A 922,746-nucleotide genomic window follows, 5' to 3' on the forward strand; every position below is an offset into this window, starting at 1 on the left:
AGTCGCCCACCACCAGGGTGTCAGCATCAATATAGATCACCCGATCGCTGTAGCTCGCCACGGTTTCCGGGATCAGGAAACGGTAGTGGATACTTTTGGGATAGCGTCCGACCGCAGGCAGCTGATCAACCCAGGCACGGTTAAAGATATGCAGCGTGATCGCCAGACGATGGCCCGTGGCCAGTGAACGCAGTTTTTCCACATCCTCTTCGCAAAGCGAGTCTGAAAAAACATGGGCGTGGAAAGCGGTATCAGGATGATGGCTGAGAAGTGAAAACAACGTAATGCCCAGGCCACGCGCGTAGGCGTAGTTGATGCCAAACGCAACATGAACCGGATTATCATCCGTGTCAGCAAGCGTGTTAACCAGCAGCTGACTTTGCTGAACGGCCTCAGCAAGAGGGGTAATTGCCATTACGCTTCACTATTCCAGATTATGAGTAATAAACGTTTGTATTCTAGTCAGTTTATCGTGATCCAGCCCGAATAATTTTTCAGCAGGCTGATCAAACTGAAAACGGGTGGCAAAAACGAACGTCGACGCAGCAATATTATCCGGTCCGATAAATAAAACGTTATTGACCGGACGCTGTTCCCGGACTTCACACGGGCCATAAAGCATGATCACCGGTATCTGCTGCGCATCCGCAATATAAGCATTGCCAGAGTCAGAGGAGATGTAGAAATCCATCTGTGCAATGGCCCACGGAACCTCTTCCAGTTTTAGCTCACCAATCAGACTGACGATATTGTCTTTCGGGCCGGTCAGGCTCAGTAACTCATCCAGCCACGGCTGCTCAGCCGGTGGGCCAAACACATAAAAGGTGCAGGGCAGGTCAGCCAGCGACGCCATCAGCTGCTGCCAGATGCTGGCAGGAATGGTTTTAGCCCGGTTACCGGCAGAAATACTGATGCCAATTTTAATACCGCTGCGCGGATTAAGCAGCGCGGCGGGCGGCGCAGGCGGCTGCCAGAGCGGTGAGGTCGCATGCTTAGGGAAATCGGTGTAGCGGTAGTCACGATTAATCAGCTTCAGGTAGCTGTCGAGCGTTAAATCCGTTTTGGTGTGGTCGACAATACCGCTGGCGCTGCGATAGAAGGTCTTATGGTAGGACTTACGCACATAGGTGCGCAGAAACTGCTTGTTCGGTGCGTTGCAGAGCGCGGCGAAAAACAGGTTCACGCTGTTTGGCTGCACCAGATAGACGTTGTCATAGCGGTTCATCAGAGTGAACGCGAGCTTCAGTTTGGCAAAAAAGCTGCGCTTCGCCTCTTCAATCAGGAAATAGCGGCTGACCGTGTCATCGTGACGCGCCAGCGGCTCCACCGCTTTGCTGATCAGCAACTCAGACTGACCCAGTGCGCGCAGCATCGGGGTGATATTAATAAAATCACCAATCTTTGCCGTCTGGATGATCAGGCTGCGTCCGGTTGGCCGGTAAAACAGCCGCATTATGGCCCGGAAAGGCAGCAGAAGCAGGTAGATCAGCACATAGTTCATGGCATGTTTTCCGTAATAACGGCCCGCAGTTTCTCTGCCACCGTGTCAGCAGTCAGCTCCGCCAGATTATGATTCGGGGCGCTCAGTGCCTGTTGGTTCTGCCCGTAACCGCCAATCAGTCCAGGATCGGTCGGACCATACAGCGTGAGGTTGGGGCGATCCAGTGCCGCCGTCAGATGGCTCAATCCGGTATCCACTGAGACCACCGCCCGTGCGCCCGCCAGCTGTTGTGCTATCGCTTCCAGCGTCAGCTTAGGCAGTACATCGACATGCTCAAATCCTTCTGCAAGGCGCTGCGCACGCTGATGCTCATGTTCAGCACCCCAGGGCAATTTCACCCGCAACCCGCTGGGCTGCATCTGCTCAATCAGCTGTCGCCAGTGTGATTCCGGCCAATGCTTGTTGTCACGCGTTGTGGCATGCAGAAAGACCAGGTAATGATGTGCGTCAGCGGGCAGATGATGCAGAAAGTGTCCGGCAATCGCGTAGTCACCCTGACTTTGCGGTTTTTCATAGCCCAGGCTTTTGGCGAACAGTTCGCGCGTCCGCTCAACCGCGTGCTGTCGCTTACTGACCTCATGGCGGATGTCATACCACCAACTGGCGAACGGCTCACGCGCGCTGCGGCTGTCCTGCCCATGTTTCACCCCTTTCGATAAGCGGGTGACCAGCGCGGCACTTTTGATCAGGCCCTGTGCATCAATCACGATATCGTACTCACGTGACTGTAACGCGCGCTTAAACAGCACGCGCTCTTCACGCTGCTGACTGCCAAACCAGTGTTTGCGCCAGCGGCGAATCGCAACCGGTAACACCTTATCTACTGCGGGATGCCAGCCAGGGATCTGTGCGAAATTCTCTTCCACTACCCAGTCGAAACGGATGCCGGGAATGGCATGCATTGCATCGGTCAGTGCCGGGAGCGAATGCAGCACATCGCCCATTGATGAGGTTTTAACAATCAGGACGTGCATGGCACCTCCTGTGGCGCGAGCAGTTCGCTCAGCGTCTGATGTACACGTTCAGGCTGAATATCGATCAGGCTCTGGTGATAGCCCTGTTCGGCATCGCCTTTGCGCACTTTGTGATAGCCGGTAATCAGGCGAATAATTCGCGCCTGCTTTGCCAGCGGCGGCGTAAAGTCAGGGCTGCTTGGTCCATAGAGTGCCACCAGTGGACGATCCAGCGCCGCGGCGATATGCATCAGGCCGGAGTCGTTGCTGACCACGGCACGGCATTGCGCCAGCAAAATCACCGCCTGTTCCAGCTGGGTTTCACCCGCCAGATTACGGCAGTGGCCGCGAGCCTCTTCGGGCAGCGCCGCGATAATCTCTTCGCCGGTCGGGCGATCTTTGGCGGAGCCAAACAGCACGATCTGAAAGCCTTCAGCAATCAACTGGCGGGCCAGCGTGGCGTAGTGATAGTGCGGCCAGCGTTTGGCCGGACCAAATTCAGCGCCCGGACAAAAACCGATGACCGGACGGGTCGCGGCGAGCTGAAACTGTGCGGCCGTTTCAATTTTTTCCTGCTCTTCAACCTGCAGTTTTGGCCACAACAGCGGCTGAGGCAGCTGCGCCGCCGACGCAACAGGTGTGTCGTAGCCCAGCGCAACGTAGCGCTCAACCATCAGTGGAAATGCGGCTTTATCCAGCACGCGCAAATCATTCAGCAGGCCATAGCGCATTTCACCGCGCCAGCCGACGCGGCGTTTTATTCCGGCAAAGAAGGGGACCAGCGCCGACTTGAAGGAGTTAGGCAGCACATAAGCACGGTCGTAGTGACTGGCGCGCAGCACTTTGCCCAACCGGCGACGCTCACCGATTTCCAGCGCGCCATGCCCAAGTGGCATCGCCAGCGCCTGATTCACCTCCGGCATGCGTGACAACAACGGACGGCACCATGCAGGTGCCATCACGTCAATCACCGCATCGGGATGTTCGGCCTTGAGGGTGCGATAGAGACTTTGCGACATCATCATATCGCCGACCCACGACGGGCCGATTACCAGAATTTTCATCGCCGGAGCAGCTTCCTTTATGCGTTACGGTTCAGCCAGACCATATAGTCAGCGACGCCCTGCGCCACCGTTTTAAATGGCTTGTCGTAGCCGGCCGCACGCAGCTTAGTGAGATCGGCCTGAGTATAGGCCTGGTACCGTCCTTTGAGTTTTTCCGGGAACGGGATGTACTCGATCTGACCTTTCTGGTGGAACTTCAGTACTGCGTCAGCCACTTCCTGGAAGGACTCGGCGCGGCCTGTGCCACAGTTGTAAATCCCGGAGACGCCATTTTCCCAGCACCACAGGTTCACTTCCGCAACATCATCAACGTGGATGAAATCACGTTTAAAGCCGTCGCTGCCTTCAAACAGTTTTGGATTTTCATCGTTGCTGATCTGCGTGTTCAGATGGAAGGCCACGCTTGCCATGCTGCCCTTGTGGCCTTCACGCGGTCCATAGACGTTGAAATAGCGGAAGCCGCATACCGGCGAGTTCGCTTCCGGCAGCATCTGACGGACGTAATGGTCGAACAGCATCTTAGAGTAGCCATAAACATTAAGCGGCTGCTCATACTGACGCTCTTCAATGAAATTCTCGTTGCGTCCGCCGTAGGTCGCTGCGGAAGAGGCGTAGAGGAACGGGATCTCGCGCTCAAGACAGAAGTGCAGCAGCTCTTTGGAGTACTGATAGTTGTTCTCCATCATGTACTTGCCATCCCACTCGGTGGTGGAGGAGCAGGCGCCCTGATGGAACACCGCTTCGATCGGGCCTAAATCATCGCCCGCCATCACGCTCATCAGGAACTCTTCTTTGTCCATGTAATCGACGATATCCAGGTCGACTAAATTGGCAAACTTGGTGCCATCCTTCAGATTATCCACCACCAGAATGTCGGTGTGACCGCGATCGTTCAGCGCTTTGACGATGTTGCTGCCAATCATTCCTGCGCCGCCAGTTACGATAATCATGTTGTTACCTTCAACGTTGTGGGGTGAAACAGGAGGTTTCACACACGAATACCTCACATCATAACATTTCATCAGGGTGCAGACAGCCAGATGACTCTGTAACGCTTTGTGCGTACATCCTTGTGGCGTGAACTATGCTGCAAAAATGACATTCTGTTGGGCGATTTATCGTGAAGAAGCGGCCTGTTCAGTAAGATATGCCAGATTTTTGCCATCTGAGGAGAGCAATGATGCCTGCGCAATTTTATCAACAACTTCGTCAGCAACTTGATGATGCACGTCAGGAAGGACTGTTTAAACAGGAGCGGATCATCACCTCTGCCCAGCAGACGGAGATCGCGGTTGGCGATAACCCGGCGGTGATTAACTTCTGTGCCAATAACTACTTAGGTTTAGCGAACCATCCGGCGCTGATTCAGGCGGCGAAAGAGGGGATGGATTCGCATGGTTTTGGTATGGCGTCGGTGCGCTTTATTTGCGGCACGCAGGATAGTCATAAGCAGCTGGAAAAGCGGCTGGCAGACTTTCTCGGCATGGAGGATGCCATTCTTTACTCCTCCTGTTTCGATGCCAATGGCGGTCTGTTTGAAACCCTGCTCGATGCGCAGGATGCCGTCATCTCTGATGCACTGAACCACGCTTCCATTATCGATGGCGTCCGGCTGTGCAAAGCGCAGCGTTACCGCTATGCCAATAACGATATGGCGCAGCTGCGCGCCTGCTTGCAGGAAGCGCGCGATAAAGGCGCGCGTCATATTCTGATCGCCACCGATGGGGTCTTCTCAATGGATGGGGTGATTGCGAATCTGCCCGCTATCTGCGATCTGGCCGACGAGTTCTCTGCGCTGGTGATGGTGGATGATTCCCATGCGGTGGGCTTTGTCGGGAACGCCGGACGCGGAACCCATGAATATTGCGATGTGATGGGCCGGGTCGACATCATTACCGGCACGCTGGGTAAAGCGCTGGGTGGCGCCTCCGGTGGCTACACCGCCGCAAAAGCAGAAGTGGTGGAGTGGCTGCGCCAGCGTTCCCGTCCCTATCTGTTCTCTAACTCGCTGGCCCCGGCCATTGTTGCCGCCTCGCTGCGGGTGCTTGATCTGCTCAGTGAAGGCGACGGGCTGCGTCAGCGTCTGTGGGACAACGCCCGTTACTTCCGGGAGCAGATGACGGCGGCGGGCTTTACGCTGGCGGGAGCCGATCACGCCATTATCCCGGTGATGCTGGGTGAAGCCAGCGTCGCCCAGGAGTTCGCCCGCCTGCTGCAACAGGAAGGCATCTACGTTACCGGCTTCTTCTATCCGGTGGTGCCAAAAGGTCAGGCACGCATTCGCACCCAAATCTCTGCGGCGCATACCCAGCAACAGCTGGAACGTGCGGTGGCGGCCTTTACCCGTATCGGCAAACAACTGGGCGTTATCGCCTGAGGAGTCCGTCATGAAAGCACTCGCCAAACTGAAGAAGGAAACGGGCATCTGGATGGTGACCGATGCGCCAGTTCCGGAGCCGGGCCACAACGATTTGCTGATTAAGATTCGCAAAACCGCTATCTGCGGTACCGATGTCCATATCTACAACTGGGATGACTGGTCGCGCAAAACCATTCCGGTACCGATGATTGTCGGTCATGAATATGTGGGGGAAGTGGTTGCGATAGGACAGGAAGTGAAAGGCTTTACGATTGGCGATCGGGTCTCGGGCGAAGGGCACATCACCTGCGGACATTGCCGTAATTGCCGTGCCGGGCGAACGCATTTATGCCGTAACACAATGGGTGTAGGCGTTAACCGCCAGGGCTGCTTTGCGGAGTATCTGGTTATCCCGGCCTTCAATGCGTTCAAAATTCCCGACAACATTTCCGATGAGCTGGCGGCAATCTTTGATCCATTTGGCAACGCCGTGCATACCGCGCTATCGTTCGATCTGGTGGGTGAGGATGTACTGATCTCCGGCGCGGGTCCTATCGGCATCATGGCCGCCGCGGTCTGTCGCCATGTCGGCGCACGTAACGTGGTGATCACGGACATCAATGAGTATCGTCTGTCACTGGCGCGCAAAATGGGCGTCACGCGCGCGGTCAATGTGGCGAATGAGGATCTGCGAGACGTGATGCACTCGCTGGGCATGACAGAAGGATTCGATGTCGGGCTGGAGATGTCTGGTGCACCGCCTGCCTTCCGTTCATTGCTGGATGTAATGAATCACGGAGGGCGGATTGCACTGCTGGGCATCCCGCCGGGTGAAATGGCGATCGACTGGAACCAGGTGATCTTCAAAGGGCTTTTTATCAAGGGCATTTATGGCCGGGAGATGTTTGAAACCTGGTATAAAATGGCGGCGCTGATCCAGTCCGGGCTTGATTTAACGCCGGTTATTACCCATCGCTATGGAATCGACGATTTCCAGCAGGGCTTTGATGAGATGCGTTCAGGACGCTCGGGAAAAGTGATACTGAGCTGGGATTAAAACAACGGCCGCCAGGGCGGCCGCATGATTAGCTTTGTTTTTTCTCTTCATCGGTCAGGTAGCGCACTTTGCGCGTGTAGTCCTGACCTTTAAAGTTCAGCGGCTGTTGCGGATCGGCGAGGTATTTTTGCCATTCCGACAGCGGAAAGCCGCCATGTGCACCTACCACTTCAGGCGGGATCACCGCCGACTGACCGCCAATTTTCTTTGAGACCGGCCAGTTAGCCCATTCGCCCAGATTGACGGTTTTAATATCCAGCATGTCCAGCAACACCGCGAGCGGCAGCTGGTCAGTAGGCGGCTGGCTGTCGTTCATTAAATTCCAGGTATCATTAAACAGCGTCAGCCACAGCGGCGAAATGCGCTGCCAGACTTCACGGGTGGCAGCCAGGTAAGCCCCATTCACGTGATCCACCAGCCAGGGCCGGATACTGTGCGGGTAGTAGGCGGGGATCGCCTCTTCCGGCGCATCAGCCAGCTTGGCAATCATTTTCCCCTGACGAAAACTGGAATAGAGATGGCCGGGCTTCATCATGATCTCCGGCATCTTAAGCAGATTGAGGTCGGAATCGATCATCAGAATGCCGTCGCCTTTAGACTGTAAGGGCGCCTGCAATTTAATCAAACGACTGCGATAGATCTGCTTGTAGCGATAACTCTCTTCCCGATGCGGGACATCCAGCGTAGCGACACGGGTTTTTACTGGCAGGCTGCCAAAGGCGTGAGCCGGCTGATCGCTGACAATTACGATCTCTTCAGCCCCTGTCGCAAAGCGCGCTGCAAAATCGGCACTGAGCAGGGCTTCTTCAATATAGTCGACGCCGGTGCAGGGGATCACGACAGAAGTGACCGGTACAGTGCCCTGAACCTCTTTCTGCGAATAAGGCAGGTTATGACTCGCCCTGATATGGCGATAACGGGGATTTAAAAAATTAAGCATGAGGTTTCTTTTTCACGACGCTTTGCAAAATATTCTCGACGCCGCTGATATAAGTTTCAATAGCGTACTGTTCACGTACGCGTTTCGCTGCCGCATTGATCAGGCGTTGACGTAAATCCGCATCCTGCCACAGCGCGGTCAGATGCTGGGTCAGTTGCACCACGTTGCCATAGTCAAACAGCAGCCCGGTTTCGTCATGACTGATCAATTCGGCAGTACCGACCACGCGGGATCCCACTACGGCGGTATTCACCAGCATCGCCTCCAGCACAACCCTTGGTAATCCCTCACTGCGTGAGGCAAGAATAAACGCATCAAAGGCAGTGAGGTAATCCAGCGCGTTGTTCTGAAAGCCGGTAAAGACCACGTGCTGCTGGATGTTCTCTGCAGTAGCGAGTTGCAGCAGATGCTGAAGTTCCGGACCCGCTCCGACCACCACCATCTTCCAGTCGGCATCGGGATTAGCGCGTTTAAAACGGCCCAGCGCCTGCAGAATATGGTGATTAGATTTACGCAATATCAGCGAGCCAATCGTGCCGAACACAAAGGTCGAAGGGGAGAGTTTAAAGCGCTGGCGTACTTCAAGGCGGTCGGGCAGAGGCTGGTGGATGTCGATAGCGTTATTGACGGTAAAACAGCGTTCCGCGTCAACACCGTGGCTGCGCAGGGTGTTATTCACGCCCTGCGACACCGCAATGATCGCCTGGCAATCCTGATTAACCATGCTGACCAGCCGCGGTTCCAGAACCGGATCGATACGGCAGTGTTGCACTACCGCAACATCCAGGCTGCGCGCCGCCAGATAACCTTCCACATTGGTGCTGGGCTGGTTATTCATATAGAGCGTGTCAAACTTCCCCAGCTGCAGCAGTGAATTGATTTTGCTGGCATTGGGCATAATGCGCCAGTGTGTATCAATCTGATCGATGGCGCGCTTCTTGAGCTTTTTATTAAAAAACAGCAGTGCCCGCGCGACTTCTTTAACAAACTTTGCCCAGCGTGGCTGCCTGATTTGCGGAATAAAAAAAGACCGGGATAGCCAGCGCATTCAGCGTGGCCTCAATGGTTTCGTCGTTGCCACGGCTGTAGTTGTGATAGAAGCAGCAGGTGATATCAAACTTTTGACGATCGATACGCTTCAACAGCTCCAGCATACTGTTGGTGCCGCCGCCCCACTCTCTGCCGTTATCCAGCAGCAGGATTTTTTGTTTAATAATCGTCATCCCTATCACTGTTCCCGCACAGCACGTTATCGCCCGACCCAGGATTATAGTAATTTCTGCGTATAAATGAACGCTAAGCTGAACACTTAGCATTCATAGCAAATTCAGAACAGATTTTTTAGCGTGTTAAACAGCGGACTGTTATTCACGCTTTCCGCTATTACCGCTAAGGCTCGGGTGGCAGGAACCGGCGCCAGCGGCTGTTTCGGTTTACACAGGTCTGCAGGCTGGAAGCGCGGTGTCGCCGGTTTTGCCGGCGACACAGGCGGCCGTGAGTTGCTGTGCAGTGATTCGTTCAGCAACTGACTGGGGCGAACCAGCGTAACGTCGGCTGGCAATGTGGGTAACATCTGCTGCAGCACCCGCACGGTGTTAGGGTGGGGATGACCAATGGCAATGGCGTAACCGTCGCGCTGCGCCAGTTTCACCGCCCGACTGAACTGCTGGCGGATGGCATTAATATCCTGGCTGTCATCCAGAAATACCCGGCGTTTTAATACCCTGACCTGGGTGCCCTGTGCGGCAGGAACAGCCTGACTGTTAGCGATGGTCATGCTATCCAGAAAGTAGAGATTGTAGTGGTTCAGCGCCTGCATCACTTTCTGCATGCCGGGCAGGCTGGAGGTCATCCTGCTGCCCATATGGTTGTTCAGACCTACGGCATAAGGCACGTTGTTAACCGCATTGCGCATGATGCGGGTAACTTCTTCGCTGCTCATCTCCGGCGTTAAGGTATCTTTTTCCAGCGGCTGCTTGCTCAGCGGCGCCATGGGCAGATGGATCAACACTTCGTGACCACTCTGGTGCGCTTTGGTGGCCATTTCACGGGCATGTGGCGCGTTGGGCAAAACCGCCACTGAAATGGCCTGCGGCATCTGCAGGACCTTGTTCTCTTCGGCAGGGCGATAGCCTACGTCATCGATGACAATGGCCAGTTTGCCCGCCTGCGCAGCGTAGCTGAACAGCAGGGCGCTCAACAGAACGGGGATTTTTCGAAGTTGCAGCAAAACCTATTTTCCTAACCACGGGAGTGGATTGACGGCCTGTCCCTGACGTCGGATTTCAAAATAGAGCGACGGGGTACCGCGGCCACCACTGGTGCCCACCAGTGCGATAGGCTGTCCTGCCTTCACCTGCGTACCCACGCTCACCAGCGCACTTTGGTTGTAGCCATACAGGCTCATATCGCCTTTACCATGTTCCAGCACGACCACCAGGCCGTAGCCCTGTAACCAGTCGGCCATCAGCACGCGGCCATCGGCGATAGCTTTCACCTCGGTACCTTCGCGCGCATCAATCACCAGTCCTTTCCAGCGCAGTTCACCCTGCAGCTGTTCACCAAAGCGATGTTCAATGCGTCCGCGTACCGGCCACAAGGCCTGCCCGCCGGCGCGACCGAGTCCACCGGTGCGCGCCACCAGTTCGCGTTCGCTCTGAGTCGGCTGATAGCTGGAGCCTTTGGCTTTCGCCTGCGCCTGACGCTGACGCACTTTTTCCGCCTCACGCGCTTCACGGGCGGCGCGCTCGCGCGCCTCGCGTTCCGCACGGGCGATCTTATCCTGCAGACGGCTTTCGTTCTGACGCATCTCGACCAGATCGGCCTGATCTTTTTCCAGCGCGCTTTCCAGTGTCGTCAGGGTTTTTTTCCGCGCTTCGCTCGCCTGTTGCAGCTTCTGCTGCTGGCCCTGCTGCTGCGCTAATAAGCCTTTCTGCTGCTGTTGCTTCTGCTCCAGCGTGGCGCGTTGCTGAGCCAAATCCTGACGCGTCTGTTGCAGCGATTCGATACTTTTCTGGCGCGCCGCATTCAGATAGCCGAAATAGGCCAGAATACGCTCGCTGCGCTGACTCTCTTCACCGCCCATCAACAGCTGTACACCGTTGTGCTTACCCTGACGAAACGCCGCATCAAGCTGCTCTGAAAGCAGGTTTTCCTGTTGGGTTTGCTGTTTTTCAAGGCGGGCGATGGAGGTGGCAAGCTGTTTGATTTCATCATTCAGGGCGTTGAGGCTATTGCGGGTGTCACGCAACTGACGGCTCGCCTGAGCGATGATTTTTTCCTGGCTCTGCAACTGATCCAGTAATTTGCTGCGCTGAAGCTTTTGCGCTTTAACGCTTTTCTCTTTTTCAGCGATGTTTTGCTGAATAGATTGCAGCTGAGATTTGCTGTCTTCTGCACTAACGGCGGCGGCAGGCAATAACAGTGCCCCCCGCACAAAGCAGGCTAAGGGAGAGGCTGGACAAGTGTGTGAACAACGGCAGGTTATCGCCGTTGGGACGGGTCCTTGTGTGCGAAACGGTTGTTTTTCCCTTCATAGGCCAATGATTATTCCACGATGAACCGCCGCTTACCAGTGCTCCCCACTGGCATTTGCTTTTCCAGTTATGTCCACTTTCACAATGACATGGATTAAGCCTTACGCCATTTTTGCTATTCAGCCACTTTTTTTTGGAAAATGAAGCACAAATCGATACTCTGGCCGCATAGCATCTGTACATGCGAAGTGGCGCAGGTATACTCAGAACCCTTGTTTTAGCTTATTAGCCCGGTCTGGAGTCGTTACCCCTCATGCAAGAAATTATGCAGTTTGCAAGCAATCACCCCATCCTGAGTCTGGCATGGGTCGTTTTACTCGTTCTGGTGATTGTGACTACCGTTAAAGGAATGTTCTCTAAGGTAAAAACGATCAGCCGCGGTGAAGCAACCCGCCTGATTAACAAAGAGGACGCGGTAGTTGTAGACGTGCGTTCGCGCGACGATTTCCGCAGAGGCCATATTTCAGGTGCGCTGAATGTCGCAGCCGCTGAGATTAAAAAAAGGCAACATCGACGAACTGGCAAAGCATAAAGCGCAGCCCATAATTGTGGTGTGTGCAACCGGACAAAGCGCGGGTGATTCTGCTGCGCATCTCAGCGCGGCCGGCTTTGAGCGGGTTTCAGTGCTGAAAGATGGTATCAGTGGCTGGAGCGGCGAAAATCTGCCGTTAGTTCGCGGCAAATAATCTTACAGAGGTGCTGATCATGGCAAATGTTGAAGTGTATACCAAGGCGACCTGTCCTTACTGCCATCGGGCGAAGGCGCTGTTAACGCAAAAAGGCGTATCGTTTCAGGAGATCCCCATTGATGGAGACATGGCGAAACGCGAAGAGATGATCAAGCGTAGCGGCCGCACCACCGTGCCTCAGATTTTTATTGATGCGCAGCACATTGGTGGCTGCGACGACTTATTCGCACTCGATAATCGCGAAGGTTTAGATCCCTTACTGCAGGCGTAATTTTACGCCGGACAATCTCATACATAGGATTTGGTCACATGTCAGAACATAACACCAACGAAATGCAATTCCAGATTCAGCGCGTATTCACCAAAGACATCTCTTTTGAAGCGCCAAATGCACCACAGGTTTTCCAGAAAGAGTGGGAACCGGACGTTAAACTGGATCTGGACACTGCATCTTCTCAGCTGGCTGACGAAGTTTACGAAGTGGTACTTCGTGTGACTGTAACCGCCACCGTGGGCGAAGAGACCGCTTTCCTGTGTGAAGTTCAGCAGGCCGGTATTTTCACCATCAGCGGTATTGAAGGAACGCAGATGGCACATTGCCTGGGCGCATACTGCCCGAACATCCTGTTCCCGTACGCACGCGAATGCATTACCAGCCTGGTATCACGTGGTACCTTCCCGCAGCTGAACCTGGCACCGGTTAACTTTGATGCGCTGTTCATGAACTACCTGCAGCAGCAGCAAGGTGAAGAAGGTGCTGAACCACATCAGGATGCCTGATGACAACTCACGCTTCGATTAGCGTCATCGGTGCCGGTTCATACGGCACCGCTTTGGCGATTACGCTGGCCCGCAACGGCCATCCGGTGCTGTTGTGGGGACATAACCCGGCGCATCTGGCGCAGCTTCAGAGTGACCGTTGCAACACCGCTTTCCTGCCTGATGTCCCGTTCCCCGACCATCTTTCTCTTGAACCTGATCTGACCAAAGCTATTGCTGCCAGCCGCGATTTATTGATCGTGGTGCCGAGTCATGTGTTTGGCGAGGTGCTGCAGCAGATCAAGCCTCATCTGCGATCCGACTCGCGTATTGTCTGGGCGACCAAAGGGCTGGAAAAAGAGACCGGACGTCTGCTGCAGGATGTGGCGCGGGAAATTGTCGGCGATGACATTCCGCTGGCTGTAATCTCCGGACCGACCTTTGCGAAAGAGCTGGCAGCCGGATTACCGACGGCTATCGCGCTGGCCGCAACGGATGCGCAGTTTGCTGAGGATCTGCAGCAGAAGCTGCACTGCGGTAAGAGCTTCCGCGTTTATAACAACCCTGACTTCATCGGCGTACAGCTGGGCGGCGCGGTAAAAAAACGTGATTGCTATCGGTGCCGGGATCTCTGACGGGATTGGTTTTGGCGCGAATGCGCGTACCGCACTGATCACCCGTGGTCTGGCTGAAATGAGCCGGCTGGGCGCCGCGCTGGGTGCCGATCCCACCACCTTTATGGGGATGGCGGGTCTGGGCGATCTGGTGCTGACCTGTACCGATAATCAGTCGCGTAACCGTCGTTTTGGCATGATGCTGGGCCAGGGCGAGGATGCAGATAGCGCGCAACGCATTATCGGACAAGTTGTAGAAGGCTACAGAAACACCAAAGAAGTCAAAGCATTGGCTGCCCGTTTTGGTGTGGAAATGCCGATCACCGAGCAGATTTATCAGGTGCTGTATTGCGAAAAACCGGCGAGAGATGCAGCATTGAGTCTGCTGGGACGAACAAGGAAGGACGAAAACAGCACTGGCTAACGCAGGACGCGTAGCATCATCACCTGCAGCGCCCATTCAGGCGCTTTTTTTATCGGGAGAAAACAGCAATGTCGTCTGATGAGTTAGAACTGGTCTGGAATAATATCAAAGCAGAAGCGCGCGCCCTGGCTGATTGTGAGCCGATGCTGGCCAGCTTCTTCCACGCGACATTGCTCAAGCATGAAAATCTCGGTAGTGCACTGAGTTATATGCTGGCCAACAAAGCTGGCTAACCCGATTATGCCCGCCATCGCCATTCGTGAAATCGTTGAAGAAGCCTACCGTGAAGATCCGTCGATGATTATGTCAGCGGCGTACGATATTCAGGCGGTGCGCCAGCGTGACCCGGCAGTCGATAAATACTCCACGCCGCTGCTCTACCTCAAAGGTTTTCACGCCTTACAGGCCTACCGCATTGGTCACTGGCTGTGGAATGAAGGCCGGCGCGCGCTGGCGGTTTATCTGCAGAATGAAATTTCCGTCTCCTTTGCCGTCGATATTCATCCCGCCGCCAACATCGGCCACGGCATCATGCTCGACCATGCCACAGGCATTGTGATTGGTGAAACCGCCGTGGTTGAGAATGATGTCTCGATCCTGCAATCGGTTACGCTGGGCGGAACCGGCAAAACCAGCGGCGATCGTCACCCGAAAATCCGTGAAGGGGTGATGATTGGTGCCGGTGCGAAAGTCCTGGGCAATATTGAAGTTGGCAAGGGAGCCAAAATCGGTGCCGGATCCGTAGTGTTACAGCCCGTGCCGCCGCACACCACTGCAGCAGGCGTACCCGCGCGAATCGTTGGTAAGCCAGGCAGTGAAAAGCCGTCGATGGATATGGATCAGCACTTTAATGGCAGCCTGGCGGGTTTTCAGTTTGGCGACGGCATCTAGTCTTTAATCAGCGCGCCCGCATAATCAAGCTGGCGCCACGCTTCATAGACCACCACCGAGACGGCGTTCGACAAATTCATACTGCGGCTTTCCGCTTTCATCGGGATACGGATTTTCTGCTGAGCCGGTAACGCCGCTAAGATCTCAGCCGGAAGTCCACGGCTCTCCGGGCCAAACAGCAGATAATCGCCAGCCTGGTACGCTACGGCACTGTGTGCGGGCGTACCTTTGGTCGTCAGCGCAAACAGACGCTCAGGCGACTCTGAGGCGATAAACGCCTGATAGTCGGCGTGGAATTTAATGGCAGTAAATTCGTGGTAATCCAGCCCGGCGCGGCGTAAACGCTTGTCATCCCAGGCAAAACCAAGCGGCTGAATCAGATGAAGCTGAAAGCCAGTATTGGCACACAGGCGGATGATATTGCCGGTATTCGGCGGAATTTCTGGTTCAAACAAGACAATGTTAAGCATAAGGCCCCCGATGACAGGGGCCGAAGCATAACAAATTATTGACGAGCGGAGGAGTAGAGCGGCAACCAGAGGGTCAGACGCAGGCCGCCCAATGGGCTGTCATCCGCTTTAACCCAGCCGCGATGTTGCTGCACTGCCGTTTCAACAATCGCCAGGCCAAGACCGGTGCCGCCTGATTCGCGATCGCGTGCTTCATCGGTACGGTAGAAAGGCCGGAAAATCTGTTCACGATCTTCCGGACTCACGCCTGGACCATCGTCATCAACGTGTACCGTGATGCCGGAAATATCGACGGAGAAGCTGACGCTGATATGGGTGTGGGAATAGCGCAGCGCATTGCGTACGATATTTTCCAGCGCACTCTCCAGCGCATGGGGGTTACCATAAAGCGGCCACGGGCCAGGCGGATAGGGGATATCCATCTTCTTGCCCATCTGCTCCGCTTCGAAACGGGCATCTTCCAGCACCCCATTCCACAACTGATTCGCCTTCATCGCTTCGCTGACCAGCGCATTTTTATGCTGGGTGCGCGACAGCACCAGCAGATCGTTAATCATGCCATCAAGACGCTGTGCTTCCATCTCAATGCGGCCCAGCTCTTTGCCTTCACCCTGGCGCCGACGCAGCAGCGCGGTAGCCAGTTGCAAGCGGGTGAGCGGGGTACGAAGCTCATGGCTGATATCTGATAACAGACGTTGCTGACCGGTCATCATCCGCTCCAGCGCACTGACCATCTGGTTAAAGCTGGAACCCGCCGCCAGAAACTCCTGTGGGCCCGATTCCAGTTCCGGATGCTGACGCAGGTTTCCACTTGCGACTTCGTCGGCAGCATATTTCAGCTTACGTGCCGGACGTGCCAGGCTCCAGGCGAGCCAGAGCAGCAGCGGTGAGCTGATGAGCATGGTGACGATAAGCAGTAATAGGGGACGGTCAAACAGCAGATTCACGAAATCGAGCTGGGAACTGTTGGCGGGACGAATCATGTAAAGCTGGTAGTTATCTTCGCCATCCCGAACGGCGAAAGGCCCTACCAGCTCAACACGACCATATTTCTTCTTCTGCGGATGATCGGCATTGTCAGACTGGCCGATAAAATTGCGGATAACCTGCATTTCGTTATGTTGCGCGCCGATCACCCGACCTTCACTCGTCACTAACAGCAGCCGCTGACCCGGCGGTGCCCACTTTTCCACTGCCCGAAACAGACGACGCCACCACATCAGATCGTTAGGGGGGATCCTGTGACAGCTCTGCTTCGACGTGTTGCTCAATCATGATGCCCTGCCGCTGTTCACTCTCCAGCAGCGAGGTCATCTGTCGTGAATCGAGCTTGGGCACCATTAGCACCAGCATCAACACCAGCGCCAGCGTCAACCAGAAGATGGCGAAGATACGGGTGGTCAGACTTCCAATCATGATGCCGAAACCATCAGATAGCCGCGGCCACGTAAGGTTTTGAACCAGGGATGGCCGTCACGGCGTTCAGGCAGCTTGCGACGCAGATTGGAGATATGCATATCAATAGCGCGGTCAAAAGGCGTCAGGCGTTTGCCCAGCACTTCCTGACTCAGGTGCTCACGCGACACCACCTGGCCCAGATGCTGCGCCAGCAGATAGAGCAGGGTGAACTCCGTGCCGGTCAAATCCAGCGTCACATCATCAAAACTGGCCTCCTGACGGCCGGGATTGAGACGCAGGCAGTCCACTTCCAGCGTGGGCGAGCTATTATCGTGTTGCTGCTGCTGTTCACTCCAGTTTGAGCGCCGCAGAATAGCGCGGATACGCGCCACCAGTTCACGATCGTTAAACGGTTTAGGCAGATAGTCATCTGCGCCCAGTTCGAGGCCCAGTACGCGATCCAGCTCGCTGCCGCGCGCCGTTAGCATGATGACGGGAGTTTGATGTTGCTGACGCAGTTCTTTCAGGGTGTCGATACCGTTTTTCTTCGGCATCATGACATCCAGTAAAAGCAGATCAATTGAGTTATCGAGCAGGTTCAGCGCTTGTTCACCATCGCTGGCTACCACCACTTCAAACCCTTCCATTTCTAACAGTTCTTTTAAAAGCGAAGTTAATTCGCGATCGTCATCTACCAACAGGATTTTATTCATTTTTGTAGCCCTCCGCAGGCAAAATACCGTGTTCCTGGCGCACCTATCCATCGCTTTACGTAGTTTTACACCCCCTGACGGATGTTTGCAGCTGTCGCCGTACACTGGCTCTCGTTGAATCGCAAAACGGAACGAACTGGAGTACACGATGCGCAAATTAACCGCCGTCGTCCTTGCCTCAGCGATGGCTCTGAGTGTCGCCAGCGCAGGTGCTAAAGATGCGACGACGATTGACGAGATGCATCATGGCGGATTGCCGACAGGCAGTATGACGCAAAATCCGCAAAGCCACATGTTCGATGGCATCGAACTGACTGAAGAGCAACGTCAGCAGATGCGAGACCTGATGCAACAGGCCCGACATGAGCGCCCGGTCGTCCATATTGACGATATCGCAGCACTACATGAGTTAGTGACTGCAGACCAGTTTAACGAAGCGGCCATCCGCGAGAAGGCGGAAGTGATCGCCAGAGTTCAGGTTGAACAGCAGGTCGAGATGGCGCGTGTACAGAATCAAATGTTCCAGCTGCTAACGCCAGCCCAGCAGTCGGCGTTACAGCAGAATTACCAGCGGCGACTTAATGAGCTGCGACAGTTTTCGAATTTGCAGTCAGCGTCATCGCTGCAGGCAGTGAGTAGTACCAGCAGTAACCAGTAACATAGTATCCCTGTTTTCCTTGCCATAGACACATCCCTGTCTTCCCCCGCCATGATGGTGGGGGTTTTTTTTTATCTTTTTTTTCACTTTTTTTTATTTTGACTGGAATCATCACCACGCAATAAAACCCCTGTTTGATTAGCGCTTGTTGAGCTTTAATGGATAAGTCTCACCGATTTCTTACTATTCAGGTCATGACTTAAATTTAAGCGTACCGGTAAGGGTTTTACCGCCTGTTAAATATTATAACTCACTGAAAGTGAATGAATTACAGGCAGGTATAGAAAGATTTAATTATATTTTTCAATGAGATAAATCCCCCCGCGTTACGCTTGCCGGTTCAGGCACACCCTCTACACTTAATCCTGTCACTGCAGGGAAGTTAAGTGTCTTTGCGAAGTCTCAGGGAGCAGCAACCACATTATGTAGTCCTGAATGAATCTATTAACGGAGTAAGTTATGGCAGAGCATCGTGGTGGTTCAGGTAATTTCGCAGATAATCCGCAAAAAGCGTCTGAAGCCGGTAAGAAAGGCGGCCAGAGTAGCGGCGGCGGAAATTTCAAAAACGATCGTGAAAAAGCATCAGAAGCCGGGAAAAAAGGCGGCAAAAAGTAGTCGCCGCCCCTTTCTCAGCCCAGACCTGGGCCTGAATGTGGCCTGGTACTGATGTGTATGACACTTTGCCCCGACCTCCCACAGAGGTCGGGGCTTGTTTTTTTGTACCTGTCGCGCCTTCCCAAAAAAGCCTGATCCGTTGATCGACCCGCTAAGCAGTGCCCGCCTCCCGATGTTAAACTTGAGCCATTCATTCATTTTGGTGCGCATCATCACTGATGCCGCACAGGGAACCTGGCATGCAACCCTCTTATGGCCGACTGGTAAAGCGTGCTGCGCTCGGCGCGACCATTCTTGCGTCTGTGCTGTTGCTCGTGAAAATTTTTGCCTGGTGGTACACCGGTTCGGTGAGTTTACTGGCCTCTCTGGTGGATTCACTGGTGGATATCGCCGCCTCGCTGACCAATCTGCTGGTGGTGCGTTATGCACTGCAGCCCGCTGACGAAGATCATACTTTCGGGCACGGCAAAGCGGAGTCGCTGGCAGCGCTGGCGCAAAGTATGTTTATTTCCGGGTCGGCGCTGTTTCTGTTTCTGACCGGCCTGCAGCATCTGGCGACGCCCAATGAGTTGCGGGCGCCCGGCGTCGGTATTGTAGTGACCGTGGTGGCGCTGAGCTCAACGCTGGTGCTGGTGGCCTTTCAGCGCTGGGTGGTTCGTAAAACCCGCAGCCAGGCGATCCGGGCTGACATGCTGCACTATCAGTCCGACGTCATCATGAATGGCGCTATTTTGATTGCGCTGGTGCTGAGCAGCTATGGCTTTGCCCGGGCGGATGCCTTGTTTGCGCTGGGCATTGGTATTTTTATTCTCTACAGCGCACTGCGTATGGGCTACGAGGCAGTTCAGTCATTGCTGGATCGCGCGTTACCGGAAGAGGAACGGCAGCAAATCCTGACGCTTGCGACAAACTGGCCGCAGGTGCAGGGCGTTCACGATCTGCGAACCCGTCAGTCCGGGCCGACCAAATTTATTCAGCTGCATCTGGAACTGGAAGATCAGCTGCCACTGGTGCAGGCGCATCGGGTAGCCGATCAGGTTGAGAAGGCGTTACGCAAAGAATTTCCCGGGTCAGACGTAATTATCCATCAGGATCCCTGTTCTGTGGTACCGTTCGAGAGAGAGGATTCTTTAGGTTTTTAACTTAAATGAATCAAATCGATACGGCAGGGATGACGTAACGCTAACATTGCTGCAAAAAATAGTGAAAAGTTGTCTGACCTGAATCAATTCAGCAGCAAGCCTTTGATATACTATCTGCCATCACGTGTCGCGCGAGTCGTAAAATGAGCTTCAGCAGCGATCGACAGGCAGGATTAACCCTTAGTTTTGAACAATCCAGAGGTTGTCATGATCAAAAAAATTGGTGTATTAACCAGCGGCGGTGACGCCCCAGGCATGAACGCAGCTATTCGTGGCGTGGTGCGTTCCGCGCTGAGTGAAGGACTGGAAGTTTTTGGGATCTATGACGGTTACCTGGGATTGTACGAAGATCGCATGATCAATCTTGATCGCTACAGCGTTTCCGACATGATTAACCGCGGCGGCACTTTCCTGGGCTCAGCACGCTTCCCTGAATTCCGTAATGAAGATGTGCGTCAGGTTGCCATTGAGAACATGAAAAAGCGCGGCATTGATGCGCTGGTTGTTATTGGTGGTGACGGTTCCTACATGGGGGCTAAGCGCCTGACTGAAATGGGCTTCCCGTGCATTGGTCTGCCAGGCACCATCGATAACGACGTTGCCGGAACGGATTACACTATCGGTTATTTCACTGCACTGGAAACCGTGGTTGAAGCGATTGACCGCCTGCGTGATACCTCTTCATCGCATCAGCGTATTTCGATTGTGGAAGTGATGGGTCGCTACTGTGGCGATCTGACACTGGCGGCCGCCATTGCGGGTGGCTGTGAGTTCATCGTACTGCCGGAGTTCCCGTATACCCGTGAAGAGCTGGTAGCGGAAATCAAAGCGGGCATCGCCAAAGGTAAAAAAGCACGCTATCGTGGCGATTACCGAGCACATCTGCGATATCGACGATCTGGCGCGTTTCATCGAAACAGAAACCAAGCGTGAAACCCGTTCTACCGTTCTGGGCCACATTCAGCGTGGCGGTGCACCTTGTGCGTATGACCGTATTCTGGCCTCACGCATGGGTGCCTACTCCATTGAACTGCTGATGCAGGGTTACGGCGGCCGTTGCGTCGGTATTCAGAACGAGAAGATGGTGCATCACGACATCGTCGACGCCATTGAAAATATGAAGCGTCCGTTCAAACGCGACTGGCTCGACACCGCGAAAAAACTCTATTAATTCCTCTTCGGGGTGTGCGACCTGGCGCGCCCCGGCATCACGTCTCTATATTCCCCATGGTTATAACAGCTTATTTTTAATTCTTTTAGCTCTGTATTGGTTTATGTCACGCTTAGCCCATAACGACATTGGGAGAGTGCGTAATGAACAAGTGGAGTATCGGCGTTACCCTGTTGCTGGCCTCAACCAGCGTTCTGGCGAAAGACATTCAGCTGTTAAACGTTTCCTACGATCCAACCCGTGAGCTGTACGAACAGTACAATAAAGCGTTCAGTGCACACTACAAACAGGAAACCGGCGATAATGTCGTGGTCCGTCAGTCGCATGGCGGTTCCGGTAAGCAGGCGACCTCCGTGATTAACGGCATTCGGGCGGATGTGGTCACACTGGCGTTGCAATCAGATGTTGATGCCATTGCAGAACGCGGTCGTATTGATAAAAACTGGATTCAGCGTCTGCCGGACAACTCTGCGCCCTACACCTCGACCATTGTCTTCCTGGTTCGTAAAGATAACCCTAAAGGCATCCATGACTGGAGCGACCTGACGAAGCCAGGCGTATCTGTTATCACCCCTAACCCGAAAACGTCCGGCGGCGCACGCTGGAACTATCTGGCGGCCTGGGGCTGGGCGCTGGATCATAACAACGGCGATCAGGCTAAAGCGCTGGCTTACGTCAGAGCGCTGTTTAAAAACGTTGAAGTGCAGGATTCCGGCGCACGCGGCGCAACCAACACCTTCGTTGAGCGCGGGATTGGTGATGTGCTGATCGCCTGGGAAAACGAAGCCTATCTGGCGGTTAACAAGCTGGGCAAAGACAAGTTCGAGATTGTCACTCCGAGCGAATCGATTCTGGCGGAACCGACCGTGTCGGTGGTCGATAAAGTGGTAGAAGAAAAGGGGACGCGTAAAGTCGCCGACGCTTATCTGAAATACCTCTACTCGCCAGAAGGCCAGACTATCGCTGCACAGAACTACTACCGTCCGCGTGATGCTGAAGTCGCGAAGAAATTCGCCAGCACCTTTGCGCCAGTGAAGCTGTTTACCATTCAGGACAAGTTTGGTGGCTGGACACAGGCTCAGAAAGCCCACTTCGCCGATGGCGGCAGCTATGACCAGGTCATGAAACCGTAATGCGCTGCGGTCAGCGCATCCCTGCGCTGACCGCTTATCCTCCACAACCACGCCTTTTCTCCTTCTCCGCCCAGCCGCTGGGTTATCTGCCAGAATTCCCCGTGACATTTTTTTCTCGCCAGGCGAGGATGCAGGCTGCTAAGCCATTCAGGAAGCGTTGTTATGCCGACACATCGTCGTGCAACCCGCCTGGTTGCGGTTCTGCTGGTACTGGTCATTGCGGGGGGTGCTGGCTGCCGCACTGCATTTCAAAAAGAACAGTGATGCGTTGTGGCAGATCGTCAGCGAGAAATGTCTGCCTCACCAGCAGAGTGGTGGAGAACCTGCGCCCTGTCAGCGCGTCGATCAGCGGCATCGCTATGCCATGCTGAAAGATATGCACGGGCCGTTGCAGTATCTGCTGATCCCGCTCGACAGGATCACCGGCATCGAAAGCCCGCGGTTACTGCAATCCGCTACGCCCAACTACTTTGCCCTTGCATGGGATGAGCGGACTCTGCTTGCGCAGCGACGCGGCTCACCTATTGATGATCGGGTTCTGTCACTGGCTATCAATTCACAGTATGGCCGCACGCAGAATCAGCTCCATATTCATATCTCCTGCCTGCGACCCGATGTGCGTCAGCAGCTTGATCAGCTGACGCCGCAGCTTAGCGGGCGGTGGCAGAGCATCACGCTGCGTAAGCACCGCTACTGGCTGCGTGCATTGACCCCGGACGAGCTGACCCGGCAGAGTGCGTTTATCCGACTGGCCAATGAGCGGCCAGAGGCGCGCAGCGAGATGGGGAAATATGGGCTGGCACTGGCTGAATTAAGTGATGGACGACTGGTGCTGATGGCGATAGAGCGAAACTGGCTGCTGCTGAACAGCGGTTCGGCGGAGGAGGTACAGGATCACGCCTGTCAGCTGATAGCGCCCATAAAAAAGGCGGCTTAAGCCGCCTTTAATCGGTACGTTTACTGCTTAGGCGCTTTTTGCAGCCGCTGCAGCTTTAACGATCACAGCGAAAGCGTCCGCTTTCAGTGAGGCACCGCCAACCAGCGCGCCATCGATGTCAGGCTGGGTGAAAAGCTCAGCCGCATTTTTATCGTTAACTGAGCCGCCGTACTGAATGATGACCTGTTCTGCGATAGCCGCATCTTTCTTCGCGATATGGTCACGAATGAATTTGTGAACGGCCTGAGCCTGAGCAGGGGTGGCAGATTTGCCGGTACCGATGGCCCAGACTGGCTCATACGCGATGACCGCATCTTTAAACGCTTCGGCGCCCTGAGTTTCCAGAACGGCATCCAGCTGACGAGCGCAGACTTCTTCGGTTTTACCCGCTTCGTTTTCCGCTTCGGTTTCACCAATGCACAGCACCGGTACCAGGCCCACTGACTTCAGCACCGCGTATTTCTTCGCGATGAATTCGTCGCTCTCTTTGTGGTAAGTGCGGCGCTCTGAGTGACCGATAATGATATATTTCGCGCCGATATCTTTCAGCATCTCTGCGGAAACTTCACCGGTAAACGCACCAGACAGGTTAACGTCTACGTTCTGCGCACCCAGTGCGATGTGGCTACCGGAGATGGCGTGTTTTGCCTGCTCGAGATAGAGAGCTGGCGGTGCAATGGCGACGCCACAACCCTCAACGCCAGACAGTTCCTTGCGCAGACCGGCGATCAGTTCAGCTGTGATCTGCTTGCTGCCATTCAACTTCCAGTTACCCATAACCAGTGGATGTCGCATTCTATCCTCCGCATAAAGCGATACATGAAAAATCGCTGCCAGCTGGCAGCGTTGTCTGCCAGACAGTATAGAGATCAAATGTAGCGATGGCTTTGCTTTTCGTCATTTTCGGCCTCATCATCAGGGGCTGGCGAGCGCCAGTTTGACCGGCTCAACGGCGAAGGTCAGCCCCTTGTCGCCGTTGTCAGCCACCACAAAACGCAACGCGCCCTCGACCTGCGCAAAGTAGGGTAAATCCTTACCTTGCTTCAGCAAACCCTCCAGCTTTTTACGTCCCTCATCGGCGCTCAGTCCCGGTACAAAGAAGCGCAACATGGCGGTCATGTAGGCCAGCGCTTTTTGCTGTGAGGCGTTCTGATCCGGACCTGGCAACGGTAGCCAGGTAATCTGCAGCGTCTTAATTTTGCCGGTACCGGGCTCCAGCGCGGTAGACGCATAGAGGGTCTCGTTGATTTTGCTGGCGGCGCGCGTCAGGGTGCTTTTGTCGCCCCGATTATCAATGGCGCGATATTCCGGCAGCATCAGCGCCCCGTTGGCCTGATTATACTTTTCGCGGAACTGGCCGATAGTCATATCAAAGGTGGGGGCGCCCGCCAGCAGATAGGGGGGCGGTGGGCAACGCATCGGTCCGTTCCTGCGGTGGCGGATCGGCGGCAAAGACCGGAACCGTCAGCGCAAACGATAACAGCAGTGCGCCAGGCAAATTCTTCATTTTGTCGATCCTAACCCGTAAACTCAGGCGCAAATTAAAACGGTTTTTATCCGCGAGGTCAAAACCGCAGCGGTTCTCTTCTCTCTGGATGATAATGCATGACGTTACAACAATGGTGTTTTTCCTGGCGCGGCCGGCTGGGACGACGTGATTTCTGGATCTGGCAGGCGGTCTGGTTGCTGACAACAACCCTGTTATTCGCGTTAGCGGCTAACGACTGGCTTGATACTCAGATGGCGGCCTTTGGCGTGGTCTGCCTGCTGTGGCCCGCCAGCGCGGTTATCGTTAAACGGTTGCACGATCGTAATCGCCGTGGCTACTGGGGATTTCTGGTGATTGTTGCCTGGCTGCTGGTGGCAGGGAACTGGAGCATGCTGGACGGCATACTGCCCTGGCTGTTGGGTCGCGCCATTCCGTTTGTGTTACTGGCTGGCCTGCTGCTCGATCTCGGTCTCTTTCGCGGTACCCCCGGCGCTAACCGGTTTGGTACCGCGACTCAACCGGTGAGATACCGGCAAACGGCTCACCAGTAATGTTCGCTGGTGATATGGCCCGGCTTACGCTTCAGGTGCTTGCGCATCTCGCGCGTCTCTTTCAGTAATTGCTGGGTATCACGCACCATCTGCGGGTTGCCGCACAGCATCACATGGCTGCTGTCGGCATCCAGGCTTAACCCGGTGGCGCGCTCCAGCTCACCGTTTTCGATCAACGCCGGGACCCGGCCAGTCAGCGAACCGGCGATCTCTTCGCGACTCACCACCGTCTGGATGTGCAGCTTGCCTTGATAATGTTGTTGCAGCTGCTGCATCAGCGGCAAAAAGCTCAGGTCGGCCGCATAGCGGGCAGCATGGACCAGCACGATGTTTTCAAAGCGATCCAGCCCTTCGCCCTGCTGTAGCATCGACAGGTAGGGGCCAATAGCGGTGCCGGTTGCCAGCATCCATAAGGTTTTGCACTCAGGGACTTCATCCAGCACAAAGAATCCTGCCGCTTCTTTGGTGACCATCACCTGATCGCCAGGCCGAAGTGCCTGCAGATGCGGACTCAGTTTGCCCTCTGGCACGGTGACCAGGTAGAACTCCAGCAGATCATCTTTCGGCGCATTGACGTAAGAGTAAGCGCGCTGTACCCGCTCACCGTCGATTTCCAGTGCCAGCTTGGCAAATTGCCCGGCGATAAAGGGATCGATGGGCGCTTTTACCCGGAGACTGAACAGCGCATCCGTCCAGTTTTTCACTTCCTTTACTTCAGCATTGACCCACTCAGCCATAATCACTCCCTGGTTGTTGATTATTCAGGCAGGTCACTATTTTCGCGGCTGCCCGGTGAGATTGCCAGCCTGCGCCGGGGCAAAGGCTCTAATCGACAAACTGTTACTTTGTCTTTACAGGCTGGCCCATAAACTTGACAGGCGCAAGCCGGGACCTTTTCGCTTACCTCTCGCTTTGTCATCTAATCCTGATATTTTGCCCGCCATAACAAGATGACTGGCGGGTGAACCGCTGTTTTAACCTCTTTTCACAGAAAGAAATTTTGCATAATCATGATGACTAAACTCGAAAATCGCCCGCTGCTGGTGATGCTCATTGTGCTGGTGGCAGTAGGGCAGATGGCACAGACTATCTACGTCCCGGCGATGTCGGTGATGGCGGATGCTCTGAATGTGCGGGATGGCGCGCTGCAGCGTGTGATGGCGGCCTATCTGATGACCTATGGCGGATCCCAGCTGATCTATGGCCCGCTGTCAGACAGCATCGGTCGTCGTCCGGTGATCCTGGCGGGCATGATGATCTTTATGATCGGCGCAATTACGGCACTGATGGCGACGTCGCTCGATATGCTGGTGTTCGGCAGCGCTGTTCAGGGACTGGGCACCGGCGTAGCTGGCGTGATGGCCCGCACCATGCCGCGCGATCTCTACGAGGGGCACGCACTGCGCCGCGCTAACAGCCTGCTTAATATGGGCATTCTGGTCAGCCCGCTGCTGGCGCCGGTGATTGGTGCACTGCTGACGCAGCTCTTTGGCTGGCACGCCTGCTTTGCCTTTCTGCTGCTGCTTTGTCTGGCGGTAACCGTCTCAATGGCACGCTGGCTACCGGAGACCCGACCGCAGAGCGCGGAAGTGACCCCTTTCTTTAAACGCTACGCCCGCCTGCTCAGCGACGCGAATTTCGTTCGCTACATTGTGCTGCTGATTGGCGCGCTGGCCGGGATTGCGGTATTTGAGTCGAGCTGTGGCGTTCTGCTGGGCGGCGTGCTCGGCCTGCATAGCCTGACCGTCAGCATCCTGTTCATCCTGCCGATTCCGGCAGCGTTTTTTGGTGCCTGGTTTGCCGGTCGCGAGCAGGGTTCATGGCACAGTCTGATGTGGTGGGGCGTAAATAGCTGCCTGCTGGCGGGCATCCTGATGTGGATCCCGGCATGGTTCGGCGTGATGAATATCTGGACGCTGCTGGTTCCGGCTGCGCTGTTCTTCTTTGGGGCTGGCATGCTGTTCCCGCTGGCGACTTCAGGCGCGATGGAACCTTATGCCTGGCTGGCGGGTAGCGCGGGCGCGCTGATTGGCGGGATGCAGAACCTGGGATCGGGCCTGGTGGCGTGGCTGTCAGCCATGATGCCGCAGCGCGATCAGTTCAGCCTTGGCATGCTGATGTTCTTCACGGCGCTGGTGATGCTGCTCTGCTGGTTGCCGCTCTCACGTCAGCCGGAGCGCGGCAACCAGCCGGTTACAGGATAAAGGGATGGAGCGCCGGATCTTTACGGTCGAGATAGTGAATCGACTGAATACGGCGGATGGTGCGTGATTTACCGCGAATCAGCAGGGTCTCGCTGGTGGCGATATTGCCCTGACGCGTAATGCCTTTCAGTAGTTCGCCACTGGTAATGCCGGTGGCGGCAAACACCACATTGTCATTGCGAGCCATCTCGTTCAGCGTCAGCTTTTTGCCCGCTTCAATCCCCATCTCTGCACAGCGCTGCAGCTCCTGCTCACCCAGCAGACGGTTTTCCGCGCTGTCGCCTTTCACGTGGTGACGCGCCAGTAACCGGCCCTGCATATCCCCATCCAGCGCGCGGATCACCGCCGCAGAGACCACGCCTTCCGGTGCGCCGCCGATGCCATACATCACATCCACTTCGCTGTCCGGCATGCAGGTCAGAATGGAGGCGGCGACATCGCCATCCGGGAAGGTAAACACCCGCACGCCCAGTTGCTGCAACTGACTGATCACTGCGTCATGACGTGGCTTTGCCAGAATCGATACGGTTAGCTGTGATAGCGGCTTATTCATCGCGATGGCGATGTTACGCAGGTTGGTTTCCAGCGGCAGGTCGAGATCGATCTCTCCACGCGCTGCGGGGCCAACAATCAGCTTCTCCATGTACATGTCGGGTGCGTGCAGAAAGCTGCCCTTATCGCCTACAGCCATCACCGCCAGCGCATTAGCCTGGCCAAGCGCCGTCATGCGGGTGCCTTCAATCGGATCGACCGCAATGTCGACCGCATCGCCGCGGCCGGTACCGACTTTTTCACCGATATAGAGCATCGGAGCTTCGTCGATTTCGCCTTCACCGATCACAATCTGACCGTCGATTTCAATGGAGTTCAGGACATGACGCATGGCATGGACAGCCGCGCCGTCAGCCGCATTTTTGTCGCCGCGTCCTAACCAGTGATAGCCTGCCAGGGCGGCAGCTTCGGTTACGCGGGAAAATTCAATGGCAAGTTCTCGTTTCATGGCATCTACCTGACAAAAAACAGGCAGGCAGTGTAACACAGCGGGGCAGTGGAGCGGGGAAAAAGGCCCGCGACAGCAAGGGTCGCGGGCATTGATATTACTCTTGTTCTTCCCACGCCTGGGCGCGGGCTACAGCTTTTTTCCAGCCAGCATAACGGAAGTTACGCTCGGTGGTTTCCAGGCTTGGACGGAATTCACGCTCAATAACTGCTTTAGAGCGGACTTCATCCAGATCCTGCCAGAAGCCGACAGCCAGACCTGCCAGATAAGCAGAACCCAGCGCGGTGACTTCACGCACTTCCGGACGCTCAACACGGGTGCCGAGGATGTCAGACTGGAACTGCATCAGGAAGTTGTTGGAAACCGCGCCACCATCGACACGCAGCGCCTGCAGGCGGGTGTTGGCATCGTTCTGCATCGCTTCCAGCACGTCGCGCGTCTGATAAGCGATAGACTCCAGCGTCGCACGGATGATGTGGTTAGCATTAGCACCACGGGTCAGGCCGAAGATAGCACCACGGGCATACGGGTCCCAGTAAGGAGCGCCCAGGCCGGTGAAAGCAGGCACCATGTAAACGCCGTTGGTGTCTTTCACTTTCATCGCAAAGTATTCAGAGTCAGCAGCTTCACTGATCAGCTTCATCTCATCGCGCAGCCACTGAATAGAGGCGCCACCGATAAACACAGCCCCTTCCAGTGCATAGTTCACTTCACCGCGCGGGCCACAGGCGATAGTGGTCAGCAGGCCGTGCGTCGAGGTTACCGCTTCAGTACCGGTGTTCATCAGCATAAAGCAGCCGGTGCCGTAGGTGTTTTTCGCCATGCCAGGCTGAACACAGAGCTGGCCATACAGCGCAGCCTGCTGGTCACCGGCAATACCGGCGATTGGAATACGTGTACCGCCTTTACCACCGATGTTGGTCTGACCATAGACTTCAGAAGAGGACTTCACTTCTGGCAGCATTTCACGCGGGATATCCAGGATATCCAGCATACGCTGATCCCACTCCAGCTTATGGATGTTAAACATCATGGTACGGGAGGCGTTGGTATAGTCGGTGATATGCACCCGGCCCTGGGTCATTTTCCAGACCAGCCAGGTATCGACGGTACCAAACAGCAGCTCGCCACGTTTTGCACGCTCACGAGAGCCTTCAACGTGATCCAGGATCCACTTCACTTTGGTTCCGGAGAAGTAAGGGTTAATCACCAGACCGGTGGTGTGTTGGATATACTCTTCCAGACCCTCTTTCTTCAGTTTGTGACAGTAGTCGGCGGTGCGGGGATCCTGCCAGACGATGGCGTTGTAGATCGGCTTACCGGTCTCTTTTTCCCAGACGATAGCGGTTTCGCGCTGGTTGGTGATACCAATTGCCGCAATCTCATCAGAGCGGATGTCGGCATGGGCCAGCACTTCAACCAGCGTTGAGCTTTGTGAAGCCCAGATATCCATTGGATCATGTTCAACCCAGCCCGCTTTCGGGTAGATCTGGGTGAATTCGCGCTGCGATACCGCGACGATATTAGAGTCGTGGTCGAGAATGACGGCGCGGGAGCTGGTTGTGCCCTGATCGAGCGCGACAATATATTTTTTATCTGTGGTAGTCATAAATTCTGTCCTGATGATAAAAGGTGAAACTTACGCTTTACGCTGCTGAGCGCGTGCAACCGGTTTGTCTGCTGGAACGCTTGCAGGTTCCTGGGCGGTACCTGGCAGGTAGCGACCAATCAGTGTGCGATAACCTACTGCACCCAGGCAGGCACCGACCAGCGGGCCAAAAATCGGCACGAGGAAGTAAGGGATGTCACGACCACCGGTAAAGGCAACGTTACCCCAGCCTGCCAGCCATGCGAAGATCTTCGGTCCGAAATCACGAGCCGGGTTAAGGGCGAAGCCGGTCAGAGGACCCATTGAGCCACCGATAACCGCAACCAGCAGGCCAATCAGCAGTGGAGCCAGTGGGCCACGTGGAATGCCGTTGCCGTCATCCGTCAGACCCATAATGACCGCCATTAATACTGCAGTGATGACCATCTCAACCAGGAAGGCCTGGCCGACACCGATATGTGGATTAGGGTAGGTTGAGAAGATGCCTGCCAGGTCGAGACTTTCAACCGTGCCGCGCACCATCTGGTGGCTCTGCTCATAATCAAAAAACAGGCTGTAGTAGAGACCGTATACCAGCGCCGCGGCACAAAAGGCACCGGCAATCTGCGATACGATATAAGGCAGAACTTTACGTCCTTCAAAATTAGCAAACAGGCAGAGTGCAACGGTGATTGCCGGGTTCAGGTGCGCGCCCGAAATGCCTGCGGTAAGGTAGGCGGCCATGGAAACGCCAAGACCCCAGATGATGCAGATTTCCCACTGACCGAAGGCGGCACCGGCGAGTTTCAGTGCAGCCACACAGCCTGCGCCAAAGAAAATAATCAAGCCTGTCCCCAGAAATTCGGCAATACACTGACCTTTGAGCGTGTTAGTTGTCTGACTCATAATAGTGGTTCCTGAAGCGAGGTTAAATTTTATCAGTTTTTGTTCTCATTCCATGAGGCACCCAGCTTTAATGTAGGGCTGGTGTGAATTTATCGTTAACGAACATAAACGAGAAATAGCGAAATCGTTTTTTGTGTACTGCGTCATAAAAATGCGCGTTTTCGCGTATTCTGGCTTTCCTTAGCCAATATTCGCGCCAGATGACGGGGATAACGCACCCGTACCAGAAAGCCGTCGCAGTCAGCGCAGCGTAAATTCAGGGATTGGCTGAAAAGTGTTACAGACTACGCCCGCAGCGGCCGCGTTGCTGGACTTGCGGGGTGAGGCTACATACAATCGGGACAACGTTGCTGGCTTAAGCTGGCATCATCAACGCCTTGCAGGAATTTAGGAGAGGTCAGAAAGATGTCATTTGAAGTGTTTGAGAAACTGGAAGCGAAAGTACAGCAGGCGATTGATACCATCACCCTGTTGCAGATGGAAATCGAAGAGCTGAAAGAGCAGAACAACTCACTGCGTAACGATGCGCAACAAGTCGCGGGCAACCACGATGCGCTGATGCGTGAAAATCAGCACCTGAAAGAAGAGCAACACGTGTGGCAGGAACGTCTGCGTGCATTGCTGGGAAAAATGGAAGAGGTTTGAAGCCTCAGCTGATGTGAAAAACGGGTGCTCAGGCACCCGTTTTCATGTCTGGCCTATTCGAGGTCCAGCGCATCCTCTGACAGAATGATACCGGTGTTGTCTGCATAGAGATGGTCGCCGGAGAAGAAGGTGACGCCGCCGAAATTAACGCGCACATCGCTTTCGCCAATCCCTTCACCCGCAGCGCCTGCCGGAATCGCGGCAATCGCCTGAATGCCAATCTCCAGCTCTTCCAGCTCATCAACCTGGCGTACCGAACCGTAAATCACCAGACCTTCCCACTCGTTGGTTGCCGCCAGACGTGCCAGCTGCGCATCCACCAGTGCACGGCGCACTGAGCCGCCGCCATCAATCACCAGTACCCGACCCCGGCCATTCTCTTCCAGCAGATCGTAAAGTAAGCCGTTGTCTTCAAAGCATTTCACTGTGGTAATCTGACCACCGAATGAAGTGCGCCCACCAAAATTTGAAAAAAGCGGTTCAACAACATTCACTTCTTCATGGTAGATATCGCAGAGTTCAGATGTATCGTATTTCATAAGGGTTTCGTCTGTTTGCCACAGGAAGGGTAAGTATATCGCTATATGCAGATTGTTGGCAAAATCATCAGTATGAAAAAAGCATCGTTCGATCAAGAACATGCATAAAAAAAGCCCAGCCGGGTGGGCTGGGCTTCTGAAAAGCGCTGAATCAGTGGATCAGAGAATGAAGCGGCTAAGGTCTTCGTCAGCCACCAGTTCATCCAGATGTTTACCGACATAATCAGCATCGATGGTAACGGATTCACCATGACGATCGCTGGCGTCATACGAAATATCTTCCATCAGACGCTCCAGCACAGTATGCAGACGGCGCGCACCGATGTTTTCGGTGGTTTCGTTGACCTGCCATGCGGCTTCAGCGATCCGGCGAATACCCTCTTCGGTGAACTCAATGTTCACGCCCTCGGTATTCATCAGGGCTTTGTACTGCACGGTAATCGAGGCATTCGGCTCGGTCAGGATGCGCTGGAAATCGTTCACGGTCAGCGCCTGCAGCTCAACACGGATGGGCAGACGACCCTGCAGTTCCGGGATTAGATCGGAAGGGCTGGCAACCTGGAACGCGCCTGAGGCGATAAACAGAATGTGGTCCGTTTTCACCATACCATGCTTGGTGGAGACGGTGCAGCCTTCCACCAGCGGCAGCAGGTCGCGCTGAACGCCTTCGCGTGAGACATCCGGGCCGCCGGCATTCTGGCCGCCGCGCTTACAGATTTTGTCGATCTCATCGATAAACACGATACCGTGCTGCTCAACGGCATCAATCGCGTCCTGCTTAAGCTCTTCCGGGTTAACCAGTTTGGCCGCTTCTTCTTCGATCAGCAGCTTCATCGCTTCTTTGATCTTCAGCTTGCGGGCTTTCTGCTTCTGGCCGCCGAGGTTCTGGAACATCGACTGCAGCTGGCTGGTCATCTCTTCCATGCCCGGAGGGGCCATGATTTCGACGCCAGGGCTGCTGGCGGCCAGGTCGATCTCAATCTCTTTATCGTCCAGCTGGCCTTCGCGCAGCTTCTTGCGGAACGACTGGCGTGCTGCAGAGGGTTCAGCGCTCTGCTCTGACTGGCCCCAGTTGTTTTTTGCTGGTGGAATCAGTACATCAAGAATGCGCTCTTCCGCCATCTCTTCGGCACGATATTTGTTCTTTTCAATCGCCTGACTGCGCACCATCTTAATGGCCGAATCGGTCAGGTCACGAATGATAGAGTCCACTTCCTTACCGACATAACCGACTTCGGTAAATTTGGTCGCCTCTACTTTGATAAACGGCGCATTGGCCAGCTTAGCCAGACGACGCGCGATCTCGGTTTTACCGACACCGGTCGGACCGATCATCAGGATATTTTTAGGGGTCACTTCATGGCGCAGCTCTTCGTCGAGCTGCATGCGGCGCCAGCGGTTACGCAGTGCAATAGCCACGGCGCGCTTAGCGCTCTCCTGGCCGATGATAAAGCGGTTCAGTTCGCTGACGATTTCGCGAGGAGTCATCTCAGACATATTTATACCCTTACGACTTAGACGTTAATTCTTCGAAATTAACGTTGTGGTTAGTGTAGATGCAGATATCACCCGCGATATTCAGCGACTTTTCGACGATGTCGCGTGCGCCCATCTCGGTATTCTCCAGCAGCGCACGTGCCGCTGCCTGGGCGAAAGGCCCACCGGAGCCGATGGCGATCAGATCGTTTTCAGGCTGGATGACGTCACCGTTACCGCTGATGATCAGTGAAGCTGATTCATCCGCGACGGCCAGTAAGGCTTCAAGGCGACGCAGCATACGGTCAGTACGCCAGTCTTTAGCCAGTTCCACCGCAGCTTTCACCAGATGGCCCTGATGCATTTCCAGTTTACGTTCGAAAAGTTCAAACAGGGTGAAGGCGTCTGCGGTGCCGCCAGCAAATCCGGCAATCACTTTATCGTTGTATAAACGACGCACTTTTTTAACGTTGCCTTTCATCACGGTATTGCCGAGCGTAGCCTGGCCATCACCGCCAATCACTACCTGGCCGTTGCGTCGTACACTTACTATTGTTGTCACGGGCAGACCCCTTGTTGCAGTCGGAAAAGGACTCCGCGCACCGGGCGCGGAGTATCATGCAACAGATATGGGGCGGGTTTGACGGGTTTCAACCCCCGACGGAGAGCGGAATACAGCTGGAGTGTCCGGAACTGCGCAGGCGCTTCAGGGTGCTGTCAGCGGATGCGCGGTCTTTATAAGGACCGATAACCACACGATTCCAGCCGCCACCGGTGGTAATACGGCTTTCAAATCCTTCAAAGGCTAAGCCTGCGCGCACCGATTCAGCCTGGTCAGTGCCCTTAAACGAACCACACTGCACCATCCAGCGCTGCGAAGAGGCTTTCTCCGCCGGTTTCGCTTTCGCGGTCTCCTGCGGTTTTGGCTGCACTTCCGGTTCACGCGTAACAGGTGCTGGCTGCGTCTGGCGCTGTACGTTTTGCTGCTGCTGCTGCTGCTGCTGACGTTGCTGTTGTTGTAATTGCTGCTGTTGCTGGCGCTGTTGTTGTTGCTGCAACTGCTGCTGGCGTTGCTGTTGCTGCTGAGCCTGCAACTGCTGACGTTGCTGCTGAACCTGTTGCTGCTGCTGTTGTTGCTGAACCTGCTGCTGCTGACGTTGCAGTTGTTGCAACTGCTGCTGATGCTGCAGTGTCTGCTGACGTTGCGCCGGCGTCTGTTCGTTCCACGGCACTTCGTTGAGCTGCGTCGGCTGCTGACGCATATCCGCCTGCATCTGCTCCAGCAACTGCCGCTGCTCGTCGGTCAGCTGTGTCTGCGACTTCACTTCGCCACCCGAAGAGGGTTCGATAGGTGTCGGCACAGTGACCTGACGGTTCTCCAGCTCTTTAATATATTTCCAGCGCTCTTCTGGCTTCGGCGGCAGGCCATTGCCGTTGGCTTTATGATCCGTAATGACCGGCACGTCCTCTTTTTTGTGATGCGCCAGGAACCATAAACCACCGGCAAAGGTCACCAACACTGCGACCGCCAGTACAATCATCAGTTTAGATGTTCCCGAACCGCCTTTGCTCTTCTTGCCACGGCTGGGGCTTTTTTTTGCGACGCGTCCCTGTTGAACGCCCGCGGCCTACGTAATCTTTTTGTGCCACTCTCGTTCTTATACCCTTCAAAAATAGTGCCAGATGGGCGAAATGATGATTTTTACGCGCCCGGCAAGGAGTCCGCCATGTTACTTAAGGGTCGGAACTTTGACCAGCAGTGTTCGCCTTAAGAATCTACTGAAAAAATCAGACAAATACGCTTATTTTTCACGCTTTTTTGCTCGCGCCGTGCTGCCACGAATGGTTAAACCGGCATCCAGCAGCCGCGATCCGCTGATGACCCGTTTGCCATTTAACTCATCCAGCAGCAGAAGCATCGCTTCCCGGCCTATCTGGTAACGTGGCTGCGTGACCGTGGTCAGCGGCGGCTCGCAGTAACGTGATAGCTCAATGTCATCGAATCCGACCACAGAGAGATCCTCCGGTATCCGCAGTCCGCAGCGCCGGGCCTGATTCATCGCCCCAAGTGCCATAATATCGCTGTGGCAGAAGAGCGCGCGCGGCGGTTGCGGCAGGGTCATCAGCTGATTCATGGCGGCAACGCCCGCTTCAAATGTGAAGTCACCGCGCACAATATAGGTAGGATCGACCGTCAGCCCGCTGCGACGCATCGCCTGGACATACCCCTGCAAACGATACTGGCAGAGCGGCATCTCTTCCGGCCCGGCGATACAGGCGATATGTGTGTGACCCAACTGCAGTAAATGATTTACCGCTTCAAATGCGGCGGTCAGGTTATCGATGTGGACAGTGGGCAGTGACATTTCCGGCGCAAACTCATTCGCCATTACCATAGGCGGCAAGTTGCGTTGCTCATCAATGCTGGCATCAAAAGGCAACTTTGAGCCGAGCAGCACCATGCCATCGATCTGTCGCGTCACCATCAGGTTGAGAAAAGTTCTCTCCTGCTGATTCTGATGCGCGCAGTCACCAATCAGCACCAGATAGCCCTCTTCGGCTGCCGTAACTTCAACGCCTCGGATGATTTCACTAAAGAAGGGATCGCAGATGTCAGGGACAATGACCAGGATGGTACGCGTCTCATTACGACGGGCGTTGCGCGTGGGGCCATGTGCCGCGTAGCCGACGGCGGCAACCGCCTGCTCGACTTTCTGGCGGGTGGCCGCAGAAACCTTCTCCGGATTCATCAGCGCACGCGATACGGTGGCGGTTGAGACGCCCGCATGTTCCGCAACATCTTTCATCGTGGCGGCGGGCGGTTGTTGATTCTGCTCCAACACATGCTCCTGACGCGTTATGGCGCGTTCAATTCTGTTTCTGCCTGACCTGAAGGCAAACCGGGCAACATTGTTAACGATTGCCCGGCTGGTTGTTACTTAATTTGCATAAAAATTGTGACTTATGCGACATTTTTCGATCTGGCTCGCAGTGTCAGCTTAAATCAGCTCTCGGTAGGGTCGATATCCAGCGTCCATTTCACTTTGCGCGCCGCGGGCAGTGTTGAAACCAACGGCAACGAACTGCTCAGCAACTGTTGCAGACGCTGCCGGGAAGGATGCTGCAGCAGCAGTTGCCAGCGCCAGCGTCCACTGCGTTTTGGCTGCAGTGCAGGCAACGGACCCATAAACCACATCGCCTTATCGTTCAGCGGGCTTGCCTCCAGCAAATTACGGAGTTGTTGCAGGAATTCCGCCGCCTGCTGGTTATCCATATCTTCAGCGCGGAACAGCGCATGGCGGCTCCAGGGCGGCAGATGGACTGCCTGTCGCTCCAGTAAGGCCTGCTGGGCGAACGCCGAATAGCCCTGGTGCAACAGCGTCTGCAGCAGCGGATGTTCCGGATGGTGAGTCTGCAGCAACACCTCGCCCTGTTTGCCGGCACGGCCAGCACGACCGGCGACCTGGGTGTAGAGCTGAGCGAAGCGTTCCGCCGCACGAAAATCGGCTGAGAACAGCGCACCATCGACATCCAGCAGCGACACCAGCGTAACATCGGGGAAGTGGTGGCCTTTGGCCAGCATCTGGGTGCCGACAAGGATTCGTGCACCGCCGCGATGAACGTCAGCCAGATGCTGCTCCAGCGCACCTTTGCGGCTGGTGGTATCACGATCGATTCGCGACACCGGCACGCCAGGGAAAAGTGTGCCGAGCTGCTGCTCCAGTTGCTCAGTCCCGACGCCTACCGGCAGCAAATGGGTTGAACCACACTGCGGGCATTGATTAGGCAGCGGACGCTGGCTGTCGCAATGGTGGCAGCGTAGCTGGCGATGGTGCTGATGCAGCGTGTAGTAGCGGTCACAGCGGGTACACTCAGCAATCCAGCCGCAATCATGACAGAGCAGGGCGGGCGAAAAGCCGCGGCGGTTAAGAAACAGCAGCACCTGATTATCGGCCTGCAGATGCTGGCGCATTTTACCAATCAGGCCCGGTGCCAGACCGCCGATCAGCTGCACACCTTTTAAGTCGATAAGCTGTTGCAGTGCCGGTCTGGCATTGCCGGCGCGTTTTGTCAGGTCGAGCTGGCGATACTTGCCGCTGCGGACATTGTGCAGTGTCTCCAGAGCGGGGGGTCGCCGATCCCATAACAATCGGGATATCCTCTTCATGTGCGCGGAAGACGGCCAGATCGCGCGCCTGATAGCGCCAGCCTTCCTGCTGTTTATAGGAGCTGTCATGCTCTTCATCGATAATAATTACGCCAGGACGGGCCAGTGGCGTAAACAGCGCCGATCGGGTGCCAATCACAATCGCCGTTTCGCCGCGCCGCGCACGTAACCAGACCGCCAGCCGCTCACTGTCATTTAATGCGGAGTGCAGCACATCAATGGGCGCATCAAAACGTTCGCGAAAACGGGCGATAGTTTGCGGGGTCAGGCCAATCTCCGGTACCAGCACCAGCGCCTGTTTACCGCGTGCCAGCACATTTTCCAGCACGCTGAGATAAACCTCGGTTTTGCCTGAACCCGTGATGCCCGCCAGCAGCCAGGCTGCATAATGTTCATCATCTGCCCGAATCGCACCCACGGCCATCGCCTGATCGGTATTCAGCCGCAGACGTTCGCCTTTTACGGCATAAGTGGTACGCCAGTCGTGCATCTGCGGCTGATGCTCATGCAGTTCGCATAACCCTTTGGCGCGTAGCGCCTGCAGCGTCGCATCCGTGAGGTCATGTTCACTGACCTGATGACGATAGAGCGGTTGCTGCCGCAGTGCAGCCAGCGCCTGCTGCTGTTTCGGTGCCCGCTTTAAACTTTCTGGCGCAGTCGCCCGACCCTGCTCGGTGATTTCCCAGCGCCATAAGGGATTGTCCTGCGCCGCTTTGCCCTGACGCAGCAGTACCGGAATAGCGTGACTCAGTACCTCTCCCTGCGGCGAATGATAATAGCTGGCGGCCCAGTTAAGGATGCGCCACAGCGACGCTGGATAGAGGGATTCACTATCCAGCACCTCAATCACGCGCTTGAGTTGTGCTTCCGGCAGATCGCTACTCTCACGAAAGGCGACCACAATCCCGATCATCCTGCGATTGCCAAAGGGCACACTCACGCGACCACCAATGACCGGCTGCGCGCCCTGTGGCGGCAGATAATCAAACAGGCGGGGCAAGGGGACGGGCAGGGCGACCTGGACTACGGACATAACTCTCTCTTTCCGGCTCAATGATCGGGGAAGCTAGTGTACACGCTGACCCTGATGGCGGGTATCTCAGCAGATATTTGCAGCAATCGAAACTTACCTGTATAATATGCCGCCTTCGGTGAGAAATATCTGGCCGGAGTACACCCTATAATGTTCAATCGCGTGTGGTGCTGTGCAGGTTAAAGCCTGGCACGGAGAGCGACACGGCCTTCAATGAGGTTTCCCATGAAACAAGGTATTCACCCGAAATACGAAGCAGTTACTATCAAATGTACCTGCGGCAACGAGATCCACACCCGTTCAACACTGACTCACGAACTGAACCTGGACGTTTGTGGCAAATGCCACCCGTTCTATACCGGTAAGCAGCGTGAAGTGGCAACTGGTGGCCGTGTTGACCGCTTTAACAAGCGTTTCAGCGTGCCAGGCGCTAAAAAATAAGATTAAAAGGCACCTGAACCTGCGGGTTCGGCGGCAAGAAAAAACCCAGCTTCGGCTGGGTTTTTTTTATGGCTGAAAGATCAATACTCCCAGGTATCCGGATCGACACCCATCTGGCGCATGATTGCTTTTGCTTCTTCCGGAATCTCATCACTACGCTCTTTGCGCAGGTCGACGTCATCCGGCAGCGGTTGGCCCGTAAAGGCATGTAAAAAAGGCTTCGCAAAGCAGCTCGCTGTTGGTGGCGTGACGCAGGTTGTTCACCTGACGACGGGTACGCTCATCCGTTAAAATCTTCAGCACGCTCAATGGGATAGATACTGTGATCTTCTTGACCTGCTCGCTCTTCTTACCGTGCTCAGCGTACGGGCTGATATATTCGCCGTTCCATTCAGCCATGGGTTACCTTAATTAATAAACGTTAAATGTTAGGAAATCAGCGGATTATGCCTGATTTTTTCCTGCCTGACCCCTGATATGGCGGGTTTTATTCGCTCACTGCCTCTGTCTCACAGAGGGGAACGCCAGGCGATGACGCATAATTTTAGCGGTTATTGCGGTTTTGCTCAATCTATACGCAAAGACATTTAGATGTCCAGATGTATTGACGTCTAATTAGAGGGTGATATCCTGTGGCCTACATTTTATTCACTCTTCAGGAACAATTCGCTCATGACGCGTAAACCGGCAACCATCGCAGTGCGCAGCGGTTTGAATGATGACGAGCAATATGGCTGCGTTGTCCCGCCAATCCACCTCTCTACCACCTATAACTTCCTGGATTTCAATGAGCCTCGTGCGCATGACTACTCCCGTCGTGGCAACCCCACTCGTGATGTCGTACAGCGTACGCTGGCAGAACTGGAAGGGGGGAGCGGGCGCGGTATTAACCAATACCGGGATGTCGGCGATTCACCTGGTCACGACGGTGTTTCTGAAGCCTGGCGATCTGCTGGTCGCGCCACATGACTGTTATGGCGGCAGCTATCGGCTGTTTGACAGCCTGAGCAAGCGCGGCGCCTATCGGGTGAAATTTGTCGATCAGGGTGATCCGGTAGCGCTGCAGGCCGCTCTGGATGAAAACCCAAAACTGGTGCTGATTGAAAGCCCCAGCAATCCGCTGCTGCGCGTGGTAGATATCAGCGCGATTTGCGCCGCTGCGCGTGCTGCGGGTGCCATCAGCGTGGTGGACAACACCTTTATGAGTCCGGCGCTGCAGAATCCTCTGGCGCTGGGTGCGGACCTGGTGATCCACTCCTGTACCAAATACCTCAATGGCCACTCCGATGTCGTGGCGGGCGCGGTCATCGCCAAAGATCCGCAACTCGCTACCGACCTGGCCTGGTGGGCAAATAACATTGGTGTGACCGGTGCAGCGTTTGACAGTTATCTGCTGCTGCGCGGGATTCGTACGCTTTCACCGCGGATTGCAGCCGCACAACGCAACGCACTCGCGATTGTAGAGTATCTGAAGCAGCAGAAACTGGTGAAAAAGTTGTATCATCCTTCGCTGCCGGAAAACGCCGGACACGAACATGCCGTACGTCAGCAGCGCGGCTTTGGCGCGATGCTGAGTTTCGAGGTCGACGGTGATGAGGCGCTGCTGCGTCGCTTCCTGAAAGCACTGCAGCTATTTACGCTGGCGGAATCGCTGGGCGGAGTAGAGAGTCTGATCTCCCATACCGCCACCATGACGCACGCGGGGATGTCGGCAGAAGCACGCGCGGCAGCGGGCATTTCCGATACGCTGCTGCGGGTTTCTGTCGGTATTGAAGATCACGAAGATTTAATTGCCGATCTGGATAATGCATTCCGGGTCGCAGCCGAGGGTTAAGCATGACGATTTCAGCAGGCGCGGGAACGCCGAACATCAGGCAGTTGCATAAGTTTGGCGGCAGCAGCCTGGCCGATGCGCGCTGCTATCAGCGCGTTGCCGGTATTATGGCGGACTACAGCCAGCCGGGCGACCTGATGGTGGTCTCTGCGGCAGGCTCAACCACCAACCAGCTGATTAGCTGGCTGAAGCTGAGCCAGAGCGATCGGCTCTCTGCGCATCAGGTGCAACAGGCCTTACGGCGCTACCAGAGCGAACTGATCAGTGCGCTGCTGCCTGCTGAGGTCGCAGAACCTTTAATCACCGCGTTTATCCGCGACCTGGAAAAGCTGGCCGCACTGCTGGATGCGCCGATTACCGATGCGGTCTATGCCGAAGTGGTCGGTCATGGTGAAGTCTGGTCGGCACGCCTGATGTCAGCGGTACTGAGCCAGCGTGACCTTCAGGCCTGCTGGCTGGATGCGCGTGAGTTTCTGCGCGCTGAACGTGCGGCACAACCGCAGGTAGATGAAGGGAAGTCCTGGCCACTGCTACAGACTCTACTGGCGCAGCATCCGCATAAGCGCATCGTGGTGACCGGATTTATCAGCCGCAACGACGCCGGTGAAACCGTCCTGCTTGGCCGCAACGGCTCCGACTATTCTGCCACGCAGATTGGCGCACTGGCGGGTGTCGGGCGGGTGACCATCTGGAGCGATGTGGCGGGTGTCTACAGTGCCGACCCCCGCAAAGTCTCTGATGCCTGTCTGCTGCCGCTGTTAAGGCTGGATGAAGCCAGCGAGCTGGCGCGCCTGGCGGCACCGGTTCTCCACACCCGTACTCTGCAGCCGGTTTCAGGCAGCGATATCGACCTGCAACTGCGCTGCAGTTATCAGCCGGAGCAGGGCTCAACCCGCATTGAGCGCGTGCTGGCCTCCGGGACGGGCGCGCGTATCGTCACCAGCCATGATGATGTTTGCCTGATTGAGATTCAGCTGCCAGAGCAGCATGACTTCGCCATCCTGCACAAAGAGATAGACCTGTTGCTGAAGCGCGCGCAGCTGCGTCCGCTGGCGTTTGGCGTTCATCCCGATCGTCAATTGCTGCAGCTCTGTTACACCGCCGAAGTGGTAAACAGCGCCTTTACGCTGCTACAGGATGCCGGTTTACCGGGCCATCTGCAGCTGCGCGACGGCCTGGCGCTGGTGGCGCTGGTTGGCGCAGGCGTTACCCGCAATCCGCTGCATACCCATCGCTTCTGGCAGCAGTTAAAGGATCAGCCAATTGAGTTCATCTGGCAGTCAGAAGAGCACATCAGCGTGGTCGCAGTGCTGCGTGTCGGCCCGACTCAGCATCTGATTCAGGGATTGCATCAGTCGCTGTTCCGGGCAGAAAAGCGCATCGGTCTGATGCTGTTTGGCAAAGGCAATATCGGTTCACGCTGGCTGGAGCTGTTTGCCCGCGATCAGGAAACGCTGTCAGCGCGGACCGGCTTTGAATTTGTGCTAGCGGGCGTCGCGGACAGCCGTCGCAGCCTGCTGAGCTATGACGGGCTGGAAGCCAGCCGGGCACTCGCCTTCTTTGATGATGAAGCGGTAGAGCGCGATGAAGAGTCGCTGTTCCTATGGATGCGTGCTCACCCGTTTGATGACCTGGTGGTGCTGGATGTCACTGCCAGCACACCGCTGGCGCAGCAGTATCTCGACTTCGCCAGTCACGGTTTTCACGTTATCAGCGCCAATAAAGTCGCGGGAGCGTCTGACAGTCAGACCTGGCGCCAGATCCGCGATGCCTTTACCAAAACCGGACGTCACTGGCTCTATAACGCCACCGTTGGCGCAGGTTTGCCGATCAACTACACGGTGCGCGATCTGCGCGACAGCGGGGATACCATCCTGGCGATCAGCGGGATCTTCTCCGGCACGCTGTCGTGGCTGTTCCTGCAGTTTGATGGCACGGTGCCCTTTACCGAGCTGGTGGATCAGGCCTGGCAGCAGGGTTTAACCGAGCCCGACCCGCGCGCCGATCTCTCGGGTCAGGATGTGATGCGCAAGCTGGTTATCCTGGCGCGTGAGGCAGGCTACAACATCGAGCCGGATCAGGTGCGGGTGGAATCGCTGGTGCCCAGTAACTGTCAGCAGGGATCTGTCGACCACTTCTTTGAAAATGGCGAAGAGCTGAATGAGCAGATGCTGCAGCGGCTCGAAGCGGCGCAGGAGATGGACCTGGTGCTGCGTTACGTTGCCCGGTTTGATGCTAACGGCAAGGCGCGCGTGGGTGTTGAAGCGGTGCGTCCGGAACATCCGCTGGCCTCACTGCTGCCGTGCGACAACGTCTTTGCGATTGAGAGCCGCTGGTACCGCGATAATCCGCTGGTGATCCGCGGACCGGGCGCAGGCCGGGATGTCACCGCAGGCGCTATCCAGTCAGATATTAATCGCCTCGCACAACTGCTGTAACTCCTCCTCCTCAGGCGCTTCGGCGCCTGTTTTCAATGCGTTATCGCTCCCCTGTTGAATCGCCTTCATGTTGATTGAAAATTGATCACGACTGTTGACCATTTTTAAGTTGACGGCACAGTCAGATTACGTCATTTTGAACATCTGGACGTCTAAACGTGTAGATGTTCGCAGGCCGATTGTTAATCGATGAGGGTGCAGGATGAGTTTCTTTCATGCCAATCAGCGCGAAGCGCTAAACCAGAGCCTGGCTGAGCTGAACGGGCAAATTAATGTTTCATTTGAGTTCTTCCCGCCTCGTACCAGCGACATGGAAGAGACCCTGTGGACCTCTATCGATCGCCTGAGCAGTCTGAAACCGAAATTCGTTTCTGTGACCTACGGTGCGAACTCAGGTGAGCGTGATCGCACCCATAGCATTATCAAAGGCATTAAAGATCGCACCGGTCTGGAAGCCGCACCCCATCTGACCTGTGTCGATGCCACGCGCGATGAACTGCGCACCATCGCTCAGGATTACTGGAACAACGGCATCCGTCACATTGTGGCGCTGCGCGGCGATCTGCCTCCTGGCAGCGGTAAGCCAGAAATGTACGGCAGCGATCTGGTTTCGCTGCTGAAAGAGGTGGGTGATTTTGATATTTCGGTTGCGGCCTATCCGGAAGTCCATCCCGAAGCGAAAAGCGCCCAGGCCGATCTGATTAACCTGAAGCGAAAAATCGATGCAGGTGCCAACCGGGCTATTACCCAGTTTTTCTTCGACGTTGAAAGTTATCTGCGTTTCCGCGATCGCTGTGTCGCGACCGGCATTGACGTGGAAATTGTGCCGGGCATTCTGCCGGTCTCTAACTTTAAACAGCTGCAACGCTTTGCCACGCTGACCAATGTGCGCGTGCCGGGCTGGATGAGCGCGATGTTCGCCGGTCTGGATGATGATCCGGAAACGCGGAAAATGGTGGGAGCCAATATCGCGATGGATATGGTGAAAATCCTGTCACGCGAAGGGGTGAAGGATTTCCATTTCTACACGCTGAACCGTGCCGAAATGAGTTATGCCATTTGTCACACCCTGGGCGTGCGTCCTGCTGCTGCTGCGGCTTAACCGCTCTGCTTCAGCCAATAAAAAAGTCGGGAGAGTCCCGACTTTTTTTGTTTTTACTGCACCACCGTTAACCGGTATTGCGCATGCCTGCCGCGACACCGGCAATGGTCACCATCAGCGCCTGCTCAACGCGGGCATCCGGTTCATCGCCATTCGCTTCCCGCGCGCGCGAACGATGCAGCAGTTCGGCCTGGAGTACGTTGAGCGGATCGGTATAGACGTTACGCAGTGCAATTGACTCGGCAATCCACGGCTGATCGGCCATCAGGTGTGAGTCATTGGCAATGGTCAGTACCGCTTTGATATCCGCATCAAGCTGATCGCGCAGCTGTTTGCCCAGCGGCCAGAGTGATTTCTCGACCAGACGCTGATCGTAATATTCCGCCAGCCACAGGTCCGCTTTTGAGAATACCATCTCCAGCATACCCAGACGGGTAGAGAAGAATGGCCAGTCGCGGCACATCGCTTCCAGCTGATCCTGATGACCGGCGGCCATCGCCTGTTGCAGGGCCGCACCGGCACCCAGCCACGCAGGCAGCATCAGACGGTTCTGCGTCCAGGCGAAAATCCATGGAATCGCACGCAGCGACTCTACGCCGCCGGTAGGTCGGCGCTTGGCGGGACGTGAGCCCAGCGGTAATTTGCCCAGCTCCTGCTCTGGTGTCGCTGAGCGGAAATAGGGCACGAAGTCAGCATTTTCACGCACATAACCGCGATACATCGCACAGGAGTCGGCGGAGAGCTGATCCATAATGTCGCGCCATTCGCGTTTTGGCTCCGGCGGCGGCATCAGGTTCGCTTCCAGAATTGCGCCGGTGTAGAGCGACAGGCTGGCGATGGTGACGGCGGGTAAACCATATTTAAAGCGGATCATCTCGCCCTGTTCGGTCACGCGCAGACCGCCGCGCAGGCTGCCTGGTGGTTGCGACAGCAGCGCTGCATGGGCGGGTGCGCCGCCACGGCCAATGCTGCCGCCGCGTCCGTGGAACAGCGTCAGTGAAATCCCGGCCTTCTCACACGTTTTAATCAGGGCATCCTGTGCCTGATATTGCGCCCAGCTGGCGGCCATCACACCGGCGTCTTTCGCCGAGTCAGAATAGCCAATCATCACCATCTGTTTGCCCTGAATTAAGCCGCGATACCAGTCGATGCTCAGCAGCTGGCTCATCACGTCATTGGCGTTATTCAGGTCATCAAGCGTTTCAAACAGCGGTGCAACCGGCATGGCATAGCCGATGCCTGCTTCTTTCAGCAGCAGATGCACGGCCAGCACGTCAGAAGGGGTTTTCGCCATGGAAATAACATAGGCGGCGATAGAACCCTGTGGCGCTTCAGCCGCGACGCGACAAGTCTCCAGCACTTCACGCGTTTCATCGCTGGGTTCCCAGCTGCGAGGCAGCAGCGGACGCTTGGAGTTCAGTTCGCGGATCAGGAAGGCCTGCTTGTCCGCTTCGGACCAGCTTTCATAATCGCCGAGGCCCAGATAGCGGGTCACTTCAGCAATCGCTTCGGTGTGACGGGTACTCTCCTGACGCAGATCGATACGCACCAGCGGCACGCCGAAACATTTCACGCGGCGCAGCGTATCAAGCAACTGACCGTTGGCGATAATGCCCATGCCGCACTTTTGCAGTGACTGATAGATGGTAAACAGCGGATCCCACAGCTGATCGTTGGAGACCAGCAGATCGGCCGGGCGCGGCAGACGTTCACCTTTCAGGCGGCGTTCCAGGAATGACTGGGTAGTCATTAACTGGCTGCGCAGGCGTTTCAGGATCATACGATAAGGTTCAAGTGCTTCCGGATCGCCGCTGAGTTCCCGGATCTCTTCAGTGCACTCTGACATCGACAACTCAGAGATCAGTACGCCGATATCGCGCAGGAACAGGTCAGTGGCTTTCCAGCGACTCAGCTGCATAACGTGGCGGGTAATCGCCGCCGTAACGTTAGGGTTACCGTCGCGGTCGCCACCCATCCATGAGGTGAACTGAACCGGCACGAAATCGACCGGCAGCTTAATGCCGAACGCCTCTTCTACCTGCTCGTTCAGCTCACGCAGGAAAGCGGGTACGCCTTCCCACAGGCTGTTCTCCACCACGGCAAAGCCCCATTTGGCTTCGTCGATAGGGGTCGGACGATATTTGCGGATCTCATCGGTGTGCCACGCCTGTGCCACCAGCTGACGCAGACGGCGCATAATCTGGTTACGTTCGTAGTCGGAGACGTCGCTGTGATCGAGCTGTTTCAGGCAGCTGTTAACTTCGACCAGCTTGTGAATCAGCGTACGGCGGGTGATTTCAGTCGGGTGAGCCGTCAGCACCAGTTCCAGCGACAGCGATTCAATGGCCGCAAGGATGTCGCTTTCGCTGATATCTTTCTGCTGCTTCAGGGTATCAAAGGTCTTTTTCAGCAGTTCGGGATGGTTCTCACCCTCGCCACTTTGCGAGATGGTCTGATACTGCTCAGCCACGTTGGTGAGGTTCAGAAACTGGCTAAAAGCGCGTGCAACCGGCAGAAGCTCCTCGTTGGAGAGGTTCTGCAGCGTATTGAGCAGTTCTTTACGATGAGTGTCATTTCCTGCACGGGATGACTTGGAGAGCTTACGGATGGTTTCCACCTGGTCGAGGATGTTCTCTCCCAGTGCATCCTTAATCGTATCCCCGAGCAGTTTGCCGAGCATACTGACATTACTTCGCATTGCGGAATATTGTTCGTTCATTGGACCCTGACACCCTTATCGTCTTGAAAAACTTCTACACCCGACCTTTCAGGCAGCAGAAAAATCAGCAACGCCATGTTCCCCCCTAATCTACAGGGAACCGGCTCCGTTGCCGCCTGTCCACATTCTGAAACGCTCTGGATAATCACCCGGTGGGCATAACATCGTCTTTTATCTAGCCACGTAATGTTGCGTTCGTCAAATGCGTTAAAGTGCGCTGAAGGTGTGGCTAAATAACGGAAATTCGTAGAATTTATCGGGAACAAAGCGGGATAAGTTATTCTTATTGTTAAATCCCGCAGAATGAAGGGGCATTTTACTGTTAATGCAGTGAAATGCCCCATTTGCTGTTAATCAGTGGCAAAAATGCTGCACAACCTGAGTGATAAGCGCCCTTGTCGGCTTAATAAATGCAGTATCAATAAATTCGTCTGGCTGATGTGCCTGCTCAATCGACCCCGGGCCCAGTACCAGCGTTGGGCAGAGCTGCTGAATAAAAGGCGCTTCGGTGCAGTAGTTCACCACCTCAGTGGGTATACCCAGCAATTTCTCGACCACACTGACCAGTTCATGATCTGCCGGACATTCGTAGCCAGGAATCGGCGGATGCAGTTCAGCCACCGTGACACGGCCCGGCCAGCGCGCACTGACCGGTGCCAGCGCCTCGTTCAGTAGCCCATCGAGATCGTTCAGCGACAGACCCGGCAGCGGACGGATATCCATATGCAGTTCACAGCAGGCGCAGATACGGTTAGCGGCGTCACCGCCATGAATATGGCCGAAATTCATGGTGGGATAGGGGATGGCAAAGCCGTCATGGTGATAACGCTCCTGCAGCGTATTGCGCAGTTGCATCAGATGGGTGATCGACTCATGCATCAGTTCAATGGCGTTAACGCCACGCGCGGGATCGCTGGAGTGGCCCGATTTTCCCTCGATACGGATCACATTCGACAGGTGACCTTTGTGCGCACGTACCGGTTTAAGTGAGGTTGGTTCACCGATGATGGCGCAGTCGGGACGCAGCTGCGTCGATTCAGAAAAATATTTGGCGCCAGCCATGGTGGTCTCTTCATCGGCCGTAGCGAGGATATAGAGCGGCTTGCTCAGCGTGCTGACATCCACATCGCGCAGCGTATCGAGAATAAAGGCGAAGAAGCCTTTCATGTCTGCCGTGCCCAGGCCATAGAGCTTGTTGTCGTGCTCGGTCAGGGTAAAGGGATCGCGTGTCCAGCGGCCATCGTCAAAAGGAACGGTATCGGTATGACCTGCTAGCAGCAGGCCGCCCGCACCGCTTCCGGTACGTGCCAGCATATTAAATTTATTGCGGGTGCCGGGCACCGGCTGCACTTCAACGCTGAAGCCGAGGTCGCGGAACCAGCCGGCCAGCAAATTGATTAAAGTTTCATTACTCTGATCCAGTGCGGCATCGGTTGCGCTGATCGACGGTGTGGCGATTAACTGGCGGTACAGTTCAATAAAAGGCGGTAATTTTGTCTTCACTGTTGGCGGTCCTTGGGTTAGGATGTATCCATATTCATGCAGTAATAGTGAATAAAAATACATTAACGTCCTCTGCAAGGGAACCTTAAATCACTGCAGATGACAGGGCGGGTAACGGGGCAAGGCCGCGACCCGGAACGTGCGACTGTAAAAAAGGGTTACAGCCTGATGTTGAATACGCTGATCGTTGGTGCCAGTGGTTATGCTGGTACAGAGCTTGCCACCTTCCTGAATCGCCATCCACATATCAACATAACCGCTTTGGCGGTTTCGGCGCAAAGCCCTGATGCCGGCAAGCGCCTCTCCGATCTCCATCCGCAGCTGAAAGGTGTGGTGGATTTGCCGCTGCAGCCGCTGAGCAGCGCGGCCGAGTGGGCAGACAAGGTGGATGTGGTGTTCCTGGCGACGGCCCACGAAGTCAGCCACGATCTGGCGCCGGAATTTCTCAAGGCTGGCTGTGTGGTGTTCGACCTGTCGGGTGCGTTCCGCGTGAATGACGCTGATTTTTATACCCGCTTTTATGGCTTCACCCATCAGCATGGCGACTGGCTGGACAAAGCCGTTTACGGCCTTGCCGAATATCAGCATGAGAAAATCCAGCAGGCGCAGCTGGTGGCTGTGCCAGGTTGCTATCCGACCGCTGCGCAGCTGGCGCTGAAGCCCCTTGTGGATGCCGGACTGTTAAACGAGGCGCAGTGGCCGGTAATCAACGCCACCAGCGGCGTGAGCGGTGCCGGACGTAAAGCCAATGTCGGCACCAGCTTCTGCGAAGTGAGCCTGCAGCCTTACGGCCTGTTCAATCATCGTCATCACCCGGAAATCGTCGCGCACCTTGGTACGCCGGTGATCTTCACTCCGCATCTGGGTAACTTCCCGCGCGGTATCCTGGCGACGATTACCTGCCGTCTGAAAGCAGGTGTCAGCCGTGAAGATATCGCCGCAGTTTTCCATCGCGCCTATGACAACAAGCCACTGGTGCGGCTCTACGAGCAGGGCGTACCGGCGCTGAAAGCCGTTGTGGGTCTGCCTTACTGCGATATCGGTTTTGAAGTGCAGGGCGAGCATCTGATTGTCGTGGCAGCCGAAGATAATCTGCTGAAAGGCGCGGCATCGCAGGCGGTACAGTGCCTGAACATCCGGTTCGGCTTCCCTGAAACGCAGTCACTGATTTAACGGACAAATATACCATGACCAATCCATTGATTATCAAGCTGGGCGGTGTGTTGTTAGACAGCGAAGAAGCGCTGGCCCGCCTGTTTGAAGCGCTGCTGACCTACCGCAGCGCCCATCAGCGTCCGCTGATTATTGTCCACGGCGGCGGTTGCCTGGTGGATGAACTGATGAAAAAGCTGGCGCTGCCGGTGAAGAAGAAAAATGGCCTGCGTGTCACGCCAGCCGATCAGATCGACATTATTACCGGTGCGCTGGCGGGAACCGCGAATAAAACGCTGCTGGCCTGGGCAAAAAAATCGGGCATCAACACGGTAGGCCTCTGCCTGGGCGATGCGGGCATCGTGAATGTCACACCGTTTGATGAAGAACTCGGCCACGTTGGCCACGCAATGCCGGGCGATCCGGCATTGCTGAACACCCTGCTGGCGGCCGGCTATATGCCGGTGGTGAGCTCAATTGGTATAACTGACAGCGGCGACCTGATGAACGTCAACGCTGACCAGGCGGCGACCGCACTGGCCTCGACGCTGGGCGCTGATCTGGTCCTGTTATCAGACGTCAGTGGTATTCTCGACGGCAAAGGTCAGCGCATCGAAGAGATGACCGCCGACAAAGCTGAGCAGCTGATTACCCAGGGCATTATTACCGACGGCATGATTGTGAAAGTGCACGCTGCGCTTGATGCAGCGCGTACCCTGGGCCGCCCGGTGGATATTGCCAGCTGGCGTCACGCTGAGCGGCTGCCTGACCTGTTTAACGGCGTGTCGATTGGCACCCGGATTCTCGCTTAACGACTCTGATTCAAGGATTACGAAATGCAAACGCAAAACATCAAAAAAATCGTTCTGGCTTACTCCGGTGGTCTTGATACTTCGGCCATCATTCCATGGCTGAAAGAGAACTACGGCGGCTGTGAAGTCGTCGCTTTTGTCGCAGATATCGGTCAGGAGCGCGGCGATCTGGAAGGTGTAGAGAAGAAAGCCCTGCAGTCCGGCGCATCTGAATGCCACGTGGTTGACCTGCGTGAAGAGTTCATCAGCGACTATGTCTATCCGGTGCTGCAGACTGGCGCCCTCTATGAAGGCACTTATCTGCTGGGCACTTCAATGGCGCGTCCTATCATCGCTAAAGCACAGGTTGAGCTGGCGCTGAAAGTGGGTGCGGATGCGCTGTGTCACGGCGCTACCGGTAAAGGGAATGACCAGGTGCGTTTCGAAACCACCTACACCGCGCTGGCACCGCAGCTGAAAGTGGTGGCTCCGTGGCGTGAATGGAACCTGCGTTCACGTGAAGCGCTGCTGGACTACCTGAAAGAGCGCAACATTCCGACCACCGCGTCACTGGAGAAAATCTACAGCCGCGACGAAAACGCCTGGCACATCTCCACCGAAGGTGGCGTGCTGGAAAGCCCGGCCAATGCACCGAATAAAGATTGCTGGGTCTGGACTGTCGATCCGCTGGAAGCCCCTGACCAGCCTGAAGAAGTGACCGTAACCGTGGAAAAAGGTCGGGTCGTGGCGGTTAACGGCGAAAAACTGAGTCCGTTCCAGTGCCTGGAAAAACTTAACGTGCTGGGCGCAAAACATGGCGTCGGCCGTATTGATATCGTTGAAAACCGTCTGGTAGGGATTAAATCGCGCGGCTGCTACGAAACCCCTGGCGGCACCATCATGGTCAATGCGCTGCGTGCGGTTGAGCAGCTGGTGCTGGATCGCGATAGCTTCAAATGGCGTGAGCAGCTCGGCCACGAGATGTCCTATGTGGTTTATGACGGTCGCTGGTTCGCCCCGCTGCGTAAGTCGATTCAGGCCGCTGCCGAATCGCTGGCGGAAGAGGTTAACGGTGAAGTGGTGCTGCAGCTCTACAAAGGCCAGGCGACAGCCACCCAGAAGCGTTCCGCGAACAGCCTCTACTCGGAAGAGTTCGCCACCTTCGGTGAAGATGAAGTGTACGATCACCGTCATGCGGGCGGCTTTATCCGTCTGTTCTCGCTCTCTTCGCGTATCCGCGCCCTGAACGAGCAGAAGAAGTAATTTTCAGGCGAGGTGCGCCTCGCCTAACAGTTTCATTTCAGGGGCGGCATTTATGCCGCCCCTTGTTTAACGATTCAGAGGAGTTTTCACATGGCACTTTGGGGTGGACGGTTTACTCAGGCAGCGGATCAACGTTTTAAACAGTTCAATGACTCGCTGCGCTTCGATTACCGCCTGGCAGAGCAGGACATTATTGGCTCTGTTGCCTGGTCCAAAGCGCTGGTGACGGTAAATGTCCTGACTCAGGATGAGCAGCAGCAGCTGGAAGCGGCCCTGAATACGTTACTGGATGAAGTCCGTGAGGATCCTGAGCAGATTCTGCAGAGCGACGCCGAAGATATCCACAGCTGGGTTGAAGGCCAGCTGATCGACAAGGTGGGCGCGCTGGGCAAAAAACTGCACACCGGACGTAGCCGTAACGATCAGGTCGCGACCGATCTTAAGCTGTGGTGCAAGGTGCAGATTGAAGCGCTGCTGGGTGCCACCCGTGATCTGCAGCAGGCGCTGGTGGTCACCGCCGAAGCCAATCAGGATGCGGTGATGCCGGGCTACACGCATCTGCAGCGTGCGCAGCCGGTGACGTTTGCGCACTGGTGCCTGGCCTACGTTGAAATGCTGGCGCGTGACGAGAGCCGTCTGCAGGATACGCTGAAGCGGCTCGATGTCAGCCCGCTGGGCTGTGGCGCACTGGCCGGTACCGCGTATGAGATCGATCGTCAGCAGCTGGCTGGCTGGCTGGGCTTTGCTTCTGCCACGCGCAACAGTCTGGATACCGTATCAGACCGCGATCACGTGCTGGAGCTGCTTTCTGACGCTGCCATCGGCATGGTGCATCTGTCGCGCTTCGCCGAAGATATGATCTTCTTCAACACCGGTGAAGCGGGCTTTATCGAACTGTCAGATAAAGTGACCTCCGGCTCATCGCTGATGCCGCAGAAGAAAAACCCGGATGCGCTGGAGCTGATTCGCGGCAAGTGTGGCCGGGTGCAGGGCGCGCTGACCGGCATGATGATGACGCTGAAAGGTCTGCCGCTGGCGTACAACAAAGATATGCAGGAAGACAAAGAGGGGCTGTTTGACGCGCTCGACACCTGGCTCGACTGTCTGCACATGTCAGTTCTGGTGCTGGATGGCCTGCAGGTTAAACGCCCGCGCTGCCAGGAAGCGGCTGAACAGGGTTACGCAAACTCCACTGAACTGGCTGACTATCTGGTCGCCAAAGGCGTGCCGTTCCGTGAAGCACACCATATCGTCGGGGAAGTAGTGGTTGCCGCCATCGGGCAGGGCGTGGCGCTGGAAGCGCTGTCGCTGGCACAGCTGCAGCAGTTCAGTGCGGTGATTGGCGAGGATGTCTATCCGATTCTGGCGCTGCAATCCTGTCTGGATAAGCGTAATGCGCAGGGCGGCGTCTCGCCACAGCAGGTTGCGCGTGCCATCGGTGACGCAAAGCAGCGTCTGGCGTAATTAACAGGTAAAAAAAAGCGGGCACATTAAATGCCCGCCAACCTCTAGCTTCAGAATTACTCATTTTTATAGGCACATCATCAAAGCGCCTGCTCTCCCGGCCGACGCTCAGATTCTCTTACGCTGACAGCAAATATTGCTGTAGATCCTCACTGCCGCCAATGTGACGCCCTCCCATGAAGATCTGCGGTACCGTCGCCCGGCCTGAAACGGCGCGCAGACTCACGGTTGTTGCATCCTGTCCCAGCACGATCTCTTCGTACTGAATACCATGATCCATCAGCATCTGTTTTGCCTGGGTGCAGAAGGTACAGCCAGGTTTGGTGAAGATTGAGACCGACTCCTGAGCTTTACACTCGGGCGCCAGATAGCGCAGCATGGTGTCGGCATCGGAGACCTCAAATGGGTCGCCTGGCTTGTTTGGCTCAACAAACATTTTCTCTACCACGCCGTTACGCACCAGCATCGAGTAGCGCCATGAACGTGGGCCAAAGCCGAGATCGGCTTTCTCAACCAGCATTTCCATGCCACGGGTAAACTCGCCGTTGCCATCAGGGATAAAGGTAATGTTGTCTGCGCGCTGTTCTGCTTTCCAGGCGTTCATCACAAACGTGTCATTCACCGAGACGCACAGAATGCTGTCCACACCCTGCTGGGCAAACAGACCCGCTAATTCGTTGTAACGCGGCAGATGGCTGGAGGAGCAGGTCGGTGTGAATGCACCCGGCAGTGAAAAAACGATGACCGTTTTGTCTTTAAACAGCGCTTCAGTGGTGACATCGACCCAGCGATCGCCCTGACGTGTGTGAAAAGTCACTGACGGAATAGCTTTACCTTCCTGACTTGCAAACATTTTTTTCTCCTGACATACCGCGTTCCATTTGATGTGCGCATTATTCCCAACCACCCTTGATAGGGCCAATCGTTCATTGCTATTCTATCTATCGCCACGGGCTATCGTGGCTTGGAGGGTAATAATGAATATTCGTGATCTTGAATATCTGGTTTCGCTTGCTGAACACCGTCATTTCCGCCGTGCTGCGGATGCGTGTCATGTCAGTCAGCCGACGTTAAGCGGGCAGATCCGTAAGCTGGAAGATGAGCTGGGTGTGATGCTGCTGGAGCGCACCAGCCGTAAAGTGCTGTTCACCCAGGCAGGTTTGCTGCTGGTGGATCAGGCGCGTACGGTGCTGCGTGAAGTGAAAGTGCTGAAAGAGATGGCCAGTCAGCAAGGGGAAGCGATGTCAGGTCCGCTGCATATCGGCCTCATCCCGACTACCGCGCCCTACTTATTGCCACAGATTATCCCGACGCTGCACCAGACATTCCCGAAACTGGAGATGTATCTGCACGAAGCGCAGACGCAGCAACTGCTGGCACAGCTCGATAGCGGCAAGCTGGACTGCGCGATTATCGCGCTGGTCAAAGAGAGCCAGGCCTTTATCGAAGTGCCGTTGTTTGATGAGCCGATGAAGCTGGCAGTCTATGCCGATCATCCCTGGTGCGATCGCGACCGGGTACCTATGTCCGATCTGGCAGGCGAGAAATTGCTGATGCTGGAAGATGGGCACTGTCTGCGTGACCAGGCGATGGGGTTCTGCTTTGAGGCGGGCGCCGATGAAGATACCCATTTCCGCGCGACCAGTCTTGAAACGCTGCGCAATATGGTGGCGGCAGGCAGCGGGATTACGCTGTTACCGGCGCTGGCAGTCCCACCGGAGCGTATCCGCGACGGCGTCTGCTATCTCACCTGCTACAAACCGGTGCCACAGCGTACAATTGCGCTGGTCTATCGACCGGGTTCACCACTGCGCAGCCGTTATGAACAGCTGGCAGAGGCGATTAAAACCCACATGCAGCACTATTTCGACGCTGCGTTAAAACAGGCGGTTTAAGCCGTTTAACGCCGCAACGCGATAGGCTTCGGCCATGGTCGGATAGTTAAAGGTGGTATTCACGAAGTACTCAATCGTGTTGCCACCGTTTTTCTGCTCCATGATCGCCTGACCGATGTGAATAATCTCGGCGGCACGTTCACCAAAGCAGTGAATTCCCAGAATCTCTTTGGTTTCCCGATGGAACAGAATCTTCAGGCTGCCAACGTTCATGCCAACGATCTGCGCTCGCGCCAGATGTTTGAACTGCGCGCGGCCCACTTCGTAAGGCACCTTCATTGCCGTCAGCTGCTGCTCGGTTTTACCCACGGAGCTGATTTCCGGAATGGTGTAAATCCCGGTTGGGATATCTTCAATCAGGTGCGCTGACGCTTCCCCTTTGATAATCGCCTGAGCGGCAATACGGCCCTGATCGTAGGCGGCTGAGGCCAGGCTTGGATAGCCAATCACGTCTCCGACGGCATAAATGTGCGGCTGAGCCGTCTGATACATGCTGTTCACTTTCAGCAGGCCACGACCATCCGCTTCCAGACCCACATTTTCCAGCGACAGCGAATCGGTGTTGCCGGTACGGCCGTTAGCGTAAAGCAGACAGTCGGCTTTCACTTTCTTACCCGACTTCAGATGCATGATGACGCCATCTTCCACCCCTTCGATCTTCTCAAACTCTTCGTTGTGACGAATCACCACGCCGCTGTTCCAGAAGTGGTAAGAGAGAGAGTCAGACATCTCCTGATCAAGAAACGCCAGCAGGCGATCGCGGGTGTTAATCAGGTCAACTTTGACGTTCAGTCCACGGAAAATCGACGCATATTCACAGCCAATCACGCCCGCGCCATAAATAATAACGTGGCCCGGTTCGTGGTGCAGATTGAGAATAGAGTCGGAGTCATAAACGCGTGGATGAGTAAAGTCGACATTGTCAGGATGGTAAGGTCGTGAACCACATGCGATAACAAACTTCTCTGCCGTCAGCGTCTCACGCGTGCCATCCGGTTGCTCAATCTCAATGGTGTTGGCATCAACGAAATGCGCATCGCCCTGATAAAGTTCACAACGGTTACGCTCGTAGAAGCCCTGACGCATGGCTGTCTGCTGGCTGATCACGTTTTCAGTGTGATTGAGAATGTCGGCAAAAGAGGAGCGAAGCAGTCGGGTATGATCGCTGTAGAGCGGATTTTGGTTGAATTCAATAATGCGACTGACGGCGTGGCGAAGGGCTTTAGAAGGGATGGTGCCCCAGTGCGTACAACCGCCGCCGATGTTGTGGTAGCGTTCAATCACGGCGATGCGCGCTCCCTGTTTTACCAGCCCCATCGCCGCCCCTTCACCGCCGGGCCCTGAGCCAATCACAATGGCATCGTAATCGTAAGACTTTTGCATACCGATACGTCCTATTATTTATACATTTTTACAACGAGATTCTAACATCTCGTCGCGCACTTCTGAATTCTATCAGCGATTTTCATCACATTTTGACAAAGAGTGAGGTTCACAGGCGGTGACAAAGATTGCCAATCTGTACGCTGAAAATTTTGATATAGTGCCTGCTTAACACCGCTAAAGGCAGAGAGAATGGGCGTCAGAGCGCAACAAAAAAGAACGTACACGACGTACACTGATTGAAGCCGCCTTCAGTCAGCTCAGCGCCGAGCGCAGTTTTGCCAGTCTGAGTTTGCGGGAGGTTGCCCGTGAAGCAGGGATTGCACCTACCTCCTTTTATCGTCATTTCAAGGATGTTGATGAGCTTGGCCTGACGATGGTAGATGAAAGCGGGCTGATGTTGCGACAGCTGATGCGCCAGGCGCGCCAGCGTATTGCCAAAGGCGGCAGCATCATTAAAACGTCGGTGTCGACCTTTATGGAGTTTATCGGCAACAATCCCAACGCTTTCCGCCTGTTACTGCGTGAACGTTCCGGCACCTCTGCCGCTTTTCGTGCCGCCGTGGCGCGTGAAATTCAGCACTTTATCGCTGAACTGGCCGATTATCTTGAGGTCGAAAATCGCATGCCGCGCAGTTTTACCGAAGCGCAGGCTGAAGCGATGGTGACCATTGTTTTCAGCGCCGGTGCAGAAGCACTGGATGTTGATGCTGAGCAGCGACGTAAGCTTGAGGATCGGCTGGTGTTACAGCTGCGTATGATCGCCAAAGGCGCTTATTACTGGTACCGCCGGGAGCAAGAGCGACTGGCGGCCACCCTGGAAAAACCCGAAGAGCAATGAGTAAGGATCAGTCCATGACCCACCCAGGTACTCGCGATAAAAGCACACTGGTACTGGCTTTTATTACCGGCTTAGCAATTAACGGCTCGTTTTCTGTGCTGTTCAGCGCCTTTGTTCCATTTTCGATTTTTCCGCTGATTGCGCTGGGTCTGGCGGCCTGGTGTCTGCATCAGCGTTACCTCAACACCAATATGCCGGACGGCATGCCAGGACTGGCAGCGGCGTTTTTCCTGCTGGGGATTCTGGTTTATAGCGCGCTGGTGCGGGCAGAATACCCGGATATTGGCTCCAACTTCGTTCCCACCGTTCTGATGGTAGCGCTGGTGTTCTGGATTGCGACGCGTTTTAAGCGCAAGCGTAATCAGTAGTGATAAAAAAAACGGGAACCTCAGGGTTCCCGTTTTTGTTTACGCTTTACGTGTCAGCAGGACACCGCATTCCATATGGTGGGTATAGGGGAACTGATCAAACAGCGCCAGCCGCGTCACATCGTGCGTTTCCGCCAGCGTCTGCAGATTGTCGCTGAGGGTCTGCGGATTGCAGGAGATATAAAGGATGCGCGGATACGCCTGCACCATTTTCACCGTCTCTTCATCCAGTCCGCTGCGCGGCGGATCGACAAAAATCGTCTCGCATTCGTAGCTGGTCAGGTCAATTCCTTCCAGACGATTAAAGCTGCGCACGCCATTCATCGCCTGGGTAAACTCTTCCGCCGCCATACGAATGATCTGCACGTTATCAATCTGGTTCACGGCAATATTGTATTGTGCTGACGCAACAGAGGGCTTGGCGATCTCAGTCGCCAGAACGCGGCGGAAATTGCGTGCCAGCGCCAGCGAGAAGTTGCCATTACCGCAGTAGAGTTCCAGCAGGTCGCCCTGTGAATCCTGCGTCACATCCAGCGCCCACTCCAGCATCTGAATATTCATCGCCGCATTAGGCTGGGTAAAACTGTTTTCGACCTGACGATAGATAATCTCGCGACCCGCTACCGGCAGACACTCATCAACGTAGTCGCGATCCAGACAGATTTTGGTTTTGGTGGCGCGACCAATCAACTGCACATCCAGCCCTTCCGCGCGAAGCTGGTCACGCAGCGCCACGGCTGCCTGCTGCCACTCATCATCCAGTTTGCGGTGATAGAGCAGTGAAATCACAATCTGATTGCTCAGGGTCGACAGATAGTCGATCTGGAACAGTTTATGACGCAGGGTACGGTTATCACGGATCGCGGCGATCATCTTTGGCATCAGCTGATTGATCAGCTGGCTGGCCGCCGGGAACTGATCAACACGGATCCGCTCGCGTGTCTGCTGATCAAAGATGATGTGATAGATATCATCGCCGTCGTGCCACAGGCGGAATTCGGCGCGCATCCGATAGTGGCTGACCGGTGAACGGAACACCTCCACGTCGGGCGCAGCAAACGGTGTCATCATCGTCTCTAAACGACTGACTTTTTCCGCCAGCTGTGCGTCATAGTCTTCAATGGGGAGATGTTCGGGTGTCATGAGCAATCCTGATTAATAGCTTACCAGCGGGCGATTGTAGGCATTCACTTGCTGATGTCCAGTCCTGCGGCGAGAAGATGTTTGGCAGTCTGGACTTCCGTATCTCCACTCCGTAGACTGCAGACGCCGGCCTCAAGCCCGAGTTAATAGGGAATCCAGTGTGAATCTGGAGCTGACGCGCAGCGGTAAGGAATGTCGTGATGAGTGCAATTGCAGACACTGTCCTGTGGGATGGGAAGTCATCATCACTTATGGTTCCCAGCCCGAAGACCTGCCGGTGTAACGTCGCTACTCGTACAATCATCGCGTGCTATTGATTGTCGGCCTGCGGCATCCTGCTTCGTCTTATGGATGCGATAAAAATGACAAAAAAAACTGCTTCGCTGTTCGCTCTGAGCGCAACGGCGATTTCTCTCTGGGCGCAATACGGTTTTGCTCAGGGGAATGATGATACGCAAATAGTCACCGCCAACCGTTTTGCTGAACCTGTTTCAGGTGTGCTGGCTCCCACCACCGTCGTCACACGTGATGAGATTGATCGCTGGCAGGCCAAAAGCCTGACCGATGTGATGCGCCGCCTGCCGGGTGTCGATGTCGCGCAAAGTGGCGGGTTAGGGCAGCAGAGTTCGCTGTTTATTCGGGGCACCGAATCGAGACATGTACTGATCCTGATTGATGGTATCCGGCTTAATCAGGCGGGCATCACCGGTTCGTCTGACCTCAGCCAGATCCCGCTGTCACTGGTGCAGCGCATCGAATATATTCGCGGTGCGCGTTCTGCAGTCTACGGTTCCGATGCGATTGGCGGCGTGGTGAATATCATTACGGGCCGATCGCAACCGGGCACCACGCTGACGGCGGGCGTCGGGTCCAACGGCTATCAATCCTACGACGGCTCAACCCAGCAGATGCTGGGCGATGCGACAAAGCTCACTCTGGCAGGCAACTACACCTATACCAAAGGGTATGACGTGGTGGCGGGTTATCCCAATGACTATGGCCCGGCGCAGCACGATCGCGACGGCTTCATGAGCAAAACCCTGTATGGCAACCTTGAGCATCAGTTCAGCGATGAGCTCAGTGGTTTTGTGCGCGGCTACGGGTTTGATAACCGCACCGCCTACGACGGTTCATATACCTACGATAATAATTTCAATATTATTGGGCTGGCGGATACCCGCCAGCTCTACAGCCAGACCTGGGACACCGGGTTACGCTTCAATCGTGACTTCTACTCTACCCAGCTCATCGCCAGTTATGGCCATACCAAAGACATCAACTACGATCCGCGCAATGGTCGCTACGGTGCCGCGTCCACCTTTGATGATGTCACCCAGTACAATCTGCAGTGGGGCAACACCGTGCAGGTGGGGCAGGGGGCGATCAGCGCGGGTGTCGACTGGCAGAAAGAGACGACCGAGCCGGGCACGGACTATTTGTCAGATGGCTATGAGCAGCGTAATACCGGTCTCTACCTGACCGGCCAGCAGCAGTTTGGCAGCGTCACCCTTGAAGGTGCGGTACGCGGTGACGACAACAATCAGTTTGGCTGGCATAACACCTGGCAGACGGCGGCCTCATGGGAGTTTATCTCTGGCTATCGCGCGTTCGCCTCTTATGGCACCGCTTTTAAAGCGCCCAATCTGTCGCAGGTTTACAGCCCGTTTTATGGCAACCGTGACCTCGATCCTGAAAAAAGTAAGCAGTGGGAAGGCGGCTTTGAAGGGCTGAGCGGACCGGTGAACTGGCGTGTTTCAGGCTATCGCAACGACATCGATAATCTGATTGATAGTGATCCGGCGACTTTCCGTTACTACAACATTAAGCAGGCTCGCATTAAAGGCGTTGAAGCGACCGCAGGATTCGACACCGGGCCGCTGGCGCATCAGCTCTCTTATGATTATGTCGACGCACGGGATGGCAGCACCGATCAGCCGCTCGTACGCCGGGCTAAGCAGCAGGTGAAATACCAGCTCGACTGGACGCTGTATGAGTTTGACTGGTCAGTCACCTACCATTATCTGGGTGACCGTTATGATACTGACTTTAACAGCTCTCCCAGCCGTCGCGTGAAGTTAGGGGGCGTCAGCCTGTGGGATCTCGCCGTCTCATATCCTGTCACTTCACAACTCACGGTTCGTGGTAGAATTGCCAACCTGTTCGATAAAGATTACGAGACAGTGTATGGCTATCAGACACCAGGACGAGAGTATTACCTCAGCGGCAGCTACAACTTCTGATTTGCGTCCCACCGTGCTGGTGTTTGATTCCGGCGTCGGTGGGCTTTCTGTCTATGATGAGGTCCGTCAGCTGTTGCCGGATCTTCATTATCTCTACGCCTTCGATAACGCTGGCTTCCCTTACGGTGAGAAAAGCGAGACTTTCATTGTGGATCGGGTGGTCGCTATCGTTGAGGCCATTACCCGCAGCTATCCTCTCTCGTTAGTCATCATCGCCTGTAATACGGCCAGCACCGTTTCATTGCCCGCTTTACGTGAACGTTTTGCCTTTCCTGTCGTGGGGGTGGTTCCGGCGATTAAACCGGCCGCGCGCCTGACGCGAAATGGCGTAGTGGGCTTGCTGGCGACGCGTGCCACGGTGCGCCGTCCTTATACCCATGAGCTGGTGTCGCAGTTTGCCGGTTCCTGCAAGATAGAGATGCTGGGATCAGCGGAGCTGGTTGAACTGGCAGAAGCGAAGCTCCATGGTGCGGAAGTTGCTCTGGATGAAGTGCGCCGTATTGTTCAGCCGTGGCTGCGGATGGCGGAGCCACCGGATACGGTCGTTTTAGGCTGTACGCACTTTCCTTTACTGCGCGAAGAGTTGCAGCAAGTGTTACCGGAAGGGACGCGTCTGATTGATTCCGGTGCGGCAATTGCACGACGCACAGCCTGGCTGCTGGAGCATGAAGCACCTGAAGTGCATTCATCGCAGCAGAACGTTGCATTTTGTACGGAGCTGGATGGCGAAGCGGTACAATTATCACCCGTTTTACGGCGTTATGGCTTCCCGTTGCTGGAAAAACTGGCGCTTTAGCGGCTTTTAGCTGAAAAAATCAGCACTCGGAATTTTATTTGAAATTAGCACTTGTCACCCTCCGAGAACTCCCTATAATGCGCCTCCACTGACACGGCACAACGGCTTACGAAGCGCCGGGTTGAGTAGGTTCGAAATCATACGAACCAGTGAGTTAAGCGAAAATAAATGCTTGACTGACAATGCGGAAAGCGTAATATACGCAGCCCGCGCCGCAGTAAATCGCGGCATGCTCTTTAACAATTTATCAGACAATCTGTGTGGGCACTCGCAGGATTGATATCAGCGTCTCCGGACGTAAAAAAATATCAAGCCTCACGAGTGAACACATAATGAAATTCATTATGACGTTTTACAGATGAGCACCGCTTAACTTGTTTAAGCAAATCAAACTTAAATTGAAGAGTTTGATCATGGCTCAGATTGAACGCTGGCGGCAGGCCTAACACATGCAAGTCGGACGGTAGCACAGAGAGCTTGCTCTTGGGTGACGAGTGGCGGACGGGTGAGTAATGTCTGGGGATCTGCCCGATAGAGGGGGGATAACCACTGGAAACGGTGGCTAATACCGCATAACGTCGCAAGACCAAAGAGGGGGACCTTCGGGCCTCTCACTATCGGATGAACCCAGATGGGATTAGCTAGTAGGCGGGGTAATGGCCCACCTAGGCGACGATCCCTAGCTGGTCTGAGAGGATGACCAGCCACACTGGAACTGAGACACGGTCCAGACTCCTACGGGAGGCAGCAGTGGGGAATATTGCACAATGGGCGCAAGCCTGATGCAGCCATGCCGCGTGTATGAAGAAGGCCTTCGGGTTGTAAAGTACTTTCAGCGGGGAGGAAGGCGACGGGGTTAATAACCCTGTCGATTGACGTTACCCGCAGAAGAAGCACCGGCTAACTCCGTGCCAGCAGCCGCGGTAATACGGAGGGTGCAAGCGTTAATCGGAATTACTGGGCGTAAAGCGCACGCAGGCGGTCTGTTAAGTCAGATGTGAAATCCCCGGGCTTAACCTGGGAACTGCATTTGAAACTGGCAGGCTTGAGTCTTGTAGAGGGGGGGTAGAATTCCAGGTGTAGCGGTGAAATGCGTAGAGATCTGGAGGAATACCGGTGGCGAAGGCGGCCCCCCTGGACAAAGACTGACGCTCAGGTGCGAAAGCGTGGGGAGCAAACAGGATTAGATACCCTGGTAGTCCACGCCGTAAACGATGTCGACTTGGAGGTTGTTCCCTTGAGGAGTGGCTTCCGGAGCTAACGCGTTAAGTCGACCGCCTGGGGAGTACGGCCGCAAGGTTAAAACTCAAATGAATTGACGGGGGCCCGCACAAGCGGTGGAGCATGTGGTTTAATTCGATGCAACGCGAAGAACCTTACCTACTCTTGACATCCACGGAATTTGGCAGAGATGCCTTAGTGCCTTCGGGAACCGTGAGACAGGTGCTGCATGGCTGTCGTCAGCTCGTGTTGTGAAATGTTGGGTTAAGTCCCGCAACGAGCGCAACCCTTATCCTTTGTTGCCAGCGATTCGGTCGGGAACTCAAAGGAGACTGCCGGTGATAAACCGGAGGAAGGTGGGGATGACGTCAAGTCATCATGGCCCTTACGAGTAGGGCTACACACGTGCTACAATGGCGCATACAAAGAGAAGCGACCTCGCGAGAGCAAGCGGACCTCACAAAGTGCGTCGTAGTCCGGATCGGAGTCTGCAACTCGACTCCGTGAAGTCGGAATCGCTAGTAATCGTGGATCAGAATGCCACGGTGAATACGTTCCCGGGCCTTGTACACACCGCCCGTCACACCATGGGAGTGGGTTGCAAAAGAAGTAGGTAGCTTAACCTTCGGGAGGGCGCTTACCACTTTGTGATTCATGACTGGGGTGAAGTCGTAACAAGGTAACCGTAGGGGAACCTGCGGTTGGATCACCTCCTTACCTGAAGATACCTTCCCGCGCAGTGTCCACACAGATTGTCTGATAAAAAGTAACGAGCAGAAAAAACCTCTACAGGCTTGTAGCTCAGGTGGTTAGAGCGCACCCCTGATAAGGGTGAGGTCGGTGGTTCAAGTCCACTCAGGCCTACCAAATTTCTTCTCATGCTGCGTTATGCGCGCGGTCGTTTACCTGAGTAAACTTCCCTTCCGCATGCCTTGCCTGAAAAGAAATTGCATCCTTCTCCTGAAGAATGTAACTCGGTTGAGTGGTAGTAGTGGTCTCTGCAGTAACTGTATGGGGCTATAGCTCAGCTGGGAGAGCGCCTGCCTTGCACGCAGGAGGTCAGCGGTTCGATCCCGCTTAGCTCCACCATACCGTTTATCTGTTTTTTTCTGAAATACCTCAGAGCATACCGGCGACGGTGTGCTGCGACGTATTATGCTCTTTAACAATCCGGAACAAGCTGAAAATTGAAACGACGCAGCGCGTCATTCCTCCGTAATTAAGGGATGACAAAGCGATGCGTTCGAGTCTCTCAAATGCTTGCAATTCGCAGCGTTGTAAAACGCCTGTGGGTTGTGAGGTTAAGCGACTAAGCGTACACGGTGGATGCCCAGGCAGTCAGAGGCGATGAAGGACGTGCTAATCTGCGTAAAGCGACGGTAAGGTGATATGAACCGCTACAGCCGTCGATGTCCGAATGGGGAAACCCGGTGCACTCTGTGCATCATTGCAGCATGAATACATAGTGCTGCAAGGCGAACCGGGGGGAACTGAAACATCTAAGTACCCCGAGGAAAAGAAATCAACCGAGATTCCCCCCAGTAGCGGCGAGCGAACGGGGAGCAGCCCAGAGCCTGAATCAGTTTGTGTGTTAGTGGAAGCGTCTGGAAAGTCGCAGGGTACAGGGTGATACTCCCGTACACAAAAGCACACAAGCTGTGAGCTCGATGAGTAAGGCGGGACACGTGGTATCCTGTCTGAATATGGGGGGGACCATCCTCCAAGGCTAAATACTCCTGACTGACCGATAGTGAACCAGTACCGTGAGGGAAAGGCGAAAAGAACCCCGGCGAGGGGAGTGAAACAGAACCTGAAACCGTGTACGTACAAGCAGTGGGAGCCTTGATTTATCAGGGTGACTGCGTACCTTTTGTATAATGGGTCAGCGACTTATATTCTGTAGCAAGGTTAACCGTATAGGGGGAGCCGCAGGGAAACCGAGTCTTAACTGGGCGTTAAGTTGCAGGGTATAGACCCGAAACCCGGTGATCTAGCCATGGGCAGGTTGAAGGTTGGGTAACACTAACTGGAGGACCGAACCGACTAATGTTGAAAAATTAGCGGATGACCTGTGGCTGGGGGTGAAAGGCCAATCAAACCGGGAGATAGCTGGTTCTCCCCGAAAGCTATTTAGGTAGCGCCTCGTGAACTCATCTTCGGGGGGTAGAGCACTGTTTCGGCTAGGGGGGCCATCCCGGCTTACCAACCCGATGCAAACTGCGAATACCGAAGAATGTTATCACGGGAGACACACGGCGGGTGCTAACGTCCGTCGTGAAGAGGGAAACAACCCAGACCGCCAGCTAAGGTCCCAAAGTCATGGTTAAGTGGGAAACGATGTGGGAAGGCACAGACAGCCAGGATGTTGGCTTAGAAGCAGCCATCATTTAAAGAAAGCGTAATAGCTCACTGGTCGAGTCGGCCTGCGCGGAAGATGTAACGGGGCTAAACCATGCACCGAAGCTGCGGCAGCGACGCTTAGGCGTTGTTGGGTAGGGGAGCGTTCTGTAAGCCGTCGAAGGTGTGCTGTGAGGCATGCTGGAGGTATCAGAAGTGCGAATGCTGACATAAGTAACGATAAAGCGGGTGAAAAGCCCGCTCGCCGGAAGACCAAGGGTTCCTGTTCAACGTTAATCGGAGCAGGGTGAGTCGACCCCTAAGGCGAGGCCGAAAGGCGTAGTCGATGGGAAACAGGTTAATATTCCTGTACTCGGTGTTACTGCGAAGGGGGGGACGGAGAAGGCTATATCAGCCGGGCGACGGTTGTCCCGGTTTAAGCGTGTAGGCGGAGTGTCCAGGTAAATCCGGACGCTTGTTAACGCTGAGGCGTGACGACGAGGCACTACGGTGCTGAAGTGATAAATGCCCAGCTTCCAGGAAAAGCCTCTAAGCATCAGGTAACACAGAATCGTACCCCAAACCGACACAGGTGGTCAGGTAGAGAATACCAAGGCGCTTGAGAGAACTCGGGTGAAGGAACTAGGCAAAATGGTGCCGTAACTTCGGGAGAAGGCACGCTGGCGCGTAGGTGGAGGGACCTGCTCCCCGAGCCGAAGCCAGTCGAAGATACCAGCTGGCTGCAACTGTTTATTAAAAACACAGCACTGTGCAAACACGAAAGTGGACGTATACGGTGTGACGCCTGCCCGGTGCCGGAAGGTTAATTGATGGGGTTATCCGTAAGGAGAAGCTCTTGATCGAAGCCCCGGTAAACGGCGGCCGTAACTATAACGGTCCTAAGGTAGCGAAATTCCTTGTCGGGTAAGTTCCGACCTGCACGAATGGCGTAATGATGGCCAGGCTGTCTCCACCCGAGACTCAGTGAAATTGAACTCGCTGTGAAGATGCAGTGTACCCGCGGCAAGACGGAAAGACCCCGTGAACCTTTACTACAGCTTGACACTGAACATTGAGCCTTGATGTGTAGGATAGGTGGGAGGCTTTGAAGCGCGGACGCCAGTTCGCGTGGAGCCAACCTTGAAATACCACCCTTTAATGTTTGATGTTCTAACGTAGGCCCGTAATCCGGGCTGCGGACAGTGTCTGGTGGGTAGTTTGACTGGGGCGGTCTCCTCCTAAAGAGTAACGGAGGAGCACGAAGGTCAGCTAATCACGGTCGGACATCGTGAGGTTAGTGCAATGGCATAAGCTGGCTTGACTGCGAGAGTGACGGCTCGAGCAGGTGCGAAAGCAGGTCATAGTGATCCGGTGGTTCTGAATGGAAGGGCCATCGCTCAACGGATAAAAGGTACTCCGGGGATAACAGGCTGATACCGCCCAAGAGTTCATATCGACGGCGGTGTTTGGCACCTCGATGTCGGCTCATCACATCCTGGGGCTGAAGTAGGTCCCAAGGGTACGGCTGTTCGCCGTTTAAAGTGGTACGCGAGCTGGGTTTAGAACGTCGTGAGACAGTTCGGTCCCTATCTGCCGTGGGCGCTGGAGAATTGAGGGGGGGGTTGCTCCTAGTACGAGAGGACCGGAGTGAACGCACCACTGGTGTTCGGGTTGTCATGCCAATGGCATTGCCCGGTAGCTAAGTGCGGAAAAGATAAGTGCTGAAAGCATCTAAGCACGAAACTTGCCCCGAGATGAGTTCTCCCTGACTCCTTGAGAGTCCTGAAGGGACGTTGAAGACTACGACGTTGATAGGCCGGGTGTGTAAGCGCAGCGATGCGTTGAGCTAACCGGTACTAATGACCCGTGAGGCTTAACCTTACAACGCCAGAGGCGTTTTTGAGAGACAGGTTTTCAGCTTGTTCCCGGATACAGTTGTGTCCTGCGGACTGAAGTCCGAAGGATTTTGCGCTGAGGCAAGGCGGCAACCGAGCGATACGAAGGAGCATACTGAAGTATGTGACGGAGTAGCGCGAGGGCGGCCAACGCAGCATCAGCACAAAAGACACAGGACAGAGCACAAAGAATTTGCCTGGCGGCTTTAGCGCGGTGGTCCCACCTGACCCCATGCCGAACTCAGAAGTGAAACGCCGTAGCGCCGATGGTAGTGTGGGGTCTCCCCATGCGAGAGTAGGGAACTGCCAGGCATTAAATAAGTGAAGAAGCCCCGCACGAAAGTGCGGGGCTTTTTTTACGTCTGCACTTTGCCACGTTAAGCTGAAACATTTTCATTTTCTGCATCAAACCTCGACATCTTACAACGATCAGGCTAATGTTGGGCATCCAGATGTCTAAACGTTTATATGGTTGTAAGAGGTGAGCAGGTTATGCCAATCAGGGTTCCCGACGAATTACCGGCAGTGAATTTTTTGCGTGACGAAAATGTCTTTGTGATGACATCGTCGCGCGCCAGTGTTCAGGAGATCCGCCCGCTTAAAGTGCTCATACTGAATCTGATGCCGAAAAAGATCGAAACGGAGAATCAGTTTCTGCGTCTGCTTTCCAACTCGCCCTTACAGATCGATATTCAGCTGCTGCGCATCGACAGCCGCGAGTCACGCAATACGCCCACTGAGCACCTCAACAACTTCTACTGCAATTTTGAAGATATCCAGCATGATAACTACGATGGCTTAATCGTGACAGGTGCACCACTCGGGCTGGTTGATTTTAATGATGTCGCTTACTGGCCACAGATTCAGCGCGTTCTGCACTGGGCAAATGAGCATGTCACCTCAACCCTGTTTGTCTGTTGGGCGGTTCAGGCTGCGCTTAACATTCTGTATGGCATTCCCAAGCAAACCCGGCATAACAAACTGTCTGGTGTCTATGAGCATCAGATACTGCATCCCCATGCGTTACTGACCCGTGGTTTTGATGATAATTTCCTCGCACCGCACTCACGCTATGCTGATTTCCCCACCCATTTGATTACGGATTACACCGATCTTGAGCTGTTTGCTGAATCGGAACAAACCGGTGCCTATCTGATGGCGAGTAAAGACAAACGTCTGGTGTTTGTTACCGGTCACCCGGAATATGATGCCCTGACGTTGTCTGGTGAGTATCATCGCGATTATGAAGCGGGGGGTGAATCCGGAAGTCCCTTATAACTATTTCCCGCAGGATAATCCGGTATTGCCACCCCGCGCCACCTGGCGCAGTCACGGCAATCTGTTGTTCTCGAACTGGCTCAACTACTACGTTTACCAGATCACGCCGTTCGATCTGCGTCACATGAACCCAACGCTGGAATAGTCCTGTCTGAAGATCAACTGAACCGTGTTAGCCGATGGCAACACGGTTTTTTTTCGCCTTTAAAACGTTAAATGAAAGCAATTCCTTTAATGGATTAAAGTTTTATTGCAGATAAAACATAAGGATAGGTTAATTTATATTTAAAAATGGAAATAGTTTTTGATTTAAAAAAAATAACTGCTTATGCTCTGATCCTGTAGCTCACAAAATAAACACCGTGTGGATCCGCTGCTTTCGATCCTTTGAATACAGGAGAACGCCAGCATGACAGACTCAGTGATCAGACATACCCTGATTTTCGGCCAGCCCTTTAGCCATGCAGAACAGCAACTGTTAACGCCCGAGGCTGTTTCTTTTTTAGAGTCTCTGGTCGCACGCTTTGCACCGCAACGCGAAGTGCTGTTATCGGCTCGCCAGCAGCGTCAGCAGCAATATGACCAGGGCTATCTGCCAGACTTCGATATGGAAACGGCTTCCATAAGGGCCAGTGAATGGCGTATTCAATCTATTCCGGCAGATTTAGAAGATCGTCGGGTCGAGATCACCGGCCCACCCGATCGGAAAATGGTGATTAACGCCCTGAACTCAAACGTTAAAGTCTTTATGGTCGACTTTGAGGATTCGCTGTCTCCGGAGTGGTCAAAGTTGATTGAAGGGCAGCTGACACTACGCGAAGCAGTACAGGGCACCCTGAGTTATACCAGCGACAAAGGCAAAATTTATCAGCTCGGCGCTACCCCTGCGGTACTGATGTGCCGGGTGCGCGGTCTGCATCTGTCAGAAAAACATGTCAGCTGGCAGGGAAAGGCAATTCCGGGCGGGCTGTTTGATTTCGCGCTCTATTTCTTCCACAACGTCCGGCCATTACTGGCCAAAGGCAGCGGGCCTTATTTCTATCTGCCGAAAACCGAGAGCTGGCAGGAGATCGCCTGGTGGCGTGAGATCTTCAGTTTCAGCGAGGATCAGTTCGATCTGCCGCGTGGCACGATCAAAGCCACTGTCCTGATCGAAACCTTACCCGCCGTGTTTCAGATGGATGAGATCCTGTGGAATCTGCGCGATCACATTGTTGGCCTCAACTGTGGCCGCTGGGATTACATCTTCAGCTATATCAAAACCCTGAAACAGCATGCGGATCGCGTGCTGCCGGATCGCCAGTCCGTCACCATGTCTCAGCCGTTCCTGGACGCTTATTCGCGACTGCTGATTAAAACCTGTCATCGGCGGGGGGGCTTTTGCGATGGGCGGGATGTCAGCGCTCATCCCCGCTAAAGATCCCACGCGCAATGCCTGGGTACTGCAGCGCGTGACGGAAGATAAGCAGCGGGAGGCAGGTAACGGGCATGACGGCACCTGGATTGCTCATCCTGGTCTGGCAGAGACCGCGATGGCGGTCTTCAACGCTGCGCTGGGCGACCGGCCAAACCAGCTGCAGGTCATGCGGGAAGAGGATGCGACGATCACAGCGGAGCAGCTGCTGGCGCCCTGTCAGGGTGAGCGCACCGAAGCCGGTATGCGCGCCAACATCCGTGTTGCGCTGCAATACCTTGAGGCGTGGATCAGCGGTAACGGCTGTGTCCCGATTGACGGACTGATGGAGGATGCCGCCACCGCTGAGATCGCACGCACCTCAATCTGGCAATGGATTCATCATCAGCAAATACTGAACAACGGCCAGCAGGTCACAGCTGAACTGTTTCTGCGCTGGCTTAACGAAGAGCTGCATCTGCTGCAAAACGCGCTGGGCGAAGCCCACTTCAGCGCCGGTCGCTATGACGACGCGGCGCAGTTGATGGCTCAGATCACCACCGAGCGCGAGCTGGTTTCCTTTCTTACCCTGCCAGGCTATCGCCTGATCCCCTGAACAGAGGAGCTATTGCCATGACACGTACTCAACAAATCGATCAACTGGAACAACTCTGGCAGACCGCACGCTGGCAGGGCATTACCCGCCCTTACAGCGCAGCAGAGGTCGTCAATCTGCGCGGCTCGGTCTTGCCCGCCTGTACACTGGCAGAGCGCGGTGCGGAAAAATTATGGGCGTTGCTGAATGGCGAGGCGAAGAAAGGGTATATCAATAGCCTGGGTGCGCTGAGCGGCGGGCAGGCACTGCAGCAGGCCAAAGCGGGCATCGAAGCGATCTACCTTTCTGGCTGGCAGGTAGCGGCGGATGCCAACGTGGCGGGCCAGATGTATCCCGATCAGTCGCTCTACCCGGTGAACTCGGTGCCGGAAGTGGTGACGCGCATTAATCAGACCTTTCAGCGCGCCGATCAGATTCAGTGGTCCAGCGGCATTGAAGCGGGGGACAGCCGCCACACCGATTTCTTCCTGCCAATTGTGGCCGATGCTGAAGCCGGTTTTGGCGGTGTGCTGAATGCGTATGAGCTGATGAAGGCGATGATTCAGGCGGGCGCGGCGGCGGTCCACTTCGAAGATCAGCTGGCGGCGGTAAAAAAATGCGGTCACATGGGCGGCAAAGTTCTGGTACCGACTCAGGAAGCCATTCAGAAACTGGTGGCGGCACGGCTGGCTGCCGATGTGATGGGCGTGCCAACCGTGCTGCTGGCACGAACTGATGCCGACGCCGCCGATCTGATTACCTCAGACTGCGATGAATACGATCGTCCCTTTATCCAGGGCGACCGGACGGCAGAAGGCTTCTTCCGCACCCACGCCGGCATTGAACAGGCGATCAGTCGCGGGCTGGCCTATGCACCTTATGCTGACATCCTGTGGTGTGAAACCTCAACGCCGGATCTGGCGATGGCGCAGCGCTTTGCCGACGCCATTCATGCGCGTTTCCCCGGCAAGCTGCTGGCCTACAACTGTTCACCGTCGTTCAACTGGAAGAAGAACCTCGACGATCGCACCATCGCGAAGTTTCAGCAGGCGCTCAGCGACATGGGCTATCGCTTCCAGTTCATCACGCTGGCGGGCATCCACAGCATGTGGTTCAACATGTTTGATCTGGCCCACGCCTACGCCCAGGGCGAAGGGATGCGTCACTATGTTGAAAAGGTTCAGCAGCCTGAGTTCGCTGCCCGCGATCGCGGTTACAGCTTCTCTTCGCATCAGCAAGAGGTGGGCACCGGCTATTTTGATCAGGTAACCAATATCATTCAGGGCGGTAAGTCCTCGGTCACCGCGCTCACCGGTTCGACCGAAGAGCATCAGTTCTGACCCTTTTCCTCTGACTGATTCCCCGTCCGCAAACCGCGGGCGGGCGTTTACCGGAGCTGATTATGCCGCCACGCGAATCATTGATCGCCCACACTATCCTGCAGGGTTTTGATGCACAGTATGGTCGCTTTCTCGACATCACTGCTGGCGCACAGCAGCGGTTTGAGCAGGCGGAATGGCAGGCGGTGCAACATGCCATGAAGGCCCGTATTCATCTCTATGACCATCACGTCAGCCTGGTTGCCGATCAACTGCGGGTGTTGAACGGTGCGGCCAGCTGGGATGAGATGTTCTGGCTGCGGGTTAAGGACCACTATCAAAGCCTGCTGCCCGGCTATCCACGGCATGAAATTGCCGAAAGCTTCTTTAATTCTGTCTACTGCCGGTTACATGGACATGCCGATCTGCAGCCTGACCGGCTGTTTATCTTCAGCTCTCAATCCCTGACCGCACCGGTCACACCTTTGCGCCCGTTATCGCGCCGTTATCAGCCGGAGCGGGGCTGGCTGGCACTGGTGGATCAGGTGTTGAGCGATTTACCGCTGACGTTGCCGTGGCAGCAGCGCGCTCGCGACGTCGGCTGGATTGTCCGCCACCTGCAGTCGCATTTTCCCCGGCTGAACCAGGGCTGGCTCGAGGTTAACAGTGAACTCTTCTATCGTAACAAAACCGCCTGGCTGGTGGCGCGGCTGCATCTGCCGGAAGGCATCTTGCCCTGTCTGCTGCCGATCCAGCGCAGTGAAACGGGCGAACTGTGGATCGACACCTGTCTGACCGATGTGAATGACGCCAGCATTGTCTTTGGTTTTGCCCGCGCCTATTTCATGGTTTATGCGCCGGTGCCTGCGGCGCTGGTCGCCTGGCTGCAACCGATTCTGCCTGGCAAAACCCTGGCGGAGCGCTATATGGCGATTGGCTGCCAGAAGCACGGTAAAACCGAGAGCTATCGCGAGTATCTTCAGGCGCTGGCAGAGAATGAGACGGCCTTTGAGATCGCACCCGGCGTGCGCGGCATGGTGATGCTGGTCTTCACGCTGCCGGGCTTTGACTGGGTGTTCAAGGTCATCAGGGATCGCTTCGCGCCGCAAAAAGAGGTGACGGAAGCGCAGGTCCGCGCCTGTTATCAGCAGGTCAAAGAGCACGATCGCGTGGGACGTATGGCAGATACGCAGGAGTTCGAGCAGTTTGCGCTGCCGCTGTCGCGCATCTCACCGGCGCTGCTGGCAGAACTCCACGCCTGCGTGGCTGAGAAGCTGCATATCGAAGGCGATCGCCTGATTATTCGTCACCTGTGGCTGGAGCGCCGTATGCAGCCGCTTAATCTCTACCTGGCCCAGGCGAATGCCGCAGAGCGACGTCACGCGATTGAAGAGTATGGCAATGCCATCCGACAGCTGGCGGCGGCCAATATCTTTCCCGGAGACATGCTGTTTAAAAACTTCGGCATCACGCGCCATGGCCGGGTGATTTTTTACGATTACGATGAGATTCGCCCGATGCAGGAGCTGCACTTCCGGGATGTGCCCGCGGCGCGCTATGAGGAGGATGAACTCAGCGCCGAGCCCTGGTACAGCGTCGGGCCGGACGATGTCTTCCCGGAAACCTTCCGCTATGCGTTATGCAGTGAAGCCGCTACCGGCGCATTGCTGTTGCAACTGCATCCGGAGATATTCGACGCCCGCTGGTGGCGCGCGCAGCAGCAGCGCATCGCCCAGGGTCATGTGGAAGAGGTGATCGCCTGGCGGCAGACGCAGCGTTTCAGCGTCTGCTACGGCGCAGATAAAGTTAACGACCGCTGTACGCCAGCGTAACCTGGCGCGCTTCGCGGATGACCAGTGCACCTAATTCAGTAATCCGATCGTCAGTCATGCGGGCGATGGGGCCGGAGATGGAGAGCGCGGCAAACGCCTCGCCATGTTCGTCATAGATTGGCGCGGCGACACAGCGTAGTCCAAGCGCATGCTCTTCATCATCAAATGAGAAGCCCGCTTTGCGCACCAGCGCCAGATTCTCTTTCAGACTCTGCGGCGACATCAGGGTTTTCGGCGTGTAGTAATGCAATCCTTTCTGATGCAGCAGGGCGGTGACCTGCTCATCGCCCAGATGGGCCAGAAACGCTTTGCCTGCGCCAGACGCATGCATCGGCAGCTTGCCGCCAATCGGCGCGGACATTCGCATCAGCTGGGTACACTGCACCTGATCAATGATCACCGCCTGGTGATCGCTGAGATCCAGCACCGCCAGATTCACCGTTTCACCGGACTGCTCCATCAGGCTACGCAGCACCGGGTGTACCAGCGCCAGCAGGTTACGGCTCTGCAGGAAACTGCTGCCGACCACGAAGGCGTGTGCGCCGATCGTCCACAGCCCGAGATCGCCCACCTGCCGGACAAAACCCTGCTGCTGCATGGTGCTGAGCAGGCGATGCGTGGTGGAGTTAGGCAAACCCGCCTGCTGAGCCAGCTCGGTCAGCGCTACGCTGCCATGTGAGTCAGCAATCAGCTCCAGCAGCGTCAGGCCGCGGGTCAGCGATTGCACCTGACCTCCCGCGGGTGCGGCGACAGGGGTGCCACGGGGTTTCTTGCCGCGCTTAACAGGAACCGGCGTTGCCATCATTGTTTCTCCTTTTGCATTGTGGAAATCATTTTCGTTTTAATCACGCGCATTGCAAACGCTGGTTTTCTGGTCAGACCTGTACAGCCGTGACCTGAAAATCTCTCAGTCGAGGTTACTTTGTCGCCTGACCAGCTTGTGCCAGAATGAAAAACGGGCTTTTCCGCCAGCAGACTGACGTGAATGGGGCAACAGTGAGCAATAAAATCGACGCGTTAAAACAGCAGCTCGCACAACGCATTATGGTGCTGGATGGGGGGGATGGGCACCATGATCCAGAGCTATAAGCTGGAAGAAGAGGATTATCGCGGCAGCCGTTTTGCTGACTGGCCTTGCGATCTCAAAGGCAATAACGATCTGCTGGTGCTGAGTAAACCGGCGGTGATCCGCGAGATCCACGACGCCTATCTGGCGGCGGGTGCGGATATCCTCGAAACCAACACCTTTAACGCCACGTCGATTGCGATGGCGGACTACCAGATGGAACGTTTATCGGCGGAGATCAATTTTGAAGCGGCCCGCCTGGCGCGAGCCTGCGCCGATGCGTGGACGGCGAAAACGCCGGATCGTCCGCGTTATGTTGCGGGTGTGCTCGGCCCGACCAACCGCACCTGCTCGATCTCACCCGACGTCAACGATCCTGCCTACCGTAACGTCACTTTTAATCAGCTGGTGGAGGCGTACCGCGAATCGACCCGCGCGCTGGTGGAGGGCGGGTCCGACATCATCATGATTGAAACGGTGTTCGATACGCTGAATGCCAAAGCAGCCGTCTATGCGGTGCAGACCGAGATGGAAGCGCTTGGCGTGGCGCTGCCGCTGATGATTTCCGGCACTATCACCGACGCCTCCGGCCGAACGCTCTCCGGCCAGACAACCGAAGCTTTTTACAACTCGCTGCGTCACGCCGAACCGCTCTCTTTTGGCCTGAACTGCGCGCTGGGACCCGACGAACTTCGTCAGTATGTGGCGGAACTGTCGCGCATCGCTGAAGGCTACGTGACCGCCCATCCCAACGCCGGTCTGCCCAATGCCTTTGGCGAATACGATCTGGATGCGGAACTGATGGCGCAGCAGATTGGTGAATGGGCCACCGCCGGATTCCTGAACATTATCGGCGGCTGCTGTGGCACCACACCGCAACATATCGCTGCCATGGTGGCGGCGGTTGAAGGCGTTGCACCGCGTCAGTTGCCGACGATCCCGGTGGCCTGCCGTCTCTCCGGTCTGGAGCCGCTTAACATCACCGCAGAGTCACTGTTTGTTAACGTCGGTGAGCGCACCAACGTCACCGGCTCGGCAAAATTTAAACGGCTGATCAAAGAAGAGAAGTATAACGAAGCGCTGGAAGTGGCGCTGCAGCAGGTGCAGAGCGGCGCGCAGATCATCGATATCAACATGGATGAAGGCATGCTCGACGCCGAGGCGGCGATGGTACGCTTTCTGAATCTGATTGCTGGCGAACCCGATATTGCCCGCGTGCCGATCATGATCGACTCCTCAAAATGGGAGGTGATTGAGAAAGGGTTGCAGTGCATTCAGGGCAAAGGGATCGTGAACTCAATTTCGATGAAAGAGGGTGAAGCGGCCTTTATTCATCATGCGCGTCAGGTCCGGCGTTACGGCGCGGCGATGGTGGTCATGGCGTTTGACGAAGTGGGTCAGGCGGATACCCGCGCCCGAAAAATTGAGATCTGCCGCCGTGCTTACCGGATCCTCACCGAACAGGTCGGCTTCCCGCCGGAAGATATTATCTTCGACCCCAACATCTTTGCGGTCGCCACCGGCATCGACGAACACAACAACTACGCCATGGATTTCATTGGTGCCTGCGAAGATATCAAGCGCGAGCTGCCCCATGCGATGATCTCCGGCGGCGTCTCCAACGTATCGTTTTCATTCCGTGGCAACGATCCGGTGCGTGAAGCGATACATGCCGTCTTTCTCTATTACGCCATCCGTAAAGGCATGGATATGGGCATCGTCAACGCAGGCCAGCTGGCGATTTATGATGATTTGCCGGCAGAACTGCGCGAGGCGGTAGAGGATGTGATTCTTAACCGGCGGGATGATGGCACCGAGCGGCTGCTGGCGCTGGCGGAGAAATACCGTGGCGGCAAAAGCGATGGCTCGCAGGAAAAACAGCTCGCGGAATGGCGCAGCTGGGACGTGGTGAAACGGCTGGAGTATTCGCTGGTCAAGGGGATCACCGAGTTTATTGAGCAGGATACCGAAGAGGCGCGCCAGCAGGTACCACGGCCGATAGAGGTGATTGAAGGCCCGCTGATGTCCGGCATGAACGTGGTCGGTGACCTGTTCGGTGAGGGCAAGATGTTCCTGCCGCAGGTGGTGAAATCGGCGCGCGTGATGAAGCAGGCGGTGGCGTATCTGGAACCCTTTATCGAAGCCAGCAAAGAGGCGGGGCGCAGCAACGGTAAAATCGTGCTGGCCACGGTCAAAGGCGACGTGCACGACATCGGGAAAAATATTGTCGGCGTGGTGCTGCAGTGTAATAACTACGAAATCATTGACCTTGGCGTGATGGTGCCGGGCGAAAAAATTCTCAAAACGGCGCGCGAAGTGAATGCGGACATCATCGGCTTATCAGGCCTGATTACGCCGTCGCTGGATGAGATGGTCAACATGGCGAAAGAGATGGAGCGTCAGGGCTTTACCTTACCGCTGCTGATTGGCGGCGCGACCACCTCGAAGGCGCATACCGCTGTCAAAATTGAGCAGCATTACAGCGGCCCGACGGTCTACGTGCAGAACGCCTCACGTACCGTTGGCGTGGTGTCGTCGCTGCTCTCCGCCACCTTAAAAGAGGATTTCGTCGCCCGAACCCGCAAAGAGTACGAGACCGTGCGCATTCAGCATGCACGCAAAAAGCCGCGCACGCCGCCGGTCTCGCTGCAGGCGGCGCGCGATAACGCCACCTCAATTGACTGGGAGAGTTACACGCCACCCGTGCCGCATCGTCCCGGGGTCAGCCAGGTGGAGGCCAGCATTGAAACGCTGCGCAACTACATCGACTGGACGCCATTCTTTATGACCTGGTCGCTGGCGGGTAAATATCCCCGCATCATGGAGGATGAGGTGGTGGGTGAAGAGGCGCAGCGTCTGTTTGCCGATGCCAATGCGATGCTCGACAAATTAAGCCAGCAGTCGCTGCTGAAGCCACGTGGCGTGGTCGGTATTTTTCCGGCTAACCGTGTCGGCGATGATATTCATCTCTACAGTGATGAGCGGCGTGATGAGATTTTGTGTGTGAGTCATCACTTACGCCAGCAGACCGAAAAAATCGACTTCGCCAACTACTGTCTGGCGGATTTTGTGGCCCCGAAATCGAGCGGCAAAGCGGACTATCTCGGTGCCTTCGCGGTGACCGGCGGGCTGGAAGAGGATGCGCTGGCGGAGGCGTACGATCGTCAGCATGACGACTACAACAAGATCATGGTGAAAGCGCTGGCTGACCGTCTGGCGGAAGCCTTTGCCGAATACCTGCACGAGCGGGTACGTAAGGTGATCTGGGGCTTCGCGCCCAACGAAAATCTCAGCAATGAAGAGCTGATTCGGGAAAATTATCAGGGGATACGTCCGGCGCCAGGCTATCCGGCCTGCCCGGAGCACACTGAGAAAGCCGCCATCTGGCGTCTGCTGGCGGTGGAAGAACAGACCGGCATGAAGCTCACCGAATCCTTTGCCATGTGGCCGGGCGCGTCAGTCTCTGGCTGGTACTTCAGCCATCCTGACAGCCGCTATTTCGCCGTAGCGCAGATCCAGCGTGACCAGGTGGAAGATTATGCGGTACGCAAAGGGATGTCGTTAACGGAAGTTGAGCGCTGGCTGGCGCCGAATCTCGGCTACGACGCGGACTAAATAAAAAAGCGGCCTGAGGGCCGCTTCAGACTGCTGACAAATCCAGCTCCGGTTAAATCTGGCAGCAATGAAGAAACTCAACGCGCAGGGAACCCGGTCAGAGGAGGAAAGCGTCCCGCGCCAGGGACGGCGCGGGCCGAGCGGCCAGGGATGGCATTAGCGCCTTTCCGATCTGACCGGGTTCCCTGAGCAGGCGCGATCTCATTGCTATGCTTTGCTTCAGGTGTATGCTCCCTGAGCCTGCTTTCTGTTAACCGCATGAAACGGCCCTGAGGCCGCCATCTGCTTAGTTAAAGCGCGCGTCGCGATCGGACGTCAGATCATACAGCTGGTACTTGCGACCCAGCATCTGACCGCCATCACGCGTCAGCGGCACCCAGTTCACCTGCGCGCGACCGCGCGTTGGCGTCACGGTGAACAGATCCATTGGGATGGAGATATAGAAGCCTTTGGTGAAGTCGCCTTCGCCATACTCTTCAGACGAGACGTTGGTTTTGGTGGCATAGACACCCACCATCACGCCGCTGTCGAAGCGCTTCGACACATCGACCGTCACACCTTTATCTTTCGCCAGATACTGACCGACGCTGGTTTTCACCAGTACATCCTGCATGAACCATGGACGCCAGTAACCCGTCAGGTTGCCGGTTGAGGCTTTGTAGCGATTGAACTGCATCATGTTGTCCCAGTCACGCTGACGGACATAGTTGGCATCGACGCCCACCGCCCAGTTCGCATCGACCGGACGATAGAGCAGCTCGCCGCCCACGCCGCCGTACATCGTCTCCAGGTACCCGCCGTAAACCTGACCATAGAAGCCGTTACCGAGGTGGCCCATATAGTTTGCCTGCAGATCGTTGACGTAGACGTTGTTCTCAACGTAGTCGCGGATATGGGTACGCACGCGCGGCAGCGAAGAATCCGCCGGTGCGCCGTTGTAGTTGAACTTGTCGTAGTTGTTGGCGAGGTTACCAAACAGACTACCGCCCACCAGCAGGTGATCCGTCAGCCAGTAATCAGCGTTAGCCATTACGCCGACCTGATACATATAGAAGCTTTCCGGGCCGCCCACCGACTGATTCAGCACCGGCGACAGACTGTAGTTCAGGCGATCCTGACGGATAAACATCCCCTGCTCAGTGGTACCCGGATCGACCGGTTCTTTGCGGGTCTGTTGCAGTGGCTGCTCATGGCCCAGCGGATAGCCTTCCAGATTGTTACGCAGGCTGGCGACCTGCGTCTCAGTCGTCACCTGTGGCATGTTAAAGCGCGACTCGGTGACATTGATGGTGTCGATGCCGTCAGGCAGGTGGTTCATGATGATGCGGTTCGCACGATCCACCCCTTCACGGGTATCGCGATACTTCGTCTGCTCGCCTGACACATAGATCGTGTGACCCTGAGTCTGAATACGCGGACCATCAAGACCGGCATTGTATTTCAGATCGGTCAGCTGAGTGCCCACCACCGTCGGCTCCAGCAACTTAGGTTGCGGCTGCGGATTGTAGGAAGGCTTCTCGCTGTCGATGTGCGCCTGACGCAGATCGTTGAAGTTGGTGCGAATGGTGACACCAAACATAAAGGTGTTACCGCGTTCGTAGCTGGCGTTGATGTCAGCCCAGTCGGTTACGCGATAAATCGCGCCGACGTTGAGCTTGCTGCGCTGCTCAAGGCGGCCAGCAAAGTCATTCTGGTAGTCGTTGCCCTCATACTCCATTTTAAGGCGCAGCGGCTGCCAGGGCGTCTGATACTCCACGCCGCCAAACAGCGCCGTCGGACCGTGGAACATCTGCGAGCCGTTGATTGAACCCGCTTCGCCCACCTGCGGACGCTGGCAATAGCTGTCGCTGTATGAGCAGAACGGGTTCTTCACGGTGCCGCTATTGCCGAGATAGCCCCAGCCAAGCCCCAGGGTAAAGTCGAACGGTCCCCATGCTTTGGTCGCCACCAGGTATTCACTGTCGAACAGACCGGTACCGCCCAGATCGCGCGTTCCCACCGCCACTTCCGGCAGCCAGAAGCCCTCCTGCCACAGACGGAGTTTCAGGTCGAAGGCTTTATCTTTATAGCTCTGCGTGCCGCTGAATTCTGAGACCGCACTGTACTGACGGGTGCGCACGTCGGTATACCGCACAGTGGTCTCCAGCCAGGGAAAGAGCTGCAGTGACGCGGAGTAGTATCGGTACTGATCGTTGTCGCGCGCGTTGAGGCTGAACTCGCCCTCTTTGGCCATGCGCGCCGTCGGCACCTGCATCAGACCCACGCCGCCGAAATCGGATTGTGAAGGGCCCACCGGCTCGGGCCAGGTGTCAGCCTGCGCCTGACAGGCTGCCGCCACGGAAACAGCCAACAGGCTGAAGAGATAACGTTTTTTCATCAGTCTGGTATCCGGTGAGTCAGTACGGAAAGGATGCGTTCATTAAGATCTTCATAGCTGCCTGGCAGGCTCCATGACGAAAAGCCGAGCCAGATAATGCTGCCTGGCTCCACTTCCGCGTGGCGATGATTCCAGTAGGCAACCGGCACCTGCTGTGTGGCGCCTGAAGGTGCAATCACGGTGACAAAATTGCGTTCTGCCCCGGAGAGTGCGTCATGACCATCCAGATAGTCGCGTACTGATTTACCCGGCTGCCAGCTCACTTTGCCTGCGCCGCTCAGCGCGCCGAGCAGCAGTACAGAATCTGAGGGGGGCCTGCAGATAGAGGTCATAGCTGCCTTCCAGCCGACGGTTGTCAGCCGGATGCAGACGGATCCAGTCCGGGTCGAGCGACGTGAACTGGCGACCTGCTACTTTGATGGCGCTCAGCTGGCGGATCACCTCATCAATGGCCGCCGCCCGATCGCCGCTGCTGTCGGCACGCCAGGCACGTAACGCGCCCAGCGTCTGTTGATAGTGCTGCTGTGCCACCGCGCTGGCGCCGCGCTCGGCAATAAAGGTCGCACGCCAGTCAGTGTTGACCTGCAGTGGAGGCAGAGTCACCAGCTGGGACAGATCCGCGACCTGGCTCAGCTCAGCCTGACCGCCGTTGTGCGGTGCATGAACGATAACCTGCGCGGTTGCCTGCGCTTCTGCGGCGCTGAACAGGCTCAGCCCGGCCAGCAAAAAAGTGATTTTTTTCATGATTTCGCCGGCTTCAGAATAGTGATATCTACAGGGAAGGCGTCTGCCGCCAGCATCTGATGGGCCTGCACCACATCGCCGCTGCTGTTATCGATCCAGAAGGTGTTTTCCCACTCGCGGTTACTACTGTCGATGCTCACCTGCTCATGCCAGACGCGGCACGGAATGCGGTTGCCCGCCACGGTCAGGACTTCGTCGGTGCCGCGCTGGAAGGTTGAACGCACAGTCGCGCCGCGAACCTTGCCCTGTTCGGTCCACTGCACGATGCGGGTCCAGCCTGCGCCGTTGCTGATATGCAGGCTGTCAGCGAGCGGATCCTGTTGCAGATTGCTGACGCTCAGCAGGTTATCCGGCAAGCCCAGGGTTTTAACCAGGCGGCCATGCTGTGTCACCAGCATCGCCTGATCCTGTGTCACCCATTTCTGCTGACCTTTCTCGTTGTAGCCGAGCACTACAAAAATGCGCGGACCTTCATTCAGGCGAGCATAGAGACTGGCATACGGAAGATTGTTGACCTGTTGATCGGTAACGGTCACGTCGTCCGGACCGTTAACCGCAAGCAGCAGAGTCTGTTCAAGACCTTTTTTGCGTTTGTGTACAGGCCTGCAGCAGCAGGCAAGCGAGCAGCAGAGGAAGTTGGCGCACTGTGTGTCCCTGATAAGTCATGCCAAAGTAAAAAATAACCACACAGGCGTGTGGTTATGTTTAAAGGTGCTCTGCCCGTCCCGTTCCGGCTGCAGAAATACAGGTTACGTGGCTCAGCGTCCTCACTCACCGAAGTCAGTGGTTCAGCCTCTGCCCGTTTGCTGCAGATCAGCAATCAGACGGGGGTCGGGCATCCATCAACGAGTGGTGCTCGTCGTGGTCGTGGTTGTTGTACCGGTATTTGCACCGTCACCACCGCCAGAAGCGGCAATGCCGAGCCCGACCAGCGCGCCAAGCGCACCGATACCCACAGCGGTCGACGTGCCAGCAGAGATTGCTCCCGCCTGCGCGCCAGCTGCGGTACCAGCTTCTTCCGGCGCAGCAAATGCGCTGGAAGAGACGGCAACGAAGATCAAGGCTGCACCGGCAACCATAGTTTTTTTCATAACAGCGTTTCCTGCATTGAGTGAATGAAGGATCTCTGTCCGCTGAGGTTGCAACGCAGTCAGACTGCGGCAAAATCGACGGACAGTCCCATTGCGGGCGCGTTCAGTATAGGGCAACAAAATACCAGAGTTCAGCACCGGAAAAACCAGGGTGAATAGCGGGGTGGGCGCGTGATTTAATTAGCTGGATTGGGGATAACTACTTTTTTATATCGGAATATTTCGGGCTGATGCCAGATATTTCGCTGCTGGCGAATCAATTGCAAAGCGTAATGTTCTTTTTTTATTAATATCTGGTACGGAATAAGAATAATCAGAATTTACTCAGGATTGCTGAAACTGAATATGATTATGAATCAATAGCTAACAATAGAGATTACCCGATTTCAGGACCATTTTATACTTTATGCTGGCCCGTTCAGCGCATCGATGTTCAGAATTATCTTAGGTTATTTTAAGACTTTTCCCTGACAACCCATGCTCTCCAACGATATAAACAGCCCATTCAGATGTAAAAACAGTCAAAAAAAAGGGCGGCAAAGTGGCCGCCCGATGAAATTAACGCCGATTAACGCCAGGATTTATAGCGGTTAATTAAGGCATTAGTGGAGCTGTCGTGAGTGGTAACTTCGTCCTCGTTTTCCAGTTCCGGCAGAATACGGTTCGCCAGCTGCTTACCTAATTCCACACCCCACTGATCGAAAGTGAAGATATTCAGGATGGCACCCTGAGTGAAGATTTTGTGCTCATACAGGGCAATCAGCGCGCCCAGGCTGTAAGGGGTAATCTCACGCAGCAGGATGGAGTTAGTCGGGCGGTTACCTTCAAACACCTTGAACGGCACGATATGGGCTACAGACTCTGCAGATTTACCGGCATCGGTAAACTCTTTCTCTACGACGTCGCGTGACTTACCAAACGCCAGCGCTTCAGTCTGGGCAAAGAAGTTAGAGAGCAGCTTCGGATGGTGATCCGCGAGCGCATTATGGGTAATGGCCGGCGCAATAAAGTCACATGGAATCAGCTTGGTACCCTGGTGGATCAGCTGATAAAACGCGTGCTGACCGTTGGTGCCAGGTTCGCCCCAGATGATTGGGCCAGTCTGGTAGTCCACCGGATGACCGGCACGATCCACATACTTGCCGTTTGACTCCATATTGCCCTGCTGGAAATAGGCGGCAAAGCGGTGCATGTACTGGTCGTAAGGCAGAATCGCTTCGGTTTCAGCACCAAAGAAATTGTTGTACCAGATGCCAATCAGTGCCAGCAGCACCGGCAGGTTCTGCTCAGCCGGCGCAGAGGCGAAGTGCTGGTCCATGGCATGTGCGCCGCTCAGCAGCTGCTCGAAGTTATCGAAACCAATCGAGAGAATGATCGACAGGCCGATCGCTGACCACAGTGAATAGCGGCCGCCAACCCAGTCCCAGAATTCAAACATGTTGTTGGTGTCGATACCAAATTCGCCCACCGCTTTGGCGTTGGTCGACAGCGCAGCAAAGTGTTTCGCTACGTGCTGCTGGTCGCCTGCCGTTTTCAGGAACCAGTCGCGCGCGCTGTGGGCGTTGGTCATGGTTTCCTGGGTGGTGAAGGTTTTCGATGCCACCAGGAACAGGGTGGTTTCCGGGCTGAGGTCTTTCAGCGTTTCGGCGATGTGGGTGCCGTCAACGTTAGAGACAAAATGCATGTTCAGATGGTTTTTGTACGGGCGCAGCGCTTCAGTCACCATAAACGGGCCGAGGTCAGAGCCGCCAATACCGATATTCACCACGTCGGTGATCGCTTTACCGGTATAGCCTTTCCATTCGCCGCTGATGATGCGCTCAGAGAAGCCTTTCATCTTATCCAGCACCGCGTTGACCTCTGGCATCACATCTTTGCCATCCACCAGAATCGGCGTGTTACTCCGGTTACGCAGCGCGACGTGCAGCACCGCACGATCTTCGGTGCGGTTAATCTTCTCACCCGAGAACATAGACTTAATGGCACCGCTCAGGTCGGTCTCTTTGGCCAGCGCCTGTAACTTATCGAGGGTTTCCTGGGTGATGCGGTTTTTGGAGAAATCCACCAGCATCTGATCATCAAAGGTGGCAGAGAATTTGGCAAAACGATCGGCATCCTGGGCGAACAGATCGGCAATTTCTACCGACTTCATCTGCTCAAAATGCTGTTGCAGCGCTTTCCAGGCTGCGGTTTGTGTCGGATTGATATTTTTCATGGCAACACTCTTGTTGATATTAAGAACCGTCATTCCATCGGAGGCACATCATGCCCGTTTAGCGTTTCAGTATGACCACAGTTGTAACTGAAAGGAAAAATTTTGTCAGCGCGCGCCGGACAGGCGATCTGAACGCCGCTGTTTATCGCCAGCATTCACTGGCGCGAACAGCCAGCGGACCGCAGAGGCAACGCGCGGTAAAGTGTGACGCGAAAGTCTGCGCAAAACGTTGTGCCGTATCAGGGATTGCTGCATGGGCTGAACCCATTAAGCACTGTAGCCGCTGCGACGCAGAGTCATTTGTTTTCTGATGCGGCGCTCCGGGCATCGCTGACATTGACAGCAGGTCCAGAAAAGGCTAGATCTATGCGCCTACTTGCGCACCTGTGCGCAAGCCAGAAGAGGCGCGTCGCCCAGGCAGTGTGTTGGAGGAACCGTATCCGGTGAAAACACATGATGGGGAGCGACGCCGAGGTGGGTCAGCACGCGGTGTGCTGCCTGTCGGCTACAGGGGCTGAATCCTCTGGGTTGTCACCAGAAACGTCTGCAGTCGACGTTTCGCAAGGTGGGGCGCTTCTGGGTGACTCGTCTATCCGATCTTGTCCGCCCGTTTCTGCTCTTTCCTTGTGCCTGGCTGAAAGAATGTTTCTCGACCCTTTCATCGGCGAGAACAAGATAACCTGACACGAGGTCCTACATGTCTCAAACACTGATAGTGGCAAAATTCGGCGGCACCAGCGTAGCCGATTTTGAAGCGATGAACCGCAGCGCCGATGTGGTGTTGCAGGACGCCAGCACGCGTCTGGTGGTGCTCTCTGCTTCGGCGGGCATTACTAATCTGCTGGTTGCGCTGGCTGAAGGCCAGCAGGCTCCCCAGCGCGCTGTGCTGCTTGATGATATCCGCCGTATCCAGTACGCCATTGTTGATCGCCTGCAGCGTCCGGAAGTGATCCGCGATGAAATCGATCGGATGATCGACAATATCAGCATGCTTTCCGAAGCCGCCTCACTGGCCACCTCGAATGCCCTGACCGATGAACTGGTCAGCCACGGTGAGCTGATGTCATCACTGCTGTTTGTGGAAATTCTGCGTGAACGCCAGGTTAATGCGGAGTGGTTCGATGTCCGCAAGGTAATGCGTACCGACGATCATTTTGGCCGGGCAGTACCGGATGTACAGGTGCTGGCGGAGCAGGCGACGGCGCAGTTACAGCCGCGCATTGAGCAGGCATTGGTCATTACTCAGGGGTTCATCGGCAGTGAAAGCGAAGGGCGCACCACCACCCTGGGTCGCGGCGGCAGTGATTACACCGCCGCGCTGCTGGGCGAAGCGCTGAATGCGGCGCGTGTGGATATCTGGACGGATGTGCCGGGCATCTACACCACCGATCCGCGCGTGGTGCCGACGGCGAAGCGTATTGATGAAATTACTTTTGAAGAAGCCGCTGAAATGGCGACGTTCGGTGCGAAAGTGCTGCACCCGGCGACGCTGCTTCCCGCCGTACGCCGGGGTATTCCGGTATTCGTCGGTTCCAGCAAGGATCCGGCAGCCGGTGGGACCCGCGTCTGCAATGAAACCCGCAACCCGCCGCTGTTTCGGGCGCTGGCGCTACGCCGTAAGCAGACGCTGTTAACGCTGCACAGCCTTAACATGCTGCATACGTTTGGTTTTCTTGCTGAACTCTTCAATATTCTGGCGCGTCATAACGTCTCGGTTGACCTGATCACCACCTCTGAAGTGAGCGTGGCGCTTACGCTCGACACCACCGGATCGACCTCAACCAGTGCCAGCCTGCTGACCCAGGCTTTACTGACTGAACTCTCGTCGCTGTGCCGGGTTGAAGTGGAAGAAGATCTGGCGCTGGTGGCGATTATCGGCAACCAGCTGTCAAAAGCGTGCGGCGTCGGCAAAGAGGTGTTTGGTGTGCTCGACCCGTTCAACCTGCGGATGATTTGCTACGGTGCCAGCAGCTACAATCTCTGCTTCCTGGTGCCGGGCAACGATGCGGAAAGCGTGGTACGTACGCTGCATCGCAATCTGTTCGAGTAGGCTTCTGTGGCATTCAGGCCGCGTCAGCGCGGCCTGAAAAGCGGCAAAAAAAGGTTCATATCTCCCTCATTACTCCCCGGCACGCGACTTCCGATAAATCCCATTAATACAGAAAGTTACAGCCTGTTATTGCCAAATGGCAATCCCTTTCTCTGCGCATTTCGTGCACCTGCATTGCGCTCCCTTTCCGCAGATTTATAATCCCGCCGCTGAATCAATTCACCCAAATTTAGGAAATATCATGAAAAGGTTAGTCGCAGAGGCGCTGGGTACCTTCGTACTGGTGGCCGGCGGTTGTGGTAGTGCCGTGCTGTCAGCTGCGTTTCCGGAGCTGGGCATTGGCTTCATGGGCGTGGCGCTGGCTTTCGGGCTGAGCGTGCTGGTCATGGCGTATGCGGTCGGTCACATCTCAGGCGGGCACTTTAACCCGGCGGTGACCCTGGGATTAGTGGCAGGCGGACGTTTTCCCGCGTCTCAGGCTATCCCTTACATCATCGCGCAACTGGCTGGCGGCATTGTCGCTGGCGCGGTGCTCTATCTGATCGCCAGCGGTAAAGGCGACTTCAGTGCAGCGGCCAGCGGCTTTGCGGCAAATGGCTACGGCGAACACTCGCCGGGCGGCTTCAGCCTGCAGTCAGGTATGATCGCCGAAGGAGTGATGACCGCTATCTTCCTGATTGTGATCATGGGTGCCACCAGCGAGCGCGCGCCGAAAGGCTTTGCACCTATTGCGATTGGCCTGGCGTTAACCCTGATTCATCTGATCAGCATTCCGGTGACGAATACCTCGGTTAACCCGGCACGCAGCACCGCGGCAGCCCTGTTCCAGGGGGGAGTGGGCGATCTCTCAGCTGTGGATGTTCTGGTTAATGCCGATTATCGGTGCCGTGATTGGTGGTTTGATCTACCGCGGTTTAGAGGAAAAAGCAGCGTAATTTCGTCAATAATCAGCGGATCGGCAGCAGTCGATCCGCATTTTCCCGCCTCGACCTATCTTCGCCTTACGCCATGATAATGAAATGTTATGATCCGGCCTTCATCACGGCAGTCGTTCCTGCATGATGACTCTCTATGGCAAATCTGCATAAAACATAACATTCTTATAAGGAAGTCTGGCTATGCTCGCCACGTTAACCCGCCTGTTCCCGCTCTGGGCCGTGCTGTTGTCTGTCGCCGCTTATTACTCTCCAGGTACGTTTCTCGGCATCGGACCCTGGGTCACTTATCTGCTGATGCTGATTATGTTCGGCATGGGTGTGACCCTGAATATCGACGATTTTAAACGGGTCCTGACCCGACCTGCGCCGGTGATTGCCGGAACCTTTCTGCACTATCTGGTGATGCCGTTAGCCGCCTGGGGACTGGCAAAACTGTTTCATATGCCGCCCGATCTGGCTGCCGGTATGATTCTGGTCGGCTCAGTTGCCAGCGGCACCGCCAGCAACGTCATGATCTATCTGGCGAAGGGGGATGTGGCGCTGTCGGTGACGATCTCGTCAGTCTCTGCGCTGGTGGGTGTATTCGCCACGCCGCTGTTAACCCGCTTTTATGTTGATACCCACATTCAGGTTGATGTGGCTGGCATGCTGCTGAGCATCGTGAAGATCGTCGTGATCCCCATCTCCCTGGGACTGATCATTCATCACAGCATGAACAGCGTGGTTCGCCGGGTGGAACCCTGGCTGCCTGCGTTTTCGATGGTCTGTATTCTGCTGATCATCAGTGCGGTGGTGGCGGGCAGTCAGGCCTTTATTGGATCGGTGGGTCTGATGGTGATCGCGGCGGTGATCCTGCATAACGCGATTGGCCTGCTTGGCGGCTACTGGGGCGGTAAGCTGTTTGGCTTCGATGAGTCAACCTGCCGTACCCTGGCGCTGGAGGTCGGCATGCAAAATTCCGGTCTGGCGGCGACGCTGGGCAAACTCTACTTCTCACCGCTGGCGGCATTGCCAGGCGCGCTGTTCTCGGTTTGGCACAACCTGTCAGGTTCACTGCTGGCGGGTTACTGGTCAGGAAAGCCGATTAAGAAGAAGTAACAGTGGCGGCGCATTATTGCACTGCGCCGCATCTCACTGCTGCCGCGCCGGACGATCGCCGCTCCGGCGCGGCAGGTTATTCACTCCGCTCAGTTTTATTCATAGTCACGTTCATCGTCGGGCTGTTCCAGCACCGTGTAGGCCACACTACAAAACAGTGAATTCAGGCGCTTCATGTCGCCCAGTAAACCGAGATGCAGCGAACTGGTCTCAATACTCTGCACGTTCTTCTGGTGCAGGCGGTCAACATGCGCATGAGAGTAGCGGCGGATCATCAGACGGAAGCGATGTTTAGCGCGGCGCAGACGTTTAGCACTGGTGATATCGTGTGACAGAAACACCGACAGGCTCATTCTGAGGTTAGCGATCAGCAGCTCATGCAGCTCCTGCAGCTCTTTTAATCCCTCGGCAGAGAACGCGCGGCCCGCTGCCAGCGATTTGTCAGCGACATCGCCGCTCATCCGCTCGATGATGTCCCCGGCCTGCTCCAGATTAAGCGACATTTCAATGATTTCGCCCCAGCGACGCGAGTCCTCTTCGGGGAGGTCCTCTTTTGGCATCCGCGCCAGATAGAGTTTGATGGCGGTATAGAGCACATCGACATCATCATCCAGTCTGCGCACCGTGCGTTCCTCGCGGGATTCGCCATGCACCACTTTATTAAACGCCTCCAGCATCTGCTCCAGCACGTCACCCATGCGCAACGCTTCGCGGGCGGCATTCACCAGCGCCAGCGCCGGCGTATCCAGCGCGCTGCGATCGAGGTGCTTCGGCTTGAGGTGCAGCGCGTTATCCACGTCGTCGGCAATCATACGGCGACAGAGGCGCGCCATCAGGTCAGCAAACGGCACCATCGCCACGCAGCGGATCAGGTTGTAAAACACATGGAAGAAAATCACTAACTCTTCATCGTTGACCGGCAGCTTATCCAGCCACTCCGCCACAATATCGACAAACGGCAGGATGAACACACAGCCGATCAGCTTGAACAGCAGGCTGCCGAGCGCCACGCGCTTGCCCGCAGCATTCGAGCCGCTGGCGTTGATCATCGCCAGCAGGCCGCTACCGAGATTGGCACCAATCACCAGACAGAGCGCCACCTTAAACGAAATCACGCCGGTGGCGGTGAGCGTCGCGGTGATCAGCACCGCGGCCAGGCTGGAGTAACTGATGATGGCGAACACCGCACCCAGCAGCGCATCGAGCATCACGTCGCCGGTCAGGCTGGAGAAAAGCACCTGGACACCGGCGGCCTGGGTAATCGGGCGAGCCGCTTCGACAATCAGCTGCAGCGCCAGCAATATCAGGCCCAGGCCGATACTGGCCCGGCCTAACTGACCCACACGGGTCTGCTTGCGGCTGAGGAAGAACACCACGCCAAAGAAGATAAACAGCGGTGAGAGCCAGGAGAGATCAAATGTCAGGATACGCGCCATAATCGCGGTGCCGACATCCGCGCCAAGAATCACCACCAGCGCGGGCGTCAGGCTGACCAGATTCTGCGCCACAAAAGAGGTTACCAGCAGCGTGGTGGCGTTGCTGCTCTGCACCAGCGTGGTCACGCCAATGCCCGCCAGAAACGCCATCGGTTTTTTTCTATGCTGCGACTCAGGACGCGGCGCAGATCGGCACCGTAGACCCGCATGATGCCGGTTCGTACGATATGCGTGCCCCAGACCAGCAGGGCCACCGCAGAGAGTAAATTAAGCAGGGTTAACACGTGGTGTCGCTCCTCGAATGTCAGGCTTAAAGCACAGACTGCCAGCCTGACGGAAGAGAGCAATCTGTGAAGGGGATTGCCGTGCTATGCGTGATTTTTTCCTGTGTTTTAAGCCACCTGGCGCAAAGTCGACATCTCCAATTGTAGACCAATCTTCCTGCCAGCGGGATGCAAATCCGCCGCCGATCGGTTAAGCACATCAACCGAAAGTTCCACATCATGCGCCCGGATACGATAGCGGATCACGTTGCCCAGCAGGCTGTGGCTGAGGATTTCCGCAGGAATGCCCTGGCCCGGCGCGGTGAACAGCATTGATTCCGGGCGAATGGCCACCTGGCTGTGGAAAGGCTGACCGGTCAGTCGCGTCGCCTGCTCAGCGCTCAGCAGGTTATAGTTGCCAATAAATCCGGCGGCGAAGAGATCGACCGGTTGGGTATAGAGCGCTTCGGCATCGCCGTTCTGCACGATTTTTCCCCGGTTCATCAGCACGATACGATCGGAGAGCGTCAGCGCCTCCTCCTGATCGTGGGTGACGAACAGGGTAGTGAGATTCAGCTCGCGCTGGATGCGCCGGATTTGATCGCGCAGATGGCGGCGAATACGCGCATCCAGCGCCGACAGCGGTTCATCCAGCAGCAGCAGACGCGGACGCGTCACCAGCGAACGAGCCAGTGCCACGCGCTGACACTGCCCGCCTGACAACTGGTGCGGATAACGGCGCGCATAATCATTGAGTTCAACCAGCTCCAGCACCTCCAGCACCCGCTGGCGAATCTGCGCTTCGGGCAGTTTCTGCATCTTCAGGCCAAATGCGACGTTCTTCTCTACCGTCATGTTGGGAAACAGCGCATAGCTCTGAAACACCATACCGATGGCGCGCTTCTGCGGGGCCAGCGGCACGATATCTTTGCCCTCCAGCCTGATTTCACCGCTGTCGACGCCGGTTAATCCCGCCAGACAACGCAGCAGCGTCGATTTACCGCAGCCGCTGGGGCCGAGCAGGGTGACAAATTCCCCTTCAGCGGCGCTGAAATCGATCTGCTCAAAAATGGGCGTGGGTCCATAGGACTTGTTCAGCTCTCTGACCTCAAGGTAACTCATATTCAGCCTCGTTCGGGATTCAGGGCGTTGGCCAGCCAGGTAACCAGCAGCACCACAAAGAAGTAGGAGATCACCAGCGCGCTGGTGAAGTGACCGCTGCCGTTACGCATGTTGAAGAGGTAAACCTGCAGGGTTTCATAGCGGTTGCCGACCAGCAGGTTAGCGAAGACAAATTCGCCAATCAGGAAGGAGAAAGAGAGCAGCACGGCAATCAGCATCCCTTTGCGCAGGTTGGGCAGCACGACCCACAGCGCCGCCTGCCAGGTGCTGGCACCCAGCAACTGCGCGGCATCAATCAGCTCTTTGAGGTTGATCGCCTGCATATTGTTCGCCAGCGCCCGGTAGATAAAGGGTAACGCGATAGTGAAATAACAGCCGATTAAGATCCACGGCGTGCCGGTCAGCATCAGCGGTGACGAAGAGTAGAGTTGCAGTAATCCCACTGACGACACCACCGGCGGCACGGCGAAAGGCATCAGGATCAGGACGTTCATCACCGCATCCAGTCGAGGAAAATAGTAAGCGATTACAAACATGGCAGGCAGCACCAGCACCAGCGAGAACAGAAGCGCACCCAGGCAAATCAGCAGCGAATGGCTCAGCGCCGTCAGAAATCGCGGGTCGCTCCAGAGCTGGATGAACCACTTCAGGCTATAGCCCTGTGGCAGAATGGTGTTACTCCAGTCGGACGACAGTGCATAAAGCAGTGTGGCCAGTAAAGGCAGTGCCAGCAGGGTAAAGAGTAACCCGACCATTATCCGGTGATAGAGGTGCTCAGCACGTGACATGGCGGCTCCTTTCATGGCTGTTTCGCATTGAGATAGCTACGGCGCACCAGATATTGCTGCACCAGGGTGATCAGCGCCATAATCGCCACCAGCAGCATCGCCAGCGTACTACCGGTGTTGGGATCCAGCGAGATATCGCCGGAGACCAGCGCGGCAATGCGCACCGGCACCACGTTGAAATTACCCGTGGTCAGGGCATAAATCGTGGCGTAAGCGCCCAGCGCATTTGCCAGCAGGATCACAAAGGTCCCGAGCAGCGCCGGAAACAGAATCGGCAGGCCGATGTGCCACCAGTAGTGCCAGCGGCTGGCACCCAGCAGCGCAGCGGACTCCTGCCACTCTTTCTTCAGCCCGTCGAACGCCGGGTAGAGCAGCAGCACGCCCAGCGGGATCTGGAACCAGGTGTAGACCAGCACCATGCCGTTGCGCGAGAAGAGTCTGAAGCTCTCAATCAGACCATAATGGCGCAACAGCAATGTCAGGCAGCCGTTCAGCCCCAGCAGAATCACAAAGGCAAACGCCAGCGGGACACCGGCAAAGTTGCTGGTCATATTGGTAAAAGCGATGAGAAAGCGCTGCAGTCGCCCGCCGCCGAGCTGATGCAGTGAATAGCCGGTGACCAGTGCAATCAGTAAGCCGTAGACGCTTGACCAGAGTGAGATATCCAGCGAAAAACGAAACGCCTGCTGGTAGAAGGGCGAGGTGAGAATGTCCTGATAGTTATCCCAGCCCCACTGGCTGTTCATCTCACTCCAGAAGCTGTTAATGGCGATCCACAACAGCGGTGCCAGCTGAAAGGCGACCCAGAACAGGGTGAACGGTAACAGCAGCAGCAGCGCGACTCCTTTTCCTCTCATCTCTTCGACTCCGCCAGCAGCCCGCGACAGACCGGCTTGTCATGCGCCACCTCAAGCAGTTCACACAGCGTGCCGCACAGATCGGTCTGCTGCGGTGCCAGGTCAGGCTGCAGCGAGAAAGCCCGGCCAAAGACAAACAGCGGCACTGTGGTCTCTTCCGGCAGAATGCCGCCGTGGGAGCGATCGTCATTCATGCCGTGATCGGCGGTCACCATCACCTGATAGCCCTCAGCCAGCCACAAGGGCATCCACTGCGACAGCAGGCCGTCGGCGATGCGTGCCCGGTTGCGGTACTGTGGCGAGGAGAGGCCCGATTTATGACCGGCATCGTCGATGTTCATCGGGTGGATTAGCAGAAAATCGGGATCGTGACGCAGCCGCAGGCTCTCTGCATCTTCAAACAGATGCGAGTCGGGATAGCTATCATCAGAATAAAAATGGCCATACTGAATGGGCAGGTCCGGCGCGTCAGTGTGACGATCGCGCGCCGGAACGAACGGCGTTCGGTTATAAAGCTCACTCACCCAGTGGTAGGCCGCCGCCGCAGTCGTCAGTCCCGCCGCTCGCGCAAAGTGGAAGACGCTGCGCTCGCGGCTTAACCGGCTGACGCCATTATGAATAATCCCGCTTCTGACCGGCGGAACACCGGTCAGAATGCACTCATAAAGCGGGCGTGACAGCGAGGGTAATTCACAGGTCATACGGTAATAAAACCCGTTGCCCTGCGAACATTCGGCATGCAGGTAACCCATTGCATGTTGTGCGACCTGATTGCTCAGGCCGTCCAGCACTACCAGGATGGTCTTCATTCCGTTCTCCCTGCCGCGAATTACTGCTGCATGTTGATGATGACGTTTTCCTGCCACAGGCGCGGCAGCATTTTCGACGATTTATCCCAGGCAGCCTGATCCTTAACCGGACGGGCATTTTTATATTCTGATTGCGGCAGCAGGCGAGCCTGAACGTCCGCTGGCAGCGTCAGATGTTCAGCACGGATCGGACGGGCATAGCCCTTCGCCAGATTGATCTGTCCCTGGTCTGAGAAGATATATTCGCGCGTCAGTTTTGCGGCGTTAGGGTGTTTCGCATATTTGTTGATGACGGTGGTGTAGCCGGAGGTCACGGAGCCATCAGACGGGATAACCACTTCGTAGCGGTTTTTGTCGATCTGGTCCCGGTAGTTCAGGGCGTTAAAGTCCCACACCACCGCCATCTGCACTTCGCCTTTTTCGATATTGGCAGTCACCGGATCGGTAACGCCAAGACGACCCTGTTTAGCCAGATCGGCAAAGAAAGCCAGCGCCGGTTTCAGGTTCTTCTCATCGCCGCCTAAGGCGTAGTTTGCCGCCAGTACGCCGTTGGCCGCCTGAGCTGCCACGCCGACGTCACCGATAGTAACCACATACTTACCTTTTTTCAGATCGGCCCAGCTATGGGGGATATCTTTAACCTGCTGCTTGTCGATCAGAAAGGCGATGGTGCCGGTATAGGCCAGCGCCCAGTGGCCATCTTTATCTTTAGCCCAGGCCGGAATCTGATCCCAGTGAGTGGGTTTATAGGGCTGGGTCACACCTTTAGCGACAGCGATCGGGCCAAAGGCGGCACCCACGTCACCGATGTCAGCGCTGGCGTTCTCTTTTTCTGCATCGAATTTCGCCAGCTCCTGCGCCGATGACATATCGGTATCGCTGTGCTTAAGGCCATATTTGCTGCTGATGTCGTTCCAGGTATCTTTCCAGTTAGCCCAGCTATCCGGCATCCCGACGCTGTTGACCTGGCCTTCACTGCGTGCCGCTTTTTCCAGTGCGGCAAGGTCGTTATCGGCGGCCTGCGCAACGGGCAGGGTGAGCACTACAGCACTGGCTACTACAGAGGCGATAAACGCTTTCATCTCAGTTGCTCCGGGTGTAAGTTGATGGGCCTGGCTGGTCTAGTCCAGCAAGAACCGAGCCAATGTAGCCCCTGTATATGAACGATTTATGACAGGGCGGCGCTGTGCGGGGGATGGGCGATGAAAGATGTGACCCGTTCGCCTGTCACAGGCGCGTTTACCTGAACAGTAAGAGTGCGGAGTCGCACCAAAATGAGGCTACTGTTGTGGAGTCGATAGCACTCAAAACGGCGGATGCGATCGCCAGCGTCCTGCTGACGCGTATTCAGGCCGGAGAGTTCAGCGCCGGGCGACTGCCGGCGGAGCGTGCCTTAAGCGAAGCGTTCAGCACGACCCGGATTACCCTTCGGGAAGCATTGGGCAAGCTGGAAGCCCAGGGGATGATCTACCGGGAACTGCGTCGCGGCTGGTTTATCGCACCGCCGCGGCTGATCTATAACCCGCTGCATCACAGCCACTTTCATGCCATGGCAATGGAGCAGGGACGGCAGGCGGCTACCGAGGTCATCGCCGCCGAACAGGTCGCGGCACACGACAGCGTGGCGACAGCGCTGCGGCTGGCCTCCGGTTCGTCGGTTTACTGCATCCGCCGCCTGCGGCGCATCGACGGGCGCGCGGTGCTCTATGTTGAACACTACCTCAATCCGCGTTTTTTCCCTGGTCTGCTTGATGAAGATTTGACCCGCTCACTGACCGATCTCTATGACCAGCGCTACGGCATTCGTTACGGCGGCGCGCGCTTCACCATCCTGCCCGGCCCGCTGCCGGAGGTCGCCGCACCCATGCTGAATGTGGCACCGGGCAGCCCCGGTTTGTTGATCACCCGCATCAATCGCAACCAGCAAAAAGAGGTGATTGATTGCGACTGTGAATACTGGCGTTACGATGCGCTCTGTGTTGATGTGGAGGCCTGAGGAGTTATTGTGATTTGCGTCACACTCGCGCATGATACCGCGCGCTAACAACTCCTTTTTTTAAGGCGCAACATGAGTGACAAAAATCCTTTGGCCCGCCACCTTGCAACGGTACTGCAATGGGTGCTGAATCTGGGTCTGCTGAGTCTGGCGATCATCCTGATCGTCTTTTTAGGCAAAGAAACTATCCATCTGGCAAACGTGCTGTTTAACACCAGCGAGCAGTCATCCTCCTATCTGTTGATTGAGGGGATTGTCATTTATTTCCTCTACTTCGAATTTATTGCGTTGATTGTTAAGTACTTTCAGTCGGGATATCACTTTCCGCTGCGCTATTTTGTCTATATCGGTATCACGGCAATTATCCGCCTGATTATCGTCGACCATAAAAATCCCTTCGATACGCTCTGTTACTCTGCGGCGATTCTGATTCTGGTAATCACTCTGTGGCTGGCAAACAGCAACCGCCTGAAACGCGAGTAATCTCCCTGCCGTCTGTCATGACGGCAGGTGTTCGCATCGCGTCTCTGCGCTAAACTAGCGTCCTGAAAATTATTGGGAGTGGTGCTATGTCGCAAGACGCGCTCAGCTTATTACGTGCGCTCAACTGGCTTTCTCCGTCGCAGGCAACCCTTGCGCCGCCATTGCTCGACTGGCTGATGGAGGAGGATTCAATGACGCGCCGTTTTGAACAACATTGTCAGCGGGTCACGGTTCAGCCGCTGCGTGAAGGCTTTATCGACGCCAGCGAGTTGGGTGATGAAAAGGGCTTGTTGCCAGACGATCAACGCTTCTGGCTGCGTGAAGTGTTGCTGTTCGGCGACGATCAGCCCTGGCTGGCTGGCCGTACGCTGGTGCCGGAAAGCACCCTTAACGGGCCAGAAGCGATGCTGCAGCAGCTGGGCACCCGGCCGCTGGGTCGCTATCTCTTCTCCTCTTCAACGCTGACCCGCGATTTTATTGAGCCGGGGCAGGTGGAGGGATTGTGGGGACGACGTTCACGCCTGCGTCTCTCCGGCAAACCGCTGCTGCTGACTGAACTATTTTTACCGGCATCGCCGCTCTATCGCGATCTGGTCTGAGGATCCTGTGGTGCAAAATAGCTTAAGTATAAATAAATGGCGGGCCTACACGCGCCTGATGCGTATCGATAAGCCGATCGGTACGCTGCTGCTGATGTGGCCAACGCTCTGGGCATTATGGCTGGCTGACATGGCGATTCCGCCGCTGCCGGTGCTGGCGGTGTTTGTTGCCGGGGTCATCGTGATGCGTGCAGCCGGTTGTGTGATCAATGACTATGCCGATCGCAAAGTAGACGGTCATGTCGAACGCACGAAACATCGGCCACTGGCCAGCGGCGCGGTGAGTGCAAAAGAGGCTAAGCTGCTGTTCGTGATACTGGCTCTGGCGGCTTTTGCGCTGGTGCTGACTATGAACATGATGACGATTATGCTCTCCGTGGTAGGGCTGGCGCTGGCCTGGGTCTATCCCTTTATGAAGCGCTATACCCACCTGCCGCAGGTAGTGCTGGGTGCCGCCTTTGGCTGGGCCATTCCCATGGCATGGTCCGCAGTTAGTGAGTCCTTACCTCTGGTCTGCTGGCTGGTATTCATCGCCAACATCTGCTGGACGGTCGCCTATGACACTCAGTATGCGATGGTGGATCGGGATGATGACCTGAAGATTGGCGTGAAGTCGACCGCGATTCTCTTTGGCCGTTTCGACAAGCTAATCATTGGTCTGCTGCAACTGGCGACGCTGTTGCTGATGGCGCTGGTTGGCCTCATGCTGCATCTGAACAGCGCCTTCTACTGGACGCTATTACTGGCCGCCGCGCTGTTTGTTTATCAGCAGAAGTTGATCGCCGGACGCGAGCGGCAACCCTGTTTCCAGGCTTTTCTCAATAATAACTATGTCGGGATGGTGCTGTTCCTCGGTGTACTGATGAACACCCCGCCGTTCAGCCAGCTGTTCTGACAGAGAGTTTCCAGACATAAAAAAGGCGATCCGGGAGGTCGCGAAACCTGATGAGGATGAATCTGGCAGCAATGGATGAGCTCAACGCGCAGGGAACATGGGCAGAAGAGGAAAGCGTCCCGCGGCAGGGACGGCGCGGGCCGAGCAGTCAGGGATGACGCTTTTGCGTCTTTCCGATCTGACCATGTTCCCTGAGCAGGCACCGTCTTACAGCGAATCGGACCAGACCTGGCCTATAAAAAAAGGCGACCTCATGAGGTCGCCTTTTTTACTATGCGCGCTGGGGTCAGTCGTGCGCCACAGCGGTTTCAATCGTCATGCGGACATCGCTGGTGACCAGGTCTGCCAGCATATGCCAGGTCGCCAGGGTCTGCGCAACATCGGCATCACCGCTGTCGCTGATATAACCTTCATCGCGCAGGGTCAGGACCAGTGAGGTAAAGACCGCTTTGTCGAAGAATTCCGGGGCATTGATACCGTGCAGCACCGACAGACGCTGTGCCAGCGTCCGGCTCTCTTTCTCCAGCGTGCCGCGGTTAATCGTCGGCTTGGCGCTGAGAATGGAGAACGTAATGGCATAACGCTGCAGCGTTTCACGCACACCGGCGGCCAGCAGTTGTAGCGTGCGATAGCGCGCTGAGGAAAAGCGTAATTCACCGGCTTCGAACGTAATCAGGCCCTGACGCGCCAGCTCCTGACTCAGTTCGGTCAGCAGTTGCGGCAGTTCATCGGTCTGCCAGCGCAGGAACAGCTCACTCTTCAGCATCGGGTAGATCAGGCTCACCTGACGCAGCAGTTCTTCTTCGCTCAGCGTCTGGTGCTGCTGAACAATGGCGGCAATCAGCGACGGCATCACCAGCATGTGATGAATATTGTTGCGATAGTAGGTCATCAGCACCGCCTGCTCACGCGGCAGAATGATGATGTCGCCAATGCTGTCCTTTTCACTCTCAAACTTATTCATACCCATGGCGTGATCCAGCAGTGCTTCCGCTGAAAGATCGGGTACGGTCGCATTTGGCGAGTAAGGCACGTTGCGCAGCAACTGGGTGTAGCACTCCAGTTGTTCAATCAGCTGTTCACGGGTTAGTGAGCGCTGACGTGACGCCAGCAGGGCGGTGACACAGAGGTTCATGGCGTTAGCCGCGCCCGCTTCATTGATACGCACCATCAGGCTGGCAGCAATATCGTTGACGGTTGGGGTTAACCAGCTGGGACGCTGTGGCTCAATCGGATCGATGGCATCGCGCCATTCCGGCACCCGCTTATTGAGATAGTTGACCAGCGGCAGGGGTTCGCCAAAGTTCACGTAACCCTGACCGAGATTGCGCAGCTTGCGTAAGCCGCGCACCATCTGCATGAAGCCCTCTTTCTCTTTCGCCGCGCCGCGCAGCTCTTTAGCGTAAGTGCCCACTTCCATCACGTGCTCATAGCCGATATAGATCGGCACCAGCGTGATGGGGCGATTTCCGCCGCGCAGCATCGCCTGCAGCGTCATGGCTAAGGTGCCCGTTTTAGGGTCCAGCAGGCGACCGGTTCGTGAACGGCCTCCTTCGACAAAGTACTCAACCGAATAGCCGCGGGTGAATAGCTCGCCGAGATATTCGCGGAATACCGTGGCGTAGAGCTTGTTGCCTTTAAAGGTACGACGAATAAAGAAAGCGCCCAGGCGACGGAAAATCGGGCCGGCTGGCCAGAAGTTGAGATTGATACCGGCTGCGATGTGCGGCGGCACCAGACCCTGATGATAGAGCACATAGGAGAGCAGCAGATAATCCATGTGGCTGCGATGGCACGGCACATAGACAATCTCGTGGCCATCCTGCGCCAGCTGGCGAACTTTTTCGCCGCCATTGACGTTGATGCCCTGATAGAGCCGACTCCAGAGCCAGCCCATCACGCGGTCAGTTACGCGGATGGCTTCATAGGAGAAGTTTGCCGCAATCTCCTCCATCATCTCGACGGCATTCTGCTGCGCTTTCTCATGGGAGATTTTTTTGCTGCGAGCTTCATCTTCTACTGCTTTTTCAATCGCTTTGGATTGCAGCAGACGAGTAAACAGATCCTGACGCGCCGGCAAGCGCGGGCCAATCGCCGCCAGCCGCTGGCGGGCAAAATGAATGCGCGCCACGCGAGCCAGCTTCTGGGCGATCGACTGATCCGTACCGTGTTCAGTTGCCATGCGGCGCAGCGACACCGTCGGCGAGAAGCGGACAAAACTGTCGCGCCCGTGCCAGATCACCGCAAAGAACTTCTGCACCCCGTTCAGCACCCGCAGGTGTGGCGTTGCTTCGCCCTGGACTTCACGTCCTGGTGCGCGGCCAAACATCACCGTGACCGGCAGCATCTGAATATCCAGCTTAGGGTTATTGCGATGCAGGTCCAGGTAATCGTGAAAGATTTTCACGGATTCAACGCTGGGCACAAAATAGGGGAAGACGCGTGGGCCATTGTGGATAAAGACGTGGCGCGGCAGCAGAGAACCATCAATCTCCAGCGGAGTGAGCGGGTCGGGCAGATGATGCCGCAGACACTGTGCGCGTAAAGTCAGTAAGTCGGCCTTCGAATCGTAAGGCAAAACATACATAATAGGTCGGGTCGGATCCAGACCATGTTCAGACACGGGATCGGCCGGAATGGCCTTACTTTTTACCAAAAACGACAGTGGTAAATTAAGCAGTTTGTAATAGAGTTTACGCCAACCTGACATAGACAACATGAAGCCTCTTGTTAGCAAAGCGCCGCAAGCATACCAGAAAGCGCAGCGAAGATCTGTGGTGGTGCCAATTGCACGCAGCCCAGACATTGACGTCAATCCGATGAAAGGGTTCCCACATCATGGCAAATAATGCCACCGGACTTATCAGAATAGTAAAAGCTGCAGGTTACTCATGGCAGGGGCTTCGTGCCGCCTGGCAACATGAAGCGGCGTTTCGGCAGGAAGCGCTGGCTGCGCTGGCCGCTATTGTTATCGCGTGCTGGCTGGATGTCGATGTGGTCTCCCGCATCCTCATGATTGGGGCGGTGGTGCTGGTGGTCATTGTTGAAATCCTCAATAGCGCCATTGAAGCAGTGGTCGACCGCATCGGTCAGGAGCATCATCCGCTGGCGGGCCGGGCAAAAGACATGGGCTCGGCGGCAGTGCTGATCAGCATCTTACTGGCACTCTTCGTCTGGATCGCGCTGCTCTGGACACATTTGCGATAAGCCTTCCATAACGCGTCTGAGGGCGCGTTTTCCCTGACAATCGGTTTCCATTTCACCAATACCTGTATATACTCACAGCGACTGTATAAACAACCAGGGGGCGGGATGAAAGCATTAACCAGCAGGCAGCAGCAGGTCTATGACCTGATTCGCGACCATATTTCTTCAACGGGCATGCCGCCTACGCGTGCCGAGATCGCCGCGCAGCTGGGCTTCCGTTCGCCGAACGCGGCAGAAGAGCATCTGAAAGCGCTGGCGCGCAAAGGCGTCATCGAGATCGTTTCCGGTGCATCGCGCGGCATTCGACTGTTAATGGAAGAAGAAGCCTCAGAAGGGCTACCGCTGATTGGCCGGGTTGCTGCCGGTGAGCCGATCATGGCGCAGGAACATATCGAAACCCACTACAAGGTCGATCCGGGCCTGTTTAAGCCGTCTGCTGACTTCCTGCTGCGCGTCAGCGGAATGTCGATGAAAGATATCGGGATTATGGATGGCGACCTGCTCGCGGTGCATAAAACCCAGGATGTGCGTAACGGCCAGGTTGTGGTTGCCCGCATTGATGATGAAGTCACCGTTAAGCGCTGGAAAAAGCAGGGTGCTATCGTGCATCTGCTGCCGGAAAACAGCGATTTTGACCCGATTGTTGTCGATACCCGTGCGCAGTCACTGACCATAGAAGGTCTGGCTGTTGGCGTGGTGCGCAACGGCGAGTGGCTCTGATTCTTCTGCCAGCGTGCATTCGCCTTCTCTGATGCTATTCTGTCTGCCCTAATTTTGCCGCTGCCTCTTTTGCGCAGCGACACTGAGCACGGAACGGCGAATGCGCTTTATTACGGCAACCGATAAAAATCTCTGGCGGCTTGCGCTGCCGATGATCCTTTCAAATATCACCGTTCCCTTACTGGGAGTGGTCGATACTGCAGTAATTGGTCATCTCGACAGCCCTGTCTATCTTGGCGGGGTTGCGGTCGGGACTACAGTGACCAGCTTCCTCTTTATGCTGCTGCTTTTCCTTCGAATGAGTACCACTGGCCTTACGGCGCAGGCATTTGGCGCTGGCGATAAAATGGCGCTGGCACGCGCGCTGACTCAGCCGCTGATCATTGCGCTGCTGGCGGGCGTACTGTTCATCGCTTTGCGTTATCCGATTATTCAGCTGTCGACCCATCTGGTTGGCGGCAATCCCGATGTACTCGAACAGGCGGCACTGTTTATTCAGATTCGCTGGCTCAGTGCGCCTGCCACGCTGGCAAACCTGGTCATTCTGGGCTGGCTGCTGGGCGTGCAGTATGCACGCGCGCCGGTGATCCTGCTGGTGGTGGGCAACCTGGTTAACATCGTGCTCGATCTCTGGCTGGTGATGGGGCTGCACTGGGGTGTCGCGGGGGCGGCAACCGCCACGGCGCTGGCGGAATACATTACGCTTGTTGTCGGCAGCATCATGGTCTGGCGGGTGTTAAAACTGCGCGGAATTACGCTTAGCCTGCTGAAGCAGAGCTGGCGCGGTGACAGCGGCCGGCTGCTGCGACTGAACCGGGACATCATGCTGCGCTCTCTGATGCTGCAGCTCTGTTTCGCCTCGCTGACCGTACTGGGTGCCCGGCTGGGTCCGGATGTGGTGGCGGTTAACGCAGTATTACTGATGTTCATCACTTTTACGGCTTACGCGCTGGATGGCTTTGCCTATGCGGTTGAAGCTTTTGCGGGTGAGGCGCATGGTGCAAAAGATGGCAGCAAGCTCCTGCGCGTCTGGCACTCTGCCTGTCGGCAGGCGGTGGTGGTGGCGCTGTTCTTCTCGCTGATCTATGCCATTTTTGGCCCGCAGATCGTTACCCTGCTGACCTCTCTTCAGTCACTCCAGCAGACAGCGGACCGCTATCTGGTCTGGCAGATGATAATGCCGCTGATCGGCGTCTGGTGTTATCTGCTGGATGGCATGTTCATCGGGGCGACGCGCGGGCGCGAGATGCGTAACAGCATGGTAGTAGCCGCAGCCGGCTATTTTCTGACGCTGCTTAGCGTACCGGTGTTAGGTAACCATGGTCTGTGGCTGGCGGTCACGGTTTTCCTGGCGCTGCGCGGCCTGTCGCTGTGGCTCATCTGGCGTAAGCACTGGCGTCAGAACAGCTGGTTTGATGCCTGAGTCAGCCGTGGCTGCACGCAAGCCGATACGGATTATTCTGTATTATTCCACGGTTAATAAATTGGCTACTACAATTAACTCTATGTAGCGCAGTTAACCAGCGCTTTGTATCGTTATTTTGTTAAGTAGCAAGATAATCATTAAAACCCGAGGATTGGAGGTCTGCCATGAATAAAGACGAAGCAAGCGGCAACTGGAAGCAGTTCAAAGGCAAAATGAAAGAGAAATGGGGCAAGCTGACCGACGATGATATGCAGGTTATCGAAGGTAAACGCGATCAGCTGGTCGGCAAAATCCAGGAGCGTTACGGCTTTACGAAAGATGAAGCCGAGCGCGAAGTAACCGCTTGGGAAGGTCAGAACAAAGATCACCGCTGGTAATCAGACAATAGCTTGATAATCAGCTGAATGCGTTCCGGTGGGCCCTCACCGGAACCGCACAAGGATGTGCCGATTACCCGCGTTTCCCCCCGCTTTTTTACCCTCATCCTGATGGTCATGCTCGCAGCTTTCATGGTGCGTACAGGCTTCAACCGCAGCACAATTTTCACATAAACCATGCGCTTCAATCACGCTGTGGCGTAATGCAAACTGCGCTTCACCTGCCAGACCAGCAATAATCTTCTCTACGCCCTGCGCCTGCTTCTCTGTAACGGCGGCACAGCGGTCACAGACCAGCATCACCGATGTATGTGCTGGTGCCTCAAAATGGTGACACATGACGTAGCTGTTGTTGGATTCCACCCGATGAATGAAACCCTGCTCCAGCAGGAAATCGAGCGCCCGGTAAACCGTGGGTGGCTTGGCCTGCGGCTCGCTGACCCGGAGTTGATCCAGCAGATCGTAGGCGCTGATCGAGCCAGGCTGCTCGGCCATCAGGCGCAACACTTCAGCACGCTGCGAAGTCAGACGCACACCGCGCTGCAGGCACATCTTTTCGGCCTGAATCAAAATTTGCTGCGACGTCATGTTTGTCATGAAAATTCTCCGCTGGATAAGTGATGTTATTTTATCACACATAGTTTCGCGGCGCTGAGGTTGGTTTTCGTCTGAAAAAACAGCATCATTTGCCTGATAAAGCAGCATATTCAGAATTTAAGCCGTCTTCTATCTCAAATGTGACGACAAATCAGATCCATTCCAAATCAACCTGAAGCGGAATTTGTTGGCATTTTGCTTTGCATCTCACTGAGTTAAGAAGTAATGTTCAGAAAGACTTAAGAAAAGTCTGGCATTATTTGAAATATCCCAATGCAGTTTGAACAATTACAACGGTTTTTTGATTGGAAAATGTCCAATCCTTTGAATTAAGACACTGTTTCCTTTGAATTCACAGCAATAACGCGTTAGCCAGGGTTCACAATAGGGCTAACAAACTATTCAGTCATTGAATGTTTCAATGGCAATTTCTCAGGTGATGGCAGGCAAATGGTGAAAAAATCCGCTCAACGTTCAGCGCTGATCTACACGGCTGCAACGACCGCGCTTTTCCTTTCTTCTTCCGCCATGGCGGCAGGGACCTGGTATGATGCACGTAATGACGCCATGGGCGGAACCGGCGTAGCATCTTCTCTTTATGGCTCCGCAGTGCTGGCGAACCCGGCATTAATGACGCGCGCCAAACCCGACGATAGCGTCAGCATTATTTTCCCTTCAGCCGGTATTCAGGTCACCGACAAAGATAAGCTGATCGATAAAGTCGATGATATTACGGACACCGTGGATCGTTACCGCGACGTTGTTGGCAACCTCACTCTTGCAGATTTTTTCCGTGGTAACTCTGAACTGCGCGCTGCCTCAGGTGATGTTGCTGATAAGCTAAGCGATTTGCGCGGTAACAAAGCAGACGGTTCTGCCGGCGCGGCCGTGGCCGTTACGATCCCCAACGACACTCTGCCTTTCGCCTTTATCACCAAAGCCTACGGTACAGCGCACGTCCGCGCTAACGTGGTACAGAGTGATATTGACTACCTGCGCAGTATAGAAAACGGGGCGTTTCCTCGTCCTGGCGATCAAAATAACCTGCGCTCCAGCGCGAATGGCTTAGCGGCGCTGGTCACCGATTATGGTGTTGCGGTGGCGCATGAGTTCACCATCGCTGGTCAGCCAGTATCGGTAGGCGTTACACCGAAAGTGCAGAAAACCTGGCTCTATAACTACACCGCCAGTATTTACAACTACGACAAAAGTGACATCAATAACAGCCAGTATCGCAGCACCGACACCGGCTTTAACGTTGATGCCGGTCTGGCGACCACCTTTGCTGAAAACTGGACGCTGGGTGTAACCGGACAGAACCTGGTTTCACGCGATCTGCAGACCAAAGAGGTCAATGGTTTCCGCGACACCTACCAGATCCGCCCGCTGGTCACCACCGGTCTGGCCTGGGATAAAGGTCCGTTTACCGTGACGGGCGATGTGGATCTGACTGAAACCAAACGCTTCAAAACTCAGGATAACAGCCAGTATGCGGCAGTGGGCGCGGAATACCGCGTACTTGACTGGCTGCAGCTGCGTGCAGGTTATCGTGCGGACATGCGTTCTAACGACGAAAATGTCGCTACGGCCGGTTTTGGTCTGTCACCGTTTAACAAAGCCGTCCATCTGGATCTGGCGGGCTCTGTAGGTGCTAACAACACCTGGGGCGCGATGATGCAGCTGGGCTTTAACTTCTAAGCGCGTTATTCAGACTGTTCGGGGGGCGGGCGATGCACTATCGCCCGCCCTTGTGTTATCCTTGCACAGAATTCCATCACCCCTTAATTACCGGATTGCCTGCGCTTCATGCCTAATTTCTCTTCGCAACGTTTCTCTATCGCCCCTATGCTCGACTGGACCGATCGTCACTGTCGCTATTTTCATCGCCAGCTGACCGGTGACACGCTGCTCTACACCGAAATGGTGACCACGGGCGCAATCATTCATGGCAAAGGGGATTACCTGGCTTACAGTGAGGCTGAGCATCCGGTCGCGTTGCAGCTTGGCGGTAGCGATCCGGCGGCACTGGCGCAGTGCGCGAAGCTGGCAGAGCAGCGCGGCTACGATGAAGTGAATCTTAATGTCGGCTGTCCCTCTGATCGGGTGCAGAATGGCCGTTTCGGCGCCTGCCTGATGGCCGAGGCGAATCTGGTCGCAGATGCCGTTAAAGCGATGCGCGACGTGGTTTCAATTCCGGTCACGGTGAAAACCCGCATTGGTATCGATGAGCTGGACAGCTATGAATTCCTGACCGATTTTATCGGCACGGTGGCGGGACGCGGTGAGTGTGAGACATTTATCATTCATGCGCGTAAAGCCTGGCTCTCCGGCCTCAGCCCGAAAGAGAACCGCGAGATTCCACCGCTGGACTATCCCCGCGTCTATCAGCTGAAACGCGATTTTCCGCAACTGACTATCGCCCTCAATGGCGGCGTGAAAACCCTGGAAGAGGCACAGATCCATCTGCAACACCTTGACGGCGTGATGATGGGACGTGAAGCCTACCAAAACCCCGGCATTCTGGCGCAGGTCGATCAGACATTGTTTGGTCGCCAGCATCCGGCGGCTAACCCGGTTGAAGTGGTGCGCGCCATGTATCCCTATATTGAAGCGGAACTGGCGAAGGGGACGTATCTGGGACATGTCACGCGCCATATGCTGGGTCTGTTCCAGGGGATCCCGGGCGCCCGCCAGTGGCGACGCCACCTGAGTGAAAATGCCCACAAACCCGGTGCCGATGTCCGTGTGCTGGAAGCGGCGCTGGCGCTGGTCGCCGATAAAATCCCGCAGGAAGCCTGACGCCTCATCTGAACCCGAAAAAACCAGCTCTGAAGGCTGGTTTTTTTTACGCCACTATGTGGTTTTTCTCACCAGGTTGCGCTCTTCTGTTTATCTCTTATCAGCAGAAAATCAATGAGTTAATTGTTGGCACGTTTTTTGTAATAACTATAATAATCGGAATCAAAAAAGGAGCGCTGACGTGGAAATTTTATTCGTATTAGGTTTTTTCCTGATGCTGTTGCTGACCGGCGTTTCGCTGTTAGGCGTGCTGGCGGCACTGGTGGTCGCAACCATCGTGATGTTTGTCGGTGGACTGTTTGCAATTGTTATTAAAGTGTTGCCGTGGCTGGTGCTGGCGGTGATTGCGGTCTGGCTGCATCGTGCCTTTTTTGGCGACAGCGATGAGCGAGCACGTCGCAAGCTGCGGCGTAAGATCAACAGGTTAGACCGCAAAGGCTGGCGCTAAATGCGGTGAAGATCACAGTGTGAGAGATTGGTCGGGGCTGATCTGCAATTAAACATATTTTTTACTTATGTTTTCTGGCAGGATGCCTGTCGTCAAATCGATGTGCCATCGACTCGACACGAATTCATCGCCGCTGTCCCTACACCAGCGCGAACAAAAAATAAAAAAAGAGAAGGGCTTCCCGCGGGAGGCCCTTTTTTGTTGCTCACTACTATGGAATTAAGAGACAGGATCCCTGCGTGGCGCGGCTCTCCAGCATCTGGTGCGCTTTACTGGCCTCTTTCAGCGCAAACTTCTGCTGCTCCGGCACATCAACTTTAATTGCGCCACTCGCCAGCAGCGAGAAAAGCTCGGCACTGGCGGTTTCCAGCTCCTGGCGGTTGGTGATATAGCCAAACAGTGAAGGGCGGGTCACAAACAGCGAGCCTTTCTTATTCAGAATGCCGAGATCTATCCCGGTCACCGGACCCGAAGCATTGCCAAAACTGACCATCAGCCCATGACGGCGCAATGAGTCCAGCGATGCTTCCCAGGTATCTTTGCCCACGGAGTCATAAACTACGCCCACTTTTTTCCCGTCGGTCAGTTCGCTGACGCGTTGCGCAATATTCTCTTCGCGGTAGTTAATCGTCGCCCAGGCGCCGGCCTTTTTCGCCATCGCTGCCTTTTCTGCTGATCCGACTGTGCCAATCAAATGGGCACCCAGCGCTTTTGCCCACTGACAGGCAATTAACCCGACGCCGCCCGCTGCGGCATGAAACAGGAAGGTCTCACCGGCGCTGATTTTATAGGTCTGGCGCAGCAGATATTGTGTGGTCAGCCCTTTCAGGTAGCTGGCTGCGCCCTGCTCAAAGCTGATCGCCTCCGGGAGATGCATCAGGCGATCTTCCGCCACGTTGTGCACTTCGCTATAGGCTCCCATCGACGCCAGACAGTAGACCACGCGATCGCCGGGCTTAAATAATGTCACGCCACGTCCAACCCGCGACACCACGCCTGCGGCTTCTGTACCCAGGCCAGAGGGAAAAGCGGCGACCGGATAAAGCCCGCTGCGAACATAGGTATCGATGTAATTAATCCCGATAGCGCGATGTTCTACCTGCACTTCATGTTCGGCCGGGTCAGCAGGTTCAAAATCTGTCCATTCTAAAACGTCCGGGCCGCCATGTGCGCTGAACTGAATACGCTTTGCCATTCTGACTCCTGTGATTGTTTCATCATGAGGGTGAGGCACGCACCCCAACTAAGGTATACTTGCGCGTCCCCACAGAAGATCGGTAATGCATTCACTATGGCAGGAAATAAACCCACCAACAAATCGAACGAAACGCAGGATCGCCAGCTCGCAGGCGTGAAAATGCCCCCGCATTCGCTGGAAGCGGAGCAGTCGGTGCTCGGTGGGTTAATGCTGGATAACGAGCGCTGGGACAATGTCTCTGAGCGCGTCGTCGCGAATGATTTTTTCAACCGCTCGCATCGGCTGATTTTTTCAGAGATGCAGCGGCTGCTGGAAAACAGCAAACCTATTGACCTGATTACGCTCTCCGAATCGCTGGAAACCCGTGGCGAGCTGGAGATGGCGGGCGGCTTCGCCTATCTGGCGGAACTGGCGAAAAACACCCCGAGCGCGGCGAACATCGGCGCCTATGCTGACATCGTGCGTGAACGTGCGGTGGTGCGCGAGATGATCGCCGTCGCTAACCAGATTGCCGATGCCGGTTATGATCCGCAGGGGCGTAACAGCGAAGAGCTGCTCGACTTCGCGGAGTCGAACGTCTTTAAAATTGCGGAAGCGCGCGCGGATAAGGATGCTGGTCCGAAAAACATCGAGCAGATTCTGGAATCGACCGTCTCCCGTATCGAATCGCTCTATCAGACACCGCACGATGGCGTCACCGGCGTCGATACCGGCTATCAGGATCTGAATAAAAAAGACCGCGGGCCTGCAGGGTTCTGATCTGATTATTGTCGCCGCACGTCCTTCGATGGGTAAAACCACCTTTGCGATGAACCTGTGCGAAAACGCCGCCATGCTGCAGGAAAAACCGGTGCTGATCTTCAGTCTGGAGATGCCCAGCGAGCAGATCATGATGCGTATGCTGGCGTCACTCTCCCGCGTCGATCAGACCCGCATCCGTACCGGGCAGCTGGATGATGAGGACTGGGCGCGTATTTCCGGCACCATGGGCATCCTGCTGGAGAAGAAGAACATGTACATTGATGACTCTTCCGGCCTGACGCCCACCGAAGTGCGTTCGCGCGCCCGGCGTATCTACCGTGAAAACGGTGGATTAAGCATGATCATGATCGACTATTTGCAGCTGATGCGCGTGCCGTCGCTGTCGGACAACCGTACGCTGGAAATTGCTGAGATCTCCCGCTCGCTGAAAGCGCTGGCCAAAGAGCTGAACGTGCCGGTTGTGGCGCTGTCGCAGCTTAACCGCTCGCTGGAGCAGCGAGCCGATAAGCGTCCGGTCAACTCGGATCTGCGTGAATCGGGCTCGATCGAGCAGGATGCGGATTTGATCATGTTTATCTATCGCGATGAGGTTTACCACGAAAACAGCGATCTTAAAGGGATCGCGGAGATCATTCTGGGTAAACAGCGTAACGGCCCGATCGGTACGGTACGCCTGACCTTTAACGGTCAGTGGTCACGCTTCGACAACTACGCTGGCCCGCAATACGACGACGAATAATCCCCGGTTTGTGCTGTCATGCACGATCTGTGCATGACAGCCCCCATCATCACAAAATAGTGTTGGACAACCTCTCGGGTTATCGGGTTATCTGTAACAAAGCGACGCCCATCACGCTGTGGAAACGGAATGACTCACGTAGACGATTACGACCTTAAAATCCTGACTTTATTACAATCCAACGGCCGTCTGACCAATCAGGAACTCAGCGATCTGGTCGGCCTTTCCGCCTCACAATGTTCCCGCCGTCGTATCAATCTGGAACAGGCTAATCTGATCCTGGGTTATCATGCCCGGCTGTCGCCCGATGCCATCGGGCTTGGTATGGTGGGATTGATTGAGGTGCGCTTAATTAACCACACCGCAGAATATGTCGAGAGCTTTCACCGGATGGTGGAGCAGGAGCAGGCGATCGTGGATGCCTATAAAACCACCGGCGATGCGGACTATCTGCTTAAAGTGGCGGTGGCCGATCTCAATTCCCTTAGTGCGTTAATCAGCCAGTTAGTCGCGGGCCACCAGAGCGTTTCTCATGTGAAAACCTCGGTAGTGCTGGGACGCATGAAAGAGAACGGGCTGATGATGCTGCCTGAGCAGAAGACGCGCTAAAAAGGTGCGCGCTGTGCGCTTTTGGTGCACACTTGCGGCAATTAATGCGAAGAGCGCGCATAGAGTCGGACTTTAACGCATAGGTTGACGGTATCAGCCGGCATTTATGCACAAAGTTCTGTTTTAAAGCGCCTTAGATATCAATGGGATATCGCTGGCACCCGGTTTACAGCAGTTCAGTGCTGTGGCGATGGTGCGTTTTTTGCATCGAAACCGCATCCTTTGCACTGAGAAAACCCCATGGATAACATCGCAGAACCCTCCCGCGTCCCGCATTCGCGCATTGAAGATGCGCTGGCGATGGTGCTTGGCACCCTGATGGTCTCGTTCGGCGTCATTATGCTGAAACAGGCGGGAGCGCTGACCGGCAGCACCGCAGGCATCGCCTTTCTGATCAGCTACCTGTCGCCGCTTTCGTTCGGCAGCGCGTTCTTCCTGATCAACATCCCTTTTTTACTGGCTGGCGGTAAAACGCATGGGCTGGGAATTTACGCTGAAAACCTTCTGCGCCGTCGGTCTGGTATCGCTGTTCACCCAGCTGCACCCGCTGTTCGTCCACTTTTCTGACCTTAACCCCTTCTATGCGACACTGTTCGGTAACGTCATCATGGGAATCGGGTTTATAGTGTTATTTCGTCATAAGGCGAGCCTGGGCGGCGTCAATATTCTGGCGCTGTGGCTACAGGATCGCTTTGGGATCCGTGCGGGGAAACTGCAAATGGCAGTCGATACCTGCGTCGTGCTGGCGTCACTGTTTGTGGTGAGTGGCCCCATCCTGCTCGCGTCGATTGCGGGTGCGGTGATCCTGAATCTGATTATTGCAATGAACCACCGTCCGGGACGCTATCGGGTTTAATCCGCATCTTCCCTCTGGACCAATCATGGAGACCTACACCGTGTTTCAAAACGTTGATGCCTATGCTGGCGATCCGATTCTGTCGTTGATGGAAGCCTTCAAACAAGACCCACGCGAACACAAAGTTAACCTGAGTATCGGCCTCTATTACGACGAAAAGGGCATCATCCCGCAGCTGAAGGCTGTAGCCGCTGCCGAAGAGCAGATCTATGCTGAGCCGCATCAGGCATCGCTCTATCTGCCAATGGAAGGACTGAACAGCTACCGTAGTGCGATTGCACCGCTGCTGTTTGGTGCCGATCATCCGGTGTTAAACGCGGGCCGTATCGCCTCTATTCAGACGCTGGGCGGTTCTGGCGCGCTGAAAGTGGGCGCGGATTTCCTTAAGCGCTACTTCCCGCAGTCTGCGGTCTGGGTCAGCGATCCGACCTGGGAAAACCACGTCGCGATTTTTAATGGTGCAGGTTTTGAGGTAAATACCTATCCCTGGTATGACGCAGAGACCCACGGCGTGCGGTTTGATGCCTTTATCAGCACCCTGAAAACCCTGCCAGCGCAGAGCGTCGTGCTGCTGCATCCCTGCTGTCATAACCCGACCGGTGCTGACCTGACCGATGCGCAGTGGGATCAGACCGTTGAGGTGCTGAAAGCACAGCAGCTGATTCCTTTCCTGGATATCGCCTATCAGGGCTTTGGTGCCGGCATGCAGCAGGATGCCTATGCGCTGCGTGCAGTCGCGGCGGCGGGCCTGCCAGCCCTGGTGAGCAACTCCTTCTCCAAAATTTTCTCGCTCTATGGCGAGCGCGTGGGCGGTCTCTCTATCGTCTGTGACAGCGCCGAAGAGTCAGCGCGTGTGCTGGGCCAGTTAAAAGCCACGGTTCGCCGCAACTACTCCAGCCCGCCGAATTTCGGTGCGCAGGTTGTCGCGCGCGTACTCAACGATGACGAGTTGAAAGCCAGCTGGCTGGCTGAAGTGGAAGCGATGCGCTTACGCATTCTGGACATGCGTCAGTCGCTGGTGGACGTGCTGAGCACTGCACTGCCAGGTAAAAACTTCGACTACCTGCTGAAGCAGCGTGGCATGTTCAGCTACACCGGCCTGAGTGCGCAGCAGGTCGATCGTCTGCGCAACGAATTTGGCATCTATCTGGTGGGCAGCGGCCGCATGTGTGTGGCCGGTCTGAACAGCAAAAATGTGCATCAGGTGGCTGAAGCGTTTGCCGCCGTGATGTAACGGCCGCCAGGCTGTAAAAAAAACCGTCAGGGTGCTCTCTGGCGGTTTTTTTATGGGTCAGGGTTTACCTTTCGGCGACATGCTGCACACTTAAACGGGGTAACCGTTTCAGGAATAAGCTATGTGGCATCAACAAACTATTACGCTGAGCGCGAAGCCGCGCGGGTTTCATCTGGTCACCGATGAGATCGTGAACTCGCTCTCCGGACTGCGTGATATCAAAACCGGTCTGCTGCATCTGCTGTTGCAGCACACCTCGGCGTCGTTAACCTTAAATGAGAATTGCGACCCGACGGTGCGCAGCGACATGGAGCAGCATTTCATGCGGCACGTGCCGGAGAATGCGCCTTATCTGCACGACTACGAAGGGCGTGATGATATGCCGGCGCACATCAAATCGTCGATCTTAGGGGTTTCGTTGTTATTACCGGTTCAGCGGGGACGTCTGGTGCTGGGCACCTGGCAGGGTATCTGGCTGGGCGAGCATCGCATTGAGGGCGGTGCCAGGCGGATTGTCGCCACTTTACAAGGGGAATCGTAATGAATAACTCAGACTTACTGACCTATTGCATGAGCAAGCCGGGCGCGGAGCAGAGCGTCCACAGTGACTGGAAGGCCACGCAGATTAAAAGCAACGGCGTGCTGTTTGCGATGGTACATGAGGCGAAAGGGCGGCCAGCGGTCTCGCTGAAATCGACGCCTGCGCTGGCCGAATTACTGCGCGAAGAGCATAGCGATATTATTCCCAGCGAGCATCTGAACAAGTCACACTGGAGCACGCTGTTCCTGGACGGTTCGCTGAAAGATTCGCAGATCTACTATCTGGTCGATGCCTCATTCCAGCAGGTTGCAACGGCCCGCTAAACGGCAATAAAAAAACCCTCTTACCTGAGCAAGAGGGTTTCAGAGACAGCGGGTTAAGCGGCAGGCTGCTCGCGCAGGGTATTAATGTCGATAACGAAGCGGTATTTCACATCGCTTTTCAGCATGCGCTCATAGGCTTCATTGATCTGGTCCATCGCGATCAGTTCAATGTCTGACGTAATGCCGTGCTCACCACAGAAATCGAGCATCTCCTGGGTCTCTGCGATGCCGCCAATCAGTGAACCGGCGATGCTGCGACGCTTGAAGATCAGGTTAAATACCTGCGGTGCCGGGTGATCGTGCTCCGGTGCACCCACCAGCGTCATGTTGCCATCCAGCTTCAGCAGGGTGATGAAGGGGTTGAGATCGTGCTGAGCCGCCACGGTATTCAGAATGAAGTCGAAGCTGTTGGCGTGCTGCGCCATCTGCTCCGCATCTTTGGAGATCACGACTTCATCGGCACCCAGACGTTTGCCATCTTCAATTTTGGAAGGCGAGGTGGTGAACAGCACCACATGTGCGCCCATGGCATGGGCAATTTTCACGCCCATATGGCCCAGGCCGCCTAAGCCTACGATACCCACTTTCTTGCCCGGGCCGACATTCCAGTGGCGCAGCGGCGAGTAAGTGGTGATACCGGCACACAGCAGCGGTGCCACGCCCGCCAGCTCCAGGTTCTCGGGAATGCGCAGCACAAAGCTCTCATCAACCACCATCGACGTTGAGTAACCGCCGTAGGTAATGGCGCCGGTTTCACGATCTTCACCGTTATAGGTGCCAACAAAGCCGTTTTCACAATACTGCTCCAGACCCTGCTGACAGCTCGGACAGCTGCGGCACGAATCGACCATGCAGCCTACGCCGACCAGATCGCCGACTTTGTATTTCTGCGTCTGCGGGCCAACGGCCGTGACGCGACCGACAATTTCATGGCCCGGAACCACGGGAAAAATGGTGTTTTTCCACTCATTACGGGCCTGATGCAGGTCTGAGTGGCAAACGCCACAGAACAGCACCTCAAGCTGAACGTCATGGGCGCGCAGCTCACGCGGCTTAAAATCGAACGGTGCCAGTTTGGATTTTGCATCCTGAGCAGCATACGCATGCGTAATATTCATGGTGTCTCCAGTTTCGATGTGTCGTGAGTGTTATTCGATGAAGTGCAGCAGCGTTGATGTGCTGCGAAAACAGGGCGACGCCAGGGGCGTGCCAAAGAGGAACCGCTTAAGGATAGTCAGCGTGGGGAAAAGCGTATATGCCTATACATGTCTGAATCTTGCCTGATTCTGCAATTTTCTGGCTGAATCGACAGGGGAGAGTAAAAAGGCCCGCACGCGGCGGGCCTGACAGAATTACTTCTGTAACAATGGCTTCAGGAAGCGCGCGGTATGTGATTTCTCACACTCCGCCACGGTTTCTGGCGTACCAGCCACCAGGATTTCACCGCCGCCGCTGCCGCCTTCCGGACCCAGGTCGACAATCCAGTCTGCAGTTTTGACCACATCCAGGTTGTGCTCAATCACCACGATGGTGTTGCCCTGATCGCGCAGCTTATGCAGCACTTCCAGCAGCTGCTGGATATCGGCAAAGTGCAGGCCGGTGGTCGGCTCATCCAGAATGTAGAGTGTCTGACCGGTGCCACGCTTCGACAGCTCACGCGCCAGCTTCACGCGCTGGGCTTCACCGCCGGAAAGAGTGGTCGCGGACTGACCGAGGCGGATGTAGGTGAGACCCACATCGATCAGCGTCTGCAACTTACGCGCCAGCGCCGGCACCGCATCGAAGAACTCACGTGCCTCTTCGATGGTCATCTCCAGCACTTCGTGAATGCTCTTGCCTTTGTACTTCACTTCCAGCGTTTCACGGTTATAGCGTTTGCCTTTGCACTGATCGCACGGCACATAAATGTCCGGCAGGAAGTGCATTTCGACTTTCAGCACGCCATCGCCCTGACAGGCTTCACAGCGTCCGCCACGCACGTTAAAGCTGAAGCGGCCCGGATTATAGCCGCGCGAACGCGCTTCCGGCACGCCCGCAAAGAGTTCACGCACCGGGGTGAAGATGCCGGTGTAGGTGGCCGGGTTGGAGCGCGGTGTACGACCAATCGGACTCTGGTCGATGTCGATCACTTTGTCGAAGTGCTCCAGTCCCGCCACGTCACGGTAAGGTGCCGGTTCGGCGATGGTCGCGCCGTTCAGTGCCCGCTGGGCAATCGGGAAGAGCGTATCGTTGATCAGGGTCGATTTACCCGAGCCGGAAACACCGGTAATACAGGTGAACAGCCCGACCGGCAGCGTCAGCGTGACATCCTTGAGGTTGTTGCCGCGTGCGCCAGTAATCTTCAGTACTTTGGCCGGGTCGCCTTTGACGCGCTCCTCTGGCACTGCAATGCCACGCTTGCCGCTCAGGAACTGGCCGGTCAGTGACGCTTCCTGCGCCATGATCTGATCAACAGTGCCTTCAGCCACCACCTGGCCGCCATGTACGCCCGCACCCGGACCGATATCGATCACATGGTCAGCCGCACGAATCGCATCTTCATCATGCTCAACCACGATCACCGTGTTACCGAGGTCGCGCAGATGAATCAGGGTGCCGAGCAGACGTTCGTTGTCGCGCTGGTGCAGGCCGATTGAAGGCTCATCCAGCACATACATCACGCCGACCAGACCGGCACCGATCTGGCTGGCCAGACGGATACGCTGTGCTTCACCACCGGACAAGGTCTCGGCGGAACGCGACATCGAAAGATAGTTCAGGCCGACGTTGACCAGGAAGCTCAGGCGATCGCCAATCTCTTTCAAAATTTTCTCGGCGATCTGCGCACGCTGGCCGCTGAGTTTCATATTTTCAAAGAAGGACATCGCATGGCCGATGCTCATCTCAGAGATGGTCGGCAGCGTGGTGTTCTCCACGAAGACATGACGCGCTTCACGACGCAGACGGGTTCCTTCACAGCTGGCACAGGCGCGGTTGCTGATAAATTTCGCCAGCTCTTCGCGTACCGCTGAGGACTCTGTCTCTTTGTAGCGGCGCTCCATGTTATTGAGCACCCCTTCAAACGGATGACGGCGCACCGAGGTGTCGCCGCGATCGTTGATGTACTTGAATTCGATGCTCTCTTTGCCTGATCCGTACAGAATCACTTTCTGTACGTTTTCTGGCAGGCTGCCGAACGACGCTTCGATATCAAAATCGAGGTGTTCCGCCAGCGAACGCAGCATCTGGAAGTAGTAGAAATTGCGGCGATCCCAGCCGCGGATTGCACCGCCCGCCAGCGAGAGTTCAGGATTCTGCACCACGCGGTCAGGATCAAAATATTGCTGTACGCCAAGGCCGTCACAGGTCGGACAGGCGCCCGCCGGGTTGTTAAACGAGAATAGGCGCGGCTCCAGCTCGCTCATGCTGTAACCACAGATCGGGCAGGCGAAGTTAGCCGAGAAGAGCAGCTCTTCTGCGGCGCTGTCATCCATGTCCGCCACGATGGCTGTCCCGCCGGAGAGCTCCAGCGTGGTCTCAAACGATTCCGCCAGGCGGGTTGCGAGATCTTCACGTACTTTAAAGCGGTCAATCACCACTTCAATGGTGTGCTTCTTCTGCAGCTCGAGTTTTGGCGGATCGGAGAGGTCACACACTTCGCCATCAATACGCGCACGGATATAACCTTGCGTCGCCAGATTCTCCAGCGTTTTGGTGTGCTCACCCTTACGATCTTTCACCACCGGCGCCAGCAGCATCAGGCGACGGCCTTCCGGCTGGGAGAGCACCTGATCGACCATCTGGCTGACGGTCTGCGCCGCCAGCGGCACATCATGATCCGGGCAGCGCGGTTCGCCAACGCGGGCAAACAGCAGACGCAGGTAATCATGGATCTCGGTGATGGTTCCCACGGTCGAGCGTGGGTTGTGTGAGGTGGATTTCTGTTCAATGGAAATGGCGGGCGACAAACCTTCGATATGATCGACGTCCGGCTTCTCCATTAACGAAAGAAACTGGCGCGCATACGCAGAGAGCGACTCCACATAGCGGCGCTGACCTTCCGCATACAGCGTATCAAACGCCAGTGAGGATTTACCGGAACCTGACAGGCCGGTTACCACAATGAGTTTGTCGCGTGGGATGGTCAGGTTGATGTTTTTCAAATTATGGGTGCGGGCACCACGAACTTCGATCTTATCCATTCACCTTTCCCGGATTAGCAGCACTCACCGCGCCTTGCCGACACGGCCAGAATAAACGTGTCATTATGGCACAAAAAATAGACTGAATAAATATCCAGTACTCTCAGCCTCCGGCGCGCAGCGGATTAAAACTGGAACCCCGCTCGAAAGTGGGAAACAGACCGCAGGACGTGTTAGAATTGATAGATTAGACTGTATGCATTAACTCATCGGGAGACAGCAACATGGCCAGTCGTGGCGTTAACAAAGTGATTCTTGTCGGGAATCTGGGTCAGGATCCGGAAGTACGTTATATGCCAAATGGTGGCGCTGTTGCCAACATTACGCTGGCTACGTCGGAAAGCTGGCGCGACAAGCAGACCGGTGAAAACAAAGAGATCACTGAGTGGCACCGTGTGGTGCTGTTTGGCAAACTGGCTGAAGTCGCGGGTGAATACCTGAAAAAAGGATCGCAGGTCTATATCGAAGGCCAGCTGCGCACCCGTAAATGGCAGGATCAGGGTGGCCAGGAGCGTTACACCACCGAAGTCGTGGTTAACGTTGGTGGTACCATGCAGATGCTGGGTGGCCGTCAGCAGGGCGGTAATGCCGGTGCAGGCGCTCCAGCCAGTGGTGGCGCGCAGGGTGGTGGCAACAACAATGGCTGGGGTCAGCCGCAGCAGCCGCAGGGCAACAATAACCAGTTCAGTGGTGGCGCGCAGTCCCGTCCGCAGCCGCAGCCACAGAGCGCGCCGGCCAGCAATAACAACGAACCACCAATGGATTTCGACGACGATATTCCGTTCTGATTCCGTTGGCCAGAGAGTACAAAAAAAGCCCGCTTTGCGGGCTTTTTTTATGCGCGGCGTCTGGCGGCCAGCTACGACCATTCCGCCAGAATCGCCTCCGTGCTCAGCACACGTGGCACGTTGCCGGGGATCAGCAGTGAGGCCCACACATCATTGTGCTGGTTAATCAGTGCTTCGGCGCTGACCCAGCGGCGATCTGCCGTGGTGTGCGCATCGGCGGCAACGGTAATCGCATAGCCCGCACTGGCACCGACTTTTATCGTGGTATCCAGGCAGTAGTCAGTGGCACAACCGCACACCACAAATTCTTCTACCGCCAGCCTCTTTAACAGCGCGGCCAGGTCGGTGTGCCAGAAGCTGTCGCAGGCAGTTTTAGTCACATAGTGTGCGCCAGCAGGCTGAGCGATTTCCGGCAGCAGCTCGAAAGCCGCATTACCCTCGCACATCTCGCCTTCGCGGTGCTGGATAAATATTGTGATATCGGCGCGTTCGGTCAGCCGGTTAATCTGTGCAATCCTTCCCGCTGTGTCGAAGCGTGGCGTGCTGAAGACGCCATTCTGCATATCAATGACCACGACTACCCGCTGTGCCATGCTTGATCCCATCTGGTTTGAAAAAAGCAGTGTTACCTGAGGCATTGTGGAAAGCAATCTTTTGCATTTTCCCCTCTGTCACAGGCATGCTAAACCGACTGGTTAAATAAGGAGAGAGAAGTGGAAGGTGTTCCGGCGAGTTTTCCCTGTGAGAAAGACCGCGCCCGGTTTCAGCAACTCGCCGAGCTGCCCGGTGTGGAACTCTATCAGGCCCACATCTCCCGCTACGCATTTGAACCCCATACCCATGAAGCCTTTGGTATCGGCACCATTGAAGCGGGCGCGCAACGCTTTCGCTACCGCGGCACCGAATATACTGCGCCGGAGAACTCGCTGGTCATGATGAATCCGGATGAGCTGCATACCGGTGAGTCAGCGTGTGAAGAGGGCTGGCGCTACCAGATGATCTACATTCAGCCGCAGCTGATGGATGAACTGACCGGCGATCGCGGCTGGTGGTTCAACGAGGCGCTGTTGACCGATCCGCGCGTGGCGCGGCCGCTCTCCCGCACGCTGGCGACACTCTGGCAGGCGGAATCACCACTGGCGCGCCAGAGCCTGCTGGCTGAACTGCTGTTGCAGATTCGTCCGCTGGCACGCATGTCCTCACAGGGCAGACCGGATGCACGGCATCGTTTTGATCAGGTAAGAGATTTTCTGCGCGCAAACCTCGCAGAACCGGTGCGGCTGGATGAGCTGGCGGCGCTGGCCTCGCTTTCGCCGTGGCACTTCTTACGCGCCTTTCGTCAGCACTATCACGTTACGCCGCATCAGATGCTGATGGCTTTCCGGCTTTACGACGCCAAGCAAAGGCTGGCACAGGGTGAAGCGGCTGCCAGCGTTGCGGCGGCGGTGGGATTAACCGATCAGGCCCATCTGACCCGCGCCTTTGCAAACCGTTATGGCATCACGCCGGGCCGCTATCAAAAGCAGGTGCGCCAGCCCTGATACCACCGCAATCTGCTACAAGCATTCCCCGCCCGAACCCGCCACACTGAACGAAAAAGCTATATAAGGAAGAAATTATGTTTGCTGGTGTCATGTTTGCCGTCACCGCCGGACTGCTGTGGGGGGCTGATCTTTGTCGGGCCGCTGCTGGTGCCTGACTATCCTGGCGCGCTGCAATCGGCGGGACGTTATGTGGCGTTTGGGCTGATTGCGCTGCCGCTGGCCTGGCACGGTCGTCATCGCCTGCGCAAGCTGGCCCGGGCTGACTGGCGTGAAGCGGTAAAGCTCTCGCTGGTGGGAAACCTCTTCTACTATGCGTTTCTGGCGAACGCCATTCAGCGCACTGGCGGGCCGGTCTCCACCATGATTATCGGCACGCTGCCGGTGGTGATCGCTGTGACGGCCAATCTCTGTTACGGCCATCTTGAAGGACGCCTGCCGTGGCGGCGGCTGTTTCCGGCACTGGTCATGATGGCGGCCGGATTACTCTGCGTGAATGCGGCGGAGCTACAGAGTCAGGGCCACACGCTTGATCTCAGCCGTTATCTGACCGGTATCGCGCTGGCGCTGCTGGCTGTGGTCTGCTGGACCTGGTATCCGCTGCGCAATGCCCGCTGGCTGCGTACACATCCCGAACTGCGGCCCTCGACCTGGGCAACAGCGCAGGGAGTCGTGACGCTGCCGATGGCGCTAATCATGTACGCGCTGGTCAGCGCGCAGCTTGCCTGGCAACAGCCGGCTTTTGCACTGCCGTTTGGGCCGCGTCCTGCAGTGTTTATCTCCCTGATGCTGGCGATTGGTCTGCTCTGTTCCTGGCTCGGGACCTTATGCTGGAACGCTGCCAGCCAGCGTCTTCCCACCGTACTGATGGGGCCACTGATTGTTTTTGAGATCCTTTTCGGCCTGTTGTGGACTTTTCTCTGGTATCAAAGCTGGCCACCCCTGCTCACCGTGACGGGGATTATTTGTCTGATGGCTGGTGTCCTGTGGGCAATGCGCATTAAACCGCAGCCTCTCGTCGTCGCGGTTAAAGAGTAAACCGCGAAGATTGCCAAAAAGACCTCTGCCACGCGGATAACACGCCGCGCGGCTTTTTAAGATTAAACCCTACCCCGATTTGCTCGCTCTCCGGCAGATTTGTGCCGCGAAATCGATTTCATGCCTCTGCGTAATCGTGCCTTTACCCCCGAAAGCCTCTTTCATCCCCTGTTTGTCAGTGAAAAAACGGGACTGATGGTCTCCTGAACATAGCCATGTTTAGCGTTGCCAGGGAGGAACTGTTCAGATATCGGTCATTAATCAGGAAAAATCGCGCAGCATTATGGACGTTATGCTTTTATCAGCGGCTTTTTATTGCGGTATGGTCCTGAGAAAGGGAGGCTGAAAACCACTATTAACTTCACTCAGTGATGAATGAGTAAGAAAACTCCGCCGCTGCGTTAATAATTAAAGATTAATCTCTGGCATCAATGATGCGCAATGAAGAGAGCGAAAAGATAGACACATAACGTTAGTGATAAGGAGCAATAAACTATTTATCCTGGATTAATCCTGGAGAAAGTATATGCCATTAACCCATTCCCCGGAATTAAACGCAGCCGCAAAAATTTGAGTCAGGTCCAGCATTAACTCAAATGCATGGTGATTATTTTTTGCGCGATGTTTAAATTGGCTTAATGATATTGAGACGATTTAGTTCCGACGATTAGCTGGGCTTACGTAAGAAAGGGAGGGCCCAATCCCGCGTAAACGAGATTGGGAAGGGAAGAGTAGCCGTAGAATGCGAGACGTTTGCTGTTGTGAATCAATTTTACCGCAAAAAAAGAAGCTTAGCCGTGAAGCCATTCATTAGTTATAAATGGAGCGGAAAAGGGTGCCGCAATTGTCCTGTTAAATGATCTTCATCTCTTCTGGTAAGAACAAATCTCAGCGTTAAGTCTAAAAAGCGCGGTAGCATTGGGGTTTAGCGGTTCTCCGTGCCTGACGGATAATGGTATACGCTGCGACTGATATCTAATAAGCGGCAGCTGCGACGGGTGCCGATGTCAAAGGTGGCCTGCAGGAAATCCACAGCCTGACGTTTTTCATTAGTGGTAAAGAAGTGCTTCAGAACACTCTGCAGCATCTCTTTGTCCGAGTTGAGCGTCTGCAGTTCACGCGTGATGTTCTGCAGTTTTTCTTCCAGCTCTTTGATTTTTCTGCCTTCTTCCGAAGACAACCCAGAAAACTTCTTCTTCCAGCTGTAGAACGTGGCTTCAGAGATGCCTAACTCTTCACAAATCTCTCTGACTTTCACGCCCGATTCAGAAGCTTTAATGGCATTTGTGATTTGATCTTCGCTGTATCGTGACTTTCTCATAAATGCTCTTACCTTTCTTATCGATTAATGGATGAGAATGACTTTAATAATTTCTGGCACTGTAAGATTCTATTAAGGCAGTATTAAAGTGCGCGAATTGAATTGCGAAGCCTAAATTAAGATATTTAGAATAAATATCATCATGGGATAAATCTTATTTTATTCTTATCCGGTGGGCGTGCCTTCCTGGAGGGGGGATTTTTGTTATAAATTCATCGCATCCAAAATACGAAAAAATTCTACGTACATTGGATATTTAGCCTGACCGACTTGATTAATATGGCGGGAAGGGCTCTTAAAGGTTGTTTTATTTTCAGCCTGAAATCGTTTCCATCTGAAGTGATTCGCGCCATTTATAATAAGAATTATCCTGAATTAACACTCCGGATCATGATTTACATCTCAATTTTCGGACCAGCTTGGTCTGAAGTCTTACATTTTCGCCAGGCCCACTGAGCGCTTATTAATTCGTTACAGGGATGTTGTACCGAAGCGGTTGTAGTTGAGTAATACTAAGGAAGAGTCGATGAAATTGAGCGTAATGTCTAATGCCGCCTGGATGATGTCTGAGAAGATCATCTCCGTTTTTGGCGTCATTTTTGTGACGTCTTACGTGGCGAAATCCTTTGGCCCAACGGTGTTTGGCCAGATGGCGTTTTCTACTTCACTATTTGCGATGGTGCAAACCGTTGCAATCTTTGGCACCGAAACCATTCTGTTTAAACGCGTCAGCAAAAATGCGTCAAAAAGGCCTGCGCCTGATGACCATCGCCCGTACGATGAGAATGGTGCTGTTGCTGGTCACTTCGGTGCCAGTCTTAATCTGGGTCTGGTACAACATGCAGGAAAATTTCCTGGCGTTTGCACTGGCCTCATTTGTTGCCTCGGTTTTTGTCACCCTGGACACCTTCAGCGTTTATAACAACGCGCGTCTTGCCTCGCGTCTTAACACCATCGCCAACGCCGTGGGCATGCTGCTGAGTTTCGGCATCAGCTTCACCGTCGCCTGGCTGCGTCTTAATCCGCTCTGGCTGACGCTGTCGATTGTCGCAGTGACTCTGGTGCCTTACCTGATTAAGCGTCACAACTTCTATCAGGACCATCAGGATCAGATGCCACCACGCGAAAAGCGCACTGCCTATCTGCGTTATCTGATGTATGCCGGTCTGCCACTGGCGATCTCCAGCATCTTTATCTCTGTGCAGGTAAAAGCGGCGCAGATGTTCCTGGCAGGCACGGCACCCGCGCGCGACCTCGGGCTGTTTGCGGCGGCGAATACCATTTCCGCCTCATGGATTTTTATCCCGGTGGCGCTCATCACCTCCTGCTTCACTGAAATCTTCAGGGAGCGCGGCGAGGTCGCCATTAAGCTGGCTGCGCGGCTCAATGGCTATGTTATGGCGGTTTCATTGCTGATGCTGCTGATCATTTCGCTTTACGGCGAGCGGATCATCATTGCGTTGTACGGCCCGGAATTCACACAGTCAGGAAGTCTCATTACGTTGCTGTCGATAGCGACCAGCTTTTCGGCAATGGGGACCGTAGCGTATCGCTACATGGTCAAAGAGGGAGGATTTAACTACTTGCTGAGGAAAATCATCTGCCTGATGGTCATCAGTTTGCCGCTCTCCTGGTGGTTGATCCAGGGTCACGGCATCATGGGGGCCGCGTGGAGCGTTTTCCTTTCAGAACTTTTGTCCCTGACCGTAATGAATTACTTCTTTAAAAACGGCGTCATTCAAAAGATTCAGGTTTCCTCACTCAACTACAAAACATACAAATGAGGTCAGATATGCTCAAGTTGAAAGAAGAACTCAGAAGAAGTGTGCAGTATTTTATTAAGAAGATGCCCTGGGCTTATCAGGACCGCATCTACTACTTCCATAAGTTCAGAAAGCTGCCCAATCTGCGTCAGCCAAAAGTGTTCAACGAGAAGGTGTTGTACCGTAAGTTTATCTTCGGCGATTACCAAAGCTATGGTCGTCTGTCAGATAAGTACTCGGTGCGCGAATTCATTGCTGAAAAAATCGGTAATGAATACCTGATCCCGCTGGTACACGAAACGACTGACCCGACCACGCTGAACAGCTTACCCTGCTGGAAGGGGACGGTGATCAAGCCGAACCACGCCTCCAACATGGTAGAGATTCTGCTGGAGGAGCCAGACGCACTGCGCAAGCAGCAGATCATTCATGACTGCTATCGCTGGCTGAAGACCGACTTCGCCAACGAAGCGCGTGAGATTCACTATCGCTACATCAAGCCACGTATCCTGGTTGAGAAGTACATTGGTGATGGCAAAAGTGCGCCGATTGATTACAAGTTTCATATGTTCAACAAGCGTGATGGCAAGTTCGAATATGTGCTGCAGGTGATCTACAACCGCTGCCAGCCGCTGCTGTCGATGAATTTCTACGTGAATAACCTCAATGAGGCCTATCACAAGATTCGCGATACCGGTCTGGATGTCTCACCGATTATGCCGTCACTGGAACATGCGCTCGAACTGAGCAAGAAGCTGGCCAGTGATTTCGACTACGTGCGTGTGGACTGGTATATCCATGACGAGCGCATCTACTTTGGCGAACTGACCTTCACCCCAGGTGCAGGACTGGTCACCGGATTAGATCGTGGTTTAAATCAGATGATGGGAGATATGTGGATTCAGGACCGCCGCGGAACGCAGAGCCCGGGCGTTACAGTGCAGGATGTTAATATTCCTGCCATGTTGAAGAAAATTTAAGCACACACAGCAATATAAAAAACCCCGCTTAGCGGGGTTTTTTTATGCGCAAAAATCAGGGCATCGGCCAGTCAGCAGGCGCCTGGCTCATCACATCGATAAAGGCATGCTTTGAGATTTCCAGAAAGTTATGCACGTTATCCATACTCAGGGTAATGCCCATCAGACCGGTAACAAACCAGCAGGTCATGCCTAAACCAATCCCGCCACACATAAATGCCATCACGTGACGGCTATCCTGACGAAGTTTGGTTTTCAGGGTGCTGGCAAAAAACATCATGATTGCGCTCAGCAATTCCCAACGCATAACAAGTAAACTGGCGGTTAACGTAGCCATCGGCCGGACCTCAATATCAGTAAGTATTCCTGACAATCTGCGGACATCACCGGCGGCGGAAAAGTGTGTCAGGGGGTGCTTTTTCGCCGTCAACCCAGGTTCAAAGTGTGATTTGGGTCACATTATATCACCCGATTTTAAATTTTGAACAAAATTTGACTCTGGTATGGTAGCGGCGTGAGGGAATAGTGAGCAGTAGAAGAAGAACGGCGGGGAAATCAGTCAGATGCGCCCGGGCGGGCGCATCTGAGGGGTCAACGAACCGGACAGCACTCGCCGGTCGTGCGCTGGGTGAAGCTACTGATACCGTCATTGCAGCCAAAACTCAGCAGGCGAGGGCGCTGAATCGCCTGGCGGCGCATGGTATGGCGGTAAGCGGTAGGCGTCTGTGAAAACTGACGACGAAACACGCGGGAGAAGGTCTGCTGCGAGTCATAGCCATACTGCATCGCGATATCAAAAACCGGCCGCTGTGTCTGTGACAGCGCTTCCGCTGCCAGCGTCAGACGGCGCTCGCGAATATAGCCACCCAGCGTCTGTTTCGTTACCGAACGGAACATACGCTGCAGATGCCATTTCGAATAGCCCGATTTTGCGGCAACCTCATCGATCGACAGGCTCTTATCCAGGTTCTGGTCAATCCAGTGCGTCAGGGAATGAATGATCTCTTCTTGCATCATGGTCTCATCCTTCTGGTGCTTAATAAGCGGTAATGGGAGTTTAGTGGTTTTGATGGAGAGCGAGTATAATTCCTCAAGTTAACTTGAGGTAAAGAGCCTGATGAAAAAAGAACGCAACTATCCGAAACCGGTCTTAACACCGGGTGAAGTGGCGCGCCGCAGCGGTGTGGCGGTTTCGGCGCTGCACTTTTATGAGACAAAAGGACTTATTTTCAGCACCCGCAACAGCGGCAATCAGCGGCGATATAGCCGTGACGTGCTGCGACGCGTCGCGATTATCAAGATTGCGCAGCGTATCGGCATTCCGCTGGCAACGGTCAGTGACAGCCTGGATCACATTCCGCCTGACAAGCGCATGTCGACACCGGAGTGGGATGCGCTGACGCAGCACTGGCGCGAAGAGCTGGATAAGCGCATTGAAACCCTGACCCGCCTGCGTAATGACCTGGATGGCTGTATCGGCTGCGGCTGTTTGTCGATGCGCGACTGCCCGCTGCGCAATCCCGGCGACCGGCTGGGTCAGCAGGGCTCGGGTGCGGTGCTGCTTGACCCGGAACAGGATGATAAACATCCGGATGTGGAGTGACGTCTATACTTGGTGAAGGTCAAAACACAGGGAATCATGATGATCACCGTTCACCATCTTGAGAAATCGCGCTCGCATCGGGTGCTGTGGCTGCTGGAAGAGCTGGAAGTGCCGTACCAGATTAAACGCTATCAACGCGAACCGACCATGCTGGCCCCGGAGGCGCTGAAAAAAGTGCATCCGCTGGGAAAATCACCGGTGATTACCGACGGGAACCAGGTAGTGGCAGAGTCAGGTGCCATTCTCGAATATCTTGAAGAGAAATATGATCACGAGTTCCGGCTCAAAGTGAGTGATGAGGCGTCGCGGCTGCAGTGCCGCTACTGGCTGCACTATGCCGAAGGCTCGCTGATGCCGCTGCTGGTGATGAAGCTGATCTTCGGTCAGATGGGTAAAGCACCGGTGCCGTGGCTGCTGCGCCCGGTCGGGGCGGCATTCGGTAAAGGCGTGCAGAAGGCGTTTCTGGATAAACAGCTTAAGCCACACATGCAGATGATCGAACAGCATCTGGCTGCAAATCCCTGGTTCGCCGGTCAGCGCTTCAGTATCGCTGATATCCAGATGAGCTTTCCGCTGCTGGCGCTTGCGCGACGTGCCGGACTGGAGCAGATGCCCGCCAGCCAGAAATGGCTGCAGACTGTGCAACAGCGTGCCGCCTGGCAGCGCGCGATCGATCAGGGCGGCGAGCTTTCGCTGCCAGGTTAATTCCCCTCTTCCACTGGCGGGTCGTGTCTCATCACGGCTGCGCCAGTGCGCATCCCCCCTGAAAATCGCGTTAACTTCAGGGCGTCAGCGTTTGACGTCGGCCTGGGCCACGTGGCTGCTGGCGACTTAAGCCTGATCTTTATGCTGAAGAATCTCCCTCTGACAGTTGAAAATGTGCCGCTAAACGCCGGATAATCGCATGCCTTTTTATCTGGCCGCTTCTGGCGGCCAACTATCTGCGGCAAGGTAAACGTTTGCCTGCCGGGTAAACCCGACAGTGACGCCGTCTACCCGCTTATTCCAGGGACAGCGATGGTCGCAGAGCGATCCACACAACAAAAATTTTTGAGGCTCAACTATGTCAACTGAATCACGCCCGGCCAGTGGAAAACTGGACGCCTGGTTCTCGATCTCGGCGCGCGGCAGCAGCGTGCGCCAGGAAATTCTGGCCGGACTTACCACCTTCCTGGCGATGGTCTACTCCGTTATCGTGGTGCCAGGAATGCTGGGCAAGGCCGGTTTTCCCCCTACTGCCGTGTTTGTCGCCACCTGCCTGGTTGCCAGCTTTGGTTCCATCATTATGGGACTGTGGGCCAATCTGCCGATGGCGATTGGCTGTGCAATCTCCTTAACCGCCTTTACCGCTTTCAGCCTCGTGCTGGGCCAGCACATCAGCGTGCCGGTCGCGCTGGGCGCGGTGTTCCTGATGGGCCTGCTGTTTACCCTGATCTCAGTGACCGGCATTCGGGCCTGGATCCTGCGTAACCTGCCGATGGGCGTGGCGCACGGCACCGGCGTCGGAATTGGCCTGTTTTTGCTGCTGATTGCGGCTGACGGTGTAGGCCTGGTAGTGAAAAACCCGGCACCGGGCCTGCCGGTGGCGCTGGGGCACTTCACAACCTTTCCGGTAATGATGACGCTGCTGGGACTGGCAGCAATTATTGGACTGGAGAAGCGCCGGATGCCCGGCGGTATTCTCATGACAATTATCGCCATTTCGCTGCTGGGGCTGATCTTCGATCCGGCGGTGAGCTACAAAGGATTGTTTGCGCTGCCGAGCCTGCGTGATGCCAGCGGTGAGTCGCTGCTGTTCAGCCTCGACATTATGGGCGCGATGCAGCCGGTCGTGCTGCCAAGCGTGCTGGCACTGGTGATGACGGCGGTCTTTGACGCGACCGGCACCATTCGCGCGGTCGCGGGTCAGGCAAATCTGCTGGATAAACAGGGCCAGATTATCAATGGTGGTCGTGCGCTGACTAGCGACTCCGTCAGCAGCCTGTTCGCGGGTCTGGTGGGCGCGTCACCGGCTGCGGTTTATATCGAATCGGCGGCAGGAACGGCGGCGGGGGGTAAAACCGGTCTTACCGCGATTGTGGTCGGCCTGCTGTTCCTTGCCATTCTGTTTATGTCACCGCTGGCGTATCTGGTGCCGGCTTACGCCACCGCCCCCGCGCTGATGTATGTGGGTCTGCTGATGCTGAGCAACGTGGCGAAAGTCGACTTCAATGATTTTGTCGATGCGATGTCGGGCCTGTTAACGGCGGTGATTATCGTGCTCACCTGTAACATCGTAACCGGTATTATGATCGGCTTCGCCAGCCTGGTCGTGGGGCGTCTCTTCGCGGGGGGAATGGCGCAAGCTCAACGTCGGCACCGTCATTATTGCTATCGCGCTGGTGGCGTTTTACGCCGGTGGCTGGGCGATCTGACTGTACAACCGGGCGTGCGGCTGCACGTCCGGAATTTTTCACTATTTTCCCGCCCGGCGCACGCGTAGCTGACAATCTTCACCGCAGTTTGTTTTACACTTTAGCGCTTAACCAATGATTGAAAGAAACGACGCCTAAGGAAAGCATGGAAATCTTTTTTTACAATTCTCATCATGACGCTGGTCGTGTCGCTCTCTGGCGTCGCGGCCCGCATTCTCCCTTTTCAGATCCCGTTGCCGCTGGTTCAGATCGCTGTTGGTGCGATGCTGGCCTGGCCAACTTTTGGTCTGCATGTCGACTTTGATCCGGAGCTGTTTCTGGTGCTGTTCATTCCGCCGCTGCTCTTCGCGGATGGCTGGAAGACGCCGATCAGTGAGTTCCTGCATCATGGTCGCGAGATAATTGGCTTAGCACTGGCGCTGGTCCTGATTACCGTGATCGGCATCGGCTATCTGATCTACTGGCTGGTACCGGGTATCCCGCTGATCCCTGCCTTTGCGCTGGCGGCGGTGCTGTCACCGACCGATGCCGTGGCGCTCTCAGGCATTGTCGGTGAAGGCCGTATTCCCAAGAAGATTATGTCGATCGTGCAGGGCGAAGCCCTGATGAATGACGCTTCGGGCCTGGTATCGCTGAAATTTGCCGTGGCAGTCGCCATGGGCACCATGGTGTTTACCTGGGGCGGTGCCAGCGTTGAGTTCCTGAAAGTGGCGGTGGGTGGTCTGATTGCGGGTGTCGCGATCTGCTGGCTCTACGGTAAGTCACTGCGCCTGCTCAGCCGCTGGAGCGGTGACGATCCGGCTACCCAGACCGTGCTGCTGCTGCTGCTGCCGTTCGCTTCTTACCTGATTGCTGAACATCTGGGTGTCTCAGGCATCCTGGCGGCCGTGGCGGCCGGTATGACCATCACCCGTTCCGGTATTATTCGTCAGGCACCGCTGGCGATGCGCCTGCGTGCCAACAGCGTCTGGCAGATGCTGGAGTTCGTCTTTAACGGCATGGTCTTCCTGATGCTGGGCCTGCAGTTGCCGGATATTCTGCAGACCTCTGTCGATCAGGCGCAGGCCGATCCGAACGTCGAGCTCTGGATGCTGTTTGCCGATATCGGGCTGGTCTATGCCGCGCTGATGATCGTGCGTTTTGGCTGGCTGTGGATTATGCAGCGCTTCAGCAAACGCCTGCTGAAGAAGAAGCCGCTGGAGTTCTCCAACTACTCGTTGCGTGAACTGCTGATCGCTTCCTTTGCGGGTGTGCGCGGCGCGATTACCCTGGCCGGTGTCCTGTCGATTCCGCTGTTCCTGACCAACGGCGAGCCTTTCCCGGCGCGTTATGAACTGGTCTTTATCGCCACCGGCGTGATTCTCTTCTCGCTATTGGTAGGGGTAGTGATTCTGCCGATTCTGCTGCGCGGCATTGATACCATTGATAAAGGCGCACACCGTCGCGAGCTGCAGAATGCGCGTGCGGTAATGGCAGGCGCAGCCATTGAGAGCCTGCACAAGATGGAAGAGCGGCTGGAGAATGAGTCGGAAGAGAACATCGATCCGGAGCTGCTTAAAGAGGTGAGTCTGCGGGTGATTGGCAACTTACGTCGTCGCGCTGAAGGGAAGAATGACCTTGAACACGCGCTGTTCGCCGAGAACCTGGAGCGTCGCTTCCGCCTGACCGGACTGCGTGCCGAACGTGCTGAGGTCTATCATCTGCGCGCCACCCAGCAAATCTCCAATGAGACGATGCAAAAGTTACTGCACGACCTGGATCTGCTGGAAGCGCTGCTGATCGAAAAAGAGGAGTAAGTCCTGACTGGCACGCCTGCGCGTTAATGCGGCGTGCCAGCCTTTCACACCGACAGGCGCGGCGGCTCATCCGGCCAATGCTCGCGACAACAGGCTATCCACGCCTGCGCACTGCGCGACAGATAACTCCCTTCCCGCCAGATCAATCCCAGACTCCACTTCAGCTCCGATTCCAGCGGCAGCCACAGCAGCGACTGCTTATCCAGCCGCTGACAGATCGGCTCCGGCAGAATCGCCAGCCCCATCTCCGCCTGCACCATCGCCGCCAGAAAATCCCACTGTCCGCTGCGAACCGCCACCGTTGGCGTCAGGTTGAGCCGCTGAAACGCCTGCATCAGCTGACGATTCAGCGAGAACTCCTCATTAAAAATCAGCAGTGGATGCTCTGCCAGTTCTGCCAGTCCAATCTGCTGGCGGCTGAGCCACTCCGGGCGACGCGGCAGCAGTACGCAGAGCGGATGATGCATCAGGGGCAGGGTGTTCAGCGGCAGCTCGGCATCGACCGGTAGCGCGGTCAGGGCGATATCCAGACTGCCCGCCAGCACCGCCTGCTGGACGGTCAGACCGCCGAATTCAGAGATTTTCAGCTTCACACCGGGATAGCGGCGGCGAAACGCGGAAATCGAACCGGCGATCTGCATACCGACCATCGGCGGAATACCCAGTCGCAGCTCACCGGTTTTAAGCTGGTTGATGTCACCAATCTCCGCTTCCAGCTGATGAAACTCCTGCAGGATCGCCAGGCCGCGTTGATAGACCGCCTGGCCGCTGTCGGTGAGGTGCAGACGACGACCATCGCGCAGGATCAGCGTGCAGCCCAGCTCCTCCTCCAGCTGGCGCAGCATTTTGCTGATGGTCGGTTGTGTCACAAACAGCTTCTGCGCCGCACGGGTAAAGCTCTGCTGGCGTACGACTTCAGTAAAGTAACGCAGGGCGCGGACATCCATAACTATTCCTTTCAGGCATGATTTCGATAATTTTAATTCATTTTTTTCACCTTCTGTTGACGATTTATACTGGTGACATCAATTTAATCGGGGAGACAAGGTGATGGCGTTAGCGCTCACTTTACGCAGCAACCGCGCAGTGCAATGGCTCAGCCTGCCGCTCCAGCTGGGTTTCTATATCGGCCTGTTTATCGCCTGCGACCGGCTGGTGAGCTGGCTGCATCTGCCGCTGCCCGCCAATATCGTCGGGATGCTGCTGCTGCTGGCGTTAATCGTGACGCGGATTGTGCCGCTGAACTGGGTTAAAGCCGGATCACGCTGGCTGCTGGCCGAGATGCTGCTGTTCTTTATTCCGGCGGTGGTGGCGGTGGTGAACTATGGCGATCTGCTGCGGGTTGATGGCTGGCGCATCTGTGTGGTGATCGGCGTCAGTACGCTGCTGGTGCTGGCCTCGACTGCCTGGGTGGTGGACCGGCTTTATCAGTATGAAGTCGCGCGCGCCGCGCGTAAGCAGGATCCGCATGCGTGATTTTCTTCTCAGCCTGCTGTGTGTAGCCGTTACGCTGCTGGTTTATGCGCTGAATAAACGGCTTTACCGCCGCTGGCGGACGCTGCTGCTGATGCCACTGGTGATGACGCCGCTGGTGCTGGTGGCATTGCTGCTGCTGACGCATATCAGCTGGCAGGATTACATCGCCGAAAACCACTGGCTGCTCTGGCTGCTGGGGCCGGCGACGCTGGCGTTTGCGGTGCCGGTCTATGAGAACGTGGAAATTATTAAGCGCCACTGGCTGTCGCTGAGCGCGGGCGTAGTGACCGCGACGCTGGTCGCCGTCTGCAGTTCCGTCTGGCTGGCGCGGCTGTTAACCCTGCCGGAGTCGATTCAGCGCAGCCTGGCCGTGCGCTCTATCACCACGCCGTTTGCGCTGGCTGCGGCGGGTCCGATTGGCGGGCAGCCCGATCTGGTGGCGCTGTTCGTGGTGATTACAGGCGTGTTTGGCATGGCAATCGGCGACGTGCTGTTTCTGCGGCTCGCCATTAAGCAGGGCGTGGCGAAAGGCGCGGGATTCGGTGCGGCGTCACACGGTGCCGGCACGGCACGCGCCTATCAGATTGGCGAGCAGGAGGGCGTGGTCGCCAGCCTGGTGATGATGCTCTCTGGCGTGGTGACCGTGGTGCTGGCCCCGCTGATTGGGCACCTGATGTGGACAATATAGGCTACACTCCGTCGCACAGGGACTGGTCTGCGCTGAGACACGTATTTTTACGTAAAGTTTTCCAGATTTTGTTGTCTCCCCATTTCAGGCTGTTAACCTTGCGGCCGAATTAATTGTCCTTTCACGGAGTGGAATCATGTTTAAGCAACTTGTTGCCGGGAGCGCCCTCGGGCTGGTTTTAATGAGCGGTGCCGCTCAGGCGATTGAAGGCAGTGTTGATGTCAGCGAACATAACACCAACCTGAATGTGGGTCTGGGCACCACAACACCCGGTCTGTTTCTGAAAGGTAACTGGCTGCGTAGCGACCATGACGGCAGCACCTACGGTGCCGGTCTGGGTTACAACGTTGATTTCGGGCCGCTGCGTCTGGCGCCGACCGCAAAAGCGATCTTCACCCATCCTGAAGATGGAAAAGATGGATTTGCGGTGGCGCTGGGTGGTGCAGCACACTACAGCTTCAACAGCATGTGGGGCCTGTATGGCGAATATTATTACGCGCCAGAGTCTTTCACCGATCAGCTCGACAGCTATCAGGAAGCCGGTGGCGGCCTGAGCTTCACGCCGGTTTCACTGCTTAACCTGCGTGTAGGTTATCAGTACATCGAACTGAACAACAAAGATGGACGCAAAGATAACGTGCTGGTCGATGGCCCGTACGTGGGTGCATCGCTGCGCTTCTGATTCTGCTGCGCAAAAGAAGAGGGCGACTACTTCGGTAGCCGCCCTTTTTTTATTGCCTGCTCGTTATGAACGAAAAGCCACGATCAGTGCGCTTTGCCCTGTTCGATGCCGGTGCCGGTCTGCGAGCGGATAAACTGTGCACGGAAGCGTGAACGTTCTTCTGCGCCCTGCTGCGAATGGTCGGTAATCGAGAAGAGCCAGATGCCCACAAAAGCCACCGCCATGGAGAACAGCGCCGGATACTCATAGGGGAAAATCGCCTTCGCGTTGCCCAGCACCTGTACCCACACCGTCGGGCCGAGGATCATCAGGATAACGGCGGTCAGCAGACCGAGCCAGCCGCCCACCATCGCGCCGCGCGTCGTGAGTTTTGACCAGTACATCGACAGCAGGATGATCGGGAAGTTACAGCTGGCCGCAATCGAGAAGGCCAGCCCGACCATAAAGGCGATGTTCTGTTTCTCAAACAGAATACCCAGCGCAATCGCCACCACGCCCAGCGCCAGCACGGTAATTTTTGAAACCCGCAGCTCATCTTTCTCGCTCGCCTGACCTTTACGATACACGCTGGCATAGAGGTCGTGAGACACCGCCGACGCACCCGCCAGGGTTAAGCCTGCGACAACGGCCAGAATCGTGGCGAAGGCAACCGCAGAGATAAAGCCCAGGAAGGTGCTGCCGCCCACGGCGTTCGCCAGATGCACCGCCGCCATATTGGTGCCGCCAATCAGCGCGCCGCTGGCATCTTTAAAGGCCGGGTTAGCCCCCACCAGCAGGATGGCACCGAAGCCGATAATAAAGGTCAGGAAGTAGAAGTAACCCATAAAACCGGTGGCCCAGAAGACGCTTTTACGTGCCTCTTTAGCATCCGCTACGGTGAAGAAGCGCATCAGGATATGCGGCAATCCGGCCGTACCAAACATCAGCCCCAGCCCCAGAGACAGCGCCGAGATAGGATCTTTAACCAGTCCGCCAGGCTGCATAATCGCGATGCCTTTTGGATGGACCGCCATCGCTTCGGTGAACAGCGTATTAAAACTGAAACCGGTCGCCTTCATTACCATGACCGCCATGAAGGTGGCACCAAACAGCAGCAGCACGGCTTTGATGATCTGCACCCAGGTGGTGGCCAGCATGCCGCCAAACAGCACATACATCACCATCAGAATGCCGACCAGGACTACCGCAACATGGTAGTTAAGGCCAAACAGCAGCTGGATCAGTTTACCGGCCCCGACCATCTGCGCGATCAGGTAGAGCGCCACGACCACCAGCGAGCCGCAGGCTGACAGGGTGCGGATCGGCATCTGCTTCAGACGATATGAGGCGACATCGGCAAACGTATAGCGACCCAGGTTACGCAGTCGCTCAGCGATTAAAAACAGAATCATCGGCCAGCCGACCAGGAAGCCGAGCGAGTAGATCAGCCCGTCATAACCAGAGGTGTAAACCAGCGCCGAAATGCCCAGGAACGAGGCGGCCGACATGAAGTCACCCGCCATCGCCAGGCCATTCTGGAAGCCAGTGATATTGCCGCCCGCGGTGTAGTAGTCATTACGTGATCGGGTGCGCTTTGAGGCCCAGTAAGTAATTCCCAGCGTGGCCCCGACGAAAATCGTAAACATGATAATCGCCTGGTAGTTGGTCGCCTGGCGCTGCACGGCACCGGTTATCGCATCGGCAGCCAGCGCTGAAAACGGCAGCATTAAGGCCAGCAGCCATAAGGTGAGACGAGTCATGATTTCACCTCGCTGAGGATCGCTTTCGTTAAACGGTCAAACTCACCGTTGGCACGCCAGACATAGACGCCGGTCAGCACAAACGACATCACAATGAGCCCGACCCCAATCGGGATACCGCGCGTGACGTTGGTGCCGGCATGCAGCGGCGTACCGAGCCAGCCGGGGGCAAATGCGATCAGCAGGATAAAGCCGACATAGAGCACCAGCATGATCAGCGACAGCAGCGTCGCGAACGCCTGGCGCTTACGGACTAATTCATGAAAAAGGGGATTACGCTCAATCTGTTGATTGATGGCATCCTGATTCGAAAGGGCGTCATTCATCACATTTTCTCCAGAGGGCTTGCAGGCGAGAACCTCGCGACAGGGCGCGGATTCAGCTGGTTATAATATTTGTGACTACCGAAACAGACTGCGTAGGGCGGGTGTGGCGGGAAGCGATCTTCCCGCCGGACAGCGTGCGCTTAAGGCATTTTGATCGACTGTTTCTCCTCAAGCAGTTTTTCTACTACGCCAGGATCGGCGAGCGTAGAAGTATCACCAAGATTACTGGTATCCCCGGTGGCAATTTTGCGCAGAATACGCCGCATGATTTTGCCGGAGCGGGTTTTCGGCAGTGAGTCGGTCCAGTGCAGTACATCCGGTGTGGCTATCGGGCCAATCTCTTTACGGACCCACTGGCGCACTTCGGTGTACAACTCCGGCGACGGCTCTTCGCCATGATTCAGCGTGATATAGGCATAAATCGCCTGGCCTTTGATGCTGTGCGGAATCCCCACTACCGCCGCTTCGGCAATTTTAGGGTGCGAGACCAGCGCCGATTCAATTTCGGCGGTGCCGAGTCGGTGACCGGAAACATTGAGTACGTCATCGACGCGTCCGGTGATCCAGTAGTAGCCATCTTCATCACGACGGGCACCATCACCACTGAAGTAGACATTTTTAAAGGTAGAGAAGTAGGTCTGCTCGAAACGGTCGTGATCGCCATAGAGGGTACGCGCCTGACCCGGCCACGACTCGGTGATCACCAGATTGCCTTCACAGGCGCCTTCCTGTGGCTGACCTTCGTTATCCACCAGCGCGGGCTGCACGCCAAAGAACGGTCGGGTGGCGGAACCCGCTTTCAGCTCGGTCGCACCCGGCAGCGGCGTGATCATGAAGCCGCCGGTTTCGGTCTGCCACCAGGTATCAACAATCGGGCAGCGGCTGTTGCCGATTTTCTTGTAGTACCACTCCCAGGCTTCCGGGTTAATTGGCTCACCGACCGATCCCATAATGCGCAGGCTGCTGCGGTCGGTGCCGGCAATCGCCTTATCACCTTCCGCCATCAGCGCACGGATGGCAGTGGGCGCGGTGTAGAGCAGCGTGACTTTATGTTTATCGACCACTTCCGCCATACGGCTCGGCGTTGGCCAGTTCGGCACCCCTTCAAACATCAGTGTAGTGGCGCCACAGGCCAGCGGGCCATAAACCAGATAGCTGTGGCCCGTCACCCAGCCAACATCAGCGGTGCACCAGTAGATATCATCCTGATGGTAATCAAAGACGAACTTAAAGGTGGTCGCGGCATAGACCAGATACCCGCCGGTGGAGTGCAACACGCCTTTGGGTTTGCCGGTTGAACCGGAGGTATAAAGGATAAACAGCGGATCTTCCGCGCCGACTTCTGCGGCAGCGTGGTTGGTGCTCGCGTTCAGCATCAGGTCATGCCACCACTGATCGCGGCTCTCAACCCAGCCCACATCTTTACCGGTGCGCTGGAACACCACCACATTTTTCACGCTGGTGACATTAGGATTTTTTAACGCGTCATCGACATTTTTCTTCAGCGGAATGCTGCGACCGGCGCGGATCCCTTCATCGGCTGTGATCACCAGCGAGGCGCTGGAATCGACGATGCGGCCCGCGACCGCCTCCGGTGAGAAACCGCCAAAGATCACCGAGTGAACGGCACCGATACGCGCACAGGCCAGCATCGCTACTGCGGCTTCCGGCACCATCGGCATATAGATCGCCACCACGTCGCCTTTTTTCACTTCCAGCAGTTCCAGCACGTTGGCGAAGCGACAGACTTCGGCATGCAGCTGGCGGAAAGTCAGGGTTTTGCTTTCGCTGGCGTCGTCGCCTTCCCAGATAATCGCCGGGTGATCGCCGCGCGTGGCTAAATGACGGTCAAGGCAGTTTGCCGCCAGGTTGAGCGTGCCATCTTCGTACCAGCGAATGTTAATGTTACCTGGTGCAAACGAGCAGTTTTTCACTTTGCTGTAAGGCTTGATCCAGTCAAGGATTTTGCCCTGTTCGCCCCAGAAACTGTCTGGATCGTCGACAGATTGCTGATACATCGCCTGATACTGTTCTGCAGTAATCAGGGTGTTTGCTGCAATATTCTCTGGAACGGGATGTTTGTGTATTTGGCTCATGGCGGATCTCCTTGAAGATGTTAATGATATGTCAATCAATGGTTAATTAAAGCCTGCACCAAAGCTTTGTTTCTTTTTTTGCGCCACAGATCACGTGATACACATCCCCCCCGAGAAGCGTTAAGCCATTCTGATCTATCAGGTTAACGCTCTGGCGGCGCTGGAGAAGTCAGGCATCGCTTTTACGCTTTTATCCTGAATAAAAAAGCGAGCAAACGCGCCGGATCAGTTTTTAATCGTTTCTGCATAGCTATGCGTAAATTCATCGAAGTAATACTTTTCATAACAGCAGGTTAGGGTTTTTCAGCTCCAGCAGCACTTTATGCTGCTTAGATGGTGAACTTTTAATCGGATCCGCCAGGGGTTGCATTTACCACAGTGAAAATGGTACTTATCTCGCCCCTGTTCTGCAGGTATCAACTCAGACCGCGTCTGAAAATGGGTATGGGAATCATCAGATTTTCATACGAGGCGCTGTTTCAAGACACCCTCTAATTTACCGGGCTTTTTGCTCACTCCCTGTGTGTATTGTCTTCTGCACCTTCGCAGTAGAGAGAAACGGGTTTTGACTGAGGAAATTACACGTTATGAAAGGTTTTAAAATCAGCCTGGCCTGGCAGATTCTGACAGCCCTGGTGCTTGGCATCGTTGTGGGTGCTGTGTTGCATAATCAGCCAGACAATCGTGAATGGTTAGTCACCAACATTCTCAGCCCGGCAGGCGATATCTTTATTCATCTTATCAAGATGATTGTGGTACCGATTGTGATTTCATCCCTGATTGTCGGCATCGCTGGCGTGGGTGATGCAAAGAAGCTGGGACGCATCGGCGTCAAAACGATTCTCTACTTTGAAGTGATCACCACCATTGCCATTGTGGTCGGTATTACGCTGGCCAACGTATTTCAACCCGGCACCGGCATTGATATGTCAACGCTGGCAACGGTGGACATCTCTAAATATGAAGCGACAACGGCAGAGGTACAGGGCGGTCCGCACAGCCTGGTGACCACCATTCTGTCGCTGATCCCGCAGAATATTTTCGCCTCAATGGCGAAGGGCGACATGCTGCCGATTATCTTTTTCTCGGTGCTGTTTGGTTTAGGCCTGTCGTCACTGCCGTCAGAACAGCGCGATCCGCTGGTGAACCTGTTCCGTGGCATTTCTGAAGCGATGTTTAAAGTGACGCACATGATCATGCGCTATGCCCCGGTGGGTGTGTTTGCGTTGATTGCGGTGACGATTGCTAACTTCGGCTTTGCCTCGCTCTGGCCGCTGGCTAAGCTGGTGCTGCTGGTTTATGCGGCGATTCTGTTCTTCGCCTTTGTGGTGCTGGGCGGAGTGGCGCGCTTCTGTAAGCTGCGGATTACCACGCTGATGCGTATCCTGAAGGATGAGCTGATTCTCTCTTACTCTACTTCCAGCTCGGAAACGGTGCTGCCGCGCATCATGGAGAAGATGGAAGCCTACGGCGCGCCGAAAGCGATCACCAGCTTCGTAGTGCCGACCGGTTACTCGTTTAATCTGGATGGTTCAACGCTTTATCAGAGTATCGCCGCGATCTTTATTGCGCAGCTGTATGGCATTGACCTGTCGCTGACCGACGAGATTGTGCTGGTAATAACGCTGATGGTGACCTCGAAAGGTATCGCTGGCGTGCCAGGCGTCTCCTTCGTGGTGCTGCTGGCCACGCTGGGCAGCGTCGGCATTCCTCTGGAAGGTCTGGCGTTTATCGCCGGTGTTGACCGCATCATGGATATGGCGCGTACCGCGCTGAACGTGGTCGGTAATGCGCTGGCGGTGCTGGTGATTGCCCGCTGGGAAAACCAGTTCGACGTCGAAAAGGCGAAAGAGTATGAGCTGGAGCTGCGGACACAGACCGCAAGCTGAACACGGCATTAACGTAAGAATGGGCTCAACGAAAGTTGGGCCTTTTTTTTATGAGATTTTTAATGGCAGATATACAGGTTGACTGAAAATTAAAGGGTTATATTTTTATAACTAAAATCCACGGTTATACGACAGTTATATTGTAATTATGATTGATTATAGTTATATTTCATTGCGGTGAGTTGACTGTGTTCTTTGACAACATGGAGTGTTGACGAATGCCAGAAATTAACTGGACGAAAAAGGCATTGAAACAGCTTTATGGGCTGCCTCAGAAAGAGGGTAACGCTATTGAAGATGCTGTAGAGGCGCTGGCTAAATGGCCGGATATTCCCCATCTGAAAGTCGAAAAGCTGACTGATGATAAACAGAAGCGAATGAAGCTGGTAGTAGGTTACTACCGCGTACTCTGGAAGATAGAGAAAGGTCAGCCAGTAGTGATAGATATACTTGAAGTCGTAAGAAGAACATCGACCACGTACAAAAAGCGCTAGCAGTGTGGCAGGAGCAATGTGCGTCATCAATAAGTTCTGTGCAGCCGGGTTTAGCGTTCCGCTGCACAGGCATACGATCAGACAGTGTTGCCTGCCGTACCAGTAAGGAGTGATTACCCATGAATGCTATACAGTTTCTGACGGACGAGCGCGGGAACCGCACTGGTGCTGTCATCCCTATAGAGCTGTTTAATAAGCTCATGGCTGAACGTCATTTAGATGATGTGTTTGAGTCTGTCCCTTATGAAGTGGGTCCAGACGATGATGAAACGATTCCTCACGATGTAATGAAAATCAGCCGACGGCAATCTGTTCCTTTGCATGTTGCCTGGCGTTTGCATCGTCACCTGTCACAGGAAGAGGTGGCGAATAAACTGGGCATCACGCAGGCTGGCGTGTCGAAGTTAGAGTCGAGAAAAAAACCTCAAAAACAAACGCTTGAGAAGCTGGCTGCTTTATATGACTGCAGAACGTCACAACTTTATATTGATTAAATGGATGCGCTTTTAACCTGCGATTGGTGGGTTTTAATTGTCTTTTGGATGAGTGACATAGGATGGGAGGCGAGGTCTTTGCAGGGAAAACAGTGCTCCGTTCAGTCGGATACCAGCAGTGACTGCGTAAAGTCGTCGTAAACCCATCCCTGGGGCCTCGGCCGCCGGTTCACTCACCTCATGGATGAGGTGCGTAATCGCGTGGGCCGAGCGTCATGGATGACGAATGCGTCTTTACGATCAGGTGAACCTTTTCTGACCGGCACCGGTCTCCCAGCGATTGCACTCACATGTACCGCACCCAGGCCGTAATACGCATCAATTAAGCATGTCTCAATACTCGATTGCGCTTCCTCGCCGAGCAGGCGAATCTTTTCTGACCGGCACCGGTCTCCCAGCGATTGCACTCACATGCACCGAACCCAGGTCGTAATGCTTATACTCATCACTCAACCAATCTGATCCCCCCGCAACATGACTCACCCCACATCCATCGAAAAAAGATCTCACCCAATGAATTAATCATTCGTTATGATGGTTAGTAATTTGAATAATTTATTCCTTTGCGGAGCCCGCCATGAAACTCGACCTCAGCCAGATGATCACCGAAGGCCGCAACCCGGCCAGCCAGAATATTGACGAACTCTCCACCGAAGCGATGCTTCGCGTCATCAATGATGAAGATAAAAAAGGTGGCGCTGGCGGTTGAGGCCATCGTGCCGCAGATTGCCGCCGCCGTTGACGCCATCTGCGCCGCATTCCAGGCCGGTGGACGACTGATCTATTGCGGCGCAGGCACCTCCGGTCGACTTGGCATACTGGATGCCAGCGAGTGCCCACCTACCTTTGGCACACCCCGCGAGCAGGTTATCGGCCTGATTGCAGGAGGCCATACCGCCATACTCCAGGCGGTAGAAAACGCGGAAGACAACCGGGAGCAGGGCGCGCAGGATCTGAAAGATATCCACTTCAGCCGCCACGATGTGCTGGTTGGCATCGCCGCCAGCGGTCGCACACCCTACGTACTGGGCGCGCTGGCATACGCGAACGAACTTGGCGCAACCACTGTATCGCTCACCTGTAATCCAGGCAGCGCCATGTCGCAGGTTGCCGCGATTGCGCTCACGCCGGTGGTCGGCCCCGAAGTGGTCACCGGGTCTTCCCGTATGAAAGCGGGCACGGCGCAAAAACTGGTACTCAACATGCTCACTACCGGGTCGATGATCCGCAGCGGAAAAGTGTACGGCAACCTAATGGTCGATGTGGAAGCCACCAATCAGAAACTGGTACAGCGTCAGGTTAACATCGTCATGCAGGCCACTGACTGTGATGAGGCGACGGCCAGCGCCGCGCTCACCGCCTGTGGCGGACACTGCAAAACCGCCATTCTGATGGTGCTGGCTGACCTGGCTGCCGATGAGGCGAAAGCGCTGCTCAGTCAGCATCAGGGCTTTATCCGTCAGGCTTTACAGGCAGCGGGAGCACGCTAATGGCCAGAATCACCGAGGCACTGTTGCGCGACATCCTGCAGGCGGTCGGTGGCGCGCAAAATATCGCGGCCTGTGGTCACTGCATGACGCGGCTCCGCCTGACGCTCAATCAGCCGGGAGAGAGTGATCTGGCACGGTTAAAAAAGCCTGCCGGGTGTCTTAGGCGTTATCGACAGCGAGGCACAGTTGCAGATTGTGCTGGGGCCTGGCAAGGCGCAAACCGCCGCCGAGGGGATGCAGAACCTGCTGGCTCAGGGTGATACCGCGCTGGCACCGCAGGGCGAAACAGCGGAACTTCGCGTGCTGGCGCAGCAGCAGAAGCAGCAGCTAAAGGCGAAACAGACCAGCGGCGTGCATCAGTTCCTGTCGCGCTTCGCCACCATCTTCACTCCGCTGATTCCGGGCTTTATCGGCGCGGGGCTGCTGCTGGGATTTGCCACGCTGATTGAACAGAGTCTCCACCTCAATGCACCCGGTGACCACGCGCCCTGGCTGCTGCATACCGTGGCGTATATGAAAGTCTTCGGTAAAGGGCTGTTCACCTTTCTCAGCATCCTGATTGGCTACAACGCGCAAAAAGCGTTTGGCGGCAGCGGCGTCAATGGCGCAATCATCGCCTCGCTGTTTGTGCTCGGCTATGTGCCCACGGCCACCACCGGCTACTACAGCGGCATGGAAAACTTCTTTGGCCTGACAATCGACCCGCGCGGCAACATTATTGGCGTGCTGATGGCGGCGATTATCGGGGCCTGGATTGAAAAACAGCTGCGCAAAATCATTCCCGACAATCTCGATATGATCCTCACCTCGCTGTTTACGCTGTTGATCACCGGCGCCATCACCTATCTGTTGATCATGCCGCTGGGCGGCGAACTGTTTAAAGGGATGTCGTGGCTGTTTATCCATCTCAATAACAATCCCTTTGGCTGTGCGCTGCTGGCCGGGCTGTTCCTGATCGCGGTGATGTTCGGCATCCATCAGGGCTTTATTCCGGTCTACTTTGCGCTGATGGAAACCCAGGGGTTTAACTCGCTCTTCCCGATTCTGGCGATGGCGGGAGCAGGCCAGGTCGGCGCATCACTGGCATTGTGGTGCAAAGCAGAAAAAGGGGCGCTGCTGCGGGCGCAGATCAAAGGCGCAATCGTGCCGGGGCTGCTTGGCGTCGGTGAACCGCTGATCTACGGCGTCACTTTGCCGCGCCTCAAGCCCTTTATCACCGCCTGCGGCGGTGGTGCGCTGGGCGGGTTCTTTATCGGGCTGGTGGCGTGGCTGGGTTTGCCGGTCGGGATGAACACGGTATTCGGACCCTCCGGCCTGGTCACGCTGCCACTGATGACCTCCAGCCAGGGGATCTTCGCTGGCATGGCGGTCTATCTGGCCGGGCTGATGGTGGCCTGGATCGGCGGATTCCTGCTCACCTGGTGGTTTGGCACCCGTAATGTCGACCTCAGCTGACCCGCTGCCGGAATTATCCAGTCCGGCTAACGGATGGATAATCAACCAAAATGTGAAAGCCGCTACAAAGCGGCTTTATTATTGCCACTAATTTAACTTAAACGCTAAAGAGTAGGCAGAGGCATGCCGAAAACATAAAAAAAAGGTAATCGTTATCTCTCAGCCCACAGTTTTCATGCCGACACTCAGACCGTCGCGTGCAGGACGTCGGGTCTCCAAGGACTTTTGATGCGTAACAACCAGCCTGTCTCTCAGCGTGAATATCTGTTCGACGATAATGCGACACTGATGTCGACCACCGATCTTAACAGCCACATCACCTACGCTAACGACGCGTTTATCGAGGCGAGCGGATTCACCGCCGACGAGATCAACGGCCAGCCGCATAACATGGTACGTCACCCCGATATGCCATCAGAAGCGTTTGCCGACATGTGGGCGACGCTGAAACAGGGTGAACCCTGGACGGCACTGGTCAAGAACCGCCGTAAAAATGGCGATCACTACTGGGTGCGGGCCAACGCCATTCCGGTAGTCCGCGACGGTAAAGTGCAGGGCTACATGTCGGTGCGCACCAAACCCACGGCAGAGGAAGTGCGTCAGACTGAGGTGCTCTATCAGGATTTTCGTGAAGGCCGCGCCAGAGGGCGACGTTTTCACAAAGGCCTGCTGGTTCGCAGCGGCTGGCGTCGTCCCGCCTCAATCCTGAAGACGCTGCCCCTTCGCTGGCGGATCCGCACAACGTTGCTGACGTTACTGCCCCTCTCGGTGGCAGGCGTCTGGGCGCTGGGCATGACGCCCGCGGCACTGGCAGGCTTTACCGCGGGAATGGCTGCGCTGCTTCTGCTCTGCAGCCTGTGGCTGGAGCAGCAGATTTCACGCCCTATTGAGCGGATGTGCAAACAGGCGCTGAGCGTGGCAACCGGTGCCAGCCATAAAGTGGAGCAGATGGACCGCGTTGATGAGGTGGGTGTGACGCTGCGCGCCATCGGTCAGCTCGGATTGATGTTCCGCTGGCTGGTGGATGATGTCAGCGGCCAGGCAATCAATGTGCTGAGCGCCAGCGACGCCATCGCCCGCAGCAACAACGAACTCAGCCGCCGTACCGAGCAGGCGGCTGCCAATGTGCAGCAGACTGCGGCCACCATGAACGAAATGACCGCCACGGTGAAGAGCAACACTGAAACTGCGCATGAGGCGAATACCCTCTCAGCCGGCACCAGCCACGCTGCCAGCAAAGGCGGCGAGGTGATGACCGAAATGATGGGCATGATGGGCGAAATTGCTGACAGTTCAAAGCGGATTGCCAATATTACCAGCGTTATCGACGGGATTGCGTTCCAGACCAATATCCTGGCACTGAACGCCGCCGTGGAAGCGGCGCGGGCCGGTGAGCAGGGCAAAGGCTTTGCGGTGGTCGCCGGAGAAGTGCGCAGCCTGGCGCAGCGCAGCGCCAAAGCCGCGAGCGAAATCAAAATGCTGGTTGAAACCAGCGCCAGCCGGGTCAACTCGGGCAATGAGCACGCCAGCGCGGCAGGCCGCACGATGCAGGATATCGTGTCGCAGGTGCAGAATGTCACCGCACTGATCGCCCAGATCAGCGCCGCCACGGCCGAACAGGCGACCGCGCTCAGCGAAGTCAGTTCAGCGGTGGAAGATCTTGATGATATCACCCACCAGAATGCCGCCCGCGTGACAGAAAGCGCCGAGGCTTCAGGTCGTATGACTCATCAGGCTAACCGTCTGGTCGAAGCGATCAGCGTCTTTCGTTAAGAGAAGAGATTAAGCGGCCCGGTTAAGAGGCCAGCGCCTGCGTGCCGTCGCGTCCGGCACGCAGTGCGCCTGGTGACTGACCGACAATCCGTTTAAAGGCGCGACTGAATGCCGCAATCGAGCCGTAGCCGAGATGATAAGCCACGGCTTCCACCGCTTCACCGTTGTTCACAATCCGCTGCACCGCCAGCCGCATCCGCAACTCCGTCAGATAGCGCAGCGGCGTCATGCCGGTGGCATTGAGAAACCGTCCGGCAAACACTGAGCGCGAACAGCCTGCCACGCTGGCCAGCCGCGCCACCGTCCAGTTTTCGCCTGGCTCCCGATGCATCGCAGCAATCGCCTGACTCAGACGTGGATCGCGCATTGCCTGCACCAGCCCACTGCGCTCGCCGCAGCCGTTCTCTACCCAGCCGCGCACAATCAGCGCGGCAACCACGTCTGCCAGACGCGACAGAATCCCGGCGAATCCCGCCTGGCGGGTGAGCGACTCCCGCTCCATCGCCGCCAGAATCGGCTGAATCTCCGGGTATTGCGACAGCAGAGTACTCACCAGCATCACATCGGGCATGGTGTTGATCAGCGGCTGCATGCCGCCGAGCTCAAACGCCATGCAGGCGCTGAACAACAGCACGCTGTGCTCGTCATCACAGGCATCTTCCGGGACTGCAATGGCGCAGACGCTGTCGCAGAGCGGCTTGCTCGCCATGTTCTTAATACACTGGCAGCTCGCCTCCTCACTGGAGATCAGGCTGTGGGGTTTGCCGTGCGGCACCAGCAGCGCATCGCCGCTGTTGAGCTGAAACACCTCGCCGGAGGCGCTGCGCACCATCAGTGAGCCGCGTCCGACAAAGTGGAACTGCGCCCGGCCCGGCGCGTGATCATAACGCAGCCCAAACGGCGCGCTCACTGCGATACGCTGATAGTTCACGCCATAGAGGCGCATCCCCATCAGCAGCTCACTGGTCAGATCTCCATAGTGGCTCATGTGATTCCAGACGAATTATCAAAAATGAAGGTGTAAGCATCATAGATCGTCCTGACACGGCGTTCTATGCTCACACTCACTTTTTTTATCTTCCGGAGAAGCAGCATGAGTCTGACAACCGAAGTGGCTGATGAGGTTTCCTCGCCGACCCGTCCCGCGTGGGGCGCGGTATTTGCTATGGCATTTGGGGTGTTCAGCCTCATCACCGCCGAATTTTTACCCGTGAGTCTGCTGACGCCGATGGCCCACAGCCTCGGCGTATCAGAAGGGCAGGCGGGACAGACCGTCACCATCACCGCGCTGGTGGCGCTGTTTACCAGTCTGGTCACCGGCAGCGTCACGCGGCGCATCGACCGTCGCATCGTCATGCTGGTGTTTTCGCTGTTGCTGATCGCGTCGGCACTGATGGTGGCGTTTGCGGCTGACCTGACGGTGATCCTGCTGGCGCGGGTGCTGCTGGGTATGGCCATTGGCGGCTTCTGGACACTCTCAACCGCCATCACCATGCGCCTGGTTCCCACCGAACAGGTGCCGCGTGCGCTCTCTATCGTCTTCAGCGGTATCTCGCTGGCGACGATTATCGCTACGCCACTGGGCAGCTATCTCGGCGGACTGGTGGGCTGGCGCAACATCTTTATGCTGACTGCCGGACTGGGTACGGTGGCGCTGCTGTGGCAGTTCTTTACCCTGCCCGCCATGCCGGCAGAGAACAAAGCCCGCAACGGCGGGGTGCTGGCGCTGCTGCGTATTGGTGTGATGCGCTGGGGAATGCTGGCGGTAATCATGATGTTTACCGGTCACTTCGCCTTCTTCACCTATCTGCGTCCATTTCTGGAAAGCGTTGCGCAGCTCAACCTTAATCAGCTGTCGCTGGTGCTGCTGGCCTTTGGTGTGGCGAACTTCTTTGGCACCTCGCTGGCCGGTTTCCTGGTCACCCGCAGCGTATCACTGACCCTGAGTGGCATGGCGCTGTTGATGAGTGTCACCGCACTGCTGCTGGTGAGCTTTGGCGATGTCAGCTGGATGGTGGGCGCAGGCGTGGCGATCTGGGGGATGGCGTTCGGTTCGATGCCAACCGGCTGGTCAACCTGGATTTCGCGCGCGGTGCCGGATGATGCGGAGTCGGGCGGCGGTTTACTGGTTGCCACCATCCAGCTGGCGATTACTGTCGGCGCGGCGGCGGGCGGCTGGATGTTTGACCTGCGCGGCGCAGGCGGTGTGTTCGTTGCCAGCGGAGTTCTGATGCTGCTGGCCGCGCTGACCATCTTCACCCGGGTACGGCATCACGGTTAAATTCTCAAGGGCAGCAATATATGCTGCCTTTTTTTAATGGGCGTAGATTATTAACCTTTTGAGTGATAACTGTGCGAAATGTGCTTTTTATCATCAATTTTACTGAACGAGTTAAGCAAAACCCTCCGCTTTTTACTGATCAACTTCCGGACTAATATATCTATCAACAAGGCAGCACGCCTTACCTGATAAAAATTAACCGAGGAATTGACCATGAAATCTATCAAAACTTTTGCAGCTGTTATCGCGCTTTCTGTTCTGCCATTCGCCAGCTTCGCCCAATCTGTGACCGCCATCGACTCTACGCTGGATGGTGCTGAAGCGAAAATCGCTGCGCAGGCTCAGGAAGCTGGTGCTTCATATAAAATCACTGAAGCTTACACCAACAACGGCGTTCACATGACCGCTGAGCTGCTGAAATAAGTTAAGTTTTACCCTCTTGTGCTGACAGGACGCCTTTGGGCGTCCTGGCGGCGTTTATCCGCTAATAATCCTGTCCCTTTTCCCCCGAAATAATTATTATTCTCAAAAAAAATTCTGCATCTGACTGCTGGTCAGCTGTTTCTGGTTGCAATGTCGGACTTTCTTTTCACTGCGTCTGCAGTGGATTAACTATGGAGAAGTTATGAAAGCGATTACCAATACGTGCCGGACCCTGCGTCCGCTGTTACTGGCTACGGCCCTGTTCTCTGCCTCAGGATGGCTGGCGGTGCAGGCTGAAGATCTCAATCAGGCCGTGGGTAAAGGCGTCTATGAACTGGCAGTCAGCCCGAAAGATAACGCGCTGTTCGTGGCGACAGCGCAGAACAGCAGCGGTGACGGCGGCACAGTTTTCCGTCTCGACCCGGCTACGCTGGCGGTACAGCAGTCGATCAACACGGAGCTGAAATCGTTCGGCGCGGCGATCAACCCGAAAACCAACGTGCTCTACATCGGCAACACCGTAAACGGCTCGGTTACGGCCATTGACGCCAGCAGCGGCAAAGTGCTCAACACGCTGGTGCTGGATAGCCGTAAGCGCAGTGAGACAGTGCGCCCATTGCAGCCGCGTCAGGTGGCGGTTGATGCTAAAACTAACCGGGTTTATATCACCGGCCTGGGACCGCAAAGCGTGGTCTGGGTGGTGGATGGCAGCACGCTGAAACTTGTCAGTACCATCCCGAATACCGGTAAAATGGGCACCGGCCTGGCGGTAGATTCAGACGCGCAGAAGGTCTACGTCACCAACGGTGATGGTGAACTGGTGACGATTAATGCGCGCACCAATGCCATTGAGAAAAAGCAGAAGATTGACGGCGATAAAGAGCACTTCTTTCTGAACATCGCGCTGGATACGCGCGGTCAGCGTGCCTTCCTGACGGATTCAAAGCAGGCGCAGGTGCTGGTGGTTGATCTGCGTAATCAGCAGGTGATTCAGCGGATTGATGTGCCGGAATCGCTGGCGGTGCTGTTTAATGGTGATCGCGATGAGCTTTATGTTACTCATCGCAAAGCGGGTGAAGTCAGCATCATCGACGCCAGCAGCTATAAGGTGAAGCGCACGGTGAAAACCCCGGCATTGCCTAACAGTCTGGCACTCTCGGCAGACGGCAAGGTGCTTTATGTCAGCGTGAAACAACCTGGCTCGCGTAAGGCGCCGCCAAAAAATCCTGACAGCGTGATGCGTATTGCACTGTAAGGCGTGACGTCCCGGGCACTGCTGTGTTGAAGCTGTTTTACATCCGGTCTTTGTAAACGAGAAAGCCACTCTGACGAGTGGCTTTTTTTTATTTTCAAAGCCGTTTTGTAGTCTGGGATATCCTTTTGCCCTGGCGGCCCGCGAGACACTTGCCTTTATAGCGAACAGGCTATAGCATCATTTATAGCTTATTCGCTATAAGGATGTTGCGATGTGGGATGTGGATACAACCAAAAGATTTGATGAGTGGTTTAAGGCTCAGAGTGAGGAACTGAAGGAGGATATGCTCGCCGCGATAGTTATCCTGTCTGAGTATGGGCCGCATTTAGCGAGGCCGTTTGCTGATACCGTAGACGGCTCTGATTTTCCGAATATGAAAGAATTAAGAGTGCAGCATCAAGGCAAACCGATACGGGCCTTCTTTGCTTTTGATCCTTCTCGCCGCGGCATTGTGTTGTGTGCAGGCGATAAAACCGGGGTTAAGGAAAAGAAATTCTATAAAGACATGATCAAATCGGCAGATGCTGAATTCCGCAAATATTTGAATGGAGGGGATAATGGCTAATTTAAAAGAGCTGATGGCAAATCAAAGTCCGGAGAGTCGCGAACGCATTGCCAAAAAAAGTCGATGCAATGCGGCAGGTTATCGCGCTACACATGTTGCGCGAAGAACTTAACCTGTCACAGACAGAGATGGCGCACGCAATGGGTGTGAAACAGCCAACTATCGCCAGAATGGAACAGGCTGATAATGATCCCCGCCTTTCTACGCTGAAGCGTTACGTTACGGCTCTGGGAGGCGAGATAAGTATCGATGTCAAATTGCCGACAGGCAAAAGAATAGCTTTTGATCTGTGATTAGAAGAGAGAAGCCACATTATCGTGGCTTCTCTCTTTCCAACCCGTTACACCTCTTCCGACGCTTCGCGCATCATCTCATCGTGCGGAACATCATCCAGAATCTGTTCAAAGCTGCGCAGACGCTTATAGATCGACATCAGTTCGATCAGCGTCGACCAGGAGGCGATCAGATACTGGAACGAGCCGCGCACCTGATCAAACACGTTGGTGATCTGGTTGAGTAAGCCCAGCGTGATGGTGCCCGCCACAATGGATGGAAAAAGCAGAAACAGACCAAACACGTTATCAACCTGCAGATAGAGAATGCGGGTGATGTTGAAGTAGAGATAGTGAAAGTAGAGACGGAAGTAGTTAACCCGCACCCGACTGAACAACTCCTGAACCGTCTGCGGTGTGGCACGATCGGCATTGTCTTCGCCGTAGACCAGTTCTTTACGGTAGGCGGCTTCAACCCGCTGATTGCGGAACTCCAGCCCCGGCAGCTTAATCCCTACCAGCGCCAGCAAACCGGTACCAAACACTGACCAGAGCACAGCGGCAATCACCAGTGCGTAAGGAATATTGCCGAGGATGGGAATATCTTTCACGTGATGGGAGAGCGCGACCAGCACCGGTAAAAACGCCACCAGCGTCATAATTGCCTGAATAAAACTGACACCCCAGTTTTCCAGCGTGGTCGCAAACCGCATGGTGTCTTCCTGCACACGCTGTGCGGCACCTTCGACATGACGCAGACGCTGCCAGTTGTGCATGTAGTAGTTATTCATGGCGCTACGCCAGCGGAAAACCCAGTGGCTGATAAAGAAGGAGTTGAGTACGCCAATCACCACCGCGATTAATGCGATGCCGAGAAAAGAGAAAACCTCATGGTAAAACTCCGCAATCTGCACCGATCCCGCTTTGGTTAACGCTTTCTGAATCAGATCATAAAACGGTCCATACCAGGCGTTAATGGCCACTCCGACCTGCACGCCAAACCAGGTCACAAAGATGATCAGCGCGGAGCCCCAGACTGACCAGCGTTGCCATGGATGCGCATCAATCAACCGCCAGACCCCGGCAAAAATGGCTACCATGATCCAGTAATAGAGGTAGAACCAGAGCTGACTCACGGCGATAAAACGCGCTGCCGTCGTCGGCAGGGGCTGTTTCATTGCTGTTTCAAAGGTGGGCCAGATGCCGGGCAGATGCGCGGCAAAGCCGAACCAGGCAAAAATCGCTACTAAGCTCCAGACAGCCGCAGAGCTGAAAAACAGCGCTGGCCGCGGAAAAAAAGACTTAAACATAGGCACTCCGCTGTTGTGTGTTGCCTGTTATAACGTTTTTGACGGGTCGCTGTCTGTAGTCTGTTGTTTCTGCTAATGACAGGAGGGGGGATAGATGTTAATGAAATTGTGCGGTTTTGTTTCCTGGAACTAAATCTTTGTGAATGGCAGTGTTACAATAGGTTGTTTGTTACCGGTAACAAACAGGCTCCTGGCCTGTATCTGCTGATAAAAACCATTACAACGCAACCACCTATTTTTTTCATACCGCCGGTCAGCGCGGGAATGAGGCAATGTCATGTCAGAACAAAAAAAGGGTCATTCACGCAGGGATTTTTTGCTGAAGACAATCACCCTGGCGCCTGCAATGGCGGTAGGTTCCACAGCGATGGGTGCTCTCTCCCTGCCGCTGGCCACACAGGCGGCTGAAACCCCGGCCACGCCACAGCAGGCGCGCGACTACCAGCCGAACTGGTTCACCGCCGAAGAGTTTGCTTTTATTACCGCCGCCGTGGCACGGCTTATCCCCAGCGATGAACGCGGGCCTGGTGCGCTGGAAGCGGGCGTACCTGAGTTTATCGATCGTCAGATGAATACGCCGTATGCCACGGGGTCGAACTGGTATATGCAGGGGCCGTTTAATCCCGACCTGCCGAAAGAGCTGGGCTATCAGCTGCCGCTGGTGCCACAGCAGATCTACCGCCTCGGTCTGGCCGATGCCGATAATTACAGCAAAAAGCAGCACGGCAAGGTGTTCGCCCAGCTCAGTGGCGAGCAGCAGGATGCCTTACTGCAGGCGATGGAAAATGGCAGTGCTGAATTCAGCCAGCTGCCGGCAAAAGTTTTCTTTAGTTTCCTGTTGCAGAATACCCGTGAAGGCTTCTTCAGCGATCCTATACACGGCGGGAATCAGGGCATGGTCGGCTGGAAGCTGATTAACTTCCCTGGCGCACGCGCCGACTTTATGGACTGGGTAGAGCGCGGCGAACGTTATCCGTTCCCGTCAGTGTCGATTCGCGGGGAGAGAAGCTAAGCATGGCAAACGAAATGAAAAAAGTGGATGCGGTGATTGTCGGCTTCGGCTGGGCGGGTGCCATTATGGCGAAAGAGCTGACCGAAGCGGGCCTGAACGTGCTGGCGCTGGAGCGCGGACCGCATCGCGATACCTATCCTGATGGCTCCTATCCGCAGTCCATTGATGAGCTGACCTATAACGTCCGCAAAAAAGCTTTTCCAGGATCTCTCCAAAAGCACCGTGACCATTCGTCATGATGCGTCGCAGACCGCAGTGCCCTATCGTCAGCTGGCGGCGTTTCTGCCCGGCACCGGCACCGGTGGCGCGGGTCTTCACTGGTCCGGCGTCCATTTCCGTGTCGATCCGGTTGAGTTGCGGATGCGCAGCCATTACGAAGAGCGCTACGGCAAGAACTTCATCCCGGAAGGCATGACGATTCAGGATTTTGGCGTCAGCTACGATGAGCTGGAGCCGTTCTTCGACAAAGCGGAAAAGGTTTTTGGCACCTCAGGCAGCGCCTGGAGTATCAAAGGCAAAGTGGTCGGCAAAGATACAGGCGGCAACCCGTTTGCACCCGATCGCTCAGATAACTTCCCGCTGCCCGCGCAGAAGCGCACTTACTCGGCGCAGCTGTTTGCTCAGGCGGCAGAGTCGGTCGGCTATCACCCTTACGATCTGCCGTCCGCCAATACCTCGGGTCCGTATACCAACACCTACGGCGCACAGATGGGGCCGTGCAACTTCTGCGGTTACTGCAGCGGCTACGCCTGCTACATGTATTCCAAGGCGTCGCCTAACGTCAATATCCTGCCTGCGCTGCGTCAGGAGCCTAAGTTTGAGCTGCGCAATAACTCTTATGTGCTGCGGGTCAATCTCAGCGATGACAAAACGCGTGCGACCGGCGTGACCTATGTGGATGGGCAGGGCCGCGAGCAGATTCAGCCCGCTGACCTGGTGATCCTCTCCGCCTTCCAGTTCCACAATGTTCACCTGATGCTGCTGTCGGGCATCGGCAAACCCTACAACCCGATTACCAACGAAGGGACCGTGGGCCGTAACTTCGCCTATCAGAACCTCTCTACGCTGAAGGCGCTGTTTGATAAGAACACCACCACTAATCCGTTTATCGGTGCGGGTGGCGCAGGCGTTGCGGTTGATGATTTCAACGCGGATAACTTCGACCACGGGCCGCTGGGCTTTGTTGGTGGTTCGCCATTCTGGGTTAACCAGGCGGGCACCAAACCGATCTCCGGCCTGCCGGTGCCGGCGGGTACGCCCAACTGGGGCAGCAAATGGAAAGCGGCGGTGGCGGATACCTACACCCATCATCTGTCGATGGATGCGCACGGCGCCCACCAGTCTTATCGCGCCAACTACCTTGATCTCGATCCCAACTACAAAGATGCCTATGGACAGCCGCTGCTGCGCATGACCTTTGACTGGCAGGAGAACGACATCAAAATGGCGCAGTTCATGGTCGGCAAGATGCGCAATATCGCGGAAGCGATGAATCCGAAGATGATCATCGGCGGCGCGAAAAAGCCTGGCACCCATTTCGACTCCACGGTTTATCAGACTACCCACATCAGTGGCGGGGCGATCATGGGCGACGATCCAAAAACCAGTGCGGTTAACCGTTATCTGCAAAGCTGGGATGTGCCGAATGTGTTTGTACCGGGCGCATCGGCTTTCCCGCAGGGACTGGGCTACAACCCGACCGGCATGGTGGCGGCGCTGACCTACTGGTCAGCTAAAGCGATTCGCGAACACTACCTGAAAAACCCAGGCCCACTGGTGCAGGCATAAGGACATGGCGATGAAAAATGGCATTCTGGCTCTGATTCTTGGCTCCCTGACGTTCGCCGCCCTGGCGGAGAGCAGCCAGGACGATCTGGTTAAACGGGGTGAGTATCTGGCGCGAGCCGGTGACTGTGTGGCCTGCCACACCAGCAAAGGCGGCGCGGCCTTTGCCGGTGGGCTGCCGATGGCAACACCGATTGGCACCATCTACTCCACCAACATTACGCCCGATCCCGCGACTGGCATTGGCGAATACAGCTACGACGACTTCCAGAAAGCGGTGCGTCAGGGCGTGGCGAAAAATGGCGATACGCTCTATCCGGCGATGCCATATCCCTCTTACGCAGTGGTCAGCGATGAAGACATGAAGGCGCTTTACGCCTACTTCATGCATGGCGTCGCGCCGGTCGGGCAGCCAAACCGGGAGAGCGACATTCCCTGGCCGCTGTCGATGCGCTGGCCGCTGGCGATCTGGCGCGGGATTTTTGCGCCCGACGTGAAAGCGTTCCAGCCTGCAGCCCAGGAAGATCCGGTGCTGGCACGTGGTCGCTATCTGGTAGAAGGACTGGGTCACTGCGGGGCCTGTCACACGCCGCGCAGCATCACGATGCAGGAGAAGGCGCTGACCAACAATGAGGGCAGCGACTATCTGGCGGGCAGCAGCGCACCGATTGATGGCTGGACCGCCAGCAATCTGCGTGGCGACAACCGCGATGGACTGGGTCGCTGGAGCGAAGAGGACCTGCGTCAGTTCCTGCGTTATGGCCGCAACGATCAGACCGCCGCTTTTGGTGGCATGACCGACGTGGTGGAACACAGCCTGCAGCACCTGAGCGAGTCCGATATCACGGCGATTGCGCGCTATCTGAAGTCGCTGGGCGCGAAAGATCCTAATCAGGCAGCCTTCAGCGTCGATGACGCCACCGCCAAAGCGTTGTGGAAAGGTGACGACAGTGCGACGGGGGGCAGCCACCTACGTCGACAGCTGTGCGGCGTGCCATAAAACCGATGGCAGCGGCTATAAACGTTTCTATCCGGCGCTGCGCGGTAATCCGGTGGTGCTGGCGGACGATCCGACCTCACTGATTCATATCGTGCTGGTGGGCGGACAGTTGCCTGGCGTTAATGGCGCGCCGTCGACGATTACCATGCCAGCATTTGGCTGGCGTCTTGACGATCAGCAGGTGGCGGACGTGGTGAACTTCGTGCGTAACAGCTGGGGCAACAAGGCGTCGGAGCCGGTCAGCGCGAAACAGGTCGCTGAGCTGCGTAAAGATGAGAAAGATCGGCTGGGCAGTGCAGATATCCGGGTACTGGAAGGCAAATAATCAGCAGTAAAAAAAGCCGTCATCATCAGGATGACGGCCTTTTCTTTTAGATATTCTCCAGATCGATACCGCGCGTTTTCGGCCCATAAATCCCTACCGACAGCATCACCATCACCATGCTCAGCACGATAAAGGTAATCACACCTGGCGTACCGGCGTACTGCAGGATCACCCCAATCAAAATACTGCTGAATACCGTAGAGAGGCGACTGAAGGAGTAGCAGAAGCCGACCGCTCGCGCCCGAATATGGGTCGGGAAAATCTCGGTCTGATAGGCGTGGAAGCTGAAGGTCAGCCAGGCGTTGGACCAGGTGATCAGGAAGCCGCAGAGAATCAGCAATACCGGCTGCGTCTGGAAGGCGAACAGCGTGCCGAACACCACCGTCATCAGCGACGACAGGACAATCTGCCACTTATTCTCCAGCTTATCGGCGTAGCGGCTACAGATCAGCGATCCCAGCGGATAGGCCAGCGTGATGAAGAAGGCATAAAGCAAACTGTGCGTCACCGTGGCACCGCGGCCTGACAGCAGCGCAGGCAGCCAGTTACCAAAGCCGAAAAAGCCGATCGCCTGGAAAAAATTCATCACCACCAGCATCAGGGTGCGCTTGCGGTAAGCGGGTGACCAGATCTCGCTGAAGCGTCCCCGTTTTGGCAGCTGCGCCGCGGCGTCATCGGCTGAAAAAGCGGGTCCGGCCGGGATGCCGCAGCGTTGCTCCATCGTGGACAACACCTGATGCGCCTCCTGATGACGACCCTGCTGCGCCAGCCAGCGCGCCGACTCCGGCAGGTTCCTGCGCACCAGCCAGATCACCAGCGAACAGACCGCGCCCGCAATGACCACCCAGCGCCAGCCTTCAAGGCTGAACAGCGTTTGCGGAATCATCCACCACGACATCAGCGCCACGGCCGGCACCGATAAAAACTGCACGAAAAAGGAGAAGGCAAAGGCGCGGCTGCGCAGATGGGTCGGCACCCATTCCGACAGATAGGTGTCGATGGTCACCAGCTCGACGCCCAGCCCGATCCCTACCAGAAAGCGGAACAGAATAATCATCTCCGCGCTCTGCTGGAACGCCATCAGCAGCGAAAACAGCCCGTACCACAGCAGCGCACACATAAAGGTGAGACGGCGACCAAAGCGATCAGCGTAGGGTGCCAGCAGGCTGGCACCAAAAAACAGACCGAGAAAAGTGGCTGAGGCGAAGGCCGCCTGATCGGAGAAGCCCAGCACGCCTGCCGCACCCGTGTGAAATACGCCCGCCGACAGCAGGCCGGTACTGATATAGCCGGTTTCAAACAGGTCATAAAGCTCAAAAAAAGCCGCCCAGCGCCAGCAGCGTAATAAAGCGCCACAATCCGGCGGAGGAGGGCAGCGCATCAACCCGAGCGGCTAAGCTGTTACGGGCCGCCGATGAAGCGTGCATCGGCGGCAGGCTGGTGGAGGAGGTGGTCATGTCAGCGTGAACCTCAGGCAGTGTAGAGACGACTCGCAGCCGGTCGGAGGCTTATTAAAATAGTTAACCGTTAGCAAGCGAAGAAATAGCAGAATAGTCAATTCATCCGCCGTTGCCGAGAGGGGCGTTGCTGACTATTTAGCAACGTACGTTGCAGGTTTTGCCATCCGTGGCAGGCGCACTCCGGCAGCGGCGACCAAGCCAGAATCTGATTGCAGCGAACTCCGGACTGTCTCTCAGTCCGGTAACGCGGGGGCAGGAGCGCATGGATGCAAATGGCGTCCTTGCGTTATCATAGCCTTGCTTTATGACACCTTTTCACGGACGCGGAAAAAGCTGAGCTGTAGAAGCTGACACAATTACTGAAAGATGAGGTGTAACGTGAGTTTTTTTGACGAGCTGAAAGCATCGCTGGAAGAGGCTGTGGAGATCAAAAACGGTATCAGGGAGCCCGGTCGTGTTACCCGTTACGCGGTTGCCGACGTGAAGGCTATCCGGGCACAGCTTAACGTCTCACAGAGTGAGATGGCGACGGCATTGGGAACCAGCCTCGATACCATAAAGAGCTGGGAAGCCGGACGGCGTAACCCGACCGGGCTGGCAGCTAAAGTACTGGTCACTATCCAGAAAAACCCGGAATTTTTTAAGGAGCTGGCGGCGCAATGAGCCGTTGTTCCCTGCACGCCGTTTAACAAAAAATAAAACGTGCCACCGATGAAACATTCATCGGTGGCACTGTGCTTTAAGGCAGTTTCGGCCAGACGCTTGGCCCGATCGGCAGACCCAGCAGATACCACACCAGCAGCAGCGCTATCCAGCTGATAAAGAACACCAGCGGATAGGGGAAGATCAGCACGTAATAGGTGCCGAGCTGCGCATCTTTCTGGTAACGCTGCAAAAAGGCGAGAAACAATGGCAGAAACGGCGACATCGGTGCCAGTGGCAGCACGGCGGAGTCGGCGATGCGGAAAATCATCTGGGCAAAGGCGGGATGGAAGCCGAGCAGCATAAACATCGGCACAAAGACCGGCGCCAGAATCGACCAGATGGCTGAACCGCTGGCGATAAACATGCAGAGAAACGCCGACAGGAACATCAGGCCGAGAAAAGCGGGCGCGCCGCTGACGCCTGCGCTCTCCAGCACATCAGTCAGCCCGATCGCCATGAATTTGCCCATGTTGCTCCAGTTGAAGAACGCCACGAACTGCGACAGCGGAAACACCATCACGATAAAACCCGCCATGCCCTTCATCGGATCGACCAGCAACTGCGGGATATCATCCGGACGGCGGATCTGTCGGGTGACCACGCCATAAGCAATCGCCACCACAAAGAAGAACAGAATGATGATTGGCACAATGCCCTGAATAAAAGGCGAGGGAATAATGGCGCCGGTGGCGGGATTGCGCAGCGGTGCATTTTCCGGCACCACCAGCAGCGCCATCAGGGCGATAAACAGCAGCGCGGCGATCCCGGCAGCCCGCAGACCGCGGTTTTCAAGCGGCGTCAGCGCCGCCAGCTTCTCGCCGTTGCCCTGCCACTTTGGCAGTCGCGGCTCGACAAATTTATCGGTCAGCAGCGCGCCCACAATCGTCAGCACAATCACCGACGTGGCCATAAAGAACCAGTTATCGATGACGCTGACATGCACCGTGTCGCTGACCGCTTTAGCCGCTTCAGTGCTGATGCCCGAGAGCAGCACATCGGTGGTGACAATCAGCAGGTTGGCGGTAAAGCCGGAGGCCACACCGGCAATGGCGGCCAGCAGGCCCGCCACCGGATGACGGCCCACCGCCAGAAAGATCAGTGCGCCCAGCGGCGGCATCACTACCAGCGCGGCATCCGAGGAGATATGGCTGAAAAAGGCGATAAACAGCACCATGTAGCTGGCATAACGGCGGCTGACGCGTGACGCCATCTTCACCATCAGCGACTGCAGCAGGCCGACCTTTTCCGCCAGTCCAGCACCAATCACCAGCGCCAGAATCGATCCCAGCGGGGTAAAGCTGCTGAAGTTTTTGATGATATTTGGCAGGATCCACTGAATGCCTGCGACGCTCAGCAGGTTATTCACCCGCACGATTTCGCCGTTGCTCGGGTTCTTCACCGCCAGATCCAGCGCGCTGATAATGGCGGTCGCCACCATCAGCACCACGATCAGATAGACAAACAGTAAAAACGGGTTGGGGACTTTATTCCCCACGCGCTCGATCCAGCTGAAGAGCCGGCCAGGACTGCGGTTCTCGGATGTTGCTTCCATGGTATTGGTTCTCGTCTTGTGTCCCTTTTATCGGCGGTAGCAAGGCCTGACGCCGGTCGCGTTGTGCGACAGGCGGTGAGTTCAGTTCCGGCACCGCTGAATCGGGGAAGTGTTTGCAATATTTTTTTATAGTGGTCCGTGTCAGAGACACGGCCGTTGGCTCATTCGGCCAGTTTTGTTGGTGTGATCCCCGCCGGGATCGGGCAGTGATAGGGCTGCGCGGCGCGTACCCGATCAAACTCGGCCCTGCAGCCAGCCAGCGCCTGCCGATCCGTTAACAGCGTTAACACTGTGGCCGCCATCACTTTGCCCGCCAGAAACATCCCCTTATGCCCGATACTGGTGCGTCCCTGCGCCACCAGTTGCCAGGTGTGCAGCGGCGTGCCGAAGGTAAAGCAGGGCGCAAAACACTGTGCAGTCGGCGTCACCCAGCTGACATCGCCGACGTCGGTGGAGCCATAAAGCAGTTCACGTGTGACCGCATAGGGCGCGACCTCATCCATAAACAGCTTGTCGCCCAGTTTTTCAGCCCAGGCGTGACCGGCTTCACCACCGGTTCGTGCGGCATTGAGCCGGGCATTGCGCAGATCGTCATCAGTGAGCGTGGCACGCAGTTCAGCCGCAAACGCGCGTTCTTCGTCGCTGTAGTCGGGCAAACCAAACTGATGCAAATAACGCTCCATGACCGCTTCCAGCGCGCGATTCGGCACGTAATCCGAGCAGGCTTTATCAAAACGTACGGTCAGCGTGGTGTCGGTCATCAGCGCTGCACCCCTGGCGATATTGATCACCCGTTCATAGATCGCCTGCGCCTGTGGCAGTTCCGGGGCGCGGATCAGGTAGAGCACCTCCGCATCGGCCTGCACCACGTTTGGCGAAACACCGCCGCTGTTGGTGATGGCGTAGTGCAGACGTGCCTCCTGAACAATATGCTCGCGCAGAAAATTGGCCCCGGTATTCATCAGCGTGACGGCATCCAGGGCGCTTCGGCCCAGATGGGGAGAATTGGCCGCGTGCGCCGCAACCCCTTTGAAGCTGAACGCCGCCTGAATATTGGCGAGGGTGCGCAGATTGAACATGCCGCTGAACCCCTCCGGATGCCAGGTCACGGCGGCATCAACGTCGTCAAACAGCCCTTCGCGCACCATAAAAGTCTTGCCCGAACCGCCTTCTTCGCCAGGGCAGCCGTAAAAGCGAACCGTGCCGCCCGTGTGATGCTGTTCCATCCAGGCTTTCACGGCGCAGGCCGCCGCAACACCTGCCGTGCCGAGCAGGTTGTGACCGCAGCCGTGTCCGTTGCCGTTGGCTTCCAGAGGTTGTGGCCGGGCGCAGCCCGCCTGCTGACTCAGGCCCGCCAGCGCATCGAACTCGCCAAGGATGGCAATCACCGGCTTACCGCTGCCCGCACTGGCGATAAACGCCGTATCGATGCCACCCACGCCGCGTTCCACTCTGAATCCCTCTTCTGCCAGCGCATCAGAAAGCAGGGCTGACGAGCGGGTTTCGGCAAAGCGGGTCTCCGGTGTGTCCCAGATGGCGTCACTGAGCGTGCTGAAACGAAGCTGATGACGAGCGATATAGTCGGCAATAAAGTCTTCCATCATCGTGAGCCCCCATACTGCGCCTGGTTCAGCGCCAGCGTCGCCAGCAGCCTGATGGCGTCCGGCATCACCCGCTCATCAAAGTCGAATTTCGCATTGTGGTGACCCGCCGCCAGCTCACAGCCAAAAATGACGTAAGAGGCCTGACCGCCGCGCTGCTTTACCCGTTCCATCATGTAGGTCGCATCTTCCGAACCCGCCGCCTGCGCTTTACGATCGACCACGGAGTTGAAGATACCGAGCGCGTCCGCCTGCTGATGGATGAAATCAACCCATGGCTGCGTCGGGGTACAGCTGCGCGCGGCCCCCCATCAGCGAGACCTGCTGCTCAACGCCATACATCGCCGCCGCACCGGCAATCACCCGCAGCGCCTGCTGATAGATGTCGTCGTTGACCTGATTGGTCACGCCACGGGTTTCGACTTTCAGCAGGGCGCAGTCGGCTACCACGTTGCGGCCGGTTCCCGCCTGCAGCACGCCCACGTTGACCCGTGCCACGCCGCCGCTGTGCTGGGTTAAACCATGCAGCGCCAGCGTTGCCTGTGCGGCGGCCAGCAGGGCATTGCGCCCCTCTTCAGGACGACCGCCCGCATGGGCACCGACGCCGGTAAAGTGAACATCCAGCTTGGTAGTGGCGAGGAAGCTGTCGCTGCCGCACACCACTTCGCCTGCCGGCACGCCGGTGCCGATATGAATGGCGGTGAAGCGATCAACGTCATCGACCACGCCCGCCGCCACCATCGCTTTTGCGCCGCGCACACCCTCTTCGGCGGGCTGGAAGATCAGTTTAATCGTGCCGCTGAGCTGATCTTTCATCGCCATCAGCACCGAGGCGAGACCCAGCCCGATGGTGGTGTGGCCGTCATGTCCGCAGGCGTGCATCATGCCTGCGTTGCAGGAGGCGAACCCTTCACGCTGCGGCAGATGATCGTCAGCCTGGCTCTCGTTGAGATCCAGGGCATCCATATCGACGCGGAAGCCCATCACCGGGCCAGGAAGGCCGGTCTCAAGCGTTGCCACGATGCCGCAGAATCCGCCGGAGAAGTGGCTGATCCACTGCGGCAGCGCGCCCTGTTGCAGCGCGCGCGCTTCCTGCTGCTTCAGCACCGCCTCGTCGGGCAAGCCCATCCGCGCGTCGGCGTCGATGACCTCACGGCCCAGCTTCAGTTGATAACCGAGCTTATGCAGCTCTTCAGCGACGAAGGTGGCGGTGCGGAACTCCAGCCAGCCCGATTCGGCATAGTGATGGAAGTCGCGACGCCACTGTTGCAGCTGTGGCAGCCGGGCGCTGACGTGGTCTGAAAGGGGGTTCATCGGCTCTCTCCTCGTTGTTGATTTTTTATGCACTGTTCCGAATCTACACAATGGTATTGACCGGCATAAGATGCGAATATCTTGTGACTGATAAACAACGGTTATCGCAAAATTATGTCTGCCAATCTCAAGCTCCATCAGCTGCGCGCCTTCGTTGACGTGGCGCGACAGGGCAGTATCCGGGCGGCAAGCCGTCTTTCCGGGCTGTCACAACCGGCGTTAACCAAAGCGATTCAGGAACTGGAGCGCGAGCTGGGGGCAAAGCTGTTTATCCGCCGTCAGCAGGGCGTGGTGTTAACCGATATCGGTGATAACTTTTTTCGGCATGCCAGCCTGGTGCTGGCAGAGCTGCGGGTCGCCGAAGAGGATATTCAGCAGCGGCTGGGACTGGGTGGCGGTCAGGTGAATATCGGCGTCGGTGGCAGCGTGGCGCGCACCATTATGCCGCAGGTGATTAACCAGTTTCATCGCGAATACCCGCTGGTGAAGGTGCGCATCGTCGAAGGCCAACTGGTGTCGATGGTGCATGAATTGCGCCAGGGCGCGCTCGATTTCACCATTAATACCTACGATCAGAGCCATCTCGATCAGGAGCTGATGTATGAGCGGATGATGGAGCGCGAGTACAAGGTAGTGGTGCGCAAAGGCCATCCGCTGGAAAAGGCGCGTTCTCTGGCGGAGTTACAGCAGGCGGACTGGACGATGCCAACGCCTAAAGGCAGTTACTACCGCTTGTTGCACGATCTGTTTGGTGAACGCGGCATGGCACCCAAAATCGTGGTGACCTGTGAAACCTTTATGGCCTGCACCAGCCTTGTGGCGCAAAGCGATTTCATCAGTATTCTGTCGGTCGACGTCATTGACGACCCGATTCTGGGCCGGTCGCTGGTGGCGCTGACGCTCGACGAACCCCTGCCGAAAGCGATCTTCTATCTGATCCAGCGCAAAGACACGACGCTGACCCCAATGAGCAGTTATATGGCACAACTTTTCCGCCGTTATTGCCAGTAAAATCAGTGAGTAAAGTCGATCGTCTACACTGTTAAGGTACTGAAAAAAATCCACCCGACAAATATAGAGGTTACGATGCAAGTCAGTCCTTATCTGTTTCTCTATGGCCGTTGCGAAGAGGCTATCGACTTTTACCTGCAGGCGACCGGGGGGAGAGTTGCTCTCTAAAATGAAATTCGGTGATATGCCGGATCAGGGTGAGCAGGTCGGCGATCAGTCTGCCGCGCCGCAGCCGCCAGAAAAGATCATGCATGCCCAGCTGCGTATTGGTGACGGTGAGCTGATGCTGAGCGATGGCAACACCGATCAGCCGCCAGCGTCTGAGCATGCCGGTTACGCGGTCAGTCTCTCAACTACCGATGTCGAAAAGGGTAAAGCCTGGTTTGAGAAACTGTCGGCAGGCGGCAAGGTGACAACTGAGTGGCAGGAGACGTTCTGGTCGAACGGATTCGCGATGTTCATTGATAAGTTCAACATTCCATGGCGCATCAACGTCGAGAAGCCGCAGGAATAATCGGGCCAGCCGGCGTCGTAATTTGCGGCGCCGTATTAATTAATGGCAACTGCCCGGATTAATGCGCGGCGGCGCTATTCAGGCCGCCGCACGTAATCAGAAGTTATAACCCGCCACCAGGTAGTAACCCCAGCCAGTCGATTTCACTTCAAACGGCCCGTTGCCGAAATTCAGCTCCTGACCATCCGCCCACTGTCCGCCGTTGTGGAAGTAACGCGCCACCGCAGAGAAGTGCCAGTGATCGTAACCCAGTGACAGAATATGGCTGGAGGCGATGGAGTTGCTGGTGCGTGATGAACCGCCTTTATCGCGGAGATCGGAACCCCAGTCGAAGTTGGTGAAGCCCACATAGCCCAGATTACCGCCCCACAGCGTGGTGATTGGCACAAAGTATTTCACTTTGAAGCGATAGCCATCCCAGCTGTTTTCATTCGCCGCACCGTAGTTTTCCCACTGATATTTTGCGTAGACGTTCAGCGACAGGCCGACATCGCTGTGCGTATCGATATCGGTGCCCAGACCCATATACCAGGTGTTCTGGCGGCTATCGCTGTTGCGGCCCATGTCGTAGATGTAGTTGTTAGCGAAATACCACTCTTTGAACGGACCAAACGCCAGGCTGGTGCCGGTCAGTTTGTCGATAGAGAAGCGCGGCTCAATCTCCATAAACATCGGTGAACCGTGATCAAAAATGCCGTTGGCGTTGCTGTTGCCTGCGCCGAAGAAGTTGGTCAGATCGAGGTAGCCATAAAAATCGAACCAGTCCTTCTTCGCAAACGCTTCATATTCCAGATAAACGTCGTTGTTAAACTGCGGTCCGAAACGGGTGTGGTAGCTGCCTACCACGTTAACGCTCTGATGCCACCAGTCGGAGACATACTGCGGATCGCTTTCAGCGGCCTGCGCAGCACCACTCAATGAACATGCCAGCACGGCACCTGCTATCAACGTTTTAAATTTCATTATTATCAGCCACATGCTTTTGACCGCCGCACAGCAGACGCAGTCAGAGAGAAATCGGTCCCTTGATGGGAATGAGGGTTTCACAGCAAATAACAGCCAGTTCTTCAGCCCGCGTAGCGTGCCTGTAACAGATCGATAGAAAATAGATTTTGCTCACGTTTGTCAAAAAGTGTTGCATTACAATTCAGCTAAAATGTGATGCGCTTCACAATAATGACCAGGATCGAACGGAACCAGGCAACCGTTTACGTTGTCTGGTTCGTGATCAAACGGGCGGGATCAGGGAAGGGTGACGCGAACCTGCAAACCACAAATGGCACCCTGTGGCGTCAGGCAATTGGAAAGGGCGACGTGAATCTGATGCTTCTGTGCGACGTTGCGCACAATGGATAATCCCAGTCCGCTGCCCTGGGCTTTAACGTCAGGCGAACGGGTAAAACGGTCAAACGCGCGTTCGATAAAGGATTCCGGCATGCCTGGCCCGTTATCGACAATATCGACCACTGTTTTACCTGCGACCCGATGCAGCAGCACATCGACCAGGCTGCCCTCCGGCGTGTGCAACATGGCGTTACCAATCAGGTTATCGAACAGGCTGCGCAGCTCGGAACGGCTGGCCTGCAGACGATACTGCGTGGAGCCATTAAAGCCGATATCGATGCCGCGTTTATCTGCCACCACCATCAGCTGCTCAATGCTCTCTTTCAGCAGATCGTCCAGTTCGATATGCTCGACGCTGGCGACCACGCTCTGGTCATCCTGACGCGAGACATTAAGTAACTGCGTGACCAGATGACGGGTGCGTGTGACGCCCGCTTCCAGCTGGCTGAACTGCCGGCTCGCTTCGCCTGGCTGGATATGCTGACGCAGGTTTTCCAGCTGCAAGGTCACCGCTGTTACCGGCGTGCGCAGCTCATGCGCCGCATCTTCCAGGAACTGACGCTGCGACGACCAGGCCTCACGCAGCTTACTCAGCAGCGAGTTGTAGGCGGCCACCAGCGGCAGGATCTCATCCGGCAAGCCTTCGGGTGAGACATTGTGCGGATGGTGCGTCTCCTGCGCGGCAATCTGACGCGAAGCGACCTGCAGATCCCGGGTGATCTTGCGCACCACCAGCCAGATCACCAGCAGTGACAGCGGCATCATCAGGATCAATGGAATGATCGCTGACAGCGCCCGTTTGACCATCAATGCCTTCATGTAGCTGAGGTTGTGCATCACCTGGATGGTTTTGATCTCGCTGCCAGGTAAGCCGGGCCGGGTATAGATGCGCCATTCGCAGTCGTCGCACTGACCCACATGCACGTCGCGATAGCCGCGTTGATTTTGCAGCGGAGCCTGCAGCTCCGGCCATGAGCTGGCCCGTAACTGACCCCGATCGTCCCACAGTTGCACCACAAAGGCGCTCTTCGCCTTGTCAGGCGCAATAAGCATCGGCATCAGGGCGGGCATCTGTTTATTAGTGGACCAGGCATCAGCGATTTTTGCCAGCTGATCGTCCTTCATGGTGCCGACCATATCGCCGTAGCAGCTGAAGAAATACCAGGTGACGCCGCCGATCATCAGCAGATGAATAATCAGCAGCGTAGAGAGTAATTTGTTGCGTAATGAACGCATAAAGGTGAAGGGTTTCATATTGCCGGTACCCGCCAGCCCAGTCCGCGCACATTGCGGATCACGTCGTTATCCAGCTTGCGGCGCATCCCGTGGATCAGGACATCCACCGCGTTGCTGCTGACTTCATCGCCCCAGCCATAGATGCGATTTTCCAGCTGCTCGCGCGACAGAATAGCGCCTGGCCGCTCCAGCAGGGCGTAGAGCAGGGCATATTCGCGCGCCGTAAGCTGCTCGCGCTGTCCTTTGTAGAGCACTTCGCGGGTCATCATATCCAGCTGCACATCGCCGCTGCCCAGCACCGAGTCTGCTGCGCCGTGACTACGTCGGGTAATCGCGCGCATCCGGGCCATGACTTCCTGTAAATCGAACGGTTTAAGCAGGTAGTCGTCAGCGCCGCTGTCGAGTCCCTGAATCCGCTGCGCCACCGTGTCGCGTGCGGTAAGAATCAGTACCGGCGTGGCGTCGCCGCGCCCGCGCGCCCGGCGCAGTACCTGCAGGCCATCATCGCGCGGTAAGCCGAGATCGAGCAGCACGCAGCTGTAGCCGCCTTCGCTCCAGGCATTCTGGGCATAGATGCCATCACGCACCCAGTCCACCGACCAGCCCGCGCCCTCCAGTGCCTGCTGCAGGTTCGCGCCGATCATTTCATCATCTTCAACCAGTAACACGCGCATGGCTGATCTCCTTCAGAAAGATGAGGGGAGTTTACTCACCAATTGTTAGGCCAGAATTATCCGCCGTCATACTTCGCGCTGTAGCGGCGTTGGCTGCTTTTGCTCACCCCAGTCACTGACTTATGTCAGCTCCTGGGGACTCGCGCAGTTGCCGCCTTGCCACAGCACGAATTATTTTGGCGGACTACTGCCGTCATACTTCGCACTGTAGCGGCGTTGGCTGCTTTTGCTCACCCCAGTCACTGACTTATGTCAGCTCCTGGGGACTCGCGCATTTGCCGCCTTGCCACAGCACGGATTATTTTGGCGGACTACTGCCGTCATACTTCGCGCTGTGGCGGCGTTGGCTGCTTTTGCTCACCCCAGTCACTGACTTATGTCAGCTCCTGGGGACTCACGCAGTTGCCGCCTTGCCACAGCACGAATTATTTCGCGGACCGCCGTCACCGGTATTTTATGGAGGAGTCAGGTGGCCTGATGTCCCCATCCATATCCATTGAGATGCCAGCGATTGCAAGCGTAAATGGGGTGACGTATATTTGAGCAACAGATTAATGCCAGACATTTCAGCGGTGAATAGTATGTCAGCCCAGGAAGCAAAAATCAGACATCAGCGCGAGTATCAGGATCGTGTTGAAGCCGTCCGAAATGGTCAGGCTCCGGGCCGCGTGCTTGAAAAACGTCCTCAGGGTATTGTGCCTGCAAAAAAGTGGACGCAGCCTCGCATTTTTCTGATGTCACGCCGTGCTGAAATCAGCCAGGTAGTAAAATAAGCTCATCATGCAGGTGGGCTTTTTTTATGACATTGCACGCTATTCCTCCAGAAGAACAGATCCTTAAACTCAACCGTTATCTTATTGATAACGCCGGACAACTTCCGTCACCGGTTATTACTGTAGGCGGTCAGGCTGTTATGTACTGGTATCTGACCTACCTGCATCTTTATCCTGATCAGCCTGATGTAACATCCATAACCTCAATTGATGTTGATTATGTCACCCGAAAGGAAGGCGTTGATTTTCTGGCTCAGGAATATCAGCGATATCTCAAACATGTTGACGCCTGACAGGGCTGAATGCCCCCGTCACTTATGATGCAGAAATAAATTTGTCTGACTCAGCGTTTTTATCTTCTGCCTTTTTTCAGCAGCAATCTCTTCACGAACTTTCACACTAAAGCCCCGCTGGCCGCGCGATTCCGCCTCCGTTTCCGCCGTTGCTAATTCTGCGCTAATTTTCTGCTAATTAAGGGATAAATTTTAGCAGGTAGAGTGGCTCCACTGCACATCAGCATCAACAGGAGGAACCATGAATCAGCGCGAGTTTATTCGGAGTTTGCTGGACTGGATTGAGAACAACTTAGGACACGATCTGCATCTGGATGAGGTGGCGCGCCGCTCGGGCTATTCGCGCTGGCATCTGCAACGGCTGTTTCGCCAGCATACCGGCTTTTCACTGGCAGAATATATCCGTCAGCGCCGTTTAACCGAGTCTGCGCTCACGTTGCTGAGCAGCAACGAAGCGATACTGCAGGTGGCGATGAACTATGGCTTTGATACCCAGCAGGCCTATACCCGCACGTTTAAAAACTACTTTATGGTGACGCCTGGCCAGTTGCGCCGTCAGCGTCGCGTCGAGCCGGATCGGCTGCTATTCCCTCTGGCGATGGCCAGCTGATGCCTGATAAGACCTTCCCGTCACAGCCTGCGGACGGGAAGGTCGGCCCGCGCTTTGCGCTTCTCTCCACTTGTTCTTCGCCTCGCCTTTTTTTTACCCATCAGCCACAGTGACCCCGCCCGAACGTGTTAGTTTGTTGCCAGCATCCCTTTACTGTCGGAGTCGGGAAACATGGAAAACGGCGCGAATTTAACCGCCATGTTGGTATTTGCACGGGTTGTGGAATTACAGAGTTTCAGTGAGGCGGCACGCGCACTCGGCTTGTCCAAATCCCATGTCAGCCGGGAGATCGCCCGTCTGGAGCTGCGGCTCGGTATCCGGCTGCTGCAACGCACCACCCGGCGGCTGGCGCTGACCGAGCTGGGCCAGGCGTACTATCCCTACTGTGTGCGGATGCTGGCCGAAGTGCAGCGCGCCGAAGCCTTTGTGCAGCAGGTGCATCAGCAGCCCGCCGGCCATGTCAGGCTGCAGGCACCCGTTACGTTTGGCTGCCAGTGCGTAGTCCCGGTCCTTAACCGCTTTCTGCGTCGGCATCTGCATATCAATGTCGATCTTGATCTGACCGATCGCAGTCACGATCGGCTGGATGATCAGGCGGATCTGGCGATTGTGATCCGATCCCAATCGCCACAGCAGGGCAATTTTCGGGTACTGAGCGAAATCGAGTGGGGGCTCTATGCCGCGCCTGCCTACCTGGCGCAGCGACCCGCTATCACACATCCTGAGATGCTGCCACGGCACGACCTGCTGCTGTTTCATGGTCCGGCGCACACCGCCGCACTGCCGTTCCGCCGTGATAAACAGCGGCTGGCACTGGATGTACGCAGCCGTTTTCGCGCCAATAACAGTATGGCGCTGCTCAATGCGGCACTGGCGGGGAGCGGCATCGCCTATCTGCCCTCCTACATGGCCCAGGAGGCGATGGCGCGCGGTGATATTCAGCAACTGCTGCCGGAGTGGCAGATGGATCGTCTGCAAAGTTATCTGCTGCTGCACGACACGCCTGAACCGGCCTCGCCCGTGACGCTGCTGTGTGATGCCCTGGTTGCGGCGCTGAACACAGGCTGATTGTTGCCTGCTGACAACAATCAGCGCCACAGAGTAACTATCCCGCTGCGACTGTTGTTACTCCGCTACGCCGGTTAGCCTGTATCCCTGATCACTCACCGGATATCATCATGCAACAGTCATCCGAAACTGCAGAGTTTCAGCACTGGCGACGTAACTTAGGGGTCTGCGTCGTCGGCTCTTTTACCACTATCGTGGCGATGACGCTGCTGCTGCCGTTCCTGCCGCTCTATGTGCAGCAACTCGGCGTTGAGCAGCCTGCCGCTATCGCCCGCTGGTCCGGCCTTGCCTACGGCGCGACCTTTTTCAGCGCCGCACTGACTGCGCCGTTGTGGGGCAGGCTGGCTGACCGCTATGGTCGTAAGCTGATGCTGATTCGGGCCAGTCTCGGGATGGCGATTGCGATGTCGCTGATTGGCATGGCGACCGCGCCCTGGCAACTGGTGGCGCTGCGCCTGCTGGCGGGGCTGCTGGGCGGTTACGCATCGGGATCGACCATTCTGGTGGCGGCACAAACGCCGAAAGCGCAGACCGGCTGGGCGCTGGGGGGTATTGTCTTCCGGTATTATGGCCGGTAACGTGGTCGGACCGCTGCTGGGCGGTGTATTACCGCCACTGATCGGGATTCGTCAGACTTTCTGGCTGACCGGCGCCGTGATTTTTCTCGCCTTCCTCGCCACTACCTTTTTACTCAAAGAGCAGCCACGTGCTCCCGCTACATCGCGCGCCAGCCAGCAACCGCATCCTGAAGCCGGGCCGGTTAATCACAGCCTGATACGGCTGATGTGGCTCTCTGGCATGTTGCTGATCTTCGCCAGCATGTCGATTGAGCCGATTATTACGCTTTACGTGGGCGAGTTTGTGCAGGGCGACCACCAGATCACCCTGATAGCCGGACTGGTGATGTCCGCGGCGGCGCTGGGCACGGTCCTGGCGGCACCACGACTGGGTCGGCTGGCCGATCGGGTAGGGCACTGGCGGGTGCTGACCGGCGGTTTAGTCGTTAGCGGGCTGCTGCTGATACCCCAGGCATTTATCACGGCGGCCTGGCAACTGGTGCTGCTGCGTTTTCTGATGGGGATGGCGCTGGGCGGGTTGATGCCGTGCATCACGGCGATCATTCGTCATAACGTGCCGGGTTCTCAGGTTGGGCGGATGCTGGGATATTCGACATCGGCACAATATATCGGCCAGGTCAGCGGCCCGCTGTTTGGTGGGCTGGTGGGCGGTGCATTCGGGATGCGGCCGGTGTTTCTGGCAACCTGCGTGGTGATGCTGTTTTGCGCCTGGCTCAACTGGCGTGGCATGAAAAAGTAGTGCGATCAAAAAAGGCGGACCGGAGTCCGCCTTAGTTTATTCACAGCTGCGTGAATTACTTCTGGTCTGGCAGCGCGTAGGCAATCACATAATCGCCCAGCCTGGTACCAAACGAGCCGTGACCCCCCTGCCGCGATGACAACGTACTGCTTGCCATCCACTTCATAGGTCATTGGTGTCGCCTGGCCGCCTGCTGGCAGACGTGCCTGCCATAACAGTTCGCCGGTATCAGTGCTGAAAGCACGCAGGTAGTTATCTGCAGTCGCACCAATGAAGAACACCTTACCTGCGGTGGTGATAGGACCACCCAGCATCGGCATACCCATTTTGAACGGCAGCGGAACCGGTGCGCTATCGCGAACGGTACCGATACGCTGTTTCCACACCACGTTGTTGGTCTTCAGATCCACCGCGGAGATGTAACCCCAGGCAGGCTGTTTGCATGGCAGACCAAACGGTGACAGGAACGGGTTCAGCTCGACGCCATACGGCACGCCATACTGAGGCTGAATACCGGTTTCGGTACCTGAACCACCTTCAGCGCCTTTCGGCGGCTCAATCGGGTTGCCTGGGCCACGTGGAATCAGCTTAGAGACAAACGGCAGCGCCATTGGGTTAGCAATCGCGATCTGACGATGAGGATCGACTGCGATGCCGCCCCATTCGAACATACCGAGGTTACCCGGGAACACCAGCGTACCCTGCTCAGATGGCGGGGTGAACGGACCTTCATAGCGCAGGCGCTTGAAGATCACGCGGCACACCAGTTGGTCAAACATCGTTGCGCCCCACATATCCTTGTCCGTGAGATTCTGTTTCGGACGGAAGGTCAGCTCAGAGTAGGGCTGAGTGGCGGCAACGTGATCGCCTTTAGCAGCACCCTGTGGCACTGGCGTTTCTGGCGCAGGCACGACTGGCTTGCCGGTACGGCGATCCAGTACAAAGATGTTGCCGGTTTTCGCTGGCGCGTAGACAACCGGTACGGTGTTGCCATCTTTGTCGGTGATGTCAGCCAGCGTAGGCTGCGACGGCAGATCCATATCCCACAGATCGTGATGCACAGTCTGATAAGACCAGACCAGCTTACCGGTGGTGGCGTTCAGGGCCAGCACGCTGCTCGCATAACGCTCCTGCTCTGGTGTGCGGTTACCGCCCCAGATATCCGGTGTGCTCACGCCCATTGGCAGATAAACGGTATCCAGTTTCGGATCGTAAACTGCCGGTGCCCATGAGTTCGGAGAGTTCATGGTGAAGGTGTGTTCATCAGCCGGAATGGCATTAGGATCTTTTGCGCCTGGATCAAACACCCACAGCAGTTTGCCGGTATTCACATCAAAACCACGAATCACGCCTGACGGCTCGCGGGTTGAGTAGTTATCGGTAACCGCACCCGCCATCACGATGGTGGTGTTAGTAATCACCGGCGGTGAGGTCGGCTCATACTGACCCGCAGTGGTGACAGGCTGTTTGTGTTGCAGATCCAGCTCGCCGTTGACGCCAAATGCCGGGCAGCGTTCGCCGGTCTCTGCGTCCAGTGCAAACAGACGACCATCGTTGACCGGCAGATAGATACGACGTGAACACAGCGCAGGCTGAGTGTTCGCTGCATCGGCGGCTGCCGGCACTTCGTGGTAAGAAACACCGCGACAGGTCACGTGCTGGAAGGTCGGGTTGACCTTCATGCCCGGATCAAATTTCCACTTCTGCTTACCGGTGGCCGCATCCAGTGCAAACAGGATCTGGTGTGGCGAACAGAGATAAAGCGTGTCGCGGATTTTAATCGGCGTGACTTCGTCGGTAATTTCACCCGGATCGTTAGGGGTTTTCATGTCGCCAGTCTGGAACTGCCAGGCAACCTGCAACTCTTTCACGTTCTGATGATTAATCTGCTTCAGCGGAGAGAAACGGGTTCCCTGCTGATCACGCGCATAAGCGGGCCAGTCAGCGTCCGGGATGTTGCTCAGCGGCGCAGCCTGCGGGGCGTTGTCAGCGGTTTCTGGTACTGACCCGTTGATGACCTGCGGATCGTTGAATACCGCATAGGCCAGCACAATGGCACTGGCAATCAGCGCCACAGCCATGGTACCCAGCGCGGCTTTGCTGCCCGCGTTGAAGCTGCGATAAACAAACGGCAGGATCAGCCAGACACCGAAGATCACCAGCACATCGGTGCGTGGTGCCAGTGCCCAGAAGTCGGTGCCCACTTCCCATACACCCCAGATTAGGGTGCCGATCAGCAGCAGCGCATAGAGAACCAGCGCAGTGCTTTTACGACGGGAAAGCAGATAAGCGGTGATAAGCATCACCACACCGCCAAAAACGTAATACCAGGAACCACCAATGGCGGCTAACCAGCCACCGCCAATCAGCATAAACGCGCCCGTCAGCACTGCGAACAGCACCGTCAGGAAACGAATTACGCCAAAAGATGAGGAGTTTTTCCCCATAATATCGACCTCGTTTCGTTGCCATAAAACACACGAAAACAACCAGATAGGCCGTTTCCAGTTATCAAGTACAAATGATTAGGGTGTTCTGAAGTATCTCTTCCGTTAAGACAGACGATCCCTTTGTGTTAAATGTTATAGCAAAATCAGATCGAGGTTTGATTTTTTTTGGCTTAAACCGCTTAACAACGGGAATAAAACGACATTTTATGGGGGGATTAAAGGACGTTAAGCGCACCGCCGTGTGCCCTTAACGCCGGAAGGCAGGATTTGTGAATCAGCAGCTAATAAGATCGCCGTCCGAGCGTTGCTGTTGCCAGCCGCTGATATTTATCTCAGCAAACTGCTCAGCGGTTAAGGGCGGCGTATGACTTCGTACGATTACCTCTGCCCCTTTTTCACGAAACGTCGCCATAAAAAAGGGAAAGGTAAATTTCTCATAATTATCATTAAAGAAAGATTCGGTTAAAACAATTCCTGAAAAAGGAAATGATTCCAGTAGTCGCCAGTCTGCACCCGGTGGCGCAAAATCATAAAGCCAGAAATCAAATTTCTTTGTTAATTCAAGCAGTGACGTACTATGTGCTGCCAGACTGGAATAATTAATTCCAATCCGGACACGCGCATTTTGTAAATGCGTATAGGCATCCGGAACCGCGATCATTCCCCGTAATCGAATATCTTCCACCGGAACAACCATTAATGCTGCTTCAGTAGCAATTTGATTGTGTAATGAAATAATGTTGTTTGTATTAAGTATATTGCCGCTATCCTGGTTTAGCTGAAGATAAGGCACGCTATAGCAAATGCCAGTGACATTACGCTTAACGTGATGGATTGGTTCAGTAACATAGGGGTTATATAAACTGTTTTTCATTATCTCTATGAAATTCAATAGAAAGGATTTTTTGTTAATTAAGCATATAAAAAGTCGCATTTTTCTAAACGCGTGAATAAATATAGATCACATGCTTAATCCAAATCATCCTTTTGTTGCCTGAGAAAGTAAATAAACCTGTTAGCAAAGAAACGATAATTCCTTTGGCGTCTGATGATGTGCTGGAATATATTCAATAGTCGGGACCAATAGGCTGGTAATAATCATGAGGGGTCTGACGCGCCTCGGCCGGACAGGGACGCTGCTTATCGCGCAGGGAGGCTGCGCTGGAGCCGCAGGCCTTCTGCTCGCATCCGGTCTGCTATCGTGAAGCCGACAATCACCACACCAATAACACCGCGCAACGACGCGGGTTTCCTCACCTGATTTGGGATAAGACATGGGATTTATGGCATCGGCAGCGGAAGAGTCGCTGTGGCGACATCGGACATTTGTCGCCTTCTGGGTGGCGCGTACCTGCTCATCATTTGGTTTTCAGATGTTCTCGGTCGCAATCAGCTGGCAGATCTATGCGCTGACCAACAGCGCGATGGCGTTAGGGATGATTGGCTTAATGCAGTTTCTGCCGTCGGTGTTGCTGGCGCTGCCAGCGGGCCATCTGGCGGATCAATATGACCGGCGGCGGATCGTGCTGTTGGGTCAGCTGGTGGAATTTGCCGCACTGCTGGCATTAGTGGTGCTTACCTTATTCCATACCCCCGATAAGACCGCGTTGTGGGGGCTGGTGTTTATGATTGCGGTGGCGAAAGCGCTGGAGTGGCCTGCGATGTCTTCAATGCTGCCGTCGCTGGTGCCGCCTTCGATTCTGGCGCGTGCGATGGCGATGAACTCCGTGGGCGGTCAGGCAGCGGTTATCGTTGGGCCGACGATTGGCGGGCTGCTTTATGTCGCCGGGCCGCATGTGGTGTATGGCGTTTCCGGGCTATTTTATCTGGTTTCGCTGACGCTGGTGAGTCTGCTGCGTTATGAGCGTCCGGTGCAGGCTCGTCTGCCGATGAATATGAAGAATCTGTTTGCCGGGATTCACTTTATCCGTGAGCGCAAAGATGTGCTTGGGGTAATTTCGCTCGATCTGTTTGCGGTGCTTTTGGGCGGTGCAACGGCGCTGCTGCCGATTTTTGCCAAAGATATTCTGCATACCGGGCCCTGGGGGTTGGGGATGTTGCGCGGCGCGCCGTCGGTGGGAGCATTGCTGGTGGGCATCTGGCTGAGCCGTCACAAGCTGGAGAAGCATGTCGGGATGATTATGTTTGGCTCGGTGGCGGGCTTTGGCGTTGCGACGCTGGTGTTCGCGCTTTCCACGCAGTTATGGCTGTCGCTGGTGGCGCTCTGTGCATTGGGTGGCTTTGATATGGTGAGTATGGTGATCCGGGGTGCGCTGGTGCAGCTGGATACGCCGGATACCATGCGCGGACGGGTGAATGCGGTTAACGCGATTTTTATTAATACGTCGAATCAGCTGGGCGAGTTTGAGTCGGGGTTGCTGGCGGCCTGGATGGGTGCGGCACCGGCGGCGGCGATTGGCGGCATCGGTACGCTGGTAGTGGTGGCGCTGTGGATGAAGTTGTTTCCACATCTGCGGCGTCGTCAGAAGCTGGAGAATGAGGTGGATCCGGTTTGAACAACCGAGGTTGGTGAGGCAGATGCGGTTGTAGAATTGAGTGCAGTCTCAGGGAGCCTATGCCTTGCGCAAAGACGCAAAAGCGCCATCCATTCGCTGTGAGTATGTAAGTTGCCTCTGACTGAGACGCAAACCGGACGAACGCAAAGCTCCGGAACGCCTTTCAAAACGTTCCTGATTTACACGAAAACGCGTTCCTTGCTATAACTTATCTCTCATCGGCAGGCCTGTGGCCTCCTCAGTCAGCTTAAGCGCTTATAGAGGGTACCGTTATGAATCAGACTCACTCCATTCCGGAAATTTATAATCCTGATGTGCCGTATTCAGTAAAGTGCGAGATCGTGGCGCAGCTGTGCCGGGCGCTGGCTTCCCATAAAAACATCCCGGTTAGCGCCCTGAGAAAATATCTTCTGGAAAAAACTCACGTTGATTTCGAAAATCTGGAGGATAACCCGGTAGGAATGCTGCTGCTGTATGAGTACCTTCACTGCCAGCGCCCCTCGGTCTGCGCCCGGAATGAAAAAAACCTTCATTAAGCGCTGCCTTCAGCTTAATCAAATACGCCTTCGGAGAAGAGGGCTGGAGAAGGGGCGGTTGAGTTGTCGCTGGCAACGGTTTCCCGAGCCAGCTCAACCTCAATATTGTCACTGGCCCGAAGGCCAGTACAGGAAGTTACCAGTCATACTGCCATTAAAATCCTGGGGTCAGAGGGGGGAGGCCGACCCGCAGGCTGGGGCCATCAGGCCCCGGTTTTTCCCAGGTTGGCGTCAAATGTTAGCCAGCTTTCACGCATGTCCACTACGCTGCGGGTTTTACGGGCCTCATCGATTTTTATTGCCGTGAGGCCCGCTTCCAGCGCGTCCACTACTGAAACTTTCAGCGGTGTTCCCTGTTTAATATGTTTAACGATCTCTTCAGCCATCAGCGCATCTGCGCCGTAATGGCCATCATACGCATTGCCGCTGTAGGCGGTATCGACCTCTTTCTCGCCGCTGCGTGCGTTGTGTACGCGGAAGTAGTTGCGCACGAAGTCGCCTTCCGCCATGCCGTCGGTGCCCATGACACAGAAACGGCGGAACTCATCCGGCACATTCAGATTGGCGTGGAAGGCCAGCGTCGCGCCGCCTTCGTACTCAATCAGGGCAGTCTGGTAGTCGACAATATCGGCATCGCTGTCGAACACCGCATCGGTGCTCGACCAGCCGCTGGGCTTCACGTGATAAAGTTCTGAGTCAGCGGTGATAGCTCCCTGCGGCGCATGAGCGGGAGTAAAGGATTTCCGGCCACCAAAGCTGGCGACGCGGATCGGGCGCTCCTGCAACAGCCCCTGATAGAGATCGATGTCGTGACAGCATTTTTCCAGAATGTACGGACCGGCATATTTCTCCAGACGGCGCCAGTCGCGCTGAAAGAATGCGCCGTGATAAGGCTTGATATGTTCTGTCGCCTCAATCGAGGTGATCTCACCCAACTGACCCGCATCGCGTGCCGCCAGCAGATCGTGATAGAGCGGGGAGTAGCGCAATACCAGGCCGACCAGAATGCGCGCTTCGCCATACTGACGCACCAGCTTCGCCATCTCCATGGTCTGCTCTTCATTGATCACCACCGGCTTTTCGGTAAACACCGTATAACCCGCTGCCAGCGCCTGACCCACATGCTCCAGATGCAGAAAGTTGGGAGAGCCAACCAGCACGACATCCATTCCGCCATGTTCCAGCAGAGCATCGATTGACGCAAAGGCCTGGCCGGGCGCGATACCAAAGCTGTGCAGATTAGGCAGTCCGGCGGGTGCCGGATCGTAATAACCCACTACCGAAAAGGCGTCGTCGGCTTTGCTGAACTCTTTGATCACGTGGGACAGTCGAAAGCCGAGACCGATAATGCCTACTTTCATGTTAAACCCCTGCTCCTGAAATCGCATGATGCATAGCCCGCCTGTGATCGGGCGCGCCTGTTGATAATCTGACCACCAACTTATTACGACAGAAAAACTAATGTCAATAACGCACTGCGCGTTTTGCGAGAAGGTTTTTGTTATGATGATGTAAAATAAGAAGAAAATTCAGATATGATTTTGCTATATTTATTTGTTATTGCGATTTAAGTTTTTTTATCCTATCGTTCGCTCATTATGGCTATAACCCTTAATCAGGGAAGGAAGCGCGTGCAACCACACTATCTTCTGGGCATTGATGGCGGCGGTACACAGTGTCGCGCGCGGTTAACCGACCTGCAGGGTCGCATTCTGGCTGAAGCCACCGGCGGGCCTGCCAACGTCTGGTCAGACTATGACGCGGCACTGACCTGCGTCGGGCAGCTGATCGAACGGGTATTGTCACAGGCGGGATTAGCCCCGGAGGCGCTGACGCAAACTGCGCTGGTGGCCGGATTAGCCGGTGCGAACGTCACCTCGGTACAGGCGCGGCTCGCCAGCTGGCAACCTGCCTGCGCGGCGTTACAGGTGGTCAGCGATGTGGAGATCGCCTGTGCGGGCGCCCATGGCGGCGCACCTGGCGCCGTCTTTATTATCGGCACCGGCAGTCAGGGAGCCGCGTGGGATGGCGATCAGTTTACGCTGCTTGGCGGCTGGGGCTTTGCCTTGTCTGACCAGGGATCGGGCGCTGAGCTGGGCCGTCGTGCGCTGCGGCTGGCGCTGCTGGCCCATGAAGCGATTATTACCCAGAGCGCTCTTACCCGGCAGCTGATGGCGCAGTTCGACCACATTCCGGAAACCATGCTGCTCTGGACGCGCTCAGCGACGCCTGCAGACTGGGCCCGCGTGGTGCCACAGATTTTTGCGGCCGCCGACGCGGGCGATGGTCATGCACAGGATCTGCTGGATCAGACCGCAGCCGATATCGGCCTGATGGTCCGCCGTCTGACTGCCCTGAGCAGCGGACCCGTGGCGCTGATGGGGGGGACTGGCCACGCCGATTCAGCGCTGGCTGGATGACGATATTCAGGCCCGGCTGGTGACGCCGCAGGGCGATGCCCTGAGCGGGGCGCTGATACTGGCGCAGCAGCTGACGCCTGCCCGATTACCGATCTGAAGCTGGCTGAGCATCCTCAGCCAGATAACCCGAGGAATTTATGACCGCTCCCAACGTAACCGCGCGCATTCTGCGGTTGATTGTTGAAAATGCGCCGATCAGCCAGTCAGACCTGAAAGTTCGTAGCGGACTGAGCATGTCGACCGTGTCGCAGGCGACTAACCGCCTGCTGGCGCAGGAAATCGTGCAGGAGCTGGGGCTGCGTCGCGTGTCGATGGGGCGGCCAAAAACGCTGCTTGGGCTCAATCCCGATCGCGCCAGCGTGATTGGCATTCAGCTCAATGCGGAACGCAACCTGATCGTCATGACCGATCTCAGCGGCAATCTGCTGGGCGAACAGCAGATGCCGAAAGGCACGCTGACACCGCGCCAGCTCGGCGATGCACTGGCGAAATTCCTGCGCGGCGTTGAGGAGAAGCGGGTGGGCGCCATTGGCCTGGCCCTGTCGGGACTGGTCGATGCCGAAAACGGCTACTGTATCCGCTCCAAAGTGCTCGACTGGGACAACGTCCCGATTGCGCGCCTGCTGGAAGAGCGTTTCTCGCTGCCGGTGTTTATCGAGAATGACGCCAACGCCATGGCAATGGCGGCGCTGGTATTTGGTCAGCTCGGCAACGCGCAGTCGGCGGTGATCGCCACCTACGGCAAAGGGATCGGGGCGGGCATCATTCTGAATCGTCAGCTCTATCGCGGTCGTCACGGCAAGGCGGGGGAGATTGGCAACGGGCTGGTAGGCGACGGATCACTGCGTCTGCTGGAAGATGTCGCCTCATCGCGTGCCATTCTGCAACGGCTTGCTGACCAGGAACCGGTGGAAGGCCTCACCTTGCAGGCGCTGGATCAGCGGCCAACACCCGAGGTGCTGGCGGTGCTGGAAGAGGCAGGACGCGAGCTGGGAATTTCACTGGCGAACCTGTCGGTGGCTTACGATCCGGATGTGGTTTATCTGGCGATGGAGCCGCACATGGCGTCACGCATTCTGCTCGATCACATCACCCAGAGCTTCCAGGCCTACCGGCTTAAACTGACGCCGCACATGACACCGCTGCAGTTCCTGACTGAATCGAACCGCATGTGGGCGCTGGGCGCGGCGGGTTTTGCCGTCAACCGGCTGCTTGATCTGCTGGCGGCGCAGGCCGATGAAGAGCCGGTCACCTGAGTTATCCCTCGAATAAAAACGGGCGCCGCGGCGCCCGTTTTTGTTTCCGCGCTTCCCTTAGCGCAGGCGCATCCCCTGTTCATCAAACAGCAGGCAGTGCGCGGCAGAAAAGCCCAGTTCAACCTGGGTTCCCAGATCGCGCGTGGTTGCTTCGCGCTCTTCCACCACCAGCATCTCTTCACGCCCGATGTCCAGGTAGAGGTAGTTGGTGTGGCCCAGCATCTCGCCATAGGCCAGCTCGCCGTGAAAGCGCAATGCCTCCGGCGTCTGCGCGGCAGGCTGAAAATGCTCGGGACGAATCCCCAGCGTCACGGTTTGCCCCTCGCGGCAGTCGGCGGCGATTTTCAGCACCAGCCCCTCAATCTTCAGTTCCGGCACCCGCAGCTGCACTTCACCCTCGCCCGTGGCGCTGATTTCCGCCCGCAGGAAGTTCATTTTTGGCGAGCCGATAAAACCGGCGACAAACAGGTTATCCGGATCGTGATAGAGCGTCAGCGGTGCGCCGACCTGCTCAATGCGGCCCTGACGCAGCACGACGATGCGGTCAGCCAGCGTCATCGCCTCCAGCTGATCGTGGGTGACATAAATCATGGTGTTGCCGAGCGAGGCGTGCAGCCGCGCAATCTCAATCCGCATCTGCAAACGCAGCTCGGCATCGAGGTTAGAGAGCGGCTCATCGAACAGGAAAATACGCGGATGACGGATAATTGCCCGGCCAATCGCCACGCGCTGCCGTTGTCCGCCAGAGAGCGCGCGCGGCAGGCGGTCGAGCAGTTCGGTGAGATGCAGGCGGGCGGCCGTCCGGGCAATCGCCTCATTGATCTCCGCCTTAGACTTCTTCATTACCTCCAGCGGATAGGCCAGGTTGCCGCGCACCGTCATGTTGGGGTAGAGCGCATAAGACTGAAACACCATAGCAATGCCGCGCTCGGTGGCGGGCTGCTGCGTCATGTCCTGCTCCTCAATCAGCAACTGACCGCTGCTGATCTCCTCCAGCCCGGCGATCATCCGCAGCAGCGTCGATTTACCGCAGCCGGATGGCCCGACAAACACCACAAATTCGCCGCTGTTGATCGTCAGATCGATGCCATGAATGACATTAACGTGTTCATAAGACTTCTTCACATTCTGCAAGCGCAGGCTGGTCATCGGCTACCTCACTCAGAGTAACTGGCCCATGTAGATGGCATTGCTGCGCAGGATTGGGGTGAACCCCATGCGCTGATAAAAGGCACAGACCTGCTCATTCTGCAGGCTGACGCCAAGATGGACACCGCTGACACCGGCAGCGCGCAGCGCCGCCAGCTCATGCTCAATCATCCGGCGACCCCAGCCGCCTTTCTGTGCCGCCGGCAGCAGGTTGATATGCAGATGAGCGGGCCACTGCGTCACCAGCGTGTCAGCGGCCTGGTCAGGATGGCGTATTGAGTCGAGCACTTTGCTGTCGAGCGGCGCGCTGGCGCTGCGATCACGATATTTCTCCTGCAGCTGCGGCCACCATGCGGCCTGTAGCTGCGCTTCAAACGCGCGGGTATCGGACGCGGCGACCACATAACCCTGCACCTCACCGTCCCGCTCCAGCACAAAAGCAAAGTCAGGCGCGAAACGCGCATAAGGCACAGCAAAACGCTGGCCGGGATAGTCAGGATCGGAATAGAGCGCGCGGGCATCGCCACCTGCATCGGCTGTTTCCAGGCAGATGCGGTAGAGCGCCGGGTAGTCCGCCGGGGTGGCCGGACGAATGACACCTTGATTCGCCATGGTGAATTCTCGTGAGTGAGTGAATCGGTCAGGGATTGAACAGATCCGCAGATAAAAGTTACGTTAATGAAAGTGGACTTAGTTTTCAAGATAGAATAATTACCTTATCTCACTAACACGGGCGCTTCGGCAATGTTTACCGGCATCGGGATGCACAACTGTGATCGCCAACACGCCCGGATCGTGGCGGCTGGCAGCAGATTCACGGCCAGTGAAAGGGGGGAAAGTGTGAGCGTGATAGGATTTTCGTATGTTTTATCAGGACGTTATTTTGCAATGATTGCACTGGCATCTCCTGCTGCAGAAAAAGTAGCTGGCGACGCACCGCCACGGTTAATCGCGTAAATGCCAGCGCAGTGTGCTGAATTTCACGCCATGCCGCTGTTTATTTGCGCGTGCTCACAGCGTTGTAATTCCCCGCGCAGGCTGTTTGACTTTATTTTTTTATTAAAGTAAGTATGAGTGAGTGCGTTTGTGTGCGGCTGCAGCCTGCAGGATGTCAGGCGGTGAGATGAAAGGATGCCGATCCTGGTCTGAAGAAGGTGAGCATAATGTCTGTTTCCTCCGTTCGTTCGTTCCGAATTCGCAATGTGGGTCGGCTGCTGGCAGCGGGCCTGCTGGCGGGCAGCGTCTCGCATGCCGCCCACGCCGCCGTTACCCTGAATGAGTGGGATATCTACAACTACCCGGAGCAGACTGCCGCGGTAGATGAAGGGATTAAAGAGTTTTCCCAGCAGAATCCCGGCATTGTGATTAACCGCTCGGTTCACTCCTTTGAAGATACCCGTATTCCCCTGAAGCTGGCGCTGACCGCCGGTGATGGCCCGCAGATCGCTCAGGTCAACCAGGGCGGCGGCGATATGGGCTCGCTGGTTAAAGATAAGCTGCTGCTGCCGCTCGACAGCTACGCCGCCAGCAACGGCTGGACCACACGCTTCCCGGACTCGATTCTGAAACGTAACCGCTGGTCAGACAGCGGCGAGTTTGGCAGCGGCAAACTCTATGGCGTCGCCAGCCTGGGCGAGATGGTCGGGCTCTATTACAACAAAGCGCTGCTGGATAAAGCAGGTATTGCCGTGCCGAAAACGCTGGCTGAGCTGGAAAGCGCGATGGCGAAACTGAAGCAGCAGGGCACCGCGCCGATGATGCTCGGTCTGCTGGATGGCAACATGGGCCAGCAGCTGCTCAGCACCCTGTGGCAGGCGCAGATTGAGAGCCACGACCGCAAGACGCTGGATAATCTGATTTACGATGTGGGCGGCACCTTCAAAGACAGCAAGCTGGTCAATGCCGCCTCTATGATGAAGAGCTGGACCGACAAAGGGTACTTCTTCCCTGGCTTCCAGGGCATCGGTCACGACGATGCGGCGACGCTGTTCCAGAACGGCCAGGCTGCGTTCCTGGTCAGCGGCACCTGGTATCTCGGCCAGTTTAAAGACAACAAAGATATTCACTTTGCCGCGATGCCTGCCGGTGAAGGCGTGAAGCAACCGCTGATGGTGGGCGGTACCGATCTGGCGTTCTCCATCACCAGCACTGCCAAAGGCAAAGACCAGCAGGAAGGTGCGGCGAAGTTCATCAACTATATGGTCTCTGATGCCATGGCGAACCGCTGGCTGAAGGTGGGCTTCCTGCCTGCCAGCACCAACAAAGCGGCGAAAATGCCAGCGGACAATCCGCTGCTGGCCGAGGCGTATCAGGTCTGGCTGACGCTCAATGATTACGACGGTTTAGGTCACTACGTGGACTGGGCGACACCCACCATGAACGCCGAGCTGAATCAGAACGTTCAACTGCTGCTGGCAGGCCGTCAGACACCTGATCAGATGGTAGTTAATTTTGATAACAACTATCAGCGTTACCTGAAAACACTGAAGCATTAAGCCGGAGGCCCGGCGAACAGCCGGGCCTGAGCCTCGTTCTGAACCACGAGTAGAGTTATGTTGAATTTAAGTGGCTGGCGTAATTTTCTCTATGTTCTGCCTGCGGTGCTGGTCTATGCGGTGTTTCTGCTGTTCCCGCTACTGGCCTCGCTGGGCATCAGTTTTACCGAATGGGACGGCACCTCGCTGCCGGTGTTTAGCGGCGTCAGCAACTATCTGCGGATGTTCAGCGATCCGGTGTTCTGGATTGCACTGGGCAATAACGCCATCCTGATGCTGTTCTATACCCTGTTGCCGATTGGCGTCGGCCTGCTGCTCTGCAGCTTTCTGTATGACACGCGCAACAACAGCGAACGCAGCGTGCTGCGCATTCTCTTTTTCCTGCCCTACATCATGCCGATGGCGGTGCTGGGCGTGGTGTGGCGCTGGCTCTATAACCCGGCGTTTGGTCCGATCGACCAGATATTACGCGCAATCGGATTGCCCCAGCTGGCACTCTCCTGGCTGGGTGATTTTACCTGGGCGCTGCCCGCCGTGGGTCTGGTCGCCACCTGGTACTTCTTCGGCTTCTGTCTGGTTCTGTTTATGGCGGGCCTGCAGCGCATGGATCCCTCACTGCTGGAAGCGGCCGATCTCGATGGCTCGTCGCGTCGCCAGAAGTTTATGCGCATTACGCTGCCAGGCCTGCGACCCGAGCTGCGGATTGCCCTGCTGCTGACGGTGATCGCCAGCCTGAAAGCCTTTGACCTGGTCTATGTGATGACGCAGGGCGGCCCGGGCACCTCCACCATGGTGACCAACATCTTTATGTATAAGCAGGGCTTTGATCTGCACTACTTTGGCTACGCCTCGTCGGTGGCGGTGTTCAGCATGGTCATTGTTTTAGGGATTAACTATCTGATCCATCTGGCCTTAAAGGAGCGTTACTGATGCGAAGCACGCCGGTGATTTCACGCGCGCTGATCTGGATCGTGGCGCTGATGACGATTCTGCCGTTCCTGATGGCGCTGATGACGTCGTTCAAAACCCAGATGGAGCTGTTTCAGGGGGTCTTCACGCTGCCCGCCTCGCTGAATTTCAAAAACTACCTGACCGCGTGGCAACAGGGCCACTTCAACGTCTACTTCCTCAACTCGGTGCTGGTGGTGATTCCGGTGGTGCTGTTCAGCGCGCTGCTGGGCATTCTGGCCGGGTTCGGTTTCGCGTGGCTGAAAATCCCTGGTAAAAAAAGTCATCGGAGCGATGCTGGCGCTAGGGATGGTATTGCCGAGTGAAGCCTTTATCATTCCGCTCTATCACGAGCTGCGCTGGATGGGGCTGACCAACACCTATCTGGCGCTGATCCTGCCGCAAATTGCCCTGTCGCTGCCCTTTACCACGCTGATGATCGCCAGTGCTTTCCAGCAGGTGCCGAAAGAACTGGTGGAAGCGGCGGTAATGGATGGGGCATCGCGGGTCAAAATTCTGTGGGGCATTCTGGTGCCCGCTATCTGGCCGACCCTCTCAACGCTGGGGCTGCTGCTGTTTATCTGGACCTGGAATGAGTTCCTGATCCCGCTGATTCTGGTCAACAAGGATGAGTTACGCACACTGCCAATTGGCATGATGTTTTTCCAGAACAAAAATACCATCGACATTCCGGTGCTGATGGCGGGCGCGATGATTGTGATTATGCCGCTGATCGTGGTGTTCCTGATTTTCCAGCGCAAGTTCATCAGCGGCGTCACCGAAGGGGCCGTGAAGTAATCTGTGATAGCCCGCACGAAACGGCGCACTGGCGGCCAGACAAAGGTTTGCCGCGCCGTATCGTGCTGCAATTCCTCCTCCTCAATCCTGCGGGAGACGCATGATGCACCTTTCCCTTGCTGATTTTCACCCTGTCGCCGATGGCGAAACCCCGGACACGGCCGTGCTGCAACGCGCTATGGATCAGATTGCGGCGGCGGGCGGTGGCCGTCTGACCCTGCCTGCCGGGCGTTATCGCAGCGGCTGCCTGAATCTGCCCTCTGATTTTGAACTCTATCTTGAAGCGGGCGCGGTGCTGATCGCCAGTCAGCGGCTGGCTGATTACCAGGCGGTACAGGCGCTGAGCTGTGCTGAGAAGTCCCACAATGTGCTGCTCTATGCGCTGGGCCAGCGCAATATCACCATCAGCGGCACCGGCCGTATAGACGGTGACGGTGAAGCCTGGTTTGCCGCTGAGCGTGACGAGCAGGGCTATCGCCTGCCGCGTGCGGACCGGCCGCGGATCATTGTGTTTGAAGATTGTGAGCAGGTAACGCTGACCGCTTTTACCATCGTGCAGGCGCCGATGTGGACGGTGCATCTTGTGAGCTGTCGCCATGTGCATATCGACCACCTCACCATCGACAATGCCATGACCATGCCGAATACCGATGCGCTCGATATCGACAGCTGCGAAGCGGTGTTTGTCAGCAATAGCTATCTCAGTGCCGCCGATGATGCCATCTGCATCAAAACCACCTACAAACCGGCCGCGCTGCGGCGTCCGGCGCGGCAGATTATGATCACCAACTGCCTGCTGCGTAGCTACAGCTGCGCCTTTAAAATCGGCACTGAAACCTGGGATGATGTGGAAGATGTCACGGTGACCGGCTGCACCATTTTTGATTCCAACCGTGGCATTGGTATTCTGTCGCGTGACGGCGGCGCGATGCGGCGTCTGCTGTTCAGTAATCTGACTTTTGCCTGTCACCATGCGCCGCCCTGTCACTGGGGAAAAGCCGATCCGCTGCATATTTCGGTGCGCAGGCGCGATCCCGCCATTACGCCCGGCATCGTAGAGCAGGTGCAGTTCAGTAACGTTACGGGCGTGGCGGAAGGGGCGATTAACCTGCATGCGGCAGAACCGGGCTGGATACGCGATGTGGTCATCAGCCAGCTGCAGATGCGGCAGACCGTGGCACCGGTTGCACAGGGACACTATGATGTACGGCCGCCCTGTAATCCGGACTCCCCGACCGGCATGGGGCTGGATAACGCCTACAAACTTGACCCGAAAACCGGCGAAGCTTTTGGCGTAGAGCGCTATCCCGGCGGGCTGCCGGGCCTGTTTGCACGCGGGGTGGAGAACCTGCAACTGCACAGCCTGGCGATAGTACGGCCGGAACCGTTACCGCCAGGCTGGCACCCCGAGTGCGTGGTGCAGTTGCCGGACTAAATCACAGCGCGGCGGCGATGGCCATACCGAGCTGTTCGGTGCTGGCGCTGCCGCCGAGATCGCGCGTCAGGTGCTCACCCGCTGCCAGCGTGCGTTCAATCGCGTCTAACACCGCATCACCTGCCGCTTTGTAGCCGAGGTGCTCCAGCATCATCGCGCCACACCAGATCTGTCCGATGGGATTGGCGACACCTTTACCGGCGATATCGGGCGCAGAACCGTGAACCGGTTCAAACAGGCTGGGGAACAGGCCTTCCGGGTTGATATTGGCCGAAGGGGCGATGCCGATGGTGCCGGTACAGGCCGGGCCGAGATCGGAGAGGATATCGCCAAACAGATTGCTGGCGACCACCACATCAAACCAGTCCGGATGCAGCACGAAGTTAGCGGTGAGAATATCGATGTGATACTTATCGACGCGAACATCGGGGAACTGACCGGCCATGGCTTCAACGCGGCTATCCCAGTAGGGCATGGTGATGGCAATGCCGTTCGATTTGGTGGCGGAGGTCAGGTGTTTCTTCGGCCGACTCTGCGCCAGCTGATAGGCAAACTTCAGGATGCGATCGACGCCGGTGCGCGTCATCACCGTCTCCTGGATCACCACTTCACGTTCGGTGCCGGGGAACATGGTGCCGCCGACGCTGGAGTATTCACCCTCCGTGTTTTCGCGTACCACATAGAAGTCGATATCGCCGGGCTGACGGTTCGCCAGCGGCGCTTTGACGCCTGGCATCAGTCGCACCGGACGCAGATTCACATATTGATCGAACTCCCGGCGGAACTGCAGCAGCGAGCCCCACAGTGAAACGTGGTCGGGCACCACATCGGGCCAGCCGACTGCGCCAAAATAGATTGCATCAAAGGCTTTCAGCTGTGGAAACCAGTCGTCAGGCAACATTTTGCCATGCTGCTGCCAGTAGTCGGCACTGGCGTAATCGAACCACTCCCAGCGCAGCGGAATGTTAAATTTCTCTGCGGCCGCATTCATTACACGGACGCCTTCCGGCATCACTTCTTTGCCGATGCCGTCGCCAGGGATCACGGCAACAGAGTGAATTTTGTCAGTCACAGGGTACCTTTCCGGTTGATGTTCGAATTGTGTACGCAGTATAACTGTCGCTTCCGGGGAAATAATGAGCCTGAAAGGCAATCCAGTGTTGAATAAAAGTAGAGAATCCCGCACCTCCACCGATGATTTAGCCTTCTTTGTTCGCCTGGCTGCGCTGGATAGCCTGACTGCGGCGGCGCGCGAACTGGGACTGTCGCTGGCGGCGGTCAGCAAACGTCTGAGCCAGCTGGAACAGCGGCTTGGTGTGCAACTCCTGCGCCGCACCACGCGACGACTGGAGCTGACGCCGGAAGGGCGCCGATATCTGGCGGGTGCGCGTCCGTTGCTGGATCAGCTGGCGGCGCTGGAAGAGGCGGTCAGCGGCGAAACCGCCCAGTTGCGCGGCACACTTAACATCAACGCCTCATTTGGCTTTGGCCGTCGGCATATTGCGCCCTGCGTCTCGGCTTTTGCCGCGCTGCACCCGGAACTCTCGCTGTCGCTGCAGCTCAGCAGCCAGCCACTTAATTTTCTTGATGCCCACATGGATATTGATATCCGCGTCGGAGAACCGCCCGACTCACGGCTGGTGGCGCGCAAACTGCGTACCAATCCGCGCATTCTCTGCTGCTCACCCGCCTATGCCGCCCGGCACGGTCTGCCGGAGACAGTGCGCGATCTGGCACAACACAATTGCATTTTACTGCGTCAGCACGACAGCGATTTTACCCTGTGGCGACTGACCAGCGGCGAACAGAGCATCAATCAGAAAGTGCGCGGCAGTCTTATCACCAACGATGGCGAAGTGGCGATGCGACTGGCGATGGATGGGCATGGCATCTTGCTGCGTTCCTGGTGGGACGCGCAGCACAGTCTGGCGACGGGCGAACTGCTGCCGGTGTTACCCGACTGGCAGGCACCGGATGGCGATATTTTTGCGGTCTGGCAGGCGCAGCGTCAGCTTCCGGCGCGTATTACCGCATTTGTGGCGTTTCTGCAGAGCAATCTGCAATCGGTTGATTAGCCAGGCTTTTAAAGGCAGTTTCTGGCGCGGCCAGACGCCTGCGGACAATAAACATACCGCATTAAGCTGATTCGGTTGCGTCAGCGTGCCGCTGCGTTTACAGCGTTTTAGCGGCTGCGTATGATTCTTATTCTTTTTTATTTCCAGCCTGTCCTCTGCGTTGTGGCCAGCCGGGAGCAGCAGGCAGATAGGGGGAGTTAAGTATGAAAGCGTTGTTCAGTCCGCGTACAGCGGCACTTACACTGGCGATGGTGACCACCTTCAGCCTGACGGCGTGCCAGATGCCGGCGAAAAAAGTGGATGCCAGCGCGCCGGTGGTGATGCAGCCCTCCAGCCCGGATAACCTGATTCAGCGCGAGCTGGGTGAAGGTTTGTATGAGATGGCCTATCTGCCAGCAAAAAATGCCCTCTATGTCGCCAGCGCGCAGGGATTTAAAGATATCAGCGGCGGCATGATCTATCGTCTTGATGCTTCCACGCTGCAGAGCACCGGCGCGGGACACTTCGACCTGAAAAACTTTGGTCTGATCAGCGCGCCTGACGGCAGCGCACTCTACGCCACCAACACGCTGGATGGCGGTATCTCTAAGATCGATCCTGATAACGGTAAGGTGCTGAAGCGCCTGATGTTTGACGAGAAAAACGAGAAAGGCATGCCCTATTGCACGCGTGAAATCTTTCTGCATGACGGGCTGCTCTATGTCGGCGGCGTGGGCGATCCGGGCGTGATCTGGGTGGTTGATGCCAAAACCCTGACGCTGAAAACCCGGATAAAAAATGCCGGGAAGTGGGTCACAGGCATCATCTTCTCGCCGGTCAGCGACCGGATTTATGCGGCGAACGGCAGCGGGGAAATCCTGGTGATCAATCCGCGCAATAACAAAATCGAGCAGCGCCTGACGGCGGGTGACGGGCAGGAGTATCTGTTCCTGAATATGGCCGAGGATCCGGCAACCGGTCGCCTGTTTGTTACGGATAATTCAAAAGCGAAAAATACGCTGGTGTTTGATGAGCGCAGCGGCAAGGTCATTAAGCGTCTGAATCCGGGCGACTCACTGGGGATTAAGTTTAATGGCAAGCGCAATGAGATTTATATCAGCCAGCGCGAATCGAAGAAGGTGCTGCAGCTGGATGGCACCACCTATGAGGTGAAAAACAGCTGGTCATTTGATAGCCACCCCAACAGTCTGCTGGTCTCACCGGACGGGCAGACCCTGTTCGTCACCCTGAAGCAGGGCTTCAATGACGATCACAGCAGTCAGGGGCTGGATGGCGTGGCGCGTATCACACTGCAATAAAAAAAGGCGGCATCGCTGCCGCCTGAATCTTTACTTAGCCACACCTTCTACCAGCACCACGCGATAGTTCGCGCCTTTCAGACGGTGCGCTTTGGCAGCCTGATATTCCGGGCTGTCATACCAGGCATGTGCGGCTTCGCGGCTCGCGAATTCCAGAATCACCACGCCTTCTGCTTCCTGTCCTTCCAGCGTTTCAAGTTCGCCATAAAAGGCGAGAGGATTGATCTGATGATCGCCGCGAGCCTCGCCCGCTTTCTCGGCATAGATCGCCATTTCGTCCTGGTTCAGGGTGTTATCACGAATAAATACAACATATGCACTCACAGGTCTCTCCTTAAGCTTTTTTATCCTGGGTTTTGGTATCGAAGTCAGCGGCATCATGACGCTCGTGCAGCTGATCGGCCGGGTCGCCCATGACACGGTTGACCTTGCGGCCACGAATCACAGCAGGTCGCAGCGCGATCTCTTTCGCCCAGCGCACCACATTTTTATAGGAGTGCACATCCAGGAATTCGGCACCGCCATACTGGTCATTCAGCACCATGTTGCCGTACCACGGCCAGGTGGCGATATCAGCGATGGTGTAGTCATCACCGGCCAGATAGCGGTTATCTGCCAGCTGACGATCCAGCACGTCGAGCTGACGCTTCGCTTCCAGCGTGAAGCGGTTAATGGCGTACTCAATTTTTTCTGGCGCGTAGTGATAGAAATGACCGAAACCACCGCCCAGGTAAGGCGCTGAGCCCTGTAACCAGAAGAGCCAGTTCAGGGTTTCGGTGCGGCCAGCGATATCTTTCGGCAGGAAGTAGCCATACTTCTCCGCAAGATAGAGCAGGATGTTGCCCGATTCAAATACCCGAATCGGCGGCGTTGCTGAGTGGTCGCTCAGCGCCGGGATTTTCGAGTTCGGGTTTACGTCGACAAAACCGCTGGAGAACTGATCGCCTTCGCCGATACGGATCAGCCAGGCATCATATTCCGCATCGTTGACGTTAAGCGCCAGCAGCTCTTCCAGCAGGATGGTCACTTTCTGGCCGTTAGGCGTGCCAAGCGAATAGAGCTGTAAAGGATGCTTGCCGACCGGCAACGCTTTTTCATGGGTGGGACCAGCGAACGGACGATTAGTTTTAGCGCCGTTACCTTTGGCTTCAGGGTCCCAGGTCCAGACTTTTGCGGGCTGATATGCATTTTCCGACATAATGAAAGTTCGCCTTATGGTGTGGTATTGGTCTGGAGTGTAGCAGGTGCTGCGAAGGGGGTTTAACTCTGCTGGCTGCGCAAGGCCGTGCTGCAGGGGGCTGATGTCAGGCGGGCAGCGGCACTGGAGAAAAGTGAATAAAAGTGTGTCAGGCAGGTGGTTCGTTATCCTGAGCGGAGGTGGCCGTGCAGTCAGCAGCGACTGCACGGCAGGCAGGGTTACAGCAGTTCACGCTCAATCAGTTCGCGGGTTTCTACCGCCTGAACCTTCATCTTTTCCGGGTAGCCAAACAGAGACGCCGCGATGATCGGTTCACCGCCGACTTTATAACTGCGGGTGGCAAAGCCGGTGTCGCGCAGCGTTTTAAACAGGGTGTCGAAGTCCACTTCGCCTTCGCCCACGCCGACATGCTGGTGAATGGTGGCATCCACCCCTGGCGGGTTAACGATGTAGCGACAGTGTTTTGTATGGTTCATGGTGTCGGCGATCAGCATGTGTGACAGATCGTCACCGGCATACTCCAGCATCGGTTTCACATCACCTTTGCCTTTGTCATAAAAGAAAGTGTGTGGCGCGCTGTAGATATACTTCACATTATCGCTGCGGAACGACTTCACGATATCCACGGTTTCGTTGTTCTCTTCGCAGAAATCCCACGGATGGGCCTGGATTTCGACGCGGATGCCTTCACGTTCGATGATCGGCAGCAGCTCTTCCATGGAGCGATAGAACATCTCTTCACAGATTTCCGGCTCGTTAGGCGTGCCGGAGAGCTCGGTGTTGATCACCTGCACACCCATCTCAACCGCGATCTCAATCATCCGCTTCCAGTTCTTCACCGCCGCCTGACGACGCAGCTCATCCGGGCCGGACCAGCGATAGACCACGATAAACGAGGAGATCTCCAGCCCGGTGGCGCTTAACGCATTCTTATACTCGGTGATGATTTCACGGCTGGCTTTAGGATGTTTATAAAACGGGTTGATCTGCGGATGCGGCGACTGTTCGATATATTTGTATCCCCAGTCGGCCACCTGATGAACCATACGGGTGATGCCTAAATCTTTAATCACATCCACATCAAAAGCGATTTTCATCTTTCTGCTCCGGGCACATTAAGGTTGCTGTTCTTCATTGAAGGTCACGCCAATCTGCTGCCTGACGTTGTCCATCGTGGCCAGGGTGGTAATCGCCTGGTCAAGCGAATGGATGGGTGAATCGATCCGGTTCTGACCGATACACCAGGCGAAATGGTTAATTTCATGACAGAGCTGTTCATAGCGGCTGGCAGGCTCCTGCCACTGCAGGCGATGACGCCGATCGCTGGAGGTCAGGGTGAAGTTACCGGGCGCATAGAACTGGCCTGAAAGTTCCAGCGTGGCCTCGCGTCCGGCGATCACCGCGCCGCCTGGCGTGTTGCTGAACAGGGTGGTATTCAGCACCGAATGCATGCCGTGCTGATGGGTAAACAGCATCGACGTCTGACCGTTTACACGCCCAGCCGGGACGGGCTGGCCCCGGGCGATGATCGTGTCAGGCGCACCGCCGCCAACAAACACGCTAAGCGCCACCAGATAGCTGCCCAGATCCAGCATCGGGCCGCCCGCCAGATCGGCGTTGAAGATGCGATGGTCCGGGGTGAAAAACTCGCCATGATCGGCAATCAGGGTGTGAACATCGCCGAGCACGCCATCCTCCAGCAGCTGACGGATAACGTCATATTTCGGTGTGAAGTTGCACCACATCGCCTCCATACAGAGCAGGTTCGCGGCAGCGGCGGCCAGTTTAAGCTGTGTCGCCTGCTGAGCATTCAGCGCCAGCGGCTTTTCAATCAGCAGATGCTTTCCGGCGGCAATCGCGCGCAGACCATCGGGAAAATGGTGGTTGTGGGGCGTAGCGATATAGACCGCATCAACATCCTCCCGCGCCAGCAGCACGTCGATACTGCCCGTGGCATGGCTGATTGACCATTTGTCGGCAAAGGCCTGTGCTTTTGCCGGGTCACGCGCAGCCACCGCCGTGATCTGCTGATGGGTATGCTTGCGCAGTGCATGGGCAAAATGGTCGGCGATCCAGCCCGGCCCGATAATGCCCCAGCGCAACTGTGGTACCTGGCTGGCAGCGGTCAGGCGTGGAACCGGAAGCGTTGAAGGGAACATAACTTTTCCTTTTATACGTGCAGGCAGGTGCTGCTCAGGGCTCCACTATAGAAAGCCCGCCGTCGTCGCTCTAACCTTTTAATGATGTGATCCCATCAACCCGATCGGCGCAGGATTTTTATCCGTTTTAGCAAATGGGCGTTTTAAAGAGAATGCAGAAAGAAATGAATGTTTCATTTTGCGAGGACGATCAAGATTAACGCTGATTTTCTATCAAATAAATGAGAGGAAATGGCTGTGCCGCGATAGAGTGTTGATGTCTCAGACAACAGAATATATAGGCGTAGCCGTCAGCCAGCGCTACAGAGAGCAGAAGCAGGGAGAAGGATGATGTCAAAAGTGACGATGACCGCTATTGCGCAGGCGGCGGGCGTGGGCGTGGCCACCGTGGATCGGGTGCTGAATGGACGCGCGCCGGTGCGCAGCGTGACCGAGCAGAAAGTGCTGGCTGCGGCCCGCGAGCTGGGCTATCACCTGACGCAGGCACACATCCGGACAACATCGCCGCTCGCTGCGGCAACAGTTCGCGTGAGCTTTATCCTGCTGCCTGCCCGTTATTCGTTTTATCAGCAGCTGGGCGAGGTGCTGAAACAGCAGCTTAAGGTGCATCAGCCACAGGGCAGCGAACCTGAATTTTGCTGGCATGATATTCATGAAGTGGAGGCGGTGGCGCACTCGCTGCGTCTGCTGGCACAGCGCAGTGATGTGATTGCGCTGGTGGCGCTGGATCATCCGCTGATTCGTCACGCGATTCAGGATGTGTCCCGACTGGGCGTGCGGGTTTACGCGCTGTTTTCTGATTTCTCGCCCTGTGAGCATGCGGGGTTTATCGGCATTGATAATCAGAAAGCGGGACGTACGGCGGCCTGGATGGCACAGCATCTGCTGCGTCAGCCGGGATGCGTTGGGGTGCTGCTGGGCGATCACCGCTTTACCTGCCAGGAGAGCAGCGAGATCAGTTTCCGCTCTTACCTGCGCGAGTCAGGCATCAGCCAGCGGGTACTGGAACCGTTAAAAACGCATGAGTCGGGTGAAGGGGGCTATCAGGCGACCCGGCAGTTGCTGGACACCCATGATGATCTGGTGATGATTTATGCGCCCTGCGGCGGCATAGAGGGTGTGGTGCGGGCGCTGCGTGACAGCGGGCGCAGACAGATCGATCTGCTGTGCCACGGTCCGCTGCCCGGCGATGAGCTGGCGCTGATTGATGGCACCATTACGCTGATGTTGCGCCATCGTATTGATGCCATGGCTGCGGCGGTGATCGCCACCTGCCTCAACAGCCGGATGGAACAGCGCGACCATTTTGCGCAGGTGACCGTACCCTTTGAAATCGTGACGCGTGAAAACCTGTAGAAAGAGCAGGTTAGCGGATATTTGATAGAAACCTATCATATAAAGAAATATTTAAACGCGATCTCTATCAAAAAATGAAACTTTCATTGTTGTCTGAGATGAAATTTTCATTTGATACTGCCAGCAGTTCTCACTGCACAGGCAGATATCATGACCTTTCACATTGCTAATGCGCCCTGTAGCTGGGGCGTGGACGATCCCGCTAATCCCTGGCTGCCGCCATGGCAGAAAGTCCTGACTGAAGCCGTTCTGGCTGGCTATCCCAGTATTGAACTCGGCCCCTGGGGCTATCTGCCAGCGGATGCAGCCGAACTGACCCGGCAGCTTAATGCGCATCAGCTTTCGCTGGTGGCGGGTACGATTTTTGATGATTTGGTCAGTGAAGCGCATTTCCCTGAACTGGTGACGCTGACCCACAACCTGTGCCGTACCCTGGCCAGTGTGCCAACCGCCGTCAAAACGCCCGGCGCCAGCGCGCCTTATCTGGTGATCATCGACTTCGGGAATCCGGAGCGGGCGAAATATGCCGGTCAGTCAGAAAAAGCGCCACGGCTCTCCGCTGACGACTGGCAGCGCATGATGCGACACATCACCATTCTCAGTGAGATTGCCTGGCAGGAGTATGGCGTGCGACCGGTGATCCATCCGCATGCGGGCGGCTGCATTGAGTTTGCCGATGAGCTTGCGCGGCTGGTCAGTGATATTCCGCATCAGGTGGCTGGTTTATGCCTGGATACCGGCCATCTCTATTACGCCGGGATGGATCCGGTCGCTTCGCTGCAACAGTACTGGACCCGCATCGATTACCTCCACTTCAAAGACGTTAACCAGCGGGTCTGGCGAGACGCCCTCTCTCACGGACTCGACTTTTTCACTGCCTGCGCGCAGGGGGTGATGTGTCCGCTGGGGCAGGGCGCAATTGACTATCCGGCGGTGCGCACGCTGCTGACTGAGCGTAACTATCAGGGCTGGATCACCATCGAACAGGAGCGTGATCCGCGCCATGCCGACACCAGTCTGCGGGATGTTAAAGCCAGCCTGGACTATCTCCGATCAACAGGATTCTGAGGACAACAGCATGATTAACGGTAAAAAAAGCGGCTAATCGCTCGCTGCGCTGGGGCATGATCGGCGGCGGCGGCACCAGCCAGATTGGGTATATCCATCGCTCTGCAGCACAGCGTGACGGAAACTTTGTGCTGCTGGCGGGGGGCGTTTGATATTGATGCCGCACGCGGGCGTGAGTTTGGTCAGGCGCTGGGTGTGGTACCGGACCGCTGTTATCCCGATTATGCCAGCCTGTTCGCCGGGGAAGCCGCGCGTGAAGATGGCATTGAGGCGGTGTCTGTCGCCACGCCTAATAATACTCACTTCGCCATTTGCCGCGCGGCGCTTAATGCCGGGCTGCATGTGGTGTGCGAGAAGCCCCTCTGTTTTACGGTCGAAGAGGCGGATGAGCTGGAGCAGCTGAGCCGGGAGAAGCAGAAGGTTGTTGGCGTCACCTACGGTTACGCCGGGCATCAGCTGGTTCATCAGGCCAGGGAGATGATCGCCGAAGGGGCTCTGGGTGAGATCCGCATCGTTAACATGCAGTTTGCTCACGGCTTCCATAATGAGGCGGTGGAGTTGCAGAGTGAAAGCACCCGCTGGCGGGTTGATCCGCGCTTTGTCGGCCCGAGTTACGTGTTAGGCGACCTGGCGACGCATCCGTTATTTATCGCAGAAACGATGTTGCCACAGCTGAAAGTGACACGTCTGCTCTGTTCGCGTCAGAGCTTTTGTCGCGTCGCGTGCGCCGCTGGAGGACAACGCCTTTGTGATGATGGAGTATGACAACGGCGCAGTCGGCACGTTATGGGCGTCGGCGGTGAATGCCGGATCGATGCACGGGCAGAAGATTCGGGTCGTCGGATCGAAAGCCAGTCTGGAATGGTGGGATGAGCAGCCGAACCAGTTGCGCTATGAAGTGCAGGGCGAGCCAGTGCGCATTCTGGAGCGCGGCATGGGCTATCTTAATCCGCGCGCGCTGGAAGAGGACCGCATTGGCGGAGGGCATACCGAGGGGTTATTTGAAGCCTGGTCCAATCTTTATCGTCGCTTCGCGCTGGCGATGGATGCCACCGATCGCCGTGACACCGACTTCCTGCAGGATTTCTGGTATCCCGACGTGCATGCCGGATTAATGGGCGTGCGCTGGGTCGCGCAGTGCGTGAAATCGGCGGATGCCGGTGCGGTGTGGGTGGCGTGCTGAAGCAGAGGGTGAGCCACAGGATGTGGCGAGTGTATCGAACCTTCGATAACGGGTTCGTTCCACAAAAGCAAAAACCCGCCAGAGGCGGGTTCTTTAAATTTTGGTGCCCGAACCCGGACAAAAATGCCGGGAGCATTTTTGCATCGCGCGGCTTCGCGCGACCCGAAGGGTGAGCCACAGGATGTGGCGAGTGTATCGAACCTTCGATAACGGGTTCGATACACAAAAGCAAAAACCCGCCAGAGGCGGGTTCTTTAAATATGGTGCCCGAACCCGGAATCGAACCAGGGACACGGGGATTTTCAATCCCCTGCTCTACCGACTGAGCTATTCGGGCAACGGGGCGCATTAAACCGTAAAGGCCGCGGGTCGTCAACGGCTTTCACCAAAAAACCCCCCTGGAAACGTGACTGATTGCCTGATTTTCAGTCAAAGCGGGTAAAACCTCAGGCCAGCGCGCCATTTTTACGGCACAGAGCGATGCTGTAAACATCCTCCGCCAGCCGCTGTGCGGTGGCGACATCCTGCACATTGCGCTTCACCAGCAGCTTGCTGAGGCAGCCTTCAAGAATCAGCTCCATCTGATCGGCCACCATGCTGGGGTTGTCCAGCGCCTGCTCCACCAGAATGTCGTGGGTGAACTGCCATGAGCCGCGTTTCTGCTGTTCGGCCAGTTGATGGATGGGCTGATCGGGCTGCGGGTAGAAGCTACAGGCGGCAATAAACAGGCAGCCAGGAAAGCGTCCTTTGCTGACCTGCTCACTCAGGACCTCATAGCGTGCCATCAGCTTCTGGTCGGGCGACAGCGATTCATCCAGCAGGATCTGGCGTCGCCAGGTATCAATCTGCTGCCCGTGATAGCGCAGCGCATCGTAGAGCAGGGCGTCACGATCGGGCCAGAACTGCTGAAGCTGGTCATGGGTTAATTCGGATCCCGCCAGGGTTTCCAATGAGAGGGTGGCGGCGAGGCCGTTCTGTTCAAGCACATTCAATGCATGCTCGAGTATCTGTTCACGCTGCAAGTGACTCTCCTCTGGTATGCAGGCCCGGTAAGGCACCGGGCAATGACCTGACTCCAGTGTTGTTTACGGGGTAAGTTTCTGCAAATGCGCCCGGAACTCGGCGGCATTGAGAAACCCGGTGATGCGCGATCCGGCGATTTCGCGGCCCTGCGCATCAAAGAACAAAATCGTCGGTAAGCCCAGCACCTGAAGGTGCTGCAACAGCGCGTTATCACTGGCGTTGTTGGCGGTGACGTTGGCCTGGAGCAACTGTACCTGACTCAGGCTATCGCGCACGGCGCTGTCACTAAAGGTATATTTTTCAAACTCTTTGCAGGCGACGCACCAGTCAGCGTAGAGATCGACCATGGTGATGCGGCCACGGGCCTGCTGCAGCGCGCTATCGAGCTGCTGCGGCGTCTGGATAGTATGGAACGGCAGCGGTGCCACAGCCTGCTGCTGCGCCGGTCCGTCAAAGGCCCAGTCCTGCAACGGGCGTGCGCTGATCAACGCAGCGGCCAGCATGATAATCTGCACTACGCGCCACTTACCGCTGCTGGTGCGCAGGCTGACGCTGAACGCCCAGCCAAAGAACGCCACGCCGAGCAGGCTCCAGAGCCGCAATCCCCACACATCGCCCAGCACCCGCTCCAGCAGGAAGACCGGCAGCGCCAGGATGACAAAACCAAAGCCCTCTTTAACGGTTTGCATCCACGGGCCGCTTTTCGGCAGCAGCCGGTTACCAAACAGGGTCACGGCGATCAGCGGTAATCCCATTCCGACCGCATAGAGCCACAGCGTCCCGGCACCGGCCCACAGATTTCCGCTCTGCGCGATGTAAAGCAGAATGGCGCTGAGCGGGGCCGTGGTGCAGGGCGAGCAGATCAAACCCGCTAGTGCCCCCCATCAGGAAGACGCCGGGCAGCGAGCCACCCTGCTGACGATTACTCCACAGGGTCAGGCGGGTTTGCAGGCTGGCGGGCAGTTGCAGCGTAAACAGGCCGAACATCGACAGCGCCAGCACGATAAACAGCAGTGAGAGCGTGAACAGCACATAAGGATGCTGCAACGCGGCCTGGAAGCGCAGGCCCGCTGCCGCGACGACCACTCCCAGCAGCGTGTAGGTCAGCGCCATCCCCTGCACATAGACCATCGCCAGCGCGAACAGCCGGCCCAGCGAATAGTGGCGCTGTCCGCCAAGGATAATGCCGGAGATCAGCGGATACATCGGCAGTACGCAGGGCGTAAACGCGACACCGATACCAATCAGTAGCGCCCAGAGCGGCGAGAAAGGCAGCGGGCTGGCGGGCGCAGGCTGAGCGCTGACCGGCGGCGGTGCGCTGCTGGCGGTCACCGCACTTACCGGAACGCTGCGCGTTTCTGGCGGATAACAGAATCCGGCGGCGGCACAGCCCTGATAAGTCACACTGAGCGTGGCGCCGCTGGCCGCCTGTTGCAGCGTCACCGGCAGCGTCAGATCCTGCGGATAGATTTCACTTTTGCCGAAGAATTCATCTTCATGCGGCTGACCAGCCGGCAGCGTTAACGGCGCGATGGTCGCGTTCTGCGGTGTGATGTGGATCTGCTGGCGATAGAGGTAATAACCCGATTTCACTTTCCAGTGCAGGTTGAGCTGCGCGCCCTGCTGGTCGAAGTCAAAAGTAAAGGCCTGATCAACCGGCACAAAGCGACTGGTCGTCGGATTTGAAAAGAGTGAAGCGTGCGCCTGCAGGCCGATAAACAGCGTCAGCAGAAGCGTAATTAAGCGAGAGATGCGTGCAGCCATGACAAGTATTCACTGTCTCCATATTGAACCGGCAGCGCCAGCAGTTCGGGCACATCGTAAGGGTGAGCGTCTTTGAGCAGATCACACAGCGCCTGCTGATGATCGCTGTCGCATTTCAGCAGCATCTGGACTTCGCTGCTCTGCTCCATTTTTCCCTGCCAGAGATACCAGGAGGTGGCGCCCGGCAGCAGTGTGACACAGGCCGCCAGCCTGGCTTCCAGCGCTAGGCCAGCAAGGTGCTCCGCCGTGGCCTGATCGGGCGTGGTGCAGAGGATAACGACAGCATTCATCCTGTGACTCCTGTTTTAAAGAGCGCCGATGATAGCATGCTCCATCCGTAACACGAGGAGTGTGCTTATAGCAGCAATCCGCCAAAGACGAAGCCAGAGAGCACCGACAGCGCAATGGCGATCACGCCGGGAATGATAAAGGCATGGTTAAACACATACTTGCCAATACGGGTCGAGCCGGTGTCATCCATCTCAACGGCGGCCAGCAGGGTCGGGTAGGTCGGCAGCACAAACAGCGCTGAAACCGCCGCAAAGGAAGCGATGGCAGTAAGCGGCGTAACGCCCAGCAGCAGCGCGGCGGGCATCAGCGCTTTGGTGGTCGCAGCCTGCGAGTAGAGCAGCATCGAGGCGAAGAACAGCACCAGCGCCAGCATCCACGGATAGGTTTTCAGCGTGTCGCCCGCCAGCATCTGAATCTCCGCCAGATGTGCCTTCACAAAGGTATCGCCCAGCCAGGCGACGCCCATTACGCAGATACAGGCGCTCATGCCGGACTTAAAGGTGCTGGCGCTGAGGATTTCGCTGGTGTCGAGTTTGCAGGTCAGGCTGATCAGCGTGGCGATGGTCAGCATAAACACCACAATCGCTTCATTGCGTGGCAGTGGCGGATTGACGATCAGCCCGACGCTGGCGCTGGTCGCAGTGGCATAAAGCACCACGGCCACGATGCCCGTCAGAAACAGCAGCACCGATTTTTTCGCGCCCGGTTTTGCCTGGTAGAGGCTGGCGCCGCGCAGCGTGACTTCGCCTTTGGCGAGACGCGCCTGATAAACCTCATCATCCTTTAGCTCACGGCCTAAGAAGTTAGTCACCAGAGCCGCCAGGAAGAGGCCCACCATGGTTGAGGGGATGGCAATCGCCAGCAGCGTGATATAGCTGACGCCGCGCGGCTCAAGCAAAGTGGCGAAGAAAACCACTGCGGCTGAAATGGGTGATGCGGTAATCGCGATCTGCGAAGCCACTACCGCAATCGACAGCGGCCGGGAAGGGCGAACGCCTTGCTCTTTCGCCACTTCGGCAATCACCGGTAATGTTGAGAACGCGGTATGTCCGGTACCGGCCAGTAGCGTCATCAGGTAGGTCACTAGTGGGGCCAGCAGCGTAACGTGGCGTGGATGGCGGCGCAGCAGGCGTTCCGCCAGACTCACCAGATAATCCATCCCGCCTGCCACCTGCATGGCGGCTATCGCGGCGATCACCGCCATGATGATTTCAATCACATCGAACGGAATAGCGCCGGGTGCCATGCCAAATCCCAGCGTCAGGATCAGCACGCCCATTCCGCCTGCGAACCCGATACCAATGCCGCCAAGACGTGCGCCCAACCAGATCGCCATCAAGACGATAAGCAGCTCAACCACAAACATGAATGACTCCTGAAAGATAAACCGGTAATAGCCGGGTGTGCTGTTTAACAAAAAAAAGGCACACCGTGTTGATCGCGGTGTGCCTTTGGTTAACCAGCGTCGGTTAAACCTTACTGTTCGTTTTCATCAGTATAACGTTTGGCTTTATAAACCGGGTACATCAGGTTCTGCACCGAGAAGATATCGTCCAGCTCACTTTCCGTCAGCAGGCCGCGCTCCAGCACCACCTCACGTACGCTTTTACCGGTTTCCGCACAGATTTTACCGACGATGTCGCCGTTGTGGTGGCCGATGTAAGGGTTGAGGTAAGTCACGATACCAATCGAGTTGAAGACATAGGCTTCGCACACTGCGCGGTTGGCGGTAATGCCGTTGATGCACTTCTCCAGCAGGTTATAGCAGGCGTTAGTCAGAATGCTGATCGACTCAAACAGCGCCTGGCCAATCACCGGCTCCATCACGTTGAGCTGCAGCTGGCCCGCTTCAGAGGCCATCGTCACGGTGATGTCGTTGCCAATCACTTTGAAGCAGACCTGGTTTACCACCTCCGGTACAACCGGATTGACCTTGGCGGGCATGATAGAGGAACCCGCCTGCAGCTCTGGCAGATTGATTTCATTCAGGCCTGCACGCGGGCCAGAGGAGAGCAGGCGCAGGTCGTTACAGATTTTAGAGAGCTTCACCGCCAGACGTTTCAGCGATGAATGGACCATCACATAGGCGCCGCAGTCGGAGGTTGCTTCAATCAGATCTTCCGCCGGCACCACCGGCAGGTTGCTGACTTCCGCCAGACGCTGTACCGCCAGGTGCTGATAGCCTTCCGGCGTGTTGAGGCGGGTGCCGATGGCGGTCGCGCCCAGGTTCACTTCCAGCAGCAGTTCCGCGGTGCGCAGAATGCTTTTGGTCTCTTCGTTCAGCAGTACGCTGAAGGCGTGAAATTCCTGCCCGAGGGTCATCGGCACGGCATCCTGCAACTGGGTACGGCCCATTTTCAGGATGGTCTGGAATTCATCGGCTTTGTGCTGGAAGCCTTCGGCCAGCTGACTGATGCCATCAAGCAGTTTCAGTAGCGAGCTGTAGACCGCGATGCGGAAACCGGTTGGGTAAGCGTCGTTGGTGGACTGGCATTTGTTCACATGATCGTTGGGGTTGAGGTACTGATATTCCCCTTTCTGGTGGCCCATCAGCTCAAGGCCGATGTTCGCCAGTACTTCATTGGTGTTCATGTTGACCGAGGTCCCGGCACCGCCCTGATAAACATCCACGGGGAACTGGTCCATACAGCGGCCGTTGTTGAGCACTTCGTCGCAGGCCTTAATGATGGTATCGGCAATATTGCGCGGGATGGTCTGCAGCTCTTTGTTGGCCATCGCCGCCGCTTTTTTTACCATCACCATGCCGCGGACAAATTCAGGTATGTCGCTGATTTTGCTGTTGCTGATATAAAAATTCTCAATCGCACGCAGAGTATGAACGCCATAATAGGCATCCGCCGGAACTTCGCGCATACCTAACAGGTCTTCTTCGATACGAATGTTGTTCGCCATGATAACCTTCTTGTTGTTGCCGCTAACCATCACAAAGGATGTGTTTATTTTGTCGTGGTGTACCCGTGCCGACATATTATCCGTCTTCATAGGGGCGTGTGCGATCATATTCTGATGCATATGAAAAGCACGCATGCAGATCACTTAATGCTGCAGCCTGGTTAACGATATGTGAAGTTGGTTACAAAATTAACCCCGCAGGATAAATTTGACAGGATCGGTTGAAAATGGCGGCGCGGGTGCCCATCTCTTTTCTTATCATCCTCAGGATGAACGCTTTCTGCTGACCGGCACGCTGCCGTTCAGCCCCTACTTACAGGAGAGTACGGTGCGCTGGATACCGTTATTAGTCTTTTTCGTTCTGGCCTGGATTGAGATTTCCCTCTTCATTCAGGTTGCACACGTCATGGGCGTGCTGCTTACCATGCTGTTGGTGGTCTTCACCTCGTGCATCGGCGTCTCGCTGGTCAAAAATCAGGGCATGAAAAACTTTATTCTGATGCAGGAGAAGCTGGCACGTAATGAAAGCCCGGCCAATGAGATGATCAAAAGCGTGTCGCTGATCATCGCCGGTTTCCTGCTGCTGCTGCCTGGTTTCTTTACCGACCTGCTGGGCCTGCTGCTGTTGCTGCCACCGGTGCAGAAACATCTGACGCTGAAGCTGATGCCTCATCTGCGCGTCTGGCGGGGACCGGGAGCCGGTCCAGACAGCGGCTACACCATGGATGGCGAGTTCGAGCGTAAAGACAGCGATCGCCTTGAGCATCATGACGATCACAAGGATCGTTAACCGCAGCTGTCACCTCTGAAAGCGCAACCTTAGGGTTGCGTTTTTTTATTTGCCCCATCATCTGTTCAAAAAGCCATCACTTATCACTCACAGGTAAAAAATTTGTTGTCCGCCCCCCTTGAAAGTGGGTGGCAGCGGCCCTATCTCTCTGGTCACGAGGCCGGAAGCCATGCAGCCCGGTGTTCAACCCCAAAACTGAATGATTGGACTTCTCAAAGGAGAGCTATCAAATGAAAATTCGTCCATTGCACGATCGCGTTATCGTCAAGCGTAAAGAAGTTGAAGCTAAATCAGCTGGCGGCATCGTGCTGACCGGTTCCGCAGCCGGTAAATCCACCCGTGGTGAAGTACTGGCTGTCGGCAATGGCCGCATCCTTGAGAGTGGCGACGTTAAGCCGCTGGACGTGAAGGTTGGCGACATCGTGATCTTCAGCGAAGGTTACGGCGCGAAAACCGAGAAAATCGACAACGAAGAGGTGCTTATCATCTCTGAGAGCGACATTCTGGCCGTTGTTGAAGCGTAATTTTTACGCGTAATTCACTGAACGAAACGAATTTAAGGGATATTTAAAGATGGCAGCTAAAGACGTAAAATTCGGTAATGACGCACGCGTAAAAATGCTGCGTGGCGTGAACGTACTGGCAGATGCAGTAAAAGTTACCCTGGGTCCTAAAGGCCGTAACGTAGTCCTGGATAAATCTTTTGGTGCACCGACCATCACTAAAGATGGTGTTTCTGTTGCACGTGAAATCGAGCTGGAAGACAAGTTCGAGAACATGGGCGCGCAGATGGTGAAAGAAGTTGCCTCTAAAGCGAACGACGCTGCGGGCGACGGTACCACCACTGCAACCGTACTGGCACAGTCTATCATCACCGAAGGCCTGAAAGCGGTCGCAGCGGGTATGAACCCGATGGACCTGAAGCGCGGTATTGACCAGGCTGTTATCGCTGCGGTTGAGAAACTGAAAGCGCTGTCTGTTCCTTGCTCTGACTCTAAAGCGATTGCGCAGGTAGGTACTATCTCTGCTAACTCCGATGAAACCGTGGGCCAGTTGATTGCTCAGGCGATGGAGAAAGTGGGTAAAGAAGGCGTGATCACCGTTGAAGAAGGCACCGGCCTGCAGGATGAGCTGGATGTGGTTGAAGGTATGCAGTTTGATCGCGGCTACCTGTCACCTTACTTCATCAACAAGCCAGAAACCGGTGCGATTGAACTGGAATCTCCGTTCATCCTGCTGGCTGACAAGAAAATCTCTAACATCCGTGAAATGCTGCCAGTGCTGGAAGCCGTTGCGAAAGCCGGCAAACCACTGCTGATCATCGCGGAAGATGTTGAAGGCGAAGCGCTGGCAACACTGGTGGTTAACACCATGCGCGGCATCGTGAAAGTGGCTGCGGTTAAAGCACCAGGCTTCGGCGACCGTCGTAAAGCTATGCTGCAGGATATCGCTATCCTGACCGGTGGTACCGTAATCTCTGAAGAGATCGGTATGGAACTGGAGAAAGCGGCTCTGGAAGATCTGGGCCAGGCAAAACGCGTTGTGATCAACAAAGACACCACCACCATCATCGATGGTGTGGGTGAAGAAGCGACAATTCAGGGCCGTGTAACCCAGATTCGTCAGCAGATCGAAGAAGCAACGTCTGACTACGACAAAGAAAAACTGCAGGAACGCGTAGCGAAACTGGCAGGCGGCGTAGCCGTTCTGAAAGTAGGCGCAGCAACTGAAGTTGAAATGAAAGAGAAGAAAGCCCGCGTTGAAGATGCGCTGCACGCAACCCGTGCTGCTGTAGAAGAAGGTGTGGTTGCTGGTGGTGGTGTGGCGCTGGTTCGCGTGGCAGCACAGCTGGTTGATCTGCGTGGTCAGAACGAAGATCAGAACGTCGGTATCAAAGTTGCGCTGCGCGCGATGGAATCTCCACTGCGTCAGATCGTTTCTAACGCCGGTGAAGAGCCATCTGTTGTCGCTAACAACGTGAAAGCGGGCGACGGTAACTACGGTTACAACGCGCAGACTGAAGAGTACGGCAACATGATCGACTTCGGTATCCTGGACCCAACCAAAGTGACCCGTTCTGCTCTGCAGTACGCGGCCTCTGTTGCGGGTCTGATGATCACGACCGAATGTATGGTCACTGACCTGCCAAAAAGGCGACGCACCTGATTTAGGCGGCGGCGCTGGCGGTATGGGTGGCATGGGCGGTATGGGCGGCATGATGTAATTGCCGTTGACTGCTTAAGTCATCAAAGAACCCCCGATCGGAAACGGTCGGGGGGTTTTTCTTTTTCAGCGTCTGAATGCTGGCAGCAGCAGGAAAAACCCATTAACTTTTTTTATGTTCTGCATCATGGTTTAGTCAGGGCGGGATGCTCTAACGTGGATCCCGGCGCAAAATAGCGCGCTCTGAAAGGGATAAACAACAGATTAAGGAAAATTAAAATGCACGATAAATGGGAATTTTATAAGGACGAAGCACACAAGTGGCGCTGGAGAAGAACGGCGCCCAACGGCAATATTACCGGCGCCGCCAGTCAGGGCTACGTTAACAAAGCCGATTGCATCGAAAATGCACGACGTAATGGCTACACCGGTTAAGGGCGTCACGCTCTGACATCACCCCCGATCGGAAACGGTCGGGGGGTTTTTCTTTTGGGTGGGAAAATAGTATAAGTAAGGCGCAATCGTTCGTCTTTCCTCTTGATATGTCACGCTGTCTGCGGCTGCGCCGACTGATCGACTGGCTTCATTTTATTCACCAGCATCGGCACGCTTGCCAGCCTGCAAGCGGCGTGAAATATTGAGACGATATAACGGGATAAGGGCAATGAATGTGCAGAAAGAAAAATCCTTTTTCTGCTACGCTGCCACCCGACTCTGATGATAATAAATGGGGATTACAATGCGGATTAACCTCTTGCTCGGACTGACGGCTGGCGCGTTATTGCTGGCGGGCTGCAGCAGCTCTACGCAACTCTCTTCAGCAGGACAGCGCGTGACGTTCACCGATCAGCAGCCTGGCAATACCTGTCAGCTTCTGGGCAATATTACCGGCTCTCAGAGCAACTGGCTGAGCGGTGCAGGCGGGGAAACCAGCGCACTGCGTGGCGCAGCAAACGACCTGCGCAATCGCGCAGCGGAGATGGGTGGTAACGTGATTTATGGAGCAACCAGTCCGACGCAGAACCTGTTGTCCGCGTTCGCGCCACTCGACAGCAAAATGACCGGCCAGGTCTACAAGTGCCCATAATGTGAATCAGGCAGTCTGCCAAATTGAACCGGCCAGCCTTTTACTGGCCGTTTTTATTCCTGACGTAACTGTAAATCTAACGGTGTTTTACTTGGCTCTCCGCCAATTTCACGCGCCAGCTTTGGCACCAGATAGCCGGAGACCTGTGAAAGAAGTGCACGCACCAGCTGGCGGGCCTCGTCATCTGACACAAAGAAATGCGCCGCACCCTGTACCTTATCCAGCACGTGCAGATAGTAGGGCAGAATGCCGGCATCAAATAGTGCATTGCTCAGGGTGGCCAGCGTCTGCGCATTATCGTTGATGCCACGCAACAGCACGCTCTGATTCAGCAGGGTGACACCGGCACGTTTTAGGCTGCTCATCGCCTCACGCAGCTCATCATCAATCTCCTGCGCATGGTTGATGTGCGTCACCATCACCACCTGCAGTCGCGTCTCGCTTAACATCTGACAGAGCTGATCGGTAATGCGCGCCGGTATCACCACCGGTAAACGGCTGTGGATGCGCAGACGTTTCAGATGCGGGATCTGTTCCAGCGCGGCGATAAGCCAGGCGAGCTCATGATCTTTCGCCATCAGCGGATCGCCGCCGGAGAAAATGATCTCATCCAGCTCGGGATGATTGGCGATATAGTCCAGTGCAGCCTGCCAGCTACGCTTATTGCCGGGATTATCCTGATAGGGGAAATGACGACGGAAGCAGTAGCGACAGTTGACGGCGCAGCCGCCTTTTACCAACAATAAAGCCCGGTTTCGGTATTTATGCAGCAATCCAGGTACAACGTTGCTTTGTTCATCGAGCGGATCGGTGCTATAACCTGGCGCATCAGTGAATTCCTGGCGGCGGGTCAGTACCTGAAGCAGCAGCGGGTCGTGCGCATCGCCTTTTTTCATCCGGCGGATGAACGCATGCGGTACACGTAAGGCGAAAAGACGCCGCGCATCCGCACCTTCAGCCAGCTCAGTGTGCTGATCAAGGGCTAAAATCCGCAGTAATTCATCAGGTTCGGTGACAACATCCGCAAGTTGCTGCAACCAATCTTCTCTGGAAGGTGTTTTTAGGGTTACAATGTGTGCCATTTTTTTGGCTTAGTACCAGTGTCAATTTTCGTAGAGGGCCTTCATGGCGACTTATTCTAGCAACGATTTCCGTCCCGGTCTTAAAATCATGTTCGAAGGCGAGCCGTATGCCATCGAATCCAGTGAGTTCGTTAAACCGGGTAAAGGTCAGGCATTCGCGCGCGTTAAAATGCGTCGCCTGCTGACGGGTTCTCGCGTTGAGAAAACTTTTAAATCTACCGACTCCGCCGAAGGCGCTGACGTAGTAGATACCAACCTGAACTACCTGTACAACGACGGTGAGTTCTACCACTTCATGCATCCGGAAAGCTTTGAGCAGTTCCAGGTTGAAGAGAAGACGGTAAGCGATGCAGCGAAATGGCTGCAGGATAACGCTGAATGTATCGTTACGCTGTGGAACGGTCGTCCGATCGCCGTTCAGCCGCCGAACTTTATCGAAGCTGAAGTTATCGAAACCGATCCAGGCCTGAAAGGTGATACCGCAGGGACTGGCGGCAAGCCAGCTAAACTCTCTACCGGTGCCGTGGTGAAAGTGCCACTGTTCGTGCAAGAGGGCGAAGTGGTGAAAGTTGACACCCGCTCTGGCGAATACGTGTCACGCGTGAAATAAGATTCGCAGGCGCATCTTCTGGTGCGCCTTTTTCTTGTCTGAGAGAAAAAAATGATCAAGCTGGCAAAATTAATCGCATTCGCGTTGCTGGTCTCCTCTGCGTTAAGCGCCTGCAACACATTCCACGGTTTTGGCGAAGATGTCTCTCACTTAGGTGGTGCCATTTCGCGTGCAGCAAAATGACCTTAACTGATTGTCCTTTTTAAAGTCTCGCCAGCAGCAACTGCCGGAAATCCGGCTATGCTTAAAGCGCTGTACTTTACATCCATCAAAAAGGACATTGTTATGTTAAAGAAAAGTATTGCTGCAATCTTCTCTGTACTGGTGCTCTCTTCCCTGCTCACAGCTTGTAATACAACGCGTGGCGTAGGTGAAGATGTCGAAGCGGGCGGCCAGGCGATTCAGAACAGCACGAAGTAACCTGTTATTCCAACCGGTACGAAATGCTTTTCGTACCGGCTTGTCAGATTCTGCACTATTTCTGTTTTACCCAGATTAACTCTTCAACCGGGAAACCATCCCGACGCGCCTGATCAACCAGTTTCTCTTTTACGCCCGGCTCCAGTTGGGGTGTGCGTGACAGTATCCAGAGATAGTGGCGATTCGGTCCACATACCAGCGCATAGCGGTAGTCAGGATCGAGAGCAATCACGTTATAGCCGCCATAGAAGGGGCCGAAGAAAGAGACTTTCAGAGAAGCCCGCGTGGGTTCACCGGTGAAGTAGGCTTTGCCGACGCTCTCCTGCCAGCGCTGCTTTTTGACGTTATAGCCACGGTTGATTACCTTCAGGCCGCCATCTTCACGCGGGCTGTAGTTTGCCGTTACCTGTTCAAGGCCGCGCTCAAAAGGGTGGTTAAGGCGGGCAATCTCATACCACTGACCGAGATAGCGCTGGCTGTCAAAGTTATCTACGACCGTGACGTTCTTTGGCGGCGTAGTGCTGCAGGCGACAGAGAGAAAAGCACTCAGGCTGGCAACAACTGTTTTCCATGGAGACATAGTGGGATTCCTTTGTGATTTAACCGCTTAAGTATAGAAGCCGAAACGCTGTTTTTGGCAGTACGGGCACGAGATTGTTTGCCGCAGGCATTGCAGGTAGACTTCCCCCCCTAATTTGTATCAGGAGTCATCACCATGAGCGAAACGGCAAGCTGGCAACCAAGCGCATCCATCGCCAATTTGTTAAAACGCGCCGCTATTTTAGCAGAAGTGCGTCGTTTCTTTGCCGATCGCGGCGTGCTGGAAGTGGATACGCCGGCGATGAGCCAGGCCACCATTACCGATATCCATCTGGTGCCATTCCAGACGCGTTTTGTCGGGCCTGGCGCTGCGCAGGGGCGCGATCTCTGGCTGATGACCAGCCCGGAATATCATATGAAACGCCTGCTGGCGGCGGGCAGTGGCCCGATCTATCAGATGGCGCGCAGCTTCCGCAATGAAGAGGCGGGACGTCACCACAACCCGGAATTCACCATGCTGGAGTGGTACCGGCCGCATTACGATATGTACCGTCTGATGAACGAAGTCGACGATCTGATGCAGCAGGTGCTGGAGTGTGACAGCGCTGAGTCGCTCTCCTATCAGCAGGCGTTTATCCGTCATCTTGAGCTGGATCCGCTGTCAGCGGATAAAGCGCAGTTGCGTGAAGCGGCAGAGAAACTGGGTGAAGGCGAGCTGGCGCGTGCAGAAGAGGATCGCGATACCTTACTGATGCTGCTGTTTATGCTGGGTGTGGAACCGAAGATTGGTCAGGATAAACCCTGCTTCGTTTATCATTTCCCTGCCAGCCAGGCAGCCCTGGCGGAGATCAGCACCGAAGATCACCGCGTGGCCGAACGCTTTGAGGTCTATTACAAAGGCATTGAGCTGGCGAACGGTTTCCGCGAGCTGACCGACAGCCGTGAGCAGCGTCAGCGTTTTGAGCAGGATAACCGTCGCCGTGCGGCACGCGGCCTGCCTGTGCATCCTATTGATACATATCTGCTGGATGCGCTGGCGCATGGCATGCCAGCCTGTTCCGGGGTCGCACTGGGTATTGATCGCCTGATCATGCTGGCGTTGAAAGCGGAGTCATTGAGTGATGTGATCGCGTTTCCGGTGGATCGCTGCTAATCGGTTAATCACAAACGATGGCGGATTAGAGGGGAAGGGTTGGCCCGGATGAAGAGCAAAGCGTCCGAGCCAGGATGGCGAGGCCGACCGCCATGGATGGCGGCCTTCTTTGCGATCAGCCGGGCCATCCCTGACCTGGCACAGGTTTCAGCTAACTGCTGCTGTCAGGAAACTCCTGAATGGTGACCGGCAGCGTCAGTTTCTGATCGTTTCGCAGTACCTGCACATCAATCACTGAACCCGGGCGAATTTCTGCCACCTGATCCATGGTCTCCTGCGCGGATATGGCCGGCTTGCCATTAACGCTGAGCAGCACATCGTTGGCCTGAATCCCGGCTTTATCCGCTGGCCCATCTGGTGTGACCACGCTGACAATAATGCCCTGAACCCGATCCAGATTGCTGCCCTGTCCATGCAGCGGCGGCAGCTCACGCCCGGTAATGCCAATATAGCCGCGGATCACCCGACCATCACGAATCAGCTTATCCATGATCTTCGAGGCTAAAACGGTTGGAATGGCGAAACCAATCCCTTCCGGGGTTTCACCATCACTACTTTTATCAAAGGTCAGGGTGTTAATGCCCATCAGCTCGCCTAGCGAGTTAATCAGCGCGCCGCCGGAGTTACCCTGATTGATTGACGCATCGGTCTGCAGGAAGTTCTGTCGGCCTGATGAGCTTAAGCCAACCCGGCCCGTGGCGCTGATAATGCCCTGCGTGACCGTCTGACCAAGGTTATAGGGGTTGCCGATAGCCATCACCACATCCCCGATATGCGCCTGGCGATTTGGATTGATGGGGATAACGGGCAGGCCGGAGGCCGTAATTTTCAGTACCGCCAGATCGGTCATGCCATCGGAACCCACCAGCGTCGCTTCAAAGAAGCGGCCATCCTGCAGCGCCACGATAATTTGATCGGCATTATTGATCACATGCTTATTGGTAAGGATGTAGCCTTTTGCATTCATGATCACCCCTGAACCCAGGGTCGTGATGCCACGATTGTTGTTGCCGTGGGCGCTACGATTGTAAACGTTCACAACGGCAGGCACGGCGCGGCGCACCCCTTGATTGAAGCTAAAGGGCGTTTCGTCTGTAATATTTTCGTGGTTATAGAGGGCGTCGCTGCCCATACGCAGTGCAGGCAGTGCTGCGAGCAAAATACCCGCCACAATCAGGCCCAGCACCACGGCACGCAAAAGTTTAAGAAACATGGTGTTAAATTACGCCAGGGGAGATCGCAGGGGAGAATAGCATGAGAGCGGCGGACACACACGCGCTTGTGTCCGCCGTAATGCGAGGTTTATCTCAACAACAGATAGATACTTTCATCGCCGCGCACCACATTCAGTGCCAGTACCGGCGGTTTCCCTTCCAGTATTTTACGCATTTCAGCAATGGTCTGAACCCGGTTGCGGTTAACGCCGATAATCACATCATCTTTCTGCAGACCAACCTGTTCAGCCGGTGTGCCTTTTTCGATGGTATCGACCTTCACGCCTTTATCACCGGTTTTAGTCTGTCCATCACTCAGGGTTGCGCCCTGAAGCGCGGGTGACATCAGCTGTGCGCTGGCGGTGCTCTGTGCGCTCTGCTCCAGCGTAACGGTAACCGTTAATGGCTTACCTTCACGCAGCAGGCCAAGTTTAACCTGTTCACCTGGCGGCGTGGTTCCTACTTTCACGCGCAACTCAGCGAAGCTGGTAATCGGCTTGTCGTTGATCGACGTAATGATATCGCCTGACTTCACGCCCGCTTTCTGCGCAGCAGATTGCGGTAAGACTTCAGAGACAAAGGCGCCGCGCTGCGCATCGACATTGAATGCTTTAGCCATATCGGCTGTCATTTCAGTGCCTTTGATGCCGAGCTGACCGCGCTTCACTTCACCAAATTTAATCAGCTGCTGCGCGAGGTTCATCGCCATATCACTCGGGATAGCAAAGCCGATACCGATGTTACCGCCGCTGGAGGCGAGAATCGCAGTGTTGATACCGATCAGTTCGCCGTTAAGGTTGACCAGCGCACCGCCTGAGTTGCCACGGTTGATCGCGGCATCGGTCTGAATAAAGTTTTCCAGTCCTTCCAGGTTCAGGCCGCTGCGGCCCAGTGCGGAGATAATACCGGAGGTGGCCGTCTGTCCCAGCCCGAATGGGTTACCGATCGCCACCGCGAAATCACCCACTTTCAGCTGGTCAGAGTCCGCGACTTTCACCTGCGTGAGGTTTTTTGCGCCCTGAATCTGAATCAGCGCGATATCGGTCTGCTCATCATGACCAATGAGTTTGGCTTCATATTCACTGCCGTCGCCAAGCTGTACGTTGATTTTATCCGCACCGTTGACCACGTGATTGTTGGTGAGCACGTAGCCTTTCGCGGCATCGATGATCACGCCAGAACCTAAACCTTCAAACGGCTGTGGCTGACTATTTCCGCCAGGCATCTGACCAAAAAAACGCTTCAGCGGTTCAGGAATATCCTGAGCCTGTGCACCCGAATCAGTGCCTTCCACATGCACACTGACCACGGCAGGTAACACTTTCTCCAGCATCGGTGCCAGACTCGGCAGCGGCTGGCCCGCAATTTGTGCTGGCAGCGTTGCCATCGCGTCTGGCGCGGCGGCAAGGCTCATCCCAATACTCAGGGCTAATGCGCTAAACAGGCGTGCTTGTTTTTTCATTGCTACAACGCTCTCGCTGCAAAAGGTGGGAGGAATTAATAAGTGTGACAGTCGTTTGCGGTCAGGGTTCGCAAAAACAGCGGGCGCAGACAGGCTGCGCCCCAAAAAGATTAGTCGCGGGCAGGGCGCTCGCCACGCAGTAAACCGGATGCGCCTTCAGAATAGTCGCGCGGCATCTGCACCGGCACCTGATCGTTGTCCGCTTCGGCTTCAGTCAGCTGATAGGCAAACGGATTTTTCTGGCCAGGCAGATTCGGCAGCAGGTCATTTGAGCCTTTTGCCATGTGCTGATAGAGCTGACGATAATCACGCGCCATGTTGTCCAGCAGCTCCGCGCTCTGCGCGAAGTGATTGGTCAGCTCTTCGCGATAATCCGCCAGCTCCGCTTTCGATTTTTCCAGCTCGTACTGCATGCTGCGCTGCTCACGCAGCTTTTTGTTGCCAAAACGCATGGCGACTGCGCCGACAATAATACCAACCACTAAACCAATTAGCCCGTATTCCCAGGTCATAATGACTCCCGTGTTATTTCCATTGTTCCGTAGGGCATTGCACCATTTCAATAATAGTCACTATACCCGTTAATCTTATGGATGTGGAACTCTGGAGCAGCATGGCTTAGTGTAGAACGGCCTTTTTTTCAGCAACCGTGGTATGAATCAGACACCATTCAGGGACTTTGAAACAACAATGCAAACCTCAACTCCGCTTGCACGCTATGAACAGGCGCTGTCGCAGGGCGAATTCAGGCCCGATGACGTACAACGTGAAGCGATTACCCGTTTAGACGCGCTGCAGCAGGCGCTGGTTGCCCGGCAACAATCCGCCGCGCCTGCCACATCCGGCCTGCTGGGTCGCCTGTCAAAATTGATCGGTAAAGAGAAAAACGAGACGCCACAACCGGTACGTGGACTCTATATGTGGGGCGGTGTCGGTCGCGGTAAGACCTGGGTCATGGATCTCTTTTTTCAGTCTATTCCTGGCGATCGCAAACTGCGTCTGCACTTCCACCGCTTTATGCTGCGGGTGCATGAAGAGCTGACGCAGCTTCAGGGGCAGAGCGATCCGTTACTGATTATTGCGGACAGATTCAAAGCGGAAACGGACATCCTCTGTTTTGATGAATTTTTTGTCTCCGATATCACAGATGCGATGCTGCTGGGCACGCTGATGGAAGCGCTGTTTGAACGCGGCATTGCGCTGGTGGCCACCTCGAACATTCCGCCTGATGATCTCTATCGCAATGGTCTGCAGCGCGCGCGCTTCCTGCCTGCCATCGAGCAGATCAAACGTCATTGTGATGTGATGAATGTGGATGCCGGTATCGACTACCGGTTACGCACGCTGACCTCCGCGCACCTATGGAACTCTCCGCTGAACAAAGAGACGCACGCTGAAATGGCGCGGATGTTTAAAGCGCTGTCGGGCAGCCAGCCTGAAGATGCGCCGGTTCTGGAAATTAATCACCGCCAGATGCCGACGCTGGGCGTTAGCGAGGGCGTGCTGGCGATTAATTTCACCACCCTGTGTGGCGAAGGGCGCAGCCAACATGACTATATTGCGCTGTCGCGCCGTTTTCACAGTGTGCTGCTGTATGACGTGCCGGTAATGATCTACAAAACCGAAGATCAGGCACGGCGTTTCCTCGCACTGGTCGATGAGTTCTATGAACGGCATGTGAAGCTGGTGGTCGCGGCAGAAACGTCACTGACCGAGATTTATCAGGGCACGCGGCTGAAGTTTGAATACCAGCGCTGTTTATCCCGACTTCAGGAGATGCAGAGCGAAGAGTATCTGCGTTTACCGCACCTGCCGTGAGAATAATCGGGATAAATACCGAAATAGGGTTCGATTTTTGTAACCGACTTCTCTATAATCTTGCGACCCCACGTTACAGCAAAGGATTTTTTTCCCAAATCCTCTGTGTTCCAGTAACTCTATCCGAAGGGGTGGCTTGCTGGTCAAAATGGTCGTGTGAGCCTCATTCGTTTACTTAAGCGTTTGGGATTTCACCAACGTGTAACTTAATTTGGGTAAGCTTTTCGATGAAAACTTTTACAGCTAAACCAGAAACCGTCCAACGTGACTGGTTTGTAGTTGACGCAACGGGCAAAACTTTGGGTCGCCTGGCGACTGAACTGGCGCGCCGTCTGCGTGGTAAGCATAAAGCGGAATACACTCCGCACGTTGATACGGGTGATTACATCATCGTTCTGAACGCAGAAAAAGTTGCTGTAACCGGCAACAAGCGTACTGACAAGATCTACTATCACCACACTGGCCACATCGGTGGTATCAAACAGGCGACCTTTGAAGAGATGATTGCTCGCCGTCCTGAGCGTGTGATTGAGATCGCGGTTAAAGGCATGCTGCCGAAGGGCCCGCTGGGTCGTGCTATGTACCGTAAACTGAAAGTTTACGCAGGCAACGAGCACACCCATGCGGCACAGCAACCGCAAGTTCTTGACATTTAATCGGGATTAAAGGCAATGGCTGAAACTCAAAACTACGGCACTGGTCGCCGCAAAAGCTCTACCGCTCGCGTATTCATTAAGCCGGGTAGCGGTAACATCGTAATTAACCAACGTTCTCTGGAACAGTACTTCGGTCGCGAAACTGCCCGCATGGTAGTTCGTCAGCCGCTTGAGCTGCTGGACCTGGTTGGTAAATTCGATCTCTATGTCACTGTTAAAGGTGGCGGTATTTCTGGTCAGGCTGGTGCGATCCGTCACGGTATCACCCGCGCTCTGATGGAATACGACGAATCACTGCGTGGCGAGCTGCGTAAAGCTGGCTTCGTAACGCGTGATGCGCGTCAGGTTGAACGTAAGAAAGTCGGCCTGCGTAAAGCACGTCGTCGTCCTCAGTTCTCCAAGCGTTAATTGTTTGCAGCTCCGGCTGCGGCAATTGGCTCAAAAAACCCGCTTCGGCGGGTTTTTTTATTTTCTGCCTTCCCATAAACTGTCCGCGAAAACCGTAACGCCGCGCTCAATTTACCTGCAAAGATTCATTCCACGCCCACAAGCAGCCTAAAATCTGGTAAACTCTGTGTCACTTTGCGCCCGCAGGCCGGTGCGTTATGCGCCTCCCCACTGTCGGGGCGTCAGTATCTGTGACGCAGCTAACCAGGTTGCGTGCGAGTTCGATAAGCAAGTGAGTCGCCGTGTGGTTGGCTATTCGCAGTATCTTTTTTGTGAACAAACTTGGAGGTTTTCATGGCTGTCGCTGCCAACAAACGTTCGGTAATGACGCTGTTTTCTGGTCCTACTGACATTTTCAGCCATCAGGTACGTATCGTCCTGGCGGAGAAGGGTGTCAGCGTAGAGATCGAGCAGGTCGAAATGGATAACCTGCCGCAGGATCTGATTGACCTCAATCCGTATCGCACGGTACCGACGCTGGTAGATCGTGAGCTGACGCTGTATGAATCACGCATCATCATGGAATATTTAGATGAGCGCTTCCCGCATCCGCCACTGATGCCGGTTTATCCGGTTGCCCGTGGTGATAGCCGCCTGATGATGCACCGCATCGAGCAGGACTGGTATAGCCTGATGAGGAAAGTAGAGAACAGCAGCGGTCAGGAAGCGGAAGCGGCACGCAAGCAACTGCGTGAAGAGCTGCTGGCTATCGCGCCACTGTTTGGCCGTACGCCTTATTTCATGAGCGAAGAGTTCAGCCTGGTTGATTGCTATCTGGCTCCGCTGTTATGGCGTCTGCCGTCAATGGGTATCGATTTGATCGGCTCAGGTTCAAAAGAGCTGAAAGGTTACATGAATCGCGTATTTGAGCGTGACTCCTTCCTCGCTTCATTAACTGAAGCTGAACGTGAAATGCGGCTGCAAGCCCGGGCTTAACGTATGGAAATGTCGCAACTTACTGCACGTCGTCCCTATCTGCTGCGCGCTTTTTATGACTGGTTGCTCGACAACCAGCTGACGCCGCATCTGGTGGTCGACATTAATCTGCCGGGTGTGCAGGTGCCGCTGGAGTATGCGCGCGATGGTCAGATAGTCCTGAACATTGCGCCACGTGCTGTCGGTAACCTCGATCTGGCAAACGATCAGGTGTCGTTCAACGCCCGCTTTGGTGGCGTTCCTCGCCAGGTTAACGTGCCGATGGCGGCGATTCTGGCAATCTATGCGCGTGAAAATGGCGCCGGGACGATGTTTGAACCGGAACCGGCTTACGAGCTGGGCACGCATGAGGCGTCAGAGGGTCAGGAAGAGACTATGATGTCGGTGATTGATGGTGATCGTCCTGACGATGCCAGCGATGACGAGACACCGCCTGATGACGATCCACCGCCACGTGGTGGACGACCTTCACTGCGCGTAGTGAAATAGCAGTGACATAACAGCGAATACCCGTCCATCCGACGGGTATTTTTTTGCCTGTCGGCCATAAAAAAATCCGGCTGCCTGCGCAAGCCGGATTTTTTCAGCAGACCATCGCGATCAATAGACGTCGCGCAGGTAGCGCTTCTCTTTCTTCAGCTGATCGACATAGTCAGCAGCGCGCTCGGTGGAGAGACCACCAAACTGGCGAACCACTTCATACAGCGCATTATCCACATCCTTCGCCATACGCGATGCATCGCCACAGACATAGAAATAAGCCCCTTCCTGCAGCCAGGCATACAACTCAGCGCCCTGTTCAAGCATCCGGCTCTGCACATAGATCTTCTTCTCCTGATCGCGTGAGAACGCCAGATCCAGACGCGTCAGCAAGCCATTATCGCGCCAGGCAAGTAATTCATCCTGATAGATAAAGTCATGTTCCTGATGCTGATCGCCGAAGAACAGCCAGTTTTTCCCCTGCGCGCCGGTTGCCTGGCGCTCCTGCAGGAAAGCACGGAATGGTGCGATACCGGTACCTGGTCCCACCATGATCAGCGGTGCGCTGTTGTTGGCAGGCACGCGGAACGATTTATTGGGTGAGATAAAGATGGCGGGCTTTTCACCGCGACGCACACGCTCGGCCAGGTAGGTTGAGCAGACGCCACCGCGATTACGGCCACCACTGTGATAGCGTACCGAGGCAACGGTCAGATGCACCTGGTCAGGATGGGCTTTAGAGCTGGATGAAATGGAGTAAGCGCGATGCTGCAGCGGACGCAGCAGCGCGACAAACTCGGGTACCGCCAGCGTGCGCGTCAGCTCAAGCTGCAGCAGGTCAAGGGTATCTTTGCCCCACAGCCACACGCCCAGCGCATCCTTATCATCATGCTGTAACACATGACGCAGCTCCTGGTTGGTGGTGTTTTGCCCGACCCATTCGATTAACTTGCGTGACGGCTCTGAGATCTCAAACTGATAGGTCAGCAGGTCGCCAAGGCTGCGATCAAAGCCGGGCACCGGCGTCTCGTAGTCCGCGTTAAGCTGGGTCAGCAGCAGGCTGACCAGCGACGGCTCGTTGACCGGAATTACGCCCAGCGCATCGCCCGCTTCATACTTCAGGCCGCTGTCAGACAGGTCGAACTCGAAATGACGAATATCTTTGGCTGACTGCTCGCCTGACAAACGCTTGTTGGTGATCAGCGCGGCGGCGTAAGGATTGGATTTGTTGCTGCCTGGAATGACTGGCGCTTCAGGCGCGCTTTCCAGCACGGTGCCGCTGCTGCCCGCGCTGGCGGCAAACTGTGGCATTGAGCTGTTCAGCCACTCGCTGGAAGGCTCCTCAAAATCGATATCACAATCGATACGATCAACCACGCGTTTCGCGCCCAGCTGCTCAAGACGCATATCAATGAATTTACCCGCCTGACAGAAGCCATCGTAGCCGGTATCGCCAATCGCCAGCACGGCGAAATGCATCTGCTCCAGACGCGGTGCGGTACTGGCAGAGATCGCGTCCCAGAACAGCTGCGCGTTGTCCGGCATTTCACCTTCGCCATAGGTCGAGGTGACGATCAGTACATGGCGCATGGTGGCAAATACGTCGAGATCGACATCGCCCAGCGCCTGAACCACCGGCACCAGACCTTTAGCGCGCGCAGATTTCGCTGCGGTCTGCGCCAGTGCTTCAGCATTGCCGGTCTGTGAGCCATAAAGAATGTGCAGTTGCGTCGTCGCGGCTGCGCCTGTGCCCGCGGCGGGTTGCTGCTTGTCTTCTAATACCAGCAAACGGGAGTGCAGACCCGCAAGAAAGCCAGCCAGCCAGTACTTCTGATCGCCATTAAAAGGTGCATCTTCTGGAATATAAGGAATTTTCATGGGTACTTTTACTCAATCCCGTTCTCGCCCGTCATCAGTGGCATTGTCCGGTGTGAAAGCGGTTCCGCTTTCCCGCGCCGCATCATGTGCGACAGGGGAGAGCGGTGCTGCATCTGTCCGGTACAACGATTAATCCGGGCAATGATCAATTAATAATATTCAGTTCAGCCTGATCAGTATCACTGTCAGGAGAGTTTACCCACCGCAGCGGCGATTTCCGGCAATGCCGCACGTGCAAACAGCTCTTCAAAGTCAGGCAGGTGGCCCAGCACTTCCCGGTTACAGGCATCCTGGTACATGATCCAGCCATAGGTTGCCAGACTGTCCATGGAGCGGATGTTACGTTGCGTTAGCGCCGCTTTGTAATCTGACATGCGTTTGGTACCAATCAGACTCGCCAGTTCATCATCGCTGTAGCTCTCGATAGCGGAACGGGCATGACGCTGCAGCTTGCTTATCAGCGAAAAGTCTTCCGTCATCAACAGATTACGGACCGCTTTTTCAACTGCCGCATCTTCAACCGGGGTGCCTTTCGGTAATTTGCCCAGCGCCAGCTGCTGGGCAAAACTCAGCACGGTGTAGTTGTTCAGCAGGACAAACATCTCCAGCGTATCGGTCGCGCCATAAGCCGGTACGGCACCGTTGGCGATGGTTTTACCCTGACGCCATGCGGCTTTAAACTTCGCCACCTGATGGCCTGCCAGCGCCGTCGACAGCTCTTCGAGCAGATCTTTGCGGCTCTTGGCTTTCAGAATCTCGCCGCCATCCTGATAGAGCAGCAGCGAGCGCGGCATCACGTAAACAAAGTGGTGACACTCCGTTTCCCAGTTCTCCAGCAGCCAGGCGGCACGCGGTGATTTGGTCGCCTCCAGATGCCAGTTCAGCATGGTCAGCACCGCCTGCTTGTGCACCTGGGCCATCTCATCCTGATCGGCAATCGAGCCGAACTGCACTGAATCACCGGCAGCATGGCTGGCCAGCGATCCATAGGGGTCGTACTGGTAGGCGAAGCCGCCGCTCATGCCGTTGCCAAATCCTTTACCGAAGGTGCCCAGATTAAGGATGGCGCCGTTGGTCATATATTCGCAGCAGAAGTCACCGACGCCTTCAACCACGGCGGTGGCACCGGAGTTACGCACCGCGAAACGGTCACCGGCCTGGCCCTGCACGAACAGACGTCCGCCTGTCGCGCCAAACAGCGCAAAGTTACCAATCAGCACGTTGCCATCGGCATCCTGCGCGCCGCCACCAGGCGACATCACGATCAGTTCGCCGCCACACTGTCCTTTGCCGACACCGTCGTTACAGGTGCCGTAATGGGTCAGCTGCATGCCATCGTTGCAGAAGGCGCCAAACGACTGGCCGGCAGAACCGGTGGTGGAAATTTTTACGCTCTCAGGAGCCAGATAGCGACGACCGCGATCGTCAGTCATTACGGCAGGCATCGCCTGCAGCTGCTCAGAACTCAGCTGATGGTTCAGCATCCGCTCAATATCGATGGCCAGCTGGCCGCCGACACTTTTGTTTCGGTTATTCAGCACGATGTTGTTGCCCAGAATGACGTCAGGATTTCCCTGATCCACCAGCGACAGCTTCAGTTGCTCAATCCAGACATCATCCAGCTCAAAATCTTTTTCCAGATAAACCGGCTTGTCGATTTTCAGCTCAGGCACCACGGTAAGCATGGCGCGTAAGTCTAGCTTGCCCACTTCCAGCGGGTGATCCATCAGGTGCAACAGGTCAGAGCGACCGCGTGCCTCACGCAGGGAACGCAGGCCCATACGCGCCAGGATTTCACGCACTTCATGCGCCACGTTGAGGAAATACTGCGCCAGCTGACGCGGATCGCCATCAAACGCTTCGGCATTCGTGGTTAAGCCAGCCGGGCACTTAACGTTACAGTTCTTCGCCATCACGCATTTCAGCATCATCAGCGCCGTCGTACCGAACTCAAAGCTGTCGCCGCCCAGCAGCGCAGATTTCACCACGTCGCTGCCGGTCTGCTGGGCGCCAGAGCAGCGCAGCAGCACTTTCTCACGCAGGCCGTTGGCGCACAGCGCCTGGTGGACTTCAGCGATGCCGATTTCAGCCACGCGTCCGGTATATTTCAGGCTGGTCACCGACGCAGCGCCGGTACCGCCGGTGTTACCCGCAACGTTAATCACGTCTGCACCCGCTTTGGCCACGCCAACCGCGATGGTGCCGATCCCTTCAGACGAGACCAGCTTGACGATAACGCGCACCCGCGCGGCTTTACAGTCGTGGATCAACTGCGCCAGATCTTCGATGGAATAGGTGTCGTGATGGGGCGGCGGTGAGACCAGCTCGACGCCAGGCGTACCGCCACGCGCGGCAGCAATCTCGACGGTAACTTTGGCCGCCGGTAGCTGGCCGCCTTCGCCAGGTTTCGCACCCTGACCAATTTTGATCTCCAGCTCTTCCAGCATCGGATCCGCCAGATAGGCAGCCCAGACGCCGAAACGGCCCGAAGCCAGCTGTTTGATGCGTGAGGCACGAATGGTGCCGTGACGGGAGTAATGCTCGCCGCCTTCACCGCAGTTACTCATGCCGCCGACCATATTGGTACCGTGCGCGACCGCTTCATGAGCGGGAGCCACCAGCGCACCGTGGCTCATCGCCCCGGAGGCAAAGGTACGGGTAATTTCACAGGCTGGCTGCACTTCGCTCAGCGGCAGTGAGGGCAGGGTGGTGAAGATACGTGACAGATAATCGGCCGCTTTACCGTAAGCGGTCACTTTCAGACCGCCAGTCACCACTTCGCTGCTTTCAATATCGTCGCCGAAGCGGGATTTCAGGGCGCGAGACAGGTTCTGCAGGCGTTCGCTCTCAGGCTTCAGTCCTTCAATCGCATCGGTCAGACGCAGCATAAAGTGATTCAGGCTGCCATCTACCGCTTCACACTCCATGCCACGAATGGCAAAGCCGTTGTTGGTCAGCGAGTAGCGTCCCAGCTTGCGGCGGAACTCCGCTTCGCTGTCGATGTGGGTCAGGTCAGCCGGGAATGTCAGGATGTCGCGCAGGGCCGCCGGGCGACGTTTACGCTCTTCATACATCAGGCTTGAGAACTGACGGTAATCAGCAGTAATCGCGAAATTATTGATCACCTCATCCGGGATGCGCTCAAAGCTGCTGTCTTTAAAGGTCTCTGGCTTGATGCCAAACGCATTATCCAGTTTAGCCAGCGTCATCAGGCGGATGAAGTTGTCCTCTTCGCGCGCTTTATCGGCAAAGCGAATCGGCTCTTCGGTCATATCGATAAAGGTCCGCACGGCGATGGTGCCGTAGGAGTGACCTGCGCCTTCTGCACGCTCTTTAAACAGGCCCAGCAACGGAACTTCAGATTCGCCCTGAATCTTCAGTGCACTCTGGTGCCAGTCAACGGCCATCTGCGCGATTGTCGCGAAGCCTGCACCGCCCACCGGCGTTTTGATATTCGGGAAATATTTTTTCAGCACCGGATCATCGGTGTTGAGGAAGTTAGGCTCAAAGAACTCGCCGCTGCTGTAGCTCTCAACGGTACAGAGGCCCACTTTGCCCATGGTTTTCATCAGTGCTTTTTCAGCCGCTTTGGCATAGCGCTTAAAGGCTTTGTTACCTTCTTCACCTTCACCAAATTTCTCCTCTGCGCGCATCTGTACGCCCAGCGGATAGATAGCTGACGCCCCAAAGCCAAGTGTGGCGGCAATGTGGTGCGAGGAGATGCTCTGGCCGCTTTCAACCACCAGAGAAACATCCAGACGCAACCCTTCCTTTATCAGGCGCTGGTTGATGGCGGAAACCACCAGCAGCATCGGGATCGCGGCGTGCTTTGAAGAGATATGGCGATCGGTAAGTACGGCGATGCCACCCTGGGTACGGGCAAAATCAACCACCTGTTGCGCCAGGTCATCAATCGCCTTTTCCAGGGCATTCGCGTTCGCGGTGGTGCTCAGCAGATCTTTGCCGATCACCGGCTCATAGAGCATCTCAAAGCGGGCATAAGGTGCGATGGTCTGCTCGCGTAAACGCAGCATATCGAGGTGGCTGAGAATCGGGGTCGGCACTACAATCTGACGGCCTTTGCTGCGGCCCAGATGGGGTTTTGCCCCCAGCGCGACACGCAACGTCATGCCATCCACTTCGCGGATAGAGTCCAGCGGCGGGTTGGTGACCTGCGCAAAGCGCTGAGAGAAGTAGTGCGCCATGCCGCCTTCATGATCGGATAAGCCGTTGATGGCGTTGCCGTAACCCATCGCGGAGATCTTCTCTGCGCCGGTATTCAGCATCGGATCCATCATGAACTTGAAGCTTTCCTGGTTGTAGTAGTAGGCAACAAAGCGCTGATACGTTTTCAGATCGCCACGATAACGCAGCGGTGAACCCTGTTGTTCTGCCGGGATCTCGGGCAGATCGTCAAGACCGACGCGCGCTTCACGCAGCAACGCCGAATAATCTTTCTCTGCGGCCAGTCTTTCCAGCGCCTGCAGCGTGGTATAGCTGCGTTTTTCACGGTGATCGAAATAGAGCATACCGCCCGCTTCGATACGCCCACGACGCAACACGCTTTCAGGTGGGAAGGCGATCTGGCCGGCTTCCGACATCGCACCGATATAGTCAGCGGTTTCTACTGAACGCAGGGGACGCAGACCCAGACGATCAAGACGGGCGCCAATTACTTCGCCATTACCAAAGATTAAGGCAGCAGGGCCGTCGTTCTTCTCTTCATACAGCGAGAAGTACTCCAGCATGTCACGCACTTCTGGCGACAGCGCGCTGTCGTTTTCCCAGGCGGGCGGCATCATCGACACCACGGCGGTGATCAGATCGAGGTCATCTTCCATCAGACGGCTGTGGATGCTCTGATCCAGGCGCGAACTGTCGGACTGGCCTTTAGGCCGCACGATTGTCTTGCCACGGGCCAGTGCCAGCGCGGACTCAGCGATGCGGTTTTTACGGTCAGTGTTCAGCTCGCCGTTGTGCGCCATCAGGCGGAACGGCTGCGCCATCGTGGTATGGGGATCGGTGTTAGTGGAGAAGCGGGTGTGGAAAAACAGCCCGCGCACCTGATGATCGGGATCGGTCAGATCTTTGAAGTAAGGGATCACTTCATTGGAATTCAGACGGGCTTTGAACACCTGCGTGCGTGACGACAGCGACAGCGGATAAAGGCCGCCAAATTCGCTTTCGGTAAAGGCACGGGCTTCAATGGTTAACAGGGCGCGGTAGATGCGTTTTTCGAAGTCGTTCTGATCAACTACATCCTGTGGCGCAGTGAAAATCCACTGCAGAATCGGTAACTGGAACTGCGCGGCTGCCGGGCGCGTCACGCTGCTGTCGAGCGGCATGTCACGCTTCATGAGTACCGGCAGACCAAAGCTGCTGAGGGTTTCATCCACCAGACGTTCGGCATTCGCGCGCAGCTCAGCATCTTTCGGCACAAAGAAGTTACCGACACCAAAGCGTCCCGCCTCCAGCGGCTGGCCGGTAATTTTGCGGAAGAACTGCAGCGAAAGATCAACGTTGACCCCCGCGCCGTCGCCAACGCCTTCCGCTGACATGCCGCCGCGGTGAGGCACCGTACACAGGGCGCTGTGCGCCATCTGCAGAATCTCGTGGGTCTGCTCGCCGTCCTTACGCGTAATGAAACCTACACCACAGCTGTCACTGCCTGCTGTCGGATCATACAAGCCATAGGATTGAGGTTTTTTAGTGGACATTGAGGGTCTCCTTAAACTGCTTTGACATTACCTGCACTGTTTCAGGGTCTGAGCGCAACGGGGGCGCTATCATTTTCATCGCCATGCTCTGTCGAGCGCGCGTCATAGCCCTGAGCATTTCTCTCCAGACATCGGTAAAACGTCCTTAATTGAGCTGCTCTCTGATTTCCGGTCTCTTAAAGGAGATGACTTAAACCACGCGGGAGTCTTCTTGTTGCATAGATATGCCGAGACAATGGCCCGTCTGGAAAGCTTTCAGCGGATTTCCAACTTATCGGGAAAGCGTAATCAGGTCAAATAGGGCGGTCAGACGGGATTATCATGCGTTTTATCTGTTTAAGTGTATGAATTTAATAATTTTTCAGGTTTAAAATGTATCACTCTGGTGCCTGGCGACAGGCCGATAAATGTGAACTGACTCACTGTAGTGCAGGCGTCAGATCTCTGCACCATGCTGGTGACAGGGTGTTAAGCAGCATTAAATGCTGTTCAGCACCCATGATGCATAGCATGTATCTGTTTTTCTTATGTCCGGCTATTTGAATGAAACCGCGGTTGGTTATAAGAAAAATTAATCAGCATGGGCATGCTTAAAACAGCATTAAAGATGAATGGCTATGCATATGAAAGGGTGTGCCTGTGCAACAGGACGCTGCCAGGATATTGAAAAAAGGCCGTACAGAGAAATCGGTGATTCGCTGGCGGCCTTACAGATTATTCATTTGGCACAGTCAGTCAAGGGTTTTAACCGCTTTGTCCTTAACGTCGCCGATCGGCGAGGCTGCTGCACCATAAAAGCGCATTTGATCCCTTATCTCCACGCGACGTGCTGCGACGGCAGCGGGTTAACTGCGCTATTATGAGGCTGTTTCTCTTCCAGGGAGTTGTTATGAAACAAATTCGTCTGTTGGCGCAGTACTACGTTGATTTAATGGTGAAGCTTGGACTGGTGAGGTTCTCGCTGCTGCTGGCGTCTGCGCTGGTGGTGCTGGCGATGATTGTCCAGATGGCGGTCACGATGGTACTGCGGGGCCATGTCGAGAGTATTGACGTGGTGCGTTCGGTCTTCTTCGGGCTGCTGATCACGCCCTGGGCGGTCTATTTCCTCTCGGTGGTGGTCGATCAGCTGGAGGAGTCACGGCAACGCCTGGCACGGCTGGTGGATAAGCTGGAAGAGATGCGTACCCGCGATCTGGAACTCAATCAGCAGATGAAAGAGACCATTACGCAGCTGAATCAGGAGATCAGCGATCGTAAAAAAGGCGGAACTGGCACGCGAACAGGTGATGGATAAGCTGCGTGAAGAGGTAACGCGTCGTGAGCAGGCACAGATTGAGCTGGAACAGCAATCCTCCTTCCTGCGCTCCTTCCTGGATGCCTCGCCTGACCTGGTGTTCTATCGCAACATCGATAAACAGTTCTCCGGCTGCAACCGTGCAATGGAGCTGCTGACCGGCAAAAGCGAAAAGCAGCTGATTGGCCTGACGCCGCGCGATATCTATGATGATGAAGCGGCAACTAAAGTGCTGGAAACGGACGAGAAGGTGTTCCGCCACAACGTCTCGCTGACCTATGAACAGTGGCTGCAATATCCCGACGGACGCAAAGCCTGCTTCGAGATCCGTAAAGTGCCTTACTACGACCGCGTGGGTAAGCGCAGCGGATTGATGGGCTTTGGCCGCGATATAACCGAACGTAAGCGCTACCAGGACGCGTTAGAGAACGCCAGCCGGGAGAAGACCACCTTTATCTCTACGATCAGCCACGAGCTTCGTACGCCGCTTAATGGCATTGTCGGCCTGAGCCGCATCCTGCTGGACACCGACCTTAATCAGGAACAGCTGAAATATCTCAAAACCATCCACGTCTCCGCCATCACGCTGGGCAATATCTTCAATGATGTGATTGAGGTGGACAAAATCGAGCGCCGTAAAGTGCAGCTGGATAATCAGCCGCTCGACTTCACCGGTTTCCTGGCCGATTTAGAAAACCTCTCTGGTTTGCTGGCACAGCCGAAAGGGCTGAAGTTTGTGCTCGCGCCGCAACTGCCCCTGCCGCATATGATCTCGACAGATGGAACGCGTCTGCGCCAGATTCTGTGGAACCTGATTGGTAACGCCGTGAAGTTCACCCAGCAGGGCGAGATCGTGGTGCGGGTAACCTATGAGCAGGACGAGACGCTGCGCTTTGAGGTGCAGGACTCCGGCATGGGTATCCGTCAGGAGGAGCAGGACAAGATCTTCGCTATGTATTATCAGGTCAAAGATCAGCATGGCGGTAAACCGGCTACCGGTACCGGCATCGGGCTGGCGGTATCACGCCGCCTGGCGCAGGCGATGGGCGGTGATATCCGCGTGCACAGTGCGCCGGGACAGGGGTCATGCTTCACCGTAGAGATCAAAGCGCCACGCATTGCTGAAGAGGTGGAGGATGAAGGCGTGGACGATAGCCTGCCACTGCCTGCGCTGCACGTGCTGCTGGTTGAAGATATTGAGCTTAATGTGATTGTGGCGCGCTCGGTACTGGAGAAGCTGGGCTGCAGTGTGGAGGTCGCCATGACCGGCAGCGAGGCGCTGGCGATGTTTGACCCGCTGGAGTTTGACCTGGTGCTGCTGGACATTCAGCTGCCCGATATGACCGGGCTGGATGTCTCACGTGCGATTCGCCAGCAGTACCAGGGAACGCATCTGCCCCCGCTGGTTGCTCTTACCGCCAATGTCCTCAAAGACAAAAAAGAGTACTTCGACGCGGGAATGGATGACGTGCTCAGCAAACCGCTGGCAGTGCCGGCACTCACTGCGATGATTAAAAAGTACTGGGATTATCAGACAGAACCGGAAGAGGAGATCGCTGATGTCAGCGATGACAAAACCCGAATGCTGCTGGATGTCGCGATGCTCGAACAGTATATCGAGCTGGTTGGTCCCAGCCTGATTACCCAAAGCCTGACGATGTTTGAAAAGATGATGCCGGACTACCTTGCGGTGCTGGAGTCGAATCTGATGGCGCGCGATCAGAAAGGCATTGCTGAAGAGGGACACAAAATCAAAGGGGCGGCGGGTTCGGTCGGGCTGCAGCGTTTGCAGATGCTGGCGAAACAGATTCAGAGTCCGGAGTTACCGGCGTGGTGGGACAATGTAGGTGAATGGATTGATGAGCTGAAGCATGAATGGCGACACGATGTGCAGGTATTACGCGACTGGGTGGCAGAGCAGGATAAGTGATACCCCGGAAAAAAATGACCCCAGCCGAGGCCGGGGTGCGCGAAATACTGCGCCAACACCAGGGAAATCATTGCGGCCGCTATGATTTGAATAATTAATGCAGCCGCAGGGTATTGGTTAACACTGTCATCACCTTAGCAAATTCATCTTCTCATGCGACAAGATTCATTAAAATTTGTGATATTGAGCAGCGTTTAAATACAGAAAACATTAATTTGGCAACACAGTCAAGTAAGGAATTAATTTCTGTGCTGTGTTGCTGCTATTTTAATCAGTTTTACGCTTTTTCGTGTAGTTTTAATGCTGCCGGACAGGGAAACTGAAGCTGAGCAGCACCAAAGTGAGCTGCCGTTAACATTTGCCTTTTGAATGAGGCTAACGCGCTGATATTGCAAGCGCGCTGCCTGAAATGACACGAATTATCCAAAACGATTTGGAATGATAAAAAAAGAATCTAAAAGTTTGTCCTTCTGTCGTTCTGCTATCAGGGTTATTACTGGAAGGAAATAGTGCCATTCTGGCAACCCGTGACGCCATTAAGCGCTGCTTATTTATCCGTTATAACGATAATTCTGATTAACCTTTGGGCGCGGCAGGATTAAGAAAATAATAACAGTTAAGCATGGTAAATGATTCATGCGGGCGCTTATTACTCATTATTAAGTGTTTATCTGGAAAGATGCTAAGCAATGGCAATGAATGGAACCGATTCCTTTTTTTGCGGAAGTACTTGAACTATTTCGAACTGTTGCAGCATGTTGATGCAAAATGATTGAATAAAGTCTGGAAACAGCCTGTCAGTTTTCAGCGATAATCGTAAAAAAGGCTGCTTTTTTTAGCAGTGATTACATGAGTGATTGATTAACGTCTGAAACAAGTGTGGGAAGATTGCATGAACAAGCATAAAGGAAGCGTCGGACAGCGTATCAGACGTATTGTTGGTCGTATCGTACTGGTGTGGCTGGGAATATGGCTGGCGGGCATTTTACTCTTTTCGTTCTTACCCGTGCCGTTCTCAGCGGTGATGGCTGAACGACAGATTGGAGCCTGGTTACGCGGTGATTTTAGTTATGTCGCCCATTCAGACTGGGTCGGCCATGACGAGATTTCGCCCTGGATAGGGCTGGCCGTTATCGCCTCAGAAGATCAAAAGTTTCCCACCCATTGGGGCTTTGATGTGGCGGCGATTGAGTCTGTACTGGATAACAGCGATAGCCGGATGCGTGGGGCGTCCACGCTGTCTCAACAGACGGCGAAGAATCTGTTCCTCTGGGATGGTCGCAGCTGGGTGCGTAAAGGTCTGGAAGCGGGTCTGACGGTAGGAATTGAAACGGTCTGGACGAAGCGGCGTATTTTAACCGTCTATCTCAATATTGCGGAGTTCGGGCCGGGCATCTTTGGCGTTGAGGCGGCTTCTCAGCGTTACTTCCATAAGCCTGCCAGCCGGCTGACCGCAGCAGATGCCGCCTTACTGGCAGCGGTGCTGCCTAATCCGATACGTTATCGTGCTGCTGCACCTTCAGGCTACGTCAGAGAGCGGCAGCAGTGGATACTGCGTCAGATGCGCCAGCTTGGCGGGGAAGGCTTCCTGCAGCGTAATCAGCTCGATTAAGCGTTAATCTTCATCGAAACCCGCTTCAAATAACTCAATGACCGCTGCCAGCGCCGGGATCTCCTCCGGGCCGCTGGCTTCAATCTCAATGTGGCCGCCTTTTGCCGAGTCGAGCATCAGCAGCGCAATCACGCTGCTGGCTTCGGCTTCAGTGCCCGCTTCATTACGCAGTAATACTTCGGCATCAAAGCTCTGCACCAGCTCAAATAACTTCATCGCCGGACGTGCATGCATGCCCAGCTTATTTTTGATTTCTACAGTTTGTCTGACGGTCATGATTTGCGCTTTTCCAGCGTACGATGGCGTGACTGCACATTCTTACCCCGTGAACGGAAGTAATCTGCCAGCTGTTCTGCAATATAGACTGAGCGGTGTTTACCGCCGGTGCAGCCAATCGCCACGGTAAGATAGCTACGGTTATTGGTCTCCAGCATCGGCAGCCAGAGTTCAAGGTAGCTGCGCGTCTGGTAGATAAAATTATGCACTTCAGTGTGGCGATCAAGGAAGGCCGCCACAGGACGATCGAGGCCGGTCATCGGGCGCAGTTTGGGATCCCAGTGGGGGTTGGGCAGAAAGCGCACGTCAAATACATAGTCAGCGTCAATCGGAATGCCATGCTTGAAGCCAAACGACTCAAACACCATGGTCAGCTCACGTTCACGCTTGCCCAGCAGGCGGGTACGCAGCATCTCTGCCAGCTCATGCACCGACATCTCTGAGGTGTCGATGATCAGATCGGCACGTGAACGAAGTGGCTCCAGCAGATCGCTCTCTTCATCAATCGCGCTCTCCAGCGAGAGGTTTTTGCTGGAGAGGGGATGCAGACGGCGCGTATCGCTGTAACGACGAATCAGGGTGTTGCGATCGGCGTCGAGAAACAGCAGCTGAGGGGAAAATGTATCAGGCAGATTATTCAGTGCGGTTTCAAAAATTTCCGGGGATTCGGGCATATTACGCACGTCGATGCTGACCGCCGCCGAAATATTGCGCTCAGCCAGCGAGTTAGCTAACTCAGGCAGCAGCACGACCGGCAGGTTATCAACGCAGTAGAACCCCATATCTTCCAGCGCACGGAGCGCCACTGACTTCCCCGAGCCTGAACGACCGCTAACGATCATCAGCACCATGACCTTCTCTCCCGTTTTAAAACCGGCACCGGGCCGGTAAAGACGCGTTACTGCTCCGACTGGACTTCCGTAATAATGGCATAGAGCTCTTCATCACTCTGCGCTGCGCGCAGACGACGGCAAACCGTTTTATCTGCCAGACGCTTTGCCACCAGTGACAGGGTGTGCAGATGTGTTTTGCACTGGTCAGCCGGGACCAGTAAGGCAAACAACAGATCGACCGGCTGGTTGTCGACGGCATCAAACGCAATCGGCTGTTCGAGGCTGATAAACACCCCAACCGCGCGCAGCGTATCCTCTTCCAGCTTGCCGTGCGGGATGGCTATCCCGTTACCAATACCGGTACTGCCCATGCGTTCGCGGGTCAGGATCGCTTCGAAAAGCGTCTGGTGCGGCAGGTTGAGCTGCTTAGCGGCCAGTTCGCTGATGATTTCCAGCGCACGTTTTTTGCTCTGGCAGTGGACGCCGCTGCGGGTGCAGTCTGGCGAAAGCACTGTGCTCAATTCCAGTGTGAGATCGTTGTTCATTATCGTTTCACTTGCGTGTTCACCAGGCCATTCACCGCCAGCGCGTATTGACGCGTGTGACAAACGGCGCCTGCTCAGATGACAAAACGGGGCGGATTATCCGCCCCATCCTGTCGGCTCTGCGCGCCAGGGGCGCGTCGCTAGCGTGAAGGTTAGTGTTTTTTCAGTTTATCTTTGTGTTTGGTCAGCTGACGGGTGAGCTTATCGATCAGTCCGTCAATGGCCGCATACATATCTTCCGCTTCGGATGTGGCGTGCAGCTCGCCACCATTCACGTGTAGTGTTGCGTCAGCCACCTGCGTGACTTTCTCAACCTTCAGGACAATATAGACCTGATTGATATGTTCAAAATAGTGTTCCAGTTTGGCAAATTTACCGTTGACGAATTCACGCAGAGGTGGAGTGATTTCAACGTGTTGCCCGGTCAGGTTCAGCTGCATAGGTCTTCCTTCTCATTTCTTTCAAACCAGTTGTTTACGCTGGTTCGATGGCGGGATGGATAAAGACTCACGATATTTGGCGACGGTACGCCGTGCCACCATGATCCCCTGATCAGATAACATGGAGGTCAGTTTACTGTCGCTCAAGGGTTTGGCTGGATTTTCCGCCGAAATTAATTTTTTCACCAGGGCACGAATCGCGGTAGAGGAGGCTTCACCGCCACCTTCCGTATTGACGTGACTGGAGAAAAAGTACTTCAGTTCAAAAATGCCACGCGGGCTGTGCAGATACTTCTGCGTGGTAACGCGGGAGATGGTCGATTCGTGCATCTCAACGGCCTGGGCGATATCCGCCAGCACCATCGGGCGCATAAATTCTTCACCCTGCTCGAAAAAGGCCTGCTGTTGCTCAACAATACAGCGCGTCACTTTCAGCAGGGTATCATTGCGGCTTTCCAGGCTCTTAATCAGCCAGCGGGCTTCCTGCAGATTACTGCGAATGAACTGGCTGTCGCTGTCGTTCCGCGTCGCGCCGCTCATTGCCGCATAGTGCTGATTGATCTTCAGACGTGGCACGCTATCGGCATTGAGTTCAACCGTCCAGCGGCTGCCGATCTTACGCACCAGCACATCGGGAATGACATATTCAGGTTCGCCGGTGTTGATCGACTGACCCGGACGCGGGTCCAGCGACTGAATCAGCAGCATCGCCTCTTTCAGCACCTCTTCTTTGAGGCGTGTGACCCGCATCAGGCTGCGGAAGTCGTGGTTTGCCAGCAGATCGAGATGTTCGCTGACGATCAGACGCGCCTCTGCCAGCATCGGCGTTTCGGGCGCATATTGTGAAAGCTGCACCAGCAGGCAGTCACGCAGGTCGCGCGCGCCAACACCAATCGGGTCAAAGCGCTGGATGCGTTTCAGCACCGCTTCAACTTCATCCGCTTCGAGCTCATCATCGCCGATGCTGTCGAGGATCTCCTCAAGCGAAACGGTGAGATACCCGGTGTCATCAATAGCATCGACAATAGAGGTGGCAATGGCGCGATCGGTATCGCTGAACGGCGTCAGTCCGACCTGCCACATCAGATAATCCTGCAGCGACTGGGTCGTTTCGCCCTGATAAACCGGTAACTCATCATCCTGGTAATCGGTGCCGGTGCCGGAAGGCGTACCCGCGGTGTAGATCTCATCCCAGGTCGCATCCAGCGGCAGTTCATCAGGCATCTCTTTCTGCTCAAGCGCTTCGCGTGTATCCAGCGCCTCGGCCTCTGAAGACTCCCGTGAATCGATCTCTTCATGCAGGTCAGTCTGCTCAAGCAGCGGATTACTTTCCAGCGCAAGCTGAAGCTCCTGCTGGAGTTCAAGCGTAGAGAGTTGCAGCAGGCGAATCGCCTGTTGCAATTGCGGAGTCATTGCCAGCTGTTGGCTGAACCTGAGTTGTAAACCTTGCTTCATAGACAGGATGATCGTTCCCAGGTAAACATCGGTATTAACGACACCTTATCAGAGTCTGAACTCTTCACCCAAATAAACCCGCTTAACCTGCTCATCCGCAAGAATTTCATTCGGTGTGCCGTGTGCGATCAGGTGCCCCTGGCTGACGATATAAGCCCGCTCACAGACCGCTAACGTTTCACGTACGTTATGGTCGGTAATCAGCACACCGAGGCCGCTGTCACGCAGATGCTCAATGATCTTCTTAATGTCGATAACGGAGATGGGGTCAACACCGGCAAAAGGTTCATCCAGCAGGATAAATTTAGGATTAGCCGCCAGCGCCCGTGCAATCTCAACACGACGTCGCTCACCACCCGAAAGTGCCTGGCCCATGCTGTCGCGCAGGTGCTCAATGTGAAACTCTTCCATCAGCTCACGGGCACGATCCTGGCGTTGCTCTTCGGTCAGATCGTCACGGATCTGCAAGACCGCCATCAGGTTATCGTAGACGCTGAGGCGACGGAAGATCGATGCCTCCTGCGGCAGATAGCCGATGCCACGACGCGCACGGGCATGCAGCGGCAGGATACTGATATCTTCATCATCAATAATAATGCGGCCAGCGTCACGCGGCACAATGCCCACTACCATGTAAAAGGTGGTGGTTTTACCGGCACCGTTCGGGCCCAGCAGGCCGACAATCTCGCCGGATTTTACCTGCAGGCTGACATCTTCTACCACGCGACGGCCTTTATATGCCTTCGCCAGGTTTTCTGCGATTAATGTGGCCATAGCTATCAGTTACTCTTCTTTCCGCTGTTGGACGAACCTTTGTCCTGAAGTTGCGACGGCACCAGTACAGTCGTGACGCGCTTGTTCTGGCCCTGACTGAAAGCCTGCATTTTCTGCTCTTTCACCAGGTAGGTAATACGATCGCCTTTGATGTTGCTGTCCTGCTGCTCAATGAACGCATTGCCGGTCAGTTCAACGAAATCGTTAGCCAGTTCATAGTGCAGTTTTGCGGCATGGCCCTGCACCGGCTTACCGCTGTCCTGCATCTGATAGAAGGTGGCGGGATTACCGTAGGCGTCAACGATGGTTTTCTTGCTGTCGCCGCCCGGACGGGTCACCACGACTTTATCTGCCGTGATTTTAATTGAGCCCTGCGTCACGATGACATTGCCGGTAAAGGTCGCGACATTGCCTTGCAAATCCAGCGCCTGATTCTGCGAGTCAATATTGACGGGCTTGTCCGAGTCACCGGTCAGAGCCAGCGCCGGAACGCTGGATGCCAGCAGCATGCTGGCCAGTAAAAGCTTCAGGCTATTTTTGTTCATTTTGAATTTCATAAGAGGTTTTGACCTTCTCGATTAACTCGGCGTTTTTTGTCCGTAAATTGCCGCGCATTTTCATGCCGGTGGAGTTAAAACTGCGGCCATACAATGTCACCTGGTCATCAGAGGTAACGTCCTGAGTGACAAGATTAATCTGGGCGTTATCGGTTTTGATCCGCTCAAGCTGAGAATCCTGCGTCAGCGTATTCAGCTCAACATGGCCATACAGGTAAAGCATACGATCTTTGGTGAGCTTTGCTTTATCCGCGCGTAACGTCCATGTAGGGATTTTGTTCTCATCAAAGGTGGTCATGACCGGATTGTCGAACCAGCTCAGTTCATCATCCGAGAAATAGGTCACTTTGTCAGAGACCAGTTTATATGACAGCGCGCCCTGCGGGTTATAAACCACAGTGTGTGAATCAGCACTGGTGTAGGTCGGTGACTGACTGTCCGTGCCGACTGGCGTGCCATCGTCATCCTGGTTAGTAAGATTCCAGCCGATCAAAACCAGTGCAATCAAGGTCAGAATCAGCGTTATCCAACGCCTGCTTTTACTCATACTGATTGCCCTTTGGCATCCTCAAATTTGTTCTGCGCCATTAAGATCAGGTCACATACTTCGCGAACTGCACCGCGTCCACCGGCAATCCGCGTGACATAATGCGCGCGCGGCAACAGGATCGGATGTGCATCCGCCACCGCCACGCTTAAACCCACTTTCGCCATAACCGGCCAGTCGATCAGATCGTCACCGATGTAGGCGACCTGGTCGTCGGAAAGAGACAGTTTATCCAGAAGTTCACGATAGGCCAAAAGCTTATCCGATTGTCCCTGATAAAGATGACGGATGCCGAGCGTTTTGCAGCGATCTTCCATCAGACGGGCATTGCGGCCGGTAATAATAGCCACTTCCACATCGGAGGTCAGCAAACAGCGAACGCCGTAACCGTCCCGCACGTTGAATGCCTTCAGCTCTTCGCCATTATTCCCCATGTAGATCACTCCGTCGGACATCACGCCATCGACATCGCAGATCAGCAGACGAATCCTGCTGGCGCGCGCCATAACGTCAGCGCTGACCGGGCCGTAGCAGGTTTCAATCGGGTGGGTTGCCTGTTGCATTTTCTCTTCCTGTTCAGACTACGCCAGCGCGCAGCATGTCATGCATATGTACCACACCGAGCAGATGGTCGTCATCGGCCACCAGAATCGAGGTAATGTTTTTGGTCTGCATCAGGTTCAGGGCTTCCACCGCCAGCATATTAGGCCGGACGCGGATGCCACCTGGCGTCATCACTTCCCCGATGGTGGCGCGCTGGAAATCGATGCCCATATCAAAGATGCGGCGCAGGTCACCATCGGTAAAGATACCTTCAATTTTCATCAGATCGTCGACGATCACCGTCAGCCCCAGATTTTTGCGGGTAATCTCCAGCAGCGCATCGCGCAGCGAGGCGTCCCGTGTGACGTGCGGCAGCTCATCGCCACTGTGCATGATATCAGCCACATGCAGCAGCAGTTTACGACCCAGCGCACCGCCAGGATGGGACAAAGCAAAGTCTTCGGCGGTGAAGCCGCGCGCTTCCAGCAGCGAAACCGCCAGCGCGTCACCCATCACCAGCGTGGCCGTGGTGCTGGTGGTCGGTGCCAGACCCAGCGGGCAGGCTTCCTGCGGAACATGGACACACAGATGCACATCGGCAACCCGGCCCATCGCACTGTCAGGCCTTCCGGTCATGCAGATCAGCGTAATGTGCTGACGCTTTAAAACCGGAATCAGCGCGAGGATTTCGTTCGACTCACCGCTGTTGGAGATGGCGATGACCACATCATTTTTGCTCACCATGCCCAGATCGCCATGGCTAGCTTCGGCCGGATGAACAAAAAAAGCGGGCGTGCCGGTACTGGCAAAGGTCGCCGCCATTTTTTTGCCGATATGGCCAGACTTGCCCATGCCCATCACCACCACTTTACCCTGACAGGCGTAGATCAGGGCGCAGGCGCGGGCGAAATCGTCGTTAATATATTGATCGAGTTGTTCCAGACCTTCGCGCTCAATGCGCAGTACGGTTTTCCCCGCCTGCTGGAAATCAAATGCTGTTGGTTGCTGATTTGACATAGTGAGTCTGTCCTTGTTAGCCGTCCATGAATGCCGGCTGCATCCACAGCAGCGTCACCCAGACGAAGAAACCACAGAGTAAAAATAAGCCTGCCGTACGGCCAACGCGGCGGCGACGTAGCAGGCAGAGCAGGGCAAACAGCACGCTGACTCCCAGCATCACCCAGTAATCACGGGCGAAGGCGTGATAATCGACACTGCCAGGGTGAATCAGCGCCGGCAGACCCAGCACAATGGCAATATTATAAATGTTGGCGCCGATCAGATTGCCGATCGCGATATCATCTTCGCCTTTCAGCGCACCGGCAATAACCGTTGCCAGCTCGGGCAGGCTGGTGCCCACGGCGATCAGCGTCAGGCCCATCACCAGTTCGCTGACGCCAAAATAGTCGGCAAACGCCGTGGCATTGTCGATCACCATTCGTGTCGACATCGGCAGGATAATCAGCGCGACGGCCAGCCAGAGAAAGGCCACCGTATTTCCGCTCTCTTCGCGTGGCAGCTCGGCCAGCTGCTCGCGGGTCAGGGTGTCGTTGTTATCCCGTTCTGCTTTACGCGCAATGCGAATCACCACCATCAGATAAATCGCGGCAATGGCGATCAGGCCTATTCCATCCAGTCGACTAAGCTGATTGTCAAACAGCATGAAACCGCTGAGCAGGGTAACCAGCAACATTAACGGCAGTTCACGGCGTATCAGATTAGAATGGACGCTGAGCGGGTGCATAAGCGCAGCGGCACCCAGGATGAGTAAAATATTGGTAATATTCGAGCCGAGCGCGGTGCCAACAGCAAGATCCATCTGGCCATGCTGCGCGGCGGAAAAGGAGAGGATCATCTCTGGCAGCGAGGTGCCGATGCTGACAACGGTCATGCCAATAATCAGTGGCGGGATGCCAAATGATCGACACAGTATAGAGGCGCTAAACACCAGACGATCGGCACCATATGCCAGTAAAAGCAAACCGATAATCAGCAGTGCAGAAGCTACGAACATGAAAAATCCTTGCGTAAAAACCCAGGCCGGCAATGCCTTTCCCGACCGGTTTAAGGTTCTGTTTGGCGAGACAGGCGCTGATTTTGACCGTCCGGACGGCAAAAGTAAATTTAATGACCATTTTCGCCAAATCTTAGCGGTAAGTTTCTGTAAAGCTATCGTGAATCAGGACCGAACAGGCTACCATCGTACCCCATGTTTACGCCCGATCCTTACAAGAGGTTATAATGATCCAGCAGCAATCGAATCTGGTTGAGGTTCGTGGCGTGAGTTTTTCGCGCGGAGATCGCACCATCTTCGATGACATTTCGCTGACCGTGCCAAAAGGCAAAGTGACGGCGATAATGGGGCCGTCGGGGATAGGAAAAACCACGCTGCTACGCTTGATTGGGGGGCAACTTCAGCCGACCAGCGGTGAAATCTTTTTCCGTGGTGAAAACATTCCGTCATTGTCTCGCACTAAATTGTACGAAGCGCGCAAAAAAATGAGCATGCTGTTCCAGTCTGGCGCGCTGTTTACTGACCTGACGGTCTATGAAAATGTTGCCTGGCCGCTGCGTGAACATACCCGTCTGCCTCCTCCGTTGCTGCACAGCACAGTGCTGATGAAGCTGGAAGCGGTGGGTCTGCGTGGCGCGGCCCAGCTGAAGCCCGCGGAGCTGTCGGGCGGAATGGCGCGTCGTGTGGCACTGGCGCGCGCTATCGCGCTGGAGCCGGAACTGATCATGTTTGATGAGCCTTTCGTCGGTCAGGATCCGATCACGATGGGCGTGCTGGTAAAACTCATTGATGAACTGAACCATGCTCTGGGCCTGACCTGTATTGTGGTCTCGCACGACGTACCGGAAGTACTGAGTATTGCGGACTATGCCTATATCGTGGCCGGACAAAAAATTATCGCACACGGCACCACGCCGGAGTTGCGAGCGAACAATGACCCGCGCGTTCGCCAGTTTATTGATGGCGATGCGGATGGTCCGGTTCCCTTCCGTTTTCCTGCCGGCGACTATCTCGCTGATTTAACCGGCTCAGGGAGTAACTAAACTGATGGTGTTGAAGGCGCTGGCGACATTTGGACGTCAGGGAATTGAAACGTGCGCCAGTTTTGGACGCGCAGGACTCATGCTCTTTCATGCGCTGGTGGGCAAGCCAGCGTTCCGCAGACACACGCCGCTACTGATTAAACAACTTTATAGCGTCGGCGTGCTGTCGCTGCTGATCATCGTGGTTTCCGGTCTGTTTATCGGCATGGTGCTTGGCCTTCAGGGTTATCTGGTCTTAAACACCTATGGCGCGGAAACCAGCCTCGGTATGCTGGTGGCGCTGTCATTGCTGCGCGAACTGGGGCCGGTTGTGACCGCGCTGCTGTTCGCCGGACGGGCAGGGTCTGCGCTGACCGCCGAAATCGGCCTGATGAAGGCCACCGAACAGCTCTCCAGTATGGAGATGATGGCGGTTGACCCGTTGCGCCGGGTGGTCTCGCCGCGCTTCTGGGCCGGTTTTATCAGTATGCCGTTACTGACGCTGATTTTTACCGCGGTAGGGATTGCCGGTGGGGCGCTGGTCGGGGTGAGCTGGAAAGGGATTGATCCTGGTTTCTTCTGGTCGGCGATGCAGAATGCCGTCGATTTTCGTGCCGATGTGGTTAACTGCCTGATTAAAAGTGCGGTATTTGCCATTACCGTGACGTGGATTGCGCTGTTTAACGGCTATGATGCGATTCCAACCTCTGAAGGGATCAGTCGCGCGACGACGCGCACTGTGGTGCACGCGTCACTGGCGGTGCTCGGATTGGATTTTGTGCTGACAGCACTGATGTTTGGGAATTGATGCAATGCAAAGCAAAAAAAGCGAAATCTGGGTTGGCATATTTATGATTATGGCGTTGCTGGCGGCGCTGTTTCTCGCGCTGCGCGTCGCCGATTTAAAGTCAATGGGCACCGAGCCGACGTGGAAGCTCTACGCCACCTTTGACAATATTGGTGGTCTCAAAGCCAGTTCGCCGGTCAAGATTGGTGGGGTGGTGATTGGCCGGGTGACCGACATTGAGTTAGAGCCGAAAACGCTGCTGCCGCGTGTCACCATGGACATCAGCGATCAGTATGCGAATAAAATTTCAGACACCAGCTCGCTGGCGGTTCGCACTCAGGGACTACTGGGTGAGCAATTCCTGGCACTCAATTTAGGATTTGACGATCCTGAACTGGGTTCGGCGATGCTGAAAGATGGCGATACGCTGCGCGATACGAAATCCGCCATGGTGCTCGAAGACCTGATCGGTCAGTTCCTTTATAAGAGCGGCGATAATAAACAAAACAGTGAAAACAAGGATGCGCAGGAAGGCGACAGTGCTGCGCCTGCGGCACCGGCTCAACCTTAAAGAAGAGGGTATACCATGTTTAAACGTTTACTGATGATTGCCATGCTGGTGGTTGCGGTACCGCTGACGGCAACCGCAGCCGATCAGAGCAACCCCTACAAACTGATGAATGAAGCGGCGCAAAAGACGTTCACCCGTCTGAAAAACGAGCAGCCGAAAATCAAGCAGGACCCTAACTACCTGCGTCAGATTGTGCGTCAGGAGCTGCTGCCTTATGTACAGATCAAATATGCGGGCGCGTTAGTGCTGGGCCGCTACTATCGTGATTCGACGCCCGCTCAGCGTGAAGCCTACTTCAGCGCCTTTGGTGACTATCTGGCGCAGGCTTATGGTCAGGCACTGGCACTGTACAACGGACAGAGCTACCAGATTCAGCCTGAGCAGCCGTTAGGCGATGCCCAGATTGTCGCTATTCGCGTTTCCATTATCGATCCAAATGGCCGTCCACCGGTTCGCCTCGACTTCCAGTGGCGTAAAAACAGCCAGAGCGGTAACTGGCAGGCGTATGACATGATCGCTGAAGGCGTCAGCATGATCACCACCAAACAAAATGAGTGGAGCGATCTGTTACGTACCAAAGGTATCGATGGTCTGACGGCGCAGCTGAAATCTTCTGCGGCACAGCCAATCACGCTGGATAAACAACAATAATGCACGAATCGTTACGCTGGGAGCGGGAAGCCAGCACGCTATTACTGAAAGGCGAACTGGATCGCGACACGCTGATGAGCCTGTGGCAGCAACGTGAAACACTGATTAAAGATGTCGATACCATCGACGTCGCGGCGCTGGAGCGTGTGGACTCTTCCGGGCTTGCCCTGCTGGTGCATCTGCGGGAAATCGCGCGGGCACAGGGTATTACCCCTCGCTTTACGGGCATCAGCGACAAACTGCATTCGCTGATTACGCTTTACAATCTGCAACAGATTATTGTTTCTGCGGATAAAAGCGCCTGATATCCGGTTGTTATGCTAAGCCCCTGTTTTCAACAGGGGCTTTTGCGTATTTAAGAGTCAGCCGCTTTCCTCTACTATGTCAGCCTTATTATTATTAAGTGAAGTTAAGCCCAATGGAAAACAGTGAAATTCAGGCCGTGCTGATGGCAGCATTGCCTTTAGATGAAGTGCATGTGATGAGCAATGATGGCAGCCATTTTCAGGTGATCGCCGTAGGCGAACTGTTTGGCGAACTGAGCCGCGTGAAAAAGCAGCAGGCTGTCTACGCGCCGCTGATGGAATTTATCGCGGATAACCGCATTCATGCTGTCTCTATCAAAACCTATACTCCCGCTGAATGGGCGCGTGACCGTAAACTCAACGGTTTCTGATCCCCAGCGTGGTGAACTCGTCGCTGGCGAGTCCAATCTTTAGCTAGTTAATTGAGAGCCGTGTTAATGGACAAATTTCGTGTGCAAGGCCCCACCCGCTTAAGTGGTGAAGTAACCATTTCCGGGGCAAAGAACGCCGCGCTTCCTATTCTGTTTGCTGCGCTGCTGGCTGAAGAGCCGGTCGAGATCCAGAATGTGCCAAAGCTGCGCGACATTGATACCACAATGAAGCTGCTGAGCCAGCTGGGTGCGAAGGTGGAACGCAACGGTTCTGTGCATGTCGATGCCAGCGCGGTAGATGTATTTTGTGCGCCTTACGATCTGGTCAAAACCATGCGTGCCTCAATCTGGGCGCTGGGCCCGCTGGTGGCGCGTTTTGGTCAGGGTCAGGTTTCCCTGCCGGGTGGCTGCGCTATCGGCGCGCGTCCGGTTGATCTGCACATTACCGGTCTTGAACAGCTGGGTGCCGAGATCAAGCTGGAAGAGGGCTACGTGAAAGCGTCAGTCAATGGCCGCCTGAAGGGCGCACTGATTGTCATGGACAAAATCAGCGTCGGCGCGACCGTGACCATCATGAGTGCTGCGACGCTGGCGACTGGTACCACCGTGATTGAGAATGCGGCGCGTGAGCCGGAAATTGTCGATACCGCCAACTTCCTTAACACCCTGGGCGCCAGAATCAGTGGTGCAGGCAGCGATAAAATCACCATCGAAGGCGTAGAGCGTCTGGGTGGCGGTGTTTATCGTGTCCTGCCGGATCGTATCGAAACCGGTACCTTCCTGGTGGCTGCGGCCATTTCAGGTGGCAAAGTGATGTGTCACAAAACCCAGCCGGATACGCTGGATGCTGTGCTGGCCAAGCTGCGTGATGCGGGGGGCCGATATCGAAACCGGCGAAGACTGGATCAGTCTGGATATGCACGGCAAGCGGCCAAAAGCGGTCAACGTGCGCACTGCACCGCATCCAGGTTTCCCGACCGATATGCAGGCGCAGTTCACACTGTTAAACATGGTCGCGGAAGGCACGGGCGTAATTACCGAAACCATCTTCGAAAACCGTTTCATGCATATCCCGGAACTGATTCGTATGGGCGGACATGCTGAGATTGAGAGCAACACGGCGATCTGTCATGGGGTTGAAACCCTGTCAGGTGCGCAGGTGATGGCGACCGATTTGCGTGCGTCTGCCAGCCTGGTTCTGGCCGGTTGTATTGCGGAAGGAACGACGTTTGTTGATCGCATTTATCACATCGATCGTGGCTATGAGCACATCGAAGATAAGCTGAAAGCCATGGGCGCAAACATCGAGCGCGTCAGCGAAGAATAATCCCGCAGATGCTCTGAAAGAGCCAGCCCCCTTTGGGGGCTGGTTTTTTTTCGCCTGAGGATCGCCTGAGTTTTCAGGCGGTATCGGAATGATCGACAGGCGCCCGGATACGTTTTCTGCGATCCAGCAGGCAGTGGGTCTCGGGATCGTAATAGCGGCTGGGCCAGATCTCACAAGGATGAACCTTGATCGCGTCAGCGATCAACCATTCGCCCTTGGGCCATGGACGCGTGAGCGCATTAGCCAGCGTTGATGAACTGAGACCTGCTGCGCGTGATAGCGCCGCGAGTGTCATTCCACGCTTATGCAGCGCCGCGATAATGTCAGCCGGGTGCCAGTCTTCCATCCTTTTTTGCATATCCTGTTCTCCTTTTCCCTGTCATTGCGTCGTCCCGCAGGACGTGAGCTTTCCTTTTTTACCGTTATCTGGAAAGATTGAGGTTTTTATAGCAAATAGTTCCCATTAGTTTCCAGTAATATTTGGATCCAGCATCTGATCTGTGGGGTGGCATGCAAAAGGAGTGCAACAGCTAAGAGGTAACAAAAAGAAGTGAGAGCAGGGATGTAAAAACGGAGCCTGTCAGGCTCCGTGAGGGATCAGAAATCGCGCTGAACTGACATGTGCGCCAGCGACTCCAGCGCACTGCGCCACGGCGATTCGGGCAGAATACGCAAGGCTTCAATGGCTTTATCCGCTTCCTGTTCGGCGCGGCTGCGCGTCCATTCGAGTGAACCACACTGATTCATCGCTTCCAGTACCGGTTCCAGCAGATGGCGGCCATTTCCCTGCTCAATGGCTTCACGGATCATCTTCGCCTGCTCAGGTGAGCCGTGCTGCATAGCATGCAGCAGTGGCAGCGTGGGTTTGCCTTCACTCAGATCGTCGCCGGTATTTTTGCCCAGCGTCTCGCCGTCAGCACTGTAATCCAGTAAGTCGTCAATTAACTGGAAAGCGGTGCCCAGATAGCGCCCATAATCCTGTAGCGCTTTTTCCTCTTCAGGTGTGGCTTCAGCCAGTATCGCCGAGGCCTGCGAGGCCGCTTCAAACAGACGCGCGGTCTTGCTGTAAATCACGCGCATGTAACTCTCTTCGGTGATGTCGGGATCGTTGACGTTCATCAGCTGCAGGACTTCGCCCTCAGCAATCACGTTTACCGCTTCTGACATCAGCGCCAGGATACGCAGCGAACCCATGCTGGTCATCATCTGGAAGGCGCGGGTGTAAATAAAATCACCGACCAGCACGCTTGCCGCATTGCCAAACGCCGCGTTCGCGGTCGCTTTGCCACGACGCATATCGGATTCATCCACGACATCGTCATGCAGCAGCGTGGCGGTGTGGATAAATTCGATCAGCGCCGCATTGGTCACGTGCAGATCGCCCTTGTAGCCCATGGCACGTGCGGATAGCACGGCAATCATGGGACGGATACGCTTGCCCCCACCACTGATGATGTAGTAGCCCAACTGGTTGATGAGCGAGACATCTGAATTCAGCTGGTCGAGGATGGTCTGGTTAACGGCAGCCATATCCTGTGCGGTTAATTCATTAATCTGTTCTAAGTTCATTCGTCTTTTCAGCTATGACTCGTTATCTCTGCCATGGTAAGTGCTTTTACCCAGCCAGCGTTCAGGTAATCTGTTACTGATTGTACTTGAATTTTCTGCCTGAGAAACGGTTGCATTCAGCCTGTGTTTTTTTTCTGCAAGAGTGTGCAAAGTGCTCTTGTCTTCTTCTGGAGTTTTGCGTAGAATTCGCGCCCTATTGTGAATATTTAGCGCGCCGCCTGATGAACTAAAAGGCAAGCGCAGAAGCGGAGTTTTATATGTACGCGGTTTTCCAAAGTGGTGGTAAACAACACCGAGTAAGCGAAGGTCAGACCGTTCGCCTGGAAAAGCTGGACATCGCAACCGGTGAAACGATTGAGTTTGACCAGGTTCTGATGATTGCTAATGGCGAAGACGTGAAAATCGGCGCGCCACTGGTTTCAGGCGGAATGATCAAGGCAGAAGTTGTTGCTCACGGTCGTGGCGAGAAAATTAAGATCGTTAAGTTTCGTCGTCGTAAGCACTACCGTAAGCAAGCAGGCCATCGCCAGTGGTTCACTGATGTGAAAATCACTGGTATCACGGCATAAGAGGAGATCTGACAAATGGCACATAAAAAGGCTGGTGGTTCGACTCGAAATGGTCGTGACTCCAATGCAAAACGTCTGGGTGTAAAACGTTTCGGTGGCGAATCTGTTCTGGCAGGTAGCATCATCGTTCGTCAGCGTGGCACCAAATTCCACGCCGGTACCAATGTAGGTTGTGGTCGTGACCACACCCTGTTTGCTACCGCAGACGGTAAAGTACAGTTCGAAGTTAAAGGTCCGAACAACCGTAAATACATCAGCATCGTTGCTGAGTAAGGTTGTCGTGACGCAGACGTTTAACGTCTGAACGCACGAATTGAAGGCCCCGCAGCTCCTGCGGGGCTTTTTTACATTCTGCGGTCTGTTGCGGTAAAAGCGACGCATCACAAAAGTTTGCTGTACACTTTATGTACGCACTGGCGAAAGCCAATCCTGACTTATCCGCCGCTGGTCAGCGCAGAAGACCCTGGCGGACCCGTCTGCAGAGTGCTGCAGGCGATTGTGTGACGGAGATAGAAAATGAAGTTTGTAGATGAAGCGACAATTTTGGTCGTCGCCGGTGATGGCGGTAATGGTTGCGTAAGCTTCCGCCGCGAAAAATATATCCCGAGAGGCGGCCCTGATGGGGGTGATGGCGGTGACGGCGGTGACGTTTATCTGATCGCTGATGAAAACCTCAACACCCTTATCGATTATCGTTTCGAAAAATCTTTCCGCGCCGAGCGTGGGCAGAACGGCCAGAGCCGCGACTGTACTGGCAAACGCGGTAAAGATATCGAAGTTAAAGTGCCGGTCGGCACCCGGGTTATCGATCAGGGTACCGGCGAGACACTGGGCGACATGACGCGTCACGGCCAGAAACTGATGGTCGGCAAAGGCGGCTGGCATGGCCTGGGTAACACCCGCTTTAAATCATCTGTAAACCGCAGTCCGCGCCAGAAAACCATGGGTACCCCAGGTGAAAAGCGCGATCTGCAGCTGGAGCTGATGCTGCTGGCAGATGTCGGGATGCTGGGCTTACCGAATGCCGGTAAATCGACCTTTATCCGTGCCGTATCGGCAGCGAAGCCAAAAGTGGCGGACTATCCGTTTACCACGCTGGTGCCGAGTCTGGGCGTGGTTCGTATGGACAGCGAGCAGAGCTTCGTCGTGGCCGATATCCCTGGCCTGATTGAAGGCGCAGCCGATGGCGCAGGCCTCGGCATTCGCTTCCTGAAGCACCTTGAGCGCTGCCGCGTGTTGCTGCACCTGATCGACATCGACCCCATCGATGAAAGCGATCCGGTTGAAAATGCCCGCATCATTCTCGGCGAGCTGGAAAAGTACAGCGAGAAGCTGTTCAACAAGCCACGCTGGCTGGTCTTCAACAAAATTGATCTGATCAGTGAAGAAGAAGCGCAGTCACGGGCTAAAGCGGTGGCTGAAGCACTGGGCTGGGAAGATAAGTATTACCTGATTTCTGCCGCAAGCCGTACCGGTGTCAACGAACTCTGCTGGGACGTGATGAGCTTCATCAACGCTAATCCGAAAGAAGCGGAGCTTGAAGAGAAGCAGCCGGAGAAAGTGGAGTTCATGTGGGACGATTACCACAAAGAAACCATTGAAAACACGGTTGAAGTGGAAGATGAAGAGTGGGATGACGACTGGGATGATGAAGACGACGAAGGCGTTGAAATTATCTATCAGCGTTAACCGATCGCCTGCTACAGCGTGATATGCAATGCCCCCTTTCAGGCCTGAAAGGGGGCATTGTTCTTTCTGCAGCTAGCTCATCACCGCCACACTCAGTCGCGCACTGCAGCACAGCTGATCCCGACCGTTCCGAATCTCAATCTGCCAGCTCTGACTGCGTTTACCCAGATGCAGTGGACGGCAAATTCCCCGCACCAGACCGGCAGAAACCGCACGATGATGGCTGGCATTCACTTCTACGCCAACCACGCTGCTGCCTTCCTCAACCGCCAGATATCCGGCAATTGAGCCCATCGACTCCGCCAGCACCACGGACGCACCGCCATGCAGCAGCCCGAACGGCTGTTGCGTACGGGCATCGACCGGCATCGTCGCTTCCAGATAATCATCACCTATCAGGGTAAAAACGATACCCAGATGGGCCACCAGAGAGTTCTCACCCAGCGCATTCAGGGCGGGAAGATCAATGGATCGCTTCCAGATCGCTGTCATTATCAGGCTCCCAGGGTTGCGCCACCATCAACCACAATATCCTGCAGCGTCACATGGCTGGCAAGATCCGACGCGAGAAACAGTACGGTGGCTGCAATTTCCTGCGGCTGCGCGATCTTACCCAGCGGGATACCCAGCTTGAACTGATCCGGGAAGCCGGCAATCATCTCCTGCTCACCCGTCGGTGTGTGCCACAGGCTGCGTTGCATATCGGTGTCGGTGGAACCCGGTGAAACGATGTTGCAACGGACGCCATAGGGCGCCATCTCCAGACCCACGGTCTGACAGAGACTGCGCAGCGCCGCTTTTGAAGCACCATAAGCGGACATGCCGATACGCGGGGCGTGAGCCGAATTAGACGCGACGGTGACGATGGCACCGGCGCGCTGTTCGCGAAAGCGTGGCAATGTCTGCTGGAACAGATTAAACGCGCCGCCCGCATTGACGTTAAGACACGCCTGCCAGTCGGCAAACGACAGCTCATCGGTGGCCCCAATCCGTAAAATACCGGCTGCGTTGACCAGCACATCAATGCGCGGTTGCACGGCCAATACGCGCTGGCAGATCGTTTTGACCTGCGCCGGATCGGCTACATCTATCGTGTGGCAGGGAAACGGATAATCATGGCCCTTAAAACGTTGATCAAAGGCCTCAACCTGTGCGCCAGCCTGATGAAAGGCTAACGCAGTATGATAGCCGATGCCCTGGCCGGCACCGGTTACCCAGACAATTTTACCGCTGAAGTCGAATGTGTGGCTCATTTCGCCGGCTTCCGCGCCAGTAGCGCCCACCAGCCATCAATGCTCGGATTTTTCGCCAGGCTGACGAAATCGATATCACGATGTACCTGACGCCAGCGTGCCGCCAGCGCCATCACGCGTACTGAGTCCAGACCGTAATCAATCAGGTTTTCATCATCTTCCGGCACCTCATCATCTTCCAGCAGCGGCAGGATCAACGCGCGCAAATCATCTTTGCTGAGTGGCACAGGCATCAGATCGGCGGTCATCACCACTTTTCCGCTACGGCCCGCGGTGTAGGTCAGCGCCATCATATGTTCCTCACGGCTGAAGTCAGCCAGCGCATCGGCCACCATGAACGGCTGAATATTGCGCATAAACGCATCGGTGGCGGTGGTCAGGCAGCCAATATGGGCATAGACGCCGGTGATAATCAGCTGATCGCGACCCATCTCCTGCAGGATCGACTCCAGCGGCGAGCGGTGAAATGCACTGTAGCGCCATTTGGTCAGGACCTGATCGTCCTCATCCGGTGCCAGCGCATCCACGATCTTCTGCTGATCGGGATGTTTATTCAGGCCCGGTCCCCACATGTCGTTGAGCAGCGCACGATCTTCATCGCTCTGCGCGTTTGGCTGAGCGGTGTAAAACACCGGAATACCCTGCGCTTTGCAGTAGCGACGCAGGCGGGCAATATTGTCGACTACCTGCTCAACCAGCGGGCTATTTTCGCCCCAGAAGTTGAGAAAATAGCGCTGCATATCGTGGATCAGCAGGGCGGCACGGTCCGGCTCCAGCATCCATTTCACTTTGTTGTTGGGCAACTCGGTGGCGGCTGGCAGCGGATAAGAGGTCAGTTGTGGAATAGCCATTGAAAATCTCCGGACAGATCAGGCTTGCGCTTGTTGATCGGCAAGTTGTTGGCGCAGACGTTTTTTGTCCACCTTTCCGACCGCGGTCAGCGGCAGGGCATCTACGCAGGTAATACGGTCGGGCAGCTTAAATTCTGCCACGCCAAGTTCACGCAGGTGACGACGCAGCGCCACCGGTTTAACCGGCTGACGGGTGACGATAAAGGCACAACTCTTTTCACCCATCAGCTCGTCGCTCATGGAGACCAGTGCAGCGTGGATCACATCCGCATGGCGCTGCAGCAGGTTTTCGATCTCTTCGGCTGCGATCTTTTCGCCGCCCCGGTTGATCTGATCTTTCTCCCGGCCCTGCACGATGATGTTGCCAGAGGGCGTGATCTCAATCAGATCGCCAGAGCAGTAAAAGCCCTGGTCATCGAAGCTGGCGGCGTTATGTTCCGGGCTGTTGTAGTAGCCGCGGAAGGTATAAGGACCACGCGTCATCAGGCGACCGATGGAGCCTGCTGGCAATGGGTTACCCTGATCGTCGGCGACCCATACCTCGTCATCCGGGGAGATCGGGCGTCCCTGCGTGGTGAGAATGGTCTGCTCATCGTCATCCAGTCGGGTGTAGTTCACCAGACCTTCCGCCATACCAAATACTTGCTGCAGGGTGCAGCCGATCTCGTTCTGGATGCGCGCGGCCAGCGTTTCACCCAGCTTTGCGCCACCGACCTGAATGCGTTGCAGCGAGGCCAGCGCAGCATTGCTGCCCCATTCCTGAATCGCCTGCAGCCAGAGACTGGCGGCGGGCGGAACCAGGCCGGTATCGGTGACCTGATGCTTTTCAATCAGCGGGAAGCAGAGCGTTGCGCTGGGATCGGCGGCTAAGATCACCTGTCCGCCCGCGTAAAAAACGCCCAGCGCGCCCGGCGAACTCATCGGGAAGTTATGCGCGGCGGGCAGGGCGATCAGGTAGCGGGTGTCGGCGGTAACATCGCAGATAACGTCACTCTCACGGATGCTGTAGTAGTAATCATTATGGGTACGTGGGATCAGTTTCGGTGTACCGGTACTGCCACCCGACAGCTGGAAAAAGGCGACTTCATCGCCTGCGGTCGGGGTTGCGATGAAGTTGCCCGCGGGTTCAGCCAGCAGGGCATCGAGGCTGTTTTCCGTCTGAGCGTCATTACGCAGGATCACCTGTTGGAGTGAAGGCTGATCGCGGCGAAGTTGCGTAATAAACGCATCATCGGCGAACAGTGCGTGGCTGCGATCGGCAATTAACAGGCTCGGCGAAATCTGACTGGCATAGGCGGCCAGTTCGGTGCGCTGATGGCTGAACAGGGCGTTAACCGGGGCAACGCCGGTTTTGAACAGGGCAAACAGCGTCAGGTAAAATTCCGCCACGTTGCCAAGTTGCACCAGCGCCGTATCGCCTGACTTCAGGCCGCGACGCTGCAATGCCGCGGCCAGGTTGTCACTCAGCGCCGCCAGCTGGCGATAAGTAAATTGCCGTTCACCATCAATCACCGCCACGCTCTCGCTGTCGCGATGAAGTTCCAGGATATCGGTCATCGGCAGATCGAGCCAGTAGCCTTTTTCACGGTAACGTGCGGCCAGATCGTCCGGCCAGCGGCTGTAGGAAATCGTCATACAGGTTCCTTTATTGCAGTCCAAAAGCGCGAAGCATGGTGTCGAGTTTGACGCCGGTTTCACGCCATTCTGATTCAGGTTGTGAGTCCGCTACGATGCCTGCGCCCGCAAACAGCCGCACCCGTGGGCCATTCACCGTACCGCAACGAATGGTGACGACCCATTCGCCATTGCCCTGATCGTCACACCAGCCGACGATGCCGCCAAACAGCTGACGTTCAAATGGCTCCAGTCGCTGAATCAGCGTCTGAGCACGCTGATGCGGGAAGCCGCTGAGGGCCGGTGTCGGATGCAGCAGACAGGCCAGTGACAGCGCATTTTCGCGATCGTCCAGCACGTCACCCTGAATCTGCGTAGCGAGATGCCACAATGTTGCGGTGGTCAGCAGTGAAGGTGTCTCGGGGACCGACAGCAGGCGGCTGCGCGGCTGCAGTGTCGCGCGCATCGCATCCGTGACCAGCTTATGCTCATGACGATCTTTTGCTGAGTGCATCAGGCTGTCGCCAGAGGCCTGGTCACGCTGCGGATCGCGATGACGCGGCGCTGAACCGGCCAGCGGACAGGAGCTGAACTGGCGGCCCTGCTTACGAATCATCAGTTCCGGGCTGGCGCCAACCAGCGCGCCACCATCGGGCAGCGGCAGATGAAAGTGATAGCTGTTAGGGTTCTGCGCCACGATGCGCTGCATCAGGGCGGCCGTATCAACCGGCTGTTCCGCCACGATATCCATCAGCCGCGACAACACCACTTTATCCAGATCGCCGCGCTGCGTAGCCGCCACTGCCTGCGCAACCATGTCGATGAAAATGTCATGGTCCGGCACCGCCGTGCGGCGACGTACCTGCGGCAGTTCAGCCTCAGCGTGAGAGGCACTGGCGTTGAGATCGTCACGGTTAAAGGTCTGATACGACTCAGGGATAAACAGCGCAGCGGGCTGATCCACGTCGAAGGGGATTGCACCCACCAGAATGGGATGGGCAATGCCCTGTTTTCTGGCTGAAGCAAAATGGTGCTGTAGTTGCTGCTGAAACTCCCCTGTCAGCTGCTCACCCTGCCTTACCGGCGAGGTAAGGGTAGTAAAACAGCCCTGTGTGGTCAGGCTTTGCCAGGGAGAGGTAAACAGAAAGCCACGGCAGAGTGCCGGGAAATCCTGCAACAAGGGATGTTCAAACGCCAGCGATTCCACAATAATTTCCACCTATAAATGATAAGATAACTAATAATGATTATCATTTGTATTGTGGGCCAGTAACCTACGTTGATTAGCCGAAAGTGTCAATAATTACGCGGCGATTCAGCTGGTATGGCCGGTTAAATCAGCACAAATGGTCTCTCTCTTTTTCCGGGTAAAAGTGGACGAAAATCTATGAGTAAACATGGTGTCACATCGGCGATAGCGCTGTTTTTCCTGAGCATCAGCCTGTTCAGTGTTACCGCTGCTGCCCAGACCGGCTGGCCGCGAACTGTCGCCGGGGCAACAGGCAATATCACGCTGACCCAGGCACCGATGCGCATTGTCTCGACCAGCGTTACCCTGACCGGCTCGCTGCTGGCGATTGATGCGCCGGTCGTCGCCAGTGGCGCAACCGCACCCGGCAGTCGGCTGGCTGATAAGCAGGGATTCTTCCGTCAGTGGGGCGAAGTGGCCAAACAGCGCGGCGTAAAACGTCTCTACATTGGTGAGCCCAGTGCAGAAGCGATTGCTGCTGAAGCGCCAGACCTGATTGTGGTCAGCGCCACCGGGAATGATTCGGCGATCAAACTGGTCGATCAGCTTGCGGCGATTGCGCCGGTGCTGGTGGTGAATTACGACGATAAAAGCTGGCAGCAACTGGTGACGTTGCTGGGTGAGGCGACCGGGCATGAAGCGGAAGCTGCCGCCCGGAAAGCTGATTTTGATGCGCGAGAAAAGGCTCTGAAAGCGAAGCTGACCCTGCCGCCGCAGCCGGTTTCAGCGATGGTGTGGAACGGGGATGGCCGGGCAGTCAATCTGTGGACGGATGCGTCGGCGCAGGGGAAATTACTGCAGCAACTGGGCTTCACCCTGGCGACGCCGCCGGCCACTCTTCAGGCTGGTCACAGCATGGGACAGCGTAAAGATATCCTGCAACTGTCAGGAGAAAATCTGGCGGCAGGCCTTAATGGTCAATCATATCTGCTGTTTGCCGCCGAAGAGCCCACCGCCGCACAGGTGATGAGCAACCCTTTCCTGGCGCAGACCCCAGCGGTGCGCGCAAAAGCGGTCTATGCGCTGGGGCTGGATAGCTTCCGGCTCGACTACTACAGCGCCAGCAATTTGCTGACGCGGCTGGAGACGCTGTTCGTTAAATCATGATCCCGTTTCCGCCGGTGCAGGCGGTTGATAGCGACGCAGACGCGCCATCAGCAGCCACATGATGATGCCCAGCACGGTGGCTGCCAGACCAGCCAGGCTGGCCGCCTGCTGCGGCAACAGCAGTGAACCCATCGCGCCAATCATCGCTGCACCTATCGCATCGCCGGTGACATTCTGCGCTGTCCAGAGGCTGTTGATCCTGCCGAGCAGCGCATCAGGCGTCAGCGTCTGGATCAGCGCGTACTGCACCAGGCTGTTGATGGCACTGAAATAGCCAAAGGCCGCGAGGCAGACCAGACTCGCGCTGAACCACGGCATGAGGCTGAACAGAGCCAGCGCGACGAAAGCAGCAATAGCACTCGCCAGAATCAGGCGGCCCGGCTGCGGTGACTGTGCCAGCCGTCCGCTGGTGAGCGCACCTGTGGCAGCACCCAGCGGAACGGCGGCATACATCAGCCCTAACTCCGTCACACCGACCTGCCAGTGTGGCGCCAGCGCCGGATAGAGCACGCGCACCGCGCTGGCTAACGTCACCAGCGCGCCGACCAGCGCCGCCATGCCAACGATCGGGCTGGCAAACAGGAATTGCACGCCGCTGGCCAGTGCTTTCAGCGGATGTTCACGCGGCTGCGGCGGTGGCGGAAGCCGCGGCAACCGCAGCAGGGTTAGCACCGTCAGCAACGTGCCGAACGCCGCCAGTCCGTAGTTCCACGCCACACCGCCCTGCGCGATGACCAGTCCGGCAATGGCGGGGGGAGAGAATCGCGCCAAAGCGCACCGTCAGCATGGTAATCGCACCTGCTTTCATCAGGTTTTCACGCCCGACCAGCGCCGGAGTCGCCGCCAGCAGCGCGGTGACGCCTATCGCGCCGAAAAAACCATCCCACAGTCCCAGCACAAAGACGGCGATCACCGACGGCGAAGGGAGCAGGGCATTGATGCATAAGGCGACAAAGCCCAGGCCACAGGTGGATCGGGCAAACAGGATCAGACGTCGGCGCTCATAGCGATCCGCCAGCACACCGCCGGTCAGCAGGCCGATAAACATGCCGGCACCGGCCAGCGTCACCGCCAGCCCCACCAGCAGCGGCGACTGCGTTAGCTGCTGAATCTGAACCGGTACCGCCACCGCCAGCATGCCGAGGGCGACGATGGAGATAAAGCGGGCGATAAAAATGGCGCGAAAGGCGGGGTGGGTTCTCAGCAGGCTGAGATCGATAAAGTGGGAGGGTTTGTTCATAACGTCGCTTTTTTTGCACCCATTTTCCTCATCATTGAGTCCGGGAGTCATGGTAACATACAAAAAATCACTAATAACGATAACAAGTATCATTATCATAATGACTCGTGCTGCGATCTCAATGAATCGGTGAAGGTTTAAACGTTATGCGTCAACTTCGTGCAATAGCAGGTTCAGGGATGCTGCTGTTGTTGCTTCTCGCGCTCAGCCTGATGCTGGGTGCCAAATCTATCCCCTTTCATGATGTCACGCAGGCCTTATTCAGCGACTGTAACCGCGTCGATTGTGTCATCGTGCGCGATGCCCGACTGCCGCGCACCCTGGCGGGTCTGCTGGCCGGGATCAGTTTAGGTCTGGCGGGCGCGCTGATGCAGAGCCTGACGCGCAATCCGCTGGCCGATCCCGGCATTCTCGGTATCAACGCCGGTGCGGGCTTTGCGGTGGTGCTGGGCATCGCCCTGTCTGGCGCTGACTCCCCCCGCGGACTGGCTTGGCTTTGCCTTTACGGGCGCACTGCTGGCCTCCCTGCTGGTGGCGCTGACCGGTGCGCTGGGCGGTGGCCGCGTTAATCCGGTGCGTCTGACGCTGGCAGGCGTGGCGCTGGGCGCGGTGCTGGAGGGGTTAACCTCTGGTTTATCGCTGCTCAATCCTGACATCTACGATCATCTGCGTTTCTGGCACAGTGGCTCGCTGGATATCCGCAATTTTGCCATTCTGCGCACCACCTTTCCGGCGGTAGTCGCCGGTAGCCTGCTGGCGCTGCTGCTGGCGCGTTCGCTCAACAGCCTGAGTATGGGCGGTGATATGGCGACCGCGCTGGGTACCCGGGTGATGCGTACCCAGCTGGTGGGATTACTGGCTATTGCTCTGCTGAGTGGGGCGGCGACAGCCTCTGTCGGTCCCATCGCTTTTGTCGGCTTAATGACGCCACATCTGGCCCGCTGGCTGCTGGGTAACGATCATCGCTGGATGCTGCCCGGAACCCTTCTTATCACCCCCTGTTTGCTGCTGGCCGCCGATATTCTGGGACGGCTGCTGGTACCGGGCGAACTGCGCGTGTCGATTGTCACGGCCATACTGGGCGCGCCGATGCTGATTGTGCTGGTGCGCCGCAAGTCGGGAAGAGGGCAGATATGAAACGGGTGATGGTTAATGCGCTGATGCTGCTGGTGGCCTGCGGGGTGCTGGCCTTTCTGAGCATTACGCGCGGCACCTTACCGATCTCCGCCAGCCAGTTGTGGGCCCTTATCAACGGCGAGGCGGCGCGTAACATACAGTTGATTGTACTGGAGTGGCGACTGCCGCGCGTCATGATGGCGCTGCTGATTGGTGCGGCACTGGGCGTCAGCGGGGCAATTTTTCAGTCGCTGCTGCGCAACCCGCTGGGCAGCCCCGATATTCTGGGTTTCAATACCGGCGCTTACAGCGGCGTCCTGGTGGCACTGGTGCTGTTCCAGCAAAACATGGAGGGCATGACGCTGGCGGCACTGCTTGGCGGACTGCTCACGGCGGGCGTGGTCTGGCTGTTCAGCTGGCGCAACGGCGTGGAGACCTTTCGTCTGATCATTGTGGGCATCAGCGTGCGGGCGCTGCTGATGGCGCTGAACAGCTGGCTGATTATCAGCGCCTCACTGGAGGCGGCACTGAGCGCCGGGCTCTGGAGCGCCGGTTCACTCAACGGCATTACCTGGGCGAAAACGACGCCGGTGATTACCGTGCTTCTGCTGGCGCTGCTGGCGACAAGCATGCTGGCCCGGCGCATGCGTCTGCTGGAGATGGGTGACGACACTGCCTGCGCGCTGGGCGTACCGGTTGAACGCAGCCGCGTTTTGCTGATGCTGACGGGCGTGATCCTCACCGCCGCCTCTACCGCGCTGGTCGGTCCTATCTCCTTTATTGCGCTGCTGGCACCGCAGATTGCTCGTCGGCTATGTGGCGGTATCAAAGGCGCGCTGCCGCTGGCTGCCTTGTGCGGCGCGCTGCTGTTAACCGCCGCGGATTACGCCGCGCAGCACTTTTTCCTGCCTTATCAGCTGCCGGTTGGCGTCATCACGGTTAGCCTGGGCGGACTCTATCTGATTGCTTTACTGGTACGGGAGGCGCGACGCCAATGACAGTGAAAACACGTTTGCAGGGCGACGCGCTGACGCTGGGGTATGACAAAAAAATCGTGGCGGAGAATCTCACCGTCGCGATCCCCGACGGTGAACTGACCGTTATTATTGGCCCAAATGCCTGTGGAAAGTCGACGCTGCTGCGTACCTTATGCCGCCTGGTCTCGCCCCTGAAAGGCCAGGTGCTGCTGGATGGCAATGCGATTGCTCACTACGCTACCAAAGAGGTGGCGCGTCGGCTGGGTCTGCTACCGCAAAGCTCGAATGCACCAGCGGGCATCAGCGTCAGCGAACTGGTCGCGCGCGGGCGTTATCCGCACCAGTCGTTGTTTGGTCGCTGGCGACAGGAAGATGAGACGGCTGTTCAGCAGGCAATGCAGGCTACCGGCGTGGCAGACTTAGCGCAGCAGCAGGTTGATACGCTCTCTGGCGGCCAGCGGCAGCGGGTGTGGATTGCGATGGTGCTGGCTCAGCAGACGCCACTGTTGCTGCTGGATGAACCGACCACCTGGCTCGACATCGCCCATCAGATTGAGTTGCTGGAATTAATGCAGGATCTCAATCAGCAGCATGGCCGTACGCTGGTGGTGGTGCTGCACGATCTCAATCAGGCGTGCCGCTATGCCAGCCACCTGATTGCGATGCGAGACGGGAAAATCATTGCCGAAGGGAAACCGGCGGAGATCGTCACGCCGGAACTGATAGAAGCGATCTACGGCCTGCGCTGCATCATCATTAACGATCCGGTGGCCGGTACGCCGATGATTGTGCCGCTGGGAAGAGGCTGACCTGCGCTTTCTTCAGGTGGAGAAAGCGCAAAGTCAGAACGACTCAGGGATTCAGCGACGCCAGGCACTGCTGCAGTCGTGGCCCAATCTGTTCGAACATGCGCGGTGAGATGATCTCGACGTGCGCACAGTCCAGCGGCCAGATAGTCAGCTCGCCGACATAGGGCGCCCAGGCGCGGCGCGCATCCTGACCGGGCTGCTGCGTCTGTTCCGCCAGGAACAGGGTTGCGTGTCCGGTGAAGCGGGCACTGCGCGCTGTTGCCAGCAGGCGCACTGAACTGGCGTAGTTGGCTTCAATGGTGGTAAACAGTGCCGCCATTCCTTCACCGGCCTGCTGCCGTTGCGCAGCGATAAACTGCTCGCGCTCACGATTAACTTCTTCCAGCACCGCCGGATCCAGCACGTTTTCACCGCGCCGTTCATCCCAGTTCTGCGTCTCCGGCGGCCAGGTATCCAGCAGTCCGAGGAAGGCAACGGTTTCACCTTCGGCCTCCAGCCGCGCGGCGATACCCTGCGCCAGCGTGCCGCCCAGCGAGTAGCCCAGGAAATAGTAAGGCCCCTGTGGCTGCTGCTGACGCACCGTCGCCAGATGCGCCTCACACACCGCGTCAAGGTGCTGCGCCTGGTTCAGCGGGCTGGTGATGTCGGGTGACTGAATGCCGAGTAGCGACCAGCGTGCATCCAGATAGCGCTGCAACACGCTGAACTGCCAGGCAAAACCGGAGGCGGGATGGAAGCAGAACAGCGTCGGGCCAGTGCCGCGCCGCAAGGGTAATACCGCTTCAAATCCGGCACGAGCCACATCCGCTGGCTCGCTGCTGAGCAGTGTCGCCAGCTTTTCTACCGTGGATGCCACCATGATCTGGCCCACTGACACCGGCTGATTCAGCGTCCGGCGCAGCTGTGCTGCCAGCCGCATCGCCAGCAGCGAGTGGCCGCCCAGCGAGAAGAAATCATCCTGGGCGCTCACCGGTTCGCACTCCAGCAGCCTGGCAAACGCCTGTGCCAGTGTCGTTTCGAGTCCGGGATGCGGCGCGCGACCAGCCAGCGCTGCCTGCGTTTGCGGCAGCGGCAGCGCTTTGCGATCCAGTTTACCGTTGCTGCTGAGCGGTAACGCCGCCAGCTGAACAATCGCCACCGGCACCATATGCGCCGGTAACTGTGTGGCCAGAGTCTGACGCATTGCGTCGGTATCGATCGGGCCATCAGCCACCACATAGCCGACCAGCTGGCGGGCATCGCCCTGCTGATCGCTGCTGCTCCCCAGCACCACCGCATGTGTGACGGCCTGCTCAATGCCAGGTAGCGCAGCCATGGCGTGGTCGATCTCGTTCAGCTCGATACGCTGTCCGCGAATTTTAAGCTGATCGTCGCTGCGGCCCAGATACTCCACCGCACCATCCGGCAGCCAGCGCGCCACATCACCGGTGCGGTACATCCGGGAGCCGTGACCCCACGGATCGGCGACAAACCGGCTGGCAGTAAGGTCGGGACGATCAAGATAGCCATGCGCCAGCTGCACGCCGGTCAGATAGAGATCGCCAGCCACGCCCGGTGGTACCGGCTGCAGACGTGCATCCAGAATCCGTAAGCCGGTGTTCCAGACCGGGAAGCCAATCGGCACGCTGGCCCCTTCGACGGCCGCCAGCTCCGGGCCAAAGGCCGGATAGTAGCTGACATCAACCGCCGCTTCGGTCGGGCCATAAAGATTATGCAAGGGCACCCGGGTCAGCGCCTGCCACTGGCGCGATAACTCTGCGGGCAGCGCTTCGCCGCTACAGAAAACCCGGCGCAGGGTGGCGCAGCGCGCTATCGCGTCACCTTCCTGCAGCGAGGCAATAAAAGCAGCCAGCATCGACGGAACAAAATGGGTGGTGGTCACGCGGTAGCGGGCAAACAGTTGCTGCAGCGCGTCCGGGTCGCGATGAGCATCGGGCGGAGCCATCACCAGCTGTGCGCCGACGATGAGCGGCCAGAAGAACTCCCATACCGAAACATCAAAGCTGCTCGGGGTTTTCTGCAACACCACATCATCGCTGCCGAGCGGATAGCGATCCTGCATCCATAACAGACGGTTGACGATCGCCTCATGACTGACCAGCACCCCTTTTGGCCGACCGGTCGAGCCGGAGGTATAGATGATGTATGCGCCATCCTGTGGACGCGGGACCTGCATCAGCACGCTATCAACGGGTGTTAACAGCGCGTCGTAAAACAGCGGCGCGACGGGTGAGAGTGCCGCCAGCCGCTCGGCCAGTTCACGACAGGTGATCAGCGTTTTCGGCGCGGCATCTTCCAGCATCATCTGTAACCGATCGTCCGGGTAGCCGGTATCAAGCGGCAGCCAGGTTGCCCCCACGCTGACGATCGCCTGCAGCGCCAGCGATAAAAAGACCGAACGCGGCAGCGCTACGGCGACGATATCACCCGGCGTCACTCCCTGCGCAATCAACTGTTGCCCCAGCGCGGCGACCTGCTGCTGCATCTGTTGATAGTCAAGCTGATGCCCCTCATCTGCCAGTGCCGGAGCGCGCGGCGAACGCTGTGCCTGACGGAGCAGCAGGCTGCTCAGGGTTTCTGCGGGCAGCATTACGGCAGTCTGGTTGATCGCCGCGAGCTGCTGATGCTCTTCCGGCATCAGCATATCCAGCTCGCCACAGGCACTGGCTGGCCGGACGGCAAGCTGCTGAAGCAGCAGGCCAAAGCGGCTGGCGTGTTGTTTCAGCGTTGTGTCGCTGTAGCGCTGTGCATTAGCCAGTAGCTCCAGCGTCAGGTCGCCCTGTTCGCTGAGGTAGATAGCAATTTCCAGATCGCGTACCGGTCCTGACGCCAGCTGATGGGTTACGCCTTTGATGCCAGCGAAATCGAGCTGGTAATCAAACATCTTCAGATTGATTACCGGCCCATAGAGCGGATCGCTGTCGCCGGAGCGACCCAGATCGCGCTGCACCTGTTCAGCGTCGTAACGCTGATGGCGACGCATTTTTTTGACTTCGCCCGCCAGACGCCCGGCCAGTGCCGTCAGCGGCTGTGCCGGATCGTAATGCACCGCCAATGGCAGCACGTTAATCACCGGACCGGTGGCGCAGAGCGCGGCCGAGCCGATGCGGCGCATAAAGATGAAACCGGCGGCGAACGCATGCTGGCCGGTGAGGCGCGCCAGCCATAACGCCACCAGCGCAAAGGCGGTATCTGCGGCGCTGAGGTTGTGCTGCCCGGTGTGCGTCAGCAAAGCCTGAAACGTGTCGCGATCCACGGCAAACGTATGGCGCAGCAGGTCGGTACTGGCGCTCTGACCGGCCAGCGGCAGAGCGGACAACGAGGCGGGCGCAGGTAGCTGCGCCCCTTTCTCCAGCCAGAACTGGCGATCGCGCTGCCAGCCCGAAGATTGCTGATAGCGCTGATATTCATCAACGACGTCGCTGAACGGCACGAACGGGCTTGGCTCCGGCGTGTCGCCGCGCTGCCAGGCGCTGTAAAGATTGGCGATACGGCGGGTCAGGGCGGTGAAACTAAAACCATCGACCACCAGATGATGGTATCGCTGATACCAGTACCAATGATCCTCATCCAGCCGAAGCAGGCTGTGATGGTAGAGCGGCGCGCCGCTCAGCACCCGCAGATCGCCGGTCATATCCTGCTGCATCAGCGCACGTGCTTCGGCCTCCGGATCGGCGGCGTCGCGCAGATCGATCACCTCAGGCTCGCGGAAAGCCTGGGGTTCAGGCCACTGTAGCGGTTCACCCTCCTGCTCGCCAAAGGCCATATTCAGTGTGTCCGCTTCCTGCATGCCAGCAATTATGGCCCGTGACAGCAGCGCGCTGTTCAGCGCACCGCGCAGTTCGACAAAATGCGCCACGGCGTAAGCATTGGAATAGGGCGATAGCTGGTCAGCGATCCAGATTCCGGGCTGAGCGGCCACCAGTGGCAGCGTTTTTTGTTCTGTCTGCGGGTTGAGGGTGATCTCAGACATTTTCGCCTCTGTCCTGCGTCATAACCGGACGGATATCGTGCCAGTTTTCATTCAGCCAGCTCAGACAGTCAGCCTGTGGCCCGGGGCCAAACACCGGCTGCCATCCTGCCGGAACCGCACAAAAGGCGGGCCATAAGCTGTACTGCTGCTGATCGTTCTTCAGCACCTGACAATCCTGTTGCGGATCGTCGAAAGGGTTAAGTTGTTGCATGTCGGTCTCCTGTCCGCAGTCACCGGGCGCGCTAACGCCGCTGTCCTGCATAGATATCTTTCAGTGGCGCGCAGAAGGCGGAATATAAGCGGGTTAGGGCTATTGCCACATGGCTTTAAGGCCTGCCAGCAGTCCACCGCGCCAGCACAGCGCATCGTGACCGCCTTCGACCGGGTGATAGCTGACCTGATGTCCGGCAGCGTTCAGATCGTGCTGAAACTGCTGGTTTGCTGCCAGAATCAGCCGTTCGCGTCGTCCCGCTTCCAGGTAGAAGCGGCGAGGGGGTGCCTGCAGCAAACCCTGTTGTAACTGCTGTGGCAGCCAGCCATTGGGGTCGCCGCGCGCGGGCCACCAGAACGACCCGGAGAGGCTGATCGCCCCAGCAAAGGTTTCCGGCCAGGTCAGGGTGGCGTAAGCGGCAGAAAGGCCGCCAAAACTCTGTCCCGCTACCAGCGTGCTGTCGGCACGAAACGGCGCCCAGCGCTGAACCTGCGGCAACAGCTCGTGCTGAATCGCCAGCCAGAAGTCAGGGTTACAGGTCAGCTCACGCGTGCGGTGTTCGCGGTCGATGATGTCGATCATGACATAGACCGCAGGGGGCAGTTCGCCCGCCTCTGTCAGTTGCTGAAGCGGGCCGGCAACCGGCATGGTCTGTGCCCAGAACTGACCATCCAGCAGCAGTACCAGCGGACGATCGCCTGCACTGGCGTCTCCGGTAACAGAGATCCAGATCTGACGCTGGTTCCCCAGCCGTTCGCTGCGCCACAAATAGTGTTGCAGCGGAATATCGGCGGCACGGCCCTCATCAACCGCACGCCACACCAGCTGATCCGGCGCGTGTGGCAGGTGCAGTGGCGAGACCCTCATTCCGCGTCCACCCGCCCAGCTTCGCAAAGGATTCAGCGGGTCGCTTTGCGCCTGCGGGAATTTCTGACTCCACCACTGGCGCACTGCCTGCATATCGGCCTGCCCGGTAAAAGTCTCTTCCTGACTATCAGGAATCAGGCAGTAGCTGCCGCGCCAGTCAGCGGGCAGGGCGGTTTGCCACCACCAGACATCGGTATCGGGAACAGGCGTTAATGAGGAGGGGACCGCTGAATGATGATGATCGGTTACGCCGGTAATATTGATCCAGACGCGCCGGGTATCGGAGTGCTGCGTGTCACCCTGGGGATCGCGCCAGAAAAAGGTGACCTGACAGGTTCCCTTTTCGCCAGCTTCAACCAGAGGAATGCCCCGTTGCTGCTGCTGTTGCCACCAGCGTTCACTGCCGGTTTCTTCACTTAACCACGTCATACGCGCCATCTTTCGATCACCCTTGATTAGGGTCATACATGTTATGAATAATAGTATTGATAATTATTTGCATTTGCAATAGGGTGTTTCCGCCCGACAGGGAGCGCGCGCATCCTCTCTGCCGCACCGGCTTTCAGACTGATGCAAAGCAGTTCTGACGCTGGCCCGGCGACAAGGGGAAAACGTTGCAGGCAAGGTTATTACTTTTTTTACCGGCACGCCGGCAGTGGCATCCTCGCCGGCACTCCAGGAACAGAAAAATGAAAAAGTTATCCCGGCTTTCGTTAGCCATTATGATTGAACTGGGTTTCACCGCCTCTCTCATTTCTGCCGGTGCCGTGGCTGCTGAAGCCACCCGCGAACCGGCTATCGACAGCAGCACCTCCGATACCCTCCACGACGACACCATGATGGTGACCGCCGCCGAGCAGACGTTGCAGGCACCTGGCGTGTCGACCATCACCGCCGACGAAATTAAAAAACATCCACCCGCACGCGATGTCGCCGAAATTATTCGCACCATGCCTGGCGTCAATCTGACCGGTAACTCCACCAGCGGCCAGCGCGGAAACAATCGCCAGATCGATATCCGCGGCATGGGGCCGGAAAATACCCTGATTCTGATCGATGGATTGCCGGTGACCAGCCGCAACGCGGTTCGGCTTGGCTGGCGTGGCGAGCGTGATACGCGCGGCGACACTAACTGGGTGCCGCCAGAGATCATTGAGCGCATTGAGGTGATCCGCGGTCCGGCAGCGGCCCGTTACGGTAACGGCGCAGCGGGCGGCGTGGTGAACATCATCACCAAAAAAAGAGATGGATAATCAGTGGCACGGCTCATGGAGCGCCTATTACAACGTGCCGGAACACAAGGAGGAGGGCGCGACCCGTCGCACCAACTTCAGCCTTGAAGGGCCACTGGGCGATGATGTCAGTTTCCGGCTCTATGGCGGACTGGCAAAAACGCAGGCTGATGCTTACGACATTAATGAAGGGCACGCCGCAGACCGCACCGGCAGTTACGCCGGATCGTACCCGGCGGGCCGGGAAGGCTCGATCAACAAAGATATTCATGGCCTGCTGCGCTGGGCATTTGCGCCGATGCAGACGCTGGAAGTGGGGGCCGGTTACAGTCGTCAGGGCAACCTCTATGCCGGGGACACGCAGAACACCAATACCAATGCCCTGGTGAAAAGCAAATATGGTGAAGAGACCAACCGGCTCTATCGGCAGAACTTTTCTGTTAAGTGGACCGGTGCCTGGGATAATGGCATCAGCACCAATACCTACGCGCAATATGAGAATACCCGCAACGCGCGTCTGAATGAGGGGCTGGCGGGCGGCACCGAAGGCATCTTCGCCAACAGCAACTTCAATACCATCCAGCTGGATGATGTGTTGTTGCACAGTGAGATCAGTGTGCCGTTTGAATGGCTGGTGAACCAGACCGCGACTTTCGGGACGGAATGGAATCAGCAGCGGATGAAGGATCCTTCATCGACGACTCAGGCCGCCAGCTACGGGTCGATTCCCGGTATCGCTACGACCGGCCGCACACCCTATTCACAGGCGGAAATCTTCTCGCTGTTTGCCGAAGACAATATTGAGCTGACCGATAGCACCATGCTGACGCCGGGCCTGCGCTTCGATCACCATTCGATTGTCGGCGATAACTGGAGCCCGTCGCTCAACCTGTCACAGGGATTAGGCGATGAGTTCACACTGAAAATGGGCATTGCGCGCGCCTATAAAGCCCCGAGCCTCTATCAGACCAACCCGAACTATCTGCTCTACAGCAATGGTCAGGGCTGCGCCGCCAGTGCCGGTGCCTGTTATCTGATGGGTAATGACGATCTGAAAGCGGAAAACAGCATCAATAAAGAGATTGGGGTCGAATGGAAGCGCGACGGCTACCAGGCGGGCCTGACCTGGTTCCGCAACGACTACCGTAACAAGATCGAGGCTGGCACGGCGCCAACCGGCACCGCATCTAACGGCAAAACCGACATCTACAAATGGGAAAATGTGCCCAAAGCGGTCGTCGAGGGGCTGGAAGGCACGGTCAATGTCCCATTCTCCGACAGCGTGACGTGGAACAATAACTTCACTTACATGTTGCAGAGTAAGAATAAAGAGACCGGCGATCGTCTGTCGATTATTCCGGAATATACGCTCAATTCGACGCTGAGCTGGCAGGCGATGCAGGACCTCTCCCTGCAAACGACCCTGACCTGGTACGGTAAACAGGTACCGAAGAAATATGACTATAAAGGTAACGCCGTTACCGGTAGCGCCACCGATCAGGTGAGCCCCTATTCGGTTGTGGGCATGAGCGGCACCTATGACGTTAATAAATATGCCAGCGTCACCGTGGGTATCGACAACCTGTTCGACAAGCGCCATTTCCGTCAGGGCAACGCGCAGACCACCGGCAATGCCACCACCGGAGCGTGGCTCTATGGCGCAGGGGCCAATACCTTTAACGAGTCGGGCCGCACCTGGTATATGAGCGTGAATACCCGCTTCTGATGGACGGGCAATAAAAAGCGCAGCGGTTGATCTGACCGCTGCGCTTTTTTTATGACTGAATAATCAGTTGTTCTGATTGATATCGCGGTAGAGACGGCTCTCAAATCGCACCAGCGGAATACGGCGGGTACGCTGATCTTCCGGCGGGACCGCATAACCGGAAAGGAACTGAACGAATGCCACCCGCGCACCACTGGAGGTGGTGATAAAGCCCGCCAGGTTATAGACGCCCTGCAGTGAGCCGGTTTTCGCCGAGACTTTGCCATCCAGCCCCGCCTCATGCAGCCCGCCGCGATACTGCAGCGTGCCGTCGTAACCTGCCAGCGGCAGCATCGAAATATAATCCAGCGTGTTGTCATTCTTCGCAATGAACTGCAATACCTGCATCATGGTTTGCGGCGAAATCAGGTCATGGCGGGAGAGACCTGAACCATCCACCTGAATGCTATTACCCATGTCGACATTGGCTTTGGCTTTCAGGATGCGGCGAACGGCATCCTGTCCGGCGCGGAACGTGCCGGGCACATTGAAGTAGTGATGACCAATGGTGCGAAACACCGTGTCGGCAATCATGTTGTCTGACTTCTTCAGCATGGTGTGCAGCAGCGTATGCAGCGGCGCGGACTGGGTCGATGCCAGCACGGTACCCGGTTCGGTGACCTGCGTCTGTCGCACCAGATGCCCGCTGTAATCAATCTCAGACGACCGCAGTTCCGCCTTGAGGATTTCGCCAGCCCAGGCCGCGCCATCCTGCACCGCAAATGCCAGCGGCAGCGGTTCCGCGCGCTGGCGCATACAGCCCGTGAGGGTGTAGCGGTTCAGCTCGCCCGGCACCACATCCAGCTCGCAATATTGCCCTTCGCCGCTGTTGCGGCCAATGGTGCGCACCTGGCTGTACATATGCGCCGGATAATAGGAGGCGATACGTACAAAGGCATTCTCACCCGGCGTATTAGCACTGTAGAGCGACACCGAGAAGCAGTTTTTATCAACGATTGCCGCACCCGGCGGAGCACTGAAGCACTGGGTCATATCGTTCCACGGCCAGCCCGGCGCCATATCGTGACTGGCAAAAACGGAGGTGTCGATAACCAGATTGCCTTTGATATGGTTAATGCCCTGCTTCTTTATCGCCGCCACCATGTTGCGCAGATCCTGACGGCTTAAGGTGGGATCACCGCCGAAACGTGCAACTAAATCGCCGTTCAGGGTGCCATCGATAATGGCGCCGCGAGTCTCAAAAGTGGTCTGAAAACGGAAGTCGCCACCCAGCTCCAGCAATGCTGCCAGCGCCGTCACCACTTTCATGGTACTGGCGGGCAGGGCCATCTGTTTTCCGTGATAATCAATAATCGGTGTTGATGCGCCTACTTTTTGTACCATCAGCGCCAGATTGGCGCCGTCTGGCAGGTACTGCATGTATTCATCAACTGGCGCTGCGTGTGCCTGCAGCATAAATGCGCAGCTTAATCCGGTAACAAGTCGTGAAAATCGCATAATCTCGCGGTAACTGGCAGGTGAGGGCGTCAATACTACGTCGCTGGACGGTGCAAAGTAAACGATGACCCGCAGGGAACTCTGGGGTAAAATACGTATCAAATTGCAAAACTCTTTTCTGGCCTGGAAGCATCTCCGGGTCAGGATTCTTTTTATTTGCAAAAACGGGCTAATGCGCCGCAGAACGCTTTTTTCTGCAGTCACCGGTCAGGATGACATCGTTAAACAGGAAAGATGGCGAGGAGCTTAAATGAATCAGATTCCGATGACGTTAAGAGGCGCTGAAAGATTGCGCGAAGAGCTGAACGAGCTGAAAACCGTGAAGCGCCCGCGCATTATCGCCTCTATCGCTGATGCACGCGAACATGGCGATTTAAAAGAGAACGCGGAATATCACGCTGCGCGTGAAGAGCAGGGTTTTTGCGAAGGCCGTATTCAGGAGATTGAAGCCAAACTCTCCAATGCGCAGGTTATCGACGTCACTCAGATGCCGAAAACCGGACGCGTGATTTTCGGTGCAACCGTCACCGTGCTGAACGTCGAAACCGACGAAGAAGCCACGTATCGCATTGTGGGCGATGACGAAGCGGACTTTAAGCAAAATCTGATTTCGGTCAATTCGCCGATGGCGCGTGGCCTGGTGGGTAAAGAGGCCGATGACGTGGCTATTGTGAAAACCCCGGGCGGCGACGTTGAGTATGAAATCCTGAAGGTGGAATACCTTTAAGATGTTGCTACGCTTTGAAAAGCGTTAAAGCACAATGTAAAGAAAGGAAAAAGGCCGCATTGCGGCCTTTTATCTGAGGTAAGAGCATGTCACTTTCTTTGCCCATTTAGCGTGGCAGAGAAATTTTGCTCTCTTTAGAGGGGCGATACAGCACCAGCGTTTTGCCGATCACCTGTACGTTGCTGGCACCGGTCTCACGCACGATAGCCTCAACGATCAGCTGCTTCGTTTCACGATCTTCCGAGGCGATTTTTACCTTGATCAGTTCGTGATGCGACAGAGCCTGCTCGATTTCGGCCAGCACGCCTTCAGTCAGGCCATTGCCACCCAGCATAACCACTGGCTTGAGCGGATGGGCGAGGCCCTTGAGGTGCTGTTTTTGTTTGGTACTTAGATTCATCGTAGTTTTTTACTTACTCAGGGATTGAAAACGGTTCATTCTACCGCCATCTCGGGTATATCACCAAATCGACGCAACCCATTGCGTGCAGGTTTATCGCTACGATGACGATTTAGTTGGAAATATTATGACGGGTAAAAAGCGTTCGGCCAGCTCCGGCCGCTGGCTTCAGGAACACTTTAGCGATAAATATGTGCTCCAGGCGCATAAAAAAAGGGTTGCGTTCGCGCGCCTGGTTTAAACTTGATGAAATACAACAGGGTGACAAGCTTTTCAAACCCGGCATGACCGTGGTAGATCTGGGTGCTGCACCCGGAGGCTGGTCGCAATATGTGGTACAGCAAATTGGGAACAAAGGGCGAGTCATTGCCTGTGATATCCTGCCAATGGATCCGATAGTCGGTGTCGATTTCCTTCAGGGCGATTTTCGTGAAGAATCGGTGGTCAATGCGCTGCTTGAACGCGTTGGCGATCAAAAAAGTTCAGGTTGTCATGTCCGATATGGCGCCGAATATGAGTGGTACACCTGCCGTAGATATTCCCCGGTCGATGTATTTAGTCGAGCTGGCGCTGGAGATGTGTCGGGATATCCTGGCACCTGGCGGCAGTTTTGTAGTGAAAGTGTTTCAGGGAGATGGCTTCGATGAATACCTGCGGGAAATTCGCTCCCTGTTTACGAAAGTGAAAATTCGTAAGCCGGACGCTTCACGTTCACGTTCACGTGAAGTGTATATTGTGGCGACTGGGCGCAAACTATAACCAAATTGCTGGAGAAGTCCGCAGTTTTGCTGCGATTCCATGTATGCGGGATCTATAGTACCCTACGCTATCTGTTAACACCGTTGTAATATGAGGTTAATCCCTTGAGTGACATGGCGAAAAACCTGATTCTCTGGTTAGTCATCGCGGTCGTGCTGATGTCAGTATTCCAGAGCTTTGGGCCCAGCGAGTCGAATGGCCGTCGGGTTGATTATTCAACCTTCCTGTCGGAAGTGAACCAGGATCAGGTCCGCGAGGCACGTATTAACGGGCGTGAAATTAACGTCGTTAAAAAAAGACAGCAATAAATACACGACCTACATTCCTGTCAACGATCCCAAGTTGCTCGATAACCTCTTGACCAAAAACGTCAAAGTGGTTGGCGAACCGCCGGAAGAACCAAGCCTGCTGGCTTCAATCTTCATTTCGTGGTTCCCGATGTTGCTGCTGATCGGTGTGTGGATCTTCTTTATGCGTCAGATGCAGGGCGGCGGCGGTAAGGGCGCGATGTCCTTCGGCAAGAGCAAAGCCCGCATGTTGACGGAAGACCAGATTAAAACCACTTTCGCCGACGTAGCAGGTTGTGACGAAGCGAAAGATGAAGTTGCTGAGCTGGTGGAATATCTGCGTGAGCCAAGCCGTTTCCAGAAGCTGGGCGGTAAGATTCCAAAAGGCGTTCTGATGGTGGGGCCACCGGGTACCGGTAAAACCTTGCTGGCAAAAGCGATTGCCGGTGAAGCGAAGGTGCCTTTCTTTACCATCTCCGGTTCTGACTTTGTGGAAATGTTTGTCGGTGTCGGTGCATCCCGTGTGCGTGACATGTTCGAACAGGCCAAAAAAAGCGGCTCCGTGCATCATCTTTATCGATGAGATCGACGCAGTCGGTCGTCAGCGTGGCGCCGGTTTAGGCGGTGGACATGACGAACGTGAGCAGACGCTGAACCAGATGCTGGTTGAGATGGATGGTTTCGAAGGTAACGAAGGTATTATTGTTATCGCCGCAACTAACCGTCCTGACGTACTGGATCCTGCGCTGCTGCGTCCAGGTCGCTTTGACCGTCAGGTTGTAGTTGGCCTGCCAGATGTTCGCGGTCGTGAGCAGATCCTGAAAGTGCATATGCGTCGTGTGCCGCTGGCAACTGATGTTGATGCAGCAATCATTGCACGTGGTACGCCAGGTTTCTCGGGTGCCGATCTGGCCAACCTTGTTAACGAAGCAGCGCTGTTCGCGGCCCGTTCAAACAAGCGTGTGGTTTCGATGGTAGAGTTCGAGAAAGCGAAAGACAAAATCATGATGGGTGCGGAACGTCGCTCCATGGTGATGACGGAATCGCAGAAAGAGTCAACTGCCTACCACGAAGCAGGCCACGCCATTATTGGTCGCCTGGTGCCAGAGCATGACCCGGTTCATAAAGTAACGATTATCCCGCGCGGTCGCGCACTGGGTGTGACCTTCTTCCTGCCTGAAGGCGACGCGATCAGCGCCAGCCGTCAGAAACTGGAAAGCCAGATCTCAACGCTTTACGGCGGTCGTCTGGCAGAAGAGATCATCTACGGTGCAGAACGTGTTTCTACCGGTGCGTCCAACGATATTAAAGTTGCGACCAATCTGGCGCGTAACATGGTGACGCAGTGGGGCTTCTCTGAAAAACTGGGTCCGTTGCTCTATGCAGAAGAAGAGGGTGAAGTGTTCCTCGGACGTTCTGTCGCGAAAGCGAAACATATGTCTGATGAAACGGCCCGCATCATCGACCAGGAAGTTAAGCACCTGATCGACAGCAACTACCAGCGTGCTCGTCAGATTCTGGGTGAGAACATGGACATCCTTCACGCGATGAAAGACGCGCTGATGAAGTATGAAACCATTGATGCACCGCAGATCGACGACCTGATGGCGCGCCGCGAAGTGCGTCCGCCAGCGGGCTGGGAAGATCCAGGCAGCAACTCAGACAGCAACGGTACGCCAAAGGCGCCACGCCCGGTTGATGAACCGCGTACGCCAAACCCAGGCAATACCATGTCAGAGCAGTACAACAAATAAGACGCAACATCGTCAGACAAAACCCCGGCTGGTCCGGGGTTTTTTTACATCCAGATATTGATCAGCAAGGAGTTTCCGCCATGAAGTTGTTCGCCCGTGATTCCCATCTCGATTTATCTTTTCCACATGTGATGGGCATTCTTAACGTCACGCCGGACTCCTTTTCAGATGGTGGAAAGCATAACGCGCTGGTTGATGCGCTGACGCATACCAATGAGATGGTCAATGCAGGCGCAACCATCATCGATGTGGGTGGGGAATCAACCCGTCCTGGCGCGGATGAAGTGAGTGTGGAGGAGGAGCTGGAGCGGGTGATTCCGGTCATCGATGCCATTGCCCAGCGTTTCGAAGTCTGGATTTCAGTGGACACCTCTAAAGCTGACGTCATCCGGGAAGCCGCGCGAGTAGGTGCTCACATCATAAACGACGTGCGTTCGCTTTCTGAACCCGGAGCACTGGAAGCCGCCGCCTCGACCGGGCTGCCCGTCTGTTTAATGCATATGCAGGGCGAACCGCGCACCATGCAGCAGGCACCGGTTTACGAAAATATTTTAAGCGAAGTGGACACTTACTTCGCTCAGCAGATAGCGCGCTGCGAAGCGGCGGGCATTAAAAAAGAGCGTCTGATACTCGACCCGGGCTTCGGTTTCGGTAAAAATCTCAGCCACAATTATGAACTGCTGGCTCATCTTGGCGATTTTCACCACTTCGGCCTGCCGCTGTTAGTGGGGATGTCGCGTAAATCGATGATTGGCCAGCTGTTAAACGTCGGCCCGTCACAGCGTTTAACCGGCAGCCTGAGTTGCGCGGTGATTGCTGCTATGCAGGGCGCGCAGATTATTCGCGCCCATGATGTAAAAGAGACGGCTGAAGCGATGCGCGTGGTCGAAGCGACCCGAAGAGCAAAAGGAGTATCATGAGTAATCGTAAATATTTCGGTACAGACGGCATTCGTGGCAAAGTCGGTGAAGCACCCATCACCCCCGATTTCGTCCTGAAGCTGGGCTGGGCCGCAGGTAAAGTGCTGGCGCGCCACGGTTCAAAGAAGATCATCATCGGTAAAGATACCCGTATCTCTGGTTATATGCTGGAGTCCGCGCTGGAAGCCGGTCTCGCCGCAGCAGGCCTGACGGCCGCCTTTACCGGCCCGATGCCGACACCAGCCATCGCCTATCTGACCCGTACCTTCCGCGCAGAGGCAGGCATTGTGATTTCAGCGTCACATAACCCGTTTGACGACAACGGGATTAAATTCTTCTCGTCCGAGGGCACCAAACTGCCCGACGACGTTGAAGAGGCGATTGAGCTGGAGATGGAAAAGCCGATTACCTGCGTTGAATCAGCGCAGTTAGGCCGCGCCAGCCGCATCGTCGATGCAGCAGGGCGTTACATTGAGTTCTGCAAAGGGACGTTCCCCAGCGAACTGAATCTGAATGGCCTGAAAATTGTGGTCGACTGCGCCAATGGCGCCACCTACCACATTGCGCCGAATGTATTGCGTGAACTGGGCGCGACGGTGATTGCTATCGGTGTCCAGCCAGACGGCATGAACATCAACAAAGAGTGCGGTGCCACCGACCTCAAACTGCTGCAGCAGCGCGTGCTGGCAGAGAAGGCTGATATCGGCCTGGCCTACGACGGTGACGGCGATCGCATCATGATGATTGACCATCTGGGTGACAAAGTTGATGGCGACCAGATCCTCTACATCATTGCGCGTGAAGCCCTGCGTCAGGGACAGTTACGCGGCGGCGTGGTGGGTACGCTGATGAGTAACATGGGGCTGGAGTTAGCGCTGAAACAGCTTGGCATTCCGTTTACCCGTGCCAAAGTCGGTGACCGTTATGTACTGGAAAAGATGCAGGAGAAGGGCTGGCGTCTCGGTGCAGAGAACTCCGGTCATGTGATCCTGCTGGATAAAACCACAACCGGTGACGGTATCGTTGCAAGTTTGCAAGTGCTCACTGCGATGGTGCGTAACCATATGAGCCTGCACGATCTCTGTAGTGGCATGAAGATGCTGCCGCAGGTCCTGGTTAACGTACGCTTTGCGGGCGAACATGATCCGCTTCAGAGTGACGCGGTAAAAGCTGTCACGGCTGAAGTAGAAAAAGCGCTGACGGGTCGCGGACGCGTTCTGCTGCGTAAATCAGGTACTGAGCCACTGATTCGTGTCATGGTCGAAGGCGAAAATGAGGCGCAGGTCACCGAACTGGCGAATCGCATCGCCGACCAGGTCAAGGCCGTTTAAAACCGTAACAGGCGGTCTGCAGGGTGCTGAACTGCCTGTAAAATCACCGGGATGGCGTTTTTTTTCTGCAAACAGTATGGGTAGTAAAAATTGCACTTGCAGAGATATGCGCCTTTGGTTAGTATTCACACCCGCTTCTGATGGGTGATGACGAGACTCCCCATCAATACTGGTTGAAGCTTTAACTGTACGATTACCGTGCAAGGAACAGGATGATATGTACCAAGCTCTTTTAGTAGTTTTCCTTATTGTAGCTATCGCCCTCGTGGGTATGATCATGCTGCAGCAAGGCAAAGGCGCTGATATGGGAGCCTCATTCGGTGCAGGCGCATCCGGTACGGTGTTTGGTTCTTCGGGCTCAGGTAATTTCATGACTCGTACTACTGGCATCTTAGCAGCGCTGTTTTTCATCATCAGCCTGGTTCTGGGTAATCTGAACAGCAATAAAGCGTCTAAAGGAAGCGAGTGGGAAAATCTTTCTGCGCCGGCGCAGTCTTCTCAACAGACTGAAAAGCCAGCTCAACCGGTAACGCCGGGCAGCGATATTCCTAAGTAAGGTCGTCAGCACAACGAATCGTTGTGGTCAGTGCAGTGCCGTGGTGGTGGAATTGGTAGACACGCTACCTTGAGGTGGTAGTGCCCGATTGGGCTTACGGGTTCAAGTCCCGTCCTCGGTACCAAATAGCAGTATCCCTTGCATTTTATGCAGGTCTGGCGTATTATTCGCCACGTTTTCGGACGCGGGGTGGAGCAGCCTGGTAGCTCGTCGGGCTCATAACCCGAAGGTCGTCGGTTCAAATCCGGCCCCCCGCAACCAATTTTCCCTTTGAGTTCTTTTTCAAATATACTGTATGCATCGACGGACGCATTCACGGTTATTTTTTGAAAGAAAATTCTTTGGATGGAGTCCGGGCCGCATTGCGGCATACAGGGTCCAGTGATTAAAAGCCCCGAATATTCGGGGTTTTTTGTTATTAGCGAATCGTAATACTGGGCTATAGGCCCTTTTTTTTATGTCTTGGGGGGTGGGCTTGTCCACATTAGAGCAAAAATTGACAGAGTTGGTATCGGCTCCCGTAGAAGCGCTGGGTTACGAACTGGTTGGAATTGAATTCGTTCGTAGTCGCACATCTATCCTGCGCATCTATATTGATAGTGAAGATGGCATCAATGTCGATGATTGCGCCGATGTCAGCCACCAGGTAAGTGCGGTAATGGATGTTGAAGATCCCATTACGGTCCCTTACAACCTAGAAGTCTCTTCACCGGGACTCGATCGTCCTCTGTTCACTGCAGAACACTACACCCGCTTTATGGGTGAAGAAGTGAGTCTGGTGTTGCGTATGGCCGTTCAGAACCGCCGTAAATGGCAGGGAACCATTAAGTCAGTTGATGGCGAGATGATCACGGTGCACGTTGAGGGTAGCGATGAAGTGTTCGCGCTGAGTAATATTCAGAAAGCGAACCTGGTCCCCCACTTTTAAAAGTCCGGATTGAGGCTAACCAGGATGAACAAAGAGATCTTAGCTGTTGTAGAAGCCGTTTCTAACGAAAAAGCCCTGCCGCGTGAGAAAATCTTCGAAGCGCTGGAGAGCGCGCTGGCGACTGCGACCAAGAAAAAGTACGAGCAGGAAATTGAGGTACGCGTCAGCATTGATCGCCGCAGTGGCGATTTCGATACTTTCCGCCGCTGGGAAATCGTAGAAGAGGTGACACAGCCGACGCGCGAGATCACGCTGGATGCGGCCCGCTTCGAAGATGAAGCATTCAATCTGGGCGAATATGTCGAAGATCAGATTGAATCGGTCACCTTTGACCGTATCACCACCCAGACCGCTAAGCAGGTTATCGTGCAAAAAGTGCGCGAAGCTGAGCGCGCAATGGTGGTTGATCAGTTCCGTGAGCAGGAAGGCGAAATTATCACGGGCGTGGTGAAGAAAGTTAACCGCGACAATATCTCCCTCGACTTAGGCAGCAATGCCGAAGCGGTGATTCTGCGCGAAGATATGCTGCCGCGTGAAAACTTCCGTCCAGGCGACCGTATTCGTGGCGTACTCTACTCTGTACGTCCGGAAGCGCGTGGCGCGCAGCTGTTCGTGACGCGTTCTAAACCAGAAATGCTGATTGAACTGTTCCGCATCGAGGTGCCAGAAATTGGCGAAGAACTGATTGAAATTAAAGCCGCTGCTCGTGATCCGGGTTCGCGCGCTAAAATTGCAGTCAAAACCAACGACAAACGTATTGATCCGGTGGGTGCCTGTGTGGGCATGCGCGGCGCGCGTGTTCAGGCAGTTTCCAGTGAACTGGGCGGCGAGCGTATCGATATCGTGCTGTGGGACGATAACCCGGCGCAGTTTGTTATTAACGCCATGGCTCCGGCCGATGTGGCGTCAATCGTGGTTGATGAAGATAACCACACCATGGATATCGCCGTAGAAGCTGGCAATCTGGCTCAGGCGATCGGCCGTAACGGCCAAAACGTGCGTCTCGCTTCACAGCTGAGTGGCTGGGAGCTGAACGTGATGACCGTCGATGATCTGCAGGCTAAGCATCAGGCTGAAGCACATGCAGCGATCGATATGTTCACTAAACATCTCGACATCGACGAAGAGTTCGCCACCGTACTGGTGGAAGAGGGCTTCTCCTCGCTGGAAGAGCTGGCATACGTGCCAATCAACGAGCTGCTGGAAGTCGACGGCCTCGACGAAGAGACCATTGAAGCCCTGCGTGAACGAGCAAAAAATGCGTTAACCACCCTGGCACTGGCGAAAGAAGAGAGTCTTGGAAATCAGGAGCCCGCTGAGGATCTTCTGAATCTTGAAGGCCTCGATCGTGCGCTGGCGTTCCGCCTGGCGTCGAAAGGCGTTTGCACGCTGGAAGATCTCGCTGAGCAAGGTGTTGACGATCTGACGGATATTGAAGGCATGTCTGATGAACAAGCCGGCGCGCTGATTATGGCCGCACGTAATATCTGCTGGTTCGGCGATGACGCGTAATAACAGGAAGGAACAGCATGACAGATGTAACCGTAAAATCGCTGGCCGCAGAAATTCAGACTCCGGTCGATCGCCTGGTACAGCAATTTGCTGATGCGGGGATCCCTAAGTCTGAAAATGACGCGGTGACCCAGCAAGAGAAAGAAACCTTACTATCTCATCTGAACCGTGAACACGGTCAGGTCGGTTCAGCTAAGCTGACGCTGCAGCGTAAAACGCGCAGCACCTTGAATATTCCAGGCACCGGGGGTAAAAGTAAGTCGGTGCAAATTGAAGTCCGCAAAAAGCGTACCTATGTGAAGGGTGATGCAGAGGCTGAGCAAGCTCAGGCAGAAGCTGAAGCCGAGGCGCAGCGTGAAGCGGAAGAGCAGGCGCAACGCGAGGCTGAAGAAAAAGCCCGTCGCGAAGCTGAACAGAAAGCGCAACGTGAAGCCGAAGATAAAGCCAGGCGCGAAGCCGCTGACAAGGCCAAACGTGCAGCAGCGGAAAATGAAAAAGTGACAAATCAACCTACCGACGAAGTGACCAGGGCTGCGCAATCAGACAAAGCCCGTCGCGAAGCTGAAGCTGCCGAACTGAAGCGTAAAGCTGAAGAAGAAGCCCGCCGTAAGCTTGAAGAGGCTGCCCGCCTCGTAGCAGAAGAAGCCCGCCGTCTGGCTGAAGAGAAATCAGCTGAATGGGAAAAACCGGAAGAAGAGGATAAAGGCGACTATCACGTCACCACTTCGACCCATGCCCGTCAGGCGGAAGACGAAAACGACCGTCAGGTTGAAGCAGGTCGTGCGCGTGCGCGTACTACGGCTAAAGCTGCGCGTCCGGCGAAAAAAGGCAACAAACACTCTGAAGCCAAAACTGACCGTGAAGAAGCGCGTGCGCAGGTTCGTGGTGGTAAAGGCGGCAAGCATCGCAAACCTAGCGCACTGCAGCAGGGCTTCAACAAGCCAGCGCAGGCCGTTAACCGCGATGTTGTGATTGGCGAAACTATCACCGTAGCCGAACTGGCTAACAAAATGGCGGTGAAAGGTTCTCTGGTCATTAAAGCGATGATGAGAATGGGCGCCATGGCGACCATCAACCAGGTCATCGACCAGGAAACTGCACAGCTCGTTGCCGAAGAAATGGGCCACAAAGTGACCCTGCGTCGTGAGAACGAGCTGGAAGAAGCGGTAATGGACGATCGTGATACTGATGCTGCGCAGGAGTCTCGTGCTCCGGTTGTCACCATCATGGGCCACGTCGACCACGGTAAAACGTCCCTGCTGGACTATATTCGTTCCACTAAAATCGCCTCTGGCGAAGCGGGCGGTATTACTCAGCACATCGGTGCTTACCACGTTGAAACCGACAACGGTATGGTTACCTTCCTGGATACCCCGGGCCACGCCGCGTTTACCGCGATGCGTGCACGTGGTGCGCAGGCGACCGATATCGTTATCCTGGTGGTTGCAGCAGACGATGGCGTGATGCCACAGACTGTCGAAGCTATTCAGCACGCCAAAGCCGCTAAAGTGCCGGTTGTGGTTGCAGTGAACAAGTGCGATAAGCCAGAAGCGGATCCGGATCGTGTTAAAAACGAACTGACTCAGTACGGTATCATTCCGGAAGAGTGGGGCGGCGAAAACATGTTCGTTAATGTCTCTGCGAAAGCGGGTACCGGCATTGATGACCTGTTAAACGCTATCCTGCTGCAGGCGGAAGTGCTGGAGCTGACCGCTATCCGTGAAGGTATGGCGAGCGGCGTGGTGATCGAATCGTTCCTCGACAAAGGTCGTGGTCCGGTTGCCACCGTGCTGGTACGTGAAGGTACGCTGAACAAAGGCGACATCGTTCTTTGTGGTTTCGAATATGGCCGCGTTCGTGCAATGCGTGACGAACTGGGTCGCGAAGTCATGGAAGCGGGTCCATCTATCCCGGTTGAGATTCTGGGCCTGTCCGGCGTGCCGGCTGCGGGTGATGAAGCGACCGTGGTACGTGACGAGAAGAAAGCACGTGAAGTTGCGCTCTATCGTCAGGGCAAATTCCGCGAAGTTAAACTGGCTCGCCAGCAGAAATCTAAGCTCGAGAACATGTTTGCTAACATGACCGAAGGCGAAGTGTCTGAACTGAACATCGTTCTGAAAGCTGACGTTCAGGGTTCTGTGGAAGCAATCTCCGACTCCCTGCAGAAACTCTCCACCGACGAAGTGAAGGTGAAGATTGTGGGTTCAGGCGTGGGCGGGATTACCGAAACCGATGCGACCCTGGCTGCTGCCTCTAACGCCATCCTCCTTGGCTTCAACGTTCGTGCCGATGCCTCTGCGCGTCGCGTCATTGACGCAGAAAGCCTGGATCTGCGCTACTACTCTGTCATCTATAACCTGATTGACGAAGTTAAAGCGGCGATGAGCGGCATGCTGGCACCAGAGTACAAACAGCAGATCATCGGTCTGGCTGCGGTGCGCGATGTGTTCAAATCACCGAAGTTTGGCGCGATTGCCGGTTGTATGGTGACGGAAGGTAACATCAAGCGTCACAATCCAATCCGTGTCCTGCGCGACAACGTGGTAATTTACGAAGGCGAGCTGGAATCTCTGCGTCGCTTTAAAGATGACGTCAACGAAGTGCGTAATGGCATGGAATGCGGTATCGGCGTGAAGAACTACAACGACGTTCGCGTTGGCGATATGATCGAAGTGTTTGAAATCATCGAAATTAAACGCACCATCGAGTAATAGACTGCTGATGTGTTGCAATTTGGGAGGCCTCTGGCCTCCCGAATTATTTGGGAGAAATAATGATGGCGAAAGAATTTGGTCGCCCGCAGCGCGTTTCACAAGAGCTGCAAAAAGAGATTGCGATGATCCTGCAGCGTGAGATCAAAGATCCACGTCTTGGCATGATGGTCACCGTATCAGGCGTTGAAGTCTCACGCGATCTCGCTTACGCAAAAGTGTTCGTGACTTTCCTCAACGACAAAGATGAAGAAGCGATTAAACATGGCCTGAAAGCGCTGAAAGAAGCGTCAGGTTATATCCGCATTCTGCTGGGCAAAGCGATGCGTCTGCGTATCGTGCCTGAGCTGACTTTCTTCTACGACAACTCGTTAGTCGAAGGGATGCGCATGTCCAATCTCGTCACCAGCGTCGTGAAGAACGATACTGAACGCCGTGGTCCGGACGCCACTGGCGATGACGAGGAGGCGTAATGAGTCGTCCGCGTCGTCGCGGTCGCGACGTCCATGGCGTGTTGTTGCTGGATAAGCCACAAGGCGTCTCGTCGAATGATGTCCTGCAGAAAGTGAAGCGTATCTTTAACGCGAATCGCGCAGGACATACCGGCGCGCTGGATCCTCTGGCTACCGGCATGTTGCCGATCTGCCTGGGTGAAGCGACTAAGTTTTCGCAGTATCTGCTCGATTCCGATAAACGCTATCGCGTGATTGCCCGACTGGGCGAGCGGACCGACACGTCAGACGCCGATGGCAACATCGTGCAGACGCGTCCGGTCAGCTTCAGTCAGGCCGATCTGGACAGTGCTCTGGAGAGCTTCCGCGGCGAAACGCTGCAGGTGCCTTCGATGTTTTCGGCACTAAAGCATCAGGGACGCCCGCTGTATGAATATGCGCGTCAGGGCATTGAGATTGCGCGTGAACCGCGTCCGATCTCTGTCTATGAACTGCAATTTATTCGCTGGCAGGATAACGAGCTGGAGCTGGAAATTCACTGCTCCAAAGGCACCTATATCCGCACCATCATCGATGACCTGGGCGAAAAGCTGGGATGCGGTGCGCACGTGATTATGCTGCGTCGCGTTCAGGTTGCCCGTTATCCGTATGAAAGGATGGTGACGCTGGAACAGCTCAACACCCTGCTGGCGGAAGCCACAGAAGCCGGCATTCCACTGGAAACGCAGCTCGATCCGCTGTTATTGCCGATGGACAGCCCCGCCTCTGATTTCCCTGAAGTGAATATCCCGCCTGCCGTGGCAGATTTCTTCCGCCAGGGACAGCCGGTACAGGCCAGTAATGCGCCTGCCCAGGGGCTGGTAAGGGTATCGGAAGGCGAAGCGCGTAAGTTTATCGGTATGGCAGAAATTGCCGACGATGGCCGGCTTGCGCCACGTCGTTTAGTGGTTGAGTATCAGGATTGAGCCAGGCGTTCACTTTTCGCTGATGGGGCATTTGCGTTGCTATCGGGCGCAGAGTAGAATAGCGCGGCTTTAAAGCGGGATGCTGAATTAGAGATCGGCACCCATACATTCATTTATTACTGGAGTTTATTATGTCTCTAAGCGTAGAAGCTAAAGCAGAGATCGTTGCTAAATATGGCCGTGGTGCTAACGACAGCGGTTCAACTGAAGTTCAGGTTGCCCTGTTGACCGCGCAGATTACCCATCTGCAGGGTCACTTCTCTGAGCACAAAAAAGACCACCACAGCCGCCGCGGTCTGCTGCGCATGGTATCTCAGCGTCGTAAGCTGCTGGACTACCTGAAGCGTAAAGACGTTGCACGCTACAGCAGCCTGATCGAAAGTCTCGGTCTGCGTCGCTAAGTCTGAAGAATCTGATCGTCGGGGCATTATGCGGGCTTTTGCACTCTGTGCAGCTTACGATCAGATTTGTGCGAGTTTCGTGAAGAGGGGGCCTTTATGGCCCCTTTTTTCGAGCAATCGGCAGCAATCCGGACCAAACTGATGTATTGTTGCTTAGTGTGATCTTTAGTTTGCAGAATTTCGCGCGGCTAATGAGAGGCTTTACCGCAGGGGCGGTCGAGGGTTGTCATTAGTCGCGAGGATGCAACTGAAGATTGGTAATCAATGGCGGGCTACAGATAGCCATGCCCCGAAGTTAAGGACTTTGATTTTGCTGAATCCGATCGTACGCAAATTCCAATATGGTCAACATACCGTCACGCTGGAAACCGGCATGATGGCTCGCCAGGCGACAGCCGCTGTTATGGTGAGCATGGACGATACTGCAGTATTCGTCACTGTAGTAGGTCAGAAAAAATCTAAACCAGGTCAGGATTTCTTCCCACTGACTGTGAACTATCAGGAGCGTACTTACGCTGCTGGTCGTATCCCAGGCAGCTTCTTCCGTCGTGAAGGCCGTCCAAGCGAAGGCGAAACCCTGATTTCGCGTCTGATTGACCGCCCGATTCGTCCGCTGTTCCCGGAAGGTTTTGTTAACGAAGTTCAGGTTATCGCCACTGTTGTCTCTGTGAACCCACAGGTTCACCCGGACATCGTTGCCATGATCGGTGCTTCTGCTGCACTGGCGCTTTCTGGTCTGCCGTTCAATGGCCCAATTGGTTCTGCGCGTGTTGGTTACATCAACGATCAATATGTCCTGAACCCAACCGCAGATGAGCTGAAACAGTCCCGTCTGGATCTGGTGGTTGCCGGTACGCAGAATGCCGTTCTGATGGTTGAATCTGAAGCTGAGATCCTGTCAGAAGAGCAGATGCTGGGCGCCGTGGTCTTTGGTCACGACCAGCAGCAGATCGTTATCGAAAACATTAATGCTCTGGTTGCTGAAGCGGGCAAACCACGCTGGGACTGGCAGCCAGAAGCGGCCAATACCGCACTGATTTCTCGCGTTGCTGCCTTGGCAGAAGCGCGCATCAGCGATGCTTACCGCATCACTGACAAGCAGGAGCGTTACACCCAGGTTGGCGTCATTAAAGACGAAACCATCGCTGCGCTGCTGGCTGAAGATGAAACGCTGGATGGTTCAGAAATCGGCGACATCGTGCATAGCCTTGAAAAAACCGTCGTTCGTACTCGCATCCTGAATGGCGAGCCACGCATCGATGGTCGTGAAAAAAGATATGATCCGTGGTCTGGACGTACGTACTGGCGTATTGCCACGTACACACGGTTCATCGCTGTTCACCCGTGGTGAGACGCAGGCACTGGTTACTGCAACGCTGGGTACGACCCGCGATGCGCAGAACCTTGATGAGCTGATGGGTGAACGTACCGACAGCTTCCTGTTCCATTACAACTTCCCTCCATACTCTGTCGGCGAAACCGGCATGGTAGGTTCGCCGAAGCGTCGTGAGATTGGTCACGGTCGTCTGGCGAAGCGCGGCGTGTTAGCGGTAATGCCTAAAGCGGAAGATTTCCCTTACACCATTCGTGTTGTTTCTGAAATCACCGAATCTAACGGCTCTTCTTCAATGGCCTCTGTCTGCGGTGCCTCACTGGCGCTGATGGATGCAGGTGTGCCAATCAAAGCCGCCGTTGCCGGTATCGCAATGGGTCTGGTGAAAGAAGATGAGAAGTTTGTTGTTCTGTCTGACATCCTGGGCGATGAAGATCACCTGGGCGACATGGACTTCAAAGTAGCCGGTAGCCGTGAAGGTATCACCGCGCTGCAGATGGACATCAAAATCGAAGGCATCACGCGTGAAATCATGCAGGAAGCGCTGAACCAGGCCCGGGGTGCACGTCTGCACATTCTGGGCGTTATGGAACAGGCTATCAGCACGCCGCGTACTGAGATTTCTGAATTCGCACCACGCATTTACACCATCAAAATCAGCTCTGACAAGATCAAAGATGTGATCGGTAAAGGCGGCTCAGTGATTCGTGCACTGACCGAAGAGACCGGCACAACGATTGAAATTGAAGATGACGGCACCGTGAAAATCGCTGCAACCGATGGTCTGAAAGCGAAAGAAGCGATTCGTCGTATCGAAGAGATTACCGCAGAGATCGAAGTGGGCCGCGTTTACAGTGGTAAAGTGACCCGTATCGTTGACTTCGGCGCTTTCGTTGCAATCGGCGGCGGTAAAGAAGGTCTGGTTCACATTTCACAAATCGCTGATAAGCGCGTTGAGAAAGTGACCGACTATCTGCAGATGGGTCAGGAAGTACCGGTTAAGGTGATGGAAGTTGATCGCCAGGGCCGTGTACGTCTGAGCATCAAAGAAGCGACAGAATCTAAGCCGCAGGCTGAAGAAGCTGTCGCGGTGACCACGCCTGACGCTGCTGAATAAGTCGTTGCTGATTTGCCCCTCTCTGCCTGGCAGAGAGGGGCGTTTGTATCATCGCGAGGGCGGGAATCCTTGTGCACAGCAGGCGGATGACAGGATGGTTATCCCAATGTTTGTATTCGGGAGTGGGAAATGAAGCCTTTTCTGCGCTGGTGTTTTGTTGCGACAGCTTTGACGCTGGCAGGATGCAGCAACTCCAATTGGCGTAAGAACGAAGTTCTTGCAGTGCCTTTACAGCCCACACTGCAGCAGGAAGTGATACTGGCGCGCATGGAACAAATTCTTGCCAGTCGCGCTCTCACCGATGATGAACGCGCACAGCTGTTATATGAGCGCGGAGTGTTGTATGATAGTTTAGGTCTGCGGGCATTAGCGCGGAACGATTTTTCGCAAGCGCTGTCTATAAGACCAGATATGCCCGAAGTGTTTAACTACTTAGGCATATATTTAACGCAGGCGGGCAACTTTGATGCCGCCTATGAAGCGTTTGATTCTGTACTTGAGCTTGATCCAACTTACAACTATGCGCATTTAAACCGTGGTATCGCCCTCTATTACGGCGGTCGATACAAGTTAGCGCAAGATGATCTGCTGGCGTTTTATCAAGACGATCCTAACGATCCTTTCCGCAGTTTGTGGCTCTATCTCGTTGAACGTGAGATGGATGTCGACAAGGCAAAAGTCGCGCTTCAACAGCGTCACGACAAAGCGGTCAGAGATCAATGGGGATGGAATATTGTCGAGTTCTACCTTGGAGATATCAACGAGAAAACGTTGATGGAAAGTCTCAAGGCGGACGCAACGGATAACACCTCGCTCGCTGAACATCTCAGTGAAACCAACTTCTATTTAGGTAAGTACTACCTAAGTCTGGGGGGAGAAGGACGACGCGAAAGCGTTGTTCAAACTGGCGGTGGCCAACAACGTCAATAACTTTGTTGAACACCGATACGCATTGTTGGAACTGGCGCAACTCGGCCAGGCACAAGACGATTTATCAGAATCTGACCAGCAATAGCTGACGAACTTAATTTGCCTGTAAAACCTGTTAAGTCATCATCTTAAAGGATGAAGGCTTTTCTGTTCGTCAAAACTTTTAATTTGAGCCGGTTCACACTTTTTGATGAAAATGACTGAAAGTTTTCACGACGAGTTATGTAGACTGGCCGCCGCAATCTAAGAGGCACGTGTACTACATGACTGATATTCAAACCACTTTTGCTGACCTTGGCCTGAACGCCGACATCCTTGAATCACTGAATGGCATGGGCTACGTAAAGCCATCCCCAATCCAGGCTGAGTGTATTCCTCACCTGCTGGCGGGCCGTGACGTGTTAGGCATGGCGCAGACCGGGAGTGGTAAAACCGCGGCGTTCTCTCTGCCGCTGTTACATAACATTGATCCTACTGTTAAAGCGCCACAAATCCTGGTGCTGGCACCTACCCGCGAACTGGCGGTACAGGTTGCTGAAGCAGTTACCGAATTCTCTAAACACATGCGTGGCCTGAACGTGGTTGCCCTTTACGGCGGCCAGCGTTATGACGTGCAGCTGCGCGCACTGCGTCAGGGACCACAGGTTGTTGTGGGTACGCCTGGCCGTCTGCTTGACCACCTGAAACGCGGCACGTTAGACCTTTCTAACCTGCGTGGCCTGGTGCTGGATGAAGCAGACGAAATGCTGCGCATGGGCTTCATCGAAGACGTTGAAACTATCATGGCGCAAATTCCAGCCGATCATCAGACCGCGCTGTTCTCTGCAACCATGCCGGAAGCGATTCGTCGTATCACCAAACGCTTCATGAAAGATCCACAGGAAGTGCGTATTCAGTCAAGCCTGACCACGCGTCCTGATATCAGCCAGAGCTACTGGACCGCTTACGGTCGTAAAACAGACGCACTGGTTCGCTTCCTGGAAGCAGAAGACTTTGATGCTGCCATCATCTTCGTGCGTACCAAAAACGCAACCATGGAAGTGGCAGAAGCGCTGGAACGTAGTGGCTATAACAGCGCCGCGCTGAACGGTGATATGAACCAGGCTCTGCGTGAGCAGACGCTTGAGCGCCTGAAAGATGGTCGTCTCGACATTCTGATTGCAACCGACGTTGCGGCTCGTGGCCTGGACGTTGAGCGCATCAGCCTGGTTGTTAACTACGACATCCCGATGGACTCAGAATCTTACGTTCACCGTATCGGCCGTACCGGTCGTGCTGGCCGTGCTGGCCGTGCGCTGCTGTTCGTTGAGAACCGCGAACGCCGTCTGCTGCGTAACATCGAACGTACCATGAAGCTGACTATTCCTGAGGTAGAACTGCCTAACGCAGAACTGCTGGGTGAGCGTCGTCTGGCTAAGTTCGCTGCTAAAGTTCAGCAGCAGCTGGAAAGCAGCGATCTGGATCAGTACCGTGCTCTGCTGGCTAAAATGCAGCCAGAAGAGGAAATGGATCTGGAAACACTGGCAGCTGCACTGCTGAAGATGGCACAGGGCGAACGTCCTCTGATTCTGCCACCAGAAGCACCGCGTCCGGCACGTCGCGAATACCGCGATCGTGACGAGCGTGATGGCCGTCGTGACAGCCGTGAAGCGCGTGGCGATTCTCGTGCTCCGCGTGAAAACCGCGAAAGCCGTGATGGCGATCGTCCACGTCGCGAACGTCGTGACGTTGGCGAAATGCAGCTGTACCGCATCGAAGTAGGCCGCGATGATGGTGTTGAAGTTCGTCACATCGTTGGCGCTATCGCTAACGAAGGCGACATCAGCAGCCGTTACATCGGTAACATCAAGCTGTTCGGTACCCACTCGACTATCGAGCTGCCGAAAGGCATGCCAGGCGATGTGCTGCAGCACTTTACCCGTACCCGTATTCTGAACAAGCCGATGAATATGCAGTTACTGGGTGATGCACAGCCGAACGAAGGCCGTGGTGACCGTCGTCCAGCTGGTGCTGGCGGTGAGCGTCGCAGCGGTCCAGGTGCAGGCGGTCCGGGCGCAGCTAACCGTGAAGGTGGTCGTCGCTTCTCTTCTGAACGCCGTGAAGGTGGTCGTGAAGGCGGCGGACGTACTTTCAACCGTGAAGGTAGCCGTGGTCCACGTCGTGAAGAGGGCGCAGCCGCCGCTCCACGTCGTCGTGATGCATAACGACTTAGCGTCGTAACAAAAAGGGAAGCCAATGGCTTCCCTTTTTTTATGCCTGTCAGGCACCGCCGCTGATCATCACGCGCTCGCCGCTGACCCAGGCGGACTCTTCAGAGGCCAGAAACAGCGCAACCTGCGCCACATCTTCCGGCAGACCAAAGCGTCCCAGCGGCGTGGCTGCCAGCAGTTGCGCTTTGAGCTGTGGGCTCATCCTCTTCGCGGCCAGTAATCCCTCCGTCAGAATCATGCCTGGTGCCAGGGCGTTAACCCGGATGTTCTTTGCGCCCAGCTCGCGCGCCAGTCCCTGGGTCAGGGTATCCACTGCGCCTTTGGTTGCCGCCCAGAGCACGGAACCCGGCGTACTGTTTTTACTGTTCAGGGCGCTGAGATTAATAATGCTGCCGCCGTGCGCCGGGAAGTGATGAATCGCCTGCTGACAGACCATCAGCGTACCCAGCAGGTTAACGTTAATCTGCTGCTGCATCTCCTCCAGCGTCAGCGCCGCAAACTCGCCGTGATGAAAGCTGCCCGCATTGTTCACCACAATGTCGGGCGCGCCGAAGCACTCTGCGGTGGTGGCGAAGAGCCGTTCCACATCCCGCAGGAGAGAGATATCTGCCTGTACCGCCACGGCTTCACTGCCCAGGTTGACGATATCGCTGACCACGTCAGCCGCTCCCACTTCATCCTGACGATAATTAACCACGACGCGGGCGCCAGCCGCGGCAAAAGCGATGGCAATCGCCGCACCAATGCCTTTTGAGGCGCCTGTTACCAGCGCGATTTTATTCTGCAGTGCCTTCATTATGTTGTTCTCCGCCGTAATGATTGCGTCGAAAGACTATGCGCGCTGGTGCCGAAAAGCGGGTAGTGCAATCCTGCAAGCTTCTTGCACGATCCTGCAAAAGTAACGCAACGGGCCAGGTATTCCGCTCAGCGTCAGGTAATATCAGCACAGATAGCGGGAGGGGAGAACACAGTGACAGAGAGTGAGAAGTGGCAGGGGCTGGCGCAGTTAATTGCCCGTCATGCTCCGGAGGATGGGCGGCATTCAAGCGCCATAGATTGCCTTTTTTTTGGCCGGGTTTCAGCACCGACTGAGCCAATGCACTTTGCTCAATGGGCCAGTTTTGCCCTGGTGGCACAGGGCGGTAAGGCGCTGCATATCGGTGATGAGGTGCTGCACTATGGTCCGGGCGATCTGCTGCTGGTGACGCTGGATATGCCGGTGCGCGCCTGCGTCACCGTCGCCACGCCGGAAAAACCCAATCTGGGGATTGGTATTGCCATCAATGAATCCCGGCTGATGCGCTACCTCGAACAGTTTCCCCCGACGCTGCCGCTGGTGACACCAGACAGTGAACGCGGCGTCACCGTGCATAAGGTCTCACCTTTGCTGGTGGATGCGGTTATCCGGCTGGTACGCCTGCTTGACCATCCTGAGGACATTGAGGCGCTGGCCCCGCTCATTGAGCAGGAGATTTTCTACCGGCTGCTGACCGGGCCGGAAGGTTCGCGCATCCTGAATATGGCGCTGGCTGAGCGGCCGGGCAACCGGGTCGCGCAGGCTGCCCGCTGGCTGCGGGAAAATTTTCATCAGCCGCTGAAGATGGATCGGCTCGCCAGTAGTGTCGGCATGAGCATCTCTTCGCTGCATCATCACTTCAAAGCCGTGACGGCCATGACGCCGATGCAATACCAGAAACAACTGCGGCTGAATGAGGCGCGACGTTTGATGATGGTGGAAAAGCTGGATGCCGGTACGGCAGGCTATCGGGTGGGGTATCAGAGCGCGTCACAGTTCAGCCGGGAGTATCGCCGCCTGTATGGGCAATCTCCGGCCAGGGATAGTCGTCAGCTGGCGGTGAGCCCGGAGAGATTGCGCCCACCGCAGAACTGATTACAGGCTGTTAGCCGCTTCCATCGCAATGGCGAAGGAGCGCAGGCGCGCTTCGGAATCAAAAATCTGGCCATTGACCATAATTTCATCCGCCTGGGTTTCACGCATCAGTGAGGCCAGCCCATGACGCACTTTGTCCGTATCGCCGACCAGCGACATGCTGAGCGCCTGCTGTACGCCATACTGTTCTGATGGCGACCAGAGGTTATCCATGTTTTCAACCGGTGCCGGTAACGGGCCCGGTTTGCCGCGGCGCAGGTTGATAAACTGCTGCTGCTGCGAGGTAAACAGGAAGCGCGCATCACGCTCACTGTCTGCGGCGATCACGTTAATGCAGACCATGGCATAAGGCTTGTCGAGACGCGCCGATGGCTGGAAGTTTTCACGGTAGACGTGCAGCGCCTGGAACAGTTGGTCAGGGGCAAAATGGGAGGCAAACGCAAACGGCAGGCCCATTTTCGCTGAAAGCTGTGCGCTATAGAGACTGGAGCCGAGCAGCCAGACCGGAATCTGCAGGCCCAGACCGGGTACCGGCTGCACTGGCGGCTGCGCATCCGCTTCGGCATCGAACCAGCTAATCAGTTCAGCCACATCCTCGGGGAACGTGTCGATGTGCATGTTGGCCTGATGACGGCGCAGTGCCATCATGGTGCGCTGGTCAGAACCTGGCGCGCGACCTAAGCCGAGATCGATACGGCCAGGATAGAGAGAGGCCAGCGTACCAAACTGCTCGGCGATCACCAGCGGCGCATGGTTAGGCAACATAATGCCGCCGGAGCCCAGCTTCAGAGTCTCGGTATTCGCCGCCAGATAGCCAATCAGCACGGAGGTGGCTGCGCTGGCAATCCCCGTCATGTTGTGATGTTCAGCCAGCCAGTAGCGTTGATAGCCCAGTTTTTCAGCCTGACGCGCCAGCGCCAGCGAATTATGGAACGCATCCCGAGCGGTCGCGCCCTGTGGAATCGGCGCGAGATCCAGCACGGACAGGCGAAGAGGTTTTTTATCAGACATGACTACTCCCGTTGTATGGCGCAGGCGTTAAGTTAAGGCCTGCACCATTTAGTATTACGCATCATTCCTTATATTAAAACTGCTAACCTCAGCAGGAATATAGCCGGTATGTGCTTTTATTCAGGATGCCAGCGTCATGCCCGCCAGTTTGCGCCAGTAACCGTTACAATCACTGCCTTTTGCGACCATTAGCGGAGCCTGACCGTTTTCATTGGCGCGGAAACGGTCCATCTCTGCCAGCGTCGTCACATCCTGCGGCGAGAGCCGTATGCAATCGACCTGGCCGTGCATACCAGCCAGATCGTTACCCAGGTTATAGCAGTAGCCGCTCATGGTCTGAATGCCATTGAGGACGAACACCTGCTGCCCCTCCTGGGAGTTGACGCGCCGGCCTGTCGGATAGTTGATACAGCAGGTTTCGCAGTCATCTTTCGCGCGGTTTTCCGAGCGGGCGGTGAAGCAGCGCGCTGAGAGCGCCAGCGGCAGATGACCGTAGCCCAGCACCTCCACCTCAAACTGCTGCCGGATACCCCGCGTCTCGCACTGCTCCAGCAGCTGTAGCAGCCAGTCACGTGACATCTCCACCGGCATACACCAGCGCGTCATGCCCTCTTTGACCAGCAGCTGCAGCGTGTCGGCGTTATAAACATTGAGCGTCGGACCCGCGACAAAGGGCAGATGACGCTCAGCGGCCATGTTAACCGTGCCGATATCATTGGCTTCAATCAGGAACTCACCGTTCTCTACGTAACGCTGCAGCTCTTTCAGCTCAGAGGGCGATTGCAGCAGCGCCAGCGTGCTCAGCACCACCTGTTTGCCGCTGGCCGCGAGTTCACGGGCCAGCGCTATCCAGCGGGCATAGGGCGTGGCGCGACGTTTACTGCACACCGCTTCGCCAAGGTAGATAATATCCGCGCTACTGCGGGCAGCCTGCTGGTAAAAATCTTCCAGCGTATCGGTCGGCCAGTACCAGAGCACCGGCCCAAGGGCATATTGCATCATGACTCCTTATTGCCATTCACGGTGATAAGCACCCAGCGTGGTTTGCGAACCTTCTGAGAGATCGCCCAGCGTCTGCATCCACTGTGGTGCGACTTCAAACTGTTCCGGCTGCGCCTTGCAGCGATCAATTGCCTGACGCCAGACGCGCGCCACGTCAGCGACATAGGCAGGGCTGCGCTGACGGCCTTCGATTTTCACCGAGGCGATGCCTGCCCGCAGCAGTTCCGGCAGCAGCTCCAGCGTGTTCAGACTGGTGGGCTCCTCGAGCACGTGATAACGCTTGTCGTTAACCATATAGCGTCCTTTGCAAAGTGTCGGATAACCCGCGCTTTCGTCCGGGGCGTAGCGATCGATCAACACTTCATTAAGACGTGACTCCATGCCCTGCGGCGTCTGCTGCCAGCGCACAAACTTCGCCGGAGAGCAGGCACCGGCGCTGTTAGGTGATTCACCGGTCAGCCAGGAAGAGAGGTAGCAGCGGCCTTCCGCCATGATGCACAGGCTGCCAAAGGCGAATACCTCCAGCGGCACCGGTGTGCTGCGCGCCAGCTGTTTAACCTGGTGAATCGACAGGACGCGCGGCAGCACCACACGCTGCAGATTGAAGTGGCGATGGTAAAAGCGAATCGCCTCCAGATTGGTCGCCGAAGCCTGTACAGAAAGATGACGTTCAACCTGTGGATAGCGCGTCGCGGCATACTCCAGCGTGGCGATATCCGCCAGGATCAGCGCGTCGGCTCCGTTTTGCGCCGCCACATCAATCGCCCGTTGCCAGCGATCCATGCCATCCGGATGGGCAAAGGTGTTAATCGCGACATGCAGTTTGCGGCGATGCTGATGAAGATAGCGCGCGGCTTCAGCCAGTTTTTTATCGGTGAAATTCAGACCCGCAAAATGACGGGCATTGGTATCATCTTTCAGCCCCACATACACCGCATCAGCGCCATTCTCTACAGCGGTGCGCACTGCGGGTAAGTTTCCTGCCGGGCAGAGCAGTTCCATAGATATTCCTCTCAACATGCAGATGGGCGTCGAGTCTAGGCATCTGGTCCGGGCAGCGTGTTGATTTGGGGCAGTGAAATTCAAATTCATCCGCCCGGCGGCGCTTTTTTTACCTGCATGGCAGCGGTTTTTATTGATCTCAGAGGAGGCGCGCAGAAAAGGATATGGCAATATACGTAAAATTTTCTGAAGGGAGTGACGAAAGTGTTAGAGCGGATACATGCCCATTGTGTGAAAAACGGTCCTAAAATCTTAGGGTTACCCGCTGCGTTCACCCCATTCCCGGTCAAAAAAGTTGCTTCTGCAACAACTCTTAAACTGGCAATTTCGTCATGCTTTGGCTGAAGGTGAGTTAGACTTTCTGGATGGTCGCCTGCTGGGTATTGAAATTGCCGATCTCAATCTGCAATGGATAACCACGCTGCAGGACGGCCGACTGGCGGTATTGCAACAGTCCGAAGCGGATGTCTGGTTTCGGGGCAATGCCAATGATCTGTTGCTGGTGGCAGCACGTAAAGCAGATCCCGACATGCTGTTCTTTCAACGCCGGCTGGTGATTGAAGGTGACACTGAACTGGGACTTGAGGTGAAGAACGTAATGGATGCTATTGAACCCGAGGCTATGCCCACCGCGTTACGCACGGCAATTGAGCAGATGGCGGCATTTGTCGACGCCGGCATGAAACAGGACGCGAAGGCCGCTCAGGCGCGCGCAGGTGCTGCATGTTGATTCGTAGTGAAATTGGCGTGGATGCCGCAGGCATCGACGCGCTGCTCAGACGCTGCTTCAGTACCTCAGCAGAGGCGGAACTGACTCAGGCGCTGCGTGAAGATGGCTTGCTGACCTTAGGCGTGGTCGCGACGGATGACGAGGGACAGGTGCTGGGTTATGCCGCATTCAGTCCGGTCAGCGTTCAGGGTGAAGATCGCGGCTGGGTTGGGCTGGCACCGCTGGCCGTCGATGAGACGCTGCGCGGTCAGGGAATTGCCAGCAAGCTGATCTATGAGGGGCTGGATACGCTCAATGAATTTGGCTACAGCGCGGTAGTGGTGCTGGGCGATCCGGCGCTGTTCAACCGTTTTGGTTTTGAACCGGCGGCACGCCACGGCCTGCGCAGCCGCTGGCCGGGTACAGAGGCAACGTTCCAGGTCTACCGTCTGGCCGATAATGCGTATGACGGGGCGGAAGGGCAGATCGACTACGCCGAACCCTTTAATCGCCAGCCGTAATACCCAGCCAGCTCTCCAGACAGCCGGGCTGGCCCGCCACCAGCAGTAATTTCTGCTGGCGGGTCAGTTGCTTGACCTGATACTCCAGCCTGGAGGCGCTGGCGCGATCGCCCGCGTCACAGTGAAACACCAGGTCCAGCGGCCCTTTGCCGCGCAGCGCGCGGGCGCCGCGTCCGCTCTGGTGCTGAGCGACCCGGCGCACCACATCCGTGGTGATACCGGTGTACAGGCTCCCTTTCGCCGTACGGACGATGTAGAGTTGCCACTGCTGACTCATCGCAATCATTTCCCAAAAAAAGGTGCCGGGCAGTGTAGCGCGCTTCACTCTCCGGTGCACCGCCAGGAGTTTATCTTGTCCGATCACGCCCATCTGGTTCGCTATCTGAGAAAGCAGCATGTGCTTTCACTCTGCTGTACCGCCGACGATCAACTGTGGTGCGCTAACTGCTACTACGTCTTTGACGAGACGCGCATGGCCTTCTGGATCATGACGGAACCCGATACCCGCCACGGTGAGTTAATGGTGCAGAATCCGCAGGTTGCGGGCACCGTCAATGGCCAGCCCAGAAGTGTGCTGCTGATTAAAGGGGTGCAGTATCGTGGCCATGTCAAACGGCTGGAGGAGACAACAGAGCAGATCGCCAGAGCCGCTTACCAGAAACGTTTTCCGGTCTCACGCAAAGTGTCGGCACCGCTGTGGGAGATTGTGCTGGATGAAGTGAAGATGACGGATAATGCGCTGGGATTCGGCAAGAAAATTGCCTGGCAGCGGGAGAAATAGGAACGCCCTTTTCAGCAGAAAAGGGCGTCGCGGCTTACAGCGCTTCGAGGATCCGCAGGGATTCACGATTAAAGGCCGGTAAATCGGCCGGGGTGCGGCTGGTGACCAGCTTATCGTCGTCTACTACCACTTCCTTATCATGGAAGTCGGCACCGGCATTGATCAGGTCAATGGCAACGGCTTTAACGGTAGTCATCTTGCGACCGCGCACGCCGTTAGCGCTAATCAGCAGCTGTGGCCCGTGGCAGATGGCAAAGATTGGCTTGCCGCTGGCGACAAACTCTTTGGTAAAAGCAACAAAACGATCGTCGCCGCGCAGGGCATCGGGCGAGTGACCGCCAGGCAGGAGCAGAGCGTCAAATTCAGCCGGGCTGACGTCATCAATGCTGCGATCGATGGTCACTTCCGCTTCGCCTTTCTTGCCTTTAACGACATTACCGGCTTGTTTCTCAATGGTAACCACCTCAAAACCAGCGCGTTTGTAAACTTCCGCAGGTGAGGTAAATTCTGAGTCTTCAAATTCATCGGTAATTAAAACCGCCACTTTCTTGCTCATTTTTTTCCTCCTTCAGCATGTGGAGCGCGAGACGCGCTTTCCGGATAACGCTATAAGCCTGGTCGCTGAGAGTGAGAACGCAAGCCAGCCCGTTAAGTTCAGCTATCTTTTAACCAGTCAGCAGTGAAATAAGGATGAATCTGAGATGAATCGCGTATTACTGACCGGTGCCACCGGCTTAGTCGGGTCGCATCTGCTGCGCTTACTGATTGAGGATCCACGCGTCGATGAGATCATCGCGCCAACCCGTCGGCCACTGCCCGCGATGAACAAGGTGGTGAATCCGGTTGAGGCCGATCTCACCGATGTCCTCGGGCCGCTGCAAAGTTCGCTGGACACGGTGTTCTGCTGCCTGGGCACCACGCGTAAGCAGGCGGGCAGTAAACAGGCTTTTATCCACGTTGATTACAGCCTGGTGGTGGACAGCGGGTTAAGCGGATTACGTCTGGGGGGCGAAGCAGATGCTGGTGGTCAGCGCGCACGGGGCCAGTCGTCACTCACCATTTTTATATAATCGCGTCAAAGGCGAAATGGAGAATGCGCTGCGCCATCAGGGCTGGCCGCGCCTGACGCTGGTGCGGCCTTCATTGCTGCTTGGGGATCGCGCGCAGAAGCGCCGGGGTGAAAGCCTGGCGGGACCGCTGTTTTCGCTGCTGCCGGGCAACTGGCGGGCGGTCAGCGCGCACGACGTGGCACGCTGTCTGCACCAGCAGGCTTTTACGCCGGGGAGTGAGAGCGTCAATATCATTGAGTCTGGCGAAATCCCGCGCCACTCAGCGTAACTGCCAGATAATCTGATTACGGCTGCCGCGCCATTGCAGCGTGGCATCCTTCTCCTCTTCGACAAAACGGCCATCGATCAGCACGTCGAGATAGACCAGCACAGCGCGCTGCGCCGCATTCAGCTCCTGCATCCGGTAACCGGTCCAGAGCCAGATATCTTTACCGGGACACGTCTGTCGCACCCGTTTCACCAGACGGCGAATGTGCGGCACGTTATGCGGATGCAGCGGATCGCCGCCGCTCAGCGACAATCCCTGGCGCGGAATGCGGGTGTCCTGCAAATCCGCCAGCAGTTGCTCCTCCATCTCAAGCGTAAAGGGCACGCCGGAGTCGAGCCGCCAGGTGCTCTGGTTATAGCAGCCGCGGCACTGATGTTCGCAACCGGCGACAAACAGCGTGCAGCGGGTGCCAGGTCCATTAACGATATCCACATCATAGTAGCGATGGATGTGCATCATCCCAGCGGTCCTTCAGACAGATGCTTCACCCGACGCTGCACTTCCTGCTGTTTACCGGCATTAAAGGGCCGCGCATCCGGGCTGCCCAGATAGCCGCAGACCCGCCGGGTAACGGAGACGCGTGCCGGATCGTGGTTGCCGCAATTCGGACAGGTGAAGCCGCGGCTGGTACAGGTGAACTCGCCGTTGAAGCCGCACTCGTAACACTCATCAATCGGGGTATTGGTGCCGTAATAGGGCACGCGGTCATAGCTGTAATCCCAGACATCCTCCAGCGCCTTGAGGTTGTGCTGCACATTCGGGTATTCGCCGTAACAGATGAATCCGCCATTCGCCAGCGGCGGATAGGGCGCTTCAAAGTCGATTTTGTCGTAAGGATTGACCTTCTTCTCAACGTCAAGATGGAAGCTGTTGGTGTAGTAGCCCTTGTCGGTAACGCCTGGCACCAGACCAAACTGCGCCGCATCAAGACGGCAGAAGCGGTCGCACAGATTCTCGCTTGGCGTGCTGTAAAGGCTGAACCCATAGCCTGTTTCTGCTTTCCAGCGCTCGGTGGCATCGCGCATGTAAGCAATGATCTCTACCCCTTTGGCGCGCAGGGCCGCGTCATCGTAAGGATGCTGATGACCGCCGCTGAGCGCATTCAGGGTTTCATGCAGGCCGATATAACCCAGCGACAGCGACGCGCGGCCATTACGGAAAATAGGACCGACTTCATCATCCGCATTCAGCCGAACGCCACAGGCGCCTTCCATATAGAGGATGGGCGCCACGCGCGCTTTGGTCTTCTCCAGCCGCGCCACCCGCGTCATCAGCGCCCGCTTAGCCAGCAGCAGTCGCGCATCAAGCAGCGTCCAGAAGCGCGCTTCATCCCCGCCCGCTTCCAGTGCGATGCGCGGCAGGTTCAGGCTGATTACCCCGATATTGTTGCGGCCCTCATGAATCTGCTCGCCGTTCTCTTCATAAACGCCAAGGAAACTACGGCAGCCCATTGGGGTTTTAAACGAGCCGGTGACTTTAACCACCTGATCGTAATTGAGGATGTCGGGATACATCCGCTTGCTGGCGCACTCCAGCGCCAGTTGTTTGATATCGTAATTAACGTCGCCCGCCCGGCGGTTGACGCCTTCGCGAATGCTGAACACCAGTTTAGGGAACACCGCCGTCTTGCGATTTTTACCCAGTCCGGCCAGCCGGTTAAGCAGAATTGACTGCTGAATCAGCCGGGCCGCCCAGTCCGTCCCCAGACCAAAACCAAAGGTGACAAACGGCGTCTGGCCGTTGGCGGTGTGCAGAGTATTCACCTCATACTCCAGCGACTGAAAGGCGTCGTAGCACTCTTTCTCCGTACGCTGGCGCGCATACTGCTCGGCCTGCGGGATCTGCCACTGCTCAGCAATCGCCAGATGCCGGGCATAGCTCTGCTCAACAAACGGGGCCAGCACTTCATCAATACGGTTAATGGTAGTGCCGCCGTAAATATGGCTGGCGACCTGCGCGATGATCTGCGCCGTCACGGCGGTGGCGGTGGCGATCGATTTTGGCGGCTCGATTTCAGCATTGCCCATTTTGAAACCGTTGGTCAGCATGCCTTTCAGATCGATCAGCATGCAGTTGAACATCGGGAAGAAAGGGGAGTAGTCGAGATCGTGATAGTGGATCTCGCCGCGCTCGTGCGCCAGCACCACATCGCGCGGCAGGATCTGCTGCTGTGCGTAGTGTTTTGCCACGATCCCGGCCAGCAGATCGCGCTGCGTCGGGATCACTTTGCTGTCTTTGTTGGCATTCTCGTTCAGCAGCGCCGCATTGGTCTGATCGACCAGCCCGCGGATGGCGTGATGTAACTGGCTCTGACGATCGCGGGCGACATCGCGATCGTGGCGGTATTCAATGTAGGCGCGGGCCAGTTGAGGGTAAGGACCCGCCATCAGCGTCTCTTCAACCGCACACTGAATTTCACGGATATCCACTTCCGGACAATCGGCCAGCCGCAATGCCACGCGCTCAGCGACCTGCGCGCACCAGGCCGCGTCTTCTACTTCGGCTGCCCGTGCCGCCGCCGCCACGGCCTGCTCAATACGCTGCGCATCAAAGCCTGTCCGGCATCCATCACGCTTGATTACCACCGTCGCCATTTCTCTCTCCATAAACTACATATAGGGGTCGAAAGGATTCTATTATCTACATGTAGTGATTGCTGAGAATTATTGCGATCAGATTTGACCTGAAACAAGGAAGCCTCAACCCGCTGGAAAACTCTGGCTGATGTAAAAAATCGGGTGCTGGTTCAGGTTTCCTGCAGGATCCACTGGCGGATTGGCGAGCAGCAACTTTAATCAACGTTCTGCCCTGTCAAAACGTTGACGTTACAAGGATGCCCGCCAATGTGGTTACCCCGTTCTTTGCTCCTGCTCTCAGCCCTCAGCCCAATCGCCCTGGCCAGTCCGCTGCCGCTGATGCCCTGGCCGCAACAGGTGGAACAGCCCGCCAGCGGCGGCACGCTTATCCTGACGCCGCAGCTGACGCTGCAAATCGCCGGCGATCATCTGGCGGGTGCCGAAGCGCGCTGGCTGGAGCGCATCAGCAATCAGACCGGCTGGCCGCTGTTGCCCGCCACCCAGCCGGTGGCAGCACCGACTATCCGCATCGTCATTGCGAAGGCGGTGGATCCGCAGCCGCTGCCTGATAGCGATGAGAGCTATCAGTTGCAGGTCGATGGCGACGGCGTCCTGTTAACCGCGCCCAGCCGTTTTGGCGCGATGCGCGGCATGGAAACCCTGCTGCAGCTGATACAAAACGGCGCACAGGGGACAACCATTCCTTACGTCACCATCCACGATCATCCGCGCTTTCCGTGGCGCGGCGTGCTGATCGACACGGCGCGTCACTTTATGCCGGTGGAGACGCTTAAACGTCAGATCGACGGCATCGCCGCCGCGCGCATGAACGTCTTTCACTGGCATCTTACTGACGATCAGGGCTGGCGCTTCGCCTCCAGCCACTATCCCCAGCTGCAGCAGAAAGCCAGCGATGGCAACTATTACAGCCAGCAGCAGATGCGGGAGATCGTGAAATATGCCACCGATCGCGGGGTGCGTGTGGTGCCCGAGCTGGATATGCCGGGACATGCGTCCGCGCTGGCGGTGGCGATGCCAGAGCTGATTAGCGCACCCGGCCCCTGGCAGATGGAGCGCGGCTGGGGCGTCTTTAAACCGCTGCTCGATCCCAGCAACGAACAGGTTTATCAGGTGATCGATACGCTGGTGGGTGAGATGGCGGCGATCTTCCCCGATCCCTGGCTGCACATTGGCGGCGATGAGGTGGATCCGACACAGTGGAACGACTCGCCCACTATCCAGCAGTTTATGCGCGATCACGATCTGAAAGATGCCCATGCGCTTCAGGCATATTTCAATCAGCGGGTAGAGAAGATCCTGGAAGCCTATCACCGTCAGATGGTGGGCTGGGATGAGATTGCCCATCCCGACTTGCCGCGCAGCATTCTGATCCAGTCGTGGCAGGGCCAGGATGCGCTGAGCGCGCTGGCAAAAGAGAACTACCGCGGCATCCTCTCCACCGGTTTCTACCTCGATCAGCCTCAGCCTGCCAGCTATCACTACCGCAATGAGGTCACGCCACAGGGCCTCAACGGCCAGGATCGTCTGCGGCCAGGCGATCAGGCGCAGAGCTGGTCATTCACCATGCCGCGGCTGAAAGGCAGCCCGGTGAAGGGCAGCTTTACGCTGATACAGGGAGAACCAGGCTGGCACGGTTTTATCGACTTCGATGGCAAAGCCCGCCGGATGGTCGGTCAGATCAACTGGCTCTCGACTCAGCAGGTGCGGTTTAGCGTGGATAGCTGGATGGGGCCGTTCCAGCCGGTGTTCACGCTGCAACAGAACGCCCTCAAAGGTTATGCAGAGGTAGGCAACGTGCGTTATCCCACCACCGGCCAACGGCTGGCTCAGACGCCTGCGGGCATCGCGCCCGCGCTGCCCACACCTGAGCAGGTGCAGCAAAATCTGCTGGGTGGCGAGGCGGCGCTGTGGGCGGAAAACATCAACAGCCAGATTATTGATACCAAACTGTGGCCGCGCGCCTTTGTGGTGGCCGAGCGGTTATGGTCGGCACAGGATGTCACCAATACCGACTCGATGTATTCGCGGCTGGCGGCGATGGATCGCTGGAGCAGCGTGTCGGTCGGAACGCTGCAACACGCGCAGACGGAGCAGCAGATGATGCGGCTGGCCAGTGGGCATGACATCGCCCCACTGCGGGTACTGGCCGAGGTGCTGGAACCGGCGCAATACTACACGCGCCAGCATCTCAAGTTTCAGGCGGGCCATTACGACTACCATGAACCCCTGAACCGGCTGGCAGATGTACTGCCCGCTGAGAGTGAGGCGGTACGTCAGCTGGAGCAGCAGGTCGCCGTGTTAATCGCCAATCGTAATAATCCGGCTGCCGCCTCTGCGGTTCGCGCGCCGCTGCAGCGCTGGCAGGCTAACACCAGCGCGGTGCTGCCGATCATTAACGCGAGTGCAACGCTGAAGCCGCTGGCACAGAGCGTGCAGCAGATCGAGGCGCTGAGCGCCATGGGCCTCGCGCTGGTTAATGCTTACGTTCGCAATCAGGCGTTTGGTGCCAGTGAAGTGGCGGAGATGCGTGCGACACTGGATGCCGCCGCAGAGGTACAGGATGAAACAGTGATTGCGCTGGTCAGGCCGCTGGAGACGCTGCTGCGCGCCTTTCAGTAAACGCTGCGGCCGGATAAACCGGCCATAGCGTCCTCAGGCCGGGCCGCTGACCGAGTGGCGGCGCACCAGGGTCGGGCTGAACATGTGGGTCACTTCCGGCAGCGGCTGATTGTTAGCCAGCGCCAGCGCCAGCTGGGCCGCCTGCTGCGCCATGGTGACAATCGGATAGCGGATGGTGGTGAGGCGCGGTCGCACATAGCGCGAAACCAGCACATCATCGAAGCCGATCAGCGACATCTCTTCCGGCACCCGAACACCGTTATCGCTCAGCACCGCCAGCGCGCCGGCGGCCATTGAGTCGTTGTAGCAGGCGACGGCGGTGAAATTCTTGCCGCGACCCAGCAGTTCCGTCATCGCCTGCTCACCGCCCACTTCATCCGGTTCACCCCAGGTGACCAGCCGATCGCTGCACGGCAGGCCATGTTCTTTCAGCGCATCGTAGTAACCCTGCAGGCGATCTTCTGCATCGGAGATAGTGTGGGTCGAGCAGATAAAGGCGATATTCTGGTGGCCAAGCTGGATCAGATGACGGGTCGCCAGCCAGGCGCCGTAACGGTCGTCGAGCGCGATACAGCGTTTTTCAAAGCCTTTTATCAGCCGGTTCAGCAGCACCATGCCAGGCACCTGCTTCATCAGCACTTCCAGTTCTGCATCCGGGATTTTCTTAGCGTGAACCACCAGCGCCGCGCAGCGGTGACGCATCAGTTGTTCAATCGCCTGCCGCTCTTTTTGCTCATTATGGTAACCGTTACCAATCAGCAAAAAGTTACCGGTGTCACCTGCCACCTCATCCACGGCTTTTACCATTGCGCCAAAAAAAGGGATCGGAGACGTCACCGACAATCAGGCCGAGCGTTTCGGTCGATTGCTGCGCCAGTGCGCGTGCGTTGGCGTTCGGGTGATACTGAAGCTGCTCCATCGCCTGACCTACGGCCTGTCGGGAGCTGTCGCTGGCTTTGGGAGAATTATTGATTACACGGGAGACTGTGGCGACAGAAACGCCAGCCAGTCGCGCAACATCCTTTATGGTAGCCATGCGTTGACCTGCTTTGGGGAAAACGTTTACACATCGCATCAGTGTTACGGAAAAGGGCGGACACATCAACCCGACAGAATGCCAGCGTCGTCGCAAAAAGGGGTAAAAACGGTCGTTCCTGCACGTCTTCTGCTGAGGCGTCGCACCATGCTATGCTCAATCTCCCACCTGGCTACCGTGAAAAACAACGATGAAAACCAAAGTGCCACATCTGGCGCACTGGGGCGCCTTTACCGCCGTCACTGAAAACGATCGCCTGATTGGCTGCGAACCTTTCTTCGCCGATGCCGATCCGTCACCGATGATCCACACCATTCCTGAACTGGTCTATTCCGACAAACGCATTCGTCAGCCGATGGTGCGGCGCTCGTGGCTGAAGTCACGCGAAAAGAGCGACCGTACGCTGCGTGGCCGGGAGGATTTTGTTGCCGTCGACTGGGAAACCGCGCTGGATCTGGTGGCGGAAGAGAATCGCCGCATTCGCGAGCGCTATGGCGCATCGGGCATTTTCAACGGCTCCTACGGCTGGTCATCGGCCGGTCGCGTCAACCACGCCCGCACTCTGGTTCGTCGCTTCTACTTTCAGGGCGGCGGCGGCGTTGATCAGCAGGGTAACTACAGCTGGGGCGCCGCGCAGTTCTTCCTGCCCTATGTGATTGGCACCTACATGCCGCTGACCGGGCGCGTCACCGAATGGCCGCAGGTGGTGGAACATGCCGAAATTTTTGTCGCCTTTGGTGGGCTGGCGCTGAAAAACGCCCAGGTCGCCTCGGGGGGGCGCAGGGCAGCACAGCCTGAAACCGGCGCTGATGCAACTGGCGGCCAAAGGCACGCCGGTGATCAACATCAGCCCGATGCGTGATGACTGCCCGGAATTTGTTAACGCCGAGTGGATTCCGATTCGCCCCAACACCGACGTGGCGCTGATGCTGGCGCTGGGACATGAGATCACCCAGCGCGGCGCGGTTGACGAAGCGTTTCTCGCCAGCCACTGCACCGGCTGGCCGCAGCTGCGCGCCTATCTGCTGGGCGAAACCGACGGCGTGGCGAAAACCGCCGGCTGGGCCAGTCGTATCACCGGCATCCCGGCCGATCGCATTGTGCATCTGGCGCAGCAGCTTCACCGGCAAGCGCAGCTTTATTACCTGCTCCTATTCCGTTCAGCGCGCCCATCGCGGCGAGCAGCCTTACTGGATGATGATTGCGCTGTCGTCGATGCTCGGCCAGCCAGGCCTGCCGGGCGCCGGTTTCTCTTTTGGTCACGGTTCGATGAACAGCGTCGGCAACCCGCGCCAGGAAGGTCCGGCTCCGATGATGAGCACCGGCCCCAATCCTTCCGGGCTGTCGATTCCGGTGGCGCGGATCAGCGATATGCTGCTCAATCCCGGCCAGCCTTACCGCTTTCAGGGCGAAACCCTGCACTATCCCGACATTCACATGGTGCACTGGGCGGGCGGCAATCCTTTCCATCATCATCAGCAGCTCAACCGGCTGGTGGAGGGCTGGCAGCGGCCCGATACGGTCGTGGTGCAGGATATCGTCTGGACGCCCGCCGCGCAGATGGCGGACATTGTGCTGCCTGCGACCACCACGCTGGAGCGCAATGACATCGGCGGCTCCTCACGCGACCGCTTTGTGCTGGCGATGCATCAGGCGATTAAACCGCAGCATCAGGCGCGCAACGACTTCGATATTTTTGCTGACCTGGCGGAGCGCCTCGGCTACCGCGATACCTTCACCGAAGGGCGCAACGAGATGCAGTGGATCGCCCATCTTTATCAGCAGTGTGCGACCGCGCATCAGCGTAAAGGCATCGATTTCCCGGCGTTTGAGGAGTTCTGGCAGCGCGGCTTTGTGGAGATCCCCGAAGGGGGCAAACCCTATCAGTTTATGGATGATTTCCGTGCCGATCCGCAGGCCAATCCGATTAAAACCGCCAGCGGCAAAATCGAACTCTTCAGCCAGACCATTGCGGACTACCAGCTGGACGATTTCGCCGGCCATCCGGAATGGCGTGAACCGCAGGAGTGGCTCGGTTCGCCGGTCAGCCGCGACTATCCGCTGCACATGATCTCGATTCAGCCTTCCGACCGGTTACACAGTCAGCTGGATGCTACAGAAACGGTGCAGGGCAATAAAACCGCCGGACACGAAACGCTTTACATGCATCCGCAGGATGCGGCCGCGCGCGGGCTGGTGGAGGGCGACGAGATAGAGGTCAGCAACGCACGCGGCGTGATGCTGGCGGGCGTGCGGATCACCGATGGCGTGACGCAGGGCGTAGTGATTATCGCCACCGGCGCCTGGTTTGATCCCGGCTTTGGCAAGGCGTGGCAGCCGCACGATCGCGCGGGTAACCCCAACGTGCTGACGCTCGACATCGGCACCTCGTCGCTGACGCAGGGGCCAAACGCCATGAGCTGCCTGGTGGAAATCAAAAAACATCAGGATTGCACAATAGCGTAAGGATCTCATGGCTGGTTACATTTTGCCGGTAACTGTTGCGTTTGAGAGATGGCAGCCGATCGATCCCTCTTGCTACATTCAGGGTCCCAGAGGTATTGATGGGTGAACATCAATAGATTTTCTTGATTACACCAACCTGCGCAGATGCGCAGGTTTTTTTTTGCCAGAAATCGGCCGTCGATAACGAACTGATACACAGTTTTCCTGTTATACGGCCAGCGCTTTCTTTATAACTGCTGGCACCAGCCCCTTTCTCTTTATTTTGCGCAGCGGAATGCCATGCCCCGGATTAAAAAACTACTGGGAAAAGACCAGATAAAAGCGCCGTTTAACCCTTTTCGTTTCCGACTTATCTGCCTGGGTGTCACGACCTGTCTGGTGGTGCTGCTGGCGCGCGTCGCGGACCTGCAGTTCCTGAATCAGCCGATGCTGGAGCACGAAGCGGATCAGCGATCGCTGCGTACCGTGACGCTGCCTACCAGTCGCGGCACGCTGCTGGATCGTAACGGTGAAGCGCTGGCGCTCAGCGTCCCGTCGCGCGACGTGATTGCCGATCCGCAGCGTGTGCTGGAGAGCAACCCCGATTTTACCAGTGCCAAATGGGCCTATCTGGCGGCGGCGCTTAACACCCGTCCCGAAGAGCTGGCGGCGCAGATCACCGCCAACTCGAAACGTCGCTTCCTCTATCTGGGGCGTAAAGTCGAGCTGGGCATCGCCAAAGATATTAAAGAGCTGAAGCTGAAAGGCATCAGCGAAGTCTATGACGACAGCCGTTTCTATCCGATGAGCGAGGCCTCTGCGCCGCTGATCGGTATCGTCGGGGCGGATAACGTCGGCCTGAATGGACTGGAAAAGGGCTTTGATAAAGTATTGCAGGGCGAGCCGGGCAAAGAGGTCTATCGGCAGGATGCCGCGGGCAATATCATCGCGATGATCAACTATCAGCCGCCGACCCAACCGCCGACGGTACAGCTCAGCATCGACAAATATGACCAGTACACGCTCTACAGCAAACTGCGCGACGGCGTACTGATCAACAAGGCGGACTCGGGTGCGGCCGTGCTGGTGAAAATCGACACCGGCGAGATTCTGGCGATGGCTTCCTATCCGTCGTTCAACCCCAACAACTATGAAGGGGCAACGCCCGCGCAGATGCGTAACTCTGCCATCAATGACAGCTACGAACCGGGATCGACCGTCAAACCGTTAGTGGTGATGGAAGCGCTGGAGCGCCACCTGGTGCGCCCGGATTCGGTGATCGACACCACGCCTTACAGCGTTAACGGCCACCTGATCCGCGACGTCGGCCACTGGCCGCGCCTGACCATGACCGGCATTCTGCAAAAATCGAGCGACATCGGCGTGTCACACCTCGCGCTGGCGATGCCCGCCGAAGCGCTGGTCAACACCTATCATGCGTTCGGCCTTGGCAAACCGACCGGCTTAGGGCTGACCGGCGAAAGCGTCGGCTACTTTCCGTTGCACCGCACCCGCTGGGCAGATATCGAGCGGGCCACCTTCTCCTTTGGCTATGGCCTGCGTGTGACGCCGTTGCAGATTGCCCGCGAATACGCCACGCTCGGCTCCTATGGCATTTACCGTCCGCTCTCGATCACCCGCGTTACGCCACCGGTCATGGGACGCCAGGTCGCCAACCCGGAAACGGTGAAAGAGGTGGTGCACATGCTGGAGAGTGACGTCCTGCCGGGCGGAACCGGGCTGAAAGCTGCGGTCCCGGGCTACCGTCTGGCAACCAAAACCGGTACGGCGGAAAAAATGGGCACCAGCGGCAAGTATGATGGCGGCTACGTCAACTACACTGCCGGTCTCGCTCCCGCCAGCCATCCTGAAGTGGCGCTGGTGGTGATGATCAACCATCCGACGGCGGGCGATCACTTCGGTGGCTCGGTTGCTGCACCGGTGTTCGGCAATATCATGGGGCCGGTACTGAAACACATGAATATTGCACCGGATGCCATCTACACCAAACCGGCGGCCACTCCTTCAGATAAATCTTAGACAAATCAGAGTGTAAGCGAGGCGTGAAGGATATTCACACCTCGTTGCACTTCCCCGAATTCGGTTGCGTTTTCCTGCTGTCTCCGCGCGGTCAATCAGTGCGAGGATAGCAGTCCCAGAGGTATTGATGGGTGTGAAAACAACACTGCTTCGGCAGTGAGACCCTGTTATTACACCAACCCACGCAGATGCGTGGGTTTTTTTTGCCTGCTTGCCTGAGCCTGCCGTTACCGCTGTAAAAACCCCCCCGCTAAATCAACATCGTTCTTAACGAAACCCTGACAGTTTGCCGATAGAAAGGCGCATCGCCTTTCACTGATAATGGCCGCCGTGAAGCCTGGCGGTTTTTTGCCCGCCGCCGCTCACTGCCGCATTCCGCACGTTCCGGGATTTCTTTTTCTGCTTATCTGAAGAGTTCGACGATGACTCACCTTTCTCGCCCCGCGCGTTCCTTTGGGCTTAAATGGCTGCTCCTGTTGCTGGTGGCGGCGATTGTCGCTGGGGTTATCTGGCGTCTGCTGGCGGCGGGTCACGGGCCTGGCGAGGGGATGCCGTCGGGCAGACCGGGTGCGCATGGCATGATGGGCGGAGGGGCAACGCTGGTACACAGCGGTGTCGCCAGCACGGCGGATGTGCCGGTGTGGCTGAATGCACTCGGCACGGTCATCCCCAACGCCAGCGTCACGGTGACCAGCCGCGTTGACGGCCAGCTGGAGCAGGTTTTCTTTACTGAGGGGCAGAAAGTCAGCGCCGGGCAGCTGCTGGCGCAGATCGATCCGCGCAGCTTTCAGGCCACGCTGAACCAGTATCAGGGCGAACTCAGCGAAAACCAGGCGCTGCTGAAAAGTGCGGAGCTGACGCTGGCGCGCTACCGCAAACTGGCGGCGCAGGATGCACTGGCGCGTCAGGATCTGGACAGCCAGATTGCCACTGTCGGGCAGTATCGCGGTGCCGTCGCCGCCGATCAGGCGCAGATCGCCAGTGCCAGACTCAGCATTGAATATGCCCGGATCACCGCCCCGATCAGCGGGCGCGTCGGCCTGCGTCAGGTCGATCCCGGCAACATGGTTCAGAGTGCCAGCAGCACCGGCCTAGTGACCATCACCCAGATGCAGCCCGCCGCCGTGACCTTTAGCGTGCCGCAAAGCGAAATTCCGACGCTGGTCAGCGTGCTGCATCAGGGACAGAGCCTGCCCGCCACGCTGTATGATCAGGACAACCAGCATCAGCTCGGCAGCGGCGAAGTGAAGTTCATCAGCAACCAGATCGACACCGCCACCGGCACCGTGGCGCTGAAAGCGGTGTTCGCCAACCAGGATGAGTCGCTGTTTGCCAATCAGTTTGTGAATCTGCGGTTGCAGACCCGGGTGCTGAAAGGCGCGACGGTGATCCCGGCCCAGGCGCTGCAGCTGAGCAGCGACGGCAGCTTTGTCTTTGTGATCAATCAGGATCACAGCGTTACGCGCAAAGCGGTCACCACCGGTCCCGCTTTCGGAGACGATCAGCAGGCGATCCTCAGCGGCGTTTCGCCGGGCGATCGGCTGGTGACGGAAGGGATCGATCGTCTGACCAGCGGCAGCAAAGTGTCGCTGGCTGATGAGACGCCCGCCGCTGCGGGTGCTGTGTCGAAATGAACCCATCGCGCCTGTTTATTCTGCGTCCGGTCGCCACCATTCTGCTGATGGTCGGCGTGCTGATCGCCGGCATTTTTGCCTGGAAATTCCTCTCAACCTCGGCGCTGCCGCAGGTCGACTATCCGATCATTCAGGTCACCACGCTCTATCCGGGTGCCAGCCCGGATGTGATGGCGTCGTCGGTCACCTCACCGCTGGAGCGCCAGTTAGGGCAGATGGCGGGGCTGAGCCAGATGAGCTCCACCAGCGCCAGCGGCTCGTCGATCATTACCCTGAAGTTCAGCCTCGATCTGTCGCTGGATGTCGCCGAACAGGAGGTGCAGGCGGCGATCAATGCGGCGAATAACCTGCTGCCCGACGACCTGCCCAATCCGCCGACCTACAAAAAGGTTAATCCGGCGGACAGCGCGGTGGTGACGCTGGCGGCCAGTTCCAGCACGCTGCCGTTGACCGCGGTGCAGGATCTGGTCAATACCCGGGTGGCGCTGAAGCTGTCGCAGATCTCCGGCGTCGGGATGGTGACGCTGGCGGGCGGCCACCAGCCGGCGATTCGGGTGCAGATGAATCCTCAGGCGCTGGCGGCGCATCATCTGACGCTGGAGGCGGTAAATACGCTGATTGGCAACAGCAATGTCAATGGCTCCAAAGGCGGCTTTGACGGTAAATATCATTCGGTGACCATTGACGCCAACGACCAGCTGCGCACCGCAACCGAGTACGGGAACCTGATCCTCAGCTATGAGAATGGCGCGGCGCTGCGCCTGAAAGATATCGCCCACATTGAACAGGGTCCGGAAAACAGCTTCCAGTCGGCGTGGGCCAACAACCAGCCCGCGATTGTGATCAGCGTGCAGCGCCAGCCGGGCGCGAACGTCATCCAGGTGGTGGACAACATCAAGGCGCAGCTCCCCGCGCTGCAGGCGGCACTGCCGGACGGGGTGAAGATGACCATTCTCTCCGATCGCACCCAGACCATCCGCGCCTCGATCAGCGACGTCCAGTTTGAGCTGATGCTGTCGATTGCGCTGGTGGTGATGGTGACTTTCCTGTTTCTGCGCAACGTTGCTGCCACGCTGATCCCGAGCGTGGCGGTGCCACTGTCGCTGGTCGGCACCTTTGGTGTGATGTATCTGGCGGGCTTCAGCCTGAATAATCTGTCGCTGATGGCGCTGACTATCGCCACCGGTTTTGTCATTGATGACGCCATCGTGGTGGTCGAGAACATCTCCCGGCGGCTGGAGCAGGGCGAGTCACCGATGGAGGCGGCGCTGAAAGGCTCACTGCAGATTGGCTTCACCATCATCTCGCTGACCTTTTCGCTGATTGCGGTGCTGATCCCGCTGCTGTTTATGGGCGATGTGGTCGGGCGACTGTTCCGGGAGTTCGCGATTACGCTGGCGGTGGCGATTCTGGTGTCAATGCTGGTGTCGCTGACCCTGACACCGATGCTGTGTGCATATCTGCTGCGCCATATTCCGCCAGAACAGCAGTCGACGTTTGCCCGCAAGGGCGGCGAACTGTTTGATGCCCTGGTGCGCGGCTATGACCGGCTGCTGACCGTGGTACTGAACCATCAGAAACTGACGCTGCTGGTGGCGCTGGCCACCTTCGGGCTGACGGCGCTGCTCTACATGATGGTGCCGAAAGGCTTCTTCCCGACCCAGGATACCGGGCTGATTCAGGGCATTACCGTCGCCTCACAGGATGTCTCGTTTAACGCCATGGCAACGCGGCAGCAGGCGTTGTCGGCGCGGATCCTGAAAAACCCGGCGGTGGAGAGCGTCTCATCGACGATCGGCATCGACGGCACCAACACCAGCCTTAACAGCGGGCGGTTACAGATCAACCTGAAGCCGTTTGGCTCGCGTGATCTCAGCGCCAGCGAGGTGATCAGCCAGCTGAAACAGGCGACTGCCGATGTGGCGGGCATCCGGCTCTATCTGCAACCGGCGCAGGATCTCACCGTCAACGATCAGGTCTCGCCGAGTCAGTATCAGTTCACCCTCGATGATGCCGACAGTGAAAATCTGGTCAGCGAGTCGCCGAAACTGGTGGCGGCATTGCAGCAGCGGCCCGAGTTTAATGGCGTGGTGAGTAACCTGCAGGATCAGGGGCGCGTCTCTTACGTTGAGCTGAACCGCGATAAAGCGGCGCGCTTCGGCATTACTGCCTCGGACGTGGACACCGCGCTCTATAACGCCTTTGGTCAGCGGCTGGTCTCGACCATCTTCACCCAGTCGAATCAGTATCGGGTGGTGCTGGAAGTGGCTCCGGCATACCAGCAGGGTCCGGCGTCGTTTGATGATGTCTGGCTGCAATCGTCCGGCAGCAGCAGTTCGGCGTCGTCATCCACCAGCACGACTTCATCAACGTCAACGTCTTCGTCAACATCTACGTCTTCGTCGACGTCCACTTCAGCCTCTGACACCAGCGCCAGCACCACCAGCAGCGGCATGGTCAAACTCACCTCTATCGCCACTATCCACCAGCGCACCGGTTCGCTGATGCACATGCGGCTGAATCAGTTTCCGGCGGTGATGATCTCCTTCAACCTTAATCCGGGCTATTCGCTGGAGGATGGACAGCGGGCGATCGCGGACGTGCAGCAGCTGCAGCTGCCGGAGAGCACCACGCTGCGTTATCAGGGGGAAACCTCGGCGTTTCAGAGCGCCACCGGCAACACGCTGTGGCTGATTCTGGCGGCGCTAATCACCATGTATGTGGTGCTCGGCATCCTCTACGAAAGCTTTATCCATCCGGTGACCATCCTCTCTACGCTGCCGTCGGCGGCGGTGGGCGCGTTGCTGACGCTGCTGCTGGCGGGCACCGAATTCAGCCTGATTGCGCTGATTGGGGTGATACTGCTGATCGGCATCGTGAAAAAGAACGCCATCATGATGATCGACTTCGCGCTGGAGGCGGAACACCATCAGCAACTCAGCGCGCGCGATGCGATTCATCAGGCCTGCCTGCTGCGCTTCCGCCCGATTCTGATGACGACGATGGCGGCGCTGCTGGGTGCGCTGCCACTGATGCTGGCCTCCGGCTCCGGGGCAGAGCTGCGTCAGCCGCTGGGGCTGGTGATTGTCGGCGGGCTGATTGTCAGTCAGGTGCTGACGCTCTTCTCCACGCCGGTCATTTACCTCCTGTTTGATGGGCTGGCGCAGCGCGGTAACGCCTGGGTGAAACGCCGTCAGCAGCGGGCGCGGAGCGGGCAATGAATCTGACACGGCTGTTTATCTTTCGTCCGGTGGCGACGCTGCTGCTGACGCTGGCGATCCTGCTGCTGGGCGCGCTGGGCTACCGGCTGCTGCCGGTAGCACCGCTGCCGCAGGTCGATTTTCCTACCATCATGGTCAGCGCCAGCCTGGCAGGCGCCAGCCCGGAAACCATGGCGGCGACGGTCGCTACGCCGCTGGAACGTTCGCTGGGGCAGATTGCCGGTATCAGTGAGATGACCTCCAGCAGCTCGCAGGGCTCCAGCAGCATCATCCTGCAGTTTGAACTGGACCGCGATATCAATGGCGCGGCGCGCGACGTGCAGGCGGCAATCAACGCGGCGCGCAGCCTGCTGCCCAGCGCAATGGCCTCGCTGCCAACCTATCGCAAAGCCAACCCGTCAGACGCGCCAATAGTGATGCTGGCGCTGACCTCTGCCACCCGCACGCCAGGCGAGCTCTACGATCTGGCGGAGAGCAAAATCGAACAGGCGATGGGGCAGGTACAGGGCGTCGGCGAAGTGTCGCTGATGGGCAGCGCCTTACCGGCGGTGCGGATTGATCTGCAGCCGCTGAAGCTGACCCATTACGGCATCTCGCTGGAGACGGTGCGTGCCGCCGTCGCCAACAGCACCACTAATCTGCCTAAAGGGATCTTACAGGGCAGTGACCAGTCGTGGCTGGTGGACAGCAACGGCCAGCTGGAGAAGGCGGCCAGCTACCGCGATCTGATCATCACTTATCAGCAGGGCAACGCGGTGCGACTGCGCGACGTCGCCACGGTCTATGACTCGGTGGAAGATCGCTATCAGGCGGGGTTTCTGAATGCCACACCGGCGGTGATGATCGGTATCAAACGTCAGGCGGGTGCCAACATGCTGGAAACCATCGACGCGATAAAAGCGCAGTTGCCACAGCTGGAAAAGAGCCTGCCCGCTGACAGCCAGCTGAACGTGGTGGTTGACCGTTCGCCTGGCGTGCGCGCCTCGCTGTATGACACCGAAGAGACGCTGCTGATCGCGGTGCTGCTGGTGATTGCGGTGGTGTTTGTTTTTCTGCGCAATCTGCAGGCGGTGATCATTCCGGCGCTGGCACTGCCGGTGTCGCTGATCGGCACCTGCGCGGTGATGTATCTGCTGGGATACAGCCTGGATAACCTGTCGCTGATGGCGCTGATTATCGCCACCGGCTTCGTGGTGGATGATGCGATTGTGGTGCTGGAAAACATCACCCGTCACATTGAGCGCGGGCTGAGCCCGTTGCGGGCGGCGCTGCGCGGGGCGCAGGAGGTGAGCTTCACCGTGCTGTCGATGACCGTGTCGCTGATTGCGGTGTTCATCCCGATCCTGCTGATGGGCAGCATTGTCGGGCGGCTGTTCCGCGAATTTGCCGTGACGCTCACCGTATCGCTGCTGATCTCGCTGTTTGTTTCGCTGAGCCTGACGCCGATGCTCTGCGCCCGCCTGCTGAAACCAAAGCCGCCCGTCAGCCAGCGGCCGCATCCGCTTTATCAGTTGATTGAAAACCAGCTGAATCGCCTGCTGGCCGCCTATGGGCGCGGGCTGGCCTGGGTGATGCGCCATCAGAAACTGACGCTGCTCAGCCTGCTGCTGACCGTACTACTGAATGTTTTTCTCTTCGTCGTGGTGCAGAAGGGCTTCTTCCCCAATCAGGATACCGGGCTGCTGATGGGTGCGCTGCGCGCCGATCAGAACATCTCGTTCCAGGCGATGAAGCCGAAAATGCTGATGTTCACGCAGATCATTCAGCAAGACCCGGCGGTAGAGAGTGTGATGTCGTCGATGGGCAGCGGGATGTTTGGCTCCCGTAACAGCGCCAACTTCTTTGTGCGGCTTAAAGATTTTGATCAGCGCGATGCGACCGCCACCGAGGTGGCCAACCGGCTGACGCGCAAAACCAGTCACATCGCCGGGGCGCAGATGTTCCTGATGGCGGCGCAGGACCTGCACATTGGCGGACGCAGCGCCAACGCCACATATCAGTACAGCCTGCAGGCGGACGATCTCGATCTGCTGCGCACCTGGACGCCGAAAGTGCAGGCGGCGCTGGCGGCGATCCCTGAGCTTAACAGCGTGGACTCCGATTCGCAGACCGGCGGCCAGGAGTTGGAGCTGAACATCGATCGTGATCGCGCCACCCGTCTGGGCGTCAACGTGAACATGCTGGATACGCTGCTGAACAATGCGTTCAGCCAGCGGCAGATCGCCACGCTCTATCACACCCTGAATCAGTATCACGTGGTGATGTCACTGCAGGATAGCGACACCGCCAATCCTGAGACGCTGCAGCAGCTTTATGTGATTAACGACAGCGGTGACCGCGTGCCGCTCTCCGCCTTTGCCCGCTTCAGCGGCGGCAACGCGCCGCTGTCGGTGGCGCATCAGGGCCAGGCCGCGACCAGCACCCTGGCGTTTAATCTCAACGAGGGGGTGTCACTGGAACAGGCGCAGGAACTGATAAAACAGGCGATGGCGAAGCTGGGCCTGCCGTCGACCCTTCATGCCGGTTTTGCCGGCACCGCCGCCGCCTTTTCTCAGCTGACCGCGACCATGCCGTGGCTGATTCTGGCGGCGCTGGCGGCGGTCTATCTCGTGCTCGGCTTGCTCTATGAGAGCTACATCCATCCACTGACCATTCTTTCGACCCTGCCGTCAGCGGGCGTCGGCGCGCTGTTACTGCTGCTGCTGACCGGCACGCAGCTCACGGTGATCGCGCTGATTGGCATCATCCTGCTGATCGGCATCGTGAAAAAGAACGCCATCATGATGATCGATTTCGCCATCGACGCGGAACGGCAGCAGGGCATGTCGCCACAGCAGGCGATCACCCAGGCGTGCCTGATGCGCTTCCGGCCCATCATGATGACCACGCTGGCCGCCTTTTTCGGCGCGTTGCCGCTGGCGCTGGGCAGCGGCGGTGATGCCGATCTGCGCAGCCCGCTGGGCATCGCTATTGCGGGCGGACTGGCGCTCAGCCAGCTGCTCACGCTGTTTACCACGCCGGTTGTTTATCTTTGGCTCGATCGTCTGGGCCGTGCCACTCAACGTCAATGGCGTCGTCTGCGCCCTACGGAATCCTGATCCATGAAACCGCTTATCCCCTTTGTTGTGATGCTGCTGCTGGGCGGCTGTAGCGTCGGTCCCGACTATCAGCGCCCCGCGATGGTGATGCCGGTCCACTATAAAGAGGCCAGAGGCTGGCAGCAGGCGACGCCGCTTGATGCGCAAAGCAGAGGCGAATGGTGGGCGGTTTATCACGACGCCACCCTGAGCGGCCTGCTGAACCAGGTGAGCATCTCGAACCAGAACGTGGCGAATTATGCCGCGCAGTACCGGCAGGCACAGGCGCTGGCGAGTGAGTCACGCGCGGCGCTGTTTCCCTCGCTGGGCTATGACGGCAGCGCGACACGCAGCGGCAGCCACGCGACTGACAGCAGCGTTCGCACCACCAGCAGCAGCCATCAGGCGGAGCTGAGTGCCAGCTGGGAGCCTGATCTGTGGGGCAAACTGCGACGCACGCTGGAGGAGAACCGCGCCAGCGCCTCGGCCAGCGCGGCGGAACTGGCCAATATTACCCTGAGCGCCCAGTCTGAACTGGCGCAGGACTATTTCCAGCTGCGCATCATGGATCAGAAAATCGCGCTCTATCAGCAGAGCGTTGATGCTTATCAGCGCTATCTGAAAGTGATTACCAGCCAGTATCAGGCGGGCACCGCGTCGCGTGCGACCCTGGCCCAGGCGCAGCTGCAGCTGGAGAGCGCCAGCGCCTCGGCGCAGGATTATCAGTGGCAGCGCGCGCAGATGGAGCACGCCATTGCGCTGCTGATCGGCAAAGCACCCGCTGAATTCAGCCTGACCGCCGCGCCGCTGACGGCCACGCTGCCCGCGATTCCGGCAGCCCTGCCGGGCGAGCTGTTGCAGCGCCGTCCCGACATTGCTTACGCCGAACGTAACATGGCCGCGGCCAATGCTGCGGTGGGCGTGGCGGTGGCCGGTTACTATCCCGACCTGACCCTGAGCGCCAGCGGTGGCGTCAGTTCTTCCGTGCTGCATTCGCTCTTCTCGCTGCCGAACCGCGTCTGGTCGCTGGGGCCGGAGCTGAGCGGCACGCTGCTGGATTTTGGTGCGACCGCAGCACAGGTCGATCAGGCACAAGCGGGCTGGGATGCCAGCGTCGCGACCTATCGTCAGACGGTGCTGACCGCAATGCAGGAGGTGGAAGATAAGCTGGTGGAGCTGAACACGCTGCAGGGTGAGATCGCCGCGCAGCAGCGCGCCACCGAAGCAGCGCAGACCTCTGCGCGGGTGACGCGTTTGCAATATGAGGCGGGCATGATTACGTATCTGGATGTGGCGACCACCGAAAACAGCCGCCTGAGCGCGCAGCAGAGTTTGCTGACGCTGCAGAGCACACAGTGGGTCAGCAGTGTGGCGCTGATTGCGGCACTGGGCGGTGGCTGGCAGGCACCCTGAAGGCGGCGTCAGGTTACCGATAATTCTGTTGTCGAACCGCCTCAAATCCTGCATCGTGAGGGGCTATTTTCACGATGCTAAGGAGCCGGCATGGTTTTCACACTATTGCGCCTGATATTTCGCCTGTTATGGCGGGTCGAACTGCGTGGCGACGTCGCCGAACTGCATAAGCAGAAGGTATTGATCACGCCGAACCATATGTCGTTTCTCGACGGCATATTGCTGGCGCTATTTTTGCCGATTAAGCCGGTCTATGCGGTCTATTCGACCATCAGCGAAAGCTGGTTTATGCGGCTGGTTAAACCCTTTATCGACTATGTGCCGCTCGATCCCACCAAACCCATGGCGCTCAAACAGCTGGTCAGGCTGATCGACAGTGGCCGTCCGGTGGTGATCTTCCCGGAAGGACGTATTACCGTCACCGGCTCGCTGATGAAGATCTACAGCGGGGCGGGTTTTGTCGCGGCGCGTTCGGGCGCGAATGTGGTGCCGATGCGCATTGAAGGCGCAGAGTACACGCCGTTTGGCCGTCTGGCGGGCGTGTTTAAACGTCGCCTGTTCCCGCGCATCACCCTGACGATTCTGCCCGCCACCCGCATTCCGATGCCGGAGGCGAAACGGGCGCGCGATCGGCGCGTGCTGGCCGGTGAGCATCTGCATCATGTGATGATGGAAGCGCGCATGGCGGTGCGTCCGCGTGAAACCCTGTTTGAGGCGTTTCTGGCGGCGCGTACGCGTTATGGCGCGTTTAAGCGCTGCATCGAAGATGTCAATTTCAAACCCGACAGCTACAACGGACTGTTGAAGAAGGCGCTGGGCGTGGGCCGTATTCTGGAGCGCTACAGCCAGCCGCGCGAAGTGGTAGGACTGCTGCTGCCCAATACCACCGTCACGGCGGCGGCGATTTTCGGGGCATCCCTGCGCGGACGCGTTCCGGCGATGCTCAACTATACGGCGGGCGTAAACGGCATGCGGGCGGCACTGACCGCCGCGCAGATCAAAACGGTCTTCACGTCGCGCCAGTTCCTGGACAAAGGCAACCTGTGGCATCTGCCACAGGGGCTCGATGATGTGCAGTGGATCTATCTGGAAGATCTGAAAGATACCGTGACCAGTAAGGACAAACTGTGGATCGTCGCCCATCTGCTGATGCCGCATCGCGCACAGCTGCCCCAGCAGCCGGAAGACGCCGCGATGGTACTGTTTACCTCCGGCTCGGAAGGCAACCCCAAAGGGGTGGTGCATTCGCATAAAAGCCTGCTGGCAAACGTTGAACAGATCCGCACCATCGCCGACTTCACCCCGCGCGACCGCTTTATGTCGGCGCTGCCGCTGTTCCATGCCTTTGGTCTGACCGTCGGGCTGTTTACGCCGCTGATGACCGGCGCGCAGGTGTTCCTCTATCCCAGCCCGCTGCACTATCGCATCGTGCCGGAGCTGGTTTATGACCGTAACTGCACCGTGCTGTTTGGCACCTCGACCTTCCTCGGCAACTACGCGCGCTTTGCCGCGCCCTATGATTTTGCCCGCCTGCGCTATGTGGTGGCGGGGGGCGGAGAAGCTGCAGGAGAACACCCGTCAGCTCTACATGGAGAAGTATGGCATTCGCATTCTTGAAGGCTACGGCGTAACCGAATGCGCGCCAGTGGTCGCGATTAACGTGCCGATGGCGGCGAAGGCGCACACCGTCGGACGCATTCTGCCGGGCATGGATTCGCGGCTGATGTCGGTGCCGGGCATTGAGCAGGGCGGACGGCTGCAGCTGCGCGGGCCGAACGTGATGAAAGGGTATCTGCGGGTTGAGAATCCAGGCGTGCTGGAAGTGCCGGTCGCCGACGATGGTGAAGGCAATCAGGAAGCGGGCTGGTATGACACGGGTGATATCGTCAGCTTTGATGACGGCGGTTTCTGCCAGATTCAGGGGCGCGCCAAACGCTTCGCGAAGATTGCCGGTGAGATGGTGTCGCTGGAGATCGTCGAGCAGATCGCCCTGAAAGCGTCGCCGGACAAACAGCATGCCGCCTCGCTGCGCCCGGATGGTCAGCGTGGTGAGGCACTGGTGCTGTTCACCACCGACGCTGAACTGGCGCGCGACAACCTGCAGAAAGCGGCCCGCGAGCTGGGTGCGCCAGAACTGGCGCTGCCGCGTGATATCCGGGTGATGAAGCAGTTGCCGCAGCTGGGCAGCGGTAAACCCGATTACGTCACGCTGAAAAAAATGGCGGAAGAGGAGCAGGCATGAGCCTTGATCGTAATGCGCCGCTGATGTCACGCGGCATGATCGCCGTGATTATCGCCCAGTTCTTTTCGGCCTTCGGCGATAACGCGCTGCTGTTTGCCACGCTGGCCGTGCTGAAAAGCCAGTTCTATCCCGACTGGAGCCAGCCGGTGCTGCAGATGCTCTTTGTCGCGGCCTACATTCTGCTGGCACCGTTTGTCGGTCAGGTCGCGGACAGCATGGCAAAAGGGCGGGTGATGATGCTCGCCAACAGCCTGAAGCTGCTGGGCGCGCTGGTGATCTGCTTCGGCTTCAACCCCTTCCTCGGTTATACCCTGGTGGGCGCGGGCGCAGCCGCTTACTCTCCGGCTAAATATGGCATCCTCGGTGAGATCACTCACGGCGAGAAGCTGGTGAAAGCCAACGGGCTGATGGAGGGATCGACCATCGCCGCCATTCTGCTCGGCTCAGTGGCGGGTGGGATGCTGGCTGACTGGCATCTGCTGGCGGCGCTGGGGATCTGTGCGCTGACCTACGGCATTGCCGTGGTGGCCAACCTGTTTATCCCGAAACTGCAGGCGGCGCGTCCTGGTCAGAGCTGGCAGCTGGGTATGATGGTACGCAGTTTTTTCAGTGCTGCCGCGCTGCTATGGCGTGATGCGGAGACGCGCTTCTCGCTGCTCGGCACCAGCCTGTTCTGGGGCGCAGGCGTGACGCTGCGTTTTCTGCTGGTGCTGTGGGTGCCGGTGGCGCTGGGCATCAGTGACAACACCACGCCAACGACCCTGAATGCCATGGTGGCGATCGGGATTGTGATTGGGGCGGCGGCGGCGGCGAAGCTGGTGACGCTTGAAACGGTGCGTCGCTGTATGCCAGCCGGTGTGCTGATTGGTGTGATGGTCGTCGTCTTCGCGCTGCAGCATTCTCTGCTGAATGCCTATCTGGTGCTGATGCTGATTGGCGCGCTGGGCGGTTTCTTTGTGGTGCCGCTGAATGCGCTGTTGCAGGCGCGGGGCAAAGAGAGCGTCGGTTCAGGTAATGCGATTGCGGTGCAGAATCTGGGTGAGAACAGCGCCATGCTGATCATGCTGGGGCTCTATACGCTGGCGATCAAGGCGGGTGCCCCTGCGGTGGCGACGGGCGTCGGTTTTGGCGTGCTGTTTGCGCTGGCGATAGCGCTGCTGTGGCTGTGGCGACCGGCTAAGCGTTAAGCGATTCACCGCCTCTCTCCGGGATAGCCGGAGAGAGGCGGACGCCCTCGTTAACAATAGATGTTAACAACGGAGATTAGCGACGAAGGGCAATCGCTTCGATTTCGATCTTCACATCTTTTGGCAGACGCGCCACTTCGACACAGGAACGCGCCGGGAAGTGAGCTTCATGCTCGGTGAAAAACGCCTCATAAGCCGCATTGACCGTGGCGAAGTCATTTAAATCTTTTACGAACACCGTGGTCTTCACGATGTCGCCGACCTTCAGACCTGCTGCTTCAACAATCGCCTTCACATTTTCCAGTGACTGACGCGCCTGTGCGGCAACGTCATCCGCCACCTGGCCGGTCGCCGGATCCACCGGGATCTGGCCAGAGGTGATGATCATGCTGCCCAGATCGACACCCTGAACATAGGGGCCGATAGCGGCAGGGGCTTTTCCAGTACTGATTTCACGAGACATCATTGCTCCTTTGATTACGTCGTCAGGCGGCGATGCCGCCGGTGTTGCCCATTATAAGGTCGGGCAGGGCGATTACCAGTGACCCAGCACCACATGGCGGGCGAACTCTTTTTTCGCAATATTTGCACTTCAGATGCACATCGTCGGCGCGCTGCTTCACGGCAAAGCTGGAGAAGACCGGCTCGCTGCGGCTGATGCAGTTGCTGTTCGGGCAGGTCAGCACCCGTTCAACGTGGTCCGGCAGCGTCGGGGCGATCTTTGCGACCACTTCATAGTCGTCGATGCGGTTGACCGTGGCATGGGGCGCATAGACCGCCAGCTGATTGACCTGATCGTCGGTGAGAAAGGTGTTCTCAATCTTGATCAGATCTTTGCGGCCCATCTCGCCTGAGGGCAGATTCAGGCCAATAGTAATGCGCTGATCGGTTTCGGTCAGCCGGAACAGAGAGAGCAATTTAAAGCCGATCTGCGCCGGAATATGGTCGATGACCGTGCCGCGTTTGATCGCTTCGACCTGCAGTTTGTTGTCCTGCGTCATGGGGGGTATCTCCTTACAGGGCGAGTTCGCTGTTTAAAACCAGTGCCAGCAGAGCCTGGCGCGCATAGATGCCGTTACCCGCCTGCTGGAAATACCAGGCATACGGGGTTTTATCGACATCGGTGGTGATTTCGTCGATGCGCGGCAGCGGGTGCAGTACCTTCATATTGTCTCGCGCCGTAGCGAGATCGGCGGCGCGCAGAATGAACTGCGCTTTGACATTGGCATATTCTGACGGATCGAGCCGCTCTTTCTGCACCCGCGTCATGTAGAGGATATCGAGCTGCGGCATCACCTCTTCAAAGCTGTCGTGACGTGACCAGCTGATATTCTTCTCATCCAGCATGTCGGTGATATAGGCCGGCATCGCCAGCGCATCGGGCGCGATAAAGAAGAAGCGGTTGCCGTCAAACTTCGCCAGCGCCTGGGTCAGGGAGTGGACGGTGCGGCCATACTTCAGGTCGCCGACCATCGCCACATTCAGCTGATTAAGACGGCTCTGCGTCTCCTGAATGGTGAAGAGATCAAGCAGCGTCTGGGTCGGATGCTGGTTCGCGCCGTCACCGGCGTTGAGAATCGGGATGCCACCGGAGAATTCGGTCGCCAGCCGCGCCGCGCCTTCCTGCGGGTGACGCATCACAATGGCATCGACGTAGGTGCTAATCACTGAAATGGTGTCGGCCAGGGTTTCGCCCTTTTTTGCCCAGCGACGTATTACTGCCGTCAGCAAAGCCCACCGCTGACGCGCCGAGGCGATGAATGGCGGTTTCAAACGACAGGCGGGTACGGGTCGACGCCTCAAAGAAGCAGCTGGCGATAACCTTGTGCTTCAGCAGTTCCGGCTGCGGATGGGCTTTAAGCTTCGCGGCGGTGTGTAGCGCCAGTTCCAGCTCTTCACGACTGAGGTCGTTGATTGAAATAATGTGCTTGCGATATAGCGGGTTAGCCATAGCTGTCTCCTCTGCGCGGCCGGATTGCGGACAAAAAAAAGCCCCTGCTTAAGGGGCTTTTTTTAAGATCGGGTCGATGACCGAAAGAAACAGTAGCACCGCCTGCGGTCAGGCGTGATTGAGCGTCAAATTGTCCGCTGTGCTGTAGCATATTTCCTCCGGCAAATTGGGCCGCATTATACCCGTTCGCGGTGGGGCAGCAAGAGGAAAACGTTTGCGCCTGCTTAGCCGCTCGGAGGCCGGGACAGGTCAGGCGGATGAATCGCTAAGTATCCGCGCTCCCTGGCAGCATTAGCCCGTGTCACATCCGTCGGTCAGCGCTGGCCCAGCGTGGCCACCATTACCGCTTTAATCGTATGCATCCGGTTCTCGGCCTGGTCGAACACAATGCTGTGCGGCGACTCAAACACCTCGTTGCTCACTTCCATGCCGTTGGGCAGATCGTACTGTTCCGCCATCTGCTGTCCCAGCGTGGTCTGATCGTCGTGGAAGGCGGGCAGACAGTGCAGGAATTTAACCTGCGGGTTGCCGGTCAGATCGAGCATCGCCCGATTCACCTGATAGTCACGCAGCAGCGCGATACGCTCGGCCCACACCGCTTTGGCTTCGCCCATCGACACCCAGACATCGGTGTAGATAAAGTCAGCGCCTTTCACGCCGTCGGCAATATGTTCGGTGAGGGTAATTTTCCCGCCGGTCTGCTGCGCGGCTGCGCGGCACTGCGCCACCAGTTGCTCTTCTGGCCAGCAGCTCTTCGGTGCCACCAGACGCAGATCCAGCCCCACCTGTGCGGCGGCTTCCAGCATGGTGTTGCCCATGTTGTTGCGCGCATCACCTACATAAACCAGCGTCATCTCGCTGAGTTTTTTGCCCGGCAGATGCTCCTGCATGGTCAGCAGGTCGGCCAGCAGCTGGGTCGGATGAAACTCGGTGGTCAGGCCGTTCCACACCGGCACACCGGCATGTTCCGCCAGGGTTTCCACCAGTTCCTGTCCGTAACCGCGATACTGAATGCCATCGTACATCCGGCCCAGCACCCGCGCGGTGTCGCGCATCGACTCTTTATGGCCGATCTGGCTGCCACTCGGCCCAAGATAGGTGACGTTTGCACCCTGATCGTAAGCGGCAACTTCGAAAGAGCATCGGGTACGGGTCGAGTCTTTTTCGAAGATGAGCGCGATGTTTTTACCTTTCAGATGCTGCACTTCCTGGGCGCTTTTTTTCGCCCGTTTCAATTCAGCGGAAAGGGTAAGCAGATGATCAATTTCGGCGGGCGTAAAATCCAGAAGCCTGAGGAAATGGCGCTGATACAGCTGACTCATACAACACTCCGGTAATCATTAAAGTGAATTAAAATTCAATCTAACCGTATGAATATGCATTTTCAAGTGCGGGGCTAATAAACTTTTCGTTTTGTGTAGTGGCGCGACGGGCAGTATGGGAAAATAATTGATTATTGCCGAACTCAGAGAGGATATCGTCATGGCATATGAAGCATTACTGGAAGAGCAGCAGGAAGAGACGCGGCAGATTATCGAAGAGCTGCTGGAGGATGGCAGCGATCCTGATGCGCTCTATACCATCGAGCACCATCTCTCATGCAATAATTTTGATTCGCTGGAAAAAGCGGCCGTTGATGCGTTCAAGCTGGGTTATGAAGTGACCGAGCCGGAAGAGCTGGAGCTGGAAGATGGCACCACCGTGATGTGCGTCGACATCATCAGCGAATCCGCCCTGAAGCCTGAACTGATCGATGTGCAGGTTGAGCAGCTGGTGAACCTGATTGGTAAGTACAACGTCGATTACGACGGCTGGGGTACCTATTTTGAAGATCCCGATGCCGAAGATGAAGATGACGACGCCATCGAAGATGAAGATGATGATGGTATTCGCCACTAAGTAGCCGGGGCGGAGAGTTCTCCGCCTGTCACCCCTGCCACCTGTTTTAACATCATGAACTACGCACCCTTACTTGAACCGATCTATCAGTTTCTGCACTGCCGCACGCCACAGGCCTGGATTGATGAGGCGCGCAAGCCGGAAAATCTGACCCTGCTGTTAACCGACCATCTGGTGTGCGAACTGAAAGCCGCACAGACCGCGGTGTGGTTGATCCGTAAATATGTTGCCGACAAACCCAGCGGCGACGCCATTCTGGCATGGCTGAAACCCTATGAAGATTTTATCTTCCGCGAAGATGGCGACAGCGACTTTATCAACGCCCATAAGAACCTGACAAAACGTATCATCGTGCGCAATGCGCTGCCGTGGGCGGATGAGCTGGTGGAGAAGATGGTGCTGCTGATTAAAGAGGAGCTGCATCACTTCTATCAGGTGTGGGAAATTATGCAGTCTCGCGGGCTGGTCTATCAGAAGATTACCTCCAGCCGCTATGCCAAATCGCTGCTGCGCGAAGTCACCACCCATGAACCGGAAACGCTGGTGGATAAGCTGATATGCGGCGCTTACATCGAGGCGCGCTCCTGCGAACGTTTCGCCAGTCTGGCTCTTTATCTTGATGACGAACTGGCGAAGTTCTATCTGTCGCTGTTGCGCTCAGAGGCGCGGCATTATCAGGACTATTTAACCCTGGCGGCGCAGATTGCCACCAGAGACATCACGCCGCGGGTGCAGGTGATTGGGGCAACAGAAGGGCGGTTAATTAGCGAACCCGACAACGAATTACGCTTTCACAGCGGCGTACCGGCGTTCTGAAAAGAGTAAACGGCGATCTTACGATGGCCGTTTATTTTTTATATTGAACCGGGTTGATTTTATTAATAATAAAAATATAAATATTAACCATTAATCTAATGTGAACGCGTTACTTCCGCTAAATATAATTTGAGTGACCCCTCACAAAATACTTTATCTCTTCTGTTTTTTCTTTGCGGAATAACTATAGTGCTCTTGCCGGATTAGGATTGTTATTTTTCAAGCAAAACCTGATTCATAACACCTCTTTGCCAGAGAGGGTTGTGAATCAGGTTTTTTTTTGCACCGGCTATAGCCGGGGAAAAGAATCAGCGACTTTTTTTTGGCGTCCAGTTTTGCTAATAAGCATTTAATGGAAGGAGTCATTAACATGAGGGGAAAGCGAGGTATTCCGTTATTTATTTTACTGTTTTTGCAGCCACCTGGCGCATGGGCTGACTTTTCTGACGCATTATCGTTCTCTGACAATGCTTTCCTGCGTGATTCGCAACTCGATCTCAGACTGCGTAATCACTGGAAGTATCTCAAGGAAAATGAAGCGCAGCCTGCCACCGTTCATAATGCCTGGGGACAGGCGGCAAGCCTGAATTTTCTTTCCGGCTATCAGTGGGACTGGCTGGGTTTCGATGCAACCTATACCCGAGCGATCAGGCTGGGAGCCAGCGACTACTTTGCCACGCGCGGCCTGCTTTACGACAGCGGCGGTCATCGGCAAAAAAGCTGACGCGCACGGCTTCAGCAAGTTTGGTGAACGCTATCTGAAAGTGAAGTTGGGGGACGCGAATGCGGGATTTAAAGGAAAAGCGGGCTGGCAGGAGTTAAAAAACATCGGCGTGCTGACCACCACGGACCGCTTGTCACGCAACAGTTACTCAGGCTATAGCGGCGCGCTGAACGTGCAGAAGATACGGCTGGATTTGGCTTACGTGACCAAAACGCTTCGCCACGACTCGCCGGAGAGTCTTGCCCTGCAAACCCAGGACCGACGAAAAATTAATGCGATCTATACCGGTGCACTGAGCTATACCGGTGATCGCGGACGTCTCGCCTACGCATTTGGCGAAGCGGAAGCCTACCAGCGGCGTCATGTTATCGAAGCGAATTACTCGCTCTCGCCGAACTGGCGCTTGTCCTCTCAAATTTATGGCAGTCAGGGGCTGGAAAATTATAAAAGCATGGCGGCCAGCAAAAGATCGTTCGATAACCACGCGTGGCACTATGTCGGTGAAGCAGACTGGATTAACGACAGATGGACACAGAAATTCGCTGCCGCCTGGACTTCGGCGCCCAAACATAATGCGGTGGGATATTATGTGCGCCCGCTGACAAAAAATACCCGTGGGCGTTTCAACGCCCTGACCTCTGCCGGAAAAGATTATACCCGTGATAAAGAACTGGCGCTGGTGTCGCAGACGGAATTTGAAATTTCAAAAGGCATTTTTAGCGGATTTCAGATTAACTATGGACAGTTTAATTATCGTAATACGCGTATACGTTCGGGGGGAAGTTGCGCTCATAAACCGCTTCATCGAACCCCATCCGGTCCTGAAGGATTTATCGGTCTTTACGCTATTCGGTTATGGCTGGTCATATAAGAATAATAAAGAAACCCCGGTTTTTAATGCGCAAGGAAAATATATGCGTTCTCCCAGCCTTTCTGCCGAGATCGCGGTTGAGTATAAATTAAACCTGTTCAGATAAGGAAAATACGATGAAGAGAATAGTTAAAGCGTTGCTGATTCTTATTGTGGTTGGGGCTGTCGCAGGCGAAGCCCTTGCCGCCGATGTCACTCTCTACGTTACGCGGCACGGTAAAACGATGTTCAACACGGTGCATCGCGCGCAGGGATGGGCAGATACTCCGTTAACGCCAGCGGGCGTGGAGGTGGCGCAAAAGCTGGGACGCGGTCTGCAGACGATCCCGTTTATCGCCGTCTGGTCCAGCGATGCTGGCAGAGCGAGAGAAACCGCGCAGCTTGTGATGCAGGCATGGAAAACGCCGCTGCCGCTGAACGAACGCCGGGAATTGCGGGAAGTGGGCTTTGGCCTGTATGAGGGCGATCTGAATAATAATATGTTGAACGATGCCGCCCATCAGTTGGGATTTGCATCCGACACGGCGCTAATGGAGGCCTATGGCAAAGGCAAGGTTCATGTCGACAGGATCATAGACGCTATCCGGCAGGCGGAAGCGTCAGGCACGCCGGCACTGAAAGGCATTAAATCAGCAGGCATGGCCGAAAGCTATCAGCAGGTTGCGAAGCGAATGGTCGATAGCCTGACTGAGATAGCGCAGCAGGCCCGGCAGCAGGGCGGCGGTAACGTTCTGGTGGTCACGCATGGCCTGGCGATTACAGCGCTACTGCAGGCGCTTGGCGATACGTCGTTAAACCAGACGCTGGACAATGCGAGCGTGACCCGGCTGCGCTATACCGACAGCGGAGAGTTCGTGATTGAATCCATCAACGATATGAGTTACGTAGAGCGCGGCTTATAACTTCCGCAACATACGCACTTCGCAGTCGACATGGCCGGTGCAGCCCATCGCGCTGTCGATATGCTCGAAGCCGAGTGACTCATAAAGTTTAATGGCCCGCGTCAGGCTGGCGGTGGTTTCCAGATAGCAGCGACGGAAGCCGTGGCTGCGTGCATGTTCTATCGCCCGCAATGCCAGTTCGCGAGCCAGACCCTGACCGCGTACCTCTGGCAGAAAGTACATCTTTTGCAGTTCGCAGATATCGGGCGCGCTGCAGGCGAGCGGCGCAACACCGCCGCCGCCGACCACCTTGCCCTGATACTCAACAATCCAGTAGGCGCTCTGTTCGGCACTGTAAAGCTCAAACAGCTGGTCGAGTTGCGGATCGGAAACGGTGTAGCCTTTGTCAGCCGTCAGGCCGAACTCCGCGGAAACGTCGCGGATCACCTGGGCGATATGCGGATTATCGGCGGCAGTAATCGGCCGCACCTGGAGGTCAATAAGCGGGGTGGCGCTGGTCGTCATCATCTCTTCCGGATTTGTACGAGGTCAATAAAAAAAGCCGGGCAAGCCCGGCTTTATGAATAAGCTGTCAGCTAAGACGCTTACAATGCCGCAATGACCGCCTGCTGTTCAATCAGTTTTGCTTTTGATTGTTGCAGGTCCGCTACGCGTTCGCGCTCTTTCGCCACCACCGCTTCCGGGGCGCGCGAAACAAAGCCTTCGTTCGCCAGCTTGGTCTCGATCTTCTCGATTTCCACATCCAGCTTAACCAGCTCTTTCGCCAGACGCTCCAGCTCAGCGGTTTTATCCACCAGATCCGCCATCGGGATCAACAGCTCTGCGCCTTCAACCAGTTTGGTCACCGACACCGGACCTTTCTCGCCCGCAGGCAGAATGGTCAGGCTTTCCAGACGCGCCAGGCGCGACAGGAAGTTGCGGTTGGCTTCAACGCGACGCAGCGCCGCAGGCGAGCAGTCACGCAGCAGCACATCCAGCGGCTTGCTCAGTGCGATGTTCATCTCGGCACGGATATTACGCACCGCCACGATCGCCTGTTTCATCCACTCAATGTCCGCTTTCGCTTCGGCATCTTCTTTCGCCGCATCGTACTGCGGGAAAGGCTGCAGCATGATGGTGTCGTCGCTGATATTTTTCAGCCCCTTCACGCGCTGCCAGATGGTTTCAGTGATAAACGGAATGATCGGATGCGCCAGACGCAGCAGCGCTTCCAGCACGTGAACCAGCGTATGACGGGTGCCACGCAGTTCAGATTCACTGCCGCTGTTCATGACCGGCTTGGTCAGCTCCAGATACCAGTCGCAGAACTGGTTCCAGGTGAAGTCATACAGCAGGTTAGCCGCGATATCGAAACGGTAGCTATCCAGCGCTTCACGGTACGCTTTCACCGTGTTGTTGAACTCGGTCAGGATCCAGCGATCTGCCAGCGACAGCGTCATTTCGCCGCCATTCTGTCCGCAATCCTGCTCTTCGGTGTTCATCAGCACAAAGCGGCTGGCGTTCCACAGCTTGTTACAGAAGTTGCGATAGCCTTCCAGGCGCTTCATGTCCCAGTTGATGTCGCGACCGGTAGAGGCCAGCGCCGCCAGGGTGAAACGCAGCGCATCGGTGCCTGATGGCTCGATGCCGTCCGGGAACTGCTTCTCGGTACGTTTGCGGATTTTCTCCGCCAGCTGTGGCTGCATCATGTTGCCGGTGCGTTTTTCCAGCAGTGCTTCCAGTGAAATGCCGTCGACCATATCCAGCGGGTCAATCACGTTGCCCTTGGATTTCGACATCTTCTGACCTTCTTCATCACGGATCAGACCGGTCATGTAGACGGTTTTAAACGGTACCTGTGGTTTGCCGTTTTCATCTTTGATGAAGTGCATGGTCAGCATGATCATGCGGGCAATCCAGAAGAAGATGATGTCGAAGCCGCTGACCAGCACGCTGGTCGGATGGAAAGTACGCAGCGCTTCGGTGTTTTCCGGCCAGCCCAGGGTGGAGAAGGTCCACAGACCTGAGGAGAACCAGGTATCCAGCACGTCATCATCCTGACGCAGCGCGACGTCGGCGGCCAGGTTGTTCTCAGCCCGCACTTCGTCTTCGGTGCGGCCGACGTAGACGTTACCGTTGTCGTCATACCACGCCGGGATGCGGTGACCCCACCAGAGCTGACGGGAGATACACCAGTCCTGAATATCGCGCATCCAGGAGAAGTACATGTTTTCGTACTGCTTCGGTACAAACTGGATGTCGCCGTTTTCAACGGCTTCAACCGCGACTTTCGCCAGCGGTGCGGTACGCACATACCATTGATCAGTCAGCATCGGCTCGATAACCACGCCGCCACGGTCGCCGTAAGGCACGGTCAGATCGTGAGGTTTGATCTCTTCAAGCAGGCCGAGTTCATCGACAGCGGCAACAATCGCTTTGCGCGCCGCGAAGCGTTCCATGTTCTGGAAAGCCGCCGGGATCTCATCGGAACAGGCATCGCTGGCTTCGCCATTGGTGTCATACACCTGAGCACGGTCGCGGATATCGCCGTCGAAGGTCAGGATGTTGATCATCGGCAGTTTGTGACGACGGCCGACTTCGTAGTCGTTGAAGTCATGCGCCGGGGTGATCTTGACGCAGCCGGTGCCTTTTTCCATGTCGGCATGTTCGTCGCCAACGATAGGGATAAGACGGCCAACCAGCGGCAGCATCACAAATTTGCCGATCAGATCTTTGTAACGTGGATCTTCCGGGTTAACGGCGACGCCGGTATCGCCCAGCAGGGTTTCCGGACGCGTGGTGGCGACCACCAGATAATCTTTGCCGTCGGCGGTTTTTGCGCCGTCAGCCAGTGGATAGCGGATATGCCACATCGAGCCTTTGCTCTCGCGGTTTTCCACTTCCAGGTCGGAGATTGCGGTACGCAGTTTTGGATCCCAGTTCACCAGGCGTTTGCCACGGTAGATCAGGTTCTCTTTATAGAGGCGAACAAACACCTCTTTCACGGCGTTGGAAAGGCCGTCGTCCATGGTGAAGCGCTCGCGCTCCCAGTCGACGGAGTTGCCCAGACGGCGCATCTGGCGGGTAATGGTGCCGCCGGATTCTGCTTTCCACTGCCAGATTTTGTCGATGAACGCATCACGGCCATAGTCCTGGCGCGTCTTGCCCTCTTCAGCCGCAATTTTGCGCTCAACCACCATCTGCGTGGCGATGCCCGCGTGGTCCGTACCCGCCTGCCACAGGGTATTTTTCCCCTGCATGCGCTGGTAACGGATCATGGTGTCCATGATGGTTTGCTGGAAGGCGTGACCCATGTGCAAGCTACCGGTGACGTTCGGCGGCGGGATCATGATGCAAAAGCTTTCCTGGCTGGTATCGCCATTCGGTTTGAAGTAGCCCTGCTTTTCCCAATGCTCGTAAAGCGGCTGCTCGATATCTTGCGGGTTATATGTCTTTTCCATTTCTGCTATGTCGTTTGCGGCTGTGGTGGCGCTGCCGTATTCAATTGGAATCCAACGCTGCGATACGCTTTATAGCGGTCGCGCGCCAGTTGTTTGAGCGTGTCTTCGTAAGGAACGAAGTCTATCACTTCATGGAAAGCAGTAGCAAAATCTGCGAAGTGGGGCAGCAGGCTAATCAGCAGGTCACGCGGTGAACTGCCGCGACGCTGTGGCCAGGCCAGCTCAACCGGCGCACCGTAGCGCGGGCCTTCACCCGCCAGGTTATGCGGCACGAAGGCGTTTGCCGGTCGTTGCCACAGCGCTTCGTCGAGACGAATGGCTTGCTGTTCATCTTCGCAGGCGATCAACACCCGCTTTCCGGCCCGCCAGCGTGTTTCCGCCAGATTGCACACCAGCGCTTCAACGGCGCTAAGGCCATCGCTCGTTGCATCGGTTTCCAGCACGTAGAAGGTTGCGTTTTTCATCGGTTTGCTCATCAGAAGATCAAGGGCGGAATGATATCCGCCCTTGCTGTCAGAAAAGAGGGCGCTTAATCGTCGCCGTTCAATCCTGCCCGATTCAACAGAAATTGCGACAGCATCGGCACCGGACGTCCGGTGGCGCCTTTGGCCTTGCCGGAGCGCCAGGCGGTACCGGCGATATCCAGGTGTGCCCAGTTATATTTGCGGGCAAAGCGTGCCAGGAAGCAGGCGGCGGTAATCGCGCCGCCGGGACGTCCACCAATGTTCGCCATATCGGCAAAGTTGGACTCCAGCTGCTCCTGGAACTCATCCGCCATCGGCAGACGCCAGGCGCGATCGCCTGACTGCTCCGAGGCGCTGATCAGCTCATGCGCCAGCGGATTGTGGTTCGACAGCAGGCCACTGATGTGATGACCCAGCGCAATCACGCAGGCACCGGTCAGCGTCGCGACGTCAATCACCACTTCCGGATCGAAACGTTCAACATAGGTCAGCGCATCGCACAGGACCAGGCGGCCTTCGGCATCGGTGTTCAGCACCTCAACCGTCTGGCCAGACATGGTGGTCAGCACGTCGCCCGGACGCATCGATCGGCCATCCGGCATGTTTTCACAGCCCGCCAGCACGCCAACCACGTTCAGCGGCAGATTCAGCTCTGCCACCATACGCATCACGCCATAGACGGCGGCCGCGCCGCACATGTCATACTTCATTTCGTCCATGCTGTCGGCAGGCTTGATGGAGATGCCGCCGGAGTCAAAGGTCAGCCCTTTACCCACCAGCACAATCGGACGTGCTTCCGCATCCGGATTGCCTTTGTATTCAATTACCGACATCAGCGATTCGTTTTGCGAACCGGCCCCGACAGCGAGATAGGCGTTCATGCCCAGCTCTTTCATCTGCTGTTCGCCAATGACGCGGGTGGTGACATTTTTGCTGAAGGCATCCGCCAGCTGACGCGCCTGTGACGCCAGATAGGCGGCGTTACAGATATTAGGTGGCATGTTGCCGAGATCTTTAGCCGCTTTCATACCGGCAGCGACCGCTAATCCATGCTGGATCGCCCGTTCGCCGCTGGTCAGTTCACGGCGGGTCGGCACGTTAAAGACCAGCTTGCGCAGCGGACGACGTGGCTCTGCTTTGTTACTTTTCAGCTGGTCAAAGTTGTAGAGCGCCTCTTTGGAGGTCTCTACTGCCTGACGCACTTTCCAGTAGGTGTTGCGGCCTTTGACATGCAGCTCGGTCAGGAAGCAGACCGCTTCCATTGAGCCGGTGTCGTTGAGCGTGTTAATGGTTTTCTGAATGACCTGCTTGTACTGGCGTTCATCCAGCTCACGCTCTTTACCGCAGCCAATCAGCAGAATACGCTCGGACAGGATATTTGGCACATGATGCAGCAGCAGTGTCTGGCCCACTTTTCCTTCCAGCTCGCCGCGGCGCAGCAGGGCGCTGATGTAGCCGTCGCTGATTTTATCCAGCTGCTCGGCAATCGGTGACAGACGACGCGGTTCGAAAACGCCAACGACAATGCAGGCACTGCGCTGTTTTTCCGGGCTTCCGCTTTTTTACACTGAACTCCATGCACTCTCCTGAATCTTAAAGACAACGGCCGCTGCTGCCGCTAGAATGTAGCGCGCTCATGACCCATTTATTCATCGTCGCAGCATGACATTCTGCTGCTGGAGGTCATAATGAATCAGGGTGACAAGATGTTGTTTTTTCACCACCCGGACGCGTTTTTCATACAAATTTAGCTACGGCGACGGCCATTGATGAAGAAAAATGGCTGATAAGCGTTGAAACTAGCGATTTTCCTGCAAAAAAGACAAGTTTTCACAGGCGTACTAAGCGTGATCATCATTAGATATCTGGTTCGGGAAACGCTCAAAAGCCAGCTGGCTATCCTGTTTATCCTGCTACTCATCTTCTTTTGTCAGAAGTTAGTCAGGATCCTGGGTGCCGCGGTGGATGGCGAAGTGCCGACAAACCTCGTTCTGACCTTGTTAGGACTCGGTGTGCCTCAAATGGCACAACTTATACTGCCCTTAAGTCTGTTTCTGGCGATCCTGATGACGCTGGGGCGGCTCTACACGGAAAGTGAAATTACCGTGATGCACGCCTGCGGCCTGAGTAAGGCCGTCCTGGTGAAAGCGGCGATGGTGCTGATGCTGTTTACCTCGATAGTGGCGGCAGTAAACGTCATCTGGCTGGGGCCGTGGTCATCCCGCTATCAGGATGAGGTGACGCAGAACGCCAAAGCGAACCCGGGTGCGGCAGCAATGGCCGCCGGACAGTTCCAGACCTCCAGCGACGGCAGCGCCGTGCTGTTTGTCGAGGATGTGAAGGGCAACAACTTTGGTAACGTGTTCCTGGCGCAGTTACGGCCAAAGGGCAACGCGCGACCATCGGTGGTGCTGGCTGACAGCGGTCACATGGAGCAGCATAAAGATGGCTCGCAGGTGGTGACGCTGGATAAAGGCACCCGTTTTGAGGGCACCGCACTGCTGCGTGATTTCCGTATCACCGACTTCACCAATTATCAGGCCATCGTAGGCTATAAAGCGGCAACGCTCGATCCTAACGATGCAGAACAGGCAAGCCTGACCGACCTGTTCGCGAATAAGACACCTGAGTTTCAGGCCGAGCTGCACTGGCGTCTGACGCTGGTGTTCTCGGTGCTGGTGATGGCGCTGATGGTGGTGCCGCTCAGCGTGGTGAACCCACGCCAGGGGCGCGTGCTGTCGATGCTGCCCGCCATGATGCTCTATCTGATTTTCTTCCTGTTGCAGAGCTCGCTGAAGTCGAGCGGCGCGAAAGGGCGGCTCGATCCGGCGCTCTGGATGTGGGTGGTGAATATCAGCTATCTGGTGCTGGCGGTGCTCCTTAACCTGTGGGATACGGTGCCGATGCGTCGGATTCGCGCCCGCTTTACCCGCGGAGGGTCGGTCTGATGTTTCGCGTACTTGACCGCTATATCGGTAAAACCATTTTCAATACCATTATGCTGACGCTGTTCATGCTGGTGTCGCTTTCCGGCATCATCAAGTTCGTCGATCAGCTGCGCAAGACCGGCCAGGGCAGCTACAACGCGCTGAGCGCCGGTTACTACACGCTTCTTAGCGTACCCAAAGATATTGAGATCTTTTTCCCGATGGCGGCCCTGTTGGGCGCACTGCTGGGACTGGGTGCGCTGGCGCAGCGCAGTGAACTGGTGGTGATGCAGGCGGCGGGCTTTACCCGCATGCAGGTTGCGCTGTCAGTGATGAAAACGGCGATTCCGCTGGTGTTGCTGACCATGGCGATAGGTGAGTTTGTTGCGCCCTCGGGCGAGCAGATGGCGCGTAACTACCGGGCGCAGCAGCTTTACGGTGGCGCACTGGTCTCGACGCAGAACGGTCTGTGGGCGAAAGATGGCAATAGCTTTATCTTTATCGAGCGCATTAAAGGCGACAACGAAATTGATGGCGTGAGCATCTACAGCTTTAACGATCAGCGTCGTCTGCAGAGTGTGCGTTACGCGGCGACGGCGACCTGGGATGCGGCTAAGAAGCGCTGGATACTGTCGCAGGTTGATGAGTCTAACCTGACCGATCCTAAGCAGATTACCGGTTCACAGAGTCTGAGTGGCGAGTGGAAAACCAATCTGACGCCGGACAAGCTGGGTGTGGTTGCGCTGGATCCTGACGCGTTATCGATTCGCGGTCTGCATAGCTACAGCAAATATCTGAAGCAGAGCGGCCAGGAATCGGGACGTTATCAGTTGAATATGTGGAGCAAAATCTTCCAGCCGCTGTCGGTGGCGGTGATGATGCTGATGGCGCTGTCGTTTATCTTTGGTCCGCTGCGTAGCGTGTCGATGGGTGTGCGTGTGGTAACCGGTATCAGCTTTGGTTTCCTGTTCTACGTGCTGGACCAGATTTTCGGTCCGCTGAGTCTGGTTTACGGTCTGCCGCCGATTCTGGGGGGCGATTCTGCCGAGTTTTGCGTTCTTCGCTATCAGTATGTTTATGTTGATTAAGCGGCGCTAAGCGCAATGAATGCAGTAAAAGAAAAGGCCGCGCAAGCGGCCTTTTTTGTTTTTAAAGTGAAGGCTCAGGGAGCATACGCCTTCCACAAAGACGCAAAAGCGCCATCCGTGGCGGCTCAGCGCGGGCCATCCCTGGCCCGCGATGCTTTGCTACAGGCGTATGCTCCCATCGCTTTACGTTTGGTATCCGTCTGGAAGAGGCGGTTCCAGCGACTGGGAGCGGCTTCAGGCTATCCCGCTTGTGTTATTCAGGGCAGGCTTCAATCGCTTTACGTTTGGCAGCCGTCCGGGAGTAACGGTTTCAGCGGCTTTATTCTGCGCTGATGCCCTGTTTATGCGGAGTGCCGGGTCGTCTCTTTCAGTGTCCTGATAAGTTGCTCTCTGTTCAGGGCTACACAATAGGCGGGCGTCGCACGCTCGAAACGCCAGCCTTCCGCTAATGCTCCCGCATCCACCGCATCAAATCCAAAGGCTTCATATAATGCCGTGGCGGTCGCTTTCCCATCGCTATCATCTCCCGCCAGCGGTAACGCCTGCCGGTTAGCATCGCCCGGCGGCAGGCCCTGAGTTTCAAGATCGGTCATGCGGATGGCATTGAATGCCTTGGTGATGCGGCTGCCAGGAAGCAGGCGGGCAAGCCGTTCACTGGTGCTGATGCGGCCATTGAGCAGCTCTTCAATTTCGCCATCGCGGTCGGGATAGTAATTGACCGCATCAAGCACGATTTTTCCTCTTAATTCTGTGGCCGGAAGTTGTTCCGTTGCCGTGAGCGGCACGGCAATCACCACCACGTCGCCGAACTCTGCGGCCTCGGTGGCGGTACCGGTTTCACAGCCAATCATCGGTTTCAGGCTGAACAGCGTTCGTGGATCACGCGAGTTGCTGAGCATCACCTGATGTCCTGCCTGAATCGCCAGTTTTGCAATCGCCCGGCCAACAAAGCCTGCGCCAATAATGCCTATTTTCATACGTTTCTCCTCGATGAGTTTCACGCACTGACCTTAATTAAAAACAGGAGGTGAATAAATCGACAAACAGACGCAATATAAACAACCAACAGGAGGGAATCATGGATCGGCTTACCAGCATGAACGTGTTCGTTACCGTCGCGGAATCGGGCTCGTTTGCCGCAGCCGCCGGGCATTTGCAAATCTCACCGCAGATGGTGGCGAAGCATATCGCCATGCTGGAGAAGCATCTCGGTACGCTGCTTCTGCATCGCACCACCCGACGACAAAGTCTGACGGATGTGGGCCGCAACTATTTCGAACGCTGCAAAATCGTGCTGGCAGAGGTGCAGGAAGCGGATGCGATCGCGCTGGATATGCAGCAGCGGCCGTCCGGTACGCTGAAGGTCAGCGCCCCGGTCACGTTTGGTTCTTTTAGCCTGGCGCCGTTTGTGACCCGCTATCTTGACCGGTTTCCGGAAACGCAGGTCGATCTTGAACTCAGCGATCGGCTGGTCGATCCGTTTGAAGAGGGTTATGAGGTGGTGATCCGGATTGGTGCGCTGGCGGACAGTTCGATCATTGCCCATCCACTGCAGCCCTACCGGCTGATAGCCTGCGCGTCGCCAGCCTATCTGGCGCGGCACGGTGTGCCGGCCACGCCAGCGGAGCTGGTGAATCACGCCTGTCTCGTTTATGGCATCTGGTCGCCATCAAAACCCTGCCGCTGGGTATTCAGCCAGGCCGGTAAGGTTGAAGAGGTACATCCGCAGGGGCGCATGCGATCGAATGACTGGAAAGCGCTCCTGCATGCGGCGCTGGAGGGTTATGGCATTACCCTGGGGCCGGCCTCCATTCTCTCTGAAGAGATCAGACAGGGGCGGCTGGTCCAGGTGCTGCCCGATTATGCCGGGCCAGCACGACCCATGCATGTGCTGATCCCGGCGGGCCGCCGCCAGACGGTGAAAATCCGCAGTTTTGTTAGCGCCATTATCACCGAGTTTGGCCTCTATCCACCCCAATCCGGTTAAACCAGGCGGTTATCGGCTCAGCAGCGGGAGTAACTGAGGCAGCTGCGACAACAGGTAGAGAATCAGCCCGATGGTGCCGCCAACCAGCGTGCCGTTGATGCGGATAAACTGCAGGTCTTTGCCGATATTGAGTTCGATCTGCTGCGACATGTCGCGTGCATCCCAGCTCTTCACGGTGTCGCTGATGTGGCGCGTCAGGAAGCCAGCAAACTCTGGCGCAACGCTGCGTGCGGCCTGTTCCAGATGCTGATTCATCGAGTCACGCAGCGCCGGGTCGGCCGCCAGGGTTTCGCCCAGCCACAAGGCTGCACCGCGCACTTTCTCCTGCACCCGTGAGTCATCACTGCTGAGATCCGCCTTGAGCCAGTTGCGCATATCATTCCACAGCTCGCCGATGTAGCGGTTGAATGAGGCATCTTCTTTCAGCCAGCCTTTGATCTCCTCGGCACGCTCTGCCATTTCCGGGTCGTTCTGCAGTTTAACGATCAGCTTGTCGACCGCCCGGTTAAAGCCGAGGCGCAGCTCATGCCCCTGATCCAGCGCCACATCATCCAGCAGTGAATCGACCGCGTTTGCTACCAGCTCGGCGCTGTGCTCGCCCAGCCATTCGGTCGGCAACATTTTGGCTTTAATCGGATGCTCGCGTTTCAGCCAGCGCACCAGCTGCATGGCAATAAACTCGCGGGTACTGGGCTTATGCAGCAGCTTCAGTAGCTGTTCGATTGCCGCGTCCAGCAGCGCCTGATGACGGTTGTTTTTCGTCAGGCTCTCCAGCAGCAGGGCGCTGGTCTGGCTGAGATCGACCTTGTCGATGGCGCGATGCACTGCACGACGCATGAAATTCTGGATCCGTGTGTCATCGGTCAGATCAAGGAAGCCGCGCATGACCTGCAGCAGATGGCGGCCAATGCGGTCAGCATTGCCCGGCGCATTCAGCCATTGCGCCAGCAGGTTGGAAGGATCGTGACGGCGAATCAGATTCAGCAGCGAGTCGGTATCAAGAAACTTCTCCTGCACAAAGCGACCGAGGTTTTCACCGATACGATCTTTGTTGCGCGGAATGATGGCGGTATGACGCGAGATAAAGGGCACCGGCACGCGCCGGAACAGGGCGACCACCGCGAACCAGTCCGCCAGCGCGCCGACCATCGCAGCTTCCGCAATCGCTTTTACGCCGCTGACCCAGAAGCCGGGCGGCAGAAAAAGCGTAACGATAAAGGTAATTGCGGCCAGCAGTAACAGCAGCAGCGCCAGACGTTTCGTCCGTTTCAGTTCGTGTTGTTTATCCATATCCTGATCTTAGCAGAGAGCCGGTTTCATCGGCGACGACCACCCAGCAGGCTGCCGAGTACGCCACGGATGATCTGATTGGTAATCTGGCGCGTAGCGCTTTTCGCCATGGTCTGCACCACGCCATCGTGCTTGCCGCCGCGCGGGCCGGTTCGGCCAAACAGGATATCTTTTAGCCCGCCGAGAATACCGTTGTCTACCGCGACATCGTCGCCTTTCGCCGGGGGCGCACTGGCCTGATCGCTGGCGGCCTGAAACCCTTTTTGCAGCTTCTCAAATGCCGATTCGCGATCAACTTCGCTGTCATATTTGCCATAGAGCGGTGAATGGTTGATCAGGCCGTTGCGTTCATCGCCTGTGACCGGACCCATACGTGAGCCGGGCGCAATGACCATGGCGCGCTCTACCACCGACGGACTGCCTTTGGCATCCAGGAAGGAGATCAGCGCTTCGCCGGTGCCCAGCGCCTGAATCGCCTCGACGCTGTCAAACGCCGGATTGGCGCGCAGGGTATCGGCGGCGGTTTTTACCGCTTTCTGATCTTTAGGGGTGAAGGCGCGCAGGGCGTGCTGAACGCGGTTGCCGAGCTGGCCCAGCACCCGATCGGGAATATCCGCCGGGTTCTGGGTGACGAACCAGACGCCGACCCCTTTGGAGCGGATCAGCCGCATGACCTGTTCTATTTTCTCCAGCAGCACCGGCGGCGCGTCGGTAAACAGCAGGTGCGCCTCATCAAAGAAGAACACCAGCTTTGGCTGATCGAGATCGCCCGCTTCCGGCAGATGCTCATAAAGCTCCGACAGCAGCCACAGCAGGCTGGTGGCGTAGAGTTTCGGCATCTGGTAGAGCTTCTCAGCAGAGAGGATGTTGATGACGCCTTTGCCGTTGCTGTCGACACGCATCCAGTCGGCAATATCCAGCATCGGTTCACCAAAGAAGTGCTCCGCGCCCTGTTGCTCCAGCGTCAGTAACCCGCGCTGGATGGCGCCGACCGAGGCGCTGTTGATATTGCCGTAGTGGGTCTGGAAGCTTTTGGCGTTGTCACCGATGTATTGGGTCATGGCGCGCAGATCTTTGAAGTCCAGCAGCAGCAAACCCTGATCATCGGCGATGCGGAAAATAATCTGCAATACGCCACTCTGCACCTCATTCAGGTTCAGCAGTCGCGCCAGCAGCAGCGGCCCGAGATCGGAGACGGTAGCGCGAACCGGATGGCCTTTCTCGCCGAAGATATCCCACAGCACCACCGGATTGCTCTGCGGCTGCCAGTCGGTGACGCCGATTTTCGCCAGCCTCTCCTGCAGCTTTTCGCTGGACTGGCCAGCCATCGCCACGCCCGTCAAATCGCCTTTAACGTCAGCCATAAAGACCGGCACGCCGCTGGCGGAGAACGATTCAGCCAGTTTCTGCAGCGTAACGGTTTTACCGGTGCCGGTCGCGCCGGTGATCAGGCCGTGGCGGTTGGCCATTTGCGGCAACAGATGAAGTTCGACGTCTGGCGTACGGGCAATCAGTAGCGGGGAAGTCATGATTTTCCACTCTCAGGCATTAGGTTATGCCTGAAGGATAGCAAGCCGGAGCGGCACAGGAGGAGAACTATTCATCAAAAAAAAGGCTGCTGCCCGGCGAGCAGCGGCCTGCAACAGTGGTTTACTTCTGCACCTCTTCAAAATTGAGCAGGCTGACCCCGATGCCCTGCTGCAGGTGACTGAGGTTGCTGCGCACCGCCACCTGGGTTGCGCCCTGTAACAGCACGACAAACGGCGAATCCTGCTGGATGCGGGTTTGCAGCCCGGTGTAGAGATTGCGACGTTTCACCGCATCGCTCTCTCCGGCGGCGGCGCGGGTCTGTGCACTCAGCTCCGGAATCGTCCAGCCGACGCGCCACGCCAGGGTTTTGCCGCCGCCCGGCACGTTATAGGCAAAGGTGCTGGCATTGGTATTGGGATCGATGTAGTCCGCGCCCCAGTAAGTAAAGATGGCCTGGAAGTCCCGGCTGCGCATTTTGCTCCACAGCTCCGATTCCGCCACCGGCTGGATATCAAGCTGCACATCCGCTTTGGCAAAGCTGGCCTGCAGTGCCTGCGCCACATCAATGTAAGGCGGCTGGTTCACCACCGTCAGCGCGATATGGGTGCCAGGTTTGATGCCACCTTTTTTGCAGTATCGCCTGCGCCTTTTTCAGATCGTAATGGAATGGTGTCGTGTTCAGCGCACCATCGAAGCCATCCGGCAGGAAGCTCTGATGAATGCGGTACTGACCTTTCAGCAGCTGGTTCGCCAGGCTGTCATAGTCAACCAGCCAGCGCGCCGCCTGCCACAACGCCGGATTCCCCAGCGCCGGTTGCTGCGGGCTTTGGGTGTTAAAGCCCAGGTAGTAAACCAGGCTGGAAGGGAAGGCATCAATACGCACATTGGCGGTGTTCTTCAGCGCGGTAATCTGATCCGGGCCGAGCTGATAGGCGACATCCACATCACCCTGCTGGATCAGCAGACGGCGGCTGCCCGGATCGGCCACACCTTTCAGCAATACCCGCTTCAGATGCGGCTTCCGGATGCTGTTGGGATTGGCTTCCAGCACCAGCGCCTGCAGCGGGACAAACTGTTTGATGGCATAGGCGGCGCTGCCGGCGGAGTGCACCTTCAGCCAGCTATTGCCGTAATCGTTGTTGCTGGCGTGCTGCTGCGCCAGTTTGCTGTCGACGATGGAGGAGACCGGCGCGGTCAGCAGGCGCAGCGCCAGATCGCTGCCGATCTCCGCTGGCCAGCGCAGCTCAAGCTGGTGGTCGTTGATCACCGTAAACTGCTGATCGATGTTTTCTGGCGTCCAGCCAAATTCACCCAGAATAAAAGAGGGCGCTTTATTGAGTTTTACCGCGCGGGTTAATGAGAAGACCACATCCTGTGCGGTCACGGGATGACCACTGGCGAAGCGGGCCTGCGGATTAAGATCAAACACCAGGCTATGAGGCGTTTTGCCTGCCTGCCAGCGCGTGGCCGCCAGCGGCGAGAGCTGCTGCGGATTCTGATGATCCGGCTCCAGCAGCGTCTGGTAGATATTGCGCAGGCTACTGTTGCTGACGGTCTCAAAACTTTCCGCCGGGTCGAAACTGATGATGCCATCAAGCGGAACGGCAATTACCAGCGTGTCGCCAGGCGTGGCGGCGTGTGCCGGGTGAACCAGTGCCAGAGCCGTAAACAGGGACAAGAGTGTTTTTCGCATTGAGGGTTATCCTGAGTCGTTGATAGCTCTACTCTATCGGGCGTCGGATAATCTCCAAATGCGGGTTTCTTATGAGCTTTGCACAATTATTAGCGTAGTCATTCAGGCAAAGAGACAAAATAAGATAATGACGGTCAGTAATTATTTTATTGTCATTTTACAGCGGGCGGAATAAAGCCGGTTTTACTCAGCCGATCACAAATTGCGCACAGTCTGATTGTATGACTATCAAAGTCACTATAGTGTTAACGATGAGAATCATTCTCTTGTATGGAAGTATGATATTTTTTTATCGGTTATCTGGCGTGATGATGTCAGGGCGAAAATAATAACCCTCATTCCTGCGTTAAAAGAGTTAAATACCCGATGTTTATGCGGTTTTACCCCCGATTTCCGCGCTGTAAATCTTTTACCTCTCCGCAACCCTTTCGCAACACCATGATAAACTTTTACTAAGACACATCTTAAATTCAATTTTTACATTCAGACATATCTATATCCCTAAGATTGCCAGGTTATTAACCGATAAGTTCCGTTAGTCACCGAACCATAATTCTACCTGCCCTTGTCTGTTCTGCCGTCGTCTGTGCCGCGTGCGTTGATCTCTGCGGGGAGTTTTCCGCCTGCACTCAGCCTTTCAGCTTCATAACAAATAAAGCGGGTATTTAGCAGATGAGAGTCGTGCGGATATGCTTTTAGAAAAACCCACCACCAGGCGTAAATTTTTGCTCGGTTCACTGCTGGCGTTGCCATTAAGTGAACTGGTCTTCAAAGGCATTACTGCGGCACAGGCAGCAGAAATGGCCGCACCGGAGTTAGCCGATTACAAACCGATCTTTTTTAGTGCCGATGAGTGGCAGTTTATCCTGGCTGCCACTGACCGTTTGATTCCGGCGGGCGGCAAAGGCAAAGCGCCGGGCGCGCTGGAAACTAACGTGCCGATCTTTATCGATCAGCAGCTGCACAGCGAAGCGTTTGGCAGCGAAATCTACATGCAGGGGCCGTTCAATACGCAGGCGCCCGCAACCATGGGTTACCAGATCCCGTTCCGCCCACAGCAGATGTATCAGACCGGTATCCGGCTGATTAATCAGTGGTCGCAGAACACCCATCAGAAAGCGTTTCATGCACTGACGCTGGAAGAGAAAGATGCGGTACTGACCCAGGTAAACAAAAACGAGATCGACTTTGCCGCACTGGGCGAAGCCGATCTTAAGCCTGCGCATTTCTTCAGCCAGCTGCTTTCCGATACCAAGCATGGCTACCTTGCTGACCCGATGTACGGCGGTAATAAAGGCATGAAAGCCTGGATCGCCATCGGCTTCCCCGGCGCGCGTGCCAGCTTCACCGAATGGGTGAAACAGCACAACGTTCCTTATCCGCTGGGTCCGGTCAGTGTGAAGGGCGAACGCGCGTAGGGCGCGTCCACATCAGGTATTTGAAACAGGATTATCATGGCACAGGTTACTAAAAAAGAAGTCGACGTCGTGGTCTGCGGCCTCGGCTGGGCAGGCTCGCTGATGAGCATCGAGCTGGCACTGGCAGGTCTGGACGTGCGCGCCCTTGAGCGCGGCGGCGATCGCGATTATGACGAGTTCGCCTACCCGAAACCGGCGGATGAATACGCCTATGCGGTGCGCAACAAAGTGTTTGCCACTCCCGCCGAAGTGGCGGTCACCGTCCGCTACAACAGCAGCCAGACGGCATTGCCAACCCGTAAATGGGGTGCGTTTGCACCGGGCACCGGCGTAGGCGGTTCCGGCCTGCACTGGACGGCGGTACTGATCCGTCCGACACCAACCGATATCAAACTGAAGACCTATGTCGACGAGGCTTACAAGCCGGGCATTCTGCAGGATGATATGCGGGTGATGGACTTCCCGTTCAGCTGGGAAGAGATCGAACCTTACTACTACAAATTCGAACTGATTTGCGGCCAGTCGGGCAACACTGGCAACCTGCGCGGCAAAATCCTGGAAGGCGGCGATCCGTTTGAAGGCCCGCGTTCTGAGCCTTATCCGCTGCCTGCGCTGGATGACACGCTGAACAACGTGATGTTCAAAGAGGTGGCGACCAAACTCGGTTACCATCCGTTCCCGAACCCGTCGGCCTGCGTGTCGCGTGCGTGGAAAAACCCGTACGGCAACCAGATCGCGCCGTGCAACTACTGCGGCTACTGCAGTAAATATCCCTGCCTGAACTACTCCAAAGCGTCGCCGCAGACCGCCGTAATGGATTCACTGAAGCGTATGCCGAACTTCTCCTATGAAGTGAATGCGGAAGTGATCAAGGTCGTGCTGAACGATGATAAGAAAACTGCGAAAGGCGTGATCTACATCGATGCACACGGCAACGAGTGCTTCCAGCCAGCGAAAATCGTGGTGCTGAGCAGCTTCCAGCTCTACAACGTGCGTCTGATGCTGCTCTCCGGCATCGGCAAGCCTTACAACCCGATTACCGAAGAAGGTGTGGTAGGGCGTAACTACGCGTTCCTGTCCAACGGCGGCGCGACGCTGTTCTTTAAAGATAAAAACTTCAATCCGTACGCTACGGCGGGCGCGACCGGCCAGATGTTTAACGATATCTCGCCAGGCAACTTCGACGGCCCATCACTCGGCTTCCTCGGCGGCGCGAAGATCCACAGCTCACAGGCGACCGGTACGCCGATCAGCACCGCGCTGCCAAAAGGCACGCCGACCTGGGGCATGGGATACAAGGAAGGTCTGGAGGAGTGGTACGGTCATTCAATGAAGATCAGCATCACCACTACCTGTCAGTCTTACCGCGATATCTATCTGGATCTCGATCCGAACTACAACGATCACCGTGGCCTGCCACTGCTGCGCATGACCTTCAACTGGAAAGAGAATGAGCTGAAGCTGCAGCAGCACCTGAAAGGCATCGTCGGCAATATCGCGAAAGAGCTGAACCCTGACAGCATGAGCATGAGCTTCCTGCCAATGGGCGCGGATTTCGATCTGACCAAATATGTCTCTACCCACAACGTGGGCGGGGCCGTAATGGGCGACAACCCGAAAACCTCGGCGCTGAACAAGTATCTGCAGAGCTGGGACGTGCATAACGTCTTTGTGCCGGGCGGCAACGCTTTCCCGCAGAACTTCCAGGCGAACCCGACCGATACCATCGGTGCGATCACCCTGATGGCGGCACAGGCGATCAAAGATCAGTATCTGAAAAATCCCGGCCCACTGGTACAGGCATAAGCGCATGAATAAGCTGAAACTGAAGTCTTTTATCTTTGCCAACGCGGTGCTGTTAGCCAGCGGATTTGCGCTGCCGGTTCACGCCGAAGATGAAGCGCAACTGATTAAGCAGGGCGAATATCTCTCGCGGCTGGGCGACTGCATGGCCTGCCACTCACTGCCTGGCAAGCCTGACTATTCAGGCGGGCTGGCGATTGAGTCGAACCTTGGCACCATCTTCTCCACCAACATCACGCCCGATAAGCAGCACGGCATCGGCAACTACAGCGAGCAGCAGTTCTCTGACGCGGTGCGCAAAGGGGTATTACCGGACGGTTCGCATCTCTATCCGGCGATGCCTTATCCTGATTACGCCAAAATCAGTGATGCCGACATCCACGCGCTTTACGTCTACTTCATGAAAGGCGTGCAGCCAAGCGCAGAACAGCCGCCGGAAACCGATCTGAGCTTCCCGTTCAGCCAGCGCTGGGGCATGCGTTTCTGGAACTGGGCGTTCGCCTCGGATAAGCCGTTCCAGCCGATTGGTGGAGCTTCTGAAGAGGTCAACCGCGGTGCCTATATCGTGGAGAGTCTGGGTCACTGCGGCAGCTGCCATACGCCGCGCGGTCTGGGCATGAACGAGAAAGCGCTGGATAGCGGTGACGATAAATTCCTGGCAGGCGGCAGCCTGAACAACTGGGATGTGCCGTCACTGCGTGGCCTGCCGCGCTGGAGCGAGCAGGAAGTGGTGGACTACCTGCAGACCGGCCGCAACGATAAAGCGGCGGTGGGCGGCGAGATGACCTCGGTGATTGAGCACAGCAGCTCACACATGACCGACGCCGATCTGAAAGCCATCGCGGCCTACCTGAAGTTCCTGGGCGGCAACCCGCCATTGCAGGCGTACAACGTGCAGGCGCAGCAGGCAACGGAAGCGAAACTCACTGCCGCGAAGAACCTGAGCGAAGGCGAGCGTCTTTATCTGGATAACTGCGGTGCCTGTCACTTCGTGACCGGCAAAGGCGCGCCAGGGATCTTCCCGGAGCTGGATCAGGCGACGATCGTCAATGCCAAGGATCCAACCGGATTGATCCACACCATCCTGGCCGGCGCACAGCAGCCTTCCACCGCGAAGGCCCCGTCGAAACTGGCGATGCCAGGCTTTGGCCAGCGTCTGAGTGATGAAGAGGTGGCGCAGCTGGCGACCTTTATTCGCCAGGGCTGGAGCAACACCGCGCCAGCGGTGAGCAAAGATCAGGTTGCTGAAGTGCGTAAAACGCTGAAGTAATCGAGTTTTCCCCTCTGCCCGTTCGGAGAGGGGAAATCCCGGATTAGTGAAAGGTGCGCACCACTTCCAGCACGCCGTTAATGATAAACTGCACGCCCATACAGACCAGTAAAAATCCCATCAGGCGCGATATCGCCTCAATGCCGCTTTTACCCACCAGCCTCATGATGGCACCCGAGCTGCGCAGTGAAACCCACAGAATCAGACTCACCAGCAGGAAGATCAGCACTGGCGCGACGGTGATGACCCAGGCCGGAAAGTCGACGCCGCTTCTCACCGTCGAGGCAGAGGAGATGATCATCGCAATGGTACCTGGCCCGGCCGTGCTTGGCATCGCCAGCGGCACAAAGGCGATATTCACCGGCTCTTTGGCTTCATCCAGCTCATCCAGTTTCTGCTTTGCTTCGACAGAATGGCCGGCAGGTTTAGCCGGAAACAGCATCCGAAAACCGATAAAGGCGACGATCAGACCCCCCGCCATGCGCAGGCCAGGAATGGAGATGCCGAAGGTATTCAGCACCGCGCTGCCCGCGTACCACGCCACCATCATGATGGCGAAGACATAGATAGAAGCCTGGCGCGCCTGTCGGTTGCGCTCCTGGAAGTTCATCTCACCCGCCAGCCCCAGAAACAGCGCCACGGTGGTGAGTGGATTGGCGAGCGGCAGGATCACCACCAGCCCCAGACTGACTGCTTTAATTAACTCCAGCATGACAAATCGCCTTTTCCGTGGTGATTAGTGCTTCGGACGCTCCAGCGCCTCAAGCAGTTCCGGGAAGAAGTCCTGCAGGATTTCAGGCGTCATCAGTTCGGGATACTGCATCAGATGCTCGCGGATACGCTCATTGATGTCCGGCAGCAGACGCTGGGCCGCGGCGCTGGCGGTGATTTTATGCTTCTTCATGGCGCGCAGCAGATCGCCTGGCAGCGCGTCTTCATCGTCGGCGTCATCTACCATCTCCAGCGCGTCCAGTTCGTCGAACATCTCCATCAGTGCTTCGGTCTGCGGCGTGCGCGACTCATATTCACGCGGATGTTCATCTTCCAGGAAACGCAGCATGGCGCGCATTGGCGTGCCGTCTGGCGTGGAAGGCGGCTCGGTAGCGAACCAGCTCAACAGCTGATGCATGGTGACCTGATGGACGCGAAAGCCGCTGTCGACCAGTTCATCGGCCAGCAGCTCGGCGGTTTCGTTTTCAATCACGCAGATGTGAGTACGTTTGGGTTCGTACTGCTCCAGCCACTGGTAGATCTCTTCAATCACGCCATCGTCATACTCGAATTTTTTGGTGACATAGCTGTCGTCCTGTTCGTGAACGCAGGCCTGAATCTGATCGGGGTCGAAGTAAAGTGCGATGTTGATGCCTTTCATGCGTGCTGTCCTGTAGAAATCAAAACAACACTATAGCGCTCAACCCCAGGTTAAGGGAATGTCAGGCATCACAGCAGTGGGGCGTTTAACGCTCCCCTCAGAGCAGAGAGGGGAGAGAAGGGAAGGAGATCAGGAGATAAAGTTTTTGCCCTGCTTCAGCACCACGTCACAGGCTTTGGTTTTCAGCTTCTCACCCATCGGCGAGTTGCTCAGGCTTTGCAGATTCAACTGCTGGCCGTTACCGGTATTCAGCAGACCGGCCACGCCCTGGGTGTAGTCGGTTTTCTGTTCCTGCGCGGTGGTGGTGTTCAGACCGAGCTTGCTCAGCACCTGATCTTTTACCGACTGCACATTGTTTTTCACCACGTTATGTTCGACACAGTACTGCATCACACCGGCGGCGTTGGTCATGCTGTTGGCGCTGACCGCTTTATCGCCGCCACCCAGCATGCTGGTAATGGTAGAAAGCGACATGCCGCCATTCTGCTGCGTGGTGCCGGTGGTGCTGCCGTTGTTCTGCTGGCTGAGTTGCGACGCTGCACTGCTCAGCTGATCCTGCCAGCTTGCCGCTGATGCACTGCCTGCGACCAGAAGTGCCGCCAGTCCCCATCCCCACGCACTGCGTTGTGCTTGCTTCATTTCAACCTCGGTATGTGCTTATTCAGTTTTCCTAAGAAAGGCTGACGGGCAGAAAGTTCCTGACTTCCTTTTATAAAAAGCGTCTTAAATAGCACTTTGGGAATCTTCTGTAATAAGAGCGATAAAATATTCAGATGCTTGTGGGTGTTATTATTCTGTGAAGTGATTAACTGAAGGCAGTAATAAGCACATCCCGCGGAAACATTATTTAATATCCTCACGATGTTTATCAGGAATCGTCCTGGTTTAAATTAAAGTTACCGCTTTGCTTATAGCGTGTTTTCTAAGCGCTTGCGTCTGGTCTGGTAATATTTACCTGCGAAATCATATTAATATAAATTCATGTATTTTATTTATTTTTTATTTTTAGCGTAGCGGTGATTTAAGCCGGGTTGCTGTTTTTTGATGCGGTTTTTTGTACCGTAATTAAATTGAGTTAGCGGAATTTTTTATTATTCCGGCTTGCGAAATCAGCCAGAGTGTTCATGCTTAATCACTGTGTCAGGCAGTTGTGGCAGATATTTAATTTAACGGGAGCGATATTATGGCTGGACAGCCAGAGCACAATAATAATGCAGAGGTCACGCTTAAACTCGCTGAAGAGCAAATAGCCCTGACGAAGCAAAAGATTGTGGATGGACATGTCCGTGTTACCCGCTCCACAACTGAGCATGACGAGGTCATCAGTACACTGCTTAACCGGGAGAAGGTTGAGGTTGAGCATGTAGCGAAAGCGCAACCCGTTGAAACGATGCCCGAAATCAGGGAAGAGAACGGTGTACTGATTGTCCCGGTAGTAGAGGAAGAAATCCAAATCGTCAGAAAGCTGGTGCTTAAAGAGGAGATCCACATCCGAAAAGTGCAGGAGAATGTTCCTTTTCAGGAGGTGGTGACCCGACGTGAGCAGCAGGTGAACGTTGAAAGAGATGACGATCAAATTAGCTAACAGAGAGGAACCTATCATGGCACATGAAAAAATCGTAACACTGTTCGATTCTGCAATTCAGGCAGAGGCCGCGAAAAGAAATCTCGTGAAAGCAGGCTTTTCTGATCGGGACATCAGTCTTATCAGTGGAGAACGTTTGCAGGAGGAAGGACACTCTATCCGCCATCCCAGCATCTGGCAGCGTCTGTTTGGTCACTCCGTTGATAAAGAGCAGGCCGATGTTTACACCAGAGCGATGGACAAGGGAGGCGTAGTGCTGACTATCCGCACCGAGGAGGAGAAGTTGGCTCGCGCCATGACCATTCTCCATTCTCATGACTCGGTGGACGTACCGTCACGTATGCAAAGCTCGGTTGAGAATGGCACCACCGCGCCGGGCATCAACCCGACGACGGCAGGTAAGCAGTTTGCTGGCGAGACCAACGACCGCCAGGTTGAACCGCGACGCACCTCACTGACCGGTGATGAGAGCGAAGCTGACATTCTGCGTCTTGCCGAAGAGCAGGTGGAAGTGGGTAAACGTCTGGTGAGTGAAGGCTCTACTCGTGTTCGCCGCTACACCGTGACCGATACTGTATCTGAAGATATTTCGCTGCATGAGCAGCACGCTGACATCTTCCGCCGTTCGGTGAATGAACCCGCGCTGGCTGGTGAAGTGGACTGGTCAGAGAAAACCGTCGAGGTCGCTGAGACCCATGAGCAGCCGGTGATCAACAAAACGACCCACGTGAAAGAAGAAGTGGTGGTGCGTACCGACGGCAGTGATCGTACCGAGACGATTAACGACACGGTACGCCGTCAGGAAGTGGATATCGACCATGCACGAGGTGGTCTGGAGCGCGAACTTCCGGGTACGACCGCAGGGGTAAAACCTGCGACCGCCGCAGCAGGCACGCAGTCACCAGGTGCACATAACCGTGACCACAAAGAGAGCCTGACTGAGAAGGTGAGTGAGAAAGCCAGCGAAGTGAAGGATAAGGTCGGAAACAAACTGCACGATCACTCGCATTGAGGCGCTTATCCTGACAACAACAGGCGCTAATGGGCACCGCTGATGCCAGATGCTGAGCATGCAAGATGCAATAAGGAGCCAACCGTGAGGTTGGCTCTTTTTGCGTTTGTGGGGCAGTAAAAACGGACAACGGCGTCATATCTTCTTCGGTATAATCAGGAAATATCTGCGCAGGCCGGGCAGGAATAAAACATAAGGGAATAAAGTGAACTGTAAACCGATGCTTTTCGTACTGGCGGTGTTCTCCCTGACGGCTCAGGCCGCCCAGAGCGGAAAAACGCTTGAGCACAAAGACTGGGAAGTGGTCTGTGATAACACCCTGACCTGTCGCATTGCGGGTTATGCCAAAGAAGAGGATCCGTCCGGCTCCATTCTGCTTACCCGTGCCGCTGGACCAGGAACGGAGCCAGTGGGAGAAGTGACGCTGGGTGATACCGAAGATGACAGCACACCGGCGGAAAAACTGACGCTGTGGATCGACGGGAAATCAGCAGGCGATCTGGTGGCGGCTGATGATAACTGGCGGCTTTCGGCAAGTCAGACCTCTGCGGTAATCAGTGCCGTCAAAGGCAGCGGTAAAGTCGAATTTAAAGGCGGCACAAAGCCTTTCCTGCTTTCCGGCGAAGGCGCTTATGCCGTGCTGCTGAAAGCTGATGATGTTCAGGGCCGTATCGGCACGCCAGGTGCACTCACTAAAAAGGGCAATAAACCGGAGAGCAGCGTGGCTAAAGCTGTGCCTGCACCGGTTATTCAGGCGGCAAAAACCCTCAGCGGCGAACCCCGTTTGCTGACCGCACCAGAAATCGACGCGCTGAAAACCCGACTGCTTTCAACGGTCAATCATAATGACGATGACACGTGCGACAGCCTGTATTCACCTGCAGAAAACAGTGATCCGGAAACCGATGGACTCACGCTTACGCCACTGGACGACACACACGCTTTGCTTTCGGCGCTCTGCTGGCGTGCCGCTTATAACGAAGGATATGGTTACTGGGTCATTGATAACCAACTCAAAGGCACGCCAGTGCTGGTAACGATTTCCGGGTCGGATTACGACAAGGGCGAAATTACCAGTGTGCAGAAAGGCCGTGGTATCGGTGACTGCATGAGTCAGGAAAGCTGGGTATGGGACGGCAAGGCTTTCCGCAAAAGCTATGACGGCGGGACCGGCATGTGTCGTTATATCCATGCGGGCGGCACCTGGGATCTGCCGACGCTGGTAACGGACGTGAAGCCTGTTTCGGGTTAGAGCTTTTGTTACGCCAGTGAAACAGGAGAGCTGAAGTGACTGCTTTACGGCAGGCGAGGGTGAGTGAAGAATTTCTGCCAAGGATGCCACGCAGTATCCTTAAGAACCCAAAAGACGTTTTTTTCAGCAGTTGCACCTTCGCCTGCGGATAAGGGTTGCGGAAACAGGGGGTAACGGTATAATCCTCAACGTTTTCCGCATACCCTTCAGTGCCGAAGTGGCGAAATCGGTAGACGCAGTTGATTCAAAATCAACCGCCGCGAGGCGTGCCGGTTCGATTCCGGCCTTCGGCACCAAGTATGCAAATTTAAGTCGCTCATGGGCGGCTTTTTTTGTGTCTGGGATTCCGGTTTGCTCAAGCCCTGCCACGCTTTATCACCCACCCTATGTTCATCCTGATACGATCTGGACCAATGGTATAAGGCAAATGCCGTTGCGGATTTATCCCGCTTGATACCTAATTCCCACACAAAAACCTCAAAAAGGGCTTAACACGGCTCTGAAAGATATGGAAGTCTTGACAAGCTAAGCCTCAAGAAATGGTTTAGCATTTTACTTATGATCTGAACTTTGAAGCCTATCCTGGTCATATAAGCTGGTTGAAGTTAGTGTTTCTTAACTAATTGAATAGTATATGTTTATTTTAAATTTTGAATTGGTTTTTAAATCGAAAATTGTTTAAGTAAGGTTCTTGCCAGGTTGCACTAAGATGTTAGTGTTGTAAGTATGGGATAAGATGAATTGGAAAGGTATCCTTGAATCGAAACCAATAATTTTTATAAATTTACTATGCGGACTACTCAAAGGGGGGCATTATGAAGGCTTTCGATACCCAACTTGCTATGAGCATTATATCGCACTCTACTGGTGGCTTTAGCTACGATACCCTTGCCAGAGCACTGATAACAAATGATAAAAGTGAAGAGCCTAAGGTACTTCTGGAGACATGTAGAACTTTTTGTCTCTCTTTGGAGAAGGAAGGGATTCTTAGGAGGTGTCAGGATTGCTCAAGTTCTCAGGATGAATACTTTGAATATATCCCTCACTGAGAACTGCCCCTGAAGATTTTCTCAGGGGCATCAATTCGTTTCTTGCAACGTCCCTTTTTTCTGAGGTAGCTTTGCTACAAATTTTTGGGAGGGCGCTTGTGAGTAATATCAACTTAATAACAACATGCACAAACGGCAAGAATAGTGGTGGCAAAGCGATATTGAGCTTAAGTCAGTTTTCATCAGGCCGCACTCCTTCATGTGTACTAGTAAATTCGTGGTGTAACGCTATGAGTGAGGCTATTTCTGAAAAAGAAACTTTACTCACTGAGGATCTTTATAAAGGAGGGCATTGGGCGATTGCTAAAGCTACTCTTAGTCAGTATCCCATTGATCTATGGGTTCTTTCTGCAGGTCTAGGCCTGTTGCATCATAAAGACAAAATCGTACCCTATAAAGCTACGTTTGCAGCAGGCTATGACGAATCTATACCATTGTATTCAAATGAGTTTTTTGGAAAAACTTTTCATAGAACATGGTGGAAAGAGATAACTGAAAGATCTTTTTTCAAAAAAAGATCACCCTACATCTATTACTGAGTTGATGAAAAAAAAGCGCACAGATTATTTTATAATTTGTGGTTCTCCTGATTACATCAATGCTATTGAACTTGATGTTATTAATGGGCTTAATTATCTTGTTGATTCAAATAAGCAGTTAGTAATTATAACCTCGAAAAAAGTCACGCAAAGACTAGACTGTTATTTATTAAAGAGCAATCAAAGTATGGCTGGCTTTTTAAATTGCAATATGATTTCACTTAATATTAGTCTTGCTCGCTATATAGTAAAGGAGTTCACAGAGAGACAATGTAATGATTTAAATAAACTCTCACGACAATTATCAGAAAAGCTAAACGGATTACCTGAGCGTCAGCCTAAGAAAGGAACTCGACGTACCGCTCAAGAAGTCAATCACTACATTGTGAAGCTTATGAGTCAGCAACCTGGTTTGAGTGCTACGCATGCTCTTCGGGCTTTTCGTGATGAAGGAAATTCCTTTGAGGAGAAGCGGTTCCGCGCTGTGTTCAAGGCCATAAGTGAGAGCAAACCTTAATGCTACCAGATGGGATTCCATGATATAATTGCTTGTTTTTTTAGACCTTGTAGTGGTGTCAGGAGAGTAAGTTGTCGAAGCTAAAGTATTTTTTTCCGGATAGTCAGGATTTTATCGATCCAAGTTTCGACTTCTTCCGCGAAACACGTAACGAACATCGCGTTCGTCAGCGTGACGATCATTATCCGCATGAGATTTTTCCTCATCCCTACGACGGTATGCTGGTTTCTAAAGCAGTAGTCGATGGTCTTGGTGGTGGTGAAAGTAAATATACCCGAGCTCAACGTTTACGGTACTTCCGTAATGGTATGAAGCACTTTTTCCGCTTGCCCGACAATATGGAAACGATGGGAGATTGTGGCGCATTCACATATGTTAATCAGGATGTGCCGCCATATCGAGTAGAGGAGGTCATTGAGTTTTATGAAACCTCCCGTTTCAATTATGGCGTATCCCTTGATCATATCGTATTTGGTTATGAGAAACCTGGAGAGGTATTCGGTGGTGAAGTTTTGGCCGAATGTCGGCGTCGTCAGGATATCACGCTGACTCTGGCTCAGGAGTTTCTTAACAAGTCGCACAAAAGTTGCTTTACCCCATTTGGTGTAGCACATGGTTGGAGCAAGGATTCCTATCGGCAGTCTGTAGAAGCACTTCTGGCTATGGGATACAAAAACATCACGATGGGGGGGAATGGTGCCTTTAAAAACGGTGCAGATCCTCGAGACACTGGAAGAGATCAAGCCACTACTTAAAAGCGATACGCAAGTGCACTTACTTGGTATTGCTCGTCCAGAGAGTTTTGTAGATTTTATTAAGTTTGGCGTTACCAGTATCGACTCCACAACCCCATTGCAGCAAGCCTTTAAAGATCGAAAAAATAATTACCACTCTCTTGCTGGCCCAGCCTATACCGCTGTGCGTGTACCTCAATTTGACGCGAACCCAAGCTTGAGCCGGAAAATTAAGTCTGGAGTTATTGATCAAGATGTTGCACGTCATCTGGAAAAAGATGCCATGAATGCCCTGTTTGAATTCGACAAAGGCTCGATGTCACTAATGCAGGCATTAGAAGCAGTTTTAGCTTATGAACGCTTTCATTCCGGTGAAAAAGAGGCGGATAAGATTCGCGCAGACTACCACCGTACTTTAAGTGAGCGTCCATGGAAGCAGTGCCATTGCAATATTTGCAAGTCCATTGGCATCAACGTCATCATTTTCCGCGGCGCAGAACGTAACCGTCGCCGTGGTTTCCACAATATTCAGGTGTTGTACAGTCGCTTACAACAGACTTTGTCACAGCGCCCAGAGGAATTGTCATGAGTGAATATCGTGTTCCTGCCTTGAGAATCAGGCAAGGAGAAAACAGGCAACTTTATAGCCTCGCGATAGAAGGTAAACAGATTAGTAAAATCGCCGCGATATCTCGTATTCGTCGTGGCGAAGAAAGTTTGATTGGTTATCAACGGCCAGAGGTTCGCAATCATATTCGTGAAATCCAGCGTTATATCGAAAGCGTTAACCCAATGATCCCAAACCCTGTCATTATTGCTTTCGATCAGCGTGTGCGCTTTGAGCCGCTATCAGATAATGGTGATATGGGGCATCTGGTAATTCCCTTTTCCGAAGACAAGGATTTTGAAAAGCCTGGCTTTATTGTTGATGGACAACAACGTACAGCAGCACTTCGGGATGCTGAGATAGACTCGTTTATGATGCCAGTATCAGCATTTATCGCCAATGATGCCGAAGAACAACGTGAACAATTTATGCTGGTGAACTCGACTAAACCCCTGCCTAAAACGTTGTTATACGAATTGGCACCGCACACTCATGGTCGACTTCCATCAGATCTGCAGATGCGTAAATTTCCATCACTTCTGACTCAGAGACTTAATTTTGGCGAAGGTCCTCTGGCCGGTCGCATCAAGACTGCGACGAACCCTGATGGAGTAATTGCCGACAACTCAATGATCAAGATGATCGATTCCAGCCTGCGTGAAGGGGCATTGTATCGCTTCCGTGACCCAGCGACTGGATTGGGGGGATGAAGGTAAAATGGTTAAGCTGTTAAATAACTTCTGGTCAGCGGTGGAAACTGTGTTTACTGATGACTGGGATAAAAAAGCCTCGCTATTCCCGCTTGTTACACGGCGTTGGCATCCTTGCGCTGGGCAGCCTTATGGATGAAATCGATCACGTGCATCAGGAATACAAAGGTGAAAACGGCTGGACCGATATCCCTTCCTATATCCGCTTCGTTGAAGAGTTAAATCGAATCAAGCCGCTATGCGCATGGAGTAACGGGACGTGGGACTTTGGGACTGACATCGATGGTCAGCGCATTGTTCGTAAATGGAATGAGTTACAGAATCTGTCCAAGGATATCTCTTTAATCACTAACTATCTTGTAACTAATTACATTAAGCAGGTTAGTACAGAAATTTAATTTCTATTAAGAAAAATCACCCTGCATTGAAAAATGCAGGGTTTTTTTTGCTTTGAGAAAAATAAAAATAATTTTAATAAGTAAAAGTTAGAAAATTATTTACATATTCATTGATTTCTAATACTTTCATGAAATGATTAGTTATATTGATGATTGTCAGGAAAGGAAGCGCTGTTAAACGCTATACTTATAGTTATTAACTGTAGAGCCTTACTTTAACTAAAAAATAATCATTATTTTCAGTGCGTTAAGAAATAAAATGCGAATGGTAAAAATTTATGAATGAAGCTAAGACGCTTTGTGTAGGTAGTTTGGTTAGCTCGCCTTATGGAGTCGGCAGGATTTTGAGCCTCAATGAGGATGAAGCCTTGGTTAAGTATTTTGATTCCCCAGCAAGCTATGAAGGTATAAGCCAAACTGTCGACATAAAATTTCTACAAAGGACTCAGTTATATGCAGAAGACCTAGTTTATCGTTTTAACTATGAACATGCCTATTGGCAACTAGCGCGTGTTATGGGTTATGTACCAAATGGGGTCCGTCTTCATTTTCCCAATAAACAGCAGGAAGACGTTTGCTTAGCTGATATTTTTGTCCGCTGGGATCGACCTATTAGTGATGCTGCGGCACTACTGTCCGAGCGCATTACCTATACTCCCTTCTGGCAGGATGCCCGTCTAGCTTATCAGCATCAGATGCTGAAACAACGCAACGCCTGCGCTGGAATTACCTCTTCGCTGTCGTCCAGTATTGAACTCGAACCTTATCAGTTGGCCGTCGCACGTCGGGTCTTATCTGACCCCATTCAGCGCTATCTACTGGCAGATGAAGTCGGCCTTGGGAAAACCATTGAAGCTGGGCTGATCGTGCGGCAACACGTCATGGAAAATCAGTTCACTCACTGCGTGGTGATCTTGGCACCCAAGGTTCTTCACCGCCAGTGGCAGCAGGAACTTTCCGCACGTTTCCACCTAGGGGGAGTTACTGAACGAGTCGATCCATGTCATTGATATAACTGATTTCCGCGAAGAGAATCCGTTGCCATTCCGCCCTGATATGCTGGTAATTGACGAAGCTCATCAGGTCGGTGCTTGGGCATGGGACGCAGAGCATGAGCAGCAGTACGCTAGCGTGAACCAACTGGCGCAACAAAGCGCCAAATTGCTGCTGTTGTCGGCAACGCCCGTGACCGGCAACGAAAAGAACTTCCTAGCCATGTTGCATCTGCTGGATGCCAATAATTATCAGCTGACTGAAACTGGGCTGCTGAAATTTCAGCAGCGTATCCAGCAACGCGAAGAGATAGGTTCACTGTTCTATGCGTTTAACTGTGATAACGACAACATGACGCTGGAAGATAACCTGCATGCCTTGACCGAACTGTTTCCGGAGGATGAAGTTCTTCACGGACTGACTGCGCAGTTGCTCCCCCATTTAGAGATGCTGCAGCCTGAGCAGAGTGAAACGCGCGATCTGCTGATCAATACAATCCGACACTACATCGGAAACCGTTATCGTCTTCACCATCGCCTGCTGCGCAACCGCCGTAGCAGTCCTAGTATCAGCATCCTTATGCCCGGTTTGTCAGGATTGTCGCTGAAAAAATATACCGCCACGAACACCAATAACGACATGATGATCGCCTGGCGAGAATCGGCAGTGATGCTATATCCACAGGACCAGACGTTTGCCGCGATTTACCAGTTACTGTTTGAAGCCGCCATCGCCACACCGGAACTGCTTGCACGACTCGCCACCAGTCGTTTACAGCAGCAGCCACTAAGTGCTGCACAGGGCTTCTTATACAGTGAATCACAACTCGCATTGTTGCAGTACCCGTTGTTTGACGGCGAGAAGAATATCCTGCAGGAGTTGATAGACCGTTGCATCATGGAACGTGATAGCAAGCGTAAGCGCTTAATTGAAGTACTGGAAATACTTTTGGACAGCAACGCTAAAGAGTTCCCTTACATTGTGGTGTTCTGCGATCAGCCTTGGGTGGCAGATCAAGTCTTTACTGACTTGATGATGCCGTTTATTGGCAAAATCCAGCGTCACAACCCCGATAAAGAAGTTCGCTTTGGCAAGGGAAGCAAATGCCAGATCCTGGTGTGTGATCGCCGGGCTGAAGAAGGTGTCAATTTACATGGTGGTCGTAAAATTGCGCTGCATTATGATCTGTTACTTTCACCTAATCGTATGGAACAGCGCTTAGGTCGTTTGAATCGATATTGTGCGAACGAGAATGCGACCTCCATCCTCAGCATGGCGCTGGTGAGTGAAGCAGATGACCTGCAAAATCAGTGGCTGGCTATTCTCAATAATGTTTTCAACATTTTCGAAGATTCTATTGCCAGTTTGCAATACTTGGTTGATGAAGAGTTACAGTGGCTTAGCGCCAATCTCTATCCGTTAGGAGAAGAGAGCATGATACAGCTTAGCGCACGTTTGGCGGGTGAGGATGGTCGCTTGGCAGAAGAAAAACAGCGAATCGAAATGCAGGAAGTCCTTTTGCAAATCGACGGCGATATCATCGAAGCCAGGGAGTATGCTGATGCGCTGGCGGAGATCGATGAGAATGAAGACGAATTCCGCCAATGCGCGAGTAATCTGCTGGGTAAGGTGTTGAAATTTGATGTTATCCGGGATGAGGATACTCCGGCAGCACTGCGGTATCGTTTCAATCCGGGGGGATTGGAATGCTGGTACCTTAGTCAGCCCGCAGCGCTTACAAAAACACTGCCTGCTGGGCTTTGATCTCAACAAGTCAGGCGGGAATTCTCCTGTGACCTGGCCATTAAGCTATAAGCGCTCAGATTCTACTCAGGGTAACATCCGCCCTGCACGGCTAGGCGAACCTTTCCACGATGCCATCCTGAGACTGCTTGATTTTGAAGAGCGCGGTATAGCTAGCGCGGTTCTACGCATCACGCCCAGCATGGGTGAAGAGCAAAAAATTTTTTTCCGCTACGATTTCCTGATTGAGGCCGATGTTAACACTCCAGCGCAACAGCGCCTGGCTGACTATTTGATGCCACCTCAAATCATGACTCTATGGCTGAACCAAGCGGGTGAGCACATCACCGATGCGGACGTAATGACTATATTGGATGAGCCTTATTCTCCGCAGAAGCGCGGCGGACGTCACCTTAACCTGAATGAGCAGCGTTGGGCGCAGATTGCCCATTGTTTCAGTGCCAAAGAGTGGCGAACTTGGTGTAATGATAGCTACAGTATTGCCCAGCAATTGGCGGTGGGCCAGTTCGCCGCACAACAGGCTCTCGGCTTAAGCCGTCTAGAAAAATATTTGAGTAGTGCCTTGCTACACCACGCTGACCAGCAGGAGACCGGGCAGACGCTGCGCCATAGTATTACATGGCCGAAGATCACCACTCTGGCAACACGTGCGTTAATCATTGCGTCAGAAGCCCTACTGCACAAGGATTCACAGATCTGATGAAACTGGCGCAACTGATTGAGCAATCTAGTATTACATCAGCATTGAGGGAGTGCCTGCTTCCGGATGCGAACGCCGGGCATCTCGATCGCCGGGCGCTAATTCGTGACTGGCTATACCGGGAAAAATATTCCCACCACAGCGATAACGAGTTGACGGTCCCTGATGATAGCTACCCCGGTTGGCCAAGTCTGGGAGAGTGGGAAGCCAGCGGTATTCACTGTCAACGACTAGGTCACACCTTTTTGCTCAGTGCTGGTCCTGCCTGGTGCCCGCAGTGGCTGGAACAGGGAGATATCACACCTTTTCTTGACAACGATCTGCACCAATTACGTCGCCAGGACACACGTGTGCCGATGGACCATATTCTGCGCCCAGTTTTAAAATTTGATCACTACCAAGCTCCAGGCCAGCGAGATGCGATACGCCGGTCACTGTTCGCACCACCGGGTAGTACGCTGCTGGTTAATTTGCCCACCGGCACTGGTAAGACGTTGGTGGCTCAGGTACTGACATTAATGGCCCCTCCGCAGGGGGGCGATGTGTCTATTGATAGCGCCAACGACTGCGCTGGTGATGGAGCTAACACGTAGATTCCGCGAGTTGTTGAGCGAAGCCGGTGGTCGAGTTGAATCGGTCTCTGCTTGGTACAGCGATCTGCCGGCGCAGGATAAAAGCGATACGCGTCAGCGTATTAGAGTCGGGGAACAGAGACTGATCGTCACCTCTCCCGAAGCTGCCTGTGGCTCACTGCAGTTTGCCCTTTTTTGACGCGGCCAAACAAGGCGGCCTGCGCCATGTTATCGTCGATGAGGCGCATATTGTCGCCAGTTGGGGCAATGGCTTTCGTCCGCATTTCCAGCAGTTGGGTGGATTAATCCGCGGGCTTAAACGCATCAGTCGTAAAGCGAAGTTAACACCATGTTCTACATTGCTTATGAGCGCGACCATCACCGAAGCTAGCCGTAAAACTCTGCGTGATACTTTCGATCAGCAGATGATCGAGGTCCACGCTAGCCATTTGCGCCCTGAGCCGGCTTACTGGTGCTATCGGGCGACAGACCATAGTGATAAACAGGATAAGGTGCTGCAGTCGTTGGCGCATGCACCGCGCCCTCTAATCTTCTACGTGACTCGACCGGAAGAAGCTGAAGAGTGGGCGCAGATTCTGCGCGATCAGGGGTATAAGCGGCTTGCTACATTTACCGGTGATACGCCGGATGCCGCACGTCAGAGACTGCTGGAACAATGGAATAATAATCAGGTGGATATCATGATTGCCACCTCGGCGTTCGGCGTTGGTATGGATAAAAATGACGTGCGTACGGTGGTTCACGCTACTGTGCCCGAAAATATGGACCGCTTCTATCAGGAAGTGGGTCGAGGTGGGCGCGATGGTTTTGCTTGCACCTCACTTCTGATTTATGAACATAAGGATGTCAGCCAAGCAAAACGGCTCTCTTCTCAAAAACTCATTGGTCGTGAATTGGGTCTGGAACGCTGGAAAACGCTGTGGGGAAGGGCAGAGCACGTGGGTGATAACTTATATCGTATTGATATTGAAAGAATCCATGGCAATCTTAATTTTCACAGTGATGAAAACCAGCTTTGGAATCTGCGTACCGTACTGATGATGGTACGTGCAGGTGTGTTAGAACTAGATACTGACCTGCAAAGCCCGCCGGATAAGAGCACGTTTGCCGATGTCAGGCACTATGAAGCGGCATTGGAGCAACTCTTGCAAAAGAATCAAAACTCTCTGGTGGTGCGCATTCTGATCGGCAACCATACTGGTGAGGCGTTATGGAACACGCACATTATTCCTTCACGTGAAGAGACCCGAGAAGCGGCAAGAGCTAACCATAATACGTTAATCAACTGGCTGCATACCCCCAAACTCATCCCGCTATGTGAGACTTTGGTGGACCTATATTCATTGACGGAATATACCCCGGGCCACGCCTGCGCCGGTTGCCCGGCCTGCCGAAAGAGTATGATGTTAAACAGCGGTTACGTGATCCCTCCGCCGTTGCTGCTCAACCCGATAGTATCGCCTTCACAGGAGTCGTTAAACCGCTGGCAGGAGTTGAGCGGGCTGTCCTTTTCAAGCTGTTTTATTATCTACCCTGCGGTGACCGATGATGAATGGGAACGTGAGGGCTGGTATCACCGCGTCGCGACGTTACTGGTACAACTGCATCGCGCAGGGATTGTCCAGCGCATATGGTCGGCTCCGGCCTTGCTACATAATGTATTCAGTGCCATCCCGCGTGGTGAGCGCTTGACCCTGCTGAGCGACGAATTGTGTGTGGTCGGCGAATCGGTGGTGGATAACGATGTGATGGGTGAACTGGCAGAATTGATCCTTCCTACTCCAGAGTCTTGCGCCAGTGGCTACCTACCGTCATTCAGCCTGGCCCCATTGCAATTGACATTGATCCCGCATGATATGCCCGATCCCCACCACCCCGGAGGGACGCATTACATTCATCTCGATAATCACAATTGGATCACCATCGAACAACTTCAAAGGAAACTAGACCGTGTCGATTATCAATAATGCCCACGGAGGCAGTCAGTATGCCGTGCTAGCTGCATTTTATCAGGTGCTGAAAGCCAGCCCAAAAAACACGATGCCGCGTGAAAAACTGATGGCGCTCTGTGCACCGGAAACGTTGCAAACGGGTGACGCACCGGATGCAAGAGGTAAAGCGCCCCAAGAATTAAGAGCGTGGCTGGATCTGGGGATACTGTCGGAAGAACCGGTAGGCGATACAACTGAAATCAGCCTCAGCTCGAACTATTTCAGCACAAAAAATATGCCGCTGCGGCAGGCTGCACGCCGCTGCTTACAGTCCCCGGAAAATAACAGTGACCTAAGTTCACGCAATCAACGTGCCGTTGACCTCACCCTGCTCGCAGCGCTGCTGCTGGCACTGGATGTGTATAACAACGCCGATATCAGCACGCGTAATCTGGAAGCGTTAGTAAATCAGTTCCTGCCCGATTTCCGCATCAATAAAACTAACGAAGTTCCGATTGTACCTGGCTATCTAAACTGGCTGGGCTATGCCCAGAAAATTACCCGCGACAGCTTCGCCATCGACCCCACGGATGCTATCCGGGAAGAGCTACCGTTCCTGATGCGGCCTGGGGAACAACTGCCCATCGGCGAAGCGTTGCAACGTCTGAATCAGGCACTGCCGGTCCTTGACGGTGGCAGCTATCGCCAGCAGGTAGAGGACCGTATCAGCCAGCATGGCTGGCAACCACTCAGCGCTAACCGAATTTCGACCTCGCTGTCGCGCGCGCTGCTGCGGCTTCAACTCTCCGGGATGATCAATATGAAGGCGGAGTCTGACGCCAGCGGCGCAATGCAGTTAACCGGTAGAAAAGGGAGTGTGTTGCGTACCGTGACCCATCTTAAATTAACTAGCTCAGGAGCCCACTAATGCCACAATTACAGAGCTACTGGCCCGACGAAGAGAACGTTACCGCCTGCATCCTGACCGAAGCCGAGTCACTAGCCGACAGCCAATTGCTGGCGGTCCATGAACCTATGCATCTCGACCGCGTCGAGTTTCACAGTGGTAAGGTCATTCAGGTGGGTGAGGGGGCGCTGCTGGACTTTCTACTGGAACATAATCGTCCATTGCCGTTGATTGGAGCCTCTGGCGTGGGGAAATCCCATCTAGTGCGCTGGGTCCATGCGCAACTTAAACGCCGAGAAGATCACGCAAAATATCATATTATTCGTATCCCCAAAAATGCGTCTTTGCCGCGCGTGCTTACTACCATCTTAGAAGACTTAAAGGGTGAGCAGTATCAGAGTATCCGCGAGAAGGTAAACGGGGTCGGGCAGCAGTTGATTCCTGAAAATGTGGCCGAACATATAGCTCTCAAGCTGCGTCAGGCACTAAACGCAGCTTGGAAGTCTGCTGTAGAAGAACTGCAACAGGAGCAGATGGGGAAAATTCAACTGGACGAAAGCAGGAAAAAAAGCTGAAAGAAATCCAGCAACACGCAGCATCAACTCGGCTTCCCGCGCTTTTTTTTGACAGTGTAATGACGAAGTATTTTACCGATCCTAGGGCCTGCTTGCACAATATTGCGCTGCGCTTCTGTAAGGGTGCTGACGATGAGAGTATTGCCAACTTACGTTATGAAATGTCTTCGGAAGACTTCACCTTCAGTGACCTGAATCTCAGGCAAGTTTCACCGGCAGTGCTCCCCTACCTGGTCAACCAGCAGTTGCTTACCAATGATGAAAAAAAGCAAGCAGCGGCTCGCGTTGTTAACGAGGTGATCCCTCAGGCGTTGGGAGACACCTTTGGAGAATTGTTCAGCTTTAACCGGGCCAGCTTCCAGGACCTGATGCGCATGATTCGCCGCCAGTTGCTGGCAGAAGACCGCAGCCTGATCTTATTGGTGGAAGATTTAGCCGCTACCTCAGCGATTGAGGACGTACTGATCGACTGTCTGCTGGAAGAGGAGGGGTACGAAGGCAAAAAGGTGCTGTGTACCCTGAACTCGATTATTGCAGTGACCGAGGGCCACGACAGCTTTAAGCGTCATCGTAATACGCTGGGCACCCGTGCCCGCTATGAATGGGTGATCCAGCAGCAGCACGCCAGCGAAAGTGATACATCACTGAAAAAACGCGTTGTGGACTTCTGCGGCCGCTATCTTAACGCAGCCCGCCACGGTACTGTTGCGCTGGAAAAATATCACCATCAGCAGGATGGGCAGCGCTATAGGGATACTCCGGTATGGCAGGATCAGGAGGTACTGGAAAACGAATGTGCTGCGCCCGCGCTGGCGAGTTTCGGCCACAGCAGTTACGGCCATCCACTGTTTCCATTTAATCCGGCAGCAATCGGACAGTTGGTTGAACGCCACTGTCAGGATAAAGAACACGGGTTGGTTTTCGTCCCGCGAAATATACTGAACGCTATCCTGCGTGAACCGCTAAAAAAATTATCGCCAGAGCTATCTTGATGGGCAATTCCCGCCGTCAGGGTATGAAGGGATTATTTGCGGTCAGGAACTTCAGCAAAGGGTGCGCCTGTCCGGTGTTAGCCAGCCCGATCGGGTCAATTCACTGCTGGCCATTTGGGGCGGTAACAGTGCAAACTTGGTTGGCCTGACACTAGCCATCTGTGAAGAATTCGGCCTGCCGCAAGCTGCAGAACTGTTGGGTGATCCACCACCACTCGGACGCGATGATCCACTGCCACCCGGAGGCGATGATCCACTGCCATCCGGAGGCGATGATCCACTGCCATCCGGTGAAGTTCCAGCCATTCAGCAATGGAAAGCCGCGCTGGAAAAATGGAACCAAGGCAACACGCTCGATCAAGCCAAAGCGCGTGATATCCGTAAGTGGTTACTTGAAGCGTTGATTGCGCGTATTGACTGGTCAACCGAGCTGATTCAGACCTCGCTCACGGCCAGTTCAACAAAAAACCAGGGAAGGATCCACTTACCCCGCGTGCTGGTGGGTAATCAGTCGCGCCCGCTTGTGACGCTTAAGGATACTCCCGAGCTGTACAGCGCCTGCTTGGCGATGGCGCGCTTCAACCTTTACCAGAACTGGGATTTCGAGGGTAGTGAGATCGATTATGCTGCCTTCCATAACTTTGTCGACCGTATTGAAACAGAAGTAAAACTCACCGTGTTGCAGGAAGAACGCGAGGAGCTTTCCAGTATTGTCAAAGACCTACAGTTGAGTTGTGCATTCCTTGGGCTGGATGGTTTTTCATCTCCAGTCTCGACAACTTTAGTGCAAGCCCTGTTAACAGAACCACGGTCTACGGACAAAAGCCATCCGCTGCTGGACGACTTCTTAACCCAGTCGCGAGTAAGCGTGATCGATGAACACTGGAACCTACGCGAGCGTTTAATCGCGCTTACTGCGGCGAAAAAGTTGAGCGCCCAACCCTATGCCATCAACGGATTAATGTTGGTGGAAGCGGCAAAAAGCCAACAAGTCGCAGCCGGGAAACGACCGAGTAAGATCCACGAAGTCAAAAACAGACTGGGTAGTTACCGGACCCTGCTGCTGAAGACTCAGGAGGGCATTACTGAACGCCTGAGCGACGGCAAAAGCTCCAGTCTGGCAACGGTTAATATCTGTGACATCATGAAGGAGATAGTCGAACTGGCGAACAGCGCTGATGCCGTCCGCCCGGTGGGTGAAACGGTGCCGGTTTTGCTGAAGTTGTTAAAGGGCTGGAAAGAACCTGAGTTGAAAAACCAGATCAGACAACTGGAGAAACTGACTTTGCCAGCCGATAACCCTCAGGTGTTGATGAAAGAAATTCTTGCCGTTAACGGCAAACAATACGAGGCATTTCGGCTACTGTTGGAAGCCTGGAGCAAGTTCGAAGATGCTACCGGCAGCTATCTGCAGCAGCGTCACCGTGATGAGGGCGGCGACCAGATTGAGGGAGCCGAAAATGAGATCTCACAAACCCTGACAAGGCTGACTGAGCAGTTAACGCTACTGGAGAAGAACTTAGCATGAGTGAAGTAATCATCAGTGAAGTGGTAATCTCCAGCGCGTCGGAAGAGATTAGCGTTTTTGCACGGCGCAGCGGCGAATTTAAAACGCGCCTTGAGCGCCATCAGCAACTGGAAAAGGCTCAGGAGATACGCAATAGCCTGCTGCAGGTGGCGCAAAAAATCGATGCCCCGGCGAAAAAACTGGCGCAGATCCTCACAAGCTATCTGCTGCTACGACAGGTTTGTGATAGTGAGAGCGGTAATCCTATTGTTGGCCTGTTTGACCGCGAAACTTTTGGCAATCCGCAGGCCCTGCTGGCGGCCTTTCTTCAGCAGTACGAGGCGCGTACATATGATGTTGCTCAAGCCCAGGAGTTTGCTCTGCTGGTTCTGGAAATTGAGCGTTTAGCCAGTACTCTCAATGAACATACCAGCGCTGCGTGGCGTGAATACATCCGTATGTTAAAAGCTCAGTGGGAAGTGGACCAGAGACTTTTCAGCAACCTTGCTCATCAGGAAGGACAACGAAAAGTACAACAGCACTACTGTGACCTTGTCGCTAAGTTCACCAACAGTAGTCGTGGGCTGCCAAAAACTGCTGGCGAAGTTGAGGCCATAATCGACTTGCATGAGCAACTTTGCGAACAGCGCGTCGCGCTCAAGCTGGACGTGCCAGAAGAGGTCAATCTCTTCCTCAAAGCCGTAGCCGGGCAAGGTGCCGCGCTCGATATGTTGACGCCTAATGTACTCAGTTGGCTGACTGAAGAAGACGACCTGACGCGCTATCGTATAAGACGCCTGTAAGGAGCCTTAGTTTCAATGGAACAGATTATTCGCGCAGTACTTGATGGGCTGGAGTCGCAGGAGGCGGTACTGCTCACTTGGGGTAACACACAAGGTTTTTTCACTGAGACCGAGCTCCGTAATACTATTTCTCAGGTCCTACAGAACCACCCGCTCGACGCCAACGGGCTAACTAGTTTTGGCATAGCGAAAGTTATGATCGGTCGCGGATTGCTACTGCGCCACCAGCAAAATGGCGTTTCGGTGTTTCGTACCCGCATGGCTGAGTCAGTGCGGCTTTACAGCCAGTTGCGCCAGATGTTTCCTAAACATGGCCTTAATAATAACTGGCGTACCGCACCGACGTTGGTGTCCGACTATCGTTTCCTCCGCCGCCAGCGCAAATACCCGCTACGCAACATGCAGGCTGCTGAGGTTCTGCAGCAACTTGATGAAACTTCCGGTTTTACTTCTACCCACCACCAGCTACTGTCGGCCCTGATAAGTCACTCGAGCGGAATGTACAGTCTGGCTCGCTTTCAGCAGGATGCCTGCAAAAATGTACTACGCGGGGTGCAGCAGAGCCAGCACCGCTCGACTGCTACCATTGTGTGCGCGGGAACCGGGACAGGTAAAACCCTGGCGTTCTATTTGCCCGCACTGACCTTTATCGGAAGCGAACTGGTCGCCAAAAGAAAAGATGCGGTAAAGGCGCTGGCAATTTACCCTCGCAATGAACTGCTGAAAGATCAGTTTATCGAAACGCTGCGTCAGGTACGTAAACTGAACGGTGTACTGGAAGAAAAAGGCGTTCGCAAAGTACGTATCGCCGCTCTGTTCGGCATGGTGCCGCTAGATAAAGACGCGATTTATCGTGACTACATGAAAACGGCTTGGAGCCGGCATCGTGACGGCATGTCCTGCCAGTATATTCCCTGCCCGACGGATAGTTGTCGTGGCAAAATGGTCTGGCGCACCGCCGATCTTGAAAACAGTTTTGAACGTCTGCATTGCGATAGTTGTATGCAGACCATCGAGCCTGATGAAGTGATCCTGACGCGTAAGCGTATGAAGATCGAGCTGCCTGACATTTTGTTTACCAGCACCGAAATGCTGAATAAACAGATGGGCAACCCTTTTCTGGCATCGCTGTTTGGCATCGGCAAAAACATCGTCCCGCCGTCGATGATGCTGCTTGATGAGGTGCATACCTATTCCGGCGTCAGCGGTGCACAGAACGGCATGCTGATCCGCCGTTGGCGGCATCTGTCCGGTGCCACACCGCACTTTGTTGGGCTGTCTGCAACGTTGGAGCAGGCGACGCGCTTTATGGCTTCGTTAACCGGGTTGGAAGAGTATCTTGTGGCGGAAGTTAGTCCGACCGAAGACGATATGGAGACAGAGGGCGCGGAGTACATGCTGGCTCTACGTGGCGATCCAGCGTCCCGCTCTAGCCTTTTGTCCACCACCATTCAGGCCTCCATGCTAACCAGACGTATGCTCGACAATGCCGCAGTACCGGTCAGCAACGGTATATACGGCACGCGCAGTTTTGTTTTTACAGATGATATTGACGTCATTAACCGCCTCTATTTCCAGCTATTGGATGCCGAAGGTCGTTACTCGAATGGCAATATCAATGCCAAAAAAGAACCGCTGGCGATGCTGCGCGGCGATGCGCCAAATGAAGAGAAATTTACCTTTGGTCAGCAGTGGCCGCTGGCTAAAATAATTGGCCATACGCTCGATTCCGCTGACCGCAGCAACGTTAAGCGCACCTCTTCGCAGGATGCTGGCGTCGACCATGCTGCGGATCTGATTGTCGCTACCGCGTCACTTGAGGTCGGCTTTAACGACCCGAACGTCGGTGCCGTTATCCAGCATAAAGCCCCGCGCGATAACGCTCAGTTCCTGCAGCGTAAAGGGCGCGCTGGACGTCAACGCACCATGCGCCCGTGGACCGTGGTTGTGCTGTCCGACTATGGTCGTGACCGCATGGCATTTCAGTGCTACGAAAACCTGTTTGAGCCCGTACTAAAGGCGCGCCAACTGCCGGTTAGCAACAGCTACGTACTGCGCATGCAGGCGGCCTTTGCCTCTATGGACTGGCTTTCCAGCCGTAACGAGTATCTTAATCAGTGGAATCGCGGTATCTGGGATGACCTATCCGTCCCGCAGGACAAAGGTAAGCCATCTGAAGCTCAGTCAAAGCTGGCCGATCTGATTGAAGATCTTCTGAAAAGCCAGAAAACCCAGCAGGAGTTTAACTCATGGTTGGCTGAAGCACTGGGGGTTAAGGACGAAAAACTGCTGCAGTCATTGCTGTGGCAACCACCGCGCGCGATTATGACTGCGTTTCTGCCTACGGTACTTAGAAGACTGCGATCCAACTGGTCGCGCCTTGGCGTTGAGCAGGCCGATAACTGCCGCAAAAGCACTCCGATGCCTGACTTTATACCGTCCGCGTTGTTTAACGACCTCTGCCTGCCGGAGTTACAGATTAACCTGCTGGGTGAAGTCGGTCAGGGGCCCGATGCGCACAGCATGCCGATTTTGCAGGGGATGAAAGATTTCGCCCCGGGGCGCATTAGCAAGCGCTTTGCCATCAAAAGCATTCGCGAATGCCACTGGCTAGTGCCGAAAAAACTCGAGCTGAAAGATGGTTCGCATCCTTTCCCAATCGATGATTACTGCCCGCCAGATAAACGGGAGTCCATGCCCGATTGTCACATTACCACCCGCACTGGCATGCAGGTTATCCCCTGCTTCCGCGCTTGGGAAGTGACTGCCAGCACGCCGCCAGATGACCTTAAACTGAGTGAAACCTCAAACGCGTTTCTTAACTGGCACAGCGAGATCCGTCCACCTCAGAACAGCATCCCTGCGGAAGTGCCATCCAACAATGTCTGGCAGGATATTTTCCAGCAGGTGGAGTTTTACAGCCATCAGCAGCACTGTCCGATCGAAGCTGTGCGCTTTGCTACCGGATCACGTGCCAATATTAAATTCAGCGACCAGCGTGAAGGCCTGCAGATTGACTTCAAATTTGAACACCAAGACGAACCCGCTGCGTTTGGCTTCTCGCTGTGGGTAGATGCGATAAAATTCCAGTGTCGGTTACCTAATTTTGATTTCTCAAGCATCAGCAACAACCCTGAACTGGTGGCCGGATTGCGCACGGCGCGCTTCCTGTATGAGGTCACCCACGACGAGGCCATCTGTGTTAATACTTTCCTCGGCGGTTGGCTGGCAGAAACTGTCCTGGCAGGTATTGGCAGCGAAGCTGTATTGAAAAACTGCACCCCGGAGCAGGCGTTCCGCGCAATGGAACACAACAGCGCAGGGATCGCCTTGATTGACGTTCCTGCACGAATCTTCCAGACGTTGTATGATGCGCAGACTGGTGAAGAGATAGAGCAGGATCTACAGCAAAGCTTGCGTGAACTGTTGGCCCAAGCCCCGGTGATGGCAAGAATTGCCGACTGGGTGGAACTGCTGTGGCAACCGCTGGATAACACTTGGCTGGAGTGGTTGACCCTCAACTTCACCAACACGCTGGGTGCGGCGCTGCTGCAAACTGCTATGCAGTTGTGCCCAGATGCCGACGACAACGACCTAATCCTTGACCTCAACGGTGGGCCGGTGCGCACTGCGCTGCTCGCGCCTGACCAGCGCGAAATCTGGCTGTCGGAAACCACCGTGGGCGGTGGCGGCATAATTGAGAAGATCCAACAGATTTACCGAGAAGATCCGCGCAGTTTCTTCGAATTGCTAGACTTTAACCTCAGTCCAGGCAACTACGAGACAATGGACAATAATGTCTGGCACCTGCTGCAAACCATGGTAAACCCGGCATCATCCCTGCCTGCTTGTATGAATGCAATGCGCCTTGCTAACAATCATGCAAGCCAAGTTCAGGCGCAGCGCAACTTGCTGGGAGAATTGCAGCGCAGCGGCTTTATGACCAGCCACAGCTTCCTGTCGGCGATCAACACCCGCCTATTACGGCCGGGGACCGATGCCAGCAGCGACGTCTTTTTTACTTCAACTGCAACAGGATTGGCGACTGCAGGAGCAGCGATTGGGCATTGAATTACCACAGCGTGTTTATGCCTTTACCTGTAGTCAGTCCAGCGCGCTTGACCAGCAACTACAACAAGCGAGCCAAGGGCAGCGCAACTTGGAGAGTTGGCGTTTAAATACCTGTAATGGCCTACTGTGGCCACGCGGCCATACTATTCGTGATAGCTGGCTAACGTGGTACAACCCTTACAGTTTTGCCGGGCCAACCGAACGCCTCCTGCTGGCCCATGTGGTGCAGCACAGTTGTGCTCAGGTGGCGCTCAACCAACCAGACTGGATGCAGCAGTGTCACCAGCATCTGGAAAATAATGGCAAATGCGAGTTACTGGCCGAACCGGGCGATGCAATAAATGAGGCCATCGCTACTCTTTTAGTCACTCCAGTAGAAATGTATGGGTTGTTCTTCTACCCGCGCGTCAGTGCCCTGCGCCGCCACAACAATGATACCTTCGCCATGATTGAAATTCCGGAGGCGATCCAATGAATACCCGTCGTATCTTTAAATCCAGAACCTCACGCCAGAGTGAAGTTCTTGATGTCCTCAGCTCCTTATTGGTAGCGGAGATCGCTCAGCCCAGCGCGGAATTGTGGATTGTCTCGCCGTGGATCACCGACCTCGACCTGCTGGATAATCGCACTGGCCGTTTCGACTACCTCGAACCAGCCTGGGGACAGCGTCAGGTGCAGACCTCAGAACTGCTGGCGCGTGCGGCAGCCAACGGCGGTACGCTTAAAGTGATGACCAACGAGACCCAGCATAATGCACGCTTTATCCGCCAGTTAACCGAACGCGTCGCCAACTACGGCATGCTGGATCACCTGTACATTGGCCAGAAAGAGGTGCTGCACACCAAAGGGTTCCTCGGAGATCATTTCTTCCTAAGTGGCTCGATGAATCTGACGATCGGCGGGATCGTGATCAATGATGAACAGATTAACTTGACCACAGACAAAGCAGCTATCGTGCAGGCGTTGTTGGTGTTTAACGACTTTTACCAACCGGCACAGGGAGGTGTGCAATGAACAGCGCTGATAGCGATCAGTTCCTGCGAACCTTTTTCCATAGAGAAAACAATATCATCTCTTGGGAAAAAATCGCGGGTGGACTGCTAGAAGCATCAACCCAACAGCGGTTGACTCCCTGGCTTGACGATGTCCGCAACGGATGCTTCCCGGTGATCCTGCCGCGCGTAGTGAAGGGCAGTAACGATAAAGTCACCTGGTATGCAATGGCCGATGAGGAACGAGACTATGCGGAGTTGCGCGAGTTATTAGACGCGCACGTCGGCACCTCGTGGTCTGACTTTAACCGCCAGCGCACGATGCTGGATCCGAGCGACCCGGTGGAAAAAGCGTTGATCGACTACTATAGCAATAGAGTATATAAATTTAGCTCGCTTTCTCAGTCGAGGATCCCGGAGATTTTCAATGGCATAGAGCGCTTGCGCCAACAGCTCGCCAGCCGCCCGAGTCATCAGCTCACACTTCTGCGCCCACGTGGCCGTATTCTGCGTGATATCCGTGCCGCCTTGCGCCGTCGTGATGTGCCGCAGACTCGCCTCTATCTGCAGGAGCTGGGTGATGCTGGTGGCATAGGCCATATAAACGAACTGTTTATCGAACTGCGCTGCATGGCTCTGGAAGGTGATGCCAAAAGCCTGCTGGATTCGACTCAGTTGCGACAGGTCTTGGATATGCCGCACCCGTTGGTGTTGGCTGAAGAAGTGATGACAGTCTTCTATCAGCAGTTTCTGCTGAAGTATGAGCAGTTGAGCGACCTCGCCACCCAACGACAAGCATTTAATAATTTGCTGGTGAAGAACGTACCGCGCCTATTCCAGGTGACGCAGGGTATCAACACCCCATCGGCGATAAAAAATATCCTACTGTGGTTACTTTCCGACACACAAAGTGATCCGGCAAGACTGAGGGAACAGGCACAACAAGTGGTTGCCGGTATGAAGGGGGGCAACAGACGATGACCGGCACTGGATCCGCCGGTTGCTGGAAGCATTCCCGGCCGTTGCAGTGGCCCCCCTACCGGCGGCGAGCACCGATGAATTGCTTGCCAGAGCCGACGAATATCCTGAAAGCGTTCTGAAAGAGTTGCTGTTGCTACCGGTCAGCGCTCGCGGAGCAGCCATTGCTTTGCAATGTGCCTGGGTCGTAGGTAGTGCAGAGAAGCTGCTGTGAAGGCTGTCAGCTATCTGCAACAACTGGCACAACAGGAGCGTAACTTGTTGCTGGCGAAACCGGCCTTCCAGCGTTACTACACTGCCCTACAGTTGATGCTGCCATCCATACGCACAGAACAGGATACCGCTGGGCTTGAAAACTGGCAGGGCTGGTTGCAGGAAGTGTTAAATAACCCTCAATGGCCGGGGGCGATAGAAGCGGTAGAGCAGGCCAGCAGCCAATGGAATGCAGAGGATTTCCAGCCCGAGGCATTTGTTTCGTTGCTGGATAAAACCAACAGTTGCGCCAGTATGGTGTTGCGCGATGCCATTCCAGTGCTGCTCGAGTGGCTGGATAACCATCAAACCAGCGCTTCCTGGCAGTCTGTCCGGTTGGCATTGCTGCAACAACTGGCGCTGGACGACAATAGTTCACGCGAAGATATCTTCACTGCCTGTGAGCTAGCACGCGGTTATTTAGAGGGCGATAGTAATGCGCATGATTACCGCGAACTAATAGAAAATCTGCAGATGATGATCGAGAATTCAGGTACCACCAGTGCTAGCGCTTGGCTGGATTTGCTGGAACTGTTCTTGGTATACCCGACTGCTGACCAACTTGCCAGAGAACAGTTATTCAATCTGGTACTCAACATGTTTTACCGCAACCCAGCCCGCTATAGTGAATTGCAGTGGAGTCTATTGGCTCAGTTTGCTGGTGAGTGCGGGCTTGTCTGTGACATACCCCCACAGATTGTAGAAGACAGTGGGGAGAAAACTGATGAGGTTCGTGTCGGATCAACATTGAATGACAAGGTAGTGGGCATTTATACACTGACGGAGTCGGTAGCACAGCGTGTGAAAAAACAACTACTAGCCGATTATCCTCAGGCTGATATTCGCCTCAACAACGATAAAGGCGGCTCAACCATGCTGCGTTCATTGGCAAAAGAAGCAGATATATTTATTTTTGCCTGGCTTAGTTCTAAACATTCTGCTTATTCCGCGATAAAAGAAGAGCGAGGGGATAAACCTTTGCTGCAACCTTCCGGTAAAGGCAGTACGAGTATGCTGGACTGTATCCGTAGTTATCTGAAATTATAGTAAAGGTAAAAACACTTAGCTGGAACGTATTAATGTCACAGCTAAGTTCAATCTCGGGCTATTCACCCCGGTAAACGCAACCTGCAGTACAGGTTTCTTTCACCATGACAGCACTCAGGATCGGCAACTGTGTTTTAACCTGATTCCATATCCATTCGGCCATTACTTCGCTGGTTGGGTTTTCTAAGCCAAGGATGTCGTTGAGATAGTAGTGGTCTAGGCGATCTAGCGTCGGCTTGAAAATGGCCTTGAGTTCAGCGAAATCAATAATCCAGCCTGTGTGTTTATCAACTTCACCGGTAATCTCAAGGCGCACGACAAAAGAGTGTCCGTGTAAGCGGCCGCATTTATGGCCTTCCGGTACATTGGGTAGATGGTGTGCGGCTTCAAAGGTGAAATCTTTGTATAACGTAGTTTTCATGAGGACCTCATTTTTCGTTATACAGTAACAATAAGAGCTAGGATTTCCTAGCATTTCTGAGTTAACTACCACTACTCTATTGAGAGACAAAAATATTCCGGTCGAGTTCTACCTGGGCTGTTTTCGAGTGTGAGCCTATGTGCAGGCTGAGTATGCAACTAAATTGCGGGTATCGCCGATCACAGCCTAACATTGACTGCTGCGCTTGGTTCTCACTTAATGGTTTAAAGGTTGGCGGCAAGAAAATACCTCAGCATTCTCATGCTGCCACAGTTGTTGGATGGCTGAGGTCTCCTGTACGACAATTCAGGCAGTAACTTTCACCCTCGTAATCAGTTGTGTAATGTGAACATTGCCAACTTGAACTGCTCCCCGTTGATTAACACACCGCGATGTTAATATTGTCTTCCCAAGCCACATGAGGACATCCCCATGAAGAAGCGTTTTTCCGACGAACAAATCATCAGTATTCTCCGCGAGGCTGAAGCCGGGGTTTCTGCCCGTGAACTCTGCCGTAAGCACGCCATTTACGACGCCATCTTTTACACCTGGCGCAAGAAGTATGGCGGTGCCCGAGGTTAAGCGCCTGAAGTCTTCCTGAGGAAGAGAACGCCAGACTCAAGAAGTCGCTTGCCGAAGCCATGCTGGATAGGGAGACACTTCAGGTGGCTCTGGGGCGAAAGTACTGACGACAGGCCAGAAGCGGGAAGCCGTTGAGTTTATGTGTGATGCGACCGGTCTGTCGCAACGTCGTGCCTGCAGGCTTACAGTTTTGTCTCTGTCGACCTGCCGCTGCGAAGCTCAGCATCCGGCGGCTGATGCGCATTTATCAGGGCGCATTATTGAGTTGGCACTGGAGCGCTGGCGTTTTGGCTACCGCCGCATCTGGCAGTGACTACGCCGTGAAGGCCTTCAGGTTAATCACAAGCGCGTTTACCGCCTTTATCATCTCAGCGGGCTGGGCGTAAAACGCAGACGACGTCGTAAAGGACTGGCAACGGAACGTCTGCCGCTGCTCCGCCCGGCAGCGCCCAACCTGACCTGGTCGATGGATTTCGTTATGGACGCGCTGGCCACCGGTCGCAGGATAAAATGCCTGACCTGTGTGGACGACTTCACGAAGGAATGTCTGACAATTACCACCGCATACGGGATTTCAGGCGTTCAGGTCACGCGTATTCTGGATAGCATTGCACTGTTTCGAGGCTATCCGGCGACAATAAGAACTGACCATGGGCAGGAGTTCACTTGTCGCGCACTGGATCAATGGGCCTTAGAGAATGGTGTTGAGTTGCGCTTAATCCAGCCGGGCAAGCCAAAGCAGAACGGATTTATTGAGAGCTTTAACGGACGATTTCGCGATGAATGTCTGAATGAGCACTGGTTCAGCGATATCGTTCACGCCAGGAAAATCATTCATGACTGGCGGCAGGATTATAACGAGTGTCGTCCACATTCGGCACTGAATTATCAGATGCCATCAGAGTTTGCAGTACGCTGGCGAAATGGAAAAAGTGAAAATAAAAAAACCGACATTACTAACTGACGGTTGTATCTAGTACTGGGGGCAGGTCAAGGGAATTTCAGGCTACATCCTCGCGGGCCTCTTGGTGTATCTTTAGGTTGTATCACTTTGCAACACAGAACTGATTTCATCGCTATTCGGCAAGCATTACTCTCTACTTCACAAGTGAAATTACGTAATGGACTAATGTCTTTTGGCACAATTGAGGTGGTTTTAAATGGAAGCAAAACGTGTCCCAGCGGGGTTTAGAATCCTTATCGCAGTATCTTTGTTTGTAATGACGTTCCTTCTGGTAAGACCGTCAGATCCATCGACACAAGGAGAGCAGCGGTTTTGGATAAAATTAGCAGGGCTATTTAATCAACGCGATATTGAGGGTTTTGTGGGGATTACGCTGTTAGTGATCTGTACAATGGTAACGCTCATCGGTTATAAGATTATAGTCAGAGTCATTGAGAAGCAACTTAACACTAAGCAATGATTTCATAAGATGTGAATTAATTCTGGCAGAAGTTAAAAAATTGCTTATAAATTTAATGATGTAAATTCGCTCACATTGCGCATTAAATTATTATGATATGTACGGCTAACTCTTAGGTTTTCTTGCCCAAAATACTTGCATGCGCAATTGATTGAGTTGCATTGTAACCTGCTCACTGTTTTCTGGTGTATCTCCACCGGGACATCGGGTTTTCGTTGCCTGATTGTTTAATTCACTTTCCTGCAGTCCGATTATCCCCCCCGGGAATGAAAGAGACAACACAGGGATGTTTATACGGGATTGAGCCTGCCAGAAAACCGTCTTATTTGCCTGTCGAGGAATAATCCGGAACGCTTTCCAGACACGGAGAGCGGTCAAAGGAACAATTAAAAGCCATGATAGAGTGTGGTGATGTGGTATGCCTGAATGGTGCGTCTGTTCTGTCCGCAGGGCTGTTTTACATTGACGACAAAGGTAAGTTAATTTGCGGCAATGAAAATGCCTTCAGATTCGGTGGAGCGAAAACACTATCGGTGCGTTTAATCCTGCAGTGAGTAAGCGCGATCACCGACGCTCTGACGGAATACCTGCGCCAACTTCATTAAGGCAGCTCGGCGTGGGAGGCGGGAGACAGCCAGTAACCTACGGAACGCTTAACATCAAAGGCGTCGGCCGGTTACTCGCTGCTGGCGGTATCTGTAACGATAATAGTGAGGGGTTTCGTATAACGCTGAACAGTTTGGTGGCGATGTCTTCAGCAACTGATTAGTGTCAGGCGGGGAAACCCCCGGTTAACCTGTATCACAGATTAGATAATAGTTGCTTTAGTCAATTCAACAGGAAAGCTTGCCCCTTAAAATTATAAAGGGCAATAATTAAACTATAGTTAATTGATGTTTTTCGTATTTTAATATAATTATCGTTTGAGCGCTTATTGCACTCTGTACCCGGTACCTGAAATATCAGATAATCGCGGGTGGGTTTTCCCTGGTGTTGACTTGGTCTTTGACCTCCTGACCGCTAAGCATGGTGAGTGCCCGGTGGTCAGGTATTTTTTTAAGTATAGGGTCTGCGCAGGTGTAATAAAAGCTGTCTTAAAAGACAGGGGTAATGGTTCCCATGTGTGATTATCAGGAATGAATGAATGAATTCTGCTATTGAGTTTTTTTTGCGTGATTACGATGAATTTCCGCCAGAATTATCAACCGAACTCTACCGGCTCAGAAGAAAAACATTTCGTGAGAGGCTCGACTGGAAAGTCGAATGCATTGACGGCATGGAAAAGGATCAATTTGACAACGAAAATACGACTTACCTGCTGGGCATGCATAACGGGAAGTTGCTATGTGGTGCACGGTTTATAGATTCGACGCAGCCGACGATGATGAGCGAAATTTTTCATGAATATTTCGAGGGTATAAGTGGTCTCCCCACAGATATCCCCTGTTGTGAGATTAGCCGGCTGTTTTTAGATAAAGAAAGACGTGATTCTGCAGGCCTGCATGGCTTGCCCGCCAGTAAAGTGTTATTCCTTGCAATGATTTTTTATTGCATGAAGAGAAACTATCGGGGGGATGTACGCTGTGGCAAGTCGCGGCATGTATGCAATATTTCGCCATGCGAACTGGAAAATAGAAGTTATTCAGAAAGGCCTTTCTGAAAAAGGGGAAGTTATCTACTACATTTTCATGCCTGCCAGCATGAGCATCGTGGAAGATATTATCACCAGGGACAAAGCCAGTGGCTGGCTTCGTGAGATGTCCCGGCATTTACGCCATCTTTAACCTGTAACGCTGGCTCAGTTGTCCAGCAGCCGGAGCTCCGTTCCAAGTTTTACCGCATGTGTGGCGTTATTCACTCCGAGCTTTTTCATGACGTTGCCCATATGAAATTTTACGGTGCGTTCCGCAATAGATAAAATGACCGCAACTTCGGCGTATGTTTTCCCGGCGCCGACCCACTTAAGTATTTGCCGCTCACGCGGTGACAAAAAAACGTTTTTTTTCTGATGGTGTTGGCTGTATAAGTTAAGCGTTTTCTGATGCAATTTAATAAGAAAACTAACTATTTTCGAACGATTTTTTTCCATGTCAATACCAGAATCTTTCTGACTAATAATGGATAGCAAAGCCAGGTTGTTCAGGTAGTCATGCAGAGGGAATGTCTGTCCCTGGAAAATATTATATTGAAAGCTTTCATTAAAAATTCGCGTGAGATTGTAGCCGCCTGACAGAATGACGTTGTTTTCCCAAAAAAAATCTTCAACACAACGTAAACTCTGAATAATGACGGGATCAATAAATTGATATTTTCTTTCAAGGTATATGTCGAACCACTCAGGGTTGTTATTAATAATACGCATCTGTGAAGGGTCTTTCTTGTTCATAATGGCGTAGGCATAGATAATACCCTTGTAATCCTCAAAGAATTCATTCAGTTCACTCTGGATTAACAAATTGATTCTTGTATCGTTGTAGTATGTATCCTTCACGTCAGTTTCTACCTCCGGGATGAGTGAATAAACCAGTATAATCCGCTTCGTTAGCTGTTGCTAATCGTATTTTAATCCAGCTAACGGACAGTGCAAACGACATCTGCCAGCAATATCCTGAATATTTTTGCTTTACAAAACGGATGGAAAGACCAGCTTACAAGACTATAGATGGATTATCGGGATTCACAAAAATCTGCGGGGACAGCAGGAACATTCGAATAATGATTCGCGATTTTAAGTTATTGCGGACTGGAGTGAACCGACAGCAGCATTTTCATAACAAAACGCATGCTGGCAGGAATAATTAAACAGACACCGAGTCAGTATCTGACTGCTGACGGTTTTTAAATCCTGATGCCTATGCTCCCCCTTCGGCTACCCGGCGTTACCGGGGCGTCAGTTCTGCTGCGCTAACCCCTGTGGGTTTTGGACATAGGGCCTGATGGCAAACGTTCAGCTCAACCCTGCAGCCGGCTTAACACCTGCGCTTTCACTGGCCATATAGGTGATGACAAGCGAGTGTTAATCAGCAGGAGGCACATCAGGTCGTGTAAGTATGCCAGTAACCTGATTACTCTCCTGAACAGTAAGTCTCTATTTTAGCTGACTATTGGTTACTACTGGTTTATGGGATTGATAAGTGGTTTTTCTATCAGAGGCCCGGGCGCATGGGGATGTACAGGGGCAATGACATGTTGCAGGATGTCCCTTGGCCTTATCAGAAAATCGTAACAGGCAAGGGTCGTTAATCATGAAAACAAGATGATGCTGGGTGTCGTATTTCTCTTAACGGGATGCCCTGGGCCTGGCGACCGAATGGTGGAGCGAGAATCTACAGCGGCATTTATCAAAGACAAGCAAGTTTGTGTGGTGTCGCCACTGGAGCCACAAGAAAGGATTACTGCCATTCAAATCAACAGCGATAAAAGCAATTCTCTTCACAAGGTTTTTGATGACAAACCTGTTTATGTTCCAAAAGGTGAGTGCCTTCCTGTGTTCGGATTTAAGTTCACAACTGGAGAACGTTACTATTTCGCCTATGATGTTCAATCTGATAAATCAGCGTCGCATTTAGTCACGGCTGATTTTTCTTATTCCAAAGAATAAGGAGGCAGAACATTCACTCAGTTGCCCTAACCACCCTGCAACACCAGCGCTATACTAACCAACCCGAAGCTGGTTACCACTGGCTCCGTGCTAAACTGGATAAACGCTCCCCCCAATATGAACCCTTGTTGATGAGGTTGTACCTGCATTGAGTCGCCTGACCGGACGCCATCCGCTGAACGGGAAATTATTGTGGCGATGCCGGTCTCTGCCGCTGGTCATCACGCTGCTGCTGACAGGATGCGCCCGCTCTGACGCGCTGTGGACGGTCACGCATGACCTCTGCATGAATAACTATCACTATCGTCGCGATCCGGCTCCCTGCCAGCAAATCTATCTGCCGCAGGACAGCACACAGGGCTACAGCATCATCCAGAATCCTCGCCACAGGTTGCACTTTATTCTGGTGCCCACGGTGGCTATGTCCGGCATTGAGAGCATTGCGCTGTCGCGCCCCGGACGTCCCGACTATTTCGGCTACGCCTGGTTAATGCGCTATCGTCTGATGGCGGCCTATGGCGCTGAAGTGCCTGAGGATCGGCTCGGCATGGCGCTGAATTCCGCTTATGGCCGCAGCCAGAATCAACTACATATTCATCTGACCTGCCTGCGGGAGGATGTCTATCGCCAGCTTCAGGCCGAGCGCCCCTTTATTAATAATGACTGGCGACCCTTGCCCGACCGTTTGCTGAACCACACCTACTATGCCCGCCGCGTTATGCAGCCTACGGCGATGGGGATCTATCCTGTCTCCTCCGTAGCGCGCCATTTCCGGCTGTCGCCGCCGCAGCTGGCAGAGTCTGGTGTGGCGCTCATTCCGGCGACGTTTTCGGGAGAAAAAGGATTTATCCTGCTAACTACCCGGCGCGGCTGGGATAAGGGCAATCGGGCGTCCGTTGAGTCGCTGCTGGATAAACGCTGCGCAATTCTTTCAGCGCCGCCAGCTGATGTTTCAGACGGGAAGTAACTAAACCTTATCACCCTTAATCCTCCACCGACACAGCCACTCTGCTGTAATCAAATGCTCTGCCAGCAAGAACCCGACTGACGAGGACGATCGCCCGTGCATCGGTTTCGTAAACATTGAATCAGGTTCGTGTCCGCCCAATATAGTGAGATCGCATAGTCATTTATCAGACCAGTCCATAGGTGACAATAAGTGCGAAACAAACCTCAGGATACTGCCCGCAAAATAAGCTCTGATGTTTTTATAGACAAACCCAAGTTAGACTTAATAAAAGTTATTAACTGTTATTAAAAGAGGTGATCACTATGGGTTCTCTTACAAAACAGACCATTAGCGCACAGATACCCACCGATTTGGCCAATGCTGTAGAAAATCTGGCTGTGGAGCTGGATCGTTCTAAAAGCTGGATCATCAAGGAAGCGTTGACCACCATGCTGGCTGAAAGGGAACGGCGTCATCAGAACATTCAGGCTGGTCTTGCCGATGTAGATGCCGGGCGTGTAGTAAGTCACTCGGACCTGGTTGAATTTGGTAATCGTTTAAAGAAAAGCTGATAAATGGAAATTTACTGGACGGCTTAAAGCTCAGGATGACCTGGAACGCATCTACCGTTTTGCTCTTCAGTACAGCCGACAGCATGCTGATGATGTCCTGGACCTCCTTATAACCGGCTGTGCTGGCCTTAAGGCGCACCCAGCAATCGGCATACAGCAGGTTCGATATGAACCACGTGAAGTTTGAAAGCTAATACTGGATGACTACGAGATTTATTACGAACTTCGTGATAATACCATCTACATCGTGGATCTTTGGCATACGAAAAAAGAGCGATGAGCAGATCTCTTTTCATTGATGGCTGTTGCTTACTGACCTGATACTTATTTAAAGCTCACTTCTCAAAACCCAAAAAAAGACACCGATCCATCAGTGCCTTTCCCATACTCAACTCGCAACCAATCCCCCCCACCAACCCCTTACCGATACAACGCCGCTTTCCCCACCGAACTAAACAGCGCCATCTTCGCCGCGACCACTTCACTTGCGGCCTGCATCGGTTTAACAAAGAGGGAATTAGGCTCGTGACCCCCTAGCTTCAGTTCCTGCTCCAGCGCCACGAAAAACGCCTTCTTCATATCGCTGGAGATATTGATTTTACCGACGCCATAACGAATTGATTCCGCGACCTCGCTGTCTTTGTTGCCCGAACCGCCATGCAGCACCAGCGGAATATCAACCACCTTACGGATCTGCTGCAGGCGCTCGATATCCAGCTTCGGCTGCTTCCCTTTGGGGTAGAGGCCATGCGAGGTGCCGATGGCGACCGCCAGCGTGTCGGTGCCGGTCTCGCGCACGAAGGTCTCGGCCTGCTGCGGATCGGTATAGAGAATCTCGTTACTGCCGCCTTCGCCGCTGCCTTCCGCCACACCGATGGTGCCCAGCTCCGCTTCCACAGAGACATTAATCGTGTGCGCTATCTCGACAATCTTCTTCGTCAGCGCAATGTTCTGCTCAAAAGGATGAGAAGAGGCATCAATCATTACCGAGGTAAAACCGGCGTAGATCGCTTTCATCACCTCTTCCAGCGAGCGGCCATGGTCCAGATGGATCACCACCGGCACGCGCGCCTGAATCGCCAGCGTCCGCAGATAGCCGATAAATTCCGGGCCGGTAAAGGCCATCTCTTCAGGATGGATCTCCAGAATCAGCGGTGAATCCAGTCTCTCGGCAGTCTCAACCGCCACACGTCCAAACTCCGCGCTGGCGATGTTAAACGCGCCAACGCCAAACTGATGCTGTCGGGCAACGCTGAGCAGATCTTTCATGTTGTAAAGCATAGGTTTTATCCTTGTTTTGCAGGAACGGAGATATCTTTTTTCAGGAACAGCAGGATCAGCGCTGTCAGCAAACTGCCTGCGGCAATCGCAAACAGATAACCCATGACATTGCTGATCACGTTAGGAATGAAGATGACGAAAATGCCGCCGTGCGGAGCGCGGGAAGCACAGCCCAGCATCATTGACAGGGCGCCCGCTAATCCGGAGCCCGCCACGATGGCCGGGATGACGCGCAGCGGATCGGCGACCGCGTATGGGATCGCGCCTTCGGTAATAAATGACAGACCGAGGATGTAGGTGACCTTGCCGGTCTCGCGCTCCTGCTCGGTAAATTTGCGGCGGAAGAGGGTGGTTGCCAGCGCGATGCCCAGTGGTGGCACCATGCCCGCCGCCATACAGGCGGCAATCGGCCCGTAGACCCCGCTCGACATCAGGCCAATCGCAAACATACAGACGGTTTTATTCAGCGGGCCACCCATATCAAAGGCCACCATCATGCCGAACAGCAGGCCGAGAATGGCCGCATTGGTGTTACCCAGCGAACTGAGGAAGTCGGTCAGCCAGCCGAGCAGCATTTTGATCGGCTCACCAATCAGCAGCGCCATTAGTGCGCCGGTCAGCAGCACGCTTAACAGAGGCACGATTAAAATAGGTTTCAGTCCGGCGACCGCTTTGGGCAGATGGATATGGTTATTGATCAGCAGCGTGATGTATCCGGCCAGGAAGCCGGCAATCAGCGCGCCGAGAAAGCCGGAGCCGGTGTGGATCGCCATCATCCCACCCACGGCGCCCGCCACGATGCCCGCTTTGCCGCTGACAGACTGGCTGATCCCCAGCGCCAGAATCGGTAGCATCAGGGCAAAGGCGGAACCGCCACCGATGTCAGAGAGCATCTTCGCTATCGGGCTGAAGTTCGCGTCCCCTGGTGTGGCCGCCGTAATCCCGAATGAAAAACTCAGCGCGATCAGAATGCCGCCCGCCACCACAAACGGGATCATCAGGTTCACGCCGGTGATCAGGTGCACATAAATCTCTGAAATCCAGGAACGGGAACCCGACGTCTCACGGGCACTGTTAGCCGGTTCCGATGCACTGGCCTGTGGGGCGGAGTCGGCAAGCCTCGGAGCCAGTTCGCCGTTAACAATGGCATTTAACAGGCCTTCAGCATCCTTCGCGGCACGGGTAACGGGCACCTCAATCACGTTTTTGTGCTGGAAGCGCGCCATCTCAACTTTTTTATCTGCGGCGATTAACACGACGTCCGCCCGATGAATATCGTCGTCGCTGAAAATATATTCGCTTTCAATCGCGCCCTGGGTTTCAACTAATACATTCAGGCCCAGTTTTTTAGCCGCTTTTTTTAAATTACTTTCGGCAAGGTAGGTGTGGGCGACACCTGTAGGACAGGCGGTAATGGCAATAATGTTCATAAATGTTCTCCAGTGAAAATTTTATATTTATGTTTTTCGGTCTGAAGGGATGGCGACAACCTGGAATACCTCCTTTATTTTTAATTCATGCTGCTCTCCGGTTTATTCAGGCTCCCGATCGGGATAACAGTAAATGAAACATTTCTTCGCGATGCGGGACATTAAGCAATTGCTCGACGACATCCTCATCGCCTAACGCAATGGATATTTTGGCGAGCATTTTGATATGGCCCACATCTTTATCGGACTCTTTTACCGCGAACAGAATAACCAGCCGGACTTTGGTGCCGTCGATGGTTTCCCACGGAATGTCCTGGCGTAAACGACCGACGGCAATACGGGTTTTGGCGACGGCAGCAGATTTACCGTGTGGAATAGCAATATGGTTTTCAAATCCGGTAGAGCCTAATTCCTCACGCAGATAGACATCTTTCAGGAAAGCGGCTTTATCGGTGACGGCCCCGGTCTGGCAGAGCAGGTCGGTCAGCTGAGAAATAATCTGCTCTTTGGTCTGGCAATCGACATCGAGAATAATGCACTCTTCTTTTAATACTTCGTTAATAGCCACGGCTGTCGTCATTTTGCTTCTCCATTATCATTAATTAATCGAATTCGATACCAGACACTCCGTTACCCGTGCGATATCTTTCGCCGAGAACAGGGCAGAGACATACACCACCGGTTTTTCCAGCGGTTCCAGCCGGATGGTGGAAATCACCACGTCACACTCATGTCGTTTCAGGGAGTCAGCAATATTTTTCCCTGGCACGATGTCGATAATTTTCCAGTCGGGAAAGGCACGGATAATGCGTCCGTAAAGCAGCTGCGAGGTGCCCAGACCGCTGGAGCAGACCAGTAATACCCGTTTTACCTTGATGCTGTTTTCGATGGCTGCCTGAATGTGCACCGTCAGATAAGCCACTTCGTCATCACTGATCTCATCCAGGCTGTACTCCTGCGTCAGCTGGCTGATCACCGCTTTAACGGCGGCAAACACCGTGCCCAGTTCGGTCTGAATATCATGCAGCAGCGGATTTTTAATCCGGATGTGATATCTGAGGCGGTTCAGCATCGGCTTGATATGCGAGGACAATGACGCCTGCAGGTTCTGGTCGGTGGTGATTTCAATGTTGATGCGCTGCGCCACCCGGGCGATCAGCGCCTCAGCAAAGCGGGTCTCACGCTCTGAAATCAGCGAGTCATCGTGCTGTGGTGACTCACCACCAGCCTTACCGGAGGAGACCAGATACTGATAGATGGAGTGAGACTCCTCGGCCACCAGTACCGTGTTGTAGGCGGTCTCAATGCGGTCTATCACCGCCAGTGATACCTGCCAGGCGTGATGGTCGCTGACCCGGTTCATCGACACCGCGCGGGCGTCGGTCCTGTGCATCGGCGAGTGGCTCCGGTGGATCAGTACCAGAATATGCGTAAATAAATTGATGTAGTAAGGATCGCTTATCGTATATTGCAGCTGCTGTTCAATAAAATTAATTAATTGCAGGGTAAAATGGACAGCCTGCTGACCAAATTTCTCTGAAAGCTCCTGCAGCGTGCTTTCATCCAGACGGCTTTCCATCATGTCCTGACGGTTATAAATCGATTTTAACACCAGCGCTTTCATCGCCATGCGAATATTATGGTCGCTTCCTTTTATGCTGGTTCCGACACGACTTTTTAATAAGGTTAAATCAAACTGATGTAACCATGCTTCTAATGTTTTTAAATCATTCACTATCGAAGCGCGGCTGATAAAATATTTATCCGCCAGTTCGCTGATGGATGAACTTTTTGGTGACAGCATTAATAAATCCGACGCTATTTTCAGCATCCTGAAGTTGCTGCTGAAATCATCCACCTCGGTTGAGAAAATCCGGCGCGCGGCTATTTCCGACTGCGCATCAGCGAATTTAATTGTGATCCCTCTCCCACTTTTTCCGCTGAGATTGATTCCCTGGCCAGAAAGTTTTTCGTTAATGTCGGCGATGTCGCGGCGTAAGGTTCGGGTGGTGATTGCTGTTTTTTCTGAAATAGCGTGCAGGCTCACATAACTGTTATGAGAAATAAGCTGTCGCATAATCGTCAGTTGCCGTTCAGTCAGCGCCTTCATCATCATCAGGTTCCGCTTAATCCGTTATTCGCCTTGTCAGTTATCATCTAAACAAAGGCACTATGCCATGTAAATATTAAAACATGGCCACAACCTGGTGGTCAGGCTGACCACCTGACAGTGAATTTCTTAAATAATCGGGGACGAGATGAAAGAATAAGTGAAAGGGGATGGGAGGGTTTGGCGGGCTGACTGGCAGTGATCCGATTGGTGGGGCTACAACAATGGCTGAGGGCGGAATCTGGCGGGAAAGCCCGGCTTACGCCGGGCCAGGTTTTATCTTTACGCCATCTTCAAACGCTGCAATCGTTTCTCGCGGCGAATCTTGCGCTCTTCCATCACCGCAACCAGCGCCATCAGGCAGATACAGGCGATAGCAGCGGCATCCAGTGCGGCAAAGGTGCCTGCCCAGCCGGTCAGGCCAAATATCGGCGTGCCGTCGGCAATCATGCCCAGGCCCAGTTTGGCGAAGCTGTCACCAATCAGATAGGCGAAAGTGCCTTTGATACCATCCGCTGCGCCAATCGCTTTTTTCGGTACAAAGCCGACCGCGGCGACGCCGATTAACAGCTGCGGGCCAAAGACCAGGAAGCCCAGGGCGAACAGCGACGCCAGATAGACATACTGGTTGCTGGCATGCTGATAGATCCCGAGCGTGGCAATAATCAGCGCTAACGCGACGCAGGCCACCAGCGCACGGCGGCCATTGGCCAGATCGGATAACCAGCCCCACATCAGCGTGCCCACCAGTGCGCCGACTTCAAACAGGGTAAAGCCCTGAATCGCCACCTCTTTAGAGAGTTTCAGCTCCTGGAAGGCATAAACCGTTGACCACTGATCGATCCCGATGCGCACCACATAGAGGAAGATGTTGGCGAAGCAGAGCAGCCAGATCACCTTGTTCTTCAGTACGTACTCAACAAAGATCTGCCATTTGGTCATCGACTCATCTTCAGCTTCTTTGTCCTCATCGCTCAGCTCTTCGTCAAACAACTCTTCGGCCTTGCCCAGGCCATAAGATTCCGGAGAGTCGCTACCGTAGCGCAGGCCGATAAAACCAACAATCAGCGCGATAATAGAGGGGAAGATAAACATCCCAATTACGTGGCCGTTGAACAGCACATTGGCGCCAAACAGCGCAACGCCTGCCGCACCGGCACCGCCGAGGTTGTGGGAGATATTCCACATGCCAAGATAAGTACCTCGTTTGCGGCGCGGCGTCCATTTGGTGATGGTGGAGTAACTACAGGAGCCGCCGGTACTCTGGAAGAATCCGCTTAAGGCATAGAAGGCGATCATCAGGAACAGGCTGACGGAACCGGTGCCCATGCTGGCGCTGAAACCCAGCATACAGATGGCCGAGAGGATCAGCATAAACGGCAGGAACTGCTTGGTGTTTTTGCCGTCAGCATAATAGGAGACCAGGGTTTTACCGACGCCATAGGTGATGGAGAAGCCCAGACCGATCATCCCCAGCTGCGTCATGCTCAGTCCGTAGGTGGTGATCATATCGTTCTGCGCGATATTGAAGTTTTTGCGGATCAGATACATGGTTAGGTAGCCGATAAAGACCACCAGATAGGACTGCATAAACGGCTTGAACCACATCTTGCGCCGCAGTTCGATGGGCAGATCCAGCGTCGGTCTGCGCACCTGTTTGAGGAATGCCAGCATGGAAGGGGATTCTCCTGGTTGGAATAGCTGCAATGGGCAGCGAATGGCTGGCATTGTAAAAACCTGCCGCCAGACTGGCCTGAGACAGCATCCAGGCGAAACCAGGAAAATTTCTTAGTTTTGCCCCACTCGGGGCAAAAAAGGAGAGGCGTATCACGCTTCAGGCAGGGGGCGCGGTGCCTGAGCATTTAAAAACGGCAGCAGCAGCAGGGCGGATATCCCCGCCGCCGTGGCAATCACCGCAAAGAAGCCGCTCCAGTGCCAGACGTCGATAACCCACGCCAGCGGCCAGCCGGAGAGTGACGCACCAAGATAGGCGAAAAGGCCGACGAAGCCGGTTGCCGCGCCCGCCGCATCTTTATGGGAACATTCGGCTGCCGCCATACCAATCAGCATCTGCGGGCCAAAGACAAAGAAACCGGTAGTAAAAAAAGCAGGCTGCCTGCATCACGTAACTGGTAAACGGCATCAGCCATAGTGAGCCGACGGAAAGCAAAATCCCGGCTGCAAAAATCAGGTTCATCGGGCCACGGTTGCCGTTAAACAGCTTGTCCGAGCCCCAGCCCGCGACCAGCGCACCTATCACACCGCCCAGCTCAAACAGGGTGACTACCGAGTTGGCCGTGACCAGATCTACCCCCAGCGTGTCGGAGATGTAGAGATTTCCCCAGTCATTGAGCGCAGCGCGAACCACATAGACCAGCACGTAACAGAGTGATAGCAGCCAGATATAGGGATTGAATAGCACATAGCGGGTCAGGATCGCCTTGCGACTCAGACCTGCGCCTTCCTGCTGCTGCGCCATCTCCATCTCATCCTGTCGCCAGTCGCCTACCGCGGGCAGGCCGACAGTCTGAGGCCGGTCGCGCAGACGCCAGCAGAGAAACAGTCCGGCGAGGATCGCTAAACTGCCCGCAATCATCATTCCGATTCGCCAGCCATAGTGCAGCGCCACTGCACCGATAACGATCGGGATAACCGCACCGCCAACGTTGTGCGCGGTGTTCCATAATGCCCACCAGCCGCCGCGCTCGTTGCGCGAATACCAGCTGGTCAGCAGGCGCGCGCAGACCGGCGCGCCCCAGCCCTGGAAAAAGGCGTTGATGGTCCACAGCAGCGCAAAGGCCCACAGTGAGGTGGAGAAGCCAAACAGGATATTGACCATGCCGGTAGCGATCAGCCCCAGCCCCATAAAGTAACGGGCGTTGGAGCGGTCACTGACGATGCCGGAGAAGAACTTCGACAGGCCGTAGGTGATGTAAAATAGCGTCGCCAGCAGGCCGATATCGGTGCGCATCATCACGCCACTGGCGATCACTTCCGGCGCTGCCGCGTTGAAGCTTTTGCGGGTAAAGTAGAACAGGGCATAGCCGATCCAGATGGTCGACATGATGTGCCGTCGCCAGTAGCGATAGCGGCTGTCAATCTCACTTTTGTCCTGCAGCGGAGCGGCGTTAGCGGGCGTTTTCAGAAAGTTAAACACGGTGGTTCCTCAGGCCATACGCAGCGGCAGATGCACGCTGACGCGGGTTCCATGGGTGCAGGAGATAGTCAGCGATCCGCCCAGCGCACTCACGCGTTCGCGCATCCCGACCAGACCAAAGCTCTGCTGACCGGAACCTGGCGGCAGACCGCAGCCATCATCTTCAATCACCAGCAAAACGCGACCATTCTGTTGCCAGCCTTTGAGCGTCACGGCGCTGGCGCTGGCGTGTTTCACAATGTTGTTCAGCCCCTCCTGACAGACGCGAAACAGCGTGACGCGCTGCGCTTCGCTCAGCAGCGTCTCATCAATACGCCACTCAAGGTGACTGACGATGCCGCAATCCTCCAGCTCCATCTCACGCATCAGGGAGCGAACTGCCTGTTCAAGTGACAGGTCATCTAGCTGGCGGGGTCGCAGGCGTCCCAGCAGTCGCCGCACTGAATCGTAGACACCCAGTGAGAGCTGCTCAATATGGACGCCGCTCTGGATCACCCGGCCATTATCCGGCGCCAGGCGCTGCACAATGCCCGCCTGGGTGCGTATTGCCGTAATCGTCTGACCGATATCATCGTGCAGTTCGCGTGCCACCTCCTGGCGCACATTCTCTTCTGTCTCGACCAGCCGTTCCGCCAGGCGCCGGTTGCGCGCCAGCTCACTCTGCAGCGACTGATTCAGCTCGCGCAGCCGCTGGATACCGGCACCCAGCAGCAGGCCGGTCAGGCTTTGTGCCAGTAGCGAAAGCAGGAGATCGACCGGATGATCGTGCCAGGTCTGGCTGGCGATCAGCGCGATTGCGTTCATCAGCGTCGCGATCAGCGCACCCTGCCAGCCGTAGTGCCAGGCCAGCGCAATAATCGGCAGCGCCAGACAGAATGGCGTAAAGCGCGACAGTTCAGCGGGCAGGCCAAGCTGCAACCACAGACTGATGACAAACAGCAGCAGATACCAGATAAGATGCCGGGCGCGCCAGTTGACCGGGTGCGAGACCAGCGCCGGTCCCAGCGGCTGCCAGCGGGTGCTGGTGAGATAGTGCCAGATGACCAGGCAGGTCGGGGCAAGCGTCAGACCACCGGTGAGCGTCAGCAACAGCGCGTTCAGCATCTCCTGCTGTCCCGCCCACGCCAGGGATTGCAGCAGCGCCGCGGCGATCAGAGCCGCGCCCTGGCTCAGCAGCGTGCGCCAGTCACGCTGATGGCGGTAATGGGAGATCAGCGCCACCGGCAGCAGCGTCAGTACACTGCCCGCCATTAACAGCGGCAGATGCGCCAGCGCGACCACCTTCGCCAGCCAGATCAGCATGATCCACTCAGCTGCCAGCAACACCGGCCAGTAAGCGCGTGGACATTGCAGCATCAGCCCCAGACGCAGGCCAAACGGAAATAGCAGCACCGCCAGCTCCGGGCGTTCCACCAGGTGCAGGCTGATACTCCACAGGCAGAACCAGGCCGCCGAGAAGATGAAAAAGCTGGCGACAACGGAGATCAGCCGCGAGACACAGGGGCTCATTGCCAGCCATCAAACATGCGGCGCGCCAGCTCCACATCATTGCTGACGCCGAGCTTCTCCATCAGATTCGCGCGATGGACATGTACGGTTTTCGGTGACAGCGCCAGCTCAACGGCAATTTCCTTTACCGCCATGCCCTGTGACAGTTTTTCCGCCACCTGACGTTCGCGTCGGGTCAGCGGGTCCTGCCGACCGGCGGCCAGCTTGATCGCAATCTCTGGCGTCAGATAACAGCCGCCTGTGGAGACCGTGCGCACCGCCGCGATCAGTTCATCGGGACTACAGCGTTTAGAGAGGAATCCACGCGCACCGGCATTAAGCGCCTGCTCCACCAGGGCCGGACTGTCATGGACTGACAGCATGATGGTGGCCAGGCCCGTCGGCAGCTTGCTCAGCAACTCCAGACCGGAGAGATCCGGCATCGAAATATCGCAGATACAGACCTGAACGCCCCGGCCCGGTAAACCTGCCAGCGCCTCACGGCCAGAACCAAATTCCGCTACGACCTGGAAATCCGATTCCAGGCCCAGCAACTGGGCAAAGCCGGAGCGGACGATAAGGTGATCGTCAATAAGCGCGATGGTGATCATGTTTATTCCTGGCGGGTAAAATCGCGCTTACCTTAGCGATAAGCACGAAGCTGTTCAAGTCGTGAGCAGTCTATTCAGGTAAGGGAATGAGCAGAGTGATGCAGGTCAAACTGTCGTGGATCGTGAGAGAAGCATGCCGGGCTGAATAGCCGCCCGGCAGATCGTGAGGCTAAGCAGTCGATCAGTGCAGACAGCACTGCTTATATTTTTTGCCGCTGCCGCACGGGCAGGGATCGTTGCGGCCGGGCCGCTTTCTCTGCCGCGACAGGCTTCTGGGGAACGGGAATCGCTTCTGGCTGGGAGATCCAGTGATCGTGCAGCGCCAGCGCAGCAGGACGAATAGCTTCAATGCTGGCTTCCATCTCGTCCGGCGTCATGGCATCGATCTTTTCAAGGTTCTCTTCCACGCCGTGCAGAGCGATGGCGTCCAGCGCAGGTTGCAGATCCTGCGGCAGGGCAGACCAGTCGGTCAGCGCGACACCGCGCATATAGCCGAAGCACCACTCTTCCACCACGGTAAATTCCAGACCTTCCATTTCGCGGATGCCAAACAGCGGTTCGAACTGCTCAGGGAATTCAGATAAGCGGTCAGCCACATCATTCATATGCTGGAAGCAAAGCGACATAAAGCGCGTCATTTCACGCTCGTTGCTCCATTTTGGGATCTGCTTCTCGCCACCCCACAGTGCCACCAGCCACTGGCTTGGCTCGACGGTGACGGGACCGGAGAGAACGGCAGTCAGCAGGCCGTCGAGCTCGGAGACATCAATAATCGATGCTTCGCTGCCATATTTTTCCAGCATATCTTCCAGCCATTGCAGCTCTTTTTCGGACAGTGGGCCTTCTTTCATGCGGTTGCCTCCCGGGCATTTCAAAATTTCAGCGGCGTTGAGCCTTAAAACCGCAGCAGTGTACACCCTTGTGGACTGCAACACAGCTAACCCTGTTCGGGCATGCTGCGGTGATTAAACTGCGTTTAGCACCACTTTCACCCCGTTGTGCAGGCGATAGCCCACAGCACTTTATGGTACATTTTTGCGCTCCAGCCAGACAGTTGCGTGTTAAATAATAATAAGTAAATGATTAATATATGAAAAATGGATTTACTGGCAGGCCGGCTGTTGCAGTCTCCCTTGCACGGCTGACCCCTGGCGGCCAGTGGATCAGCAGATTAATGACGCGATTCATGCCAGCCTTTATCTTCCTGCTGGCGGGATGTGGAACCCTGTCGCAAACCTCCGCCCCGGTGGGCGACCGCGTTTATCTGACACACGCCACCTTTCATGAAAATGTCGACGACATCGTGCAGCATTACATGCAACAGAAGCAGGTTCCCGGCATCAGCATTGCGGTCATTCATCGCGGTGGCCCGACCCGCTATTACGCTTTTGGCGTCACCGATCGTGTGCATCGCTATCCGATCACGCCCGATACCCTGTTTGCGCTGGGATCGCTGAGTAAAGGCGTGACGGCAGAAGTGATTATCCAGCTGGTTGATCAGGGTAAGCTGCGCTGGAGCGATACACTGGCGGATCTTCTGCCGGAAGGCGTTCGCCTCAGCGCTGACGCGCGGCGCATCACGCTGCTGCAGCTGGTGACGCACACCTCGGGTCTGCCGCGACAGGATATGGATCTGACGATGCTGCAGCAGTTCGTTCGTTATCTGGACACCGGCGAGAACTTCTATGGCAATCTTGATAGCGACAAGCTGCTGAGTTATCTGGCGGACTTCTCTGCACCTGCGGTACGCATGCCACACTACTCTAACCTCGGCTATGCGCTGCTCGGTTATATCCTGCGCACGCGTTGTCATCAGGATATTCAGACGCTGGCATCACAGCTTATCTTCACACCGTTAAAGATGAACCAAAGCAGCTTTGTACCGGAAACGCTGGCGGGCTATCCATTGCGTGCGCTGGGCCATGCAGGTGATCAGCCAAAATTAATCCGCCGCGGCACGCTGACGCCTGACTGGCATTTTCACGGCAACATGGTGGCCGCGGCCAGTCTCTACAGTAACGCGCGCGATCTGAGTGCTTATTTGCGCGCACATCTCAGCGCTACCGGTGATGCTGCGCGGGACCGGGCTTTCGCGGCGGTAGATCAGGCGTGGTATCAGCAGGGCGCGCAGGTGCAGAATATCGCCTGGGTAACCGACACTTTCGAAGAGCAGCAGATTACCTATCAGGTGGGCTATATCGGCGGCTATGCCAGTTTTATCGGCTACGATAAACGTAACGGCAATGCGATTGTGGTGCTGCAGAACGGCTTTAACTGGAGTAACTATTTAGGCATTGCGTTGTTGGTCGATCTGGCAACTCAGGATAAAGTGGTCGGACAGTGATCCGCTACCTGGCCTGTGTGCAGTAAAGTGAATAGCGCTGTTTTTCCTTACACATAGCGTCAGTGCGCCGGAACTGAAGTGCGATAAACATTGTCTTTAGCCTGACTGTCAAAATTCAACGTGGAAATCATTATGCGCAGGACTCAACGTGTACTTTTATCAATGGGATTACTGGTTGGCTCGCTGAGCCTGATCCCTGCTGTACAAGCCGCTGGCGAAGCAACGGATACCGTTCCGCCACCGCCGCAGATTCAGCCTGCTAATCCGGATGCGCAGCCCGCTACGCCTGATACGGGCAGCGTTCAGCCGGATGCCGGTGCCGCGCAAAGCCAGGCACCGACCAGCTCACAATCTAATGATGGTATTACGCCGACCACGCCGGCACCTTCCAACGGCGCGCACCCTAATTACGACCTCAGCACCATCATCATCGACTACAAACAGTACCAAATCGGTGACACAGTGCCAGAGAAGTACACCGATAAAACGTACACCATCAATGAGTGGCAAAAGCGTAATCTGCCTGCTCCGCAGGAAAATACCCACTGGGCCTATATCAACGCCAACTACATTCTTATTACCAATGACACCGGCAAAATCGTCATGGGTAAATCGGGCGATATCTTCTTCCGCGGTTAAAATAAGCGCGGTTAAAATAAGCGGTAAAAATCAGCCGGTCGTGATGACCGGCTTTTTTTTAGCTGAAACGCTCAGCACCAAAGCTTGCCAGCATCGGATGCTTTTCACCGCTTACAATCTCCTCCGCCAGCAATTCACCGACAATCAGCGCCAGGGTTGCACCCGAATGCGTGAACGCCACATAACAGCCCGGCACCTTCTGCAGTTGCCCCAGCACCGGATCGCCATCGCCCGGAATCGGCTTCAGGCCAATTTTCCAGCTCTGGACGCTGAGCGGCTCGTCACCCCGTAACAGCTGACTCGCTTCCTCGGCCAGCTTTGCTACAACCTGCTTATCAATATGGTAATCGCCTCCGGCCAGCTTCTGGATATCAGCCTCGTACCAGTCATGATCCAGGGCGTAACGGTTGCCGGGGTTTGGCCGGATGGCGGCGCGAGGCGTGTTCAGCACCGCCTTGAGTTCATGTTTGCCCGGCTCAGTGATCACCAGCATGGAGACGGGCGATCCGTTGGGAATCGTCACGCCCAGTGGCGCAATCACATCCGGTGTCCAGGGCCCGCAGGCGACCACCACCGCATCTGCCCGTAGTTCACCCAGCTCACTGCGAATGCCGCAGGCCCGGCCCTGATCGGTGATCACACTGGCTTTACCGGCGTGTTCAATCACTTCACCACCCCGCGCCCGGAACTGATTCACCAGATACTCTGACAGGTGCGGCAGACTGACCCAGCCTTCACCGGGGTTAAAAATCGCCTGCGACGGCAGCGCGTCGGGATCGATCGTCGCATCCGCCTGCGCCACGTTATCAGGGGTCATGAGTTGCGAGTCATAGCCGTGTGCTTTCTCATAGGCGTGCCGCGCCTGCGTTCCGGCTGCATCATTGCTGAACCAGCAGACCCCGCCATCAAAACGCAGCCAGTCGAGGGTGGGTTGTTGAGCAAACAGGGTGCGATAGCGATCAATGCCCGCCATGCGCAGCGCGTGATAGGGGCGGGAGCGTTCGCCCGCCGAGTTGAGCCAGGAGAGTGAACGTCCCGATGCGCCAGAACAGAGCGCGGCTTCGGTCACCAGGGTCACCGCCGCTCCCCGTTTTGTCAGCTCCAGCGCTGTCGAGACCCCTATTACGCCACCGCCCAGTACAACTACTTTCATTTCAGTTTTTACCGCCATTATCAGGTTCCTTGCTCAGTTACAGCACTTCAGAGAGAAAACGTTGCAGTCGCGGCGACTGTGGCGTATCAAAAATGGCGCCCGGCGGCCCGGCTTCAACAATCTCGCCTTCGTCCATAAACACCACCTGATCCGCCACTTTGCGCGCAAAGCCCATTTCATGTGTCACCACAACCATCGTCATGCCGCGACGACAGAGATCCGCCATCAGCGTCAGGACACCCTTCACCAGTTCGGGATCGAGCGCGGAGGTCGCCTCATCAAACAGCATGACCTCGGGATCCATCGCCAGCGCGCGGGCAATCGCGACACGCTGCTGCTGGCCGCCGGAGAGATCGCGTGGCCGGTGATCGGCGCGCTGACCCAGACCCACTTCTTCCAGCCGCTGACGCGCAATCGCCATCGCCTGCGCTTTGGGCAGGCCTTTAACCCGCCACGGTGCCAGCGCCACGTTCTCCAGCGCGCTGTGATCGGGGAAGAGATTGAAATGCTGAAACACCATGCCGATCCGTAACCGCAGCGCATCTGGCTTGTCGCGCAACACTGACCGATCAGCCAGAAGTACATCCCCCGATTGCGGTTCATGCAGCCGGTTGATGCCGCGCAGCAGCGTCGACTTACCCGAACCGGATGGCCCGATAATGCAGGTGGTGCTGCCGGGCGCGACCCGCAGCGAGACGTTACGCAACACCTCAATCGGGCCATAAGCCAGAGTCAGATCGCGCAACTCCAGGCTGGCACCGTGCCAGCTCGCGGCAGTGGTGCTGTTCAGGTTATTCATGGTTGCCTCCGATCCGGGGATGAGTGATCAGTGCGCCGCCGGGCGCTCTGACTTCATCCACCTCTTTTAAGCCACTTTGCGGGGCAGTCAGGCGACGTCGGCCGGTGCGATAACGCACATCGACATAGTTGACCATGTGCGTCAGCGGCACAGTGATAATCAGATAGAACAGCCCTGCCAGCATCAGGGGCGAGAGATTGCCGGTGAGCACCGCTGCATCCTGGCCCACGCGAAACAGTTCCCGTTGTTGTGTCATCAGGCCCAGCAGGTAAACCAGCGAGGAATCTTTAATGATGGCGATGAACTGGTTAACGATGGCGGGCAGTACGCGGCGAATCCCCTGCGGGATCACCACCAGTCGCATTGCCCGGCCATAACTCATCCCCAGCGCACGGCAGGCTTCCATCTGGCCGCGTTCAACACTCTGAATACCGGCGCGGAAAATCTCGCCCATGTAGGCGCTGGCGATCAGGCTAAGGGCGAAGATCCCCAGCGGATAGGGCGTAGGACCGAACAGCTGATAGCTAAAGCGCGCCAGGCCCTGACCAATCAGCAGAATGGTCAGAATCGATGGCAGACCGCGGAACAGATCGGTATAGAGCCGGGCAGGCAGACGCAGCCAGCGTGAGGGCGAGATGCCCATCAGCGCCAGCAGAAGGCCGAATAGCGTGCCGAGCAGCGTTGCCGCCAGCGAGATAATCACCGTGTTGACCAGCCCGGTGGTCAGCATCTGCGGCAGTACTTCCATCATTGATGGAAAATCAAAGAAGGTGCGGGAAAGAATCGTGAGCAAGTCCATCGCCGTCTCCATGCAGGGTGGGGGGATCCCCCCGGTTAACTCAGGACGCGAACGTCCGCATCTTTACTGCCCGCCAGGCAGATACTGTTTTGGCATCGGCGATCCGGGGAACCACTTCTGATAGAGCCGTTGCCAGGTGCCATCCTGCATGGCTGCTTTAATGGCGCGGTCCAGCGCGGCCTTGAAGGCGGGTTTGCCTTTGGCAATGGCAATGCCGGCCGGTGCATCAAACGAGGGGATGTCGGCGGCAGAGACCAGCTTAAAGCGGTCGGCGTAGCTTTTTGCCGCCTCGTAGTCGAGGAAGATTGCGTCGAGCGTACCGTTGTTGAGCGCAGAGACTGCGCTGTTGTTATCCGGGAAGCGTACGAGATCGGTCTGGGTGAAGTGTTCGACGGCATAGCTCTCCTGCAGCGTACCCTGAACCACCCCGAGCCGGTGTTTTGCCAGGCTGGCGACATTCTTCACGCCGCTGTCGTGGCGGGTCAGCACGGTGAGAAATCCCGCCAGATAGCCGGTTGAAAAATCCACCGTCTTTTCACGCGCAGGGGTGATGCCGATGGCCGCCACCGCCGCGTCATACTGACCGTTGGCCACCGCTGGCATGATGGCCGAGAAGTCCTGTCCAATAAAATCGACCTTATCGATCCCGATACGATGGGCGACATCTTTGAAGAATTCGACATCAAAGCCGGTGAACTGACCGCTGGCATCCGTGAAGGTGTAAGGTTTTGAGTCGCCGACGCTGGCGATGCGTAGCTGACCCGGTTCGATCAGCCCATAGGGATTGTTATCGCTGGCAGCCAGCGTACAGAACGACAGTGAACAGAGTGCGAGCGTGGTGCCGAACAGTTTGCCTAGGGTGGTTTGCGATTTCATAGCTCATCCGTTTTTGCAGGTTTAAACATCAGAGACTGTTGAGCCAGCGGTTATAATTGAGACCGGTCTCAACACAGGTGGCACCTTAAGACACTGATGTTGTGAGACCGGTCTCAAGGGGTTACAATGAGTTTAAGCACAGCCTTTTTTCGGCGTCAATATTCCTGTCATCAACCTGTGATTCAAAATAATTATGACCAGCCAGAAACGACAATCTAAAGCGCCCACCGTGGCGGATGTGGCGCGCGCAGCAAAAGTATCCAAAGCCCAGGCGGCGCGTGCGTTGGGTGGCTATGGGGCGGTCAGTGATGAGGTGCAGGAGCGGGTCAACAGCGCGGCCTCCGCGCTGGGCTACCGTCTGAATGCCCTGGCCCGCAGTATGAACACCGGTCGTTCCAATACCATCGGTGTGATTGTCGGCGACATTGAGAATCCCCATTTTGGTCTTGCGCTGCGCGGCATGGCAGATGTGGCGCGCACTGCCGGTTACCATCTGCTGCTCAGTAACAGCGATGAGAAGTTGCAGGCTGAGCAGGATGCGGTGCGGGTGATGCTGGAAAAGCGGGTCGACGGCATCATCGTTGCGCCCTGCTGTTCAGAACACCGTCACAACAGTCACCTGACTCAGGTACTGGAAGAGGGCAGAGCGCTGAAATTATTTGATCGCGCAGTAACTGACCTTGATGTGGAGGCGATCTGTTGCGAATTTACCGAAGTGGCTGCAGAAGCAACCTCGCAGTTACTGGAAGCGGGCCATCGCCACATCGCCTATATCACCAGCATGGCACTGGCAACCGACTACAGCACGCCAGGGGATTTTGGCCTGACGCCGGTCGCCCAGCGCGTGGGCGGCATGATGCAGGCATTTGCTGCCGCGGGCGTGGAATTTGATCCGACGATGGTGAAAGTGAATGCGCTGGACGAAGCGGAGATTGCCCGTATCGTGGCCGAGCTGTGGCAGCGTCCGCAGCCGCCCACTGCGCTGGTGGCTTCTGACAGCGTGGTGGCGATGTGGCTGCTGCGCGAAGTGACGCAGCGCGGACTGCGAATCCCTGCTGATCTCTCATTCGTGATGTATGACAATTTTCCGTGGAGTGAGATTGTCACGCCACCGCTGACGGTGGTAGCGCAACCGGTGTATGAGATGGGCCGTGAAGCGGCACGACGCCTGATCGCGGAGATACGCGGCGAAGCCGTCGGACCGATGCCGCGCTTTGATGCCCGTCTGATGATTCGCCAGTCCATTGCCGCACCGGCCAGCCTCATTAGTGCGGAATGATGCGGTTAACCCGGCCAGCCCGGTAACCGGTATATCGCCTGACTGATGCGTTCGCAGGCAATGGTTCTATCATTTTCGCCAGTTTTGGTCCTTTTTAATCAATTATGATCGTGGCAATCTGCAGAGATAATCTGTAGCCAGGAGACAACATGCCACAACATACCAATCAGTTCGGACAGCCGGTCGGTGAGCCAATGCCAGACTGGCAGCCCCGGCCTCTTCCCCAGCATCAGGTTTTTACTGGCGAAGTTTGTCGGCTGGAGCCGTTCAGTGTGGCGCGTCATGCTGAGGCACTGTTTGAGGCATGGGCGCTGGCTGAAGATGGGCGTGACTGGACTTACCTGCCTGCCGGTCCCTTTACCGAACGTCCGGCATGGCAGGCGTATGCCGCACAGCTTGAAATTAGTCGCGATCCGCTGCATTTTGCCGTGATCGATCTGGCCACCGACCAGGCAGTAGGCAGCCTGTCGTTAATGCGCATCCAGCTGGAACATGGCGTGATGGAAGTCGGGCATGTCATGTTTTCGGCCCGGCTGAAGCAGACCCGCATGGCAACGGAGGCGCATTTCCTGCTGATGCGTTACGCCTTTGAGACGCTGGGTTATCGCCGTTATGAATGGAAATGCGATAGCTGTAACGCCCCTTCCCGTAAGGCGGCGGCACGTCTCGGTTTCCGTTATGAAGGCGATTTCCGTCAGGCGATCGTCTACAAAGGGCGTTCACGTGACACCAGCTGGTTCTCGCTTATCGATAGCGAATGGCCGCAGGTGAAAAAGGGCCTGCAGCGCTGGCTGGCGGAGGATAACTTTACCGCCGACGGTCAGCAGCGCGAAAAGCTGGAGGCGCTGCGCGACAGACCCTGACAGGGTGATAACGGGATCACATTAAAATATCTTTCAGGACCGCCGCCAGCAGGGTGGTGGTCATGAGAATAGATAACCGTTTGATCCAGCGCATATCGGTGGTCAGGGTAACAACGTCATTTCTGAGGCTGTCCACAGCCGAAGTTAATCGGAAATTCATTTCACTGAGAGCGACATCCAGCTTATCCACCTTGGCTTCTAACTGATTAAAACGGATGGCCAGTTTGTCCGTTTTTCTTTCAACATGGCCAAGCCGCTCGTCTATCTGATGTACTTTTGTTGTGAGCTGACCAAGCCGCTCATCTATCTGATCGACTTTGGTTGTAAGCTGGCCGAGCCGAATGTCTATATGGTTGGCTTTGGTCTGAATCTGACCGAGTTGCTTTCCAACCTGCCCGCCGGGCTGCCTCTGCTGCATATCAGTAAACACCTCCACCATCGCCTCCGCTTGCTGATCGTCGATCCCTGCCTGTTGCAGCGCTTTAAAGGCTTTGTGGGTACTCATCATTGTGCTTGTCATCACGACACCTCCCTGTGCACTTCAGCGATAACGGCATCATGACAGGCAAAAGACGTATCGCCACTAAGCCGGTTACATTTTGCGCTTATCGCCGAAAAATATCAATTAGTACAACAAGTAACGTGCAACAGAGTGCGGGCTGTCTCGCAACATTTAGCTGATGGCAGGATGAGGCGACTCTGCGGAAATCCGCAGAGTCGGAAAGAGAAAAGCGGGCGTTAGGGCTGTGGCACGATTTTAATTTCAACCATGCCGATGCCCAGTTTGCGCGGATCCTGACCGGTGATATTGCCGGTGTTACTCAGCTGCGGTTCAGGTGGTGCAATCACCAGACGATGGCTGGCGCCTGGGTTGTCGAAATGCAGGGTATGCGTCGATATCTCTTCACTCAGCGACAGCAGTTGCTGCTGATCGCCGACCCGAACCGGAATCGCCCGGTGCGCATTGGGGCCATACGCACGCGCGGTGATCACCAGATCGAACTTCGCGGGCAGCGCATCGATATAGTCGATATGAACCTCGGGCGCGAGATTAGCGTTAGACCAGCGTCCCCAGTTCTCTGGCCGTGAGATGCCGCTGAAGCTTTTAACACTCTCCGGTGCGCCAGGCACGTCAAGCCGGAAGCTGTCAGCGCTGTAGCGAATGTTGTTATCTTCAATACGGATCTGCGCGAGGTTCTGCTGGTAACGCGCATCGCTGATAGCGCCCTCGGGGAAACGGACTTTGCCTTTCCACTGTGGTTTGTCGACATGCGTCACCGACGGCGTGCCGCCGAGCTGTCCCATCGCCACACAGAGATCGCCGGAAAGTGCCAGCGAAGGCTGCCAGAGTCGCGCCATCTTAAAACAGCGATCCACCCAGAGGAATTTATCGGCTGAGGCGAAATCCGCCAGCTGATAGCGCAACGGTGCCGAATATTCCCCCTCCGGCATCGGCTCGACATGTTTATCACTGATGCGGAACAGAATCGGCAATTTGAAGGTGGTTCCCGAGAAGCTGAAGATATTCTTCGCCTGATCCACCGTGAAGTTGTCTATCTTCTTCGGGAAGTTCCACAGCTGAATAATGTCGGGCTTCCAGCTCGTCACCTTACTCTTCATATCGTCGAACTGGGTGGAGAGTGAAAGCGATGAGAGGCTGCTGCGGCCCAGGCCAATCGCGTTATCGCCGCCGAGAATATCGAGCAGCGTGGCGCCGTTATCCAGCGTGCTGCGCTTCGCCTCCATCAATTCCGCCTGCGGCTTGTCACCACGGATCACCATGAAAAGATTGCGACGGGGCTGTTTGACCAGCCACGGATGCGCAGTGTTGTTCATCGCCAGATGATCCGAGCTCACCACAATCACGGTGTTTTTGAACCACGGCGACGCTTTAATGCGCGCAATCAGGCGCGCCACATGTTCCTGCGAGCAGGCGACCGCACTGAATGACTGATTCGGTTTGCCCTCAATGCTGTAGCTCCTGCGATCGCAGCTGCGTGAGATAAATCCGTCAGGATGATGGGTGTCGACGGTCAGCGTAAACAGCGCAAAAGGTTTACCGGCCTGAGAGAGTTCCTGATACTTCTCAAACACCTCATCCATTACCGTATCGTCGTAATAACCCCAGTTATTACGGTAGGTGGGATCGGCGACGCGGCTTTTCAGCTCCTGCGAACCATAAAGGTTAGCGGGATCAAAACCGTGTGATTTCAGGAAGACATCTTTCCCGGCGAAACGCAGATCGGCACCCTGAATAAACCAGTTCTGGTAGCCGGAGTTTTTCAGGATGTCGCCCAGACAGACGTTCTGAGGATAGAAGCTGGAGAGCGATGCTGACGCATTGCCATCAAATGGGGCAAACAGCGGAATGCCACACTGTGAGGCGACCATGCCCGCAATGGTGTAATCGGTACCTGGCAGCTGTTCGGTTTCGCTGAAGTCGATGCTCTGCTCTTTCTGCCGGCTCAGCTCCGGCGCTAAGCCGGGAAAGGCGATAGGGTCAAAATAGGTGCGCTCTAAGCTTTCACCATAGATGTAAACCACGTTGAGGTGCGGCTGTTCAATGCGATTACGCGGCACTTTATAGAAGTTGTCGAAGTCAGAATCTGCCAGTTGGGTATGCGACACAATCAGGGTCGCGACCTGGCGAAAGGCCGGGGTAGTCTGCACCGAGCCGAGTGCACAGGCGGCGGCCAGCAGCGACCAGCCCATGTGATGCGGACGCTTACGCCGCCGCAGAATCCACGACAGCAGGCAGAACAGCAGAAACAGCACGATGATCAGCCCAATCGCCGGCACCACATATTTACTGACACCCGCGCCGGTCAGACTGTTGGTCAGCGTATAGAGCACCGCATCGTTGATGCCGTCACCGGTAAAATAGTTGCTGGCATAGAGGGTGGCGTTCAGCACAACGAAAAGCACCAGCAGAATAAGAACGACAATAAACCAGAATTTGTTACGCCCGGCTTTACAGGAATAGATTGCAATAGCGGCCAGAAACAACGCGACGGACACCAATTCGGACAACGGCAAATCCTCTCTTCAGGGCTACGCGAGGCTTCACGCAACCGGCCACCTTCGGGGGGATGGTTTTTCGACAATCTATATTGGCTGTAATCCGGCTGCAACATATCCGGCCCGATTTGTGCGGTGAAGAGCAGATTGGTTTATTGTCATTTCAGAAGTGAGGTTATCAGGCGTGACGGTGGCTGGCGCGCACCGTCAGCAGAGCAGAAGTCAGGGCGATTTTCAGAGTTTGCCGGTGAGATATTGTGCTTCGCCGTCGGCAAAACTCCAGTCACCTTTGTCGTTTGTGATAAAGCTGATCATTAAATCGTTGCCCTGCACACCACAATGTTCACGCAGCTCACGCGCCAGCTCGGCCATGAACAGCTGTTTCTGTTCACTGCTGCGTGGGCTGGTATAGACCCGCACCATCACCAGATTATCGCTCCGGCTGAACCCCAGTCCGGTATCCTGAAACACCATCTGATAGCGCTTGTTTTCCTGAACAATCTGGTAACGATCGCGTTCCGGTACCTTAAAGGCCGTGAGCACGGCGCGGTGTGCCGCATCCAGCAGTGTACGTAGCTCTGATTCTGAACGACCCTGGATAACATCAAATTGCAGCAGTGGCATAGCGGATTCCTCCCGGTGATTAAGAACCCTATGGTGACCCCTTTATCCGGCGGGAAAAAGCGCGTAGCCTGAAATGATTATTCACGATAGTGAACAATCACGATGAAAGAGATGAAAACGGATACGCTATGGGATCATCTGCACTGGCTGACCGTACTGGCAGAGCAGGGCAGTTTTACCCGCGCGGCAGAGCGGCTCGACGTCAGCAAGGCGGCGATGAGTCAGAAAATCAAAGAGCTGGAGGAGATGGCCGGTGTGTTGCTGGTACAACGCACTACGCGCAGTGTGCGGCTGACCTCTGCCGGTGAGAAGCTGGTGGAGGAGCTACGCGAGCCTTTTTGCCCGCATTGAACAGAGTTTTTTCAGCGTGCGGGACACCGCCGGACCGGTGCGTGGCCTGGTGCGCATTACCGCACCGGTGGCGTTTGCCCGTCAGCAACTGGTGCCGATTATCGGTGAGTTTCTGCGTGATTATCCGCAGGTGCGTCTGCAGCTGGATGTGACTGACCGCATTGTGTCGCTGAGCAGCGAGGGATTTGATCTGGCCATTCGACACAGCGACACCCTGCCGGAAACCCACGTGGCACTGCCGCTGTGTGACACGCGGACATTACTGGTGGCATCACCCGCCTATCTCAACGAACAGGGGATACCGCAGTCGCCGCAGGATCTGGCGCAGCATAACTGCCTTTACTATCCACGCGGCGTCGAATCACCGCGCTGGCGGTTTACCACCACCGCGGATAACGAGCAGGTCCAGATACGGATTCAGGGCAGCTTTGCCACTAACAACAGCGAGTCGATACGCGATGCGGCCCTGCAGGGATTAGGGATCGCTATGCTGCCCGATTTCAGCGCCCGGGAGGCGCTGGCAGCAGGGTCATTGCAGCAGGTGCTGCCTGCGTGGCAGCCGGTTGAGGCCTTTGCCGCCCGCCTGTGGATCGTACGACCCTGGGCGGCGCAGGTGCCCCGCGCGGTCACCACGTTTACGCACTGGCTACGCGCGCGCTTTGACCGTTGAAGGCAATGCCAGCGCAGGTGGCGTGGTGTGCATCATCTCGCCAATCAGGCTGCTGCGGTTATATAAACCAAGCCGCAGATTGAAGTCGAGATGCAGCCGCTCGTTGCCGGTTAATTTTATAATGGGTGGCGGCGTCTGTGGCCGCTGCTGAAACATCACTGACTGCGCAAAGGCGCTGCTGCTGTCGGCATGCAGGCGCTGATAGAACCAGGCGCTGGCTTCACTTTTACGCAGATAGAGATTCGCCCGCCGGTATTCCCGCATCGCAACCTGCTGCGCCAGCGACAGGAGCTGACGAGACGGATTCTCCATATTCTGCACAATCAGCGGAAAATCATCACGCTTCTTCAGCTCATGGAAATAGTTGCGGATACCGACGTTTTTAACCGGCGCCAGCTGTTTCAGCCATTCGCGGATAAAGGGATTTTGCGGGGCGGCAGCAAGAAACCAGCTCTCGGTGACCGGTGCAAGCAGATTCAGCGTCGATTGCTCGCCATAGTAACCAATGAGATCCATTGACCGCGCTTCGTGAACGCGATGCACCCAGGCGAGATTCTCAAACAGCAATGTGCTGCAATCGATGCCGATGCCGCCATAACGGTGAATCAGCTCAAGCCGGATGATTTCACTTTTATGTGCCAGCGTCAGATCGGAAGAGATAAAGTTGAAATCGGGCAGCCACTGCGACAGGGTACGCTGCGTAATCAGATAAACCTGGTGGTCGGGGTTGTCCCGCCGGATTTTACTGATATTCAGTGCCATTGAGGCAGGCAGGTGATCGTTATGCCAGACCATCCAGACGATTTTTGGAATCTCCGGCAGATCTTTCTGCTGCGCGATCAATACGACATTATCTTCCTGACCCGGATCATATTCCGGTGCCCGACAGAGTTTCTGCTGTTTTCTATTCCATAACATCTGGCTACTGAACGATATTCTTTTCCAGTTACGCCAGATTTTATGCGCTGGACGTTGGCGATGTGAAGTCATGGTACACCTGTTATTTTTATTTTCCCGTCATAGTGCAGGCTCTGCCCGTTCCGCCAGCGGCGGGAACGGCCGACATTGCATACTGGCTGCAATCCCGATGAGTGCGGGAATTAATGAATAGTTTTCCCTGGTGGCGACGCAGTGCTGGAGCGCGCGATAGTTTCCTCACGGCTGTTTAATTGCACTGCACCTTTTTAATAAAACATTATTTACACATTAGCTATGTCTTTTTTTGACTTTAGGATAATACGGAAATAATCCGGTCACGTTATGAAAATAATAATGTCGTCACTGTTAATCATTTATTTAAATGCGGGAATAAACGCAGTTAAGGAATATCTGAATATTATTCTTAACCTGCGCGTTATCCTGCGGCCCGGGCCACAGGAACAGTGGCTATTGTACTTAACTGGTGGTGTAAGCCCGGCTCATCAATCCGCGGAATCAGACAGCCTGAAGAGGATTGTCTACGCTTAAGAAGAACTTACTGAGAAAGGAGCGCGCATGCAGAGTGAATCTTACGGGTTACTGGCGGTTGATAAGCAGGGTAATCGCGTCCTGTTTCTTAATCCGGAAACCTTCGCGGTCGAGCGGGAACTGAACGCTTTTCCACCGCGGCCGCATGAACTCCTGATGCTGGCCCCCTGGGGTAAAGCCTATGTACCCATTTTTGGCGACGGCGTTCATGGTAATAACCCGCATCCGGGTCACAAAGTGGCAATTATCGATTTACAGCGTCGGGAGATCAGCGGCTTTATCGATCTGTCGCCGCTGCGGGCACCCCACAGCGGGCAGCTGGGCCGCGATGGCAAAGTCTATCTCTGCTGTGAGCAGAGTGCCGCAGTGGCGGTGATCGATCCGCAGAGCGACAAAGTGGAAAAAATCATTCCAGTTCCTTCTCACAACGCGCATCGCCTGACGCTGTCACCCAGCGGCCGCAAGCTGTTCACCGATAACGAAGAGGATGCGACCATCACCGTGGTGGATCTCTGTGAAGCAGAGGGGCGGGTCATCGACACCATCCTGCTGCCCGGGCCGATTGCGGGCATCGCTGCCTCTCCGAAACACCCCTATCTGGTCGCCAGCGCCGCTGATGCACCGTTGCTCTATGTGATTGATCGGCAAAGCCACCGCATTCGCCAGCGCCTGACGCTGCCAGGTCATGAGCGGCCCTGTCAGGTGGTACGCTTCAGCGCCGATGGCGAGCAGCTGGTGGCGATAGGGGATCAGGAACCGCTGGTGACGCTGTTTGACGATCTGCTGAATCCGCTGGGCGACATCCGGGTAGGTAACATGCCGATGGATGGCTGTTTTACGCCAGACAGGCAACAGCTGCTGATTGCCAATCAGGATGATGGCACGCTGAGCGTGATCGATCTGGCGCAGCGTAAAGTGATTGCTACGCCGCGTGTCGGAACGGGCTGTGAGGTGCTGGGCTATTTTCCGATCGGTCAGATAAACGGACGATGATAGATCGCGGAACTCCAGTGGCGGCTGCTGGCGTGCTTCTCCGCCTGCCAGCCGCGTTTACGTAATTCGCGCGCAATCATCTTATTCATGATGCCGTGGCCCAGCAGCAGCACCGTGCCTTGCTGTGAATGCTCGATCAGCTTCTCTGCCGCCGCCGAGGCGCGGCTGCGCGCATGTTGCAGCGATTCCGCTTCACCCGCATACCCGCAGAACCACAACAGCCGCAACAGGGCCAGCCAGCACAGGGTAGGCAGCTGCACCGCGCCGGTTCGCAGCAGTGGCACGGCGACTTCGCTGAACACGGCATCAACCTCATGGGGCTGCAGACCGAGCTGGCTCAGGGAGGATTGTGCGCGAGGCAGGGGACTACAGACAATCACCGCGGCCTGACGTGCAATCTCAATACTGCGCGGCGGCGGCCCGTCACTGACCTGTGACTGATCGTAGGCTTCGCACCAGTCTGCCAGCGCCTGCACGCTCTGGCGACCTGCCGCCTGATGATCGGGTTTACCATGTCGCATCAGAATAATGGTCATAACACCTCTGCCCGGACTTTTTGTCAGAGTAACGTATTGTCTGCGCTTACAGCGATTTTTCAGAATAAATACCCGTGTCATCTCACGGTCACAGGCGTGTGCGATAACAGAGCCCGATGAAAGGATTTTAGTCAGTCTTATAACGCTTAATCATAAGAGAAAATGGTAACTTATAGTCGATGGTGATTTTTTTCAGGCGATGTGTTGCAGGTAACTGGCTGAATTTGCGCTAAAAATGCGTGATGACGGGATGTGATAGTGAAGTTTTACTAATAATTTTCATCAGGATCTATTGATTTATCTACGCGCGTAGATACACTAGGTCCCCAGTGATTGCTCACGGTGCCCGATGCACAGTAGGCCCATCGATTGTTAAGTTACATTCGCTCAGTTTAAGCGACCGGTGAAAAATACACCGGCGAAATGGGGCGAAGAACAAGATTCCAACACCAGGGAATCCTTTAACCTTTCATCATGGTTAGTCAACTGAACGTCGTCACCGGGGAATTTCCGCTTTTATCAGGGAATCGACCCATGGACGGGCGTTTATCGATCTGCATACTCATTCAGGGATAGGGTTATGACGGCACACAACTCCGTTAATCAGCAGGCATCACTGTCATCCACTTCAGCCGCCGATGAGCGGTTTAACACCCCTTCAGGCCGCAAAGATTTCTGGCGCGCCACTTTCTCATGCTGGCTCGGAACGGCAATGGAGTACGCGGATTTCGCGCTCTATGGCCTGGCGGCCGGTATTATCTTTGGCGACGTCTTCTTTCCGGAATCAACCCCTGCCATGGCACTGCTCTCCAGCTTTGCTACCTGGTCAGTCGGCTTTGTTGCCCGGCCTATCGGCGCACTCTTTTTCGGCTGGCTCGGTGACCGCAAAGGCCGAAAGGTGGTGATGATCTCCACCATCATTCTGATGGGCGCTTCCACGACGTTGATCGGCCTAATCCCGAGCTATGCCTCTATTGGCGTCTGGGCTCCTGCCTGTCTGGTTCTGCTGCGCTTTACGCAGGGTTTCGGCGCTGGCGCGGAGTTATCGGGCGGCACGGTGATGCTGGGCGAATATGCGCCGACAGAGCGTCGCGGACTGATCTCCTCCGTGATCGCACTGGGTTCTAACAGCGGCACACTGCTGGCTTCGCTGGTCTGGTTGCTGGTGGTACAAATGGATCAGCAAAGCCTGCTGGAGTGGGGCTGGCGTATTCCGTTCCTCAGCAGTGCGCTGATTGCGCTGGTTGCCTTGTGGATTCGACGTCATCTGCGCGAAACGCCGGTGTTTGAGCGCAGAAAAGCGGAGATGGAAGCGGAACGCGCAGGCGTGCTGGCCGCTCCGGTGGTGGATCAGCGGCCTTTCTTCCAGCGTACCCGTGCCTTCTGGACCATGGTTGGCCTGCGTATCGGCGAAAATGGCCCCTCCTATCTGGCGCAGGGCTTCATCGTCGGTTACGTCGCAAAGGTGCTGATGGTCGACAAGTCCGTACCAACCACTGCGGTGTTCCTCGCGTCATTGCTGGGTTTCCTGATCATTCCTTTAGCGGGCTGGCTCTCTGACCGCTTTGGTCGCCGGGTGGTTTATCGCGTGTTCTGTCTGTTACTGATGTTCTACGCCTGGCCCGCCTTTACGCTGCTCGACACGCGTGAACCGATGCTGGTGATCCCGGTTATCGTGGTCGGTATGGCGCTGGCGTCGCTGGGTATTTTTGGTGTGCAGGCGGCATGGGGCGTGGAGATGTTCGGCGTTCATCATCGCTACACCAAAATGGCAGTGGCTAAAGAACTGGGTTCCATTTTGTCCGGCGGAACCGCACCACTTATTGCCGCTGCTATGCTTTCTTATACCGGTCACTGGTGGCCGATTGCGGTTTATTTCTCGGCGATGGCCGCAATTGGGTTCTTTACCACCTTTGTCGCGCCTGAAACGCGAGGGCGGGATCTCAATCTGCCTGAAGATGCCATCTAGCTTTGCCTGAGGATGCCATCTGCCAGGATAGCGCGAAAAGCAGCAGGCCGTGTAAAGCGGCCTGTTTTTTTATGGAGGAACGTGATGTGCCTAAGTCGTTAACGGGAAAAGTGACCCGAAGTGAAGTTGCGAAAGCGGCAGGCACCTCAGTGGCAGTTGTCAGTTATGTCATCAATAACGGGCCTCGCCCGGTTGCCGAGGCGACCCGTCAGCGGGTACTGGAGGCGATTAAAGCCACCGGTTACCGGCCAAATGCGGCAGCACGCGCACTGGCATCCGGTAACACCAAAACCTTCGGATTGGTGGTGCCCAACATCGGCAATCCTTTTGTGGCCTCAATGGCGCACGTGTTGTTGCAGGAGTCGATGAATCACGGCCACGTTATGCTGCTGGGTGATGCAGGTGATGACCGGAAGCGCGAACTGGAGTTAATTCAGGGACTGCTGAATCGGCAGGTCGATGGACTCTTTTACAACAGCGTCGATCGCCATCCTTACATTGACCTGATTAAAGCCAGCGGTACGCCACTGGTCATGCTGGAGCGGGTTGAGCCTCAGCCGGGCGTTAACATGCTGCGGGTCAATGAGCGTCAGGCCGCCTGGCAGGTGACGGCACATCTGTTGAGTCATGGTTATCAGCAGGTCGGCATCATCAGCGGCCCGGTCGATATGCTTAACGCGCAGGATCGTATTCAGGGCTGGCGTGATGCCATGCAGGATCGCGGGCTGCCGATTGATGAATCGCTGATGTTTCCCGCCAGCTACACCCCACAGGGCGGATACGCTGCGGCACAAACCATGATCGCCCGGGGTCGTGTGCCTCGTGCACTGTTTACCAGCAACGAAGGTCAGGCGATTGGCGCGCTTCGCGCCTTTTCCGAACATCAGATCCGTGTGCCACAGGATGTGGCGCTGGTCTGTTTTAACGGTACCAATCACTCCTCGTTTCACGTCCCGACATTAACGACCGTGCGCCAGCCACTGCGTGAGATGGCTCGCTCTGCGATTCATATGCTGAAAGAGGGACAGAGCGAAGCGCAATTAAAGGAGTTTCCACACTACCTTGAAATCGGTGAATCCTGCGGCTGTAAGCCGCAAAGCCAGAGTTAGCCTATAAAAATATGAAAAGAATTATTATTGACTGCGATCCCGGCAACGGTATCGCGGGTGCCAACACCGATGATGGACTGGCGATTGCGCTGGCCTTAGCTTCACCTGCACTGTCGCTGGAATTAATCACCACCGTGGCCGGTAACACGCCATGTGAAGTTGGCGCGCGCGTCGCCAAAGATCTGATCGTCCGGCTGGGATTATCTATCCCGGTAATCCAGGGGGCGACGCAGGCGCTACAGGAAGATCCTGCGCCGTGGCGCGAGACGCTGGATAACCGGGTCAATCAGCTTGCGCTGGGTGAGATGTGGCAGGGCGTGCGTCAGCCAGCGGATATCGCGGCGGATGCGTTTGATGCTGCTGACGCTATCGGCAAACTGATTTGCGACAATCCGGGCGAGATTACCCTGGTGGCGATTGGCCCGCTGACGAATGTGGCGCTGGCAATGCAGCGCTATCCCGCCATGGCCGACGCTGTGGCGGAAATTGTCATCATGGGCGGTGTGTTTACGCTGGATGATTATATCAAAGACACCAATTTTGGACTGGATCCGGAAGCGGCCCATCAGGTGTTGCACAGTGGTGCAGCAGTAACGCTGGTTCCGATGGATGTCACCACGCAGACGCTGCTGACCCAGCAGGATTTGACCCGCCTTACCGCCGTCGATCATCCGCTGACCGAATTTGTGCGCGATACGCTGCGTCCCTGGATCGACTATTCGATGGCGACCCGGCAGCTGGCGGGATGCTGGATCCACGATGCGCTGGTGGTCGCCTGGTTGCTGAATCAGCGGGTCGCTTCAGGCATCGATTACCGGGTGGATATCGAACTGCGTCCCGGTGCGACGCGCGGCAAAAGCTGGCGTTATCGTCAGCCCCTTCGGCTCACTATCGGCGTGCCTGAGCAGTGCGGCGCATCGGTACATGTGCTGCATCGTGTCGATAACACGCTGCTGTTGTCGATTATTGAACAGGCATTTAAGCGCCTGAAATCCTGATATCGTGGGCGATTAACTCGCCCGCGTGCTGGCTGCGGCGGATCGGTTTCCTGAAGATCGCTGTTGCCATCAAACGCTGACGGTATCCGTCAGTTTATCAGCAGCATCAGGACGCGGGCAGAAGGTGCTAGCTGATACCCGGCATTACATTGCTTCGCACACGTCGATCCAGCGGGCGTTAGTCAGTTCAGCCATCAGCTGTGGGGTAATGCGGACGGCGCTGTGGATAGCGCCAGCGGCGGGCAGGACTTCCTCGAAACTGCGTAGTGAAACATCACAGTAAACGGTCAGCGGATTCTCAAGACCGAAAGGACAGACGCCGCCCACCGGATGGCCGGTCCAGTTAATCACCTCGTCCACGCTCAGCATTCGCGCTTTCGCCCCCAGCGCCGCTTTCAGCTTGCGATTATCCAGCCGGGCATCGCCTCGTGTCACAATCAGCACCACGTCGTTTTTCACTTTCAGTGACAGGGTTTTGGCAATCTCTCCTGGCGTCACGCCATGGGCGCGGGCAGCCATCCCGACCGTCGCAGTGCTTTCGGCCAGTTCAATAATTTCAATTTCAGGGGCGTGTTCGGCGAAGAACTGGCGCACGGACTCCAGGCTCATCTTTATCTCCAGGCTGATCGAAGGCGTAAAAATTGCCACAAGCCTCAGTGCCTGTAAACGAGATAAACGGAGAATTCAGCGTAATTAAGTCTGTTTAGCTGCCGCTCAGGGTGCAGTTGCCGCATTGTTCGACATCGGGAATGCGATAACGCTGGCAGCAGCTGCGACGGACCAGTTCGCCGTTGCGCGGGATCATGGTGCGGTAGAGCGGGTTTTCGCTGCCATCCAGCAGCCGCTGGTTGAAGAACAGCGCCTGCTCCAGTTGCAGCACCAGCGACTCATCGATCTGGCTTTTCAGCTCACCCAGGAACCACTGAAATGAGTAGCCCATATTGTTCCAGATGAGTCGGGCGTTGATATCACCATGCTGCGTAATACCATTGACCACCGGGATCAGATGCTGCTGAATCAGCCGATCGATACGCTGCTGAGGGTTAAGATAGCGCGCTTCTTCATCCTCCTGCACATCGATCCAGAAAGTGGCCGGATGACCATTCTCATGAAAACCGACGCGGATATGCTCTGGCGAGCAGTCCAGCGCACGCGACTCCTGCAACAGCGCCATGATCAGTGTTGGCAGCAGCAGGCCAAAATACCATTGCGCCCAGAGTGACAGCACCGGTTTCGCTTCACGAACGGCATCAGGATGATCGTGATAGAGATAATCGCTGTAGCGCTGAATAATTGGGGTAAAGGCTTCTGATTGTGACCAGGCGGCGAGGGTCAGCGTGTCGCGCGGCGCAGGCTGGCTGAGCTTCGTCGATTCAAGCAGATAGCTGCGCTGTTGTTGCAGCCGCTCATGCAGACTTTCCGCCAGTGGACGGTCATTCTGCCGGAAGATCATCGACTGAGCGTTAAAACGCTGTTCCTGAGCTGAAACGGTTGCCATGACGACTCGCGAAAAGTGTAGATAAGAAAGCAAATGATAATCGTTATTGATTAACTCTACAAGTCGTGTAAAAAATCGTCGTTGCGGGTGGGAAAACGGCAGGGTTGAGGTCAGTTATCCGATCGGGCAGAGCAGCAAAGAGCCGGGCATATCGCGCCGAAGCTTCAGTGATTACCGATGGCGTTACGTTTAATTAGGCATGTTCACTGGCGGCGTGATGCTGTTTTCGGGGTAAATCTTCCCAGGCAAGAATGGTATTCCGGCCCTGATTTTTAGCCACATATAATGCGCTGTCAGCATTGGCGACCGCCAGGTCAAATTCATTATCGTAAATAGGCGCGATGCCGGCACTGATGGTGACGTGGGTTGAAACGGTTTCATTAAAAAGATGAGGAATTTCTAAATCCAGCACGTACTGACGGATTCGCTCTGCCAGTTTCATGGCGATAGAACTGTTCACATTGGTCATCAATACCAGAAACTCTTCGCCGCCATAGCGGGTGACAACATCGCGTGAACGCACCGCATCACGAATTGCGACAGAGACCCGCGCCAGCGCCTGATCGCCCATCGCATGCCCGTAATTGTCGTTATAGGACTTAAAGTGATCGATATCCAGCAGCAGCACATAGTGGCTGCCAGCATGGTTTTCCAGAATATTATCGAGCCGGTTCTTAAGACCACGACGGTTATAAAGCCCGGTCAGCGGGTCGAGCATGCTGAGGTCGCTGAATGTCTCTTTCTCTTCGTAGAGCTGATGCATCAGGCGCAGAGTAAAGTTGTCGGCACGGCGGCGCATCAGATGCTGTAGTGAAAAACCAATCAGCGGCAGCGTAATGGTCAGCAGGATCAGCGGCAGGTGCTGCGCATTGTCGAGCAATAAAACGGTGAGCACCGGTGGCGTGACATGCAGACAAAAAGCCCCCAGATAGTCGCTCAGGGCGATGGCACTGATAAATAACACGCTAATCAAACTGATAATAAGAAAGCCACCATCAAAATAGAACACCTGATGAAAGCGATAATTAATATGCCAGGCCCAGAGCATTCCCAGCAGCAGCGCCACAGGATTTAACAGGGGAAGTTTTACTTTAGGCCATATTAAAAGAGAAATTAACATGATGACGCTAAAGGCCGCGACACTAATTACCGGCAGGGTCGTCTCACTTTGCTCACTGCTCATTATTGGCAGCAGATGAAATAGCGAAACGGCGATATTCAGAAACAGAAAAAGCATCACTGAAAGCCGGTATTTACTCTGTTTCAGTTCTTCATAAGATTGTAATTTCATTATAAGTACTCGTGACGACCCTGAAATACCAAAGCGCACGCCGGCAAAACCAGGTTCTGCCAGACAATGAGCAAATTATTGCTGTTGCTGTTATTAAAGGTGTTATCGGCCGCAATCTAGCATTTTCCAACTGGTCTGTCATCTTCGTTGCCGGGCGTGACAAAAACAGGCTGCAGAGCAGGCAAAACTGTCATATGATAATGGGAATGCTTATCATTTGAGGTTGGTGTCATGGGGATAGCGATTATCGCGGCCTGCGGCCTGTGGGGAGTCAGTTGGGCACTGGGTAAAAAAGCTGGATAGTGCGTGGGGCGTGTTGCTGCCGTGCATTGCGCTGCCGCTGTTCGCCTTATGGGAACCGAGCTTCAGCCAGTGGCGGATGGTGATGACGGTTGCGCTGCTGCTGACTGTCGTGATGCTGTTTAACCAGCGGCTGCGTCACTATCTGCTGTTGCCATCCTGTCTGGCGTTAGCGGGCGGACTGGCGGCTGTCTCTGTGAATTTTCATCTGAATTAACATAAGCGGAATGGTTAAAACCAGCGAACGGCGTGAAGCGGCTGGAAAAGGTAAAGCGACCGAAAAACAGAACAACTGGAAAAGGTAAAACGAGCAGGGGGTAAAACGAAACTACAGGGGAACAGAAGAGATGAGCGGGAAAGGCCTGAAGATGACAACGTTGGTGCGAAGAGAGGGACTTGAACCCTCACGTCCGTTAAGACACTAACACCTGAAGCTAGCGCGTCTACCAATTCCGCCACCTTCGCATCGAGTTGTCTGTTCATATCACCGCAATGGTGCGAAGAGAGGGACTTGAACCCTCACGTCCGTTAAGACACTAACACCTGAAGCTAGCGCGTCTACCAATTCCGCCACCTTCGCGCAGTGCTCGCGATATGAAACTTGTGATTTTGGTGCGAAGAGAGGGACTTGAACCCTCGCGTCCGTTAGGACACTAACACCTGAAGCTAGCGCGTCTACCAATTCCGCCACCTTCGCATACCCGTAACACCTTGAGAATGTTACAACCACGGAGGCGCATTCTAGAGATTTTACTCTTTGCGTCAACAACTATTTCGTCGGGCTGAAACGATCGCTGTAAAAAACAACGTTTTCAGCCCGGCAAAGCAGTTAACGGCAGGAAAAACCCTTAGCGCGTTTTGGCACCGCGACCATAGACGGCACGGTAAACTTTAAAGCGGCCGGTTTGCGCGATGACTTCGTGACTGCCGAAGGCTTCATCCAGCGCCTGCGGATAGGGCAGGAAGGTGTTGGCAACGATACGCAACTCGCCGCCGGTATTCAGGTGCTTCACCGCACCACGAATCAGCGCCTGTGCGGCGTCGAGGCTGGTCTGAGTGCCTTCATGGAAGGGAGGATTAGAGATAATCATGTCGAAACGACCGGTTACGTCAGAGAAGACGTTGCTGGCGAAGACTTCGCCCTCAATGCCATTGGCGGCCAGCGTCGCTTTACTCGCTTCAATCGCCGCTGCATGCACGTCACACAGCCACAGACGCACTTTAGGCGAACGGGCAGGCAGTGAGGCGGCAATCACGCCCGCGCCACAGCCCATATCCAGCACTTTACCTTTGGTGTGCGGGGTAAAGGTCGACAGCAGCAGTGCGCTGCCACTATCCAGACCGTCACGGCTGAAGACGCCAGGCAGGGTATGAATCGTCAGACCATCAAGCTGATACTGGTGACCAAAGGTGCTGGCATCGAATTCAGGCTGCTTGTCGAGGCGACCGTGGTAGAGACCACAGCGACGCGCGCTGTCGATCTTCTCCAGCTTCACCCACGACTCCATCATGCCTTCGGCGCTGCGCACGCCGCTGCGGTTTTCACCGACCACGAACACGTCGCAGCCCACCGGCAGCAGCGACAGCAGGTTCTGCAGCTGGAACTGCACTTCCGGCTTATTCTTGGTCCAGAAGTAGACCAGGGTATCGCAGCCCTGCACATCTTCGGCCTGCGCAACCATTCCGTAACGCGCCTGTTCGCCCATACGGCGGCTCAGGTTTTGCCAGTGATGATATTGCTGGGTGTGAACGCGCGATGAGGCGGTTTCCAGCTGAGCGGGCAGGTCATCCTGCAGATCGCCAGCAAATAAAACATGGCGGGCGGTAAATTCATCACTGTGGCGCAGAATGACTTCGCTGGCCGGGGTAAAAGCAGACATGTAGGGCTCCTGTAAGATCTGAGCGGGGATTATAGTGGTTTGTTGGCGCATGTTCGATGGGTTTGCTAGCATAGCGTCGCATTCAGGCAGCAGAACAGGTAACACCATGACGTCCAGGCGCGACTGGCTTTTACAGCAAATGGGAATTACGCAGTACCAACTGCGCCGCCCGCGCGTGCTTCAGGGCGAAATTGCCGTCACGCTGGCACCGGACACGCAGTTAATTATTGTCGCTGACGCGCCCCCCGGTTTACATGAACCGCTGATGCGCGATGTGCTGCATGCCCTCAATCTGCAACCCGCCCAGGTAATGACCGTGACACCGGATCAGCTGCAAATGCTGCCGGAGACGCTGAACTGCGCGGGCTGGCTGCTCGGCGTAGAGAGCGAACAGACTTTCAATGGCGTGGCATTAACCAGCGCCTCTTTCAATGAACTGATCAGCAGCGGCGTCGCCAAACGCGCGCTCTGGCAACAGATGTGTAACCATGACAGCCATCTCTTTACTCACCCCTGACGATCTGGCGCAGGCCTTCGCCATTGAGTGTCGTAGTCACGCGTTTCCCTGGAGTGAAAAGACGTTTGCCAGCAATCAGGGCGAGCGCTTTATCAATTTACGTCTCGACGTTGACGGCAAAATGGCCGCCTTTGCGATTACGCAGGTGGTACTGGACGAAGCCTCGCTGTTTAACATCGCGGTCGATCCCGCTTTTCAGCGCCGGGGATTGGGCCGCCAGCTGTTGCAGCATTTGATCGATGAGTTGATCAAACGCGACGTGCTGACGCTGTGGCTGGAAGTGCGGGCCTCGAACCTGCCCGCCATCGCGCTCTATGAGCAGCTTGGATTCAATCAGGTCAGTCGTCGCCCCAACTATTATCCCACCGCCAGCGGCCGTGAAGATGCCATTCTCATGGCACTGACGCCGTAGCGGTGTTAAGGAGCTTTAATGATTGATAACTGGGATTGCATCCTGTTTGATGCCGACGATACCCTTTTTCATTTCGACGCCTATGCCGGTTTGCAGCGCCTGTTCGCCGGTTATGACGTGCAGTTCACCGACCAGGATTACAGCGATTATCAGGCGATAAACAAGCCGCTGTGGGTCGATTATCAGAACGGTGCTATCTCCGCGTTACAGCTGCAGACTCAGCGTTTCAACCACTGGAGCGAAAAGCTCAGCGTTGCGCCGGAGATCCTCAACAGCGGCTTCCTCAGCGCAATGGGAGAGATCTGCACGCCACTGCCGGGCGCGGTCAGCCTGATGAACCAGCTGCATGGCCGGGTGAAAATGGGCATCATCACCAACGGTTTTACTGCGCTGCAGCAGACGCGTCTGGAGCGCACCGGTTTTCGTGATTACTTCTCGGCGCTGGTAATCTCCGAGCAGGTCGGCCAGCCAAAACCGGCGCCAGAGATTTTTGATTACGCACTGAATCTGATGGGCAACCCGGATCGTGAGCGGGTGCTGATGGTGGGTGATACGCCAGAGTCAGACATTCTGGGCGGCATGAATGCCGGTATTAAAACCTGCTGGCTCGATCATGGCACCCGGCCATTGCCGGAACATATTAAGCCCACCTGGCAGGTCAAATCACTGGGCGAACTGGAAGCGCTGCTCATCGGCTAACGCAAGACGCCTCGCAAATCAGCATCTTTCCCATAAAAAAAGGCCCGCACAGCGGTAATGTCAGTCAGTTAAGCGACAGGTGATAACGCAGTCTGGTGCCGGGCAGGGGCTGGCGGTCCTCGCGCCGCTGCGCGGTTCCTTCACGTCATTCCTCTGCCTGACGGACCGCCGGGGGATGGCACATCCTGTGCCGCCCCGCCTTTCGCCCGCGTCCTGCGGGCTCTCCTGGCAGACTCATTCTGTTCAGCGCTGCGGATTGCCTGCCCCTGCCCGGCCCCGGCCTGCTCTGAAACTTCAGTGTGAATTGTTAAAAAGGGCACGAGAGTGGAGGCCTGAGCGCCTCTGCTGCTGAAAGGGCTATCCGCAGCGCTGAGGCGTGACGGCGGGCCAGAAGTCCACGCCGGGAAGCGTGGACAGTTCGGGGCCGGCCAGGGAGGGCCGATCCCCGAACGGTTCGTCGGCACGACGTCAAAGCCGAAGGTACCGCGTGAGCGGCGCGAGGACGGCCCGGCAGCAGCAGAGGTGCGCTGGCCCGCACTGCGGCTCGCTCGCCCATAAAAAAAGCTGCCACGTCTGACCGTGACAGCCTTTACAAATCTAATCTTAACTGACCAGCATTACCGTTGTGCGGGCCTTTTTTTGTTTTATCTTTACCGCAGCCGGAGCGTTACTCTTTCTTCTCGTCGTCCTCATCCCGATCCTCTTTCACCGGGGTGCTGGCGGTGAGCAGGAACGGCGACTGCTGCCAGCGGGTGCGGCGGTGGCGCAGCAGGGTGCGTGAGAGAATAATGCCAATTGCCAGCGCCAGCAGCATCATCAGACGCAGAATATTGGTGGTGTTATCGACCTGATGCGAGTCGGTGACCAGCACATGGGTATCCAGCGTCACGCGCAAAAAGCCCAGCGGACCCTCGTTTCCGGCCAGCGGCTGCACAATCTGATGGTTGAAATAGCTGCCCGCGCGCTGGCCGTCGAGCGCCAGCCGATCGCGGACATTGATGTTTTCACCACTGTGCGCCACCAGACTGCCGTCGCCGTCATAGACCGATGCATCCAGAATACGGCTGTTAGCCGTCATCTGATTAAGAATGGCTTCTATCTGAGTCCGGTTATTTTCACTGTTGTCCATCAACGGCTTAAGGCTGAACGCCACCTGGCTGGTCAGCGTATGCGCCAGCTCCTCGACCTGTTCAGAGCGCGCCGCCTGATGGCCGAGGCTGAACCAGGATGCGCCCTGCATCAGCACGACCAGCAGCGCCATCGAGATGAGAACGATCACGGTACGATGTAAGCGAAATTTCAGTGCGGTTTTAGCCATTAATCATCCGGGTCATATCACAACAGAAAGCCTGGAGATTATGTTGCCAGAAGCGGCGCAGACAAGGTAGCCTCTTGCGTGGTTTTGTTGTCCCTACAGGAGCTCTGATGCCAAATCGTTTAACCTGGTGCGATCTTCCCGCCGATGTCTCCCTCTGGCCGGGTTTGCCCCTTTCTCTTAGCGGTGATGAAGTGATGCCGCTGGATTATCGCGCTGGCCGTACCGGCTGGCTGCTGTATGGTCGCGGGCTGGATAAGCAGCGGCTGACCGATTACCAGCACCAGCTGGGTGCCGCCATGGTGATCGTCAGCGCCTGGAACGTCGATGAGTATCAGGTGATTCGCCTGGCGGGATCGCTGACGCCGTTTGCCAGCAAGCTGGCGCACGACGCTGGCCTGGATGTTGCGCCGCTGGGCAGAATCCCGCATCTCAAAACGCCAGGCCTGCTGGTGATGGATATGGACTCCACCGCGATTCAGATCGAGTGCATCGATGAGATTGCAAAACTGGCGGGCTGTGGCGAGCAGGTGGCGGAAGTCACGGAACGTGCGATGCGCGGCGAACTCGACTTCACCGCCAGCCTGCGTCAGCGCGTGGCCACGCTGCAGGGGGGCAGACGCCAATATTCTGAAACAGGTGCGTGATGCCCTGCCGCTGATGCCAGGCTTAACCACCCTGACTCAGAAGCTGCAGGCGCTGGGCTGGCAGGTTGCCATCGCGTCTGGCGGCTTTACCTACTACGCCGAATACCTGCGCGACAAGCTGCATCTGTCGGCGGTGGTCGCTAATGAACTCGAAATTCGCGACGGCAAACTGACCGGCAACGTGCTGGGACCGATTGTCGACGCACAATACAAAGCCGATACCCTGAAGAAGCTGGCGCAGCGTTTTGACATCGCGCCGGAACAGACGGTGGCGATCGGCGATGGTGCCAATGACCTGCTGATGATTAAAGCCTCAGCGCTGGGCATTGCGTTCCATGCTAAACCTAAGGTGAATGAGCAGACTGCGGTCACCATTCGCCATGCCGATTTAATGGGGGTGTTCTGCATCCTCACCGGCAGCCTGATCCACGAAGAGCGTTAACTGAGGTATTGATTTGGCCAAAGCGGCAAAACGCGCATTTGTCTGTAACGAATGTGGCGCAGATTACCCACGCTGGCAGGGGCAGTGCAGCGCCTGTCACGCCTGGAACACCATCACCGAGGTGCGCATTGCCGCCTCGCCCGCGGCTGCGCGTAACGAGCGCCTGAGTGGCTATGCCGGCAGCGCTGGCACCAGCCGGGTGCAGAAGCTCTCTGAAATCAGCCTGGAGGCGTTACCGCGCTTCTCGACCAGCTTCAAAGAGTTTGACCGGGTGCTGGGCGGCGGGGTGGTGCCGGGCAGCGCCATTCTGATTGGCGGCAGCCCCGGCGCAGGCAAATCCACGCTGCTGCTGCAGGTGATGTGCCGGTTGTCAGAGGGGATGAAAACCCTGTATGTCACCGGTGAAGAGTCACTGCAGCAGGTGGCGATGCGCGCCCATCGTCTGGGATTACCCACCGAAAATGTGAATATGCTGTCGGAAACCAGCATTGAGCAGATCTGCCTGATCGCCGAACAGGAGCAGCCGCAACTGATGGTGATCGACTCGATCCAGGTGATGCACATGGCGGAGATCCAGTCATCGCCGGGCAGTGTCGCCCAGGTGCGTGAAACCGCCGCTTACCTGACGCGCTTCGCCAAGACGCGCGGCGTGGCGATCATCATGGTCGGTCACGTCACCAAAGATGGCTCCCTGGCCGGACCGAAAGTGCTGGAACACTGTATCGACTGTTCGGTGCTGCTGGATGGCGATGCCGATTCCCGCTTCCGCACCCTGCGCAGTCATAAAAACCGCTTCGGCGCGGTTAATGAACTGGGTGTGTTTGCCATGACCGAGCAGGGCATGCGTGAAGTCAGCAACCCGTCAGCTATTTTCCTGTCGCGCGGCGAAGAGATCACCTCGGGCAGTTCGGTGATGGTGCTGTGGGAGGGAACGCGACCGCTGCTGGTGGAGATTCAGGCGCTGGTCGATCACTCGATGATGGGCAATCCACGCCGCGTGGCAGTGGGTCTGGAGCAGAACCGTCTGGCGATTCTGCTGGCGGTGCTGCACCGGCACGGCGGATTGCAGATGGCCGATCAGGATGTGTTCGTTAACGTGGTCGGCGGCGTCAAAGTCACCGAAACCAGTGCAGACCTGGCGCTGATGCTGTCGATGGTGTCGAGCCTGCGCGATCGTCCGTTGCCGCAGGATCTGGTGATCTTCGGCGAAGTGGGACTGGCGGGCGAAATCCGTCCGGTGCCCAGCGGTCAGGAGCGCATCGCTGAAGCGGCGAAGCATGGCTTCAAACGCGCCATTGTGCCGGCAGGGAATGCACCGAAAAAACCGATTGCCGGGATGCAGGTTTTCAGCGCGAAGAAGCTGGCCGATGCGCTGGCGATTCTGGACGATCTGTAACGCGCCTGCGGCCGCCAGCGAAAAGCCGCTGGCAGGCCGCTCCCACCTTAACCGCATTGATGCAGGAGGCACGACATGTCGTCGTTTGATTATCTGAAAACGGCCATTCGCCAGCAGGGCCACACGCTGCAACAGGTCGCTGATGCCAGCGGCATGACCAAAGGCTATCTGAGCCAGTTGCTCAATGCCAAAATCAAAAGCCCCAGCGCGCAAAAGCTGGAGGCGCTGCACCGTTTTCTGGGTCTGGAGTTTCCGCGCCGCGATAAAACGGTCGGCGTGGTGTTTGGTAAATTCTATCCGCTGCACACCGGCCATATCTATCTGATTCAGCGCGCCTGTAGCCAGGTCGATGAGCTGCATATCATTATGGGCTACGACGAGCCACGTGACCGCGAACTGTTTGAGAACAGCGCGATGTCACAACAGCCCACGGTCAGCGATCGACTGCGCTGGCTGCTGCAGACCTTTAAGTATCAGAAAAATATCCGCATTCACGCCTTTGATGAGGAGGGGATTGAGCCCTATCCACACGGCTGGGATGTCTGGAGTAAGGGCGTCAGCGCGTTTCTCAGCGAGCATGGTATTGCGCCGGATTGCATCTACACCAGCGAAGCGCCCGATGCGGAGATGTATCAGCAGCATCTTGGCATTCAGACCGTACTGGTCGATCCCAGCCGATCCTTTATGAGCATCAGCGGCGCGCAGATCCGTCAGGATCCGTTCCGCTTCTGGGATTATATCCCGACCGAAGTGAAACCTTTCTTTGTGCGCACCGTGGCCATCCTCGGCGGGGAGTCGAGCGGTAAATCGACGCTGGTGAATAAACTCGCCAACATCTTCAACACCACCAGTGCCTGGGAATATGGCCGCGACTATGTCTTCTCCCACCTGGGCGGTGATGAAATGGCGCTGCAATATTCTGATTACGACAAGATCGCGCTGGGCCAGGCGCAGTATATCGATTTCGCGGTTAAATACGCCAATAAAGTGGCCTTTATCGACACCGACTTTGTGACGACTCAGGCGTTTTGTCTGAAGTATGAAGGCCGTGAACATCCGTTTGTGCAGGCGCTGATCGATGAATATCGCTTTGATCTGGTGATTCTGCTGGAGAATAACGTGCCGTGGGTTGCCGATGGCTTGCGCAGCCTGGGCAGTTCCGTGGATCGCCGGGAGTTTCAGTCGATGCTGGTGACGATGCTGCGGGAAAACAACATCGAATTCCTGCACGTGCAGGAGGATGATTATGACACCCGTTTCCTGCGCTGCATTGAACTGGTGAAAGCGATGCTGGGCGAGAAAAACGCCCAGCCGTAACGCATGCTGTGACCCGGTCTGCCGCAGGGCAGCCGGGTCAGCGCATTAATACACCATCACTACTTTGCCGCGCATGTGGCCTTCCAGCACGCGCTGATGGGCGGCAGTTAAGGTCTCAACGCTTAAGCCGTGCAGCGTCTCGCTCAGTGTGGTTTGCAGCTTACCTTCATCCAGCAACGCCGAGACGGCATCCAGAATCTCGCCCTGACGCGCCATATCCGGCGTGTTAAACATGCTGCGGGTGTACATCAGCTCGAAGTGCAGGGCGGCACTCTTCAGCTTCAGCTGATCCATCGACAGCGGATGTTCGTTTTCCACGATGGTGCAGATATGACCCTGCGGGGCAATAAGCTTTGCCATGGTTTCCCAGTGACCGTCGGTATCATTCAGGCAGAAGATATAATCGACCTGCTTAATGCCCTGTTTTTCCAGCTCTCCAATCATATCTTTGTAGTTGATCACCAGATCGGCGCCACGATCGCGGCACCACTGCGCGGAATCTTCACGCGAAGCGGTGGCAATGATCTTCACCTTGCTGCGCAGTTTTGCCAGCGGGATCGCCAGCGATCCGACGCCGCCTGCGCCGCCCACGATCAGCAGCGTCTGATCTTCCGTTGCTGACTCCAGGTTCAGTCGCTCAAACAGTCCTTCCCAGGCGGTCAGGGCCGTCAGCGGGATCGCGGCCGACTGCGCCCAGTCCAGGCTCTCTGGCTTGTGACCGGTAATGCGTGAGTCAACCAGCTGCTCGGTGCTGTTACTGCCAGGACGGGTCAGGTCACCCGCATAAAAAACTTTATCGCCTGGCTTAAAGTTGCTGACTTTGCTGCCCACTTCCAGCACCACACCGCTGGCATCCCAGCCGAGGATGCGTGGCTGCTCTAATCCGTTCTTCTTCGCCCCTTTGTGAACCTTGGTATCGACCGGGTTGACCGACGCGGCTTTGACTTCGACCCGCAGGTCATACTCCCCTGGCGCTGGGGTGTCAGGGAAAATTTCAGTGAAGTTTTCAGGACTTTCCGGATTAATTGCGATAGCGCGAATAGACATACATTTTTCCTGTTTAGTCAGGCTAAAAGCCTGGATCTGGTGGTTGCCATTCTGGCCCTGAAGAGTGCTCAACTCCGCAGGGGCTGTGCCACGCTGTCCGTGGCAGACTGGCTGATGATTCGGAACAGGCTTTAAGTGTAGAACCTGATTTTAGCGGTGATAAGATGGACAATCTTTCATAGAGTGTTCGTCTGAGGTGAACAATGGCATTTCGTCAGTGGCAGGATATGGCACTGTTTGCGCTGGTGGCGGAGTGCGGCAGCTTTACCGGCGCGGCAGAACGCGCAGGGCTGCCAAAATCGAGCGTCAGTCAGCGCATCAGCCAGCTGGAGCAGCGGCTGGGAATTCGGTTGCTGAACCGCACCACCCGCCAGCTCAATCTGACCTTTGCCGGTGAGCGCTATCTGCTGCATTGCCAGGAGATGATGCAGGCCAGTGAACGCGCCGATCAGGCGATCGCCAGCCTGCGTGAAAATCCCAGCGGGCGTCTGCGTATCACCAGCCCGGCGGGGATTGGTGCCACGCTGCTGGCGCGCTGTAACGCGGCGTTTTTACGTCTCTATCCCGATGTGACGCTGGATGTCTCGATCTCCGATGAGATGCGTGATCTGGTGCAGGAGGGCTTTGATGTGGCGCTGCGCACCGGTCAGCCGCAGGAGTCCTCGCTGATTGGCCGCCGGATAGGCAACTGCCCGCGACTGCTGGTCGCTTCACAGCGCTATCTTGATCAGCATCCGCCGCTGGTTCATCCACAGCAGTTGTCGGCCCACCGCTGTATAGCGCATCGCGCCTGGAATGAATGGGTGTTGCAGCGCGATGACGAGTTCTATCGCTGGCTGCTGCCGCCAGGCCATCTCACGGACAATTTACTCTATGCGCGCGAATCTGCGCTGGGCGATGCGGGCATTACGCTGCTGCCGCACTTTCTGACCGATGGGGCGATGGCGGATCCCCGGCTGGTGCCGGTACTGCCGGAATGGGAAATCGAGGGGAATGAGCTGTGGCTGGTCTATCCGGGCCGTAAACTGAATTCACCTGCGCTGGCGCGGTTTATTGAATTCGCGCTGCAGTCACCGGTGTTCAGGGAGTTTTATCGCTGACCGGTACAATGTGGCGCAGGAACAGTGCCGCCATTTTTTCCGGGCCACTCTGGTAACCCGCGATATTTGCCGCTAACCAGTCGCTGGGGCTCACGCCTTCCCAGTTCACCTGATAGCCTGCGTGAAGAATGATATGTTCGAACAGAATGCGTAATGCCCGACCGTTTCCTTCCCGAAAGGGGTGCAGAATATTGAACTCGCAGTAATACCAGGCAACCTGATGACAAAAAGCTTCATAGTCAGTCTGCTCCAGCCATCTTTCGCACGCCAGTTTTGCACATAATTTCTCCGCTTCACGCAGAATAAAAGCGGGCTGGCAAAAGCGGGTCTCTCCTTTGCTGATAGAGATATCGCGTATCTGCCCCGCCCAGCTATAAAGCTCGTTAAACAGGCAGTAATGAATGTGACACAGTGACTGAAGGGTAAAAGGAGGATGAGAGAGCTTAATGGTGTGAATGGTCAGCGCGGTAACAGCACGCTCAGCCTGATCCAGCAGGGTTTGTTCGCGGATATCATAGCGATTGATCAGCACATCGGAATCGGGATAACAGTAGTGATCTCGCCAGACAAGATAACGATTCACGTTGGCTTCCTGTTACTGCTTATAGCGACGTCGAACCTGTTCCAGGGTCGATAACTCAGCATCTGCTGAAATACGTATCCCCTCCAGCAGGGAACTTGCGGCAAAGTTTGCGACTTTAGTGGCTTCATAAATCGCTTCAGCTTTTTTTAGCCACTGGCCGCTCAGCTTTTTTCTTCATTGCGTTCAGCCCTTAAAACGTCACTGGTGAAGCAGGAGGAGGCCTGAGCCTCCCCCTGACATCGTTACTTCGTCATACGCTTATACTTGATGCGCTTCGGCTCCAGCGCTTCGGCGCCGAGGGTACGCTTCTTGTACTCTTCATATTCGGTAAAGTTACCTTCGAAGAATTCGATGTTGCCCTCATCCTGATAATCCAGGATGTGCGTGGCGATACGGTCCAGGAACCAGCGGTCATGCGAGATCACCATGGCACAACCCGGGAACTCCAGCAGGGCGTTTTCCAGCGCGCGCAGGGTTTCAATGTCCAGGTCGTTGGTTGGTTCATCGAGCAGCAGCATGTTGCCGCCAACCTGCAGCAGCTTCGCGAGGTGCAGACGACCACGCTCACCACCCGACAGTTCGCCTACGCGTTTGCCCTGATCGACGCCTTTAAAGTTAAAGCGGCCGACATAGGCGCGGCTTGGCATCTCGGTGTTACCGATGCGCATGATGTCCTGACCGCCGGAAACTTCTTCCCACACGGTTTTGGCGTTATCCATGCTGTCGCGGAACTGATCCACAGAGGCCAGCTTGACGGTTTCACCCAGTACAATCTCGCCAGAATCAGGTTGTTCCTGACCAGACATCATGCGGAACAGCGTTGATTTACCCGCGCCGTTCGGACCGATAATCCCGACAATCGCGCCTTTCGGTACCGAGAACGAGAGATCGTCAATCAGCACACGGTCGCCATAAGACTTACGCAGATTGCTGACTTCCAGCACTTTGTCACCCAGACGGGCACCTGGCGGAATGAACAGTTCGTTGGTTTCGTTACGTTTCTGGTAGTCGGTGTTGTTCAGCTCTTCAAAGCGTGCCAGACGGGCTTTGCCTTTAGACTGCTGGCCTTTTGGCCCTTTGCGTACCCACTCCAGCTCTTTCTCAATCGACTTGCGACGAGCGGCTTCAGAGGAGGCTTCCTGCGCCAGACGCGCATCTTTCTGCTCCAGCCAGGAGGAGTAGTTACCTTCCCACGGAATCCCTTCACCGCGGTCAAGTTCCAGAATCCAGCCTGCAACGTTATCCAGGAAGTAACGGTCATGCGTAATCGCGACGACGGTGCCTTCGAAGTCGTGCAGGAAGCGCTCCAGCCAGGCGACAGATTCGGCGTCCAGGTGGTTCGTTGGTTCGTCCAGCAGCAGCATGTCTGGTTTTTCCAGCAGCAGGCGGCAGAGGGCGACGCGACGACGTTCACCACCGGAAAGGGTGGCAATTTTCGCGTCCCAGTCAGGCAGGCGCAGCGCATCGGCAGCACGTTCCAGCTGGGTATTCAGGTTGTGACCATCGTGAGCCTGGATGATCTCTTCCAGACGGCCCTGTTCCGCGGCCAGTTTGTCGAAGTCTGCACCTTCTTCAGCATAGAGGGCATAGACTTCGTCGAGACGCTTCAGTGCGCCAACGACTTCTGACAGCGCTTCTTCTACCGACTCACGCACGGTGTGTTCAAGGTTAAGCTGCGGTTCCTGCGGCAGGTAGCCAATCTTGAGGCCTGGCTGCGGACGCGCTTCCCCTTCGATATCTTTATCGATGCCGGCCATGATGCGCAGCAGGGTAGATTTACCCGCGCCGTTCAGGCCGAGTACGCCAATTTTTGCGCCAGGGAAGAAGCTGAGCGAGATGTTTTTCAGGATATGTCGCTTCGGCGGAACCACTTTGCCGACGCGATGCATGCTATAGACGAATTGAGCCACGTTGGTTTGAGCCTCTGGGTCTGTTGGTCGTTTGAATGATGTCGAAGTTTAGCCTTTTTCACCGTTTAATCCCAGCCGGGGGGGCGGCGAATATTAGCGTGGCGGAGCCGATGCCGGGCGATGTCAGGCATAACTGACTGATTTCCACGCTCAATCGCTGACAGAGTCAGGAGAGGATGTCAGAAAGAGGCGTCAGGGCAGGCGCAGCGGGATTGCCTGCTGGGCCAGCCAGTTTTGCAACGCCTGATCGGGCGCGCTGTCACTCACCAGCAGATCAAAGCGCTGCAGCTCGGCGATGCGGGCAGGCAGCACCTTGCCATATTTACTGCTGTCAGCCACCAGCACCGACTTTCGGGCGCGCAGCATGGCGTGATGTTTCATCATCAGCTCATTGGTGTTGTAGCAGGTCGCGCCCTGATCTTTGTCGATGCCCGCTGCAGAGATAAAGGCCAGCGTCGGGCAGAGATCGTCAAGGATGGTATGCACGCCAATCGGCGTAAACAGCGCGTTGTCGGCATGAAATTCACCGCCGCTGAGAATCACGTTACAGGCCGGTTTCTCTTTCAGCGTCAGAAAGGTATTCATGGCGCAGCAGATGGCAGTAAATGACAGGGTGTCGGGAATCGCATCTACGATGTAGGGCAGGGTAGTGCCGCAGTCAAAAAAGACCGTATCGTTCTCATTGATCAGACTGGCGGCCGCCTGTGCCAGCCGCTGCTTTCTGGCGGCATTCTGGCCATGCTGATCGCTGACAAAATAGTGGCTGGCATGACTTTTCGGATCGCTGACGATATAGCCGCCCAGCAGGACCACGCTGGAGCCCGGCTCGGTTAAATCACGGCGAACCGTCATCTCTGAGACGCCAAGCAGCTGGGCCGCATCTTTCAGATGCAGTTTGTCGGTGCGTTTCAGCGCCTGCGTCAGCTTGTGAATGCGTTCGTCGCGCCGGGTTTCCATGGTCATCTCTCTGTTCCCTATCCTGCAGTGCGGAGGAAAGACGCCGGGATCGACGTCAATACGCTACAAACCTCACAGATTTGAATGAGTTGCGTCTCATCCGCCAGGCTGGCAGTCAATCTTACCCGCAATCCGTGAGGGCCGCAAACCTCCGCCGTACTGTCAGCGCGTGGTGATATCGGCACATCACCGCAGGCGGCTGTGGCTTTCATCTACCGCGTTAAGTGATGTTATCTTGTTATAATAATAACACTGAAAATCCCCTTTTATGCTGTTATGCGCCCATTGTTACCGCTTCAGGATGTGGTTTTTGTCACATATTTAACCTTTAAGAATTGTTATTGTTACTTTAATAACATTTTAAGTTTAAAAAAACATCCGGGAGAAAAGGTCATGACAATTGCGGTCATCGGCTCAAACATGGTCGATCTGATTACCTATACCAACAGCCTGCCGAAAGCGGGCGAAACCCTTGAAGCGCCCGACTTTGCCATTGGCTGCGGCGGTAAAGGGGCCAACCAGGCGGTCGCGGCGGCAAAAATGGGCGGCAACGTGATGATGGTCAGCAAGGTCGGTGACGATCTCTTTGCTCCGAACACCGTTGCAAATCTTCAGCAGCAGGGCGTGGACACGCGCTTCGTCACCACCGCACCAGGCACCTCCAGCGGCGTGGCACCGATTTTTGTCGATGACCAGTCGCAGAACCGCATTCTGATTATCAAAGGTGCTAACCAGCAGCTGAAACCGGCCGATATCGACGACGCGGCTGAGGCGCTGAAAGCCTGCCAGCTGATCATCCTGCAGCTGGAGATCCCGCTGGAGACGGTCTATTACGCCATCGATTTTGCCCGCCAGCATCAGATCACAGTGATCCTTAATCCGGCGCCGGCCGTCGCCACGCTTGATATTGATTACGCCTGCAAATGCGACTTCTTTATGCCCAACGAAACCGAGCTGGAGATCCTCACCGGTCTGCCGGTCAGCAGCGATGAAGAGGTGATCCTCGCCGGACAGTCGCTGCTGAAACGCGGCCTTAAAAATCTGATCATCACCCTGGGCAGCCGGGGATCGGTCTGGATGAGCGGCGACGAGATCCATCGCGTGGATGCCACACCGGTTCAGGCGGTCGACACCAGCGGCGCGGGCGATGCCTTTATCGGCTGCTTTGCGTATCTGCTGGTGGAAACCGGCGATGTGGCCGCCGCCATGACCCAGGCGTCTGCCTATGCCGCCTGCAGCGTCACCGGGCGCGGCACCCAGCGCGCCTATCCCGACGCAGAGAGTTTCCAGCGTTTTCTCAACCGTAACTGAGGTTCTGCCATGCACCAGAAAATTGTTCAGCAATCTGATGGCTATCTGAATAAAACGCCGCTTTTCCAGTTCATTCTGCTGTCGTGCCTCTTTCCGCTCTGGGGCTGTGCGGCGAGTCTTAACGATATCCTGATCACCCAGTTTAAAAGCGTATTTGCCCTGAGCGACTTTGCCAGTGCACTGGTGCAGAGTGCCTTTTATGGCGGCTATTTTCTGATTGCGATCCCCGCGTCGCTGGTGATCCGCAAGACCAGTTATAAGATGGCGATCATGATCGGCCTGGCGCTCTACATCGCCGGCTGTATCGCCTTCTATCCCGCCTCGCACATGGCGACCTACACCATGTTCCTGGCAGCGATATTTGCCATCGCCATCGGCCTGAGTTTCCTGGAAACCGCCGCCAACACCTTCAGCTCGATGATTGGCCATCGTAATCACGCCACGCTGCGCCTCAACGTCAGTCAGACCTTCTATCCGATCGGGGCGCTGATGGGGATCGTGCTGGGCAAATATCTGGTGTTCCAGGAGGGCGACAGCCTGGAGAGTCAGATGGCGACCATGACGGCAGAGCAGGCACATGCGTTCCGCCTGACGATGCTGGAACACACGCTGGAGCCCTACAAATATCTGGTGATGGTGCTGGTGGTGGTGATGCTGCTGTTTATGTTCACCCGCTATCCGCGCTGTAAACCCGAAAGCAGCGAGAGGTCGCGCCCCTCGCTGAGCGAGACTTTCCGCTATCTGGCTGGCAACCGACACTTTAAACGCGGAATTGTGACCCAGTTCCTCTATGTCGGCATGCAGGTGGCCGTCTGGTCGTTTACCATTCGTCTGGCGCTAACGCTGGGGGCGACTAATGAACGTCACGCCTCAAACTTTATGATCTACAGCTTCATCTGCTTCTTTATCGGCAAGTTCGTGGCGAACTTCCTGATGACCCGTTTCCGCGCAGAGAAGGTGCTGATTGCCTATTCGGTGCTGGGCGTGCTGACGCTGGCTTATGTGATGCTGGTGCCGAACTTTACCGCCGTCTACGCTGCCGTCTTTGTCAGCGTGCTGTTTGGTCCCTGCTGGGCGACGATCTACGCGGGAACGCTGGCGACGGTCGATAACAAATACACCGAAGTCGCGGGCGCGTTTATCGTGATGGCGATTGTCGGTGCGGCCTTTGTCCCGGCGCTGCAGGGCCTGGTTTCGGACTCACTGGGTTCAATGCAGCTGGCATTTGGCGTCTCGCTGCTCTGTTTCGCCTGGGTCGGATTCTACTTCTATGGCGAACTGCGCCATAAAAAACAGCCGGTTGCGACCGGTCGTCTGGCGGAGGAGTTACCATGAAAACCCGTTTACCCTTAGCGCGTGAACAGTTTCACACCACACCCTGGGTGCTGCTGGAGAGCGATGATTTCCGGGTTGAGCTGTTTCGTTATCCGGCGGGCATTGAGGCGGTGCGCATTCATAACCGGCGTGGCAGCGTGACCGTGCTGCCGTTTCTCGGGCAGATGATCTGGGACGCAGAGTTCGACGATCATAACCTGACCATGGGCCACAGTTTTAAGCAGCCGCTGCCCGCAAATTCGATCATCGACACCTATGGCTGTTTTGCGTTTCATTCGGGACTGCTGGCCAACGGCTGTCCCGCACCAGAGGACGATCATCCGCTGCACGGTGAGATGGCCTGCGCCCGTATGGACAGCGCCTGGCTGGTGCTGGAGGATCAGACGCTGTCGCTGGAAGGGGAGTGTGAATACGTCAAAGGCTTCGGCCATCACTACCTGGCCGCACCCGCCGTCCGCATTCCGGCCAGCCAGCCCCGGCTGACGATTGAGATGACAGTCACTAATCTGGCTGGCGCGCCGATGCCGCTGCAGTATATGTGTCACCTCAACAGCGCGTGGATCGATCAGGGCCGCTTCCGGCAGTCGATCCCCGAACAGGCATTCCAGCTGCGTCGCTCGATCCCGGCGCATCTGCGACCAACGCCCGCCTGGCGGGATTACACCGATCGGCTGGCGCGCGATCCGCAGGCGTTACAGCAGCTCGATCAGCCGCAGCTTTGCGATCCGGAGATCGTCTTCTTCGCGGACGATCTGCCGCAGTATGGCGATGAGGTGCAGTTTGAGTTGCATGCGCCGCAGGGCTATGCGCTGATGACGCGCTTCTCCACCGCGCAGTTCCCGCACGCCACTCGCTGGCTGCTGCACAACCACGATCAGCAGGTGGCGGCCTATATTCTGCCCGCCACCTGCCGGCCAGAGGGCTTTCTTGCCGCGCAGCAGGCTGGCACGCTGATCACCCTGGCGCACGGTGAACAGCGCCACTTTTCTGTCGAGACCGGCTTACTCTGAGTCGGGTTTAAATCGCCACCAGGCCGCGCACACCCTCTGCTTCCATGGTGTCACCGCGGCCACGCTGCACAATTTCTCCGCGCGACATCACCAGATAGCTGTCCGCCAGCTCCGCCGCGAAGTCATAAAACTGCTCCACCAGCAGGATCGCCATATCTCCCCGTTGCGTCAGCTGGCGGATCACCGCGCCGATCTCTTTGATCACCGAAGGCTGGATCCCTTCGGTCGGCTCATCAAGGATCAACAGCTGGGGCCGACAGGCCAGCGCCCGGCCAATCGCCAGCTGCTGCTGCTGACCGCCAGAGAGGTCGCCGCCCCGGCGTGACTTCATCGCCAGCAGCACCGGAAAGAGCTGGTAGATCTCTTCCGGCACTTCACGCGCCTGCGCAGCCGGAAAGCGTGACAGCCCCATCAGCAGATTCTCTTCCACCGTCAGACGCGGAAAGATTTCCCGCCCCTGGGGCACATAGGCGATGCCAGCCTGCACCCGCTGGTGCGGCTTGCGGCCATTCATGCGCTGCTGCTGCCAGTGAATCTCGCCCGACTTCGCCGGGATCAGCCCCATCAGGCATTTCAGCAGCGTGGTCTTCCCCACACCATTGCGCCCCAGCAGACAGGTGATTTCGCCAATCTTTACCTCAAACGACAGGCCGCGCAGAATATGACTGCCGCCATAATATTGATTCAGTTCAGTAACCTGTAACATTTTAGCGCCCCAGATAAACGTCGATAACCTGCTCGTTGGCCTGCACGTCGCGCAGCGAACCCTCGGCCAGCACCTGACCCTGATGCAGCACCGTCACGTGGTCGGCAATGGTTTCGACAAAGCCTATGTCATGCTCCACCACCATCAGCGAATGCTTGCCCGCCAGGCTGCGGAACAGCTCGGCGGTGTAGTCCGTTTCGGCATCGGTCATGCCCGCGGCCGGTTCATCCAGCAGCAGCAGATGCGGCTCCTGCACCAGCAGCATGCCGATCTCCAGAAACTGCTTCTGGCCATGCGACAGCAGGCCCGCGCGACGCTGGCGTTCGCCGCCCAGCCGCAGCAGTTTCAGCACCTCATCAATGCGGTCACGCTGTTCGCCGCTGAGGCGGGCGCGCAGGCTGGCCCAGACCGATTTATCGGCTTTAAGCGCGATCTCCAGATTTTCGAACACGGTTAACGCCTCAAACACCGTGGGCTTCTGGAACTTGCGGCCGATCCCGGCGCGGGCAATCTCAACCGGTGAGAGACGGGTCAGATCGCTGTCCTGGTCGTAGATCACCCGGCCGGCATCGGGCCGGGTTTTGCCGGTGATCACATCCATCAGCGTGGTTTTGCCCGCGCCGTTGGGGCCGATCACGCAGCGCAGTTCCCCGACGCCGATCTGCAGCGAAAGATCGGTCAGCGCCCGGAAGCCTTCAAACGACACGCTGATCTTCTCCAGTTGTAGCACCGGATCGCGCTGCACCCGATGGCGATCCGCCAGCTGAGTTTGGGTAAACAGGACATCACTCATTTTTTCCTCCGGCGCAGCAGGCCAATCACGCCGTGCGGCAGAAACAGCGTGACCAGGATAAACATCAGCCCCAGGAAAAAGAGCCAGTATTCGGGAAAGGCGACGGTGAAGAAGCTGCGTGCGCCGTTCACAATCGCCGCGCCCAGCAGCGGGCCTATCAGCGTGCCGCGTCCGCCCAGCGCCACCCAGATTGCCGCTTCAATCGAGTTGGCCGGTGACATCTCACCCGGATTGATAATGCCGACCTGCGGCACATAGAGCGCCCCGGCCAGGCCGCACAGCACAGCGGAGAGCGTCCAGACAAACAGCTTGAAACCGCGCGGGTCGTAACCACAGAACATCAGGCGGTTCTCCGCATCCCGCACCGCAGTCAGCACCCGGCCAAATTTGCTGCGCGCCAGGGCGAAGCCGATCGCCAGGCTCAGCAGCAGCAGCAGCACCGTGGCGATAAACAGCCCGATACGGGTGGGGGTTGCCGTCACCGAAAAGCCGAGCAGGGTGGTAAAGCCGGTAAAGCCATTGTTGCCGCCAAAACCGGTTTCGTTGCGGAAGAACAGCAGCATCCCGGCGTAGGTCAGCGCCTGGGTCATGATGGAGAAGTAGACGCCTTTGATCTTCGAGCGAAAGGCAAAAAAAGCCAAAAATCAGCGCCAGCAGGCCCGGCACCAGCATGCTCAGGCAGAGCGCCCAGACGAAATAGTCGGTGCCGGTCCAGAACCAGGGCAGTTCACGCCAGGAGAGAAAGGACATAAAGGCGGGTAAACCCTCGCCTGCGGCCTGGCGCATCAGATACATGCCCATGGCGTATCCACCCAGGGCGAAAAAGAGGCCGTGGCCCAGCGACAGCAGTCCGGCGTAGCCCCACACCAGATCCAGCGCCACCGCGACCACCGCGTAGCAGAGGATTTTGCCGACCAGCGTCAGGGTATAGGTGGAGATCGCCAGCGGATGCGTAGCGGGCAGCAGGGCCAGAAACGGCATCACCAGGAGCGCCACGGTAATTGCCAGGCCAATGCTGATGGTCAGGCGCGGCGCGGTGCGCGCCACGCGAAGCGTGATGGGTTGCGTCATCAGTCAGTCACCCTTCCTTTTACCGCAAACAGCCCCTGCGGACGTTTCTGAATAAACAGCACGATAATCACCAGAATCAGGATCTTGCCCAGCACGGCGCCAATCTGCGGCTCCAGCACTTTGTTGAGAATGCCCAGGCTGAACGCGGCAACCACGGTGCCCGCCAGCTGACCGACGCCACCCAGCACCACTACCAGGAACGAGTCGATAATGTAGCCCTGGCCCAGCTCCGGTCCGACGTTACCGAGCTGCGACAGCGCCACGCCGCCCAGCCCGGCAATGCCCGAGCCGAGCCCAAACGCCAGCATATCGACGCGGCCGGTCGGCACGCCGCAGCAATCCGCCATGGCGCGGTTCTGGGTCACGGCGCGCACGTTCATGCCAAGGCGGGTCCGGTTCAGCAGCAGCCAGGTGAGCGCCAGCACAAACACCACAAACAGGATCACCGCGATGCGGTTCCACGGCAGCACCAGATTGGGCAGCAACTGCAAGCCACCCGAAAGCCACGCCGGATTCGCCACCTCCAGGTTTTGCGCCCCGAACAGCACCCGCACCAGCTGGATCAGCATCAGGCTGATCCCCCCAGGTGGCGAGCAGCGTCTCCAGCGGACGGCCATAGAGATGGCGGATCACCGTGCGTTCCAGCGCCATGCCGATGGCGGCGGTGACCAGAAAGGCGACCGGCAGCGCCAGCAGCGGATACCAGGCTAAATAGTGCGGCGCAAACTGCTGAAACAGGCTCTGTACCCACCAGGTGGCGTAAGCACCGAGCATCAGCATTTCACCGTGCGCCATGTTGATCACCCCGAGCAGGCCATAGGTGATCGCCAGACCCAGCGCGGCCAGCAGCAGGATGGAACCCAGCGACAGGCCGCTGAAGGCCTGCCCCAGCAGATCGCCCCACATCAGCCGTTTCTGAATCTGTTGCAGACTTTCCGCCGCGGCGGCCCGTACCGTGGCGTCCGGCTCATTCGCGGGCTGGGTCAGGCGTTGCAGGCTGGCCTGCGTATTGGGATCGCTGGACTCACCCAGCAGTTTCACCGCCCGCAGGCGCACCATCGGCTCGCCATCCGCCAGTTGCAGATTCGCCAGCGCCAGTGCCAGTGCGGCATGAACCCGGCTGTCCTGCTCGGCGGCAAAACGCTGCTCCAGCAGCGGCAGCTGGTCGGCAACGCCCTCACTTTGCAGCTGCTGCGCTGCACGCAGACGCAGGGCCGTATCAGTGCTCACCAGCTGGTGGGCGGCCAGCGCGTTGTTAACCAGCACGCGCAGACGATTGTTCATAAACAGCTTTTTCAGGTTGCCCGTGGGCTGCGCCACCGCATCCAGCGGCTGCAGCGTGGATCCCTGCTGGCTGAACGGCTGTTTATTCTGGTCGATGACCACCGTTTCGGCATGCAGCGCTTCCAGCAGCGGCAGGCGATGGCTGTCCGGTGCGGCGGCCCACTGTTGCAGCAGCGTGGCCTGCTGACTGCGGCTGGCGGCGGCAAAGTCAGCCGCCGGTCCGGCACTGGCCAACAGCGGCATCAGCAGCAGCAGGCTGAAAAAGCAGCGACATAGATTCATAAAAGGAGCCTCGTCAGGGGAGGGCAGCACGGCGGGGTGCCGTGCTGCCGCTTCACAGCGGGTGACGCTGCGTATCTATCAGCAACGCGCGATTACTGCGCGGTCTTCACCGGGTGATCGGGTTTTTTGTCGTTACCGGCAATGTACGGGCTCCACGGCTGCGCGCGTACCGGCTGATCGGTCTGCCACACCACGCTGAACTGGCCGTTCTCTTCCACTTCACCAATCATGACCGGCTTATGCAGATGATGGTTGGTCTGATCCATGGTCAGGGTAAAGCCATCCGGCGCTTTAAAGGTCTGACCGGCCATCGCCGCCCGCACTTTGTCCACATCCGTGGTGCCTGCTTTTTCCACCGCCTGCGCCCACATATGAATGCCAACATAGGTCGCTTCCATCGGGTCGTTGGTGACGACGGTGGCGGCGTTCGGCAGGTTATGTGCTTTGGCATATGCGCGGTAGTCGGCGACAAACTTCGCGTTGGTCGGATTATCGATAGACTCGAAATAGTTCCAGGCGGCTAACTGACCCACCAGCGGTTTGGTGTCGATGCCGCGCAGCTCCTCTTCGCCCACCGAGAAGGCGACCACCGGAATGTCAGTGGCTTTAATCCCCTGGTTCGCCAGCTCTTTGTAGAACGGCACGTTGGAGTCGCCGTTGATGGTCGACACCACCGCCGTTTTGCCGCCAGCCGCAAACTTTTTGATGTTGGAGACAATGGTCTGGTAGTCGCTGTAACCAAACGGCGTGTAGACCTCTTCGATATCTTTATCCGCCACGCCTTTGCTGTGCAGGAAGGCGCGCAGGATCTTGTTGGTAGTACGCGGATAGACATAGTCGGTGCCAAGCAGGAAGAAGCGTTTCGCGCTGCCGCCATCTTCGCTCATCAGATACTCCACGGCCGGAATCGCCTGCTGGTTAGGCGCAGCGCCGGTATAGAAGACGTTGGGTGACATCTCTTCCCCTTCATACTGCACCGGATAGAACAGCAGGCCGTTCAGCTCTTCAAACACCGGCAGCACCGATTTGCGCGACACCGAGGTCCAGCAGCCAAACACCACCGCCGCCTTATCCTGAGTCAGCAGCTGCCGCGCCTTCTCGGCAAACAGCGGCCAGTTAGAGGCGGGATCGACCACCACCGGCTCCAGCTTTTTCCCCAGCACGCCTCCTTTGGCGTTGATCTCATCAATGGTCATCAGCGCCACATCCTTCAGCGGCGTTTCCGAAATCGCCATGGTGCCGGAGAGCGAATGCATGATCCCCACTTTGATGGTGTCAGCCGCCTGCACACTCCAGGCGAACCCCATGCTGACAACGGTGGCGGAGAGGGCGAAAGCCTTGATCAACGAACGTCTTTTCATCATCTGAAACCCCTGAGTAGTTGTTGTGTTATTCGGTGAGCTGGAGCCGGGCCTGCTGAAGGCGGTGCAGCGTGATCTTTCTGACCTCCGCCTTACTTACGGCGATGTGATCGGTCAGGATGCGTTGCGCCCCGGCGGTCTGCTGCTGAAAAATCGCCTGTAAAATCTGTGCATGTTCCTGATAAGTGGCACAGATGCGATCGTCACGAGTGAAGTCGAGCCGGCGGATAATGCGTATCTTCTCGGTGAGTTCGGCGTGAATGCGTGCCATCTCCGGGTTACCCGCTGCCGCCACCAGCGTCATGTGAAACGCTTCGTCATGCTGCGATACCACCAGGCCCTCTGTAAGCGCCTCCGCCTCGCACCAGAACTGGTTCAGTTCGTTTAACAGCGCGGCACACTGCGGCGCGGGCAGGGCGCAGAGGCGTTTGACCGCCTCGCACTCCAGCACGGTGCGCAGGTCATACAGCGATTCGAACCAGGCGAAATCGAAGTTCTTAATCTGCCAGCCGCTGCGAAACCAGACGTCGACAAAGCCTTCGCGTTCCAGCCGGAACAGCGCCTGACGGACCGGGGTGCGGCTGACCGCCATTCGTCCGGCGATTTCGCTTTCGCTGAAGCGATCGCCGGGCATCAGGCGAAAGGCGAAGATATCGTCCTTCAGCGCCTGATAAACCCGTTCCGCCAGCGCTTCCGGGCGGGCTTTAGGGGAGTGGGGTTGCGTTGTCATTACCGCTCCTTATTCCAGCCACAGCAGGTTATCGCCAGGACTGACCGGACGGCCCGTCTGGCAGGCAATCCGCGTCACACGACCGGCCTGCGGGGCGACTATCGCCAGCTCCATCTTCATCGCCTCTACGATAATCAGCGTCTGCCCGGCGCTGACCTCGTCGCCCGGCTGCACCAGCACTTTCCAGATGTTGCCATTGAGATCCGCCTGCACCGCCAGCCCGTTCTCCTCCTCTTCGCTGACGCTGGCGCGCGTTTCATCCTCCGGCGGCGCGTTCTGCTCCTCCTGCGCCCATAGCTGCACTTCCTGTTCAAAGGCGGCGGCCTGGCGCTGGCGGAACGCTGCAATTTCAGCGGCGTGGTCGGCGAGGAACTGCTGGTGGGCGGCAAAATCAAACTGCGTCTCTTCAATACGCAGGCTGGCGCGGCCTTCGCGGAAATCTTCGCGCAGCTGGGTCAGTTCGGTTTCACTCACCGGATAAAAGCGCACCTGATCGAAGAAGCGCAGCAGCCACGGCGCATCGGTAGCGAACTGCGGGTTTTTCAGGAAGGTGTTCCAGATGGGCAGCGTGCGGCCCACCAGCTGATAGCCGCCGGGCGAATCCATGCCGTAGATGCACATGTACATGCCGCCGATCCCTACGGTGCCTTCGGCGGTGAAAGTGCGCGCCGGACTGTATTTGGAACTCAGCAGGCGATGGCGTGGATCGATCGGAACGGCACAGGGCGCGCCAAGGTAGACGTCGCCCAGCCCCAGCACCAGATAGCTGGCGTTGAACAGGGTATCGCGCACCTCATCGCGGCTGCTTAAGCCATTAATCCGCTGGATAAAGTCCACGTTGTTGGGCAGCCAGGGGGCGCTGGCGCGCACCGTCTCCTGATAGCGGCTGACGGCACCCAGCGTGGCGCTGTCTTCAAATGCCATCGGCATCCACACTACGCGGGAGGGCACTTTCAGCGTGCTGACGTCGCCCAGCGTCGCTTCCAGCGCCAGCAGCAGCGACATCAGCCGGGACTGGTTAATGATGCGGCTGTCGTAGCGCACCTGCAGCGAACGCACGCCAGGCGACAGCTCCTCTACTCCGGGCTCCGCCTGCGCCGTCAGCGCATTCATCAGCAGATGGACACGCAGACGCAGCGCCAGATCCAGCACATTGTCGCCATACTCAATCAGCACATATTTGTCGCCCGCCTGGCGATAGACCACTTTCGGCGTGCTGGCGGTGGCCTCCAGAGCGGCCAGGATCGTGGCGGAGCCGTGGGCAGTTTCGGCCAGTGACGGCACGGCAAACGTGGGCGGATGCTCAGGCCGCAATGCCTCAATCAGATGCATCTGCGCTTTTTCCCGCGCCAGCGCATCGTCTGCGGTGATGGGGTGGAAGCGGATGGTGTCGCCAGGTTTAACCTGGCCCACTTTCCACAGCTCGGCTTTGGCGATGGTCACCGGACAGACAAAGCCGCCGAGACTCGGGCCGTCGTGCGTCAGGATCACCGGGAAGTCGCCGGTGAAATTGACCGCGCCAATGGCATATTCACAGTCGTGAACGTTGGAGGGATGCAGGCCCGCTTCGCCGCCGTTGGCGCGGGTCCAGGTCGGTTTCGGGCCGACCAGCCGCACGCCGAGGCGGTTGGAGTTGTAGTGCACCTGCCAGTCACTGGCAAAGAATGCATCGATGGCGGCCTGGGTGAAGAAATCCGGTGCGCCGTGCGGGCCGTAGAGCACGCCGATGCGCCACTCGCTGCCGTAGTGCGGAATCAGCGCCGCATCGAGCGGCTGCGGATCGCTGACCGGGGCAGGCGTGGTGCAGGCTGCCCGCTCAGGCTGGGAGATCGCCAGCATATCGGCAACCCGCAGGGTGCGTCCGGCGTGACCGCCAAACTGGCCCAGCGAAAAGGTGCTGCGGCTGCCCAGATACGCCGGCACGTCGAAGCCGTTACGTACGGCCAGATAGCTGCGGCAGCCCGTCCGGGCGCGTCCCAGCGCCAGAGTCTCTCCCGCTTTCACCGCCAGCGGCTGCCAGGTGCTGACCGGTTCGCCCTCCAGCGTGGCGTCGCAGTCAGCACCGGTCAGCGCCACGATGGCATCACAATGGAAACGCAGCGTCGGCCCCTGCAGGGTAAATTCCAGCCCCGCCGCCGCGTCATGATTACCGACGATGCGGTTAGCCAGCCGGAAAGCGAAGTCATCCATCGGGCCGGAAGGCGGCACGCCGATATCCCAGTAGCCGAGGCGGCCTGGATAGTCCTGAACCGAACTGAAGGTGCCGGGTTGCAGCACTTCCACCACGGAGGATGCAGGCACCACGCTGTCGAGGTAGCGCGTCCAGACGTTGCCGCTGCGAAACGCGTCGCTGGCGGTAATCTGGCGCAGATAGTCGAGGTTGGTGGCGATGCCGTGCAGCTGAGTGGCATCCAGCGCATGGCGAAGTTTTTCCAGCGCCGCATCGCGGGTGTCGGCATGCACGATCAGTTTGGCGATCATCGGATCGTAGAAGCTGGAGACCTCGCTGCCGGTTTCAATGCCGCTGTCGACCCGCACGCCGTCAGGGAAAGTTACGCCGGTTAGCAGGCCGGGGCTGGGCTGAAAGTTCTTGAGTGGATCTTCCGCATAGAGCCGCACTTCAATGGCGGCGCCCTGCGGCGCCTGCTGCAGACGTGACCAGTCAACCGCATCGCCCGCCGCCACCTGCAACATGCACTCCACCAGATCGAGTCCGGTGACGCACTCAGTGACCGGATGCTCCACCTGCAGGCGGGTGTTCACTTCCAGAAAGCAAAAGGCCTGCTGGTCGACGTCGTAGATATACTCCACGGTGCCTGCGCTGCGGTAGTTTACCCGCTCGCCGAGCCGCACCGCCGAGGCGAGCAGGGCGTCACGCGTCGCCGGAGACAGGCCGGGCGCGGGCGTCTCTTCCACCACCTTTTGATTGCGGCGCTGCAGTGAGCAGTCGCGTTCACCCAGCGCGACCACAGTGCCGTTACCGTCACCAAAAATCTGCACTTCTACGTGGCGGGCGCGATCGATGCAGCGCTCCAGAAACACGCCCGCATCACTGAAGAACTGCTCGCCAAGACGGCGTACGCTCTCCCAGGCGCTGGCGAGTGCACCGGCGTCGGCGCAGCGCGTCAGGCCAATGCCGCCGCCGCCCGCCGTGCTTTTCAGCATCACCGGATAGCCGATCTTATCGGCCGCCTGCATCGCCTCCTCCAGCGACGCAAGCAGCGGTGTGCCGGGCGTCATTGGTACACCTGCACTGGCTGCCAGCTCACGGGCACGGTGCTTAAGGCCGAACTCACCAATCTGCTGCGCGGTGGGGCCGACAAAGGCGATCCCCGCCGCTTCACAGGCTTCGGCAAACGGCTGGCTTTCTGAAAGAAAACCGTAGCCCGGCCAGATAGCCTGCGCGCCGCTCTGCTGAGCTGCCACCAGAATTTTGTCGATGCGCAGATAGCTGTCGCTGGCTTTATCGCCGCCCAGCGCGATAGCGATATCCGCCTGCTTAACGTGCTGCGCGTTGCGGTCAGTATCTGAATAGACCGCGACACTTTTGACGCCAAGGCGCTTCAGCGTCCGAATGGCGCGGCAGGCGATTTCGCCGCGATTGGCAATCAGTACGGTGGTGAACATGATCAGTGACTCCCCTGTGATGCCAGCCAGTTGCGCCAGCCGCCCGTCTCAGTAATCTCCAGCGCGTTGTTCAGCGCCGCGCCTTCGCAGATAAAGCCTTTCACCACCCGCCCATCCGCCAGCGTCAGGCTGCCGATGCCCAGCGGTGCGGGAATCTCGGCCACAAACTCACCAAAGCGCGCCAGCGGGATATCCCACAGCTCCACGGTGATAGCGGCGCCCTGTTCGTCACGCATCAGGCCGGGTTTTTTGATCGCGCCCTCCAGCAGGGCAAACAGGCGATAGTGTGGCGCGGTCTTCGTCTCTTCCACCCAGACGGCATGGCGATCGGTGAGCTGGAAATTAAGCGGCATTCCGGTGAGATGTGCGCCCACTACCGCCAGCCGGACATGGTCGGCGGAGGCGGGCAGGCTGGTGCGCCAGGCAGGGCAGGGCTGGCCGGTCGCGCCCAGTGGCAGAGCAAGCTGCTGCTGCCAGCGAATGCCAAACTCAGCCAGCGCCCGATCGTGCCAGGCGGGCGCAATCAGCGTAATGCCTGCCGGGAGATCGTCATTGCGAAACGGTGCGGGCAGCGCCAGCGCGGCGAGGTCGGCAAGGTTGGTAAAGTTGGTATAGGTGCCGAACTGCGAGTTGAAGTGAATCGGCTCCTGCTTCATCTCCTCCAGGGTATGAATCGTGGGCGAGGTCGGCACTACCAGCGCGTCAAACTGTGCCAGCGTCTGCTGAATCTGACGCGTCAGTTCGGCCCGCAGATACTCCGCCTTATAGGCATCGACTGCGCTGTATTTCAGGCCACTGGCGATAATCTCGTGTACCACCGGATCCATCTCCGCCGGGCGATCAAGCATCCCGCCCACCGCCGCCGTGCGTTCGGCGACCCAGGCACCGTAGTAGAGCTGTTCAGCCAGCTTCCGGAACGGGGTGAAGTCGATAGGGTGCAGCGTCACGCCACCCGCCTGCAATGCCTCCAGCGCCTGGTCCCAGGCGGCTTCGGCGGCGGCATCATCAAAAAACTCCGGGTTCAAAGGTACCGCAAAATGGGGATGGACGGGCAGGCTGGCCGGGGCGGTGCGCGGATTAATGCGCGAATAGGCGTCACCGGCATCATAGCCACCCATGACGCTGGCGACGCTAAAGGCATCTTCTGCCGTCAACGCAAACACGGAAATCGTGTCGTTGAGGCGGCAGGCGGGCACCACGCCGCGTGCAGAGAACCAGCCCTTGGTCGGCTTCAGTCCGACAATATTGTTAAAGCCCGCCGGAACGCGGCCCGATCCCGCAGTATCGGTGCCCAGTGAAAAGGCGACCAGCCCGCGCGCCAGCACCGACGCGGAGCCGGAGCTGGAGCCGCCACTGACGTAATCGGCATCAAAGGTGTTACTGACCGCGCCAAACGGGGAGCGGGTGCCCACCAGGCCGGTAGCGAACTGATCGAGGTTGGTTTTGCCGATGACTATCGCGCCGGCGGCTTTCAGGCGGGCGACCGCTACCGCGTCTTCGCTGGCGGTATAGGTAAAGGCGGGGCAGGCGGCGCTGGTCGGCCAGCCCGCCACGTCAATGTTGTCTTTGACGGCGAAGGGAACACCAAACAGCGGCAGCGATCCGGGATCGCGCTGATAGTGCGCCAGCAGTGGCTCAATCTGAGCCGCTAACTGCTCCGGTGTCGCCAGATAGATCCAGGCATTATCGTGCGTGTCGAGAGCCGCCAGGTGGGCGCTCAGCAGCGAAGTAATCTGTTGCGGCGCCTGCTGATAGCGCTGCTGCCAGGCGTGAAGCGTCAGGCCAAAGGTTGAAGTCATACGAAGAATTCCAGCTGGTATACAAGATGGAATTCAACAGAGCAAAGGCTGTGCCACTTTTTTAACGCAATGATTCAACAGTTTAATGCGTGCAGTGATAAGATTTTCTGATGATAATTTGCACAATTACGGCGCGCACGCTGAGCGATGACGGTGCGTTTACCTTTCGTGTGCGTAAATTTTGTGAAGAACATGGCAAGAGTCCGGTGGCCTGGTTAGCATGAAGACTGTCTGGCAACTCGCCGGCCCCAGCAACAGAGGAGATTTACGTGGTGAAGTGGCGTAACTGGATAATAGGGATCTGCATGGCCGGCACGGCCAGCAGCGCATGGGCCGATTCGCTTGATCAACAACGGCAACGTTATCAACAAATTAAACAGGCCTGGGACAGCAATCAGATGGCCACCGTGGATCAGCTGTTGCCCACGCTACAGGATTATCCGCTCTATCCTTATCTGCAATATCGCCTGCTGGCACAGGATCTCGATCAGGAGACCACCCTGGCGGTACAGAACTTTATTCGCCAGTATCCAACGTTGCCACCCGCGCGTTCGCTCAGCACCCGCTTTATTAATGTGCTGGCTTACCGACAGGACTGGCAGGGTGTGCTGAACTTCAGTCCGACCGAACCTAAGCCGGTGCAGGCACGCTGTAACTGGTATTACGCCAAATGGGCCACCGGTCAGCAGCAGGCCGCGTTTGACGGCGCGAAGCAGATCTGGCTGCGCGGCACGGCGCTGCCCGCGGACTGCGATAAGCTCTTTTCGGTCTGGCAGGCGTCCGGTCAGATTTCGCCAATTACGATCCTGGAGCGTATCCGGCTGGCGATGAAAGCAGGCAACGACAGCCTGGTGAGCTATCTGGCGAAAACGTTGCCAACTGACTATCAGACCATGTCTGACGCGATACAGGCCCTGCAGCAGGACCCGTTAACGGTCAGCACCTTCGCCAGCGCCGTCGGGCCAACCGACTTTACCCGCCAGGCGACGATTTACGCCTTTACGCGTGTGGCGCGGCAGGACATGGAAAATGCCCGCAGCCTGATTCCGATCCTGGTCCGGGCGCAGAAGATGGGGCCGGAGGATGAGCAGGCGCTGAAGGAGATTGTGGTCTGGCGCATGATGGGCAGTGATCTCACCTCTGAGCAGGCACGCTGGCGCGATGCGGTGGTGATGAACAGCGAGTCTACCGCGCTGGTAGAACGCCGGGTACGACTGGCACTCTCTCAGCATGACCGACGCGGCCTCAACACCTGGATCGCCCGTCTGCCGCTGGAAGCCAAAGAGAAAGATGAGTGGCAGTACTGGCAGGCCGATCTGCTGTTTGAGAAAGATCGCAAAGAGGAAGCGGAAGAGATCCTGCGCAAACTGATGCAGGCGCGTGGCTTCTATCCAATGGTGGCCGCGCAGCGGCTGGGCGTTGACTACCCGTTGCAGGTGGATGAAGCGCCGAAGCCTGACAGTGCCACGGTGCAGGGACCGGAGCTGGCCCGCGTTCGCGAGCTGATGTACTGGGGACTGGATAACCTGGCGCGCAGCGAGTGGAGCAATCTGATCGGCAGCCGCACGCACACGCAGCAGCAGATGCTGGCGCGCTACGCCAATGAGCAGGACTGGTGGGATCTCAGCGTGCAGGCGACCATCACGGCCAAAATGTGGGACAGCCTGAAAGAGCGTTTCCCGCTGGCGTGGCAGAGCGTCTATGAGCGCAACACCGCGGTGAAGCAGATCCCGCCGAGCTATGCGATGGCGATTTCGCGTCAGGAGAGCGCCTGGAATCCGAAAGCGCGTTCACCGGTCGGCGCCAGCGGTCTGATGCAGATTATGCCTGCCACGGCGGCGCATACCGTGAAGATGTACAACATCCCTGGCTACAGCAACACCAGCCAGCTGCTCGATCCGGAAACCAATATTCAGATCGGCACCCAGTATCTGGAATATGTCTATCAGCAGTTCAATCAGAACCGGATTTTCGCCTCGGCGGCCTACAATGCCGGGCCGGGCCGGGTGCGAAGCTGGCAGAAAACCAGTGCGGGCAATCTTGATGCCGTCGCGTTTATCGAGACCATCCCGTTCTCTGAAACGCGTGGCTATGTGAAGAATGTGCTGGCGTACGACGCCTACTATCGTCACTTCATGGGCAAGCCTGACAAGATCCTGTCAGATGCTGAGTGGAATCGCCGTTACTAGCTGTGCTAAGCTTCCGTACTCTTTAGCGAGTACGGAAGCCTCTTCATGACCCATTCTGATTCCCCCCACCGATGCGCATCCGGCAGAAGATAGCTGGCAACGCTTTGTCGTGCTGATGCAGCAGGCCTTTGCTGATGGTCATGCGCTGCCACTGATGCAACTGATGATGACGCCCGACGAGCGGGAAGCGTTCGGCACCCGTCTGCGGATTATCGAAGAGTTAATGAACGGCGAGATGAGCCAGCGCGAACTGAAAAATGAGCTCGGCGTTGGCATTGCGACCATTACACGTGGCTCGAACAGCCTGAAAGAGGCGCCGCCGGAGCTGAAACGCTGGCTGGAGGCGCGTCTGGGACGCGCCTGATCACTGCTGGTAAAGCGGATGGATGAACGGGCAGAGCGCCAGAATCAGTGCCTGATGATAGACACTGGAGCGGCTGAGCAGGCCGTTTGTGAACGCCCCGATAGCGCCACCCTGGTGTTTAATATTTTCGATGCCGGTTAACCGCGCCATCTCTTCGCCCAGCTCCCGCCCTTCACGCAGACCCGCCAGCACCACCGGCGGCAGGGTGAAACTGGCCGAGCGCGATTCGCCGCGCTGCTTCTGATTTTCTACCACCATCCAGGCAAACGCGCTGTCATCTTCAATGCCCGCCTCAATCGCTACCCAGAACGCCGCTTCTGGCCGGACCTGCCGGGCATTCATCACGCGCTGACGTGCGCCAGTTCGCGTTTCGAGATGGGTTAACGGTTGTGCTGCTACGCCGCTATCGACCTCGACCCCTTCAATATGGCAGGATCCCTCGCCGAAAACGTCGTTGAATGCCTGAGCAATCGCATGAATTTTCGCTGGATTGGTGGTGGCTGCGACAACATGGTACATAATTGGTTGAACCCTCAGGTGATTAAGCGCCTGGTCCATCGGGCTGTTTGATTTGTCATTCTGAACCCGGGCAGTGCTCACAATCCTTACGTACTTTCCGTACGCGCCGGTTGTTTCGCGCTCTCCGTGTGCAGACTGACTGCAACAATGACGCCTGATGGGGTAAGCTCTAAAGCGATTTTTGTCGCAGTATAACGGAAACTAACATGCTACAGGTCTATCTTGTTCGTCACGGTGAAACGGTATGGAATGCGGAGCGTCGCATTCAGGGTCAGTCCGACAGTCCGCTGACGGAAAAAGGTGAGCAGCAAGCCTGGCAGGTGGGTGAGCGCGTGAAACATCTGGGCATTACGCACATTATTGCCAGCGATCTGGGGCGTACGCGCCGCACCGCGGAGATTATTGCGGATGCCTGCGGTTGCTCAGTCACGCTTGATCCGCGGTTGCGTGAGCTGAATATGGGGGGTGCTGGAGAAGCGTCCGCTGGATGGCTTAACCGCGGAAGAAGAGCAGTGGCGCGCCACGCTGGTCAACGGCACCGAAGGGGGGCCGTATTCCTGAAGGGGAGTCGATGACTGAGATGGCGACGCGCATGCACGCCGCGCTGAATGCCTGTCTTGATCTTCCTGCCGGAAGCCGTCCACTGCTCGTCAGTCACGGTATGGCGCTGGGGGGCGCTGGTCAGCACGATCCTCGGTCTGCCCGCCTATGCGGAACGTCGTCTGCGTCTGCGTAACTGCTCACTCTCACGTGTTGATTATCAGCAGAGCGCCTGGCTGGCAGAAGGCTGGATTGTCGAGACGGCGGGGGGATATTTCCCATCTGGATGCGCCTGCACTCGACGAGCTTCAACGCTGATTTACTTAAGGCTGCCGTCGCGATGACGGCAGCCTTAACGTCAGCTGGCTACGGTCTGGCGGCGAATGGGAATCAGATATTCGCAACGGATCTCGGTCGGTGGCTCAGCGCGTTTTTTACCGCCATCGGTGTAAAAGCGTTCGATGTCCTGTCCCTGACGGCGGGTCAGCCCCAGCGTCGGCATGCAGGTGCCATAGAGCAGCAGAATAAACTCCTGCAGATTGACGCGCGGGCCGGTATAGGTGAACTGCACGTAGTCGCCCGCTTCCAGAATCACGTTCTGCCCGGAGTGCAGGTTGACCGCGCTGTCAGCAGGCACCGCCGTGGTGTAGAGAATCTCCTGCTCATCATCTTTGTCCTGGCTGGCGCGCACCTGATGCAGGCCATACAGTACCGGCGGCACCGTGTCGGTTTCCAGCAGGAACTGCTTCCAGAAATGAATACGCATTTCGTCGCGGTAGCTGGAAATCTGCTCCAGAATACAGGTGTAGTTCTGGGTTTGTCCTACCAGCACCGTCTCCGGTAAGGTGACGAAAGCCGGTTCCGGCTGCGTCTCATCATCCAGGCGAATAGGGGGGACGAATACCGAATGAGTTCCAGTCGGAAGAGCGGCGATACCACGCCGGTGTCTGAGCAAACTGCTTCTTGAATGCGCGAGTAAAAGTCTGTTGTGAATCAAAACGATACTGCAGTGCGATGTCCAGAATCGGGCGGCTGGTCAGGCGCAGCGCCACGGCGGCTTTAGACAGACGACGCGCACGAATATAGGCACCTATTGCGTGTCCGGTTACGTCTTTAAACATCCTCTGTAAATGCCATTTAGAGTAACCGGCTTTCTGGGCAACATTGTCCAGTGAAAGGGGTTGATCCAGATGGCTCTCCAGCCAGACAAGCAAATCGCGAATGATACCGGCTTGGTCCATAAAACATCCTCATACTCTGGTGGTGCAGCTAAACGCATTCGAAGAATATTAGCACTCATTGCTCAAAAGACGTGGGCCGTTTTCCGGGGAAGGTTGTGCTAAATCAGTACGGGCTTCAACCCGTTTTGGTTTGGTCATTAACTCGATTAACAGTACATTACATTCTCATCTATTCCATTTGCAATGGTAACTCCATGACAATATTCCGACTTATGATCGCTGCGCTGACCACGCTGACCTTTTCCAGCCCGCTGTTTGCCGAACAGATTGGCTCTGTTGATACGGTATTCAAGATATTCGGGCCTGACCACAAGATTGTCGTTGAGGCTTTCGATGATCCGGACGTTAAAAATGTAACCTGTTATATCAGCCGGGCGAAAACCGGGGGGTATTAAAGGCGGACTGGGTCTGGCAGAAGATACCTCTGATGCCGCGATTTCCTGTCAGCAGGTGGGTCCGGTCGAGCTGAGTGATAAAATCGCTCAGGGCAAAGCAGAGGGTGAAGTGGTATTCCGCCAGCGCACCTCATTGATCTTCAAGAAGCTGCAGGTTGTACGCTTCTTCGACAAAAAGCGCAACGCCCTGGTCTATCTGACCTATTCCGATAAAGTGGTTGATGGCTCACCGAAAAATGCGATTAGCGCTGTGCCAATTATGCCGTGGCACTGATTATGCCGTCACGCTAAGGACAAAAAAAACGCCCGCAGGGGCGTTTTTTATTTGCCGCGTCTGACAGGGGCTTAATCCTGCAGGTCACCGCAGAAGCGATAACCTTCACCATGAATGGTGGCGATGATCTCTGGCGTGTCCGGCGTTGATTCGAAATGCTTACGAATACGACGAATGGTGACATCAACGGTGCGATCGTGTGGCTTGAGGTCGCGGCCGGTCATTTTTTTCAGCAGATCGGCACGGGTCTGAATTTTGCCCGGGTTTTCGCAGAAGTGCAGCATGGCGCGGAACTCACTGCGTGGCAGTTTATAGTGCTCGCCGTTCGGGTTGATCAGTGAGCGGCTGTTGATATCCAGCTCCCAACCGTTGAACTTGTAGCTCTCTACCTGACGACGCTCTTCGCCTGGCATGGCCAGATTCATGGTGCGCGACAGCAGGTTGCGGGCACGAATAGTCAGCTCACGCGGATTAAACGGTTTGGTGATGTAGTCGTCAGCGCCAATTTCCAGACCAAGAATTTTATCGACTTCGTTGTCACGACCGGTCAGGAACATCAGGGCGACATTGGCCTGCTCACGCAGTTCACGGGCCAGCAACAGGCCGTTTTTACCGGGCAGGTTGATGTCCATGATGACCAGGTTAACGTCATTGTCGGTCAGCACCTGATGCATTTCAGCACCATCAGTCGCCTCATACACCACATAACCTTCCGCCTCAAAAATACTCTTGAGGGTATTACGCGTGACCAGTTCGTCTTCAACGATAAGAATGTGCGGGGTCTGCATGTTTAGCTACCTAAAATTTGCCAACAAATTGAAAACAGGGCGTACAGCGGTATGGCGTTCTCCATCATCGAGAGCGGCGGGCCGCGCTGAACCGTTGTACGAAATCATATTTTGATAAGCCATCTATCAACGTCAACAACAGTATTAGCTCAGCCAGTCAGGATGAAAATTGCATGCCCCGGGCGTTAATGATAATGGCGCATATCCTAACTGTATTAACAGCAACCTAACAGCACCAACTACAACCGATAAGCATAAAAACAACGCTTCGTTGACTTATATCAAATGCAATTGTAGCACGTTAACACTTTTGTGAAAAACTTCTCGCAGATTGCCTGTTTAGCTCACAAAAAGCATCATTTTCGTTACATTTTTTACGCAGTCGGGCCAAAATAAAACCCGCCGGAAATCACATTCTATCTCGTTGAAGTTAAATGGTTTAATAATGATTTCTTTAATAAAGCTCGTTTCAGGGATAAAAAAGATTCAGGCCATCACTTTTAACCAGTTTTAACATGGTTAACACACGATTTTCTTATTACCTTCTGGCGACTGAATCATTAACAGCCATGTTAATATGGCGTTATGTTAATGGACCAATGGAATAAATATGCTTTTTCCCCTGATTCTCGTCTCGCCCGCGCGGCCAGAAAATATCGGCGCTGCGGCGCGTGCCATGAAAACCATGGGATTCAGCCAGCTGCGCATCGTTGCCAGTGACGCCTGGCAGGATCCCGCAGCGCGCCGGGTGGCACATGGTGCCGGCGAAATTCTCGACAACGTTCAGACCTTTGCAACCCTGGCCGACGCGTTAGCGGACATCGATTTTTCGGTCGCGACCACCGCGCGCAGCCGGGCAAAGTTTCGTTATTACGCCACACCGGAGCAGGTTGAAACGCAACTGCTGGAGAAACGCCAGTGGGTAAACAGTATGGCGCTGGTGTTTGGCCGCGAAGATAGCGGGCTGACCAACGAGGAGCTGGAGCTTGTAGACCTGCTGACCGGCATCCCGATGGCGAATGACTATCCTTCACTCAATCTCGGACAGGCGGTGATGGTCTACTGCTATCAGCTGTCGAAGCTGAATCAGGTTGAGGCATCAAAAGCCTCTGCGGCGGATGGACAGCAGTTGCAGGCGCTGCGTCAGCGTTTCCATCAGCTGCTGGTGCAACTGGAGGTCAGTGATGATGAGAAGCTGTCAGACTGGATCGATCAGCGGGTGGGGCTGCTGGAACAGCGCGACAGTGCGATGCTGCATCGTCTGCTGCACGATATTGAAAAAAACTCACAGATAAATCCTCGGCAAAAAGCTGATTTTACAGCAACAGATCGCAGGGAATTTCTGCATCGCAACCGATCGAACAGCGTTTTACGCTTTCACCGGTGGCTGTGCGCAGTGGTGGAAATCTGTCCGCCGGACAAATCGGGTTGACTTAATGTGCGCTTTGCTTTACTTCTGGAAGCAAGACGGACAGACAAAAACAGACAGAAAATAAATCTAAATGCGTAAAATCAGCCTGAACACCACAATTATTACCACCACCATTACCACAGGTAACGGTGCGGGCTGACGCATACAGGAAAAACAGAAAATAAGCCCGCACCTAAACAGTGCGGGCTTTTTTTTTCGGCTTAAATTCAGGAGAGTTTATATTATGCGAGTGCTGAAATTCGGCGGGACCTCGGTAGCGAATGCGGAGCGGTTTCTTCGCGTCGCTGACATTCTGGAAAGTAATGCGCAACAAGGACAGGTTGCAACCGTGCTCTCTGCGCCAGCAAAGATCACTAACCATCTGGTGGCGATGATTGAAAAAACCATCAGTGGTCAGGATGCTTTGCCGAATATCAGCGACGCCGAACGCATCTTCAGCGAGCTGTTGCAGGGACTGGCTGACGCGCAGCCGGGCTTTGAGTACGATCGACTGAAAACCCGCGTTGACCTGGAGTTTGCGCAGCTGAAGCAGGTTCTGCACGGTATCAGCCTGCTGGGACAGTGCCCGGACAGCGTCAACGCGGCGATTATCTGCCGCGGTGAAAAACTCTCGATTGCGATCATGGAAGCGCTGCTGCAGGCGCGTGGCCATGAGGTCAGCGTGATCGATCCGGTGGAGAAATTGCTGGCGGTCGGCCACTACCTTGAATCCACTGTTGATATCGCCGAATCAACCCGTCGCATTGAAGCGAGTCAGATTCCGCCGCAGAACATGATCCTGATGGCAGGCTTCACGGCTGGTAACGAGCGAGGCGAGCTTGTCGTACTGGGCCGAAACGGTTCAGACTATTCAGCCGCTGTGCTGGCCGCCTGTCTGCGCGCCGACTGCTGTGAAATCTGGACTGATGTGGATGGCGTCTATACCTGCGATCCGCGTCAGGTGCCAGATGCGCGCCTGCTGAAGTCGATGTCCTATCAGGAGGCGATGGAGCTCTCCTATTTCGGCGCCAAAGTGCTGCATCCCCGCACCATCGCGCCCATTGCTCAGTTCCAGATCCCCTGCCTGATCAAAAACACGGCCAATCCGCAGGCACCCGGCACCCTGATTGGAGCAGAAGGCGAACAGGATGAGAACCCGGTAAAAGGCATCACCAACCTGAATAATATGGCGATGGTCAACGTCTCCGGTCCTGGCATGAAAGGGATGGTCGGGATGGCGGCCAGAGTCTTTGCGGCGATGTCGCGCACCGGCATCTCGGTGGTGTTGATCACCCAATCCTCTTCCGAATACAGCATCAGTTTCTGCGTGCCGCAGAGCGAGCTGGCGCGGGCGCGTCAGGTGCTGGAGGAGGAGTTCTACCTGGAGCTGAAAGATGGCCTGCTGGATCCGCTGGATATCATTGAAAACCTGGCGGTGATTTCAGTGGTGGGCGATGGCATGCGCACGCTGCGCGGCATTTCAGCCAAATTCTTCTCGGCGCTGGCGCGCGCCAATATCAATATTGTGGCGATTGCTCAGGGTTCCTCCGAGCGTTCAATCTCGGTGGTGGTGAACAATGATGAAGTGATCACCGGGGTTCGCGTGGTGCATCAGATGCTGTTCGCCACCGATCAGGTAATCGAAGTGTTTGTGGTCGGCGTCGGCGGCGTCGGCGGCGCGCTGCTGGATCAGTTACATCGCCAGCAGGCGTGGCTGAAGAAAAAGCATATCGACCTGCGCGTCTGCGGCATCGCTAACTCCCGTGCGCTGTTAACCCACGTCCACGGCATTGATTTAAGCAACTGGCAGGCGGCATTAGGCGAAGCGAAAGAGCCGTTCAATCTCGGTCGTCTGACCCGTCTGGTGAAAGAGTATCACCTGCTCAATCCGGTGATTGTGGATTGTACTTCCAGCCAGGCGGTCGCCGATCAGTATGCTGACTTTCTCAGCGAAGGCTTCCATGTGGTGACGCCAAACAAAAAGGCCAACACCTCCTCCTGGAATTACTATCAGCAGATGCGCGCCGCCGCTGCCAAATCGCGACGTAAATTCCTCTATGATACCAACGTCGGCGCCGGACTGCCGGTGATCGAAAACCTGCAGAACCTGATGAACGCCGGTGATGAGCTGCTGCGCTTCTCCGGTATCCTCTCTGGCTCGCTGTCCTATATCTTCGGCCAGCTGGATGACGGAATGTCACTGTCGCAGGCGACAACCATGGCGCGTGAGATGGGCTTTACCGAGCCCGATCCGCGTGACGACCTCTCCGGCACCGATGTGGCGCGTAAGCTGCTGATCCTGGCCCGTGAAGCGGGTCATCAGCTGGAGCTGAGCGACATTGAGATTGAGCCGCTGCTGCCCGCCAGCCTGACCGAAATCCAGGACATTGAGCAGTTTATGCAGCGTCTGCCTGAGCTGGATAACGCTTTTGCCGCCCGGGTTGCGCAGGCGCAGGATGAGGGCAAAGTATTGCGCTATGTTGGCGTGATTGAAGAGGGCGGCATCTGCAAAGTGAAGATCGACGCCGTTGACGGCAACGATCCACTCTATAAGGTGAAAAACGGCGAGAATGCGCTGGCGTTTTACAGCCGCTACTATCAACCGATTCCGCTGGTGCTGCGCGGATACGGTGCAGGAAATGATGTCACAGCGGCCGGTGTCTTTGCCGACCTGCTGCGGACGCTGTCATGGAAGTTGGGAGTTTAATCATGGTAAAAATTTACGCACCGGCCTCGATTGGTAACGTCAGCGTCGGCTTCGATGTGCTGGGCGCGGCGGTTTCGCCGGTAGATGGCTCCCTGCTGGGTGACTGCGTCTCCGTGGAAGCGGCAGAGCAGTTTTCACTGACCAACGCCGGACGTTTTGTCAGTAAGCTGCCCGCCGATCCGAAAGAGAATATTGTTTACCAGTGCTGGCAGCGTTTCTGCCAGGAAATCGGCAAAGCGATCCCGGTGGCGATGACGCTGGAGAAGAACATGCCCATCGGCTCCGGGCTGGGTTCCAGCGCCTGCTCGGTGGTGGCCGGTTTAATGGCGATGAACGAGTTTTGCGGCAAGCCTCTCAGCGACAGCACGTTACTGACCCTGATGGGCGAGCTGGAAGGGCGAATCTCCGGCAGCGTGCACTATGATAATGTCGCCCCCCTGCTTCCTCGGCGGCATTCAGCTGATGCTGCAGGAAAATGACATTATCAGCCAGGCGGTGCCGGGCTTTGATGACTGGCTGTGGGTAATGGCCTATCCGGGCATTAAAGTTTCGACCGCAGAAGCGCGCGCCATTTTACCGGCACAGTACCGCAAAGAGGACTGCATCAGGCATGGCCGTTTGCTGGCCGGTTTCATTCACGCCTGCCATACGCGTCAGCCGCAGCTGGCAGCTAAACTTATGCAGGATGTGATTGCCGAACCTTACCGGACCCGGCTGCTGCCAGGCTTCACCGAGGCGCGGCAGGCCGCGAAAGATATTGGCGCACTGGCGTGCGGTATCTCAGGCTCTGGTCCGACACTTTTCGCCGTTTGCAATCAGATGGAAACGGCACAGCGGATGGCTGACTGGCTGAGCCAGCACTATCTGCAGAATGATGAAGGCTTCGTCCATATCTGCCGTCTCGACACGGCTGGCGCACGACAATTGGGATAACGCATGAAACTCTACAATCTTAAGGATCACAACGAGCAGGTCAGCTTCGCCCAGGCGGTGAAACAGGGTCTGGGTTCGCAGCAGGGTCTGTTCTTTCCGCTGGAACTGCCGGAGTTTGAACTGACCGACATCGACGCGATGCTGGAGATGGATTTTGTCAGCCGCAGCAGCAAAATTCTCTCGGCTTTCATTGGTGACGAGATTCCGGCCCAGCAGCTGCATGAGCGTGTTAAAGCCGCTTTTGCTTTTCCGGCCCCGGTGAAAGCCGTCAGCGAAGATATCGCCTGTCTGGAGCTGTTCCACGGCCCGACGCTGGCGTTTAAAGATTTCGGCGGCCGTTTTATGGCGCAGATGCTGTCGTATGTCTCAGGCTCAGATGAGCAGATCACCATTCTGACCGCCACCTCCGGTGATACCGGCGCGGCCGTGGCGCACGCCTTTTACGGCATGAAGAACGTGCGCGTGGTGATCCTCTATCCGCAGGGCAAAATCAGTCCGCTGCAGGAGAAACTCTTCTGTACCCTGGGCGGCAACATCGAAACCATCTCTATCGACGGCGATTTTGATGCCTGCCAGTCGCTGGTGAAACAGGCGTTTGATGACGAAGAGCTGAAGCGCGCGATTGGCCTGAACTCGGCTAACTCCATCAACATCAGCCGCCTGCTGGCGCAGATCTGCTACTACTTTGAAGCGGTCGCACAGCTGCCTCAGGAAAAACGTAATCAGCTGGTGGTGTCAGTGCCGAGCGGCAACTTTGGTGATTTGACCGCCGGTCTGCTGGCGAAATCGCTGGGCCTGCCGATCAAACGTTTTATCGCCGCCACCAACGCCAACGACACGGTGCCGCGCTTTCTGGGCAACGGCGAGTGGCAGCCAAACCAGACGGTCTCTACGCTGTCGAATGCCATGGATGTCAGCCAGCCTAATAACTGGCCACGTGTGGAAGAGCTGTTCCGCCGTAAAACCTGGCGCTTAACCGATCTGGCCTGTGGTGCGGTCTCGGATGAGACCACGCGCGCCGCCATGCGTGAACTGGCTGAGATGGGCTACATTTCCGAGCCGCATGCCGCCATTGCCTGGCGTCTGTTGCGCGATCAGCTGCAGGAAGGGGAGTATGGTGTGTTCCTGGGAACCGCGCATCCGGCGAAATTCCGCGAAAGTGTGGAAGCGATCCTTGAACAGACCCTGACGCTGCCGCCGGAGTTAGCGGAGCGCGCCGACCTGCCGCTGCTGTCGCATCAGATGAAGGGTGATTTCGCCTCGCTGCGGGCGTTTCTGCTGAAGTAAACCTGTGAAAGGCTTCCCGGTTGCGGGAAGCCTGTTTGTGGAAAGCAGAGGGTGCGGGGTGTTACTGCTCTGCGCGCTTAAAGACCAGCTCGCTCTCGCTGCTGCTGGCTGCATCAAAACGATAGCCATCCAGATCAAACGCCTTAAGCTGTTCCGGCTTCGTCAGGCGCTGCTGAATCACATAGCGACTCATTAATCCACGCGCCTTTTTGGCATAGAAGCTAATCACTTTGTAACTGCCATTCTTTTCGTCGAGGAACACCGGCTTAATCATCTGTGCCCGCAGCGTCTTCGGCTTAACCGCCCGGAAATATTCGTCCGAGGCGAGGTTGATCAGCACCTCATCACCCTGTTCCGCCAGCGCAGCATTCAGCGTTTCAGTGATGAGATCGCCCCAGAAGGTGTAGAGATCTTTGCCCGCCGGATTCGCCAGGCGAATGCCCATCTCCAGACGGTAAGGCTGCATTAAATCGAGTGGACGCAGTACGCCATACAGGCCTGATAACATACGCAGGTGCTGCTGAGCAAAATCGAAATCCTGATCGCTGAAGGTCTCTGCCTGTAAACCGGTGTAGACATCACCTTTGAATGCCAGGATCGCCTGACGGGCGTTCTTAGGGGAAAAATCGGGCTGCCAGCTGTTGAAGCGCTCGGCATTGAGGTGCGCCAGTTTATCGCTGATGCCCATTAACGAGGCGATGCTGGCGGGTGACAGCTCGCGCGCAATTTCAATCAGCTGTTGTGACTTTTCTAACAGCGCAGGCTGGGTGAAACGCGTTGTCGCCAGCGGGCTTTCATAATCCAGCGTCTTGGCGGGAGAGATCACCATCAACATAGTTGCTTCCTCGGTTAATGCCTGGTTTAACAGGGCATTGGCTGCTTATCAGGCTTCGCAGTGTACCAAAAAAAGCCGCAAAGAATGACGAATCACACCTATTTGTTCGCGCTATCGTAAACGGCATTCCCTGACCTTGCGCCACCGTTGCCGCGTGATATTATCGCAACAGCCTTTTTTCACACTGACAGTTAACTAAGAGAAAAGAACATGACGGACAAACTTACCTCCCTGCGTCAGCTCACCACCGTCGTCGCCGACACCGGTGATATTGCAGCCATGAAGCTGTATCAGCCACAAGACGCCACCACCAACCCTTCTCTGATTCTCAACGCCGCGCAAATTCCTGAATACCGTAAACTGATCGATGAAGCGATCGGCTGGGCGCGTGATCAGAGCAGCAACAAAGAAGAGCAGCTGCAGCTGGTTTCTGACAAGCTGGCCGTGAACATTGGTCTGGAAATCCTCAAACTGATCCCAGGCCGCATCTCGACGGAAGTGGATGCGCGTCTCTCTTACGACACTGAAGGCAGCATCGCCAAAGCCCGCAGCCTGATCAAACTCTACAATGATGCCGGTATCAGCAACGACCGCATCCTGATCAAACTGGCCTCTACCTGGCAGGGCATCCGTGCTGCAGAGCAGCTGGAAAAAGAGGGTATCAACTGTAACCTGACGCTGCTGTTCTCCTTTGCTCAGGCGCGTGCCTGTGCTGAAGCGGGCGTGTTCCTGATCTCTCCGTTTGTTGGCCGTATCCTCGACTGGTACAAAGCCAATACTGACAAGAAAGAGTATGCCGCGCACGAAGATCCAGGCGTGGTTTCAGTTTCTGAAATCTACAACTACTACAAGCAGCACGGCTATGAAACCGTGGTGATGGGCGCCAGCTTCCGTAACGTCGGCGAAATCATCGAGCTGGCTGGCTGTGACCGTCTGACCATTTCTCCTGCCCTGCTGAAAGAGCTGGCGGAGAGCGAAGGCACCCTGGAGCGTAAACTGAGCTACAGCGGCGAAGTGAAAGCGCGTCCGGCGCGCATGACCGAGTCTGAGTTCCTGTGGCAGCACAACCAGGATCCGATGGCGGTTGCGAAGCTGGCAGAAGGTATCCGCAATTTTGCCGTTGATCAGGGCAAACTTGAGAAGATGCTGGCAGAACTGCTGTAATCTGTTGACCGTGGCGGCGCAGGCTGCCACGGTTTTCCCTTTTCCGACCCTTTCACTTTATATTATCCTCTCGGCTATTCCCCTTTTACTCCAACCGCACCGCGGTAAATCACAGCGAAGCTAATCATGAATACATTACGCATTGGCCTGATCTCGGTCTCCGATCGCGCCGCGAACGGCATTTATCAGGATCAGGGTATTCCCGCGCTGGAGAGCTGGCTCGGCAGCGCAATCAGCAGCCCGTTTGAGATTGAGTCCCGACTGGTGCCCGACGAGCAGCCGATGATTGAGCAGGCGATTTGCGAACTGGTCGATGAACGTTTTTGCCATCTGGTGTTAACCACCGGCGGCACCGGTCCGGCCCGACGCGATGTCACGCCCGATGCCACCTTAGCCGTTGCCGATCGTGAAATGCCTGGTTTTGGTGAGCAGATGCGCCAGATCAGCCTGCAGTTCGTACCGACCGCGATTCTGTCGCGTCAGGTCGGGGTGATCCGCAAGCAGTCGCTGATCCTCAATCTGCCTGGTCAGCCGAAGTCGATCAAAGAGACGCTGGAAGGGCTGAAGGATGAGCAGGGCAACGTAAAAGTTCACGGCATCTTTGCATCTGTACCTTATTGTTTACAGTTGCTGGAAGGGCCTTACGTCGAAACGCATTCCAGCGTAGTAGCAGCATTTCGGCCTAAAAGCGCGATACGTGAGATAAATAACTAAATATTCCCCATTTCAGGCATAAGCTATAGCCTTGCTGGTGTGGCAAAAGATTGACGGTATAGTAATAAGATCTTTACAACTTTATCTCTTTTGCCTCTGGAATATTATGAATCCGACTCACACTCAGCGTCTGACCGGTAAGGATTACAAGACCCTGGCGCTGGCCGCGCTGGGCGGCGCGCTGGAATTCTACGACTTCATTATCTTCGTCTTCTTCGCCACCGTGATTGGCGAACTCTTTTTCCCTTCGGATATTCCGGAATGGCTGCGTCAGCTGCAGACGTTTGCCATTTTTGCTGCAGGCTATCTGGCTCGTCCGCTGGGCGGCATCGTGATGGCGCATTTTGGCGATAAGCTCGGGCGCAAAAAGATGTTCAGCCTGAGCATTCTGCTGATGGCGCTGCCGACCCTGATGATGGGCGCTTTACCCACCTGGCAGACGATTGGCCTTGCTGCGCCACTGCTGATGCTGCTGATGCGGATGTTACAGGGCGCGGCGATTGGCGGTGAAGTGCCGGGCGCCTGGGTGTTTGTCGCGGAACACGTGCCCTATAAACGTATCGGCATCGCCTGCGGCACGCTGACGGCCGGGCTGACTATCGGCATTTTACTGGGGTCGCTGGTAGCCACGCTGATCAATACCTCAATGTCGCAGCAGGCGATCCATGATGGCGGCTGGCGCATCCCGTTCTTCCTCGGCGGCGTGTTCGGGCTGGTCGCGATGTACCTGCGTCGCTGGCTGCATGAGACGCCAGTGTTTATCGAGATGCAGCAGCGTAAAGCGCTGGCTGAAACTCTGCCGCTGAAGACCGTGCTGGCAGAGCATAAAAAAGTCGATTGTCATCTCTATGCTGCTGACCTGGCTGCTCTCCGCCTGCATCGTGGTGGTGATCCTGATGTCGCCGGTCTGGCTGCAAAAACAGCAGGGCATCGCGCCTGCGCTGACCCTGCAGGCCAACAGCATCGCTACCGTGATGCTCTGCATTGGCTGCATTATTGCCGGACTCGCGGCCGATCGCTTTGGTGCCAGTCGTACGCTGTGTGTCGGCAGCCTGCTGCTGGCGATCTGTAGCTGGCAGTTTTATCACCTGACCGCCCTCTATCCACAGCAGCTCTTCCTGCTTTATGGCGTGGCGGGTCTCAGCGTCGGTATCGTCGGCGTGGTGCCCTTTGTGATGGTGCGCGCCTTTCCGGCAGAAGTGCGTTTTACCGGACTCTCATTTTCCTACAACCTCTCCTATGCGATCTTCGGCGGGCTGACACCCATCTTTGTGTCGCTGCTGATGAACGTCTCAGAGATGGCACCCTGCTGGTATGTGATGGCGCTGGCGCTGGTGGGATTGCTGACGGGGATCTGGCTGCGGCGTGATGTCAGCCACGAGCCTGGCCTGCAGCAGGGGATTAACTCTTTGTAATGCGGGGACGCGGAGCCTGGCTCCGCGTCTTTTTTTTATGCGTAAAGGCAGGCTTAAAGCGATTTCGCGCCAATCGGCAGAATGGTGCGGCCAAAGGTTTCGTTCAGCACTTCACCCATCGCCAGATAGCAGGCGCTGGCTCCACAGAGTATCCCGACCCAGCCCGCGGAGACCACCAGCGCCGGCAGGTGCATAAGATGGGCCACGGCCAGCAGCAGAAACAGCAGCGTAAGCGAGCCGAAAACAAACTGCAGCATCCGCGCACCTTTCAGCGTACCGACGAACATAAACAGCGTGAAAATGCCCCACAGTGCCAGCCAGGCCCCCAGGAAACGTTCGTCTGGCACTTTTGCCAGTCCCATTTCAGGTAACAGCAGGATCGCCACAAAGCTTAACCAGAACATGCCGTAAGAGGTAAAGGCGGTCAGCCCGAAAGTGTTGTTCTTTTTTAAACTCCAGCAGACCGGCCAGCACCTGCGCAATCCCGCCATAAAAAATGCCCATGGCTAAAATCGCCACGTCCATGGCAAACAGGCCCGTGTTGTGCAGGTTCAGCAAAATGGTCGTCATGCCAAATCCCATTAATCCCAGCGGGGCAGGGTTAGCCAGCGTTGAATTTGCCATAGTTCCTCGGCAGTAAAATGATCGTTGATGTAATAAACGGATTCCGTCCTGCTCCCTGAGGGGAACAAGGCGACGCATCATATTCAGCGTTGTGGCAGCGTTCTTTGATCCCGACAGGGCCAAAGGTAAAAATTTTTTTTTTGGTTTAGCCCTTGATGCGCATCGAAGCGGCCCCATTTACTTGTCATCGAGCGTTGTGAACGTTGGAAAAAAAGCATGTGCTGGCAGTTGAATGCAAACAACCCGCCCACATAAAAGGTTCACAACCCAAATTGGCAACGAATTTAAGTGGGAGATGTTTAGATGGGTAAGATTATTGGTATTGACCTGGGTACAACCAACTCTTGTGTTGCGATCATGGATGGCACTAAAGCACGCGTGCTGGAAAATGCCGAGGGCGATCGCACCACGCCTTCAATTATTGCGTATACACAGGATGGCGAAATTCTGGTCGGTCAACCGGCTAAACGTCAGGCAGTGACCAACCCGCAGAATACCCTGTTCGCAATTAAGCGTCTGATCGGTCGTCGCTTCCAGGACGAAGAAGTACAGCGTGATATTAAAATCATGCCGTACAAAATCACCGGCGCTGACAACGGCGACGCATGGCTGGAAGTGAAAGGTCAGAGAATGGCACCGCCGCAGATCTCTGCTGAAGTGCTGAAGAAAATGAAAAAGACCGCCGAAGATTACCTCGGTGAGCCAGTGACTGAAGCGGTTATTACCGTACCTGCTTACTTCAACGATGCGCAGCGTCAGGCAACCAAAGACGCCGGCCGTATCGCAGGTCTGGAAGTCAAACGTATCATTAACGAACCGACTGCTGCTGCACTGGCATACGGTCTGGATAAAGGCCAGGGTAACCGCACCATCGCGGTTTATGACCTGGGTGGCGGTACCTTCGATATCTCAATCATTGAGATCGACGAAGTTGACGGCGAAAAAACCTTTGAAGTTCTGGCGACCAACGGTGATACCCACCTGGGTGGTGAAGACTTCGATAGCCGCCTGATTAACTATCTGGTTGCTGAATTCAAGAAAGACCAGGGCATCGATCTGCACAACGATCCACTGGCGATGCAGCGTCTGAAAGAAGCGGCAGAGAAAGCGAAAATCGAACTTTCTTCTGCACAGCAGACCGACGTTAACCTGCCATATATCACGGCAGATGCGACCGGTCCTAAGCACCTGAACATCAAAGTGACCCGCTCTAAACTGGAGTCACTGGTTGAAGATCTGGTTGCTCGCTCAATCGCGCCACTGAAAGTTGCGCTGCAGGATGCGGGTCTGTCTGTTTCAGACATCAACGACGTTATCCTGGTGGGTGGTCAGACTCGTATGCCACTGGTTCAGGCCAAAGTGACTGAGTTCTTCGGTAAAGAGCCACGTAAAGACGTGAACCCGGACGAAGCGGTCGCGGTTGGTGCTGCGGTTCAGGGTGGTGTACTGGGTGGCGACGTGAAAGACGTGCTGCTGCTGGACGTTACCCCGCTGTCACTGGGTATCGAAACCATGGGTGGCGTGATGACTTCGCTGATCAGCAAGAACACCACCATCCCAACCAAGCACAGCCAGGTCTTCTCGACTGCTGAAGATAACCAGTCAGCCGTGACCATTCACGTGCTGCAGGGTGAGCGTAAGCGCGCCAATGACAACAAGTCACTGGGCCAGTTCAACCTCGACGGTATCCAGAACGCGCCACGCGGTCTGCCGCAGATCGAAGTGACCTTCGACATCGATGCGGATGGTATCCTGCACGTGTCGGCGAAAGATAAGAACAGCGGTAAAGAGCAGAAAATCACCATCAAAGCCTCTTCAGGTCTGAGCGATGAAGAGATCCAGAAAATGGTGCGTGATGCGGAAGCGAACGCTGAATCTGACCGCAAGTTCGAAGAGCTGGTACAGACGCGTAACCAGGGCGATCAGATTGCCCACAGCACGCGTAAGCAGCTGGAAGAAGCAGGCGACAAACTGTCAGCTGATGACAAAGCGCCAATCGAAGCCGCTCTGGCCGCGCTGGAAACTGCGCTGAGAGGCGAAGACAAAGCGGAAATCGATGCCAAAATGCAGGCGCTGATGGAAGTGTCCGGCAAACTGATGGAAGCAGCACAGCAGTCTCAGGCGGGTGCAGCGGATGCCGGTGACGCGTCAGCGAAGAAAGATGACGACGTTGTCGATGCTGAATTCGAAGAAGTGAAAGACAACAAGAAATAATTGCCCCTGACCGGGCGCGACGGTTGGCCTGACAGCCGTTGAAACCAGCACGGGCGTAGGAGATCTCTCCACGCCCGTGCGATCATGTTAAGGGCTAAATAAACATGGCGAAGAGTGATTACTACGAGATTTTAGGCGTCGCCAAATCCGCGGACGAGCGTGAAATCAAAAAAGGCTTACAAACGCCTGGCAATGAAATTTCACCCGGACCGTAATCCCGGTGACAAAGAAGCCGAAGCCAAATTCAAAGAGGTCAAGGAAGCGTACGAAATCCTGACCGATGCGCAGAAGCGTGCGGCCTACGATCAATATGGTCATGCAGCCTTTGAACAGGGCGGTATGGGTGGCGGTGGATACGGCGGCGGCGGCTTTGGTGGCGGCGGCGCAGACTTCAGCGATATCTTTGGCGACGTGTTCGGTGACATCTTTGGTGGTGGACGCCGTCAGCGCGCCTCCCGTGGCGCCGATTTACGCTACAACATGGAGCTGTCGCTGGAAGAAGCGGTACGCGGCGTGACCAAAGAGATCCGCATTCCAACGCTGGAAGAGTGTGACGTCTGCCACGGCAGCGGCGCGAAAGCGGGAACGCAGCCACAAACCTGTTCAACCTGTCACGGTGCAGGCCAGGTGCAGATGCGCCAGGGCTTCTTCACCGTTCAGCAGGCCTGTCCGACCTGTCATGGTCGCGGCTCGGTGATTAAAGATCCGTGCAACGCCTGTCATGGTCATGGCCGCGTTGAGAAGTCGAAAACGCTGTCAGTGAAAATCCCGGCAGGGGTCGACACCGGCGATCGCATTCGTCTGAGCGGCGAAGGCGAAGCGGGCGAGCAGGGCGCACCAGCAGGCGATCTCTACGTTCAGGTCTCGGTGAAGAAACACCCGATCTTCGAGCGTGAAGAGAACAATCTCTACTGTGAAGTGCCGATCAACTTTGCGATGGCAGCGCTGGGCGGTGAGATTGAAGTACCGACCCTGGATGGTCGCGTGAAGCTGAAAGTGCCGTCAGAAACTCAGACCGGCAAGCTGTTCCGCATGCGCGGACGTGGCGTGAAATCTGTGCGTGGCGGCGCGGTCGGCGATCTGCTGTGTCGTGTCGTGGTGGAAACACCGGTCAGCCTGAATGAGAAACAGAAAGCGCTGTTGCGTGAACTGGAAGAGAGTTTTGGCGGCCCGAGCGGCGAGCATAACAGCCCACGCTCAAAGAGCTTTTTCGACGGCGTGAAAAAATTCTTTGATGATCTGACTCGTTAAGTCTGCCTGATAAAAAGTGGAGCCCCGGCTCTGATGCTGAGCAGCTAAGATTAGATTTGTAAAGGCTGTCACGGTCAAACGTGGCAGCTTTTTTTTGGGCGAGCGAGCCGCAGTGCGGGCCAGCGCACCTCTGCTGCTGCCGGGCCGTCCTCGCGCCGCTCACGCGGTACCTTCGGCTTTGACGTCGTGCCGACGAACCGTTCGGGGATCGGCCCTCCCTGGCCGGTCCCGAACTGTCCACGCTTCCCGGCGTGGACTTCTGGCCCACCGTCACGCCTCAGCGCTGTGGATAGCCCTTTCAGCAGCAGAGGCGCTCAGGCCTCCATTCTCGTGCCCTTTTTAACAATACACACTGAAGTTTCAGAGCAGGCTGATGCCGGGCAGGGGCAGGCAATCCGCAGCGCTGAACAGAATGAGTCTGCCAGGAGAGCCCGCAGGACGCGGGCGAAAGGCGGGGCGGCACAGGATGTGCCATCCCCGGCGGTCCGTCAGGCAGAGGAATGAAGTGAAGGAACCGCGAAGCGGCGCGAGGACCGCCAGCCCCTGCCCGGCACCAGACTGCGTTATCACCTGTCGCTTAACTGACCAGCATTAGAGCCCCGGCTCCGCTTTTTTTACTTTAAATCCCCTGCCTGTGATGGCTGCATTATCTCTCCCTCACCGCAGCACTCATAAAAATGTCGACGTTTACTGCTATTACTGCTCGGCGAAACCGAGCATATAGCGCGGTATAAGCTGCTTTTAACGAACTATATGAATCGTTACACTGTTTAACATTCTGTCTCTGCTCAGGAAGATGAACGTTGAACAAGCCGCGCAAATTAAAAAATCTGCTAAAAAGTTTTATTGAAAGTGATGCCAGCAATGGCGTGATGTTGATTGTGGCGGCGGTCGCGGCGATGATCCTCGCCAATACGGCCGCTACCGCCCAGGGTTACCAGGCGTTGCTGAATGAACCGGTACAAATCCGCTTCGGGGCGCTGGATATCAGCAAAAATTTGCTGTTGTGGATCAACGATGCGCTGATGGCACTTTTCTTTCTGGTTATTGGCCTGGAAGTTAAGCGTGAGTTGATGGTCGGCGAACTTGCCAGCCGTGACAAGGCGATATTCCCGGTCATCGCGGCAATAGGCGGCATGGCGTTACCCGCTCTGATCTTCCTGCTTTTCAACCATGGTGATGAGATTGCACGTAACGGCTGGGCCATTCCCACCGCAACCGATATCGCTTTTGCGCTGGGTGTGCTGGCCCTTCTGGGCAGCCGTGTTCCCGTTGCGCTGAAAGTCTTTTTGATGGCACTGGCGATTATTGATGACCTGGGTGCCATTGTGATTATCGCTCTGTTCTATACCAGTGATCTCTCAGTACTCTCCCTGTGCGTGGCTGCTGGCGCAATTGTCGTGCTGGCACTCCTGAACCGCTTTAACGTCCGTAGAATCTCAGTCTACATACTGGTGGGTATCGTACTCTGGACCGCCGTGCTGAAGTCGGGCGTCCACGCAACCCTGGCTGGCGTCATTGTGGGCTTTTTCGTGCCTCTGGAGAAGAAAGAGGGGCACTCTCCAGCGGAACATCTGGCGCATGGTCTGATGCCGTGGGTGAACTGGATGATTCTGCCGCTGTTTGCCTTTGCTAATGCCGGTATCTCACTTGCTGGCATTACGCTGAGTGATGTCCTCTCGCCTGAACCGTCAGGTATCATCTTCGGCCTGTTAATCGGTAAGCCATTAGGCATTACGCTCTTCTGCTGGCTGGCGGTAAAACTGCGGCTGGCAGTATTACCCAACGGCACAACCATACGCGATATTATGGCGATTGGTGTGCTGTGCGGAATTGGCTTCACTATGTCAATTTTTATCAGTTCGCTGGCCTTTGATGCCGCGCATGAACAGCTGGTGACCTTTTCTAAACTGGGCATTCTGACCGGCTCTCTGCTTTCAGCCGTCATCGGCTATACGCTGCTGCGAATTAAACTGCGCTAATGGAGAGGAGGCGAAAGCCTCCTTTTTTCTATGAATCAGCTCAATTTCAATCATCTCTACTACTTCTGGCACGCCTGCCGTGCGGGATCAATTACGGCAGCAGCAGAGGCACTCTCCCTGACGCCACAGACCATTACCGGGCAGATTAAGGCACTGGAGGAGCGCCTGCAGGGCAAGCTGTTCCGGCGTCAGGGGCGGGGCCTGGTACCGACGGGAGCTGGGGCAGCTGGTTTTTCGCTATGCTGACCGCATGTTTATGCTGAGTCAGGAGATGCTGGATATTGTGAATTACCGCAAAGAGTCCCATCTGCTGCTGGATGTTGGCGTGGCAGATGCGCTCTCAAAGCAGCTGGTCAGCAAGGTGCTGGAGACGGCGGTGGTCGCAGAAGAGAAAATTCATCTGCGATGTTTTGAATCGACCCACGAAATGCTGCTGGAGCAGCTCAGTCAGCATAAGCTGGATATGATTATCTCTGACTGCTCCATCGACCCCACCCAACAGGAAGGGCTATTTTCGGTGAAGCTGGGGGGAATGCCCGATCAGCTTCTGGTCAACCCAGCCGCTCAGCGATCTCTCTTTTCCGGTCTGCCTGGAGACGCGCCCCCTGCTGATTCCGGGGCGCCGCTCCATGCTGGGGCGCAAAATCCTCAACTGGATCAGCACCCAGGGGCTGCAGGTGGAGATTCTGGGTGAGTTTGATGATGCGGCACTGATGACGGCGTTTGGTGCGCGACAGAATGCGATTTTTGTCGCGCCTTTGCTGGAGATGGGTCAACGTGAGGAAATATATGAAGTCGGGCGGCTCGACGCGGTGTCAGAGGAGTATCACATACTCTTCGCGGAGCGGATGATTCAGCATCCGGCGGTGCAGCGACTCTGTCACGCAGACTTCAGCGAACTCTTTCCCCGCCAGGGTACAGACGAAAAAAAACCGGCGTAAGCGCCGGCTTTTTTTAACAAAGCGATTAACAACAGGCGATTAAGCCAGTTTGTTGATCTGTGCAGTCAGGTTAGACTTATAACGTGCAGCTTTGTTCTTGTGGATCAGACCTTTAGCAGCCTGACGGTCCACGAGTGGTTGCATTTCATTGAATGCGTTCTGCGCAGCAGCTTTGTCGCCTGAAGCGATCGCCGCGTATACTTTCTTAACGAAGGTACGCATCATAGAGCGGCGGCTAGCGTTATGCTTACGGCGTTTCTCAGATGTTACGGCGCGTTTCTTAGCTGATTTGATATTAGCCAAGGTACAACTCCCAAATGTGTTCTATAGAGACAAATCAAAGGCCGAGGACTATGCCCTTCTAACCTGATTTTGTCAATGGATTTGTGCAAATAAGCGTCGCCCTGAGAGCGGCACTCGGTTACGTATTTGATGGCGCAGGATTCTACCAGCTTCCCCTCGCTGAATACAGTATTTCGCGACAAAATTCTTAACATGCGCTTCTGCAACAGGAAATGCAGCGCCTAAAGCATGAAAGGCGTGCTGACGGGTTAACCTGAGTCGCTTTCAAGGGTATAATCCGCCGATTTCCACCGGTTTGGGCCAGCCATGAAGTTTATCCGCGGTATTCATAATCTTAACGAGCAGCATCGCGGCTGCGTTCTGACCATTGGTAATTTCGATGGCGTGCACCGTGGGCATCAGGCGCTGATGTCGCGGCTGTGTGAAGAGGGACGTAAGCGTAATCTGCCGGTGGTGGTCATGGTTTTTGAGCCACAGCCGCTGGAGCTGTTTGCCGGTGACAAAGCGCCGGCTCGTCTGACGCGTCTGCGTGAAAAACTGCGATACATGGCGGAAGCCGGCGTCGATAAAGTGTTGTGCGTGCGGTTCGACCGTCGCTTTGCGGCCTTGTCCGCCCAGCGTTTTATCAGTGACCTGTTAGTCGAAAAGCTGGACGTAAAGTACCTTGCGGTAGGCGATGATTTCCGCTTCGGCGCTGGTCGCCAGGGTGATTTCCTGTTATTACAGAAAGCCGGTGCGGAGTACGGCTTTGAGGTCGTAAGCACCGAAACCTTCTGTGATGGCGGTAAGCGAATCAGCAGTACTGCCGTGCGTCAGGCGCTGGCCGTGGATGATTTAGCGCTGGCGCAGTCGCTGCTTGGTCACCCTTTCACTATTTCCGGCCGCGTTGTGCACGGTGATGCACTGGGACGCACGCTAGGTTTCCCCACGGCGAACCTCCCTTTACGCCGCAGCGTCTCGCCGGTGAAAGGGGTTTATGCGGTAGAGGTACGGGGTCTGACGCCCGAGCCACTGCCAGGTGTCGCCAATATCGGCACCCGTCCGACCGTAAAAGGTTTACGCCAGCAGCTTGAAGTTCACCTGCTCGACATCAATATGGATCTCTATGGTCGTCACATTGATGTGGTGCTGAAACAGAAAATACGAAACGAGCAGCGCTTTGCCTCACTGGAGGCGTTGAAAGAACAAATTGCGAACGATGTGGTAACGGCCCGGCAGTTCTTTGGGCTGCTTTAACCTGAGCGAAAAACGGAATCGAGAATCTGATGAGTGACTATAAATCTACCCTGAATTTGCCGGAAACGGGATTCCCGATGCGTGGCGATCTGGCCAAACGCGAACCGGGAATGTTGCAACGCTGGTATGCCGACAATCTGTACGGCATCATCCGCGAAGCCAAAAAAAGGGAAAAAAACCTTTATCCTGCATGATGGCCCTCCGTATGCGAACGGCAGCATTCATATTGGTCACTCCGTTAACAAGATTCTGAAAGACATTATCGTTAAGTCGAAAGGCATGGCGGGTTATGACTCGCCGTATGTGCCGGGCTGGGACTGTCACGGTCTGCCAATCGAACACAAAGTTGAGCAGATGATCGGCAAGCCAGGCGAGAAAGTCACCGCTGCTGAATTCCGCGAAGCGTGCCGCAAATATGCCGCAGAACAGGTTGAAGGCCAGAAGGCGGACTTTATCCGTCTGGGCGTGCTGGGCGACTGGGATCGTCCTTACCTGACCATGGATTTCGGTACCGAAGCCAACATCATTCGTGCGCTGAGTAAAATCATCGGCAACGGCCACCTGCACAAAGGCGCGAAGCCCGTGCACTGGTGCCTGGATTGCCGTTCTGCCTTAGCAGAAGCGGAAGTGGAGTATTACGACAAAACGTCACCGTCGATTGATGTGATGTTCAACGCCATCGATGCCGACGCGGTGCGTCAGGCGTTTGGTGTGGCACAGGTTAATGGTCCGATTTCACTGGTGATCTGGACGACGACACCGTGGACGCTGCCGGCTAACCGCGCCATCTCGTTAAACGCGGAATTTGAGTATCAGCTGCTGCAGATCGACGGTCGCGCGCTGATCCTGGCAAAAGATCTGGTCGAGAGCGTGATGAAGCGCGCGGGCGTCAGCGAATGGCAGGTACTGGGCGAATGCAAAGGCGCGGCGCTGGAGCTGCAGAAATTCCAGCATCCGTTCCTGGCGCTTGAGTCGCTGGTGGTGCTGGGCGATCACGTCACCCTGGAAGCGGGTACCGGTGCAGTCCACACGGCACCTGGCCACGGTCCGGATGACTATGTTATCGGGCAGAAATATGGCATCGAAACCGCTAATCCGGTCGGACCGGATGGCCGCTATCTGCCAGGCACCTATCCGACGCTGGATGGGGTCAACGTCTTTAAAGCCAACGACATGATCGTTGAGCTGCTGAAAGAGAAGGGCGCGCTGCTGCACGTTGAGAAACTGCTGCACAGCTACCCGCACTGCTGGCGCCATAAAACGCCGATCATCTTCCGCGCCACGCCGCAATGGTTCATCAGCATGGATCAGAAAGGATTGCGTGCGCAGTCGCTGAAGGAGATCAAAGGCGTGCAGTGGATCCCGGACTGGGGCCAGGCGCGTATCGAATCGATGGTGGCGAACCGCCCTGACTGGTGTATCTCTCGTCAGCGTACCTGGGGCGTACCGATGGCGCTGTTTGTTCATAAAGAGAGCGAAGAGCTGCACCCGGACACGCTGGCACTGATGGAAAAAGTGGCGCAGCGCGTTGAGCAGGAGGGGATTCAGGCCTGGTGGGATCTCGATCCGCGCGAGCTGATGGGCGACGATGCCGATCATTACGTAAAAGTGCCGGATACGCTGGATGTCTGGTTTGACTCCGGTTCAACCAGCTATTCCGTGGTTGATGCGCGTCCGGAATTTAGCGGACATGCGCCTGACCTTTATCTGGAAGGGTCCGATCAGCATCGCGGCTGGTTTATGTCCTCGCTGATGATCTCCACGGCGATGAAGGGCAAAGCGCCTTATCGTCAGGTACTGACGCACGGTTTCACCGTGGATGGTCAGGGCCGCAAGATGTCGAAATCGATCGGTAACACGGTTGCGCCGCAGGATGTGATGAACAAACTGGGCGCCGATATTCTGCGCCTGTGGGTGGCATCAACCGACTACTCGGGCGAAATGGCGGTCTCCGATGAGATCCTTAAACGTTCTGCCGATGCCTATCGCCGCATCCGTAACACCGCGCGTTTCCTGCTGGCTAACCTCAGCGGCTTTAACCCGGCTACCGATCTGGTGAAACCGGAAGAGATGGTGGTGGTGGATCGCTGGGCCGTCGGTCGCGCTCAGGCGGCACAGGCCGATATCGTTGCCTCTTACGAGAACTACGATTTCCACGAAGTGATCCAGCGTCTGATGCAGTTCTGCTCAATTGAGATGGGCAGCTTCTATCTCGACATCATCAAGGATCGTCAGTACACCGCGAAAGGCGATGGCCTGGCGCGTCGCAGCTGCCAGACCGCGCTGTGGCATATCGTCGAAGCGCTGGTACGCTGGATGGCACCGATCATGTCCTTTACGGCGGATGAGATCTGGGGCTACCTGCCAGGCGAACGTGCGCAGTATGTCTTTACCGAAGAGTGGTATCAGGGGCTGTTTGGCCTGGCTGAAGATGAAGCGCTGAATGACGCCTACTGGGCTGAGCTGCTGAAAGTGCGTGGCGAAGTGAACAAGGTGATCGAGCAGGCGCGTGCGGATAAACGTATCGGTGGCGCACTGGAAGCAACGGTAACGCTCTATGCCGATCCGGAGCTGGCGGCTAAACTGCAGGCGCTGGGTAATGAGCTGCGCTTTGTGCTGCTGACCTCTGGCGCACAGGTGGCTGATTACGCCCTGGCGAACGACGAAGCGCAGCAGAGTGAGCTGCTGAAAGGTCTGAAAATCGCGCTGCACAAGGCGGAAGGCGAGAAATGTCAGCGCTGCTGGCATTACACTACCGACGTCGGACAGAATCCTGAGCATGCTGAGGTCTGTGGTCGTTGTTACACTAACGTAGCCGGTGACGGCGAACAGCGTGAATTTGCCTGATGCGTAAACCTATTTTATCAACCGGATTGCGCTGGCTGTGGCTGGTGCTGGTGGTGATTGTTGTCGACTTCGCCAGTAAGCAGTGGGTGATGAACAACATGATGCTGCATGAAACCCAGCCACTGATGCCCTACCTGAACCTGTTCTACGCGCACAACTACGGCGCGGCGTTCAGTTTCCTGGCGGACAAAGGCGGCTGGCAGCGCTGGTTCTTTGCCGGTATTGCGCTGGCTATCGTGATCTCACTGGTCGTGATGATGTATCGTAATCATGCCAGTCAGAAGATCGCTAACATCGCGTATGCCCTGATCATCGGCGGCGCGATAGGCAATCTGTTTGATCGCTCATACCATGGCTTTGTGGTCGATTTTATCGATTTCTATGTCGGTAACTGGCACTTCGCTACATTTAATATCGCTGACTGCGGCATCTGTATCGGTGCTGCATTGGTGGTGCTGGAGGGCTTTTTCAGCCCGAACGGCAAACAGGCTAAACAGAAAGGGTAAGTGATGACTGAGTCCGTACAGCGCGAAAGCGCGGTGTTGGTGCATTTTACGCTGAAGCTGGAAGATGGCTCGACGGCGGAATCGACCCGTGCAAACGGCAAGCCCGCGCTGTTCCGTCTTGGTGATGGCAGCCTCTCTGCGGCACTTGAGCAGGCACTGCTGGGGCTGAAAGCGGGTGAAACTAAACAGTTTACCATGGAACCGGACGACGCCTTTGGCGGCGTCAGCCCTGACCTGATCCAGTATTTCTCGCGTCGGGACTTTATCGATGCGGGTGAGCCGGAAGTGGGAGCCATCATGCTGTTCAGCGGCATGGGCGGCAGTGAAATGCCTGGCGTGATCCGTGAAATCTCTGGTGACTCTATCACTGTGGATTTCAACCATCCGCTGGCAGGTCGTCGTATTCAGTTTGATGTAGAGGTGCTGGAAATCGATCCCGCACTGGAGGCCAACGATGCAAATCCTGTTAGCTAATCCGCGCGGCTTCTGCGCTGGCGTTGATCGTGCCATCAGTATTGTTGAGCGCGCGCTGGAGATGTATGGCGCGCCAATCTATGTCCGTCACGAAGTGGTGCATAACCGTTACGTGGTAAACAGCCTGCGTGAGCGCGGTGCCATCTTCATTGAAGAGATCAGTGAAGTGCCGGATAACGCGATTCTGATCTTCTCTGCGCACGGTGTTTCTCAGGCAGTGCGTGCCGAAGCCAAAGCGCGCAATCTGACTATGCTGTTTGACGCTACCTGTCCGCTGGTGACCAAGGTGCATATGGAAGTGGCTCGCGCCAGCCGTAAAGGCGTTGAGGCAATACTGATTGGTCATGCGGGTCATCCGGAAGTTGAAGGCACCATGGGGCAGTACAACAACCCTAATGGCGGCATGTATCTGGTGGAGTCACCGGAAGATGTCTTCAGACTGACAGTGAAAGACGAAAACAATCTGAGCTTCATGACGCAGACCACGCTCTCTGTGGACGACACCTCTGACATCATTGATGCTCTGCGCCAGCGCTTCCCGGCGATTATCGGGCCGCGTAAAGATGATATCTGCTACGCCACCACCAACCGTCAGGAAGCGGTTCGTACTCTGGCTAAAGATGCGGAAGTGGTGCTGGTGGTGGGGTCGAAGAACTCCTCTAACTCTAACCGTCTGGCTGAGCTGGCTCAGCGTGCCGGTAAGCTGGCGAAGCTGATCGACTCTGCGGATGATATTCAGGAAGAGTGGGTAAAAGGCGTGGCCTGCATTGGCGTTACCGCAGGCGCGTCAGCGCCCGATATTCTGGTGCAGCAGGTGATCCAGCGGCTGCGTGAACTGGGCGGCGAAGCGGCAATTGAGCTGATTGGCCGTGAAGAGAATATTGTCTTCGAAGTTCCCAAAGAGTTACGTGTCGAAGTGCGTAACGTGCAGTAACTCTGCGATATTACTGATAAAAAAGGCCGACTCTGTTCGGCCTTTTTTTGTTTTTTGAATCTGACAAAAAAAGTCGTTATTTGCTGCGGTGATTGCTTTTACTGATAATCACGGGCGGCTGGCATAAAATTCTTATTATCACGGATTAATAGTGGCGTGACTGTTAACTCATCGTTAACCTGATGACGCTTTGGATGCATAGTTTTGTTTTAGGAATGAATAAATATGAACACAATCCGCATTGCTATTGTGGGCGCGCCAGGCCGTATGGGCCGTAATCTGATTCAGGCGACGCAGCAGGCAGAAGGCGCAGAACTGGGTGCGGCACTGGCTCGCCCGGGCTCATCGCTGACCGGCAGCGACGCTGGTGAATTAGCGGGCATCGGAAAAAATGGCATCATCATCGCTGACGATTTACGCGCGGTGATTAACGATTTTGATGTGCTGGTCGACTTCACCCGCCCGGAAGGCACGCTGGAGTATATGGCGATCTGCCGTGAGCAGGGCAAAGCGATGGTGATCGGCACCACCGGTTTTGATGAAGCAGGCAAAGCGGCCATTCGGGCCGCGGCGGAAGATATCCCTATTGTATTCGCCGCTAACTTCAGCGTGGGGGTCAACCTGGTGCTGAAGCTGCTGGAGAAGGCTGCCAAAGTGATGGGGGAGTATGCGGACATTGAGATCGTTGAAGCGCACCACCGCCATAAAGTGGATGCGCCCTCCGGAACCGCGCTGGCGATGGGTGAGGCGATAGCCGATGCGATGCAGTGGAAACTGGATGAGCATGCGGTCTATACGCGTGAGGGCCACACCGGCGAACGCCAGCCGCAGAGCATCGGTTTTGCGACAGTACGCGCGGGTGACATCGTCGGTGAGCATACTGCGATGTTTGCAGATATCGGCGAGCGCGTAGAGATAACCCACAAGGCTTCAAGCCGTATGACCTTTGCAAATGGCGCGGTTAAGTCCGCTTTATGGTTGAAAGATAAGAAATCTGGCCTGTTTGATATGCGGGATGTGCTGGATTTGTCGATGTTGTGAGTGTTGTGAACCATCGTGATGTGGTTGTTTCAATCGATAATCGCTTGATTGAAAAAGGGCAATGTTTTCATTGCCCTTAATTTTATCTGAAATCTGCCTTCCCGATATAAATTTATCTCTGGCTTCTGTTTTTGCCTGTTTTCTTCATTTATTTGCTCTGCCGGATGCTATTTTTGACCATTTGGTCAAAAATAAAGGCCGCGCTGCTTCTGTTTTGCTTTTATGCTGCCTGGCAAACGATTATTCCGCCGAGTTTTCCTCTCTTTTTTGCTGCTTATGCCCGTTATTTTCCTCAGAAGGCAGATAAGGGTGAAAAAATCCCGCCGCAGGGTAGACAATGGCCAGGGCGATCATTAGAATGCGCGCAATTTGCCAAAAATCGACAATTCAGGCGGTTTTTGCATTGATTCAGGCGGCTATTTTGAATTAATATGCAGATATTGTGACTGTTTATTCCCTGGAGGATGTTTTGATTAAGTCAGCGCTCTTGGTTCTGGAAGACGGAACCCAATTCCACGGTCGGGCCATCGGGGCAACAGGGTCGGCAGTGGGAGAAGTCGTTTTCAATACCTCAATGACCGGTTATCAAGAAATCCTCACTGATCCTTCCTATTCCCGCCAAATCGTTACTCTCACTTATCCCCATATCGGTAATGTCGGAACCAATACCGCCGACGAAGAATCCAGCCAGATTCATGCGCAGGGCCTGGTTATCCGTGACCTGCCGCTGATTGCCAGCAACTTCCGTAGTGAAGAGGGCTTATCCGCCTACCTGCAGCGCAACAACATCGTGGCGATTGCCGATATCGATACCCGCAAGCTGACGCGCTTGCTGCGTGAGAAAGGTGCACAAAACGGCTGCATCATTGCGGGCGATAATCCGGATGCCGCGCTGGCGCTGCAAAAAGCTCAGGCGTTCCCGGGACTGAAAGGGATGGATTTGGCGAAAGAGGTCTGCACCACTGAGACCTACAGCTGGCAGCAGGGCAGCTGGACGCTGGAGGGAGGGCTGCCAGAGCAGGCCGACGCTGAATCACTGCCTTACCATGTGGTGGCTTACGATTACGGTGCCAAGCGCAACATTCTGCGGATGCTGGTCGATCGCGGCTGTCGTCTGACCGTCGTTCCGGCACAGACGCCTGCCGAAGAAGTACTGAAGCTTAATCCGGATGGCATCTTCCTCTCCAACGGTCCTGGCGACCCGGAGCCGTGCGACTACGCTATCAGCGCAATTCAGGCCTTCCTGAAAACAGAGATCCCGGTGTTCGGAATCTGTCTGGGTCATCAGCTGCTGGCGCTGGCCAGCGGGGCTAAGACCGTGAAGATGAAGCTGGGCCACCACGGCGGCAACCATCCGGTGAAAGATCTCGATAACAATCGCGTGATGATCACCGCGCAGAACCACGGTTTTGCGGTCGATGAGAACAATCTTCCCGCTAACCTGCGTGTAACTCACATTTCGTTGTTCGATAAAACCGTGCAGGGCATTCACCGCACTGACAAGCCCGCATTCAGCTTCCAGGGACACCCGGAAGCCAGCCCGGGCCCAGGCGATGCTGCGCCGCTGTTTGACCACTTTATTGAATTGATTGACGCATTCCGTCTGCAAGCGAAGTAATCAGGAGCTAATTCATGCCAAAACGTACAGACCTAAAATCCATCCTGATTCTTGGTGCCGGTCCGATTGTGATCGGCCAGGCCTGCGAATTTGACTATTCCGGTGCGCAGGCGTGTAAAGCGCTGCGTGAAGAGGGTTACCGCGTCATTCTGGTGAACTCCAACCCGGCGACGATCATGACCGACCCGGAAATGGCTGATGCTACTTACATTGAGCCGATTCACTGGGAAGTGGTGCGCAAAATCATCGAAAAAGAGCGCCCGGACGCGGTACTGCCGACCATGGGCGGTCAGACAGCGCTGAACTGTGCGCTGGAGCTGGAACGTCATGGCGTGCTGGAAGAGTTTGGCGTCACCATGATCGGCGCAACGGCTGATGCGATCGACAAAGCGGAAGATCGTCGTCGTTTCGACGTGGCGATGAAAAGCATCGGTCTGGATACCGCGCGCTCCGGCATTGCGCACACCATGGAAGAAGCGCTGGCCGTGGCTGAAGATGTCGGTTTCCCCTGCATTATCCGTCCCTCATTTACTATGGGCGGAACCGGTGGCGGCATCGCCTACAACCGCGAAGAGTTTGAAGAGATTTGCGAACGCGGTCTCGACCTCTCACCGACCAATGAGCTGCTGATTGATGAGTCGCTGATTGGCTGGAAAGAGTATGAGATGGAAGTGGTGCGCGATAAAAACGACAACTGCATCATCGTCTGCTCAATTGAAAACTTCGATGCGATGGGGATCCACACCGGTGACTCCATCACGGTGGCACCTGCCCAGACGCTGACCGACAAAGAGTATCAGATCATGCGTAACGCCTCGCTGGCGGTACTGCGTGAGATCGGTGTTGAAACCGGTGGCTCCAACGTGCAGTTCTCGGTTAACCCGAAAGATGGCCGCCTGATTGTCATTGAGATGAACCCGCGCGTGTCACGCTCCTCGGCGCTGGCCTCCAAAGCGACCGGTTTCCCGATTGCTAAAGTGGCGGCCAAACTGGCGGTCGGCTATACCCTCGACGAGCTGATGAATGATATCACCGGCGGTTTAACGCCAGCCTCGTTCGAGCCTTCCATCGACTACGTTGTCACCAAGATCCCGCGTTTCAACTTCGAAAAATTTGCCGGTGCCAACGATCGCCTGACCACGCAGATGAAGTCGGTCGGGGAAGTGATGGCAATTGGTCGTACTTTCCAGGAATCCATGCAGAAAGCGCTGCGCGGCCTGGAAGTAGGCGCTAACGGCTTCGACCCGAAAGTCCACCTCGACGACCCGGAAGCATTAACCCGCATCCGCCGTGAGCTGAAAGATGCCGGTTCAGACCGCATCTGGTACATCGCGGATGCTTTCCGTGCCGGCATGTCAGTGGATGGCGTGTTCAACCTGACCAATATTGACCGCTGGTTCCTGGTGCAGATCGAAGAGCTGGTGCGGCTGGAAGAGCAGGTTGCCCGTGAAGGGGTTAATAGCCTGGATGAGACGTTCCTGCGCGCCCTGAAGCGTAAAGGCTTTGCTGATGCACGGCTGGCGACACTGGCGGGCGTGGCAGAGAGCGAAATCCGCAAGCTGCGTCAGCAGTTTAACCTGCACCCGGTTTATAAGCGCGTGGATACCTGCGCCGCAGAGTTCGCGACAGACACCGCCTATATGTACTCCACCTATGAGGAGGAGTGCGAAGCCAATCCAAGTCCGGATCGCGAAAAAATCATGATTCTGGGCGGTGGGCCAAACCGTATCGGTCAGGGTATCGAATTCGACTATTGCTGCGTTCACGCCGCCCTGGCGCTGCGTGAAGATGGTTACCAGACCATTATGGTCAACTGTAACCCGGAAACAGTCTCGACCGATTACGACACTTCTGATCGCCTCTACTTCGAGCCGGTCACGCTGGAAGATGTGCTGGAGATTGTGCGCATTGAGCAGCCAAAAGGTGTGATTGTGCAGTATGGCGGTCAGACTCCGCTGAAACTGGCGCGTGCACTGGAAGCCGCAGGCGTACCGGTTATCGGCACCAGCCCGGATTCCATCGACCGTGCTGAAGACCGTGAACGTTTCCAGCAGGCGGTTGATCGCCTGAACCTGAAGCAACCCGCCAACGCCACGGTGGCCACACTGGAGCAGGCGGTTGAGAAAGCCGCGGGTCTGGGTTATCCGCTGGTGGTGCGTCCTTCTTATGTGCTGGGTGGCCGTGCCATGGAGATCGTCTACGACGAGATCGACCTCAAGCGCTACTTCCAGACGGCGGTCTCGGTTTCCAACGATGCACCGGTGCTGCTGGATCGCTTCCTGGATGATGCGGTCGAAGTGGATGTTGATGCGATTTGCGACGGCGAGCGGGTGCTGATTGGCGGCATCATGGAACACATCGAGCAGGCTGGCGTTCACTCCGGTGACTCCGCCTGTTCACTGCCGGCCTACACCCTGAGTCAGGAGATTCAGAATGTGATGCGCCAGCAGGTTGAGAAGCTGGCGTTTGAGCTGAACGTTCGTGGCCTGATGAACGTCCAGTTCGCGGTGAAAGACAACGAAGTCTACCTGATCGAAGTTAACCCTCGTGCGGCGCGTACCGTGCCGTTCGTCTCTAAAGCGACCGGTGTCCCGCTGGCGAAAGTTGCCGCGCGCGTGATGGCAGGCAAAACGCTGGCAGAGCAGGGCGTCACTGAAGAGGTGATTCCGCCTTACTACTCTGTCAAAGAAGTGGTGCTGCCGTTTAACAAGTTCCAGGGCGTTGACCCGATTCTGGGGCCAGAAATGCGCTCTACCGGTGAAGTCATGGGCGTGGGCCGCACCTTCGCTGAGGCGTTTTCCAAAGCGATGCTGGGCGCACAGAGCAACATGAAGAAGTCGGGCCGTGCGCTGCTGTCGGTGCGTGAAGGCGACAAGAAACGTATTGTCGACCTGGCCGCTAAGCTGCAGAAGTTTGGTTTCGAACTGGATGCGACTCACGGCACGGCGGTTGTGCTGGGCGAAGCGGGCATCAACCCGCGCCTGGTGAACAAGGTGCATGAAGGGCGTCCGCACATTCAGGACCGTCTGAAGAACGGCGAGTATAGCTACATCGTCAATACCACGGCGGGTCGTCAGGCGATTGAAGATTCGAAACTGATTCGCCGCAGTGCCCTGCAGTATAAAGTGCACTACGACACCACGCTGAACGGCGGCTTCGCCACCGCGATGGCACTGAATGCAGACCCGACGGAACAGGTTATCTCCGTTCAGGAGATGCATGCCCAGATCAAGGCGATGTAAGGCGATGTAATGTGAAAAACGGCTCCTGCGGGAGCCGTTTTTTTTGACCATCTTATTGGCGATAATCCGAAAACAGGGTTCAGGGAAAGCAAAGAGTTTGCGTTAAAGTCACTGATTTGGCTTATTTTTTTAGCTATAGGTGCGAATAAGGCCGGTTCGCACAAATTTATAATATAAACACTTCCTGTGCGGATTTTTCGTCAGTACTATGCCTGCCGCTCATCACTGGAGCGTATCAGGACATAAATAAAAAATGAAAATGCGTACTTTTTTCTCTGAGTGCAGTGGCTGCACTGATGGCAATTCTTCCTTTCGCCAGCCAGGCGGAAATTACCCTGTTAAAACAGGATCCGCAGGCAGGCGATCCGCTTAGCCGTCTTAACTTTACTTTTGGCGGCAGCATTCGTGCTCAGTTCAATCATCAGACCGGCGTGGATGACAAATCCTACAAGCGCGACGGTTTTGACGGCGGCACCCGTTTCCGTTTCGGCGCTGACTACTACCTGTTTGATGACGTCAGCTGGATCAGCTACTACGAGCTGGGCGTTAACGTCCCGGCGGTCTTCAGCTGGGATCGTCACTATGCGGACGGTGCCAATAACACCACGCGTCGTCAGCTCTACACCGGTCTGAAAAGCAAAACCTGGGGCCAGCTTACCTTCGGTCAGCAGAACAGCGTCTATTACGATACCGTGGGCGCCAAGACCGATATCTGGGATTACGACATGGTCGGCCAGGCTCCGGGTAACGGGATCAACGGCGACTACGACGGATCTTACCGCTCACGCAAACAGCTGAAGTATAAAAACAGCTTCGGCGATGCGGATCTTTACGCCTCTTATCTGTTCGAAGATAACGAGTATCTGCCAGGCAACGGCCTGCGCTATAAGCGCAAAGGCGGCGGCTCGCTGGGTGTGGACTACCACATCACGGACGATCTGAGCTGGGGCACGGCGTGGAACTACACCCGCGCGGCGATGCGTAACCCGAACAACGGCGACAGCCGCGATTACGATCAGAACATTTACGGCACCGCGCTGAGCTGGACTCCAGGTAACTGGACGTTGTCAGCCGGCGGTGGCTGGTATGAGAACTTCATGACCACCAAACGCAAAGATGTGCATGACTACTTTGCCGGCGACGCATGGGGCATTGAATATTTCGCCGGTTACAAGATTCCGGTGGGGCAGTATGGTCTGAAAGCGGTACAGCCATATGTCATGGGCGATCGCATTGAGTATGCGACAGGCCGTGATTATCAGCGCATCGACAACGGTCTGGGTGTGGTGCTGTTCCTCGACTACGGTTTCCGTGTCGATTACGAACATGTGTTTACCTCCAGCACCGATAACCTGGGTGATATGAATCTGGTGCGTCTGCGCTACGACTTCTGATAACCCTGACGGCTCCTCCGGGAGCCGTTTTCTTTTGCGCACGACTTTTGTGCCAGCCTGAGGCCGATCGCTGGCGAGCTGCGGCAAACTGACGCGATTAGGCGGTGAAAAACGCTGCACAGGCCGTGAAAAACGACGTCATGAAAAGCTTTACGCAATTAGACCTTTCCCCCTATCGACGAAAGTTTCACCTTTACGTATCATGGCGCCAATTTTTTTCAGTGAGTGGTTAACATGATTAGTCTTATCGCGGCATTAGCAGCAGATCGCATTATTGGAATGGAGAACGCCATGCCGTGGGACCTGCCTGCAGATCTGGCGTGGTTCAAGCGCCATACGCTGAAGAAACCGGTGATTATGGGCCGACTGACCTTTGAATCTATTGGCCGTCCGTTACCTGGCCGACTGAATATCGTGGTCAGCAGCCAGCCGGGCACCACCGAAGGCGTTACCTGGGTCACTTCGCTGGATGAGGCGTTACAGGCAGCCGGTGACGCTGAAGAGATCATGGTGATTGGCGGTGGCCGCGTCTATGAGCAGATGCTGAAGCGTGCCGATCGTCTCTATCTGACGCACATTGATGCGGAAGTCGAAGGTGATACGCAGTTCCCGGATTACGAGCCGGATGAGTGGCAGTCAACGTTCAGCGAATTCCACGACGCTGACGAGCAAAATTCCCACAGCTACTGCTTTGAGATCCTTGACCGTCGTCGCTAATCCCACCCCTGCCGGGCTGTAACCTGGCTGTCATCTTTATTCATTAGCATTGCTTCTTTTCTGGGATCGACACAAAGGAAGCAATCACTAATGAAAATCGAACTCTCCGCATTAAGCACTGACCGCCTGCCTGATCCACTGCGTCGTAAATTCCTTGCCGGTTCCGGTGCTATCGGCCTGACCGGCTTTCTCAGCGGCGGCCTGACGCTCTCGGGCAGTGCACTGGCGCAGGAGAAGCCTGCGGGCAGTCCACTGCTGGGCTTTCAGGCGATTGCCGCGTCCACGGCCGATGAGATTGTGGTGGCCCCCGGCTATCGCGCCGACGTGTTGATCTCCTGGGGTGATCCGCTGGTGAATGGCGCAGCCGCGTTTGATCCGCAGGGCAATAACAGCGCCGAAGATCAGGAAAAGCAGTTCGGTGACAACAACGACGGTATGAGCTTCTTCGCGATTAATGACCAACGCGGCGTGATGGCGATTAACAATGAATATGTGAATGAGCCGACGCTGTTCGCCCACGGCGGCAGTAAAGCGACCAGCCTGGAAGATGTCAAAAAGTCGCAGGCGGCGCACGGTATCTCCATCGTTGAAGTCAAACGAGGTGAGGACAATCGCTGGCAGGTGGTACGTCCTTCTGACTATAACCGCCGCATTACCGCCAATACCCCGATGCGCTTCTCCGGTCCGGCAGCGGGGGGATAAAGCGCTGCAGACTGCCGCCGATCCGCAGGGAATGCATGTCCTGGGCACCTTTGGTAACTGCGCCAACGGCAAAACGCCGTGGGGCACCTATCTAACCTGTGAAGAGAACTACGACACCTACTTTGGCACCCATCAGGCGGACTTTACGCCGACCCCACAGCAGAAGCGCTATACCCTGAATGCCGCTGAGCCGGAGCGCAACTGGGCCGACTTTGATCCCCGCTTCGATATCGCTAAGAATCCCAACGAATTCAACCGTCACGGCTGGATTGTCGAAATCGATCCTTTCGATCCTCACTCCGTGCCGGTAAAGCGGACCGCGCTGGGCCGCTTCAAGCACGAGAATGCCGCCGTGACGGTCGCGAAAACCGGCCAGCTGGTGGTTTATATGGGCGACGACGAGCGCGGCGAGTATATCTATAAATTTGTCTCAGATGACAAGGTCACTCCGGATGATGCTAAAGCCAATCACGGACTGCTTGATAAGGGCACGCTCTATGTGGCGCAGTTCAACGGCGATGCTCAGGGCACGCCGCTTAAAGGCACCGGGCGCTGGCTGGCGCTGAAGTGGGGCGAAAATGGACTCACCGCTGAAAAGGGATTCAATAGCCAGGCAGATGTTTTGATCAATGCGCGTGCCGCGGCAGATGTGGTCAACGCAACGCGAATGGACCGGCCGGAGTGGATTGCGGTTAACCCGCATGACGGCCGTGCCTACTGCACCCTGACCAACAACAACAAGCGCGGAAATGAAGGCATGCCGGTCAATGCAGCGAATCCGCGGCCAAAAAATATCTACGGTCAGATTATTCGCTGGGATGAGAAAGGCGATGCTACCGCGCAGACGTTTGAGTGGGATATCTATGCGCTGTGTGGCAACCCGATAGCGCATCCTGAGGGGATCTATCGTGGCACACCGAACATCACCGCTGAGAATACCTTTAACAGTCCGGATGGGCTGGGGTTTGATGCGCAGGGGCGGTTATGGATCCTGACCGATGGCAAATACAGCAACAAAGAGGATTATCAGGGGCAGGGGAATAATCAGATGCTGGTGGGTGATCCTGATAGTGGCGAGATCCGCCGGTTTATGGTCGGTCCAAAATCGTGCGAGCTGACCGGTATTACCTTCACGCCCGATTACAAAACGCTGTTCGTGAATGTGCAGCATCCCGGCGAAGAGGGTGACTCGCACTTCCCAGACAACAGTCCGCGTCCGCGGTCGTCGGTGATTATGATCACCCGCGAAGATGGCGGCATTATCGGCGCATAAAACAGGATGCTGGCCTGATGGCCAGCATCGCCGTTATAGCGTGGGCGGTGCCAGACTGTCGCTGGAGGCCAGTGCTTTTTCGCGATTAGAGGGCTGCACCACATAGCGTTGTGTCTCCCAGTGCAACAGGGTCAGCGTTCCGCCCCAGCAGCAGCCGGTATCCAGCCCGATAATGCCCTCTGGCGTGCCTTTGCCTTCCAGCGAGGCCCAGTGACCAAAGACGATGGTGTAGTCACGTGCGACCGGCCCTTCAATATTAAACCAGGGTTTCAGCGGCGGAAGCGCCGATTCCGGGGCATCTTTGCAGATCATGTCCAGCTGGCCGTTGGGGAAACAGTAGCGCATGCGGGTGAGGGCGTTGGTGCTGAAGCGCAGACGCGCCAGGCCGGTCAGATCCTCACTCCAGTTGTTCGGCATGTCGCCATACATGGCATCCAGGAACAGCGGATAACTGTCGCTGGCGAGAACCGCTTCGACTTCACGCGCGCACTTTTTCGCGGTCTCAATATCCCATTGCGGCGTGATACCGGCGTGTCCCATCACCAGCTTTTTCTCTTCATCAACCTGTAACAGCGGCTGACGACGCAGCCAGTTGATCAGCTCATCCGCATCATCCGCTTCCAGCAACGGGGTCAGGCGATCTTTAGGCTTGTTACGGCTGATGCCGGCGTAGACCGCCAGCAGATGCAAGTCGTGATTGCCCAGCACCAGACGCACCGCATCGCCCAGCGATTTTACGTAGCGTAAGACTTCCAGTGAGCCAGGACCGCGCGCCACTAAGTCGCCGGTCAGCCACAGGGTATCCTGTTCAGGATTGAAGTCGACCTGTTGCAGCAATGCACGTAATTCATCGTAGCAACCGTGAACGTCGCCAATCAGGTATGTGCTCATAACGTTTTATCCATCAGGAAGGTGCCCGACTTAACGGGCAAAAAGCGTGTGAATCAATGAATGTGGGTCTGAATGGCGAGGCGGAACACCGGGATCTCTACGTGAAAAGTGTCGCCCTGTTCGTCGACCATCACATAGTGCCCCTGCATGGTGCCCATCGGTGTTTCGATCACGGCACCGCTGGTGTACTGAAATTCATTGCCTGGCGCGATAAGCGGCTGTTCACCGACCACGCCTTCACCCTGAACTTCCGTTTCGCGGCCGTTACCGTTGGTAATCAACCAGTAGCGTCCCAGCAGTTGCACTGAGGAACGGCCCAGATTGCGTATCGTAATGGTATAGGCGAAGACGTAGCGATCATCATCCGGTGAGGATTGTGAGGCGACGTACTGGCTTTGCACATGGACGGAGACGCGGGCCGTTTCACTCATGACTTACTCCTGCGATTTTCCCTGATGATTCGCCAGCCAGTTCGCCAGCTGACAATATTGCGCCACCGAGACGTTCTCGGCACGCAGGGTTGGATCTATAGACAACTCTTCCAGCGCACCGGCGGCCACCATGTGGCTCAGGCTGTTGCGCAGCGTTTTACGACGCTGGCCGAACGCTTCAGTGGTAATACGGCTCAGGATACGCACATCGCTGACCGGATACGGCGGCTCGGCATACGGCACCAGACGCACCACGGCAGAGTCCACTTTCGGTGGTGGCGTGAAAGAGTGCGGAGGCACTTCCAGCACCGGAATGATCTGGCAGTAGTACTGCGCCATCACCGTCAGACGACCGTAGGTTTTGTTACCCGGACCGGCAACCAGACGATTAACCACCTCTTTCTGCAGCATGAAGTGCATATCTTTGATCGAACCAGTATAGCTGAAAAGGTGGAACATCAGCGGGGTCGAAATATTGTACGGCAGGTTACCAAATACCCGCAGCGGCTGGCCTCTCTCCTGCGCCAGCGCGGCGAAGTCGAAGGTCATGGCATCCTGCTGGAAGATAGTCAGTTTCGGGCCAAGGAACGGATGCGTTTCCAGACGCGCAGCGAGATCGCGGTCCAGCTCTATCACCGTTAATTTATCGAGGCGTTCGCCTACCGGCTCGGTTAAGGCACCCAGGCCTGGGCCGATCTCCACCAGCGCTTCGTCGCGCTGAGGATGGATGGCGGAGACAATGCTGTCGATAATGTACTGATCGTTCAGGAAGTTCTGCCCGAAACGTTTACGGGCGTAGTGCCCCTGATGGACGCGATTATTCATTACTGCTCTTGATCATAGTGATGGCGAGGTTAAGCGCCGTGATGAAGCTGCCCGGTTCAGCCTGACCCAGGCCAGCGAGTTCAAGCGCGGTGCCGTGGTCAACTGAAGTCCGGATAAAGGGCAGGCCCAGGGTGATATTTACCGCCCGGCCAAACCCCTGAAATTTGAGTACCGGCAGGCCCTGGTCGTGATACATCGCCAGCACCGCATCGGCGTATTGCAGATATTTGGGCTGGAAAAGGGTATCCGCAGGCAGCGGGCCGGTCAGATTAATGCCCTGCTTACGCAGTTCATTGAGTGCCGGCGTGATGGTCTCGATCTCTTCCCGACCCATGTGACCGCTTTCGCCGGCATGAGGGTTAAGACCACAGACATAAATATGCGGTTCGGCAATCGCAAACTTCTGCTGCAGATCACGATGCAGAATCGTAATCACTTCATGCAGACATTCACGGGTTACCGCAGCGGGCACATCTTTCAAAGGCAGATGGGTGGTGGCTAGTGCGACTCGTAGCTCTTCTGTCGCCAGCATCATGACCACCCGATGGCCGCCTGCACGATCGGCGAAGAATTCGGTATGGCCGGTAAAGGCGATGCCGGCATCGTTAATCACGCCTTTATGCACCGGGCCGGTAATCAGGGCAGCGAATTCACCGTCGAGACAACCGTCGCAGGCGCGCGTCAGCGTGGCCAGCACATAGTCGCTGTTGGCGACGCAAAGCTCGCCGGGTGTGACCGGCGCTGCCGTTTCAATTGGCAGGATAGTCAGTGTACCCGCCTGCTGTGGCTCGGCTGCCACATCAGGCTGGTAGGGCCGCAGGGTCAGCGGCAGACCGAGTTGCGCCGCACGCTGCTGCAACAGGGCAGGCGAGGCGCAGACCACCAGTTCAACCGGCCACGACTGCTGGGCCAGCTGAACGGTAAGATCGGGACCAATCCCGGCAGGTTCGCCGGGCGTGATCACCACACGGGCATTACTGCGCATTGCCATCCAGAATCTTCACGTAGGCACTGGCACGTTGTTCCTGCATCCAGGTCTGCGCTTCTTCCGCGAACTTACGGTTAAACAGCATACGGTAAGCACGCTCTTTCTGGGCCGCATCGGTTTTATCCACCTGACGGGTATCCAGCAACTGAATCAGATGCCAGCCGAAAGAGGAGTGAACCGGCTGGCTGGTCTGGCCTTTCTGCAGGCGCAGCAGCGCGTCACGGAACGCCGGATCAAAGACTTCCGGAGAGGTCCAGCCGAGGTCGCCGCCCTGGTTCGCCGAACCCGGATCGTCAGAGTACTGTTTAGCCGCCGCCGCAAAGGTGGTTTTGCCACTGCGGATATCGTTAGCAATCTGCTCCAGCTGCGCGCGTGCCTGATCGTCTGTCAGGATCGGCGATGGCTTCAGCAGAATGTGACGCGAATGGACTTCGGTGACCGAGACATTTTTGCTCTCGCCACGCAGGTCGTTCACTTTCAGGATGTGGAAGCCCACACCAGAGCGCACCGGCCCGACGATATCGCCTTTTTTGGCGCTTGAGAGTGCCTGAGCAAACAGGGTCGGTAACTCTTCGATTTTACCCCAGCCCATGTTGCCGCCTTTCAGCGCCTGGGAGTCGGCAGAGTAGGTCACGGCCATCTTGCCGAAGTCAGCGCCATTTTTCAGTTCGCCAACCAGCTGTTTCGCCAGCGTTTCCTGCTCATCAACCTGCTGTTGCGTCGGGTTTTCCGGCAGCGGCAGCAGAATATGACTGACGTTCAGTTCAGTACCCTGGCTGTTCTGAGAGCCGATCTGGGTAGCAAGCGTATCCACTTCCTGCGGCAGAATCGTGACACGACGACGCACTTCGTTGTTGCGCACTTCGGCGATAGTCATCTCTTTGCGGATCTGAGAACGATACACGCTGTAGTTCATGCCGTCATAAGCCAGACGGCTACGCAGCTGATCAAGGCTCATCTTGTTCTGCGCAGCGATGTTCTGAATAGCCTGGTCCAGCTGCTCGTCGCTGATCTGAATTCCCGCTTTATCACCCATCTGCAGAATGATGTTGTCCATGATCTGACGTTCCAGAATCTGATGGCGCAACGTTTTATCATCCGGCAACTGCTGACCAGCCTGCTGGGCCTGAGATTTAACGGTGCTCATCATGCCATCCACGTCACTCTCAAGAACCACGCCGTTATTGACCACGGCTGCAACTTTATCAACGACTTGTGGTGCTGCGAACGCGGTGTTGGCACTGATTGCCACACCAAGAATCAGCATTCTCCAGTTCTTCATACTTTATCCATTGTTGGTTCCGCACTGCGGGATTGCCTGTCAAACATCACAACATCAGAAAGCAGGCTGGTAAGGGATAATGCCCTGACGCAGCATATCGTTGGTGCCTAAGCCATAGTTCGGACTCAGACCACGCAGCTCAATGTTGAATGAGATTTGGTTGTCATACTTACTGTCGTTGTTTTCCCAACCGTTAATTTTGCGTTCATAACCGACCCGGATAGCGTAACAGCATGAGCTGTATTGCAGGCCAACCAGTTGTGAAGCCGGACGCGTGTTGCGGGTATCGTAGTAGTAAGCGCCTACCACAGACCATGCGTCGGCAATCGGCCAGCTGGCCGTAGTACCTACCTGTGAAATCCCATTTTTGTAGATAGGATTTGTGACCAGGCTGCTATCGTTCAGTGCGGTCGCAACATACTCCGGGCTGCTGTAACGGTAGCTCAGCTGCACCATGCGGTCGGCATCACGACGGTATTCCAGTACGGTATTGCCCTGGGAGACGTTGTCGAGTTTGGTGTCATATTGCAGCCCACCACGGACGCCCCAGCGATCGCTGATTTTCCAGTATGTATCGCCAGCCCAGATCAGGCTGCCGGTATCATCTTCTTTACTGGTTTGATTCACACCAGTACGAGAAGGGGTAAACGAGTAGATTTGACCTACAGAAACGTTAAAACGTTCAACCAGATCGTTATCATAAATACGCGAGGTGACGCCGGTAGCCACTTCATTGGCGGAAGCGATGCGATCCAGGCCGCTATAAGTACGATCGCGGAACAGACCGGTGTAGTCGGTTTGCAGCAACGTTGAGTCGTACGGATAGATATTGCTCTGATTACGATACGGGATATAAAGGTACTGCACGCGCGGTTCCAGCGTCTGGGTGTAACCCACCGCCGAGTTCATATCGCGGTCAAACACCAGACGACCATCAACTTTAAATTGCGGCAGGGTGCGGTTGACAGACTCATCCAGATCGCCACTTTTGCCGTTATTGTTCGCAAAGTTATTGTTGTAATAATCAACGTTAGTTTGCTGGTAATGGGTCGCCAGGAACTTCGCTTCGGTATCCAAGCTGGCCCAGCCGTTTGACAGCGGCAGGTTCAGCGTTGGCTCAACATGTAAACGGGTCGCTTCGGGATAGCGGCTGCTGACATTGGTGAACTTCACCGCCTGGGCATAAACCCGGCCATCAAACGGGCCGATATCGTTCTGATAGAGATTGACGTCCAGCTGCGGCATGGCGCGGTAGACGTTATTGCTGGTGGTATCGCCGAACACCTGGAAATCTTTGGTGGAGAGCGTGGCGTCCCAGTTGGTGTCCGCATAGCCGATGCTGAATTTCTGCGTGGCGTAGTTGTCGGTCGAGCTGTAGTACTTCGAGTCGAGATCGTTGAAGTAGTACTTATCACTGACCTTGGTGTAGTCCGCGCTGAAACGCCAGTTCTGGTCATAGACACCGGCATGACGCCAGTAGAACAGCCAGCGATCGGAGCTGTCATTTTCGGCAATGCCGCGCACCGCTTTGTCGTTATCGTACTGTTTGTCCGAGCCGACGTAGTCGAATTCAACCAGACCTGCACCCAGCGTGGTCAGATAACGGAATTCGTTCTGGAACTGCATGCCGCGCTTACTCATGTAGTGCGGCGTGATGGTCGCATCGGCCTGCGGCGCGATGTTCCAGTAATAGGGCAGCATGAACTCAAAGCCGTTGTTGCTGCCATATTTTGCATTCGGGATCAGGAAACCGGAGCGGCGACGATCGCCAATCGGTAATTGCAGATAGGGGCTGTAGAACACCGGAACGGAACCGATTTTAAAGCGGGCATTCCAGATCTCCGCCACTTCCTCTTCGCGATCCTGGATCACCTCTGAACCCACCACGCTCCAGCTGTTGGAGCCGGGCAGACAGGAGGTAAAGGTACCGTTTTCCAGAATGGTGTAGCGGTTATCGCCGCGCAGCTTCATCTGATCTGCGACGCCGCGTCCCTGACGATCTACCATCTGGTACTGACCATTCCAGACGTTGGTATCTTTGCTGTTGAGGTTTGACCAGGCTTTCGGACCTTTCAGGATGACCTGATTGTCATCGTAGTGCACATTACCCAGCGCATCGACGGTACGTACGGGCGCGGTCTGGCCTTCCTGCTGACGCTGATGAAGCTGGACTTCATCCGCCTGCATACGGCTGTTGCCCTGCTCAATATTCACATTACCGGTGAATACCGCATCATTGGGATAGTTCCCTTTGGCGGCGTCGGAGTGAATGGTGACGGGCATCTGATTCGTATCGCCATTCACCAGCGGGCGGTTATAACTCGGCACGCCTAACATACACTGCGACATCAAATCGTCGGCAAAGGCTTGCTGGCTAATGGCTGCGCCGATCAGTGTGGCCAGCAGGGTAGGTATATGTTTTTTCATACGCGGTATCGAGAATTCCATGAAAACTGGCATCATGCCGACAATCGGGTCAGAGACTAACTTACTGCCCGGCGTTGCGCCAGTGTTAATCCTGGTCAGTCAGCGTTGCCGTTAGGCGCTGAGATAAATGACAGGTATGATAATGCAATTTTCAGCCGCAAGCATGGCGAATTGAGGAGTTTATGCGCTACTGGGGAAAAGTTGTGGGTCTGGCGGTGGGATTACTTTCCGGCGCAGGCTTTTGGGGGATTGTGATCGGTTTGATCATTGGCCATATGATTGACAAAGTACGCGGCGCGCAAGGCAAGGCTTACTTCTCAAATAATCAGACCCGACAGACGCTGTTTTTCAGCACCACCTTTCAGGTGATGGGCCATCTGACCAAGTCAAAAAGGGCGCGTCACGGAAGCGGATATTCAGATTGCTTCGCTGTTAATGGAGCGGATGCAGCTGCACGGTGACTCTCGCACGGCTGCCCAGCGCGCGTTCCGCGAAGGCAAGCAGGCGGATTATCCGTTACGCAGCAAACTGCGTGAACTGCGCAGCGCCTGTTTTGGCCGGTTTGATCTGATTCGGATGTTCCTGGAGATCCAGATTCAGGCCGCCTTTGCCGACGGTTCACTGCATCCTAATGAGCGACAGGTGCTCTATGTGATTGCCGAAGAGCTGGGCATTTCACGCGGTCAGTTCGATCAGTTCCTGCGCATGATGGAAGGTGGCCAGCAGTTTGGCGGTGGTCAGCGCAGTTCAGGCGGTTTTCAGCAGGCGCAACGCGGGCCAACGCTGGAAGATGCCTGTAGCGTGCTGGGTGTGAAGAGTAGCGATGACGCCACCACCATCAAACGCGCCTACCGCAAACTCATGAGCGAACATCATCCTGACAAGCTGGTAGCGAAAGGGTTACCACCAGAGATGATGGAGATGGCGAAGCAGAAAGCGCAGGAAATTCAGGCGGCGTACGATCTGATTCGCAAAGAGAAAGGCTTTAAGTAAACACCATGTTCCGTGGCCTCTTCTGCAACAGAGGAGGCCACGGTGACAGGCGAGCAGTAAACCTTAAAAATCGGCGGGCTGACGAAACGTCATGGCATTACCAAATGCCGGATGGGTAATGGTCAGTGACTCCGCATGCAGCAGTAAACGGGGCGCCATCGCTTTGGCCTCCGGATGCGCATAGAAGTTATCCCCCAGAATCGGATGGCCCAGCGCCAGCATATGCACCCGCAGCTGGTGTGAGCGGCCGGTAATCGGTTTCAGCGAAACACGCGCACTGTTATCCGCACGATATTCCAGCACCTGATATTCCGTCTGCGCGGCTTTGCCGGTTTCGAAGCAGACCATCTGCTTCGGACGATTTGGCCAGTCGCAAATCAGCGGCAGGTCAACCAATCCCTCTTCCTTCGCCGGATGACCCCAGATGCAGGCCACGTAAGTCTTGGAAGGCTCCCGCTCACGGAATTGTCGTTTCAGCTCGCGCTCAGCAGCCTTAGTCAGCGCCACGACCATTACGCCGCTGGTCGCCATATCCAGTCGGTGGACAGATTCAGCCTGCGGGAAATCACGCTGAACCCGCGTCATCACGCTATCTTTATGTTCGTCCAGCCGACCGGGTACCGAGAGCAGACCGCTGGGTTTGTTCACCACCATGATGTGCGCATCCTGATAAAGGATGTGCAGCCAGGGGTCACGCGGTGGATTGTAAGGTTCCATGGGGCTTTCCAAAAATAAGGGGCCATGCGGCCCCTGAGCTTACTGGTGTGTCACCACAATCAGGCGCAACGCGTCGAGACGCCAGTTGGCCTGATCGAGACTTTCCAGCACCTGTTCACGGTTGCTTTCCAGCGCCTCGACTTCATCGTCACGGATGTTCGGGTTCACCGCTTTCAGCGCGTTGAGACGGGAGAGCTCTGCGCCCAGCTTCTCGTTCGCTTCGGCACGTGCTGCATCAATCACCGCACGCGCTTCGCTGACTACGCTCTCTTCGCCCTGGATCAGAATCGCATGCACATCCTGCTGCACCGCATTCACCAGTTTACTGGCGGTATGACGGTTAACCGCATTCAGCTGACGGTTAAAGCTTTCGAACTCCACTTTGTCCGCCAGGTTAGTGCCTTTAGTATCCATCAGCAGACGGATTGGCGTTGGCGGCAGGAACCGGGTCAGTTGCAGATGCTTCGGTGCCTGTGCTTCAACCACATAGATCAGCTCGACCAGCAGCGTCCCCACCGGCAGCGCCTTGTTCTTCAGCAGTGACAGTGCGCTGCTGCCGGTATCGCCCGACAGAATCAGATCCAGACCGTTGCGGATCAGCGGATGTTCCCAGGTAATGAACTGGGTATCTTCGCGCGACAGCGCCTGATCGCGGTTGAAGGTGATGGTGCAGCCATCTTCCGGCAGGCCAGGGAAATCGGGCACCAGCATGTGGTCGGAAGGGGTCAGCACAATCAGGTTATCGCTGCGATCTTCCTGATTGATACCAACGATATCAAACAGGTTGAGCGCGAAGTTCACCAGGCCGGTGTCGTTATCCTGCTCGCTGATGGCATTGGCCAGTAGCTGAGCCGATTCGCCGCCGTTGGAGTTCAGCTCCAGCAGGCGATCGCGACCCTGTTCCAGCTGCAGTTTCAGCGCGTCATGCTGTTTACGGCAGTCGGTGATAAACGCATCAAAACCTTCGCTGTTTTCCGGCGCGGCCAGATAGCCGATCAGTTGCGAATGGACGCTGTCATAGATTGTCCGGCCGGTCGGGCAGGTGTGTTCAAACGCGTCCAGCCCTTCGTGATACCAGCGCAGCAGCACCGCCTGTGCGGTCTGCTCCAGCCACGGTACCAGAATCTGAATGTCGTGCGCCTGACCGATACGATCCAGACGACCGATACGCTGCTCCAGCAGGTCCGGGTTAAACGGCAGGTCGAACATCACCAGACGGCTGGCAAACTGGAAGTTACGGCCTTCAGAACCGATCTCGGAGCACAACAGCACCTGCGCGCCATTCTCTTCTGAGGCGAACCAGGCGGCAGCACGGTCACGTTCAATGATCGACAGACCTTCGTGGAACACCGCTGCGCGGATACCTTCGCGCTCGCGCAGTACCTGCTCCAGCTGCAGCGCGGTGGCCGCTTTGGCGCAGATCACCAGCACTTTCTCTTTGCGGTTGGTGGTGAGATAGCCCATCAGCCATTCCACGCGCGGATCGAAGTTCCACCAGGTGCCGCTGTCGCCTTCAAATTCCTGATAAATCTGTTCCGGATAGAGCAGGTCACGCGCCCGCTCTTCTGCACTTTTGCGCGCGCCCATAATGCCGGAGACTTTAATCGCCGTCTGATACTGCGCAGGCAGCGGCAGGCGGATCTGGTGCAGTTCGCGTTTCGGGAAGCCTTTAACCCCGTTACGGGTGTTACGGAACAGCACGCGGCTGGTGCCGTGGCGGTCCATCAGCATGGAGATCAGCTCCTGACGCGCCTCCAGCTTGCCGTCACGGTCGCTGTTGGCGACCTGCAGCAGTGGCTCAATATCCTGCTCGCCGACCAGATCGTTGATCCGGTTCATCTCCTCCTGGGAGATCGCTTTATCGGCCAGCAGCGCCGTGACGGCATCGGCAATCGGACGGAAATGCTGCTGCTCTTCAACAAAGGCGGCAAAGTCATGGAAACGATTAGGGTCGAGCAGGCGCAGACGGGCGAAGTGACTCTCCATGCCCAGCTGCTCCGGCGTTGCGGTCAGCAGCAGAACCCCGGCGGTTTTCTCAGCCAGCTGTTCGATAACCTGATATTCACGGCTGGGCTCGCCTTCTGACCAGGCCAGATGGTGCGCTTCATCGACCACCAGCAGATCCCATTCGGCATCGGCCAGCATCTCAAGACGCTGCTTGTTACGGCGCACGAAGTCCAGTGAGCAGATAATCAGCTGCTCCGTCTCAAATGGATTATCGCTGTCGTGCTGCGCTTCGGTATAGCGATCGTCATCAAACAGCGCAAAGCGCAGGTTGAAGCGGCGCAGCATTTCGACCAGCCACTGATGCTGTAAAGTTTCAGGTACCACGATCAGGACGCGATCGGCGCGGCCAGCCAGCAGCTGCTGCTGGATGATCATCCCGGCTTCAATGGTTTTACCCAGGCCAACTTCATCGGCCAGCAGGACGCGCGGCGCATGGCGACGGCCGACATCGTGGGCGATATGCAGCTGGTGAGGGATCAGGTTGGTGCGCATGCCGCGTAAGCCGCTGATTGGCAGACGATATTGCTCACTCTGGTATTTACGGGCGCGGAAGCGCAGGGCAAAACGATCCATCCGGTCGAGCTGGCCGGCAAACAGGCGATCCTGCGGCTTACTGAACACCAGCTTGCTGTCGAGCATGACTTCGCGCAGCATCACTTCGCTCTCTTCGGTATCCAGACGGGTACCGATATAGGTCATCAGGTCATTTTCGTTGCGTACTTCATCGACGCGCATCTGCCAGCCTTCGTGGCTGGTGATGGTATCACCCGGATTAAAGATGACGCGGGTAACCGGCGAATCGTTGCGGGCGTAGAGGCGGTTTTCCCCCGTGGCCGGAAACAGCAGGGTGATCATGCGGGTATCGATCGCCACCACGGTGCCCAGTCCCAGTTCACTTTCCGTATCACTAATCCAGCGCTGACCTAATGTAAAAACCATATATTTTTTGCTCGAATTTTAACGTTTTTAGAGGTGTTCCCAAAGCTCAGGCAATAGCGTTACCGCCAGACAACAAGGCCTGGAGCGTACTTAAGAGCGGTGAGTTTCAGGAAGGGCGCTATGGTACTGGATGGCAGGACGTTCGTCACCTGTCAAAAAAAGCCCCAGCTGTCCGGTAATAAGTGTAGCAAAGTCCCCCCTCGACAAAAGGCAGAATCCCCTCTGCAACCGGCTGAAGTTGCTTCGTCACGTAGTGGTCATAGTCCAGCGGCGTGCTGCGCGCCTCCAGTGGCTCGGGGCCTGCGGTGGCGATGACATAACGGATCCGGCCACCATTCTGGTACTGCAAGGGCCGGTTTAATTTACGATTGTGCTCATCGGCCAGCCTGGCGGCGCGCACGTGCGGGGGGCACGTTTCGTTCATATTCTTTCAGCGGACGCCGCAGCCGCTTTTTGTAGATCAGCTGATCGTCGAGTTCACCCGCCAGCAACTGCGCCACGGTTGTACGGATATAATCCTGCCACGGCTGACGGTGGAAGATACGGTGGTAGAGCTGCTGCTGGAATGCTTTTGCCAGCGGCGTCCAGTCTGTTCGCACTGACTCCAGCCCCTTAAAGACCATGCGCTCACCGGCGGCGTCACGAATCAGTCCGGCGTAGCGTTTCTTGCTGCCCTGTTCCGCGCCGCGAATGGTGGGCATCAGAAAACGGCAGAAGTGGTTTTCATACTCCAGTTCCAGTGTGCTGGTCAGCCCCTGCGTCTGCTGCAGATGGTCGCGCCACCAGTCGTTCACTTTCTGCACCAGCTGCTGACCAATCGCGGCGGCATCTTCTTCACTGTGCGCCGACTTCAGCCAGACAAAGGTGGAGTCGGTGTCGCCATAGATGACGTCGTAGCCTTCCGCCTCAATCAGCGTTCGGGTCTGCTGCATGATGGCGTGACCGCGCAGCGTAATAGAGGAGGCGAGCCGCGGATCAAAGAAGCGGCAGGCGCTGGTGCCCAGCACGCCATAAAAGGCGTTCATGATGATTTTCAGCGCCTGAGACAGCGGCTGATTATTCTGCTTTTTCGCCGCTTCGCGACCCAGCCAGATCTGTTCAACTATCGCAGGCAGGCAGTGGGTATGCCGCGAAAAACGCGCTTCACGGAAACCTTCAATCGAATCGGCATCATCAGGATGGGCCAGCCCTTCCACCAGACCCACCGGGTCAATCAGGAAGGTGCGGATAATCGACGGGTAGAGGCTTTTGTAATCCAGCACCAGCACTGAGTCATACAGGCCGGGGCGCGAATCCATCACATAACCGCCAGGACTGGCTTCCGGGGCCACATCACCCATGTTCGGGGCGACAAACCCGGCGCGATGCATCCGCGGAATATAGAGATGACCAAAGGCCGCTACCGAACCGCCGTGGCGATCCACCGCCAGTCCATTGACCGCCGCGCGTTCCAGCAGAAACGGCATAATCGCCGTTTTGTGAAAAATGCGCGTCACCAGCTCGCAGTCTTTCAGGTTGTAGCGCGCCAGCGCCGGTTTATCGTTGGCAAAGCGCCAGTTGATCTCCTCCATACGCTGCCAGGGATTATCAATCGCTTTTCCTTCTCCCAGCAGTTGCTGCGACACGGACTCGAGGCTGAATGAGGGAAAATCCCAGAACGCTGATTTCAGCGCGTCAATGCCATCGATAATCAACCGGCCACTGGCCTGAGCGAAAAATACGCCGGGTTTGAAGCCATGTTCACGCCACTCCAGCGCGGCCTGCTGGCGTCCCAGGCGCAGCGGAATGCCGTAACGATCGGCATGCTTTTGCAATACCCGCAGGTCAAACTGCACGACGTTCCAGCCAATTAAGACATCCGGATCATGCTCTGCAAACCACTGGTTCAGGGCTTCAAGTAACTGCGGCCGGCTGTCGAGATAGATCAGCTCGAAATCCAGCGTGCTGGCATCACCGTTGGCCGGGCCGAGCATAAAGACCTGGCGCTGACCGCATCCCTCCAGCCCGATGCAGTAAAGCTCGCCATGCTGTGTGGTTTCAATGTCCAGCGAGACCCATTTCAGCGGCGGGCGATAGTCGGGATGGGGTTTGAGCCGCGCATTGACCACGCTGTCACCGCGCTGCTCGCCGTCAAACCAAACCGGCGCGGTAATGAAACGCTCCATCAGGTAGCGCTCCGGCGGACGGATATCGGCTTCATAGACCGGAATACCCTCTTCGCGCAGCCGTTTTTCAATGCGCTGTAGCTGGCGGTTCTGCTGGCAGTAGAGGCCGAAAACCGGGCGACGCCGAAAATCTTTCAGCGCCAGCGACTGAATCCGAAACTGACGTTCATCTTTCAGTAATTCGCTGACCTGCGCCTGAAATTCCTCAGGAATAAACGCGACGGACTCCTGCACCGGCAGCACCACGCGCTGCGCGCCCGCATCGGTCGCGAGCCAGAGGATAATTTCGGTGCCATGCGGGCTGTCGCGCCAGTGGCGGGTGAGCAGAAAACCTGCACGGGGCATATTCAGATGTTCTCCGGACTCAGCATTTCAGGATGAGAAAACCGCTTCAGTATAACATGGATATTTATACAGTTCCCGCCACCCGCTTTTGTCAACATTGTCCTACAATTCTTGCCTTGACGCTGTGTGGCTGGCTCAGGACAATCCAGCCTTCTGCTTTTACTTAGGATGATTATGGAAGCCTGGATTCAACAACTGATTACGCAGTCCCTGGAGTGGGCGCTGTTTGCCGTTGCGCTGGTGACGTTTCTGGAGTCGCTGGCGCTGGTCGGGCTGTTGCTGCCAGGTACGGTGATGATGGCCAGTCTGGGCGCGCTGGTCGGCAGTGGCGAACTTGGCCTTTACCCGGCCTGGGCGGCGGGCTTTGCGGGCTGCCTGATTGGTGACTGGGTTTCCTACGGCATCGGCTGGAAATTTCAGGGGCCGCTGCATCGCTGGAAGTATCTGCAAAAGTATAAAGGCCTGCTGGATAAAACCGAGCACGCCCTGCATCAGCACAGCATGTTTACGATTCTGGTCGGACGCTTTGTTGGCCCCACGCGTCCGCTGATCCCGCTGGCGGCCGGTATGCTGGAGCTGCCGGTGCGTAAATTCCTGCCGCCAAACATTATCGGCTGCATTCTCTGGCCGCCGCTCTATCTGCTGCCCGGTATTCTGGCGGGTGTGGCGATCGATGTGCCCAAAGCCGCGCAGGGCGGCAGCTTTAAATGGCTGTTACTCGGCGCAGCACTGCTGATCTGGCTGGGTGTCTGGTTATGCTGGCGCTGGTGGCGCAGCGGCAAGAGTCGCGACTGGGCATCGGCCTGGCTGCCGCCTGAGCGCCTGCGCTGGGCAGGACCGCTGGGGCTGGTGATTGCCGTCGCGGCTTTCGTCGGCATTCAGTTCCATCCGATGATGCCCATTTTTCGTCATCTGCTGTGGCAGGTTTTCTTCGCCTGAATCGCTTAACGACGCGGGATGCCGAGCACGTCGGCCTCCCGCGTGTCGCCCGACAGTAACTGTCGGGTCTCGCCATCCCAGTAAACCCGGCCATCCACAATCACCACGCTGCGCGGCGCAATCTGCTGGGCATCTTCCAGACTGTGCGACACCATCAGCAGCGTGATGCTGCGCGCTTCACACACCGAACGCACCAGTTGCAGCATCTCTCCGCGCAGCGCGGGATCCAGCGCAGAAAAAGGCTCATCCAGCAGCAGCACCGGACGGTCACGCAGCAGACAGCGTGCCAGCGCCACGCGCTGTCGCTGTCCGCCTGACAGCTCGCCCGGCAGGCGCGTCAGCAGATCGCCTAATCCCACCTGATCGGCCAGCGCAGCAAGCTGCTGGCGCTGCCCGGCGCTCAGCTTCAGTCCGGGGTGCAATCCCAGCGCCATGTTCTGCTGCACGCTGAGGTGCGGAAACAGGTTGTTCTCCTGAAACAGCATCGAAACCGGCCGTCTGGCCGGCACGCTGTGGGTGTGCTCCTGGCCGTCAATCATCAGGGTGCCCTGTTTCACCGGCAGGAAACCGGCAATCAGGCTCAGCAGGGTGCTTTTACCGGCCCCGCTGGGGCCGAGGATCGCGATGCGCTCGCCGCGGGTGGCGTTGAGACTAAAGCGCATCGGCAGATGCTGATAAAGGTACGTGAGGTTATTCAGTGTCAGCATGGCGGCCTGGTAATTTTTCCATCAGGGTGAACAGCAGCAAACAGAGCAGCAGCAGCAGCAGCGCGGTCACTGCACCGTCAGCACCGCGATAGGCACCGATCTGTTGATAAAGGTAGAACGGCAGGGTGCGGAAATCGGCAGTACCAAACAGCGCCACCACGCCAAAATCACCGATCGACAGCACGCAGGCAAAGGCCAGCGCCTGGGCCAGCGGACGTTTCAGCGCCCGCAGTTCAATCAGCCGCAGCCGGTTCCAGCCATGAATATCCAGCGAATCACAGAGTCTGCCGTAACGCTCCGCGACGTCACGCATCGGGTTCTCCAGCACTTTCAGCGCATAGGGAATGGCGATCAGCGCATTGGTGAAGATCACCAGCCCGTCCGCCGACGCCGGCAGGCCAATGGTGGCGTTAAACAACAGGAAAAAGCCGGTGGCGAGCACGATGCCTGGCATCGCCAGAATCAGCATGCCGCTGGTGTCAATAAGGGTTGCCGCCGCCGGGCGCTGACGCAGGCGCAGCTCGCGACTGCTCCACAGCAGCATCATGGTCAGCACCACACAGAGCAGACCGGCGCCGGTGGCGATGCGCAGTGAGGTAAACGTCGCCTGCCAGAGTGCAGGCTGCGCCAGCGCGCCGCGCAGTCCGCCGTGCAGACCATCGATGATGACCGCCGCCAGCGGGGGCAGTAGCAGGATCAGCGCCAGCAGGATCAGCAGCGCATCAACCAGCTGCGCCGCGCGCGAATCCTGCGGATCGCGCCAGCCGTTCAGCTGGCTGGTTCCGGCGGGAATCGCTTTGCTGAAGCGCTGGCTGAGCAGCACCAGCGTCACGCAGCAGCCAAGCTGGATCAGCGCCAGCAGTGCAGCGCGCCCCGGATCGTAGTCATAACTCAGCGCCTGGAAAATCGCCAGCTCGATGGTCGTCGCCTGCGGGCCGCCGCCCAGCGAGAGCACGGTGGCAAAGCTGGCGAAACAGAGCATGAAGATCAGCGCGCCGGTCGGCAGCAGCTGACGCCGCAGCCATGGCCACTCCAGCAGACGAAAATGGTGCCAGCCGCGCAGGTCGAGCTGTGCCGCCAGCTGACGCTGTTCCGCCGGAATGCTCTCCAGCGCCTGCAGCATCAGGCGGGTCGCCAGCGGCAGGTTAAAGAAGACGTGCGCCAGCAAAATGCCCGACAGACCGTAGGGAGAGAAGTGGTAATCAATCCCTGCCAGCTGGCACAGCTGCGCCAGCCAGCCGACACGACCATAGACGGTGAGCAGACCAAATACCGCCACCAGCACCGGCAGCACCAGGGTCATGGCGCACAGACGCAGCAGCAGCTGACGGCCAGGGAAACGGCGTCGATAGAGCGCGCGCGCCAGCGGCACCGCCGGCAGCAGCGACAACAGTGCGGAGAGCAGCGCCTGACCAAAAGAGAAGGCGATAACGTGATGCAGGTAATCATCCTGCAGCACGCTGCGCCAGTCATTCTCTGGCGCGGCGCTCCAGAGTGCACCGAAGGCCAGCAGCGCCACGCTGATTAACAGCAGCGTGGCGAGCGAACCGGGGATAAGCCAGCGCGGCATCAGCGGCTGACGGCGCGTTGCCACTGGCTGATCCAGCCTGAACGCTGGCTGGCAACCTCTTCCGGCGAGAACTGCAGGGCGGTGGCGGGCACAGTGAGCGCGCTAAAACCGGCAGGCAGCGGCGTGTCGATTACCGGGTACATCCAGTTACCGGTCGGGATAGTGCGCTGGAAGTCGGGTGACACCATAAACTTCATGAATTGCTGTGCCAGCGCCGGCTGTTTGCTGCTGGCTAACTGCGCGGCAACTTCAACCTGCAGATAGTGGCCCTCTGCAAACGGCGCGGCGGCATAGTTCTCTTTTTTCTCTTCGATGATGTGGTAAGCCGGTGAGGTGGTGTAGCTCAGCACCAGATCGCCTTCGCCCTTGAGGAACAGGCCATAGGCTTCACTCCAGCCTTTGGTCACCGTCACGGTTTTCTGCGCCAGCTTTTGCCACGCCTGCGGTGCCTGATCGCCATAGACTTTCTGCATCCACAACAGCAGACCTAAGCCGGGGGTGCTGGTTCGGGGATCTTCGTAGATCACCCGCCACTTCTCCGGGCTGTCGACCAGCTCTTTCAGGCTTTTTGGCGGATTCTTCAGCCGGGTTTTGTCATAGACAAACGCGAAGTAGCCATAATCAAACGGCACGAAGGTGGTGTTGTGCCAGCCGCCGGGCAGTTTTAATGTCGAGGTATCGACCTGACTTTCGGCAAACAGACCGGTTTTCTGCGCCGCCTGTACCAGATTGTTATCCAGCCCCAGAACCAGATCGGCTTTGCTGTTTTTTCCTTCCATGCGCACGCGGTTCAGCAGCGACACGCCATCTTCCAGCGTGACGAATTTCAGCTCGCAGTTGCACTGCGCCTCGAAAGCTTTTTTAACCGCCGGGCCAGGGCCCCAGTCAGCGGAGAAGGAGTCGTAGGTGTAGACCGTGAGAACCGGCTTAGCCGCCAGAACGGGGGCGGAGAGTAACAGCAGCACCGGCAGAACTTTGTTTAACACTTTGCGCTCCTTCAGGAGAATAGGGGATGAGTCGCAAAGGATCTGAGCACAGAGGCCTCCCAAATCCCTACGTCGGTATTAACCGAATCAGGTTCGACGGGTATCTCTCAGCTGCTTGCTGGTGGCAGGCGGCACCCCGTTGAGAACGTCACATTCTAGTCATTTCAGCGCCGGGGCGAAAGCCTCACAGCGCGGGTGGCGCGAACCAGGCGGATTTAAAATCAAACCAGCCCAGCGTATTCATCCGAACGCCGCGCATGCTGCGCTGACCTTCAAGCAGCAGCCAGTGGTGAAACAGCGGATGAAGACCCGCTTCTTCGACTAACTGTTTACTCCATTCGGCCAGCGGCAGCGTTTTCTCGCGCCAGCGGGCCGCATCGCTGTGCCAGTCGATCGGCAGACAGTGATGCAGCAACGGGATCTCATAAAGCTGCGCAAACAGAGAGTAAGTCAGCGGCAGGGTAAAGTTTACGCTGCCAAGCCAGATATCACTTTCCGCTTCGCCCTGATACCAGCTTTCGTAGCTGATCTCGCGGGTCTCCAGCGTGACGCCATGCTCTGCCAGCAGCGGACGCAGCGCGTTAGCGATGCCTTCATGCTCCACGTGCTGGCTGTACCAGGTCAGCGTCAGGTGGGTTAAGCCGGGCGGTTTTTCCACTGGCGTCAGGTCGCGCCGATGATGCCAGCGCGGCAGCAGGCCATATGCCGGAAACCAGTAGCGCTGGTAGCCGACACCGGCGTGATTGAGCAGGGCGATAGGATTAAACAGGTAGCTGACCCAGCGCCGGACCGCCTCGTTGCGTCCCTGTTCTGAACGCTGGTCGAACAGCAGATAGTAGCAGCCCTCTTCAAGGCGGCTCTCCTCCTGAACCTCATCGGCTCCATCGCCCTGCAGACGGACACCGGCATAGACCAGCTCATCGCTGATGTCGGGCAGTACCCAGATAGAGACATCATCAATCAGGGCGCGAAAACCAAAATAGTCATCAAACGCTTCGATCTTCAGCTGACTCTCCTGATTGCGGATCACCCGGTAAGGACCGGTGCCAACGGGCTGGCGGGCAAAATCGTGCAGCGTCGGCCATTCGCGCGGCAGGATCATCGCACTGACGCTGCCCAGCAGCCAGGGTAATCCCTCGTCGGGCTGGCTTAAGCGGATATCCAGCGTCCAGGGCGCGGGCGAGTCGATCTGCTCGATATGGGAAAAGAGCGGATGAGGGCGCTGACGCTCGAGCGTGGCCAGCACATCCTCCATCTCCAGTTCTCTGCCGTGATGAAAGCGAATCGCCGGACGCAGAAAAAAGCGCCAGTGAAGCGGGGAAGTCTGCTGCCAGTGGTGCGCAATATCGGGCTCGATTTCCCCATTTTCCTCATTTATCCGCGTCAGGCCGTTGAAAATCTGTCGCGCAATATGGGTTTCGGAGCGCCGCAGCGGCGAACCGGGCAGCAGATTGAGCAGCGGACGATAGTAGAGCACCCGCAGGATATGCTTGCCCTGACGGAAACTGCGGCCCAGATGCGCGGCGATCATCTGCCGTACCTGATTTTTATCGCCCACCAGCTGGACCAGCTGATCGATGCGATCCTGCTCCAGCAAATCCTCGGCACGTTGCTGCTGCAGGGCCAGTCCGGTATAGCAGAAGGTAAGCTGTGAACGCTTGCCGCGTCCGGCTTCCGCCTGCCAGATCAGCCAGCCCGCGGCCTGCATCCGGTTGAGCAGATTGCGCATATGGCGGCGCGAGCAGTGCAGCAGGTCAGCCAGTTCGCTGAGGGTAATCTCCTGCGTTTGCCCCTGACAGCTCTGCCACAGGCGAATGAACTGCTGCTTCAGACGTGATGAGGACATAAAAGAGGAACTCCCGGTGAAAAGCGCTCTGTTTTTCTTGCCCTATTTTAAGAGCAAACTTTGCGTTATGGGAAGAGCGGGAGGCATTCAGCACTGAATGGCGTTCGACCCTGACTTCGCTGTTCAGCGGAGTGCTTTTCTGAGTAGGGTGCATTTACACCGCCAGCAGATGATCTCTGCTGGCTTTTTTCATGTTGCGCGGTATCGTCTACCCTTCTTTTTTCCCCTCTGTTTGTTCTGTAAGGGATTTCGGTATGAAATCGCTGTTAACGCGGCAGCGCCGCATCAATCCGGTTTACCTCGCTTTTATGGTCGCCTCGTTCATGCTGGGCATTGCGGGCGCACTGCAGGCGCCGACGCTCAGCCTGTTTCTGACGCGCGAGGTGCAGGCGCGGCCCTTCTGGGTCGGACTGTTTTTCACCATCAATGCGGTGGCAGGTATCGTGGTGAGCATGCTGGTGGCAAAGCGCTCTGACAGCGTCGGCGATCGTCGTCATATCATTCTCTTCTGCTGCCTGATGGCGCTGGTCAATGCGCTGCTGTTTGCCTTTACCCGCCACTATCTGACCTTGCTGACGCTGGGCGTGCTGCTGTCGGCGCTGGCCAGCGTCTCGATGCCTCAGCTGTTTGCGCTGGCGCGGGAATATGCCGATCAGTCGGCGCGTGAAGCGGTGATGTTCAGTTCGGTGATGCGTGCACAGCTGTCGCTGGCGTGGGTGATTGGGCCGCCGCTCTCCTTCGCGCTGGCGCTGAACTACGGCTTTGTGACGCTATTTATGGTGGCCGCCGCGCTGTTTCTGATCTGTATCCTGCTGGTCTGGTTCACCGTGCCGTCGGTGCCACGTTCGCAGCCCCTTATGCAAAGCGGCGGGCTGCCGCTAAGTGGCTGGCGCGATCGGGATGTGCGTTTACTGTTCCTGGCCTCAGTCGCGATGTGGACCTGCAACACTATGTATATCATCGATATGCCGCTCTATATCAGCACCACGCTGGGCCTGCCCGAGAAGCTGGCCGGTCTGCTGATGGGGACGGCGGCGGGGCTGGAGATCCCGGTGATGCTGCTGGCCGGACATTACGCGCGGCGTATCGGCAAGCGCCGGTTAATGCTGATCGCGGTGGCGGCTGGCGTACTGTTTTATCTGGGGCTGGTGCTGTTCAATTCCCGCACGTCGCTGATGGTGTTACAGCTGTTTAACGCGGTGTTTGTCGGGATTATTGCTGGCATAGGGATGCTGTGGTTTCAGGATCTGATGCCAGGACGGCCTGGTGCAGCGACCACCATGTTCACCAACTCGATCTCGACCGGCATGATTCTGGCTGGTGTTATTCAGGGCACGCTGAGTGAGCGACTGGGACATGAGGCGGTTTACTGGCTGGCATTCGGGCTGGCTATTGTGGCGCTGGTGATGTCGGCACGGGTGCGCGACGTATAAAGAAGAAGGGCGTAATGCCAGTCAGTTAAGCGACAGGTGATAACGCAGGCTGGTGCCGGGCAGGGGCTGGCGGTCCTCGCGCCGCTGCGCGGTTCCTTCACTTCATTCCTCTGCCTGACGGACCGCCGGGGATGGCACATCCTGTGCCGCCCCGCCTTTCGCCCGCGTCCTGCGGGCTCTCCTGGCAGACTCATTCTGTTCAGCGCTGCGGATTGCCTGCCCCTGCCCGGCACCGGCCTGCTCTGAAACTTCAGTGTGTATTGTTAAGAAGGGCACGAGAGTGGAGGCTCAAAGCCGAAGGTACCGCGTGAGCGGCGCGAGGACGGCCCGGCAGCAGCAGAGGTGCGCTGGCCCGCACTGCGGCTCGCTCGCCCGGAAAAAAGCTGCCACGTTTGACCGTGACAGCCTTTACAAATCTAATCTTAACTGATCAGCATTACGACCCGATGTCGCCCTGCTTTAACTCAATCAGCGCAGGAAGGCGGGCTGATTCTGCTCATACTGCGAAATGGAGGCTTCGTGCTGCAGCGTCAGACCGATGCTGTCCAGGCCGTTAATCATGCAGTGGCGGCGGAAGCTGTCGAGCTCGAACGAATAGACTTTATCGCCAGCGGTGACCGTCTGCGCTTCCAGGTCTACCGTAAAGCTGATGCCGGGCTGGTCCGCAACCAGTCTGAACAGCTCATCCACTTCCTCTTCGCTTAACTTCACCGGCAGCAGCTGGTTGTTGAAGCTGTTGCCATAAAAGATATCCGCGAAGCTCGGCGCAATCACCACGTGAAAACCAAAATCGGTCAGCGCCCAGGGCGCATGCTCACGTGAAGAGCCGCAGCCAAAGTTTTCACGCGCCAGCAGGATACTGGTGCCTTTGAACTCAGGCTTGTTCAGCACAAAGCCGGGCGTTGGCACGGTGCCCGCGTCATCTTCAAAACGCCAGTCGTGGAACAGATGCTGTCCAAAACCGGTGCGCGTAACCTTCTGCAAAAACTGCTTGGGAATGATCGCGTCGGTATCGACGTTCGCGGCATCCAGCGGCGCAACAATGCCGGTGTGCTGAGTAAATTTATTCGCCATGACTTAAGCTCCTGTCGTCAGTTCACGGATGTCGGCAAAGTGGCCGGTTACGGCAGCCGCCGCGGCCATTGCCGGGCTGACCAGATGAGTACGTCCACCACGGCCCTGACGGCCTTCAAAGTTACGGTTGCTGGTTGACGCGCAACGCTCGCCCGGATTCAGGCGGTCATTGTTCATCGCCAGACACATTGAGCAGCCTGGCAGACGCCATTCAAAGCCCGCTTCCAGGAAGATTTTGTCCAGACCTTCCGCTTCGGCCTGCGCTTTCACCGGGCCGGAACCCGGCACCACCATGGCGACCACGCCAGGCGCCACTTTACGGCCTTTGGCGATGGCGGCGGCGGCACGCAGATCTTCGATGCGTGAGTTGGTGCAGGAGCCGATAAACACTTTATCAATCGCCACATCGGTCAGTTTGATGCCTGGCTGCAGGTTCATGTAGGCCAGGGCTTTTTCGGCTGAGGCGCGCTCAACCGGATCGGCGAACGAGGCCGGATTCGGGATCACCTGATCAACGGCAATGACCTGACCCGGATTGGTGCCCCGGGTGACCTGCGGTGCAATCTCTTCAGCATGCAGCGTTACCACCGCATCATATTTCGCGCCTTCGTCAGACTTCAGAGTGCGCCAGTAATCAACGGCCTGCTCCCATTTCTCACCCTGCGGCGAGAACTGACGACCTTTCAGATAGTTGAAGGTGGTCTCATCCGGTGCCACCAGGCCCGCTTTCGCACCCATCTCAATCGCCATGTTGCACAGGGTCATACGACCTTCCATGCTCAGCGCCTGAATCGCCGGACCGCAGAATTCGACCACATAGCCGGTTCCGCCTGCGCTGCCGGTTTTGCCGATGATCGCCAGCACGATATCTTTAGCCGTAATGCCGGTTGACGCCTGGCCCAGTACTTCAATCTTCATGGTTTTTGCCCGACCCTGTTTCAGGGTCTGGGTAGCAAACACATGTTCAACTTCAGAGGTGCCGATACCAAAGGCCAGCGAGCCAAACGCACCGTGAGTCGCGGTGTGCGAGTCACCGCACACAATCGTCATGCCCGGCAGCGTCATGCCCTGCTCAGGACCGATAACGTGGACGATGCCCTGGAACGGATGATTCAGGTCATACAGCTGTACGCCAAACTCAGCGCAGTTCTTCATCAGCTCCTGCATCTGGATACGCGCCATCTCGCCCGATGCATTGATATCTTTGGTCTGCGTAGAAACGTTGTGATCCATAGTGGCAAAGGTTTTGCCCGGCTGACGGACTTTACGTCCGTGGGCGCGCAGACCATCAAAGGCCTGGGGCGAGGTCACTTCATGGATCAGATGGCGATCAATGTAGAGTAACGGCGTTTCTTCTGGCGTTTCATGGACGACATGTGCATCAAATAACTTCTGGTATAAGGTTTTCATTTTTTTATTTTTCCTCGGCGATAAAGCGGGCAATGATGCTGCCCATCTCATCTGTACTGACCGCTGGGCCATCACCGGCTAAATCTTTGGTGCGATAGCCCTGTTCCAGCGCACGGCTGATGGCGCGTTCGATACTGTCGGCAGCCTCATCGGCATTCAGGCTGTAACGCAGCAGCAGCGACAGCGACAGGATCTGGGCGACCGGGTTGGCAATATTCTGACCGGCGATATCCGGCGCCGAGCCACCCGCGGGTTCGAACAGGCCAAAGCCCGCTTCATTCAGGCTGGCGGAAGGCAGCATCCCCATTGAGCCGGTGATCATGGCGCACTCATCAGAGAGAATGTCACCGAACAGGTTGGAGCAGAGCAGCACGTCAAACTGCGACGGATCTTTGATCAACTGCATGGTGGCGTTGTCGATATAGATGTGGCTCAGCTGCACGTCCGGGTACTCTTTGGCCACTTCGTTGACGATTTCACGCCACATCACGGAGGTCTGCAGCACGTTGGCTTTATCAACCGAGGTGACTTTGTTACGGCGTTTGCGCGCCGATTCAAACGCGATGCGGGCGATGCGCTCAATTTCGAAACGGTGATAAACCTCGGTATCAAATGCACGCTCTTCCGGGCCGCTGCCTTCACGTCCTTTCGGCTGACCAAAGTAGATGCCGCCGGTCAGTTCACGCACGCACAGAATGTCGAAGCCTTTGGCAGCAATGTCGGCGCGCAGTGGGCAAAATGCCTCCAGTCCGCTGTAGAGCGCAGCCGGACGCAGGTTACTGAACAGCTTAAAATGTTTGCGCAGCGGCAGCAGCGCACCGCGCTCCGGTTGCGATGCCGGCGGTAAGTGCTCCCACTTCGGGCCGCCAACGGAACCAAACAGGATCGCGTCGGCTTGCTCGCAGCCTGCAACCGTTGCGGGTGGCAGGGGTTCGCCATGCTGATCGATAGCAATGCCGCCGACCGCATACTCCTGGGTGGTGATCTGCATATCAAAGCGCTGACGAATGGCATCCAGCACTTTCATAGCCTGCGCCATCACTTCCGGGCCGATACCATCACCGGGTAAAACTGCGATATGAGATGAGCTGGACATGGTTATACGGTTTCCTTCTGATCTTTAAATTTGCGCTGCAATTCTTGTTCAACCTGACGGGCACGCCAGATATTGTTCAGAGCGTTGACCATCGCTTTGGCGGAGGACTCCACAATATCGGTCGCCAGACCAATGCCGTGGAACTTGCGGCCGTTGTAGCTCACGACGATATCGACCTGACCCAGCGCATTCTCGCCGTGGCCTTTCGCGGTCAGCTTGTAGTTAACCAGCTCAGCGTCGAACTGGGTGATACGGTTAATCGCCTGGTAGACCGCGTCAACCGGGCCGTTACCGGTGGCTGCATCCGATTTAGCGACATCGCCGCAGCCCAGATTGACAGAGGCGGTGGCGGTGATGCTGGAACCGGTCTGGACGTTAAATTCGTGCAGCTGGAAATGTTCCGGCTCTTCATTCTGCTTGTTGATGAAGGCCAGCGCTTCCAGGTCGTAATCGAAAACCTGACCTTTTTTATCGGCCAGTTTCAGGAAGGCGTCATACAGCGTATCCAGATTGTAATCCTGCTCGGCATAGCCCATCTCTTCCATACGATGTTTTACCGCCGCGCGGCCAGAACGTGAGGTCAGGTTCAGCTGGATTTTGTGTAAGCCGATCGATTCCGGCGTCAGGATTTCATAGTTCTCGCGGTTCTTCAGCACGCCATCCTGATGAATACCCGAGGAGTGAGCGAAGGCGTTAGAGCCGACCACTGCCTTGTTCGCCGGGATCGGCATGTTGCAGATCTGGCTGACCATCTGGCTGGTACGGTAGATTTCCTGATGATTGATATTGGTATGCACGTTCATGATCTGCTGGCGGGTTTTAATCGCCATGATCACCTCTTCCAGCGCACAGTTACCGGCACGTTCACCCAGGCCATTCATCGTTCCTTCCACCTGACGCGCGCCCGCCTGTACGGCAGCCAGGGCGTTGCCCGTTGCCATACCCAGGTCATCGTGGGTGTGAACAGAGATAATTGCTTTGTCGATGTTAGGAACGCGATTCATCAGCTCGCCGATGATGTGGGCATACTCGCCTGGCAGGGTGTAGCCAACGGTATCGGGGATGTTGATGGTGGTGGCACCGGCGTTAATCGTGGCTTCTACCATCCGGCACAGGTCATCAATCGGGGTACGGCCGCCATCTTCGCAGGAGAACTCAACGTCGCTGGTGTAATTGCGCGCACGCTTCACCATATGCACCGCACGCTCAATCACTTCCGGCAGCGTGCTGCGCAGTTTGGTGGCGATGTGCATCGGTGAGGTAGCGATAAAGGTATGAATACGGAAGGCTTCGGCAACGCGCAGTGATTCGTACGCCGCATCAATATCTTTTTCCACACAGCGTGCCAGACCGCAGACCCGACTGTTTTTAATGGTGCGCGCAATGGTCTGCACAGACTCAAAGTCGCCCGGTGAGGAGACCGGGAAACCGACTTCCATCACATCCACGCCCATGCGCTCCAGCGCTAAAGCAATCTGCAATTTTTCTTTCACACTCAGGCTGGCCTGTAATGCCTGCTCACCGTCGCGCAGAGTGGTATCGAAAATAATGACTTGCTGGCTCATCGTAATCATCCTTATGCTTTTTCTGGCCTGGCAACGAGCATAAAAAAAACCCGCGACAGGCGCGGGTTTTTAACTTTCAGCAGGTTTGAATCAGTGTTTGATTCCGCCCACAAGTCTACCGCGCAAGCTGAGTGCGTTTAGTAGTAGACCGAGAAGGCGAACAGAACGAAACATGGATTCAAACCTTATAAAATGTTGTGCTGTACATATTGGTACTGGAATCACTCAGGGATGTCAACCTTCAATGCAGGGGTATTCTTAGTGGCGCCAGAGGAAGATATTCTGTTATTTAACGGTCAGGCAGCGTAATGAACAGCGCCGTAGTGGCTGCGGAGGCAATCGACCCGGGAATGAGCACTGATTTTGCGGGTCTTTGATTTTATTGTGTTGAAAATTAAAGACTTTATCGGGAAGGTGTCTCACGAGGATACAGGATATATCACCTGCTCTTTAGCATAATCGAATGCGTCTCAGCGATTTACTGGTTAATTACGCCAGAAAAGAAAAGTGTCAGGCGATTGTGGGCCAGGGCAGCCGGGTAATAAGTTTTCGTTATTTCTTAGATCACGCTGAAAATAATTTCTTAATCAGCATTTTCCTCTGCGGTTCTGCCGCGTAATTAGTTTAATCCGCGCAGCCAATTCTTATCGGGCAGAGCCTTTACGCCCCTGCCTTTTAATTTACGTGGGTTTGCGGTTTGCCTGCCCGGTTAACTGCGGTTATGGTAATCGACCTACTCTCAGAAAAATAAACTCAACAGATTTCTCTGTAACCGGACAGCGGCAGTTGTTTCCGCTGTCATGCATAAACATAAGATTTTGATTGGCAAAGCAGGCACCGGGGCTATGTGGTACGCGTTAACGGGCGTATTAACAGAGCCGGGTCCGCAAGCCTGGAGGCAGAAGATGGAGATGTTGTCAGGAGCCGAAATGGTCGTCCGTTCGTTAATCGATCAGGGCGTTAAGCAGGTATTCGGTTATCCGGGTGGCGCAGTGTTGGATATCTATGATGCGCTGCAAACCGTCGGGGGTATCGATCACATTCTGGTGCGTCATGAGCAGGGCGCGGTGCATATGGCTGACGGCCTGGCGCGCGCCACCGGTGAAGTCGGCGTGGTGCTCGTCACCTCCGGACCCGGCGCAACCAATGCGATTACCGGTATCGCCACCGCCTATATGGACTCGATTCCGCTGGTGATCCTCTCGGGTCAGGTTCCCTCGTCGCTGATTGGCTATGACGCCTTTCAGGAGTGCGACATGGTCGGCATCTCTCGTCCGGTAGTGAAGCACAGCTTTCCTGGTGAAAAGTACTGAAGAGATCCCAACCGTGTTGAAAAAGGCGTTCTGGCTGGCTTCCACCGGACGTCCGGGGCCGGTGGTGATCGATCTGCCGAAAGATATTCTGAATCCGGCCAACAAGTTGCCTTATCACTGGCCGGATACGGTGAGCATGCGCTCCTACAATCCGACTATTCAGGGCCATAAAGGTCAGATTAAGCGTGCGCTGACCACGTTGCTGGCCGCGAAGAAGCCGGTGATCTACGCCGGTGGTGGTGCCATTACCGCCGGCTGCGAAGCGGAACTGTTAAAGCTGGCCGAAAGCCTGAATATTCCGGTGACGACCTCGCTGATGGGCCTGGGCGCGTTCCCTGGCACTCATCGTCAGTGCGTTGGCATGCTCGGTATGCACGGCACGTACGAAGCCAACATGACGATGCACAACACCGACCTGATTTTTGGTATCGGTGTGCGCTTTGATGACCGCACCACCAACAACCTGGCGAAATATTGTCCCAACGCCACGGTGATGCATATCGATATCGACCCGACCTCTATCTCTAAGACGGTGGCGGCGGATATCCCGATTGTCGGTGATGCGAAGCAGGTGCTGCAGCAGATGCTGGAGTTACTGGCGCAAAGCGAAAGCCAGCGCGCTGAGAGCCTGCACGACTGGTGGCAGGAGATTGAGGGCTGGCGCAGTCGTCACTGCCTGGAATTTGATCGCACCAGCGACAAAATCAAGCCGCAGGCGGTGATTGAAACCATCAGCCGTCTGACCAAAGGCGATGCGTATGTGACCTCGGATGTGGGCCAGCACCAGATGTTTGCTGCGCTCTATTATCCTTTCGATAAACCGCGCCGCTGGATCAATTCCGGCGGTCTGGGCACCATGGGCTTTGGCCTGCCTGCTGCGCTGGGTGTGAAGATGGCGCTGCCGGACGAAACAGTCATCTGCGTAACGGGCGATGGCAGTATCCAGATGAACATTCAGGAGCTTTCCACCGCGCTGCAGTACGATCTGCCGGTGCTGGTGCTGAACCTGAACAACCGGGTGCTGGGCATGGTGAAGCAGTGGCAGGATATGATCTACTCCGGTCGTCACTCCCAGTCTTACATGGAGTCACTGCCTGACTTCGTGCGTCTGGCGGAAGCCTACGGCCACGTCGGGATCGCGATTGAACATCCGGCTGAACTGGAAGAGAAACTGGCGCTGGCGCTGGAAACCCTGGCGAAGGGACGTCTGGTATTTGTGGATGTCACCGTTGACGGTAGCGAGCATGTTTACCCGATGCAGATTCGCGGTGGCAGCATGGATGAGATGTGGTTGAGCAAAACGGAGAGGACATAATTATGCGTCGTATTTTATCAGTTCTGCTGGAGAACGAATCCGGCGCATTATCCCGTGTCGTCGGCCTGTTCTCGCAGCGCGGCTATAACATTGAGAGCCTGACCGTGGCGCCAACGGATGATCCTACGCTGTCGCGGATGACCATTCAGACGGTGGGCGATCAGAAGGTGCTGGAGCAGATTGAAAAGCAGCTGCACAAGCTGGTAGATGTGCTGCGCGTTACCGAGCTGGGGCAGGGCGCCTATGTTGAGCGCGAAATCATGCTGGTGAAGATTCAGGCGAGCGGTTATGGCCGCGAAGAGGTGAAGCGTAACGCCGAGATCTTCCGTGGTCAGATCATCGACGTAACGCCGACGCTGTACACGGTTCAGCTGGCAGGCACCAGTGACAAACTGGATGCCTTCCTGAGTACCGTTCGCGATGTGGCTGAAATTGTTGAAGTGGCACGCTCCGGTATCGTCGGCGTTTCACGCGGCGATCGTATCATGCGTTAATCACGCAGCGTCATCATCAATCCTCACCTAACCCGGCGAAATGCCGGGTTTTTTTATTTTTTATGCGCCAGGCGAGTTACATTCAGAAAAGCGGTTGCTCCGCGCACTTTTCTGCTGTTAGATGATAGCCATGAGTTATCCATAGCTTAACTGCGGCTATTTCTGCCGTAAAAGCGGATTTGATGGTGGGGTTATCGTGAAACTGGATGAAATTGCGCGTTTGGCAGGCGTGTCGCGCACCACGGCCAGTTATGTGATCAATGGCAAAGCGCGGCAGTATCGTGTCAGCGACAAAACCGTTGAGAAAGTCATGGCGGTGGTACGTGAGCATAATTATCACCCCAATGCGGTGGCTGCCGGGCTGCGCGCCGGGCGTACGCGCTCAATTGGGTTAGTGATCCCCGATCTGGAAAATACCAGTTATACCCGTATTGCGAACTATCTTGAGCGGCAGGCCCGTCAGCGCGGCTATCAGCTGCTGATCGCCTGTTCTGAAGATCAGCCCGATAACGAGATGCGCTGCATTGAGCATCTGTTACAGCGCCAGGTCGATGCGATCATCGTCTCTACCTCGTTACCGCCAGAGCATCCCTTTTATCAGCGCTGGATCAACGATCCCCTGCCGATTATTGCGTTAGATCGCGCGCTGGATCGTGAACATTTCACCAGCGTAGTGGGTGCCGATCAGGACGATGCCCATATGCTGGCGGCTGAACTGCGTCAGCTTGAGGTCAAAAATGTGCTGTTCCTCGGTGCATTACCCGAGCTGTCGGTAAGTTTCCTGCGCGAGCTGGGTTTCCGCGATGCATGGAAAGACGATCCCCGGCCGATTGACTATATCTACTGCAATAGCTTCGAACGCACAGCCGCCGCGGCACTGTTTGAACAATACCTTGAAGATCACCCGATGCCGGAGGCGCTTTTTTACCACCTCATTTGGCTTGCTGCAGGGTGTGATGGATGTGACGCTGAAACGAGACGGACGGCTTCCGACCGAGCTGGCCATCGCCACCTTTGGCGACCACGAATTACTGGACTTTCTTGAGTGTCCGGTGCTGGCGGTAGGTCAGCGTCATCGTGACGTGGCAGAGCGCGTGCTGGAATTAGTTTTAGCCTCGCTGGATGAACCCAGAAAACCAAAACCCGGGTTAACCCGCATTCGCCGTAATTTATACCGTCGCGGACAATTAAGCCGAAAAGTTAAATGAGCCACGGGCAGTATTACGCTGCCCGCCCATTTTATTTAACGATTTAACTGATTAAATAAACAGGTCGACGTAAAAAAAGCGTAAATTCTGCTCATCAAATCTAACAAAGCAGAAAGGGTTATTTTTATTATCTGCTTACAACTTCAACAAACTTACTTTCCCGTCTGGCCTTAAGCCGCTGGGCTTCCTTTCGGAAATCCCCTAAAATGCCGCCGCTGTCTCAGAAACCACGATTAATATTTAGCCCTTTACATTGTTTCATTTTTAGTCGTTTTTTCCCGGGTCGTTTTTTTTATTCAGGTATTCATCGGCTTAATTTTTACTTTCCCCTTTTATTCGTTTATAGCGTCGCCAGAGAATAATTCTTCACTCTGTAAAGAGTGATATTCACCTGCCGCTCCGGCTTGACAAGGATTTCATGGGATCCTTAAACTCGTTTCGTGGTAAAAAAGTGGGATAAAGTGGCGTAAATGGGTGATGAGGAGAAGAGACTGGCATGTTCCGCGGAGCAACGTTAGTCAATCTCGACAGCAAAGGGCGGCTCGCCGTACCTACGCGATATCGCGATTTGCTGATTGGGGAGTCTCAGGGGCAGATGGTCTGTACCATCGACCTCCACCAGCCATGCCTGTTGCTTTATACCCTGCCCGAATGGGAAATCATTGAAAAAAAGCTGGCACGCCTTTCCAGTATGAATCCACTTGAGCGCCGCGTGCAGCGTTTGCTGCTGGGGCATGCCAGTGAATGTCAGATGGATAATGCAGGCCGCCTGCTGCTGGCGAATACGCTTCGGCAGCACGCAAAATTAACCAAAGAAGTGATGCTGGTTGGACAGTTCAATAAATTTGAGCTGTGGGATGAACAGACCTGGTATCAACAAGTCAGGGACGATATTGACGCAGAACAGTCGGCTCAGGAGCCTTTATCTGAGCGGTTGCAGGACTTGTCGCTATAGCTATGCAGGAAAATTTCAAACATACCACCGTGCTGTTGGATGAGGCGGTTAACGGCCTCAATATCAGGGAAGACGGTATTTACATCGACGGCACTTTTGGTCGTGGTGGCCATTCACGCCTGATTCTTTCGCAGCTGGGAGAGAAGGGAAAGCTGATCGCCATCGATCGTGATCCGCAAGCTATCGCCGCTGCCGCAGAGATCACCGACCCGCGTTTTTCAATTATTCATGGCCCTTTTTCCGCGCTGGCAGAGTATGTCTCTGAACGGGATCTGGTCGGAAAGATTGACGGCATTTTGCTGGACCTGGGGGTTTCATCACCGCAACTGGATGACGCCGAACGTGGCTTCTCCTTTATGCGTGACGGACCGCTGGATATGCGAATGGACCCGTCGCGCGGGCACTCCGCCGCAGAATGGTTGCTGCACGCAGAAGAGGCGGATATCGCGTTTGTCCTGAAGACCTACGGTGAAGAGCGATTCGCCAAACGCATCGCCCGGGCCATTGTCGAGCGTAATCGCGAACAGCCGATGACCCGGACCCGTGAACTGGCTGAGGTGATCTCAATCGCCATGCCGGTAAAAGATAAGTTTAAGCATCCGGCCACGCGCAGCTTCCAGGCGATTCGTATCTGGATTAACAGCGAACTGGAAGAGATCGATATTGCCCTGAAAGGCGCTGTTGAAGTGCTGGCTCCGCAGGGCCGTCTCTCTGTTATCAGCTTCCATTCACTGGAAGATCGGCTGGTGAAGCGCTTTATGCGCGATCAGAGTCGCGGGCCGCAGGTGCCGCCTGGGATTCCCATGACTGAACATCAGCTGCGTGCCCTGGGTGGGCGTGAACTGAAGTTGCTCGGCAAAATGTCGCCGGGTGACGCTGAAGTCTCTGAAAACCCACGTGCGCGCAGCTCGGTATTACGTATCGCGGAGAAAACCGACGCATGATCGGTAATGAGCGTCACAGTCTGCCTGCCGTCATCGGCGGGGATCTGCTGCGAAAAGGCAAGATTCCGGTGCTGTTGCTGATCGCTGTGGTGGTTTCTGCCGTGCTGGTGGTGACGACCACCCATAAAACAAGACTGTTAACCGCGCAGCGCGAACAGCTGGTGCTGGAGCGTGACGCACTCGATATCGAGTGGCGCAACCTGATCCTGGAAGAGAATGCACTGGGCGATCACAGCCGTGTTGAACGCATCGCCACCGAGAAGCTGCAACTGCAGCACGTTGATCCTTCACAAGAAAATATCGTGGTGCAGAAATAAGGACCTCAGATAGCGAATGAGCGGCACAGGCAGAACGCTGAAATTGAAGAAACCGGAAGATAAAGCCAGCTTTGTAAGCTGGCGTTTTGCGTTGCTGTGCGGCTGTATTTTACTGGCGCTGGGTGGATTGCTGTCACGTGTGGCCTGGCTGCAGGTGATTAATCCTGGCAAGCTGGTAAAAGAGGGCGATCTGCGCTCGCTGCGTGTTCAGGCGGTGCCCACCTCACGCGGTATGATCAGCGATCGCGCCGGACGCCCGCTGGCAGTCAGCGTGCCGGTCAACGCTATCTGGGCCGATCCCAAAGAGCTGCACGCCGGTGGCGGCGTGACGCTGGACAGCCGCTGGAAGGCGCTTTCCGATGCGCTCTCTATTCCCCTTGATCAGCTGGCCGCCCGCGTGAATGCCAATCCCAAAGGCCGCTTTGTCTATCTGGCGCGCCAGGTCAATCCGGCTATCGGCGACTACGTTAAAAAACTCAAACTTCCCGGTATTCATCTGCGCGAAGAGTCGCGCCGTTACTATCCTGCCGGGCAGGTCACCTCCCATCTCATTGGCTTTACCAACATCGACGGGCAGGGCATTGAAGGCATCGAGAAGAGCTTTGATAAGTGGCTGACCGGTGCACCCGGCGAGCGGACGGTGCGTAAAGATCGGTATGGTCGGGTCATCGAGGATATCTCTTCGGTGGACAGCCGGGCCGCTCATAACCTGACGCTGAGCATTGATGAGCGGTTACAGGCGCTGGTTTACCGTGAACTGAATAACGCCGTTGCCTTTAACAAAGCGGAATCGGGTACGGCGGTGCTGGTGGATGTCAATACCGGTGAAGTGCTGGCGATGGCCAACAGCCCGGCTTACAACCCGAACAATCTCGGCAATACGCCAAAAGATCTGATGCGTAACCGCGCCATCACCGACATTTTCGAACCTGGCTCTACCGTGAAGCCGATGGTGGTGATGACGGCGCTGCAGCGTGGTGTGGTGAGAGAGAACAGCGTCCTGAATACCGTGCCGTACCGCGTCAATGGTCATGAGATCAAAGATGTGGCGCGCTACAACGAATTGACCCTGACAGGGGTTTTACAGAAGTCGAGTAACGTCGGTGTTTCACGTCTGGCGTTAGCGATGCCTTCCTCAGCGCTGGTAGAAACTTACGCGCGCTTTGGACTGGGCAAACCGACCAATTTGGGGCTGGTCGGGGAAAGCAGTGGCTTATACCCTAAAAAACAACGGTGGTCTGACATAGAGAGGGCCACCTTCTCTTTCGGCTACGGGCTAATGGTAACGCCGTTACAGTTAGCGCGAGTCTACGCAACGATTGGCAGCTATGGCATTAATCGCCCGCTGTCGATCACCAAAGTGGATCCGCCCGTCGCGGGACAACGCGTTTTCGATGAGTCACTGGTGAAAACCGTGATGCACATGATGGAAAGCGTGGCGCTGCCCGGTGGCGGGGGCGTCAAAGCGGCAATCAAGGGTTATCGCATTGCGATAAAAACCGGTACGGCGAAAAAGGTCGGGCCGGACGGACGCTACGTCAATAAATACATTGCCTACACCGCAGGCGTCGCGCCTGCCAGTCATCCCCGATTCGCGCTGGTGGTGGTGATCAACGATCCCCAGGCCGGCAAGTATTACGGCGGTGCGGTCTCTGCTCCGGTATTTGGAGCCATCATGGGTGGCGTACTGCGTACCATGAACATCGAGCCGGACGCGTTACCGACCAATGACAAGAATGAGCTGGTGACTAACAGAAGTGAGGAATCAAGTGACAGATCGTAACCTGCGCGATTTACTCGGCCCCTGGGTGCCAGGCGCGCCGGCGCGCCCACTGCGTGACATGACCCTGGATAGCCGCATTGCGGCTTCTGGCGATCTGTTTGTCGCTGTTGCAGGCCATCAGGTTGATGGACGCCGATTCATTCCGCAGGCAATTGCGCAGGGCGTTGCCGCTGTGGTGGCGGAAGCTGAGGGTGAAGCGGTCGACGGCGAAATCCGTGAAATGCACGGCGTACCGGTTATCTATCTGGCGCAGCTGCATCAGCGCCTTTCGGCCCTGGCAGGCCGTTTTTATCAGCAGCCGGGCGAAAAACAGAAGCTGATTGGCGTCACCGGCACCAACGGTAAAACCACCACCACCCAGTTGCTGGCGCAGTGGGCGACGCTACTGGGTGAGACCAGTGCGGTGATGGGCACCGTCGGCAATGGGCTGGTAGGTCACTTAGCGGCGACAGAAAATACTACGGGTTCAGCGGTTGATGTTCAGCATCTGCTGCACGATCTGGCTGAAAAAGGGGCGACCCTGACCGCAATGGAAGTCTCGTCACACGGACTGGTTCAGCATCGCGTCGCTGCGCTGCCGTTTGCCGCGGCGGTCTTCACCAATCTCAGTCGCGATCACCTCGATTACCACGGTGATATGCAGAGCTATGAGTCAGCTAAATGGCTGCTCTTTTCTGAGCATCAGGTCGGGCAGGCGATCCTTAACGCGGATGACGAAGTCGGTCGTCGCTGGCTGGCGCGCTTACCTGATGCCGTTGCGGTCACCATGGAGGATAACCTCCAGCCGGGCTGCCACGGGCGCTGGCTTAAAGCCGATGCGGTGGATTACCACGATAACGGCGCACATATTCGTTTCAGTTCCAGCTGGGGCAACGGCGAAATTGACAGTCCGCTGATGGGTGCCTTCAACGTCAGCAATCTGATGCTGGCGCTGGCGACGCTGCTGTCACTGGATTATCCGCTGGCGACGCTAATCAGCGTTGCGCCGCAGTTGCAGCCGGTCAACGGGCGTATGGAAGTGTTCAGCGCCGCAGGAAAACCGACGGTTGTCGTAGATTATGCCCACACCCCGGATGCGCTGGAAAAAGCGCTGGAAGCGGCACGTCTGCACTGCAAAGGAAAACTCTGGTGCCTGTTTGGCTGCGGCGGTGACCGTGACAAAGGCAAACGCCCGTTAATGGGCGCGATTGCTGAGCAATATGCGGATGTGGTGGTGATTACGGATGACAATCCGCGCAGCGAAGATCCGCAGGCGATTGTAAAAGATATTCTGACCGGTTTGCTGGACCCAGGCCGCGCCCGCGTGGTCTCTGGTCGTGCGCAGGCGGTCACCAACACCATTATGCAGGCGCAGCCCGACGATATCGTGCTGGTGGCTGGCAAAGGCCATGAAGATTATCAGATCATTGGCAATCGCCGTCTCGACTACTCCGATCGTGCCACCGTTGCGGCACTGCTGGGAGGCGTTGCATGATTCCGGTTTCATTAAAAACCCTGGCAGAGATCACCGGCGGCACGCTGCACGGCAGTGATTTAACGCTGAGTGACGTGACCACCGATACCCGCAAAGTCACGGCGGGCAGCCTGTTTGTTGCGCTGGTGGGCGAACGCTTTGATGCGCACGACTTCGCCGGCGATGCCATTGCGAATGGCGCACAGGCGCTACTGGTAAGTAAGCATTTACCTGTCGCTGTGCCACAGGTGGTGGTTGAAGATACCCGTCTCGCCTTTGGCAGACTGGGCGCATGGGTTCGTCAGCAGTCGAACGCCCGTGTAGTGGCGCTGACCGGCTCCTCCGGCAAAACCTCGGTTAAAGAGATGACGGCGGCGATTCTGCGTGAGTGTGGCGAAACGCTCTACACCGCAGGCAATCTTAACAACGATTATGGCGTACCGATGACGCTGCTGCGGCTGACCGCAGAACATCAGTATGCGGTCATCGAACTCGGTGCGAATCATCAGGGCGAAATCGCCTACACCACGGGACTGGTTCAACCGGAAAGCGCGCTGGTGAATAACCTGGCCGCAGCGCATCTGGAAGGCTTTGGTTCGCTGGCCGGTGTTGCTAAAGCCAAGGGCGAAATCTTCCAGGGCTTACCGGCTCACGGCATTGCGATTCTGAACGCAGAGAGCAATGACTGGCCCAACTGGCAGAGCACGCTGCAGGATAAAACCGTGTGGCGTTTCTCACCGCAGGCGGCAGAGTGTGAATTCTCCGCCCGTGATATCCGCATTGCTCAGGATGGTACCCATTTTGTGATGATAACGCCGCGTGGCGAAGCTGAGATCGTGCTGCCATTGCCGGGTCGGCATAACATCGCCAACGCCCTGGCGGCGGCGGCACTGGCTCTGTCAGTGGATGCACCGCTTAGCGCCGTTCAGCTGGGGCTGAAAAACCTGCAGTCGGTGCCAGGTCGTTTGTTCCCGGTTCGCCTCTCTGCGCATCAGCTGCTGCTGGATGACAGCTACAACGCTAACGTCGGTTCGATGACAGCAGCTGTTCAGGTCCTGTCAGAGATGCCGGGTTACCGGGTGCTGGTCACGGGTGATATGGCGGAACTGGGTGAAGAGACCGAAAGTTGTCACCGCGAAGTGGGGCAAGCGGCACGTGACGCAGGCATTGATCGCGTGCTGAGCACCGGAAAATTCAGCCATTTCATCAGTGAAAGCAGTGAAGTTGGCGAACATTTCAGCGATAAGACTGCGCTGACTGAACGTTTGCGTCAATTGTTGTCCGAACACTCAGAAATTACCGTCCTGATAAAAGGTTCACGTAGTGCCGCCATGGAGCAGGTAGTACAGAGCTTAAAGGAGAAAGGAACATGTTAGTTTGGCTGGCCGAGCATCTGGTCGCTTTTTATTCGGGATTTAACGTCTTTTCCTATCTGACGTTTCGCGCCATTGTCAGCCTGCTGACCGCGTTATTCATCTCTCTCTGGATGGGGCCGCGCCTGATCGCCTGGCTGCAGAAATTACAGATTGGCCAGGTCGTCCGTAACGATGGCCCGGAATCGCATTTCAGTAAGCGCGGCACGCCGACCATGGGGGGCATCATGATTCTGACCTCCATCACCATTTCGGTGCTGATGTGGGCATATCCGTCGAATCCTTATGTCTGGTGCGTGCTGTTCGTGTTAATCGGCTTTGGCATCATCGGCTTTGTCGATGACTACCGCAAAGTGGTACGCAAAGACACCAAAGGCCTGATCGCCCGCTGGAAATATTTCTGGATGTCGGTAATTTCGCTGGGCGTCGCGTTCGGGCTCTATGCGGCGGGCAAAGATACCCCCCGCGACCCAACTGGTCGTGCCCTTTTTCAAAGACATCATGCCGCAGCTAGGTCTGTTTTATGTGCTGCTGGCTTACTTTGTGATTGTCGGAACGGGTAATGCGGTCAATCTGACCGATGGCCTGGATGGGCTGGCGATTATGCCAACCGTCTTTGTCGCCGCGGGCTTTGCGCTGGTTGCCTGGGCCACCGGTAACGTGAAGTTTGCTGAATATCTGCATATTCCCTATCTGCGTCACGCCGGTGAGCTGGTGATTGTCTGTACCGCCATTGTCGGGGCAGGGCTGGGCTTCCTGTGGTTCAACACCTATCCGGCTCAGGTCTTTATGGGCGACGTGGGTTCGCTGGCGCTGGGCGGCGCGCTGGGCACCATTGCGGTGTTGCTGCGTCAGGAATTTTTACTGGTGATCATGGGCGGCGTATTTGTGGTTGAAACGCTGTCGGTGATCCTGCAGGTGGGATCGTTTAAGTTGCGCGGCCAGCGTATTTTCCGCATGGCGCCGATCCATCACCACTATGAACTTAAGGGCTGGCCGGAACCGCGCGTCATTGTGCGCTTCTGGATTATTTCGCTAATGCTGGTGCTGATTGGCCTGGCCACGCTGAAGGTGCGTTAATCATGGCTGACTATCGGGGTAGAAAAGTCGTCATCATCGGGCTGGGCCTCACCGGGCTCTCCTGTGTTGATTTCTTTTTAGCGCAGGGCGTAACGCCTCGCGTGATGGACACCCGTGTCTCGCCGCCGGGGCTGGATAAATTGCCCGGGCAGGTTGAACGCCATCTGGGCGGCATCAACGGTGACTGGCTGCTGGCGGCCGATCTGATTGTTGCCAGCCCTGGCGTCGCGCTGGCGCATCCGATTCTCAGCGAAGCCGTCGAAGCCGGCATCGAAATTGTCGGTGACATTGAGCTCTTTTGCCGCGAGGCGCAGGCGCCGATCGTGGCGATCACCGGCTCCAACGGTAAAAGCACGGTGACTACGCTGGTGGGTGAAATGGCGAAAGCCGCAGGCTGGCAGGTGGGCGTCGGCGGCAATATTGGTCTGCCCGCGCTGAGTCTGCTGCAGTCACCGGCGCAACTCTATGTACTGGAACTCTCCAGTTTCCAACTGGAGACCACGCACAGTCTGAAAGCCGCGGCGGCAACCATACTTAACGTCAGCGAAGATCATATGGATCGCTATCCGCTGGGTATGCAGCAGTATCGCGCTGCTAAGCTGCGGGTCTATGAGAATGCACAGGTCTGCATCGTTAACGCCGATGATGCCCTGACGATGCCGGTACGCGGCGCGGACACCCGCTGCGTCAGCTTTGGTGTCGATTTCGGGGACTACCACCTTAACAAGCAGCAGGGCAGTATCTGGCTGCGGGTGAAAGGCGAGAAAGTTCTGAACACGGCTGAAATGAAGATGGTGGGACAGCACAACTACACCAATGCGCTGGCTGCGCTGGCGCTGGCCGATGCGGTGGGTCTGCCACGCGCCTCCAGTCTGGCCGCCTTAACGCACTTTAACGGTCTGGCGCATCGCTTCCAGCTGGTTCATGAGCATCAGGGCGTGCGCTGGATCAATGACTCCAAAGCGACCAACGTCGGCAGCACCGAAGCAGCGCTGAATGGCCTGCAGGTGAAGGGAACGCTGTGGCTGCTGATGGGCGGTGATGGCAAGTCGGCCGATTTTACGCCGCTGATCCCCTGGCTGCAGGGCGACAATGTGCGCCTTTACTGCTTTGGTCGCGATGGCGATGCGCTGGCGGCGCTGCGTCCGGAGATCGCCGTGCGCACTGAGACCATGCGCCAGGCGATGGAGCAGATTGCGCCGCAGGTTAAAGCAGGCGATATGGTTCTGCTGTCGCCAGCCTGCGCCAGCCTTGACCAGTTCCGTAACTTTGAGCAGCGCGGTGAGCAGTTCGCGCAACTGGCGAAGGAGCTGAGCTGATGCGTATTCCTGGCGCCGGACTGGCGGGATATTTCTCAGGACGCCTGAAAGACTGGGTCATGGGCGCACGCGAAAGTGATGACTCTTCGCTGGTGCTCTATGACCGCACACTGCTATGGCTGACGCTGGGCCTGGCGGTGATTGGTTTCGTGATGGTGACGTCGGCTTCAATGCCGGTGGGTCAGCGTCTGAATGACGATCTCTTTTATTTTGCCAAGCGCGATGCCTTCTACATCGTGCTGGCTGTATGTATGGCGCTGGTCACGCTGCGGGTGCCGATGGATTTCTGGCAGCGCTACAGCAACGTGATGCTGATGGTCACGGTCGCGATGCTGCTGATTGTTCTGGTAGTCGGTAGCTCGGTTAACGGTGCATCGCGCTGGATCGCGCTGGGTCCGCTGCGTATTCAGCCTGCAGAGCTGTCGAAGCTCTCTCTGTTCTGCTATCTCGCCAGTTATCTGGTGCGCAAAGTGGAAGAGGTGCGTAACAACTTCTGGGGCTTCTGTAAGCCGATGGGCGTGATGGTGGTGCTGGCCGTGTTACTGCTGGCGCAGCCGGATCTCGGTACGGTGGTTGTGCTGTTTGTGACGACCCTGGCGATGCTGTTCCTGGCGGGCGCCAAACTGTGGCAGTTCCTGGCAATCATCGGTTCCGGCATCTTTGCGGTGATCCTGCTGATCATTGCAGAACCCTACCGTATGCGCCGTGTGACCTCGTTCTGGAACCCGTGGGAAGATCCCTTTGGTAGTGGCTACCAGCTGACCCAGTCACTGATGGCATTTGGTCGCGGGGAATTCTGGGGCCAGGGGCTCGGTAACTCCGTGCAAAAGCTGGAATATCTGCCCGAAGCGCATACCGACTTTATTTTCGCCATCATCGGGGAAGAACTCGGCTACGTCGGTGTGGTAATGGCACTTTTAATGGTATTCTTCGTCGCTTTTCGTGCGATGTCGATTGGCCGTCGTGCTCTGGAACTGGATCAGCGTTTTTCCGGCTTTTTTAGCCTGTTCAATCGGAGTCTGGTTCAGCTTCCAGGCGCTGGTTAACGTCGGTGCAGCAGCCGGTATGTTACCGACCAAAGGTCTGACCTTACCGCTGATCAGTTACGGTGGGTCGAGTCTGATCATTATGTCGACTGCCATCGTCTTTTTATTACGCATAGATTATGAAACGCGCCTGGCGAAAGCGCAGGCGTTTACCCGAGGTGGTCGATGAGCGGTAAGCGATTGATGGTGATGGCAGGCGGAACCGGCGGACATGTCTTTCCCGGTCTGGCTGTCGCCCATCATCTGATGGAACAGGGCTGGCAGGTCCGCTGGTTAGGCACTGCCGACCGTATGGAAGCCGATCTGGTGCCAAAGCACGGCATCGACATCGACTTCATCCGCATCAGCGGATTACGTGGTAAAGGCATGAAGGCGTTGCTGCTGGCACCGCTGCGCATCTTTAATGCATGGCGTCAGGCCCGTCGCATCATGAAGGCCTGGCAGCCGGATGTCGTGCTGGGCATGGGTGGCTACGTTTCCGGTCCTGGCGGCTTAGCGGCCTGGAGTTGCGGTATTCCGGTGGTGCTGCATGAGCAGAACGGTATTGCCGGGCTGACCAACAAATGGCTGGCGAAAATCGCTACGAAAGTATTGCAGGCGTTTCCGGGCGCGTTTCCCGCCGCCGATGTGGTGGGAAATCCAGTTCGCACTGATGTACTGGCACTGCCTTTACCCGCGCAACGTCTCGCGAATCGTCATGGCCCGATACGGGTGCTGGTGATCGGTGGCAGTCAGGGTGCGCGGATACTGAACCAGACGCTGCCGCAGGTTGCCGCGCTGGTGGGTGATGAGATCACCCTGTGGCATCAGACCGGTAAAGGGTCGTTGCCCGAAACAGAGAAAGCTTATCAGCAGGTCGGGCAGACGCAGCACAAGGTGACCGAGTTTATTGATGACATGGCTGCCGCCTACGCCTGGGCTGATGTGGTGGTGTGCCGCTCCGGCGCGTTAACCGTGAGCGAAGTCGCTGCCGCGGGTTTACCAGCGATTTTCGTGCCATTTCAGCACAAAGATCGCCAGCAGTACTGGAACGCGCTGCCGCTGGAGAAAGCGGGCGCCGCCAGAATTTTTGAGCAGCCGCAATTTACTGCGGAGGCTGTAGCGGATCAGCTACGCCACTGGGATCGCGCAACACTGCTGACGATGGCTGAGCAGGCCCGTCAGGTGGCGATCCCCGATGCGACTGAACGGGTCGCTCAGGAAGTGGCTCGCGCCGCAAAGTAATCATTCCGGTCAGCGTGTCTGACCTGTACCCGGACTGGGTACAAACTGAAATAGCAGGTAACTGAGAGCGATGAATACACAACAATTGGCAAAACTGCGTTCTATCGTGCCCGAGATGCGTCGCGTCCGGCACATCCACTTTGTCGGCATCGGCGGTGCTGGCATGGGCGGTATTGCCGAAGTGTTAGCAAATGAAGGCTACCATATCAGCGGTTCAGATCTGGCCCCTAACCCGGTGACGCAGAACCTGATTGCGCTGGGTGCCACCATTTATTTTAACCATCGCCCCGAAAACGTGACCGATGCCAGCGTCGTAGTGGTTTCCAGCGCCGTTTCGCAGGATAACCCCGAACTGGTGGCGGCACGTGAACAGCGTATCCCGGTGATCCGTCGCGCGGAGATGCTGGCTGAGCTGATGCGTTTTCGTCACGGCATCGCCGTTGCGGGTACCCATGGCAAAACGACCACCACGGCGATGGTGTCGAGTATTTATGCGGAAGCGGGTCTCGATCCGACTTTTGTTAACGGCGGACTGGTCAAAGCAGCAGGCACCCATGCCCGTCTGGGTCACAGCCGGTATCTGATTGCTGAAGCGGATGAGAGTGATGCGTCGTTCCTGCATCTGCAACCGATGGTGGCGATTGTGACCAATATCGAAGCTGACCATATGGACACCTATCAGGGCGATTTTGAGAACCTGAAGCAGACGTTTATTAATTTCCTGCACAACCTGCCGTTTTACGGTCGTGCGGTGATGTGTGTGGATGATGCGGTTATTCGTGATCTGATCCCTCGCGTGGGACGCCATATCACCACGTACGGTTTCAGTGATGATGCTGACCTGCGCATTGAAAATTATGAACAGAGTGGCGCGCAGGGGCATTTCACCTTGATCCGTCAGGATAAAGCACCGCTGCAGATTACGCTGAACGCGCCGGGACGCCACAACGCCCTGAATGCGGCAGCCGCCGTCGCCGTCGCCAGTGAAGAGGGCATTGAAGACAATGCTATCCTGGCTGCGCTGGAGAGTTTCCAGGGCACGGGCCGTCGCTTTGATCTGCTGGGTGAATTCCCGACAGAGCCGGTCAACGGACAGCCGGGCACCGCGATGCTGGTTGATGATTACGGTCATCATCCCACCGAAGTGGACGCGACAATTAAAGCCGCGCGCGCAGGCTGGCCGGATAAAAAACTGGTGATGGTGTTTCAGCCGCACCGTTACAGCCGAACCCGCGATCTGTTTGATGATTTCGCCAACGTACTGTCGCATGTGGATGTGTTGCTGATGCTGGATGTTTACTCTGCCGGTGAAACCGCTATTCCGGGTGCTGACAGCCGGTCGCTGTGCCGTGCGATTCGTAATCGCGGCAAGGTGGATCCGATTCTGGTGCCGGAACATGACGCGCTGCCAGAGATGCTGGCACCGCTGCTGTCAGGCAATGACCTGATTCTGGTGCAGGGAGCCGGTAACGTCGGCAAGGTTGCCCGCAAGCTGGCTGACACTAAGCTCCAGCCGGAACGCAAAGCGGAGGATCGTCATGGCGGATAAAGTTGCAGTATTAATGGGTGGCACCTCGGCAGAGCGCGAGGTTTCGCTGAACTCAGGTCAGGCCGTCCTCGCCGGATTACGGGAAATGGGCATTGATGCGCATGGCATCGATACCCGTGATGTCTCTGTGCTGACGCTGAAAGAGCAGGGCTTTACCAAAGCCTTTATCGCACTGCATGGCCGGGGAGGAGAAGATGGCACGCTGCAGGCGGTGCTGGAGTTCCTGCAACTGCCGTACACCGGCAGCGGCGTGATGGCATCGGCCGTGACTATGGATAAGCTGCGCACCAAGCTGCTGTGGCAGGGACGTGGTTTACCGTCAGGAAAGTTTGTCTGGCTGACGCGTCAGCAGTTTGATGCCGGTCTGGACGCAGAAAACAACGCGGCAATTGCGGCACTTGGCCTGCCGTTGTTCGTCAAGCCAGCCTGCGAAGGCTCCAGCGTGGGCATCAGTCGGGTTAACGATCTGAGCGCGCTGCCGGCGGCACTGGACATGGCGTTTAAGCACGACAATGACGTGCTGGTCGAAGCGTTTCTCAGCGGCGCGGAGTACACCGTCGCGATTGTGGGCGATCGTATTCTGCCCTCGATTGAAATAAAGAGCGCCAGCGAGTTCTATGACTATGAAGCTAAATACATTTCTGACGATACTCAGTACGTCTGTCCGGCCGATTTAAGCGCTGAACGTGAAGCGGAATTACAACAGCTGGTACTGGCGGCCTGGCGTGCGCTGGGATGTCGCGGCTGGGGACGGGTTGATGTGATGACCGACGGGGAAGGGCGCTTTCAGTTACTGGAAGCCAATACCTCACCGGGCATGACCAGCCACAGTCTGGTGCCAATGGCAGCGAAACAGGCGGGCATGAGCTTCCCGCAGCTGGTTGCCCATATTCTGGAGCTGGCCGACTGATATGTCACAGGCGGCGATGAGAGTTCGAAACCGTGAACCGCAGGAGCGTATTCGCACCGGGCGCAGTAACGGTGCCCGACTGTTCGGCATTATTTTTCTGCTGATCGTCATCGGGATTATGGTTGCTGGCGGGCTGGTGGTACTGAAGTGGATGAACGATGCGTCCCGGCTGCCATTGTCAAAACTGGTGGTGACAGGACAGACGCACTACACCACACACGATGATATTCGTCAGGCGATTTTGTCGCTGGGTCCGCCTGGTACGTTTATGTCTCAGGACGTGGACATCCTGCAGCAGCAGATTGAGCGGCTGCCCTGGATTAAGCAGGTCAGCGTACGTAAGCAGTGGCCGGACGAACTGAAGATCCACCTTGTGGAGTACACACCGGTGGCGCGCTGGAACGATTTGCACATGGTGGATGCTGAGGGTGTCTCCTTCAGCGTACCCGCCAGTCATGTCGGCAAAGAGACAATGCCGATGTTGTACGGGCCGGAAGGGAGTGAGAAAGAGGTCCTGGCGGGCTATCACAGCATGGATGATGTGCTGAAAGCCCGGAAGTTTACTCTGAAGGTGGCGTCGATGACGGCGCGGCGTTCATGGCAGCTGGTCACCAGCGACGATGTTCGTATCGAACTGGGCCGCAGCGACACCATGAAACGACTGAATCGCTTTATTGAGCTCTACCCGGTGCTGCAACAGCAAGGTCAGAACGAGAGCAAACGTATCAGCTACGTGGATTTACGATACGACTCTGGCGCTTCTGTTGGCTGGACACCGATCGTGATGGAGCCACAGGACAGTAATCAGCAACAGAACCAGGCACAGGCTAAACAACAATGATCAAGGCAACGGACAGAAAACTGGTAGTTGGACTCGAAATCGGCACTGCGAAGGTTGCCGCCCTGGTTGGGGAAGTTCTGCCCGATGGTATGGTCAACATTATTGGGGTGGGCAGCTGCCCTTCCCGCGGTATGGATAAAGGTGGCGTAAACGACCTTGAGTCGGTGGTGAAATGCGTTCAGCGCGCCATCGATCAGGCTGAGCTGATGGCAGATTGCCAGATCTCCTCCGTCTACCTTGCTTTATCGGGCAAACATATTAGTTGTCAGAACGAAATCGGGATGGTTCCGATTTCCGAAGAGGAAGTGACTCAGGATGATGTAGAGAACGTCGTACATACCGCCAAATCGGTGAGAGTACGTGACGAGCATCGCATCCTGCACGTCATTCCTCAGGAATACGCCATCGACTATCAGGAAGGGATTAAAAATCCGGTCGGGCTTTCCGGCGTGCGTATGCAGGCGAAAGTGCATCTGATCACCTGCCACAACGATATGGCGAAGAACATCGTTAAAGCCGTTGAGCGTTGCGGGCTGAAAGTGGATCAGCTGATTTTTGCCGGTCTCGCCTCCAGTTTTGCCGTTCTGACTGAAGACGAACGTGAGCTGGGCGTGTGTGTTGTCGATATTGGTGGCGGTACAATGGACATAGCCGTATATACCGGCGGCGCTTTACGGCACACTAAGGTTATTCCGTATGCAGGCAACGTCGTTACCAGCGACATCGCCTATGCGTTTGGCACACCACCAACGGATGCTGAGGCGATTAAAGTGCGCCATGGTTGCGCGCTGGGCTCGATTGTCGGCAAAGACGAGAACGTTGAGGTGCCGAGTGTGGGCGGACGTCCACCACGTAGCCTGCAACGTCAGACGCTGGCTGAAGTGATTGAGCCGCGTTACACCGAACTTTTGAATCTGGTCAATGACGAGATTCTGCAGTTACAGGAACAACTGCGTCAGCAGGGCGTGAAGCATCACTTAGCCGCAGGCATTGTCCTGACCGGTGGTGCAGCGCAAATCGAAGGACTGGCGGCCTGTGCGCAACGCGTATTCCATACGCAGGTGCGTATCGGACAGCCGCTGAATATTACCGGCCTGACTGACTATGCGCAGGAATCGTACTACTCCACTGCCGTGGGACTGTTGCATTACGGCAAAGAGTCGCACATGAACGGTGATGCAGAGACCGAAAAACGGGTCTCAGTAGGTAACTGGTTCAAGCGTATTAACAGTTGGTTAAAAAAAGAGTTTTAATTTTTGTGAAAGGGGATCATGCTGTTTTCTTTAGTGATCTCCAGGCGACAGGCACATAACGGAGAGAAATCATGTTTGAACCTATGGAATTAACCAACGACGCGGTGATTAAAGTCATCGGCGTCGGTGGCGGCGGCGGTAACGCCGTAGAGCACATGGTACGCGAGCGTATCGAAGGTGTGGAATTCTTTGCTGTGAATACCGACGCGCAAGCGCTGCGTAAAACAGCTGTCGGCCAGACCATTCAGATCGGTAATAACATTACCAAAGGTCTGGGTGCGGGTGCGAACCCGGAAGTGGGCCGTAACTCTGCAGAAGAAGATCGCGAAGCACTGCGTTCTGCGCTGGAAGGGGCAGACATGGTCTTCATCGCAGCAGGTATGGGCGGCGGTACCGGTACCGGTGCAGCGCCTGTCGTGGCTGAAGTGGCTAAGGAGCTGGGTATCCTGACGGTGGCGGTTGTCACCAAGCCGTTCAACTTCGAAGGCAAAAAGCGCATGGCGTTTGCCGAGCAGGGGATCGCCGAACTCTCTAAGCATGTCGATTCACTGATCACCATTCCAAACGACAAGCTGCTGAAAGTGCTGGGCCGTGGTATCTCTCTGCTGGATGCGTTTGGTGCAGCTAATGACGTGCTGAAAGGCGCCGTTCAGGGTATCGCTGAGCTGATCACCCGTCCTGGCCTGATGAACGTCGACTTTGCTGACGTGCGTACCGTCATGTCCGAAATGGGCTATGCGATGATGGGTTCAGGCGTCGCGTGCGGTGAAGATCGTGCGGAAGAAGCGGCTGAAATGGCGATCTCCAGCCCACTGCTGGAAGATATCGACCTTTCTGGTGCGCGTGGCGTGCTGGTCAACATTACGGCGGGCTTCGACCTGCGTCTGGATGAGTTCGAGACCGTGGGTAACACTATCCGCGCCTTCGCCTCTGACAACGCGACCGTCGTGATCGGTACTTCACTGGATCCGGAAATGAATGACGAACTGCGCGTCACCGTGGTGGCAACCGGTATCGGCATGGACAAGCGTCCTGAAATCACCCTGGTAACCAACAAGCCAGCCAGTCAGCCAGTGATGGATCATCGCTATCAGCAGCACGGTATGTCACCGCTGCCGCAGGAGCAGAAACCTGCTGCCAAAGTCGTTAACGACCAGGCTGCGCAGTCGAACAAAGAGCCCGATTATCTTGATATTCCGGCCTTTTTTACGTAAGCAGGCCGATTAGGATTAACCCTATAATTGGGATTCTCCGCTCTTTGTGCTAAAGTCTCTGTCCGCTGGTACAGTATACTGGCGGTCGGACAGGTGATATTGCGAGATAATACGATGATCAAACAAAGGACATTAAAACGTATTGTTCAGGCGACTGGTGTCGGTTTACATACCGGCAAAAAAAGTCACCCTGACATTACGCCCTGCGTCGGCTAATACCGGGGTCATCTATCGTCGCACCGACTTGAATCCACCGGTAGATTTTCCGGCTGATGCAAAATACGTGCGCGACACCATGCTGAGTACCTGCCTGGTGAATGATGAAGGCGTGCGTATTTCAACGGTTGAACACCTCAATGCCGCCCTGGCGGGTCTGGGTATCGACAACATTATTGTTGAAGTCGATGCGCCAGAAATCCCGATCATGGATGGCAGCGCAGCACCGTTTATCTATCTGCTGATGGATGCGGGCATCGAGCAGCTCAACAGCGCGAAGAAATTTGTGCGTGTTAAGCAGACCGTGCGTGTGGAAGAGGGTGACAAATGGGCCGAGATCAAACCGTTTAACGGCTTCTCGCTTGATTTCACCATCGACTTCAAACACCCGGCTATCGATTCCAGCTCACAGCGTTATGCGATGAACTTCTCTGCTGACGCCTTTGTTCGTCAAATCAGCCGGGCGCGTACATTTGGCTTTATGCGTGAAATCGAATATCTGCAGTCTAAAGGCCTGTGCCTGGGCGGTAGCTTAGATTGTGCGATAGGTCTGGATGATTTCCGCGTACTGAATGAAGAAGGCCTGCGTTTTGAGGACGAGTTTGTCCGTCACAAAATGCTGGACGCGATTGGCGACTTGTTTATGTGTGGTCACAACATCATTGGCGCATTCACTGCGTTCAAATCGGGCCACGCGCTGAACAACAAGCTGCTGCAAGCGGTTCTGGCTAAGCAGGAAGCCTGGGAATGGGCAACCTTCGAAGACGAAGCTGAACTGCCGCTGGCATTCAAAGCACCGAATCTGGTTCTGGCTTAATTACCCCGGAACGTGAAACGGCTGGTTATGCTGACACCCTCTCCGGTCAGCGGCGCCAGCCGTTTTTTTATTGCCTCTTATCACACGCCTGATGACTGCGACCTCGCTCGCAAAGCGTTGTCTGTTCTGCTGATTTGCTGAACAATCACACGCGTTTTCTCTCGCCATCACTTTAATCCCAGGTGTGGATGCCCCACATTAATGATACTATCTGTGGCGCTTTTACAGGCCGAAATCCGTTGCGGCTCGCGGCGGGTACCAGAAAACAAGAGCGCAACAGAGCATGCGCGATGGAAAGGTTGTGATCGGGATTCTTCTGCGCTGGCGACAATTAGGTAGACGCTACTTCTGGCCTCATCTCCTGTTAGGGATGGTAGCGGCCAGCTTTGGCCTGCCAGCCTGTGCGCAAAGCTCCGAACTCAACGCGTCCTCTGAATCTCCGGCCAGCAGTCTCTTTCTTGGCAGTGCCACACGCTTTGATCATCTGATCCGGCTGCAGGAAGCGTCCCGACGCCCGAGCTTCAGCGTGGATTACTGGCATCAGCACGCCATCCGCACCGTTATTCGTCATCTCTCTTTCACGCTGGCGCCCCAGGCGCAGGCGGAGCAACAGACATTACCGCTGGCGGCACAAAAGCTGGCGCTGATCGACTCACTGCATAGTTTACTGACATCACATTCTGCGCTGCACACTGCACCGCAGCAGATCTCTACGCCGCCTCTTTTCACGGCCGTTACCCGTTCATGGGTAGAGTGGCATGCCAGCGTGCATGGCATTCGCGCCGGACCCGCCCGATTGTTCTGCTAATATTTTTGGTTTTATTCACTCTGTTTAGATTTCGCAGTCCGGAATGCTCCGGCTGAATTGAGAATATATTTATTATGTTAAGCAAAATATTAACCAAGGTTTTTGGTAGCAGTAACGATCGTACCCTGCGTCGTATGCGTAAAGTGGTGGACGTCATCAATAAGATGGAGCCCGATTTTGAGAAGCTCTCTGATGATGAACTGAAAGCTAAAACGGATCTGTTCCGCGAACGCCTGAAAAAAGGTGAATCGCTGGAAAGCCTGATCCCGGAAGCGTTCGCAACCGTGCGTGAAGCCAGTAAACGCGTGTTCGGGATGCGTCACTTCGACGTGCAGCTGATCGGCGGTATGGTGCTGAACGATCGCTGCATTGCTGAGATGCGAACCGGTGAAGGTAAAACGCTGACCGCAACGCTGCCAGCCTATCTGAACGCGCTGTCCGGCAAAGGCGTTCACGTGGTTACCGTCAACGACTATCTGGCACAGCGTGATGCGGAAAACAACCGTCCGCTGTTTGAGTTCCTTGGTTTAACCATTGGTATCAACATGTCGGGCCTGCCGGCGGTGGCAAAGCGTGAAGCTTACGCAGCAGACATCACCTACGGCACCAACAACGAATATGGCTTCGACTACCTGCGCGACAACATGGCTTTCAGCCCGGAAGAGCGTGTACAGCGTAAACTGCACTATGCGCTGGTGGATGAGGTCGACTCCATCCTGATCGATGAAGCGCGTACGCCGCTGATCATCTCTGGTCCTGCAGAAGACAGTTCTGAGCTTTACACCAAAGTGAACAAGATCATCCCTCATCTGGTGCGCCAGGATAAAGAAGATACCGAAACCCATCAGGGTGAAGGCGACTTCTGGGTCGATGAAAAAGCGCGTCAGGCTCACATGTCTGAGCGCGGTCTGGTCAAAGTGGAAGAGCTGCTGGTCAGCGAGGGCATCATGGAAGCGGGCGAGTCACTCTACTCTCCGACCAACATCATGCTGATGCACCACGTCACTGCGGCGCTGCGTGCGCACGCACTCTTTACCCGCGATGTGGATTACATCGTGAAAGATGGCGAAGTGGTGATTGTTGATGAACACACCGGCCGTACCATGCAGGGTCGTCGCTGGTCTGATGGTCTGCATCAGGCGATTGAAGCGAAAGAAGGCGTTGAGATCCAGAACGAGAACCAGACGCTGGCCTCTATCACCTTCCAGAACTACTTCCGTATTTACGAGAAGCTGGCCGGTATGACCGGTACCGCTGATACCGAAGCATTTGAATTCAGCTCCATTTATAAGCTCGACACCATTGTCGTGCCGACTAACCGTCCGATGGTGCGTAAAGATCTGGCTGACCTGGTCTACATGACCGAGAAAGAGAAGATCGATGCCATTATCGAAGATATCCGTGAGCGCACCGCCAATGGTCAGCCGGTGCTGGTGGGAACCATCTCGATTGAGAAATCAGAAGTGGTCTCTAACGAACTGACCCGTGCCGGTATCAAACATAACGTTCTGAACGCCAAATTCCACGCCCGCGAAGCGGATATCGTGGCGCAGGCTGGTCAGCCGGGTGCGGTCACTATCGCCACCAACATGGCCGGACGTGGTACAGATATTATGCTGGGCGGCAGCTGGCACGCTGAAGTGGCCGAACTGGAAGAGCCAACTGAAGCGCAAATCGAAGAAATTAAAGCGGCATGGCAGATTCGTCATGATGCGGTTCTGGCGTCAGGTGGTTTACACATCGTCGGTACTGAGCGTCACGAATCGCGTCGTATCGACAACCAGCTGCGTGGTCGTGCAGGTCGTCAGGGTGACGCCGGTTCTTCTCGCTTCTACCTGTCGATGGAAGATGCGCTGATGCGTATTTTTGCCTCAGACCGCGTCTCGAATATGATGCGTAAATTGGGCATGAAGCCAGGCGAAGCGATTGAGCATCCGTGGGTCACCAAAGCGATTGCCAATGCCCAGCGCAAAGTTGAAAGCCGTAACTTCGATATTCGTAAGCAGCTGTTGGAATATGATGATGTGGCTAATGACCAGCGTCGTGCCATCTACAGTCAGCGTAATGAGCTGCTGGATGTGTCTGACGTTAGCGAAACCATCAACAGTATTCGCCACGACGTCTACAAAGTCACCATCGATACTTACATTCCGCCGCAGTCGCTGGAGGAGATGTGGGACGTGCCAGGCCTGGAAGAGCGTCTGCGCACTGACTTTGATCTGAACCTGCCGATTGCAGAGTGGCTGGATAAAGAGCCTGACCTGCATGAAGAAGTGCTGCGTGAGCGCATCATGACCCATGCTATGGAAAGCTACGCTGAGAAAGAAGAGATCGTTGGCGCAGAAATGATGCGCAACTTCGAAAAAGGCGTGATGCTTCAGACGCTGGATTCGCTGTGGAAAGAGCATCTGGCCGCGATGGACTATCTGCGTCAGGGCATCCATCTGCGCGGCTATGCGCAGAAAGACCCGAAGCAGGAGTACAAGCGTGAATCCTTCGCCATGTTTGCCGCGATGCTTGAATCACTGAAATATGAAGTGATCAGCACACTGAGCAAAGTGCAGGTGCGCATGCCAGAGGAAGTTGAAGCGATGGAGCAACAACGTCGCGAAGAAGCTGAACGTCTGGCACAGCAACAGCAGCTGAGCCATGTTGAAGAGGATCTGCTGGCAGCCGCAGAGCCTGTGGCGGAGCAGAGTGGCGAACGCAAAGTCGGCCGCAACGATCCCTGCCCATGTGGTTCCGGTAAAAAAGTACAAGCAGTGTCATGGCCGCATCGCCTGAGACTGAATGCTAATAAAAAAAGGAGCCGCTGGCTCCTTTTTTTATGGTCTCTGCCACCCAGGCAATAGCGACTCCGCTGAGCTAAAGCGGTTAACATCCGCTACGGCATGCTCTAAAATCAGGCTTCATTCACCCATTACTACCGGATAGTCTCCATGAAGCACCTGCAGGTTGCAGTTGGCATCATTCGCAATGCCAGTAAACAAATTTTCCTTGCCCAGCGCGCGGCGACCTCTTACATGGCGAACAAGTGGGAGTTTCCTGGCGGTAAAATTGAAGCGGGCGAAAGCGCCGAACAGGGATTGATAAGGGAACTTCAGGAAGAGACCGGGATTGAGGTCACCGAGGCACGCCCGATTGGTCATGCAGACCACAGTTATGACGATCTGCGCGTGACGTTGCATTTCTTTCTGGTTGAAGGGTGGAAAGGAGAGCCGTGGGGCAAAGAGGGTCAGCCGCAGCGTTGGGTTGATCAGCATGCGTTGGTCGCGGAGGAGTTTCCGCCCGCGAATCATCAGCTGATTGCGCGTCTGATCGCCGGCGAACTCTGAGCGGATGGGGCAGCGCGCCCCATCCGGTTCGGCTGTCAGCGATCTTCTTCACTCCAGTTGTCACTGTCGTTCATATCGTCGCGGCTGGGAATGCGTTTCTCTTCTGCTGCCCACTCACCTAAATCAATGAGCTGGCAGCGCTTACTGCAAAAGGGGCGCCAAGGGCTGAGTTCATCCCAGATCACATCTTTGCCGCACTGCGGACAGGCAACGGTCATCACTTCTTGCTGCATTTTTACCTCTAACAACAGGCCAGTTGAAAATTAAGGCGGGCCGGAACTTCACCACGCTCACTATCAAGCGGCATAAAACGAATGGCGTAGCGGCTTTTATGTCCGGACACCTGTGGATAGAGCGCATCCTCCAGCGACAACTGCAGTCGCAGCAGATCGGCGCCTTCGGCATTATCCTGATAAAAACCATTAAGGCTGGTCTGCACATGAAACGCGCCGGACTGGCGGATCAGATCCAGTATCATCGCCAGCGCATGATGCAGTGGCTCCAGCGTCAGCATCCAGGCTTCGACCTGCGCATCGCGTGCTTCCTGCGGCAGATGGAGCCAGATGTGCAGGCCTGGCAAATCAAAGCTGCAGCATCCTCCAGGGATGCTCAGACGCTGCCGCACCAGGGCAATCAGACGGTCCTCGCGGAGTTGCTGGCCCATACGTGGGGCATTCATCAACTGCGTTGACTGAATTTTGAGTTTATCGCGCAGGGCATTAACCAGCGTCATATCAACACCTGGCACATCAGCCCATGCACGTAACTTTTGCTGCTGACGCTCCAGCTCTTTTAACAATTCAGTACGCATATCGCCCCGCTCAAAAATATCGAGCAGCTCGCTAATCAGGCGAAAAAAGGTCAGCGCATTAACGGTTTTATCCAGTGGGACAATTTCATCTAACTGATTGATCAAAAACTCAACCCGTAACCAGGTTCGCATTTTTTCATTCAGTGGGTGTTCAAACAGAACGGGTGTGCTCATGGTATTAATCCTGTTTCGTTGCCGCCAGCCTGAGATAGCGCTGATGGAGTTCGGCAACCTGCGGCAAGGCGTCGTCGGGCTCGCCACTGTTATCAATAATGTCATCGGCACAGGCGAGGCGCTGCTGGCGCGTCGCCTGTGCGGCAAGAATGCGTTTCGCCTGCGCGACGGAAAGATGATCACGCTGCCGGGTGCGCGCTAACTGCGTTGCTTCATCAACATCCACCACCAGTACCCGATCAGCCTGGTGCTGTAACTGATTTTCCACCAGTAGCGGCACCACCCAGAGCACATAAGGTGTGGTGGCTTCGGCGATCAATTGACGCGTCCGGGCATTAATCAGTGGATGCAGCAGCGCGTTTAACCAGCTTTTCTCTTCCGGCTGCTGAAAAATAATGTCGCGAAGCCGGCTACGATCAAGCTTCCCCTCATCAGTTACTATCGACGTGCCATAGCGCGCCTGAATGGCCTGCAAAGCGGGTGTGCCGGGTTCGACAACTTCACGTGCTATCAGGTCAGCATCAATAATTTCCACGCCAGACGCTGCGAATGCCTGGGCAATCGTACTTTTACCACTGCCGATCCCCCCTGTAAGCGCGACGATATAGGGCATGTTTCTCACCTGACTTCTCTTTTCGACAGGGCTTCAGGGTAATGATCTGTATAAAAAACGCAAAAATGCGCGTCAGATCACACCGATAAAGCACAATTAAATTTAACGGATTGTAGCGTAAATAAAGTGAAATTCGCAGTCTTGTCGCGCAGCGAGAGGCGCGTATCATAACGTCACTGGAGCTGTGCTTACTTCGTGAACGACGATTCATTGCCACTTACCAGGACACTGTTTATGCGTATTGAAGAAGATTTAAAACTGGGCTTTAAAGATGTCTTAATCCGCCCCAAACGCTCCACGCTGCAAAGTCGCTCACAGGTTGAGCTGGAACGCAGCTTTACCTTCAGACATTCGGGCCTGAGCTGGAGCGGCGTACCGATTATCGCCGCCAACATGGATACCGTCGGCACATTTTCAATGGCTGAGGCGCTGGCCAGCTTCAATATCCTTACAGCAGTCCATAAGCATTACAGCGTAGATGAGTGGCGCGCGTTTATTCAGCGCATCCCCGCGACGGTATTGAAACATGTGATGGTTTCAACCGGCACCTCGGAGGCCGATCTCAATAAACTGGTTGCGATTATGGCGCTGTCAGACGATCTGCAGTTTATCTGCATCGACGTGGCCAACGGTTACTCTCAGCATTTTGTTGATTTTCTGCAGCGCGCCCGTGAAACCTTCCCGGCTAAAACCATCTGTGCCGGTAACGTGGTAACGGGCGAAATGGTGGAAGAGCTGATTCTCTCTGGCGCGGATATCGTCAAAGTCGGCATTGGTCCGGGTTCGGTCTGTACAACCCGGGTGAAAACCGGCGTGGGCTATCCGCAGCTTTCCGCTGTCATTGAATGTGCCGATGCGGCGCATGGCTTAAGCGGACAGATTGTCAGTGATGGCGGCTGCTCAGTGCCTGGCGATATTGCGAAAGCGTTTGGCGGCGGTGCCGACTTCGTGATGCTGGGTGGCATGCTGGCGGCACATGATGAGTGTGAAGGGCAGGTGGTCGAAGAGAATGGCGAAAGCTTTATGCTGTTTTACGGCATGAGTTCCGAATCGGCGATGAAGCGTCACGTTGGCGGTGTCGCGCAGTATCGCGCAGCAGAAGGTAAAACGGTGAAGCTGCCATTACGTGGCCCGGTTGCTGACACCGCGCGCGATATCCTGGGTGGACTGCGTTCCGCCTGCACTTATGTGGGGGCGGAGCGGCTGAAAGAGCTGACCAAGCGCACCACCTTTATCCGGGTTAATGAGCAGGAAAACCGCGTTTTCAACCGATAGTTATCCGGGGCGCAGCCTGCGCCCCTTAATGCATCGCATCACCCAGCCCGAACACCGGCAGATACATCGCAATCACCAGCGTGCCGACAATGCCGCCAATCACCACCATCATCATCGGTTCCAGCGAAGCAGCCAGTGTGTCAGCGCGCTCACGGGTTTCTGCCTCATGCCATTCCGCCAGACGAGCCAGCATTAAATCCAGCGCGCCCGCCTCTTCGCCGACGCGAACCAGCTGACCGCATAATGGTGTGAATAGCGGATGATGCATCAGCGCCTGATGCAGAGGATTCCCCTGAGCAATGTGCTGCTGCAGTCCGGCCATTGCTTCCCGCCATAGCAATGATGAGAGCGTCACTTCAACGGCAGCCAGTCCCTGTAGCAAAGTTAACCCGGCGCGCTGTGTCAGATTCAGAATGGTGTAGATCTGCGTCAGCTGTGTGCCACGCCATAACCCGGAAAGCAGCGGGATGCGCAGGAAAATCGCCTGCTCACGGCGCTGCCAGCCCGCAGAGCGTCGTCGTAACTGATGCCACACCACCAGCATCAGCGATACGCCGATGGCTAACACAGCTCCCCACTCCTGAAGCGCGGCAGATAACTGCATTACCGCTGCCGTAAAGGCGGGCAGGGGGGCATCAAAGGAGTCATAAACGGCAACGAACTCTGGCAGAACGAACAGCAGCATGCCGCAGGTGACCGCAATCGCCACCAGTAGAATGAACAGAGGATAACGCAGCGCCTTCGCCACCTGATGCCATAACTGCTGTTGCCGGATCTGCTGCCGGGCCAGCTCACTGCAACAGGTATCCAACTGACCGGTCAGTTCGCCCACCTCCATCAGGGCCGGATAGAGTGCCGGAAAAATCTGCGGCCATTCACGTAAAGCCTGCGAAAAAGGGGCACCGCTGAGTACCCGATGATGCAGGACAAGCATCAGAGCACGCCAGCCTGCATGCGGATGGCCCTCAGCCAGCAAAGCCAGACTCTCTGCCAGCGGCAGTCCCGCTTTGAGCAGGGTTGCCAGCTGACGAATCAGATCGGTTTTGTGCTGCCACTTCCACTCCCTCTGACGCCACACTTTTTCTCGCTTCCAGCTCACCGGCAGAAGATCGCGCTGCGCCAGCATCAGCAGCAGGTTATCACTGTCGATAGCCAGTAGCTGGCCACTGACTAACTGGCCCTGGCTATCGACCGCCTGCCAGCGAAATAAAGACGCATCAGCCATCGTCCAGCCCAATCACCCGTTGCATCTCTTCCAGCGAGGTATCGCCCCGGCTTACTGCCTCAAGGCCGGACACCAGCAGGGTGCGTAATCCCTGCTGTTTCGCCAGGCTGAGCAAATTCTCCAGCGGCATTTCGGCGGCGATCGCATTTTGCAGCCTGGCATTGATCGGCAGCAGTTCAAACAGCGCCAGCCGGCCAAAATAGCCGGAAAAACAGTGGTCGCAGCCGGGAGCTCGCCAGGTTTGCAAGGTACCGGGCCAGAGTTCCGCAGGATAGTGCGCCACCGCCTGAGCGGGCTGACGACAGTGGGGACAGAGGCGTCGAACCAGGCGCTGAGCAACAATCAGTTTCAGCGCCGACCCCAGAAGATAACCGGGAATGCCCATCTGTCGCAGACGGGTCAGAGTCTCAGCGGTGGAGTTGGTATGCAGAGTCGAAAGCACCAGATGTCCGGTCTGTGCCGCTTTAACCGCAATCTCCGCCGTTTCAGCATCGCGGATCTCCCCGACCATGATCACGTCCGGATCCTGCCTCAGCAGCGCCCGCAGCACGCGGTTAAAATCGAGGCCGTTTTTAGCATGGATCTGCGTCTGGTTAATGCCGGGCAGGGGGGATCTCAATCGGATCTTCAACGCTGCACAGATTTTTTTCCGGCGTATTCAGGGCACTGAGTCCGCTATAGAGCGTAAACGTCTTGCCGCTGCCGGTAGGCCCGGTGACCAGAATCAGCCCCTGCGGCTGCGCCAGCGCGGCGCAGAACAGGCGCAACTGCGCGGCGGGTAAGCCGAGCTTATCCAGCGACAGCGCCGCGCTTTCACTCTGCAATAGCCGGACCACCGCTTTCTCACCACCGTAGATGGGTAAGGTCGCCAGGCGAAAAGAGGCAGGTTTACCGGCGATCTCCAGACTGAACTGACCATCCTGCGGTAACCGGCGTTCGGCGATATCCAGTCCGCCGAGGATCTTCAGTCGCGCCAGCAGCGCAGCAGGATGGGTGGCGGGCAGGGAAGATAGGGGGTGCAATACACCATCGATACGCAGACGCACCCGCAGGCCATCACGGCCGGGTTCGATATGGACATCAGAGGCGCGACGCTCCAGCGCCTGACGCAGAATCAGCTGTGTCGCTTCGATCGCTGATTCTGCTGGTGCCTCTTCGCGCGCCACCAGCGGTGTGTCAGCGTGCTGAAGCTGGTCGAGCCGGGCCTGCGGCCAGCATTCAATTTCAATCTGACACTGGCTGGCAAAATGGAGGGCTTCAGCCAGCCCTGGCGGCACGCTCTCCGCGACGGCAACACGCAGCTGGCTGGCATCATGGTGCAAAACCAGGGCGCGATAGCGCTGACATAATGCCGCGATCGCCTCATCAGGCTTGCTCATCGCTGGCTCCTTTATCCGCAAAGCGGAACTGCTGCAGGCAATTGTCACGCAGGCTATTGTTGCTGCTGGTGCAGCTGCGTTGCCAACTGATGCCGCCCTCGGTGTTGTCCCAGAGCGGCAGCATTTCAACGCTCAGCCCATTCAGGCTCTCCTGGCCGGTCAGCGTAATGACCCCGTTGGTCACGCTCAGTGCCGAGACATAGCGCGATCCCCTGGCAGCAGGAATACCCGCTTCTCCGGCCTGGCACTGCGTCGGGCCGCCGCGCTCCATGGCGCAAAGCTCAACAGCGGTTTTATAGGGCACCATGGTTTGCAGCATGTCAGTTAGGGCAGCACGCTGCAGATAATTTTGATAAGCGGGCAGGCCGATGGCACTTAAGATTGCCACAATACCCACCACAATCATCAGTTCAACCAGCGTAAATCCACGTTGATAATTCATCACATCGTCTCCGTATTAAGAAGGCGACAGGTTAAAAAGCGGCGGCAGTGAAAGACAGGCAGAGATGGGCAAACTGGAAAGCGTGATGTGAACAGATTTCGGACTTACAGCGCAGTCGAAACTGCGCCGGAAGCAGGGTCGCAAAATCGCCGTGTTGAGTGACGGCGAGGCAGGCTATTTTTGTTTAAAGCGCATCGAGAGATCCAGCGCCCGCACATGTTTGGTCAGCGCGCCAACCGAAACATAGTCCACACCGGTCAGGGCGATCTGTGGCAGGGTGGTTTCGGTGACGTTACCGGAGACCTCCAGCAACGCCCGACCCTGATTAAGTTCGACGGCGGCACGCATCGCTTCCAGGCTAAAGTTATCCAGCATCACGATATCGGCTTCCGCTTCCAGCGCCTGACGTAACTCCTCCAGCGATTCCACCTCAACTTCAACCGGCACATCGGGCTGCAGCCATTGCGCTCTTTCCACTGCCTGCCGAATCGAGCCGCTGGCAATAATATGGTTCTCTTTGATGAGATAAGCGTCAGAGAGGCCCAGCCGATGATTGCTGCCACCGCCGCACAACACGGCATATTTCAGCGCAGTCCGCAGTCCGGGCAGGGTTTTACGCGTGTCCAGCAGTTGCGTCTGGCTTCCCGCCAGCAGCGCGACATAGCGGCTGACTTCGGTAGCAACGCCTGAGAGCGTCTGCACAAAATTAAGCGCCGTTCGCTCGGCGGTCAGCAGCAGCCGGGCAGGCCCCTCGATTTCAAACAGCAGCTGGTCAGCCTCGATCTGATCACCATCTTCGACATGCCAGATCAGGGTCGCGTTTGAGCCGAGCTGAATGAACACCTCTTCAACCCAGCGTTTACCACAGAAAACACCGGCTTCGCGGGTGATGACCTGCGCATCGGCCTGGGTATCGGCGGGTAACAGCTGCGCGGTGATATCGCGGTCAGCGTCGATCTTGCCTCCGAGATCCTCTTTTAACGCCAGCGCAACACTATCCGGAATGTCACTTTCAATGCGTTTAATCAGCGCCTGACGACGGCTGTCGGGATCATAACCACGGGATGACATAGGCGTTTTACTCCAGAAAGGGAAATGACAGAGGCGGTCACAATAGCCTGAACCGCCATTCGGTTCCAGCAACTGATAGCATTTTGTTTAGTATCCTTAACACGCAGTGCGTGAATGTCATCAGACCGGCACACTAAGAAGCAAGAATCCTTTATTATTCATGCTATTCTCAGCCAGGTGAAATAAGGAAAACCGCTATGAAAATCAAACAGGGCTGGCTGACCTGCGTGCGTCATGTGCCGTCGCCGCATTGCAACGAACGCCCTGATAATGAGGTACCTTCACTGCTGGTGATCCACAATATCAGCCTGCCACCCGGTGAATTTGGCGGGCCATGGATCGATAAACTGTTCACCGGCACCTTACCGCCCGATGCCCATCCCTATTTTGCGGATATCGCCGCGCTGAAAGTGGCGGCACACTGCCTGATTCGTCGTGACGGGGAGATCGTGCAGTATGTCCCCTTTGATAAACGCGCCTGGCATGCAGGCGTTTCGCAGTTCGAAGGACGTGAGAACTGCAACGACTTCTCCATAGGCATCGAACTGGAAGGGACAGACAGTGAGCCTTATAGCGAGGCGCAATATCGGGCCTTGCAGCAGGTGACGCAATTACTGCTGCAACACTACCCGTTAACGCCTGCACGTATCACGGGGCACAGTGACATCGCACCGGTACGCAAAACCGATCCCGGACCTGCTTTTGACTGGGACTACTACAAACAGCTGTTAACGCAGCAAAAATCCTGATTTTTGCGGAGTCAGTATGACGTTGTTTACCTTGTTGTTGGTTTTAGGCTGGGAGCGCCTGTTTAAACTGGGCGAGCACTGGCAGCTCGAACACCGGCTGGAGCCGATCTTTCGCCAGCGCCACCATTTCTCAATGATGCGTACCCTGCTGATGACCGTGCTGGCGATGGCGCTGACCGCGCTGGTGATCTGGAGTCTGAAAGGGCTGCTGTTTGGCGTGCTGCAACTGCTCTTCTGGATTGTTGCCGGACTGCTCTGTATCGGTGCCGGGTCGGTGCGACAGCACTACCACAGCTACCTGAAAGCGGCCAGTCATGATGACGACGCTGCGCATCAGGCGATGGCGGCTGAACTGACGCTGATTCATGGCGTGCCGGTGGAATGCAGCGAGCGCGAGTTCCTGCGTGAGCTGCAGAATGCCCTGATCTGGATAAACTTCCGTTTCTACCTTGCGCCAATGTTCTGGCTGGTGGTAGGCGGTCCGTGGGGGCCGGTGCTGCTGGTGGGTTACGCTTTTCTGCGGGCCTGGCAAGGCTGGCTGGCAAAGCATGGAACACCGATGGCGCGTTCACAATCTGGCGTGGATGCCATTCTGCATCTTCTCGACTGGATCCCGGCGCGGCTGGCGGGTGTGGCTTACGCCCTGCTGGGTCATGGCGAGAAAGCGCTGCCCGCCTGGTTTGCTTCGCTGACCGATCGGCATCGTTCTCAGTATCAGGTGCTGACGACCCTGGCGCAGTTCTCACTGTCACGCGATCCGCACACCGATAAAGTCGAAACGCCACGGGTTGCCGTGGCGTTAGCGAAACGTACCTCACTGGTACTGGTGGTCGCTGTCGCGTTGCTGACGATTTACGGCACGCTGGTGTAATCGGCAGGCGGCACGCCGAAATCAGGCGTGCCATCTTCCCGCCAGCTGAAATATTTCAGTCGGGTATGGCGGTTCGGATCCCATAACGGATCGCCTTCAATTTCAGTGTAGTTACGCGCGTGGTACACCAGCACGTCGCGTCCCGCCTCATCCTGGGTAAAACTGTTGTGACCCGGCCCATACTGATGGTTGTCCCAGCTGGAGACAAATACCGGCCGTGCAGACTTTTGCCATGCGGCGACATCAAGCGGATCGGCATCAGCAGCAATCGACAGTATCCCCAGACAGTAATTCTCATCGGTGGCGCTGGCAGAGTAGGTCACAAACAGCCGATCCCCGTGACGGATAACCGCCGGTCCTTCATTAACGCTAAAGCCTGCGCACTCCCACTCATATTCTGGCCGGCTCAGCATCACCGGCGTGCCTTTCAGCGTCCAGGGGATTAAGCAGCTCAGCCAGATAGAGGTTAGAGTTGCCGGGAATCAATGGATCTTTCTGCGCCCAGAGATACCAGTTTTTACCCTGATGCACGAAGTGGGTGGCATCCAGTGAGAAGCTGTCGAACTGGCTGAAGACCCGGCGGCAGGGCTGCCAATCGCCCTGCAGCGGATCTTCCGCCTCACACACCAGCGCATACATCCGGTGCTGAAACAGTCCCTCTTTGATTTCACGCGTCGGTGCTGCCGCGAAATAGATGACCCACTGTCCGTCAATGTAGTGCAGCTCAGGTGCCCAGATTAACTCGCTAAAGGGGCCGCTCTCGGGCTTGCGCCAGACGACTACCGGCTCGGCGCTGCGCAGGCCAGCCAGCGTCGTGGCGCGACGGATCTCCAGCCGGTCATACTCCGGCACCGATGCTACAAAGTAATAGAACTGTTCATGGCGCAGGATAAAGGGGTCGGCACGCTGCTCGATAAAAGGATTCGGCAAGATTGCGGTCATTTAACATCTCCGGTTGGCGTGACAACACCGTCGCGCAGGCGAACGGTGTGTAACTCATGGAAGTTTTCGCGGCGCAGCGCGAGATCCTGCTGGATGGTAATCATCATTTTGCGGTCGACCTTCATCAGTCGTACCACACCTGCGGTAATCAGATAGCCGACGCCAGGAATAATGGTGAACAGCAGCATGATGCCGTTAATCGCCTCAGGTGACTGCTGCTTAGCGCCCGCATTGTAGCCATAGATCGACAGCAGAAAGCCGACCATCGCACCGGCAACCGCCAGTCCCACCTTGAGGAAGAACAGGTTGCCGGAGAAGCTGATGCCGGTGATGCGTTTGCCGGTTTTCCATTCGCCGTAGTCATCCACATCGGCCATCAGTGACCAGTGCAGCGGAGAGGGGATCTGATGCAGGATATTCAGCACAAAGTAGGCGATCACGACCATCACGGTGGCGTGGGGATCGATCCAGTAGAAACCGCTGGAGAAGAGTGCCAGCGCGATATTGGTCCAGAAGAAGACTTTGAGTTTGCACCAGCGATCGGTGAGCAATTTCGCCAGCGTGCTGCCGACCATCATGCCAATCACACCCAGGCTGATAAACAGCGTGGCGAAGTGCGTCGACTGGCCCATGACCCAGGTCACGTAATACATGGTGGCCGCCATACGGATGAAGCCGGGACAGACGTTACAGAACGTCAGCAGCAGAATGCGTACCCACTGGTCATTCTTCCAGACGTCACGCAGATCTTTTTTCAGGTCATCATTGCTCGGCACGGCAGGGCGGATACGTTCACGTACCGTGGCAAAGCAGAACAGAAACATCGCCAGGCCAATGGTTGCCAGTACCGCCATCGCCATCTGGTAGCCGCGCGCTTTGTCTTCGCCACCGAACCACTCTGCCATCGGCAGCAGGGACAGAGAGAGTATCAGCGTGGCGATGCCGACCATGACAAAGCGATAAGACTGGCAGGAGACGCGCTCACCGGGATCGTTGGTAATCACGCCGCCCAGAGAGCAGTAAGGAATGTTAATCGCCGTGTAGGTCAGTGACATCAGGAAGTAGGTGACGAAGGCCCAGATCACCTTGTTGTGATAGGTCCAGTCTGGCGTGGTGAACATCAATACGCTGAACACGACGTAAGGTACGGAAACCCACAGCAGCCAGGGACGAAAGCGACCCCAGCGACTCTGGGTGCGATCGGCGATCGCGCCCATAATCGGATCGGTTACCGCATCGAGCACTCTGACCGAGAGCAGCAGGGTTCCCACCAGCGCCGGGGCCAGGCCGAAAACGTCGGTATAGAAGTAGTTCAGGAACAGCATGATGGCACCGCCAATCATGTTGCATCCGGCATCGCCCATGCCATATCCCAGTTTTTCCCGAAACGGGAGGGCTGTACCTTTCATGGTTTTCTCCTGCGCATCCAGTGTGAACAGGAATTATTGGCAGGAAATCAGCGAGATGAACGGGAGTAATTCGTTATGAAGATGGACAAAACAGTTGCGGGGAGAGAAGTGTGAACTGGATCGGGGCAGTTGAGACGGACAGAGAGGCGCGGGTGACGTGCTGCAACCCCCCCAGGAGGTCGCAGCACGTGGTAAAGCATCAGGCTTTCTGTGTCTGGTTCTTGATAAAGTAACCCACGCCCAGAATGACCAGCCAGACCGGAATCAGCCAGACAGAGATCGCCATGCCCGGCGTGGTCGCCATCAGTACCAGAATCGCCGCCAGGAAAATCAGGCAAATCCAGTTACCGGCCGGATAGAGCAGCGCTTTAAAGCGGGTGGTTACGCCCTGCTTATCTTTCTTACGACGGAACTTAAGGTGCGCCAGGCTGATCATCGCCCAGTTGATCACCAGCGCAGAGACGACCAGCGACATCAGCAGGCCAAACGCTTCACCCGGCATCAGATAGTTGATCAGCACACACAGCGCAGTGGCGACAGCAGAGACCAGAATCGTTAATACCGGCACACCGCGACGGTCGACCTTCAGCAGCGCTTTCGGCGCATTACCCTGCTGTGCCAGACCAAACAGCATACGGCTGTTACAGTAAACGCAGCTGTTATAGACCGACAGCGCCGCTGTCAGGATGACCACGTTGAGCGCATTCGCTACCATGGCATCGCCCAGCTCGTGGAAGATAAAGACAAACGGGCTGACTTCTGACGTGACACGCGTCCACGGCATCAGTGACAGCAGCACCGCCAGCGAACCAATGTAGAAAATCAGAATACGCCACAGCACCTGGTTGGTCGCTTTTGGAATGCTCACTTCCGGGTTATCCGCTTCAGCGGCGGTGATACCTACCAGCTCCAGACCACCAAACGAGAACATGATAATCGCCATGACCATCACCAGACCGCCGATGCCATGCGGGAAAAATCCGCCCTGTTCCCACAGGTTGCGCACGGTAGCCTGCGGACCCGCGTGACCGCTGAACAGCAACCAGCCTCCGAACAGGATCATGCCAATCACCGCAACCACTTTAACGATGGCGAACCAGAACTCCATCTCACCAAACACTTTCACGTTGGTCAGGTTGATAGCGTTAATCATCACGAAGAAGATGGCAGCCGAAGCCCAGGTCGGAAAGTCTGGCCACCAGAACTGGACATATTTGCCAACGGCGGTGAGTTCCGCCATGGCGACCAGCACATAGAGCACCCAGTAGTTCCAGCCCGAGGCGAAGCCTGCAAAGTTGCCCCAGTATTTATACGCGAAGTGACTGAAGCTGCCGGCGACCGGCTCTTCCACGACCATTTCGCCTAACTGACGCATGATTAAAAAGGCAATAAAACCGGCAATCGCATAGCCCAGAATTACGGCCGGTCCGGCGGATTCAATGACCGATGCACTGCCCAGAAACAGGCCGGTTCCCACTGCACCACCCAGCGCGATGAGCTGAATATGGCGGTTCTTGAGACCACGTTTCAGCGCTTCGCCTTGCTGTTGTTCCATACAAACCTCGTGATGTTTTTATTCTTCGTTCGCAGCGCAGGACGCTGTAATGAAGTAGTTACAATAACGTATTGATTATTTTACGGTATCTGGCGTGCTGAATAGTGCCATCTGCTACCCTGGCGACAAGAATAGTGATAAGCGAATCGCTTTGCACCTGCTTTCGCCTTTCGTGCTGAGAGTTGACTGAAAAAACGCCGTCCTGGTCACGTCTGCCCACAGCAACTTCTGCCATGAAATTCCGTTAATGACGAATAGCTTTCACTTATGTCTGCCGCTGCGCTAACGCGCTAAGCGGGTGTAAGGTTTGGTAAAAGTGAAATTATTTAACATTTGCGGTAACGCGAATTTTTCATTTTTTTAACCGCAAGTTAGCGCCAGCACAGGCTTTGGGGGCAGGTGAATGTCGCAGACACCATATAGACACAAGGTGAATACTTTGTTACTTTACCGGCACCTCTTTGCAATTGGTATTACCAATTTACTCCGGACGATTGGCTTAATAAGAAGGGACGATGGCTTACAGTAAGATTCGCCAACCTAAACTCTCCGACGCTATCGAGCAACAGCTCGAATCGCTGATTATGGAAGGGACCCTGCGTCCGGGAGAGAAGCTGCTGCCTGAGCGCGAACTCGCCAAACAATTCGATGTCTCACGTCCGTCTCTCCGCGAAGCGATCCAGCGCTTAGAAGCCAAAGGATTATTGCTGCGCCGACAGGGTGGCGGAACGTTCGTGCAGGAGAATCTCTGGCAAAGCTTAAGCGATCCACTCGTTGAGCTTCTCGCCGACCATCCGGAATCACAGTTTGATCTGCTGGAAACGCGCCATGCCTTAGAAGGCATCGCCGCCTATTACGCGGCGCTGCGCGGCACAGAGGAAGACCTGCTGCGCATTCGCGACTGCCATGTGAATATCCAGCAGGCGCAGGACAGCGGCGATTTAGACGCCGAAGCGGACGCAGTGATGCAGTATCAGATCGCTGTCACAGAAGCGGCCCATAATGTTGTGCTTTTACATTTGCTACGCTCAATGGGCCCTATGCTGGAACAAAACGTTCGCCAGAATTTCGAATTGCTCTACTCGCGCCGGGAAATGCTGGCAAAAGTGAGCGGTCACCGCGCCAGAATCTTTGAGGCGATTGTGGCTCGTGAGCCAGAAAAAGCGCGCGAGGCTTCACACCGTCACCTGGCGTTCATAGAGGAAATCTTGCTGGACAGAAGTCGGGAGCAGAGCCGTCGAGAACGCTCCCTGCGTCGTTTACAGCAACGTAAGGAATAACGTGCGACAAAGATCGTACGGACATGTGCGACGAGCCTGCCTGCATCTGCTTTAACAGGCTCCCGATTATTCAACGTATTAGACACAGATAAGGAACACACCCATGTCAGAACGTTTACACAATGACGTGGATCCGATTGAAACTCGTGACTGGCTACAGGCGATCGAATCGGTCATCCGTGAAGAAGGTGTTGAACGTGCACAGTATCTGATTGATCAGGTACTGGGTGCAGCCCGCAAAGGCGGCGTAAACGTGGCTGCAGGATCTTCTGCAATCAGCAACTACATCAACTCTATTGCCGTTGAAGATGAACCCGATTATCCGGGCAATACCTCTCTTGAACGTCGTATCCGTTCCGCAATTCGCTGGAACGCCATCATGTCGGTGCTGCGCGCATCGAAGAAAGATCTGGAACTCGGCGGCCACATGTCCTCCTTCCAGTCTTCTGCGACGATTTATGAAGTGTGCTTCAACCACTTCTTCCGCGCGCGCAGTGAGAAGGATGGCGGCGATCTGGTCTATTTCCAGGGCCACATCTCTCCCGGCATCTATGCCCGTGCGTTCCTTGAAGGCCGCCTGACCGAAGACCAGATGAATAACTTCCGTCAGGAAGTTGACGGTAAAGGCCTCTCTTCTTATCCGCACCCGAAATTAATGCCGGAATTCTGGCAGTTCCCGACCGTATCAATGGGTCTGGGTCCGCTGTCGGCTATCTACCAGGCGAAGTTCCTGAAGTATCTGGAACACCGTGGCCTGAAAGATACCTCTGCTCAGACCGTTTACGCCTTCCTGGGTGACGGTGAGATGGATGAGCCAGAATCCAAAGGCGCGATCACCATCGCGACCCGTGAAAAACTGGATAACCTGGTCTTCATCATCAACTGCAACCTGCAGCGTCTGGATGGCCCGGTTACCGGTAATGGCAAGATCATCAACGAGCTGGAAGGCATCTTTGCCGGCGCTGGCTGGGAAGTGATCAAGGTCATCTGGGGCGGTCGCTGGGATGAGCTGCTGCGCAAAGATACCAGCGGCAAGCTGATTCAGCTGATGAACGAAACCGTCGACGGCGACTACCAGACCTTCAAATCCCGTGATGGTGCCTATGTGCGTGAGCACTTCTTTGGTAAATATCCGGAAACCGCCGCGCTGGTTAAAGATCTGTCCGATGATGAAATCTGGGCATTGAACCGTGGCGGCCACGATCCGAAGAAAATCTACGCGGCACTGAAAAAAGCGCAGGACACCAAAGGCAAGCCAGTACTGATCCTGGCGCATACCATCAAAGGTTATGGTATGGGCGACACCGCGGAAGGCAAAAACATTGCCCACCAGGTGAAGAAGATGAACATGGATGGCGTGCGCTATATCCGTGATCGCTTCAACGTGCCAGTCGCAGATGACAAAATTGAATCACTGCCGTACGTGACCTTTGAAAAGGGCTCTGAAGAGCACACGTATCTGCACGGTCAGCGTGAGAAGTTAGGCGGCTACCTGCCAACACGTCAGCCGAAGTTCACTGAAAAGCTGGAAATGCCAGCACTCGAAGAGTTCAGTGCGCTGCTGGATGAGCAGAACAAAGAGATCTCAACCACCATCGCCTTTGTACGTGCCCTGAACGTGATGCTGAAGAACAAGTCGATCAAAGATCGCCTGGTTCCGATCCTCGCCGATGAAGCGCGCACCTTTGGTATGGAAGGTCTGTTCCGTCAGATTGGTATCTACAGCCCGAACGGTCAGCAGTACACCCCGCAGGACCGCGAGCAGGTTGCTTACTACAAAGAAGACGAGAAAGGCCAGATTCTGCAGGAAGGGATCAACGAGCTGGGCGCAGGTTCATCCTGGCTGGCTGCGGCGACCTCTTACAGCACCAACAACCTGCCGATGATCCCGTTCTACATCTATTACTCGATGTTCGGCTTCCAGCGTATCGGCGATCTGATGTGGCTGGCGGGCGACCAACAGGCGCGCGGCTTCCTGGTCGGCGGCACCTCAGGTCGTACTACCCTGAACGGCGAAGGTCTGCAGCATGAAGATGGTCACAGCCACATTCAGTCGCTGACTATCCCGAACTGTATCTCCTACGATCCTTCTTACGCCTATGAAGTGGCTGTCATCATGCATGACGGTCTGGTGCGTATGTATGGCGAAGCGCAGGAGAACGTTTACTACTACATCACCACGCTGAACGAAAACTACCATATGCCAGCAATGCCCGCTGGTGCAGAAGAGGGTATCCGTAAGGGTATCTACAAACTGGAAACGGTAGACGGCAGCAAAGGCAAAGTGCAGCTGCTGGGCTCAGGTTCTATCCTGCGTCATGTGCGTGAAGCTGCGCAGATCCTGGCGAAAGATTACGGTATCGGCTCTGATGTCTACAGCGTCACCTCGTTCACTGAACTGGCACGTGATGGCCAGGATTGTGAGCGCTGGAACATGCTGCATCCGACAGAAGAAGCGCGCGTACCTTACATCGCTCAGGTGATGAACGACGCACCTGCTGTCGCCTCAACCGACTACATGAAACTGTTCGCTGAGCAGGTTCGTAGCTATGTCCCGGCCAGCGATTATCGCGTGCTGGGTACCGATGGCTTTGGTCGCTCTGACAGCCGTGAGAACCTGCGTCATCACTTTGAAGTTGATGCATCTTATGTGGTGGTTGCCGCGCTGGGTGAGCTGGCTAAACGCGGCGAGATCGAGAAGAAAGTGGTGGCCGACGCGATCACCCGATTCAATATCGATGCCGATAAAGTTAACCCGCGTCTGGCTTAAGAGGTAATAGAGTAATGGCTATCGAAATTAAGGTACCGGATATCGGGTCTGACGAAGTTGAAGTCACCGAGATTCTGGTGAAAGTTGGCGACAAGGTGGAAGCCGAGCAGTCGCTGATCACCGTGGAAGGCGACAAAGCCTCAATGGAAGTGCCGTCGCCGCAGGCTGGCGTAGTGAAAGAGATCAAAATCTCTACCGGTGACAAAGTTGAGACCGGCTCACTGATCATGGTGTTTGATGCTGAAGGCGCTGCGGAAGCAGCACCTGCCGCCGCCGAAGAGAAAAAAGCGGACGCGGCGCCAGCGCCAGCCGCTGCTGCGGCCACTGCCAGCAAAGAAGTGGCTGTGCCGGATATCGGCGGTGACGAAGTTGAAGTCACTGAGATTCTGGTTAAGGTTGGCGACAAAGTCGAAGCCGAGCAGTCACTGATTGTGGTGGAAGGCGATAAAGCGTCGATGGAAGTCCCGGCTCCGTTCGCGGGTGTGGTCAAAGAGATCACTATTTCCACCGGCGACAAGGTCAGCACCGGTTCAGCCATCATGGTCTTTGAAGCAGAAGGCGCAGCACCGGCCTCTGACGCGAAGCCAGAAGTGAAAGAAGAAGCGGCATCGGCACCTGCCGCGGCTGCAGGCGCCAAAGACGTTAACGTTCCGGATATCGGCGGTGATGAAGTTGAAGTTACCGAGATACTGGTCAAAGTCGGCGACAAAGTTGAAGCTGAGCAGTCACTGATTGTGGTTGAAGGCGACAAAGCCTCTATGGAAGTGCCTGCGCCGTTTGCAGGTACCGTCAAAGAGCTGAAAGTGGCGACCGGCGATAAAGTCAGCACCGGCTCACTGATCATGGTGTTCGAAGTCGAAGGTGCTGCTCCGGCTGCCCCTGCGGCCGCGAAACAGGAAGCCGCACCGGCCCCTGCTGCCAAATCTGAAGCTAAAGCCGCGGCACCCGCTCCAGCTAAAGCGGAAAGCAAAGGTGAGTTCGCAGAGAACGACGCTTACGTTCACGCTACCCCGGTGATCCGTCGCCTGGCGCGCGAGTTCGGAGTTAACCTGGCGAAAGTCAAAGGCACCGGCCGTAAAGGTCGCATTCTGAAAGAAGACGTGCAGACTTACGTGAAAGAGGCCGTGAAACGCGCTGAAGCGGCACCAGCTGCAGCCAGCGGCGGCGGTCTGCCAGGCATGCTGCCATGGCCGAAAGTTGATTTCAGTAAGTTTGGCGAAATCGAAGAAGTCGAACTGGGTCGTATCCAGAAAATTTCTGGCGCGAACCTGAGCCGTAACTGGGTAATGATCCCGCACGTTACGCATTTCGACAAAACCGATATCACCGATCTGGAAGCCTTCCGTAAGCAGCAGAATGCTGAAGCAGAGAAGCGTAAGCTGGATGTGAAGTACACCCCGGTGGTGTTCATCATGAAAGCGGTCGCGGCGGCGCTTGAGCAGATGCCACGCTTCAACAGCTCGCTGTCTGAAGATGCGCAGAAACTGACGCTGAAAAAATATATCAACATCGGTGTGGCGGTTGATACGCCAAATGGCCTGGTGGTTCCGGTCTTTAAAGACGTGAACAAGAAAGGCATCACCGAGCTGTCTCGTGAACTGATGGCGATTTCGAAGAAAGCGCGTGACGGTAAGCTGACAGCGGGCGACATGCAGGGCGGATGTTTCACCATCTCCAGCCTGGGCGGCCTGGGCACCACGCACTTCGCGCCGATCGTGAACGCGCCGGAAGTCGCTATCCTGGGTGTCTCTAAATCGGCGATGGAGCCGGTGTGGAACGGTAAAGAGTTTACTCCGCGTCTGATGATGCCGATTTCTCTCTCCTTCGACCACCGCGTAATCGACGGTGCTGATGGTGCGCGATTCATCACCATCATCGGCAATATGTTGTCTGACATTCGTCGTTTAGTTATGTAAATGTAAAGAAGGCCGGCGTAAGCCGGCCTTCCTGTAACGATTCGTCGCGCCGCGGTTGGCAGTTTGTTAACAATTCTGTAAACTCTTGCGGTGAAAGTCCCGGTGGAACAAGGGCATTATAAGAAAGTCTGACCCGCCGGATATCAATTAAGAGGTCATGATGAGTACAGAGATTAAAACCCAGGTCGTAGTACTTGGGGCAGGTCCTGCAGGTTACTCTGCAGCCTTCCGTTGTGCGGATTTAGGTCTGGAAACCGTACTGGTAGAGCGTTACAGCACCCTGGGTGGTGTTTGTCTGAACGTCGGTTGTATCCCATCTAAAGCGCTGCTGCACGTTGCTAAAGTGATTGAAGAGGCGAAAGCCCTTGAAGAGCACGGCATTGTGTTTGGCCAGCCATCTACTGATATCAACAAGATTCGCAGCTGGAAAGAGAAGGTTATCAACCAGTTGACTGGCGGCCTGTCAGGAATGGCAAAAGGTCGTAAAGTCACCGTGGTTAACGGCCTTGGCAAATTCACCGGTGCTAACACCCTGGTGGTTGAAGGAGAAGGCGGCGCGACCACCATCAACTTCGATAATGCCATTATCGCTGCGGGTTCACGTCCAATCGAACTGCCATTCATTCCACATGAAGATCCACGCGTCTGGGACTCTACCGATGCGCTGGAACTGAAAGAAGTGCCGAAGCGCTTGCTGGTCATGGGCGGCGGCATCATCGGTCTGGAAATGGCGACGGTTTATCATGCGCTGGGTTCAGAGATTGATGTGGTTGAGATGTTCGACCAGGTTATCCCGGCTGCGGATAAAGACGTGGTGAAAGTCTTTACCAAGAAAATCAGCAAGAAATTTAACCTGATGCTGGAAACCAAAGTGACCGCCGTTGAAGCAAAAGACGATGGCATTTACGTTTCAATGGAAGGTAAAAAAAGCACCAGGCGAAGCGCAGCGTTACGACGCGGTGCTGGTGGCGATCGGCCGTGTGCCGAACGGTAAAGGTCTGGATGCCGGTAAAGCGGGCGTGGAAGTGGACGATCGCGGCTTCATTCGCGTCGACAAGCAGATGCGCACCAACGTGCCACACATCTATGCTATCGGCGACATCGTCGGTCAGCCAATGCTGGCGCACAAAGGCGTGCACGAAGGCCACGTTGCGGCAGAAGTGATCTCCGGTCTGAAGCACTACTTCGATCCGAAAGTGATCCCTTCAATTGCCTATACTGAGCCAGAAGTTGCCTGGGTCGGTCTGACCGAGAAAGAAGCGAAAGAGAAGGGCATCAGCTACGAGACCTCCACCTTCCCGTGGGCAGCCTCAGGCCGTGCTATCGCTTCTGATTGTGCAGACGGTATGACCAAACTGATTTTCGACAAAGAGACGCACCGGATTATTGGTGGCGCGATTGTCGGTACTAACGGCGGCGAGCTGTTAGGCGAAATCGGTCTGGCGATTGAGATGGGTTGTGATGCGGAAGATATTGCGCTGACCATCCACGCTCACCCGACCCTGCATGAGTCAGTCGGTCTGGCGGCAGAAATCTTCGAAGGCAGCATCACCGATCTGCCTAACGCGAAAGCGAAGAAGAAATAACTTTCTGCTACTAAAGAAGAAAGCTCCCGTTATGGGGGGCTTTTTTTTCGCCTGGAGTTTGGTGCTGTATGGCAAGAATCGATTTGGGTTAAGACTAAAGGTAACCCCAATAACCCTGAAAACGTTGCCTGTGAGAGTTATTAGAGTTATCGTGCTTTCATCGGGACGCGACAGGACACAGGGATGGATAGCAGCACGTTAATTTCCGAAATGAAGGCTGATGGCTGGGTTCTGACAGGGATAAACGGTAGCCATCACCATTTCACACATCCGACAAAACCGGGGCTGGTTACAGTACCCCATCCTAAAAAAGACTTACCGATCGGTACGGTAAAGAGCATCAGGAAACAAGCGAGAATTTAATCCCGCTTGCCCGTAGAGGTATAAATATGTTTTATCCAATCGCGATTGAAGCGGGTGATCACGAACACGCATACGGCGTAATCGTTCCCGATTTACCAGGGTGTTTCTCTGCCGGGGATACTCTTGATGAAGCCATTAAAAACGCCAAAGAGGCTATCACAGGGCATATCGAATTATGTGTAGAGCTCGGTCATGAGATCGCTGCCGTGTCCACCATTGAGACTCTGGCCACGAATCCTGACTATCAGGGTTATATCTGGGCATTGGTTGATGTAGATGTCATTCGTTTGCTGGGCGGCTCTGAAAAAATCAATGTCACTTTACCCAGGTCGTTAATTGATCGGATTGATCGTTGTGTGGCTTCACACCCGGAATACAAAAGTCGCTCGGGCTTTCTGGCTCAGGTAGCGCTTGAGCGTATTACTGCTCCGATTAACAGGCCTCAAAAGTAAGTCTGAGCGATAGCTAAATTTATTGGTGGCAGAGGAATCAAAAGGCACCGTTTATGAGTTTTTACCCCTTAAGCCGTTGCTATGATCTTTCTCCCGTATGGTCAGGTTGATGTCTTTGATGATGCTTTTATCCAGATTGATAAAACCGGCGTAAGAATGCATATTCCGGTGAATCTGGATGGACTGCTGCTGATTCTCTTCCTGACTCTTATAAATCAGTGAGTTACTGATCTTTAAATACGTGAATTTAGTGGTGATTTTTTTTATGAAGGTAAAATCATCATATTTTACAGCTACATACATTAAGAGTGTTCCCCGCTCAAGCGGGGATAAACCGCATTGATGATGGAGGTGGCCAGACATCTGGCCTGTGATCCCCTACGAATGTGAATATCAGAGTCAGGCCCGATGAAAAAAAAGAACAGCACTCCCACACCTCACGATGCCACTTTCCGCCAGTTTCTCTCACAGCCGGACATTGCCCGCGACTTCATGGAACTGCATCTGCCCGCCGAACTGCGCGCTATATGCGACCTCAGCACCCTGAAACTTGAATCCGGTTCGTTCGTTGAAGACGATCTTCGCCAGTATTTCAGCGATATCCTCTACAGCCTGAAGACCAGTAACGGGGATGGGTACATACACGTCCTGGTTGAGCATCAGTCTACGCCGGACAGGCATATGGCATTCAGGCTGATGCGATACGCTGTGGCGGCTATGCACCGCCACCTTGAAGCGGGCCATAAGCAGCTGCCGCTGGTTATACCGGTACTGTTCTATACCGGCAAACGCAGCCCTTATCCGTATTCAACACGCTGGCTCGACGAATTTGAAGACCCTTCGCTGGCGGAAAACCTCTATGGCAGCGCCTTTCCACTGGTGGATGTCACGGTGATCTCGGATGAGGAAATCATGGGGCACCGCAGCATGGCGGCGCTGACGCTGTTACAGAAGCACATTCATCAGCGTGACATCGCGACTCTCACCGATCGGCTGGCCACGTTACTGATGGCTGATTATCTTTCTTCACCCCAGGTAACAGCGCTGATACACTATTTACTGCAGGCAGGCGAGTCGGCTGACTCCGAAGCCTTCGTGCGCGAACTGGCACAGCGAGTGCCGCAACACGGAGACGCACTTATGACCATCGCACAGCAGCTGGAGCAGAAGGGCATCGAGAAAGGTATTCAGCTTGGTGAACAGCGTGGAATCGAGAAAGGCCGAAATGAAGGCAAACTCGAGGTTGCCCGCACTATGCTGCAGAACGGCATCGACCGTAACACCGTCATGAAAATGACCGGTCTCTCAGAAGATGAACTTTCACAGATCCGTCACTGATTTTGATGTCAGAAAACGGCTCGGCAACGTAAAGCCCTGCACTACAGGGCTTAACAAATTTAATGAAACGCAGGCGCTGCTCATCAGACAGTGCGCTGATGCAGTCTCCCGGGTTAACTGACTATAAGTACGAGCGTGCTTTTCTGCCATTCCCGAAACTCATCACAAAGCAATTCGACTGTTATGACAAAATTACCGGGTCTCCTGGCTGAAACATCAGGATAGGTGGCGCTCCTGGGAGGAAGCGAAGAGGGCTGCAGATCAGCAGGGCATAACCTTCCTGGATGCTAAAATTCAGGGTTCGGCTAAGGTCTGGCTTATCCCTTTCACTGTTTCCAGTAAACCCGATAAAACACAATATGGGATGCTGGACGGTGGCACTCTGACAGTCAAATTCTCAGAAGATTAGGCAGCAAGCTAACCTTCATCTAACCACGCATCTCCCATGCAGCCACTCGTTCAATAAACATCTGTGCCAGGGCAGTAATGGCGCTGTTGCCGGGTAGTCTTTCTTCATTGATATACATCACCAGCGAACTACTGCGTCGGCGGCCCTGCAGCAGCGGCAGGGGACGGAGCTCACCGCTCTCTAACAGCGCTGCGATATTCTGTTCCGGCAGCCAGCCATAACCTAACTGATGCTGGACCGCTTCAATGGCTGCCGACAGCGTCGTGAATGACCAGTTCTCCGCCTGATCGCCATTGACCTCCGACTGCTGCTGTTGCTGACGATCCAGAATGGTAATGCAGGGCCAGCGTGCCAGCGTAGCAGCATTAAGCGGGGCGGATTCGCGGTGCAGCGGGTGGTCGCGATGGGCGACGGCGACGAAATCGACACTCATCAGGCTTTCGCCTGCTAACGGCGTGTCACCATATTGCGCTACCAGCCAGAGATCAGCCTGATTTTCCGCCAGTCTGTCAGGCGTTTCGCTTCGGACGATTTCGCTAAACCAGATGCGGACATGCGGATAGCGTTGCTGAAAGGTCTGAAGCACATCGAATAGCAAGGGTTTGGGTAGAGTCGCATCGACCATCAGATCGATGCGCGAACGCTCGCCGCGTTGCAGTGCACTGGCCTGCGCCTCAAGCGCGCCGAATCCCTCCAGCAGCGGACGCACCTGTGCCAGCAACTGATGTCCCTCTGCACTCAGGACAGCGCGGCGGCCCTCCTGCTGTAATAGGGTCAAACCCAGCCGCTGCTGTAACAGGCTCAGCTGATAACTCAGTGAGGACTGGCTGCGATTGTTCTTCTCCGCTGCCAGCGCAAAACTCCCCTCATTCACTACTGCGTCGAGCAGATACCACTGTTCTAGTGTTGTCTTGTACATGCTCACTCATCTAAAAATTAAATTATTTAGTGCTAAAAATAGCGTTATTCATCGGTTTTGTAACGCGCAATAATCTCCTCAAGGAAAACAAATGAGGAATTAACCATGAGCACTTTCGATAAACATGACCTGTCTGGCATCGTCGGCAAACATCTGGTTTACACCTATGACAACGGCTGGAATTACGAGCTCTACATTAAAAATGCCAGCACCATCGACTATCGCATTCACAGCGGTATGGTCGGTAATCGCTGGGTTAAAAATCAGCATGTCTATGTCGTTCGTCTGGCGCAGGATGTCTATAAAGTTTCCTGGACTGAACCAACCGGTACCGATGTCAGCCTGGCCGTTAATCTGGCTGATAAAATTTTCCACGGCACCATCTTCTTCCCACGCTGGGTAATGAATAATCCGGAAAAAACCGTCTGCTTCCAGAATGATCATCTGGAAGAGATGGCAAAATTCCGCGAAGCGGGTCCGGCTTATCCAACCGAAGTGATTGATGAGTTCGCGACGCTGACCGTAATCCGTGATGTGGGCGAAAATAACGAAAGCGTGATCGACTGTCCGCCTGACCAGTTGCCCGCCAATTTTCCGGAAAATCTGAAAAATTAAGCATGCACAGAAGAGGTCATAACGACCTCTTCTGAATAACAGCTTATGTTTTGTAGCTTCTGACGTGTAACTTGCGAGGATGAAAAAGAGATTTACCGACCAGGGTTTTATCAGTAGTAATCAGCAGGACGGATTCGGTGTCAGTTGCATCAGGCTGATTTCCGGCCTGGTGTTGTTATCCTCCTGAGCTCACCTCTGCTGTAACCCATAAACACGCCGGCTTCTATTCCTGCCAGTTATCTATTTCCCTGAATCACTTCGCTAAAGCCACGGCAAAGCTGACATAAATCTGCAGCCATTTGTGCGGAATGCGGTACGCTGCAAAGAGACCTATTCAGCCGACTCAGCTGGCTGATGCGGGAAGTGAAGCGGGCAGAATGGCCGTAGTGGATTATGTTGTATTTTTGTAAACAGATTAACAAACAGACGAAATACTGCTATTCTGCCCTCCGCGAAACCGGGCACCTCAACCTGGACGAGAAAGGGAAGATTGTTCTCCATAAGTGAGCAAGGTGGTCGGAAAGCCCTACATAATGAGAGCGAGGATAACGTCGTGCTAGAAGAATACCGTAAGCACGTTGCCGAGCGTGCTGCCCAGGGAATTGTACCTAAGCCTTTAGAGGCTTCCCAAATGGCCGCGCTGGTTGAACTGCTAAAAAATCCACCTGCGGGTGAAGAAGAATTTTTGATCGATTTATTGGTCAACCGCGTCCCACCTGGCGTCGATGAAGCGGCGTATGTCAAAGCCGGTTTCCTGGCGGCTGTCGCCAAAGGCGAAGCAACCTCTCCTCTGATATCTCCTGAAAAAGCGGTTGAACTGCTTGGCACCATGCAGGGCGGTTACAATATTCATCCGCTGATTGAGGCGCTGGACGATAGCAAACTGGCTCCGATTGCCGCGAAAGCCCTTTCACACACGCTGCTGATGTTCGACAACTTCTATGATGTCGAAGAGAAAGCGAAAGCGGGTAATGAATACGCGAAGCAGGTGATGCAATCCTGGGCAGATGCGGAATGGTATCTGTCACGGCCTGAACTGGCAGAGAAGATCACGGTTACCGTGTTTAAAGTCACTGGCGAAACCAACACCGACGATCTCTCTCCGGCCCAGGATGCCTGGTCACGTCCAGACATTCCTCTGCACGCCCTGGCGATGCTGAAAAATGCCCGTGAAGGCATTGAGCCTGATGAAGTGGGCAATATCGGCCCGATCAAACAGATCGAAGCTTTGAAGACCAAAGGCTTCCCACTGGCGTATGTCGGTGATGTTGTCGGAACCGGTTCTTCACGTAAATCCGCCACCAACTCGGTGCTGTGGTTTATGGGCGACGACATCCCGAACGTGCCAAATAAAAAAGGCGGCGGCGTGGTGCTGGGCAGCAAAATTGCACCCATCTTCTTCAACACCATGGAAGATGCGGGCGCACTGCCCATTGAAGTGGACGTAAATAACCTGAACATGGGCGATGTGATCGACATCTATCCATTCAAAGGCGAAGTCCGCAACCACGAAACCAATGAGCTGCTGGCCAGCTTCGAGCTCAAAACCGAAGTAGTGATTGACGAAGTGCGCGCCGGTGGCCGTATTCCACTGATCATCGGTCGCGGTCTGACCACCAAAGCGCGCGAGTCGCTGGGTCTGCCGCACAGCACCGTATTCCGTCAGGCGAAAGATGTCGCGGAGAGCACCCGTGGTTTCTCGCTGGCGCAGAAAATGGTTGGCCGCGCCTGTGGCGTGACCGGCGTTCGTCCGGGTGCCTATTGCGAACCTAAGATGACCTCGGTTGGCTCGCAGGATACCACCGGCCCGATGACCCGTGACGAGCTGAAAGATCTGGCTTGCCTGGGCTTCTCGACCGATCTGGTGATGCAGTCGTTCTGTCACACCGCCGCGTATCCGAAGCCGGTGGATGTGAGCACGCACCATACGCTGCCAGACTTCATCATGAACCGCGGTGGTGTGTCACTGCGTCCGGGTGACGGCATTATCCACAGCTGGCTGAACCGTATGCTGCTGCCGGATACCGTCGGTACCGGTGGTGACTCGCACACCCGTTTCCCTATCGGCATCTCTTTCCCGGCGGGTTCAGGCCTGGTGGCGTTTGCCGCCGCGACTGGCGTAATGCCGCTCGACATGCCGGAATCGGTTCTGGTGCGCTTCAAAGGTAAGATGGAGCCGGGCATTACCCTGCGCGATCTGGTTCACGCCATTCCGCTGTATGCCATCAAACAGGGTCTGCTGACCGTTGAGAAGAAAGGTAAGAAAAACATCTTCTCTGGTCGCATCCTGGAGATTGAAGGTCTGCCGGATCTGAAAGTTGAGCAGGCGTTTGAGCTGTCCGATGCGTCAGCAGAACGTTCCGCTGCGGGCTGTACCATCAAGCTGGATAAAGCGCCGATTATCGAATACCTCAGCTCTAACATCGTGCTGCTGAAGTGGATGATCGCAGAAGGCTACGGCGATCGTCGTACGCTGGAGCGTCGCATTGAAGGTATGGAGAAATGGCTGGCCGATCCTCAGTTGCTTGAGCCGGATGCCGATGCTGAATATGCCGCGGTGATCGAAATCGATCTGGCTGAAATCAAAGAGCCAATCCTCTGTGCGCCAAACGATCCGGACGATGCACGTCTGCTCTCTGACGTTCAGGGTGAGAAGATCGACGAAGTGTTTATCGGATCATGCATGACCAACATTGGTCACTTCCGTGCTGCGGGTAAACTGCTGGATAGTCACAAAGGCCAGCTGCCAACCCGTCTGTGGGTGGCACCGCCAACCAAGATGGATGCGGCACAGCTGACCGAAGAAGGCTACTACAGCGTATTCGGCAAAAGCGGTGCGCGTATCGAGATCCCGGGCTGTTCACTCTGCATGGGTAACCAGGCACGTGTTGCAGATGGTTCGACGGTGGTCTCGACTTCGACCCGTAACTTCCCGAACCGTCTGGGTAACGGCGCTAACGTCTACCTGGCGTCAGCGGAGCTGGCTGCGGTCGCGTCTCTGCTTGGCAAACTGCCAACGCCGGATGAGTATCAGCAATTCATGGCGCAGGTCGATAAAACGGCCAGCGACACGTATCGCTATCTCAACTTCGACCAGCTGACGCAGTACACCGACAAAGCTGATGGTGTGATTTTCCAGACCGCGGTCTGATTCTTCACCTTGCAGGCATGAATAAGGGGCGATGATTCGCCCCTTTTTTTCGTCTCAGCATGGGGTAGAGAGACGATCAAAAGCTGGCTTTCGGCAGACAGCCTGTAATAATGCGCGACGTGTCACACTTTGCCGCGAGAGCAGCACGGACACTTACCAGGTGAGACGACGACGTTGAGAGGAACGGGCGATGGAATATGAATTTTTACGCGATGTGACCGGACAGATTAAGGTTCGCATGTCGATGGATCATGAAGCGGTCGGCCACTGGTTCAACGAAGAGGTCAAAAACGATCCGGGATTGCTGGATGAAGTTGAAGCCGCCATTGAAGATGTCAAAGGCAGCGTACGTCAGTGGCAGCGGATCGGCAGCGAGTACACCATTCTGCTGGATGAAGAGGAGGTGATGATCCGCGCCAACCTGCTGGCTCTGGAAGATGACGGTATGGAAGAGGGGATGAACTACTATGACGAAGAGAGCCTCTCATTCTGCGGCATTGAAGATTTTCAACTGGTGATCGCTGCTTATCGCCAGTTTATGAACCAGTACGGCAAACCCGTACGGTAAGACAGTAAGGCAATCCTTTACGGTTATAAGGCCGGGCCAACTCAGCAGCCCGGCCTGTTAACTAACTCAGTGATGCACCACCGCACATTACCAGCTGCTGGCCGGTGATCGCCGCCGCCGCAGGGGAGAGCAGGAAATCGACCAGTCCGGCCACTTCCTGCGGCTGAATATAGCGGCCAATGGGTGGCAGACGGGGCGGTGAACTGGCACGGCCCGGCTGTTGCAGCATCGGCGTTTCGGTGGCGCCTGGCGCCACAATATTGGCGGTAATGCCGCGCGGAGCAAGTTCCGCCGCCCAGCTGCGCACCATACTGATCATCGCCGATTTGGTGGCGACATACTGACTGCGGCCCGCCGCCCCGCCTGATGTCCGGCTGCCCAGCAGCACAATTCTGCCGCCCACACGCATCCGCGGTGCAAAATGATTCGCCAGCTGCTCAGCAGCGGCAACGTGCAGTTGCCATAAGCGTGTACTGGCACTCAGATCCAGCTCCCCAAGCGGCGCGGCCTGCATCATACCGGCTGCATGGATCACCGCCTGCGGCACCGGTAGCGCGTCCAGTAAAGCCTGCAGTGCGGCGCTGTCACTGATATCGATCTGATGACTCTGCCAGCCCGCTTCTGCCCGGCTTATCGCCGAGCGGCTCAGGCCGATAACCTGCCAGCCCTCATCGAGTAAACGGTCAGCAATCGCCTGACCGATACCGGAGCTGGCCCCGGTCACCAGCGCCATCCGTTCAATCACGCATCACCTCCCTTCACCCATGACTCCGCGACCCGCACATATTTAATCGCCTGGCGATACCAGGTATAGGCGATATGCAGTTCGCCATCCAGGCCCTGTTTAATGCTGGGATAGGAGAACTCACGGTTTAATTTCTGCTGGGAGTTATTGGTCATGCAGTAGCCATCGCCCTCGTCCAGATTGCGCTGCAGCGGCCAGCTTTTACCGCCATCCGTGGAGATAGCCAGCGTCATCGGCGCACGTGGCGCACCCCAGAAAGCGGTGCGACCACTGTGCATCACCGGCTCAGCGGCGACGGCAACATCACTTTCCTCTTCATCATCTTCAATTTCGTCATACAGCGACAACCGGCGTTCGCTGGCACCTTCGGCGCTCATGGCATTGAACACCAGCGCCAGATGACCATTGCGCAGCGTCGTGACCTGAATTGAGGAGTTATTGTTGGGCAGCGACAACGGCTGTGGCGCGCTCCAGCTTTCACCCTGATCAAGTGAGCGGCTCTGATAGATGTGGTCGGCCCAGCGGCTGCGGTAGAGCGCCAGCAGCGAGCCATCATCCAGCAGGGTTACGTTCATATGGACGCAGCCGGTGCTGTCAGGCACGCTGACGTCGCGCCAGCTCTGGCCTTTATCTTCTGAGATTTTTACCGCGCTCACGTCATAGCTGCCGACCCACTTTTCGCCAGGCTGCGTCAGGCAGTAAAACACCGGCAGCAACCAGTTACCGTTGGGCAGCACCACAATCGGCTGGCGAATAAAGGTGCCAGGCTTATCCAGCAGCGTTTTGATCTCCCCCCCAGCTCTGGCCCAGATCGTGAGACTGGCGATAGCGAACAATCGCGGTGTCCTGATTGCCCGATTTCTGCGCCGTCCACAGCAGCCACAGTACCTGGTCGGGATCGAGAAACAGCACCGGATTCTGTTCTGAACGGCCCGGATCGTCAGAGAGTTTTTGTGCTTCACTCCAGCGATCGCTGCCTTTTCGCAGCCGTGAACACCAGACAGAGATATCGGCAATCCCTTCCTGCGTGCCGCCAAACCAGACGCAAAGCAGATCGCCATCGGGCAGCGGCAGCAGGTTAGCCGCGTGGTTTTGCGGGCAGGAGGAGGGCAGCATCGCAACCTGCTGCGCGCTATCCTGCGGGTGAGGCGAAAGCAGGCCGGTGCGTTCTGCGGTGACGGTTTCCTGAGTCATTTTAGGCTCCACTGTTTTGTGCATTGTGTTGCGATTGAGGCTGAGACTGGCGTGATGGGATACAGCGGTCAATCACCATAATAATTGCCGGGGTGATCAGCGCCACGTACATATTGTCGATACCAAACGGGTTACCCATCAGGAACCAGACGGAAGTGACAACGCAGGCGCCAATCAGACCGGCATTGGCGCCGCGTGTGCTCTTAAACCACGGCAGGTAGAACGCCATGATCGCCACAACGGTAATCGACAGACGAATCGCACGGGTAAAGAACGAGAGCTTCAGCACTTCCGGGAAGAACAGAACAAACAGCAGCGGGAAGAAGCCGATGCCAATCGAGATCCAGCGTGTCATTTTAAATTCGCGCTCTGGCGTAGGATTACGATAAGGCACGTAAAAGTCTTTCACCACCAGCGAGGCGATGGCCAGCGCCACGGTACCGACGCTGACGAAAATCGAGGCCACCAGCGAGGTGGTGACAATGCCCGCCAGCCACGGTGACATATCCTGCAGAAACACCGGCAGCGCATAGAGGCTCTTGATATCCGGGTGAGCAAACTTCGCTGCCACGCCAATCAGCGCCATCGCCAGACCAATCGGCAGGCAGAAGAAGAAGGCGACCCAGGTGGCGCGCTTCGCTGACTTCACATCTTTGGTGGAGGAGATCGCCTGAATCACAAACTGGGTACAGAAGATCGAACCTACGGTCCCGATCAGCCAGGCCACAATGGTACTGGCACCGACGTGACCATCCCATGTCCAGTAGAACGCCGGCATTTTTTCCATCATCGGGGCGACGCCGCCGGTCATCTTCAGCGCCACATAGAGGATAATCAGGATCCCCATATACTTGATGGCGCTGTGCAGCAGCGTGACCCAGGCCACGCCTTTCATGCCGCCAAATGCAAAGTAGAAGGTGCTGACCACCGCAGTGATAAAAGCCGCCTGGGTCAGGTCGATCTTGAGTACGGTGGAGATCGCCGCCGCGCCGCTGATGTAGTTACCGACGTTCACCAGCAACAGCGCATAGATCATGATCAGCGAAATAATATTTTTGGTCGAACTGCCATATTTCTCGGCGATAGCACCGGAAATAGTGATCTTTCCGGTGTTGTAGATGCGTTTGACCAGTATCAGGCCAAACAGCGGGAAGCCAATTGCCGCGCCAATTACCGACCATGAGGCGGCGAAGCCATCTTCAAAGGCCGCCTGCGCGGTGCCGATGGTGGATTTTGCCCCGATATATTCAGACATCAGCATAATGCCGACGATAAAAGCAGGCATGGCGCGCGAGCCTTCCATAAAGTCGCCGCTAGTTTTACTGCGCAGCCGCCAGGTGAGCCAGGTGGTGAACAGGATATAGGCGACCACCATGCCGACGATCAGTAAGGTGCTCTCAGTTGAAAATGCTTTCATCATGACCTCGATTGTTCTGGCAGATGGCGACCAGCAGGTTCGTTCTCATCTGACCGGTAGGGTGCAAAGGTGATGGACGTTATTGCAGGTAGTGGTTCACGATTTGACGGATCTGCTGCTGCTCTTCGGCGCTGAACTGCACCGCATAGCGGCTTTCACCCACCTCAAAGCCCTGCAGGCTGACCGCTTTTTTCACGGCGGCCGGTGAGAAACCGATGCTGTACAGTGCGGTGCGCAGGCCGGTGACGTTCTCCTGTGCCTGATGCGAACCGGCAATATCGCCCGCATGGAAGCGCGCCCAGATGGCGTTAATCGCCTCCGGTGCCACGTTTGCCAGCCCGGAAATTGAGGCGGAGCAGCCATCCACGAACCCCTGGTGGATCAGCGAATCCGGGCCGTTCAGCACAGCAAAGTCCTGACAGTCGGCGGTAGCCTGCAGAAAGCCGCTCAGACTTTCATAGCTGCCTGCTGAATCTTTAATGCCGATGATGTTCGGGTGCGCGGCCAGCGTACGAACGGTCTCTGGCTGCAAGGTATTGCCGGTACGCGCCGGGATGTTGTAGAGGAACAGCGGCACCGTAAGCGCATCAGCCACGCGCTGATAGTGGTCGATCAGCTCCTGCTGCTTAAGCGGAACAAACCACGGCGTGATCGCGGAAACAGCATCTACGCCAAGGCGGGCAATCTGTTTGCCGAGCCGGATAGTTTCACGGGTCGAAATCTCCCCGATATGCGCCACCACCGATGCCCGGCCGTTAACTTCATCGACGCAGGTGGTGGTAACCGCGATCTTCTCCTGCTCGTTCAGCACAAAGAATTCGCCGTTGGTTCCGCCACAGAAGATGCCGTTACCGGCGTTGATCTGGCGTCTGACCTGTTCGCGCTGCCTCTCCGGATCAAAGGCACCTTCCCGGTCAAAAGTGGTGACGATGGCGGTCAGTACGCCGTTTATTTTCTTATTCATGACAATCCTCATTACGCCTGGCAGGAAGGGAAAAGCGTCAGGTAGACGGCGCGCACATCGTCGGCGGTGACCGCCATCGGCACGTTGTTCATCAGACGCTGGACGTTGAGCGCGGCTTCCACTAACCAGGGCAGTTGATCCGGGCTGATGCCCAGTGCTTCCAGGCTGGCAGGCAGCTGCAGCCGCGCCACCAGCGCGGTGAAGTAGTCGACCAGCGCGTGTGATTTCTCTTCATCGCTTAAACGGACGTCGGCGTCGGGCAGCAGATCATAGACCTGAGCGAATTTGCTCACCGCCGCCGGACGGACAAAGCGCATGCAGGGAGCCAGCAGGATGGCGTTGGCGACGCCGTGTGGCAGATGATATCTGCCGCCGAGCGGGTAAGAGAGGGCATGCACCAGATGTGTCCCGGCATGGGCAATCGATGCACCGCCATAATAAGAAGCCCAGAGCATCTCCAGGCGTGCCTGCAAATTTTCTGGCTCGCGCAGGGTGGTTTCGAGATTAGCGAACAGTTTCTTCATCCCAGTCAGCGCATAGTTGTCGCTGACCGGGTTGGCGACATTGGCGGTAAAGCACTCAATCAGATGGCAGAGGGCGTCAATACCGGTTGAAGAGGCGATGTGGGCCGGCATGCTGGTGGTCAGTTCCGGCACCAGGGCCACCACATCGGGTAGCATCACCGGTGAAATAATGCCGACTTTGGTCTCTTTCTCCGGGATCGCCAGGATCGCATTGGGCGTCGCTTCAGAACCCGTGCCTGCGGTGGTAGGGATCAGTATTGAACGGGTACGGCGCTGCGGTTTTTCGCCTGCCAGCAGGGCGTCCAGCGAAGGCGCGGCGTCGATGCACAGCACTGAGAGCAGCTTCGCCACATCCAGCACGCTGCCGCCGCCGATGCCAATCACCATATCGACCTGGGGCCGGGAGAGCGTCGCGATAATCGCTGCCACATCATGCTGGCTTGGTTCAGGCGGGACGCTGTTGACCACGCTGATACCCGGAATCTGATCCCGAAGTTGACCCATCAGCGCCTGCACTGCCGGAATAGCCTCAATGTTCCGGTCAGTGACCACGACTGCTGTCGATATCCCCTTCAGCAGATAGCGCATGTCGTTTAACGCCTGATAACCGCTAATCACCGTGCTGTTAATGTTCATTTCATACCCTTATTTCTGTCCTGGCTGAGCAGATGATTAATCTTGCTCAGCGCAATGCGAAGTCAGTCACTCTCTGTGGCTAATTTTATAAGGCATATCGATTTCGATTAATTTGAACTTGCTCACATATAATCAATCATGATTGAATATAATCAAATGCAGCGGCAATCGCCTGACAGGAGTGAGGATGGGCTCATCATTATGGAAAACCCCGGTGCTGGTCATCGCCGATGACTTTACCGGTGCCAACGATGCGGGTAGCGGACTGGCACAGGCTGGCGCCCGCGTACATGTGCTGTTTGGCACTGAGGCGCCGTTGCCAGAGGACGCTGCGGATGTGCTGGTTATCAGCACCGACAGTCGGGCAGTCAGCGCCAGCCAGGCCGCAGAGCGCGTGGCTCAGGTGGTGCAGCACTTCGCCGCACAGCTTCAGCAGGGCTGGCTGTTTAAAAAGATCGACTCCACGCTGCGCGGCAACGTCGGTGCTGAAACCGCGGCTGCGCTGCGGGCCAGCGGCAAAAGGCTGGCGCTGGTTGCGCCGGCTGTGCCACGTCTGGGCCGCACCACACGCGAAGGTAAAGTGTGGGTCAATCAGCGGTTACTGACAGACACCGAATTTGCCAGCGATCCTAAAACCCCGATCCTCAGCGCCCGCGTACTCGATCAGATGCAGATCGACGGCACGGAGATCGATCTCCCGACGCTGCGCAGCGATCGGCTTGATGCGGTGTTAGCGGCGGCGCACGGCGTGGTGGTGGTGGATGCCGAAAATGAAGCCGATCTGGCGCGACTGATAATCGCTGCGGCGCGGCTGACAGAGAAGCCGCTGCTGGTGGGAGCAGCCGGGTTAAGCGATGCGCTGGGCGCAGCGCTCTCTGTTCGCCCGTCGCGGCCCGTGCTGGCGGTAGTGGGATCGATGAGCAGCAGCGCGCAGCAGCAGATCGCCACGCTGCTTAACCAGCGGGCAGTTGAGATCGTGGATGTCGATATCCGTCAGCTGTTTCAGCAGCCCGCCTGGCCTGACCGGGATCGCTGGATCGAACAGGCTGCCGCCGCACTGCGTGCCGGTCGCCATACGGTGATCCGCACCTGCCAGCATGAATCCCAGCGTCACGACATTGAGCATCTCAGCCAGCAGCACAGCGTGACCCGCCAGCAGCTGGGCGAAGCGATCAGTCTGTTGCTGGGCGAAATGACTCACAGCCTGTGCCGGACACAGCTGCCGCATGCGCTCTATCTGTCGGGAGGCGACGTGGCGATTGCCGTTGCCCAGGCACTGGGGGCCAGCGGCTTTAAAATTCAGGGTCTGGTGGCGGGCTGTGTGCCGCACGGGGTTCTGCTTAACAGTGAATTTACTCTGCCGGTGATGACCAAAGCGGGTGGCTTTGGTGATGAAAATACCCTGGTAGCAGCCATTGGTTTTATTGAGGAGAAGTCGAGTGAGTAAAATTATTGCGATCACCATGGGCGATCCGGCGGGCATCAGTCCGGAAATCATCATTAAGTCACTCTCTGAAGGTGAGCTGAATGGCATCCCGGCGGTGGTGATTGGCTGTGCCAGTACGCTGTGCCGCATTATGGCGATGAACATTACGCCACAGGCCGAGCTGCGGGTGCTGGACCGGGTGCAGGATGCGCGGTTTGCGCCCGGCATCATCAACGTCATCGATGAGCCCCTGGCCGATCCCGACGCGCTGAAACCTGGCGTGGTGCAGAAAGAGGCGGGAGATCTGGCGTGGCGTTGCGTGAAGCGTGCTACAGAGCTGGCACTGGCGGGCGACGTGCATGCCATTGCCACCGCGCCGCTGAACAAAGAGGCGCTGCATGCGGCGGGCCATCTCTATCCTGGTCACACCGAACTGCTGGCGCATCTTACCGGGACCAAAGATTACGCCATGGTCCTCTACACCGATAAGCTGAAAGTGATTCATGTCACGACCCACATTGCGCTGCGGAAGTTCCTGGACACGCTGAACCAGACGCGCATCAAAACCGTGATTGGTATGGCGGACACTTTCCTGCGTCGTGTCGGTTACAGCGCCCCGCGTATCGCCGTAGCGGGCGTTAATCCGCACGCCGGAGAGAACGGCCTGTTTGGCGATGAGGAGATCACCACCGTGGCACCCGCTATTGAGGCGATGAAAGCGCAGGGGATTGATGTCTACGGGCCTTGTCCGCCGGACACGGTGTTCCTGCAGTGCCAGGATGGACGGTATGACATGGTGGTCGCGATGTACCACGATCAGGGGCATATTCCGCTTAAACTGCTGGGCTTTTATGATGGCGTCAACATCACCGCAGGCCTGCCGTTTATCCGTACCTCTGCTGACCATGGCACCGCATTTGATATCGCCTGGACAGGTAAAGCGAAGTCTGACAGCATGGCGATCTCTATTAAACTCGCGATGCAGCTCGCATAGGGATATATGAAGGGACAGAGCCGTCTTGACCAGATTATGGATTACCTGAAAAGCCATAATCTGGTGACTGTTGAGCAACTGGTCAGTGCGATTTCCGCCTCACCCGCCACGATTCGCCGTGATTTGATTAAGCTGGATAAAGAGGGCGTGATCAGCCGCAGTCATGGCGGCGTTACCCTGAATCGTTTTATTCCTGCCCAGCCGACCACGCTGGAGAAGATGCAGCGTAACCTGGCCGAGAAGCAGGCGATTGCAGAATGTGCCGCCAGCTTTGTCCGGGCGGGCGATGCGGTCGTGCTGGATGCGGGCACCACTATGCTGGAGCTGGCGCGGCAGCTCACGCATCTGCCGCTGCGGGTGATCACTGCCGATCTGCACATTGCACTGTTTTTGTCTGAGTTTAAGCAGATCGAAGTGACGATTATCGGCGGACGTATCGACGACTCCAGTCAGTCCTGTGTGGGCGAACATGGACGGCGGTTGCTGCGCAGCATCAATCCCGATATCGCCTTTGTCAGTTGTAACTCCTGGAGCCTTGAGCGCGGCATTACCACGCCGACTGAGGAGAAAGCGGGGCTGAAACACGATCTTCTGGCCAATGCGGCTCGCCGGGTCTTGCTGGCGGACAGCAGTAAATATGGCTCCTGGTCGCTATTCTGCGCTTCTCCGGTGGATGACCTGACGGATGTGGTGACCGATAGCCGGTTAGATGAGGCTGTCTGCCGCACGCTGCGCGAGCGCGGGATTACGCTGGCGCTGACCTCCGCATGAACAGAACGCGCCATGTTGCTCTGACCTGATCAGCAGGACGAGAGCAGCACCGCGCGTTTATCTTTATCTCTCGCCGTTAAAACGCGCCGTTAACGCGCGTACGCATCATTCTCTTCGCGCGTAGTCGCGGGTGTGTCCACCGAAACCCGTTCAAACCTCAGTCAGGCAGTTGCCGTGATGAAAAAGCAGGGGGAACAAGAGGGAAGGAGACGCGCAGGTTATGAGCTATAACGCTGCGCGCCTGATAATCAGAGGGGCTTCAGGCCCACTGAGGGGATATTTCTGCCGTAGTAGATCTCGCGCATCTCTTTCCAGAGCAGATCGGTAATGCGCTTGTGCTCCTGCGGAGTGAGATCTTCCGGGCGGGTGTTAAACAGGTAGTGTTTAAGGTCGAACTCTTTCAGCAACATCTTGGTATGAAAGATGTTTTCCTGATAGACATTCACATCCACCATGTCATACATCGCTTTCATATCTTCAGACATGAAGTTCTGAATCGAATTGATCTCGTGATCGATGAAGTGCTTCATCCCTTTCACGTCACGGGTAAAACCGCGCACCCGGTAATCGACGGTGACAATATCGGACTCCAGCTGGTGGATCAGATAGTTCAGCGCTTTCAGGGGCGAAATGACGCCACAGGTTGAGACTTCAATGTCTGCACGGAAGGTGCACAGACCGCCTGCCGGATGGCTCTCCGGATAGGTGTGCACGCAGATATGACTTTTATCGAGATGAGCCACCACCGAGTTGGGCAGCGGACCGGGGTGCTCTGAGTTATCGATATCTTTCGGATCGATCGGCTCTTCGCTGACCAGAATCGTGACGCTGGCCCCCTGCGGCTCATAATCCTGGCGCGCAATGTTGAGCACGTTAGCCCCGATAATGGAGCAGGTCTCGGTCAGGATTTCCGTCAGACGGTTAGCGTTATATTGTTCGTCAATGTAGGCGATGTAACCATCGCGTTCAGCTTCAGTATTCGCATAGCAAATATCGTAAATACAAAAACTCAGGCTTTTCGTCAGGTTGTTGAAGCCATGTAGTTTTAGCTTTTGCAATTTCGTTCACCCCCTTAGAAATGCACTATCAGCACGCGGCAGATAACGCATTCAACAGATATTGCGGCAGGGCAAAGCTGCCGGTATGGATTGCTGGCGTGTAATAACGGCAGGTCAGGCCAGCGGCCTCGAAACGCGCCTTTAAGGTCGCGGTGTCGAGCTGGCGCAGCGCCGGATTATCACTCGCCCAGGCAAAGGTCATAATGCCGCCGTAGTAGGTCGGAATCGCCGCCTGATAGAAACTGACGTCCGCAAAGTAATGTCCCAGCTTGCGATGGCTGTTAACGGCCTCATCCTGCTGCAGGAAGCAGACGCCATTCTGCGCCACAAAGATGCCATTTTCATTAAGGGCCGCTTTGCACCCGGCATAAAATTCCGAGGTAAACAGACTCTCGCCCGGACCAATCGGATCGGTGCAGTCGGAGATAATGACATCAAACTTTTCCTGCGTCTGATTAACGAAGTTCACCCCGTCATCAATCACCAGCGTAAAGCGCGGATCGTCATAGGCACCCGCGCTGTGGTTCGGCAGATACTGGCGGCAAAAGGTCACCACGCCCGCATCGATCTCCACCATGGTAATCTTTTCGATCCCGGGATGACGTGACACTTCACGCAGCATGGCGCCGTCACCGCCACCGATAATCAGAACGCTCTTCGCCGCGCCGTGCGCCAGCAGCGGAACGTGGGTCATCATTTCATGGTAGATAAATTCGTCGCGTTCGGTGGTCTGAACGACGCCGTCCAGCGCCATTACGCGGCCCATCGCGGCATTTTCGAAAATGATTAAATCCTGATGCGCAGTCTTCTCACGGTACAGCTCTTTATCGACCGTGAAATACTGGCCAAAACCGGCATGAAGGGTTTCATACCACGTTTCATTGTGGGCCATGGTGCTCTCCTCTGATGACATCGCCATGAAGATGGGCGGCATATGATAGCTAACACTGACCGTGGTTGCACGGTCAATGTCCGGCTGCAGAGGGAAGAATCGTTACCTGACGTAGGCCAGCAGGCTCAGCGAATCGCGGGCCAGTGACTTGCACTTTTTGTCGTTGGTGATGGCGATGCCGCTGAGATCGCGATAGCTATCTTCACCCAGCGCTTTCATGTTGTAGTTGCTGTAGTTGCTTAAATCCCAGCGGTTCTGCTGAGCAAAAAAAGACCAGCGCTTTGCGAATCTGCGCGTCCGGTAAATCCTGATAGCCACAATCATTTTTCAGATAGACGAAAACCGCCGTGAGATCGGCCAGATCTTCCGCTTCGGATTCGCTCAGGGCAAAACTGGTGGAGGAGAAGCCAAGGAGTCCCGTCAGCAGCAGGATCCTGATACTTTGCTTCATAGTCGTTCTCTTCAATGGATATTGCTAATGACGTTAGCACAGTTGCTCTCAGGTTTTCGATTAATTTGCCGCTGTGGGCTGCTGCACCGCCTTTTTTCGTCAGATTCGCACGGGTAAGACTTGACCTTCCCATAAGGTCAGGGTTTAGGCTGTGCGCTCTGATGCCACAAGGATGATCACCATGCAACGTCGCCATTTCCTGAAACTCACTGCCGCACTGAGTGCAGCCGGAGCATTACCGCTCTGGAGCCGTTCGCTGATGGCAGCCACCCGTCCGCTGCTGCCGATTCCGTCTCTGCTGGAACCCGATGCCAGGGGCAGCTACAGCCTCACCGCGATGCAGGGTACCACCCAGTGGAACGGCAAAGCGGTGCCGACCTGGGGCTATAACGGCAGCCTGCTGGGGCCGGTGCTGAAGATGCAGAGTGGTAAACCGGTGACGGTGAACATCCATAACCGGCTCAGCGAAGCGACCACACTGCACTGGCACGGGCTGGAAATCCCCGGCGCAGTGGATGGCGGCCCGCAGGCAGTGATTGCGCCTGGCGGCTCGCGTCAGGTCTCTTTTACGCCCGAACAACCCGCCGCAACCTGCTGGTATCACCCGCATCTGCATGGCAAAACCGGGCATCAGGTGGCTCAGGGGCTGGCGGGACTGATCCTGCTGGAAGATAAAGAGAGCGGAACGCTGCGATTGCCCTCGCAGTGGGGTGTGGATGATGTGCCGCTGATTTTTCAGGATAAGCAACTGACCAAAGATGGCAGCCGCATTGATTATCAGCTCGACGTGATGCGCGCCGCGGTGGGCTGGTTTGGCGACATGATGCTGACCAACGGCATGCACTATCCGCAGCATGCGGTGCCGCGCGGCTGGCTGCGTCTGCGTCTGCTCAACGGCTGCAATGCCCGTTCGCTGCATGTTGCCGCCAGCGATCGCCGACCGCTCTATGTGATCGCCAGCGATGGTGGCCTGCTGGCTGAGCCGGTAAAGCTCGACTCGCTGTCGATCCTGCCGGGCGAGCGTTTTGAGGTGATGATCGATACCTCTGACGGTAAGAGCTTCGATCTGGTGACGCTGCCGACAGAGCAGATGGGCATGACGCTGCCGCCGTTTGACCAGCCGCTGCCGCTGGTGCAGATCCTGCCGCTGCGGGTGATGGCCAGCGCCACGCTGCCGGATCAGCTGGCGACGCTGCCAGCGCTACCCTCAACAGACGGCCTGACGACACGCTGGCTGCAGCTGATGATGGACCCGCAGCTGGACCAGCAGGGCATGCAGGCGCTGATGCAGCGCTACGGCGAGAAAGCGATGGGCAAGGGCGGTCATCACACGATGCCGGAAAAAACGGCTGCCGAGCCGATGCCACCAATGGAAAATATGGATCACAGCATGCACGGCAATACGCCGCCCGCCGGTTACGATTTCCGCAACGGCAATAAGATTAATGGCCAGGCCTTTGATATGACGAAGCCGTCGTTTGCGGTGAAGCTGGGTGATTACGAGAAGTGGACGATTTCAGGTGAAGGCGACGCGATGCTGCACCCGTTCCACATTCACGGCACCCAGTTTCGTATTCTTTCAGAAAACGGCAAACCGCCAGCCCCGCACCGGCAGGGCTGGAAAGATATGGTGAATGTCGACGGCTGGCGCAGCGAAGTGCTGGTACGCTTCAACTATGTCGCCGCCGCAGAACACGCTTACATGGCCCACTGCCATCTGCTGGAGCATGAAGACACCGGCATGATGCTGGGCTTTACCGTCAGCTGATTACGCCTGATCCAGCGCCAGCTTCACATCTTCAATCAGGTCGCCGGCGTTTTCGATGCCAATCGACAGCCGCACCGTGGCGTCAGTGATCCCAATACGCTGACGCACCGCCTGCGGCACGCCGGAGTGGGTGGTGCTGCCAGGATGGCTGGCCAGCGACTCGGTACCGCCCAGGCTTACCGCCTGCTTAAACAGCGACAGCGCATTAAGAAAACGGAACGCAGCGGGCTGATCGCCGACGATATCAAATGAGAAGGTCGAACCGGCACCGCTGCACTGCTCGCGATAAGTTTTCCCTTCGGCGCTCTCCGCATCCAGATAGGGCAGCCAGTGCAGCTTCGCCACTTTCGGGTGATCGCGCAGAAACGCCGCGACCGCTTCCGCATTCTGCCAGGCTTTCTCCATGCGTAGCGACAGCGTTTCCAGCGAGCGGCTGAGCATCCAGCTTGAGTGTGGATCCAGCTGCGTGCCGATAGCGCTGCGCAGGGCGCGCACTTTCGCCATCAGCGCTTTACTGCCCATCGCCGCGCCTGCAATCAGGTCAGAGTGACCGCCAACATACTTGGTCAGCGAGTAGAGCGACAGATCAGCGCCCAGCGTCAGCGGCTGCTGGAACAGCGGGCCGAGCAGCGTGTTGTCACAGGCGATAATCGGTCGTGAACCCTGCTGCTGATCAATCTCATCAGCGATACGCGCCATCAGACGGATATTGACCAGGCTGTTGGTGGGATTCGCTGGCGTTTCAATCAGGATCACCGCTACCCGGCCCTGGGCCATCGCCTGCTGAGCGGCTTCACGCACTTTGACTTCATCATTGCCGTCGCTGAAACCCACTGCTTTGATGTCCAGATTGTGCAGCGTCTTGCTAAGCAGGGTTTCGGTGCCGCCATACAGCGGCTGGGAATGCAGGATCACCTCGCCCGGACGGGCAAACGTCAGCAGGGCAGTGGAGATGGCGGCCATACCGGAAGAGAAGAGCGAACAGCTCTCCGCCTGCTCATAGACCGCCAGCCGATCTTCTACAATTTCGCTGTTAGGGTGGTTAAAGCGGGAATAGACCAGCCCACCCGATTTGCCTTCCGGCGGCTCACGTCGGCCAGAGACGTAATCAAAGAAATCCCGTCCCTCTTCGGCGCTGTCAAAGACAAAGGTCGAGGTCAGAAACACCGGCGGCTTCACCGCACCTTCAGAGAGGCGGGGATCATAGCCATAGTTCAGCATCTGGGTTTCAGGGTGCAGCGGCCTGTCGCCGATATGCGTTTTTTTGCTTGAAGATGAAGTCATTGTGATCTCCGGCCAGCGGCGCGAGTAGGGTAACGATCTGTTGGATAAAGGCTACCATGCAGCGAATCATGCTGGTAAATGCCAGAATGTTCTAAGGTAATGCGCATTTCAGCGAGCCGCAGGCGGCGGGTAATAATTTTCGCGACGTAATCGTTTGCTTATAGGGCCGCGCAGCCGTCGCTGCTGCGTCTGTGATAGACTCCGGGGCTTTTCTGACGTAACCGGGCTGAACGCAATGAAACACACTGTTGAAGTGATGATCCCTGAACAGGCAATCGCCACGCGCATCGCTGAACTGGGCAAAGAGATTAACGACCACTACCGCGACAGCGGCAGCGATATGGTGCTGGTGGGGCTGCTGCGCGGCTCCTTTATGTTCATGGCTGATCTCTGTCGCGCCATCGATGTGCCGCATGAAGTCGACTTTATGACGGCTTCCAGTTACGGCAGCGGGATGTCCAGCACGCGTGATGTGAAAATCCTGAAAGATCTGGATGAAGACATCCGTGGCAAGGATGTGCTGATCGTCGAAGATATCATCGACTCCGGCAACACCCTGAGCAAAGTGCGTGAGATTCTGCAACTGCGTCAGCCAAAATCCCTGGCGATCTGTACGCTGCTGGATAAGCCAGAGCGCCGTGAAGTCGAAGTGAACGTCGAATATGTCGGCTTTGCGATTCCGGACGAGTTCGTGGTGGGCTTTGGTATCGACTATGCTCAGCACTATCGCCATCTGCCTTATATTGGCAAAGTGGTGCCGCTGGAATCCTGATACCGCTCTACCGCACATTCTTCCAAGGCCTGCACCTGTTGCCTGGTGTAGGCTATGCCGCGCTTTACGCTGCGATCGGCTCAGGCCTCGCCGTTCTTCCGCAGATTAGCAATGCCGTGGCGGTAGCGCTGTTCGAGGATCTCCCGGCTGTTTGCCGTCACATCAAGGTTACGCAGACAGCCGTCCTGAATGCCGTATACCCAGCCGTGCAGGGAGACATCCTTTCCGCGTTTCCAGGCAGATTGCAGTACGGTGGAGTGCCCCAGGTTATAGACTTGTTCAATAACGTTGATTTCGCACAGTTTGTCCAGGCGCTTATCCGGCGGGAGTTCCCCCCAGCAACACGCTATGCTTGTACCAGAGGTCGCGGATGTGCAGCAGCCAGTTGTCGATTAATCCCAGTTCCGGGTTATCCATCGCCGCCTGCACGCCGCCGCAGCCGTAATGGCCGCAGACGATAACGTGTTCCACTTCCAGCACTTCGATAGCGTACTGCACCACGGACAGACAGTTCAGGTCGGTGTGGATTACCAGATTGGCCACGTTGCGGTGAACGAAGAGTTCGCCGGGTTCGAGCCCGGTCAGACGTTCGGCAGGAACCCGGCTGTCAGAACAGCCAATCCACAGGAAGCGCGGTTTTTGTGCCTGGGCGAGCCGCTCAAAAAAGCTGGGATCTTCTTCAACCAGTAATTTTGACCATTTGCGGTTGTTTCTGATCAGGGTGTTGATGTCTGTCATGGTGTTGAGCGACCGGTTACTGCGCAGAGTGCGCGCGCGTACTATATGACAGGGCCTGATAAATTTAAACGGCATTGCAATGCCATCAAAACAGGGTATGGATGCAGAATGACTTATGCACTGGAACTTTCCCGGCTGACCAAGACCTATCCCGGCGGCGTGCAGGCGCTGAAGGGCATCGATCTTAACGTTGAAGCGGGTGACTTTTATGCGCTGCTGGGGCCAAACGGTGCCGGTAAATCGACCACCATCGGAATTATCAGTTCGCTGGTTAACAAATCCGAGGGCAGCGTGCGGGTGTTTGGCTACGATCTCGAAAAAGATGTGGTGAATGCCAAGCGCCAGCTCGGCCTGGTGCCGCAGGAGTTTAACTTCAACCCGTTTGAGACGGTGATGCAAATCGTCGTTAATCAGGCGGGTTACTACGGCGTTGAGCGTCGTGAAGCCAATGAGCGGGCAGAAAAGTATCTGAAGCAGCTCGATCTGTGGGGAAAACGCGCTGAACGTGCACGCATGCTTTCCGGCGGGATGAAGCGTCGCCTGATGATCGCCCGTGCGCTGATGCATGAGCCTAAGCTGCTGATTCTGGATGAACCCACCGCTGGCGTGGATATCGAACTGCGACGCTCAATGTGGGTGTTCCTGAAAGATCTCAATGCCAAAGGCACGACCATTATTCTCACTACCCACTATCTGGAAGAGGCGGAGATGCTGTGCCGCAACATCGGCATCATCCAGAGCGGTGAGCTGGTGGAGAACACCTCAATGAAAGGGCTGCTCTCCAAGCTCAAATCAGAAACCTTTATCCTGGATCTGGCACCCCGCAGTCCGCTGCCCACGCTGGAAGGGTTCCAGTACCGGCTGACCGATACCTCAACGCTCGAAGTGGAAGTGCTGCGTGAGCAGGGGCTCAACAGCGTCTTCAGCCAGCTTAGCGCGCAGGGTGTGCAGGTGCTGAGTATGCGCAATAAAGCCAACCGTCTTGAAGAGCTGTTTGTGGGTCTGACGACGCAGGGAAAAACAGGAGCAAAAGCATGACACATCTCTACTGGGTGGCGCTGAAGAGCATCTGGGCCAAAGAGGTTAACCGTTTCGCCCGCATCTGGATCCAGACGCTGGTACCGCCGGTCATCACCATGACGCTCTATTTCATCATTTTTGGCAACCTGATCGGGTCGCGCATCGGTGAAATGCACGGCTTCAGCTATATGCAGTTCATCGTGCCGGGATTGATCATGATGGCGGTCATCACTAACGCCTATGCCAACGTGGCGTCGTCGTTCTTCAGCGCCAAGTTCCAGCGCAATATTGAAGAGCTGCTGGTCGCGCCGGTGCCGACCCACATCATCATTGCCGGCTATGTTGGCGGCGGCGTGGCGCGTGGTGTCTGCGTGGGTATTCTGGTGACGGCCATCTCGCTGTTCTTTGTGCCGTTCCACGTGCATTCCTGGACGATGGTGGCGGTCACGCTGCTGCTGACCGCGATTCTGTTTTCACTGGCAGGTCTGCTGAACGCTGTCTTTGCGCGTACGTTTGACGATATCAGCCTGATCCCGACCTTTGTGCTGACGCCACTGACTTATCTGGGCGGCGTATTCTATTCACTGAGTTTGCTGCCGCCGATCTGGCAGGCTGTCTCTAAACTCAATCCAATCGTTTATATGATTAGCGGATTCCGTTATGGCTTCCTCGGCATTAATGATGTGCCGCTGGTGTTTACCCTCTCGGTGCTGGTGGCCTTTATTCTGGTGTTCTACTGGCTGGTCTATGCGCTGATACAGCGCGGACGCGGATTACGCACCTGACGTTAAGCTGAATGGTAAGGGCCACGCTGCAATAAGGGCGTGGCTTTTTTTTTGGGTGGAGAGCAAATCACGCTGACTACGGTTCTGCCTGGCCTTAAAAATCACATTAAAACCCGCCTCATTCGTTATATTTTGTCTCTGAAGCCGCCCGACGCCTCGCTTACACCCTTGCTCACAAAAAATAACCCTAAGTATTATCTGATAATACTCTGACATCTTTCGCTATCTGAATGATTCTTAACTATTAAATATTTTTTAAGAATAGCCTTAAAGTCTGGCTGTTGTTTATTTGATTATGAATTATCAGAATAGCGCCGGAATAAGGTTATTCCTCTGCTCAGGGACGAATGAGTAGGCTAAGAGTCTTCTTAATAAGAAAAATGGCAACCGAATCAGGGCCAGTTTTTAATCAAAGGCAGGAAAAGATGAATCGTATAACGTGGATCGATAATCTGCGGGGATTGAGTATTCTCGCAATCATTTTTTTGCACAGCACTATTGCCGTACATAATAACGCCGGACACTTTACCGCCTTCAGCGGCCTGTTAAATGAGATGCTGGCACCGGTAAGGCTGGGGCTGATGTTCTTTGTTTCGGGTTTATTTGTCGATGCCGGGTTAAGAAAAGGCCTGGGTCCTTTTTTTTAATAACAAGGTGCGCAGTATTCTCTATCCATTTGTGGTCTGGGTTGCCGTCTACGGCGGGTTGAAAATCCTGTTCAGCTCAATGGCTAATACGCCGCAATCACCGATGAATATTATTCTCTCCCACCTGACCGGTGGCGGTGATATGACCTGGTTCCTGCATTCGCTGTTTATCTTCTTTATTGTGATTATCTTTGCCCGTCACTTGCCGTTCCTGCTGGTGTTTGCCATCTGTATGACGCTGAGCTGGGCGCTGCCAGCGATTGAGGCGGATGGCGTGTTTGCCAGCTTCGACAATACCCACATCAATAAATCGCTTTATCTGTTTGTATTCTTCTATCTCGGCGATTACGTCGTGAGGAAGCAGGTGGATATCGCAGAGAAAGTGCAGCATGGCCCGACGCTGTTTATCTCGGTAATTAGTTTTGTGCTGCTCTCCTGCCTGAATATCTTTGTACTGGAACGTCATTCCCAGGCGTTATTGTCACCGCTGGCACTATTATCGGTTCCGTTCTTTGTCTGGATTGCGCTGAAACTGAAGTCTGAACTGGTCTACTACATAGGCGTCAATTCTATCGTCTTCTACCTGTCGCATTATCTGGCGATTCAGTTCTTCAGTAAGATTGTGAAGTTTGAAAGCCCGTCTGCCTGGGTAAATGACCTGAAGTTTATTTCGGCATTCCTGGTGGCGCTGGCGTTACCGTGGACATTATGTCTGATGAGAAAACGCGGCTGGTTTAATTTCCTCTTTACGATGAAAAAGTCATCGAAGCCGATGACAACCAAACCGGTTTAATTACTGCAGCAGAAATAAAAAAGGGCCGCCCGTTTTACCGGCGGCCCTTTTTTTAATCAGGTTTTAATCAGGCAATCTGCACCGGCAGCGCTTTCGCCAGACGCTTCATCTGGTTGTCACCTTCAAAATAGGCGACCTTAGGCTGCCACTGACGCGCCTCGGCATCGTCTACCTGCACATAGGAGCAGATAATTAAAATATCGCCTTCGCAGGCGCAGCGGGCGGCCGCACCGTTGACCGAGATGATTTTCGAGCCACGCTCAGCCGCGATAGCGTAGGTGGAAAAGCGCTGACCGTTGGTGACGTTATAAATATCGATCGCTTCATATTGCAGAATGCCGGAAGCATCCAGGAAATCCTGATCGATAGCGCAGGAACCTTCATAATTGAGGTCCGCCTGCGTCACCTTCACGCGGTGCAATTTGCCTTGCAGAACTGTGCGAATCATAGCCAGAAACCTTGTCAGAGAAATAAAATAACCTGCAGCGGGATTAATTACTGCGTCAGGTCAACGGTTTGATTATCAATCAGGCGGGCCTTGCCCAGCCAGGCGGCCATCAGCACCACCGCGCGCTGGCTGTCCACCGTCAGCGGTTGCAGCGTTTCCGCATCACAGATCGCCAGGCCATCAGGACGCAATCCCTGCGCCAGCAGTGCCTCACTGGCTGCCTCAATGATCTCGTCAATATGACGCTCGCCATTCTCCAGCCGCGTCGCCATCTCATGCATCACCTGGCTCAGGACCGGTGCCAGCTTACGCTCATCTGCCGTCAGGTAGCCGTTGCGCGAACTCAGCGCCAGGCCATCTTTAGCGCGCACCGTAGGCACACCAACAATCTCAATGTCGAAGCCCATATCGGCCACCATCTTACGAATGATAGCCAGCTGCTGAAAATCCTTTTCACCGAAACAGGCAATATCGGGCTGTACCAGATTAAACAGTTTGCTGACGATAGTGGCCACACCGCGAAAATGACCTGGACGTGTGGCCCCTTCCAGCAGGGAAGAGAGCACCGGCACCTCAACAAAGGTCTGATTCTGCGCGCCCTGCGGATAGACTTCAGCAGGTGAGGGGGCGAAGACCACGTCAACCTGGTGGCGATTCAGCTTTTCACAATCTTCCTGCAGCGTGCGCGGGTAGCGCGCTAAATCATCGGCGCGATCGAACTGCATCGGATTGACAAAGATCGAGACAATCACGATGTCGCCGCGTGCCCGTGCTTCATCCACCAGCGTCAGATGACCTTCATGCAGGTTGCCCATGGTCGGCACCAGCGCAATGCGTTTACCCTGCTGGCGCCAGCGACGGACTTCCTGGCGCAGCATCAGCAGCGTTTCAATGATCAACACGGTGACTCTCCTGGATTACTGGAAACTGTGCTCTGCCGCCGGATAGGTTCCGGCCTCGACTTCGGCGATATAGTGGCGAATCGCCGCGCGAACATCGCCGGTCTCCGCCAGGAAATTTTTGGCAAATTTGGGAATGTGGCCGCCGGTCACGCCCAGCGCGTCATGCATCACCAGAATCTGACCATCGGTGACATTGCCGGCACCGATACCGATCACCGGGATGGTGAGCGCGTCGGTAATCCGCTGCGCTACCGACACCGGCACACACTCCAGCACCATCAGCTGTGCACCTGCGGCTTCCAGCGCCAGCGCATCGGCCAGCAACTGCTCTGCACCGGCTTCATCCCGGCCCTGTACTTTATAGCCGCCAAAGATATTGACCGACTGCGGTGTCAGGCCCAGATGACCACATACCGGAACGGCCCGCTCGGTCAGCATCTGCACGGTCTCAGCCAGCCAGCTGCCGCCTTCCAGCTTCACCATGTTAGCACCGGCACGCATCAGCTGCGCGGCGTTGTCAAAGGTCTGCTGTGGCGTGGCATAACTCATAAACGGCAGGTCGGCGAGCAGCAGTGCCTGTGGTGCGCCACGGCGCACGGCGGCGGTGTGATAGGCGATGTCGCTGACCGTGACCGGCAGGGTGGAATCATGCCCCTGCACCGTCATCCCTAAAGAATCACCAACCAGCAGCACCTGAATGCCTTCATCGGCAAACAAGCGGGCGAAACTGAAATCGTAGGCGGTCAGGGTCGCGAATTTTTTACCGCTGGCTTTCGCCTGACGCAGATGTGAAATCGTGGTGGGTTTCATGGCGCTCTCAACTCAGGAATTCTGATGGGCGCAGTTTACTGGATAGCGTGAAAGAGCGGAATCAGAGATGTGCGTTTGTCTGCTCAGCCGTGCCACAGCACGATGCTGCTGCTGTCGAGGGTAGCCAGGATTGTGCTGAGTGCGCGGCCGTCGGGCAGGCGGGCGTCTGGCGCAATCGCCAGCAGGGGCACCAGCATAAACGCACGATTCAGCAGATCATAGTGCGGCACAATCAGCCGCTCCGTGTTGATATGCGCCTCGCCAAACAGCATCAGATCGATATCCAGCGTGCGCGGACCCCAGCGTTCTGCCTTGCGCACCCGGCCATGCTCCCGCTCGATCCGCTGGGTATGGTCAAGCAGCGCTTCGGCACTGAGATCGGTCTCCAGCGCCACGGCGGCATTGAGAAAATCGGGCTGATCGGGCGGGCCATAAGGCGGCGTGCGGTAGAATGGCGAGGTAGCGATGCGTTGCGTCTGCGGCAACGCATCCAGTGCGGTCAGCGCTGCATCAACCTGATGCAGCGGATCGGCCAGATTACTGCCTAACGCGAGGTAAACCCGTGTCATGAGACGTTCTGGTTGTCACGACGTGGTGCGGAAGGACGGCGGCGCGGACGACGCGATTTATTACGCGGCACCGGATCGTCACCCAGGTTATTGAGCATGTTTTTCTGATGCGGCGGCGCAGCCACCTGGAATTCACCCCACCACTGGCTCAGGCGCAGCAGTTCCGGGTTATTTTCCACTTCCGCCCGCAGCGCCAGCAGATCGTAAGCGGCGCGGAATTTCGGATGCTCCATCAGTTTCCAGGCGCGTTTACCGTGACGGCGGGACATGCGTAACTGCAGCAGCCAGATATCGCGGATTAGCGACGTAATACGTTTCGGAATCGCCAGCGCACGGCAGGCTTCGTCCAGCGTATCGTTCATCGCCATCGCAAAAGCTTCGAAGTAGGTCAGGCCACTCTCCTGCGCAATGCGTTCTGCCGTTTCAAGCTGCGGATACCAGAACATCGCGGCAAACAGGAACGCCGGGTTAACGCGCATGTCGTTGTGAATGCGGTTATCGGTGTTTTTCAGCACCTGCGCCAGCATCCGCTCCATGTGACTGTCGCTGTTTTCGGTGAAGTTGCGCGCCAGCGTCGGGAACAGGGGCTGGAACAGCTGATATTCACACAGCTTGAGATATGTGCTGTAGCCGAAGCCAGCCTGCAACATCTTCAGCGACTCTTCAAACAGGCGAGCAGGCGGAATATCACGCAACAGCGAGGCCAGACGTGGAATCGGCTCGGCGGTTTCCGGCGCAATGCTCATATTGAGTTTGGCAGCAAAGCGTGCGACGCGCAGCATGCGGACCGGATCTTCGCGGTAGCGGGTTTCCGGATCGCCAATCAGGCGAATGATGCCCTGTTCGAGATCGCTGATGCCGCCGACATAGTCACGCACGCTGAAATCAGCCACGCTGTAGTAGAGGCTGTTGATGGTGAGATCGCGTCGCTGGGCATCATCTTCGATTGAGCCGAAGATGTTGTCGCGCAGCAGCATACCGCTCTGGGCACGCTGCGAGCTGTTGCGATCCTCTTCCGGCTCTTCCGCCTGATGATGTCCACGGAAGGTGGCGACTTCGATCACTTCCGGGCCAAACATCACGTGCGCCAGACGGAAACGACGGCCAACCAGGCGACAGTTGCGGAACAACTTACGCATCTGCTCAGGCGTGGCATTGGTGGTCACGTCGAAATCTTTGGGTTTTTGCCCCAGTAGCAAATCGCGCACGCCACCGCCTACCAGATAGGCTTCATAACCGGCTTTGTTCAGGCGATAGAGCACTTTGAGGGCATTTTCGCTGATGTCTTTACGTGAGATGGTATGGCTTTCACGAGGAATGATGGTCATCAGACGCTCTGGTTCAACCTCTGCTGGGGCTTCCTCTTCATCACGCTTCAGGACTTTCCGGCAAAAATTAGCTACTCGGGTAAAAATGGGACACCTCGACAGTGGCAATTAGGGTGTAGGTAAAATCAGCGGCTAATCATAGCCTGTTGAGAACCGTTTGAGAATGCTGTTGTCTATGCATCCGGTTTCAGGGCGTTCTCTTGCGGCATCAAAGCGATATTCCACTGCGACACCGCATCAGACAGCAGTTTGTCCTGCGTTAAGTCCTGCCAGCCGCCTGAAACCGGCTGTCCGAGGAAGCGTAACGCCGCCACCAACAGGGGTCTGGCATCGCCATCCGGCAGCGCAGGTGCATGATTCTGCTTCGACAACTTATGACCATCGTGGTTAAGCGCCAGCGGCAGATGCAGCCAGTCAGGCACCGGCCAGCCAAATTGCTGGCAGAGCGCAATCTGTCGCACCGTCGGCTCAATCAAATCTGCGCCGCGAACCACTTCGGTAATGCCCTGAAAATGATCATCGACAACGACCGCCAGGTTATAGGCAAACAGGCCATCACGGCGGTGAATAATAAAATCTTCCTGTGCCAGACGCCTGTCCGCCTCCACACGGCCACGCAGACGATCGTCAAACGCAAAGACCGGCGCATGCTGGCGTAAACGCAGCGCGGCATTCTCCGGTCCGCGTTGCCGTTCACGGCAGTAACCATCATAGAAACCGCCAATCTGCTGAATGCGACGCCGGGGGGCAGGTGCAGTAATAGCTTTGACGATGCTGCTGCAGCCAGGCCAGCGCGTCACGGTAGGCCTCATGACGTTGTGACTGCCACAGAACCTCGCCATCCCACTCTAAACCGTAGTGCTCCAGCTGATGCAGGATACGGCTGGCGGCACCCGGCACTTCCCGTGGCGGATCGATATCTTCAATCCTCACCCGCCAGACGCCGTTTTGCGCACGCGCGCTCAGGTAACTGCCCAGGGCAGCAATCAGCGATCCGAAGTGGAGTTCACCAGAGGGAGAAGGGGCGAAGCGACCGATACAGGAGGATGACATAGGTTTCAGAAGTGACCACGCAGCGGACAAAACAGCAGTTGTTCCACTGCGTGGTAACAGGCTGGACGCGGCATCAGCCGGCCATTTGTTTCTCACGAATTTCTGCTAACGTCTTACAGTCGATGCAGAGATCGGCAGTAGGACGGGCTTCGAGACGGCGGATACCAATCTCAACGCCACAGGAATCGCAATAGCCGAAGTCGTCATCTTCAACTTTCTTCAGCGTCTTCTCGATCTTTTTGATCAGTTTACGTTCGCGATCGCGGTTACGCAGCTCCAGGCTGAACTCCTCTTCCTGCGCGGCACGGTCAACCGGGTCCGGGAAGTTAGCGGCTTCATCCTGCATATGAGAAACGGTACGATCGACTTCGTCCCGTAATTGATTACGCCAGGCTTCCAGAATCTTGCGAAAATGGGTCAGCTGCGCATCATTCATATACTCTTCGCCAGGCTTCACCTGATAAGGTTCGACGCCAGCAATAGAGAGAATACTCAGGGACGATGTTTTACGGTTTTGACCTTCTTGCATGTTGCTTCTCCTGGATAACACGCACTATACCCTTCGAATTTCGTCTCGCAGGGGCCTTGCTGCCAGCCTGCATTTGACGTCTGCGGGGTACATCGATCCCCCCATTGGGGAAAAAAACAGGCCGCTATAAATAACAGAAGCAGTCAGGGTTGGCAATTCTTCATGAACACACCTTGACAAGCCTGTGAGGAACAGCGTAATTGGCCCTTAGCTCAGAACATTCTTAACACATAAAATTGCAAAAGATATTACAAGGTTACGTTGATCGGCGATTTAAGAAACATTCCCTCCGCCGATAAGTCTGCCTGATACGCTAAAACCTCTACGCCCTCCTGCTGCGCCTGAGCCAGTTGTTCTGCATACGCCACATCAATGTGACGTGCCGGAGAAACGTCCTCAATCCCCGAGTGCAAAACGGCAAACAACAAAACGGCCCGATGACCCTCTGCCGCAACTGTCGCCAGTTCACGCAGGTGTTTCTGTCCTCGAATCGTCACCGCATCCGGAAAATACCCTTTTCCTTCATGTAGAAGGGTTACGGATTTCACCTCAATATAGCAGTTGCGCCGGGCCTCTGCTTTGAGCAGGAAATCAATTCTGCTTTTTTCAGTGCCATATCTCACTTCCGCCTGACGATGCGTATAACCGGCCAGCGCCGGCAGCCGTTCCTGCTCCAGCGCCTCAGCCACCAGTTGGTTGGCGCGCAGCGTATTCACGCAGATCCAGTGGCCCTGTTGCGTTTCGGTCAGCTCCCAGCTGTGGGGGTATTTGCGCGTCAGGCTATCGGACGTCGAATACCAGACCCGATCGCCCGGCGTGGCGCAGCCGGTCATGGCGCCGGTATTGGCGCAGTGAATCGTCAGAACGTCGCCCTCTGGCGTCACCACATCGGCCAAAAAACGTTTGTAACGGGCAATCAGACGGGCGGGTTTAAGGGGCGGAGAGAAGTGCATGTGGATCCTGAGAATGTAATGGCCAGCTAGCCAGGGCGCGATAGCGGGTGCGGCCCCGGGCATATTCAGAGGCGAACAGAGAAAAGGTAGAGACGCGAAAACGCCAGTGAAAGCCGCGCGGCGGTAACGTCACCGGCTGCGTGGCGTGGCGTAACAGCGTGATGTGCGGATGAAACGGCTGGGGGGCTCTGGTAACAGCCATGCCGGGCGGCCTGGGCCCGCAGCAGGCTGGCGAGCTGCAACAGACCGCGTGGCGCGCGCTGGCAGCCGAGCCAGACCACGCCGGGGCGCGGCCAGTGTCCGGCATCATCAAGGTCGAGATCAAAACCGGGCTGCACAATACGGGAGGCCAGCGTCTGCAGGCGCTGTGAGGTTTTCGGCGCAACTTCACCCAGAAACGCCAGCGTCAGGTGCAGATTCGCCGCGACCACCGGCTGGCCCGCCTCCGCAGGAAAGGTATCGGCCCGCCAGCGCACCAGCTCTTGCTGCATCTCGTCAGGCAGGCTGATGGCAAAAAATAAGCGTTGTGTCGCCATGGCGCTCTCCGGCAAATATCACGGATGGATGCTACAATGCGCGCCATCTTAGCACAGGCAGAAGCGGAGTTTGCTGTGAGCGATTTACCGGTCAGCGCGGTGCTGCCTGACATCCTGGCGGCGCTGAGTGACGCACCACAAATCCTGCTGGCCGCACCAACCGGCGCGGGCAAATCGACCTGGCTGCCGCTGCAGTTGTTACAGCAGGCGGCGCTGCCAGAACGGATCATCATGCTGGAGCCACGTCGGCTGGCGGCGCGTAATGTGGCGCAGCGGCTGGCGGAGCAACTCGGCGAGCAGCCGGGTGGCACGGTGGGATTCCGGATGCGTGGCGAAAGCTGCGTCGGGCCACAGACCCGGCTGGAAGTGGTGACCGAAGGCATGCTCACGCGTATGCTTCAGCACGACCCGATGCTGGAGGGCGTGTCGCTGGTGATCCTTGATGAATTTCACGAGCGCAGCCTGCAGGCCGATCTGGCGCTGGCGCTGCTGCTTGATGTGCAGCAGGGGCTGCGCGACGACCTTAAAATCATGCTGATGTCCGCCACGCTGGACAACGCCCGGCTGGCGGCGCTGCTGCCGGATGCGCCACTGATCGTCTCAGAAGGGCGCAGCTATCCGGTTGAGCGGCGTTACGCGTCACTGAATCAGAATGTGCGTTTTGAAGAGGCGGTCGCGCGTGAAGTCGCCCAGCTGCTGCGGGATGAGAGCGGTTCGCTGCTGCTGTTTCTGCCGGGTGTGGCGGAGATCGAACGGGTGAAGCGCGATCTGGAATCACGCATCAGTGACGACGTTGATCTGACGCCGCTCTATGGCGCACTGCCGCTGGCGGCGCAGCGCCGGGCAATTCTGCCTGCCGCCGACGGCCGCCGCAAAGTGGTGCTTGCCACCAATATCGCCGAAACCAGCCTGACCATTGAGGGGATTCGGCTGGTGGTCGACAGTGCGCTGGAACGCAGCGCACTGTTTGACGCCCGCAGCGGCGTGACGCGTCTGCAGACCCAGCGAATCAGCCAGGCATCGATGATCCAGCGAGCGGGTCGCGCCGGGCGACTGATGCCGGGGCTCTGCCTGCATCTGGTGCCGCAGGAGCAGGCATCACGAGCGGCGGCGCAGAGTGAACCGGAAATCGTTAACAGCGATCTCTCGTCACTGTGGCTGGATCTGCTGCAGTGGGGCTGTACCCAGCCGCAACAGCTGCAGTGGCTGGATCAGCCGCCCGCCAGAAATCTGGATGCGGCGCAGCAGCAGCTGACCCGACTGGGAGCACTGGACAACAACGGCCTGCTCAACACGCTGGGACGGCGCATGGCGCAGCTGGGATGCGATCCCCGACTCGCCGCCATACTGTGTGCCGCAGGCGATGAGCCGGATGCGGTCGCCAGCGCCGCGCTGCTGGTGGCGATTCTGGAAGATCCTCCCCGCAGCGGCAGCGCCGACCTGCGTGATGCGCTGCATCGGCCGCAGGCGCAATGGCAGCGGCGGGCGCAGCAGTGGCAGCAGCGGCTTAAAATCCGTGGCGGGCGCATCGATGAAGATCGTTTCGCCGGATTGCTGGCGGTGGGCTTTGGCGATCGGCTGGCGCGGCGACGCGATCAGAGCGGTCGCTATCAGCTGGCCAACGGGCTGGGCGCCAGACTCGATGAGCAGGATGGCCTGACGCGTAATGAGTGGCTGATTGCGCCTGCTCTGTTACAGGGCAGTGCCACACCGGATGCCCGGATGTTGCTGGCACTGCCGGTCGATATTGAAACGCTGTGCCAGCAGAAGCCCGCCCTGATTGAGCGCCGGACCGAAGTAGAGTGGGACGAAGAGAAAGGCACGCTGCGTGCTTTCAGACGTGAGCAGATTGGCGCGCTGATACTGAAAACCCAGCCGATGGCGCGCCCGGAACCGGAGGTGCTGCACGCGGCCATGCTGCGCTGGATCGCCGAAAAAGGTCTGTCGGTACTGGGCTGGACGCCGGAGGCCGAACAGCTGCGCCTGCGCATCCAGTGTGCGGCCCGGTGGCTGCCGGAAGAGAGCTGGCCCGCGACCGACGATGAAACCCTGCTTGAGAGCCTGCCGCAGTGGCTGTTGCCGCAGATGTCAGCGGTACGCGATCTCCGCAGCCTGCAGGCGGTGAACCTGACCACGGCACTCTTACATTTACTCACATGGTCACAGCGTCAGCGGCTGGATACTGTGCTGCCAACTCATTACACTGTGCCCACCGGAAGCCGGCTGCCAATCCGCTACGATGCGGAGAAGCCGCCCGCGCTGGCGGTAAGGATTCAGGAGATGTTTGGCGAAGCGCAGAATCCCACCGTGGCGGAAGGACGCATTCCGCTGGTGCTGGAGCTGTTATCGCCCGCCCAGCGCCCGTTGCAGATCACCCGCGATCTGGCGGCGTTCTGGCGCGGTGCCTGGCCGGAGGTCAGGAAAGAGATGAAGGGACGTTATCCTAAACATCCCTGGCCCGAGGATCCGGCCACCGCCTTGCCAACAAGGCGAACCAAAAAAATGTCCCCGCAGGGTTGAGTCCGCTGGATCGAATTCAGAGGGTTCTGCCATGCGGCACGCGAGAAAGCAGTTAGAGTAGCGGCGCTGCCGTAAGCACTGCCTGGAGAAGAAAAGTAATGTCTGGGAACGATCGCGAACCAATAGGGCGCAAAGGTAAACCGTTGCCGCCGCGCAGCAGTGCGGGCCGGGGACGACGCAGGGATATCGAACAGGATATCGATCAGGACGATTTTAATGATGACGAGGAGGAAGCGCCGGTGCCACGTAAAGGTAAAGGTGGAAAACCGCCGCGCGGCAAACGCCGTTGGCTGGGATGGGTAATCAAACTGTTCCTGGTGTTTGTGGTGGTCATGGCCGCGTGGGGCATCTACCTCGACTCGGAAATTCGCAGCCGGATTGACGGTAAAGTGTGGCAACTGCCCGCCACCGTCTATGGCCGCATGGTCAGCCTGGAACCCGGCATGGCCTACAACAAAAGTGAAATGGTGGCGCTGCTGGAAGGTACTCAGTATCGCGAAGTTTCCCGTATTACCCGCCCTGGCGAGTTTTCGGTGAAGGGCAACACCATCGATCTGCTGCGTCGCCCGTTTGATTTCCCCGACAGTAAAGAGGGGCAGATCCACGCGCGCATGAGCTTCAGTAAAGATGAGCTGAGCGAGATTAAAAACCTCGAAACCGGTCGTGATTTTGGCTTTTTCCGCCTCGATCCGCGCCTGATCACCATGCTGCAGTCGCCGAACGGTGAACAGCGACTCTTCGTACCGCGCGCCGGTTTCCCGGATCTGCTGGTCGATACGCTGATCGCCACCGAAGATCGCCATTTCTATGAGCATGATGGCATCAGCCCTTACTCCATTGGCCGCGCCTTCCTGGCGAACATCACGGCCGGGAAAGCGGTGCAGGGCGGCAGTACGCTGACGCAGCAGCTGGTGAAGAACCTGTTCCTCACCAACGAGCGTTCGCTGTGGCGTAAAGCGCGTGAAGCCTACATGGCGGTGATCATGGATGCGCGCTACAGCAAAGATCGCATCCTGGAGCTCTACCTGAACGAGGTCTATCTCGGTCAGGCTGGCAGCGATCAGATCCGCGGTTTCCCGCTGGCCAGCCTCTACTACTTTGGCCGTCCGGTTGATGAGCTGAGTCTGGATCAGCAGGCGATGCTGGTCGGCATGGTGAAAGGCGCGTCGCTCTATAATCCGTGGCGTAACCCGAAACTGGCGCTGGAACGACGCAACCTCGTGCTGCGCCTGTTGCAGCAGCAGAAAGTAATCGACCAGGAGCTGTATGACATGCTGTCGGCCCGTCCGCTGGGCGTGCAGCCGAAAGGCGGCGTGATTACGCCGCAGCCGGCCTTTATGCAGATGGTGCGTAACGAGCTTCAGGCGAAACTGGGCGACAAGGTGAAAGATCTCTCCGGGGTGAAAATCTTCACCACGCTGGATCCGGTGTCGCAGGATGCGGCCGAAAAGGCGGTGATCGATGGCATTCCGACGCTGAAAAAACAGCGTGGTCTGAAAGATCTGGAAACCGCGATGGTGGTGGTTGACCGTTTCAGCGGCGAAGTCCGCGCTATGGTCGGCGGTGCCGATCCGCAGTATGCCGGTTACAACCGTGCGCTGCAGGCACGCCGCTCTATCGGCTCACTGGCGAAACCGGCGACTTACCTGACCGCGCTGAGTCAGCCAAACAGCTACCGGCTGAACAGCTGGATCGCCGATGAACCGATTGCGCTGAAACAGCCAAACGGCAGCATCTGGAAACCGATGAACGACGATCGTCGCTTCAGCGGCAAAGTGATGCTGGTGGATGCGCTGACCAACTCAATGAACGTGCCGACCGTAAACCTCGGCATGACGCTGGGGCTGGATGCGGTGGTGGATACCTGGAACAAACTGGGCGTGCCGAAAGAGCAGCTGCATCCGGTGCCATCGATGCTGCTGGGTGCCTTAAACCTGACGCCGGTTGAAGTGGCTCAGGCGTTCCAGTCGATTGCCAGCGGCGGCAACCGCGCGTCGCTGTCAGCGGTGCGTTCGGTGATTGCGGAAGATGGCAGCGTGCTCTATCAGAGCTATCCGCAGGCGCAGCGTGTTGAGCCGGCGCAGGCCGCTTATCTGACGCTCTATACCATGCAACAGGTAGCTGACCACGGTACCGCCCGTGCGCTGGGCGCGCGTTTCCCGAATGCGCATCTGGCGGGCAAAACCGGTACCACCAACGATCTGGTGGACAGCTGGTTTGCCGGTATTGATGGCAAAGAAGTGGCGATCACCTGGGTGGGACGTGATAACAACCAGCCGACCAAACTCTATGGTGCCAGCGGCGCGATGCAGCTTTACCGTCGCTACCTGGACATTCAGGCCCCGATGCCGTTACAGCTGACGCCGCCGGAAGATGTGTCGCTGATGAATGTGGATTCTGCCGGTAACTTTGTCTGCGGCACGGGCAGCAGTACCTGGCGTTCTCTGCCGGTGTGGGCGCTGGATCCGAATGCGCTGTGTCAGCAACAGCAGCAGCAGGTTCAGCAGCAACAACAGCTCTTCGATCAGCAGCAGCAACAACAGCAACAGCAGCAGCCGCAACAACCGGCCCAGCAACAGCAGGAGCAGAAAGATAGCGACGGCGTAGCAGGGTGGATAAAAGATATGTTTGGCAAATAAATCAGTCAGACAGGTTAAAAAGGGCGCTTCGGCGCCCTTTTTTTGTTCCTGATCAATACGCGTCAATCGGCCTGCAAACGGCGTCACTACTGGGATTTCTTCTTGCAGTGCCTGCTGAATTTCGCATATTATCTAAGCGTTATAATAATCATTATCGTTTCGATTCGCCTGCCTGAGCCTATTGTTAAGAGACACTTTTATGAATGCGCGAACGACTTTTTCTGACAACACCAAAAAAACATTTTCCCGACCGCTTCTGGGCATCATGATCTCACTGAGCCTGAGCTTCTCTCTTTACGCCGCGCAGGCGGAGACGATGGTCGTCTCGGCTGATGGCGGCAGCGGCGTCGAGGCGGAAAGCGCCTGGGGACCGGCACCCACCGTGGCAGCGAAACGCAGCGCCACCGGGACCAAAACTGATACCCCCCATTGAAAAAAATCCGCAGTCCATCTCCGTGGTCACCCGTGAAGAGATGGAGATGCGTAATGTAACCAGCGTGAAAGGGGCGTTTAACTACACGCCTGGCGTGCTGACCGGTAACCGGGGCAGCTCAGACGTGATTGATGCGCTGTCGATTCGCGGTTTCAGCGAAACCAACACCAATCAGTATCTGGATGGTCTGAAACTGCAGGGTGACAACTACTCTGAGTTTGCCATTGATCCCTACTTCCTGGAACGCGCTGAACTGCTGCGCGGCCCGGTTTCGGTGCTCTACGGTAAGAGCAATCCCGGCGGGGTGGTCTCGCTGGTGAGTAAGCGTCCGACCCAGGAAACGCTGCGCGAAGTGCAGTTCCAGATGGGCAACGATAACCTCTTCTCGACCGGCTTTGACTTTGGCGGCGCGCTGGACGACGACGGCGTCTACAGCTATCGCCTGACCGGCCAGGCGCGCAGTCAGGATGCGCAGCAGGCGATGAACAAAGAGAAGCGCTACACCATCGCACCGGCTTTCAGCTGGCGTCCCGACGATCGCACCCGCATTGACCTGCTGACCTATTTCCAGAACGAGCCAGAAACCGGTTATTACGGCTGGCTGCCGCGTCAGGGCACGGTGGTACCGATCACCCGCGCCGATGGCAGCCAGTACAAACTGCCAACCAACTTTGATGAAGGCGAGCAGAGCAACAAGATTTCACGCAACACCAAAATGGTCGGTTATAACGCCGAGCACAGCTTTAACGACACCTGGACGCTGCGCCAGAACCTGCGTTATGCCGACCTGCGCACCGATTACCGCAGCATTTATGGCAATGGTTTCCTGCCGGCGACTCAGGAAATCACGCGCGGTTCGGCGGTTTCAGAAGAGAAACTCAACCAACTGGCGGTCGATACCCAGGCGCAGGCGAAATTCGCCACCGGCCAGGTTGATCATACGCTGCTGCTGGGCGTGGACTTCCAGCGTACCCGCAATGATATCGATGCACAGTTTGGCACTGCCTCCAGCCTGAATGCGGTTAATCCGCAATATGGCGATAACAGCGTAACGCCATTTGCCGATCCCTATCAGCATCTCAACAAACAGCGTCAGACCGGCCTCTATGCTCAGGACCAGATGGAGTGGAACCGCTGGGTGCTGACGCTGGGTGGCCGCTACGACTATGCCATGAACTCGGTTTACGATCGGGTAGCGGATAGCGTTGATCGCCAGAACGATCAGGCCTTTACCTGGCGCGGCGGCCTGAACTATGTGTTTGATAATGGCATCGCGCCTTACTTCAGCTACAGCGAAGCCTTTATTCCGAATGCAGGTTCGACCTATGAGGGTCAGGCATTTGATCCGTCACGTGCTAAGCAGTATGAAGCGGGCGTGAAGTATGTGCCGAAAGATCGTCCGGTGGTGCTCACCGCCGCGCTTTATCAGCTGACCAAAACCAAGAACCTGACTGCCGATCCCGATCCAAACAGAGCTTTTTTCAGCGTTCAGAGCGGTGAAATCCGGTCACGGGGCGTAGAGCTGGAAGCTAAAGCGGCGCTGAATGCCAACGTTAACCTGACGGCGTCCTACACCTACACCGATGCGGAATATACCGAAGACACCCAGCTCAAAGACAAAACACCGGTGCAGGTGCCGAAACATATGGCCTCACTGTGGAGCGACTACACCTTCCACGAAACCGCTTTGTCAGGCGTGACGATCGGCGCGGGTGTGCGTTATGTCGGTGAGAGTCAGGGCCTTTACAGCACTGGCACTGAGCAGAACCAGAACTTTAAAGTTGCCGGTTACACCACGGTGGATGCGGCGCTGAAATATGATCTGGGTCGTTTCGGTTTGCCGGGTTCGACTGTGGGCGTCAACGTCAACAATCTGTTTGACCGCGACTACGTCGCCAGCTGCTATCGTGAATACGCCTGCTACTGGGGTGCGGAGCGCCAGATTGTCGGCACCGCAACCTTCAGATTCTGATTTAACCGGGCGCTTCGGCGCCCGTTCACAGGGATAACCATGCCGTATCCGCACGCAGAAGAGGCGACCTTTACGCTGAAAAACGCCAGTTTTGAAGTGCCGGGCCGGACGCTCATTCAGCCACTGTCGCTGACCTTTCCGCCGGGAAAAGTGACCGGGCTGATCGGTCACAACGGCTCGGGCAAATCAACACTGTTAAAAATGCTGGGTCGTCACCACGCGGCCAGCAGCGGGGAGGTGCTGTTGAATCAACAGCCCGTCGGGCGCTGGAACAGCAAAGCCTTTGCCCGTCAGGTAGCCTATCTGCCGCAGCAGTTACCGGCAGCCGAAGGGATGACGGTGCGTGAACTGGTGGCGATTGGCCGCTATCCCTGGCACGGCGCGCTGGGGCGCTTTGGTCAGGAAGATCGCCGTCGGGTTGAGGATGCGATTGCCCAGGTCGGACTTAACGCATTTGCCGGACGGCTGGTAGATAGCCTGTCGGGCGGCGAGCGTCAGCGCGCCTGGCTGGCGATGATGGTGGCGCAGAACAGCCGCTGTCTGCTGCTGGATGAACCGACGTCGGCACTGGATATTGCCCATCAGGTTGAGGTGCTGGCGCTGATAAAAGCGCTGAGCCAGCAGCGCGGCTTAACCGTGATTGCGGTGCTGCATGATATCAATATGGCAGCTCGCTACTGCGATCATCTGGTGGCGCTGCGTCAGGGCGCGATGATTGCCGAAGGTGACGCAGAGGCGATTATGCAGCCTGAGGTGCTCGGTGCGATTTATGGCATTCCGATGGGCATTTTACCGCACCCGCAGGGCGGCGCGCCGGTCAGTTTTGTCTGTTAAGGAGAGGATGATGCCCGATCTTAATCGCCGCCGACTGATGCTGGCGCTGGCAGTCTCTCCGCTGTTTTGTGCGCTTCCCCTGCGTGCCGCCACGCCAAATCCGGGTCGGATTATTGCACTGGAGTGGTTACCCACCGAACTGCTGATAGCACTAGGCGTCACGCCCTGGGGCGTGGCCGATCTGCACAACTACAACATCTGGGTAGGGGAGCCGCCGCTGCCTGAAGGCGTGATCGATGTAGGTCTGCGCACTGAACCCAATCTTGAGCTGATGGCGCAAATGCAGCCGTCGCTGATCCTCTGCTCCAACGGCTACGGCCCGCCTAAAGAGAAACTGACGCGCATCGCGCCCATAATGGGCTTCGACCTCCACAGCGGCGACGGGAAACCTCTCACTACCGCGCGCGCATCGCTGCGTCAGCTGGCGGCGCGCCTTGGATTAAGCGCGCGAGCGGAACAGCATCTGCGCGAGGTCGATGATCAACTGTCGGCGGCGCGCCAGCGGCTGGCTCCCTATGCCGGACGCACTATCCTGCTGATGTCGCTGCTCGACAGTCGTCACGCCATTACCTTCGGCAAAAACAGTCTGTTTCTGGAAGTGATGACTCTGCTGGGCCTGAAAAATGGCTGGCAGGGCGAAACAAATTTCTGGGGCAGCTCGGTGATCGGCATTGAAAAGCTGGCGCAGGTCGGGGATGTGGATGTCATCTGCTTTGATCATGATAACGATGCGGAGATGCAGCAACTGATGCGCAGCCCGCTGTGGCAGTCGCTGCCGTTTGTACGCACCGGACGCTTTCAGCGCGTCCCGGCCGTCTGGTATTACGGTGCGACGCTCTCGGCGCTGCACTTTGTTCGCGTGCTGGAACGCGCGCTGGAGACGCACTGATGCGCCATGCTCTGTTTCCCGCAGGCCTCCTCAGCCTGCTGTTTCTGCTGGCGCTCAGCCTGACGCTGGTCAATCTGCATCAGGCGTTGCCACAGGCTGAATGGTGGCAGGCACTCTGGTCACCGGCGGTCGATAGCCTGCCGCAGATGGTGTTTCACCACAGCCTGCTGCCGCGTATCGTGCTGGCGCTGCTGGTGGGGAGTGGACTGGGGTTAGCCGGTCTGCTGTTTCAGCAGATATTGCGTAATCCGCTGGCGGAGCCAACCACGCTGGGCGTCTCTTCCGGCGCACAGCTGGGCATTACCGTGGCGACGCTGTGGCATCTGCCGGGCGGGGCGCTGACACAGCAGTTTGCCGCGCTCAGTGGCGCGCTGCTGGTGGGCGCGCTGGTGTTTGGTGTGGCCTGGGGCAAACGTCTGTCGCCGGTAACGCTGATTCTGGCCGGGCTGGTGCTGAGCCTCTACAGCGGCGCGGTGAATCAAATCTTCGCGATCTTCAATCACGATCAACTGCAGAACATGTTTCTGTGGAGCACCGGTGCGCTGAATCAGATGAGCTGGGAAAATGTACAGCAGCTCTGGCCGCGCCTGCTGCTGGCGTTTGTGCTGGCGCTGGCGCTGCTGCGTCCGCTGACGCTGATGGGGCTGGATGATGGGGTTGCGAAAAACCTTGGCCTTGCGCTTTCCGTCGCGCGTGTCGGTGGCCTTGGACTGGCGATCCTGCTCAGCGCACAGCTGGTCAATGTCGCCGGTATCATCGGCTTTATCGGGCTGTTTGCGCCGCTACTGGCGAAGCTGCTGGGTGGACGACGGCTCATCACCCGGATGCTGCTGGCTCCGCTGACTGGCGCGCTGCTGCTGTGGCTGGCGGACAGTTGCGTGTTGTGGCTCAGCACCCACTGGCGCGATATCCCGACCGGCACCGCCACGGCGCTACTCGGCGTCCCGATTCTGCTGTGGCTGCTGCCGCGCCTGCGCACCGGTTCGGTGCCGCCCGCGCTGAATCAGGGTGATAAGGTGCCCGCCGAGCGACAGAACCTGCTGCGCTGGGTACTGACGGGGCTTGCCATCCTGGCGCTGCTGGGGTGGGGTGGTCTGGCGTTTGGGCGAGATGCGCAGGGCTGGGTCTGGTCTGCGGGTGAGATGCTGCAATCGCTGCTGCCGTGGCGCGCACCGCGCGTGCTGGCTGCGCTGGTAACCGGCCTGATGCTGGGCGTGGCGGGGGAGTCTCATTCAGCGGCTGACCGGCAATCCCATGGCCAGCCCGGAAGTGCTGGGCATCAGTTCGGGTGCCGCTTTTGGCGTGGTGATGATGATGTTCTTTGTGCCGGGCGATGCGCTGGCCTGGCTGCTGCCCGCCGGTGCGCTGGGCGCGGCGCTGACGCTGCTGGTGATCATGGCAGTAGCCAGTCGGGGCGGCTTTTCGCCGGAACGAATGCTGCTGGCGGGCATGGCGCTGAACAGCGCCTTTGTCACCCTGTTGATGCTACTGCTGGCGAGTGGCGATCCGCGTATGGGCGGGCTGCTGAGCTGGATTTCCGGCTCGACCTATAACATCAGCGGCACTCAGGCGGTTCAGAGCGCAGTCTGCGCGCTGGTGCTGGTGTCGCTGGCACCGCTGGCCAGTCGCTGGCTGACGCTGTTGCCGCTGGGAAGTGCTACCGCACGCTCGGCCGGTATGGCGTTGACCCCTGCGCGGCTGAGTCTGCTGCTGCTGGCGGCCGCGCTGACCGCCAGTGCGACACTGACTATTGGTCCGCTGAGTTTTGTCGGACTAATGGCGCCCCATATGGCGCGTATGCTGGGATTCCGGCGAGCGTTGCCGCAACTGCTGCTGTCAGGATTACTGGGGGGCGGGATTGATGGTGCTGGCTGACTGGTGCGGACGGATGCTGGCATTCCCGGATCAGATCCCAGCCGGGCTGATGGCGACCTTTTTAGGCGCGCCTTACTTTATCTGGCTGCTGCGGCGTTCAGGTTAAAAAAAGACCAGCGCAAACCGGTCTGAGATTATTAACAAAGTCTGGCCCGATTGGCTGTGAGACTGAGCCTGCGAAGGGAACACGGTCAGATCGGAAAGACGCAAAAGCCGTCATCCCTGACACGCTCGGCCCGCGCTATTACGCACCTCATCCTTGAGGTGCGCCCGTAAACGGGCCAACGCTTTGCGTTGTTCAAAAGCGCTCCCGGCGCTTTTGTCCCTGGCGCGGGACGCTTTCCTCCTCTGCCCGTGTTCCCTGCGCGTTGAGTTTTATGTTGCTGTGAGATCCTGGACCGGGTGCTGCTGCCGGTCTTTGCCTCTAACGCTGCCGCAATTACAGCTTCGCGAAACAACGACGCGCGGCGTCGACAGTGCGCTGAATATCCTCTTCGCTGTGCGCCAGCGACATAAAGCCCGCTTCATAGGCTGAAGGCGCAAAGTAAACGCCCTCTTCAAGCATCAGGTGGAAGAAGGTTTTAAAGCGCTCCACATCGCAGCGGGTCACATCGGCGTAACAGGTCACACTGTCAGCATCGGTGAAGAACAGGCCGAACATCCCGCCAACATGGTTAATCACCAGCGGGATATTTTGCTGTTGTGCTGCTTCACGCAGACCCTCTGCCAGCTTGCGGGTCAGGGCATCCAGCTTCTCATGGGTGCCCGGCTGCGCGATCTGCGTCAGGCAGGCGAAACCCGCCGCCATGGCGATCGGGTTACCGGATAGCGTTCCCGCCTGATAAACCGGACCGGTCGGGGCCAGCGCTGCCATCACTTCGCGACGGCCACCGAACGCACCGACGGGCATTCCGCCACCAATGATTTTCCCAAGGCAGGTCAAATCAGGGCGCACATTGTAATGAGCCTGCGCGCCACCCAGCGCGACACGGAAACCGGTCATCACTTCATCAATAATCAGCAGTGCGCCGAACTCATCACACAGTGAACGCAGACCCGGCAGGAACTCCGGCTGAGGTGGGATGCAGTTCATGTTGCCAGCCACCGGCTCAACGATGATGGCCGCAATCGACTCGGGATATTGCTCAAAAGCGCTGCGCACTGAGTCGAGATCGTTAAAGGTGCAGGTCAGAGTATGTTTAGCGAAATCGGCCGGTACGCCCGGCGAGTTCGGCTGACCCAGTGTTAACGCACCGGAGCCGGCTTTCACCAGCAGATGATCGGCGTGGCCGTGGTAGCAGCCTTCAAACTTGATGATTTTATCGCGGCCGGTAAAGCCACGCGCCAGACGGATAGCGCTCATGGTCGCTTCGGTGCCGGAGTTGACCATCCGCACCATCTCCATGCTCGGCACCAGCTCACACACCAGCTGTGCCATGGTCACTTCCATTTCGGTCGGTGCGCCAAAACTTAAGCCGCGCTGTGCCGCTTCAATCACGGCGTTACGAATCGCCGCGTTGTTATGACCCAGCACCATCGGACCCCATGAGCCGACATAGTCGATATAGGCTTTGCCGTCAGCGTCATAGAGATAGGCGCCATCAGCGTGTTCAATAAACAGCGGAACGCCGCCCACACCGGTAAATGCGCGTACTGGCGAGTTTACCCCACCCGGGATCAGGCGTTGTGCCTCGGCAAACAGTTGTTCGGACTTACTCATTTTCGGCTCCAGCGGTTCATAAAAATATTGCGCCATTCTACGGAAGAGGGGCAGCAGACGAAAGGTGCATTCATCCCCTGTGCCCTTAACAGGAGTGAAAGCGGCACAGAGTGCGAAGGGCAGAGCTTGATTGCGCTGAGGTGCTGGCTGATAATAGCGTAATTAAGGTCGTTTTCTGACCTGGGCGTTTACCGGAGTAAAACATGAGTGATGAAGTAGTAGCACTGCCGTTGCAGTTTACCGACGCCGCAGCCACCAAGGTGAAGAACCTGATTGCCGACGAAGAGAACCCGGCGCTGAAACTTCGCGTCTATATCACCGGTGGCGGTTGCAGTGGTTTCCAGTACGGCTTCACCTTTGATGACCAGATGAATGATGGCGACATGACGATTGAAAAGCAGGGCGTCTCACTGGTGGTTGATCCGATGAGCCTGCAATATCTGGTGGGCGGTTCAGTGGATTACACGGAAGGTCTGGAAGGCTCACGCTTTATCGTGACCAACCCGAATGCCAAAACCACCTGTGGCTGTGGCTCTTCCTTCAGTATCTGATAATGCAGGCCGTCATACAGACGGCCTCGTTTACCATTCTATTGTGACCAGCCGGTTACTTTGCTTCACACTTCCCTGCGATTGAATCTGGCCGTTTGTTACGCGCGGCTGCGCGCTTGCCTGTCTGCCGCAGTTGATCTGCGGCGCGGGCTGACCGTTAGCCGTGTTGATTTCACAGCGTGAATAGATGACAAGTCTGGCGCCAATAGAGCCATTTATCGATCCTGCAAAGGCAGAACCGGCGATCGACAGCCCTATGGCCAGCAGCAGTGCTCTGGTCATATAAGGTTCCTGGTGTTTTAAAAAGCGCCGGAGCGCTAAAAGGACGGCGAGCATACGTGGCGCGTTCGTCTCTGGTATTGATCAACGGCAAAAATCGCAGTGACTTTAATCAATTCGCTGATTTATTCATCGGGATGCAGGGCCGCACAGAGTTGCTGCGCGGCCAGCAGCAGTCGCGGGCCTGGCCGGCTAAGCCAGTCCTCGTTGATGGCAATCACCGGTACATCCAGCTGCGGTCGCCAGAACACCCGGATGTTTTCCGCCTGCTGCGCACTGCCACCCGTCACAACGGCCTGAGGATGGCGCATCAGCACCTGCTCACGGCTGACCTGCGGCCAGCTGACGCGGCTGTCAGCAAAGATGTTCCTGCCGCCACATAACGTAATAATTTCATTCTGCAGCGTGGCTCTGGCGGCGGTAAACAGGGGCTGCTGACCAAATTGCAAAAAAAGCGGAACCGCAGTCAGATGAGCATAGCGCTGACGCAGCGCGGCTTCCTGCTGACGTAACTGGCGGGCAGCGCGAGTTGCCTGCTCCGGTCTGGGGCTCCAGTGGCCCAGATCGGCCAGCGCCGTGAACATCTCATCCAGCGTCAGCGGATCAATCCATTTAACCGGCACGCCGAGCTGCTGTAGCTGGTCAATCTGCCGCTGCGGATTACCGCCTCGCCAGGCTAACACCAGATCCGGCTTAAGCTGCAGAATACGTTCAGCCTTGATGCCCTGCCAGTTTGCGACCTGCTCAATCTGTTTCGCCTGCGGCGGATAGTCGGACCAGGCGCTGACCGCAATCGGGGTAATCCCGGCAGCAAAGGCGAGTTCGGTAAGGTGAGGGGAGAGGGTAATCACGCGTGGCGGTGAAGCCAGTAGGCTGCCGCTCAGCAGCAGCAGCCAGCAGAGGAGTAGCGTTTTAGCCACGCGCCAGATGCGCCAGCAGGTTCTCCACCATCAGCGAAGATTGCTTCGCCGCAACGCTTAAGAACTCATCAAAGCTGAGGTGAGATTGCTTATCGGCCACGTCGGAAATGGCGCGGACTACTACAAAAGGCACCTGGAATTGATGACAGACATGGCCGATAGCGGTGGCTTCCATCTCAACGGCAATCGCCTGTGGGAACAGATTACGAATGCGCGCCAGCGGTTCGGCACCATTGATAAAGGCATCACCGCTGACCACCAGACCGCGTACGGCATTCAGATCCAGCTGCTGAATACAGGCTTCTGCAGCGGCGATAAGCTTGCTGTCTGCCACAAACGCCGCCGGACAACCCGCCATCTGACCCGGCTCATAACCAAAAGCGGTGACGTCAGCATCGTGATAACGCACTTCTTCTGACACCACGATATCACCGACGCTGAGCGACGGCGCTAAACCGCCAGCCGAACCGGTGTTGATCACCACATCCGGCTTGCAGAGCTGCAGCAGCAGCGTGGTACCCAGCGCGGCAGAGGTTTTACCAATGCCCGATTTCAGCAGAGCCACCTCAACGCCCTGCAGGGTGCCGGTATAAATTTCACAACCCGCCAGCGACAGCGTTTGACGGTTTTCAATTTTGTCGCGCAGCAGTGTGACTTCCTGCTCCATCGCGCCAATAATGCCTGCTTTCATAGTGAGTTCCGCTAATGTAAAGAATCAAAATTTAGGGCATAGTCTACCATGGCATTCAGGGGATTAATTCACGAAAAAATAAGGGGTAATCCATGTCAGCGATCAATTTCAGGAAGAAGATCAGCTTCTCGCGCCCTTATAACAGCCGCAAGGAACCGGAAGGCGAATATTACATTACGCGCCATTTTGAGAGCGATCGCGGACGGATTATAAACTCCGCCGCAATCCGGCGTTTGCAGCAAAAAACGCAGGTGTTTCCGCTGGAGCGTAACGCTGCCGTTCGTTCCCGCCTGACGCATTCGCTGGAGGTGCAGCAGACCGGGCGTTACATCACCAAAGAGATCCTGCAAACCCTGAAGATGCAGGGCGGGCTGGCGCAGTATGGTCTTGATGAGCTGGAAGGCGCGTTTGAAAGTCTGATAGAGATGGCCTGTCTGATGCATGATGTCGGTAATCCGCCTTTTGGCCATTTTGGCGAGGCGGCGATTAACGACTGGTTTGAAGAGAACCTCTCTGCCGAGCTGGTGGATCCGCTGGTGGCCGGCGTGGAAGGAGAAGCACAGCGTAAAGCCTTTGATCAACTCAACGCCATGATCCGCCAGGATCTCTGCCACTTTGAAGGCAATGCGCAGGCGATCCGGATGGTGCATACGCTGCTGCAACTGAATCTCAGTTATTCTCAGGTCGCCTGCATCCTGAAATATACCGCGCCTGCCTGGTGGCAGGGGGAAAAGCCCGCCGAATTTAGCGTACTCATGAAGAAGCCTGGGTTTTATCTCTCTGAGCAGGATTATATTGCCGACCTGCGTGCTGCCACCAATATGGAAGAACACCACCGTTTTCCGCTGACTTATATAATGGAAGCTGCGGATGATATCTCCTATTGTATTGCCGATTTGGACGACGCTGTAGAAAAAGATATCTTTAATGTTGAAAGTTTGTATGAGTTCCTCAATAAAGCCTGGGGGCCGGTTAAAAATAATGACGCTTTCAGCCGGACTATTGGCGAAGCCTGGCGTGAAGCCTGCAGTAAAAAACGCCGAAGCCGCAGCGATCAATTTTTTATGTCACTCCGCGTAAATGTTCAGAGCGTACTGGTAAGCTATGCGGTGAAACGTTTTGTTGATAATCTTCCGGCTATATTCGATGGAAGTTTTAACCATGCGCTACTGGAAGATGAGGGTGAAGAGGGCCGCTTACTGCAATTGTTTAAAACCGTTGCGCGCCAGCAGGTCTTTAATCATTCTGAAGTAGAGCAGCTGGAGTTGCAGGGTTACCGGGTGATTAAAGGGCTGCTGGAGATCTATCAGCCGCTGATGCGCCTTAATTACGAAGCCTTTACCACGCTGATAAATGAAGATTTCCTGCGTCAGCATCCGATCGAAACCCGGCTTTTTCATAAGCTCTCGGGTAAACACCGTAAAGCCTATTTGCATAAGATGCGTAATCTGGTTGTAGAACATAAATATCAGCGTCTGTTGTGGGAACGTTATTATCGCTTCCGGCTCATTCAGGATTATATCAGTGGTATGACCGATCTCTATGCCTGGGATGAGTACCGGCGACTGATGGCGGTAGAATAAGCCGCCAATTGTAAAGAGCGCGAATAAATTTTTACTTTTGCCTTAAACTTTTAAAGGAACTTCGCGCTAAAACATTTATCTCACCTTTCGACCACAGCAATGGTCTGAACAGTAATCTTATTGAGAAACGAAAAATGAAAAAAAAGACCTTAATGTTAAGTGCGCTGGCGTTGAGCCTGAGCATGGCGCTCGCCCCTGTTACTGTTTCTGCTGCGCAAACGGCCTCTTCCGATAGCCTGCAACAGCCAAGTCTGGCACCGATGCTGGAGAAGGTGATGCCGTCTGTGGTCAGTATCAGCGTCGAGGGGACCACCACGGTGAAAACCCCGCGTATGCCGCAGCAATTTCAGCAATTCTTTGGCGACAATTCGCCATTCTGCCAGGATGGTTCCCCGTTCCAGGGTTCACCGATGTGCCAGAACGGCGACGGTGCAGGCGGTAACGGCGGCGCGCCAGTGCCTGATACACAGCAGGAAAAATTCCGTGCTCTGGGATCGGGTGTCATCATTAACGCTGACAAAGGCTATGTGGTAACTAATAACCACGTCGTGAATAATGCCACCAAAATTCAGGTACAGCTCAGCGACGGTCGTCGCTATGACGCCAAAGTCATCGGTAAAGATCCCAGCTCTGACATTGCCCTGATTCAGCTGCAGGAAGCCAAAAATCTTACCGCAGTCAAAATCGCTGACTCTGACAACCTGCGCGTCGGCGATTATACCGTGGCGATCGGCAACCCTTATGGTCTGGGTGAAACGGTCACCTCAGGTATCGTCTCCGCGCTGGGACGCAGTGGCCTGAACGTGGAAAACTACGAAAACTTTATCCAGACAGATGCGGCCATTAACCGGGGCAACTCCGGTGGTGCGCTGGTTAACCTCAACGGTGAACTGATTGGGATTAACACCGCCATTCTGGCGCCCGATGGCGGCAACATCGGTATCGGCTTTGCTATCCCCAGCAACATGGTGAAAAACCTGACGGCACAGATGGTCGAGTTTGGTCAGGTGAAACGCGGCGAGCTGGGCGTGCAGGGGACTGAGCTGAACTCCGAGCTGGCAAAAGCGATGAAGGTCGACGCACAACGTGGTGCCTTTGTCAGCCAGGTGCTGCCAGACTCTGCGGCTGCCAAAGCCGGTATCAAAGCGGGTGATGTCATTGTCTCGATGAACGGTAAACCGCTGAGCAGCTTTGCTTCGCTGCGTGCGGAAGTGGGCTCACTGCCGGTTGGCACCACCCTGAAACTGGGGCTGCTGCGTGACGGCAAACCGGTCGATGTCTCTGTTAAGTTGCAGCAGAGCAGCCAGTCAAAAGTGCAGTCCGCGACCATCTACACTGGCATTGAAGGCGCCGATCTCAGCAATATCGAAGCGGGTACCAAAGGTGTCCGGGTTGATAACGTGAAACCGGGCAGTGCTGCGGCGCGTATCGGCCTGAAAAAGGGCGATGTGATCCAGGGCGTTAACCAGCAGGTAGTGACCAACCTGGGTGAGCTGCGCAAAGTTCTCGACAGCAAGCCGTCCGTTCTGGCGCTGAATGTAAAACGCGGCGACAGCAGTATCTATCTGCTGATGCAGTAAGAGAACAGCAACGGATGAAGAGGCGGACTGCGGTCCGCCTTTTTTTATGTCCACTTTCTGCCTCATCAGAGTGTGATGCTCGCCGCAAATTCGGCAAATGACGGCCTGGCTCTGTGCAATTGCACAATGTTCTGCGTGCTGTGCATGCGTATTCTGTTTCTCCCCCTCTTTTTCAGGAGTAATGGATGGCTACCTATCACCTTGATGCCCGGCTGGCACAGGATATCGTGGCGCGCACCATGAAAATTATTGACAGCAATGTCAACGTGATGGATGCGCGGGGCCGGATTATCGGCAGCGGTGACCGGGAACGTATTGGGGAGTTGCACGAAGGTGCACTGCTGGTGCTCTCTCAGGGGCGCGTTGTCGACATCGATGAGGCCGTGGCTAAACATCTTCATGGTGTGCGGCCTGGCATTAACCTGCCGCTGCGCATCGATGGTGACATCGTCGGGGTGATCGGCCTGACCGGTGAGCCGCTGGCGCTGCGGCATTATGGCGAGCTGGTCTGCATGACCGCGGAGATGATGCTGGAGCAGGCCCGGCTGCTGCATATGCTGGCGCAGGACAGCCGTCTGCGTGAAGAGCTGGTACTGAACCTGATCCGCAGCGATACCCTGTCGCCACAGCTGACCGAATGGGCGCAGCGGCTCGGGATCGATCTCAATCAGCCGCGTGTGGTCGCCGTGGTGGAAGTGGATAGTGGTCAGCTCGGGGTAGACAGCGCGATGTCAGAGTTACAGCAGCTGCAAACGCTGCTGACCACGCCGGAGCGGGACAATCTGATCGCGATTGTGTCACTGACCGAAATGGTGGTGCTGAAACCGGCCCTTAATGGGCATGGGCGTCACGATCAGGAAGATCATCGCCGCCGCGTAGAGCAGCTACTACAGCGGATGAAAGAGAGCGGTCATCTTCGGATGCGTATCGCGCTGGGCAACTTCTTTACCGGACCCGGCAGCATCGCACGCTCTTACCGGACGGCGCGCACCACGATGATGGTGGGCAAGCAACGTATGCCCGAGGTGCGCAGCTATTTTTATCAGGATCTGGTGCTGCCCGTGCTGCTCGACAGCCTGCGGGGTGGCTGGCAGGCCAATGAGCTCGCCCGACCACTGGCGAAGCTCAAGAGCATGGATAACAACGGCTTGCTGCGCCGCACGCTGATCGCCTGGTTTACCCATAACGTCCAGCCGAGCGCCACCGCGCGTGCGCTGTTCATTCATCGTAATACGCTGGAATACCGGCTGAACCGGATTTCTGAACTGACCGGACTGAATCTTGGCCATTTTGATGACAGGCTGTTGCTCTATGTTGCTTTGCAACTGGATGAGCAGGGCTGAAGTGCAGATTTGCGGCATAAAAAAAGGCCAGCAATGCTGGCCTCTCTGGTCGGGCAGGAAATTAACGACCGTTACGGGTTAATTTTTCCAGATCCGATTCAATTTCAGTGATCTTGTGAGAAACCACGCTTTCCAGGTGACGCAGGTCATCCAGAATTTTGCGTTTCAGATCGACTTCAACCTGATCGCGCTGGCAAATCTGGTCCAGTTCATCGATGACATAACGCAGATTCGGGCTTATTTCCTGAACTTCTTTGTAGCCCTGGGTCGCGTGATCGGCAACAACCGTTTTGCGCTGGCGCGGATATTTGAATTTGACGCTCTTCGCGAAAAACTCACCTTTATCTTTGCGGAAGTAGATTTTCAGAATGTCGTTATTGGCTTCCTGACGCAGGCTATAGCGGTCAATGTCGTCCGGGTTACTGATACCTAAGCTTTTCAGATTGTCATACATAGCGTTGTTTCCATCAAAAGTGAGAAGCGCGCAGACTTGTTCATGACGTCCGTCAACTGTAGACATAAATAAGCGGGATGAACATTGCGCGACAGGATTTAACTGGCGCGGATTATGACCTGAATAAAAACTAAACGCACCAGTTAATTCGCGACGCGAAGCATGTTATTTGGGAATCACTGTAAAGAAAAGATGACGGGCTGGAAACCAGCCCGTCACTTAAATCAGTCGATGGTGCGCAGCAGTTCGTTGATGCCGGTTTTGCCCAGCGTTTTCGCATCCACTTTCTTCACGATTACGGCACAGTAGAGGCTGTAGCTACCATCTTTAGAGGGCAGGTTACCTGAGACCACTACGGAACCCGCAGGAACACGGCCGTAATGCACTTCACCGGTCTCGCGGTCATAGATTTTGGTGCTCTGACCGATGTAAACGCCCATTGAGATCACGGAACCTTCTTCAACAATCACGCCTTCAACGATTTCAGAGCGCGCGCCAATGAAACAGTTATCTTCGATGATGGTCGGGTTCGCCTGCAGCGGCTCCAGCACGCCACCGATACCCACGCCGCCAGAAAGGTGAACGTTTTTACCAATCTGTGCACAGGAGCCAACGGTTGCCCAGGTGTCCACCATGGTGCCTTCATCCACAAAGGCGCCAATGTTGACGTAAGAAGGCATCAGCACCGTGTTGCGGGCGATATAGGCACCCTGACGCACAGCCGCAGGCGGCACGACGCGGAAACCGGCTTCTTTGAAACGCGCTTCATCCCAGCCTGCAAACTTCATCGGCACTTTGTCGTAAAAGCGGGTTTCTGCACCTTCCATCACCTGATTGTCATTGATGCGGAAAGAGAGCAGTACGGCTTTCTTCAGCCACTGATGCGTTACCCACTCGCCGTCGATCTTCTCAGAAACGCGCAGTGCACCGCTGTCCAGCAGGGCGATCACCTGGTTGATGGCATCACGGGTTTCGCTGTCGACGCTGGCGGGTGTGATGTCAGCGCGACGTTCGAAGGCGGATTCAATAACGCTCTGTAACTGTTGCATATTTTTTTCCTGATCTGTCATGTGCGATGCCGGGCAATACCCCGACACAAGTAAAGAGATTAATGTTTACAAATCGAGTCTGGTCACACTTTATCGTTTGGATTAAGGGCCTCTGTCAACCGTTGTCGCAACGCTTTTCGCATTTCTTCGTCCAGTGCCTGACGTTCACTGTTGGCCAGAATAAACAAATCTTCGACCCGCTCGCCGATGGTGCTGATGCGTGCGCCATGCAGTGAGACTCCGAGATCGGCAAAGACTTCACCGACCCGCGCCAGCAGGCCTGGCTGATCCAGCGCCACCAGTTCCAGATAGCTGCGACGATCGGTATGCGTCGGCAGGAAATTGACCTCGGTATCGACGCTGAAATGCCTGAGTTTGGCCGACGGACGGCGGGTACGCGGGGGGCGCCCACTCTGACTGGGTTATTGCCTGCTCCAGCGCCTGAATGATCATCGGATGGCGATCCGGAGAGAGCGGGCTGCCATCCGGCTCCAGCACAATAAAGGTATCCATCGCCATGCCGTCGCGGCTGGTAAAGATTTGCGCATCGTGCACGCTGAGATTACGGCGATCGAGTTCACCCGCAACGGCGGCAAACAGGTGCGGGCGATCGGGACTCCAGATAAAGATTTCGGTCCCGCCGCGCGTGGCCTGCGGACTGACCAGCACCAGCGGTTTTTTCAGGTCGTGAACCAGCAGGTGACGGGCATGCCAGGCGATCTGATTCGGCGTATGGCGCAGGAAGTAGTCAGCGCGGCAGCGATTCCAGATCTGGTGCAGACGCTCTTCATCGATGTTGTCCATCCGCAGCAGCGCCAGCGCCTGCAGGCGATGATGACGCACCCGCTCACGCAGATCCGGACTGTTTTCCATGCCGCGTCGCAACTGCTTCTCGGTGGCGAAAAAGAGCTCACGTAACAGGCTCTGCTTCCAGCTGTTCCACAGACTTTCATTGGTGGCGCAGATATCGGCTACGGTCAGGCAAACCAGATAGCGCAGCCGGTTCTCATTCTGCATCACCTCGGCGAACTGCTGTATCACCGTCGGGTCCTGAATATCGCGCCGCTGTGCTGTCACCGACATCAGCAGATGATGACGCACCAGCCAGGCCACCAGCTGGGTTTCACGTGAGTTGAGGCCGTGCATTTCAGCAAAATCGAGCGCATCCTGCGCGCCGAGAATAGAGTGATCGCCGCCGCGCCCTTTGGCAATGTCATGCAGCAGCGCGGCCATCAGCAACAGCTCCTGCTGCGGCAGGCGCGGCCATAACTCGACGCACAGTGGATGCTGCGGGCGGGTGCTTTCATTGGCAAAACTTTCCAGCTTCTGCAACACCCGAATGGTGTGCTCATCTACGGTGTAGGCGTGAAACAGATCGAACTGCATCTGTCCGACGATATGGCCCCACAGCGGCGTATAAGCCCACAGCACGCTGTAGCGATGCATCGGCACCAGCGCCCGGCTGACCGCGCCGGGATGGCGCAGAATCGACATAAAGGTGCGGCGCGCTTCCGGGATCTGACACAACGGCTGTTTAAGATGACGACGCGCATGGCGCAGGTGACGCAGGGTGGTGGAGTAGATCCCTTTGATGCTGTCATTACGCACCATCACGTAGAACATGCGCAGGATTGCCTGCGGCTCTCGCCGGAACAGCGTTTCGTCGCGCAGGTCGATCAAATCGCCACGCAGCTGGAAATCGTCATCAATAGGCCTGGGCTTTTCGCTGGTGGAGAGCGCCAGAATCGCCTCATCAAACAGCTGCAGCAGCATCTGATTCAGTTCGCCGATACGCCGCGTGACCCGATAGAAATCTTTCATCATCCGCTCGACCGGCTCATTGCCCTCGCCCTGGTAATTCAGGCGTTGTGCCACGCTGAGCTGGCGATCGAACAGCAGGCGATTATCGTAGCGGGGCAGGGAGAGGTGCAGGGCAAAGCGGATGCGCCAGAGAAATGCCTGACATTCGTTGAGTTCGCTGCGCTCCGCGTCGGTGAGGAAACCAAAGCCGACCATCTCATCCAGCGTGGTGGCGCCAAAATGGCGTCGGGCGACCCACTGCAGCGTATGAATGTCCCGCAGGCCACCGGGGCTGCTTTTAATGTCCGGTTCAAGGTTATAGCTGGTGCCGTGATAACGCTTGTGGCGCTCCTGCTGCTCTTCAATTTTGGCGGCGAAAAAGCAGGATGAGGGCCAGAAACCATCGCTGAAGATGTTTTTCTGTAATTCCAGAAACAGCGCCACATCGCCGGTCAGCATGCGTGACTCAATCAGATTGGTGGCAACGGTCAGGTCAGATAACCCCTCCAGCAGGCACTCTTCCAGCGTGCGGACGCTGTGACCCACTTCCAGCTTAAGGTCCCACATCAGCGTTAACAGATCGCTGGTGCGCTGCGCAGCCTGTTCATTCAGCGGCTGGCGGCTCAGGATCAGGACGTCAATATCAGAGAGTGGATGCAGCTCGGCACGGCCATAGCCGCCAACGGCGACCAGCGCGATAGCCGGCATCTCATCAAAGCCAAAAAAGCGCCACAGGCGACGCAGCAGACGATCGATAAACAGCGTGCGGGCATCAATCAGCGGCTCAACGGGTTCACCGGCATCAAACGCGGCGGCCAGGTGTTGCTGAAACTGCTCCAGCCGCGGCTTCAGAATGTCACGCGTCAGCTGGTCGTCACCCCATTCGGCTGGCGAATCGACCAGACCGTTTTTCACATCTTCTGACAGACTCACGCTCATGCAGCTCTTCTCTTTTTTTAGCCAAAAAAAAGCCGGCTCAGCGCCGGCTTGATCTGTAATGGGGGGAATTACCCTTCGGCGACGAGCACAGCGGGCAGCGTGTCGTCTTTGCGCAGGGTTAAAATCTCACAGCCGTTCTCCGTCACCACAATAGTATGCTCATACTGCGCGGACAAGCTGCGATCTTTGGTTTTTACCGTCCAGCCATCTTTCATGGTGCGGATGCGGTAATCCCCGGCGTTGACCATCGGTTCTACCGTAAAGGTCATACCTGCCTGGAGTACCACGCCGCCATCATCGGCATCGTAATGCAGCACCTGAGGCTCTTCATGGAAACCCTTGCCGATACCGTGGCCGCAATATTCGCGCACCACAGAGAAGTCGTTGGCTTCAACATATTTCTGGATGGCGCGGCCCAGTTCGCGCAGGCGGATGCCGGGCTTGATCAGACGCAGTGAGAGATAGAGGCTCTCCTGCGTGACACGGCACAAGCGTTCGCCCTGAATGGTCGGCTTACCGACGATAAACATCTTTGAGGTATCGCCGTGGTATTCATCTTTAATTACGGTGACATCGATATTCACTACATCACCATCTTTTAACGGACGATCATCGCTGGGGATCCCGTGGCACACCACTTCATTCACCGAGATGCAGACCGACTTCGGAAAGCCGTGATAGCCGAGGCAGGCGGAGACGGCCTGTTGCTTTTGAGTAATGTGATCGTGGCAGATGCGGTCCAGTTCACCGGTGGTCACACCCGGTTTTACGTAAGGCTCGATCATCTCCAGCACTTCGGCGGCCAGTCGGCCCGCGACGCGCATTTTTTCGATTTCTTCAGGGGTTTTAATTGAAATTGCCATTAAATTAATCCGCAGTTGTCGAAATTTTCGACAATAATAAGTTCTGTGCTGTCATGTTAGCAGCCAGCAAATGGGCTGCCAAATAGAGAACGCGCTGACCTCCGTCAGCGATCATTTATTGGCGTCCCTGGGCTGGTTGTGGTATAAAGCGCGCCGACGATTCTCTGTATGGCCGTTTCGGTCAGCAGGAAACGCATAACTCTCATTATGTGTAATAAAACACACATGTATCGACACATACGCCGGGGTGCCTTGAAAGAGGTCGGTCGTATGGGATACATGGAGGCCCAACCCCAATCAAACTTTAGAGGTTTTATCATGGCAACTGTTTCCATGCGCGACATGCTCCAGGCTGGTGTTCACTTCGGTCACCAGACCCGTTACTGGAACCCAAAAATGAAGCCATTCATCTTTGGTGCTCGTAACAAGGTTCACATCATCAACCTGGAAAAAACTGTACCTATGTTCAACGAAGCTCTGGCTGAACTGAACAAGATCTCTTCCCGTAAAGGTAAGATCCTGATCGTAGGTACTAAGCGTGCTGCTGCTCAGGCGGTAAAAGAGTCTGCACTGAGCTGCGACCAGTTCTTCGTAAACCACCGCTGGTTGGGTGGCATGCTGACTAACTGGAAAACCGTGCGTCAGTCAATCAAGCGTCTGAAAGATCTGGAGATTCAGTCTCAGGATGGTACTTTCGACAAACTGACCAAAAAAAGAAGCGCTGATGCGTGCGCGTGAGCTGGCCAAGCTGGAAAACAGCCTGGGCGGTATCAAAGATATGGGCGGTCTGCCAGACGCGCTGTTTGTTGTCGATGCTGACCACGAACACATCGCAATCAAAGAAGCAAACAACCTGGGTATCCCGGTATTTGCTATCGTTGATACCAACTCAGATCCAGATGGCGTTGATTTCGTTATCCCAGGTAACGACGATGCAATCCGTGCTGTAAACCTGTACCTGACTGCCGTTGCGACCACCGTTCGCGAAGGCCGCTCTCAGGACCTGGCTGAGCAAGCTGAAGAAGCGTCTTTAGAAAACGCTTAATAAGGTTTGCTCTGCATAAGAGCCCTTAGCATTCAGATGTGATCTGTAAGGGGCCTATACTGGCCCCTTTATTTTATCTAAGTCTGTTACGCCCCCAACCGGACGGCGGGACAGAGTAAATTTTCCGCAAATAAGTGTCTGCTGGTGCAAACGTACACAGGCACGAACCGAGGATTCTGGAATGGCTGACATTACCGCTGCATTGGTAAAAGAACTGCGTGAGCGTACTGGCGCTGGCATGATGGATTGCAAAAAAGCGCTGACTGAAGCGAATGGCGACATTGAGCTGGCGATTGAGAACATGCGTAAGTCTGGCGCAATCAAAGCAGCGAAAAAAGCAGGCAACGTTGCTGCTGATGGCGTAATCAAAACCAAGATCGTTGGCGACTACGGCGTGATTCTGGAAGTAAACTGCCAGACTGACTTCGTTGCAAAAGATGGCGGTTTCCAGGCGTTCGCAGACAAAGTTCTGGATGTGGCTGCAGCTGATCGCGTTACCGACGTTGAAGTTCTGAAAGCGCAGTTCGAAGAAGAGCGCGTTGCACTGGTTGCTAAAATCGGTGAGAACATCAACATCCGTCGCGTTGCTATCCTGGAAGGCGCAGAGCTGGGCAGCTACTTGCACGGCGCACGTATCGGCGTTCTGGTTTCAACCAAAGGCGCTAACGAAGATCTGATCAAACAGATCGCGATGCACGTTGCGGCAAGCAAGCCTGAATTCGTTAAGCCAGAAGACGTTTCTGCTGACGTGGTTGATAAAGAGTACCAGGTTCAGCTGGACATCGCGATGCAGTCTGGCAAGCCAAAAGAGATCGCAGAGAAGATGGTTGAAGGCCGTATGAAGAAATTCACCGGCGAAGTCTCTCTGACTGGTCAGGCTTTCGTTATCGACCCAAGCAAAACCGTTGGCCAGGCTCTGAAAGAGCAGGGCGCTGACGTTATCAACTTCATCCGCTTCGAAGTTGGTGAAGGCATCGAGAAAGTTGAGTCTGACTTCGCTGCAGAAGTTGCAGCAATGTCCAAACAGTCTTAATGCTTTGAAAGAACCGCCAGATGGCGGTTCTTTTTTTGTCTGTAAATCGCAACAGATACGTTTTCAGTTTCATCCCAATAGCAATTTCATTGCGGTAAGCGGATGATCGATCAGAATTTACTTCTCCTTTACACCCAATCTTCCAGGAAGAACTGACCATGGCGACCAACGCAAAACCTGTTTATCAACGTATCCTGCTTAAACTCAGCGGCGAAGCCCTGCAAGGCGCTGAAGGTTTTGGTATCGACGCGAGTGTGCTTGACCGCATGGCACAAGAGGTAAAAGAGCTGGTTGAACTGGGCATCCAGGTTGGCGTGGTGATTGGCGGAGGGAACCTGTTCCGTGGAGCGAGCCTGCAGCAGGCCGGCATGAACCGCGTTGTGGGTGACCACATGGGTATGCTGGCAACCGTGATGAACGGCCTGGCGATGCGTGATGCACTGCACCGCGCCTATGTGAATGCACGCCTGATGTCAGCGATTCCACTGAATGGCGTCTGTGACAACTACAGCTGGGCCGAAGCAATCAGCCTGCTGCGTAACAACCGCGTGGTGATCTTCTCCGCCGGTACCGGTAACCCGTTCTTCACCACTGACTCTGCAGCGTGCCTGCGCGGCATTGAGATTGAAGCGGACGTCGTGCTGAAAGCGACCAAAGTAGACGGCGTCTACTCTGCGGATCCGGTGAAAAGCCCGGACGCAACGCTGTATGAGCAACTGACCTATGCTGAAGTGCTGGATCAGGAGCTGAAAGTGATGGATCTTGCGGCCTTTACCCTGGCGCGTGACCACAAATTACCTATCCGTGTTTTCAACATGAATAAGCCTGGCGCACTGCGTCGCGTAGTGATGGGTGAAAAAGAAGGCACCCTGATTACGCATTAATACCCGAGGCGAGATAAAATAAGGTATATTCTGTCAGCGCGATGATAATGCATCGCGCACCAGTCAGGATTATCGATGATTATCGATCCCGCTTCCGGTTACGCCGGAACTGGCCAGGTCAAACCGAATCCAAGGGTTTCAACGTGATTAACGACATCAAAAAAAGATGCTGACACGCGCATGGAAAAATGCGTTGAAGCATTCAAAACCACCATCAGCAAAGTGCGCACCGGTCGTGCTTCACCTTCGCTGCTCGACGGCATTGTCGTCGAATATTACGGCACGCCGACGCCACTGCGTCAGCTGGCTTCTGTCACTGTGGAAGATTCACGCACGCTGAAAATCAACGTGTTTGATCGTTCACTGAGTCCGGCAGTCGAAAAAGCGATCATGAAGTCCGATCTCGGTCTGAACCCAAGTTCAGCCGGTACCGACATCCGTGTTCCGCTGCCTGCGCTGACAGAAGAGCGTCGTAAAGATCTGATTAAAATCGTGCGCGGCGAAGCCGAGCAGGGCCGTGTGTCGGTACGTAACGTCCGTCGCGATGCCAACGATAAAATCAAAGCGCTGCTGAAAGATAAAGAGATCAGCGAAGACGACGAACGTCGTGCGCAGGATGAAGTGCAAAAAATGACCGATGCGTACATCAAGAAAGTTGATGCTGCACTGTCAGAAAAAGAGACGGAGCTGATGGATTTCTAATCCCATCACTGCCGGACAAAACGCCGTACAGAGAGGTATTCGTATGAATGCGACATCTGGCGGCGTTTTACATTGTGCCTGTGGGCACGCTGACTTCACACGGATAGCTTCATGAAGCGATTAACTCTGCTGGGATCCACCGGCTCAATCGGCACCAGTACGCTGGCGGTGGTGCGCGCCAACCCGGCGCTTTATCAGATTACGGCGCTGGTTGCCGGCCATAACGTGGCGCTGATGGCCGAGCAGTGTGCGGCCTTTACACCGCGCTACGCCTGCATGGCAGACGAGGCATCCGCCGCTGCGTTGCGTGAGCGACTGAGAGCAATCAGGGTCAATACTGAAGTGCTCTCCGGCGTTCAGGCAGCCTGTGAGCTGGCCGCGCTGGATGAGGTGGATCAGGTGATGGCGGCGATCGTTGGCGCATCGGGTTTGCTGCCGACGCTGGCGGCCATTCGCGCCGGAAAAACGGTGCTGCTGGCCAACAAAGAATCGCTTGTCACCTGCGGCCGTTTGTTTATGGAGGCCGTGCGTCATCATAACGCACAGTTACTACCGGTCGACAGCGAGCATAACGCCATTTTTCAGAGTTTACCGGCTACCATCCAGCATCAGTTAGGTTACGCTGACCTGCGGGATAATGGCATTGAGTCGATTATCCTTACGGGATCGGGTGGTCCTTTTCGTGACACAGATTTAGCGGATCTCAGCGCCATGTCGCCAGATCAGGCCTGTGCACATCCGAACTGGTCGATGGGGAGAAAAATCTCTGTCGATTCGGCCACCATGATGAATAAAGGTCTTGAGTACATTGAAGCCCGTTGGTTGTTTAATGCCAGCGCAGCGCAGATGGAAGTGATACTCCACCCACAGTCGGTGATTCACTCCATGGTGCGATACTGCGATGGCAGCGTGCTGGCTCAATTAGGTTCTCCTGATATGCGTACGCCGATTGCCCATAGCATGGCCTGGCCTTCGCGCATCAATGCAGGCGTGACGCCGCTGGATTTTACCCGCATGTCGGCGCTCTCCTTTGCAGAACCTGATTTTAGCCGCTACCCCTGTCTGAAACTGGCCATTGATGCCTGTGATGCAGGGCAGGCGGCGACCACCACGCTGAATGCAGCCAACGAGGTTGCCGTCGCGGCTTTCCTGAATCACCAGATCCGCTTTACCGACATTGCCGCGCTTAATAGTGAGGTGATGGCGGCACAAGTGTGTCCGGAGCCGGATTCGGTGGACGCTGTCCTTGAAATCGATCGCACTGCGCGCGCGCTGGCGACAGAAATGTTGCCGCGTTTCACGTCGTGATGCCGATCGTTATGAGGCCATTTGTTCGCTTCAGGTGAAAATGATATAGTCGCTGGCTCGCGTTTCACGGTCTGTCACCGAATTCGGTGTGGCCCGGCACTGAGAGTGTGTCGGGATTTGAATCGGGCGCAATGTATTCAGAAACCACAGCATTTCTGATGAAAGGAATTGGTTAAGCGTTATGTCGTCTAACAATCACAACAACACTGATGACCAGCAGGGAAACGGTCCGCGCCACGTCGCTATCATCATGGATGGCAATGGCCGCTGGGCCAAAAATCAGGGAAAATTGCGCATTTCAGGCCACAAAGCTGGCGTTAAATCGGTACGCCGTGCCGTCAGCTTTGCGGTCAGTAACAATCTTGAAGCCCTGACGCTTTACGCCTTCAGCAGTGAAAACTGGAGTCGTCCGCCGCAGGAAGTCACCGCGTTAATGGAACTCTTTGTCTGGGCGCTTGATAGTGAAGTGAAGAGCCTGCACAAACACAATGTTCGCTTACGCGTCATTGGCGATACCAGCCGTTTCAGCCCGCGTATTCAGGAACGTATTCGCCGTTCTGAGACGCTGACCGCAAATAATAGTGGCCTGACGCTCAACATTGCTGCCAACTATGGCGGCCGTTGGGATATTATCGAAGGCGTGAAAAAACTGGCTGAACAGGTTCAGGAAGGATTACTGCGACCTGACCAGATTACCGAAGAGAGCCTGACGTCGCAGCTCTGTATGCAGGAGCTGGCGCCAGTGGATTTAGTGATAAGGACCGGGGGAGAGCATCGGATTAGCAACTTCCTGCTGTGGCAGATTGCCTATGCTGAATTCTATTTTACCGATGTGCTCTGGCCGGATTTCGATGAACACGTTTTTGAAGGTGCACTGAATGCATTCTCTCTGCGGGAGCGTCGTTTTGGCGGCGCTGCACCAGGCGGCGCCTGAGCAATCTGGGGGGTAACCTTTGCTGAAGTCTCGTCTGATTACCGCGTTGATATTAATTCCGCTGGTAATAGCTGCACTGTTCTGGTTACCGCCTGTTGGCTTCGCCCTGACAACCATCGTTATCTGCATGCTGGCAGCCTGGGAATGGGGTCAGTTTGCAGGGATGGCATCACGGCAACAGCGCGTCTGGCTGGCTGTACTTTGTGGTCTGCTGCTGGCGCTGATGCAGTTTACGCTGCCACCTTATCAACACACGGTGCATCTGCCACAGATCGCGACATCTCTTTGGGCGTCGCTGGTGTGGTGGGTCGTTGCACTGCTGCTGGTGCTCTCCTATCCCGCTTCTGCGGCCTTCTGGCGCCATTCGCGTCCCCTTCGCTTACTGTTTGGCGTGTTAACGCTGGTCCCTTTTTTCTGGGGCATGGTGGCGCTGCGCCAGTATCACTATGACACCGACCACTTCGCCGGTGCCTGGTGGTTGCTGTTTGTGTTGCTGCTGGTATGGGGAGCGGATTCAGGTGCTTATATGTTTGGCAAGATGTTCGGCAAGCACAAGCTGGCGCCAAAGGTCTCACCAGGCAAAACCTGGGAAGGCTTCCTGGGCGGTCTGGTCACCTCGGCGCTGATTGCAGTGCTGTTTGCGACGCTGGCGCCACTGACGGTTTCCACCGGTACGCTGGTGATTTGCGCGATTATCGCGACGCTGGCCTCTGTGCTGGGCGACCTCACTGAGAGCATGTTTAAACGTGAAGCGGGCATCAAAGACAGTGGTAATCTGATTCCTGGTCACGGCGGCATTCTTGATCGTATTGATAGTCTGACTGCGGCGGTGCCGGTGTTTGCCTGTTTATTGCTGCTGGTGTTTCGCACCCTTTAAGGACAGGCAAAGATGTTGAGCATACTCTGGAGTTTCGTCGCCTTTATCGTTGCGCTGGGCGTATTAATTACCGTTCATGAGTTTGGCCATTTCTGGGTCGCTCGTCGCTGTGGCGTCAAAGTTGAGCGCTTTTCCATTGGTTTTGGTAAGTCGCTCTGGCAGCGCCGTGATCGCCACGGCACCGAATTTGTCATCGCGCTGATTCCCCTTGGCGGCTACGTTAAAATGCTCGACGAGCGTGTTGAAAGCGTGCCAGCCGAATTTCGTCATCAGGCTTTTAACAACAAAGCCGTCTGGCAACGCGCCTCCATCATTGCGGCAGGTCCTGTCGCTAATTTCATCTTTGCCATCTTTGCCTACTGGGTTGTGTTTATTCACGGCGTGCCCGGCGTGCGCCCGGTAATCGGTGAAATTTTAAACGGTTCGGTGGCTGCGGAAGCTCAAATTACGCCCGGCATGGAACTTAAGGCTGTTGACGGTATCGAAACGCCTGACTGGGATGCTGTGCGTATGGCGCTGGTGGGTAAAATCGGCGACAGCAGCACCACCTTAACGGTGGCTCGATTTGGCGAGGACGCGACCCAGCAGAAACAGCTGGATTTGCGTAACTGGCAGTTTGAGCCTGATAAGCAGGATCCGGTCGTCGCGTTAGGGATTCAGCCACGCGGTCCGCAGATTGATACCACGCTGGCAGAAGTGCAGGCGAACTCGCCAGCCAGTGAAGCCGGTTTGCAAGCAGGCGACAGGATCGTTAAAGTCGATGGTCAGCCATTATCACAGTGGCAGACTTTTGTCATGCAGGTCCGGGATAACCCCGGCAAAAGCATGGCGCTTGAGGTGGATCGCGGCGGTGAGTCTATTGCGCTGACGATGACGCCAGAAGCGAAATCTGGCAGTAAAGCGGGATTTGCGGGTGTCATTCCGCGCATTGTTCCTCTGCCAGAAGAGTACAAGACGGTAAGACAGTATGGCGCGTTTGCGGCTATCGGTGAGGCTAGTGTAAAAACCTGGCAACTGATGAAGCTCACCGTCTCCATGCTGGGCAAGTTAATAACCGGTGATGTGAAGCTGAACAACCTGAGCGGGCCAATTTCGATTGCGCAGGGTGCAGGGTTGTCAGCAGAGTATGGGTTGATTTACTACCTGATGTTCCTGGCGTTGATTAGCGTCAACCTGGGCATCATCAACCTGTTCCCTCTGCCGGTTTTAGATGGTGGGCACTTGCTCTTCCTGGCGATCGAAAAGATCAAGGGTGGACCGGTGTCCGAGCGAGTTCAGGACTTTAGTTATCGCATCGGTTCAATTTTACTGGTGCTGTTAATGGGGCTTGCACTTTTCAATGATTTCTCACGTTTGTAACCGCTGGAACGCGAACATTCGAGGGATGTGTTAGGAAAACGCATAACAACGATGGCGATGAAAAAGTTGCTCATAGCGTCGCTGCTGTTTAGCAGCGCCACCGTTTACGGTGCAGACGATTTCGTAGTGAAGGATATTCATTTCGAAGGGCTGCAGCGAGTCGCCGTCGGCGCGGCTCTGCTGAGCATGCCAGTACGGGTTGGCGATACGGTGAATGACGATGATGTCAGAAATACCATTCGCTCGCTGTTCGCTACTGGCAACTTTGAGGATGTTCAGGTCCTGCGAGACGGTACAACGCTGATTGTCCAGGTCAAAGAACGTCCTACCATTGCCAGCATTACCTTCACCGGTAACAAAGCGGTGAAAGAGGATCAGCTCAAACAAAATCTGGAAGCCTCAGGTGTCCGTGTCGGCGAAGCGCTGGACCGTACCACCATCTCCTCTATCGAGAAGGGACTTGAGGATTTCTACTACAGCGTAGGTAAATATACCGCCAACGTGAAAGCCGTGGTCACGCCACTGCCGCGTAACCGTGTGGATCTGAAGCTGGTCTTTACTGAAGGTGTCTCTGCAAAAATTCAGCAGATCAACATCGTCGGTAATAAAGCCTTTAGCTCCGATGAGCTGATTTCCCGCTTCCAACTGCGCGATGAAGTGCCATGGTGGAACGTGGTCGGCGATCGTAAATATCAGAAGCAGAAACTGGCGGGTGACCTTGAAACCCTGCGCAGCTTCTATCTGGATCGTGGCTACGCACGCTTTAACATCGATTCAACGCAGGTCAGTCTGACGCCTGATAAAAAAAGGCATCTACATCACGGTGAACATCACCGAAGGTGACCAGTACAAAATCGCTGGCGTGATCGTCAATGGCAGCATGGCGGGCCATTCAGCAGAAATTGAACATCTGACCAAGATTCCGGCAGGCGAGCTTTATAACGGCGCCAAAGTCACGAAAATGGAAGATGACATCAAGAAACTGCTGGGCCGCTACGGCTATGCCTATCCGCGCGTGGCAACACAGCCAGAAATCAACGACGCCGACAAAACCGTAAAACTGCATATCAATGTGGATGCGGGTAACCGTTATTATGTCCGTAACGTCCGTTTCGAAGGCAATGACACGTCGAAAGACTCCGTGTTACGTCGCGAAATGCGTCAGATGGAAGGCGCGTGGCTGGGCAGCGATCTGGTTGAACAGGGTAAAGAGCGCCTGAACCGTACCGGTTACTTTGAAACCGTTGATGTGGATACTCAGCGTGTGCCAGGTTCGCCGGACCAGGTTGACGTGGTCTACAAGGTTAAAGAACGTAACACCGGTACCTTTAACTTCGGCGTCGGCTACGGCACCGAAAGTGGTGTGAGCTTCCAGGTCGGCGTCACGCAGGATAACTGGCTGGGCACCGGTAATACCGTGGGCATCAGCGGGACCAAGAACGATTACCAGACCTATGCTGAATTCTCGCTGACTGACCCTTACTTCACCGTTGATGGTGTCAGTCTGGGTGGTCGTCTATTCTACAACGACTTTAAAGCAGATAACGCGGACCTTTCTGACTATACCAACAAAAGTTATGGTCTGGATGGCACGCTTGGCTTCCCGGTTAACGAAAACAACACCCTGCGTGTCGGTCTGGGCTATGTCCACAATGACCTGTCAAACATGCAGCCTCAGGTGGCGATGTGGCGTTATCTTGACTCGGTCGGCAAGCCGCAGCAGCTCAATGATGAAGGTGATTTCTCAGCAGATGACTTCACCTTTAACTACGGCTGGACTTATAACACCCTGGACCGCGGCTTCTTCCCGACGTCCGGTAACCGTACCAACCTGAACGGTAAGGTGACGATTCCGGGCTCGGATAACAGCTTCTATAAGGCCACGCTGGATACTCAGCAGTATGTGCCGATTAACCAGGATCGTACCTGGGTGCTGTTAGGCCGTGGTCGCGTAGGTTATGGCGATGGTCTCGACGGCAAAGAGATGCCGTTCTACGAGAACTTCTACGCCGGTGGTTCAAGCACCGTGCGCGGCTTCCAGTCCAACACCATTGGACCGAAAGCAGCCTACTTAAATAACAACTCGTCGAACTGCCGAATCGCCGATCCAAATGGCGTCTGTAAGTCTGACGATGCGGTGGGCGGTAACGCCATGGCGATTGCCAGCCTTGAGCTGATTACGCCAACGCCGTTCCTGAGCGAGAAGTATGCTAACTCGGTTCGTACCTCGGTGTTTGTCGATGCCGGTACAGCGTGGGATACCCATTGGGAAAATACCGCGGAAACGCGTGCGGCGGGCATTCCTGACTACAGCGATCCAAACAATATCCGTGTATCCAGCGGTGTTGCGCTGCAGTGGATGTCACCGCTCGGCCCGCTGGTGTTCTCTTACGCCCAGCCGATGAAGAAAGTCGATGGAGACAAGTCAGAGCAGTTCCAGTTTAACATTGGTAAAACCTGGTAATGTTCTGAGCATGGATGCATAGCTGAAGTATTGCTGCCGGACAGCACCTGTTGCTGTTCCGGGGCAAACACTGTGTCGCTGACACAAACGTTGATGGTAAGGAGTTTATAGTGAAAAAGTTGTTGTGTGCCGCAGGTCTGGGTCTTGCTTTAGCGGTCTCCGCTGGTGTTCAGGCTGCCGACAAAATTGCAGTGGTAAACGTGTCCAGCATTTTCCAACAGTTACCGCAACGTGCGACTGTTGCTAAACAGCTGGAAAACGAGTTCAAAGGCCGTGCAACTGAGTTGCAGAGCCAGGAGCGCGATCTGCAAACCAAAATGCAGCGTCTGCAGCGTGACGGTTCTACCATGAAGGCGAGCGAACGCAGCCGTATGGAAAAAGATGTCATGTCTCAGCGTGAAGCTTTCTCTACAAAAGCCCAGTCTTTTGAGCAGGATAATCGCCGTCGTCAGATGGAAGAGCGTAACAAGCTGCTGAGCCGTATTCAGGATGCCGTGAAGAAAGTCGCTGACAGCGATGGTTACGACGTCGTGATCGACGCTAACGCGGTGGCTTATGCGTCAAACGCAAAAGACATCACTGCTGACGTGCTGAAACAGGTTAAATAATTCATGTCATCTATTCGACTGGCTGATTTAGCCCAGCAGTTGGATGCAGAATTGCACGGAGATGGCGATATCGTCATCTCCGGCATTGCTTCTATGCAATCCGCCACAACTGGCCAAATCACTTTTCTTGCAAACAGCCGTTACCGCGAGCAACTCGCCCTGATTAAGGCCTCAGCCGTGGTGCTGACGGAAGCGGATCTGGAGTGGTGCAATACCGCAGCGCTGGTGGTGAAAGATCCCTACCTGACCTATGCGCGTATGGCACAAATACTTGATACCACGCCACAGCCAGCGCAAAATATTGCCCCCAGTGCAGTGATCGATCCCTCAGCCCGACTCGGGAGCAACGTCGCCATTGGCGCCAATGCGGTGATCGAAGCGGATGTTGAGCTGGGCGATAACGTGGTCATTGGTGCAGGATGTTTTGTTGGCAAAAAAACCCGTATCGGCAGCGGTACCCGTCTCTGGGCCAACGTCTCTGTTTATCACGAAATTGAAATCGGTCAGGATTGCCTGATTCAGTCAGGTACCGTCATCGGTTCTGATGGTTTCGGCTATGCCAACGATCGTGGTAACTGGGTGAAAATCCCGCAGTTAGGCGCGGTGATAATCGGCGATCGCGTAGAAATAGGTGCCTGCACCACTATCGATCGCGGTGCGCTGGATAACACTCTGATCGGCAATGGTGTTATCATAGACAACCAGTGCCAGATCGCTCACAACGTAGTTATTGGCGACAATACTGCGGTTGCAGGCGGTGTGATCATGGCGGGTAGTTTGAAAATTGGGCGTTACTGTATGATTGGCGGTGCCAGCGTCATTAACGGCCATATGGAAATCTGTGACAAAGTAACGGTGACCGGTATGGGTATGGTCATGCGTCCTATCACAGAGCCTGGTGTCTATTCATCAGGCATTCCGCTGCAACCCAACAAAACCTGGCGCAAAACTGCAGCGCTGGTGATGAACATCGATGACATGAGCAAACGCTTAAAAGCCATCGAGCGCAAGGTCGGCAAAGACGACTAACCGCCATCCCAAAACTGACCGGCTTTCATAATAAAAATGTTAAGCAGGGAAGCCCGGCGCCACAGAACCTATTTGCGGCCTGCGGAAGATCATTTTGATCTGTGCAGGCCGTGTTATTGATGTCATCAGATTTTTAGGACAGGAAGAGTATTTTGACTACTGAAACTCATACTCTGAAAATTGAAGAGATTTTAGAGCTGCTGCCGCACCGCTATCCGTTTCTGCTGGTAGACCGCGTGCTGGAATTTGAAGAGCACAAATACCTGCGTGCAGTGAAGAACGTTTCTGTTAATGAACCGTTTTTCCAGGGGCACTTCCCTGGTAAACCGATTTTTCCTGGCGTTCTGATCCTGGAAGCGATGGCGCAGGCTACCGGTATTCTGGCGTTTAAAAGCGTAGGTAAACTGGAGCCAGGCGAACTCTACTACTTTGCCGGTATCGACAGTGCCCGTTTCAAGCGCCCTGTGGTACCAGGCGACCAAATGATCATGGAAGTCACTTTCGAGAAAACCCGCCGTGGTCTGACCCGCTTTAAAGGCGTGGCGACTGTCGACGGTAAAATCGTTTGTGAAGCGACCATGATGTGTGCCCGCAGCCGGGAGGCATAATTCGTGATTGATCCAACAGCCACTATCCATCCCAGTTCTGTCATCGAAGAGGGCGCTATTATTGGCGCCCGCGTTCACATTGGCCCGTTTTGCTTTATTGGTGCGAATGTTGAGATCGGTGAAGGAACGGTACTGAAGTCACATGTTGTGGTGAACGGCCACACGCGCATCGGTAAAGATAATCAGATTTATCAGTTCGCCTCAATTGGCGAAGTGAATCAGGATCTGAAATATGCCGGTGAGCCAACACGGGTTGAGATCGGTGATCGTAACCGCATCCGTGAAAGCGTGACGATTCATCGCGGCACCACGCAGGGTGGCCAGGTCACCACAGTGGGCAGCGATAATCTGCTGATGGTGAATGCTCACATCGCGCATGACTGCGTGATTGGCAACCGCTGTATCTTCGCCAACAATGCCACCCTGGGTGGTCACGTGACGGTCGATGATTTCGCCATTATTGGCGGCATGACAGCGGTACATCAGTGGTGCATCATCGGTGCTCACGTGATGGTTGGCGGCTGTTCGGGCGTGGCGCAGGATGTGCCGCCTTACGTTATTGCGCAGGGTAACCACGCTACGCCGTTCGGGATCAATATCGAAGGTCTCAAGCGTCGTGGCTTCAGCAAAGAGTCGTTGCACGCTATCCGCAACGCCTACAAGTTGCTCTATCGCAGCGGCAGAACGCTGGAGGAAGTGAAACCGGAGATCGAAGCCATCGCACAGCAGCACAGCGAAGTGCAACCTTTCTACGATTTCTTCACCCGTTCAACCCGTGGATTAATTCGTTAATCCATGTCAGCGCGTCCCTTAACGATTGCCCTGGTCGCCGGAGAAACCTCCGGCGATATTCTTGGTGCAGGTCTGATGCGTGCCCTGAAAGCCCGTCATCCGGATGCACGCTTTGTCGGCGTGGCGGGTCCCCTGATGCAGGCAGAAGGGTGTGAAGCCTGGTATGAGATGGAAGAGCTGGCGGTGATGGGCATTGTCGAGGTGCTCGGTCGCCTGCGACGCCTGCTGACAATCCGTCGCGATCTCACCCGGCGTTTTACCGAACTCCGACCCGATGTCTTTGTCGGGATTGATGCGCCCGATTTCAATATCACGCTGGAAGGCAATCTTAAACGCACTGGCATTCGCACTATCCACTATGTCAGCCCCTCGGTGTGGGCATGGCGGCAAAAGCGTGTCTTTAAGATTGGTCGTAACACCGACCTGGTGCTGGCGTTCCTGCCATTTGAAAAAGCTTTTTTACGATCGCTATAACGTTCCCTGTCGTTTTATCGGTCACACCATGGCGGATGCCATGCCGCTGCAACCCGATAAGCTGGCTGCACGACGTCATCTGGGCATTGCCGATGATGCGCTCTGCCTGGCCTTGCTGCCCGGCAGCCGGGGTGCGGAAGTGGAAATGCTCAGCGCCGATTTTCTGAAAACCGCTCAGTTGTTGCGTCGTCACTATCCGGCGCTGGAAATCGTGGTGCCGCTGGTCAACGCCCGTCGCCGCGAACAGTTTGAGAAGATTAAAGCCAAAACCGCCCCCGAACTGCCGATGCATCTGCTTGATGGTCAGGGACGTGAGGCGATGATTGCGAGCGATGCCGCACTCCTGGCGTCAGGCACTGCCGCACTGGAGTGTATGCTGGCAAAATGCCCAATGGTCGTCGGTTATCGCATGAAGCCGGCCACCTTCTGGCTGGCGAAACGGCTGGTCAAAACCCCTTACGTCTCGCTGCCAAACCTGCTGGCAGGGCGTGAGCTGGTCAAAGAGTTACTGCAGGATGAGTGTCAGCCTGAAGCCCTGGCCGCAGCGTTAGATCCGCTGCTGCATGCCGGGCCTGAGCGAGAAACACTCCTGCAGACGTTTCATGAATTACATCAACAGATCCGCTGGAACGCCGATGAGCAGGCAGCGGATGCGGTACTGGAGCTGGTGAATGCCTGATTTTATCTATCCTGTCGCCAGACTGATTGCCGGTGTGGACGAAGTGGGGCGCGGTCCGCTGGTTGGCGCGGTCGTTACTGCCGCGGTAATTCTCGATCCGGCAAACCCGATTACCGGCCTGGCTGACTCGAAGAAACTGTCTGAAAAGCGCCGCCTGGCGTTGTATGACGAAATTAAAGAGAAGGCGCTGGCATGGAGTCTGGGACGCGCAGAGCCTGAAGAGATCGATCAGCTCAACATTCTGCATGCCACTATGCTGGCGATGCAGCGCGCCGTAGCTGGCCTCGGCATTCAGCCCGATTATGTGCTGATTGATGGTAATCGTTGCCCGGCACTGCCAATGCCTTCACAGGCGGTAGTTAAAGGGGATAGTCTGGTTGCCGAAATCAGTGCAGCATCGATCATCGCCAAAGTGTCGCGTGACCAGGAGATGACCGAACTCGATCTGCTGTTCCCGCAGTATGGTTTTGCGCAGCACAAAGGTTATCCGACGGCGCTGCATATGGAAAAACTGACGCAGTATGGCGTCACGCCGCACCACCGTCGCAGTTTTGCGCCCGTACGCAATGCGCTGCTCGATGCTGAAGTACTGGCTGCACGCCAGACCCTTACGCTTTAATAGCCTGACGCTGTTTTAACCGGAAACTGATATGGCTGAACCCCGTTTTATACATCTGCGTGTCCACAGTGACTATTCGATGATTGATGGCCTGGCGAAAACCGGGCCGTTAATCAAGAAGGCGGCAGCCCTTGGCATGCCGGCTATCGCGATTACCGACTTCACTAACCTCTGTGGCCTGGTGAAATTTTACGGTGGCGCACATAGCGCAGGGATAAAGCCGGTCATTGGTGCCGATTTCAACGTTGCCAGTGAGCTGATGGGGGGATGAACTGACACAGCTTACCGTGCTGGCGTCCAGTAATACCGGATATCAGAACCTGACGCTACTGATCTCCCGTGCCTATCAGCGTGGGTATGGCGTGGACGGACCGATCATCGACCGCGACTGGCTGATTGAATTGCAGGAAGGATTAATCCTGCTGTCGGGCGGACGGCGCGGCGATGTGGGTCGCAGCCTGCTGCGCGGCAACAATGCCCTGGTTTCGCAATGCCTGTCGTTTTACCAGCAACATTTCCCCGATCGCTACTACCTGGAGCTGATTCGTACCGGCCGTCAGGACGAAGAGAGCTATCTGCATGCGGCAGTTGAACTGGCGATTGCAGAGGGAATACCGGTCGTTGCCACCAATGAAGTCTGCTTTATCAATGCAGAAGATTTCGATGCGCACGAAATTCGCGTCGCCATTCATGACGGCTATACGCTGGATGATCCCAAGCGTCCGCGTAACTACAGTCCTCAGCAATATATGCGCAGCGAAGAGGAGATGTGCGAGCTCTTCTCGGACATCCCGGAAGCGCTGGAAAACAGCGTAGAGATTGCTAAGCGTTGTAACGTCACGGTCCGGCTGGGCGAATACTTCCTGCCGCAGTTCCCGACCGGTGACATGACCACCGAAGATTATCTGGTGGTGAAATCCCGTGAGGGTCTGGAAGAGCGTCTCGAGTTCCTGTTCCCGGACGAAGCCGAACGCCTTGAGAAACGCCCGGAATATGATGAACGTCTGGAGATTGAACTCAACGTTATTAACCAGATGGGTTTCCCCGGCTACTTCCTGATCGTAATGGAGTTCATCCAGTGGTCCAAGGACAACGGCGTGCCGGTCGGGCCGGGGCGTGGTTCCGGTGCCGGTTCGCTGGTGGCCTATGCGCTGAAAATCACCGATATCGATCCGCTGGAATTTGACCTGCTGTTCGAACGCTTCCTGAACCCGGAACGCGTCTCGATGCCCGATTTCGACGTCGACTTCTGCATGGAGAAGCGCGATCAGGTGATCGAACACGTTGCAGATATGTACGGACGTGAAGCGGTTTCCCAGATTATTACCTTCGGCACCATGGCGGCGAAAGCGGTCATTCGCGATGTGGGCCGCGTGCTGGGACATCCTTACGGCTTCGTTGACCGCATTTCAAAACTGATCCCGCCCGATCCCGGCATGACGCTGGAAAAAGCTTTTATTGCTGAACCGCAGCTTCCCGCCATGTATGACGCGGACGAAGAGGTTAAAGCGCTGATCGACATGGCGCGCAAGCTGGAAGGGGTCACGCGTAACGCCGGTAAACATGCGGGCGGCGTGGTCATTGCGCCAACGAAGATCACCGATTTTGCGCCGCTCTATTGTGATGAGCATGGGCAGTTCCCGGTAACTCAGTTCGATAAAAATGATGTGGAATATGCCGGCCTGGTGAAGTTCGACTTCCTGGGCCTGCGTACGCTGACCATCATCGACTGGGCGCTGAAGATGATCAACCCGCGCCGGGAAAAGCAGGGACTGGAGCCGATCGATATCGCCTCTATCCCGCTGGATGATAAGAAAAGCTTCGATATGCTGCAGCGCTCGGAAACCACCGCGGTGTTCCAGCTTGAATCGCGCGGCATGAAAGATCTGATTAAGCGTCTGAAGCCCGACTGCTTCGAAGATATGATCGCACTGGTGGCGCTGTTCCGTCCTGGCCCACTGCAGTCCGGCATGGTGGATAACTTCATTGACCGTAAGCATGGCCGTGAAGCGATCTCCTATCCCGACATTCAGTGGCAGCATGAAAGCCTGAAACCGGTGCTGGAACCGACCTACGGCATCATCCTCTATCAGGAACAGGTGATGCAGATCGCCCAGGTTCTCTCCGGTTACACGCTGGGCGGTGCGGATATGCTGCGTCGCGCCATGGGTAAAAAAGAAACCCGAGGAGATGGCCAAACAGCGTTCTGTATTCCGCGACGGTGCCGAAAGTATGGGCATCGACGGGGAACTGTCGATGAAGATCTTCGATCTGGTAGAAAAATTTGCAGGTTATGGCTTTAACAAGTCACACTCTGCGGCCTACGCACTCGTCTCCTACCAGACGTTGTGGCTGAAGGCGCACTATCCGGCTGAGTTTATGGCTGCGGTCATGACCGCCGATATGGATAACACCGAGAAAGTGGTTGGCCTGGTCGATGAGTGCTGGCGGATGGGACTGAAAGTCCTGCCGCCTGATATCAACTCCGGTCTCTATCAGTTCCATGTTAATGACGCGGGCGAGATCGTTTACGGCATTGGCGCGATTAAAGGCGTCGGTGAAGGTCCGATCGAAGCGATCATCGACGCCCGTAACGAAGGCGGTTATTTCCGCGAGTTGTTTGATCTCTGCGCCCGTACCGACACCAAAAAGATCAACCGTCGGGTAATGGAAAAATTGATCATGTCCGGGGCCTTTGATCGCCTTGGACCGCATCGTGCTGCGCTGATGAGTTCACTCAGTGACGCGTTAAAAGCGGCCGATCAGCACGCGAAAGCGGAAGCGATTGGCCAGGCTGATATGTTTGGCGTACTGGCGGAAGAGCCGGAACAGGTTGAGAAATCGTACGCCAGTGTCACGCCGTGGCCTGAGCAGGTGCAGCTGGATGGCGAACGGGAAACGCTGGGGCTTTACCTTACCGGCCACCCGATTAATCAGTACCTGAAAGAAATTGAGCGTTATGTTGGCGGGGTGCGGCTGAAAGATATGCATCCTACCGATCGGGGTAAAATTACCGTGGCGGCCGGTCTGGTGATCGCGGCACGGGTAATGGTCACCAAACGCGGCAACCGAATTGGTATCTGTACTCTGGACGATCGCTCCGGTCGTCTTGAGGTGATGTTATTTACCGATGCGTTAGATAAATACCAGCAGTTGCTGGAGAAAGACCGAATTCTGATCGTCAGCGGACAGGTCAGCTTTGATGACTTCAGTGGTGGCCTTAAAATGACCGCTCGTGAAGTCATGGACATCGACGAAGCTCGCGAAAAATACGCGCGCGGACTTGCTATCTCGCTGACGGACAGGCAAATTGATGACCAGCTATTAAACCGACTCCGTCAGTCTCTGGAACCTCATCGATCAGGGACTATTCCGGTGCATCTCTACTATCAGAGAGCCGACGCGCGAGCGAAGCTGCGCTTTGGTGCAGCGTGGCGAATTTCGCCCAGCGATCGTTTACTTAACGATCTGCGCTCGTTGATTGGATCGGAGCAGGTGGAACTGGAGTTTGACTAGAACAGGAACATTATGAGTCTTAATTACCTGGATTTTGAACAGCCAATTGCAGAACTGGAAGCGAAGATCGATTCGCTGACCTCAATTGGTCGTCAGGATGATAAACACGTTAATCTGGATGAAGAAGTTCAGCGTCTGCGTGAGAAAAGCGTTGAGCTGACCCGTAAGATCTTCGCCGATTTGGGCGCATGGCAAATCGCTCAGCTGGCGCGTCATCCTTTGCGTCCTTACACCTTTGACTACGTGCGCAACGCCTTCGACGATTTCGATGAGCTGGCGGGCGACCGTGCTTATGCCGATGACAAAGCGATTGTGGGCGGGATTGCACGTCTTGATGGACGTCCGGTGATGATCATCGGGCACCAGAAAGGCCGTGAAACCAAAGAGAAAATTCGCCGTAACTTCGGCATGCCAGCACCGGAAGGCTATCGCAAAGCGCTGCGCCTGATGGAGATGGCTGAGCGTTTCAAAATGCCAATCATCACCTTCATCGACACACCGGGTGCCTATCCGGGTGTGGGCGCGGAAGAGCGTGGGCAGTCTGAAGCGATTGCCCGCAACCTGCGTGAAATGTCTGGCCTGAAAGTGCCGGTGATCTGTACGGTCATCGGTGAGGGCGGTTCAGGTGGTGCGCTGGCGATTGGCGTGGGCGACAAAGTGAATATGCTGCAGTACAGCACCTATTCAGTGATCTCGCCGGAAGGCTGTGCATCTATTCTGTGGAAAAGCGCTGACAAAGCGCCGCTGGCCGCTGAAGCGATGGGCATTACCGCTCACCGTCTGAAAGAGCTGAAGCTGATTGACTCGGTGATCCCTGAGCCGCTGGGTGGCGCGCATCGCCGTCCGGTTGATATGGCGCAGTCACTGAAGCAGCAGCTGCTGGCCGATCTGGCCGATCTCGATGGATTTAGCACTGAAGAGCTGCTGGATCGTCGTTATCAGCGCCTGATGAGCTACGGCTACGCCTGATTTAGCCCCATCAATAAAAGCGGACTCCGGTCCGCTTTTTTTATGCCGCCGGTTTATCTCCGCACGCTATTCCCCTCTCTTTCAGCGCCATCCGATAGCCGCCTTGCTACACCTTCCGCGGGTTAGCGGTTATGCTTGTCCGGTTCCACAATAATCAGGGAGATGGGCATTGAATATTCTGGCGATCATGGGCGCGCACGGCGTGTTTTATAAAGATGAACCGTTACGCGAACTCGACGCGGCGTTAAATCTGCAAGGCTTCAGGCTGCTGTACCCGAAAAACAGTGACGATCTGCTGAAACTGATCGAGCACAATCCGCGTATCAGCGGCGTCATCTTCGACTGGGACGCGCACAACAGTCCGGAACTCTGCGGTGAGATTAATCAGCTCAACGAATACCTGCCGCTGTACGCCTTTATCAACACCCACTCGCAGATGGACATCAGCGTCAATGAGATGCGTATGCCGCTGCACTTTTTTGAGTACGCGCTGAATGCCGCTGACGATATCGCGCTGCATATCCGGCAATATACCGATGACTATCTCGACCACATTACGCCGCCGCTGACTAAAGCGTTGTTCACCTATGTGAAAGAGGGCAAGTACACCTTCTGCACGCCGGGCCATATGGCGGGTACCGCGTTTCAGAAGAGCCCGGTGGGCTGCCTGTTCTACGATTTCTTCGGGGCCAATACCCTGAAATCGGACATCTCAATTTCCGTTACCGAACTGGGTTCGCTGCTTGATCACACCGGTCCGCACCTTGAAGCGGAGGAGTACATTGCACGCACTTTTGGTGCCGAGCAGAGTTACATGGTGACCAACGGGACCTCAACGTCGAACAAAATTGTCGGCATGTATGCCGCACCGGCGGGCAGTACCGTGCTGATCGATCGCAACTGCCACAAGTCACTGACCCATTTGCTGATGATGAGTGATCTTATCCCCATCTGGCTGAAGCCGACCCGCAATGCATTGGGTATTCTCGGCGGTATCCCGAAGCAGGAGTTCACCCGCGAGAGTATTTCGCTCAAGGTGGCTGCCACCGACCGTGCCACGTGGCCGGTTCATGCGGTGATCACCAACTCCACCTATGATGGGCTGCTCTACAATACCCAGTACATCAAAGAGACACTGGATGTACCGTCGATTCATTTCGATTCAGCGTGGGTGCCTTACACCAATTTCCATCCGATCTACGCCGGTAAAAGTGGCATGAGTGGCGACCGCATCCCGGGAAAAGTGGTGTATGAGACGCAATCGACCCACAAACTGCTGGCGGCGTTTTCGCAGGCATCAATGATTCACATTAAGGGCGACTACGACGAACAGACGTTTAACGAAGCCTACATGATGCACACCACCACCTCGCCCAATTACGCCATCGTCTCCTCTATTGAAACTGCTGCTGCCATGCTGCGTGGCAATCCCGGTAAACGACTGATCAATCGCTCGGTGGAGCGCGCGCTGCACTTCCGTCGGGAGATCCAGCGCCTGCGCGAAGAGTCCGACAGCTGGTTCTTTGATATCTGGCAGCCGGAAGAGGTTGATGAAGCGCAATGCTGGCCGATCCAGCCCGGCGACGAAGAGTGGCACGGATTTACTCAGGCCGATCGCGATCACATGTATCTGGATCCGATCAAAGTCACCATTCTGACGCCGGGCATGAGCGAACTGGGGAAGATGGCGGAAGAGGGGATCCCGGCGGCGCTGGTGGCGAAGTTTCTGGATGAGCGCGGCATCGTGGTGGAGAAAACCGGTCCCTATAACCTGCTGTTCCTGTTCAGCATCGGTATCGACAAAACCAAAGCGATGAGCGTGCTGCGCGGGCTGACCGAGTTCAAACGCGCCTACGATCTTAATCTGCGGGTGAAAAACATGCTGCCGGATCTCTATGCCGAAGATCCTGACTTCTATCGCAATATGCGCATTCAGACACTGGCGCAGGGGATCCATCAGCTGATCCGCCATCACGATCTGCCGCGTCTGATGCTGCAGGCATTTGATGTCCTGCCCGAAATGAAGATGACGCCGCATCAGGCGTTTCAGCAGCAGGTGAAGGGCAATATCGAAACGGTGGAACTCAGCGAGCTGGTCGGGCGGGTGTCAGCCAATATGATTCTGCCTTATCCGCCAGGCGTTCCACTGGTGATGCCAGGCGAGATGATTACTGAGAAGAGCCGCGCGGTGCTCGATTTTCTGCTGATGCTGTGCAGCATTGGACGGCATTATCCGGGCTTCGAAACAGATATTCACGGTGCCAGCCTGACCGAAGAGGGCGAGTATCGCGTCCGCGTGCTGAAAAACGACCTCGCATAAACCTTTAAACGACTATCAGCGGCAGGGTGTCTGCGGACAGCCTGCCCGAATCAGGGAATTGAACATGTTGCAGTTAACCGCTATTCACCACATCGCCATCATCGCCTCTGACTATCAGCGCAGCAAAGCATTCTATTGTGATGTACTGGGTTTCCGTCTGATGGGCGAGTATTACCGCGAAGCGCGGGACTCCTGGAAAGGCGACCTTGCCCTACAGGATCGCTATACCATTGAGCTGTTCTCTTTTCCTGAGCCGCCGGCGCGGGTCAGTCATCCCGAAGCGTGTGGCCTGCGTCATCTGGCCTTTACCGTGCCGGATGTTGCCGCTGCCGTCGCGACGCTGGCCGATAAAGGCGTTATCTGCGAGCCGATTCGCATTGATGACCTGACCGGTAAACAATGCACTTTCTTTGCCGATCCGGATGGTTTGCCGCTGGAGCTTTATCAGGCGTAAAATAGCGCGCTCAGCGGGCGACATTCAGTGGCCCGATTTTCTGGATTCTGCCATGTCTTTGCCCGCTTTTGACACTCTGTTGCAACCTGATGCCGCCCTGGTGGTCGCATTCAGCGGTGGACTGGATTCAACCGTGCTGCTGCATCAGCTTCGCGGCTGGCAGCAGCAGCATCCTCAGTTGCGCCTGCGGGCACTGCATGTTCACCATGGGCTTAGCCCGAATGCCGATCGCTGGGCAACCCATTGCCAGACGATTTGCGCGCAGTGGCAGCTGCCCTGTGAAGTGCTCCGTGTTAACGTTGATGGCCGGGAAAACGGCATTGAAGCGGCCGCCCGAACCGCCCGTTATCAGGCGCTGAGTGCGGCACTGCAGCCGGGCGAAGTGTTACTCACTGCGCAGCACCTCGACGATCAGTGCGAAACATTCCTGCTGGCGCTGAAGCGCGGCAGTGGTCCCGCCGGGCTGGCAGCGATGCCCGCGACACGCACGCTGGGTTCACATCAGCTGGTGCGTCCGCTGCTGAATCAGACGCGACAGTCGCTTGAAGCCTATGCCGACGCGCATCAGCTGGTGTGGATTGAAGATGAGAGCAATCAGGATCTTCGCTACGACCGCAACTTTCTGCGTCAGCGGCTGCTGCCTGAGCTTTACCAGCGCTGGCCCCATTTTGCCGGGGCAACGGCCCGCAGTGCGGCGTTATGCAGTGAGCAGGAGCTGTTGCTGGATGAACTGCTCGCCGGGCAACTGGCAGAGCTGATCCAGCCTGATGGCAGCCTGCACTTTCCACCCTTAATGGCCATGAGTGAGCTGCGTGCTAATGCCTTATTGCGGCGCTGGATCGCCGGACAGGGGGGGGGGCGATGCCGTCCCGTGAAGCGCTGAAACGCATCCACGACGAAGTGATGGCGAGCCGGGAGGATGCGCAGCCCCGGCTGCGATTCGGTCAGGCTGAACTCCGTCGTTACCGTCAGCAGCTCTACTGGCTGCCGTTGTTCAGTTCACTGCGCGATACCGCGCTGGCATGGCCCGATCTCTGCCAGCCGCTGGCGTTACCGCAGAACCTTGGCACGCTGCGTGCCAGCCAGTCGCAGAGCCTGTTGCGCTATCCTGAGCCGGATGAGCAGGTCAGCGTGCGGTTCCACGCACAGGGTTATGTCCATCTGGTGGGCCGTCGTGGCGGAAGGGAAATGAAAAAACTGTGGCAGGAGTTACAGATACCGCCGTGGCAGCGTGAACGGCTGCCGTTAATTTTTTATAACCAGACGCTGGTCTGCGTTCCGACTCTCTTTGTCACCCGTGATGGCGCGGCCCCTGATCAGCAGGGCTGGCAGATAGTCTGGGACGGGGCATCCGGCGCAGGAGAACAACAATAATGAAACAGTGGCTTATCGCCTGTTTAGCGGTCACCGTGTTACCGGCATGGGCAGCGGGTGATGCGCAGCGCGGCGCACAGAAAGCGGGCAGTTGCATGGCCTGTCATGGCGCAGCGGGAAAAGCGGCGGTGCCGCTCTATCCTGACCTGGCCGGGCAGCACGCACCTTATCTGGAACATGCGCTGCAGGCCTATAAAAAGGGCGAACGCAGTGGCGGTCAGGCTGAAGTCATGAAGGCGTTTGTGGCGGGATTGAGTGACAGCGATATGGCGGATTTAGCGGCGTACTACAGTTCGTTGCAGCCCTGAAGTTTAACAGGGCGGAAAGGTCCCGCCCTGAATGCGTAGGTTACTCTGCGCTGACAACCACCGTACCCAACTCGGGATGGGTGAAGCTGGCGATATGGTCGAGACGTAATTCGCGATGTTCACCGGAAAGATCGATAGCCAGATATTCAACGTTCTTACGTGAAAAGATCTCTTTGGCTTTTGCCTTAAGCTGCTCGCCATCTTTCATTTCCAGCGACAGCATCCAGTTGTTCTGGCAGGCGAGTTCCAGATTATCGTAATCATCGCAATTGATAGGTTGGTACGCTTCATTTATCAACATAGTCGCTCACCAATAAGTTAGCAGCGGCGTAGGCCGCCTGTTCCCTGACAGAAGAGTTTAGCTCAGTATTTGCGGCAACATCATTAAGTGCCTTCAATGCGCAGCCAATCGCATCCGGTATGTAACCTAAATCCCCGCTGCCGATTTCGGCATACTTCCGGCGAACTAACTCACAATAATTTTGCACGTGGCCCTCCTCGGCAGAGCGTAAATACTCTGGTTAACTGGCGACTATATCATAGCCATTTAGAGGAAATCAGCCTGCGTAAAGCAGGAACAGTGCGCGAATCACTGCTAAAGTGACAGATTCCGCTGTCTGAGGCGGAATAAATCAGAGCACAAAAGGTTAATTTGATGAACAGGTTATCGGAGGTCAACGTGGTTAAGGTGTGGGGAGCGAGCTTATGATTATGCTATCCCGTTCGGTTGAGATTCCGGAAAGTGAGATTGAGCTGACGGCGATTCGTGCTCAGGGCGCAGGCGGACAACATGTCAATAAAGCCAGCACCGCCATTCATCTGCGCTTCGATATTGCTGCCTCTTCACTGCCCGCGTTTTATAAAGAGCGGCTGCTCACCGCCACTCATCATTTGATTACCGGTGATGGCGTTGTGGTGATCAAGGCGCAGGAGTATCGCAGTCAGGAGATGAATCGTGAAGCGGCGCTGCAACGTCTGGTTAATCTAATCCGGGAGCTGAGTACCGTGGAAAAAGCCCGGCGCGCCACGCGGCCGACCCGCGCCTCAAAAGAGCGCCGTCTGGAAGGAAAAGCCCGCCGCAGTTCAACTAAATCGATGCGCGGCAAGGTGCAATAAAAAAACGCCCCGCATGCGGGGCGTTTGAGTACTTACAACGTCAGGGGCGAGCGGCGAAGAGTTCGAGCCTGCTCAGGGAACGGGGTCAGATCGGAAAGTCGCTAAAGCCATCCATGGCCGCTCGGCCCGCACCGTCCCTGGCGCGGGACGCTTTCCTCTCCTGACCCGGTTCCCTTCGCGTTGAACTCATCTGTTGCGGCCAGATTCAGCCCGCTTTGATTAACGCTAAGAACTTACTTATTCAGAGCCTTCAGCAGGAATTCAACAATTTCATCCTGCTTAATCATCTGCTTCTCACCGGCACGACGTGATTTGTACTCAATCTCCTGATTATCGAGATTGCGATCACCAATGACGATGGTGTGTGGCACACCGATCAGTTCCATATCAGCGAACATCACGCCCGGACGCTCTTTACGGTCATCCAGAATAACCTCAACGCCTTTAGCACGCAGGGTGGCATACAGCTCTTCCGCCAGCTCTTTAACCCGGAACGATTTCTGCATATTCATTGGCAGAATCGCAACCTCGAAAGGTGCCAGTGCGGCTGGCCAGATAATGCCGCGGTCGTCATGGTTCTGCTCAATGGCTGCCGCAACAACGCGGGTGATGCCGATGCCGTAGCAGCCCATGCTCATCACCTGATTGCGGCCATCTTCGCCCTGAACAGACGCTTTCAGCGCGTCAGAATACTTGGTGCCGAGCTGGAAAATATGGCCGACTTCGATGCCGCGCTTAATCTGCAGCGTGCCTTTACCATCCGGGCTTAAATCGCCTTCGACCACGTTACGAATATCCGCAACGCTGGCCAGCGGCAGATCGCGCTCCCAGTTAATGCCGAAGTAGTGCTTACCATCGACGTTGGCACCGGCGCTGAAGTCGCTCATCTTCGCCACGGTACGATCAGCAATAACAGGCATCTGAAGACCAACCGGGCCGATTGAACCCGGTCCGGCACCCACTGCAGCGCGAATCTCTTCTTCGGTCGCGAACACCAGCGGTGACGCAACGATCTCTGACTTCTCCGCTTTGATCTCATTAAGCTGATGATCGCCGCGTACCAGCAGGGCAACCAGCGCGTGGCCGCTCTCTTCAGCACCTTTAACAATCAGCGTTTTCACTGTTTTTTCAACAGGCAAACTGAATTGCTCAACCAGCTCCGCGATGGTTTTTGCGTCTGGCGTCTCGACCAGTTGCATCTCCTGCGACGGCGCTGCGCGCTCACCAGCGGGTGCGACGGCTTCGGCCAGCTCAATATTGGCCGCGTAATCAGAATCGGTAGAGAAGATCACATCATCTTCACCGCTCTGCGCCAGAACCTGGAACTCATGGGAGGCGCTGCCGCCAATCGAGCCGGTGTCGGCCTGCACGGCGCGGAAATCCAGACCCATACGGCTGAAGATCTGGCTATAGGCGCGGTACATCGCGTCATACGTTTCCTGCAGCGACTCCTGCGAAACGTGGAACGAGTAAGCATCTTTCATGATGAATTCACGTGAACGCATCACGCCAAAGCGCGGACGGACTTCATCACGGAATTTGGTCTGGATCTGATAGAGGTTGAGCGGCAGTTGCTTATAAGAGCTCAGCTCATTGCGGATCAGGTCAGTGACCACCTCTTCATGCGTCGGACCCAGCACGAACGGACGCTCGTGGCGATCTGCAATACGTAACAGTTCCGGGCCATACTCCTCCCAGCGACCGCTCTCCTGCCACAGGTCGGCGGGCTGCACAACCGGCATTAAAATCTCAACCGCGCCCGCGTTGTTCATCTCTTCGCGCACGATGTTTTCGACTTTTTTCAGCACGCGAACCCCGGTCGGTAACCAGGTGTACAAGCCAGAAGCCAGTTTGCGGATCATACCGGCGCGCAGCATCAGCTGGTGGCTGATCACTTCAGCGTCGGAAGGCGTCTCTTTCTGAGTAGAGAGCAGATATTGAGTAGTACGCATTGATTACGGTTCCAGTTGATCGGAAAGTCACAGACAGAATTTTGCTGGCGGCTAGTGTACCAGTGAGATCACCGGCTCAAAAGCGGGTTTTAACGCGGGTCGATGGCGATCACTTCAGTACCGGCATCGTCAATGCGCCAGCGTACATTAAAATCCATCAGCCAGGCCGCATATTCCCGCGCCTGTGTCTCGCCCTGACGGTAAGCGGGACGGGGATCCTGTGCCAGCACTTCACTGATAAAGCGAGCCAGATTGGGGTAGCGCGACTGCTGGTGAAGCTGCTGTTGTGCCAGCGCGGAGAAGCGAACCGGCATATCAGCCGCAGGTGCCGCCTGAGCAAAACCCGCCTGGGCATGGGGCAATGCTTCGGCAAAGGGCAGATAAGGTTTGATATCCACCACCGGGGTGCCATCGACCAAATCCAGACTGCCAAGCTGCAGGATCACCTGCTGTTTTTCAATCCTGATACCTTTTAGCTCAACCAGCGACATGCCAATGGGATTGGGACGGAACGTTGAACGTGTCGCAAATACACCCATGCGCGCATTGCCGCCCAGCCGGGGAGGGCGAACCGTGGGACGCCAGCCGCCCTCCATCGTCTGATGGAAGACAAACAGCAGCCAGAGGTGGCTGAACGCTTCCAGTCCACGCACCGCTTCTGGCTGATTGTAAGGTGGCTGCAGGTGCAGTTCGCCGCCGCCATCCTGCACCAGCCCTGGCTGGCGCGGCACGGCAAACTTCTCCTTCCACGGTGAGCGGATTACCCCAATTTGCGCAAAGGCGAATTCACTCATTGATTGCTGACTTTCAGTGCCGAACCCTGACACACCGCCTGACGATAGCAGCCTGGCGTGCCGGTGACGATTTCACACTGATGCAGCAGCACCGCATTGGCTTTCATCTGTGACGCTTTGATCTGCAGGCGTTTACGTGCAGTAGCGATGTTGGCTGGGGAGTTCTGATTACTCATCTGGCAATCTTCAGCGGAGACTTCACCCAGATCGCGGAACGGCTTGCTGACCAGATCGGCGGCATCGGTATAGAGCTTAACCGGTGCCGGTCGTGACACAGGCTTGCGGGTGGGTTCACTGGATTGCTGCGGCCGGGACGGTGCGCTGCTTATCGGGTGATACTCATGAACACACCCTGTCAGCATCAATGCTAACAAGCAGAGCGGTAAAAAACGCATGGCAACATCCTCAGGTTTCAAAAAGTGGCGTTATTGAAACAAGGACAAGAATAAATAACAAGTCGGGCAGGGCACCCAATAACAGAAAGGGCGGCATAGCGCCGCCCTTAAGGAGATGAACAGCTGAATTACCAGCCTTTAACCGCGCCGCCGTTAAAGACTTTGTTAGCGGCATCGTAGACTTCGTCAGACTGGTAAGCCTTGACAAATTTCTTCACGTTTTCCGCATCTTTATTATCTTCGCGCGCCACAATCAGGTTCACGTACGGTGAATCTTTATCTTCGACGAAAATGCCATCTTTGGCTGGCGTCAGGCCAATCTGGCTGGCGTAGGTGGTGTTGATAACCGCCAGCGCGATCTGCTGATCGTCCAGTGAGCGTGGCAGCTGCGGCGCTTCCAGCTCAACAATTTTCAGATGCTTAGGGTTTTCAGTGATATCCAGTGAGGTTGGCAGCAGGCCCACGCCATCTTTCAGCTTGATCAGACCCACTTTCTGCAGCAGCAGCAGCGTACGGCCCAGGTTGGTCGGGTCGTTTGGAATAGCAACCTGAGCGCCATCCTGCAGCTCATCCAGTGACTTAATCTTTTTCGAATAGCCCGCAATTGGGTAGACGAAGGAGTTACCCACTGAAACCAGCTTGTAGCCACGATCTTTGATCTGCTGATCCAGATACGGTTTGTGCTGGAAGGCGTTGACGTCGATATCGCCTTTGCTCAGCGCTTCATTCGGCAGTACGTAATCGTTGAAGGTGACCAGCTCAACGTCCAGACCATATTTCTCTTTGGCAACTTTCTGCGCTGCTTCAGCAACCTGCTGCTCAGCACCGACAATCACGCCCACTTTGATGTGGTTAGGGTCTTTCTCTTTTTTGATCGCATCCTGCCAGCGCAATCGCGCCAATCAGTGCACCCACAGCGGCAATTTTCTTGAATCTGAAAGACATATCCTTTCCTTCTTAATAATGTGATATTGCTGGCTTATTTATGGGACACCGCATGCACGATGCGGTCGCCACAGAATTGAATGAGATACACCAAAACCACTAACAACACCAATACCGTATTCATCACAGTGGCGTTATATCCGATATAACCATACTGATAACCGATCTGGCCCAGACCACCGGCACCCACCGCGCCACCCATGGCGGAGTAACCAACCAGGGTAATCAGGGTGATGGTCGCAGCATTCACCAGGCCAGGCATCGCTTCCGGCAGCAGAACCTTACGGATGATCTGCATTGGCGTGGCGCCCATGGCACGTGATGCTTCAATCAGTCCGGTAGGCAGTTCCAGCAAGGCATTTTCAACCATACGTGCGATAAACGGCGCCGCGCCAACGGTCAATGGCACGATGGCCGCCTGCAGTCCGATTGAGGTGCCGACGATTACGCGAGTAAAAGGAATCATCCAGACCAGTAAGATAATGAAAGGAATGGAGCGGAAGATATTCACCAGCGCGGAGAGCACGCGATAAAGTCCCTGATTCTGCAGAATCTGGCCCGGACGGGTGACATAGAGTAAAACGCCGACCGGCAGACCCAGCACAAAACCGAAAAAGCCCGAGACGAAGGTCATCATCAGCGTTTCCCACACGCCCCGTCCCAGCAACCACATCATCGCTTCAGACATAACCTAACACCTCTACTTTCACATGATTCTCCTTCAGCCAGGCTATCGCCTCGCGGGTATCGCTTTCTGTGCCGTGCATTTCGGCCAGCATAATGCCGAACTTCACGCCACCGGCGTAATCCATCTGGGCACTGATAATGTTGTTATTCACGTTGTAACGGCGCGCGGCTTCAGACAGCAGCGGCGCATCAACCGATTTACCGGTGAATTCCAGTCGCAGCAGGGGCACGGTGCCTTCAGCGGCGGTCGCAGAAAGGCGCTGCTGGTAATCATCCGGAATATCCAGATGCAGCGTAGACTGAATAAACTGCTGCGCCAGCGGTGTCTTAGGATGAGAGAAGACCTCACTGACGCTATCTTTCTCAATCAGTTCACCGTGACTGATGACCGCAACCTGATCGCAGATGCGTTTCACTACATCCATTTCATGGGTGATCAGCAGAATCGTCAGCCCAAGCCGGCGGTTAATGTCTTTAAGCAATTCCAGAATAGAGCGGGTCGTCGCGGGATCCAGTGCACTGGTAGCTTCATCACACAACAGAACCTTGGGATTGCTGGCCAGGGCGCGGGCAATCGCGACACGCTGCTTCTGACCGCCCGAGAGATTCGCAGGCCAGGCATCATGCTTATCTGATAATCCCACCAGTTCCAGCAGTTCAGTTACGCGAGCCGTGATCTGAGCGCGGGAGAGATTACCGAGTTCCAGTGGAAGAGAGACGTTACCCGCGACGGTACGGGAGTTCATCAGATTAAAGTGCTGGAAGATCATGCCGATCTGGCGGCGCGCCTGGGTTAACTGACGTTCGTTGAGTGCGGTTAAATCAGCACCGTCTACCAGTACGCGGCCCGAAGTAGGGCGCTCCAGCAGGTTAACGCAACGAATCAACGTACTTTTACCGGCACCGGAAGCACCGATAACGCCATAAATCTGTCCGGCAGGCACGTGCAGGCTGACATCCGTTAACGCCGGAACAGACCGCGTGCCTTGCTGAAACACCTTGGTGATATTTTCTAGTTTAATCATTATGTTATTTATTATCGTGTTGCGTTGTCCGTGGTGTGGGAAGCCTCGTCGCTTTTATTCGGTATAAAAGCTGGATGGATGTTAAGGCATCCAGACGTCTAAATCAATGGAAGTGATTCAATCTGACATTCTCCCTTTTATAGCAATCATGCGATACTGATCGGCAATTTTTACAGCAGGAGTTTCTACGTGGCGAATAAAGTCCCCGCTATTTTTCTTGATCGTGATGGCACCCTTAATGTCGACAATGGCTATGTCCATGAGATCGATGACTTCCAGTTTATTGACGGCACGATTGAAGCGCTGCAACAACTGAAGGCAATGGGTTTTGCGCTGGTGGTTGTGACCAATCAGTCTGGCATCGCGCGCGGTATGTTTACTGAAGATACCTTTATGCGGCTGACAGAATGGATGGACTGGTCGCTGGCCGATCGCGATGTTGATCTTGATGGCATCTATTTCTGTCCTCACCATCCTGAAGCAACAGTAGCAGAGTTCCGTCAGGCCTGTGACTGCCGCAAGCCTCAGCCGGGTATGCTGCTGACGGCGCAGGAAGAACTGAATATTGATATGGCCGCTTCTTATATGGTGGGTGACAAGCTGGAAGACATGCTGGCAGGGCAGGCTGCCGGTGTCGGCAAGAAAGTACTGGTGCGCAGCGGCAAACCGGTCACTGCTGAAGGTGAAGCAGCAGCAGATTGGGTGATTAATAGCCTGGCAGAGCTTCCGGCGCGCATTAAAAAGGGATAAAACGGCGCTTTTGTGCAAATTTCAGACGAACAGAAAAAAAGTCTCAATTTGCACTTGCGCTATCTGAGCCGTTCCCTATAATGCGCCTCCACTGACACGGCAAACCGGAAACGGAAAACGGGTCAGGAGGCACAGGAGACTGCGCCGCCGGAGAAAAACTTCTGAGAAAGAGGTTGACTCTGCAGGAGGAAAGCGTAATATACGCCACCTCGCGACAGGACGCTAACGCACTGTTCGCACTGCTCTTTAACAATTTATCAGACAATCTGTGTGGGCACTCGCAGGATTGATATCAGCGTCTCCGGACGTAAAAAAATATCAAGCCTCACGAGTGAACACATAATGAAATTCATTATGACGTTTTACAGATGAGCACCGCTTAACTTGTTTAAGCAAATCAAACTTAAATTGAAGAGTTTGATCATGGCTCAGATTGAACGCTGGCGGCAGGCCTAACACATGCAAGTCGGACGGTAGCACAGAGGAGCTTGCTCCTTGGGTGACGAGTGGCGGACGGGTGAGTAATGTCTGGGGATCTGCCCGATAGAGGGGGGATAACCACTGGAAACGGTGGCTAATACCGCATAACGTCGCAAGACCAAAGAGGGGGACCTTCGGGCCTCTCACTATCGGATGAACCCAGATGGGATTAGCTAGTAGGCGGGGTAATGGCCCACCTAGGCGACGATCCCTAGCTGGTCTGAGAGGATGACCAGCCACACTGGAACTGAGACACGGTCCAGACTCCTACGGGAGGCAGCAGTGGGGAATATTGCACAATGGGCGCAAGCCTGATGCAGCCATGCCGCGTGTATGAAGAAGGCCTTCGGGTTGTAAAGTACTTTCAGCGGGGGAGGAAGGCGACGGGGTTAATAACCCTGTCGATTGACGTTACCCGCAGAAGAAGCACCGGCTAACTCCGTGCCAGCAGCCGCGGTAATACGGAGGGTGCAAGCGTTAATCGGAATTACTGGGCGTAAAGCGCACGCAGGCGGTCTGTTAAGTCAGATGTGAAATCCCCGGGCTTAACCTGGGAACTGCATTTGAAACTGGCAGGCTTGAGTCTTGTAGAGGGGGGGTAGAATTCCAGGTGTAGCGGTGAAATGCGTAGAGATCTGGAGGAATACCGGTGGCGAAGGCGGCCCCCCTGGACAAAGACTGACGCTCAGGTGCGAAAGCGTGGGGAGCAAACAGGATTAGATACCCTGGTAGTCCACGCCGTAAACGATGTCGACTTGGAGGTTGTTCCCTTGAGGAGTGGCTTCCGGAGCTAACGCGTTAAGTCGACCGCCTGGGGAGTACGGCCGCAAGGTTAAAACTCAAATGAATTGACGGGGGCCCGCACAAGCGGTGGAGCATGTGGTTTAATTCGATGCAACGCGAAGAACCTTACCTACTCTTGACATCCAGCGAACTTAGCAGAGATGCTTTGGTGCCTTCGGGAACGCTGAGACAGGTGCTGCATGGCTGTCGTCAGCTCGTGTTGTGAAATGTTGGGTTAAGTCCCGCAACGAGCGCAACCCTTATCCTTTGTTGCCAGCGATTCGGTCGGGAACTCAAAGGAGACTGCCGGTGATAAACCGGAGGAAGGTGGGGATGACGTCAAGTCATCATGGCCCTTACGAGTAGGGCTACACACGTGCTACAATGGCGCATACAAAGAGAAGCGACCTCGCGAGAGCAAGCGGACCTCACAAAGTGCGTCGTAGTCCGGATCGGAGTCTGCAACTCGACTCCGTGAAGTCGGAATCGCTAGTAATCGTGGATCAGAATGCCACGGTGAATACGTTCCCGGGCCTTGTACACACCGCCCGTCACACCATGGGAGTGGGTTGCAAAAGAAGTAGGTAGCTTAACCTTCGGGAGGGCGCTTACCACTTTGTGATTCATGACTGGGGTGAAGTCGTAACAAGGTAACCGTAGGGGAACCTGCGGTTGGATCACCTCCTTACCTGAAGATACCTTCCCGCGCAGTGTCCACACAGATTGTCTGATAAAAAGTAATGAGCAGGACGGCTGCGAAGTCGTGACACTTTTGTGTCCCCTTCGTCTAGCGGTTAGGACTCCGCCCTTTCACGGCGGCAACAGGGGTTCGAATCCCCTAGGGGACGCCACCTGCTTGGTGACAGGTGAAAGGTGTCTCCATACAGTATCTCAAAACCGATTTGGTTGCGTAAGCAGCCGGGCCGCGTTTGAGATATTTGCTCTTTAACAATCCGGAACAAGCTGAAAATTGAAACGACGCAGCGCGTCATTCCTCCGTAATAAGGAATGACAATGCGATGCGTTCGAGTCTCTCAAATGCTTGCAACACGCAGCGTTGAAAAACGCCTGTGGGTTGTGAGGTTAAGCGACTAAGCGTACACGGTGGATGCCCAGGCAGTCAGAGGCGATGAAGGACGTGCTAATCTGCGTAAAGCGACGGTAAGGTGATATGAACCGCTACAGCCGTCGATGTCCGAATGGGGAAACCCGGTGCACTCTGTGCATCATTGCAGCATGAATACATAGTGCTGCAAGGCGAACCGGGGGGAACTGAAACATCTAAGTACCCCGAGGAAAAGAAATCAACCGAGATTCCCCCCAGTAGCGGCGAGCGAACGGGGAGCAGCCCAGAGCCTGAATCAGTTTGTGTGTTAGTGGAAGCGTCTGGAAAGTCGCAGGGTACAGGGTGATACTCCCGTACACAAAAGCACACATGCTGTGAGCTCGATGAGTAAGGCGGGACACGTGGTATCCTGTCTGAATATGGGGGGGACCATCCTCCAAGGCTAAATACTCCTGACTGACCGATAGTGAACCAGTACCGTGAGGGAAAGGCGAAAAGAACCCCGGCGAGGGGAGTGAAACAGAACCTGAAACCGTGTACGTACAAGCAGTGGGAGCCTTCTTTATGGGGGGTGACTGCGTACCTTTTGTATAATGGGTCAGCGACTTATATTCTGTAGCAAGGTTAACCGTATAGGGGGAGCCGCAGGGAAACCGAGTCTTAACTGGGCGTTAAGTTGCAGGGTATAGACCCGAAACCCGGTGATCTAGCCATGGGCAGGTTGAAGGTTGGGTAACACTAACTGGAGGACCGAACCGACTAATGTTGAAAAATTAGCGGATGACCTGTGGCTGGGGGTGAAAGGCCAATCAAACCGGGAGATAGCTGGTTCTCCCCGAAAGCTATTTAGGTAGCGCCTCGTGAACTCATCTTCGGGGGTAGAGCACTGTTTCGGCTAGGGGGGCCATCCCGGCTTACCAACCCGATGCAAACTGCGAATACCGAAGAATGTTATCACGGGAGACACACGGCGGGTGCTAACGTCCGTCGTGAAGAGGGAAACAACCCAGACCGCCAGCTAAGGTCCCAAAGTCATGGTTAAGTGGGAAACGATGTGGGAAGGCACAGACAGCCAGGATGTTGGCTTAGAAGCAGCCATCATTTAAAGAAAGCGTAATAGCTCACTGGTCGAGTCGGCCTGCGCGGAAGATGTAACGGGGCTAAACCATGCACCGAAGCTGCGGCAGCGACGCTTAGGCGTTGTTGGGTAGGGGAGCGTTCTGTAAGCCGTCGAAGGTGTGCTGTGAGGCATGCTGGAGGTATCAGAAGTGCGAATGCTGACATAAGTAACGATAAAGCGGGTGAAAAGCCCGCTCGCCGGAAGACCAAGGGTTCCTGTTCAACGTTAATCGGAGCAGGGTGAGTCGACCCCTAAGGCGAGGCCGAAAGGCGTAGTCGATGGGAAACAGGTTAATATTCCTGTACTCGGTGTTACTGCGAAGGGGGGGACGGAGAAGGCTATATCAGCCGGGCGACGGTTGTCCCGGTTTAAGCGTGTAGGCGGAGTGTCCAGGTAAATCCGGACGCTTGTTAACGCTGAGGCGTGACGACGAGGCACTACGGTGCTGAAGTGATAAATGCCCAGCTTCCAGGAAAAGCCTCTAAGCATCAGGTAACACAGAATCGTACCCCAAACCGACACAGGTGGTCAGGTAGAGAATACCAAGGCGCTTGAGAGAACTCGGGTGAAGGAACTAGGCAAAATGGTGCCGTAACTTCGGGAGAAGGCACGCTGGCGCGTAGGTGGAGGGACCTGCTCCCCGAGCCGAAGCCAGTCGAAGATACCAGCTGGCTGCAACTGTTTATTAAAAACACAGCACTGTGCAAACACGAAAGTGGACGTATACGGTGTGACGCCTGCCCGGTGCCGGAAGGTTAATTGATGGGGTTATCCGTAAGGAGAAGCTCTTGATCGAAGCCCCGGTAAACGGCGGCCGTAACTATAACGGTCCTAAGGTAGCGAAATTCCTTGTCGGGTAAGTTCCGACCTGCACGAATGGCGTAATGATGGCCAGGCTGTCTCCACCCGAGACTCAGTGAAATTGAACTCGCTGTGAAGATGCAGTGTACCCGCGGCAAGACGGAAAGACCCCGTGAACCTTTACTACAGCTTGACACTGAACATTGAGCCTTGATGTGTAGGATAGGTGGGAGGCTTTGAAGCGCGGACGCCAGTCTGCGTGGAGCCAACCTTGAAATACCACCCTTTAATGTTTGATGTTCTAACGTAGGCCCGTAATCCGGGCTGCGGACAGTGTCTGGTGGGTAGTTTGACTGGGGCGGTCTCCTCCTAAAGAGTAACGGAGGAGCACGAAGGTCAGCTAATCACGGTCGGACATCGTGAGGTTAGTGCAATGGCATAAGCTGGCTTGACTGCGAGAGTGACGGCTCGAGCAGGTGCGAAAGCAGGTCATAGTGATCCGGTGGTTCTGAATGGAAGGGCCATCGCTCAACGGATAAAAGGTACTCCGGGGATAACAGGCTGATACCGCCCAAGAGTTCATATCGACGGCGGTGTTTGGCACCTCGATGTCGGCTCATCACATCCTGGGGCTGAAGTAGGTCCCAAGGGTACGGCTGTTCGCCGTTTAAAGTGGTACGCGAGCTGGGTTTAGAACGTCGTGAGACAGTTCGGTCCCTATCTGCCGTGGGCGCTGGAGAATTGAGGGGGGGGTTGCTCCTAGTACGAGAGGACCGGAGTGAACGCACCACTGGTGTTCGGGTTGTCATGCCAATGGCATTGCCCGGTAGCTAAGTGCGGAAAAGATAAGTGCTGAAAGCATCTAAGCACGAAACTTGCCCCGAGATGAGTTCTCCCTGACTCCTTGAGAGTCCTGAAGGGACGTTGAAGACTACGACGTTGATAGGCCGGGTGTGTAAGCGCAGCGATGCGTTGAGCTAACCGGTACTAATGACCCGTGAGGCTTAACCTTACAACGCCAGAGGCGTTTTTGAGAGACACGATTTTCAGCCTGTACCGGATATATCTGCGCGGCCTTACGGGCGGCGCGGAGACAGAATTTGCCTGGCGGCTTTAGCGCGGTGGTCCCACCTGACCCCATGCCGAACTCAGAAGTGAAACGCCGTAGCGCCGATGGTAGTGTGGGGTCTCCCCATGCGAGAGTAGGGAACTGCCAGGCATCAAATTCGTTCCTTTTCCCCTGACAAGGAAAATAACAGGAACAGACGGCCATCAGCCAGTTGCTGACAGCTGTGAAAGAATCGGTGGAGCGGTAGTTCAGTTGGTTAGAATACCTGCCTGTCACGCAGGGGGTCGCGGGTTCGAGCCCCGTCCGTTCCGCCACTTAATTGGAAAGCCCTGACTTAACGGTCAGGGCTTTTTCCATTGCAGAAAATTCACCACGGAAAAATACACCGCGCTGATTCTCTTCAATCTCCCGGATCATTTTGACGATCGCTAAATCTTTGAATCTGAAGCGATAATCCTGCAATCGATCCCACCCTTCCCAATTGTGTGCGGGCAGACCCCGATCAGGCCCGCCCCTGTAGACTTCAGGTACGCCACGGCTGGTCAGCTGTCCACTCACTCAGAAAATCGATAAAAGCGCGCACACGCTGGCTTACGCCAATATCACTGTAGTAAACAGCATGGAAGGGCATCTCGACCGGCAGACGCTGATCGGCCAACACTTCCACCAGTTTTCCCTCAGCAACTTCACGATCGATCATATAGTCCGACAGGCAGGCAATACCATTACCGGTAAGACAGAGCTGCTTAATCGTCTCTCCGCTGTTAGAGGAGATAGCCCAGCTAATATCATAGAGTTCGCCGCTTTCACGGGAGACGGGCCAGCGATTGAGTCGTGGGGAATCATCAAAGCCGAGACAGTGGTGGTTATCCAGCTCAGCCACCGTTTGCGGTGTCCCATGCTCACGGAGATAGGCGGGTGAAGCAACCATCTTGCGAAAGCTCCTGAACAGCAGCCGGGCGCGCAGCGTTGAGTCGGTGAGATTGCCGGCGCGAATGGCGATATCCACTTTCCGCTCAATCAGATTGATAAAACTTTCTGAGGAGATCAAAGAAAGAGTCACGTCAGGATAGCGCAGACGAAAGGGTTTAATCATCGGCATCAGCAAATGCAGAATGACCGGCGTCGCGGCATCAACGCGCAGTAGTCCTTTAGGCGCCTGTAAACTCTCGATCAAATCGCTTTCTGCCGTGGTCATCTCCTGCAAAAAACGTTGAACATGGCGAAAATAGCGTTCGCCCTCCTGAGTAAGCGCCAGCTGCCGTGTTGTGCGGGTCAGCAGGGCAATACCCAGCTTGCTCTCCAGCTTTTTAACTGTCCTGCTGACGGCAGAGTTAGCCATCTTCAGTTGTTCAGCAGCGCGACTGAAACTTCCACTTTCTACAACGCTGACAAACACTTTTAGTTCATCAGAAGATGCCTTCATTCTTCCTCCCTGCAGTCACATGGCCATTAAGCCAGTTTATGACTGATAATGCTGTTATAACCAGTACAGGAGCCGTTAACGATGACATCGGGGATGTCACCGCCTGATCTGCCTCGTTTTGCTTAGCGAACGTAAAAGGGCTGCTTTATTCTGGAAAAGGTGATGAATTCTGACATTCACCTGCATCCATTGAAACCCCGGTCTAAAATCCCTATAACAGACAGGTGTTAACTGTATTTTGAATCATCAGCCAGGCGGGAAAGTGCGCAAAAAAACTTATGCAATGCGATATGTAGCAGGACAACCAGTGGAACAGATCTTTCCACCTGGCGCGATGCTCCATCTCGGTCAGGCACTGCCACCCGGCGCACCCTTGCCCGCGCACCCAAACCTCAAAGTTCTGGTGTGGAACATCTTCAAGCAGCAACGCGCAGACTGGATGTCGGTACTGGAAGGATTTGGTAAAGATGCGCACCTGGTATTACTGCAGGAAGCGCAGACCACACCAGAACTGGTGGAATTTGCCACCAGTAATTATCTTGCTGCCGATCAGGTACCTGCCTTTGTGCTGCCTCAGCATCCCTCTGGGGTGATGACGCTCGCCTCTGCGCACCCGGTCTATTGCTGCCCGTTGCGTGAGCGTGAGCCTCTGCTGAGGCTGTCAAAATCGGCACTGGTCACGGCGTATCCGCTGCCCACGGGGGGAAATGCTGATGGTCGTGAACATCCATGCGGTAAATTTCAGCCTGGGCGTCGACGTCTACAGTAAACAGCTGGGGCCAATCGGGGAGCAGATCATGCATCACCAGGGGCCGGTGATTATGGCCGGGGATTTCAATGCCTGGAGCCGTCAGCGTATCAATGCACTCTACCGTTTTGCACAGCGAATGAAGCTGGAAGAGGTCATGTTCACTGCCGATCACCGCCGTAAAGCCTTTGGTCGCCCGCTGGATTTCGTCTTCTATCGCGATCTCAGGGTGAGTGAGGCATCCGTACTGGTGACGCGCGCGTCCGACCATAACCCCTTACTGGTGGAGTTCAGTTCAGGAAGCTAGTCCGGTGCATTAAGCGAGCCTGCAGAAGGGGAGGGAAGTCCGGCAGATGAGTAAACGGTGGCGGATGAATAAAAGAAAAAGGCTGACAAATGTCAGCCTTTTCAACGTATCAGGTATCAGGTGTTGCGTTATTATTCACAAACAGCGTTAAGTTATCGCCGGGTTGAATATCTTTCGCACTGTCCAGCACACTGTTCCAGCGCATCACGTCTTTGATGTTAACGCCGTGATGACGGGCAATACTGTCAAGAGAATCACCCTTACGAACACGATAGGTGATGCTGTTGCCGTTATCAGCCAGTCGGGTGCCATTCGAACCAATGGTCAGAGTCTGACCCGGTCGGATATCAGCACCGCGCAGGTTGTTATCCTGCTTCAGTGTCGAGACGCTAACGCCAAGTTTTGAGGCGATACCAGAGAGCGTATCACCCCGTCGCACTTTGTACCCGCCACTCGCACTGGCTTTCGCAAGCTGAGTAGGCTGTACCGCTGCGATGTCACCGGAAGCCAGTGAGTTACGCAGTTTCGCGACGTTCGACTTCGGCACCATAATATAGTGTGGGCCGTTTGGCGCTGTTGCACCGCCTTTATAACCGGTATTGAAGCTCTTCAGTTTCGTGAGCGACATACCCGCCATTTCGGCAGCCTGCGTCAGTTGTATCTGCTGACCCACTTCCACTCGCGCCAGAGCACGACTTTCATTAGGTGTCGGCAGTTTGATACCGTAACGCTTGTTATTTTTGAGCAGTTCACTCAGAGCTAACATTTTAGGCACATACACGGTCGTTTCGCGTGGCAGCGATAAATGCCAGAAGTCAGTCGGCTTACCGCGCGCCTTGTTCTGCTTTATCGCTTTGAGTACACGTCCTTCACCACTGTTGTACGCTGCGATGGTTAATAACCAGTCGCCGTCAAACATGGTGTTAAGACGCTGCATCATATCCAGCGCAACTTTCGTGGATGCGACCACATCGCGTCGCCCATCGTAATACTGGTTCTGTTTCAAACCATAGTTTCGACCTGTTGCAGCAACAATCTGCCAGATACCAGCGGCATTGGCGGATGAAGTTGCCCGGGGGTCAAAAGCGCTCTCCACTATGGGTAGCAGTACCAGTTCCATCGGCATTTTACGTTTCTGTATCTGCTCGACTATCCAGTACATGTACGGCTCTGCCCGTAATGTTACATCGTGGAGATAGCTCTTATTTTTTAAAAATTTACTTTTTTTGTTCGCGGATTGCCGGGTTTTCCGGAATCCCCATCTTCAACTCGTCACTAATGAAACTCCAGAGATCTGCGTCTGCTGCGAGGCCAGTTCCATCTTCCTGCCATCGCGGCGACAAAAACTCGTCTCCGTACTTTCCATTTTCACCTTGACCAGCTGAAGACAGACTCTGTGCATGCTGTACCGGGATATTGGCATCGTTCCTGGACGCCTGACATCCTACCAGCAAGACTGAGGCGAGTAAGATCGCTTTAGCCTTCATGTGTGTGTCAATAGTTCGCTTAAAAGACGAGCAACTATACGTGACGCCTTTTCACAACACAACCCGAAAAATCAAAAAGCGTCTTTCTTCTCGCGTAGAACGGCAAATGAACGCCATACGGGTTCATCAGTAACGTTAACGTTTAATGCCCTTTGTAAATCAACGTCTTGCGTGCGAAGAAATAAATTTATTGTCCGTTCGTGCGCCAGTTTTGTGGGCAAACTAATGCCATTTTCAGCGCGTAAGTCCTTAATTTTCTGATATTCGGCCGTTATTTGTGGGTCATGGGGCAGAATAGCCGCAGCAAACTTCAGATTGGATAAAGTATATTCATGTGCGCAGCAGACTAATGTTTCACCTGGAAGCTGGTTAAGCTTTTGAAAGGAATCATACATCTGCTCTGCCGTGCCCTCAAAAAAGGCGCCCGCAGCCGCCCGAAAAGAGTGTGTCACCACAGAAAAGATAAGGTGAGCTGTAATATGAGATATGTCCTAAAGTGTGACCAGGGGTGTGGATCACCTCAAACGTCAGGCCCAGTACCGTGACCTTATCGCCTTCGTTGACTATCGTTCTGGCCCCTTTAGCCGCAGTTTCCTGGGGACCATAGACCTCAAGTTGAGGGAAATGCTCGCACAGTGTTTTCACTCCGCCCGTGTGGTCGTTATGGTGGTGAGTCAGCAGAATAGCGACCGGCTGCCAGCCGTTGGAGGCCATTTTTTCTAACACCGGTTGGGCTTCGCCGGGATCGACAATCAGGCATTTACCCTCATCATCAGTCAGCGTCCAGATGTAGTTGTCCTGCAACGCAGGAATACTGGTAAGATTCATCATCACCTCTCGCAGGTCGTAGGAAAAGGAAGAGCGTAAAGCATGAAGCCCGCTAAATCACGCCAGATTCTGAACGCACCGCTGTCATGGCGCGATATGCCGTGGGGAGATTATTTCCGCGACGCGCTAACGCAGCAGCTTCAGCCTTACCTTGGAAAGCTTTATGGCTTTCATATGCTTAAGCTTGGCAACCTCAGCGCAGAAATCAACACCGAAAACTGTGCTATTTCACATCAGGTCAATGTTGGCAGGGAAGGTGAGCTGTTACAGGTGCTGGCTGACCCGATGCAACTGCCGTTTGAGTCGAAGTCGATCGATGCCTGTTTGCTGGCCCATACGCTCGCCTGGAGCCAGGATCCTCACCGGGTGTTACGTGAAGTAGATAGGGTGTTAATTGATGATGGCTGGATGATTATCAGCGGCTTCAATCCATTCAGCCTGCTCGGCGTGAGTAAGATGGTGCCGGGCCTGAACCGCAAAGCCCCCTGGAGCGGACGGATGTTCAGCCAGGTGCGGTTAGTCGACTGGCTGGGACTGTTGAATTATGAGGTAGTCTATCGCACCCGCTTTCAGGTGCTGCCGTGGCATCGGCAGGGCGGAAAACTGATCAGCGCCCACTTACCGGCGCTGGGCTGTCTGAATATTGTGGTGGCACGTAAACGCACCTTCCCGCTGCTGCCGACCCGGGCTAAGAAGAGTATGAGCACCAGCAAGATCCGCCAGACGGTCAATGCCACACGCCAGTTCCGGCAGGCAGAGGATCAGGATTCGGTTTTATAACCGATATCCTCAAAAGCGGGATTTTCAGCTGCGCTGCGGGCCAGCACGTCGCAGCGCTCATTTTCCGGATGTCCGGCATGGCCTTTAACCCACTCCCACTGAATCTTATGGGTGCTGAGTGCTAAGTCGAGACGCTGCCAGAGATCGACATTCTTCACCGGCTTTTTGTCGGCGGTTTTCCAGCCACGCTTTTTCCAGTTATGGATCCAGCTGGTAATTCCCTGACGCACATACTGACTGTCGGTACTGAGCACCACATCGCACGGCTGAGTCAGCGCTTCCAGTGAGACAATCGCCGCCATCAGCTCCATCCGGTTATTGGTGGTAAGGTGATAGCCCGCGCTGAAGGTTTTCTCATGCTGACCGTAGCGTAAAATCGCCCCATAACCGCCGGGGCCGGGATTTCCAAGACAGGATCCATCGGTGAATATTTCTACCTGTTTGCGCATCTCTGGTAGACTTCCTCTCAAAAATGCTAAGTCTGACATAAAACGGGTCTTATGAGCACTGCAAATAACCGCCAGATCGTTCTCGATACTGAAACCACCGGCATGAACATGATCGGGGTACATTATGAGGGGCACCGCATCATTGAGATTGGTGCGGTAGAGGTGATTAACCGTCGCCTGACCGGTAACAATTTCCATATGTATCTCAAGCCCGATCGGCTGGTCGATCCCGAAGCCTTTGGCGTACACGGCATTGCCGATGAGTTCCTGGCCGACAAGCCTGCATTCAGCGAGATTGCCGATGAGTTTCTCGACTACATTCGCGGTGCTGAATTAGTGATCCATAACGCCCCGTTTGATATCGGCTTTATGGACTACGAGTTTGCAAAGCTGAACCGCGGCATTGAGAAAACCGAAACCTTCTGCAAAATCACCGACAGTCTGGCGCTGGCGCGCCGTATGTTTCCCGGCAAGCGCAACAGCCTTGATGCGCTTTGCTCGCGTTACGAAATAGACAACAGCAAACGAACCCTGCACGGCGCACTGCTCGATGCCGAGATTCTGGCTGAAGTCTTCCTGACGATGACCGGCGGACAGACGTCACTCTCCTTTTTATCGGAAAGTGAAAGCGCCCGACAGGCGCAGGGAGAGAGCATCCAGCGCATCGTGCGTCCCACCTCTGCACTGCGAGTGGTCACGGCCAGCGATGAAGAAGTGGTTGCCCATGAGTCACGTCTGGATCTGGTGATGAAAAAGGGTGGCAGCTGCCTGTGGCGCGGCTGAATTACGCATTTTTGTGGATAAAATCAACGGCAAGCTGAAAAAAACAGCAAACGATTTGTTCGCCTGGAAAAAGCGTTGACGTCGCAACAGGCTGCCATTACTATGCGCCTCGTTCCCGACGGGGAACAAAGCGCGGAGCGGTAGTTCAGTTGGTTAGAATACCTGCCTGTCACGCAGGGGGTCGCGGGTTCGAGCCCCGTCCGTTCCGCCAATCTCTTTAAAAAAAGCCGATTCAGAAATGAATCGGCTTTTTTGCTGTCTGCTATTCAGCGGTGGCCTGGTTCTTCTGCGGCATCACCTCGCCTTGCCAGCGGGCACCATCCTCCGCCTCACGATCTTCACGGGCGATAAAGCGATAGCAGCCTGCCGCCAGACCGGCGCCAATAAACCAGCTGAAATTCGCCACCTGATGCAGGGAAGGGATAAAGCTAATCACCAGGCAAATCGCCACCGATGGCAGCAGTGCGCCAATCGCTTTAGGGTTAAAGCCACCGCGATACCAGTAACGGCCTGCTGGCGTATCGTTAAACAGATCGTCGACCGAGATACGTCCACGTTTAATCAGATAGAAATCGGTCAGCAGAATCCCGAACAGCGGCCCGATAAACGATCCCAGCACATCCAGCGTATAGTGAATCAGCTCAGGAGACTGGAACAGATTCCACGGCGTTAACAGCACCGACCCCACCGCAGCGATCATCCCGCCGGTACGGAAACTGATTTTCTGCGGTGAGCAGTTAGAGAAGTCAAAAGCGGGTGAGACGAAGTTCGCCACGATATTGATACCGATGGTGGCGGTAATCATGGTCAGCAATCCAATCGCGACCGCCAGATCGTTGCCGACCATGCTTACGGTTTCGATGGGATCGGTAATCATTTTGCCAAACAGCGACTGGGTGCCCGACACAATCACTACCGTCACCACCGAGAACAGCAGAAAGTTAAACGGCAGTCCCCAGCGGTTGCCGCGACGGATCTCTGACATGCTTTTGCCGTAGCGTGAGAAGTCACCGAAGTTCAGCAGCGGCCCGGAGAAGTAAGAGACCACCAGCGCCGTCGCCGTAATCATCTGCCACGTCTGCTCGCCTGCGGTAAGCGATTTGCTGGCGAGGGTAAACGAGATCCCATCGAAGCCGGTCTTGTATACAATCCAGCCCGCCAGCGCCACCATCACCACATAGACTGCCGGTCCGGCGACATCAATAAACCGTTTGATGGCGTTCATGCCATGCCAGAACACCATTGCCTGCAGTAACCACATAATGCCGAAGCAGCACCAGCCCAGCAGCGACAGACCAAGCCAGTGCGGCACGGTCATCGACGTCAGCGACGGCGCGAACTTCAGCAGCACCAGCATCAGCGCATTCGCCGCCAGATAGGTCTGGATGCCATACCAGGCGAACGCGATCAGACCGCGTATCACTGCCGGGATATTGGCACCAAACACCCCAAACGCCTGACGGCAGATCACCGCATAGGGGACGCCCGCCATCTGGCTCGGTTTCGCCACCAGATTCGCACAGATCTGCACGATGCAGATCCCCGCCAGCAGGCAGAGCAGCACCTGCCAGCTGGCTAATCCCAGCGTGAAGAAGCTGGCGGCCACCACATAGCCGCCCATGCTGTGCACATCCGACATCCAGAAAGAAAAAATGTTGTACCACGACCAGTTCTGATCGCGAGTCGGTGCCAGGTCGTCGTTACAGAGTCGTGGGCTGTAACGGGCGTTGGCTTCAGAGGCCGTACTGGCCACCGTTGATTGATTTGGCATGAAACCTGCTCCTCTACCCGAGAGTGGAATGAATAATCTGGTAAAGCGGTATTGCAGGATCCAGGCCAGATCTCTTTTCTTGTATACAATATTTATTTTTCACGTATACGATATGTGGCGTACAGCAAGCGACCGGAGCGGGTAATGACGAGTAAAACAGGACAGCGAGACGCCACCAGGCTGCAGGATAAAGATGAAGGGATTTACCAGGCGTTGATGAACGCCATTGTTGAGCATCAGCTGCCGCCGGGCAGTAAACTGCCGGAAGAGGCCCTTTCCGGGGTCTTTGGCGTGAGCCGCACCGGCATCCGCAAAGTGCTGCAACGCCTCGCGGCGGTGCAAATGGTCACTCTGACGCCCAAACGTGGTGCGCAGGTCTCAACACCCGGCGTTGAAGAGGCGCGGGATATCTTCTCAACCCGCAGTTTAATGGAGTGCGCTAATCTGCCAGCGGTCCTGGCCCATCTGCAGCCCCCGCATCTGGTGGCGCTGGAGCAGCTCATCGCGCAGGAGAATCAGGCGCACGCCGATCATGATGGCCCGGCAGCCATCCGGCTGTCAGCGGCCTTTCATATTCAGTTGCAGGCGATCTCCGGGAATCAGGTGCTCACCGGCATGGTGACCAGCCTGACGCAGCGCTCATCACTGGTGATCGCCGCCTATGGCGCACCCTGGCAGCGTGGCTGCCGCTGTGACGATCATGCGAATCTGCTTCAGTTACTGCGCGCGCGTGCGCTGCAGCCGCTGACGCAGGCGCTACAGCATCACTTCGAGCACATCGTCTCCAGCCTGCACTTCGAACGCAGCGGGGAAACGCTGCCCGACTTTTCCCGACTGTTTGCCGCAGGCTCTGGAGCTGCCTCATGAGCCTGATTCAGGTTATTAACCCTAATACCAGCCTGGCGATGACCGAAACTATCGGTCAGGCCGCGCGTGCGGTCGCCGCACCGGGCACCGAAATTCTGGCTGTTTCGCCGTCGCAGGGTGTGCCCTCCATTGAAGGGCATTTCGATGAGGCGATCGCCGCCATCGGCGTGCTGGAGCAGATTAAACTGGGCAGAGCGCAGGGCGTCAGCGGCCACGTCATTGCCTGCTTTGGCGATCCGGGTTTGCTGGCGGCACGCGAACTGGCCAGCGGACCGGTGATCGGCATCGCGGAAGCGGCGATGCATACCGCCACGCTGCTGGCGACGCGTTTCTCCATTGTCACCACGCTGCCGCGCACCCTGGTGATTGCGCGTCATCTGCTGCAGCAGTATGGCTTTACCCATCACTGTGCCGCACTGCATGCCATCGATCTGCCGGTACTGGCGCTGGAAGATGGCAGCGGCCTGGCGCAGGAAAAAGTGCGGCAGCGCTGCATTCAGGCTAAACGGGAAGATGGCAGCGGGGCGATTGTGCTGGGCTGTGGCGGAATGGCGACGCTGGCCGGGGAGCTGACCCGGGAGCTCGGCCTGCCGGTGATCGATGGCGTCAGCGCGGCGGTGAAGATGGTGGAGTCGCTGGTGGCGCTTGGTTTTGGCACCAGCAAACATGGTGATCTGGCCTGGCCTTTGCAGAAACCTCTCTCAGGTGCGTTTCAGCATCTAAACTAACGGAACTTTCCCGAATCAAAACAGGTGGAGTGATGACTGACGCTGCAGAGAAGAAAGAGTACAGCTTTAACAAAAACTATCCGCGCGATTTAATCGGTTATGGCGCTCATCCGCCGCACGCCGCCTGGCCCAACAACGCCCGTGTGGCGGTGCAGTTTGTTCTGAACTACGAAGAGGGCGCAGAAAACAGCGTGCTGCACGGCGATACCGGCTCAGAGCAGTTCCTCTCCGACATCATCGGGGCAGCCAGCTATCCCGATCGCCACATGTCGATGGAGTCGCTGTATGAGTACGGCTCACGCGCCGGTTTCTGGCGTATCCACAACGAATTCCAGAAACGCGGTCTGCCGTTAACGGTTTTCGGCGTGGCGATGGCGCTGGCGCGTCATCCGGAAGTCGTCGAAGCGATTAAACAGGCTGACTACGATGTGGTCAGTCACGGCTGGCGCTGGATCCACTATCAGGGCATGGATGCAAAAACCGAACGCCAGCATATGCAGCAGGCGGTCGATGTGCTGGTTGATCTGTTTGGTAAAGCGCCGACCGGCTGGTACACCGGCCGCGACAGCCCGAATACCCGGCGGCTGGTGGTGGAGCAGGGCGGTTTTAGCTATGACAGTGACTACTACGGCGACGATCTGCCTTTCTGGACCCAGGTCACCTGTCAGGATGGAACGGTTAAACCGCACCTGATTATCCCCTATACCCTGGAGTGCAATGACATGCGCTTTGCCTCGCCGCAGGGATTTAATACCGCGGAACAGTTCTTTACCTATCTGCGCGACAGCTTCGATGTGCTGTATGAAGAGGGCGAAACCGCACCGAAGATGATGTCGATCGGTATGCATTGCCGCCTGCTGGGTCGTCCTGGCAAATTCCGCGCGCTGCAGAATTTTCTCGATCACATCCAGCAGCATGAGGATGTCTGGATCTGCACCCGTCAGCAGATCGCTGACCACTGGATCAACACGCACCCGGCACCTTAAGCCGGTTCCGGCGCTCGCCCCGCGTTGATCGGGCGAAGCGCCGGACGATGTCAGCTCATCAGGCTGACCTGCGCCGCCACGATGCACCAGCCGTGGGGCATACGTACCCAGGTCTGCTGCTGACGGCCAATTTTATCGCTGCCGGTGCGGGTAAATTCGGTGCTGCAAACCGCATAATCCTCGCCAAAGGTGGTGATCACGGTGTTTCGCAGCGTCCGGTTCAGCCCGGCTGAAGGACGCGCGGCGCGGAAGGCACGAATCTCATCAATGCCATACAGATTCTCACCCGCGCCGAGGCGCACGGTTCGCGGGTCGTGCCAGAACAACGCATCCAGTTCGGCCACGTCATTGCTGACCAGCGCCTGCTCGTAGCGGTAAAACTGCGCCGTCACCTCGGTGACTACCTGCGGTAAATTAATCTCTCTGTTCATCAGGCTCCAGCCATATTGATTTGCGGTATCGTAATGCCGCGTTGTTCCAGTGCCCAGGCGGCACGTAACACCGCCTCTTCATTAAATGGACGGGCGATAAGCTGTAATCCAATCGGCAGACCGCTTCGGGTCGCCAGCGGCACGGTACAGACCGGCAATCCCAGGAAGGAGATCGGCTGCGTCAGCATACCCATGCTCGCCTTAGCGGGCAGCGATTCCCCCCTGAATCGACAGGGTCTGCTGACCGATGGTGATCGCGCTGCAGGGTGTCGCCGGCGCTATCAGCACATCAAACCGATCAAAAAAGCGGCAACACCTGCTGCTGGAAATGGCGGCGGAAACGCTGCGCCTGCACGTACCAGGCACCTGGCATCATGGCACCGGCCAGCAGACGCTCGCGTGAATTGGGTTCAAACTGCTCAGGCGTCTGGCGCAGGGCGGGCAGATAGTGATTGCCGCCTTCTGCCGCGGTCATGATAAACGCCGCCGAGCGTGCCAGCTCAGCGTCTGGCATCAGCACCTCTTCCTGTGCATCAAGTGCTGCCGCGACAACCGCGACGGCAGCGCGGGCATCCTCATCGCACCAGCGGGCAAAAAAGCCACCCAGTACGCCGCAGCGCAAGCCTTCGCTGCCCTGTGACAGCCCCGGTAGCGTCGCGGCCAGCGGGCGATCGGCCTGAAACGCATCGGTGTGGTCTGCTCCCTGCAACAGATCATATACCAGCGCCAGGTCTTCAACCCGCCGCGCCAGAGGACCGATGTGATCGAGGCTGGCGACAAACGGATGGCTGCCGCTGCGTGACAACCGGCCAAAGGTCGGCTTAAGACCAAAAATACCGCACAGCGACGCGGGCACCCGAATCGAGCCGTTGGTGTCGGTGCCCAGTGAAAAGTGGACCAGACCGGCGGCCACGGCAGCCGCCGAACCGCCTGACGAGCCGCCAGCCACGCGGCTGAGATCGCGCGGATTGTGCGTCGCGCCGTAGTGGCTGTTTTCGGTGGTAAAACCATACGCGTAGGCATCCATGTTCAGCATGCCAGACAGCAGCGCACCAGAGCGACGCAGTTTATCGACAGCAAACGCATCTGCACGTGCCGCCGGCCGGTCGCTGAACAGGCTGGCACCGGCCAGGGTAGTGTGACCCGCCACATCAAACAGGTTTTTTACCGCATACGGGATGCCCGCCAGCGGTGGCAGGGTTTCGCCGCGCTGCCGCTGCGCATCAACATCCGCCGCTTCTTTTAACATGCGCGGCCCGGTCACTTCCGTCCAGGCATTCAGCGCCGGATTATGCTGCTCAACCGCCTGCAGCGTGCGCTTTGCCACTTCCAGCGTACTGATTTCACCCTGCTGAATCGCCCGCTGCAGGGTCTGAATCGAAACGTCACCTAATCTCATGCCTGGTATACTCCTGCCACTTCAAGCCGGTCATCCAGCGGAAACGCCATCAGCGGCGCGGCCATCTCCGCGATACGCGACAGCTGGATCAGCAGTTCAGCGCGGCGGGCGTCATCCAGTTCCAGTTGCAGTATCTGCTCCATATGGCCGATGTAGCTGGCCCAGTCGTGTTGATTCATGATTCGCTCCTGTTAAAAACCGGCGGCGCTGCCGTTACTGCGTGGATCGCTTGCGCCCTCAAACATGCCGTTGCTGTGGCGCACAATGGCGCCCGCATGGCCTACGGATTCGCTGAAGTCCGGCAGCAGCTCCACCTCATGTCCCCACAGACGCAGCATCAATACCGTTTCTTCGTCAAAACGGCCTTCCAGTTTCAGCGAGTCTGATGATTGCCCCCAGGTCCGGCCCAGCAGCCAGCGCGGCGCACTGACCGCCTGTTGTAACGGCAAGCCCTGAATCACATGGCGGGTAAAAATCGCCGCCTGAGTCTGCGGCTGTCCATCCCCACCCATCGCGCCATACACCAGCGTCCGGCCATCTTTCAGCCGTGCGGCGGCGGGATTCAGGGTATGAAACGGTTGCTTACCGGGTGCCAGGGCCAGCAGATGGTCAGGATCGAGGCTGAAAGCGGCGCCGCGGTTCTGCCAGGTGATACCCGTGCCGGGCAGCACCACACCACTGCCAAATTCGTGATAAATGCTCTGAATAAAGGAGACGGCCAGGCCGCTGCTGTCCATCACGCCCATCCAGACCGTATCGCCCGGCCCGCGTCCGTTTCCCCAGGCTGCCGCCTCTCCATCGGTGATCTGGCTGGCGAGTGTGGCAAGGTGATCGCTGTCCAGCAGCGCCTGCAAATCTTCCGTGACGTGACGTGGATCGGTGATGTGTTTGTCGCGCAGTGCAAACGCTTTTTTTGGTGGCTTCCACGATACGGTGCACCGTCTGCGCATCGTCAGCCTCCGCCATCTCCAGCCGATCGGTGATGCCCAGGATCGCCAGCGACACCATGCCCTGCGTTGGCGGGGTGATATTCCAGATGTCACCTTCGCTGTGGGAGAGATGCAGCGGCGTCGTGCGGCGGGCGCGATGCTGCTGCAGATCGGCCAGCGTCACCGGCATGCCCAGCGTGGCCATCTCATCGGCCATATGGTGAGCCAGCGTGCCGCGATAAAAGCTGTCGAGCCCCTCTTCAGTAAGCTGGCTCAGGGTGTTTGCCAGGGCGGGCTGGGTAAAACGGCTGCCTGGCTGCGGCACGTTGCCGTCAGGCATAAAGGTGGCGCTGAAGCCGGGCTGATGCTGCAATTCACTGCGGAACGTCGCGGTGGCGGCGCTCTGTGAGGCAGTCACCGGAATACCGTCAGCGGCGTAGCGAATCGCATCGCGCAGCAGACGTGCCAGCGGCAGCGGTGGGGTGCCCATCTCAGCCGAGAGATTCAGTGCCTCCTGCCAGCCGCTGACCGTACCGGCCACGGTCAGCGCCGCTTTCGGCCCGCGATGCGGAATCTTAGGGTGATCGGCGTAGAAATCGTGATGGGCCAGCGAACCGGCTGCGCCGCTGGCGTCGATAGCGACAGGATCGCCGCCAGGCGGCAGAATCAGCCAGAAACCATCACCGCCCAGTCCATTCATATGCGGGTAGACCACGGCGATGGTCGCGGCAGCGGCCACCATCGCTTCAATGGCATTACCGCCATCACGCAGTACCGCGAGCGCGCTTTCACTCCCCAGATGGTGTGGCGTCACCGCCATCCCCTGCGGGGCCATATTGCTTTGAATCATCTTTTTCTCGTTATCCGGGTGACAGAACCGATAACAAAGCAAGAGCTGTTCCAGTTTTCACCCTGAGCTGACAATGCGCCGGTTAACCTGGCGCAAATTGTGCTAGCTTCTGCTGAAACAAAAGTTACAGGACGGGTTATGAAACAGCTTGATGAACGACTCAGGAGTCACTATCCCCAGCTCTCCCCGCAGGAGCAGCGTATTGCCGACTTCGTGTTTGACCACTTCGATGACCTGATCAGCTACAACAGTGCCGAGCTGGCGCGGCTCAGTGGCGTGTCGAAAGCCACGGTCAGCCGGCTGTTTAAGCGTCTGGGCTATGAAAAATACAAGGATATGCGTGATGAGTTACGCATCCTGCGCCAGAGCGGCATGCCGCTGACCGATAATCGTGATGCGGTGCAGGGCAATACGCTGCTGGCGCGACACTACAAGCAGGAGATGGCTAACCTGACGCAGTGGGTGAACAGTCTGGATGCCCGGCACTTTAATGAGGTTATCCAGCAGCTGGCGCAGGCAAAACGCGTCTTTATCATCGGCATGCGCAACGCCTATCCGGTGGCACTGCATCTGCGACAGCAGCTGGTGCAGGCGCGTTCGCAGGTACATATCCTGCCGCAGCCGGGCCAGACGCTGGCTGAGGAGCTGGTGGATATTACGCCGGAGGATATGGTGGTCGTGATGGCCTTCCGTCGTCGTCCCCGCATCATTCGCCCGCTGATGCAGCAGTTGCAGGCGGCCGGTATCCCGCTGCTGGCGCTGTGTGAGCCGCAGGCGCAGACGGTGATTGCGCTGGCGCGCTGGCAGCTCTGTACGCCGCTGGACAGCGTTTCCGCCTTCGACAGTTATGGCTCCGCCATGAGTCTGGTTAACCTGATTGCCAATGCACTGCTACATGAAATGCTGGCACAGGGACGTCAGCGCATTCATCAGATCGCCGACCTTTACCAGCAGTTTGACGAGCTGGAGCACCGCTAAAAGGCACCGTTTTGGTGCTTTGCCCCATTTCAGAACAGACCTTCCCCCGGCGTAGTCGTCCCGATTACGCCAGATTTCAGCTGAATGCTTTGCCGCTTAACCCTTTTTCTGTGGCCGTCCGGATTGGCACATTAGTTGCAGATTGCATCTCAAAGAATCTTTTGTTTCACGTTAATCTCACCGGGGTGCATAATGAAAAAAGTTTTGATGGCGGTTGCGACAGCGGCATTACTGATGGCACAAGCGGGAAGCGCGCTGGCCGATCAACTGCAGGACATCCAGAAACGCGGCGTCATTCGCATCGCCGTGCCGCAGGATTTCCCGCCGTTTGGCTCGGTTGGCACCGATCTGCAGCCGCAGGGGTATGACATCGACACGGCCAGATACCTGGCAAAGCAGATGAAACTTAAGTTGCAGCTGGTGCCGGTCAGCAGTGCCAACCGCGTGCCTTATCTGCAAACCGACAAGGTCGACCTGGTCATCTCCAGCATGGGTAAAAATGCCGAGCGGGAAAAAGTGATCGACTTCACCCGCGCCTATGCGCCGTTCTTCCTGGGCGTATTCGGGCCGAAAGGCGATGAAATCAAAGCGGCGTCTGCCCTGAGCGGCAAATCGATTGGCGTAACACGTGGTGCAGTAGAGGACATGGTGCTCAGTGACGTTGCGCCGAAAGATGCACAGGTGAAACGCTACGAAGATAACAACACTACCTTGTCTGCGTATCTCTCCGGTCAGGTGCAGTATGTGGCGACCGGCAACCTGGTGGTCGCCGCCATTGCCCGTCAGAATCCGGCTAAAGCGCCGGTGGCGCAGTTTATGCTGAAAGATTCTCCCTGCTATATCGGCCTGAAGAAAGATCAGCCCGCACTGAAAGCGAAAGTAAATGCGCTGATTGAGCAGGGCATCAAAGATGGCACCCTGAATAAACTGTCAGAAGAGTGGCTGAAAGCGCCGCTGCCCGCCAACCTCGGCGCCTGAGGAAAGATTCATGACCGGGCAACTTAATTTTCCCGCCCTGTGGCCCTACTGGCCGGAGCTGCTCTCCGGTCTTTGGGTCACCATTCAGCTGACGGTGCTGGCGACTACCGGTGGTGTGGCGCTGGGCATTGCGGGCGCGGCGCTGCGCAGTGGCAGACCCAGCTGGATGAGCCGCCTGTGGGGCATCTATGTCGAGCTGATCCGCAACACGCCGTTTGTGGTGCAACTGTTCTTTATCGTTTTCGGTCTGCCTGCGCTGGGACTGAAACTCACTGCTGGCGAGGCGGCGCTGCTGGCGATGCTGATCAACCTCGGGGCGTATAGCACCGAGATTATTCGTGCCGGAATACAGGTGACACCCAAAGGGCAGTGGGAAGCGGGACGAGTGCTGGGATTAACCCGCAGCCAGACGTTTCTGCGGGTGGTCTTGCCGCCCGCGCTGCAGCGCATTTATCCGGCACTGGTAAGCCAGTGCATCATCGTGATGCTGGGTTCGTCGGTGGTGTCGCAGGTCTCCTACGAGGAGCTGACCTTCGCCGCCAACCTGATCCAGTCGCGCACCTTCTTAAGTTTTGAGGTCTATCTGGTGACCACGCTGATCTACCTGGCGTTGTCGATTGCGATGCGCCATCTGCTGCTGGCGATTGGCCGTAAATGGTTTGGAGTGCAGCCATCATGATGACGACCTTTACCGACTGGGACATCCTGCGCAACCTGCTGCTGGCGGCACGCTGGACCCTGTTGCTGTCGCTGGTGGCCTTTGTCGGCGGCACGCTGGTGACGCTGCCGCTGCTGTTTATGCGCCTGCTGCAACGCAAATGGTTAACGCGGCTGGTACGCGGTTACACCGCGCTGTTTCAGGGCACGCCGCTGCTAATGCAGCTGTTCCTGGCGTTTTTCGGCGTCGGCCTGTTCGGCATTGATGTTGCACCCTGGACGGCGGCCTCGCTGGCGCTGACCTTCTACACCAGCGCCTTTCTGGTCGATATCTGGTACGGCAGCATCCGCGCCCTGCCAAAAGGCCAGTGGGAAGCGTCGCGCTGTCTCGGCCTGACCTTTGGTCAGACGCTGTGGCGGGTCATTGCGCCGCAGGCGATCCGCATCGGTATTGCCCCGACGGTGGGGTTTGCTGTCCAGGTGATCAAGGGCACCGCGCTGGCGTCAATTATCGGTTTTATCGAGCTGACCAAAGCGGGCACCATTCTGAACAACGTGACCTATCAGCCGTTTAAAGTCTTTGGGCTGGTGGCGCTGGGCTACTTCCTGATGTGTTATCCGCTGTCTCGCTACAGCCAGTATCTGGAGAAAAAATTCAATGCCGCTCATCACCATTAATCAGGTGCAAAAATATTACGGCGACAACCATGTGTTGAAAGGCGTGGATCTGGATATCGACATGGGCGAGGTGATCTCAATCATCGGTCGCAGCGGATCGGGCAAAAGCACGCTGCTGCGCTGCATGAACGGGCTGGAAGGCTATCAGGAGGGCAGCATCAAGCTCGGCGGTATGACGATTACCGATCGCGACTCGCAGGCGCGTGAAATCAGCCGCTCGGTCGGGATGGTGTTTCAGAGCTTCAATCTGTTCCCGCACATGACGGCACTGGAGAACGTGATGCTGGCGCCGCGCCGGGTGCTGAAAAAAAGCGAGGCCGAGTGCCGGGCGCTGGCGGCGCAGATGCTGGAGAAGGTCGGGCTGGGCGAGCGTCTCAACTACTATCCTGCCAGCCTCTCCGGCGGTCAGCAGCAGCGCGTGGCGATCGCCCGTGCACTGGCGATGACGCCGAAAGTTTTACTCTGTGATGAGATCACCTCCGCGCTCGATCCCGAGCTGGTGGGCGAAGTGCTCAAAGTTCTGGAGCAGCTGGCGTCAGAAGGGATGACGCTGATCCTCGTCACGCATGAAATGAGCTTCGCCCGCGACGTGGGCGATCGTGTGGTCTTTATGCATCAGGGGCGCGTCTGGGAGCAGGGCGACAGTAAGACGCTGTTCGCTCAGCCGCAGTCACCGGAGCTGAAGCAGTTTATCTCTTCGGTTCGCCTCTGATTCTGAAAAAGGAAATTACGATGGATATCAATCACTACCCGCAACTTAACCCGCCACAGCGTCTGCTGATGGGGCCTGGACCGATCAATGCCGATCCACGTGTGCTGCGCGCCATGTCGAGTCAGCTGCTGGGGCAGTACGATCCCGCGATGACCCACTACATGAATGAAGTGATGGCGCTCTATCGCGGCGTGTTTCGCACAGAGAACCGCTGGACACTGCTGATTGACGGCACCTCCCGCGCCGGTATCGAATCGATTCTGCTGTCATCGATCAGGCCTGGCGACAAAGTGCTGGTACCGGTGTTTGGCCGCTTTGGTCATCTGCTGTGCGAAATTGCCCGCCGCTGTCGTGCGGAAGTGCACACCATTGAAGTGCCGTGGGGCGAAGTCTTTACTCCCGACCAGATCGAAGATGCGATCAAAAAAGTGCGGCCGCGCCTGCTGCTGACCGTGCAGGGCGACACCTCAACCACCATGCTGCAGCCGCTTGAGCAGCTGGGTGCGATCTGCAAACAGTATGGCGTACTGTTCTACACCGATGCCACCGCGTCGCTGGCGGGTAACGCGCTGGAAACGGACGCCTGGGGACTTGATGCCGTATCCGCGGGGATGCAGAAATGCCTGGGCGGTCCATCGGGTACCTCGCCGATCACGCTGAGCGCAGAGATGGAAGCGGTGATCCGCAAACGCAAATGCGTAGAGCAGGGGATCCGCACCGAGGCGCATCAGGATGGCGAAGAGGAGATGATCTACTCCAACTATTTTGATCTCGGCATGATCATGGATTACTGGGGGCCGGAGCGGCTCAACCACCATACCGAAGCGACCAGTGCGCTGTTTGGCGCGCGTGAGTGCGCCCGTCTGATCCTGCAGGAGGGGCTGGACAACGGCATCGCCCGCCACAAGCTGCACGGTGAAGCATTGCTGAAAGGCATTCAGGGGATGGAGCTGGAGACCTTCGGCGACCTGAAACACAAAATGAACAACGTGCTGGGCGTGATGATCCCGTCCGGCGTAAACGGCGATCAGGTGCGCAAACTTATGCTGGAAGATTTCGGCATTGAGATTGGCACCTCGTTTGGCCCGCTGCATGGCAAGGTGTGGCGCATCGGCACCATGGGCTACAACGCGCGTAAAGATTGCGTGATGCAGACTCTCTCCGCGCTGGAAACGGTGCTGACCTATGTCGGCTATCGCACGCCGCAGGGTGCCGCGGCGCAGGCCGCCTGGGATCACTACGGGAGCCACGCATGATGATGAGCGCCAGCGAAGCCCAGGCCGCTGCACAGCGCGTTATGGCGCGCTGCGACGCGCTGGCGGCGATCAGCGAAACGGCCGAGGGGCTGACCCGCGTCTACCTCTCACCCGAACATCTGCGCGCCAATGCCTGTGTCGGTGAGTGGATGCAGGCGGCGGGGATGCAGGTGTGGCAGGATGAAGTCGGCAATATCTGTGGGCGCTACGAGGCGGCAGAAGCGGGTGCACCCGCGTTACTGCTTGGCTCGCATCTCGACACGGTGCGCAACGCCGGTCGCTACGACGGCATGCTGGGCGTGCTCAGCGCCATTGAAACCGTACAGTGGCTTAACGAACATCAGCGCCGCTTACCGCTGGCGATTGAAGTCATTGGCTTTGGCGACGAAGAGGGCACCCGTTTTGGCATCACGCTGCTCGGCAGTCGTGGCATTACCGGCAGCTGGCCGCAAAGCTGGGTGACGCATCCTGATGGCAACGGCATCACCGTGGCGCAGGCGATGGCGGACGTCGGGCTCGACAGCGACAGGATCGCATCTGCGGCGCGGCGGGTTGAGGATATCGTCGGTTATCTTGAGCTACACATCGAGCAGGGCCCCTGCCCGGAGCAGGAGGATCTGGCGCTCGGTGTGGTCACGGCCATCAACGGTGCGCGCCGCCTCAAATGCCGTTTCACCGGTGAAGCGGGCCATGCGGGCACGGTGCCGATGACCCACCGCAAAGATGCGCTGGCTGCCGCTGCCGAGTGGATGGTGTTTATCGAGCAGACCACCCGTGAGCAGGACCCGCAACTGGTCGCCACCGTCGGTACGATTAACTGCGCGCCGGGAGCGGTCAATGTAATCCCTGGCGAGGTATCGCTGTCGCTGGACGTGCGCGGTCCGCTGGACAACCCGCTGGAGACACTGCTCTCCAGTCTGTTAACCCAGGCGGAGGCGATTGCGCTGCGACGTGGACTCCGCTTTGAGTCGAACGAATATTATCGCATCGGTGCCACCGCCTGTGACTCCGCGCTGCAACAGGCGCTGAGTCATGCGGTGGAAACGGTGCAGGGGCGCAGCCTGTCACTGCCGAGCGGTGCGGGGCACGACGCCATCGCTATCGCTGAACGCTGGCCGGTCGGCATGCTATTTGTGCGTAACCATCGCGGTATCAGCCACCATCCGGCGGAGTCTGTCGCGGTGGCTGATGTGGCGCCCGCGCTGCAGGCTTATTTACAGGCGGTCTCGCTGATTGCTGAACGGAGCTGAACATGGAATTAGCCGCATTTAATCAGCTGTCGGCTGACGAGGCGCAGGCGGCCATCCGGCATTGTGTCGCTATCCCGCACTGGCAGCAGTCGCTGGTGGCAGCGCGGCCTTTTGACACCCTGGATGCGCTACGGGAAACCGCCGATGCGCTGGCCCGCCAGTGGCAGCAGCCTGAGCTGGAGGCCGCACTGTCGGCGCATCCCCGCATTGGCGAACGCGCGAACGGCGCGGATAAAGAAGCGGCACTTTCACGCGGAGAGCAGTCCGCCATGCAGCAGGCCGACAGCGCTTTGCAGCAGGCGATGCAGCAGGGGAATCAGGCGTATGAAGCCCGTTTTGGCCGGGTGTTTCTGATTCGCGCCAAAGGGCGCAGCGGCGAGCAGATGCTGGCAGAGTTGCAGCGTCGGTTGCAGAATAGCGATCCTGCCGAGCAGCAGGAGGCGCTGGATCAGCTGCGTGAAATTACCCTGTTACGCCTGAAGGAGACGATTCAATGAGTACTGTTACCACCCATATTCTGGACACGGCGCTGGGCAAACCGGCCAGCGGTGTAGCGATTTCACTTGAGCAGAACAGCCCGGAAGGGTGGTTTCCGATTTCACAGGGTGAAACCGACAGCGACGGGCGTCTGAAAGATCTCACGCCCGAGCCGCTGACGCCGGGCCACTACCGTTTAACGGCAGAAATCGGCGACTATTTTGCCGCCGCCGGTCGGGATGCACTCTACGTCAGCGCGCAGATCGATTTTATGATTGCCGAAGCGGGCAGCCATTTTCATCTGCCGTTTCTGATTTCGCCCTGGTCCTGGTCAACTTATCGCGGCAGTTAATGGGCGGTCTGACTTCCCGCCCGCCATTCACAGCGAAAAGCGATCCGCATCCTGCCAGGCCGGGAAGCGCTCGCGATAAGCATTCAGTGCGTCCAGCGACAGCTCTGCGTCCAGCCTGGCGCGCTGGTGCGGCTCAGCCGCGCTGAGGATCTCACCCTGCGGTGAAATAATCTGGCTGTCGCCGCTGTATTCATGCTGATTGCCGTCACTGCCGACGCGGTTACAGCCTGCTACATAAGCCTGATTCTCAATTGCCCGCGCCAGCAGCAGTGCCTGCCAGTGCAGTGCACGCGGTGCAGGCCAGTTGGCGACATAGAGCGCCAGATCGTAATCGTTGCGGTTGCGCGAGAAGACCGGGAAACGCAGGTCGTAACAGATTTGCGGCAGGATGCGCCAGCCGCGCCACTCAAACACCTGACGCTGTTCGCCAGGCAGATAGTGGTGATGCTCGTCCGCCATGCGGAACAGGTGGCGCTTGTCATACTGATGCAGCGTGCCGTCCGGCTCCACCAGCAGAAAGCGGTTTACCGCGCCGTGTTCGGTCTGAATCGCCGCACTGCCGCCGACCAGGGCATCGTTGCGACGGGCATGCTGATGCAGCCACTCCACCACCTGCGCCTGAGGCAGCGAGCTTTTCGCCGCTTCCATTGCAAAGCCGGTGGTAAACATCTCTGGCAGTAAAATCAGATCGCGCCCGGTGAGTCCATCCAGTTGCTCGTCAAAATGGCGCAGGTTCGCCTCGCCATCCATCCAGCTCAGCGTCTCCTGCAGTAACGTGATTTTTAAAGCTGACATAAGCGCTCCGCGGCGGCATCTAATGTCGCCGGCTGTTTGGCAAAACAGAGGCGGATCAGTTTATGAGGAAAGGCATCGGCGCAGAACACCGACAGAGGAATTGCGGCCACACCGACTTCCCGGGTCAGCCACTGGCAGAAACTGACATCATCCAGATCGGAGATGGCGCTGTAATCGACCAGCAAAAAGTAGGTACCTTCGCAGGGGAGTACCTTAAAGCGGCTGCTGCTTAGCGCCGTTGCCAGCCGATCGCGGCGGTCGCGATAAAACGCTGGCAGCTCAAGATAGTGCTCCGGATGCTCACGCAGCATATCGGCAATCGCCAGCTGCGCCGGCGTATTCACCGAGAAGGTCAGATACTGATGCACCTTGCGCAATTCAGCGCTGATCGCGGCAGGGGCAATGCAGTAGCCCACTTTCCAGCCGGTCATATGGAAGGTCTTACCAAACGATGATACCGCGATAGCGCGCTGGCGCAGTTCGGGATGTGCCAGCACGCTGGCGTGGCCCGCCTGATCGAAGCAGATGTGCTCATAGACTTCGTCGCTCAGCACATAGACCGGCCGCGCAGCAATCGCCTGCCACAGCGCGGCGAAATCCTGCTGCTGCCAGACGGTGGCGGAAGGATTGTGCGGCGTATTCAGGATCACCAGCCGGGTTTTATCACTCAGCAGCGCAGCAAACGCCTGCCAGTCCACCCGGAAAGCGGGCGGCTGCAGCGTAATGCGTTTCATCACGCCGCCCGACAACTCTACCGCAGGCGCATAGCTGTCGTAGCTGGGATCAAAGCAGATCACTTCATCGCCTGGCCGCACCAGCGCGGTAATCGCCGCATAGAGCGCTTCGGTTGCGCCCGCCGTCACCGTAATCTCCGTTTCGACATCAGGACGATAGTCATAGAGCCGCGCGGTTTTCTCTGCTATCGCCTCACGTAACGGCAGCGCACCGGTCATCGGCGCATACTGGTTCGCGCCCTGGCTGACGTGATACGCCAGCCGCTGCTGCAGATAGTCCGGGCCGCTAAAATCAGGAAAGCCCTGAGAGAGATTGATAGCGTTATGCTGCTGCGCCAGCGCACTCATCTGGCTGAAAATGGTGGTGCCGAGCAAAGGGAGTTTACTCTCGGGGATCAGGTTGTGCTGCGTCATGATGTCAGGCCTTAAGCGCGAAGATTGATGCGGTGTCACCCGGTGTTTGTGCCACTATAAACAGGATGATAGTATTTGGCAATCAAGACGCTTAGATGGCTAAATGCGTCATGCTCCACACCTCAGCTTCGTTAGCTTCGTTTGCTTACCCCGGTCACTGACAAGTGTCAGCTCCCGGGGATGCGCGCACTTGCTGCCTTGCTGAGATGCGGATCATCTGGCAGGACCCGGAGAGTATGGTTCAGCAGTCAGGCACCAGACCCATAAAATTCTGTTACTTCGATCCCGGCTCAATCACCTCATATCCCGGCAACTGAAACGCCCGGTATATCACGTCCATCCTGCTGCACCGGTGCAACACGCTCAGTCAGAAAAAACCATCAATAGCAAAGCCGCGGGCCGGCTGTTGGCTGCTGGCGGAATTTATAATGGCAATATCGAGGGGTTCAGAAAGACCGCCGGACAGCTCGGCGGCGATACTCCAGCCGGTTTCGAGCAGGTCATGGATAACAAAGGTCTGCTCATTACCGGCGCCTCTGTAGCGGCAGGTCTTGCAATGGGTAATCCGGGAACGGTAAGCGAATTAGAAAAGCTGTCTGCGTTATCAAAAGTACCTAAGCCACCTCCATCAGAATTTGTTAATTTTGAAACCAGACAGCTACAGAAGAAATTCAAGCACGCTGTAGATTTCAACCTGTCGGGCACTCCCAATGCCGAAGGGTTGAAGTCATATGAGCAGGCACTTAAAGCGCATATAGATGATCCACTGACACAACAAATCGCCGGTAAATACCGATGGAATCAGGATGTTAACCACTACTACAATCCTGAAACTAAAATTGATGTAATGACTAAACCTGATGGTAATTTCATCTCTGGATGGAAGTTATCCGAAACTCAAATTTCCGATCTGAAAGGTGAAGGTAATGTCTACTGATCAAAGCGAAGCAGATATGTTAGCCCTAATCGATTCGTTTGTTTCAGGTGCTATGTCGGCGCCAGAGTTTGAGGAAAAATACCTGAACGCATGGCGTGAACACAGAGCTGCTGACACAGCGGATAAACAAAACAAAGATACACAACGTTATTTTGACTCGGTATTCTCAGCTGTTGATTCTTATTGCGCTAATCCTGACCTGATTGACGAAGATGACTTAGATGCTCAGGGTTTGTTCGATTACGTCGTGAATTTAAGAAAAACCTGGGAAGAGTCACTCCTGGCTTGATGGCCTGGGCGAACTGAACATCATATCCCTGACCGTTATCTGAGCCACCCGAGATCACATTTTACCGCAAGGAACTTTTATGTCGCAGAGTCTTCCATTAGATCAGCTGGTCGCCGCCTGTCACTGGATTGGCGCGAAAGGCTGGGCACCGGCCACCGGCGGAAATATGTCGGTGCGCCGCGATGAACATGTCTGCCTGCTGAGTGAATCGGGCAAAGATAAAGGCACGCTGACGCGGGATGACTTTATCGAGGTCGATATTGCCACCAGCCAGTCGCTCTCAGGCCGTAAGCCGTCGGCAGAAACCGGTCTGCACACGATGATCTATCGACTCTTTCCCGAGGCGGGCGCGGTGCTGCATACCCACACCGTGAATGCGACGGTGCTGTCGCGGGTGGAGCAGGGCGCGGCGCTGCTGCTGCACGGCTATGAGATGCAAAAATCATTAAGCGGCCAGCACACCCATCTGGATACGCTCGCCATTCCTGTGTTCGACAACAGCCAGGACATTGCGGCGCTGGCGTCAGAAATTGAAGATTACGCCGCCCGCTTTCCGCTGCGTTACGGCTTTCTGCTGCGCGGTCACGGCTTAACCTGCTGGGGCCGGGATGTCAGCGAAGCACGCCGTCATCTGGAAGGTCTGGAATTTTTATTTGAATGTGAACGTCAACGTCGCCTGCTGGAGAGAGCATGATTCGCGCCATTGTTACGGATATCGAAGGCACCACCAGCGATATCCGTTTTGTACATAACATCCTGTTTCCCTACGCCCGCCAGCATCTGGCGAGTTTTTTGCGTGAAAATGCGCATCAGCCCGAGGTCGCCGCAGCGCTGCAGTCGGTACGTGAGGAGGCCGGTCAGCCGCAGGCCGACCTGGATGCGGTGACAGAGATTCTGCTGGGGTTTATGGACCAGGATCGCAAATCAACGGGCCTGAAAGCGCTGCAGGGCATGATCTGGCGCGATGGCTATGTTAACGGCAGTTTTACCGGCCATCTCTATCCTGACGTCCTGCCAGCACTGACCCGCTGGAAGGCGCAGGGCATTGAACTGTATGTATATTCCTCCGGCTCGGTTGCGGCGCAGAAATTGTTATTTGGCTACAGCGACGAAGGTGATATTACTGACCTCTTCAGCGGCTATTTTGATACGCACGTGGGTGCCAAACGCGAAGTCGCAGCCTATCGCACTATCGCCGCTGAAATTGGTCAGCCAGCGGAGCAGCTGCTGTTTCTCTCCGATATTCATCAGGAGCTGGATGCCGCCGCTGAGGCGGGCTGGCAGACGCTGCAACTACTGCGTGGCGATGCGGACGGCGAGAGCCGCCATCGCCAGGTGACGGATTTTTCCCAGATTAACCCGGAGTCAATTTAGGATGAGCGCACTGACTATTTTTACCGACCGCGAAGCCAGCCAGCCGGTGTGGCACAGCACCGACGCGGAAGAGATTCGTGAACGCCTGAGCACCAAAGGCGTCCGTTTTGAGCGCTGGGAAGCCGATCGCGATCTGGGTGAAAATCCGGATCCCGAAACGGTGATCAACGCCTATCAGCATGCGATCGATCGGCTGGTGGCAGAGAAGGGCTATCAGAGCTGGGATGTGATCAGCATGCGCGCCGATAATCCGCAGAAAACCGTGCTGCGCGAGAAGTTCCTCTCTGAACATACACACGGCGAAGATGAGGTGCGTTTCTTTGTTGAGGGTGCCGGACTCTTCTGTCTGCACCTGGATGGCGAGATCCTGCAGATCCTCTGCGAAAAAAACGATCTGATCTCGGTACCAGCGGGAACACCACACTGGTTTGATATGGGATCGTCACCGCACTTCACGGCTATCCGTATTTTCGATAATCAGGAAGGCTGGGTAGCGAACTTTACCGGCGATAAGATTGCGGATGCCTATCCGCGTCTGGCGTAAACCGCCCGTCGTTTTCGCAAGGCGTTTGCCGCTCACGGTAAACGCCTTGCAGACCGTTATTGTGGCTGGAAAATGCCACCCTGAACCTGGTCAGGCGTGACTACCCCGGTGTCCAGTACCCAGCCGCTGATCAGGGTGGCGGGCGTGACATCAAACGCCGGGTTATAGACCTTCGCCGCTTCCGGCGCCCACTGCACGCTGCCAAAACTGCCGGCAACGCCCGTCACTTCACTGGCGGCGCGCTGTTCAATAGGAATCGCTGCGCCGTCCGGACAGCTGCGATCCAGCGTGGTATGCGGGGCCGCCACGTAAAACGGAATCTGATGATAATGGGCCAGCACCGCCAGGCTGTAGGTGCCGATTTTATTCGCCACATCGCCGTTGGCGGCAATGCGGTCAGCGCCTACCCATACGGCATCGACCTCTCCACGGGCCATCAGGCTGGCGGCCATGGAATCGGTAATCAGGGTGTAAGGAATCGCCAGCTCACCCAGCTCCCAGGCGGTTAACCGGCCGCCCTGTAATAGCGGACGGGTTTCATCAACCCAGACATTCTTAATCAGCCCCTGCTGATGGGCGCGGGCAATCACGCCAAGGGCGGTGCCCACACCGGCGGTGGCCAGTCCGCCGGTATTACAGTGGGTCAGCAGCTGGCTGCCGGGTTTTACCCGCGTACAACCCGCGTCAGCGATGGCGTCACACAGCTGCTTATCTTCCTGCACCAGCCGCCAGGCTTCCTCTGCCAGTGCGGGGGCAAAGTCCGGCTGCGCCAGCGCCAGTTTCATCCGGTCCAGATTGTTCATCAGATTGACAGCGGTAGGGCGGGCGGCGCGCAGGGTCGCCAGTGCCTGCGTCAGTTCAGCGCGCGTCTGCCCCTGTTCTGCCAGCAACGCCAGCAGCAGCGAGGCGGAAAGGCCGATCAGCGGCGCACCGCGCACCCGCAGCGCATGAATATGTTCAATCAGCTGGGGCACGCTGTGCGCGGACAGCCAGTTCTTTTGCTGCGGCAGTGCCTGCTGATCCAGAATCCAGAGCTGATTGTCACGAACCTGTAAGCTGGTGGTTTGAAGTGTCTGCATTGTGGGTGAAATCCATGTTGCGTTAATGATACCTATTGTGCCAACATGCTGAACGGATGTATAGACGTCTGAACGGCTTATTACACCCAGGTTATCCCCCTTCGATTGATGAGGAACAGGCAATGTCGCAATACCGTACCTTTACTGCTGCTGATGCTGTGGAATATGCCCGACAATTTGGCGGCGTGGACAATCCTGCCGCGCTGAGCAGCGCAGAAGAGATTGGTGATGGCAACCTCAACCTGGTGTTTAAAATTTATGACGATCAGGGCAACAGCCGGGTGGTGGTCAAGCAGGCGCTGCCCTATGTGCGCTGTGTGGGTGAGTCGTGGCCGCTGACGCTGGATCGGGCGCGGCTGGAAGCGCAGACCCTGGTCGAACACTACAAATATTGTCCGCAGCACACGGTGAAGATCACCCATTACGATGCGGAGCTGGCGGTGATGGTAATGGAAGATCTCTCCAGTCATCGCATCTGGCGCGGCGAGCTGGTGAAGGGCGCTTACTACCCGGAAGCGGCTCAGCAGTTAGGCGACTATCTGGCACAAACCCTGTTTCATACCTCCGATTTCATCCTGCATCCGCACCAGAAAAAAGCGGAAGTGGCGCGTTTTATTAATCCGGAAATGTGTGAAATCACCGAAGATCTTTTCTTTAACGATCCCTATACCGACCATGAGCGCAATAGCTATCCCGAAGCGCTTGAACCGCTGGTCGCCAGCCTGCGTAATGACGATGCACTGCGCATTGCGGTGGGCGGTCTCAAGCATCGTTTCTTTGCCCACGCTGAAGCGCTGCTGCATGGTGATATTCACAGCGGATCGATTTTCGTTGCTGATGGCAGCCTGAAAGCGATTGATGCGGAATTTGGTTATTTTGGCCCTATCGGTTTTGATGTCGGCACCGCCATCGGCAACCTGCTGATTAACTACTGCGGCGTGCCGGGTCTGCTGCCACCGCGTGAGGCCGCCGATGCACGCGAGCAGCGTCTCAGCGATGTACACACCCTCTGGACCACCTTTGCCGCGGGCTTTCTGGCACTGGCGGCAGAGAAAACCCGTGATGAGGCGCTGGCTTATCCAGGCTATGCGGAGGCGTTTCTGCGTAAAGTATGGGCTGATACCATTGGTTACTGCGGCACCGAACTAATTCGCCGCACGGTGGGGATGTCACACGTGGCGGATATGAAGCTGATTGCCGATCCGGCGATGCGTACCGACTGCATCCGTAATGCAATTAATCTGGGACGCACGCTGATTCTGGCGGCCGATCATGTAGAAGATGTGGATGCGCTGATTGCCCGCATCCGTCAGGCGGGATAAAAAAAGCCGACGTGATGTCGGCTTTCAGGTAAATCAAAGGCTGGCTGTAAGAGTGTGCCCGCGCCGGAAACAGGGGCAGATCGGAAAGTCGCTAAAGCCATCCCTGGCTCGCTCGGCCCGCGTCGTCCTGACGCGGGACGCTTTCCTCTTCTGACCCTGTTCCTGCGCCGGTGATGCAGGCTAACGCTAACCCTATGCTGCCTCACTCGCCCGCGACGCAGCCTGAGGGGCTTTCTCTGGCACCGGCACTGCCAGCGCATCCGCCTCAAACTCATCGACGTTAATCGAACGCAGACGGCTGGCCTCAGCACGCTGCAACACTTCAGCCTCTTTAGCATCAATCCAGCCCTGCTCCAGCGCGCGCTTCGCCAGCGCATCCAGCCGGGTAAAAGAGAGGTGCTGCTTCGTCTGTTTGCACAGCCTGTCATGAATCACTTCTGCCGCCATCACATCCTGCAATGCCTGTTCCAGCTGACCGGCAGGGTTGTGCTCGCTGGGCGTCAGGTACATGCCACGGCCCAGACGGCTGCGGGTAGCTGACGGCTGTTGCAGCAGTTTTGCCAGCTGATGGTCCAGACGGTCAGACGGAGCAGGGCAGTGATGACCGCCTGCAAAAATAGTCATCCGCAATGCGCCCGCGACCAGACGGTTCGGGAAATTACGCAGCAGATCGTCCATCGCGACTTCCGCCTGATGTAACGCATCCTGCACGCCCCAGTGCACCAGCGGCAGATCGGCTTCGTTGCGGCCTTCATCGTCATAGCGTTTCAGCGTCGCCGAAGCGAGATAGAGCTGGCTCAGCACATCGCCCAGACGCGCCGAGATACGCTCACGACGTTTCAGGCTGCCGCCCAGCACCGCCATCGACACATCAGAGAGCAACGCCAGGTTGGCACTGATGCGGTTCAGATGCTGATAGTAACGACGGGTGCCATCGCGGGTCGGGGTGGCGCTGGTGCGTCCGGCGGTTAAGCCCAGCCACAGGCTGCGCATGGTGCTGCTGCCGACATGACCGATGTGGCTGAACAGCGCCTGATCAAACGCGTTAACATCATTGCTGGCTGCTGCCGCCATCTCCTGCAATACATAAGGATGGCAGCGAATTGCACCCTGTCCGAAGATAATCATGCTGCGGGTCAGAATATTAGCGCCTTCCACCGTGATGGCGATGGGCGCACCCTGATAGGCGCGGGCCAGGAAGTTGCTGTTACCCAGCATAATGCCTTTACCGCCGGCAATATCCATGGCGTCAATAATGGCGCGCTGACCGCGATGGGTGCAGTGATATTTCACAATCGCCGACAGCACTGCCGGTTTTTCACCCTGCATAATACCGGCCGTAATCAGCGTGGCCGCCGCATCCATCACGTATGCGTTACCGGCAATGCGCGCCAGCGGCTCTTCAATTCCTTCCATCTTACCGATTGAGACGCGGAACTGACGACGGATATGGGCATAGGCGCCTGTCGCCAGCGCCACACTTTTCAGGCTGCCGGTTGAGTTCGATGGCAGCGTAATGCCGCGACCCACAGACAGACACTCCACCAGCATCCGCCAGCCCTGACCGGCCATTTGTGGGCCGCCGATAATATAGTCAATCGGCACAAAGATATTATTGCCGCGTGTCGGCCCGTTCTGGAACGGCACGTTAAGCGGGAAGTGGCGATGACCAATCTCCACGCCGGGCGTATTGGTCGGGATCAGCGCACAGGTAATGCCAGGATTTTCGTTATCGCTGAGCAGATGATCCGGGTCGGAGAGTTTAAATGCCAGCCCCAGCACGGTGGCGATCGGTGCCAGCGTAATATAGCGCTTGTTCCAGGTCAGCCGCATGCCCAGCACCTGCTGACCCTGCCACTCGCCCATGCAGACCACGCCGGTATCGGGGATGGCTCCGGCATCTGAGCCCGCTTCCGGACTGGTCAGCGCAAAGCAGGGGATCTCATCGCCGCGTGCCAGCCGGGGTAAATAGTGATTTTTCTGCTCTTCAGTGCCGTAGTGTTGCAGCAGTTCGCCCGGACCTAATGAGTTAGGCACGCCCACGGTAATCGCCAGAATCCCGGAGACGCCCGACAGTTTTTGCAGCACGCAGGCCTGCGCATAGGCGGAGAAATCGAGTCCGCCATACTCTTTTTTGATAATCATCGCGAAGAAACGATGCTCTTTCAGATAAGCCCACAGTTCCGGCGGCATATCGGCCAGCTCATGGGTGATCTGGAAATCGTTGGCCATGCGGCATGCTTCTTCAACCGGACCATTGAGAAAAGCCTGCTCGTCGGCAGTCAGGCGCGGCTGCGGATAGTTGTGCAGCTTCTGCCAGTCTGGTTTGCCCTGAAACAGATCGCCTTCCCACCAGGTGGTGCCCGCATCGATCGCTTCTTTTTCGGTGCGTGACATCGGCGGCATCACCTGCTGGAAGCGCTGAAACATCGGCTTTGAAAACAGGCTGCGGCGCAATGACGGCAGGTTGAACGGCAGCAGAATGATCGCCAGCGGCAACAGTAACCATGGCGTCCAGAGGTGAGCAAAAGCCATCGCAGCAGTCCACAGCAGCAGAATCGCGCTGCTGAGCCGCAACGACAGGCGGTGATAGAACAGGGCGCCAATCAGCGCCACTGTGGCAAGTATCGAGACAACCATCATAATGAACCGCTCCAAGTAGTAAGAGGTCTGACCTGTTATGTAGAGAGGTTTAGAGCAGTTGGGTTGATTTATCAATTTGTTTACATCGCAATTACAACCTGCCTCACAAAAACCGATTTCTGTCCATTTTTGCATCACCTGCTGCAGCGATAATCACCGCCACTGCCTGGCCAGCCATGGCATGACGCTTTGCGCTGACCGGCCATTCCGTTAAACTTGCTGCGATTAACCTCTCCTAAAAAAGGACATCCCTATGTACCAGGACATTATCCGCTCTGAGCTTAATGAAGCTGCTGATACGCTGAATAAATTCCTCAGCGACGAGGCCAATATCCATGCGATCCAGCGTGCGGCGGTGCTGCTGGCTGACAGCTTTAAGGCGGGCGGCAAGGTGCTTTCCTGCGGTAACGGCGGTTCACATTGCGATGCGATGCATTTCGCTGAAGAGCTGACCGGTCGCTACCGCGAAAATCGTCCTGGCTATCCGGCGATTGCCATCTCTGATGTCAGCCATCTCTCCTGCGTCAGTAATGATTTTGGTTATGACTATGTCTTTTCACGCTATGTGGAAGCGGTAGGGCGTCCGGGCGATGTGCTGCTGGGCCTCTCAACTTCCGGTAACTCTGCCAATATCATTAAAGCGATTGAAGCTGCCCGTGCGCAGGGGATGAAAGTGATCACCCTGACCGGTAAAGATGGCGGTAAGATGGCAGGCAGTGCCGACATTGAAATCCGGGTGCCACACTTTGGTTATGCCGATCGCATCCAGGAGATCCACATTAAAGTGATCCACATCCTGATGCTGCTGATCGAAAAAGAGATGGTGAAGTAACTGCGCTGGCCTCCCGCCTGACGGGAGGCCGCTTACTCTAAGGCGGTGGCTATGTGCGAATTGCTCGGGATGAGCGCCAATGTTCCCACGGATATCTGTTTCAGCTTTACCGGTCTGGTTCAGCGTGGCGGTGGAACCGGGCCTCACAAAGATGGCTGGGGCATTACCTTCTACGAAGATAAAGGTTGTCGTACGTTTAAAGATCCGCTGCCGAGCTTTAACTCGCCGATTGCGCGTCTGGTGCAGGAGTATCCGATCAAATCGCATTCGGTGGTGGCGCACATCCGCCAGGCGAATCGCGGGCAGGTGTCGCTGGAAAATACCCACCCGTTTACCCGTGAGTTGTGGGGCCGTAACTGGACCTATGCGCACAACGGGCAGCTCAGGGGCTATCGGCAGCTGGAGACCGGCACATTCCGGCCGGTGGGCGAAACGGACAGCGAGAAGGCGTTCTGCTGGATCCTGCATCAGCTGGCGACGCGCTATCCACGTACGCCAGGCAACTGGCCTGCGGTATTCCGTTTTATCGGGGAGCTTGCCGGCACGTTGCGGCAGAAGGGCGTGTTTAACATGCTGCTGTCAGACGGCCGTTATCTGATGGCCTTTTGCTCCACCAATCTTTACTGGATCACCCGTCGCGCACCCTTTGGCCGGGCGCAGTTACTGGATCAGGATGTGGAGGTCGATTTTCAGCAGCACACCACGCCGCATGACGTGGTGACGGTGATTGCTACGCAGCCACTGACGGCCAATGAAACCTGGCAGCGGATCGTGCCAGGTGAATGGGCGTTATTCTGCCTTGGAGAGCGCCAGGAATGAACGTGAAGCCGCTTCGGGACTGGCTAAAACCGGTGCCGGGCTGCTGTTCATCACATATTTACCGCTGGCGACATTAACCATCGGCGGCTGATGATATTTAGCAAAGTAAGCGTATCCCGGCTGCAGCTGCTGCCAGAAACTGGCATAGGTGGAGTAGCGGTGACGCTGCATATTGCTGTCGGTCATGCGGAATGGATAGATGCTGATGCTGATATCCTGCTGGCCGTTACGCAGTGCGGCATTCACATAGGTAAAAATCTCATCCATATAGGCGTTAGTCATGGCATAGCAGCCAATCGACTTACAGTCGCCATGAATCATCAGGTAATTGCCGCTGTAGCCCTGATTACGATCGTACTGATTCGGAAAGCCGATGTTGATCGCGCGATAAAACCGGCTATCCGGCTTCAGCTGATTCAGCTTCACGTTGTAAAAACCTTCCGGGCTTTTGAAATCGCCTTCACGGCGTTTCGGGCCGAGGCCGCCAGAAAAGTTACAGATGCGGTAGGTGTCCAGCAGGCGGTATTCGTTACCGATTTTGCCGTAGAGTTCGAGCGTGCGTTCTTCCTTGAAGATCTGGATATAGACCGGGGTGCCGAGTAACTGCTTCTTTAATTCTTTGCTGACCGGTGCCGTTGAGACGGGTTCGGGTGTCATTGCCATGCTGAGGGCTGGCAGTAAAATCATCGCAAACAGGAGTGCGATTTTGCCCATGCTGTGTGTACCTTGAGGTGAAGAGAACATGACGCAAAATGTGCGTCTCTGTTTGCATTATCGGAACTGTCCGCTACCGCAGCGCAACATTAAACATTGTCTGTTTTTTTAGCAAGACGGCGTCAGCCAAATTCGCGATTTACTGAAGGATATTCGACCAGAAATTTGTAAACTTTAATCGTCAGCGCGACAAATATTGCAGTTACCCCTGCCAACTGTATACTTATCCAGTGCCGGAGGGGGTATGCGTAAAATCATTCATGTCGATATGGACTGCTTCTATGCCGCGGTGGAGATGCGTGATAATCCCCAGCTGCGCGACATCCCGATCGCCATTGGTGGCAGCCGCGAACGTCGCGGCGTGATCAGCACCGCCAACTATCCGGCGCGCAAATTTGGCGTGCGCAGCGCGATGCCAACCGGCATGGCCCTCAAGTTATGCCCGCATCTGCGTCTGCTGCCAGGACGCTTCGACGCCTATAAAGAAGCCTCCGCGCAGATCCGCGACATCTTTACCCGCTATACGCCGCTGATTGAACCGCTCTCCCTCGATGAAGCTTATCTGGATGTCACCGACAGCCCCCACTGTCACGGCTCTGCCACGCTGATGGCGCAGGCGATCCGTGCCACCATCTACCGTGAAACCGGGCTTACCGCCTCAGCGGGCATCGCCCCGATTAAATTTCTGGCGAAGATCGCCTCTGACCTCAATAAGCCGGACGGGCAGTTCGTGATTACCCCACCGGAGATGTCCGGTTTTCTGCTGACCCTGCCGCTGGCGAAAATCCCTGGCGTCGGCAAGGTCTCGGCCAAAAAAGCTGGAAGAGATGGGGCTGGTAACCTGTGGCGACGTGCAGAAGGCGGACTTAGCGCTGCTGTTAAAGCGCTTTGGTAAGTTTGGCCGGGTGCTGTGGGAGCGCAGTAATGGCATTGATGACCGCAGCGTGATCGTTGAGCGCGAGCGTAAATCGCTGGGGGTTGAACGGACGCTGGCGGAAGATATCAGCGACTGGGATGCCTGCCTGGAAATTATCGATTTTCTCTACGCCGAACTGGAACGCCGGCTGACGCAGATCCGACCTGACAAGCAGGTGGCGCGACAGGGCGTCAAACTGAAGTTCAGTGATTTTCAGCAGACGACCCAGGAGCATATCTGGCCGGTGCTGAATAAAGAGGACATGATTGCCATCGCCCGTAAAACCTGGGATGAGCGTCGTGCCGGGCGCGGCGTGCGGCTGGTGGGATTACATGTGACTATGGTGGATCCCCAGCTGGAGCGTCAGCTGCTGCTGGGTCTGTAACCGTCAGCCTCACCGACCGGCAAGGCTGACATCCGATTACTTCTTATATTTCGCCGCCAGGGTCGCAAACCACGGGGCAACGAAATCCTCATTGCTGCCCCAGCCCGGAATGATCTTGTTCAGTGACGCGACGTTCACCGCGCCAGGCTGGCTGTTAAGCTGCTGCTGAGAGATCGATGCCGCTTTAAACTGATAAGTCGCTGGCGTCTCTTCACCGGCAATTTTCTTCGCCACCAGACGCATATTCACCGCGCCAATAGTTTTAGGATCCACCGCTACCGTCTGCACCCACGGGCTGTTTTTCTCGCGCATCAGCTGCAAATCCTGGTTCGAAACATCAATGCTGTAGAGTTTGATCTCGGTACGGCCATTCTCCTGCAGCGCTTTGTAAGCGCCCTGGCTGAAGGCGTCCCAGGCACCCCAGATGGCGTCGATTTTGCCTTTCGGGTATTTCGCCAGAATCGCGCCAATTTTATTGGCGGTGTCGCCCTGAACGTCAGTTGAAACCGCACCAATCGACTCAAGCTGATGAATGCCCGGATTCTCTTTCAGCAGTTTTTCATACACCACCTGACGGCGTTCCATCGGCGGGAAACCGGCAACCCATAGCTTGACGATGTTCGCCTTGCCGTTGAAATCATGGATGAGCTGGCCCAGCGACAACTGCGCCAGTGAAGCGTCATCCTGCGCGGTGACGGTCACGCCCGGGATCGGGCTATCCACCGGCGTATCAAACACCGACAGCTTAATGCCTGCATCGGCAATGCGCTTCACCAGTCCGCTGGCGTAGGGCGCTTTACCGTGCGACAGCACGATGCCGTCATATTTCTGGCTGATCGCCTGATTCACGAAATCCTGGAAGCGCGCATCGTCGCCATTGCTGAGGAAGGTGCTGACCTTGAAGCCAAGCTGGCGACCCTGCTGAATGGCACCGGCAACAAACTGGGTGGTGTTGTCATCGGAGCCGAGATTGCGGATCACCGCAATACGGATCGGGCCATCATGACTGGCGATAGCCGCAGGCACCGGCGTGACGGTATCCGCGAAGGCGGCGCTGGCGTTCAGCAGGCTCAGGGCCAGCAGCGAGAGTGTTATTTTTTGCATTGTTATCAACTCCGGTAAACGCGCCTCAGCGGCGCTGGATATAGGTGATCGCCAGTGCTAAAGCCAGCACCAGCCCTTTAATAATGTCCATGGCGTAATAGGGAACAGAGAGCATCACCAGACCGTTCTGCAGCACGCCGAGGATCACCGCACCGACCAATGTGCCCAGTGCATTCGGCTTGCCGGAACCCGCCAGTGAGAAGCCGATCCACGCCGCCGCGACCGCGTCCATCAGGTAGCCGCTCCCGGCATTGACCTGCGAGGAGCCGATACGCGAGGCGAGCAGAATGCCGCCCAGACCGGCCAGCAGTGAGGCGATCACATAAGCCAGCACCCGGTAGCGGGTGGTGCGGATGCCGGAGAGGCGCGCCGCTTCCGGATTACCGCCCAGCGCATACATTCGGCGACCATGTTTGGTCAGCGACAGCGCCAGCTGGGCGGCGACGGTGACGACCAGCATAATGATGACGATGGTGGGCACCTGGCCGAGCAGGCCAAACGCCGCCGGAATGGTGCCTTCCGCCATATCACCGCTCGGCAGCACCATGTTCTCGGTGATCGATCCGCCAAAGCTGTAGGTCATCGCCACCCCCTGAATCACGAACAGTGTCGCCAGCGTTGCCAGCATGTCGGGAATGCGCAGGATCACAATCAGAAAGGCGTTAAACAGCCCGACCAGGGTGCAGAGCGCCAGGGTGAGCAGGATGGCGGTGGTAGTGCCGAAGCCGTACCAGACAAACAGTGAAATCACCAGCGCATTGGCCAGCGAGGCGGTCGATCCGACCGACAGATCAAAGCCGCCAACGGTCAGCGAGATCGAGACGCCGATAGCAATCACCGTGACAATGGCAATTGAGCGCAGAATATTGATGATGTTGTTGGGTTCAAGGAAGCTGTCGGAGGCGAGACCAAAGGCGGCGATCAGGATCACCACCGTGAGCAACATGCCCCATTTATAGAGAAAGTCGAACAACTGGTGACGCCACGGCGAGGCTGTCAGATTCAGGCTGGTTTCTTTGCTGCTCACGCAGGGGTTCCTCCGGTGGAATAGAGCAAAAGCGTCTCTTCGGTGACGTCGCGTGCAGCCAGTTCGGCCACAATGCGTCCATCCCAGAGCACGCAAATCCGGTCGCATAAACCGACCAGTTCAGAAAACTCTCCCGACGCGTAAATGATGCCTTTCCCCTCGCGCGCCAGGTTATCGATCAGGGTGAAGAGTTCGGTTTTGGCTTTAATATCGACGCCTTTCGTCGGCTCATCGAAAATCAGCACGTCGGCGTTGTTGCGCAGCCATTTGCCTATCGCCACTTTCTGCTGATTGCCGCCGGAGAGACGGCGCAGCGTCTGTGCCGGACCGGTGGTGCGCACCTGCAACTGCTGGATAACCTGCTCCGCCCAGCGCCACGCCTGACGATGACCAAACAGGCTCCAGCGCGAAAAGCTGTCGTCTGCGCTGACGCTGAGGTTCATTGCCACCGACTCATCAATAAAGATCCCCTCTTTGCGCCGCTCCTCCGGCACCAGCGCCATGCGGCGACTGACGGAGTCATGCGGCGAACGGGGCTGCCACGGCTGGCCATGCAGTTCACCGCGACTGACGCGGCTTTTGCTGGCACCAAACAGCGCCTTACAGAGTTCGGTTTTACCGGCACCGGCCAGGCCTGCAATGCCCAGAATTTCCCCTTTGTGCAATCGTAGCGAGATATCCTGCAGCAGTTGCTCATCATGAAGACCGTCAATCGCCAGCAGCAGCGGCTGAGTCTGCTGCGCACGACGGGCCGGGAAGATATCGGTGAGCTGATGCCCCAGCATCTTCTCCACGATCTGCTCACCGCTCAGTGCCGCCATCGGGCCGGTTTCGATCAACCGGCCATCACGCAGCACCGTCAGCTGGTCACAGATTGCTTTCAGTTCATGGATGCGGTGAGAGATAAACACCACGCCGATGCCGCTGGCCTGCAGGCGACGCACCACAGCAAACAGCCGCTCACTTTCATGCTGATCCAGCGGGGCGGTGGGTTCATCCAGAATCAGAAAGCGGCAGTGGTGTGACAGCGCGCGCGCCAGCAGAATTTGCTGCTTTTCAGCCAGGGTACAGCGCTCCACCAGCCGGTTGACGTCCAGCGCCACGTCGAGCTGAGCCAGCAGCGCCCGCGCCTGACGCCGAACCTCGCCCCAGCGATAGCGGTGGCCAGGCTCTGCCAGCCGATCCAGCAGAATGTTTTCCGCGACGCTGAGCTGCGGCACCAGCGCCACGTCCACTTCCTGCTGAACCAGATGGATACCCAGCCGTTTCGCATCACGCGGCGTGCGGATGGAGACCGGCTCACCATCCAGCAGGATCTCGCCGCTGTAGTGGCTGTGCGCACCGGAAAGGATCGCCATCAGTGTTGACTTGCCCGCGCCGTTAGCGCCGGTCAGTGCATGTACTGAATGGCCGTCACTGCGGAAATCCACCGACGATAGCGCGGCAAACCCGCCAAAAGCGATGGAGATGTTACGCATCTCAAGGCAGTTTAACCCTGGCATGTCATTACTCTCCTGAAGAAACACTGGCCGCATTTTTTCCTGAACCTTCAGGCGCGGCAACAGCCGAAAGCGCATAAGCTAGCACGAAATCTTATTAGCCATCCAGACATCTGGACATAATGGCGGCTACAACCAGCGAAGCGCGGGAAAGCGGCGGAATAGCGGGGGGAAAGGGCGGAAAAGGCAGCGAATTATGCTGGGGGAAAGTCACAGGCATAAAAAAAACCAGGCCGGAGCCTGGTTTACTTTTTTTGTGACAGAATTACTTTTCTGGCACCACATTCAGCAGGGTGGTCAGCAGTTTCCAGTAAAGGCCAACGCTTTCGATGTGAACCTGCTCATCCGGCGAGTGCGGCCCGGTGATGGTCGGCCCAATCGATACCATATCCATCTCCGGATACGGTTTTTTGAACAGACCACACTCCAGACCGGCGTGGATCACCTGAATGTTCGGGGTCTTATCAAACAGCGCGATATAGGTCTGACGGGTCAGCGCCATAATGGCGGAGTCCGCATCAGGCTGCCAGCCTGGGTAGCCGCCTTTCGCTTTGGTCTGTGCACCGGCCAGCTGGCCCAGTGAGGTCAGCATCTGCACCACATAATCGCGGCCGGTGTCGATCAGCGAACGGATCAGGCAGTTGATCTCTGCATGATCGGCTTCCATGGTCACCACACCGATATTCAGTGAGGTTTCTACCACGCCTTTCGCCACGTCGGAGTTGCGGATCACACCGTTTGGCATGCTGTTGAGCAGGTTCAGGAAGCGATCGCGGCTGTCAGCGTTCAGAGCATCACCCTGATGCGCCAGCGGCTCAGTGACCAGTACGATGTTCGGCTCTTTGATGCCGTGCTCATTTTTGATGGCGCTCAGGAAGTGCGCCGCCGCTGATTTCAGCGCATCCGCTTTGTGGCTCTCGACCGCCACGGTAGCGAAGGCTTCACGCGGGATCGCGTTGCGCAGCGTACCGCCGCTGAAGGCCAGCAGACGCAGATCCAGTTCAGCAGCGTGTGCCGCCAGGAAGCGCGCCAGCAGTTTGTTGGCGTTGCCGAGGCCCATATGAATATCGGCACCGGAGTGACCGCCACGCAGGCCTTTCAGCGTCAGCTTCAGGGTCTGGAATTCAGCAGGCACCGCTTCACGGGTCAGTGGCAGGGTGGTGACGAAGTCGATACCGCCCGCGCAGCCCATGTAGATCTCACCTTCTTCTTCGGAGTCGGTGTTGATCAGGATTTCTGCCTGCAGCCAGTTGGGTTGCAGACCGAATGCGCCATCCATACCGGTCTCTTCAGTCATGGTCAGCAGCACTTCCAGCGGGCCATGCGTCAGGCTGTTGTCAGCCAGTACTGCCAGCGCAGAAGCCATACCGATGCCGTTGTCAGCGCCCAGCGTGGTGCCGCGCGCTTTCACCCACTCGCCGTCAACCCAGGGCTGAATCGGATCTTTGGTGAAGTCATGAACGGTGTCGTTATTTTTCTGCGGCACCATATCCAGATGCGCCTGTAGCGCAACCGGGGTACGGTTTTCCATGCCTGCGGTGGCGGGCTTACGAATCAGGATGTTGCCGACCTGATCGCGCTCACACCAGAAGCCTTGCTCTTTGGCCCAGCCGACGATGTAACTCGCCAGCGCTTCTTCGTGAAAAGAGGGATGGGGAATAGAGCAGATCTTAGCGAAAATATCCCACAGCGGCTGTGGAGAGAGTTGAGACAATTCAGACACGACAGGTCTCCTGTGTCAGTGTACCGGCGAGGCCGGACATCGCGAGTTTCCAGTGAAAAATCGCCGTCAGAGAATCTGACGAGCCAGGCCCGAGAATATCACTGTTTTCTACCGGGTGCGCTCTCAGACGCGCTAAAAAAGCCGCAACCAGTGCGCGGGTGCTGGTTTTTAGTGCGTCAACTCCTTATAATCTCGCGCAACCTTTTCCCCGTTGCACATTTTTACGCCACCTCGGTTGGCTGGGATTTCTATTCTATGAGCGAAAAATACGTCGTTACCTGGGACATGCTTCAGATTCATGCCCGTAAACTGGCCCAGCGCCTGCTTCCTGTTGAACAGTGGAAAGGCATTATCGCGGTGAGCCGCGGCGGTCTGGTACCGGCTTCGCTGCTGGCACGTGAACTGGGTATCCGCTACGTCGATACCGTCTGCATCTCCAGCTATGACCACGATCATCAGCGCGAAATGAAAGTTCTGAAGCGCGCAGAAGGCGACGGTGAAGGCTTTATCGTGATCGATGACCTGGTGGATACCGGCGGCACCGCCCAGGCGATTCGCGAGATGTACCCGAAAGCGCGTTTCTGCACCATTTTCGCTAAACCGGCCGGTCGCTCACTGGTTGATGATTATATTGTCGATATTCCGCAGGATACCTGGATCGAGCAGCCGTGGGATATGGGCGTGGTCTACATCCCGCCGATTGTTAAAAGCTGATTGATATGCATCAGACAACGCCCGGTTTTCCGGGCGTTGTGCTTTCTGTGCCTCGCACCCCGAATTGCCGTACAGTACACTTAGCCATCGCCGTTTCTGTTGCAGGAGAAGTGAGTATGTCGAGCAAAAATCTCAGCGAGAAGTTGTTCAAACCGCGCTTTAAACATCCTGAAACCTCAACCCTGGTTCGCCGCCACCATCATGCTACTTCGGATGTCCACTCAGCCCTGGATGGTGACAGCCAGCGTGGCTGGTATCGTATGCTGAATAAGCTGATGTGGACATGGCGTGGCCTGACGCCGCAGGAGATCAGCGAAGTACTGGCACGTATTGCCATCAGCAATGTTGAACATACTGATGAGACGCTGCTCGACACTGTAATCGGTTTTCGCGGCGGCAACTGGCATTTCGAATGGTGTAAACAGGCGGGTATCTGGCAGCAGAAAGCGCTGGAGGCTACCGACGACAGCGAGGCGGGCGACTACTGGTTACACGCGGCGCATCTCTACAGCGTTGCGGCCTATCCCTATATAAAAGGGGATGAGCTGGCCGACCAGGCGCAGACCCTGGCGAACCGCGCCTATGAAGAGGCGACTCAACGCCTGCCGGGCGAGCTGAAACCGCTGACGTTCGCCATTCAGGGTGGCAGCCCGGTTAACGGCTTTCTGCACATGCCGCCTGACGTTGAAGCGCCTTATCCCACCGTGCTGTTCTGTGGCGCGCTCGACTCATTACAGAGCGATCACTATCGCCTGTTCCATGATTACCTTGCCCCGCGCGGCATCGCCATGCTGACCATTGATGTGCCGTCGGTAGGCAACTCGGTGAAATGGACGCTGAGTCAGGACACCAGCTTTCTGCATCAGCAGGTGCTGCGCGATCTGAAAAACGTGCCCTGGATCGACCATACCCGCGTGGCGGCGTTTGGTTATCGCTTTGGCGCTAACGTGGCCGTGCGACTGGCCTATCTGGAATCGCAGCGGCTGCGTGGGGTCGCCTGTCTTGGCCCGATTGTGCATGCGCTGCTGACGCAGACAGCGTTGCAGGATGAGATCCCGGATATGTATATGGATATGCTGGCGAGCCGGCTGGGCATGGCAACCGCTTCTGACAGTGCGCTGCGTACCGAACTCAATCGATATTCGCTGAAAACTCAGGGATTGCTGGGCCGCCGGACGCCGACACCCATGCTGTCGGGCTACTGGCAAAACGATCTTTTCAGCCCGGAAGAGGAGAGCAAGCTGATCGCTAACTCTTCGTCAGACGGTAAGGCGTTGCTGATTCCGGTGAAGCCGATGATGGCCAGTTTCGACAAGGCGCTGAATGAAATTTGCGACTGGCTGGAGAAGCGTTTAAAAAGGTAACTGGCAAAATTTACAGTATTTGCTACAACTAGTAGCGGAATTCTTCCGGGCTGCCGTTAAGCGAAACATGACATCACCTGGCCGTCCGGAAAATCAAGGCTGTATAGCGGTCAAAATCTATGGAGATTCAGCATGACGTTACCAAGTGGTCATCCCCGCAGTCGCCTGCTTAAGCGCTTTACGGAGCTTGGGCCTTATATTCGCGATGGGAAATGTGGCGAAACCCGGTTCTTTTTCGACTGCCTGGCTGCCTGCGTTAATGTGAAACCGGCACCGGAACTGCGTGAGTTCTGGGGCTGGTGGATGGAGCTGGAAGCGCAGGCTGACCACTTTACCTATGTCTACCATATCGGTCTGTTCGATAAAGAGGGTGACTGGTCGGTGGCAACCATCAAAGGCAAAGAGAATACGGCGCGCGTGGAAGAGACCTTACGGAATTTCCATACCCGTCTGAAAGCGATGCTGAAAGAGTTCGAGCTGGATCTGATTCCGGCCAGCGATTTCGATGAGAAACCGGTGAAGCTGAGCGCCTGATTGGGCGGTTCGCTTATACAACAAGCAAAGGGCGCGTTGAAAAACGCGCCCTTTTTCATGCTCACACATTCTGTAGCTTATGCTGTCCGGCATTAGCCTGAAATCAGAACTGGTAAGTCACACCCATCGCGACCACGTCATCGTTGTTAATCGACAGCGCGTTGTCATCATCCAGCTGGTTGATTTTGTAATCAACGAAGGCGGACATATTTTTGTTGAAGTAGTAGGTCGCGCCCACATCGATATATTTCACCAGATCCGCATCGCCGATACCGTTTTCGATATCTTTGCCTTTGGTCTGTACATAGCCAATGGAAGGACGCAGGCCGAAATCAAACTGATACTGCGCCACCAGTTCGATGTTCTGCGCTTTGTTGGCTGCGCCCGCGACGGTAGCACCGGTGTTACGGTTGGTGCCGCTGATTGGTGTCATGTTGCGGGTATCGGTATAGATCGCCGCCAGGTAGACGCTGTTGGCATCATACTTCACGCCTGCACCCCAGGAATCCGCACGGTCACCGCCGCCATAGGCACGTGCCTGCTGCTGGTTGGTACGGTCAGAAGAGGTGATGGCACTCATCAGGCTCACACCGGAATCACCCAGCGCATAGCCCAGTGAGGCACCGTAGCCGTCGCCATTCTGACGGTTGATGTCGGTGCGGGTGTTGGCGCTGGTGGCGTCGTTTTTACCCTGATACTGCAACGCAAACTTCAGCCCATCGACCAGACCAAAGAAGTTGTTGTTACGGTAAGTCGCCACACCGGTAGCGCGCTGAGTCATAAAGTTATCAGAACGGGCTGTACCGTCACCGCCGAATTCCGGGAACACGTCGGTCCAGGCCTCAACGTCATACAGCACACCGTAGTTACGACCGTAATCGACCGAACCATACTGCGAGAATTTCAGACCAGCAAACCCAAGGCGGGTTTTATTGCCGTTGTTGGCGTCGCTGCCTTCGGAGTTATTGACGTTGTACTGATATTCCCACTGACCATAACCGGTCATCAGGTCGTTAATCTGTGTCTGACCCTTAAAGCCGATACGGGTATAGGACTTGTCTCCATCCTGGCTGGCATTATCGCTGATGTAGTGCTCAGCTTTAACTTTGCCGTATAAGTCCAGTTTGTTGCCATCTTTGTTATAGATTTCGGCAGCCTGCGCGGCGGATGCCAGCGTCAGCGTGGAGAGGATCATGGCCAGTGTGCTTTTCTTCATTTGCTATCAATCCCAATGTGAACGCCGTAAAAAAATGAAAGTTTTTGTAAAGCACGGACTTTTTTACCCGTCGGCGATGAACTTTTTATGACACTTTTCATGATTTCTTGTTAACCCTGAACTTTTGGTCTACGTTCTTGTCCGCGTAAATTCGTGCTTTTCCCCTGCTGGCTGTTGGCTTCCTTATCGACTCCTGTTAAAACGTCCTTTCGTAAAAATTTTTCACTACGGCAGGAAATATGAGTGGCAGTCAGACCTTAGTGGTCAAGTTGGGTACCAGCGTTCTCACCGGCGGCTCCCGTCGGCTGAATCGGGCGCACATGGTGGAACTGGTTCGTCAGTGTGCGCAGCAGCACGCGGCGGGCCACCGCATTGTGATTGTGACCTCTGGCGCGATGGCCGCCGGACGCGAACATCTGGGTTACCCCGAACTGCCACCCACCATCGCCTCAAAGCAGCTGCTGGCTGCGGTGGGGCAGAGCCGTCTGATTCAGCTGTGGGAACAGCTGTTCTCAATCTATGGTATCCATATTGGTCAGATGTTGCTGACCCGTGCCGACATGGAAGATCGCGAGCGCTTCCTGAATGCCCGCGACACGCTGCGCGCGCTGCTGGATAACCACATAGTGCCGGTGATCAATGAGAACGATGCCGTTGCCACCGCTGAAATCAAAGTGGGCGATAATGACAATCTCTCAGCGCTGGCGGCGATGCTCGGCGGTGCCGACAAGCTGCTGCTTCTGACCGACCAGCAGGGACTGTTCACCGCCGATCCGCGTAACAATCCTGAGGCTGAGCTGATTAGTGATGTCCATGTGATTGATGATGCGTTGCGTGCCCTGGCGGGCGACAGCGTATCGGGTCTTGGCACTGGCGGCATGTCGACCAAGCTTCAGGCGGCGGATGTCGCCTGCCGCGCCGGTATCGATGTGATCATCGCCTCAGGCAGCCGCAGCGGCGTAATCAGCGATGTTATTGACGGCAAGCCGGTCGGTACGCGCTTTCATGCGCAGCAATCGCCGCTGGAAAATCGTAAACGCTGGATTTTCGGTGCGCCTCCGGCAGGTGAACTCACCGTCGATGATGGTGCGCTGGCAGCAATTATTGAACGCGGCAGTTCGCTGCTGCCGAAAGGGATCCGTGCTATCCAGGGGGAATTTCTCACGTGGGGAAGTGATCCGTATCCGCAGTTTGCAGGGCAGGGATATCGCGCATGGTGTTTCACGCTACAACAGCGACGCGATGCGGATGATTGCCGGTCATCACAGCCAGCAGATCAGCGAAATCCTGGGCTATGAATATGGCCCGGTGGCGGTTCACCGCGACGACATGATCGTCAGTTAAGGAGCGGACAATGCTAGAAGAGATGGGAAAAGCGGCGCGCGCCGCAGCTTACACCGTGGCCGATCTGTCGACTGCAGAGAAAAATCAGGTTCTGATGACTATTGCCGACCGTCTGGAGGCGGAAAGCGCAGACATTCTGGCGGCCAATGAGCTGGATTTAGCCGATGCGCGTCAGAACGGTATGAGAGCCGCGCTGTTGGACCGGCTGACACTCAATCCGCAACGCCTCGGCAGCATCGCCAGCGATGTGCGCCAGGTCTGCCAGTTGGCCGATCCGGTTGGACAGCTAATTGACGGCGGTCAGCTCGACAGCGGGCTGCGTATTGAGCGTCGTCGCGTGCCGCTGGGCGTGGTGGCCGTAATCTACGAGGCGCGTCCCAATGTCACGGTGGACGTCGCCACTCTGTGCCTGAAAACCGGCAACGCCGCCATTCTGCGCGGCGGTAAAGAGACCTGGCGCACCAATGCGGCCACCGTCCGGGTGATCCAGAACGCGCTGAAACAGCACGGTCTGCCTGCGGCGATCGTTCAGGCGATCGAAAATCCGGATCGCGAGCTGGTGAATCAGCTACTGAAGCTGGATCGCTACGTCGATATGCTGATCCCGCGTGGCGGAGCCGGGCTGCATAAGCTGTGCCGGGAAAACTCCACTATTCCGGTGATTACCGGCGGCATCGGCGTTTGTCATATCTATATTGATGAGACGATGGAGATCGAACCGGCACTTGATCTGATCGTCAACGCTAAGAAACAGCGTCCCAGCGCCTGTAACTCACTGGAGACGCTGCTGGTGGATCAGGCGATTGCCGATCGTTTCCTGCCCGCCTTTAGCGCGCGTATGGCACAGGAAGCGATTGCGCTGCATGCTGACAGCAACGTGCTGGCGCAGCTGCAGCAAGGCCCGGCATCGGTCACGCAGGTGAATCCGCAGCAGTACAATGATGAGTGGCTGTCGCTGGATCTTAACGTCAAATTAGTGGCGGATATGGATGAGGCGATCGATCATATTCGTACGCACGGCACGCAGCACTCGGATGCCATCCTGACCCGTAATACCCGCAACGCCGCGCGTTTTGTCCGTCAGGTCGACTCCTCAGCGGTCTATGTCAACGCAAGCACCCGCTTCACCGATGGCGGACAGTTTGGCCTGGGTGCCGAAGTGGCGGTCAGTACACAGAAACTGCATGCTCGTGGCCCGATGGGATTAGAGGCGCTGACGACCTATAAATGGATAGCATGGGGCGACGATACGCTCCGGCCATAACTGCCATAATTTTTAACAAAGCGGGAGTCTTTCAGAGACTCCCGTTTTTTTTTAGCTCCACTTTCCGGTCCAGTGAAAGATAGAGTTTTCTGCGCATCAGCTTAATTTCCGTTCCGGTCTCGTCACTACTGGCCATTATTCTGGCTGATATTCACGCAATTTTTTACGGAACATTCCTGAAAGCCGGGGCTGTACGCGGCCTGAGGCAATATTTTTTGTCCAGCCGCGGGCTGAAGCGGATAATGATTATCAGGAATGCTTGATAAAGCGGTTAGGTAGTAAACGAGCGGTAATATAAAATGAACTGGTAGCAATAATGAAAATAACATCCAGTATCTCTTCTATGGCTGATTATTAACTAATGGTTAAAAAAGAAAGTACAAGACAAGCTTTCACCGCCAGGCTGATAGCGGCCTGTGAGAGTGCCGGCATTGCCGGACATGGACGAAACAAACAGGTTGCCAGGGCTCTGCAGCAGCAAGGCTGTAAGATTTCAACGCCGGGAGTGTGGAAGTGGTTTAACGCGCAGTCAGTGCCGGATGGCGGCAATTTACTGGCTCTCAGCCAGCTGCTGGGCGTCAGGGTTGAGTGGCTGCAATACGGTATGGAACAACCTGCTGAACCGATGACGCTAAGTGCGCTCACCGGTCAGAAGAATGTGTTTCGGATTGATAGCCTCGACATTGGTCAGCGAAGTGCTGCAGGCCTGCCCGCGCGTGATGAGTTTGTCGAGACTATCCAGGCGATCGAATATGGTCTGGATGAGGCGCGGGTGCTGTTCAACGGGCGCCCGGCGGAAAACATCCGGTTAATCGCTATCAACAGTGACTCCATGGCTGACACCTTTGCGCCGCGCGATCAGCTGTTTGTGGATATCAGCGTGCGGATGTTCGACGGCGACGGCATCTATATTTTCACCCTCGATGAGCAGCTCTATCTCAAGCGCCTGCAGCTGCAGCATAAGAAAATCGCTGTAATATCAGATAATAAGCGCTATGAAACCTGGTATCTCAATCATGATGACGTCACCAGCCTGAAGGTACTGGCCAAAGTGATCATGAGCCAGGCGCGACATTATCAAATCCTCGGTTAAGGCCACTTCTGCCGGTTTTTTCAGGAAGGCTGAAAAAAAAATAATCGGCATAAATTCATAAATTTAACCAGCGGTAAATAAAAAATTAACCAACAGTGTTTGATAAAGCATAAGAACCTGTTAATAATTTGAATATGGATGAACGAAGCAGTTCTTTCAGGGACGAGCCGCTCTTAAACAATTGAGGCGCTGCACAAGCGCGAATCATACCACCCCAAAGTTAGTGAACTTTGGGATGGGGTGGATGCGCAAAATGCAGCGTCGTCAGATGCCGTTTATTTCCCCTCGCTTACTTTCCACCTGACTGCTAATGCAGCCGGGCGGTAAGCGTGCGACCGTGATACGCGACATTCGGGCCCGTTCGGTTCGCCGAAAGCTCGCGCCTGCCACCCCATCGCCAAAGACTCATTCACAGGAGGAGTTATGGCGATAATTCACTATGGCAAAAGCGTTTTTATAGGCAACGCACGTACTCGTCGCCACCGGCGGCGCCAACCTCTCAGCAGCCTGACACAGAGCATCGACGAGGCCCTGAACTTCCCAACTGAAACACCCACCCTGAGACGTGCAGAGCAAATCTGCCAGCGTCAGGTCGCCCCGCGCGTTGACCGCGCAATTACTGCACCCCGCGTCACCAGTCAGGAAACACCCAGTTTCGACAATTGCTGTCTTCCGCACGTTCATCTCTACGCCGTGAGCTGAAACGCGCAGAAAACGCATTTTTCCGTTCCGGCTAACTCTTCGCTTTCTCCAGTTCTCACTGGGCGCAATTTGCTGAATTACTGTTCAGTTTTGCTGCAGGGTCAGTAAGGCCTTCTGCTGCGCCGTGCTGAGTAATGATCAGCGAGCGTTATGTATTTCTTTTCACAAGGCTGAGTTGCTTTAACCCGTCATTGAGGAGTCGTTATGAGCCAGATAATCGCAGTACTGAATTTTGAAGAGGGGTATGTCGACACGCCCTATCTCGACACGCTGGGCTTTCCCACGGTGGCCGGCGGCATTCGCATTGGACCCAAGGGGGGCGTCTCTGAGTAATTACGCTTTCCGCGTGCCACGGCGCGTCGGTGATGTCTGGAAGCAGTGCATTCTTGAAAACAAAATTCAGGAGATGCAGGGCAGGGAGCTGCTGCGTAATGCGCTGGCGAAGTGCAACGACGCCCGCACCGACGTGCTGCTGAGCATGGCTTATCAGCTGGGCGTCGAGGGCGTCCTGCAGTTCAAAAACATGCTCAGCGCGATCGTGGCTGAACAGTTTAATGATGCGGCTGACGCGATGATGAACAGCCTCTGGGCCCGTCAGACGCCGGGCCGCGCCAGACGTCACGCGGAGATGATGCGCAGCGGAACCTATGCGGTTTACAGGGGGTTGCTATGAGAGGGTTGATGTTTCTCACCGCCGTGCTGACGGCAATCATCATTCTGCTGCTGCTGCAGCGCTTTACCACCCTCCAGTTTGTCGCTCATGCCCGCCTGCTTTTCAAAACCTGGTCTGTCTGGCTTGCGTCGCTGGGTTCCATGCTCAGCGCCTGGGCGCAGTCGTTTCCTTCGGCCGCCGTTGATGCCTGGAGTGCACTGCCCGAAGACGTTAAAGCGATTCTGCCGCACAACTACCTCGGGCTGGTGGGCGCCTTCATGGTGGCGATGGGGGTGATTGCACAATTTGTTCGTCAGAAAAACCTGCTCAATGCGAAGGAGCAGTCTGAAGGAGCGAAGCCATGACTCTGATTACCACCTTACTGGGCGGCAGTTGGCACTGGCTCGCCGCGCTGGCTGGCGTCATTGCGGCACTGGCCGCCAGTTATTTCGGCGGCAAGAAAATCGGCAAAGTGCAGCAAAAAGCGCGTTCTGACGTCGATAACGCGCAACAGGAGGCGTCCCGCGTCACCGCGGTGGCGCAACAGCAACAACATAACCGCGAGGAGGCTAACCGTGTGGCGACTGACAACCATAGCCTTGATGACGCTGCTGCTCGCGACAAGCTGCAGCAGTCGAAATACCACAAACCCTGAGCCGGTGGCGATCACCGACTCTGCCTGCGTACTTTTTCCCCTCTTTATACCTACGGCGATGACGCGCAAAAAAATGGACGTTCGTACGGTGCGCGCCATCAACACCCACAACGACATGTGGGACTCCCTTTGCGGCCATCCGGCTGCGGCTAAGTAGTGCGCTGATTTCAGCGCGATATCTCTATGATCCTGAGGAGGATTCTATGATCGAAGTTAACTCTTTTGCTGAACTGCGTACCACTGTTCCACCAAAATCAGGTGAAGTCGCGAGCCTTAAACGCTATTACGATAAGGACTCCAGCTTCCGTGGCGGCGCAGACTTTGTCGGTTTCCTCAGCACCACTCCGCTGAAAGATGATGGCGGTACGGTGGCGGTGGGTAACGGTTTCTACTGGAAGCGCACCATCAACGATCCCGCCGAAGTGAACATTCTGCACTTTGGCGCGAAAGGGGATGGCGTGACCGATGACACTGAAGCCTTTAAGCGGATGCTGGCATGGACACAGTCTTACAACGCCTACGCGAAAGCCATTCCGGTGCGTTTTCCGGGGGGCCGCTTCCTGATTTCACCTATCGATATCAGCGATACGGAGTTGTCGTTTTTTGGTCTGGCAGGCGATGATATGGAGCTCGGATCGGCACCGCGCACCACCATCATTTCTGACAAAAGCGCGAATACCGTGTTTAAGGTTAATGCGCGTCGAATCGTCATTAAAGGTATCTGCTGGCACGGACAGGCTAACGCCGGGACTGTCGACACCACAGCGAAAATCACCGTCACGCCTGAACAGTGCAGTAACACGCAGCCGTTCTTTGAAAATACCATTGTCGGAGGCCAGATCGTCAATATCTTCTGCTTCAAGGCGCAAAGTACCGGGGGGAACCGTCTTTAAGCTGCAGGATACGCTCGACAGTAAGTTCGATCAGATTTACAGCTCTAATACCTTTTCACGGGTGTTTGATGTCGGCTGGTCAAACACACCGAAGGGAAACTGGGACCACTCAACCGCCATTGAGCTGTGTAATGCCAACTTCCAGTCAGGCTATGGCGACGCGACGCTCTATATGCCGCGCGTCACACAGGGAGTGATGCGCAACGTCTGGATTGAGCACACGACTAACCCAGGAGATCTGTCGGATGGCGGCTGGAACATCGAAACGCTCAACATTGAAGATTGCGGCACGCCGCTCAATCTCAATAATGCCCGCGTGGTGATGCGTCATATCAACCTGCAGGCGGGGGGCGAAAATCACCAATGATCTGGCCGGAAGTAAGTGGTTATCGACCTTCGAATATGGCTATCGTCGGGATGAGAACTACGGCACGTTCATGACCGGTTCGCTGCGTGCCGGCTACTACAGCGGCTATAAAGTGGTGAACAACACCGATACCGACAACTGGTATCGGCTGGGGCAGCTCTATTTCCCGGCGCCTAACCAGCAATGGGTAATGGAGCTGATCGGGAAAGCGGATGCGACCACGCCCTCCGGCACCGCCGGTTCACCGGTAAATATGCCGGCTACAGGTAAAACCCTGATCAACCTCCAGCGACTGGAGACGGTCTGGGCGGATGCTTACCATATGGGTCAGCCTTCCGTGCTGGACATTCGTTATGGCCGGGTAGGGACCACCTATGCCGTAATCTGGGTCAAGCTGAGAGCGAACAGCGGCGAAACCATGTTCAACCTGAAGACGACCGGTCCGACCCGCTTCGATACCGGTTCCTGCTCGCTGTTCCAGGCTGATATGTCGGTGGTTACGGACATCACCAAAATCAGCAACCTGAAACCCGCTGCACGTTTTGGCATGCACAACGGGCTGGCGGGCATCGGGGCCAACGAAAAAGGGGTGGTTACGCTGGCTACTGCTGCGGGTACGCCGACTAATAAGACCGCTCCGACCGGTTTTGTGCTGATCAATATCAACGGCGTTGACCGTAAGGTTCCTTACTACGATTGATGATCGGCATGTTTTGGGCGAGGCTCCGGCCTCGCCCTTTTTTTGATCTGACATTATCTCCGCTTCTTTTTTACGTCGCCGGGAAAGTCACAGTTGCATTGTGAAGCCAGACAGTCTCCCTGACACAGCCTTTCGCCTTCATCCTCGTCAGCGGGCTGATTGCGATTAATTTGAATTACGGCTTGCGTCACTTTAAGAAGTGTGGCCTAATGAATCGTCGGTTTGATTAACAGACACTATCAAAGTAAGTAACCAAAGCAGTTCTCATCTCTAAGTTTGTCGCGAGACATCCCTTCTTTTTGAGTCTTCTCTTACGTTCTGATTAAAATCTGTTCTCAGGCCATTATGTATGCCGGAAGGCTCGATATATTAAGGATTTAAGCATGTCTAACAAAATTCGCGGTACCGTTAAATGGTTTAACGCAGAGAAAGGCTTCGGTTTCATTTCTCCTGCAGACGGCAGCAAAGATGTATTCGTACATTTCTCTGCAATCCAGGGCACCGATTTCCGTTCATTAGATGAAGGTCAGCAAGTTGAATTCACAGTAGAAAATGGCGCCAAAGGCCCAGCTGCTGCGAACGTTGTTGGTCTCTAAGGACTGAAAATTACTTTTAAATGTCCTCACTGTAGTGGCTCACAGTTTCGTACATCACATTTTGATGTTACAAGAGCCAACCCGCATGGAGCGAAATGCATTTTCTGCAAATCTGTCGTGGTTCAGGTGAACCTGGCAAGGATTGCAATTCAGAGCCAGCTTCGCGCTCTCTGATTAAGGCTAGTGAGCTTTATAGCGTTGTTGCATTTACAGTAATAAAAGGCTGCCTCTGGTAGCCTTTTTTGTTTCTGCGTTTCCTCCTTCTCAAACCTCACGCTTTATCCTCTTAACCTGCCTGTTTACTTTCACTTTCCCTGTTTAACTTTTACCGCTAACCGCTAACCGCTAACCGCTAACCGCTAACCGCTAACCGCTAACCGCTAACCGCTAACCGCTAACCGCTAACCGCTAACCGCTAACCGCTAACCGCTAACCGCTAACCGCTCTGTTGCCTGTAACCTATCCGCTCTTATCGTCACCATTCTTAAACTGGCCCGCCGAAGCAGGCCGTTGAGAGGGATTAACGCAGTACGGGTTGCAGTGAGAGCTTGCCGGTATTAAAGACGCTCATCGCCTGTGCCATACGCTCTGCCTGATCCTGCAGCGCTTGTGAGGCGGCTGACGCTTCCTGTACCAGCGCGGCGTTTTGCTGCGTTACCGCTTCCATCTGCGTAATCGCCTGATTGATTTCATTGATGCCGCTGCTCTGCTCGCTGCTTGCAATGGTGATTTCGCTCATGATGTTTGCCACGCTCTGCACGCTGTTCACTACTTCGCCGATAGTTGAACCGGCGTGTGTTACCAGCTTGCTGCCTTCATCGACTTTAGCGACGGAATCTTCAATCAGTACCTTAATCTCTTTGGCCGCTGAGGCTGAGCGCTGCGCCAGATTACGCACTTCACTCGCCACGACCGCAAAGCCACGACCCTGTTCACCCGCGCGTGCCGCTTCAACCGCGGCGTTCAGGGAGAGAATATTGGTCTGGAAGGCGATGGAGTCGATAACGCTGATGATATCGACAATTTTTCGTGAGGAGAGGGCGATCGCTTCCATCTTCTCAATGACCTGCTCCATCACCACGCCACCTTCACGCGCCACGCTGGAAGTGGTTGAAACCAGGTGATTGGCTTCACGCGCGTTGTCGGCATTGTGTTTCACGGTCGACGTCATCTGCTCCATGGCAGAGGCAGTCTCTTCCAGCGAACTGGCCTGCTGTTCGGTTCGGGTCGAAAGATCAAGGTTCCCGCTGGAGATCTGATTAGAGGCCACGGCAATAGTGTCGGAGCCGGTACGCACTTCGGTCACAATCGACAGCAGATTATCGTTCATTCGTTGCAGCGCCTGCATCAGGACGCCAGTTTCATCGCGTGAGGTCACCTGCATCTGTGAACTCAGATCGCCTGCGGCAACGCGTTCAGCAACGTCAACCGCTGCAACCAGCGGACGCACAATAGAACGGGTCAGGAAGTAGCCCAGCAGAATAGACGCCAGAATCGCCAGCGCGGAGAAAATCAGCGTAATGGAGATAGCTGACTGACCATTTTCCACAATACCCTGGCCTTCACTGCGCAGCTGTGCGTCCTGAGAGTTGGCAAAATCCACGGCATCCTGAAGGAATTTGTTCTGGGTGGCGGTCATCGATTTCAGGACATAGGTGCTGGCAGCCTCAAAATCGCCCGCTTTCACCAGGGTGATCAGCTCTGCTTTAACTTTCTCAAAAGCCAGGGAAGAGGCCAGCAGACCGGCGATCTTTTTCTTGCCGACCGGCGTGACCTGAATATCTTCGATCCTTTTCATTGCGCTGTTGGTGCGTTGCGTGGCTTCATCCAGCTGACCATAACGCTTCACATTCATTTCCGGACGTGTCGTGTCGATCACCATGCCGCGCAGGTATTTGATCTGATCGTTGACGCCATCGCGCACATCAAATGCCAGTCGTACTTTCACATAACGATCGTCAACGATCGAGGCGATCGCCGTATTAATGCTGTTAATCCTGGTTATGGATGTCACGCCAATCACTATCAGTAACGTCACAATAATACCGAAGGCTGCTGCGAGCCGCATTCCCACCTTCATATTCTTGATACTGAACATGTTCTCTTCCCCGTTTTATTATTAATCAATTTGTTAGCAACACTCAGGTTTCCTGCTGTTGTGCGCAGTGCCTTGCTGATGTCTGTGGTCACAGCCTCAGGCAAAAAAGGTGATCTCGCGCATACTGTTATCGGAGCACGAAGTTGTACCTTTAATAATTTTTAAGTAATAACGCCGGGTGAATAAATAGTCAGTAAAAATCATCAGAAACGGTTAAGTAATAACCAGAGGAAATTCAGACAAAAAAAAGGGCTGTCAGCAGTGATGCTGACAGCCCGATCCAGACAAGGATGAATGGATTCAGAAAACTAAGAAGTAGAGGCCTGTCCAGAACGCGACGCTTAACGTGACGGCGCTAATCCAGGCCAGCTGGCGTAAACGGCCACGCAGCACCTTTTGACGGGAAGGCGTAGCAGGTGCAGGCGTAACGGGTAAAGTTTCAATGTGCATAGTCGGTTCCTGATCAGGTCAGCCATTCCGCTGGCTAAAAAGTAAAAGCGTGCCGGGCATTCTTAGCGGCCCGCATTCGCTTAGCGGGCAGTGTCGAGAACGTTGAAAATCACGTCTGATAGCTCATTCAACTCAAACTTCGCCACATAACCGTCGGCACCCACTTTGCGCACGTGATCTTCGTTGGCGCTGCCAGAGAGTGAGGAGTGAATGACGACTGGCAGAGCCTTGAGGATCGGGTCACGCTTGATGTTGCGGGTCAGCGTAAAACCATCCATCTCTGGCATTTCCAGATCGGTCAGCACCAGGGCGATTTTGTCGTGAATCGATTCGCCGGCAGCCTGCGCTTCCTGGCTCATCAATTTAATTTTTTCCCAGGCATCCAGACCGGTGTTAAACATCAGCGCCGGAATGCCCATACTCTTCAGGCCCTGCTCCAGCAGCTGACGCGCGACTTTGGAATCTTCTGCCACAATCGCCACCGCACCTGGGCGGTAGTTGAAGGCACGCGGTCTGGCCGCTTCCGGTTCGACGCCGCGCACCGATGGGATGATGTCATACAGGATTTGCTCAACGTCCAGCACCATCGCCAGCTCGTTGCTCTGCTTGTCACTGTCCAGGCAGGCGATGCTGGTAATGTTGCGGCCGCCGATACCGGCTTCGGCGGTATGCACCTGGCTCCAGTCGAGACGCACAATGTTCTCAACTGACTCCACGGCAAACGCCTGGGTGTTACGGGCATACTCGGTGACCAGCAGCAGGTTAAGACCGGTTTCCGGCACACAACCCGCCACGGCAGGCAGGTCGATGACCGGAATGAACTGGCCACGAATACTTGCCATACCCAGCAGCGGCGAACGCATGCCTGCGGCTTTAGTGATAGTTGGCATCGGCACAATTTCACGCAGCTTGAAGACGTTAATGCCAAACAGTTCAGACTTGCCTTTCAGCTGATCGGAACCTAAGCGAAACAGCAGCAGCTCAAACTTGTTCGATAACGCGAGGTTCGCTCTCTCATCGATCTCTTTCTGAAAATTATCCATGGTTGCCTCTGCATTAACGCAGCTGGTGAAATAGGGTGTGAACAGGTTATCGGCAGCAAACAGAAAAAGGTGAGAAGAGAAGGGTGAAATAAAACGGACGCCAATTAATGTGCCAGGATTAACCCTGAAGGTTCAACATGGACACCTTTCCAATAAAGGAGTGTGAAATGAAAAAAGTGATTCTGGCGTCGTTGCTGATGATGATGAGTGCGGGTGTTTCGGCCGAAGAGGGCGGATACAAAGCGGGCGATACGCCGCCACCGCAACACAAGCAGGATGCCGGCTATAAAGGTTCAGAAGATACCGGTCAGACGCATATTGATCAGATCCGCGATTTCCGTCAGGACGGATATGTGACGCTGGAAGGTTACATCGTGAAGAAAGAGCAGGGCGAACGGTATCAGTTCCGTGACAACACCGGTACCTTACCGATTATCGCGCCGAAGAAGACCTTTGGTGGTAAAACCTACACCGCAGAAGACAAAGTACGCGTCAGTGGCAAGGTACAGGGTAAAGGGGATAAAACCACGCTGCATGTGACCCAAATCGAAGAGCCGTAACAAACCGGGCGAGGTAATTTCCTCGCCCGTTTTATTTAGTCCTTCAGCAGAATCGCCCGGCAGGTTTTGCCTTTGATTTTGCCCTGCTTGAGTTTCACCAGCGCATTTTTGGCCTGATTCGCCTCAATCGCCACGTAGGCGTGGGTCGGCGTAAGGACAATTTTGCCGATCTGCTCGGCACGATAACCCGCTTCACCCGTCAGCGCGCCCAGAATATCTCCCGGACGTATCTTGGCTTTACGGCCACCATCAATGCACAAAGTCATCATAGCTGCAGGCAGCGGCTTGCTGCTGCCCTTTTTCAGCGTGCTGGCAGAGACCCACGGCAGCTTCTGCTGCAGGAAATCTTCCAGCGCATGCGCGCGAGCCATCTCATCGGCAGCAACCAGGCTGACCGCAACGCCATGTTCGCCCGCACGCGCCGTACGACCAATGCGGTGCAGGTGGATTTCAGGATCCCAGGCGAGCTGATAGTTAACCACCATCGCCAGCGATTTGATGTCGAGTCCGCGTGCAGCGACGTCGGTGGCGACCAGCACGCGACCACTGCCGTTAGCGAAGCGGATCAGCACGCGTTCGCGATCGCGCTGCTCCAGATCGCCATGCAAAGGCAGGGCGCTGATATCACGCGCGTTAAGCGCCGCGGCGACATCATCACATTCACGTTTGGTGTTGCAGAAGACCACACAGGATGAGGGCTGACGATCGCTGAGCAGGGCTATCAGCAGACCCAGTTTTTCATTGTGGCTGGCTTCGAAAAACTGCTGATCGATTGAAGGCAGTTCGCTGACATCTTCTGTCACCACGCTCAGCGCATCACGCTGAAAGCGGGTGCTGATGGCCGTAATGCCGTCTGGCCAGGTGGCGGAAAAGAGCAGCGTCTGGCGCGAGGTGGGCGTCGCTTCAATGATCGTTTCCATATCATTCAGGAAACCCATCTCCAGCATCCGATCGGCTTCATCCAGTACCAGCGTGCTGAGCTGGTCCAGCTTGAGGTTTTCGCGGTTAATGTGGTCGAGGATACGACCCGGCGTGCCGACCACGATATGGGGCGGATGCACCAGCGAATCACGCTGTGCGCTCATCGGCTGTCCTCCACACAGAGTGAGAACTTTGATGTTGCGGGTGAAGCGCGCCAGCTGGCGCAGCACATTGCCTACCTGATCCGCCAGTTCACGGGTCGGACAGAGAATGAGTGCCTGGGTCTGAAAGCGGGCGCTGTCGATATGGTGCAGTAAACCAATACCAAAGGCAGCCGTTTTACCGCTGCCGGTTTTCGCCTGCGCGCGCACGTCGCGTCCCTGCAGAATGGCGGGCAGCGTAGCGGCCTGCACGGGCGTCATGCTGGTGTAGCCCATCTCGCGCAGGTTTTCGAGCTGCCTGTCGGGAAGCGAATTGAGGGTAGAAAAAGCGGTCACGGGCGCGGCCTCTGAGGCTGAAAGTGTAGGGCATTATTGCGGGGCAAGTCTGGCAGAAAGCACGCCTGACAGCAACGGGAACCTCGATGGTTAGCAGTATGAAACTATATCTGTCAGAGGGCTTAGGAATAGACTGAAGTTTACGGGAAAAAGGTGGTTTATTTTTATAGATTAACCCCGACTTAATGTGATTGTTCCAGAATGACGATCTTTTGAGGCCAGCGATTATTTGATAAGTAGCCGTTTTTAAATATTTATTTCATTGTTAATCAGATAAATCCTTAACTACTACTCCAGTAATAGAATTAATCATTAAAAAATATCACCACTAGTGCCGATAAAAATCCTGAGCTAATTGCTTTATATTTAGCGCGCCATATTCCTGGTACAACGACCGGTAGAGGGTATTTGCATTGAGTAATCGCATCCAGGGACCACATGAAAATGTGCTTAAAATAGTAGGCCGCGCCGTACTGACACTGCATGTTCATGGAGAGAGCTTATCGGCTGATAAGATCGCTTCGATGATTGCGTGTTATGCGGAAGATGAGCCCTGTGATCAGGAAGATCGTCGCTTATACGCGCTGGCAATGGAACTAATGTCGAATGATAAATGGGCCAAAAGCGCGTAACCCGCACTCCGCTCAGGTAAATGCAGAGCCTCCCTTGTGGAGGCTCTGTTGTTTTTGGGGGGAGTGGGTTTGCGTTGTGGGGCGGGTACTGGCTCCCGGCGCTTTAGGTAAGGTGATCGTCTGTAACCGGGCCGGAGCCGGCTCGATCTCTTCGAATTTGCTGAGAAGGCTCAGCGCGGGCGATTACGCACCTCATACCTGAGGTGCGCCCGAAGCCGGGCCAACGCTTTGCGTTGTTCAAAAATGCTCCCGGCGTTTTTGTCGGTGGCCCGTAATGCTTTGCTACAGGCATATGCTCCCTTCGCTTCACGTCCGGCAGATGCTTCCCGTTTCTGGACCGTCGCTGCTGGTAAACCACGGGCACTGAGAATCTATCAGCAATAAACAAGCTTAAAGCGCAGGGAAGCCGGTCAGAAAAGGAAAGCGTCCCGCGCCAGGGACGGCGCGGGCCGAGCGGCCATGGATGGCTTAAGCGCCTTTCCGATCTGACCGGTTTCCCTGAGCCGGCTCGATCTCTCCGCATTTGCTGAGAAGGCTCAGCGCGGGCGATTACGCACCTCATCCCTGAGGTGCGCCCGTAGCCGGGCCAACGCGTTGCGTTGTTCAAAAACGCTCCCGGCGTTTTTGTCCGCAGCCCTGCTGTTTCAGGCCGGGGCCAGCGCAAACACCGGTTTACCGCGCGAGAAGGTCGCGACGACTGGCGAAATCCGTGCCACGGCTTCGGCGGAACAGCTCGCCGCTACCAGCATCATGCTCGCTTCATCGCCCGGTACTGGCCACTGGCGGTCACCCTGGGCTGTCAGCGGCAGCCGATCGTCTGTGGCGATCGCCAGCGCCCGCGACAGCGAGAACTCATCCGATCCCTGATAGAGCTGCGCATAGAGATTCGCTTTTTCCAGCATGCTGCCGGTGCCAAACGGTGACCAGTGATCGATAACGCTGTCGGTGCCGGTCATCACCTTCACGCCCGCTGCCTGTAATTGCGGAATCGGCATGGTCAGCTTGCCGATCGGCAGCGTAGAGGCGACGCTGAACTGCTGCTCCGCCAGCCCTGCGATCATCTTATCCAGCGCACTACCGGACAGAGTCGCCAGCGCAAAACCGTGGCTCAGCGTCACTTTGCCCTTCAGCGCCGGATTCTTTGCCACGGTGTCAATCATGTACTGAATCGCCGCCACGCCAGCGGGTGAGGTTTCATGCAGATGTATATCCACGCCGCGCTGATAGTCGAGCGCAATCTGGAACATCGCATCCAGTGACTTCTCCATGGCACCATCGACATTGGTGGGGTCCAGGCCGCCGACATACTCAACGCCGTGCTGCATCGCCTCGCGCATCAGCCCATCGACCTGCGAGTGCAGCAGGCCATGTTGGGGAAAGGCTACAATCTCGCAGGGAAAGGCGGGGTGACGGGCTAATGCCGCCTGCAGATGCTCCAGACTTTGCAGGCCGCTGACCGGATCGATATTGCAATGGCTGCGGGCGCGGGTGGTGCCTTTGGCGTGCAGCAGGGCGATCAACCCTTCGGCGCGCGCCTGAGAGTGCGGTAGCAGTTGCGGAATCAGCACCTGTTCACGCGCAATCATGTCCATGATGGTTTTGCCCTGACGGGGACGCGGAGCCTGCCACGGGCCGCCGTAGAAGGTTTTATCAAGGTGGATATGCATATCCTGGGTGGCGGGCAGCAGCAGGGCATCCTGTGCATCCCACGACGGCAGGGTGCTGTCACCCTGACCCGCGGGTGTCAGCTGGTCAATTTTACCGTCGCGCACGCTGATGTCGTAACGCCCGGTGCGGGTCGCAACGATCTCATCATCCTCACGGATAAAGCCCTCCTCCAGCCGCACATTGCGCAGCAGATAGTGATCCTGCCGGGGCAGGGCGGCGGGCTGGTCGGGATTGATGGAGGACAAAGGTGATGGCGTGGCGGCACTGGCCTGGCCGAGACCGGCGGCCAGCAAGCCGCCTGCGGCGGTCCAGCGGACGCCCTGCCCAAGGAAATCACGACGGCTCGGCGAAGAGGAAATAGGCATCAGAGGCTCCTGCAAAGTGAACAAGGTCTTAATCTGACAAACGACGCTCCACCCTGCTGCGTTATTTTCCACTGACGACTATTCGATATCTCACTGCCAGCGCAGCTGGCTGAAGGTTGCCAGGGATTCCGCCAGCTCGCGCTGCAGCGGATCCTGCGGATGACGACAGAACAGCGCCAGTTCGAAGGTATCAATCACCGGCAGACCCTGTTCCGGGCCCAGTACCCGATGTTGCGGCAGGCGGCAGCTGGCGGGCAGTAATGTCAGCCCCAGACCCTGCGCACTGGCGGCGGCCAGCGCGACCAGGCTGGCGCTGCTGTAACTAATGCGCCAGCTACGGCCCAGTGCGTCGAGCGTCTGACACACCTCATCGCGATAGAGCCCCTGCTGGGGAAACAGCACCAGCGGTACCGGCGTCTGCTCAAAGCAGGGCCACTCTGCGCTATCGAGCCACAGCAGGGGTTCAGGACGCGACGCCAGCGGACGCTCGCCAGCGGGCTGTTTAATCAGCATGATATCGAGCTCTTCACGCTGCCAGGCGCGACGCAGCTCCACCTGCATGCCGCTCATCACGTCCAGCCGAAGTTGCGGATGGTCGCGACTGAAGTGCGCCAGCAGACCGGCCGTGGGCGCGGCGAAATCTTCCGGCACGCCAAGACGCAGCACACCGTCGCGCCACTGGTCACTCAGCACATCGTGCGCTTCCCCATTCAGGGCGATAATCCGCCGGGCGTAGCCTAAAAGCTTCTCGCCCTCTTCGGTGATCTGCACCTGATGCGAGGAGCGGTTGAGCAGCTCTTTGCCGACCATTTCCTCCAGCCGTCGCACCTGCTGGCTGACGGTGGACTGCGACAGGTGCACCCGGTCGGCGGCGCGGGTAAAGCTGGCGGTTTCGCATACCGCGACAAAGCTGAGCAGCTGTTGCGGGGTAAACATCGGCTGACGATTCATATTTCCACTACCTGGCAGAGTAATATTTCATTTCCAGATAGTAACGACTGCTGCCAGGCTGGCAACTTTTAACTGTGTGGATCTCAGATGAAGAGAGAGAACAACCTGCTGCTGGCGGCGCTGGTGTTAGCCGGGCTCAATATGCGACCGCTGATGACCTCGGTCAGTCCGTTACTCGGCGAGCTGCGTCAGAGCATCGGTCTGTCGCCGCTGGCGGCATCGCTGTTGCCTGCGGTGCCGATGATGATGATGGGTGCCATTGCATTAGTCAGCGCCCCGCTGATGCAGCGCTTTGCGGTGCGTAAACTGCTGCTGGGTGGCCTGGTGCTGCTGTTGCTGGCGCTGGTGAGTCGGCTGTTTGTGGCTGACGGAGGCTGGCTGGTGCTGAGTACTGTGCCGGGAGGGGCGGGCATTGGCATTGTGCAGATGGCGATGCCGGGATTGATCCGTCAGCGATTTGGCAGCCGCAGTGCCGGCGTGACCGGACTGTGGGCAGCGGCGCTGATGGGCGGCGGTGGGATTGGCGCGGCGATCTCGCCGTGGCTGAATGGGCAGCTTGGCTGGCAGGGCGCGCTGAGCAGCTGGGCGCTGCCGGTGGTGCTGGCCATCCTGCTCTGGCTGTTTATCACCACCCCACGTGCAACCCGGACAGAGGCCGCCGCTCTGCCTTCGCTGTGGCGGAAAACCCGCGCCTGGACGCTGGCGTTGAGCTTCGGTCTGGTGAACGGCGGATATGCCATCTGTGTCGCCTGGCTGCCCGATTTTTATCATCAACTCGGCTGGAGCGCGCAGGCGGGCGGTTCACTGCTTGGCATGATGATCGGCTGTCAGGTCACGGGTGCGCTGCTGCTGCCCTTGCTGGCGCGGGGCCGCGATCGCCGTCCGCTGCTGCTGCTGACACTGGCGATGCAGTTCAGCGGCATGCTCGGTTTCCTGTTTGCGCCACAACTGGCGCCGTGGCTCTGGGCGGGGATTGCGGGCTTCGGGCTGGGCGGGGCATTTCCGCTGGCGCTGGTGCTGGCGCTGGATCATCTGGAGCAGCCGCAGGCTGGCGCGCGGCTGGTGGCTTTTATGCAGGGCGTCGGCTTTATTATCGCAGGCAGCATGCCGTTTATCGCGGGGCAGTTGCATGCGCTCACCGGTCACTTCACCAGCGTCTGGTTATTGCAGGCGGCGGTCACGCTGCTGTTAATCGTGCTTAATCTGCGTTTCCATCCGCGCAGCTATCAGCACGCCTTTCCTGAGGTGAATCGCTGATTTTGGTCCGACCAATCCCGGCAATATTTTTCTCTGGTTCACACTCCGGGAAAATTCGCGCATCTTCTGTTGCCACAGGTTAACAATGCGTTAACTATCTGTTGCCATAAGCCCCGATACAGCGGTTTGGTCTGACCAATCCGGGGCAGATGGCACCAGCGCTGCGGCTGCGTGCCACGTCACCTTTTCCTCTGGAGATACTGGCATGCAGATCTGGCAACAAAACTACGATCCGCTGGGTAATATCTGGCTTTCAAGCCTGATCGCACTGATCCCGATTCTCTTTTTCTTCTTTGCGCTGATTAAGCTGAAAATGAAAGGCTACCTGGCGGCCACCACCACCGTGGTGCTGGCGCTGCTGGTGGCGCTGTTTCTCTATCAGATGCCGGTTGCACAGGCGCTGGCCGCCGTGGTGTATGGCTTTCTCTATGGCTTGTGGCCGATTGCCTGGATTATTGTCGCCGCGGTGTTCGTCTACAAGATCTCAGTCAAAACCGGCCAGTTCGACATTATCCGCGCCTCTATCCTGTCGATTACTCCCGATCAGCGTCTGCAGATGCTGATTGTCGGCTTCTCGTTCGGAGCGTTTCTGGAAGGGGCTGCGGGCTTTGGTGCGCCGGTGGCGATTACCGCCGCGCTGCTGGTGGGACTCGGCTTTAATCCGCTCTACGCCGCCGGGCTCTGCCTGATTGTGAACACCGCGCCGGTGGCCTTTGGCGCGATGGGCATCCCGATTATTGTGGCGGGGCAGGTGACCGGGCTGGACAGTTTTGCCATCGGCCAGATGGCCGGACGCCAGCTGCCGCTGCTGACCCTGATTGTGCTGTTCTGGATTATGGCGATCATGGATGGCTGGCGCGGAGTGAAAGAGACCTGGCCGGCGGTGGTCGTGGCAGGGGGGATCGTTTGCCATTGCCCAGTTCCTCAGCTCCAACTTCCTGGGTCCGGAGCTGCCCGATATTATCTCGTCGCTCGCCTCGCTGATTTCGCTGACGCTGTTCCTGCGGGTCTGGAAGCCGGTGCGCATCTTCCGCTTTGCCGATGCAGAGGCGAAACAGGGCGATCCGTTGCTGCCACCGCAGAAGTATCGGCTGGGGCAGGTGATCCGCGCCTGGATGCCGTTCCTGTTTCTCACCGCCACCGTCACGCTCTGGAGTATCCCGCCGTTTAAAGCGCTGTTCGCCAAAGGCGGTGCGCTCTATGAGTGGGTGCTGGCTATGCCGGTGCCGATGCTGAATGAGCTGGTGGCGCGGATGCCGCCCGTGGTCGGCACTGCAACCCCTTATCCGGCCATCTTTAAGCTGGATCTGGTGTCCGCCACCGGCACCGCCATTTTAATTGCGGCGATCATGGCGATGATTTTCCTGCGCATGAAGCCAAAGGCGGCATTGCAGACTTTTGGTGAAACGCTGAAAGAGCTGGCGCTGCCGATCTACTCTATCGGGATGGTACTGGCCTTTGCTTTTATCTCGAATTACTCCGGGCTGTCTGCGACGCTGGCACTGGCGCTGGCGCACACCGGCCACGCTTTTACCTTCTTCTCACCGTTCCTGGGCTGGCTGGGCGTCTTCCTGACCGGATCAGACACCTCATCGAATGCGCTGTTTGCTGCTTTACAGGCCACGACCGCGCAGCAGATTGGCGTCTCCGATATTCTGCTGGTGGCGGCCAACACCACCGGTGGCGTGACCGGTAAGATGATCTCGCCGCAGTCGATCGCTATCGCCTGTGCGGCGGTCGGGCTGGTGGGTAAAGAGTCCGACCTGTTCCGGTTTACCGTTAAACACAGCCTGATTTTCACCTGTATGGTCGGTGTGATAACCACGCTTCAGGCCTACGTCTTCCCCTGGATGATCCCATGAGCAGCAATGCCGATCCGCTGGTGACGCGCCTGCGGGCCTATATCACCGAACATCAGCTCGAGCCGGGCATGCGCCTGCCCGCCGAGCGGCAGCTCTCTGCGGAGCTTGGCGTCTCGCGCTCCTCGCTGCGTGAAGCCATACAACAGTTGATCAGCAACGGCATGCTGATTAGCCGACGCGGCGGCGGCACCTGGATCCGTCAGCAGCTGGCGCCCTGGTCGGAACAGCGCATCGTCGAGCCGATTCGCCAGCTACTGCGCGACGATCCCGACTACCGCTACGACATTCTGGAAGCGCGCCATGCCATCGAGGCCAGCACCGCCTGGCACGCCGCACTGCGCGCCACCGATGCCGACAAAGAGAAGCTGCAGTACGCTTTCGACGCCACCCTGAAGCTGAAAGAGAGTGACGATCCCGATCTCGCCGCCCAGGCTGATGTGCGCTTCCATCTGGCGATTGCCGAGGCGTCGCACAACGTGGTGCTGCTGCAGACCATGCGTGGTTTTTTTGAGCTGCTGCAATCGTCGGTGATGCAGAGCCGTCAGCGCATGTATACCCAGCCCGCGATTTTCGCCCGCCTGACTGAACAGCATCAGGCGCTGCTCGATGCGATCCTCACGGGCGATGCCGACGCTGCGCGCCAGGCGGCGATGCAGCATCTGGGATTTGTGCACACCACCATGAAAAGCCTGCATGAAGATGAAGCGCGTCAGGCGCGCATCACCCGCTTACCGGATAACGACACACGCAACCCAAAGGAATCTGACTGATGATTATCTCCGCTGCCAGTGACTATCGCGCGGCCGCGCAACGTATCCTGCCGCCGTTCCTGTTTCACTATCTTGATGGCGGTGCCTATGCCGAGCACACCCTGCGTCGCAACGTAGAGGATCTCTCGGATGTGGCGCTGCGCCAGCGCATTCTGAAAAATATGTCGGAACTGAGTCTTGAAACCAAACTGTTCAATGAAACCCTGTCGATGCCGGTTGCGCTGGCACCGGTCGGCCTGTGCGGCATGTATGCCCGCCGGGGTGAAGTACAGGCGGCGCGCGCGGCAGACCTGAAAGGCATTCCGTTTACCCTGTCGACGGTCTCGGTCTGCCCGATCGAAGAGGTGGCCCCGCAGATTAAGCGCCCCATGTGGTTCCAGCTCTATGTGCTGCGTGACCGCGGCTTTATGCGCAATGCGCTGGAGCGCGCCAAAGCCGCCGGTTGCTCCACGCTGGTGTTTACCGTGGATATGCCCACGCCGGGTGCGCGCTATCGCGATGCGCACTCCGGGATGAGCGGCAATCATGCGGCGCTGCGTCGTTACTGGCAGGCGGTCACCCATCCACAGTGGGCGCTGGATGTGGGTCTGCAGGGGCGCCCTCACGATCTGGGGAATATCTCCACGTATCTGGGCAAGCCTACCGGGCTGGAAGATTACATCGGCTGGCTGGCGAATAATTTCGATCCCTCTATCTCGTGGCGCGATCTGGAGTGGATCCGCGAGTTCTGGGATGGACCGATGGTGATCAAGGGCATTCTCGATCCGGAAGATGCGCGTGATGCGGTGCGCTTTGGCGCCGATGGCATCGTGGTCTCTAATCACGGCGGACGCCAGCTGGATGGCGTGCTCTCCTCGGCGCGTGCGCTACCGGCCATTGCCGATGCGGTAAAAGGTGACATCGCCATTCTGGCGGACAGTGGCATTCGCAACGGGCTGGATGTGGTGCGGATGATTGCGCTGGGGGCAGACAGCGTGCTGCTGGGACGGGCATTTATCTATGCGCTGGCAACCCACGGTCAGCGCGGCGTAGAAAACCTGCTGACGCTGATTGAAAAAGAGATGCGCGTTGCCATGACCCTCACCGGCGCGAAGTCGATCGGTGAAATTACCCGCGATTCGCTGGTGCAGGCGGAAGCGTTACTGGCACCGCAGAGCACACCGCCACGTCCCCGCGCGGTGAGTTGAGCCTGCGAAAATGAATGTATTGTCTATACTTAGCTTCTTTACCAACAGGAGGAACGACATGACTATTCATAAGAAAGGTTCGGCGCATTGGGAAGGCGATATCAAAGGCAAAGGCACCGTCAGCACCGAGAGCGGCGTGCTGAGCCAGCAGCCTTATGGCTTTAACACCCGTTTTGAAGGCGGCAAAGGCACCAACCCGGAAGAACTGATTGGTGCAGCGCATGCAGCCTGTTTCTCTATGGCGCTGTCGCTGATGCTGGGCAACGCAGGTCATCCACCGGAAAGCATTGATACCACGGCCGACGTGTCGCTGGACAAAAAAGGCGATGGCTTTGCCATCACCAAAGTGGCACTGACCAGCACCATCTCTCTGCCAGGCATTGATGAGTCGACCTTCGACGAGATCATCAATAAAGCCAAAGCGGGCTGCCCGGTTTCTCAGGTACTGAACGCGGAAATTACGCTGGATTACACCCTGAACAACTGATGCCGGTAACGGGTCGCCTTTTGGCGGCCCGGGCGTTATGCTATGCCTCACCGGTCCTGTTGCTGACCGGAACAGATGCGCCTTCTGGCGCATCTTCGCTTTCTGACCAGAGGAAACTGAGGTGACGAGATACCGGGCAGCCAAAAAATACTGGAAGATGGTGCTGGTTCTGTTGTGCATCTGTGGCGCGCTGCTGCTGATTCGCTGGGCTGCCATGATCTGGGCCTGAACAGATGAAGGGGATTGGCCGCCACACGCTGGGCATATTATTAATGGTGATTATTGTGCTGGAAGCGGTTCACTATCTGCTTACTGCCTCATGGCTGCCGTGGCGATAAACGCGCTCAGACAAAGGCATCCTCGCGCCTTTTAGCCCGCACATCGCTGCGCGCAATGCGATAAGCCTTGCGCGGATCGCCCACCACAAACTCAAAGGTTGGCGTGTAGTAAAATGGCAGCCAGCCGCCATAGCTGCTCTCCCACTCCCAACGGACGGGGCAGGGCCACAGAATGCCATCATACAAAAGATAGTAAACCCAGCGTCCACCAGGACGACGGGGGCGTGATGTTTTCATGGGATTCACAACGATAATGGTTAACAACAGCTTATATTTTGTACGCTAAAGCGTCAGCTTGCAACGTTACAGCCCTGCTTTATTGAACCTGGCCCTGAATTAGCGATGTACTTCGCCGCACAGCAGTACCACATTCGGTCTGACTTTATGAATGCGGTTCGCCATCGTTTCACAGTCGACCTTCGTCGGATAGATGCGCTCTGATACCGGCAGCGCCTCGCAGGCATCGTAGCCGCATGCGCTCACTAACAACACAAATCCTATCAACATAGATCCTCTCCTTTACACGGTCTGGTGGTCCGGACTGTGGTGCTTTTTTATCCCTTTTTTAACATCCAGTATAGACAAACGTGCCGGGGCGGCATTGTCAGTGTGAGCTATGGTCCGCCAGCCAGGGTGTGATGCGGCGGCCTGTAAGGTGTGTCAGAAGGGGCGGGCCTGACGCTAGCCTGCGAAATACCAGGCGGGCAGCAGCGCAATCAGGTTATTCAGCGTGTGCAGGAAGATGGGCAGCGCCAGACTGTTACTCCGCAGCCGGGCGTAACAGAGCAGTAGCGAAAACAGCGTCAGGGCGATAAGGGTCTGCCAGTGCACATACTGCGTATGCATCACCGCAAACAGCAGTGAGGTCAGCAGCATACAGGCAAAGCGGCTCCGTGGCGCCCACAGCAGAAAGCCCTGCAACAGAAAACCGCGGAACAGCACCTCTTCAAACACCGGTGCGAGCAGCACGGCGGTGAGCAGCAGAATTAGCAGCGAATTGCGTCCCTGTTGGGCCTGCATCACCAGCCATCCTTCCGGCTGCATAAACTGCATCTGTGCGGCCATCAGAACAAATAGCGCGCCAGTAAACAGCAGAGTTTGCAGCGTGCAGAGTTCACCCAGCGGCAGGTCGGTGCGGCGCTGGCAGTAAAAGCGGTAAAGCGGATAGATAACAGCAAATTCAAACAGGCAGAGCACCGGCACCAGCAGGCCGTCATTACGCAGCACGCTGTAATTAGGGAACAGCGTGATCAGCATGGTAACCAGGTAATAGACCACAAAGCTGCCGACGTAGAACAGCGTCAGTGTCACTCTGTCGGAATTGGTATTCATAGGCGACTCTGCCAGCGAAGGTTAGCGCATAGTAGCAATGCACCAGATCGCTGTCGAGTCAGCCTGTAACACAATATTTAAGCGCAAAATGTTAACCGCAGACTAAACACCCGCGCCCGCGAGCCGATAACTGAGGAAACTAATCTGGTCAGCACTGCATGTTGTATTGCAGGCCCGTCATCTCAAACTCTGACTGTGTAGTGAGCACTCTTAATGACTTCTAACCCTCCGGCGCCACCCTCGCCTCCATTCAGTCATGCCGCTGAAGACCGCACTGTCCGCTTTACGCGGCGCAGCCTGCGCACGCTTTCGCTGCTGCTGTTTGGCGTGCTGGTGCTCTCGATGCTGATGGTGCTGACGATTGCGCAGCGGCAAAACAGCGTATCGGTTGAGCATGACCAGTTGCTGATGCAGCAGGCGTGGAAAAATCGTCAGGAGGCGATGGTCACGGATATCCGGGATTATGCGTTCTGGGGCGAAGCCTGGCGCAATCTCCATGTCAGGGTCAACAAAGTCTGGGCTTATGACGAAGAGAACTTTGGTCCGGGCCTCTACGAAGAGTATCACTATGAGGGCGTATTCGTGGTCGACGGCAACGGTCACACCACGTACAGCGTCATTAATGGGCAGCTGGTGGATACGCCGCTGGAAGCCTGGCTGGGAAAAGAGGCTCCAGCGCTGATTGCGGCGGCACGTCAGCGCAACGACGCGGCGATAACCCGTGATGCGCTGATTAATCATCTGCCCGCCATTGTGGTTGCCGCCCCCATCGGCAGCGGCAAACTGACGAATATGCCGCCGATAGCGGGGCCAGCGTCAGTCATGGTGTTTGTGAATCTGTTCACCCCTGCCAAATTACAGGCGCTGGGCGCCACGCTGGATGTGCGCGAACTGCGCCTGCCCGTCAGTGCAGGGGATGCCCTGCGTGAACCGCGGATGGTGCAACCGTTACCCGGTGGCGATCTGATTGTGCTGCGCTGGACGCCAAAGATGCCTGGCATGGGCCTGGTCTGGTTTCTGTTGCCACTGCTGATGCTCATGGCGATCATCATAGGCATAATCACCCATCGCGTCAGCCGCCATGCGCTCTCTAATGCGATTCTCTCTGACCGGCGCTTTGCCCTGCTGGCGATCAGTCAGCAGGAGCTGGCCAACAGCGAAGCGCGGTTTCGCGATCTCGCTGAGGCAGCGTCAGACTGGATCTGGGAAACGGACGAAGAGGGTCGCCTCATCTACCTGTCAGCGCGCTTTCAAACCGTGACCGGCCACGATATTACACACTGGCTGGGCCGTCACATCGATCACCTCCTGACGCATCCCAGCCATTCGCTGGTCGCCTGGCTGCAGCGTCAGGAGGAGGAGGGGCAACAGATGCCACTGCGCTGTCAGTTTATGTCGGCGCACGGCAACCGCCGTATCGGCCAGCTGGTCGCGAAAACAATCTGGCATGAGGCGCGACGTATCGGGTTTCGCGGCACGGTATCGGACATCACTCAGAGCATGGAAGCCGAGGCGCGCATTCATTTTTTGTCGCGTCACGACGTCTTAACCGGCCTGTCGAACCGCGTACAGCTGCAGGAGTTTCTGACGCTCCACCTTGAGCTGCCTAATGGCGCTGCGCCGCTGACGCTGATTACCCTCGATCTCGATCAGTTCAGGCCGATTAATGAAACCTGGGGCCATGGGGCGGGCGATGAGGTGCTGAGCCAGATAGCGCAGCGTCTGAAGCGCTGTATCGGCCCGCAGGAGCTGGTGGCGCGGCTGAGTGGCGATGAGTTTGTGCTGGTATTGCGTGAAACGAACCGTGAGCGGGTCGATCAGCGTTGCGCACAGCTGGTGCACGAGGTTCAGCAGCCCATCAGCACCGGCCAGCATGTTCACTATCTCACCGTCAGCATGGGGATTGCCTGTGTACCGCAGGATGCCAGCCATCCGGAAGCGCTGCTGCAAATGGCTGATATCGCGCTGAATGAAGCGCGCGAAGCGGGACGCAATCAGTGGGTCTGGTATGCCAATGAGATGGCCAGTCAGCGTGAGGATAAGCGTGAAATGGCGCGGCGGATTGAGAAAGCGCTGAAGAACAATGAATTTCGCCTGCACTACCAGCCCCGCTATCAACTGCTGACGGGTCAGCTGGCAGGTGCCGAGGCGCTGATTCGCTGGCAGATTGCGCCGGATGAGTGGATTACCCCCGATCACTTTATTCCGCTGGCGGAAGAGAGCGGTCTCATCGCCACCATCAGCGACTGGGTGTTGATGCGGGCGTGTGAGGATGCGCTGGGATGGGGGGGCGATCGCTATGTTTCGGTTAATATTTCGCCAATGGAGTTCCGCACCAGCGATTTAGTGCAGCGGGTTGCGGATGTGCTGGCGAAAAGTGGCCTGCCAGCTACCCGGCTGGAGTTGGAGATCACGGAGAACGTGACCTTTGAACATCCGCAGCATGCGCTGGAGGTGATGCAGGGTTTACGGTCACTCGGGGTAAGGTTAACCGTTGATGATTTCGGCACCGGCTATGCGGCCCTGGGCTACCTGAAGACCTTCCCATTTAATGGGCTGAAGATCGATCGCTCCTGGATGAAAGATTTCCCGGAGTCGCAGCAGGCACAATCGGTGGTCGCGGGGATTATTGCGCTGGCACGCGCCTTTGCCCTGACAATTACGGCTGAGGGGATTGAGACAGAAGCGCAACTGAACCAGCTAAAACAGCTCTCGTGCGAAGAGGGGCAAGGCTACTTCCTCGGTCGACCGATGCCGCTGGCTGCATTCAGTACGCTTCTGGAAAGAACCGCGCAGAACCAGGCTGAACCCGTTTAACGGACTTTAACCGCCACGGCGGTCATCAGCATTGCGCAGACGACAAAAATAATCAGTTCCATCATGACCTCCACAGGGCTAAGACTATTCTTAATATTGTAGTGGTTCGCTGTGCTTTTTTTTAGGCAATGAGTGCGATTAATCTTAAAAGATGACCTGTGCCGCGACCCGTTTAATGCTGCTGTAACAACTTTACTTTTTAGGGGTTCAGGTCAGCAGGTGCGCTTTGCTACTCTTGGGGCAGGGTTTTACACGTCCAACAGGAGAATAAACGTGAAATTTTATGGAAAAGGGCTGCTGGTAGTGGGGCTGTTTGCATTAACCGCCTGTCAATCTGCCTCTAAGCCCGATACCGCCAGTGTGGCGCAGGATCCGGAAGCTGACCGCTGTGGTGCCTCTCAGTTTCAGAATTATGTCGGTAAACCGTTAACCGCGCTGCAGGGTCAGCACTTCGAACAGAAGGTACGCGCCATCCCCTATAATTCTGCCGTCACCATGGACTTCAACCTTAACCGGCTGAACTTCCTGGCTGACAAAAATGGCAATATCAGCTCAGTTTATTGTGGTTAACGGCAAAGATGTCATAGGTTTGTCATAACGGCAGGCGAGGATAGCAGCGCGTTTAAGAAACTTCCTCGTCACACAATAGATAGTGCTCGTCTTGTTTATTCCCGCCCCGGCGGGAATTTTTTTAGCGGCTTCGGGCCGTAACAGGAGCAGAGAAGATGAAACGCATAATCGGGGCACTTCTGCCCGCATTGTTACTCAGCAGCACACTGGCGCAGGCTTCCAGTGAAGAGGCCTGGCAAAAGAGCCGTCAGGTGATGGTGCAGGCCTGCATTAACGCCAGTCATCTGAGCAAAGTAAAGGTGCTGGGCGAGGCGATCGAGTATGACGACAATACGGGCTACAGCGCACTGTTGCTGGAGGGACGCTATCCCCAGCCGCAGATGAAAAATAAGCGTGGACGGGAGCTGTGCCTGTTTCAGCGCAGCAGCGGACGAGCCAGTATCAGCGAAGCGGATAAATTGCGCTGGGTGAAGTAGGTGGTGGGTTTACGCCTCCGGCTGCGTGTCGATCAACTGCGCCAGCAGGGTGCGATAACGCTGCAACTGCGTCTCGTCGCCTTCCACTTCCAGTTTATCGATAACCCGCGCAATAAGGGCTTTATTGGTGGCGGGTTCTCCCGCTTCCATTATTTCACGCAGAATCACCGCCAGCAGATCGGACTCAGGCGGTATTCGCCAGTCCGGGCTGTTAAAATAGTCGCTGATAGCACGGCTGGCGCTGTCAGGTTGTACTCTCATTACCCACCTCCGCTAAAACAAGACCCCCTCCCTTACACCTGAGCATAAGGGCGTTTAACCATAAAATAAGCTGGTTCGCCTCAGCGTAGCCGGACGGTCTGCACCGTTTTTTGCGGAGGATGTCGCGCCGATTAAAAAGATTGCCACACCGCCGCGGCTGGCGGTTTTTTAAACATAGAAGCGGGGGGGAAGAGTTGTCAGTAACAGAATGACATATTTTTCTATATTGACGGGGCGGGTCAGGGAAGATTGCGTCCGGCCAGACCATTGCCCGCGTGCTTCGCGCTAAAAACCCGGCGGGCTGGAAAATTTGCGCCGGTGATTGCGCTGAATCAAAGAGGAATCCGGTCTTTTGCCATTTGTGCCATGTTTTGTCGGTCACGCTGAGAATAGCCGCGTTAGACTGAGCATTCCCTCTCTTTAAAATATCTGCTCATGCCACGCACTATAGAACCCTGGAAGATAAACCTGATCTCGGTCTGGTTTGGCTGCTTTTTTTACCGGCCTGGCCATCAGTCAGATCATCCCGTTTCTGCCGCTCTACCTTGAGCAGCTTGGCGTAACCGGTGGCGAATCACTGAGCCTCTGGTCGGGTCTTACCTTCAGTATCACCTTTGTGGTTTCGGCGGCCGTAGCCCCGCTGTGGGGCAGTCTTGCCGATCGCAAAGGCCGTAAGCTGATGCTGCTGCGCGCCGCTTTTGGCATGGGCGTGGTAATTCTGCTACAGGCTTTTGTCACCGAAGCCTGGCAGTTGCTGCTACTGCGTGCCCTGATGGGGCTGACCTCCGGATATATTCCCAACGCCATGGCGCTGGTGGCCGCTCAGGTGCCGCGTGAACGCAGCGGTTGGGCGCTGAGCTGTGTCTCAACCGGTCAGATTGGCGGGGTGATTCTGGGACCGATGCTGGGCGGGCTGCTGGCAGACTGGGTCGGTTTGCGTACGGTGTTTATTGTCACCGCAGCGCTGCTGATGGTCAGCTTTCTGGTGACGCTGTTCCTGATCAAGGAGACCGGTTACACCCCGGTGAGTAAAAAGGAGAAGCTCAGCGGACGCGAGGTTTTCCGCTCGCTGGATAATCCAAAACTGATGCTCTGCCTCTTTTTCACCACCATGGTGATCCAGATGTGCAACGGATCGGTGAACCCGATCCTGACGCTCTTTGTGCGGGAACTGGCACCCACCGCTGAGAATATCGCTTTTCTTAGCGGGGTCATTGCCGCGCTGCCTGGCGTCTCTGCACTGCTGGCCGCGCCTCGTCTGGGACGACTCGGCGATCGCATCGGTACGCAGCGTATCCTGCTGGCAACGATGGTCATCTCGCTGCTGCTGTTTATCGCCATGTCGTTTGTCACCAGCACGACACAGCTGGGGGGTATTACGTTTTCTGCTGGGCTTTGCCGATGGCGCGATGATGCCCGCGGTGCAGACGCTGCTGGTGCGTCACTCGCGTGACAACATCACCGGCCGGATCTTCGGCTATAACCAGTCCTTTATGTATCTCGGCAATGTCGCGGGTCCGCTGCTGGGCGCCGCGGTGTCGGCGGTGGCCGGTTTCCGCTGGGTCTTTTTTGCCACCGCCGTGGTCGTGCTGATTAACGTGCTGTTTCTGAAGCGCTTTTACCGGCGTCCGAAGACAGCGCTGCCCGCGTCGGCTGGCAAATCGTCAGTTCAGCCTGCCAGCGCTGCTGAGTCAGTAAAAACTCAGGACTGACGCTGGGGCTCCAGGAGTCATCGCCGCCGACACCCATGTGGCAGGCATCCAGATGCAGCCAGCAGCCCGCTTCCGGACGCAGATGGTGGCGGTGTGATGCCTCTCGCAACTGCTCCAGGCTGAAACGGCTCAGTGAGAAAGCGAAATCGCCGCTGACCTGCCAGCTGCCGCTGTCGAGCTGACGGGTGCCGCAGCGCAGACCGTTCTCACCCGGGAAAACATAAGGCGTTGAGAGCTGATCCAGCGGCAGCTCCCAGCGGGAAAACTGCGCGGCCAGCTGGCGATCGGGATAGTTTTCATGCGGACCCAGGCCGAGCCAGCTCACCTGTTGTGGTATCTGCGTCAGCTCACAGCGTAATCCGATGCGCGCGGGCGGCGGCAATCCGCACGACTGCTCAACGGAAAGCTGCAACTGCAATTCACCCTGCGCATTGATCAGATAACGTTTACGGCTGATAAAGGCGATCTGGCCATTAGCGAGCCAGCTGTGCAGCGTCTCAATCTGCACCGCCTGTGGCAACGCATTCGCCGTCATCGACACCAGCTGGCTGCTCATCTGCTCATAACCCGCTGCTTTCCAGCGCTCGACCCAGGCATTGGGATCAACCCGTTCCGCTTCGCTGGTGCCGATGTCATTGTCCAGCGGGGCGCGAATAAAGCAGTCCTGAAGCGGTGAAAGCAGCGTGGGCTGTTCATCCACAAACCACTGCGTCAGTTCGCCGCTGTGGCGTGAAAAATGCCAGCGTTGCTGCTGATGGGTGATGACAATCTCACGTGTATCATCATGCAGGCCCGGTGCTTCGCCGCTCTCCGGCTTTGATGGCAGCGCCAGCGACGAGGGCAGCGCCCATTGGTGCCAGGCGACACGCCAGCCAGCGGCGCTCCATTGGGTCGGTTGAATCTGATGAACCGCGACGTTCAGCCAGCATTCGCCCTGTAACGCTGGCGGTGACGGCAGCGTGATCCGCTGCTGGCCCTGTGGAGCGATATCCAGCGGCACTTCTCCTTCCGTCACCACACGACCCGCCTGTTCGATGCGCCAGCGCAGCACTTCGTTGTCACTGTGGCGGAACAGATAGTCGCTGCTGACCGTAAAGCTCAGCGGATCGCCGGGATCGACGGCAAACTGCCAGAACTGCTGGGCGCACTGCGCCTCATAAAGCGCCGGATGCGGCGTGCGATCGGCAAGTACCAGCCCGTTCATACAGAACTGACGATCGTTGGGTTTATCGCCAAAATCGCCGCCGTAGGCCTGCCAGGGCTCGCCCTGATCGTCATAGCGGGTCAGGCTCTGATCAACCCAGTCCCAGACGAAGCCGCCCTGCAGACGCGGGAACTGGCGGAAGGCCTGCCAGTACTTAGCAAAACCGCCAAAGCTGTTGCCCATGGCATGCGCGTACTCACACAGGATCAGCGGACGCGTCTCACCCGGCAGACCGATCCACTTTTTCAGCGACCATTTCGGCACCGCCGGGAAGGGCTGATCTTCATCAACCCTGGCATACATCGGGCAGATGATATCGGTAGCAGCGGTATCCGCACCGCCGCCTTCATACTGAACCGGACGGGTTGGATCGCTGCTTTTTACCCAACGGTAGAGCGCATCGTGTGTGGCACCATGTCCTGACTCGTTGCCCAGCGACCAGATAATAATGCTGCAGTGATTACGATCGCGCTGCACCATGCGCGTCACGCGTTCGCTATAGGCGGCGAACCAGCGGGGATCATCGGAGAGCCGGTTCATCGGCTGCATGCCGTGGGTTTCGATATTGGCCTCATCCACCACATAAAGCCCATACTGATCGCACAACCGGTACCAGAGCGGATGATTAGGATAGTGTGAACAGCGCACCGCATTAAAATTGTGCTGCTTCATCAGCTCGATATCGCGGCGCATCGTCGCCTCATCCACCACCTGACCGCGCTCCGGATGATGTTCATGACGGTTGGTGCCACGGATCAGCAGCGGTTTGCCGTTCAGGCAGAGCAGGCCATTATCGATGGTGACCTGACGGAAGCCGACATCATAGGCTTCCACCTCGATCAGCTGTTGATTCTCATCCAGCAGCGCCAGCGTGGCGCGATAGAGATGGGGTGTTTCGGCACTCCACAGCGCAGGCTGTTCCACCGGCAGGCTGAGCAGGGCGCGTTCGGGATAGTGACCCCGCTCGTCAATAATGGCACTGCCCAGCGGCTGCTGACACTGAGCAATCTGCTGTTTACCCTGCCACAGCGTCAGACGCAGCTGATAGCGCGAACTGACGTCAGCTGGCAGAGCAACACGAACCCGGGCACGCAATTCGGCACGGTAAAACTCCGGGCTGAGCCGGGTTTCCAGCTGAACGTCGGCCAGATGCACCTGCGGTTTATGCATTAACGTGACATCACGGAAAATACCGCTCATTCGCCACATATCCTGATCTTCCAGATAACTGCCGTCGCTCCAGCGCAGCACCATTACTGCCAGCCGGTTTTTGCCCGGCCGCAGATAAGGCGTCAGGTCGAATTCAGCGGGCAGACGACTGTCCTGAGAGTAGCCAATCCAGTGTCCGTTGCACCACAGGTGAAAGGCCGAGTTTACGCCGTCAAAAATGATGCGTGTCTGCCCATTATCCAGCCAGGCTGCGTCAGCGCCGAATGTGAGCGAGTAACATCCGGTTGGATTCTCTGTGGGTACCAGTGGAGGATTGACCGGAATCGGATACTGCACGTTGGTATAAATGGGCGCATCGAAGCCGTGCATCTGCCAGTTGGCCGGAACCGGAAGGGTCGTAGTGTCCGGCAGATCCTGCAGTAACCAGCTGGCCGGGACCGCTTCAGGCTGCGTAAAATAACGGAAACCCCACTCTCCGTTGAGGCTCTGCAGTGACGCCGAGGGGCTGTCATCCCGCGCGGCTACTTCATCTCGCCAGCTGGCGAATGGCGGGTGCGCATCCAGCCGATGCAGCGAGGTCACGACCGGATTTTCCCAGTCGCGCCGGGAGAGGATGTCACTGAAAGCAGCCTGAGAGAGAGTCATGTTTATATCCTGTAAATGTAATGCGCTCACAATGCGCAAAATTACGCCGCCTGTAAAGTGTTCACCCTCCCGATTTGCACAAATAATTTGTGCTGTAATCCAGCCGGGATGTTGAGATTGTGCCGCCTTAATGGTGGTAAATCGTTAAGTCTGGTCAGCAAAGATGAATAGTCGCCGGATGCGGAAGAATCTCACTTGTCGCCATGCAGGTGGCTCCATACACTCAGCCCGATTTCATCACCCTGAGGTAGATATGGTACGAATCTTTAAGCTGGCTGCCGTTGTGGCATTGGTTACTGCATTAAGCGGATGTATTTTCCCGCCTCCAGGCGGCGGTGGCGGTGGCTGGGGCGGACACGGCGGCGGACCAGGCCGCGGATTTGTCGATCCTCGCTAAGCAAAAGACCGATTTCGGGCGGGCGAAACGTTTAACCATAGCGTTGATTGCAGGGAAAACGTTTCGCTCGCAAGGTTAGCCGGAATCGTCTGAGCAGACGGTGAGGAATGCGAGCTAACTCACTGAAAAAAGTAGCGGTTACCCTCTGTTTTTTTAACCAGCGTGGTGATAATTTCAGCTTTTCTCCACCGCTGAGATAACAGCATGAAAAATCTGATTGCTGAATTGCTGGTAAAGCTGGCTGAAAAAGAGGCGACAGCCAAAGAGCAGATGGCGCAAATCGAAGCGCTGGAGATTGTTGTTACCGCACTGGTTCGCAAGCTGGAGCCGCAACAACATCTGGCTATAACCACCAGTATTGAAACCGCAATAGACAATGTGGCCGATGCCGGAGATGAAAATGCGCAACTGCTGCGCAATTACATCGAAAAGTTACTCCGCCATCCTCGTCAGTAACAATCCCAGTGCCAGACTGGAATGGGATCTTCACATCACTTTGACCTGAAACATTTTCCGCTTTGCTTATTCGCTGCCAGAATAACAAAGGACAATCCACTGTGGAGATAACAAGATGAAAGTCGGTTTAATGGCGATGATGATGGCGGGCCTGCTGGTCAGTGGACTGGCCGGTGCGGCGGAAAAGACCCCGCAGCAGGAGAAGATGACGATGTGTAACCAGCATGCTAAATCACAGGATCTTAAAGGGGATGCGCGCAAAACCTTTATGAGTGAATGCCTGAAAAAGGACAGCAAGCTGTCGCAGATGTCACCGCAGCAGATGAAAATGAAAAGCTGTAACGGCGAAGCTGGTGATAAAAAACTGGCGGGCGATGCGCGTAAAACCTTTATGAGCCAGTGCCTGAAAAAAAGCTGATTATCCCCACGGCCACGCAGGTGGCCGCTTCTCCTTCCCGCGCAGTGCTGATTAAATTCCATTCTATAACAGCATGTTAACCTTCTGATAAGCATTCATCGCCAGGCTTCCCGGTTCTTTTGCCACACTTAATGTTTGTGGGGATTTGCGCAGCACTCTGTTTTGCCGCGCAGCACAAGACAAGAACCGTTAAAGGAGCCATGTCGTGAACTATCAATTTACCGTCGACCTGAACGATCTGCCCCAGCGCCAGCCGGTTAAAAAAACGCTCGGCGAGGTGGAAGTGTTGCTGATCCGCGAAGGCGACAATGTACGTGCTTATCAGGCGAAATGCCCGCACGCAGGCGCGCCGCTGGAGCAGGGCGCGATTTGCGGCGATCGGCTGGTCTGTCCTTGGCACAAAGCCGCGTTTAATCTGGCCAGTGGAAAAATGTGTGAACCGCTGGCGTTAGCCGATCTCAAACAGTATCCGCTGCGCATTGAAGAGGGCCGGGTGCTGGTGAATCCGAAAGCGATGTCGCCCGCGGCGCCGATTGGCAGTGGGGCAGCCGCACCGGTCTATGTGGTGCTCGGTGGTGGGGCGGCGGGCAGCGCGGCGCTGTGGCGTCTGCGCCATGAAGGCTTTAAAGGCCGCGTGATTCTGGTTGAGCGGGAAGCGGATGCGCCTTACGACCGCACCGCGCTGACCAAATTTGTGCCGTCGGGCAAAATGGATATCAGCGAGGTGCCGCAGCTGCTGAAAGCGGATGTGATGGACCACGTTGAACGACTTCAGGCTACGGTGAGTCGCCTGGATGCTCAGCAGCAACGGCTGATCTTTGAGGATGGCGAGACGCTCGCCTTCGACAAACTGCTGATCGCCAGCGGCGCGACGCCAGTCCGCCCCGATTTGCCGGGCAGCGATCTCGATGGGGTTCATCTGCTGCGCAGCAAAGCGCAGACCGATGAGCTGCTTCAGTCGGTGGATGCCAGCCATAAAATCGTGATTATCGGCAACAGTTTTATCGGCACCGAACTGGCGTCGGCGCTGCGTAATCGTGACATTGACGTGACGGTAATCGCCCGACAGGCGTTGCCCTTTGCTAAACAGTTTGGCGATCAGATTGGCCGCTATTTCTATCAGCTGCATGAGCAGAACGGCGTGAAGTGGGTGCAGGGCGAGATCGAAGCCTTACAGGGCGACCAGCGGGTGAGTGGCGTGCAGCTCAAGGGCGGACGGTTGCTGGACGCGACGGTGGTGCTGTTTGCCACCGGGGTCGAACCGGCTACCGACTTTATCCACGATCTCCCGCTGGCAGAGGATGGCAGCCTGCAGGCGGATGAGCAGTTGCGGGTCGCTGACAATATCTGGGTGGCGGGAGATATCGCCACGTATCCGTCGGCACAGGGGCCGCTGCGCATTGAGCACTATCGCGTCGCGCATCAGCAGGGACAAACCGCCGCATGGAATATGCTGGACCAGACCGTCGCGTTTGATCGTGTGCCGTTCTTCTGGACTACGCAGTATGGCACCCGTTATGAGTATCTGGGCCATGCCAAAGAATGGGATTCATTCCAGCTGATTGGCTCGCTGGAGGATAAAAAGTTTATGGCGTTTTATGGCCAGCAGGGGAGGCTGGCGGCAATCTGCTCATGCGGCATGTATACGCTGACCGCTGAGCTGGTGGAGCGGATGCAGCAGCCGATGACGTTTGCCGACGCGGTGGCGCTCTGTCAGGAACAGATCCGTTAATATCTGTTAAGCTGGAGGCAAGGCGGGCCAGCGTGCGGGGCCGCCTTGCACATCCTTTGTTGAGCGGTTAGCTGCGGCTCAGTTTCTCTGACTTCGCCATGCACTGCAGCATCGCTTCCATCACCGCCGAGCGCATGCCTTTCTCTTCCAGCACTTTCACCGCTTCGATGGTGGTGCCGCCCGGAGAGCAGACCATATCTTTGAGTTCAGCCGGATGTTTTCCGGTGGTCAGCACCATCTGCGCCGCCCCTTTCACCGCCTGTGCAGCAAACTGATAGGCCTGAGCGCGTGGCATGCCGCCCAGTACGGCCGCATCGGCCATCGCTTCGATAAACATAAACACGTAGGCCGGCGCAGAACCGCTGACGCCGACCACGGAGTGAATCAGATATTCATCCACCACGGCCGCTTTGCCGAAGCTCTCAAAAATCGCTATCACCTCGTCGATTTCCGCCTGCTCAACCAGCACGTTGGGCGTGACCGAGGTCATGCCTTCGCTGACCAGCGAGGGAGTATTCGGCATCGCACGGACAATTTTACGATCGTAACCCAGCACCGATGAGAGCGAATCGAGCGTCACCCCAGCCGCAATCGACACCACCAGCGCCTCTTTTTTCAGGCTGCCTGTCAGCTCTTTTAAGACTTTCAGAATGACATTGGGTTTGACCGCGCCGAACAGGATGTCCACTTCACGCGCCAGCGCTTCAGCGCTCTCCGCTGCGTTAATGCCATACTGCTCTGCCATCGCCTGGTTGGTCTCTGCTTTGCGATCGTAAACGAAGATATCAGACGGGGCGATTTTGCCGCTGTTGACCAGTCCGCCGATAATGGCTTTCGCCATATTTCCCCCGCCGATAAACCCGATTTTCTTTGCCAGCATCGCCATCTCCTTAGGACATTATTCGTTTTTCTCAGTGAGCTAGCTTACTTCAGCCAGCCTGAATAACAAGTCAGCCGGGCGCAGGCTGGAAAGCACGCCGCAAATAAAATTTGCCATTTAAGGGGAACCCGGCAAGATCTTACTCTTCTCTGACTGTAAGGAATGATGATGTTTATCTGGGTCGATGCCGATGCCTGTCCGAATGTAATCAAAGAGGTGCTCTACCGCGCAGCCGACCGCACCGCAACTACCATCACTTTTGTGGCGAACCAGTTTCTGCGTGTGCCGCCCTCACCGTATCTGCGCACCCTGCAGGTGCCTGCCGGATTTGATGTGGCGGACAATGAGATCGTCAGACGTTGTCAGCCAGGCGATCTGGTGATCACCGCCGATATCCCGCTGGCAGCAGAGGTGATTGAAAAGGGTGCGGCGGCGCTGAATCCGCGCGGCGAGCGTTACTCACCGGCGACGATACGTGAACGCCTGACGATGCGGGATTTTATGGATACCCTGCGGTCAAGCGGCGTGCAGACCGGCGGCCCCGCGGCGATGAGTCCGCGTGACCGCCAGCAGTTTGCAAATGAGCTGGATAGCTGGCTCACCCAGCAGAAACGCTGAAGTTAAACGAAGCTGTCGTCGTCGTAATCGTTGCCGCCAAAATCATTGAGATCGCTGTTGTCGGCATAATTGCTGTCCCAGCCCGTATTCTGGTCGAGGAAGGCGTTGTCGTTACCGCCGTTAAAGGTATCGGCATTGTCATCGCCACCGTTGAAGGTGTTGAGATTGTCATTCACATCGGGCAGGGGTGGCTCATTGATGATATTCACAATCTCTTCCGGCTGTGAATGGTGGAACATGCTGGTCAGCATATCGGCCATCACCACACCGCCCGCCACACCCACAGCTGTCTGCAGTGCGCCGCCGAGGAAACCGGTGCCGCGTGGTGCAGGCGCTTGTGCAGGCGCATATTGCGGCTGAGCCGGTTGCTGTGGCGCACTGTTCCACGGTGACGATTGCTGTTGCTGCTGCACAGGCGGCTGCTGACGCGAACCGCTGCCAAACAGCCCGGACAGAAAGCCGCCGCTGCTCTGTGCAGGTTGCTGCTGCTGTTGCTGGGCCAGCTGGCTTTCCAGCGCTGATACTTTCTCATTGAGTTTTTTCAGCGCCGCTTCCTGAATCAGGATCGCCTGTGCCATGTAGTAAGGCGCGCCCGGCTGCGCCTGCAGATGGTGGTTAATCAGTTGTTCGGCAGCGGTATCGCGTGCCACGGTCTGGCTTTCAGCCTGTTTCAGACGGCTGAACAGCCCTTCGATCAGTTGTTGTTCTTCGCGTTGCATGATGACTCTCCTGTGGCGATTGTTACCAGTATATGTGGGCGCCAGCGTGAAAAGTAAAATCGGGGCAGTAAGCAAATATTGCCGACGCATTTTAGCCGCTCTTTTGCGGAGTTTTTATCGCTCTGTTACGGCCCTGATGCACAAAACGTGCATGCATTTCCCCCTTGAAAACACAAAGATTGTCGCTGTTCAGGGGACGAAAATGCGTAAATCGTGCCTGACAGGTAGAGGCCATAATAATTTCCAGTTATTATGCGTCGCATTAATAAGCTCACCATGCAGCCGCATCGCGCGGTCAGGCGGAGGAACGGCCCTGATGTCACTACCCATCTTTTTGATTGGCGCTCGCGGTTGCGGCAAAACCACGGTCGGCGAGGCGTTGTCGCGGGCGCTGGGCTACGCCTTTACGGATACCGATCACCATCTGCAACTCAGCACGCAGCGCAGTGTGACGGAGATTGTGGCAGAGGAAGGCTGGGAAGGTTTCCGCGCCCGTGAAACGGAATCGCTCAAAGCGGTGACGGCACCCGGAACCGTCATTGCCACTGGCGGCGGCATGATTCTGGCTGAAGAGAACTGCCGTTTTATGCAGGAGCAGGGCCAGGTGATCTGGCTTAGCGCGTCCCCCGAGGTGCTGGCAGAGCGGCTGGAAAGTGAACCTGAAGCGGCCCAGCGTCCGACCTTAACCGGCCGTCCGATTGCTGATGAGATGAGTGATGTGCTGCGTGAACGTGCGCATCTCTATCAGGCTGCGGCCCATCATCAGGTGAATGCGATGCAATCGCCGGAATGCGTGGTAGAGGAAATTCTGCTGTCACTCTCCCTGGCGCGCGCCAGCTAACCCTCAGATTTTTCCCGCTTTGATCCCGCTTCAGACGGCATTGTCTATACTTATCCTATGACAGGCAGCGGCCTGTCCTGTGGAATGTTATTCAGACAAGAGGGACACAGTATGCCGACCAGACCACCGTATCCACGTGAAGCGAAAGTTGTGCCAGTTGAAAAGGGCACTGAAGGTAATAAAGTAACCTCTTACGAATTGCGTGCTGATCATCCCAAACCGAATTCATTAATCAGTGAGCACGAAACGGAAGAAGAAGCGCGTGACGCTAAAGCGCGCTACGAAGACGTTGAAAAAGAGTAAAGCTTCACTGCTGGCAGGGACGCCAGCCTGTTACACCGGATAACTGCTTATTACTGACCCGCCTGACGCTGTGCCTGAACCACGCCTCTTTTTTACTCCCACCTGCAGTCGATCGGGTTATTTAAGAAGCGAAATTGACGCAGATTTACTGTCGAATGCTCTCTGCGTATGCTTCTGTTCTGCACTCTCCTTGTCTCACCAGATAAAGCCCCGCTAATCATTTTTATCCCCTTATTTTCTCTGCTGCCGATCTCTGTGTGAGTCAAATTGTCGCTTGACCGATTCAGCGCCACGCTTTATTTTCATCAAACCAACAGAGGAACTTAGTTCCATATAGTGGAACACGTAACATGACCACACTTGAAAATGCTGCCGCCGTACTTCGATTGTTTCAGCACAAAGGTTTGACGCAGGGGCATGTTGGTCTCTCATTCAGTGAGGTGGTTGAGGCGTTAAACCTGCCAAAAAGCACCGTTTCGCGTCTGCTGGCCACCATGGAAAGTCAGGGGCTGCTGGAGCGGAATGCGGATACGCGCGGTTATCACATTGGTCGCGTATTGCTGGCTGCCGCCGGACATTATCTTTCGGCACCGCTGGTTGACAGCGTTTCAGCGGCGATGGTCAGGCTGGCTGCGAAGACCGGCTGCATGGGTTACGTGTCGAAGCTCGACGGGCGGGAAGTATTAGTGATGCGTATGTTTCATGGGCGTCACTTTACGCAGATGGTCACGCCGCCGGGCAGTCGGATGCCGGCTGCCGCGACCTCAACCGGCCGGGCGCTGTTAGCGCAGTTAAGCGATGAAGAGGTGCTGGCGCGCTTCCATGATCAATGGCAGGTCGCATCAGCGAACTCGCCGCAAAGTCCTGAGGCACTCTGTGCCAGACTGGCTGAGATCCGCCAGCAGGGCTGGTCACTGGCCCGAAATGAATCGCTGCCAGGCATCAGCTCGCTGTCAGTTATTGTTCATAACAAACATCATGGCGAAACGGTGGCACTCTGCCTGTCGTTTCCGTCTATGGAGTCTGAACCGGGTTTCCCGTCAGAGCTCCTTGAAGCATTACGCGCAACGGCCACTGAGATGACCGAAAAATATGGCGCGTAACTGCACACCGTTTTTATCGGCGTAGTACTTTCGCCACACCAGGGAAAACAAAGGCCTTCGGGCCTTTTTCTTTCAATCTGATCGCCACGTTTTACGCAGCACTCCGCTTGCCTGTGTCCGTCTCTCATTGCCTCCTGTATCGGTTCAGCATGCGGAGGGACGACCATCTGCAGTGGCTGTTGCAATCTCTGTGCGCATCAGAGCAGTGAAACTGATAACCGGCGTAAACCGGCCAGCAGGCGGGTAGACGTTATTTCATTTCTTCTGGACAAGGACTGGCGGGGACGTATGGAACGGGTAAATCCGATTAAGCACGTTGGCGTGGTACTGGTTTTAATTCTTCTTTCCATCGCGGGTGCCATTATTGGCATTCAGCTGATTACCACCATTGGCGTAACGCCTAACACCTCTATTATCGGCGCGCTGTTTGCCATGTTGCTGGCGCGTATTCCGCTGCAGGCATTTCGCCGTTATCGTTCAATTGAAATCCAGAACCTGGCGCAGACCGCCATCTCTTCTGCCACCTTTGGGGCGGCGAACAGTCTGTTGATGCCGATTGCCGTGCCCTGGGCGCTGGGTGAACCGCAACTGGTCCTGCCGCTGTTCTGTGGCGTCAGCGCCGCGATTCTGCTGGATGCCTGGCTGCTCTATCGGCTGTTTGATACCCGCGTCTTTCCGGCCAGTAATGCCTGGCCACCGGGCGTTGCAGCAGCGGAAGCGATCAAAGCGGGTGATAAAGGCGGACGCCAGGCGTGGCTGCTGGTGCTGGGCATCGTGGGTGGCGTCGTCGGTGCCATGCTGAAGATCCCGATGTCTGCCTTCGGCACCGCGTTTATCGGCAATATCTGGGCGCTGTCGATGCTTGGCATCGGTTTTCTGCTGCGTGCCTATGCGCAGCCGGTGGCCGGTATTGATATTAATGCGCTCTATATTCCGCATGGCGTGATGGTCGGTGCCGGTCTGGTGGCGCTGATTCAGGTCGTGATGGTGATCCGCAGCCGCAAAAATGATGCGCTGGTGGTGAGCCGTAATGGCAATGAGGTGCAGCGGGCGCTGGGTTTCGGCAGCGTGGGTTATATCGTGATTTCGGCGCTGCTGGCGCTGGCGGGCGGCCTGTGGAGTGAGATGGGCATCGCGATGCTGCTGCTGTTTGTTCTTTATGCCGCGTTTGCTGCTTTCGCCCATGAACTGATTGTCGGCATTGCCGCTATGCACTCCGGCTGGTTCCCGGCCTTTGCCGTGGCGCTGATTACGCTGATTATCGGCATTCTGATCGGCTTCCCACCGCTGGCGCTCTGCCTGCTGTGCGGCTTTACTGCTGCCACCGGTCCGGCGTTCGCCGATATGGGTTATGACCTGAAGGCGGGCTTTATCCTGCGCGGCAACGGTGCCGATCTGCAGCAGGAGCTCTGGGGACGTCGCATTCAGCTCATCGCAGCTATGATCGCCTTTGTTGTGTCGATTCCGCTGGTCTGGTACGCCCATACCTTCTTCTTTGCTGACAACCTGCTGCCGCCTGTAGCCCGGGTGTATGCCAAAACCATTCAGGCGGGTGCTGAGCCAGGTATCGCCGGGAATCTGCTGATGTGGGCGATTCCGGGGGGCCATTATCCAGTTGATCGGCGGGCCGAAACGCCAGCTGGGCGTGCTGCTCGCCACCGGTTTATTAATTAATAACGCCATGGCGGGCTGGGCAGTGGTGGTGGGGATCGCCTTACGCATCGTAATCATCCGGATCTGGGGCGAGCGGGGCCGGTCGCCTATGGAGGTGATGGCGGCAGGCTTTATTGCCGGTGATGCCCTCTACAGCTTCTTTCATTCGCTGTTTGCCAGCAGCAGCAAGAAATAAAGGATAAAGCATGAGTTTGCAGCAGACCCTGGCGGTTTTTGAGTTACTGGATAGCGCCCACATTGACGGACAGCAGGTGGTGGATCTCTTCGCGGCGTATCCTGATGTTGATGCCCGCTTTACCCGTGTCTCCGGTCCCAAAGGCCGCACCGATTTTGTGCGCATTGATATTCCGGGGACGCAGGGCAAATCAGGCGGCGGCAGTGCACCGACCCTGGGGATTATTGGTCGCCTTGGTGGCATCGGCGCTCGTCCTGGTCGTATCGGCATGGTGTCAGATGCGGATGGCGCGATCGCGGCCATTGCCAGCGCGCTTAAACTGGCGCAGATGCAGAGCAAAGGCGACAGGCTCGATGGCGACGTCATCATTACCACCCATATCTGCCCGGATGCGCCAACGCGGCCGCATCTGCCGGTCGATTTCATGGACTCGCCGATTGACGATATCACCATGAATGATAATGAAGTGGTGGCGGGTGTGGATGCAATTCTGTCAATCGACACCACCAAAGGTAACCGCATTATCAACCACAAAGGCTTTGCCCTGTCGCCGACGGTGAAAGAGGGCTACATCCTGCGAGTTTCGGAGGATCTGCTGCGCATCATGGAGATGACCAGCGGCCGTCCGGCGGTGACCTTTCCCATCACCACTCAGGATATTACGCCTTACGGCAATGGGGTTTATCACCTCAACAGCATTCTGCAACCTTCTACCGCCACGGATGTGCCGGTGGTGGGGGGTGGCGATCACTGCCGAGTCGGTGGTGCCGGGCTGCGGAACCGGCGCCAGCCATGAAGTGGACATTGCGGCAGCGGCGAAGTTTGCCATTGAGGTGGCCAAGGAGTTTGGTCGTGGAACCTGTCACTTCTACGACGCCGAAGAGTATGCGCGGCTGATTTCGCTCTATGGCAGCCTGGCGCATCTGCGTCACCGGAATCACTAAGATGACGAAACCACTGGTAACGCTGACTATCGGCCAGTCTCCGCGCAGCGATATTCTGCCGCTGCTGCGGCAGCATCTGCCGGATGCGCTGACCGATCACGCCGGTTTACTGGATGGACTCAGCGCGGCAGAGATTGCCGCACGCTTCGCGCCAGTAGCGGGCGACCGGGTTCTGGTGTCGCGGCTGCAGAGTGGCGAACAGGTGCGGCTGGCGGCCTCGAAAGTGGAGCAGGGATTGCAGCGCAAAATCAGTGCGCTGGAGCAGGCGGGCTACGTGACCATTCTGCTGCTCTGCACCGGTGAATTCAGCCGGCTCCGCACCCAGCGTGCGCTACTGCTGGAGCCGGATCGCCTGATTCCACCGCTCATCTGCGCCATGGTGCAGCAGCAGCGGGTCGGCATTGTCGTGCCGGTTGAGGAGCAGATTGTTGAGCAGGCAGGTAAGTGGCAGCAACTGCCCGCGCAGCCCTGCTTTGCGGTCGCCAGTCCCTATCAGGGCGATCAGGCAACCTTCGCCGATGCTGCAAACAGTCTGAAAGCGCAGGGCGCGGCGCTGGTGGTGCTCGACTGTATGGGTTATCACCAGCAGCATCGGATAGGGTTACAGCAGCGGCTGGGCGTACCGGTTCTGCTCTCTAATCAGCTGGTGGCGCGCCTGGCGGCGGAGTTGCTTCCCTGAGTGAAGAGATCACAAACGGCCATCATTTCGCGTGACAGATCAGCGGGTTCCCTTCTACACTGCCAGACACACAACATGTGCTCTGGAGAACTATTATGCTCAACGTAAGTGAGTATTTTGACGGAAAAGTTAAGTCTATCGGTTTTGACAGTGCGAGCACCGGACGTGCCAGCGTGGGCGTAATGGCTGAAGGCGAATACACATTCGGTACCGGCCAGCCGGAGGAGATGACCGTGGTCAGCGGCTCGCTTAAGGTATTATTGCCAGGTGAAACCGAGTGGAAATGGTTTGAAGCGGGTTCGGTGTTTAACGTGCCGGGTCACAGCGAATTTCATCTGCAGGTTGGCGAGCCAAGTTCCTATCTCTGCCGTTACCTGAAAGATTAAAAAAAATGGCCGCTTAGCGGTAATGCCAGTCAGTTAAGCGACAGGTGATAACGCAGTCTGGTGCCGGGCAGGGGCTGGCGGTCCTCGCGCCGCTGCGCGGTTCCTTCACTCCATTCCTCTGCCTGACGGACCGCCGGGGGATGGCACATCCTGTGCCGCCCCGCCTTTCGCCCGCGTCCTGCGGGCTCTCCTGGCAGACTCATTCTGTTCAGCGCTGCGGATTGCCTGCCCCAGCCCGGCCCCGGCCTGCTCTGAAACTTCAGTGTGTATTGTTAAAAAGGGCACGAGAGTGGAGGCCAGCGCGCCTCTGCTGCTGAAAGGGCTATCCGCAGCGCTGAGGCGTGACGACGAGCCAGAAGTCCACGCCGGGAAGCGTGGACAGTTCGGGGCCGGCCAGGGAGGGCCGATCCCCGAACGGTTCGTCGGCACGACGTCAAAGCCGAAGGTACCGCGTGAGCGGCGCGAGGACGGCCCGGCAGCAGCAGAGGTGCGCTGGCCCGCACTGAGGCTCGCTCGCCCGGAAAAAAGGCTGCCACGTCTGACCGTGACAGCCTTTTACAAATCTAATCTTAACTGAGCAGCATTAACGCTAAGCGGCCCTTTTTTTGGCGAATATCGTCTGTCAGGATGATTCTGCCGGTGACTGATTAACGCTGGGCTTCGCCGCCCAACGCTTCTACCAGATTGCTGGTCAGTGCGGCCAGTTCGCTGGTCATCAGAATAAAGTCCGCATCAAAGCGCTGTGCAAAATCTTCGCGGTCAATATCGTCGTTCTGGTCGCGCAGCGTGTCGCTGAACTTCAGACGCTTCACTGAACCATCATCGGCCAGCACGAACTGAATGCGCTCCTGCCAGTCGAGCACCAGTTTGGTTACCAGCTTACCCGCTTCGATGTGGTTGGCGATCTCATCGCACACCAGATCCTGTTTCTTGCAGCGGATAACGCCGCCATCTTCCAGCAGCGCTTTCAGCTCCGCTTCATCCATCAGGGCGAATCCGGCAGGCAGCTCGCCTGAACGTACCCATTCTGTCAGGGTCAGTTCAATCGGGCTTTCCAGCGTCAGCGGCACCACCGGCAGTGAGCCCAGGCTTTTGCGCAGTAGCGCCAGGGTATCTTCCGCTTTTTTAGCGCTGGCACAGTCAACCATAATCAGGTTGTTGACCGTGTCGATCCAGAGGTAGGTCTGGCTGAAACGGCTGAAGGCGCGCGGCAGCAGGCTGTGCAGCACTTCATCTTTCAGCGAATCTTTTTCGGTCTTTTTTGAGCTTGCGGCTCTGCTCAGATTCCAGCTTGTCGATTTTCGCTTCCAGCGCCTGTTTCACCACCGGCGAAGGCAGGATTTTCTCTTCTTTGCGAGCGCAAATCACAATCTGGCCTTTGTTTTCATGGGTCAGCGCATCGCTGCGGTTGCCCATCGGCGAGACCCAGCCGGTCTTGCTCATATCCTGACTGCCACACGGTGAAAACGTGAAGGCGTCGAGCTGCTTTTCCATCTCATCTGCGGACAGCGGAATGTCACGATTCAGACGATAAACCATCATATTTTTAAACCACAACATCGGGATTCCTTACCGTGGCGCGATCGGGCGCACAAGTCTGCGAGAGTCAGCGCGCATGATAGCGAAACATCGGAGTGGTTTCATTGCCTTTCCGGCAGACGCCTTTTACTGTATCTCTCACCTGAACGAATAACGAGGACGTAATCTTGCGCATAGGCATAGATCTGGGTGGCACCAAGACAGAAGTGATCGCATTGTCGGATAAGGGAGAGGAGCTGTTCCGCCACCGGGTGAATACCCCGCGTGATGACTATCAGGCAACGGTACAGGCGATTGTCGATCTGGTCACGCTGGCGGAGCAGAAAACCGGCGAAACCGGCACGGTGGGTCTCGGTATTCCCGGCACGCTTTCGCCCTACAGTAAGCGGGTAAAAAATGCCAACTCCACCTGGCTCAACGGTCAGCCGCTGGATAAAGATCTGGCGCAGGCGCTGAACCGGGAAGTGCGTATCGCCAACGACGCCAACTGCCTGGCGGTGTCGGAAGCGATCGACGGTGCCGGTGCCGGAAAGTCGCTGGTGTTTGCCGTGATCATCGGCACCGGATCGGGCGCCGGTGTGGCGATCAACGGTGAGTCGCGTATCGGGGGGCAACGGCAATGCCGGTGAGTGGGGCCACAATCCGCTGCCGTGGATGGATGAGGATGAGCTGCGCTACCGTCAGGAAGTGCCCTGTTATTGCGGGCAGCAGGGTTGTATTGAGACCTTTGTTTCAGGCACCGGTTTTGGTATCGACTATCAGCGGCTGAGCGGCGTGCATCGCAAAGGTGCGGAGATCGTCTCGCTGCTGGCGCAGCAGGATCCGATCGCCGAACTGGCGATGAGCCGCTATGAGCTGCGGCTGGCAAAATCGCTGGCGCAGGTGGTGAACCTGATCGATCCCGATGTGATTGTACTGGGCGGTGGGATGAGCAATGTGGATCGTCTCTATCAGACCGTGCCGGTGCTGATGAAGAAGTGGGTATTTGGCGGGGAGTGTGAAACGCCGGTGCTGAAGGCGCAGCATGGCGACTCCAGCGGCGTACGCGGTGCGGCGTGGCTCTGGCCGCTTAACGGCTGAGTTACCCGAGCATCCGCTGACGATTCAGCGCCGGAGAGACCCGGCGCTGAATCGTTAACCCAAGGCACTCACCCGCACCGTTTTTATTCGCCGACCAGCATACTGTCCTGCGGCGCCCGATCGCGCTGGGCTTTGGTGGCAAGGAAGTAGAGATAGCCTGCCAGCATGATGGCGAAAAACAGCGCGCCAATCACCGGATTAAACCACAGCATCGCCAGCAGACAGACCACCGACAGCAGCAGGGCGATGCCCGGAACAATCGGATAGCCCGGCGCACGGAAACTGCGGACCATCTCCGGCGCGCTGCGGCGCAGTTTAAACAGGCTCAGCATACTCATGATGTACATCACAATCGCGCCAAATACCGCCATGGTGATCATCGCCGCCGTCAGCGTCATCCCCTGCAGATTAATCACACCATCGCTGTAAATTGCCGCGATACCCAGCACGCCGCCGAGAATAATCGCCCGATGCGGGGTCTGGAAACGCGAAAGTTTGGCCAGAGAAGGCGGCAGATAGCCCGCGCGTGCCAGGGCAAAAAACTGCCGTGAATAGCCGAGGATGATGCCGTGGAAGCTGGCAATCAGGCCAAACAGTCCAATCCACACCAGCATATGCATCCAGTTAGAGTGTTCGCCGACAATCATTTTCATCGCCTGCGGCAGCGGATCGTTAATATCGGCAAGTTTGCGCCAGTCGCCCGCGCCGCCCGCCATCAGCATCACGCCAATCGCCAGCAGCACCAGCGTCAGAATTCCGCTGATGTAGGCGCGGGGAATGGTCCGGGTCGGATCTTTCGCCTCTTCGGCCGCCATCGCCGCGCCTTCAATGGCCAGGAAAAACCAGATGGCAAAAGGAATGGCGGCGAAAATGCCGGAGAAGGCGGGCAGTCCGAAGCTGTCACTGCCTGCCCAGCCGTGCGCGGCAAAGTTCGCCAGGCTGAAGCCGGGTGAAACCACACCCATAAACACCAGCAGTTCAATCACCGCCAGCACCGTCACAACCAGTTCAAACATCGCCGCCAGTTTTACGCCGAGAATATTCAGCGTCATAAACACCAGGTAAGCCCCGACCGCCGCAGTCTTCGGGTTCAGTTCGGGATACTGCACGTTGAGATAAGCCCCAATCGCCATGGCAATCGCCGGTGGCGCAAAGACAAACTCAATCAGCGTCGCCAGACCGGCAATCAGTCCGCCGGTTTCGCCAAAGGCGCGGCGACTATAGGCAAATGGCCCGCCTGCATGGGGGGATCGCGGTGGTCAGTTCGGTGAAGCTAAAAATAAAGCAGGTATAGAGCGTGGCGATCAACGCGGTGGTAACCAGAAATCCCAGCGTGCCCGCCACGGCCCAGCCGTAACTCCAGCCAAAATATTCGCCTGAAATGACCAGGCCAACCGCAATCCCCCACAGATGCAGGGTGCCCAGAGTGGGCTTGAGTCTGTTTGTCATACTGTTATCCCCGTCGTTGTTGGCTTCGCGCGGCGTTACACCGCCATTACGCTACAGTAAGGGGATAATGCCGTTGCATTACTCACCACGACTTGACGCGGGCGCAGTGACTTCTGTCCTCCACGGTCAACTCACAGGCAACAACCGGGCCAGCTGCACGCTGCGGTCAACTTTGTCTCTTCCGGAGTCAAGCAGCTCACCTTCTGGCAACGCATGCTGAGATAACGCAAGTGACAAGGAGCCGGACTGATGAGCGCTAAACAATATGACAACCTGACTGATTCCCAACTCACCCTGATGGCGCAGCAGGCGCTGGCCTGTTATCCCGCCGCGCTGCAGGGCCAGCTCAGCCTGCTGTGCCGCTCAGAGAACGCCACGTTTCTGCTGCAGGCGGCAGGCCGGCGTTATGCGCTGCGACTGCATCGCGGCGATTATCATCAAAAAAGCCGACATCGTCAGCGAACTGCTGTGGCTCAATGCGCTGCGCGAAACCGGCATTATGGTGCCGGAAGCGGTGCCGGACAAAGAGGGCGAAACCGTGCTGACGCTGCGGCTGCCGGAGGGCGGTGAACGCTACGTGGTGCTGTTTCACTGGATCGACGGAGAGATGCCGACCACCGACGTCGATCCTCGCGCCTTTCAGCAGCTCGGCCAGATCACCGCGCGGCTGCATCAGCACAGTAAACAGTGGCAGCCACCTGCGGGTTTCCAGCGCATCATCTGGGATCACCACACCATGACCAGCGCAGAGAGTCACTGGGGACGCTGGCAGGATGCGCCGGATCTGAATCCTGCCGATCACGGCGTGGTAGAGCAGGCGATAAGCCAGGTCGGCGCGGCGATGACGCAGTTCGGTAAAGGATCGGATCGCTATGGCCTGATCCACGCCGATCTGCGGCTGACCAATCTGCTGCTGCACAAGGGCGAAACGCGGGTGATCGATTTCGATGACTGCGGGCTCGGCTGGTATCTGCACGATCTGGCGGCGGCGATCAGTTTTGTTGAGCATCATCCGCGCGCGCCAGAGTGGATCGATCACTGGATCCGCGGCTATGAACAGGTGGCGCATATCAGCGATGCGGAGATGGCCATGCTGCCCGCGCTGTTAATCCAGCGTCGTATCCAGCTCACCGCGTGGGTGGGATCACATGCCGAAACCGAAATGGCGCGCAGCCTGGGATCGGCGTGGGCCAGCCACTCGGTCCGCCTCTGCCGCCGTTATCTGGAAGGTGAGCAGCTGCCGGTCGGCGTCTGATGCACCAGCGGCGGGCGTCGCTGCGCCGCCGCAGTGCCCTGCGCGTAGCCCGCGCGCCGCCCGGACAGCCCGCAGGCGGCGCGTCGGGCATCAGGGACCTGGTATGGAAATTGCTCGGATAGGAGTAACGGGTGATCCACCTGAATTCTGACTGAGGCGACCATGAATCCGACACTGATAAAGCCCGATGCGTTTGCGGCCTGCTCGGCAGCGGCTGGGGCAGGCAATCACGGCGTGCTGGCAGCGGCGGCGACCGGCTTAGGCGACTTTATTCATACCCAGGGCGGCGATGTTGATCGCATCTTCGGCATCAGCGGCATCGATCCGGAGCGGCTGGCCAGTCCGACGCTCAGCCTGGGGCTGGTTAACTACTGTCGGGTGCTGGAAGAGGCGGCGCGTCACTCCGGTTTTGATAACTTCGGTTTGCACTACGGCAGGCAGTTTAAACCGCAGTCATTAGGCCTGATCGGCTACATCGGTTTGTGCTCCGCCACGCTGGAACAGGCGCTGCATAATGTGGTCAACGCGTTTCCCTGGCATCAGCACGATACCTTAACCCGGCTGGTGGATAAGGGAGAGTGCTGGCGGCTGGATTATCAGGTGCGACATGGCGCGATCCTGTCGCGCCGACAGGATGCAGAGCTGACGCTGGGGATGTTTATGAATCTGATCCGCCACGTGGCAGGCAGACACTGGGCACCGCGCGAAGTCCACTTTGAACATCCGCGTCCCGGCCAGTGGCACGATCACTGCAAAGTGTTTGATGCCCCGGTCTGGTTCGATCAGCCGTTTAATTCACTGGTGATCCCCAGGCGCGATCTGCTGCGCGCCATGCCGGAGAGCGATCCGATCCTGTTAATGGTGATGCAGGATGCGATCCGGCGGCTTAACCGTGGGACGTCGCAGCAGAGCATGATTGAGCAGGCGCGTTCGCAGGTTAATTTATCGCTGATGCAGGGTGAGCCGGTGCTGGAAGAGGTGGCGGATAAGCTCGGACTGTCGAGCTGGTCACTGCAGCGGCGGCTGCGCGAAGAGGGCAGCAGCTTTACCGCGCTGGTCGATCAGGTGCGCTGCGAAATGGCGACATACTATCTGCAGCAGAAGCAGCTGCCCATCTCTGAGATGGCGCTGCTGCTGGGCTACTCGGAAGTCAGCGCGTTTTCACGCGCCTTTCGTCGCTGGTTTGGCATCAGTCCGCGCCAGTGGCGTCAGGAAGGTCTGGCCAGCTAACCGCGCGGCGCAAAGCCGAACCACGCCGGTTGTCCAGGCTCCGGCGGCGGCGGCAGATCGCGGGTCTGCGCGACCAGCTGCCAGGCGCGCAGGCAGAGCGCTTCATCACCCTGCGTCTGGGTCACCGCATAATGTCTGCTGTGTGGTTGCCACTCCATCCGTACCAGACATTGCTGACCGGCGTAACGCGCCGCATCGCTGAACTGCCGGTTCAGTACTGGCTGCATTTGATTAGTCCAGTGACAGGATTGGCTGTCAGGATCTTTCGACGGCTGACAGAGGTTTGCCACGCTATCCCGTTGCTTTGTCACAGGTTGCTGACAGGCGCTGAGCGACATTGCAATAATCACCCCCGGCAACATTCTCATCGTTATATTAATTAAATTCATTTAACTGGCCAACTTTCCTTAAAGATCTTCCGGTCTGCTGCCGACAGTCTACAGACCGGCATCATGAATGCTATGGCATTACTCCGACTGTCGACAGAACCAGAATTTACCGCCATGGCGCGGGTTACGTCTCTTTCACTTCATGGATTAGAAATGCAGAAAAAATATGCCTTTGCGGCACTCTCCCTGTTAACGGCCTCGCTGATCAGCGGCTGCGCCACCGAATCTTCCCGCGCTATTCAGGCCCCGCAGGTTCGCGCGGCCAGCCAGCCGGTTTATCAGGGCGTGCGCAGCCCGATTGCGGTGGGTCAGTTTGATAACCGCTCCTCCTATATGAACGGCATTTTCTCTGATGGTGTCGATCGGCTGGGCAATCAGTCAAAAACCATTCTGATTACCCATCTGCAGCAGACCAACCGGTTCAGCGTGCTGGATCGCAGCAACCTGAAAGAGCTGCAGCAGGAGTCGGACTTCAAACGCAGCCAGCAGAATATCAAAGGCGCGAACTTCATCATCACCGGTGATATCACCGAGTTTGGCCGCAAAGAAGTGGGCGATCAGCAGCTGTGGGGCATTCTGGGCCGCGGCAAAACGCAGATCGCCTATGCCAAAGTGAATCTGAACGTAGTGGATGTCACTACCTCAGAGGTGGTCTACAGCACCCAGGGCGCGGGCGAGTATCAGCTCTCCGCACGTGAGGTCATCGGCTTTGGTGGCACCAGCAGCTATGACTCAACGCTGAACGGCAAAGTGATGGATCTGGCGATTCGCGAAGCGGTCGATCATTTAGTGGATGGAATCAACAACGGCGCATGGCGTCCGGCTAAATAAGGAAGCAGTAAATGAAGGTGATGACACTGAGCAGCCTGCTGATTGCAGCGGCGTTGCTGGCAGGCTGTGCGCCAAAAGCGCCGAAAACGATCTATTACTGGGGCGATTATCAGCAGCAGGTTTACAGTTACTATCAGCCGGGCAGCGATCCGCTGAAGCAGATCGATGCGCTGAATCTGGACATTGAAAAAGCCCGTGCCGTTAACCAGCCGGTTGCGCCTGGCCTGCACGCCCAGCTTGGTTTGCTCTATGCCAAAACCGGCGATACCAATAAAGCCTTTGGTCAGTTTGCCACCGAGAAGCAGCTGTTTCCCGAATCGGCACCTTACATGGATTTTCTGATGAGTAAAAAACAAGGAGTGGTACGGTGAAAAAACTGATTGCCCTCGGCGGCGTGCTGATGATGCTGCTGCTGACCGGTTGTGCGACGAAAAAAACGTATGACTACAGTGCGTTCCGTGCCAGCAAGCCCGCCTCGATTCTGGTGCTGCCGGCCGATAACACCTCGCCGGATATCAATGCCGCTCACAGTCTGACCTCACTGGTGACGCGCCCGCTGGCCGAAGCCGGTTACTACGTCTTTCCGGTGGCAGTGGTTGAAGAGACCTTTCAGCAGAATGGCCTGACCAGCGCCAGTGACGCCCAGGCCGTCAGCGCGAAGCGTCTGAATGAGATTTTCCACGCCGACAGCGCGCTCTATATCTCGATCAGCGAATATGGCAGCAGCTATCGGGTCATTGACAGCGTGACGATCGTGACCGCCAAAGCACGGCTGGTGGATCTGCGCAGCGGCAAAGAGATCTGGCAGGGTAAGGCCAGTGCCAGCGACAGTGAAGATGGCAACAACAACAACGGTGGACTGGTCGGCATGCTGGTCAGTGCGGCGATCAAACAGATTGCCAGCAACGTGACTGATAAAGCGCACACCGTGGCCGGACTGACCAGCAATCGTCTGCTGGCACAGAACGAGCAGGGCGGGTTACTCACCGGCCCTCGCTACAAGCTCGTCAGCGCCCGCTGATTGCACGTAAACGGGCGCTGCGGCGCCCGTTATCCCTGCGGCAGTTCCAGCTGGCTGTAACCCAGCCCATTCATCTTGCGTACTTTAATCTGTACCGGAATACGCTCCTTCATCGCTTCCACGTGACTGATGACCCCAATGGTTTTGCCGCTGGCGTTGAGTGCATCGAGTGCGTCCAGCGCGGTGTCGAGCGTCTGCGCATCCAGCGTGCCAAATCCCTCATCCAGAAACAGCGATTCGATGCGCGTTTTGTGGCTGACCAGATCCGACAACGCCAGCGCCAGCGCCAGACTCACCAGGAAGCTCTCACCACCCGACAGCGTGCGGGTATCGCGCGCCGCATCGGCTTGCCAGGTATCGACCACATCCAGCTCCAGCAGATCCTGCGCCCGTCGCTGCAGCAGATAGCGGCCATGCAGCCGATCGAGCTGACGGTTAGCCAGGGCCACCAGGTGATCCAGCGTTAAGCCCTGGGCGAAGCGCCGGAATTTATCGCCGCTGGCGGAGCCAATCAGATCGTTGAGCAGGCTCCACTGCGCCAGCGTCACACCATCCTGTTCAATCTGTGTCATCAGGTTCTGCTGGCGCACACGAAGGCTGGCATCGCTGTGCAGCTGCTGCTGAATCTGACCCTGCTGGCTGGCGTTGTCGCGCAGTGCCAGCCGTAACTGCTCCAGCTGTTGCGCCAGCGCTTCGGCGGATTCCGGCATCGCAGCGGGTTTCGCCTGCTGATGGAGACTGAGCCGCTGACGCAGATCTGCCAGTCGCGCCTGCTGCTGCTGGCATTGCTGATCGAGCTGCTGCAACTGCTGACGCAGTTGCAATGCGGTCTGCTCATCCAGCAGCGCCGCGCGCAGGCTGGCTTCATCCGCGAATCCGGCGCTCTCCAGTGCCTGCTGCAGCGCGCTTTCCGCCTCTGCCAGTTTGCTATTGAGCGTCTGCCGCTGATTTTCCAGCCCCGAAAGCTCACCCTGCAGGCGACTGACCTCGGCCTGCGCCTGTTGCAGGGCAGTGAGCTGCTGTGCCAGTTGTTCATCAGCCTGCTGAACGCGAGCCTGTATCTGCTGGCGGGCGTGGGTGACCTCGCGGTCGCCAAACAGCGCCTGACGGGCACGGCGCATCTCGCTGAGCTGCGTCTGGCGCTGGTTTTGCTGCTGCTGATGAGTGGTGAGCTGCTGCTGCTCCAGTTCTGCCTGCTGTTGCAGGGCAGTGAGCTGGGTTTCCCCCTTTAACAGCTGCGGTTGCAGGTTAGCGAGCAACCGCTCACTTTCCTGCCAGCGCTCCCAGCGCCGCTGCTGTTCTGTCAGCCACGCCTCGCGATGGGCGGCGTCGGGCAGGGCAAGGTTGTGTGCACTGAACTGCTGCTCCAGACGACTCTGCAATTGCGCCATGGCCTGCTGTTCCTGCTGCTGACGCTGTTGCTGCGCATCCAGCGCCTGTTGCAGGCTGGACAGCGACTGCTGCGCCAGCTGTTCTGCCTGCAAATGCTGCTGCCAGGCCTGTGACTGCTGAAGATGGTAATCCTTTGCGGCCTGACGCGCCTGTCCGGCGGCTTCCTGCGCCTGTCGCTGTTGCTCAAGCTGGCTTTCACGCTCGCTTTGCTGCTTCTCCCACGCGGTTAAGGCATCCCGATCGGCAAGCGGGAAGGTAAGTGCCAGCTCACTGCTCAGCGTCTGCCATTGCTGCTCAAGCCGATCGAGCTGTTGCTGCATCTCCGCGATCTCATCGCGCAGGGTCTGCTGCTGCACGGCTGACTGTTTCAGCTGTTCGCTTTTTGCCGTGCCCGCTTCGCGCAATGCCTCGGTTTGTTGTTGCAGTGCAGCCCGGCGCTGCTGGTTAGCACTTACTTCCAGCGTGCTGTAGGCCTCAACGGCGGGATGCGTGCAGGAGCCGCACAGCGGACAGGGCTGATCGGCGGCGAGCCGGGCGCGGTAATCGCTGAGATCGACAATCTGCTGCTCCAGCGCGCAGATTTTTTCGACATCATCCAGCTGCTGTTTTTCGCGTTTCCACGTCTCGCGCAGGGCCTGGAGTTCCGCTTCACTCTGCTGATGCGCTTTTGCGAGCGCGATAAGCCGCTGCTGGCGCTGGCCCAGCTGCTGGTGCAGCGGCTGCCACTGGGTTGAAAGCAGCAGCAGTTGCTGACGCGCCGGACGGCTGTTCTGCAACTGGCTTAATGCCTGACGCAGTGCGGCAGGCGGATGCTGGTCCTGTAGCGAAGTTAGTACTTGCTCCGCCTGCGAGAGCGCCTGGCGGGCCTGTTGCTCCGCCTGCTGGCGCGGGAGCGCCTGTTCTGCCTGCTGCTGCTGTTCCGCCTGCTGGGCAGCGATCTGTCGCTGCTGCTGCTCGCGCTGTTGCGCCAGTCCGGCCAGGGTCGCTTCACGCTGCGCCAGCAGGGCAAAGTTCTCCTGCCACACCGGCAGCGAAGCGCCCCATTGGGCGAGATCGGCAAGCTGCTGGCGTAACTGATGCTGTTCGGCAATCGCCTGCTGCCATGTCTCAACCTGGCGCTTCTGCTCTGCCAGGCTGGCCTGTGTCTGATCAGCATGCTGCTGCTGTCGGGCGTTTTCCTGCTGCTGCTCCGCAAGCTGCTGCTGCAGTGCGCTGATCCGCTGATCCAGCGGCAGCACCTGTTCTGTCAGCAGACTTTCCTGCTGCTGCTGTTCCTGCAGCGCCTGCTGGCGGGCACTCTGGGTCGTCGCGTAGTGCTGCTGATGCTGCTGCTGTTGGGTCTGCGCCTGCAGCTGTGCCGACGTGAGTTGCTGACAGCGGCTCACGACCTGCTGCTTTTCGGTGCGTAGCGCGTCGCGCTGCTGCAGTTTTACCCGCAGCTTTTCAGCCGGTTCGCTGCGTGCAAGACGATGACGATCGGCCTCTGCCGCCTGGGATGCGGCCCGGGCCTGCTGCAGCGCGACGTCAGCCTGCGCATTTTCCTGCTGTAACTGCTGCGCCTGCTGTTGCCACTGCTGCTGTTGCTGCGCCTGCTGATAGTGCGCGCTGAGCTGCTGTTCCGCATCGGTCAGATCGGTGAGCTGCTGTTGCAGCGCGGCACGTGCGTCGCTATCCAGCAGCGCCATCGCTCCCGCCTGGCTGCGCAGCAGATCCAGCTGGGTTTTTGCCTCTTTGTGGCGCTCGTAGATGGCGGCGGAAATCAGACCGTAAATTTCGGTGCCGGTCAGCTCCTCAAGCAGTTCCGCGCGCTCACTGGCTTTCGCGTTGAGAAAGGCGGCGAACTGGCCTTGTGACAGCATCATCGAGCGGGTAAACCTTTCGAAATCGAGCCCGGAGAGGGTTTCGATCAGCTTCAGCTTGTCACCGACTTTATCGGCAACAATAGTGTTGTCAGCGCAGCGTGCCAGCTCAACGCGCGGCGCCTGAAGTTTGCCGTCAGCAGTGCCGCGCGCGCGGTTCTGGCTCCAGAAGGCGCGCCAGGCATCTCCTTTAATCTCAAACTCCACCTCGGCCAGACATTCGGCACAGTCGCGGGTCATCAGCGCATTCTGGCTCTGTGAAATCGCGCCCAGGCGCGGTGTCTGGTGATAGAGCGCCAGGCAGATGGCGTCCAGCAGGGTGGTTTTACCGGCGCCGGTGGCACCGGTAATGGCGAACAGGCCGTTGCTGGCGAAAGGTTCGGCGCGGAAGTCGATGAACCATTCACCGCGAAGGGCATTGAGGTTTTTGAACCGTAGCGTGAGGATCTTCATTGGGTCTCTTCCATGGCGGCCAGCGTCTGGCGGAACAGGGTGGTCATCTCGGCGATTTGCTCTGGTTGCAGCTCCTCATCCAGCGCCAGCCGGCGGGCAAAGACCTCCTCCACCTTCAGCTCACTCAGGGTTTCGTTGTCGAGCCGCGCCAGGCTCTGTTGCCGCTGTTCACGGCTGCGGCGGAGCAACAGGACTTCGACCGGCAGCGTGGCGGTCAGGGTTTCTACCTGACGCTGCAGATCGCTGAGGTACTCCTGGGTGGTGACTTCGATGTCGAGCCAGGTCGGCTTCTCCTGCTCTGCCGTGCTGAAGGCATTTAACTGTTCTGCAATCTGCGCCAGCGATCCTTTCAGCACCTGCATCGGCTGCGCCTGTGGCACCACCAGCGGCGTGACCGATTGCAGGCCGCTGGTGGTGAGTTCCAGCAGGAAGACGCTTTTTTCTGTGCCCAGCTCGTCAAAACTCAGCGGAATCGGCGAGCCGCTGTAGCGGATATGCTCGCTGCCCGCGACGCGCTGAGCGCGATGAATATGCCCCAGTGCGATATAGTCAGCCGCGGGAAACGCGCTGGCCGGGAAGGCATCCAGCGTCCCGATATAGATGTCGCGCACTGAATCGCTCTGGCTGACGCCGACGGTGGTGAGATGGCCGGTGGCGATAATCGGCAGTGCATGGCCCAGCGCCTGGGCGGCGGTGAATCGCTGCTGATAGTGGTGGGCGATCGCTTCCAGCAGCGAGGTCTGCTTGTCGCGTCCCGACTGACCTGCCCGGCTGCGCAGGATATCGCGCGGCCGCAGATAGGGAATCGCACACAGCAGCGCGCCTGGCTCGCCCTGGCGGGTGTTGAGCAGCAGCACATCATCCTTCTCCTGCGGGGTGGCGATCACCCGGGTATTGAGGCAGGCGAGCAGCTCACGCGACTCATTCAGCGTGGCAACGGAATCGTGGTTGCCCGCCAGCACAATCAGCTGACAGCCGCTGGGCTGCAGCGCCACCACAAAGCGGTTGAACATCTCGCGGGCGTAGCTGGGCGGTGTACCGGTATCAAACAGATCGCCTGCGATGATCAACGCATCCACCTGATGCTGTTCAATCTGGATCAACAGCCAGTCGAGAAATGCCTGATGTTCGGCTGCCCGACTTTTGTTGTAGAAGAACTGCCCCAGATGCCAGTCCGCAGTATGAATGATGCGCATGATGAGTCCCTGCCGTTGTGATTCGCCCGGCGATTATACTGGCTCTGCGGCCAAAGCAAAAAATTGTCGCTGCGCTGTCATAAATGATTACCAGTGAGGTTACAGGCAGGTTATGTTTTTCATAAAAGTGTCACAAATCTGACGCATAATGGCGCCGCGAATCTCAGTGACATCCGTCATAATCAGCAGGAGTAATAATGGCTAAGCGCATTTTGGTTGTGGAGGATGAAGCCCCCATCCGTGAAATGTTGTGTTTTGTTCTGGAGCAGAACGACTATCAGCCAATCGAGGCGGAAGATTATGACAGCGCCGTTGGCAAGCTGATTGAACCCTGGCCCGATCTGATTTTGCTGGACTGGATGTTACCCGGTGGCAGCGGTATTCAGTTTATCAAACATCTGAAACGCGAGGCGATGACACGCGATATCCCGGTGATGATGCTCACCGCGCGCGGCGAAGAGGAGGATCGGGTGCGCGGCCTGGAAGTGGGTGCCGATGATTACATTACCAAGCCCTTTTCACCTAAAGAGCTGATGGCGAGGATCAAAGCGGTGATGCGCCGTATTTCGCCGATGGCCGTGGAAGAGGTGATTGAGATGCAGGGGCTGAGTCTGGATCCCTCCTCACATCGCGTGATGTCCGAAACCACGCCGCTGGAGATGGGTCCCACCGAATATAAGCTGCTGCACTTCTTTATGACCCACCCGGAACGCGTTTACAGCCGCGAACAGCTGCTGAACCACGTCTGGGGCACCAATGTGTATGTGGAAGATCGTACTGTCGATGTTCACATCCGCCGTTTACGTAAAGCGCTGGAAGTGTCCGGCCACGATCGCATGGTACAAACCGTTCGCGGAACAGGGTATCGTTTCTCTGCCCGCTACTAAACGGAGCCTTAACCGTGCTGGAACGCCTCTCCTGGAAGAGATTACTGACAGAACTGCTGCTGGTCTGTCTGCCCGCAGTGCTGCTGGGCCTGCTGTTCGGCGGTCTGCCCTGGTGGCTGCTGCTGAGCGTGCTGACGGTGTTGTTGTGGCATTTTCACAATCTGATGCGGCTGTCGCACTGGCTGTGGCTGGACCGCACCATGACGCCACCGGCCGGGCGTGCCAGCTGGGAACCGCTGTTTTATGGTCTTTACCAGATGCAGCTCCGCAACCGGCGGCGGCGGCGTGAACTGGGCAATCTGATTAAGCGTTTCCGCAGCGGTGCCGAGTCGCTGCCGGATGCGGTGATCCTGACCACCGAAGAGGGCACCATTTTCTGGTGTAACGGCCTGGCGCAGCAGCACCTGGGTCTGCGCTGGCCGGAAGATAATGGCCAGAATATCCTCAATCTGCTCCGTTATCCGGAGTTCTCGCGCTATCTTCGCCAGCGCGATTTCGACAAGCCGCTGACGCTGGTTCTGAACAACAAACTTCATATGGAGTTCCGCGTCATGCCCTACAGCGAAGGGCAGTGGCTGCTGGTGGCGCGTGATGTCACGCAGATGCATCAGCTGGAAGGGGCGCGCCGCAACTTCTTTGCCAACGTCAGCCATGAATTGCGCACACCGCTCACGGTGCTGCAGGGCTATCTGGAGATGATGAACGACTCGGTGATGAGCGAGCCTTCGCGCAGCAAAGCGCTGCACACCATGTCGGAGCAGACGCGCCGCATGGACAGCCTGGTCAAACAGCTGCTGACGCTATCGCGCATTGAAGCCGCGCCCGCAATCGATCTGAAAGAGAAGGTCGATGTGCCGGTGATGCTGAAACTGCTGCAGCATGAGGCGGCAACGCTGAGTGGCGGCCGTCACGACATCCACTTCCATACCGATCCCCATCTGAAAGTGTTCGGCAACGATGAACAGCTGCGCAGCGCCATCTCCAATCTGGTTTACAACGCGGTAAACCACACACCGGATGGCACGCGAATTGATATCAGCTGGCTGCGCGGCAAACAGGGGGGCTATCTTCCGGGTGTGCGACAACGGGCCGGGCATCGCCTCAGAACATATTCCGCGTCTTACCGAGCGTTTCTACCGGGTCGATAAAGCGCGTTCGCGTGCGACCGGCGGCAGCGGGCTGGGGCTGGCGATAGTGAAACATGCTCTGAGCCACCATAACGCCCGGCTCGATATCACCAGCGTGCCGCACAAGGAGACCTGTTTTACCTTTACGCTGCCAGCGAGGTTGATTGTCAGCAGCGTGATGCAGGAGAATGCCGTTCATTAATCGCTGCCGGATCTCCCTGATGCGCATCCTTCTTTTGTTGATCGTTACTCTGCTGCCGGGCCTGGCACTGGCCCAGCCCGGCGCGCTCTCCGGCAATCTCAGCAGCGTCGGATCCGATACGCTGGGCTATCTGATGACGCTGTGGGGCGAAGATTTCAGTCGCCAGGCGCCGGGCGTCAATGTCCAGGTTCAGGCCTCCGGCTCTTCTACTGCGCCGACCGCGCTGGCGGCGGGTGCAGCACAACTCGGTCCGATGAGCCGCCCGATGCAGGCAGATGAACGCCAGGCCTTTGAGGCGCGCTACGGCTATCCGCCGCTGGCGGTTCCGGTGGCTATGGATGCGCTGGTGGTAGTGGTGAATCAGCGCAATCCGCTACAGCAGATTGAACCGCGACAGCTCGATGCCATCTTCTCGATTACCCGTCTGTGTGGCGCACACAGCGTGCCGCTGCGCTGGGGCGATCTCGGCTTAACCGGCGCGCAGTGGAGCAAACGGCCGATTCAGCGCTATGGACGTAACTCCGCCTCCGGCACATGGGGTTTCTTCAAGCAGCAGGCGCTGTGCAAAGGTGATTTTCGCAGCGACGTGGCGGAGTTTCCCGGCTCGGCCGCAGTGGTGCAGGCGGTGGCCGGTAATTCACGCAGCATCGGCTATGCCAGTTTTGGCTTTCATCTCAGCGGAGTAAAAATGCTGGCGGTGATGAATGATCAGGGGCAGGCGATTACCCCGGATGCCGATGCCATCCGCAGTGGCCGCTATCCCTGGGCGCGCCCGCTCTATCTCTATGTGAATAAAGCGCCCGGCAAACCTTTGCCGCCGCTGGTGGCCGCGTTTCTGCAGCAGGTGCTTTCAGCACAGGGACAGCGGCGGGTCAGCGAAGCGGGCTATCTGCCGCTCTCTGACAGTCAGATGACGCAGGCGCGCGCCGCGCTGCGTTAACCCCCCGGACGTGAATTTTTTTCATCATCACTGAATTTTCTTCAGTTGCAGAAGAAAGCCGCCCATGCCACTCTGTGCTCAGACATGTAGCCATCCAGATGGCTATTTATATCAGGATGCAACTATTTCCTGCCGTCATTATCGGCAGGGGAGACAGGAGTGATCATGCAAAGAGAAACCGCCCCGTTCCGTGCCGATACCGTTGGCAGCTTTCTGCGTCCCACCGCCATTAAGCAGGCGCGCGAACAGTTTGCAGCCGGAGAGATTGATGCGGCGGCCCTGCGCCAGGTTGAAGATGAGGCGATTCGCGATGTGGTGGCGAAACAGCGGGAAAATGGCCTGAAAGTGGTCACTGATGGCGAGTTTCGTCGCGGCTGGTGGCACTTCGACTTTTTCTATGGCCTGAATGGCGTAGAGCGCTATGAAGCGGAGCAGGGCATTCAGTTTAATGGCGTGCAGACCAAAGCGCATGGCGTGAAAGTGGTGAGCAAACTCGGTTTCCCGGCGGATCATCCGATGCTGGCGCATTTCCGCTTCCTGCAGAGTATTGCCGGTGATGCGGTGCCGAAGATGACCATTCCCAGCCCCAGCGTGCTGCACTTCCGTGGTGGCCGTAAGGTGATCGACGCGGAAGTCTATCCCGATCTGGCAGACTACTTCGACGATCTGGCGCAGACCTACAAAGCGGCTATTCAGGCGTTTTATGACGCGGGCTGCCGCTATCTGCAACTGGATGATACCGTCTGGGCTTACCTCTGTTCTGAAGATCAGAAGCGTGATATCCGTGCGCGTGGCGACGATCCTGACCAGCTGGCACAGACTTATGCTCAGGTGTTGAATAAAGCGCTGGAAGGTAAACCTGCCGATCTGACCGTGGGTCTGCATGTCTGTCGCGGCAACTTCCGCTCAACCTGGATCTCTGAAGGCGGCTATGGGCCGGTCGCAGAAATCCTGTTCGGCAGCGTCAACGTGGATGCCTTCTTCCTGGAGTATGATAACGCCCGTTCCGGCGGTTTTGAACCACTGCGTTACATTAAGCCAGGTCATCAGCAGGTGGTGCTGGGTCTGATTACGACCAAAGTGGGAGAACTGGAAGATCCGGAGCAGGTGAAAACCCGGCTGGAAGAGGCGGCGCAGTATGTCAGTCTGGATCAGATCTGCCTCAGTCCGCAGTGTGGTTTTGCCTCAACCGAAGAGGGCAACAGCCTGACCGAGGCGCAGCAGTGGCAGAAGATTCGCTTAGTGGTCGATATCGCAAATCAGGTCTGGTAGTGCTGTAACGTTGTGCAGACAGGCGCGTAAAACGCGCCTTTTGTGTATCTTCAGGCCCGTTTATGCGGGGATTTCTCGCGCTCTGTCTATTATTTAGGCACATCATCTTGTGTGCCTGCTGCAAAAATTAACGCTATCCACTGCCTTTTGAAAAAATGGCGGCATAACCTTCTGGTTTTCCGATCCCGTATTGCCTTTCACCGCTATAAACGTTTTACTTAGCGCCGTTGTCGATCCATCCCTCTGTGAACAGAATAAAAGCAGCTTAAATCACCTGCGCTTTACCCTGCGACGAGCATAATGCGCTGACATTGTCAGCCTGGTCGTGGTTTACACGCAGCGAGGGGACAACACTAACCCAACTTCCACCGCAACATCAGTGACAGGCCGTATGACACATCGTTTAACTTCGAAGGACATTCTCGCGCTGGGCTTTATGACATTCGCCCTGTTTGTTGGCGCGGGCAACATCATTTTCCCGCCCATGGTCGGTATTCAGTCTGGCGAACACGTCTGGACTGCCGCGATTGGTTTTCTGATTACCGCAGTCGGTCTGCCCGTGATGACCGTGATCGCGCTGGCTCGCGTCGGCGGCGGCGTGGATGCGCTCAGCACCCCGATTGGCAAGGTCGCTGGCATCGTGCTGGCCACCGTTTGCTATCTGGCTGTCGGGCCGCTGTTTGCCACACCGCGTACGGCAACGGTCTCGTTTGAGATGGGTATTGCCCCGCTGACCGGTGATGGCGCGCTGCCGCTGTTTATCTATAGCCTGATTTACTTCACGCTGGTGATTGGCGTATCGCTCTATCCCGGCAAGCTACTCGACACGGTAGGGCACTTCCTTGCGCCATTAAAAATTATTGCGCTGACCGTGCTGGGCGTTGCTGCCCTGGTTTGGCCTGCTGGCGGCACGGTTCCGGCTACCGCTGATTATCAGCGTGCGGCCTTCTCCAGCGGTTTCGTCAATGGCTATCTGACCATGGATACGCTGGGCGCGCTGGTATTTGGTATCGTAATTGTCAACGCCGCCCGTTCGCGTGGCGTCGATAATGCCGCGCTGCTGACCCGTTATACCGTGCTGGCAGGGTTAATCGCCGGTCTGGGCCTGACGCTGGTCTACCTCTGCCTGTTTAAGCTGGGTGCGGGCAGCGGTGCGCTGGTGGATCAAAACGCTAACGGCGCAGCGATTCTGCACGCGTATGTTCAGCACACCTTTGGCAACATGGGCAGCTTCTTCCTTGCTGCGCTGATCTTCGTCGCCTGTATGGTGACCGCCGTAGGCCTGACCTGTGCCTGTGCGGAATTTTTTGCGCAATACCTGCCGTTATCGTATAAAACGCTGGTGTTTATTCTGGGTCTGTTCTCCATGGTGGTGTCGAATCTCGGCCTGAGCCACCTGATTCAGATCTCCATCCCGGTACTGACGGCAATTTATCCGCCCTGTATCGTGCTGGTGGTGCTGAGTTTCACCCTCAACTGGTGGAATAAGAGCAGCCGGATTATCGCGCCAGCCATGTTAATCAGCTTGCTGTTCGGTATTGTTGATGCGATTAAAACCACCGGGTTTAAAGATTTGCTGCCCGCTTTCAGTCAGAATCTGCCGCTGGCCGATCAGGGTCTCGCCTGGTTGCCGCCGTCGCTGGTGATGCTGCTGATTGCCGCTGTTGTTGATCGGGTGAAAGGGCCGGAACAGGTGACCGTTCACTCGTAGCAGAGAGCACTGATTTTTCTTTAACCACGGGCCTGCCCGTGGTTTTTTCATTTCACAGGTACAGGTTGTTATGCAAGAAACCAACAAGCTCAAACGCGGACTGAGCACGCGCCACATCCGCTTTATGGCGCTGGGATCGGCGATTGGCACCGGGCTGTTCTACGGTTCCGCTGACGCGATAAAAATGGCCGGACCGAGCGTGCTGCTCGCCTATATCATCGGCGGGGCAGTGGCTTACATCATCATGCGCGCACTGGGTGAGATGTCCGTTAACAATCCTCAGGCCAGCTCCTTCTCACGTTACGCGCAGGACTATCTTGGGCCGATGGCAGGCTACATCACCGGCTGGACGTACTGTTTTGAAATCCTGATCGTGGCGATTGCGGATGTCACCGCGTTCGGCATCTATATGGGCGTCTGGTTCCCTGAGGTGCCTCACTGGATTTGGGTGCTGAGCGTGGTGCTGATCATCGGTGCCGTCAATCTGATGAGCGTGAAGGTGTTCGGCGAAGTGGAGTTCTGGTTCTCCTTCTTCAAAGTCGCCACCATTATCGTGATGATTCTGGCCGGTTTCGGCATGATCATCTGGGGGGCTCGGCAACGGCGGCCAGCCGACCGGCATCCACAATCTCTGGACTAACGGCGGCTTCTTTGCGCACGGCGTAGTCGGTATGCTGCTGTCGCTGCAGATGGTGATGTTTGCCTATGGTGGCATCGAAATCATCGGTATCACCGCCGGTGAAGCGAAAGATCCGGAGAAGTCGATTCCGCGCGCCATCAACTCGGTGCCGTGGCGCATTCTGGTGTTCTACGTCGGCACGCTGTTTGTGATTATGTCGATCTACCCGTGGAATCAGGTGGGCACCTCGGGCAGCCCGTTTGTGCTGACCTTCCAGCATCTGGGCATTGCGGCGGCCGCCTCTATCCTCAATTTCGTGGTGCTGACCGCGTCACTCTCGGCGATTAACAGCGATGTGTTTGGCGTGGGCCGCATGCTGCACGGGATGGCGCAGCAGGGACATGCGCCGAAGGTCTTTATGAAGGTCTCTTCGCGCGGGATTCCGTGGGTGACGGTGGTGGTGATGATGTTCGCCATGCTGATTGCGGTTTATCTCAACTACCTGATGCCGGAAAAAGTCTTCCTGGTGATCGCCTCGCTGGCGACCTTTGCAACAGTGTGGGTCTGGATCATGATTCTGCTGTCGCAGATCGCGTTCCGTCGCAAAATTGGCAAAGAGGCTGCCAGTAAGCTGCAGTTTGCGCTGCCAGGCGGCAGCTGGACTGCTGGCGTCGGCGTAGCCTTCCTCTGCTTTATTATCGGTCTGATTGGTTATTTCCCCGATACCCGCATTTCCCTCTATGTCGGTATGGTGTGGATAGTGGTGCTGCTGCTGGGCTATAAGCTGGTTCGTAAAGTCCGCTAAGGATGTTTTCCATGCTGGCTGGAGTGAGACTGTTGAAGCCCGGCTGCAGATAATGCTGCGGCTGGGGCTGTTTTTTTGGCCTCCCTGATCGGGTTTTGTCTGAAGGCGTTCGTCAGCGCCCGGAGGGGAATTCTGGCCGCGAGCCTGGCCACTGGCGCAGGGGAGTGAAAGTAATGGTCATCGGGCGTTAGCGGGACTATCGTTCAGGCGCGCAGACGGGCGTAACCGGCCGTCCATCTGTAGTGATCGATATCGATGTGGCGCTTATGACAGTCAATCCGCGCTTTATTTCGCTGGATTGACGCCTGCAAATGCGTCTCAGGCTCTATTCGTATCAACAATAATGCTGATTTACTAATTGCCTGACCGCCCCTATCTTGTTAACTGTCCGTGCCAGCATTAATTCGGCAACACAAATAACAAGTCATTCAGGGACAAACCATGTTCAACAAGCCCTCACTAAAGAGTCTGCTGTGCCTGCACTCTGTGTGCTGCATACTCCTTACAGCAATTCTGCTTTCCACAGTGACCGGCTTTGTGCTGAGGAACCAGGCAGAACAACGTCTCCTTGAATCCAGCACGGCATATGCACGTAAACTGGCCAACACTGCCGATAACATGTTCCGGACGGCCCAGAAGGAACTGGCTTTCAGCGCCGCACAGATAACCAGCTACAGGGATTTGCAGGTTCTGCAGCATGAAACCGACAGGCTACGTCTGCAGTCAGACATGTTCAGTTCCGTGCTGGCCCTGTCGCCCGAGGGGCGGGTCGTGGCCGCTTCTCCCTTAAATTTCATTCCATCCGGTACGTCGCTGAGTGTGGCGTCCGGGCAGCTGGAGGCCGTAAAAAAAAGGCCCTTTTGTTTCTGACCCACTCACCCCCTATACGGGAAACTATCTCGTCTTTTTGTCGAACCCGGTCTATTCGCCGTCAGGCGAATATCTGGGGTATCTGGCAGGCTCAATCTATCTGACCAGGAGCAGTATGCTGAGCCGTCTTCTGAACCAGCACTTCTATGCTGATAAGACGACTGTCAGCATTGTTTCCGATACCGGTGAAGTGGTTTACTCCGCGGATGAGGCTCTGACCGGAAAAAGCATCAACCTGAGTGCGGATCTGTCGGCGCAACTGAAACAGAAAAAATATGGCGCAGTGAAAACCCTGTTTAATCAACAGAGTTGCCTGCTGGGTTATTCGGACGTTGTGAAAACGAACTGGCATGTATTCGTCTGCGTTTCATCTGACGTGACGAGCGCAATTCTCAACCGCATCGTAAGTGATGTGATCCTCTACGGGCTGGTGCTGGCGCTTCTGTTGGTCATTGTGAGTCTTTACATCTCCGCCAGAATTTCACAGCCACTCGAAAATCTGGCCCGCCTGACCAGCTCAGGCGCGATCGGGCGATTATCAGGAAAAATGGACGGAATTAAAACGTGGTACAAAGAAGCTGACAGGCTAAAAAAAGCATTTCAGGCTTATTCAGCAGCCATCGATAAAACATTTTCTATACTGCGCGATGATGCTCTGACGGATCATCTGACGAAATTACACAACCGGCGGGGCTTCGATCAACTCACGGCACCTTTTGTCGGGGGGACAGGGTTCACACAGCCTGGCTCTGTTTGATATCGACCACTTTAAACAGGTTAATGATCAGTTCGGACACGATACAGGGGACGAGGTACTGGTGGCCGTATCAGATCTATTAAAAAAAAGGATGCCGTACTCAGGACATCATCTGCCGGTTTGGCGGTGAAGAGTTTGTCATTTTTTTTCCAGACACAACGCTGACCGAAGCCGGATTGGTTGTAAACCGTATACGTGAAAACATTGCAAACGCGCAGTTTCCCGCAGTGAAGCACATTACGATTTCAGCAGGCGTTTGTGAGCTCGCTCACGATGGCGATGACAGAGAAAAAGCGCTGGTTGTGGCAGACCACCTTCTGTACAGGGCCAAGCATGAAGGCCGGAACCGGGTGGTGACCCAGGCACATTCGGTTCACTCACCCTGAGGTACGTTTTTATGATCCGCTTCAGTCGAATGCAGAGTCCGCGTGTAGTTACCCGTCAGCCTGGCCGTTAATTGCTTCTCTCACAGATGAAAAGCGGTGTGTTTTCGGCATAAAAAATCCAGGCATCTTTACCATAAGGCCTGATCTTGAGTACCAGCGGCATATTGTTATCTGTAAAAAAAGTCGGGTAACCATTTCTTCTGATCGGAAAGGCTCATCGTCATCTGAGGGGAGTTCATGATCAGCTCAGACCTGAAGTAGTAAAAAAATTGGTTCTGTAAGTATGAAAATGAAATCGTTTTACTCAGATAAGATTTTGTTTCATTTTTATCATATAAGATCCCAGACATTGAAAGAACGCCTTTTCCGTCAAGAAGGGTTTGCGTAATAAGTAAGTCCATCCGGTCCTGCTTCCATTGATAGGACACATCAGCTGTACAAGAAATGGTGTTTTCACCGTTCCTGCTGAATGGCGCGAAAGAATAGATGACAATGCACAAGATAATCAGGAGGATAACTTTAATCATTATTCAGTTTCTTCACAAAGTAATACGAACGGCAATTTGCTCTGACATGTCCATTCAACGGATGCTCGCAGTTAAAATAAGAAAGACTGTCTGCATGTTTGAATGCGGTAAGGTAGATATAAGGTGCTATACTGCAATTTAATTTCATCTCATCAACCTGTTCCTTCACCTCATCCTTTTTCAGCCACCCATCCGCATTATTGAAGATTATGCAGCCTTTGTAGTTAGTGCTGTAAATAAACACAGTGTCATTATGATTCGGTCCGGATCTGAAATATAAAAAAAGACGAAAAAAAAAGTGCCAAAAAAAGCATAAAGGTTGCGATCATCATTTTTTTTTGACTTAAAAAAAAGCTGAAAAAAACGGATGTTGTGTCAGGGGTGAATATGAAGAAATCTTGTTTTCAGAATCTGATTTTTGCTCATTCTGAGTATTCCTCATTCTTTCATCAGGGAGGCTGTGCTCTGGCATTTCATTGCCGCCGGCGGAGAGAGAGTGGGCACTTTCCGACTCAGTGCTGACAGATGTAAAGGAAAAAAGACTTTCTCTCTCAACGGTTGTCTGTGGAGAAAGGAGAAACCCCTTCCGCGGCATGGTCCGGATGATATCTTCCTGAAGACCGGCTTTATTCAGCGCGCGTCTCAGCGCCGAGATATTCTGATAAAGAGTCGTTGAGGCCGGTTCCGTACCAAACCGACGCCATACATAGTCATAGAACTGTTGATGTGTGACAAGTTGCCCTACATTATCAATGAGAAGTTCCAGACACAGTGATGCGGATGCGCTGATAACCGCCGGGTTGCCCCTGCCGGTAATTCTTTTTTTATCCGGTTCAAATATCAGAAAACTGTTAAGAGTGATTTTTCTGCTCAAAGCATTCTCCACCAGTGAAAAAAATAAAGACCCCGCATAAAACATACGGCTAATGCGCAGGTGAAAGTTTTGTGAAATAGAAAAATTGTAAGCCTGAAGCTAATCAGATCAGTTTAAATAAGTATATCACATCTTTTTTATTGCAAATTTATTTTTATGTTTTGCATGATTTTTTATGTGGGTACTGCAAGTAACTCATTGTTTTTTATGAATATAATATTGAATATAAAATTCATATAAATTTAAACAAGATTAGAGAAATTCAAAGGTGTGTTTATCTCACTTCGCTCGTAAGATGCTTTCGCTGGCTTAATTGTGTCTATGAATTTAAGTGCCCTGACAGTATTAACCATGTTGGATTTTCTCTCTCCTGGTTTATTTACTCAGGCATCAGTCAGCATGTCTATTAACAGAAAAAAATTTCAAGGAGTACTGGAATGTTTAAAAAAACTTTATTGACCGGGTTCGTTGCCCTGACCGCATTATCGGCCAGCAGTGTATATGCAGCACAGGAAAACAGTATCCGCTTCAAAGGTGAAGTTTCTGCCCAGACGTGTAACGTCAGCGTCAACGATTCAACTTCAGCTGCACCTGTTATCTTGCTGCAGACGGCAAAGGTCAGCGATCTTTCCGCGACGGGGAATACGTCTACACCCACAAATTTCAGCATGAAGCTGACAGGATGTACGGATCCTAAAACAGCGGCTCAGGACATTAAAATTCATTTTGCATCATCCAATGTTGATGCTTCCGGTAACCTGAAAAATATTGCAACTGACTCTCCGGCAAGTAACGTCGCGATTCAGTTACTGGACCCTGACAATAATGTCATTGATTTAAAATCAGGCGAAGCAACTGCTAAGGCATTCTCGCTCAATCCGAATGAAACCAGCGGAGAAGCACAGTATACCGCTCGGTATATTGCTACCGGTGGGGCTGCAACCGCCGGTAAGGTTGAAGCGACCGTTCAGTACGCTATCAGTTATCTTTAAAAACTGCGCCCCGCGTTTTCGCGGGGCTGGAATAAATTATGAAACTTGTGACTTATCTGAAAATAATTTCAGTTTTCTTTTTTATTAATCAGTGGCGTAACTCAGGCTGCGGTAGTCATGAATGCTTCGCGTATTGTGATGGCGGGTACGCTTGAGAAGACCATTATGTTTGATAACACCAGTGACAATCCGTTTATTGTTCAGGTTGAATCGGATAATAAAGACAAACCAGATTTTGTTGCCGTGCCGCCTGTTTTTAAAATTAAAGAGAAAGGGGGGCAGACGGTAAAAGTTAAACTGTTATCCAGTGAGTTGCCTCAGAATAGAGAGTCGCTCTTTTATCTGGACTTTACTCAGATTCCGGGCGTCAGGAAAAATGAAAATGACGATGACCGGCTGAATATCATCATCCGGAGTCGGCTGAAAGTTATTTACAGACCGGCTGCAGTCAATGCTTTTTCTTCGAAAGATGAAAATAAAGTTTCATACCGATTGCAGGGAGGAGCTTTAGTGATCAGCAACAAATCGCCGAATATTCTATCCATCAGAGATATCAGCAATGGAAAGCGGATCCTGGCAGAAAAATTGACGCTATTGCCGGGTGACGATTATTCCGCAGTCCTCAAGGGCGATCGTCTTAGTGGTCCGCTTAATGCGGTGATGATCAATGATTATGGCACGCCAGTAAATTTCCTGATTAAAGATAAATGATGTGATGTTGTTACGAAAATGAAAATCAGAATTTATTACCTGCTTATTTCTCTCTGCTCGTTTTCTATTTATGCGGAAGAATATGAATTCAGCCCCGCCATGCTCAGTGCGGGCGGCCTGAGCGATATTTCCGCATTGTCAGGAGAAGACACATTTTATAACCCCGGTGAATATGACGTTTCAGTTTACATAAACAATAAATTATTTTCAAAAAAGTCGCTGACTTTTGAACGGAAAGGTAAGTCGCTGACGCCGTTATTTACAGGTGAGTTTATCAACAGTTTACCTCTTAAAAAGAAGCCAGAAGCCCTGGTTAATGACAGAAAATACGCGCTTGAAGCTGTTCTGCCGGAGGTAAAGACTTCGCCCGACCTTTCTTCTCTGCGGGTAAACATTACTGTGCCTCAGTCTCTGCTGGTATACCGTCCGGATGATTATATTCCCTCAAGTGAGTTTGAGGCAGGCAGTACCGCCTTATTTTCGAATTACACGGTCAACCAGTATGAGTCACATAGCACCCATACAGGCGGAGTGAGTTCGACGTATGTTGGACTTAGCAGCGGCTTTAACGCAGGAAAGTGGCAGTTCCGGCAGCAGGGGAATTTCAACCGTAACCGTTTTGGGTCCAGATGGCACTCCTCACGCCTGTACGCCAGTCGGGGCTTGCCGTCACTGCGAAGTGAGCTGCTGCTAGGCCAGCTCAGTTCGGGCTCTGATGCATTCAGCGGGCTCGGTTTTACCGGTGTAAGTCTCAGGACCGATAACCGCGTGTTACCCCCTTCCATGGTTCAGTATGCGCCGACGGTGAGAGGTACAGCGAGAACCAATGCGAAAGTCGAAGTCTTTCAAAAAAAATACAAAATCTATGAGACGACTGTTCCACCGGGTAACTTCAGAATTGATGACCTGGCACCGGCTTTCTACGGTGGAGACCTCAATGTCAGGGTGACGGAAAGTGACGGAAGCCTCACTGAGTATTCAGTACCTTACTCTACACTACCGGGTTCCGTCCGCCCCGGACGCCTGGACTATAGCTTTTCAGCCGGCGAGATCAATGATTACAGCCGTGACAACCAGTTTACCGAGCTTTCCGTCAAGTATGGCGTTTCTAATGCGGTAACGGCAAACAGCGGGTTACGTATCGGCAGTGGTTATCAGGCGGCCAGCGGTGGGGCCATCTATTCTTCGTCACTCGGTGCATTCGGTTCTTCTGCAACCTGGTCCAATGCGCGACTCAGAAATGGCAGCGCCACGCAGGGGTGGATGGTGAATACCGAGTACAGTAAAACGCTGGGTCCGGTTGGCACCACCATCAGTTTTGCCGGCTACCGGTATTCCACCCGTGGCTACCGGGATCTTCAGGATATCGTTGCCCTGAACAACTCGGACACCCCGCTGTCGTCGGTGGAGGGGGGAACGTACATGCAAAAAAACCGTCTTCAGCTCAATGTCAGCCAACCGCTAGGTTCACTGGGCAGCATTTACGTTTCCGGCTCATCGCAAAATTACTATGACGGACGAAACAAAGACACCTCTTATCAGGTGGGATACAACACGGCATTGCCTTACGGCATTCACATGGATTTCAGTATTTCCAGACAGTACCGCACCCGGATTTCTGACGCGCAGAGATGGGGAGTACCTGACGAAAAACGGCACAAGGAATATTACAAAGACACCCAGTTTGCGCTGAATTTTTCTGTGCCTATCGGGCGTGATACCCGTAATACAACCCTGTCTGCGTCATACATCAATAGTAATAGTGAACACAGCTACCAGACCTCGCTGTCCGGCAGCGCAGGTAAAGACAACACGACCCAGTGGGGTGTGAATTACAGTCGCGACCGCTCAGGAAACAGTTCGGGTCTGAATCTGGCGACCATTCTGCCCAAAGCCAACGTGAGTGGAACGGTCTCAAAATCTCCGGGAAACTGGCAGGCATCCGGTTCGATGAGCGGTGCCATCGCGTTGCACAGTGGCGGGATCACACTGGGGCATACCGTGAGTAACACGTTTGCCATTGTGGAAGCAAAAGGGGCAGAGGGCGCCACGGTACTCAATGGCCAGAACATTAAAATCGACAGTTCAGGTTATGCAATCGTTCCTTCGCTGATGCCTTACAGACGTAACAACATCAACCTTGATGCGCCGGAAGGGGCATCCGCGGATGTCGATATTATTGACAGCCAGCACGTTGTGACGCCATACGCGGGTTCCGTCAACCGGGTGGTCTTCAAAACGCGCCAGGGCATACCGGTCATGATGCAGCTCAGGCGGGCGAATGGCAGCTATGTCCCCCCTGGGGTCAGATATTTTCGATTCCGGTGGAAATAACGTTGCAACGGTAAGCCAGGCCGGTAATACCTATCTGCGGCTGGAAAACCGTCAGACACTGACCGCCCGGTGGGGCAGCGCGCCCGATGAACAGTGCACCATCCGTTATACGCCTGTAGATACTCAGTCCACGAAAGCGCTGAATTATATTACCGCAGTCTGTCAATAAGGCCTTATGCATGAAAAAGTATGCAGTCATTTTTTCCCTGCCGATCGTGGCGTTTTTTACATCGTCAGCCTTCGCCACATGCCAGCCTGTCTATAAAGCCAGACAGGGCGATGACAGTAAAGGCGGTGTGCCTCTGATTTTTGGTTCAATAAAACTTCAGCCCGCGGAGTTTATGCCAACTGGACTGATTGGCTCCACTACGGCCACGGTAGGGCAGGCTCAATCCTTGCCTGAAGGGGAGAACCAGCTGTTATACACCTGTGATCTTGCCGATCAGGGACAGACCTATGAGTATTTTGCCACTAACGGCGACAGTAACGTGGGGGGCAATATCAGCGCGGGAGAGGGCGTCTATCAGACCTATTTTCCTTTTATCGGCATCAAACTGATTCGTGACAGTGACGGTAAGGTGTTCTCAAGGTACTGGCAGCATTCACCAATTGAAGGGCACCGGGAGGGTAACAAGCTCAACTTTTATGCCCGTGACTTCAGCGGTGTGACGGCAGAAATTTACCGCTTACCATCCACAATGAGAGGAGGCGATCCGGTTGCGCATTGGGGATGTAATGGCCCTGCGGATGATTCCGCCAGCGGTATTGCATATACCTGTCCCCAGCCCAACGGCTATACGGTTTTTGTCGGGCCGGGCTGGAACGACAAAAAAAATATCACTATCCCAGGTGCTGACAGTAACACGAACTGGGACGGGTTCAGTAACTGGAACTGGATTGGCTTTGGGATGCAATACTCTACGGCAAACACGTTCGTGCAAACGCCCTGGGGATGTCGCGTCTACAGCTATACAAATCCTGTCATTTTACCGCCAGTCACTGTCACTGTGTTGAAGTCTGATTTTGAAACAATAGGTAAGGACTTTACTGTAACCTATCGGTGCGGTGGGGCGCTCGTTAATGGCTTTATCAACCGGAATGCAGGTGTTGGACCTGATAAAATTTCGGTCGCATTCAGCACTGATCATCCTATGTCCGGGAACAACGTTTTGTGGTCACGTTATGCGTTATCGGATAATTATGGACAGGATGGATATGCGTCAAACGTCGGCATAGGTGTGTCTGTTGCCGGTAAGACGGTCGGATTTATAACCAACGCATACACTAATGATTATACAAAAGGCTGGTTTTCTCTTCTGGATGGGGAAATCTCGCGTTCTCAAAATACCCCCACTCAGGTAGATATCACGTCTCAGTATTTCGCATTCTATGGCATCGTTGACCCCGCAAAACCTGTCACGCCTGGGAAAATAGATGCGACGGCGCATATTATTGTGAGGTACTGGTGATGAGATATTTTTTATATTGGGTGAGTTTTATTTTTCTGTTTAATGCGGCGGAACTCCATGCCACGATTATGCCGTTGCAGGACAGGGTGCTGTTCAGCAGCAAGGACAGCGGCAGGCGCCTGCTCATCGTCAACAACGACAGTCAGGCGCCGGTGTTACTTCAGAGCTGGGTTGATGATGGAAGCGCCGGCGATATTAATAAAGAAAAAAATTACCCTTTTGCTATTATTCCAGCAGTCGCCAGGATGACACCGGGTAAAATTCTGAACCTTAAGATACTGCCGACGGAAAAAATACTTGATTTACCCCGTGATCGTGAGTCCGTATTCTGGATAAATCTCTATGAAATTCCGGGTGTCAAATCTTCTCAGCAGGAGAAAACGGCCAATAAAATAGAAGTCGGATTAAACACCCAGCTGAGAATTACCTATCGGCCTTTCAATAGCAGTATGGACATTAACAGTATTGGCGGCGCTATAAACGTCCGCATTGCCGACAACGGTCATTCACTCGAGCTGAGTAATCCTACGCCCTATTTTGTGACGCCTGTTTCATTAAAAGTTACGTCATTGGCTGGAGAGCAGTCACTAAAACTGGGCATGGACAGAATGATTGCTCCTTATGACAATAAAGGTTTTAGTTTGCCTGAAGTAATAAAAAATAAAAAAATGACCGTTGAATACACGCTGGTCGATGACGTCGGAAAAGAGGCCGTTTTCACTAAAAACCTGAATTAGTTTTCACCTTATATACGCTGGTTCCAGACTGGCAGAATAACGCTGTTTACAGCTTTTACAACATTATTAATCCGTTTTAAGCAATGGAGGAACTGTGACGTTTATGGATAATACCCAACGCTGCATGTCATTTACTGAGAATGAAGTCGCTGTCACCTGGTTCTTTATGACCGGCATGACCCTGAAGCAGATAGCCGAATGGTTAGGGCTGACTGAGAAGTCCGTTAGTTATTACAAAAGAAGGGTGATGAGGAAAATAGGAGTAAAAAACAATAATGAATTTATTATGTGGTATCTGGGGAATCGATCGATATATCAGGACAGTGCCGCGGAATTCAGTATTCTGCGCCGAAGTGTTCCTGACTCCCGTAATCAGCAGGTAAGGGATTAACAGGTTGATTTTAAGGAGGCAATTAAATTCAACCTTACTATTTTCCAGGCCGGGTATGTAGCTTCAGGCGAGAGCGCGTGTGGGTACATGGGCACAGGGGGGAGAAGACAGAAAGAGAGAAATAAAAAACGGCGAAACCAGTCGCCGAAATACTCAAGAATTACAGGAAAATAGTTAATAAAGGGATGATTGACGGGTCTATCGTAAAACAAAACGAGTGGCGCTGATAGTCAGGCGATTTAAATAAGAAAAGGTCGGAATGGCGTTAATTAACAGCGGTTAACATTATTCAGGCCGCGTTGATGCTGCGGCCTGAATTTGATTAGCCACAGACTCAGGGCAATATAACCGAAACCGGCAGCACAGCGCTGTTATCCAGCTTTTTTCGTAGCTGAGTCAGCGTGGATTGATAAGGGCAGAGCAGGCCGACATCGGTGATTCTGCAGTCATGCTGATGCCACTCCTGACGTAATAACGGATGTTTATCATCAATCGGTTGCAGCTGACGAATCCCATCCAGACTCTGCGCCTGGAAATAGAGCCGCAAAAAACGTTCGCCGCTGTGGGTGTCGCGCCAGCGCTCCAGCACCAGACTACTGCCCGGTGGAATGTTGCCGCGTGAATAGCCTGGCAACTGCCAGCTAAAGCCCATCAGGGTGCGCACCATCGCAATATTGGTGTCATGTGCCACCAGAATCAGCCAGCGGCCCGGCGCGCTATCGGAAGCAATCGCCTCCAGCAGGGCGTTGAGCAATATTGAGCCACGGCGCTGTGCCTGATAGAGCACGTCGTTGCTGAGATCGTAGTTTGCGGTCAGCAGCGGCAGCAGCGTGGTGATCTGCGCGGCCGAGGTGATGTGTCCCCAGGCGAGCTGGTCCAACGGCAGGTTTTCGCTGTAGCCCAGTCGCAGCGTCTCCACCATGCTTGCCATCACACTCAGCCCGTAAACGTATGTGTTGCCGTTACGGGTTTGCCGGAACGACCAGGGCGCATCAAAGAGGGGGCAGTCAGTCGCGGGCGGGCAGACGGCGGCTTTCAGCTGCTGAATGGCGGGTTGCAACTGCTGTTGCAGCCGCGCCAGATCGCCCGCTTTCTGCTGCTTAGCCGCCAGCTCCTGAGCAGGATCGCTCTGGGTGATCGTCAGCTTTTCACTCTGAAACAGGGGATCGACTTCGCCCGCTACGTGATGCACCGGCACGCCGCAGCCGGGAAAGGCCCCGTCAGTCAGCGCTGTGGCCGTGGCACGGGTGCGCTGCAGCGGACTGGCGCGCACGTAGACCTGTGCCGCATCAGGACAGCCCGCGCCCAGCAGGCCGAGCTGGCGATAGTGCTCGCCTTGCCAGCGTCCTTTATTGACCACCGCGCTGTAGCCATGACCGGTCAGCTCACCATCGGCGGTGGTCCACTGCGTCCAGGGTTGCTGGCTGGCGGCTTCAATCTCTTTACGATTGCCGGGGGTGGGCGGACGGACACCGTGACGGCTCAGTTCGACCACTTTCTCCAGCTGGTAATCCGCCGCCTGTGACACCGGACTTAACAGCCAGAGAGAACAGAGGATCAGCGCGCAGCGGTACAGGCCTGGCAGCGTCATTTACTCCTCCAGCGCGCGATTATCGGTCAGCGCTTTGATTTTTGGATAAAGAGTCGCATTGGCCAGCAACACCGGGTTGCCGTTTTTGAGTCCTTCGTTGCGCAGATAATCATTAGTAACGCCGCCCGCTTCGCGCATCAGGACGATGCCCGGCAGACTATCCCAGGGATGCATATGCGCTTCATAGTAGCCAATCAGTCGCCCGGCGGCCGCCCAGGCGCTGGTCAGCGCGCCAGAACCGATGCGGATAAACATGCCACCCTGTTCAGTTAAGCCGCTAATCAGGCGCGAGACGCTTTCGGCAGGGGTGCGACTGGAGTTGCTGATGCCGAGCAAACCCTCGTTGAGATGCGTCGCGCTATGAACCTGCAAACGGCTCTCATTAACCCACGCACCCTGACCTGCTCGTGCGTGAAACAGCTCCTGATGATTGGGATCGCAGACCACGCCGATCACTGGTTCGCCGTCACAGACCACCGCCAGCGAGACGCACCAGTTAGGCAGGCCGTTGACGAAGCAGGCGGTGCCGTCGATGGGATCGACCACCCAGATAAAGGGCGCGCCCTGAACCTCACCGCCGCTCTCTTCGCCATAGACAGCATCGTCAGGAAAGCGCTCAGCGATTAATGTCTTAATCAATGCCTCAACGTTACGATCAGCCTCGCTGACCACGTCCTGCAAATCCCTTTTGTGTTCCACCACCAGTGTCTGACGCTGCTGATACCACGAATAAGCCCGGCTGGCCGCCGCACGGGCGATGTCGCAGGCGTAACGGTAACGCGCGTCAATTTCAGAATGCGAAGCGGATGACATCTTTTCCTCTTATGTCTTTTGGTCAAAACGAACGGAAGGCACGCCTGAACAGGCGGTCTGGCTGTGATATTTACTTAACTATTGTTAAGAAAGGCTTCATTAAGCCGCAGATAGGCAGCAATGGCAAGATGATGCGGGGGTCGGGTTAGGCGCTTTCCCGGCGGACGAAAGCTGGCGTCCGCCAGCCCGGCAGCAGAGGATCGTGTTTTACAGGGTTCTGCTGGTCGCCAGCGCCATTAAACGCGGATAAAAAACAAAAAACAGCGCTTCCAGCTGATCATAGTGTTGCGTGAAATCGTGGTAGGAGTCGCGCAGGGCCGCCAGGCGTGGACGGCGGCTGGCCATGCCGTGCAGCACCCGCTCCAGCCGCGCGGGCTGGGCATAATGCTCAAACCAGCGCTCGCGCCACATCACCGCGTTGAGTTCCTGAAACTCGATGGGGGTGTCTGTCAGTTGCGGCATGATCTCGCGCTCGGCGGCGGCAGAAAAGTGCACCAGGGTCTGGCCGGGCGTGAAGTGCTGCCAGTGCCGGGCCAGAAAATGGTCCCAGATGACGTCCAGCGTAATGGGTGCCACGCGATAGGTTTCGGCACGGAATAGCTGACGGGCGCTGCGCACTTCCGGCAGCGCATCGGTCATCACATCGAGACGACGGTGCATCAGAATGCCGTCCGCGACGGGCGCAGACCAGTGCTGGTGCGGGTTGCCACGCACAAAATCGGCCATTAAATTGCCGAGTAAGGAGCTGTCGGCCAGCTTAGCCAGATGGAGATGAGCAAGAAAGTTCATGCCGCATTATAGGCTGAACTGCCTTTGCGCAGCCAGTTGTTCAGAATTGGTCGATTTTCCGCTAAACTGTGCCGCCTGTTTTTGCCTGAGAAAGAACTCTTTCATGCGTGTCGCCGATTTTGCTTTTGAACTGCCTGAATCCCTGATTGCTCACTATCCCCAGGCGCAGCGCAGCGGCTGTCGTCTGCTGTCGCTCGATGGCCCCAGCGGGACGCTGTCGCACGGTGTGTTCACCGACGTGCTGGATAAACTGAATCCGGGCGATCTGCTGGTGTTCAACAACACCCGTGTGATTCCGGCGCGCGTCTTTGGCCGCAAAGCCAGTGGCGGCAAAATCGAGATGCTGGTGGAGCGGATGCTCGACGACAAGCGTGTGCTGGCCCATGTGCGCGCCTCGAAAGCGCCGAAGCCGGGAGCAGAACTGCTGCTGGGCGAAGATGAGAGCGTGAAAGCGACGATGGTGGCGCGTCACGATGCGCTGTTTGAGATTGTGTTTGATGATGAGCGCGCGGTGCTCGACATCCTCAACAGCGTCGGCCATATGCCTCTGCCGCCTTATATCGACCGTCCGGATGAAGAGGCGGATCGCGAGTTGTATCAGACGGTTTACAGCGCCCGTCCGGGTGCCGTTGCGGCACCGACAGCCGGTCTGCATTTTGATGAACCGCTGCTGCAGGCGCTGAAAGAGAAGGGCATTGAGATGGCGTTTGTGACGCTGCATGTCGGTGCGGGAACCTTCCAGCCGGTGCGCGTCGACACCATCGAAGAGCATCACATGCATGCTGAATATGCCGAAGTGCCGCAGGAGGTTGTTGATGCGGTGCTGGCCTGTAAAGCACGCGGCAATAAAGTAGTCGCTGTCGGCACCACCTCTGTCCGTTCGCTGGAGAGCGCCGCCAAAGCGAGTCAGGATGCCCTGATTGCGCCGTTCTTCGACGATACCCAGATTTTTATCTATCCGGGCTATGAGTATCAGGTGATCGATGCGCTGATCACCAACTTCCATCTGCCCGAATCGACTCTGATTATGCTGGTCTCGGCGTTTGCCGGTTATCAGCACACCATGGCCGCGTACCGCGCAGCCGTGGCTGAGCAATATCGTTTCTTCAGTTATGGCGACGCGATGTTTATCAGCAAAAATCCGCAGGCGCCGCTGGAAAAAGTGGGCGACTGATTTATTAACCGATAGCCGGAATCGACTGAGAGCGACTGAAGGTTATCTGCATCGGACTGTTTCTCCGATGGAGGCTTTGTGAAATTTGAACTTGATACCACAGACGGGCGCGCACGCCGTGGCCGTCTGATTTTTGATCGCGGTGTGGTGGAAACCCCTGCGTTTATGCCTGTTGGCACCTATGGCACCGTTAAAGGCATGACGCCGGAAGAAGTGCAGGAGACCGGCGCGCAGATCATTCTGGGCAATACCTTCCACCTCTGGCTGCGTCCGGGCCAGGAGATCATGAAACTGCATGGCGATCTGCATGACTTTATGCAGTGGAAAGGGCCGATCCTGACCGACTCCGGCGGCTTCCAGGTCTTCAGCCTGGGCGACATCCGTAAAATCACCGAAGCGGGCGTGCATTTCCGTAACCCGATCAACGGCGACCCGATCTTCCTCGATCCGGAAAAATCGATGGAGATTCAGTATGACCTCGGTTCCGACATCGTGATGATTTTCGATGAATGTACGCCCTATCCGGCGGACTGGGACTACGCCAAACGCTCGATGGAGATGTCGCTGCGCTGGGCGCAACGCAGTCGTGACCGTTTTGACAGCCTGGGCAATAAAAATGCGTTATTTGGCATTATTCAGGGCTCGGTTTACGAAGATTTACGAGATGTCTCGGTGAAAGGTCTGGTAGAGATTGGCTTTGATGGGTACGCTGTGGGCGGCCTGGCGGTGGGTGAGCCTAAGCAGGACATGCACCGTATTCTTGAGCACGTCTGTCCGCAGCTTCCGCAGGATAAACCGCGTTATCTGATGGGTGTCGGCAAGCCAGAAGATCTGGTCGAGGGCGTCCGTCGCGGCGTCGATATGTTTGACTGCGTGATGCCGACCCGTAATGCCCGAAATGGTCATCTGTTTGTGACTGAGGGTGTGGTGAAAATCCGCAACGCCAGATACAAAGATGACACTGCGCCACTGGATGCGGAGTGTGATTGTTACACCTGTCGCAATTATAGTCGTGCCTACTTGTATCATCTCGACCGTTGTAACGAAATACTGGGCGCGCGTCTGAACACTATCCACAATTTGCGCTATTACCAGCGCCTGATGGCAGGTTTACGCCAGGCCATCGAAGAGGGTAAATTAGAGCGCTTTGTAAACGAGTTCTACCAACGGACGGGCAAAGAAGTTCCGCCTTTAACGTCTGATAATTCATCAATGAGGGAAATTTAATGAGCTTTTTCATTTCTGACGCCGTGGCCGCAGCAGGCGCACCGTCTCAGGGAAGTCCGTATTCTCTGGTGATCATGCTGGTGGTGTTTGGTCTGATTTTCTATTTCATGATCCTGCGTCCGCAGCAGAAACGTGCGAAAGAGCACAAGAAGCTGATGGATTCTATCTCTAAGGGTGATGAAGTGCTGACCAGCGGTGGCCTTGTAGGCCGCGTAACAAAAGTCTCTGACACGGGCTACGTAGCTATCGCGCTGAATGACACCAATGAAGTCGTCATTAAACGTGATTTCGTCGCCGCCGTGCTGCCTAAAGGCACTATCAAGGCGCTGTAATTCTTTCTTCCCTAAGGGAACTGCCGTGTTAAATCGTTATCCTTTGTGGAAGTACGTGATGCTGGTCGTCGTGATTCTCGTCGGCCTGCTCTATGCGCTTCCCAACCTGTATGGTGAGGATCCGGCCGTTCAAATCACTGGTGCGCGCGGAAGCGCCGCCAGTGAGCAGACGTTGGATCAAATTCAGTCCGCATTAAAACAAGACAATATCCAGAGCAAATCTGTTGCGCTGGAAAATGGTGCGATTACCGCGCGCTTCAATAATACGGATGTGCAGTTACGCGCCCGTGAAGCGATCATGAAAACGCTGGGTGAAAACTACGTTGTTGCGCTGAACCTCGCGCCAGCCACGCCTCGCTGGCTGTCGATGCTGTCAGCAGAACCGATGAAACTCGGTCTCGATCTGCGTGGTGGTGTGCACTTCCTGATGGAAGTGGACATGGACACCGCACTCGGCAAACTGCAGGAGCAGAATGCTGACTCGCTGCGTAGCGACCTGCGCACCAAAAGTATCCCTTACACCACCGTCAACAAAATCGCGAACTACGGCGTGGAAATTCGTTTCCGTGACGCAGCCAGCCGCGATGCGGCGATCTCCTGGCTGACCTCGCGTCATCAGGATTTGGTGATCAACAGCAGCGGCAGCGATGCCCTGCGTGCCACCATGAGCGATGCTCGTCTCAGCGAAGCGCGTGAATATGCGGTTCAGCAGAACATTACTATTCTGCGTAACCGTGTGAACCAGTTGGGCGTGGCCGAACCGCTGGTACAGCGTCAGGGTTCCGATCGCATCGTAGTTGAGCTGCCGGGTATTCAGGATACGGCACGCGCTAAAGAGATTCTGGGTGCAACGGCGACCCTAGAATTCCGTCTGGTAAACACCAGCGTGGATCCAACCGTAGCGGCCAGTGGTCGTGTACCGGGTGACTCTGAAGTTAAAGACATGCGTGATGGCCAGCCGGTGGTGCTCTACAAGCGGGTGATCCTGACCGGTGACCATATCACCGACTCGACTTCCAGCATGGATGAGTACAACCAGCCACAGGTGAACATTTCACTGGATGGCGCAGGCGGTAACATTATGTCGAACTTCACCAAGGACAACATCGGCAAGCCGATGGCGACCCTGTTTGTGGAGTACAAAGACAGCGGTAAGAAAGATGCCAATGGCCGTTCAATTCTGGTGAAACAGGAAGAGGTGATTAACGTCGCCAACATCCAGTCTCGTCTGGGGAACAGCTTCCGTATCACCGGTATCAACAACCCGAACGAAGCGCGTCAGCTCTCGCTGCTGCTGCGTGCCGGTGCGTTGATTGCGCCCATCCAGATTGTGGAAGAGCGTACTATCGGGCCGACCATGGGTCAGCAGAACATTACTCAGGGTCTGGAAGCCTGCCTGTGGGGTCTGCTTGCGTCGATCCTGTTTATGGTGGTGTTCTACAAGAAGTTTGGTCTGATTGCGACCAGCGCGCTGCTGGTTAACCTGGTGCTGATTGTCGGCATTATGTCGCTGTTGCCGGGTGCGACCCTGACCATGCCGGGTATTGCCGGTATCGTGTTAACGCTGGCGGTGGCGGTGGATGCCAACGTGCTGATTAACGAACGTATTAAAGAAGAGCTGCGTAACGGGCGCTCGGTTCAGCAGGCAATTCATGAGGGCTATAAAGGCGCCTTCTCCAGTATTGTCGATGCGAACGTGACCACCCTGATCAAAGTTATCATTCTTTATGCAGTCGGCACCGGTTCGATCAAAGGCTTTGCTATTACCACCGCAATTGGTATCGCAACCTCAATGTTCACCGCGATTGTCGGTACCCGTGCCATTGTTAACCTGGTTTACGGTGGCAAACGCATCAACAAGCTGTCTATCTGAGGAGTGCGTTGTGGCACAGGAATATAACATTGAGCAGTTGAACCACGGGCGTAAAGTCGTCGACTTTATGCGCTGGGATAAGCTGGCCTTCATCATTTCGGGACTGCTGATTCTCGCCGCGATTGCTATCGTGGGTGTGCGTGGTTTTAACTGGGGCCTCGATTTCACCGGTGGTACGGTGATTGAGATCGCGCTGGAAAAACCGGCCGATCTTGAAGTCCTGCGTGGTGATCTGGTGAAAGCGGGCTTTGACGAGCCGCTGGTGCAGAACTTTGGCAGCAGCCGTGACGTCATGGTGCGTATGGCACCGGTTACCGGCCCGGCGGGCACCGAGTTAGGCAATAAAGTGGTGTCGGTAATTAACCAGACCACGCAGCAAAATGCTACCGTTAAGCGCATTGAGTTCGTGGGTCCGAGTGTGGGCAGCGACCTTGCGCAGGCGGGTGCGATGGCGCTGTTGTCCGCGCTGATTGCGATTCTGATCTACATCGGTTTTCGCTTTGAGTGGCGTCTGGCGCTGGGTACCGTGCTGGCGCTGGCGCATGACGTGATCATCACCTGCGGCCTGCTGGCGCTGTTCCGCATTGAAATCGACCTGACGATTGTTGCCTCACTGATGTCGGTGATTGGCTACTCGCTTAACGATAAAATCGTGGTGTCGGACCGTATTCGTGAAAACTTCCGCAAGATCCGTCGCGGCAGCTCTTACGATATTACTAACGTGTCACTGACCCAGACGTTAAGCCGTACGCTGATTACCTCGCTGACCACGCTGGCGATGATCCTCATCCTCTTCGTGTTTGGTGGTGCGCTGCTGAAAGGCTTCTCACTGACCATGCTGATTGGTGTGACGATTGGTACGATTTCATCAATTTATGTCTCTTCGGCGCTGGCGCTGAAGCTGGGCATGAAGCGTGAACATATGCTGGTGCAGAAAGTCGAGAAAGAGGGCGCCGATCAGCCTTCTATCCTGCCTTAATCGCCTCAGAGAAATAAAAACGGGCAGCCATGTGGCTGCCCGTTTTTTTTTGCACCTGTGATCAGATCAGGGTGCAGCAGGAGAGGTCTGGGCAGGTGCGTCGCCGGTGACGTTATGCACGCGGACATAACCTGATTGATCCGGCGTGAGGCCGCTGAGTTGCAGCGGTATGCTCACCGAATGCTGGGGCAACAGCGAGGCAGGGACCGCTATTGTCTGACTCAGACTGCCGTTACTCAGTGGTTTACCGGTTGCCGGATCGAGTTCGCCCCAGTTCACCGTAGCGTGCAGGGCAGGCAAAGGGCGATCGTCCATTGAGCGTACCGTCAGGGTTGCCCGCGAGCCGCTGGCTTCAGCGGTGACAGGCGAGAGCGCCAGTCGCAGCGTGCCGAGCTGGGTTTGCAGTGCCACCGGCGTGTTCGCCTGCGGGATCAGCCACGCGCCTTGCTGCGAATGGCTGTTTAACTGCCCCTGAATCTCCAGCGCGCTGGCCTGCGTGGTCAGGTGCTGCATCTGCTGATTAAGCTGACTCACTTCCTGATGCAACTCTCTGACCTGCGGGTTGCTGGCGCTACTGCTGCAACCGCCCAGCATCACCAGAGAGAGCGCCACCGGAACCCAAACCATCCTGCTCATAAGTTATCCTTGTACGTTATTTTGGAATACGTAAAACCTGGCCAGGATAGATCTTATCAGGATGAGAGAGCATTGGCTTATTCGCCTCGAAAATCTTGTTGTATTCGTTGGCATTTCCATAAACCTGTTTGGAAATTGCGCTCAGCGTGTCGCCTTTTTTCACGGTGTAAAGTTCTGACTCGGCCGCGCTGTCTGTCACGGTCACCTTATCTTCCACTTTGGTGATGCCTGCAACGTTACCGGCTGCGATCAGAATCTTCTCTTTCAGCTCCTGGGAAAGGCCATCGCCCGTCACGGTCACGGTATCGCCATTGACCTTCACATCCACTTTGTCGCTGTCGGGTAAACCGAGCTTGTTGATGTGATCCTGCAGCTTTTTATTCTGGTCATCGCCGCCATTCACGGCATCCCATAATTTTTCACCGGCTTCTTTCACAAAATTAAACAGACCCATACAACCTCCAGAGTGTTAGTGGATATACGCCGTCTTTCGGCTCTATAAGCGTAGACCCTTTTGCCGTCGCTGATATTTAACATCATTTATGCTGTGCGTGGTGGCACAGGAAAGGCACGGAAGAGATTTTGTTGATTCGCAGTTCGCGTTACACTGTCTGGCCCATCTCTCTCGCGTCAGGAAACGTCATGCATTGCCCATTCTGCTCCGCTGTGGACACCAAAGTGATTGATTCTCGTCTGGTTAGTGAAGGCTCTTCGGTGCGCCGCCGCCGCCAGTGTCTGATGTGTCATGAGCGTTTTACCACCTTCGAGGTGGCGGAACTGGTGATGCCACGCGTGGTGAAAAGCAATGACGTGCGCGAACCCTTTAATGAAGACAAAATGGCCAGCGGGATGATGAAAGCGCTTGAGAAGCGTCCGGTCAGCGCCGATGCGGTTGAAAGCGCCGTAAACCATATTAAAACCCAGCTGCGTGCCACCGGTGAACGTGAGATTCCCAGTAAGCTGATTGGCAATCTGGTGATGGATGAGCTGAAGAAGCTCGATAAAGTCGCCTACATCCGCTTTGCCTCGGTTTACCGCAGCTTTGAAGACATTCGTGATTTTGGCGAAGAGATCGCCCGGTTACAGGATTAAACCATGGATGAACTTTATATGGCGCGTGCGCTGGAACTGGCGCGACGCGGCCGCTTTACGACGATGCCGAACCCCAATGTGGGCTGCGTGATTGTGCGCGATGGCGAGGTGGTCGGTGAGGGCTGGCATCAGCGCGCCGGTGAACCGCATGCTGAAGTCCACGCCCTGCGCATGGCGGGTGAGAAAGCGCGTGGCGCAACCGCCTATGTCACGCTGGAACCCTGCAGCCATCATGGCCGTACGCCACCCTGCTGTGATGCGCTGATCGCCGCTGGCGTTACCCGTGTCGTGGCCGCCATGCAGGATCCGAATCCGCAGGTGGCGGGGCGCGGACTGCACCGTCTGCATCAGGCGGGCATTGAGGTCAGCCACGGTCTGATGATGCCGGAAGCGGAGGCGCTGAATCGCGGTTTCCTCAAGCGGATGCGCACTGGCTTCCCCCTGGATCCAGCTCAAGCTGGGTGCCTCACTGGATGGCAGAACGGCAATGGCCAGCGGCGAAAGTCAGTGGATAACCTCGCCGGCTGCCCGTCGTGATGTGCAGCGCCTGCGTGCGCAGAGCGCCGCCATTCTCAGCAGCAGCGCCACGGTGCTGGCGGACGATCCTTCCCTGACGGTACGCTGGTCTGAACTCAATGCGGAGAGCCAGGCACTGCTTGATGAGCAGCAACTGCGTCAGCCGGTGCGGGTGGTTATCGACAGCCAGAATCGCGTGACGCCGCAGCATCGGCTCATTTCGCAGCCGGGTGAAACCTGGCTGATGCGTCATCAGCCCGATCAGCAGAGCTGGCCCGCTGACGTAACGCAAATTGCTGTTCCGCTGCGCGAACAGCAGCTGGACCTGGTGGCGATGATGATGCTGCTGGGACAGCGACAGATTAACAGCGTCTGGGTTGAAGCGGGCGCAACGCTGGCCGGTGCCCTGTTGCAGGCCGGACTGGTCGATGAACTGATTGTTTATCTGGCGCCTAAGCTGTTAGGTCATGAAGGACGCGGGCTGTGTCAGCTGCCGGGACTAAGCCAGCTGGCTGACGCACCTGCCTTCCGTTTCAGTGATGTCCGCCAGGTCGGTGACGATTTACGCCTGACCCTGACACCACAATAACACGGTCGGAAAAGCGAGAGCACGCCGCCCAAGAGTATGATAGAATCCGCCCCCCCTGCGCGGGGCCAACCAAACCCCTGAAAGGATAAGTATGAAAGTTATCGAAGCTGCTGTTGCAACGCCTGAGGCCAATGTTGCCATCGTTATCGCGCGTTTTAACAACTTCATTAATGACAGCCTGCTGGATGGCGCAGTTGATGCCCTGAAACGTATCGGCCAGGTCAAAGATGACAATATCACCGTAGTCTGGGTGCCTGGTGCATACGAACTGCCTCTGGCAGCACGCGCGCTGGCCAACACCGGCAAATATGATGCGATTATCGCACTCGGTACGGTTATTCGGGGTGGCACTGCGCACTTCGAATATGTGGCGGGTGAAGCCAGCTCCGGTATCGCCAGCGTTGCCATGAACAGCGAGATTCCTGTCGCGTTTGGCGTGCTGACCACTGAAAGCATCGAGCAGGCCATTGAGCGTGCCGGCACCAAAGCGGGTAACAAAGGTGCTGAAGCGGCTCTGACTGCGCTCGAAATGATCAACGTATTGAAAGCCATTAAAGCCTGATTTTTGTAAGGGGAATTTTGTGAAACCTGCTGCTCGTCGTCGCGCCCGTGAGTGCGCTGTTCAGGCGCTTTACTCCTGGCAGTTGTCGAATAACGACATTGCCGATGTGGAATACCAGTTTCTGGCGGAACAGGACGTCAAAGACGTCGACATTACCTACTTCCGCGAACTGCTGTCCGGTGTGGCGACCAACAGTGCGTATCTGGATGGACTGATGAAGCCCTATCTGTCGCGTCAGCTCGAAGAGCTGGGCCAGGTAGAAAAAGCTATCCTGCGCATCTCGCTGTATGAGCTGAGCAAACGTAATGATGTGCCTTATAAAGTGGCCATCAACGAAGGGATTGAGCTGGCGAAAGTCTTCGGTGCCGAAGACAGTCATAAATTTGTTAACGGCGTGCTTGATAAAGCCGGTCCACAAATTCGACCCAATCGCAAATAAACAAAAAAGGCCGGCTTGCCGGCCTTTTTTCATGAAGGGTTAAGCGGAACGCAATTATGTCTTGTGGTGAATTTGAACTCATCGCACGCTACTTCAACCGCAGAACACGCAGCCGCCGTGATGTCGAACTCGGCATCGGTGACGATTGTGCGTTACTTAGCGTGCCGGAAAAACAGACGCTGGCGATCAGCACCGATACCCTGGTCGCGGGTGTGCACTTCTTACGGGATATCCATCCTGCCGATCTGGGTTACAAAGCCCTGGCTGTGAATCTCAGCGACCTTGCTGCCATGGGCGCCGATCCCGCATGGCTGACGCTGGCCTTAACGCTGCCGCAGGTCGATGAGAGCTGGCTCTCTGCCTTCAGCGAAAGCCTGTTTGAACTGCTGGAATATTACGACATGCAGCTGGTCGGTGGCGACACTACCCGTGGCCCGCTGAGCCTGACGCTGGCGATTCACGGTCTGGTGCCGCAGGGCCGCGCCCTGAAACGTTCAGGCGCGAAGCCGGGTGACTGGATTTACGTGACCGGTACGCTGGGTGACAGCGCGGCGGGCCTGGCGTTGCTGCAGCATCACTGCCGCATCAGCGATCCGGCGGTGCATGAAGCGCTGATTAAACGTCATCTGCGTCCTATGCCGCGCATTCTGCAGGGCCAGGCGCTGCGTTCGCTGGCCTCCTCAGCGGTGGATCTTTCCGACGGCCTGATTTCCGATCTCGGCCATGTGCTGAAAGCCAGCGGCTGTGGCGCACGGCTTAATCTGGATGCGTTGCCCCTTTCGGCTGCGCTGCGCGACCATTTCGACCCTGAGCAGGTCCTGCGCTGGGCGCTGAGTGGCGGAGAAGATTACGAACTCTGCTTTACGGTGCCCGAGGTCAATCGCGGCGCGCTCGATGTGGCGCTGGGTCATCTGGGCGTGCCCTATACCTGCATCGGGCAGATGGCACCGGAGTCGGAAGGCTTAACGCTGCTGGATAATGGCAAGCCCGCCACATTCCGTCATAAAGGGTTTGATCACTTTGATGCTAAATAACGACGTGGCGAAGAGTCGCCTGCGGATGAGCAATCCCTGGCATCTGCTGGCGACCGGTTTCGGCAGCGGATTAAGCCCGGTCGTGCCTGGCACCATGGGATCGCTGGCGGCCATTCCGTTCTGGTGGCTGATGACCTATCTGCCGCAGGATCTCTATTCGCTGGTGGTGCTGGTCGGTATCTGCGTTGGCGTCTATCTCTGCCATCGCACCGCTAAAGATATGGGCGTACACGATCACGGCAGTATTGTCTGGGATGAGTTTATCGGCATGTGGATCACGCTGATGGCGATTCCGGTCAACAGCTGGCAATGGGTTTTGGGTGGCTTTGTGCTGTTCCGTATTCTTGATATGTGGAAGCCGTGGCCGATTCGCTGGTTTGACCGCAATGTGCATGGCGGCATGGGCATTATGGTGGATGACATTATTGCAGGCGTGATTTCCGCTGCCATGCTGTATGGCTTTGGGGTCTGGCTGGCGGGTTAACGGCCAGGGCTCTTCACACCGCGACAGAAGGTGACGCCCGGGCAGGGCGTCTCCTTCTCTGATTTTATTCGAATCCTACCGGCTGATGCGGCTGATAGACCTCTTCCAGCAGTGCAACTTCCTCGTCACTCAGCGTGACATCCACCGCCTTCACCAGATCCTCAAACTGCTCAGCACGCGACGCACCAATAATCGGTGCCGTGACGGCAGGCTTACTCAGCAGCCAGGCCAGAGCCACCTGCGCCCGCGTTACACCTTTACCTTCCGCCACCTGCGCCAGCCGCTCTGCAATCACGGCATCATTCTCTTCGGTATTGTCGTAGAGCGACGCCATCACTTTGTCAGAGGCGGAACGCGCGGTATTTTCCCCCCACGGGCGGGTCAGCTTACCGCGCGCCAGCGGACTCCACGGCAGCACGGCAATCTGCTCTTGCAGGCAGAGCGGATGCATTTCACGCTCCTCTTCGCGCTGAATCAGGTTGTACTGATCCTGCATGCTGACAAAGCGATGCCAGCCCTGTTCCGACTGCATCTGCAACGCCTGGGCAAACTGACTGGCGTGCATCGACGAGGCACCGATATAACGTGCTTTGCCAGACTGCACGACTTCATGCAGCGCTTCCAGCGTCTCTTCCAGCGGCGTCTCATAATCCCAGCGGTGAATCTGCAGCAGGTCGACATACTCCATGCCGAGGCGCTGCAGGCTGTCATCAATGGATTGCAGAATATTCTTGCGCGACAATCCCTGTGACAGATTGGTCAGCGGGAAATAGACTTTGGTGGCGACCACGATCTCTTCACGGCGGGCAAAGTCTTTCAGCGCCCGGCCCAGGATCTCTTCGCTGCTGCCATCTGAATAGCTGTTGGCGGTATCGAAAAAGTTGATCCCCGCGTTCAGCGCCTGCTGGATCAGCGGACGGCTGCTCGCTTCCGGCAGCGTCCATGCATGGTTGCCGCGCGTGGGCTCGCCATAAGTCATGCAGCCAAGACAGAGACGCGACACCTGCAGATCGGTGGTACCCAGTTGAATCGTTTTCATGGTGGAGGCTCCTGCGAAAGTGCAAAGGTCTTAGCATAGCAGGATGTTGCGCTCCCCGAGGGGGGAGCGCAGAGAGGGGAGGTTACTGCGCCAGCCAGCGGACGATCTGCTGCTGAATGCCCTCCGCGTCCAGCAGATAGTCATGACGCACTTCATCCTGCGTGCCCTGCGGGATGAACTCATCAGGCAGACCGATGTTCAGCACCGGAACAGCCAGACGTTTCGCCATAACAAATTCATTGACGCCACTGCCGGCACCGCCTTTGATGGCGCCTTCTTCCAGCGTAATCAGCGAGTCGTGCGTGGCGGCGAGCTCGGCGATCAGCGCCTCATCCAGCGGCTTCACAAAGCGCATATCGACCAGAGTCGCATTCAGCGCTTCCGCCGTGGCGGCTGCTTCCGGCAACAGGGTGCCGAAATTCAGAATCGCCAGCTTTTCACCCTGACGTTTCACCACGGCTTTACCCAGCGGCAGGCTCTGCAGCGGAGCCAGTGGCGTACCGACACCAGTGCCGCGCGGATAGCGCACCGCACTTGGACCATCCTGATAGTGATAGCCGGTGTAGAGCATCTGCCGACACTCATTTTCATCGCTGGGGGGTCATGATCACCATATCCGGCACGCAGCGCAGATAGGCGAGATCAAACGCGCCCTGGTGAGTCTGACCATCCGCGCCAACAATACCACCGCGATCGATAGCAAACAGGACCGGCAGTTTCTGGATGGCGACGTCATGGATCAGCTGATCGTAGGCGCGCTGCAGGAAGGTGGAGTAGATAGCAACAATCGGTTTATAGCCGCCAATCGCCATACCGGCAGCGAAGGTCACGGCGTGCTGCTCGGCAATCGCCACATCGAAATATTGTTTCGGGAATTCGCGTGAGAAGGCCACCATGCCGGAGCCTTCGCGCATTGCTGGCGTAATCGCCATCAGTTTCGGATCGTCGGCGGCCATTTCGCACAGCCAGTTGCCGAAGATTTTAGAGTAGCTTGGCAGACCTTCCGCGCTTTTTGGCAGTTCGCCAATCGCAGGATCAAATTTAGGCACGGCGTGCCAGGCAATCGGATCTTCCTCTGCCGGGGCGTAGCCTTTACCTTTCTTCGTCATGATATGCAGGAACTGCGGCCCTTTCAGGCTGCGCATGTTGCTCAGCGTATTGACCAGCGTCAGCACATCGTGCCCATCTACCGGGCCGATATAATTAAAGCCCAGCTCTTCAAACAGCGTACCCGGCACGACCATGCCTTTGAGATGCTCTTCGGTGCGTCTTACCAGCTCTTTGATCGGTGGCAGGCTGGTCAGCACACGCTTGCTGCCTTCGCGCAGTCGCGCATAGGTTTTACCCGACAGGATCTGCGCCAGACGGTTATTCAGCGCGCCGACGTTTTCGGAGATCGACATCTCGTTGTCGTTGAGGATCACCAGCATGTCCGGCTTGATATCACCGGCATGGTTCATCGCTTCAAACGCCATGCCAGCGGTGATGGCGCCATCGCCAATAATACAGGCGGTGCGACGACCCTGACCTTCACGTTCTGCCGCCGCGGCCATGCCGAGACCGGCACTGATGGAGGTTGACGAGTGTCCGACGCTCAATACGTCATATTCACTTTCGCCGCGCCATGGAAACGGGTGTACGCCATTTTTCTGACGAATCGTACCGATGCGATCGCGGCGACCGGTCAGAATTTTATGGGGATAAGCCTGATGACCCACATCCCATACCAGATGGTCGAAGGGGGTGTTATAGACATAATGCAGCGCAACCGTCAGTTCGACCACGCCCAGACCCGACGCAAAATGGCCGCTGGAGCGGCTTACACTGTCTAACAGATACTGACGCAGTTCATCACAGAGCGCAGGCAACTTCTCTTTCGGCAGGGCGCGCAGCTCTGAACCGTGTTTGCCAGCGCCAGTGTCGGGTATTTAGCAATATCAAAACTCATCAGAGACTCATTATGGAAGTTATTTGTCGCGTTCAATTATGAAGCTCGCCAGCGCCTGCAGTGCTGTAGTGTTATAAGAGTGCGCAGCGAGCATTTCTAACGTATCAAGTGCTTCCTGATACAAATCCCGCGCTTTAGCTTGGGCATTTTCAAGGCCTAACAGTGAAGGATAGGTGCTTTTTCCCAGATGCTGATCGGCACCCTGGCGTTTTCCGATCACCGCTGTGTCACCGATCACATCCAGAATGTCGTCCTGCACCTGAAACGCGAGACCAATGGCCTCTGCATAGTGGTCGAGCAGCGGCAGGGCTTCCCGGCCAGCATCGCCCGCCGTTAAGGCGCCTAACCGTACCGCTGAACGGATCAGCGCGCCGGTTTTATGACGATGGATCTGCTCCAGCTGGTCCAGATCCACAGATTTACCTTCCGCCGCTAAATCAAGCGCCTGTCCGCCACACATGCCGGCCACGCCGCTGGCTTTCGCCAGTTCAGAGAGCATCATCAGACGATATTCAGCGCTGACACCGGGCATCGCCTGGTCGGCCAGAATTGAAAAGGCCAGCGTCTGCAGGGCGTCGCCCGCCAGAATCGCGGTATCTTCGCCATATTTAATGTGACAGGTTGGCTGCCCGCGACGCAGTGCATCATCGTCCATTGCGGGGAGATCGTCATGAATCAGAGAGTACGCATGAATGCATTCAACCGCGGCGGCGGGGGGCATCCAGACTCGCCGGGTCGGCGTGGAGCATTTCGCCGGTAGCGTAGACCAGAAAAGGACGCAGGCGTTTACCGCCTAATAATGCCCCATAATGCATGGCATTCACCAGAGGAGAACTCTGAAAAGGAAGTGGCTCTATAAAACGCGTCAGTGCGGCGTTAACCTGCTGCTGATACGCGTCGAGTAATCGGGCGAAATCCATTAGCTGTTTTCCGGCGTGAAAGCAGTGAGGTCGGCATCTTTATCATCGTTCAGCAGAATACGGACCCGCTGTTCAGCCTGCTGCAGCGTCTGCTGGCCAGTCCGCGCCAGCTGCACGCCGCGCTCAAATTCGTTCAGGGCTTCTTCCAGCGGCAGTTCACCACTTTCCAGACGGCTGACAATCTGCTCCAGCTGCTGCAATGACGTTTCAAAGCTGGCTGGCTGTTCGGCTTTTTTCGGCATATTTCGTGTCGACTCACGGTTGGGACATTATCTCGCAATCGGTCATGGTAGCTGAGACCCTATGATTAGCAAAATAATCAATGCGGCGGCTGATGAAGAAGCAGTCACCTGACAAAGGTGATATACTCCCGCGCCTCGGATGCGGTTGCGCCTTGCAGCCCGCAATTTTGTGATTTTACCAGCTAAGTGCTGCCTGTTTTAGCACTTATTTGCCCAACGAAGCTGTGTCGCCGCCATGAAGTTTATCATCAAGTTATTTCCTGAAATCACCATCAAGAGTCCGTCGGTGCGTTTGCGCTTTATCAAGATTCTTGCCAGCAATATCCGCAACGTCCTGAAAACCGTTAGCGACGAAATCGCCGTTGTGCGTCACTGGGATCACATTGAAGTGCGTTCGAAAAATCCGGTGCTGCGGGACATTATTCCCGATGAGCTGACGCGCATTCCGGGGATTCATCACGTTTTAGCGGTTGAAGATCGTGAGTACACCGATATTCATCACATCTTTGAACAGACTTTAGTGCAGTATCGCGACAGCCTTGAAGGGAAGAGCTTCTGCGTGCGTGTTAAGCGTCGTGGTAAGCATAGCTTCAGTTCACAGGATGTGGAGCGCTATGTTGGCGGCGGTCTGAATCAGCATATTGAAAGCGCCCGCGTACAGCTTAAAAACCCGGACGTTACAGTGAATCTTGAAGTTGAAGAGAATCGTCTGACGCTGGTGACTGCGCGCTACGAAGGTCTGGGCGGTTTCCCGATCGGCACGCAGGAAGATGTGCTGTCGCTGATTTCCGGTGGCTTTGACTCCGGCGTCTCCAGCTATATGCTGCTGCGTCGCGGCAGTCGCGTACATTACTGCTTCTTTAATCTTGGCGGTGCCGCCCATGAGATTGGCGTCCGTCAGGTTGCGCACTATCTGTGGAATCGTTTTGGTCGTTCACACCGCGTGCGGTTCGTGGCGATCAATTTTGAGCCGGTAGTGGGTGAGATCCTCGAAAAAGTGGATGACGGCCAGATGGGCGTGGTGCTGAAGCGCATGATGGTGCGTGCCGCTTCGACGATTGCTGAGCGCTACGGCGTGCAGGCGCTGGTTACCGGTGAAGCTGTAGGTCAGGTGTCGAGCCAGACGCTGACCAACCTGCGCCTGATTGATAACGCCTCTGATACGCTGATTCTGCGTCCGCTGATCTCTCATGACAAAGAGCACATCATCAGGATTGCCCGTGAGATCGGCACCGAAGATTTCGCCAGCACTATGCCGGAATATTGCGGTGTCATCTCAAAAAGCCCGACCGTGAAAGCGGTGAAAGAGAAGATCGAGGCTGAAGAGCAGAATTTCGACTTCACGATTCTGGATCGGGTCATTGAAGAGGCGACCAACGTCGATATCCGTACCATCGCTGAGCAGACAGAAGAGGAGGTGGTTGAAGTTGAGACTGTCGCCCTGCTGAGCGAGAACGACGTGGTGCTGGATATCCGCTCTATTGATGAGCAGGAAGAGAAGCCTCTGGCACTGAAAGCCACGGAAGTGAAGTCGCTGCCGTTCTACAAACTCAGTACGCAATTTGGCGATCTCGATCAGAACCGGACCTGGTTGCTCTACTGCGATCGTGGTGTGATGAGCCGTCTGCAGGCACTCTATCTGCATGAGCAGGGCTTTAAAAACGTGAAAGTCTACCGCCCGTAGTGATGCCTGAGAGCCAGTCAGCGCCTGTTCGGGTCTGACTGGCTGCACTGCTTAAAACAGATCGTTTTAACTCAGCGTGTTCACGCCTGATAGTCATAAATGCCGGGAGCCAGCACCAGCTGTGCGGCCACCTCGCGCGCCATCTCTTTTCCCACCAGCAGATCGATCAGCTTCAGCGCAAAATCCATTGCCGTGCCAGGCCCCTGGCTGGTCAGCAGATTGACGCGCGGATCCCAGACCACACGTCGCTCCATCCACTTGTCTGACGGAATGGTCTCTTTTAAGCCGGGAAAGCCAGTCATGTTACCGACCGGGAAGAGATCGTGGGGGGATGAGTACTGTGCCTGCCGCTGCGCAGATAGCGGCGACGATCCTTTCATTGAGGTGAAACTGGCGTACCGTTTCGACTAACAGCGGACTGTCACGGAAGGTTTCGGCGCCTTTCAGGCCGCCGGGCAGGACGATGGCGGCGAAATCATTGTCGGCGACTTCAACCAGCGTCACGTCAGCCAGCAGACGAACACCGCGTGAGCAGACGATCTCCCGGTTGCCGTCGCTTTCGACGCTGGCGGTGACGACGTTCAGCCCGGCCCGTACCAGCAGGTCGATAGTGGTGACAGCTTCGGTTTCTTCACTGCCATGTGCCAGGCAAACCAGCACTGATGCGTTCGCGGTCATAATGGGACTCCTTGCGTTTTACAATGTCATACAGACGGGTGTTCTCCGTCAGCACCATGCCGTGCGTCCGGGCGCGGCGCAGCAGAAAACCGCTGATATAGTCGATTTCGGTAAGACGCTGGGCGCGTATGTCCTGCAGCATCGAAGAGGTGTTGGCCGCGGTGCTTTCAATCACGTCGAAGATGATGTCCTGCAGGCTTTCGCTGGCAACGTTCTGACCTTCGCGCTCCATGACCCAGCTGATCTCTTCGCACAGTTGCGCGATCTGCTCCGGATAAGCGCGCAGGGCACCGTTCTGGCACTCATACTCCACGCTAAGCGGATTGATGATGCAGTTCACTGCCAGCTTGCGCCAGCAGGCCGCCCGGATGTTGTCATGCCAGGCGACATCAGGCAGGGCATGATGCAGGATATCGGCGAGATCGCTGTAAGCGGCGCTTTTGCGGTTACCGGGGCCGATGTGGGTAATGCCACTGGCGATGTGTTTAATAACGGTGCCGTCGCGCATCGCCGCATGGGTGGTGACGCCGCGCAGCAGCGGCTGAGTCAGCCCTTTCAGCTCTTCCAGCGTCCCCATCCCATTGTGCAGCAGGAGCACCGGGCAGTTTTCTGGCAGCACGCTTTCCAGATTTTTCACCGCGGGCGAGACCTGCGGGGCTTTGAGCGTGACCAGCAGCAGCTGGCTTTCTGCCAGAAACAGCGGATCGTTGGCGATAAACGTGCGGTTCGAAATGTTACCCTGTGGATCAATCACATTGGCTGAACAGTAGGGCTGCGGCACCCGCAACCATCCCTGCACCTCATGTCCCTGGCGGGCAAGGGTTGTCATCCAGATCTGACCCAGAGCGCCGCAACCTAACACGGTAATTTTCATGCTGCCTCCCGCTGGCGGGCTATCCATCTATTATTTACTGTCACACTTTCATTATAGCGTTGTGTGCAGCCTGATTTTATTTAGCACCTTAAGACGCGTATTATGCATGTCACTTTAGCGTCAGGAGAAGAAGAGATGCCATCTTTCGATATCGTTTCAGAAGTCGATCTGCAGGAAATTCGCAATGCGGTGGAAAATGCCAACCGTGAAGTGTCTACCCGCTTCGATTTCCGCAACGTGAGCGCCGAGTTTGAGCTCAACGAAAAGAATGAAACCATCAAAATCACCAGCGAGTCCGATTTTCAGGTTAAGCAGCTGGTGGATATTTTGCGTGAGAAGTTACTGAAGCGCGGGATTGAAGGCGGTGCTTTAGAGGTGCCGGAAGAGATTGAGCACAGCGGCAAAAGCTGGGCGGTCGATGCCAAACTGAAAAAAGGCATTGAAAGCGACGTGGCGAAGAAGCTGGTGAAGCTGATCAAAGACAGCAAGCTGAAAGTGCAGACCCAGATTCAGGGTGAAGCATTGCGTGTAACCGGCAAAGCGCGTGATGATTTGCAGGGTGCGATGGCAATCGTGCGCGGCAGCAATCTGGGGCAGCCATTCCAGTTTAAAAACTTCCGCGATTAAGCGGGGGCCGGCTGAATTTCAGCATGAATGCAGTGATAAAAACCCGGCTAAGGCCGGGTTTTTTTGTTGTTGAGTTTGGGTGGGCTTCTGTCGCTTTAAACAAGTCGAAATTCTGGAGAGAGTTGGGAGCTGTAGGGCGTCTGTGCGATCGCGCGCTTGCTCAGGGAGCCTGTGCCTTTCGCAAAAAGACGCAAAAGCGCCATCCATGGCGGCTCAGCGCGGGCCATCCCTGGCCCGCGATGCTTTGCTACAGGCACAGGCTCCCATCGCCTTGGATTTATGAGTTGTCTGTAAGAAGGCTTGTGCCGGGTTTGGCGCGGTTGAGCCTATGCTGGCCCCCTTGCTTTGAGTTTATAAGCTGTCTGAAACCAGGATTGAGTTGGATTTGAGTCTATTAACAGATTCAAATCCTGGGGGAACTTAGCAGCAACTCAAAAGCTCAGGGGCGCAGGGGGGCACGGTCAGAGGAGGAAAGCGTCCCGCGCCAGGACGGCGCGGGCCGAGCGTGCCATGGATGGCGGCTTTTGCGACTTTCCGATCTGACCGTGTTCCCTGAGCCAGCTCGATCTCACAGCGAAATGGACTGATGTTGCTCACCCTATCAAGCTGGCTCTCTGGGCCTGCTTCCTAAGTCAGATCGATCTCACAGCTAACATGCCAAACCGGTTTTTTATCAGCAACTACCCAGCAGAGCTTCCAGCTCAGGGCGGCTGGTAACCTTGCTATCAATTTTGATATAGGCGCTTTTCTCTTCGGGCACGATAAACACAGAGTTGACGCCCGGCTGCGCTTTCAGGCGCTGCTCCAGATTCGGCACGGCCAGTGCGGCATCACTCAGCACGATGCGCAGGCTGCTGACATAAGGCGGTTCCTGCATTGTCATGCTGACAAACAGCCAGGCTGCGGCCACCATCGCGCCAACCAGGAATACGGTCTGCGCATCGAAATGACCAAATACCCAGCCACCCATGCTGCCGCCAACGGCCACGCCCAGGAACTGGCTGGTGGAGTAGATCCCCATCGCCGTGCCTTTGTAGCCCGCAGGCGACTCTTTACTGATCAGCGAAGGCAGAATCGCTTCCATCAGGTTGAAAGCGAAGAAGAAGAGCTGAACACCCACCACCAGCGTCCAGAAATGTCCTTCCGCGCCCCACAATACGATCTCAGCAATGACAATCATCCCGACGCAGCCGACAAAGACACGCTTCATGCGGCGCTTCACTTCGGCATAAATGATGAAAGGTACTACGCCGGCAAAAGCGATCAGCATGGTGGAGAGATAGACTTTCCAGTGTTCGGGAGCCGGGAAGCCTGCCTGTTCAAACTGCCCCGGTAACGCGACAAAACTCGACATCAGCAGGACGTGCAGGCAGAAAATACCGATATTGAGCTTCACCAGACGTGGGTTAGCCAGCACTTTGCGGAAGCTGCCTTTAACCATGCCTGATTCACGGTTCAGAACATGATGGGAGGCCGATGGCACCACCAGCAGAGTGATTACGATACCCAGCGACGCCAGAATCGCAATCATCCAGAACAGCGCATGCAGGCCCAGTGCGTGAGTAACAATCGGGCCGACCACCATGGCGATCGCGAAGGTAACGCCAAAACTGATGCCGATAAACGCCATCGCTTTGGTGCGGTTCTGCTCACGGGTTAAATCGGATAACAGCGCCATCACGGCAGCGGCAATCGCGCCTGAGCCCTGAAGTGCACGGCCCAGAATAATGCCCCAGATGGAGTCGGTGCAGGCAGCAATAATACTGCCCAGGACAAACAGCAACAGTCCGCCAACGATCAGCGGCTTACGCCCGATGCGATCGGAGAGCAGACCAAAAGGAATCTGAAATATCGCCTGGGCAAGGCCATAAATGCCGATTGCCAGGCCAATTAAGGTTTCACTCGCGCCCTGTAATGCCATGCCATAAGTGGTCAGTACCGGCAGGACCATAAACATTCCCAGCATGCGCAGGGAAAAGACCGTACCGAGGCCCCATGTGGCGCGCAGCTCCACCGGAGTCATTTTATTATCGTTCATTCCAACCTCTGTTAATGTGCTGCATTTATTCTAGGGGGCGGGGCAGGGCGGGTAAAACAATAGTTTTTAAGCAGTGGTAACAAAAAAGAAAGGGCGCGAAAATCGCGCCCTTTTCATGCTGTATCGGTGCCGGTTACCAGACGTAAGTCAGCAGGTCCTTCGAGGCCGGAGCCATCGAATCCACCGACATCATCACGCTCAGTGCGGTGATGGTCACGATAGAGAAGACAAACAGTTTACGCGCCCAGACACGGTCATCAGCGGTTTTATAACCCGATAACGCCATGCCCAGCCACCAGACGCTGACCGCAGCAGCCACCACCAGATATTTGTAGCCCGCGTAGCCTCCCAGCGTCAGCATCAGCGTGGCAATCATAAACGCCAGGATATAGAGCGTAATATGATTTTTAGCCACGGAAATGCCTTTCACCACCGGCAGAACCGGGATGTTCGCTGCCTGGTAATCTTTAAAGCGGAAGATGGCAATCGCGTACGAATGCGGCATCTGCCACAGGCTAAAGATCGCCAGCAGGATTAATGCGCCAGCATCAAACTGGTTAGAGACCGCGCAGTAGCCGATAACCGGCGGCGCAGCACCCGACAGACTGCCAATCAGCGTACCGTAAACGGAATTACGCTTCATGTAGAGACTGTAGATGCCCACGTACACCACGAAGCCCATCACCGCCAGCCACATGGCCAGCGGATTAGCACCGAAGTAGAGCAACGCAAAGCCAGCAATACCCAGCACAGTGGCATAAACCAGGCTTACTTTCGCGGAGATGAGGCCTTTTACCAGCACCCGATTCCTGGTTCTCTCCATCTTGATGTCAATGTCGCGGTCGATCACGTTGTTAAACACGCAACCCGATGCAACCACCAGTGACACGCCCACCAGGGTGATGAGAAACAGGGCGTAATCCGTGTTGCCTTTGGAAGCCAACAGAAATCCGCCGATCACAGAAATTAAATTCCCGAAAATAATTCCTGGTTTTGTAACTTGCAGGTATTGCTTAAACATTACGCGTGACTCTTTAGTGAGGCATCATGTTGTAGTTGAGGTTCCACATGATCCACAGTGAGCCTACTACGACAATCAGGATGATGATGGCCGAGAAGACAATGGCTACCATGTTCCAGCCACCCTCAGATTTGCTGTCTAAGTGCAGGAAGTAGACCAGGTGAACCAGCACCTGAATCACCGCACATACCAGAACAACACCAAGGATAGTACCGTGAGATGCACTGCCATCCATTACCATCCAGAACGGGATCGCCGTCAGGATGATAGAGAGGATGAAGCCGATCATGTAGGACTTCACGCTACCGTGTGAAGCGCCATGTTCGTTAACAGAATGACTCATTACATGGCTCCCATCAGGTAAACAACGGTGAAGACGCAAATCCAGACCACGTCCAGGAAGTGCCAGAACAGGCTCAGACACATGATACGGGTGCGGTTAGTCGCGTTCAGGCCACGTTTGGAAATCTGGAACATCAGAACCAGCATCCAGATCAGACCTGAGGTCACGTGCAGACCGTGGGTACCGACCAGCGTAAAGAAGCCAGACAGGAAGCCACTGCGATCCGGACCAAAGCCTTCAGCAATCAGGTGATGGAATTCATAGATTTCCATCCCGATGAAGCCCAGACCGAACAGGAAGGTCAGCGCCAGCCAGCCGATAACGGCACCTTTTTTGCTCCTTGTTCATGGAGATAACAGCCATGCCGTAAGTGATCGAACTCAACAGCAGCAGGGCGGTTTCTACCAGAACAAACGGCAGCTCAAAGATATCTTTACCTGCCGGGCCACCGGCAGTGTTGTTGACCATGACAGCATAGGTCGCAAACAGGGTTGCGAAGATAATGCAGTCACTCATCAGGTAGATCCAGAAGCCAAAGACTTTATTGGCTCCTGCATCGTGATGCCCATGCTCCGCATGGGCGTCGTGGTGATGTTTAATCAGAGTTTCAGTTGACATTATTTCAGACCTGCTTTGCTGATTTCGTCAAAGTGCTGGTTCTCAATCTTCTGAACTTCGGCAACCGGAACGTAGTAATCCACGTCTTCGTCGAAGCTCTTCACGATCCAGGAAACGATCATGCCGAGGAATGAAACACCCGCCAGCCACCAGATATGCCAGATCAGCGCGAAACCCATTACCGTTGCAAATGCGCAGATGATAATTGCGGCACCGCTGTTTTTCGGCATATGAATCTCTTCATAAGATTCCGGCTGTTTGTACGCTTCGCCTTTCTCTTTCATTTCCCAGAAAGCGTCACGCTCATGCACATGCGGGATGACAGCAAAGTTATAGAACGGTGGTGGTGAAGAGGTTGCCCACTCCAGCGTACGACCGCCCCATGGGTCACCCGTCACATCACGGTTCTGATCGCGGTCACGTACCGAGACGTAGAACATGGTCAGCTGACACAGAATACCCAGCGCAATCAGACCGGCACCGCCCGCAGCTACCACCAGTAAGGTGTGGAACTGTGGATCGATATCCTGGCTCAGACGACGTGTCATACCCATGAAGCCCAGTGCGTACAGCGGCATAAAGGCAACGAAGAAGCCAATGATCCAGAACCAGAATGCGCGCTTGCCCCAGGTTTCGTTCAGGGTGAAGCCAAATGCTTTCGGGAACCAGTAGGTCACGCCCGCCATACAACCGAACACCACACCACCGATGATAACGTTATGGAAGTGTGCAATCAGGAACAGGCTGTTGTGCAGAATAAAGTCAGCACCCGGAACGGCCAGCAGTACGCCGGTCATACCCCCCTACAGAGAAGGTTACCAGGAAGCCAACGGTCCACAGCATGGCAGAGTGCATCTGAATGCGGCCCTGATACATGGTGAACAGCCAGTTAAAGATTTTAACCCCGGTCGGAATCGCGATGATCATCGTCATGATACCGAAGAAGGCGTTAACGTTGGCACCTGCACCCATGGTGAAGAAGTGGTGCAACCAGACGATAAACGACAGCACGGTAATGGCGATGGTCGCCCACACCAGTGAGGTATAACCAAACAGACGTTTTTTGGAGAAGGTCGCGGTAATTTCTGCGAACACACCAAACACCGGCAGTACCAGGATATACACTTCCGGATGGCCCCAGACCCAGATCAGGTTGACGTACATCATCATGTTCCCGCCCATTTCATTGGTGAAGAAATGGAAGCCGAGATAACGATCAAGGGTCAACAGCGCCAGGGTCACGGTCAGAACCGGGAACGCAGCGATGATCAGGACGTTGGTGCACAGCGCGGTCCAGGTAAATACCGGCATTTTGAACAGGCTCATGCCCGGTGCACGCATCTTCAGGATGGTCACGAAGAAGTTAATACCGGTTAAGGTCGTACCAATACCTGAAAGCTGAAGGCTCCAGATCCAGTAATCGACCCCGACCCCGGGACTGTACTCCGCGCCGGAAAGCGGCGGATAAGCCAGCCAGCCGGTCTGTGCGAACTCGCCCACACCCAGAGACAGGTTAACCAGGATCACACCGACCGCAGTAAACCAGAAGCTCAGGTTATTCAGGAACGGGAACGCAACGTCACGTGCACCAATCTGCAACGGAACCGCGATGTTCATCAGGCCAACCACGAACGGCATCGCCACGAAGAAGATCATAATCACGCCATGCGCGGTAAAGATCTGGTCGTAGTGGTGCGGTGGCAGAATGCCCGCTTCACCGGCCGAAGCCATAACCTGCTGGGTACGCATCATAATGGCATCAGCGAAACCACGAATCAGCATGACGAACGCCATGATGATGTACATGATACCCAGGCGTTTGTGGTCGACTGACGTCAGCCATTCAGACCACAGATATTTCCACTTACCAAAATAGGTGAGCGCAGCAACCAGCGCTGCACCACCTATCAGGATAGCGGCAACCGTAACCATGATAATCGGCTCATGGTACGGCACTGCATCAAGTGTTAATTTTCCGAACATCGTATTATTCCTCGGCTCCCGCGGAAGCGGCGTGACTCATGTCCATACCTTCATGTTTTGGCATGTCCATTTTCCCGTGGCTCATCTTGAACTTGTCGATGACTTGCATGAACAGTTTCGGATCAGCTGAAGAGAAATATTCCACCGGGTGATTTTCGCTTGGCACAGCCACTTTCTCGAAATCATCCATAGTGTTCAGCGTGTTAGGGGCTGCTTTAACTTTAGCCACCCACTGCTGGAATTCCGCATCGTCTTTGGTTGCAATGGCTTTAAACTTCATGCCAGAGAAACCACGACCACTGAAGTTCGCAGAGATACCGTCGAAAATTCCCGGCTCATTTGCAATCAGATGCAGCTTGGTCTGCATACCAGCCATCGCATAAATCTGGCTGCCGAGCGTTGGGATGAAGAAAGAGTTCATGACGGAGTTAGACGTGATTTTGAAGTTCACCGGAGTATTTGCCGGGAAGGCAATCTGGTTCACGGTCGCAATACCCTGTTCCGGGTAAATGAACAACCATTTCCAGTCCAGTGCAACCACATCGATCTCAACCGGTTTCACATCAGATTGCAGCGGTTTGCTGGGCTCCAGTGCGTGGGTTGATTTCCAGGTCAGCACGCTGAGGAAGAGAATGATCAGGATCGGAATGGTCCAGACCACGGCTTCCACTTTGTTAGAGTGTGACCAGTTAGGGCTGTACTTCGCATTCGTGTTGGACGCCCGATATTTCCAGGCAAACACCACGGCCATCAGGACTGCGGGGATGACGACGATCAACATCAGGCCAAAGGCAGTCAGTATCAGCGAACGTTGCTCCAGTGCAATCTGTCCTTTGGGATTTAACAATGCACTATCGCAGCCACTCATTAATAAAGTGCCTGCAATTAATGACAAAATCCCCAAACTTTTATTGTATTTACTGAGTCTCATTTAACGACCTCAATGACAAAGGGCTCTATTGTCGTTTAAGTGTGCGCGCATTTTACGGGAAGGTTTATGCAGTGTAAACCAGCTTAAGGATGTGTCAGATACGTGTTGACACCTTTTGCTAAGGGTGTCACAGATGTTGCGCCAGGTGACAAATAATTAACGCAGACAAGCAGTTGGCATCAATATAACAAAAACCAATGGAAGTAACCGTAAAAAAAATCAGGGAAAGGAATAACCCTTACTTTTAACTCCCAAATATTTAACAAGTCTGCATCATTTGCGCGATGAAATTTAACTAAAGTAATTGCTCACCGGTTTTTAGTATTTCCGCTACGCCTCCTCAGGTCATATTGTTATTTTTAAAAAATAACACGCGATGATAAATGGCGGCGACTTATCGGGGTGTCATAAAATAAGCCGCAGCCCGTAAACCTATCGATTTCACTTAAGCATCTGATGCAGGCAACGCAGGGGTTCTCTTCAGCGCCCGATAGTCCAGCAACACTCCCGAAAGCACCGCCAGCAGGGAGAGTGTCATACCCAGCTCAAACAGGCGGGTAAGCAGCGGTGTCAGCGCCGTCACGCCCAACGCATTCAGTGCCAGAGCCACCAGCCAGAGTGCCAGCACGCCGCATCCGGCTGCAAACAGACGATTAGTCCAGCGATAGCCATGAGGATAGTAGCTACGTGTCAGAAAATTGCCACTTTGCTCGACCTGATTCAATGTTTGTCGGCAGAAAGCCAGCAGCACCAGGCCCGGCAGACCCGCCATCACCGTGAAAGCATAAAAGGTCGGCCAGCCCCAGAGTTCCACCAGCCACCCCGCCGCCGGGCCAACATAGACCCGACCCACCGCTGAGAGCGCCGACAACAGGGCGAACTGGGTAGCGGAGAACGACTTATTGCACAGCGTCATTAACAGCGCCACAAAGGCCGCGGTGCCCATGCCGCCACAGAGATTTTCAACAAAGACCGCGCTGGCCATGCTCCACAACTGTTTATCGGTCACCGCCAGCAGCCAGTAACCAAAGTTCGAGACAGCCTGCAGCAGACCGAAAATCATTAGCGCCCGGAACAGGCTCAGACGCTGCATCAGTACGCCGCCATAGAGCGCGCCGATAATGGTCGCCAGCAGACCCAGCGTCTTGTTGACCAGACCGACGTCACCGGCGTTGAAGCCCACGCCGCGAATCAAAAAAGTGGTGGTCAGCGAGGCGGCAAACGCATCGCCCAGCTTGTAAAGAATAATCAGGGTAATCAGCAGCCAGGCGTTGTTGCGCTGAAAGAAATCTTTTAGCGGATCGACCACCGCCTGACGCAGTGAATGGGGTGTGGAGATACGGGTATCTGGCTCGCTCGCCACCAGCGTGGCGATAATGCCCGGCACCATCATCAGCGCCATCAGCCAGTAGGTTGCCTGCCAGCCGAGGTAGCGGTCAGCCAGCCACAACGCCAGCCCGCCGGAAATCAGCATTGCCAGTCGATACCCCAGCACGGTAATCGCCGCGCCGCTGCCACGCTCTTCAGGCGGCAGGATGTCCGTTTTCCATGCGTCAAAAACGATGTCCTGTGAGGCGGAGCAGAAGGCAATCAGCACGGCCAGCGCGGCCATCAGGGTAAGATCGCGTCCCGGTTGCAGAAATCCCATCGCGATTATCCCGCCAACCAGCGCCAGCTGACTGACCAGTAACCAGCCGCGACGTCGGCCCAGAAACGGCGGCGTATAGCGGTCCATCATCGGTGACCAGAGAAACTTAAAGACATAGGCCTGGCCGACCAGCGAAAAGAAGCCGATGGTTTTCAGGTCGACATTTTCCACCGTCATCCACGCCTGCAACGTGCCCGATGTCAGGGCCAGCGGCAGTCCGGAAGCAAAACCAAGAAGCAGCAATACGGCGGCGTTTTTCTGGCTGAAGAGGCGAAGATAGTGGTTCATGCGGATCCTGCAGATAACAAGAAGCCCTGCGCAAGGCAGGGCAGAGGAGAGACTGAATTAACGGGCGTTCTGCTTGATGAAGTCGTTGACGCTGGTGTCCTGAGCCATATCCGCGATCACATCGCTCATAGTGGCGTTCACCGCGTTGGTAATCTTCTGGTTATTGGCGTTGAACGCGCCTTCTACGCTGTAAGTCTGGCGGTAGTTTTTAACCTGTTTGTTGCCGTTTTTCGCTGTTGCGATAATAGAGATGTCCGCTTTGGTGGTGATGCTGTAGCGCACATTGCCCTGAGTGACGTCGGCATAGAGGTTGTTCACCACAATCTGCAGATCGACCGCGCCATTAGGACCAATCATATAGCCGCGTGCTGTCATCTGCTTCTCCAGCACTTCCTGCAGCAGGAAGCGCAGGTCACGCGATGACGTTAAGGTCACTAACTGACCATCACGGTTTACTTTTGCCAGCGCCTGATCTTTACGCTGGTCGGCACCGTTGATGCTGACAGTCACGCCCATCAGGCCTGGGTCCTGCTGCGGTAACTGAATTTTAGGCTGGATAGTCAGGGTGTTATTGCTGGTTGCACAGCCGGCTAAAATGAACGCAGCCAACAGTGGGAATAACAGTTTTTTCAACATACTTTTTCTCGTTGGTGTCAGGGGGGTTGGTTTGCAAAAACTGCGGTCATCATAGCATTGCCCGGCAGTGAAAAAAGCCCTGTTGCCGGGGAAATTGTGTCTGAAACCGTTTTAAGCCTCTTCTCTGACAGGTCGGTTTGCTGTTCGTTTCAGCTGCGTTATTATGCGTGCCGGAAGCGGCCTGACATAAAATGCAATATTTAGCGTGCGCTTGCGGGTAAGCGCACTAAAAGCGACTAAGATTGAATGAGATGGGGCACTGCGCTCGCCATTGAGGAGTAATAGCCATGATCCGCGAACAAATAGAAGAAAAGCTGCGTGTGGCGTTTCAGCCAGCTCATCTGGAAGTGCACGACGAAAGTTACCGGCACAATGTTCCTGCCGGATCGGAAAGTCACTTCAAAGTGGTCATCGTGAGCGACTGCTTTGCAGGCCAGCGCTTTCTGGCGCGTCATCGCCTGATTTATGGCGAACTGGCCGCTGAGTTAGCGGGCAGCGTACATGCCCTGGCCCTGCATACTTATACCCTGAAAGAGTGGGAAGGGTTGCAGGATACCGTACTGGCTTCGCCTAACTGTCGTGGTGCCGGAACACTCGCCTGATCTCCCTTCTCTGAAACGGCCTGCGGGCCGTTTTTTCTGTTATTTAGCGAAAAACGCGATCCCTGGCTCAAAAAAGCAGCAAACCTGCTGAAAAGTGGTGAGTTAGCATCCTCGACTCATTCCAGCGATGCCGCTATAATGCTGCGTCTATTTTTCCGGAATGTCTTCGGGACGCTTCTGGTAACAGGGATCAGGTTCTCTTCACGGAAGCCGTCCCGGTTGTTGGATACGGCGCATTTCACTATGTGTGGTGTCTGAAGTTGACCGAGCACGTGATTTTTTGAGGTAACAAGATGCAAGTTTCTGTAGAAACCACTCAGGGCCTGGGCCGTCGCATTACGATTACTGTCGCTGCTGACAGCATCGAAAGCGCTGTAAAAAAAGAACTGGTTGACGTTGCCAGGAAAGTTCGCATCGATGGTTTCCGTAAAGGCAAAGTGCCGATGAACATCGTGGCACAGCGTTACGGCGCTTCTGTCCGTCAGGACGTGCTGGGCGAGCTGATGACGCGCAACTTTGTTGACGCCATCATCAAAGAAAAAATTAATCCGGCTGGCGCACCGAACTACGTGCCAGGCGAATACAAAGAAGGTCAGGATTTCACCTACGCGGTTGAATTCGAAGTCTATCCGGAAGTTGAGCTGAAAGGCCTGGAAAACATCGAAGTCGAAAAACCTGTCGTTGAAGTAACTGATGCTGACGTTGATACCATGCTGGACACTCTGCGCAAGCAGCAGGCCAACTGGATCGAAAGCGACGCTGCAGCAGGTCCGGAAGATCGTGCCACTATCGATTTCAACGGTTCTGTGGATGGTGAAGAGTTCGAAGGCGGCAAAGCCTCTGATTTCGTTCTGGCCATGGGCCAGGGCCGCATGATCCCAGGCTTTGAAGAAGGCGTTGTGGGTCACAAAGCGGGCGAAACTTTCACTATCGACGTGAAATTCCCGGACGACTACCACGCAGAAAACCTGAAAGGGAAAGATGCGAAGTTCGAGATCGTGCTGAAGAAAGTTGAAACGCGCGAACTGCCAGAGCTGACTGAAGAGTTCATCAAACGTTTCGGCGTTGAAGATGGTTCAGTTGCCGGTCTGCGTACTGAAGTACGTAAGAACATGGATCGCGAGCTGAAAGGCGCTATCCGTAATCGCATCAAAACTCAGGCAATCGACGGTCTGGTTGAAGCGAACGAAATCGACGTGCCAGCTGCGCTGGTTGACAGCGAAATCGACGTTCTGCGTCGTCAGGCTGCACAGCGTTTCGGTGGCAACGAACAGCAGGCGCTGGAACTGCCACGCGAACTGTTCGAAGAGCAGGCTAAACGCCGTGTGGTTGTCGGTCTGCTGCTGGGCGAAGTGATTCGTACCCACGAGCTGAAAGCTGACGAAGCACGCGTAAGCACCATGATTGAAGAGATGGCTTCTGCGTATGAAGATCCGCAGGAAGTGATCGAGTTCTACAGCAAGAATAACGAGCTGATGAACAATATGCGCAACGTTGCGCTGGAAGAGCAAGCGGTTGAAGCGGTCCTGGCGAAAGCTAAAGTGACCGAGAAAGAGACCAACTTCCAGGATCTGATGAATCAGACCGCTCAGGCCTGATCACGCATTTAACCGTCTGTGCTAAGCCCGTGACTGAAAAGTCGCGGGCTTTTTTTGTGTTTTGCGTCCGGATAGCCACTCTTCGCCGCTATTTGTTTAATAAACAGGCGAATTATTCACGCATCGCTTTTTCCGGGTTAGCGAACAGGGAAAAGATTGTTATGCTTGAAACATGCGTGCAGCATCCCCAGATACAGGGAGTATGCAGAAATAAGAGTGAGGCTGGCTGATTAACCGTCCTGAAGGTGTCGGAAAAAGGCGCGGCGTGGAGTTTCCCGCGCGTCTTACGTAGAATCGGTACAGAATGTTGCCAATGAAATTTATCCAGGAGACGGTAATGTCATACAGTGGCGATCGTGAATATACAGCACCGCACAATGCGCTGGTGCCAATGGTGGTTGAACAAACTTCGCGTGGTGAGCGTTCTTACGACATCTACTCCCGTCTGCTTAAAGAGCGCGTCATTTTTCTGACTGGCCAGGTCGAAGACCACATGGCTAATCTGATTGTGGCGCAGATGCTGTTTCTGGAAGCTGAAAACCCGGAAAAAGATATCTATCTCTACATTAACTCGCCAGGCGGTGTCATCACGGCCGGTATGTCGATCTACGACACCATGAAATTTATCAAACCGGATGTCAGCACTATCTGTATGGGTCAGGCCTGTTCTATGGGTGCTTTCCTGCTGACGGCGGGGACCAAAGGCAAACGTTTCTGTCTGCCAAACTCACGTGTGATGATCCACCAGCCGCTGGGCGGTTATCAGGGGCAGGCGTCAGACATCGAGATCCACGCGCGCGAAATCCTTAAAGTTAAGCAGCGTATGAATGAGCTGATGGCTGAGCACACCGGTAAAACGCTGGAAGAAATTGAGCGTGACACCGAGCGTGACCGTTTCCTCTCTGCAAATGAAGCGGTAGAGTATGGATTAGTCGATTCAATTCTGACGCATCGCCAATAAGACCCGACTTACCGTTGTCCCTGGTCTATAGTTAACAGGACAACGGTACTATTATGGGTTGAATGAATTTCGGCCGTCTCCGCACGGCCTGAGCCGTACGCGGGTATGGCCTGAGAACAAGAAGAGGTTAACTGATGACAGATAAGCGCAAAGACGGTTCAGGAAAGTTGCTGTACTGCTCTTTTTTGCGGCAAAAGCCAGCATGAAGTGCGAAAGCTGATTGCCGGGCCGTCAGTGTATATCTGCGATGAGTGTGTTGACCTGTGCAACGACATCATTCGCGAAGAGATTAAGGAAGTTGCCCCGCATCGTGAACGTAGTGCGTTGCCAACCCCACATGAAATTCGCCATCACCTCGATGATTATGTCATCGGTCAGGAAAGAGCGAAGAAAGTGCTGGCGGTTGCGGTTTACAACCACTACAAGCGTCTGCGCAACGGCGATACCAGCAATGGTATCGAGCTGGGCAAAAGCAACATTCTGCTGATTGGCCCGACCGGTAGTGGTAAAACGCTGCTGGCAGAAACGCTGGCACGCCTGCTGGATGTGCCGTTTACCATGGCTGATGCCACCACGCTGACTGAAGCCGGTTACGTGGGTGAAGATGTTGAAAACATCATCCAGAAACTGCTGCAGAAATGCGACTACGACGTACAGAAAGCACAGCGCGGCATCGTTTACATCGATGAAATCGACAAAATCTCACGTAAGTCTGATAACCCGTCGATTACCCGTGACGTGTCAGGCGAAGGCGTACAGCAGGCACTGCTTAAACTGATTGAAGGCACCGTGGCTGCCGTTCCCCCCGCAGGGTGGACGTAAGCATCCGCAGCAGGAATTTTTACAGGTTGATACCTCTAAAATTCTGTTTATCTGCGGCGGCGCATTTGCCGGCCTGGACAAAGTGATCGCCCAGCGTGTTGAAACCGGATCCGGTATCGGCTTCGGCGCGACCGTGAAAGGGAAATCGCAGAAAGCCAGCGAAGGCGAACTGCTTGCGCAGTGTGAACCAGAAGATTTGATCAAGTTTGGTCTGATCCCTGAGTTTATCGGTCGTCTGCCTGTTGTTGCGACCCTGAGCGAGCTGAGCGAAGAAGCGCTGATTCAGATTCTGCGTGAGCCGAAGAACGCCCTGACCAAACAGTACCAGGCGCTGTTTAACCTGGAAGGCGTTGAGCTGGAGTTCCGTGACGAGGCGTTAACCGCCATTGCTAAGAAAGCGATGTCACGTAAAACCGGTGCACGTGGTCTGCGTTCAATTGTAGAAGGCGCGTTACTGGAAACGATGTATGACCTGCCTTCCATGGACGACGTGGAAAAAGTAGTGATTGATGAATCAGTTATTGAAGGTCAGTCTGAGCCCATGTTGATCTACGGTAAGCATGAAGCCCAGGCATCTGGCGAATAATTAAACAGATCGTCCATCTTGTCGTAATAAAAAAGGGGAAAATGTTTCCCCTTTTGCTTTTCTCGCCTCTGTGACGTTGAATGTCGGACAATCATCCCCATATACTCAGATACCTGTGGGTTTAACTGCATACCTGCCTGATGCGGTTCCCATCACCTGGCGGACATTAAACAAAGAGAGAGCTCTATGAATCCTGAGCGTTCTGAACGCATTGAAATCCCCGTGTTGCCGCTGCGCGACGTGGTGGTTTATCCGCACATGGTAATTCCGTTGTTTGTTGGCCGGGAAAAATCAATTCGGTGCCTTGAAGCCGCAATGGATCATGATAAAAAAATCATGCTGGTCGCACAGAAAGAGGCTTCAACGGATGAACCTGGCATTAACGATCTCTTCTCAGTAGGGACCGTTGCATCAGTATTACAAATGCTGAAACTGCCGGATGGCACCGTCAAAGTCCTGGTCGAAGGTTTACAGCGCGCCCACATTACGACGCTGGCCGATAACGGTGACCATTTTGTGGCACAAGCTGAATATCTGGTTTCGCCAGAGATTGAAGAGCGCGAGCAGGAAGTGCTGGTGCGCACGGCGATCAATCAGTTTGAAGGCTACATCAAACTCAACAAAAAGATCCCACCCGAGGTTTTAACCTCGCTGAACAACATTGACGATGCGGCCCGCCTTGCCGACACCGTCGCAGCACATATGCCACTGAAGCTGGCAGACAAACAGTCTGTGCTGGAGATGTCCGACGTCAACGAACGTCTGGAATATCTGATGGCGATGATGGAATCTGAAATCGATCTGCTGCAGGTTGAGAAGCGCATTCGCAACCGTGTTAAGAAGCAGATGGAGAAGAGCCAGCGCGAGTACTATCTGAATGAGCAGATGAAGGCGATTCAGAAAGAGCTGGGCGAGATGGACGACGCGCCCGACGAGTACGAAGCGTTAAAACGCAAAATCGATGCGGCAAAAATGCCGGAAGAAGCGCGCGAGAAAGCGGAAGCTGAGCTGCAGAAGCTGAAGATGATGTCCCCGATGTCCGCTGAAGCGACCGTGGTTCGCGGCTATATCGACTGGATGGTGCAGGTTCCGTGGAACGCGCGCAGTAAAGTGAAGAAAGATCTGCGTAAAGCGCAGGAGACGCTGGATACCGACCATTACGGGCTGGAGCGCGTGAAGGATCGTATTCTTGAGTATCTTGCGGTTCAGAGTCGCGTCAGCAAAATCAAAGGGCCGATTCTGTGCCTGGTCGGACCGCCAGGGGTAGGTAAAACCTCTCTCGGTCAGTCGATCGCCAAAGCAACCGGACGCAAATATGTGCGTATGGCGCTGGGTGGCGTGCGTGATGAAGCTGAAATCCGCGGTCACCGTCGTACTTACATCGGCTCTATGCCGGGTAAATTAATCCAGAAAATGGCGAAAGTCGGGGTTAAAAACCCACTGTTCCTGCTGGATGAAATCGACAAAATGTCCTCTGACATGCGCGGCGATCCGGCTTCAGCGCTGCTGGAAGTGCTTGATCCTGAGCAGAACATTGCGTTCAACGACCACTATCTGGAAGTCGACTATGACCTTTCTGATGTGATGTTCGTTGCTACATCGAACTCAATGAACATCCCGGCACCGCTACTGGACCGTATGGAAGTAATTCGTCTGTCGGGTTACACCGAAGATGAAAAACTGAACATCGCTAAGCAGCATCTGCTGACCAAGCAGATTGAGCGCAATGCCCTGAAAGCCAATGAAATTACGGTTGAAGACAGCGCGATTGTGGGCATTATCCGTTACTACACCCGTGAAGCCGGTGTGCGTAGCCTTGAGCGTGAGCTGTCGAAACTGTGCCGTAAAGCGGTTAAATCGCTGCTGATGGACAAGACGAAAAAGCACATCACTATCAATGGCGAAAACCTCAAGGATTTCCTGGGCGTTCAGCGCTTCGACTACGGTCGTGCGGACAGCGAAAACCGTGTGGGTCAGGTAACGGGTCTGGCATGGACCGAAGTGGGTGGCGATCTGCTGACCATCGAAACCGCCTGCGTACCAGGTAAAGGCAAGCTGACTTACACCGGTTCTCTGGGTGAAGTGATGCAGGAGTCGATTCAGGCTGCGCTGACCGTGGTGCGTGCCCGTGCCGAGAAGCTGGGCATCAATGGTGACTTCTACGAAAAACGTGATATTCACGTTCACGTACCTGAAGGCGCTACGCCGAAAGATGGTCCAAGTGCCGGTATCGCCATGTGTACTGCGCTGGTCTCCTGTCTGACCGGTAACCCGGTGCGGGCGGATGTGGCGATGACCGGTGAGATCACCCTGCGTGGTCAGGTGCTGCCGATTGGCGGGCTGAAAGAGAAACTGCTGGCAGCGCACCGTGGTGGCATTAAAACCGTGCTGATCCCTGACGACAACAAGCGCGACCTGGAAGAGATTCCACAGAACGTGATCGCCGATCTGGAGATCCATCCGGTGAAACGCATTGAAGAGGTGCTGAATCTGGCACTGGAAAATGCGCCATACGGTATGCAGGTTGTAACAGCAAAATAGTGATTAACGGCAAAAACCGTTAAAAAGCGGAGCTGGCAAGGCAATTGGCGCTTGCCAGCTTTTTTTTGTGCCGTTAATTTAGGTGGCTGCCGACGCGACGTTCTCAGAGAAATTCCGTTGTTTCGGCTCCACAGGCTTGATATAACTTGCTGCGCGTTCGCACCCTGCCGGATGCAGGGTACGATGTGAAATAATAAAAGAGGGGATGAAGAGAGTGAATAAGTCACAATTGATCGACAAAATTGCTGCCGATGCTGATATTTCTAAAGCTGCAGCGGGACGTGTTTTAGATGCATTTATGGGCTCAGTTTCAGATGCGCTGAAAGACGGTGATGAAGTGGCTCTGGTAGGTTTCGGCACATTCTCTGTGCGTGACCGCGCTGCACGTACCGGCCGCAACCCGCAAACCGGTAAAGAGATCACCATCCCGGCCGGTAAAGTACCAGGCTTCCGTGCTGGTAAAGCATTGAAAGACGCTGTCAATTAATAACAACGAATAGATTCATTGACGCATTTTCTTCAGTGGATTAGAGGACGATTAACCCGTTCTCATGTAACATACGGGCACATCAATCAGATGTGCCTTTTTTTGTTTTAACCGGTGAGAATCGGGCCGTAAGATGGACCTGGACCGGATTGAGACTGCCAGCTAAGCCAGCAGTTGCGTGAGTCGCCAGCCAATGGCGAATTGCGACCGAGCTTTACATTCACACTACAGCGGAGTGTTGCCATACCATGATGGACAATTTACGCGCGGCGTCGAACCATGTCGTGCTCAAGATTATTTTGGGGCTGATTATCCTCTCCTTTGTGCTGACGGGCGTTGGCAACTATCTGATTGGCGGCAATAACGACTATGCGGCCAAAGTTAACGGCCAGGAGATTAGCCGGGGACAGCTGGAGCAGGCGTTCAACAGCGAGCGCAGTCGTCAGCAGCAGATGCTGGGCGATCAGTTCTCACAGCTGGCCAGCAACGATGGCTACATGCAGCAGATTCGCCAGCAGGCGCTGTCGCAGCTAATCGATCAGGCGCTGCTTGATAGCTACATCAAAGATCTCCGCCTCAGCATCAGTGACGATCAGGTGAAGCAGGCTATCTTCAATCAGCAGGCTTTTCAGACCAACGGTAAATTCGACAATGCCAAATATCTGAGTCTGATCAGCAACATGGGCTTCAGCGCCGACCAGTATGCCGAAGCGTTGCGTAAGCAGCTCTCCAATCAACAGCTGATCAATGCCGTGGCTAACACCGACTTCACGCTGAAAGGCGAAGCCAGCAAACTGGTGGACCTGGTTTCACAGCAGCGTGAGATTCGTCAGGCGACGCTGGACGTCAATGCACTGGCGGCGAAGCAGGCCGTTACTGACGACGAAATCAGTCAGTATTATCAGCAGCATAAAACCAGCTTTATGGCACCTGAGCAGTTCCGTGTCAGCTACCTCCTGATGGATGCGGCCAGCATGCAGCAGGATGCCAGCGAGGCCGACATTCAGGCCTGGTACGACCAGCATAAAGCGGACTATTCGCAGCCACAGCGTACGCGCTACAGCGTCATTCAGACCAAAACTGAAGCCGATGCCAATGCGGTCCTGGCGCAGCTGAAAGCGGGTGCCAGCTTCGCTGACGTGGCAAAAGCCAAATCCATTGACCCGATCTCGGCGCGTAAGGGCGGCGATATGGGCTGGCTGGAACCCTCTACGACTCCGGATGAGCTGAAAAATGCCGGTCTGACTGAGAAAGGCCAGATGTCAGGCGTCATCAAATCTTCAGTGGGCTTCCTGGTGGTTCGTCTTGACGATATTCAGCCAGAGCAGGTTAAACCACTGGATGAAGTGCGCAGCGCCATTGCAGCGAAAGTGAAGCAGGAGAAGGGCGTTGATGCCTTCTACAAAGTGCAACAGAAAGTCAGCGAAGCGGCCAGCAATGACAATGAGTCACTGGCGGGTGCAGAGCAGGCTTCTGGTCTGAAAGCGAAAGAGACTGGCTGGTTCAGTCAGGATACGCTGCCAGATGAGCTTAACTTTGATGCGGTGAAGCAGGCGATCTTTAATGGCGGTCTGGTCGGGCAAAACGGCGCGCCGGGCAACAACTCCGATATCATCACTGTCGATGGCGACCGTGCCTTTGTGCTGCGTATCAGTGAGCATAAACCGGAAGCGGTAAAACCGCTTGAGCAGGTTAAGGCGCAGATCACTGACACGCTTAAGCATGATAAAGCGACGCAGCAGGCGAAAGCTCAGGCCGATAAGCTGCTGACCGATCTGAAAGCCGGTAAGCAGGATGCGCTGACTGCCGCAGGTCTGACGCTGAGCGCCAGCAAGACCGTTGATCGCAATGCGCAGGATCCGGTGGCACAGACTGCCTTTAACCTGCCTCAGCCTGCGGAAAATAAACCTTCCTGGGGGGGTCAGCGAAGATATGCAGGGCAATGTGGTACTGGTGGCGGTTGATAAAGTTAAAACCGGCAGCATGCCGCAGGCGCAGATTGACGAAATGGTCAAAGGCGTCACGCAGAATAATGCGCAGCTTGCGTTTGAAGCGTTACTGCAAAACCTGCGTAAAGAGGCCAAAATTAAGTACGGCGCTGCCGCACAAATGCAGTAAGCCTCGCAGAAACTGCGCAACGACTGTAACAATCAAAGGCCGCATTCGCGGCCTTTTCCATTTTTGAAATCCCGCTTTTGAGCCTTGTGTGCAGTAGTGCCACTCTGTCGCTGCTGTTTACACACAAGGAGAAACACAGCATGGCTAAACCTAAACTCGTTGCCTTCTATCTTTCACTCGCGCTGGGCGGCGCACTCTGTCACAGCAGCGTCTCTGCGGCACCTGAACCTGTCAGCGCAGCCGTCACGCAGAGCTCACACCCTGCGTCGAAGCCGGAAACAGCCGCGCAGCCACAGCAGGAGCAGGTCAGCATCAATGAAGCAACAGCCGAACAGCTCTCTGCCGTTATGAATGGGGTGGGGCTGAAAAAGGCGCAGGCAATTGTGAGCTATCGCGAACAGTACGGACCGTTTAGCGCAATTCAGCAACTCAGTGAAGTGCCGGGTATCGGCAATGCGCTGATAGAGCGAAATGCGGCCCGGCTGAAATTGTGAAGCAGTACACATCTGTGATGCTTAACCCACGATAGACAGGCGACTCTGCTAAAGTGAACAGGTCCAACCAGTTAATTCACAGCAGCAGGAGAGCATGATCATGCAGACCACCATAAAAGTGCGCGGCTATCATCTGGATGTCTATCAGCACGTCAATAATGCGCGCTATCTTGAGTTTCTGGAGGAGGCGCGCTGGGAGTGGCTGGAAGAGGTGGAAGCATTCCACTGGTTGCAGGAACAGAAACTGGCTTTTGTGGTGGTAAACATCAACATCAACTACCGTCGCCCGGCCGTGCTGGGCGACGTACTGACTATCGACAGTGAGATCACGCAGTTGAATGGCAAAAGCGGCATTATTGCGCAGCGGGTTTTGCTGGCAGGGCAGGAGACCGTGGTGGCGGATGCCGCACTCACTTTCGTCTGTATTGATTTGCGGACTCAGAAGGCGGTTGCGCTGGAAGGGGAGTTGCGCGAGCGACTGATGCGTCTGATGGCATGAGTCGATAAAAAAGGCGGCAACCCGGATTCTCTGCCGCCACCTCAGACACTCTTAGTTAAGACCGCTTTTTGCTTTCATTGCCGCCATTACGCCAGCACGATCGTTGAGATAACCCTGCAGGCCATTGGCCCGTAAATGACAGGCTGCACACTCACCACATCCATCACCTTTCACGCCGTTATAGCAGGTCAGCGTCTGCTCGCGTACCAGCGCAAGCTGCTGCCAGTAATCCGCCAGCGCCCAGGTTTCCGCTTTATTGAGCCACATCAGCGGCGTCTCAAAACGAACATCGCGCGCCATGCCAAGCGACACCGCATGGTTCAGCGCTTTGACAAACTCATCGCGACAATCGGGATAGCCGGAGAAATCGGTCTCACAGACGCCAGTGATCACCGCTTCCGCTTCGACCTGATAAGCGTAAACCGAGGCCAGCGTCAGAAAGAGAATATTGCGTCCCGGCACAAACGTACTGGGTAATCCACTGGCCTCGGGATTATAAGCCGGCACCGGAATGTTATCCCGCGTCAGGCTGCTGACGGCGAGTTCGTTCAGCATGGTGACATCCAGCACTTTATGCGCGCGCGCGCCCAATTTAATCGCCAGGTCGCGGGCCACATCGATCTCTTCCCGATGGCGTTGTCCATAGTCGAAAGTGACGCAATGAACGTCATCATATTGTTCTAAGGCCTGAATCAGGCAGGTAGTGGAGTCTTGTCCACCGCTGAAAACTACAACAGCGCGTTTCATGGTGTTTTCCTGATAATTAATTTTGCGCTTATGGTAATGCCTCAGTCCGCCGCTGAACAGCTGCATGGCAGATCAATGGGCGGCGGGATCCATGCGCGGCTGAAATCGAACCAGCCCAGCGTATTCAGTTCAATCCCTTCAACGCCCGGCGGCGCGTAGATTTGATAGCGATAATTGAACAGTGGCAGCAGGATGCCGCCCGTCATCAGCTGATGATAAAGCTGATGCAGCGAGCGGGCACGGGTTTCGTCGTCAGCAATTTGCTGGATAGCCAGCAGTTGCGCCTGAATCTCTTCGCCCTGCAGTGTGGGCCACAGCGGCTGCCATAGCGGGTCAGTCTGCAACCAACTGGCCAGCGTAAAGACCGGCGCATCACCAATCAGTCTGTCGCCCATCACGATATCTGCCTCATCAAGCGGGTCGATGCCGTGCCAGTTTTTTACCGGATGAAAAACTACCTTCAGGGTGCAGCCGTGCTGTTTTAACAGTGCAACCAGCGCCTGTGACATCTGGTGCAGCTCAACCGGCAACTGATAATGCAGCGTCAGGGTTGCCGGTAAGGGAACCCTGACAGCATCAATCAGCGGCACACTCCAGCCAGGTAATAGCTCTTTACTGGGAGTGATGAGTCCCTCATCCAGAGGCAACCGGCTGACAATGCCGCTTTGCTGGATCAGCTGGAAAAGCGTGCGCGCCTGATCAGGGGTAAATCCGGCTCGCGGTCGGCAGACCAGATAACAGAAGCCGAGGCTGATACTGCTGCTGACCGGTTGCAGCGTCCTGAGCTCTGTGGCATCGCCTATCGCAATCTGCACCGGATGACGACAGCTGCTGCCGAGAGCGGGATCAAACAGCTGAGGGGTAATCCAGTACTCCACCGCCTGCAGCAGAGGACGCTGCAGATGCCAGCGCGCGTGACTTTCAATCCTGACCAGCTCGGCGCTGAAGTGCCTGAGTTTCCACGGCCCGCTGCCCGTGACGGGATCGATGGGATGGGGCAGCAGGCACAACAAGTGGGCGAGCCGATGGGGCAGCCAGAAATCAGGGCGGCGCAGTACGAAACGCACCGCAAGCGGATGGGGCGCATCCACGCTGACCACATCGGCCAGTAACATGCTGACGCGCCTATCCCGCAACAGCTGGCGGAACTGCGCCACCAGTTGTGCGGCCTGCAGAGGCTCGTCGTTGTGCCACATCAGCTGAGGCCGTAACCAGAATAACCAGCCAGATGACGCCTCGTCATATTGCCAGTGATGCGCCAGATCGCCGGCCGGCTCATCCTGCTCAAAGCGAGTCAGACCGGAATAGATCTGGCGAGCCAGGTGCTGTTCGGCCCGACCGGTAATCTGACGCGGCTCTGTGCTCTCCATCGGACGATAGTAGGGGATGCGCAGCACCGGCGTATCGTTCTGCCACTGTCCACCCATTAATGGCCGCAGCATATTGATCAGCCTTTCCGGCGGCAGATCCAGCAGCTGCAGGGCCTCAGCCGCGTCTCCGGCGTCGAGCTGTTGTTGCAGCAACTGCTGCCGTAATTGTTCAGGTGAGCGCAGAAACACTATTTGTCCCTGTTTGCCACGGCCAGGCTCGCCGCGCCAGCTGAGCCAGCCTGCATGCTGCCACTGTGACAGCAACGTGCGCAGATGACGCTCGCTGCAGATACAGTGGCGGGCCATCTCCGCCACGCAGGTTTGCTGTGGGGCGCCCTGACTCTGCTGCCACAGACGCTGGAACTGATTAAGACGGTTAAGCTGGCGCATGTTAAACCCGGAACAGTTTTTTAAAAGTATTCACTATTAGTTCCGCAATTAACAGGCAATAGTGGAGTTCATCTTTCAGCAGGAGGTAAATCATGGTGCGTTTAGCCGCGTTCGATATGGATGGCACATTATTGCTGCCGGATCATCAGCTGGGTCAGCAGACGCTGGATAGCCTGCAGGCGTTGCATCTGCGTGGCGTTAATCTGGCGCTGGCGACGGGCCGCCATCTGCTGGAGATGCAGATCTTACGGGAAAAAATGACACTGCCCGCGTGGCTGATTACCGGTAATGGTACCCGTGTACACGACAGGCAGGGCAATCTGATCTTTGCGCGTGATCTGCCCTCTTCGGTCGCCGAAGAGGTGATCCACCGCCGCTGGGATACGCACGCCACCCTGCATGTTTTCAACGATCAGGGGTGGTTTACCGATCACCCACAGCCTGAACTGCTGGTGGCCCATCAGATCAGCGGATTTGGCTATCAGCTGTGCGATCTTAAAAGATTGCCCGCGCATCAGGTGACAAAAATCTGCTTTATCGATCAGCATCAGCGCCTCTGTCAGCTAAAAACAGAGCTGGATGCCGCACTGGGCGAGCAGGCTAACATCTGCTTCTCTGCCGTGGATTGTCTGGAGGTGTTACCCGCCAGCTGCAATAAAGGCAGCGCGCTGGCACTGTTATGTGACCATCTGTCGCTGACCATGGCGGAGTGTATGGCGTTTGGTGATGCGATGAACGATCGCGAGATGCTGGCGCAGGCCGGACAGGGTTTCATCATGGGCAATGCGATGGCGCAGCTGAAAGCCGCGCTACCGCATCTGCCGGTATTAGGGCATTGCGAGACACAGGCGGTGTCTCACTATTTAAATCACTGGCTGGCAACACCCGACCTCGCGTATTCCCCCGAATGCTGAGGATTGCCGTGAACCGGACAGGATGTCCGGTTTTTTATTCCAGCTCGCGCTGCCATGGCGTGATATCGCCAATATGTTTTGCCACCCACTCAGGCTGATAGTAGCTATCGGGATAACGTTCGCCGCTGTCGCACAGCAGTGTTACCAGCGCTCCCTGCTGATTCGCTGCCCGTAGGCGTTTTGCCACCTGCATCATGCCCCAGAAATTGGTGCCGGTAGAGGCGCCAGGCTTGCGCCCCAGAATCTTTTCCAGTTTCAGCATGGCGGCCAGCGTTGCACCATCCGGCACTTTGATCATTTCGTCGATCACGTCAGGCATAAACGACGGCTCCACTCGCGGACGGCCAATTCCTTCGATCATGCTGCCGCGCGCGCTGGTCAGGGTAGCATCACGCTGCTGCCAGTAATCAAAAAACACCGAATGCTGCGGATCAACCACCAGCAGTTTGGTTTCCAGTCCCTGATAACGGATATAGCGGCCCAGCGTGGCTGAAGTGCCGCCGGTGCCCGCACTCATGATTATCGTATGGGGAATCGGATAAGGTTCATGCTCCATCTGACGGAAAATGCTCTCTGCAATATTGTTATTGCCGCGCCAGTCGGTGGCACGTTCAGCATAGGTAAACTGATCCATAAAATGGCCATTGAGCTCCCGCGCCAGCCGTTCAGATTCAGCATAGAGCTGGCAGGGATCTTCAACAAAATGGCACTGTCCGCCATAAAAGGTGATCTGCTCAATTTTACGCTTCGCTGTGCTCGCCGGCATCACCGCAATAAAGGGCAGACCCAGCAGCCTTGCGAAGTACGCCTCAGAAACGGCAGTGCTGCCTGACGAGGCTTCGATAATCGGCGTATCCTGTTTAATCCAGCCGTTGGAGAGGCCGTAGAGGAACAGGGATCGTGCCAGCCGGTGTTTAAGACTGCCACTGGGATGGGTACTTTCATCTTTCAGATAGAACCAGATACCGGGAAAGTCCGCCAGATCGAAACGGATCAAATGGGTCTCAGCCGATCGTTGAAAATCAGCGTTAATTTCGTTGATAGCGTGGCGAATCCAGCAGGTGTGCATCTCAGGCGTCCGGTAAAAAAAGTGATGCGGCTATTTTATGGCACGTGCAGGAAAAAGAGATTGCACAATTACCGCTAAAATGGCGGTAATGGAGAAAATGATTCTCCCGGAGCCGCGAATGTTAGATAAAACTGACCTTAAATTGCTCTCACTGCTGCAGCATGACTGCACGCTGTCGCTGCAGGCGCTGGCGGATGCCGTCAACCTCACCACCACACCCTGCTGGAAGCGCCTGAAAAAGCTTGAAGATGATGGCATTATTCGCGCACGGGTGGCGTTGCTGGATGGAGATAAAATCGGACTGTCACTGACGGCGTTTATGTTTGTTAAAACGCAGCAGCACAGCCGCGACTGGTATCAGGCATTTGTCTCGGTGGTGAGCAGCATGCCGGAGGTAATGGCCTTTTACCGTATGGCAGGCGAGTATGATTACCTGCTGCGCATTCAGGTGGCCGATATGAAAAGCTATGATGCTTTCTACAAGCGAGTAGTGAACGGGGTGCCCGGCCTGATTGATGTGACATCCAGCTTCGCCATGGAAGAGATTAAATACACCACGGCTTTACCTGTCGCCCCCCTGAGGGCCTGAGATTGAGAGCAGCGTTGTGCGATTATTCAGTCAATTAAGTTGGTATTTTCTGCGGGAGTGGCGGCGCTATCTGGGCGCGGTCCTCCTGCTGATTGTTATTGCTATTCTGCAGCTGCTGCCACCGCATGTGGTCGGGGTGATTGTCGATGGCGTGACGCGTGACAATATGAGCACCAGCCGCATCATGATGTGGATTGGGATCATGCTGGCAACGGCGGTGGTGGTCTATCTGCTGCGCTATGTCTGGCGTGTGCTGCTGTTTGGTGCCTCCTACCAGCTGGCGGTTGAGCTGCGCGAAGATTTCTATCGCCAGCTGAGTCGTCAGCAACCGGCATTTTATCTGCGTCACCGCACCGGCGACCTGATTGCGCGCGCCACCAACGACGTGGATCGGGTGGTGTTTGCTGCCGGGGAAGGAGTACTGACGCTGGTCGACTCGCTGGTCATGGGCTGCGTGGTGCTGCTGGTAATGAGCACGCAGATCAGCTGGCAGCTGACGCTGCTTGCGCTGGTGCCGATGCCCATTATGGCCATCGTGATCCATCGCTACGGTAATCAACTGCACCATCGCTTTAAGCTGGCACAGGCCGCCTTCTCCAGTCTCAACGATCAGACGCAGGAGAGCCTGACCAGCATCCGGATGATTAAATCCTTTGGCCTTGAACAGCATCAGTCGCAGCAATTTTCCGATATCGCCCGCGATACCGGTGAAAAAAACCTGCGCGTGGCGCGGGTCGATGCCCGTTTCGACCCCACTATCTATATCGCTATCGGCTTCTCAAACCTGCTGGCGATTGGTGGCGGCAGCTGGCTGGTCTGGCATGGAGAGATGACGCTGGGGCAGCTCACCAGCTTTGTGATGTATCTCGGCCTGATGATCTGGCCGATGCTGGCGCTGGCGTGGATGTTTAATATTGTTGAACGCGGCAGCGCCGCCTGGAGCCGCATCGGCGCGCTGCTGGCGGAAGCGCCAGCGGTGGAAGATGGCGATAAGTCACTGCCATCTGAACCGGGCACGCTGCAGGTCGCGATTCGTGCCTTTCACTATCCGGCCAACGTGGGTCCGGTCTTAAGCGATGTCAGCTTCCAGCTGAAACCCGGCGAGATGCTGGGGCTGTGCGGACCAACCGGCAGTGGCAAAAGTACGCTGCTTAGCCTGATTCAGCGCCACTTTGATATTCAGCAGGGCGACATCCGTTATCACCAGATCCCGCTGCCGCAATTGCGGCTGGACAGCTGGCGCAGCCGTCTGGCCGTGGTCAGCCAGACACCGTTCCTGTTCTCAGACAGCGTGGCGAACAATATTGCGCTGGGAAAACCGGGCGCAACCCAGCAGGAGATTGAGCATGCCGCCATGCTGGCCTGTGTTCATGACGATATCCTGCGTCTGCCGCAGGGCTATGAAACGGAAGTCGGGGAGCGCGGTGTGATGCTGTCGGGTGGGCAGAAGCAGCGTCTTTCGATTGCCCGGGCGCTGCTGCTGAATGCGGAAATCCTGATTCTGGACGACGCGCTTTCCGCGGTCGATGGCCGTACCGAACACGAAATCCTGCATAACCTGCGCATCTGGGGGGCAGGGACGTACGCTGATTATCAGCGCGCACCGCTTATCGGCACTGACGGAAGCCAGTGAAATCCTGGTCCTGCAGCAGGGCAGAGTGGCGCAGCGGGGCGACCACGACGCCCTGACCGGCAGTGCTGGCTGGTATCGGGACATGTACCGTTACCAGCAACTGGAAGCGGCGCTGGATGATGATGAAAATGAGAAAGGAGTGCCGCATGGCTAAGTCTGCACGCTTGTGGCCTACCCTGAAGCGTCTGCTGAGCTACGGTAAGCCGTGGCGTAAATCCCTGTCGCTGGCGGTAGGAATGCTGTGGATCGCTGCCGCGGCGGAAGTGACCGGACCGGTGCTGGTCAGCTACTTTATCGATAACCTGGTGGCGAAACATCAGATGCCCTGGGGAGTGGTCGCCGGACTGGTGGTCAGTTTTATCCTGCTTCAGCTACTGGCTGCCGGGCTGCACTACTGGCAGGCGCTGTTGTTTAACCGAGCGGCTATCGGCGTGGTACAGCGGCTACGCAGTGACGTGATGAATGCCGCACTCTGTCAGCCGCTGAGTGCCTTTGATACCCAACCGGTCGGGCAGATTATTTCACGCGTGACTAACGACACCGAAGTCATCCGCGATCTCTACGTCACGGTGGTTTCAACCGTGCTGCGCAGTGCCGCACTGGTCGGCGCCATGATGGTGGCGATGTTCAGCCTTGACTGGCGCATGGCGCTGGTGGCGATGATGATCTTTCCGCTGGTACTGGTGGTGATGTTCATCTATCAGCGTTACAGCACGCCCATTGCCCGTCGGGTTCGCAGCTATCTGGCAGACATTAATAATGGCTTTAACGAAGTCATCAGCGGCATGAGCGTGATCCAGCAGTTTCGTCAGCAGGCGCGATTTGGTGAGCGAATGGGCGAAGCGAGTCGCTCTCACTATCTGGCGCGAATGGAAACGCTGCGTCTGGATGGCTTTCTGCTGCGTCCGCTGTTGAGCCTGTTTTCAGCGATGGTGTTATGCGGGCTGCTGATCCTGTTTAGTTTCTCGATGCCTGGCGTGTTTGAGGTGGGGGGTTCTGTATGCCTTTATTACCTATCTGGGGCGTCTGAATGAGCCGCTGATTGAGCTGACCACTCAGCAATCGATGCTGCAGCAGGCGGTGGTTTCAGGTGAACGTATTTTCGAACTGATGGATGCTGCACAGCAGCAGTATGGTGCAGATCAACAACCGCTGGCTTCAGGTCGTATCACTCTGAACAATCTGAGCTTTGCCTACCGTGAAAACCGCGATGTGCTCAGTGATATCAATCTTGAGGTTGCCCCACGCGAGTTTGTGGCGCTGGTGGGACATACCGGCAGTGGTAAAAGCACGCTGGCGAACCTGTTAATGGGTTACTACCCGGTGACGCGCGGCGAGATCCGCATTGATGATCGACCCATCAGCGACCTGAGCCATGCCGTGCTGCGGCGCGGTATCGCGATGGTGCAACAGGATCCGGTGGTGCTGGCCGATACGTTGCTGGCGAATGTGCGGCTGGGACGTGACATCAGCGAAGAGGCCGTCTGGACGGTGCTGGAACAGGTGCAGCTGGCTCCGCTGGCGCATGCGTTGCCGGAGGGAATACATACCCGGCTGGGCGAGCAGGGCAATAATCTGTCGGTCGGGCAGAAGCAGCTGCTGGCACTGGCCCGGGTGCTGGTTGATCTGCCGCAGATACTGATCCTCGACGAAGCGACGGCCAATATTGATTCCGGCACCGAGCAGGCCATTCAGCAGACGCTTGAGACGCTGCGCCAGCACAGCACGCTGGTGGTGATTGCTCACCGCCTCTCAACGATTATTGAAGCAGACAAGATTCTGGTGCTGCATCGTGGTCGTGTGGTTGAGCAGGGTACGCATCAGCAACTGCTGGCGATGCAGGGACGTTACTGGCAGATGTATCAGCTGCAGCAGGCAGGTGAAGATCTGGTATCGGGCGTCGCTGTAACAAATGAAGGCTGAGTTGCACCTTTTTTTGCGCACCTTTATCGGATTAATCTGTATAAATGCACTCCTTTGACGCCTGAAGCACCAAAGGAGTGCGGCCCTCCGCTGCAATTTCCCCTGTACGGCCTCTCTGTTTCCCATCCTCTTTAAAGCATCCCTTGTCGCGTCTCGCCTGAACAACGGATTACCGTCATTTTCACACTCTGGCACAGGCTTTGCTTATATCCCTGCGTGTCCGTAAACGTTACCTATTTACTCGCTGGAGGGGATCCAATGAAGCTGGTTACCGTCGTAATTAAGCCATTCAAGCTGGAGGATGTACGTGAAGCTTTATCCTCTATCGGCATTCAGGGACTGACCGTCTCCGAAGTGAAAGGTTTTGGCCGTCAGAAGGGCCATGCAGAGCTTTATCGTGGCGCAGATTACAGCGTGAACTTCCTGCCTAAGGTCAAAATTGATATCGCTATTGCCGACGATCAGTTAGACGAAGTGGTGGATGTCATCAGTAAAGCGGCTTACACCGGCAAAATTGGCGACGGTAAAATTTTCGTGGCTGAACTGCAGCGCGTCATCCGTATTCGTACCGGCGAGACCGACGAAGCCGCTCTGTAATAAAGACTCAGTACTGTGATGGGATGGAATAAAAATGAATAAAATTTTCGCTAAGTTGGGCCTCACCAGCCTGGCACTGTTACCCTCACTCGCGATGGCTGCGCCTGCCGTTGCGGACAAGGCTGATAACGCATTTATGATGATTTGCACCGCGCTGGTGCTGTTTATGTCAATTCCAGGTATCGCGCTGTTTTACGGTGGTTTGATTCGCGGTAAAAACGTGCTGTCGATGCTGACCCAGGTTGCGGTCACCTTCTCACTGGTCTGCGTATTGTGGATGGTTTACGGCTATTCACTGGCGTTCAGCGAAGGCAACGCATTCTTTGGCAGCTTTAACTGGGTGATGCTGAAAAACATTCAGCTGACCGCCGTCATGGGCAGCTTCTATCAATATATTCATGTCGCGTTCCAGGCCTCGTTTGCCTGTATCACGGTGGGCCTGATTGTCGGTGCTATCGCAGAACGCATCCGTTTCTCTGCCGTACTGATTTTTGTCGGCGTCTGGCTGACCCTGGCTTACCTGCCTATCGCGCACATGGTGTGGGCTGGCGGTTTCCTGGCACAGGATGGCGCGCTGGACTTTGCTGGCGGCACCGTGGTGCATATTAACGCCGCTGTCGCCGGTCTGGTGGGCGCTTATCTGGTGGGCAAACGTGCCGGCTTTGGTAAAGAGGCCTTCAAACCACACAACCTGCCAATGGTATTCACCGGCACCGCCATTCTGTATGTCGGCTGGTTCGGTTTCAACGCCGGTTCTGCTTCTGCAGCAAACGAAATCGCGGCGCTGGCCTTCCTGAACACCGTTGTCGCCACAGCGGGCGCCGTGTTGTCATGGACCTTTGGCGAGTGGGCGGTACGTGGTAAGCCTTCGCTGCTGGGTGCCTGTTCAGGCTTTATTGCCGGGCTGGTAGCGATTACGCCTGCCTGTGGTTATGTCGGCGTCGGCGGTGCATTAATTATCGGCCTGGTCGGCGGACTGGCGGGACTGTGGGGCGTGACCACTCTGAAAAAATGGCTGCGCGTGGATGATCCCTGCGATGTGTTCGGCGTGCATGGCGTGTGCGGCATTGTCGGCTGTATCCTGACTGGCGTGTTTGCCTCCTCTTCACTGGGCGGCGTAGGCTACGCAGAGGGGGTCACCATGGGCCATCAGGTCTGGGTACAGCTCTTCAGCGTGGGCCTGACTATCGTCTGGTCGGGCGTTGTCGCCTTCATCGGCTTCAAGCTGGCTGATTTGATTGTCGGTCTGCGCGTTCCGGAAGAGCATGAGCGTGAAGGTCTGGATGTAAACAGCCACGGCGAGAATGCTTACAACCAGTAATGGATGGGCAGTGAAAAGATCAACCGGGGGGCGAGTAATCGCCCCCTTTTTTTATTCGCTGCGCTGACGCATCACTCCTTCCTGAACCGTTGAGGCCACCAGCACGCCCTGCTGATTGTAGAACTCGCCCCGGACAAAACCCCGTGCGCCTGACGCCGAAGTACTGACCACGCTATAGAGCAGCCATTCACTGAAGTCGAACGGGCGGTGGAACCACATTGAGTGGTCGATAGTGGCGACCTGCATGTCCGGCTCTAAAAAGCCTTTGCCGTGCGGCTGGAGCGCGACCGGCAGGAAATTGAGATCGGAAGCATAGCCGAGCAGATACTGATGGATACGTAAGTCGTCGGGCAGTGGGCCGGTGGCGCGGATCCAGACCTGGCGCTCCGGCTTATCCACATGGCCCCGAAGAGGATTGTGAATCTGTACCGGGCGGATCTCCAGCGGACGCTCAGCAATGAATTTTTCACGTAGCTTTTCTGGCAGCAGATGCGCCATTTTCTGCGCCATCGCCTGTTCAGTTAACAGATTCTCTGGCCCCGCCACCTGTGGCATCGGATTCTGATGTTCAAAGCCGCTTTCCGGTGACTGGAACGAGGCGGTCATATAAAAAATCGGCTGCCCATTCTGAATGGCACTGACCCGCCGGGCACTGAAACTTTTGCCATCACGCAACGTTTCAACATCATAAATAATCGCTTTCTGACTATCGCCGGGCCGCAAAAAATAGCTGTGAAAAGAGTGAATAATGCGATCTTCCGCCACGGTTTGCTTTGCGGCATACAGCGCCTGACCCACCACCTGACCGCCAAACACCTGACGAAGGCCAATATCTTCGCTCTGGCCGCGATATAAACCCTCTTCCAGTTTTTCCAGATTTAATAAATTCAGCAGATTTTGCAGTGCCTGACTCATGGCGCATTCCTCAATATAGTGACCTCCTCAGTGTGAAAGATCGGACCAGTTGACGTCAATCAGACTTTCTACATTGTCGGTGCCAGGCAAAATTTCATTTTTGTGCCAACATTAAGGACATACGGCGAGTGAAGCGCTGTAAGCAGGATTCGCTGCCGACAATCATTTTGATCAAATGGAGACGACATCAATGAAACTCAGGCATGTGTTCAGTGGAGTAGTTATGGCGGTTGCTGTTGTAGGATGCGCCGACAAGAGTAAACCCGTGCCAACGCCAACTCTGGGTTCTGCAGTTGCAGGACAGACGGCGGCGATTGCGCAGCCTAACGTAAGTGGTTCAGTCTTTATCCGCCAGCGCATTGCGCTGCCGCCGGATGCGGTATTAACCGTGACGCTCTCTGATGCGTCCGTCGCCGATGCACCCTCAAAAGTGCTGTCGCAGCGCGTGGTGCGTACCGAAGGCAAACAGGCACCGTTCCAGTTCGTGCTGCCGTTTAACCCAGCCGACATCAAGCCTGATGCACGCATTCTGTTAAGCGCAGCCATCTCAATCGACGGTAAGCTGGCCTTTATCACTGAAGGCGTGAAGCCAGTGATTAACCAGGGTGGCACCAAAGCAGAGCTGCTGCTGGTACCGGTACCGTCTATGGCGATGCCAACCCAGCCGGGCGCAGCGACCACCGTTCCTTCGACCTCACCGACTCAGGTGACGCCGTCTGCTGCGGTTCCTGCTCCAACCCGTCTGTAATCTCTTTTCGGGGCGACATTGTCGCCCTTTTCTCACAGACTAAACTCGCCAGCGATAAGCCTCGAGATCGAGCTGTCCGTCATCACTCACCTCTATGCCTTCCGCCTCCAGTGCATCCCGCTGCCGCAACAGACGGTCACCCTGAAGAGAAATTGTGCCGTGTCGGTTTACGACGCGATGCCAGGGAAGGGTAGTTCCCTCGGGTAAGCGACTCAGCACGCCACCAACCTGACGCGCCGCGCGCGGAGAACCGGCCAGTAGCGCCACATCGCCATAGGTGGTGACGCGGCCAGCCGGAATAGCGGCAACAATTTGCCAGATGCGTTGCTGGAAAGTGTCTGGCTGATTCATGTACTTATTTCATCAGGAAAAAGGGTTTTAACTTTAGCACGGGGAAAAGGAGGAGAAAGCGTAAAATCGGTGGTTGTTCAAGAAAACAACGGTTGTCCCGACTACGCTTGCAATTGCCACCTCCTTCCCAGATAATGCCCCCCGCTCTCGTAAAGAGGGCTTGTCAATGGGGGCCCTGTTGGTTCTCCCGCAATGCTAGCTTGTGAACTCGGTCAGATCCGGAAGGAAGCAGCCGTAGCAGGTGACGCGTGTGCCGGGATGTAGCTGGCAGGGCCCCCACCACTTTCTCCCTTCGATATTCTCCCCCTAAGCTGCAGACAGGCAAAACCCGCCTGGGCCGATCCTTTGCCGGCAGGCAGGATTATCCGGTACTTTATTGGGGTAAAACTGAGGCGTAAGCGATCAGATTAACGGACAAATTTCCATACTGAACCCGGGACTTTATCGTAGAGCTTGTTCATCGTCAGTTCCGCCAGGCGATGGTCAGCTGCTGAGTAAAATACCGCTAATTCATCTTCCGGTAATTCATACTTATTTTTTTCAATCACCCTTTCCAGGGTATCAAGAGAGCGGCAGCGCCGCAGTCGCATCAAATAATCGGTTTTAGTCAGGGTTTTGTTCATAAATAAACCGTTCTCATGTCTTTACTATAATGAATGGCTCGGTTGCTGGAGAAAAGCGCACTCTTCAGTGAACAGATTAAATAAGCGTTTTGCTGAACGTTGCCACCGCTGAAGATCCGGACTATTGACACCATAATTGCTGAATAGCATAAAAGTATCATCAAGATATTCATCGATTTGCGAAATCAGCGCTTCATCTTCAACGTGCTTAATTTTGTAATTCATGGTGAAAGAGGCGATATGCTCAATCAAATCGTTAAGCTGTAGATTGCTTTCAGAAGTGGGATCATTAACCCAGCCATGATGGCTGTCGGTTAATGTTGCCATGCTGTCGTCAAACAGACTCTCACAAAGGTATTTAAGCTGGGCAATATCATGCCGTTTCGGTGAGTATTCGTCCATCTTTTTCCCCTCCATAGCTAGCACAGTTGCCGCAGGGCGGCGAGAGAAGATCACGCGGCCAGGAAGCGATTATTCGGGCAGTTATTAAACGGGATACCTTAAAGATAGTGTAAAACCATTAGTTCTGCTCACCTCCATTACTAAATATTACAATTCATCGCCAGGGGAGGGTTGCTCATTGTCGATCACATCAAACTCAAGTGCACCGGGCTTAATGTGAAAGTTTACCTGTTCTGACTGCGTCACGGTTTCATTTAGATCCAGGCAGGGACTAAATAAATTCCAGTCAAAATCGTAAAGTAATTTAAAACTATTCAGATCCTGGTATTCAACCGAAATGATTTTTAAACTGCCTGGAACTAACCGGGCATTTTGTGAGTACCAGCGTAAATCCCCTACCAGCAAATCGGTTATTTTGAGAATATTCCGCTGAACAATCTCTGCTATTTTTGCGCAGTCCGATTCACCCGCGGCAATATCACATTCAATGCGTGACAGCATATCTGTTCCACTTATAACCGTTAATAAACCTATCATTGGTTTTCTGCAACTGGTTTGCAAGTCAGTTGAGCACAAAACTCTCAGTTTCTGAGATTTGCCAGACGCAGCCGCAGGCCTTATCGCCAGCGCGGGTCTGCCAGTGCGTGCAGCTGATATTTATCTTTTGATACACAATCCCACATTCAACAGAGAGCAACATCAGGTATCTTTACTGTTATGTTATAACATTATGGTGAAGTAATGCGTCAGAGTGGACTACTTATGTCACTGGGCGGGCGGCTGGGAGTAGCACTGCTATTTATCACGCTGCTTGCTGTGGCAATAAAATGGGGGATCAGCACATGATCCTGTTTAACGCACTTCGCGCGGGCTACCAGGGACAGGTTGTGACCCCGGCTATTACCGGCCAGCTCGCAGCAGGCTCGATGACTGCGCTGGTCGGCGCGAACGGTAGCGGCAAATCAACCCTGTTAAAAACCATTGCTGGCTTACTGCCACCGATAGCCGGGCGCTGCGAGCTGCAGGTTGCACGCCGGGATATCGGCTGGTTGCCGCAGCGCACCGAACTTGAGACCCGCTTTCCCCTGACGGTATTTGAACTGGTCTCTATTGGCTGCTGGCCACGCTGCGGCTGGTTCGGCGGCATTAACCGGATACTGCGTCGGGAGATCTGGCAGGCGCTGGAAGCGGTTCAGATGAGTGATTATGCGGATGCGCAGCCCGCGACGTTATCCGGCGGACAACTGCAGCGGGTATTGTTTGCGCGGCTGATGCTGCAGCGCAGCCAGCTCTGGCTTCTGGATGAGCCTTTTAACGGCATTGACAGCCAGACGGTGACGCTACTGATGTCGATCCTTGAGCAGCAACAGCAGGCCGGAACAACCCTGCTGGTGGTGCTGCACGATCGTCCGCTGGTGGCGCGCTACTTCAGTAACGTGATGTCGATGGATGAACGTGAGGTTAACTGCACCTGCCTGCCTGCTTCCTCTCTGCGGAGTCGTGCGCCGTGACTCTTATTCAACCCTTTATTGAGTTTGGTTTTATGCGACGCGCGCTGGTGGCCTGTCTGGCGCTGGCCGTCAGCGCCACGCCGCTCGGGGTATTCCTCTCCCTGCGACGTATGAGCCTGATTGGCGATGCCTTATCACATGCGGTGCTGCCCGGTGCCGCCATTGGCTATCTGATCTCCGGATTGTCACTGGTCGCGATGGGTGTTGGCGGCCTGATCGCTGGTTTAGCCGTGGCGCTGCTCTCTGGCGCGGTCAGCCGCTACACGCCGCTGAAAGAGGATGCCAGTTTTGCCGGCTTCTATCTGGGTTCACTGGCGCTGGGCGTCACGCTGGTTTCATTACGCGGCTCAAGCGTGGATCTGCTGCACGTTCTGTTTGGCTCGCTGCTGGCGGTAGACAACGCAGCGCTGTTGCTGGTGGGCGGCATCGCTGCCTTTACGCTGATTCTGCTGGCGGTGATCTATCGTCCGCTGGTCATCGATGCGTTTGACGGCGACTTCCTGCGTGCGCAGGGAAAATGGAGCGCGCCGCTGGTGCATGGTCTGTTTTTAATGCTGGTGGTGCTGAATCTGGTGGCGGGTTTTCAGGTGCTGGGCACCCTGATGTCGGTGGGTTTAATGATGTTGCCCGCCGCCAGCGCCCGCTTCTGGAGTCGCCATCTCGCCGCGATGCTGGTTATCGCCATTTTCATGGCAATGATTTCGTCGCTGGCCGGGCTGATGCTCTCCTGGCACTTCTCATTGCCGGCGGGTCCCGCTGTGGTGCTGAGCGCCGCCATGCTGTTTTTTTTCTCCATTCTTACAGGGCCGTGCGGCGGAATTTTACGCCGCCATTAATCTTAAGGGGTATCTATGAAAAAATTACCGGTTAGCCTGGCCTTCGCTGCGCTGTTTGCCACGCCTCTGGCGATGGCCAAAACGGTGGATGTCGTGGCGAGCTTTACCGTGCTGGCTGACATCGTTAAGCAGGTCGGCGGCGATCATGTAAAGGTTAAAAGCCTGGTGGGGCCGAATGGCGATCCTCATACTTTTGAACCGACACCGCAGGACAGTCAGGCGCTGGCGAAGGCCGATCTGGTGTTTGTCAGCGGACTGGGACTGGAAGGGTGGATGGATCGGCTGGTCAGCGCCTCAGGGTATCGCGGTCAGCCCGTTGTCGCCTCAACCGGTGTCACCACTCGCAGCATGGAGGAGGAGGGTAAAACCGTTACCGATCCTCATGCCTGGAACAGCATGCAGAACGGCGTTATCTACGCGACCAACGTGATGAATGCGCTGGTCAAAGCCGATCCTGAAGATGCTCCGGCCATTCGTCAGCGTGGACAGAATTACATTCAGCAACTGCAGGCGCTGGATCGCTGGGCAAAAACCGCCTTTGACGCTGTGCCAGCCGATAAGCGTAAAGTGTTGACCAGTCATGATGCGTTTGGTTACTTTGGACAGCGATATGGCGTGACTTTCCTGGCGCCGGTAGGGTTCTCTACTGAGGCGGAAGCGAGTGCCAGCAACGTGGGTAATTTAATCACTCAGCTGAAGCAGCAGCACATCAACCGCTATTTCATTGAGAACCAGACCGACCCGCGTCTGGTAAAACAGATTGCCAGCGCCACCGGGGCAGAGCCGGGTGGTGAGCTCTATCCGGAAGCGTTATCCACGGCCTCTGGCCCGGCAGCCACCTATCAGGCGGCTTTTAAACACAACGTGAATGCGATGCTGAAGAGCATGCACTAAGCATAAAAAAAGGCCGGGCAAGCCCGGCCAGTCATCACGACACAAACTAGCGTTTTTTCTTTCTTCCCTGTACTGCTTTAAACCGCGGGTTCGATTTACAGATCACGTAAATACGGCCTTTGCGGCGGACCACTTTACAATCCCGATGGCGATTTTTTGCTGAATGCAGCGAGCTTAATACCTGCATGATCCTCTCCTCTATTTCTTTCCAAGAAAGCGCCCGAAACGCTGGTTAAAGCGTGCGGTGCTGCCCTCTTTGGCAAAATCTTTCTGTTTACCGGTGTAGAACACATGTGAGGCAGACGACACATCCAGGGTGACGTAGGGCAGCGTTTCGCCTTCGAACTCCACGGTGCGATCGGTTTTGATGGTTGATCCGATTTTGAACCAGACATCAGCCGATGTGTCATGGAAGACCACGTGGCGATAGTGAGGATGAATATTCGCTTTCATAATGCACACCTATGTAATGTTATACTATAACAATATTATGCGATGCACAGGCCAGGATTGCAACTGTCCGTGAGACAGGAAAAGCAAGGGAACAGGAAATGAGAAGGGCTGAATCGCAGGCATAAAAAAAGGCCGCTTGCGCGGCCTCAGATGATTTACAGCTTAGTGAGTCTGGTTATGCTCAACCGGATGACTGTTCGCTGACTCTTCTTTTTCTTGCCAAAGCGGCGGCGTACCACCACAAAGAAGACAGGAACGAAGAAGATCGCCAGTATGGTCGCGGTGACCATACCACCGATAACACCGGTACCTACGGCGTTTTGCGAACCGGAACCGGCACCGGTACTGATCGCCAGCGGCAGTACCCCGAGAATAAACGCCAGTGACGTCATCAGGATAGGACGCAGACGCATACGGCACGCTTCCAGCGCAGCTTCAATCAGCCCTTTACCCTCTTTATCCATCAAATCTTTAGCAAATTCGACGATAAGGATGGCGTTCTTGGTGGAGAGGCCGATGGTTGTCAGTAACCCCACTACGAAGTAGACGTCATTACTCAGGCCACGCAGGGTGGTAAAGATCAGTGCACCAATGACCCCGAGCGGGACAACCAGCATAACCGAGAATGGAATCGACCAGCTCTCGTACAGTGCGGCGAGACACAGGAAGACCACAATCAGCGAGATAGCATAGAGCGCAGGGGCCTGGTTGCCTGACAAGCGTTCCTGATAGGACATACCGGTCCAGTCATAGCCGATACCGGCAGGCAGTTTCGCCGCCAGCTCTTCCATCAGGTCCATTGCCGCACCCGAGCTTTTGCCTGGCGCAGCCTGTCCCAGGATTTCCATCGCAGGCAGACCGTTGTAACGCTCAAGGCGCGGTGAACCATATTGCCATTTCGCTGACGAGAAGGCAGAGAAGGGCACCATGGTTCCGCTGCTGTTGCGCACGTACCATTTACCAATGTCGTCCGGCAGCATGCGGGCGTCCGCTTTACCCATGACGTAAACTTTCTTCACGCGACCGCGGTCAATGAAGTCATTGACGTAGGAACCGCCCCAGGAAGCTGCCAGCGTGGTGTTGATATCACTCAGTGATACGCCCAGCGCCTGTGCTTTCTCCTGATCGATGGTCAGCTTGTACTGCGGCGTATCTTCCATCCCGTTGGGACGGACGCCAACCAGCGTATCAGGATGCTGCGCAATCATGCCGAACAGCTGATTACGCGCTTCCGTCAGCTTATCGTGGCCAAGGTTATTCTGGTCGATCAGCTCAAAGTCGAAGCCGGTCGCGTTACCCAGTTCAATAATGGCTGGCAGGTTGAAAGGAATGACCATTGCATCTTTGATCGCGCCCAGCGCCTGCATGGCACGGCCAGCAATCGCCGGTACTTTCATGTCGCTGCCGGTACGCTCATCCCACGGTTTGAGACTGACGAAGGCGATACCGGTGTTCTGTCCACGACCGGCAAAGCCGAAGCCGTTAACGGTAAACACCGATTTAACCGTGTCTTTCTCCTGGGTCAGGAAGTAATCCGTCACCTGATCCAGCACTTTCTGCGTACGCTCCTGGGTTGCACCAGCAGGCAGCTGCGCCTGAGCCAGCAGCAGACCCTGATCCTCTTCCGGTAAGAATGAAGAGGGCAGTCGCACAAACAGAAACGCCATACCGACCACGATCACCAGATAGATCACCATATAGCGACCCGTACTGCGAACCATGTGACCCACACCATCCACATAGTGGTTGGTGCTTTTGTCGAACATGCGGTTGAACCAGCCGAAGAAACCGGTGGTTTTACCGTGCTCGCCTTTTTTAATCGGTTTCAGCATGGTGGCACAGAGTGCCGGCGTCAGAATAAAGGCGACCAGCACCGACAGCGCCATTGCCGAAACGATAGTGATGGAGAACTGACGGTAGATAACACCGGTCGAACCACCAAAGAACGCCATCGGAATAAATACGGCAGCCAGCACCAGCGCGATACCGACCAGTGCGCCCTGGATCTGCTCCATAGAACGCTTAGTCGCTTCTTTTGGCGGTAATCCCTCTTCCGCCATTACGCGCTCAACGTTCTCGACCACCACGATGGCGTCATCCACCAGCAAGCCGATGGCCAGCACCATCCCGAACATCGTCAGGGTGTTTATCGAATAGCCAAAAGCGCTGATAACGGCAAACGTACCCAGCAATACCACAGGGACCGCGATGGTAGGAATGAGCGTGGCGCGGAAGTTCTGCAGAAACAGATACATGACCAGGAACACCAGCACGATCGCTTCGATCAGCGTTTTCACCACTTCGAAAATCGAGATCTTAACGAAAGGCGTGGTGTCATACGGATAGACCACTTTCAAACCGGCCGGGAACGTCGGCTGCAATTTGGCCAGTTCTTCTTTCACCGCATTGGCGGTATCCAGCGCATTCGCACCGGTGGCCAGCTTGATACCGATACCGGATGCAGGCTTGCCGTTATAACGGGCAACAATTTCGTAGTTTTCCGCGCCAAGTTCAATCCTTGCCACATCACGCAGACGAACCTGAGAACCATCTTCATTCACTTTCAGCAGGATTTTGCCGAATTCATCGGTAGAGGTGAGACGGGTTTGCGCAATGATCGAGGCGTTAAGCTGCTGTCCCGGAACCGGAGGCGTACCGCCCAACTGACCGGCAGCAACCTGGGTGTTCTGCGTATTCAGGGCGCTGATAACATCAACCGGCGTCAGGTTGTAGTTGTTCAGCTTGTGCGGATCCATCCAGATACGCATCGCGTACTGCGCACCAAATACCTGGGTATCACCCACGCCTTTAGTACGGCTGATCGGATCTTTGATGGACGATGAAATAAAGTCAGAAATATCATTCTGCGTCATATTGTCATCGTCGCTGATGAAGCCCGCTACCATCAGGAAGCTACTGGAAGATTTCTTAACCTGAATCCCCTGTTGCTGTACTTCCTGCGGTAACAGCGGCGTCGCCAGCTGCAGTTTGTTCTGCACCTGAACCTGCGCGATATCGGCATCTGTTCCTGACTCAAAGGAGATCGTCAGGGTCAGCGTACCGGATGAATCGCTGCTTGAGGACATATACATCAGTCCATCAATGCCGTTCATATTTTGTTCGATGACCTGGGTCACCGAGTCCTGCAGCGTTTTAGCATCTGCACCAGGGTAGGTGGCCTGAATCTCAATCGCCGGCGGTGCAACATTGGGATATTGCTCAATCGGAAGTTTGAGAATCGATAGCGCACCGACCAGCATAATGATGATGGCGAGCACCCACGCAAAGATGGGCCGATCGATAAAGAACTTAGCCATGAATCAACGGCTCCTGTTATGACGATGACTTGTCAGACTGCGGCTTTGAATCGGGTGCCGCTTTCGCATCGTCTGAGACTTCTTGTGGGGTAACCTGTGCGCCCGGCTTGGCTCGCTGCAGACCCGTGCTGATCACACGTTCACCCGCTTTAACACCGTCGGTGACTAACCACTTGTCGCCAATCGCCTGAGAGGTGGTGACCTGACGAGCTTCCACTTTGTTATCTGCACCTACCACCATGACCGTTGCCTGACCCGTTGGGGTGCGGGCTACCGCCTGTTGCGGAACCAGCAACGCATTAGGATTGGTACCTTCATCCAGACGAGCGCGAACAAACATGCCCGGTAACAGCGCATGGTTAGGGTTCGGGACAATGGCGCGCAGGGTGATAGAACCCGTGGTTTCATCAACGGTAACGTCAGAGAACTCCAGCGTACCTGTCTGTGGATAGCTGTTGCCGTTCTGCATCAGCAGGGTCACGTTGGCTTTGCCATCGTTTTGCTTCAGCTGACCCGACTCCAGTTCTGAACGTAAGCGCATGAAATCTTCGCTCGACTGGGTGACGTCGACATACATCGGGTCAAGTTGCTGCACAGTGGCCAGAGCGGTGGTTTGTGCGTTTTGTACCAGCGCACCTTCCGTTACTGACGATTTGCCGATGCGGCCACTGATAGGCGAGGTGACTTTGGTATAAGCCAGGTTAATGCGGGCCGTTTCTACATTGGCTTTTGCTACCTGAACCGCAGCATCGTTTTGCGCGGCCGTGGCAACGGCGGTGTCGTAATCCTGCTGACTGATATATTTGGTGCCGAGTAAAGGCTTATAACGTTTGACGGTCAGCTGAGCGATGCGTGCATTGGCCTGCGCCTGAGTTAAGTCACCTTTGGCGCTGTCATAGGCGGCCTGATAGGTAGCAGGATCGATCTGATAAAGAGACTGACCCGCTTTGACATCGCTGCCTTCAACAAAGTTACGCTTCAGAATGATACCGGAAACCTGCGGACGGACTTCGGCGACACGATATGCCGAGGTGCGGCCAGGTAATTCAGTCGAGATTTTCAGGGGTTCAGTTTTCAGTGTTACAACCCCCACTGCTGGCGGTTGCTGGGCGGCTTGTTCGGATTTATTGTTGTCACATCCTGTTAACAAAAAGCTGCCTGATAGCATCAGGACGGCCGCCAGAGGCGATAATCCTCTGATTTTATTCATAAATAAACCTCTAGTGTCCGATATCAATTGGTCAATGGATCACAAACTGAAAAACCCATTGCTGTGTCAAGTCGCAGGTCATGCTATGGTACATACATTCGCAAATGTATGTAAACTTACCTGTTTGTAAAAAAAGCCCCTTATGGCACGAAAAACCAAAGCGCAAGCACTTGAAACGCGACATCAAATTCTTGATGCCGCCATTGTTCTGTTTTCGCAGCAGGGCGTTTCAGCCACTTCTCTGGCGGATATTGCAACCGCTGCCAGCGTCACGCGAGGGGCCATCTACTGGCACTTCAAAAATAAAGCCGATGTATTACATGAAATATGGCTTCGTTGTGATGCTGGTCTGGACGATGTGGAACTTGAGTATCAGACAAAATACCCTGGCGATCCACTCTCTGTGTTGCGAGCGATGCTGGTCTATATCTTTGACGCGACAGCAAAGGATCCGCAGCGCCGCGCCTTGATGGAGATCATTTTCCACAAATGTGAATTTGTGGGCGAAATGTCGGCGCTGAAGAATATGCAGCAGAGCTTACTGCTGGAATGCTACGACAAAATTGAAGATGTGCTGCGCCAGTGTATCGAAGCCGGACAACTTCCGGGCAGTCTCAGCACGCGTCAGGCCGCTCTTATCCTGCGCGGTTACGTCAACGGTATGATGGAAAGCTGGCTGTTTGCGCCGGACAGTTTTGATTTAGCCGGAGACGCGCCGACGCTGGTCAATGCTTTTATCGATATGCTGCGCCTCAGTCCGACGCTGACTGCCCACCACTAAGCCGATGGGCGATCACGCTTGTTTTCGAAATCGCGCTGCACCATGGCCAGCGCTGAGAGCACGGTTTCTACCGGCAGTTGATGCTCTTCCAGTAGCTGAATCAGATCAACTGCCAGTTTGACGTCGTCAGGGGCATTTTCCAGTGACATCTCTTCTCCTAAATACGTAGTCGGGCCGCGACCAGCAGCATCACTAATGCACCGAGAATCGCCATGCCCAGTGCGCCAATATGCAGCGTTGCCAGGGTGCCCAGTTCAAAATAGGTGGCGATATAGCCGCCAATCAGTGCACCGATCATCGACAGCGTCAGGGTAGCAACCAGGCCGCCCGGTGGTCCCGGCATCAGCAGACGCTTCAGCAACCCCAGCAGTAAACCGCTTAACAGCCACACAAGTAAAGCCATGGTTCTTCTCCGCGCCGAATCACACCCAGTATAGGAGCGCTTTTGTCACGCTGCGCTTTATTCGCTGCCGCGCAACGAAGAGGCCCATTCGACAGAGCGAATCGCCTGCCGACAGCGTGCCAGTCGCTGCTCTAACGTTTCCAGATCCTGTTTCAGCTGATGCTGTACCGCCAGCGTTTCGGCCAGCGCCAGGCGCTGCTCACGCTGATCGATCATTGCCAGTAAACGCCGTTCAAATTCACGGTACTCCTGATATTTTGCGGCGCGTGGGTTCCTGATGGGCTGTTCGCGTCGGGTACGCAGCTGTTGCGTACTCGCCTCGCGTTGCAGGGCGGCAATCTGATCGACCAGGCGTTCAGCCAGCCACGCACTACGGGCCAGATCGTGGCTGCTGTCGCAGAGCCGGGCAAAATTCTGTTCCACTTCCAGCAGGTAATCAGCCAGCCGCGTGCCTTTGGTGCGAAACAGCTGAGTATCAAAACGTGGCAGACGGCAAACCCCATCTGAATGGCAGGCGAGTTCCTGCCGCAGGGCGATAAGGAGCTGTTGCAGGCGCTGTTGTATGGCGATCGCACTCATCGCGTCACGCTCAATTGTGCTAACGTACGCTGATGAGGAAAGAGTTGGGCGGCATTCATGCAACGCATTCTGTTATTAACCCTCGGCTGGCTGGCGATTGTGCTGGGGACGCTGGGCATTGTATTACCTTTATTACCTACCACGCCATTCATGCTGCTGGCGGCCTGGTGTTTTGCCCGTTCATCGCCGCGTTTTCATCACTGGCTGCTGTGGAAATCGCCATTTGGCCGCTATCTGCGTCACTGGCAGCAGCATCGCGCGATGCCGCCAGGGGCTAAAGTACGCGCTATCTGCCTGATCGTCGCCACCTTTAGTCTCTCACTCTTCCTGGTGCATCAGCTCTGGGTACGCATCATGCTGCTGATCATGCTGGCGGCGCTGCTGCTGTTTATGTGGCGTATTCCGGTGGTGGCAGAAGCAGCGGACGCACCGCCGCCGCCGCGATAAAGTTGCATTTAGCCGGTCATTTGCTTAGATTTGGGCGTCTTCGTGCGTGGCTTCCCTTTGTGAATTGACTTCCGCTGAGCCTGTTATCAGGTATTAGCGCTTTTGAAGCTGCGCGAAACAGAATTTTTTACCAGGCGTATCATTATGACCGACACTGCGCAGCAGCTTGAATTCATTAAAAACAGCATTAAAAGCATTCCCGATTATCCTAAGCCAGGCATCCTGTTCCGCGATGTCACCAGCCTGCTGGAAGATCCCAAAGCCTATGCCGCGTCGATTGCGCTGCTGGTTGAGCGTTACCGTAATAAAGGCATCACTAAGGTGGTGGGGACGGAAGCGCGCGGTTTCCTGTTTGGTGCACCGGTGGCGTTAGGCCTCGGCGTCGGTTTTGTTCCGGTGCGTAAGCCCGGCAAACTGCCCCGTGAAGTCTACAGCGAATCCTATGAGCTGGAGTACGGCACCGATAAGCTGGAATTGCACAAAGATGCCATCCAGCCAGGCGATCTGGTGCTGGTGGTTGACGACCTGCTGGCGACCGGCGGGACGATTGAAGCGACCGTTAAACTGATTCGTCGTGCAGGCGGTGAAGTTAAAGACGCGGCTTTCATTATTAACCTGTTCGATCTGACCGGAGAAACGCGTCTTAATGCCATGGGCGTTGAGAGCTACAGCCTGGTTAAATTCCCCGGCCACTAAGCCACTCTTTCGGCCTTGCCATCCGGCAAGGCCGTCACGCCTTCGGCGTCAAGATAACGAGTGCCAGCCAAAAGCGTAGCTGATAGACTACTGCAATCTTATACAGGGGTTGCAGAGCGTCTGCGCTCATCTTTCCATCCAACTTCGTCGAACTCCACATGAGCTATCAGGTACTTGCGCGAAAATGGCGTCCCCAGGCTTTTGCTGATGTTGTCGGTCAGGAACATGTTCTGACGGCGCTGGCGAATGGATTGTCTCTGGGACGCATCCATCATGCTTATCTCTTCTCCGGCACCCGCGGAGTAGGGAAAACCACTATTGCGCGTCTGTTGGCCAAAGGCCTTAACTGCGAAACCGGTATCACTGCCACCCCCTGTGGTCAGTGTGATAACTGCCGTGAAATTGAGCAGGGCCGCTTTGTCGATCTGATTGAGATTGACGCCGCATCGCGTACCAAAGTTGAAGATACCCGCGATCTGCTCGACAACGTGCAGTACGCCCCGGCGCGTGGCCGCTTCAAAGTCTATCTGATCGATGAAGTGCATATGCTGTCGCGTCACAGCTTCAATGCGCTGTTAAAGACGCTGGAAGAGCCCCCTTCACACGTTAAATTCCTGCTGGCGACCACCGATCCGCAGAAACTGCCGGTGACCATTCTCTCGCGCTGCCTGCAGTTCCACCTCAAAGCGCTGGATGTGGATCAAATCCGTCAGCAGCTTGAGCATGTTCTGAAGCAGGAACAGATTGAGAGTGAAACCCGGGCGCTACAGCTGCTGGCGCGGGCTGCCGATGGCAGTATGCGTGATGCGCTGAGCCTTACCGACCAGGCCATTGCCATGGGGCAGGGCGCGGTGACCAGCAGTACGGTCAGCGTCATGCTCGGCACGCTGGACGATGAACAGCCGCTGGGGCTGCTGGAAGCGCTGGTCGACGGTGACGGTCAGCAGGTGATGAATCTGTTGAGCCAGGCCGCGTCACGGGGTGTGGAATGGGAAGCGCTGCTGGTAGAAATGCTGCGCCTGCTGCACCAGATTGCGATGGTGCAATTGCTGCCGACCTCGCTTAATGACGATGACGAGAGTAACGCACTTCGCTTGCGTGAACTGGCGCGGGTGGTGCCGCCCGCCGATCTGCAACTCTATTATCAGACCCTGTTGATGGGCCGCAAGGATCTGCCGATTGCGCCCGATCGTCGTATGGGTGTGGAGATGACGCTGCTGCGTGCACTGGCGTTTCATCCTAAAGCTGCCGTAGCTGAACCCATTGCGCGTCCCGCATTAACTCAGCAGACGGCGCCTGTCGCCCCTGCGCAGACGTCACCGGCAGCATCCGGGCCATCGCCGTTAGCACGGCAACCGGCAGCACAGCCAGCCTCACCGTCACCTGCCGCTGCGCCGCCGTCGCACACCGCGTCGCCCGTCGCGCAGCAGACTCAACAGCAGATGCCGGAGCAGACGCAGCAGCAGGTTGCCGCTCAGCCGCAGATGGCCGCGCCCGATGCTGCACCGCAGCATTCGCCGTCGCCAGATGCCACACCTGATACCGCACTTTCCAGTTCCACCAGTCAGCTCCTGCAGGCGCGCACTCAGTTGTTGCGTCAGGGAGCGAACAAGCCAAAAAAGCGTGAGCCGGCAGCGCCAGGTGCGCGGCCGGCCAACTCCGCGCTGGAGCGGCTGGCCTCGGTCACCGAGCGCAGTCAGCAGCGTATCCGCGATCGCGAGCCTGCCGCCCCGGTAAAAGAGGAAGCGTACCGCTGGAAAGCGGTTAATCAGCCGGTGGAAGTGGCGGAGCCGGTGGCGACGCCAAAGGCCTTGCGTTCTGCGCTGGAGCATGAGAAAACCCCTGAGCTGGCGGCGCGTCTGGCCGAAGAAGCGCAGCAGCGCGATCCCTGGGCCGCAGAGATTGCGATCCTGCCGCTGCCGAAACTGGTGCAGCAGCTGGCGTTAAATGCCTGGAAAGAGACCACAGAAACTGGGGTCTGCCTGCATTTGCGTAGCAGCCAGCGTCACCTTAATTCACCGTCGGCGCAGCAGGTATTAAGCGATGCGCTGAGTCAGCATGCCGGGCAGAGAGTTGAACTCTCGGTAGTTGAAGACGATAATTCATCGGTGTTGACGCCACTTGAATGGCGTCAGGCCATTTACGAAGAGAAACTGGCGCAGGCGCGTCAGTCGATCACCTGTGATACCCACATCCAGACGCTGCAGCGCTTTTTTTGATGCCGATCTGGATGAGGAGAGTATCCGACCTGTTTGAACACGCTGCTGCTATCTTAACGATAGCGTTGTAGCCTCAGCTGAGAGAGAAAACTATGTTTGGTGGTAAAGGCGGATTGGGCAACCTGATGAAACAGGCCCAGCAGATGCAGGACAAAATGGCCAAGGTTCAGGAAGAGATTGCCGCGATTGAAGTGACCGGTGAGTCTGGTGCTGGCCTGGTAAAAGTCACCATTAACGGCGCGCACAACTGCCGTCGCGTGGAAGTCGATCCCAGCCTGCTGGAAGATGACAAAGATATGCTGGAAGATCTGATTGCAGCCGCGTTCAACGATGCGGCACGTCGCATTGATGAAACCCAGAAAGAGAAGATGGCTTCTGTCTCTTCAGGCATGCAGTTGCCACCAGGCTTTAAGATGCCGTTCTGATGCAAACCAGTCCACTGCTTGAATCTTTGATGGAGTCGCTGCGCTGTCTGCCTGGCGTTGGGCCGAAGTCGGCGCAGCGCATGGCGTTTCAGCTGCTGCAGCGCGATCGCAGCGGTGGCATGCGGCTGGCGCAGGCGCTGACCCGTGCGATGTCGGAGATCGGACACTGCGCCGATTGCCGGACATTTACCGAGCAGGAAATTTGCACCATCTGCGCCAATCCACGGCGTCAGCAGAATGGTCAAATCTGCGTGGTGGAAAGCCCGGCGGATATTCACGCCATTGAGCAAACCGGCCAGTTTGGCGGTCGCTACTTTGTGCTGATGGGACATCTCTCGCCGCTCGACGGCATCGGTCCGGCTGATATTGGCCTGGATCGTCTGGAGCAGCGACTGGAGAGTGAAACCCTGCAGGAAGTGATCCTCGCCACTAACCCGACGGTGGAAGGCGAGGCGACCGCGAACTACATCGCGGAACTCTGTGGTCAGTATGGCGTCGACGCCAGCCGTATCGCGCACGGCGTGCCGGTGGGCGGTGAGCTGGAGATGGTTGATGGCACCACGCTGTCCCATTCACTGGCGGGCCGCCAGAAGTTTAAATTTTAATCACTTGCCGGTGTTGTGACAGACACCGGCTTGAAAATCTCCCTGTCACCCCCCACATCAACCTCAACGTTTGTTCAACCTGTTTTGTTGAGGTAGCAATGACCATGAAAGGACAAGAGACCCGTGGCTTTCAGTCGGAAGTAAAACAACTTCTGCACCTGATGATCCATTCTCTCTATTCAAACAAAGAAATTTTCCTGCGTGAGCTGATCTCCAACGCCTCGGATGCGGCAGACAAACTGCGCTTCCGTGCCCTGTCAGATTCCAGCCTGTATGAAGGTGATGGCGAGCTGCACGTTCGTCTCTCTGTTGATAAGGACAACCGTACTATTACGCTCAGCGACAACGGTATCGGTATGCGTCGCGATGAGGTCATTGAGAACCTCGGGACTATCGCCAAGTCAGGCACCAAATCCTTCCTTGAATCCCTGGGCTCCGATCAGGCGAAAGATAGCCAGTTGATCGGTCAGTTCGGTGTCGGTTTCTATTCTGCATTCATCGTGGCGGATAAAGTCACGGTGCGCACCCGTGCCGCGGGCGCGTCAGCCGAAGAAGGCGTGTTCTGGGAATCCGCAGGCGAGGGCGAATATACCCTGGCTGAAATTGAGAAAGCCGATCGTGGTACCGAGATCACCCTGCATCTGCGCGAAGGCGAGGATGAGTTCCTGGATGCATGGCGCGTGCGCAACATCATCAGCAAATATTCCGATCACATCGCGCTGCCGGTAGAGATCGAAAGCAAAGATGAAGAAGGCGAAGGGACACACTGGGAGAAGATTAACAAAGCCCAGGCGCTGTGGACCCGCAACAAATCTGAGATCAGCGACGAAGAGTACAACGAGTTCTACAAGCATATCGCCCACGATTACAGCGATCCGGTCGCCTGGAGCCACAATCGGGTGGAAGGTAAGCAGGAATATACCAGCCTGCTCTACATTCCGGCACGTGCGCCATTTGATATGTGGAACCGCGATCAGAAACATGGCCTGAAACTCTATGTGCAGCGCGTCTTTATCATGGATGACGCTGAGCAGTTTATGCCGAACTATCTGCGCTTTGTGCGTGGCCTGATTGACTCCAACGATCTGCCGCTGAACGTCTCCCGTGAGATCCTGCAGGATAGCCGCGTGACCCAGAGCCTGCGCGCCGCGCTGACGAAGCGTACCCTGCAGATGCTGGAAAAACTGGCGAAAGATGACAACGAGAAATACCAGACCTTCTGGAATGAGTTCGGTCTGGTGCTGAAAGAGGGCCCGGCGGAAGATCACGCTAACCAGGAGACGATCGCTAAGCTGCTGCGTTTCGCCACCACCCAGAGCGAAGGTTCGGCACAGACCATTTCGCTGGAAGATTACGTCAGCCGCATGGTGGAAGGTCAGGAGAAGATTTACTACATCACCGCTGACAGCTATGCCGCCGCGAAGAGCAGCCCGCATCTGGAACTGTTCCGCAAAAAAGGCATTGAGGTGCTGCTGCTCTCCGATCGCATCGACGAATGGATGATGAGCTACCTCACTGAGTTCGATGGTAAAACCTTCCAGTCAGTCAGCAAAGCGGATGAATCGCTGAGCAAGCTGGCGGATGAAGAGACCGAAGAGCAGAAAGAGGCGGAAAAAGCGCTGGAGCCTTTTGTTGAGCGGGTGAAAACTCTGCTGGGCGAACGTGTGAAAGAGGTGCGTCTGACGCATCGCCTGACTGATACTCCGGCGATTGTCACCACCGACGCCAACGAGATGACCACGCAGATGGCGAAGCTGTTTGCCGCGGCCGGACAGGAAGTGCCGGAAGTGAAGTACCTGTTCGAAATCAACCCGGATCATCCGCTGGTTAAACGTGTTGCGGATACGCAGGATGAAGCACGCTTCGGTGAGTGGATTGAGCTGCTGCTGGATCAGGCCTTGCTGGCCGAGCGCGGTACGCTGGACGATCCTAACCAGTTTATCCGCCGCATGAACCAGTTGCTGACCGCATAATGGCAACAGGCCGGTGGTTTTCACCGGCCTGAAGTTGCAGCTACGATGCTGGCTCAGGGAGCATACGCCTTCCGCAAAGACGCAAAAAGCCGCCATCCCTGGCGGGCTCAGCGCGGGCCATCCATGGCCCGCGATGCTTTGCTCCAGGCGTATGCTCCCATCGCATTGACTCTGATGCCGTCTGTCTGAATCAGTCAGCGCTGATTGTGAGCGGGATTTCAGGGTTAAAAAGCAGTAAATTTGTCAGCTGTCTGAAGCCGGTGACCCTCACCGGCTTTTTTCATGGTTTTGCGGCATCCTGCAGCCAGTCGCGAAACAGGCTGATCTCCGTATCGTGCCGACGGCTCTGCTTTGTCATCATCCATGTGGCCCGCTCGACGCGTACAAAGCCAAGCGGCGCAAGCAGCGTGCCATCCTCCAGCTCTTTGCGTACCAGCAAACGCGGTGCCATCAGGACGCCAAGACCACTTCGTGCGGCCTGAATCCCCAGTGTCAGACTCTCAAAATGCTTTCCGCCGTTAAAGCGGCCGCTGACCCCAGCTTTGTCCGCCCACTCTGACCAGGCGTGCAGCCGGGTATCCGCATGCAGCAGGGGCATCGCGGCCAGATCCTCGCCGCCCCGCAGCTGCGAGGCAAAGTGAGGTGCGCAGAGCGGCCCAATCTCATCCTCGCTGACCAGCGTGGCGTCTATGTCAGATTCAGGGGGCTCGCCGTGACTGAGGATCAGTACATCCACATGTTCGCTGCGCAGTTGCGAGATCTGCGTCAGCGGCTGGAAGTGAACTTCAATCTCCGGATAGCGTTGATAAAAGCTGGCGATGCGGGGAATCAGCCATTGCGACAAAAAACTGGGGGGCGCAGGAGACCCGAATCTGCTGAAGCAGCCCGGTACGAATGCTTTCGCAGCTGCTGCGCAACTCACTGAACGCCTGCTGACAGCTCAGCAGCAGACGTTCACCGTGTGAGGTCAGTTTCACGCGGCCATGGCTGCGGATAAAAAGTGGTTTGCCCATCCAGCTCTCCAGCTGGCGAATCTGATGGCTGATGGCGCTGTGCGTAACATGCAGATGTTCAGCCGCCACGCTAAAACTGCTGTGTAAGGCTGCCTGGTGAAAATAGTGCAGCGCTCTCAGTGGCGGCAGTCCGTTCATCCTCTTCCCCTGTGCAAAAATCTAACAGGGATTGTCAATTTATATCATTTTAAAGTCCAGCCGCATTGACCTACTCTTTAGGGCAAATTATGGCGGGTTGACTCAGCCTTATATCTGTGATTTTTCAGGGTATTCCGCCTCGCTTAACCTGCGTTCACGCCGCACACTCCCCGAAGCGAGACAACCATGGCACACCGCTCTTTATCCTCTGAAACTTCAGCAGAGGCGCGCCATCGGTTACGCCTGGCGCTCTCACGCTTTTACCGGCTGGAGCAGTTCGATCTCTTCTTCGCGCCCTCGCTGCATGTGGCGCAGGTCCTTCTTTCTCAGCTCTTTCTGCGGCAGGAGCAGGCGCGCAATCAGCACCGTTACGCCTCGCACTTTCCGGTAACCGAACTCAACATCCTGCCAGCAGTTCCGCTGATCGCGGGCAGCATCATGCTGGTACCGCATGTCGAATTGCCCAATGGCCGCGTGCGTCCGCTGCGGGATTGCCAGAACCAGGGCGTGACGGAGGCGAGCGAGAGTTTTGCCAGCGTGCTGCATCAGAAACTGATCGACGAAGCCCATCTGTTTGTCACCCGACTGGATCGCCACGCCGAGATCTGCAGCGATCTGGTGCTGGTGGCGTTGCGGACACATGACTTCAGTACGCTGGTGCGCAGCGAACTGCGGCTTTTCGAACAGGGGCTGACCCTGACCGCCACGCATGAGGCACTGCGCCGCTTCGACGATCCGCACTGGCTGCCTTACAATGCCGCCACCGTCGATGCGCTCTCCCTGTCAGACCCGCTGCCGCTGAACTCCTGCCATCAGCCCGGTTTGCCGTTTGCCAGCTTTAATGTCCCGGCCTCCGTGATCACATCGCTGTCAGATGCGGAAGATGTGGTGAAATGGCCGCAGCAGGCGCGGCTGCTGCTGAATGCTAACGTGCGCGGCAGCGGCAAAAAAAGCGTGAATATGACCCATCATCTGAGCCGACGACTGCAATTCCTGCTCGGCTCAGGCGGTAAATCTGAAAAAGCGTCCGGCAGGCCAGGCGGGTAGGGGGCAGGGCCAAAAAGCAGCTCAGGTCGCCCTGCGCGATCCGCGCCCTTCCTTGTGATGAGCGGGTCATAATGGTATGTTCTTTCGCTTCTAAGATAGATCAATGCGATTCGCAAGGGGATTTACGCAATGCGTATTATTCTGCTCGGAGCTCCGGGCGCAGGTAAGGGGACTCAGGCCCAATTCATCATGGAGAAGTATGGCATTCCGCAAATCTCCACCGGCGACATGTTGCGTGCAGCAGTAAAAGCAGGCAGCGAGCTGGGCAACCAGGCGAAAGCCATCATGGATGCTGGCAAACTGGTGACCGATGAGCTGGTGATTGCGCTGGTCAAAGAGCGTATCACCCAGGAAGACTGCAAAAACGGTTTCCTGCTGGACGGTTTCCCGCGCACCATTCCTCAGGCAGATGCAATGAAAGAGGCCGGGATCACCGTTGATCACGTGCTGGAGTTCGCCGTACCGGATGAACTGATCGTTGAGCGTATCGTGGGCCGTCGCGTTCACACGCCATCAGGCCGCGTTTATCACGTCACTTTTAATCCACCGAAAGTGGAAGGCAAAGATGATGTGACCGGCGAAGAGCTGACCATGCGTAAAGACGATCAGGAAGAGACCGTGCGTAAGCGCCTGGTGGAATATCATCAGATGACCGCGCCGCTGATTGCTTACTACAGCAAAGAAGCGGAAGTGGGCAACACTGCCTATCACAAAATCGACGGCACCCGTAAGGTGACCGAAGTCAGTGCCGAGCTGGCTAAGATCCTGGGCTAAGTTCACAGGGGCCGGTATTACTGGCCCCTTTTGCAGTAATCGCTTTTACCTCCCACTAATTCCGCTACAATTTCCCCGTTTTCACGCATCCCCGTTGTTATCAAGGAACTCAAATGAGGCAAGATAAGGCCGGCGTGTTATTGGTTAATTTAGGTACGCCAGACGCGCCCACCACACCTGCAGTTAAACGCTATCTGAAACAGTTTTTAAGCGATCCGCGCGTGGTCGATGCGCCGCGCTGGCTCTGGTGGCCGGTTCTCAATGCCGTTATTCTGCCGTTTCGCTCGCCGCGCGTCTCTAAGCTCTACTCATCGGTCTGGATGGAAGGCGGTTCACCGCTGCTGGTTTACAGCATGCGTCAGCGCGATGCGCTGGCGGCACGGGTCGATATGCCCGTCGAGGTGGGCATGAGCTACGGTAATCCCAGCCTGAAAAGCGCGGTTGATAAGCTAATGGCGCAGGGCGTGACCCGCCTGATTGTGCTGCCGCTCTATCCGCAATTCTCCTGCTCCACCGTGGCGGCAGTGTGGGATGGCCTGACCGCGGTATTCAAAGATTACCGCTCGCTGCCTGATGTGCAGTTTATCCGCGACTACGCCGAACATCCGGCCTATATCGCCGCGCTGAAAGCGACGGTGGAGCGATCCTTTGAGCGGCACGGTCAGCCCGATCTGCTGGTGTTATCCTTCCACGGCATTCCGCAACGTTTTGCTAACGAAGGCGATGACTACCCGCAGCGCTGTGCGGATACCACGGCGGCCCTGGTCAAAGCGCTGGGCCTGCGTGATGATCAGTATATGATGACCTTCCAGTCGCGTTTTGGTCGTGAGCCGTGGCTGATGCCCTACACCGATAAAACCATGGAAAGCCTGCCCGCTAAAGGGATGAAACATGTTCAGGTGATGAGCCCGGGCTTCTCGTCAGACTGCCTGGAGACGCTGGAAGAGATCAGTGGTGAAAACTGCGAAATCTTTATGCATGCCGGGGGGTGAGAAGTTTGAGTATATCCCTGCGCTGAACGCCGATGAGGCGCATATCGACATGATGGTGCAACTGGTCGACGCACGCCGTTAAAGCGCAGGCGGAGAGTGTGATATCATTCTCTGCCTGTTTTTCCAGACGGCACCTCCCGATGAAATTTCCCGGCAAACGCAAATCCAAACACTACTTTCCTGTCAGCGCACGCGATCCCCTGTTACAGCCCGCCCAGCACGATGTTGATGCAGGCAGCTGGGTGGTGGGTATCGACCAGACGCTGGTGGATATCGAAGCCAAAGTCGATGACGCTTTTCTCGCACGTTATGGCCTGAGTGCCGGGCACTCGCTGGTTATCGATAATGCCGTCGCGGAAGCGTTGTACAACGAGCTGATGCAGGAAGCGCTGATCACCCATCAGTTTGCTGGTGGCACCATCGGTAACACGCTGCATAATTTCTCGGTGCTGGCCGATGACCGCTCCGTGCTGCTGGGCGTCATGTGCAATAACATCCAGATTGGCGGCTACGCCTATCGCTATCTCTGTAACACCTCAAGCCGGGTCGATCTTAACTATCTGCAGGGCGTGGATGGCGCCATTGGACGCTGCTTTACGCTGATTGGCGAACATGGCGAGCGAACCTTTGCTATCAGCCCCGGCCAGATGAACCAGCTGCATCCGGATAACGTACCGGAAGAGGTGATCGCCGGAGCCTCTGCGCTGGTACTGACCTCCTATCTGGTGCGCTGTGCCGAAGGTGAACCGATGCCACAGGCAACGTTGCGGGCGATTGAGTATGCCAAACGCCACAACGTGCCGGTGGTGCTGACGCTGGGCACCAAACATGTGATTGGCGACAATCCTCAGTTCTGGCGCGATTTCCTGCGCGAGCATGTCAGCATCGTGGCGATGAATGAAGAGGAAGCGCTGGCGCTGACCGGCGAAAGCGATCCGCTGCTCGCCGCCAATATGGCGCTGGACTGGGTCGATCTGGTGCTGTGTACTGCTGGCCCGATTGGGCTCTATATGGCGGGTTACACCGAAGAAGAGTTCAAACGCAAAACCAACCATCCACTGCTGCCTGGCGCGATTGCTGAATTCAACCAGTATGAGTTCAGCCGGGTGATGCGCCAGCAGGATTGCCAGCAGCCGCTGCGCATTTTCTCGCACATCGCGCCTTATATGGGCGGACCGGAAAAGATCATGAACACCAACGGCGCCGGAGATGGTGCGCTGGCGGCGTTACTGCATGACATCACCGCCAACAACTATCACAGCCTGAATGTGCCGAACTCCAGCAAACATGCGCGTCCTTACCTGACCTACTCATCGCTGGCGCAGGTATGTAAATATGCCAACCGCGTCAGCTACCAGGTGCTGAATCAGCATTCGCCGCGTCTGACCCGCGGTCTGCCGGAGCGGGAAGACAGTCTGGAAGAGTCTTACTGGGATCGGTAAAGCTGGCAGCTGCCGCGCATAAAAAAAGCCCTTCTGAAGAGAAGGGCCTTAGAAGACTGGCAATGTCTGGCTCGGTTAGCGATGAGATCGAGCCTGCTCAGGGAACACGGTCAGATCGGAAAGTCGGTTAAGCCATCCATGGCCGCTCGGCCCGCACGACTACGCACCTCATCCCTGAGGTGCGCCCATAGCTGGGCCAACGCTTCGCGTTGTTCAAAAACGCTCCCGGCGTTTTTAGTACGCACCTCATCCCTGAGGTGCGCCCGTCGCCGGGCCAACGCATTGCGTTGTTCAAAAACGCTCCCGGCGTTTTTGTCCCGGTCGGCGGGACGCTTTCCTCTTCTGCCCGTGTTCCCTGCGTGTTGAGTTTATTCGTTGCGGTAAAATTTACCCTGGTTTTGATATATCAGAAGCCTGCCAGGCTTTGCTTAACACGAATCAGCGCACGACATCGCAGGGCTGTAAATCTTCGCCCTGGGTCATCTCATCCTGCAGGATTTGAAGCATACTGCTGGCGATCTCACGTTCGCCCATCACCACGCGTGTAGCACCCCGTTCCATGATGTACTCGACTTCATCGTCATAGTGGGCGCGGGCGATAATCTCAATATTCTGATGTTTTTCACGCGCGGCGGTGACCACTTCACCCGCTTCATAGCCATTCGGAATAGTCAGTAACAGCCAGCGGGCGCAGTCGAGTCGGGCCAGTTCCATGGTGTCAGCGCGGGCTGCATTACCCAGCACCGCCTTAATACCGCGCTCGCGCAGCGCTTCAACACGGGCGCGGGAGTTTTCAACTACCACCAGCGGAACATTGGCTTCAAGCAGCTTCTGACCAATCAGACTGCCCACCCGGCCGTAACCCACAATCACCGCGTGATTGCAGAAATCCACCGGGATCTGCTTCTCTTCTTCAATCGCCTCTTCCAGCGTCTGCTCTTCCATCGTCTCCGTTTTCGCCAGGAAACGCTCCAGCAGGGTAAACAGGATCGGATTAAGCATAATCGACAGGATGGCGGCGGCCAGCACCAGGTTGCGGCCCTCGTCAGTCAGCAGGCCCAGCGAGATACCCAGACCGGCCAGAATAAAGGCGAATTCACCAATCTGCGCCAGACTGACCGAAATGGTCAACGCCGTACGACGTGAATGGCCGAGCAGCGACACCAGCAGCCAGGCGGCGACCGATTTACCCACCACAATAATCACCAGCGCGCCCAGCACCGCCAGCGGCTGCGTCACCAGAATCGACGGGTCAAACAGCATGCCGACCGAGACAAAGAACAGCACGGCAAAGGCATCACGCAGCGGCAGCGTATCGCGCGCGGCGCGGTGGCTCAGTTCCGACTCGTTCAGCACCATACCGGCAAAAGAACGCGCCCAGCGCAAACGAAACATCAAAGAATTCAACGGCACCAAAGGCGATGCCCAGCGCCAGCGCTAATACCGCCAGAGTAAACAGTTCACGCGAGCCAGTGGCGGCGCTGCGGGCGAGGATCCAGGGAACGGCACGACGTCCCACCACCATCATAAGCACCATAAAGGCGGCGACTTTGCCGATGGTCCACAGCAGGTCCCAGGCCAGCAGTCCGGCGCTGGCGTTGCCCTGTTCCATCATGCCGGCAATCGCAGGCAGCAAAACCAGCGTCAGCACCATCACCAGATCTTCAACAATCAGCCAGCCAATCGCAATCTGCCCGCGCTGGCTATCGATCAGTTGCCGCTCTTCAAGCGCGCGCAGTAACACCACGGTACTGGCGGTAGAGAGGCAGAGACCAAACACCAGGCCGGTCATCCACGACCATCCCATTGTCCACGATAAGCCCATTCCCAGTAACGTCGCGACCGCGATCTGTGCGATGGCACCGGGAATGGCTATCGACTTTACCGACATGAGATCTTTCATTGAGAAGTGCAGGCCGACACCAAACATCAGCAGAATCACGCCGAGTTCTGCCAGTTCAGGAGCCAGATTGGTATCGGCAACAAAGCCGGGAGTAAAAGGGCCAGCCAGCACGCCAGCCATCAGGTAGCCAACCAGGGGCGAAATACGCAGGCGGTTCGCCAGCATCCCAAGGAGAAATGCCAGAACCAGTGCTCCGACAATGGTAGTGATCAACGGTGTGGTGTGATGCATGCCTGTCTCCTTGTATACAAATGTATCCGCTTGTAACAAATGAGTTTAAAACAAAATCTATTCTTTCGCTGAGCAATTTGCGGGAATACCCTAAAAAAAGCAGGAAAAAAAGTCAAATGCACAATCGAAAGGGTGTTTTTGTTCATTATCCATAATATTGGCTGATTTGACGGTTTAAAGCGGTCCGGGTAAATAAAAATTAGCATCCCTAAATGCCGTGGGTATGACAAAAATAAGGGTTAAATGCGCGCACAGACAGGGTAAAGCCCGTCAGCGGCACTTTTGCAGGGGTAAATAACTGGTTAACATCAGACCTGGCTACCCGTTCTGGCTTATCCGGAACAAACCAGTCTGACACTGGCGCGGCCTTGCGGCTATTGTCATGCTCAGCAAAAGCGGTCCGGAGATAAAAAAGAGCGGCATACAAAGGCAGGCGGATGTGCGTTGGCCTTGAGTTCGCCGGGGGGAATGTGCGACACAGTGGGGCAAGCCGGCAGAAAATCGGGCCAGACGGCAAATTAAGGAGAATCACAGTGTTGTTATCTAAATGGACAGGGGCGGGCGTGGCACTACTGGTGGCCCTGATGCCGCTGTTTTCACAGGCCGCCCAGGCCGATCGCACCTATCGTTTCAGCCTGCTGCACACCAACGATGAGCATGGTCATTTCTGGTTTACTGAGCAGGGTGAATATGGTCTGGCGGCGCAGAAAACCTTGATGGATACGATGCGCTACGATGTGCAGTCCAGAGGCGGCGGCGCATTGATTCTCTCTGCCGGTGATGTGAACACGGGCGTGCCGGAGTCCGATGAGCTGGATGCTGAACCCGATTTTCGCGCGATGAACCTGATTGGCTATGATGCCATGGCGCTGGGCAACCATGAGTTCGACAAGCCCATCGCGGTCCTGCGCAAGCAGGAGAAGTGGGCGCGATTCCCGCTGCTCGCCGCCAACGTTTATCAGAAAAGTACCGGTCAGCGCCTGTTTAAGCCCTGGGCGGTATTCAATCGTCTCGGGCTGAAAATTGCGGTGGTCGGGCTGATCACCCCGGATACGGCGAAACTGGCCAATCCGGCGGGCCTGACGGATACCGAGTTCCGCGATCCGATTGCGGAGGCGGAGAAGGCGGTTGCCGAACTGCGCGCCACAGAGAAGCCGGACGTGATTGTCGCGCTGACCCACCTTGGTCATTATGACGACGGTAAGCATGGCAGCAATGGCATTGATGACGTCACCCTGGCGCGCAGCCTGCCTGCCGGCACCATCGATCTGATTGTGGGTGGTCATTCGCATGATGCGGTCTGCATGGAAAAAGAGAACGTCAGCGTCAAAAATTATCAGCCGGGCCAGCCCTGCAAACCCGATCAGCAGAACGGGATCTGGATAATGCAGGCGGATAAATGGGGCAAATATGTCGGACGTGGTGACTTCACCTTCCGTAACGGGCAGGTGACGCTGGAGGCTTATCAGCTGGTGCCGGTCAACCTTAAACATCAGATAAAGAACGCGGATGGCAGCGAAACCTGGCTCACCTGGCAGGAAGAGATCCCGAAAAACACCGCCATGATGAAACTGCTGATGCCATTCCAGAAACGGGCTGAGGCGAAGTTAACCGTGAATGTCGGTAGCGCCGACGGCAGCTTCAGCGGTGAAAAAGAGCAGGTTCGCTTTGAGCAGACGAATCTCGGCCAGCTGATTCTGCGCGCCCAGATGGCGCACACCAAAGCCGATTTTGCGGTGATGAGCGGTGGCGGTATTCGCACCTCGCTGAAATCGGGCAAGCTGAGCTGGCGTGACCTGCTGCAGGTCCAGCCGTTTGGCAATCAGGTGGTCTCGGTCAGCCTGACCGGGGCGGAGATCAAAAAATATCTGGATGTGGTCGCTAATATTCAGCCTGACTCAGGCGGCTACGCCCAGTTTGCCGGCATCAGCCTGACCGCAGACGGTAAACATGTCAGCGACGTCAGCATTAACGGTAAACCGCTGCAGGATGCGCAGCATTATCGCATGGCAACCAACAGCTTCAATGCGGCTGGCGGCGACGGTTATCCGCGTCTGGATAATCATGCGGGTTATCTCAACAGCGGAGCAGTTGATGCGCAGGTGTTGCGTGACTGGATCAAGACGCACTCGCCGGTCAAAGCCAGCGACTATCAGCCGAAAGGGCAGATTGTGCATCTGAGCGATGAGCAGATCCGGGCGCGGGATGAAGCTGCGGAAAAAGCGCGCAAGCGTAACTATCCAAAAATGATCCTGGCGTGGATCTGGCCGTGGGGGGAACGAAACAGCCGCCACGCATTGAACTGACCGGGAGGCGCTTGCGCCTCCCGTTTTTCTTACGCCCGGCAGGGGTGACGTCTGATCCAGCGCTCGCGCAGTTTGTCCCACACCCAGTTGTAGGCCATGGTGTAGGGCAGGAAGAAGAGGAAAAAGGCCACTTCGACCAGGAAAGCCTGACCCAGAGAGATATCCAGCATCCAGGCGGCAATGGGCAGACCAATCAGGATAAATCCACCTTCAAACCCCAGCGCATGTAATACACGCACGCCCGGGCCACGTTTCTGGCCTGGCGCATAGAGGCGATCAAATCCGCTGTTGTAAATCATGTTCCATAGCATCGCGACCGTAGAGAGCATAATCGCCAGCGATCCCATCTGAAACAGCGGTTTATTCATTGCCCATGCCGCCAGCGGCGAAACGGTCAGAATCGCCAGTGTTTCAAAGCAGACAGCATGAAGAATACGTTCTTTAAGTGAGCGGGTACGCATTGTGAGTTCTCCTTCAATAATGCGGCGCATTTTCACACGTCGGAATGCTAAGATAAAATGAACACCTATCGAAAAAAGCGATGGTTCAGATGCGTTACTCCCCGGAATCCCTTGAGGCTTTTATGCAGACTGTGGCGAGCGGCTCTTTCTCTGCCGCTGCGCGCGCGCTGGGTAAAAGTCAGTCCACCATCAGCGCGGCGGTAGCCAGTCTTGAAGACGACCTTGGCTTTGCGCTGTTTGAACGGGCAGGGCGTCAGCCGGTTCTCACCGAGCAGGGACGCCGCGTTATTCCTCAGGTTCAGCAGATCCTGGCGGCCAGCGAGCGGCTGGATGCGCTGGCAATACGGTTGTCGCAGGGCGTTGAACCCCGGCTCAGTTTTGCCATGTCAGACTTCTGGCAAACCGATCATCACGAGCATCTGCTCAGGCAATTTGATGCCCGTTATCCGGAGATTGAACTGGAGGTCATGATTGCCGAGGATGGTGATGTGCTGGATCTGCTGCAGGCCGGGCGGGTACATCTGGGCGTGGTGCGGGCACAGCCCAATCTGCCGGTGGATATTGCCGTGGCGCGACTGCAGGTTGAAGCACAGATGGCGGTCTTTTTTACATCGCGATCATCCGCTGGCTCAGCTTAAGACCCTGAGCGAAAGCGAGCTGGAAGGGGTTCGTCACCTGCGATTAAATACCTGGGTTGAGGCATCTGAACCCGCGCCAATGGGCCGCATCTGGTCGGCACCGACCTATCTGTTACTGCTGGAGATGGCGGAGCAGGGATTTGGCTGGACGATTCTGCCGCGCTGGCTGGTGAAACAGTTTGGTCATGGCGTTCTGAAAGAGTTGTCGATGCCGGGCTGGCCGCAGCATATCGCCATTGAGGTGGTCTGGTCACGCCGTACGCCACCCGGTCCGGCGGGTCGCTGGATGATCGATCAGCTCTGCGCCCAGCCACGGGTTTAGTCGTGGCGGGCGATATCCGCAAACGGGGCGTCCAGCAGTCGTGAAAGATCCTGGGGAGCCAGTTCGATATCCAGCCCACGCTTGCCGCCTGAGATAAACATGGCGTCAAACGCGCTGGCTGAGTGGTCGATCACCGTAGGCAGCCGTTTTTTCTGGCCCAGCGGACTGATGCCGCCCACCAGATAGCCAGTGACCCGCTGGGCCAGCTGTGGGTCGGCCATATCCGCTTTCTTCGCGCCCAGCGCTTTTGCCACTTTCTTGAGATCCAGTTGCGTCGATACCGGCGTAATCGCCACTGCCAGCTGTTTTGCCTCGCCATTCAGCGCCACCAGCAGCGTCTTATAGACCTGGCGCGCATCCAGATTGAGTTTACGTACCGCTTCGTCACCAAAATGGGTTTCGCTGCTGTCATGCTCATAGGGATGGAGGGTGAAGCTGACTTTTTGTTTTTCCAGCAATTTTACGGCGGGCGTCATACAGGTTCCTTACTAAGAATAATCTTATTACGCAGAATCGTGGAAAAAGGTGGCGAAACTTTGTTCTTTGAGTGAAAATTAGCCGCGCGCCAGCAATCTGATTGCTGAGCGATAACCAAAATCATAAACAAATTCCTCTTTGACGGGCCGATAATATTATCGGCTCTCTTTTTTTCAGGGCTTCTTCAGCATCTCAGGCAGGTTATCTTCGCCGTAGAGATGCAGAGCACCGACCGCTACCACATAGTTTCCCGCCGATAACCCCTGAAGCCGGTCACACCACTGCGCATTTCGCTGACCGATCAACGTATCATTCAGCGCCTGGCTGAAGGTGGCGGGCAGGGTGATTTCCGGCTGGCGTGGCGGCGTATCGAGCCACCAGCTCACCATCATCTGCAGCAGGCGCGCATTGGTGTGCCAGTGCAGCAGCGTATCCTGCAACAACGCCATGCCATCATCTGGCAGCGCAGTCAGCAGGGCGATCTGCGCCTCTGCGCCTTCCAGTTCAATCACCGGTTTGTTCAGACCTTTCGCGGCCTGCAACAACTGATAATCGATGCCGTAGTCAGGTCGCAATCCCAGCCTTTGTGCCTGCTGCGCCTGTAACATCAGCGCCACCTGCCAGGCGGGCAGATTATCAAACAGGCTCAGATTGAGGCTCATCTCCTGACAGAGTGCGGTGAGCGTTTGCATCGCGTGGCTATCCAGTCGGGTGGAGAGCGCAGGACGATCGCCGTGGTGATCAAAGGGTGAACCACCCTGCGTAATATCCGCTTCCACAATCAGTGCATCCGCCTGCTGCAACTGACGCAGCAGACGGGCGGGCAACGGCTGCATGTCGCGCGTCCCCATGTGGATGCTGCCGACCAGATGCAGCTGACGATCGCCAAGCCGGACATCCATCGCAGGCCAGCGGTAACTGGCGGGAAAAAGTTGGCTGATAAAGCCGCGCAGTGAGCGCCAGATGTTGCCTGTCATTCCCGGTCCTTTGCGATTCAAAACCCCATGCTAGCGACTTCAGCGCGTGAAAAACAGCGCTGAAACGGCGATCACTCGCGCGGTGGCCGGTAACGCAGCAGGCGGTTAGCATTGCTGACCACGGTAATGGAGGAGAGCGCCATCGCTGCACCCGCCACAATCGGGCTGAGCAGGGTACCGGTCAGCGGATAGAGCACACCCGCTGCCACCGGAATGCCGATGCTGTTATAGATAAATGCCCCAAACAGGTTCTGCCGGATATTGCGCAGGGTCGCGGAAGAGAGCGCTAACGCGTCTGCCACGCTGTTCAGGTCGGCACGCATCAACGTGATGCCCGCGGTTTCCACCGCCACATCGCTGCCGCCACCCATGGCAATGCCCACATCGGCCTGCGCCAGTGCGGGCGCGTCATTGATGCCATCACCCACCATCGCGACGCGACGGCCCTGCTGCTGTAATTGTTCAATTGCAGCCGCTTTGCCTTCCGGCATCACGCCCGCAATTACTTCATCAATACCGACCTCGGCAGCAATGGCGCGCGCGGTATTTTCATGATCGCCAGTCAGCATAATCAGGCGATAACCCTGCTGATGCAGTCGCTTCAGAGCTGCGCCGCTTTCCGGTCGAAGCTGATCGCGCAGCGCGATAAGCCCGGTTAGCTGGCCCTGCTCAGCCAGTAACACCGGCGTTGCACCCTGTTGCGTCAGCCGCGCAATCTCTGCTTCCGCCGCCTGGTAATCGACGCCGTTATCCTGCATCAGCGCGGCATTACCCAGCAGCAGCGTTCTGCCATCCAGACTACCGCTGACCCCTTTGCCGCGTATTGTACGAAATTGCGCTAACAGAGGCGGCTGGGTCAGTTTCGCTTCGGCGACAATCGCTTTCGCCAGTGGATGACCCGAGGCGAACTCCAGCGCAGCCGCGGTCGTTAATACTGATTCACGGGTGGCATCGCCCCAGACCTGCACGTCACTCACCTGCGGCTTGCCGGCAGTAAGTGTGCCGGTTTTATCAAACACCAGGGTGTCGATTTGGCTGGCGCGCTGCAAGGCATCGGCGTCGCGCACCAGCACCCCCAGCTCTGCGGCGCGGCCAACACCGGCAATAATCGACATCGGCGTTGCCAGGCCCAATGCACAAGGACAGGCGATAATCAGCACGGTTGTCGCGATCACCAGCATGTAGGCAATTTGTGGCTGCGGTCCGAACAGATACCACACTGCGCCGCTGAGCAGTGCGATCAATACCACCACCGGGACAAAAACGGCGGAGATGCGATCCGCCAGACGGCCCACATCCGGTTTACTGCTCTGTGCCTGACGCACCAGCCGGATAATGCGCGACAGGGTGGTGTGATTACCCGTCGCCCGGGCAATAAATTCTACCGAGCCATCCTGCACCAGGGTGCCGGCAAAGATGGCTGCGCCCGGGGTCTTGCTTTGCGGCACCGCTTCGCCGGTCAGCATCGCTTCATCAAACCAGGCTTCACCGGTAGCGATCTCGCCATCGACCGGCACCCGATCGCCGGTGACCAGCCGCAGCGTCATGCCGGGCTGCACTTCGCTGACCGGAATCAGCCTGTCGCCCTGTGGATCAACCTGCCGCGCCTGGGCTGGCGTCAGATCCAGCAATCTTTCCAGCGCTTTAGAAGATCGCTGACGCGCCCGCTGTTCCAGGGCATGCCCCAGATTGATCAGGCCCAGGATCATGACGCTGGCTTCGAAATAGAGATGGCGCGCCTGTGGCGGGAAAAAGTCGGGCCACAGCACCACGCTAAAGGAGTAAATCCAGGCGGCGCCTGTGCCGAGTGCCACCAGCGTATCCATGGTGGCGCTGCCATTGCGTAAACTGCGCCAGGCACTGCGGTAAAAATGGCTGCCGGTGACGATCATGATCAGCAGAGTCACGATGCCCAGCGTCAGCCAGACGCCGTGGTTGTGGTCGGTGAGCATCATGTTGTCGCCCACCATGCCCCAGATCATCAGCGGCAGGCCAAACGCCAGGGCGACAGCAGCCTGCCAGCTGAAACGCCGCATCGCGCTGCGGGCGCTGAGCTGCTGCTTCTCACGTCGCTCCTGCTCGTCATCCACCACCTGCGCGCCATAACCCGCGGCATCGACGGCCGCTACCAGCTGCTGCGGATCAGCGTCGCCCAGCACCAGCGCACTGCGTTCGCCGAGATTGACGCGCGCCTGGCTGACGCCTGCGACCTGCTGCAGTGCTTTTTCCACCCGACTCACGCAGCTGGCGCAGGTCATGCCCTCAATCAGCAGCATATGGGTGGGGAGGGTTGTTCCTGCCGGACGGGAAGCAGTCTCCGTTGTCAGCGCCTCCGGCGGCGGCTCTGATGCTGTCAACGGTTCAGACTTTGGGGAAGCGTCCGCGGTTTTCAGCGTCGCGTGATAACCCGCCTGCTCCACGGTGGCGATCAGCGCGGCCGCATCTGCGTGACCGGAAACCTGCGCTTCCTGTTGGGTCACGTCGGCCTGGTCAACATCATCGCGTTGTTCCAGTGCCTCTTTGACACGTTTGACACAGTGGCCGCAGGACAAGCCGTCCAGTGCCAAAGAGATAGTGTGTGACATAATCAACTCCTTCTGTAATCCCATTTGACCGATTGGTCATTTTCGATTCATGCTTAAGCATAAACCTTCCATCAAGGGGAAGGTCAAGGGGACGAAAATGAACATCAGCGATGTGGCAAAAAAAGACCGGGCTGACAAGCAAGGCGATACGTTTTTACGAAGAGAAGGGGGTGGTGACGCCGCCGTTGCGCAGTGAAAATGGCTACCGCAGCTACAATGGACACCATCTTGAGGAGCTGAACCTGTTACGTCAGGCGCGACAGGTTGGCTTCACGCTGGATGAGTGTCGTGAGCTGGTGGCGCTGTTTAACAATCCGTCGCGCCACAGTGCCGATGTAAAAGCCCGTACTCTGCAGAAAGCGGAGGAGATTGCGGCGCATATTGAAGAGCTACACGTCATGCGGGCTCGCCTGCTGGCGCTGGCAGAGGCCTGTCCCGGCGATGACGGCGCCGAATGTCCTATTATCAACAATCTGGCCGGGTGCTGCGGTCAGCGTGGCTGAATACGCAGCGTAATCCCCTCAATGCCGGTTACGACCACTGCTGTGCCCGCAGGCAGATCCTGCTCCGCCTCAACCCGCCAGCTGCTGTCCCCGATCCGCACATGGCCGGTGCGGTTATGCAGCGCGGTATCCAGCGTCAGCTGCAACCCGATCATCTGACTGCCGCGCTGGTTCAGGGCATTGGGTTTCTGACGCGCTTCACGGTGGCGCATCCAGCGATACCATAAAAAAGACGCAGACCAGCGTCATCGCAGCAAACAGAGAGCCCTGCGCCGTCCAGCTTACCGGCACAAACCACTCAATGAGGCCGACGATGACCGCCGCCAGCCCGCTCCAGAGCAGGTAACCGCTGGTGCCCAGCATCTCAGCCGCCAGCAGTAACCCACCCAGCGTCAGCCAGAACCAGTGCGGATGCGCGATAATATCGACCAGCATCAGCGTTTCGACTCAGTGCGTGATTCCTTCAGCAGTTCACCGATGCCCGCAATCGAACCCAGCAGACTGCTCGCCTCCAGCGGCATCATCACCACTTTGCTGTTGTTGGCTTCACCGATTTTTTGCAGCGCATCGGTATATTTCTGCGCCACAAAGTAGTTAATGGCCTGAATATCACCTGATGCGATCGCTTCCGAGACCATCTTAGTGGCGTTAGCTTCCGCTTCAGCCTGACGTTCGCGCGCTTCTGCCTGCAGGAACGCCGAGGTCCGTTCACCTTCTGCTTTGAGGATTTGCGACTGCTTATCCCCTTCAGCGCGCAGGATCGCCGCCTGTCGCACCCCTTCGGCTGTCAGAATATCGGCGCGTTTAGTTCGCTCCGCTTTCATCTGCGCATTCATCGCGCCAATCAGCTCCTGCGGCGGACGCACATCGCGGATCTCGATGCGGGTGATCTTGACGCCCCACGGATTGGTCGCTTCATCCACGATATGCAGCAGGCGGGTGTTGATGCTGTCGCGCTGTGACAGCATTTCGTCCAGCTCCATGCTGCCAAGCACGGTACGCATATTGGTCATGGTGAGGTTAAGAATCGCCTGCTCAAGATTGCTGACTTCATACGCGGCACGCGCGGGATCAACGACCTGAATAAAGCAGACCGCATCGATGGTGACGTTGGCATTGTCTTTGGAGATGATCTCCTGCGAGGGAATATCCAGTACCTGTTCCATCATGTTGATCTTACGACCGACACGATCCATGAACGGCACAACCAGGCTTAATCCTGGCTGCAGGGTGCGGGTATAACGGCCAAAGCGCTCAACCGTCCATTGAAAACCTTGTGGCACGATCTTGACGGTGGCCCAGACCGCCACCAGCGCCAGAATAATCAGGGCAGGAATTACAGTTATCATACAACCTCCGCGTTGTCAGATTAACGGGCCGAGTCGCTTCGGCCCGGGGTGCTGCCGCTTAGTAGAGCAGGGAATAGAGCTGACGACGATAACGCGCGGCAAGTGCATCGCCGGTACCCAGCGCCGCCAGAATCTCCTGCAGCATTTTACGCGTCTGGCCATCAGCGGCATTAAGATCGGATTTCAGGAAGCTGAACAGCAGTTCCAGCGCTTCTTCATTACGACCCACCTGATGCAGCTGTAACGAGAGTTTAGCAGCCAGCCCGGCGTTAGTCGGGTCAGCCTCCAGCTGGGATTGCAGCTGCTGAATCTCCGGCGTATCCGCTGCCTGTTTCAGCAGATCGATCTGCGCCATCAGGCTCTGATAGCGGGTATCCTGATCCTGCAATGGCACCACTTTCAGCACCGCTTCCGCTTCATCGCTGCGGTTCAGGGTAATCAGTACGTCAGCCAGCAGGAAACCGATCTCGCTGGACTGATTGCTCAGCTGCCACGCATCTTTTAACAGCGGCAGCGCCTCCAGCGGTTTACCTTCCTGCATCAGCGCCATCGCCTGCTGCGCTTTCAGCTCTTCTTCGCGCGGCAGGACTTTTTCCAGCAGGGCGCGGATCGCTTCTTCCGGCTGCGGTCCCTGGAAGCCATCAACCGGCTGACCATCCTGGAACAGATAGACGGTCGGGATTGAACGCAGACCAAACTGCGACGCCACCCTTTGCTCTTTGTCGCAATCCAGTTTTGCGAGAATAAACTGACCCGCGTACTCCTGCGCCAGGCGCTCCAGCACGGGCGTCAGATCCTGACAGTGCTGGCTGCGCTCAGACCAGAAGTAGAACAGCACCGGCAGCTGCATCGACTGCTCAAGGGTCTGCTGCAGGTTAGATTCGTTGATGTCGATGATAGAAGCTTGTGGTGACATGGATAAGTCTCTTTGCAAAAAGTGTTCTAAGAATATGGGGCCAACTGGCCCGGCTTCAAGCGCTATTGCGCATGGCTGATTAATGGCTGCGCAAAATGCAATCCAGCATCCAGCCGGGGAGTAACCGTTTCAACAGGCTCATTATGTGTGCGACCAGTGTCACCGGATAGCGTAAACGCGGATGTTTACTCTCGAGTGCATGACGAAGTTTAGGCAGAATGGCTTCCGGTGGCAGGGTAAAACGTGCCGCGATGCCAGGGTTGCGCACCGGGTTATGCTGTTCGCCCTGCGTCACATTGTCGGTAAAGCGGGTCTGAATCGGACCCGGTTCAATCAGGCTGACCCGGATGCCGCGGCTGCGCACTTCAAGCCGCAGCGCATCGCTCCAGGCTTCCAGCGCATATTTACTGGCGGCATAGGCGCCCCGGCCTGGCGTGGAGATCAGCCCCAGCACCGAGCTGGTATTAATAATGCGGCCATCGCCGCTGGCCTGCAACGCGGGTAACAGACGCAGTGTCAGCTGATGGACGCCGAAAAAGTTGCTGGAAAACTGCTGTTCCAGCTGCTGGCGGGAGAGGGTGTGCAGCGGGCCATAGAGACCAAATCCGGCGTTATTAAACAGCGCCGTCAGACGGTTATCGCAGAGCGCGAGCACTGTGTCGGCGGCCTGATCCACACTTTGCGGATCGTCGAGATCCAGTTGCAGCCCGGTAAAGCCCAGTGTTTCCATGCGGGCGACATCCTCTGCTTTACGGCAGGCGGCGATCACCCGGTAGCCCCGCGCCAGTAAATCGTGGGCGGCAACCAGGCCAATACCGCTCGAACAACCTGTAATCAGAATGGTTTTTTGCACAAATTCATCCCCTTCGAATCTCATGTTTTTTTAATAAGCTGTTATTTCTTCTGCATGTATACCTGATTGCAATGAGTCAGCATTTCACGTTTCTCTTTTATCTTCCTCCTGATTTACCAGGAGTCTGCCGTGAAAAATGAGTGATTACGATAACATCTTAATAATGATCAGACCCAGACCGGGCATAAAGTCTCTGCCATTTTGATGTTACTGGTTTTGCTTACATCATCTGGCGAAATGACAGATCTGGCGTGGCACAGGAGGAAATTCTGGCTGGCGGGTAAACTCAAGAAATCGTCTGGAAGCACTCATGAACTTTAGTTATTATTCGTACAGATTCAGGACCGCAGGGATGATATATGGACATTAAACAGGCTGCACTGGGAATTCTCGATGGGATATCTTCCATACCAAATACAGCTTACATGGGTATGGTCAGAAGTTGGGAGGGGAGCGGACTCGCAGGGCAGAGTGCTAAACAAAGAAATCAGGCTGAGACGGAGCGTTTTTTCTATATGCTCAAAAGCCTGGGTAATGCTGAGTCACCTTTACGCAGACTAATTACTCTTGTTTTCACCTGGTTTTATCAAAAGCTCGATGATGAAGGAAAGGAGGCTGTTAACAATAAATTGGGGTACGGCGCTGGAAGCATTGCAGGACGAACAGCCGGGCAAATTACATTGGCACAGACAACAGCAAGTATGATGTTGCGTCGGTTGGCTATTGACGAGGCATACAGGCATTTCATCCGATTCAGTGCTTCAGCCTCTCTAAACGTGGTGATGTTACAGGGGATAATTGAAGAGTCAGCAAGAGCGTCAAGAAGGATGAAAAACAAATATCCGGCTACGCACGCCAGGGTATCAAAAGAGAATTTAGATATGGTTTATTTCCTCGTTGAACGACAATTAGAGCCTTACCTTGTGTTCATCGAAGGACATCCTATTAATTGTAAAGGAATACAAGATGAAATTTGTAAAATCGTTAATGTCCCACGCAATTGAAGGAACCATTACCTTTTTTGTCTGTGATTTTTGCTATGGGTTCTTTTTTCTGGTTTGAAAGCACATGGCTGAAACTTACCGGGTGTATCGGAGCATTAATAGTTGGCTATGTGATTTCATACGGAGCGGCGAAAATCAGAGGTGGCTGAACCTGAATTGCTGCTGTGATTTTGCAGCTATTAATAATTTTGCAGCTACTAATAATTGAGTTGAGTAGTTCTGGCTCAATGTTTTATTTAATGGTGAGATCGTTTTGTACTAACCTGCCACCAGAACGCCACAGACGCCCGCTGCGCCACACAAAAGCGCGGTCATCACACTTGATAACCCTATATAGATCATCCTCACAGCGCGGCACATGTAAAGCCGCTGTCACCACTTTGCCGCCAATAACAAAAAAAACGATATTAAATTATTGATTTAAATAATTTATTATATGCGGCAAAGTGCTTTTTCATTTCTTTACCCTTTTGACGCATCCCTGCGCGCTACGGCTGCTTAACTAAGGGGGGCCAGGTCTTTTGCCATTAACTGGGCGATAAAAGGCTGGGCATCAGGATTAGGATGAATGCCATCCTGCTGCATCCACTCGGGTTTCAGATAAACCTGTTCCATGAAAAAGGGCACCAGAGGAATGTTATGCTGCTGCGCTAATCCGGGATAGATGCCGCTGAACGCTTCGGTGTAGCGGCGGCCATAGTTGGCAGGCAGACGAATCTGCATCAGCAGCGGCTTCGCATTGGCGGCTTTAACATCGTCGATAACTTTACTCAGATTCTGCGCGATAGCGTCGGGCGGGAAACCGCGCAAACCATCGTTACCGCCCAATTCGATTAACACCCATTGCGGCTGATGCTGTTTTAATAGTGCGGGCAGGCGCGCCAGCCCCTGTGCAGCCGTATCACCGCTGATACTGGCGTTGATCACTTTAGGTTTTTGCTGCCACTGCTTATCAAGCAGGCTGGGCCAGGCCGCAGTGGCAGACATGCGATAGCCCGCACTCAGGCTGTCGCCCAGCACCATCAGCGTATCTGCAGCAGCAAGACGCGACACCAGCAGAAGAATCAATAACAGGAAGGGATAATGCCAGCGGAAAACATTGTTGAAGTTCATCATCTTACTAAGTCCGTCGGTCAGGGAGAGCATCAGTTAACCATCCTTACCGGAGTTGAGTTGGTTGTCAAACCAGCTGAGACCATTGCGCTGATTGGCGAGTCCGGTTCCGGCAAGTCAACCCTGCTCGGAATTCTGGCCGGGCTGGACGATGGCAGCAGCGGCGAAGTTCATCTGCTGGGGCAGCCACTGCATCAGATGAACGAAGAGCAGCGTGCGGCCCTGCGTGCGCGACAGGTCGGCTTTGTATTCCAGTCATTTATGCTGGTGCCGACACTGAATGCCCAGGAGAATGTGCAGCTTCCTTCGCTGCTGCGCGGCGACAGCGACCGTCAGAGCCGTGAACAGGCGAAAGAGCTTCTGACGCTGCTCGGACTGGGTGAACGTCTGCATCATCTGCCCGCCCAGCTTTCAGGCGGCGAGCAGCAGCGGGTGGCGCTGGCCCGCGCCTTCAGTGGCCGTCCTGGTCTGCTGTTTGCCGATGAGCCTACCGGCAATCTCGATCGTAAAACCGGTGACCGCATCGCCGATCTGCTGTTTTCCCTTAACCGTGACTTCGCCACCACGCTGATTCTGGTGACGCATGACGAGCAACTGGCGGCGCGCTGCGATCGTCGCCTGCGGCTGCGCGACGGTAAATTGTGGGAGGAGCAATGATCTGGCGCTGGTTCTGGCGCGAGTGGCGTTCGCCCTCGCTGCTGATTGTCTGGCTGGCCCTGACGCTGGCGGTCGCCTGCGTGCTGGCGCTGGGGTCGATCAGCGATCGCATGGAAAAAGGGCTGAATCAGCAGAGCCGTGATTTTATGGCCGGCGACCGTACGCTGCGCAGCAGTGATGCAGCGCCAGAAGCCTGGCTGGCAAAAGCGGCTGAAACCGGTCTGACGGTGAGCCGTCAGCTGACCTTTATGACCATGACCTTTGCCGATCAGTCACCGCAGCTTGCCTCAGTAAAAGCGGTGGATGATCGCTACCCGATGTTTGGCACGCTGCAGACGCAGCCACCGGGGCTGAGGCCGCAGGCGGGAACTGCGCTGGCAGCACCGCGCCTGATGGCGCTGCTGAACCTGAAAGTGGGCGACACGCTGGAAGTGGGTGACACCCAGCTGCGCATCAGCGGCGAGGTGATCCAGGAGCCGGATGGCGGCTTTAACCCGTTTGAGATGGCGCCGCGTCTGCTGATCAATCTGGCGGATGCCGCCAAAACCGGTGCGATTCAGCCAGGCAGCCGCATCACCTGGCGCTATAAGTTTACCGGTAATCCCGATCAGCTGGCCAGCTATGACCGCTGGGTTGAACCGCAACTGAAGGCGGACCAGCGCTGGATCAGCGTGGAGAACTCGGAAGATGCACTGGGCCGTTCGATGCAGCGGGCACAGCAGTTCCTGCTGCTCTCGGCCTTGCTGACGCTGATGCTGGCGATTGCGGCCGTGGCGGTCGCCATGAGCCACTATTGCCGCAGCCGCTACGATCTGGTGGCAGTGCTGAAAACCCTGGGTGCGACGCACGGCGCGTTGCAGCGGCTGATCATCGGTCAGTGGCTGGCGGTGCTGCTGCTGGCGGCGATTGCCGGTGGTCTGGTGGGGCAGGGCGTTGAAGCGATCCTGATGGCGATGCTGAAACCCGTGCTGCCTGCCAGCTTACCGGCGGCCAGCGTCTGGCCATGGATCTGGGCGGTGGGATCGTTGTTTGTGATTTCGCTGCTGGTGGGTCTGCGTCCCTATCGTCTGCTGCTGGCGACACAGCCGCTGCGGGTGTTGCGGCGCGATGCGGTGGCGAATCTCTGGCCGCTGAAGATCTATATTCCGGTGATGATCGCGGTGGTGGTGACGCTGTTAGCGCTGCTGGTTGGCGGCAGTAAAATGCTCTGGGCGCTGCTGGCGGGTGTGGTGGTGCTGGCCGGATTGCTGGCACTACTCGGCTGGGGAACCCTGCTGCTGCTGCGTCGGCTGGTAGTGCGCAATCTGGCGTTACGACTGGCGATCAACCGGCTGCTGCGCCAGCCCGGCATGACGCTGAGCCAGCTTGCGGCCTTTTCGCTGTCGTTCATGCTGCTGGCGCTGCTGCTGGTAATGCGTGGCGATCTGCTGGATCGCTGGCAGCAGCAGTTACCGGCGGATAGCCCGAACTTCTTCCTGCTGAACATGACGGCAGATCAGGTGCCGCAGGTGCGTGATTTCCTGCAGTCGCATCAGATCACGCCCGGGACCTTTTACCCGATTGCGCGGGTACGGCTCAGTGAACTCAACGGCAAACCGGCCGATCCGAAGCTGGATAACGCCCTGAACCGTGAGCTCAACCTGACGGAACTGGCCGATCGTCCGGATCATAATCCGCTGGTGGCAGGCAACTGGCCACCTAAAGCGGGTGAAGTGTCGATGGAAGTGGAGCTGGCCGATCGGCTGGGGCTGAAGCTCGGCGATACCCTGACGTTCGACGGCGATACGCAGACCTTCAGCGCGCGCATTACCAGTTTGCGTAAAGTGGACTGGGAAAGCCTGAAGCCGAACTTCTTCTTTATCTTCCCGCCGGGCGCGCTCGACAGCCAGCCGCAGACCTGGCTCACCAGCTTCCGCATGGAGGCGAATCCTGTTCTGCTGGCGCAGCTTAACCGTGCTTTTCCGGCGCTGAGTCTGCTGGATATCGGCAGCATTATGCGGCAGATCGGTCAGGTGCTGGCGCAGGTCAGCCAGGCACTGGAGATCATGGTGGTGCTGGTGACCGCCTGTGGCGTGTTGCTGCTGCTGGCGCAGATTCAGGTCGGTATGCGTCAGCGGCGTCAGGAGCTGGTGGTCTATCGCACGCTGGGTGCCGGTAAACGGCTGCTGCGTACGACGCTGTGGTGTGAGTTTGCATTGCTCGGCGTGGTCTCCGGCGTGGCAGCGGCGATGGGGGCAGAAGCGGCACTGTGGGGATTACAGACTAAGATTTTCGACTTCCCGTGGCAGCCTGACTGGACCCTGTGGCTGGCGCTGCCGTTGTGTGGCGCGCTGCTGTTGTCGCTGTGCGGTGGCTGGCTGGGGATCCGATTACTGAAAGGGAAGGCGCTGTTCAGGAAGTTTGATGCGGCGTAAGGGAGTGTAGGCATAAGGCTGCACTAAGCCCGCCTTTGACCTTCATCCAGATCGCACCCATCACCAGCAAGCGGGTAACGGGAAACGAAGAGCAAAGCGTCACGCGCCAGGGATGGCGCGTGCCGAGCTGGCAGGGATGCCGTTTTTGCGTCTTTGCGATCGTTTCCCGTTACCGGCGTCTCCCTCTGACTTAAAGGCGACTGCTCAATCGCTCTAAGCTGCCTGGTAAAGCCATCATCAGACTCCGGTGCGGGAAACTACAGCTTTTCAACCGCCCAAGCGATGCCGCTGGCGTACGCTTCCGGTAGCTGCGGCACCAGCGAATTCAGTGCCGCTTTTAGCCGTTCTGTATCGCTGTCGGTCAGATTCAGATGGCCCACTTTACGACCCGGGCGCACCTCTTTGTCATACCAGTGCAGATGCACCAGCGGCTGCTGCAGCCAGCTGAGATTCACGTCAGTGCCAATCAGATTGACCATCGCCGACGGCGCAAATACCACCGGCTGTGGTAATGCCAGGCCAAGAATGGCGCGCAGATGCAGCTCAAACTGGCTGATCGACGCACCGTTCTGCGTCCAGTGCCCACTGTTATGGACGCGCGGCGCCAGCTCATTGATCAGCAATCCGTCTGGCGTAACGAAACACTCCATCGCCATTACGCCGACGTAGTTCAGTTCCTGCATGATCGCGCTCAGCATCGCTTCGGCCTGCTGCTGCTGTGCCTGATCCGCCTGCGGCAGCGCAACGCTGGTGCGCAGAATGCCATCCTGATGCAGGTTATGCGTCAGCGGATAGAACACCACCTGGCCATCGTGACCGCGCGCCCCCCACCAGTGACACTTCACCGGAAAAGTTGATGCCCTGCTCAACGATGCATTCGCCGTAGCACGCTTCCGGCAGGGTGTGAGTCTCATCGGCACGCAGACGCCACTGACCCCGGCCGTCGTAACCGCCGGTGCGGCTTTTCACAATCGCTAACTCGCCCAGCCAGTCGAACACCGCTGGCCATTCGCTTTTATCTGCCAGCAACTGCCACGGCGCGGTGGCCAGTCCCAGCTGATCCAGCAGCTGTTTCTGCGTGAGACGATCCGCCAGACGCGGAAAGATATCGCGGTTAACAAAGGCCGGATGGCTGGCCAGCTCACGCGTCAGCGCCGTCTCCGGCCAGCGTTCGATTTCGGCGGTGATCACGCTGTCGGCGATAGGGAGCGCGGTGGGATCGGCGTCTAAGCCCACCGGATACACCGCGATGCCCAGGGGTTCACCCGCCTGACGCAGCATACGACCTAACTGGCCGTTGCCCAGTACGCAAACCGGCTTCATGCATCCACCCGCGGATCGGGATGGTTCAGCACCTCATCGGTCTGGCTCTGACGCCAGGTGGTCAGGCGTAACGCCAGCGCACTGTCATGCAGCGCCAGAATCTGCGCCGCCAGCAGCGCGGCATTGGCTGCGCCCGCCTTGCCAATCGCCAGCGTACCAACCGGAATACCGCGCGGCATCTGCACAATCGAATAGAGGCTATCGACGCCGCTCAGTGCTGCGCTCTGCACCGGCACACCCAGTACCGGCACCAGCGTTTTTGCCGCCAGCATACCCGGCAGATGTGCCGCGCCACCTGCGCCAGCAATAATCACCTGAAGACCCTTGTCGGCTGCCGTTTCGGCGAAGCTGAACAGTTTATCCGGGGTGCGGTGCGCAGAGACCACTTCAACATCAAAAGGGACGTCCAGGCTGGAGAGGATTTCAGCGGCGAACTGCATGGTGGCCCAGTCACTTCTGGAACCCATAACAATGGCGATGCGGGCCGGGGCGTTGGATGACATGGGGTCAACTCCTGTGAATGAACAAACAGACCTGGCCGGGCGGACAGGTTTTGAAGGGCACCGAGAATAGCATGAGAAGCACGCAAGGAAAACGGTTGCGTCGGGCTTAAGGTCGTGGATTTAACCGCAGATTAAAAGTCGAAATGGATAAGCTGAATGCCACTGGCGTCGAGCTGGATCATGGAACCCCGGCAGTGCCAGGCACCCAGCACCGCGCGTTGCGCCGGTTCACCCTGCAGGCTCAGCGTATGAATCGCCGGGCGATGAGTGTGACCGTGGATTAACAGCGGCACCTGCTGGCGCAGCATAGTGGCGACGACCGCTTCCTGATTCACATCCATGATGGTCTGGGATTTATGCTGGTTGGCCTGTTTACTGTCGGCGCGCATCCGGGCGGCAATGCGTTTACGTATCCATAACGGCAACGCGAGAAACAGCCGCTGGATCCAGGGATTATGCACTTTGGCCCGAAAACGCAGGTAACCCGCATCGTCGGTACAGAGCGTATCGCCGTGCATGATCAGCAACCGATGGCCGTAGAGCGTCAGCACCTGCTCTTCCGGCAGCAGCGTCATGCCGCAGGCCTGCGCGAAGCGTCGGCCAATCAGGAAGTCGCGATTGCCATGGATAAAGTAAACCGGAACCGGCAGGGCGCGCAGGGCGCGGGCAACCTGCTGATGCAGCGGATTGGGATCGTCGTCGCCAATCCAGGCTTCAAACAGATCGCCGAGAATATAGAGCGCGTCGCAGTGGGGTGCTTCGCGCTGTAAAAAATGCAGAAAACCGGCGGTAATCGCCGGTTCTTCCTGACACAGATGGAGATCTGCGATAAACAGCGTGCGCGACATTACTCGCTGACGGTCACTTTCTGGATAACGACGTCGTCTTTTGGCACATCCTGGTGCATGCCGCTGCGGCCGGTAGAGACCGCTTTGATCTTCTCGACCACATCCATACCTTCAACCACTTCAGCGAACACGCAGTAGCCCCAGCCCTGAACGCTTTCGTCACGGAAGTTCAGGAAGTCGTTGTCAGCTACGTTGATGAAAAACTGTGCGGTCGCAGAGTGCGGCGCAGAGGTACGTGCCATTGCCAGCGTACCTTTGGTGTTTTTCAGGCCATTGCTGGCTTCGTTCTGAATTTCGGCTTTAGTTTCTTTCTGCTTCATGCCCGGCTCGAAGCCGCCGCCCTGAATCATAAAGCCGTTGATTACGCGGTGGAAAATGGTGTTGTCGTAAAAACCTTCACGGCAGTAATCCAGGAAGTTCTGTACGGTTGCTGGCGCTTTATCATCGAAAGTTTTGATTACGATATCGCCATGGTTCGTCTGGAAAGTTACCATTTTTGTCGTCCTGTAAAGGTTGTCATCAGTTGCTGAGGTCGCTCTGTCGATTGGCGTCCCCCTTTTTGTCGACCGTTCTTATATCATAATTTCCAATGACGCGTCAGCAGCGCGGCGCAGTTGGCTTGCTTTGCGTCGCGCGAGCGATAAAAATACGGCACAATGTCTGGATACTTAAAAGTGCCAACCACACGCGAAAACGGAACCGTTCAATGCTTAAGATTTATAACACCCTGAGTCGACAGAAAGAGGAATTCAAACCCATTCATGCCGGTAAAATCGGGATGTATGTTTGCGGCATCACGGTGTATGACCTCTGTCACATTGGTCATGGGCGGACGTTCGTGGCGTTTGACGTGGTGGCGCGCTACCTGCGTTACCTCGGTTATCAGCTTAATTATGTACGTAACATTACCGACATTGATGACAAAATCATCAGGCGCGCCAACGAAAACGGCGAGAGCATCGAAACCCTGACTAACCGCATGATTGGCGAGATGCACAACGACTTCGCCGCGCTGGGGATTCTGCCTCCCGATGAGGAGCCGCGCGCTACCCGTCACATCGCTGAGATTATCGAGCTGGTGGAGACGCTGATCGCTCGCGGTCACGCTTATGTGGCGGACAATGGCGACGTGATGTTTGATGTGCTCAGCGACACCGATTACGGCGCGCTGTCCCGTCAGGATCTTGAGCAGTTGCAGGCGGGCGCGCGCGTTGAAGTCGCCGACGTGAAGCGCAACCCGATGGACTTCGTGCTGTGGAAAATGTCCAAAGCGGATGAGCCAGCCTGGTCATCGCCGTGGGGCAACGGTCGTCCCGGCTGGCACATCGAGTGCTCGGCAATGAACTGCAAACAGCTGGGCACCCATTTCGATATCCACGGCGGCGGCTCCGATCTGATGTTCCCGCACCATGAAAACGAAATCGCTCAGTCGAGCTGCGCCCATGACGGTCCTTACGTCAACTACTGGATGCACTCCGGCATGGTGATGGTTGATCGCGAGAAGATGTCCAAATCGCTCGGTAACTTCTTCACCGTGCGTGACGTGCTGCAACATTATGATGCGGAGACGGTGCGTTACTTCCTGATGTCCGGTCACTATCGCAGCCAGCTTAACTACGGCGAAGATAACCTGAATCAGGCGCGTGCGGCGCTGGAGCGTCTCTATACGGCACTGCGTCACACCGACAGCAGCGTGCCTGCCCACGGCGGCGAAGCGTTTGAAGCGCGGTTCCGCAGCGCGATGGATGATGATTTCAACACCCCGGAAGCCTATTCGGTGCTGTTCGATATGGCGCGTGAAGTGAACCGCCTGAAAAGTGAAGATGGCGCTTCAGCGCACGGGCTGGCGTCGAAGCTGCGCGAGATGGCCAACGTGCTGGGCATTCTGCAGCAGGATCCTGAGCTGTTCCTGCAAAGCGGCGCGCAGGTCAATGACGAAGAGGTTGCCGAGATTGAGCACTGGGTGAAAGCCCGTGCCGATGCGCGCGCCGCCAAAGCCTGGGCGGAAGCGGACATCGCGCGCGACAAGCTTAACGCGCTGGGTGTCATCGTCGAGGATGGGCCACAGGGCTCCAGCTGGCGTCGAAAATAAACCGGAGAGGGCGAGCAATCGCCCTTTTTTTATTATGGCGATTGAACAGATTCAGATCCGCGGCTTCCGCTCGATACGTAACCTGACGCTGTCGCTGCAGCAGCTGAATGTGGTGAGCGGTCCCAACGGCTGCGGTAAATCCAACCTCTACAAAGCGGTGCGGTTGCTGCATGAGGCGGCCAGCGGTCGTCTGGCACTGGCGCTGGCTGAAGAAGGCGGCATTCAGAAAGCGATGTGGGCGGGCGGCTTACGCCGGGGCGATCGCCGACACGATCCAAAGCGGCTGGAGCTGGCGGTAGTGATGGATGACATGGATTACCAGCTGGAGATTGGCTTTCCCGAGCCGCTGGTGACCAGCCTGTTCAATCTCGATCCGCTGGTGAAGCAGGAGCGACTCTGGCTGAGCGGTCAGCAGCGCCGTCCTTCCGCCTGCATTATGCAGCGCGAAAATCAGACCGCCTTTCTGCACAACGTTGAGGGCGAGCGCGTCGCCTATCCGGCGGTGCTGCATCCCGAAGAGTCGCTGTTTGGTCAGCTTGGCGAACCGCATCGCTATCCGGAGCTTTCGCAGCTGCGCGAACGTCTGCAGCAGTGGCGCTTTTACCATGAGTTTGCGGTCTGGCCTGGCTCACCGATACGGGCACCGCAGATTGGCGTGCGTGCGCCGGTGCTGAGCCATGATGGCAGCAATCTGGCGGCGGCCTGGGCGACCATTGTTGAGCGCGGTCATTCCGAACTCCTGTCTGAGGTGATGGAACAGGCGTTTCCCGACAGCCAGTTTGATGTCGATGTGCAGAATGGCCGTTTCCAGATGCTGATGTCGCGCCAGGGCATTCTGCGTCCGCTGGAGAGCGCGGAGTTTTCTGATGGGACGCTGAGGTTTCTCTGTCTGGTTGTCGCACTGCTCAGCCCGCGTCCGCCCGCCTTTATGGCACTGAATGAGCCGGAAAACAGCCTGCATGAAGATCTGTTGCCTGCGCTGGCGCGCTTAATCGCCGAAGCCAGCGAGTTCAGTCAGCTCTGGATCACCAGCCATTCACCCCGGCTCGCGACGTTGATAGCGCAGCATACGGCGGTGAATCATATTGCACTGGAACAGCGGGAAGGGGAGACGTGCGTAAAGGGGGGATGAGCGGGTGTAACAGCGTCCCCGCAGGGACGCCCGGAAATTACTCGACCACAGTAATGCGGAAACCCGCGAATTCCACGGTCTGACCGGCTACGATTTTGCAGCGCTTGCGGGTTTCTACCGCACCGTTGACCTTCACTTCACCCTCGGCAATCACGACTTTCGCCTGTGCGCCGCTCTGAACCCAGCCTTCCAGTTTCAGCAGGTCACACAGATCGACGTGCGGGAATTTACCCAGTGAAAAACTTGTCATTTAAACCACCTCTTTATCATGAAACTCTTCGCACGCCTGCAGCGTGTTTTGAATCAGTGTTGCTACTGTCATTGGGCCCACACCGCCCGGCACCGGGGTAATGTAGGAGGCGCGCTCGGATGCACTGTCAAAATCAACATCGCCCACCACTTTGCCGCTCTCCAGCCGGTTAATGCCCACATCGATGACGATGGCGCCCGGTTTGATCCAGTCACCCGGAATAAACCCTGGCTTACCCACTGCAACGACCAGCAGATCGGCATGCTCAACGTGATGGCGCAGATCTTTGGTAAAGCGATGAGTGACGGTCGTGGTGCAGCCCGCCAGCAGCAGTTCCATACTCATCGGACGACCAACAATGTTGGATGCGCCAACCACCACGGCATTCAGGCCGTAGGTGTCAATGTTGTAGCGCTCCAGCAGCGTCACGATACCGCGTGGCGTGCAGGGACGCAGGGTTGGCGCGCGCTGACAGAGGCGACCAACGTTATAAGGGTGGAATCCATCGACATCTTTATCAGGCGTGATGCGCTCCAGCACTTTAACATTATCAATGCCGGCTGGCAGTGGCAGCTGCACCAGGATGCCATCGATTTCGTCGTCCTGATTGAGCGCATCAATCAGCTCCAGCAGCTCAGCTTCGCGGGTCGTGGCAGGCAAATCGTAAGAGCGGGAGTGGAAACCGACCTCTTCACAGGCGCGGCGTTTGCTGGCCACGTAGATCTGTGATGCCGGGTTTTCACCCACCAGAACCACTGCCAGACCCGGCGCGCGTTTTCCGGCGGCCAGACGCTGCTTCACTTTTTCCGCAACCTCAACGCGCACCTGCTGCGCAATCGTTTTACCGTCAATAATTTTTGCTGCCATCAGAGAGGAAATCCACTGTGTTGTGTTGAATCGGGGAAGAGGGGTATTTTGTCAGAAGCGCGGCGCGCTGTCAGTTACAGTTTCAGCCGCGTATGTGCTTTCCGGCTTTTTCGTCGCGACGAGTGCCAGCCTGCATGCGTATGATATCTGCAGGACAATCCGGGGACGATGTAATGATTTGGATAATGCTTGCTACTCTGGCGGTGGTGTTTGTCGCTGGATTTCAGCTGCTCACCGCTCGCTCACGCCATGCCGCTCAGCGGCTCAGCAAACGGCTGCAGCTGCCACCGGTACAGGTGGAATCAATGATCTCTATGATGGGGAAAGAGGCGGCGAAAGAGTTTACCGACTATCTCAGCAGCGATAATGAAACGCATCTGCATAATGGCGCAGCGGTACTGCTGATCTGGCAGGTGTTCATTGTTGACGGCAGCGAGGAGAACAGCCAGCGATGGCATGCGATTCTTAGTCGTGCCGGTTTTCCACCGCTTATTAACCGCCAGCAGTTGCTGCTCGCGCTGGGCTTTCTGCGCCAGCTGGAGCCGGACATCCAGGAGCTGCATGCACTTCGTGAGCAATACAATGCGCGTTTCACATCACAAGGGATTGAGCTGGAAGGAGAATTTACCGACAACAGTAAACTCGTGTCGCTCAGCGAATGGCGCAGGCGTCACTGACGCCAATTGGTCATTACCGCAGCACTTCGCTGCGGAGAAACGGCAAAAACGTTGACGTACCCGCTTCCCGACGTATAATCCGTGCCATCTCCATGCGCCCTTAGCTCAGTTGGATAGAGCACCGGCCTTCTAAGCCGTAGGTCACAGGTTCGAATCCTGTAGGGCGTACCAAATAAATTCAACGAGTTACCCCCTTCCTCCAACTACCAGATTTTCCACATGGGACAGATTTGGGACGCGACTGCCAAAAATCGCATCAATTTGCCGTGCATGCTCCGTTAAGTGGTTCGGTGCCAGGTGAGCATATCGCTGTACCATCTCAATGCTTTCCCAGCCCCCCATTTCCTGCAGCGCCGATAATGGAACGCCAGCCTGAATCAACCAGCTCGCCCATGTATGCCGAAGGTCATGGAAACGGAAGTCCTCAATACCAGCCCGCTTCAATGCTGCGCGCCACGCAGTGTTTGAATCGACCCGCATCTTCCTGACGCTTGCCGTCGTCGTTCCGTCATTACGCTTCACCGATTCGGTGTGAACAAATACCCAGTTGTGATGACGGCCAATCTGTCGTCTCAGGACGGATTCAGCCATTTCATTCAGTGCTACGCCAATAGCTCTGCCTGATTTACTCTCTTCCGGGTATATCCACGCCACCTTTCTCTGCAGGTCAATCTGCTGCCACTTCAGGTCAACGATGTTCGAGCGGCGCAGGCCTGTTGCCAGCGCGAACTCTACGGTAGACTTTAGTGGTTCCGGACACTCATCAATCAGTCGCTTTGCCTCAGCGGGTTCGAGCCACCGCACCCGCTTGTTTCTTTCCTGAGGAACTTTGATAACTGGCGACTTCTCGATCCACTTCCACTCACGTTCCGCTGCCCTCATCAGCGCCTTCATCAATGCCAGGTGCTTTGCCTTGGTGGAGGTGGAGACGGCAGCCGGTTTGTACTCCCCGATATCCAGTCCTTTCTTCGCCATCGACACGGCGCGCTGTTCCCACCGCTCCTTTGCCTTCCGGTTGGTCATCCTGCTGACCGCGGCGTAAATCTTTGCCTCGCTGATATCCTTCAGCAACACGCCTTCAAAGTGCATGAGCCAGAATCCGATCCGGCCCTTATCAGCATCGAGTGATTTCTTGTGCGCCTTTTCTTCCAGCCAGCGCAGGCAAGCTTCTTCGAACGTAACATCCGGGAAATCACCCAGCCGCTCTATTCGCCATAACTCAGCCTTTCGCCGGTCGTGAAGCTCCTGTGCTTGCTTTCGGTCCTCTGTGCCAAGAGATTCCTTAATGCGCTTCCCGCCTGGCGTCGTGTAACTGCCGTACCAGACGGCACCTCTGCGGAAGATCGACATGATTTATTCTCCTCATGTGCAACCGCCGCGCTCACGGCGACAGTGTGCATTGGATTGTTGAGGGCGGCAATACAGGCCTGACGGGTGAGGAGGTAAGGAGACTTCGGTTTGGATGGGTCTTTGCGCGTTGCCATGAGCCTGCCGGTGCGGATCCACTGCTGGCAGGTAGGGCGTGAAATCCCAAGGAACGCGCATGCCTCATCCATAGACAGGGCATAGGTTTCCATATCTACTCCTTATGCGGCCAGTTCCAGACCAGCAATATGAGAATAAAAACGGCGAGCCAAAGAGTGAACTCGCCGGGGCTGATGTTGGGGAGGGCGTTCATGCTGCTTCATCCGATCTCCTGCCGGAAGGGATCGCAACGCCGGGTAGCAACTCAATATCATTGCGGGGGGTTTTCATTTCCCCAGTGATGCCATCCTGTTGCGTCGCCGCGGCTGAATAACTCAATGCGTGGAACATCACCGTAAAGCAACTCCAGCCGGTGGCGGGCTTCCCAGGGCTTTGCGCTGTGCTCCCCAAGCGGGCTATATATGACCTGCTTTACTGATGCGTTAACCCTTTCAATTCCGCTGCCGCGCACCGCGATCAGTAAATCTTCCGTGTTGGCTCTGGTGTAGTTGCCGCCGTTCATACGCGTCTGCGTGTTCAGCAGCGCCAGAAAATCGTAGAAGTCACTCACCTCACCATCTGCGAGCGCCTTATTGATATGCTGCTCGGCCAACTGATTGAGTTTCACCCAGGTGAAACCCTTCATCGTCCTAACCTTAAATCCCCAGGCTTCTGCGAGTTGTACTGCTTCGGCGTTATGGGTGCCGGTGTACCACATCGCCAGCACTGCATTGTCGGCAGCGATATCCCAAACCGGCAGCCGCTTAATATCTGCGATCGGCATCGTTTGGTAATGGTCAGTTGCTGCGCCGTTGCTAATGGTATTGCTGTACGACCAGGGTGGATCACAGTAGATGAGTCGATACTTCTCAGACATAACAACTCCTCACGCAGAGCGCGATAGTGAATAGGGTGGGTGGGGGGGTTACTTAACGTCGAACTTTAGAAGAGAGATTTTCTTTATCTGTTTATCCAGCGACTTCAGCTTGCGGATCCTCATCTCCTCTGCGTGCGCCATCGCTTCTTCTTTGCTTAGGTGCCACTCATTTCCATGGAAATACTGGTCAAACTCTCCCCGCTGTTGGGCTTTCTGAATAAACGTGTCGTCGCTTATCTCGCCTTTGGTGCTATAGATTCCAAATGTGAGAGCATATTTAGTTATGTAGGCAACCTTCACTGTCTTATCTCCTTATCCACCTGCCGCACATAGAAAGCCAACCAGCGCTTTGCTGTAAAGGTATCTGGCGGCAGGGCGGTGATTGATTTGGCGTGCTTGTCGAGAAGGGAGGTAATGATGCGGTCGTGTTCTTTCTTGGGCCTGCCGTCTATGGCGTTGATGATTTCGCTCCTGCACTTACGCGCTACTGCCCTTAGCACGTTCTCAGCTACTGGCTCCATGGTTACTTCAGGCTGATGTGACGAATCATGCCTGACGTGAGTGCTTTATAGAGAAGTGCAAGGTCGAAGAGTCCGTGCGCATGACCTAAAGCATTATGAAGGTCTGCTATTGCCTCATCACGCTTGCGCGTTGCTTCGGTTCGAGTGGGCGAATCTCCGTCACTTCTAATTGGCAGAGCGAATGCAGTCGATCACCTTCTAGAATGCGACATACAGCCGCGTTCTCGTCATGGCATAGCACGCGCACCTTTGTACCCGCACCATGTATTGGTGGCGCAATCTCACATACGCACCCCAGCGGGGGGCAAACCATCTCCATTCCACTCAATACTCATGCCACCCTCCTATGCTGCTTAGCGCGCTCAATACGCTCGTAGTCTTCCCTGCATTCGCTACAGCAGAAGAAGCCTTTATCTACTGGCTCCTCGCAGTTATAGCAGGCTCCGGTAAACTGCATCTCCGGGCGTTTACGGTTCGCCAGGGCAATCTCAATCATCTGCTGCTCGCGTTCTGCGGCTTCATCAATAGGGTCTGGATGTGTCATTTCGGTTTCCTATAGGCAATAAAAAACCGCTTTCGCGGCTGATTCGGTTCGTACAATGTCTGTTGCTGAAATTTAGTCAGCGACCTTCTTGATGCCGCATAGCTTGCAATACTGATAGCTACCGCCGCATTCAACCAGTTTCAGAGTGTCCCATTGGTGCTGGCAAGGCGTAGCCTTACGCAGCGCCAGTAACTCCTTTGCCATGACAACGACAGCCTCGACCGAGACATGGCTCGCAAAATCAACGCTTGTTGTCACAGACTCAAGATAGAGGTTGCTGGGATATTTTTTGTCGCTCATTTCGCCTCCTTGATGTCAGCGCGCAGGTGTAGCTCCGTTCCGTCAGGCAGCTTAAAAACTTTGATGTCATCGCTGTTCATTAGATGCATAGCAGCGGCATAAAGAACTTGGTCCGTCACGTCCTCTTTGGCGCCAACAAACTTGCGCGCATCAGGAGCCATGCCCCTTACTGCCTTGCTACGGCCGGCGAAGATGGTGTTCGTAAGCGGGCTAACGCCGATAGTTAATGGATTACACATTCTCTTACCCCTTATGCCGCTGTCAGGCTCAATGCCGCGGCGAAAATAGTTAGTCCAGACAGCCCGGATACCAGCCGCGCTTAATGGGTCGAGCGCGCTTTTCGGCTGCGATGATGTTTTGCTGGCGCTTGTCTTCACCGCGCTCTGCAAGTGACCGGCGGCTGATGAGCATGGTTTGCGGGCGGGTCGGAGTGAGGCGGCTTGTGCTGATAAGCGTGTAGGTGTAATCGGTGCACCCATCTACCGGCACAGGGTAGGTAGCCTCAATCACCGCTGTTTTACCGCGCAGGCATCCACGCATCAGCCCGTTAAAGTCACCGAGCGTCATATGAAAAAGGGCGCATAATTCGCGCCCTGTCATTGGTCGTTTGGATAGCTGGAAGGTGACTTTCTCTTTGAATCCGCTGTTCGGGTGATTGTTGCGCCGGTACTGAGCGAGCTTTCGCATAGTTACGCTCCCGCCTCTTCAATCTCCGCTTTGCGAAGCAGATAAACATCGGTCGCCTTTTCGAGCGTTTCAGCCTCGCTTGCCAGCATGCGCGCCGCGTATTTGTAGAAGCGATCCAGACTCGCAACGGAATCAGCGTTAGCAGAAGCTTCAGTGAAATCGGCAAGCAGCTCATCCGGCGTGCGCGCTGCTGCACTGGTATTCGTCGCCGGGTTAATTTCGCGCTCGGGCTGCTGTGTTTCAGGCTTGCTGTTAATCAGGTTGTTCAGGTCAGCGCGGCTGCGTGCCGGGGTGACATCGCGTTCTGCTCGCTGCGCCGGTTCAAACTCATCCGGAGTATAAACACCGAGAATCACGTCCGGGCAGTAGAGGCGCGCCCAATACTTAACAGCCAGATATGCCAGCTGCTGCTTTGGCGCCGTCTTCCACAATGGGGAATTGCGCGTAGTGACGTACTCCATGTAAAGCGGCTCACCCCATGTGATTTCTGTTTCGCCGCGCAGCACTGCGCCGACGCGTACAGACAGCCCGCGCTCATTCGATGCGTTTGCTGCGCCCGGCTTAAACTTCTCCCAGTCACCGCCGTATTCATATTTGAATCGGCCCTGAACGGCGGTTGAACTCGTGATTACCGCATTGACCAGCTGAGCCTCATAACCCAGCGTGCCGTTAACCAGATGCGTTTTCTGCGCCACCGCGTAAGGATTCATTCCCCACTGAGCAGCCTGTAATGCGATCGCCAGACAGTCAGCAGGCTTGCCGGACAGGTGAGCAGGAACCGTTGCCTTGCCCTGCGCCATGACTTCAGCAAACGCCTGCAGCTTATGCAGGCCGCTCGGGCTGAAGATTGCCGCCTTGGTGTCAGCCTCATTGACTGGCGCGGTGATGATATCGTTGCTCATGCGTAATCCTTTCTCTTGGCCCAGTCCGGGCGTGTAATTTCTTCGATGCCACCCCAGTTACCGGACAGCATGCATTCGTGATAAGTATCGAGGTTGCGGCGGAACAGGTCGTAGCCCACGGCAACATCGTCCTCCTGCAACTGGAAGGTGCGCACAGGGTACCGGCCGCAGTCGATCGCCTCGCTGACTGCGATGAAAACGAAAAGTGGGTATTCACTGAAGTGCTTGCTGAAGCCTTCGCGGTAATAGGCGTCCTGAACGTGATAGCGGAACTCTTCAACGTGGCGGGCGAAGCGGGACATATCAGCTACTTTCTTCACGTCGACAATAACGGGCTGCCCCGACAGGAACTTGTCCGGACGGATACGGCAAAGTTCGCCGGTCTGTTCGTCATTCCAGTAGATTGACGCCTCCTGATGACCTTCGGCGTCAAGCAGCCAGCGTGCCGCCGGGTGGGCGAGGGTGCTGGCGCGCATAAGCTGCAGCTTTCGGCCCTGCTCGGCATCCATGACCGTCATTCCCGAGCTTTCGCAGTCCTTCAGGAATCGCTGCTCATCGGCCTTGCCTTCATTGGTTCGCCGGTTGAATGCCGGGGCCACGATAAACCGCTTATCAAACTCTTCAGGCTCCAGCAGCAGGCAGTGCAACGCAGTTCCCATATCCAGCGCCGATTTCTTCTCGTCGTCCTCCGGCGCTTCTTTGCGCCACTGGAAGATGGCCGGGTTGATGGCAATGTCGTCCAGCTGTGATTTGCTGATGCCCGGGCCGCCGTGATAGTCCTCGTTGCTGATGTCGTAATAGATGCCCGGCTGCATTATGCCGCCTCCTGATTTCCATGTTTGTTGCGGTAAATCCCGATCGCAATTTCACGCCGCGCAACCCGCACCATCGCTTCACGTAAAAACGCCTCAGCGGCTTCGTGCTGCTCGTCGTCTTCATCGAACATCTCAATGGCCGGGTAGTCGTAATGCTTCGTCAGGAATGCGCACAGAGCAGGCATTAACGGGTTTGTCTTGTGCTGGTTCATTCGCGCATCAACTTCTGCGGCGATGAACTCCAGTTCGCTATCCGGCAGGTTGTCGGCGATATCCTGCACCTCGTACCGGGCGATTCTGTTCAGTCTCATTTCTTCTCTCCCAAGCCAAGGCTTTTCAGCATCAGGTTGATGAATGTGAAATCCTTCGAGTTCTCCAGCATCTTGCGATGGCGCTCTAACTCTTCCTGCTGCTTCTGGTAAGGCAGGGTGGGTGATTGAGTCTTCACGGTTTGCCCTCCTGCGATACGACCTGTAACAGACGCTCCCAAAGCTGCTGTAAGCGGCTCTTAGGCTTCCACGACATAACGTCAGCGCCGGTGAGTTTGAAATCGAACATGGTGTTTTTGGGGCAGCCCGATGCCGCCCCAGCAATTGCGAGTTGCATGGGGATACTCCGTTGAATGGGTTAGGTTGGTGTAAAAAAAGAAGGCCGCACTAAGCGGCCAAATCGCATCCTGTTCTGTCTCTATCATTTGAAACTTCACAGCGTTGGTGCGTAGCACCTCAAAGCCGTCTGAGTAGACAGCTTTACGGTGTCACTCAAACCACTGCGAAGCGAGGTAAGCCGCGCCAGCAATTTTGTGCTCGTGCTTTGGTTCGAAGCACGAAAGGCACGCCTGGATATTCAGCATTGCCAGATTCCAGTCGATGCCATCCTTTGCTTTCGGCCACTCATCCTTGTTTAGCCCGCCGAAGAACCACTTACTAACAAGCTGACTCCACTTGTTGGAGTCTTTCTTAAACTCACCCGGTATTAATGAATAGGCAGGAAGAATCTTCATGGCCTTGCCACCAAATGCAATATCGAGTTGCGTCACTTCAATTGGCTTTTGCATCTTCAACCTCCTGCTATAAAGCCCAGCCCCATCAACACACCAGTCACCAACCAAATGAATATGTAATTTCCAGTGCTTATCATGGAGCCTCCAGATATGGAAAAGCCGCTCAGTGGCGGCTAGTGAAAACGGATACAACCGTTGTTGGATGCCATATCTAATGCTTCGCGCCAGTACTGATAGTTTTCGTAAAAACTACCGCCTTCTAGCTCTGCTTTTTCAGCAAAGGCAGCAAAATCTGCAGCGAGTTTTTTGCAGACAACTGTTCCGATAACTCCATCGCAATCGCTGAAATTAATCAGTTCGTAAAACGGCCCGCCCCTTGCTGCCAGTGCGCCGGCAAAATGGCAGTATTGAGTTTTCCCATACTGGGTTTGTTCAGTCAGAGGATAGCTGGCAACCTTCGCCAATTGATCTCTCCACCAGTAATGGCCGCCATACCCGATGCCATGCCCAGTGCAGTCTTCGTATGAGTAGACTGCGCCACTCTCAATTTCATCGGCTCGCCCGGGAAAATCAGGGTTAACCCACGGAGTGAACCATGAGCCATCCCATGGCAAAGCCTCGAGAGTTTTATTGTCAATTGCTTCACCATCGTCATTAATGGTCGCATCAAGCTTTTTAATGCCGCTGTATGCTGAAATATCCAGCCCCATATCTACCTCGCCGTTACGATGTCTTTTTTAGTTGCGATAGCCCGCTCAGATGCTGCTCGCTCATCTTCCCACTCCGACACTGCAATGTGCTTTTGCTGGAGCTTATCAATCAGCGCTTCGCGGCTCTCTCGGGGAAGAGAGGTGAACATTGCAGAGATGCAGCCAGAGATTCCGCCGCTGCATTCTGATGTAATGCCGTTGGCCCAGAACTTAACCTTTGCGGTGAAATTTGGTTTCTTATTGCTAGCCATGCTTACCTCGCTGTAATGCTTTCTGATTTGCGGTAACCCGCGTTGAATAATGCAATCTCCGGCAGACATACCGATGTGCTCTCATGCCTGTCACGCAGAGAAGGGGAGGAGCAAGCCTCCTAAACTTTGCATTGCAGGCAATAAAAAAACCCGCCGAAGCGGGTTTTTGTCATTTGTTTGGCTTTAGCCTTTCCATACTGCTGACCAGCGCCATCAATCTGGATTTGACTGTCGGCACATCTAAACCGTTCTGCACGTCCCGGCTAAGGCCGGATAGGTCTTGAGACCATGCGGCTACTGCATCCCGGAACTGCCTGGCTATGCTGGCCTGCCTGATTCTGCTGCTCTCAAGCTCGCTGACGCGTTGCCTGGCCTCAATCTGTAGTTTTCCCTTGCCTGCCGCCAGGGCATCGATGGCTACCTGCTTCATTTCCGCTTTTATGAGCGGATGAAAGTTATCAGCCCCCAGAAAAACTACATCATCAAGCGCTTTAAACAGGAGCAGGCAATCAGTGTTCTGCTTGCTGCGTGTGTCTACGCACTGAACTTCAACTGCCGGAGTAAAGCCAAACTGCTTAACCCGCATAGCGGTATATTGCATCGTACTTTTCAATCTCTGTCCTCCCTGTGCTGTTTATCTATTAATCGGCAGTTGTGTGAAAAACTATCGTGCTGTCACTGAATCTGATTTGCGATGCCCTGCGTGGTAAATAGCTACGTCCGGCAGGCAGATTGAGCCTTGAATATCTCCGCCGATATACTTCGCTGCGCCCGCCATAATCTGCTTGTGATATTCGGTCTCGGTATCGACTGCCTTCACCACCCGGTCAACGGGCTTGCGGTTCAGTGTCAGAACCGGTCGGCAATCAGGTTTGGCCCTCACACCAACCAACAGGGGGTTGGCTTGCTTCCACGCTGATTGCTTCTCAGCGCGAGCTGCACGGCGTTTCTCTTGTGCATTCATGGTCATTCTCCTGTCAGTTAGCTTTGGCTGAGCGATGTCACTCACCAAAGCTTGCTGCTTTGAATGTTTGCGCTTTTTCAGCGCCAGATTTTAATGAGCGCGGGAATCAAATCCGTTTCCCTTTACTGCCTCAGCGTCGTGCTGATGAAATAACAATACAGGTAAAACTGTAATATCGTCAACAGATAAAACTGTATTTTTATGGGTTGTATACATATATATCTGTAATGGAAGGGAATTAAATTTTATATGGGCGAAAAAAAACCGCCGGAAGGCGGTTTGGGAGAGGTTTAAGATTAGCGTTTTCTGCGGTAAATCCGGTGCTCAACCATTGTTCCAATTATCTGGATGTGGCGCTCAGCACTTTTCATTATCGGATAATCGTCATTCAGAGGAAGCAACTCAAAGTGCTGACGGCCGTCTTCAGCAACTGTAGTGGGTCGGTATTTCTTAAACGTGGCTTCATGTTCGCCGTTCTTAGCCACTACAAACTCACCAGGCGCTGGCTCTATCTCGGGGTCGACAATTATCACATCACCTGCTTTAAAGTCTGGCTCCATTGAGTCGCCTACGATCTTTAGCGCGAAGGTATATTCTGACCAGTCCATATCTGTCATCACGTATTCGCAGCTGCCATCTAAAGCCTCTATGGGGCTTTTGGTTGCCATTTCGCCTGCCTGCACGTAGTTGATCAAGGGAATCCTCCTTGTATTCACCTCGCTTACTGGCTGAAAGTTGCCGCCGTTCATGAGCCAAGATGGGTCAGATTTGAGTGACTCGGCGATCCCTACAATATTGCGAGGCTTTAATGTTTTGCCTTCTTCAATACTCGCCCATGACTGCTGCCTGATGCCAGCTTTTTCTGCTGCTTCTGACTGAGTGAGGCCAAGCTCAATTCTTCTTTGCTTAACGCGATCCGCAAGGTTCATAGGTTCCTCTCCATTTCCCCACATCCTCACAGTTAATACTGTATTTGACAAACAGAAGTAACTGTTAGAGAATACAGATAAAACTGTGGAGGTGAGTTAATGGATACAATTTCTCAACGCCTCAAACAGAAGCGCATGGAGTTAAATCTTACTCAAGCGCAGTTAGCTGAGAAAGCTGGCATGAAGCAGCAATCTCTACAGCGAATTGAAGATGGTACGACTCAACGTCCCCGCTTCCTGTTTGAACTGGCCTTGGCGCTCAAGTGTGATCCGCTCTGGTTAATGTACGGCACCAAAGGCGGCAGTAAGGCCGCCTAGTAATTCCCGCTCTTAAACATCCCCGCCCTGAAAAAGGGCAGTAATCAAAACAAATGATTCGCACGTGACCGCCATATGGCCGTCGCGCAATTACTTATTCAACAAAGGAATATTACGAAATGGAACGCGCAAACAAACGCAACGAGGCGCTGAGAATTGAAAGCGCCTTACTCAACAAGATCTCACTGCTTGGCACCGAGAAGACAGCAGCTGCTGTTGGTGTCGATAAGGCGCAGATAAGCCGCTGGAAACGCGACTGGCTACCTAAGTTCTCAATGCTGCTTGCAGTGCTGGAATGGGGTGTCGTGGATGACGAGATGGCTCATTTGGCCCGGCAGGTGGCGAACATTCTCACCAAAGAAAAAGCGCCGAATGCTGGAACATTCGACGCCTGATAGCAATTTGCGAACACAAATAACTGGAGAAAAGTATGCCAGGAAGAACTGGATATGTAAACAGTGGCGGGGTGCTTTATGAGTAATCTCGCTTACAGCAACGTTTCACCAATCAGGCCTGATGCAGAGGCCGTGGAGCGCCGTGTGGTCGATACCGATAATGGGTTTACCAGAATCGCTAACGAACTACTGGAGGCTATCGCAAGCGCCGATTTAACAGCTCGTCAGTTGAAGCTAATGCTGGCTTACATCCGTAAAACGTACGGCTTCAACAAGAAATCAGATCGCATCGCAGATGACCAGATTGCTCAGATTACTGGCCTGTCACGTCAGAACGTGAACAAGGCTAAGAAGGAGCTGATTTCTATGAAGTGCCTGATAGTCGAAGGGAGTCAAATCGGTGTTAATAAGGAGGTCTCAGCGTGGCAATTCAGCAAGTGTCTCCAAGTTAGCAATTTTGTCTCTAAGTCAGAGACTTCAAATGTCTCTAAATTAGAGACTTCGGATGTCTCGAAATTAGAGACACACAAAAGACATTCTTCAAAAGACAAGAAAGACAATATTAATAAACCCCCCTATAGTCCCCCAGCCTGAAGAAGTGAAACCGGCTGAAAAGCCAAAGGCAAAAACCTTCGACCCGATGGACGTCGTGCTACCCGAATGCGTTTCTGCAGAGCTGTGGTCTTCATGGGTCTCATATCGCAGGGATATCAAAAAAGGCCATCAAATCGATGCAGACCGTCACCCAGGCTCTCAACCTGTTAAGCCAGTGTCATTCGAAGGGCCATTCACCTGAAGAGATCATCAACAACAGCATAGCGAACGGCTGGACCGGCCTGTTTGAACCAAAACAAGCCAAGAGTCCTGCGCGGCAGAATACCGGCCCGGCGCGCGCTGTGGCTGAGCAATTCAACAGCAAAGACTATGGCACGACTGACACGCCAGCCTGGTTGGAGGGTTAATCATGGATTACAGAACTGAAATCGAATCGGTACGCCGTAAACTGGATGACCTTAGCCATCCTCCAAAGGTACTGGATCACGTCACGTTTGAAGAGATTCAGGCGGTATGTGACAAGCACGGTGCATTCCAGCAGCGTTGCAAGAAAGCCAATCTGCTGACCCGCGTACTTGAAACCAAAAGCGAATGCCCGGCCTGCCTGTCTGAAAAGCTGGCGAAGCTGGAAGCAGACGAAGCTGCATCAGAGAAGCGCTGGAAGCAAAGCCAGATTGACCGGATGATTGGCGACCTGCAGCTGCCTGAACGTTTTGCCGGTGCCACGCTGGATAACTATCAGCCTGTCAACGATGACGCTGCGCGATGCCTGAAGCTCTGCAAAGCCTATGCCGCTAAATGGCCTGAACGACTGAAGCAGGGTGGCGGCCTGGTGATGTGTGGCAAGCCTGGTACAGGAAAGAATCATCTGGCGCTGGCGATCGCAAAGCACGTTATCAACGAGCACCAGAACTCTGCGCTGTTCACGACAGCTCTGCGCATCGCACGCCTGTTTAAATCCACCTGGTCAAAGAACTCTGAGCGCACTGAGGCTGAGGTTATCCGGATTTACACCGACCCCGAGCTTCTCATCATTGACGAGGTTGGCGTGCAGTTCGGCAGTGAAGCAGAGAAGCTGATCCTGTTTGAAATCATCAACACCCGCTATGAGCGGATGATGCCGACCATCCTGATTAGCAACCTGCCTAAAGACGAACTGGCCACTTTCATCGGTGAGCGCGTAATCGACCGCATGAACGATGGCGGCGGCTGCACACTCGCTTTCACCTGGGAATCCTACCGCTCGCGGGGTGTTGCATGACACAGGTAACTCAACTGGTAATCACTCAGCCGCTGATGCGTCAGGCACGCAACCTGCAACTGGCAATCATCGACCTGGCTAAGAAGCGCGACCTGAAGCCGGAGCAGTTCCGGGCCCACCTGAACGCAATCGACATGCTGGCGCGTGAAGCACACGACCTGATGGTTGATGCTGAGTTTGAGCACGAAGGAGATGGCCATGATTCACTATCACGGCGGCCCAATAACGCCTGACACCTGCGCCATCAAAGCCTGGAAATCCCGACACGCATTCATCTCCTTCGCCCATGCCAGCCAAATTAATCTTGCCTCTGAATTCTGCCAGTCATTCGCCCTCGATAATGGCGCGTTTACTGCGTGGAAAGCAGCTGGCCGGAACAAAATTGACTGGAGCGATTATTACGAGTTCGTGGCGCGCTGGAAAAATCACCCAGGCTTTGACTTTGCAATCATCCCTGATGTAATCGACGGGGGAGAAGCTGAGAACGAGGCACTACTGGATGAGTGGCCGCACGGCGATTTCTACGGCGTGCCGGTCTGGCACATGAACGAGAGTGATGAGCGATTTATCCGGCTATGCAACGATTACCCGCGCGTGGCCATCGGAAGTTGTGGTGAGTACGACGTTAAGAGACCAAATCTGGCTGTAGCGCGCATGAAAGACCTGATCCGGCACGTTACAGACGATTACGGCCAGCCCATCGCCAAGCTTCACGGCCTGCGCATGCTTAACCCACTTATCTTCACCAAACTACCGCTGGCGAGCGCTGATAGCACTAACGTTGCCAGAAACATCGGTATCGATAAGGCATGGTCAGGAGCGTATGCCCCGGCATCGAAAGAAACGCGGGCGGCCCTAATGGTCGAACGCATCGAGTCACACAACAGCCTAGGCTCACTGCATTACTGCGAGCAACGTGACCGTTTCAACATGCAACTGCAACTGGCAGTTTGAGGAGGCACCCAATGAACAAGCTAACCACTGAATGGTGCGCGTATTTACTTAAGGATTTGCAGCGCCAGAGCATAACAGGATGCGGAATTGGAAGGTCTCAGGAGGGGTACCTTGCCGCCCTTGAGATTGCACTCCCCATACTGGAGAAGCAGGAGCGCGGATGTCAGAAGTGTGGCGGAACTGGAATGGCAGATAGCGGCGGAACTCAGCCATGGGGCGAGCAAATTCTGGTTGAATGCGACTGCAAGTTTGAGCAGCAGGAACGGGGTGAGGGTGAGTGGGTTGAGTGGGGTGGTGGTGAATGTCCAGTTGATGCTAATGCTAAAGTGGAATTCAAAACCACTTCAGGTGCCATTTCCAGAGCAAAGTTCCTGAACTGGCATCACGTTGTCGCCGGGGAAGACATCATCGCCTACCGCATCATCCCGGAGCAGCCCACCAATCAGAACGGAGAGCAGTGATATGTGGTCATGGATAAAATGCAGCCATCGCCTGCCTGATTCGGATGGAGCATACCTTTGTTGGGATGGGCGGCATGTAGCCACCTACGCATTCATTTTTGGCAATTGGCAAGCTAACCAATTCGTAGCGCCAAACATTACCCACTGGCAACCACTCCCATCACCACCGGAGGATGTATGAGTCATGAGCCGCATTACCGCTGTGACCGCTGCGGGATGAAGAAGCCACCTGAACGATACCGCGAAGGCCAGCCGTGGTGGAATAAGTGGTGCATTCGCTGCGAACAATCCCCTGCCGGCCAATTCCCTATCCCGGAAACAGATGAACACCGGAGGAACTCATGAAGAATTTTACCTTTTACGCAGTCGAGGATAGCAAAGGTCTAGTTTCTATCCGGCACGATAGCTACAGCACTCTGAAGGCACTGTTTGCATCTAAGGCAGACGCTGAAGACTGCGTGCGAAAAGCCAAGATAGGTGGGCTAAAAGTGATTCCAGTTCAAGTTATTTCACAGGTGTAACCATGAACAACGTAATCCTCTTAAAACGCTCTGAGCACGTCATATCAGACGCTGAGCTGGATAAGCTGGCAATCGACATCAGCCGGTTCGCTCAGAAGCATGCAGGCACACTCAGCCTGAGCCACGGCATCAGGAAGTTACTTAGCGACGCATTAAAGCGAGACAAACGCGATGGAGAAAGCAACGTTCCTGCTTAGGAGCGACAACATCCGACAGAACTGCATCAGCGCCATCCAGCAACTCCCCGCCAATCCCGATAAACCTCTGCAGGTAACCATCCAGGAAGACACCAGAAGCCTTGCGCAAAATCGCATGCTTTGGGCCTGCCTGCATGATGTATCAAGCCAGGTGGTGTGGTACGGCAGAAAACTTAACCCGGAATGCTGGAAGCATATTTTCAGCGCCAGCCTGAAAGGGCAGGAGACGGTGCCGGGTATCAATGGCGGATTTGTGGTGCTGGGCCAGTCAACAAGCAAAATGCGCGTCAGTGAGATGCGAGATTTAATCACCTTAATCCATGCCTTCGGTGCCGAGCAGAACGTCAGGTTTAGCGACGAGTCAGCGCGTGCTGCTGAATGGGCAGGAAGGTTCGGGAGTACATCATGAGCAAAATCAAAGCAGCATTGCTGGGCATTCTCTCTGACGGGAAATGGCACCAGACGTCAGAGCTTATAGGGCCGGTATGCAAGTCCTGCCGCACTAACCGGACAAATGTGTCTAACACCCTCAGCACCCTCTGTGGCGGCCATCACGTTGTAAAGGAGCACATCACTGGCGCAAAACACAATTCATGTCGCTACAGGCTGGCAAACGAGCAGGCAGGATTTGGCGTCAGTCCGGTTATGGCAGATTTCAATCAGCTACTGAACTCAGTAAGGGGGGCACCATGAAAACGTGGTTCACCCATGACCCTGTAGACACCGAAACCGCCGCTGAACTCCTTTCCCGCTATGCCTCCCGCAATATCAAAACTCAGAAGACACTCGCACTCGATCCGCGCCTCTGGATTGTGTCCGCGCTGCTGCCTGAGTTCCGGGAAGAGCCAAAGCCGAGCCGTCAGTATAAAAACCCAATGTGGAGCTGAAGATGAATTACGCAGAAATGACAGATTTTGAAATTAACTTAGCAGCGGCGCACATAGCGATGGGCGCTGATGATTACGATTGGAGTACTGAAAAGCAAGAGGTCTATATTGCTGGGATGGATGGGGGAGAGTTTTTACCTCACGCGCATTTCAATCCATGCAACTCATGGGCTGATGCCGGACCGATTATAGTGAGCAATAAAATTTCTCTGCATGCACCCAGCCTGCTAGGTAGCTGGAGTGCTGAATTTGTTGGCAGCGACGATGATGTTAATGATGGCTATGAAGTGGATTATTTCCAGCATCGCAACATCAACCCACTCCGCGCCGCCATGATTGTCTTCCTGATGATGCAGGAGCAACCCAATGCATGAACGCTGCTGCCGCTGTCACATAACACTCACCTCAGAAGACAAGTATCACTACGGGGCTAACTGTGAAAATTGCGAGGTAGATTACCGCTATGAAGAACACGAACGGGACCAGCCAATCAAATCTGCCTACTGGCGATGGCGTGCAATCTGCTTCTGCATGCGCTTTCTGTTCTGTGGTGCTGCCAGAGTCGGTGGTTTATTGCTGCACAAGCTGCGAAATAAACCTGATGCAGGATCCACACTTTCGGATGTGCGGAGAGGTGAATAATGCTGACCTTTAAACACTTTTGCGATCGACCTACATGGGCCGTAGCAGCGGGCTATAGATTCAATTTTATCGACTGCCTGTCACAGGCAATGGTGAGAATGAATATCTGTAGTGGAATAAAAGATGTTCTGCTCGAAATCCCCGACCTCGAATTGAGAGAGGCTTGGTATAAGCTACCAATCAGTTTGCTGGCTATTGGCGTGGCAATATCGTGGCCGCTGATTTTCTGGATATTCGGTATCGTCACTTACGCACGCTGCATTCACGCCAAGAAGAAATATTCCGGGATAAAGAGCGAGATAGTTTTGAATAATCTTCGCGCATGGCTTCACCAGTTCGAAAGGGGGAGTCATGGCTAAAGGCACACAGCCGAAGCCGAAGAAATGCAAATGCTGTCCTGAAAAGTTTATCCCCCCGCAATAGCCTCCAGACCGTCTGCTCTCCCAAATGTGCCATTCAACTCGCTAACCAGCTATCCGAGCGCAAGCAAAAGCGCCAGGAGAAAGCTGAGCGGGATGATCTGCGCGCGCGAAGAGAAAAGCTTAAGACCAAATCGGATTGGGCTAAAGAGGCACAGGTTGCGGTTAATCGCTATATCTTCTGGCGAGATTTTGGGAGGCCATGCATAGCCTGCGGCAGGCAACTTAACTACGGCGTTCGTGGTGGGGCAGTAGACGCGAGTCACTATCGCTCACGAGGCGCGGCACCATGGCTCCGCTTCAATGTCTTCAACAACAATGCTGGATGCGTTCACTGTAATCGTGACCTGTCCGGAAACCTGATCCCCTACCGAATAAACCTCATCGAGAAGTTTGGCTTGCACAGGGTCGAGCGCATCGAGCATGACAACACCGTTCGCAAATTCGATATCGAGTACCTGAAGCGAGTGAAATCGATATTCACGCGCCGGGCACGCCATTACGAGAAATTGCGTAAACGTCAGATGGAGTATGCAGCATGACCGAATACCTCAGAGAAAAGTGGCAGAAACTCCGCATTTACAAAAGGCGCGGCGGCTTTGCAGTGGATTACCGGATACTCAGGAATATGGCGAAGATGATGGGGGTTAAGCATGCGCATTGAGCGTGACTATCAGCAAATCGTCAGGCTGTCAGGTGTCAGAACAGCAGCGGACATGCGCCGGTTATTCGGCAATGGCTGGAAGACCATCAACAAATCACAGCAGGCGTGGGTACGTCATCTGCTAGGCGTATGGGGCGATCACCTGGGCGGAGAGGATTACGACCGTGCAGAGGTAAACGTGATTGGCCGCCTGATGATGCGCTGTGAGTGGAGTGAGCAGAAGGGTAAGCAGATAGAGAAAATCGTGTCACAGTTGCATTGTGAAGGGCTGCGTGGTGAAGAGTTATTCCGCAAGGCGCGTGACCTGCTTATTCCTCAGTCATCAACGGCAAACATCATCGCTCTCGCCAAAGAATCAGATGATGCCGCCTTTGTTGAATCAGTCATGGTAAAGACATTCGGAAGGGATAACCCGCTTCGGAACGTAGCCAGATTACGATACTGCAAGCGCAAGAGCGTGCAAAATATCGGCTCATCCCTGATTTATTACTGCAGCATCACACCGAAAGAGGCCCGCAACAGAATGGAATGGGCGATGGATATCATCGAAGGAGAAATGTTTTACGCAATTAAGCGAGAAATGGAGAAGGAGATTCCTAAAATTGCTGCGTGATTATACAAAATAGCACGAATTGCCAAAGACAAAGGGCATGCGACCTGGCACATTAGCGGCATGATCGGGAAGTGAAGCGAACAGATCGCAGCTTTACCGGTCAGTTGCATAAATGTGGATGCCAAAGAGCCTCGCGACCTCACCAGTCGGCGGGGCTTTTTTTATTTCTATACCCCACAGGGGATAAGATTCACCGCATACCCTGTAGCGGATAAGTAACATCACTAAACTATTTCAAAGGTCAGCCATAGAGCTGGCCTTTTTTTGTTTTGCGCACGCCATACAACACCAGAAGCGATTTCCCCTTGATGGCGTAGCGCATCTTTTTTCAAACACAGCGGATGTAATTGCGGCGGGAGAGATGCAGGAAGGTTTCTTACGTGACACTAAGAATTCTAACCTGGCTCGCTCAGTTCACAATTTCATCAATTCCTAAAAGCGAGCCTCCAGTCCTGGAGGTGGATATGAAAACTATGGCAGACAAAGTGACGACAGCCGCGGCGTACACAACGTCGGGGGGCGACTTTCCTTGCCGGGAGCATGTCTCTAAACGAGTGGTTAGCTGTGGGTGGTTTCATTCTGGCTATCGCGACATTCATTGTGAACATTCACTTCCAGCGTAAGCGAGACCGGCGTGAAGAGCGCATGAGTCAAATGAGATGGAGTCCGGCGAATGAGTCAGATAATCCCGATCCTCAACTTTGAGGAAGGTTACATTGAAACGCCTTACCTCGACACACTTGGGTTTCCCACGGTAGCCGGTGGCATCCGCATCGGGCCCAAAGGCGCGCCAATCAGCAGCTACACCTTCCGGGTTCCTCGCAAAGTGGGGGGATGTGTGGAAGCAGGTGATCGTGGATGAGAAGGTTATCGACATGAACACCCGCCCGGCCATCTACGCAGCACTGAAGCAATGCAACCCGGCGCGCGCAGATGTCCTTTACAGCATGGCTTACCAGATGGGCGTCGATGGTCTTGCAGCCTTCAAAAACACGCTAGTCATGATTTCCAATGGTAATTTCACTGGAGCCGCGGAAGGGATGCTGAATAGCCTGTGGGCTAAACAGACACCCGGTCGCGCCCGCCGTCATGCTGAAGTCATGCGCACTGGCTCGTACGACATCTACAAGGGGAAGATATGAACGTTATCGCCTTCCTCGCCGTGGTTGTCGTTGTGCTCGCCGTGGTGCTACTCGTGCGCAAGTACAGCTCAGTTGAGTTCGTTGCTCATGCCCGGTTGCTGTTTAGAGCCTGGTCAGTCTGGCTCACTGGTGCCGGTACATTGCTGGGCGTTTACCTTGCCTCAGCGCCTGATGCGATTATCTCCGCCTGGAACATGTTGCCGCCTGACCTTAAAGCAATGCTTCCGGTCAACATCGCGCAGTACGTGAGCTACTTCATCGTGGCACTGGGTGTAATCGCGCAGTTCATCAGGCAGCGTAGCCTGGCAGATAAGAAGCAGCAGATGGATGGGCAGCCATGACGACTCTCGTTCATCTTTTCGCGGGCGGCTGGAATTACGTTCTCGCCTTCTTTGCTCTCATTGCTGCCGGTGTTGCTGCTTACTTCAGTGGCAAAAGCCAAGGCAAGACAGAAGAAAAGGCAAAGGCTGATGTGGAAGCCGCAAAGGTAGAGTCACAGCAGGTTAACGATGTGGCTAAGGTGCAGGCAAGCAATACGGAGAAGGCCAACAGTGCTAAAGAAAGTAATGCTTCTCTGTCTGACACTGCCGCTCGCGACAAGCTGCGCAGATCTGACTTCAACTCCGACGACTAACCCGGCGCCCACCAAAACAGTCGATTCACTTTGCACTCTGGATGCACCTATCAGGACACACGGCAGAGATGCTGACCTGATGGACATCAGAACGGTGAGGGCGATCAACACGCATAACGACCTATGGGTGGCGCTGTGTGGGAAGCCAGTAAATCTGTAAGGCATTGCAAGAGGCATCAACTTTTCCAGATGCCTCTGACAATGCTCAACAGTATGTGGAGAAACATAATGGTAAATGGGCAAATCACCATTCGTAAAAAGTGGGTGCAACTGACCGACGGCACCGCAGATTTAGATGCACAGATTGCCAATGGCTATTTGTGGGTGCTCGACACCACTAACGCTGACAAGCCTCAGCAGGCACCAGCCGATAATGCGCTGGGCAGAGTAGAGACCAACTCCCTGAGCATTACTAAACCATCTGTTGTGTGGGTAACATCCCCGACAGGCGATCCGGTAACCATCTTCGCTATGTGAGGCCATATGACCGTTTACTATGGCAATCAACAACGAGGCAGCCAGGTTGGCGGGCAGGGAAGTGAACCTGTTCCCAATAAGCTCTCAGTTGGCAGCGTCATCACGCTTTCGCCTGGCACCAAAGCCGCAGTGGAGATAACCGGTGATGCGCCAGCGCAGGTGATTAACTTCAGCCTGCCAGCCGGTAAAGACGGAACCAGCCCGACACTGAAGATTGGGAAGGTGACCACACTCGCTGCAGGTAGCCAGGCAACCGCATCTATTGGCGGAACGGCTCCTGACTACACGGTTGATTTCGGCATCCCCAAAGGTGACGCCGGAACCAATGCAACGCCTGTTCAGTTTGAAGTGGTATCAGGCGCTGTAGCCACTGCAGGACAAAAGGTTGCAGTCACCTTTGCCAAAAAGTATTCGACGCCTCCTGTGGTGCTTCCTAATGCAATCTGGAATGGTCAGCAACTCATACAGGGTCAGGCGTCCGAGATAACCACTACGGGCTGTAACGTGACAGTGATGCAGTCTCGCGGCACGTTATTACTGTCGAGTGGCTCATTCGAGAGCGCAGCGGCTAAAGCAGTGTTCAGCATGTTCGTGATAGGGAGCTAGCATTTACGGATAACATCACCGACGAATGATTTAGTGCCATCTAGGTCATCGCTGAATCCAGTCCTTGTCATGGTGTAGAAAACCTTCTTTTCATCGTCAGAAATGTTCCACGTTTCAATAGAGCGCCTAGGATCCTCGAAATAGGTGCCTATGACTGACTTTCTATTTAGCCCGATGAAATTCAGATCGCTTCCAATAACCGTCGAATGCTCCTTCTCAGCCTTTACCTGAAAAGTTTGGTTGCTGAATGCATCTTCAGAAAAGCGATAGGAGTTTGATTTCGTGGCTGCCATGCCATGCAGGTTGCCAACCACCCAGCAATCTGCATGTGAGCTGATAGAGAAAAATACCAAAGCAAATCCCATAGAACGTTTAAGCATCACAATTTCCATTTTATGAGGAAGTTATGGCACTCACCGACAAGCAAGAAATGTTCTGTCGCGAGTACCTCATCGATTTGAACGCCACGCAAGCGGCCATTCGGGCGGGGTACAGCGAAAAGACCGCCCGCGCATCAGGTTGCGAGAACCTAACGAAACCTGACATCCAAAACAGAATCGCCGAACTTAAAGCCGATCGCAATGAGCAGGTTAGTGTTGATGCTGCTTATGTGTTGAAGCGCCTGATAGAAATCGACCAGATGGATGTACTCGACATTCTCAATGATGACGGTGGCATTAAATCCATCAGTGAGTGGCCGAAGGTTTGGCGCACCACCCTGAGTGGATTCGACATCAATACCAGCGTCACCAATTTTGACGAAACCACCATTGAGAACATCCTCAAAAAGATTAAGTGGCCTGACAAGGTTAAGAACCTCGAACTGCTTGGCAAGCATGTGACTGTCCAGGCATTCAAAGATAACGTTAAAAACGAACTGGTTGGTGCTAATGGCCTTCCTCTTGCCACGCCATCATTCGTGATTAGCTTCGGAGCGGAAGATGACAGCAGCGGAGACGAGACTTAGCTTTGCACCTAAGTTCAAACCACTCTTTCAGCCCAAGCGTTACAAGACGTTCCACGGTGGGCGCGGCGGCGCTAAATCATGGGCTGCTGCCCGCGCACTTGTCATCATGGCCGCCAGTAAGAAACTCCGCATACTCTGTACCCGTGAGGTGCAGAACTCGATTAAGGACTCAGTACACAAGCTGCTGAAAGACCAGATTGAGATGCTCGGGCTTAACCCCTGGTTCAAGATTACCGATGAGAAGATCGTCAGCTCATGCGGAAGTGAATTCCTGTTTAAAGGCCTGCGCTTCGACCCGCTCGGCATCAAGTCGACTGAAGGTGTGGACATCTGCTGGGTGGAAGAGGCGCAATCTGTTTCCTCGGATTCATGGGCGATTCTGATACCCACCATCCGTAAGGAAGGCTCTGAGATTTGGGTGACGTTCAACCCCGGCGAAGAGTCAGACCCGACCTATCAGCGCTTCATCGTTACTCCACCGGACGACAGCGTTACGGTTGAGGTGAATTACTACGACAACCCATACCTGCCAGAAACACTCCGCAAAGAGATGGAGTACTGCAAGCGCATCGACTACGAGGCGTATGAGCACATCTGGCTGGGTAAGCCGAAGTCGATTAGCGATTCAGTCATCTTCCGCAACCGGTACCGGGTTGAAGCGTTCCCTGATGACCTGTGGATGCAGGCCGATCGCCTGTTCTTCGGTGCTGACTTCGGCTTTGCAAATGACCCCAGCACGCTTATCCGCATGTTCATGATCGACACCCGGCTCTATATCGAATACGAGGCCTATGGCGTCGGAGTTGAACTGGATGAGATGCCGCATTTCTACGATTCAATCCCTGAAGTGCGCAAATGGCCGGTCAAAGGTGATAACTCCCGACCAGAAACCATCAGCTATCTGGCGCGTCAGGGCTTCTCGATTGATGCAGCCGCCAAGTGGAAAGGCAGCGTTGAGGATGGTGTCACCTACTTGAAAGGGTTTGAGGAAATCATCATTCATGAGCGCTGCAAACATACTGCCGATGAATTCCGCCACTACTCCTACAAGGTCGACAAAAAGACCGGCGACATACTGCCGGTCATCGTCGACAAGTTTAACCACTGCATTGACGCCATTCGCTACGGCCTTGATGGCTATATCACCAGCTCAGACAGCCTCGGCACCTGGGCACAACTTGGGAAAGGCTGAATATGTCCGAAACAGAAAGCATGTCGCAGCCTGTACCAACGCGTGACAGCTATGAAAACTTCATTGCCCGCATGGGTGTTAATGAGTCGAACCAGTCTGGTGCTGGCACCTACCGCAACAACTGGACCTCTCGCAACCGCCTCCTGATTGAGCAGGCCTACCGCACATCATGGCTGGTTGGCGCTGGCGTTGATGCAATCCCTGATGACATGACCCGCAAGGGTGTCACCATCACCTCCAAGCTTGAAGATGGTCGCAAGAAGCAGCTCGACCACGCATGGGATGAGATGGGGCTATGGGAGGCAATAAACGACACGCTGAAGTGGGCGCGGCTCTACGGTGGCGCTGTGGGCGTTATCCTGATTGATGGGCAGAACTACTCGACCCCATTAAGGATTGAAACCATAGCCAAAGACGCCTTTAAGGGCGTGATGGTGATGGACCGCTGGATGCTCAATGCAATGACTGAGCGCCGTGTGAGCGAACTTGGACCGGACTTCGGCATGCCAGAGTTCTACAAGGTCGTGACATCCGCTACCGGCATCCCGCCGTGGCGCATTCACCACTCCCGACTGATTCGCTTTGATGGCATCCCGCTTCCGTACCAGCAGCGCCTGACCGAAAACGACTGGGGAATGTCGGTAATTGAGCGTTGCTTTGATCGCCTGCTGGCTTTCGACTCCACGACTACCGGTGTTGCTCAACTGGTCTACAAAGCTCACCTGCGCACATACAGCATCGATGGTCTGCGTAAGTTGTTGGCGATGGGCAAAGACAGCCCGATGTTCAAGGGTCTGATGTCGCATATGGACATGATCCGCGAGTATCAGAGCAACGAAGGCATGACGATTATGGATGCCGCCGACAAGTTCGAGGCGCACACCTATTCGTATGCCGGGCTCAGTGACGTACTAGCGCAGTTTGGTCAGCAGGTATCAGGTGCGTTCGGCATCCCTCTGGTGCGCCTGTTCGGTCAGTCTCCTGCCGGGTTCTCTACCGGTGACACAGACCTGGCTAACTACTACGACAACGTGTCCACCCAGCAGGAGCGCAAGTTACGCCGCCCCATTCGCAAGCTGTTTCAGGTGCTTCATATGAGCCTGTTCGCATCGCCACTGCCTGATGATTTCACCTTTGAGTTTAACGAACTGTGGCAGACGCCAGACAGTGAGCGCGCCGACACCGCAACGAAGGTGGTGGCCGCAACGGTTCAGGCTGTAGATGCTGGCCTGATGACCGAAAAAGCCGGGGCCATGCATCTGCAGGAAACGGCACGCGTAACCGGCATCGGCTCAACTATCAGCGACGAGGATATTGATAATGCCAGTGACCTCCCGCCGCCGAGCGAGAAAGACCTCGATAACGTCGAAGCCACCGAACCTGAAGCGCGCCGAGAGGCAGCTGGGAACACAGCTACGACAGATAGCGCAGGCAGTCGGGGCGATAGTCGAGGGTTCTTACGATGGTTCAAATGACAGCGTCACCGACATCATGGACAGGCTGGAGCGTTACGCTGACCTGATTGAGCCATGGGCTGAAGCGGTATCAGGCCGCCTCATCAGTACGCTGGAGATTGCAGACGATGCGATGTGGCGCGAACGCTCCTATCAAATCTCTGCCGGCCTGCGCGACCTGATGGCGGGCAGTCAGGGCATGGTCACCCGCAGCATCATTCAGGAGCAGGTGAAGCTGTTTAAGTCACTCCCGCTGGAGGCTGCCGACCGGGTCTACGACATTCACAATCAGGCGATTGAGGCTGTAGTGACCGGCAGGCGATCCAGTGAGTTGAAGAAAGAAATCATGCGCACCGGTGAGGTTACTGAGTCTCGGGCGCGCACGATTGCCCGGACTGAGGTTGGCCGCGCATCCACCGCAATCACACAGGCTCGCTCTACTGCTATTGGTTCGCGTGGCTACATCTGGCGCACAGCTGACGATAGCGACGTTCGACACTCTCACAAGCAAATGGAAGGCCAGTACGTTGACTGGGCAACCCCGCCGACACTCGATGGCATGACCGGTCAAGCCGGTCAGTTTCCTAACTGCCGCTGCTACTGCGAAGTCGTCGTTCCCGAGGATTAACGATGCAATATTTCTACACGACCCGCCTCGGCAACACTCGCTTTGAGATGGCCGATGGCTCCCTGCTGTGCAAAGACGTCCCGATCGCCCGTATCGGCGCGCAGGTATACGACGAAAGCGAACTGCCCGGCATCGTTGGTGATGAGGATGGTGAGATTGTCGTTACCCGCGATGCTGACGAAGTATTCCGGCCTGAAACGCTGGCGTCATTCGAAGGTATGGCATTCACGCTGGGCCACCCGAAAGACATGGTCAACCCGGGCAACTGGAAAGAGCATGCACACGGACACATACAGAACGTCCGGCGCGGCACTGGCAACCAGTCAGATTTAATGCTGGGTGATATCCACATTAAGACCTCTGAAGGCATTCAGAAGGTGATGGATGGTCAAGACCAGATATCAATGGGCTATGACGCTGAGTATGAGCAGCAAGCACCCGGAAAGGCCCGGCAACACACAATTATCGGTAACCACTGTGCGAGCGTACCCAATGGTCGTGCAGGCATTCGCTGTTCAATTGGAGATAGCACATTCATGACTACCAAAAATCAGGGCTGGTTTAGCCAGCTGAAGCGGGCCATTAAAACCAAGGATGCCGATAGCCTGGCTGATTTGGTGGACAATGCGCCATCAGAACTGGTCGAGCCAAGCCTTGATTTGGCGCGGGCAGTAAACATCACCATCAATCCGGCACAGCCATTACCACAAGAGCGCGAGCTTGGCGGCCTGACTACCGATGAAGAAGGTGGTGAAGGTGGTGGCGCCATGAGTATTGGCGAGCTGGAGAAGAAAGTTGATGCGCTGGCGGTTCTTGTGCAGCAGCTGATTAACCCGGCGTCGACCTCTACAACTGACTCCGATCCGGACGAAGAGGACGAGAAGAAGAAAGCCACCACTGACGCCGCTTACCATCAGGGTGTGGTTGCTCGCGCTGAGCTGATTATGCCGGGCGTCAAACTGCCTGAAGGTGGCAAACTGGCTGCGTTCAAACGCTCCACCATGGACGCAGCATTCAAAACGCCAGAAGGTCAGGCTCTGCTTGCTCCGCTGGTTGGTGCAACGCCTGACTTCAGCAAGATGCCAAAAGCGACGCTGGATGCCGTGTTCGTGTCTGCGAGTGAAATCGCTAAGTCACGCAACGCTGCCCCGGTCACCACCTCACGCGCTGCTTTCTACGATTCATCCAACAAAAACTCACCGGCTGCTCTCAACAAAGCCTTCGCCGCTCACTGGAAAAAATAAGGGATAAACCCATGGTTGCATATTTGTACCGGATGCCAGTAGGCATCGCCGGGGCTATTTCACGCCCGCAAGACCTGACCACCGAGCCGGTGATCGTCGACTCATCTAACATTTTCGCGGCTTATGGCCTGGCTGGCAAAGACAGTGCCGATGGCAAATTCATCCCGCTGGCCGCATCCGATGCCGCTACCGTGATTACCGGCCTGTACGTTCGCCCATACCCAACCACTTCGACGCCAGACATGGTGCGCCAGGTTGGTACTGGTAAGAACTTCACTGGCGACGTGATGAAGCGCGGCTACATGACCGTGAATATCGGCAGCACCGCTGTTGGCCTGGTTAAGGGTGGCGCGGTCTATGTCCGCAATGCTAACCCGACTCAGGCAAGCCCGCTGGGTGCAATTCTTGGCGCAGCAGTCACCGGCGAAACTGTCGTACTGCCTAATGCCTCCTTCACCGGTGCAGGTGATGCCGCTGGCAACGCTGAAGTCGCTTACAACATCTAAGGGAACCGCTAAATATGTTTACTTTTGACCAAGCCACCGTTGACGGTTCTGGCGCTTTCCTGGTTGGCGAGCTTGAGCGTCTTGACCAGAACCTGAACATGCCGTTGGTGGGATACACCTGGTCGCGCGATATTGAACTGCGCGAAGATGTGTCCATCGCTGATGACATCAGTTCTTTCACCAACTCTCAGTTTGCGGCGGCGGGTACACCTAACCCGGCTGGCAAAAACTGGATCGGCAAAGACTCCACTGCAATCGCAGGCGTTAACGTCGACATCTCCAAAACCGGCTTCCCGCTGACCCTGTGGGGTATGGAGCTGGGCTGGACTGTTGTCGAGCTGGCCGCCGCCGCTAAAGTAGGCCGCCCGCTGGACACACAGAAGTTCGACGGCATGCAGCTGAAGTGGAACATGGACACCGATGAGCAGGTTTATCGCGGTGACAGTCAGTTGGGCGTGAAAGGCCTGACCAACTACACTGGCGCCGCGGTGATCAACGCACCGAAAACATGGGCGACTTCAACAGCCGATGAAATCCGTACCTCGATCAACCTGCTGCTGTCGAATGCCTGGGCTGCCACCGGTTACACGATTGTTCCGCGTGATCTGCTGCTGCCGCCTGAGCAGTTTGCGCTGCTGTCCAGCATCATCGTCTCATCTGCCGGTAACCAGTCGCTGCTGACCTACCTGCAGAACAACACCATCGCATTCCATCAGAACGGCACCCCGCTGAATATCCGTGCGGTTAAGTGGCTGAAAGGGGCTGGCGTTGGCGGTACTGACCGCATGATGGCATACACCAACGACAAGAAGTTTGTTCGCTTCCCAATGGTTCCGCTGCAGAACATCCCGGTTCAGTATCGCGGCATTTACCAGCTGACCACCTACTACGGCAAGCTGGGCGCTGTTGAATCTCCGTACCCGGAAACCATCGCGTATATGGATGGGATTTAGGGATTTGATGCTTAAATGTAAGCGTTAATGTTATGATACCTCTTTAACCGGAGGTGTTATGAGCATTGATGAAATTCTGTCTGAATCTTTGCGTTGCTATGTATACAACCCTGAAGATGGATTGTTTCGGTGGCGCATTGAAACCCATGGCTATGGTGGCAAGAAATACCCTGGTGATGTGGCTGGGACTATGAAGGCTGGTTATGTGCAGCTTACTATCGGTAAGACTCGATATAGGGCCCATCGCATAGCCTGGCTAATCGTCCATGGCACGTTTCCGGGTGATGATGACATTGATCATGCAAACCGCGCCAAAAGCGACAATCGAATTTCAAATCTCAGATTGAAAAGTCGCAGCCTTAACAATCACAACGCCCCCAAGAAATCCGATAACACTAGCGGATTCAAAGGTGTGTCGTGGGATAAGGCAAAGCAGCGATGGTGGGCAAAAATCACTGTTGATAAAAAAACTCATCACATTGGTTATTTCAGTGATTTTCGCGAGGCCGTAGAGGCCAGGTATTTTAGTGAAATCAAGCTAACCGGTGAGAGTCACACGTCCTTTGATGATCTGCCATTTGAGCCTTATTCAACTCCCGAATTGATTGAAAGGGTGTCTCATGAGAAGGATCGAAGGATGCGTATTTCCACCACTGTCAGGTCGAATAATAAATCCGGGCATCCCGGCGTTAGTCTTTTTTAAGCGAACGGGAAAGTGGGCAGCTCGAATCACGGTTAACGGGAAAGAGCACCACTTAGGATACTTTTCGACAAAGGAAGAGGCCATTTCAGCCAGAAAGTCATTTGAAAAATCCCTCAGCATCTAACCTATCCGCCCCGAAAGGGGCATTAAGGAGAATGTAATGGCTAAGAAGACCATTCGTGTGCACACCCCGTTCAAGTTCAACAGCGAAGACGGCACGGCTCAGGAGTTCAGCGTTGGCGAGCACACGGTAGACGATAAGGTAGCCGACCACTGGTTTGTTGCGGCGCATGCCGATGTCACTGGCAAAACCAAAGCGCCGGCGGACACCAAAGAGTTTCAGGCGCAGATTGACAGCCTGACCACGCAGCTGGAAGACAAAGATAAGTCCATTGGTGACCTGCAACAGTCGGTTACTGAGAAGGATGAAATCATTGCTGACCTGACCGAGCAACTGGCAGCACTGCAGCAGCCTGTGACTGATCCGGCACCGGAAGGTAACAACGATGGCAAGAAACCGAAACCTGCCGACAGTAAGTGATTTTCGCCGCGACTTCCCGCAGTTCTCTGACGCCACCAAATACCCCGACGCAGTAATCCAGTTCCGGCTCAATCTCGCCGACTTGCTCATTGATGGCTCCGCTATGGGGGGATATGTTCCCCTACTTAGTGGAGTTGTTCGTTGCGCATTATATGGTGCTGAACGCGGCTGACACAGCCGCCGGGGTGCTCGGTGGTGCCGGTGGTGCTACGAGTGGCGTCGTGGCATCCAAATCAGTAGATAAGGTCAGCGTGAGCTATGACAACAGCTCGACACTGAACGCGGATGCTGGCTTCTGGAACTTCTCACGCTACGGCGCGGAATTCTGGCAGATGCTGCAGTACTTCGGGTATGGCGGGATTCAGCTATGAAATCAGGCCTGACAGTTCGCAGTGACAGCGCTCAAAGCATTCTGGACGCCCTTAAAACCCTCGCGAACAAGGATGTTCTGGTGGGCATCCCTGAATCGAAAGATGAGCGTGACGATGGCGATATCGGCAATGCGGCAATCGGCTACATCAATGAGAGCGGCTCCCCGGCGCAGAATATCCCGCCGCGCCCGCATCTGAAGCCCGGCGTGCGGTCGGTAGAGCAGGATTTCATGCCTCACCTCAAGGCTGCCGCTCAGAAGGCGCTGGAAGGAAATGCAGAGGGCGCGGTGACATCACTCGATCGTGCCGGGACAGTGGCCGCTAACGGGGTGAAGAGGTTCATCACTGCAAGCGGCTTCACTCCTCTCGCCGAGTCTACCCTGGCGGATAGAGCACGGCGCGGGCGCGCTGGAGCAGCCAAAGAGATGGCAAGTCGGGCTGCCGGATACGCACCTAACAATGCCAATGCAAAGCCGCTCATTGACACAGGCGAGTATCGCCGCTCAATCACGCACATTGTGAGGGATAAAGATGCCGACTCTTGATGTTACTGACGTTCTGCTATCGCCTGAATTCCTCGATACAACGCTCACCGTGAAGCGCAATGCCCAGACTGTCGATGCAGATGGCTTTCCCAGCAACGCACCCACTGTGACGCCATTTGGTGGAGTGGTGACGGTTGACCGCTCACTGGAAGCCCGGCGCATGCAGGCCGGTCAGGTTATTAACGGTGCAATCCTGATTGTGACCGTTTTCCGCCTGACCAGCGGCAACACCGGTATCGATGCGGACATTGTCACCTATCGCGGGCGCGAGTATCGCGTCACCTTCGTAGACCCTTACACAGCTTACGGCGCTGGCTTCGTCCAGGCTCACTGTGAACTGTTGCCATTCGACGGAGGCGCCGGTGAGTAATGACAGCACGGCAGCCGGTTATCTGACACCTGTCAGTGCGCCGCAGGCTTACGATGAGGCGCTTGAGCGAGAGTTAAGTCAGTGGGCAAGAGCGTTATCCGGATTGCCACCAGGCATGGTCAGGCCGCGCTGGACAGCCACACAGGCCGCTCTTCCTGCTGCTGACGTGAACTGGTGCGGCTTTGGCATCATCGGCTTTACGGCTGATAACGCCCCGGCGTTCGTCCGGCAGACTGATGATGGCAATCAGCTCTGGCGGCATGAAGTGATCGAGACTCTCGCGTCTTTTTTATGGCCCGCAAAGTCAGTCGATCGCCACCTTGTTTCGCGATGGTCTGACGGTTGAGCAGAACAACGAAACGCTGAAAACAAGCGAGCTCTCACTTGCTGATTATAGTGAACTGACAGCCTTCCCCGAAATCATCAATAACCAGTGGGTGCGCCGGTACGACATCACTGTGCGCCTGCGCCGCAAAGTTATCCGCGATTACGGCATCAAATCTCTGGTCGACGCGCCAGTATCATTCTTTGGAGATTAACCTATGGCACAGGGCTTACCTGTATCCAACGTTGTGAACGTTGACGTGATCATGTCCCCCCACTGCGGCGACGGGTCGTAATTTCGGTTCGCTACTCATTCTCGGCACATCCACTGTTATTCCGGTATCAGAGCGCATCCGGCTTTATACCAGCTCAGAGGACATCGGCGTTGATTTCGGCGAAGACAGTCCGGAGTACGAAGCGGCGCTGATTTACTTTTCACAATCACCACGTCCTGCTCAGGTCTACGTCGGACGCTGGGCAAAAACGCTGGCAACTGGCGAGACAGGTAGCGTTGAAACACTGGCGCAGGCCATCAATGCTGTGCTGCAGTTTACCAACTGGTATGGCCTTGGCATTGCTGACGAAGACGAGTTGACGCCTGCAGAGATTACGGCGACTGCGGCAGCAATTCAGGCATCAAGCCTGAGCCGCGTGTTTGCTGTTACGTCCTCTGATTCAGGCATCATCGACTCTGCGACCACTTCGGATGTCGCCTCTACTCTCAAAGCGGCCGGGTACAGCCGTACCTTTGTGCAGTACTCAACGAAGAGTAAATACGCGGCTCTGTCGGCTTTCGGGCGTGCCTTTACTGTCAATTTCACCGGCAACAACACCACGATCACCCTTAAGTTCAAAACTGAACCGGGTGTGACGTATGAAACCCTGACCAGCTCTCAGGCTGCCGCTGTAGATGCGAAGAATGCCAACGTCTACGTGTATTACGCGAACGACACGGCAATCCTGCAGCAGGGCGTGATGTCCAATGGTGATTTCTTCGATGAGCGCCACGGTCTGGACTGGCTGCAGAACTATGTGCAGACCAACCTGTTTAACCTGCTGTACACCTCAACCAGCAAAATTCCTCAAACCGAAGCAGGTATCACACGTCTCCTCACGAACGTTGAGATGTCGCTGGACCAGGCTGTTTCGAATGGTCTGGTCGCGCCGGGTGTGTGGAATGGCGGTGACATCGGACAGATTACCGCGGGCGACACTCTGACCAAAGGCTACTACGTGTATGCCCAACCTCTGGCAACACAGGCTCAATCAGACCGCGAGAAGCGTCGTGCGCCTCTGATTCAGGCAGCTATCAAACTGGCCGGTGCAGTTCACTATGCCGACGTTCAGATCAACGTTGTTCGCTAAGGGGATATAGATGAGTACCTACAGCTTTATGGACATTACGGCGTCCATGACCGGCCCGACCGGCTCAATCGACCTTGGCTATGGCTCTGCGAACTCCGAAGAGGGGATCACGGTAACGATGACCGAGGCTAAAAACACCATGACGATTGGTGCTGATGGCGAAACAATGCATAGCCTGCATGCCGGCAAGAGCGGCACCGTCACCATCAACCTTCAGAAAACCTCGCCGGTTAATAAGAAACTCTCCCTGATGTACAACGCGCAAAGCCAGTCTTCTGCGCTTTGGGGGAATAACGTGTTCCTGCTGCGAAACAAAGCATCAGGCGACATCGTTACCATCCGCTCTGCAGCTTTCCAACGCCAGCCTGACTGGAATAACCCAAAGGTTGCCGGAATGGTCGCGTGGGTGTTTGACGGCGGCAAAATCGACGAAGTGCTCGGGGAGTTTTAATCGATGGAATTTGAAATTAAAGGCGTTAACTACCGCGCATCAAAGCTCAGTGTTTTCGACCAGCTGAAGGTATCCCGTAAGTTGCTCCCGGTTCTGGCCGGGATGCTCGGTGACTTTCAGGGCATTAAGGCTGCCGCGCAGGGTGGCGATGTGAATAAAGCCATTGAAAGCGCGCTACCGAAAATTGCTGACTCGCTGGCAGAGATGAGTGAAGAAGATACGAATGCGATCATCTTCCCCTGCCTGTCCGTAGTCGCCCGGCAGAACGGCAAGGTATGGGCACCGGTAATGGTTCAGGGCGCGCTGATGTTCGATGACATCGACCTGATGAGCATGCTGCAGATCGTCGGTCGGGTGGTGGGCGACAGCCTGGGAAATTTTTTGCCCGCAGCCCCCGACAAAGAGATTGCGGACAACTCAGGGGCCTGACGCTTGAATCCCTACCAGATGGTGAGGATTTTCTGATGCGCCCGGTTGATGCCGGGTACATCAGCTACACCGCGCTGAAAGATGGCTCAGTAGACCTCGCAGACATTGCTCGCATGAATGACTGGCTCGACCTGAAGGCAGATAATAACAACCGCATTGAGCGCTGGAGACAGGATAATGAATGCTGAGACTATCAAGGATTTTCTGGTAAGCCTCGGCTTTCAGATTGACGATGCTGGCGCGCGCAAGTTTGACTCTGTGGTACTGGGCACCACGCTGCAGGTGGTGAAACTCGGCGCGGCAGTGGAAGCTACGGCGCTCTCCGTGGTTGCTTTTACAGCCAAAATCGCCAGCGGTCTGGATAATCTTTACTGGATGTCTCAGCGAACAGGCGCAACAGTTGAGGGCATTCAGCGCATAGGCTACGCAGTAAGCCAGATGGGTGGCTCTGTTGATGCTGCCCGTAACTCCATGGAGGGGCTGGCGCACTTCATGCGTAACAACCCCGGCTCAGAAGGTTTCCTGAATCGCCTGGGCGTGCAGACGCGTGACGCTAGCGGCAATATGCGGGACATGGCGAGCATCTTCACGGGTGTAGGCCAGAAGCTCAGCAACATGCCGTACTACCGCGCGAATCAGTATGCGCAGATGCTCGGCATTGATGAAAACACCCTGATGGCGATGCGGCGCGGGCTGGGGCAGTTCAATCAGCAATACACGCAGATGGCAAAGGCTATCGGCTTCAATGCTGACCAGGCTGCGATCGGCTCCAACAAGTTCATGACCTCGCTGCGCGCCTTCGGGCAAATGGCGGGCATGGCGCGCGATAAAATCGGCTCCAGCCTGGCGGAAGGCCTGTCGGGTTCAATTGACACTCTGCGTAAACAGATTGTTGATAACTTCCCGAAGATAGAGCAGACCATCACCAGCGGTGTGAAAGGCATTCTCTGGATGGCAGAGGTGATAGGCCGAGTAGTTTACCGGCTAATTCAGGCGGCTGGCGACATTCGAGAATGGTGGAACACACTCGATAAGAGCACGCAGCAACTGATTGAAACGCTCGGCGCACTTGTTCTGGCGTGGCGGATTGTTAATAGCGCATTCCTGACATCTCCCATTGGCAGAATCATGGCGCTGGGCCTCGCCATTCTCAGTCTGTATGACGACTATAAGACGTGGCAGGCTGGCGGCAAATCGCTCATCGACTGGGAGAAATGGCAACCGGGAATTGACTCCGCTAAAAAGGCACTGGACTGGTTCACGGACAAGCTGAATAAGCTCAACGACGGAACCCTGACATGGAAAGGCACGCTTCAGTCACTTTCTGATTTCATGAAAGGCGACTGGTCGAAGTCGATTAACGATGCGATCTCCTCCGTTAACCGTGCCTTTGGCGGCTTTCTGACTCAAATTGGTCAGAAGTTCGCTAACAGCCCGTTCTGGAAAACGCTGCAGCGCCTCCATATCGTCAATGAGAAAGACACGCAGGACATGCTGAACTTCTTCAGCGGCGAGGGTGGAAAACCGGCTGCATCAGCAGAACCAGAAAAAATGCCCGGCGAAGATGATGGCCCGGAAGCAATCTACCCTGTAGATGGCCCAGCTTCGCAGTATGCACAGTCACTGAAGCGCGGGGAGCGAAATAATAATCCCGGCAACCTGAACTATGCAGGTCAGGCAGGCGCAATGCTGGAGCGTAGTGGCGGGAGATTCGCTAAGTTCCAGTCTGCTTATGATGGTTTGCGCGCGATGGCCCGTCAGCTGATGCTGTATGCCCGTCGCGGCATTAACTCCGTGGAGGGTATCATTTCCACCTGGGCGCCATCATCTGAGAACAACACCGGCGCTTACGTTAACGCCATATCTTCACGGCTTGGCGTTGACCCGAAAGCTGCGCTTAACCTGCAAAACCCGCAGGTACTGTCTCAGCTGATGAACGGCATCATCCATCATGAGAATGGCCGCAACATCTACTCAAGCGAGCTCGTAAGCCGCGCCGCATCAGGAGCTGCCTCACCTACCGTTAATCAGGAAACTAACATCCATATTCACGGCGTGAGCGATCCGGAACGCGCAGGAAGCAGCGTCGCAGAACGGCAGATGGGCGTTAACTCCAGGCTAACTCAGCAACTCACACCGGCGGTCAGATAATGGATATTCTCTCTACGCTGTTTTCACAGCAAAGCAGGAAGATAGGCCTGATCATCCCGGACGTGGTCATCTCTGAGAAGCACAGCGATGTGCTGGAAATCACAGAGCACCCTACCGAGGATGGCGCGCCGGTTGCTGACCATGCCTACAAGCGGCCATCAGAGCTGACCATGGAAGTCGGCTTTTCCGGTGGCGGTTCGCTGCTGGACCTGCTCGACACGTCGTCCATTGGTCTTAGTCTTGGCCTGAGTCCAAAGGAGACCTACCAAAGCCTTCTCGACCTTCAGGCCAGTCGCACTCCTTTCGATGTGGTGACCGGCAAGCGCATCTACAGCAATATGCTGATACGCGTGCTTGATGTCACCACTGACCGGACGTCTGAAAATGTCCTGATGGCTTCCCTTACACTCAGAGAAGTAATTATCTCGCAGACGCAGACAATCAGCGTGGCGAACAAAACCGACATGACAGATGGAGTTAGCACCTCACCAGTGCAGAACACTGGCACTAAGTCAGTGAAGAGCGCCAATGAGTCCATCCTTTCTAAGCTCTCAAGTTACTTCTAGAGGTGAGTATGCAGGGATATGAAATCCCGCTATCTCCCGATAATCAGGCATTCAATATCCAGCTGAATAACACCACCTACCAGTTACAGGTTGAGTGGCGCGACTTTGCATGGGTACTTGATTTGAAGGACAGCGGCGGCAATGAAATCGTAAGCGGGATTCCCATGGTGACCGGAGGTAATCTGCTTGCTCAGTGGGACTACCTTAATCTGGGCTTTGCGCTTGAAGTGGCCTGCGATGACGTCACGCAGGATTATCCGACCAAAACTGACCTTGGCATACGCAGCCATCTCTACGTAATCACGGAGTAAGTATGAGCCAGAACTGGATGCGCCACTTTGAACTGCTTCTGGTTGATGAGTCTGGCGCAGGCATCAGCCTTTCTGATTTCAAAGTCGTGTTTAATATCGAGTGGACGAATGCCTTATGGCCCCGCGTTGCTACGGTGAAAATCTACAACCTGAAGAAGGACACCGTCAGCCGGATACAGGGGAAGGAGTTCTCCAGGCTGAAGATGATCGCCGGTTATGATGGCCTGGCCGCGCCGGTCGATGCCAGTCAGGTTGGTATTGCGCGCAATGTCGATGCGACTCAGGTCGGCCAGACTGATGGTCAGAACTTCGGACAGATATTCGATGGCGAGATTCGCTTTACGATAACCGGGCGCGATAATCCGACTGATACATACATTCTGATTCAGGCTATCGACGGTCATCAGGCGTTTGTGGCTGCGAAGGTCAACACCACGCTGGCAGCCGGTTACACGGTGGCAGATTTGCATGCAGCCACAATGCAGAGCTTCCAGCCCTTCGGCGTCACCCAAGGAATTACCGCTCAGATGCCGGATACCGTTTTCCCTCGCGGGCGTGTGATGTATGGCATGGCGCGCGACGTGATGAGCAACGTGGCTGACCAGTGCAATGCCAACTGGCAGATCGTGGATGGTCAGGCTCAGATGGTCAGCACTGATAAGTACATCCATGAAGCGATCGTACTGAACAGCCGCACCGGACTCATCGGCATGCCACAGCAGACCATGGGCGCTGGCGTTAACGCACGCTGCCTGATTAACCCCAATATCCGTGTTGGTGGACTGATTGAACTGGACCAGGCTTCCGTGTACCGCTCGGCGCTATCCAGCGACGAAGTTCAGCGGTCGGGAGGGCGCATATTTGAGACCGAAAATAACGGGAATCTGAACGTTAACGGAACACTGCAACAGCCCGCAAGTATTGCGACCGATGGCGTGTATATCGTGCAATCCATCAGTTATACTGGTGATACACGCGGGCAAGCCTGGTATATGGATTTGATGTGCAGCGCCAGAGGTTCCGCAGACCTTCAGACAACATCGGCCTTAAACAGGAGCGCGGATGCATGAAAATTAAAATTGTAATGGTCGCACTTTCACTCTTAAGCGCGGGTGCATTAGCAAGTGATCTGGCTAAGCCCCTCATGCAGTGCGGGCCATTCACACTGTCATCAAGTAATGATGGCTTCATGCATGTAAATAACATCCGACCGGTCAGTCAAAAGTTTAGGTTCACAAACGTTGCTGATGATTATAAGAACATCACATATCAATGGATGGTGCCTAGAGCTGACTATCCTGGATATTACGGCATGGATTTTATCAAGCGCAATGGCAAAGCCATCCTGAACGTTGAGGCCATCCGCTCAAACATGAATGAGCCGAGAATGTTCGGAACGTATGACTGCAAAAAAATCTAATCTAGTCGCAATTTAATGAACCCGCTTCGGCGGGTTTTTTTATTGGAGCTAATATGCCAGTTTCACCACAATCACAGGCTGGCGGTGAATCGCAGGCCTACAAAGCTTTGTCAGATTCCATCTTCTCCATGCTCCGCGTTTCCATGCCTGGCATCATCCAGACCTTTGACCCGATCGCCTGCACCTGCACCGTCCAGCCAGCCATCAGCGGTCAGGCGGCAGATGAATTGGGTAACTTCAAATCGGCACCGCTTCCTTTACTTCTCGATGTGCCAGTGGTGTTTCCACGCGGTGGCGGATGCACGATCACCTTCCCGGTTAAGGCCGGGGATGAGTGCCTGGTCATCTTCAGCGACCGGTGCATTGATTTCTGGTGGCAGAATGGCGGCATTCAGGAGCCTGTAGACCCGCGACAGCATGACCTGTCAGATGCATTCGCTATCATCGGCCCGCAGTCTCAGGCTCAAGTGATAAGCAACATCAGCCCCTCAACGCTGCAGATGCGAACCGATGACGGCACGGCCTATATCGAGCTCGACCCGAACAGCCACGCAGTGAATATCGTGGCGCCGGGCGGTCTTAACGTAACGACACCTCTGGCTGAATTTAGCCAGGCAGTAACGATAACGGGGCTGCTGACATGGATGGGCGGCATGGTGGGCAGCCTTGCGTCAGGCACCGCAGCAAAAATTACCGGCGCCATCGAATTCATCGGCAGCCTGAAATCCAACGGCAAAGACATCAGCGACCAGCATACGCATAACGGCGTGCAGTCTGGCTCTGGCAATTCTGGCAAGGTGAACTGATGCGATACAGACGCGAAGATGAAAACGGTGATTACACCTTTGGTAAAGGGGATGACACGTGGCTGACTAACTCTGCAGAGTGTGTTGCTCAGGCGATCAAGACGAGATTCCTGCTCTGGTACGGTCAGTGGTTCCTCGACACCACAGAGGGCACGCCGTGGGTTCAGTCGGTGCTCGGGAAGCAGAAACCAGAAACGTACAACCTGGCTATTCGTAAAAGGATACTGGAGACACCCGGAGTTAACTCGATTAAGTCGTTTGATACCAACCTGAATACCTCCTCCCGGCGTGTGATTTTCACAGCAACCATCGACACCATCTACGGAACGACGACCGTCACAAGCGAGGCATAATGGCTCTCAATCTCGATACGCTGGGGCTCTCCGCTACGGTGACCGCCTCAGGGATAAGTGCGCCCGATTACCAGACAATCCTGAGCACCATCACCAGTTATTTTCAGCAGATTTACGGCACCGACGCCTACTTGGATCCAGACAGCAAAGACGGTCAGATGGTTGCCCTTGTGGCACTAGCGGTGCATGACGCAAACAATACAGCCATTCAGGTTTACACCTCCTTCTCTCCGTCAACCGCACTGAATGACGCTCTCACGCGTAACGTGAAAATCAACGGCATCACACGCAAACCCTCAACTAACTCAACGATTGATTTAACGTTGACGGGAACAGCCGGCACCACCATCACCAACGGCTCAGTGAAGGATGCTAACGGCATGGTCTGGAACCTGCCTGCAAGCGTCACTATCGGCGTTGGTGGATCGGTTACCGTGACAGCAACCAGCGCGGTTGCTGGTGCCGTTGCGGCGGTAAGTGGCTCAATTACGCAAATCAACACGCCTACGCGTGGCTGGACCGCAGTTAGTAACTCCAGCTGCGGCCGCAGTGGGTTCAGATGCAGAAAAAGACTCAGCACTGCGCATCAGGCAGGGCCAGAGCGTTGCTATACCGTCTCTCACGCCGTTTGAGGCAGTCGATGGTGCGCTGGCTAACGTATCAGGCGTTACCCGCCACAAGCTCTATGAGAACGATACCGGTGCAACTGATGCTAACGGTATTCCTGCGCATTCCATTGCTGCCATTGTGGAAGGTGGGGATGTCACTCTGATAGCTCAAACGATCCGCGGCAAAAAAGGTCAGGGTGTAGGAACGTTCGGCAGCACAACCACACAGGTCGCTGACAAATACGGCAATCCGCATAACATCAGCTTTTCAAGGCCATCTAAAGTGCCGATTTACGTGAATATAGTGCTGAAGGTTTTCACCGGCTACACCACGCAAATTGGTGAGCAGATTAAGCAGGCGATAGCTGATTACATTAACTCGCTGACGATCGGTGATGACGTCTTACTCAGTCGTCTGTATTCGCCTGCCAACCTCGGCGTAGTCAGTGGCGGTAACGCGCGCTATTACGACATCAACAGCCTGCAGATAGGCAAGTCAGCCGGTGTCGTATCAGCTTCAAATATTGTCATTGCCTACAACGAATCCGCCACCTGCAGCGCGGCTAATATCTCTATCACGGCCTCGTCATGAGTAAATATACCGACCGGATAACAAATTACCACAGGGGAAAGCCCCTGTTCGTTGATCACATCGACCTTTCAACACGACCACTTACAGACACATCCGTTGCCATTAAGGGGCTTGTGTCAGCCTTTGACATTGATGAAGCGGTTGGGGTCCAGCTGGATGCGCTGGGCGAATGGATAGGCAGAAGCCGGATTGTTAGTCAGCCAATATCTGGCGTTTATTTTTCTTTTGATACTGCTGGTCTTGGTTGGGATCAAGGGGTATGGCAGGGGCCATATGACCCCGACGCTGGTTATACCAGTCTCAGTGACGACACCTACCGCATCATATTGAAAGCAAAAATCGCCATTAACAACTGGGATGGAACTAACGATAGCCTGCCTCAGATTCTGGATAGCGCGCTTGAAGGCTCAGGCCTGACGATGCAGATCGTGGATAACCAGGACATGACAATCGGCGTATGGGTATTTCCCGACACTGATATCAGCAATGTGTCTCTGGAGTTAATTGCGGCTATACGGCAAGGCTATCTGACAGTTAAAGCGGCTGGCGTCTATGCCGGAAGTATCTCAACCCCATCAGTAATCACCCCCTCAACGGGAAACAAATTCTTTGGTTTCGACCTGGAAAATCAATATATCGCCGGATTCGATGATGGCGCATGGGAGAAAAAACTTTAATGGCTACAAATGACTTTAAACCATTCGCCATCGGCAGCGGAGCCAACGTTACGAGTCAAGCGGATTATGAAGCGCTTGCTGCTCTTATCACCGGCTTTCAGTCAGGCAAGGCCAGTTCTGCGCAAATCAACAAGTCGATCCGCCAATCATCAGTGATGGCATATGTACTGGCTCAGTTCATTTCGGACAGCACTGCAAATGATGTTCTGGACAACGGCACGCCGGATACCATTCTTGCAAACCTGAAATCCGGACTGACAGCATTAACTCCGGGTCGGCTCTTGAACATGCAGCTTTTCACTGCCTCTGGAACATACACGCCAACCCCCGGCACCAAATCTATCGTTGTAGAGGTTCAGGGCGCGGGCGGTGGAGGTGGTGGAATTGGTGGAGCAGGCACAAACACTGTTGCTGTTGGTAACGGTGGTGCAGGCGGTGGCTATGCTAAATCTCGATTAACCTCTGGTTTCTCAGGTGGAATTTTCATCACTGTTGGCACAGGCGGCCCGGGTGGAAACCTGGCTCCAACTAATGGTAGTGATGGGGGGGTTATCTTCGTTCGGTTCAGCAATTGTCGCAAATGGCGGGGCGGGAGGTCTGGGTCAGAATCAAACAACGCCTCCATATTCGGTGACCGGATCACTAGGTGGTATCGCTACAGGTGGCAATATTGTCAATATGCGCGGAGGGGCTTCATCTAATGGAGCGGCACTGAGTTTAGGTAACGTGTTGCCGGGAATCGGCGGGGCCGCAATGCTGGGCCTGCCAGTTTTAAGCCCAGCCAACAATGGAGCGGCAGTCTATACAGCTTTCGGTTATGGAGCCGGTGGTGGTGGTTCATATGCATTTAACCGCGCTGGCTTTTCGGGCGGAAATGGTGCTAACGGTGTGGTTATTATTTGGGAGTATGCATAATGTCATCTTACGCTTTGATTAAAGACGGAATTGTGGTTAATGCAGTGCTATGGGATGGTCAAGGTGATATTTTTCAGGAATACGAGACGTATGAGATAAAGGATGGGGAGCAGGTAGGTCCTGGATATACCGCAAAAAAAGACTCGAAAGGAAAATGGTCATTTTCTGCTCCAGTAGTAGAAATCACACCTGAAGAGCAGGCGAATAAAAATATACAGGCAGCATCATCTGCATATGACCTCGCGTCAGCCAAGATTACTGCATTAAATGAAATTATTGAAGATGAAGACTATTCTTCATACCCGGAGGCTGATGTCCGGGCGCAACTTTCAACCTGGACATCCTACAGGAAGGCTTTGAGGGCTTATATTGCCAAAGGAGATGGCTCGGCAAAGCTTCCCACATCTCCTGAGTAAACTGCATCTAGTTGGCAGCCTTGCCGGATTGTGATTTCCTATTAATCCTTACCACCTCTAGTATCCAAGTGGCGATTACGCCAGAGCGCCTGATCGCCACTTGGTCTATGTATTTTGAGAATAAACTTGATACTGCAAGCGTGAATGAAGTAACAACAATGGCGCAGATTGCAACAGAGTGAAGGCTCCATGAGAACCTCTCAATAATGATGGGGGCAACAACAGCCAATATTATTGAATGCGTTAGGTATACAGAAAACGACAACCTTCCTAACCATTGGAATAAAGCCGTCTCCAGTAGCTTTAACGGGCTGGTGCTAATCAGGAAGCAGGTCATAATGAGAATAGTTCCGATTATGCTTACAATGAACCCCTTGGTTAGCTCCATTCCATTCTGATTGGCATAGTCAAGCAATGTGTTAACGTATGTATATGATTTACTCTCGGAATTAAATCCGTACAGATAAATTCCAATGATTAAAGTGATGCAAGATAAAACCTTTCTTTTGGCTGAACCGCCAGCAACCACATCAAACGTAGCCATAAAAACGCCTGCAGCAAAAAGCCCAATACCCCATACAAAAGGCGTGCCGCTGTGAATACCATACGCAGCGATAACGGCAGTAACCATTCTTAATGATGCGGTATTCCCACCAAAGCATGCTAACAAAAAGTAGACCATTATTGAGCCAAAAAACTCGATATTAATTGTCCATAGAACGTAATTGAAAGTTCCATTCCCAAGAATTATTGAGCCGTAAACTGCATCTTTAATGGCAGCCATGCCGTCAAGTGGTGCAGTGTAAGCATTGTACAAATCATTTCTTGGTCCAACCAGGTTGGCAGTGAAGAATCCAAGCATCATCAGGCTTACACAGAGTGCAATTGAGCAAGCAACTGGTATATTTAAACGAAAATACCTTTTGATTATAACTTTCGGAAGAACCTCCCATTTTTTCATAGTGCCTTTTCTAACTGCCGAATAGGAAAGAACAAACCCACTCATAACAAAAAAAAGCATTACTGCCGACGTCCCCTTATAGAAAAACGTAAATGGACTATCAAAAAGCGCCTGCGCCCAAGATTTTGGCCTTGAGTCGAAAGAAGAACCCATGTGAAGGTAAGGAAACAATAAAAGCGTGATATGGGAGAAGATTACAAAAATAGCAGCAACTCCCCCTAAGCCCATCCAGTGCAATGATCTTGTTAGTTTTGGACACTACGCTGCTCCGTGCATGTTAATTAACTGTTCGTTTTTTCTTATGTGTAGGATATCTCAAGCGACGCCTGAGTTATAGAAAAGCCATCTGATTTAATGGGATTATTCTTGTGATAGAAATGGAGACATAAAAAAAGCCCGGCGACCGGGCAATGACTCATCCGCTCCTGTCTGAGCAGGCTACGGGGTGGGTGATTTGAGATTAGTCGCTCACCATCGCAGCCGCCAACTAAAAACCCTGTGCCATCAACCCCTTTACAAATCTGTGAGCCGCTCCGCCTTGATCAAAAGTACAGATCGATATTACTGTTTATCCATACAGTATTTATCAGAGGAGGATTTATCATGGCGAGAGAGAGTGACATACAGGCGGCCTTCATGGGCTCGCTGGTGCTGGATGGTAGGGGAAGGCAGACGCTTACCACTGCTGCTTTCCAGAAGCGGCTTGATGACGTGAATCACGTCTGGACGCTGGCAGAGTGCAACAGGTGGATACGTCGGTATCAGAACTTCTTCTTCGAGCTGGTCACGGAGGAGAGTGAAAACAAGACGTGGGCACTCCGCAGCATGGGATACGTGAGGTAGCTATGGGATTTCCATCACCTGCAAACGACTATATTGAAAAGCGCATCGACCTGAACGACATCCTGATGCCGCACCGCAATAACATGATCCTGATTGAGACGCCGGACGGGTTCGTGCTGGCCGACAAATCACTGAAGCCTGTGCCAGGCGATAAAGTCGCTTTCCAGCTCGGCGAGTTCCCGCAACTGGGCAGATTATTCAGCTCTGGGATTATCACCTCAGACGGTGAGACGATCGACGGAGAGGGCATGGAAGGGATTATCGTGCTGGGGAAAGTGACGGCGGAAGTGATGTCAGTTTATGAGCCCAGCAGGCCGATCATCTGATGGGACAGATTTGAGACACGCAAAGGTTTGAATCTCTTTTCAGGCCTTTGCATGTTTTCACATCATGGGACGTGTGAGCGCGGCAGGATGCGGTAAGTTACTGTGTTAAAAGATCATTCTAGGAACTTCTAAGCCGTAGGTCACAGGTTCGAATCCTGTAGGGCGTACCAAATTCTCCCTTCTGATACTCTCTCCTGAAGTCTGTAATCCCTTAAAAACAAAAATTATAACGAGCTCCAAAGT

The 922,746-nt window shown here is 55.7% G+C and carries 718 protein-coding genes, 13 tRNA genes, 6 rRNA genes, 1 other RNA gene, 156 pseudogenes, 3 riboswitches and 2 other annotated features (1 of these 899 cut by a window edge); of the genes and pseudogenes, 536 read left to right on the forward strand and 358 right to left on the reverse strand.

Annotated elements, in window-relative coordinates; translation table 11 throughout:
- The 5 genes in view from JNO11_RS00275 to rfaD are tightly spaced (at most 17 nt apart) and all read right to left on the reverse strand, a layout consistent with a single transcriptional unit that may run on beyond the window.
- A protein-coding gene (locus JNO11_RS00275; protein WP_325176812.1) for a glycosyltransferase crosses the window boundary here: on the reverse strand, window positions 1–415 show its beginning. It extends 590 nt beyond the left edge of the window; 415 of the gene's 1,005 nt are visible here — the first part of the coding sequence; its start codon is at window positions 413–415; the stop codon falls past the left edge of the window.
- A 9-nt stretch (window positions 416–424) separates the two neighbouring features.
- Window positions 425–1,501, reverse strand: coding sequence for a glycosyltransferase family 9 protein (locus JNO11_RS00280; protein ID WP_010258264.1), 1,077 nt, complete (start codon window positions 1,499–1,501; stop codon window positions 425–427).
- Entirely contained in the window at window positions 1,498–2,475 is a 978-nt protein-coding gene (gene rfaC / locus JNO11_RS00285) for a lipopolysaccharide heptosyltransferase RfaC (RefSeq protein WP_010258262.1), read from the reverse strand. The genes JNO11_RS00280 and rfaC overlap by 4 nt, the downstream gene beginning before the upstream one ends.
- Complete coding sequence (rfaF, locus tag JNO11_RS00290) at window positions 2,463–3,518, reverse strand: ADP-heptose--LPS heptosyltransferase RfaF (RefSeq protein ID WP_010258260.1); 1,056 nt, start codon at window positions 3,516–3,518, stop codon at window positions 2,463–2,465. Before rfaF ends, rfaC begins: the two co-directional genes overlap by 13 nt.
- A 17-nt stretch (window positions 3,519–3,535) precedes the next feature.
- On the reverse strand, window positions 3,536–4,468 hold the full coding sequence (rfaD, locus tag JNO11_RS00295; RefSeq protein WP_010258257.1) for an ADP-glyceromanno-heptose 6-epimerase: 933 nt from the start codon (window positions 4,466–4,468) through the stop codon (window positions 3,536–3,538).
- A gap of 230 nt (window positions 4,469–4,698) precedes the next feature.
- On the opposite strand from rfaD, the gene JNO11_RS00300 reads away from it, so the two are divergent.
- Both JNO11_RS00300 and tdh read left to right on the forward strand, forming a co-directional pair.
- Window positions 4,699–5,895, forward strand: coding sequence for a glycine C-acetyltransferase (locus JNO11_RS00300; protein ID WP_010672085.1), 1,197 nt, complete (start codon window positions 4,699–4,701; stop codon window positions 5,893–5,895).
- 10 nt (window positions 5,896–5,905) lie between these two features.
- On the forward strand, window positions 5,906–6,934 hold the full coding sequence (tdh, locus tag JNO11_RS00305; RefSeq protein ID WP_263056920.1) for an L-threonine 3-dehydrogenase: 1,029 nt from the start codon (window positions 5,906–5,908) through the stop codon (window positions 6,932–6,934).
- A 28-nt stretch (window positions 6,935–6,962) separates the two neighbouring features.
- On the opposite strand, the gene JNO11_RS00310 is transcribed toward tdh, so the two are convergent.
- The 4 genes and pseudogenes from JNO11_RS00310 to envC all read right to left on the reverse strand — a co-directional run bounded on the left by JNO11_RS00310 (window position 6,963) and on the right by envC (window position 11,410).
- Window positions 6,963–7,874, reverse strand: a complete 912-nt coding sequence (locus JNO11_RS00310; RefSeq protein ID WP_325176813.1) for a hypothetical protein — start codon at window positions 7,872–7,874, stop codon at window positions 6,963–6,965.
- Window positions 7,867–9,097: pseudogene (locus JNO11_RS00315) on the reverse strand (glycosyltransferase). The gene JNO11_RS00310 and the pseudogene JNO11_RS00315 overlap by 8 nt, the downstream one beginning before the upstream one ends.
- Window positions 9,098–9,201: 104 nt before the next feature.
- A complete protein-coding gene (locus tag JNO11_RS00320; protein WP_154210872.1) occupies window positions 9,202–10,104 on the reverse strand; it encodes a divergent polysaccharide deacetylase family protein in 903 nt (300 codons plus the stop codon).
- A gap of 3 nt (window positions 10,105–10,107) precedes the next feature.
- Window positions 10,108–11,410 (reverse strand): annotated as a pseudogene (envC, locus tag JNO11_RS00325) (murein hydrolase activator EnvC).
- A 253-nt stretch (window positions 11,411–11,663) separates the two neighbouring features.
- On the opposite strand from envC, the pseudogene JNO11_RS00330 reads away from it, so the two are divergent.
- From JNO11_RS00330 to cysE, 5 genes and pseudogenes are all read left to right on the forward strand, one after another.
- Window positions 11,664–12,096: pseudogene (locus JNO11_RS00330) on the forward strand (rhodanese-like domain-containing protein).
- 19 nt (window positions 12,097–12,115) lie between these two features.
- A complete protein-coding gene (gene grxC / locus JNO11_RS00335) occupies window positions 12,116–12,370 on the forward strand; it encodes a glutaredoxin 3 (protein WP_010258231.1) in 255 nt (84 codons plus the stop codon).
- Window positions 12,371–12,408: 38 nt separating this feature from the next.
- Entirely contained in the window at window positions 12,409–12,879 is a 471-nt protein-coding gene (gene secB / locus JNO11_RS00340) for a protein-export chaperone SecB (protein ID WP_010258229.1), read from the forward strand.
- A pseudogene (gene gpsA / locus JNO11_RS00345) lies at window positions 12,876–13,896 on the forward strand (NAD(P)H-dependent glycerol-3-phosphate dehydrogenase). The gene secB and the pseudogene gpsA overlap by 4 nt, the downstream one beginning before the upstream one ends.
- Before the next feature lie 68 nt (window positions 13,897–13,964).
- Window positions 13,965–14,787 (forward strand): annotated as a pseudogene (gene cysE, locus JNO11_RS00350) (serine O-acetyltransferase).
- Here cysE and trmL read toward each other — a convergent pair.
- From trmL to cpxR, 3 genes and pseudogenes are all read right to left on the reverse strand, one after another.
- On the reverse strand, window positions 14,784–15,257 hold the full coding sequence (gene trmL, locus JNO11_RS00355; protein WP_010258223.1) for a tRNA (uridine(34)/cytosine(34)/5-carboxymethylaminomethyluridine(34)-2'-O)-methyltransferase TrmL: 474 nt from the start codon (window positions 15,255–15,257) through the stop codon (window positions 14,784–14,786). The pseudogene cysE and the gene trmL overlap by 4 nt on opposite strands.
- Window positions 15,258–15,292: 35 nt before the next feature.
- Window positions 15,293–16,673: pseudogene (cpxA, locus tag JNO11_RS00360) on the reverse strand (envelope stress sensor histidine kinase CpxA).
- A complete protein-coding gene (gene cpxR, locus JNO11_RS00365; RefSeq protein ID WP_009088062.1) occupies window positions 16,670–17,368 on the reverse strand; it encodes an envelope stress response regulator transcription factor CpxR in 699 nt (232 codons plus the stop codon). Before cpxR ends, cpxA begins: the two are co-directional and overlap by 4 nt.
- 148 nt (window positions 17,369–17,516) lie before the next feature.
- Between cpxR and cpxP the strand changes: the two genes are divergently transcribed.
- The 6 genes and pseudogenes from cpxP (at window position 17,517) to JNO11_RS00395 (ending at window position 23,024) form a co-directional block, all read left to right on the forward strand.
- Window positions 17,517–18,026 carry a cell-envelope stress modulator CpxP gene (cpxP, locus tag JNO11_RS00370; protein WP_010258214.1) on the forward strand — a complete coding sequence of 170 codons (510 nt, stop codon included), beginning with the start codon at window positions 17,517–17,519 and terminating at the stop codon, window positions 18,024–18,026.
- A gap of 459 nt (window positions 18,027–18,485) precedes the next feature.
- Complete coding sequence (locus JNO11_RS00375; protein ID WP_010258211.1) at window positions 18,486–18,641, forward strand: KGG domain-containing protein; 156 nt, start codon at window positions 18,486–18,488, stop codon at window positions 18,639–18,641.
- A gap of 239 nt (window positions 18,642–18,880) precedes the next feature.
- Window positions 18,881–19,783 carry a CDF family cation-efflux transporter FieF gene (gene fieF / locus JNO11_RS00380; RefSeq protein ID WP_010672078.1) on the forward strand — a complete coding sequence of 301 codons (903 nt, stop codon included), beginning with the start codon at window positions 18,881–18,883 and terminating at the stop codon, window positions 19,781–19,783.
- A 207-nt stretch (window positions 19,784–19,990) separates the two neighbouring features.
- A pseudogene (gene pfkA, locus JNO11_RS00385) lies at window positions 19,991–20,954 on the forward strand (6-phosphofructokinase).
- A gap of 143 nt (window positions 20,955–21,097) precedes the next feature.
- A complete protein-coding gene (locus tag JNO11_RS00390; protein WP_187493092.1) occupies window positions 21,098–22,087 on the forward strand; it encodes a sulfate ABC transporter substrate-binding protein in 990 nt (329 codons plus the stop codon).
- Between the two features lie 162 nt (window positions 22,088–22,249).
- Window positions 22,250–23,024 (forward strand): annotated as a pseudogene (locus JNO11_RS00395) (CDP-diacylglycerol diphosphatase).
- A 27-nt stretch (window positions 23,025–23,051) separates the two neighbouring features.
- Here JNO11_RS00395 and tpiA read toward each other — a convergent pair.
- Both tpiA and JNO11_RS00405 read right to left on the reverse strand, forming a co-directional pair.
- A complete protein-coding gene (gene tpiA / locus JNO11_RS00400; protein ID WP_010258199.1) occupies window positions 23,052–23,819 on the reverse strand; it encodes a triose-phosphate isomerase in 768 nt (255 codons plus the stop codon).
- Window positions 23,820–23,939: 120 nt separating this feature from the next.
- Window positions 23,940–24,531: pseudogene (locus JNO11_RS00405) on the reverse strand (DUF1454 family protein).
- A gap of 98 nt (window positions 24,532–24,629) precedes the next feature.
- On the opposite strand from JNO11_RS00405, the gene JNO11_RS00410 reads away from it, so the two are divergent.
- Complete coding sequence (locus JNO11_RS00410; RefSeq protein ID WP_010258192.1) at window positions 24,630–25,064, forward strand: DUF805 domain-containing protein; 435 nt, start codon at window positions 24,630–24,632, stop codon at window positions 25,062–25,064.
- Here JNO11_RS00410 and fpr read toward each other — a convergent pair.
- On the reverse strand, window positions 25,055–25,801 hold the full coding sequence (gene fpr / locus JNO11_RS00415) for a ferredoxin--NADP(+) reductase (RefSeq protein WP_010258190.1): 747 nt from the start codon (window positions 25,799–25,801) through the stop codon (window positions 25,055–25,057). The genes JNO11_RS00410 and fpr overlap by 10 nt on opposite strands.
- Window positions 25,802–26,074: 273 nt before the next feature.
- Between fpr and emrD the strand changes: the two genes are divergently transcribed.
- Window positions 26,075–27,268: a multidrug efflux MFS transporter EmrD gene (gene emrD / locus JNO11_RS00420; protein WP_022624918.1), complete on the forward strand. Its 1,194-nt coding sequence runs from the start codon at window positions 26,075–26,077 to the stop codon at window positions 27,266–27,268.
- On the opposite strand, the gene glpX is transcribed toward emrD, so the two are convergent.
- The 3 genes from glpX to JNO11_RS00435 all read right to left on the reverse strand — a co-directional run bounded on the left by glpX (window position 27,258) and on the right by JNO11_RS00435 (window position 30,762).
- Entirely contained in the window at window positions 27,258–28,268 is a 1,011-nt protein-coding gene (glpX, locus tag JNO11_RS00425; protein WP_022624919.1) for a class II fructose-bisphosphatase, read from the reverse strand. The two genes, emrD and glpX, sit on opposite strands and share 11 nt — an antisense overlap.
- A gap of 97 nt (window positions 28,269–28,365) precedes the next feature.
- Window positions 28,366–29,877, reverse strand: coding sequence for a glycerol kinase GlpK (gene glpK, locus JNO11_RS00430; protein ID WP_010258184.1), 1,512 nt, complete (start codon window positions 29,875–29,877; stop codon window positions 28,366–28,368).
- Between the two features lie 30 nt (window positions 29,878–29,907).
- Window positions 29,908–30,762: an MIP/aquaporin family protein gene (locus tag JNO11_RS00435; RefSeq protein ID WP_010258182.1), complete on the reverse strand. Its 855-nt coding sequence runs from the start codon at window positions 30,760–30,762 to the stop codon at window positions 29,908–29,910.
- 405 nt (window positions 30,763–31,167) lie between these two features.
- Here JNO11_RS00435 and zapB point away from each other — a divergent pair, with 405 nt between their 5' ends.
- The gene (gene zapB / locus JNO11_RS00440) at window positions 31,168–31,407 is read left to right on the forward strand and encodes a cell division protein ZapB (RefSeq protein WP_003851242.1); all 240 of its coding nucleotides are present in this window, start codon (window positions 31,168–31,170) and stop codon (window positions 31,405–31,407) included.
- 53 nt (window positions 31,408–31,460) lie between these two features.
- Here zapB and rraA read toward each other — a convergent pair whose 3' ends face one another.
- The 6 genes and pseudogenes from rraA to priA form a co-directional block, all read right to left on the reverse strand.
- Window positions 31,461–31,946, reverse strand: a complete 486-nt coding sequence (gene rraA, locus JNO11_RS00445) for a ribonuclease E activity regulator RraA (RefSeq protein ID WP_009088032.1) — start codon at window positions 31,944–31,946, stop codon at window positions 31,461–31,463.
- A 159-nt stretch (window positions 31,947–32,105) separates the two neighbouring features.
- Entirely contained in the window at window positions 32,106–33,443 is a 1,338-nt protein-coding gene (hslU, locus tag JNO11_RS00450; protein ID WP_010258177.1) for an HslU--HslV peptidase ATPase subunit, read from the reverse strand.
- Between the two features lie 10 nt (window positions 33,444–33,453).
- The gene (gene hslV / locus JNO11_RS00455) at window positions 33,454–33,984 is read right to left on the reverse strand and encodes an ATP-dependent protease subunit HslV (RefSeq protein ID WP_010258174.1); all 531 of its coding nucleotides are present in this window, start codon (window positions 33,982–33,984) and stop codon (window positions 33,454–33,456) included.
- Between the two features lie 88 nt (window positions 33,985–34,072).
- Window positions 34,073–35,072: pseudogene (ftsN, locus tag JNO11_RS00460) on the reverse strand (cell division protein FtsN).
- A gap of 152 nt (window positions 35,073–35,224) precedes the next feature.
- On the reverse strand, window positions 35,225–36,262 hold the full coding sequence (cytR, locus tag JNO11_RS00465; RefSeq protein ID WP_010672069.1) for a DNA-binding transcriptional regulator CytR: 1,038 nt from the start codon (window positions 36,260–36,262) through the stop codon (window positions 35,225–35,227).
- Between the two features lie 164 nt (window positions 36,263–36,426).
- Window positions 36,427–38,623: pseudogene (priA, locus tag JNO11_RS00470) on the reverse strand (primosomal protein N').
- Window positions 38,624–38,848: 225 nt separating this feature from the next.
- On the opposite strand from priA, the gene rpmE reads away from it, so the two are divergent.
- Window positions 38,849–39,064 carry a 50S ribosomal protein L31 gene (rpmE, locus tag JNO11_RS00475; RefSeq protein ID WP_003851227.1) on the forward strand — a complete coding sequence of 72 codons (216 nt, stop codon included), beginning with the start codon at window positions 38,849–38,851 and terminating at the stop codon, window positions 39,062–39,064.
- Between the two features lie 80 nt (window positions 39,065–39,144).
- Here the strand turns inward: rpmE and metJ are convergent.
- Window positions 39,145–39,463, reverse strand: a pseudogene (gene metJ, locus JNO11_RS00480) (met regulon transcriptional regulator MetJ).
- 273 nt (window positions 39,464–39,736) lie between these two features.
- Here metJ and metB point away from each other — a divergent pair.
- From metB to metF, 3 genes and pseudogenes are all read left to right on the forward strand, one after another.
- Window positions 39,737–40,898 (forward strand): annotated as a pseudogene (gene metB / locus JNO11_RS00485) (cystathionine gamma-synthase).
- Window positions 40,899–40,900: 2 nt separating this feature from the next.
- Entirely contained in the window at window positions 40,901–43,336 is a 2,436-nt protein-coding gene (locus JNO11_RS00490) for a bifunctional aspartate kinase/homoserine dehydrogenase II (RefSeq protein ID WP_010672066.1), read from the forward strand.
- Between the two features lie 202 nt (window positions 43,337–43,538).
- The gene (metF, locus tag JNO11_RS00495; RefSeq protein WP_010258148.1) at window positions 43,539–44,438 is read left to right on the forward strand and encodes a methylenetetrahydrofolate reductase; all 900 of its coding nucleotides are present in this window, start codon (window positions 43,539–43,541) and stop codon (window positions 44,436–44,438) included.
- Between the two features lie 67 nt (window positions 44,439–44,505).
- Here metF and ppc read toward each other — a convergent pair whose 3' ends face one another.
- Both ppc and argE read right to left on the reverse strand, forming a co-directional pair.
- On the reverse strand, window positions 44,506–47,157 hold the full coding sequence (ppc, locus tag JNO11_RS00500; protein WP_022624923.1) for a phosphoenolpyruvate carboxylase: 2,652 nt from the start codon (window positions 47,155–47,157) through the stop codon (window positions 44,506–44,508).
- A 354-nt stretch (window positions 47,158–47,511) separates the two neighbouring features.
- Entirely contained in the window at window positions 47,512–48,660 is a 1,149-nt protein-coding gene (argE, locus tag JNO11_RS00505; protein WP_010258144.1) for an acetylornithine deacetylase, read from the reverse strand.
- 168 nt (window positions 48,661–48,828) lie between these two features.
- Here argE and argC point away from each other — a divergent pair, with 168 nt between their 5' ends.
- From argC to argH, 4 genes are all read left to right on the forward strand, one after another.
- Window positions 48,829–49,833 carry an N-acetyl-gamma-glutamyl-phosphate reductase gene (gene argC / locus JNO11_RS00510; RefSeq protein WP_010672063.1) on the forward strand — a complete coding sequence of 335 codons (1,005 nt, stop codon included), beginning with the start codon at window positions 48,829–48,831 and terminating at the stop codon, window positions 49,831–49,833.
- Window positions 49,834–49,847: 14 nt separating this feature from the next.
- Window positions 49,848–50,624, forward strand: a complete 777-nt coding sequence (gene argB / locus JNO11_RS00515; RefSeq protein WP_325176814.1) for an acetylglutamate kinase — start codon at window positions 49,848–49,850, stop codon at window positions 50,622–50,624.
- A 24-nt stretch (window positions 50,625–50,648) separates the two neighbouring features.
- Window positions 50,649–51,866 (forward strand): argininosuccinate synthase, encoded by a 1,218-nt coding sequence (locus tag JNO11_RS00520; RefSeq protein ID WP_022624925.1) that lies wholly within the window; start codon window positions 50,649–50,651, stop codon window positions 51,864–51,866.
- Window positions 51,867–51,956: 90 nt separating this feature from the next.
- Window positions 51,957–53,330 carry an argininosuccinate lyase gene (gene argH, locus JNO11_RS00525; RefSeq protein ID WP_010672061.1) on the forward strand — a complete coding sequence of 458 codons (1,374 nt, stop codon included), beginning with the start codon at window positions 51,957–51,959 and terminating at the stop codon, window positions 53,328–53,330.
- Window positions 53,331–53,448: 118 nt separating this feature from the next.
- On the opposite strand, the gene JNO11_RS00530 is transcribed toward argH, so the two are convergent.
- The gene (locus JNO11_RS00530) at window positions 53,449–54,183 is read right to left on the reverse strand and encodes a glutathione peroxidase (protein WP_010672060.1); all 735 of its coding nucleotides are present in this window, start codon (window positions 54,181–54,183) and stop codon (window positions 53,449–53,451) included.
- A gap of 124 nt (window positions 54,184–54,307) precedes the next feature.
- Between JNO11_RS00530 and oxyR the strand changes: the two genes are divergently transcribed.
- Entirely contained in the window at window positions 54,308–55,225 is a 918-nt protein-coding gene (gene oxyR, locus JNO11_RS00535; protein WP_010258132.1) for a DNA-binding transcriptional regulator OxyR, read from the forward strand.
- Here oxyR and sthA read toward each other — a convergent pair.
- Entirely contained in the window at window positions 55,208–56,608 is a 1,401-nt protein-coding gene (sthA, locus tag JNO11_RS00540) for a Si-specific NAD(P)(+) transhydrogenase (protein WP_010258130.1), read from the reverse strand. The genes oxyR and sthA overlap by 18 nt on opposite strands.
- Window positions 56,609–56,800: 192 nt before the next feature.
- On the opposite strand from sthA, the pseudogene fabR reads away from it, so the two are divergent.
- Window positions 56,801–57,449: pseudogene (gene fabR / locus JNO11_RS00545) on the forward strand (HTH-type transcriptional repressor FabR).
- A 14-nt stretch (window positions 57,450–57,463) separates the two neighbouring features.
- Window positions 57,464–57,817 (forward strand): YijD family membrane protein, encoded by a 354-nt coding sequence (locus tag JNO11_RS00550; RefSeq protein WP_010258126.1) that lies wholly within the window; start codon window positions 57,464–57,466, stop codon window positions 57,815–57,817.
- A gap of 39 nt (window positions 57,818–57,856) precedes the next feature.
- Here JNO11_RS00550 and trmA read toward each other — a convergent pair whose 3' ends face one another.
- Entirely contained in the window at window positions 57,857–58,960 is a 1,104-nt protein-coding gene (gene trmA, locus JNO11_RS00555) for a tRNA (uridine(54)-C5)-methyltransferase TrmA (RefSeq protein ID WP_010672059.1), read from the reverse strand.
- Between the two features lie 110 nt (window positions 58,961–59,070).
- Window positions 59,071–59,254: riboswitch (cobalamin riboswitch) on the forward strand.
- Between the two features lie 68 nt (window positions 59,255–59,322).
- Between trmA and btuB the strand changes: the two genes are divergently transcribed.
- From btuB to aceK, 11 genes and pseudogenes are all read left to right on the forward strand, one after another.
- Window positions 59,323–61,200: a TonB-dependent vitamin B12 receptor BtuB gene (btuB, locus tag JNO11_RS00560; RefSeq protein WP_325176815.1), complete on the forward strand. Its 1,878-nt coding sequence runs from the start codon at window positions 59,323–59,325 to the stop codon at window positions 61,198–61,200.
- Window positions 61,145–61,996 (forward strand): glutamate racemase, encoded by an 852-nt coding sequence (murI, locus tag JNO11_RS00565; RefSeq protein WP_033759179.1) that lies wholly within the window; start codon window positions 61,145–61,147, stop codon window positions 61,994–61,996. The genes btuB and murI overlap by 56 nt, the downstream gene beginning before the upstream one ends.
- A gap of 395 nt (window positions 61,997–62,391) precedes the next feature.
- Window positions 62,392–63,934 (forward strand): 16S ribosomal RNA (locus JNO11_RS00570).
- Between the two features lie 73 nt (window positions 63,935–64,007).
- A tRNA-Ile gene (locus JNO11_RS00575) sits at window positions 64,008–64,084 on the forward strand.
- A 146-nt stretch (window positions 64,085–64,230) separates the two neighbouring features.
- A tRNA-Ala gene (locus JNO11_RS00580) sits at window positions 64,231–64,306 on the forward strand.
- Between the two features lie 210 nt (window positions 64,307–64,516).
- A 23S ribosomal RNA gene (locus JNO11_RS00585) occupies window positions 64,517–67,435 on the forward strand.
- Between the two features lie 210 nt (window positions 67,436–67,645).
- Window positions 67,646–67,761, forward strand: a 5S ribosomal RNA gene (gene rrf / locus JNO11_RS00590).
- The 16S, 23S and 5S rRNA genes sit together here with 2 tRNA genes alongside, the layout of an rRNA operon.
- A gap of 180 nt (window positions 67,762–67,941) precedes the next feature.
- Window positions 67,942–68,872, forward strand: a pseudogene (gene metA / locus JNO11_RS00595) (homoserine O-succinyltransferase).
- A 264-nt stretch (window positions 68,873–69,136) separates the two neighbouring features.
- Window positions 69,137–70,736, forward strand: a pseudogene (aceB, locus tag JNO11_RS00600) (malate synthase A).
- Window positions 70,737–70,753: 17 nt separating this feature from the next.
- Window positions 70,754–72,055 (forward strand): isocitrate lyase, encoded by a 1,302-nt coding sequence (gene aceA / locus JNO11_RS00605; protein ID WP_010672196.1) that lies wholly within the window; start codon window positions 70,754–70,756, stop codon window positions 72,053–72,055.
- A gap of 62 nt (window positions 72,056–72,117) precedes the next feature.
- The gene (gene aceK / locus JNO11_RS00610) at window positions 72,118–73,866 is read left to right on the forward strand and encodes a bifunctional isocitrate dehydrogenase kinase/phosphatase (RefSeq protein ID WP_010252686.1); all 1,749 of its coding nucleotides are present in this window, start codon (window positions 72,118–72,120) and stop codon (window positions 73,864–73,866) included.
- On the opposite strand, the gene iclR is transcribed toward aceK, so the two are convergent.
- Complete coding sequence (gene iclR / locus JNO11_RS00615) at window positions 73,841–74,668, reverse strand: glyoxylate bypass operon transcriptional repressor IclR (RefSeq protein WP_010252683.1); 828 nt, start codon at window positions 74,666–74,668, stop codon at window positions 73,841–73,843. The genes aceK and iclR overlap by 26 nt on opposite strands.
- Window positions 74,669–74,862: 194 nt before the next feature.
- On the opposite strand from iclR, the pseudogene metH reads away from it, so the two are divergent.
- A pseudogene (metH, locus tag JNO11_RS00620) lies at window positions 74,863–78,547 on the forward strand (methionine synthase).
- A 286-nt stretch (window positions 78,548–78,833) separates the two neighbouring features.
- On the opposite strand, the gene JNO11_RS00625 reads toward metH, so the two are convergent.
- The 5 genes and pseudogenes from JNO11_RS00625 to pgi all read right to left on the reverse strand — a co-directional run bounded on the left by JNO11_RS00625 (window position 78,834) and on the right by pgi (window position 84,974).
- The gene (locus JNO11_RS00625) at window positions 78,834–80,924 is read right to left on the reverse strand and encodes a YjbH domain-containing protein (RefSeq protein ID WP_062759330.1); all 2,091 of its coding nucleotides are present in this window, start codon (window positions 80,922–80,924) and stop codon (window positions 78,834–78,836) included.
- A pseudogene (locus JNO11_RS00630) lies at window positions 80,924–81,668 on the reverse strand (capsule biosynthesis GfcC family protein). Before JNO11_RS00630 ends, JNO11_RS00625 begins: the two are co-directional and overlap by 1 nt.
- Window positions 81,665–82,313: pseudogene (locus JNO11_RS00635) on the reverse strand (YjbF family lipoprotein). Before JNO11_RS00635 ends, JNO11_RS00630 begins: the two co-directional pseudogenes overlap by 4 nt.
- A gap of 197 nt (window positions 82,314–82,510) precedes the next feature.
- Window positions 82,511–82,759: an exopolysaccharide production protein YjbE gene (gene yjbE / locus JNO11_RS00640; protein WP_010252668.1), complete on the reverse strand. Its 249-nt coding sequence runs from the start codon at window positions 82,757–82,759 to the stop codon at window positions 82,511–82,513.
- Window positions 82,760–83,327: 568 nt separating this feature from the next.
- Window positions 83,328–84,974 carry a glucose-6-phosphate isomerase gene (gene pgi, locus JNO11_RS00645; protein ID WP_137231063.1) on the reverse strand — a complete coding sequence of 549 codons (1,647 nt, stop codon included), beginning with the start codon at window positions 84,972–84,974 and terminating at the stop codon, window positions 83,328–83,330.
- 391 nt (window positions 84,975–85,365) lie between these two features.
- Window positions 85,366–85,558, forward strand: a riboswitch (Lysine riboswitch).
- A 113-nt stretch (window positions 85,559–85,671) separates the two neighbouring features.
- Between pgi and lysC the strand changes: the two genes are divergently transcribed.
- From lysC to panS, 3 genes and pseudogenes are all read left to right on the forward strand, one after another.
- Window positions 85,672–87,024 carry a lysine-sensitive aspartokinase 3 gene (gene lysC, locus JNO11_RS00650; RefSeq protein ID WP_022625207.1) on the forward strand — a complete coding sequence of 451 codons (1,353 nt, stop codon included), beginning with the start codon at window positions 85,672–85,674 and terminating at the stop codon, window positions 87,022–87,024.
- A gap of 238 nt (window positions 87,025–87,262) precedes the next feature.
- Window positions 87,263–87,959: pseudogene (aqpZ, locus tag JNO11_RS00655) on the forward strand (aquaporin Z).
- Between the two features lie 183 nt (window positions 87,960–88,142).
- Window positions 88,143–89,060 carry a ketopantoate/pantoate/pantothenate transporter PanS gene (gene panS, locus JNO11_RS00660; RefSeq protein WP_010252655.1) on the forward strand — a complete coding sequence of 306 codons (918 nt, stop codon included), beginning with the start codon at window positions 88,143–88,145 and terminating at the stop codon, window positions 89,058–89,060.
- A gap of 95 nt (window positions 89,061–89,155) precedes the next feature.
- Here the strand turns inward: panS and JNO11_RS00665 are convergent.
- The 6 genes and pseudogenes from JNO11_RS00665 to JNO11_RS00690 form a co-directional block, all read right to left on the reverse strand.
- A pseudogene (locus JNO11_RS00665) lies at window positions 89,156–90,780 on the reverse strand (Na/Pi cotransporter family protein).
- Window positions 90,781–90,888: 108 nt separating this feature from the next.
- Window positions 90,889–91,881, reverse strand: a complete 993-nt coding sequence (locus JNO11_RS00670; protein WP_010252646.1) for an ABC transporter ATP-binding protein — start codon at window positions 91,879–91,881, stop codon at window positions 90,889–90,891.
- Between the two features lie 2 nt (window positions 91,882–91,883).
- Window positions 91,884–92,669, reverse strand: a complete 786-nt coding sequence (locus tag JNO11_RS00675; RefSeq protein WP_010672205.1) for an ABC transporter permease — start codon at window positions 92,667–92,669, stop codon at window positions 91,884–91,886.
- An 11-nt stretch (window positions 92,670–92,680) separates the two neighbouring features.
- Window positions 92,681–93,526: an ABC transporter permease subunit gene (locus JNO11_RS00680; protein WP_325176816.1), complete on the reverse strand. Its 846-nt coding sequence runs from the start codon at window positions 93,524–93,526 to the stop codon at window positions 92,681–92,683.
- Window positions 93,523–94,335, reverse strand: a complete 813-nt coding sequence (locus tag JNO11_RS00685) for an alkaline phosphatase family protein (protein WP_311973497.1) — start codon at window positions 94,333–94,335, stop codon at window positions 93,523–93,525. The genes JNO11_RS00680 and JNO11_RS00685 overlap by 4 nt, the downstream gene beginning before the upstream one ends.
- Window positions 94,336–94,355: 20 nt before the next feature.
- Window positions 94,356–95,417 (reverse strand): extracellular solute-binding protein, encoded by a 1,062-nt coding sequence (locus JNO11_RS00690; protein WP_325176817.1) that lies wholly within the window; start codon window positions 95,415–95,417, stop codon window positions 94,356–94,358.
- A 206-nt stretch (window positions 95,418–95,623) separates the two neighbouring features.
- On the opposite strand from JNO11_RS00690, the gene JNO11_RS00695 reads away from it, so the two are divergent.
- The 4 genes from JNO11_RS00695 to ubiA all read left to right on the forward strand — a co-directional run bounded on the left by JNO11_RS00695 (window position 95,624) and on the right by ubiA (window position 98,308).
- Window positions 95,624–96,331, forward strand: a complete 708-nt coding sequence (locus JNO11_RS00695; protein WP_022625213.1) for a UTRA domain-containing protein — start codon at window positions 95,624–95,626, stop codon at window positions 96,329–96,331.
- Window positions 96,332–96,403: 72 nt separating this feature from the next.
- Window positions 96,404–96,814, forward strand: coding sequence for a phosphate-starvation-inducible protein PsiE (gene psiE / locus JNO11_RS00700; RefSeq protein ID WP_010252246.1), 411 nt, complete (start codon window positions 96,404–96,406; stop codon window positions 96,812–96,814).
- A gap of 86 nt (window positions 96,815–96,900) precedes the next feature.
- Window positions 96,901–97,413: a chorismate lyase gene (ubiC, locus tag JNO11_RS00705; RefSeq protein WP_010252243.1), complete on the forward strand. Its 513-nt coding sequence runs from the start codon at window positions 96,901–96,903 to the stop codon at window positions 97,411–97,413.
- 10 nt (window positions 97,414–97,423) lie between these two features.
- The gene (gene ubiA, locus JNO11_RS00710) at window positions 97,424–98,308 is read left to right on the forward strand and encodes a 4-hydroxybenzoate octaprenyltransferase (protein WP_022625214.1); all 885 of its coding nucleotides are present in this window, start codon (window positions 97,424–97,426) and stop codon (window positions 98,306–98,308) included.
- A gap of 286 nt (window positions 98,309–98,594) precedes the next feature.
- On the opposite strand, the gene plsB is transcribed toward ubiA, so the two are convergent.
- A complete protein-coding gene (gene plsB / locus JNO11_RS00715) occupies window positions 98,595–101,018 on the reverse strand; it encodes a glycerol-3-phosphate 1-O-acyltransferase PlsB (RefSeq protein ID WP_325177630.1) in 2,424 nt (807 codons plus the stop codon).
- Window positions 101,019–101,146: 128 nt separating this feature from the next.
- Between plsB and JNO11_RS00720 the strand changes: the two genes are divergently transcribed.
- The 4 genes from JNO11_RS00720 (at window position 101,147) to JNO11_RS00735 (ending at window position 104,038) form a co-directional block, all read left to right on the forward strand.
- Window positions 101,147–101,515 carry a diacylglycerol kinase gene (locus tag JNO11_RS00720; RefSeq protein ID WP_010252234.1) on the forward strand — a complete coding sequence of 123 codons (369 nt, stop codon included), beginning with the start codon at window positions 101,147–101,149 and terminating at the stop codon, window positions 101,513–101,515.
- Between the two features lie 105 nt (window positions 101,516–101,620).
- Complete coding sequence (gene lexA / locus JNO11_RS00725) at window positions 101,621–102,235, forward strand: transcriptional repressor LexA (RefSeq protein ID WP_010252231.1); 615 nt, start codon at window positions 101,621–101,623, stop codon at window positions 102,233–102,235.
- Between the two features lie 100 nt (window positions 102,236–102,335).
- Complete coding sequence (gene dinF / locus JNO11_RS00730) at window positions 102,336–103,658, forward strand: MATE family efflux transporter DinF (RefSeq protein WP_010672211.1); 1,323 nt, start codon at window positions 102,336–102,338, stop codon at window positions 103,656–103,658.
- A gap of 167 nt (window positions 103,659–103,825) precedes the next feature.
- Window positions 103,826–104,038, forward strand: coding sequence for a CsbD family protein (locus tag JNO11_RS00735; protein ID WP_325176818.1), 213 nt, complete (start codon window positions 103,826–103,828; stop codon window positions 104,036–104,038).
- Window positions 104,039–104,083: 45 nt separating this feature from the next.
- Here the strand turns inward: JNO11_RS00735 and zur are convergent, their stop codons facing one another.
- Window positions 104,084–104,635, reverse strand: a complete 552-nt coding sequence (gene zur / locus JNO11_RS00740) for a zinc uptake transcriptional repressor Zur (RefSeq protein WP_325176819.1) — start codon at window positions 104,633–104,635, stop codon at window positions 104,084–104,086.
- Between the two features lie 450 nt (window positions 104,636–105,085).
- On the opposite strand from zur, the gene JNO11_RS00745 reads away from it, so the two are divergent.
- The 3 genes from JNO11_RS00745 (at window position 105,086) to pspG (ending at window position 107,882) form a co-directional block, all read left to right on the forward strand.
- Window positions 105,086–106,333 (forward strand): conjugal transfer protein TraF, encoded by a 1,248-nt coding sequence (locus JNO11_RS00745; RefSeq protein WP_325176820.1) that lies wholly within the window; start codon window positions 105,086–105,088, stop codon window positions 106,331–106,333.
- 108 nt (window positions 106,334–106,441) lie between these two features.
- Complete coding sequence (gene dusA, locus JNO11_RS00750; RefSeq protein WP_010672214.1) at window positions 106,442–107,434, forward strand: tRNA dihydrouridine(20/20a) synthase DusA; 993 nt, start codon at window positions 106,442–106,444, stop codon at window positions 107,432–107,434.
- 181 nt (window positions 107,435–107,615) lie between these two features.
- Window positions 107,616–107,882 (forward strand): envelope stress response protein PspG, encoded by a 267-nt coding sequence (gene pspG, locus JNO11_RS00755; RefSeq protein ID WP_010252199.1) that lies wholly within the window; start codon window positions 107,616–107,618, stop codon window positions 107,880–107,882.
- 211 nt (window positions 107,883–108,093) lie between these two features.
- On the opposite strand, the gene JNO11_RS00760 is transcribed toward pspG, so the two are convergent.
- Window positions 108,094–109,077, reverse strand: a complete 984-nt coding sequence (locus tag JNO11_RS00760) for a quinone oxidoreductase (protein WP_010252198.1) — start codon at window positions 109,075–109,077, stop codon at window positions 108,094–108,096.
- 96 nt (window positions 109,078–109,173) lie between these two features.
- On the opposite strand from JNO11_RS00760, the pseudogene dnaB reads away from it, so the two are divergent.
- The 6 genes and pseudogenes from dnaB to JNO11_RS00790 all read left to right on the forward strand — a co-directional run bounded on the left by dnaB (window position 109,174) and on the right by JNO11_RS00790 (window position 114,144).
- Window positions 109,174–110,581: pseudogene (gene dnaB / locus JNO11_RS00765) on the forward strand (replicative DNA helicase).
- 129 nt (window positions 110,582–110,710) lie between these two features.
- Window positions 110,711–111,190 (forward strand): Lrp/AsnC family transcriptional regulator, encoded by a 480-nt coding sequence (locus tag JNO11_RS00770; RefSeq protein WP_010252196.1) that lies wholly within the window; start codon window positions 110,711–110,713, stop codon window positions 111,188–111,190.
- Window positions 111,191–111,430: 240 nt separating this feature from the next.
- Window positions 111,431–112,046: pseudogene (locus JNO11_RS00775) on the forward strand (YitT family protein).
- A gap of 40 nt (window positions 112,047–112,086) precedes the next feature.
- The gene (locus JNO11_RS00780; RefSeq protein ID WP_010252191.1) at window positions 112,087–113,280 is read left to right on the forward strand and encodes an amino acid aminotransferase; all 1,194 of its coding nucleotides are present in this window, start codon (window positions 112,087–112,089) and stop codon (window positions 113,278–113,280) included.
- Between the two features lie 121 nt (window positions 113,281–113,401).
- Window positions 113,402–113,821, forward strand: a complete 420-nt coding sequence (locus tag JNO11_RS00785) for a secondary thiamine-phosphate synthase enzyme YjbQ (RefSeq protein ID WP_256844439.1) — start codon at window positions 113,402–113,404, stop codon at window positions 113,819–113,821.
- Complete coding sequence (locus JNO11_RS00790; RefSeq protein WP_010252186.1) at window positions 113,821–114,144, forward strand: MmcQ/YjbR family DNA-binding protein; 324 nt, start codon at window positions 113,821–113,823, stop codon at window positions 114,142–114,144. Before JNO11_RS00785 ends, JNO11_RS00790 begins: the two co-directional genes overlap by 1 nt.
- A 53-nt stretch (window positions 114,145–114,197) precedes the next feature.
- Here the strand turns inward: JNO11_RS00790 and JNO11_RS00795 are convergent, their stop codons facing one another.
- Entirely contained in the window at window positions 114,198–115,262 is a 1,065-nt protein-coding gene (locus JNO11_RS00795; RefSeq protein ID WP_010252184.1) for an NAD(P)-dependent alcohol dehydrogenase, read from the reverse strand.
- Window positions 115,263–115,496: 234 nt separating this feature from the next.
- Window positions 115,497–118,325: an excinuclease ABC subunit UvrA gene (gene uvrA / locus JNO11_RS00800; RefSeq protein WP_010252182.1), complete on the reverse strand. Its 2,829-nt coding sequence runs from the start codon at window positions 118,323–118,325 to the stop codon at window positions 115,497–115,499.
- A 224-nt stretch (window positions 118,326–118,549) separates the two neighbouring features.
- On the opposite strand from uvrA, the gene JNO11_RS00805 reads away from it, so the two are divergent.
- The gene (locus tag JNO11_RS00805; RefSeq protein WP_325176821.1) at window positions 118,550–119,113 is read left to right on the forward strand and encodes a single-stranded DNA-binding protein; all 564 of its coding nucleotides are present in this window, start codon (window positions 118,550–118,552) and stop codon (window positions 119,111–119,113) included.
- Between the two features lie 71 nt (window positions 119,114–119,184).
- Here the strand turns inward: JNO11_RS00805 and JNO11_RS00810 are convergent, their stop codons facing one another.
- Window positions 119,185–119,706 (reverse strand): isochorismatase family protein, encoded by a 522-nt coding sequence (locus tag JNO11_RS00810; RefSeq protein WP_029519657.1) that lies wholly within the window; start codon window positions 119,704–119,706, stop codon window positions 119,185–119,187.
- A 120-nt stretch (window positions 119,707–119,826) separates the two neighbouring features.
- On the opposite strand from JNO11_RS00810, the gene JNO11_RS00815 reads away from it, so the two are divergent.
- Together JNO11_RS00815 and JNO11_RS00820 are read left to right on the forward strand one after the other, a co-directional pair.
- A complete protein-coding gene (locus JNO11_RS00815) occupies window positions 119,827–120,654 on the forward strand; it encodes an AraC family transcriptional regulator (RefSeq protein WP_010252176.1) in 828 nt (275 codons plus the stop codon).
- A 77-nt stretch (window positions 120,655–120,731) separates the two neighbouring features.
- Window positions 120,732–121,692: pseudogene (locus tag JNO11_RS00820) on the forward strand (DMT family transporter).
- Window positions 121,693–122,617: 925 nt separating this feature from the next.
- Here the strand turns inward: JNO11_RS00820 and JNO11_RS00825 are convergent.
- Window positions 122,618–123,013, reverse strand: coding sequence for a transposase (locus JNO11_RS00825; RefSeq protein WP_003855733.1), 396 nt, complete (start codon window positions 123,011–123,013; stop codon window positions 122,618–122,620).
- Between the two features lie 526 nt (window positions 123,014–123,539).
- Here JNO11_RS00825 and JNO11_RS00835 point away from each other — a divergent pair.
- Both JNO11_RS00835 and JNO11_RS00840 read left to right on the forward strand, forming a co-directional pair.
- Window positions 123,540–124,797: pseudogene (locus tag JNO11_RS00835) on the forward strand (oligosaccharide flippase family protein).
- 8 nt (window positions 124,798–124,805) lie between these two features.
- Complete coding sequence (locus JNO11_RS00840; RefSeq protein WP_010252168.1) at window positions 124,806–125,756, forward strand: ATP-grasp fold amidoligase family protein; 951 nt, start codon at window positions 124,806–124,808, stop codon at window positions 125,754–125,756.
- Between the two features lie 55 nt (window positions 125,757–125,811).
- On the opposite strand, the gene JNO11_RS00845 is transcribed toward JNO11_RS00840, so the two are convergent.
- On the reverse strand, window positions 125,812–126,093 hold the full coding sequence (locus tag JNO11_RS00845) for a YjcB family protein (protein WP_010252166.1): 282 nt from the start codon (window positions 126,091–126,093) through the stop codon (window positions 125,812–125,814).
- A gap of 254 nt (window positions 126,094–126,347) precedes the next feature.
- Window positions 126,348–126,773 (reverse strand): superoxide response transcriptional regulator SoxS, encoded by a 426-nt coding sequence (gene soxS / locus JNO11_RS00850; protein WP_010252163.1) that lies wholly within the window; start codon window positions 126,771–126,773, stop codon window positions 126,348–126,350.
- Window positions 126,774–126,873: 100 nt separating this feature from the next.
- Here soxS and soxR point away from each other — a divergent pair, with 100 nt between their 5' ends.
- From soxR to JNO11_RS00870, 4 genes and pseudogenes are all read left to right on the forward strand, one after another.
- Window positions 126,874–127,359 (forward strand): redox-sensitive transcriptional activator SoxR, encoded by a 486-nt coding sequence (gene soxR, locus JNO11_RS00855; protein ID WP_010252161.1) that lies wholly within the window; start codon window positions 126,874–126,876, stop codon window positions 127,357–127,359.
- A 39-nt stretch (window positions 127,360–127,398) separates the two neighbouring features.
- Window positions 127,399–128,064 (forward strand): glutathione S-transferase, encoded by a 666-nt coding sequence (locus JNO11_RS00860; protein ID WP_010252159.1) that lies wholly within the window; start codon window positions 127,399–127,401, stop codon window positions 128,062–128,064.
- A gap of 358 nt (window positions 128,065–128,422) precedes the next feature.
- Window positions 128,423–129,773 (forward strand): annotated as a pseudogene (locus JNO11_RS00865) (NCS2 family permease).
- Between the two features lie 173 nt (window positions 129,774–129,946).
- Complete coding sequence (locus tag JNO11_RS00870; protein ID WP_325176824.1) at window positions 129,947–131,569, forward strand: Na+/H+ antiporter; 1,623 nt, start codon at window positions 129,947–129,949, stop codon at window positions 131,567–131,569.
- 44 nt (window positions 131,570–131,613) lie between these two features.
- Here JNO11_RS00870 and JNO11_RS00875 read toward each other — a convergent pair whose 3' ends face one another.
- Entirely contained in the window at window positions 131,614–132,516 is a 903-nt protein-coding gene (locus tag JNO11_RS00875; RefSeq protein ID WP_010252153.1) for a LysR family transcriptional regulator, read from the reverse strand.
- A 103-nt stretch (window positions 132,517–132,619) separates the two neighbouring features.
- On the opposite strand from JNO11_RS00875, the gene JNO11_RS00880 reads away from it, so the two are divergent.
- From JNO11_RS00880 to JNO11_RS00890, 3 genes are all read left to right on the forward strand, one after another.
- Window positions 132,620–133,045: a CidA/LrgA family protein gene (locus JNO11_RS00880; RefSeq protein WP_010672051.1), complete on the forward strand. Its 426-nt coding sequence runs from the start codon at window positions 132,620–132,622 to the stop codon at window positions 133,043–133,045.
- Entirely contained in the window at window positions 133,038–133,733 is a 696-nt protein-coding gene (locus JNO11_RS00885; protein ID WP_010252149.1) for an LrgB family protein, read from the forward strand. Before JNO11_RS00880 ends, JNO11_RS00885 begins: the two co-directional genes overlap by 8 nt.
- A 136-nt stretch (window positions 133,734–133,869) precedes the next feature.
- Entirely contained in the window at window positions 133,870–134,415 is a 546-nt protein-coding gene (locus JNO11_RS00890; RefSeq protein ID WP_010252147.1) for a YfaZ family outer membrane protein, read from the forward strand.
- Between the two features lie 83 nt (window positions 134,416–134,498).
- Here the strand turns inward: JNO11_RS00890 and JNO11_RS00895 are convergent, their stop codons facing one another.
- The 3 genes from JNO11_RS00895 to acs all read right to left on the reverse strand — a co-directional run bounded on the left by JNO11_RS00895 (window position 134,499) and on the right by acs (window position 138,576).
- Window positions 134,499–136,154 carry a cation acetate symporter gene (locus tag JNO11_RS00895; RefSeq protein WP_022625224.1) on the reverse strand — a complete coding sequence of 552 codons (1,656 nt, stop codon included), beginning with the start codon at window positions 136,152–136,154 and terminating at the stop codon, window positions 134,499–134,501.
- Window positions 136,151–136,480, reverse strand: coding sequence for a DUF485 domain-containing protein (locus tag JNO11_RS00900; RefSeq protein ID WP_010252143.1), 330 nt, complete (start codon window positions 136,478–136,480; stop codon window positions 136,151–136,153). The genes JNO11_RS00895 and JNO11_RS00900 overlap by 4 nt, the downstream gene beginning before the upstream one ends.
- A 140-nt stretch (window positions 136,481–136,620) precedes the next feature.
- On the reverse strand, window positions 136,621–138,576 hold the full coding sequence (acs, locus tag JNO11_RS00905) for an acetate--CoA ligase (RefSeq protein WP_033769451.1): 1,956 nt from the start codon (window positions 138,574–138,576) through the stop codon (window positions 136,621–136,623).
- 587 nt (window positions 138,577–139,163) lie between these two features.
- Between acs and gltP the strand changes: the two genes are divergently transcribed.
- The 6 genes and pseudogenes from gltP to JNO11_RS00935 all read left to right on the forward strand — a co-directional run bounded on the left by gltP (window position 139,164) and on the right by JNO11_RS00935 (window position 146,171).
- A complete protein-coding gene (gene gltP, locus JNO11_RS00910) occupies window positions 139,164–140,465 on the forward strand; it encodes a glutamate/aspartate:proton symporter GltP (protein ID WP_010252141.1) in 1,302 nt (433 codons plus the stop codon).
- A 218-nt stretch (window positions 140,466–140,683) separates the two neighbouring features.
- Entirely contained in the window at window positions 140,684–140,959 is a 276-nt protein-coding gene (locus JNO11_RS00915; RefSeq protein WP_325176825.1) for a hypothetical protein, read from the forward strand.
- A 119-nt stretch (window positions 140,960–141,078) separates the two neighbouring features.
- Window positions 141,079–141,453, forward strand: coding sequence for a helix-turn-helix transcriptional regulator (locus JNO11_RS00920; protein WP_033770844.1), 375 nt, complete (start codon window positions 141,079–141,081; stop codon window positions 141,451–141,453).
- 577 nt (window positions 141,454–142,030) lie between these two features.
- Window positions 142,031–142,943: pseudogene (gene murQ / locus JNO11_RS00925) on the forward strand (N-acetylmuramic acid 6-phosphate etherase).
- Window positions 142,943–144,398 (forward strand): annotated as a pseudogene (gene murP, locus JNO11_RS00930) (PTS N-acetylmuramic acid transporter subunit IIBC). The pseudogenes murQ and murP overlap by 1 nt, the downstream one beginning before the upstream one ends.
- Window positions 144,399–144,626: 228 nt before the next feature.
- On the forward strand, window positions 144,627–146,171 hold the full coding sequence (locus JNO11_RS00935) for a PAS domain-containing methyl-accepting chemotaxis protein (RefSeq protein ID WP_010252127.1): 1,545 nt from the start codon (window positions 144,627–144,629) through the stop codon (window positions 146,169–146,171).
- A gap of 22 nt (window positions 146,172–146,193) precedes the next feature.
- Here JNO11_RS00935 and JNO11_RS00940 read toward each other — a convergent pair whose 3' ends face one another.
- On the reverse strand, window positions 146,194–147,159 hold the full coding sequence (locus JNO11_RS00940; RefSeq protein WP_325176826.1) for an AraC family transcriptional regulator: 966 nt from the start codon (window positions 147,157–147,159) through the stop codon (window positions 146,194–146,196).
- 105 nt (window positions 147,160–147,264) lie between these two features.
- Here JNO11_RS00940 and JNO11_RS00945 point away from each other — a divergent pair, with 105 nt between their 5' ends.
- The 5 genes and pseudogenes from JNO11_RS00945 (at window position 147,265) to JNO11_RS00965 (ending at window position 150,988) form a co-directional block, all read left to right on the forward strand.
- Window positions 147,265–148,452 (forward strand): MFS transporter, encoded by a 1,188-nt coding sequence (locus tag JNO11_RS00945; protein WP_191917328.1) that lies wholly within the window; start codon window positions 147,265–147,267, stop codon window positions 148,450–148,452.
- A 213-nt stretch (window positions 148,453–148,665) separates the two neighbouring features.
- Window positions 148,666–148,875, forward strand: coding sequence for a DUF1471 domain-containing protein (locus JNO11_RS00950; RefSeq protein WP_009092571.1), 210 nt, complete (start codon window positions 148,666–148,668; stop codon window positions 148,873–148,875).
- Window positions 148,876–149,077: 202 nt separating this feature from the next.
- Entirely contained in the window at window positions 149,078–150,130 is a 1,053-nt protein-coding gene (locus JNO11_RS00955; RefSeq protein ID WP_325176827.1) for a YncE family protein, read from the forward strand.
- Between the two features lie 211 nt (window positions 150,131–150,341).
- On the forward strand, window positions 150,342–150,695 hold the full coding sequence (locus JNO11_RS00960; protein WP_325176828.1) for a type II toxin-antitoxin system RelE/ParE family toxin: 354 nt from the start codon (window positions 150,342–150,344) through the stop codon (window positions 150,693–150,695).
- Window positions 150,688–150,988 (forward strand): annotated as a pseudogene (locus JNO11_RS00965) (helix-turn-helix domain-containing protein). The gene JNO11_RS00960 and the pseudogene JNO11_RS00965 overlap by 8 nt, the downstream one beginning before the upstream one ends.
- A gap of 47 nt (window positions 150,989–151,035) precedes the next feature.
- On the opposite strand, the gene sbmA reads toward JNO11_RS00965, so the two are convergent.
- Window positions 151,036–152,277 (reverse strand): peptide antibiotic transporter SbmA, encoded by a 1,242-nt coding sequence (gene sbmA / locus JNO11_RS00970; protein WP_033770848.1) that lies wholly within the window; start codon window positions 152,275–152,277, stop codon window positions 151,036–151,038.
- Window positions 152,278–152,554: 277 nt separating this feature from the next.
- Between sbmA and JNO11_RS00975 the strand changes: the two genes are divergently transcribed.
- The 3 genes and pseudogenes from JNO11_RS00975 to JNO11_RS00985 all read left to right on the forward strand — a co-directional run bounded on the left by JNO11_RS00975 (window position 152,555) and on the right by JNO11_RS00985 (window position 156,399).
- Window positions 152,555–153,289 carry a gluconate 2-dehydrogenase subunit 3 family protein gene (locus tag JNO11_RS00975; RefSeq protein WP_010672043.1) on the forward strand — a complete coding sequence of 245 codons (735 nt, stop codon included), beginning with the start codon at window positions 152,555–152,557 and terminating at the stop codon, window positions 153,287–153,289.
- A gap of 2 nt (window positions 153,290–153,291) precedes the next feature.
- Window positions 153,292–155,077: pseudogene (locus tag JNO11_RS00980) on the forward strand (GMC family oxidoreductase).
- Window positions 155,078–155,087: 10 nt separating this feature from the next.
- Window positions 155,088–156,399 (forward strand): annotated as a pseudogene (locus JNO11_RS00985) (cytochrome c).
- A gap of 46 nt (window positions 156,400–156,445) precedes the next feature.
- Here JNO11_RS00985 and JNO11_RS00990 read toward each other — a convergent pair.
- A pseudogene (locus JNO11_RS00990) lies at window positions 156,446–157,856 on the reverse strand (MFS transporter).
- A 381-nt stretch (window positions 157,857–158,237) separates the two neighbouring features.
- Between JNO11_RS00990 and nadS the strand changes: the two are divergent.
- Window positions 158,238–158,522 (forward strand): NadS family protein, encoded by a 285-nt coding sequence (nadS, locus tag JNO11_RS00995; protein WP_022625237.1) that lies wholly within the window; start codon window positions 158,238–158,240, stop codon window positions 158,520–158,522.
- Between the two features lie 76 nt (window positions 158,523–158,598).
- On the opposite strand, the gene abgT is transcribed toward nadS, so the two are convergent.
- The 3 genes and pseudogenes from abgT to JNO11_RS01010 all read right to left on the reverse strand — a co-directional run bounded on the left by abgT (window position 158,599) and on the right by JNO11_RS01010 (window position 163,031).
- The gene (abgT, locus tag JNO11_RS01000; RefSeq protein ID WP_325176829.1) at window positions 158,599–160,116 is read right to left on the reverse strand and encodes a p-aminobenzoyl-glutamate transporter; all 1,518 of its coding nucleotides are present in this window, start codon (window positions 160,114–160,116) and stop codon (window positions 158,599–158,601) included.
- Between the two features lie 161 nt (window positions 160,117–160,277).
- Window positions 160,278–161,720, reverse strand: coding sequence for a M20 family metallopeptidase (locus JNO11_RS01005; RefSeq protein ID WP_033769461.1), 1,443 nt, complete (start codon window positions 161,718–161,720; stop codon window positions 160,278–160,280).
- Window positions 161,717–163,031: pseudogene (locus JNO11_RS01010) on the reverse strand (M20 family metallo-hydrolase). Before JNO11_RS01010 ends, JNO11_RS01005 begins: the two are co-directional and overlap by 4 nt.
- Window positions 163,032–163,145: 114 nt before the next feature.
- Between JNO11_RS01010 and JNO11_RS01015 the strand changes: the two are divergent.
- The gene (locus JNO11_RS01015; protein WP_010252093.1) at window positions 163,146–164,042 is read left to right on the forward strand and encodes a LysR family transcriptional regulator; all 897 of its coding nucleotides are present in this window, start codon (window positions 163,146–163,148) and stop codon (window positions 164,040–164,042) included.
- A 75-nt stretch (window positions 164,043–164,117) separates the two neighbouring features.
- Window positions 164,118–164,556 (forward strand): annotated as a pseudogene (gene yjdN / locus JNO11_RS01020) (VOC family metalloprotein YjdN).
- A 96-nt stretch (window positions 164,557–164,652) separates the two neighbouring features.
- Here the strand turns inward: yjdN and JNO11_RS01025 are convergent.
- The 3 genes from JNO11_RS01025 to JNO11_RS01035 form a co-directional block, all read right to left on the reverse strand.
- Window positions 164,653–165,519, reverse strand: coding sequence for a nucleoside-specific channel-forming protein Tsx (locus tag JNO11_RS01025; protein ID WP_010252090.1), 867 nt, complete (start codon window positions 165,517–165,519; stop codon window positions 164,653–164,655).
- 279 nt (window positions 165,520–165,798) lie between these two features.
- Window positions 165,799–167,154 (reverse strand): ATP-binding protein, encoded by a 1,356-nt coding sequence (locus JNO11_RS01030; RefSeq protein WP_010252088.1) that lies wholly within the window; start codon window positions 167,152–167,154, stop codon window positions 165,799–165,801.
- Entirely contained in the window at window positions 167,151–167,810 is a 660-nt protein-coding gene (locus JNO11_RS01035) for a response regulator (RefSeq protein WP_010252086.1), read from the reverse strand. The genes JNO11_RS01030 and JNO11_RS01035 overlap by 4 nt, the downstream gene beginning before the upstream one ends.
- Before the next feature lie 581 nt (window positions 167,811–168,391).
- Between JNO11_RS01035 and JNO11_RS01040 the strand changes: the two genes are divergently transcribed.
- The 5 genes and pseudogenes from JNO11_RS01040 (at window position 168,392) to JNO11_RS01060 (ending at window position 171,871) form a co-directional block, all read left to right on the forward strand.
- The gene (locus JNO11_RS01040; protein WP_325176830.1) at window positions 168,392–168,583 is read left to right on the forward strand and encodes a hypothetical protein; all 192 of its coding nucleotides are present in this window, start codon (window positions 168,392–168,394) and stop codon (window positions 168,581–168,583) included.
- A 26-nt stretch (window positions 168,584–168,609) separates the two neighbouring features.
- On the forward strand, window positions 168,610–168,876 hold the full coding sequence (locus JNO11_RS01045) for a hypothetical protein (protein WP_010252074.1): 267 nt from the start codon (window positions 168,610–168,612) through the stop codon (window positions 168,874–168,876).
- A gap of 241 nt (window positions 168,877–169,117) precedes the next feature.
- Window positions 169,118–169,486, forward strand: coding sequence for a helix-turn-helix domain-containing protein (locus tag JNO11_RS01050; protein WP_009092546.1), 369 nt, complete (start codon window positions 169,118–169,120; stop codon window positions 169,484–169,486).
- Between the two features lie 171 nt (window positions 169,487–169,657).
- Entirely contained in the window at window positions 169,658–170,554 is an 897-nt protein-coding gene (locus JNO11_RS01055; protein ID WP_325176831.1) for a LysR family transcriptional regulator, read from the forward strand.
- A 110-nt stretch (window positions 170,555–170,664) separates the two neighbouring features.
- Window positions 170,665–171,871: pseudogene (locus JNO11_RS01060) on the forward strand (MFS transporter).
- Between the two features lie 55 nt (window positions 171,872–171,926).
- Here the strand turns inward: JNO11_RS01060 and JNO11_RS01065 are convergent.
- Together JNO11_RS01065 and JNO11_RS01070 are read right to left on the reverse strand one after the other, a co-directional pair.
- A pseudogene (locus JNO11_RS01065) lies at window positions 171,927–174,318 on the reverse strand (glucose/quinate/shikimate family membrane-bound PQQ-dependent dehydrogenase).
- Window positions 174,319–174,595: 277 nt separating this feature from the next.
- Window positions 174,596–175,195, reverse strand: coding sequence for a hypothetical protein (locus tag JNO11_RS01070; RefSeq protein ID WP_235038338.1), 600 nt, complete (start codon window positions 175,193–175,195; stop codon window positions 174,596–174,598).
- A gap of 400 nt (window positions 175,196–175,595) precedes the next feature.
- On the opposite strand from JNO11_RS01070, the gene JNO11_RS01075 reads away from it, so the two are divergent.
- Window positions 175,596–176,837 carry an MFS transporter gene (locus tag JNO11_RS01075; protein ID WP_010252060.1) on the forward strand — a complete coding sequence of 414 codons (1,242 nt, stop codon included), beginning with the start codon at window positions 175,596–175,598 and terminating at the stop codon, window positions 176,835–176,837.
- Between the two features lie 323 nt (window positions 176,838–177,160).
- Here JNO11_RS01075 and JNO11_RS01080 read toward each other — a convergent pair whose 3' ends face one another.
- Window positions 177,161–177,370 carry a hypothetical protein gene (locus JNO11_RS01080; protein WP_010252057.1) on the reverse strand — a complete coding sequence of 70 codons (210 nt, stop codon included), beginning with the start codon at window positions 177,368–177,370 and terminating at the stop codon, window positions 177,161–177,163.
- 206 nt (window positions 177,371–177,576) lie between these two features.
- Entirely contained in the window at window positions 177,577–178,734 is a 1,158-nt protein-coding gene (locus JNO11_RS01085) for a Gfo/Idh/MocA family oxidoreductase (protein ID WP_010252054.1), read from the reverse strand.
- 270 nt (window positions 178,735–179,004) lie between these two features.
- Between JNO11_RS01085 and JNO11_RS01090 the strand changes: the two are divergent.
- Both JNO11_RS01090 and JNO11_RS01095 read left to right on the forward strand, forming a co-directional pair.
- Window positions 179,005–179,890 (forward strand): annotated as a pseudogene (locus JNO11_RS01090) (BadF/BadG/BcrA/BcrD ATPase family protein).
- A gap of 40 nt (window positions 179,891–179,930) precedes the next feature.
- On the forward strand, window positions 179,931–181,049 hold the full coding sequence (locus JNO11_RS01095; RefSeq protein ID WP_022625245.1) for an ROK family transcriptional regulator: 1,119 nt from the start codon (window positions 179,931–179,933) through the stop codon (window positions 181,047–181,049).
- A 57-nt stretch (window positions 181,050–181,106) separates the two neighbouring features.
- Here JNO11_RS01095 and JNO11_RS01100 read toward each other — a convergent pair whose 3' ends face one another.
- Both JNO11_RS01100 and JNO11_RS01105 read right to left on the reverse strand, forming a co-directional pair.
- The gene (locus JNO11_RS01100; RefSeq protein ID WP_010252048.1) at window positions 181,107–182,198 is read right to left on the reverse strand and encodes an ABC transporter ATP-binding protein; all 1,092 of its coding nucleotides are present in this window, start codon (window positions 182,196–182,198) and stop codon (window positions 181,107–181,109) included.
- Window positions 182,199–182,210: 12 nt separating this feature from the next.
- Entirely contained in the window at window positions 182,211–182,810 is a 600-nt protein-coding gene (locus JNO11_RS01105) for a GNAT family N-acetyltransferase (RefSeq protein WP_325176832.1), read from the reverse strand.
- Between the two features lie 551 nt (window positions 182,811–183,361).
- On the opposite strand from JNO11_RS01105, the gene JNO11_RS01110 reads away from it, so the two are divergent.
- The 4 genes and pseudogenes from JNO11_RS01110 (at window position 183,362) to JNO11_RS01125 (ending at window position 187,874) form a co-directional block, all read left to right on the forward strand.
- Window positions 183,362–184,693 carry an extracellular solute-binding protein gene (locus JNO11_RS01110; RefSeq protein WP_010252044.1) on the forward strand — a complete coding sequence of 444 codons (1,332 nt, stop codon included), beginning with the start codon at window positions 183,362–183,364 and terminating at the stop codon, window positions 184,691–184,693.
- Window positions 184,694–184,750: 57 nt separating this feature from the next.
- Entirely contained in the window at window positions 184,751–185,623 is an 873-nt protein-coding gene (locus tag JNO11_RS01115) for a sugar ABC transporter permease (RefSeq protein WP_010252041.1), read from the forward strand.
- Window positions 185,623–186,439 (forward strand): annotated as a pseudogene (locus tag JNO11_RS01120) (carbohydrate ABC transporter permease). Before JNO11_RS01115 ends, JNO11_RS01120 begins: the two are co-directional and overlap by 1 nt.
- A 103-nt stretch (window positions 186,440–186,542) precedes the next feature.
- Window positions 186,543–187,874, forward strand: a complete 1,332-nt coding sequence (locus tag JNO11_RS01125; protein WP_325177631.1) for a glycoside hydrolase family 28 protein — start codon at window positions 186,543–186,545, stop codon at window positions 187,872–187,874.
- Between the two features lies 1 nt (window position 187,875).
- Here the strand turns inward: JNO11_RS01125 and JNO11_RS01130 are convergent, their stop codons facing one another.
- On the reverse strand, window positions 187,876–188,946 hold the full coding sequence (locus JNO11_RS01130) for a tartrate dehydrogenase (protein WP_033787519.1): 1,071 nt from the start codon (window positions 188,944–188,946) through the stop codon (window positions 187,876–187,878).
- Between the two features lie 64 nt (window positions 188,947–189,010).
- On the opposite strand from JNO11_RS01130, the gene JNO11_RS01135 reads away from it, so the two are divergent.
- Together JNO11_RS01135 and JNO11_RS01140 are read left to right on the forward strand one after the other, a co-directional pair.
- Window positions 189,011–189,949 (forward strand): LysR family transcriptional regulator, encoded by a 939-nt coding sequence (locus JNO11_RS01135; protein ID WP_022625248.1) that lies wholly within the window; start codon window positions 189,011–189,013, stop codon window positions 189,947–189,949.
- 203 nt (window positions 189,950–190,152) lie between these two features.
- Window positions 190,153–191,247, forward strand: a complete 1,095-nt coding sequence (locus JNO11_RS01140; protein WP_325176833.1) for a YncE family protein — start codon at window positions 190,153–190,155, stop codon at window positions 191,245–191,247.
- A gap of 30 nt (window positions 191,248–191,277) precedes the next feature.
- Here the strand turns inward: JNO11_RS01140 and JNO11_RS01145 are convergent, their stop codons facing one another.
- The 4 genes from JNO11_RS01145 to JNO11_RS01160 form a co-directional block, all read right to left on the reverse strand.
- Window positions 191,278–191,571, reverse strand: coding sequence for a DUF1330 domain-containing protein (locus tag JNO11_RS01145; protein ID WP_010252030.1), 294 nt, complete (start codon window positions 191,569–191,571; stop codon window positions 191,278–191,280).
- Between the two features lie 10 nt (window positions 191,572–191,581).
- Entirely contained in the window at window positions 191,582–192,445 is an 864-nt protein-coding gene (gene yghU / locus JNO11_RS01150) for a glutathione-dependent disulfide-bond oxidoreductase (RefSeq protein ID WP_022625250.1), read from the reverse strand.
- A 218-nt stretch (window positions 192,446–192,663) separates the two neighbouring features.
- On the reverse strand, window positions 192,664–193,542 hold the full coding sequence (locus JNO11_RS01155; protein ID WP_031593622.1) for a sugar phosphate isomerase/epimerase: 879 nt from the start codon (window positions 193,540–193,542) through the stop codon (window positions 192,664–192,666).
- 18 nt (window positions 193,543–193,560) lie between these two features.
- Complete coding sequence (locus tag JNO11_RS01160) at window positions 193,561–194,604, reverse strand: Gfo/Idh/MocA family oxidoreductase (protein WP_325176834.1); 1,044 nt, start codon at window positions 194,602–194,604, stop codon at window positions 193,561–193,563.
- A 330-nt stretch (window positions 194,605–194,934) separates the two neighbouring features.
- Here JNO11_RS01160 and JNO11_RS01165 point away from each other — a divergent pair, with 330 nt between their 5' ends.
- The 3 genes and pseudogenes from JNO11_RS01165 (at window position 194,935) to JNO11_RS01175 (ending at window position 198,211) form a co-directional block, all read left to right on the forward strand.
- Window positions 194,935–195,960, forward strand: coding sequence for a LacI family DNA-binding transcriptional regulator (locus JNO11_RS01165; RefSeq protein WP_325177632.1), 1,026 nt, complete (start codon window positions 194,935–194,937; stop codon window positions 195,958–195,960).
- A 150-nt stretch (window positions 195,961–196,110) separates the two neighbouring features.
- Entirely contained in the window at window positions 196,111–197,028 is a 918-nt protein-coding gene (locus JNO11_RS01170; RefSeq protein WP_325176835.1) for a TIM barrel protein, read from the forward strand.
- Between the two features lie 56 nt (window positions 197,029–197,084).
- Window positions 197,085–198,211 (forward strand): annotated as a pseudogene (locus JNO11_RS01175) (Gfo/Idh/MocA family oxidoreductase).
- A gap of 261 nt (window positions 198,212–198,472) precedes the next feature.
- Here JNO11_RS01175 and JNO11_RS01180 read toward each other — a convergent pair.
- From JNO11_RS01180 to aspA, 6 genes and pseudogenes are all read right to left on the reverse strand, one after another.
- Window positions 198,473–198,548 (reverse strand) — tRNA-Phe (locus JNO11_RS01180).
- 109 nt (window positions 198,549–198,657) lie between these two features.
- The gene (locus JNO11_RS01185) at window positions 198,658–199,233 is read right to left on the reverse strand and encodes a transcriptional regulator (protein WP_010672020.1); all 576 of its coding nucleotides are present in this window, start codon (window positions 199,231–199,233) and stop codon (window positions 198,658–198,660) included.
- Between the two features lie 63 nt (window positions 199,234–199,296).
- Window positions 199,297–200,998, reverse strand: a pseudogene (locus JNO11_RS01190) (protein-disulfide reductase DsbD).
- A complete protein-coding gene (cutA, locus tag JNO11_RS01195) occupies window positions 200,974–201,288 on the reverse strand; it encodes a divalent cation tolerance protein CutA (RefSeq protein WP_010672018.1) in 315 nt (104 codons plus the stop codon). The pseudogene JNO11_RS01190 and the gene cutA overlap by 25 nt, the downstream one beginning before the upstream one ends.
- A 65-nt stretch (window positions 201,289–201,353) precedes the next feature.
- A complete protein-coding gene (locus tag JNO11_RS01200) occupies window positions 201,354–202,655 on the reverse strand; it encodes an anaerobic C4-dicarboxylate transporter (protein WP_033759606.1) in 1,302 nt (433 codons plus the stop codon).
- A gap of 110 nt (window positions 202,656–202,765) precedes the next feature.
- Window positions 202,766–204,202 carry an aspartate ammonia-lyase gene (aspA, locus tag JNO11_RS01205; RefSeq protein ID WP_010251996.1) on the reverse strand — a complete coding sequence of 479 codons (1,437 nt, stop codon included), beginning with the start codon at window positions 204,200–204,202 and terminating at the stop codon, window positions 202,766–202,768.
- A gap of 328 nt (window positions 204,203–204,530) precedes the next feature.
- On the opposite strand from aspA, the gene JNO11_RS01210 reads away from it, so the two are divergent.
- The 5 genes and pseudogenes from JNO11_RS01210 (at window position 204,531) to JNO11_RS01230 (ending at window position 208,242) form a co-directional block, all read left to right on the forward strand.
- A complete protein-coding gene (locus JNO11_RS01210) occupies window positions 204,531–204,992 on the forward strand; it encodes an FxsA family protein (protein WP_325177633.1) in 462 nt (153 codons plus the stop codon).
- Between the two features lie 230 nt (window positions 204,993–205,222).
- Entirely contained in the window at window positions 205,223–205,516 is a 294-nt protein-coding gene (locus tag JNO11_RS01215) for a co-chaperone GroES (protein ID WP_022625257.1), read from the forward strand.
- A 49-nt stretch (window positions 205,517–205,565) separates the two neighbouring features.
- A pseudogene (gene groL, locus JNO11_RS01220) lies at window positions 205,566–207,216 on the forward strand (chaperonin GroEL).
- A gap of 218 nt (window positions 207,217–207,434) precedes the next feature.
- Window positions 207,435–207,590 carry a DUF1508 domain-containing protein gene (locus tag JNO11_RS01225; protein ID WP_010251985.1) on the forward strand — a complete coding sequence of 52 codons (156 nt, stop codon included), beginning with the start codon at window positions 207,435–207,437 and terminating at the stop codon, window positions 207,588–207,590.
- A 304-nt stretch (window positions 207,591–207,894) separates the two neighbouring features.
- Window positions 207,895–208,242 (forward strand): DUF4156 domain-containing protein, encoded by a 348-nt coding sequence (locus JNO11_RS01230; RefSeq protein WP_010251983.1) that lies wholly within the window; start codon window positions 207,895–207,897, stop codon window positions 208,240–208,242.
- A 53-nt stretch (window positions 208,243–208,295) separates the two neighbouring features.
- Here the strand turns inward: JNO11_RS01230 and epmB are convergent, their stop codons facing one another.
- Complete coding sequence (epmB, locus tag JNO11_RS01235) at window positions 208,296–209,324, reverse strand: EF-P beta-lysylation protein EpmB (protein ID WP_325176836.1); 1,029 nt, start codon at window positions 209,322–209,324, stop codon at window positions 208,296–208,298.
- A 43-nt stretch (window positions 209,325–209,367) separates the two neighbouring features.
- Here epmB and efp point away from each other — a divergent pair, with 43 nt between their 5' ends.
- From efp to JNO11_RS01250, 3 genes are all read left to right on the forward strand, one after another.
- Window positions 209,368–209,934: an elongation factor P gene (gene efp / locus JNO11_RS01240; protein ID WP_010251979.1), complete on the forward strand. Its 567-nt coding sequence runs from the start codon at window positions 209,368–209,370 to the stop codon at window positions 209,932–209,934.
- A 51-nt stretch (window positions 209,935–209,985) separates the two neighbouring features.
- Entirely contained in the window at window positions 209,986–210,117 is a 132-nt protein-coding gene (locus tag JNO11_RS01245; RefSeq protein WP_003848306.1) for an entericidin A/B family lipoprotein, read from the forward strand.
- Between the two features lie 102 nt (window positions 210,118–210,219).
- Complete coding sequence (locus tag JNO11_RS01250; protein WP_003848302.1) at window positions 210,220–210,354, forward strand: entericidin A/B family lipoprotein; 135 nt, start codon at window positions 210,220–210,222, stop codon at window positions 210,352–210,354.
- 55 nt (window positions 210,355–210,409) lie between these two features.
- Here the strand turns inward: JNO11_RS01250 and JNO11_RS01255 are convergent, their stop codons facing one another.
- A complete protein-coding gene (locus tag JNO11_RS01255; RefSeq protein ID WP_010672015.1) occupies window positions 210,410–210,934 on the reverse strand; it encodes a lipocalin family protein in 525 nt (174 codons plus the stop codon).
- A gap of 135 nt (window positions 210,935–211,069) precedes the next feature.
- On the opposite strand from JNO11_RS01255, the gene epmA reads away from it, so the two are divergent.
- The gene (epmA, locus tag JNO11_RS01260) at window positions 211,070–212,047 is read left to right on the forward strand and encodes an elongation factor P--(R)-beta-lysine ligase (protein ID WP_003848297.1); all 978 of its coding nucleotides are present in this window, start codon (window positions 211,070–211,072) and stop codon (window positions 212,045–212,047) included.
- Window positions 212,048–212,198: 151 nt separating this feature from the next.
- Here epmA and degS read toward each other — a convergent pair whose 3' ends face one another.
- From degS to zapG, 3 genes are all read right to left on the reverse strand, one after another.
- The gene (gene degS, locus JNO11_RS01265; protein WP_010251964.1) at window positions 212,199–213,260 is read right to left on the reverse strand and encodes an outer membrane-stress sensor serine endopeptidase DegS; all 1,062 of its coding nucleotides are present in this window, start codon (window positions 213,258–213,260) and stop codon (window positions 212,199–212,201) included.
- Between the two features lie 89 nt (window positions 213,261–213,349).
- Window positions 213,350–214,723 (reverse strand): serine endoprotease DegQ, encoded by a 1,374-nt coding sequence (gene degQ / locus JNO11_RS01270; RefSeq protein WP_010251960.1) that lies wholly within the window; start codon window positions 214,721–214,723, stop codon window positions 213,350–213,352.
- Between the two features lie 110 nt (window positions 214,724–214,833).
- Window positions 214,834–215,235: a Z-ring associated protein ZapG gene (gene zapG, locus JNO11_RS01275; protein WP_003848291.1), complete on the reverse strand. Its 402-nt coding sequence runs from the start codon at window positions 215,233–215,235 to the stop codon at window positions 214,834–214,836.
- A 178-nt stretch (window positions 215,236–215,413) separates the two neighbouring features.
- Here zapG and zapE point away from each other — a divergent pair, with 178 nt between their 5' ends.
- The 5 genes from zapE to sspB all read left to right on the forward strand — a co-directional run bounded on the left by zapE (window position 215,414) and on the right by sspB (window position 219,069).
- A complete protein-coding gene (gene zapE / locus JNO11_RS01280; RefSeq protein WP_022625259.1) occupies window positions 215,414–216,541 on the forward strand; it encodes a cell division protein ZapE in 1,128 nt (375 codons plus the stop codon).
- Between the two features lie 227 nt (window positions 216,542–216,768).
- On the forward strand, window positions 216,769–217,197 hold the full coding sequence (rplM, locus tag JNO11_RS01285) for a 50S ribosomal protein L13 (protein ID WP_008925400.1): 429 nt from the start codon (window positions 216,769–216,771) through the stop codon (window positions 217,195–217,197).
- Between the two features lie 15 nt (window positions 217,198–217,212).
- Window positions 217,213–217,605 carry a 30S ribosomal protein S9 gene (gene rpsI, locus JNO11_RS01290; protein ID WP_008925401.1) on the forward strand — a complete coding sequence of 131 codons (393 nt, stop codon included), beginning with the start codon at window positions 217,213–217,215 and terminating at the stop codon, window positions 217,603–217,605.
- 333 nt (window positions 217,606–217,938) lie between these two features.
- Entirely contained in the window at window positions 217,939–218,580 is a 642-nt protein-coding gene (sspA, locus tag JNO11_RS01295) for a stringent starvation protein SspA (protein ID WP_009092481.1), read from the forward strand.
- 3 nt (window positions 218,581–218,583) lie between these two features.
- Window positions 218,584–219,069: a ClpXP protease specificity-enhancing factor gene (sspB, locus tag JNO11_RS01300; protein WP_010251939.1), complete on the forward strand. Its 486-nt coding sequence runs from the start codon at window positions 218,584–218,586 to the stop codon at window positions 219,067–219,069.
- 111 nt (window positions 219,070–219,180) lie between these two features.
- On the opposite strand, the gene JNO11_RS01305 is transcribed toward sspB, so the two are convergent.
- Together JNO11_RS01305 and JNO11_RS01310 are read right to left on the reverse strand one after the other, a co-directional pair.
- Window positions 219,181–220,938 (reverse strand): sulfite reductase subunit alpha, encoded by a 1,758-nt coding sequence (locus JNO11_RS01305; protein ID WP_031592002.1) that lies wholly within the window; start codon window positions 220,936–220,938, stop codon window positions 219,181–219,183.
- Between the two features lie 185 nt (window positions 220,939–221,123).
- Entirely contained in the window at window positions 221,124–226,655 is a 5,532-nt protein-coding gene (locus JNO11_RS01310; RefSeq protein WP_325176837.1) for a glutamate synthase-related protein, read from the reverse strand.
- An 889-nt stretch (window positions 226,656–227,544) separates the two neighbouring features.
- Here JNO11_RS01310 and arcB point away from each other — a divergent pair.
- Together arcB and mtgA are read left to right on the forward strand one after the other, a co-directional pair.
- Window positions 227,545–229,879, forward strand: a pseudogene (gene arcB / locus JNO11_RS01315) (aerobic respiration two-component sensor histidine kinase ArcB).
- A gap of 892 nt (window positions 229,880–230,771) precedes the next feature.
- Window positions 230,772–231,491 (forward strand): monofunctional biosynthetic peptidoglycan transglycosylase, encoded by a 720-nt coding sequence (gene mtgA / locus JNO11_RS01320; RefSeq protein ID WP_325176838.1) that lies wholly within the window; start codon window positions 230,772–230,774, stop codon window positions 231,489–231,491.
- Between the two features lie 3 nt (window positions 231,492–231,494).
- On the opposite strand, the gene npr is transcribed toward mtgA, so the two are convergent.
- The 11 genes from npr to JNO11_RS01375 form a co-directional block, all read right to left on the reverse strand.
- The gene (gene npr / locus JNO11_RS01325; protein WP_010251923.1) at window positions 231,495–231,767 is read right to left on the reverse strand and encodes a PTS phosphocarrier protein NPr; all 273 of its coding nucleotides are present in this window, start codon (window positions 231,765–231,767) and stop codon (window positions 231,495–231,497) included.
- Window positions 231,764–232,618, reverse strand: a complete 855-nt coding sequence (rapZ, locus tag JNO11_RS01330) for an RNase adapter RapZ (RefSeq protein ID WP_010251920.1) — start codon at window positions 232,616–232,618, stop codon at window positions 231,764–231,766. Before rapZ ends, npr begins: the two co-directional genes overlap by 4 nt.
- A gap of 47 nt (window positions 232,619–232,665) precedes the next feature.
- Window positions 232,666–233,145, reverse strand: a complete 480-nt coding sequence (gene ptsN, locus JNO11_RS01335) for a PTS IIA-like nitrogen regulatory protein PtsN (RefSeq protein WP_010251916.1) — start codon at window positions 233,143–233,145, stop codon at window positions 232,666–232,668.
- Between the two features lie 152 nt (window positions 233,146–233,297).
- Window positions 233,298–233,585, reverse strand: coding sequence for a ribosome hibernation promoting factor (hpf, locus tag JNO11_RS01340; RefSeq protein WP_010251913.1), 288 nt, complete (start codon window positions 233,583–233,585; stop codon window positions 233,298–233,300).
- A 21-nt stretch (window positions 233,586–233,606) separates the two neighbouring features.
- Window positions 233,607–235,040 (reverse strand): RNA polymerase factor sigma-54, encoded by a 1,434-nt coding sequence (rpoN, locus tag JNO11_RS01345; protein WP_010251911.1) that lies wholly within the window; start codon window positions 235,038–235,040, stop codon window positions 233,607–233,609.
- Between the two features lie 48 nt (window positions 235,041–235,088).
- On the reverse strand, window positions 235,089–235,814 hold the full coding sequence (gene lptB / locus JNO11_RS01350) for an LPS export ABC transporter ATP-binding protein (protein ID WP_003851107.1): 726 nt from the start codon (window positions 235,812–235,814) through the stop codon (window positions 235,089–235,091).
- A 5-nt stretch (window positions 235,815–235,819) separates the two neighbouring features.
- Window positions 235,820–236,371, reverse strand: a complete 552-nt coding sequence (gene lptA / locus JNO11_RS01355; RefSeq protein ID WP_061703561.1) for a lipopolysaccharide ABC transporter substrate-binding protein LptA — start codon at window positions 236,369–236,371, stop codon at window positions 235,820–235,822.
- Window positions 236,346–236,918, reverse strand: coding sequence for an LPS export ABC transporter periplasmic protein LptC (lptC, locus tag JNO11_RS01360; RefSeq protein WP_010251907.1), 573 nt, complete (start codon window positions 236,916–236,918; stop codon window positions 236,346–236,348). Before lptC ends, lptA begins: the two co-directional genes overlap by 26 nt.
- A complete protein-coding gene (kdsC, locus tag JNO11_RS01365; RefSeq protein WP_010251905.1) occupies window positions 236,915–237,481 on the reverse strand; it encodes a 3-deoxy-manno-octulosonate-8-phosphatase KdsC in 567 nt (188 codons plus the stop codon). Before kdsC ends, lptC begins: the two co-directional genes overlap by 4 nt.
- Before the next feature lie 13 nt (window positions 237,482–237,494).
- Window positions 237,495–238,478 (reverse strand): arabinose-5-phosphate isomerase KdsD, encoded by a 984-nt coding sequence (kdsD, locus tag JNO11_RS01370; RefSeq protein WP_325176839.1) that lies wholly within the window; start codon window positions 238,476–238,478, stop codon window positions 237,495–237,497.
- Between the two features lie 16 nt (window positions 238,479–238,494).
- Window positions 238,495–239,475: a calcium/sodium antiporter gene (locus tag JNO11_RS01375; RefSeq protein WP_010251901.1), complete on the reverse strand. Its 981-nt coding sequence runs from the start codon at window positions 239,473–239,475 to the stop codon at window positions 238,495–238,497.
- Here JNO11_RS01375 and JNO11_RS01380 point away from each other — a divergent pair.
- The 8 genes and pseudogenes from JNO11_RS01380 to murA all read left to right on the forward strand — a co-directional run bounded on the left by JNO11_RS01380 (window position 239,474) and on the right by murA (window position 244,509).
- Window positions 239,474–239,731 carry a hypothetical protein gene (locus tag JNO11_RS01380; protein WP_124889623.1) on the forward strand — a complete coding sequence of 86 codons (258 nt, stop codon included), beginning with the start codon at window positions 239,474–239,476 and terminating at the stop codon, window positions 239,729–239,731. The two genes, JNO11_RS01375 and JNO11_RS01380, sit on opposite strands and share 2 nt — an antisense overlap.
- Window positions 239,703–240,518, forward strand: coding sequence for a phospholipid ABC transporter ATP-binding protein MlaF (gene mlaF / locus JNO11_RS01385; RefSeq protein WP_010251897.1), 816 nt, complete (start codon window positions 239,703–239,705; stop codon window positions 240,516–240,518). The genes JNO11_RS01380 and mlaF overlap by 29 nt, the downstream gene beginning before the upstream one ends.
- 4 nt (window positions 240,519–240,522) lie before the next feature.
- Entirely contained in the window at window positions 240,523–241,305 is a 783-nt protein-coding gene (mlaE, locus tag JNO11_RS01390) for a lipid asymmetry maintenance ABC transporter permease subunit MlaE (RefSeq protein WP_010251894.1), read from the forward strand.
- A gap of 4 nt (window positions 241,306–241,309) precedes the next feature.
- Window positions 241,310–241,855, forward strand: coding sequence for an outer membrane lipid asymmetry maintenance protein MlaD (mlaD, locus tag JNO11_RS01395; protein WP_010251890.1), 546 nt, complete (start codon window positions 241,310–241,312; stop codon window positions 241,853–241,855).
- Between the two features lie 15 nt (window positions 241,856–241,870).
- Window positions 241,871–242,506, forward strand: a complete 636-nt coding sequence (gene mlaC / locus JNO11_RS01400) for a phospholipid-binding protein MlaC (RefSeq protein ID WP_010251887.1) — start codon at window positions 241,871–241,873, stop codon at window positions 242,504–242,506.
- A complete protein-coding gene (mlaB, locus tag JNO11_RS01405; RefSeq protein ID WP_010251883.1) occupies window positions 242,506–242,811 on the forward strand; it encodes a lipid asymmetry maintenance protein MlaB in 306 nt (101 codons plus the stop codon). The genes mlaC and mlaB overlap by 1 nt, the downstream gene beginning before the upstream one ends.
- 113 nt (window positions 242,812–242,924) lie before the next feature.
- Entirely contained in the window at window positions 242,925–243,182 is a 258-nt protein-coding gene (gene ibaG, locus JNO11_RS01410) for a BolA family iron metabolism protein IbaG (RefSeq protein ID WP_010251880.1), read from the forward strand.
- Between the two features lie 66 nt (window positions 243,183–243,248).
- Window positions 243,249–244,509: pseudogene (murA, locus tag JNO11_RS01415) on the forward strand (UDP-N-acetylglucosamine 1-carboxyvinyltransferase).
- A 73-nt stretch (window positions 244,510–244,582) separates the two neighbouring features.
- Here murA and JNO11_RS01420 read toward each other — a convergent pair.
- A complete protein-coding gene (locus JNO11_RS01420; protein ID WP_022625265.1) occupies window positions 244,583–244,867 on the reverse strand; it encodes a helix-turn-helix transcriptional regulator in 285 nt (94 codons plus the stop codon).
- Window positions 244,868–245,106: 239 nt separating this feature from the next.
- Window positions 245,107–246,078, reverse strand: a complete 972-nt coding sequence (ispB, locus tag JNO11_RS01425; RefSeq protein ID WP_008925415.1) for an octaprenyl diphosphate synthase — start codon at window positions 246,076–246,078, stop codon at window positions 245,107–245,109.
- Window positions 246,079–246,335: 257 nt separating this feature from the next.
- Here ispB and rplU point away from each other — a divergent pair, with 257 nt between their 5' ends.
- The 3 genes from rplU to cgtA all read left to right on the forward strand — a co-directional run bounded on the left by rplU (window position 246,336) and on the right by cgtA (window position 248,336).
- Window positions 246,336–246,647 carry a 50S ribosomal protein L21 gene (rplU, locus tag JNO11_RS01430; protein ID WP_008925416.1) on the forward strand — a complete coding sequence of 104 codons (312 nt, stop codon included), beginning with the start codon at window positions 246,336–246,338 and terminating at the stop codon, window positions 246,645–246,647.
- Window positions 246,648–246,662: 15 nt separating this feature from the next.
- Window positions 246,663–246,920 (forward strand): 50S ribosomal protein L27, encoded by a 258-nt coding sequence (gene rpmA, locus JNO11_RS01435; protein WP_003851093.1) that lies wholly within the window; start codon window positions 246,663–246,665, stop codon window positions 246,918–246,920.
- A gap of 243 nt (window positions 246,921–247,163) precedes the next feature.
- Window positions 247,164–248,336: an Obg family GTPase CgtA gene (cgtA, locus tag JNO11_RS01440; RefSeq protein WP_003851092.1), complete on the forward strand. Its 1,173-nt coding sequence runs from the start codon at window positions 247,164–247,166 to the stop codon at window positions 248,334–248,336.
- Window positions 248,337–248,408: 72 nt separating this feature from the next.
- Here the strand turns inward: cgtA and JNO11_RS01445 are convergent, their stop codons facing one another.
- Genes JNO11_RS01445 through JNO11_RS01465 form a run of 5 tightly spaced genes read right to left on the reverse strand, consistent with a single transcriptional unit; the run spans window position 248,409 to window position 253,264 of the window.
- Window positions 248,409–248,828 carry a hotdog fold thioesterase gene (locus tag JNO11_RS01445; protein ID WP_029519501.1) on the reverse strand — a complete coding sequence of 140 codons (420 nt, stop codon included), beginning with the start codon at window positions 248,826–248,828 and terminating at the stop codon, window positions 248,409–248,411.
- 2 nt (window positions 248,829–248,830) lie between these two features.
- Window positions 248,831–249,589: a 2,3-dihydro-2,3-dihydroxybenzoate dehydrogenase gene (gene dhbA / locus JNO11_RS01450; protein ID WP_325176840.1), complete on the reverse strand. Its 759-nt coding sequence runs from the start codon at window positions 249,587–249,589 to the stop codon at window positions 248,831–248,833.
- Window positions 249,586–250,440 (reverse strand): isochorismatase family protein, encoded by an 855-nt coding sequence (locus JNO11_RS01455; protein ID WP_325176841.1) that lies wholly within the window; start codon window positions 250,438–250,440, stop codon window positions 249,586–249,588. Before JNO11_RS01455 ends, dhbA begins: the two co-directional genes overlap by 4 nt.
- Window positions 250,441–250,458: 18 nt before the next feature.
- Window positions 250,459–252,075: a (2,3-dihydroxybenzoyl)adenylate synthase gene (locus tag JNO11_RS01460; RefSeq protein WP_325176842.1), complete on the reverse strand. Its 1,617-nt coding sequence runs from the start codon at window positions 252,073–252,075 to the stop codon at window positions 250,459–250,461.
- A gap of 10 nt (window positions 252,076–252,085) precedes the next feature.
- Window positions 252,086–253,264: an isochorismate synthase gene (locus JNO11_RS01465; protein WP_325177634.1), complete on the reverse strand. Its 1,179-nt coding sequence runs from the start codon at window positions 253,262–253,264 to the stop codon at window positions 252,086–252,088.
- A 177-nt stretch (window positions 253,265–253,441) separates the two neighbouring features.
- On the opposite strand from JNO11_RS01465, the gene fepB reads away from it, so the two are divergent.
- The gene (gene fepB / locus JNO11_RS01470) at window positions 253,442–254,410 is read left to right on the forward strand and encodes a Fe2+-enterobactin ABC transporter substrate-binding protein (protein WP_325176843.1); all 969 of its coding nucleotides are present in this window, start codon (window positions 253,442–253,444) and stop codon (window positions 254,408–254,410) included.
- Here the strand turns inward: fepB and entS are convergent.
- Window positions 254,405–255,650, reverse strand: a pseudogene (gene entS / locus JNO11_RS01475) (enterobactin transporter EntS). The gene fepB and the pseudogene entS overlap by 6 nt on opposite strands.
- A 146-nt stretch (window positions 255,651–255,796) precedes the next feature.
- On the opposite strand from entS, the pseudogene fepD reads away from it, so the two are divergent.
- The 3 genes and pseudogenes from fepD to JNO11_RS01490 all read left to right on the forward strand — a co-directional run bounded on the left by fepD (window position 255,797) and on the right by JNO11_RS01490 (window position 258,552).
- Window positions 255,797–256,787, forward strand: a pseudogene (gene fepD / locus JNO11_RS01480) (Fe(3+)-siderophore ABC transporter permease).
- Window positions 256,784–257,764 carry an iron-enterobactin ABC transporter permease gene (gene fepG / locus JNO11_RS01485; RefSeq protein WP_033770870.1) on the forward strand — a complete coding sequence of 327 codons (981 nt, stop codon included), beginning with the start codon at window positions 256,784–256,786 and terminating at the stop codon, window positions 257,762–257,764. The pseudogene fepD and the gene fepG overlap by 4 nt, the downstream one beginning before the upstream one ends.
- Entirely contained in the window at window positions 257,761–258,552 is a 792-nt protein-coding gene (locus JNO11_RS01490) for an ATP-binding cassette domain-containing protein (protein WP_033759634.1), read from the forward strand. The genes fepG and JNO11_RS01490 overlap by 4 nt, the downstream gene beginning before the upstream one ends.
- A 43-nt stretch (window positions 258,553–258,595) precedes the next feature.
- On the opposite strand, the gene JNO11_RS01495 is transcribed toward JNO11_RS01490, so the two are convergent.
- From JNO11_RS01495 to fes, 3 genes are all read right to left on the reverse strand, one after another.
- Window positions 258,596–262,525 carry an enterobactin synthase subunit F gene (locus tag JNO11_RS01495; protein WP_325176844.1) on the reverse strand — a complete coding sequence of 1,310 codons (3,930 nt, stop codon included), beginning with the start codon at window positions 262,523–262,525 and terminating at the stop codon, window positions 258,596–258,598.
- Window positions 262,518–262,736 carry an MbtH family protein gene (locus JNO11_RS01500; RefSeq protein ID WP_029519500.1) on the reverse strand — a complete coding sequence of 73 codons (219 nt, stop codon included), beginning with the start codon at window positions 262,734–262,736 and terminating at the stop codon, window positions 262,518–262,520. The genes JNO11_RS01495 and JNO11_RS01500 overlap by 8 nt, the downstream gene beginning before the upstream one ends.
- A 99-nt stretch (window positions 262,737–262,835) precedes the next feature.
- A complete protein-coding gene (gene fes, locus JNO11_RS01505; protein WP_325176845.1) occupies window positions 262,836–264,041 on the reverse strand; it encodes an enterochelin esterase in 1,206 nt (401 codons plus the stop codon).
- 251 nt (window positions 264,042–264,292) lie between these two features.
- Here fes and JNO11_RS01510 point away from each other — a divergent pair.
- Window positions 264,293–266,561: pseudogene (locus JNO11_RS01510) on the forward strand (TonB-dependent siderophore receptor).
- Window positions 266,562–266,624: 63 nt separating this feature from the next.
- Here the strand turns inward: JNO11_RS01510 and dacB are convergent.
- A complete protein-coding gene (gene dacB, locus JNO11_RS01515) occupies window positions 266,625–268,058 on the reverse strand; it encodes a serine-type D-Ala-D-Ala carboxypeptidase (RefSeq protein WP_010251813.1) in 1,434 nt (477 codons plus the stop codon).
- Between the two features lie 250 nt (window positions 268,059–268,308).
- On the opposite strand from dacB, the gene greA reads away from it, so the two are divergent.
- The gene (gene greA / locus JNO11_RS01520; RefSeq protein WP_010251811.1) at window positions 268,309–268,785 is read left to right on the forward strand and encodes a transcription elongation factor GreA; all 477 of its coding nucleotides are present in this window, start codon (window positions 268,309–268,311) and stop codon (window positions 268,783–268,785) included.
- Between the two features lie 106 nt (window positions 268,786–268,891).
- On the opposite strand, the gene yhbY is transcribed toward greA, so the two are convergent.
- Window positions 268,892–269,185, reverse strand: a complete 294-nt coding sequence (gene yhbY, locus JNO11_RS01525; RefSeq protein ID WP_010251809.1) for a ribosome assembly RNA-binding protein YhbY — start codon at window positions 269,183–269,185, stop codon at window positions 268,892–268,894.
- 127 nt (window positions 269,186–269,312) lie between these two features.
- On the opposite strand from yhbY, the pseudogene rlmE reads away from it, so the two are divergent.
- The 16 genes and pseudogenes from rlmE to JNO11_RS01605 all read left to right on the forward strand — a co-directional run bounded on the left by rlmE (window position 269,313) and on the right by JNO11_RS01605 (window position 287,345).
- Window positions 269,313–269,944 (forward strand): annotated as a pseudogene (gene rlmE, locus JNO11_RS01530) (23S rRNA (uridine(2552)-2'-O)-methyltransferase RlmE).
- Between the two features lie 113 nt (window positions 269,945–270,057).
- Window positions 270,058–271,985, forward strand: a pseudogene (ftsH, locus tag JNO11_RS01535) (ATP-dependent zinc metalloprotease FtsH).
- 80 nt (window positions 271,986–272,065) lie between these two features.
- Window positions 272,066–272,905, forward strand: a complete 840-nt coding sequence (folP, locus tag JNO11_RS01540) for a dihydropteroate synthase (RefSeq protein ID WP_010671999.1) — start codon at window positions 272,066–272,068, stop codon at window positions 272,903–272,905.
- Complete coding sequence (gene glmM, locus JNO11_RS01545; protein ID WP_325176846.1) at window positions 272,902–274,236, forward strand: phosphoglucosamine mutase; 1,335 nt, start codon at window positions 272,902–272,904, stop codon at window positions 274,234–274,236. Before folP ends, glmM begins: the two co-directional genes overlap by 4 nt.
- A gap of 217 nt (window positions 274,237–274,453) precedes the next feature.
- Complete coding sequence (gene secG / locus JNO11_RS01550; RefSeq protein WP_010251798.1) at window positions 274,454–274,792, forward strand: preprotein translocase subunit SecG; 339 nt, start codon at window positions 274,454–274,456, stop codon at window positions 274,790–274,792.
- Between the two features lie 37 nt (window positions 274,793–274,829).
- A tRNA-Leu gene (locus JNO11_RS01555) sits at window positions 274,830–274,916 on the forward strand.
- Window positions 274,917–274,975: 59 nt separating this feature from the next.
- Window positions 274,976–275,053: transfer RNA gene (locus JNO11_RS01560), tRNA-Met, on the forward strand.
- A 214-nt stretch (window positions 275,054–275,267) separates the two neighbouring features.
- Entirely contained in the window at window positions 275,268–275,720 is a 453-nt protein-coding gene (gene rimP / locus JNO11_RS01565; protein WP_010251795.1) for a ribosome maturation factor RimP, read from the forward strand.
- 24 nt (window positions 275,721–275,744) lie between these two features.
- On the forward strand, window positions 275,745–277,232 hold the full coding sequence (gene nusA / locus JNO11_RS01570) for a transcription termination factor NusA (protein WP_010251792.1): 1,488 nt from the start codon (window positions 275,745–275,747) through the stop codon (window positions 277,230–277,232).
- A gap of 17 nt (window positions 277,233–277,249) precedes the next feature.
- Window positions 277,250–279,943 carry a translation initiation factor IF-2 gene (infB, locus tag JNO11_RS01575; RefSeq protein WP_010251789.1) on the forward strand — a complete coding sequence of 898 codons (2,694 nt, stop codon included), beginning with the start codon at window positions 277,250–277,252 and terminating at the stop codon, window positions 279,941–279,943.
- Between the two features lie 65 nt (window positions 279,944–280,008).
- A complete protein-coding gene (rbfA, locus tag JNO11_RS01580; protein ID WP_010251785.1) occupies window positions 280,009–280,416 on the forward strand; it encodes a 30S ribosome-binding factor RbfA in 408 nt (135 codons plus the stop codon).
- Entirely contained in the window at window positions 280,416–281,360 is a 945-nt protein-coding gene (truB, locus tag JNO11_RS01585; protein WP_325176847.1) for a tRNA pseudouridine(55) synthase TruB, read from the forward strand. Before rbfA ends, truB begins: the two co-directional genes overlap by 1 nt.
- Window positions 281,361–281,491: 131 nt before the next feature.
- Window positions 281,492–281,761 (forward strand): 30S ribosomal protein S15, encoded by a 270-nt coding sequence (rpsO, locus tag JNO11_RS01590; protein ID WP_003851063.1) that lies wholly within the window; start codon window positions 281,492–281,494, stop codon window positions 281,759–281,761.
- 310 nt (window positions 281,762–282,071) lie between these two features.
- Window positions 282,072–284,211: pseudogene (pnp, locus tag JNO11_RS01595) on the forward strand (polyribonucleotide nucleotidyltransferase).
- A 129-nt stretch (window positions 284,212–284,340) separates the two neighbouring features.
- Window positions 284,341–285,226: pseudogene (gene nlpI / locus JNO11_RS01600) on the forward strand (lipoprotein NlpI).
- A gap of 178 nt (window positions 285,227–285,404) precedes the next feature.
- Window positions 285,405–287,345 (forward strand): DEAD/DEAH family ATP-dependent RNA helicase, encoded by a 1,941-nt coding sequence (locus JNO11_RS01605; protein WP_031592043.1) that lies wholly within the window; start codon window positions 285,405–285,407, stop codon window positions 287,343–287,345.
- Window positions 287,346–287,400: 55 nt separating this feature from the next.
- On the opposite strand, the gene JNO11_RS01610 is transcribed toward JNO11_RS01605, so the two are convergent.
- Entirely contained in the window at window positions 287,401–288,147 is a 747-nt protein-coding gene (locus JNO11_RS01610; protein ID WP_010671804.1) for a glucose 1-dehydrogenase, read from the reverse strand.
- A gap of 174 nt (window positions 288,148–288,321) precedes the next feature.
- Here JNO11_RS01610 and JNO11_RS01615 point away from each other — a divergent pair, with 174 nt between their 5' ends.
- Entirely contained in the window at window positions 288,322–289,242 is a 921-nt protein-coding gene (locus tag JNO11_RS01615) for an AraC family transcriptional regulator (protein WP_325176848.1), read from the forward strand.
- Here the strand turns inward: JNO11_RS01615 and JNO11_RS01620 are convergent, their stop codons facing one another.
- From JNO11_RS01620 to JNO11_RS01630, 3 genes are all read right to left on the reverse strand, one after another.
- The gene (locus JNO11_RS01620) at window positions 289,243–290,253 is read right to left on the reverse strand and encodes a luciferase-like monooxygenase (RefSeq protein ID WP_010251755.1); all 1,011 of its coding nucleotides are present in this window, start codon (window positions 290,251–290,253) and stop codon (window positions 289,243–289,245) included.
- Between the two features lie 120 nt (window positions 290,254–290,373).
- Window positions 290,374–291,252 carry a U32 family peptidase gene (locus JNO11_RS01625; RefSeq protein ID WP_325177635.1) on the reverse strand — a complete coding sequence of 293 codons (879 nt, stop codon included), beginning with the start codon at window positions 291,250–291,252 and terminating at the stop codon, window positions 290,374–290,376.
- Between the two features lie 9 nt (window positions 291,253–291,261).
- Complete coding sequence (locus tag JNO11_RS01630; RefSeq protein ID WP_033780467.1) at window positions 291,262–292,257, reverse strand: peptidase U32 family protein; 996 nt, start codon at window positions 292,255–292,257, stop codon at window positions 291,262–291,264.
- A 204-nt stretch (window positions 292,258–292,461) separates the two neighbouring features.
- Between JNO11_RS01630 and JNO11_RS01635 the strand changes: the two are divergent.
- A pseudogene (locus JNO11_RS01635) lies at window positions 292,462–292,987 on the forward strand (SCP2 sterol-binding domain-containing protein).
- Window positions 292,981–293,487 carry an N-acetyltransferase gene (locus JNO11_RS01640; RefSeq protein ID WP_010251747.1) on the forward strand — a complete coding sequence of 169 codons (507 nt, stop codon included), beginning with the start codon at window positions 292,981–292,983 and terminating at the stop codon, window positions 293,485–293,487. Before JNO11_RS01635 ends, JNO11_RS01640 begins: the two are co-directional and overlap by 7 nt.
- Here the strand turns inward: JNO11_RS01640 and JNO11_RS01645 are convergent.
- Window positions 293,471–293,764, reverse strand: a complete 294-nt coding sequence (locus JNO11_RS01645; RefSeq protein WP_031292823.1) for a GIY-YIG nuclease family protein — start codon at window positions 293,762–293,764, stop codon at window positions 293,471–293,473. The two genes, JNO11_RS01640 and JNO11_RS01645, sit on opposite strands and share 17 nt — an antisense overlap.
- 75 nt (window positions 293,765–293,839) lie before the next feature.
- Here JNO11_RS01645 and JNO11_RS01650 point away from each other — a divergent pair, with 75 nt between their 5' ends.
- Window positions 293,840–294,268 carry a YhbP family protein gene (locus JNO11_RS01650; protein ID WP_029519474.1) on the forward strand — a complete coding sequence of 143 codons (429 nt, stop codon included), beginning with the start codon at window positions 293,840–293,842 and terminating at the stop codon, window positions 294,266–294,268.
- Window positions 294,269–294,302: 34 nt separating this feature from the next.
- Here the strand turns inward: JNO11_RS01650 and JNO11_RS01655 are convergent, their stop codons facing one another.
- Window positions 294,303–294,824: a type 1 glutamine amidotransferase domain-containing protein gene (locus tag JNO11_RS01655; protein WP_010251739.1), complete on the reverse strand. Its 522-nt coding sequence runs from the start codon at window positions 294,822–294,824 to the stop codon at window positions 294,303–294,305.
- A gap of 145 nt (window positions 294,825–294,969) precedes the next feature.
- Here JNO11_RS01655 and JNO11_RS01660 point away from each other — a divergent pair.
- Window positions 294,970–295,606, forward strand: a pseudogene (locus JNO11_RS01660) (NAD(P)H-binding protein).
- On the opposite strand, the gene nrdG reads toward JNO11_RS01660, so the two are convergent.
- The gene (gene nrdG / locus JNO11_RS01665; protein WP_033778405.1) at window positions 295,598–296,065 is read right to left on the reverse strand and encodes an anaerobic ribonucleoside-triphosphate reductase-activating protein; all 468 of its coding nucleotides are present in this window, start codon (window positions 296,063–296,065) and stop codon (window positions 295,598–295,600) included. The pseudogene JNO11_RS01660 and the gene nrdG sit on opposite strands and share 9 nt — an antisense overlap.
- Window positions 296,062–298,200 carry an anaerobic ribonucleoside-triphosphate reductase gene (nrdD, locus tag JNO11_RS01670; protein ID WP_111534525.1) on the reverse strand — a complete coding sequence of 713 codons (2,139 nt, stop codon included), beginning with the start codon at window positions 298,198–298,200 and terminating at the stop codon, window positions 296,062–296,064. Before nrdD ends, nrdG begins: the two co-directional genes overlap by 4 nt.
- 249 nt (window positions 298,201–298,449) lie before the next feature.
- On the opposite strand from nrdD, the gene JNO11_RS01675 reads away from it, so the two are divergent.
- A complete protein-coding gene (locus JNO11_RS01675; RefSeq protein WP_325176849.1) occupies window positions 298,450–300,822 on the forward strand; it encodes a family 20 glycosylhydrolase in 2,373 nt (790 codons plus the stop codon).
- Between the two features lie 33 nt (window positions 300,823–300,855).
- Here JNO11_RS01675 and galR read toward each other — a convergent pair.
- Window positions 300,856–301,858: pseudogene (gene galR / locus JNO11_RS01680) on the reverse strand (HTH-type transcriptional regulator GalR).
- Between the two features lie 190 nt (window positions 301,859–302,048).
- Here galR and JNO11_RS01685 point away from each other — a divergent pair.
- The 8 genes and pseudogenes from JNO11_RS01685 to lplT all read left to right on the forward strand — a co-directional run bounded on the left by JNO11_RS01685 (window position 302,049) and on the right by lplT (window position 319,117).
- Window positions 302,049–304,324 (forward strand): annotated as a pseudogene (locus JNO11_RS01685) (molybdopterin guanine dinucleotide-containing S/N-oxide reductase).
- A 279-nt stretch (window positions 304,325–304,603) separates the two neighbouring features.
- Entirely contained in the window at window positions 304,604–306,343 is a 1,740-nt protein-coding gene (locus tag JNO11_RS01690) for a penicillin-binding transpeptidase domain-containing protein (RefSeq protein ID WP_325176850.1), read from the forward strand.
- A 422-nt stretch (window positions 306,344–306,765) separates the two neighbouring features.
- A complete protein-coding gene (locus JNO11_RS01695; RefSeq protein WP_191917307.1) occupies window positions 306,766–307,977 on the forward strand; it encodes an efflux RND transporter periplasmic adaptor subunit in 1,212 nt (403 codons plus the stop codon).
- Window positions 307,974–311,198: an efflux RND transporter permease subunit gene (locus JNO11_RS01700; protein ID WP_325176851.1), complete on the forward strand. Its 3,225-nt coding sequence runs from the start codon at window positions 307,974–307,976 to the stop codon at window positions 311,196–311,198. The genes JNO11_RS01695 and JNO11_RS01700 overlap by 4 nt, the downstream gene beginning before the upstream one ends.
- Window positions 311,195–314,296, forward strand: a complete 3,102-nt coding sequence (locus tag JNO11_RS01705; protein WP_325176852.1) for a multidrug efflux RND transporter permease subunit — start codon at window positions 311,195–311,197, stop codon at window positions 314,294–314,296. The genes JNO11_RS01700 and JNO11_RS01705 overlap by 4 nt, the downstream gene beginning before the upstream one ends.
- Window positions 314,297–314,299: 3 nt before the next feature.
- Window positions 314,300–315,688: an efflux transporter outer membrane subunit gene (locus tag JNO11_RS01710; RefSeq protein ID WP_325176853.1), complete on the forward strand. Its 1,389-nt coding sequence runs from the start codon at window positions 314,300–314,302 to the stop codon at window positions 315,686–315,688.
- Window positions 315,689–315,778: 90 nt separating this feature from the next.
- Window positions 315,779–317,930: pseudogene (gene aas / locus JNO11_RS01715) on the forward strand (bifunctional acyl-ACP--phospholipid O-acyltransferase/long-chain-fatty-acid--ACP ligase).
- The gene (gene lplT, locus JNO11_RS01720; RefSeq protein WP_010251689.1) at window positions 317,927–319,117 is read left to right on the forward strand and encodes a lysophospholipid transporter LplT; all 1,191 of its coding nucleotides are present in this window, start codon (window positions 317,927–317,929) and stop codon (window positions 319,115–319,117) included. Before aas ends, lplT begins: the two are co-directional and overlap by 4 nt.
- A gap of 76 nt (window positions 319,118–319,193) precedes the next feature.
- Here lplT and ridA read toward each other — a convergent pair whose 3' ends face one another.
- The 4 genes and pseudogenes from ridA to argF all read right to left on the reverse strand — a co-directional run bounded on the left by ridA (window position 319,194) and on the right by argF (window position 322,390).
- Window positions 319,194–319,580: a 2-iminobutanoate/2-iminopropanoate deaminase gene (ridA, locus tag JNO11_RS01725; RefSeq protein ID WP_033780485.1), complete on the reverse strand. Its 387-nt coding sequence runs from the start codon at window positions 319,578–319,580 to the stop codon at window positions 319,194–319,196.
- A 22-nt stretch (window positions 319,581–319,602) separates the two neighbouring features.
- Window positions 319,603–320,118, reverse strand: coding sequence for an aspartate carbamoyltransferase regulatory subunit (gene pyrI / locus JNO11_RS01730; protein WP_325176854.1), 516 nt, complete (start codon window positions 320,116–320,118; stop codon window positions 319,603–319,605).
- 13 nt (window positions 320,119–320,131) lie between these two features.
- Window positions 320,132–321,068: pseudogene (gene pyrB, locus JNO11_RS01735) on the reverse strand (aspartate carbamoyltransferase).
- 314 nt (window positions 321,069–321,382) lie between these two features.
- Window positions 321,383–322,390 carry an ornithine carbamoyltransferase gene (gene argF, locus JNO11_RS01740; protein WP_033780487.1) on the reverse strand — a complete coding sequence of 336 codons (1,008 nt, stop codon included), beginning with the start codon at window positions 322,388–322,390 and terminating at the stop codon, window positions 321,383–321,385.
- Between the two features lie 160 nt (window positions 322,391–322,550).
- Here argF and rraB point away from each other — a divergent pair, with 160 nt between their 5' ends.
- The 5 genes from rraB to JNO11_RS01765 all read left to right on the forward strand — a co-directional run bounded on the left by rraB (window position 322,551) and on the right by JNO11_RS01765 (window position 326,280).
- Window positions 322,551–322,967 (forward strand): ribonuclease E inhibitor RraB, encoded by a 417-nt coding sequence (gene rraB / locus JNO11_RS01745; RefSeq protein WP_010251675.1) that lies wholly within the window; start codon window positions 322,551–322,553, stop codon window positions 322,965–322,967.
- A 54-nt stretch (window positions 322,968–323,021) separates the two neighbouring features.
- Window positions 323,022–323,783: a tRNA isopentenyl-2-thiomethyl-A-37 hydroxylase MiaE gene (gene miaE, locus JNO11_RS01750; RefSeq protein ID WP_325176855.1), complete on the forward strand. Its 762-nt coding sequence runs from the start codon at window positions 323,022–323,024 to the stop codon at window positions 323,781–323,783.
- A gap of 370 nt (window positions 323,784–324,153) precedes the next feature.
- Entirely contained in the window at window positions 324,154–324,507 is a 354-nt protein-coding gene (locus tag JNO11_RS01755; RefSeq protein ID WP_325176856.1) for an OprD family outer membrane porin, read from the forward strand.
- A complete protein-coding gene (locus JNO11_RS01760; RefSeq protein ID WP_325176857.1) occupies window positions 324,455–325,378 on the forward strand; it encodes a hypothetical protein in 924 nt (307 codons plus the stop codon). The genes JNO11_RS01755 and JNO11_RS01760 overlap by 53 nt, the downstream gene beginning before the upstream one ends.
- Window positions 325,379–325,494: 116 nt before the next feature.
- The gene (locus JNO11_RS01765; RefSeq protein ID WP_033770889.1) at window positions 325,495–326,280 is read left to right on the forward strand and encodes a histidine phosphatase family protein; all 786 of its coding nucleotides are present in this window, start codon (window positions 325,495–325,497) and stop codon (window positions 326,278–326,280) included.
- Here the strand turns inward: JNO11_RS01765 and JNO11_RS01770 are convergent.
- The 4 genes and pseudogenes from JNO11_RS01770 to pepA form a co-directional block, all read right to left on the reverse strand.
- Window positions 326,275–326,784 carry a GNAT family N-acetyltransferase gene (locus JNO11_RS01770; protein ID WP_010251663.1) on the reverse strand — a complete coding sequence of 170 codons (510 nt, stop codon included), beginning with the start codon at window positions 326,782–326,784 and terminating at the stop codon, window positions 326,275–326,277. The genes JNO11_RS01765 and JNO11_RS01770 overlap by 6 nt on opposite strands.
- 80 nt (window positions 326,785–326,864) lie before the next feature.
- On the reverse strand, window positions 326,865–329,720 hold the full coding sequence (locus JNO11_RS01775; RefSeq protein WP_010671782.1) for a valine--tRNA ligase: 2,856 nt from the start codon (window positions 329,718–329,720) through the stop codon (window positions 326,865–326,867).
- Window positions 329,721–329,725: 5 nt separating this feature from the next.
- On the reverse strand, window positions 329,726–330,184 hold the full coding sequence (locus tag JNO11_RS01780) for a DNA polymerase III subunit chi (protein ID WP_010251657.1): 459 nt from the start codon (window positions 330,182–330,184) through the stop codon (window positions 329,726–329,728).
- A gap of 65 nt (window positions 330,185–330,249) precedes the next feature.
- A pseudogene (pepA, locus tag JNO11_RS01785) lies at window positions 330,250–331,762 on the reverse strand (leucyl aminopeptidase).
- A 269-nt stretch (window positions 331,763–332,031) separates the two neighbouring features.
- On the opposite strand from pepA, the gene lptF reads away from it, so the two are divergent.
- From lptF to JNO11_RS01800, 3 genes and pseudogenes are all read left to right on the forward strand, one after another.
- Entirely contained in the window at window positions 332,032–333,132 is a 1,101-nt protein-coding gene (lptF, locus tag JNO11_RS01790) for an LPS export ABC transporter permease LptF (RefSeq protein WP_010251651.1), read from the forward strand.
- Window positions 333,132–334,209 (forward strand): annotated as a pseudogene (gene lptG / locus JNO11_RS01795) (LPS export ABC transporter permease LptG). The gene lptF and the pseudogene lptG overlap by 1 nt, the downstream one beginning before the upstream one ends.
- Window positions 334,210–334,214: 5 nt before the next feature.
- Window positions 334,215–334,532 carry a hypothetical protein gene (locus tag JNO11_RS01800; protein WP_325176858.1) on the forward strand — a complete coding sequence of 106 codons (318 nt, stop codon included), beginning with the start codon at window positions 334,215–334,217 and terminating at the stop codon, window positions 334,530–334,532.
- Between the two features lie 8 nt (window positions 334,533–334,540).
- Here JNO11_RS01800 and JNO11_RS01805 read toward each other — a convergent pair whose 3' ends face one another.
- On the reverse strand, window positions 334,541–335,176 hold the full coding sequence (locus JNO11_RS01805) for an NAD(P)-binding domain-containing protein (protein WP_033770895.1): 636 nt from the start codon (window positions 335,174–335,176) through the stop codon (window positions 334,541–334,543).
- 101 nt (window positions 335,177–335,277) lie between these two features.
- On the opposite strand from JNO11_RS01805, the gene JNO11_RS01810 reads away from it, so the two are divergent.
- Entirely contained in the window at window positions 335,278–336,186 is a 909-nt protein-coding gene (locus JNO11_RS01810) for a LysR family transcriptional regulator (RefSeq protein ID WP_010251641.1), read from the forward strand.
- A 9-nt stretch (window positions 336,187–336,195) separates the two neighbouring features.
- Here JNO11_RS01810 and JNO11_RS01815 read toward each other — a convergent pair whose 3' ends face one another.
- From JNO11_RS01815 to JNO11_RS01825, 3 genes and pseudogenes are all read right to left on the reverse strand, one after another.
- A complete protein-coding gene (locus tag JNO11_RS01815) occupies window positions 336,196–337,476 on the reverse strand; it encodes a DUF445 domain-containing protein (protein WP_033759683.1) in 1,281 nt (426 codons plus the stop codon).
- Between the two features lie 26 nt (window positions 337,477–337,502).
- On the reverse strand, window positions 337,503–339,005 hold the full coding sequence (locus tag JNO11_RS01820) for a DUF853 domain-containing protein (RefSeq protein ID WP_325176859.1): 1,503 nt from the start codon (window positions 339,003–339,005) through the stop codon (window positions 337,503–337,505).
- Window positions 339,006–339,126: 121 nt separating this feature from the next.
- Window positions 339,127–340,699 (reverse strand): annotated as a pseudogene (locus JNO11_RS01825) (ABC transporter substrate-binding protein).
- A 689-nt stretch (window positions 340,700–341,388) separates the two neighbouring features.
- Here JNO11_RS01825 and JNO11_RS01830 point away from each other — a divergent pair.
- Genes JNO11_RS01830 through JNO11_RS01840 form a run of 3 tightly spaced genes read left to right on the forward strand, consistent with a single transcriptional unit; the run spans window position 341,389 to window position 345,190 of the window.
- Window positions 341,389–342,117, forward strand: a complete 729-nt coding sequence (locus JNO11_RS01830; protein ID WP_010251628.1) for a gluconate 2-dehydrogenase subunit 3 family protein — start codon at window positions 341,389–341,391, stop codon at window positions 342,115–342,117.
- A 36-nt stretch (window positions 342,118–342,153) separates the two neighbouring features.
- The gene (locus JNO11_RS01835) at window positions 342,154–343,923 is read left to right on the forward strand and encodes a GMC family oxidoreductase (protein ID WP_325176860.1); all 1,770 of its coding nucleotides are present in this window, start codon (window positions 342,154–342,156) and stop codon (window positions 343,921–343,923) included.
- A gap of 4 nt (window positions 343,924–343,927) precedes the next feature.
- The gene (locus tag JNO11_RS01840; protein ID WP_010671773.1) at window positions 343,928–345,190 is read left to right on the forward strand and encodes a cytochrome c; all 1,263 of its coding nucleotides are present in this window, start codon (window positions 343,928–343,930) and stop codon (window positions 345,188–345,190) included.
- A 43-nt stretch (window positions 345,191–345,233) separates the two neighbouring features.
- Here JNO11_RS01840 and JNO11_RS01845 read toward each other — a convergent pair whose 3' ends face one another.
- The 3 genes from JNO11_RS01845 to JNO11_RS01855 all read right to left on the reverse strand — a co-directional run bounded on the left by JNO11_RS01845 (window position 345,234) and on the right by JNO11_RS01855 (window position 347,201).
- A complete protein-coding gene (locus JNO11_RS01845; protein WP_010251618.1) occupies window positions 345,234–345,902 on the reverse strand; it encodes a MarC family NAAT transporter in 669 nt (222 codons plus the stop codon).
- Window positions 345,903–345,926: 24 nt separating this feature from the next.
- Window positions 345,927–346,562: a hypothetical protein gene (locus tag JNO11_RS01850; protein WP_010251615.1), complete on the reverse strand. Its 636-nt coding sequence runs from the start codon at window positions 346,560–346,562 to the stop codon at window positions 345,927–345,929.
- 129 nt (window positions 346,563–346,691) lie between these two features.
- Window positions 346,692–347,201 carry a DUF2501 domain-containing protein gene (locus tag JNO11_RS01855; protein WP_010251612.1) on the reverse strand — a complete coding sequence of 170 codons (510 nt, stop codon included), beginning with the start codon at window positions 347,199–347,201 and terminating at the stop codon, window positions 346,692–346,694.
- Between the two features lie 544 nt (window positions 347,202–347,745).
- Here JNO11_RS01855 and JNO11_RS01860 point away from each other — a divergent pair.
- From JNO11_RS01860 to dpdD, 24 genes and pseudogenes are all read left to right on the forward strand, one after another.
- Window positions 347,746–348,147: a DUF2382 domain-containing protein gene (locus JNO11_RS01860; protein ID WP_010251609.1), complete on the forward strand. Its 402-nt coding sequence runs from the start codon at window positions 347,746–347,748 to the stop codon at window positions 348,145–348,147.
- A 16-nt stretch (window positions 348,148–348,163) separates the two neighbouring features.
- Window positions 348,164–349,159, forward strand: coding sequence for a YsnF/AvaK domain-containing protein (locus JNO11_RS01865; protein ID WP_083070269.1), 996 nt, complete (start codon window positions 348,164–348,166; stop codon window positions 349,157–349,159).
- A gap of 220 nt (window positions 349,160–349,379) precedes the next feature.
- Window positions 349,380–350,411, forward strand: a complete 1,032-nt coding sequence (locus JNO11_RS01870) for a DUF1176 domain-containing protein (RefSeq protein WP_325177636.1) — start codon at window positions 349,380–349,382, stop codon at window positions 350,409–350,411.
- Window positions 350,412–350,622: 211 nt separating this feature from the next.
- Window positions 350,623–350,707, forward strand: a tRNA-Leu gene (locus JNO11_RS01875).
- A 983-nt stretch (window positions 350,708–351,690) separates the two neighbouring features.
- On the forward strand, window positions 351,691–351,999 hold the full coding sequence (locus JNO11_RS01880; protein ID WP_325176861.1) for a hypothetical protein: 309 nt from the start codon (window positions 351,691–351,693) through the stop codon (window positions 351,997–351,999).
- A 4-nt stretch (window positions 352,000–352,003) separates the two neighbouring features.
- Window positions 352,004–352,516, forward strand: a complete 513-nt coding sequence (locus JNO11_RS01885) for a hypothetical protein (protein ID WP_325176862.1) — start codon at window positions 352,004–352,006, stop codon at window positions 352,514–352,516.
- A 71-nt stretch (window positions 352,517–352,587) separates the two neighbouring features.
- A pseudogene (gene dpdA / locus JNO11_RS01890) lies at window positions 352,588–353,839 on the forward strand (tRNA-guanine transglycosylase DpdA).
- A pseudogene (gene dbpB, locus JNO11_RS24735) lies at window positions 353,836–354,965 on the forward strand (DGQHR domain-containing protein DpdB). The pseudogenes dpdA and dbpB overlap by 4 nt, the downstream one beginning before the upstream one ends.
- Window positions 354,966–355,243: 278 nt before the next feature.
- Window positions 355,244–355,975, forward strand: coding sequence for an SNF2-related protein (locus JNO11_RS01905; protein ID WP_325176865.1), 732 nt, complete (start codon window positions 355,244–355,246; stop codon window positions 355,973–355,975).
- 28 nt (window positions 355,976–356,003) lie between these two features.
- On the forward strand, window positions 356,004–357,722 hold the full coding sequence (gene dpdE / locus JNO11_RS01910) for a protein DpdE (protein ID WP_325176866.1): 1,719 nt from the start codon (window positions 356,004–356,006) through the stop codon (window positions 357,720–357,722).
- Between the two features lie 28 nt (window positions 357,723–357,750).
- A complete protein-coding gene (locus JNO11_RS01915) occupies window positions 357,751–358,422 on the forward strand; it encodes a hypothetical protein (protein WP_325176867.1) in 672 nt (223 codons plus the stop codon).
- Window positions 358,422–359,015: a hypothetical protein gene (locus JNO11_RS01920; protein WP_325176868.1), complete on the forward strand. Its 594-nt coding sequence runs from the start codon at window positions 358,422–358,424 to the stop codon at window positions 359,013–359,015. Before JNO11_RS01915 ends, JNO11_RS01920 begins: the two co-directional genes overlap by 1 nt.
- Before the next feature lie 149 nt (window positions 359,016–359,164).
- Window positions 359,165–360,982, forward strand: coding sequence for a protein DpdF (gene dpdF, locus JNO11_RS01925; protein WP_325176869.1), 1,818 nt, complete (start codon window positions 359,165–359,167; stop codon window positions 360,980–360,982).
- Window positions 360,966–361,874: a protein DpdG gene (gene dpdG / locus JNO11_RS01930; protein ID WP_325176870.1), complete on the forward strand. Its 909-nt coding sequence runs from the start codon at window positions 360,966–360,968 to the stop codon at window positions 361,872–361,874. Before dpdF ends, dpdG begins: the two co-directional genes overlap by 17 nt.
- Window positions 361,874–362,428, forward strand: a complete 555-nt coding sequence (locus tag JNO11_RS01935) for an AAA family ATPase (protein WP_325176871.1) — start codon at window positions 361,874–361,876, stop codon at window positions 362,426–362,428. Before dpdG ends, JNO11_RS01935 begins: the two co-directional genes overlap by 1 nt.
- Window positions 362,350–363,420, forward strand: a complete 1,071-nt coding sequence (locus JNO11_RS01940) for a hypothetical protein (protein WP_325176872.1) — start codon at window positions 362,350–362,352, stop codon at window positions 363,418–363,420. Before JNO11_RS01935 ends, JNO11_RS01940 begins: the two co-directional genes overlap by 79 nt.
- 61 nt (window positions 363,421–363,481) lie before the next feature.
- Window positions 363,482–364,948, forward strand: coding sequence for a hypothetical protein (locus tag JNO11_RS01945; RefSeq protein ID WP_325176873.1), 1,467 nt, complete (start codon window positions 363,482–363,484; stop codon window positions 364,946–364,948).
- Window positions 364,945–365,730, forward strand: coding sequence for a hypothetical protein (locus JNO11_RS01950; protein ID WP_325176874.1), 786 nt, complete (start codon window positions 364,945–364,947; stop codon window positions 365,728–365,730). The genes JNO11_RS01945 and JNO11_RS01950 overlap by 4 nt, the downstream gene beginning before the upstream one ends.
- A gap of 15 nt (window positions 365,731–365,745) precedes the next feature.
- Complete coding sequence (dpdJ, locus tag JNO11_RS01955; RefSeq protein WP_325176875.1) at window positions 365,746–369,801, forward strand: protein DpdJ; 4,056 nt, start codon at window positions 365,746–365,748, stop codon at window positions 369,799–369,801.
- Window positions 369,791–370,276, forward strand: coding sequence for a hypothetical protein (locus JNO11_RS01960; protein ID WP_325176876.1), 486 nt, complete (start codon window positions 369,791–369,793; stop codon window positions 370,274–370,276). The genes dpdJ and JNO11_RS01960 overlap by 11 nt, the downstream gene beginning before the upstream one ends.
- Window positions 370,273–370,815 carry a phospholipase D-like domain-containing protein DpdK gene (gene dpdK, locus JNO11_RS01965; RefSeq protein WP_307594457.1) on the forward strand — a complete coding sequence of 181 codons (543 nt, stop codon included), beginning with the start codon at window positions 370,273–370,275 and terminating at the stop codon, window positions 370,813–370,815. The genes JNO11_RS01960 and dpdK overlap by 4 nt, the downstream gene beginning before the upstream one ends.
- Window positions 370,812–371,774, forward strand: coding sequence for a hypothetical protein (locus JNO11_RS01970; RefSeq protein WP_325176877.1), 963 nt, complete (start codon window positions 370,812–370,814; stop codon window positions 371,772–371,774). The genes dpdK and JNO11_RS01970 overlap by 4 nt, the downstream gene beginning before the upstream one ends.
- Before the next feature lie 19 nt (window positions 371,775–371,793).
- Window positions 371,794–371,985, forward strand: a complete 192-nt coding sequence (locus tag JNO11_RS01975) for a hypothetical protein (RefSeq protein ID WP_325176878.1) — start codon at window positions 371,794–371,796, stop codon at window positions 371,983–371,985.
- Window positions 371,982–373,070 (forward strand): protein DpdD, encoded by a 1,089-nt coding sequence (gene dpdD, locus JNO11_RS01980; RefSeq protein ID WP_325176879.1) that lies wholly within the window; start codon window positions 371,982–371,984, stop codon window positions 373,068–373,070. The genes JNO11_RS01975 and dpdD overlap by 4 nt, the downstream gene beginning before the upstream one ends.
- Before the next feature lie 58 nt (window positions 373,071–373,128).
- On the opposite strand, the gene queD is transcribed toward dpdD, so the two are convergent.
- On the reverse strand, window positions 373,129–373,491 hold the full coding sequence (queD, locus tag JNO11_RS01985) for a 6-carboxytetrahydropterin synthase QueD (RefSeq protein ID WP_307594452.1): 363 nt from the start codon (window positions 373,489–373,491) through the stop codon (window positions 373,129–373,131).
- Window positions 373,492–373,923: 432 nt separating this feature from the next.
- Between queD and JNO11_RS01990 the strand changes: the two are divergent.
- The 4 genes and pseudogenes from JNO11_RS01990 to JNO11_RS02005 all read left to right on the forward strand — a co-directional run bounded on the left by JNO11_RS01990 (window position 373,924) and on the right by JNO11_RS02005 (window position 377,157).
- Window positions 373,924–375,037 (forward strand): annotated as a pseudogene (locus JNO11_RS01990) (IS3 family transposase).
- 3 nt (window positions 375,038–375,040) lie between these two features.
- The gene (locus JNO11_RS01995) at window positions 375,041–375,265 is read left to right on the forward strand and encodes a tlde1 domain-containing protein (protein ID WP_325176880.1); all 225 of its coding nucleotides are present in this window, start codon (window positions 375,041–375,043) and stop codon (window positions 375,263–375,265) included.
- Window positions 375,234–375,497: a hypothetical protein gene (locus tag JNO11_RS02000; RefSeq protein ID WP_325177686.1), complete on the forward strand. Its 264-nt coding sequence runs from the start codon at window positions 375,234–375,236 to the stop codon at window positions 375,495–375,497. Before JNO11_RS01995 ends, JNO11_RS02000 begins: the two co-directional genes overlap by 32 nt.
- Before the next feature lie 1,144 nt (window positions 375,498–376,641).
- Window positions 376,642–377,157 carry an acyl-homoserine-lactone synthase gene (locus JNO11_RS02005; RefSeq protein ID WP_325176881.1) on the forward strand — a complete coding sequence of 172 codons (516 nt, stop codon included), beginning with the start codon at window positions 376,642–376,644 and terminating at the stop codon, window positions 377,155–377,157.
- Between the two features lie 138 nt (window positions 377,158–377,295).
- Here JNO11_RS02005 and JNO11_RS02015 read toward each other — a convergent pair whose 3' ends face one another.
- Window positions 377,296–377,988: a LuxR C-terminal-related transcriptional regulator gene (locus JNO11_RS02015; protein WP_325176883.1), complete on the reverse strand. Its 693-nt coding sequence runs from the start codon at window positions 377,986–377,988 to the stop codon at window positions 377,296–377,298.
- Window positions 377,989–378,753: 765 nt separating this feature from the next.
- Here JNO11_RS02015 and JNO11_RS02020 point away from each other — a divergent pair.
- The 4 genes and pseudogenes from JNO11_RS02020 to JNO11_RS24740 all read left to right on the forward strand — a co-directional run bounded on the left by JNO11_RS02020 (window position 378,754) and on the right by JNO11_RS24740 (window position 380,899).
- Window positions 378,754–379,098: a putative T6SS immunity periplasmic lipoprotein gene (locus JNO11_RS02020; RefSeq protein WP_325176884.1), complete on the forward strand. Its 345-nt coding sequence runs from the start codon at window positions 378,754–378,756 to the stop codon at window positions 379,096–379,098.
- 148 nt (window positions 379,099–379,246) lie between these two features.
- Window positions 379,247–380,065, forward strand: coding sequence for a CDP-diacylglycerol diphosphatase (locus JNO11_RS02025; RefSeq protein ID WP_325176885.1), 819 nt, complete (start codon window positions 379,247–379,249; stop codon window positions 380,063–380,065).
- Between the two features lie 305 nt (window positions 380,066–380,370).
- On the forward strand, window positions 380,371–380,619 hold the full coding sequence (locus JNO11_RS02030; protein WP_010251542.1) for a ribbon-helix-helix domain-containing protein: 249 nt from the start codon (window positions 380,371–380,373) through the stop codon (window positions 380,617–380,619).
- Between the two features lie 3 nt (window positions 380,620–380,622).
- Window positions 380,623–380,899, forward strand: a pseudogene (locus tag JNO11_RS24740) (type II toxin-antitoxin system RelE/ParE family toxin).
- 140 nt (window positions 380,900–381,039) lie between these two features.
- On the opposite strand, the gene JNO11_RS02040 reads toward JNO11_RS24740, so the two are convergent.
- From JNO11_RS02040 to JNO11_RS02085, 10 genes and pseudogenes are all read right to left on the reverse strand, one after another.
- Entirely contained in the window at window positions 381,040–381,900 is an 861-nt protein-coding gene (locus JNO11_RS02040) for a ketose-bisphosphate aldolase (protein WP_010671740.1), read from the reverse strand.
- A 5-nt stretch (window positions 381,901–381,905) separates the two neighbouring features.
- Window positions 381,906–383,330, reverse strand: coding sequence for a fructose-specific PTS transporter subunit EIIC (locus JNO11_RS02045; RefSeq protein WP_033759776.1), 1,425 nt, complete (start codon window positions 383,328–383,330; stop codon window positions 381,906–381,908).
- A 106-nt stretch (window positions 383,331–383,436) separates the two neighbouring features.
- Entirely contained in the window at window positions 383,437–383,910 is a 474-nt protein-coding gene (locus tag JNO11_RS02050) for a PTS sugar transporter subunit IIA (protein ID WP_022625347.1), read from the reverse strand.
- A gap of 18 nt (window positions 383,911–383,928) precedes the next feature.
- On the reverse strand, window positions 383,929–384,960 hold the full coding sequence (locus JNO11_RS02055) for a PRD domain-containing protein (RefSeq protein ID WP_267127912.1): 1,032 nt from the start codon (window positions 384,958–384,960) through the stop codon (window positions 383,929–383,931).
- A 51-nt stretch (window positions 384,961–385,011) separates the two neighbouring features.
- Window positions 385,012–385,446: pseudogene (locus tag JNO11_RS02060) on the reverse strand (HTH domain-containing protein); the annotation flags it as partial.
- Window positions 385,447–385,722: 276 nt separating this feature from the next.
- The gene (uhpT, locus tag JNO11_RS02065; RefSeq protein ID WP_010251526.1) at window positions 385,723–387,114 is read right to left on the reverse strand and encodes a hexose-6-phosphate:phosphate antiporter; all 1,392 of its coding nucleotides are present in this window, start codon (window positions 387,112–387,114) and stop codon (window positions 385,723–385,725) included.
- 153 nt (window positions 387,115–387,267) lie between these two features.
- Window positions 387,268–388,597 (reverse strand): annotated as a pseudogene (locus JNO11_RS02070) (MFS transporter).
- A gap of 9 nt (window positions 388,598–388,606) precedes the next feature.
- Window positions 388,607–390,106: a signal transduction histidine-protein kinase/phosphatase UhpB gene (gene uhpB / locus JNO11_RS02075; protein ID WP_263056348.1), complete on the reverse strand. Its 1,500-nt coding sequence runs from the start codon at window positions 390,104–390,106 to the stop codon at window positions 388,607–388,609.
- Window positions 390,103–390,696 (reverse strand): transcriptional regulator UhpA, encoded by a 594-nt coding sequence (uhpA, locus tag JNO11_RS02080; protein ID WP_325176886.1) that lies wholly within the window; start codon window positions 390,694–390,696, stop codon window positions 390,103–390,105. The genes uhpB and uhpA overlap by 4 nt, the downstream gene beginning before the upstream one ends.
- 181 nt (window positions 390,697–390,877) lie before the next feature.
- Window positions 390,878–391,547, reverse strand: a pseudogene (locus JNO11_RS02085) (YecA family protein).
- Between the two features lie 239 nt (window positions 391,548–391,786).
- Between JNO11_RS02085 and JNO11_RS02090 the strand changes: the two are divergent.
- Window positions 391,787–393,040: a serine hydrolase domain-containing protein gene (locus JNO11_RS02090; RefSeq protein WP_060681663.1), complete on the forward strand. Its 1,254-nt coding sequence runs from the start codon at window positions 391,787–391,789 to the stop codon at window positions 393,038–393,040.
- A 132-nt stretch (window positions 393,041–393,172) separates the two neighbouring features.
- Window positions 393,173–393,679, forward strand: a complete 507-nt coding sequence (locus tag JNO11_RS02095) for an RcnB family protein (RefSeq protein WP_022625353.1) — start codon at window positions 393,173–393,175, stop codon at window positions 393,677–393,679.
- Between the two features lie 58 nt (window positions 393,680–393,737).
- Here the strand turns inward: JNO11_RS02095 and JNO11_RS02100 are convergent, their stop codons facing one another.
- From JNO11_RS02100 to JNO11_RS02115, 4 genes are all read right to left on the reverse strand, one after another.
- Complete coding sequence (locus JNO11_RS02100; RefSeq protein WP_022625354.1) at window positions 393,738–394,850, reverse strand: FAD-binding oxidoreductase; 1,113 nt, start codon at window positions 394,848–394,850, stop codon at window positions 393,738–393,740.
- A 19-nt stretch (window positions 394,851–394,869) separates the two neighbouring features.
- Window positions 394,870–395,631, reverse strand: coding sequence for an amino acid ABC transporter ATP-binding protein (locus JNO11_RS02105; protein WP_010671731.1), 762 nt, complete (start codon window positions 395,629–395,631; stop codon window positions 394,870–394,872).
- On the reverse strand, window positions 395,624–396,430 hold the full coding sequence (locus JNO11_RS02110) for an amino acid ABC transporter permease (protein WP_250327726.1): 807 nt from the start codon (window positions 396,428–396,430) through the stop codon (window positions 395,624–395,626). Before JNO11_RS02110 ends, JNO11_RS02105 begins: the two co-directional genes overlap by 8 nt.
- Window positions 396,431–396,493: 63 nt before the next feature.
- On the reverse strand, window positions 396,494–397,306 hold the full coding sequence (locus JNO11_RS02115) for an ABC transporter substrate-binding protein (protein WP_061703603.1): 813 nt from the start codon (window positions 397,304–397,306) through the stop codon (window positions 396,494–396,496).
- Between the two features lie 193 nt (window positions 397,307–397,499).
- Here JNO11_RS02115 and JNO11_RS02120 point away from each other — a divergent pair, with 193 nt between their 5' ends.
- Both JNO11_RS02120 and JNO11_RS02125 read left to right on the forward strand, forming a co-directional pair.
- Window positions 397,500–398,585 carry a LacI family DNA-binding transcriptional regulator gene (locus tag JNO11_RS02120; RefSeq protein ID WP_062759661.1) on the forward strand — a complete coding sequence of 362 codons (1,086 nt, stop codon included), beginning with the start codon at window positions 397,500–397,502 and terminating at the stop codon, window positions 398,583–398,585.
- Window positions 398,586–398,734: 149 nt separating this feature from the next.
- Window positions 398,735–399,448, forward strand: a complete 714-nt coding sequence (locus JNO11_RS02125; RefSeq protein WP_325176887.1) for a GNAT family protein — start codon at window positions 398,735–398,737, stop codon at window positions 399,446–399,448.
- A gap of 16 nt (window positions 399,449–399,464) precedes the next feature.
- On the opposite strand, the gene JNO11_RS02130 is transcribed toward JNO11_RS02125, so the two are convergent.
- From JNO11_RS02130 to JNO11_RS02140, 3 genes are all read right to left on the reverse strand, one after another.
- A complete protein-coding gene (locus JNO11_RS02130) occupies window positions 399,465–399,968 on the reverse strand; it encodes a hypothetical protein (protein WP_325176888.1) in 504 nt (167 codons plus the stop codon).
- Between the two features lie 218 nt (window positions 399,969–400,186).
- Entirely contained in the window at window positions 400,187–402,478 is a 2,292-nt protein-coding gene (opgB, locus tag JNO11_RS02135; RefSeq protein ID WP_325176889.1) for a phosphatidylglycerol--membrane-oligosaccharide glycerophosphotransferase, read from the reverse strand.
- A 222-nt stretch (window positions 402,479–402,700) separates the two neighbouring features.
- Window positions 402,701–403,090, reverse strand: coding sequence for a tautomerase family protein (locus tag JNO11_RS02140; RefSeq protein ID WP_010251498.1), 390 nt, complete (start codon window positions 403,088–403,090; stop codon window positions 402,701–402,703).
- Window positions 403,091–403,192: 102 nt separating this feature from the next.
- On the opposite strand from JNO11_RS02140, the pseudogene JNO11_RS02145 reads away from it, so the two are divergent.
- A pseudogene (locus JNO11_RS02145) lies at window positions 403,193–404,111 on the forward strand (LysR family transcriptional regulator).
- Here the strand turns inward: JNO11_RS02145 and JNO11_RS02150 are convergent.
- Window positions 404,088–405,101 (reverse strand): capsular polysaccharide synthesis protein, encoded by a 1,014-nt coding sequence (locus tag JNO11_RS02150; RefSeq protein WP_325176890.1) that lies wholly within the window; start codon window positions 405,099–405,101, stop codon window positions 404,088–404,090. The pseudogene JNO11_RS02145 and the gene JNO11_RS02150 overlap by 24 nt on opposite strands.
- 504 nt (window positions 405,102–405,605) lie before the next feature.
- On the opposite strand from JNO11_RS02150, the gene JNO11_RS02155 reads away from it, so the two are divergent.
- Window positions 405,606–406,571: a hypothetical protein gene (locus JNO11_RS02155; RefSeq protein WP_033759801.1), complete on the forward strand. Its 966-nt coding sequence runs from the start codon at window positions 405,606–405,608 to the stop codon at window positions 406,569–406,571.
- On the opposite strand, the gene JNO11_RS02160 is transcribed toward JNO11_RS02155, so the two are convergent.
- Window positions 406,553–407,107 carry a histidine phosphatase family protein gene (locus tag JNO11_RS02160; RefSeq protein WP_050680033.1) on the reverse strand — a complete coding sequence of 185 codons (555 nt, stop codon included), beginning with the start codon at window positions 407,105–407,107 and terminating at the stop codon, window positions 406,553–406,555. The genes JNO11_RS02155 and JNO11_RS02160 overlap by 19 nt on opposite strands.
- A gap of 580 nt (window positions 407,108–407,687) precedes the next feature.
- Between JNO11_RS02160 and JNO11_RS02165 the strand changes: the two genes are divergently transcribed.
- From JNO11_RS02165 to JNO11_RS02175, 3 genes are all read left to right on the forward strand, one after another.
- Entirely contained in the window at window positions 407,688–409,076 is a 1,389-nt protein-coding gene (locus JNO11_RS02165) for an MFS transporter (RefSeq protein WP_010251485.1), read from the forward strand.
- A gap of 86 nt (window positions 409,077–409,162) precedes the next feature.
- Window positions 409,163–410,185, forward strand: coding sequence for a LacI family DNA-binding transcriptional regulator (locus JNO11_RS02170; protein WP_045140873.1), 1,023 nt, complete (start codon window positions 409,163–409,165; stop codon window positions 410,183–410,185).
- Window positions 410,186–410,196: 11 nt separating this feature from the next.
- On the forward strand, window positions 410,197–411,183 hold the full coding sequence (locus JNO11_RS02175; protein WP_325176891.1) for a nucleoside hydrolase: 987 nt from the start codon (window positions 410,197–410,199) through the stop codon (window positions 411,181–411,183).
- A gap of 144 nt (window positions 411,184–411,327) precedes the next feature.
- Here JNO11_RS02175 and JNO11_RS02180 read toward each other — a convergent pair whose 3' ends face one another.
- From JNO11_RS02180 to JNO11_RS02190, 3 genes are all read right to left on the reverse strand, one after another.
- A complete protein-coding gene (locus JNO11_RS02180; RefSeq protein ID WP_010251476.1) occupies window positions 411,328–411,792 on the reverse strand; it encodes a YbaK/EbsC family protein in 465 nt (154 codons plus the stop codon).
- A 94-nt stretch (window positions 411,793–411,886) separates the two neighbouring features.
- The gene (fhuF, locus tag JNO11_RS02185) at window positions 411,887–412,681 is read right to left on the reverse strand and encodes a siderophore-iron reductase FhuF (protein ID WP_325176892.1); all 795 of its coding nucleotides are present in this window, start codon (window positions 412,679–412,681) and stop codon (window positions 411,887–411,889) included.
- A gap of 193 nt (window positions 412,682–412,874) precedes the next feature.
- A complete protein-coding gene (locus JNO11_RS02190; protein ID WP_325176893.1) occupies window positions 412,875–413,972 on the reverse strand; it encodes a GGDEF domain-containing protein in 1,098 nt (365 codons plus the stop codon).
- Window positions 413,973–414,203: 231 nt separating this feature from the next.
- Here JNO11_RS02190 and JNO11_RS02195 point away from each other — a divergent pair.
- Window positions 414,204–414,489 (forward strand): annotated as a pseudogene (locus tag JNO11_RS02195) (DUF1435 domain-containing protein).
- 161 nt (window positions 414,490–414,650) lie between these two features.
- Here JNO11_RS02195 and JNO11_RS02200 read toward each other — a convergent pair.
- The 4 genes from JNO11_RS02200 to rsmC all read right to left on the reverse strand — a co-directional run bounded on the left by JNO11_RS02200 (window position 414,651) and on the right by rsmC (window position 416,152).
- Window positions 414,651–414,737 (reverse strand) — tRNA-Leu (locus JNO11_RS02200).
- Window positions 414,738–414,765: 28 nt separating this feature from the next.
- Window positions 414,766–414,852 (reverse strand) — tRNA-Leu (locus JNO11_RS02205).
- Between the two features lie 30 nt (window positions 414,853–414,882).
- Window positions 414,883–414,969 (reverse strand) — tRNA-Leu (locus tag JNO11_RS02210).
- Between the two features lie 151 nt (window positions 414,970–415,120).
- Window positions 415,121–416,152: a 16S rRNA (guanine(1207)-N(2))-methyltransferase RsmC gene (gene rsmC, locus JNO11_RS02215; RefSeq protein ID WP_010253598.1), complete on the reverse strand. Its 1,032-nt coding sequence runs from the start codon at window positions 416,150–416,152 to the stop codon at window positions 415,121–415,123.
- 106 nt (window positions 416,153–416,258) lie between these two features.
- On the opposite strand from rsmC, the gene JNO11_RS02220 reads away from it, so the two are divergent.
- Genes JNO11_RS02220 through yjjG form a run of 3 tightly spaced genes read left to right on the forward strand, consistent with a single transcriptional unit; the run spans window position 416,259 to window position 417,780 of the window.
- Window positions 416,259–416,669: a DNA polymerase III subunit psi gene (locus tag JNO11_RS02220; RefSeq protein ID WP_022625367.1), complete on the forward strand. Its 411-nt coding sequence runs from the start codon at window positions 416,259–416,261 to the stop codon at window positions 416,667–416,669.
- Entirely contained in the window at window positions 416,641–417,081 is a 441-nt protein-coding gene (rimI, locus tag JNO11_RS02225) for a ribosomal protein S18-alanine N-acetyltransferase (protein ID WP_010253603.1), read from the forward strand. Before JNO11_RS02220 ends, rimI begins: the two co-directional genes overlap by 29 nt.
- An 18-nt stretch (window positions 417,082–417,099) precedes the next feature.
- The gene (gene yjjG, locus JNO11_RS02230; RefSeq protein ID WP_010671712.1) at window positions 417,100–417,780 is read left to right on the forward strand and encodes a pyrimidine 5'-nucleotidase; all 681 of its coding nucleotides are present in this window, start codon (window positions 417,100–417,102) and stop codon (window positions 417,778–417,780) included.
- Window positions 417,781–418,447: 667 nt separating this feature from the next.
- Here yjjG and JNO11_RS02235 read toward each other — a convergent pair.
- Window positions 418,448–419,098, reverse strand: a complete 651-nt coding sequence (locus JNO11_RS02235) for a YtjB family periplasmic protein (protein WP_010253606.1) — start codon at window positions 419,096–419,098, stop codon at window positions 418,448–418,450.
- Between the two features lie 107 nt (window positions 419,099–419,205).
- On the opposite strand from JNO11_RS02235, the gene JNO11_RS24745 reads away from it, so the two are divergent.
- The 4 genes from JNO11_RS24745 to nadR all read left to right on the forward strand — a co-directional run bounded on the left by JNO11_RS24745 (window position 419,206) and on the right by nadR (window position 422,897).
- Window positions 419,206–419,742 carry a DUF5609 domain-containing protein gene (locus tag JNO11_RS24745; RefSeq protein ID WP_346267483.1) on the forward strand — a complete coding sequence of 179 codons (537 nt, stop codon included), beginning with the start codon at window positions 419,206–419,208 and terminating at the stop codon, window positions 419,740–419,742.
- Complete coding sequence (serB, locus tag JNO11_RS24750; protein ID WP_346267484.1) at window positions 419,645–420,184, forward strand: phosphoserine phosphatase SerB; 540 nt, start codon at window positions 419,645–419,647, stop codon at window positions 420,182–420,184. Before JNO11_RS24745 ends, serB begins: the two co-directional genes overlap by 98 nt.
- 13 nt (window positions 420,185–420,197) lie before the next feature.
- The gene (gene radA / locus JNO11_RS02245; protein WP_010253610.1) at window positions 420,198–421,580 is read left to right on the forward strand and encodes a DNA repair protein RadA; all 1,383 of its coding nucleotides are present in this window, start codon (window positions 420,198–420,200) and stop codon (window positions 421,578–421,580) included.
- Window positions 421,581–421,655: 75 nt separating this feature from the next.
- Window positions 421,656–422,897 (forward strand): multifunctional transcriptional regulator/nicotinamide-nucleotide adenylyltransferase/ribosylnicotinamide kinase NadR, encoded by a 1,242-nt coding sequence (nadR, locus tag JNO11_RS02250; protein WP_010253612.1) that lies wholly within the window; start codon window positions 421,656–421,658, stop codon window positions 422,895–422,897.
- A 45-nt stretch (window positions 422,898–422,942) separates the two neighbouring features.
- On the opposite strand, the gene JNO11_RS02255 is transcribed toward nadR, so the two are convergent.
- The gene (locus JNO11_RS02255) at window positions 422,943–423,944 is read right to left on the reverse strand and encodes a zinc-binding alcohol dehydrogenase family protein (protein WP_033756486.1); all 1,002 of its coding nucleotides are present in this window, start codon (window positions 423,942–423,944) and stop codon (window positions 422,943–422,945) included.
- Window positions 423,945–424,147: 203 nt separating this feature from the next.
- Between JNO11_RS02255 and JNO11_RS02260 the strand changes: the two genes are divergently transcribed.
- Window positions 424,148–425,044 (forward strand): LysR family transcriptional regulator, encoded by an 897-nt coding sequence (locus tag JNO11_RS02260; RefSeq protein WP_010253616.1) that lies wholly within the window; start codon window positions 424,148–424,150, stop codon window positions 425,042–425,044.
- Here JNO11_RS02260 and JNO11_RS02265 read toward each other — a convergent pair.
- From JNO11_RS02265 to deoR, 3 genes are all read right to left on the reverse strand, one after another.
- Complete coding sequence (locus tag JNO11_RS02265; protein ID WP_325176894.1) at window positions 425,025–425,627, reverse strand: putative adenosine monophosphate-protein transferase Fic; 603 nt, start codon at window positions 425,625–425,627, stop codon at window positions 425,025–425,027. The genes JNO11_RS02260 and JNO11_RS02265 overlap by 20 nt on opposite strands.
- 242 nt (window positions 425,628–425,869) lie before the next feature.
- The gene (gene ettA / locus JNO11_RS02270; RefSeq protein ID WP_010253620.1) at window positions 425,870–427,537 is read right to left on the reverse strand and encodes an energy-dependent translational throttle protein EttA; all 1,668 of its coding nucleotides are present in this window, start codon (window positions 427,535–427,537) and stop codon (window positions 425,870–425,872) included.
- Between the two features lie 192 nt (window positions 427,538–427,729).
- Window positions 427,730–428,494, reverse strand: a complete 765-nt coding sequence (gene deoR, locus JNO11_RS02275) for a DNA-binding transcriptional repressor DeoR (RefSeq protein WP_010253621.1) — start codon at window positions 428,492–428,494, stop codon at window positions 427,730–427,732.
- A gap of 393 nt (window positions 428,495–428,887) precedes the next feature.
- Between deoR and rbsK the strand changes: the two genes are divergently transcribed.
- Genes rbsK through JNO11_RS02290 form a run of 3 tightly spaced genes read left to right on the forward strand, consistent with a single transcriptional unit; the run spans window position 428,888 to window position 432,150 of the window.
- On the forward strand, window positions 428,888–429,805 hold the full coding sequence (rbsK, locus tag JNO11_RS02280; protein ID WP_033787409.1) for a ribokinase: 918 nt from the start codon (window positions 428,888–428,890) through the stop codon (window positions 429,803–429,805).
- Window positions 429,806–429,814: 9 nt separating this feature from the next.
- Window positions 429,815–431,140 carry an L-fucose:H+ symporter permease gene (gene fucP / locus JNO11_RS02285; protein ID WP_325176895.1) on the forward strand — a complete coding sequence of 442 codons (1,326 nt, stop codon included), beginning with the start codon at window positions 429,815–429,817 and terminating at the stop codon, window positions 431,138–431,140.
- On the forward strand, window positions 431,137–432,150 hold the full coding sequence (locus JNO11_RS02290; protein WP_033756489.1) for an aldose 1-epimerase family protein: 1,014 nt from the start codon (window positions 431,137–431,139) through the stop codon (window positions 432,148–432,150). Before fucP ends, JNO11_RS02290 begins: the two co-directional genes overlap by 4 nt.
- Window positions 432,151–432,157: 7 nt before the next feature.
- On the opposite strand, the gene urtE is transcribed toward JNO11_RS02290, so the two are convergent.
- The 8 genes and pseudogenes from urtE to atzF all read right to left on the reverse strand — a co-directional run bounded on the left by urtE (window position 432,158) and on the right by atzF (window position 443,803).
- Window positions 432,158–432,856 (reverse strand): urea ABC transporter ATP-binding subunit UrtE, encoded by a 699-nt coding sequence (gene urtE, locus JNO11_RS02295; RefSeq protein WP_325176896.1) that lies wholly within the window; start codon window positions 432,854–432,856, stop codon window positions 432,158–432,160.
- A 1-nt stretch (window position 432,857) separates the two neighbouring features.
- Window positions 432,858–433,649, reverse strand: coding sequence for an urea ABC transporter ATP-binding protein UrtD (gene urtD / locus JNO11_RS02300; protein WP_325176897.1), 792 nt, complete (start codon window positions 433,647–433,649; stop codon window positions 432,858–432,860).
- Window positions 433,646–434,720: pseudogene (urtC, locus tag JNO11_RS02305) on the reverse strand (urea ABC transporter permease subunit UrtC). The gene urtD and the pseudogene urtC overlap by 4 nt, the downstream one beginning before the upstream one ends.
- Window positions 434,720–436,286, reverse strand: a pseudogene (urtB, locus tag JNO11_RS02310) (urea ABC transporter permease subunit UrtB). The pseudogenes urtC and urtB overlap by 1 nt, the downstream one beginning before the upstream one ends.
- A 92-nt stretch (window positions 436,287–436,378) precedes the next feature.
- The gene (gene urtA, locus JNO11_RS02315) at window positions 436,379–437,647 is read right to left on the reverse strand and encodes an urea ABC transporter substrate-binding protein (RefSeq protein ID WP_033756912.1); all 1,269 of its coding nucleotides are present in this window, start codon (window positions 437,645–437,647) and stop codon (window positions 436,379–436,381) included.
- Window positions 437,648–437,675: 28 nt separating this feature from the next.
- The gene (locus tag JNO11_RS02320; RefSeq protein WP_010253646.1) at window positions 437,676–438,377 is read right to left on the reverse strand and encodes a GntR family transcriptional regulator; all 702 of its coding nucleotides are present in this window, start codon (window positions 438,375–438,377) and stop codon (window positions 437,676–437,678) included.
- A gap of 9 nt (window positions 438,378–438,386) precedes the next feature.
- Window positions 438,387–442,004 carry an urea carboxylase gene (gene uca / locus JNO11_RS02325; protein ID WP_325176898.1) on the reverse strand — a complete coding sequence of 1,206 codons (3,618 nt, stop codon included), beginning with the start codon at window positions 442,002–442,004 and terminating at the stop codon, window positions 438,387–438,389.
- A 2-nt stretch (window positions 442,005–442,006) separates the two neighbouring features.
- Window positions 442,007–443,803: an allophanate hydrolase gene (gene atzF, locus JNO11_RS02330; RefSeq protein ID WP_132499291.1), complete on the reverse strand. Its 1,797-nt coding sequence runs from the start codon at window positions 443,801–443,803 to the stop codon at window positions 442,007–442,009.
- A gap of 269 nt (window positions 443,804–444,072) precedes the next feature.
- Between atzF and sltY the strand changes: the two genes are divergently transcribed.
- Window positions 444,073–445,992, forward strand: a complete 1,920-nt coding sequence (gene sltY, locus JNO11_RS02335; protein WP_033756501.1) for a murein transglycosylase — start codon at window positions 444,073–444,075, stop codon at window positions 445,990–445,992.
- Window positions 445,993–446,107: 115 nt separating this feature from the next.
- Window positions 446,108–446,356 (forward strand): trp operon repressor, encoded by a 249-nt coding sequence (gene trpR, locus JNO11_RS02340; RefSeq protein WP_325177638.1) that lies wholly within the window; start codon window positions 446,108–446,110, stop codon window positions 446,354–446,356.
- Here trpR and yjjX read toward each other — a convergent pair whose 3' ends face one another.
- Window positions 446,357–446,875 (reverse strand): inosine/xanthosine triphosphatase, encoded by a 519-nt coding sequence (gene yjjX, locus JNO11_RS02345; RefSeq protein WP_010253660.1) that lies wholly within the window; start codon window positions 446,873–446,875, stop codon window positions 446,357–446,359.
- A 206-nt stretch (window positions 446,876–447,081) separates the two neighbouring features.
- On the opposite strand from yjjX, the pseudogene gpmB reads away from it, so the two are divergent.
- A pseudogene (gpmB, locus tag JNO11_RS02350) lies at window positions 447,082–447,733 on the forward strand (2,3-diphosphoglycerate-dependent phosphoglycerate mutase GpmB).
- Window positions 447,734–447,773: 40 nt separating this feature from the next.
- Here gpmB and robA read toward each other — a convergent pair.
- Window positions 447,774–448,656, reverse strand: a pseudogene (gene robA, locus JNO11_RS02355) (MDR efflux pump AcrAB transcriptional activator RobA).
- Between the two features lie 194 nt (window positions 448,657–448,850).
- Here robA and creA point away from each other — a divergent pair.
- Window positions 448,851–449,325 (forward strand): annotated as a pseudogene (gene creA / locus JNO11_RS02360) (protein CreA).
- A 71-nt stretch (window positions 449,326–449,396) separates the two neighbouring features.
- Here creA and arcA read toward each other — a convergent pair.
- The gene (arcA, locus tag JNO11_RS02365) at window positions 449,397–450,113 is read right to left on the reverse strand and encodes a two-component system response regulator ArcA (protein WP_010253677.1); all 717 of its coding nucleotides are present in this window, start codon (window positions 450,111–450,113) and stop codon (window positions 449,397–449,399) included.
- Between the two features lie 610 nt (window positions 450,114–450,723).
- Between arcA and JNO11_RS02370 the strand changes: the two are divergent.
- The 5 genes and pseudogenes from JNO11_RS02370 to thrC all read left to right on the forward strand — a co-directional run.
- A pseudogene (locus JNO11_RS02370) lies at window positions 450,724–451,395 on the forward strand (tRNA/rRNA methyltransferase); the annotation flags it as partial.
- A gap of 220 nt (window positions 451,396–451,615) precedes the next feature.
- Window positions 451,616–451,684, forward strand: coding sequence for a thr operon leader peptide (gene thrL / locus JNO11_RS02375; protein WP_071591720.1), 69 nt, complete (start codon window positions 451,616–451,618; stop codon window positions 451,682–451,684).
- Window positions 451,623–451,741, forward strand: a sequence feature (Thr leader region). Its footprint overlaps the gene before it by 62 nt.
- 27 nt (window positions 451,742–451,768) lie before the next feature.
- Window positions 451,769–454,231 carry a bifunctional aspartate kinase/homoserine dehydrogenase I gene (gene thrA / locus JNO11_RS02380; protein ID WP_010671695.1) on the forward strand — a complete coding sequence of 821 codons (2,463 nt, stop codon included), beginning with the start codon at window positions 451,769–451,771 and terminating at the stop codon, window positions 454,229–454,231.
- Between the two features lie 2 nt (window positions 454,232–454,233).
- A pseudogene (thrB, locus tag JNO11_RS02385) lies at window positions 454,234–455,164 on the forward strand (homoserine kinase).
- A gap of 3 nt (window positions 455,165–455,167) precedes the next feature.
- The gene (thrC, locus tag JNO11_RS02390) at window positions 455,168–456,451 is read left to right on the forward strand and encodes a threonine synthase (protein ID WP_010671693.1); all 1,284 of its coding nucleotides are present in this window, start codon (window positions 455,168–455,170) and stop codon (window positions 456,449–456,451) included.
- A gap of 61 nt (window positions 456,452–456,512) precedes the next feature.
- On the opposite strand, the gene yaaA is transcribed toward thrC, so the two are convergent.
- Window positions 456,513–457,286 carry a peroxide stress protein YaaA gene (yaaA, locus tag JNO11_RS02395; protein ID WP_010253688.1) on the reverse strand — a complete coding sequence of 258 codons (774 nt, stop codon included), beginning with the start codon at window positions 457,284–457,286 and terminating at the stop codon, window positions 456,513–456,515.
- A 210-nt stretch (window positions 457,287–457,496) separates the two neighbouring features.
- Between yaaA and tal the strand changes: the two genes are divergently transcribed.
- The 3 genes and pseudogenes from tal to JNO11_RS02410 all read left to right on the forward strand — a co-directional run bounded on the left by tal (window position 457,497) and on the right by JNO11_RS02410 (window position 460,579).
- Window positions 457,497–458,450, forward strand: a complete 954-nt coding sequence (gene tal / locus JNO11_RS02400) for a transaldolase (RefSeq protein ID WP_010253690.1) — start codon at window positions 457,497–457,499, stop codon at window positions 458,448–458,450.
- Between the two features lie 126 nt (window positions 458,451–458,576).
- Window positions 458,577–459,164, forward strand: coding sequence for a molybdopterin adenylyltransferase (mog, locus tag JNO11_RS02405; RefSeq protein ID WP_010253692.1), 588 nt, complete (start codon window positions 458,577–458,579; stop codon window positions 459,162–459,164).
- A gap of 106 nt (window positions 459,165–459,270) precedes the next feature.
- A pseudogene (locus tag JNO11_RS02410) lies at window positions 459,271–460,579 on the forward strand (MFS transporter).
- A gap of 53 nt (window positions 460,580–460,632) precedes the next feature.
- Here JNO11_RS02410 and satP read toward each other — a convergent pair.
- A pseudogene (gene satP / locus JNO11_RS02415) lies at window positions 460,633–461,203 on the reverse strand (acetate uptake transporter).
- Window positions 461,204–461,506: 303 nt separating this feature from the next.
- On the opposite strand from satP, the gene dnaK reads away from it, so the two are divergent.
- The 4 genes and pseudogenes from dnaK to nhaR all read left to right on the forward strand — a co-directional run bounded on the left by dnaK (window position 461,507) and on the right by nhaR (window position 467,591).
- A complete protein-coding gene (gene dnaK / locus JNO11_RS02420; RefSeq protein ID WP_010253698.1) occupies window positions 461,507–463,417 on the forward strand; it encodes a molecular chaperone DnaK in 1,911 nt (636 codons plus the stop codon).
- 104 nt (window positions 463,418–463,521) lie between these two features.
- Window positions 463,522–464,668, forward strand: a pseudogene (gene dnaJ / locus JNO11_RS02425) (molecular chaperone DnaJ).
- A gap of 803 nt (window positions 464,669–465,471) precedes the next feature.
- Entirely contained in the window at window positions 465,472–466,650 is a 1,179-nt protein-coding gene (gene nhaA / locus JNO11_RS02430) for a Na+/H+ antiporter NhaA (protein WP_010253702.1), read from the forward strand.
- 30 nt (window positions 466,651–466,680) lie between these two features.
- A pseudogene (gene nhaR / locus JNO11_RS02435) lies at window positions 466,681–467,591 on the forward strand (transcriptional activator NhaR).
- Window positions 467,592–467,630: 39 nt separating this feature from the next.
- Here the strand turns inward: nhaR and rpsT are convergent.
- Window positions 467,631–467,894 carry a 30S ribosomal protein S20 gene (rpsT, locus tag JNO11_RS02440; RefSeq protein WP_008925553.1) on the reverse strand — a complete coding sequence of 88 codons (264 nt, stop codon included), beginning with the start codon at window positions 467,892–467,894 and terminating at the stop codon, window positions 467,631–467,633.
- A gap of 306 nt (window positions 467,895–468,200) precedes the next feature.
- Here rpsT and ribF point away from each other — a divergent pair, with 306 nt between their 5' ends.
- The 12 genes and pseudogenes from ribF to JNO11_RS02500 all read left to right on the forward strand — a co-directional run bounded on the left by ribF (window position 468,201) and on the right by JNO11_RS02500 (window position 483,878).
- Window positions 468,201–469,130 (forward strand): bifunctional riboflavin kinase/FAD synthetase, encoded by a 930-nt coding sequence (gene ribF / locus JNO11_RS02445; RefSeq protein WP_010253714.1) that lies wholly within the window; start codon window positions 468,201–468,203, stop codon window positions 469,128–469,130.
- Between the two features lie 29 nt (window positions 469,131–469,159).
- Window positions 469,160–471,977 (forward strand): annotated as a pseudogene (gene ileS / locus JNO11_RS02450) (isoleucine--tRNA ligase).
- Complete coding sequence (gene lspA / locus JNO11_RS02455) at window positions 471,977–472,483, forward strand: signal peptidase II (protein WP_010253719.1); 507 nt, start codon at window positions 471,977–471,979, stop codon at window positions 472,481–472,483. The pseudogene ileS and the gene lspA overlap by 1 nt, the downstream one beginning before the upstream one ends.
- Window positions 472,484–472,486: 3 nt before the next feature.
- On the forward strand, window positions 472,487–472,957 hold the full coding sequence (gene fkpB / locus JNO11_RS02460) for an FKBP-type peptidyl-prolyl cis-trans isomerase (protein ID WP_325176899.1): 471 nt from the start codon (window positions 472,487–472,489) through the stop codon (window positions 472,955–472,957).
- Entirely contained in the window at window positions 472,938–473,891 is a 954-nt protein-coding gene (gene ispH, locus JNO11_RS02465) for a 4-hydroxy-3-methylbut-2-enyl diphosphate reductase (protein WP_010253724.1), read from the forward strand. Before fkpB ends, ispH begins: the two co-directional genes overlap by 20 nt.
- Window positions 473,892–474,116: 225 nt before the next feature.
- Window positions 474,117–474,932 carry a 4-hydroxy-tetrahydrodipicolinate reductase gene (dapB, locus tag JNO11_RS02470; protein WP_010253726.1) on the forward strand — a complete coding sequence of 272 codons (816 nt, stop codon included), beginning with the start codon at window positions 474,117–474,119 and terminating at the stop codon, window positions 474,930–474,932.
- A 173-nt stretch (window positions 474,933–475,105) separates the two neighbouring features.
- Window positions 475,106–475,339: a hypothetical protein gene (locus JNO11_RS02475; RefSeq protein WP_325176900.1), complete on the forward strand. Its 234-nt coding sequence runs from the start codon at window positions 475,106–475,108 to the stop codon at window positions 475,337–475,339.
- Window positions 475,340–475,401: 62 nt separating this feature from the next.
- A complete protein-coding gene (gene carA, locus JNO11_RS02480) occupies window positions 475,402–476,550 on the forward strand; it encodes a glutamine-hydrolyzing carbamoyl-phosphate synthase small subunit (RefSeq protein ID WP_033756525.1) in 1,149 nt (382 codons plus the stop codon).
- Between the two features lie 14 nt (window positions 476,551–476,564).
- Complete coding sequence (carB, locus tag JNO11_RS02485; protein WP_010253739.1) at window positions 476,565–479,792, forward strand: carbamoyl-phosphate synthase large subunit; 3,228 nt, start codon at window positions 476,565–476,567, stop codon at window positions 479,790–479,792.
- 296 nt (window positions 479,793–480,088) lie between these two features.
- The gene (locus JNO11_RS02490; protein WP_250489173.1) at window positions 480,089–481,186 is read left to right on the forward strand and encodes an autotransporter domain-containing protein; all 1,098 of its coding nucleotides are present in this window, start codon (window positions 480,089–480,091) and stop codon (window positions 481,184–481,186) included.
- A 234-nt stretch (window positions 481,187–481,420) separates the two neighbouring features.
- Entirely contained in the window at window positions 481,421–481,903 is a 483-nt protein-coding gene (gene folA / locus JNO11_RS02495; protein WP_010253752.1) for a type 3 dihydrofolate reductase, read from the forward strand.
- Between the two features lie 90 nt (window positions 481,904–481,993).
- Window positions 481,994–483,878: pseudogene (locus JNO11_RS02500) on the forward strand (PhoX family phosphatase).
- 33 nt (window positions 483,879–483,911) lie between these two features.
- Here the strand turns inward: JNO11_RS02500 and apaH are convergent.
- From apaH to lptD, 6 genes are read right to left on the reverse strand one after another with little or no spacing between them, the layout of a single operon-like run.
- Complete coding sequence (gene apaH, locus JNO11_RS02505; protein ID WP_010253765.1) at window positions 483,912–484,769, reverse strand: bis(5'-nucleosyl)-tetraphosphatase (symmetrical) ApaH; 858 nt, start codon at window positions 484,767–484,769, stop codon at window positions 483,912–483,914.
- Between the two features lie 53 nt (window positions 484,770–484,822).
- Window positions 484,823–485,200: a Co2+/Mg2+ efflux protein ApaG gene (gene apaG / locus JNO11_RS02510; RefSeq protein ID WP_003854807.1), complete on the reverse strand. Its 378-nt coding sequence runs from the start codon at window positions 485,198–485,200 to the stop codon at window positions 484,823–484,825.
- A 3-nt stretch (window positions 485,201–485,203) separates the two neighbouring features.
- On the reverse strand, window positions 485,204–486,025 hold the full coding sequence (gene rsmA / locus JNO11_RS02515) for a 16S rRNA (adenine(1518)-N(6)/adenine(1519)-N(6))-dimethyltransferase RsmA (protein WP_003854805.1): 822 nt from the start codon (window positions 486,023–486,025) through the stop codon (window positions 485,204–485,206).
- Entirely contained in the window at window positions 486,018–487,010 is a 993-nt protein-coding gene (gene pdxA / locus JNO11_RS02520; protein ID WP_191918810.1) for a 4-hydroxythreonine-4-phosphate dehydrogenase PdxA, read from the reverse strand. Before pdxA ends, rsmA begins: the two co-directional genes overlap by 8 nt.
- A complete protein-coding gene (gene surA / locus JNO11_RS02525) occupies window positions 487,000–488,295 on the reverse strand; it encodes a peptidylprolyl isomerase SurA (protein ID WP_010253800.1) in 1,296 nt (431 codons plus the stop codon). Before surA ends, pdxA begins: the two co-directional genes overlap by 11 nt.
- A 54-nt stretch (window positions 488,296–488,349) precedes the next feature.
- Entirely contained in the window at window positions 488,350–490,722 is a 2,373-nt protein-coding gene (gene lptD / locus JNO11_RS02530; RefSeq protein WP_325176901.1) for an LPS assembly protein LptD, read from the reverse strand.
- A gap of 182 nt (window positions 490,723–490,904) precedes the next feature.
- On the opposite strand from lptD, the pseudogene djlA reads away from it, so the two are divergent.
- A pseudogene (gene djlA / locus JNO11_RS02535) lies at window positions 490,905–491,715 on the forward strand (co-chaperone DjlA).
- Between the two features lie 63 nt (window positions 491,716–491,778).
- Here the strand turns inward: djlA and rluA are convergent.
- The 3 genes and pseudogenes from rluA to polB form a co-directional block, all read right to left on the reverse strand.
- Window positions 491,779–492,432: a bifunctional tRNA pseudouridine(32) synthase/23S rRNA pseudouridine(746) synthase RluA gene (rluA, locus tag JNO11_RS02540; RefSeq protein ID WP_158132007.1), complete on the reverse strand. Its 654-nt coding sequence runs from the start codon at window positions 492,430–492,432 to the stop codon at window positions 491,779–491,781.
- A gap of 39 nt (window positions 492,433–492,471) precedes the next feature.
- Window positions 492,472–495,378: an RNA polymerase-associated protein RapA gene (gene rapA, locus JNO11_RS02545; protein WP_325176902.1), complete on the reverse strand. Its 2,907-nt coding sequence runs from the start codon at window positions 495,376–495,378 to the stop codon at window positions 492,472–492,474.
- A 156-nt stretch (window positions 495,379–495,534) separates the two neighbouring features.
- Window positions 495,535–497,894: pseudogene (gene polB / locus JNO11_RS02550) on the reverse strand (DNA polymerase II); the annotation flags it as partial.
- A 168-nt stretch (window positions 497,895–498,062) separates the two neighbouring features.
- On the opposite strand from polB, the gene JNO11_RS02555 reads away from it, so the two are divergent.
- Window positions 498,063–498,827 (forward strand): DedA family protein, encoded by a 765-nt coding sequence (locus JNO11_RS02555; RefSeq protein ID WP_010253821.1) that lies wholly within the window; start codon window positions 498,063–498,065, stop codon window positions 498,825–498,827.
- A 5-nt stretch (window positions 498,828–498,832) separates the two neighbouring features.
- On the opposite strand, the gene thiQ is transcribed toward JNO11_RS02555, so the two are convergent.
- From thiQ to sgrR, 4 genes are all read right to left on the reverse strand, one after another.
- Window positions 498,833–499,534 carry a thiamine ABC transporter ATP-binding protein ThiQ gene (gene thiQ / locus JNO11_RS02560; protein WP_031594583.1) on the reverse strand — a complete coding sequence of 234 codons (702 nt, stop codon included), beginning with the start codon at window positions 499,532–499,534 and terminating at the stop codon, window positions 498,833–498,835.
- Window positions 499,518–501,128, reverse strand: coding sequence for a thiamine/thiamine pyrophosphate ABC transporter permease ThiP (gene thiP, locus JNO11_RS02565; RefSeq protein WP_010253824.1), 1,611 nt, complete (start codon window positions 501,126–501,128; stop codon window positions 499,518–499,520). The genes thiQ and thiP overlap by 17 nt, the downstream gene beginning before the upstream one ends.
- Window positions 501,104–502,090 carry a thiamine ABC transporter substrate binding subunit gene (gene thiB, locus JNO11_RS02570; protein WP_122889270.1) on the reverse strand — a complete coding sequence of 329 codons (987 nt, stop codon included), beginning with the start codon at window positions 502,088–502,090 and terminating at the stop codon, window positions 501,104–501,106. Before thiB ends, thiP begins: the two co-directional genes overlap by 25 nt.
- A gap of 46 nt (window positions 502,091–502,136) precedes the next feature.
- A riboswitch (TPP riboswitch) is annotated at window positions 502,137–502,239 on the reverse strand.
- A gap of 35 nt (window positions 502,240–502,274) precedes the next feature.
- Entirely contained in the window at window positions 502,275–503,936 is a 1,662-nt protein-coding gene (gene sgrR / locus JNO11_RS02575; RefSeq protein WP_045140778.1) for an HTH-type transcriptional regulator SgrR, read from the reverse strand.
- Between the two features lie 254 nt (window positions 503,937–504,190).
- On the opposite strand from sgrR, the gene JNO11_RS02580 reads away from it, so the two are divergent.
- On the forward strand, window positions 504,191–505,369 hold the full coding sequence (locus JNO11_RS02580; RefSeq protein ID WP_010253833.1) for an MFS transporter: 1,179 nt from the start codon (window positions 504,191–504,193) through the stop codon (window positions 505,367–505,369).
- Window positions 505,370–505,837: 468 nt separating this feature from the next.
- Here the strand turns inward: JNO11_RS02580 and leuD are convergent, their stop codons facing one another.
- The 4 genes from leuD to leuA are packed head-to-tail and all read right to left on the reverse strand — an operon-like array spanning window position 505,838 to window position 510,514.
- On the reverse strand, window positions 505,838–506,443 hold the full coding sequence (gene leuD, locus JNO11_RS02585) for a 3-isopropylmalate dehydratase small subunit (RefSeq protein WP_010253835.1): 606 nt from the start codon (window positions 506,441–506,443) through the stop codon (window positions 505,838–505,840).
- Between the two features lie 3 nt (window positions 506,444–506,446).
- Entirely contained in the window at window positions 506,447–507,853 is a 1,407-nt protein-coding gene (leuC, locus tag JNO11_RS02590; protein ID WP_325176903.1) for a 3-isopropylmalate dehydratase large subunit, read from the reverse strand.
- 4 nt (window positions 507,854–507,857) lie between these two features.
- Window positions 507,858–508,949 carry a 3-isopropylmalate dehydrogenase gene (leuB, locus tag JNO11_RS02595; protein ID WP_022625403.1) on the reverse strand — a complete coding sequence of 364 codons (1,092 nt, stop codon included), beginning with the start codon at window positions 508,947–508,949 and terminating at the stop codon, window positions 507,858–507,860.
- Window positions 508,950–508,951: 2 nt separating this feature from the next.
- A complete protein-coding gene (gene leuA / locus JNO11_RS02600) occupies window positions 508,952–510,514 on the reverse strand; it encodes a 2-isopropylmalate synthase (protein ID WP_010253843.1) in 1,563 nt (520 codons plus the stop codon).
- 905 nt (window positions 510,515–511,419) lie between these two features.
- Here leuA and ilvI point away from each other — a divergent pair.
- The 22 genes and pseudogenes from ilvI (at window position 511,420) to mutT (ending at window position 537,281) form a co-directional block, all read left to right on the forward strand.
- A pseudogene (ilvI, locus tag JNO11_RS02605) lies at window positions 511,420–513,142 on the forward strand (acetolactate synthase 3 large subunit).
- A 2-nt stretch (window positions 513,143–513,144) separates the two neighbouring features.
- On the forward strand, window positions 513,145–513,636 hold the full coding sequence (ilvN, locus tag JNO11_RS02610) for an acetolactate synthase small subunit (protein WP_003854770.1): 492 nt from the start codon (window positions 513,145–513,147) through the stop codon (window positions 513,634–513,636).
- A gap of 196 nt (window positions 513,637–513,832) precedes the next feature.
- A pseudogene (cra, locus tag JNO11_RS02615) lies at window positions 513,833–514,844 on the forward strand (catabolite repressor/activator).
- Window positions 514,845–515,340: 496 nt separating this feature from the next.
- On the forward strand, window positions 515,341–515,799 hold the full coding sequence (mraZ, locus tag JNO11_RS02620; RefSeq protein WP_009092149.1) for a division/cell wall cluster transcriptional repressor MraZ: 459 nt from the start codon (window positions 515,341–515,343) through the stop codon (window positions 515,797–515,799).
- Between the two features lie 2 nt (window positions 515,800–515,801).
- The gene (gene rsmH / locus JNO11_RS02625; protein WP_010253859.1) at window positions 515,802–516,743 is read left to right on the forward strand and encodes a 16S rRNA (cytosine(1402)-N(4))-methyltransferase RsmH; all 942 of its coding nucleotides are present in this window, start codon (window positions 515,802–515,804) and stop codon (window positions 516,741–516,743) included.
- The gene (ftsL, locus tag JNO11_RS02630) at window positions 516,740–517,060 is read left to right on the forward strand and encodes a cell division protein FtsL (RefSeq protein WP_003854764.1); all 321 of its coding nucleotides are present in this window, start codon (window positions 516,740–516,742) and stop codon (window positions 517,058–517,060) included. The genes rsmH and ftsL overlap by 4 nt, the downstream gene beginning before the upstream one ends.
- Window positions 517,061–517,076: 16 nt before the next feature.
- A complete protein-coding gene (locus JNO11_RS02635; RefSeq protein ID WP_010671821.1) occupies window positions 517,077–518,843 on the forward strand; it encodes a peptidoglycan glycosyltransferase FtsI in 1,767 nt (588 codons plus the stop codon).
- A complete protein-coding gene (gene murE, locus JNO11_RS02640) occupies window positions 518,830–520,317 on the forward strand; it encodes a UDP-N-acetylmuramoyl-L-alanyl-D-glutamate--2,6-diaminopimelate ligase (protein ID WP_325176904.1) in 1,488 nt (495 codons plus the stop codon). The genes JNO11_RS02635 and murE overlap by 14 nt, the downstream gene beginning before the upstream one ends.
- A complete protein-coding gene (gene murF / locus JNO11_RS02645) occupies window positions 520,314–521,672 on the forward strand; it encodes a UDP-N-acetylmuramoyl-tripeptide--D-alanyl-D-alanine ligase (protein WP_325176905.1) in 1,359 nt (452 codons plus the stop codon). Before murE ends, murF begins: the two co-directional genes overlap by 4 nt.
- A pseudogene (mraY, locus tag JNO11_RS02650) lies at window positions 521,666–522,749 on the forward strand (phospho-N-acetylmuramoyl-pentapeptide-transferase). Before murF ends, mraY begins: the two are co-directional and overlap by 7 nt.
- Before the next feature lie 2 nt (window positions 522,750–522,751).
- The gene (gene murD, locus JNO11_RS02655; protein WP_010253876.1) at window positions 522,752–524,068 is read left to right on the forward strand and encodes a UDP-N-acetylmuramoyl-L-alanine--D-glutamate ligase; all 1,317 of its coding nucleotides are present in this window, start codon (window positions 522,752–522,754) and stop codon (window positions 524,066–524,068) included.
- Window positions 524,068–525,283, forward strand: a pseudogene (ftsW, locus tag JNO11_RS02660) (cell division protein FtsW). Before murD ends, ftsW begins: the two are co-directional and overlap by 1 nt.
- Window positions 525,280–526,338, forward strand: a complete 1,059-nt coding sequence (gene murG / locus JNO11_RS02665; RefSeq protein WP_033756551.1) for an undecaprenyldiphospho-muramoylpentapeptide beta-N-acetylglucosaminyltransferase — start codon at window positions 525,280–525,282, stop codon at window positions 526,336–526,338. Before ftsW ends, murG begins: the two are co-directional and overlap by 4 nt.
- Window positions 526,339–526,408: 70 nt before the next feature.
- Window positions 526,409–527,887, forward strand: a complete 1,479-nt coding sequence (gene murC / locus JNO11_RS02670; protein WP_010253883.1) for a UDP-N-acetylmuramate--L-alanine ligase — start codon at window positions 526,409–526,411, stop codon at window positions 527,885–527,887.
- Window positions 527,877–528,797 (forward strand): D-alanine--D-alanine ligase, encoded by a 921-nt coding sequence (locus tag JNO11_RS02675; protein WP_010253885.1) that lies wholly within the window; start codon window positions 527,877–527,879, stop codon window positions 528,795–528,797. Before murC ends, JNO11_RS02675 begins: the two co-directional genes overlap by 11 nt.
- A 1-nt stretch (window position 528,798) precedes the next feature.
- Entirely contained in the window at window positions 528,799–529,638 is an 840-nt protein-coding gene (ftsQ, locus tag JNO11_RS02680; RefSeq protein ID WP_010253887.1) for a cell division protein FtsQ, read from the forward strand.
- Entirely contained in the window at window positions 529,635–530,891 is a 1,257-nt protein-coding gene (gene ftsA / locus JNO11_RS02685; protein WP_010253890.1) for a cell division protein FtsA, read from the forward strand. The genes ftsQ and ftsA overlap by 4 nt, the downstream gene beginning before the upstream one ends.
- A gap of 71 nt (window positions 530,892–530,962) precedes the next feature.
- A pseudogene (gene ftsZ, locus JNO11_RS02690) lies at window positions 530,963–532,118 on the forward strand (cell division protein FtsZ).
- Between the two features lie 101 nt (window positions 532,119–532,219).
- Window positions 532,220–533,138, forward strand: a pseudogene (gene lpxC, locus JNO11_RS02695) (UDP-3-O-acyl-N-acetylglucosamine deacetylase).
- 301 nt (window positions 533,139–533,439) lie between these two features.
- Window positions 533,440–533,946: a secA translation cis-regulator SecM gene (gene secM, locus JNO11_RS02700; RefSeq protein WP_242461324.1), complete on the forward strand. Its 507-nt coding sequence runs from the start codon at window positions 533,440–533,442 to the stop codon at window positions 533,944–533,946.
- 74 nt (window positions 533,947–534,020) lie between these two features.
- Window positions 534,021–536,730, forward strand: a pseudogene (secA, locus tag JNO11_RS02705) (preprotein translocase subunit SecA).
- Window positions 536,731–536,885: 155 nt separating this feature from the next.
- The gene (mutT, locus tag JNO11_RS02710) at window positions 536,886–537,281 is read left to right on the forward strand and encodes an 8-oxo-dGTP diphosphatase MutT (protein ID WP_010253900.1); all 396 of its coding nucleotides are present in this window, start codon (window positions 536,886–536,888) and stop codon (window positions 537,279–537,281) included.
- A 35-nt stretch (window positions 537,282–537,316) separates the two neighbouring features.
- Here mutT and yacG read toward each other — a convergent pair whose 3' ends face one another.
- The 3 genes from yacG to coaE are packed head-to-tail and all read right to left on the reverse strand — an operon-like array spanning window position 537,317 to window position 538,879.
- Complete coding sequence (gene yacG, locus JNO11_RS02715; protein WP_010253903.1) at window positions 537,317–537,514, reverse strand: DNA gyrase inhibitor YacG; 198 nt, start codon at window positions 537,512–537,514, stop codon at window positions 537,317–537,319.
- Window positions 537,515–537,522: 8 nt separating this feature from the next.
- A complete protein-coding gene (zapD, locus tag JNO11_RS02720; protein ID WP_033756556.1) occupies window positions 537,523–538,266 on the reverse strand; it encodes a cell division protein ZapD in 744 nt (247 codons plus the stop codon).
- 4 nt (window positions 538,267–538,270) lie between these two features.
- Window positions 538,271–538,879, reverse strand: a complete 609-nt coding sequence (gene coaE / locus JNO11_RS02725; protein WP_010253911.1) for a dephospho-CoA kinase — start codon at window positions 538,877–538,879, stop codon at window positions 538,271–538,273.
- 234 nt (window positions 538,880–539,113) lie between these two features.
- On the opposite strand from coaE, the gene JNO11_RS02730 reads away from it, so the two are divergent.
- A complete protein-coding gene (locus JNO11_RS02730) occupies window positions 539,114–540,154 on the forward strand; it encodes a GMP reductase (protein ID WP_033780586.1) in 1,041 nt (346 codons plus the stop codon).
- Window positions 540,155–540,179: 25 nt separating this feature from the next.
- On the opposite strand, the gene hofC is transcribed toward JNO11_RS02730, so the two are convergent.
- The 4 genes and pseudogenes from hofC to nadC all read right to left on the reverse strand — a co-directional run bounded on the left by hofC (window position 540,180) and on the right by nadC (window position 544,271).
- Window positions 540,180–541,379, reverse strand: a complete 1,200-nt coding sequence (gene hofC, locus JNO11_RS02735) for a protein transport protein HofC (RefSeq protein ID WP_325176906.1) — start codon at window positions 541,377–541,379, stop codon at window positions 540,180–540,182.
- A pseudogene (gene gspE, locus JNO11_RS02740) lies at window positions 541,372–542,758 on the reverse strand (type II secretion system protein GspE). The gene hofC and the pseudogene gspE overlap by 8 nt, the downstream one beginning before the upstream one ends.
- Window positions 542,745–543,200 carry a prepilin peptidase-dependent pilin gene (gene ppdD, locus JNO11_RS02745; RefSeq protein ID WP_325176907.1) on the reverse strand — a complete coding sequence of 152 codons (456 nt, stop codon included), beginning with the start codon at window positions 543,198–543,200 and terminating at the stop codon, window positions 542,745–542,747. Before ppdD ends, gspE begins: the two are co-directional and overlap by 14 nt.
- Before the next feature lie 174 nt (window positions 543,201–543,374).
- On the reverse strand, window positions 543,375–544,271 hold the full coding sequence (gene nadC, locus JNO11_RS02750) for a carboxylating nicotinate-nucleotide diphosphorylase (protein ID WP_010253926.1): 897 nt from the start codon (window positions 544,269–544,271) through the stop codon (window positions 543,375–543,377).
- A 197-nt stretch (window positions 544,272–544,468) separates the two neighbouring features.
- On the opposite strand from nadC, the gene ampD reads away from it, so the two are divergent.
- Window positions 544,469–545,020 (forward strand): 1,6-anhydro-N-acetylmuramyl-L-alanine amidase AmpD, encoded by a 552-nt coding sequence (gene ampD / locus JNO11_RS02755; RefSeq protein WP_325176908.1) that lies wholly within the window; start codon window positions 544,469–544,471, stop codon window positions 545,018–545,020.
- Window positions 545,021–545,036: 16 nt separating this feature from the next.
- The gene (ampE, locus tag JNO11_RS02760) at window positions 545,037–545,891 is read left to right on the forward strand and encodes a beta-lactamase regulator AmpE (RefSeq protein WP_022625416.1); all 855 of its coding nucleotides are present in this window, start codon (window positions 545,037–545,039) and stop codon (window positions 545,889–545,891) included.
- Here the strand turns inward: ampE and JNO11_RS02765 are convergent.
- From JNO11_RS02765 to aroP, 3 genes and pseudogenes are all read right to left on the reverse strand, one after another.
- Window positions 545,873–546,833: pseudogene (locus JNO11_RS02765) on the reverse strand (family 43 glycosylhydrolase). The gene ampE and the pseudogene JNO11_RS02765 sit on opposite strands and share 19 nt — an antisense overlap.
- Window positions 546,830–548,242 (reverse strand): MFS transporter, encoded by a 1,413-nt coding sequence (locus tag JNO11_RS02770; RefSeq protein WP_061703635.1) that lies wholly within the window; start codon window positions 548,240–548,242, stop codon window positions 546,830–546,832. The pseudogene JNO11_RS02765 and the gene JNO11_RS02770 overlap by 4 nt, the downstream one beginning before the upstream one ends.
- Window positions 548,243–548,441: 199 nt before the next feature.
- Window positions 548,442–549,797 (reverse strand): aromatic amino acid transporter AroP, encoded by a 1,356-nt coding sequence (gene aroP / locus JNO11_RS02775; RefSeq protein ID WP_033756570.1) that lies wholly within the window; start codon window positions 549,795–549,797, stop codon window positions 548,442–548,444.
- Window positions 549,798–550,312: 515 nt separating this feature from the next.
- On the opposite strand from aroP, the gene pdhR reads away from it, so the two are divergent.
- The 8 genes and pseudogenes from pdhR (at window position 550,313) to JNO11_RS02815 (ending at window position 559,502) form a co-directional block, all read left to right on the forward strand.
- Entirely contained in the window at window positions 550,313–551,077 is a 765-nt protein-coding gene (gene pdhR / locus JNO11_RS02780; protein WP_010253942.1) for a pyruvate dehydrogenase complex transcriptional repressor PdhR, read from the forward strand.
- Window positions 551,078–551,180: 103 nt separating this feature from the next.
- Complete coding sequence (gene aceE, locus JNO11_RS02785) at window positions 551,181–553,847, forward strand: pyruvate dehydrogenase (acetyl-transferring), homodimeric type (protein WP_010253944.1); 2,667 nt, start codon at window positions 551,181–551,183, stop codon at window positions 553,845–553,847.
- Window positions 553,848–553,861: 14 nt separating this feature from the next.
- Window positions 553,862–555,763, forward strand: coding sequence for a pyruvate dehydrogenase complex dihydrolipoyllysine-residue acetyltransferase (aceF, locus tag JNO11_RS02790; RefSeq protein WP_010671838.1), 1,902 nt, complete (start codon window positions 553,862–553,864; stop codon window positions 555,761–555,763).
- Between the two features lie 160 nt (window positions 555,764–555,923).
- Window positions 555,924–557,349 (forward strand): annotated as a pseudogene (gene lpdA / locus JNO11_RS02795) (dihydrolipoyl dehydrogenase).
- Window positions 557,350–557,532: 183 nt separating this feature from the next.
- Entirely contained in the window at window positions 557,533–557,712 is a 180-nt protein-coding gene (locus JNO11_RS02800) for a type II toxin-antitoxin system HicA family toxin (RefSeq protein ID WP_010253953.1), read from the forward strand.
- Window positions 557,713–557,738: 26 nt separating this feature from the next.
- Window positions 557,739–558,164: a type II toxin-antitoxin system HicB family antitoxin gene (locus JNO11_RS02805; RefSeq protein WP_325176909.1), complete on the forward strand. Its 426-nt coding sequence runs from the start codon at window positions 557,739–557,741 to the stop codon at window positions 558,162–558,164.
- A 53-nt stretch (window positions 558,165–558,217) separates the two neighbouring features.
- Window positions 558,218–558,335 (forward strand): annotated as a pseudogene (locus tag JNO11_RS02810) (subtype I-E CRISPR-associated endonuclease Cas1); the annotation flags it as partial.
- Window positions 558,336–558,572: 237 nt separating this feature from the next.
- Window positions 558,573–559,502 (forward strand): Rpn family recombination-promoting nuclease/putative transposase, encoded by a 930-nt coding sequence (locus tag JNO11_RS02815; RefSeq protein ID WP_325176910.1) that lies wholly within the window; start codon window positions 558,573–558,575, stop codon window positions 559,500–559,502.
- A gap of 428 nt (window positions 559,503–559,930) precedes the next feature.
- Here JNO11_RS02815 and JNO11_RS02820 read toward each other — a convergent pair whose 3' ends face one another.
- Window positions 559,931–560,830 carry a LysR family transcriptional regulator gene (locus tag JNO11_RS02820; protein ID WP_061901752.1) on the reverse strand — a complete coding sequence of 300 codons (900 nt, stop codon included), beginning with the start codon at window positions 560,828–560,830 and terminating at the stop codon, window positions 559,931–559,933.
- Window positions 560,831–560,935: 105 nt separating this feature from the next.
- Here JNO11_RS02820 and JNO11_RS02825 point away from each other — a divergent pair, with 105 nt between their 5' ends.
- From JNO11_RS02825 to yacL, 3 genes are all read left to right on the forward strand, one after another.
- Window positions 560,936–561,445, forward strand: coding sequence for a phenolic acid decarboxylase (locus JNO11_RS02825; protein WP_010253965.1), 510 nt, complete (start codon window positions 560,936–560,938; stop codon window positions 561,443–561,445).
- Window positions 561,446–561,998: 553 nt separating this feature from the next.
- On the forward strand, window positions 561,999–564,596 hold the full coding sequence (acnB, locus tag JNO11_RS02830; RefSeq protein WP_153020885.1) for a bifunctional aconitate hydratase 2/2-methylisocitrate dehydratase: 2,598 nt from the start codon (window positions 561,999–562,001) through the stop codon (window positions 564,594–564,596).
- A 190-nt stretch (window positions 564,597–564,786) separates the two neighbouring features.
- On the forward strand, window positions 564,787–565,164 hold the full coding sequence (yacL, locus tag JNO11_RS02835) for a protein YacL (protein WP_010253973.1): 378 nt from the start codon (window positions 564,787–564,789) through the stop codon (window positions 565,162–565,164).
- 61 nt (window positions 565,165–565,225) lie between these two features.
- On the opposite strand, the gene JNO11_RS02840 is transcribed toward yacL, so the two are convergent.
- The 5 genes and pseudogenes from JNO11_RS02840 to JNO11_RS02860 form a co-directional block, all read right to left on the reverse strand.
- Complete coding sequence (locus tag JNO11_RS02840) at window positions 565,226–565,897, reverse strand: SDR family oxidoreductase (RefSeq protein WP_325177639.1); 672 nt, start codon at window positions 565,895–565,897, stop codon at window positions 565,226–565,228.
- Between the two features lie 8 nt (window positions 565,898–565,905).
- Window positions 565,906–567,103, reverse strand: a pseudogene (locus JNO11_RS02845) (exo-alpha-sialidase).
- A 1-nt stretch (window position 567,104) separates the two neighbouring features.
- Window positions 567,105–568,520, reverse strand: coding sequence for a sodium:solute symporter family protein (locus JNO11_RS02850; protein ID WP_031292876.1), 1,416 nt, complete (start codon window positions 568,518–568,520; stop codon window positions 567,105–567,107).
- A gap of 79 nt (window positions 568,521–568,599) precedes the next feature.
- On the reverse strand, window positions 568,600–569,484 hold the full coding sequence (locus JNO11_RS02855) for a dihydrodipicolinate synthase family protein (RefSeq protein ID WP_033770977.1): 885 nt from the start codon (window positions 569,482–569,484) through the stop codon (window positions 568,600–568,602).
- An 11-nt stretch (window positions 569,485–569,495) separates the two neighbouring features.
- Window positions 569,496–570,644 (reverse strand): iron-containing alcohol dehydrogenase, encoded by a 1,149-nt coding sequence (locus JNO11_RS02860; protein ID WP_154209899.1) that lies wholly within the window; start codon window positions 570,642–570,644, stop codon window positions 569,496–569,498.
- A 187-nt stretch (window positions 570,645–570,831) separates the two neighbouring features.
- Between JNO11_RS02860 and JNO11_RS02865 the strand changes: the two genes are divergently transcribed.
- The 3 genes from JNO11_RS02865 to JNO11_RS02875 are packed head-to-tail and all read left to right on the forward strand — an operon-like array spanning window position 570,832 to window position 573,835.
- The gene (locus tag JNO11_RS02865) at window positions 570,832–572,091 is read left to right on the forward strand and encodes a four-carbon acid sugar kinase family protein (RefSeq protein WP_311973407.1); all 1,260 of its coding nucleotides are present in this window, start codon (window positions 570,832–570,834) and stop codon (window positions 572,089–572,091) included.
- The gene (locus JNO11_RS02870) at window positions 572,084–573,064 is read left to right on the forward strand and encodes a D-threonate 4-phosphate dehydrogenase (protein ID WP_325176911.1); all 981 of its coding nucleotides are present in this window, start codon (window positions 572,084–572,086) and stop codon (window positions 573,062–573,064) included. Before JNO11_RS02865 ends, JNO11_RS02870 begins: the two co-directional genes overlap by 8 nt.
- A gap of 6 nt (window positions 573,065–573,070) precedes the next feature.
- A complete protein-coding gene (locus tag JNO11_RS02875) occupies window positions 573,071–573,835 on the forward strand; it encodes a DeoR/GlpR family DNA-binding transcription regulator (protein ID WP_033756597.1) in 765 nt (254 codons plus the stop codon).
- Window positions 573,836–574,083: 248 nt separating this feature from the next.
- Here the strand turns inward: JNO11_RS02875 and speD are convergent, their stop codons facing one another.
- The 3 genes and pseudogenes from speD to JNO11_RS02890 form a co-directional block, all read right to left on the reverse strand.
- Window positions 574,084–574,893, reverse strand: a complete 810-nt coding sequence (speD, locus tag JNO11_RS02880; protein ID WP_325176912.1) for an adenosylmethionine decarboxylase — start codon at window positions 574,891–574,893, stop codon at window positions 574,084–574,086.
- A gap of 28 nt (window positions 574,894–574,921) precedes the next feature.
- The gene (gene speE, locus JNO11_RS02885) at window positions 574,922–575,785 is read right to left on the reverse strand and encodes a polyamine aminopropyltransferase (RefSeq protein ID WP_010253980.1); all 864 of its coding nucleotides are present in this window, start codon (window positions 575,783–575,785) and stop codon (window positions 574,922–574,924) included.
- Window positions 575,786–575,887: 102 nt separating this feature from the next.
- Window positions 575,888–576,236 (reverse strand): annotated as a pseudogene (locus JNO11_RS02890) (YacC family pilotin-like protein).
- 181 nt (window positions 576,237–576,417) lie between these two features.
- Here JNO11_RS02890 and cueO point away from each other — a divergent pair.
- Window positions 576,418–578,004, forward strand: a complete 1,587-nt coding sequence (gene cueO / locus JNO11_RS02895) for a multicopper oxidase CueO (RefSeq protein WP_325176913.1) — start codon at window positions 576,418–576,420, stop codon at window positions 578,002–578,004.
- Here the strand turns inward: cueO and JNO11_RS02900 are convergent, their stop codons facing one another.
- On the reverse strand, window positions 578,005–579,288 hold the full coding sequence (locus JNO11_RS02900; RefSeq protein ID WP_022625436.1) for a cystathionine gamma-synthase family protein: 1,284 nt from the start codon (window positions 579,286–579,288) through the stop codon (window positions 578,005–578,007).
- Between the two features lie 235 nt (window positions 579,289–579,523).
- Between JNO11_RS02900 and hpt the strand changes: the two genes are divergently transcribed.
- On the forward strand, window positions 579,524–580,060 hold the full coding sequence (gene hpt, locus JNO11_RS02905; protein ID WP_010254010.1) for a hypoxanthine phosphoribosyltransferase: 537 nt from the start codon (window positions 579,524–579,526) through the stop codon (window positions 580,058–580,060).
- 80 nt (window positions 580,061–580,140) lie between these two features.
- On the opposite strand, the pseudogene can reads toward hpt, so the two are convergent.
- Window positions 580,141–580,798, reverse strand: a pseudogene (gene can, locus JNO11_RS02910) (carbonate dehydratase).
- Between the two features lie 108 nt (window positions 580,799–580,906).
- On the opposite strand from can, the gene JNO11_RS02915 reads away from it, so the two are divergent.
- The 3 genes and pseudogenes from JNO11_RS02915 to JNO11_RS02925 all read left to right on the forward strand — a co-directional run bounded on the left by JNO11_RS02915 (window position 580,907) and on the right by JNO11_RS02925 (window position 584,043).
- On the forward strand, window positions 580,907–581,836 hold the full coding sequence (locus JNO11_RS02915) for an ABC transporter ATP-binding protein (protein ID WP_010254017.1): 930 nt from the start codon (window positions 580,907–580,909) through the stop codon (window positions 581,834–581,836).
- Window positions 581,833–582,603 carry an ABC transporter permease gene (locus JNO11_RS02920; RefSeq protein WP_010254018.1) on the forward strand — a complete coding sequence of 257 codons (771 nt, stop codon included), beginning with the start codon at window positions 581,833–581,835 and terminating at the stop codon, window positions 582,601–582,603. Before JNO11_RS02915 ends, JNO11_RS02920 begins: the two co-directional genes overlap by 4 nt.
- A gap of 425 nt (window positions 582,604–583,028) precedes the next feature.
- Window positions 583,029–584,043 (forward strand): annotated as a pseudogene (locus JNO11_RS02925) (acyltransferase family protein).
- A 67-nt stretch (window positions 584,044–584,110) separates the two neighbouring features.
- Here the strand turns inward: JNO11_RS02925 and panD are convergent.
- The 9 genes and pseudogenes from panD to thpR all read right to left on the reverse strand — a co-directional run bounded on the left by panD (window position 584,111) and on the right by thpR (window position 591,171).
- Complete coding sequence (gene panD, locus JNO11_RS02930; RefSeq protein ID WP_010254022.1) at window positions 584,111–584,491, reverse strand: aspartate 1-decarboxylase; 381 nt, start codon at window positions 584,489–584,491, stop codon at window positions 584,111–584,113.
- 47 nt (window positions 584,492–584,538) lie between these two features.
- Window positions 584,539–585,393: a pantoate--beta-alanine ligase gene (gene panC / locus JNO11_RS02935; RefSeq protein ID WP_010671847.1), complete on the reverse strand. Its 855-nt coding sequence runs from the start codon at window positions 585,391–585,393 to the stop codon at window positions 584,539–584,541.
- Window positions 585,394–585,408: 15 nt separating this feature from the next.
- Complete coding sequence (gene panB, locus JNO11_RS02940; protein ID WP_010254026.1) at window positions 585,409–586,203, reverse strand: 3-methyl-2-oxobutanoate hydroxymethyltransferase; 795 nt, start codon at window positions 586,201–586,203, stop codon at window positions 585,409–585,411.
- Window positions 586,204–586,286: 83 nt separating this feature from the next.
- Window positions 586,287–586,772 carry a 2-amino-4-hydroxy-6-hydroxymethyldihydropteridine diphosphokinase gene (gene folK / locus JNO11_RS02945; protein WP_022625440.1) on the reverse strand — a complete coding sequence of 162 codons (486 nt, stop codon included), beginning with the start codon at window positions 586,770–586,772 and terminating at the stop codon, window positions 586,287–586,289.
- Entirely contained in the window at window positions 586,769–588,187 is a 1,419-nt protein-coding gene (gene pcnB, locus JNO11_RS02950; RefSeq protein ID WP_325177640.1) for a polynucleotide adenylyltransferase PcnB, read from the reverse strand. The genes folK and pcnB overlap by 4 nt, the downstream gene beginning before the upstream one ends.
- Window positions 588,188–588,273: 86 nt before the next feature.
- Window positions 588,274–589,153, reverse strand: a pseudogene (gene gluQRS, locus JNO11_RS02955) (tRNA glutamyl-Q(34) synthetase GluQRS).
- Window positions 589,154–589,226: 73 nt separating this feature from the next.
- Window positions 589,227–589,682 (reverse strand): RNA polymerase-binding protein DksA, encoded by a 456-nt coding sequence (gene dksA, locus JNO11_RS02960; protein ID WP_010254035.1) that lies wholly within the window; start codon window positions 589,680–589,682, stop codon window positions 589,227–589,229.
- A 248-nt stretch (window positions 589,683–589,930) separates the two neighbouring features.
- Window positions 589,931–590,635 carry a DNA/RNA nuclease SfsA gene (gene sfsA, locus JNO11_RS02965; protein ID WP_033756614.1) on the reverse strand — a complete coding sequence of 235 codons (705 nt, stop codon included), beginning with the start codon at window positions 590,633–590,635 and terminating at the stop codon, window positions 589,931–589,933.
- Window positions 590,613–591,171, reverse strand: a pseudogene (thpR, locus tag JNO11_RS02970) (RNA 2',3'-cyclic phosphodiesterase). Before thpR ends, sfsA begins: the two are co-directional and overlap by 23 nt.
- 36 nt (window positions 591,172–591,207) lie before the next feature.
- Between thpR and hrpB the strand changes: the two are divergent.
- The 6 genes and pseudogenes from hrpB to fhuB all read left to right on the forward strand — a co-directional run bounded on the left by hrpB (window position 591,208) and on the right by fhuB (window position 602,439).
- On the forward strand, window positions 591,208–593,691 hold the full coding sequence (gene hrpB / locus JNO11_RS02975; RefSeq protein ID WP_325176914.1) for an ATP-dependent helicase HrpB: 2,484 nt from the start codon (window positions 591,208–591,210) through the stop codon (window positions 593,689–593,691).
- Window positions 593,692–593,789: 98 nt separating this feature from the next.
- Entirely contained in the window at window positions 593,790–596,330 is a 2,541-nt protein-coding gene (gene mrcB, locus JNO11_RS02980) for a bifunctional glycosyl transferase/transpeptidase (RefSeq protein WP_010671853.1), read from the forward strand.
- A gap of 199 nt (window positions 596,331–596,529) precedes the next feature.
- Window positions 596,530–598,735: pseudogene (gene fhuA, locus JNO11_RS02985) on the forward strand (ferrichrome porin FhuA).
- A 39-nt stretch (window positions 598,736–598,774) separates the two neighbouring features.
- Complete coding sequence (fhuC, locus tag JNO11_RS02990) at window positions 598,775–599,569, forward strand: Fe3+-hydroxamate ABC transporter ATP-binding protein FhuC (RefSeq protein WP_325176915.1); 795 nt, start codon at window positions 598,775–598,777, stop codon at window positions 599,567–599,569.
- Between the two features lie 10 nt (window positions 599,570–599,579).
- Window positions 599,580–600,458 carry a Fe(3+)-hydroxamate ABC transporter substrate-binding protein FhuD gene (fhuD, locus tag JNO11_RS02995; RefSeq protein ID WP_325177641.1) on the forward strand — a complete coding sequence of 293 codons (879 nt, stop codon included), beginning with the start codon at window positions 599,580–599,582 and terminating at the stop codon, window positions 600,456–600,458.
- Window positions 600,458–602,439, forward strand: a pseudogene (gene fhuB / locus JNO11_RS03000) (Fe(3+)-hydroxamate ABC transporter permease FhuB). The gene fhuD and the pseudogene fhuB overlap by 1 nt, the downstream one beginning before the upstream one ends.
- A gap of 333 nt (window positions 602,440–602,772) precedes the next feature.
- Here the strand turns inward: fhuB and hemL are convergent.
- Window positions 602,773–604,053 (reverse strand): glutamate-1-semialdehyde 2,1-aminomutase, encoded by a 1,281-nt coding sequence (gene hemL / locus JNO11_RS03005; RefSeq protein WP_010254062.1) that lies wholly within the window; start codon window positions 604,051–604,053, stop codon window positions 602,773–602,775.
- Window positions 604,054–604,256: 203 nt separating this feature from the next.
- On the opposite strand from hemL, the gene erpA reads away from it, so the two are divergent.
- The gene (gene erpA, locus JNO11_RS03010) at window positions 604,257–604,604 is read left to right on the forward strand and encodes an iron-sulfur cluster insertion protein ErpA (protein ID WP_010254064.1); all 348 of its coding nucleotides are present in this window, start codon (window positions 604,257–604,259) and stop codon (window positions 604,602–604,604) included.
- Window positions 604,605–604,634: 30 nt separating this feature from the next.
- Here erpA and JNO11_RS03015 read toward each other — a convergent pair whose 3' ends face one another.
- The 3 genes from JNO11_RS03015 to mtnN all read right to left on the reverse strand — a co-directional run bounded on the left by JNO11_RS03015 (window position 604,635) and on the right by mtnN (window position 606,494).
- Window positions 604,635–604,886 carry a hypothetical protein gene (locus JNO11_RS03015; RefSeq protein ID WP_010254068.1) on the reverse strand — a complete coding sequence of 84 codons (252 nt, stop codon included), beginning with the start codon at window positions 604,884–604,886 and terminating at the stop codon, window positions 604,635–604,637.
- Window positions 604,887–605,008: 122 nt separating this feature from the next.
- Entirely contained in the window at window positions 605,009–605,803 is a 795-nt protein-coding gene (gene btuF / locus JNO11_RS03020) for a vitamin B12 ABC transporter substrate-binding protein BtuF (protein WP_010671857.1), read from the reverse strand.
- Complete coding sequence (mtnN, locus tag JNO11_RS03025) at window positions 605,796–606,494, reverse strand: 5'-methylthioadenosine/S-adenosylhomocysteine nucleosidase (RefSeq protein ID WP_010254075.1); 699 nt, start codon at window positions 606,492–606,494, stop codon at window positions 605,796–605,798. The genes btuF and mtnN overlap by 8 nt, the downstream gene beginning before the upstream one ends.
- A 92-nt stretch (window positions 606,495–606,586) precedes the next feature.
- Between mtnN and dgt the strand changes: the two genes are divergently transcribed.
- From dgt to JNO11_RS03040, 3 genes are all read left to right on the forward strand, one after another.
- Window positions 606,587–608,077 (forward strand): dGTPase, encoded by a 1,491-nt coding sequence (dgt, locus tag JNO11_RS03030; RefSeq protein ID WP_010254077.1) that lies wholly within the window; start codon window positions 606,587–606,589, stop codon window positions 608,075–608,077.
- Between the two features lie 134 nt (window positions 608,078–608,211).
- The gene (gene degP, locus JNO11_RS03035; protein ID WP_010671858.1) at window positions 608,212–609,657 is read left to right on the forward strand and encodes a serine endoprotease DegP; all 1,446 of its coding nucleotides are present in this window, start codon (window positions 608,212–608,214) and stop codon (window positions 609,655–609,657) included.
- 185 nt (window positions 609,658–609,842) lie between these two features.
- Window positions 609,843–611,000 carry a CdaR family transcriptional regulator gene (locus tag JNO11_RS03040; protein ID WP_010254083.1) on the forward strand — a complete coding sequence of 386 codons (1,158 nt, stop codon included), beginning with the start codon at window positions 609,843–609,845 and terminating at the stop codon, window positions 610,998–611,000.
- 61 nt (window positions 611,001–611,061) lie between these two features.
- Here JNO11_RS03040 and JNO11_RS03045 read toward each other — a convergent pair whose 3' ends face one another.
- The 4 genes and pseudogenes from JNO11_RS03045 to map form a co-directional block, all read right to left on the reverse strand.
- Window positions 611,062–611,454, reverse strand: a complete 393-nt coding sequence (locus tag JNO11_RS03045; protein WP_010254085.1) for a DUF3461 family protein — start codon at window positions 611,452–611,454, stop codon at window positions 611,062–611,064.
- A 224-nt stretch (window positions 611,455–611,678) separates the two neighbouring features.
- Window positions 611,679–612,503: a 2,3,4,5-tetrahydropyridine-2,6-dicarboxylate N-succinyltransferase gene (gene dapD, locus JNO11_RS03050; protein WP_010671859.1), complete on the reverse strand. Its 825-nt coding sequence runs from the start codon at window positions 612,501–612,503 to the stop codon at window positions 611,679–611,681.
- A gap of 83 nt (window positions 612,504–612,586) precedes the next feature.
- Window positions 612,587–615,242, reverse strand: a pseudogene (gene glnD / locus JNO11_RS03055) (bifunctional uridylyltransferase/uridylyl-removing protein GlnD).
- Between the two features lie 68 nt (window positions 615,243–615,310).
- Window positions 615,311–616,105, reverse strand: coding sequence for a type I methionyl aminopeptidase (gene map / locus JNO11_RS03060; protein ID WP_010254092.1), 795 nt, complete (start codon window positions 616,103–616,105; stop codon window positions 615,311–615,313).
- 318 nt (window positions 616,106–616,423) lie between these two features.
- Here map and rpsB point away from each other — a divergent pair.
- The 21 genes and pseudogenes from rpsB (at window position 616,424) to JNO11_RS03165 (ending at window position 640,461) form a co-directional block, all read left to right on the forward strand.
- A pseudogene (gene rpsB, locus JNO11_RS03065) lies at window positions 616,424–617,150 on the forward strand (30S ribosomal protein S2).
- A 181-nt stretch (window positions 617,151–617,331) separates the two neighbouring features.
- Complete coding sequence (tsf, locus tag JNO11_RS03070; RefSeq protein WP_010254097.1) at window positions 617,332–618,183, forward strand: translation elongation factor Ts; 852 nt, start codon at window positions 617,332–617,334, stop codon at window positions 618,181–618,183.
- Window positions 618,184–618,341: 158 nt separating this feature from the next.
- Window positions 618,342–619,067, forward strand: a complete 726-nt coding sequence (gene pyrH, locus JNO11_RS03075) for a UMP kinase (RefSeq protein ID WP_010254099.1) — start codon at window positions 618,342–618,344, stop codon at window positions 619,065–619,067.
- Window positions 619,068–619,247: 180 nt separating this feature from the next.
- Window positions 619,248–619,769: a ribosome recycling factor gene (gene frr, locus JNO11_RS03080; RefSeq protein ID WP_213004198.1), complete on the forward strand. Its 522-nt coding sequence runs from the start codon at window positions 619,248–619,250 to the stop codon at window positions 619,767–619,769.
- Window positions 619,770–619,880: 111 nt separating this feature from the next.
- The gene (gene ispC, locus JNO11_RS03085; RefSeq protein ID WP_022625453.1) at window positions 619,881–621,077 is read left to right on the forward strand and encodes a 1-deoxy-D-xylulose-5-phosphate reductoisomerase; all 1,197 of its coding nucleotides are present in this window, start codon (window positions 619,881–619,883) and stop codon (window positions 621,075–621,077) included.
- A 181-nt stretch (window positions 621,078–621,258) separates the two neighbouring features.
- Window positions 621,259–622,011, forward strand: a complete 753-nt coding sequence (ispU, locus tag JNO11_RS03090) for a (2E,6E)-farnesyl-diphosphate-specific ditrans,polycis-undecaprenyl-diphosphate synthase (RefSeq protein WP_010254107.1) — start codon at window positions 621,259–621,261, stop codon at window positions 622,009–622,011.
- A gap of 19 nt (window positions 622,012–622,030) precedes the next feature.
- Window positions 622,031–622,888, forward strand: coding sequence for a phosphatidate cytidylyltransferase (cdsA, locus tag JNO11_RS03095; protein WP_010254111.1), 858 nt, complete (start codon window positions 622,031–622,033; stop codon window positions 622,886–622,888).
- A 12-nt stretch (window positions 622,889–622,900) separates the two neighbouring features.
- A complete protein-coding gene (gene rseP / locus JNO11_RS03100; RefSeq protein WP_325176916.1) occupies window positions 622,901–624,247 on the forward strand; it encodes a sigma E protease regulator RseP in 1,347 nt (448 codons plus the stop codon).
- A gap of 51 nt (window positions 624,248–624,298) precedes the next feature.
- Window positions 624,299–626,711: pseudogene (gene bamA, locus JNO11_RS03105) on the forward strand (outer membrane protein assembly factor BamA).
- A gap of 110 nt (window positions 626,712–626,821) precedes the next feature.
- On the forward strand, window positions 626,822–627,319 hold the full coding sequence (skp, locus tag JNO11_RS03110; protein ID WP_010254125.1) for a molecular chaperone Skp: 498 nt from the start codon (window positions 626,822–626,824) through the stop codon (window positions 627,317–627,319).
- 3 nt (window positions 627,320–627,322) lie between these two features.
- Window positions 627,323–628,348, forward strand: coding sequence for a UDP-3-O-(3-hydroxymyristoyl)glucosamine N-acyltransferase (gene lpxD / locus JNO11_RS03115; protein ID WP_010254128.1), 1,026 nt, complete (start codon window positions 627,323–627,325; stop codon window positions 628,346–628,348).
- Between the two features lie 152 nt (window positions 628,349–628,500).
- Window positions 628,501–628,956 carry a 3-hydroxyacyl-ACP dehydratase FabZ gene (gene fabZ / locus JNO11_RS03120; RefSeq protein ID WP_003852639.1) on the forward strand — a complete coding sequence of 152 codons (456 nt, stop codon included), beginning with the start codon at window positions 628,501–628,503 and terminating at the stop codon, window positions 628,954–628,956.
- A 3-nt stretch (window positions 628,957–628,959) separates the two neighbouring features.
- Entirely contained in the window at window positions 628,960–629,748 is a 789-nt protein-coding gene (gene lpxA, locus JNO11_RS03125) for an acyl-ACP--UDP-N-acetylglucosamine O-acyltransferase (RefSeq protein ID WP_010254134.1), read from the forward strand.
- A gap of 3 nt (window positions 629,749–629,751) precedes the next feature.
- A pseudogene (gene lpxB, locus JNO11_RS03130) lies at window positions 629,752–630,901 on the forward strand (lipid-A-disaccharide synthase).
- A complete protein-coding gene (gene rnhB, locus JNO11_RS03135) occupies window positions 630,894–631,520 on the forward strand; it encodes a ribonuclease HII (RefSeq protein ID WP_022625455.1) in 627 nt (208 codons plus the stop codon). Before lpxB ends, rnhB begins: the two are co-directional and overlap by 8 nt.
- Before the next feature lie 31 nt (window positions 631,521–631,551).
- Window positions 631,552–635,036, forward strand: a pseudogene (gene dnaE / locus JNO11_RS03140) (DNA polymerase III subunit alpha).
- A gap of 12 nt (window positions 635,037–635,048) precedes the next feature.
- Window positions 635,049–636,005: an acetyl-CoA carboxylase carboxyl transferase subunit alpha gene (accA, locus tag JNO11_RS03145; protein ID WP_010254150.1), complete on the forward strand. Its 957-nt coding sequence runs from the start codon at window positions 635,049–635,051 to the stop codon at window positions 636,003–636,005.
- Between the two features lie 169 nt (window positions 636,006–636,174).
- Window positions 636,175–638,325: a lysine decarboxylase LdcC gene (locus JNO11_RS03150; protein WP_010671866.1), complete on the forward strand. Its 2,151-nt coding sequence runs from the start codon at window positions 636,175–636,177 to the stop codon at window positions 638,323–638,325.
- 64 nt (window positions 638,326–638,389) lie between these two features.
- Window positions 638,390–638,779, forward strand: a complete 390-nt coding sequence (locus JNO11_RS03155; RefSeq protein WP_010671867.1) for a VOC family protein — start codon at window positions 638,390–638,392, stop codon at window positions 638,777–638,779.
- 52 nt (window positions 638,780–638,831) lie between these two features.
- Window positions 638,832–640,153 (forward strand): annotated as a pseudogene (gene tilS / locus JNO11_RS03160) (tRNA lysidine(34) synthetase TilS).
- The gene (locus JNO11_RS03165; RefSeq protein WP_010254164.1) at window positions 640,153–640,461 is read left to right on the forward strand and encodes a cytochrome c; all 309 of its coding nucleotides are present in this window, start codon (window positions 640,153–640,155) and stop codon (window positions 640,459–640,461) included. The pseudogene tilS and the gene JNO11_RS03165 overlap by 1 nt, the downstream one beginning before the upstream one ends.
- Window positions 640,462–640,501: 40 nt before the next feature.
- Here JNO11_RS03165 and rof read toward each other — a convergent pair whose 3' ends face one another.
- Window positions 640,502–640,762: a Rho-binding antiterminator gene (rof, locus tag JNO11_RS03170; protein ID WP_010254167.1), complete on the reverse strand. Its 261-nt coding sequence runs from the start codon at window positions 640,760–640,762 to the stop codon at window positions 640,502–640,504.
- Window positions 640,749–640,949: a YaeP family protein gene (locus JNO11_RS03175; RefSeq protein ID WP_010254172.1), complete on the reverse strand. Its 201-nt coding sequence runs from the start codon at window positions 640,947–640,949 to the stop codon at window positions 640,749–640,751. The genes rof and JNO11_RS03175 overlap by 14 nt, the downstream gene beginning before the upstream one ends.
- A 217-nt stretch (window positions 640,950–641,166) precedes the next feature.
- Here JNO11_RS03175 and arfB point away from each other — a divergent pair, with 217 nt between their 5' ends.
- On the forward strand, window positions 641,167–641,577 hold the full coding sequence (gene arfB / locus JNO11_RS03180; RefSeq protein WP_325176917.1) for an alternative ribosome rescue aminoacyl-tRNA hydrolase ArfB: 411 nt from the start codon (window positions 641,167–641,169) through the stop codon (window positions 641,575–641,577).
- A 233-nt stretch (window positions 641,578–641,810) separates the two neighbouring features.
- Here the strand turns inward: arfB and proS are convergent, their stop codons facing one another.
- From proS to metN, 6 genes and pseudogenes are all read right to left on the reverse strand, one after another.
- The gene (gene proS, locus JNO11_RS03185; protein WP_325176918.1) at window positions 641,811–643,529 is read right to left on the reverse strand and encodes a proline--tRNA ligase; all 1,719 of its coding nucleotides are present in this window, start codon (window positions 643,527–643,529) and stop codon (window positions 641,811–641,813) included.
- 89 nt (window positions 643,530–643,618) lie between these two features.
- On the reverse strand, window positions 643,619–644,323 hold the full coding sequence (gene tsaA, locus JNO11_RS03190) for a tRNA (N6-threonylcarbamoyladenosine(37)-N6)-methyltransferase TrmO (protein ID WP_010254180.1): 705 nt from the start codon (window positions 644,321–644,323) through the stop codon (window positions 643,619–643,621).
- Window positions 644,320–644,718 (reverse strand): Rcs stress response system protein RcsF, encoded by a 399-nt coding sequence (gene rcsF / locus JNO11_RS03195; protein WP_010254182.1) that lies wholly within the window; start codon window positions 644,716–644,718, stop codon window positions 644,320–644,322. The genes tsaA and rcsF overlap by 4 nt, the downstream gene beginning before the upstream one ends.
- 128 nt (window positions 644,719–644,846) lie before the next feature.
- Window positions 644,847–645,663, reverse strand: a pseudogene (locus JNO11_RS03200) (MetQ/NlpA family lipoprotein).
- A 34-nt stretch (window positions 645,664–645,697) separates the two neighbouring features.
- Window positions 645,698–646,351: a methionine ABC transporter permease MetI gene (locus JNO11_RS03205; RefSeq protein WP_003852613.1), complete on the reverse strand. Its 654-nt coding sequence runs from the start codon at window positions 646,349–646,351 to the stop codon at window positions 645,698–645,700.
- Window positions 646,344–647,375, reverse strand: coding sequence for a methionine ABC transporter ATP-binding protein MetN (gene metN, locus JNO11_RS03210; protein ID WP_010254188.1), 1,032 nt, complete (start codon window positions 647,373–647,375; stop codon window positions 646,344–646,346). The genes JNO11_RS03205 and metN overlap by 8 nt, the downstream gene beginning before the upstream one ends.
- Window positions 647,376–647,564: 189 nt before the next feature.
- On the opposite strand from metN, the gene gmhB reads away from it, so the two are divergent.
- From gmhB to JNO11_RS03240, 6 genes are all read left to right on the forward strand, one after another.
- On the forward strand, window positions 647,565–648,125 hold the full coding sequence (gene gmhB, locus JNO11_RS03215) for a D-glycero-beta-D-manno-heptose 1,7-bisphosphate 7-phosphatase (protein ID WP_010254191.1): 561 nt from the start codon (window positions 647,565–647,567) through the stop codon (window positions 648,123–648,125).
- Between the two features lie 405 nt (window positions 648,126–648,530).
- Window positions 648,531–650,076, forward strand: a 16S ribosomal RNA gene (locus tag JNO11_RS03220).
- 88 nt (window positions 650,077–650,164) lie between these two features.
- A tRNA-Glu gene (locus tag JNO11_RS03225) sits at window positions 650,165–650,239 on the forward strand.
- Window positions 650,240–650,469: 230 nt separating this feature from the next.
- A 23S ribosomal RNA gene (locus JNO11_RS03230) occupies window positions 650,470–653,387 on the forward strand.
- Between the two features lie 91 nt (window positions 653,388–653,478).
- Window positions 653,479–653,594, forward strand: a 5S ribosomal RNA gene (rrf, locus tag JNO11_RS03235).
- Between the two features lie 87 nt (window positions 653,595–653,681).
- Window positions 653,682–653,758 (forward strand) — tRNA-Asp (locus JNO11_RS03240).
- 1 nt (window position 653,759) lies between these two features.
- Here JNO11_RS03240 and JNO11_RS03245 read toward each other — a convergent pair.
- Both JNO11_RS03245 and yafC read right to left on the reverse strand, forming a co-directional pair.
- Window positions 653,760–654,002 (reverse strand): hypothetical protein, encoded by a 243-nt coding sequence (locus JNO11_RS03245; protein WP_144266843.1) that lies wholly within the window; start codon window positions 654,000–654,002, stop codon window positions 653,760–653,762.
- The gene (gene yafC, locus JNO11_RS03250; RefSeq protein WP_022625197.1) at window positions 653,968–654,870 is read right to left on the reverse strand and encodes a DNA-binding transcriptional regulator YafC; all 903 of its coding nucleotides are present in this window, start codon (window positions 654,868–654,870) and stop codon (window positions 653,968–653,970) included. The genes JNO11_RS03245 and yafC overlap by 35 nt, the downstream gene beginning before the upstream one ends.
- A 262-nt stretch (window positions 654,871–655,132) precedes the next feature.
- On the opposite strand from yafC, the pseudogene JNO11_RS03255 reads away from it, so the two are divergent.
- Window positions 655,133–655,925: pseudogene (locus JNO11_RS03255) on the forward strand (endonuclease/exonuclease/phosphatase family protein).
- 109 nt (window positions 655,926–656,034) lie between these two features.
- On the opposite strand, the pseudogene mltD reads toward JNO11_RS03255, so the two are convergent.
- Both mltD and gloB read right to left on the reverse strand, forming a co-directional pair.
- Window positions 656,035–657,412 (reverse strand): annotated as a pseudogene (gene mltD / locus JNO11_RS03260) (murein transglycosylase D).
- 71 nt (window positions 657,413–657,483) lie between these two features.
- A pseudogene (gloB, locus tag JNO11_RS03265) lies at window positions 657,484–658,240 on the reverse strand (hydroxyacylglutathione hydrolase).
- A 42-nt stretch (window positions 658,241–658,282) separates the two neighbouring features.
- Here gloB and JNO11_RS03270 point away from each other — a divergent pair.
- Entirely contained in the window at window positions 658,283–659,020 is a 738-nt protein-coding gene (locus JNO11_RS03270) for a class I SAM-dependent methyltransferase (protein ID WP_010671138.1), read from the forward strand.
- Here JNO11_RS03270 and rnhA read toward each other — a convergent pair.
- Window positions 659,002–659,469 (reverse strand): ribonuclease HI, encoded by a 468-nt coding sequence (gene rnhA, locus JNO11_RS03275; RefSeq protein ID WP_010255125.1) that lies wholly within the window; start codon window positions 659,467–659,469, stop codon window positions 659,002–659,004. The two genes, JNO11_RS03270 and rnhA, sit on opposite strands and share 19 nt — an antisense overlap.
- A gap of 51 nt (window positions 659,470–659,520) precedes the next feature.
- Between rnhA and dnaQ the strand changes: the two genes are divergently transcribed.
- Together dnaQ and JNO11_RS03285 are read left to right on the forward strand one after the other, a co-directional pair.
- A complete protein-coding gene (gene dnaQ, locus JNO11_RS03280) occupies window positions 659,521–660,252 on the forward strand; it encodes a DNA polymerase III subunit epsilon (protein WP_010255127.1) in 732 nt (243 codons plus the stop codon).
- Window positions 660,253–660,386: 134 nt separating this feature from the next.
- Window positions 660,387–660,463 (forward strand) — tRNA-Asp (locus JNO11_RS03285).
- Window positions 660,464–660,514: 51 nt separating this feature from the next.
- Here JNO11_RS03285 and JNO11_RS03290 read toward each other — a convergent pair.
- Window positions 660,515–662,023 carry an NCS1 family nucleobase:cation symporter-1 gene (locus JNO11_RS03290; RefSeq protein ID WP_033756668.1) on the reverse strand — a complete coding sequence of 503 codons (1,509 nt, stop codon included), beginning with the start codon at window positions 662,021–662,023 and terminating at the stop codon, window positions 660,515–660,517.
- A 144-nt stretch (window positions 662,024–662,167) separates the two neighbouring features.
- On the opposite strand from JNO11_RS03290, the gene JNO11_RS03295 reads away from it, so the two are divergent.
- Genes JNO11_RS03295 through puuE form a run of 3 tightly spaced genes read left to right on the forward strand, consistent with a single transcriptional unit; the run spans window position 662,168 to window position 664,604 of the window.
- On the forward strand, window positions 662,168–662,890 hold the full coding sequence (locus JNO11_RS03295) for a GntR family transcriptional regulator (protein ID WP_010255133.1): 723 nt from the start codon (window positions 662,168–662,170) through the stop codon (window positions 662,888–662,890).
- The gene (hpxA, locus tag JNO11_RS03300) at window positions 662,887–663,618 is read left to right on the forward strand and encodes an allantoin racemase (RefSeq protein ID WP_010671141.1); all 732 of its coding nucleotides are present in this window, start codon (window positions 662,887–662,889) and stop codon (window positions 663,616–663,618) included. Before JNO11_RS03295 ends, hpxA begins: the two co-directional genes overlap by 4 nt.
- A gap of 32 nt (window positions 663,619–663,650) precedes the next feature.
- Window positions 663,651–664,604: an allantoinase PuuE gene (gene puuE, locus JNO11_RS03305; protein WP_010255138.1), complete on the forward strand. Its 954-nt coding sequence runs from the start codon at window positions 663,651–663,653 to the stop codon at window positions 664,602–664,604.
- Between the two features lie 50 nt (window positions 664,605–664,654).
- On the opposite strand, the gene hpxZ is transcribed toward puuE, so the two are convergent.
- The 4 genes and pseudogenes from hpxZ to JNO11_RS03325 form a co-directional block, all read right to left on the reverse strand.
- A complete protein-coding gene (gene hpxZ, locus JNO11_RS03310) occupies window positions 664,655–665,035 on the reverse strand; it encodes an oxalurate catabolism protein HpxZ (protein WP_010255141.1) in 381 nt (126 codons plus the stop codon).
- Window positions 665,035–666,434: pseudogene (locus tag JNO11_RS03315) on the reverse strand (AtzE family amidohydrolase). Before JNO11_RS03315 ends, hpxZ begins: the two are co-directional and overlap by 1 nt.
- Entirely contained in the window at window positions 666,431–666,613 is a 183-nt protein-coding gene (hpxX, locus tag JNO11_RS03320) for an oxalurate catabolism protein HpxX (protein WP_003852562.1), read from the reverse strand. Before hpxX ends, JNO11_RS03315 begins: the two are co-directional and overlap by 4 nt.
- A gap of 12 nt (window positions 666,614–666,625) precedes the next feature.
- Window positions 666,626–668,213: pseudogene (locus tag JNO11_RS03325) on the reverse strand (gamma-glutamyltransferase family protein).
- Window positions 668,214–668,351: 138 nt separating this feature from the next.
- Here JNO11_RS03325 and hpxU point away from each other — a divergent pair.
- The 9 genes from hpxU (at window position 668,352) to uraH (ending at window position 675,551) form a co-directional block, all read left to right on the forward strand.
- Window positions 668,352–669,191 (forward strand): MurR/RpiR family transcriptional regulator HpxU, encoded by an 840-nt coding sequence (gene hpxU, locus JNO11_RS03330; RefSeq protein ID WP_010255152.1) that lies wholly within the window; start codon window positions 668,352–668,354, stop codon window positions 669,189–669,191.
- Between the two features lie 192 nt (window positions 669,192–669,383).
- On the forward strand, window positions 669,384–670,169 hold the full coding sequence (locus JNO11_RS03335; RefSeq protein ID WP_010255154.1) for a transporter substrate-binding domain-containing protein: 786 nt from the start codon (window positions 669,384–669,386) through the stop codon (window positions 670,167–670,169).
- 10 nt (window positions 670,170–670,179) lie between these two features.
- Window positions 670,180–670,848 carry an amino acid ABC transporter permease gene (locus JNO11_RS03340; protein ID WP_010255155.1) on the forward strand — a complete coding sequence of 223 codons (669 nt, stop codon included), beginning with the start codon at window positions 670,180–670,182 and terminating at the stop codon, window positions 670,846–670,848.
- A complete protein-coding gene (locus tag JNO11_RS03345; protein WP_010255156.1) occupies window positions 670,848–671,504 on the forward strand; it encodes an amino acid ABC transporter permease in 657 nt (218 codons plus the stop codon). The genes JNO11_RS03340 and JNO11_RS03345 overlap by 1 nt, the downstream gene beginning before the upstream one ends.
- Window positions 671,485–672,216 (forward strand): amino acid ABC transporter ATP-binding protein, encoded by a 732-nt coding sequence (locus JNO11_RS03350; RefSeq protein WP_010671147.1) that lies wholly within the window; start codon window positions 671,485–671,487, stop codon window positions 672,214–672,216. The genes JNO11_RS03345 and JNO11_RS03350 overlap by 20 nt, the downstream gene beginning before the upstream one ends.
- 20 nt (window positions 672,217–672,236) lie before the next feature.
- Window positions 672,237–673,472, forward strand: a complete 1,236-nt coding sequence (locus JNO11_RS03355; RefSeq protein ID WP_045140749.1) for an alanine--glyoxylate aminotransferase family protein — start codon at window positions 672,237–672,239, stop codon at window positions 673,470–673,472.
- Window positions 673,469–674,722 (forward strand): allantoate amidohydrolase, encoded by a 1,254-nt coding sequence (gene hpxK / locus JNO11_RS03360; protein WP_325176919.1) that lies wholly within the window; start codon window positions 673,469–673,471, stop codon window positions 674,720–674,722. Before JNO11_RS03355 ends, hpxK begins: the two co-directional genes overlap by 4 nt.
- Before the next feature lie 2 nt (window positions 674,723–674,724).
- Window positions 674,725–675,219, forward strand: a complete 495-nt coding sequence (gene uraD / locus JNO11_RS03365) for a 2-oxo-4-hydroxy-4-carboxy-5-ureidoimidazoline decarboxylase (RefSeq protein ID WP_154209600.1) — start codon at window positions 674,725–674,727, stop codon at window positions 675,217–675,219.
- The gene (gene uraH, locus JNO11_RS03370) at window positions 675,216–675,551 is read left to right on the forward strand and encodes a hydroxyisourate hydrolase (RefSeq protein ID WP_010671151.1); all 336 of its coding nucleotides are present in this window, start codon (window positions 675,216–675,218) and stop codon (window positions 675,549–675,551) included. The genes uraD and uraH overlap by 4 nt, the downstream gene beginning before the upstream one ends.
- A gap of 27 nt (window positions 675,552–675,578) precedes the next feature.
- On the opposite strand, the gene JNO11_RS03375 is transcribed toward uraH, so the two are convergent.
- A complete protein-coding gene (locus JNO11_RS03375) occupies window positions 675,579–676,346 on the reverse strand; it encodes an amidohydrolase (RefSeq protein ID WP_033766593.1) in 768 nt (255 codons plus the stop codon).
- Window positions 676,334–677,494, reverse strand: a complete 1,161-nt coding sequence (locus tag JNO11_RS03380) for a pyridoxal phosphate-dependent aminotransferase (RefSeq protein WP_033766594.1) — start codon at window positions 677,492–677,494, stop codon at window positions 676,334–676,336. The genes JNO11_RS03375 and JNO11_RS03380 overlap by 13 nt, the downstream gene beginning before the upstream one ends.
- A gap of 364 nt (window positions 677,495–677,858) precedes the next feature.
- Between JNO11_RS03380 and JNO11_RS03385 the strand changes: the two are divergent.
- The 6 genes and pseudogenes from JNO11_RS03385 to JNO11_RS03410 all read left to right on the forward strand — a co-directional run.
- Window positions 677,859–678,110: pseudogene (locus JNO11_RS03385) on the forward strand (hypothetical protein); the annotation flags it as partial.
- Window positions 678,087–678,431 carry a colicin D domain-containing protein gene (locus JNO11_RS03390; RefSeq protein WP_231631307.1) on the forward strand — a complete coding sequence of 115 codons (345 nt, stop codon included), beginning with the start codon at window positions 678,087–678,089 and terminating at the stop codon, window positions 678,429–678,431. The pseudogene JNO11_RS03385 and the gene JNO11_RS03390, both read left to right, overlap by 24 nt.
- Window positions 678,421–678,720, forward strand: a complete 300-nt coding sequence (locus JNO11_RS03395) for a colicin immunity domain-containing protein (RefSeq protein WP_325176920.1) — start codon at window positions 678,421–678,423, stop codon at window positions 678,718–678,720. The genes JNO11_RS03390 and JNO11_RS03395 overlap by 11 nt, the downstream gene beginning before the upstream one ends.
- Window positions 678,721–678,799: 79 nt before the next feature.
- On the forward strand, window positions 678,800–679,414 hold the full coding sequence (locus JNO11_RS03400; protein WP_010255165.1) for a methylthioribulose 1-phosphate dehydratase: 615 nt from the start codon (window positions 678,800–678,802) through the stop codon (window positions 679,412–679,414).
- The gene (gene mtnC / locus JNO11_RS03405) at window positions 679,411–680,094 is read left to right on the forward strand and encodes an acireductone synthase (protein WP_325176921.1); all 684 of its coding nucleotides are present in this window, start codon (window positions 679,411–679,413) and stop codon (window positions 680,092–680,094) included. Before JNO11_RS03400 ends, mtnC begins: the two co-directional genes overlap by 4 nt.
- A 1-nt stretch (window position 680,095) precedes the next feature.
- Window positions 680,096–680,638: an acireductone dioxygenase gene (locus JNO11_RS03410; protein WP_010671156.1), complete on the forward strand. Its 543-nt coding sequence runs from the start codon at window positions 680,096–680,098 to the stop codon at window positions 680,636–680,638.
- 56 nt (window positions 680,639–680,694) lie between these two features.
- On the opposite strand, the gene mtnA is transcribed toward JNO11_RS03410, so the two are convergent.
- Window positions 680,695–681,717: an S-methyl-5-thioribose-1-phosphate isomerase gene (gene mtnA, locus JNO11_RS03415; RefSeq protein WP_033756695.1), complete on the reverse strand. Its 1,023-nt coding sequence runs from the start codon at window positions 681,715–681,717 to the stop codon at window positions 680,695–680,697.
- A 122-nt stretch (window positions 681,718–681,839) separates the two neighbouring features.
- Here mtnA and mtnK point away from each other — a divergent pair, with 122 nt between their 5' ends.
- Window positions 681,840–683,039 carry an S-methyl-5-thioribose kinase gene (mtnK, locus tag JNO11_RS03420; protein WP_154209603.1) on the forward strand — a complete coding sequence of 400 codons (1,200 nt, stop codon included), beginning with the start codon at window positions 681,840–681,842 and terminating at the stop codon, window positions 683,037–683,039.
- Between the two features lie 192 nt (window positions 683,040–683,231).
- On the opposite strand, the gene fadE is transcribed toward mtnK, so the two are convergent.
- Window positions 683,232–685,682 carry an acyl-CoA dehydrogenase FadE gene (gene fadE, locus JNO11_RS03425; protein ID WP_010255176.1) on the reverse strand — a complete coding sequence of 817 codons (2,451 nt, stop codon included), beginning with the start codon at window positions 685,680–685,682 and terminating at the stop codon, window positions 683,232–683,234.
- A 253-nt stretch (window positions 685,683–685,935) separates the two neighbouring features.
- On the opposite strand from fadE, the gene lpcA reads away from it, so the two are divergent.
- Together lpcA and JNO11_RS03435 are read left to right on the forward strand one after the other, a co-directional pair.
- Window positions 685,936–686,514 (forward strand): D-sedoheptulose 7-phosphate isomerase, encoded by a 579-nt coding sequence (lpcA, locus tag JNO11_RS03430; RefSeq protein WP_010255178.1) that lies wholly within the window; start codon window positions 685,936–685,938, stop codon window positions 686,512–686,514.
- A 51-nt stretch (window positions 686,515–686,565) separates the two neighbouring features.
- Window positions 686,566–687,333, forward strand: a complete 768-nt coding sequence (locus tag JNO11_RS03435; RefSeq protein ID WP_010255181.1) for a class II glutamine amidotransferase — start codon at window positions 686,566–686,568, stop codon at window positions 687,331–687,333.
- Here the strand turns inward: JNO11_RS03435 and dpaA are convergent.
- Window positions 687,304–688,047, reverse strand: coding sequence for a peptidoglycan meso-diaminopimelic acid protein amidase (gene dpaA, locus JNO11_RS03440; RefSeq protein WP_010255183.1), 744 nt, complete (start codon window positions 688,045–688,047; stop codon window positions 687,304–687,306). The genes JNO11_RS03435 and dpaA overlap by 30 nt on opposite strands.
- A 244-nt stretch (window positions 688,048–688,291) precedes the next feature.
- Here dpaA and dinB point away from each other — a divergent pair.
- Window positions 688,292–689,348, forward strand: a pseudogene (dinB, locus tag JNO11_RS03445) (DNA polymerase IV).
- A 36-nt stretch (window positions 689,349–689,384) separates the two neighbouring features.
- On the opposite strand, the gene JNO11_RS03450 reads toward dinB, so the two are convergent.
- From JNO11_RS03450 to pepD, 4 genes are all read right to left on the reverse strand, one after another.
- Window positions 689,385–690,452: a sugar ABC transporter substrate-binding protein gene (locus JNO11_RS03450; protein WP_010255186.1), complete on the reverse strand. Its 1,068-nt coding sequence runs from the start codon at window positions 690,450–690,452 to the stop codon at window positions 689,385–689,387.
- Between the two features lie 25 nt (window positions 690,453–690,477).
- Complete coding sequence (locus tag JNO11_RS03455) at window positions 690,478–691,479, reverse strand: ABC transporter permease (RefSeq protein WP_010671160.1); 1,002 nt, start codon at window positions 691,477–691,479, stop codon at window positions 690,478–690,480.
- On the reverse strand, window positions 691,476–692,981 hold the full coding sequence (locus JNO11_RS03460) for a sugar ABC transporter ATP-binding protein (RefSeq protein WP_031292786.1): 1,506 nt from the start codon (window positions 692,979–692,981) through the stop codon (window positions 691,476–691,478). Before JNO11_RS03460 ends, JNO11_RS03455 begins: the two co-directional genes overlap by 4 nt.
- 262 nt (window positions 692,982–693,243) lie before the next feature.
- Entirely contained in the window at window positions 693,244–694,701 is a 1,458-nt protein-coding gene (gene pepD / locus JNO11_RS03465) for a beta-Ala-His dipeptidase (protein ID WP_325176922.1), read from the reverse strand.
- A 255-nt stretch (window positions 694,702–694,956) separates the two neighbouring features.
- On the opposite strand from pepD, the gene gpt reads away from it, so the two are divergent.
- The 3 genes from gpt to crl all read left to right on the forward strand — a co-directional run bounded on the left by gpt (window position 694,957) and on the right by crl (window position 697,313).
- Window positions 694,957–695,415 (forward strand): xanthine phosphoribosyltransferase, encoded by a 459-nt coding sequence (gene gpt / locus JNO11_RS03470; RefSeq protein WP_009091894.1) that lies wholly within the window; start codon window positions 694,957–694,959, stop codon window positions 695,413–695,415.
- Window positions 695,416–695,531: 116 nt separating this feature from the next.
- A complete protein-coding gene (gene frsA / locus JNO11_RS03475) occupies window positions 695,532–696,779 on the forward strand; it encodes an esterase FrsA (protein WP_325176923.1) in 1,248 nt (415 codons plus the stop codon).
- A gap of 132 nt (window positions 696,780–696,911) precedes the next feature.
- The gene (gene crl / locus JNO11_RS03480; protein WP_003851176.1) at window positions 696,912–697,313 is read left to right on the forward strand and encodes a sigma factor-binding protein Crl; all 402 of its coding nucleotides are present in this window, start codon (window positions 696,912–696,914) and stop codon (window positions 697,311–697,313) included.
- A gap of 103 nt (window positions 697,314–697,416) precedes the next feature.
- On the opposite strand, the gene ompC is transcribed toward crl, so the two are convergent.
- On the reverse strand, window positions 697,417–698,529 hold the full coding sequence (ompC, locus tag JNO11_RS03485; protein ID WP_010255197.1) for a porin OmpC: 1,113 nt from the start codon (window positions 698,527–698,529) through the stop codon (window positions 697,417–697,419).
- Window positions 698,530–698,768: 239 nt separating this feature from the next.
- Here ompC and proB point away from each other — a divergent pair.
- The 10 genes and pseudogenes from proB (at window position 698,769) to JNO11_RS03530 (ending at window position 706,969) form a co-directional block, all read left to right on the forward strand.
- Window positions 698,769–699,873, forward strand: a pseudogene (proB, locus tag JNO11_RS03490) (glutamate 5-kinase).
- A gap of 10 nt (window positions 699,874–699,883) precedes the next feature.
- Window positions 699,884–701,137, forward strand: coding sequence for a glutamate-5-semialdehyde dehydrogenase (gene proA, locus JNO11_RS03495; RefSeq protein WP_325176924.1), 1,254 nt, complete (start codon window positions 699,884–699,886; stop codon window positions 701,135–701,137).
- A gap of 361 nt (window positions 701,138–701,498) precedes the next feature.
- On the forward strand, window positions 701,499–702,230 hold the full coding sequence (locus JNO11_RS03500; RefSeq protein WP_325176925.1) for a S24 family peptidase: 732 nt from the start codon (window positions 701,499–701,501) through the stop codon (window positions 702,228–702,230).
- 423 nt (window positions 702,231–702,653) lie between these two features.
- Complete coding sequence (locus JNO11_RS24755; RefSeq protein WP_071785064.1) at window positions 702,654–702,932, forward strand: hypothetical protein; 279 nt, start codon at window positions 702,654–702,656, stop codon at window positions 702,930–702,932.
- 204 nt (window positions 702,933–703,136) lie between these two features.
- Window positions 703,137–703,605: pseudogene (locus tag JNO11_RS03505) on the forward strand (glycoside hydrolase family protein).
- Window positions 703,602–703,949, forward strand: coding sequence for a hypothetical protein (locus JNO11_RS03510; RefSeq protein WP_061901722.1), 348 nt, complete (start codon window positions 703,602–703,604; stop codon window positions 703,947–703,949). The pseudogene JNO11_RS03505 and the gene JNO11_RS03510 overlap by 4 nt, the downstream one beginning before the upstream one ends.
- Window positions 703,946–704,239, forward strand: coding sequence for a hypothetical protein (locus JNO11_RS03515; protein WP_033766602.1), 294 nt, complete (start codon window positions 703,946–703,948; stop codon window positions 704,237–704,239). The genes JNO11_RS03510 and JNO11_RS03515 overlap by 4 nt, the downstream gene beginning before the upstream one ends.
- 203 nt (window positions 704,240–704,442) lie before the next feature.
- A pseudogene (locus tag JNO11_RS03520) lies at window positions 704,443–706,199 on the forward strand (glycosyl hydrolase family 28-related protein).
- Window positions 706,200–706,582: 383 nt separating this feature from the next.
- A complete protein-coding gene (locus JNO11_RS03525) occupies window positions 706,583–706,795 on the forward strand; it encodes a cold-shock protein (RefSeq protein WP_003854408.1) in 213 nt (70 codons plus the stop codon).
- A gap of 3 nt (window positions 706,796–706,798) precedes the next feature.
- Window positions 706,799–706,969, forward strand: coding sequence for a cold-shock protein (locus tag JNO11_RS03530; RefSeq protein ID WP_085978710.1), 171 nt, complete (start codon window positions 706,799–706,801; stop codon window positions 706,967–706,969).
- A 346-nt stretch (window positions 706,970–707,315) separates the two neighbouring features.
- Here JNO11_RS03530 and JNO11_RS03535 read toward each other — a convergent pair whose 3' ends face one another.
- From JNO11_RS03535 to JNO11_RS03545, 3 genes are all read right to left on the reverse strand, one after another.
- Window positions 707,316–708,893 (reverse strand): methyl-accepting chemotaxis protein, encoded by a 1,578-nt coding sequence (locus tag JNO11_RS03535; protein ID WP_325176926.1) that lies wholly within the window; start codon window positions 708,891–708,893, stop codon window positions 707,316–707,318.
- Window positions 708,894–709,193: 300 nt separating this feature from the next.
- Entirely contained in the window at window positions 709,194–709,343 is a 150-nt protein-coding gene (locus tag JNO11_RS03540; protein WP_022625169.1) for a hypothetical protein, read from the reverse strand.
- A gap of 80 nt (window positions 709,344–709,423) precedes the next feature.
- Window positions 709,424–710,386, reverse strand: coding sequence for a chemotaxis protein (locus JNO11_RS03545; protein WP_010255217.1), 963 nt, complete (start codon window positions 710,384–710,386; stop codon window positions 709,424–709,426).
- Between the two features lie 167 nt (window positions 710,387–710,553).
- Here JNO11_RS03545 and JNO11_RS03550 point away from each other — a divergent pair, with 167 nt between their 5' ends.
- A complete protein-coding gene (locus tag JNO11_RS03550; RefSeq protein WP_325176927.1) occupies window positions 710,554–710,946 on the forward strand; it encodes a NirD/YgiW/YdeI family stress tolerance protein in 393 nt (130 codons plus the stop codon).
- Window positions 710,947–710,981: 35 nt separating this feature from the next.
- Here JNO11_RS03550 and dbpA read toward each other — a convergent pair whose 3' ends face one another.
- The 3 genes from dbpA to JNO11_RS03565 all read right to left on the reverse strand — a co-directional run bounded on the left by dbpA (window position 710,982) and on the right by JNO11_RS03565 (window position 715,980).
- Window positions 710,982–712,364, reverse strand: a complete 1,383-nt coding sequence (dbpA, locus tag JNO11_RS03555; protein ID WP_325176928.1) for an ATP-dependent RNA helicase DbpA — start codon at window positions 712,362–712,364, stop codon at window positions 710,982–710,984.
- A 1,276-nt stretch (window positions 712,365–713,640) separates the two neighbouring features.
- Window positions 713,641–715,029 carry an amidohydrolase gene (locus JNO11_RS03560; RefSeq protein WP_325176929.1) on the reverse strand — a complete coding sequence of 463 codons (1,389 nt, stop codon included), beginning with the start codon at window positions 715,027–715,029 and terminating at the stop codon, window positions 713,641–713,643.
- Between the two features lie 90 nt (window positions 715,030–715,119).
- A complete protein-coding gene (locus tag JNO11_RS03565) occupies window positions 715,120–715,980 on the reverse strand; it encodes a LysR family transcriptional regulator (RefSeq protein ID WP_010255227.1) in 861 nt (286 codons plus the stop codon).
- Between the two features lie 87 nt (window positions 715,981–716,067).
- Between JNO11_RS03565 and JNO11_RS03570 the strand changes: the two genes are divergently transcribed.
- The 6 genes and pseudogenes from JNO11_RS03570 to yniD all read left to right on the forward strand — a co-directional run bounded on the left by JNO11_RS03570 (window position 716,068) and on the right by yniD (window position 721,772).
- On the forward strand, window positions 716,068–717,237 hold the full coding sequence (locus JNO11_RS03570; RefSeq protein WP_045140740.1) for a cyanate transporter: 1,170 nt from the start codon (window positions 716,068–716,070) through the stop codon (window positions 717,235–717,237).
- 205 nt (window positions 717,238–717,442) lie between these two features.
- A pseudogene (lldP, locus tag JNO11_RS03575) lies at window positions 717,443–719,099 on the forward strand (L-lactate permease).
- Window positions 719,096–719,869 carry a transcriptional regulator LldR gene (lldR, locus tag JNO11_RS03580; protein ID WP_010255231.1) on the forward strand — a complete coding sequence of 258 codons (774 nt, stop codon included), beginning with the start codon at window positions 719,096–719,098 and terminating at the stop codon, window positions 719,867–719,869. Before lldP ends, lldR begins: the two are co-directional and overlap by 4 nt.
- Window positions 719,869–721,056, forward strand: coding sequence for an FMN-dependent L-lactate dehydrogenase LldD (gene lldD, locus JNO11_RS03585; RefSeq protein WP_022625165.1), 1,188 nt, complete (start codon window positions 719,869–719,871; stop codon window positions 721,054–721,056). The genes lldR and lldD overlap by 1 nt, the downstream gene beginning before the upstream one ends.
- A 58-nt stretch (window positions 721,057–721,114) precedes the next feature.
- Window positions 721,115–721,543, forward strand: coding sequence for an OsmC family protein (locus JNO11_RS03590; protein ID WP_022625164.1), 429 nt, complete (start codon window positions 721,115–721,117; stop codon window positions 721,541–721,543).
- A gap of 121 nt (window positions 721,544–721,664) precedes the next feature.
- Window positions 721,665–721,772, forward strand: coding sequence for a small membrane protein YniD (gene yniD / locus JNO11_RS03595; protein WP_022625163.1), 108 nt, complete (start codon window positions 721,665–721,667; stop codon window positions 721,770–721,772).
- Between the two features lie 115 nt (window positions 721,773–721,887).
- Here yniD and JNO11_RS03600 read toward each other — a convergent pair whose 3' ends face one another.
- The 3 genes from JNO11_RS03600 to JNO11_RS03610 all read right to left on the reverse strand — a co-directional run bounded on the left by JNO11_RS03600 (window position 721,888) and on the right by JNO11_RS03610 (window position 723,213).
- Window positions 721,888–722,118: a hypothetical protein gene (locus tag JNO11_RS03600; protein WP_029519422.1), complete on the reverse strand. Its 231-nt coding sequence runs from the start codon at window positions 722,116–722,118 to the stop codon at window positions 721,888–721,890.
- 99 nt (window positions 722,119–722,217) lie between these two features.
- A complete protein-coding gene (locus JNO11_RS03605; RefSeq protein ID WP_003850083.1) occupies window positions 722,218–722,388 on the reverse strand; it encodes a hypothetical protein in 171 nt (56 codons plus the stop codon).
- 174 nt (window positions 722,389–722,562) lie between these two features.
- Entirely contained in the window at window positions 722,563–723,213 is a 651-nt protein-coding gene (locus JNO11_RS03610; protein ID WP_010255238.1) for a type II CAAX endopeptidase family protein, read from the reverse strand.
- A gap of 213 nt (window positions 723,214–723,426) precedes the next feature.
- Between JNO11_RS03610 and JNO11_RS03615 the strand changes: the two genes are divergently transcribed.
- From JNO11_RS03615 to JNO11_RS03625, 3 genes are all read left to right on the forward strand, one after another.
- Window positions 723,427–726,030, forward strand: coding sequence for an EAL domain-containing protein (locus JNO11_RS03615; RefSeq protein ID WP_325176930.1), 2,604 nt, complete (start codon window positions 723,427–723,429; stop codon window positions 726,028–726,030).
- A gap of 273 nt (window positions 726,031–726,303) precedes the next feature.
- A complete protein-coding gene (locus JNO11_RS03620; protein WP_010255242.1) occupies window positions 726,304–726,600 on the forward strand; it encodes an I78 family peptidase inhibitor in 297 nt (98 codons plus the stop codon).
- A 155-nt stretch (window positions 726,601–726,755) separates the two neighbouring features.
- Complete coding sequence (locus JNO11_RS03625; protein WP_010255244.1) at window positions 726,756–727,076, forward strand: hypothetical protein; 321 nt, start codon at window positions 726,756–726,758, stop codon at window positions 727,074–727,076.
- A 9-nt stretch (window positions 727,077–727,085) separates the two neighbouring features.
- On the opposite strand, the gene JNO11_RS03630 is transcribed toward JNO11_RS03625, so the two are convergent.
- Window positions 727,086–727,337 carry a biofilm development regulator YmgB/AriR family protein gene (locus tag JNO11_RS03630; RefSeq protein WP_010255246.1) on the reverse strand — a complete coding sequence of 84 codons (252 nt, stop codon included), beginning with the start codon at window positions 727,335–727,337 and terminating at the stop codon, window positions 727,086–727,088.
- A 447-nt stretch (window positions 727,338–727,784) separates the two neighbouring features.
- On the opposite strand from JNO11_RS03630, the pseudogene JNO11_RS03635 reads away from it, so the two are divergent.
- Window positions 727,785–729,049 (forward strand): annotated as a pseudogene (locus tag JNO11_RS03635) (multidrug efflux MFS transporter).
- Here the strand turns inward: JNO11_RS03635 and JNO11_RS03640 are convergent.
- Entirely contained in the window at window positions 728,931–732,068 is a 3,138-nt protein-coding gene (locus JNO11_RS03640) for a beta-galactosidase (RefSeq protein WP_325176931.1), read from the reverse strand. The pseudogene JNO11_RS03635 and the gene JNO11_RS03640 sit on opposite strands and share 119 nt — an antisense overlap.
- A gap of 253 nt (window positions 732,069–732,321) precedes the next feature.
- On the opposite strand from JNO11_RS03640, the gene JNO11_RS03645 reads away from it, so the two are divergent.
- From JNO11_RS03645 to JNO11_RS03660, 4 genes are all read left to right on the forward strand, one after another.
- Complete coding sequence (locus JNO11_RS03645; protein WP_164480391.1) at window positions 732,322–732,465, forward strand: hypothetical protein; 144 nt, start codon at window positions 732,322–732,324, stop codon at window positions 732,463–732,465.
- A gap of 204 nt (window positions 732,466–732,669) precedes the next feature.
- The gene (iraP, locus tag JNO11_RS03650) at window positions 732,670–732,921 is read left to right on the forward strand and encodes an anti-adapter protein IraP (protein ID WP_010255252.1); all 252 of its coding nucleotides are present in this window, start codon (window positions 732,670–732,672) and stop codon (window positions 732,919–732,921) included.
- Window positions 732,922–733,036: 115 nt separating this feature from the next.
- Window positions 733,037–733,339, forward strand: a complete 303-nt coding sequence (locus tag JNO11_RS03655; RefSeq protein ID WP_010255256.1) for a PsiF family protein — start codon at window positions 733,037–733,039, stop codon at window positions 733,337–733,339.
- A 205-nt stretch (window positions 733,340–733,544) separates the two neighbouring features.
- On the forward strand, window positions 733,545–735,071 hold the full coding sequence (locus JNO11_RS03660; protein WP_325176932.1) for an FAD-dependent oxidoreductase: 1,527 nt from the start codon (window positions 733,545–733,547) through the stop codon (window positions 735,069–735,071).
- 67 nt (window positions 735,072–735,138) lie between these two features.
- Here JNO11_RS03660 and proC read toward each other — a convergent pair whose 3' ends face one another.
- A complete protein-coding gene (gene proC / locus JNO11_RS03665) occupies window positions 735,139–735,951 on the reverse strand; it encodes a pyrroline-5-carboxylate reductase (protein WP_010255263.1) in 813 nt (270 codons plus the stop codon).
- Window positions 735,952–736,119: 168 nt separating this feature from the next.
- Between proC and JNO11_RS03670 the strand changes: the two genes are divergently transcribed.
- Entirely contained in the window at window positions 736,120–736,569 is a 450-nt protein-coding gene (locus JNO11_RS03670; protein ID WP_010255266.1) for a YaiI/YqxD family protein, read from the forward strand.
- 2 nt (window positions 736,570–736,571) lie between these two features.
- On the opposite strand, the gene JNO11_RS03675 is transcribed toward JNO11_RS03670, so the two are convergent.
- A complete protein-coding gene (locus JNO11_RS03675; RefSeq protein WP_325176933.1) occupies window positions 736,572–737,288 on the reverse strand; it encodes a DUF2076 domain-containing protein in 717 nt (238 codons plus the stop codon).
- Window positions 737,289–737,604: 316 nt separating this feature from the next.
- Between JNO11_RS03675 and aroL the strand changes: the two genes are divergently transcribed.
- From aroL to ppnP, 7 genes and pseudogenes are all read left to right on the forward strand, one after another.
- Entirely contained in the window at window positions 737,605–738,129 is a 525-nt protein-coding gene (gene aroL, locus JNO11_RS03680) for a shikimate kinase AroL (protein WP_010255270.1), read from the forward strand.
- Window positions 738,130–738,240: 111 nt separating this feature from the next.
- Window positions 738,241–738,432 (forward strand): YaiA family protein, encoded by a 192-nt coding sequence (locus JNO11_RS03685; protein ID WP_010255272.1) that lies wholly within the window; start codon window positions 738,241–738,243, stop codon window positions 738,430–738,432.
- A 350-nt stretch (window positions 738,433–738,782) separates the two neighbouring features.
- The gene (locus JNO11_RS03690) at window positions 738,783–739,535 is read left to right on the forward strand and encodes an IclR family transcriptional regulator (RefSeq protein WP_325176934.1); all 753 of its coding nucleotides are present in this window, start codon (window positions 738,783–738,785) and stop codon (window positions 739,533–739,535) included.
- A 288-nt stretch (window positions 739,536–739,823) separates the two neighbouring features.
- Window positions 739,824–741,384 (forward strand): annotated as a pseudogene (locus JNO11_RS03695) (OPT/YSL family transporter).
- A gap of 10 nt (window positions 741,385–741,394) precedes the next feature.
- Window positions 741,395–742,328, forward strand: a pseudogene (locus tag JNO11_RS03700) (DUF1177 domain-containing protein).
- A gap of 1 nt (window position 742,329) precedes the next feature.
- A complete protein-coding gene (locus JNO11_RS03705) occupies window positions 742,330–743,007 on the forward strand; it encodes an AroM family protein (RefSeq protein WP_325176935.1) in 678 nt (225 codons plus the stop codon).
- Between the two features lie 95 nt (window positions 743,008–743,102).
- Window positions 743,103–743,393 carry a pyrimidine/purine nucleoside phosphorylase gene (ppnP, locus tag JNO11_RS03710; protein WP_009091800.1) on the forward strand — a complete coding sequence of 97 codons (291 nt, stop codon included), beginning with the start codon at window positions 743,103–743,105 and terminating at the stop codon, window positions 743,391–743,393.
- A 647-nt stretch (window positions 743,394–744,040) separates the two neighbouring features.
- Here the strand turns inward: ppnP and rdgC are convergent.
- Window positions 744,041–744,953 (reverse strand): annotated as a pseudogene (gene rdgC / locus JNO11_RS03715) (recombination-associated protein RdgC).
- A 146-nt stretch (window positions 744,954–745,099) separates the two neighbouring features.
- On the opposite strand from rdgC, the pseudogene mak reads away from it, so the two are divergent.
- Window positions 745,100–746,012 (forward strand): annotated as a pseudogene (mak, locus tag JNO11_RS03720) (fructokinase).
- A gap of 83 nt (window positions 746,013–746,095) precedes the next feature.
- Here mak and eat read toward each other — a convergent pair.
- A pseudogene (eat, locus tag JNO11_RS03725) lies at window positions 746,096–747,461 on the reverse strand (ethanolamine permease).
- 249 nt (window positions 747,462–747,710) lie between these two features.
- Here eat and JNO11_RS03730 point away from each other — a divergent pair.
- Both JNO11_RS03730 and JNO11_RS03735 read left to right on the forward strand, forming a co-directional pair.
- Window positions 747,711–748,716: pseudogene (locus JNO11_RS03730) on the forward strand (phosphotransferase).
- A gap of 162 nt (window positions 748,717–748,878) precedes the next feature.
- Window positions 748,879–749,946 carry an AraC family transcriptional regulator gene (locus JNO11_RS03735; protein ID WP_111533478.1) on the forward strand — a complete coding sequence of 356 codons (1,068 nt, stop codon included), beginning with the start codon at window positions 748,879–748,881 and terminating at the stop codon, window positions 749,944–749,946.
- Here JNO11_RS03735 and JNO11_RS03740 read toward each other — a convergent pair.
- Window positions 749,943–750,257, reverse strand: a complete 315-nt coding sequence (locus JNO11_RS03740; protein ID WP_325176936.1) for a cell envelope integrity TolA C-terminal domain-containing protein — start codon at window positions 750,255–750,257, stop codon at window positions 749,943–749,945. The two genes, JNO11_RS03735 and JNO11_RS03740, sit on opposite strands and share 4 nt — an antisense overlap.
- A gap of 231 nt (window positions 750,258–750,488) precedes the next feature.
- On the opposite strand from JNO11_RS03740, the gene JNO11_RS03745 reads away from it, so the two are divergent.
- Genes JNO11_RS03745 through JNO11_RS03755 form a run of 3 tightly spaced genes read left to right on the forward strand, consistent with a single transcriptional unit; the run spans window position 750,489 to window position 752,187 of the window.
- Window positions 750,489–751,166 (forward strand): CsgG/HfaB family protein, encoded by a 678-nt coding sequence (locus JNO11_RS03745; protein WP_033756751.1) that lies wholly within the window; start codon window positions 750,489–750,491, stop codon window positions 751,164–751,166.
- Between the two features lie 11 nt (window positions 751,167–751,177).
- Window positions 751,178–751,537 (forward strand): DUF4810 domain-containing protein, encoded by a 360-nt coding sequence (locus JNO11_RS03750; protein WP_060679567.1) that lies wholly within the window; start codon window positions 751,178–751,180, stop codon window positions 751,535–751,537.
- On the forward strand, window positions 751,534–752,187 hold the full coding sequence (locus tag JNO11_RS03755; RefSeq protein WP_325176937.1) for a DUF799 domain-containing protein: 654 nt from the start codon (window positions 751,534–751,536) through the stop codon (window positions 752,185–752,187). Before JNO11_RS03750 ends, JNO11_RS03755 begins: the two co-directional genes overlap by 4 nt.
- A gap of 29 nt (window positions 752,188–752,216) precedes the next feature.
- On the opposite strand, the gene JNO11_RS03760 is transcribed toward JNO11_RS03755, so the two are convergent.
- A complete protein-coding gene (locus JNO11_RS03760) occupies window positions 752,217–755,891 on the reverse strand; it encodes an AAA family ATPase (RefSeq protein WP_325176938.1) in 3,675 nt (1,224 codons plus the stop codon).
- Window positions 755,888–757,087: an exonuclease subunit SbcD gene (gene sbcD / locus JNO11_RS03765; RefSeq protein ID WP_010255305.1), complete on the reverse strand. Its 1,200-nt coding sequence runs from the start codon at window positions 757,085–757,087 to the stop codon at window positions 755,888–755,890. The genes JNO11_RS03760 and sbcD overlap by 4 nt, the downstream gene beginning before the upstream one ends.
- Window positions 757,088–757,284: 197 nt before the next feature.
- On the opposite strand from sbcD, the gene phoB reads away from it, so the two are divergent.
- The 10 genes and pseudogenes from phoB to JNO11_RS03815 form a co-directional block, all read left to right on the forward strand.
- A complete protein-coding gene (gene phoB, locus JNO11_RS03770; RefSeq protein WP_003852491.1) occupies window positions 757,285–757,974 on the forward strand; it encodes a phosphate response regulator transcription factor PhoB in 690 nt (229 codons plus the stop codon).
- Window positions 757,975–757,988: 14 nt separating this feature from the next.
- Window positions 757,989–759,303 (forward strand): annotated as a pseudogene (gene phoR, locus JNO11_RS03775) (phosphate regulon sensor histidine kinase PhoR).
- A 19-nt stretch (window positions 759,304–759,322) separates the two neighbouring features.
- A complete protein-coding gene (locus JNO11_RS03780; protein ID WP_031293116.1) occupies window positions 759,323–760,243 on the forward strand; it encodes a PstS family phosphate ABC transporter substrate-binding protein in 921 nt (306 codons plus the stop codon).
- Window positions 760,244–760,408: 165 nt separating this feature from the next.
- Window positions 760,409–761,515 (forward strand): cobalamin-independent methionine synthase II family protein, encoded by a 1,107-nt coding sequence (locus tag JNO11_RS03785; protein ID WP_236351890.1) that lies wholly within the window; start codon window positions 760,409–760,411, stop codon window positions 761,513–761,515.
- Between the two features lie 391 nt (window positions 761,516–761,906).
- Window positions 761,907–763,226: a branched-chain amino acid transporter carrier protein BrnQ gene (brnQ, locus tag JNO11_RS03790; RefSeq protein WP_010255323.1), complete on the forward strand. Its 1,320-nt coding sequence runs from the start codon at window positions 761,907–761,909 to the stop codon at window positions 763,224–763,226.
- A gap of 70 nt (window positions 763,227–763,296) precedes the next feature.
- A pseudogene (proY, locus tag JNO11_RS03795) lies at window positions 763,297–764,650 on the forward strand (proline-specific permease ProY).
- A gap of 441 nt (window positions 764,651–765,091) precedes the next feature.
- Window positions 765,092–765,520 (forward strand): hypothetical protein, encoded by a 429-nt coding sequence (locus JNO11_RS03800; RefSeq protein WP_325176939.1) that lies wholly within the window; start codon window positions 765,092–765,094, stop codon window positions 765,518–765,520.
- Window positions 765,521–765,635: 115 nt separating this feature from the next.
- Complete coding sequence (locus JNO11_RS03805; protein ID WP_325176940.1) at window positions 765,636–766,277, forward strand: hypothetical protein; 642 nt, start codon at window positions 765,636–765,638, stop codon at window positions 766,275–766,277.
- Window positions 766,237–766,407, forward strand: coding sequence for a diguanylate cyclase (locus JNO11_RS03810; RefSeq protein WP_325176941.1), 171 nt, complete (start codon window positions 766,237–766,239; stop codon window positions 766,405–766,407). The genes JNO11_RS03805 and JNO11_RS03810 overlap by 41 nt, the downstream gene beginning before the upstream one ends.
- Window positions 766,376–766,663 (forward strand): annotated as a pseudogene (locus tag JNO11_RS03815) (GGDEF domain-containing protein); the annotation flags it as partial. The gene JNO11_RS03810 and the pseudogene JNO11_RS03815, both read left to right, overlap by 32 nt.
- A gap of 870 nt (window positions 766,664–767,533) precedes the next feature.
- Here JNO11_RS03815 and JNO11_RS03820 read toward each other — a convergent pair.
- The gene (locus JNO11_RS03820; RefSeq protein WP_325176942.1) at window positions 767,534–768,064 is read right to left on the reverse strand and encodes a winged helix-turn-helix domain-containing protein; all 531 of its coding nucleotides are present in this window, start codon (window positions 768,062–768,064) and stop codon (window positions 767,534–767,536) included.
- Between the two features lie 437 nt (window positions 768,065–768,501).
- On the opposite strand from JNO11_RS03820, the gene JNO11_RS03825 reads away from it, so the two are divergent.
- From JNO11_RS03825 to JNO11_RS03855, 7 genes are all read left to right on the forward strand, one after another.
- The gene (locus tag JNO11_RS03825) at window positions 768,502–769,056 is read left to right on the forward strand and encodes a fimbrial protein (RefSeq protein WP_033766625.1); all 555 of its coding nucleotides are present in this window, start codon (window positions 768,502–768,504) and stop codon (window positions 769,054–769,056) included.
- 117 nt (window positions 769,057–769,173) lie between these two features.
- The gene (locus JNO11_RS03830) at window positions 769,174–769,767 is read left to right on the forward strand and encodes a molecular chaperone (protein ID WP_325176943.1); all 594 of its coding nucleotides are present in this window, start codon (window positions 769,174–769,176) and stop codon (window positions 769,765–769,767) included.
- Window positions 769,768–769,785: 18 nt separating this feature from the next.
- Window positions 769,786–772,101 (forward strand): fimbrial biogenesis outer membrane usher protein, encoded by a 2,316-nt coding sequence (locus JNO11_RS03835; protein WP_325176944.1) that lies wholly within the window; start codon window positions 769,786–769,788, stop codon window positions 772,099–772,101.
- Window positions 772,058–772,270, forward strand: a complete 213-nt coding sequence (locus JNO11_RS03840) for a FimD/PapC C-terminal domain-containing protein (protein ID WP_325176945.1) — start codon at window positions 772,058–772,060, stop codon at window positions 772,268–772,270. Before JNO11_RS03835 ends, JNO11_RS03840 begins: the two co-directional genes overlap by 44 nt.
- Window positions 772,271–772,280: 10 nt before the next feature.
- Window positions 772,281–773,570, forward strand: a complete 1,290-nt coding sequence (locus tag JNO11_RS03845) for a fimbrial protein (protein ID WP_325176946.1) — start codon at window positions 772,281–772,283, stop codon at window positions 773,568–773,570.
- A complete protein-coding gene (locus JNO11_RS03850; protein WP_010255341.1) occupies window positions 773,570–774,307 on the forward strand; it encodes a molecular chaperone in 738 nt (245 codons plus the stop codon). The genes JNO11_RS03845 and JNO11_RS03850 overlap by 1 nt, the downstream gene beginning before the upstream one ends.
- Before the next feature lie 103 nt (window positions 774,308–774,410).
- Entirely contained in the window at window positions 774,411–774,698 is a 288-nt protein-coding gene (locus JNO11_RS03855) for a helix-turn-helix transcriptional regulator (RefSeq protein WP_010255342.1), read from the forward strand.
- Window positions 774,699–775,032: 334 nt separating this feature from the next.
- Here the strand turns inward: JNO11_RS03855 and JNO11_RS03860 are convergent, their stop codons facing one another.
- From JNO11_RS03860 to JNO11_RS03870, 3 genes are all read right to left on the reverse strand, one after another.
- Window positions 775,033–776,289: a histidine-type phosphatase gene (locus tag JNO11_RS03860; RefSeq protein ID WP_060679580.1), complete on the reverse strand. Its 1,257-nt coding sequence runs from the start codon at window positions 776,287–776,289 to the stop codon at window positions 775,033–775,035.
- A complete protein-coding gene (locus JNO11_RS03865) occupies window positions 776,290–777,102 on the reverse strand; it encodes an inositol monophosphatase (RefSeq protein WP_064689915.1) in 813 nt (270 codons plus the stop codon).
- A gap of 207 nt (window positions 777,103–777,309) precedes the next feature.
- Window positions 777,310–777,891 (reverse strand): ACP phosphodiesterase, encoded by a 582-nt coding sequence (locus JNO11_RS03870; protein WP_064689916.1) that lies wholly within the window; start codon window positions 777,889–777,891, stop codon window positions 777,310–777,312.
- Window positions 777,892–777,994: 103 nt separating this feature from the next.
- On the opposite strand from JNO11_RS03870, the gene queA reads away from it, so the two are divergent.
- The 5 genes from queA (at window position 777,995) to secF (ending at window position 783,476) form a co-directional block, all read left to right on the forward strand.
- On the forward strand, window positions 777,995–779,065 hold the full coding sequence (queA, locus tag JNO11_RS03875; protein ID WP_010671194.1) for a tRNA preQ1(34) S-adenosylmethionine ribosyltransferase-isomerase QueA: 1,071 nt from the start codon (window positions 777,995–777,997) through the stop codon (window positions 779,063–779,065).
- Between the two features lie 78 nt (window positions 779,066–779,143).
- Window positions 779,144–780,292, forward strand: a complete 1,149-nt coding sequence (gene tgt / locus JNO11_RS03880) for a tRNA guanosine(34) transglycosylase Tgt (RefSeq protein ID WP_010255351.1) — start codon at window positions 779,144–779,146, stop codon at window positions 780,290–780,292.
- Window positions 780,292–780,624 carry a preprotein translocase subunit YajC gene (gene yajC, locus JNO11_RS03885; RefSeq protein ID WP_010255353.1) on the forward strand — a complete coding sequence of 111 codons (333 nt, stop codon included), beginning with the start codon at window positions 780,292–780,294 and terminating at the stop codon, window positions 780,622–780,624. Before tgt ends, yajC begins: the two co-directional genes overlap by 1 nt.
- A gap of 25 nt (window positions 780,625–780,649) precedes the next feature.
- Window positions 780,650–782,497: a protein translocase subunit SecD gene (gene secD / locus JNO11_RS03890; protein ID WP_325176947.1), complete on the forward strand. Its 1,848-nt coding sequence runs from the start codon at window positions 780,650–780,652 to the stop codon at window positions 782,495–782,497.
- A gap of 10 nt (window positions 782,498–782,507) precedes the next feature.
- Window positions 782,508–783,476, forward strand: a complete 969-nt coding sequence (secF, locus tag JNO11_RS03895; protein WP_010255357.1) for a protein translocase subunit SecF — start codon at window positions 782,508–782,510, stop codon at window positions 783,474–783,476.
- A gap of 66 nt (window positions 783,477–783,542) precedes the next feature.
- Here secF and JNO11_RS03900 read toward each other — a convergent pair whose 3' ends face one another.
- Both JNO11_RS03900 and lysM read right to left on the reverse strand, forming a co-directional pair.
- Entirely contained in the window at window positions 783,543–784,112 is a 570-nt protein-coding gene (locus JNO11_RS03900; protein ID WP_325176948.1) for a DUF3251 domain-containing protein, read from the reverse strand.
- Window positions 784,113–784,128: 16 nt separating this feature from the next.
- The gene (gene lysM / locus JNO11_RS03905) at window positions 784,129–784,566 is read right to left on the reverse strand and encodes a peptidoglycan-binding protein LysM (RefSeq protein WP_010671197.1); all 438 of its coding nucleotides are present in this window, start codon (window positions 784,564–784,566) and stop codon (window positions 784,129–784,131) included.
- A gap of 188 nt (window positions 784,567–784,754) precedes the next feature.
- Here lysM and nrdR point away from each other — a divergent pair, with 188 nt between their 5' ends.
- The 6 genes and pseudogenes from nrdR (at window position 784,755) to pgpA (ending at window position 788,828) form a co-directional block, all read left to right on the forward strand.
- A complete protein-coding gene (nrdR, locus tag JNO11_RS03910; protein WP_009091750.1) occupies window positions 784,755–785,204 on the forward strand; it encodes a transcriptional regulator NrdR in 450 nt (149 codons plus the stop codon).
- A 3-nt stretch (window positions 785,205–785,207) separates the two neighbouring features.
- Window positions 785,208–786,309 (forward strand): annotated as a pseudogene (gene ribD / locus JNO11_RS03915) (bifunctional diaminohydroxyphosphoribosylaminopyrimidine deaminase/5-amino-6-(5-phosphoribosylamino)uracil reductase RibD).
- 91 nt (window positions 786,310–786,400) lie between these two features.
- Window positions 786,401–786,871, forward strand: a complete 471-nt coding sequence (ribE, locus tag JNO11_RS03920) for a 6,7-dimethyl-8-ribityllumazine synthase (protein WP_010255369.1) — start codon at window positions 786,401–786,403, stop codon at window positions 786,869–786,871.
- A gap of 19 nt (window positions 786,872–786,890) precedes the next feature.
- The gene (gene nusB / locus JNO11_RS03925; RefSeq protein ID WP_010255372.1) at window positions 786,891–787,310 is read left to right on the forward strand and encodes a transcription antitermination factor NusB; all 420 of its coding nucleotides are present in this window, start codon (window positions 786,891–786,893) and stop codon (window positions 787,308–787,310) included.
- A 56-nt stretch (window positions 787,311–787,366) separates the two neighbouring features.
- The gene (gene thiL, locus JNO11_RS03930; protein ID WP_010255374.1) at window positions 787,367–788,344 is read left to right on the forward strand and encodes a thiamine-phosphate kinase; all 978 of its coding nucleotides are present in this window, start codon (window positions 787,367–787,369) and stop codon (window positions 788,342–788,344) included.
- Window positions 788,334–788,828, forward strand: a complete 495-nt coding sequence (gene pgpA, locus JNO11_RS03935) for a phosphatidylglycerophosphatase A (protein ID WP_031293112.1) — start codon at window positions 788,334–788,336, stop codon at window positions 788,826–788,828. The genes thiL and pgpA overlap by 11 nt, the downstream gene beginning before the upstream one ends.
- A 64-nt stretch (window positions 788,829–788,892) precedes the next feature.
- On the opposite strand, the gene JNO11_RS03940 is transcribed toward pgpA, so the two are convergent.
- The 4 genes and pseudogenes from JNO11_RS03940 to xseB form a co-directional block, all read right to left on the reverse strand.
- Entirely contained in the window at window positions 788,893–789,867 is a 975-nt protein-coding gene (locus JNO11_RS03940; RefSeq protein WP_033756762.1) for an aldo/keto reductase, read from the reverse strand.
- An 82-nt stretch (window positions 789,868–789,949) separates the two neighbouring features.
- Window positions 789,950–791,815, reverse strand: a pseudogene (gene dxs, locus JNO11_RS03945) (1-deoxy-D-xylulose-5-phosphate synthase).
- Between the two features lie 19 nt (window positions 791,816–791,834).
- A pseudogene (gene ispA / locus JNO11_RS03950) lies at window positions 791,835–792,735 on the reverse strand ((2E,6E)-farnesyl diphosphate synthase).
- Window positions 792,735–792,977, reverse strand: a complete 243-nt coding sequence (gene xseB / locus JNO11_RS03955) for an exodeoxyribonuclease VII small subunit (protein WP_010255382.1) — start codon at window positions 792,975–792,977, stop codon at window positions 792,735–792,737. The pseudogene ispA and the gene xseB overlap by 1 nt, the downstream one beginning before the upstream one ends.
- Window positions 792,978–793,212: 235 nt before the next feature.
- Between xseB and thiI the strand changes: the two genes are divergently transcribed.
- The gene (thiI, locus tag JNO11_RS03960; protein WP_022626121.1) at window positions 793,213–794,661 is read left to right on the forward strand and encodes a tRNA uracil 4-sulfurtransferase ThiI; all 1,449 of its coding nucleotides are present in this window, start codon (window positions 793,213–793,215) and stop codon (window positions 794,659–794,661) included.
- 80 nt (window positions 794,662–794,741) lie between these two features.
- On the opposite strand, the pseudogene yajL reads toward thiI, so the two are convergent.
- Together yajL and panE are read right to left on the reverse strand one after the other, a co-directional pair.
- Window positions 794,742–795,339 (reverse strand): annotated as a pseudogene (gene yajL, locus JNO11_RS03965) (protein deglycase YajL).
- Window positions 795,293–796,213 carry a 2-dehydropantoate 2-reductase gene (gene panE / locus JNO11_RS03970; protein WP_325176949.1) on the reverse strand — a complete coding sequence of 307 codons (921 nt, stop codon included), beginning with the start codon at window positions 796,211–796,213 and terminating at the stop codon, window positions 795,293–795,295. The pseudogene yajL and the gene panE overlap by 47 nt, the downstream one beginning before the upstream one ends.
- 135 nt (window positions 796,214–796,348) lie before the next feature.
- Here panE and JNO11_RS03975 point away from each other — a divergent pair, with 135 nt between their 5' ends.
- On the forward strand, window positions 796,349–796,840 hold the full coding sequence (locus JNO11_RS03975; protein WP_003852530.1) for a YajQ family cyclic di-GMP-binding protein: 492 nt from the start codon (window positions 796,349–796,351) through the stop codon (window positions 796,838–796,840).
- Between the two features lie 673 nt (window positions 796,841–797,513).
- On the opposite strand, the gene JNO11_RS03980 is transcribed toward JNO11_RS03975, so the two are convergent.
- The 8 genes and pseudogenes from JNO11_RS03980 to JNO11_RS04015 all read right to left on the reverse strand — a co-directional run bounded on the left by JNO11_RS03980 (window position 797,514) and on the right by JNO11_RS04015 (window position 806,346).
- A complete protein-coding gene (locus JNO11_RS03980) occupies window positions 797,514–798,878 on the reverse strand; it encodes an MFS transporter (protein ID WP_010255391.1) in 1,365 nt (454 codons plus the stop codon).
- A gap of 133 nt (window positions 798,879–799,011) precedes the next feature.
- A complete protein-coding gene (gene cyoE / locus JNO11_RS03985; protein ID WP_010255394.1) occupies window positions 799,012–799,899 on the reverse strand; it encodes a heme o synthase in 888 nt (295 codons plus the stop codon).
- 13 nt (window positions 799,900–799,912) lie between these two features.
- Window positions 799,913–800,242, reverse strand: coding sequence for a cytochrome o ubiquinol oxidase subunit IV (locus JNO11_RS03990; protein WP_008924889.1), 330 nt, complete (start codon window positions 800,240–800,242; stop codon window positions 799,913–799,915).
- A pseudogene (locus JNO11_RS03995) lies at window positions 800,242–800,860 on the reverse strand (cytochrome o ubiquinol oxidase subunit III). The gene JNO11_RS03990 and the pseudogene JNO11_RS03995 overlap by 1 nt, the downstream one beginning before the upstream one ends.
- A pseudogene (gene cyoB / locus JNO11_RS04000) lies at window positions 800,860–802,843 on the reverse strand (cytochrome o ubiquinol oxidase subunit I). The pseudogenes JNO11_RS03995 and cyoB overlap by 1 nt, the downstream one beginning before the upstream one ends.
- A gap of 4 nt (window positions 802,844–802,847) precedes the next feature.
- On the reverse strand, window positions 802,848–803,774 hold the full coding sequence (cyoA, locus tag JNO11_RS04005) for a cytochrome o ubiquinol oxidase subunit II (RefSeq protein ID WP_010255402.1): 927 nt from the start codon (window positions 803,772–803,774) through the stop codon (window positions 802,848–802,850).
- A 445-nt stretch (window positions 803,775–804,219) separates the two neighbouring features.
- The gene (gene ampG / locus JNO11_RS04010; protein ID WP_010255404.1) at window positions 804,220–805,710 is read right to left on the reverse strand and encodes a muropeptide MFS transporter AmpG; all 1,491 of its coding nucleotides are present in this window, start codon (window positions 805,708–805,710) and stop codon (window positions 804,220–804,222) included.
- Between the two features lie 57 nt (window positions 805,711–805,767).
- A complete protein-coding gene (locus JNO11_RS04015) occupies window positions 805,768–806,346 on the reverse strand; it encodes a lipoprotein (protein ID WP_010255406.1) in 579 nt (192 codons plus the stop codon).
- A gap of 287 nt (window positions 806,347–806,633) precedes the next feature.
- Here JNO11_RS04015 and bolA point away from each other — a divergent pair, with 287 nt between their 5' ends.
- The 9 genes and pseudogenes from bolA (at window position 806,634) to JNO11_RS04060 (ending at window position 817,054) form a co-directional block, all read left to right on the forward strand.
- Window positions 806,634–806,948 (forward strand): transcriptional regulator BolA, encoded by a 315-nt coding sequence (bolA, locus tag JNO11_RS04020; RefSeq protein WP_008924895.1) that lies wholly within the window; start codon window positions 806,634–806,636, stop codon window positions 806,946–806,948.
- 293 nt (window positions 806,949–807,241) lie between these two features.
- Window positions 807,242–808,546 (forward strand): trigger factor, encoded by a 1,305-nt coding sequence (tig, locus tag JNO11_RS04025; protein ID WP_010255408.1) that lies wholly within the window; start codon window positions 807,242–807,244, stop codon window positions 808,544–808,546.
- Between the two features lie 337 nt (window positions 808,547–808,883).
- On the forward strand, window positions 808,884–809,507 hold the full coding sequence (gene clpP / locus JNO11_RS04030) for an ATP-dependent Clp endopeptidase proteolytic subunit ClpP (protein ID WP_010255410.1): 624 nt from the start codon (window positions 808,884–808,886) through the stop codon (window positions 809,505–809,507).
- Between the two features lie 134 nt (window positions 809,508–809,641).
- Window positions 809,642–810,915 (forward strand): annotated as a pseudogene (gene clpX / locus JNO11_RS04035) (ATP-dependent protease ATP-binding subunit ClpX).
- Window positions 810,916–811,101: 186 nt separating this feature from the next.
- On the forward strand, window positions 811,102–813,456 hold the full coding sequence (gene lon / locus JNO11_RS04040) for an endopeptidase La (protein ID WP_010255415.1): 2,355 nt from the start codon (window positions 811,102–811,104) through the stop codon (window positions 813,454–813,456).
- A gap of 214 nt (window positions 813,457–813,670) precedes the next feature.
- Entirely contained in the window at window positions 813,671–813,943 is a 273-nt protein-coding gene (gene hupB / locus JNO11_RS04045) for a nucleoid-associated protein HU-beta (RefSeq protein WP_009091701.1), read from the forward strand.
- 248 nt (window positions 813,944–814,191) lie between these two features.
- Window positions 814,192–816,061 (forward strand): annotated as a pseudogene (ppiD, locus tag JNO11_RS04050) (peptidylprolyl isomerase).
- A gap of 140 nt (window positions 816,062–816,201) precedes the next feature.
- Window positions 816,202–816,555, forward strand: coding sequence for a helix-hairpin-helix domain-containing protein (locus tag JNO11_RS04055; protein WP_060679592.1), 354 nt, complete (start codon window positions 816,202–816,204; stop codon window positions 816,553–816,555).
- Window positions 816,556–816,655: 100 nt separating this feature from the next.
- Window positions 816,656–817,054, forward strand: a complete 399-nt coding sequence (locus JNO11_RS04060; RefSeq protein ID WP_010671209.1) for a YbgC/FadM family acyl-CoA thioesterase — start codon at window positions 816,656–816,658, stop codon at window positions 817,052–817,054.
- Between the two features lie 51 nt (window positions 817,055–817,105).
- On the opposite strand, the gene queC is transcribed toward JNO11_RS04060, so the two are convergent.
- On the reverse strand, window positions 817,106–817,801 hold the full coding sequence (queC, locus tag JNO11_RS04065) for a 7-cyano-7-deazaguanine synthase QueC (protein WP_031592184.1): 696 nt from the start codon (window positions 817,799–817,801) through the stop codon (window positions 817,106–817,108).
- Window positions 817,802–817,842: 41 nt separating this feature from the next.
- Window positions 817,843–819,561: an SgrR family transcriptional regulator gene (locus JNO11_RS04070; protein ID WP_325176950.1), complete on the reverse strand. Its 1,719-nt coding sequence runs from the start codon at window positions 819,559–819,561 to the stop codon at window positions 817,843–817,845.
- Window positions 819,562–819,653: 92 nt separating this feature from the next.
- Between JNO11_RS04070 and cof the strand changes: the two genes are divergently transcribed.
- On the forward strand, window positions 819,654–820,475 hold the full coding sequence (gene cof / locus JNO11_RS04075; protein ID WP_033779652.1) for an HMP-PP phosphatase: 822 nt from the start codon (window positions 819,654–819,656) through the stop codon (window positions 820,473–820,475).
- Window positions 820,476–820,509: 34 nt separating this feature from the next.
- Here the strand turns inward: cof and JNO11_RS04080 are convergent, their stop codons facing one another.
- Window positions 820,510–821,544, reverse strand: a complete 1,035-nt coding sequence (locus JNO11_RS04080) for a PLP-dependent cysteine synthase family protein (RefSeq protein WP_010255863.1) — start codon at window positions 821,542–821,544, stop codon at window positions 820,510–820,512.
- A gap of 118 nt (window positions 821,545–821,662) precedes the next feature.
- Between JNO11_RS04080 and JNO11_RS04085 the strand changes: the two genes are divergently transcribed.
- The 5 genes and pseudogenes from JNO11_RS04085 (at window position 821,663) to amtB (ending at window position 827,607) form a co-directional block, all read left to right on the forward strand.
- Entirely contained in the window at window positions 821,663–822,133 is a 471-nt protein-coding gene (locus tag JNO11_RS04085) for an Lrp/AsnC family transcriptional regulator (protein ID WP_152689906.1), read from the forward strand.
- 16 nt (window positions 822,134–822,149) lie between these two features.
- Window positions 822,150–823,920, forward strand: a pseudogene (locus JNO11_RS04090) (SmdA family multidrug ABC transporter permease/ATP-binding protein).
- Window positions 823,913–825,689 (forward strand): annotated as a pseudogene (locus JNO11_RS04095) (SmdB family multidrug efflux ABC transporter permease/ATP-binding protein). The pseudogenes JNO11_RS04090 and JNO11_RS04095 overlap by 8 nt, the downstream one beginning before the upstream one ends.
- 258 nt (window positions 825,690–825,947) lie before the next feature.
- A complete protein-coding gene (glnK, locus tag JNO11_RS04100) occupies window positions 825,948–826,286 on the forward strand; it encodes a P-II family nitrogen regulator (RefSeq protein ID WP_325176951.1) in 339 nt (112 codons plus the stop codon).
- Window positions 826,287–826,320: 34 nt separating this feature from the next.
- Entirely contained in the window at window positions 826,321–827,607 is a 1,287-nt protein-coding gene (amtB, locus tag JNO11_RS04105; RefSeq protein WP_010255877.1) for an ammonium transporter AmtB, read from the forward strand.
- A gap of 51 nt (window positions 827,608–827,658) precedes the next feature.
- Here amtB and tesB read toward each other — a convergent pair whose 3' ends face one another.
- Window positions 827,659–828,522 (reverse strand): acyl-CoA thioesterase II, encoded by an 864-nt coding sequence (gene tesB, locus JNO11_RS04110; RefSeq protein WP_010255880.1) that lies wholly within the window; start codon window positions 828,520–828,522, stop codon window positions 827,659–827,661.
- Between the two features lie 190 nt (window positions 828,523–828,712).
- Between tesB and JNO11_RS04115 the strand changes: the two genes are divergently transcribed.
- Window positions 828,713–829,270, forward strand: coding sequence for a YbaY family lipoprotein (locus tag JNO11_RS04115; protein WP_010255881.1), 558 nt, complete (start codon window positions 828,713–828,715; stop codon window positions 829,268–829,270).
- A gap of 39 nt (window positions 829,271–829,309) precedes the next feature.
- Here the strand turns inward: JNO11_RS04115 and JNO11_RS04120 are convergent, their stop codons facing one another.
- Entirely contained in the window at window positions 829,310–829,621 is a 312-nt protein-coding gene (locus tag JNO11_RS04120) for an MGMT family protein (RefSeq protein WP_010255882.1), read from the reverse strand.
- Between the two features lie 176 nt (window positions 829,622–829,797).
- Here JNO11_RS04120 and ffs point away from each other — a divergent pair.
- An RNA gene (gene ffs / locus JNO11_RS04125) (signal recognition particle sRNA small type) lies at window positions 829,798–829,894 on the forward strand.
- Between the two features lie 134 nt (window positions 829,895–830,028).
- On the opposite strand, the gene JNO11_RS04130 is transcribed toward ffs, so the two are convergent.
- The 3 genes from JNO11_RS04130 to JNO11_RS04140 all read right to left on the reverse strand — a co-directional run bounded on the left by JNO11_RS04130 (window position 830,029) and on the right by JNO11_RS04140 (window position 831,147).
- Window positions 830,029–830,244 carry an HHA domain-containing protein gene (locus JNO11_RS04130; RefSeq protein WP_003850458.1) on the reverse strand — a complete coding sequence of 72 codons (216 nt, stop codon included), beginning with the start codon at window positions 830,242–830,244 and terminating at the stop codon, window positions 830,029–830,031.
- A gap of 24 nt (window positions 830,245–830,268) precedes the next feature.
- Window positions 830,269–830,646 (reverse strand): Hha toxicity modulator TomB, encoded by a 378-nt coding sequence (tomB, locus tag JNO11_RS04135; protein WP_003850455.1) that lies wholly within the window; start codon window positions 830,644–830,646, stop codon window positions 830,269–830,271.
- 147 nt (window positions 830,647–830,793) lie between these two features.
- Window positions 830,794–831,147: a hypothetical protein gene (locus JNO11_RS04140; RefSeq protein WP_010255885.1), complete on the reverse strand. Its 354-nt coding sequence runs from the start codon at window positions 831,145–831,147 to the stop codon at window positions 830,794–830,796.
- A gap of 341 nt (window positions 831,148–831,488) precedes the next feature.
- Here JNO11_RS04140 and JNO11_RS04145 point away from each other — a divergent pair, with 341 nt between their 5' ends.
- From JNO11_RS04145 to JNO11_RS04155, 3 genes are read left to right on the forward strand one after another with little or no spacing between them, the layout of a single operon-like run.
- Window positions 831,489–832,157: an ABC transporter ATP-binding protein gene (locus JNO11_RS04145; protein WP_033772778.1), complete on the forward strand. Its 669-nt coding sequence runs from the start codon at window positions 831,489–831,491 to the stop codon at window positions 832,155–832,157.
- Window positions 832,154–832,993 (forward strand): metal ABC transporter permease, encoded by an 840-nt coding sequence (locus JNO11_RS04150; protein ID WP_010671217.1) that lies wholly within the window; start codon window positions 832,154–832,156, stop codon window positions 832,991–832,993. The genes JNO11_RS04145 and JNO11_RS04150 overlap by 4 nt, the downstream gene beginning before the upstream one ends.
- 15 nt (window positions 832,994–833,008) lie before the next feature.
- Window positions 833,009–833,887 (forward strand): metal ABC transporter substrate-binding protein, encoded by an 879-nt coding sequence (locus JNO11_RS04155; RefSeq protein WP_010671218.1) that lies wholly within the window; start codon window positions 833,009–833,011, stop codon window positions 833,885–833,887.
- Between the two features lie 46 nt (window positions 833,888–833,933).
- Here the strand turns inward: JNO11_RS04155 and ykgO are convergent, their stop codons facing one another.
- From ykgO to JNO11_RS04175, 4 genes are all read right to left on the reverse strand, one after another.
- Window positions 833,934–834,074 (reverse strand): type B 50S ribosomal protein L36, encoded by a 141-nt coding sequence (gene ykgO, locus JNO11_RS04160; protein ID WP_325176952.1) that lies wholly within the window; start codon window positions 834,072–834,074, stop codon window positions 833,934–833,936.
- A gap of 11 nt (window positions 834,075–834,085) precedes the next feature.
- Complete coding sequence (locus tag JNO11_RS04165) at window positions 834,086–834,340, reverse strand: type B 50S ribosomal protein L31 (protein WP_010671219.1); 255 nt, start codon at window positions 834,338–834,340, stop codon at window positions 834,086–834,088.
- Between the two features lie 155 nt (window positions 834,341–834,495).
- Window positions 834,496–837,657, reverse strand: coding sequence for an efflux RND transporter permease subunit (locus tag JNO11_RS04170; RefSeq protein ID WP_325176953.1), 3,162 nt, complete (start codon window positions 837,655–837,657; stop codon window positions 834,496–834,498).
- 16 nt (window positions 837,658–837,673) lie between these two features.
- On the reverse strand, window positions 837,674–838,867 hold the full coding sequence (locus JNO11_RS04175; protein WP_010255904.1) for an efflux RND transporter periplasmic adaptor subunit: 1,194 nt from the start codon (window positions 838,865–838,867) through the stop codon (window positions 837,674–837,676).
- Between the two features lie 142 nt (window positions 838,868–839,009).
- On the opposite strand from JNO11_RS04175, the gene acrR reads away from it, so the two are divergent.
- A complete protein-coding gene (acrR, locus tag JNO11_RS04180; protein WP_010255906.1) occupies window positions 839,010–839,648 on the forward strand; it encodes a multidrug efflux transporter transcriptional repressor AcrR in 639 nt (212 codons plus the stop codon).
- Here the strand turns inward: acrR and rsmS are convergent.
- The 3 genes from rsmS to JNO11_RS04195 are packed head-to-tail and all read right to left on the reverse strand — an operon-like array spanning window position 839,645 to window position 840,630.
- A complete protein-coding gene (rsmS, locus tag JNO11_RS04185; protein ID WP_010255907.1) occupies window positions 839,645–839,797 on the reverse strand; it encodes a pleiotropic regulatory protein RsmS in 153 nt (50 codons plus the stop codon). The genes acrR and rsmS overlap by 4 nt on opposite strands.
- Window positions 839,798–839,805: 8 nt before the next feature.
- On the reverse strand, window positions 839,806–840,051 hold the full coding sequence (locus JNO11_RS04190) for a membrane protein (RefSeq protein ID WP_022626108.1): 246 nt from the start codon (window positions 840,049–840,051) through the stop codon (window positions 839,806–839,808).
- A 57-nt stretch (window positions 840,052–840,108) separates the two neighbouring features.
- Complete coding sequence (locus tag JNO11_RS04195; protein ID WP_010671220.1) at window positions 840,109–840,630, reverse strand: primosomal replication protein; 522 nt, start codon at window positions 840,628–840,630, stop codon at window positions 840,109–840,111.
- A 57-nt stretch (window positions 840,631–840,687) separates the two neighbouring features.
- On the opposite strand from JNO11_RS04195, the gene JNO11_RS04200 reads away from it, so the two are divergent.
- From JNO11_RS04200 to htpG, 6 genes and pseudogenes are all read left to right on the forward strand, one after another.
- Complete coding sequence (locus tag JNO11_RS04200; RefSeq protein ID WP_010255914.1) at window positions 840,688–841,077, forward strand: DUF454 family protein; 390 nt, start codon at window positions 840,688–840,690, stop codon at window positions 841,075–841,077.
- Window positions 841,078–841,221: 144 nt separating this feature from the next.
- Window positions 841,222–841,773, forward strand: a complete 552-nt coding sequence (gene apt, locus JNO11_RS04205; RefSeq protein WP_010671221.1) for an adenine phosphoribosyltransferase — start codon at window positions 841,222–841,224, stop codon at window positions 841,771–841,773.
- Window positions 841,774–841,931: 158 nt separating this feature from the next.
- Window positions 841,932–844,029 (forward strand): annotated as a pseudogene (dnaX, locus tag JNO11_RS04210) (DNA polymerase III subunit gamma/tau).
- Window positions 843,370–843,431: a sequence feature (DnaX frameshifting element), on the forward strand. Its footprint overlaps the pseudogene before it by 62 nt.
- Window positions 844,030–844,084: 55 nt before the next feature.
- Window positions 844,085–844,417 carry a YbaB/EbfC family nucleoid-associated protein gene (locus JNO11_RS04215; RefSeq protein WP_003850423.1) on the forward strand — a complete coding sequence of 111 codons (333 nt, stop codon included), beginning with the start codon at window positions 844,085–844,087 and terminating at the stop codon, window positions 844,415–844,417.
- Window positions 844,417–845,022, forward strand: coding sequence for a recombination mediator RecR (recR, locus tag JNO11_RS04220; RefSeq protein WP_003850420.1), 606 nt, complete (start codon window positions 844,417–844,419; stop codon window positions 845,020–845,022). Before JNO11_RS04215 ends, recR begins: the two co-directional genes overlap by 1 nt.
- 98 nt (window positions 845,023–845,120) lie before the next feature.
- Window positions 845,121–846,995 carry a molecular chaperone HtpG gene (gene htpG, locus JNO11_RS04225; RefSeq protein ID WP_029519428.1) on the forward strand — a complete coding sequence of 625 codons (1,875 nt, stop codon included), beginning with the start codon at window positions 845,121–845,123 and terminating at the stop codon, window positions 846,993–846,995.
- A 280-nt stretch (window positions 846,996–847,275) separates the two neighbouring features.
- Here the strand turns inward: htpG and JNO11_RS04230 are convergent.
- Window positions 847,276–848,146 (reverse strand): annotated as a pseudogene (locus JNO11_RS04230) (LysR substrate-binding domain-containing protein).
- A 186-nt stretch (window positions 848,147–848,332) separates the two neighbouring features.
- On the opposite strand from JNO11_RS04230, the gene JNO11_RS04235 reads away from it, so the two are divergent.
- From JNO11_RS04235 to JNO11_RS04250, 4 genes and pseudogenes are all read left to right on the forward strand, one after another.
- Window positions 848,333–849,193, forward strand: a complete 861-nt coding sequence (locus JNO11_RS04235) for a DUF6024 family protein (protein ID WP_325176954.1) — start codon at window positions 848,333–848,335, stop codon at window positions 849,191–849,193.
- A gap of 129 nt (window positions 849,194–849,322) precedes the next feature.
- Window positions 849,323–849,967: an adenylate kinase gene (adk, locus tag JNO11_RS04240; RefSeq protein WP_122889127.1), complete on the forward strand. Its 645-nt coding sequence runs from the start codon at window positions 849,323–849,325 to the stop codon at window positions 849,965–849,967.
- A 113-nt stretch (window positions 849,968–850,080) separates the two neighbouring features.
- A pseudogene (gene hemH / locus JNO11_RS04245) lies at window positions 850,081–851,041 on the forward strand (ferrochelatase).
- A gap of 58 nt (window positions 851,042–851,099) precedes the next feature.
- Window positions 851,100–852,401, forward strand: coding sequence for an inosine/guanosine kinase (locus tag JNO11_RS04250; RefSeq protein ID WP_010255936.1), 1,302 nt, complete (start codon window positions 851,100–851,102; stop codon window positions 852,399–852,401).
- Window positions 852,402–852,839: 438 nt separating this feature from the next.
- On the opposite strand, the pseudogene ybaL reads toward JNO11_RS04250, so the two are convergent.
- Window positions 852,840–854,535: pseudogene (gene ybaL, locus JNO11_RS04255) on the reverse strand (YbaL family putative K(+) efflux transporter).
- A 533-nt stretch (window positions 854,536–855,068) separates the two neighbouring features.
- Here ybaL and ushA point away from each other — a divergent pair.
- Entirely contained in the window at window positions 855,069–856,841 is a 1,773-nt protein-coding gene (gene ushA, locus JNO11_RS04260; RefSeq protein ID WP_325176955.1) for a bifunctional UDP-sugar hydrolase/5'-nucleotidase UshA, read from the forward strand.
- A 29-nt stretch (window positions 856,842–856,870) separates the two neighbouring features.
- Here ushA and JNO11_RS04265 read toward each other — a convergent pair whose 3' ends face one another.
- Window positions 856,871–857,302: a multidrug/biocide efflux PACE transporter gene (locus JNO11_RS04265; RefSeq protein WP_022626100.1), complete on the reverse strand. Its 432-nt coding sequence runs from the start codon at window positions 857,300–857,302 to the stop codon at window positions 856,871–856,873.
- A gap of 89 nt (window positions 857,303–857,391) precedes the next feature.
- Between JNO11_RS04265 and JNO11_RS04270 the strand changes: the two are divergent.
- Window positions 857,392–858,262 (forward strand): annotated as a pseudogene (locus JNO11_RS04270) (LysR family transcriptional regulator).
- Here the strand turns inward: JNO11_RS04270 and ybaK are convergent.
- The 3 genes from ybaK to copA form a co-directional block, all read right to left on the reverse strand.
- Window positions 858,259–858,738, reverse strand: a complete 480-nt coding sequence (gene ybaK, locus JNO11_RS04275; protein WP_022626098.1) for a Cys-tRNA(Pro)/Cys-tRNA(Cys) deacylase YbaK — start codon at window positions 858,736–858,738, stop codon at window positions 858,259–858,261. The pseudogene JNO11_RS04270 and the gene ybaK overlap by 4 nt on opposite strands.
- Before the next feature lie 174 nt (window positions 858,739–858,912).
- Window positions 858,913–859,716 (reverse strand): TraB/GumN family protein, encoded by an 804-nt coding sequence (locus JNO11_RS04280; protein WP_010259069.1) that lies wholly within the window; start codon window positions 859,714–859,716, stop codon window positions 858,913–858,915.
- A gap of 71 nt (window positions 859,717–859,787) precedes the next feature.
- The gene (copA, locus tag JNO11_RS04285; RefSeq protein ID WP_325176956.1) at window positions 859,788–862,301 is read right to left on the reverse strand and encodes a copper-exporting P-type ATPase CopA; all 2,514 of its coding nucleotides are present in this window, start codon (window positions 862,299–862,301) and stop codon (window positions 859,788–859,790) included.
- 97 nt (window positions 862,302–862,398) lie between these two features.
- Here copA and cueR point away from each other — a divergent pair.
- Window positions 862,399–862,804: pseudogene (gene cueR / locus JNO11_RS04290) on the forward strand (Cu(I)-responsive transcriptional regulator).
- Here the strand turns inward: cueR and JNO11_RS04295 are convergent.
- From JNO11_RS04295 to JNO11_RS04310, 4 genes and pseudogenes are all read right to left on the reverse strand, one after another.
- Window positions 862,792–863,239 (reverse strand): annotated as a pseudogene (locus JNO11_RS04295) (NfeD family protein). The pseudogenes cueR and JNO11_RS04295 overlap by 13 nt on opposite strands.
- Window positions 863,239–864,153: an SPFH domain-containing protein gene (locus JNO11_RS04300; RefSeq protein ID WP_010259065.1), complete on the reverse strand. Its 915-nt coding sequence runs from the start codon at window positions 864,151–864,153 to the stop codon at window positions 863,239–863,241. The pseudogene JNO11_RS04295 and the gene JNO11_RS04300 overlap by 1 nt, the downstream one beginning before the upstream one ends.
- Before the next feature lie 58 nt (window positions 864,154–864,211).
- Window positions 864,212–865,069: a co-chaperone YbbN gene (locus JNO11_RS04305; protein ID WP_325176957.1), complete on the reverse strand. Its 858-nt coding sequence runs from the start codon at window positions 865,067–865,069 to the stop codon at window positions 864,212–864,214.
- A 79-nt stretch (window positions 865,070–865,148) separates the two neighbouring features.
- A complete protein-coding gene (locus JNO11_RS04310; RefSeq protein WP_325176958.1) occupies window positions 865,149–865,922 on the reverse strand; it encodes an SDR family oxidoreductase in 774 nt (257 codons plus the stop codon).
- Between the two features lie 359 nt (window positions 865,923–866,281).
- Between JNO11_RS04310 and JNO11_RS04315 the strand changes: the two genes are divergently transcribed.
- Window positions 866,282–866,926, forward strand: a complete 645-nt coding sequence (locus JNO11_RS04315; protein WP_033779638.1) for a hypothetical protein — start codon at window positions 866,282–866,284, stop codon at window positions 866,924–866,926.
- Window positions 866,927–867,424: 498 nt separating this feature from the next.
- Here JNO11_RS04315 and tesA read toward each other — a convergent pair whose 3' ends face one another.
- Window positions 867,425–868,042: a multifunctional acyl-CoA thioesterase I/protease I/lysophospholipase L1 gene (gene tesA, locus JNO11_RS04320; protein ID WP_325176959.1), complete on the reverse strand. Its 618-nt coding sequence runs from the start codon at window positions 868,040–868,042 to the stop codon at window positions 867,425–867,427.
- On the opposite strand from tesA, the gene ybbA reads away from it, so the two are divergent.
- Both ybbA and ybbP read left to right on the forward strand, forming a co-directional pair.
- Complete coding sequence (gene ybbA / locus JNO11_RS04325; protein WP_033756810.1) at window positions 868,010–868,696, forward strand: putative ABC transporter ATP-binding protein YbbA; 687 nt, start codon at window positions 868,010–868,012, stop codon at window positions 868,694–868,696. The genes tesA and ybbA overlap by 33 nt on opposite strands.
- Window positions 868,693–871,110 carry a putative ABC transporter permease subunit YbbP gene (gene ybbP / locus JNO11_RS04330; RefSeq protein ID WP_325176960.1) on the forward strand — a complete coding sequence of 806 codons (2,418 nt, stop codon included), beginning with the start codon at window positions 868,693–868,695 and terminating at the stop codon, window positions 871,108–871,110. Before ybbA ends, ybbP begins: the two co-directional genes overlap by 4 nt.
- Before the next feature lie 257 nt (window positions 871,111–871,367).
- Here the strand turns inward: ybbP and purK are convergent.
- The 4 genes and pseudogenes from purK to ppiB all read right to left on the reverse strand — a co-directional run bounded on the left by purK (window position 871,368) and on the right by ppiB (window position 874,278).
- A pseudogene (gene purK / locus JNO11_RS04335) lies at window positions 871,368–872,433 on the reverse strand (5-(carboxyamino)imidazole ribonucleotide synthase).
- Complete coding sequence (gene purE, locus JNO11_RS04340) at window positions 872,430–872,936, reverse strand: 5-(carboxyamino)imidazole ribonucleotide mutase (RefSeq protein ID WP_010259054.1); 507 nt, start codon at window positions 872,934–872,936, stop codon at window positions 872,430–872,432. Before purE ends, purK begins: the two are co-directional and overlap by 4 nt.
- Window positions 872,937–873,067: 131 nt before the next feature.
- Window positions 873,068–873,784 carry a UDP-2,3-diacylglucosamine diphosphatase gene (lpxH, locus tag JNO11_RS04345; protein WP_061901692.1) on the reverse strand — a complete coding sequence of 239 codons (717 nt, stop codon included), beginning with the start codon at window positions 873,782–873,784 and terminating at the stop codon, window positions 873,068–873,070.
- Window positions 873,784–874,278, reverse strand: a complete 495-nt coding sequence (gene ppiB / locus JNO11_RS04350) for a peptidylprolyl isomerase B (protein WP_010259052.1) — start codon at window positions 874,276–874,278, stop codon at window positions 873,784–873,786. Before ppiB ends, lpxH begins: the two co-directional genes overlap by 1 nt.
- Before the next feature lie 212 nt (window positions 874,279–874,490).
- On the opposite strand from ppiB, the gene cysS reads away from it, so the two are divergent.
- Together cysS and JNO11_RS04360 are read left to right on the forward strand one after the other, a co-directional pair.
- The gene (cysS, locus tag JNO11_RS04355; protein ID WP_010259051.1) at window positions 874,491–875,876 is read left to right on the forward strand and encodes a cysteine--tRNA ligase; all 1,386 of its coding nucleotides are present in this window, start codon (window positions 874,491–874,493) and stop codon (window positions 875,874–875,876) included.
- Window positions 875,877–875,910: 34 nt separating this feature from the next.
- A complete protein-coding gene (locus JNO11_RS04360; protein ID WP_325176961.1) occupies window positions 875,911–877,008 on the forward strand; it encodes an AAA family ATPase in 1,098 nt (365 codons plus the stop codon).
- A gap of 37 nt (window positions 877,009–877,045) precedes the next feature.
- Here JNO11_RS04360 and ybcJ read toward each other — a convergent pair whose 3' ends face one another.
- On the reverse strand, window positions 877,046–877,258 hold the full coding sequence (gene ybcJ, locus JNO11_RS04365; protein WP_003849455.1) for a ribosome-associated protein YbcJ: 213 nt from the start codon (window positions 877,256–877,258) through the stop codon (window positions 877,046–877,048).
- Window positions 877,259–878,125: a bifunctional methylenetetrahydrofolate dehydrogenase/methenyltetrahydrofolate cyclohydrolase FolD gene (gene folD / locus JNO11_RS04370; RefSeq protein WP_010671240.1), complete on the reverse strand. Its 867-nt coding sequence runs from the start codon at window positions 878,123–878,125 to the stop codon at window positions 877,259–877,261. It abuts the gene before it with no gap.
- Between the two features lie 173 nt (window positions 878,126–878,298).
- On the opposite strand from folD, the gene JNO11_RS04375 reads away from it, so the two are divergent.
- A complete protein-coding gene (locus JNO11_RS04375; RefSeq protein ID WP_325176962.1) occupies window positions 878,299–878,802 on the forward strand; it encodes a DUF1198 family protein in 504 nt (167 codons plus the stop codon).
- Between the two features lie 94 nt (window positions 878,803–878,896).
- A tRNA-Arg gene (locus JNO11_RS04380) sits at window positions 878,897–878,973 on the forward strand.
- A gap of 15 nt (window positions 878,974–878,988) precedes the next feature.
- Here the strand turns inward: JNO11_RS04380 and JNO11_RS04385 are convergent.
- The 20 genes and pseudogenes from JNO11_RS04385 to JNO11_RS04480 form a co-directional block, all read right to left on the reverse strand.
- Window positions 878,989–880,152: a site-specific integrase gene (locus JNO11_RS04385; protein ID WP_325176963.1), complete on the reverse strand. Its 1,164-nt coding sequence runs from the start codon at window positions 880,150–880,152 to the stop codon at window positions 878,989–878,991.
- Window positions 880,153–880,286: 134 nt separating this feature from the next.
- Window positions 880,287–880,379: pseudogene (locus tag JNO11_RS04390) on the reverse strand (helix-turn-helix domain-containing protein); the annotation flags it as partial.
- 97 nt (window positions 880,380–880,476) lie between these two features.
- Window positions 880,477–881,143: pseudogene (locus tag JNO11_RS04395) on the reverse strand (MT-A70 family methyltransferase).
- A gap of 48 nt (window positions 881,144–881,191) precedes the next feature.
- Complete coding sequence (locus tag JNO11_RS04400) at window positions 881,192–881,443, reverse strand: hypothetical protein (RefSeq protein ID WP_325176964.1); 252 nt, start codon at window positions 881,441–881,443, stop codon at window positions 881,192–881,194.
- The gene (locus JNO11_RS04405; RefSeq protein ID WP_325176965.1) at window positions 881,440–881,664 is read right to left on the reverse strand and encodes a hypothetical protein; all 225 of its coding nucleotides are present in this window, start codon (window positions 881,662–881,664) and stop codon (window positions 881,440–881,442) included. The genes JNO11_RS04400 and JNO11_RS04405 overlap by 4 nt, the downstream gene beginning before the upstream one ends.
- Window positions 881,665–881,995: 331 nt before the next feature.
- Window positions 881,996–882,208 carry a hypothetical protein gene (locus tag JNO11_RS04410; protein ID WP_325176966.1) on the reverse strand — a complete coding sequence of 71 codons (213 nt, stop codon included), beginning with the start codon at window positions 882,206–882,208 and terminating at the stop codon, window positions 881,996–881,998.
- Window positions 882,209–882,280: 72 nt separating this feature from the next.
- A complete protein-coding gene (locus tag JNO11_RS04415; RefSeq protein WP_325176967.1) occupies window positions 882,281–882,508 on the reverse strand; it encodes a hypothetical protein in 228 nt (75 codons plus the stop codon).
- Entirely contained in the window at window positions 882,505–882,747 is a 243-nt protein-coding gene (locus JNO11_RS04420; protein ID WP_325176968.1) for a hypothetical protein, read from the reverse strand. Before JNO11_RS04420 ends, JNO11_RS04415 begins: the two co-directional genes overlap by 4 nt.
- A gap of 49 nt (window positions 882,748–882,796) precedes the next feature.
- The gene (locus JNO11_RS04425) at window positions 882,797–883,195 is read right to left on the reverse strand and encodes a hypothetical protein (RefSeq protein WP_325176969.1); all 399 of its coding nucleotides are present in this window, start codon (window positions 883,193–883,195) and stop codon (window positions 882,797–882,799) included.
- Window positions 883,196–883,197: 2 nt separating this feature from the next.
- Window positions 883,198–884,097: a recombinase RecT gene (locus JNO11_RS04430; RefSeq protein ID WP_325176970.1), complete on the reverse strand. Its 900-nt coding sequence runs from the start codon at window positions 884,095–884,097 to the stop codon at window positions 883,198–883,200.
- Window positions 884,094–884,912: a PD-(D/E)XK nuclease-like domain-containing protein gene (locus JNO11_RS04435; protein ID WP_325176971.1), complete on the reverse strand. Its 819-nt coding sequence runs from the start codon at window positions 884,910–884,912 to the stop codon at window positions 884,094–884,096. The genes JNO11_RS04430 and JNO11_RS04435 overlap by 4 nt, the downstream gene beginning before the upstream one ends.
- The gene (locus JNO11_RS04440) at window positions 884,912–885,223 is read right to left on the reverse strand and encodes a hypothetical protein (RefSeq protein ID WP_325176972.1); all 312 of its coding nucleotides are present in this window, start codon (window positions 885,221–885,223) and stop codon (window positions 884,912–884,914) included. The genes JNO11_RS04435 and JNO11_RS04440 overlap by 1 nt, the downstream gene beginning before the upstream one ends.
- Complete coding sequence (locus JNO11_RS04445) at window positions 885,220–885,360, reverse strand: hypothetical protein (protein ID WP_158001809.1); 141 nt, start codon at window positions 885,358–885,360, stop codon at window positions 885,220–885,222. The genes JNO11_RS04440 and JNO11_RS04445 overlap by 4 nt, the downstream gene beginning before the upstream one ends.
- On the reverse strand, window positions 885,357–885,518 hold the full coding sequence (locus JNO11_RS04450) for a hypothetical protein (protein WP_191923019.1): 162 nt from the start codon (window positions 885,516–885,518) through the stop codon (window positions 885,357–885,359). Before JNO11_RS04450 ends, JNO11_RS04445 begins: the two co-directional genes overlap by 4 nt.
- 151 nt (window positions 885,519–885,669) lie before the next feature.
- The gene (locus JNO11_RS04455) at window positions 885,670–885,969 is read right to left on the reverse strand and encodes a hypothetical protein (protein ID WP_325176973.1); all 300 of its coding nucleotides are present in this window, start codon (window positions 885,967–885,969) and stop codon (window positions 885,670–885,672) included.
- A gap of 119 nt (window positions 885,970–886,088) precedes the next feature.
- Window positions 886,089–886,625 (reverse strand): hypothetical protein, encoded by a 537-nt coding sequence (locus JNO11_RS04460; protein WP_325176974.1) that lies wholly within the window; start codon window positions 886,623–886,625, stop codon window positions 886,089–886,091.
- Window positions 886,626–886,627: 2 nt separating this feature from the next.
- Window positions 886,628–886,876 carry a hypothetical protein gene (locus tag JNO11_RS04465; RefSeq protein ID WP_325176975.1) on the reverse strand — a complete coding sequence of 83 codons (249 nt, stop codon included), beginning with the start codon at window positions 886,874–886,876 and terminating at the stop codon, window positions 886,628–886,630.
- Between the two features lie 169 nt (window positions 886,877–887,045).
- On the reverse strand, window positions 887,046–887,489 hold the full coding sequence (locus JNO11_RS04470; RefSeq protein WP_325176976.1) for a hypothetical protein: 444 nt from the start codon (window positions 887,487–887,489) through the stop codon (window positions 887,046–887,048).
- A gap of 51 nt (window positions 887,490–887,540) precedes the next feature.
- A complete protein-coding gene (locus tag JNO11_RS04475; protein WP_325176977.1) occupies window positions 887,541–887,840 on the reverse strand; it encodes an antitermination protein N in 300 nt (99 codons plus the stop codon).
- A gap of 296 nt (window positions 887,841–888,136) precedes the next feature.
- Window positions 888,137–888,769: a LexA family transcriptional regulator gene (locus tag JNO11_RS04480; protein ID WP_325176978.1), complete on the reverse strand. Its 633-nt coding sequence runs from the start codon at window positions 888,767–888,769 to the stop codon at window positions 888,137–888,139.
- A gap of 99 nt (window positions 888,770–888,868) precedes the next feature.
- Between JNO11_RS04480 and JNO11_RS04485 the strand changes: the two genes are divergently transcribed.
- The 21 genes and pseudogenes from JNO11_RS04485 (at window position 888,869) to JNO11_RS04585 (ending at window position 899,515) form a co-directional block, all read left to right on the forward strand.
- Window positions 888,869–889,087 (forward strand): helix-turn-helix transcriptional regulator, encoded by a 219-nt coding sequence (locus JNO11_RS04485; RefSeq protein ID WP_045831961.1) that lies wholly within the window; start codon window positions 888,869–888,871, stop codon window positions 889,085–889,087.
- A 119-nt stretch (window positions 889,088–889,206) separates the two neighbouring features.
- Window positions 889,207–889,482 (forward strand): lambda phage CII family protein, encoded by a 276-nt coding sequence (locus JNO11_RS04490; RefSeq protein ID WP_325176979.1) that lies wholly within the window; start codon window positions 889,207–889,209, stop codon window positions 889,480–889,482.
- A gap of 78 nt (window positions 889,483–889,560) precedes the next feature.
- A pseudogene (locus tag JNO11_RS04495) lies at window positions 889,561–890,444 on the forward strand (replication protein).
- 2 nt (window positions 890,445–890,446) lie between these two features.
- Window positions 890,447–891,298: an ATP-binding protein gene (locus JNO11_RS04500; RefSeq protein ID WP_325176980.1), complete on the forward strand. Its 852-nt coding sequence runs from the start codon at window positions 890,447–890,449 to the stop codon at window positions 891,296–891,298.
- Window positions 891,295–891,531, forward strand: coding sequence for a hypothetical protein (locus JNO11_RS04505; protein WP_325176981.1), 237 nt, complete (start codon window positions 891,295–891,297; stop codon window positions 891,529–891,531). Before JNO11_RS04500 ends, JNO11_RS04505 begins: the two co-directional genes overlap by 4 nt.
- The gene (locus tag JNO11_RS04510; RefSeq protein ID WP_325176982.1) at window positions 891,497–892,252 is read left to right on the forward strand and encodes a hypothetical protein; all 756 of its coding nucleotides are present in this window, start codon (window positions 891,497–891,499) and stop codon (window positions 892,250–892,252) included. The genes JNO11_RS04505 and JNO11_RS04510 overlap by 35 nt, the downstream gene beginning before the upstream one ends.
- Window positions 892,253–892,263: 11 nt before the next feature.
- Complete coding sequence (locus JNO11_RS04515) at window positions 892,264–892,713, forward strand: hypothetical protein (RefSeq protein ID WP_325176983.1); 450 nt, start codon at window positions 892,264–892,266, stop codon at window positions 892,711–892,713.
- 1 nt (window position 892,714) lies between these two features.
- On the forward strand, window positions 892,715–892,894 hold the full coding sequence (locus tag JNO11_RS04520; protein WP_325176984.1) for a DUF551 domain-containing protein: 180 nt from the start codon (window positions 892,715–892,717) through the stop codon (window positions 892,892–892,894).
- Complete coding sequence (gene ninD, locus JNO11_RS04525; protein WP_325176985.1) at window positions 892,891–893,058, forward strand: protein NinD; 168 nt, start codon at window positions 892,891–892,893, stop codon at window positions 893,056–893,058. The genes JNO11_RS04520 and ninD overlap by 4 nt, the downstream gene beginning before the upstream one ends.
- Window positions 893,059–893,405: 347 nt before the next feature.
- Window positions 893,406–893,840, forward strand: coding sequence for a recombination protein NinB (locus tag JNO11_RS04530; protein ID WP_325176986.1), 435 nt, complete (start codon window positions 893,406–893,408; stop codon window positions 893,838–893,840).
- 280 nt (window positions 893,841–894,120) lie between these two features.
- Window positions 894,121–894,318 carry a hypothetical protein gene (locus JNO11_RS04535; RefSeq protein WP_325176987.1) on the forward strand — a complete coding sequence of 66 codons (198 nt, stop codon included), beginning with the start codon at window positions 894,121–894,123 and terminating at the stop codon, window positions 894,316–894,318.
- Between the two features lie 2 nt (window positions 894,319–894,320).
- Window positions 894,321–894,692, forward strand: coding sequence for a phage protein NinX family protein (locus tag JNO11_RS04540; RefSeq protein ID WP_325176988.1), 372 nt, complete (start codon window positions 894,321–894,323; stop codon window positions 894,690–894,692).
- Window positions 894,693–894,959: 267 nt separating this feature from the next.
- Window positions 894,960–895,319: a hypothetical protein gene (locus JNO11_RS04545; protein WP_325176989.1), complete on the forward strand. Its 360-nt coding sequence runs from the start codon at window positions 894,960–894,962 to the stop codon at window positions 895,317–895,319.
- Window positions 895,283–895,921: a recombination protein NinG gene (locus tag JNO11_RS04550; RefSeq protein WP_325176990.1), complete on the forward strand. Its 639-nt coding sequence runs from the start codon at window positions 895,283–895,285 to the stop codon at window positions 895,919–895,921. The genes JNO11_RS04545 and JNO11_RS04550 overlap by 37 nt, the downstream gene beginning before the upstream one ends.
- Complete coding sequence (locus tag JNO11_RS04555) at window positions 895,918–896,043, forward strand: YlcG family protein (RefSeq protein WP_325176991.1); 126 nt, start codon at window positions 895,918–895,920, stop codon at window positions 896,041–896,043. The genes JNO11_RS04550 and JNO11_RS04555 overlap by 4 nt, the downstream gene beginning before the upstream one ends.
- Window positions 896,033–896,656 carry a hypothetical protein gene (locus tag JNO11_RS04560; protein ID WP_325176992.1) on the forward strand — a complete coding sequence of 208 codons (624 nt, stop codon included), beginning with the start codon at window positions 896,033–896,035 and terminating at the stop codon, window positions 896,654–896,656. Before JNO11_RS04555 ends, JNO11_RS04560 begins: the two co-directional genes overlap by 11 nt.
- Before the next feature lie 673 nt (window positions 896,657–897,329).
- Window positions 897,330–897,798 (forward strand): annotated as a pseudogene (locus JNO11_RS04565) (glycoside hydrolase family protein).
- Window positions 897,795–898,139: a hypothetical protein gene (locus JNO11_RS04570; protein ID WP_325176993.1), complete on the forward strand. Its 345-nt coding sequence runs from the start codon at window positions 897,795–897,797 to the stop codon at window positions 898,137–898,139. The pseudogene JNO11_RS04565 and the gene JNO11_RS04570 overlap by 4 nt, the downstream one beginning before the upstream one ends.
- Window positions 898,136–898,432: a hypothetical protein gene (locus JNO11_RS04575; protein WP_325176994.1), complete on the forward strand. Its 297-nt coding sequence runs from the start codon at window positions 898,136–898,138 to the stop codon at window positions 898,430–898,432. The genes JNO11_RS04570 and JNO11_RS04575 overlap by 4 nt, the downstream gene beginning before the upstream one ends.
- 228 nt (window positions 898,433–898,660) lie before the next feature.
- Entirely contained in the window at window positions 898,661–898,909 is a 249-nt protein-coding gene (locus JNO11_RS04580) for a hypothetical protein (protein WP_325176995.1), read from the forward strand.
- Between the two features lie 6 nt (window positions 898,910–898,915).
- Window positions 898,916–899,515, forward strand: coding sequence for a hypothetical protein (locus JNO11_RS04585; RefSeq protein ID WP_325176996.1), 600 nt, complete (start codon window positions 898,916–898,918; stop codon window positions 899,513–899,515).
- Here the strand turns inward: JNO11_RS04585 and JNO11_RS04590 are convergent.
- Window positions 899,512–899,895 carry a hypothetical protein gene (locus JNO11_RS04590; protein ID WP_325176997.1) on the reverse strand — a complete coding sequence of 128 codons (384 nt, stop codon included), beginning with the start codon at window positions 899,893–899,895 and terminating at the stop codon, window positions 899,512–899,514. The genes JNO11_RS04585 and JNO11_RS04590 overlap by 4 nt on opposite strands.
- Window positions 899,896–899,921: 26 nt before the next feature.
- On the opposite strand from JNO11_RS04590, the gene JNO11_RS04595 reads away from it, so the two are divergent.
- The 28 genes and pseudogenes from JNO11_RS04595 (at window position 899,922) to JNO11_RS04730 (ending at window position 920,373) form a co-directional block, all read left to right on the forward strand.
- A complete protein-coding gene (locus JNO11_RS04595) occupies window positions 899,922–900,482 on the forward strand; it encodes a terminase small subunit (protein WP_191917986.1) in 561 nt (186 codons plus the stop codon).
- Window positions 900,457–901,674: a PBSX family phage terminase large subunit gene (locus tag JNO11_RS04600; protein ID WP_325176998.1), complete on the forward strand. Its 1,218-nt coding sequence runs from the start codon at window positions 900,457–900,459 to the stop codon at window positions 901,672–901,674. Before JNO11_RS04595 ends, JNO11_RS04600 begins: the two co-directional genes overlap by 26 nt.
- A 2-nt stretch (window positions 901,675–901,676) precedes the next feature.
- A complete protein-coding gene (locus JNO11_RS04605; RefSeq protein WP_325176999.1) occupies window positions 901,677–903,149 on the forward strand; it encodes a DUF1073 domain-containing protein in 1,473 nt (490 codons plus the stop codon).
- 16 nt (window positions 903,150–903,165) lie between these two features.
- Window positions 903,166–903,756 carry a phage minor head protein gene (locus JNO11_RS04610; protein ID WP_346267485.1) on the forward strand — a complete coding sequence of 197 codons (591 nt, stop codon included), beginning with the start codon at window positions 903,166–903,168 and terminating at the stop codon, window positions 903,754–903,756.
- Between the two features lie 2 nt (window positions 903,757–903,758).
- Window positions 903,759–905,000, forward strand: a complete 1,242-nt coding sequence (locus tag JNO11_RS04615) for a DUF2213 domain-containing protein (RefSeq protein WP_325177000.1) — start codon at window positions 903,759–903,761, stop codon at window positions 904,998–905,000.
- A gap of 11 nt (window positions 905,001–905,011) precedes the next feature.
- Window positions 905,012–905,506 (forward strand): hypothetical protein, encoded by a 495-nt coding sequence (locus JNO11_RS04620; protein WP_325177001.1) that lies wholly within the window; start codon window positions 905,012–905,014, stop codon window positions 905,504–905,506.
- Window positions 905,507–905,520: 14 nt separating this feature from the next.
- The gene (locus JNO11_RS04625) at window positions 905,521–906,459 is read left to right on the forward strand and encodes a DUF2184 domain-containing protein (protein ID WP_325177002.1); all 939 of its coding nucleotides are present in this window, start codon (window positions 905,521–905,523) and stop codon (window positions 906,457–906,459) included.
- 58 nt (window positions 906,460–906,517) lie between these two features.
- Entirely contained in the window at window positions 906,518–907,162 is a 645-nt protein-coding gene (locus tag JNO11_RS04630; protein WP_325177003.1) for an HNH endonuclease, read from the forward strand.
- Window positions 907,163–907,322: 160 nt separating this feature from the next.
- Complete coding sequence (locus JNO11_RS04635; protein WP_325177004.1) at window positions 907,323–907,703, forward strand: hypothetical protein; 381 nt, start codon at window positions 907,323–907,325, stop codon at window positions 907,701–907,703.
- Window positions 907,669–908,074 (forward strand): annotated as a pseudogene (locus JNO11_RS04640) (DUF4054 domain-containing protein). The gene JNO11_RS04635 and the pseudogene JNO11_RS04640 overlap by 35 nt, the downstream one beginning before the upstream one ends.
- The gene (locus tag JNO11_RS04645) at window positions 908,071–908,619 is read left to right on the forward strand and encodes a hypothetical protein (protein ID WP_325177005.1); all 549 of its coding nucleotides are present in this window, start codon (window positions 908,071–908,073) and stop codon (window positions 908,617–908,619) included. The pseudogene JNO11_RS04640 and the gene JNO11_RS04645 overlap by 4 nt, the downstream one beginning before the upstream one ends.
- Window positions 908,606–908,989: a hypothetical protein gene (locus JNO11_RS04650; RefSeq protein ID WP_033758087.1), complete on the forward strand. Its 384-nt coding sequence runs from the start codon at window positions 908,606–908,608 to the stop codon at window positions 908,987–908,989. Before JNO11_RS04645 ends, JNO11_RS04650 begins: the two co-directional genes overlap by 14 nt.
- Window positions 908,982–909,528: pseudogene (locus JNO11_RS04655) on the forward strand (hypothetical protein). The gene JNO11_RS04650 and the pseudogene JNO11_RS04655 overlap by 8 nt, the downstream one beginning before the upstream one ends.
- A 3-nt stretch (window positions 909,529–909,531) precedes the next feature.
- Window positions 909,532–910,678, forward strand: a pseudogene (locus JNO11_RS04660) (DUF3383 family protein).
- Window positions 910,679–910,688: 10 nt separating this feature from the next.
- Window positions 910,689–911,129, forward strand: coding sequence for a phage protein (locus JNO11_RS04665; protein ID WP_033758081.1), 441 nt, complete (start codon window positions 910,689–910,691; stop codon window positions 911,127–911,129).
- Window positions 911,130–911,132: 3 nt separating this feature from the next.
- Window positions 911,133–911,558 (forward strand): phage tail assembly chaperone, encoded by a 426-nt coding sequence (locus JNO11_RS04670; protein ID WP_325177006.1) that lies wholly within the window; start codon window positions 911,133–911,135, stop codon window positions 911,556–911,558.
- Between the two features lie 35 nt (window positions 911,559–911,593).
- Window positions 911,594–911,746, forward strand: a complete 153-nt coding sequence (locus JNO11_RS04675) for an NTP pyrophosphohydrolase (RefSeq protein ID WP_325177007.1) — start codon at window positions 911,594–911,596, stop codon at window positions 911,744–911,746.
- On the forward strand, window positions 911,736–913,709 hold the full coding sequence (locus tag JNO11_RS04680; protein ID WP_325177008.1) for a lytic transglycosylase catalytic: 1,974 nt from the start codon (window positions 911,736–911,738) through the stop codon (window positions 913,707–913,709). Before JNO11_RS04675 ends, JNO11_RS04680 begins: the two co-directional genes overlap by 11 nt.
- Entirely contained in the window at window positions 913,709–914,275 is a 567-nt protein-coding gene (locus JNO11_RS04685; RefSeq protein WP_325177009.1) for a phage baseplate protein, read from the forward strand. Before JNO11_RS04680 ends, JNO11_RS04685 begins: the two co-directional genes overlap by 1 nt.
- 8 nt (window positions 914,276–914,283) lie before the next feature.
- Window positions 914,284–914,586 (forward strand): hypothetical protein, encoded by a 303-nt coding sequence (locus JNO11_RS04690; RefSeq protein WP_325177010.1) that lies wholly within the window; start codon window positions 914,284–914,286, stop codon window positions 914,584–914,586.
- Between the two features lie 2 nt (window positions 914,587–914,588).
- The gene (locus JNO11_RS04695) at window positions 914,589–915,656 is read left to right on the forward strand and encodes a hypothetical protein (RefSeq protein WP_325177011.1); all 1,068 of its coding nucleotides are present in this window, start codon (window positions 914,589–914,591) and stop codon (window positions 915,654–915,656) included.
- Window positions 915,653–916,006, forward strand: a complete 354-nt coding sequence (locus tag JNO11_RS04700) for a hypothetical protein (RefSeq protein WP_325177012.1) — start codon at window positions 915,653–915,655, stop codon at window positions 916,004–916,006. The genes JNO11_RS04695 and JNO11_RS04700 overlap by 4 nt, the downstream gene beginning before the upstream one ends.
- Before the next feature lie 53 nt (window positions 916,007–916,059).
- A complete protein-coding gene (locus JNO11_RS04705) occupies window positions 916,060–916,812 on the forward strand; it encodes a Gp138 family membrane-puncturing spike protein (RefSeq protein ID WP_325177013.1) in 753 nt (250 codons plus the stop codon).
- Entirely contained in the window at window positions 916,812–917,165 is a 354-nt protein-coding gene (locus JNO11_RS04710) for a hypothetical protein (RefSeq protein WP_325177014.1), read from the forward strand. The genes JNO11_RS04705 and JNO11_RS04710 overlap by 1 nt, the downstream gene beginning before the upstream one ends.
- Window positions 917,165–918,365, forward strand: a pseudogene (locus JNO11_RS04715) (baseplate J/gp47 family protein). The gene JNO11_RS04710 and the pseudogene JNO11_RS04715 overlap by 1 nt, the downstream one beginning before the upstream one ends.
- Window positions 918,362–919,042, forward strand: coding sequence for a DUF2612 domain-containing protein (locus JNO11_RS04720; RefSeq protein WP_325177015.1), 681 nt, complete (start codon window positions 918,362–918,364; stop codon window positions 919,040–919,042). The pseudogene JNO11_RS04715 and the gene JNO11_RS04720 overlap by 4 nt, the downstream one beginning before the upstream one ends.
- The gene (locus JNO11_RS04725; protein WP_325177643.1) at window positions 919,042–919,743 is read left to right on the forward strand and encodes a hypothetical protein; all 702 of its coding nucleotides are present in this window, start codon (window positions 919,042–919,044) and stop codon (window positions 919,741–919,743) included. The genes JNO11_RS04720 and JNO11_RS04725 overlap by 1 nt, the downstream gene beginning before the upstream one ends.
- A gap of 213 nt (window positions 919,744–919,956) precedes the next feature.
- Window positions 919,957–920,373, forward strand: a complete 417-nt coding sequence (locus JNO11_RS04730) for a hypothetical protein (RefSeq protein ID WP_325177016.1) — start codon at window positions 919,957–919,959, stop codon at window positions 920,371–920,373.
- A gap of 7 nt (window positions 920,374–920,380) precedes the next feature.
- On the opposite strand, the gene JNO11_RS04735 is transcribed toward JNO11_RS04730, so the two are convergent.
- On the reverse strand, window positions 920,381–921,562 hold the full coding sequence (locus tag JNO11_RS04735) for an acyltransferase (protein ID WP_325177017.1): 1,182 nt from the start codon (window positions 921,560–921,562) through the stop codon (window positions 920,381–920,383).
- 375 nt (window positions 921,563–921,937) lie between these two features.
- On the opposite strand from JNO11_RS04735, the gene JNO11_RS04740 reads away from it, so the two are divergent.
- Complete coding sequence (locus JNO11_RS04740; RefSeq protein WP_325177018.1) at window positions 921,938–922,177, forward strand: hypothetical protein; 240 nt, start codon at window positions 921,938–921,940, stop codon at window positions 922,175–922,177.
- 2 nt (window positions 922,178–922,179) lie between these two features.
- A complete protein-coding gene (locus tag JNO11_RS04745; RefSeq protein ID WP_325177019.1) occupies window positions 922,180–922,503 on the forward strand; it encodes a phage repressor protein in 324 nt (107 codons plus the stop codon).
- Window positions 922,504–922,746 lie beyond the last annotated feature (243 nt).

Origin of the sequence: Pantoea sp. 1B4 (assembly GCF_016925765.1) — a bacterium.
GTDB classification, from domain to species: domain Bacteria; phylum Pseudomonadota; class Gammaproteobacteria; order Enterobacterales; family Enterobacteriaceae; genus Pantoea; species Pantoea agglomerans.

What these genes read in the sequence shown, in the direction of transcription:
- JNO11_RS01835 (WP_325176860.1), top strand. Translation starts at nt 342,154, where the DNA reads ATGGCACAGGTTACTAAAAAAGAAGTCGACGTCGTGGTCTGCGGCCTC.
- JNO11_RS00805 (WP_325176821.1), top strand. Translation starts at nt 118,550, where the DNA reads ATGGCCAGTCGTGGCGTTAACAAAGTGATTCTTGTCGGGAATCTGGGT.
- zapD (WP_033756556.1), bottom strand. Translation starts at nt 538,266, where the DNA reads ATGAGCACACCCGTTCTGTTTGAACACCCACTGAATGAAAAAATGCGA.
- JNO11_RS01255 (WP_010672015.1), bottom strand. Translation starts at nt 210,934, where the DNA reads ATGTCTCCATGGAAAACAGTTGTTGCCAGCCTGAGTGCTTTTCTCTCT.
- JNO11_RS00435 (WP_010258182.1), bottom strand. Translation starts at nt 30,762, where the DNA reads ATGAGTCAGACAACTAACACGCTCAAAGGTCAGTGTATTGCCGAATTT.
- JNO11_RS00825 (WP_003855733.1), bottom strand. Translation starts at nt 123,013, where the DNA reads ATGAGAAAGTCACGATACAGCGAAGATCAAATCACAAATGCCATTAAA.
- JNO11_RS01640 (WP_010251747.1), top strand. Translation starts at nt 292,981, where the DNA reads ATGTTGATTCGTAGTGAAATTGGCGTGGATGCCGCAGGCATCGACGCG.
- JNO11_RS03615 (WP_325176930.1), top strand. Translation starts at nt 723,427, where the DNA reads ATGACTTCTAACCCTCCGGCGCCACCCTCGCCTCCATTCAGTCATGCC.
- JNO11_RS04140 (WP_010255885.1), bottom strand. Translation starts at nt 831,147, where the DNA reads ATGCTGTCACGCATTGAATGTGATATTGCCGCGGGTGAATCGGACTGC.
- hrpB (WP_325176914.1), top strand. Translation starts at nt 591,208, where the DNA reads ATGCGCGCCATCTTAGCACAGGCAGAAGCGGAGTTTGCTGTGAGCGAT.
- JNO11_RS01605 (WP_031592043.1), top strand. Translation starts at nt 285,405, where the DNA reads ATGACTGATATTCAAACCACTTTTGCTGACCTTGGCCTGAACGCCGAC.
- rnhB (WP_022625455.1), top strand. Translation starts at nt 630,894, where the DNA reads ATGCCTGATTTTATCTATCCTGTCGCCAGACTGATTGCCGGTGTGGAC.
- iclR (WP_010252683.1), bottom strand. Translation starts at nt 74,668, where the DNA reads ATGGCAACGCCGGTTCCTGTTAAGCGCGGCAAGAAACCCCGTGGCACC.
- panS (WP_010252655.1), top strand. Translation starts at nt 88,143, where the DNA reads ATGCTCGCCACGTTAACCCGCCTGTTCCCGCTCTGGGCCGTGCTGTTG.
- surA (WP_010253800.1), bottom strand. Translation starts at nt 488,295, where the DNA reads ATGAAGAACTGGAGAATGCTGATTCTTGGTGTGGCAATCAGTGCCAAC.
- glpX (WP_022624919.1), bottom strand. Translation starts at nt 28,268, where the DNA reads ATGAAACGAGAACTTGCCATTGAATTTTCCCGCGTAACCGAAGCTGCC.
- JNO11_RS03745 (WP_033756751.1), top strand. Translation starts at nt 750,489, where the DNA reads ATGCAGAAAAAATATGCCTTTGCGGCACTCTCCCTGTTAACGGCCTCG.
- JNO11_RS03735 (WP_111533478.1), top strand. Translation starts at nt 748,879, where the DNA reads ATGAATCCGACACTGATAAAGCCCGATGCGTTTGCGGCCTGCTCGGCA.
- yjbE (WP_010252668.1), bottom strand. Translation starts at nt 82,759, where the DNA reads ATGAAAAAAACTATGGTTGCCGGTGCAGCCTTGATCTTCGTTGCCGTC.
- JNO11_RS04575 (WP_325176994.1), top strand. Translation starts at nt 898,136, where the DNA reads ATGACGACTCTCGTTCATCTTTTCGCGGGCGGCTGGAATTACGTTCTC.
- JNO11_RS03355 (WP_045140749.1), top strand. Translation starts at nt 672,237, where the DNA reads ATGGATATCAATCACTACCCGCAACTTAACCCGCCACAGCGTCTGCTG.
- JNO11_RS01125 (WP_325177631.1), top strand. Translation starts at nt 186,543, where the DNA reads ATGCACCTTTCCCTTGCTGATTTTCACCCTGTCGCCGATGGCGAAACC.
- JNO11_RS00945 (WP_191917328.1), top strand. Translation starts at nt 147,265, where the DNA reads ATGAGTCTGACAACCGAAGTGGCTGATGAGGTTTCCTCGCCGACCCGT.
- sspA (WP_009092481.1), top strand. Translation starts at nt 217,939, where the DNA reads ATGGCTGTCGCTGCCAACAAACGTTCGGTAATGACGCTGTTTTCTGGT.
- JNO11_RS04510 (WP_325176982.1), top strand. Translation starts at nt 891,497, where the DNA reads ATGATTCACTATCACGGCGGCCCAATAACGCCTGACACCTGCGCCATC.
- JNO11_RS04070 (WP_325176950.1), bottom strand. Translation starts at nt 819,561, where the DNA reads ATGCGCCAGCTTAACCGTCTTAATCAGTTCCAGCGTCTGTGGCAGCAG.
- JNO11_RS04555 (WP_325176991.1), top strand. Translation starts at nt 895,918, where the DNA reads ATGACCGAATACCTCAGAGAAAAGTGGCAGAAACTCCGCATTTACAAA.
- JNO11_RS03600 (WP_029519422.1), bottom strand. Translation starts at nt 722,118, where the DNA reads ATGAAAACATCACGCCCCCGTCGTCCTGGTGGACGCTGGGTTTACTAT.
- lptB (WP_003851107.1), bottom strand. Translation starts at nt 235,814, where the DNA reads ATGGCCACATTAATCGCAGAAAACCTGGCGAAGGCATATAAAGGCCGT.
- cueO (WP_325176913.1), top strand. Translation starts at nt 576,418, where the DNA reads ATGCAACGTCGCCATTTCCTGAAACTCACTGCCGCACTGAGTGCAGCC.
- JNO11_RS02105 (WP_010671731.1), bottom strand. Translation starts at nt 395,631, where the DNA reads ATGAATAACCTGAACAGCACCACTGCCGCGAGCTGGCACGGTGCCAGC.
- cgtA (WP_003851092.1), top strand. Translation starts at nt 247,164, where the DNA reads ATGAAGTTTGTAGATGAAGCGACAATTTTGGTCGTCGCCGGTGATGGC.
- thiQ (WP_031594583.1), bottom strand. Translation starts at nt 499,534, where the DNA reads ATGCTGACACTGAATAACCTCACGTACCTTTATCAGCATCTGCCGATG.
- JNO11_RS02120 (WP_062759661.1), top strand. Translation starts at nt 397,500, where the DNA reads ATGACCAGCCAGAAACGACAATCTAAAGCGCCCACCGTGGCGGATGTG.
- JNO11_RS01250 (WP_003848302.1), top strand. Translation starts at nt 210,220, where the DNA reads ATGTTAAAGAAAAGTATTGCTGCAATCTTCTCTGTACTGGTGCTCTCT.
- JNO11_RS02875 (WP_033756597.1), top strand. Translation starts at nt 573,071, where the DNA reads ATGAAGGGACAGAGCCGTCTTGACCAGATTATGGATTACCTGAAAAGC.
- argF (WP_033780487.1), bottom strand. Translation starts at nt 322,390, where the DNA reads ATGAGTCAGCTGTATCAGCGCCATTTCCTCAGGCTTCTGGATTTTACG.
- JNO11_RS01710 (WP_325176853.1), top strand. Translation starts at nt 314,300, where the DNA reads ATGAAACCGCTTATCCCCTTTGTTGTGATGCTGCTGCTGGGCGGCTGT.
- fepB (WP_325176843.1), top strand. Translation starts at nt 253,442, where the DNA reads ATGAGTAAACATGGTGTCACATCGGCGATAGCGCTGTTTTTCCTGAGC.
- proA (WP_325176924.1), top strand. Translation starts at nt 699,884, where the DNA reads ATGCTAGAAGAGATGGGAAAAGCGGCGCGCGCCGCAGCTTACACCGTG.
- JNO11_RS04015 (WP_010255406.1), bottom strand. Translation starts at nt 806,346, where the DNA reads ATGTTGAAAAAACTGTTATTCCCACTGTTGGCTGCGTTCATTTTAGCC.
- sspB (WP_010251939.1), top strand. Translation starts at nt 218,584, where the DNA reads ATGGAAATGTCGCAACTTACTGCACGTCGTCCCTATCTGCTGCGCGCT.
- JNO11_RS04645 (WP_325177005.1), top strand. Translation starts at nt 908,071, where the DNA reads ATGAAATCAGGCCTGACAGTTCGCAGTGACAGCGCTCAAAGCATTCTG.
- JNO11_RS03510 (WP_061901722.1), top strand. Translation starts at nt 703,602, where the DNA reads ATGAGAGGGTTGATGTTTCTCACCGCCGTGCTGACGGCAATCATCATT.
- apaG (WP_003854807.1), bottom strand. Translation starts at nt 485,200, where the DNA reads ATGAGTGAAACGGCCCGCGTCTCCGTCCATGTGCAAAGCCAGTACGTC.
- uraH (WP_010671151.1), top strand. Translation starts at nt 675,216, where the DNA reads ATGAGTACTGTTACCACCCATATTCTGGACACGGCGCTGGGCAAACCG.
- JNO11_RS04170 (WP_325176953.1), bottom strand. Translation starts at nt 837,657, where the DNA reads ATGGCTAAGTTCTTTATCGATCGGCCCATCTTTGCGTGGGTGCTCGCC.
- JNO11_RS02140 (WP_010251498.1), bottom strand. Translation starts at nt 403,090, where the DNA reads ATGCCACTGCTGCAATTTGATGTTATCCAGGGTCGTTCAGAATCAGAG.
- pdxA (WP_191918810.1), bottom strand. Translation starts at nt 487,010, where the DNA reads ATGCGCAGTAATGCCCGTGTGGTGATCACGCCCGGCGAACCTGCCGGG.
- iraP (WP_010255252.1), top strand. Translation starts at nt 732,670, where the DNA reads ATGAAAAATCTGATTGCTGAATTGCTGGTAAAGCTGGCTGAAAAAGAG.
- JNO11_RS04405 (WP_325176965.1), bottom strand. Translation starts at nt 881,664, where the DNA reads ATGGAGCCAGTAGCTGAGAACGTGCTAAGGGCAGTAGCGCGTAAGTGC.
- JNO11_RS04540 (WP_325176988.1), top strand. Translation starts at nt 894,321, where the DNA reads ATGAATTACGCAGAAATGACAGATTTTGAAATTAACTTAGCAGCGGCG.
- JNO11_RS01490 (WP_033759634.1), top strand. Translation starts at nt 257,761, where the DNA reads ATGACAGTGAAAACACGTTTGCAGGGCGACGCGCTGACGCTGGGGTAT.
- JNO11_RS01305 (WP_031592002.1), bottom strand. Translation starts at nt 220,938, where the DNA reads ATGAAAATTCCTTATATTCCAGAAGATGCACCTTTTAATGGCGATCAG.
- JNO11_RS02555 (WP_010253821.1), top strand. Translation starts at nt 498,063, where the DNA reads ATGGAAGCCTGGATTCAACAACTGATTACGCAGTCCCTGGAGTGGGCG.
- mlaF (WP_010251897.1), top strand. Translation starts at nt 239,703, where the DNA reads ATGATCCAGCAGCAATCGAATCTGGTTGAGGTTCGTGGCGTGAGTTTT.
- JNO11_RS04145 (WP_033772778.1), top strand. Translation starts at nt 831,489, where the DNA reads ATGATCCTGTTTAACGCACTTCGCGCGGGCTACCAGGGACAGGTTGTG.
- mrcB (WP_010671853.1), top strand. Translation starts at nt 593,790, where the DNA reads ATGTCTGGGAACGATCGCGAACCAATAGGGCGCAAAGGTAAACCGTTG.
- recR (WP_003850420.1), top strand. Translation starts at nt 844,417, where the DNA reads ATGCAAACCAGTCCACTGCTTGAATCTTTGATGGAGTCGCTGCGCTGT.
- JNO11_RS04115 (WP_010255881.1), top strand. Translation starts at nt 828,713, where the DNA reads ATGAAACTCAGGCATGTGTTCAGTGGAGTAGTTATGGCGGTTGCTGTT.
- JNO11_RS01920 (WP_325176868.1), top strand. Translation starts at nt 358,422, where the DNA reads ATGAAACTGGCGCAACTGATTGAGCAATCTAGTATTACATCAGCATTG.
- JNO11_RS00760 (WP_010252198.1), bottom strand. Translation starts at nt 109,077, where the DNA reads ATGGCAAAGCGTATTCAGTTCAGCGCACATGGCGGCCCGGACGTTTTA.
- JNO11_RS00530 (WP_010672060.1), bottom strand. Translation starts at nt 54,183, where the DNA reads ATGTTTGCAAGTCAGGAAGGTAAAGCTATTCCGTCAGTGACTTTTCAC.
- JNO11_RS03550 (WP_325176927.1), top strand. Translation starts at nt 710,554, where the DNA reads ATGAAAAAAGTGATTCTGGCGTCGTTGCTGATGATGATGAGTGCGGGT.
- JNO11_RS00915 (WP_325176825.1), top strand. Translation starts at nt 140,684, where the DNA reads ATGCCAGAAATTAACTGGACGAAAAAGGCATTGAAACAGCTTTATGGG.
- mtnK (WP_154209603.1), top strand. Translation starts at nt 681,840, where the DNA reads ATGTCGCAATACCGTACCTTTACTGCTGCTGATGCTGTGGAATATGCC.
- JNO11_RS03780 (WP_031293116.1), top strand. Translation starts at nt 759,323, where the DNA reads ATGCGCATCCTTCTTTTGTTGATCGTTACTCTGCTGCCGGGCCTGGCA.
- rpsO (WP_003851063.1), top strand. Translation starts at nt 281,492, where the DNA reads ATGTCTCTAAGCGTAGAAGCTAAAGCAGAGATCGTTGCTAAATATGGC.
- JNO11_RS04700 (WP_325177012.1), top strand. Translation starts at nt 915,653, where the DNA reads ATGAAAATTAAAATTGTAATGGTCGCACTTTCACTCTTAAGCGCGGGT.
- JNO11_RS04215 (WP_003850423.1), top strand. Translation starts at nt 844,085, where the DNA reads ATGTTTGGTGGTAAAGGCGGATTGGGCAACCTGATGAAACAGGCCCAG.
- JNO11_RS04735 (WP_325177017.1), bottom strand. Translation starts at nt 921,562, where the DNA reads ATGGGCTTAGGGGGAGTTGCTGCTATTTTTGTAATCTTCTCCCATATC.
- ppiB (WP_010259052.1), bottom strand. Translation starts at nt 874,278, where the DNA reads ATGGTAACTTTCCAGACGAACCATGGCGATATCGTAATCAAAACTTTC.
- JNO11_RS01655 (WP_010251739.1), bottom strand. Translation starts at nt 294,824, where the DNA reads ATGAGCAAGAAAGTGGCGGTTTTAATTACCGATGAATTTGAAGACTCA.
- ykgO (WP_325176952.1), bottom strand. Translation starts at nt 834,074, where the DNA reads ATGCAGGTATTAAGCTCGCTGCATTCAGCAAAAAATCGCCATCGGGAT.
- JNO11_RS00390 (WP_187493092.1), top strand. Translation starts at nt 21,098, where the DNA reads ATGAACAAGTGGAGTATCGGCGTTACCCTGTTGCTGGCCTCAACCAGC.
- JNO11_RS00840 (WP_010252168.1), top strand. Translation starts at nt 124,806, where the DNA reads ATGCTCAAGTTGAAAGAAGAACTCAGAAGAAGTGTGCAGTATTTTATT.
- speE (WP_010253980.1), bottom strand. Translation starts at nt 575,785, where the DNA reads ATGGCCCACAATGAAACGTGGTATGAAACCCTTCATGCCGGTTTTGGC.
- ppnP (WP_009091800.1), top strand. Translation starts at nt 743,103, where the DNA reads ATGCTCAACGTAAGTGAGTATTTTGACGGAAAAGTTAAGTCTATCGGT.
- JNO11_RS00870 (WP_325176824.1), top strand. Translation starts at nt 129,947, where the DNA reads ATGACGCTGGTCGTGTCGCTCTCTGGCGTCGCGGCCCGCATTCTCCCT.
- trpR (WP_325177638.1), top strand. Translation starts at nt 446,108, where the DNA reads ATGCAGCAGGCCTTTGCTGATGGTCATGCGCTGCCACTGATGCAACTG.
- JNO11_RS04120 (WP_010255882.1), bottom strand. Translation starts at nt 829,621, where the DNA reads ATGAATCAGCCAGACACTTTCCAGCAACGCATCTGGCAAATTGTTGCC.
- JNO11_RS01830 (WP_010251628.1), top strand. Translation starts at nt 341,389, where the DNA reads ATGCTTTTAGAAAAACCCACCACCAGGCGTAAATTTTTGCTCGGTTCA.
- JNO11_RS04490 (WP_325176979.1), top strand. Translation starts at nt 889,207, where the DNA reads ATGGAACGCGCAAACAAACGCAACGAGGCGCTGAGAATTGAAAGCGCC.
- JNO11_RS01645 (WP_031292823.1), bottom strand. Translation starts at nt 293,764, where the DNA reads ATGAGTCAGCAGTGGCAACTCTACATCGTCCGTACGGCGAAAGGGAGC.
- JNO11_RS03625 (WP_010255244.1), top strand. Translation starts at nt 726,756, where the DNA reads ATGAAACGCATAATCGGGGCACTTCTGCCCGCATTGTTACTCAGCAGC.
- xseB (WP_010255382.1), bottom strand. Translation starts at nt 792,977, where the DNA reads ATGCCGAAAAAAGCCGAACAGCCAGCCAGCTTTGAAACGTCATTGCAG.
- JNO11_RS03155 (WP_010671867.1), top strand. Translation starts at nt 638,390, where the DNA reads ATGTTGCAGTTAACCGCTATTCACCACATCGCCATCATCGCCTCTGAC.
- JNO11_RS04425 (WP_325176969.1), bottom strand. Translation starts at nt 883,195, where the DNA reads ATGCGAAAGCTCGCTCAGTACCGGCGCAACAATCACCCGAACAGCGGA.
- JNO11_RS03290 (WP_033756668.1), bottom strand. Translation starts at nt 662,023, where the DNA reads ATGCCAAATCAATCAACGGTGGCCAGTACGGCCTCTGAAGCCAACGCC.
- JNO11_RS00960 (WP_325176828.1), top strand. Translation starts at nt 150,342, where the DNA reads ATGTGGGATGTGGATACAACCAAAAGATTTGATGAGTGGTTTAAGGCT.
- JNO11_RS00880 (WP_010672051.1), top strand. Translation starts at nt 132,620, where the DNA reads ATGGCGTTAGCGCTCACTTTACGCAGCAACCGCGCAGTGCAATGGCTC.
- JNO11_RS01755 (WP_325176856.1), top strand. Translation starts at nt 324,154, where the DNA reads ATGAGGGGAAAGCGAGGTATTCCGTTATTTATTTTACTGTTTTTGCAG.
- fpr (WP_010258190.1), bottom strand. Translation starts at nt 25,801, where the DNA reads ATGGCTGAGTGGGTCAATGCTGAAGTAAAGGAAGTGAAAAACTGGACG.
- JNO11_RS03975 (WP_003852530.1), top strand. Translation starts at nt 796,349, where the DNA reads ATGCCATCTTTCGATATCGTTTCAGAAGTCGATCTGCAGGAAATTCGC.
- JNO11_RS01675 (WP_325176849.1), top strand. Translation starts at nt 298,450, where the DNA reads ATGTGGTTACCCCGTTCTTTGCTCCTGCTCTCAGCCCTCAGCCCAATC.
- JNO11_RS04500 (WP_325176980.1), top strand. Translation starts at nt 890,447, where the DNA reads ATGGATTACAGAACTGAAATCGAATCGGTACGCCGTAAACTGGATGAC.
- JNO11_RS01850 (WP_010251615.1), bottom strand. Translation starts at nt 346,562, where the DNA reads ATGAAAGGCATCAACATCGCACTTTACTTCGACCCCGATCAGATTCAG.
- JNO11_RS01460 (WP_325176842.1), bottom strand. Translation starts at nt 252,075, where the DNA reads ATGACGATTTCCTACAGCCGCTGGCCGGACGATCTGGCCGCACGTTAC.
- argB (WP_325176814.1), top strand. Translation starts at nt 49,848, where the DNA reads ATGACCAATCCATTGATTATCAAGCTGGGCGGTGTGTTGTTAGACAGC.
- dnaK (WP_010253698.1), top strand. Translation starts at nt 461,507, where the DNA reads ATGGGTAAGATTATTGGTATTGACCTGGGTACAACCAACTCTTGTGTT.
- leuA (WP_010253843.1), bottom strand. Translation starts at nt 510,514, where the DNA reads ATGAGCCAGCAAGTCATTATTTTCGATACCACTCTGCGCGACGGTGAG.
- tig (WP_010255408.1), top strand. Translation starts at nt 807,242, where the DNA reads ATGCAAGTTTCTGTAGAAACCACTCAGGGCCTGGGCCGTCGCATTACG.
- JNO11_RS03535 (WP_325176926.1), bottom strand. Translation starts at nt 708,893, where the DNA reads ATGTTCAGTATCAAGAATATGAAGGTGGGAATGCGGCTCGCAGCAGCC.
- JNO11_RS03830 (WP_325176943.1), top strand. Translation starts at nt 769,174, where the DNA reads ATGAATGCTTCGCGTATTGTGATGGCGGGTACGCTTGAGAAGACCATT.
- ubiC (WP_010252243.1), top strand. Translation starts at nt 96,901, where the DNA reads ATGTCGCAAGACGCGCTCAGCTTATTACGTGCGCTCAACTGGCTTTCT.
- rseP (WP_325176916.1), top strand. Translation starts at nt 622,901, where the DNA reads ATGTTGAGCATACTCTGGAGTTTCGTCGCCTTTATCGTTGCGCTGGGC.
- folK (WP_022625440.1), bottom strand. Translation starts at nt 586,772, where the DNA reads ATGACACGGGTTTACCTCGCGTTAGGCAGTAATCTGGCCGATCCGCTG.
- fadE (WP_010255176.1), bottom strand. Translation starts at nt 685,682, where the DNA reads ATGATGGTTGTCTCGATACTTGCCACAGTGGCGCTGATTGGCGCCCTG.
- ispH (WP_010253724.1), top strand. Translation starts at nt 472,938, where the DNA reads ATGCAAATCCTGTTAGCTAATCCGCGCGGCTTCTGCGCTGGCGTTGAT.
- JNO11_RS04420 (WP_325176968.1), bottom strand. Translation starts at nt 882,747, where the DNA reads ATGTGTAATCCATTAACTATCGGCGTTAGCCCGCTTACGAACACCATC.
- JNO11_RS02825 (WP_010253965.1), top strand. Translation starts at nt 560,936, where the DNA reads ATGAGCACTTTCGATAAACATGACCTGTCTGGCATCGTCGGCAAACAT.
- JNO11_RS00735 (WP_325176818.1), top strand. Translation starts at nt 103,826, where the DNA reads ATGAATAAAGACGAAGCAAGCGGCAACTGGAAGCAGTTCAAAGGCAAA.
- JNO11_RS00940 (WP_325176826.1), bottom strand. Translation starts at nt 147,159, where the DNA reads ATGAGCCACTATGGAGATCTGACCAGTGAGCTGCTGATGGGGATGCGC.
- JNO11_RS02165 (WP_010251485.1), top strand. Translation starts at nt 407,688, where the DNA reads ATGACGGCACACAACTCCGTTAATCAGCAGGCATCACTGTCATCCACT.
- JNO11_RS01495 (WP_325176844.1), bottom strand. Translation starts at nt 262,525, where the DNA reads ATGTCTGAGATCACCCTCAACCCGCAGACAGAACAAAAAACGCTGCCA.
- JNO11_RS03835 (WP_325176944.1), top strand. Translation starts at nt 769,786, where the DNA reads ATGAAAATCAGAATTTATTACCTGCTTATTTCTCTCTGCTCGTTTTCT.
- JNO11_RS01035 (WP_010252086.1), bottom strand. Translation starts at nt 167,810, where the DNA reads ATGCGCGTGTTACTGGTTGAAGATGATGAAATGATCGGCGCGAACCTG.
- yhbY (WP_010251809.1), bottom strand. Translation starts at nt 269,185, where the DNA reads ATGAATCTAAGTACCAAACAAAAACAGCACCTCAAGGGCCTCGCCCAT.
- rraB (WP_010251675.1), top strand. Translation starts at nt 322,551, where the DNA reads ATGGCATATGAAGCATTACTGGAAGAGCAGCAGGAAGAGACGCGGCAG.
- aspA (WP_010251996.1), bottom strand. Translation starts at nt 204,202, where the DNA reads ATGGCGAACAACATTCGTATCGAAGAAGACCTGTTAGGTATGCGCGAA.
- JNO11_RS00280 (WP_010258264.1), bottom strand. Translation starts at nt 1,501, where the DNA reads ATGAACTATGTGCTGATCTACCTGCTTCTGCTGCCTTTCCGGGCCATA.
- JNO11_RS01765 (WP_033770889.1), top strand. Translation starts at nt 325,495, where the DNA reads ATGAAGAGAATAGTTAAAGCGTTGCTGATTCTTATTGTGGTTGGGGCT.
- ilvN (WP_003854770.1), top strand. Translation starts at nt 513,145, where the DNA reads ATGCGTCGTATTTTATCAGTTCTGCTGGAGAACGAATCCGGCGCATTA.
- JNO11_RS04560 (WP_325176992.1), top strand. Translation starts at nt 896,033, where the DNA reads ATGCGCATTGAGCGTGACTATCAGCAAATCGTCAGGCTGTCAGGTGTC.
- rcsF (WP_010254182.1), bottom strand. Translation starts at nt 644,718, where the DNA reads ATGCGTTTTTTACCGCTCTGCTTGTTAGCATTGATGCTGACAGGGTGT.
- JNO11_RS01110 (WP_010252044.1), top strand. Translation starts at nt 183,362, where the DNA reads ATGTCTGTTTCCTCCGTTCGTTCGTTCCGAATTCGCAATGTGGGTCGG.
- plsB (WP_325177630.1), bottom strand. Translation starts at nt 101,018, where the DNA reads ATGTCAGGTTGGCGTAAACTCTATTACAAACTGCTTAATTTACCACTG.
- JNO11_RS01950 (WP_325176874.1), top strand. Translation starts at nt 364,945, where the DNA reads ATGAGTGAAGTAATCATCAGTGAAGTGGTAATCTCCAGCGCGTCGGAA.
- JNO11_RS03450 (WP_010255186.1), bottom strand. Translation starts at nt 690,452, where the DNA reads ATGCAAAAAATAACACTCTCGCTGCTGGCCCTGAGCCTGCTGAACGCC.
- JNO11_RS04545 (WP_325176989.1), top strand. Translation starts at nt 894,960, where the DNA reads ATGCTGACCTTTAAACACTTTTGCGATCGACCTACATGGGCCGTAGCA.
- JNO11_RS00890 (WP_010252147.1), top strand. Translation starts at nt 133,870, where the DNA reads ATGTTTAAGCAACTTGTTGCCGGGAGCGCCCTCGGGCTGGTTTTAATG.
- emrD (WP_022624918.1), top strand. Translation starts at nt 26,075, where the DNA reads ATGATGACTAAACTCGAAAATCGCCCGCTGCTGGTGATGCTCATTGTG.
- cutA (WP_010672018.1), bottom strand. Translation starts at nt 201,288, where the DNA reads ATGAATGCTGTCGTTATCCTCTGCACCACGCCCGATCAGGCCACGGCG.
- JNO11_RS04080 (WP_010255863.1), bottom strand. Translation starts at nt 821,544, where the DNA reads ATGCACACCTGCTGGATTCGCCACGCTATCAACGAAATTAACGCTGAT.
- lptC (WP_010251907.1), bottom strand. Translation starts at nt 236,918, where the DNA reads ATGAGTAAAAGCAGGCGTTGGATAACGCTGATTCTGACCTTGATTGCA.
- JNO11_RS01770 (WP_010251663.1), bottom strand. Translation starts at nt 326,784, where the DNA reads ATGACGACCAGCGCCACCCCGCTTATTGACCTCCAGGTGCGGCCGATT.
- JNO11_RS01800 (WP_325176858.1), top strand. Translation starts at nt 334,215, where the DNA reads ATGAATGCAGTAAAAGAAAAGGCCGCGCAAGCGGCCTTTTTTGTTTTT.
- JNO11_RS04175 (WP_010255904.1), bottom strand. Translation starts at nt 838,867, where the DNA reads ATGAATAAAATCAGAGGATTATCGCCTCTGGCGGCCGTCCTGATGCTA.
- JNO11_RS03645 (WP_164480391.1), top strand. Translation starts at nt 732,322, where the DNA reads ATGGTACGAATCTTTAAGCTGGCTGCCGTTGTGGCATTGGTTACTGCA.
- JNO11_RS03015 (WP_010254068.1), bottom strand. Translation starts at nt 604,886, where the DNA reads ATGACCAGAGCACTGCTGCTGGCCATAGGGCTGTCGATCGCCGGTTCT.
- JNO11_RS01820 (WP_325176859.1), bottom strand. Translation starts at nt 339,005, where the DNA reads ATGACTTCCCCGCTACTGATTGCCCGTACGCCAGACGTCGAACTTCAT.
- JNO11_RS01050 (WP_009092546.1), top strand. Translation starts at nt 169,118, where the DNA reads ATGAATCAGCGCGAGTTTATTCGGAGTTTGCTGGACTGGATTGAGAAC.
- ribF (WP_010253714.1), top strand. Translation starts at nt 468,201, where the DNA reads ATGAAGTTTATCCGCGGTATTCATAATCTTAACGAGCAGCATCGCGGC.
- JNO11_RS03610 (WP_010255238.1), bottom strand. Translation starts at nt 723,213, where the DNA reads ATGAATACCAATTCCGACAGAGTGACACTGACGCTGTTCTACGTCGGC.
- soxR (WP_010252161.1), top strand. Translation starts at nt 126,874, where the DNA reads ATGAAAAAAGAACGCAACTATCCGAAACCGGTCTTAACACCGGGTGAA.
- JNO11_RS03860 (WP_060679580.1), bottom strand. Translation starts at nt 776,289, where the DNA reads ATGACGCTGCCAGGCCTGTACCGCTGCGCGCTGATCCTCTGTTCTCTC.
- rplM (WP_008925400.1), top strand. Translation starts at nt 216,769, where the DNA reads ATGAAAACTTTTACAGCTAAACCAGAAACCGTCCAACGTGACTGGTTT.
- JNO11_RS01170 (WP_325176835.1), top strand. Translation starts at nt 196,111, where the DNA reads ATGACCTTTCACATTGCTAATGCGCCCTGTAGCTGGGGCGTGGACGAT.
- folP (WP_010671999.1), top strand. Translation starts at nt 272,066, where the DNA reads ATGAAGTTGTTCGCCCGTGATTCCCATCTCGATTTATCTTTTCCACAT.
- JNO11_RS01455 (WP_325176841.1), bottom strand. Translation starts at nt 250,440, where the DNA reads ATGGCTATTCCACAACTGACCTCTTATCCGCTGCCAGCCGCCACCGAG.
- JNO11_RS00790 (WP_010252186.1), top strand. Translation starts at nt 113,821, where the DNA reads ATGAATAACTCAGACTTACTGACCTATTGCATGAGCAAGCCGGGCGCG.
- JNO11_RS04505 (WP_325176981.1), top strand. Translation starts at nt 891,295, where the DNA reads ATGACACAGGTAACTCAACTGGTAATCACTCAGCCGCTGATGCGTCAG.
- JNO11_RS04610 (WP_346267485.1), top strand. Translation starts at nt 903,166, where the DNA reads ATGGACAGGCTGGAGCGTTACGCTGACCTGATTGAGCCATGGGCTGAA.
- lysM (WP_010671197.1), bottom strand. Translation starts at nt 784,566, where the DNA reads ATGGGTCTGTTTAATTTTGTGAAAGAAGCCGGTGAAAAATTATGGGAT.
- infB (WP_010251789.1), top strand. Translation starts at nt 277,250, where the DNA reads ATGACAGATGTAACCGTAAAATCGCTGGCCGCAGAAATTCAGACTCCG.
- rfaC (WP_010258262.1), bottom strand. Translation starts at nt 2,475, where the DNA reads ATGCACGTCCTGATTGTTAAAACCTCATCAATGGGCGATGTGCTGCAT.
- JNO11_RS01905 (WP_325176865.1), top strand. Translation starts at nt 355,244, where the DNA reads ATGAATGAAGCTAAGACGCTTTGTGTAGGTAGTTTGGTTAGCTCGCCT.
- frr (WP_213004198.1), top strand. Translation starts at nt 619,248, where the DNA reads ATGGAAAAATGCGTTGAAGCATTCAAAACCACCATCAGCAAAGTGCGC.
- hpt (WP_010254010.1), top strand. Translation starts at nt 579,524, where the DNA reads ATGAAACACACTGTTGAAGTGATGATCCCTGAACAGGCAATCGCCACG.
- rbsK (WP_033787409.1), top strand. Translation starts at nt 428,888, where the DNA reads ATGACAATTGCGGTCATCGGCTCAAACATGGTCGATCTGATTACCTAT.
- oxyR (WP_010258132.1), top strand. Translation starts at nt 54,308, where the DNA reads ATGAATATTCGTGATCTTGAATATCTGGTTTCGCTTGCTGAACACCGT.
- JNO11_RS01055 (WP_325176831.1), top strand. Translation starts at nt 169,658, where the DNA reads ATGGAAAACGGCGCGAATTTAACCGCCATGTTGGTATTTGCACGGGTT.
- JNO11_RS02850 (WP_031292876.1), bottom strand. Translation starts at nt 568,520, where the DNA reads ATGAAAGCATTTTCAACTGAGAGCACCTTACTGATCGTCGGCATGGTG.
- aceA (WP_010672196.1), top strand. Translation starts at nt 70,754, where the DNA reads ATGACACGTACTCAACAAATCGATCAACTGGAACAACTCTGGCAGACC.
- rsmH (WP_010253859.1), top strand. Translation starts at nt 515,802, where the DNA reads ATGCAGGAAAATTTCAAACATACCACCGTGCTGTTGGATGAGGCGGTT.
- JNO11_RS01870 (WP_325177636.1), top strand. Translation starts at nt 349,380, where the DNA reads ATGCTTTTCGTACTGGCGGTGTTCTCCCTGACGGCTCAGGCCGCCCAG.
- JNO11_RS02490 (WP_250489173.1), top strand. Translation starts at nt 480,089, where the DNA reads ATGGCAATTCTTCCTTTCGCCAGCCAGGCGGAAATTACCCTGTTAAAA.
- JNO11_RS04305 (WP_325176957.1), bottom strand. Translation starts at nt 865,069, where the DNA reads ATGTCACCACAAGCTTCTATCATCGACATCAACGAATCTAACCTGCAG.
- JNO11_RS03940 (WP_033756762.1), bottom strand. Translation starts at nt 789,867, where the DNA reads ATGAAAACGATTCAACTGGGTACCACCGATCTGCAGGTGTCGCGTCTC.
- JNO11_RS01095 (WP_022625245.1), top strand. Translation starts at nt 179,931, where the DNA reads ATGACCGCTCCCAACGTAACCGCGCGCATTCTGCGGTTGATTGTTGAA.
- JNO11_RS02175 (WP_325176891.1), top strand. Translation starts at nt 410,197, where the DNA reads ATGAAAAGAATTATTATTGACTGCGATCCCGGCAACGGTATCGCGGGT.
- uhpB (WP_263056348.1), bottom strand. Translation starts at nt 390,106, where the DNA reads ATGAGCCCCTGTGTCTCGCGGCTGATCTCCGTTGTCGCCAGCTTTTTC.
- leuD (WP_010253835.1), bottom strand. Translation starts at nt 506,443, where the DNA reads ATGGCGAATAAATTTACTCAGCACACCGGCATTGTTGCGCCGCTGGAT.
- JNO11_RS03045 (WP_010254085.1), bottom strand. Translation starts at nt 611,454, where the DNA reads ATGTATGACAATCTGAAAAGCTTAGGTATCAGTAACCCGGACGACATT.
- JNO11_RS00625 (WP_062759330.1), bottom strand. Translation starts at nt 80,924, where the DNA reads ATGAAAAAACGTTATCTCTTCAGCCTGTTGGCTGTTTCCGTGGCGGCA.
- JNO11_RS01700 (WP_325176851.1), top strand. Translation starts at nt 307,974, where the DNA reads ATGAACCCATCGCGCCTGTTTATTCTGCGTCCGGTCGCCACCATTCTG.
- rpsI (WP_008925401.1), top strand. Translation starts at nt 217,213, where the DNA reads ATGGCTGAAACTCAAAACTACGGCACTGGTCGCCGCAAAAGCTCTACC.
- nadR (WP_010253612.1), top strand. Translation starts at nt 421,656, where the DNA reads ATGTCGTCGTTTGATTATCTGAAAACGGCCATTCGCCAGCAGGGCCAC.
- ybaK (WP_022626098.1), bottom strand. Translation starts at nt 858,738, where the DNA reads ATGACGCCCGCCGTAAAATTGCTGGAAAAACAAAAAGTCAGCTTCACC.
- fkpB (WP_325176899.1), top strand. Translation starts at nt 472,487, where the DNA reads ATGACTGAGTCCGTACAGCGCGAAAGCGCGGTGTTGGTGCATTTTACG.
- hslU (WP_010258177.1), bottom strand. Translation starts at nt 33,443, where the DNA reads ATGTCTGAGATGACTCCTCGCGAAATCGTCAGCGAACTGAACCGCTTT.
- JNO11_RS03500 (WP_325176925.1), top strand. Translation starts at nt 701,499, where the DNA reads ATGGTTAAAAAAGAAAGTACAAGACAAGCTTTCACCGCCAGGCTGATA.
- JNO11_RS03380 (WP_033766594.1), bottom strand. Translation starts at nt 677,494, where the DNA reads ATGACGCAGCACAACCTGATCCCCGAGAGTAAACTCCCTTTGCTCGGC.
- fhuF (WP_325176892.1), bottom strand. Translation starts at nt 412,681, where the DNA reads ATGGCAACCGTTTCAGCTCAGGAACAGCGTTTTAACGCTCAGTCGATG.
- JNO11_RS03590 (WP_022625164.1), top strand. Translation starts at nt 721,115, where the DNA reads ATGACTATTCATAAGAAAGGTTCGGCGCATTGGGAAGGCGATATCAAA.
- JNO11_RS02855 (WP_033770977.1), bottom strand. Translation starts at nt 569,484, where the DNA reads ATGAATAAGAAAATAAACGGCGTACTGACCGCCATCGTCACCACTTTT.
- JNO11_RS03640 (WP_325176931.1), bottom strand. Translation starts at nt 732,068, where the DNA reads ATGACTCTCTCTCAGGCTGCTTTCAGTGACATCCTCTCCCGGCGCGAC.
- JNO11_RS02820 (WP_061901752.1), bottom strand. Translation starts at nt 560,830, where the DNA reads ATGTACAAGACAACACTAGAACAGTGGTATCTGCTCGACGCAGTAGTG.
- uvrA (WP_010252182.1), bottom strand. Translation starts at nt 118,325, where the DNA reads ATGGATAAGATCGAAGTTCGTGGTGCCCGCACCCATAATTTGAAAAAC.
- hemL (WP_010254062.1), bottom strand. Translation starts at nt 604,053, where the DNA reads ATGAGTAAGTCCGAACAACTGTTTGCCGAGGCACAACGCCTGATCCCG.
- mog (WP_010253692.1), top strand. Translation starts at nt 458,577, where the DNA reads ATGAATACATTACGCATTGGCCTGATCTCGGTCTCCGATCGCGCCGCG.
- apaH (WP_010253765.1), bottom strand. Translation starts at nt 484,769, where the DNA reads ATGAGCACATACCTGATTGGCGACGTTCACGGTTGCTACGATGAATTA.
- JNO11_RS02090 (WP_060681663.1), top strand. Translation starts at nt 391,787, where the DNA reads ATGAAAAATGGATTTACTGGCAGGCCGGCTGTTGCAGTCTCCCTTGCA.
- trmL (WP_010258223.1), bottom strand. Translation starts at nt 15,257, where the DNA reads ATGCTTAACATTGTCTTGTTTGAACCAGAAATTCCGCCGAATACCGGC.
- argC (WP_010672063.1), top strand. Translation starts at nt 48,829, where the DNA reads ATGTTGAATACGCTGATCGTTGGTGCCAGTGGTTATGCTGGTACAGAG.
- JNO11_RS04465 (WP_325176975.1), bottom strand. Translation starts at nt 886,876, where the DNA reads ATGGCTAGCAATAAGAAACCAAATTTCACCGCAAAGGTTAAGTTCTGG.
- JNO11_RS01230 (WP_010251983.1), top strand. Translation starts at nt 207,895, where the DNA reads ATGCGGATTAACCTCTTGCTCGGACTGACGGCTGGCGCGTTATTGCTG.
- thrA (WP_010671695.1), top strand. Translation starts at nt 451,769, where the DNA reads ATGCGAGTGCTGAAATTCGGCGGGACCTCGGTAGCGAATGCGGAGCGG.
- JNO11_RS02160 (WP_050680033.1), bottom strand. Translation starts at nt 407,107, where the DNA reads ATGACCATTATTCTGATGCGACATGGTAAACCCGATCATCAGGCGGCA.
- abgT (WP_325176829.1), bottom strand. Translation starts at nt 160,116, where the DNA reads ATGGAAGCAACATCCGAGAACCGCAGTCCTGGCCGGCTCTTCAGCTGG.
- lspA (WP_010253719.1), top strand. Translation starts at nt 471,977, where the DNA reads ATGCGTAAACCTATTTTATCAACCGGATTGCGCTGGCTGTGGCTGGTG.
- JNO11_RS00975 (WP_010672043.1), top strand. Translation starts at nt 152,555, where the DNA reads ATGTCAGAACAAAAAAAGGGTCATTCACGCAGGGATTTTTTGCTGAAG.
- secG (WP_010251798.1), top strand. Translation starts at nt 274,454, where the DNA reads ATGTACCAAGCTCTTTTAGTAGTTTTCCTTATTGTAGCTATCGCCCTC.
- JNO11_RS04515 (WP_325176983.1), top strand. Translation starts at nt 892,264, where the DNA reads ATGAACAAGCTAACCACTGAATGGTGCGCGTATTTACTTAAGGATTTG.
- JNO11_RS01935 (WP_325176871.1), top strand. Translation starts at nt 361,874, where the DNA reads ATGCCACAATTACAGAGCTACTGGCCCGACGAAGAGAACGTTACCGCC.
- aroP (WP_033756570.1), bottom strand. Translation starts at nt 549,797, where the DNA reads ATGGAACAACAGCAAGGCGAAGCGCTGAAACGTGGTCTCAAGAACCGC.
- murC (WP_010253883.1), top strand. Translation starts at nt 526,409, where the DNA reads ATGAATACACAACAATTGGCAAAACTGCGTTCTATCGTGCCCGAGATG.
- ftsA (WP_010253890.1), top strand. Translation starts at nt 529,635, where the DNA reads ATGATCAAGGCAACGGACAGAAAACTGGTAGTTGGACTCGAAATCGGC.
- JNO11_RS00895 (WP_022625224.1), bottom strand. Translation starts at nt 136,154, where the DNA reads ATGACTCGTCTCACCTTATGGCTGCTGGCCTTAATGCTGCCGTTTTCA.
- rof (WP_010254167.1), bottom strand. Translation starts at nt 640,762, where the DNA reads ATGTTGATAAATGAAGCGTACCAACCTATCAATTGCGATGATTACGAT.
- JNO11_RS04475 (WP_325176977.1), bottom strand. Translation starts at nt 887,840, where the DNA reads ATGAATGCACAAGAGAAACGCCGTGCAGCTCGCGCTGAGAAGCAATCA.
- JNO11_RS03565 (WP_010255227.1), bottom strand. Translation starts at nt 715,980, where the DNA reads ATGAATCGTCAGCCGATGTTTACCCCGCAACAGCTGCTCAGCTTTGTC.
- JNO11_RS04685 (WP_325177009.1), top strand. Translation starts at nt 913,709, where the DNA reads ATGGATATTCTCTCTACGCTGTTTTCACAGCAAAGCAGGAAGATAGGC.
- fucP (WP_325176895.1), top strand. Translation starts at nt 429,815, where the DNA reads ATGCACCAGAAAATTGTTCAGCAATCTGATGGCTATCTGAATAAAACG.
- JNO11_RS03345 (WP_010255156.1), top strand. Translation starts at nt 670,848, where the DNA reads ATGACGACCTTTACCGACTGGGACATCCTGCGCAACCTGCTGCTGGCG.
- JNO11_RS04430 (WP_325176970.1), bottom strand. Translation starts at nt 884,097, where the DNA reads ATGAGCAACGATATCATCACCGCGCCAGTCAATGAGGCTGACACCAAG.
- JNO11_RS04745 (WP_325177019.1), top strand. Translation starts at nt 922,180, where the DNA reads ATGGGATTTCCATCACCTGCAAACGACTATATTGAAAAGCGCATCGAC.
- JNO11_RS02155 (WP_033759801.1), top strand. Translation starts at nt 405,606, where the DNA reads ATGCAGAGTGAATCTTACGGGTTACTGGCGGTTGATAAGCAGGGTAAT.
- kdsD (WP_325176839.1), bottom strand. Translation starts at nt 238,478, where the DNA reads ATGTCAAATCAGCAACCAACAGCATTTGATTTCCAGCAGGCGGGGAAA.
- fes (WP_325176845.1), bottom strand. Translation starts at nt 264,041, where the DNA reads ATGGCGCGTATGACGTGGTTAAGTGAAGAAACCGGCAGTGAACGCTGG.
- JNO11_RS02095 (WP_022625353.1), top strand. Translation starts at nt 393,173, where the DNA reads ATGCGCAGGACTCAACGTGTACTTTTATCAATGGGATTACTGGTTGGC.
- JNO11_RS01880 (WP_325176861.1), top strand. Translation starts at nt 351,691, where the DNA reads ATGAGTGAGGCTATTTCTGAAAAAGAAACTTTACTCACTGAGGATCTT.
- ninD (WP_325176985.1), top strand. Translation starts at nt 892,891, where the DNA reads ATGAGTCATGAGCCGCATTACCGCTGTGACCGCTGCGGGATGAAGAAG.
- JNO11_RS04165 (WP_010671219.1), bottom strand. Translation starts at nt 834,340, where the DNA reads ATGAAAGCGAATATTCATCCTCACTATCGCCACGTGGTCTTCCATGAC.
- JNO11_RS03165 (WP_010254164.1), top strand. Translation starts at nt 640,153, where the DNA reads ATGAAACAGTGGCTTATCGCCTGTTTAGCGGTCACCGTGTTACCGGCA.
- ybcJ (WP_003849455.1), bottom strand. Translation starts at nt 877,258, where the DNA reads ATGACAAGTTTTTCACTGGGTAAATTCCCGCACGTCGATCTGTGTGAC.
- JNO11_RS02235 (WP_010253606.1), bottom strand. Translation starts at nt 419,098, where the DNA reads ATGGCTAAAACCGCACTGAAATTTCGCTTACATCGTACCGTGATCGTT.
- JNO11_RS04130 (WP_003850458.1), bottom strand. Translation starts at nt 830,244, where the DNA reads ATGAACAAAACCCTGACTAAAACCGATTATTTGATGCGACTGCGGCGC.
- yacG (WP_010253903.1), bottom strand. Translation starts at nt 537,514, where the DNA reads ATGCAGCAAGAAGTGATGACCGTTGCCTGTCCGCAGTGCGGCAAAGAT.
- sfsA (WP_033756614.1), bottom strand. Translation starts at nt 590,635, where the DNA reads ATGCACTTCTCTCCGCCCCTTAAACCCGCCCGTCTGATTGCCCGTTAC.
- rimI (WP_010253603.1), top strand. Translation starts at nt 416,641, where the DNA reads ATGACAGCCATCTCTTTACTCACCCCTGACGATCTGGCGCAGGCCTTC.
- panB (WP_010254026.1), bottom strand. Translation starts at nt 586,203, where the DNA reads ATGAAACCCACCACGATTTCACATCTGCGTCAGGCGAAAGCCAGCGGT.
- JNO11_RS00845 (WP_010252166.1), bottom strand. Translation starts at nt 126,093, where the DNA reads ATGGCTACGTTAACCGCCAGTTTACTTGTTATGCGTTGGGAATTGCTG.
- JNO11_RS01500 (WP_029519500.1), bottom strand. Translation starts at nt 262,736, where the DNA reads ATGCAACAACTTAACCCTTTCGACGATCCGCAACAGGATTGTCAGGTG.
- yacL (WP_010253973.1), top strand. Translation starts at nt 564,787, where the DNA reads ATGGAATATGAATTTTTACGCGATGTGACCGGACAGATTAAGGTTCGC.
- JNO11_RS01215 (WP_022625257.1), top strand. Translation starts at nt 205,223, where the DNA reads ATGAAAATTCGTCCATTGCACGATCGCGTTATCGTCAAGCGTAAAGAA.
- murG (WP_033756551.1), top strand. Translation starts at nt 525,280, where the DNA reads ATGAGCGGTAAGCGATTGATGGTGATGGCAGGCGGAACCGGCGGACAT.
- JNO11_RS04385 (WP_325176963.1), bottom strand. Translation starts at nt 880,152, where the DNA reads ATGTCGATCTTCCGCAGAGGTGCCGTCTGGTACGGCAGTTACACGACG.
- lldR (WP_010255231.1), top strand. Translation starts at nt 719,096, where the DNA reads ATGAGCAGCAATGCCGATCCGCTGGTGACGCGCCTGCGGGCCTATATC.
- JNO11_RS04440 (WP_325176972.1), bottom strand. Translation starts at nt 885,223, where the DNA reads ATGAGACTGAACAGAATCGCCCGGTACGAGGTGCAGGATATCGCCGAC.
- JNO11_RS03655 (WP_010255256.1), top strand. Translation starts at nt 733,037, where the DNA reads ATGAAAGTCGGTTTAATGGCGATGATGATGGCGGGCCTGCTGGTCAGT.
- JNO11_RS02040 (WP_010671740.1), bottom strand. Translation starts at nt 381,900, where the DNA reads ATGCTTTACAACATGAAAGATCTGCTCAGCGTTGCCCGACAGCATCAG.
- zapB (WP_003851242.1), top strand. Translation starts at nt 31,168, where the DNA reads ATGTCATTTGAAGTGTTTGAGAAACTGGAAGCGAAAGTACAGCAGGCG.
- dacB (WP_010251813.1), bottom strand. Translation starts at nt 268,058, where the DNA reads ATGCGATTTTCACGACTTGTTACCGGATTAAGCTGCGCATTTATGCTG.
- JNO11_RS01040 (WP_325176830.1), top strand. Translation starts at nt 168,392, where the DNA reads ATGTCAGCCCAGGAAGCAAAAATCAGACATCAGCGCGAGTATCAGGAT.
- phoB (WP_003852491.1), top strand. Translation starts at nt 757,285, where the DNA reads ATGGCTAAGCGCATTTTGGTTGTGGAGGATGAAGCCCCCATCCGTGAA.
- clpP (WP_010255410.1), top strand. Translation starts at nt 808,884, where the DNA reads ATGTCATACAGTGGCGATCGTGAATATACAGCACCGCACAATGCGCTG.
- sthA (WP_010258130.1), bottom strand. Translation starts at nt 56,608, where the DNA reads ATGCAAAAGTCTTACGATTACGATGCCATTGTGATTGGCTCAGGGCCC.
- JNO11_RS00745 (WP_325176820.1), top strand. Translation starts at nt 105,086, where the DNA reads ATGGTGAAAAAATCCGCTCAACGTTCAGCGCTGATCTACACGGCTGCA.
- zapE (WP_022625259.1), top strand. Translation starts at nt 215,414, where the DNA reads ATGCAAACCTCAACTCCGCTTGCACGCTATGAACAGGCGCTGTCGCAG.
- JNO11_RS01085 (WP_010252054.1), bottom strand. Translation starts at nt 178,734, where the DNA reads ATGAAAGTAGGCATTATCGGTCTCGGCTTTCGACTGTCCCACGTGATC.
- rsmS (WP_010255907.1), bottom strand. Translation starts at nt 839,797, where the DNA reads ATGTCACTGGAAAATGCCCCTGACGACGTCAAACTGGCAGTTGATCTG.
- btuB (WP_325176815.1), top strand. Translation starts at nt 59,323, where the DNA reads ATGACAAAAAAAACTGCTTCGCTGTTCGCTCTGAGCGCAACGGCGATT.
- tomB (WP_003850455.1), bottom strand. Translation starts at nt 830,646, where the DNA reads ATGGACGAATACTCACCGAAACGGCATGATATTGCCCAGCTTAAATAC.
- degQ (WP_010251960.1), bottom strand. Translation starts at nt 214,723, where the DNA reads ATGAAAAAACAAGCACGCCTGTTTAGCGCATTAGCCCTGAGTATTGGG.
- ampD (WP_325176908.1), top strand. Translation starts at nt 544,469, where the DNA reads ATGAAAATCAAACAGGGCTGGCTGACCTGCGTGCGTCATGTGCCGTCG.
- JNO11_RS00720 (WP_010252234.1), top strand. Translation starts at nt 101,147, where the DNA reads ATGGCAAATAATGCCACCGGACTTATCAGAATAGTAAAAGCTGCAGGT.
- ftsQ (WP_010253887.1), top strand. Translation starts at nt 528,799, where the DNA reads ATGTCACAGGCGGCGATGAGAGTTCGAAACCGTGAACCGCAGGAGCGT.
- ptsN (WP_010251916.1), bottom strand. Translation starts at nt 233,145, where the DNA reads ATGAACAACGATCTCACACTGGAATTGAGCACAGTGCTTTCGCCAGAC.
- JNO11_RS24755 (WP_071785064.1), top strand. Translation starts at nt 702,654, where the DNA reads ATGGCGATAATTCACTATGGCAAAAGCGTTTTTATAGGCAACGCACGT.
- JNO11_RS01375 (WP_010251901.1), bottom strand. Translation starts at nt 239,475, where the DNA reads ATGTTCGTAGCTTCTGCACTGCTGATTATCGGTTTGCTTTTACTGGCA.
- JNO11_RS00785 (WP_256844439.1), top strand. Translation starts at nt 113,402, where the DNA reads ATGTGGCATCAACAAACTATTACGCTGAGCGCGAAGCCGCGCGGGTTT.
- JNO11_RS01200 (WP_033759606.1), bottom strand. Translation starts at nt 202,655, where the DNA reads ATGTTTGTGGTTGAGCTGCTTATCGTCTTGATGGCGATCTGGTTGGGC.
- JNO11_RS04580 (WP_325176995.1), top strand. Translation starts at nt 898,661, where the DNA reads ATGGTAAATGGGCAAATCACCATTCGTAAAAAGTGGGTGCAACTGACC.
- lpcA (WP_010255178.1), top strand. Translation starts at nt 685,936, where the DNA reads ATGTACCAGGACATTATCCGCTCTGAGCTTAATGAAGCTGCTGATACG.
- JNO11_RS02865 (WP_311973407.1), top strand. Translation starts at nt 570,832, where the DNA reads ATGGGCTCATCATTATGGAAAACCCCGGTGCTGGTCATCGCCGATGAC.
- rsmA (WP_003854805.1), bottom strand. Translation starts at nt 486,025, where the DNA reads ATGAATAATCGCGTCCATCAGGGGCACTACGCCCGTAAACGTTTCGGG.
- JNO11_RS03900 (WP_325176948.1), bottom strand. Translation starts at nt 784,112, where the DNA reads ATGAGCAGGATGGTTTGGGTTCCGGTGGCGCTCTCTCTGGTGATGCTG.
- JNO11_RS01135 (WP_022625248.1), top strand. Translation starts at nt 189,011, where the DNA reads ATGAGCCTGAAAGGCAATCCAGTGTTGAATAAAAGTAGAGAATCCCGC.
- rfaF (WP_010258260.1), bottom strand. Translation starts at nt 3,518, where the DNA reads ATGAAAATTCTGGTAATCGGCCCGTCGTGGGTCGGCGATATGATGATG.
- JNO11_RS03545 (WP_010255217.1), bottom strand. Translation starts at nt 710,386, where the DNA reads ATGGATAATTTTCAGAAAGAGATCGATGAGAGAGCGAACCTCGCGTTA.
- JNO11_RS04680 (WP_325177008.1), top strand. Translation starts at nt 911,736, where the DNA reads ATGAATGCTGAGACTATCAAGGATTTTCTGGTAAGCCTCGGCTTTCAG.
- deoR (WP_010253621.1), bottom strand. Translation starts at nt 428,494, where the DNA reads ATGGAAACCCGGCGCGACGAACGCATTCACAAGCTGACGCAGGCGCTG.
- JNO11_RS01865 (WP_083070269.1), top strand. Translation starts at nt 348,164, where the DNA reads ATGGCACATGAAAAAATCGTAACACTGTTCGATTCTGCAATTCAGGCA.
- gpt (WP_009091894.1), top strand. Translation starts at nt 694,957, where the DNA reads ATGAGCGAAAAATACGTCGTTACCTGGGACATGCTTCAGATTCATGCC.
- apt (WP_010671221.1), top strand. Translation starts at nt 841,222, where the DNA reads ATGACCGACACTGCGCAGCAGCTTGAATTCATTAAAAACAGCATTAAA.
- JNO11_RS04690 (WP_325177010.1), top strand. Translation starts at nt 914,284, where the DNA reads ATGCAGGGATATGAAATCCCGCTATCTCCCGATAATCAGGCATTCAAT.
- JNO11_RS00670 (WP_010252646.1), bottom strand. Translation starts at nt 91,881, where the DNA reads ATGAGTTACCTTGAGGTCAGAGAGCTGAACAAGTCCTATGGACCCACG.
- fhuD (WP_325177641.1), top strand. Translation starts at nt 599,580, where the DNA reads ATGCCCGATCTTAATCGCCGCCGACTGATGCTGGCGCTGGCAGTCTCT.
- JNO11_RS04585 (WP_325176996.1), top strand. Translation starts at nt 898,916, where the DNA reads ATGACCGTTTACTATGGCAATCAACAACGAGGCAGCCAGGTTGGCGGG.
- JNO11_RS01140 (WP_325176833.1), top strand. Translation starts at nt 190,153, where the DNA reads ATGAAAGCGTTGTTCAGTCCGCGTACAGCGGCACTTACACTGGCGATG.
- JNO11_RS03705 (WP_325176935.1), top strand. Translation starts at nt 742,330, where the DNA reads ATGACGAAACCACTGGTAACGCTGACTATCGGCCAGTCTCCGCGCAGC.
- JNO11_RS04450 (WP_191923019.1), bottom strand. Translation starts at nt 885,518, where the DNA reads ATGCAACTCGCAATTGCTGGGGCGGCATCGGGCTGCCCCAAAAACACC.
- glmM (WP_325176846.1), top strand. Translation starts at nt 272,902, where the DNA reads ATGAGTAATCGTAAATATTTCGGTACAGACGGCATTCGTGGCAAAGTC.
- JNO11_RS01115 (WP_010252041.1), top strand. Translation starts at nt 184,751, where the DNA reads ATGTTGAATTTAAGTGGCTGGCGTAATTTTCTCTATGTTCTGCCTGCG.
- JNO11_RS01775 (WP_010671782.1), bottom strand. Translation starts at nt 329,720, where the DNA reads ATGGAAAAGACATATAACCCGCAAGATATCGAGCAGCCGCTTTACGAG.
- rapZ (WP_010251920.1), bottom strand. Translation starts at nt 232,618, where the DNA reads ATGGTGCTGATGATCGTTAGCGGTCGTTCAGGCTCGGGGAAGTCAGTG.
- JNO11_RS02815 (WP_325176910.1), top strand. Translation starts at nt 558,573, where the DNA reads ATGAAAAAAAAGAACAGCACTCCCACACCTCACGATGCCACTTTCCGC.
- JNO11_RS02055 (WP_267127912.1), bottom strand. Translation starts at nt 384,960, where the DNA reads ATGGCGATGAAAGCGCTGGTGTTAAAATCGATTTATAACCGTCAGGAC.
- JNO11_RS00375 (WP_010258211.1), top strand. Translation starts at nt 18,486, where the DNA reads ATGGCAGAGCATCGTGGTGGTTCAGGTAATTTCGCAGATAATCCGCAA.
- ppdD (WP_325176907.1), bottom strand. Translation starts at nt 543,200, where the DNA reads ATGAATTATCAACGTGGATTTACGCTGGTTGAACTGATGATTGTGGTG.
- JNO11_RS01380 (WP_124889623.1), top strand. Translation starts at nt 239,474, where the DNA reads ATGAAAAATCCTTGCGTAAAAACCCAGGCCGGCAATGCCTTTCCCGAC.
- JNO11_RS00410 (WP_010258192.1), top strand. Translation starts at nt 24,630, where the DNA reads ATGACGTTACAACAATGGTGTTTTTCCTGGCGCGGCCGGCTGGGACGA.
- JNO11_RS03375 (WP_033766593.1), bottom strand. Translation starts at nt 676,346, where the DNA reads ATGTCAGCTTTAAAAATCACGTTACTGCAGGAGACGCTGAGCTGGATG.
- hpxU (WP_010255152.1), top strand. Translation starts at nt 668,352, where the DNA reads ATGAAACAGCTTGATGAACGACTCAGGAGTCACTATCCCCAGCTCTCC.
- JNO11_RS03205 (WP_003852613.1), bottom strand. Translation starts at nt 646,351, where the DNA reads ATGTCTGAAGCGATGATGTGGTTGCTGGGACGGGGCGTGTGGGAAACG.
- JNO11_RS03605 (WP_003850083.1), bottom strand. Translation starts at nt 722,388, where the DNA reads ATGTTGATAGGATTTGTGTTGTTAGTGAGCGCATGCGGCTACGATGCC.
- tdh (WP_263056920.1), top strand. Translation starts at nt 5,906, where the DNA reads ATGAAAGCACTCGCCAAACTGAAGAAGGAAACGGGCATCTGGATGGTG.
- JNO11_RS02730 (WP_033780586.1), top strand. Translation starts at nt 539,114, where the DNA reads ATGCGTATTGAAGAAGATTTAAAACTGGGCTTTAAAGATGTCTTAATC.
- JNO11_RS04720 (WP_325177015.1), top strand. Translation starts at nt 918,362, where the DNA reads ATGAGTAAATATACCGACCGGATAACAAATTACCACAGGGGAAAGCCC.
- JNO11_RS00310 (WP_325176813.1), bottom strand. Translation starts at nt 7,874, where the DNA reads ATGCTTAATTTTTTAAATCCCCGTTATCGCCATATCAGGGCGAGTCAT.
- JNO11_RS02260 (WP_010253616.1), top strand. Translation starts at nt 424,148, where the DNA reads ATGGCATTTCGTCAGTGGCAGGATATGGCACTGTTTGCGCTGGTGGCG.
- yghU (WP_022625250.1), bottom strand. Translation starts at nt 192,445, where the DNA reads ATGTCGGAAAATGCATATCAGCCCGCAAAAGTCTGGACCTGGGACCCT.
- ybbA (WP_033756810.1), top strand. Translation starts at nt 868,010, where the DNA reads ATGCCAGCGGAAAACATTGTTGAAGTTCATCATCTTACTAAGTCCGTC.
- JNO11_RS02190 (WP_325176893.1), bottom strand. Translation starts at nt 413,972, where the DNA reads ATGAAATTACAATCTTATGAAGAACTGAAACAGAGTAAATACCGGCTT.
- JNO11_RS01815 (WP_033759683.1), bottom strand. Translation starts at nt 337,476, where the DNA reads ATGGATAAACAACACGAACTGAAACGGACGAAACGTCTGGCGCTGCTG.
- epmB (WP_325176836.1), bottom strand. Translation starts at nt 209,324, where the DNA reads ATGGCACACATTGTAACCCTAAAAACACCTTCCAGAGAAGATTGGTTG.
- JNO11_RS02150 (WP_325176890.1), bottom strand. Translation starts at nt 405,101, where the DNA reads ATGACTTCACATCGCCAACGTCCAGCGCATAAAATCTGGCGTAACTGG.
- puuE (WP_010255138.1), top strand. Translation starts at nt 663,651, where the DNA reads ATGACTGACGCTGCAGAGAAGAAAGAGTACAGCTTTAACAAAAACTAT.
- lplT (WP_010251689.1), top strand. Translation starts at nt 317,927, where the DNA reads ATGAGCCTTGATCGTAATGCGCCGCTGATGTCACGCGGCATGATCGCC.
- JNO11_RS03675 (WP_325176933.1), bottom strand. Translation starts at nt 737,288, where the DNA reads ATGCAACGCGAAGAACAACAACTGATCGAAGGGCTGTTCAGCCGTCTG.
- JNO11_RS01080 (WP_010252057.1), bottom strand. Translation starts at nt 177,370, where the DNA reads ATGAAGGTTTTTTTCATTCCGGGCGCAGACCGAGGGGCGCTGGCAGTG.
- JNO11_RS01625 (WP_325177635.1), bottom strand. Translation starts at nt 291,252, where the DNA reads ATGCAATATGCCCTTGGGCCGGTGCTCTGGTACTGGCCGACCGATACG.
- queA (WP_010671194.1), top strand. Translation starts at nt 777,995, where the DNA reads ATGCGTGTCGCCGATTTTGCTTTTGAACTGCCTGAATCCCTGATTGCT.
- panE (WP_325176949.1), bottom strand. Translation starts at nt 796,213, where the DNA reads ATGAAAATTACCGTGTTAGGTTGCGGCGCTCTGGGTCAGATCTGGATG.
- JNO11_RS04060 (WP_010671209.1), top strand. Translation starts at nt 816,656, where the DNA reads ATGCAGACCACCATAAAAGTGCGCGGCTATCATCTGGATGTCTATCAG.
- aceE (WP_010253944.1), top strand. Translation starts at nt 551,181, where the DNA reads ATGTCAGAACGTTTACACAATGACGTGGATCCGATTGAAACTCGTGAC.
- JNO11_RS03515 (WP_033766602.1), top strand. Translation starts at nt 703,946, where the DNA reads ATGACTCTGATTACCACCTTACTGGGCGGCAGTTGGCACTGGCTCGCC.
- JNO11_RS00920 (WP_033770844.1), top strand. Translation starts at nt 141,079, where the DNA reads ATGAATGCTATACAGTTTCTGACGGACGAGCGCGGGAACCGCACTGGT.
- mlaE (WP_010251894.1), top strand. Translation starts at nt 240,523, where the DNA reads ATGGTGTTGAAGGCGCTGGCGACATTTGGACGTCAGGGAATTGAAACG.
- JNO11_RS00520 (WP_022624925.1), top strand. Translation starts at nt 50,649, where the DNA reads ATGCAAACGCAAAACATCAAAAAAATCGTTCTGGCTTACTCCGGTGGT.
- JNO11_RS04600 (WP_325176998.1), top strand. Translation starts at nt 900,457, where the DNA reads ATGACAGCAGCGGAGACGAGACTTAGCTTTGCACCTAAGTTCAAACCA.
- JNO11_RS04740 (WP_325177018.1), top strand. Translation starts at nt 921,938, where the DNA reads ATGGCGAGAGAGAGTGACATACAGGCGGCCTTCATGGGCTCGCTGGTG.
- JNO11_RS02915 (WP_010254017.1), top strand. Translation starts at nt 580,907, where the DNA reads ATGACTTATGCACTGGAACTTTCCCGGCTGACCAAGACCTATCCCGGC.
- urtD (WP_325176897.1), bottom strand. Translation starts at nt 433,649, where the DNA reads ATGAGTGATGTCCTGTTTACCCAAACTCAGCTGGCGGATCGCCATCGG.
- tesA (WP_325176959.1), bottom strand. Translation starts at nt 868,042, where the DNA reads ATGATGAACTTCAACAATGTTTTCCGCTGGCATTATCCCTTCCTGTTA.
- JNO11_RS02800 (WP_010253953.1), top strand. Translation starts at nt 557,533, where the DNA reads ATGGATAGCAGCACGTTAATTTCCGAAATGAAGGCTGATGGCTGGGTT.
- JNO11_RS02675 (WP_010253885.1), top strand. Translation starts at nt 527,877, where the DNA reads ATGGCGGATAAAGTTGCAGTATTAATGGGTGGCACCTCGGCAGAGCGC.
- JNO11_RS04590 (WP_325176997.1), bottom strand. Translation starts at nt 899,895, where the DNA reads ATGCTTAAACGTTCTATGGGATTTGCTTTGGTATTTTTCTCTATCAGC.
- ispB (WP_008925415.1), bottom strand. Translation starts at nt 246,078, where the DNA reads ATGAACTTAGAACAGATTAATGAATTAACCGCACAGGATATGGCTGCC.
- lptD (WP_325176901.1), bottom strand. Translation starts at nt 490,722, where the DNA reads ATGAAAAAACATATACCTACCCTGCTGGCCACACTGATCGGCGCAGCC.
- JNO11_RS04650 (WP_033758087.1), top strand. Translation starts at nt 908,606, where the DNA reads ATGCCGACTCTTGATGTTACTGACGTTCTGCTATCGCCTGAATTCCTC.
- JNO11_RS03570 (WP_045140740.1), top strand. Translation starts at nt 716,068, where the DNA reads ATGAAGAGAGAGAACAACCTGCTGCTGGCGGCGCTGGTGTTAGCCGGG.
- JNO11_RS01970 (WP_325176877.1), top strand. Translation starts at nt 370,812, where the DNA reads ATGAACAGCGCTGATAGCGATCAGTTCCTGCGAACCTTTTTCCATAGA.
- carB (WP_010253739.1), top strand. Translation starts at nt 476,565, where the DNA reads ATGCCAAAACGTACAGACCTAAAATCCATCCTGATTCTTGGTGCCGGT.
- JNO11_RS01620 (WP_010251755.1), bottom strand. Translation starts at nt 290,253, where the DNA reads ATGTCTGATAAAAAACCTCTTCGCCTGTCCGTGCTGGATCTCGCGCCG.
- JNO11_RS03295 (WP_010255133.1), top strand. Translation starts at nt 662,168, where the DNA reads ATGACGAGTAAAACAGGACAGCGAGACGCCACCAGGCTGCAGGATAAA.
- arfB (WP_325176917.1), top strand. Translation starts at nt 641,167, where the DNA reads ATGATTATGCTATCCCGTTCGGTTGAGATTCCGGAAAGTGAGATTGAG.
- mlaB (WP_010251883.1), top strand. Translation starts at nt 242,506, where the DNA reads ATGCACGAATCGTTACGCTGGGAGCGGGAAGCCAGCACGCTATTACTG.
- JNO11_RS02005 (WP_325176881.1), top strand. Translation starts at nt 376,642, where the DNA reads ATGAATTCTGCTATTGAGTTTTTTTTGCGTGATTACGATGAATTTCCG.
- JNO11_RS01805 (WP_033770895.1), bottom strand. Translation starts at nt 335,176, where the DNA reads ATGAAAATAGGCATTATTGGCGCAGGCTTTGTTGGCCGGGCGATTGCA.
- JNO11_RS04730 (WP_325177016.1), top strand. Translation starts at nt 919,957, where the DNA reads ATGTCATCTTACGCTTTGATTAAAGACGGAATTGTGGTTAATGCAGTG.
- JNO11_RS03335 (WP_010255154.1), top strand. Translation starts at nt 669,384, where the DNA reads ATGAAAAAAGTTTTGATGGCGGTTGCGACAGCGGCATTACTGATGGCA.
- rpmE (WP_003851227.1), top strand. Translation starts at nt 38,849, where the DNA reads ATGAAACAAGGTATTCACCCGAAATACGAAGCAGTTACTATCAAATGT.
- dgt (WP_010254077.1), top strand. Translation starts at nt 606,587, where the DNA reads ATGTCAGCGATCAATTTCAGGAAGAAGATCAGCTTCTCGCGCCCTTAT.
- JNO11_RS02770 (WP_061703635.1), bottom strand. Translation starts at nt 548,242, where the DNA reads ATGAAAGGTACAGCCCTCCCGTTTCGGGAAAAACTGGGATATGGCATG.
- JNO11_RS02110 (WP_250327726.1), bottom strand. Translation starts at nt 396,430, where the DNA reads ATGGACTTGCTCACGATTCTTTCCCGCACCTTCTTTGATTTTCCATCA.
- mlaD (WP_010251890.1), top strand. Translation starts at nt 241,310, where the DNA reads ATGCAAAGCAAAAAAAGCGAAATCTGGGTTGGCATATTTATGATTATG.
- cof (WP_033779652.1), top strand. Translation starts at nt 819,654, where the DNA reads ATGGTGCGTTTAGCCGCGTTCGATATGGATGGCACATTATTGCTGCCG.
- JNO11_RS03410 (WP_010671156.1), top strand. Translation starts at nt 680,096, where the DNA reads ATGAGCGCACTGACTATTTTTACCGACCGCGAAGCCAGCCAGCCGGTG.
- bolA (WP_008924895.1), top strand. Translation starts at nt 806,634, where the DNA reads ATGATCCGCGAACAAATAGAAGAAAAGCTGCGTGTGGCGTTTCAGCCA.
- JNO11_RS00875 (WP_010252153.1), bottom strand. Translation starts at nt 132,516, where the DNA reads ATGGATGTCCGCGCCCTGCGTTACTTTACTGAAGTCGTACGCCAGCAG.
- cysS (WP_010259051.1), top strand. Translation starts at nt 874,491, where the DNA reads ATGCTTAAGATTTATAACACCCTGAGTCGACAGAAAGAGGAATTCAAA.
- JNO11_RS03435 (WP_010255181.1), top strand. Translation starts at nt 686,566, where the DNA reads ATGTGCGAATTGCTCGGGATGAGCGCCAATGTTCCCACGGATATCTGT.
- cyoA (WP_010255402.1), bottom strand. Translation starts at nt 803,774, where the DNA reads ATGAGACTCAGTAAATACAATAAAAGTTTGGGGATTTTGTCATTAATT.
- JNO11_RS04265 (WP_022626100.1), bottom strand. Translation starts at nt 857,302, where the DNA reads ATGCGTACCCGCTCACTTAAAGAACGTATTCTTCATGCTGTCTGCTTT.
- JNO11_RS04630 (WP_325177003.1), top strand. Translation starts at nt 906,518, where the DNA reads ATGAGCATTGATGAAATTCTGTCTGAATCTTTGCGTTGCTATGTATAC.
- degP (WP_010671858.1), top strand. Translation starts at nt 608,212, where the DNA reads ATGAAAAAAAAGACCTTAATGTTAAGTGCGCTGGCGTTGAGCCTGAGC.
- JNO11_RS00955 (WP_325176827.1), top strand. Translation starts at nt 149,078, where the DNA reads ATGAAAGCGATTACCAATACGTGCCGGACCCTGCGTCCGCTGTTACTG.
- cyoE (WP_010255394.1), bottom strand. Translation starts at nt 799,899, where the DNA reads ATGTTTAAGCAATACCTGCAAGTTACAAAACCAGGAATTATTTTCGGG.
- psiE (WP_010252246.1), top strand. Translation starts at nt 96,404, where the DNA reads ATGAGTGACAAAAATCCTTTGGCCCGCCACCTTGCAACGGTACTGCAA.
- lon (WP_010255415.1), top strand. Translation starts at nt 811,102, where the DNA reads ATGAATCCTGAGCGTTCTGAACGCATTGAAATCCCCGTGTTGCCGCTG.
- JNO11_RS00685 (WP_311973497.1), bottom strand. Translation starts at nt 94,335, where the DNA reads ATGAAGACCATCCTGGTAGTGCTGGACGGCCTGAGCAATCAGGTCGCA.
- mlaC (WP_010251887.1), top strand. Translation starts at nt 241,871, where the DNA reads ATGTTTAAACGTTTACTGATGATTGCCATGCTGGTGGTTGCGGTACCG.
- JNO11_RS03980 (WP_010255391.1), bottom strand. Translation starts at nt 798,878, where the DNA reads ATGAACGATAATAAAATGACTCCGGTGGAGCTGCGCGCCACATGGGGC.
- JNO11_RS01630 (WP_033780467.1), bottom strand. Translation starts at nt 292,257, where the DNA reads ATGGAACTGCTCTGCCCGGCAGGAAACTTACCCGCAGTGCGCACCGCT.
- zapG (WP_003848291.1), bottom strand. Translation starts at nt 215,235, where the DNA reads ATGACCTGGGAATACGGGCTAATTGGTTTAGTGGTTGGTATTATTGTC.
- JNO11_RS01855 (WP_010251612.1), bottom strand. Translation starts at nt 347,201, where the DNA reads ATGAAGCAAGCACAACGCAGTGCGTGGGGATGGGGACTGGCGGCACTT.
- JNO11_RS04315 (WP_033779638.1), top strand. Translation starts at nt 866,282, where the DNA reads ATGGACATTAAACAGGCTGCACTGGGAATTCTCGATGGGATATCTTCC.
- JNO11_RS02290 (WP_033756489.1), top strand. Translation starts at nt 431,137, where the DNA reads ATGAAAACCCGTTTACCCTTAGCGCGTGAACAGTTTCACACCACACCC.
- lldD (WP_022625165.1), top strand. Translation starts at nt 719,869, where the DNA reads ATGATTATCTCCGCTGCCAGTGACTATCGCGCGGCCGCGCAACGTATC.
- JNO11_RS04670 (WP_325177006.1), top strand. Translation starts at nt 911,133, where the DNA reads ATGGAATTTGAAATTAAAGGCGTTAACTACCGCGCATCAAAGCTCAGT.
- JNO11_RS02130 (WP_325176888.1), bottom strand. Translation starts at nt 399,968, where the DNA reads ATGACAAGCACAATGATGAGTACCCACAAAGCCTTTAAAGCGCTGCAA.
- hpxX (WP_003852562.1), bottom strand. Translation starts at nt 666,613, where the DNA reads ATGAATCAACACGACTGGGCCAGCTACATCGGCCATATGGAGCAGATA.
- ibaG (WP_010251880.1), top strand. Translation starts at nt 242,925, where the DNA reads ATGGAAAACAGTGAAATTCAGGCCGTGCTGATGGCAGCATTGCCTTTA.
- JNO11_RS00550 (WP_010258126.1), top strand. Translation starts at nt 57,464, where the DNA reads ATGACCCACCCAGGTACTCGCGATAAAAGCACACTGGTACTGGCTTTT.
- murF (WP_325176905.1), top strand. Translation starts at nt 520,314, where the DNA reads ATGATTCCGGTTTCATTAAAAACCCTGGCAGAGATCACCGGCGGCACG.
- ppc (WP_022624923.1), bottom strand. Translation starts at nt 47,157, where the DNA reads ATGAACGAACAATATTCCGCAATGCGAAGTAATGTCAGTATGCTCGGC.
- JNO11_RS03845 (WP_325176946.1), top strand. Translation starts at nt 772,281, where the DNA reads ATGAAAAAGTATGCAGTCATTTTTTCCCTGCCGATCGTGGCGTTTTTT.
- JNO11_RS04550 (WP_325176990.1), top strand. Translation starts at nt 895,283, where the DNA reads ATGGCTTCACCAGTTCGAAAGGGGGAGTCATGGCTAAAGGCACACAGC.
- JNO11_RS04360 (WP_325176961.1), top strand. Translation starts at nt 875,911, where the DNA reads ATGGCGATTGAACAGATTCAGATCCGCGGCTTCCGCTCGATACGTAAC.
- tal (WP_010253690.1), top strand. Translation starts at nt 457,497, where the DNA reads ATGACGGACAAACTTACCTCCCTGCGTCAGCTCACCACCGTCGTCGCC.
- dapB (WP_010253726.1), top strand. Translation starts at nt 474,117, where the DNA reads ATGAACACAATCCGCATTGCTATTGTGGGCGCGCCAGGCCGTATGGGC.
- JNO11_RS00300 (WP_010672085.1), top strand. Translation starts at nt 4,699, where the DNA reads ATGCCTGCGCAATTTTATCAACAACTTCGTCAGCAACTTGATGATGCA.
- ispU (WP_010254107.1), top strand. Translation starts at nt 621,259, where the DNA reads ATGTCGTCTAACAATCACAACAACACTGATGACCAGCAGGGAAACGGT.
- brnQ (WP_010255323.1), top strand. Translation starts at nt 761,907, where the DNA reads ATGACACATCGTTTAACTTCGAAGGACATTCTCGCGCTGGGCTTTATG.
- cpxP (WP_010258214.1), top strand. Translation starts at nt 17,517, where the DNA reads ATGCGCAAATTAACCGCCGTCGTCCTTGCCTCAGCGATGGCTCTGAGT.
- uhpT (WP_010251526.1), bottom strand. Translation starts at nt 387,114, where the DNA reads ATGCTGGCATTCCTCAAACAGGTGCGCAGACCGACGCTGGATCTGCCC.
- JNO11_RS04530 (WP_325176986.1), top strand. Translation starts at nt 893,406, where the DNA reads ATGGAGAAAGCAACGTTCCTGCTTAGGAGCGACAACATCCGACAGAAC.
- JNO11_RS04410 (WP_325176966.1), bottom strand. Translation starts at nt 882,208, where the DNA reads ATGACACATCCAGACCCTATTGATGAAGCCGCAGAACGCGAGCAGCAG.
- glnK (WP_325176951.1), top strand. Translation starts at nt 825,948, where the DNA reads ATGAAGCTGGTTACCGTCGTAATTAAGCCATTCAAGCTGGAGGATGTA.
- JNO11_RS02220 (WP_022625367.1), top strand. Translation starts at nt 416,259, where the DNA reads ATGACGTCCAGGCGCGACTGGCTTTTACAGCAAATGGGAATTACGCAG.
- aroL (WP_010255270.1), top strand. Translation starts at nt 737,605, where the DNA reads ATGTCACTACCCATCTTTTTGATTGGCGCTCGCGGTTGCGGCAAAACC.
- JNO11_RS00690 (WP_325176817.1), bottom strand. Translation starts at nt 95,417, where the DNA reads ATGAAAGCGTTTATCGCCTCTGTAGTAGCCAGTGCTGTAGTGCTCACC.
- accA (WP_010254150.1), top strand. Translation starts at nt 635,049, where the DNA reads ATGAGTCTTAATTACCTGGATTTTGAACAGCCAATTGCAGAACTGGAA.
- JNO11_RS04435 (WP_325176971.1), bottom strand. Translation starts at nt 884,912, where the DNA reads ATGCAGCCGGGCATCTATTACGACATCAGCAACGAGGACTATCACGGC.
- rbfA (WP_010251785.1), top strand. Translation starts at nt 280,009, where the DNA reads ATGGCGAAAGAATTTGGTCGCCCGCAGCGCGTTTCACAAGAGCTGCAA.
- JNO11_RS02100 (WP_022625354.1), bottom strand. Translation starts at nt 394,850, where the DNA reads ATGGCGGTAAAAACTGAAATGAAAGTAGTTGTACTGGGCGGTGGCGTA.
- JNO11_RS02050 (WP_022625347.1), bottom strand. Translation starts at nt 383,910, where the DNA reads ATGACGACAGCCGTGGCTATTAACGAAGTATTAAAAGAAGAGTGCATT.
- JNO11_RS02580 (WP_010253833.1), top strand. Translation starts at nt 504,191, where the DNA reads ATGAAATCGCTGTTAACGCGGCAGCGCCGCATCAATCCGGTTTACCTC.
- JNO11_RS01695 (WP_191917307.1), top strand. Translation starts at nt 306,766, where the DNA reads ATGACTCACCTTTCTCGCCCCGCGCGTTCCTTTGGGCTTAAATGGCTG.
- JNO11_RS04460 (WP_325176974.1), bottom strand. Translation starts at nt 886,625, where the DNA reads ATGGGGCTGGATATTTCAGCATACAGCGGCATTAAAAAGCTTGATGCG.
- miaE (WP_325176855.1), top strand. Translation starts at nt 323,022, where the DNA reads ATGAACTACGCACCCTTACTTGAACCGATCTATCAGTTTCTGCACTGC.
- JNO11_RS01690 (WP_325176850.1), top strand. Translation starts at nt 304,604, where the DNA reads ATGCCCCGGATTAAAAAACTACTGGGAAAAGACCAGATAAAAGCGCCG.
- JNO11_RS04695 (WP_325177011.1), top strand. Translation starts at nt 914,589, where the DNA reads ATGAGCCAGAACTGGATGCGCCACTTTGAACTGCTTCTGGTTGATGAG.
- ribE (WP_010255369.1), top strand. Translation starts at nt 786,401, where the DNA reads ATGAAAGTTATCGAAGCTGCTGTTGCAACGCCTGAGGCCAATGTTGCC.
- rpmA (WP_003851093.1), top strand. Translation starts at nt 246,663, where the DNA reads ATGGCACATAAAAAGGCTGGTGGTTCGACTCGAAATGGTCGTGACTCC.
- JNO11_RS04725 (WP_325177643.1), top strand. Translation starts at nt 919,042, where the DNA reads ATGGCTACAAATGACTTTAAACCATTCGCCATCGGCAGCGGAGCCAAC.
- JNO11_RS00885 (WP_010252149.1), top strand. Translation starts at nt 133,038, where the DNA reads ATGCGTGATTTTCTTCTCAGCCTGCTGTGTGTAGCCGTTACGCTGCTG.
- murI (WP_033759179.1), top strand. Translation starts at nt 61,145, where the DNA reads ATGGCTATCAGACACCAGGACGAGAGTATTACCTCAGCGGCAGCTACA.
- greA (WP_010251811.1), top strand. Translation starts at nt 268,309, where the DNA reads ATGAATCAGATTCCGATGACGTTAAGAGGCGCTGAAAGATTGCGCGAA.
- copA (WP_325176956.1), bottom strand. Translation starts at nt 862,301, where the DNA reads ATGTCACACACTATCTCTTTGGCACTGGACGGCTTGTCCTGCGGCCAC.
- JNO11_RS04710 (WP_325177014.1), top strand. Translation starts at nt 916,812, where the DNA reads ATGCGATACAGACGCGAAGATGAAAACGGTGATTACACCTTTGGTAAA.
- JNO11_RS01005 (WP_033769461.1), bottom strand. Translation starts at nt 161,720, where the DNA reads ATGATGGAAGACTTTATTGCCGACTATATCGCTCGTCATCAGCTTCGT.
- rluA (WP_158132007.1), bottom strand. Translation starts at nt 492,432, where the DNA reads ATGGAACCTTACAATCCACCGCGTGACCCCTGGCTGCACATCCTTTAT.
- hpxK (WP_325176919.1), top strand. Translation starts at nt 673,469, where the DNA reads ATGATGATGAGCGCCAGCGAAGCCCAGGCCGCTGCACAGCGCGTTATG.
- JNO11_RS02805 (WP_325176909.1), top strand. Translation starts at nt 557,739, where the DNA reads ATGTTTTATCCAATCGCGATTGAAGCGGGTGATCACGAACACGCATAC.
- JNO11_RS04055 (WP_060679592.1), top strand. Translation starts at nt 816,202, where the DNA reads ATGGCTAAACCTAAACTCGTTGCCTTCTATCTTTCACTCGCGCTGGGC.
- JNO11_RS03805 (WP_325176940.1), top strand. Translation starts at nt 765,636, where the DNA reads ATGCTGAGCCGTCTTCTGAACCAGCACTTCTATGCTGATAAGACGACT.
- JNO11_RS01075 (WP_010252060.1), top strand. Translation starts at nt 175,596, where the DNA reads ATGGGATTTATGGCATCGGCAGCGGAAGAGTCGCTGTGGCGACATCGG.
- dpdJ (WP_325176875.1), top strand. Translation starts at nt 365,746, where the DNA reads ATGGAACAGATTATTCGCGCAGTACTTGATGGGCTGGAGTCGCAGGAG.
- JNO11_RS01100 (WP_010252048.1), bottom strand. Translation starts at nt 182,198, where the DNA reads ATGACCAGCCTGCGCTTGCAGAATGTGAAGAAGTCTTATGAACACGTT.
- pyrH (WP_010254099.1), top strand. Translation starts at nt 618,342, where the DNA reads ATGGCGACCAACGCAAAACCTGTTTATCAACGTATCCTGCTTAAACTC.
- queC (WP_031592184.1), bottom strand. Translation starts at nt 817,801, where the DNA reads ATGAAACGCGCTGTTGTAGTTTTCAGCGGTGGACAAGACTCCACTACC.
- npr (WP_010251923.1), bottom strand. Translation starts at nt 231,767, where the DNA reads ATGACCGTCAGACAAACTGTAGAAATCAAAAATAAGCTGGGCATGCAT.
- lptA (WP_061703561.1), bottom strand. Translation starts at nt 236,371, where the DNA reads ATGAAATTCAAAATGAACAAAAATAGCCTGAAGCTTTTACTGGCCAGC.
- truB (WP_325176847.1), top strand. Translation starts at nt 280,416, where the DNA reads ATGAGTCGTCCGCGTCGTCGCGGTCGCGACGTCCATGGCGTGTTGTTG.
- uca (WP_325176898.1), bottom strand. Translation starts at nt 442,004, where the DNA reads ATGTTCACCACCGTACTGATTGCCAATCGCGGCGAAATCGCCTGCCGC.
- JNO11_RS02000 (WP_325177686.1), top strand. Translation starts at nt 375,234, where the DNA reads ATGGAAGCAAAACGTGTCCCAGCGGGGTTTAGAATCCTTATCGCAGTA.
- metF (WP_010258148.1), top strand. Translation starts at nt 43,539, where the DNA reads ATGAGTTTCTTTCATGCCAATCAGCGCGAAGCGCTAAACCAGAGCCTG.
- JNO11_RS04535 (WP_325176987.1), top strand. Translation starts at nt 894,121, where the DNA reads ATGAAAACGTGGTTCACCCATGACCCTGTAGACACCGAAACCGCCGCT.
- mtnN (WP_010254075.1), bottom strand. Translation starts at nt 606,494, where the DNA reads ATGAAAGCAGGCATTATTGGCGCGATGGAGCAGGAAGTCACACTGCTG.
- dpdK (WP_307594457.1), top strand. Translation starts at nt 370,273, where the DNA reads ATGAATACCCGTCGTATCTTTAAATCCAGAACCTCACGCCAGAGTGAA.
- JNO11_RS01445 (WP_029519501.1), bottom strand. Translation starts at nt 248,828, where the DNA reads ATGACAGCGATCTGGAAGCGATCCATTGATCTTCCCGCCCTGAATGCG.
- JNO11_RS02920 (WP_010254018.1), top strand. Translation starts at nt 581,833, where the DNA reads ATGACACATCTCTACTGGGTGGCGCTGAAGAGCATCTGGGCCAAAGAG.
- atzF (WP_132499291.1), bottom strand. Translation starts at nt 443,803, where the DNA reads ATGACTTCAACCTTTGGCCTGACGCTTCACGCCTGGCAGCAGCGCTAT.
- JNO11_RS04200 (WP_010255914.1), top strand. Translation starts at nt 840,688, where the DNA reads ATGCAACGCATTCTGTTATTAACCCTCGGCTGGCTGGCGATTGTGCTG.
- JNO11_RS04705 (WP_325177013.1), top strand. Translation starts at nt 916,060, where the DNA reads ATGCCAGTTTCACCACAATCACAGGCTGGCGGTGAATCGCAGGCCTAC.
- purE (WP_010259054.1), bottom strand. Translation starts at nt 872,936, where the DNA reads ATGTCATCCAACGCCCCGGCCCGCATCGCCATTGTTATGGGTTCCAGA.
- rsmC (WP_010253598.1), bottom strand. Translation starts at nt 416,152, where the DNA reads ATGTCTGCTTTTACCCCGGCCAGCGAAGTCATTCTGCGCCACAGTGAT.
- JNO11_RS01780 (WP_010251657.1), bottom strand. Translation starts at nt 330,184, where the DNA reads ATGAAAAACGCAACCTTCTACGTGCTGGAAACCGATGCAACGAGCGAT.
- sbcD (WP_010255305.1), bottom strand. Translation starts at nt 757,087, where the DNA reads ATGCGCATCATTCATACTGCGGACTGGCATCTGGGGCAGTTCTTCTAC.
- JNO11_RS04570 (WP_325176993.1), top strand. Translation starts at nt 897,795, where the DNA reads ATGAACGTTATCGCCTTCCTCGCCGTGGTTGTCGTTGTGCTCGCCGTG.
- dusA (WP_010672214.1), top strand. Translation starts at nt 106,442, where the DNA reads ATGCCTAATTTCTCTTCGCAACGTTTCTCTATCGCCCCTATGCTCGAC.
- JNO11_RS04085 (WP_152689906.1), top strand. Translation starts at nt 821,663, where the DNA reads ATGTTAGATAAAACTGACCTTAAATTGCTCTCACTGCTGCAGCATGAC.
- JNO11_RS00680 (WP_325176816.1), bottom strand. Translation starts at nt 93,526, where the DNA reads ATGAGAGGAAAAGGAGTCGCGCTGCTGCTGCTGTTACCGTTCACCCTG.
- JNO11_RS02840 (WP_325177639.1), bottom strand. Translation starts at nt 565,897, where the DNA reads ATGGCGCTGGTGACCGGGGCCAGCTCCGGTATCGGTCAGGCGATTGCT.
- JNO11_RS04195 (WP_010671220.1), bottom strand. Translation starts at nt 840,630, where the DNA reads ATGAGTGCGATCGCCATACAACAGCGCCTGCAACAGCTCCTTATCGCC.
- sgrR (WP_045140778.1), bottom strand. Translation starts at nt 503,936, where the DNA reads ATGTCCTCATCACGTCTGAAGCAGCAGTTCATTCGCCTGTGGCAGAGC.
- JNO11_RS03630 (WP_010255246.1), bottom strand. Translation starts at nt 727,337, where the DNA reads ATGAGAGTACAACCTGACAGCGCCAGCCGTGCTATCAGCGACTATTTT.
- JNO11_RS00900 (WP_010252143.1), bottom strand. Translation starts at nt 136,480, where the DNA reads ATGAATGACGCCCTTTCGAATCAGGATGCCATCAATCAACAGATTGAG.
- JNO11_RS03850 (WP_010255341.1), top strand. Translation starts at nt 773,570, where the DNA reads ATGAGATATTTTTTATATTGGGTGAGTTTTATTTTTCTGTTTAATGCG.
- gltP (WP_010252141.1), top strand. Translation starts at nt 139,164, where the DNA reads ATGAAAGGTTTTAAAATCAGCCTGGCCTGGCAGATTCTGACAGCCCTG.
- folA (WP_010253752.1), top strand. Translation starts at nt 481,421, where the DNA reads ATGATTAGTCTTATCGCGGCATTAGCAGCAGATCGCATTATTGGAATG.
- mtgA (WP_325176838.1), top strand. Translation starts at nt 230,772, where the DNA reads ATGAACAAGCATAAAGGAAGCGTCGGACAGCGTATCAGACGTATTGTT.
- acrR (WP_010255906.1), top strand. Translation starts at nt 839,010, where the DNA reads ATGGCACGAAAAACCAAAGCGCAAGCACTTGAAACGCGACATCAAATT.
- JNO11_RS24745 (WP_346267483.1), top strand. Translation starts at nt 419,206, where the DNA reads ATGCCAAATCGTTTAACCTGGTGCGATCTTCCCGCCGATGTCTCCCTC.
- yajC (WP_010255353.1), top strand. Translation starts at nt 780,292, where the DNA reads ATGAGCTTTTTCATTTCTGACGCCGTGGCCGCAGCAGGCGCACCGTCT.
- JNO11_RS04635 (WP_325177004.1), top strand. Translation starts at nt 907,323, where the DNA reads ATGGCTAAGAAGACCATTCGTGTGCACACCCCGTTCAAGTTCAACAGC.
- dpaA (WP_010255183.1), bottom strand. Translation starts at nt 688,047, where the DNA reads ATGGGCAAAATCGCACTCCTGTTTGCGATGATTTTACTGCCAGCCCTC.
- hofC (WP_325176906.1), bottom strand. Translation starts at nt 541,379, where the DNA reads ATGGCTGATGCGTCTTTATTTCGCTGGCAGGCGGTCGATAGCCAGGGC.
- thiL (WP_010255374.1), top strand. Translation starts at nt 787,367, where the DNA reads ATGTCTTGTGGTGAATTTGAACTCATCGCACGCTACTTCAACCGCAGA.
- nrdG (WP_033778405.1), bottom strand. Translation starts at nt 296,065, where the DNA reads ATGATGCACATCCATCGCTACTATGATGTGGATATCGTTAATGGACCT.
- JNO11_RS04480 (WP_325176978.1), bottom strand. Translation starts at nt 888,769, where the DNA reads ATGAACCTTGCGGATCGCGTTAAGCAAAGAAGAATTGAGCTTGGCCTC.
- map (WP_010254092.1), bottom strand. Translation starts at nt 616,105, where the DNA reads ATGGCAATTTCAATTAAAACCCCTGAAGAAATCGAAAAAATGCGCGTC.
- JNO11_RS03540 (WP_022625169.1), bottom strand. Translation starts at nt 709,343, where the DNA reads ATGCACATTGAAACTTTACCCGTTACGCCTGCACCTGCTACGCCTTCC.
- tsf (WP_010254097.1), top strand. Translation starts at nt 617,332, where the DNA reads ATGGCTGACATTACCGCTGCATTGGTAAAAGAACTGCGTGAGCGTACT.
- JNO11_RS01860 (WP_010251609.1), top strand. Translation starts at nt 347,746, where the DNA reads ATGGCTGGACAGCCAGAGCACAATAATAATGCAGAGGTCACGCTTAAA.
- JNO11_RS02125 (WP_325176887.1), top strand. Translation starts at nt 398,735, where the DNA reads ATGCCACAACATACCAATCAGTTCGGACAGCCGGTCGGTGAGCCAATG.
- leuB (WP_022625403.1), bottom strand. Translation starts at nt 508,949, where the DNA reads ATGTCCAGCTCATCTCATATCGCAGTTTTACCCGGTGATGGTATCGGC.
- JNO11_RS01245 (WP_003848306.1), top strand. Translation starts at nt 209,986, where the DNA reads ATGATCAAGCTGGCAAAATTAATCGCATTCGCGTTGCTGGTCTCCTCT.
- dksA (WP_010254035.1), bottom strand. Translation starts at nt 589,682, where the DNA reads ATGCAAGAAGGTCAAAACCGTAAAACATCGTCCCTGAGTATTCTCTCT.
- JNO11_RS00770 (WP_010252196.1), top strand. Translation starts at nt 110,711, where the DNA reads ATGACTCACGTAGACGATTACGACCTTAAAATCCTGACTTTATTACAA.
- aceK (WP_010252686.1), top strand. Translation starts at nt 72,118, where the DNA reads ATGCCGCCACGCGAATCATTGATCGCCCACACTATCCTGCAGGGTTTT.
- lpxD (WP_010254128.1), top strand. Translation starts at nt 627,323, where the DNA reads ATGTCATCTATTCGACTGGCTGATTTAGCCCAGCAGTTGGATGCAGAA.
- JNO11_RS00490 (WP_010672066.1), top strand. Translation starts at nt 40,901, where the DNA reads ATGACGATTTCAGCAGGCGCGGGAACGCCGAACATCAGGCAGTTGCAT.
- erpA (WP_010254064.1), top strand. Translation starts at nt 604,257, where the DNA reads ATGAGTGATGAAGTAGTAGCACTGCCGTTGCAGTTTACCGACGCCGCA.
- JNO11_RS03040 (WP_010254083.1), top strand. Translation starts at nt 609,843, where the DNA reads ATGGCTACCTATCACCTTGATGCCCGGCTGGCACAGGATATCGTGGCG.
- hpf (WP_010251913.1), bottom strand. Translation starts at nt 233,585, where the DNA reads ATGCAGCTGAACCTGACCGGGCAACACGTTGAAATCACTCCACCTCTG.
- JNO11_RS04665 (WP_033758081.1), top strand. Translation starts at nt 910,689, where the DNA reads ATGAGTACCTACAGCTTTATGGACATTACGGCGTCCATGACCGGCCCG.
- yafC (WP_022625197.1), bottom strand. Translation starts at nt 654,870, where the DNA reads ATGAAGGCATCTTCTGATGAACTAAAAGTGTTTGTCAGCGTTGTAGAA.
- fieF (WP_010672078.1), top strand. Translation starts at nt 18,881, where the DNA reads ATGCAACCCTCTTATGGCCGACTGGTAAAGCGTGCTGCGCTCGGCGCG.
- JNO11_RS04605 (WP_325176999.1), top strand. Translation starts at nt 901,677, where the DNA reads ATGTCCGAAACAGAAAGCATGTCGCAGCCTGTACCAACGCGTGACAGC.
- ampE (WP_022625416.1), top strand. Translation starts at nt 545,037, where the DNA reads ATGACGTTGTTTACCTTGTTGTTGGTTTTAGGCTGGGAGCGCCTGTTT.
- uhpA (WP_325176886.1), bottom strand. Translation starts at nt 390,696, where the DNA reads ATGATCACCATCGCGCTTATTGACGATCACCTTATCGTCCGCTCCGGC.
- hpxZ (WP_010255141.1), bottom strand. Translation starts at nt 665,035, where the DNA reads ATGAACAGAGAGATTAATTTACCGCAGGTAGTCACCGAGGTGACGGCG.
- JNO11_RS01845 (WP_010251618.1), bottom strand. Translation starts at nt 345,902, where the DNA reads ATGCTGGAGTTAATTAAAGCAGTCAGTCTGGGGCTGGTGGTGATCCTG.
- JNO11_RS03855 (WP_010255342.1), top strand. Translation starts at nt 774,411, where the DNA reads ATGGATAATACCCAACGCTGCATGTCATTTACTGAGAATGAAGTCGCT.
- JNO11_RS04675 (WP_325177007.1), top strand. Translation starts at nt 911,594, where the DNA reads ATGCGCCCGGTTGATGCCGGGTACATCAGCTACACCGCGCTGAAAGAT.
- JNO11_RS03800 (WP_325176939.1), top strand. Translation starts at nt 765,092, where the DNA reads ATGTTCAACAAGCCCTCACTAAAGAGTCTGCTGTGCCTGCACTCTGTG.
- panD (WP_010254022.1), bottom strand. Translation starts at nt 584,491, where the DNA reads ATGATTCGCACAGTTCTGCAAGGCAAATTGCACCGCGTGAAGGTGACG.
- JNO11_RS03870 (WP_064689916.1), bottom strand. Translation starts at nt 777,891, where the DNA reads ATGAACTTTCTTGCTCATCTCCATCTGGCTAAGCTGGCCGACAGCTCC.
- proC (WP_010255263.1), bottom strand. Translation starts at nt 735,951, where the DNA reads ATGCTGGCAAAGAAAATCGGGTTTATCGGCGGGGGAAATATGGCGAAA.
- urtA (WP_033756912.1), bottom strand. Translation starts at nt 437,647, where the DNA reads ATGAAAAGACGTTCGTTGATCAAGGCTTTCGCCCTCTCCGCCACCGTT.
- rpoN (WP_010251911.1), bottom strand. Translation starts at nt 235,040, where the DNA reads ATGAAGCAAGGTTTACAACTCAGGTTCAGCCAACAGCTGGCAATGACT.
- JNO11_RS02255 (WP_033756486.1), bottom strand. Translation starts at nt 423,944, where the DNA reads ATGTCTATTCGCGCTATCGCAATTAATCCGGAAAGTCCTGAAAACTTC.
- JNO11_RS01105 (WP_325176832.1), bottom strand. Translation starts at nt 182,810, where the DNA reads ATGGCGAATCAAGGTGTCATTCGTCCGGCCACCCCGGCGGACTACCCG.
- ompC (WP_010255197.1), bottom strand. Translation starts at nt 698,529, where the DNA reads ATGAAGAAAAGCACACTGGCCATGATCCTCTCCACGCTGACGCTGGCA.
- nadC (WP_010253926.1), bottom strand. Translation starts at nt 544,271, where the DNA reads ATGTCATCCCGTGGTTATGATCCCGACAGCCGTCGTCAGGCGCTGATT.
- JNO11_RS03670 (WP_010255266.1), top strand. Translation starts at nt 736,120, where the DNA reads ATGTTTATCTGGGTCGATGCCGATGCCTGTCCGAATGTAATCAAAGAG.
- yaaA (WP_010253688.1), bottom strand. Translation starts at nt 457,286, where the DNA reads ATGTTGATGGTGATCTCTCCCGCCAAGACGCTGGATTATGAAAGCCCG.
- ridA (WP_033780485.1), bottom strand. Translation starts at nt 319,580, where the DNA reads ATGTCTCGTGAAATCAGTACTGGAAAAGCCCCTGCCGCTATCGGCCCC.
- mtnA (WP_033756695.1), bottom strand. Translation starts at nt 681,717, where the DNA reads ATGCAGACACTTCAAACCACCAGCTTACAGGTTCGTGACAATCAGCTC.
- JNO11_RS01165 (WP_325177632.1), top strand. Translation starts at nt 194,935, where the DNA reads ATGTCAAAAGTGACGATGACCGCTATTGCGCAGGCGGCGGGCGTGGGC.
- frsA (WP_325176923.1), top strand. Translation starts at nt 695,532, where the DNA reads ATGTCGAGCAAAAATCTCAGCGAGAAGTTGTTCAAACCGCGCTTTAAA.
- ybbP (WP_325176960.1), top strand. Translation starts at nt 868,693, where the DNA reads ATGATCTGGCGCTGGTTCTGGCGCGAGTGGCGTTCGCCCTCGCTGCTG.
- JNO11_RS03825 (WP_033766625.1), top strand. Translation starts at nt 768,502, where the DNA reads ATGTTTAAAAAAACTTTATTGACCGGGTTCGTTGCCCTGACCGCATTA.
- JNO11_RS01810 (WP_010251641.1), top strand. Translation starts at nt 335,278, where the DNA reads ATGGATCGGCTTACCAGCATGAACGTGTTCGTTACCGTCGCGGAATCG.
- mtnC (WP_325176921.1), top strand. Translation starts at nt 679,411, where the DNA reads ATGATTCGCGCCATTGTTACGGATATCGAAGGCACCACCAGCGATATC.
- acs (WP_033769451.1), bottom strand. Translation starts at nt 138,576, where the DNA reads ATGAGCCAAATACACAAACATCCCGTTCCAGAGAATATTGCAGCAAAC.
- degS (WP_010251964.1), bottom strand. Translation starts at nt 213,260, where the DNA reads ATGTTTCTTAAACTTTTGCGTGCCGTGGTGCTGGGCCTGATTGTGGCG.
- JNO11_RS03340 (WP_010255155.1), top strand. Translation starts at nt 670,180, where the DNA reads ATGACCGGGCAACTTAATTTTCCCGCCCTGTGGCCCTACTGGCCGGAG.
- rapA (WP_325176902.1), bottom strand. Translation starts at nt 495,378, where the DNA reads ATGGTTTTTACATTAGGTCAGCGCTGGATTAGTGATACGGAAAGTGAA.
- JNO11_RS00950 (WP_009092571.1), top strand. Translation starts at nt 148,666, where the DNA reads ATGAAATCTATCAAAACTTTTGCAGCTGTTATCGCGCTTTCTGTTCTG.
- adk (WP_122889127.1), top strand. Translation starts at nt 849,323, where the DNA reads ATGCGTATTATTCTGCTCGGAGCTCCGGGCGCAGGTAAGGGGACTCAG.
- glpK (WP_010258184.1), bottom strand. Translation starts at nt 29,877, where the DNA reads ATGACTACCACAGATAAAAAATATATTGTCGCGCTCGATCAGGGCACA.
- JNO11_RS02635 (WP_010671821.1), top strand. Translation starts at nt 517,077, where the DNA reads ATGAGCGGCACAGGCAGAACGCTGAAATTGAAGAAACCGGAAGATAAA.
- JNO11_RS01070 (WP_235038338.1), bottom strand. Translation starts at nt 175,195, where the DNA reads ATGAAAAACAGTTTATATAACCCCTATGTTACTGAACCAATCCATCAC.
- JNO11_RS03750 (WP_060679567.1), top strand. Translation starts at nt 751,178, where the DNA reads ATGAAGGTGATGACACTGAGCAGCCTGCTGATTGCAGCGGCGTTGCTG.
- JNO11_RS03865 (WP_064689915.1), bottom strand. Translation starts at nt 777,102, where the DNA reads ATGTCATCCGCTTCGCATTCTGAAATTGACGCGCGTTACCGTTACGCC.
- lexA (WP_010252231.1), top strand. Translation starts at nt 101,621, where the DNA reads ATGAAAGCATTAACCAGCAGGCAGCAGCAGGTCTATGACCTGATTCGC.
- pgi (WP_137231063.1), bottom strand. Translation starts at nt 84,974, where the DNA reads ATGAAAAATATCAATCCGACACAAACCGCAGCCTGGAAAGCGCTGCAA.
- htpG (WP_029519428.1), top strand. Translation starts at nt 845,121, where the DNA reads ATGACCATGAAAGGACAAGAGACCCGTGGCTTTCAGTCGGAAGTAAAA.
- rraA (WP_009088032.1), bottom strand. Translation starts at nt 31,946, where the DNA reads ATGAAATACGATACATCTGAACTCTGCGATATCTACCATGAAGAAGTG.
- fepG (WP_033770870.1), top strand. Translation starts at nt 256,784, where the DNA reads ATGAAACGGGTGATGGTTAATGCGCTGATGCTGCTGGTGGCCTGCGGG.
- mutT (WP_010253900.1), top strand. Translation starts at nt 536,886, where the DNA reads ATGAAGCACCTGCAGGTTGCAGTTGGCATCATTCGCAATGCCAGTAAA.
- JNO11_RS04620 (WP_325177001.1), top strand. Translation starts at nt 905,012, where the DNA reads ATGGTTGCATATTTGTACCGGATGCCAGTAGGCATCGCCGGGGCTATT.
- thrC (WP_010671693.1), top strand. Translation starts at nt 455,168, where the DNA reads ATGAAACTCTACAATCTTAAGGATCACAACGAGCAGGTCAGCTTCGCC.
- JNO11_RS02320 (WP_010253646.1), bottom strand. Translation starts at nt 438,377, where the DNA reads ATGACAACGCAACCCCACTCCCCTAAAGCCCGCCCGGAAGCGCTGGCG.
- JNO11_RS02030 (WP_010251542.1), top strand. Translation starts at nt 380,371, where the DNA reads ATGGGTTCTCTTACAAAACAGACCATTAGCGCACAGATACCCACCGAT.
- JNO11_RS01045 (WP_010252074.1), top strand. Translation starts at nt 168,610, where the DNA reads ATGACATTGCACGCTATTCCTCCAGAAGAACAGATCCTTAAACTCAAC.
- pgpA (WP_031293112.1), top strand. Translation starts at nt 788,334, where the DNA reads ATGCTAAATAACGACGTGGCGAAGAGTCGCCTGCGGATGAGCAATCCC.
- JNO11_RS00935 (WP_010252127.1), top strand. Translation starts at nt 144,627, where the DNA reads ATGCGTAACAACCAGCCTGTCTCTCAGCGTGAATATCTGTTCGACGAT.
- JNO11_RS04520 (WP_325176984.1), top strand. Translation starts at nt 892,715, where the DNA reads ATGTGGTCATGGATAAAATGCAGCCATCGCCTGCCTGATTCGGATGGA.
- JNO11_RS03840 (WP_325176945.1), top strand. Translation starts at nt 772,058, where the DNA reads ATGTCCCCCCTGGGGTCAGATATTTTCGATTCCGGTGGAAATAACGTT.
- JNO11_RS03785 (WP_236351890.1), top strand. Translation starts at nt 760,409, where the DNA reads ATGCAAAGAGAAACCGCCCCGTTCCGTGCCGATACCGTTGGCAGCTTT.
- JNO11_RS01610 (WP_010671804.1), bottom strand. Translation starts at nt 288,147, where the DNA reads ATGAAGGCACTGCAGAATAAAATCGCGCTGGTAACAGGCGCCTCAAAA.
- nrdR (WP_009091750.1), top strand. Translation starts at nt 784,755, where the DNA reads ATGCATTGCCCATTCTGCTCCGCTGTGGACACCAAAGTGATTGATTCT.
- yjjX (WP_010253660.1), bottom strand. Translation starts at nt 446,875, where the DNA reads ATGTACCATGTTGTCGCAGCCACCACCAATCCAGCGAAAATTCATGCG.
- JNO11_RS01025 (WP_010252090.1), bottom strand. Translation starts at nt 165,519, where the DNA reads ATGAAATTTAAAACGTTGATAGCAGGTGCCGTGCTGGCATGTTCATTG.
- JNO11_RS02020 (WP_325176884.1), top strand. Translation starts at nt 378,754, where the DNA reads ATGATGCTGGGTGTCGTATTTCTCTTAACGGGATGCCCTGGGCCTGGC.
- JNO11_RS01885 (WP_325176862.1), top strand. Translation starts at nt 352,004, where the DNA reads ATGAAAAAAAAGCGCACAGATTATTTTATAATTTGTGGTTCTCCTGAT.
- proS (WP_325176918.1), bottom strand. Translation starts at nt 643,529, where the DNA reads ATGCGTACTACTCAATATCTGCTCTCTACTCAGAAAGAGACGCCTTCC.
- JNO11_RS04375 (WP_325176962.1), top strand. Translation starts at nt 878,299, where the DNA reads ATGATTTGGATAATGCTTGCTACTCTGGCGGTGGTGTTTGTCGCTGGA.
- JNO11_RS02180 (WP_010251476.1), bottom strand. Translation starts at nt 411,792, where the DNA reads ATGAGCCTGGAGTCCGTGCGCCAGTTCTTCGCCGAACACGCCCCTGAA.
- dnaQ (WP_010255127.1), top strand. Translation starts at nt 659,521, where the DNA reads ATGAGCACTGCAAATAACCGCCAGATCGTTCTCGATACTGAAACCACC.
- JNO11_RS03560 (WP_325176929.1), bottom strand. Translation starts at nt 715,029, where the DNA reads ATGCCTATTTCCTCTTCGCCGAGCCGTCGTGATTTCCTTGGGCAGGGC.
- JNO11_RS01225 (WP_010251985.1), top strand. Translation starts at nt 207,435, where the DNA reads ATGCACGATAAATGGGAATTTTATAAGGACGAAGCACACAAGTGGCGC.
- JNO11_RS04190 (WP_022626108.1), bottom strand. Translation starts at nt 840,051, where the DNA reads ATGGCTTTACTTGTGTGGCTGTTAAGCGGTTTACTGCTGGGGTTGCTG.
- JNO11_RS01840 (WP_010671773.1), top strand. Translation starts at nt 343,928, where the DNA reads ATGAATAAGCTGAAACTGAAGTCTTTTATCTTTGCCAACGCGGTGCTG.
- sbmA (WP_033770848.1), bottom strand. Translation starts at nt 152,277, where the DNA reads ATGTTTAAGTCTTTTTTTCCGCGGCCAGCGCTGTTTTTCAGCTCTGCG.
- yjjG (WP_010671712.1), top strand. Translation starts at nt 417,100, where the DNA reads ATGATTGATAACTGGGATTGCATCCTGTTTGATGCCGACGATACCCTT.
- efp (WP_010251979.1), top strand. Translation starts at nt 209,368, where the DNA reads ATGGCGACTTATTCTAGCAACGATTTCCGTCCCGGTCTTAAAATCATG.
- fhuC (WP_325176915.1), top strand. Translation starts at nt 598,775, where the DNA reads ATGCCGTATCCGCACGCAGAAGAGGCGACCTTTACGCTGAAAAACGCC.
- urtE (WP_325176896.1), bottom strand. Translation starts at nt 432,856, where the DNA reads ATGTTACAGGTTACTGAACTGAATCAATATTATGGCGGCAGTCATATT.
- JNO11_RS04300 (WP_010259065.1), bottom strand. Translation starts at nt 864,153, where the DNA reads ATGATAACTGTAATTCCTGCCCTGATTATTCTGGCGCTGGTGGCGGTC.
- JNO11_RS04280 (WP_010259069.1), bottom strand. Translation starts at nt 859,716, where the DNA reads ATGACAGGCAACATCTGGCGCTCACTGCGCGGCTTTATCAGCCAACTT.
- JNO11_RS01420 (WP_022625265.1), bottom strand. Translation starts at nt 244,867, where the DNA reads ATGCAAAAAAGGATGGAAGACTGGCACCCGGCTGACATTATCGCGGCG.
- JNO11_RS03760 (WP_325176938.1), bottom strand. Translation starts at nt 755,891, where the DNA reads ATGAAGATCCTCACGCTACGGTTCAAAAACCTCAATGCCCTTCGCGGT.
- folD (WP_010671240.1), bottom strand. Translation starts at nt 878,125, where the DNA reads ATGGCAGCAAAAATTATTGACGGTAAAACGATTGCGCAGCAGGTGCGC.
- zur (WP_325176819.1), bottom strand. Translation starts at nt 104,635, where the DNA reads ATGACAAACATGACGTCGCAGCAAATTTTGATTCAGGCCGAAAAGATG.
- pdhR (WP_010253942.1), top strand. Translation starts at nt 550,313, where the DNA reads ATGGCTTACAGTAAGATTCGCCAACCTAAACTCTCCGACGCTATCGAG.
- queD (WP_307594452.1), bottom strand. Translation starts at nt 373,491, where the DNA reads ATGAAAACTACGTTATACAAAGATTTCACCTTTGAAGCCGCACACCAT.
- JNO11_RS00675 (WP_010672205.1), bottom strand. Translation starts at nt 92,669, where the DNA reads ATGTCACGTGCTGAGCACCTCTATCACCGGATAATGGTCGGGTTACTC.
- lpxH (WP_061901692.1), bottom strand. Translation starts at nt 873,784, where the DNA reads ATGTCGCGCACGCTGTTTATCGCAGATCTCCATCTGTGTCAGGAAGAA.
- aceF (WP_010671838.1), top strand. Translation starts at nt 553,862, where the DNA reads ATGGCTATCGAAATTAAGGTACCGGATATCGGGTCTGACGAAGTTGAA.
- rfaD (WP_010258257.1), bottom strand. Translation starts at nt 4,468, where the DNA reads ATGATTATCGTAACTGGCGGCGCAGGAATGATTGGCAGCAACATCGTC.
- soxS (WP_010252163.1), bottom strand. Translation starts at nt 126,773, where the DNA reads ATGATGCAAGAAGAGATCATTCATTCCCTGACGCACTGGATTGACCAG.
- JNO11_RS04155 (WP_010671218.1), top strand. Translation starts at nt 833,009, where the DNA reads ATGAAAAAATTACCGGTTAGCCTGGCCTTCGCTGCGCTGTTTGCCACG.
- amtB (WP_010255877.1), top strand. Translation starts at nt 826,321, where the DNA reads ATGAATAAAATTTTCGCTAAGTTGGGCCTCACCAGCCTGGCACTGTTA.
- JNO11_RS01015 (WP_010252093.1), top strand. Translation starts at nt 163,146, where the DNA reads ATGTCTGCCAATCTCAAGCTCCATCAGCTGCGCGCCTTCGTTGACGTG.
- JNO11_RS02045 (WP_033759776.1), bottom strand. Translation starts at nt 383,330, where the DNA reads ATGAACATTATTGCCATTACCGCCTGTCCTACAGGTGTCGCCCACACC.
- JNO11_RS01310 (WP_325176837.1), bottom strand. Translation starts at nt 226,655, where the DNA reads ATGTCCACTAAAAAACCTCAATCCTATGGCTTGTATGATCCGACAGCA.
- JNO11_RS03525 (WP_003854408.1), top strand. Translation starts at nt 706,583, where the DNA reads ATGTCTAACAAAATTCGCGGTACCGTTAAATGGTTTAACGCAGAGAAA.
- epmA (WP_003848297.1), top strand. Translation starts at nt 211,070, where the DNA reads ATGAGCGAAACGGCAAGCTGGCAACCAAGCGCATCCATCGCCAATTTG.
- thiI (WP_022626121.1), top strand. Translation starts at nt 793,213, where the DNA reads ATGAAGTTTATCATCAAGTTATTTCCTGAAATCACCATCAAGAGTCCG.
- argH (WP_010672061.1), top strand. Translation starts at nt 51,957, where the DNA reads ATGGCACTTTGGGGTGGACGGTTTACTCAGGCAGCGGATCAACGTTTT.
- JNO11_RS04625 (WP_325177002.1), top strand. Translation starts at nt 905,521, where the DNA reads ATGTTTACTTTTGACCAAGCCACCGTTGACGGTTCTGGCGCTTTCCTG.
- lysC (WP_022625207.1), top strand. Translation starts at nt 85,672, where the DNA reads ATGTCTCAAACACTGATAGTGGCAAAATTCGGCGGCACCAGCGTAGCC.
- JNO11_RS00860 (WP_010252159.1), top strand. Translation starts at nt 127,399, where the DNA reads ATGATCACCGTTCACCATCTTGAGAAATCGCGCTCGCATCGGGTGCTG.
- JNO11_RS04455 (WP_325176973.1), bottom strand. Translation starts at nt 885,969, where the DNA reads ATGCAAAAGCCAATTGAAGTGACGCAACTCGATATTGCATTTGGTGGC.
- secB (WP_010258229.1), top strand. Translation starts at nt 12,409, where the DNA reads ATGTCAGAACATAACACCAACGAAATGCAATTCCAGATTCAGCGCGTA.
- tpiA (WP_010258199.1), bottom strand. Translation starts at nt 23,819, where the DNA reads ATGCGACATCCACTGGTTATGGGTAACTGGAAGTTGAATGGCAGCAAG.
- JNO11_RS02115 (WP_061703603.1), bottom strand. Translation starts at nt 397,306, where the DNA reads ATGAAATCGCAAACCACCCTAGGCAAACTGTTCGGCACCACGCTCGCA.
- pyrI (WP_325176854.1), bottom strand. Translation starts at nt 320,118, where the DNA reads ATGACGCAGGACAACAAACTGCAGGTCGAAGCGATCAAACGCGGCACG.
- JNO11_RS02900 (WP_022625436.1), bottom strand. Translation starts at nt 579,288, where the DNA reads ATGACTTCATCTTCAAGCAAAAAAACGCATATCGGCGACAGGCCGCTG.
- JNO11_RS03685 (WP_010255272.1), top strand. Translation starts at nt 738,241, where the DNA reads ATGCCGACCAGACCACCGTATCCACGTGAAGCGAAAGTTGTGCCAGTT.
- JNO11_RS03270 (WP_010671138.1), top strand. Translation starts at nt 658,283, where the DNA reads ATGAAGCCCGCTAAATCACGCCAGATTCTGAACGCACCGCTGTCATGG.
- kdsC (WP_010251905.1), bottom strand. Translation starts at nt 237,481, where the DNA reads ATGCAACAGGCAACCCACCCGATTGAAACCTGCTACGGCCCGGTCAGC.
- arcA (WP_010253677.1), bottom strand. Translation starts at nt 450,113, where the DNA reads ATGCAGACCCCGCACATTCTTATCGTTGAAGACGAACTGGTCACGCGT.
- JNO11_RS01030 (WP_010252088.1), bottom strand. Translation starts at nt 167,154, where the DNA reads ATGAAACCCTTCACCTTTATGCGTTCATTACGCAACAAATTACTCTCT.
- JNO11_RS00795 (WP_010252184.1), bottom strand. Translation starts at nt 115,262, where the DNA reads ATGAATATTACGCATGCGTATGCTGCTCAGGATGCAAAATCCAAACTG.
- JNO11_RS03460 (WP_031292786.1), bottom strand. Translation starts at nt 692,981, where the DNA reads ATGCCAGGGTTAAACTGCCTTGAGATGCGTAACATCTCCATCGCTTTT.
- ftsL (WP_003854764.1), top strand. Translation starts at nt 516,740, where the DNA reads ATGATCGGTAATGAGCGTCACAGTCTGCCTGCCGTCATCGGCGGGGAT.
- trmA (WP_010672059.1), bottom strand. Translation starts at nt 58,960, where the DNA reads ATGACACCCGAACATCTCCCCATTGAAGACTATGACGCACAGCTGGCG.
- tesB (WP_010255880.1), bottom strand. Translation starts at nt 828,522, where the DNA reads ATGAGTCAGGCACTGCAAAATCTGCTGAATTTATTAAATCTGGAAAAA.
- JNO11_RS02860 (WP_154209899.1), bottom strand. Translation starts at nt 570,644, where the DNA reads ATGAACATTAACAGCACGGTGATTAGCGGTTATCAGGCGTTAAACGAC.
- crl (WP_003851176.1), top strand. Translation starts at nt 696,912, where the DNA reads ATGACGTTACCAAGTGGTCATCCCCGCAGTCGCCTGCTTAAGCGCTTT.
- JNO11_RS04485 (WP_045831961.1), top strand. Translation starts at nt 888,869, where the DNA reads ATGGATACAATTTCTCAACGCCTCAAACAGAAGCGCATGGAGTTAAAT.
- rplU (WP_008925416.1), top strand. Translation starts at nt 246,336, where the DNA reads ATGTACGCGGTTTTCCAAAGTGGTGGTAAACAACACCGAGTAAGCGAA.
- dhbA (WP_325176840.1), bottom strand. Translation starts at nt 249,589, where the DNA reads ATGAGCCACACATTCGACTTCAGCGGTAAAATTGTCTGGGTAACCGGT.
- JNO11_RS03690 (WP_325176934.1), top strand. Translation starts at nt 738,783, where the DNA reads ATGACCACACTTGAAAATGCTGCCGCCGTACTTCGATTGTTTCAGCAC.
- nrdD (WP_111534525.1), bottom strand. Translation starts at nt 298,200, where the DNA reads ATGGCGACGGTGGTAATCAAGCGTGATGGATGCCGGACAGGCTTTGAT.
- uraD (WP_154209600.1), top strand. Translation starts at nt 674,725, where the DNA reads ATGGAATTAGCCGCATTTAATCAGCTGTCGGCTGACGAGGCGCAGGCG.
- cpxR (WP_009088062.1), bottom strand. Translation starts at nt 17,368, where the DNA reads ATGAATAAAATCCTGTTGGTAGATGACGATCGCGAATTAACTTCGCTT.
- JNO11_RS04235 (WP_325176954.1), top strand. Translation starts at nt 848,333, where the DNA reads ATGGCACACCGCTCTTTATCCTCTGAAACTTCAGCAGAGGCGCGCCAT.
- JNO11_RS04595 (WP_191917986.1), top strand. Translation starts at nt 899,922, where the DNA reads ATGGCACTCACCGACAAGCAAGAAATGTTCTGTCGCGAGTACCTCATC.
- JNO11_RS03990 (WP_008924889.1), bottom strand. Translation starts at nt 800,242, where the DNA reads ATGAGTCATTCTGTTAACGAACATGGCGCTTCACACGGTAGCGTGAAG.
- metN (WP_010254188.1), bottom strand. Translation starts at nt 647,375, where the DNA reads ATGATTAAACTAGAAAATATCACCAAGGTGTTTCAGCAAGGCACGCGG.
- JNO11_RS01705 (WP_325176852.1), top strand. Translation starts at nt 311,195, where the DNA reads ATGAATCTGACACGGCTGTTTATCTTTCGTCCGGTGGCGACGCTGCTG.
- hpxA (WP_010671141.1), top strand. Translation starts at nt 662,887, where the DNA reads ATGAGCCTGATTCAGGTTATTAACCCTAATACCAGCCTGGCGATGACC.
- dinF (WP_010672211.1), top strand. Translation starts at nt 102,336, where the DNA reads ATGCGCTTTATTACGGCAACCGATAAAAATCTCTGGCGGCTTGCGCTG.
- JNO11_RS04415 (WP_325176967.1), bottom strand. Translation starts at nt 882,508, where the DNA reads ATGAGCGACAAAAAATATCCCAGCAACCTCTATCTTGAGTCTGTGACA.
- JNO11_RS03400 (WP_010255165.1), top strand. Translation starts at nt 678,800, where the DNA reads ATGTCGCAGAGTCTTCCATTAGATCAGCTGGTCGCCGCCTGTCACTGG.
- JNO11_RS00810 (WP_029519657.1), bottom strand. Translation starts at nt 119,706, where the DNA reads ATGGCACAGCGGGTAGTCGTGGTCATTGATATGCAGAATGGCGTCTTC.
- murD (WP_010253876.1), top strand. Translation starts at nt 522,752, where the DNA reads ATGGCTGACTATCGGGGTAGAAAAGTCGTCATCATCGGGCTGGGCCTC.
- tsaA (WP_010254180.1), bottom strand. Translation starts at nt 644,323, where the DNA reads ATGAGTGAATTCGCCTTTGCGCAAATTGGGGTAATCCGCTCACCGTGG.
- JNO11_RS01160 (WP_325176834.1), bottom strand. Translation starts at nt 194,604, where the DNA reads ATGTTCCCTTCAACGCTTCCGGTTCCACGCCTGACCGCTGCCAGCCAG.
- ispC (WP_022625453.1), top strand. Translation starts at nt 619,881, where the DNA reads ATGAAGCGATTAACTCTGCTGGGATCCACCGGCTCAATCGGCACCAGT.
- rnhA (WP_010255125.1), bottom strand. Translation starts at nt 659,469, where the DNA reads ATGCGCAAACAGGTAGAAATATTCACCGATGGATCCTGTCTTGGAAAT.
- dapD (WP_010671859.1), bottom strand. Translation starts at nt 612,503, where the DNA reads ATGCAACAGTTACAGAGCGTTATTGAATCCGCCTTCGAACGTCGCGCT.
- JNO11_RS01155 (WP_031593622.1), bottom strand. Translation starts at nt 193,542, where the DNA reads ATGAAAATCGCTTTTGATGTGGATGTGATTAAAGATTTAGGCATCACC.
- nusA (WP_010251792.1), top strand. Translation starts at nt 275,745, where the DNA reads ATGAACAAAGAGATCTTAGCTGTTGTAGAAGCCGTTTCTAACGAAAAA.
- mraZ (WP_009092149.1), top strand. Translation starts at nt 515,341, where the DNA reads ATGTTCCGCGGAGCAACGTTAGTCAATCTCGACAGCAAAGGGCGGCTC.
- JNO11_RS03395 (WP_325176920.1), top strand. Translation starts at nt 678,421, where the DNA reads ATGTCTACTGATCAAAGCGAAGCAGATATGTTAGCCCTAATCGATTCG.
- coaE (WP_010253911.1), bottom strand. Translation starts at nt 538,879, where the DNA reads ATGCCCTATATCGTCGCGCTTACAGGGGGGATCGGCAGTGGTAAAAGT.
- grxC (WP_010258231.1), top strand. Translation starts at nt 12,116, where the DNA reads ATGGCAAATGTTGAAGTGTATACCAAGGCGACCTGTCCTTACTGCCAT.
- JNO11_RS04615 (WP_325177000.1), top strand. Translation starts at nt 903,759, where the DNA reads ATGCAATATTTCTACACGACCCGCCTCGGCAACACTCGCTTTGAGATG.
- ampG (WP_010255404.1), bottom strand. Translation starts at nt 805,710, where the DNA reads ATGAACCACTATCTTCGCCTCTTCAGCCAGAAAAACGCCGCCGTATTG.
- JNO11_RS04250 (WP_010255936.1), top strand. Translation starts at nt 851,100, where the DNA reads ATGAAATTTCCCGGCAAACGCAAATCCAAACACTACTTTCCTGTCAGC.
- leuC (WP_325176903.1), bottom strand. Translation starts at nt 507,853, where the DNA reads ATGAAAACCTTATACCAGAAGTTATTTGATGCACATGTCGTCCATGAA.
- JNO11_RS03350 (WP_010671147.1), top strand. Translation starts at nt 671,485, where the DNA reads ATGCCGCTCATCACCATTAATCAGGTGCAAAAATATTACGGCGACAAC.